Annotated in this window: 871 protein-coding genes, 2 tRNA genes, 2 pseudogenes and 2 riboswitches (2 of these 877 only partly in view); of the genes and pseudogenes, 404 read left to right on the forward strand and 471 right to left on the reverse strand. The window is 68.0% G+C overall.

Annotated features, from left to right (window positions below; genetic code table 11):
* Positions 1–327 carry the 5' portion of a hybrid sensor histidine kinase/response regulator gene (locus WKR98_RS02455; RefSeq protein ID WP_341431942.1) on the reverse strand. The gene continues 1,326 nt to the left of window position 1, outside the view, so 327 of the gene's 1,653 nt are visible here — the first part of the coding sequence; it begins with the start codon at positions 325–327; its stop codon lies off the left edge, out of view.
* A gap of 172 nt (positions 328–499) precedes the next feature.
* Here WKR98_RS02455 and WKR98_RS02460 point away from each other — a divergent pair, with 172 nt between their 5' ends.
* Positions 500–814, forward strand: coding sequence for a 2Fe-2S iron-sulfur cluster-binding protein (locus WKR98_RS02460; protein ID WP_124691715.1), 315 nt, complete (start codon positions 500–502; stop codon positions 812–814).
* On the opposite strand, the gene WKR98_RS02465 is transcribed toward WKR98_RS02460, so the two are convergent.
* A complete protein-coding gene (locus WKR98_RS02465) occupies positions 774–1,715 on the reverse strand; it encodes a LysR family transcriptional regulator (protein ID WP_341431943.1) in 942 nt (313 codons plus the stop codon). The genes WKR98_RS02460 and WKR98_RS02465 overlap by 41 nt on opposite strands.
* 111 nt (positions 1,716–1,826) lie before the next feature.
* Here WKR98_RS02465 and WKR98_RS02470 point away from each other — a divergent pair, with 111 nt between their 5' ends.
* Together WKR98_RS02470 and WKR98_RS02475 are read left to right on the forward strand one after the other, a co-directional pair.
* Positions 1,827–3,029: a 3-hydroxybenzoate 6-monooxygenase gene (locus WKR98_RS02470; RefSeq protein WP_341431945.1), complete on the forward strand. Its 1,203-nt coding sequence runs from the start codon at positions 1,827–1,829 to the stop codon at positions 3,027–3,029.
* 108 nt (positions 3,030–3,137) lie between these two features.
* The gene (locus WKR98_RS02475; protein WP_124692521.1) at positions 3,138–4,373 is read left to right on the forward strand and encodes a PepSY-associated TM helix domain-containing protein; all 1,236 of its coding nucleotides are present in this window, start codon (positions 3,138–3,140) and stop codon (positions 4,371–4,373) included.
* Here WKR98_RS02475 and WKR98_RS02480 read toward each other — a convergent pair.
* The 3 genes from WKR98_RS02480 to WKR98_RS02490 form a co-directional block, all read right to left on the reverse strand.
* Complete coding sequence (locus WKR98_RS02480; RefSeq protein WP_341431946.1) at positions 4,348–4,908, reverse strand: hypothetical protein; 561 nt, start codon at positions 4,906–4,908, stop codon at positions 4,348–4,350. The genes WKR98_RS02475 and WKR98_RS02480 overlap by 26 nt on opposite strands.
* A gap of 115 nt (positions 4,909–5,023) precedes the next feature.
* Positions 5,024–5,974: an aldo/keto reductase gene (locus WKR98_RS02485; RefSeq protein ID WP_341431947.1), complete on the reverse strand. Its 951-nt coding sequence runs from the start codon at positions 5,972–5,974 to the stop codon at positions 5,024–5,026.
* Between the two features lie 88 nt (positions 5,975–6,062).
* The gene (locus WKR98_RS02490) at positions 6,063–6,566 is read right to left on the reverse strand and encodes an acyl-CoA thioesterase (protein WP_341431948.1); all 504 of its coding nucleotides are present in this window, start codon (positions 6,564–6,566) and stop codon (positions 6,063–6,065) included.
* A 113-nt stretch (positions 6,567–6,679) separates the two neighbouring features.
* Between WKR98_RS02490 and WKR98_RS02495 the strand changes: the two genes are divergently transcribed.
* On the forward strand, positions 6,680–7,516 hold the full coding sequence (locus tag WKR98_RS02495) for an NAD(P)-dependent oxidoreductase (protein ID WP_341431949.1): 837 nt from the start codon (positions 6,680–6,682) through the stop codon (positions 7,514–7,516).
* A 10-nt stretch (positions 7,517–7,526) separates the two neighbouring features.
* On the opposite strand, the gene WKR98_RS02500 is transcribed toward WKR98_RS02495, so the two are convergent.
* Both WKR98_RS02500 and WKR98_RS02505 read right to left on the reverse strand, forming a co-directional pair.
* On the reverse strand, positions 7,527–8,153 hold the full coding sequence (locus WKR98_RS02500; protein ID WP_341431950.1) for a response regulator transcription factor: 627 nt from the start codon (positions 8,151–8,153) through the stop codon (positions 7,527–7,529).
* Positions 8,150–10,408, reverse strand: coding sequence for a sensor histidine kinase (locus tag WKR98_RS02505; RefSeq protein WP_341431951.1), 2,259 nt, complete (start codon positions 10,406–10,408; stop codon positions 8,150–8,152). Before WKR98_RS02505 ends, WKR98_RS02500 begins: the two co-directional genes overlap by 4 nt.
* A gap of 206 nt (positions 10,409–10,614) precedes the next feature.
* Here WKR98_RS02505 and WKR98_RS02510 point away from each other — a divergent pair, with 206 nt between their 5' ends.
* On the forward strand, positions 10,615–11,694 hold the full coding sequence (locus WKR98_RS02510) for an Ig-like domain-containing protein (protein ID WP_341431952.1): 1,080 nt from the start codon (positions 10,615–10,617) through the stop codon (positions 11,692–11,694).
* On the opposite strand, the gene WKR98_RS02515 is transcribed toward WKR98_RS02510, so the two are convergent.
* From WKR98_RS02515 to WKR98_RS02535, 5 genes are read right to left on the reverse strand one after another with little or no spacing between them, the layout of a single operon-like run.
* The gene (locus WKR98_RS02515; protein WP_124691725.1) at positions 11,676–13,055 is read right to left on the reverse strand and encodes an NtaA/DmoA family FMN-dependent monooxygenase; all 1,380 of its coding nucleotides are present in this window, start codon (positions 13,053–13,055) and stop codon (positions 11,676–11,678) included. The two genes, WKR98_RS02510 and WKR98_RS02515, sit on opposite strands and share 19 nt — an antisense overlap.
* A gap of 5 nt (positions 13,056–13,060) precedes the next feature.
* On the reverse strand, positions 13,061–14,191 hold the full coding sequence (locus WKR98_RS02520) for an LLM class flavin-dependent oxidoreductase (RefSeq protein WP_341431953.1): 1,131 nt from the start codon (positions 14,189–14,191) through the stop codon (positions 13,061–13,063).
* Between the two features lie 20 nt (positions 14,192–14,211).
* Positions 14,212–15,009, reverse strand: a complete 798-nt coding sequence (locus WKR98_RS02525; protein ID WP_341431954.1) for an ABC transporter ATP-binding protein — start codon at positions 15,007–15,009, stop codon at positions 14,212–14,214.
* A gap of 17 nt (positions 15,010–15,026) precedes the next feature.
* Positions 15,027–16,043, reverse strand: a complete 1,017-nt coding sequence (locus tag WKR98_RS02530; RefSeq protein WP_341431955.1) for an ABC transporter substrate-binding protein — start codon at positions 16,041–16,043, stop codon at positions 15,027–15,029.
* A 46-nt stretch (positions 16,044–16,089) separates the two neighbouring features.
* Positions 16,090–16,929, reverse strand: a complete 840-nt coding sequence (locus tag WKR98_RS02535) for an ABC transporter permease (RefSeq protein ID WP_341431956.1) — start codon at positions 16,927–16,929, stop codon at positions 16,090–16,092.
* 159 nt (positions 16,930–17,088) lie between these two features.
* Here WKR98_RS02535 and WKR98_RS02540 point away from each other — a divergent pair, with 159 nt between their 5' ends.
* Both WKR98_RS02540 and WKR98_RS02545 read left to right on the forward strand, forming a co-directional pair.
* Entirely contained in the window at positions 17,089–18,105 is a 1,017-nt protein-coding gene (locus WKR98_RS02540) for an aldo/keto reductase (RefSeq protein ID WP_341431957.1), read from the forward strand.
* A 62-nt stretch (positions 18,106–18,167) separates the two neighbouring features.
* On the forward strand, positions 18,168–18,401 hold the full coding sequence (locus WKR98_RS02545) for a hypothetical protein (RefSeq protein ID WP_341431958.1): 234 nt from the start codon (positions 18,168–18,170) through the stop codon (positions 18,399–18,401).
* A 7-nt stretch (positions 18,402–18,408) separates the two neighbouring features.
* Here the strand turns inward: WKR98_RS02545 and WKR98_RS02550 are convergent, their stop codons facing one another.
* The gene (locus tag WKR98_RS02550; RefSeq protein ID WP_341431959.1) at positions 18,409–18,693 is read right to left on the reverse strand and encodes a hypothetical protein; all 285 of its coding nucleotides are present in this window, start codon (positions 18,691–18,693) and stop codon (positions 18,409–18,411) included.
* Positions 18,694–18,824: 131 nt separating this feature from the next.
* Here WKR98_RS02550 and WKR98_RS02555 point away from each other — a divergent pair, with 131 nt between their 5' ends.
* Positions 18,825–19,964 (forward strand): alpha-hydroxy acid oxidase, encoded by a 1,140-nt coding sequence (locus WKR98_RS02555; protein ID WP_124691733.1) that lies wholly within the window; start codon positions 18,825–18,827, stop codon positions 19,962–19,964.
* Positions 19,965–20,002: 38 nt separating this feature from the next.
* On the forward strand, positions 20,003–20,425 hold the full coding sequence (locus WKR98_RS02560; protein ID WP_124691734.1) for a hypothetical protein: 423 nt from the start codon (positions 20,003–20,005) through the stop codon (positions 20,423–20,425).
* A 16-nt stretch (positions 20,426–20,441) separates the two neighbouring features.
* Here the strand turns inward: WKR98_RS02560 and cls are convergent, their stop codons facing one another.
* The 7 genes from cls to WKR98_RS02595 form a co-directional block, all read right to left on the reverse strand.
* The gene (gene cls, locus WKR98_RS02565; protein ID WP_124691735.1) at positions 20,442–21,878 is read right to left on the reverse strand and encodes a cardiolipin synthase; all 1,437 of its coding nucleotides are present in this window, start codon (positions 21,876–21,878) and stop codon (positions 20,442–20,444) included.
* A gap of 18 nt (positions 21,879–21,896) precedes the next feature.
* Positions 21,897–22,430, reverse strand: coding sequence for a peptide deformylase (gene def, locus WKR98_RS02570; RefSeq protein ID WP_124691736.1), 534 nt, complete (start codon positions 22,428–22,430; stop codon positions 21,897–21,899).
* 118 nt (positions 22,431–22,548) lie between these two features.
* Positions 22,549–23,535 carry a Bug family tripartite tricarboxylate transporter substrate binding protein gene (locus WKR98_RS02575; RefSeq protein WP_124691737.1) on the reverse strand — a complete coding sequence of 329 codons (987 nt, stop codon included), beginning with the start codon at positions 23,533–23,535 and terminating at the stop codon, positions 22,549–22,551.
* A gap of 41 nt (positions 23,536–23,576) precedes the next feature.
* On the reverse strand, positions 23,577–24,566 hold the full coding sequence (locus tag WKR98_RS02580) for a quinone oxidoreductase family protein (protein WP_341431960.1): 990 nt from the start codon (positions 24,564–24,566) through the stop codon (positions 23,577–23,579).
* Positions 24,567–24,591: 25 nt separating this feature from the next.
* Positions 24,592–25,518: a dioxygenase family protein gene (locus WKR98_RS02585; RefSeq protein WP_341431961.1), complete on the reverse strand. Its 927-nt coding sequence runs from the start codon at positions 25,516–25,518 to the stop codon at positions 24,592–24,594.
* 73 nt (positions 25,519–25,591) lie between these two features.
* Complete coding sequence (locus WKR98_RS02590) at positions 25,592–26,620, reverse strand: Bug family tripartite tricarboxylate transporter substrate binding protein (protein ID WP_341431962.1); 1,029 nt, start codon at positions 26,618–26,620, stop codon at positions 25,592–25,594.
* 33 nt (positions 26,621–26,653) lie between these two features.
* Positions 26,654–27,178, reverse strand: a complete 525-nt coding sequence (locus WKR98_RS02595) for a cupin domain-containing protein (RefSeq protein ID WP_124691741.1) — start codon at positions 27,176–27,178, stop codon at positions 26,654–26,656.
* A gap of 158 nt (positions 27,179–27,336) precedes the next feature.
* Between WKR98_RS02595 and WKR98_RS02600 the strand changes: the two genes are divergently transcribed.
* Positions 27,337–28,263, forward strand: coding sequence for a LysR family transcriptional regulator (locus tag WKR98_RS02600; RefSeq protein ID WP_124691742.1), 927 nt, complete (start codon positions 27,337–27,339; stop codon positions 28,261–28,263).
* A gap of 15 nt (positions 28,264–28,278) precedes the next feature.
* On the opposite strand, the gene WKR98_RS02605 is transcribed toward WKR98_RS02600, so the two are convergent.
* The 9 genes from WKR98_RS02605 to WKR98_RS02645 all read right to left on the reverse strand — a co-directional run bounded on the left by WKR98_RS02605 (position 28,279) and on the right by WKR98_RS02645 (position 36,093).
* Positions 28,279–29,163, reverse strand: a complete 885-nt coding sequence (locus WKR98_RS02605; RefSeq protein WP_124691743.1) for a LysR family transcriptional regulator — start codon at positions 29,161–29,163, stop codon at positions 28,279–28,281.
* A gap of 42 nt (positions 29,164–29,205) precedes the next feature.
* The gene (locus WKR98_RS02610) at positions 29,206–30,270 is read right to left on the reverse strand and encodes an NAD(P)-dependent oxidoreductase (protein WP_341431963.1); all 1,065 of its coding nucleotides are present in this window, start codon (positions 30,268–30,270) and stop codon (positions 29,206–29,208) included.
* On the reverse strand, positions 30,257–30,799 hold the full coding sequence (locus tag WKR98_RS02615) for a cupin domain-containing protein (protein ID WP_341431964.1): 543 nt from the start codon (positions 30,797–30,799) through the stop codon (positions 30,257–30,259). The genes WKR98_RS02610 and WKR98_RS02615 overlap by 14 nt, the downstream gene beginning before the upstream one ends.
* Before the next feature lie 56 nt (positions 30,800–30,855).
* Positions 30,856–31,842, reverse strand: a complete 987-nt coding sequence (locus WKR98_RS02620; RefSeq protein WP_238160215.1) for a tripartite tricarboxylate transporter substrate binding protein — start codon at positions 31,840–31,842, stop codon at positions 30,856–30,858.
* Between the two features lie 154 nt (positions 31,843–31,996).
* Entirely contained in the window at positions 31,997–32,620 is a 624-nt protein-coding gene (locus WKR98_RS02625; RefSeq protein ID WP_341431965.1) for a glutathione S-transferase family protein, read from the reverse strand.
* A 49-nt stretch (positions 32,621–32,669) separates the two neighbouring features.
* Positions 32,670–33,062 carry a sirohydrochlorin chelatase gene (locus WKR98_RS02630; RefSeq protein WP_341431966.1) on the reverse strand — a complete coding sequence of 131 codons (393 nt, stop codon included), beginning with the start codon at positions 33,060–33,062 and terminating at the stop codon, positions 32,670–32,672.
* Positions 33,059–34,027: a DNA-binding protein YbiB gene (gene ybiB / locus WKR98_RS02635; RefSeq protein WP_341431967.1), complete on the reverse strand. Its 969-nt coding sequence runs from the start codon at positions 34,025–34,027 to the stop codon at positions 33,059–33,061. Before ybiB ends, WKR98_RS02630 begins: the two co-directional genes overlap by 4 nt.
* A gap of 10 nt (positions 34,028–34,037) precedes the next feature.
* The gene (locus WKR98_RS02640; RefSeq protein WP_124691749.1) at positions 34,038–34,898 is read right to left on the reverse strand and encodes an IclR family transcriptional regulator; all 861 of its coding nucleotides are present in this window, start codon (positions 34,896–34,898) and stop codon (positions 34,038–34,040) included.
* A gap of 13 nt (positions 34,899–34,911) precedes the next feature.
* Positions 34,912–36,093, reverse strand: a complete 1,182-nt coding sequence (locus WKR98_RS02645; protein WP_124691750.1) for an acetyl-CoA C-acetyltransferase — start codon at positions 36,091–36,093, stop codon at positions 34,912–34,914.
* Between the two features lie 172 nt (positions 36,094–36,265).
* Here WKR98_RS02645 and WKR98_RS02650 point away from each other — a divergent pair, with 172 nt between their 5' ends.
* Together WKR98_RS02650 and WKR98_RS02655 are read left to right on the forward strand one after the other, a co-directional pair.
* On the forward strand, positions 36,266–37,324 hold the full coding sequence (locus WKR98_RS02650) for an MBL fold metallo-hydrolase (RefSeq protein WP_124691751.1): 1,059 nt from the start codon (positions 36,266–36,268) through the stop codon (positions 37,322–37,324).
* A 114-nt stretch (positions 37,325–37,438) separates the two neighbouring features.
* On the forward strand, positions 37,439–38,050 hold the full coding sequence (locus WKR98_RS02655; protein ID WP_124691752.1) for a DUF502 domain-containing protein: 612 nt from the start codon (positions 37,439–37,441) through the stop codon (positions 38,048–38,050).
* Between the two features lie 49 nt (positions 38,051–38,099).
* Here the strand turns inward: WKR98_RS02655 and WKR98_RS02660 are convergent, their stop codons facing one another.
* The 4 genes from WKR98_RS02660 to WKR98_RS02675 all read right to left on the reverse strand — a co-directional run bounded on the left by WKR98_RS02660 (position 38,100) and on the right by WKR98_RS02675 (position 43,665).
* Positions 38,100–39,764, reverse strand: a complete 1,665-nt coding sequence (locus WKR98_RS02660; protein ID WP_124691753.1) for a carboxypeptidase regulatory-like domain-containing protein — start codon at positions 39,762–39,764, stop codon at positions 38,100–38,102.
* A 162-nt stretch (positions 39,765–39,926) separates the two neighbouring features.
* Positions 39,927–41,396, reverse strand: coding sequence for an aldehyde dehydrogenase (locus WKR98_RS02665; protein ID WP_124691754.1), 1,470 nt, complete (start codon positions 41,394–41,396; stop codon positions 39,927–39,929).
* A 26-nt stretch (positions 41,397–41,422) separates the two neighbouring features.
* Positions 41,423–42,577 carry an iron-containing alcohol dehydrogenase gene (locus WKR98_RS02670; protein WP_341431968.1) on the reverse strand — a complete coding sequence of 385 codons (1,155 nt, stop codon included), beginning with the start codon at positions 42,575–42,577 and terminating at the stop codon, positions 41,423–41,425.
* A gap of 125 nt (positions 42,578–42,702) precedes the next feature.
* Positions 42,703–43,665, reverse strand: a complete 963-nt coding sequence (locus tag WKR98_RS02675) for a Bug family tripartite tricarboxylate transporter substrate binding protein (RefSeq protein WP_124691756.1) — start codon at positions 43,663–43,665, stop codon at positions 42,703–42,705.
* 176 nt (positions 43,666–43,841) lie between these two features.
* Between WKR98_RS02675 and WKR98_RS02680 the strand changes: the two genes are divergently transcribed.
* Positions 43,842–44,789: a LysR family transcriptional regulator gene (locus WKR98_RS02680; RefSeq protein ID WP_124691757.1), complete on the forward strand. Its 948-nt coding sequence runs from the start codon at positions 43,842–43,844 to the stop codon at positions 44,787–44,789.
* 12 nt (positions 44,790–44,801) lie between these two features.
* Here the strand turns inward: WKR98_RS02680 and WKR98_RS02685 are convergent, their stop codons facing one another.
* Entirely contained in the window at positions 44,802–45,107 is a 306-nt protein-coding gene (locus WKR98_RS02685) for an I78 family peptidase inhibitor (RefSeq protein WP_341431969.1), read from the reverse strand.
* A gap of 19 nt (positions 45,108–45,126) precedes the next feature.
* Positions 45,127–45,894, reverse strand: coding sequence for an AraC family transcriptional regulator (locus WKR98_RS02690; RefSeq protein WP_341431970.1), 768 nt, complete (start codon positions 45,892–45,894; stop codon positions 45,127–45,129).
* A gap of 98 nt (positions 45,895–45,992) precedes the next feature.
* On the opposite strand from WKR98_RS02690, the gene WKR98_RS02695 reads away from it, so the two are divergent.
* The gene (locus WKR98_RS02695; RefSeq protein ID WP_124691760.1) at positions 45,993–46,901 is read left to right on the forward strand and encodes a DMT family transporter; all 909 of its coding nucleotides are present in this window, start codon (positions 45,993–45,995) and stop codon (positions 46,899–46,901) included.
* A gap of 10 nt (positions 46,902–46,911) precedes the next feature.
* Here WKR98_RS02695 and WKR98_RS02700 read toward each other — a convergent pair whose 3' ends face one another.
* The 13 genes from WKR98_RS02700 to WKR98_RS02760 all read right to left on the reverse strand — a co-directional run bounded on the left by WKR98_RS02700 (position 46,912) and on the right by WKR98_RS02760 (position 60,320).
* Positions 46,912–48,084, reverse strand: coding sequence for a metallophosphoesterase (locus WKR98_RS02700; RefSeq protein WP_341431971.1), 1,173 nt, complete (start codon positions 48,082–48,084; stop codon positions 46,912–46,914).
* A gap of 28 nt (positions 48,085–48,112) precedes the next feature.
* Positions 48,113–48,736: a methionine biosynthesis protein MetW gene (gene metW, locus WKR98_RS02705; RefSeq protein WP_124691762.1), complete on the reverse strand. Its 624-nt coding sequence runs from the start codon at positions 48,734–48,736 to the stop codon at positions 48,113–48,115.
* On the reverse strand, positions 48,733–49,902 hold the full coding sequence (metX, locus tag WKR98_RS02710) for a homoserine O-succinyltransferase MetX (protein WP_238160500.1): 1,170 nt from the start codon (positions 49,900–49,902) through the stop codon (positions 48,733–48,735). Before metX ends, metW begins: the two co-directional genes overlap by 4 nt.
* 60 nt (positions 49,903–49,962) lie before the next feature.
* Positions 49,963–50,041, reverse strand: a riboswitch (SAM riboswitch).
* A gap of 48 nt (positions 50,042–50,089) precedes the next feature.
* Positions 50,090–50,854 carry a helix-turn-helix transcriptional regulator gene (locus WKR98_RS02715; protein ID WP_238160216.1) on the reverse strand — a complete coding sequence of 255 codons (765 nt, stop codon included), beginning with the start codon at positions 50,852–50,854 and terminating at the stop codon, positions 50,090–50,092.
* A 114-nt stretch (positions 50,855–50,968) separates the two neighbouring features.
* Complete coding sequence (gene ptsP / locus WKR98_RS02720; RefSeq protein WP_255465714.1) at positions 50,969–52,705, reverse strand: phosphoenolpyruvate--protein phosphotransferase; 1,737 nt, start codon at positions 52,703–52,705, stop codon at positions 50,969–50,971.
* A gap of 3 nt (positions 52,706–52,708) precedes the next feature.
* Positions 52,709–52,978, reverse strand: coding sequence for an HPr family phosphocarrier protein (locus tag WKR98_RS02725; protein WP_341431972.1), 270 nt, complete (start codon positions 52,976–52,978; stop codon positions 52,709–52,711).
* 2 nt (positions 52,979–52,980) lie between these two features.
* Positions 52,981–53,394, reverse strand: a complete 414-nt coding sequence (locus WKR98_RS02730) for a PTS sugar transporter subunit IIA (RefSeq protein ID WP_087838113.1) — start codon at positions 53,392–53,394, stop codon at positions 52,981–52,983.
* Complete coding sequence (gshB, locus tag WKR98_RS02735) at positions 53,391–54,368, reverse strand: glutathione synthase (protein WP_341431973.1); 978 nt, start codon at positions 54,366–54,368, stop codon at positions 53,391–53,393. Before gshB ends, WKR98_RS02730 begins: the two co-directional genes overlap by 4 nt.
* A 50-nt stretch (positions 54,369–54,418) precedes the next feature.
* Positions 54,419–55,831, reverse strand: coding sequence for a guanine deaminase (gene guaD, locus WKR98_RS02740; RefSeq protein ID WP_341431974.1), 1,413 nt, complete (start codon positions 55,829–55,831; stop codon positions 54,419–54,421).
* Entirely contained in the window at positions 55,806–57,620 is a 1,815-nt protein-coding gene (locus WKR98_RS02745) for an ABC transporter ATP-binding protein (protein ID WP_341431975.1), read from the reverse strand. Before WKR98_RS02745 ends, guaD begins: the two co-directional genes overlap by 26 nt.
* Positions 57,621–57,740: 120 nt before the next feature.
* The gene (locus WKR98_RS02750; RefSeq protein ID WP_341431976.1) at positions 57,741–58,439 is read right to left on the reverse strand and encodes an alpha/beta hydrolase; all 699 of its coding nucleotides are present in this window, start codon (positions 58,437–58,439) and stop codon (positions 57,741–57,743) included.
* Positions 58,440–58,458: 19 nt separating this feature from the next.
* On the reverse strand, positions 58,459–59,421 hold the full coding sequence (locus WKR98_RS02755) for a Bug family tripartite tricarboxylate transporter substrate binding protein (protein WP_124691769.1): 963 nt from the start codon (positions 59,419–59,421) through the stop codon (positions 58,459–58,461).
* Between the two features lie 35 nt (positions 59,422–59,456).
* The gene (locus WKR98_RS02760; RefSeq protein ID WP_341431977.1) at positions 59,457–60,320 is read right to left on the reverse strand and encodes a hypothetical protein; all 864 of its coding nucleotides are present in this window, start codon (positions 60,318–60,320) and stop codon (positions 59,457–59,459) included.
* Between the two features lie 94 nt (positions 60,321–60,414).
* On the opposite strand from WKR98_RS02760, the gene WKR98_RS02765 reads away from it, so the two are divergent.
* Positions 60,415–61,392, forward strand: coding sequence for a LysR family transcriptional regulator (locus WKR98_RS02765; protein WP_341431978.1), 978 nt, complete (start codon positions 60,415–60,417; stop codon positions 61,390–61,392).
* On the opposite strand, the gene WKR98_RS02770 is transcribed toward WKR98_RS02765, so the two are convergent.
* From WKR98_RS02770 to WKR98_RS02790, 5 genes are read right to left on the reverse strand one after another with little or no spacing between them, the layout of a single operon-like run.
* The gene (locus tag WKR98_RS02770; protein WP_341431979.1) at positions 61,346–62,155 is read right to left on the reverse strand and encodes an IclR family transcriptional regulator; all 810 of its coding nucleotides are present in this window, start codon (positions 62,153–62,155) and stop codon (positions 61,346–61,348) included. The genes WKR98_RS02765 and WKR98_RS02770 overlap by 47 nt on opposite strands.
* A 42-nt stretch (positions 62,156–62,197) precedes the next feature.
* Positions 62,198–63,292 carry a hypothetical protein gene (locus tag WKR98_RS02775; RefSeq protein WP_341431980.1) on the reverse strand — a complete coding sequence of 365 codons (1,095 nt, stop codon included), beginning with the start codon at positions 63,290–63,292 and terminating at the stop codon, positions 62,198–62,200.
* Positions 63,293–63,302: 10 nt separating this feature from the next.
* Positions 63,303–64,100 carry an enoyl-CoA hydratase/isomerase family protein gene (locus tag WKR98_RS02780; RefSeq protein WP_341431981.1) on the reverse strand — a complete coding sequence of 266 codons (798 nt, stop codon included), beginning with the start codon at positions 64,098–64,100 and terminating at the stop codon, positions 63,303–63,305.
* 2 nt (positions 64,101–64,102) lie between these two features.
* A complete protein-coding gene (locus WKR98_RS02785; RefSeq protein ID WP_124691775.1) occupies positions 64,103–65,332 on the reverse strand; it encodes a CaiB/BaiF CoA transferase family protein in 1,230 nt (409 codons plus the stop codon).
* A gap of 7 nt (positions 65,333–65,339) precedes the next feature.
* Positions 65,340–66,314: a tripartite tricarboxylate transporter substrate binding protein gene (locus WKR98_RS02790; RefSeq protein ID WP_124691776.1), complete on the reverse strand. Its 975-nt coding sequence runs from the start codon at positions 66,312–66,314 to the stop codon at positions 65,340–65,342.
* A 211-nt stretch (positions 66,315–66,525) separates the two neighbouring features.
* On the opposite strand from WKR98_RS02790, the gene WKR98_RS02795 reads away from it, so the two are divergent.
* From WKR98_RS02795 to WKR98_RS02815, 5 genes are all read left to right on the forward strand, one after another.
* The gene (locus tag WKR98_RS02795) at positions 66,526–68,100 is read left to right on the forward strand and encodes an acetolactate synthase large subunit (protein WP_341431982.1); all 1,575 of its coding nucleotides are present in this window, start codon (positions 66,526–66,528) and stop codon (positions 68,098–68,100) included.
* Between the two features lie 68 nt (positions 68,101–68,168).
* Entirely contained in the window at positions 68,169–69,125 is a 957-nt protein-coding gene (locus WKR98_RS02800) for a tripartite tricarboxylate transporter substrate binding protein (RefSeq protein WP_341431983.1), read from the forward strand.
* 54 nt (positions 69,126–69,179) lie between these two features.
* Entirely contained in the window at positions 69,180–70,145 is a 966-nt protein-coding gene (locus WKR98_RS02805) for a DUF6282 family protein (RefSeq protein ID WP_341431984.1), read from the forward strand.
* Complete coding sequence (locus WKR98_RS02810) at positions 70,142–71,239, forward strand: CobW family GTP-binding protein (protein WP_341431985.1); 1,098 nt, start codon at positions 70,142–70,144, stop codon at positions 71,237–71,239. The genes WKR98_RS02805 and WKR98_RS02810 overlap by 4 nt, the downstream gene beginning before the upstream one ends.
* Positions 71,240–71,339: 100 nt before the next feature.
* Entirely contained in the window at positions 71,340–72,107 is a 768-nt protein-coding gene (locus WKR98_RS02815) for an SDR family oxidoreductase (RefSeq protein ID WP_341431986.1), read from the forward strand.
* An 8-nt stretch (positions 72,108–72,115) separates the two neighbouring features.
* Here the strand turns inward: WKR98_RS02815 and WKR98_RS02820 are convergent, their stop codons facing one another.
* From WKR98_RS02820 to WKR98_RS02830, 3 genes are read right to left on the reverse strand one after another with little or no spacing between them, the layout of a single operon-like run.
* The gene (locus WKR98_RS02820) at positions 72,116–72,853 is read right to left on the reverse strand and encodes an SDR family NAD(P)-dependent oxidoreductase (RefSeq protein ID WP_161567989.1); all 738 of its coding nucleotides are present in this window, start codon (positions 72,851–72,853) and stop codon (positions 72,116–72,118) included.
* Positions 72,834–73,736 carry an amidohydrolase family protein gene (locus WKR98_RS02825; protein WP_124691783.1) on the reverse strand — a complete coding sequence of 301 codons (903 nt, stop codon included), beginning with the start codon at positions 73,734–73,736 and terminating at the stop codon, positions 72,834–72,836. Before WKR98_RS02825 ends, WKR98_RS02820 begins: the two co-directional genes overlap by 20 nt.
* 32 nt (positions 73,737–73,768) lie before the next feature.
* Positions 73,769–74,737 carry a Bug family tripartite tricarboxylate transporter substrate binding protein gene (locus WKR98_RS02830; protein WP_341431987.1) on the reverse strand — a complete coding sequence of 323 codons (969 nt, stop codon included), beginning with the start codon at positions 74,735–74,737 and terminating at the stop codon, positions 73,769–73,771.
* Between the two features lie 255 nt (positions 74,738–74,992).
* Between WKR98_RS02830 and WKR98_RS02835 the strand changes: the two genes are divergently transcribed.
* On the forward strand, positions 74,993–75,982 hold the full coding sequence (locus tag WKR98_RS02835) for a Bug family tripartite tricarboxylate transporter substrate binding protein (protein WP_161567990.1): 990 nt from the start codon (positions 74,993–74,995) through the stop codon (positions 75,980–75,982).
* A 41-nt stretch (positions 75,983–76,023) separates the two neighbouring features.
* Here WKR98_RS02835 and WKR98_RS02840 read toward each other — a convergent pair whose 3' ends face one another.
* Both WKR98_RS02840 and WKR98_RS02845 read right to left on the reverse strand, forming a co-directional pair.
* Positions 76,024–77,463, reverse strand: coding sequence for an aldehyde dehydrogenase family protein (locus WKR98_RS02840; protein ID WP_341431988.1), 1,440 nt, complete (start codon positions 77,461–77,463; stop codon positions 76,024–76,026).
* Positions 77,460–78,533, reverse strand: coding sequence for a DODA-type extradiol aromatic ring-opening family dioxygenase (locus WKR98_RS02845; protein ID WP_124691787.1), 1,074 nt, complete (start codon positions 78,531–78,533; stop codon positions 77,460–77,462). The genes WKR98_RS02840 and WKR98_RS02845 overlap by 4 nt, the downstream gene beginning before the upstream one ends.
* A 208-nt stretch (positions 78,534–78,741) precedes the next feature.
* Here WKR98_RS02845 and WKR98_RS02850 point away from each other — a divergent pair, with 208 nt between their 5' ends.
* Entirely contained in the window at positions 78,742–79,602 is an 861-nt protein-coding gene (locus WKR98_RS02850; protein WP_341431989.1) for an AraC family transcriptional regulator, read from the forward strand.
* Here the strand turns inward: WKR98_RS02850 and WKR98_RS02855 are convergent.
* The 9 genes from WKR98_RS02855 to WKR98_RS02895 all read right to left on the reverse strand — a co-directional run bounded on the left by WKR98_RS02855 (position 79,599) and on the right by WKR98_RS02895 (position 88,012).
* Entirely contained in the window at positions 79,599–80,306 is a 708-nt protein-coding gene (locus WKR98_RS02855; protein WP_124691789.1) for an ABC transporter ATP-binding protein, read from the reverse strand. The genes WKR98_RS02850 and WKR98_RS02855 overlap by 4 nt on opposite strands.
* Positions 80,299–81,063: an ABC transporter ATP-binding protein gene (locus WKR98_RS02860; protein WP_124691790.1), complete on the reverse strand. Its 765-nt coding sequence runs from the start codon at positions 81,061–81,063 to the stop codon at positions 80,299–80,301. The genes WKR98_RS02855 and WKR98_RS02860 overlap by 8 nt, the downstream gene beginning before the upstream one ends.
* Positions 81,060–82,076 carry a branched-chain amino acid ABC transporter permease gene (locus tag WKR98_RS02865; RefSeq protein ID WP_124691791.1) on the reverse strand — a complete coding sequence of 339 codons (1,017 nt, stop codon included), beginning with the start codon at positions 82,074–82,076 and terminating at the stop codon, positions 81,060–81,062. The genes WKR98_RS02860 and WKR98_RS02865 overlap by 4 nt, the downstream gene beginning before the upstream one ends.
* A complete protein-coding gene (locus WKR98_RS02870; RefSeq protein ID WP_124691792.1) occupies positions 82,076–82,936 on the reverse strand; it encodes a branched-chain amino acid ABC transporter permease in 861 nt (286 codons plus the stop codon). The genes WKR98_RS02865 and WKR98_RS02870 overlap by 1 nt, the downstream gene beginning before the upstream one ends.
* Positions 82,937–83,113: 177 nt before the next feature.
* Positions 83,114–84,289 carry an ABC transporter substrate-binding protein gene (locus tag WKR98_RS02875; RefSeq protein ID WP_124691793.1) on the reverse strand — a complete coding sequence of 392 codons (1,176 nt, stop codon included), beginning with the start codon at positions 84,287–84,289 and terminating at the stop codon, positions 83,114–83,116.
* Between the two features lie 135 nt (positions 84,290–84,424).
* Complete coding sequence (locus tag WKR98_RS02880; RefSeq protein WP_124691794.1) at positions 84,425–85,207, reverse strand: GntR family transcriptional regulator; 783 nt, start codon at positions 85,205–85,207, stop codon at positions 84,425–84,427.
* A gap of 326 nt (positions 85,208–85,533) precedes the next feature.
* Positions 85,534–86,871, reverse strand: coding sequence for an ammonium transporter (amt, locus tag WKR98_RS02885; RefSeq protein WP_370282653.1), 1,338 nt, complete (start codon positions 86,869–86,871; stop codon positions 85,534–85,536).
* 16 nt (positions 86,872–86,887) lie between these two features.
* Positions 86,888–87,226: a P-II family nitrogen regulator gene (gene glnK, locus WKR98_RS02890; protein ID WP_124691795.1), complete on the reverse strand. Its 339-nt coding sequence runs from the start codon at positions 87,224–87,226 to the stop codon at positions 86,888–86,890.
* A gap of 63 nt (positions 87,227–87,289) precedes the next feature.
* Positions 87,290–88,012 carry a TorF family putative porin gene (locus WKR98_RS02895; RefSeq protein WP_124691796.1) on the reverse strand — a complete coding sequence of 241 codons (723 nt, stop codon included), beginning with the start codon at positions 88,010–88,012 and terminating at the stop codon, positions 87,290–87,292.
* 287 nt (positions 88,013–88,299) lie between these two features.
* Between WKR98_RS02895 and WKR98_RS02900 the strand changes: the two genes are divergently transcribed.
* Positions 88,300–88,566 (forward strand): accessory factor UbiK family protein, encoded by a 267-nt coding sequence (locus WKR98_RS02900; protein ID WP_341431991.1) that lies wholly within the window; start codon positions 88,300–88,302, stop codon positions 88,564–88,566.
* Positions 88,567–88,622: 56 nt separating this feature from the next.
* Here WKR98_RS02900 and WKR98_RS02905 read toward each other — a convergent pair whose 3' ends face one another.
* Genes WKR98_RS02905 through WKR98_RS02925 form a run of 5 tightly spaced genes read right to left on the reverse strand, consistent with a single transcriptional unit; the run spans position 88,623 to position 92,927 of the window.
* The gene (locus WKR98_RS02905) at positions 88,623–89,060 is read right to left on the reverse strand and encodes a GlcG/HbpS family heme-binding protein (RefSeq protein WP_341431992.1); all 438 of its coding nucleotides are present in this window, start codon (positions 89,058–89,060) and stop codon (positions 88,623–88,625) included.
* Between the two features lie 14 nt (positions 89,061–89,074).
* A complete protein-coding gene (locus WKR98_RS02910) occupies positions 89,075–90,019 on the reverse strand; it encodes a catechol 2,3-dioxygenase (protein WP_341431993.1) in 945 nt (314 codons plus the stop codon).
* Complete coding sequence (locus WKR98_RS02915; RefSeq protein ID WP_341431994.1) at positions 90,001–90,318, reverse strand: 2Fe-2S iron-sulfur cluster-binding protein; 318 nt, start codon at positions 90,316–90,318, stop codon at positions 90,001–90,003. The genes WKR98_RS02910 and WKR98_RS02915 overlap by 19 nt, the downstream gene beginning before the upstream one ends.
* Positions 90,319–90,342: 24 nt before the next feature.
* Positions 90,343–91,503, reverse strand: a complete 1,161-nt coding sequence (locus WKR98_RS02920) for a porin (protein WP_341431995.1) — start codon at positions 91,501–91,503, stop codon at positions 90,343–90,345.
* The gene (locus WKR98_RS02925) at positions 91,500–92,927 is read right to left on the reverse strand and encodes a purine-cytosine permease family protein (RefSeq protein WP_341431996.1); all 1,428 of its coding nucleotides are present in this window, start codon (positions 92,925–92,927) and stop codon (positions 91,500–91,502) included. Before WKR98_RS02925 ends, WKR98_RS02920 begins: the two co-directional genes overlap by 4 nt.
* Positions 92,928–93,169: 242 nt before the next feature.
* Here WKR98_RS02925 and WKR98_RS02930 point away from each other — a divergent pair, with 242 nt between their 5' ends.
* Entirely contained in the window at positions 93,170–94,753 is a 1,584-nt protein-coding gene (locus WKR98_RS02930) for a PAS domain S-box protein (RefSeq protein WP_341431997.1), read from the forward strand.
* Here WKR98_RS02930 and WKR98_RS02935 read toward each other — a convergent pair.
* The 21 genes from WKR98_RS02935 to WKR98_RS03035 form a co-directional block, all read right to left on the reverse strand.
* A complete protein-coding gene (locus WKR98_RS02935; RefSeq protein WP_341431998.1) occupies positions 94,674–95,162 on the reverse strand; it encodes a nuclear transport factor 2 family protein in 489 nt (162 codons plus the stop codon). The genes WKR98_RS02930 and WKR98_RS02935 overlap by 80 nt on opposite strands.
* A gap of 10 nt (positions 95,163–95,172) precedes the next feature.
* Positions 95,173–95,514, reverse strand: coding sequence for a hypothetical protein (locus tag WKR98_RS02940; RefSeq protein ID WP_341431999.1), 342 nt, complete (start codon positions 95,512–95,514; stop codon positions 95,173–95,175).
* A 5-nt stretch (positions 95,515–95,519) separates the two neighbouring features.
* Entirely contained in the window at positions 95,520–96,731 is a 1,212-nt protein-coding gene (locus WKR98_RS02945; protein WP_341432000.1) for an aromatic ring-hydroxylating oxygenase subunit alpha, read from the reverse strand.
* Positions 96,732–96,771: 40 nt separating this feature from the next.
* Positions 96,772–98,109: an acetamidase/formamidase family protein gene (locus tag WKR98_RS02950; RefSeq protein WP_341432001.1), complete on the reverse strand. Its 1,338-nt coding sequence runs from the start codon at positions 98,107–98,109 to the stop codon at positions 96,772–96,774.
* Positions 98,110–98,206: 97 nt separating this feature from the next.
* On the reverse strand, positions 98,207–98,464 hold the full coding sequence (locus WKR98_RS02955) for a SemiSWEET family sugar transporter (protein ID WP_341432002.1): 258 nt from the start codon (positions 98,462–98,464) through the stop codon (positions 98,207–98,209).
* Between the two features lie 6 nt (positions 98,465–98,470).
* Positions 98,471–99,499 carry a 2Fe-2S iron-sulfur cluster-binding protein gene (locus tag WKR98_RS02960; protein ID WP_341432003.1) on the reverse strand — a complete coding sequence of 343 codons (1,029 nt, stop codon included), beginning with the start codon at positions 99,497–99,499 and terminating at the stop codon, positions 98,471–98,473.
* The gene (locus WKR98_RS02965; protein ID WP_341432004.1) at positions 99,480–99,803 is read right to left on the reverse strand and encodes a non-heme iron oxygenase ferredoxin subunit; all 324 of its coding nucleotides are present in this window, start codon (positions 99,801–99,803) and stop codon (positions 99,480–99,482) included. Before WKR98_RS02965 ends, WKR98_RS02960 begins: the two co-directional genes overlap by 20 nt.
* Before the next feature lie 80 nt (positions 99,804–99,883).
* On the reverse strand, positions 99,884–101,140 hold the full coding sequence (locus WKR98_RS02970; protein WP_341432006.1) for a styrene monooxygenase/indole monooxygenase family protein: 1,257 nt from the start codon (positions 101,138–101,140) through the stop codon (positions 99,884–99,886).
* 106 nt (positions 101,141–101,246) lie between these two features.
* A complete protein-coding gene (locus WKR98_RS02975; RefSeq protein ID WP_341432007.1) occupies positions 101,247–101,906 on the reverse strand; it encodes a response regulator transcription factor in 660 nt (219 codons plus the stop codon).
* An 81-nt stretch (positions 101,907–101,987) separates the two neighbouring features.
* Complete coding sequence (locus tag WKR98_RS02980) at positions 101,988–102,953, reverse strand: Bug family tripartite tricarboxylate transporter substrate binding protein (RefSeq protein WP_341432008.1); 966 nt, start codon at positions 102,951–102,953, stop codon at positions 101,988–101,990.
* A complete protein-coding gene (locus WKR98_RS02985) occupies positions 102,950–103,270 on the reverse strand; it encodes a YciI family protein (RefSeq protein ID WP_341432009.1) in 321 nt (106 codons plus the stop codon). The genes WKR98_RS02980 and WKR98_RS02985 overlap by 4 nt, the downstream gene beginning before the upstream one ends.
* 184 nt (positions 103,271–103,454) lie before the next feature.
* Positions 103,455–103,892 (reverse strand): GlcG/HbpS family heme-binding protein, encoded by a 438-nt coding sequence (locus WKR98_RS02990; protein ID WP_341432010.1) that lies wholly within the window; start codon positions 103,890–103,892, stop codon positions 103,455–103,457.
* Between the two features lie 10 nt (positions 103,893–103,902).
* On the reverse strand, positions 103,903–104,847 hold the full coding sequence (locus tag WKR98_RS02995; RefSeq protein WP_341432011.1) for a catechol 2,3-dioxygenase: 945 nt from the start codon (positions 104,845–104,847) through the stop codon (positions 103,903–103,905).
* A 36-nt stretch (positions 104,848–104,883) separates the two neighbouring features.
* Positions 104,884–105,966, reverse strand: coding sequence for a porin (locus WKR98_RS03000; RefSeq protein ID WP_341432012.1), 1,083 nt, complete (start codon positions 105,964–105,966; stop codon positions 104,884–104,886).
* A 2-nt stretch (positions 105,967–105,968) separates the two neighbouring features.
* The gene (locus WKR98_RS03005) at positions 105,969–106,340 is read right to left on the reverse strand and encodes a 2Fe-2S iron-sulfur cluster-binding protein (protein WP_341432013.1); all 372 of its coding nucleotides are present in this window, start codon (positions 106,338–106,340) and stop codon (positions 105,969–105,971) included.
* A gap of 5 nt (positions 106,341–106,345) precedes the next feature.
* On the reverse strand, positions 106,346–107,413 hold the full coding sequence (locus WKR98_RS03010; protein ID WP_341432014.1) for an NADH:ubiquinone reductase (Na(+)-transporting) subunit F: 1,068 nt from the start codon (positions 107,411–107,413) through the stop codon (positions 106,346–106,348).
* Between the two features lie 18 nt (positions 107,414–107,431).
* Positions 107,432–107,794 (reverse strand): phenol hydroxylase subunit P4, encoded by a 363-nt coding sequence (locus WKR98_RS03015; protein ID WP_341432015.1) that lies wholly within the window; start codon positions 107,792–107,794, stop codon positions 107,432–107,434.
* Positions 107,795–107,814: 20 nt separating this feature from the next.
* A complete protein-coding gene (locus WKR98_RS03020; protein WP_341432016.1) occupies positions 107,815–109,347 on the reverse strand; it encodes an aromatic/alkene/methane monooxygenase hydroxylase/oxygenase subunit alpha in 1,533 nt (510 codons plus the stop codon).
* Between the two features lie 44 nt (positions 109,348–109,391).
* A complete protein-coding gene (locus WKR98_RS03025; protein WP_341432017.1) occupies positions 109,392–109,664 on the reverse strand; it encodes an MmoB/DmpM family protein in 273 nt (90 codons plus the stop codon).
* A gap of 29 nt (positions 109,665–109,693) precedes the next feature.
* The gene (locus WKR98_RS03030) at positions 109,694–110,692 is read right to left on the reverse strand and encodes an aromatic/alkene monooxygenase hydroxylase subunit beta (protein WP_341432018.1); all 999 of its coding nucleotides are present in this window, start codon (positions 110,690–110,692) and stop codon (positions 109,694–109,696) included.
* A 36-nt stretch (positions 110,693–110,728) separates the two neighbouring features.
* The gene (locus tag WKR98_RS03035) at positions 110,729–110,986 is read right to left on the reverse strand and encodes a phenol hydroxylase subunit (protein ID WP_124691816.1); all 258 of its coding nucleotides are present in this window, start codon (positions 110,984–110,986) and stop codon (positions 110,729–110,731) included.
* A 300-nt stretch (positions 110,987–111,286) separates the two neighbouring features.
* On the opposite strand from WKR98_RS03035, the gene WKR98_RS03040 reads away from it, so the two are divergent.
* On the forward strand, positions 111,287–113,035 hold the full coding sequence (locus tag WKR98_RS03040) for an AIPR family protein (protein ID WP_341432019.1): 1,749 nt from the start codon (positions 111,287–111,289) through the stop codon (positions 113,033–113,035).
* A gap of 258 nt (positions 113,036–113,293) precedes the next feature.
* Positions 113,294–115,036 (forward strand): ABC transporter ATP-binding protein, encoded by a 1,743-nt coding sequence (locus WKR98_RS03045; protein WP_341432020.1) that lies wholly within the window; start codon positions 113,294–113,296, stop codon positions 115,034–115,036.
* Here the strand turns inward: WKR98_RS03045 and WKR98_RS03050 are convergent.
* The 7 genes from WKR98_RS03050 to argH form a co-directional block, all read right to left on the reverse strand.
* Positions 115,033–117,492, reverse strand: coding sequence for a TonB-dependent receptor (locus WKR98_RS03050; RefSeq protein ID WP_341432021.1), 2,460 nt, complete (start codon positions 117,490–117,492; stop codon positions 115,033–115,035). The genes WKR98_RS03045 and WKR98_RS03050 overlap by 4 nt on opposite strands.
* Positions 117,493–117,585: 93 nt before the next feature.
* Positions 117,586–118,608 (reverse strand): FecR family protein, encoded by a 1,023-nt coding sequence (locus WKR98_RS03055; RefSeq protein ID WP_341432022.1) that lies wholly within the window; start codon positions 118,606–118,608, stop codon positions 117,586–117,588.
* 14 nt (positions 118,609–118,622) lie between these two features.
* Positions 118,623–119,099 (reverse strand): RNA polymerase sigma factor, encoded by a 477-nt coding sequence (locus WKR98_RS03060; protein WP_341432023.1) that lies wholly within the window; start codon positions 119,097–119,099, stop codon positions 118,623–118,625.
* A 122-nt stretch (positions 119,100–119,221) separates the two neighbouring features.
* Entirely contained in the window at positions 119,222–120,061 is an 840-nt protein-coding gene (locus tag WKR98_RS03065) for a DUF817 domain-containing protein (RefSeq protein WP_445936088.1), read from the reverse strand.
* Positions 120,062–120,161: 100 nt separating this feature from the next.
* Positions 120,162–120,962 (reverse strand): aspartate/glutamate racemase family protein, encoded by an 801-nt coding sequence (locus WKR98_RS03070; RefSeq protein ID WP_341432024.1) that lies wholly within the window; start codon positions 120,960–120,962, stop codon positions 120,162–120,164.
* The gene (locus WKR98_RS03075; protein WP_341432025.1) at positions 120,920–121,882 is read right to left on the reverse strand and encodes a Bug family tripartite tricarboxylate transporter substrate binding protein; all 963 of its coding nucleotides are present in this window, start codon (positions 121,880–121,882) and stop codon (positions 120,920–120,922) included. Before WKR98_RS03075 ends, WKR98_RS03070 begins: the two co-directional genes overlap by 43 nt.
* Before the next feature lie 47 nt (positions 121,883–121,929).
* Entirely contained in the window at positions 121,930–123,441 is a 1,512-nt protein-coding gene (gene argH, locus WKR98_RS03080) for an argininosuccinate lyase (RefSeq protein ID WP_341432026.1), read from the reverse strand.
* Positions 123,442–123,571: 130 nt separating this feature from the next.
* On the opposite strand from argH, the gene WKR98_RS03085 reads away from it, so the two are divergent.
* Positions 123,572–124,471 (forward strand): LysR substrate-binding domain-containing protein, encoded by a 900-nt coding sequence (locus tag WKR98_RS03085; RefSeq protein ID WP_341432027.1) that lies wholly within the window; start codon positions 123,572–123,574, stop codon positions 124,469–124,471.
* 64 nt (positions 124,472–124,535) lie between these two features.
* Here the strand turns inward: WKR98_RS03085 and WKR98_RS03090 are convergent, their stop codons facing one another.
* From WKR98_RS03090 to WKR98_RS03130, 9 genes are all read right to left on the reverse strand, one after another.
* Positions 124,536–125,735: a PepSY-associated TM helix domain-containing protein gene (locus WKR98_RS03090; RefSeq protein WP_341432028.1), complete on the reverse strand. Its 1,200-nt coding sequence runs from the start codon at positions 125,733–125,735 to the stop codon at positions 124,536–124,538.
* Between the two features lie 11 nt (positions 125,736–125,746).
* On the reverse strand, positions 125,747–128,296 hold the full coding sequence (locus WKR98_RS03095; protein WP_124691825.1) for a TonB-dependent siderophore receptor: 2,550 nt from the start codon (positions 128,294–128,296) through the stop codon (positions 125,747–125,749).
* Positions 128,297–128,391: 95 nt separating this feature from the next.
* On the reverse strand, positions 128,392–129,396 hold the full coding sequence (locus tag WKR98_RS03100; protein ID WP_341432029.1) for a FecR domain-containing protein: 1,005 nt from the start codon (positions 129,394–129,396) through the stop codon (positions 128,392–128,394).
* A 25-nt stretch (positions 129,397–129,421) separates the two neighbouring features.
* The gene (locus tag WKR98_RS03105; RefSeq protein WP_192901850.1) at positions 129,422–129,934 is read right to left on the reverse strand and encodes a sigma-70 family RNA polymerase sigma factor; all 513 of its coding nucleotides are present in this window, start codon (positions 129,932–129,934) and stop codon (positions 129,422–129,424) included.
* Between the two features lie 111 nt (positions 129,935–130,045).
* Positions 130,046–131,698: a sigma 54-interacting transcriptional regulator gene (locus WKR98_RS03110; protein WP_341432030.1), complete on the reverse strand. Its 1,653-nt coding sequence runs from the start codon at positions 131,696–131,698 to the stop codon at positions 130,046–130,048.
* 124 nt (positions 131,699–131,822) lie between these two features.
* Positions 131,823–132,800, reverse strand: a complete 978-nt coding sequence (locus WKR98_RS03115; RefSeq protein ID WP_341432031.1) for a Bug family tripartite tricarboxylate transporter substrate binding protein — start codon at positions 132,798–132,800, stop codon at positions 131,823–131,825.
* A 33-nt stretch (positions 132,801–132,833) separates the two neighbouring features.
* Entirely contained in the window at positions 132,834–133,469 is a 636-nt protein-coding gene (locus tag WKR98_RS03120; protein WP_341432032.1) for a flavin reductase family protein, read from the reverse strand.
* Position 133,470: 1 nt separating this feature from the next.
* Entirely contained in the window at positions 133,471–134,079 is a 609-nt protein-coding gene (locus WKR98_RS03125) for a cupin domain-containing protein (protein ID WP_341432033.1), read from the reverse strand.
* Positions 134,076–134,990, reverse strand: coding sequence for an alpha/beta hydrolase (locus tag WKR98_RS03130; RefSeq protein WP_341432034.1), 915 nt, complete (start codon positions 134,988–134,990; stop codon positions 134,076–134,078). Before WKR98_RS03130 ends, WKR98_RS03125 begins: the two co-directional genes overlap by 4 nt.
* Positions 134,991–135,091: 101 nt before the next feature.
* Here WKR98_RS03130 and WKR98_RS03135 point away from each other — a divergent pair, with 101 nt between their 5' ends.
* A complete protein-coding gene (locus WKR98_RS03135) occupies positions 135,092–136,006 on the forward strand; it encodes a LysR family transcriptional regulator (protein ID WP_341432035.1) in 915 nt (304 codons plus the stop codon).
* Between the two features lie 39 nt (positions 136,007–136,045).
* Here WKR98_RS03135 and WKR98_RS03140 read toward each other — a convergent pair whose 3' ends face one another.
* Positions 136,046–136,312: a hypothetical protein gene (locus WKR98_RS03140; RefSeq protein WP_341432036.1), complete on the reverse strand. Its 267-nt coding sequence runs from the start codon at positions 136,310–136,312 to the stop codon at positions 136,046–136,048.
* A gap of 200 nt (positions 136,313–136,512) precedes the next feature.
* On the opposite strand from WKR98_RS03140, the gene WKR98_RS03145 reads away from it, so the two are divergent.
* Positions 136,513–137,841: an amidohydrolase family protein gene (locus WKR98_RS03145; protein WP_124691829.1), complete on the forward strand. Its 1,329-nt coding sequence runs from the start codon at positions 136,513–136,515 to the stop codon at positions 137,839–137,841.
* A 69-nt stretch (positions 137,842–137,910) separates the two neighbouring features.
* On the opposite strand, the gene WKR98_RS03150 is transcribed toward WKR98_RS03145, so the two are convergent.
* The 4 genes from WKR98_RS03150 to WKR98_RS03165 form a co-directional block, all read right to left on the reverse strand.
* A complete protein-coding gene (locus WKR98_RS03150) occupies positions 137,911–139,251 on the reverse strand; it encodes a type II toxin-antitoxin system HipA family toxin (protein WP_341432037.1) in 1,341 nt (446 codons plus the stop codon).
* Positions 139,252–139,253: 2 nt separating this feature from the next.
* Positions 139,254–139,496, reverse strand: a complete 243-nt coding sequence (locus WKR98_RS03155; protein ID WP_124691831.1) for a helix-turn-helix domain-containing protein — start codon at positions 139,494–139,496, stop codon at positions 139,254–139,256.
* Positions 139,497–139,737: 241 nt separating this feature from the next.
* Positions 139,738–140,745 carry a 4-hydroxy-2-oxovalerate aldolase gene (gene dmpG, locus WKR98_RS03160; RefSeq protein WP_124691832.1) on the reverse strand — a complete coding sequence of 336 codons (1,008 nt, stop codon included), beginning with the start codon at positions 140,743–140,745 and terminating at the stop codon, positions 139,738–139,740.
* 10 nt (positions 140,746–140,755) lie between these two features.
* Positions 140,756–141,706 (reverse strand): acetaldehyde dehydrogenase (acetylating), encoded by a 951-nt coding sequence (locus WKR98_RS03165; RefSeq protein WP_124691833.1) that lies wholly within the window; start codon positions 141,704–141,706, stop codon positions 140,756–140,758.
* Between the two features lie 221 nt (positions 141,707–141,927).
* Between WKR98_RS03165 and WKR98_RS03170 the strand changes: the two genes are divergently transcribed.
* From WKR98_RS03170 to WKR98_RS03180, 3 genes are read left to right on the forward strand one after another with little or no spacing between them, the layout of a single operon-like run.
* Entirely contained in the window at positions 141,928–143,145 is a 1,218-nt protein-coding gene (locus tag WKR98_RS03170; protein WP_124691834.1) for a GGDEF domain-containing protein, read from the forward strand.
* On the forward strand, positions 143,142–143,627 hold the full coding sequence (locus WKR98_RS03175; protein ID WP_124691835.1) for an Lrp/AsnC family transcriptional regulator: 486 nt from the start codon (positions 143,142–143,144) through the stop codon (positions 143,625–143,627). The genes WKR98_RS03170 and WKR98_RS03175 overlap by 4 nt, the downstream gene beginning before the upstream one ends.
* Positions 143,628–143,667: 40 nt before the next feature.
* Positions 143,668–144,177, forward strand: coding sequence for a MarR family winged helix-turn-helix transcriptional regulator (locus tag WKR98_RS03180; protein ID WP_341432038.1), 510 nt, complete (start codon positions 143,668–143,670; stop codon positions 144,175–144,177).
* A gap of 28 nt (positions 144,178–144,205) precedes the next feature.
* Here the strand turns inward: WKR98_RS03180 and WKR98_RS03185 are convergent, their stop codons facing one another.
* From WKR98_RS03185 to WKR98_RS03205, 5 genes are all read right to left on the reverse strand, one after another.
* A complete protein-coding gene (locus WKR98_RS03185) occupies positions 144,206–145,459 on the reverse strand; it encodes a M24 family metallopeptidase (RefSeq protein ID WP_341432039.1) in 1,254 nt (417 codons plus the stop codon).
* Positions 145,460–145,479: 20 nt separating this feature from the next.
* Entirely contained in the window at positions 145,480–146,775 is a 1,296-nt protein-coding gene (locus WKR98_RS03190) for a Rieske 2Fe-2S domain-containing protein (RefSeq protein WP_341432040.1), read from the reverse strand.
* A 47-nt stretch (positions 146,776–146,822) separates the two neighbouring features.
* Positions 146,823–147,851, reverse strand: a complete 1,029-nt coding sequence (locus WKR98_RS03195) for a Bug family tripartite tricarboxylate transporter substrate binding protein (protein WP_341432041.1) — start codon at positions 147,849–147,851, stop codon at positions 146,823–146,825.
* A gap of 139 nt (positions 147,852–147,990) precedes the next feature.
* The gene (locus WKR98_RS03200; protein ID WP_445936089.1) at positions 147,991–148,590 is read right to left on the reverse strand and encodes a hypothetical protein; all 600 of its coding nucleotides are present in this window, start codon (positions 148,588–148,590) and stop codon (positions 147,991–147,993) included.
* Positions 148,591–148,720: 130 nt separating this feature from the next.
* Positions 148,721–150,445, reverse strand: coding sequence for a histidine kinase (locus tag WKR98_RS03205; protein ID WP_341432043.1), 1,725 nt, complete (start codon positions 150,443–150,445; stop codon positions 148,721–148,723).
* A 200-nt stretch (positions 150,446–150,645) separates the two neighbouring features.
* Between WKR98_RS03205 and WKR98_RS03210 the strand changes: the two genes are divergently transcribed.
* From WKR98_RS03210 to WKR98_RS03220, 3 genes are all read left to right on the forward strand, one after another.
* Positions 150,646–150,819, forward strand: coding sequence for a hypothetical protein (locus WKR98_RS03210; protein ID WP_341432044.1), 174 nt, complete (start codon positions 150,646–150,648; stop codon positions 150,817–150,819).
* Positions 150,820–150,821: 2 nt separating this feature from the next.
* Positions 150,822–151,520 carry a response regulator transcription factor gene (locus WKR98_RS03215; RefSeq protein WP_341432045.1) on the forward strand — a complete coding sequence of 233 codons (699 nt, stop codon included), beginning with the start codon at positions 150,822–150,824 and terminating at the stop codon, positions 151,518–151,520.
* Positions 151,521–151,660: 140 nt separating this feature from the next.
* Positions 151,661–152,164 carry a hypothetical protein gene (locus WKR98_RS03220; protein WP_341432046.1) on the forward strand — a complete coding sequence of 168 codons (504 nt, stop codon included), beginning with the start codon at positions 151,661–151,663 and terminating at the stop codon, positions 152,162–152,164.
* 26 nt (positions 152,165–152,190) lie between these two features.
* Here the strand turns inward: WKR98_RS03220 and WKR98_RS03225 are convergent, their stop codons facing one another.
* The 4 genes from WKR98_RS03225 to WKR98_RS03240 are packed head-to-tail and all read right to left on the reverse strand — an operon-like array spanning position 152,191 to position 156,176.
* Complete coding sequence (locus WKR98_RS03225; protein WP_124691840.1) at positions 152,191–152,964, reverse strand: enoyl-CoA hydratase/isomerase family protein; 774 nt, start codon at positions 152,962–152,964, stop codon at positions 152,191–152,193.
* A gap of 1 nt (position 152,965) precedes the next feature.
* Positions 152,966–153,931, reverse strand: coding sequence for a Bug family tripartite tricarboxylate transporter substrate binding protein (locus WKR98_RS03230; RefSeq protein ID WP_124691841.1), 966 nt, complete (start codon positions 153,929–153,931; stop codon positions 152,966–152,968).
* 50 nt (positions 153,932–153,981) lie between these two features.
* Positions 153,982–154,986, reverse strand: a complete 1,005-nt coding sequence (locus WKR98_RS03235) for an NADPH:quinone oxidoreductase family protein (RefSeq protein ID WP_124691842.1) — start codon at positions 154,984–154,986, stop codon at positions 153,982–153,984.
* Entirely contained in the window at positions 154,983–156,176 is a 1,194-nt protein-coding gene (locus WKR98_RS03240; protein ID WP_341432047.1) for a CaiB/BaiF CoA transferase family protein, read from the reverse strand. Before WKR98_RS03240 ends, WKR98_RS03235 begins: the two co-directional genes overlap by 4 nt.
* 180 nt (positions 156,177–156,356) lie before the next feature.
* On the opposite strand from WKR98_RS03240, the gene WKR98_RS03245 reads away from it, so the two are divergent.
* Genes WKR98_RS03245 through WKR98_RS03260 form a run of 4 tightly spaced genes read left to right on the forward strand, consistent with a single transcriptional unit; the run spans position 156,357 to position 160,515 of the window.
* Positions 156,357–157,556 carry an acyl-CoA dehydrogenase family protein gene (locus WKR98_RS03245; protein WP_341432048.1) on the forward strand — a complete coding sequence of 400 codons (1,200 nt, stop codon included), beginning with the start codon at positions 156,357–156,359 and terminating at the stop codon, positions 157,554–157,556.
* 10 nt (positions 157,557–157,566) lie between these two features.
* Entirely contained in the window at positions 157,567–158,625 is a 1,059-nt protein-coding gene (locus tag WKR98_RS03250; protein WP_341432049.1) for a hypothetical protein, read from the forward strand.
* Positions 158,626–158,644: 19 nt separating this feature from the next.
* Positions 158,645–159,790 (forward strand): CaiB/BaiF CoA transferase family protein, encoded by a 1,146-nt coding sequence (locus WKR98_RS03255; protein ID WP_124691846.1) that lies wholly within the window; start codon positions 158,645–158,647, stop codon positions 159,788–159,790.
* Positions 159,791–159,822: 32 nt separating this feature from the next.
* Entirely contained in the window at positions 159,823–160,515 is a 693-nt protein-coding gene (locus WKR98_RS03260) for a TetR/AcrR family transcriptional regulator (RefSeq protein ID WP_445936069.1), read from the forward strand.
* Here WKR98_RS03260 and WKR98_RS03265 read toward each other — a convergent pair.
* Complete coding sequence (locus WKR98_RS03265) at positions 160,512–161,417, reverse strand: GntR family transcriptional regulator (RefSeq protein ID WP_124691848.1); 906 nt, start codon at positions 161,415–161,417, stop codon at positions 160,512–160,514. The two genes, WKR98_RS03260 and WKR98_RS03265, sit on opposite strands and share 4 nt — an antisense overlap.
* A 169-nt stretch (positions 161,418–161,586) precedes the next feature.
* Here WKR98_RS03265 and WKR98_RS03270 point away from each other — a divergent pair, with 169 nt between their 5' ends.
* The 20 genes from WKR98_RS03270 to WKR98_RS03365 all read left to right on the forward strand — a co-directional run bounded on the left by WKR98_RS03270 (position 161,587) and on the right by WKR98_RS03365 (position 181,577).
* Positions 161,587–162,549, forward strand: a complete 963-nt coding sequence (locus WKR98_RS03270; RefSeq protein ID WP_124691849.1) for an amidohydrolase family protein — start codon at positions 161,587–161,589, stop codon at positions 162,547–162,549.
* A gap of 12 nt (positions 162,550–162,561) precedes the next feature.
* Entirely contained in the window at positions 162,562–163,932 is a 1,371-nt protein-coding gene (locus WKR98_RS03275; protein WP_341432051.1) for an NAD-dependent succinate-semialdehyde dehydrogenase, read from the forward strand.
* A gap of 20 nt (positions 163,933–163,952) precedes the next feature.
* The gene (locus WKR98_RS03280; protein ID WP_124691851.1) at positions 163,953–164,366 is read left to right on the forward strand and encodes a cupin domain-containing protein; all 414 of its coding nucleotides are present in this window, start codon (positions 163,953–163,955) and stop codon (positions 164,364–164,366) included.
* A 24-nt stretch (positions 164,367–164,390) separates the two neighbouring features.
* On the forward strand, positions 164,391–165,452 hold the full coding sequence (locus WKR98_RS03285) for an isocitrate/isopropylmalate dehydrogenase family protein (protein ID WP_124691852.1): 1,062 nt from the start codon (positions 164,391–164,393) through the stop codon (positions 165,450–165,452).
* Between the two features lie 64 nt (positions 165,453–165,516).
* Positions 165,517–166,485, forward strand: coding sequence for a Bug family tripartite tricarboxylate transporter substrate binding protein (locus WKR98_RS03290; protein WP_124691853.1), 969 nt, complete (start codon positions 165,517–165,519; stop codon positions 166,483–166,485).
* A gap of 100 nt (positions 166,486–166,585) precedes the next feature.
* The gene (locus tag WKR98_RS03295; RefSeq protein WP_124691854.1) at positions 166,586–166,972 is read left to right on the forward strand and encodes a COG4315 family predicted lipoprotein; all 387 of its coding nucleotides are present in this window, start codon (positions 166,586–166,588) and stop codon (positions 166,970–166,972) included.
* Positions 166,973–166,979: 7 nt separating this feature from the next.
* A complete protein-coding gene (locus WKR98_RS03300) occupies positions 166,980–167,483 on the forward strand; it encodes a sigma-70 family RNA polymerase sigma factor (RefSeq protein ID WP_124691855.1) in 504 nt (167 codons plus the stop codon).
* 4 nt (positions 167,484–167,487) lie between these two features.
* On the forward strand, positions 167,488–168,279 hold the full coding sequence (locus WKR98_RS03305; protein ID WP_124691856.1) for an anti-sigma factor family protein: 792 nt from the start codon (positions 167,488–167,490) through the stop codon (positions 168,277–168,279).
* 118 nt (positions 168,280–168,397) lie between these two features.
* On the forward strand, positions 168,398–169,390 hold the full coding sequence (locus WKR98_RS03310) for a Bug family tripartite tricarboxylate transporter substrate binding protein (protein WP_341432052.1): 993 nt from the start codon (positions 168,398–168,400) through the stop codon (positions 169,388–169,390).
* A gap of 1 nt (position 169,391) precedes the next feature.
* Entirely contained in the window at positions 169,392–170,960 is a 1,569-nt protein-coding gene (locus WKR98_RS03315) for a sulfatase family protein (protein WP_341432053.1), read from the forward strand.
* Positions 170,961–171,012: 52 nt separating this feature from the next.
* Positions 171,013–171,738 (forward strand): FadR/GntR family transcriptional regulator, encoded by a 726-nt coding sequence (locus WKR98_RS03320; protein WP_161567996.1) that lies wholly within the window; start codon positions 171,013–171,015, stop codon positions 171,736–171,738.
* Complete coding sequence (locus WKR98_RS03325; protein ID WP_341432054.1) at positions 171,735–172,655, forward strand: SMP-30/gluconolactonase/LRE family protein; 921 nt, start codon at positions 171,735–171,737, stop codon at positions 172,653–172,655. The genes WKR98_RS03320 and WKR98_RS03325 overlap by 4 nt, the downstream gene beginning before the upstream one ends.
* 9 nt (positions 172,656–172,664) lie before the next feature.
* A complete protein-coding gene (locus WKR98_RS03330) occupies positions 172,665–173,591 on the forward strand; it encodes a YncE family protein (RefSeq protein WP_124691861.1) in 927 nt (308 codons plus the stop codon).
* 30 nt (positions 173,592–173,621) lie between these two features.
* Positions 173,622–174,650: a 4-hydroxythreonine-4-phosphate dehydrogenase PdxA gene (locus WKR98_RS03335; protein WP_341432055.1), complete on the forward strand. Its 1,029-nt coding sequence runs from the start codon at positions 173,622–173,624 to the stop codon at positions 174,648–174,650.
* Positions 174,651–174,671: 21 nt separating this feature from the next.
* Complete coding sequence (locus WKR98_RS03340) at positions 174,672–175,844, forward strand: L-rhamnonate dehydratase (RefSeq protein WP_341432056.1); 1,173 nt, start codon at positions 174,672–174,674, stop codon at positions 175,842–175,844.
* 5 nt (positions 175,845–175,849) lie between these two features.
* Positions 175,850–176,839: an AraD1 family protein gene (gene araD1 / locus WKR98_RS03345; protein WP_341432057.1), complete on the forward strand. Its 990-nt coding sequence runs from the start codon at positions 175,850–175,852 to the stop codon at positions 176,837–176,839.
* 7 nt (positions 176,840–176,846) lie between these two features.
* Complete coding sequence (locus WKR98_RS03350; RefSeq protein ID WP_341432058.1) at positions 176,847–178,289, forward strand: aldehyde dehydrogenase family protein; 1,443 nt, start codon at positions 176,847–176,849, stop codon at positions 178,287–178,289.
* Between the two features lie 20 nt (positions 178,290–178,309).
* Complete coding sequence (locus tag WKR98_RS03355; protein ID WP_341432059.1) at positions 178,310–179,290, forward strand: Bug family tripartite tricarboxylate transporter substrate binding protein; 981 nt, start codon at positions 178,310–178,312, stop codon at positions 179,288–179,290.
* Entirely contained in the window at positions 179,291–180,739 is a 1,449-nt protein-coding gene (locus WKR98_RS03360; RefSeq protein WP_341432060.1) for a sulfatase-like hydrolase/transferase, read from the forward strand.
* Positions 180,729–181,577: a cytochrome b561 domain-containing protein gene (locus WKR98_RS03365; RefSeq protein WP_341432061.1), complete on the forward strand. Its 849-nt coding sequence runs from the start codon at positions 180,729–180,731 to the stop codon at positions 181,575–181,577. Before WKR98_RS03360 ends, WKR98_RS03365 begins: the two co-directional genes overlap by 11 nt.
* Here the strand turns inward: WKR98_RS03365 and WKR98_RS03370 are convergent.
* Together WKR98_RS03370 and WKR98_RS03375 are read right to left on the reverse strand one after the other, a co-directional pair.
* Positions 181,574–182,518 carry a VOC family protein gene (locus WKR98_RS03370; RefSeq protein ID WP_341432062.1) on the reverse strand — a complete coding sequence of 315 codons (945 nt, stop codon included), beginning with the start codon at positions 182,516–182,518 and terminating at the stop codon, positions 181,574–181,576. The two genes, WKR98_RS03365 and WKR98_RS03370, sit on opposite strands and share 4 nt — an antisense overlap.
* Positions 182,515–183,387 carry an alpha/beta hydrolase gene (locus tag WKR98_RS03375; RefSeq protein ID WP_341432063.1) on the reverse strand — a complete coding sequence of 291 codons (873 nt, stop codon included), beginning with the start codon at positions 183,385–183,387 and terminating at the stop codon, positions 182,515–182,517. Before WKR98_RS03375 ends, WKR98_RS03370 begins: the two co-directional genes overlap by 4 nt.
* Before the next feature lie 222 nt (positions 183,388–183,609).
* Between WKR98_RS03375 and WKR98_RS03380 the strand changes: the two genes are divergently transcribed.
* Positions 183,610–184,728: an FAD-dependent oxidoreductase gene (locus tag WKR98_RS03380; protein ID WP_124691869.1), complete on the forward strand. Its 1,119-nt coding sequence runs from the start codon at positions 183,610–183,612 to the stop codon at positions 184,726–184,728.
* Positions 184,729–184,788: 60 nt separating this feature from the next.
* Entirely contained in the window at positions 184,789–186,192 is a 1,404-nt protein-coding gene (locus WKR98_RS03385; RefSeq protein ID WP_124691870.1) for an MFS transporter, read from the forward strand.
* Between the two features lie 6 nt (positions 186,193–186,198).
* Here WKR98_RS03385 and WKR98_RS03390 read toward each other — a convergent pair whose 3' ends face one another.
* The 11 genes from WKR98_RS03390 to WKR98_RS03440 form a co-directional block, all read right to left on the reverse strand.
* The gene (locus tag WKR98_RS03390; RefSeq protein ID WP_341432064.1) at positions 186,199–186,693 is read right to left on the reverse strand and encodes a MarR family winged helix-turn-helix transcriptional regulator; all 495 of its coding nucleotides are present in this window, start codon (positions 186,691–186,693) and stop codon (positions 186,199–186,201) included.
* A 63-nt stretch (positions 186,694–186,756) separates the two neighbouring features.
* A complete protein-coding gene (locus WKR98_RS03395) occupies positions 186,757–187,638 on the reverse strand; it encodes an alpha/beta hydrolase (protein ID WP_341432065.1) in 882 nt (293 codons plus the stop codon).
* Positions 187,619–188,398 (reverse strand): GntR family transcriptional regulator, encoded by a 780-nt coding sequence (locus WKR98_RS03400; protein ID WP_341432066.1) that lies wholly within the window; start codon positions 188,396–188,398, stop codon positions 187,619–187,621. The genes WKR98_RS03395 and WKR98_RS03400 overlap by 20 nt, the downstream gene beginning before the upstream one ends.
* Positions 188,399–188,445: 47 nt before the next feature.
* Entirely contained in the window at positions 188,446–189,498 is a 1,053-nt protein-coding gene (locus WKR98_RS03405) for a carbon-nitrogen hydrolase family protein (protein ID WP_124691876.1), read from the reverse strand.
* 20 nt (positions 189,499–189,518) lie between these two features.
* Positions 189,519–190,217: an ABC transporter ATP-binding protein gene (locus WKR98_RS03410; protein ID WP_341432067.1), complete on the reverse strand. Its 699-nt coding sequence runs from the start codon at positions 190,215–190,217 to the stop codon at positions 189,519–189,521.
* Positions 190,211–190,978, reverse strand: a complete 768-nt coding sequence (locus WKR98_RS03415) for an ABC transporter ATP-binding protein (RefSeq protein WP_341432068.1) — start codon at positions 190,976–190,978, stop codon at positions 190,211–190,213. The genes WKR98_RS03410 and WKR98_RS03415 overlap by 7 nt, the downstream gene beginning before the upstream one ends.
* Positions 190,971–191,987, reverse strand: a complete 1,017-nt coding sequence (locus WKR98_RS03420; RefSeq protein WP_341432069.1) for a branched-chain amino acid ABC transporter permease — start codon at positions 191,985–191,987, stop codon at positions 190,971–190,973. Before WKR98_RS03420 ends, WKR98_RS03415 begins: the two co-directional genes overlap by 8 nt.
* Before the next feature lie 5 nt (positions 191,988–191,992).
* Positions 191,993–192,898, reverse strand: a complete 906-nt coding sequence (locus tag WKR98_RS03425; RefSeq protein ID WP_124691879.1) for a branched-chain amino acid ABC transporter permease — start codon at positions 192,896–192,898, stop codon at positions 191,993–191,995.
* A 1-nt stretch (position 192,899) separates the two neighbouring features.
* Positions 192,900–194,066 (reverse strand): ABC transporter substrate-binding protein, encoded by a 1,167-nt coding sequence (locus WKR98_RS03430; RefSeq protein ID WP_341432070.1) that lies wholly within the window; start codon positions 194,064–194,066, stop codon positions 192,900–192,902.
* A 65-nt stretch (positions 194,067–194,131) separates the two neighbouring features.
* A complete protein-coding gene (locus tag WKR98_RS03435) occupies positions 194,132–195,043 on the reverse strand; it encodes a fumarylacetoacetate hydrolase family protein (RefSeq protein WP_124691881.1) in 912 nt (303 codons plus the stop codon).
* 89 nt (positions 195,044–195,132) lie between these two features.
* Complete coding sequence (locus WKR98_RS03440) at positions 195,133–196,254, reverse strand: cupin domain-containing protein (protein ID WP_370282661.1); 1,122 nt, start codon at positions 196,252–196,254, stop codon at positions 195,133–195,135.
* A 207-nt stretch (positions 196,255–196,461) separates the two neighbouring features.
* On the opposite strand from WKR98_RS03440, the gene WKR98_RS03445 reads away from it, so the two are divergent.
* From WKR98_RS03445 to WKR98_RS03455, 3 genes are all read left to right on the forward strand, one after another.
* Positions 196,462–198,054, forward strand: a complete 1,593-nt coding sequence (locus tag WKR98_RS03445; RefSeq protein ID WP_124691883.1) for a sulfatase family protein — start codon at positions 196,462–196,464, stop codon at positions 198,052–198,054.
* 63 nt (positions 198,055–198,117) lie between these two features.
* A complete protein-coding gene (locus WKR98_RS03450) occupies positions 198,118–199,113 on the forward strand; it encodes a Bug family tripartite tricarboxylate transporter substrate binding protein (RefSeq protein WP_124691884.1) in 996 nt (331 codons plus the stop codon).
* 43 nt (positions 199,114–199,156) lie between these two features.
* Positions 199,157–200,146, forward strand: coding sequence for an AraC family transcriptional regulator (locus WKR98_RS03455; RefSeq protein ID WP_124691885.1), 990 nt, complete (start codon positions 199,157–199,159; stop codon positions 200,144–200,146).
* Positions 200,147–200,163: 17 nt separating this feature from the next.
* Here the strand turns inward: WKR98_RS03455 and WKR98_RS03460 are convergent, their stop codons facing one another.
* The 9 genes from WKR98_RS03460 to WKR98_RS03500 form a co-directional block, all read right to left on the reverse strand.
* Positions 200,164–200,985, reverse strand: a complete 822-nt coding sequence (locus tag WKR98_RS03460; protein WP_124691886.1) for an SDR family oxidoreductase — start codon at positions 200,983–200,985, stop codon at positions 200,164–200,166.
* Between the two features lie 14 nt (positions 200,986–200,999).
* A complete protein-coding gene (locus tag WKR98_RS03465) occupies positions 201,000–201,605 on the reverse strand; it encodes a cysteine hydrolase family protein (RefSeq protein ID WP_124691887.1) in 606 nt (201 codons plus the stop codon).
* The gene (locus WKR98_RS03470) at positions 201,602–202,117 is read right to left on the reverse strand and encodes an aromatic-ring-hydroxylating dioxygenase subunit beta (protein WP_238160223.1); all 516 of its coding nucleotides are present in this window, start codon (positions 202,115–202,117) and stop codon (positions 201,602–201,604) included. The genes WKR98_RS03465 and WKR98_RS03470 overlap by 4 nt, the downstream gene beginning before the upstream one ends.
* Positions 202,114–203,448: an aromatic ring-hydroxylating dioxygenase subunit alpha gene (locus WKR98_RS03475; protein ID WP_124691888.1), complete on the reverse strand. Its 1,335-nt coding sequence runs from the start codon at positions 203,446–203,448 to the stop codon at positions 202,114–202,116. The genes WKR98_RS03470 and WKR98_RS03475 overlap by 4 nt, the downstream gene beginning before the upstream one ends.
* 24 nt (positions 203,449–203,472) lie before the next feature.
* Entirely contained in the window at positions 203,473–204,705 is a 1,233-nt protein-coding gene (locus tag WKR98_RS03480) for a dienelactone hydrolase family protein (protein WP_341432071.1), read from the reverse strand.
* 113 nt (positions 204,706–204,818) lie between these two features.
* Entirely contained in the window at positions 204,819–207,380 is a 2,562-nt protein-coding gene (locus WKR98_RS03485; RefSeq protein ID WP_341432072.1) for a PKD domain-containing protein, read from the reverse strand.
* A gap of 35 nt (positions 207,381–207,415) precedes the next feature.
* Positions 207,416–210,130 carry a TonB-dependent receptor gene (locus WKR98_RS03490; protein ID WP_341432073.1) on the reverse strand — a complete coding sequence of 905 codons (2,715 nt, stop codon included), beginning with the start codon at positions 210,128–210,130 and terminating at the stop codon, positions 207,416–207,418.
* Between the two features lie 168 nt (positions 210,131–210,298).
* Positions 210,299–211,276: a FecR domain-containing protein gene (locus WKR98_RS03495; protein ID WP_341432074.1), complete on the reverse strand. Its 978-nt coding sequence runs from the start codon at positions 211,274–211,276 to the stop codon at positions 210,299–210,301.
* 19 nt (positions 211,277–211,295) lie between these two features.
* Complete coding sequence (locus WKR98_RS03500; protein WP_341432075.1) at positions 211,296–211,802, reverse strand: sigma-70 family RNA polymerase sigma factor; 507 nt, start codon at positions 211,800–211,802, stop codon at positions 211,296–211,298.
* 220 nt (positions 211,803–212,022) lie between these two features.
* On the opposite strand from WKR98_RS03500, the gene WKR98_RS03505 reads away from it, so the two are divergent.
* The 9 genes from WKR98_RS03505 to WKR98_RS03545 all read left to right on the forward strand — a co-directional run bounded on the left by WKR98_RS03505 (position 212,023) and on the right by WKR98_RS03545 (position 220,431).
* On the forward strand, positions 212,023–212,997 hold the full coding sequence (locus WKR98_RS03505) for a Bug family tripartite tricarboxylate transporter substrate binding protein (RefSeq protein WP_341432076.1): 975 nt from the start codon (positions 212,023–212,025) through the stop codon (positions 212,995–212,997).
* A 33-nt stretch (positions 212,998–213,030) separates the two neighbouring features.
* Positions 213,031–214,584: a sulfatase-like hydrolase/transferase gene (locus tag WKR98_RS03510; RefSeq protein WP_341432077.1), complete on the forward strand. Its 1,554-nt coding sequence runs from the start codon at positions 213,031–213,033 to the stop codon at positions 214,582–214,584.
* Between the two features lie 19 nt (positions 214,585–214,603).
* On the forward strand, positions 214,604–214,960 hold the full coding sequence (locus WKR98_RS03515) for a 2Fe-2S iron-sulfur cluster-binding protein (RefSeq protein ID WP_124691895.1): 357 nt from the start codon (positions 214,604–214,606) through the stop codon (positions 214,958–214,960).
* A 22-nt stretch (positions 214,961–214,982) separates the two neighbouring features.
* Positions 214,983–215,927 (forward strand): catechol 2,3-dioxygenase, encoded by a 945-nt coding sequence (locus WKR98_RS03520; protein WP_124691896.1) that lies wholly within the window; start codon positions 214,983–214,985, stop codon positions 215,925–215,927.
* 163 nt (positions 215,928–216,090) lie between these two features.
* On the forward strand, positions 216,091–216,999 hold the full coding sequence (locus WKR98_RS03525; protein ID WP_341432078.1) for a LysR family transcriptional regulator: 909 nt from the start codon (positions 216,091–216,093) through the stop codon (positions 216,997–216,999).
* Positions 217,000–217,109: 110 nt separating this feature from the next.
* Complete coding sequence (locus WKR98_RS03530) at positions 217,110–218,027, forward strand: TauD/TfdA dioxygenase family protein (protein WP_341432079.1); 918 nt, start codon at positions 217,110–217,112, stop codon at positions 218,025–218,027.
* 7 nt (positions 218,028–218,034) lie between these two features.
* A complete protein-coding gene (locus WKR98_RS03535; RefSeq protein ID WP_124691899.1) occupies positions 218,035–219,234 on the forward strand; it encodes an alpha-hydroxy acid oxidase in 1,200 nt (399 codons plus the stop codon).
* The gene (locus WKR98_RS03540; protein ID WP_124691900.1) at positions 219,222–219,998 is read left to right on the forward strand and encodes a fumarylacetoacetate hydrolase family protein; all 777 of its coding nucleotides are present in this window, start codon (positions 219,222–219,224) and stop codon (positions 219,996–219,998) included. The genes WKR98_RS03535 and WKR98_RS03540 overlap by 13 nt, the downstream gene beginning before the upstream one ends.
* Positions 219,999–220,002: 4 nt before the next feature.
* Positions 220,003–220,431: a nuclear transport factor 2 family protein gene (locus WKR98_RS03545; RefSeq protein WP_124691901.1), complete on the forward strand. Its 429-nt coding sequence runs from the start codon at positions 220,003–220,005 to the stop codon at positions 220,429–220,431.
* On the opposite strand, the gene WKR98_RS03550 is transcribed toward WKR98_RS03545, so the two are convergent.
* Positions 220,432–221,430, reverse strand: a complete 999-nt coding sequence (locus tag WKR98_RS03550) for a Bug family tripartite tricarboxylate transporter substrate binding protein (RefSeq protein ID WP_124691902.1) — start codon at positions 221,428–221,430, stop codon at positions 220,432–220,434.
* A gap of 131 nt (positions 221,431–221,561) precedes the next feature.
* On the opposite strand from WKR98_RS03550, the gene WKR98_RS03555 reads away from it, so the two are divergent.
* From WKR98_RS03555 to WKR98_RS03575, 5 genes are all read left to right on the forward strand, one after another.
* Complete coding sequence (locus tag WKR98_RS03555) at positions 221,562–222,482, forward strand: LysR family transcriptional regulator (protein WP_124691903.1); 921 nt, start codon at positions 221,562–221,564, stop codon at positions 222,480–222,482.
* 69 nt (positions 222,483–222,551) lie between these two features.
* Entirely contained in the window at positions 222,552–223,154 is a 603-nt protein-coding gene (locus WKR98_RS03560; protein WP_124691904.1) for an NADPH-dependent FMN reductase, read from the forward strand.
* A 29-nt stretch (positions 223,155–223,183) separates the two neighbouring features.
* Positions 223,184–223,975, forward strand: a complete 792-nt coding sequence (locus tag WKR98_RS03565; protein WP_341432080.1) for an alpha/beta fold hydrolase — start codon at positions 223,184–223,186, stop codon at positions 223,973–223,975.
* The gene (locus tag WKR98_RS03570; RefSeq protein WP_124691905.1) at positions 223,972–225,108 is read left to right on the forward strand and encodes an LLM class flavin-dependent oxidoreductase; all 1,137 of its coding nucleotides are present in this window, start codon (positions 223,972–223,974) and stop codon (positions 225,106–225,108) included. Before WKR98_RS03565 ends, WKR98_RS03570 begins: the two co-directional genes overlap by 4 nt.
* Before the next feature lie 26 nt (positions 225,109–225,134).
* Positions 225,135–226,121 (forward strand): Bug family tripartite tricarboxylate transporter substrate binding protein, encoded by a 987-nt coding sequence (locus WKR98_RS03575; RefSeq protein ID WP_124691906.1) that lies wholly within the window; start codon positions 225,135–225,137, stop codon positions 226,119–226,121.
* Positions 226,122–226,154: 33 nt separating this feature from the next.
* Here WKR98_RS03575 and WKR98_RS03580 read toward each other — a convergent pair whose 3' ends face one another.
* Complete coding sequence (locus WKR98_RS03580) at positions 226,155–226,586, reverse strand: MarR family winged helix-turn-helix transcriptional regulator (protein WP_124691907.1); 432 nt, start codon at positions 226,584–226,586, stop codon at positions 226,155–226,157.
* A 62-nt stretch (positions 226,587–226,648) separates the two neighbouring features.
* Positions 226,649–227,539 (reverse strand): NmrA family NAD(P)-binding protein, encoded by an 891-nt coding sequence (locus WKR98_RS03585; RefSeq protein ID WP_341432081.1) that lies wholly within the window; start codon positions 227,537–227,539, stop codon positions 226,649–226,651.
* Positions 227,540–227,650: 111 nt separating this feature from the next.
* Between WKR98_RS03585 and WKR98_RS03590 the strand changes: the two genes are divergently transcribed.
* On the forward strand, positions 227,651–228,544 hold the full coding sequence (locus tag WKR98_RS03590; RefSeq protein ID WP_341432082.1) for a LysR family transcriptional regulator: 894 nt from the start codon (positions 227,651–227,653) through the stop codon (positions 228,542–228,544).
* On the opposite strand, the gene WKR98_RS03595 is transcribed toward WKR98_RS03590, so the two are convergent.
* Together WKR98_RS03595 and WKR98_RS03600 are read right to left on the reverse strand one after the other, a co-directional pair.
* Complete coding sequence (locus tag WKR98_RS03595; protein ID WP_341432083.1) at positions 228,525–229,583, reverse strand: aromatic ring-hydroxylating dioxygenase subunit alpha; 1,059 nt, start codon at positions 229,581–229,583, stop codon at positions 228,525–228,527. The two genes, WKR98_RS03590 and WKR98_RS03595, sit on opposite strands and share 20 nt — an antisense overlap.
* A 13-nt stretch (positions 229,584–229,596) precedes the next feature.
* Entirely contained in the window at positions 229,597–230,574 is a 978-nt protein-coding gene (locus tag WKR98_RS03600) for a Bug family tripartite tricarboxylate transporter substrate binding protein (protein WP_341432084.1), read from the reverse strand.
* Between the two features lie 84 nt (positions 230,575–230,658).
* Here WKR98_RS03600 and WKR98_RS03605 point away from each other — a divergent pair, with 84 nt between their 5' ends.
* Complete coding sequence (locus WKR98_RS03605; RefSeq protein ID WP_341432085.1) at positions 230,659–231,597, forward strand: LysR family transcriptional regulator; 939 nt, start codon at positions 230,659–230,661, stop codon at positions 231,595–231,597.
* On the opposite strand, the gene WKR98_RS03610 is transcribed toward WKR98_RS03605, so the two are convergent.
* The gene (locus WKR98_RS03610) at positions 231,594–232,547 is read right to left on the reverse strand and encodes a LysR family transcriptional regulator (RefSeq protein ID WP_124691913.1); all 954 of its coding nucleotides are present in this window, start codon (positions 232,545–232,547) and stop codon (positions 231,594–231,596) included. The genes WKR98_RS03605 and WKR98_RS03610 overlap by 4 nt on opposite strands.
* Positions 232,548–232,645: 98 nt before the next feature.
* On the opposite strand from WKR98_RS03610, the gene WKR98_RS03615 reads away from it, so the two are divergent.
* The 3 genes from WKR98_RS03615 to WKR98_RS03625 are packed head-to-tail and all read left to right on the forward strand — an operon-like array spanning position 232,646 to position 235,281.
* Complete coding sequence (locus WKR98_RS03615; RefSeq protein ID WP_341432086.1) at positions 232,646–233,623, forward strand: Bug family tripartite tricarboxylate transporter substrate binding protein; 978 nt, start codon at positions 232,646–232,648, stop codon at positions 233,621–233,623.
* A gap of 32 nt (positions 233,624–233,655) precedes the next feature.
* Complete coding sequence (locus WKR98_RS03620; RefSeq protein WP_341432087.1) at positions 233,656–234,426, forward strand: SDR family NAD(P)-dependent oxidoreductase; 771 nt, start codon at positions 233,656–233,658, stop codon at positions 234,424–234,426.
* Between the two features lie 9 nt (positions 234,427–234,435).
* Positions 234,436–235,281, forward strand: a complete 846-nt coding sequence (locus tag WKR98_RS03625) for a DMT family transporter (RefSeq protein ID WP_124691915.1) — start codon at positions 234,436–234,438, stop codon at positions 235,279–235,281.
* A 4-nt stretch (positions 235,282–235,285) separates the two neighbouring features.
* Here the strand turns inward: WKR98_RS03625 and WKR98_RS03630 are convergent, their stop codons facing one another.
* A complete protein-coding gene (locus tag WKR98_RS03630; RefSeq protein WP_341432088.1) occupies positions 235,286–235,939 on the reverse strand; it encodes an alpha/beta hydrolase in 654 nt (217 codons plus the stop codon).
* A gap of 46 nt (positions 235,940–235,985) precedes the next feature.
* The gene (locus WKR98_RS03635) at positions 235,986–236,924 is read right to left on the reverse strand and encodes a dioxygenase family protein (protein ID WP_341432089.1); all 939 of its coding nucleotides are present in this window, start codon (positions 236,922–236,924) and stop codon (positions 235,986–235,988) included.
* 115 nt (positions 236,925–237,039) lie between these two features.
* Here WKR98_RS03635 and WKR98_RS03640 point away from each other — a divergent pair, with 115 nt between their 5' ends.
* Entirely contained in the window at positions 237,040–237,600 is a 561-nt protein-coding gene (locus tag WKR98_RS03640) for a MarR family winged helix-turn-helix transcriptional regulator (RefSeq protein WP_124691918.1), read from the forward strand.
* Between the two features lie 12 nt (positions 237,601–237,612).
* On the opposite strand, the gene WKR98_RS03645 is transcribed toward WKR98_RS03640, so the two are convergent.
* The 3 genes from WKR98_RS03645 to WKR98_RS03655 are packed head-to-tail and all read right to left on the reverse strand — an operon-like array spanning position 237,613 to position 240,380.
* On the reverse strand, positions 237,613–238,605 hold the full coding sequence (locus WKR98_RS03645) for a Bug family tripartite tricarboxylate transporter substrate binding protein (RefSeq protein WP_341432090.1): 993 nt from the start codon (positions 238,603–238,605) through the stop codon (positions 237,613–237,615).
* 25 nt (positions 238,606–238,630) lie between these two features.
* The gene (locus WKR98_RS03650; RefSeq protein WP_161568001.1) at positions 238,631–239,554 is read right to left on the reverse strand and encodes a ketopantoate reductase family protein; all 924 of its coding nucleotides are present in this window, start codon (positions 239,552–239,554) and stop codon (positions 238,631–238,633) included.
* A gap of 13 nt (positions 239,555–239,567) precedes the next feature.
* Entirely contained in the window at positions 239,568–240,380 is an 813-nt protein-coding gene (locus WKR98_RS03655) for a class II aldolase/adducin family protein (protein WP_341432091.1), read from the reverse strand.
* A 201-nt stretch (positions 240,381–240,581) separates the two neighbouring features.
* Between WKR98_RS03655 and WKR98_RS03660 the strand changes: the two genes are divergently transcribed.
* The 4 genes from WKR98_RS03660 (at position 240,582) to WKR98_RS03675 (ending at position 245,587) form a co-directional block, all read left to right on the forward strand.
* Positions 240,582–241,655 carry an aromatic ring-hydroxylating dioxygenase subunit alpha gene (locus WKR98_RS03660; RefSeq protein WP_341432092.1) on the forward strand — a complete coding sequence of 358 codons (1,074 nt, stop codon included), beginning with the start codon at positions 240,582–240,584 and terminating at the stop codon, positions 241,653–241,655.
* A 10-nt stretch (positions 241,656–241,665) separates the two neighbouring features.
* Complete coding sequence (locus tag WKR98_RS03665) at positions 241,666–242,715, forward strand: aromatic ring-hydroxylating dioxygenase subunit alpha (protein ID WP_124691922.1); 1,050 nt, start codon at positions 241,666–241,668, stop codon at positions 242,713–242,715.
* Between the two features lie 28 nt (positions 242,716–242,743).
* On the forward strand, positions 242,744–243,943 hold the full coding sequence (gene fdhA, locus WKR98_RS03670; RefSeq protein ID WP_341432093.1) for a formaldehyde dehydrogenase, glutathione-independent: 1,200 nt from the start codon (positions 242,744–242,746) through the stop codon (positions 243,941–243,943).
* Between the two features lie 108 nt (positions 243,944–244,051).
* Positions 244,052–245,587 (forward strand): YifB family Mg chelatase-like AAA ATPase, encoded by a 1,536-nt coding sequence (locus WKR98_RS03675; RefSeq protein ID WP_341432094.1) that lies wholly within the window; start codon positions 244,052–244,054, stop codon positions 245,585–245,587.
* Positions 245,588–245,623: 36 nt separating this feature from the next.
* On the opposite strand, the gene WKR98_RS03680 is transcribed toward WKR98_RS03675, so the two are convergent.
* The 6 genes from WKR98_RS03680 to mdlC form a co-directional block, all read right to left on the reverse strand.
* On the reverse strand, positions 245,624–247,300 hold the full coding sequence (locus WKR98_RS03680; RefSeq protein WP_341432095.1) for a sensor domain-containing diguanylate cyclase: 1,677 nt from the start codon (positions 247,298–247,300) through the stop codon (positions 245,624–245,626).
* A 204-nt stretch (positions 247,301–247,504) separates the two neighbouring features.
* Positions 247,505–248,335 (reverse strand): alpha/beta hydrolase family protein, encoded by an 831-nt coding sequence (locus WKR98_RS03685; protein ID WP_341432096.1) that lies wholly within the window; start codon positions 248,333–248,335, stop codon positions 247,505–247,507.
* Positions 248,336–248,342: 7 nt separating this feature from the next.
* Complete coding sequence (locus WKR98_RS03690) at positions 248,343–249,302, reverse strand: Bug family tripartite tricarboxylate transporter substrate binding protein (RefSeq protein ID WP_341432097.1); 960 nt, start codon at positions 249,300–249,302, stop codon at positions 248,343–248,345.
* Positions 249,303–249,331: 29 nt separating this feature from the next.
* Complete coding sequence (locus WKR98_RS03695; protein ID WP_341433788.1) at positions 249,332–250,777, reverse strand: aldehyde dehydrogenase family protein; 1,446 nt, start codon at positions 250,775–250,777, stop codon at positions 249,332–249,334.
* A gap of 17 nt (positions 250,778–250,794) precedes the next feature.
* A complete protein-coding gene (locus tag WKR98_RS03700) occupies positions 250,795–251,793 on the reverse strand; it encodes a Bug family tripartite tricarboxylate transporter substrate binding protein (protein WP_341432098.1) in 999 nt (332 codons plus the stop codon).
* A gap of 48 nt (positions 251,794–251,841) precedes the next feature.
* Positions 251,842–253,437: a benzoylformate decarboxylase gene (gene mdlC, locus WKR98_RS03705; RefSeq protein WP_341432099.1), complete on the reverse strand. Its 1,596-nt coding sequence runs from the start codon at positions 253,435–253,437 to the stop codon at positions 251,842–251,844.
* A gap of 93 nt (positions 253,438–253,530) precedes the next feature.
* Here mdlC and WKR98_RS03710 point away from each other — a divergent pair, with 93 nt between their 5' ends.
* From WKR98_RS03710 to kdgD, 3 genes are all read left to right on the forward strand, one after another.
* On the forward strand, positions 253,531–254,445 hold the full coding sequence (locus WKR98_RS03710) for a LysR family transcriptional regulator (protein WP_341432100.1): 915 nt from the start codon (positions 253,531–253,533) through the stop codon (positions 254,443–254,445).
* A gap of 125 nt (positions 254,446–254,570) precedes the next feature.
* Positions 254,571–255,308 carry a FadR/GntR family transcriptional regulator gene (locus WKR98_RS03715; RefSeq protein ID WP_341432101.1) on the forward strand — a complete coding sequence of 246 codons (738 nt, stop codon included), beginning with the start codon at positions 254,571–254,573 and terminating at the stop codon, positions 255,306–255,308.
* A 110-nt stretch (positions 255,309–255,418) separates the two neighbouring features.
* Positions 255,419–256,330 carry a 5-dehydro-4-deoxyglucarate dehydratase gene (gene kdgD / locus WKR98_RS03720; protein WP_341432102.1) on the forward strand — a complete coding sequence of 304 codons (912 nt, stop codon included), beginning with the start codon at positions 255,419–255,421 and terminating at the stop codon, positions 256,328–256,330.
* Positions 256,331–256,334: 4 nt separating this feature from the next.
* On the opposite strand, the gene WKR98_RS03725 is transcribed toward kdgD, so the two are convergent.
* Positions 256,335–257,723, reverse strand: a complete 1,389-nt coding sequence (locus WKR98_RS03725) for an APC family permease (RefSeq protein WP_341432103.1) — start codon at positions 257,721–257,723, stop codon at positions 256,335–256,337.
* A gap of 233 nt (positions 257,724–257,956) precedes the next feature.
* On the opposite strand from WKR98_RS03725, the gene WKR98_RS03730 reads away from it, so the two are divergent.
* Positions 257,957–258,865: an AEC family transporter gene (locus tag WKR98_RS03730; RefSeq protein ID WP_370283076.1), complete on the forward strand. Its 909-nt coding sequence runs from the start codon at positions 257,957–257,959 to the stop codon at positions 258,863–258,865.
* Between the two features lie 9 nt (positions 258,866–258,874).
* Here the strand turns inward: WKR98_RS03730 and WKR98_RS03735 are convergent, their stop codons facing one another.
* Positions 258,875–259,840, reverse strand: a complete 966-nt coding sequence (locus WKR98_RS03735) for a helix-turn-helix domain-containing protein (protein WP_341432104.1) — start codon at positions 259,838–259,840, stop codon at positions 258,875–258,877.
* A gap of 246 nt (positions 259,841–260,086) precedes the next feature.
* Here WKR98_RS03735 and WKR98_RS03740 point away from each other — a divergent pair, with 246 nt between their 5' ends.
* From WKR98_RS03740 to WKR98_RS03755, 4 genes are read left to right on the forward strand one after another with little or no spacing between them, the layout of a single operon-like run.
* Positions 260,087–260,620 (forward strand): 2,4'-dihydroxyacetophenone dioxygenase family protein, encoded by a 534-nt coding sequence (locus WKR98_RS03740; RefSeq protein ID WP_124691932.1) that lies wholly within the window; start codon positions 260,087–260,089, stop codon positions 260,618–260,620.
* Between the two features lie 51 nt (positions 260,621–260,671).
* Positions 260,672–261,883: an amino acid ABC transporter substrate-binding protein gene (locus WKR98_RS03745; RefSeq protein WP_341432105.1), complete on the forward strand. Its 1,212-nt coding sequence runs from the start codon at positions 260,672–260,674 to the stop codon at positions 261,881–261,883.
* A gap of 11 nt (positions 261,884–261,894) precedes the next feature.
* Complete coding sequence (locus WKR98_RS03750; RefSeq protein WP_341432106.1) at positions 261,895–262,905, forward strand: acetamidase/formamidase family protein; 1,011 nt, start codon at positions 261,895–261,897, stop codon at positions 262,903–262,905.
* Positions 262,906–262,939: 34 nt separating this feature from the next.
* Entirely contained in the window at positions 262,940–263,701 is a 762-nt protein-coding gene (locus WKR98_RS03755; protein WP_341432107.1) for an SDR family NAD(P)-dependent oxidoreductase, read from the forward strand.
* 84 nt (positions 263,702–263,785) lie between these two features.
* Here WKR98_RS03755 and WKR98_RS03760 read toward each other — a convergent pair whose 3' ends face one another.
* Positions 263,786–264,799, reverse strand: a complete 1,014-nt coding sequence (locus tag WKR98_RS03760; protein ID WP_124691936.1) for a LysR family transcriptional regulator — start codon at positions 264,797–264,799, stop codon at positions 263,786–263,788.
* A 149-nt stretch (positions 264,800–264,948) separates the two neighbouring features.
* Between WKR98_RS03760 and WKR98_RS03765 the strand changes: the two genes are divergently transcribed.
* The 8 genes from WKR98_RS03765 (at position 264,949) to WKR98_RS03800 (ending at position 271,335) form a co-directional block, all read left to right on the forward strand.
* Complete coding sequence (locus WKR98_RS03765; protein ID WP_341432108.1) at positions 264,949–265,464, forward strand: 4-hydroxylaminobenzoate lyase; 516 nt, start codon at positions 264,949–264,951, stop codon at positions 265,462–265,464.
* Positions 265,465–265,572: 108 nt separating this feature from the next.
* A complete protein-coding gene (locus WKR98_RS03770) occupies positions 265,573–266,700 on the forward strand; it encodes an ABC transporter substrate-binding protein (RefSeq protein ID WP_341432109.1) in 1,128 nt (375 codons plus the stop codon).
* A gap of 21 nt (positions 266,701–266,721) precedes the next feature.
* The gene (locus WKR98_RS03775) at positions 266,722–267,300 is read left to right on the forward strand and encodes an NADPH-dependent FMN reductase (RefSeq protein ID WP_341432110.1); all 579 of its coding nucleotides are present in this window, start codon (positions 266,722–266,724) and stop codon (positions 267,298–267,300) included.
* Complete coding sequence (locus WKR98_RS03780) at positions 267,297–268,208, forward strand: branched-chain amino acid ABC transporter permease (protein ID WP_341432111.1); 912 nt, start codon at positions 267,297–267,299, stop codon at positions 268,206–268,208. The genes WKR98_RS03775 and WKR98_RS03780 overlap by 4 nt, the downstream gene beginning before the upstream one ends.
* 2 nt (positions 268,209–268,210) lie before the next feature.
* Positions 268,211–269,161: a branched-chain amino acid ABC transporter permease gene (locus WKR98_RS03785; protein ID WP_124691941.1), complete on the forward strand. Its 951-nt coding sequence runs from the start codon at positions 268,211–268,213 to the stop codon at positions 269,159–269,161.
* A complete protein-coding gene (locus WKR98_RS03790) occupies positions 269,154–269,921 on the forward strand; it encodes an ABC transporter ATP-binding protein (protein WP_341432112.1) in 768 nt (255 codons plus the stop codon). The genes WKR98_RS03785 and WKR98_RS03790 overlap by 8 nt, the downstream gene beginning before the upstream one ends.
* A gap of 16 nt (positions 269,922–269,937) precedes the next feature.
* Positions 269,938–270,648, forward strand: a complete 711-nt coding sequence (locus WKR98_RS03795; RefSeq protein ID WP_124691943.1) for an ABC transporter ATP-binding protein — start codon at positions 269,938–269,940, stop codon at positions 270,646–270,648.
* A 36-nt stretch (positions 270,649–270,684) separates the two neighbouring features.
* Entirely contained in the window at positions 270,685–271,335 is a 651-nt protein-coding gene (locus WKR98_RS03800; protein WP_124691944.1) for a flavin reductase family protein, read from the forward strand.
* 21 nt (positions 271,336–271,356) lie between these two features.
* On the opposite strand, the gene WKR98_RS03805 is transcribed toward WKR98_RS03800, so the two are convergent.
* The 12 genes from WKR98_RS03805 to WKR98_RS03860 all read right to left on the reverse strand — a co-directional run bounded on the left by WKR98_RS03805 (position 271,357) and on the right by WKR98_RS03860 (position 280,931).
* The gene (locus tag WKR98_RS03805; protein WP_341432113.1) at positions 271,357–272,160 is read right to left on the reverse strand and encodes a sulfite exporter TauE/SafE family protein; all 804 of its coding nucleotides are present in this window, start codon (positions 272,158–272,160) and stop codon (positions 271,357–271,359) included.
* A 25-nt stretch (positions 272,161–272,185) separates the two neighbouring features.
* Positions 272,186–272,446 (reverse strand): hypothetical protein, encoded by a 261-nt coding sequence (locus WKR98_RS03810; RefSeq protein WP_341432114.1) that lies wholly within the window; start codon positions 272,444–272,446, stop codon positions 272,186–272,188.
* Positions 272,443–272,625, reverse strand: a complete 183-nt coding sequence (locus WKR98_RS03815; RefSeq protein WP_341432115.1) for a FixH family protein — start codon at positions 272,623–272,625, stop codon at positions 272,443–272,445. The genes WKR98_RS03810 and WKR98_RS03815 overlap by 4 nt, the downstream gene beginning before the upstream one ends.
* A 21-nt stretch (positions 272,626–272,646) precedes the next feature.
* Complete coding sequence (gene ccoG, locus WKR98_RS03820; RefSeq protein WP_341432116.1) at positions 272,647–274,080, reverse strand: cytochrome c oxidase accessory protein CcoG; 1,434 nt, start codon at positions 274,078–274,080, stop codon at positions 272,647–272,649.
* On the reverse strand, positions 274,077–275,006 hold the full coding sequence (ccoP, locus tag WKR98_RS03825; protein ID WP_341432117.1) for a cytochrome-c oxidase, cbb3-type subunit III: 930 nt from the start codon (positions 275,004–275,006) through the stop codon (positions 274,077–274,079). The genes ccoG and ccoP overlap by 4 nt, the downstream gene beginning before the upstream one ends.
* On the reverse strand, positions 275,003–275,179 hold the full coding sequence (locus WKR98_RS03830; RefSeq protein WP_124692541.1) for a cbb3-type cytochrome oxidase subunit 3: 177 nt from the start codon (positions 275,177–275,179) through the stop codon (positions 275,003–275,005). The genes ccoP and WKR98_RS03830 overlap by 4 nt, the downstream gene beginning before the upstream one ends.
* Positions 275,180–275,184: 5 nt before the next feature.
* On the reverse strand, positions 275,185–275,820 hold the full coding sequence (gene ccoO, locus WKR98_RS03835; RefSeq protein ID WP_124691950.1) for a cytochrome-c oxidase, cbb3-type subunit II: 636 nt from the start codon (positions 275,818–275,820) through the stop codon (positions 275,185–275,187).
* A 13-nt stretch (positions 275,821–275,833) separates the two neighbouring features.
* Positions 275,834–277,303 (reverse strand): cytochrome-c oxidase, cbb3-type subunit I, encoded by a 1,470-nt coding sequence (gene ccoN, locus WKR98_RS03840; RefSeq protein WP_341432118.1) that lies wholly within the window; start codon positions 277,301–277,303, stop codon positions 275,834–275,836.
* Positions 277,304–277,374: 71 nt separating this feature from the next.
* A complete protein-coding gene (ccoS, locus tag WKR98_RS03845) occupies positions 277,375–277,569 on the reverse strand; it encodes a cbb3-type cytochrome oxidase assembly protein CcoS (RefSeq protein ID WP_124691952.1) in 195 nt (64 codons plus the stop codon).
* Entirely contained in the window at positions 277,569–280,067 is a 2,499-nt protein-coding gene (locus tag WKR98_RS03850) for a heavy metal translocating P-type ATPase (protein WP_341432119.1), read from the reverse strand. Before WKR98_RS03850 ends, ccoS begins: the two co-directional genes overlap by 1 nt.
* Positions 280,068–280,117: 50 nt before the next feature.
* The gene (locus tag WKR98_RS03855; protein WP_124691954.1) at positions 280,118–280,375 is read right to left on the reverse strand and encodes a YkgJ family cysteine cluster protein; all 258 of its coding nucleotides are present in this window, start codon (positions 280,373–280,375) and stop codon (positions 280,118–280,120) included.
* Between the two features lie 4 nt (positions 280,376–280,379).
* Positions 280,380–280,931, reverse strand: a complete 552-nt coding sequence (locus tag WKR98_RS03860; RefSeq protein ID WP_124691955.1) for a hypothetical protein — start codon at positions 280,929–280,931, stop codon at positions 280,380–280,382.
* Positions 280,932–281,093: 162 nt separating this feature from the next.
* Between WKR98_RS03860 and WKR98_RS03865 the strand changes: the two genes are divergently transcribed.
* The 4 genes from WKR98_RS03865 to WKR98_RS03880 all read left to right on the forward strand — a co-directional run bounded on the left by WKR98_RS03865 (position 281,094) and on the right by WKR98_RS03880 (position 285,759).
* Positions 281,094–281,921, forward strand: coding sequence for an alpha/beta hydrolase (locus WKR98_RS03865; protein ID WP_341432120.1), 828 nt, complete (start codon positions 281,094–281,096; stop codon positions 281,919–281,921).
* 272 nt (positions 281,922–282,193) lie between these two features.
* Entirely contained in the window at positions 282,194–282,607 is a 414-nt protein-coding gene (rnk, locus tag WKR98_RS03870) for a nucleoside diphosphate kinase regulator (RefSeq protein WP_124691957.1), read from the forward strand.
* A 70-nt stretch (positions 282,608–282,677) separates the two neighbouring features.
* Positions 282,678–282,918, forward strand: a riboswitch (cobalamin riboswitch).
* A gap of 80 nt (positions 282,919–282,998) precedes the next feature.
* A complete protein-coding gene (locus tag WKR98_RS03875; protein ID WP_341432121.1) occupies positions 282,999–284,846 on the forward strand; it encodes a TonB-dependent receptor plug domain-containing protein in 1,848 nt (615 codons plus the stop codon).
* A 19-nt stretch (positions 284,847–284,865) separates the two neighbouring features.
* Entirely contained in the window at positions 284,866–285,759 is an 894-nt protein-coding gene (locus WKR98_RS03880) for a cobalamin-binding protein (protein ID WP_341432122.1), read from the forward strand.
* Between the two features lie 75 nt (positions 285,760–285,834).
* On the opposite strand, the gene WKR98_RS03885 is transcribed toward WKR98_RS03880, so the two are convergent.
* Positions 285,835–285,910, reverse strand: a tRNA-Arg gene (locus WKR98_RS03885).
* Positions 285,911–286,164: 254 nt separating this feature from the next.
* On the opposite strand from WKR98_RS03885, the gene WKR98_RS03890 reads away from it, so the two are divergent.
* Positions 286,165–287,064, forward strand: coding sequence for a c-type cytochrome (locus WKR98_RS03890; protein WP_341432123.1), 900 nt, complete (start codon positions 286,165–286,167; stop codon positions 287,062–287,064).
* Between the two features lie 74 nt (positions 287,065–287,138).
* Here WKR98_RS03890 and WKR98_RS03895 read toward each other — a convergent pair whose 3' ends face one another.
* A complete protein-coding gene (locus WKR98_RS03895; protein ID WP_124691960.1) occupies positions 287,139–288,368 on the reverse strand; it encodes a CaiB/BaiF CoA transferase family protein in 1,230 nt (409 codons plus the stop codon).
* A gap of 205 nt (positions 288,369–288,573) precedes the next feature.
* Here WKR98_RS03895 and WKR98_RS03900 point away from each other — a divergent pair, with 205 nt between their 5' ends.
* Complete coding sequence (locus WKR98_RS03900; RefSeq protein ID WP_445936070.1) at positions 288,574–289,551, forward strand: Bug family tripartite tricarboxylate transporter substrate binding protein; 978 nt, start codon at positions 288,574–288,576, stop codon at positions 289,549–289,551.
* Between the two features lie 152 nt (positions 289,552–289,703).
* Positions 289,704–290,678, forward strand: coding sequence for a Bug family tripartite tricarboxylate transporter substrate binding protein (locus tag WKR98_RS03905; RefSeq protein ID WP_341432125.1), 975 nt, complete (start codon positions 289,704–289,706; stop codon positions 290,676–290,678).
* 35 nt (positions 290,679–290,713) lie between these two features.
* Here WKR98_RS03905 and WKR98_RS03910 read toward each other — a convergent pair whose 3' ends face one another.
* Positions 290,714–291,487 (reverse strand): GntR family transcriptional regulator, encoded by a 774-nt coding sequence (locus WKR98_RS03910; RefSeq protein WP_124691963.1) that lies wholly within the window; start codon positions 291,485–291,487, stop codon positions 290,714–290,716.
* 114 nt (positions 291,488–291,601) lie between these two features.
* Here WKR98_RS03910 and WKR98_RS03915 point away from each other — a divergent pair, with 114 nt between their 5' ends.
* Positions 291,602–292,069: a YbaK/EbsC family protein gene (locus WKR98_RS03915; protein WP_341432128.1), complete on the forward strand. Its 468-nt coding sequence runs from the start codon at positions 291,602–291,604 to the stop codon at positions 292,067–292,069.
* Positions 292,070–292,076: 7 nt separating this feature from the next.
* On the opposite strand, the gene WKR98_RS03920 is transcribed toward WKR98_RS03915, so the two are convergent.
* From WKR98_RS03920 to WKR98_RS03980, 13 genes are all read right to left on the reverse strand, one after another.
* On the reverse strand, positions 292,077–292,859 hold the full coding sequence (locus tag WKR98_RS03920) for a GntR family transcriptional regulator (protein ID WP_161568003.1): 783 nt from the start codon (positions 292,857–292,859) through the stop codon (positions 292,077–292,079).
* Between the two features lie 98 nt (positions 292,860–292,957).
* Complete coding sequence (locus WKR98_RS03925; protein ID WP_124691966.1) at positions 292,958–293,353, reverse strand: RidA family protein; 396 nt, start codon at positions 293,351–293,353, stop codon at positions 292,958–292,960.
* Complete coding sequence (locus WKR98_RS03930) at positions 293,346–294,209, reverse strand: alpha/beta fold hydrolase (RefSeq protein ID WP_124691967.1); 864 nt, start codon at positions 294,207–294,209, stop codon at positions 293,346–293,348. Before WKR98_RS03930 ends, WKR98_RS03925 begins: the two co-directional genes overlap by 8 nt.
* Positions 294,210–294,263: 54 nt before the next feature.
* Positions 294,264–295,403 carry a DODA-type extradiol aromatic ring-opening family dioxygenase gene (locus WKR98_RS03935; protein WP_341432130.1) on the reverse strand — a complete coding sequence of 380 codons (1,140 nt, stop codon included), beginning with the start codon at positions 295,401–295,403 and terminating at the stop codon, positions 294,264–294,266.
* Between the two features lie 2 nt (positions 295,404–295,405).
* On the reverse strand, positions 295,406–296,164 hold the full coding sequence (locus WKR98_RS03940; RefSeq protein ID WP_124691969.1) for a dienelactone hydrolase family protein: 759 nt from the start codon (positions 296,162–296,164) through the stop codon (positions 295,406–295,408).
* 11 nt (positions 296,165–296,175) lie between these two features.
* Positions 296,176–298,362 (reverse strand): hydantoinase B/oxoprolinase family protein, encoded by a 2,187-nt coding sequence (locus WKR98_RS03945; protein ID WP_341432131.1) that lies wholly within the window; start codon positions 298,360–298,362, stop codon positions 296,176–296,178.
* A 16-nt stretch (positions 298,363–298,378) separates the two neighbouring features.
* A complete protein-coding gene (locus WKR98_RS03950) occupies positions 298,379–300,472 on the reverse strand; it encodes a hydantoinase/oxoprolinase family protein (RefSeq protein WP_124691971.1) in 2,094 nt (697 codons plus the stop codon).
* A gap of 167 nt (positions 300,473–300,639) precedes the next feature.
* The gene (locus WKR98_RS03955; RefSeq protein ID WP_124692542.1) at positions 300,640–302,664 is read right to left on the reverse strand and encodes a UvrD-helicase domain-containing protein; all 2,025 of its coding nucleotides are present in this window, start codon (positions 302,662–302,664) and stop codon (positions 300,640–300,642) included.
* A gap of 200 nt (positions 302,665–302,864) precedes the next feature.
* A complete protein-coding gene (locus tag WKR98_RS03960) occupies positions 302,865–305,027 on the reverse strand; it encodes a primosomal protein N' (RefSeq protein WP_341433792.1) in 2,163 nt (720 codons plus the stop codon).
* A 447-nt stretch (positions 305,028–305,474) separates the two neighbouring features.
* A complete protein-coding gene (gene hemE, locus WKR98_RS03965) occupies positions 305,475–306,548 on the reverse strand; it encodes a uroporphyrinogen decarboxylase (RefSeq protein WP_341432132.1) in 1,074 nt (357 codons plus the stop codon).
* A 46-nt stretch (positions 306,549–306,594) separates the two neighbouring features.
* A complete protein-coding gene (gene mdtI / locus WKR98_RS03970; protein WP_341432133.1) occupies positions 306,595–306,927 on the reverse strand; it encodes a multidrug/spermidine efflux SMR transporter subunit MdtI in 333 nt (110 codons plus the stop codon).
* 9 nt (positions 306,928–306,936) lie between these two features.
* The gene (locus WKR98_RS03975) at positions 306,937–307,302 is read right to left on the reverse strand and encodes an SMR family transporter (protein ID WP_341432134.1); all 366 of its coding nucleotides are present in this window, start codon (positions 307,300–307,302) and stop codon (positions 306,937–306,939) included.
* Between the two features lie 38 nt (positions 307,303–307,340).
* Positions 307,341–307,496, reverse strand: coding sequence for a hypothetical protein (locus WKR98_RS03980; RefSeq protein ID WP_161568004.1), 156 nt, complete (start codon positions 307,494–307,496; stop codon positions 307,341–307,343).
* Positions 307,497–307,871: 375 nt separating this feature from the next.
* Between WKR98_RS03980 and WKR98_RS03985 the strand changes: the two genes are divergently transcribed.
* Positions 307,872–308,771 carry a LysR family transcriptional regulator gene (locus WKR98_RS03985; RefSeq protein WP_124691975.1) on the forward strand — a complete coding sequence of 300 codons (900 nt, stop codon included), beginning with the start codon at positions 307,872–307,874 and terminating at the stop codon, positions 308,769–308,771.
* Between the two features lie 13 nt (positions 308,772–308,784).
* Here WKR98_RS03985 and WKR98_RS03990 read toward each other — a convergent pair whose 3' ends face one another.
* From WKR98_RS03990 to WKR98_RS04000, 3 genes are all read right to left on the reverse strand, one after another.
* Complete coding sequence (locus WKR98_RS03990; RefSeq protein ID WP_341432135.1) at positions 308,785–309,765, reverse strand: Bug family tripartite tricarboxylate transporter substrate binding protein; 981 nt, start codon at positions 309,763–309,765, stop codon at positions 308,785–308,787.
* Positions 309,766–309,932: 167 nt separating this feature from the next.
* Positions 309,933–310,676, reverse strand: a complete 744-nt coding sequence (locus tag WKR98_RS03995; RefSeq protein WP_341432136.1) for an IclR family transcriptional regulator — start codon at positions 310,674–310,676, stop codon at positions 309,933–309,935.
* A 36-nt stretch (positions 310,677–310,712) separates the two neighbouring features.
* The gene (locus WKR98_RS04000) at positions 310,713–311,678 is read right to left on the reverse strand and encodes a VOC family protein (protein ID WP_341432137.1); all 966 of its coding nucleotides are present in this window, start codon (positions 311,676–311,678) and stop codon (positions 310,713–310,715) included.
* Between the two features lie 124 nt (positions 311,679–311,802).
* On the opposite strand from WKR98_RS04000, the gene WKR98_RS04005 reads away from it, so the two are divergent.
* The 8 genes from WKR98_RS04005 to WKR98_RS04040 are packed head-to-tail and all read left to right on the forward strand — an operon-like array spanning position 311,803 to position 318,086.
* A complete protein-coding gene (locus WKR98_RS04005; protein WP_341432138.1) occupies positions 311,803–312,648 on the forward strand; it encodes an alpha/beta fold hydrolase in 846 nt (281 codons plus the stop codon).
* 11 nt (positions 312,649–312,659) lie between these two features.
* Positions 312,660–313,100 (forward strand): lipocalin-like domain-containing protein, encoded by a 441-nt coding sequence (locus tag WKR98_RS04010; RefSeq protein ID WP_341432140.1) that lies wholly within the window; start codon positions 312,660–312,662, stop codon positions 313,098–313,100.
* A 10-nt stretch (positions 313,101–313,110) separates the two neighbouring features.
* A complete protein-coding gene (locus WKR98_RS04015) occupies positions 313,111–314,358 on the forward strand; it encodes an aromatic ring-hydroxylating oxygenase subunit alpha (RefSeq protein ID WP_341432141.1) in 1,248 nt (415 codons plus the stop codon).
* Between the two features lie 11 nt (positions 314,359–314,369).
* Positions 314,370–314,876, forward strand: coding sequence for an aromatic-ring-hydroxylating dioxygenase subunit beta (locus WKR98_RS04020; RefSeq protein ID WP_341432142.1), 507 nt, complete (start codon positions 314,370–314,372; stop codon positions 314,874–314,876).
* Between the two features lie 2 nt (positions 314,877–314,878).
* Entirely contained in the window at positions 314,879–316,054 is a 1,176-nt protein-coding gene (locus WKR98_RS04025; protein ID WP_341432143.1) for a thiolase C-terminal domain-containing protein, read from the forward strand.
* 8 nt (positions 316,055–316,062) lie between these two features.
* A complete protein-coding gene (locus tag WKR98_RS04030) occupies positions 316,063–316,446 on the forward strand; it encodes a Zn-ribbon domain-containing OB-fold protein (protein WP_341432144.1) in 384 nt (127 codons plus the stop codon).
* 25 nt (positions 316,447–316,471) lie between these two features.
* Complete coding sequence (locus WKR98_RS04035; RefSeq protein WP_341432145.1) at positions 316,472–317,719, forward strand: CaiB/BaiF CoA transferase family protein; 1,248 nt, start codon at positions 316,472–316,474, stop codon at positions 317,717–317,719.
* 22 nt (positions 317,720–317,741) lie between these two features.
* A complete protein-coding gene (locus WKR98_RS04040) occupies positions 317,742–318,086 on the forward strand; it encodes a non-heme iron oxygenase ferredoxin subunit (RefSeq protein ID WP_341432146.1) in 345 nt (114 codons plus the stop codon).
* Here the strand turns inward: WKR98_RS04040 and WKR98_RS04045 are convergent.
* The 4 genes from WKR98_RS04045 to WKR98_RS04060 form a co-directional block, all read right to left on the reverse strand.
* The gene (locus WKR98_RS04045; protein ID WP_341432147.1) at positions 318,083–318,835 is read right to left on the reverse strand and encodes a hypothetical protein; all 753 of its coding nucleotides are present in this window, start codon (positions 318,833–318,835) and stop codon (positions 318,083–318,085) included. The genes WKR98_RS04040 and WKR98_RS04045 overlap by 4 nt on opposite strands.
* Before the next feature lie 127 nt (positions 318,836–318,962).
* A complete protein-coding gene (locus tag WKR98_RS04050) occupies positions 318,963–321,236 on the reverse strand; it encodes a penicillin acylase family protein (protein WP_341432148.1) in 2,274 nt (757 codons plus the stop codon).
* Positions 321,233–321,613 (reverse strand): RidA family protein, encoded by a 381-nt coding sequence (locus WKR98_RS04055; RefSeq protein WP_124691978.1) that lies wholly within the window; start codon positions 321,611–321,613, stop codon positions 321,233–321,235. Before WKR98_RS04055 ends, WKR98_RS04050 begins: the two co-directional genes overlap by 4 nt.
* Positions 321,614–321,643: 30 nt before the next feature.
* Positions 321,644–322,633 (reverse strand): Bug family tripartite tricarboxylate transporter substrate binding protein, encoded by a 990-nt coding sequence (locus WKR98_RS04060; RefSeq protein ID WP_341432149.1) that lies wholly within the window; start codon positions 322,631–322,633, stop codon positions 321,644–321,646.
* Positions 322,634–322,689: 56 nt separating this feature from the next.
* On the opposite strand from WKR98_RS04060, the gene WKR98_RS04065 reads away from it, so the two are divergent.
* Positions 322,690–323,724 carry a helix-turn-helix transcriptional regulator gene (locus tag WKR98_RS04065; RefSeq protein WP_124691980.1) on the forward strand — a complete coding sequence of 345 codons (1,035 nt, stop codon included), beginning with the start codon at positions 322,690–322,692 and terminating at the stop codon, positions 323,722–323,724.
* On the opposite strand, the gene WKR98_RS04070 is transcribed toward WKR98_RS04065, so the two are convergent.
* Positions 323,719–324,705 carry a LysR family transcriptional regulator gene (locus tag WKR98_RS04070; RefSeq protein ID WP_161568006.1) on the reverse strand — a complete coding sequence of 329 codons (987 nt, stop codon included), beginning with the start codon at positions 324,703–324,705 and terminating at the stop codon, positions 323,719–323,721. The two genes, WKR98_RS04065 and WKR98_RS04070, sit on opposite strands and share 6 nt — an antisense overlap.
* Positions 324,706–324,740: 35 nt before the next feature.
* Between WKR98_RS04070 and WKR98_RS04075 the strand changes: the two genes are divergently transcribed.
* The 4 genes from WKR98_RS04075 to WKR98_RS04090 all read left to right on the forward strand — a co-directional run bounded on the left by WKR98_RS04075 (position 324,741) and on the right by WKR98_RS04090 (position 329,273).
* Entirely contained in the window at positions 324,741–325,742 is a 1,002-nt protein-coding gene (locus tag WKR98_RS04075; protein WP_124691982.1) for a tripartite tricarboxylate transporter substrate binding protein, read from the forward strand.
* Between the two features lie 135 nt (positions 325,743–325,877).
* A complete protein-coding gene (locus WKR98_RS04080; RefSeq protein ID WP_341432150.1) occupies positions 325,878–327,749 on the forward strand; it encodes a hypothetical protein in 1,872 nt (623 codons plus the stop codon).
* 86 nt (positions 327,750–327,835) lie between these two features.
* Entirely contained in the window at positions 327,836–328,816 is a 981-nt protein-coding gene (locus WKR98_RS04085; RefSeq protein WP_370282676.1) for a tripartite tricarboxylate transporter substrate binding protein BugD, read from the forward strand.
* A 136-nt stretch (positions 328,817–328,952) separates the two neighbouring features.
* Complete coding sequence (locus tag WKR98_RS04090) at positions 328,953–329,273, forward strand: hypothetical protein (protein WP_124691984.1); 321 nt, start codon at positions 328,953–328,955, stop codon at positions 329,271–329,273.
* A gap of 16 nt (positions 329,274–329,289) precedes the next feature.
* Here the strand turns inward: WKR98_RS04090 and WKR98_RS04095 are convergent, their stop codons facing one another.
* The 3 genes from WKR98_RS04095 to WKR98_RS04105 all read right to left on the reverse strand — a co-directional run bounded on the left by WKR98_RS04095 (position 329,290) and on the right by WKR98_RS04105 (position 332,607).
* Positions 329,290–330,270, reverse strand: coding sequence for a fumarylacetoacetate hydrolase family protein (locus WKR98_RS04095; RefSeq protein WP_124691985.1), 981 nt, complete (start codon positions 330,268–330,270; stop codon positions 329,290–329,292).
* Positions 330,271–330,331: 61 nt separating this feature from the next.
* On the reverse strand, positions 330,332–331,636 hold the full coding sequence (hmgA, locus tag WKR98_RS04100; RefSeq protein WP_341432151.1) for a homogentisate 1,2-dioxygenase: 1,305 nt from the start codon (positions 331,634–331,636) through the stop codon (positions 330,332–330,334).
* Between the two features lie 17 nt (positions 331,637–331,653).
* Positions 331,654–332,607 (reverse strand): tripartite tricarboxylate transporter substrate binding protein, encoded by a 954-nt coding sequence (locus WKR98_RS04105; RefSeq protein ID WP_124691987.1) that lies wholly within the window; start codon positions 332,605–332,607, stop codon positions 331,654–331,656.
* 127 nt (positions 332,608–332,734) lie between these two features.
* On the opposite strand from WKR98_RS04105, the gene WKR98_RS04110 reads away from it, so the two are divergent.
* Complete coding sequence (locus WKR98_RS04110) at positions 332,735–333,517, forward strand: IclR family transcriptional regulator (protein ID WP_341432152.1); 783 nt, start codon at positions 332,735–332,737, stop codon at positions 333,515–333,517.
* A gap of 18 nt (positions 333,518–333,535) precedes the next feature.
* On the opposite strand, the gene WKR98_RS04115 is transcribed toward WKR98_RS04110, so the two are convergent.
* Both WKR98_RS04115 and WKR98_RS04120 read right to left on the reverse strand, forming a co-directional pair.
* Entirely contained in the window at positions 333,536–334,636 is a 1,101-nt protein-coding gene (locus tag WKR98_RS04115; protein ID WP_124691989.1) for a mechanosensitive ion channel family protein, read from the reverse strand.
* 56 nt (positions 334,637–334,692) lie between these two features.
* Positions 334,693–335,628: a LysR family transcriptional regulator gene (locus WKR98_RS04120; protein WP_124691990.1), complete on the reverse strand. Its 936-nt coding sequence runs from the start codon at positions 335,626–335,628 to the stop codon at positions 334,693–334,695.
* Between the two features lie 100 nt (positions 335,629–335,728).
* Between WKR98_RS04120 and WKR98_RS04125 the strand changes: the two genes are divergently transcribed.
* Both WKR98_RS04125 and WKR98_RS04130 read left to right on the forward strand, forming a co-directional pair.
* Positions 335,729–336,793: a DODA-type extradiol aromatic ring-opening family dioxygenase gene (locus WKR98_RS04125; protein WP_341432153.1), complete on the forward strand. Its 1,065-nt coding sequence runs from the start codon at positions 335,729–335,731 to the stop codon at positions 336,791–336,793.
* Positions 336,794–336,822: 29 nt separating this feature from the next.
* Positions 336,823–337,809 (forward strand): Bug family tripartite tricarboxylate transporter substrate binding protein, encoded by a 987-nt coding sequence (locus WKR98_RS04130; RefSeq protein ID WP_341432154.1) that lies wholly within the window; start codon positions 336,823–336,825, stop codon positions 337,807–337,809.
* 13 nt (positions 337,810–337,822) lie between these two features.
* Here the strand turns inward: WKR98_RS04130 and WKR98_RS04135 are convergent, their stop codons facing one another.
* On the reverse strand, positions 337,823–339,085 hold the full coding sequence (locus WKR98_RS04135; RefSeq protein ID WP_341432155.1) for an MFS transporter: 1,263 nt from the start codon (positions 339,083–339,085) through the stop codon (positions 337,823–337,825).
* Between the two features lie 85 nt (positions 339,086–339,170).
* Between WKR98_RS04135 and WKR98_RS04140 the strand changes: the two genes are divergently transcribed.
* A complete protein-coding gene (locus WKR98_RS04140; protein WP_124691994.1) occupies positions 339,171–339,758 on the forward strand; it encodes a TetR/AcrR family transcriptional regulator in 588 nt (195 codons plus the stop codon).
* A gap of 7 nt (positions 339,759–339,765) precedes the next feature.
* Here the strand turns inward: WKR98_RS04140 and WKR98_RS04145 are convergent, their stop codons facing one another.
* The 4 genes from WKR98_RS04145 to WKR98_RS04160 form a co-directional block, all read right to left on the reverse strand.
* Positions 339,766–340,689 (reverse strand): 2-hydroxyacid dehydrogenase, encoded by a 924-nt coding sequence (locus tag WKR98_RS04145; RefSeq protein WP_341432156.1) that lies wholly within the window; start codon positions 340,687–340,689, stop codon positions 339,766–339,768.
* A 57-nt stretch (positions 340,690–340,746) separates the two neighbouring features.
* Positions 340,747–341,280, reverse strand: a complete 534-nt coding sequence (locus tag WKR98_RS04150; RefSeq protein ID WP_238160507.1) for an aromatic-ring-hydroxylating dioxygenase subunit beta — start codon at positions 341,278–341,280, stop codon at positions 340,747–340,749.
* Complete coding sequence (locus WKR98_RS04155; RefSeq protein ID WP_341432157.1) at positions 341,280–342,614, reverse strand: aromatic ring-hydroxylating oxygenase subunit alpha; 1,335 nt, start codon at positions 342,612–342,614, stop codon at positions 341,280–341,282. Before WKR98_RS04155 ends, WKR98_RS04150 begins: the two co-directional genes overlap by 1 nt.
* 247 nt (positions 342,615–342,861) lie before the next feature.
* A complete protein-coding gene (locus tag WKR98_RS04160) occupies positions 342,862–343,620 on the reverse strand; it encodes an IclR family transcriptional regulator (protein ID WP_124691998.1) in 759 nt (252 codons plus the stop codon).
* Here WKR98_RS04160 and WKR98_RS04165 point away from each other — a divergent pair.
* Positions 343,619–344,695, forward strand: coding sequence for a Bug family tripartite tricarboxylate transporter substrate binding protein (locus WKR98_RS04165; protein ID WP_341432158.1), 1,077 nt, complete (start codon positions 343,619–343,621; stop codon positions 344,693–344,695). The genes WKR98_RS04160 and WKR98_RS04165 overlap by 2 nt on opposite strands.
* Positions 344,696–344,719: 24 nt before the next feature.
* A complete protein-coding gene (locus tag WKR98_RS04170) occupies positions 344,720–345,502 on the forward strand; it encodes an alpha/beta fold hydrolase (protein WP_341432159.1) in 783 nt (260 codons plus the stop codon).
* 35 nt (positions 345,503–345,537) lie between these two features.
* Here WKR98_RS04170 and WKR98_RS04175 read toward each other — a convergent pair whose 3' ends face one another.
* Positions 345,538–347,004, reverse strand: coding sequence for an amidase family protein (locus WKR98_RS04175; protein WP_341432160.1), 1,467 nt, complete (start codon positions 347,002–347,004; stop codon positions 345,538–345,540).
* Positions 347,005–347,006: 2 nt separating this feature from the next.
* On the reverse strand, positions 347,007–347,981 hold the full coding sequence (locus WKR98_RS04180; RefSeq protein ID WP_161568008.1) for a Bug family tripartite tricarboxylate transporter substrate binding protein: 975 nt from the start codon (positions 347,979–347,981) through the stop codon (positions 347,007–347,009).
* Positions 347,982–348,114: 133 nt separating this feature from the next.
* Between WKR98_RS04180 and WKR98_RS04185 the strand changes: the two genes are divergently transcribed.
* On the forward strand, positions 348,115–349,053 hold the full coding sequence (locus WKR98_RS04185; RefSeq protein WP_341432161.1) for a LysR family transcriptional regulator: 939 nt from the start codon (positions 348,115–348,117) through the stop codon (positions 349,051–349,053).
* A gap of 107 nt (positions 349,054–349,160) precedes the next feature.
* Here the strand turns inward: WKR98_RS04185 and WKR98_RS04190 are convergent, their stop codons facing one another.
* The 13 genes from WKR98_RS04190 to WKR98_RS04250 all read right to left on the reverse strand — a co-directional run bounded on the left by WKR98_RS04190 (position 349,161) and on the right by WKR98_RS04250 (position 360,385).
* Entirely contained in the window at positions 349,161–349,583 is a 423-nt protein-coding gene (locus WKR98_RS04190) for a F0F1 ATP synthase subunit epsilon (protein ID WP_087840362.1), read from the reverse strand.
* 143 nt (positions 349,584–349,726) lie between these two features.
* Positions 349,727–351,145 carry a F0F1 ATP synthase subunit beta gene (gene atpD, locus WKR98_RS04195; RefSeq protein ID WP_124692004.1) on the reverse strand — a complete coding sequence of 473 codons (1,419 nt, stop codon included), beginning with the start codon at positions 351,143–351,145 and terminating at the stop codon, positions 349,727–349,729.
* Between the two features lie 42 nt (positions 351,146–351,187).
* Positions 351,188–352,066, reverse strand: a complete 879-nt coding sequence (gene atpG, locus WKR98_RS04200; RefSeq protein ID WP_124692005.1) for a F0F1 ATP synthase subunit gamma — start codon at positions 352,064–352,066, stop codon at positions 351,188–351,190.
* A 59-nt stretch (positions 352,067–352,125) separates the two neighbouring features.
* Entirely contained in the window at positions 352,126–353,667 is a 1,542-nt protein-coding gene (atpA, locus tag WKR98_RS04205) for a F0F1 ATP synthase subunit alpha (protein WP_341432162.1), read from the reverse strand.
* 53 nt (positions 353,668–353,720) lie between these two features.
* Positions 353,721–354,260 (reverse strand): F0F1 ATP synthase subunit delta, encoded by a 540-nt coding sequence (locus WKR98_RS04210; protein ID WP_124692007.1) that lies wholly within the window; start codon positions 354,258–354,260, stop codon positions 353,721–353,723.
* 89 nt (positions 354,261–354,349) lie between these two features.
* Complete coding sequence (locus tag WKR98_RS04215; protein ID WP_124692008.1) at positions 354,350–354,820, reverse strand: F0F1 ATP synthase subunit B; 471 nt, start codon at positions 354,818–354,820, stop codon at positions 354,350–354,352.
* An 80-nt stretch (positions 354,821–354,900) separates the two neighbouring features.
* On the reverse strand, positions 354,901–355,143 hold the full coding sequence (atpE, locus tag WKR98_RS04220) for a F0F1 ATP synthase subunit C (protein WP_124692009.1): 243 nt from the start codon (positions 355,141–355,143) through the stop codon (positions 354,901–354,903).
* Positions 355,144–355,268: 125 nt separating this feature from the next.
* On the reverse strand, positions 355,269–356,135 hold the full coding sequence (gene atpB / locus WKR98_RS04225) for a F0F1 ATP synthase subunit A (RefSeq protein WP_341432163.1): 867 nt from the start codon (positions 356,133–356,135) through the stop codon (positions 355,269–355,271).
* A gap of 78 nt (positions 356,136–356,213) precedes the next feature.
* Positions 356,214–356,813: an ATP synthase subunit I gene (locus WKR98_RS04230; protein ID WP_341432164.1), complete on the reverse strand. Its 600-nt coding sequence runs from the start codon at positions 356,811–356,813 to the stop codon at positions 356,214–356,216.
* 105 nt (positions 356,814–356,918) lie between these two features.
* Positions 356,919–357,680 (reverse strand): class II aldolase/adducin family protein, encoded by a 762-nt coding sequence (locus tag WKR98_RS04235; RefSeq protein ID WP_124692012.1) that lies wholly within the window; start codon positions 357,678–357,680, stop codon positions 356,919–356,921.
* 52 nt (positions 357,681–357,732) lie between these two features.
* Positions 357,733–358,707 carry a Bug family tripartite tricarboxylate transporter substrate binding protein gene (locus tag WKR98_RS04240; RefSeq protein ID WP_124692013.1) on the reverse strand — a complete coding sequence of 325 codons (975 nt, stop codon included), beginning with the start codon at positions 358,705–358,707 and terminating at the stop codon, positions 357,733–357,735.
* 44 nt (positions 358,708–358,751) lie between these two features.
* Positions 358,752–359,315, reverse strand: coding sequence for a cupin domain-containing protein (locus WKR98_RS04245; RefSeq protein ID WP_124692014.1), 564 nt, complete (start codon positions 359,313–359,315; stop codon positions 358,752–358,754).
* A 122-nt stretch (positions 359,316–359,437) separates the two neighbouring features.
* Positions 359,438–360,385 carry a LysR family transcriptional regulator gene (locus tag WKR98_RS04250; protein ID WP_161568009.1) on the reverse strand — a complete coding sequence of 316 codons (948 nt, stop codon included), beginning with the start codon at positions 360,383–360,385 and terminating at the stop codon, positions 359,438–359,440.
* A gap of 131 nt (positions 360,386–360,516) precedes the next feature.
* Here WKR98_RS04250 and WKR98_RS04255 point away from each other — a divergent pair, with 131 nt between their 5' ends.
* The 4 genes from WKR98_RS04255 (at position 360,517) to WKR98_RS04270 (ending at position 364,673) form a co-directional block, all read left to right on the forward strand.
* On the forward strand, positions 360,517–361,461 hold the full coding sequence (locus tag WKR98_RS04255) for an alpha/beta hydrolase (protein ID WP_341432165.1): 945 nt from the start codon (positions 360,517–360,519) through the stop codon (positions 361,459–361,461).
* A 68-nt stretch (positions 361,462–361,529) separates the two neighbouring features.
* Positions 361,530–362,441: a LysR family transcriptional regulator gene (locus WKR98_RS04260; RefSeq protein WP_161568011.1), complete on the forward strand. Its 912-nt coding sequence runs from the start codon at positions 361,530–361,532 to the stop codon at positions 362,439–362,441.
* 233 nt (positions 362,442–362,674) lie between these two features.
* Positions 362,675–363,649 carry a tripartite tricarboxylate transporter substrate binding protein gene (locus WKR98_RS04265; protein ID WP_341432166.1) on the forward strand — a complete coding sequence of 325 codons (975 nt, stop codon included), beginning with the start codon at positions 362,675–362,677 and terminating at the stop codon, positions 363,647–363,649.
* A 31-nt stretch (positions 363,650–363,680) separates the two neighbouring features.
* On the forward strand, positions 363,681–364,673 hold the full coding sequence (locus WKR98_RS04270; protein WP_124692019.1) for an ABC transporter substrate-binding protein: 993 nt from the start codon (positions 363,681–363,683) through the stop codon (positions 364,671–364,673).
* 35 nt (positions 364,674–364,708) lie between these two features.
* On the opposite strand, the gene WKR98_RS04275 is transcribed toward WKR98_RS04270, so the two are convergent.
* From WKR98_RS04275 to WKR98_RS04285, 3 genes are read right to left on the reverse strand one after another with little or no spacing between them, the layout of a single operon-like run.
* Positions 364,709–365,680 carry a Bug family tripartite tricarboxylate transporter substrate binding protein gene (locus tag WKR98_RS04275; protein ID WP_341432167.1) on the reverse strand — a complete coding sequence of 324 codons (972 nt, stop codon included), beginning with the start codon at positions 365,678–365,680 and terminating at the stop codon, positions 364,709–364,711.
* Between the two features lie 10 nt (positions 365,681–365,690).
* The gene (locus WKR98_RS04280; RefSeq protein WP_124692021.1) at positions 365,691–366,677 is read right to left on the reverse strand and encodes an SMP-30/gluconolactonase/LRE family protein; all 987 of its coding nucleotides are present in this window, start codon (positions 366,675–366,677) and stop codon (positions 365,691–365,693) included.
* Positions 366,678–366,700: 23 nt separating this feature from the next.
* On the reverse strand, positions 366,701–367,810 hold the full coding sequence (locus tag WKR98_RS04285) for a hypothetical protein (RefSeq protein ID WP_341432168.1): 1,110 nt from the start codon (positions 367,808–367,810) through the stop codon (positions 366,701–366,703).
* A gap of 212 nt (positions 367,811–368,022) precedes the next feature.
* Between WKR98_RS04285 and WKR98_RS04290 the strand changes: the two genes are divergently transcribed.
* Positions 368,023–368,928, forward strand: coding sequence for a LysR family transcriptional regulator (locus WKR98_RS04290; RefSeq protein WP_124692023.1), 906 nt, complete (start codon positions 368,023–368,025; stop codon positions 368,926–368,928).
* 15 nt (positions 368,929–368,943) lie between these two features.
* Here the strand turns inward: WKR98_RS04290 and WKR98_RS04295 are convergent, their stop codons facing one another.
* Complete coding sequence (locus tag WKR98_RS04295; RefSeq protein ID WP_341432169.1) at positions 368,944–369,993, reverse strand: NADP(H)-dependent aldo-keto reductase; 1,050 nt, start codon at positions 369,991–369,993, stop codon at positions 368,944–368,946.
* 130 nt (positions 369,994–370,123) lie between these two features.
* Here WKR98_RS04295 and WKR98_RS04300 point away from each other — a divergent pair, with 130 nt between their 5' ends.
* Positions 370,124–370,465 (forward strand): YidH family protein, encoded by a 342-nt coding sequence (locus WKR98_RS04300; RefSeq protein WP_124692025.1) that lies wholly within the window; start codon positions 370,124–370,126, stop codon positions 370,463–370,465.
* A complete protein-coding gene (locus WKR98_RS04305; protein ID WP_124692026.1) occupies positions 370,462–370,770 on the forward strand; it encodes a DUF202 domain-containing protein in 309 nt (102 codons plus the stop codon). The genes WKR98_RS04300 and WKR98_RS04305 overlap by 4 nt, the downstream gene beginning before the upstream one ends.
* Before the next feature lies 1 nt (position 370,771).
* Here the strand turns inward: WKR98_RS04305 and WKR98_RS04310 are convergent, their stop codons facing one another.
* On the reverse strand, positions 370,772–371,416 hold the full coding sequence (locus WKR98_RS04310; protein ID WP_341432170.1) for a cysteine hydrolase family protein: 645 nt from the start codon (positions 371,414–371,416) through the stop codon (positions 370,772–370,774).
* Positions 371,417–371,521: 105 nt separating this feature from the next.
* Here WKR98_RS04310 and WKR98_RS04315 point away from each other — a divergent pair, with 105 nt between their 5' ends.
* Positions 371,522–372,016, forward strand: a complete 495-nt coding sequence (locus tag WKR98_RS04315) for a MarR family winged helix-turn-helix transcriptional regulator (RefSeq protein WP_341432171.1) — start codon at positions 371,522–371,524, stop codon at positions 372,014–372,016.
* Positions 372,017–372,028: 12 nt separating this feature from the next.
* Here the strand turns inward: WKR98_RS04315 and WKR98_RS04320 are convergent, their stop codons facing one another.
* From WKR98_RS04320 to WKR98_RS04335, 4 genes are all read right to left on the reverse strand, one after another.
* Positions 372,029–373,030 carry a Bug family tripartite tricarboxylate transporter substrate binding protein gene (locus WKR98_RS04320; protein ID WP_341432172.1) on the reverse strand — a complete coding sequence of 334 codons (1,002 nt, stop codon included), beginning with the start codon at positions 373,028–373,030 and terminating at the stop codon, positions 372,029–372,031.
* A gap of 22 nt (positions 373,031–373,052) precedes the next feature.
* Positions 373,053–374,312, reverse strand: a complete 1,260-nt coding sequence (locus tag WKR98_RS04325) for a Rieske 2Fe-2S domain-containing protein (RefSeq protein ID WP_341432173.1) — start codon at positions 374,310–374,312, stop codon at positions 373,053–373,055.
* Between the two features lie 226 nt (positions 374,313–374,538).
* The gene (locus tag WKR98_RS04330) at positions 374,539–375,648 is read right to left on the reverse strand and encodes a zinc-dependent alcohol dehydrogenase (RefSeq protein WP_238160235.1); all 1,110 of its coding nucleotides are present in this window, start codon (positions 375,646–375,648) and stop codon (positions 374,539–374,541) included.
* 5 nt (positions 375,649–375,653) lie between these two features.
* Positions 375,654–376,952 carry an aromatic ring-hydroxylating dioxygenase subunit alpha gene (locus WKR98_RS04335; RefSeq protein WP_124692032.1) on the reverse strand — a complete coding sequence of 433 codons (1,299 nt, stop codon included), beginning with the start codon at positions 376,950–376,952 and terminating at the stop codon, positions 375,654–375,656.
* Between the two features lie 143 nt (positions 376,953–377,095).
* On the opposite strand from WKR98_RS04335, the gene WKR98_RS04340 reads away from it, so the two are divergent.
* The 3 genes from WKR98_RS04340 to WKR98_RS04350 all read left to right on the forward strand — a co-directional run bounded on the left by WKR98_RS04340 (position 377,096) and on the right by WKR98_RS04350 (position 380,086).
* On the forward strand, positions 377,096–378,073 hold the full coding sequence (locus WKR98_RS04340) for a tripartite tricarboxylate transporter substrate binding protein (RefSeq protein ID WP_124692033.1): 978 nt from the start codon (positions 377,096–377,098) through the stop codon (positions 378,071–378,073).
* 189 nt (positions 378,074–378,262) lie between these two features.
* Positions 378,263–379,042, forward strand: coding sequence for an IclR family transcriptional regulator (locus WKR98_RS04345; protein WP_341432174.1), 780 nt, complete (start codon positions 378,263–378,265; stop codon positions 379,040–379,042).
* An 18-nt stretch (positions 379,043–379,060) separates the two neighbouring features.
* Positions 379,061–380,086 carry a CobW family GTP-binding protein gene (locus WKR98_RS04350; protein WP_341432175.1) on the forward strand — a complete coding sequence of 342 codons (1,026 nt, stop codon included), beginning with the start codon at positions 379,061–379,063 and terminating at the stop codon, positions 380,084–380,086.
* 9 nt (positions 380,087–380,095) lie between these two features.
* On the opposite strand, the gene WKR98_RS04355 is transcribed toward WKR98_RS04350, so the two are convergent.
* Positions 380,096–381,076 (reverse strand): LysR family transcriptional regulator, encoded by a 981-nt coding sequence (locus WKR98_RS04355; RefSeq protein WP_124692036.1) that lies wholly within the window; start codon positions 381,074–381,076, stop codon positions 380,096–380,098.
* Positions 381,077–381,196: 120 nt separating this feature from the next.
* Between WKR98_RS04355 and WKR98_RS04360 the strand changes: the two genes are divergently transcribed.
* Both WKR98_RS04360 and WKR98_RS04365 read left to right on the forward strand, forming a co-directional pair.
* Positions 381,197–382,480, forward strand: coding sequence for an aromatic ring-hydroxylating oxygenase subunit alpha (locus WKR98_RS04360; RefSeq protein WP_341432176.1), 1,284 nt, complete (start codon positions 381,197–381,199; stop codon positions 382,478–382,480).
* A 10-nt stretch (positions 382,481–382,490) separates the two neighbouring features.
* Entirely contained in the window at positions 382,491–382,967 is a 477-nt protein-coding gene (locus WKR98_RS04365) for an aromatic-ring-hydroxylating dioxygenase subunit beta (RefSeq protein WP_341432177.1), read from the forward strand.
* 13 nt (positions 382,968–382,980) lie between these two features.
* Here WKR98_RS04365 and WKR98_RS04370 read toward each other — a convergent pair whose 3' ends face one another.
* The 4 genes from WKR98_RS04370 to mnmG all read right to left on the reverse strand — a co-directional run bounded on the left by WKR98_RS04370 (position 382,981) and on the right by mnmG (position 387,679).
* Positions 382,981–383,916, reverse strand: coding sequence for a ParB/RepB/Spo0J family partition protein (locus WKR98_RS04370; protein ID WP_124692039.1), 936 nt, complete (start codon positions 383,914–383,916; stop codon positions 382,981–382,983).
* Positions 383,917–383,939: 23 nt separating this feature from the next.
* Positions 383,940–384,809: a ParA family protein gene (locus tag WKR98_RS04375; RefSeq protein WP_238160236.1), complete on the reverse strand. Its 870-nt coding sequence runs from the start codon at positions 384,807–384,809 to the stop codon at positions 383,940–383,942.
* Positions 384,810–384,867: 58 nt separating this feature from the next.
* Positions 384,868–385,554, reverse strand: coding sequence for a 16S rRNA (guanine(527)-N(7))-methyltransferase RsmG (gene rsmG / locus WKR98_RS04380; RefSeq protein WP_124692040.1), 687 nt, complete (start codon positions 385,552–385,554; stop codon positions 384,868–384,870).
* Between the two features lie 184 nt (positions 385,555–385,738).
* Positions 385,739–387,679: a tRNA uridine-5-carboxymethylaminomethyl(34) synthesis enzyme MnmG gene (mnmG, locus tag WKR98_RS04385; protein ID WP_341432178.1), complete on the reverse strand. Its 1,941-nt coding sequence runs from the start codon at positions 387,677–387,679 to the stop codon at positions 385,739–385,741.
* 503 nt (positions 387,680–388,182) lie between these two features.
* On the opposite strand from mnmG, the gene WKR98_RS29225 reads away from it, so the two are divergent.
* Positions 388,183–388,350 carry a hypothetical protein gene (locus tag WKR98_RS29225; RefSeq protein ID WP_445936090.1) on the forward strand — a complete coding sequence of 56 codons (168 nt, stop codon included), beginning with the start codon at positions 388,183–388,185 and terminating at the stop codon, positions 388,348–388,350.
* A gap of 60 nt (positions 388,351–388,410) precedes the next feature.
* Here WKR98_RS29225 and WKR98_RS04390 read toward each other — a convergent pair whose 3' ends face one another.
* The 4 genes from WKR98_RS04390 to WKR98_RS04405 form a co-directional block, all read right to left on the reverse strand.
* On the reverse strand, positions 388,411–388,965 hold the full coding sequence (locus WKR98_RS04390) for a MarR family winged helix-turn-helix transcriptional regulator (protein WP_341432179.1): 555 nt from the start codon (positions 388,963–388,965) through the stop codon (positions 388,411–388,413).
* A 148-nt stretch (positions 388,966–389,113) separates the two neighbouring features.
* Positions 389,114–389,584 carry a fasciclin domain-containing protein gene (locus tag WKR98_RS04395; RefSeq protein ID WP_124692043.1) on the reverse strand — a complete coding sequence of 157 codons (471 nt, stop codon included), beginning with the start codon at positions 389,582–389,584 and terminating at the stop codon, positions 389,114–389,116.
* A gap of 131 nt (positions 389,585–389,715) precedes the next feature.
* Positions 389,716–390,624, reverse strand: coding sequence for a LysR family transcriptional regulator (locus WKR98_RS04400; protein ID WP_341432180.1), 909 nt, complete (start codon positions 390,622–390,624; stop codon positions 389,716–389,718).
* A 159-nt stretch (positions 390,625–390,783) separates the two neighbouring features.
* A complete protein-coding gene (locus tag WKR98_RS04405; protein WP_341432181.1) occupies positions 390,784–392,643 on the reverse strand; it encodes a phosphoenolpyruvate carboxykinase (GTP) in 1,860 nt (619 codons plus the stop codon).
* A gap of 202 nt (positions 392,644–392,845) precedes the next feature.
* Between WKR98_RS04405 and WKR98_RS04410 the strand changes: the two genes are divergently transcribed.
* Positions 392,846–393,832, forward strand: a complete 987-nt coding sequence (locus WKR98_RS04410) for a D-2-hydroxyacid dehydrogenase family protein (RefSeq protein ID WP_124692046.1) — start codon at positions 392,846–392,848, stop codon at positions 393,830–393,832.
* A gap of 457 nt (positions 393,833–394,289) precedes the next feature.
* Here the strand turns inward: WKR98_RS04410 and WKR98_RS04415 are convergent, their stop codons facing one another.
* Both WKR98_RS04415 and WKR98_RS04420 read right to left on the reverse strand, forming a co-directional pair.
* Positions 394,290–394,496, reverse strand: coding sequence for a cold-shock protein (locus WKR98_RS04415; protein ID WP_087840420.1), 207 nt, complete (start codon positions 394,494–394,496; stop codon positions 394,290–394,292).
* A gap of 240 nt (positions 394,497–394,736) precedes the next feature.
* A complete protein-coding gene (locus tag WKR98_RS04420) occupies positions 394,737–395,774 on the reverse strand; it encodes an AbrB family transcriptional regulator (RefSeq protein WP_341432182.1) in 1,038 nt (345 codons plus the stop codon).
* Between the two features lie 95 nt (positions 395,775–395,869).
* Between WKR98_RS04420 and WKR98_RS04425 the strand changes: the two genes are divergently transcribed.
* Complete coding sequence (locus WKR98_RS04425; RefSeq protein ID WP_341432183.1) at positions 395,870–397,036, forward strand: methionine aminotransferase; 1,167 nt, start codon at positions 395,870–395,872, stop codon at positions 397,034–397,036.
* A gap of 47 nt (positions 397,037–397,083) precedes the next feature.
* On the opposite strand, the gene WKR98_RS04430 is transcribed toward WKR98_RS04425, so the two are convergent.
* The 5 genes from WKR98_RS04430 to WKR98_RS04450 all read right to left on the reverse strand — a co-directional run bounded on the left by WKR98_RS04430 (position 397,084) and on the right by WKR98_RS04450 (position 402,296).
* Complete coding sequence (locus tag WKR98_RS04430; RefSeq protein WP_124692049.1) at positions 397,084–398,619, reverse strand: tripartite tricarboxylate transporter permease; 1,536 nt, start codon at positions 398,617–398,619, stop codon at positions 397,084–397,086.
* Positions 398,616–399,053: a tripartite tricarboxylate transporter TctB family protein gene (locus tag WKR98_RS04435; RefSeq protein WP_124692546.1), complete on the reverse strand. Its 438-nt coding sequence runs from the start codon at positions 399,051–399,053 to the stop codon at positions 398,616–398,618. Before WKR98_RS04435 ends, WKR98_RS04430 begins: the two co-directional genes overlap by 4 nt.
* Before the next feature lie 17 nt (positions 399,054–399,070).
* A complete protein-coding gene (locus tag WKR98_RS04440; RefSeq protein ID WP_124692050.1) occupies positions 399,071–400,066 on the reverse strand; it encodes a Bug family tripartite tricarboxylate transporter substrate binding protein in 996 nt (331 codons plus the stop codon).
* A gap of 122 nt (positions 400,067–400,188) precedes the next feature.
* On the reverse strand, positions 400,189–401,601 hold the full coding sequence (locus tag WKR98_RS04445; protein ID WP_445936091.1) for a sensor histidine kinase: 1,413 nt from the start codon (positions 401,599–401,601) through the stop codon (positions 400,189–400,191).
* A 26-nt stretch (positions 401,602–401,627) separates the two neighbouring features.
* Complete coding sequence (locus WKR98_RS04450) at positions 401,628–402,296, reverse strand: response regulator (RefSeq protein ID WP_124692051.1); 669 nt, start codon at positions 402,294–402,296, stop codon at positions 401,628–401,630.
* 433 nt (positions 402,297–402,729) lie between these two features.
* On the opposite strand from WKR98_RS04450, the gene WKR98_RS04455 reads away from it, so the two are divergent.
* On the forward strand, positions 402,730–403,566 hold the full coding sequence (locus WKR98_RS04455) for an NAD-dependent protein deacetylase (protein WP_341432184.1): 837 nt from the start codon (positions 402,730–402,732) through the stop codon (positions 403,564–403,566).
* A gap of 38 nt (positions 403,567–403,604) precedes the next feature.
* On the opposite strand, the gene WKR98_RS04460 is transcribed toward WKR98_RS04455, so the two are convergent.
* Positions 403,605–404,537, reverse strand: a complete 933-nt coding sequence (locus WKR98_RS04460; RefSeq protein ID WP_341432185.1) for a LysR family transcriptional regulator — start codon at positions 404,535–404,537, stop codon at positions 403,605–403,607.
* A 119-nt stretch (positions 404,538–404,656) separates the two neighbouring features.
* Between WKR98_RS04460 and WKR98_RS04465 the strand changes: the two genes are divergently transcribed.
* Positions 404,657–406,165 (forward strand): CoA-acylating methylmalonate-semialdehyde dehydrogenase, encoded by a 1,509-nt coding sequence (locus WKR98_RS04465; protein ID WP_124692054.1) that lies wholly within the window; start codon positions 404,657–404,659, stop codon positions 406,163–406,165.
* Between the two features lie 4 nt (positions 406,166–406,169).
* Here WKR98_RS04465 and WKR98_RS04470 read toward each other — a convergent pair whose 3' ends face one another.
* The 11 genes from WKR98_RS04470 to WKR98_RS04520 form a co-directional block, all read right to left on the reverse strand.
* Entirely contained in the window at positions 406,170–407,069 is a 900-nt protein-coding gene (locus WKR98_RS04470; RefSeq protein WP_341432186.1) for a LysR substrate-binding domain-containing protein, read from the reverse strand.
* Between the two features lie 60 nt (positions 407,070–407,129).
* Positions 407,130–407,786 (reverse strand): 3-isopropylmalate dehydratase small subunit, encoded by a 657-nt coding sequence (gene leuD, locus WKR98_RS04475; protein ID WP_341432187.1) that lies wholly within the window; start codon positions 407,784–407,786, stop codon positions 407,130–407,132.
* Between the two features lie 10 nt (positions 407,787–407,796).
* Positions 407,797–409,197, reverse strand: a complete 1,401-nt coding sequence (gene leuC / locus WKR98_RS04480) for a 3-isopropylmalate dehydratase large subunit (RefSeq protein ID WP_341432188.1) — start codon at positions 409,195–409,197, stop codon at positions 407,797–407,799.
* 13 nt (positions 409,198–409,210) lie between these two features.
* Positions 409,211–410,332 carry a helix-turn-helix domain-containing protein gene (locus WKR98_RS04485; protein ID WP_341432189.1) on the reverse strand — a complete coding sequence of 374 codons (1,122 nt, stop codon included), beginning with the start codon at positions 410,330–410,332 and terminating at the stop codon, positions 409,211–409,213.
* 131 nt (positions 410,333–410,463) lie between these two features.
* The gene (locus WKR98_RS04490) at positions 410,464–411,192 is read right to left on the reverse strand and encodes an ABC transporter ATP-binding protein (RefSeq protein ID WP_341432190.1); all 729 of its coding nucleotides are present in this window, start codon (positions 411,190–411,192) and stop codon (positions 410,464–410,466) included.
* A complete protein-coding gene (locus WKR98_RS04495; protein WP_341432191.1) occupies positions 411,189–411,938 on the reverse strand; it encodes an ABC transporter ATP-binding protein in 750 nt (249 codons plus the stop codon). Before WKR98_RS04495 ends, WKR98_RS04490 begins: the two co-directional genes overlap by 4 nt.
* Positions 411,935–412,897, reverse strand: a complete 963-nt coding sequence (locus WKR98_RS04500; protein ID WP_341432192.1) for a branched-chain amino acid ABC transporter permease — start codon at positions 412,895–412,897, stop codon at positions 411,935–411,937. The genes WKR98_RS04495 and WKR98_RS04500 overlap by 4 nt, the downstream gene beginning before the upstream one ends.
* A gap of 8 nt (positions 412,898–412,905) precedes the next feature.
* On the reverse strand, positions 412,906–413,760 hold the full coding sequence (locus WKR98_RS04505) for a branched-chain amino acid ABC transporter permease (protein ID WP_124692062.1): 855 nt from the start codon (positions 413,758–413,760) through the stop codon (positions 412,906–412,908).
* Positions 413,761–413,775: 15 nt separating this feature from the next.
* Entirely contained in the window at positions 413,776–415,011 is a 1,236-nt protein-coding gene (locus WKR98_RS04510; protein ID WP_124692063.1) for an ABC transporter substrate-binding protein, read from the reverse strand.
* A 136-nt stretch (positions 415,012–415,147) separates the two neighbouring features.
* Entirely contained in the window at positions 415,148–416,683 is a 1,536-nt protein-coding gene (locus tag WKR98_RS04515; protein ID WP_341432193.1) for an amidohydrolase family protein, read from the reverse strand.
* Positions 416,676–418,154: a carboxylesterase/lipase family protein gene (locus WKR98_RS04520; RefSeq protein WP_124692065.1), complete on the reverse strand. Its 1,479-nt coding sequence runs from the start codon at positions 418,152–418,154 to the stop codon at positions 416,676–416,678. Before WKR98_RS04520 ends, WKR98_RS04515 begins: the two co-directional genes overlap by 8 nt.
* A gap of 195 nt (positions 418,155–418,349) precedes the next feature.
* Between WKR98_RS04520 and WKR98_RS04525 the strand changes: the two genes are divergently transcribed.
* Positions 418,350–419,222 carry a VOC family protein gene (locus WKR98_RS04525; protein ID WP_161568018.1) on the forward strand — a complete coding sequence of 291 codons (873 nt, stop codon included), beginning with the start codon at positions 418,350–418,352 and terminating at the stop codon, positions 419,220–419,222.
* 97 nt (positions 419,223–419,319) lie between these two features.
* Entirely contained in the window at positions 419,320–421,248 is a 1,929-nt protein-coding gene (locus WKR98_RS04530) for an aconitase family protein (protein WP_341432194.1), read from the forward strand.
* Positions 421,249–421,258: 10 nt separating this feature from the next.
* Here the strand turns inward: WKR98_RS04530 and WKR98_RS04535 are convergent, their stop codons facing one another.
* From WKR98_RS04535 to WKR98_RS04545, 3 genes are all read right to left on the reverse strand, one after another.
* Complete coding sequence (locus tag WKR98_RS04535) at positions 421,259–421,537, reverse strand: pentapeptide MXKDX repeat protein (RefSeq protein WP_341432195.1); 279 nt, start codon at positions 421,535–421,537, stop codon at positions 421,259–421,261.
* Between the two features lie 65 nt (positions 421,538–421,602).
* Positions 421,603–422,388, reverse strand: a complete 786-nt coding sequence (locus WKR98_RS04540) for a molybdopterin-dependent oxidoreductase (protein ID WP_341432196.1) — start codon at positions 422,386–422,388, stop codon at positions 421,603–421,605.
* A 9-nt stretch (positions 422,389–422,397) separates the two neighbouring features.
* Positions 422,398–422,982 carry a cytochrome b/b6 domain-containing protein gene (locus WKR98_RS04545; protein ID WP_124692070.1) on the reverse strand — a complete coding sequence of 195 codons (585 nt, stop codon included), beginning with the start codon at positions 422,980–422,982 and terminating at the stop codon, positions 422,398–422,400.
* A gap of 139 nt (positions 422,983–423,121) precedes the next feature.
* Between WKR98_RS04545 and WKR98_RS04550 the strand changes: the two genes are divergently transcribed.
* The 13 genes from WKR98_RS04550 (at position 423,122) to WKR98_RS04610 (ending at position 435,646) form a co-directional block, all read left to right on the forward strand.
* On the forward strand, positions 423,122–423,850 hold the full coding sequence (locus WKR98_RS04550) for a response regulator transcription factor (protein ID WP_124692071.1): 729 nt from the start codon (positions 423,122–423,124) through the stop codon (positions 423,848–423,850).
* Positions 423,847–425,310 (forward strand): sensor histidine kinase, encoded by a 1,464-nt coding sequence (locus WKR98_RS04555; protein WP_124692072.1) that lies wholly within the window; start codon positions 423,847–423,849, stop codon positions 425,308–425,310. Before WKR98_RS04550 ends, WKR98_RS04555 begins: the two co-directional genes overlap by 4 nt.
* A gap of 77 nt (positions 425,311–425,387) precedes the next feature.
* On the forward strand, positions 425,388–426,380 hold the full coding sequence (locus WKR98_RS04560) for a TAXI family TRAP transporter solute-binding subunit (protein ID WP_341432197.1): 993 nt from the start codon (positions 425,388–425,390) through the stop codon (positions 426,378–426,380).
* A gap of 21 nt (positions 426,381–426,401) precedes the next feature.
* The gene (locus WKR98_RS04565; RefSeq protein ID WP_341432198.1) at positions 426,402–428,468 is read left to right on the forward strand and encodes a TRAP transporter permease; all 2,067 of its coding nucleotides are present in this window, start codon (positions 426,402–426,404) and stop codon (positions 428,466–428,468) included.
* Positions 428,465–428,863: a DUF1850 domain-containing protein gene (locus tag WKR98_RS04570; RefSeq protein ID WP_341432199.1), complete on the forward strand. Its 399-nt coding sequence runs from the start codon at positions 428,465–428,467 to the stop codon at positions 428,861–428,863. Before WKR98_RS04565 ends, WKR98_RS04570 begins: the two co-directional genes overlap by 4 nt.
* Positions 428,864–428,921: 58 nt before the next feature.
* A complete protein-coding gene (locus WKR98_RS04575) occupies positions 428,922–429,281 on the forward strand; it encodes a winged helix-turn-helix domain-containing protein (RefSeq protein ID WP_124692075.1) in 360 nt (119 codons plus the stop codon).
* 71 nt (positions 429,282–429,352) lie between these two features.
* On the forward strand, positions 429,353–430,030 hold the full coding sequence (modB, locus tag WKR98_RS04580; RefSeq protein WP_341432200.1) for a molybdate ABC transporter permease subunit: 678 nt from the start codon (positions 429,353–429,355) through the stop codon (positions 430,028–430,030).
* Positions 430,031–430,039: 9 nt separating this feature from the next.
* Positions 430,040–430,789, forward strand: a complete 750-nt coding sequence (gene modA, locus WKR98_RS04585; RefSeq protein ID WP_341432201.1) for a molybdate ABC transporter substrate-binding protein — start codon at positions 430,040–430,042, stop codon at positions 430,787–430,789.
* Entirely contained in the window at positions 430,786–431,568 is a 783-nt protein-coding gene (locus tag WKR98_RS04590; RefSeq protein ID WP_341432202.1) for a sulfate/molybdate ABC transporter ATP-binding protein, read from the forward strand. The genes modA and WKR98_RS04590 overlap by 4 nt, the downstream gene beginning before the upstream one ends.
* A 68-nt stretch (positions 431,569–431,636) precedes the next feature.
* Positions 431,637–432,581, forward strand: a complete 945-nt coding sequence (gene nudC / locus WKR98_RS04595; protein ID WP_341432203.1) for an NAD(+) diphosphatase — start codon at positions 431,637–431,639, stop codon at positions 432,579–432,581.
* Between the two features lie 196 nt (positions 432,582–432,777).
* Entirely contained in the window at positions 432,778–433,776 is a 999-nt protein-coding gene (locus WKR98_RS04600) for a Bug family tripartite tricarboxylate transporter substrate binding protein (RefSeq protein WP_341432204.1), read from the forward strand.
* Positions 433,777–433,794: 18 nt separating this feature from the next.
* Positions 433,795–435,000, forward strand: a complete 1,206-nt coding sequence (locus WKR98_RS04605; RefSeq protein ID WP_341432205.1) for an FAD-dependent monooxygenase — start codon at positions 433,795–433,797, stop codon at positions 434,998–435,000.
* 145 nt (positions 435,001–435,145) lie between these two features.
* The gene (locus WKR98_RS04610) at positions 435,146–435,646 is read left to right on the forward strand and encodes a MarR family winged helix-turn-helix transcriptional regulator (RefSeq protein WP_124692082.1); all 501 of its coding nucleotides are present in this window, start codon (positions 435,146–435,148) and stop codon (positions 435,644–435,646) included.
* A 3-nt stretch (positions 435,647–435,649) separates the two neighbouring features.
* Here the strand turns inward: WKR98_RS04610 and WKR98_RS04615 are convergent, their stop codons facing one another.
* The 7 genes from WKR98_RS04615 to WKR98_RS04645 all read right to left on the reverse strand — a co-directional run bounded on the left by WKR98_RS04615 (position 435,650) and on the right by WKR98_RS04645 (position 444,042).
* Positions 435,650–436,045, reverse strand: coding sequence for a RidA family protein (locus WKR98_RS04615; protein WP_124692083.1), 396 nt, complete (start codon positions 436,043–436,045; stop codon positions 435,650–435,652).
* Position 436,046: 1 nt separating this feature from the next.
* A complete protein-coding gene (locus tag WKR98_RS04620; RefSeq protein ID WP_161568019.1) occupies positions 436,047–437,093 on the reverse strand; it encodes an ABC transporter substrate-binding protein in 1,047 nt (348 codons plus the stop codon).
* A gap of 77 nt (positions 437,094–437,170) precedes the next feature.
* Positions 437,171–438,286 (reverse strand): amidohydrolase family protein, encoded by a 1,116-nt coding sequence (locus WKR98_RS04625; protein ID WP_124692085.1) that lies wholly within the window; start codon positions 438,284–438,286, stop codon positions 437,171–437,173.
* Positions 438,283–439,617, reverse strand: coding sequence for a homogentisate 1,2-dioxygenase (gene hmgA / locus WKR98_RS04630; RefSeq protein WP_124692086.1), 1,335 nt, complete (start codon positions 439,615–439,617; stop codon positions 438,283–438,285). Before hmgA (WKR98_RS04630) ends, WKR98_RS04625 begins: the two co-directional genes overlap by 4 nt.
* Positions 439,614–440,852 carry a xanthine dehydrogenase family Fe-S subunit gene (locus WKR98_RS04635; RefSeq protein WP_341432206.1) on the reverse strand — a complete coding sequence of 413 codons (1,239 nt, stop codon included), beginning with the start codon at positions 440,850–440,852 and terminating at the stop codon, positions 439,614–439,616. Before WKR98_RS04635 ends, hmgA (WKR98_RS04630) begins: the two co-directional genes overlap by 4 nt.
* On the reverse strand, positions 440,849–441,664 hold the full coding sequence (locus WKR98_RS04640; protein ID WP_124692088.1) for an FAD binding domain-containing protein: 816 nt from the start codon (positions 441,662–441,664) through the stop codon (positions 440,849–440,851). The genes WKR98_RS04635 and WKR98_RS04640 overlap by 4 nt, the downstream gene beginning before the upstream one ends.
* Positions 441,661–444,042: a xanthine dehydrogenase family protein molybdopterin-binding subunit gene (locus tag WKR98_RS04645; protein ID WP_341432207.1), complete on the reverse strand. Its 2,382-nt coding sequence runs from the start codon at positions 444,040–444,042 to the stop codon at positions 441,661–441,663. Before WKR98_RS04645 ends, WKR98_RS04640 begins: the two co-directional genes overlap by 4 nt.
* A gap of 119 nt (positions 444,043–444,161) precedes the next feature.
* On the opposite strand from WKR98_RS04645, the gene WKR98_RS04650 reads away from it, so the two are divergent.
* Entirely contained in the window at positions 444,162–444,818 is a 657-nt protein-coding gene (locus tag WKR98_RS04650) for a flavin reductase family protein (RefSeq protein ID WP_124692090.1), read from the forward strand.
* 19 nt (positions 444,819–444,837) lie between these two features.
* Here WKR98_RS04650 and WKR98_RS04655 read toward each other — a convergent pair whose 3' ends face one another.
* Complete coding sequence (locus tag WKR98_RS04655) at positions 444,838–445,827, reverse strand: Bug family tripartite tricarboxylate transporter substrate binding protein (RefSeq protein ID WP_124692091.1); 990 nt, start codon at positions 445,825–445,827, stop codon at positions 444,838–444,840.
* Positions 445,824–447,245 carry an amidohydrolase family protein gene (locus tag WKR98_RS04660; protein ID WP_341432208.1) on the reverse strand — a complete coding sequence of 474 codons (1,422 nt, stop codon included), beginning with the start codon at positions 447,243–447,245 and terminating at the stop codon, positions 445,824–445,826. The genes WKR98_RS04655 and WKR98_RS04660 overlap by 4 nt, the downstream gene beginning before the upstream one ends.
* A gap of 174 nt (positions 447,246–447,419) precedes the next feature.
* On the opposite strand from WKR98_RS04660, the gene WKR98_RS04665 reads away from it, so the two are divergent.
* Positions 447,420–448,340, forward strand: a complete 921-nt coding sequence (locus WKR98_RS04665; RefSeq protein WP_341432209.1) for a LysR family transcriptional regulator — start codon at positions 447,420–447,422, stop codon at positions 448,338–448,340.
* Here the strand turns inward: WKR98_RS04665 and WKR98_RS04670 are convergent.
* The 4 genes from WKR98_RS04670 to WKR98_RS04685 all read right to left on the reverse strand — a co-directional run bounded on the left by WKR98_RS04670 (position 448,337) and on the right by WKR98_RS04685 (position 451,838).
* The gene (locus WKR98_RS04670; protein ID WP_341432210.1) at positions 448,337–448,960 is read right to left on the reverse strand and encodes a sensor histidine kinase; all 624 of its coding nucleotides are present in this window, start codon (positions 448,958–448,960) and stop codon (positions 448,337–448,339) included. The genes WKR98_RS04665 and WKR98_RS04670 overlap by 4 nt on opposite strands.
* Positions 448,961–449,012: 52 nt before the next feature.
* Positions 449,013–449,198: a CsbD family protein gene (locus WKR98_RS04675; RefSeq protein WP_124692095.1), complete on the reverse strand. Its 186-nt coding sequence runs from the start codon at positions 449,196–449,198 to the stop codon at positions 449,013–449,015.
* 136 nt (positions 449,199–449,334) lie between these two features.
* Positions 449,335–450,846: a helix-turn-helix transcriptional regulator gene (locus tag WKR98_RS04680; RefSeq protein ID WP_341432211.1), complete on the reverse strand. Its 1,512-nt coding sequence runs from the start codon at positions 450,844–450,846 to the stop codon at positions 449,335–449,337.
* Positions 450,843–451,838, reverse strand: a complete 996-nt coding sequence (locus WKR98_RS04685) for a LysR family transcriptional regulator (RefSeq protein WP_124692097.1) — start codon at positions 451,836–451,838, stop codon at positions 450,843–450,845. Before WKR98_RS04685 ends, WKR98_RS04680 begins: the two co-directional genes overlap by 4 nt.
* A gap of 129 nt (positions 451,839–451,967) precedes the next feature.
* Here WKR98_RS04685 and WKR98_RS04690 point away from each other — a divergent pair, with 129 nt between their 5' ends.
* From WKR98_RS04690 to WKR98_RS04710, 5 genes and pseudogenes are all read left to right on the forward strand, one after another.
* Entirely contained in the window at positions 451,968–454,061 is a 2,094-nt protein-coding gene (locus WKR98_RS04690) for a hydantoinase/oxoprolinase family protein (RefSeq protein ID WP_341432212.1), read from the forward strand.
* Positions 454,061–455,837: pseudogene (locus WKR98_RS04695) on the forward strand (hydantoinase B/oxoprolinase family protein); the annotation flags it as partial. The gene WKR98_RS04690 and the pseudogene WKR98_RS04695, both read left to right, overlap by 1 nt.
* A 24-nt stretch (positions 455,838–455,861) precedes the next feature.
* Positions 455,862–456,182: a hypothetical protein gene (locus WKR98_RS04700; protein WP_445936092.1), complete on the forward strand. Its 321-nt coding sequence runs from the start codon at positions 455,862–455,864 to the stop codon at positions 456,180–456,182.
* Positions 456,179–457,213, forward strand: a complete 1,035-nt coding sequence (locus WKR98_RS04705; RefSeq protein WP_341432214.1) for a CobW family GTP-binding protein — start codon at positions 456,179–456,181, stop codon at positions 457,211–457,213. The genes WKR98_RS04700 and WKR98_RS04705 overlap by 4 nt, the downstream gene beginning before the upstream one ends.
* Positions 457,214–457,248: 35 nt before the next feature.
* On the forward strand, positions 457,249–458,214 hold the full coding sequence (locus tag WKR98_RS04710) for a Bug family tripartite tricarboxylate transporter substrate binding protein (protein ID WP_341432215.1): 966 nt from the start codon (positions 457,249–457,251) through the stop codon (positions 458,212–458,214).
* Here WKR98_RS04710 and WKR98_RS04715 read toward each other — a convergent pair.
* Positions 458,201–459,145 carry a LysR family transcriptional regulator gene (locus WKR98_RS04715; protein WP_341432216.1) on the reverse strand — a complete coding sequence of 315 codons (945 nt, stop codon included), beginning with the start codon at positions 459,143–459,145 and terminating at the stop codon, positions 458,201–458,203. The two genes, WKR98_RS04710 and WKR98_RS04715, sit on opposite strands and share 14 nt — an antisense overlap.
* 98 nt (positions 459,146–459,243) lie before the next feature.
* On the opposite strand from WKR98_RS04715, the gene WKR98_RS04720 reads away from it, so the two are divergent.
* The 9 genes from WKR98_RS04720 (at position 459,244) to WKR98_RS04760 (ending at position 467,820) form a co-directional block, all read left to right on the forward strand.
* Positions 459,244–460,461: an MFS transporter gene (locus tag WKR98_RS04720; protein ID WP_341432217.1), complete on the forward strand. Its 1,218-nt coding sequence runs from the start codon at positions 459,244–459,246 to the stop codon at positions 460,459–460,461.
* Between the two features lie 99 nt (positions 460,462–460,560).
* The gene (locus WKR98_RS04725; protein ID WP_124692104.1) at positions 460,561–460,842 is read left to right on the forward strand and encodes a type II toxin-antitoxin system HigB family toxin; all 282 of its coding nucleotides are present in this window, start codon (positions 460,561–460,563) and stop codon (positions 460,840–460,842) included.
* Positions 460,830–461,279: a helix-turn-helix domain-containing protein gene (locus WKR98_RS04730; RefSeq protein WP_341432218.1), complete on the forward strand. Its 450-nt coding sequence runs from the start codon at positions 460,830–460,832 to the stop codon at positions 461,277–461,279. Before WKR98_RS04725 ends, WKR98_RS04730 begins: the two co-directional genes overlap by 13 nt.
* A 218-nt stretch (positions 461,280–461,497) precedes the next feature.
* Entirely contained in the window at positions 461,498–462,010 is a 513-nt protein-coding gene (locus tag WKR98_RS04735; protein WP_124692106.1) for a MarR family winged helix-turn-helix transcriptional regulator, read from the forward strand.
* A gap of 55 nt (positions 462,011–462,065) precedes the next feature.
* Positions 462,066–462,995 (forward strand): branched-chain amino acid transaminase, encoded by a 930-nt coding sequence (locus tag WKR98_RS04740; RefSeq protein ID WP_341432219.1) that lies wholly within the window; start codon positions 462,066–462,068, stop codon positions 462,993–462,995.
* A 5-nt stretch (positions 462,996–463,000) separates the two neighbouring features.
* Positions 463,001–464,590 (forward strand): gamma-glutamyltransferase family protein, encoded by a 1,590-nt coding sequence (locus WKR98_RS04745; protein WP_341432220.1) that lies wholly within the window; start codon positions 463,001–463,003, stop codon positions 464,588–464,590.
* Between the two features lie 55 nt (positions 464,591–464,645).
* Positions 464,646–465,791 (forward strand): M24 family metallopeptidase, encoded by a 1,146-nt coding sequence (locus WKR98_RS04750; protein WP_341432221.1) that lies wholly within the window; start codon positions 464,646–464,648, stop codon positions 465,789–465,791.
* Between the two features lie 26 nt (positions 465,792–465,817).
* Positions 465,818–466,804: an ornithine cyclodeaminase family protein gene (locus tag WKR98_RS04755; RefSeq protein WP_341432222.1), complete on the forward strand. Its 987-nt coding sequence runs from the start codon at positions 465,818–465,820 to the stop codon at positions 466,802–466,804.
* A gap of 38 nt (positions 466,805–466,842) precedes the next feature.
* A complete protein-coding gene (locus WKR98_RS04760; RefSeq protein ID WP_341432223.1) occupies positions 466,843–467,820 on the forward strand; it encodes a Bug family tripartite tricarboxylate transporter substrate binding protein in 978 nt (325 codons plus the stop codon).
* Positions 467,821–467,859: 39 nt separating this feature from the next.
* Here the strand turns inward: WKR98_RS04760 and WKR98_RS04765 are convergent, their stop codons facing one another.
* Positions 467,860–468,402, reverse strand: a complete 543-nt coding sequence (locus tag WKR98_RS04765; protein WP_341432224.1) for a MarR family winged helix-turn-helix transcriptional regulator — start codon at positions 468,400–468,402, stop codon at positions 467,860–467,862.
* A 186-nt stretch (positions 468,403–468,588) separates the two neighbouring features.
* Here WKR98_RS04765 and WKR98_RS04770 point away from each other — a divergent pair, with 186 nt between their 5' ends.
* From WKR98_RS04770 to WKR98_RS04780, 3 genes are read left to right on the forward strand one after another with little or no spacing between them, the layout of a single operon-like run.
* Positions 468,589–469,719, forward strand: a complete 1,131-nt coding sequence (locus tag WKR98_RS04770) for a Rieske 2Fe-2S domain-containing protein (protein WP_341432225.1) — start codon at positions 468,589–468,591, stop codon at positions 469,717–469,719.
* An 8-nt stretch (positions 469,720–469,727) separates the two neighbouring features.
* The gene (locus WKR98_RS04775; protein ID WP_341432226.1) at positions 469,728–470,507 is read left to right on the forward strand and encodes an SDR family NAD(P)-dependent oxidoreductase; all 780 of its coding nucleotides are present in this window, start codon (positions 469,728–469,730) and stop codon (positions 470,505–470,507) included.
* Between the two features lie 34 nt (positions 470,508–470,541).
* Entirely contained in the window at positions 470,542–471,516 is a 975-nt protein-coding gene (locus WKR98_RS04780; RefSeq protein WP_341432227.1) for a Bug family tripartite tricarboxylate transporter substrate binding protein, read from the forward strand.
* 10 nt (positions 471,517–471,526) lie between these two features.
* Here the strand turns inward: WKR98_RS04780 and WKR98_RS04785 are convergent, their stop codons facing one another.
* Complete coding sequence (locus tag WKR98_RS04785; protein WP_341432228.1) at positions 471,527–472,495, reverse strand: hypothetical protein; 969 nt, start codon at positions 472,493–472,495, stop codon at positions 471,527–471,529.
* A gap of 25 nt (positions 472,496–472,520) precedes the next feature.
* Entirely contained in the window at positions 472,521–473,513 is a 993-nt protein-coding gene (locus WKR98_RS04790) for a Bug family tripartite tricarboxylate transporter substrate binding protein (RefSeq protein WP_341432229.1), read from the reverse strand.
* Between the two features lie 290 nt (positions 473,514–473,803).
* On the opposite strand from WKR98_RS04790, the gene WKR98_RS04795 reads away from it, so the two are divergent.
* Positions 473,804–474,787 (forward strand): tripartite tricarboxylate transporter substrate binding protein, encoded by a 984-nt coding sequence (locus WKR98_RS04795; RefSeq protein WP_341432230.1) that lies wholly within the window; start codon positions 473,804–473,806, stop codon positions 474,785–474,787.
* 31 nt (positions 474,788–474,818) lie between these two features.
* A complete protein-coding gene (locus tag WKR98_RS04800) occupies positions 474,819–476,045 on the forward strand; it encodes an FAD-dependent monooxygenase (RefSeq protein WP_341432231.1) in 1,227 nt (408 codons plus the stop codon).
* 51 nt (positions 476,046–476,096) lie between these two features.
* Here the strand turns inward: WKR98_RS04800 and WKR98_RS04805 are convergent, their stop codons facing one another.
* Positions 476,097–476,861: an IclR family transcriptional regulator domain-containing protein gene (locus WKR98_RS04805; RefSeq protein WP_341432232.1), complete on the reverse strand. Its 765-nt coding sequence runs from the start codon at positions 476,859–476,861 to the stop codon at positions 476,097–476,099.
* 127 nt (positions 476,862–476,988) lie between these two features.
* Here WKR98_RS04805 and WKR98_RS04810 point away from each other — a divergent pair, with 127 nt between their 5' ends.
* Genes WKR98_RS04810 through WKR98_RS04835 form a run of 6 tightly spaced genes read left to right on the forward strand, consistent with a single transcriptional unit; the run spans position 476,989 to position 481,767 of the window.
* Positions 476,989–477,465 carry a MaoC family dehydratase gene (locus tag WKR98_RS04810; protein WP_124692121.1) on the forward strand — a complete coding sequence of 159 codons (477 nt, stop codon included), beginning with the start codon at positions 476,989–476,991 and terminating at the stop codon, positions 477,463–477,465.
* Between the two features lie 8 nt (positions 477,466–477,473).
* On the forward strand, positions 477,474–477,923 hold the full coding sequence (locus WKR98_RS04815; RefSeq protein ID WP_124692122.1) for a MaoC family dehydratase: 450 nt from the start codon (positions 477,474–477,476) through the stop codon (positions 477,921–477,923).
* 35 nt (positions 477,924–477,958) lie between these two features.
* Positions 477,959–478,936, forward strand: a complete 978-nt coding sequence (locus tag WKR98_RS04820) for a tripartite tricarboxylate transporter substrate binding protein (protein ID WP_341432233.1) — start codon at positions 477,959–477,961, stop codon at positions 478,934–478,936.
* A 7-nt stretch (positions 478,937–478,943) separates the two neighbouring features.
* Positions 478,944–480,203 (forward strand): CaiB/BaiF CoA transferase family protein, encoded by a 1,260-nt coding sequence (locus WKR98_RS04825; protein WP_124692124.1) that lies wholly within the window; start codon positions 478,944–478,946, stop codon positions 480,201–480,203.
* Between the two features lie 26 nt (positions 480,204–480,229).
* Positions 480,230–480,616, forward strand: coding sequence for a Zn-ribbon domain-containing OB-fold protein (locus WKR98_RS04830; protein ID WP_124692125.1), 387 nt, complete (start codon positions 480,230–480,232; stop codon positions 480,614–480,616).
* Positions 480,613–481,767 carry an acetyl-CoA acetyltransferase gene (locus tag WKR98_RS04835; RefSeq protein WP_124692126.1) on the forward strand — a complete coding sequence of 385 codons (1,155 nt, stop codon included), beginning with the start codon at positions 480,613–480,615 and terminating at the stop codon, positions 481,765–481,767. The genes WKR98_RS04830 and WKR98_RS04835 overlap by 4 nt, the downstream gene beginning before the upstream one ends.
* A gap of 42 nt (positions 481,768–481,809) precedes the next feature.
* Here WKR98_RS04835 and WKR98_RS04840 read toward each other — a convergent pair whose 3' ends face one another.
* The 3 genes from WKR98_RS04840 to WKR98_RS04850 are packed head-to-tail and all read right to left on the reverse strand — an operon-like array spanning position 481,810 to position 484,939.
* Positions 481,810–482,730: a hypothetical protein gene (locus WKR98_RS04840; protein WP_341432234.1), complete on the reverse strand. Its 921-nt coding sequence runs from the start codon at positions 482,728–482,730 to the stop codon at positions 481,810–481,812.
* Entirely contained in the window at positions 482,727–483,968 is a 1,242-nt protein-coding gene (locus WKR98_RS04845; protein WP_341432235.1) for a hypothetical protein, read from the reverse strand. Before WKR98_RS04845 ends, WKR98_RS04840 begins: the two co-directional genes overlap by 4 nt.
* Positions 483,965–484,939 carry a Bug family tripartite tricarboxylate transporter substrate binding protein gene (locus WKR98_RS04850; protein WP_238160239.1) on the reverse strand — a complete coding sequence of 325 codons (975 nt, stop codon included), beginning with the start codon at positions 484,937–484,939 and terminating at the stop codon, positions 483,965–483,967. Before WKR98_RS04850 ends, WKR98_RS04845 begins: the two co-directional genes overlap by 4 nt.
* Positions 484,940–485,073: 134 nt before the next feature.
* On the opposite strand from WKR98_RS04850, the gene WKR98_RS04855 reads away from it, so the two are divergent.
* Entirely contained in the window at positions 485,074–486,024 is a 951-nt protein-coding gene (locus WKR98_RS04855) for a LysR family transcriptional regulator (protein ID WP_161568025.1), read from the forward strand.
* A 15-nt stretch (positions 486,025–486,039) separates the two neighbouring features.
* On the opposite strand, the gene WKR98_RS04860 is transcribed toward WKR98_RS04855, so the two are convergent.
* The 6 genes from WKR98_RS04860 to WKR98_RS04885 all read right to left on the reverse strand — a co-directional run bounded on the left by WKR98_RS04860 (position 486,040) and on the right by WKR98_RS04885 (position 492,221).
* Complete coding sequence (locus tag WKR98_RS04860) at positions 486,040–487,029, reverse strand: NAD(P)H-dependent flavin oxidoreductase (RefSeq protein ID WP_124692131.1); 990 nt, start codon at positions 487,027–487,029, stop codon at positions 486,040–486,042.
* Positions 487,019–488,233 carry a CaiB/BaiF CoA transferase family protein gene (locus tag WKR98_RS04865; protein WP_161568026.1) on the reverse strand — a complete coding sequence of 405 codons (1,215 nt, stop codon included), beginning with the start codon at positions 488,231–488,233 and terminating at the stop codon, positions 487,019–487,021. Before WKR98_RS04865 ends, WKR98_RS04860 begins: the two co-directional genes overlap by 11 nt.
* Complete coding sequence (locus WKR98_RS04870) at positions 488,230–488,934, reverse strand: alpha/beta fold hydrolase (RefSeq protein WP_341432236.1); 705 nt, start codon at positions 488,932–488,934, stop codon at positions 488,230–488,232. Before WKR98_RS04870 ends, WKR98_RS04865 begins: the two co-directional genes overlap by 4 nt.
* Positions 488,931–490,439 carry a carotenoid oxygenase family protein gene (locus tag WKR98_RS04875; RefSeq protein ID WP_124692134.1) on the reverse strand — a complete coding sequence of 503 codons (1,509 nt, stop codon included), beginning with the start codon at positions 490,437–490,439 and terminating at the stop codon, positions 488,931–488,933. Before WKR98_RS04875 ends, WKR98_RS04870 begins: the two co-directional genes overlap by 4 nt.
* Positions 490,440–490,468: 29 nt before the next feature.
* On the reverse strand, positions 490,469–491,272 hold the full coding sequence (locus WKR98_RS04880) for an alpha/beta fold hydrolase (RefSeq protein WP_124692135.1): 804 nt from the start codon (positions 491,270–491,272) through the stop codon (positions 490,469–490,471).
* Positions 491,273–491,381: 109 nt separating this feature from the next.
* Complete coding sequence (locus WKR98_RS04885; protein WP_341432237.1) at positions 491,382–492,221, reverse strand: IclR family transcriptional regulator; 840 nt, start codon at positions 492,219–492,221, stop codon at positions 491,382–491,384.
* Positions 492,222–492,399: 178 nt separating this feature from the next.
* On the opposite strand from WKR98_RS04885, the gene WKR98_RS04890 reads away from it, so the two are divergent.
* The gene (locus WKR98_RS04890; RefSeq protein ID WP_341432238.1) at positions 492,400–493,362 is read left to right on the forward strand and encodes a Bug family tripartite tricarboxylate transporter substrate binding protein; all 963 of its coding nucleotides are present in this window, start codon (positions 492,400–492,402) and stop codon (positions 493,360–493,362) included.
* Positions 493,363–493,396: 34 nt separating this feature from the next.
* On the opposite strand, the gene WKR98_RS04895 is transcribed toward WKR98_RS04890, so the two are convergent.
* From WKR98_RS04895 to WKR98_RS04905, 3 genes are read right to left on the reverse strand one after another with little or no spacing between them, the layout of a single operon-like run.
* Positions 493,397–494,533, reverse strand: coding sequence for a winged helix-turn-helix domain-containing protein (locus WKR98_RS04895; RefSeq protein WP_341432239.1), 1,137 nt, complete (start codon positions 494,531–494,533; stop codon positions 493,397–493,399).
* 19 nt (positions 494,534–494,552) lie between these two features.
* Positions 494,553–495,332, reverse strand: a complete 780-nt coding sequence (locus WKR98_RS04900; protein ID WP_238160240.1) for an aldolase — start codon at positions 495,330–495,332, stop codon at positions 494,553–494,555.
* A gap of 32 nt (positions 495,333–495,364) precedes the next feature.
* Positions 495,365–496,336: a tripartite tricarboxylate transporter substrate binding protein gene (locus tag WKR98_RS04905; protein ID WP_341432240.1), complete on the reverse strand. Its 972-nt coding sequence runs from the start codon at positions 496,334–496,336 to the stop codon at positions 495,365–495,367.
* A 61-nt stretch (positions 496,337–496,397) separates the two neighbouring features.
* Between WKR98_RS04905 and WKR98_RS04910 the strand changes: the two genes are divergently transcribed.
* From WKR98_RS04910 to WKR98_RS04920, 3 genes are all read left to right on the forward strand, one after another.
* Complete coding sequence (locus WKR98_RS04910; protein ID WP_341432241.1) at positions 496,398–497,123, forward strand: helix-turn-helix domain-containing protein; 726 nt, start codon at positions 496,398–496,400, stop codon at positions 497,121–497,123.
* Between the two features lie 61 nt (positions 497,124–497,184).
* Positions 497,185–497,556 carry a DUF4878 domain-containing protein gene (locus WKR98_RS04915; protein WP_341432242.1) on the forward strand — a complete coding sequence of 124 codons (372 nt, stop codon included), beginning with the start codon at positions 497,185–497,187 and terminating at the stop codon, positions 497,554–497,556.
* A complete protein-coding gene (locus WKR98_RS04920) occupies positions 497,553–498,155 on the forward strand; it encodes a YiiX/YebB-like N1pC/P60 family cysteine hydrolase (RefSeq protein WP_341432243.1) in 603 nt (200 codons plus the stop codon). Before WKR98_RS04915 ends, WKR98_RS04920 begins: the two co-directional genes overlap by 4 nt.
* On the opposite strand, the gene WKR98_RS04925 is transcribed toward WKR98_RS04920, so the two are convergent.
* Entirely contained in the window at positions 498,152–498,730 is a 579-nt protein-coding gene (locus WKR98_RS04925) for an HD-GYP domain-containing protein (protein WP_341432244.1), read from the reverse strand. The genes WKR98_RS04920 and WKR98_RS04925 overlap by 4 nt on opposite strands.
* 141 nt (positions 498,731–498,871) lie before the next feature.
* Here WKR98_RS04925 and WKR98_RS04930 point away from each other — a divergent pair, with 141 nt between their 5' ends.
* The 5 genes from WKR98_RS04930 (at position 498,872) to WKR98_RS04950 (ending at position 505,635) form a co-directional block, all read left to right on the forward strand.
* Positions 498,872–499,375: a sigma-70 family RNA polymerase sigma factor gene (locus WKR98_RS04930; RefSeq protein WP_341432245.1), complete on the forward strand. Its 504-nt coding sequence runs from the start codon at positions 498,872–498,874 to the stop codon at positions 499,373–499,375.
* 10 nt (positions 499,376–499,385) lie between these two features.
* Positions 499,386–500,354, forward strand: coding sequence for a FecR domain-containing protein (locus tag WKR98_RS04935; RefSeq protein ID WP_341432246.1), 969 nt, complete (start codon positions 499,386–499,388; stop codon positions 500,352–500,354).
* 112 nt (positions 500,355–500,466) lie between these two features.
* Positions 500,467–502,902, forward strand: a complete 2,436-nt coding sequence (locus tag WKR98_RS04940; RefSeq protein WP_341432248.1) for a TonB-dependent receptor — start codon at positions 500,467–500,469, stop codon at positions 502,900–502,902.
* A gap of 20 nt (positions 502,903–502,922) precedes the next feature.
* Positions 502,923–504,293 carry a PepSY-associated TM helix domain-containing protein gene (locus WKR98_RS04945; protein ID WP_341432249.1) on the forward strand — a complete coding sequence of 457 codons (1,371 nt, stop codon included), beginning with the start codon at positions 502,923–502,925 and terminating at the stop codon, positions 504,291–504,293.
* 121 nt (positions 504,294–504,414) lie between these two features.
* Entirely contained in the window at positions 504,415–505,635 is a 1,221-nt protein-coding gene (locus WKR98_RS04950) for an MFS transporter (RefSeq protein WP_341432250.1), read from the forward strand.
* An 18-nt stretch (positions 505,636–505,653) separates the two neighbouring features.
* Here the strand turns inward: WKR98_RS04950 and WKR98_RS04955 are convergent, their stop codons facing one another.
* The 10 genes from WKR98_RS04955 to rpmH all read right to left on the reverse strand — a co-directional run bounded on the left by WKR98_RS04955 (position 505,654) and on the right by rpmH (position 514,555).
* Positions 505,654–506,619, reverse strand: a complete 966-nt coding sequence (locus WKR98_RS04955) for a tripartite tricarboxylate transporter substrate binding protein (protein ID WP_124692144.1) — start codon at positions 506,617–506,619, stop codon at positions 505,654–505,656.
* A 24-nt stretch (positions 506,620–506,643) separates the two neighbouring features.
* Positions 506,644–507,459, reverse strand: coding sequence for an enoyl-CoA hydratase (locus tag WKR98_RS04960; protein ID WP_124692145.1), 816 nt, complete (start codon positions 507,457–507,459; stop codon positions 506,644–506,646).
* On the reverse strand, positions 507,456–508,160 hold the full coding sequence (locus WKR98_RS04965) for a FadR/GntR family transcriptional regulator (protein ID WP_124692146.1): 705 nt from the start codon (positions 508,158–508,160) through the stop codon (positions 507,456–507,458). The genes WKR98_RS04960 and WKR98_RS04965 overlap by 4 nt, the downstream gene beginning before the upstream one ends.
* 30 nt (positions 508,161–508,190) lie before the next feature.
* Positions 508,191–509,363, reverse strand: a complete 1,173-nt coding sequence (locus WKR98_RS04970) for a CaiB/BaiF CoA transferase family protein (RefSeq protein ID WP_124692147.1) — start codon at positions 509,361–509,363, stop codon at positions 508,191–508,193.
* 117 nt (positions 509,364–509,480) lie between these two features.
* Positions 509,481–509,960: a YaiI/YqxD family protein gene (locus WKR98_RS04975; protein ID WP_124692552.1), complete on the reverse strand. Its 480-nt coding sequence runs from the start codon at positions 509,958–509,960 to the stop codon at positions 509,481–509,483.
* A gap of 124 nt (positions 509,961–510,084) precedes the next feature.
* Positions 510,085–511,455 carry a tRNA uridine-5-carboxymethylaminomethyl(34) synthesis GTPase MnmE gene (gene mnmE, locus WKR98_RS04980; RefSeq protein WP_238160510.1) on the reverse strand — a complete coding sequence of 457 codons (1,371 nt, stop codon included), beginning with the start codon at positions 511,453–511,455 and terminating at the stop codon, positions 510,085–510,087.
* Between the two features lie 234 nt (positions 511,456–511,689).
* On the reverse strand, positions 511,690–513,354 hold the full coding sequence (gene yidC, locus WKR98_RS04985) for a membrane protein insertase YidC (RefSeq protein WP_341432251.1): 1,665 nt from the start codon (positions 513,352–513,354) through the stop codon (positions 511,690–511,692).
* A gap of 230 nt (positions 513,355–513,584) precedes the next feature.
* Complete coding sequence (yidD, locus tag WKR98_RS04990; RefSeq protein ID WP_341433800.1) at positions 513,585–513,938, reverse strand: membrane protein insertion efficiency factor YidD; 354 nt, start codon at positions 513,936–513,938, stop codon at positions 513,585–513,587.
* A 67-nt stretch (positions 513,939–514,005) separates the two neighbouring features.
* Positions 514,006–514,374 carry a ribonuclease P protein component gene (locus tag WKR98_RS04995; RefSeq protein WP_124692150.1) on the reverse strand — a complete coding sequence of 123 codons (369 nt, stop codon included), beginning with the start codon at positions 514,372–514,374 and terminating at the stop codon, positions 514,006–514,008.
* Positions 514,375–514,420: 46 nt separating this feature from the next.
* Positions 514,421–514,555, reverse strand: a complete 135-nt coding sequence (rpmH, locus tag WKR98_RS05000) for a 50S ribosomal protein L34 (protein ID WP_006578231.1) — start codon at positions 514,553–514,555, stop codon at positions 514,421–514,423.
* A 371-nt stretch (positions 514,556–514,926) separates the two neighbouring features.
* On the opposite strand from rpmH, the gene dnaA reads away from it, so the two are divergent.
* From dnaA to WKR98_RS05020, 4 genes are all read left to right on the forward strand, one after another.
* Positions 514,927–516,447 (forward strand): chromosomal replication initiator protein DnaA, encoded by a 1,521-nt coding sequence (gene dnaA / locus WKR98_RS05005; protein ID WP_124687096.1) that lies wholly within the window; start codon positions 514,927–514,929, stop codon positions 516,445–516,447.
* Positions 516,448–516,688: 241 nt separating this feature from the next.
* Positions 516,689–517,795 carry a DNA polymerase III subunit beta gene (gene dnaN / locus WKR98_RS05010; protein ID WP_087839045.1) on the forward strand — a complete coding sequence of 369 codons (1,107 nt, stop codon included), beginning with the start codon at positions 516,689–516,691 and terminating at the stop codon, positions 517,793–517,795.
* A gap of 273 nt (positions 517,796–518,068) precedes the next feature.
* Entirely contained in the window at positions 518,069–520,519 is a 2,451-nt protein-coding gene (gene gyrB, locus WKR98_RS05015) for a DNA topoisomerase (ATP-hydrolyzing) subunit B (RefSeq protein ID WP_341433802.1), read from the forward strand.
* Positions 520,520–520,550: 31 nt separating this feature from the next.
* On the forward strand, positions 520,551–521,600 hold the full coding sequence (locus WKR98_RS05020) for a virulence RhuM family protein (RefSeq protein ID WP_341432252.1): 1,050 nt from the start codon (positions 520,551–520,553) through the stop codon (positions 521,598–521,600).
* Positions 521,601–521,655: 55 nt separating this feature from the next.
* Here WKR98_RS05020 and WKR98_RS05025 read toward each other — a convergent pair whose 3' ends face one another.
* A complete protein-coding gene (locus tag WKR98_RS05025; RefSeq protein ID WP_341432253.1) occupies positions 521,656–522,501 on the reverse strand; it encodes an XRE family transcriptional regulator in 846 nt (281 codons plus the stop codon).
* Positions 522,502–522,821: 320 nt separating this feature from the next.
* On the reverse strand, positions 522,822–523,757 hold the full coding sequence (locus tag WKR98_RS05030) for a LysR family transcriptional regulator (RefSeq protein WP_341432254.1): 936 nt from the start codon (positions 523,755–523,757) through the stop codon (positions 522,822–522,824).
* Between the two features lie 133 nt (positions 523,758–523,890).
* On the opposite strand from WKR98_RS05030, the gene WKR98_RS05035 reads away from it, so the two are divergent.
* From WKR98_RS05035 to WKR98_RS05045, 3 genes are all read left to right on the forward strand, one after another.
* Positions 523,891–524,883: a Bug family tripartite tricarboxylate transporter substrate binding protein gene (locus WKR98_RS05035; RefSeq protein WP_238160243.1), complete on the forward strand. Its 993-nt coding sequence runs from the start codon at positions 523,891–523,893 to the stop codon at positions 524,881–524,883.
* 1 nt (position 524,884) lies between these two features.
* Entirely contained in the window at positions 524,885–526,330 is a 1,446-nt protein-coding gene (locus WKR98_RS05040; protein WP_341432255.1) for a sulfatase-like hydrolase/transferase, read from the forward strand.
* Positions 526,331–526,426: 96 nt separating this feature from the next.
* Entirely contained in the window at positions 526,427–526,678 is a 252-nt protein-coding gene (locus WKR98_RS05045; RefSeq protein WP_124687101.1) for a hypothetical protein, read from the forward strand.
* A 10-nt stretch (positions 526,679–526,688) separates the two neighbouring features.
* Here the strand turns inward: WKR98_RS05045 and WKR98_RS05050 are convergent, their stop codons facing one another.
* Entirely contained in the window at positions 526,689–526,964 is a 276-nt protein-coding gene (locus tag WKR98_RS05050) for a DUF2164 domain-containing protein (RefSeq protein ID WP_124687102.1), read from the reverse strand.
* A 31-nt stretch (positions 526,965–526,995) separates the two neighbouring features.
* Positions 526,996–527,925 carry a fumarylacetoacetate hydrolase family protein gene (locus WKR98_RS05055; RefSeq protein WP_341432256.1) on the reverse strand — a complete coding sequence of 310 codons (930 nt, stop codon included), beginning with the start codon at positions 527,923–527,925 and terminating at the stop codon, positions 526,996–526,998.
* Between the two features lie 53 nt (positions 527,926–527,978).
* On the opposite strand from WKR98_RS05055, the gene WKR98_RS05060 reads away from it, so the two are divergent.
* Positions 527,979–528,752, forward strand: coding sequence for an IclR family transcriptional regulator (locus tag WKR98_RS05060; protein WP_124687104.1), 774 nt, complete (start codon positions 527,979–527,981; stop codon positions 528,750–528,752).
* Between the two features lie 34 nt (positions 528,753–528,786).
* Here the strand turns inward: WKR98_RS05060 and WKR98_RS05065 are convergent, their stop codons facing one another.
* The 5 genes from WKR98_RS05065 to WKR98_RS05085 form a co-directional block, all read right to left on the reverse strand.
* A complete protein-coding gene (locus WKR98_RS05065; RefSeq protein ID WP_341432257.1) occupies positions 528,787–529,755 on the reverse strand; it encodes a Bug family tripartite tricarboxylate transporter substrate binding protein in 969 nt (322 codons plus the stop codon).
* A gap of 51 nt (positions 529,756–529,806) precedes the next feature.
* On the reverse strand, positions 529,807–531,006 hold the full coding sequence (locus WKR98_RS05070) for a CaiB/BaiF CoA transferase family protein (RefSeq protein WP_341432258.1): 1,200 nt from the start codon (positions 531,004–531,006) through the stop codon (positions 529,807–529,809).
* A 12-nt stretch (positions 531,007–531,018) separates the two neighbouring features.
* The gene (locus tag WKR98_RS05075) at positions 531,019–531,804 is read right to left on the reverse strand and encodes an enoyl-CoA hydratase/isomerase family protein (protein WP_161567626.1); all 786 of its coding nucleotides are present in this window, start codon (positions 531,802–531,804) and stop codon (positions 531,019–531,021) included.
* Positions 531,805–531,936: 132 nt separating this feature from the next.
* Complete coding sequence (locus WKR98_RS05080) at positions 531,937–533,154, reverse strand: NADP-dependent isocitrate dehydrogenase (RefSeq protein ID WP_124687108.1); 1,218 nt, start codon at positions 533,152–533,154, stop codon at positions 531,937–531,939.
* 10 nt (positions 533,155–533,164) lie between these two features.
* The gene (locus tag WKR98_RS05085) at positions 533,165–533,959 is read right to left on the reverse strand and encodes a class II aldolase/adducin family protein (protein ID WP_341432259.1); all 795 of its coding nucleotides are present in this window, start codon (positions 533,957–533,959) and stop codon (positions 533,165–533,167) included.
* A 154-nt stretch (positions 533,960–534,113) separates the two neighbouring features.
* On the opposite strand from WKR98_RS05085, the gene gcvA reads away from it, so the two are divergent.
* Together gcvA and WKR98_RS05095 are read left to right on the forward strand one after the other, a co-directional pair.
* Positions 534,114–535,028: a transcriptional regulator GcvA gene (gene gcvA / locus WKR98_RS05090; protein ID WP_124687110.1), complete on the forward strand. Its 915-nt coding sequence runs from the start codon at positions 534,114–534,116 to the stop codon at positions 535,026–535,028.
* A gap of 96 nt (positions 535,029–535,124) precedes the next feature.
* Positions 535,125–536,147: a Bug family tripartite tricarboxylate transporter substrate binding protein gene (locus WKR98_RS05095; protein WP_341432260.1), complete on the forward strand. Its 1,023-nt coding sequence runs from the start codon at positions 535,125–535,127 to the stop codon at positions 536,145–536,147.
* Between the two features lie 32 nt (positions 536,148–536,179).
* Here the strand turns inward: WKR98_RS05095 and WKR98_RS05100 are convergent, their stop codons facing one another.
* From WKR98_RS05100 to WKR98_RS05110, 3 genes are all read right to left on the reverse strand, one after another.
* Entirely contained in the window at positions 536,180–537,169 is a 990-nt protein-coding gene (locus WKR98_RS05100) for a Bug family tripartite tricarboxylate transporter substrate binding protein (protein ID WP_124687112.1), read from the reverse strand.
* 207 nt (positions 537,170–537,376) lie between these two features.
* Complete coding sequence (locus WKR98_RS05105) at positions 537,377–537,964, reverse strand: VOC family protein (protein ID WP_341432261.1); 588 nt, start codon at positions 537,962–537,964, stop codon at positions 537,377–537,379.
* Positions 537,965–537,978: 14 nt separating this feature from the next.
* Complete coding sequence (locus WKR98_RS05110; protein WP_341432262.1) at positions 537,979–538,905, reverse strand: fumarylacetoacetate hydrolase family protein; 927 nt, start codon at positions 538,903–538,905, stop codon at positions 537,979–537,981.
* A 328-nt stretch (positions 538,906–539,233) separates the two neighbouring features.
* Between WKR98_RS05110 and WKR98_RS05115 the strand changes: the two genes are divergently transcribed.
* Complete coding sequence (locus tag WKR98_RS05115) at positions 539,234–539,881, forward strand: GntR family transcriptional regulator (protein WP_341432263.1); 648 nt, start codon at positions 539,234–539,236, stop codon at positions 539,879–539,881.
* A gap of 44 nt (positions 539,882–539,925) precedes the next feature.
* Positions 539,926–540,660, forward strand: coding sequence for an ABC transporter substrate-binding protein (locus tag WKR98_RS05120; protein ID WP_341432264.1), 735 nt, complete (start codon positions 539,926–539,928; stop codon positions 540,658–540,660).
* A 7-nt stretch (positions 540,661–540,667) separates the two neighbouring features.
* Here the strand turns inward: WKR98_RS05120 and WKR98_RS05125 are convergent, their stop codons facing one another.
* From WKR98_RS05125 to WKR98_RS05160, 8 genes are all read right to left on the reverse strand, one after another.
* Positions 540,668–541,636, reverse strand: coding sequence for a Bug family tripartite tricarboxylate transporter substrate binding protein (locus WKR98_RS05125; RefSeq protein WP_341432265.1), 969 nt, complete (start codon positions 541,634–541,636; stop codon positions 540,668–540,670).
* Between the two features lie 67 nt (positions 541,637–541,703).
* Positions 541,704–542,642, reverse strand: a complete 939-nt coding sequence (locus tag WKR98_RS05130; protein WP_341432266.1) for an ABC transporter substrate-binding protein — start codon at positions 542,640–542,642, stop codon at positions 541,704–541,706.
* A 188-nt stretch (positions 542,643–542,830) separates the two neighbouring features.
* Positions 542,831–543,574: an IclR family transcriptional regulator gene (locus WKR98_RS05135; protein WP_124687121.1), complete on the reverse strand. Its 744-nt coding sequence runs from the start codon at positions 543,572–543,574 to the stop codon at positions 542,831–542,833.
* 16 nt (positions 543,575–543,590) lie between these two features.
* Positions 543,591–544,382 (reverse strand): IclR family transcriptional regulator, encoded by a 792-nt coding sequence (locus WKR98_RS05140; RefSeq protein ID WP_161567629.1) that lies wholly within the window; start codon positions 544,380–544,382, stop codon positions 543,591–543,593.
* Between the two features lie 29 nt (positions 544,383–544,411).
* Positions 544,412–545,389 carry a Bug family tripartite tricarboxylate transporter substrate binding protein gene (locus tag WKR98_RS05145; RefSeq protein WP_341432268.1) on the reverse strand — a complete coding sequence of 326 codons (978 nt, stop codon included), beginning with the start codon at positions 545,387–545,389 and terminating at the stop codon, positions 544,412–544,414.
* Between the two features lie 44 nt (positions 545,390–545,433).
* Positions 545,434–545,799 carry an NIPSNAP family protein gene (locus WKR98_RS05150; protein ID WP_341432269.1) on the reverse strand — a complete coding sequence of 122 codons (366 nt, stop codon included), beginning with the start codon at positions 545,797–545,799 and terminating at the stop codon, positions 545,434–545,436.
* Entirely contained in the window at positions 545,796–546,560 is a 765-nt protein-coding gene (locus WKR98_RS05155; RefSeq protein WP_341432270.1) for an RraA family protein, read from the reverse strand. The genes WKR98_RS05150 and WKR98_RS05155 overlap by 4 nt, the downstream gene beginning before the upstream one ends.
* Positions 546,561–546,576: 16 nt before the next feature.
* The gene (locus WKR98_RS05160; RefSeq protein WP_124687126.1) at positions 546,577–547,548 is read right to left on the reverse strand and encodes a dipeptidase; all 972 of its coding nucleotides are present in this window, start codon (positions 547,546–547,548) and stop codon (positions 546,577–546,579) included.
* 198 nt (positions 547,549–547,746) lie between these two features.
* Here WKR98_RS05160 and WKR98_RS05165 point away from each other — a divergent pair, with 198 nt between their 5' ends.
* Genes WKR98_RS05165 through WKR98_RS05175 form a run of 3 tightly spaced genes read left to right on the forward strand, consistent with a single transcriptional unit; the run spans position 547,747 to position 551,497 of the window.
* Entirely contained in the window at positions 547,747–548,250 is a 504-nt protein-coding gene (locus WKR98_RS05165) for a (2Fe-2S)-binding protein (RefSeq protein ID WP_341432271.1), read from the forward strand.
* Between the two features lie 10 nt (positions 548,251–548,260).
* On the forward strand, positions 548,261–549,262 hold the full coding sequence (locus WKR98_RS05170) for an FAD binding domain-containing protein (RefSeq protein WP_341432272.1): 1,002 nt from the start codon (positions 548,261–548,263) through the stop codon (positions 549,260–549,262).
* Between the two features lie 12 nt (positions 549,263–549,274).
* Positions 549,275–551,497 carry a xanthine dehydrogenase family protein molybdopterin-binding subunit gene (locus WKR98_RS05175; protein ID WP_341432273.1) on the forward strand — a complete coding sequence of 741 codons (2,223 nt, stop codon included), beginning with the start codon at positions 549,275–549,277 and terminating at the stop codon, positions 551,495–551,497.
* Here WKR98_RS05175 and WKR98_RS05180 read toward each other — a convergent pair.
* Positions 551,486–552,463, reverse strand: a complete 978-nt coding sequence (locus tag WKR98_RS05180; RefSeq protein WP_124687130.1) for a LysR family transcriptional regulator — start codon at positions 552,461–552,463, stop codon at positions 551,486–551,488. The genes WKR98_RS05175 and WKR98_RS05180 overlap by 12 nt on opposite strands.
* 102 nt (positions 552,464–552,565) lie before the next feature.
* Here WKR98_RS05180 and WKR98_RS05185 point away from each other — a divergent pair, with 102 nt between their 5' ends.
* From WKR98_RS05185 to WKR98_RS05200, 4 genes are all read left to right on the forward strand, one after another.
* The gene (locus WKR98_RS05185; RefSeq protein WP_341432274.1) at positions 552,566–553,909 is read left to right on the forward strand and encodes an aromatic ring-hydroxylating oxygenase subunit alpha; all 1,344 of its coding nucleotides are present in this window, start codon (positions 552,566–552,568) and stop codon (positions 553,907–553,909) included.
* The gene (locus WKR98_RS05190) at positions 553,909–554,406 is read left to right on the forward strand and encodes an aromatic-ring-hydroxylating dioxygenase subunit beta (RefSeq protein WP_341432275.1); all 498 of its coding nucleotides are present in this window, start codon (positions 553,909–553,911) and stop codon (positions 554,404–554,406) included. The genes WKR98_RS05185 and WKR98_RS05190 overlap by 1 nt, the downstream gene beginning before the upstream one ends.
* An 11-nt stretch (positions 554,407–554,417) precedes the next feature.
* A complete protein-coding gene (locus tag WKR98_RS05195; RefSeq protein ID WP_124687133.1) occupies positions 554,418–555,416 on the forward strand; it encodes an FAD-binding oxidoreductase in 999 nt (332 codons plus the stop codon).
* A 61-nt stretch (positions 555,417–555,477) separates the two neighbouring features.
* Positions 555,478–556,473, forward strand: a complete 996-nt coding sequence (locus WKR98_RS05200; RefSeq protein ID WP_341432276.1) for a Bug family tripartite tricarboxylate transporter substrate binding protein — start codon at positions 555,478–555,480, stop codon at positions 556,471–556,473.
* A 3-nt stretch (positions 556,474–556,476) separates the two neighbouring features.
* Here the strand turns inward: WKR98_RS05200 and WKR98_RS05205 are convergent, their stop codons facing one another.
* Together WKR98_RS05205 and WKR98_RS05210 are read right to left on the reverse strand one after the other, a co-directional pair.
* Positions 556,477–557,517: a porin gene (locus WKR98_RS05205; protein ID WP_341432277.1), complete on the reverse strand. Its 1,041-nt coding sequence runs from the start codon at positions 557,515–557,517 to the stop codon at positions 556,477–556,479.
* A gap of 146 nt (positions 557,518–557,663) precedes the next feature.
* The gene (locus WKR98_RS05210) at positions 557,664–558,668 is read right to left on the reverse strand and encodes a Bug family tripartite tricarboxylate transporter substrate binding protein (protein ID WP_341432278.1); all 1,005 of its coding nucleotides are present in this window, start codon (positions 558,666–558,668) and stop codon (positions 557,664–557,666) included.
* Positions 558,669–558,950: 282 nt separating this feature from the next.
* On the opposite strand from WKR98_RS05210, the gene WKR98_RS05215 reads away from it, so the two are divergent.
* The 5 genes from WKR98_RS05215 (at position 558,951) to WKR98_RS05235 (ending at position 565,264) form a co-directional block, all read left to right on the forward strand.
* Positions 558,951–560,201 carry a LysR family transcriptional regulator gene (locus tag WKR98_RS05215; protein ID WP_124687137.1) on the forward strand — a complete coding sequence of 417 codons (1,251 nt, stop codon included), beginning with the start codon at positions 558,951–558,953 and terminating at the stop codon, positions 560,199–560,201.
* A gap of 255 nt (positions 560,202–560,456) precedes the next feature.
* Positions 560,457–561,437, forward strand: a complete 981-nt coding sequence (locus tag WKR98_RS05220; protein ID WP_341432279.1) for a hypothetical protein — start codon at positions 560,457–560,459, stop codon at positions 561,435–561,437.
* A gap of 29 nt (positions 561,438–561,466) precedes the next feature.
* Positions 561,467–562,570, forward strand: coding sequence for an alcohol dehydrogenase catalytic domain-containing protein (locus tag WKR98_RS05225; protein WP_341432280.1), 1,104 nt, complete (start codon positions 561,467–561,469; stop codon positions 562,568–562,570).
* A gap of 37 nt (positions 562,571–562,607) precedes the next feature.
* Positions 562,608–563,885, forward strand: a complete 1,278-nt coding sequence (locus tag WKR98_RS05230) for a M24 family metallopeptidase (protein WP_341432281.1) — start codon at positions 562,608–562,610, stop codon at positions 563,883–563,885.
* 71 nt (positions 563,886–563,956) lie between these two features.
* Positions 563,957–565,264 carry an MFS transporter gene (locus WKR98_RS05235; RefSeq protein ID WP_341432282.1) on the forward strand — a complete coding sequence of 436 codons (1,308 nt, stop codon included), beginning with the start codon at positions 563,957–563,959 and terminating at the stop codon, positions 565,262–565,264.
* Between the two features lie 14 nt (positions 565,265–565,278).
* Here WKR98_RS05235 and WKR98_RS05240 read toward each other — a convergent pair whose 3' ends face one another.
* Positions 565,279–566,064, reverse strand: a complete 786-nt coding sequence (locus WKR98_RS05240) for a class I SAM-dependent methyltransferase (protein ID WP_341432283.1) — start codon at positions 566,062–566,064, stop codon at positions 565,279–565,281.
* 68 nt (positions 566,065–566,132) lie between these two features.
* Between WKR98_RS05240 and WKR98_RS05245 the strand changes: the two genes are divergently transcribed.
* Positions 566,133–566,471 carry a tRNA-binding protein gene (locus WKR98_RS05245; RefSeq protein ID WP_124687143.1) on the forward strand — a complete coding sequence of 113 codons (339 nt, stop codon included), beginning with the start codon at positions 566,133–566,135 and terminating at the stop codon, positions 566,469–566,471.
* Here WKR98_RS05245 and WKR98_RS05250 read toward each other — a convergent pair.
* Genes WKR98_RS05250 through WKR98_RS05275 form a run of 6 tightly spaced genes read right to left on the reverse strand, consistent with a single transcriptional unit; the run spans position 566,468 to position 571,265 of the window.
* The gene (locus WKR98_RS05250) at positions 566,468–567,025 is read right to left on the reverse strand and encodes a GNAT family N-acetyltransferase (RefSeq protein ID WP_341432284.1); all 558 of its coding nucleotides are present in this window, start codon (positions 567,023–567,025) and stop codon (positions 566,468–566,470) included. The genes WKR98_RS05245 and WKR98_RS05250 overlap by 4 nt on opposite strands.
* A 3-nt stretch (positions 567,026–567,028) precedes the next feature.
* Positions 567,029–567,853, reverse strand: a complete 825-nt coding sequence (locus WKR98_RS05255) for an IclR family transcriptional regulator (protein ID WP_341432285.1) — start codon at positions 567,851–567,853, stop codon at positions 567,029–567,031.
* 30 nt (positions 567,854–567,883) lie between these two features.
* Positions 567,884–568,594, reverse strand: a complete 711-nt coding sequence (locus WKR98_RS05260) for an aspartate/glutamate racemase family protein (protein WP_124687146.1) — start codon at positions 568,592–568,594, stop codon at positions 567,884–567,886.
* A 2-nt stretch (positions 568,595–568,596) separates the two neighbouring features.
* On the reverse strand, positions 568,597–569,496 hold the full coding sequence (locus WKR98_RS05265) for an ABC transporter permease (protein WP_124687147.1): 900 nt from the start codon (positions 569,494–569,496) through the stop codon (positions 568,597–568,599).
* 3 nt (positions 569,497–569,499) lie between these two features.
* Positions 569,500–570,276, reverse strand: coding sequence for an ABC transporter ATP-binding protein (locus tag WKR98_RS05270; RefSeq protein ID WP_341432286.1), 777 nt, complete (start codon positions 570,274–570,276; stop codon positions 569,500–569,502).
* Positions 570,273–571,265 carry an ABC transporter substrate-binding protein gene (locus WKR98_RS05275; protein ID WP_341432288.1) on the reverse strand — a complete coding sequence of 331 codons (993 nt, stop codon included), beginning with the start codon at positions 571,263–571,265 and terminating at the stop codon, positions 570,273–570,275. Before WKR98_RS05275 ends, WKR98_RS05270 begins: the two co-directional genes overlap by 4 nt.
* A gap of 127 nt (positions 571,266–571,392) precedes the next feature.
* Between WKR98_RS05275 and WKR98_RS05280 the strand changes: the two genes are divergently transcribed.
* Genes WKR98_RS05280 through WKR98_RS05305 form a run of 6 tightly spaced genes read left to right on the forward strand, consistent with a single transcriptional unit; the run spans position 571,393 to position 577,807 of the window.
* Complete coding sequence (locus WKR98_RS05280) at positions 571,393–572,400, forward strand: zinc-binding dehydrogenase (protein WP_124687150.1); 1,008 nt, start codon at positions 571,393–571,395, stop codon at positions 572,398–572,400.
* A gap of 10 nt (positions 572,401–572,410) precedes the next feature.
* Positions 572,411–574,207, forward strand: coding sequence for an AMP-binding protein (locus WKR98_RS05285; RefSeq protein WP_341432289.1), 1,797 nt, complete (start codon positions 572,411–572,413; stop codon positions 574,205–574,207).
* Positions 574,208–574,234: 27 nt separating this feature from the next.
* A complete protein-coding gene (locus WKR98_RS05290; protein ID WP_341432290.1) occupies positions 574,235–575,104 on the forward strand; it encodes a VOC family protein in 870 nt (289 codons plus the stop codon).
* 11 nt (positions 575,105–575,115) lie between these two features.
* Positions 575,116–576,312 carry a M20 aminoacylase family protein gene (locus WKR98_RS05295; protein ID WP_341432291.1) on the forward strand — a complete coding sequence of 399 codons (1,197 nt, stop codon included), beginning with the start codon at positions 575,116–575,118 and terminating at the stop codon, positions 576,310–576,312.
* Positions 576,309–576,743, forward strand: a complete 435-nt coding sequence (locus tag WKR98_RS05300) for a PaaI family thioesterase (protein ID WP_238160245.1) — start codon at positions 576,309–576,311, stop codon at positions 576,741–576,743. Before WKR98_RS05295 ends, WKR98_RS05300 begins: the two co-directional genes overlap by 4 nt.
* A 2-nt stretch (positions 576,744–576,745) precedes the next feature.
* A complete protein-coding gene (locus WKR98_RS05305; RefSeq protein ID WP_341432292.1) occupies positions 576,746–577,807 on the forward strand; it encodes a CaiB/BaiF CoA transferase family protein in 1,062 nt (353 codons plus the stop codon).
* Here WKR98_RS05305 and WKR98_RS05310 read toward each other — a convergent pair.
* The 4 genes from WKR98_RS05310 to WKR98_RS05325 form a co-directional block, all read right to left on the reverse strand.
* Complete coding sequence (locus WKR98_RS05310) at positions 577,770–579,350, reverse strand: class I adenylate-forming enzyme family protein (protein ID WP_341432293.1); 1,581 nt, start codon at positions 579,348–579,350, stop codon at positions 577,770–577,772. The two genes, WKR98_RS05305 and WKR98_RS05310, sit on opposite strands and share 38 nt — an antisense overlap.
* Positions 579,347–579,970: a 2-hydroxychromene-2-carboxylate isomerase gene (locus tag WKR98_RS05315; RefSeq protein ID WP_124687155.1), complete on the reverse strand. Its 624-nt coding sequence runs from the start codon at positions 579,968–579,970 to the stop codon at positions 579,347–579,349. The genes WKR98_RS05310 and WKR98_RS05315 overlap by 4 nt, the downstream gene beginning before the upstream one ends.
* Positions 579,971–579,972: 2 nt before the next feature.
* Positions 579,973–580,938: a Bug family tripartite tricarboxylate transporter substrate binding protein gene (locus tag WKR98_RS05320; RefSeq protein WP_124687156.1), complete on the reverse strand. Its 966-nt coding sequence runs from the start codon at positions 580,936–580,938 to the stop codon at positions 579,973–579,975.
* 110 nt (positions 580,939–581,048) lie between these two features.
* Positions 581,049–581,564, reverse strand: a complete 516-nt coding sequence (locus WKR98_RS05325) for a MarR family winged helix-turn-helix transcriptional regulator (RefSeq protein WP_124687157.1) — start codon at positions 581,562–581,564, stop codon at positions 581,049–581,051.
* 225 nt (positions 581,565–581,789) lie between these two features.
* On the opposite strand from WKR98_RS05325, the gene WKR98_RS05330 reads away from it, so the two are divergent.
* The 9 genes from WKR98_RS05330 to WKR98_RS05370 all read left to right on the forward strand — a co-directional run bounded on the left by WKR98_RS05330 (position 581,790) and on the right by WKR98_RS05370 (position 590,069).
* On the forward strand, positions 581,790–583,481 hold the full coding sequence (locus WKR98_RS05330) for an FAD-dependent oxidoreductase (protein ID WP_341432294.1): 1,692 nt from the start codon (positions 581,790–581,792) through the stop codon (positions 583,479–583,481).
* Positions 583,471–583,680 (forward strand): DUF2783 domain-containing protein, encoded by a 210-nt coding sequence (locus WKR98_RS05335; RefSeq protein WP_124687159.1) that lies wholly within the window; start codon positions 583,471–583,473, stop codon positions 583,678–583,680. The genes WKR98_RS05330 and WKR98_RS05335 overlap by 11 nt, the downstream gene beginning before the upstream one ends.
* Positions 583,677–584,882 carry an FAD-dependent monooxygenase gene (locus WKR98_RS05340; protein WP_124687160.1) on the forward strand — a complete coding sequence of 402 codons (1,206 nt, stop codon included), beginning with the start codon at positions 583,677–583,679 and terminating at the stop codon, positions 584,880–584,882. The genes WKR98_RS05335 and WKR98_RS05340 overlap by 4 nt, the downstream gene beginning before the upstream one ends.
* 10 nt (positions 584,883–584,892) lie before the next feature.
* Positions 584,893–585,504 (forward strand): nuclear transport factor 2 family protein, encoded by a 612-nt coding sequence (locus WKR98_RS05345; protein WP_161567635.1) that lies wholly within the window; start codon positions 584,893–584,895, stop codon positions 585,502–585,504.
* Between the two features lie 31 nt (positions 585,505–585,535).
* A complete protein-coding gene (locus WKR98_RS05350) occupies positions 585,536–586,600 on the forward strand; it encodes an ABC transporter substrate-binding protein (protein ID WP_161567636.1) in 1,065 nt (354 codons plus the stop codon).
* 20 nt (positions 586,601–586,620) lie between these two features.
* Positions 586,621–587,142 carry a DinB family protein gene (locus tag WKR98_RS05355; RefSeq protein WP_341432295.1) on the forward strand — a complete coding sequence of 174 codons (522 nt, stop codon included), beginning with the start codon at positions 586,621–586,623 and terminating at the stop codon, positions 587,140–587,142.
* A gap of 35 nt (positions 587,143–587,177) precedes the next feature.
* On the forward strand, positions 587,178–587,747 hold the full coding sequence (locus WKR98_RS05360) for an NADPH-dependent FMN reductase (protein ID WP_124687164.1): 570 nt from the start codon (positions 587,178–587,180) through the stop codon (positions 587,745–587,747).
* 45 nt (positions 587,748–587,792) lie between these two features.
* The gene (locus tag WKR98_RS05365; RefSeq protein WP_341432296.1) at positions 587,793–588,779 is read left to right on the forward strand and encodes a Bug family tripartite tricarboxylate transporter substrate binding protein; all 987 of its coding nucleotides are present in this window, start codon (positions 587,793–587,795) and stop codon (positions 588,777–588,779) included.
* Positions 588,780–588,977: 198 nt separating this feature from the next.
* Positions 588,978–590,069 (forward strand): aromatic ring-hydroxylating oxygenase subunit alpha, encoded by a 1,092-nt coding sequence (locus WKR98_RS05370; RefSeq protein ID WP_124687166.1) that lies wholly within the window; start codon positions 588,978–588,980, stop codon positions 590,067–590,069.
* 7 nt (positions 590,070–590,076) lie between these two features.
* Here WKR98_RS05370 and WKR98_RS05375 read toward each other — a convergent pair whose 3' ends face one another.
* The 5 genes from WKR98_RS05375 to WKR98_RS05395 all read right to left on the reverse strand — a co-directional run bounded on the left by WKR98_RS05375 (position 590,077) and on the right by WKR98_RS05395 (position 595,837).
* Positions 590,077–590,391: a helix-turn-helix domain-containing transcriptional regulator gene (locus WKR98_RS05375; protein ID WP_124687167.1), complete on the reverse strand. Its 315-nt coding sequence runs from the start codon at positions 590,389–590,391 to the stop codon at positions 590,077–590,079.
* Between the two features lie 244 nt (positions 590,392–590,635).
* A complete protein-coding gene (locus WKR98_RS05380) occupies positions 590,636–591,967 on the reverse strand; it encodes a cytochrome c (protein ID WP_341432297.1) in 1,332 nt (443 codons plus the stop codon).
* Positions 591,967–594,240 (reverse strand): xanthine dehydrogenase family protein molybdopterin-binding subunit, encoded by a 2,274-nt coding sequence (locus WKR98_RS05385; RefSeq protein ID WP_341432298.1) that lies wholly within the window; start codon positions 594,238–594,240, stop codon positions 591,967–591,969. Before WKR98_RS05385 ends, WKR98_RS05380 begins: the two co-directional genes overlap by 1 nt.
* Positions 594,237–594,740: a (2Fe-2S)-binding protein gene (locus WKR98_RS05390; RefSeq protein ID WP_124687168.1), complete on the reverse strand. Its 504-nt coding sequence runs from the start codon at positions 594,738–594,740 to the stop codon at positions 594,237–594,239. Before WKR98_RS05390 ends, WKR98_RS05385 begins: the two co-directional genes overlap by 4 nt.
* Positions 594,741–595,003: 263 nt before the next feature.
* The gene (locus WKR98_RS05395; RefSeq protein WP_124687169.1) at positions 595,004–595,837 is read right to left on the reverse strand and encodes a DUF3014 domain-containing protein; all 834 of its coding nucleotides are present in this window, start codon (positions 595,835–595,837) and stop codon (positions 595,004–595,006) included.
* 189 nt (positions 595,838–596,026) lie between these two features.
* Here WKR98_RS05395 and WKR98_RS05400 point away from each other — a divergent pair, with 189 nt between their 5' ends.
* The 4 genes from WKR98_RS05400 (at position 596,027) to WKR98_RS05415 (ending at position 601,423) form a co-directional block, all read left to right on the forward strand.
* Complete coding sequence (locus WKR98_RS05400) at positions 596,027–596,821, forward strand: enoyl-CoA hydratase-related protein (protein ID WP_341432299.1); 795 nt, start codon at positions 596,027–596,029, stop codon at positions 596,819–596,821.
* A 303-nt stretch (positions 596,822–597,124) separates the two neighbouring features.
* Entirely contained in the window at positions 597,125–598,096 is a 972-nt protein-coding gene (locus tag WKR98_RS05405; RefSeq protein WP_341432300.1) for a Bug family tripartite tricarboxylate transporter substrate binding protein, read from the forward strand.
* 36 nt (positions 598,097–598,132) lie between these two features.
* Positions 598,133–599,923 carry a thiamine pyrophosphate-binding protein gene (locus tag WKR98_RS05410; RefSeq protein ID WP_341432301.1) on the forward strand — a complete coding sequence of 597 codons (1,791 nt, stop codon included), beginning with the start codon at positions 598,133–598,135 and terminating at the stop codon, positions 599,921–599,923.
* Positions 599,924–599,950: 27 nt separating this feature from the next.
* Positions 599,951–601,423: an aldehyde dehydrogenase family protein gene (locus WKR98_RS05415; protein ID WP_124687173.1), complete on the forward strand. Its 1,473-nt coding sequence runs from the start codon at positions 599,951–599,953 to the stop codon at positions 601,421–601,423.
* Here WKR98_RS05415 and WKR98_RS05420 read toward each other — a convergent pair whose 3' ends face one another.
* Complete coding sequence (locus tag WKR98_RS05420; protein ID WP_124687174.1) at positions 601,424–601,720, reverse strand: acylphosphatase; 297 nt, start codon at positions 601,718–601,720, stop codon at positions 601,424–601,426.
* 97 nt (positions 601,721–601,817) lie between these two features.
* On the opposite strand from WKR98_RS05420, the gene WKR98_RS05425 reads away from it, so the two are divergent.
* Complete coding sequence (locus WKR98_RS05425; protein ID WP_341432302.1) at positions 601,818–603,023, forward strand: MFS transporter; 1,206 nt, start codon at positions 601,818–601,820, stop codon at positions 603,021–603,023.
* Positions 603,024–603,119: 96 nt separating this feature from the next.
* Positions 603,120–603,779 (forward strand): bifunctional 4-hydroxy-2-oxoglutarate aldolase/2-dehydro-3-deoxy-phosphogluconate aldolase, encoded by a 660-nt coding sequence (locus WKR98_RS05430; protein ID WP_341432303.1) that lies wholly within the window; start codon positions 603,120–603,122, stop codon positions 603,777–603,779.
* Between the two features lie 9 nt (positions 603,780–603,788).
* Here the strand turns inward: WKR98_RS05430 and WKR98_RS05435 are convergent, their stop codons facing one another.
* Positions 603,789–605,624 carry an ABCB family ABC transporter ATP-binding protein/permease gene (locus WKR98_RS05435; protein ID WP_238160249.1) on the reverse strand — a complete coding sequence of 612 codons (1,836 nt, stop codon included), beginning with the start codon at positions 605,622–605,624 and terminating at the stop codon, positions 603,789–603,791.
* A gap of 204 nt (positions 605,625–605,828) precedes the next feature.
* Here WKR98_RS05435 and WKR98_RS05440 point away from each other — a divergent pair, with 204 nt between their 5' ends.
* The 4 genes from WKR98_RS05440 to WKR98_RS05455 are packed head-to-tail and all read left to right on the forward strand — an operon-like array spanning position 605,829 to position 609,963.
* Complete coding sequence (locus WKR98_RS05440; RefSeq protein WP_124687177.1) at positions 605,829–606,842, forward strand: Bug family tripartite tricarboxylate transporter substrate binding protein; 1,014 nt, start codon at positions 605,829–605,831, stop codon at positions 606,840–606,842.
* 10 nt (positions 606,843–606,852) lie between these two features.
* The gene (locus WKR98_RS05445) at positions 606,853–607,821 is read left to right on the forward strand and encodes a TAXI family TRAP transporter solute-binding subunit (protein WP_341432304.1); all 969 of its coding nucleotides are present in this window, start codon (positions 606,853–606,855) and stop codon (positions 607,819–607,821) included.
* 28 nt (positions 607,822–607,849) lie between these two features.
* Complete coding sequence (locus tag WKR98_RS05450) at positions 607,850–608,833, forward strand: hypothetical protein (RefSeq protein WP_341432305.1); 984 nt, start codon at positions 607,850–607,852, stop codon at positions 608,831–608,833.
* A gap of 17 nt (positions 608,834–608,850) precedes the next feature.
* A complete protein-coding gene (locus WKR98_RS05455; protein WP_341432306.1) occupies positions 608,851–609,963 on the forward strand; it encodes a zinc-dependent alcohol dehydrogenase in 1,113 nt (370 codons plus the stop codon).
* Here WKR98_RS05455 and WKR98_RS05460 read toward each other — a convergent pair.
* The 4 genes from WKR98_RS05460 to WKR98_RS05475 all read right to left on the reverse strand — a co-directional run bounded on the left by WKR98_RS05460 (position 609,960) and on the right by WKR98_RS05475 (position 613,260).
* Complete coding sequence (locus tag WKR98_RS05460; protein WP_341432308.1) at positions 609,960–610,844, reverse strand: LysR family transcriptional regulator; 885 nt, start codon at positions 610,842–610,844, stop codon at positions 609,960–609,962. The genes WKR98_RS05455 and WKR98_RS05460 overlap by 4 nt on opposite strands.
* A 4-nt stretch (positions 610,845–610,848) precedes the next feature.
* Positions 610,849–611,256, reverse strand: coding sequence for a DoxX family protein (locus WKR98_RS05465; protein ID WP_152798378.1), 408 nt, complete (start codon positions 611,254–611,256; stop codon positions 610,849–610,851).
* Between the two features lie 88 nt (positions 611,257–611,344).
* Positions 611,345–612,154: a DODA-type extradiol aromatic ring-opening family dioxygenase gene (locus tag WKR98_RS05470; protein ID WP_341432309.1), complete on the reverse strand. Its 810-nt coding sequence runs from the start codon at positions 612,152–612,154 to the stop codon at positions 611,345–611,347.
* A 137-nt stretch (positions 612,155–612,291) separates the two neighbouring features.
* Positions 612,292–613,260, reverse strand: coding sequence for a LysR substrate-binding domain-containing protein (locus WKR98_RS05475; protein WP_124687184.1), 969 nt, complete (start codon positions 613,258–613,260; stop codon positions 612,292–612,294).
* A 102-nt stretch (positions 613,261–613,362) separates the two neighbouring features.
* Here WKR98_RS05475 and WKR98_RS05480 point away from each other — a divergent pair, with 102 nt between their 5' ends.
* From WKR98_RS05480 to WKR98_RS05490, 3 genes are read left to right on the forward strand one after another with little or no spacing between them, the layout of a single operon-like run.
* A complete protein-coding gene (locus WKR98_RS05480) occupies positions 613,363–614,256 on the forward strand; it encodes an MBL fold metallo-hydrolase (RefSeq protein WP_130356362.1) in 894 nt (297 codons plus the stop codon).
* Positions 614,257–614,304: 48 nt separating this feature from the next.
* Complete coding sequence (locus WKR98_RS05485; RefSeq protein WP_238160250.1) at positions 614,305–615,285, forward strand: Bug family tripartite tricarboxylate transporter substrate binding protein; 981 nt, start codon at positions 614,305–614,307, stop codon at positions 615,283–615,285.
* Positions 615,286–615,287: 2 nt separating this feature from the next.
* On the forward strand, positions 615,288–616,019 hold the full coding sequence (locus WKR98_RS05490; protein WP_341432310.1) for an alpha/beta fold hydrolase: 732 nt from the start codon (positions 615,288–615,290) through the stop codon (positions 616,017–616,019).
* 13 nt (positions 616,020–616,032) lie between these two features.
* Here the strand turns inward: WKR98_RS05490 and WKR98_RS05495 are convergent, their stop codons facing one another.
* Positions 616,033–616,812 (reverse strand): AraC family transcriptional regulator, encoded by a 780-nt coding sequence (locus WKR98_RS05495; protein ID WP_341432311.1) that lies wholly within the window; start codon positions 616,810–616,812, stop codon positions 616,033–616,035.
* Positions 616,813–616,919: 107 nt separating this feature from the next.
* Between WKR98_RS05495 and WKR98_RS05500 the strand changes: the two genes are divergently transcribed.
* From WKR98_RS05500 to queC, 3 genes are all read left to right on the forward strand, one after another.
* On the forward strand, positions 616,920–618,152 hold the full coding sequence (locus WKR98_RS05500) for an MFS transporter (protein WP_124687188.1): 1,233 nt from the start codon (positions 616,920–616,922) through the stop codon (positions 618,150–618,152).
* Positions 618,153–618,250: 98 nt separating this feature from the next.
* Entirely contained in the window at positions 618,251–618,412 is a 162-nt protein-coding gene (locus WKR98_RS05505) for a DUF6726 family protein (protein ID WP_192901781.1), read from the forward strand.
* Entirely contained in the window at positions 618,412–619,122 is a 711-nt protein-coding gene (gene queC / locus WKR98_RS05510) for a 7-cyano-7-deazaguanine synthase QueC (protein WP_124687189.1), read from the forward strand. The genes WKR98_RS05505 and queC overlap by 1 nt, the downstream gene beginning before the upstream one ends.
* Positions 619,123–619,135: 13 nt before the next feature.
* Here the strand turns inward: queC and WKR98_RS05515 are convergent, their stop codons facing one another.
* The 5 genes and pseudogenes from WKR98_RS05515 to WKR98_RS05535 form a co-directional block, all read right to left on the reverse strand.
* Positions 619,136–620,203, reverse strand: a complete 1,068-nt coding sequence (locus WKR98_RS05515) for an Rpn family recombination-promoting nuclease/putative transposase (protein WP_341432312.1) — start codon at positions 620,201–620,203, stop codon at positions 619,136–619,138.
* A gap of 101 nt (positions 620,204–620,304) precedes the next feature.
* Complete coding sequence (locus tag WKR98_RS05520; RefSeq protein WP_341432313.1) at positions 620,305–621,270, reverse strand: D-2-hydroxyacid dehydrogenase; 966 nt, start codon at positions 621,268–621,270, stop codon at positions 620,305–620,307.
* A 191-nt stretch (positions 621,271–621,461) separates the two neighbouring features.
* Positions 621,462–622,718, reverse strand: a pseudogene (locus WKR98_RS05525) (malic enzyme-like NAD(P)-binding protein); the annotation flags it as partial.
* A 355-nt stretch (positions 622,719–623,073) separates the two neighbouring features.
* Entirely contained in the window at positions 623,074–623,766 is a 693-nt protein-coding gene (locus tag WKR98_RS05530; RefSeq protein WP_124687193.1) for a GntR family transcriptional regulator, read from the reverse strand.
* A 74-nt stretch (positions 623,767–623,840) separates the two neighbouring features.
* Positions 623,841–624,815, reverse strand: coding sequence for a Bug family tripartite tricarboxylate transporter substrate binding protein (locus WKR98_RS05535; protein ID WP_341432314.1), 975 nt, complete (start codon positions 624,813–624,815; stop codon positions 623,841–623,843).
* A 151-nt stretch (positions 624,816–624,966) separates the two neighbouring features.
* Here WKR98_RS05535 and WKR98_RS05540 point away from each other — a divergent pair, with 151 nt between their 5' ends.
* From WKR98_RS05540 to WKR98_RS05560, 5 genes are all read left to right on the forward strand, one after another.
* A complete protein-coding gene (locus tag WKR98_RS05540) occupies positions 624,967–626,559 on the forward strand; it encodes a class I adenylate-forming enzyme family protein (RefSeq protein ID WP_341432315.1) in 1,593 nt (530 codons plus the stop codon).
* 59 nt (positions 626,560–626,618) lie between these two features.
* Positions 626,619–627,392, forward strand: a complete 774-nt coding sequence (locus WKR98_RS05545; RefSeq protein WP_124687196.1) for a citryl-CoA lyase — start codon at positions 626,619–626,621, stop codon at positions 627,390–627,392.
* Between the two features lie 141 nt (positions 627,393–627,533).
* A complete protein-coding gene (locus tag WKR98_RS05550) occupies positions 627,534–629,396 on the forward strand; it encodes a PhoX family protein (protein WP_341432316.1) in 1,863 nt (620 codons plus the stop codon).
* A 307-nt stretch (positions 629,397–629,703) separates the two neighbouring features.
* On the forward strand, positions 629,704–629,880 hold the full coding sequence (locus WKR98_RS05555) for a hypothetical protein (protein WP_161567639.1): 177 nt from the start codon (positions 629,704–629,706) through the stop codon (positions 629,878–629,880).
* Between the two features lie 40 nt (positions 629,881–629,920).
* A complete protein-coding gene (locus WKR98_RS05560) occupies positions 629,921–632,125 on the forward strand; it encodes a phosphocholine-specific phospholipase C (RefSeq protein ID WP_341432317.1) in 2,205 nt (734 codons plus the stop codon).
* A gap of 49 nt (positions 632,126–632,174) precedes the next feature.
* Here WKR98_RS05560 and pcaDC read toward each other — a convergent pair whose 3' ends face one another.
* The gene (gene pcaDC, locus WKR98_RS05565) at positions 632,175–633,341 is read right to left on the reverse strand and encodes a bifunctional 3-oxoadipate enol-lactonase/4-carboxymuconolactone decarboxylase PcaDC (protein ID WP_341432318.1); all 1,167 of its coding nucleotides are present in this window, start codon (positions 633,339–633,341) and stop codon (positions 632,175–632,177) included.
* 3 nt (positions 633,342–633,344) lie between these two features.
* On the reverse strand, positions 633,345–634,706 hold the full coding sequence (gene pcaB / locus WKR98_RS05570) for a 3-carboxy-cis,cis-muconate cycloisomerase (protein ID WP_341432319.1): 1,362 nt from the start codon (positions 634,704–634,706) through the stop codon (positions 633,345–633,347).
* 194 nt (positions 634,707–634,900) lie between these two features.
* Here pcaB and WKR98_RS05575 point away from each other — a divergent pair, with 194 nt between their 5' ends.
* The 6 genes from WKR98_RS05575 (at position 634,901) to WKR98_RS05600 (ending at position 640,956) form a co-directional block, all read left to right on the forward strand.
* Positions 634,901–636,067: an enolase C-terminal domain-like protein gene (locus tag WKR98_RS05575; RefSeq protein ID WP_341432320.1), complete on the forward strand. Its 1,167-nt coding sequence runs from the start codon at positions 634,901–634,903 to the stop codon at positions 636,065–636,067.
* A gap of 11 nt (positions 636,068–636,078) precedes the next feature.
* Positions 636,079–636,999 carry a ketopantoate reductase family protein gene (locus WKR98_RS05580; RefSeq protein WP_124687201.1) on the forward strand — a complete coding sequence of 307 codons (921 nt, stop codon included), beginning with the start codon at positions 636,079–636,081 and terminating at the stop codon, positions 636,997–636,999.
* A gap of 19 nt (positions 637,000–637,018) precedes the next feature.
* Positions 637,019–638,278, forward strand: coding sequence for a 3-isopropylmalate dehydratase large subunit (locus tag WKR98_RS05585; RefSeq protein WP_124687202.1), 1,260 nt, complete (start codon positions 637,019–637,021; stop codon positions 638,276–638,278).
* Positions 638,275–638,778 carry a 3-isopropylmalate dehydratase small subunit gene (locus WKR98_RS05590; RefSeq protein WP_341432321.1) on the forward strand — a complete coding sequence of 168 codons (504 nt, stop codon included), beginning with the start codon at positions 638,275–638,277 and terminating at the stop codon, positions 638,776–638,778. The genes WKR98_RS05585 and WKR98_RS05590 overlap by 4 nt, the downstream gene beginning before the upstream one ends.
* Before the next feature lie 38 nt (positions 638,779–638,816).
* On the forward strand, positions 638,817–639,830 hold the full coding sequence (locus tag WKR98_RS05595; protein ID WP_341432322.1) for a Bug family tripartite tricarboxylate transporter substrate binding protein: 1,014 nt from the start codon (positions 638,817–638,819) through the stop codon (positions 639,828–639,830).
* An 82-nt stretch (positions 639,831–639,912) separates the two neighbouring features.
* Entirely contained in the window at positions 639,913–640,956 is a 1,044-nt protein-coding gene (locus WKR98_RS05600; protein WP_161567641.1) for a LacI family DNA-binding transcriptional regulator, read from the forward strand.
* 6 nt (positions 640,957–640,962) lie between these two features.
* Here the strand turns inward: WKR98_RS05600 and WKR98_RS05605 are convergent, their stop codons facing one another.
* Positions 640,963–641,874 carry a LysR family transcriptional regulator gene (locus WKR98_RS05605; RefSeq protein ID WP_124687206.1) on the reverse strand — a complete coding sequence of 304 codons (912 nt, stop codon included), beginning with the start codon at positions 641,872–641,874 and terminating at the stop codon, positions 640,963–640,965.
* A gap of 75 nt (positions 641,875–641,949) precedes the next feature.
* On the opposite strand from WKR98_RS05605, the gene WKR98_RS05610 reads away from it, so the two are divergent.
* Together WKR98_RS05610 and WKR98_RS05615 are read left to right on the forward strand one after the other, a co-directional pair.
* Positions 641,950–642,708 carry an alpha/beta fold hydrolase gene (locus tag WKR98_RS05610; protein ID WP_124687207.1) on the forward strand — a complete coding sequence of 253 codons (759 nt, stop codon included), beginning with the start codon at positions 641,950–641,952 and terminating at the stop codon, positions 642,706–642,708.
* Between the two features lie 30 nt (positions 642,709–642,738).
* Positions 642,739–643,722 carry a Bug family tripartite tricarboxylate transporter substrate binding protein gene (locus WKR98_RS05615; protein ID WP_341432323.1) on the forward strand — a complete coding sequence of 328 codons (984 nt, stop codon included), beginning with the start codon at positions 642,739–642,741 and terminating at the stop codon, positions 643,720–643,722.
* Positions 643,723–643,765: 43 nt separating this feature from the next.
* Here WKR98_RS05615 and WKR98_RS05620 read toward each other — a convergent pair whose 3' ends face one another.
* The 9 genes from WKR98_RS05620 to WKR98_RS05660 all read right to left on the reverse strand — a co-directional run bounded on the left by WKR98_RS05620 (position 643,766) and on the right by WKR98_RS05660 (position 652,003).
* Entirely contained in the window at positions 643,766–644,893 is a 1,128-nt protein-coding gene (locus tag WKR98_RS05620; protein WP_341432324.1) for a porin, read from the reverse strand.
* 162 nt (positions 644,894–645,055) lie between these two features.
* Positions 645,056–646,234, reverse strand: a complete 1,179-nt coding sequence (locus tag WKR98_RS05625; protein WP_341432325.1) for an alpha/beta hydrolase family protein — start codon at positions 646,232–646,234, stop codon at positions 645,056–645,058.
* Between the two features lie 17 nt (positions 646,235–646,251).
* The gene (locus tag WKR98_RS05630) at positions 646,252–646,779 is read right to left on the reverse strand and encodes a VOC family protein (RefSeq protein ID WP_124687210.1); all 528 of its coding nucleotides are present in this window, start codon (positions 646,777–646,779) and stop codon (positions 646,252–646,254) included.
* Between the two features lie 37 nt (positions 646,780–646,816).
* On the reverse strand, positions 646,817–647,542 hold the full coding sequence (locus tag WKR98_RS05635) for an ABC transporter ATP-binding protein (RefSeq protein WP_341432326.1): 726 nt from the start codon (positions 647,540–647,542) through the stop codon (positions 646,817–646,819).
* Complete coding sequence (locus WKR98_RS05640) at positions 647,535–648,317, reverse strand: ABC transporter ATP-binding protein (RefSeq protein WP_341432327.1); 783 nt, start codon at positions 648,315–648,317, stop codon at positions 647,535–647,537. The genes WKR98_RS05635 and WKR98_RS05640 overlap by 8 nt, the downstream gene beginning before the upstream one ends.
* On the reverse strand, positions 648,314–649,309 hold the full coding sequence (locus WKR98_RS05645; RefSeq protein ID WP_124687213.1) for a branched-chain amino acid ABC transporter permease: 996 nt from the start codon (positions 649,307–649,309) through the stop codon (positions 648,314–648,316). The genes WKR98_RS05640 and WKR98_RS05645 overlap by 4 nt, the downstream gene beginning before the upstream one ends.
* Entirely contained in the window at positions 649,306–650,190 is an 885-nt protein-coding gene (locus WKR98_RS05650) for a branched-chain amino acid ABC transporter permease (protein ID WP_124687214.1), read from the reverse strand. The genes WKR98_RS05645 and WKR98_RS05650 overlap by 4 nt, the downstream gene beginning before the upstream one ends.
* Positions 650,191–650,208: 18 nt before the next feature.
* Positions 650,209–651,378: an ABC transporter substrate-binding protein gene (locus WKR98_RS05655; protein WP_341432328.1), complete on the reverse strand. Its 1,170-nt coding sequence runs from the start codon at positions 651,376–651,378 to the stop codon at positions 650,209–650,211.
* A 19-nt stretch (positions 651,379–651,397) separates the two neighbouring features.
* Positions 651,398–652,003, reverse strand: coding sequence for an NADPH-dependent FMN reductase (locus tag WKR98_RS05660; RefSeq protein WP_341432329.1), 606 nt, complete (start codon positions 652,001–652,003; stop codon positions 651,398–651,400).
* 130 nt (positions 652,004–652,133) lie between these two features.
* Here WKR98_RS05660 and WKR98_RS05665 point away from each other — a divergent pair, with 130 nt between their 5' ends.
* Entirely contained in the window at positions 652,134–653,057 is a 924-nt protein-coding gene (locus WKR98_RS05665) for a LysR family transcriptional regulator (protein WP_124687217.1), read from the forward strand.
* Positions 653,058–653,185: 128 nt separating this feature from the next.
* Complete coding sequence (locus WKR98_RS05670; RefSeq protein WP_341432330.1) at positions 653,186–654,169, forward strand: Bug family tripartite tricarboxylate transporter substrate binding protein; 984 nt, start codon at positions 653,186–653,188, stop codon at positions 654,167–654,169.
* 12 nt (positions 654,170–654,181) lie between these two features.
* Here WKR98_RS05670 and WKR98_RS05675 read toward each other — a convergent pair whose 3' ends face one another.
* The gene (locus tag WKR98_RS05675; protein ID WP_341432332.1) at positions 654,182–655,096 is read right to left on the reverse strand and encodes a LysR family transcriptional regulator; all 915 of its coding nucleotides are present in this window, start codon (positions 655,094–655,096) and stop codon (positions 654,182–654,184) included.
* Between the two features lie 63 nt (positions 655,097–655,159).
* Here WKR98_RS05675 and WKR98_RS05680 point away from each other — a divergent pair, with 63 nt between their 5' ends.
* From WKR98_RS05680 to WKR98_RS05705, 6 genes are all read left to right on the forward strand, one after another.
* Complete coding sequence (locus tag WKR98_RS05680; protein ID WP_124687220.1) at positions 655,160–656,428, forward strand: amidase; 1,269 nt, start codon at positions 655,160–655,162, stop codon at positions 656,426–656,428.
* A 78-nt stretch (positions 656,429–656,506) separates the two neighbouring features.
* Positions 656,507–657,457 (forward strand): alpha/beta hydrolase family protein, encoded by a 951-nt coding sequence (locus tag WKR98_RS05685; RefSeq protein WP_341432333.1) that lies wholly within the window; start codon positions 656,507–656,509, stop codon positions 657,455–657,457.
* A 55-nt stretch (positions 657,458–657,512) separates the two neighbouring features.
* Complete coding sequence (locus WKR98_RS05690) at positions 657,513–658,463, forward strand: LysR family transcriptional regulator (protein WP_341432334.1); 951 nt, start codon at positions 657,513–657,515, stop codon at positions 658,461–658,463.
* 56 nt (positions 658,464–658,519) lie between these two features.
* Positions 658,520–659,251 (forward strand): alpha/beta hydrolase, encoded by a 732-nt coding sequence (locus tag WKR98_RS05695; protein WP_341432335.1) that lies wholly within the window; start codon positions 658,520–658,522, stop codon positions 659,249–659,251.
* A gap of 40 nt (positions 659,252–659,291) precedes the next feature.
* On the forward strand, positions 659,292–660,395 hold the full coding sequence (locus WKR98_RS05700; RefSeq protein WP_341432336.1) for a cupin domain-containing protein: 1,104 nt from the start codon (positions 659,292–659,294) through the stop codon (positions 660,393–660,395).
* A 54-nt stretch (positions 660,396–660,449) separates the two neighbouring features.
* Complete coding sequence (locus WKR98_RS05705) at positions 660,450–661,439, forward strand: Bug family tripartite tricarboxylate transporter substrate binding protein (protein WP_341432337.1); 990 nt, start codon at positions 660,450–660,452, stop codon at positions 661,437–661,439.
* Positions 661,440–661,446: 7 nt separating this feature from the next.
* On the opposite strand, the gene WKR98_RS05710 is transcribed toward WKR98_RS05705, so the two are convergent.
* Genes WKR98_RS05710 through WKR98_RS05725 form a run of 4 tightly spaced genes read right to left on the reverse strand, consistent with a single transcriptional unit; the run spans position 661,447 to position 664,645 of the window.
* On the reverse strand, positions 661,447–661,839 hold the full coding sequence (locus WKR98_RS05710; protein WP_341432338.1) for a RidA family protein: 393 nt from the start codon (positions 661,837–661,839) through the stop codon (positions 661,447–661,449).
* A complete protein-coding gene (locus tag WKR98_RS05715) occupies positions 661,839–662,972 on the reverse strand; it encodes a DSD1 family PLP-dependent enzyme (protein ID WP_341432339.1) in 1,134 nt (377 codons plus the stop codon). The genes WKR98_RS05710 and WKR98_RS05715 overlap by 1 nt, the downstream gene beginning before the upstream one ends.
* Before the next feature lie 13 nt (positions 662,973–662,985).
* Positions 662,986–663,963: a tripartite tricarboxylate transporter substrate-binding protein gene (locus WKR98_RS05720; RefSeq protein ID WP_341432340.1), complete on the reverse strand. Its 978-nt coding sequence runs from the start codon at positions 663,961–663,963 to the stop codon at positions 662,986–662,988.
* A 43-nt stretch (positions 663,964–664,006) separates the two neighbouring features.
* Positions 664,007–664,645, reverse strand: coding sequence for an HAD family hydrolase (locus WKR98_RS05725; RefSeq protein ID WP_124687229.1), 639 nt, complete (start codon positions 664,643–664,645; stop codon positions 664,007–664,009).
* Positions 664,646–664,745: 100 nt separating this feature from the next.
* On the opposite strand from WKR98_RS05725, the gene WKR98_RS05730 reads away from it, so the two are divergent.
* From WKR98_RS05730 to WKR98_RS05745, 4 genes are all read left to right on the forward strand, one after another.
* The gene (locus tag WKR98_RS05730) at positions 664,746–665,687 is read left to right on the forward strand and encodes a LysR family transcriptional regulator (RefSeq protein WP_124687230.1); all 942 of its coding nucleotides are present in this window, start codon (positions 664,746–664,748) and stop codon (positions 665,685–665,687) included.
* A 151-nt stretch (positions 665,688–665,838) separates the two neighbouring features.
* Positions 665,839–666,183, forward strand: a complete 345-nt coding sequence (locus tag WKR98_RS05735; protein ID WP_341432341.1) for a MarR family winged helix-turn-helix transcriptional regulator — start codon at positions 665,839–665,841, stop codon at positions 666,181–666,183.
* 95 nt (positions 666,184–666,278) lie between these two features.
* Positions 666,279–667,049: a 2-amino-5-chloromuconate deaminase CnbZ gene (cnbZ, locus tag WKR98_RS05740; RefSeq protein WP_341432342.1), complete on the forward strand. Its 771-nt coding sequence runs from the start codon at positions 666,279–666,281 to the stop codon at positions 667,047–667,049.
* The gene (locus WKR98_RS05745; RefSeq protein WP_341432343.1) at positions 667,046–668,020 is read left to right on the forward strand and encodes a tripartite tricarboxylate transporter substrate-binding protein; all 975 of its coding nucleotides are present in this window, start codon (positions 667,046–667,048) and stop codon (positions 668,018–668,020) included. The genes cnbZ and WKR98_RS05745 overlap by 4 nt, the downstream gene beginning before the upstream one ends.
* A gap of 21 nt (positions 668,021–668,041) precedes the next feature.
* On the opposite strand, the gene speE is transcribed toward WKR98_RS05745, so the two are convergent.
* The 6 genes from speE to WKR98_RS05775 all read right to left on the reverse strand — a co-directional run bounded on the left by speE (position 668,042) and on the right by WKR98_RS05775 (position 674,195).
* Complete coding sequence (gene speE / locus WKR98_RS05750) at positions 668,042–669,280, reverse strand: polyamine aminopropyltransferase (RefSeq protein ID WP_341432344.1); 1,239 nt, start codon at positions 669,278–669,280, stop codon at positions 668,042–668,044.
* A gap of 246 nt (positions 669,281–669,526) precedes the next feature.
* On the reverse strand, positions 669,527–670,531 hold the full coding sequence (locus tag WKR98_RS05755; RefSeq protein WP_124687235.1) for a Bug family tripartite tricarboxylate transporter substrate binding protein: 1,005 nt from the start codon (positions 670,529–670,531) through the stop codon (positions 669,527–669,529).
* 362 nt (positions 670,532–670,893) lie between these two features.
* The gene (locus WKR98_RS05760) at positions 670,894–671,700 is read right to left on the reverse strand and encodes an aspartate dehydrogenase (protein ID WP_124687236.1); all 807 of its coding nucleotides are present in this window, start codon (positions 671,698–671,700) and stop codon (positions 670,894–670,896) included.
* Positions 671,701–671,728: 28 nt separating this feature from the next.
* Positions 671,729–672,529, reverse strand: a complete 801-nt coding sequence (locus WKR98_RS05765) for an IclR family transcriptional regulator (RefSeq protein WP_124687237.1) — start codon at positions 672,527–672,529, stop codon at positions 671,729–671,731.
* 2 nt (positions 672,530–672,531) lie between these two features.
* The gene (locus tag WKR98_RS05770; RefSeq protein ID WP_341432345.1) at positions 672,532–673,425 is read right to left on the reverse strand and encodes an alpha/beta fold hydrolase; all 894 of its coding nucleotides are present in this window, start codon (positions 673,423–673,425) and stop codon (positions 672,532–672,534) included.
* Between the two features lie 233 nt (positions 673,426–673,658).
* Positions 673,659–674,195, reverse strand: coding sequence for a cupin domain-containing protein (locus WKR98_RS05775; RefSeq protein ID WP_124687239.1), 537 nt, complete (start codon positions 674,193–674,195; stop codon positions 673,659–673,661).
* Positions 674,196–674,621: 426 nt separating this feature from the next.
* Between WKR98_RS05775 and WKR98_RS05780 the strand changes: the two genes are divergently transcribed.
* The gene (locus tag WKR98_RS05780; RefSeq protein WP_341433804.1) at positions 674,622–676,058 is read left to right on the forward strand and encodes a DEAD/DEAH box helicase; all 1,437 of its coding nucleotides are present in this window, start codon (positions 674,622–674,624) and stop codon (positions 676,056–676,058) included.
* Between the two features lie 218 nt (positions 676,059–676,276).
* Entirely contained in the window at positions 676,277–677,542 is a 1,266-nt protein-coding gene (locus WKR98_RS05785; protein WP_341432346.1) for an FAD-dependent monooxygenase, read from the forward strand.
* Here the strand turns inward: WKR98_RS05785 and WKR98_RS05790 are convergent.
* From WKR98_RS05790 to WKR98_RS05810, 5 genes are all read right to left on the reverse strand, one after another.
* Complete coding sequence (locus WKR98_RS05790; protein ID WP_124687241.1) at positions 677,505–678,032, reverse strand: AAA family ATPase; 528 nt, start codon at positions 678,030–678,032, stop codon at positions 677,505–677,507. The genes WKR98_RS05785 and WKR98_RS05790 overlap by 38 nt on opposite strands.
* A gap of 70 nt (positions 678,033–678,102) precedes the next feature.
* On the reverse strand, positions 678,103–679,500 hold the full coding sequence (locus WKR98_RS05795) for an amidase family protein (protein ID WP_341432347.1): 1,398 nt from the start codon (positions 679,498–679,500) through the stop codon (positions 678,103–678,105).
* Positions 679,501–679,533: 33 nt separating this feature from the next.
* On the reverse strand, positions 679,534–680,586 hold the full coding sequence (locus WKR98_RS05800) for a 2,5-dihydroxypyridine 5,6-dioxygenase (protein ID WP_124687243.1): 1,053 nt from the start codon (positions 680,584–680,586) through the stop codon (positions 679,534–679,536).
* Between the two features lie 25 nt (positions 680,587–680,611).
* The gene (locus WKR98_RS05805; RefSeq protein WP_341432348.1) at positions 680,612–681,250 is read right to left on the reverse strand and encodes a flavin reductase family protein; all 639 of its coding nucleotides are present in this window, start codon (positions 681,248–681,250) and stop codon (positions 680,612–680,614) included.
* Positions 681,247–682,221 (reverse strand): Bug family tripartite tricarboxylate transporter substrate binding protein, encoded by a 975-nt coding sequence (locus WKR98_RS05810; RefSeq protein ID WP_130356426.1) that lies wholly within the window; start codon positions 682,219–682,221, stop codon positions 681,247–681,249. The genes WKR98_RS05805 and WKR98_RS05810 overlap by 4 nt, the downstream gene beginning before the upstream one ends.
* Positions 682,222–682,401: 180 nt before the next feature.
* Here WKR98_RS05810 and WKR98_RS05815 point away from each other — a divergent pair, with 180 nt between their 5' ends.
* The 10 genes from WKR98_RS05815 to WKR98_RS05860 all read left to right on the forward strand — a co-directional run bounded on the left by WKR98_RS05815 (position 682,402) and on the right by WKR98_RS05860 (position 692,321).
* A complete protein-coding gene (locus WKR98_RS05815) occupies positions 682,402–683,235 on the forward strand; it encodes an IclR family transcriptional regulator (RefSeq protein WP_341432349.1) in 834 nt (277 codons plus the stop codon).
* 116 nt (positions 683,236–683,351) lie between these two features.
* Positions 683,352–684,455, forward strand: a complete 1,104-nt coding sequence (locus WKR98_RS05820) for an amidohydrolase family protein (protein ID WP_124687246.1) — start codon at positions 683,352–683,354, stop codon at positions 684,453–684,455.
* Positions 684,456–684,514: 59 nt separating this feature from the next.
* Positions 684,515–685,150 (forward strand): nuclear transport factor 2 family protein, encoded by a 636-nt coding sequence (locus tag WKR98_RS05825; protein ID WP_124687247.1) that lies wholly within the window; start codon positions 684,515–684,517, stop codon positions 685,148–685,150.
* 8 nt (positions 685,151–685,158) lie between these two features.
* On the forward strand, positions 685,159–685,650 hold the full coding sequence (locus WKR98_RS05830) for a RidA family protein (RefSeq protein ID WP_341432350.1): 492 nt from the start codon (positions 685,159–685,161) through the stop codon (positions 685,648–685,650).
* Between the two features lie 69 nt (positions 685,651–685,719).
* On the forward strand, positions 685,720–686,694 hold the full coding sequence (locus WKR98_RS05835) for a LysR substrate-binding domain-containing protein (RefSeq protein ID WP_124687248.1): 975 nt from the start codon (positions 685,720–685,722) through the stop codon (positions 686,692–686,694).
* Positions 686,695–686,804: 110 nt separating this feature from the next.
* Positions 686,805–687,755, forward strand: a complete 951-nt coding sequence (locus tag WKR98_RS05840; protein ID WP_124687249.1) for a Bug family tripartite tricarboxylate transporter substrate binding protein — start codon at positions 686,805–686,807, stop codon at positions 687,753–687,755.
* Positions 687,756–687,763: 8 nt separating this feature from the next.
* Positions 687,764–688,786, forward strand: a complete 1,023-nt coding sequence (locus WKR98_RS05845; protein WP_124687250.1) for a Gfo/Idh/MocA family protein — start codon at positions 687,764–687,766, stop codon at positions 688,784–688,786.
* A gap of 35 nt (positions 688,787–688,821) precedes the next feature.
* Positions 688,822–689,550 carry an SDR family oxidoreductase gene (locus WKR98_RS05850; RefSeq protein WP_341432351.1) on the forward strand — a complete coding sequence of 243 codons (729 nt, stop codon included), beginning with the start codon at positions 688,822–688,824 and terminating at the stop codon, positions 689,548–689,550.
* A gap of 129 nt (positions 689,551–689,679) precedes the next feature.
* Positions 689,680–691,320, forward strand: a complete 1,641-nt coding sequence (locus tag WKR98_RS05855; RefSeq protein ID WP_341432352.1) for an FAD-dependent oxidoreductase — start codon at positions 689,680–689,682, stop codon at positions 691,318–691,320.
* A 20-nt stretch (positions 691,321–691,340) separates the two neighbouring features.
* Entirely contained in the window at positions 691,341–692,321 is a 981-nt protein-coding gene (locus WKR98_RS05860) for a Bug family tripartite tricarboxylate transporter substrate binding protein (RefSeq protein WP_124687253.1), read from the forward strand.
* Positions 692,322–692,352: 31 nt separating this feature from the next.
* Here WKR98_RS05860 and WKR98_RS05865 read toward each other — a convergent pair whose 3' ends face one another.
* The 11 genes from WKR98_RS05865 to WKR98_RS05915 form a co-directional block, all read right to left on the reverse strand.
* Entirely contained in the window at positions 692,353–692,862 is a 510-nt protein-coding gene (locus WKR98_RS05865; protein WP_124687254.1) for a 3-hydroxyanthranilate 3,4-dioxygenase, read from the reverse strand.
* A 9-nt stretch (positions 692,863–692,871) separates the two neighbouring features.
* Entirely contained in the window at positions 692,872–693,276 is a 405-nt protein-coding gene (locus WKR98_RS05870) for a RidA family protein (protein ID WP_124687255.1), read from the reverse strand.
* On the reverse strand, positions 693,269–694,684 hold the full coding sequence (locus WKR98_RS05875) for an amidase (RefSeq protein ID WP_124687256.1): 1,416 nt from the start codon (positions 694,682–694,684) through the stop codon (positions 693,269–693,271). The genes WKR98_RS05870 and WKR98_RS05875 overlap by 8 nt, the downstream gene beginning before the upstream one ends.
* Positions 694,685–694,695: 11 nt before the next feature.
* On the reverse strand, positions 694,696–695,856 hold the full coding sequence (locus tag WKR98_RS05880) for an ABC transporter substrate-binding protein (protein WP_238160253.1): 1,161 nt from the start codon (positions 695,854–695,856) through the stop codon (positions 694,696–694,698).
* A gap of 118 nt (positions 695,857–695,974) precedes the next feature.
* Positions 695,975–696,697 carry an ABC transporter ATP-binding protein gene (locus WKR98_RS05885; protein ID WP_124687257.1) on the reverse strand — a complete coding sequence of 241 codons (723 nt, stop codon included), beginning with the start codon at positions 696,695–696,697 and terminating at the stop codon, positions 695,975–695,977.
* Positions 696,690–697,457: an ABC transporter ATP-binding protein gene (locus WKR98_RS05890; RefSeq protein ID WP_124687258.1), complete on the reverse strand. Its 768-nt coding sequence runs from the start codon at positions 697,455–697,457 to the stop codon at positions 696,690–696,692. Before WKR98_RS05890 ends, WKR98_RS05885 begins: the two co-directional genes overlap by 8 nt.
* Entirely contained in the window at positions 697,454–698,419 is a 966-nt protein-coding gene (locus tag WKR98_RS05895; protein ID WP_341432353.1) for a branched-chain amino acid ABC transporter permease, read from the reverse strand. Before WKR98_RS05895 ends, WKR98_RS05890 begins: the two co-directional genes overlap by 4 nt.
* Positions 698,416–699,276 (reverse strand): branched-chain amino acid ABC transporter permease, encoded by an 861-nt coding sequence (locus tag WKR98_RS05900; protein ID WP_124687260.1) that lies wholly within the window; start codon positions 699,274–699,276, stop codon positions 698,416–698,418. Before WKR98_RS05900 ends, WKR98_RS05895 begins: the two co-directional genes overlap by 4 nt.
* Positions 699,277–699,551: 275 nt before the next feature.
* Positions 699,552–700,718: an ABC transporter substrate-binding protein gene (locus tag WKR98_RS05905; protein WP_124687261.1), complete on the reverse strand. Its 1,167-nt coding sequence runs from the start codon at positions 700,716–700,718 to the stop codon at positions 699,552–699,554.
* 230 nt (positions 700,719–700,948) lie between these two features.
* Positions 700,949–701,674, reverse strand: coding sequence for an RES family NAD+ phosphorylase (locus WKR98_RS05910; RefSeq protein WP_124687262.1), 726 nt, complete (start codon positions 701,672–701,674; stop codon positions 700,949–700,951).
* A complete protein-coding gene (locus WKR98_RS05915) occupies positions 701,671–702,072 on the reverse strand; it encodes an MbcA/ParS/Xre antitoxin family protein (protein ID WP_124687263.1) in 402 nt (133 codons plus the stop codon). The genes WKR98_RS05910 and WKR98_RS05915 overlap by 4 nt, the downstream gene beginning before the upstream one ends.
* 204 nt (positions 702,073–702,276) lie before the next feature.
* Here WKR98_RS05915 and WKR98_RS05920 point away from each other — a divergent pair, with 204 nt between their 5' ends.
* Both WKR98_RS05920 and WKR98_RS05925 read left to right on the forward strand, forming a co-directional pair.
* Positions 702,277–703,902: a peptide chain release factor 3 gene (locus WKR98_RS05920; protein WP_341432354.1), complete on the forward strand. Its 1,626-nt coding sequence runs from the start codon at positions 702,277–702,279 to the stop codon at positions 703,900–703,902.
* A 60-nt stretch (positions 703,903–703,962) separates the two neighbouring features.
* On the forward strand, positions 703,963–704,589 hold the full coding sequence (locus WKR98_RS05925; RefSeq protein WP_124687265.1) for a hypothetical protein: 627 nt from the start codon (positions 703,963–703,965) through the stop codon (positions 704,587–704,589).
* A 51-nt stretch (positions 704,590–704,640) separates the two neighbouring features.
* On the opposite strand, the gene bfr is transcribed toward WKR98_RS05925, so the two are convergent.
* The 5 genes from bfr to WKR98_RS05950 form a co-directional block, all read right to left on the reverse strand.
* Positions 704,641–705,117, reverse strand: a complete 477-nt coding sequence (bfr, locus tag WKR98_RS05930; RefSeq protein ID WP_124687266.1) for a bacterioferritin — start codon at positions 705,115–705,117, stop codon at positions 704,641–704,643.
* A 360-nt stretch (positions 705,118–705,477) separates the two neighbouring features.
* Entirely contained in the window at positions 705,478–705,783 is a 306-nt protein-coding gene (locus WKR98_RS05935) for a (2Fe-2S)-binding protein (protein ID WP_124687267.1), read from the reverse strand.
* Between the two features lie 126 nt (positions 705,784–705,909).
* Entirely contained in the window at positions 705,910–706,884 is a 975-nt protein-coding gene (locus WKR98_RS05940) for a tripartite tricarboxylate transporter substrate binding protein (protein ID WP_124687268.1), read from the reverse strand.
* 47 nt (positions 706,885–706,931) lie between these two features.
* Positions 706,932–707,717, reverse strand: coding sequence for a cyclase family protein (locus WKR98_RS05945; protein WP_124687269.1), 786 nt, complete (start codon positions 707,715–707,717; stop codon positions 706,932–706,934).
* A gap of 17 nt (positions 707,718–707,734) precedes the next feature.
* Complete coding sequence (locus WKR98_RS05950) at positions 707,735–708,400, reverse strand: TetR/AcrR family transcriptional regulator (RefSeq protein ID WP_161567646.1); 666 nt, start codon at positions 708,398–708,400, stop codon at positions 707,735–707,737.
* 197 nt (positions 708,401–708,597) lie between these two features.
* Between WKR98_RS05950 and WKR98_RS05955 the strand changes: the two genes are divergently transcribed.
* Both WKR98_RS05955 and WKR98_RS05960 read left to right on the forward strand, forming a co-directional pair.
* On the forward strand, positions 708,598–709,551 hold the full coding sequence (locus WKR98_RS05955; RefSeq protein WP_341432355.1) for an amidohydrolase family protein: 954 nt from the start codon (positions 708,598–708,600) through the stop codon (positions 709,549–709,551).
* Between the two features lie 82 nt (positions 709,552–709,633).
* The gene (locus WKR98_RS05960; RefSeq protein WP_341432356.1) at positions 709,634–710,401 is read left to right on the forward strand and encodes a DNA-binding transcriptional regulator; all 768 of its coding nucleotides are present in this window, start codon (positions 709,634–709,636) and stop codon (positions 710,399–710,401) included.
* Here WKR98_RS05960 and WKR98_RS05965 read toward each other — a convergent pair.
* The 7 genes from WKR98_RS05965 to WKR98_RS05995 form a co-directional block, all read right to left on the reverse strand.
* A complete protein-coding gene (locus WKR98_RS05965) occupies positions 710,398–711,261 on the reverse strand; it encodes a cupin domain-containing protein (RefSeq protein WP_124687273.1) in 864 nt (287 codons plus the stop codon). The two genes, WKR98_RS05960 and WKR98_RS05965, sit on opposite strands and share 4 nt — an antisense overlap.
* Before the next feature lie 31 nt (positions 711,262–711,292).
* On the reverse strand, positions 711,293–712,048 hold the full coding sequence (locus WKR98_RS05970) for an HpcH/HpaI aldolase family protein (protein WP_341432357.1): 756 nt from the start codon (positions 712,046–712,048) through the stop codon (positions 711,293–711,295).
* 129 nt (positions 712,049–712,177) lie between these two features.
* Positions 712,178–712,798, reverse strand: a complete 621-nt coding sequence (locus WKR98_RS05975; RefSeq protein ID WP_124687275.1) for a flavin reductase family protein — start codon at positions 712,796–712,798, stop codon at positions 712,178–712,180.
* Positions 712,799–712,942: 144 nt separating this feature from the next.
* Positions 712,943–713,923 (reverse strand): Bug family tripartite tricarboxylate transporter substrate binding protein, encoded by a 981-nt coding sequence (locus WKR98_RS05980; protein ID WP_124687276.1) that lies wholly within the window; start codon positions 713,921–713,923, stop codon positions 712,943–712,945.
* A gap of 39 nt (positions 713,924–713,962) precedes the next feature.
* Positions 713,963–714,592: a fumarate hydratase C-terminal domain-containing protein gene (locus WKR98_RS05985; RefSeq protein ID WP_238160254.1), complete on the reverse strand. Its 630-nt coding sequence runs from the start codon at positions 714,590–714,592 to the stop codon at positions 713,963–713,965.
* Between the two features lie 20 nt (positions 714,593–714,612).
* On the reverse strand, positions 714,613–715,482 hold the full coding sequence (locus WKR98_RS05990) for a fumarate hydratase (protein ID WP_124687277.1): 870 nt from the start codon (positions 715,480–715,482) through the stop codon (positions 714,613–714,615).
* A gap of 125 nt (positions 715,483–715,607) precedes the next feature.
* Positions 715,608–716,600 carry a ketopantoate reductase family protein gene (locus WKR98_RS05995; RefSeq protein WP_124687278.1) on the reverse strand — a complete coding sequence of 331 codons (993 nt, stop codon included), beginning with the start codon at positions 716,598–716,600 and terminating at the stop codon, positions 715,608–715,610.
* 145 nt (positions 716,601–716,745) lie between these two features.
* Between WKR98_RS05995 and WKR98_RS06000 the strand changes: the two genes are divergently transcribed.
* Positions 716,746–717,591, forward strand: a complete 846-nt coding sequence (locus tag WKR98_RS06000; protein ID WP_124687279.1) for an NUDIX hydrolase — start codon at positions 716,746–716,748, stop codon at positions 717,589–717,591.
* On the opposite strand, the gene WKR98_RS06005 is transcribed toward WKR98_RS06000, so the two are convergent.
* Positions 717,581–717,817: a DUF3717 domain-containing protein gene (locus tag WKR98_RS06005; protein WP_124687280.1), complete on the reverse strand. Its 237-nt coding sequence runs from the start codon at positions 717,815–717,817 to the stop codon at positions 717,581–717,583. The two genes, WKR98_RS06000 and WKR98_RS06005, sit on opposite strands and share 11 nt — an antisense overlap.
* A gap of 148 nt (positions 717,818–717,965) precedes the next feature.
* On the opposite strand from WKR98_RS06005, the gene WKR98_RS06010 reads away from it, so the two are divergent.
* Complete coding sequence (locus tag WKR98_RS06010; protein WP_341432358.1) at positions 717,966–718,709, forward strand: glycine zipper 2TM domain-containing protein; 744 nt, start codon at positions 717,966–717,968, stop codon at positions 718,707–718,709.
* Between the two features lie 45 nt (positions 718,710–718,754).
* Here WKR98_RS06010 and WKR98_RS06015 read toward each other — a convergent pair whose 3' ends face one another.
* The 4 genes from WKR98_RS06015 to dprA form a co-directional block, all read right to left on the reverse strand.
* Positions 718,755–719,324, reverse strand: a complete 570-nt coding sequence (locus WKR98_RS06015) for an SET domain-containing protein (protein WP_124687281.1) — start codon at positions 719,322–719,324, stop codon at positions 718,755–718,757.
* Positions 719,325–719,335: 11 nt separating this feature from the next.
* On the reverse strand, positions 719,336–721,987 hold the full coding sequence (locus WKR98_RS06020; RefSeq protein ID WP_124687282.1) for a DNA topoisomerase III: 2,652 nt from the start codon (positions 721,985–721,987) through the stop codon (positions 719,336–719,338).
* A gap of 254 nt (positions 721,988–722,241) precedes the next feature.
* A complete protein-coding gene (locus tag WKR98_RS06025) occupies positions 722,242–722,700 on the reverse strand; it encodes a DUF494 family protein (RefSeq protein ID WP_124687283.1) in 459 nt (152 codons plus the stop codon).
* A gap of 103 nt (positions 722,701–722,803) precedes the next feature.
* Positions 722,804–723,925, reverse strand: a complete 1,122-nt coding sequence (gene dprA / locus WKR98_RS06030) for a DNA-processing protein DprA (RefSeq protein WP_124692165.1) — start codon at positions 723,923–723,925, stop codon at positions 722,804–722,806.
* Positions 723,926–724,208: 283 nt separating this feature from the next.
* Between dprA and def (WKR98_RS06035) the strand changes: the two genes are divergently transcribed.
* The 11 genes from def (WKR98_RS06035) (at position 724,209) to metH (ending at position 740,685) form a co-directional block, all read left to right on the forward strand.
* Positions 724,209–724,709 carry a peptide deformylase gene (gene def, locus WKR98_RS06035; RefSeq protein ID WP_124687284.1) on the forward strand — a complete coding sequence of 167 codons (501 nt, stop codon included), beginning with the start codon at positions 724,209–724,211 and terminating at the stop codon, positions 724,707–724,709.
* 488 nt (positions 724,710–725,197) lie between these two features.
* Positions 725,198–726,145: a methionyl-tRNA formyltransferase gene (fmt, locus tag WKR98_RS06040; RefSeq protein WP_341432360.1), complete on the forward strand. Its 948-nt coding sequence runs from the start codon at positions 725,198–725,200 to the stop codon at positions 726,143–726,145.
* Positions 726,142–727,464: a 16S rRNA (cytosine(967)-C(5))-methyltransferase RsmB gene (gene rsmB / locus WKR98_RS06045; protein WP_445936093.1), complete on the forward strand. Its 1,323-nt coding sequence runs from the start codon at positions 726,142–726,144 to the stop codon at positions 727,462–727,464. The genes fmt and rsmB overlap by 4 nt, the downstream gene beginning before the upstream one ends.
* On the forward strand, positions 727,461–728,312 hold the full coding sequence (locus WKR98_RS06050) for a DUF4390 domain-containing protein (RefSeq protein WP_238160256.1): 852 nt from the start codon (positions 727,461–727,463) through the stop codon (positions 728,310–728,312). The genes rsmB and WKR98_RS06050 overlap by 4 nt, the downstream gene beginning before the upstream one ends.
* A gap of 23 nt (positions 728,313–728,335) precedes the next feature.
* Positions 728,336–730,792: a sensor histidine kinase gene (locus tag WKR98_RS06055; RefSeq protein ID WP_341433807.1), complete on the forward strand. Its 2,457-nt coding sequence runs from the start codon at positions 728,336–728,338 to the stop codon at positions 730,790–730,792.
* A 17-nt stretch (positions 730,793–730,809) separates the two neighbouring features.
* The gene (locus WKR98_RS06060) at positions 730,810–731,544 is read left to right on the forward strand and encodes a response regulator (RefSeq protein ID WP_124687287.1); all 735 of its coding nucleotides are present in this window, start codon (positions 730,810–730,812) and stop codon (positions 731,542–731,544) included.
* A complete protein-coding gene (gene trkA / locus WKR98_RS06065) occupies positions 731,541–732,917 on the forward strand; it encodes a Trk system potassium transporter TrkA (RefSeq protein ID WP_124687288.1) in 1,377 nt (458 codons plus the stop codon). Before WKR98_RS06060 ends, trkA begins: the two co-directional genes overlap by 4 nt.
* A gap of 18 nt (positions 732,918–732,935) precedes the next feature.
* Positions 732,936–734,405 (forward strand): TrkH family potassium uptake protein, encoded by a 1,470-nt coding sequence (locus tag WKR98_RS06070; RefSeq protein ID WP_124687289.1) that lies wholly within the window; start codon positions 732,936–732,938, stop codon positions 734,403–734,405.
* Between the two features lie 472 nt (positions 734,406–734,877).
* Positions 734,878–735,126: a BTH_I0359 family protein gene (locus WKR98_RS06075; protein ID WP_124687290.1), complete on the forward strand. Its 249-nt coding sequence runs from the start codon at positions 734,878–734,880 to the stop codon at positions 735,124–735,126.
* 420 nt (positions 735,127–735,546) lie between these two features.
* Positions 735,547–736,791, forward strand: coding sequence for a YbdK family carboxylate-amine ligase (locus tag WKR98_RS06080; protein ID WP_124687291.1), 1,245 nt, complete (start codon positions 735,547–735,549; stop codon positions 736,789–736,791).
* Positions 736,792–736,914: 123 nt separating this feature from the next.
* Positions 736,915–740,685 (forward strand): methionine synthase, encoded by a 3,771-nt coding sequence (gene metH / locus WKR98_RS06085; protein WP_341432363.1) that lies wholly within the window; start codon positions 736,915–736,917, stop codon positions 740,683–740,685.
* A 21-nt stretch (positions 740,686–740,706) separates the two neighbouring features.
* Here metH and WKR98_RS06090 read toward each other — a convergent pair whose 3' ends face one another.
* The 3 genes from WKR98_RS06090 to WKR98_RS06100 all read right to left on the reverse strand — a co-directional run bounded on the left by WKR98_RS06090 (position 740,707) and on the right by WKR98_RS06100 (position 743,246).
* Positions 740,707–741,558: a nucleotidyl transferase AbiEii/AbiGii toxin family protein gene (locus tag WKR98_RS06090; RefSeq protein WP_124687293.1), complete on the reverse strand. Its 852-nt coding sequence runs from the start codon at positions 741,556–741,558 to the stop codon at positions 740,707–740,709.
* The gene (locus tag WKR98_RS06095) at positions 741,555–742,154 is read right to left on the reverse strand and encodes a type IV toxin-antitoxin system AbiEi family antitoxin domain-containing protein (RefSeq protein WP_124687294.1); all 600 of its coding nucleotides are present in this window, start codon (positions 742,152–742,154) and stop codon (positions 741,555–741,557) included. Before WKR98_RS06095 ends, WKR98_RS06090 begins: the two co-directional genes overlap by 4 nt.
* A gap of 69 nt (positions 742,155–742,223) precedes the next feature.
* Positions 742,224–743,246, reverse strand: coding sequence for a LacI family DNA-binding transcriptional regulator (locus tag WKR98_RS06100; protein WP_124687295.1), 1,023 nt, complete (start codon positions 743,244–743,246; stop codon positions 742,224–742,226).
* A gap of 97 nt (positions 743,247–743,343) precedes the next feature.
* Between WKR98_RS06100 and WKR98_RS06105 the strand changes: the two genes are divergently transcribed.
* From WKR98_RS06105 to WKR98_RS06130, 6 genes are read left to right on the forward strand one after another with little or no spacing between them, the layout of a single operon-like run.
* A complete protein-coding gene (locus WKR98_RS06105; protein ID WP_124687296.1) occupies positions 743,344–744,549 on the forward strand; it encodes a CaiB/BaiF CoA transferase family protein in 1,206 nt (401 codons plus the stop codon).
* On the forward strand, positions 744,546–745,394 hold the full coding sequence (locus WKR98_RS06110) for an HpcH/HpaI aldolase/citrate lyase family protein (RefSeq protein WP_341432365.1): 849 nt from the start codon (positions 744,546–744,548) through the stop codon (positions 745,392–745,394). The genes WKR98_RS06105 and WKR98_RS06110 overlap by 4 nt, the downstream gene beginning before the upstream one ends.
* A gap of 19 nt (positions 745,395–745,413) precedes the next feature.
* Positions 745,414–746,406: a Bug family tripartite tricarboxylate transporter substrate binding protein gene (locus tag WKR98_RS06115; protein ID WP_124687298.1), complete on the forward strand. Its 993-nt coding sequence runs from the start codon at positions 745,414–745,416 to the stop codon at positions 746,404–746,406.
* Between the two features lie 24 nt (positions 746,407–746,430).
* Positions 746,431–747,402 carry a Bug family tripartite tricarboxylate transporter substrate binding protein gene (locus tag WKR98_RS06120; protein WP_124687299.1) on the forward strand — a complete coding sequence of 324 codons (972 nt, stop codon included), beginning with the start codon at positions 746,431–746,433 and terminating at the stop codon, positions 747,400–747,402.
* A 5-nt stretch (positions 747,403–747,407) separates the two neighbouring features.
* On the forward strand, positions 747,408–748,274 hold the full coding sequence (locus WKR98_RS06125) for an isocitrate lyase/PEP mutase family protein (RefSeq protein ID WP_161567648.1): 867 nt from the start codon (positions 747,408–747,410) through the stop codon (positions 748,272–748,274).
* A gap of 17 nt (positions 748,275–748,291) precedes the next feature.
* Positions 748,292–748,603, forward strand: coding sequence for a YciI family protein (locus tag WKR98_RS06130; protein WP_124687301.1), 312 nt, complete (start codon positions 748,292–748,294; stop codon positions 748,601–748,603).
* Positions 748,604–748,613: 10 nt separating this feature from the next.
* On the opposite strand, the gene WKR98_RS06135 is transcribed toward WKR98_RS06130, so the two are convergent.
* Together WKR98_RS06135 and aceE are read right to left on the reverse strand one after the other, a co-directional pair.
* A complete protein-coding gene (locus WKR98_RS06135) occupies positions 748,614–748,931 on the reverse strand; it encodes a YnfA family protein (protein ID WP_124687302.1) in 318 nt (105 codons plus the stop codon).
* Positions 748,932–748,959: 28 nt separating this feature from the next.
* Entirely contained in the window at positions 748,960–751,629 is a 2,670-nt protein-coding gene (aceE, locus tag WKR98_RS06140) for a pyruvate dehydrogenase (acetyl-transferring), homodimeric type (protein ID WP_341432366.1), read from the reverse strand.
* A 135-nt stretch (positions 751,630–751,764) separates the two neighbouring features.
* Between aceE and WKR98_RS06145 the strand changes: the two genes are divergently transcribed.
* Positions 751,765–752,226, forward strand: coding sequence for a MarR family winged helix-turn-helix transcriptional regulator (locus tag WKR98_RS06145; protein WP_124687304.1), 462 nt, complete (start codon positions 751,765–751,767; stop codon positions 752,224–752,226).
* On the opposite strand, the gene WKR98_RS06150 is transcribed toward WKR98_RS06145, so the two are convergent.
* Positions 752,223–753,269, reverse strand: coding sequence for a transketolase-like TK C-terminal-containing protein (locus WKR98_RS06150; protein WP_341432367.1), 1,047 nt, complete (start codon positions 753,267–753,269; stop codon positions 752,223–752,225). The genes WKR98_RS06145 and WKR98_RS06150 overlap by 4 nt on opposite strands.
* Before the next feature lie 96 nt (positions 753,270–753,365).
* On the opposite strand from WKR98_RS06150, the gene WKR98_RS06155 reads away from it, so the two are divergent.
* Together WKR98_RS06155 and WKR98_RS06160 are read left to right on the forward strand one after the other, a co-directional pair.
* Entirely contained in the window at positions 753,366–754,037 is a 672-nt protein-coding gene (locus WKR98_RS06155; protein WP_341432368.1) for a glutathione S-transferase family protein, read from the forward strand.
* A gap of 4 nt (positions 754,038–754,041) precedes the next feature.
* Complete coding sequence (locus tag WKR98_RS06160) at positions 754,042–754,365, forward strand: DMT family transporter (RefSeq protein ID WP_341432369.1); 324 nt, start codon at positions 754,042–754,044, stop codon at positions 754,363–754,365.
* On the opposite strand, the gene WKR98_RS06165 is transcribed toward WKR98_RS06160, so the two are convergent.
* Positions 754,346–755,266, reverse strand: a complete 921-nt coding sequence (locus tag WKR98_RS06165) for a LysR substrate-binding domain-containing protein (RefSeq protein WP_341432370.1) — start codon at positions 755,264–755,266, stop codon at positions 754,346–754,348. The genes WKR98_RS06160 and WKR98_RS06165 overlap by 20 nt on opposite strands.
* A gap of 134 nt (positions 755,267–755,400) precedes the next feature.
* Between WKR98_RS06165 and WKR98_RS06170 the strand changes: the two genes are divergently transcribed.
* Positions 755,401–756,036: a flavodoxin family protein gene (locus WKR98_RS06170; protein WP_341432371.1), complete on the forward strand. Its 636-nt coding sequence runs from the start codon at positions 755,401–755,403 to the stop codon at positions 756,034–756,036.
* 30 nt (positions 756,037–756,066) lie between these two features.
* On the opposite strand, the gene WKR98_RS06175 is transcribed toward WKR98_RS06170, so the two are convergent.
* Complete coding sequence (locus tag WKR98_RS06175) at positions 756,067–756,537, reverse strand: Hsp20 family protein (protein WP_124687310.1); 471 nt, start codon at positions 756,535–756,537, stop codon at positions 756,067–756,069.
* Positions 756,538–756,639: 102 nt separating this feature from the next.
* Positions 756,640–757,830 carry an MFS transporter gene (locus WKR98_RS06180; RefSeq protein WP_341432372.1) on the reverse strand — a complete coding sequence of 397 codons (1,191 nt, stop codon included), beginning with the start codon at positions 757,828–757,830 and terminating at the stop codon, positions 756,640–756,642.
* A 94-nt stretch (positions 757,831–757,924) separates the two neighbouring features.
* On the opposite strand from WKR98_RS06180, the gene WKR98_RS06185 reads away from it, so the two are divergent.
* On the forward strand, positions 757,925–758,827 hold the full coding sequence (locus WKR98_RS06185) for a LysR family transcriptional regulator (protein ID WP_341432373.1): 903 nt from the start codon (positions 757,925–757,927) through the stop codon (positions 758,825–758,827).
* Here the strand turns inward: WKR98_RS06185 and prpE are convergent.
* Complete coding sequence (prpE, locus tag WKR98_RS06190) at positions 758,824–760,722, reverse strand: propionate--CoA ligase (RefSeq protein ID WP_445936071.1); 1,899 nt, start codon at positions 760,720–760,722, stop codon at positions 758,824–758,826. The genes WKR98_RS06185 and prpE overlap by 4 nt on opposite strands.
* Positions 760,723–760,865: 143 nt before the next feature.
* Here prpE and WKR98_RS06195 point away from each other — a divergent pair, with 143 nt between their 5' ends.
* From WKR98_RS06195 to leuA, 3 genes are all read left to right on the forward strand, one after another.
* A complete protein-coding gene (locus tag WKR98_RS06195; protein ID WP_124687314.1) occupies positions 760,866–761,084 on the forward strand; it encodes an AbrB/MazE/SpoVT family DNA-binding domain-containing protein in 219 nt (72 codons plus the stop codon).
* Positions 761,081–761,500 (forward strand): putative toxin-antitoxin system toxin component, PIN family, encoded by a 420-nt coding sequence (locus tag WKR98_RS06200; RefSeq protein WP_341432375.1) that lies wholly within the window; start codon positions 761,081–761,083, stop codon positions 761,498–761,500. The genes WKR98_RS06195 and WKR98_RS06200 overlap by 4 nt, the downstream gene beginning before the upstream one ends.
* Before the next feature lie 306 nt (positions 761,501–761,806).
* Positions 761,807–763,507 carry a 2-isopropylmalate synthase gene (gene leuA, locus WKR98_RS06205; RefSeq protein ID WP_341433809.1) on the forward strand — a complete coding sequence of 567 codons (1,701 nt, stop codon included), beginning with the start codon at positions 761,807–761,809 and terminating at the stop codon, positions 763,505–763,507.
* Positions 763,508–763,565: 58 nt separating this feature from the next.
* On the opposite strand, the gene WKR98_RS06210 is transcribed toward leuA, so the two are convergent.
* Positions 763,566–764,150: a DUF924 family protein gene (locus WKR98_RS06210; protein ID WP_341432376.1), complete on the reverse strand. Its 585-nt coding sequence runs from the start codon at positions 764,148–764,150 to the stop codon at positions 763,566–763,568.
* Between the two features lie 11 nt (positions 764,151–764,161).
* On the reverse strand, positions 764,162–764,485 hold the full coding sequence (locus WKR98_RS06215) for a DUF1840 domain-containing protein (protein WP_124687320.1): 324 nt from the start codon (positions 764,483–764,485) through the stop codon (positions 764,162–764,164).
* A 186-nt stretch (positions 764,486–764,671) separates the two neighbouring features.
* Between WKR98_RS06215 and WKR98_RS06220 the strand changes: the two genes are divergently transcribed.
* The 4 genes from WKR98_RS06220 (at position 764,672) to WKR98_RS06235 (ending at position 768,648) form a co-directional block, all read left to right on the forward strand.
* The gene (locus tag WKR98_RS06220; RefSeq protein ID WP_341432377.1) at positions 764,672–765,412 is read left to right on the forward strand and encodes a hypothetical protein; all 741 of its coding nucleotides are present in this window, start codon (positions 764,672–764,674) and stop codon (positions 765,410–765,412) included.
* A gap of 106 nt (positions 765,413–765,518) precedes the next feature.
* Positions 765,519–767,204, forward strand: a complete 1,686-nt coding sequence (gene argS, locus WKR98_RS06225) for an arginine--tRNA ligase (protein ID WP_124687321.1) — start codon at positions 765,519–765,521, stop codon at positions 767,202–767,204.
* A 6-nt stretch (positions 767,205–767,210) separates the two neighbouring features.
* Positions 767,211–767,909 carry an SPOR domain-containing protein gene (locus WKR98_RS06230; RefSeq protein WP_341432378.1) on the forward strand — a complete coding sequence of 233 codons (699 nt, stop codon included), beginning with the start codon at positions 767,211–767,213 and terminating at the stop codon, positions 767,907–767,909.
* 91 nt (positions 767,910–768,000) lie between these two features.
* Positions 768,001–768,648: a thiol:disulfide interchange protein DsbA/DsbL gene (locus tag WKR98_RS06235; protein ID WP_341432379.1), complete on the forward strand. Its 648-nt coding sequence runs from the start codon at positions 768,001–768,003 to the stop codon at positions 768,646–768,648.
* Positions 768,649–768,798: 150 nt separating this feature from the next.
* Here the strand turns inward: WKR98_RS06235 and WKR98_RS06240 are convergent, their stop codons facing one another.
* Positions 768,799–770,238, reverse strand: coding sequence for an FAD-binding oxidoreductase (locus WKR98_RS06240; RefSeq protein ID WP_341432380.1), 1,440 nt, complete (start codon positions 770,236–770,238; stop codon positions 768,799–768,801).
* 174 nt (positions 770,239–770,412) lie between these two features.
* Here WKR98_RS06240 and WKR98_RS06245 point away from each other — a divergent pair, with 174 nt between their 5' ends.
* Together WKR98_RS06245 and WKR98_RS06250 are read left to right on the forward strand one after the other, a co-directional pair.
* The gene (locus WKR98_RS06245) at positions 770,413–771,165 is read left to right on the forward strand and encodes an SDR family oxidoreductase (protein ID WP_124687323.1); all 753 of its coding nucleotides are present in this window, start codon (positions 770,413–770,415) and stop codon (positions 771,163–771,165) included.
* 30 nt (positions 771,166–771,195) lie between these two features.
* Positions 771,196–772,884: a SulP family inorganic anion transporter gene (locus WKR98_RS06250; protein WP_124687324.1), complete on the forward strand. Its 1,689-nt coding sequence runs from the start codon at positions 771,196–771,198 to the stop codon at positions 772,882–772,884.
* Here WKR98_RS06250 and WKR98_RS06255 read toward each other — a convergent pair.
* A complete protein-coding gene (locus WKR98_RS06255; protein ID WP_341432381.1) occupies positions 772,874–773,734 on the reverse strand; it encodes a LysR family transcriptional regulator in 861 nt (286 codons plus the stop codon). The genes WKR98_RS06250 and WKR98_RS06255 overlap by 11 nt on opposite strands.
* A 97-nt stretch (positions 773,735–773,831) precedes the next feature.
* On the opposite strand from WKR98_RS06255, the gene WKR98_RS06260 reads away from it, so the two are divergent.
* Complete coding sequence (locus WKR98_RS06260; protein ID WP_445936072.1) at positions 773,832–774,272, forward strand: multidrug/biocide efflux PACE transporter; 441 nt, start codon at positions 773,832–773,834, stop codon at positions 774,270–774,272.
* A gap of 223 nt (positions 774,273–774,495) precedes the next feature.
* Here WKR98_RS06260 and WKR98_RS06265 read toward each other — a convergent pair whose 3' ends face one another.
* From WKR98_RS06265 to WKR98_RS06280, 4 genes are read right to left on the reverse strand one after another with little or no spacing between them, the layout of a single operon-like run.
* A complete protein-coding gene (locus WKR98_RS06265) occupies positions 774,496–775,755 on the reverse strand; it encodes a muropeptide transporter (RefSeq protein WP_341432383.1) in 1,260 nt (419 codons plus the stop codon).
* The gene (locus WKR98_RS06270) at positions 775,752–776,081 is read right to left on the reverse strand and encodes a hypothetical protein (RefSeq protein ID WP_124687326.1); all 330 of its coding nucleotides are present in this window, start codon (positions 776,079–776,081) and stop codon (positions 775,752–775,754) included. Before WKR98_RS06270 ends, WKR98_RS06265 begins: the two co-directional genes overlap by 4 nt.
* 22 nt (positions 776,082–776,103) lie before the next feature.
* On the reverse strand, positions 776,104–776,778 hold the full coding sequence (locus WKR98_RS06275; RefSeq protein WP_124687327.1) for an orotate phosphoribosyltransferase: 675 nt from the start codon (positions 776,776–776,778) through the stop codon (positions 776,104–776,106).
* Between the two features lie 35 nt (positions 776,779–776,813).
* Positions 776,814–777,695 (reverse strand): helix-turn-helix domain-containing protein, encoded by an 882-nt coding sequence (locus tag WKR98_RS06280; protein WP_341432384.1) that lies wholly within the window; start codon positions 777,693–777,695, stop codon positions 776,814–776,816.
* 356 nt (positions 777,696–778,051) lie between these two features.
* Between WKR98_RS06280 and WKR98_RS06285 the strand changes: the two genes are divergently transcribed.
* The 4 genes from WKR98_RS06285 to WKR98_RS06300 all read left to right on the forward strand — a co-directional run bounded on the left by WKR98_RS06285 (position 778,052) and on the right by WKR98_RS06300 (position 782,560).
* Complete coding sequence (locus tag WKR98_RS06285) at positions 778,052–779,302, forward strand: MFS transporter (RefSeq protein WP_124687329.1); 1,251 nt, start codon at positions 778,052–778,054, stop codon at positions 779,300–779,302.
* Between the two features lie 198 nt (positions 779,303–779,500).
* Complete coding sequence (locus WKR98_RS06290; RefSeq protein ID WP_341432385.1) at positions 779,501–780,337, forward strand: dihydroorotate dehydrogenase electron transfer subunit; 837 nt, start codon at positions 779,501–779,503, stop codon at positions 780,335–780,337.
* Positions 780,337–781,272, forward strand: coding sequence for a dihydroorotate dehydrogenase (locus WKR98_RS06295; RefSeq protein ID WP_124687331.1), 936 nt, complete (start codon positions 780,337–780,339; stop codon positions 781,270–781,272). Before WKR98_RS06290 ends, WKR98_RS06295 begins: the two co-directional genes overlap by 1 nt.
* 25 nt (positions 781,273–781,297) lie before the next feature.
* Complete coding sequence (locus WKR98_RS06300; protein WP_341433811.1) at positions 781,298–782,560, forward strand: hydantoinase/carbamoylase family amidase; 1,263 nt, start codon at positions 781,298–781,300, stop codon at positions 782,558–782,560.
* A gap of 5 nt (positions 782,561–782,565) precedes the next feature.
* On the opposite strand, the gene WKR98_RS06305 is transcribed toward WKR98_RS06300, so the two are convergent.
* Positions 782,566–783,471 (reverse strand): LysR family transcriptional regulator, encoded by a 906-nt coding sequence (locus WKR98_RS06305; RefSeq protein WP_341432386.1) that lies wholly within the window; start codon positions 783,469–783,471, stop codon positions 782,566–782,568.
* Positions 783,472–783,564: 93 nt separating this feature from the next.
* Between WKR98_RS06305 and WKR98_RS06310 the strand changes: the two genes are divergently transcribed.
* From WKR98_RS06310 to WKR98_RS06325, 4 genes are all read left to right on the forward strand, one after another.
* Entirely contained in the window at positions 783,565–785,583 is a 2,019-nt protein-coding gene (locus WKR98_RS06310; RefSeq protein ID WP_341432387.1) for a metallophosphoesterase, read from the forward strand.
* A gap of 44 nt (positions 785,584–785,627) precedes the next feature.
* Entirely contained in the window at positions 785,628–786,596 is a 969-nt protein-coding gene (locus WKR98_RS06315; protein WP_341432388.1) for a Bug family tripartite tricarboxylate transporter substrate binding protein, read from the forward strand.
* Positions 786,597–786,810: 214 nt separating this feature from the next.
* On the forward strand, positions 786,811–787,794 hold the full coding sequence (locus WKR98_RS06320) for a Bug family tripartite tricarboxylate transporter substrate binding protein (protein ID WP_341432389.1): 984 nt from the start codon (positions 786,811–786,813) through the stop codon (positions 787,792–787,794).
* Positions 787,795–787,816: 22 nt separating this feature from the next.
* Positions 787,817–789,055 (forward strand): serine hydrolase domain-containing protein, encoded by a 1,239-nt coding sequence (locus tag WKR98_RS06325; RefSeq protein WP_238160511.1) that lies wholly within the window; start codon positions 787,817–787,819, stop codon positions 789,053–789,055.
* A gap of 63 nt (positions 789,056–789,118) precedes the next feature.
* On the opposite strand, the gene WKR98_RS06330 is transcribed toward WKR98_RS06325, so the two are convergent.
* Complete coding sequence (locus WKR98_RS06330) at positions 789,119–790,675, reverse strand: AMP-binding protein (protein WP_124687337.1); 1,557 nt, start codon at positions 790,673–790,675, stop codon at positions 789,119–789,121.
* 203 nt (positions 790,676–790,878) lie between these two features.
* On the opposite strand from WKR98_RS06330, the gene WKR98_RS06335 reads away from it, so the two are divergent.
* A complete protein-coding gene (locus tag WKR98_RS06335; RefSeq protein ID WP_161567651.1) occupies positions 790,879–791,841 on the forward strand; it encodes a Bug family tripartite tricarboxylate transporter substrate binding protein in 963 nt (320 codons plus the stop codon).
* Between the two features lie 9 nt (positions 791,842–791,850).
* Here WKR98_RS06335 and WKR98_RS06340 read toward each other — a convergent pair whose 3' ends face one another.
* Positions 791,851–792,753 carry a LysR family transcriptional regulator gene (locus WKR98_RS06340; RefSeq protein ID WP_124687339.1) on the reverse strand — a complete coding sequence of 301 codons (903 nt, stop codon included), beginning with the start codon at positions 792,751–792,753 and terminating at the stop codon, positions 791,851–791,853.
* A 90-nt stretch (positions 792,754–792,843) separates the two neighbouring features.
* Between WKR98_RS06340 and WKR98_RS06345 the strand changes: the two genes are divergently transcribed.
* From WKR98_RS06345 to WKR98_RS06365, 5 genes are all read left to right on the forward strand, one after another.
* Positions 792,844–794,007 (forward strand): acyl-CoA dehydrogenase family protein, encoded by a 1,164-nt coding sequence (locus WKR98_RS06345; RefSeq protein ID WP_341432390.1) that lies wholly within the window; start codon positions 792,844–792,846, stop codon positions 794,005–794,007.
* Positions 794,008–794,021: 14 nt separating this feature from the next.
* Positions 794,022–795,173: a CaiB/BaiF CoA transferase family protein gene (locus WKR98_RS06350; protein ID WP_341432391.1), complete on the forward strand. Its 1,152-nt coding sequence runs from the start codon at positions 794,022–794,024 to the stop codon at positions 795,171–795,173.
* Positions 795,164–796,516 (forward strand): L-serine ammonia-lyase, encoded by a 1,353-nt coding sequence (locus tag WKR98_RS06355; protein WP_124687342.1) that lies wholly within the window; start codon positions 795,164–795,166, stop codon positions 796,514–796,516. The genes WKR98_RS06350 and WKR98_RS06355 overlap by 10 nt, the downstream gene beginning before the upstream one ends.
* A 108-nt stretch (positions 796,517–796,624) precedes the next feature.
* On the forward strand, positions 796,625–798,190 hold the full coding sequence (locus tag WKR98_RS06360; protein WP_124687343.1) for a sulfatase family protein: 1,566 nt from the start codon (positions 796,625–796,627) through the stop codon (positions 798,188–798,190).
* A gap of 35 nt (positions 798,191–798,225) precedes the next feature.
* Complete coding sequence (locus WKR98_RS06365; RefSeq protein ID WP_161567652.1) at positions 798,226–799,203, forward strand: Bug family tripartite tricarboxylate transporter substrate binding protein; 978 nt, start codon at positions 798,226–798,228, stop codon at positions 799,201–799,203.
* Positions 799,204–799,216: 13 nt separating this feature from the next.
* On the opposite strand, the gene WKR98_RS06370 is transcribed toward WKR98_RS06365, so the two are convergent.
* The 4 genes from WKR98_RS06370 to WKR98_RS06385 all read right to left on the reverse strand — a co-directional run bounded on the left by WKR98_RS06370 (position 799,217) and on the right by WKR98_RS06385 (position 803,203).
* Positions 799,217–800,122: a LysR family transcriptional regulator gene (locus WKR98_RS06370; protein ID WP_341432392.1), complete on the reverse strand. Its 906-nt coding sequence runs from the start codon at positions 800,120–800,122 to the stop codon at positions 799,217–799,219.
* 22 nt (positions 800,123–800,144) lie between these two features.
* Positions 800,145–800,942 carry an exodeoxyribonuclease III gene (locus WKR98_RS06375; RefSeq protein ID WP_124687346.1) on the reverse strand — a complete coding sequence of 266 codons (798 nt, stop codon included), beginning with the start codon at positions 800,940–800,942 and terminating at the stop codon, positions 800,145–800,147.
* Between the two features lie 72 nt (positions 800,943–801,014).
* Positions 801,015–801,989 (reverse strand): Bug family tripartite tricarboxylate transporter substrate binding protein, encoded by a 975-nt coding sequence (locus tag WKR98_RS06380; RefSeq protein WP_124687347.1) that lies wholly within the window; start codon positions 801,987–801,989, stop codon positions 801,015–801,017.
* Between the two features lie 20 nt (positions 801,990–802,009).
* The gene (locus WKR98_RS06385) at positions 802,010–803,203 is read right to left on the reverse strand and encodes a M24 family metallopeptidase (RefSeq protein WP_124687348.1); all 1,194 of its coding nucleotides are present in this window, start codon (positions 803,201–803,203) and stop codon (positions 802,010–802,012) included.
* Positions 803,204–803,471: 268 nt separating this feature from the next.
* Here WKR98_RS06385 and WKR98_RS06390 point away from each other — a divergent pair, with 268 nt between their 5' ends.
* The 3 genes from WKR98_RS06390 to WKR98_RS06400 all read left to right on the forward strand — a co-directional run bounded on the left by WKR98_RS06390 (position 803,472) and on the right by WKR98_RS06400 (position 806,110).
* Positions 803,472–804,512, forward strand: a complete 1,041-nt coding sequence (locus WKR98_RS06390) for an amidohydrolase family protein (RefSeq protein WP_341432393.1) — start codon at positions 803,472–803,474, stop codon at positions 804,510–804,512.
* A gap of 20 nt (positions 804,513–804,532) precedes the next feature.
* Positions 804,533–805,513, forward strand: a complete 981-nt coding sequence (locus tag WKR98_RS06395) for a Bug family tripartite tricarboxylate transporter substrate binding protein (protein ID WP_341432394.1) — start codon at positions 804,533–804,535, stop codon at positions 805,511–805,513.
* 63 nt (positions 805,514–805,576) lie between these two features.
* Positions 805,577–806,110 carry a MarR family winged helix-turn-helix transcriptional regulator gene (locus WKR98_RS06400; RefSeq protein WP_341432395.1) on the forward strand — a complete coding sequence of 178 codons (534 nt, stop codon included), beginning with the start codon at positions 805,577–805,579 and terminating at the stop codon, positions 806,108–806,110.
* A gap of 6 nt (positions 806,111–806,116) precedes the next feature.
* Here the strand turns inward: WKR98_RS06400 and WKR98_RS06405 are convergent, their stop codons facing one another.
* Positions 806,117–806,659, reverse strand: a complete 543-nt coding sequence (locus tag WKR98_RS06405; protein ID WP_124687352.1) for a MarR family winged helix-turn-helix transcriptional regulator — start codon at positions 806,657–806,659, stop codon at positions 806,117–806,119.
* Between the two features lie 247 nt (positions 806,660–806,906).
* On the opposite strand from WKR98_RS06405, the gene WKR98_RS06410 reads away from it, so the two are divergent.
* From WKR98_RS06410 to pyrE, 6 genes are all read left to right on the forward strand, one after another.
* Positions 806,907–807,893 carry a Bug family tripartite tricarboxylate transporter substrate binding protein gene (locus WKR98_RS06410; RefSeq protein WP_124687353.1) on the forward strand — a complete coding sequence of 329 codons (987 nt, stop codon included), beginning with the start codon at positions 806,907–806,909 and terminating at the stop codon, positions 807,891–807,893.
* 36 nt (positions 807,894–807,929) lie between these two features.
* Entirely contained in the window at positions 807,930–810,242 is a 2,313-nt protein-coding gene (locus WKR98_RS06415) for a xanthine dehydrogenase family protein molybdopterin-binding subunit (protein ID WP_341432396.1), read from the forward strand.
* Entirely contained in the window at positions 810,235–811,101 is an 867-nt protein-coding gene (locus tag WKR98_RS06420; RefSeq protein WP_341432397.1) for an FAD binding domain-containing protein, read from the forward strand. The genes WKR98_RS06415 and WKR98_RS06420 overlap by 8 nt, the downstream gene beginning before the upstream one ends.
* A 10-nt stretch (positions 811,102–811,111) precedes the next feature.
* Entirely contained in the window at positions 811,112–811,588 is a 477-nt protein-coding gene (locus WKR98_RS06425; RefSeq protein WP_341432398.1) for a (2Fe-2S)-binding protein, read from the forward strand.
* A complete protein-coding gene (locus WKR98_RS06430; protein WP_341432399.1) occupies positions 811,578–812,390 on the forward strand; it encodes a CoxG family protein in 813 nt (270 codons plus the stop codon). The genes WKR98_RS06425 and WKR98_RS06430 overlap by 11 nt, the downstream gene beginning before the upstream one ends.
* Before the next feature lie 150 nt (positions 812,391–812,540).
* A complete protein-coding gene (pyrE, locus tag WKR98_RS06435; RefSeq protein ID WP_124692172.1) occupies positions 812,541–813,212 on the forward strand; it encodes an orotate phosphoribosyltransferase in 672 nt (223 codons plus the stop codon).
* Positions 813,213–813,233: 21 nt separating this feature from the next.
* On the opposite strand, the gene WKR98_RS06440 is transcribed toward pyrE, so the two are convergent.
* From WKR98_RS06440 to WKR98_RS06475, 8 genes are all read right to left on the reverse strand, one after another.
* Positions 813,234–813,911, reverse strand: a complete 678-nt coding sequence (locus WKR98_RS06440; protein WP_124687358.1) for an amino acid ABC transporter permease — start codon at positions 813,909–813,911, stop codon at positions 813,234–813,236.
* Entirely contained in the window at positions 813,912–814,631 is a 720-nt protein-coding gene (locus WKR98_RS06445) for an amino acid ABC transporter ATP-binding protein (protein WP_124687359.1), read from the reverse strand. It lies immediately after the preceding gene.
* 9 nt (positions 814,632–814,640) lie between these two features.
* Positions 814,641–815,294, reverse strand: a complete 654-nt coding sequence (locus WKR98_RS06450) for an amino acid ABC transporter permease (RefSeq protein WP_341432400.1) — start codon at positions 815,292–815,294, stop codon at positions 814,641–814,643.
* 141 nt (positions 815,295–815,435) lie between these two features.
* Positions 815,436–816,176 (reverse strand): transporter substrate-binding domain-containing protein, encoded by a 741-nt coding sequence (locus WKR98_RS06455; RefSeq protein WP_124687361.1) that lies wholly within the window; start codon positions 816,174–816,176, stop codon positions 815,436–815,438.
* A 143-nt stretch (positions 816,177–816,319) separates the two neighbouring features.
* On the reverse strand, positions 816,320–817,642 hold the full coding sequence (locus WKR98_RS06460; protein ID WP_341432401.1) for an HmuY family protein: 1,323 nt from the start codon (positions 817,640–817,642) through the stop codon (positions 816,320–816,322).
* Between the two features lie 24 nt (positions 817,643–817,666).
* On the reverse strand, positions 817,667–819,718 hold the full coding sequence (locus tag WKR98_RS06465) for a TonB-dependent receptor plug domain-containing protein (RefSeq protein ID WP_341432402.1): 2,052 nt from the start codon (positions 819,716–819,718) through the stop codon (positions 817,667–817,669).
* Between the two features lie 175 nt (positions 819,719–819,893).
* Positions 819,894–820,862 (reverse strand): Bug family tripartite tricarboxylate transporter substrate binding protein, encoded by a 969-nt coding sequence (locus WKR98_RS06470; protein ID WP_124687364.1) that lies wholly within the window; start codon positions 820,860–820,862, stop codon positions 819,894–819,896.
* A gap of 35 nt (positions 820,863–820,897) precedes the next feature.
* Positions 820,898–821,539, reverse strand: a complete 642-nt coding sequence (locus WKR98_RS06475) for an RraA family protein (RefSeq protein WP_124687365.1) — start codon at positions 821,537–821,539, stop codon at positions 820,898–820,900.
* 128 nt (positions 821,540–821,667) lie between these two features.
* Between WKR98_RS06475 and WKR98_RS06480 the strand changes: the two genes are divergently transcribed.
* The gene (locus tag WKR98_RS06480) at positions 821,668–822,378 is read left to right on the forward strand and encodes an IclR family transcriptional regulator (RefSeq protein ID WP_341432403.1); all 711 of its coding nucleotides are present in this window, start codon (positions 821,668–821,670) and stop codon (positions 822,376–822,378) included.
* Positions 822,375–823,448 carry a LysR family transcriptional regulator gene (locus WKR98_RS06485; protein WP_341432404.1) on the forward strand — a complete coding sequence of 358 codons (1,074 nt, stop codon included), beginning with the start codon at positions 822,375–822,377 and terminating at the stop codon, positions 823,446–823,448. The genes WKR98_RS06480 and WKR98_RS06485 overlap by 4 nt, the downstream gene beginning before the upstream one ends.
* Here WKR98_RS06485 and WKR98_RS06490 read toward each other — a convergent pair.
* The 9 genes from WKR98_RS06490 to gatC form a co-directional block, all read right to left on the reverse strand.
* Entirely contained in the window at positions 823,387–824,298 is a 912-nt protein-coding gene (locus WKR98_RS06490; RefSeq protein ID WP_341432405.1) for a fumarylacetoacetate hydrolase family protein, read from the reverse strand. The genes WKR98_RS06485 and WKR98_RS06490 overlap by 62 nt on opposite strands.
* A gap of 143 nt (positions 824,299–824,441) precedes the next feature.
* Positions 824,442–825,404 carry a tripartite tricarboxylate transporter substrate-binding protein gene (locus tag WKR98_RS06495; RefSeq protein ID WP_341432406.1) on the reverse strand — a complete coding sequence of 321 codons (963 nt, stop codon included), beginning with the start codon at positions 825,402–825,404 and terminating at the stop codon, positions 824,442–824,444.
* Between the two features lie 32 nt (positions 825,405–825,436).
* Entirely contained in the window at positions 825,437–825,790 is a 354-nt protein-coding gene (locus tag WKR98_RS06500; protein WP_124687370.1) for a RidA family protein, read from the reverse strand.
* 104 nt (positions 825,791–825,894) lie between these two features.
* Positions 825,895–826,803, reverse strand: coding sequence for a LysR family transcriptional regulator (locus WKR98_RS06505; RefSeq protein WP_341432407.1), 909 nt, complete (start codon positions 826,801–826,803; stop codon positions 825,895–825,897).
* A gap of 25 nt (positions 826,804–826,828) precedes the next feature.
* Positions 826,829–827,602, reverse strand: coding sequence for an SDR family oxidoreductase (locus tag WKR98_RS06510; RefSeq protein WP_341432408.1), 774 nt, complete (start codon positions 827,600–827,602; stop codon positions 826,829–826,831).
* Positions 827,603–827,721: 119 nt separating this feature from the next.
* Positions 827,722–828,324: a histidine phosphatase family protein gene (locus tag WKR98_RS06515; RefSeq protein ID WP_124687373.1), complete on the reverse strand. Its 603-nt coding sequence runs from the start codon at positions 828,322–828,324 to the stop codon at positions 827,722–827,724.
* Between the two features lie 7 nt (positions 828,325–828,331).
* Positions 828,332–829,786 carry an Asp-tRNA(Asn)/Glu-tRNA(Gln) amidotransferase subunit GatB gene (gatB, locus tag WKR98_RS06520; RefSeq protein WP_341432409.1) on the reverse strand — a complete coding sequence of 485 codons (1,455 nt, stop codon included), beginning with the start codon at positions 829,784–829,786 and terminating at the stop codon, positions 828,332–828,334.
* A 21-nt stretch (positions 829,787–829,807) separates the two neighbouring features.
* Entirely contained in the window at positions 829,808–831,337 is a 1,530-nt protein-coding gene (gatA, locus tag WKR98_RS06525) for an Asp-tRNA(Asn)/Glu-tRNA(Gln) amidotransferase subunit GatA (RefSeq protein ID WP_341432410.1), read from the reverse strand.
* 4 nt (positions 831,338–831,341) lie between these two features.
* The gene (gatC, locus tag WKR98_RS06530) at positions 831,342–831,650 is read right to left on the reverse strand and encodes an Asp-tRNA(Asn)/Glu-tRNA(Gln) amidotransferase subunit GatC (protein WP_124687376.1); all 309 of its coding nucleotides are present in this window, start codon (positions 831,648–831,650) and stop codon (positions 831,342–831,344) included.
* 213 nt (positions 831,651–831,863) lie between these two features.
* Here gatC and WKR98_RS06535 point away from each other — a divergent pair, with 213 nt between their 5' ends.
* The 5 genes from WKR98_RS06535 to rodA all read left to right on the forward strand — a co-directional run bounded on the left by WKR98_RS06535 (position 831,864) and on the right by rodA (position 837,723).
* The gene (locus WKR98_RS06535) at positions 831,864–832,907 is read left to right on the forward strand and encodes a rod shape-determining protein (RefSeq protein ID WP_087778192.1); all 1,044 of its coding nucleotides are present in this window, start codon (positions 831,864–831,866) and stop codon (positions 832,905–832,907) included.
* Positions 832,908–833,018: 111 nt separating this feature from the next.
* Positions 833,019–833,954, forward strand: coding sequence for a rod shape-determining protein MreC (gene mreC, locus WKR98_RS06540; RefSeq protein WP_370282730.1), 936 nt, complete (start codon positions 833,019–833,021; stop codon positions 833,952–833,954).
* Positions 833,955–834,108: 154 nt separating this feature from the next.
* Positions 834,109–834,597: a rod shape-determining protein MreD gene (mreD, locus tag WKR98_RS06545; protein ID WP_238160263.1), complete on the forward strand. Its 489-nt coding sequence runs from the start codon at positions 834,109–834,111 to the stop codon at positions 834,595–834,597.
* A 65-nt stretch (positions 834,598–834,662) separates the two neighbouring features.
* Entirely contained in the window at positions 834,663–836,564 is a 1,902-nt protein-coding gene (gene mrdA, locus WKR98_RS06550; RefSeq protein WP_124687378.1) for a penicillin-binding protein 2, read from the forward strand.
* A 73-nt stretch (positions 836,565–836,637) separates the two neighbouring features.
* Positions 836,638–837,723, forward strand: coding sequence for a rod shape-determining protein RodA (gene rodA / locus WKR98_RS06555; protein WP_124692174.1), 1,086 nt, complete (start codon positions 836,638–836,640; stop codon positions 837,721–837,723).
* A gap of 21 nt (positions 837,724–837,744) precedes the next feature.
* Here rodA and WKR98_RS06560 read toward each other — a convergent pair whose 3' ends face one another.
* The 3 genes from WKR98_RS06560 to WKR98_RS06570 all read right to left on the reverse strand — a co-directional run bounded on the left by WKR98_RS06560 (position 837,745) and on the right by WKR98_RS06570 (position 839,996).
* Positions 837,745–838,074: an NIPSNAP family protein gene (locus WKR98_RS06560; RefSeq protein ID WP_124687379.1), complete on the reverse strand. Its 330-nt coding sequence runs from the start codon at positions 838,072–838,074 to the stop codon at positions 837,745–837,747.
* A gap of 22 nt (positions 838,075–838,096) precedes the next feature.
* Positions 838,097–839,044: a Bug family tripartite tricarboxylate transporter substrate binding protein gene (locus WKR98_RS06565; RefSeq protein ID WP_161567655.1), complete on the reverse strand. Its 948-nt coding sequence runs from the start codon at positions 839,042–839,044 to the stop codon at positions 838,097–838,099.
* Between the two features lie 73 nt (positions 839,045–839,117).
* Positions 839,118–839,996: an SMP-30/gluconolactonase/LRE family protein gene (locus WKR98_RS06570; RefSeq protein ID WP_124687381.1), complete on the reverse strand. Its 879-nt coding sequence runs from the start codon at positions 839,994–839,996 to the stop codon at positions 839,118–839,120.
* 160 nt (positions 839,997–840,156) lie between these two features.
* On the opposite strand from WKR98_RS06570, the gene WKR98_RS06575 reads away from it, so the two are divergent.
* Positions 840,157–840,987, forward strand: coding sequence for an IclR family transcriptional regulator (locus WKR98_RS06575; protein WP_341432411.1), 831 nt, complete (start codon positions 840,157–840,159; stop codon positions 840,985–840,987).
* Here WKR98_RS06575 and WKR98_RS06580 read toward each other — a convergent pair.
* From WKR98_RS06580 to leuC (WKR98_RS06590), 3 genes are read right to left on the reverse strand one after another with little or no spacing between them, the layout of a single operon-like run.
* On the reverse strand, positions 840,971–841,963 hold the full coding sequence (locus tag WKR98_RS06580) for a tripartite tricarboxylate transporter substrate binding protein (protein WP_341432412.1): 993 nt from the start codon (positions 841,961–841,963) through the stop codon (positions 840,971–840,973). The genes WKR98_RS06575 and WKR98_RS06580 overlap by 17 nt on opposite strands.
* On the reverse strand, positions 841,960–842,601 hold the full coding sequence (leuD, locus tag WKR98_RS06585) for a 3-isopropylmalate dehydratase small subunit (protein WP_124687384.1): 642 nt from the start codon (positions 842,599–842,601) through the stop codon (positions 841,960–841,962). Before leuD (WKR98_RS06585) ends, WKR98_RS06580 begins: the two co-directional genes overlap by 4 nt.
* Positions 842,598–844,004 (reverse strand): 3-isopropylmalate dehydratase large subunit, encoded by a 1,407-nt coding sequence (leuC, locus tag WKR98_RS06590; protein WP_341432413.1) that lies wholly within the window; start codon positions 844,002–844,004, stop codon positions 842,598–842,600. The genes leuD (WKR98_RS06585) and leuC (WKR98_RS06590) overlap by 4 nt, the downstream gene beginning before the upstream one ends.
* 118 nt (positions 844,005–844,122) lie before the next feature.
* Here leuC (WKR98_RS06590) and WKR98_RS06595 point away from each other — a divergent pair, with 118 nt between their 5' ends.
* A complete protein-coding gene (locus WKR98_RS06595) occupies positions 844,123–844,878 on the forward strand; it encodes a GntR family transcriptional regulator (protein WP_341432414.1) in 756 nt (251 codons plus the stop codon).
* A gap of 10 nt (positions 844,879–844,888) precedes the next feature.
* Here WKR98_RS06595 and mutY read toward each other — a convergent pair whose 3' ends face one another.
* Complete coding sequence (gene mutY, locus WKR98_RS06600) at positions 844,889–845,959, reverse strand: A/G-specific adenine glycosylase (RefSeq protein WP_341432415.1); 1,071 nt, start codon at positions 845,957–845,959, stop codon at positions 844,889–844,891.
* 26 nt (positions 845,960–845,985) lie between these two features.
* Complete coding sequence (gene mutM / locus WKR98_RS06605; protein WP_341432416.1) at positions 845,986–846,807, reverse strand: bifunctional DNA-formamidopyrimidine glycosylase/DNA-(apurinic or apyrimidinic site) lyase; 822 nt, start codon at positions 846,805–846,807, stop codon at positions 845,986–845,988.
* Between the two features lie 167 nt (positions 846,808–846,974).
* Here mutM and WKR98_RS06610 point away from each other — a divergent pair, with 167 nt between their 5' ends.
* The 34 genes from WKR98_RS06610 to WKR98_RS06760 all read left to right on the forward strand — a co-directional run bounded on the left by WKR98_RS06610 (position 846,975) and on the right by WKR98_RS06760 (position 881,647).
* Positions 846,975–848,765 (forward strand): tetratricopeptide repeat protein, encoded by a 1,791-nt coding sequence (locus tag WKR98_RS06610; RefSeq protein WP_341432417.1) that lies wholly within the window; start codon positions 846,975–846,977, stop codon positions 848,763–848,765.
* On the forward strand, positions 848,762–849,352 hold the full coding sequence (locus WKR98_RS06615; RefSeq protein ID WP_238160264.1) for an outer membrane lipoprotein LolB: 591 nt from the start codon (positions 848,762–848,764) through the stop codon (positions 849,350–849,352). The genes WKR98_RS06610 and WKR98_RS06615 overlap by 4 nt, the downstream gene beginning before the upstream one ends.
* Before the next feature lie 12 nt (positions 849,353–849,364).
* A complete protein-coding gene (gene ispE / locus WKR98_RS06620; RefSeq protein WP_341432418.1) occupies positions 849,365–850,261 on the forward strand; it encodes a 4-(cytidine 5'-diphospho)-2-C-methyl-D-erythritol kinase in 897 nt (298 codons plus the stop codon).
* Positions 850,262–850,350: 89 nt separating this feature from the next.
* Positions 850,351–850,427: transfer RNA gene (locus tag WKR98_RS06625), tRNA-Gln, on the forward strand.
* A gap of 118 nt (positions 850,428–850,545) precedes the next feature.
* On the forward strand, positions 850,546–851,496 hold the full coding sequence (locus tag WKR98_RS06630; RefSeq protein WP_192901786.1) for a ribose-phosphate pyrophosphokinase: 951 nt from the start codon (positions 850,546–850,548) through the stop codon (positions 851,494–851,496).
* A 141-nt stretch (positions 851,497–851,637) separates the two neighbouring features.
* A complete protein-coding gene (locus WKR98_RS06635; protein ID WP_341432419.1) occupies positions 851,638–852,225 on the forward strand; it encodes a 50S ribosomal protein L25/general stress protein Ctc in 588 nt (195 codons plus the stop codon).
* Positions 852,226–852,487: 262 nt separating this feature from the next.
* Positions 852,488–853,081: an aminoacyl-tRNA hydrolase gene (pth, locus tag WKR98_RS06640; RefSeq protein WP_279817219.1), complete on the forward strand. Its 594-nt coding sequence runs from the start codon at positions 852,488–852,490 to the stop codon at positions 853,079–853,081.
* Positions 853,074–853,874 carry a CPBP family glutamic-type intramembrane protease gene (locus WKR98_RS06645; RefSeq protein WP_341432420.1) on the forward strand — a complete coding sequence of 267 codons (801 nt, stop codon included), beginning with the start codon at positions 853,074–853,076 and terminating at the stop codon, positions 853,872–853,874. The genes pth and WKR98_RS06645 overlap by 8 nt, the downstream gene beginning before the upstream one ends.
* Positions 853,875–853,917: 43 nt before the next feature.
* A complete protein-coding gene (locus tag WKR98_RS06650) occupies positions 853,918–854,715 on the forward strand; it encodes an SDR family NAD(P)-dependent oxidoreductase (protein WP_124687395.1) in 798 nt (265 codons plus the stop codon).
* 212 nt (positions 854,716–854,927) lie between these two features.
* Positions 854,928–856,469 (forward strand): ABC transporter substrate-binding protein, encoded by a 1,542-nt coding sequence (locus WKR98_RS06655; protein WP_341432421.1) that lies wholly within the window; start codon positions 854,928–854,930, stop codon positions 856,467–856,469.
* A 45-nt stretch (positions 856,470–856,514) separates the two neighbouring features.
* Complete coding sequence (locus tag WKR98_RS06660) at positions 856,515–857,789, forward strand: Rieske 2Fe-2S domain-containing protein (RefSeq protein ID WP_341432422.1); 1,275 nt, start codon at positions 856,515–856,517, stop codon at positions 857,787–857,789.
* Between the two features lie 18 nt (positions 857,790–857,807).
* On the forward strand, positions 857,808–858,803 hold the full coding sequence (locus WKR98_RS06665; RefSeq protein WP_341432423.1) for a fumarylacetoacetate hydrolase family protein: 996 nt from the start codon (positions 857,808–857,810) through the stop codon (positions 858,801–858,803).
* Positions 858,804–858,844: 41 nt separating this feature from the next.
* A complete protein-coding gene (locus tag WKR98_RS06670; protein WP_124687399.1) occupies positions 858,845–859,237 on the forward strand; it encodes a RidA family protein in 393 nt (130 codons plus the stop codon).
* A gap of 17 nt (positions 859,238–859,254) precedes the next feature.
* The gene (locus WKR98_RS06675) at positions 859,255–861,048 is read left to right on the forward strand and encodes a gamma-glutamyltransferase family protein (RefSeq protein WP_124687400.1); all 1,794 of its coding nucleotides are present in this window, start codon (positions 859,255–859,257) and stop codon (positions 861,046–861,048) included.
* A gap of 37 nt (positions 861,049–861,085) precedes the next feature.
* Positions 861,086–862,030 (forward strand): ABC transporter permease, encoded by a 945-nt coding sequence (locus WKR98_RS06680; protein ID WP_161567659.1) that lies wholly within the window; start codon positions 861,086–861,088, stop codon positions 862,028–862,030.
* Complete coding sequence (locus WKR98_RS06685; protein WP_124687402.1) at positions 862,000–863,925, forward strand: dipeptide/oligopeptide/nickel ABC transporter permease/ATP-binding protein; 1,926 nt, start codon at positions 862,000–862,002, stop codon at positions 863,923–863,925. The genes WKR98_RS06680 and WKR98_RS06685 overlap by 31 nt, the downstream gene beginning before the upstream one ends.
* Positions 863,922–864,824, forward strand: coding sequence for an ABC transporter ATP-binding protein (locus WKR98_RS06690; protein ID WP_124687403.1), 903 nt, complete (start codon positions 863,922–863,924; stop codon positions 864,822–864,824). Before WKR98_RS06685 ends, WKR98_RS06690 begins: the two co-directional genes overlap by 4 nt.
* 17 nt (positions 864,825–864,841) lie before the next feature.
* The gene (locus WKR98_RS06695; RefSeq protein ID WP_161567660.1) at positions 864,842–865,924 is read left to right on the forward strand and encodes a porin; all 1,083 of its coding nucleotides are present in this window, start codon (positions 864,842–864,844) and stop codon (positions 865,922–865,924) included.
* 67 nt (positions 865,925–865,991) lie between these two features.
* The gene (locus WKR98_RS06700) at positions 865,992–866,465 is read left to right on the forward strand and encodes a MarR family winged helix-turn-helix transcriptional regulator (RefSeq protein ID WP_124687405.1); all 474 of its coding nucleotides are present in this window, start codon (positions 865,992–865,994) and stop codon (positions 866,463–866,465) included.
* A gap of 109 nt (positions 866,466–866,574) precedes the next feature.
* Positions 866,575–867,468 (forward strand): alpha/beta hydrolase, encoded by an 894-nt coding sequence (locus WKR98_RS06705; protein ID WP_341432424.1) that lies wholly within the window; start codon positions 866,575–866,577, stop codon positions 867,466–867,468.
* Entirely contained in the window at positions 867,465–868,454 is a 990-nt protein-coding gene (locus tag WKR98_RS06710) for a Bug family tripartite tricarboxylate transporter substrate binding protein (RefSeq protein ID WP_124687407.1), read from the forward strand. The genes WKR98_RS06705 and WKR98_RS06710 overlap by 4 nt, the downstream gene beginning before the upstream one ends.
* Positions 868,455–868,548: 94 nt before the next feature.
* The gene (ychF, locus tag WKR98_RS06715) at positions 868,549–869,640 is read left to right on the forward strand and encodes a redox-regulated ATPase YchF (RefSeq protein ID WP_341432425.1); all 1,092 of its coding nucleotides are present in this window, start codon (positions 868,549–868,551) and stop codon (positions 869,638–869,640) included.
* A gap of 183 nt (positions 869,641–869,823) precedes the next feature.
* A complete protein-coding gene (locus WKR98_RS29230) occupies positions 869,824–870,285 on the forward strand; it encodes an Arm DNA-binding domain-containing protein (protein WP_445936073.1) in 462 nt (153 codons plus the stop codon).
* On the forward strand, positions 870,171–870,563 hold the full coding sequence (locus WKR98_RS29235) for a tyrosine-type recombinase/integrase (RefSeq protein WP_445936074.1): 393 nt from the start codon (positions 870,171–870,173) through the stop codon (positions 870,561–870,563). The genes WKR98_RS29230 and WKR98_RS29235 overlap by 115 nt, the downstream gene beginning before the upstream one ends.
* Positions 870,548–870,808: a tyrosine-type recombinase/integrase gene (locus WKR98_RS29240; RefSeq protein WP_445936075.1), complete on the forward strand. Its 261-nt coding sequence runs from the start codon at positions 870,548–870,550 to the stop codon at positions 870,806–870,808. Before WKR98_RS29235 ends, WKR98_RS29240 begins: the two co-directional genes overlap by 16 nt.
* Entirely contained in the window at positions 870,805–871,032 is a 228-nt protein-coding gene (locus tag WKR98_RS29245) for a tyrosine-type recombinase/integrase (RefSeq protein ID WP_445936076.1), read from the forward strand. Before WKR98_RS29240 ends, WKR98_RS29245 begins: the two co-directional genes overlap by 4 nt.
* Before the next feature lie 272 nt (positions 871,033–871,304).
* Complete coding sequence (locus WKR98_RS06725; protein WP_054445990.1) at positions 871,305–871,625, forward strand: HVO_A0114 family putative DNA-binding protein; 321 nt, start codon at positions 871,305–871,307, stop codon at positions 871,623–871,625.
* Positions 871,626–871,651: 26 nt separating this feature from the next.
* Positions 871,652–872,644 (forward strand): restriction endonuclease, encoded by a 993-nt coding sequence (locus WKR98_RS06730; RefSeq protein WP_054445911.1) that lies wholly within the window; start codon positions 871,652–871,654, stop codon positions 872,642–872,644.
* Positions 872,645–872,964: 320 nt separating this feature from the next.
* Positions 872,965–874,704 (forward strand): class I SAM-dependent DNA methyltransferase, encoded by a 1,740-nt coding sequence (locus WKR98_RS06735; RefSeq protein ID WP_054445910.1) that lies wholly within the window; start codon positions 872,965–872,967, stop codon positions 874,702–874,704.
* Entirely contained in the window at positions 874,694–876,046 is a 1,353-nt protein-coding gene (locus WKR98_RS06740) for a restriction endonuclease subunit S (RefSeq protein WP_341432426.1), read from the forward strand. The genes WKR98_RS06735 and WKR98_RS06740 overlap by 11 nt, the downstream gene beginning before the upstream one ends.
* Complete coding sequence (locus WKR98_RS06745) at positions 876,043–877,353, forward strand: nucleotide-binding domain-containing protein (protein WP_341432427.1); 1,311 nt, start codon at positions 876,043–876,045, stop codon at positions 877,351–877,353. Before WKR98_RS06740 ends, WKR98_RS06745 begins: the two co-directional genes overlap by 4 nt.
* Positions 877,346–877,918 (forward strand): SLATT domain-containing protein, encoded by a 573-nt coding sequence (locus tag WKR98_RS06750; RefSeq protein WP_071536034.1) that lies wholly within the window; start codon positions 877,346–877,348, stop codon positions 877,916–877,918. Before WKR98_RS06745 ends, WKR98_RS06750 begins: the two co-directional genes overlap by 8 nt.
* Before the next feature lie 44 nt (positions 877,919–877,962).
* Positions 877,963–881,115, forward strand: coding sequence for a type I restriction endonuclease subunit R (locus WKR98_RS06755; protein WP_341432429.1), 3,153 nt, complete (start codon positions 877,963–877,965; stop codon positions 881,113–881,115).
* Positions 881,116–881,137: 22 nt separating this feature from the next.
* Positions 881,138–881,647, forward strand: a complete 510-nt coding sequence (locus tag WKR98_RS06760; RefSeq protein WP_223203247.1) for an ATP-binding protein — start codon at positions 881,138–881,140, stop codon at positions 881,645–881,647.
* Positions 881,648–881,793: 146 nt separating this feature from the next.
* On the opposite strand, the gene WKR98_RS06765 is transcribed toward WKR98_RS06760, so the two are convergent.
* The 3 genes from WKR98_RS06765 to WKR98_RS06775 form a co-directional block, all read right to left on the reverse strand.
* Positions 881,794–882,657, reverse strand: coding sequence for a phage integrase N-terminal domain-containing protein (locus WKR98_RS06765; RefSeq protein WP_054445901.1), 864 nt, complete (start codon positions 882,655–882,657; stop codon positions 881,794–881,796).
* A gap of 602 nt (positions 882,658–883,259) precedes the next feature.
* Entirely contained in the window at positions 883,260–884,417 is a 1,158-nt protein-coding gene (locus WKR98_RS06770; RefSeq protein ID WP_341432430.1) for an STY4528 family pathogenicity island replication protein, read from the reverse strand.
* Positions 884,418–884,799: 382 nt separating this feature from the next.
* Positions 884,800–885,423: a glutathione S-transferase family protein gene (locus tag WKR98_RS06775; RefSeq protein WP_341432432.1), complete on the reverse strand. Its 624-nt coding sequence runs from the start codon at positions 885,421–885,423 to the stop codon at positions 884,800–884,802.
* A gap of 109 nt (positions 885,424–885,532) precedes the next feature.
* Here WKR98_RS06775 and WKR98_RS06780 point away from each other — a divergent pair, with 109 nt between their 5' ends.
* The gene (locus WKR98_RS06780; RefSeq protein ID WP_341432433.1) at positions 885,533–886,441 is read left to right on the forward strand and encodes a LysR substrate-binding domain-containing protein; all 909 of its coding nucleotides are present in this window, start codon (positions 885,533–885,535) and stop codon (positions 886,439–886,441) included.
* Here WKR98_RS06780 and WKR98_RS06785 read toward each other — a convergent pair.
* Positions 886,432–886,731, reverse strand: coding sequence for a hypothetical protein (locus tag WKR98_RS06785; protein ID WP_341432434.1), 300 nt, complete (start codon positions 886,729–886,731; stop codon positions 886,432–886,434). The genes WKR98_RS06780 and WKR98_RS06785 overlap by 10 nt on opposite strands.
* Positions 886,732–886,839: 108 nt before the next feature.
* Complete coding sequence (locus WKR98_RS06790) at positions 886,840–887,754, reverse strand: LysR family transcriptional regulator (protein ID WP_124687412.1); 915 nt, start codon at positions 887,752–887,754, stop codon at positions 886,840–886,842.
* Between the two features lie 199 nt (positions 887,755–887,953).
* On the opposite strand from WKR98_RS06790, the gene WKR98_RS06795 reads away from it, so the two are divergent.
* The 3 genes in view from WKR98_RS06795 to WKR98_RS06805 are tightly spaced (at most 49 nt apart) and all read left to right on the forward strand, a layout consistent with a single transcriptional unit that may run on beyond the window.
* Positions 887,954–888,499: a fimbrial protein gene (locus WKR98_RS06795; RefSeq protein WP_124687413.1), complete on the forward strand. Its 546-nt coding sequence runs from the start codon at positions 887,954–887,956 to the stop codon at positions 888,497–888,499.
* A 49-nt stretch (positions 888,500–888,548) separates the two neighbouring features.
* Positions 888,549–889,283, forward strand: coding sequence for a fimbria/pilus periplasmic chaperone (locus WKR98_RS06800; RefSeq protein ID WP_341432435.1), 735 nt, complete (start codon positions 888,549–888,551; stop codon positions 889,281–889,283).
* Positions 889,280–891,397, forward strand: the 5' portion of a protein-coding gene (locus tag WKR98_RS06805) for a fimbria/pilus outer membrane usher protein (protein ID WP_341432436.1). It continues 429 nt past the right edge of the window; the window shows 2,118 of its 2,547 coding nt (coding positions 1–2,118); the start codon lies at positions 889,280–889,282; the stop codon falls past the right edge of the window. The genes WKR98_RS06800 and WKR98_RS06805 overlap by 4 nt, the downstream gene beginning before the upstream one ends.

Consider the following 891,397-nt stretch of genomic DNA (forward strand, 5'->3'; position numbering starts at 1 on the left):
GAAGCGGGCCGGCTGTCCGGTCAGCGCGACGTCGCCGTAGATCTGGTACCAGTGTTCCTCGTGGTCGGGAGACAGCTCGCGCATGCGCTTGCCCAGCGCGTGGCGCAAGCCGGTATGGGCCTCGAAGGCGGGATTGATCTCGAGGAAGCGATAATCGACCGGCTTGCCGCTTTCGAAGAGCATCTGCAGGACGCAGAACCCCTGGTCGATGGATTCGAACAACTGCCGGTAGCGGTCCTCGCTGCGTCGCAAGGCGTCGGCGGCGGCCTGATCATCCAGGCGTCGCTGGCCCCTGAACCTGTAGGATGCGATATCCCACGGCTGCATACGCGTCGCCGCTCCGCTGGTTGCCCGTCGATGGCGAAGTGTACCCGCGCCTCCGTGGCCACCTCCGGGGACATGTGTTTCAAGGCATGACCCTTGTGACCCCCGCGGCCGGGCGGGGGATGCTAGCATCCCGCCCATCGGGCCTCGCCCTGCCCCGCCTGACCTGTCCGCCGTGAACGCTTCCGCCGATACCTACCCCGTCACTCTCGATCCCCAGCAATGGACCTTCGCCGCCGGCAAGGACGAGAACCTGTTCCAGGCCGCGCGGCGCGCCGGCATACGGCTGCCCACCATCTGCCGCAACGGCACCTGCCGGACCTGCTTCTCGCGCATGGAAAGCGGCAGCGTCCGCTACGTGGTCGAGTGGCCCGGCCTGAGCGCGCAGGAAAAACAGGAGGGCTTCATCCTGCCCTGCGTGGCCGTGGCCACCGCGCCCATCGTCATGGTCAATCCGCACGCCGAGAAGACCGCCGACGCGGCGGGCTGACGGCGACGCCCGTGTCCATGAACAGCTCGGCCAGGGTCTGGCGCAGCCAGGCGTGGCCGGGATCCCGGTGGAAGCGCGCGTGCCAGTACTGGTTGACCGCGTAGCGCTCGATCGCGATGGGCGGCGCATGCACCCGCAGGCCTTCCTGCCGCGCCACGATCTCGCCCAACAGGCTCGGCACCGTGGCGACGAAATCGGTCTGCGCGATGATCGCCGCCAGGCCCAGGTAGCTGGGTAGCCGCAGCACCACCTGCCGCTCCAGCCCGGCACGACGGATGGCCTGCTCCACGATCAGCTGGCTGGTGGTCGAGGGCGAGACGTCGACGTGGCCCTCGCGGGCGAAATCGGCGCGCGTGAACGTGCGGCGTATGCGCGGATGGCGCGGCCCGGCCACGCACACGAAGTCCTGCTCGAACAGCCGCTGGCGATAGAAGCCGGCATCCAGCTGCGGCATGAAACCGATGGACAGGTCCGCCTCGCCGCTTTCCATGCGGCCCGGCGTGTCGGGTCCGATGCGGAAGATCTCGATGCGCACCGCGGGCGCCGCGTCGCGCAGGCGATTCACGATGCGCGGCAGCAGCACGATGTGGCTGATGTCGGTCATGCACAGCCGGAAGACGCGGTCGGACGCCGCCGGCAGGAAGACCGGAGGTTCGAGCAGCGCCTGCACCGCGGCCAGCGCGGCGGCCACCCGGCCTTCGAGTTCCAGCGCCCGGGCGGTGGGCTCCATGCCCGTGGTGGTGCGCACGAACAGCGGGTCGTCGAACAGCTCGCGCAGCTTGGCCAGGAAGAAGCTCATCGTGGACTGGCTCATGCCCATGCGTTCGGCCGCGGCCGAGACGCTGCCGGTGCGGCGGATCTCGTCGAATACCCGCAGCAGCTTCGTATCGATATTTTCCAAGTCTTTTGACGAACCGTATCGAATATTTCAATTCAGCCTATCGATACCGCTCCATGGAGTCAAGCGCGCCCGCTCACTAACATGGCGCCAGATTTCACCCGAGGAGACATCATGACTACCGGAACCCAAGCAACCGCCATCGTGGTGGGCGGCGGCATCGGCGGCCTGGCGGCCGCGCTGGCGCTGGCCCGGGAAGGCGTGGCGGTCGAGCTGCTGGAACAAAGCCCCACCATCGGCGAGATCGGCGCCGGGATCCAGCTCGGCCCCAACGCCTTCGCCGCGCTGGACGCGCTGGGCGTGGGCGAGGCCGCGCGGCGCCGCGCCGTCTTCACCGAACGCCTGATCATGATGGACGCGGTCGATGCCACCGAGGTCGGCGGCTTCGACGTGGGCGAGGCGTTCCGCAAGCGCTTCGGCAATCCCTACGCCGTCATTCACCGCGCCGACATCCACCTGTCCATCCTGGAAGCGGTGCAGGTCCATCCGCTGATCCGCTTCAAGACCTCCACCCGCGTGCAGGCCCTGGAGCTGGGCGACGGCAAGGCCACGGTGGTGGACGACCAGGGCGGCCGCCACACGGCCGATGCGGTGGTCGGCGCCGACGGCGTGAAATCGGTGATACGCGACACGCTGATCGGCGACGAGGCCAGGGTAACGGGCCACGTGGTCTACCGCGCCGTGGTGGACGAGGCCGACATGCCCGACGACCTCAAGATCAATGCCCCGGTGGTCTGGGCCGGCCCCAACTGCCACCTCGTCCACTATCCGCTGCGCAACGGGCACCAGTACAACCTGGTGGTCACCTTCCACAGCCGCGAACCCGAGGTCTGGGGCGTGCGCGAGGGCAGCAAGGAAGAAGTGCTGTCCTACTTCGAGGGCATCCACCCCCGCCCGCACCAGATGCTGCACCGTCCCACGTCCTGGAAGCGCTGGGCCACCGCCGACCGCGACCCCCAGCCGCGCTGGGGCCAGGGCCGCGCCACCGTGCTGGGCGACGCCGCCCACCCGATGACCCAGTACCTGGCGCAGGGCGCCTGCATGGCGCTGGAAGACGCCGCCACGCTGGGCGCGGCGGTACGCCACGCCCGGGGCGACCTGGAAGCCGCGTTCCGGCTGTACGAGAACTCGCGCATTACCCGCACGGCGCGCGTGGTGCTGTCCACCCGGGCCATGGGCACGCTCTACCACGCCAAGGGCGTCGAGCGCCTGGTGCGCAATTCGCTGTGGGTGGGCCGCAAGCAGGAACAGTATTACGACGCGATGCAGTGGCTGTACGGCTGGCGCGTGGAGACCTGCCTGAATCCGGTGGTGTAACCGATCGGCGGCCGATTAATTAAATAAGACTAATTCGCGTTATCATTCCCGGAATTTTCAACCTTCCGGGAATCGCGGCCTCTCCAAAGGCGCGACCTTAGCCTCATGTTGCGCAAATTCGGAGTCCTGCTACACCGCTGGTTGGGCCTGGGCGTCGCCGCCTTCCTGTTCATCGCCGGCCTGACCGGCGCCTTCATTTCGTGGGACCACGAGCTCGACGCCTGGCTGAACCCGCAGTTGTTCGAGCCCGCCACGCAGGGCGAGCCGCTGCCGGTCGAGACCCTGATCGCCCGGCTGGAAGCCGAGGACCCGCGCCTGATGGTCACCTTCAGCCCGCTGGAGGTCGAACCCGGCCATGCCCTGCTGGTCTCGGTCACCGGCCGCATCGACCCGGCCACCGGCAAGGCCTTCCCGCTGGACTTCAACCAGGTCGCGCTCGATCCGGTCACCGGCGACGTCCAGGGCCGGCGCGAGTGGGGCGCTATTTCGCTCAGCCGCGAGAACCTGCTGCCTTTCCTGTACAAGCTGCACTACACCATGCACCTGCCCGACGTGAAGGGCGTGGAGCTGGGCATGTGGTTCATGGGGCTGGTCAGCATCGCCTGGTTCCTGGACTGCTTCGTCGCGCTCTACCTGTCCTTCCCCTCGTGGCGCGCCTGGCGCAAGTCGTTCGCGTTCCGGGTCGGCAAGGGCGGCTACGCGCTCAATTTCGACGTGCATCGCTCCGGCGGCGTCTGGCTGTGGGCGCTGCTGCTCCTGCTGGCGGTAACCTCGATCTCGCTCAACCTCGGCAACGAGGTCGTGCGCCCGGTGGTCAACCAGATCTCGCCGCTGACGCCCACGCCGTTCGAGACGCGCCCCTTGCGCCCGCTGGACCAGCCCATCATGCCGACGCTGACCCGGACGCGGATCGTCGAACTGGGCAGGGCCGAGGCCGAGCGCCTGGGCATCGCCGAACCGGCCGGCGCCGTGTTCTACGGCGCGTTGCAGGGCATCTATGGCGTGGGCTTCTACGAACCCGGCAACGACCACGGCGACGGCGGGCTCGGCAACAGCTGGCTGTATTTCGACGAAAAGAACGGCGCACTGCTGGGCAAGCACATTCCCGGCACCGGCAGCGCTGGCGACGTCTTCATGCAGGCCCAGTTCCCGCTGCATTCCGGCCGCATCCTGGGCATTCCGGGCCGCATCTTCGTTTCCCTGCTGGGACTGTCGGTGGCCATCCTGAGCGTGACGGGCGTCGTGATCTGGGCGAAGAAGCGCAAGGGCCGGATGGCCTCGGCCAGGGCGGCGCGGGCCCGCATGCAGCCCGCCGCGGCTACGAGTTCGCCTGGCCTGTCTTGACGGCCACGGTATAGGGTCGCCGGCGCCGCGGCCCGCCGCCGATGGCGGGAAAGACGATGGACAGGACCACGGCGTCCAGGGTGACGTCCACGCCTATTACCAGCGTCGCGTCCAGCACCTCCAGCAATCGCAGCATGCGCGCCCGTTCCTTGGCGAACGTGGCGCGGACCCGCGTCGGCCCCCAGGGCTGGAGTTCGTCCAGCGAGACCGGCACGGACGTGTGGCCGCCGGCGCCGTTGCCATGGCCGACGCGCAGTTGCACGCGGTCCAGGTCCAGCCGGGCGCCGACCACGATGCGCCGGTTGATGCCCGGGCGGCTGGCGACGCAGGCGATGGCCGAATCGATCAGCCCGCAGACGTGTTCAACGGCGCCGGCCACCAGCAGCGGGTGGCCCGGCACGTCGGCCTCGACATAGCGGACGTTGCCGTCCGGCGAAAGGTCGTAGTCCTCCACGGCTGACAGGATCAGGGAGCCCAGGTCGCACAGCGGTCCCGCCGCGCGGCGCTCGGACAGCTCGCCGGTAAGTTCGGTCATGGAAGTGCTCACTAAGACAAGCCTGGGGCGAGTCTACGGACGAGCCTTCCATCGCACTGCAAACAATGCGCAACGCATGGACCGGCGTGAGCCGCGCCGGCCTGGGCATCTGCCGCTAGTAGGCGCTAGCCTTGGCAAGCTGGTCCAGCGATTCCGCGTCCAGCGCCAGCGTGGCGGCGGCCTGCAGCGAATCGAGCTGAGCGGCCGAGGTGGCGCTGGCGATGGGCGCCGTTACCGCGGGCTGGTGCAGCAGCCAGGCCAGGGCCACGGCCGCCGGGGTCGAGCCGTGCCGCTGGGCCACCTGGTCCAGGGCGTCGAGGATGCGCAGGCCGCGATCGTTCAGGTACGTGCCCACCCGGCTGCCGCGCGCCTTGCCTTCGAGATCGGCAGCGGTGCGGTACTTGCCGCTCAGGAAGCCGCTGGCCAGCGCATAGTAGTTGATGACGGCCACCTGGTTGCGCAGCGCCACCGGCGCCAGTTCGGTCTCGAACGCCTGGCGCTCGATCAGGTTGTACTCGGGCTGCAGCGTGGCATAGGCGGCAAGGCCGTTGGCCCGGCTCACGTCCAGGGCCTCCTGGAAGCGGGCGGCGGTGTAGTTGGACGCGCCGATCGCGCGGACCTTGCCGGCCTTCACCAGCCGGTCGAAGGCCGCCAGGCTTTCCTCGAGCGGCGTCGAGGCATCGTCGTCATGGGCCTGGTACAGATCGATGTAGTCCGTCCGCAGGCGGCGCAGCGAACCTTCCACCGCCTTTTCTATGTACGCGGCCGACAGTCCCCCCGGGTTGCCCAGCGCGGGCTTGCCCACCTTGGTGGCCAGGATCACGCGGTCGCGCTTGCCGGTGCGCTTGAACCAGTTGCCGATGACGGTTTCCGATTCGCCGCCCTGGTTGCCGGGCACCCAGCGCGAATAGGCGTCGGCGGTATCGATGAAGTTCATGCCCCGGTCGGCCAGCGCATCCAGGATGCCGAACGACGCGGCCTCGTCCAGGGTCCAGCCGAACACGTTGCCGCCGAAAGTGATGGGGAATACCTGCAGGCCGGTGGTGCCGAGCGGTCGATAGGTCATGGCTGCCTCGTACGGAAGGAAACGGAACCGAAAATAGTAGGAGATTCCTGCCGCCCGTCCAAATGGCCGCCATGCATGAGCGATGTACTCAGGCCGCGCCGACCGCGTGCGTGGTGCGTTCCTTGATCAGTTGGTGCCGCCTTTCCATTTCCTGCCGCAGCTCGCGCCGCAGCAGCGCCGCCTCGCAGCGCTGGCGTTCTTCCTCGTCCTGCGGCACGAGCGGGGGCACCGGTACCGGCACGCCGTCGTCGCCCACCGCGACCATCGTGAAATAGCAGCTGTTGGCATGGCGCACGGTCTTGCTGCGGATGTCCTCGGTCACGACCTTGATGCCGATCTCCATGGACGTGCGCCCGGTGTAGTTGACCGCGGCGTAGAAGGTGACCAGTTCGCCCACGTGGATGGGCTGGCGGAACACGACCTGGTCGACCGACAGCGTGACCACGTAGCGCCCCGCGTAGCGGCTGGCACAGGCGTAGGCGACCTGGTCGAGATACTTGAGGATGGTGCCGCCATGGACGTTGCCCGAGAAGTTCGCCATGTCGGGCGTCATCAGGATCGTCATGGAAAGCTTGTGCTGGGAATCGTTCATGGCGAACCTTCTGCGCGAATAGGGAGCAGCGCCATTGTAGCCAGCGCGTACGCGGCCCGCGCGGCGGCGTTAACATGGACGCCCGCCATCATCCGCCTCCGGGAGACGCCATCATGCCCCGTCCCGCCATCGCCCTCCTGCATCCCGGCGCCATGGGCGCGGCCCTTGGCGCCTGCCTGGTCTCCACCGGCCACCGCGTGCTCTGGAGTTCCGCCGGGCGCAGCGCCGCCACGGCCGAACGGGCGCGCAAGGCCGGCCTGGAAGACGCCGGCCCCCTGGCCGACACGCTGCGGGCCGCCGACATCGCCATCTCGGTCTGCCCGCCGGACAACGCGCTCGATCTGGCCCGCGACGTCGCGCACCACGGATACGGCGGCGTGTTCGTCGATGCCAACGCGGTCTCGCCGGCCACCCTCAGGCAGATCGAGGAAGCCGTGCGCGCCGGCGGCGCGCGCTTCGTCGACGGCGGCATCATCGGCCAGCCGCCGCGCGCGGCGGGCAGCACCCGCCTCTACCTGGCCGGCGACGGCGCTTCGGCCATCGCCGCGCTGTTCGCAGGCAGCGCGCTCGAGGCCATCGCGCTGGACTCCCCGGCCGGCAGCGCCTCGGCGCTGAAGATCTGCTATGCCGCCTGGAGCAAGGGCGCCACCGCCCTGCTGGCCGGCATACGCGCGCTGGCCCGCCACGAAGGCGTGGAGCCGGCCCTGCTGGCCGAATGGCAGCGGTCCAGCCCGCAGACGCCGGCGCGGTCCGAAGAGGTCGCGCAGAAGGCCGAAAAAGCCTGGCGCTGGGTGGGCGAGATGGAAGAGATCGCCTCCACCTTCCATGCCGCCGGACTGCCTTCGGGTTTTCACCTCGCGGCGGCGGACATCTTCCGGCGGCTGGACGTCTACAAGGATGCCCCCCGGCCGCCCGCCATGGACGAGGCGCTGGACCGGCTGCGGCGCTGATCCGCCGCCGTCAGACCAGGCCGAAGGACTTGGCGCGCAGCGCCGCCTCGGCGCGCGAGGCGATGTTGAGCTTCTCGTAGATGTGCTTGACGTGGTCGCCCACGGTATGGCGCGAGATGCCCAGCGCGGTGGCGATCTCGCCCAGCCGCAGGCCCCGCGCCAGCAGCACCAGCACTTCGTTCTCCCTGGCCGACAGCGGGCTGATGACCGTGGCCGGCCGCAGGCGGAAATGATCCAGCAGCCGGCGCGCGATGGCGGGGGACAGCGGCGGCTGGCCCTGGGCGATGCCGGTCAGCATGGCCGCGAGCTGGGCCGGCGGATGCTCCTTCAGCACATAGCCCTGCGCGCCGGCCTGCAAGGCCGCGAACAGCTTGCTGTCCTCGCCCGTGATGCTGGACACCACCACGGTGCAGCGCGGATGGCGCAGCGTCAGGGTGGCGATCAGCTCGGTGCCGTCGCCATCGGGCAGGCCCAGGTCCACCAGGGCCAGGTCCGGCACCCGCTCGGCGATGGCCGCGCCCGCCTGCGCCAGGTCCTGGCCGCAGCGCACGTGCGCCTCCGGAAAGGCCAGCGTCACGGCCTCGTTCAGCATGGCCGCCGCTTCCGGCAGGTCCTCGACGATCAGGATGTCGTTCATGCCCGCACCTCCGCCGGCGCCGCCGGCTCCACGGACGCTCCGGCCACGGGCCCGGCCCCCAGCGGCAGGAAGATCCTCAGGATGCAGCCGTCCTCGCCGCGTTCCAGCCCGACGACGCCCTGGTACTCGGCCAGGCGCCGCCGCATGCCGGCCAGGCCCAGGCCTATGCTGGCCGGCCCCAGGACGGACGCGCCATGGCCCGCGCCGCGCATGCCGTCGTCCACCATGACGATGTCCAGCCGGCCGTTGCCCGCCCGCACCTCCACTTCGATACGGGTCGGGCCGCCGTGCTTGAGCGCGTTCGACAGGCCCTCGCGCAGGGCGCGTTCCAGGGTGGCCTTCATCCGGGCCGGCAGGGCCGACTGCATGTCGGGCAGCGGCATGGCCGGCACGAACTCGTTCCAGACGAAGTCCACGCCCGCCGCGTCGCAGCGGGTCGCCATCTCGGCGCGCCAGTCGGCCAGGGCATCGGCCAGCGGCAGGCTATGGCCCTCCAGGGCCGACAGCGTGGTGCGCAGGTCGCTCATGGCCGCGCGGGCAACGTCGGCCGCCACGCCATCGCCCGCGCGCGACGCCTGGTGGATCAGCATCAGCAGCCGCGCGCCGATGTCGTCGTGCATGTCCTGCGCGATGCGATGGCGTTCTTCGCGCACGCCCCGCTCGTAGGAATCGCGCCCCTCGCCCGCCTTCTGCACCAGGCTGGACAGCGATGCCGCCAGCTCGGCGTCGTGCGGCGCGAACAGCCGGCGGCCGCGATCGGCCAGTCGCAGCACCCGCGCCTCCAGGCCGCCGCAGGACGGCACCCACAGCGCCTGCCCCGACTCCAGCAAGGTGGCCGAACGGGGATCCTCGGCCTCGGCATGGGAAAGGCGGCGGATGTCCAGCGGATCGAACAACTGCGCCAGCAGCGCGTCCCACCTGCGCTCCTGTTCCCCGCGCGACGGCGAGAACGCGATGCGGATCAGGTCGGGGAAGGCGGAGTCGACGCGCGCCCCCCGGGCACCGGTCAGCCGGCGCCACAGCCACTGGCGGAACGGGAAATACAGCCAGCCGCACAGCAGCAGCGACACGCCCATCGAGAACATCGGGTTCCAGCGCAGCCAGACGATCAGGGCCGCGTCCATCAGCACCACCGCCAGCGCTCCGGCCAGCCACAGCAGGATCCGGTAGGCCCAGCGGTCCAGGTCGAACAGCCGGTACCGGCGCAGGCCGAACGCAAGCCCGACGTAGATGATCAGGAAGTAGCCGAAGGCGTAGCCCTGGGAGATGGGCGGAAAGAAGCCCAGCACCTTGGACCCGGTCGTGGAAAAGACGAACAGGCCGCTGCCCACCAGCATGGACAGGGCCAGCCAGCGCAGCGCGGCCCGGTCCAGCGGACGGCCGCGGCTCATTCTCCACTGCACGCCGGCCAGCGCGATCGCGCCCAGCATCTCGGACATGATGCCCATGCGGGTCCAGTTCTGGCTGGGCAGCCACTGCATCGTGTCGGCCAGCCACCAGCCCCCATACACCACGGGCAGCGCCCACAGCGCGCCCACCGGCACCAGCCGCCTCGGATAACACAGGAACACCGCCAGCAGCGCGCATCCGAACATGAAGGCGCCCGCATGATTGGCGGCGGATAGCGCGTGGAACATTTCCCCGCCCAGCGCCAGCTCGCGGCTGCTGTAGATCGCCGCCGGCACCGCGAACGCGGGGAAGGCCAGGCCGGTCAGCGCGAACATGCCCGCGCCCAGGTCCGTCGGCCGCAAGGCCCATACCCAGCATGCGATCAGGCACCCGGCGAAACTGACGGCGAGCTGGAACCAGAACGTCGCCGGCAGCGATCCCAAGGGACGGGCCGCGGGCGTCCACACCTGCGTCGCGCGCGAGCCGTCGGCCTTCGTCCATTCGGCCTGCACGGGTCCGTCCAGCAGCGTGCGGAACTTTCCCTGCCTGTCGAAGAACCGGTTCATGCGCGCGTACTCGTCGAAGAAATCGGGCTCTTCGATCAGGTCGTCGGATTCCACGTCCAGGCCGGCGCGTTCTCCCGGACGCGAGAGAGCCAGGCGCGACGCGCCCTCCTCCATGCCGTGGGCGGGACCGCCGGGCAGCCCGCGCGCGCGCACGTTGCCGGCTTCGCCCACGGTGAATGCGATGCCCAGCCAGGGCGTCTGCAACGCCCCCCAGGTAGCCGCCGTGGCGGCGGCCGCGCACAGCGCCAGCACCGCCAGCAGGATGCGGGCAGGCACGGCCAGGAACGAATGGATGGACATGTCGGGATTCCAGCGGCGATCGGGACGCGAACGGGAGCGGCACGCTGATGATGAAGAAAGACCCCGGCCAGTACAAGCCATTCGTCGCCTGCCGGCAACCCCGTGTTCGCGGGATTGTCCGCCGCGCCCCACATGGGAAGAATCGCCGGACACCACCCGGCCGGCCGCGAACGCGGCGGGTCCCAACCACGCCACGAGGGTATTCCATGATCACGCTACCGTTCTTCCCGCCACGCGCCGCGCGCCTTGCCGCGTGCGCCTGCCTCGCACTTGCCCTGGGCGCCTGCGGCGGCGACGGCGGCTCTTCCTCCGGCGGCGCGAGTCCCCCGGCACCGAAGACGGACACGCTGTCGGGCACGGCGGCCACCGGCGCCGCCGTGGCCAACGCCACCGTCACCGTCGTGAACGCGGCGGGCGCCACCGCCACCGGCAAGAGCGGCGCCGACGGCCGCTACAGCGTCACCATCGAATCGGCGCCGCCCTACCTGCTCAAGGTCTCGACCGGATCGGGCACGCTGCTGTACTCGTTCGCGGCAGCGGCGGGCACCGCCAACATCACCCCGCTGACCACGCTGGCACTGCATGACGCCGGCGGCAGGAAGCCGCTGGCCGCGCTGTTCGAGGGCTGGAAGACCACTCGCCTCGCAGGCGACGCGATCACGGCCGCCGCCAAGCGTGTGAACGCCAACTTCGCCGCGCTTTATACGGCCAAGGGCGTGGATCCCAAGACCTTCGACTTCTTCAGCCGCGGCTTCGCCGCCGACGGCAAGGGCTTCGACGCGGTGCTGGACGGCATATCGATTTCGCTCAGTTGCTCCACCACGTCCTGCTCGGAAACGATCAAGGTCGGCGAAAGCGTCATCACCTATGATTTCTCGATCAGCGTGGCCGGCATCTCGTTCAGCGGCGGCGGCACGAGCAGCACCATCCCGGCCGGCTCGAAGTGGGAACTGAACGTGCGGGGCTCGGCCAACGGCGTGCCTTTCGAGCAGACCATCGGCAACATCGAATTCGGCGCCGTGCCGGCCTCCGCCGACGGCGCCCGGCAAGTGGTGCAGCAGTACGGCGGCATCTCGGGCGGCGTGTCCGGCCCCGGCGTCAGCCTGAGCTACAGCTACAGCGACCTGTCCACCAGCTACGAGGGCTGCGGCGGCTGCGGCGTGGGCAGCACCATCGTGCTCAAGAGCAAGGGCTCGGTGTCGATCTCGGGCACCGCCAGCGGCATCACGATCCCGCCCACCACGACCCGGTTCGACTACACCTATACCTACAAGCGCACCAGTTGATCCCGGTCCCGGCGGGAACCGGGCAGGCCCAGCCCCAGGTGATCCCTGAAGGTCGGGCCTTCGTAGTCCAGGCGGAACAGGCCGCGCCGCTGCAGCACCGGCACGACCCGTTCCGCGAATGCCTCGACGGCCCCAGGCACGTAGGCGGGAAATATGTTGAAACCGTCCGCCGCCCGCTGGTCGAACCAGGCCTGGATGAAATCGGCGACCTCCTCGGGGTTGCCCACCACGATGGCCCCCATGGCCCCCGCCGTGTCGATCAGGTCACGATAGGAAATACGCGCCGGCCCCGCCAGCGACCGGCGGGTACGGCGGGTGGTCTCGTCGATCAGCCTGCGCCCCGCTTCGGACGCCTGCTCGTAAAGCGCGGGCGCCACGGCGGCGCCTGGGTCGTTGCCGCGCACGTCCACGCCCAGGGTCTCGGACAAGGCGCTCAGGTTGCGCCGGCGGCCGCGCCCCAATCCACCCTTGCGCACCTCGCCCGCCTCCTCCTCCGGATCCAGCGGCAGGAAGCCGTTCAACCGGTCGTAGATCGCCACGGCTTCCTCGGTCGTGGGCGCGACGATGGGCGTGAGGCCCGGCAGGATGGCGATCTCGTGTTCGCCGCGTCCGTAGCGGGCGGCGCGCTGCTTGATGTCGGCATAATAGGCCTGGGCCGACGGAATGTCGGGCTGGCCGGCGAAGATGACGTCCGCCTCGCGCGCGCCCAGTTCGCGCGACCGGTCAGAGGTACCGGCGTGCAGGATCACCGCATGGCGCTGCGGCAAGCGTGGAACGTCCAGCGGACCAGCGATGCGGAAGTGCCGTCCGTCGTGATCCAGCGGAACGCCCGCGGGAGCCTCGGCCGACGGCGCGCCGTCCCACAATGCCTTCACCACGTCGACGAACTCGTCGGCCCAGTCGTAGCGCTTGCCCGTTTCCCAATGCTCGGTGCGGCTGAAGTTGGCGGCGGCGATGTCGTCGGCGCCGGTCACGATGTTCCAGGACGCGCGGCCCGCGCTGACGTGGTCCAGCGACCCCATCAGGCGCGCCACCGAATAGGGGTCGTAGTAGGTGGGATTGGCGGTGACGACGATGCCGATCCGCGACGTGGCGGCGGCCAGGCTGGCGGCCGTCGTGAACGGCTCCAGCCGCGACATCTGCGCGGGATTGGTGCGTTGCAGCCGCGGATCCGTGGCCAGCCGGTCGCCCAGGAACAGGAAGTCGAACCGGGCCCGCTCGGCGACTTGCGTCACGTGCTGCAGGAACTCGATGTCGAACGCCGCGTCTTCCCTGGCGTCCGGCAGGCGCCAGCCGGCGGCGTGGGTGCCGGTGGCCCAGAACATCAGGCCCAGGTGCAGGCGGCGGGTGGGGTGGCTCATGGCGGTCATCCGTTGACGGGTTGCGGAAGGGAAGCATGGCGATTGGCGGGACGAGCCAGGCCCAGCCGCCCGCGCAGCGTGAACGCGGCGGCCGCGGCCGCAGGCCCGATCGCGCCGCGCCGGACCAGCGCCGGCACCACCTGTTCCGCGAAGCGGGGCCACTGGCCGGCCTCGGGCGCGGGCAGCACCGCGAAACCGTCCACCACGCCGTGTACCACCCAGGCCTGCAAGGTGGCGGCGATTTCGTCCGGCGTGCCGATCACCGCGACGGCGTCGGGACGAGCGGACACGCGGGCGCGCAGCCGTTGCGCTTCGTCGGGCGTATCGGCCACCCAGGGCACGATGGGCGCGAGCGCCAGCGGCGGGTTCGCCGCGCGCCCCTCGCGCACGGCCAGCGCGCGCAGCGACTGGGCCGCCTCGCGCACACCGCCCTCGTCCCCGGCGGCCACCACCACGACATCGGCCTCTGCCGCGGCCCACGGGCGCGACGCAGGCGAGCGTTCGACATGGACCAACGGCAACTGGCCCTGCGGCGGCCGCGCGACGTTCAGCGGCCCCTGGACCTGGAAATGCTCGCCCCGGTGCGCGATGGCATGGACCTTGTCGCCGTCCACGAAGCGGCCGCTGGCCTTGTCGCGCAGGAAGGCATCGTCCTCCCAGCTGTCCCACAGCGCGCGCACCACGTGCAGGAACTCCCGGGCATGCCGCGCGGGATCCGCCGGCGCGGCGCGATCGCGCACGCCGAAATTGACCGCCGCCGCGCGCGCCGGGTCGTGCACCAGGTTGAGCGCGGCGCGTCCGTGGGTAATGTGGTCCAGCGAAGCCGTCAGGCGGGCCAGGTTGAACGGTTCGTAGTAGGCGGCGTCGGCCGTCACGGCCAGGCCCAGATGACGGGTGCGCGTCGCGACGAAGGAGGCGGCGGTGAACGGATCGATGCGCACGCGCGGTGCGGCGCCTGCCACCCGGGGCTCGTCGTCGAGCACCAGCAGATCGAAGCCGGCGCGCTCGATTTCCCGCGCGAGGCTGCTCAGCAGCGACCCGGCGAACGCCGTCTCGCTCGAGGGCTCGGCGCCGCGATGCAGGTAGGCCAGCAGCAGGCCGCCGGCGCGCGAAAGGGGTGCAGATGTGGAGGACATGAGGGTACCGAGGGTGAAAGTCAGCGCGCCGTGGCCAGCGCGCGCAGGGGGACGCGGGCCGGCGAAGCGCCCGCGTCCATCGCATGCAGGGCGTCGTAGATCGACGCCTCCAGCTTCAGCAGCGCCAGGTCGCCGCGCCGGCGCGGTCGCGGGACGGCCACGCGGAAGGTGTCGTGGATCCGACCGGGCCGAGGCGACAGCAACACGATGCGGTCGGCCAGGAACACGGCCTCGCCCACGTCGTGCGTGACGAACACCACGGTGCGCCGGTGCGCCTGCCAGATGCGCACCAGGTCCTCCTGCAGCCTGATGCGGGTGATGTGATCCACCGCGCCGAAGGGCTCGTCCATCAGCAGCACGCTGGGCTCGTTGGCCAGCGCGCGGGCGATGCCGGCCCGCTGGCGCATGCCGCCCGACAGCTGGTGCGGATATTTGTCGCCGAAGCCGGCCAGGCCCACCAGCTCCAGGTAGGCATCGGCGGTCCGGCGCCGCAGCGCCTTGTCGCGCCCCCGGATCTCCAGGCCCAGCTGGACGTTGCGCGCCACCGTGCGCCACGGCATCAGCGAGGCGTCCTGGAACACCACGCCCACCGAGGGAAACGGCCCGGCAATGGGCCGGCCGTCGAACAGGGCCTGCCCGGTGGTGGGACGCTGGAGGCCGGCCAGGATCTCCAGCAGGGTGCTCTTGCCGCACCCGCTGGGACCCAACAGCACGACGAACTCCCCCTCGTCTATCTCGAGGTCGATATCGGCCAGGGCATGCACGGGCCGGGTGCCGCCATAGACCTGGTTCAGCTTGCGGATCGAGAAGATGGACACGGGGCGACTCCTTGCGATCAGCCTTTCAGGGCCGCCGATTTATCGGGATACTGGAACGGCTTGATGTATTCCCGGGGAACGAAGCGCAGGTCGATGTACTTCTTCGCGTCATATGGCGCCTTCTGGTTCTGCTGCTCGATCTCGATGCGCTGCGTATCCTGGATGGCGACCGGATCGACGTCGGGGTTGTTGTCCCAGACGTCGTCTTCCTGCCGTAGCGCCAGTTCGACGGCGCGCGGATTGAGCTTGAGCCGCGCCTGCAGCCACGGCAGGTACTCCGGGTAGTTCGCCTTGGCGTAGGTGTAGGACTTGAAATAGGCCCGCAGTCCGCGGCGCAGCAGGTCGGGATCGTTCGCGATCAAGCGGTCGCCCGCGATCAGCACGCCGGTGTGATAGGTGGGCAGGTAGTCCCAGCCCCGGGCCAGCGTGCGGCTGGTCTTCTCCAGTTCGCCCAGCGCCGCGAAGGGCTGGTGGATGATGGTCGCATCGACCTGGCCGGAAATCAGCGTGCCGTAGGCCTGCTGGGTCGAGCCATTGCCGAACAGCGTCACGTCGCGGCGCGGATCGAGACCGTTGCGAACCAGTATCGTGCGCAGCACCGTATCCAGGTTCGAACCCGCGTGGGCGTTGCCCACGGTCTTGCCCTTCAGGCCGGCAATGTCCTGGATGCCCGGACGCGCGATCAGGAAGTACGGTCCCTTGCTGCGAAAGCCCGACGACACGATCTTGATCGGCGCTCCCAGGGCGGCGGCGCGCAGGTAGACGCTGGTCGGCCCGAACGCGAACGACAGCTCGCCGGTGGCGACACCGGTCACGGCATCCTGTACGTCCACGAACTCCACGTCCAGGCCTTCTTCGCGGAAGAAGCCCTTCTGGACGCCGAAGGCGATGGGCTGCTGGGTATAGCTGTTGGTGGCAACCAGCTTGAGCTTCTTCGTCGCGGCGCCCTGCGCGGACGACAGGCCGGGAACGGAGGCGGAAAGAGCCGCCAGGGCGGCAAGGCGCGACAGCGTGTCGCGTCGGTTCTTGTTCATGATGGAATCCACAGGAAATCGAAACAGGAAAATGACTGCGCGGCGATCACGCATGCTTCCAACGGAGCAGCACCCGTTTCTCCAGTTGCTCGACCGCGAAGATGATGAGCAGCGCGAACACGGTGATGGTGGCCATCAGCGCGAAGACGGCGGCGGTGTCGTAGACGCCGGTGGCCCGGTTCAGCAGATTGCCGATGCCGGCCTTGGACGCGACGATCTCGGCCAGCAGCGCGGCCACCACGCACATCACCGCCTCCACGCGCACCGCCGCCATGATCGAGGGGATGGCCGACGGCAGGACCACCTTGAAGATGCGCTGCGCGGGCGTCGCACCCAGCACCTGCGCTACCTTCAGATGGTTCTCCTGCACCTGGCGGATACCCGCGATCGTGTTGAACACGAAAATGAAATAGCCGAACAGGAAAACGATGAAAACCTTGTGCGCATAGCCGATGCCCAGGTACAGCGTAAGCAGCGGAATGATCGCGACCTTGGGGACGGCCATCAACGCGACCAGGAACGGATTCAGGAAACGGTGGACCGCCGGCAGCAGGCCCATCACCACCCCGGTCGAGACGCCGGCCACGAACGCGATGGCCACGCCCAGCAGCGCCTCGGACAAGGTCACCAGCAGGTGGCGCAGCAGGCCGTCCTGCGTCACCAGGCGGGGAAAGGCTTCCAGGACCTGCGTGGGCGATGCCAGGTAGATGGGCTTGACCGCGCCGCTGTCCACCAGGAACTGGATGGAGAACAGGACGGCAGCCAGCAGCAGGACCTGTCCGGCCACGATCAGCAGCGCGGCGGGCACGCGTTTGCGCGGCCGGGGTTCGCGGGCCGCCAGGGAAGGGGCGGGTACGGCATGAAGATGCGTTGGAAGGCTGGACATGGCGGCACGGCGGCGGGACATCGGAGGGCCACTCTATGCCGCCGCCGGCCGGCGCCGAAGGAATTTGTCCGCATATGCAATGCCGTAAATCGCATTTCCCCCGCGCCACCCCGGTTGCTAGATTGCCGGTTTCGGCACTCTTCGCCCGTGGGATCATTCATGCGCTACATCGATCTGGGAACCACCGGCCTGCGCGTATCGCGGCTGGCATTCGGCGCCTCCAGCTACGGCTCCAGGGACTGGATGCCCTGGGCCCTGTCCGAGGACGACGCCCAGCCCCACTACCGCGCGGCGTTCGAGCACGGCCTCAACCTGTTCGACACCGCCGAGTCCTATTCCAGCGGCCTGAGCGAGGAAATCCTGGGCCGCGCCATCAAGCGCTACGGCACGGGCCGCGACCAGGTCGTCATCGCCACCAAGGTGGGCCTGGCCAAGGGCGAAGGCATCAGCCACGGCCTGTCGCGCAAGCGCATCCGCCACGCCATCGACGACAGCCTGCGGCGCCTGGGCACGGACTACGTCGACCTCTACCAGATCCACCGGCTCGATCCCCACACGCCGCTGGAGGAAGTGATGCTGGCGCTGGACGACGTGGTGCGCGCAGGCAAGGCGCTCTACATCGGCGCCAGCAGCATGCACGCCTGGCAGTTCGCGACCTTGCAGCAACTGGCCGGGCGCGACGGATTGACGCGGTTCTCGACCATGCAGAACAAGTACAACCTGCTGTATCGGGAAGAAGAGCGCGAGACCTTGCCGCTGTGCCTGCACCAGAACGTGGCGGTGCTGCCCTACAGTCCGCTGGCGCGCGGCCTGCTGGCGGGCAGCCGCAGGCACGACACCGAACGGTCGCGCGTGGTGCGCGACTTCGCGCGGCCCGAGGACGAACAGGTGGTGGACCGCGTCATCCAGGTCGCCGCCGAGCGCGGCGTCAAGCCGGCGCAGATCGCGCTGGCCTGGCTGCTGCACAATCCGGCGGTGACCGCGCCCATCGTCGGCGCCACGCGCGCGGGCCACCTGGACGATGCCGTGGCGGCGCTGGACATCGCGCTCGACGCCCAGGAACTGGAACGGCTGGAAGCGCCATACCTGCCGCAGCAGGTACAGCTGGATCGGAACGTCGCGCCCACGCCGGGCCAGACGGCATCGCCCGATGTGCTGCGGCTGTTCCGCCGCTAGCCGATCCGGCGGCGGTGCGCGGCACGCCGCTTGCTGCGGGACGTGCTTTCAGGAGACCTCCCATGAAAGACCGCTCGTCCCACACGCCCGCCAAGCCCCCCACTGTCATACGCGAACGGCCGACCGATCCCAACTGGCTCGGCGTCGGTTCCGAAGGAGAAGGACGCCCGCGCGAGCCGGTCGAGCCGCAGACCGGCTCGGAACCCGCCGACGTCGGCCGGAAGATGCCGGGGGAGGTCCCGTCCGCACCGGGCAAGCCGCCGTCGCGTCGGGGTCGCGATCCCGACCTGGCCTGAAGCCTCGTCAGTCTTCCTCGTCTTTCCCGCCGCGCCGCTCGTTGTCCGCCGCGCCGTCGCTGCGCACCTCCACGTCGGCCCCCTGCTGGCCGCGTTGTGCCGGGGTGAAATCGTCGGACCCGGGTAGCGTCCCGGTCCTGGCCTCCGTGCTGGCTTGTGCCGTCCCCTGGTCGAATTCCGTCGTCGCCCCTTCGGGACCAGGCGGATGATCCATGTCCGGACGCGGCGCGTCCTCGGACGAGACATGTTTCGGGCGCGGCGCGCCGGCATTGGGATCGGGAGGGGTTTTCATGGTCGGCTCCTGCTTGGATGGCGTCCGGGCAGCAGCATTCGTGCCCGCCATGATGGGCCGCCTTGCTCATCTGTAGCAAAATAGCGTCCATGCGGCCGCGCGCCGCGCCTCTCGAACACCCGGATTTCCCCATGCCCGTCATCACCTGCATCGAAGACCTGCGTCAGCTCGCCCGAAAGCGCGTCCCGCGCGCCTTCTACGACTATGCCGACAGCGGTTCCTACACCGAGTGCACCTACCGAGCCAATGCCGACGACCTGGCTGCCATCAAGCTGCGCCAGCGCGTCGCGGTCAACGTCGACAACCGCTCCACCCGCAGCACCCTGCTCGGCCAGGAGGTCAGCATGCCGGTGGCTATCGCCCCGACCGGGCTCGCGGGCATGCAATGGGCCGACGGGGAAATCCTGGGCGCGCAGGCCGCCGAACAGTTCGGCATTCCGTTCACGCTGTCCACGATGAGCATCTGCTCGATCGAGGACGTGGCCGCCGCCACCACGCAGCCCTTCTGGTTCCAGCTCTACGTGATGCGCGACCGCGAGTTCATCGCCGACCTGATCCAGCGCGCCAAGGCGGCCCGGTGCTCGGCCCTGGTGCTGACCCTGGACCTGCAGATACTCGGCCAGCGCCACAAGGACCTGAAGAACGGCATGACCGTGCCGCTGCGCCCCACGCTGGCCAACCTGCTGGACCTGGCCAGCAAGCCCGCCTGGGCGCTGCGCATGCTGGGCGCCCGGCGCAAGACCTTCGGCAATCTGGCCGGCCACGTCAAGGACGCCAACGGCATCAACAGCCTGGCCCGCTGGACCGCCCGCCAGTTCGACCCCACCCTGTCCTGGAAGGACGTGGAGTGGATCAAGCAGCAATGGGGCGGCAAGCTCATCATGAAAGGCATCCTGGACCCCGAGGATGCGCGCATCGCCGCCTCGTGCGGCGCGGATGCCATCGTGGTCAGCAACCACGGCGGCCGCCAGCTCGACGGCGCGCTGTCGTCCATCGCCGCGCTGCCGGCGATCGTCGAGGCGGTCGGCGACCGCACCGAGGTCCTGTTCGACGGCGGCGTGCGCAGCGGGCAGGACGTGCTCAAGGCCCTGGCCCTGGGCGCGCGCGGGGCGATGATAGGCCGCGCCTTCCTGTACGGACTGGGCGCCATGGGGCGTCCGGGCGTCGATGCCGCGCTTGGTATCATCCAGCGCGAACTGGACGTCAGCATGGCCCTGACCGGCACGCGCACCATAGACGAGATCGGCCCCAACATCCTGATCCGCCCCTGACGAGACCCCTACCCCACCCACCCGTCCTGGAGAATCCCATGAAGGTCCTGTTGCCCGGCCTGGCGGCCGCCCTGCTCCTGGTGTCCGGCTGCGCCACCACCGAGGAAACCAATTCGGCCATACGGGCGCGCTGGATAGGCCAGTCCACCGACGCATTCTTTTCCCAATACGGTCCGCCGCAGCGCTCGTACAAACTCAACGACGGCAGCTCGGTCTACAACTGGCGGGGCGGCGAGAAAAGCATCCAGTACGCCGCGCAGTACCGCGACGTGCCGCGCGACAAGGATTCCAAGAAGACCGACCGCGTGATGGTTTCGCCGGCCCGTACCGAAGAGCTGTTCTGCGAACTGCAGATCAACGCCAGCGCCAATGGCAGCATCACCGCCATCCAGACCACGCGCGAATCGTCGGGCGCCGGGTTCAGCTTCTCGCGCTGCGCCGAACTGTTCGACAAGCGCTAGTCGCGGCGCCCCGGCCTCAGAGCACCGGCGCGAACAGCCGCGCCACATGCATGACGACGCGCGGCAGCAGGGGCACGGCATCCCATTCGCCCTGCCCCACCTCCTTGGCCTGCGCGAAATCGGCCAGCAGCATGGCTTGCGCCTGGGCCGCGAAAGCAGGGCTGACGGTCAGCACGCTCAGTTCGAAGTTGAGCCGGAATGAGCGGTTGTCCAGGTTGGCGCTGCCCACCGCCACCGTGTCGTCGTCGATCAGCATGACCTTCTGGTGCAGGAACCCCGGCTGGTAGCGGTAGATCCGCACACCGGCGCGCACCGCCTCGTAGGTGTGGAACAGCGACGCCTGATAGACCATGAAGTGATCGGGCCGGCACGGCAGCAGTACCCGCACGTCCACGCCGCGCAGCACCGCCAGCCGCAGCGCCGACTGCACGGCCGAATCGGGCACGAAGTAAGGCGAGGTCAGCCAGATGCGCCGCCGCGCCGCCTGGATGGCCTGGGCCATGAACAGCGAGCCGGTTTCCTGGTGGTCGGCCGGACCGCTGGCGATGGTCAGGCAGGTCATGTCGCCGGGCGCTTCCTCGGGCATGGCCAGTTCGGGCAGGGTCTGCGTGACCCAGTACCAGTCTTCGCTGAACGTGCGCTGGATCTGCGCCACGATGGGTCCGGCCAGGCGGATGTGGGTGTCCCGCCACGGCGACAGCCGCGCATTGCCGCCCAGGTAGTCCTCGCCCACGTTGTGGCCGCCGACGAAGGCCACCTGCCCGTCGACCACGACGATCTTGCGGTGGTTGCGGAAATTCAGCTGGAAGCGGTTGCTGACACGGCGCACCGAGAACGCGTGGATCTGCACCCCGCCCGCACGCAGCGACTCGACGTAGCGGCGCGCCAGCGCGTGGCTGCCGATGCCGTCGTACAGGAAATGGACCTTGACGCCGGCGGCGGCGCGTTCAAGCAGGCGCCGGTGCAGCTCGCGCCCCAGCGGATCGTCGCGCACGATGAAGAACTGCACCAGGACGTAGCGCCGCGCCCGGTCGATGGCCTCGAAGATCGCATCGAAGGTCTGCTGGCCGTTCTCCAGCAGGCCGACCTGGTTGCCGACCAGGAAGCGGCGCCCCATCAATCGGTCCAGCGCCAGGAAGCGCCGCAGCGCCGGCTCCGTCGCGGCGTCGCGGCGCGCGGCCACGGTCAGTTGCGACTGGTTGACGTCGGCCTCGGTGCGCGCGCGGGCCCGCGCGCTGTTGAAGCGGTGTTCGTCCACGTAGCCGGCGAAGCGGCTGCGGCCCAGGAACAGATAGGGAATCAGCGTCAGGTAAGGGACGGAAACCAGCGCCACGGCCCAGGCCACCGCGCCCTGCGAGGTGCGGGTGTTCATGATCGCATGGCACGCGGCGATGACGCCCAGCACGTGAAGGGTGGCGACCTCCAGACCGATCGACAGCAGACTTTCCGCCATGTTGGCGACCTCCCGGTATCAGTCGTCGCGGTTCGGGTCGAGACCGGGGAACAACACTTCGGTGAAGCCGAACTTCGAGAAATCCTCGATGCGCGACGGGTACAGGCGTCCGATCAGGTGGTCGCATTCATGCTGGACCACGCGTGCGTGAAAGCCGTCGGCCACGCGATCGATAGGGACGCCGGCGGGGTCGACGCCGGTATAGCGGATGGCGACGTGGCGCGGCACCGCGCCGCGCAGCCCCGGCACCGAAAGACAGCCCTCCCATCCCTCTTCCCTTTCGTCGGACAGGGGGGTGATGACGGGATTGATGAGGATGGTGCGCGGCACGGCGGGCGCATCGGGATAGCGCTCGCTGCTGTCGAAGCCGAAGATCACCACCTGCAGGTCGACGCCGATCTGCGGCGCCGCCAGCCCCACGCCGCCGGCGGCCTCCATCGTATCGAACATGTCCTGGATCAGCGCGTCGAGCGCCGGAGTGCCGGTCTCCTGAACCGGCTGGGCGACACGCAGCAGGCGTTCGTCGCCCATCTTGAGTATTTCGCGGATCATGGAACTGCCCTGGAACGGCCTTGCCGGGCCCCTTGCCCGGGTGACGCCTATCCAGATTGTGCCAGATCGGCACTGCCGCGACGCCCGCCGCCGGCCTGCCACGGCGGCGGGCGGGCACTCAGGCGTCGGCCTTGATGCCGGCCTGCCGGATCAATTGCGTGGTGGCGACCGCCTCGTCCTGGACGAAACCCGCGAACTGCGCCTGCGCCATGGGAGCGGGCTCGGCGCCCAGGGCCTCGATCCGGCCGCGTACGTCGTCGGCCCCCAGCGACCTGACCGTATCGTCGTGCAGCCGCGCGACCACGGGCCCGGGCGTGCGCGCGGGCAGGAACAGCCCCACCCAGAAGCGGTGGTCGGCATCGGCGAAACCGGCCTCGGTCGTCGTGGGCACGTCGGGCAGCACGGGCGAGCGGCGCGGCGCACCTATGGCCAGCGGGGCCAGGCGCTTGTCGCGGATGAACGGCACCGCCACGGCCAGCGGCGCGACGAACCAGTCGAGCAGCCCGCTCATGACGTCCGTCAGGGCCTGCGGCGTGCCCTTGTAGGGCACGTGGGTGACGGTGATGCCGGTGGCGATGCGGAATTTCTCGCCGGCGATGTGCGAGGCGCTGCCGTTGCCCGAGGACCCGTACATGAACTTGCCCGGCGCGGCGCGCGCCTTGTCGACCAGGTCGCGCAGCGACCGGAAGCCCTTGTCGGGCGCCACCACGATGACGTTGGGCATGGACGCCAGCATGGTCACCGGGATGAAGTCCTTGATGGTGTCGTATTTCAGGCCCGGATACAGCGCGGCGTTGGCCACGTGGCCGGCGGAGTGGATGAGCGCGGTGTAGCCGTCGGGCTGCGCCGCGGCCACCTGCGTGGCGCCTATGGTGCCGCCCGCCCCGGGCCGGTTGTCGACGATGACGGGCTGGCCCAGCGATTGCTGCAAGCGGTCGGACAGCAGGCGCCCGATGACGTCGGTGGTGGAACCGGCGGTGAACGGGATGACCAGCCGCACCGGCCGGGCCGGATAGGCGGCCTCGGCCAGCACGCGGCCCGGCAGCACGGTGGCGGCGCCGGCCAGGGCCGCCCATTTGAACAAGTCTCGGCGTTGGGGGTTCATGTCTTGTCTCCTCTCGTATCTGTTGAAAATCATGCGTCGGTTCAGGCCGCCAGCACCAGGCGCTGGGGCGAACCGTCCAGCGTCCGGCGATAGGCCTCGACCGCGCGCTCCAGCGGCAGCACGCAAGCGTCTTCGACCGGGAAGGCGCGCAGCGCCCCCGACTCGAAATCCGGCAGCAGTTCGCGCAGGACGCCGGCGCTGCGGCTGGCGTCGAGCTTCAGGCTGTCCACGCCCAGCATCTGCAGGTTGCGCCGGTAGAAAGCCATGATGTCGAAGGGCACCACGCGTTCCGGCGACGAGATCAGGATCTGGCTGCCGCCTGTGCGCAGCGCCTCGAGCGTCGCGGCGAAGTACGGCGACCCGACGGTGTTGTAGGCGATGTCCACCCCCTGCCCGTCGGTAAGCGCCAGGATGCGCGCGGCCAGGTCGGGCCGGGTGCCGTCCAGCAGCTCGACAGGGCCGGACGCGTGGCCTTCGTAGCGGCCGGCATGGCGTTCCACGCCTATCACCGATGCGCCCAGGCGCGAGGCCAGCTGTATCGCGGCCTGGCCGACCTTGCCGTGGGCGCCCAGCACCAGCACCGTCTGTCCCGGTCCGCGCAGCCCCGCCCGCCGCCATCCCTCGTGGGCGGTGACGAAGGGCACGCCGGCGGTGGCCGCCGAGGCCATGGGGATGGCGTCGGGCTTGCGCACCAGCGCCGCCACCGGCAGCACCAGGTGGCTGGCGTGGGTGCCGTCGCGGGTGATGCCCAGGTCGCCTCCGGTGCCCCAGACCTCCACGCCCAGCCACTCGCCCGGCCCGGCCACCACCCTGCCCGCGTAGTCGCGGCCGGGCGTGCGGGGCCAGACGGCGTAGGGCATCATGCCCATGGCCGCCTTCACGTCGCTGGGGTTGATGGCCGCCGCCCGGACTTCCACGATGGCGTGGCCGGGAGGCGGCGCCGACAGGGCGCCGCGGGCGATGTCCAGCGACAGCGACTCGGGCGCATCGCCGCGCGCCAGCAGGCGCAGGGCTCGGGTTTCGATCTGCATGATTGCGTTCTCCATGATGTGGGCCTTAGCGCAGCGGCGGGACCGGCATGTGCGTCTCGCCCGGTTCGAGCTTGAGTTCCACGTCCAGCCGGTAGCCGCCGGCGCCGTCGGGCATGAAATCCCTCAGCAGCGACCCCACCGCGCCGAAAGCGGCGTCCTCGTAGGCATAGGGGTCCAGGGCGTCGAAGATCTGCGTGGTCAGCACCTTGTGGCCCGGCGCCGCCGCGATGAAATGCAGGTGGGCCGGCCGCATGTGGCCGCGCCCCTGCAGGGCCAGCAGGTCGCCGCACGGGCCGTCTATGGGCACGCCATAGCCCGAGGGCTTCACGCTGTCGAACCAGAAGTGCCCATCAGCGTCGGTCTCGAACACCGCACGCAGGTTCATGTCCTCCTGGTCGGGGTCCTGGTTCTCGTACAGCCCGCTGGGAGCCGCCTGCCAGGTCTCGATCCGCGCGCCGGCCAGCGGACGTCCGTCCAGCGACACGACCCGGCCCCGCACGTGCAGCGGAACGCCGCTGGTATCCGCGCTGGCGATGCGGCTGCCGTTGGGCCGCACGGGCTGGCTGGCGCGCCAGAACGGACCGATCAGGGCCGGCTCGGTGCCGCCCGCCGCCAGCACGGCCTTGGCGTCCATCAGCAGGACCAGGGTCGCGAGCCCCAGGATGTCGGCCAGCAGGATGCCCTCATGGCGCTTGTCGTGAGTGGCCTGGCCGACACGCACGCCGAAGTCCAGGCCCTGCTGCAGTTCGCCGTAGGTCAGCTGCACGTCGGCGGCGAAGGCGTGCAGGTGCGTGATCAGCGACGCCAGCACGGTGCGCAGGCGCGGATCGCGCGTGCCGGCGTTGGCTTCCAGCACGGCCTGCAGCAGCGCGGCCGGAGTGGCGGGAATGGTCTTGGACCGGGGCTCGCCGGCTGGCGCGGACGAGGAAAGCTGAGCCTGATCGGATGTCATGGCGAAAACCTGTGAACGAGTGGGGGCGGCCGCCCGCGGCATGCCGCGGCGGTGGCGACCGTCGTGGAAGCTGTCAGTCGACGCGGATATGGGCAGCCGCGGCCACCTCGGCCCAGCGCGGTGCCTCGTCGGCCACGCGGGCGGCCAGGGCCTCGGGCGTACTGGCGACGACCTCGAAGCCCTGGTCGGCGGCCTGCTTGCGGACGGCCGGCAGGGCCAGGATGCGGCGCACTTCGCTGCCGAACCGGCGCACCGCGGCGGCAGGCGTGCCGGCCGGCGCGAACAGCGCCTGCATGGTCTCGGAGCGATAGCCGGGATAACCGGACTCGGCCACCGTGGGCACGGCGGGCAGGTCCGGCCAGCGCGCCTCGCCGCCGACCGCGAGCGCGCGCAGGGTACCCGCCGCCAGGTGGCCGCGCGCGGCCGGCAGCGCGGTCAGCGCGCACTGCACTTCGCCGCTCAGGGCCGCCTGCACGGCCGGCGCGGCGCCCCGATAGGGCACGTGCGTCAGCGTGACGCCCGCGCGCCGCCAGAGCAGCTCGCCGCCCAGGTGCACGCTGTTGCCGTTGCCCGGGCTGGAGTAGTTCAGCGCGCCGGGCTGCCGGCGGGCCGCTTCGATCAGGTCGGCCAGGGTGCGCAGGCTGCTGGACGCGTTGACCACGATCACGTCGGGCGAGGTCACGGCCAGACAGACCGGCGCGAACTGCCGCACCGGATCGTAGGGTGGCTTGTCCGGCGCCACGGCGGGGTTGGTCAGGAAGGCCGAGGACACGAACAGCAGCGTATTCCCGTCGGGCGCGGCATTGGCGACCGCGGCGATGCCGATGTTGCCATTGGCGCCCGAGCGGTTGTCCACCACCACCGGCTTGCCCAGCGACTGCGACAGATGCTGGGCCACCAGGCGCGCGACGATGTCCGAGGTCCCCCCCGGCGCGAACGGCACGACGATGCGGACGGCGCTGCGCGGCGCCCATTCCGTCTCGGCCGCGCGGGCCGCCAGCGGCACGCCCAGCGCCGCCCCGCCCGCCGCGATCAGGCCCACGGCCCGGCGTCGGCCGGGATCGGCAAGCCCCGGGTCTTCATTGCGCATTCTGGTCTGCATGGCTGTCTCCTTGCCCTCGAAGCGTGATCCGCGTCAGGCCGACGTCTTCAGGTAGCCCGTGGTGTCGTATTCGAGTCCCGTTCCCTCGGCCGCCTTCAGCACGTCGGGATGCCAGGCGATGCGGCCGACCTCTTCGTCGTTGCCGCCCACCACAGAGTAGATCACCAGATCGTGGTCATTGGGGTTGCGGAAACCGCGCATCACGCCCACCGGCATGGAGATGCAGTCCCACTGGTTCAGCTCCACCGAGTGTTCGCCTTTGTCGCCCCAATACACGATCATGCGGCCGTTCAGGGGGAAGAACACCTCTTCGGTCTTGTGCGAGTGCAGGCTGGCGCCCTGCCCCACCGGCACCTCGATCAGCGTGACGCCGAACCGGTGGCTGCCGTGGATGGCCGGCTGCACCCCCTTGTTCTCGAGCACGCCGCGGTTGATCAGCTTGTAGAGGCGCTTGGTCATGCCGGGCAGCCGGCTTTCGATGAAGGTTTCGCCGTACGGCTTGACCTTGCCCCAGCGCGCGATCCGCGTCGATTCCATTTCTTCCGGAGTGATGTCCATGTCGATTCCTTTATGCGATCGATGTTCGTGGAAGGAAAACAGAGCTATTTCGTTCTGTAGGAAGCACTCTATGGACACCTTCCCCATGCGTCCATTACCATTTTTCGACCATCCTGATAACAAAATGATATGAAGCTCGACACCCCGGGAGAGCACGCATGGACCTGAGACAACTCCGGTATTTCGTGGTGCTGGCCACGCAGCAGCACTACGGCCGGGCATCCAGCATCCTGCACGTGGCGCAGCCGGCGCTCAGCCGCCAGATCAAGCTGCTGGAAGACGAACTGGGGGTGCAATTGTTCGAACGCCATCCGCGCGGGGCGGCGCCCACCGCCGAGGCGCTGTTCCTGCTGGAACGCGCCTCCTTCCTGCTGCGCTACGCCGAACAGGTCAAACAGGACCTGATCGCGCGCCAGCGCGATCCGCGCGGACCGGTGGCGATCGGCCTGTCGCCCGCGCTGGCCCTGCTGCTGGCGGCGCCGCTCACCCAAGCCATGCGGGCCCGCTATCCGGACGTGCGGCTGCGCATCATCGAAGGGTTCTCGCAATCGCTGCACGACATGCTGGGCCAGGGCTCGGTGGACGTCGCGATCCTGAACGGTCCCATGCAGCTCGCCAACCTGCATGCCACGCCGCTGATGACCGAGGCGCTCTGTCTGATCGGACCGGCCAACGATGCGCGCCTGCGCGGCAAGAGCCTGCCGCTCCAGCGCCTGGCGGGCGTGCCGCTGGTGATGACGGGCGTCCCCAAGTCGGGAGTCCGCCTGGAACTGGAAGCCGCCGCCGCGCACGCGGGCGTCGAGCTGGAAAGCGTGGTGGAGGTGGAGACCATCACGGTCGCCTCGCGGCTGGTCCGCGAAGGCCTGGGCATGACCGTGCACTTCGCCGCCGTCGTGAAGTCCGAGATCGATGCGGGCCAGCTTGCCGCGATCCCGGTCGAGGGGTTGCGGCTGCGCCGCATCCTGGCCCGCGCGGCGGACCGCCCGCCCTCGCGCGCCACGGAGGTGCTGATCGCCTCCCTGCAGCAGGTCATCGCCGACCAGGTGCGCGCGGGGAACTGGCCCCACGCCCGGCTGGAGTTCTAGGCGGGTACGCCGGCCTTACCGGCCCGCCAGTTCATCCGCGACGATATCCATGAACAGCTGAGTCGCCGCCGACGCATGATCGCGCCGGCGCACGGCAGCGACCGTGGACCGGGGCGAATCGGCCAGGGGCCGGAACACCACGTCCTGGGCCGCCACATGGCGCATGGATTCGGGGACCAGGGCGATCCCCATCCCCACGCCGACCAGTCCCACCGCCGTATTCGCATTCGCCGATATGTTCAGGACCCGAGCCTCGAACCCCGCCTTGCGGCACAGCGCGGTCACCGACTGGAAAAGCCCGACCGGCCGCCGGCTCGCGTTGACGAAGGTCTGCCCCTCCAGGTCCCCCAGCCGGAGGCGGTGCCGCCCCGCCAGCGCGTGGCCCCGCGGCAGCGCCACGACCAGCGCTTCGTCGTAGAGCGGCGCGGCCTCGAGCTCGGCATGGGAAACCGGCAGGCGCATCACCGCCACGTCGACCAGGCCGCGCATCAACTCGTCGATCTGGGCGTCATTGGGCGTTTCCTGCAATCGCACGGAGATAGAGGGATAGCGGGCGGTGAACGTCCGGATGATCTTCGGCAACGTTCCCCGGCAGGTCGTGAAGCTGCACGCGACGACCAGATTGCCCTGTTCGCCGTCGCCGATGCGGCGGGCCTGCTCGGAAATCTCCGGCAGGCGGCGCAGCCAGGGCACGACCTGCTCGTACAAATCCCTGCCCGCGTTCGTCAGCACGACAGATCGCTTGGTGCGCACGAACAGCCGCGCGCCGATCATGGCCTCCAGCATCTTGATCTGCTGGCTTAGCGGAGGCTGCGACATGTTCAGGCGCGCGGCGGCGCGGCTGAAATGCAACTCTTCCGCGACGACGACGAAATACCGCAGATGCCGTAGCTCGATCATGCCCGGAAACCCCTCCTCCAGAGGACGCCTACCGGTACCGGTTCAGGCAAGCGCGGCAAGTCTCCCGCGCCAGGCGGGCTCGATCTCGGGATTTTTGCACACCGTGGGCAGATCGCCGCGCAGCACGCTCGTGATGTTGTCGACGGCGACCCGCAGCACGGAGTCCATGCTTTGGCGCGTATGGCCGACCACGTGCGGCGTCAGGATGACGTTGGGAAGGCCGCGCAACGGACTGTCCTGCGGCAGGGGTTCGACCGCGAAGGTGTCCAGCGCCGCGCCCGCGATCTCTCCAGCCCGCAGTGCCCGCGCCAGCGCCTCCTCGTCCAGCGCATCGCCGCGCGCCACGTTCACCAGGTAGGCCGTCGGCTTCATCAGCGCGATCTGGCGGGCGCCGATCAATCCCCGGTTGTCGGGACGCACCGCGACGAACACACCGACCAGGTCGGATTCGCGCATCACGGTGTCCAGGTCGGTCAGCCGCACGCCATCGGGAATCTGGCTGCGATCCGCGCGGGGGCTGTAGGCCACTATCCGGGCGCCGAACGCCTGCAGGCGCTCCATCACCGCACGGCCGATACGCCCCAGGCCGACCAGGCCTATGGTCGCGCCGCACATCATGCTCGCATGGGCCTTGCCATCGTAGGGCCGCGGCCGCCAGCCGGACATCCAGGACTCCGACCGGCGCAGGCCGTACAGCAGGTTCAGCATCAGCATGATCGAGGCCTCGGCCATGCTGGTGATGTGTTCGGGCGCGCCGCCATGGCCGACGATGATGCCCAGGTCGGCGGCGGCCTGCAGGTCCACGGTTTCCAGGCCTATGGTGGCGTTGACCACCGCCCTCAGGCGAACGGCCTGCGCCAGGGTCTGGCGGGTGCACTGCCAGCGGGAGCTGAACACCGCGATGTCGGCATGCTCCAGGCCCACGCCGGCCGGCGTGGGCACGACCACGCCGGGAGTATTGGCCGGCCCGCGGGCCACCTCGATCCCGCGTCCGCGCAACTGGGCCGCAAGCCTGTCCAGCAGTTCCTCCATCGTATGATCGCGCACGATGAAGACCATGGGCCGGCGGGAAGCCGGCAGCGCCCGCGCCGGTTCAACGGCCATCATGCCCGGGCCCGAAGTACATCCCCGACAGCACCGGTTCGACGTGGCCGTTCTGCGTGGAGTTGCCGTCCATCTGTCTGCCATCCGCGCCTATGCGCGCAAACATGTCGCCGCCCTGCTGCGCCGAGCAGCCTATGCGCAGCATGACCAGCGGTTCGCCTTCCGAGGCGCGGAAGCGGTAGAAGGTGCCGCGCGGCAACATCACGCCGTGCAGCGGCCCGAAGGTCCGCACCTCGCCGCCGGGCCCGTAGAAATTGACCTCGCCCTTCAATACGATGAATACGTGGTCCTCGGTCGTATGCGCGTGCAGGGTGTTCTCGCCGCATGCCTCGTAGCACTTCAGGATCACCGTGAGATTGGGCGTGGCGGCCAGCGCGGTGTCCGTCCGGCCCGTGGCCGGCAGCGGTCCCGAGACCTCGAAGAACGAGGGTTTCCCTTCCTGGTAAAGCGCGTGGAACGCATCCACGTAGTCCTGGATCGAATTGAGCAGATGCTTGGGGCCCGTGTCACCGGGCTGGACGGCTGCCGTCATGGCGAATCTCCGGTTTTGCGGCGGCGCCCATGCGCCGCATGAAAGAAGCGATGCGGTCAATCGGCGCTGATGCGCGCTTCGGCGATGACCCGGGACCAAAGCCGGCGCTCGGTCGCGATGCGCCGGTCGAGCGCCTCGGGCGTGCCGGGCGCGGCGTCGATCCCCTGTTCGGCCAGCTTGGTTACCAGATCGGGATCGGCCATCACGGTCCGCAGATCGCGGTTGATCCGGGCCACCACGGCATCGGGCGTGCCGGCCGGAGCAAGCAGTCCGATCCAGGGCTCGCTGACATAGCCCTTCACACCCGCCTCGTCCATGGTCGGCACACCGGGAAGCAGCGCGGTGCGCGCGGAACCCGTGACCGCCAGGGGCTTGAGCTTGCCGGCCTTGACCTGGGGCAGGACAGCCGTGGCCGCGCCGAAATAGAGATCGACCTGGCCGGACAACAAGCCGACCACGGCCGGCGCGCCGCCCTTGTAGGGAATGTGGGTCAAGGGGACGCCCGCCATCGAGCGGAACAGTTCGCCGGCCAGGTGCTGGACGCTGCCCACGCCGGACGAGGCATAAGAGAGCCCGCCCGGCCGGGACTTCGCCAACGCCACGAGTTCGGAAACCGATCCGGCGTCGATGCCGGGGCCGGCCACCAGGGCGAAGGGCGTGGTCCCGATCAACGCCACCGACCGGAACGCTTTCTCGGCGTCGAACGGCATCGACTTGTACATCGCCGGGTTCATGGTCTGCAGATTGTTCGGCGCGACCAGCAAGGTATAGCCGTCAGGCGCGGCCTTGGCCACGGCATCGGCGCCTATCATCGCCGCGGCGCCGGGCTTGTTCTCGACCACGATGGGTACGCCCCAGACGGGACCGAGCCGCTCGGCCAGCAGGCGGGCGGCAACGTCGCCGCTGCCCGCCGGGGGAAACGGCACCACCAGCTTCACCATGCGGGCAGGGTAGGTCTGCGCCGCGGCGGCAAATCCGGTACAGGCCATCGAAGCAATGGCCCACGTGAATACGGGCAGCAGACGGAATCGCAACGCAGGCATCGTTCACCTCTCGGCAAGGCCCCGGGGAACACGGAGCTCCATGCCCCCGAGGGAGAGGAAATTCTGGATGCGGGGCGACGGTGTGTCTAATACAAATTCGCGGCGCAAATCCAATGCCGCAGGTATTACTGCGGCACCTGCCCGCGGCGTGCCGTTACTTCAATTCCTGCCCGAGCACGCCCTGCGCCGACGGCCGGCTGCTGACGCGCTTGTGCCATTGCGCCAGCAGCGGCGTGGCCGGGCGCTCGATGGGCAGCAGAAACCACCGGTCGATGGCGCAGCCGACGGCGATGTCGCCGATGGTGAAGCGGTCGCCCGCCAGGTACTGGCGGCCGTCGGCCAGGAATTTCTCCAGCAGCAGGATCAGCTTGTTGCCGCGCGCCACGGACTCGGCGATGGCCTGAGGATTGCGCTTGTCTTCCGGCGTGCGGATCAGGCCGATGAAGGCCGGTCCCATGGCGGGTCCGAACTCGGTGGCCTGCCAGTCCAGCCAGCGGTCGCTCAGACCGCGCTCGCGCGGATCGGTGGGCCACAGCGTGCCGGCGCCGTACTGGGCGGCCAGGTAGCGCACGATGGAATTCGATTCCCACAGGATGTAGCCGTTGTCGTCCAGCGTGGGGATCTTGCTGTTGGGGTTCAGGGCCACGTACTCGGGCTTGTCCAGCCCGCCGTAGGGACCGCCCACGTCGATGCGGTCGAACTGCAGGCCCAGTTCGCGCGCGGCCCACACCGCCTTGGAAACGTTGATGGAAGTCAGGCGGCCCCAGATGGTCATCATGGTGGAAATCTCCGTGTACGGGTGCAAGGATTCGAACGAGGAAAGAACGCTAGGCCGGCGAACCCGGATCCGTGGCCGGGCGCAGAGCCGCCTCGGCCACGGCATCCAGCACGCCGGGTAGTTCGGACAATACCGGCAGCGACGCGAACCGCAGCGCGGGATGCGCCGCACGCGCCTCGTCCAGCAGGCGCGCCAGGTCACGCGCCACGTGCGCGCCCGCCGCCCAGAATACCGGCAGGACGGCGATCTCGGCCACTCCCCGGGCGGCCAGGACAGCGATGGCCTCGGGCAGGGTGGGCGGCATCAATTCCAGGAAGGCGATCTCGACCGGCGTGCCGGGATCGCGCGCGCGCAGCGCCTGGGCCAGCCCGTCCATGGGCCGGGCCCATTGCGGATCGCGCGAGCCGTGCGCGAACAGGACGATGCCCCGGCGCGGCGTCATGCGGCCCGCCCCATGCGCGCCGCGGCATCGACGATGGCGTCGCGCTGGGCCGCGATGGCGGCCGGCAGCGGCGCCTGTCCCTGCTGGATCGCCCGCACCCAGGCCGCCGTGGGGGCCGCCTCGCGCGCGGGCAGGGCCGGCAGCTCGGCCTCGGCGCGCTCGGCGCCTTCCACGACAGTGGTCTCGGCGCCATCCAGCCAGCTTGCGATGCGCTGCGCGCGGCGGGTATTGGCGACCGCCTCGCCCTCGGTGGCGCGCATCAGCAACGCCGCCTCGCGCCGCAGCGCGAACAGCTCGGCCAGCATGGCGCCGAATTCGGGATGGGTATAGGCGGACAGCAGCAGGCTGGGGCCTTGCACCGGGCGCAGCAGCTTGGCCAGCGTGTGCGCGACGTTGCGCACGCCCAGGGTGCGGCGCAGGCCCACGACCCGGGCCAACCCCGGACTGGCGACGGCCAGCGGCAGATAGGCCAGCCCGCGGTCGCTCAGCGCCCGCGAGGCGGCGGCGGCATCGGGCGAGGCCTCGATGCCGAGTTGCTCCAGGATGTCGATGGTGGGCACGCGCGCGGCATTCGAACCCGCGCCCGGCCGGGCCGGATCGGAGGCCTGCCCGTGCAGCAACACCGGCAGGCCAGCATGCGCCACGCTCCAGGCCAGCAGCGGCACGAGATTGGGCGCATGGCGCGAGCCGTTGTAGGTGGGCAGGACCACCACGGGCCGGCCGGCGGGCGCCTGGACGCGCGCCATCCGCGCCTCGGCCGCGTCCAGGAAACCGGCCACCTCGGACACGGACTCGCCCTTCATGCGCAGGGCCAGCAGCACCGCGCCCAGCTCCAGTTCGGAGACCCGGCCATCCAGGATGGCGCCCATCAATGCGCCGGCCTGCTCGCGCGCCAGTGCGCGCGAACCGTCCTTGCCGCGGCCGATCTCGCGGATCAGCGGCGCGCATGCATAGGGTTCGGTCATGGGTGCTCCATTACACGCGCTTCATCAGGTCGTTGATGCGTTCGGCGGCTCGGCACAGCAGCGGCAACAGTTCGTCCTGCATCTGCCGCGCGGTCACGAGGTGCGCCTGGCCGCTCAGGTTCAGGGCGGCCACGGTGCGGCCGCTGCGATCGCGGATGGGCGCGGCGATGGCGACCAGTCCGGTCTCGAGCTCGCGATCCACCAGCGACCAGCCCTGCTCGCGCACCTTCAGGATGGCGGCCTTGAGCTGCGCCGGGTCGGTCACCGTCAACGGCGTATGGGCCCGCAGGTCGGACCTGGCCAGCGCCGCGTCGATCTCGGCGTCGGCCAGGCCGGCCAGCAGCACACGCCCCATGGCCGAGCAGTAGGCGGGCAGGCGGCTGCCTATCCCGAGGTTGATGGACATGATGCGCCCGGTCGGGATGCGCAGCACGTAGACGATGTCGGTCCCGTCCAGCACGGTGGCCGAGCAGGACTGGTGCGCCTCGTTGGTCAGTTGCTCCATGATGGGCTCGGCCAGGTCCCAGAACGGCATGGAGGTCAGGTAGGCGAAGCCGAGTTCCAGGATGCGGGGCGTGAGCCGGAACTGCCGGCCTTCCGTGGCCACGTAGCCCAGTTGCACCAGCGTCAGCAGGATGCGGCGCGCGCCCGCCCGCGTCAGCCCGGCGGCCTCGGCCACCTCGGTCAGGGTCATGGCGGGCCGTTCGGCGTTGAAGGCCCGGATGACGGCCAATCCGCGCGCGAAGGACTGCACGTAGGCATCGCTGGGCTTGACCGCGTCGCCCTCGGCGCCCGCGGACGCGCGGGCGGCCCCAGGGCTGCCCGCGCCGATGCCGGCCGGCTTGCCGCCGGCCGATGGGTGTTGCGTCATGCAGCCCTGGCGATCAGATCAGTTCGAAGGCCATGGCCGTGGCTTCGCCGCCGCCTATGCACAGCGAGGCCACGCCGCGCTTGGCATTGCGCTGGCGCATCGCCCCCAGCAGGGTGGCGATCAGCCGCGCGCCGCTGGCGCCGATGGGGTGGCCCAGGGCGGTGGCGCCGCCGTGCACGTTGACCTTCTCGTGCGGCAGCTTGTGCTCGGCCATCGCGGCCATGGTCACCACGGCAAAGGCTTCGTTGATCTCGTACAGGTCGACGTCGCCCGGCTTCCAGCCGGTCTTGGCGAACAGCGTGGCCAGCGCGCCCACGGGTGCGGTGGTGAACCATTGCGGCTCCTGCGAATGCTGCGCATGGGCAACCACGCGGGCCAGCGGCGCGACGCCCAGCTTTTCGGCGGTGGAGGCACGCATCAGCACCAGGGCGGCGGCGCCGTCCGAGATCGACGAGGAGTTGGCGGCGGTGACGGTGCCATCCTTCTTGAACGCCGGCTTGAGGGTGGGGACCTTCTCGGGCATGGCCTTGTACGGGGCCTCGTCGCGCGCGATGATCTTCTCGCCCTTGCGGTCGGCCACGGTGACCGGCGCGATTTCCCATTCGAAGCTGCCGTCCTCGCTGGCGGCCTTGGCGCGGCGCAGCGACTCGAGCGAATAGGCGTCCTGCTGCTCGCGGGTGAAGCTGTACTTGGCGGCGCAGTCCTCGGCGAACACGCCCATGGCGCGGCCCTTGTCATAGGCGTCTTCCAGGCCGTCCATCGCCATGTGGTCGTACATGGTGGCGTGGCCGTAGCGGTAGCCCTGGCGCGCCTTGGGCAGCAGATAGGGGGCGTTGCTCATGCTTTCCATGCCGCCCGCCAGCGCGACCTGGGCGCTGCCGGCCAGCAGCAGGTCGTGCGCCAGCATCGTGGCCTTCATGCCCGACCCGCAGATCTTGTTGATGGTGGAACAACTGGTGCCGAGCGGCAGGCCCGCGCCCAGCGCGGCCTGGCGGGCCGGAGCCTGGCCCTGGCCGGCTTGCAGCACGTTGCCCATCAGCACTTCCTGGATCTGTTCGGGCTTCAGACCCGAACGCTCGATGGCCGCCTTGATCGCGACTGCGCCCAACTGGTTGGCGGAAAGCCCTGAAAGCTCGCCCAACATGGCGCCCATGGGGGTACGGGCGGCCGATACGATAACAACGGGATCCGACATCTTCGACTCCTGACTCTGAAAAGCGGCGGGCGCCACGGGCAAGGGCGGCGGCTGCGCTCCGGGAAGGCATCCGCCGGCACCTAGGTACACTAGCTGTAATTTACCAACAAGTGGCCTGCCCATTTTAGACCTGCCCCGGCAGCGCCGCACGAACCGGCCAGGCCCACCCGCCATGAATCCTCTCGAACACGAACTGAAGTATCCGCTGGGCGATACCCTGCCCGAGGCCGGCGCCGCCATCGAGGTCGCGCCCGGCATCCGCTGGATCCGCATGCCCCTGCCCTTCGCGCTGGATCACATCAACCTGTGGCTGCTGCGCGACCGCTTCGAGGGGCGCGACGGCTGGACCATCGTCGACTGCGGCGTCGCCCGCGACGAGGTCAAGGCGCTGTGGGAACAGGTCTTCGCCTCCCAGCTCGACGGGCTGCCGGTAGTGCGGGTCATCGTCACCCACATGCACCCCGACCACATCGGCCTGGCCCACTGGCTGACCGAGAAATGGGGCGTTCCCCTGCAGATGAGCGCCACCGACTTCCTGACCGCCCACCTGTTCATCGAAGGCAAGGCCATCTCGGGGGGCGAACGCATGGCCGCCCACTTCGCCCGCAACGGCATGACCGACCCGGCCTCGCTGGACGGCGTGCGCGCCCGTACCCGCTACTACCCGCAGCTGGTGCCCCAGGTCCCCGCCCAGTTCAACCGCATCATGGACCGCGACGTATTGCGCATCGGCGGCCACGAGTGGCATGCCATCGCCGGCTACGGGCACGCGCCCGAGCACATCTCGCTGTATTGCAAGGAACTGAACATCGTCATTTCCGGCGACATGGTGCTGCCGCGCATCTCGACCAACGTCAGCGTCACGGACATCGACCCCGAAAGCAATCCGCTCCAGCTCTACCTGGATTCGCTCAGCGGCTATGCCCACGTGCCGGCCGACGCGCTGGTGCTGCCCTCGCACGGACGGCCCTTCGTCGGCATCCATACGCGCATCGCGCAGCAGCACGCCCACCACGCCGACCACCTGGCACGGGTCAAGCAAGCCTGTACCGGCCAGGCCGCGTCGGCCTACGACGTCGTGCCCGTGCTGTTCAAGCGCAAGCTGGACCTGCACCAGATGACCTTCGCGCTGGGCGAGGCCATCGCCCACCTGCACATGCTGTATTACCAGGGCGTGATCGCCCGCGAGAGCGGCGACGACGGCATAGTCCGCTACCGCGTTCCCGCTTAGGGCCTGTTTCCCCTGGTCTCCGCGCGGCCCCTGGCCGCGCGCATTCTGCTGCTATGCTTGGCGCCCCGGCCACCGCCGCGCGGGGCGGCTTCCCTGGTGCCGCAGGAGTCCGAGATGAAAAACGTCTACAAGTATTTTTTCCGTGGCCTGATCACCATCCTGCCGCTGGCGTTGACGCTGTACCTGCTGTACGTGTGCGTAGCCTGGATGGAGGCGCTCGCGCTGGCGGTGCTCCGCCCCTTCGTCGGCGGCTTCTACTTTCCCGGCATGGGCCTGATCCTGGGCGTGCTCGGCATCGTCGCCGTCGGCATGCTGGTGTCCAAGCACCGGGTGCGCCGCCTGCTGTCCTACGTCGAATGGCCGTTCACCAGCATCCCGGTGGTCAAGAGCATCTATTCCTCGCTCAAGAGCTTCGCCGACTATTTCACGCCCAGCACCAGTCAGGGCGGGCAGCAGGTCGTCATCCTGCGCATGCCTGGCCAGGAATTCGAACTGGTGGGGCTGGTCACCCGGCGCAGCACGGCCGGCCTGCCCGAGGGCTTCCTGCCCGGCGAGCGGGTGGCCGTCTACCTGCCGATGGGCTACATGATCGGCGGCTATACCGTGTTCGTGCCGCTTTCGTGGGTCACGCCCATCGACATGACGGTGGAAGAGGCGATGCGCTCGTCGCTGATCGCCTGGATGGCGCGCACGCCGCAGGCGGCGCCCGCCCCCAGGCAGGAATGACGGGATCAGGCGGCGGACCTCACGGGAAAACCGCCGCCCATCCCATTCCTCAAGGTGCCGCGCAGTAGCGGCGAGTCACGACCGCGGGCTCCGGCTCGGCGCTGGACCACGCGCCGACACGGTTGACGGTTACCCGGCAGCTTGCATCCACGTTCAGCTTGAACACGGTCCACCACCGGGTCGAACCGGAGACTTCTCCCGAAGTCGGACCGAACACCGACAGCGAACCCTTGTTGTTGAGCTCGACACGAACCGGGGAGCCGGTCATGCCGGGATCATAGGTGCCCGAGTAGTTGTAGAGCGCGTAGGTGTAAGTGCCCACCATCAGCTTGCGGATGGTCACCACCTCGGGGCCGAAGCCAGTGGTGTCATCGACGTCCAGATTGACGAAGGGGTCGGTGCCCAGGCTGCCCTTGTTGGAGAAGTAGATCTCGGTGCCATCCGGCGTGAACAGGTGCGAATCCACGTCCAGGGGCCGGGCGCCCCAGGTCAGCTTGATGCTGATGGCGTCGGTCAGCGTCGTCAACGACAGGCATTCTGTCAGCGTGGTGTCCGCGGCGAACGGCCCCACCGACACGGTATTGGACAGTTTGACGCCCTGTTGCGCGAACAGCGTGGCCTTGCCGCCCTTCTTCATCGCGATGCGGAACTTGCCCTGGGCATCGGTACGCACGGACGACGAGCTGGAGTAATCGATGCCGTCCGAGGTCACCAGGATGTTCGCCAGCGACGATGCGCCCGCGTCGTCGGCCACGCAGCCGTTCACGTAGACCGTGTTCATCAGCTGGTCGGCATTCCAGTACGTGAAGTGGCTGACGGTGCCCTCGTAGTACTGGTCGGCGCCCGAACCGGCCAGCGTGGCCGAGCCTTCCTGCTTCCAGAAGCCGGTCGCCTCGTCGAAGTAGAACAGCGGAATCGTGGCGGGGTTGCTGGCGCTGCGGGTAGCGACCGGAATGCGGATGGTCGCGGTCTTGCCGGGCGCCAGGTTCAGGCGTTCACCCGCGGCGTTCTGCAGGGTCACGTTGATCGCGCCCCAGCTTTCCATGACGCCGGTGCCACCGCCGGCGGTCGCGACCAGGTACTGGCCGGGCATGGCGTTGACGTTCAGGGCCGGGTTCACCGCGTTCAGCGCGACCGAGACCCTGCCCGTGGCGGGCGTGCCGTTGGGACGGACCAGTCCGTTGGCAGGCAGCGAGACCGATGCCGGTGTGTTGGGCGCGGTCACGGTAATGGCCGTGGCGGCGTCGCCGCCGCCCGTCACGTCCACCGGCTGCAGTTCGACCGAAGCCATGCTGGTGGTCTGGTTGGCGACCACGGCGGCGGTGGGCAGGCCCTCGCCATAGCCGGTGGCGTTGACGCGGATCACCGTCCGGCTGGCGGGCGCGACACCGGCCAGTTCGAACTCGCCCTGGGCATTGGACGTGGCGCTGGCCGAGCCATTGGTGACGCGGGCGTTCTGGATGGCCTCGCCGGTCAGGCTGTTGATGACCTTTCCGGTTACCTTGCCGGTGGCCGTGGCCGGCGGCTCGGGGTTGGTGGGCGGTTCGGGATTGGTCGGCTGCCCCGGATTGGCGTTCGACGAGCCATCGCCGCCGCCGCATGCGGCCAGCACCAGCGACGCGCCAAGCGCCGCCAGCAGGGCCGGCAGCCGGGACTGGCCGACGCGCGCGCGGCCGCCCGCGGGGCTCTCGCCCAGCGTAGATTCGTGTTTCATGATTCCCCCTGTTTAGAATCCGCTGGCCTGACGGTCGGTCAGGCCAATTTTTGTTGTAAGCGTTTACTAGCGGCGAAAGTCTACAGAGGGAATGTGAGATGCACTCACTACGTTAACAATACATACATCTCTTGCAAATGCTCAGATAGACGAGGTTACGTGTTACCGGCTCCATGGCAGCGGCGCCGCGTTCATGCCCCAGTAGTAGCTCTTCTGGTTGGTGTATTCCAGGATCCCCAGCCGGCCCTTCTCGCGCCCCGTACCGCTCATTTTCACGCCGCCGAAGGGCGTGCTGACCGAGAACAGCTTGTAGGTGTTGACCCAGACGGTGCCCGTCTGCAGCGCGGCGCCCAGGCGCCAGGCCGTCTTGTAGTCTCCCGTCCAGATGCCCGAGGCGAGGCCGAACACGCTGTCGTTGCACTGGGCGATCAGGTCGGCCTCGTCGGTCCACGGCAGCAGCGCCAGCACCGGGCCGAAGATTTCCTCCTGGCACATGCGGGCCTCGTTGGGCAGGCCTTCGATCACGGTGGGCAGGTAGTAGCTGCCGCGCTCGTAGCCGGCGCCCGCGGGCCGCTGGCCGCCGGCCAGCACCCTGCCGCCCTCGTCCACACCCAGTTGCACATAGCGTTCCACCGATTCGCGATGGGCGCGGCTGACCAGCGGCCCCATCTGGGTCTGCTCGCTGGCCGGGTCCCCCACGCGCAGCGCCCGCACGCCCGCCAGCAGGCGTTCCTTGAAGGCTTCATACACGCTGGCGTGCACGAAGGCGCGCGACCCGGCAATGCACGATTCGCCCGACGAACTGAAGATGCCGTACAGCACGCCGGCCACCGCGTGGTCCAGGTCGGCGTCGGCGCAGACGATGGTGGGCGACTTGCCGCCCAGTTCCAGCGACGTCGGCATCAGGCGCTCGGCCGCCAGCCGGGCGATACCCAGGCCGACGGTGGTGCCGCCGGTGAAGGCGATGCGGCGGATCAGCGGATGGCGCACCAGCGCGTCGCCGACCACCGAGCCCTTGCCGGGCACCACGCTCAGGATGCCGTCGGGCACGCCCGCCTGCTGCGCGATGCGGGCCAGTTCGATGGCCATGCGCGGCGTGATCTCGGCGGGCTTGAACACGACCGCGCAGCCGGCCGCCAGGGCGGGCGCCAGCTTCTGCGCCTCGCTGGCGATGGGCGAGTTCCACGGGGTGATGGCGCCCACCACGCCCAGCGGCTCGTGCACGCTCATGCTGACGTAGTCGCCGCGGGACGGGGTGATGGTATCTTCCAACGTCTCGCAAGCCGCGGCGAAGAACTGGAAGGTGCCGGCCGCGCTGGCCACCAGCGCGCGCGTCTCGTTGATGGGCTTGCCATTGTCCAGGCGCTGCAGCTGCGCCAGTTCCTCGGCCCGGGCCCGGATGCCGGCGGCGATGCGGGACAGGATGGCGCCGCGCTCGTGCGGCTTCAGGCCGGCCCACTCGGGGCGCAGGCGCGCGGCCTCGGCGGCGCGCACGGCCTGGTCCACGTCGTCGGCGTTGGCCGCGTGCAGCGTGGCGACCTCGCTGCCGTCGGCGGGGTATTCGGTCACGTAACGGGGGCCCGAGGCGTCGCGCCAGGAGCCGGCGATCAGGGTCTGGATGTGTTCGGTCATGTCAGGGTTCCATGAAAGGCCGGGCGCTAGAAGGCCTGGGTATAGATCGCGAGCGCGTCGTCGCGGGTCAGGTCGCGGGGGTTGTTCATCAACAGGCGGTCCACGGTCATCGCCGCCTCGGCCAGCGCCGGCAGATCGGATTCGCCGACCCCCACGTCGCGCAGCCGCTGCGCAATGGGCGACGCCGTCACGTGGGCCTGCATGGCGGCGATGAAGGCCAGCGCCGCCTCGGCATCGGCCGCGTCGCGCAGGCCCGGATCCAGCGCGCGCGCCAGTTCGGCATACGCCGCTTCGGCCACCGGCAGGTTGAACCGCAGGATGGGGACCATGACCAGCGAATTGGCCAGTCCGTGCGGCACGTGGAAGTGGCTGCCCAGCGGATGGGCCAGCGCATGGATCGCGGCCACCGGGGCGTTGGCGAAGGCCATGCCCGCCAGCAGCGATCCCAGCAGCATGGCTTCCCGGCTGTCCAGATCGCCGCCCTGCCGCACCGCGCCGCCCAGGTGGCCGTGCAGCAGTTGCAGCGCGCGCATCGCCAGCATGTCCGACATGGGGTTCTTCTTGTGCCGGGTCGTATAGGCCTCGATGGCGTGGACCATGGCGTCGATGCCGGTCATCGCCGTGGGCCCGGGCGGCAGCGCCGCCGTCAGCGCGGCATCCAGCACCGCCACGTCGGGAAACAGCAGCGAACTGATCACGCCGCGCTTCTGGTGGTCGGGCGTGGAGACGACCGAGGTGGGCGTGACTTCGGACCCGGTGCCCGCGGTGGTCGGCACCTGGATCAGCGGCAGGCGCGGCCCGCGGGCGCGCTGCGGGCCGTAGATGTCGGCCAGCGGCTGCGGATTGGCCGCCAGCAGGGCCACCAGCTTGGCGGTGTCGAGCGAACTGCCGCCGCCCAGGCCGATCACGCAGTCGGCGCGGTCGTCGCGGGCGGCCTGCGCCGCCTCCAGCACCACGTGCTCGGGCGGGTCCGCCTGCACGCGGTCGTACACGGCCACGTGCAGGCCCGCGGCGCGCAGGGCCGCGGCGGGCGCATCGATCAGCCCGGCCGCGACCAGTCCGGGATCGGTAACGAGAAACGCGCGGCGGTGGCCGCCGGCCTGGAGGATCTGGGCCAGCCGGAGGGCGGCCCCGCGCTCGCAGACGATGCGAGGCGTGGTTTCGAAATGGAAGCTGGGCATGGACATCGGCTCCGTCCGGTCCGCGCGGGGCGGCCGGGGTGAGCACGGCCCTCACCCCATGCGCGGTGATGCGGAAAGCAGGAAGAAGGGACGGCCGGCGCGCGGCGCGCCGGCCGGGACGCGGATCAGTACGCCGAGATCTTGGTCTTGGCGATCAGGTCGCCGAAGTTCTTGTATTCGGTGCGCAGCGCGTTGCCGAGTTCTTCGGGCGTGGTCGCCACGCTTTCGAAGCCCATCGCCTGGATGCGCTCGATCGAAGCGGGCTTCTTCAGGCTCTTGTTGATCTCGGCGTTCAAGCGCTTGATCACGTCGGCCGGGGTGCCGGCCGGGGCGAACACGCCGTGCCAGCCGCTGACCTTCTCCAGCTCGGGCAGGCCGGCTTCGCGGAAGGTGGGCACGTCGGGCAGGGCGGCGGCGCGCTTGGGTCCGATCACCGCCAGGGCCTTGAGCTTGCCCGACTTGACGTGCACGGCGCTGCCCGAATCGAAGGTGAAGTCCACCTGGCCCGCCAGCAGGTCCTGGATGGAAGGCGCCAGGCCCTTGTAGGGCACGTGGGTCGCGTCGGTATGGGTTTCCAGGTTCAGCAGCGCGCCGGCCACGTGCGGGAACGAGCCGTTGCCGGTGGACGAGTAGTTCAGCTTGCCCGGGTTGGCCTTCATCTTCTCGATCAGGCCCTTGACGTCCGAGACGCCCACCTTGGGGTTGACCAGCAGCGCCATGTTCAGGCCCGCCGTCATCGCCACCGGGGCGAAATCCTTGATCGGGTCGAACGGCACGTTCTGCATCACGTACGGGCCCAGGGCCAGCGTGCTCGACGCCAGCATCAGCAGCGTGTAGCCGTCCGCCGGAGCGCGGCGCACGTAGTCGGCGGCGATGTTGCCGTTGGCGCCCGGCCGGTTCTCGACCACGAATTGCTTGCCCAGCGACTCGCCCATGTCCTTGGCGACCATGCGCGCGATCGCGTCGATGGTGCCGCCGGCCGGCACCGACACCACGATGGTCACGGGCTTGGACGGGAAGGTGTCGGCCATCGCGGCCACGGGAACCAGGGCCGACACGGCCACCACGGAAAACAGCTTGCGCATCATCACATCGATCTCGTAAAGGGTTGGACAGCGACGGCCGGCCTGCCAAGTCTGGGCGTTCCGGCTCGTCCATGCTGAAATTGTAGGCAGCGGCGATGTGTGACAATGGCATTTCTTGTTAACCAGAGGTTAACAATTTCCCACCTGCCCGTTGCCGGGCCACGAACCGCTTCCACACCGTGTCACGCCTCCTGAACAGCCGCCATTTCCAGATCTTCGCCACCCTCATGCGCAGCCGCGGCATGGGCGAGGCCGCGCTGCGGCTGGGCATATCCAAGGCAGCGGTCAGCAAGACCCTGCGGCTGATGGAGCGGGAAACCGGCGTCGCGCTGTTCACGCTGGCGCACGGACGCCTCGAGCCCACGGCCGCGGCGCGCCGGCTGCTGCCACGCGCCGAGCAGGCGGCCAAGCACCTGGAATGGGCGCTGGACGAGGCCTATGCGCTGGACCAGGGGTCGGTGCGTACCGTCATCGTCGCGGCGCACGCCCCGCCGCTGATCGCCATCCTGCCCAGCGCCATCCAGCGCTTCAAGGAAAGCCATCCCGACGTCAACGTGCACCTGCGCGTGGAAGGCCCGCCCAAGGTGCTGGAGTCGGTGGCCCACCACGAGGTGGACCTGGGCGTGACCAATCCGCCCGCGCCCAACACGGCCAGCAGCGTCGACCTGTGCGAACGCCACACGATCTCCGAGGACCTGCTGGTGGCCGCCCTGCATCGGCGCCATCCGCTGGTGGCCAAGTCCGTGGTTCGTCCGGAAGACCTGGTGGGCGCCACCGTCATCGCCCTGCCCGAGGAATCGCCCACTTCCATCCTGGTGCGCGCCACCTTGCAGGAAGCGGGCGTCAGCGTGCCCAAGACCATCTTCGCCAGCACGTCCATGGGCGTATGCGCGCTGGTGCAGCAGGACGTGGGCATCGGCCTGATCAATCCCATGCTGCTGTCCACCGGCATCTTCCCCGACGTCGTCACCCGGCCGTTCCGGCCCCGCATCGAACTGTGGACCGAGATCTACTATTCGTCCATCCGGCCGCTCAGTCCCGAGGCGCGGGCGCTGGCCACCTATATCGAGGAAGCGGCCTCGGCGCTGCGCGGGCACGCGCCGCTGGGCAAGCCCACGCCGGACTGAAAAAGGCCGTCCTCAGCCGCAGCGTATCGCCGTCACGGCCTCGCGCCGATTGACCTCGACGTTCACCCGGAACGGATTGAACTCCATGGTGATGGCCTGCCCCGGGCGCAGCACGCGCGCGCTGCCGGCACCCGAGGCCTTGCGGGCCTCCTCGATCAGTACCGAGCTGAGTTGCTGGCCGACCAGGGACTGGGCCGCGTCGGCCTGGCATTGTCCCTGCGGCGCCTGCGCCGCGGGCTGGGAATCGGCGGCGGGCGCGGGGGCGGCGCAGCCGGCGGCAAAGGCCAGCGTGGCAACGGCAAAGGCGCTCCGGATCATGGGTTCTCCTTGTGGGGGATCATCGATAGAACAGCGTGGGCGGCATCCCGAAATGCCGGCGGAACATCGCTGCGAAGGCGCTCTGGCTCTGGTAGCCGTGATCGAGCGCGACGTCGACCACTTTATCACCCCGCGCCAGGCGCTCCAGCGCGGCCAGCAGGCGCACCTGCTGGCGCCAGTAGCCGAAGCGCATGCCCGTCTGCTGCTGGAACAGGCGGTGCAGCGTGCGGGCCGACATGCCGGCGCCGGCGGCCCAGGCATCGACCGTGCGGCCGTCGTCCGGCGCCTCGGTCAGCCGCTGGCACACCGCGCGCAGGCGCGGGTCCGAGGGCAGCGGCAGGTGCAGCGGCAAGACCGGCAGCGCCCGCAGTTCATGCAGCAGCAGCCCCCTCAGGCAACTGGCCCGCGACGCCGGCCCGTCGCCCGGCGGCAGGTCGATGGCGGCCAGGATCAGTTCGCGCAGCAGCGGCGGGATGCCCAGCACGCAGCTGCCCTGCGGCAACTGCGCTCCCGCATCGGCCGCGACGAACACGGTCCGCATCTTCACGTCGCCGCTCATGCGCACCTGGTGCGCGATCCCGGCCTCCAGCCACACGCCGCGCGTGGGCGGCACCACCCAGCGGCCGCCCTGGGCGTCGATGCACATCACGCCTTCGATCGCATAGAGCAACTGGCCGTGGGCATGGCTGTGCGGGGCGATCACGTGCCCGTGGGGATAGTCCGCGGCAATGGCGGTGACGGGCACGCCGGCCCGAGCCGAATCACGCAGATGGGCATCGACATCCATGGAATGTCACTTTTTAGATAACTGACTTCATATTAGCGTGAGACAGCCGACCGGGTAGCGCGGAGCATGAAGCTTCCTCTCTTTCCGGAGCCTTTTCGATGTCCCCCGCCGCGTATCTCTTCCCCTTCCTGGCCATCGTCTTCTGGGCCGGCAACGTGATCGTGTCCAAGATGGCGGCCTCGGCCATCGCGCCCACCGCCATCACGTTCTACCGGCTGGTGCTGGCCATCGCGCTGCTCAGCCCTTTTCTCGTGCGCCCCATCTGGCGCAACCGCGACGCCATCCGGCGCCACTGGTGGCAACTGGCCATAGGCGGCCTGTTGTCCATGGCGCTGTTCCAGGCCTTGTCCTACCGCGCCGCGGAAAGCACCACGGCCACCAACATGGCCATCGTCACGGCGCTGATCCCGCTGTTGACGGCGATCCTGAGCGCGGCGCTGCTGGGCGATCCCGTCACCCTGGGCATGGCGGTGGGCGGCGTGCTGTCGTTCGGCGGCATCCTGTACCTGGTCGGCCATGGCGACATCGGCGCGGTGCTGGCGCAGGGCGCCCACCTGGGCGACGTGCTGATGCTGTTCGCCGCGCTGGCCTACTCGCTGTACGGCGTGCTGCTCAAGCGCTGGCGGATGGCCATCCCCGCCTGGCAATCGACCTACATGCAGGCGGCCTTCGCGCTGGTGTTCATGTTCCCGCTGTTCCTGGCCCTGCCCGCCGGCACCGCCATGCTGGACGCCAGGACCGTGCCGCTGATCGCCTACGCCGGCATCTTCTCGTCCATCATCCTGACCTTCTTCTGGATACAGGGCGTGAAGCTGCTGGGCCCCAACCGCTGCGCGATCTTCATCAACCTGCTGCCGGTGCTGACCGCGGGCCTGGCTATCGCCCTGCTGGACGAACCCATGCGCGCCTACCACGTGATCGGCGGCGGCATCAGCCTGGCCGGCGTGCTGATCGCGCAGACCGTGCAGCGGCCGCTGTTCGCCGTGCGGACATCGCTGGCGCGCTGAGGCGGCCGGGTCAGGCGTCGCCGTCCCGGGCCCGCACCAGGCGCAGCAACGTGATCTCGGACGGCACGCCGAAGCGCATGGGCGGACCCCAATAGCCCGTGCCGCGGTTCACATACACCCACATGCCGTCCTGGCGATGCAGCCCCGTCACGAACGGCTGCTGCAGCGGCACGAGGAAATTCCAGGGCAGGAACTGCCCGCCGTGCGTATGGCCCGACAACTGGAGATCGAATCCCGCCGCGGCGGTGGCCGCCGCGCTGCGCGGCTGGTGGGCCAGCACCACGCGGGCGCCGGCATCGGCCGGCGCGCCGTCGATCGCACGTTGCGGATCGCTGCGGTGCGCCGGATCGAACTGGTGGGCGCTGTAATCGGTAATGCCGGCCACCACCAGTTCCTGGCCCGCATGGCGCAGCACCGCGTGCTCGTTCAGCAGCACCCGCATGCCCATGTCGCGCAGCGCCTCCACCCAGGCGTGCGCGCCCGAGTAGTATTCGTGGTTGCCGGTCACGAAGAAGGTTCCGTGGCGCGACGCCAGCTCCGCCAGGGGCCGCGCGTGCGGCGCGAGATCGGCCACGCTGCCGTCGACCAGGTCGCCGGTGATCGCCACCATGTCCGGCCGCAGCTGGTTGACCGCGTCGACGATGCGCCGCACGTAGGGCGCGCGGATGGTGGGCCCGACATGGATGTCGCTGATCTGTGCGATGGTGAATCCGTCCAGCCCGGCGGGCAGCCCCCGCAGCGGAATGTCGACGCGCACCACGCGCGCCACGCGGCGGGCACCGACGAAGCCGGCCACCGACATCAGCAGCGAAGCCGCCACCACGAACAGGGCCGACGGCGCCTCCAGCACCGCGTGCCCGCCTCCGGCGCCGAACCACGCCATCGCGGACGCGCCGGCCAATACCAGGTCGCGCAGCAGCGTCAGCACGAACAACGACGAGAACAGGCCCATGCACAGCAGCCCCAGCCAGATCGCGCCCAGCAGCAGGCGGCCGGCCGAGCGGCGCCGCGCGAGCATGCTGGTGGGAATCAGCACGGCGGACAATGCCAGCACGACGCTCAGCGCCGGCGCCAGGCCCGGCACCGCGCCCAGGTCGGGCACGAGGCGCAGCCATACGTAGGCGTGCACCAGGCCGATCAGGCCGAAGAAGTAAAACCTGTGCAGGGCGCGCCGCTGGCTCATGCCACGGGCTTGCGGGCGCGCCCGCGTGTCACGCCGCCGCCGTCCCGCGCCGCGCCGGCGAGGCGAAGCGATACACGGCCAGCGTGCTGCGCCAGCCCGGCAGCCACGAGATCTCGTGGGCGTCGGCGAAGGTCGCACGGGCCAGGATGCGCAGGCCGAGCTTGGCGGCCAGCGCCTCGAAGTCCTTCAGCGTGCACAGGTGGATGTTGGGCGTGTTGTACCACTGGTAGGGCATCTGGCCGGTCACGGGCATGTGCCCGCGCAGGATGGACAGGCCGTGGGTCCAATGGCCGAAATTGGGGAAGGAGACGATGCCCTCGCTTGCCACGCGCGCCATCTCGAGCAGGATGCGCTCGGTGTTGTGCACGGCCTGCAAGGTCTGCGACAGCACCACCGTGTCGAAGCGGCCGTCCTCGAACAGCGCGAGGCCGTCCTCCAGGTTCTGCTGGATAACGTTGACGCCCTTGCGCGCGCATTCGATCACGTGCTGGTCGCTGATCTCGACCCCGACGATGCGGGCCCGCTGCGCGTCGCGCAGGTGGGCGAGCAGCGTGCCGTCGCCGCAGCCCAGGTCCAGCACGCGCGAGCCGTCGGCGATCCAGCCCGCGATGCGGGCCAGGTCGGGGCGCAGGGAAGCGGCGTTGCGGTTCATCGCGCGCCTCCCGCCGCGCCCAGCCCCAGTTGGCGGGCCACGCGGTCGAAATAGCCCCGCACCACCGAGTGGTAGCGGGCGTCGTCCAGCAGGAAGGCATCGTGGCCGTGCGGCGCCTCGATCTCGGCGTAGGTGACCGGACGGCCGTTGCGCAGCAGCGCCTGCACGATCTCGCGCGAACACGAGGGCGGGAAACGCCAGTCGGTGGTGAACGAGGTCAGCAGGAACTCGGCCTGCGCCGGCGCGAGCGACCGCGCCAGGTCGCCGCCAGCCTGCTTGGCCGGATCGAAATAGTCCAGCGCCCGCGTGATCAGCAGATAGGTGTTGGCATCGAAGTACTTCGAGAACTTCTCGCCCTGGTAGCGCAGGTAGGACTCCACCTCGAATTCCACGTCGTAGCCGTAGCGGAACGCGCCGTCGGCGCCGGGCGAACGCTGCGCGCGCCCGAACTTCTCGGCCATGTCTTCGCCCGACAGGTAGGTGATGTGGCCGATCATCCGCGCCACCGACAGGCCGTTGCGCGGCACCGTGCCATGGGCATAGAAATCCCCGCCGTGGAACTCGGGATCGGTGATGATGGCGCGCCGCGCCACTTCGTTGAAGGCGATGTTCTGCGCCGACAGCCGGGGCGTGCTGGCGATGACCACGCAATGCGCCACGCGCTCGGGATAGGTGATGGCCCAGCTCAGCGCCTGCATGCCGCCCAGCGATCCGCCCATGACCGCGGCGAAGCGGGCAATACCCAGCCGGTCGGCCACGCGGGCCTGCGCATGGACCCAATCCTCGACCGTGACCACGGGGAACGAGGCGCCGTAGGGTCGTCCGGTGCGGGGATCGATGCTGGCGGGCCCGGTGGATCCGAAGCAGGAACCCAGGTTGTTGATCCCGATCACGAAGTAGCGATCGGTGTCCAGCGGCTTGCCCGGCCCCACCATGTTGTCCCACCAGCCGACGTCGGACGGATCGTCGGCCGACACGCCGGCCACGTGGTGCGAGGCGTTCAGCGCATGGCAGACCAGCACCGCGTTGGAGCGATCGGCGTTCAGGCGGCCGTAGGTCTCGATGGTGAGCGAATACGGACCGAAGGCCGTGCCGCTGGCCAATTGCAGCGGCTCGTCGAACGTCATGGCCTGCGCCTGGACGACACCGACGGAATCGGGACCGATGGGAGGAGATGCGGGGGTGTCGAGAAAGGCGGTCAACGCCTCTTCGAGATGCGAATCGGAAGACACGATGGACGGAGCTCTTTAGCTGGATTTATCAGGCGCCCGCAAGCGGACCAGGCAAATCGGCGCCAATGAAAGTTACGGGGGATTGTAGCATCCGACCCGGCGCGGCCTGCCGCGGACGGCCCTACAGCAGGCCTTGCAGGATGGCCTGGGCCACCGCCGCCTGCTTGTTGTTGACCTTGAGCTTGGCGAAGGCGTTGCCCAGGTGGAAGTTCACGGTGCGCTCGCTCAGCCCCAGGATCTGGGCGGTCTCGCCGCCGGTCTTGCCCACCGAGGCCCAGCGCAGGCATTCCTGCTCGCGCCCGGAAAGCCGGATGGGCACCGGCGCCCGGTCCTGGCAAGGAAGCCGCAGATAGGCGTCCAGCAGCAGCGACGCGGCATGATTGCCCAGGTCCGCCAGCTGTGCCCGGGTATAGCGCCCGGCGGCCGCGTCGGCGGAGCCGAACAGCAGGGCAAGACAGGCGACCGTATCGCCGGGGCGCAGCCCTTCGGCCACCAGGAACAGCGCGCTGTGGGCCTCCAGGCGCCGCAATTCGTCGTGGGAAGGCGATGCCTGGCCGTCGTCCAGCGCCCGCCGGCAGGCGCGCAACTGGCCGGCAGGCCAGCCGGCGGATTGGATCAGGGGCGGAAACTCGGGGCGGAACCCTTCCCACCACCGCCGGGCATCCTCGGCCAGCCAGCGCAGGACGTTGCCGTCGGGCGTGCGCTGGACGATGCCGAACGCATGATGCGCCGCGCCCAGCCCGTTGGCGAACTCGCGGGCGACCCTGCCGATGTCCCTCTCGCTGGAGGCCCCGATCAGCGGACGCAGCGACCGCAACACGCGGGTCGTGGTCTCGTTGCCTTCCACGCCCCGGGCCTCGGGACCCTGCGGCGCTTCCGATGTCACGAATGCGGGTCTCGTCATTCCATCGTGAATGTCACATTTGGTAACATTCTATGATGAACTGACGGCCTTGTGAATCGGCCCGTGCAGCGGCAAAACGCCTGGAAAGGCGTGCCGCTACTGATTCAGCAGCGACAGGTCCATTTCCGACGCGCGGTTCAGGACCGCGGCCACCTTGGTCCGCAGCGCATTCGAATGGGCGTGCAGGATCTCGCGCTTGACGTCCAGCAACTGCTGCGGATGCATGGAGAACTGCGTCAGCCCCAGGCCCAGCAGCAGCCGCGTCAGCTCGGTGTCGCCCGCCATCTCGCCGCACACCGATACCGATTTGCCGGCGCGCGAGCCCGCGTTGATGGTGTTGGCCACCAGCCGCAGCACCGCCGGGTGCAGCGAGTCGTACAGCCCCGCCACGTCGGGGTCCGCCCGGTCGATGGCCAAGGTGTACTGGATCAGATCGTTGGTGCCGATGGACAGGAAATCGAAGGCCTCGACGAAGGGCTCGATGGCGATCGCCACGGCCGGGATCTCGACCATCGCCCCCACCAGGATGTTCTGGCCGTAGGCCTGGCCGCGCGCGTCGAGTTCGTGCCTGGCGGCGGCGATGGCGGCATAGGACGCGCGCGCCTCGCGCAGGTGGGCCACCATGGGGATCAGTATCCGCACCGGCCCGTGGGCCGAGGCGCGCAGGATCGCGCGCAACTGCGTGGCGAACAGTTCGGGGTGGGCCAGGCAGTAGCGGATCGCCCGCAGGCCCAGCGCCGGATTGGTGGCCACGGTGGCCTCGCCGTCCAGCGTCTTGTCGGCGCCGATGTCCAGCGTCCGGATGGTGACCGGACGTCCCGCCATCGTGCGTACCACCGAGGCATAGGCCTCGTACTGTTCGTCTTCGCCGGGCAGGTCGTCACGCCCCATGAACAGGAATTCGCTGCGGAACAGCCCGATGCCCTCGGCGCCGGCATCCACCGCCGCCTGCGCCTCTTCGGGCAGCTCGATGTTGGCCAGCATGGACACGACCACGCCGTCCAGCGTGATGGCCGGCACGTCGCGCAGCGTCGCCAGCGTGGCCCGCTCGCGGGCGTAGTCGGCCTGGCGGGCGCGGTACTCGGCCACGACGCGCGGTGGCGGATTGACCAGCAGCACGCCGGCCTCGCCATCGACGATGACCATGTCGCCGTCGCGCAGCAGCGTGCGCGCCGCGCCCAGCGCCACCACGGCCGGCACGCCCATGCTGCGGGCGACGATGGCCGTGTGCGAGGTCGCGCCGCCCAGGTCGGTGGTGAAGGCCGCGAAGCGCGCGCCCCGCAGCTTGAGCATGTCGGCGGGCGCGATGTCGTGGGCCACGACGACGAGCGGATCGCCATGGTCGTCGATGGCCGAACCCTTCAAGCCGCGCGGCCGCCCGTTGGCCTCGGCCAGCGCATGCAGGATGCGCTCGATCACTTGGCGCACGTCGCCGCCCCGCTCGCGCATGTACTCGTCTTCCATCTGCGCGAACTGCTCGGCCAGGGCCTGGCCCTGGGCGGTCAGCGCCCATTCGGCGTTGTAGTGGCGGGAACGGATGATCTCCAGCGGCTCGAGCGAGATCATCGCGTCGGCCAGGATCATGCTGTGCACCTGGAGGATGGCGCCCAGTTCGCGGGGTACGTCGGGGGGAAGATGGTCGGCCAGCTGGGCCAGTTCGTCGGAAGCGGCGCGGATGGCGGCGGCCAGGCGTGCGCACTCGGCCTCCACCTCCTCTTCATCGATACGATAGTGGGATACCTCTAGGGCGGCCGCGCCGATGACCACGGCGCGGCCGATGGCATAGCCGCGCGACACCCCCAGTCCGTGCAAGGCCAGCATCGAGGTTTCCATAGGCTACTCGGCCTCGCCGAACTTCTGCGCGAACAGCGCCTGGATCTGGTCCAGGGCCTCCTGAGCGTCCTCGCCCTCGGCATCGACGGTCACCTTGGTGCCGATGCCCGCCGCCAGCATCATGACGCCCATGATGCTCTTGGCGTTGACGCGGCGCGAGCCGCGCGCGATATGGATTTCGCTGCGGAACCGGCTGGCGAGCTGGGTCAGCTTGGCGGATGCCCGCGCGTGCAGGCCCAGCTTGTTGATAACGGCGATGTCGATGCTCGGCATGGTCAATGGTCTTCAGGTTCGCCGTCGACGCGCAAGACGCCTTGCGTGCCGCCAGCCAGGGCGCGCTGCGCCAGATCATCAAGGGAAAGGTGGCGGTAAGGCAAGGTGCGCAGCAACATCGGTATGTTGACGCCGGCCAGCACGGTGGTGGGCGTCCCCAGCCGCGACGCCTCGCGCGCCGCCCGGTCGGTCTGGTTGGCGGGCGTGGCGCCCACCACGTCGGTCAGTACCAGCACGCCCTCGCCGGCCGCCGCGGATTCGATGCGCTCGAGCACCGCGCGGAACATCTGGTCGGGATCCTCGTCGTTGCCGGCATCGTAGGCCAGCACGCCGGACAGTTCGCCGAAGATGTGCGAAGCGCAGGAAAGGAGCGACGAAGCCAGCGGTTCGTGCGCGACGATGACGACGCCGGTCATGCCGATCTCGCCTCCGGCTTCGCGGCGACGGCGTCCTCGAGCGCGCGCGCGAACATCGCGCCGACGTCGAAGCCGGTCTGCTCGGTGATTTCGCAGAACGTGGTCGGGCTGGTCACGTTGATCTCGGTGACGTAGTCGCCGATCACGTCCAGGCCCACCAGCAGCAGGCCCCGCGCGGCCAGTTTCGGCCCCAGTTCGCGGGCGATGGCCAGGTCGCGGTCGGACAGCGGCTGCGCCACGCCCCGGCCGCCGGCGGCCAGGTTGCCGCGGGTCTCGCCCGCCTGCGGGATGCGCGCCAGGCAATACGGCACGGGTTCGCCGCCGATCAGCAGCACCCGCTTGTCGCCCTGCAGGATCTCGGGAATGTAGCGCTGCGCCATGATGCTGCGCTGGCCATTGTCGGTCAGCGTCTCGAGGATGGCGTTCAGGTTGGCTTCCCGGGGCGCCAGCCGGAAGATCCCGGTGCCGCCCATGCCGTCCAGCGGCTTGACGATGACGTCGTGGTATTCGTTGTGGAAAGCCCGCAGGCGAGCCATGTCGCGCGTCACCAGCGTCGGCACCGTCAGGTGCGGGAATTCGGCGATGGCCAGCTTCTCGGGGTGGTTGCGGATCGCCGCGCCGGAATTGAACACCCGCGCGCCCTGGGCCTCGGCCCGCTCCATCAGGTGGGTGGAATACACGTATTCCATGTCGAAAGGCGGGTCTTTGCGCATCAGTACCGCGTCGAAGGCGGTCAGCGGCTGGTCGCCCTCGGGGCCTTCCTTCCACCAGTCATGTGCGTGCAGGTCGGCATCCGGCACCAGTTCGAGGGGCCGGGACGCCGTGCGCACCGCGCCGTCGATGACGTAGAGATCGCCCTGCATCGCCACGCTCAGCCTATGGCCGCGGGCCACGAGGGCTCGCATCATCGCCACGGAGGTGTCCTTGTAGGCCTTGAGCGCGGGAAGCGGGTCAATAATGAAAAGTACGTGCATGGATGGCCTTGAATGCCCGCCGGACGCGGGCGCGGAAACGAATACTGATTCTAGCAAGCCGGCGCGGGCGCCGCCGAACCGTCCGCGTACCGGAAAGGCGCCGGCTGGCGCGACCGGTCATACACCGGCCGCCCCGCCACGTAGGTGGCGCGCACCGCCCGGTCGTCGCCCAGTGTCATCAGCACGAACAGGCGCTCCATCAGGTCGGTGCAATAGCGCATCCGGAAGTCCATCAAGGGCGTAGATTTCAGGTCCAGCACCGCCAGGTCGGCCTCGTAGCCCGGCTCGATGGCCCCCAGGCGGTCGTCCAGGTACAGCGCGTGCGCGCCGCCCCGGGTCGCCAGGTAGAACGCGTGGACGGCGGTCAGCCGCGTCTGGTTCAGGGCCGCCACCTTGTAGGCCTCGTTCAGCGTCTGCAACTGCGAGAAGGCCGTGCCCCCGCCTATGTCCGTGCCCAGCCCCACCCGCACCGGCCGGTCGGCCCGCTTGGCGTCGAACACCCGGAACAGGCCGCTGCCCAGGAACAGGTTGGAGGTCGGGCAGTGCGCCAGCGCCGACCCGGACCGATGGCAGGCGCACAATTCGTCCTCCGACACGTGCACCGCGTGCGCGAAGATGGCCCGCGGCCCCGCCAGACCGGCGCGCCGGTAGACCTCGAAGTAGTCGCAGCAGTCCGGGAACAGCTCGGCGACCCAGCCCACCTCGCCCAGGTTCTCGCTCAGGTGGGTCTGCATGTAGGTGCCGGGATGCTCGCGCCACAGGCGGGCCGCCGACTCCAGCTGCGCCTGGGACGAGGTCGCCGCGAAGCGCGGAGTGATGCAATACAGCTGGCGCCCGTTGCCGTGCCACCTGCCGATCAGGTCCCGGGAGTCCTCGTAGCCGCCTTGCACCGTGTCCCGCAGCGCCTCCGGCGCGTTGCGGTCCATCAGCACCTTGCCGGCGATCATGCGCGTGTCGAATCGCTGCGAGGCCTGGAAGAAGGCGTCCACCGACCCGGGATGCACCGTGCAGTACACCGCCGCCGTCGTCGTGCCCGCCCGCAGCAGCTCGCGCAGGAACAGCTCGCTGACCATCGCGGCGTGCGCCGGGTCGGCGAACTGCTGCTCGGTCACGAAGGTGTACTTGTTCAGCCACTCCAGCAATTGCTCGCCGAAGGCGCCGATCATCTGGGTCTGCGGGTAATGGATATGGGTATCGACGAAACCCGGCAGGATCAGCGCGTCCGGATAGTGCGCCACCGGCATGGAGCCTTCGACCGAGGCGCGCAGCCGGTCGTAGGGGCCGGCTTCCGCGATGCGTCCGTCCTCGATCACCACCAGCGCATCGGGCAGGTGGGTGTACGAAGCGTGCGGATCCGACAGGAAAGGGTCGGCATGGAAACTCAGCGTGGCGCCGCGCAGGGCGTGGCGGCCGGGGCCGAAGCGGGAGTCGGGGGCGTCAGGGCCCGGGCGGGAGCGGGTCATAGGCATCCTCGGGTTCGTCGGCGGGCAGGTCCCCGGATGTCGGCGCGGCGGGCCGCTCGCCTATCTGCTGCCGCCACATCGCATAGTAAAGGCCCTTGCCTTCCAGCAACCGGGCATGGCTGCCGTGCTCCACGATACGCCCTTTTTCCAGCACGAAGATGGTGTCGGCCTGCATCACCGTCGACAGCCGGTGCGCGATCAGGATCGTGATCTGCGTGCGGCGCGCGCAGATGCGCCGCACCGTCTCGTTGATCTGTTCCTCGGTCAGCGAATCCAGCGCCGAGGTCGCCTCGTCGAAGATCAGCAGCCGGGGCTGGCGGATCAACGCGCGGGCGATCGACAGGCGCTGCTTCTCGCCACCCGACAGCTTCATGCCCATCTCGCCTATGGCCGTGTCCAGCCCGTCCGGCGACTTGGTCAGCAGATAGGCGCAGGAGGCCTGCTCCATCGCCGCCACCATTTCCTCGTCGGTGGCGTCGGGCTTGACCAGCCGCAGGTTCTCGCGGATCGTGCCGGCGAACATGTGCGCTTCCTGTGTCACGAATCCGATCTGCCGCCGGACGCGGTTGAAGCGCAGCGCCGTCGTGGGCTGGCCGTTGTACGACACCGTCCCGCCGGCCGGCGGATACAGCCCCACCAGCAGCTTCACCAGGGTCGACTTGCCCGAGCCCGACGGCCCCACGAACGCGATCGTGTCGCCCAGTTGCGCCTCGAACGACACGTCTTCCAGCGCGTAGTCCGGCGCCCCCTTGTGGCGAAAGCAGACCTGCTCGAAACGCACGTCCCGCACCGGCCCCACGTCCACCGCGCCCGGCGGCCGCCGCTCCACGGGCTTTTTCATCAGCGCGCCGAAGTTCAGCAGCGAGGCGTCCACCTCGCGATAGGCCAGGATGATGTTCCCCAGTTCCTGCAAAGGCGCGAAGATCGCCACCGAAATGAACTGCATCGCGATCAGCTCGCCAGGGCTCAGCACTTCGCGGAAGATCAGCCACAGCAGCGCGAACAGGATGGACAGCCGCAACAGGCTCAGCGTCATGCCCTGCAGGAAGGACAGCACCCGTATCCGCTTGACCTTCTCCATTTCGAGCGCGAAGATCGCCGCCGTCTGCGCCTGCAGGCGGCGGATTTCCGGATAAGTCAGCCCCAGACTCTTGATCAGCTCCACATTGCGCAGGGACTCCGTGATGAAGCCCGAATTGCGGTTCGTCTCGCGCACGATGGAACGCTGCTGGGTCTTGATCTCGCGGCTGAGCAAACCGGTCAGGCCGCCCAGCAGCAGCACGCCGACCAGGAACACCGGCACCAGCAGCCAGTTCTTCGTGACCGAATACCAGGTCAGGAACCCCACCCCCACCACCGCCGCGAACACCGTGTTGATGAAGGTGTTGATGAAACGCTCGCTGTCGGCCCGGACCTTCTGCAACAGGGACAGGATCTCGCCGCTGCGCAGGTCCTCGAACTCCTGGAAGCGCAGGCGCAGCACCTGCCGCAGGCCGTCATTGAAAAGATGCGTGCCCAGCTTCTGCACCACCAGCCGGGTGGTGTATTCCTGCAGGGCGCGGGCCAGCCGGGACAGGATGGCGATCCCCACCGCCAGGGCCAGCAGCCCCAGCACGCCGCTGACCAGCTCGTGTTCGGTCTTGCCGGCGCGATTGATCGCGTACTCGTCGATGATGCGCCCGAAGATGATGGGATCGACCAGGGCCAGGACCTGCGAGGCGCCCGCCAGCAGCAACGCGACGAAGGCCAGGGAGCGGTGGGGCTTGAGGTAGGTCCACAGGAGGTACATGCAGGTCCCCGGAGCGGCATCAAGGGCGAAATCCGTGCCAACCCGAAGCATACCTGCGTCCAGCCATGAAAACCGCCACGGCCCGGCGGCACCGGCCGCCCGCCACGCCCGTCCGCGTGCCTACGGCCTTGCCTTGCTCAGCAGTCGGCCGGCCAGGAAATCGATGGCATCGCCCAGGCGCTCGCCTTCCAGCGCGCGATGCGGTCCCGGGTACGCGACCAGCCGCTTGTCCCGCGAGCCCAGGGCGTCGAACAGCCGCGCCGTACCTTCCCGATCGAAGAACTCGTCGTCCCATTGCTGGGTGAACCAGATCGGACATTCGATCCGCGCGGCGAACCCGGCAAGATGGTCGCTGGCCGCGTAATTGGCGCTCCACAGACCGATGGCCGCCGCTTGCACGCGGCGATCCGACGCCAGGTAGGGAATGCCGTAGGCCGTACCCATCGAAACGCCGATATAGCCGACCGGCAAGCCCTCCCACCCGCGCGTTGCCGTCAGATGGTCGAGCGCGGCAGTCATTTCCCGCGCCATGCTCGTCCTGCCCAGCCCAGTCCGCCAAGCCGCGCGGAAATACCGCCGGGCGGCCTCCGGATCCCGGCTTCCGTCGGGGCTGCGTTCCCCGTGCACCGGGCCGTCTATAGCCAGCACGGCCATCCCCCGAGGCACGAGCCGGTCGACGATGGCAAGGACCGCGTCGGCTTCCTTGTGGCCGCTGCCCCCGTGGCAGGCTTGGACGATGGCACTGGGCCGTTTTTCGGGCGTCCATAACGCAGCCGAAATCGAGGCGCCATCGTGAGCGAAACCATAGCGTTCGAGCATGATCGCCTGCCGATCCGGGTCAGTTGATGAACCCGTTGGTGGCCTTGACCACGACGGCCCACCGCTGGACTTCCTCGCCGATTTTCATCCCGAACTGATCCGGCGAACTCTCCGCCACCGCGATCCCCAGTTTCTTGAACTGGGCCTGGATCCGGTCACTGCGCAACGCCGCTCGCAGGGCCTGGGAAAGTCGCTGCACGATAGCGGGATCGGTGTCTTTCGTCGTCACCAGCCCAAGAAATCCGGGGGCGATGAATTCCGGCACGGTCTCGGCCGCGGCCGGAATTTCGGGAAAATATGGCGACCGCTCACCGGAACTGGTCAGCGCCACCACCCTCACCCTACCGTCGGCCACGTACGGAAGCACCGTCTCCGCCGCCACCATCATGGCGTCGATCCTGCCAGCCACGAGGTCCGTCAGCGCCGGGGCGTTCCCCTTGTACGATATGGTCGCGAAATCGGTGCGGCTGGTCATCGCGAAGTATGCGGCGGTAGGCCCGGCACCGGCCACGGCGAAATTGACCTTGCCCGGATGCCGCCGCATGTAGGCAACCATTTCCGCGAGATCCTTGGCGGGGAAATCGGGACGCACGACCAGGAAATTCGCGCTTCGACCGACTTCGCCCACCGGGGCGAAATCCTTCTCGAGGTCATAGTCGATCTGGCGATAGGCTGTCTTGTTCAAGGCCAGCAGATGCGACACCATCAGCAGCGTGTAGCCGTCCCGCGGCGCCCGGGCAGCCGCCGACGCGCCGATGTTGCCGCCCGCCCCGGGTCGATTCTCCACCGCGATGGGCTGCCCCAGTTCGTCCGACATGCGCTCGGCAACCGCCCGCGCCACCACGTCAGTCAGTCCTCCGGGCGCGAACGGCACCACCAGGCGCAGCGGCCTCTCCGGCCAGCCGTCCGCCAGCGCGAGCGACGCGCTGCAACACCACAAGCCAGCCGCCACCAGGATCTTCCATCCAGCAAGGTTCCGCATCGGACTCTCCAGCAAACTGCGATCCGCCGCCCGGATCAAGCGACCGTAGAGAAATCGGGAGACCGGTAGGTCACGCTGTCCACGGATTGCCGGTTCCAGCCTCCGACCAGCGCCAGCATGTGGAACTGGCGGGCATTCCCGTTCGTGAATCCTCGCATCAGCCCGATCGGCATCGATACGATCTCGTGCGGCGCCAGCCTTATCCGGCTCTCGGCCTCGTCACCCCAAAACAAATCCAGGTCACCATCCAGCGGAACGAAGATCTCCTCGGTCGCGTGGGCATGCAGCGAGGCGCCCTTGCCTGCCTCCATCTCGATGATGCTCATCGAGAACGGAAACTCGAAGGCCAGCGCGGGCAAATGATGCGCCCCGACGCTGATGCCGCGGTTGACCAGCTTGAAAACACGTTTCTCCAGACCGGGCGTATTGCTGGTGGCGAAGGCATCGTCGTAGCCTTTCACCTCGCCCCAGCGTGCGATGCGCCGGCCTTCGAACGGACCATCCACCGTCGGCGTGCGTCCAGTGTCGCGATAGGCCTGGGGATCGGCAGCAAGCAGCAACAGTCGGGCCGGAGCCGTACCTGAGTTGCGCACCTGCGTGGGTTTGCCGGAAGCCAGCGCCACGCAGTCCCAGCGTTTCGCACTCACCGTGCCGCCATCTTGCTGGACGGCGGCTTCGCCCTGCAAACAGAAAAGAGCCTGGTCCGCATCGCTCGGCGCGATGTCCAGGCCTTCGCCTGGTCCGACCTGGCACAGGCTAAGCCGAAAACTGTGCCGTCCGGCGATGACTGCGTCCCCGGGCCCGGCGAAATCGAATATCGGAATCACCTGGGATACGTGATCTGCCGGCGGCTTCGCTATCCGGCTGGTCGCGAGTTCGAATGCGGACGGGCTGGCCACTGGAATCTCCTTTCAGGACTGACCGGGCACCCCAGCCTGAGGCAGGCAGGACAAAAGGCATTCTAGCCAGCCAGCCCATGTCTAACTATGATCCATGATGAATAACCGTTATTCGGTGCTGCGGACAAGGAATTTCATGGACAACCCTGCTCTCGAGAACGTCGACGTGCGCCTGCTGCGCATCCTCCTTGTTCTTCTTTCCGAAAGAAGCGTGTCGCGCTCGGCCCAGAAACTCGACATGAGCCAACCCGCCATGAGCCATGTCCTGAACCGGCTACGCCGCCTGTTCGCCGATCCGCTCCTGACGCGCAGCCGCAACGGCATGATCCATACCCAACGCGCCAAGGAAATCGAGCCCATGGTGCGAGACTTGCTCGACAGATTCGATCGACTGATGGCCCACGAAGAGAAATTCGACCCCGCCACCTCCCGGCGCCGATTCGTCGTGACGTCGGCTCCCTATACCGAGCACGTCCTGCTGCCCGGACTGGTCCGCCGGGTACGCGAACATGCGCCGGGAGTCAGGATGGAGCTCAAGCCGCCCCATTACGGCCATGCGCACGAACAGCTCGAAAGCGGAGAAGTCGACCTGCGGCTGGCCTGGGGGCAGGGGCCGCCTCCCTTATCCTTACGATCAGTCCTGCTCTTCCATGACAGGATCGTCTGCGTGTCGGACAAGCGGCGCAACGGCAAGGGAGGCCCCTTGAGCATCGCGGAATATCTGGCCGCATCCCACATCCGCGCCCAAGGCGCGGAGCGCACCACCACGGGCAAGGCGGTCGACAGCGCCGTTGCCCAATATGGAACGACGCTTTCGATCGCGCTTCTGGTGCAGGACTATCTATCCGTTCCCCGCATGGTGGAAGGCACCGATTTCGTAGTGACCATTCCCCAGCGCCTTGCGCGGGATGTCGTCGCTCACGCCTCGCACCTGGAAATCACCGAACCGCCGCTGCGCCTGCCAAGGGTCAGGATGATGGGCTACTGGCACGAACGTAGCCACACCGACCCCGCACATCGATGGTTCAGGAGTTTGGCCATTGCGGCCAGCCGGGATCTTGGCCCCGCGTAGGCACCCCGGCCCGCATGGCCGCCTGGCCCTGCAACGCCACGCCTATCTGCCGCAGGCGGTCCACCACCTCGTCGCGCTGGCGGGCAATGGCATCTTCGGGGCCGCCCAGGCCGATGGCCAGGTCCATCTGGCCCGGCACGGGCGGAAGCGCCATGGCGATGACGTTGCGCCCCGCCACCACCCGCCCCCGGCTTTCGGCCCAGCCTCGTTCGCGGCAGGCCTCGATGTCCGCCAGCAACTCGGGCACCGCGACCTTGCAGGCGGGATCGGTTTCCTGCGCGTTCGCGCGCCGGGCGATCAGCGAGATCTCGGTGTTGCGCAGTCCAGCCAGCAGTATCTTGCCGACCGCCGCCCGGCACACCGGCCGCAGGATGCCGGTGGCGTATGGCGGCAAGCCAGTGGTTTCGGCACACAGAGTCACGATGTAGCGCACATGGATGCCCTGCCGCATGCCGAGCAGCACCGAATGCCCGAACTCGCGCCGCAACCCTTCCAGCAATGAAATAAGGCTGCCATTGCCGAAGATCTCGTCGTGCACCCACGACCCGAGCAGCATCACGCGCAAGGTCGGGTAGTAGGTACGGGTGGGCGGGTCGTAGCGCAGATAGCCTTGCGCCAGCAGGCTCTTGAGCAGCAGCGAGGTACTGGATTGCGGATAGCCCAGGCACTGCGACAGTTCCTTGACCGTCGTGGCCGCATGGGTTTGGGCGAAGAACTCGAAGATCTCCAGTACCCGCCGCGCCGACTTGATCGTCCCTTCCATATCTCCACGCCTCGTACCGTCCAGCGCGGCGGCCGGGTCCCGCTATTTGCCGGCCGGCGCGGCCGGCTTGATCCAGGGCCGCGCATTGCCTTCGTAAACCGAGGGCCCCAGCCGGAAATGCTGGGCCTCATGGAAAGTGTAGACCACCGGCACGTCCGGACTGTATAGGCGGCCCGCCGCCGGCAACGGACCATTGCGCGCCACCTGCGAATGCAGCGGCCGGCCAAGGATCTCGGACAAGCGCACCGAGGCCTCGACCAGGCGGTCCAGATCCACGCCCAGGTCCATGCCGAGCGTCTGCAGCAACTGGACGAAGTCCTCGGTAGGGATCATGCCGGTAGCCTGGCCGTTGCCGCAGTACGGGCACCCGCCTATGCCGCCCAGTGCCGTATCGGCCACCAGCGTATCGCTGGCCTCCAGCAACTTGAGCGCTTCGTACATGGACAGCATCGCCATGCCCCGGGCGTTGTGCAGGTGAAGATGGAAAACGTCGATGGACGGAAAGCGCCGCTTGATCGCCTCCAGGTCGCAGGCCACTTCCAGCGGGGTGTTCCATGCCATGGGATCGGCCAGGTCCACGCGCTTGACCTCGATACCAGCGCCGTTCCAGGCATCGACCTGGCGCTGCAGCGCATCCAGGCGCGCGGCTTGCGTGAACTTGCCGCTCCAGTTCGAGCCCCAGCCGGCGCTCAAGCCCACCGCGGCCTGCGTCGCGCCGGCCGCGCGGCCCTTCTCGACCGGTGTTCGCCATATCCGCTCCTGCCCTTCCATGGTCTGGTTGGTATTGCGCTGCAGGAACGTCTCGCACATGTGCAGATGGGTGGCCGGCAGCGGTTCCAGGCTCAGCGGCGGGGCATGCCGCTTGCGGTCCTCGCGCCCGCGTTCGTTCAGCGCCAGCGCGAAGAACTCCACGCCCGGCACCGGCCGCAGCCGCTCGACCAGGCGCAGCGTGTCGCCCATCTGGGGACTCCACTTGGGATTGACGAAAGCCCCCACGACGAGACGCCGTATGCCGGCATCCACCAGCATCCGCAATATCTCCAGCTTCTCGTCCACGGTCACGCCTTCGCGTTCGATCTGCAATCCGTCGCGCAAAGTCTCGTCGGTGATCAATACCTTGGGCCATGCGGTCTTCATCTTCCTGCTCCTATCGGTTGCGCCATACCGGCTTGCGTTTCTCCAGGCGCGCGCGTATGCCCTCCTTGCGATCCTCGCTCAGGTAGGGATTGGCGCCTGGATCCTGGCGCAGCGCCGCCGCCACCGGCAGTTCCAGTCCGCGCAAGGCCACCGCCTTGACGCGCCGGACGGAAATGGGGGCGTTGTCGGCGATCCTGCGCGCCAGCTCCAGCGCCACCGGCAACACCTCGTTCGCGCCCACCACGCGGTTGAGCAATCCGATCCGATGGGCTTCGGCCGCATCGATGTACTCGCCGGTGAACAGCATCTCCAGCGCGATGCCCGGCGCCACCCGCCGCGGCAACAGCACCGAGCCGAAATTCGCCCCCATGCCTATCTTGGTCTCGGGCAGGCCGAAGCGTGCCTCGGCATGGGAGACGCGCAGATCGCAGGCCAGCGCCAGTTCGAAGCCGCCGGCGACCGCGCTGGCGTTGAGCGCCGCGATGGTGGGTTTCTTCGCCTCCAGCACCACTTCGAACACATTGCGCTCCAGGCGGTTCATGGGTGAGCGAAAGCGCGCGCCGGCCTCGTCGTTGCCGCGCATCTCCTTGAGATCGCCGCCGGCGCAGAACGCCGCGTCACCCGTGCCGGTCAGCACGATGACGCGCACGTCGTCGTCTTCCTCGGCATCCAGTATCGCTTCGACAATCGCCACCATCAGCGAGCGCGACAAGGCGTTACGGCGCTCGGGACGGTTCAATCTCAGCAGCCGTACGTGATTGTCGGTCGATACCACCAGTTCCGCCTCGAGGGCGCGGGCCTCGTCCATGATCATTCCTCCGACTTGATGCCGTAGACCAGGCGGTCGCGCAGCGCGGCATCGATTTCATCCTGGCCGAAGCCGCACTCGCCCAGCACGGCCACGGTATCTTCGCCCAACCGAGGCGCGGGCCGCGCCTGTGCCCGATTGCCTCCTGAAAAGGCATTGGGCAGACCGATCTGCCGGATTTTCCCTTCGCTGGGGTGATCCACGCGCTGGACGAAACCCGCATCCTCCAGATGCGGATCATCGAGCAGGCTTTCCAGCGTGTTGTAGCGCATGGCCGGCACGTCGGCACGCTCGAGAATCTCCAGCCACTCGGCCGACGTCCTGCCTTTCAGGGCACTGGCACGCAGGGCGTAATAGTCCAGGCTGTTGGCGGTGCGCGCCGCCACGCTGCGAAAGCGCGGGTCCGTTTTCAACTCCGGCTGTCCGATGGCATCGAAGAACGCGAAAGCCTGGGCATCGGTGTTCGGGGAAATGGCGATGTAGCCGTCCTTGGTCGGCACCGGACGATTGTCGGCGTTGAGAATACGCGCATCGCCAACCGGCCCGATGGGCGGATCGAAGGTCAGGTTGCCCATGTGCTCGCGCATGACGAAGGCCGCCATGGTCTCGAACATAGGCACTTCGATGGACTCGCCCACGCCCGTCCGGGTGCGCCGGTAAAGCGCGAACCCGATGGCCTGCGCGGCGATCTGGCCGGTGATGTGATCGGTCATGACGAAAGGCACGAAGCGGGGTTCCCCGCTCGACGCCTCGAATGCGCCGGCCACGCCGGAGACGCTCTGGATGACCGTGTCGTAGGCGGGGCGGCCCGCATAACGGCCCTTGCGGCCGAAGGCCAGCACCAGGCAGTGGATGAGCCTGGGGTTGACCGCGCGCAGCGACTCCCAGTCCAGCCCCAGCTTGTCCAGCGCGCTCGTTCTCATGTTGGTGACGAAGACATCCGCGCTTTCCAGCAGGCGCCGCAATACCGCCCGGCCGCCGTCCGTCTTCAGGTCGATGCAGACCGAACGCTTGTTGCGGTTGAAGTTCATGAACTTGCCGGTCATGCCGCGGTGGCGCGCGCCGCCGCCGAGCTGGCGCATCAGGTCGCCATCCGGCGCCTCGATCTTGATGACCTCCGCGCCGTGATCGGCCAGCGCCAGCGTGCAGGCCGGCCCCACCACGACTGTCGACAGGTCGACCACCCGCACGCCGGCGAGCGGCCCCTGTTCCGCGGCTCTTGTTGCTTCCATGATTCCCCTATTCCTGCTTGATGCCGATCTGGCGTACCAGTTCGCCCGATTTCCGGATGTCGTCCTGGAGAAAACGGCTGAATTCGGCCGGCGTATTGCCCACCACGTCGGATCCATCGGAGGTCAGCCGTGCGCGCACGTCGGGATTCTTGAGCACCTGGGCGATGCCGCGGCTGATTTTCTCGACGATGGCGGGCGAAGTCCTGGCCGGGGCAACCACCCCGAACCAATTGAAGAACTCGTAGTCCTTGACGCCCAGCTCCAGCATGGTGGGTACCTCGGGCAGCATGAGTGTGCGCCGCGTGCTGGTCACGGCGAGCGGACGCAGCTTGCCGGCCTGCATCAGTTCCTTGGCGGTGACCTGGGCCACGAAGGCGAAATCGACGTCGCCCGCCGCCACCGCCGCCGCGGCGGGCGCCGCGCCGCGATAGGGCACGTGCACGGCCGGCATGCCGGTCGACAGGCGCAACATCTCGGCGGTCAGGTGTCCCCCGCTACCCACGCCGGCGGAACCGTAGTTCAGCGAACGCTTGCGGGAAAGCTTGACCACGTCGTCCAGGCTCGCCAGGGAAGAGGAGGCACCCACCACCAGGGTCAGCGGCGAGGTCACCACCATGGAGACGCCGGCCACATCCTTCCCGGCATCATAGGGCAGATCCTTGTAAAGGCTGGGAGCCAGCGTATACGACGTATAGACGAACTGCAGCGTGTAGCCATCGGCGGCTGAATTGAGCATGGCGCTGGTGGCCACGATGCCGCTGGCCCCGGTGCGGTTCTCGACCACCACGTTCTGGCCAAGCACCTTGCCCAAGGGCTCGGCAATGATGCGCGCATAGGTGTCGGTCGACCCCCCAGGCGGCGAGCCGACCAGCAGGCGCAGCGGCCGCGACGGGAAATCCGCCGCCGTATCGGCCGCCGTCGCCGCGCTTCCAAGGGTGATCGAGAGTCCCGCCAGCATGGCGCCCAGCATTCGTATCGGCATCGGTGTCTCCTTTCGCCTGGTTTCGTCGCGGCCATGCACCGCCGCTGCGTGGAGCGGATCATAAGAACCCGCTGGGCGGGAGGACAACGAAAAACCACCCCGCCGGCCTCGAAATCACATATGTGATTTCGTCCGATGCCTGGCATCAAACCCGTCCGCGGCGGCGGCTCGCGATCTACAGTCCCGATCTCGACAGCCCGACCGCCCGATCATGACCAACCACCCCGTCCCTTCCGGCGCCGATGTCCTGTGCGACACCCTGCTCGACCACGGCATCGACACCTGCTTCGCCAATCCCGGCACATCCGAAATGCATTTCGTCGCCGCGCTCGACCGCAAGCCGGCCATGCGTTGCGTGCTGGGCCTGTTCGAGGGCGTCGTCACCGGCGCCGCCGACGGATACGCCCGCATGGCCGACAAGCCGGCGGCCACCTTGCTCCACCTGGGGCCGGGGCTGGCGAACGGCCTGGCCAACCTGCACAACGCGCGGCGGGCCGGCTCCCCTGTCGTCAACATCGTCGGCGACCACGCACGCCACCATCTGCCCTACGACGCGCCGCTCACGTCGGACATCGAGACGCTGGCGCGCCCCATGTCGGCCTGGGTCCGCACCATCTCCGACCCCGCCCGGGTCCACTCCGATACCGCCACGGCCATCGCGGCCGCACGCCATGCGCCGGGGCGCATCGCGACACTGATCCTGCCCGCCGACATCGCCTGGTCCGATGCCGCCGCCAGCCAAACCGTGGCCGCATCCCCCGACACGCCGTGCCTGCCCGCGCCCGAGACCATGCGGGAGGCGGTCGAGCGGTTGCGCAACGGCAAGCGCACTCTGCTGATGCTGGGAGGCCGGGCGCTGCGCGCCGCGCCGCTCGCCACCGCCAGCCGCATTGCCCAGGGCTGCGGCGCCCGCCTGCTCGCACCGCAGTCCAACGGCCGCGTCGAACGCGGCGCCGGCCGGGTAACGCTGGACAGAGTGCCGTTCGGCGTCGATTCGGCGCTTCGGATCTTGGCCGACGCCGAGCAGATCATCCTGATCGGCGCACGCTCCCCGGTGGCCTTCTTCGCCTATCCAGGCAAGCCCAGCAGTCTGCTTCCCGCCGGCTGCGAAGTCATCGGACTGGCGACCGACGAACAGGACCCCGTGGCAACGCTCGACTGGCTGGCCGATGAACTGGGCTTGGGCGTCGCGCCGCATCCCCTGCTGGAAGCGCCGGGCGCCGGCCCCATGCCATCGGGTGGCCTGACGCCCGCCGCCCTCATCACCGCCCTGGGGCGCCTGCTGCCTGAACACGCGATCCTGTGCGACGAATCCGTGTCGTCGGGGCGCGACCTGTTCGAACAGACCCGCGGCGCCGCGCCCCACGACTACCTCCAGATCACCGGCGGCGCCATCGGTTCCGGGCTGCCCATGGCAACCGGCGCGGCCATCGCGTGCCCCGACCGCCGCGTCGTCTGCCTGCAGGCCGACGGCAGCGGCATGTACACGTTGCAGGCTCTGTGGACCCAGGCGCGCGAGCGCCTGGATGTCGTCACCATCATCCTGTCCAACCGCCGCTACGCCATTCTTCATGCCGAACTCAGGCACGTCGGCGCCGGCACGGCGGGCGAAAACGCCCGCCGCATGCTGGACCTGGACGACCCCGCGCTGGACTGGGTCGACCTGGCCCGCGGCATGGGGGTGGAAGGCGTGGCGGTGCAAACGGTCGAATCGTTCGCGGCCGCGCTGCGATCGGCCCTGACATGCCGCGGCCCATTCCTGATCGAAGCCCGACTGGAGACCTGACCGCCGCGCTTCATTCCCCCGCTCGACTATCCACCGGAGACACCATGCCCTCTACCCACCGATCTTTCATGCCGCGACATGCCGCCGGACTGCTCGCCGCCTTCCTGCTGCCCATCGCGGCCTTCGCCCAGGACTCCTATCCGGCCAAGCCGGTACAGATCATCGTCTCGTGGGCGGCCGGCGGCAGCATCGACACCATGGCGCGAGGCTTCGCCCGCGCCATGAGCCAGGAGCTTGGCCAACCCGTCGTGGTCGAGAACCGCGACGGCGCGTCAGGCATGAGAGGCACGGCCGCCACCGTATCCGCCCCGCCGGACGGCTATGTACTGAACTTCGGCCCGATCACGCCCATCACCAATGCCCTGCACCTGATGAGCAAGCCGGCCTACGGCGTGGATTCGCTCGAATACGTCTGCCAGGTCTTCGAGAACCGCTTCGCGATCGCGGTCCCGCAGAACTCGCCCTACAAGACGCTGCAGGATCTGTACGCCGCCATCCAGGCCTCGCCTGGCAAGCTGAGCTACGGCCATCTGGGCGTGGGTAGCATCACGCACCTGTCCCTGGAGACCGCGATCCAGGGCCGCGGCTTCTCCGTCACCGGCGTTCCCTACCGCGGCGAAACCCCCATGTTCCTCGACCTGCAGACCGCGAGGCTGGACTTCGGGGTCGTCACCGTAGGCAGCACGCTGGCGACCTCCCGTCCGGTGCGCATGCTGGCCATCATCAGCGACCGCCGCCATCCCGAGATACCCGACGTACCCACACTGAAGGAACTGGGACTGCCATCGCTGCAGCCGGCGCTGGTCGGACTGATGGCTCCCAGGGCCACGCCTGCCCCCGTGCTGGCGAAACTCGAACGCGCGTGCAAGAACGCGGTGAAAACCGACGTCATGCAGGCCGCGGTCAAGATGCTGCGCGACGAGATCGTCTACAAGGACCGCAAGGCCTTCACGGCCAGCGTGATGCGCGATTACGAGGAAAAAGGCGCGCTGGTCAAACGGCTCGCCGTCCCTGCGCAGAACTGACGACACAAGGGAAACGGCCCCGCCGCCTCGCCCCAACCACGACAGGAGACAAGCATGACCGACGCTTCCACCCTGCACGAGCGCTACGTGCAAGGCCCTTTCGATCTGACCGACTGCGTGGACCTGCACGTGCATTCGGCGCCCTGCCTGTTTCCCCGCCTGGGAGACGACCTCGACATGGCACGGCGGGCGCGCGATGCCGGCATGCGCGCCATTGCGCTCAAGAGTCATCACGAAAACACGGTTTCTCGCGCCTATCATGCGCAGACGGCGGTGCCCGGCCTGCAGGTCATCGGCGGAGTCACGCTCAACCAATGCGTGGGCGGCGTCAACCCCGCGGCCGTCGAAGCCGCCTTCATGCTGGGCGGCCGCATCGTCTGGGGGCCGACCGGGCACGCCTGCTACCACGGCACCATTACCGGCGAATTCGGCAAATGGGGCGTACCCGGCATGGTGCTTCCCGGCAGCGAACGCGGTGGTGTCACCGTGCTCGATGCCGACGGCCGGCTCACGCCGGAAATCCTAGAGATCCTGGACCTGGTCAAGCAGTACGACGCGCTGTTCTGCACTGCCCACCTCAGCCCCGAGGAAATCTCGCTCATCGTCGACCGTTGCGCGCAGATCGGCGCGCGCGTGCTGGTCAACCATATCTACTACTTTCCCCGCGTCGACATCGATTACGCCGAGGACATCACCCGCCGTGGCGCCTGCATCGAACTGTGCTCGACCTTGCTCATACCCTCGCGGCACCGCAAGGAGCTGCGCTACGACTACGAGCTGATGGCCGAGACCATCAAGCGCGTGGGCGCCGCGCGCTGCGTCATGTCGACCGACGGCGGCGGCATGATCTCGGGCCTGTTTCCGGACGAACAGTTCCGCATGTTTGGCCAGCGCCTGCAGGGCTATGACGTGCCCTTGGCCGACATCTACCGCATGATGCGCGACAACCCCACCGAACTCGCGGCACTCGGGCAGGACCGGTCACCGCTCGGTCCGCCGGTGCGCCCGGAAGCGGCATGAACTCGCCCGCGCCGCCCCATGGGGAGAACGCCGCCCCGCGCACTCCCGTCACCGTGCTGACGGGATTCCTCGGATCGGGCAAGACCACGCTGCTCAATCGCATCCTGACCGAGCGTCATGGCCAGCGCATCGCGGTCATCGAGAACGAGTTCGGGCCGGAGAGCATAGACACCGACCTGCTCGTGCGGGAAGCCAGCGAAGAAATCGTCGAGATGAGCAACGGCTGCCTGTGCTGCTCGGTGCGCGGCGACCTCGCGCGCGTGCTGGAAAACCTCGCCGTGCGCCGCGCGCGGGACGAACTGCGCTTCGACCGGGTAGTCATCGAGACCACGGGCATGGCCGACCCCGGGCCCGTGGCGCAGACCATCTTTCTCGAACCCGGCGTGGCCGCCGCCTACCGCCTGGACGCCATACTGACCGTGATCGACGCCTGCCACGGCCTTCCCACGCTCGCCGCCCATCCCGAAGCGCGCGCGCAGGTCGGCTATGCCGACCGCCTCCTGGTCTCCAAGACGGACCTGGTCCAGGCTGCCGACCTGCCGGAACTGGCCGATGCGCTGGCGCGCATCAATCCGCGCGCGCCCATCTTATGGATGCGGCAAGGCCGGGCCAATCTCGACGAACTGCTGGACGTGGGCGCGTTCGATGCGGCCTCGGTATTGCGCGAGCACACCGCCGAGCGGGACGCGCATGGCAAGAACCCTGGCCATGATCCCGGCGATTGCCACCATCATGGGCACGAGGCCGCGCACGTGCGCAACGGCGAACACACACCCGACGTCGCCTCCTTCGCCTTCACCACCGATCGTCCTTTCGACGCGGACCGCCTGGAACAGCTGCTGTCCGCCCTCGCGGAGGGGCTGGGCGTCGACCTCTACCGTTGCAAGGGCGTGCTGTGGGTGGAAGGCGAAGCGCGCCAGGTCGTCGTGCAGGCGGTCCAGCTGACGATCGCCGTCGATCGGGGCGCGCCGTGGGGCACGATGCCCCGGCGCAGCAGGCTGGTCTTCATCGGCCGAGACCTACCGGCCGACGCGATACGCGACAGCCTGGCGCGTTGCCTGGTGGAAAGCGCCGATCAGCTCGTCCCGGGCTGACGGCGCATGGCCTCGGCGCCAAAGAATTCGCGCCTCCCCCCGGATTATGATCGGAAGATCCATGCACGGCCGCCCACGGCCCGCTCCAGGGAGACACCCCATGCTGCTTCAGGACAAGACCGCCATCGTCTACGGCGCCGCCGGCCACATCGGCAGCCAGGTCGCCCGCACCTTCGCCCGGGAAGGCGCGCGGCTATTTCTTGCCGGCCGCACGCCCGACGGGCTGCGGGCACTGGCACGCGAACTCGGCGCGGACTGGGCGACGCTGGACGTGCTGGACGAGGCCGCGGTCGATCGCCACGCCTCCGAGGTCGCGGCGAAGGCCGGCCGCATCGACATCAGCCTGAACGCCGCCAGCATCCGTGGCGACCTGCAGGGCACGCCGCTACTGGACATGCCCCTGGCCGATTTCATGGCCCCGGTGGAAACGGGCGTGCGCGCCCATTTCCTGACGATGCGCGGCGCGGCCCGGCACATGGTCCGGCAGGGACGCGGCGTCATCCTGGCGCTGTCGGCGACGTCGGCCGGCCTGTCGGGCCGGGACCGGGTCTATCACAAGACGGGCGGATTCGCCGTTGCCTGCACGGCCATCGAAGCCATGGTCCGGACCTTCGCCGGTGAACTGGGACGGCACGGCGTGCGCGTCGTCTGTCTGCGGTCGGACGCGCTGCCCGAGACCTGGCCACCCGAAGCCCAGGTCGAATATCGCGAGACCCGGGACTACATGGACGCCGGAACGGCGCTGGGACGCCTGCCGCGGATCGCCGAGGTGGCGGATGCGGCGGCCTTCGCGGCATCCGACCGCGCGGGCGCGATGACAGGCGCCATCGTCAACCTGACCTGCGGGTCCATCATGGATGCGGACTGACGCCGCCGTCAGTTCCCCTCGGCCGCCGCGATGTCCCGTCCGCCGCACACGAACAGGTTCTGCCCGGTGACGTAGGACGTCTCGTCCCGCAGGAAGAACATGGCGGCGTTGGCCACGTCCTCGGGCCGCGCCACCCGCCCCATGGGAATCGAGGCCTCCAGCGCCTGGGCCTGTGGCGAGCCGGCGGGATGATAGACCCGCAGCATGGGCGTATCCACCGGCCCCGGGCTGACGACATTGACGTTGATGCCGTGCGGCGCCAGCTCGACCGCCAGAGCCCGGGCCATGCCCAGGATGCCGGACTTCACCGCACCGTAGAGCGAACTGCGCGCGCGTCCCAGGCTGACCCGGCTGCCCAGCAGCACGATGTGGCCGTGCCGCCGTGCCTTCATGACCGGGACCACGAGGCCGATGCATTGCATGGCCGCGCGCAGGTGCAGATGCACGATGCGGTCGAAACCCTGGGCGTCGAAGTCCTCGACCGGCGCCATGTGCGGGATTCCCGCGCAATGCACGAAGCCCGTCACGCGGTGCTGGCCCAGGACGGCCTCGAATGCCTCGCGCGTGGCCCGGGCGTCCGTCAGGTCGACGATCCGGTCGATGGCGCCCAGCGGCGCCGCGGACGGCCGGTCGGACAGGTTGACCACCCTGCCGCCCTCGGCCAGCACGCGCCGGGCCAGGGCCGCGCCTATCCCGCCGCTGGCCCCGGTGATCACCGTCACGCCGTCACCGGCTGGCGCGGCCACCTTGCCCCTCCTGGCCGGGGCCGGGCAGGCCGAACACCCGCACCGCGTTCTCGCCCAGCGTCTTGCGGAAACTCGTGTCCGACAGCGGCAGCTGCATGTACGCATCCAGGCAGGCATCGATCTCCCGCACCGGATACCCCGATCCGTACATCATCTGGTCCTGCAGGAAGCCGTTGGCCGCCTGGACCAGCAGGTCTCCCCCCGGCATGAAGAGATAGGCATCGGCCGACACGTACACGTTCTCGTGGCGATAGGCCACGCCCAGCAGTTCCGCGAAGAAGGGCCAGCAGGCGTGTCCGGCGACGATGGACAGGTTGGGAAAATCCCGCGCCACGCCCTGGATGTAGCGCGGATGGGTGTCCTCGATCTCGGGTCCGGCGAACGGCCCCGACATCAGCACCACCGGTACCTTGCGGTCGTCGCACAGCTCGTACAGCGGATACAGGCGCCGGTCGTCCCAGTGCGTGGCGAGCGCGCTGCGCGTGGGCGCGATGTGGATGCCGCGCAGGCCCAGTTCGTCGATGGCCCGCCGGGTTTCCTCCAGGGGGTCGCCGAAATCCCCGCCGACGTCGATGCCCGCGACGCCCGACAGCCGGTCGGGATGGGCATGGACCACCTCGGCGATATGGTCGTTGGACACGTCGCTGCGCGGCGATCCGCCCGCGGCCGGCACCACCCGGTGCACGCACAGCATCCGGTCCACGCCGGCGCGGTCAGCTTCCTGGAAGAACAGCTCCACCGAGGCGTTCAGATAGGACGGCGGGATCGTCTTCATGCCCAGATGGCCACCGAAGAACTTCAGGTGATCCGGCGTGAAATAGGTCAGGATCTCCTTGGTAGGCGGCCGGGCCCGCAGGTCCACGACATGGTATCCGTCTCGCATTTTTTTCTACACTCCTCAAATGTCGGTTCGCGCTAATCGGCCGTGATCGACGCCGATTGAATCAAGTTGCCCCATTTGCCCGTTTCGCTGGAGATGAACGCGGTCAGCGCGTCCCCGGTTACCGACCGGGGCTCCACCGCCAGTTGCTGCATCCGCTCGCGCATGCTGTCGGACTCCATGATCTTCCTGAGCGTCGTGCGCAGCCTGTCCAATACGTCGGCGGGCGTGTTCGCCGGCGCCATGATGACGTTCCACGAGCTGGCGGAATACTCGGGAAACCCCACCTCGGCCAGCGTCGGCACGTCCGGCAGCAGCGGCGAGCGCTTGTCGCCGACCAGCGCGAGGATCTTCAGCAGGCCCGACTTGTGCATCGTCATCGCGGTGGGCAGCACGTCCACGCAGAACTCCGCCTCGCCCGCCGCGATCGCCGCCAGCGCGGGGCCCGCCCCCTTGTAGGGCACGTGCACCGTGTCCAGCTTGTACGTGCGCACGAACAGCTCCGAGGCCAGGTGGCTGGGCGACCCCACGCCCGACGACGCATAGTTCACCTTGCCCGGATGCTTGCGTAGGTAGTCGATCAGCGCGGGCGCGGAGTCCGGCTCGAACTTGGGAGAACGCAGCAGCACCATCTGGGTGCTGGAGATCTGGATGATGGGCACGAAGTCGCGCTGCACGTCGTAGGGAAGCTTCTTGTACAGCGAGGGATTGATGGCCAGCGCGGCGCTGGTCAGCAACAGGGTGTAGCCATCCGGCCTGGCGCGCGCGGCCTGCTCGGTCCCCACGACGCTGCCGGCGCCGCCCTTGTTCTCCACCACCACGGCCTGCCCCAGCTCGGCCGTCAGCCGCGGCGCGATGATGCGGGCAAGCACGTCGTTCAACCCGCCCACCGCGAACGGCACCACCATCTTGATGGGACGATCGGGATAGCCGGCGGCGCTTGCCGTGCCGGCTCCCAACAGCGCGACGAGAATCGCCGCGCAAAGACTCGACTGCCGGTTCATGCTGCCTCCTTGCGAACGGGTGACACGGGCGTACCCGGGAACTGAGGCGGATTATAGGAATGGGGCCGAGGCCGGCCATTACTGTTTCGTCGCCGCATTTACGCGGGTGTCCGATTAATTGCGGGCGGCCTCCAAGCGCGGCGTGCCGGGCAAAAAAATGCGATCAATACGTAAATGGGAAGACAGCGGGATAAGAAGGAAGAGCGGGGCCGCTCCTACACTCGCCGGTGCCCTTTTCAACCTTCAGGAGTCCCCATGCATCGTCGTCCGCCACATGCCCTGAAACAGGCCGCCATGCTCGTCCTGGCCATCGGAGCCCATACGGCCGTGCTTGCCGCCGAAACCTTTCCCACGCGCCCCATCACGCTGGTCGTTCCCTATGCGCCGGGCGGCGCCGGCGACATACTCGGACGCTCGGTCGCCAAGGAACTGGCGGGCATCGCGGGCAAGCCCGTGGTTGTCGAGAACAAGCCCGGCGCGGGCGGCAACATCGGCGCCGAGCTGGTCGCGCGGGCCCAGGACAAGGATGGGCACACGCTGCTGCTCGGCGCCACGAGCCTGGCCAGCAATCCCAGCCTGATGCGCAGCATGCCCGTCGACCCGCTCAAGGATCTGGTCGCCATCGGCGGCGTGGCTTCGCTGCAGAACGTCATCGCCGTCAACCCGTCCTCGCGGCTGCGCAGCGTGGCCGATCTCGTCGCCGAGGCCAGGAAGCATCCCGGCAAGCTGACGTTCGGCACCGCGGGCATCGGCACGTCCAGCCATCTGTCGGTCGAGCTGTTCAAGGGCGAGGTCGGCGTGGACCTGCTGCACGTGCCGTACAAGAGCGGCGGTCCGGCGATGGCCGACGTGATGGCGGGCAACCTGGACCTGGTGTTCGAACTGATGCCCGCCGTGGTCGGACACGTGCGCAGCGGCAAGCTGCGCGGCATCGCCGTCACCGGCGCCGCGCGCTCGGAAGCGCTGCCCGATCTGCCCACGGTGGCCGAATCGGGCTACCCCAAGTATTCCTTCGTCTCGTGGTTCGGCATCTTCGGCCCCGCCGGCATGGATGCCGCACGCGTGGCCCAGCTTAACGAGATGCTGGGCAAGGCCCTGGCTTCCAGCGAATTCAAGGGCCGGCTGGAACAACTGGGCGCGGAAGGGATGCCGGGCTCTCCCACCCAGTTCGGCAAATTCTTCCAGGGCGAAGTCGCCAAGTGGAAGCGTGTCGTGGCCGACCAGGGCCTGCCCCTGATGAACTGATGGGCCGGCGTGCCGCCCGGGCCGGGCGGCACGCCTGGCGGCTACTGCCAGGCCATGCCCGTGAACTTGAGTTGCGACAGTTCCTCGATGGCATAGCGCACCCCTTCCCGCCCGGTGCCGCTCAGCTTCATGCCGCCGAAGGGATACATGTCCAGCCGGAAGCGGCTGGCCTCGTTCACCCACAGCGCCCCCACCTCGAAGGACTCGGCGAACCGGAACGCGTGGCCCAGGCTGCGGGTGAACACCGCCCCCTGGAGGCCGAACGGGGAATCGTTGGCCAGCGCCAGCGCATCGTCGGCGTCGTCGGCCCGGATCAGCACGGCCACCGGCCCGAAGACTTCCTCGTACCACAGCCGCGCGGCGGGCGTCAGCGCCTCGACGATGACCGGGGACAGGATCAGGCCCTCGCGCCGGGGCGCCAGCCGGTAGCGCGCGCCGTGCGCGATCGCGTCCTCGCACAAGCCCATGATGCGGTCGGCCGAAGCCTGGGACACCAGCGGGCCGATGTCGGTCCGCTCGTCGTCCGCGGGCCCGACGCGCATCCGCTCGGCGGCGGCGGCGAACCGCGCCGCGAATGCGTCGTAGACGCCCGCCTCGACGATGACGCGCTGCGCCGAGATGCATTGCTGCCCGCTGGCCTCGAACGCGGCCGCGGCGATCTTGGCGGCGGCCGACTCCAGGTCCGCGTCGGCCAGCACGACGTTGGCGGCGCTCGACCCGAGTTCCGACACGAAGCGGCGCACGCCGGTCGCCCTGGCCAGCGCTTCCCCGGCCTGCACCCCGCCCGTGAACGACACCACGCCGACGTCGGGATGGCCCGCCAGGGCCAGCGCCGCCGCCTTGTCTCCGGCCAGCACGTTCATCATGCCCGGCGGCAGGCCGGCCTCGACCGCCGCGGCGGCCAGGTGCAGGGCCGTGCGCAGCGACGCCGGCGCGGGCTTGGCCACGCACGCGTTGCCGGCCGCGAGCGCGGGGGCCAGCTTTTGCACGAGCAGGTTCACCGGAGCGTTGAACGGCGTGATCGCACCCACGACCCCATAGGGAAAGCGGCGGGTGTAGCCGATGCGCCCCACGCCGGCCGACACGGCATCCAGGGGCAGGACCTCGCCGCCCAGATGCGACAGCTCCGACATGCAGGCCTCGACGAACTGCAGGCCGCGCGCCACCTCGCCCCGGGCCACGCGTATCGGCTTGCCGACGTCCTCGCTGATAAGACGCGCCAGGGCCGCGGCCTCGCGGGACAAGGCATCGCGCAGACATTGCAGGTGCCGCAGGCGCACGGTCACCGGCGACGGCCGCTGCGCCAGGAACGCGCGCCGCGCGCTGGCGACCGCCCGCGCCACGACATCCTCGTCCGCCTCGGCGATGGCCAGCATGCCGCCGCTGCCGGCCTGGCGCCACGACATGCGCGCCGCCCCCGGCGCCACCAGAACCCCGTCGATGAACGAGGACTGCACCTCTCCAGCCAGCGCGTTCTTCATCGCCCGCCTCCCGACTCGGCGCGCAGGTGCCGGATGTTCATGTTGGCCAGGAACCCGATCAGCGGATGCAGTCCCATCTCGGCGAATTTCAGTTGATCCATGGCCAGCAGCGCCCCGCGATGGCCCTCGCTCAGCTCGAAGCGGGCGGCGTAGGCCTGGGGATCCGCCACGAAGGCATGCTGGTTGGCCCGGTCGTAGGCCAGGCCGTGCAGGGCGCGCGTCAGCTCCGCCAATTCGGGCGCGATGCGCGGATAGTGCGGGCGAGGCGCTGGTTGGGGGGGAGAGAAGAACCCCACCGACGCATAGTTGTGGTGCCAGCTCGGGTCCATCTGCACCACGTCGGGCACGCGCTCGCCCAGCGCCCCCGCCGCCAGCGCCCAGCAGCGCAATTCGATGTTGCCGGTATCGTCCAGCTTCGATTCGCCGTACCCGATCAGCGACTTCAGGTTGCCGGTCCGCAGCGTATCCAGCACCCGGTTGTCGAAGTCCAGGTCGGGCTGGCTGTAGCGGTCCGTGCCGGGAAAATGCGACATGCCGCCGCTGGCCACGACCACCGTGCGCAGCCCCAGGCGGCGCACCGCGTTGGCCAGCGCCACGCCGAAGGCATAGCATCGCTCGGTGGTCGGCTGCGGCGGCAAGTAGGCGTTGACGTAGACCGGCAGCACGGGCGCCGAAACGCCCAGATGCGTCAGCGGGATGCCCAGCGCGTAGTCGATCTCGGCGCTGCTGGTGAAGGCGGGATCGAAGCCCGACCGGTACAGGTCCTCGACGATCGCGAAGGAAATGTCGCTGGGCACCTGGTAGCGAAACCCCCGGCCGGCGAACTCGCCCCTGGCCACGCCGCCGACGTGCAGCGTGAACGGCGGCGCGCACTGGTGGAAGAACTGCTGGGCATGGTCGTTGGCGATCATGATCCACAGATCGGGCTCGAGCGCCTGCAGGCGCTCCCCGATCGACGCGGCCACGTCGCGGACGCGCTGGACCGTGTCCTTGTCCTCGGTATCGGGCATCGTGAAGAACTGCGGGGCATGCGGCAGCATGGCGCCGCCGACGATCAGATCCTGGGCCATTCCGTCTCTCCTTTTCTTGGCAATGTGTCCTGGGTGCCAAGGAGTGTAGGAACGCGGGCCCGGGCGGCCATTACGTCCTCGTCTGCCGATTTATGAATTCATCCGATTTTGTCTGGACGCCCGATGGCGTTCGCCAGGGCCTTGGATATACTGTGCGCACACACGCAACATCGCCGTCTCATCGCCCGCGGGGCGAAGGAAGTGCCACGTGTCCAGAGTCCTAGCCGTTACCCACGGCCACATCGGCCGGGCCTGCCTGCTCGACAAGGTGCGTCCCGCCGGCGCGCATGCCCACCCCGTCCACCACGCCATGATCGAACTGGACGGCCCCTGCCATGAATATCAGGTGGGCGAGGCATCGGCCGTGCTGGCCCCCCGCCGCGCCGTCCTCGTCAACAGCCACGAGCTGCACGCCAACCTTTCGGTCGGCCAGGGCAAGAGCACGATCCTGATGCTGTATTTCTCGCCGCTGTGGATAGAGGAACAATTCCCGGGCCTGCCCGCATACGTCAGGTTCTTCCGGCACGGCAGCGTGCAGCTGGGGGCCGATACGGTCGAACTCGCCCAGCATCTGGCCCGGCGCATGCTCGAGGCGGCCGAAATCAACACCCCTGACGTCCAGGCCCTGTTCGGCGAACTGGCCGAACACCTGTGCCACCAGTACGGCCCCACCTATCCGAACCGCGAACGCCCCGCCCGCAGCAACGACTATCGCATCCGGCGGGCCATCGCGTTGATGCAGGAGCACCTGGAAGAACCTCTGCCCACCCAGGAGATCGCCGCGCGCGTGGGCCTGTCCCGTTCGCGCTTCTTCGAGCTGTTCACCGCCTGCACGGGCCTGTCGCCCAAGCACTACGTCAACATGCTGCGGCTGCACGCCGCGGTGGAATACCTGGCCGACGACCCGGGTCCCATCGCCGAGCTGTCGCAGCGCTGCGGCTTCGGCGCGCAAAGCCATTTCTCGAAGTTCTTCGTCGACCAGCAGGGTTTCACGCCGCGCGACTATCGCCGCGCCGCGGTGCCGGCCCTGCCCAGGCAGCACGGGCAGGCCGACGCCGTCCACCCTTAGTGCTTGGCCACGCCCAACAGGCCGTCCAGCGTCGCGCCATCGGCCAGCAAATCCTGCGCGGAGCTGGCGTGCACCACGCTGCCGCGTTCCAGCACGATGGCGGTGTCGGTGATGCTGAGCGCCTTGCGGGCGTTCTGCTCGACCAGGATCACCGACATGCCTTCGTCGCGGATGATCCGCTGCAAGGCGCTCATCAGTTCCTGCACGATGATGGGCGCGAGCCCTTCCAGCGGCTCGTCCAGCAGCAGTACGCGCGGGTTCAGCATCAACGCACGGCCGATGGCCAGCATCTGCTGTTCGCCGCCCGAGAGCTGGTTACCCATGTTGGCCTTGCGTTCGTGCAGGCGCGGGAACATCTCGTAGATGCGCTTGAGGTTCCACGGTCCGGGCACGGCCACGGCGGTCAGGTTTTCCTCGACGGTCAGCGACTTGAAGATGTTGCGTTCCTGCGGCACCCAGCCGATGCCCGCCAGCGCGCGCTGGTCCGGGCGCAGTCCGGTGATGTCCCGGCCCGCCAGGTGCAGGCGGCCGGAGAAGCGCCGCGTGTGGCCGACGATGGTGTTGATCAGCGTGGTCTTGCCGGTACCGTTGCGGCCCAGCAAGGCCAGCGCCTGGCCTTCGCCCAGGCTCAGGTCTATGCCCATCAGGACCTTGGCCTCGCCGTAGCCGGCAACGATGCCTTCCAGCTTGAGCAGCTCAGTCATGGTAGCCCTCCACCACTTCCTCACCCAGGTACACCGCCTTGACGCGCGGGTCGCGGGCGATCTCGGCATTGGTCCCTTCGACGAACAGGCCGCCGTTGACCAGGACCGAGATACGGTTGGCGAAGGAAAAGACCAGGTCCATGTCGTGTTCGATCAGCAGGATGGTCACGTCCTCGGGCAGGGCGCCGACCGTGTTGAGGATTTCGCGGCGCTCGCCGTCGGGCACGCCGGCCACGGGTTCGTCCAGCAGCAGCACGCGAGGCTTGGCGGCCAGCGCCAGCGCGATCTCCAGCAGGCGCTGCTTGCCGTAGGGCAGCACCGCCGTCTTGCGGTCCTTCACGTCGAGCAGGTTGCACTGCTCCATCAGGGCCGCGCATTCGTCCATGATCTCGCCGCGCTTGCCCAGCGGGCGCAGGCAGCGCCAGCCCTTGCCTTCGCGTTCGGAAATGGCCACCGCCAGCGACTCCGCCGGGGTCATTTCAGCGAACAGCTGGTTGATCTGGAAAGTGCGCACCAGGCCGCGGCGCGCGCGTGCATGCACCGGCAGGCGCGTGACGTCCTCGCCTTCCAGTTCGATACGGCCGGAGGTGGAGGCCAGCACGCCGGTCAACAGGTTGATCAGCGTGGTCTTGCCCGCGCCGTTGGGGCCGATCAGCGCCTGGCGGGCGCCCCGCTCGACCTTGATCGACACGTCGTTGGTGGCGACCAGCCCGCCGAAGCGCTTGGTCAGGTTGAAGGTCTGCAATACGGTGGTCATTGCTTGCCTCCATGGCCGCGGCGGAACCAGGTCCAGGGACGCACCAGCTTGTCGTGGCCGACGACCACGATGACGACCAGCAGCAGGCCGATCCAGAATTGCCAGTACTGGGGCGTGATGCCCGACAGCCAGTCCTGCATGAACTTGAAGATGACGGCGCCGATGATGCCACCGTACAGGTAGCCGGCACCGCCGATCACCAGCATCAGCATCACGTCGGCCGAGCGGTGGAAGGCCAGCACGTCCAGCGAGGCGAAGCCCGTGGTCTGCGCCAGCAGCGCGCCGGCCACGCCCGCATAGGCCGCCGCCAGCGTGTAGACGGCGGCGCGGCGGCGGTTGACCGCCACGCCCATGGCGGCGGCGCGCAGCGGATTCTGGCGCACCACCTGCAGCGACATGCCGAACGGCGAATGCACGATGGCCCGGGCGATGAAGAACAGTATCGCCAGCACGATGACCGAGTAGGTATAGGCCGTGCGGCCGAACAGGTCGAACTCGAAGGTGCCGAACAAGGGCACCATGGTCACGCCGGTCAGGCCATCCGCGCCGCCCGTCAGCCAGCCCATCTTGTTGGCGATCTCGTACAGGATCAGCGCGACGCCCAGCGTCACCATCAGCCGCGTCAGGTCCGAGCCGCGCATTACCAGCACGCTGGTCACCAGCCCCAGCAGCGCGCTCAGGGCCGCCGAGATGGCCAGCCCCAGGATGGGATCGATGCCGAAATGCTTGGCCAGCAGCGCCGCGCAATAGGCGCCCAGCCCGAAGAAGGCCGCGTGGCCCAGCGAGACGATGCCGGCGTAGCCCAGGATCAGGTCCAGCGAAACCGCGAACAAGGCCAGGATGGCCAGCTCGTTCAACAGCAGGAATCCCCTGGGCAGCACGAAGGCGGCGCCGATGGCGACCACCCAGAAAACGATTTCGAACCAGCGGATGCGGGACCAGCGCGCGCCGACGGCGCGCAGCGAATCAGGGGCCGCCGAGGTGGCGGCCTGGGGTGCGATCGTGGCTTTCATTACTTACCCCCCGCCCGGGCGAACAGGCCTTGCGGGCGCCACATCAGCATGATGATCATGACGCAATAGATGATGAATGCCCCGACAGTGGGGATGTAGTACTTGCCGGCCACGTCGGCCACGCCCAGCAGCAGCGAAGCCACCAGCGGCCCCGTCAGGGAAGACGTGCCGCCCACGGCCACCACGATCAGGAAATAGATCATGTACTTGATCGGGAAGGTCGGGTCCATGCCGAGCAGGTCGGCGCCCAGCGCGCCTCCCAGGCCGGCCAGGCCGGAGCCGAAGGCGAAGGTCGACAGGAACACCAGGTTGATGTTGATGCCCAGCCCGCTGGCCGCGCGCGGATCGTCCACCGACGCGCGCAGGCGGCTGCCGAACCGCGTCTTGCTCAGGATCAATTGCAGCCCGATCACCAGCGCCACGCAGATCACGATCACGAACAGCCGGTAGTGTCCGATGCCGACGCCGCCGACCACCGAACGGCCGCTCAGCCATTCCGGCAGATGCAGCAGCTGTTGCTGCGATCCCATGAAGTAGTCGACCATGGCCATGGCCATGAAGGTCAGGCCGATCGAGAACAACACCTGGTTCAGGTGCGATTGCCCGTACACCCGCTTGTACAGCGTGCGTTCCAGGATCGCCCCCATGACCGCCGACACGATGAAGGCCAGCGGCAGACACAAGAGGAAAGGCACGTTCAGGCGCTGCATGGCCAGCACGGTCACATAACCGCCCACCATCGCGAACGCCCCGTGCGCCAGGTTGATGAAATTCATCAACCCCAACGTCACGGACAGCCCGCAAGCCAGCACGAACAACAGCATCCCGTAGGCAATGCCATCGAACAAGATAGTCAACATGAAGCCACCGCAATTCCAAACCGCGCTCAAGACACGGCAACACCCAAGACCCGCATGACGTCACTACAGAACGCCACCCCCGGCCAGCCCGGTAGTACCCCAGGGCACAGCGGATCCGGCTCCGCCGGTCCGCCAGTGCCGCCCCCCTGGGGGGGCGCGCGAAGCGCGTAGGGGGGGTTACTTAATCTTTGCTGGATCTTTTACCGCTTCGATCTTGTCGAAGGGGACGTTGTACAGGCCACCGTTCACCCGTTCCACCTTGGTGATGTAGACGTTCTGCACCATCTCGCGCGTTTGCGGATCCAGCATGACCGGACCGCGCGGGCTGTCCCACTTCTGGCCCTTCATGGCGGCCAGCAGCTTGTCGCCGTTGGTGTCGCCCTTGGTGGCTTCGATGGCCTTGTAGATCAGGTGCATGCCGTCATAGCCGCCCACGCTGTGGAAGTTCGGGCGCATGCCCTTGTTGGCCTTGGCGATGCCGGCCACGTAGGACTTGTTGGCCGGATTGTCCAGCGCGGCGGAGTAGTGCATGGACGTCACCACGCCCAGCGCCACGTTGCCCATGTCGTTCAGCAGGTCGTCGTCGACCACGTCGCCGGTGCCGATCATCTTGATGCCGGCCTTGTCCAGGCCGCGCTCGGCGAACTGCTTCATGACCACCGAGCCCATGCCCGAGGGCACGAACACGAACACGGCGTCCGGCTTGGCATCGCTCACACGCTGCAGGAAGGGGGCGAAGTCGGGGTTGTTCACCGGCACGCGCAGTTCCTGCAGCACTTGGCCGCCGTTGGCGGTGAAGACCTTCTTGAACGAATTCTGGGCATCGATGCCGGGGCCGTAGTCGGCGACCAGGGTCACGACCTTCTTGATGCCATTCTTGGGCGCCCACTGGGCGATACCCAGGGTGACCTGCGGCAGCGTGAAGCCGGTACGCACCACATAGGGCGACTGTTCGGTGATCATCGCGGTCGCGGCAGCCATCACGACCATCGGCGTCTTGGCCTGGGTGGCGATGGGCGTGGTCGACAGCGCCAGCGGCGTCAGGCCGAAGCCGGCCAGCACGGCGACGCGGTCATTGATCACCAGTTCCTGCGCCAGGCGCTTGGTGGTATCGGCGACGTTGGCATCGTCCTTGATGATCAGCTCGATCTTCTTGCCGGCCACGGTGGTGCCGTGTTCGGCCATGTACAGGCGGACGGCGGCTTCGATCTGGCGGCCGGTGGACGCGAACGGGCCCGTCATCGGCAGAATGAGGCCGACCTTGACCACGTCCTGCGCGTAGGCGGGCACGGCGGCCGTGCCCGCCAGCATCAGCGCGGCTGCGATCTTGAGCAGATTGCGTTTGTTGTTCATGGTGTCTCCTTGCTTACTCACCAGATGGGACGACGAGGGAAATCAGAGGCCAGGGGCCGCCGAAAAGCGCGGCATAGCGTATCAGCTTGTAAACGGCAAAAGTGACGCTTGCGGGTATTCCGCAGGCGCAAAACGTTATCGCGGTATGCGTCTGCGTATCAGTCGGGCTCCCGGAATCTGCGAGAACATGTCCTGGTTGCGCAGCACCGACTGCATGTTGCGGAAAGCGATGCGCGCGTGTTCGCGCATGATGGCTTCGGCACGCGCGCCTTCGCGGTTCTCGATGGCGGCCAGCACCATCCAGTGCTGGTCCTGCGCCACGATCAGGCTCAGCCAGGCTTCCTCGTCGTCGGCCTGGGCCTGCAGGAAACCATTGGGCGAGGCGAACGGCAGGTTGGTCGCGCGCGCGATCTGGCGTTCGAGCACCGAGCTGCCCGGCAGGTAGTGCAGCATCTGGTGGAAGCGGCGATTCAGTTCGATGTAGCTGGACAGGTCCGCGACGCCCTTGTCACGGCCCGTCAGGATGCGGTCGATCTCGGTCAGGCAGTCGCGCATCGCGTCCAGGTCGGCGGCCGACACGCCGCGCTCGGCGGCCATGCGCGCGGCCAGTCCTTCCAGCGTGCCGCGCACCTCGATGGAATCGCGTATCTCGGATTCGGTGAAGGCCTTGACCGCATAGCCGCCGGAGGGAATCACCTCCAGCAGGCCTTCGTCTTCCAGCCTGGCCATCGCGGCGCGGATGGGCGTGCGCGAGATGCCCAGGCGCTCGGCCACGCTGGGCTCGGACAGCCGCGCCCCGGGCGTCAGCTCGCCCGACAGGATCAATTCCCGCAAGCCCAGTTCGGCCGCGGTCGTTTGCGCACCGCCCGACTTGGCCTTGCCCTCGGCCCGGTCGCGCGCGGAAGCCCGCTCAGTCATGCGGGCCTCGCATCGGGAAAGCGGATCGCGGACAGGAAGTCCGGACAGGCAAGGCGCCGATGGCGCCCGGAATACGGCGGGGGGTAGTCATGTCTCCGTTACAGCTCTTTACCGCTTTACTGGATACAGACTGTATACAGAGATCCCGTTCAATAACAAGAACTTTGTACCCTGCCTAGGGAAAACGCCAAGCCCGTATACAACCCCGAAAAAAAGCGGCGCCCGATTCTGGACGCCGCCTCTGTGAACCCACTCCCGAAGTTGCCAGGATGCGGCGGATCCGGCTTTGCCGGTCCGCTCGCATCGCCCCCTGGGGGGCGCACGAACTACGAGTGATAGGCGCTTTCCCCGTGGGTCGTGATGTCCAGGCCCTCGCGTTCTTCCTCTTCGGTCACGCGCAGCCCCAGCAGCGCATCGGCGATCTTGTAGGCGATCAGCGCGACGATGGTGGTCCAGACGATGGTGATGACCACTGCCTCGACCTGCACCCACAGCTGGCTGAGGATGGTCATGCCGTCCACGCCCGGGCCGCCCAGCACCTTGGCGTTGAAGATGCCGGTCAGCAGCGCGCCGACGATGCCGCCCACGCCGTGCACGCCGAACACGTCCAGCGAATCGTCCACCTTCAGCATGCGCTTCAGGCTGGTCACGCCCCAGACGCAGATCACGCCCGCGGCCAGGCCGATCACCAGCGCGCCCACCGGGCCGACCACGCCGGCCGCCGGCGTCACGCCCACCAGGCCCGCCACCGCGCCGGACGCGCCGCCCAGCATCGAGGGATGGCCGCGTACCGCCCATTCCGTGAAGACCCACGCCAGCACCGCGGCGGCCGTGGCGATCAGCGTGTTCATGAAGGCCAGCGAGGCGACGTTGTTGGCGGCCAGCGCCGAACCCGCGTTGAAGCCGAACCAGCCCACCCACAGCAGCGAGGCGCCGATCATGGTCATGGGCAGGTTGTGCGGCGACAAGGCTTCCTTGCCGAAGCCGATGCGCTTGCCGATGACATAGGCGCCGATCAGGCCCGCCACGCCGGCGTTGATGTGCACCACGGTGCCGCCCGCGAAGTCCAGCGCGCCGCGCTCGAACAGGAAGCCCTTGACCTCGCCGCCGAACCACACCATGTGCGCGATGGGAATGTAGGCGAAGGTGAACCACAGCACCATGAACAGCAGGATGGCCGAGAAGCGCGCGCGTTCGGCGAAGGCGCCCACGATCAGCGCGCAGGTGATGCCGGCGAACGTCGCCTGGAAGGCCGCGAAGCTGAGCTCGGGCACGGTGCCCGACAACGGGAAGGTCCCGGTCTCGGCATCGAACAGCCCCTTCAGGAACAGCCGGTCAAGCCCGCCGAAGAAGGCATTGCCTTCGGTGAAGGCCAGCGAATAGCCGTAGATGAACCACAGCACGACGATCAGCGAGAACGTGACCAGGACCTGCATCAGGACCGACAACATGTTCTTGCTGCGCACCAGGCCGCCGTAGAACAGCGCCAGGCCGGGCACCACCATCATCAGCACCAGGATGGTGGACGTGCTGAGCCAGGCCAGATCGGCCCCGACCAGCGTGGGGGCGGCATCCTCCGCCAGCGCGGGCGCGGCGAACAGCGCCAGTGCCAGCGCCAGTCCCGCCCCAAGGGCTTTCATCGATGAAGCATGCGTTGTTTTCATTTTTTGAATCGTCCTATCAGAGGGCGTCCTTGCCGGTTTCCCCGGTACGAATCCGGATGACCTGTTCCAGCGGAAAGACGAAGACCTTGCCGTCGCCGATCTTGCCGGTGCGCGCCGAGGTCTCGATGGCCTCGATGGCACGGTCCACCAGATCGTCCGCCAGGGCGATCTCGATCTTGACCTTGGGCAGGAAATCGACGACGTATTCGGCGCCGCGATACAGCTCGGTATGGCCCTTCTGGCGGCCGAAACCCTTGATCTCGGTAACGGTGATGCCCTGGACTCCGATGCCGGAGAGGGCTTCGCGTACCTCGTCAAGCTTGAAGGGCTTGATGATTGCAGTGATGAGTTTCATGACGAACCCCACATGGTGATGAATCGAAATGGCTGACCGGCGCGGCCTCCCGGCCGCGCGGGGTCAGAACGCCTTGCTCAGGCCGAGCACCGCGCCGAAGCGGCCGGCGTTCTTGCCCTTGTTGGTGATGACCCAGTCCTTCTTGCTGGTGGTCACCAGCGAAAGCCCCAGGATCCAGCCGTTCAGGTCCTTGGTCACGCCCGCCTTGTAGTCGACGTAGTGGTCCAGGCCGGTCGCGTCGTTCTTCAGCTTCTGGTAGCCGACGTGGGCATTCGCGCCCCAGCCGTCGCCCAGGTCGAAGGCGGCGCCCAGGTCCAGGTAGTAGTTGTTCTTGCTGTTGGGCGCGCCGAAGAAATCGGTCATGCCGTGCGAATACTTCAGCGTGAACGGGCCCCAGCCCACCGCGCCGTACAGCTCGAAGTTATCGATCGTGCTGCCGTTCAGCTTGGAACCGGGGTAGTAGTAATACAGGCCGCCCACGTCGAAGGCGAAGTCCTCGTACTTGAACTTGTAGCCGCCGTAGAAATCCATCTCCAGGTTGCCGCCGCTGAACAGCTCGCTGGCGACGTTGGAGTTCCAGTTGCCCAGGTAGAAGCCGGACTTGTGGGCGAAATCGAAGCCGCCTTGCATGGCCGGCTTGAGGTTGGTCTGGCTGAAGCCGCGGAAACGGTAGTCGCTGAACAGGCCGGCATTGCCCGTGAAGGTGAAGTCGGGCTCCGGGTCGGCGGCGTAGGCGGTCGAGGTGGCGCACAGGGCCAGGGCGGTCGCAAGCAGGGTCTTTTTCATCTGTCGTTCCAGGGCGGGTTGTCAGCCAGGCGGTCCAGTGCGTGGGTGGCGCAACTGGCGTGGTCACGGGGCCTGCGCGGTCAGGCGGACCCCGGTTGACTGTTACTGAGCATTTCCCGTGCCAGCTTGCTTTCCCCATGGAACGCACCACCCTCGCCCCTTCCGGCGACCCAAGTTGGTGCACATGGGGTGCGCATCCCCGGCGGCCGCACCATGTCGTGGCGCAGGCGTTCGTTCCCGTGCCGGACTACACTGGAGGCCGGCAGCCGACTTAAAGGACAGACACCATGATCAATCGCACCGACTGGTTCGAAGACCTGCAGAAGAACATCTCCGACCTGATCGCCCGCAGCCCGGCGGCCGACATCGAGCGCAACGTCAAGGGATTTCTGGGTCAGACCTTCACCAAGCTGGATCTGATCACCCGCGAGGAATTCGACATCCAGACCGAATTGCTGGCGCGTACGCGGGCCAAGGTGGATGCGCTGGAAGCGCAGGTGCAAGGGTTGGAGGCGCGGGTGATCGCGCTGGAGGGGAAAACGTCGCCGCCTTGAAAGCCGCGTTCTGCCCCGGGGCGTGACACCCGCCCCGGTCATTCTTCTCCCCATTCTCAGGGCAGGGCCATCCCCAGGACGATCCGGGCCGCGTTCGCACAAGCCTCGTCCTGGGCCTCGCTTCCGCCCGACACCCCGATTCCCCCCACCAGGTCGCCCCCCGCGAGCAAGGGCAGCCCGCCGCCGAATCCGGTGAAGCGCGGCCGAGCTGCCAGTCCCTGGCGAACCGCCGGGGAATGTCCCTTCAGTACCTCGCCCCAGGCCCCCGTAGGTAGCCGGAAACCGGCCGCGGTGTACGCCTTGTCGACCGCGATGTCGGCAGAATGCAGGAACGCGCCCGGCATGCGCAGAAAGCCCAGCGCTACACCGCTGGCGTCCACCACCGCCACGCTTACCCGTATGCCCTGCGAAGACGCCTCCCCGACGGCGGCATCCAGCGCGGCACGCACAGCATCGAGCGTGAGTTCGCGCGTTGCACGCGTCCAGTTTTCCATGCCGGTCTCACCGCTCAGGTAAATACGCTCAGGAATTTCTCGTTCAGCTTGCGATCGTGATAGAAGATGCCCGTGCCCAGCTGGTCGTCGGTCCAGGTAATGACCGGCTTGTCCGGGTACCAGGTGTAGCCGCCCGAGAACACTTCGTTGCGATTGCCGCTGGGATCGAAGAAATACACCGTCTCGCCCCGCGTGATGCCATGCCGCGTCGGGCCGATGTCCAGCGACACCCGGCGCTTGGAAATGATGTCGGCCGCCTTCAGCACCTCGCCCCAGTTGTCCAGCAGGAAGGACACGTGGTGCAGCTTGTTCTTGACCGGCTGGCGGATGAAGGCCACGTCGTGCGCCTTGTTCGAACAGCTGAGAAAGGCGCCGATCATCAGCTTGCCACCGTCGGCCATCACCTGTTCCGACAGCCCGAAACCCAGCACCTCGGTGAACAGCTTGTAAGCGCCGTCCAGGTCGTCGCCGTAAAGCAGGCAATGGTCGAAGGAACGCGGCGCCATGCCCTTCAGGTCGTCGGGCCACGGATCCGGGTTCTGGTAGCCGGTGGCGCAGCCCGTGGCTTCGCGATAGGCATACAGCTCCATCACGTGGCCGGTGGGAATCGTGAAGCGGAAACGCTTGCCGGTCTTGGGATGTTCGCCGGCCTCGATCCAGCTCATGTCGGTGGCCAGCCCGCTGGCCTGCACATCGGCCGACAGTTTCTCCAGCGTCGCTTCCGAATCGACCTTCCAGCCCATGTAGTCCATGCCGGACTCGTCGGCCTCGCGCAGCACGATGCTGTGATGATCCGATTCGTCCCAGCCTTTCAGGAACACGCGCGGGCTGCCGTCGCCGGCCTGGTCGCGCATGACTTCCGTCAGGCCTATGGTGTCCACGTAATGCCGCACCGCCGGCTCGAGTTCGAGCACGCGTATGCACACGTGCCCGGGGCGTATCACTCCTGTAAGTGCCATGATGGGTCTCCTGTTGTTGATGAAGGGAAAGCGGCCTCGCGGCCGACCACCTCGACGACCACGTTGCCCAGGGGCCGGGTCCGGCAGGCCAGCACGATGCCGCGCGCCTCGTCCTCCGCGCCGACCCAGGCGCGGCTCATGCGGCCCGCGGCATAGGGCCCCTGGACGATGCGGACGCGGCAGACGCCGCATCCTCCGCCGCGGCACCCCACGGGGATGTCCCGCCGGCCGTGCGACTCCATGCCGGCCAGCAGCGTCTGTCCGTCCTCGCAGGTGTAGGGCGCTGCGCCGCCAAGCATGCGGACCTGATGCACCCGCACGGCTCAGAACACGTGCCGCAGGCCCGTGCGCACGAGCGCCTGGCTGCGCCCGTCCGAACCTCCCGGCAGGCCGGGGATCCAGGCCATCGCGGCGCCATGGCCGCTGGCGCGCTGGTAGACCGCGCCCAGGTAGGCATCGGTGCGCTTGGACAACCCATAGTTCAGCGTCAGGCCGACCTGGTGGGCGCGGTTGTCGGCCAGCGCGGCGTTGGCCCATTGGTACTGGTAGTCGACCAGCACCGTCGTGGCCGGCGCCACGGGCGTGGTCACGCCCGCCTGCACGACCTGCACGACGCCGCCGGTGAAGGTATTGCGCGTATTCGTGTAGAGCACGTTCGCGTTGGTACCGGCACCGAAGGCGTAGCGGCCGCCCAGGCCCCAGGTGCGGATGCCGTCGCGGCCGTTGTTGATGGCACCGTAGCGCACCTCCGTCAGCGCGGCGCCGACCTGGAACGGCCCCCGGACGTAGCTCGCGCCCACGCTGTAGGATCGATTCTGGCTCAGGCTGCCGGCCTTCTCGCCGAAGCCGTACAGGCCGCCGAACGTGAAGCCGCCATAATCGGCGCTGACGAACTTGACCGCGTTCTCGAGCCGTTCGGCGCCGCCGACCCGGTCGAAGTCCAGCGCCCCGCCCGGCATCGTGGGAATGCCCAGGCCGCCGAACGGCCCCTGGCGCAGGTTGTGCAGGCTGACATAGGGAAAGGACGGGCCATAGCGCGTGGGCGCCAGGATGTCGAAGCTGAAGTCGTATTGCTTGCCCAGGGTAAGCTGGCCCCAGTTGCCGGCCAGGCCGACGAAGCTCTGGCGGCCGAACAGGCCGCCTATGCTGGCGCCGTTGTCCAGGCCGAACTGGCCTTCCAGCGTGAAGACCACCTTGTTGCCGTTGCCCAGTGCCTCGCTGCCGCGCAGGCCGAACAGGTTGGGCGACAGCATGCCGGTATCCATCAGCCAGTTCGACCGCCCCGCCTGGTTGCTGACGTAGGTCACGCCGGCATCGAGAACGCCGTACAGGGTCGTCGAGGTCTGGGCCTGGGCCGTGGCGGCAAAGGCGCCCAGCAGGAACGGAAGTAGTCTGGCGGTATGGAAGGTCATGGTCGGCAGCGCGGTCGGGTTGGCGGAGTGGCGGCAAGGAAAACGGACGGCGTGGGTGCGCGGAGAAGTCATTCGAACCTCGCCTGCGCGGACACGCGGCGGGCGCCCGCCAGCCGCAGCACGGGATACACCACCAGGGACACGGTGATGGAGACGAAGAACTGCACCGGCATCCAGTCGGACAGCACGTAATGGGCGAGCACGAAGGCCAGCACGGACGTGACGATGCCGGCCCAGTTGAAGTCGGCGCGCGCGGCCTCGCGCGCCAGCACGTCGGGCAGCAGGCGCCGCACGACGAAATAGTCGGCCACGATGATGCCGGCGAAGCTGGTGGTCAGGACGCCCAGCACCGTGACGAAGGTGTTGAACCACTCCAGGATGGAGCCGGCCAGCATCAGCAGCGCCAGGACATTGGCCAGCACCACGAATACGAGCCGCCCCGGACGCCAGCCGATACCCGCGTCGAACAGGTTGGACAGCGACAGCGATGCGCTGTAGACGTTCAGCACCTGGGCCTTGGACTGGGCCAGTACCATCAGCAGGGTACCGATGATGCCGCCGAACACGATGAAGGCCCCGGCCACGCTGTCCGGGCTTTGCAGCGCGGTGGCCTGGGCGGCCTCGCGCGTCATGCCGGTAGCGACGTAGTAGTCGGTCAGGGCGCCCATGCCCGCATACATCACGATGCCGCCCACGGCCAGCATCACCACGTCCATGAACAGGTTGCCCAGCACGGCCGCGACGCCGATGTCGCGGGACGAACGGGCGTAGCGTCCGAGGTCGGCGTCGATCAGCGCCAGCGCGCCGGCCGATCCCAGCATGACGTTCACACAGAAGGCGAACTTGCCGAAGTCCGATTGCGCGCCCAGGGCCGCCAGGGCCTCGGCGGGGAACTGGCTGCCGAACGACAGCACTTCGGACAGGCTCTGGCCCGACGAGGCGATGACGTCGTACATCATGAAGGCGAGCACGCCCAGGAAGGCCACCACGGTCCATGAGGAAACGCGCGAGACCAGGGTGAAGCCGAAGGCGGTGATCAGGACCCAGGCCAGGGTCAGCAGACCGTAGATGATCACCCGATGCGTCATCGTATCGGGCAGGTTCAGGTAGAACAAGAAGCCCTTGTAAAGCAGCACGTTCTCCAGGGCCAGGAAGCCGATGATCAGGAAGCCGAACACCGCGGCGATCAGGATGGATCCCTTGCGGCCGAAGCCGTGCTGGCGCGACAGCACCGTGCTGGACAGCCCCGTGCGATAGGCGACGTGGCCGACGCCCCAGCCCAGCAGCGCGCCCACCACCGCCACGAACAGGCCGGCGGCCAGGGCGATGCTCAGGCCGGCCACGAATGTGGTCAATGCGCCGATGAACAACTGCACCAGCGTGGTAACGATGCCCACCGTGCTCCAGGACAACGACAGCCAGCCCTTGCGGCTTTCACTCGGGACGGCTTCCAGCGCGTGATCCTCGACGCTGGTTGCCAGATCGTTCGATTGCATTATTGGTCTCCTCCTTGCGCCGTGCGCATGCGGCAGCCCCCCTTTGGGCTCGACGAAAGCGTACGCGCCGCGCATCGGGTTGAGGATTCGTCCGTTCATCTACCCATCTACAAATAAACACTTATTCGGACTGTGAAAAACCAGCAGGCGGGCCCGAAAGCCTTGTGGTCAGCGGATGCCGGGACTACGATCTGCGCCGGGGAGCCGATGCGGCGCCCGCAGCATGCGAGGCCGGAAAGAACGTGGATCACGTGACCAACTACCAGGAAGTGTTCGAGTACGCGAATGACATCATGGTCATCCACGACAAGGACACCGGCGAGATCCTCCAGGCCAACCGCAAGGCCTGCGAGATGTACGGATGCAGCCCAGACCAGCTGCGTCGCCTGACCATCGGCGACCTGACCCGCAACCTGGAGCCTTACAACCACGCCAAGGGATTGATGCTGGTCCGCCGGGCAGCCACGACCGCCGAAGGCATCCTGTTCGAGTGGGTGGTGCGCGACCGCGTCGGGCACGAGACCTCGGTCGAGGTCAGCCTCAAGCCGATCACGCTGGACGGCATCGTGCGCGTGATCGCCATCGCGCGCGATATCACCGAACGCAAGCAGGCCGAAGCCGCGCTGCGCCAGAAGGAACGCCACTACCGCCGCCTGATCGAACGGTCGTCGGACGGCATCGCCATCCTGTCCATCTCGGGTTTGGTGCGCTTCGCCGGCCCCTCAATCCAGGCGCTGCTGGGCGTTCCGCCCCGCTTCGCCACCGGCCGGTCCGCGTTCGACTTCCTTTCGGACGAAGACGCCGCCCGCTTCGAATCCATCCTGGCGACGCTGCCGCCGGAAGCCGATACCGTCCTGACCTACCGGATCCGGCACCGCGACGGCACCTGGCGCGTACACGAGGCCAACTGCCGCAACCTGACGGACGACCCCGCCGTGAGCGGGATTCTGATCAATTTCCGCGACGTCACCCTGCGCGTGCAGGACGACGAACTGGCGCGCCAGCGTGAACGGCAATTCAGCCACATCGCGCGCCTGTCCACCACCGGCGAAATGGCGGCCGCGCTGGCGCACGAGCTGAACCAGCCCTTCTTCTCGATCCTGAATTTCGTGGCCGGGTGCCGCCGCCAGCTCCAGTCCGGCAACTATTCGATCGACGGCCTGCTGGCCGCCCTGGAACTGGCACAAAAGGAAGCCGAGCGCGCCGGCAAGATCGTCAACACGGTCCGCAGCTTCACCTGCAAGGGCGACTACCAGCGGCGCGCCATCGACCTGCGCGATCTGGTCCGGGGCATGGAGGAACTCATCGCCGTCCGGGCGCGGCATGCCTGCGTCGCGCTGGAATTCGACCTGGACGCCGCGCCCTGCTGGGTCGAATGCGACGAAGTCCTGATCCAGCAGGTGATCATCAACCTGGCGGTCAATGGCATCGAGTCCATTGAGCAGGCCAGCACCCCCGGCGGCCGGATCCGCATCGCGGTGCGCCGTGACGCCAGCGACCGCGTGAAGTTGACGCTCGCGGACACCGGCCACGGCTTGCCGCGCGTCAGCCCCGACAAGATCTTCGGCGCGTTCTTCTCGACCAAGCGCAAGGGGCTGGGCATCGGCCTGTCGCTATGCCGGTCGGTGGTGGAGTCGCACCATGGCCACATGTGGATGACCGCCACGGGCGGGAACGAAGGCCAGCGCGAGACGCGCTGCCACGTGCTGCTGCCCGGCTGCGCCGCCCCGGCCGGCCTGCGGCCGCTCAACCCGAAGTCGGCCGCATCGGCGCCCAGGTCTCGGCGCAGGCGTGAACCAGCTGCAGTTCCAGCCGCACGTGGCTGAAGCGCCAGGCGTCCCGGTCCAGCCGTAGCCGGCTCCGGTACCAGCCCGCCATCCAGTGCGCGCGCGGCGCCTGGCCGGGCGACGCCACCTGGGCCAGCTCCCACAGATACCAGTGGCAGCTGGCCTGCCGCAGGTCGTCGTCCAGCTCGATCACGGGCGAGACCATGTAGTGCAGGCTCCAGATGATCTCCCTGGCGGCGATCGCCGCCAGGTGGGCGACGATCTCGTCCCGGCCCTCGCGACGGCCGAACCCCTCGGCCTCCCAGACGCCGTCATCGTGGAACAGGCCGCTCATGATGGCCGGATCGTTGCGCCGGTCGGCGCCGTGGGCATAGGTGCCCACGACCCGCCGGATCGCCTCGATGGCCTCGAGTGCCGCGATGCGATGTTCGAGCGAGCGCGATGCCATGGCCGGCTTGCTACAGGCGTTGTTCGCCATGCTCGGCCACGAAGCGCGATTCCTCGAACGCGTACGGCACGCCCGGGGAACCGCCATACAGCTCGATGTGGGGGGCGACCTCGGCCATGGACAGCGCCAGCGAGAACAGCCGCGCCGCGTCCTCGGGCAGTTCTCCAAGCGGATACGTATCCACGTGGCGCAGGATGGCCGGCATACGCGGCAGCATGTTGTCGTAGAAGTATTGCAGCTCGCCGCGCGTGGCGGCCTTGCGGCGGACCTGGCGCTGGTTCTGCGTGGGCAGCGCCCACTCGGCAACCAGCGGCTCCAGCATCTCGAATTCCTTGGGCAGGTTGGCGTTCATCGTCGTCACTCCTTCTCGGCTGCCATGTAGCGTTCCAGCACGTTGTAGCCGTGCCGCAGCAGGATTTCCTCGTCCTGCAGAATCATGTGGCTCTTCGCGCCCGACTCCAGCGCGGCATGCGTGTCCTCCATCGTCGCGGTGTCTTCCAGCCAGGCGTTGCGCTGCAGGACCTGGGCGAACTCCACGGCCCAGCGCTGGCTGTTGGTCTTCGGGCTGGGCACGTAGTACTTGCCTTCCCACAACGTCTTGTCGTGCGAGATCGGCCAGAACTGGTGCGTGAACCAGATCCCTTCGGACACGTGGATGAGGATGTTGGGGAACACCACGCTCAACTCGAACGAGAAATCTTCGCGTCGTCCCGGATTGACCGTGGGCGGCAGCATGGACGCGCCGCGCTTGGCCACCAGCGAGGCGCCGGTGATCTCGTTGGCCATGCGGGCGATGGGCGTGGGCTCGGCATCCAGGGTCAGGCACACGCCGGTCGTCCGGTGGTCGCCGAACAATTGCACGTCGGCCAGGCCGGTGGAGAACACGTTGGGGAAAGAACCCGCATGGATGGTGGAGACGTGATAGGCCTCCGAGAAGGCATCCAGCGCGATCTTCCAATTGCAGTTCAGCGTGGTGTGGTAGCTGAAGCACTCGTCCATCGCGGCATAGGGATAGCCGCCCAGGTGGCGGCCGATGCCCCCCAGGTACTCGTCCAGGGGCTGCACCTCGCCCCTGGACAGGTTGATGAAGATGAAGCCTTCCCACACGTCGGTATGCACGGGGGTCAGGCCATGGTTCTCGCGGTTCCAGTCGGGGGCGAAGCGCTCCTGCTCGGGCACCATGGACAGCCGGCCCTGCGCGTCGTACACCCAGCCGTGGAAGCGGCAGGTCACCACGGCCGCCTTGTTGCGGCCGAAGGTTTCCTCGCCGGTCTCGACGATGACCTTGTTGCCGCGGTGCGAGCAGGTGTTGTGGAACCCGCGCACCTTGCCATCCTTGCCGTGGATCAGGATGACGGAGGTCTTGGCGAAATGGATCTTCTTGACCTTGTAGTCGCCGGGCTGGGCGATTTCCTCGATGCGTCCCACCTTCATCCAGGTCTTCATGAAGACGCGCTCCTTCTCCTTCTCGAAGAAGGCCGGCGACACGCAGGGCTCGACGGCGATCGGTTCCATGCCAAGCTCCGGATACTTCCGGGCCCAGCGCAGTTGTTCATTGGGTGCGTTCATTGCTGCTCCTCGTTATCGACATCCAGGGATATCTGGCTTCTCAAGCCTCGATTCCATATTGCTGCCTGACCAGGTGCCCGATGCCCATGCGGTCGAGCACGTCCAGCGGACACAGGAAGGTCACGCGCACCACGCCCGGCAGCCGGCTGATCTCGATCGAACCGGCGATCGTGGCGCGGTTCAGAATCTCGTCATAAGGCAGTCCCGTCGCCTTGGCGGCGCGCGCCAGGCCGACCTTGGTCGCTTCGTTCAGCGTCGTGCCCGAGCCGATGAAGGTGATGGGACCATTGCGTTCGATCTGCTTCTGGCCGAACTGCCGCGCCAGAGCTTCCACGTGGGCGCGCTGCGCCGCGTTCATGGGCCGCGCCATGGGCGGCAGGTCGTCGGGGCGCTGGAGCAGGATGGGGCCGTCCAGCTCCAGTCCCTTGACGACCTCGACCCGCACCTCGACCTCGCCCGACACGTCGGTGGCGTGGCCGGCGATCTCGCCGTTGCCCTGCTGCGCGTGCATGTCGCCCATGTACAGCCCGGCGCCGGGCACCTTCACCGGGCAGATCAGGATGGCGCCTTCGCGCACGCTGTTGGTGTCCATGTGGCCGTCGGTCTTGTGCCGGTCGAGCTCTTCCTGGCTCATCGCGAAGCGGTGCGGCGCGCCGATCAGGAAGGCGCCGAAATCGCCCGCATTGTGCGAGTCCGGCAGGTCCGCCGACGGCATGGTGCCGATGTTGCCCAGGAAAGGCTGCATGTGCGCGGCCACCCCCGGCATGTCGGCGCGCGCCAGCGACAGGATGGAATGCTGCTCGGACGCGCCCGGCAGCGCGGCCAGCTCGTGCGGGGCGCGGGCGATGCGCTCGGCCGCCTCGCGGTCCAGGGTCAGCGACACGCGGTTTTCCTTGTCCAGCACGATGACGTAGCCGTTGGCGAAGCGGAAGGCGTTGACCTCGGCGCCGCACACGTCGCAGTGGATGGCGTCGCCGCCTATGCCTTCGACGTGGCTGGCCGGGCTGGGCGTGCCACAGGCCGAACAGAGCTTGGCCACGAACGGGTCGCCCAGGTAGCGGCCCTCGACGAAGGACATCACGCCCGACGACGTGGCGCGGGACACCACGTCGCACCGCAGAATCCGGACCGCCAGCGCGTCGCCCACGGCCGCGCCTTCGACCGCCACGGGCTGCGTCACTTCATGGCCGCCCTGGAAGAGCGGGGTGATCATGGGCCCCCAGCAGCCGGGCGGCGTGCCCGAGGTGATGCGGCCGCCGTCGCGCACGGGGCCGAGCATGGGCAGGCTGGGGCCGATCACGCCGCGCGTGTAGCGATCGACATGAAGATGTTCGACCGCCTGCGGGGCCGACGGGGACGTGGACGCTTGCGCGCTCATGACTGCGATCCTTTGTTCGTCAATGGTGAGCCAAGCTTAGGCCGACGGCCGAGGCCGAAGAATCCGGTCGGCCATCTAAGCGGCTACGGGAAAACATCTATCGCGCTTCGAGCCACCACTTCATGGCGATGACCGCCAGCGCCTGCGCCAGCACCGCACCGTTGGCCAGGATCATGGGCACGGAGCCGATGGCGGCGCCGTACACCAGCCACAGCACCAGGCCCAGGACGAACAGGGCGTACATCGCATAGGAGATGTCAGCCGCCGACCGCGTGCGCCAGATCTTGATCAGCTGCGGCATGAACGACAGCGTGGTCAGGATGGCGGCGACCGTCCCCAGGAGATCGATGGACATGACGGCTCAGAAATAGCGGTCGTAGTGCAGCCGTTCCGGCGGCACCTGGTAGCCGTCGCGCAGCAGGGCCTCGGCGCTCTCTATCATCGCGGGCGGGCCGGCCAGGTAGATCTCGCAATCGGCCAGCCTGCCGCCCAGAACCTCGCCCACCAGTTGGTGGACGAAGCCGCGGTGGCCCGGCCACTCGCCGCTCTCGTCCGCCGACACCGACGCGTGGTAGGTGATGCGTTCGCCATAGCCGGGCAGTTCGCGCAGCAGGGACTCGCCGCAGACATCGCGCGGCGTACGGGCGCCGTAGAAGAAACGCAGCTTGCGCCCCGGCGGCGTCAACAGGGCAAAACCGCGCGCCACCGAGATCATGGGCGCGAGCCCCGACCCACCGGCGATACAAACCACGTCGCGTTCGACCTGCGAGCGCAGGTATGCCATGCCATAGGGCCCATCGAGCCCGATGGCCGCGCCCGCCGACAGCGCGAACAACGCGCCCGTGGCAGCGCCATCGGCCACGCGCCGCACCTGGAAATGCCACTCGCCCGCGTCGTTGGCGAGATTGGACATGGAATAGGCGCGCGCGCCCTGGACTCCCGGCAGCGTGAGCAATGCGTACTGGCCGGCCAGGAAATCGGCGCCGTCCTGCGCGCGAAAGCGGAACTCGGTGATGTCGTGGGTCAGCGGAACCGCGGCCAGCAGGATCGCCTGCCGCCGCCGGGGCGCGATGACGGGTTTCGCCGCCTCGTCCAGCCGCAGCTTGACCACGCAGTCGCCCACCGGGCGAGACTGGCACGCCAGCCACCGTCCCTTGGCACGGTCGCGCGCGCTCAGGCCCGGCGCGTTCTCGCGCAGTGCGGCCACTTCGCCTTCCAGCAATTCGAACTTGCAGGTGCCGCAGGCGCCCACGCCGCACTCGTAGGGAATGCCCAGCCCGGCCCGCAGCCCGGCGCCCAGCAGCGTGTCGTCCGGCGCGCAAGCGTAGGCCGCCTCGCAGGACGGGATGGCGATGCGCATCGCGCGCTGCTCAGTCGTCGATGCGGACATGCACGCTCCCGTCCCGGATCACGACCGGGTAGACCTTCAAGGCGATCCTGCAGGGCGCGCCCGTGGGCTTGCCGGTGCGTATGTCGAAGGTGCCCTGGTGGAAAGGACATTCGATGTCGCCACCGTCGATCTCCCCCTCGCACAGCGACGCTTCGCCGTGGGTACAGCGGTCGTCGGTCACGAAGAATTCGCCTTCCAGGTTGTAGACGGCCAGGGCCGGCAGGCCCTCGACCTCGGTTCGCCGCGCCGTATTGGGCGCGACCTCGTCCGTGCCGCACAGGAAGCGCAGCGTTGCTTGTGTCATCGTCGTCATCGTGTTGCCGGCGGCCGGCCTGGCCGCCGCTCTGTGGTTATGCCGGTTTCATCAAACCCGCGATCGGATGGTCAGGCTGCATGCTGCACCCGCTGGGCGACGAACTGGCGCGCGGCTTCCACGTCCTCGATCCATGGCCAGTAGCCGCGGGGCGCCTCGAAGCAGCGCATGAAGTCGTCGGCCACCGCCCGGTGCTGCGAGGCCGCCCCCAGCACCGTCATGGCGGCTTCGCCCGGGGGCTCCAGCAGCAGACTGGTGAAGGCCGTGGTGTACGAGGCCGAGACATCCCAGAAGCTGTCGAAGCTGTGCGCCATCCAAGCCGCGTCCCAGGATTCGGACTCGTCCATGCAGCGCAGGAGATGCTCGGCCATGCGCGACGCGTTGTTCGCCCCCTGGACCGCGATCGGATCGTTCAGGCAGACCGCGTCGCCCACGCCCATGACCACCCGTCCGGACGGCAGCCGGCCCACCGGTTTGCGGATGGTGGGCGTGAAGGCGCCCCTGGACCAGGCGTTGGGATCGGTCAGGCGGGCGTCGTCGAAATGGCAGGCGTCTTCCGGAGCGAACTCCTGCACCACCTGGCGCGCGACCTCCAGCAGCGTGGCGCCATCGGCGGCATCGCCGAAGCGGTCCATGGGGCCGCCCGGCCGCGCCTCGAACAGGAAACTGCGGCACTCGCCCGCGGTATGTGTATAGAAGGGCATCGAGAAGAACTCGCCCACGCCCGCGACGAAGTTGAAGCGCAGCGGGCGGAAATCGGCTTTGGGCCAGGGGCGGTCGCCCATCAGCCTGGAGCCTCGCAGCAGCAACGCCGCCAGGTGGCGCGGCGGAGTCTCATGCCGGCTGCGCGCCGCGTCGCGCTCGAACAGCGCATTGACGGGCCCCTTGCCCGAGGCTACGAACACCAGGTCGTGCCCGGCGGCGATCTCTTCCAGATCGTCCACCGTCAAGGTGCGTATCATCAGCGCGCCGCCGCGCTTGCCGAACTCCTGCATCCAGCGCGCGAACTTGGAGCGCTGGTCGACGGCGTTGCCCCGTTTGTCCAGCAGTTGGCCGGCCACCGTCAGCATTGACTTGCCGTGCGGATCGCGGAAATCCATCAGCATGCCCTCGCCGACCGGCGCGTCTTCTTCCCAGAAGTTCAATCCCAGGTGGCGCTCCCATTCCAGGGTCTGGTTGAACAGGAAGGCCGCGCTCTGGATACGGCTATTCAGCAATTGCTCCGCGGTGCGGTCGCTGAACAGCGTCACGCGATGTCCACGATCCAGCAGGCCGAATGCGAGGTGCAACCCGCACTGCCCGGCCCCGATAATCGCTATCTTCTTCATGTTCGCCAGTCTCCCTGCACGATGGGACTAGCTTAGAAGGCGAGGCCCCGCGGGTAAATTCGTTCGCTCACCTAGGGTAATAAGGGAGAGCCCGTATTCCGGGAGGTCAGGGCTTGCCGCTCAGGCCGCTTTCGGCCACGCCCAGCTTCACCAGCTCGGCCAGGGAATGGGTGCCGAGCTTCTCGCGGATGTGGGCACGGTGCACTTCCACCGTCTTGTAGCTGATGTCGAGCTCGGCCGCGATAACCTTGGAGGCCTTGCCTTCGACCAGGCGGTCGAACACCTCGCGTTCGCGGGACGACAGCAGTTCCAGCAGGCTGCGCGTGCTGGCCCGCCGGCTGGCCTCGGCATGCTGCGTCACCGACACTTGCAGCGCCGCCTGGACCTTGTCCAGCAGCGCCTGATCGTTGTAGGGTTTTTCCAGGAAATCGTAGGCGCCGCCCTTCATCGCGCGCACCGTCATCGGCACGTCGCCGTGGGCGCTCAGGAAGATGACGGGCAGATGGAAACCGCGCGCCGCCAGCGCATCCTGGACGTCGAACCCGCCCATGTAGGGCATCCGCACGTCCAGCAACATACAGCCGCACTGGTCGGGATTGGCCGTGTCCAGGAACTCGCGCCCGTTCGAATAGACGTGCACGTCCATGCCCACCGACTCCAGCAGCCATTTCAACGACGTGCGCACGCCCGCATCGTCGTCGACCACGTAGACGACGGGATTGACGGAGGTCGCGCTGCGCGCACGGTCGTGTTCAAGCTGCATCATTTCTCGGCCGATCTCATGAAAACTCAGGAGAACGATATGCGCTGTGCGCACGACCGCGCAATAGGCATTTGTCCGCCGGCGCTACGTGGCAATGCGCACCGTGCCCGCCGCGAACAGCTTCTTCCAGCGCGCATCCTCGCTGCGCAGATAGCGTTCGAAAGCCGCTCCGTCCATGTCGTCGGGCTGCCCACCCAGCCGCAGCAGGGCTTCGACCGCCTCGTCGCGCTTGATCACCTGGCGCACCGCGCCGGCCAGCCGCTCGACCACCGGCGCCGGCGTACCCTTGGGCGCCGCCAGGCCGAACCACGACGTCAGGTCGTACTCCGGCACCCCCGCCTCCACCATCGTCGGCACCTCGGGCGCGCCCGGCGAGCGCACCGCCGTGGTCACCGCCAGCGCACGCAGCTTGCCCGCCTGGATGTTGGGCAGCGCGCTGATCAGGCTGTCGAACATGAAGGCCAGCGTACCGGTCTGCATGTCCACCTGCGCCTGCGCCGTGCCCTTGTAGGGCACGTGTGTCACCTTGATTCCCGCCAGCCCGCCGAACAGCTCGCCCGCAAGATGGCTGGCCGAACCTATGCCCGCCGAGCCGTAGTTCAACTGCCCCGGCCGCGAGCGCGCGTACGCCACCAGCTCGGGCACCGTCTTCACCGGCAGCGACGGGTGCACGACCAGCACGTTACCCACGCCCGTGATGCGGGTGACGGGGGCGAAATCGTTCACCAGGTTGTAGTTGGCCTCGGCCGGGTTGATGATGGGATTGAGCACGTCGGCGAAGGCGCACAGCAGCAGCGTATGGCCGTCGGCCGGCGCGCTCTTGACCGCCCGGGTCGCCAGCGCGCCGCCAGCGCCGGGGCGGTTCTCCACCACCACCTGCTGGCCCAGGCTGTCGCTCAGCAGGCGCGCGACCAGGCGCGCGCACGTGTCCGCCGGACCGCCCGCGGCGAAGCCCACGAGAATGCGGATCGGTTTGTCGGGAAAGGCCGCCAGCGCGGGCAGGGCGAGCGTGGCCAGAGAGGCGAGGCCGAAGGCGCGGCGGGTGATCATGACGAAGACTCCTGGCCCAGGAAGTGCGTGTTGACGCGGCGCACGACCATGCGGCGATAGACGCCGGCCCGCGCGTAGGGGTCCGCGTCGGCCCAGGCCTGGGCCTCGTCCATCGAATCGAAGGCAGCCACCAGCAGGCTGCCGCAGTAGTCACCCTGCCCCGTGTCCGAGTCCCATAAAGGGCCCGACACGGCCACACGGCCCTGGGCGGCCAGTTCCGCGCGGCGGCGGATGTGCGCGTCGCGCAGGGGCGCGCGCAGCGCCTCGCTGCGGTCCACGTCCTCGGCGTACATCAGATAGAGCGCGCGGCCGGTCATGGGAACCGGACCGAAGAAAGGCTGGGGATTCTGGGCATGATCGAGCAAAGTCCGAAAAATGGAACATTCCGTTTTGAACAGTGGATGAATGTTATTCGGACTATGAAAGAAATTGATCGCCTTTGGTCCGATATATGGACCAAAGGCGATCAGGCAAACCCGGACCTCGTTGACTCGGCGGCGCTCAGGCCGATGCCATGCCCAGCACGCCGCAGGCGGCCCGCGCGCAGGCCATGTCCTGTTCCTCGCTTCCGCCCGACACGCCTATGCCGCCCACCAGCTCGCCTTCGTCGACCAGCGGAAAGCCGCCGCCGAAACCCGCGAACCGGGGCCGGGCCGGCAGGCCCTGGCGCACCGCCGGGGAATGCCCTTTCAGCGCTTCGTCCCAGGCCCCGGTAGGCAGCCGGAAGCCGGCCGCCGTGTAGGCCTTGTCGACCGCGATGTCGGCAGAATGCAGGAACGCGCCGGGCATGCGCAGGAAGCCCAGCAGCACGCCGCTGGCGTCGACCACCGCTACGTTGATGCATAGTCCTTGCCGCGCGGCGGCGTCCACCGCCGCATCCAGCGCCGCGCGCACGGCCTCCAGGGTCAGTGCCCGGGTCGGGCGGGTCCAGCTGGTCATGCTTGTCTCCTCAGGTAAATACGCTCAGGAATTTCTCGTTCAGCTTGCGGTCGTGATAGAAGATGCCCGTGCCCAGCTGGTCGTCGGTCCAGGTAATGACCGGCTTGTCCGGATACCAGGTGTAGCCGCCCGAGAACACTTCGTTGCGATTGCCGCTGGGATCGAAGAAATACACCGTCTCGCCCCGCGTGATGCCATGCCGCGTCGGGCCGATGTCCAGCGACACCCGGCGCTTGGAAATGATGTCGGCCGCCTTCAGCACCTCGCCCCAGTTGTCCAGCAGGAAGGACACGTGGTGCAGCTTGTTCTTGACCGGCTGGCGGATGAAGGCCACGTCGTGCGCCTTGTTCGAACAGCTGAGAAAGGCGCCGATCATCAGCTTGCCACCGTCGGCCATCACCTGTTCCGACAGCCCGAAGCCCAGCACCTCGGTGAACAGCTTGTAAGCGCCGTCCAGGTCGTCGCCGTAAAGCAGGCAATGGTCGAAGGAACGGGGGGCCATGCCCTTCAGGTCGTCGGGCCACGGATCCGGGTTCTGGTAGCCGGTGGCGCAGCCCGTTGCCTCGCGATAGGCGTACAGCTCCATCACGTGGCCGGTGGGGATGGTGAAGCGGAAACGCTTGCCGGTCCTGGGATGTTCGCCGGCCTCGATCCAGCTCATGTCGGTGGCCAGCCCGCTGGCCTGCACATCGGCCGACAATTTCTCCAGCGTCGCTTCCGAATCCACCTTCCAGCCCATGTAGTCCATGCCGGACTCGTCGGCCTCGCGCAGCACGATACTGTGGTGATCCGATTCGTCCCAGCCTTTCAGGAACACGCGCGGGCTGCCGTCGGTGGCCTGGTCGCGCATGACTTCCGCCAGGCCTATGGTGTCCACGTAATGCCGCACCGCCGGCTCGAGTTCGAGCACGCGTATGCAGACATGTCCGGGACGCAGCACTCCGGTTATTGCCATGTGAGTCTCCTTCGGGTGTGCAAAAGATGGTCGGGGTCAGAACATGTGGCGCATGCCCACGCGCACCAGGGTCTGGGTCTTGCCGTCGGACGGGCCGTTCATGCCGGCGATCCAGGCAGTGGCGCCGGGCGCGCCGCCGGCGCGCTGGTAGACCAGGGCCGCGTAGGCATCGGTGCGCTTGGACAGCGCGTAGCCCAGCGTGGCGCTGGCCTGGTGGGCATGCACCTTGTTGAGGGTGGCGTTGGCCCACTGGTATTGGTAATCCAGCAGCAGCGTGGTGCTGGCCGCCACCGGCAGGGTCGTGCCGACCTGCGCCACCTGCACCGACCCGCCGGTGAAGGTGTTGCGCGTGTTGGTGTACAGCGCGTTCAACACGGCGGCGCCGAGCTGGTACCGGCCGCCCAGACCCCAGGTGCGGATGCCGTCGTTGCCGTTGTTGATGGCCGGATTGCGCGCATCGGTAATGGCTGCCGTCAACGCGAAGGGGCCGCGCGCATAGGACAGGCCGGCGCTATAGGTGCGGCCCTGCCCCGTGCTGCCCGGCTGTTCGCCGAAGCCGTACAGCGCGCCGAAAGTGAAGCCGCTGTAGTTGGCGCTGGTGAACTTCACCGAATTGTCGACCCGCTTGGCGCCGGCCACGCCGTCGAAGTCCATCGCCCCGCCCGGCATGCCGGGCACGCCCAGTCCGCCGAAGGGTCCCAGCCGCAAGTTGTAGAGGCCGATCATCGGGAAGGACGGCCCGTAGCGGCCCGGCCCCAGCATGTCGAAGCTGAAGTCGTACTGCTTGCCCAGGGTCAACGTGCCCCAGGACGGCGAACTCAGGCCGACGTAGGCCTGGCGGCCGAACAACGGTCCGACGCTGGCGCCGTTGTCGGCGGCGAACTGGCCTTCCAGCGTGAACACCGCCTTCATGTCGCCGCCCAGCGCCTCGCTGCCGCGCAGGCCGAACAGGTTGGGCGACAGCAGGCCCGTGTCCATGGACCAGGAACTGTGGCCGCCGTAGTTGGACAGGTAGTTCACGCCGGCATCGATGATGCCGTACAGCGTGGTGGTGCTTTGCGCCATGGCCGGGGTGGCGCAGGTCAGTGCCAGGGGAAGCAGGAGTCTCGCGGTTTTCATCGTTATGGTTGCTCGTCGGAGGTTGAAATGGGACGCCCCTCCTCCAGGACGTCCCGGGAAAGATGCCGGGTCATGCAGCGTCGCATGCGGTCCAGCGCCTGGATCTCGATGTCGCCGCGCGGCATGACGCGGCAGGCCAGCACCACGCCCGCCGCCTCTTCCTCGGCGCTGACGCAGCCGCGGCTCATCTTGGCGGCCAGGTAGGCGCCGCGCACGATACGGCTCTTGCAGACGCCGCAGCCGCCGCCGCGGCAGCCCACCGGAATGCCCTTGCGGCCCAATGTCTCCATGCCGGCCAGCAGGGTCTGCGACGGCGCGCAGCGGTAGCGTTCGCCGGTATCCAGGATGTGGACCTCGTGGGTGTCCGCGCTCATGGGATTCAGATCGCCTTGAACAACGGACTGCGGCGGCCTTCCTGCGCTTGCGCCGCGGTCAGGAATTTCTCGACGTGGATGTCGCGCTCGAAAAGGCGGCCCTGCATCAGCGTCGCGATGCAGGCCTCGATCATGGGCGGCGGCCCGCACAGATAGGCCTTGTGGCCGCGGAAATCCGCGCGCCCGTCCTGGCCCGCGTACAGCCGCGCCAGCACCTCGTGCACGAAGCCGGTCTCGCACCGCCCTGCCCCGTCGTGCGCATCGGACAGCGCCGGCACGTAGCGGAAGTTGGCGTGCTTCGCGGCCAATTCCTCGAACCAGTCCGAGCAATACAACTCGCCCGCGTGGCGCGCGCCGTGAACCAGCGTGATGGGCTGCTGGCAGCCCTCGGCCAGCAGCTCGGCAATCATCGACTTGGGGCTGGACAGCCCCGACCCGCCGGCCAGGAAGATCATCGGCATCTGCGCCGACTTGCGCACGTAGAAGCGCCCGAACGGCGCCGACAGCGGCAGGCACTCGCCCTCGCGCAGGTGCTCGTGGATGTAGCCCGTGGCCGCGCCGCCCTCGACCTTGCGCACGTGCAGCTCCACCACGTTCTCGCCCGGCGCGTTGGCCAGCGAGAACGCGCGCCGGCCTTCCACGCCGGGCACCGCCAGGTTGGCGTACTGCCCGGCCTGGAAGCGCACCGGCCGGTCGGTGCGCAGCCACACCCCCTTGATGGTGGGCGTCAGATCGCGCAGCGCCACCACCTCGCCCACGTAGTCCTCCAGCGGCAGGTACTGCGCGTCGGGCTCCTCGTCGACGTCGGCCTCGATCATCAGGTCGGCCTCGGGCATGGCGCAGCAGGCCAGGCAATGCCCCTCGTCCCGCTCGAAATCCATCAGCGCGAAACTGCTGGACGCGCCGTGGTCCACCTCCCCTTCCTGCACCTGCACCTTGCAGGTGCCGCACAGCCCGTGGCCGCAGGCATGCGGCAGCCAGATGCCGCTGCGCAGGCAGGCGTCCAGCACGGTCTGGCCGGGCTCGATGTCTATGGTCTGCCCCAGCGGCTCGATGGTGAGTTGGTACCTCATGTGCTGCTCCTACGTATCCTACGAATGGCTGCCGCCTATGCCGTCCAGGCCCGGCGTGCGCAGGCGTATGGCGGACTTGTGCACCAGGCCGTTGTCGGCCAGGCTCCTGGCCGGATCCGGCTTCCACGGCTGGCCGCCGTGCTCCCACTGCGCCGCCGACCAATCGATGCGGGCGAAATCGGGATGGGCGCCATAAATACCGGGCAGCACCTCGTCGACCAGCGCCGCGAAAGGCATGTCCGGCGGCACCGGCAGGCACACCGGCGAGCAGAACATCATGTGGCCGTCCCAGTTGATGTACAGCAGCCGGTTGCCGCCGAACTTGTCCTCGGTATCCTGGACGGGGCCGGCATAGCCGGGTTCGAGCGCGATGACAGGCATGTTCGTCTCCTAGAGTTTGCTTACGCGACCTGCTTTTCCGGCGTGTCGCCGCCGGTCCAGCGGTCCCAGTTGCGCCGGTCGGCCGAGGTGTCGAAATCGCCGTTGTCCTCGCCCGCCTTCAGGTGGTACCAGTCCAGCACCTCGGGCACCGTGGCGCCGCCGCAGTTGCCCTGGAAGATCTGGTGCACCGGCAGCCAGGCCTGCACGTACTTCTCGGGTTCGCCCTCGAACACGTCCTTGCAGCCGTCCGAGCAAAAGTGGTACTTCATGCCGTGATAGGTGGTCTCGCGCATGCAGATGCGCGTCGGATCGTCCGGCTCGGTGAAGGCCATCGGGATCTGGCAGATCTGGCACAGCATCGGCAGCGCGTTGTTGTAGAAGCGCTTGCCGTCCTGCGCTTCGCGGTCCCAATGGTCCAGGCGCGGGCGGTACAGGCGGTCGAAGCTGGCCGGGTACTTCTCCGACAGCCAGGCCATCTCGTCCGGCCGCGGAATCCAGGTGTGGATCGCCGCCGCGTGGGTGTAGTTGTAGAAAATGCCCCAGGCCTGGTGCGAGATGTGGTCCTTCTCCTTGCGCGCCTGCTCGTGGTACTTGGGCATGCGGATGCCATAGCGCGCCAGGTCCTGGAACAGCGCGCCGCCGTTTTTCTCGAAATAGATCTCCCAGGCTTCCGACCACGACATCACGCGCTTGGGCAGCATGTAGTCCATCATCATCGCCACCAGCGTCAACAGCCGATAGCCGCGCCAGAACCACTTGTCTATCCACTTCTGCACGATGGGCAGGTTGTCCGGATCCTGTTCCAGCAGGAACTTCACGATCTCCAGCCCCAGCGTCATGTGACGCGACTCGTCGCTTTGCGCCGAGAAACCGAACGTGACCGTGGCCATGTCGCCGTTGAACGCCGCGCCGCTCATGAACGGCATGAACAGCAGATTCGTCAGCACGTACTCGAACGAAAACGAGATCGCCGTCACGAACTCGAACGGCCCCGCCGACATCGCATCGTCGAAATACGACTTCGGCACCGACAGATACCAGACCCGGTCGTGCATGTGCTTGAAGTCATGCAGACCGTTGAAATACTTGTTGTAGTGGCTGATCGTATGGATCTGCGTCTGCGAATGCCGCAGTTCGTCGATCGACTGCATCTGGCACGCGATGCGCGCCCCCACCCCGCGGAAATTGCGGCCCGCCATCGCATAGCCCCGGTGCGCCGCGTACTCCAGCGGGCTCACCCCTTGCAGGAACAGCTTGATCGCATTGATGTAGCGCGCGTCGGTCACGTTGAATTGGCCGTTGTTCTGCGCGAAGGCATCGATGATCGCGTACAGCTTGCGCTCCTTCTCGCCCTGGAACTTCCAGTACGCGTCCATCGTCAGGCGGAACGGGTCCTCCCACTTGTCCCAGTCGTGCACCTTGATGCCCTCGAACCTGTCGTAGGGGAACACCTTGTCCATCGGCTGGTAGCTGGTTTCCCAGCCCAGGTCGCGGGTCAACAGCGCGTAGCGCTCCTTCAGGCCCAGCTTGCGCGCGGGCGTCGATGTGGTCATGTGCGTCTCCGTTTCTTGCTTGATGGGGAATGGCGTTTGGGGGCCTAGCGATGCCAGGCCAGCGTGAACTCGTCGTCCGTCTCGTCGATGTTTCCCGACAGCGAAATCAGGTTCACGTGCAGCTCCTGCAAATCCCAGTCGCGGCCCAGCCGCTCTTCCACCGAGGCGCGCCGGATCACCAGCGAATCCGGCGCGTCGATCTTCACCATGGCCGGGAAGTCCTGGCGCTGCGCGCGCGGGTTGTCCTCCAGGATCGCGTCGATGATGCTGCGGGTGTCGTCATTGGCCTGAAAGGCGATGAATACGTTTTGAGACATGGCGGTTCCTTGCTTGATAAAGGTTCGGGTCACACGGCGACCTGGCACTTCGCGGCGCGCTGGCGCAGCGCCGACACCGCCTCGTCCAACTGCGCGGCACCTTGCGCGCCAAAGGCAACGGCCGCCCACGGCGCCAGCGTCTCCTTGCCCCGCGCCACCCAGTCCTTCACCCACCCGGACAACAACGCCGCGTTCTCCGGCGATTCCTCGGCCGCCGTCTTCATGCAGGCATCCACCCAGCGCAGGTTCTCGCCATGCCAGTCGCGCATGAACTCCACGCTCATCCCGAAACCATTGCCCGTGGCCGCCGACAACTCCCGCTCCAGCGCCTGGAACACCAGCGGATACACCAGCCCGTCCAGCACCAGGTCCTGCGCCACGAACACCTCGAACCAGTCCTTCGTCACGAACAGGTTCTCCATCTCGCGCCGCAGCCCCTGCCATTCCGGCGAGCCCAGCCAATGCTGCTTCGCCCGCGCCAGCGACGCGCCCTGATTGCCATCCAGCAACAGCCCGATGCGGCTCAGGTACTGCGCCAGCCCCAGCCGGTCCATGCTCTGGTACTGCGCCGCCTGCGTGATCGCCGCGCCATACCCATAGGCCGTCACATAGCAGTTGTTCATATTCGCGCCCCACTCGTAGTGACGCAGCGGCAGCACCAGCTCCTCGATACGCTGCCGCACCTCGCCCGGCGCCTCGCGCAGCAGGCCGCGCCTGTCCACGAACTCCAGCGCGCTTTCCTGCGCCTCCTGCTGCCGCGCGCGGGCCTGCGTGTACGTGCCGTAGTAGTAATGGCGCGGATCCTTGAACGCGTACCAATCCCGCATCACCACCGCCGTGCGGCGCGTGTCGTATAGCTCGAACCCCGGCTCCCACAACGGCCGGTAGTGGAAATTCACCTCCGGCTGCAGGTCATAGGTCGCCTCTTGATAGCGCGACGCCGGCTTGTCCGCGCCGAAGCGGCGCGCGATATGGGAAAACGTCTGGCGAATCGGACGGATGTCGGAAGTCTTGATATCGACTTGCATGGCTGGGTCTCGTCGGAAGGGAAAAAGGGAAGGCGGCTACTCGGCCACGCCGGGCGATCCGTAGCGCCACTTCATACGCTCCAGGTCCAGGCGGGCCGCTTCTTCCGCGCCCACCATCCGCACGCGGTTGCGGCGGCAGAACTCCTGGAATTGGGGAAACTCCAGCACCAGCTCCACGGCCAGCTCCGGATCGCCTATCGAGAACTCGAACTCGACGTAGCGGCTTTCCAGCAGACCCAGGACGCGGACATAGCGGGAGGGATGCGGTGGTATGCCGGCGGCGGTTGCATCCATGGGCGTGTCTCCATGGGGCGTGATGCCCTCGTTGATTTCATGACTTGGCGCAGCGGGGACTGCGGTGGTGTCATGAGAAGTGCAACGGGCGTGCCAGCGGCGGCAAGTGATTGATTTGGTGGGGGATTTTTTTACGCGAGGCCAGGGGTGCGGGGTTTCCTGGATGCGGAAAAGGGGAAATGCTGCGGTGCAGCTTTATGAAATGGTGAAGGTCGGCCAGAACTTTGCGCTCTCCCCAGGTATTTCGCATATAGAACAATTCAACCGGCGTATTCGAGTTTTGTGTACTATTGGTTACAAATGAAAGCCGTATACACCAACGAAAGGCCAAAAGTGAAAGCTAGCGTAAAAGACCCGTCGACTCTGGCAGACATCATTGACTCAGTGAACGAGCTCGGACTTAGAGCCGGCATTTCCAAACACCGCGCTTTTACTGCTTGGTTTGCAATTAATATGCACGATCTGGATGAGGACGACGCGTTGAGTTCGGCCGCCATGGACGGCGGCAATGACCAAGGAATCGATTTAGTATTTGCGGACGATTCAACCCGTACCATTTACGTTATCCAGGGACACTGCGGCGACAACCATACAAAAGTTACCCCTAAAAGCAAATGGAGTGATGTGGTTTCGACCATTCCCTTTTTTGAAGATACTCGCTCTCTGCGAGAAGTGGGAAGGCATGAGCTTGCGGATCAAATCGATTCAATTAAGACGGAAAATAGCGATTACACCATCGCCTTTGGCTTAATTAGCCTTGGAAGAAAAAACGTTACCATCACCAAAACGGTGGATGCCACTCGTCAGTCAAAGACCTTCAACAAATACCAGTACTTCTATCTAGCTCAAGAAAACGTCAAGGAGCAGTACGACGCTCTTATTGAATCTGAACGCGGCATTGCAGAAGACCAACTGGCTTTTTCGGGAAATATTATCGAAGACACCGGAGAATATGGGCGGGCTTGGATAGGCAATGTATCGGCTAAAGAACTAATTCGCCTTCACAGAACTTATTCGAATCAATTATTTGCAGGGAATGTCCGGCTTTTCTTAGGAACTCGAAAAGGTGGAATCAACGAACAAATAATAAAAACAGCAAATGAAACTCCAGGATTATTTTGGGCCTTAAACAATGGAGTTTCCATCATTGCGGATACTGCCACTAACAGCAAGAAAATAAAGAATTCATTGACACTTCGTCGATTCAGCATTGTCAATGGCTGCCAAACCACAAATGCCCTTAGCCAAGCAAATGCCAGCGATGACTGTAAGGTATTGGTTCGCGTTATCGCAGCCAAAGACTCGGTGAAGAACGATGTGGTGCGCTTCAACAATTCGCAAAATGCCATCAAAATTTGGACGGTGCGCGCTGTCGATAGCACACAAGAGCGCCTTCGCCGCGAATTAGGCGTAATTGGCTTAGACTATGCGCCAAAACAATCGGGAAGCCGACGACGTCGAGACAAATCGAAAATTATTGAACTTGATCGGTTGGCCCAATATTTGGCAGCTCAAAGAAATGATTTTTTGATTCAAGCCATTGACAATAAGGCTGAACTCTTCGATCAACCTTATTCTCAAATATTTTACCCACAAATCTCAGCTGCTGATATTTTACTAACTTGGCAATTGGGTAACATTTGCGAAGAAAAACGAATAGAGCAATTGCGAGCGCTTGGAAAATCTGCACCAACCGGCGGTCTCCTAGCCGTTACGGCCACCTTCTGGATTATTTTCACCGCGTCAAAGATTATTTCTAAACTTTCCGACATTCATTCCCCTCACATAACCCTCGAAAAAATAAACACCGATAATTTTCGCGCTGCTTTAGGAAAAATCGCAGATACAGCGATCGAAATCTATTACCTGCAAGCGGTGGACACTTACCAAGGAGGAAAAGAGTTCGGAACATACAAGTCGACCCTTCGATCAACAAGATTTTTGCAGCAACTCGAACCAAAAATTGATTTTAAGGTCGCTCAGTTGCCAACGATGAAAACCAACCGGCCGCCGATTCTAGAAAACGTTGCCAAAAACATTAAGCCGTGATTTAGACCATGCGAACGACGAGACAGTTGAAAGAATTGATTCGATCCCTCTGATGATTTACTTGGTAAAATGGCATCATAAAGATCTTTCTCCTTAGAGACGGCGAGTCCATTAGCGCTGACTGCAATCCCTACCCTTCGTTACTCACCAAATTTTGAATCTGCTAGATGCATCAACTGCGTCGAAAGCAAATTCGAGAAACATTGACCCAAAGATCATCCACCGAGTCACTATTGGCAAAAGAGTAGTTGTCTTCACGTGACGAAATCAGACTTTCCTCCCCAGCCGCCTACCCTCGGCCTAGGCACAGCCGCCCGCGACCTCTACCGCGCCCTCTGGCGCCACGCAGCCGGCGTCCGCCCCCACCTGCTCGGCGCCGCCGGCCTGCTCTCAGCAGCCCAGCTACTCCGCCTGACCATGCCCTGGCTGGCCGCCCAAGCCATCAACGCCCTACAGCAAGGCGACATGGCAACAGCCGGCCGCTGGATCGCCTACCTCGTCGGCGTCTATCTCCTGTCCTGGCTCCTCCACGGTCCCGGCCGCATCCTTGAACGCAACGTAGGCGTCCGGGTCCGTGAACGCCTGGCCGACCAACTCTACGCCCGCATTGCCGCCGCACCCCTAGCTTGGCGCGACGGCCGGCACTCCGGCGAACTCCAGCACCGCGTCGTCCAATCCAGCCGCGCCCTGTCCGACTTCGCCCAGAACCAATTCGGCTACCTGCAAAGCGCCTTCAACTTCGTCGGCCCGCTGGCCGCCCTGGCTCTGCTCTCGCGCACCAGCGGCACCATCGCCATCACCGGCTACGTCATCATCGCCCTGATCATCATGCGCTTCGACCGGGCGCTGATGCAGCTTGCCCGCGCCGAGAACGACGCCGAGCGCCGCTATGCCGCCGCGCTACTGGACTTCATCGGCAACGCCGGCACGGTGATCGGCCTACGGCTGCAATCAGCCTCGCGCAAGGTGCTCGGCCGCCGCATGCAGGCAGTGATGGCGCCGCTGCGCCGTGCGGTGATGGTCACGGAAGGCAAGTGGTTCACCGTGGACATCCTCGGCATGGGGCTCACCTGGATACTGGTAGTGGTCTACGTGCTGCAATCGCGGCAGCCCGGGCAGGCGGTGATGCTGGGCACGGTCTTCATGATCTACCAGTACGCCCAGCAGGCCGCGACGGTGGTGGGCGCGATGGCGTCGAATTTCCAGAGTTTCGCGCGCATGCACACGGACTACGGCAGCGCCGAACCGATCTGGGAAGCGCCCGGCAATCCCGATGCGGCGGTGCCGGCCGTGGCGCCCGATGCGCCGTGGCAGTCACTGGAGCTGCGCGGCGCCATCTGGCGCTATGCCGACGACGCGCGCGGCGGATTGCATGGGATCGATCTGCTGCTGCGGCGAGGATCGCGGGTGGCGTTGATCGGCCCGAGCGGAGGCGGCAAGAGTACGTTGCTGCGCATGCTGGCCGGCCTTTATCCGCCGCAGCAGGGCGAACTGTTGCGCGACGGTCTGGCGGTGGATTGGGCCGAACTGCGCACCTTGGCGACGCTGATCCCGCAGGAGGCCGAAGTATTCGAAGCCACCGTGGAGGAGAACCTTACCTTCGGCGAGCCGGCCGATGCGGCGGCGCTGCAATCGGCCGTGCATGCGGGGGTGTTCGACGAGGTGCTGCAGCGGCTGCCCGAGGGTTTGGCGAGTCCGCTGAACGAACGTGGCGGCAATCTTTCGGGTGGTCAGCGGCAGCGGCTGGCCCTGTCCCGCGGCGCGCTGGCGGCGCAGGGAAGTTCGCTGCTGCTATTGGACGAGCCCACCAGCGCACTCGACCCGCAGGCCGAGGGCCGGGTGTTCGACCGCATGGTGGCCGCCTTCCCGTCGGCCTGCATCGTTGCCTCGGTGCATCGGCCCGGCCTGCTGGCGCGGTTCGACACCGTTGTCGTGATGGAGGCCGGCAAGGTGGTCGATGCCGGCCCGCGTGACGAGGTGCTGGCCAGGCGCAATCCCTAGAAGTCGATGGTGGCCGACAGCACGACCGCGCGCGGCAGGCCGAGATAGGCGGATTGCCAGGTACCTATCGTCCAATAGCGTTTGTCGAAGGCGTTCTCGAGCATCGCCCGGAAGGTCACGTTGCGGTCCATGACCCGGGTAGCCCAGCGCGCGCCGAAGTCGAAGCGGGTCCAGCCCGATACGCGCGTGGCGTTGGTGCCGTCGGCGTACACCGAACCGGTATGGATGGCGGCGGCGGTCAAGGTGACGCCGGCCAGCGCGGGCACGTCCCACTCCAGCCCGACGTTGGCGGTCATGCGCGGAACGCCCACGGGATCCTTGCCCGTCGTGGCCGCGGAGTTGGTCCGGGTCATCTCCGTATCCATCCACGCCAGGCCGCCCAGCACCCGCAAGCCGGGCGTCACTTCGCCCCAGGCGTTCAACTCCACGCCGCGATGCCGCTGTTCGCCGTTCGCCTCGTAGCGATTGGTGGCCGGGTCGAGCAAGCCGCTGGGTTTGCGGATCTGGAACAGGCTGACGGATGTCGCCAGGCGCCCCCAGTCGCGCTTGATGCCGACTTCGGCCTGGCGGGTTTTCAGGGGCTTTAGGACTTGTCCGGCATTGGCCACGCCATCCGGCGCGGTGCCGCCCTGGGCCAGTCCTTCGACGTAGTTGGCGTACAGCGAAACGTTGTCCCAGGGTTTGACGACGATGCCTGCCAGTGGCGTGACGGCGGATTCGTCGTACTGGCCGGCGGTGGCCGGGAAGTTCTGCACCTTGACCTGTTGGTGGCGCAGCCCCAGCGTCAGCAGGATGCGGTCATCCACGAAACCCAGCGTGTCGGCGAAGCCGATGCTGCGCAATCGGGTTTGCGATGCCGGCTGCGCGGCCACACCGGGGATGCCGTCCGGCTTGGGGTAGATGACGGGGTCGTAGATGTTCGACTCGAACGTCGCCACCGATGTCGAGAAACCATAGGCAACGTCGCGCTTCAGGGTGTTCGCGCTGAGCGCCCAGCGATGCGAGACCGGCCCGGTCCGCAGGCGCCCGCGCAGGCCGGCCTCGGCCGAGGTCGTATGCAGGTCGAAGGCGGAGGCCGCTGCGTTCTGCGTGGTGTCGCCGTCGGCCGACATCAGGTAGATGTTGCCCCCTATTCCGCCGTGCCAGCCGCGGGAGCGGCCGATCGCGGCATAGGCCGTCGCGTCGTCGGCCAGGTCGTATTCAACGCGGGCCGCCAGGGTTTCGTCGCCGCTGCGCAGATAGCTCCAGGGCTGGCCGAAGTTCGTGGCGCCGGCAGGCGCCGGCAGCGACACGCCGGGCGTCACGGCGAAGCTGCTCAGGACGGTGCGTACCGCGTGGCCCCGGTGCGACTGCTTGACGTAGTCCAGCGACGCGCGCAGCCGCTGCCCGCGATAGTCCAGCGCGACGGCGCCCATGCCCATCTGTTCGTCCTGGTGGTCCCGGGCGGTATCGCCCCGCCGCAGAACGCCGTTGACCCGCACGCCGAACTCGCCGTCGGCGCCGAACCGGCGGCCCACGTCGGCGTGCAGGCCGATGCGCGAATCCGAGAAGTAGCCGGTCGTGAGCCGCGTCAACGGCGCGTCGTCCGCGCGCTTGGCCAGGATGTTCACGGCCCCGCCCGCCGCGCCGCTGGGCGACATGCCGCTCAGCATCGCGCCCGGCCCCTTGAGCACTTCGATGCGATCCATGAATTCCGCCGCGCTGCGATATTGCGCAAGCAGTCCAGGCAGGCCATTGAAGGCGATCTCATCGGTGGCCAGGTCGAAGCCGCGGATGCGCAGCGTGTCGGTCGAATCGCCCTCGCCGCCCACCACCCGCACCGACGCATCGTTGCGGGCCAGGAAGGAGGCCACGCTGCGGGGCAGTTGATCTTCGACGGCCTGCGCGGTGTAGCTGACGACGTTGAAGGGCGTATCCATGAAATCGGTGTCGCCCAAGAGGCCGAGACCCCCGCCGCGCGCCACCAGGCCGCCGGCATAGGCGGGCGGACGCTCGCCGGCCATGACATCGGCGCGTGCCGTCACCGTCACGGCCGGCAGGGTCGTGACGGCATCCGATCCGCGCACCACCGTCATCGCCGAGGCGCCGCTGCGCACGGCAACCAGGCCCGAGCCTTCCAGGGCATGCCGCAGCGCCTGCTCCAGGGTCAGGGCCCCATTCAGCGCGGGTGCCAGGCGGCCGTCCAATAACCCGGCCTCGCCGCCGATGGAAACACCGAACTGCCGGGACAGCGCGGCCAGCGTCCTGGCCAGGGGCTGGGCGGGCAGCGACAGATCGACAGGCGTCGAGGCGAGCGCGGGCTGGGGCTGGGCCCGGACAGCCCCGGCCGGCAGCAGGCCCGTGGCGCCGACGGCGCAGGTCAGGAGAAGCGGAGCCATGGCCACGCAATGGCGGCCATGGCGGCTGCGCCGGGCGGCGAACAGCCGGAAGAATTGGAAAGCGTCGTGTGCGGTCATGGTGGAAGAACTGAACGTGTCATGCAGAAGACACGCCACGGCGCGTTTACCCCCCTCCCCACTTGCAACAAAAGGCAACTTCGCCGACAGGAATCAACCGCGCGCCCGGATCTCGATACCCTGCTCGTCCGCGGGCATCACACGCACGGGCAGCATGTGCGTCAGGCTGTCGAGAAAGGACTGGGGGTCTTTCAGCAGATAGCTGCCGGTCACCCGCATCTCGCGCAGGGCCGCATCCCGCAGGGACAACCTCAAAGGGCGAGACAGGTAGTCATTCCACCGGGACACGACTTCCGGCAGCGGCGTGTCGCGAAAGAACAGCCATCCCTGCCGCCAGCCGCCAACTTCGCCCGGATCCACCGGACGGGGCGAACCGACACCCCGGCTGTCGACGTCGGCAGCCTGGCCCGCCTGCAAGAGAACGGAAGGCGCAGGATCCTCCGCCTGGCCGTTCTCCGCGCCCCACACGGCGACCCGGCCTTCGGCGACCTCCACCCGCATGCGGGCCTCGCGGGTGGAAACCGTGAACACGGTGCCGACCACGCGCACGCGGCCCCAATCCGTTTCCACCCAGAATGGGCGCCCGGCGTCGGACGCCACGGAGAACCGCGCCTCGCCTTCGGTCAACCTGACGGTTCTCCTGGTGCGGAAGAACGTCACCTGGGCCGCGGTGCGCGCGGCCAAGTCCACGCTGCTGCCATCCGGCAGCGCCTGTGTCATCCGTTGGGCGCGTCCGGTTCGCAGCGCGATCTCGTGCACCGGCAGCCGCCATGCCCAGCGACCGCCCACGCCCAACAGCCCCAGGCCCACTCCGACACCGGCCAGGCCAAGCGCGCGGCGCCGCAGGCGCTGCCTCTGCGCCGCGCTGGCGGGCTTGGCGATTTGCGAGCGCAGGGCTCCCGGCTCGGTGGCATTCCAGATACGCTGCGCGGTCAATGCGGCTTCGGCGTGTTCGGACGAGGACTCGCGCCATGTTTGCAGCGCCAGCTCGGCACGCTGGGCGGCGACCGCATCCGCATGATGGATGCGGCCGATCAGGATCAGCGCATGCTCCACCAACTGGCGTGGAGCGCACCGCTCTTCGCGGTCGAACAGGGGGACGGGCTTCGGCGCCATGGCGTGAACGGGTTTCAATCTTCCCCGGGAGCATAGCCCGCGCAGTCGAGCAGCGCGCGGGCCATCTGCCGCTCCACCGTTCGCACGGTCATGTCCATGTGCGCGGCGGTCTGCGCATAGCTCATGCCATGGATGCGCACCAGGATGAACACGTCGCGCCGCCTGGACGGCATGCTCTTCAACAGGGTAAGCAGGCGTTCGAGTTGCTGCCTGGCGCCGACCTCGCGCTCCACCGACGGCCGGCTGTCCTCGCTCACCAGCGCCAGTGTTTCCAGCACCCTTGCCTCGACCGCGCTGCGCAGACGCAATGTCGCCAGGATGTTGCGGCCGGCCTGGTACAGCACCGCGCGGGGCTCGAATACGGAGGCGCCGGTACGCTGCAACGCCAATACCCGGGCATAGGCCTCCTGCACGACATCCGCTGCCGTGTCACCATTTCCCGCCCGGCGGGTGAAATAGCGCAACAGCTCGCGGTAGTAGCGCTCGTGCATAGGAGTGAGTTCGGGTGCGCCGTGGGAAGCGGTGCGCGGAAGCTTTGATGAAAAGTAATTGATTATTATTATTGTTTGAACACGCCTTGCTTGGCAAGTTGCCCGTGGATGCGAACCCGCGCCTACTCCGGCACGTGCACCCTTTCCTTGATGTGCTTCAGATTCGCCACGATCGTGAAGGTCATGATGACCAGCAGCGACCAGGAACTCCATTTGCCCAGGTGCACCGTGGACCACGCGCCAAGCTGGTTGGGATAGGCCCAGACGCCGAAGAACGTGCTGATGTTCTCGGCCAGCCAGATAAAGAAGCCGATCAGTACGAAAGCCAGCAGCAGCGGCATCCGTCGGTCCCGGTCCAGCGGACGGAAGATCACGGTCGTCCGGGCATAAAGGCCCAGCGCGCATGCCGCGATGTACCAGCGGTAGTCGCCGATGAAATGATGCGTGAAGAAGTTGGCGTAGATCAGCAATGCAACGAACCAGGCCATCCAGTACGGGGGATGATGCACCACGCGCAATTCGAACAACCGCCAGGCCTGGATGACGTAGCTTCCCACCGCGGCATACATGAACCCGGCAAAGAGCGGTACGCCCAGGACCTTGGTATAGGCGAAATCCGGATAGGACCAGGACTGGATTCCGCTGGACGTCTTGAACGCCTCCAGCGCAAAGCCGACCAGGTGAAAGACGGTGATCGCCTTGAGTTCGTCCAGGGTTTCGAGCTTGGCCCAGACCATCCAGGCCTGGATCGCCAGCGCGATGGCCAGCAGGGCGTCGTAGCGGGGAATGCCCCACAGGCCTGAACGCGGCACCAGGAAGACCGCGGCGAAGAAGAGTCCGACGAACAGGCAGGCGCGGGCTTCCTTCAGGCCGAAGTACAGGAATTCCAGCAGGAAACGGGAAATGCCCGACAGGCCGGGCCGGTCGTGGCCGAGCAGCAGATGAGCGTCGAGCGCGCTCAGGCGCAGTGACGAAGGGCGGGCTGGAAGGTTCACGTCTCGGCTGAATCGTACGAATCCCACCCGGAATTGTGCCTCAACTACAGGACCGGGCCGGTAGCCATCATGCCAATGCCCGCCAGGCCAACTCGCGGGCGGACAACCGCCCCGGGTCATACAACCGGCATTCAGCCGGCACATCCGCCGTGCGCAATGCAAGCGGGATCTCCGTGCATGCCATTAAAAAGCCCGTCACGCCGGTGCGCTTGCGCATCCGCAGCAACGCGCTGGCGAAGCAGGCTCGCCCCAGCTCGTTGTCACCCGCCTTCACCCCGTCGTAGATGCCTCGCATGACCAGATCGAGCTCTTCCTCGTTCGGCTCGCGGCACGCGATACCCACCCGAGCCAGTGCCTCGGCATAGATGCCCGATTTCACCGTCCCGGCCGTGGACAATAATCCGACTTCCGTCTCGCCTTGTCCAAGCAGATGATCGGCCGTGGCATCGCCAATGTGAAGCAGCGTCATGTCCGGATGCCTGCCCTGCAACTCGGCATGCCACGCATGCGCCGTATTGCACGACATGGCGACCACTCTCGCTCCCAGCGCCCTCAGCCCAGCCATCTGCCCGGACAACGCCTGCAGGACCTGCCCATATTCGCCGTGCGCCCCCAGCAGCGCCGACGTCCTGTCGGGCACCGGCAACTGGAACAGATAGTGAGGCGGGAAGCGCTGGTCGGTCACGCTTGCTCCGCGTTCTTCGATCAGACGCGCGCATTCCTCCAGGAACAGGCCGACGTAGTGCGCGCCCGCGAACGGGCCCATGCCCCCGATGATGCCGACTGGAACCACGTTCGCCTGTCCCTGTGCTGCATGCCGCGCGCTCAGTTCAACTGGATGTTGGCGCGCGAGATGATGTCTTTCCACCGCCGCGTCTCTTCGTTGGAGAGCTTGGCCAGATCCTCGCTGGTCCCGGGGAACGGCAAGGCGCCCTGCTCGGCCAGTTGCGCGGCCATGGCCTTTTCCTTGGCGATGCCGATGATCGTGGCTTCCAGTTTCTTGATGATCTTCGGATCGGTGCCGGAGGGCGCCATCAGGCCGTACCAGGACTCGACCACGGCATCCTTCACGCCGGCTTCAGCCAGTGTGGGCACGTCGGGCGCGGCGGGGCTGCGTTTCTCGCTGGCCATCGCCAGCACGCGCAGCTTGCCCGGCTTGATGTAAGGCAAGACATTCGGCAGGTTGGCGAACATCACATGTACCTGTCCGGCCAGCAGATCGGCAGTGGCGGGACCCGCGCCCCGGTAGGGCACATGCGTGAACTTCGCGCCCGAGCGCAGCATGAAGAGTTCGCCGGTCAGATGGTTGACCGACGCAATGCCGGCGGAAGCCATGTTCAGCTTCCCGGGATTCTTGTTGGCATGGGCGATCAGTTCCTGGACCGTCTTCACCGGCACGTTGGTCGATACCGCCAGCGCGTTCGGCACGGTGGAGAACAAGGCGATGGGCGCGAAATCCTTCTCCGCGTCATAGGGCAGGTCCTTGGACAGCAGCGGCTGGATGGACTGCTGGCCCATGGTGGCCAACAGCAGCGTATAGCCATCGGGCGCCGCCTTGGCGACGATGCCCGCGCCGATGCTGCCGCCCGCGCCGCCCTTGTTCTCGACGATGACGGGCTGGCCCAACACTTCCGACATGCGGTTGGCCAGGATGCGGCCCATCAGGTTGACCGTGCCGCCGGGGGCGAAGGGCACGACCAGCGTAACGGGCTTGTTGGGATAAGTCTGGGCCTGTGCCCCCGGGCAGACACCCAGGGCGATCGCAAATAAGGCGATGGGCTTGAACATGGTTTGTCTCCTGCACATGATTATTAGATGAATGAAGGAATCCGTGCTTACTTCGCTTCGGCGGCGACCAGCGCGCGGATGCGTTCCTGCAACGACTCCCGGGCGTCGTGGATGCGCCCGGCCGTCCGGTCGATGACGGTTCTTTGCTTGTCCAGGCGTGCGCGCTGCTCGCCCAGGCGCTCGAGCACGCGTTGCGGCGCCGGGCCGCCCAGCGACTGACGGGCGGCCACGTTGCGATGCGGGTCCAGGCAGCCGGCCAGGTCGTCCTCGTGCAGCGCGATGCGGCGCCCCAGTTGTTCGCTGGCTGCCGTGGCGATCATCGCGGGGGTGATCTGCCTGGCCGACAAGCCCTGGTCCAGCGCCTGGCGCACGACGGCGCCGATGATGTGGTGCGCATCGCGGAACGAGGTGTCGGCCTTGCGGACCAGCAGGTCGGCCAGGTCGGTTACCGTGGAGAAGTCCTCCGCCGCGCGCAAGGCCATGCGCTCGCGGTTGGGCTCGACCCGCTCCACCAGCAGCTTCATCAGGGTCAGGGCCTTCAGCGCTTCCTCGCAGGCCTCCCAGCAGGTCCGGGTGCTTTCGCGGCTGCTGTCGCCCGAGTGGGTGAAGTGCGTGGACTTCACCGTGGAGAAGGCCGCCGTCGTCAGGCCGATCAGGTGGCCCGCCTTGCCCCGCAGGTTCTCCAGCACCGCCGGGTTCTTCTTCTGCGGCATGATGCTGGACGTGCTGGCGACGCTGTCCGGGAAAGACAGGAAACCGAACTCCGGCGTGGACCAGATATAGAAATCCTGTACCAGGCGGCTGCACGTGATCATCATGATGGACAGCGCCGCGTTCAGCTCCAGCGCGAAATCCCGCGAGGCCACGCCGTCCAGCGCGTTGGCCAGCGGCTGGCTGAAGCCCAGCATGGAGCTGGTCAGCGCCCGGTCGATGGGGAAGGACGTACCGGCCAGCGCGCAGGAACCCAAGGGCGACGCATCCGCCGTATCCAGCGTGTGCAGCACGCGATCGATGTCGCGCGACCACGCATCCACCAGTGCCGACAGGTAATAGCCGTAGGTGATCGGCTGCGCGGCCTGCATGTGCGTGTAGCCGGGCATCACGCAATCGGCGTACCGCTCGGCCTGGTCCAGCGCGGCTTGCGCCAGGCCGATCAACGCCGTGCCGATGCGCATCCCGAAATCCCGCGCCCGGATGCGATCGATGGTCGCGCCCATGTCGTTGCGGCTGCGCGCCGTATGCAGCCGGCCGCCCACGTCCTGGCCCACCAGCTTGATCAGATGGGCCTCGTAGTTGAAATAGGCTTCTTCCCGCGCCGGGTCGAGCTCCACGACCTCGGGACCGTCGGCCTGCATTTTCAGCAGTGCCTTGGCGAGCTGGATGGACGTGCCTTGGTCCAGGATTCCCTGCTCGTCCAGCATCAGCAGATGGGCAAGATTGATCTGGTGCAGCAACTCGAAATTGGCGAAGAACTCCCGGTTCAGGCGCGGCAGGAAAATGAACTCGATCACCTCCTGCGCGAGGGGTTGCTTCAGGCGGGCACTGACTTTGGATTCCATGTTGGGGGCCGGTGATGAATGCAGGAATGCAGTCTCCGTCTCGGCCAGCCCATACGTCAAATCACAGATTGACGGCTTCAAATACAAAAATGATATGCTCGACGCACATGCATCGGAATGGAATCAGCCCATGAACTTCAAGCAGGTCGAAGCCTTTCGCGCGGTGATGATGACGCGGTCGATGACCACCGCGGCGGGGCTGCTGCATACCTCGCAACCGAACGTCAGCCGGTGGATCGCGCTGCTGGAGAAGGCGCTGGGCTTCGTGCTGTTCCAGCGATCGGGGACGCGCCTGATTCCCACGCCAGAAGCGGAGGCGTTCTATGCGGACGTGGAGCGCGCGTTCATCGGACTGGAGTCGTTGAACGACAGCGCCAACTCGATCCGGCTGCGCGGCAAGGGACTACTGCGCGTGGGGGCGGTGGGATTGATCACGCAGTGCGTGATGCCGGATGCCATGCGGCTCTTCCGGGAGAAGGTCTCGGACATTCCGGTGGTGGTCAACACAGGCGGCTCGGACGTCGTGGCGAAGTGGGTGGCGACGGGATACTGCGATATCGGGTTTTGCTCGATACACACCGATCTGCCCAGCTTGCAGTATGAGCGGATCAACACCGCCTACGGCGTGGGGGTCGTGCCGAAGAAGCACAGGCTTGCCAGGAAGAAGGTGCTCAAACCTTCGGATTTCGACGGGGAGGATTTCATTTCGCTGCCGGCGGGGAGTTTCAATCGGGCGGCGATTGATCGGCACTTTGTTCGGGACAAACGGGTGCTGTCGATAGAGACGCCTTATGCGACGACGATATGCACCATGGTGGCGAAGGGGTTGGGGGTATCGATCGTAAATCCGGTGGTGGCGAGGGCGCTGCGGATTCCGGGGGTTTGTGAGGTGGGGTTTTCTGAGAAGGTGGAGCTTCATAGTTATGCGGTTACGTCGGAGAATTTTCCGGTTGGAGCATTGGCGCGGCGGATGGGGGAGTGTGTGAAGGAGGTTTTTTCCGGTTTCAACAACGCCCTGGTGGACGTCTGAAAAACGCCTTGGCGTGCTCTTCTATGTGTGGAACAAGGCGGCGATGGACGAAACGCCACGCCGCCTACGATTGCGAGCGCAATTTGTTCGCTATCCGGCCTCGGCGCTTGCGCACCCATATCACCAGGCCTGTCACGCTCAGCACGGCGACAAACACCCCCATGAACGACATCAGCACGCGCCCCGGCATGCCCAACAGCCGGCCGGAGTGAAGCGGCAGCTGGGCCTGCATGAAGACGTCGCCCGCGGTGCCTTGACCCGGCACCGTTTCGCCAACGACCGCCCCCGAGTCCCCGTCCAGGTAGAGAACCTCGTTGCCCATGCCGTCGTCATCCCGGTCGTTTTCGGGCGTGAAAAACGCCACGCCGTAGATGCCGAAGCGCTGGGCATAGAAGATGGATCCGGGGGGAGCGGTCCAGCCGCGGCGGCGACCCTCGGCCTCGGCCACTTCGATAGCCCGCTCTCGGTTCAGCAGCGGGTCGGCCAGTTCCCGCTCGCGACTGCCCTGGCGCGACTGGAATGGCGAGGGCGTCAAAGGCGACAGCATCGACACCAGCGGCCGCATCACCTGAGTCCCAAGGTTCAGCGACACCGAGGTCACGGCCAGCATCAGCAGCAGACCCCATACCCACACGCCGCCGGAGCGGTGGAGATCGAAATTGAGCTTGGCGCCGCCCTGGCGCAGCCGGAAGCTCAACGACTTGCGCCAGGTGCGCGCGCTGGGAAAGGAAATCCAGAGCGCAAGAAAACAATCGACGATCCACACCGCCGACACAACCCCCATCAGCCACACTCCGAATTCGATGCCCCAGCCTTTGGGAATGTGCATGGTGTAGTGCAGCTTATAGAGGAAGGGCAGCAGGTTCTCGCGCGACAGCGATATTCGTCCCCACTGCCTGTGGCCCTGGGCCTGGCCGGTGGCCGGATCCAGGGCCAACTGGTTGAAGCCGAGGGCGTATGGTGCGCCGGTGTCGGGATCGATGCGCGCGGCCACGCCCAGCATCGCCGTGTGGCCGGGTTCCAGCGTCAGCGGCAGGAAGCTGACCCGCAGGCGCGGATCGGCCGCCTCGGCCCGGCGCGCCAGTTCCAGCGGTGCAAGCGGGGTATCCGTCGCACCGGAGTCAGCCCGGAACAGTCGGGGATTGGCCCACTCGTCGAGTTCGTGGTCCCAGGCGATCACCGCGCCTGTCAAGCCGGCGATGAACAGGAAACCGGCGATGAACAGGCCGCACCAGCGGTGCAGCACTACCAGCGCGCCGCGCATGCCGCCGCGCTTCAGAACCGGTAGCGCGCGGACAGCATCACGTTGCGCGGCTCGCCATAGACGTTGCTGGGGAAACTCGCGCTGCCGGACAACGCGTTGTAGTACTTCTTGTCGAATACATTGTTGATGTTGAGCCGCAGGTCCAGATTTTGTGCGGCCTGCCAGCCCACCACCAGGTCGACTACGACGTAGGCGCTTTGAGTAATGTTGAATGGGATGCCGCTCGTGGTGCCCTTGTTGTAGATGAAACCCTGGCGATAAACCGAGCCACCGATGCGCCAGCCCTGCAGGTCACCGGACAGCCGGTACATGGTCGACAGCTTGAACAGGTGCCGTGGCGTATCGGTGTCGAAGAGCGCGCCCACGTTGCTGGCGGTCGCATCCTTGCGATAGCGCGCGATGGCCACCGTGTAGCCGGCACCCACCTGCCAGTTGGGCGTGATGGCGCCCTGCACCTCAAACTCCACGCCCTGGCTACGAACCTCTCCAGCGGCGGAATAGCACGTGACGGTCGGGTAGTTTGCGCACTGAGTCTGGTCGGTGCTGCGGAACGCGCGGTTTTTCTGGTCCATGCGGAACACCGCTGCGGAGGCATTCAGTGCGCCATCGAAGTATTCTCCCTTGATACCGATTTCGTAATTGCGGCCCACCACCGGATCGAGCAGCTTGTTGCTGGCATCCCGGTAGTTCTGGGGTTTGAAGACGTCGGTATAGCTCGCATAGATCGCATGCTGATCGTTCAGGTCGTAGACCAGGCCGGCGTATTTCGTCAGATGGTTGTTGACGCTGTAGCGGTTGTGCGCGCTGACGGAAGGCGTGTTGGAGGTGAAGTTCGGATACGTGTTGACGGTGTCGTTGTAGTCGAACCAGTCCACCCGCCCGCCCAGTATCAGCTTCAGCCGGTCGGCCAGATTCAGGCGCGTCGTGGCGTACACGCTTTGCTGGGTGATCTTCGCGTCCATCCAGTCGCGCAAAGGGATGTTCGGGTCGGCCACGGCGCCGGGATCGAAGTTGTACGGGTCGAGGCTGCTGTTGAGCACCAGGCCTTGGCGGCTGTTGCCGTCGAAATCGATGTTGCGGTAGCTGGCGCCCAGTACGAGCTCGTGCTTGCGGCCCAACAGTTCGAAGGGGCCGTTGGCATACAGGTTCACGCTGCTCTGCTTTTCCTGGTGGGCGTTGCGCGCACCGAGCTGGCTGTAGTTGCCGGTGGTAACGCTGTGGCTGAGGTAATGGCCCTGCATGTCGACATCGGCCTGCGCGTAGTAGGCAGAGAGGTGCATACGCCAGCCGTTGTCGAATCGGTGGTCCAGCCCCACGAAGGCGGAGTCGGTGGTCTTGTTCCAATGTTCCCAGTTACTGGCGTAGGACGTGGACCGGGGCAGTCCCAGGTCGCTGCCGTCGCTAGCCACAGGAAGGCCGGTAAAGCCGTTGCCGTGCAGCCGGCTCTCCTGGTGCAGCGCGCTGAGCGTGACCGTGGTGGAGGCATCCAGATCCTTCTCCAGGATCCCATAGAGCGTCTGGCCCTTGCTGCTTTCGCCGCGCTTGTAGCTTCCGTAGTCTTGAGTGGCGATCACCGTGCGACCGCGCAGACTGCCGTCCTCCGACAGCGGACCGGAGGCGTCCAACTCTGCCCTATAGCGGTCCCAGCTTCCAGCGCTCACGCCGGCGGACATTTGCGGCACCTTGGTCGGTCGCTTGCGTACCAGGTTGATGGCGGCTGACGGGTTGCCCGCGCCCTGCGCCAGGCCGGTGGCGCCACGCACGATCTCCACGCGGTCGTAGATGGCCATGTCGGTGGCCAGCAGGTCCTGCGACAGGTTGGAGCTGTCCAGGCTCACCGGCAGGCCGTCGTACATGATGTTGTCTACGTACATGCCGCGCGAATAGAAGGATGCGCGCTCCGGCCCGAACCGCCGAAAGGTCAGGCCGGGGGCGGTCTGCACCACGTCGTTGACCGTCGCCAGGCCTTGGTCCTCGATGCGCTCGCGGGTGATGACGGTGACGGCCTGCGGCGTATCGCGCATCGACAGGTTGAGCCGGGTGGCCGTGCTCATGCTGCCCGTGGTATACGAGTGCGTACCTTCGGTGGTGCTGTCGGCAGCAGCCGTGCCGATCACAGTGACTAATGGCAGCATGCCGGCTGCGGGCGCTTCGGCAGCCGAAGCCGGTGGCGAGGCTGCGGGAGTGCTGTCGGCCCGCAGCACGAATGCGCCGTTGTCCAATTGCACAGCCCGAAGGCCGGTTCCGTCCAGCAGCAGGCCCAAGGCGCTAGCGACTGGGTAACGCCCGTTCACGCCGGTCGTGCGCTTGCCCTCGCTCTGCTCAGCCGTGAAGCTCAACATGATGTTGGCGGTGCTTGCCAGAGCACGCAACGCCGGGGCCAACGGCCCGGCGGGTATGCGGAAGTCGGTGACGGACGTACCGGACGCGTGCGCAGCGCCCTGCGCCCTCGCGAGAGACGGTGCGACGGCCGTAACGCTCAGGGCCAGTGCCAGGACGGCGAGCGCGACGGGAGATGGATGTGGCCCCCCCGAATGGCGGCCCCGCTGCAAATTCGACATGTCGTTCCTCGTGATCGGACCTCCGGAAATTCCGGTCCCTCATGAGGTAGGTGCCGCGAGAACGCCAATCGGGCAGTCAAAGCGGAAAAAATATTTCAGAGGCGCCGATCCGCAGGGACAACCGTCGCCCAGTAACGGGTACGCCACTGCACGCGTACCGGCAGCACGCTGGGCAGCGTGGCCAGGATGCGATCGGTGTCCGCCAACGGAAAGACGCCTGACAGGCGCAGACCCGCGACCTGGGGATCGACACGCAGCATGCCCGGCCGGTAGCGATCCAACTCGGCCAGGAAGTCGTCGAGGCGCTGCTCGTCAGCCAGGAGTTGGCCCCGAGTCCACGCGTCCGTGTGCTCATCGGCCAGACCGGATGCCTCGATCGTCTCGCGGCTGAACTGCGTCTGCTCGCCAGCGTGCAGCACACGCGTGCTGCGTGGCGCTCCCCGGGAAGAGATCTCAACGGCGCTCTCCAGAACCGCCACGCTGGTGCGTTCGGGGCGCTGGCGTACGGTGAAACGGGTGCCCTGCGAGCGGATGGTGCCTTCGGCGGTCTCCACCAGCAGCGGCCGGGGATCGGCGGACAAACTCGGGCCATGGCGAGTCGCAACCATGATTTCGCCCGCCACCAGCAGGATGCGACGCTCACTGGCATCGAATCGAAGATTCACTGCGCTGCCCGTGTTGAGCATGAGCTGCGTGCCGTCCTCCAGTGCAAAGCTGCGCTGCTCGCCTGTAGCACTCCGGCAGTCGGCCATACTGGCCTGCCAGGGACCGGTACGTGAAACGAGAAGCCCGGCGCCGGCGGCTAGACCGCCCCACACGAGTACCTGCGTGGTCCGTCGACGAGCAACGGAGGATGGCCGGCGGCTCGCGCCATAGGATGACAGAGCCGTGTATGCCGGACTGGGTCCCAACGATTTCATTCGGCCCGTAACGGACTCGACGTGCTGCCAGGCAGCTTCATGGTCGGCATGCGCCAGGCGCCACTGGCGCCACTGTCTTTGCTGCTCCTCACCCGCCTCACCGGACATCAACAGCGTGAGCCAGTCCGCGGCAGCATCCGCAGCGGCCCGGCTGATCACCCGACCATTGGGCAGGGTCAAGGTGTCGCTAGGGGTGGCCATGGCGTCAGAACGTCATTGCGAACAGGCATTCGCGGTTGGCCCTGGCGAGATACTGCTTGACCGAGCTGGCCGAGACTGCCAGCCGCTTGGCGATTTCGGCGTAGCTCAGTTCGGCCAAGTGTGCCAACAGAAAAGCTTCCCGCACCCTGGGAGGCAATCCATCAAGCACGCGGTCAATCTCCTGAAGACTCTGGACCGCGATGAGTCGCGTCTCTGGCGAAGGGGCCACTTCTTCGGGCAGGCTCGCGATGGCTTCGAAATAGGCGGTTTCGAGCAGTTGTCGACGATGCCGGTGCGCAAGCAGCCGATTGGCGATCGTCGCCAGGAACGGCCGCGGCTCACGAATCTCCTCGGTCGCAGTTTTGCGGTCCAGCAGGCTTAGGAAAGTATCTTGCGCCACATCAGCCGCCGTAAATGTGTCGCCGATGCGCCTGCGCAGCCAGCCCTGAAGCCAAGTGCTGTGCTCGGCATACAGGCCGGTCAAATCATCGGCAAGCGGTAAATCCGGAGCGGGCATCAGGGCGAAAGGGAGCAAGTCAAAATGAGAATTAATCTCATTTTAAATACTCGAACGACAATCCGCAAGCAATCGGACCCAGGCTATGAAAGGGCCCGGCCGTCGGCCCCCCTAAACCGGTATCCCCTCCCTCTTCAACCGATAAGCCAACTGCGCCCTGGTAATCCCCAACAACCGAGCCGCCTTACTCAAATTTCCCCCCGCCCGCTGCATCGCCACCCGCATCATTCCCTGCTCCAGCGTCCCCAGCGGCACATTCCTCTCGATCAGATCCCCACAAACCAGATCGATCTCCCCGCCTTCCCCTTCCACCACCTCCCCACCATCCGCCACACGCCCCGCGCAATCCCCGCCCGGCAGCCGCTGCCCGAACAAATGCGTCGCCTCGATCGGCTCTCCATCCGGACTCAGCAACACCGCGCGTTCGATCACGTTCTCCAGCTCGCGTACGTTTCCCGGCCAATGGTGGTTCAGCAGCTCCTGCATCGCCCGATCCGTCAGCCCGCCCGGCTTCTTGCCGTATAGCCCGCCGTACTTCTGCAGGAAGCGGCTGGCCAGCACCGGAATATCTGCCCGCCGCTCGCGCAGCGGTGGAATGGTGATGGGAAAGGTATTCAGCCGGTAGTACAGATCCGGCCGAAAGCGCCCGTCCTGCATGGCCTTCTGCAAATCGACGTTGGTAGCGGCAACGATGCGGACATCGACACGTTGCGATTTTTCGCTGCCCAGGCGTTCGATCTCGCCACTTTGCAGCGCGCGCAGCAGCTTGACCTGGATGGCCAGCGGCAGGTCGCCGATTTCGTCCAGGAACAGGGTGCCGCCATTCGCACGTTCGAAGCGGCCGGAGCGGGCCAGATGCGCGCCGGTGTAGGCGCCCTTTTCCACACCGAACAGTTCGGCCTCGATCAGGTCGGCGGGAATCGCGCCGCAGTTGACGGCGATGAAGGGTCCCTTGGCCCGCTCGCCGTTGTCGTGCAGCCAGCGGGCGAACACTTCCTTGCCGACACCGGTCTCGCCTTGCAGCAGGACGGTGATGGGGCTGCCGGCGGCGCTGCGCAGCAGTTCGAAGGCCGCCTGAAAGGCTGCGGAAGCGCCGGCCAGGGGCTGGTTCGCCGGCTTCCGCGTGGACGAGGAACGCAGGTGTTCCAGGCCGATGGAGTATTCGATCAACTGGCCGGCGAAGGGATGAGGCGCGAAGTAGTTCAGGTAGGCCTCGTCCTGCCACGCGTCGGCGGGCTGGCCGACGATGCGACAGTGGGTGTCGCCCTGGGCCCGGCACTCGATTTCCTTGTAGACGATGGGCGTGCCCATGAAGGCGCTGGAGTAGCCGGACGCGTAGCCGATCTGGGTCCAGCATGCCGGGTCTTCGCCGTGGCCGTATTCCTGGACGTCGGCTTCGCATTCCCAGGAGTTGCGCCACAGGAATTCGCCGTAGAAATGATTCCTGGCAAGGTCGATGCTGAGTTCTATGGGTTCGACCTGGACGACGCCTTCGACGGCGTGCAGTTTGGGGCCGAGCAGGAAGGCTTCGTTGGTCTGCATGCCGGCGCGGCGGCGTTTGACGGCGTAGGCGCCGTCGCGCATGCCGGAGGCATAGCCCATGCGGACCAGCAGGCCGCGGGTGCGTTCCACGCCCAGCGAATCGAACAGTTCCTTGCGCAAGGCGCCCAGGGCGCGCGCGTGCAGGAGCAGCATGCGCTCTTCGTCCAGCCAGATGTGGCCGGAGGCGGTGTTGAATTTGAGGGAGGACAGGGGGCTCTGCAAAATCGTCTCCTGCCGGGCTATGCCGTGGTGTTATGCCGTATTCTCGCACCCCGCGCGGGGGCGCGCATCCGGCATGAACACCGGGCACCGGGGCAGGCCGGCGGAAGACGTGGCGCCGCAGTATTCAGTCCAGGCGAATCCCCCCGTTCCTGATGACCGGCGCCAGGCGTTCGATCTCGGTCCGGGCGAAGTCCATGACGGCCTCGGGAGGGCCGGGCATGACGTCCAGTGCCAGGGTAGCGAGCTGGCGGGCGACCGCGGGGTCGCGCAGGACGGCGTTGAGTTCGGTGTTCAAGCGCCCGATGACGCCGGGCGGTGTGGCGCTGGGGGCGATCAATGCGTAGCGCACGGAGAAGTCGAAGTCCTTGTAGCCCAGCTCCCGCAAGGTGGGCACGTCGGGCAGGGCACCGCTGCGCCGGCCGCTCAGGACCGCCAGGGGCCGGAGCCTGCCGCCGTCGATGAAGGGCTTGGCCGAGGCGACCAGGTCGAACACCGAGGCGATGTCGCCGGCCAGCAGTGCGTTCAGCGCCGGCGGGCTGCCTTTGTAGGGCACGTGCATGAGGTCGGCGCCCACCTGGCTCTTGAACAGTTCCCCGGCAATGTTCATGGCGGTGCCGTTGCCGGCAGAACCGTAGGCCAGCGAACCGGCCCGGGAAGCCTTGACGAAGTCGCCCACTGACCGGGCGGGGGACTGCGCGTTCACCACCAGCACCAGCGGCGAGTAGGCCAGCATGCCGACGCCGGTGAAGTCCTTGCGGGCATCGTAGGCCTGGCGTTCGTACAGCAGCGGATAAAGCACCAGGGGCGTGGTGCCGCCCAGCAGCAGGGTGTAGCCGTCGGCGGGGGCGTCGGCCACGTACTTGGCGGCGATGGCGCCGCCCGCGCCGGGTTTGTTTTCGACGATGACCGGCTGGCCGAGCCGGCGCCCCAGGCCGTCGGCCACGACGCGGCCCAGGATATCCGCTGCGCCGCCGGGCGTGTAGGGAACCACGAGCTTGACCGGTTTGGTGGGAAAGCCCTGCGCCATCGCGGGTGCGCATGGGGCCAGGACGGCATGGGCGGCCACCACGGCAAGGCCGCGAAGGCAGTGCGAAATCTTCATGTTGTCTCCTTTTCTTGGGAAGCCGGCGGCCGTTCAGCCGCTGGTGGCGGGCACGCCGGGAATCTCGGGGCGTCCCATCTGAAAGCGGTCGGTCACGCGCGTGTACATGCCGGCGCCTTCCAGCCGGCCGATGGGGGCCAGCCGCGCGGCGTCCACATAGAATTTGGCCGGGTCCACGATGCCTTCGCGGTAATGCATCATGACCACCTCGCCGATGACGAGATGGTTGGGCCGGCGGCCGACCTTGATGATGTCGATCAGGCGGCATTCGAACTGGGCCGGGCATTCCACCAGACGCGGCGGCCGCACTTTGATGGAAGACGCCGTGCGCAGGCCGGCGAAGTCGATTTCGCTGGTGCCGGGAGGAAAGTCAGCCGAACAGATGTTCATCTTTTCCTTGACGCCTTCGTCCACGATATGGACGACGAACTCCGGCAGGGACTCGATGTTGCGGCCGGTGTCCTTGACCTCTCCGGTCCGCGGCGTCAACGAGAACATCAACATGGGAGGATCGACGCCGACCATGTTGAAAAGGCTGAAGGGCGCCGCATTGGCCACGCCATCGGGGCCCAGAGTCGTCACCAGCGCGATGGGCCGGGGGATGATGGTCCCGCTCATCAGCTTGTATTGCTGCCGGGGCTCCAGCGCATCCGGATCGAAAGAGGCCATGTCAGGTTCCGGCATGTTCATTGGCCGCCTCCTTGCCTATCGTGAATTTCCAGCCGGCGGCTTCCAGCCGGGAGACGATTTCGGGACCGAAGCGGGACGCGATCTTCTCCGCGGTGGCCGGGTCGCGGTCGATGTCGTCGAACTGGTCGCGCTGGCCTTGCACGATCACGAGCAGTTGCGCGTCCTGGTCGGACAGGTTCTCGAACCGGCGCGTGACGGTGGGAGGCAGCGCGATCAGATCGAGATGCTCGAGCACGGTGCTTTCCTCGCCGTGGTCGCCCCACTGGATCAGCCAGCGGCCCGTCAGGCACATGAAGGTTTCGTGGGTGTGATAGTGCACGTGCAGTCCCGGGCCCTGCCCGGGCGGGCAGGTGACGATGCCCAGGCGGAAGACGCCGGCGTCTCCGCCTTCCACGGCGGGCCGGGGCGAGATCTGCCCCGGCAGGGGCCCCGGGGACATGACGTTGAACGTGGCCTTGGCCGTGATCATTTCCATGACTTCCTGGGGCAGGCCCAGTTTTTCCTGGATGCGCGCCTTGGTCGAGACCAGGTCCTTGAACCTGGCGATGCGGCCTTGCATTTCTTCCTGAGTAGGGGTGTATCGCTTCATGATGGAAGGGTTTCCATAAGGGGTGAATCGAACAGGCGGCGGACCTCCGCCGCCGCCTGCTCCAATGCCAGGCGGGCCGGCCACAGTGTGGCCGCGTGCATCACGAACGCGTGCGGCATGTCCGGGAATTGCACGACGTGGTGGGGGACCGCCGCCCGTTGCAGGCGTCCGGCAAGCTCCAGGGCATCGGCCAGCAGCGGGTCCTGCGCGCCGCAGCCCAGCCACACCGGGGGCAGTCCGCGCAAGTCCTGGTGCAAGGGAACCGGTCCGGGCACCGCGTCAGGATCCGCGTCGCCCAGGTAGCTGCGCCATACCCACTGGGAATACGGCCGGGAGCCCTGCCTGGGTCCGCCGCAATTGGGATAGAAAAGCACGAGTCCCGCCGGTAGCGCCTGCCACCGGTCGCGCAGCGCGAGCGTGGCGGACAGCGCCAGCGTCGCGCCGGCGGATTCTCCGAAGAACGCCCATGCGTCCTTATGCAGGCCCAGGTCCGCGCCCTGGCTTCGAAGCCATGCCAACACGCACAGGATCTCGTCCTGCTGGACGGGATAGCGGTGCTCGGGGGCCCTGCGGTAATCGATGGCGGCGATCACGCAGCCGGTCAACGCCGCCAGCCGATGAATGGTGCCGAGGTGCGAGTCGATGCCGCCGGCCCAGAACCCCGCGCCGCGCAGGAACACCAGACAGGGCGTACGCTCCTGCCGATGGCTGGCAACCAGCCGCACCGGGATGTCGCCATGCGGTCCGCGCACGATGTGGTCGTCCGACCGGGCTACGTCCGGCACTCCGGTGTTCAGGGCCTGGAAGTAGCGCGACTGGCGCAGCCGGGCTTCCTCGATGGGCATGGCAAGCGGATCGCCGGGCCGTTGTCCGGCCAGCCCTTGCTGCGCTTCCTGAAACGTCCGGTACATGGTTGTGGGAGAGTCGTTGATCACGACTGGATTAGACTCCAGCCCCCTGGCTCATTGCCATAGGCGTTCGCTAATCTCTAAAATCACCGACTATGGATAATATGGATTTCCGCCTGCTGCGCGCCCTGCTCGTCCTGGTCACCGAGAAGAACGTGACCCGCGCCGCGAATCTCCTGGGTGTCGGCCAACCGGCCTTGAGCCAGACGCTGGGCAAGCTGCGGGAACACTTCAACGACCCGCTGCTCGTTCGCACCCGCGGCGGCATGGTGCCCACCGAGCGGGCACGCGAACTGGAGCAGTCGGCGCGGCAGATCCTGGCGGAGTACGACAGGATGATCTCGCCCGCCGATCGCTTCGATCCCGCGACGTCGCGCCGGCGCTTCGTGGTAACCATTCCCGAATATGCCGAGCACATGCTGATGCCGCCCTTGCTGGAGCGCCTGCGGCGGGAATCGCCCGACATCCGCATCGAGGTGCGCCCGCCGCAGCCGGCCCGGGCCATCGAACAACTGGAAGCCGGCGACGTGGATCTCCGGATCGCCTGGCTGCTGGCGCCCACGCCGACGCTGCGATCCATGTCCTTGTTCCAGGACCAGGTCGTGTGCCTGGCCAGCCGCTCGCATCCCACGATCCGGGACAGGCTGACGGTGGAGGATTTCCTGCGGTGCCCGCACGTGCGCCCATTGGGTACGGGCCGGCCGACCACGGCCGTGGTGCTGGACGAGGCGGTAGCCAAAGGGGGGCGCAAGATCGAGCGGCCGTTCCTGGTCCAGAACTTCCTGACCATACCGGCCATCGTCTCGCGCACCGACATGCTGGCGACCCTGCCGCGCATGCTGGCCCGGCCATTCGCCGACCAGTACGCGCTGCGGTTGCTGGAAGTGCCGCTGCGCCTGCCGCGCATCCGCTACGCGGCATACTGGCACGAGCGTAGCCACAAGGATCCCGGGCACCGCTGGCTGCGTGCGATGTTCCAGCAAGCCGGACGCGAACTATCGGCACGACAGGCCGGATGATTCCGAGGGGGGCGGCCCGCGCGCACCGCCCCTTCCACCTTACCCCCGGATCCGCCCCCACAGATACGCCACCACCGCCACCACCGCCACCGACGTAATGGGGTGCTGGCGGATGACGTCCTTGGCGCACAGCAGCGCTTCCTCCAGCGTGTCGTTGCCCTGGTCCAGGGCGTCCGAGGCGGCGTCCTTGGCGCGCCGGGTGGCGCGGGTCACCTTGTCGGCGGTGGCGTGGGCGGCCTTGTCGACGGCGTCCGCGCCGTCTTCCAGGGCATCCTTGGCTTTTTCCACGTTGCGATCCGAGACCATGCTGTGCTCCTGTGGGGGTTGGATGGGTTCGCCTCCAGTATTCCCAACTATCCTGGAACAAGCGGCAACGGGGTGCAACAGGTGGTGCGCCCCATTACCGATACCTCGTGGGTATCGTCGCGGCAAAGCCGCCATCTCCTCGGCCGAGCCTGGGCCTCCTAAGATCCGACGCGGATAACGACACCAAACGGAGACAGGCAATGACACGACGCAAGCACGCCATTCTTGGCGCCCTCTCGGCCCTGCTGCCCATCCTTGCCGCCTGTGGCGGCGGCGGTGACGGCGGCATCGACGTGGCCGGTGGAACGGTCCTGCAGAACGCGACCGTGGTGAACACGCGCGACGGCTCGCTCGCGGCCGGCATGAACGTCCACGTGGAAGGCGGGAAGATCCGGCGCATCACCTCGCAGCCGCTGCGCGCCACGAGCGGCGCGCAGGCCATCGACGTATCGGGTAAATACGTCGTGCCCGGCTACCTGGATATGCACGCGCATGCCGTGGAAAGTGCCGACCGCGATCCGCCCTATTGGCCGCTGATGATCGCCAGCGGCATCACGGGGTTCCGCGAGGAATCCGATTCCCCGGCCAACATGGAACGCGGCAAGGTGCTGAACCAGGACAGCGCCGCGGGGCGGGTGCTGGCGCCGGAGGTCATTTTCCATGGCGGCGAGGCGCACCTGAACCCCGCCATCAGCGCGCGGGACGCGAGCAACGCGGGCGCGCCGTCCTTCGATCACCTGGGCGCCGGCTGGGGGTTGCTGATGGACTGCTCGAGCGAGGAACAGACGCTGCGCCCGGCGGCGCTGGCCGGGTCGCTGAAGCCGCCCTTCCCGCCTACCTTCGTCACCAATCCACGTGCCTACGATGGCGCCCAGAACGCGCCGTTCTACCAGCGCATCCTGGACACCTACGATGAAGCCAAGTGCGTCGAGCTGAGCAAGGTGTTCGCGAAGAACGGCACCTGGCAGACGCTGACGCTGATCCGGCTGCGCACGCAGGATTACGGCAACGATGCGCAGTACCGCAATGACCCCAACCTGGTCTATATCGACAAGTCCACGCGCGCGATCTGGCAGCAGGTGGGTGACCAGTTCGCCAAGCTGCCCGCGAGCGCGGTTACTACGCTGCAGCAGTTCTACGAGTTGCAGAAGCGGGTGTCCAAACTCATGAAGCAGAACGGTGTCAGGATCATGGCCGGTTCGGACTTCAGCGGCGACATGAGCATCTGGCTGGTGCCGGGCGTCAGCCTGCACCAGGAGTTCCGCGAGCTGGCGTCGGCGGGTTTTTCGCCGCTGGAAGTCCTGCAGATGGCGACGCGGGATCCGGCGGAGTTCCTGGGGCGCCAGTCCAGCCTGGGCTCGGTGGAGGAAGGCAAGGACGCCGACCTGGTGGTGCTGGACGCCAACCCGGTGGCCGACGTGGCGAACCTGGGCAGGATCCGGGCCGTGGTGCTGAAGGGCCGGTATCTTTCCAGCGCGGCGCTGGACAAGATGAAGGCCGATGCCGCCGCGGCGATCGCGCGGCAGTAGGGGTCTCGCACTCCGAGCCTGGGGCGCGTGGGTGCGCCCCCTGCGCCCCATGGCCCGGTTTGCTGGCAGCTAACTCGGCATGGCCGCCAATCTGGCGGCGGACTGGCGCATTCCCGAGGCAATCGACTCGAAGACATCGGCAGGAAAGCCCGCTGGAAGCTTGTTACCCACATCTTCCAGCGCACCATCGACGTTCGCCAGCGTTTCCCCGATGATCTGCTCCATATCCGGCCCATAGCCGCACAAGCGCGCGGTGTTGTTGAAATGCCGGCGTTGCACCTCGGCCAGCTTGTAGTGCTTGTTCTTGCCGGGCAGCGCCATCGCCAGTTTCAACTTCTTGTAATCGAGCCGATTGGCACCCTTGCCGATCACGGGCCATGCCGATAGCACATCGTAGAGCGGCGTCAGTTGGTAATGCGCCTGAGGCAACAGATGAATGGAGAAATTCTTGGCATGCCCGTCCGTGGCCGCCAGCAGCCAGAACAGCAATTGGGCCTGCAACAGTGTGCGCAAGTCCGTGTCGCGGCGGTCGGAGTTGGCCAGGATGGCGGCAATCTCTTTCAAACCCGGGCCTCCATCCGCTTCGTATTTGACGTCCGCCCATACGCCGCAGGCTTGGCAGAAGTCCTCCTGAGGCAGGCGCAACCAATAGCCACCGTCGGCAAGCCGTCGATCAAAGCGCTCGACGATCAATACTTTCTGCTCGCCAAACTCCCCGATCCGGCACGATGCCGCAGGCACGCCGAACGCTGACAGCATTTGCGCGCACAGCCATTCGTTTTCTACGGAGGTGCGCATGTCGGCTTGCCGGTTCCCAACCAACCCGAGCGGCAGCTTGAAGATATGCGTCGTGGGCGTCGCACCTAGCGGCCGACACCACCGACCCTCATGCCACAGCAACGCGGTCTTCTCCTGGGCGCCGGCGATCGAGATCCTGAGTTCTTCGTCATCGTCATCGAGTTGGCCGACTCCTCGCGGCGAACCAGCGGCTCCTCGCAGAATGCGCTCGACATCGGCGTCGCCCAGCGGTTCGGCCAGGATGCGCCGTATGTCGGGGCAGTCTTCTCCCTCGGGTAGCAACTGCACCGCCCCGACGCAGTCTCTGCCTATCGCCGCCAGCAGGTCGAAAGCGCCGGTTCCCGCGGTCCGGAAACGAGTCTGAATACGTTGGCGTATCCGATCGCTGTCAGGCAGCAGATTGTCGAAAAAACTGCGGACCGCCGCACCGCGCAGCGGAATCGGATCCAATGGCACAGGCAAGGACAGGGAAAGCGGGCGTCCGACCGGCGAAACCGCCCAAGCGTCGTCGTAGAGGAATTCGTCCGCGCCCCGGGCGGGAAGGCGCCATTGCCCAACTCGAATGCCATTGGCCCATACGTCCAGAGCCCGGGTTTGGGAAGGACGGCCCATGGTCACCACTCGCCGCCGGCCGTCGACGGTTTCCCCTTCTCCTGCAGCACCAGGTCCAAACCCAATATCGCCGTCAACGCCAACAAGCGATCCAGCGTCAGATGAGCAGGGTTCTTTTCGAGTTCCGACAGACGGTTCTGGCTGATACCGAGACGTGAGGCAACCACGGCCTGGGAAAGGCCCATGGACTTGCGGCGACTGACCAATATGGTTCCAATTTGAGAAGGCATGGAAATTCGGAACATGGCTTTTCATCGGCTATATCGATAAAACCAATTTATCGCTCTTCTCGATACAGCGCAATAACAAATCTTGGTTTGTAATGCCAAGAAATCGATAATACCGATAATCCCGAAATATCGATATTGCCGATACTACGTAAAAAAGCCCGGAATGGAAAACCATTCCGGGCTACCAAAGCGCCCTTCGGCGCCACGTGCTAACTACTACTCAAACACCGCGGCGGCCGTCGCAACGGCCTGCCGATTACTTCTTCAGGTCCAGCGCCACGTCGACGATCATGTCTTCCTGGCCGCCCACCATTTTCCGGCGGCCCAGCTCGACCAGGATGTCCACGGTCTTCAGGTCGTACTTGGCGGCGGCGGTTTCCGCGTGGCGCAGGAAGCTGGAGTACACGCCGGCGTAGCCCAGGGCCAGGGTTTCGCGGTCGACGCGCACCGGGCGGTCTTGCAGCGGCCGGACGATGTCGTCGGCGGCGTCCATCAGGGTGTACAGGTCGCAGCCGTGGTTCCAGCCCATGCGCTCGGCGGCGGCGATGAACACTTCCAGCGGCGCGTTGCCGGCGCCGGCGCCCATGCCGGCCAGGCTGGCGTCGATGCGGTCGCAGCCTTCTTCCACCGCGACGATGGAGTTGGCCACGCCCAGGCTCAGGTTGTGGTGGGCGTGCATGCCGGTTTGCGTTTCAGGCTTGAGCACGTCCTTGAAGGCGCGGAAGCGGTCGCGCACGTCGTTCATGTTCAGGGCGCCGCCCGAATCGACCACGTACACGCACGAGGCGCCGTAGCTTTCCATCAGCTTGGCCTGCTGCGCCAGCGCCTGGGGCGTGGTCATGTGGCTCATCATCAGGAAGCCCACCGAGTCCATGCCCAGGTTGCGGGCGTATTCGATGTGCTGCTTGGAGACGTCGGCCTCGGTGCAGTGGGTGGCCACGCGCACCACGCGCGCGCCGGCGTCGTAGGCGTTGCGCAGGTCGTGCACGGTGCCCACGCCGGGGATCAGCAGGGTGGCGACCTTGGCGTGCTTGACCGTGTCGGCCACGGCCTCGATCCATTCCAGGTCGGTGTGCGCGCCGAAGCCGTAGTTGAAGCTGGAGCCCGACAGGCCGTCGCCGTGGGCAACTTCCAGGCTGTCGACCTTGGCTTCATCCAGCGCCTTGGCGATGTCGCGGACGTTCTTGATGCTGTACTGGTGGCGGATGGCGTGGCTGCCGTCGCGCAGCGTGACGTCGGAAATGTAGAGTTTCTTGTTGCTCATAGTTCGATCCTCAGGCGGCTTCGACCAGGTGGGTCTGCGCGAAGCGCTCGGCGCACGCCAGGGCGGCCGAGGTCATGATGTCCAGGTTGCCGGCGTAGGCGGGCAGGTAGTGCGCGGCGCCTTCCACTTCCAGGAACACCGAGGTCTTCAGGCCGGACAGCTTGCCCAGGCCGGGGACGTTCAGCGGCGCGCTGGCGGGGATTTCGTCGAACTGCACGCGCTGCTTCAGGCGGTAGCCCGGCACGTAGCTCTGCACCTTGGCGACCATCTCGGCGATGCTTTCCTCGATGGCCTTGGTGTCGGCCATTTCGGACAGCGTGAACACGGTGTCGCGCATGATGAGCGGGGGCTCGGCCGGGTTCAGGATGATGATGGCCTTGCCGCGGGCGGCGCCGCCGATCACTTCAATGGCCTTGGAGGTGGTCTCGGTGAACTCGTCGATGTTGGCGCGCGTGCCGGGGCCGGCCGACTTGCTGGAGATCGAGGCGATGATTTCGCCGTAGTGCACCTTGGCCACGCGCGACACGGCGTTGACCATCGGGATCGTGGCCTGGCCGCCGCAGGTGACCATGTTGATGTTGGGCGAGTCGAGGTGCTCGTCGATGTTGATCGCGGGGATCACATACGGGCCGATGGCGGCGGGAGTCAGGTCGATGACCTGCACGCCCTTGGCCTGCAGCAGTTCATTGTGGCGCTTGTGGGCGCCGGCCGAGGTCGCGTCGAAGGCGATGCGGATTTCGTCGAAGTTGGGCATGGCCAGCAGGCCGTCGATGCCGCCCGCGGTAATGGGCACGCCCAGGCGCTCGGCGCGGGCCAGGCCGTCCGATTTCGGGTCGATGCCGACCATGGCGCCCATTTGCAGGGCCTTGCCATGGCGCATGATCTTGATCATCAGGTCGGTGCCGATGTTGCCCGAGCCGATGATCGCCACTTTGGATTTGTTGTCGTCTTGCCGCCCCATGAGCCGCTCCTGAGTGTGGTGATGCTGATACGGATACGTCCGATAGTATCTTCCAGGCGGGCGGAAATAGCCTTGCTTTTTTTGGGCATTCCACTGCCTCGGAAAGAAGATTCTCCCTTTTTTAAGGTTTAAGAAGGAAGAAATCCCTATACGACTACCCAGACACCCGGAAAGGCCCCAAAAACCCCATCAGGGCTACACTGGCGGGGACAGACCCTCCCATGTCCCATACCGACACGCTACTCGCGCTTTCCCACCCTCTCGTGGCGCTGCTGATCGCCGCGCTGCTGGGCGGCGCATGGCGTTTCATGGGGCGCCCTCCGCACCTGCGGTATTTCATCGGTGCCTTCACAGGCTACGGCACGGGGCTGATCCTGCAGATCACGCTCTGGCCCGCCAACCTGATGGCCAACATCGCCGCGACGGGCGTGCTGTACGGCGTTGGCGCCTTCCTGTTCGCCAGCGGCATCGCGCAGCTGGAACGCAAGCGCCTGCCGCCCTGGCCATCGGCGTTGATCGTGGTCGCCATGCTGGCCGTGCGCCTGTGGAGCGTCCGCGATCCGGCCTGGTCCGGCCTGCGGATAGGCACGCTGTACATGGCGGTGACCCTGCTGTTCCTGCTGGCCTTGTGGCGGATCCGGCATCTTGCGCGGGGTACGGCGCTGGAGCGGCTGCTGTTCGGTTTCCTGCTGCTGGGCACCGTCAGCCTGCTGCCGCGCGTGCTGCTGACCATGAACGCCAAGACCCTGACCTATGGGTACGACGGCGGCATGTACTGGGTGCTGACCCAGCTCAGCTTCTATCTTTTCAGCGTGGGCGCGGCGGTGCTGCTGGTGCTGTTGACGGCGTTCCGCACCATCGCCCATTTCAGCCTGGTGTCCGAACGCGATGCGCTGACCGGGCTGCGCAACCGCAACAGCCTGCTCGATTTCCTGGCCAGGAGCCGCAGGGCCACGGAGCACTACGGGCTCGTCATCCTGGACGCCGACCACTTCAAGCAGATCAACGACCGCTACGGCCACCCGGTGGGCGACGCGGTGCTGCAGGCCATGGCGGGCGTCCTGGCGCAGCACGTGCGCAAGATGGACGCCCTGGGCCGCATAGGCGGCGAGGAATTCATGCTGGTCCTGCCGGGGGCGACACTGGGGGAAACCGAGCAGGCCGCGGCGCGCTTGCAGGCGGCCTTGGCGCAGCACGATTTCTCGTCCATCGTGCCCGGCCTGCGCTGCACGGCCAGTTTCGGCATAGGCAGTTTCGGACGCGAGGTGTCTTTCGAAGACGCCTATGCCCATGTCGACCGGCTGCTGGCGCACGCCAAGCGCCAGGGCCGCAATCGCATCGGCAAGGAAGTCCCCCTGAACGAAGCGGCCGAATTCGGGGCGTTACCGCCATTGACCGCCTTTACAGAAGAAGATTCTTTTTCTACGATGAATCAATGAAAAAGAATGCTCCGACCGAATCCCTGGACCAGACCGACCTGCAATTGATGCGTCACCTGCAGGAAGACGGCCGCCTGTCCAACGCCAAGCTGGCCCAGCGCGTGGCGCTAAGCGAAACCCCCTGCTGGCACCGGCTACGCAAGCTGGAGTCCGAAGGCTATATCCAGGGCTACCAGGCCATGCTGGACCGCCGCAAGCTGGGGCTGGGCGAGCTGGCCTTCATCAGCCTGAATTTCTCGCCGCATACGGCCAAGGCCTTCGAGGCGCTGGAGCAACTGGTGGCGGCGAACGACCAGGTGCTGACCTGCCACCGCGTCACGGGCGAGGCCGATTTCGTGATGATGGTGGTGGCCGAGGACCTGGATTCGGTGCGCGACTTCATCGACAAGGTGCTGCGCACGCTGCCCAACGTGGCCACGGTGCGCACCAGCCTGTCGCTAAGGGAAGTGAAGTTCTCGAGCAAGCTGCCGCTGCCGGCGTGAAACGGTATCATTCGACAACCAGTTGTTTTTTTCACATCGCATGGCACAACCCAAGTCCAAGGCGGCCCCGGCGAAGCCGGCATCCCCGCAGCCCCAGGCCGAACCGGCCTCCGCCTTCGAGGGCAACCTGTCGTACCACCTGTCCATCCTGAGCTTCCTGCTCGGCAAGGCCACGGCCGAGGTCTATGGCGCCGAGGACCTGACCACGCACCAGTGGAAGGTGCTGAGCGTGGTCTGCAGCTACGCGCCCATGCCCGCCTCGGACATCATGCAGTGGGTAACCCTGGACAAGTCGGCCATTTCACGCGCGGTGCGCAAGCTGCATACGGCGGGGCTGATCGAGCGGCGGCTGAGCGACAGCGACGCGCGCTTCTCCGAGATCCTGCCCACGCGCAAGGGGCGCGACAGCTACCAGCGCATGGCGGAAAGCATCCAGCGGCTGCAGGCCTCGGTGCTGGACGGCCTGCCGCAGGAGAAGGTGCGCGACATGTTCGACACCTTCTCGCACATGGAAGCCCAGTTGCGCCGGCGTTTCGGCGCGGCCGGGTGAAGCGGCGCGGCTGACGGCCGCGCGCGCCTCAGGCGGCGACGTGCCAGACGCGGGTCGGCACGTCGTTGAGTTCCTCCGGACCGGAGCGGCCCACCACGACGCCAGCGCCGATGTTGACGCGGCGCAGGCCGATGCAGGCGTTGGGTTCCAGCTCCAGGCTCATGCCTTCTTCCATCACCAGGTCCGCCCGGCGCACGCCCGGGGTCGCCCACCCTTCTATCCGTTCCTCGAAGGTGCCGGCCAGTTGGGCGCGGTTGACGGGGGTGAAGCCGGTGGAGCCGAAGGTCAGCGTGTGCAGCAGCGGGGTCTTGCTCCAGCAGCCGCTGGCGGCGATCGGCTGTTCCATCGCGGCGACGACTTCGCCGAAGGTGACGCCGGGCCGGACCGCGCGCAGTCCCGCTTCGTAGGCCCGCCGCGCCACCGATTCGCAGCGTTGCAGTTCCGCGTCGATGGGATCGAGCGCGACGCACATCTGGACCTGGGCCTCCTGGCCGCCGTAGGTCGTGTGGATCTCGGCCTGGACGACGTCGCCGGTGCGCAGCACGCGGGGCGGCTCGGCCCGCAGCGTCCAGCGCGGCGCGCCCCAGCCGATGTTGTCGACGCCCGATTGCAGGCTCAGGAAGGGGTAGCGCACGTCGCAGCCGTTGCGGTGGATTTCGCGCAGGATCTCGGCATAGACCTCGGCCTCGCTGACACCCGGCCGGCACGCCTGCGCCATCGCGACGCAGGCCTTTTCGCTGACCTGGGCGGCGTGGCGCAGCAGGCGTAGTTCGTCGTCACTCTTGACCAGCATGAAGTCGGTGAAGTCGCGCGTGAAATCGCGGAATTGCGCCTGGGGCAGCGCACGCAGCAGGTTGGTGTGAAAACCCAGCGGCATCAGGCCCTCGGCTTCGCCGGGCGCGGTGGGCCCCCGGCCCACCAGGCCGATCACGCCCTTGCCCAACCCCTTGTCGAGCAGGGCTTCGGCCGTCTTGGCGCCGCCCATGCCGATGCGGAAATCGGTGGTCCACAGCGGGATGCCGCGCCGCTGGCTTTCGAAGGCACGCGACACGCGGCCCGGGCCGAAGGTCATCACGATGGCATCGTCGTCGTGGGTCAGCACGACGACCGAGTCGAGGAAATCGTCGATCAGATAGCTTTCCAGGCGCTCGCGCCCCTGGAAGCTTCCCACCACGATGGCGTCGATCCCGCGTTCCCGCATCCGCGCGCGCAGCCCGCTCCAGCGGCGGTCGCGCTCCTTCAGCGTCAGGGTCGGCGGCGTGGCCGCATCCGCTTGCGTCATGGCGTGCTCCTGTCCGCGCGTCAGCGGCGGGTGGCGGCGCCGTGCAGCGCCTTCAGTTGGACCTGGATCTCGACGAAGGGCCGGATGTCGATGATCTCGGCCTCGTGGCCCGGTTCGGCGCGGCCCATGGCCTTCTCGCCGTCTTGAGACAGACCCCACACCCGCGGCACGATGTCGGCGGTCTGGGTCCAGGCCTTGAGCGGCTGCCCTTCCAGGAAGGCCGTCATCTCGCGCGCCCAGATCCGCCGCGTCACGGCCACGCCGATGTCGGAACGGCCCAGCCGTTCGTCGTCGCGGTCGGCCAGCCGCCCCTGGCCGATCTGGGCGATGTCGTCCTGCAGACGGACCATGTCCACGCGGCGGGGATCGGCGTCCTGAAGGCGGGCGACGCCATCCAGGATGTCCTCGCACAGGTCCTGGTGGGCAATGTCGATCTCGGACCGGCGCTGTTCGCGGCGCTGCTTGAAGCGGATCATGGCTTCGTCGCGGATGGGCACGCGGTGCAGGCTGAACTGCATGTGGCGCGCATCGTCGATGGGCACCCACCAGAACAGCGACTCCTGCCAGTCCACGTCGGGTTCGTTCGGCAGCGCGGTCATGTAGAAGATGTTGGGCATGCCGAACTGCTGCACGCGCCGCGCGCCGTCGCCGCGCAGGAAGGTATAGGTGATGCCCCAGTCCGATTCGACCGCCTGGAGTTGCTTGCCCAGCCCGATGCCCTCGAACGAGGCCCGGTTGTCGCCGTGCACGAACCCCACGTGGGCCATGTCGAGCGCGTTCTCCAGATTCTGGAAATAGTTGCAGTCGCGCGAGTACGAATCGATTTCCAGCAGGCCGCGGAACTGCTCGAACTGCGGGTAGCGGGGGAAGTCGGGCGCCTGGCCCGTGCCCAGGTAGGCGAAGACCAGTCCCAGGTACTCGCGCGTGGGCCAGGTCTGGAGCGAGATCCGGTCGATGAACGCGGATTGCTCGGCCGGCTGCTCGACGCATTTGCCGGCGGCATCGAATTTCCAGCCATGGTAGAAGCAGCGCAGTTCATCGCCTTCCACCCAGCCGGTGGACAATTGCGTGCCCCGGTGCGGGCAGCGGCCCTGGGTCAGGTGCACCTGTCCGCCGGCCGAGCGGTAGAGCGTGTAGTCCACGCTCATGATGCGCAGCGGCACCGCCTGGCCCGGCGCCAAGTCGGCGCCGTGATAGACCGGCTGCCAGAAGCTGCGCAGATAGTTGCCGGCCGGCGTACCCGGTCCGGTGGGCGCGCAGTCGATGCGATTCGCCTTCCTGGCGCGCAAAGGTTCCACGTTGTTGGCGGTGGCCATGTTCTCCTCGCTTTCTCTGTTCGGGACGGCGCCCTGGCCGCCCGTTGTCATTGCTGTAGCCTGAGCCCGGCCTGTTCGACGAACGCCGAGAAGCGCGACACGTCGCTGGCGATGCTGGCCGCGAAGGCTTCGGGCGTGGTCGGGGCGGGTTCGAATCCCAGCGCCTCGAGCTTCCTGCGTGCCTCGTCCTTGCGCAGCACGCGCTCGACCGTGGCGTTGATCTTGCGGATGACGCCGGCGGGCGTGCCGGCGGGCGCGACCAGGCCGACCGACAACGTGTAGCTGACGCCTTGCACGCCGGCTTCGGCCAGCGTGGGAATGTTGCGGAACAAGGGCAGCCGTTCGGGCGTCGTGACGGCCAGCGCGCGCAGCTTGCCGCTCTGCATGTGGGTCATGGCCGACATGTCGCTGATCGCGAAATCCACCTGACCCGCCAGCAGGGCCAGCGTGGCGGGCGCGGCGCCGGCGTAGGGCACGTGCAGCAGGCGCGCGCCGATGGCCTTGGACAGCGACTCGGCCACGAAATGCGACCCCGACCCCTTGCCGGTGGAGGCATAGCTGATGGGCCGCGCCGACGCCCGGGCGCGCTGGACCAGCTCGTCCATCGTCTTGATGCCGGACGTGGCGTTGACCAGCACGAAGTACGGTCCCTTGGCGATCTGGATGACGCTGGCAAAGCTCTTGATGGCGTCGTAGGACAGGTTGGGATACATGGCCGAGGTCACGGCGTGCGTACCGGGGCCGATCAACAGCAGCGTGTAGCCGTCGGGCTGCGCCGCCGCGACGTAGGCCGCCCCGATGGTGCTGCCGGCGCCCGGACGGTTGTCGACGAAGACCGGCGTGCTCCATTCGGCGTTCATGCCCTCGGCCACGATGCGCGCCGCCATGTCGGACGAGCCGCCGGCGGGAAAGCCGACGACGATGCGAACCGGATGGGACGGATAGCGGTCGGCGTCCTGGGCCCGCGCGCTAGGCGCGGTCAGCAGCAGACAGGACGGCAGGAGCGCCGCCATGACCAGGCGGAGCATGCGGCGGCGGCCGCGGAGGTAAAGCCTGGACCGGAATAGGGAGGACATGGTGGCTCCTGCGTGGGCGATAGGCGACGACTCGTCCCGGCATCCCGGGCTTGATAGTAGTTTATTGACACGAGTTGTATGAGTCAACCATTTGACGAACACACCCGATCGCTCGGATGTCCGGCCCTCCCCCCGGTGCTCAGCCCTGCCGCAGGCGCGCCGCCGTGGCCTCGTCCGCCGGTTTGGCCAGCAGGCCGCCGCGGTCGTTGAACAACACTTCGTAGCGCGCGCCGTCGAACATGGGCATGAAGGTGGCGCTGCCGTACTCGGCATCGACGTAAGGCAGCCAGCGCGAGAACTCGCGCTTCAGCACCCACAGGTCGGGCAGGCGCGGGTCGTCGTCCAGCGCGTACACGGTGCGCAGGACGCTGCGTTCACGCTCGATGTCGTCGTAGCGTCCGCCGATGCGGTCCAGGCGGTACAACGAAGGCACCCCGGCCAGTGCCGCCGGCAGCCGCCAGCGCAGCACACGCGCATCGATCTGCCACGCATCGCCCGACAGCACGAACTGGCGCTCGCCCTGGGGCGCGCCCGCCGGTCCGGGCGGCAGCACGACGGTGGCGCGGAAGCGCTGCGGGCCTTCCTGTTTGAGTTCGATGATGGCCACCTGCCGGTCTTCGAACAATTGCAGGTAGCGGTACACCGTGAAGGCCAGCAGCCCGGATACCAGGCTCAGGGCAACCAGCGCCAGCCCCAGCAGGCGCCTCAATGGCCGCAGCCCGCGCGACCCGAAAGCCATGCCGAGTCCGGGAACGGCAAGAATGATCGCCGCCACGGCGATCCAGAGAGAAGGGCTCAGTGCATCCACCCGTGGTGCCTCCTTGGCGTGTGTCGTCCAGGCACCATGCTCGCACAGATCGGCCGGCGGATCAGGGATCCAGCTCCAGCAGGATGCGCGTTCCCCGCCCGGGCCGGCTGCGGACCTCCAGGCGCGCCTGCATCAGCGCCGCCTGTTCGGCGATCCCGCGCAGGCCGTAGTGGCCGGGCACCGGAACCGCGGGGTCGAAACCAACGCCGTCGTCCACCACTTCCAGGCGAACCGCCGACAGCGCGGGCAAGGCCGGATCGGTCGCGGCTGCCATCGACAGGGTGATCGAAACCCGACTGGCGCGCGCATGGCGCTCGATGTTGCGCAAGGCTTCCTCGGCGATGCGGAACGCCACCTCGGCGCGCTCGCCGGCCAGCGCGGCGGCCCGCTCGTCCTTGGCCAGGACGGTGGACACACCGGTGCGGCGCTCGAAGCGGTCCGCCAGCTCGGCCAGCGCCGCGCCCAGCCCCAGTTCGCGCACGCCGTTGTGGCGCATCTGCTTGATCGCGGCGCGGGCCTCGTCCAGGCCGCTGCCGGCAACGGTCTCGGCGCTGGACAGCTCCGCGTCCAGTTCGTCGGGCGACATCCGCGCGCCCAGCTTGCGGATCATCCGCAACTGCGTCAGCACCGCCATCAAGGACTGCGCCAGCGTGTCGTGCAGGTCGCGGGCCATGCGCAGGCGCTCGCGGCCGATGGCCGCCTGCCGGGCCTCCTCGGCCATCCGCTCGATGCGGGCGGTGCGGTCGGCCACGCGCAGGTCGAGTTCCGCGTTCAGTTGCAGCAGCGCCTGCTTTTCCTCGCCCAGCCTTTGCAGCGTGGCAGCCAGCGTGTTGCCGATGTGCGCGACCTCGTCGACCCCGCGCACCGCGTCCAGCGCGCCCCGCCGGCCCTGCTGCACCGCCTGTGCCTGTCCGGCCAGGCGCCGTAGCGGACGCAGCAGCACGTGGGTGGCCCAGGCCGCCAGCAGCGCGGCCAGCAGGCCCGACAGGAAGGTCGCCACGAACACGATGTCGCGCGTCCGCCGCGCCGCGCCCAGGGCCACGCTGGCGTCTTGCCGGACCGTGACGGTCCAGTCGAAGGCCCGGCCCGGAAGCACGTTCGCGGAATAGGCTCCCACCAGCAGGCGATCGGCATCCGCGGCCCCCTGCCGGCCCGGACCGATCAGCACATGGCCATTCCTGTCGCCAAGCGAAACCTGGACGCGCCGTTCGGTGTTCAGTCCCTGTTCCAGGTGGTGCAGGACCGTGCCCAGCCAGGACCACGACAAGGCGCCGACGATCACGTCCGGCGCGTGGCCGCCGCCGCGTGGCAGCGGCACGGCGATTTCGATGGCGTCCGGCCGCAGGTCGGCCGCAGGAGGCGCCCCGCCCGGCTCGAAAGAAAATGCCGTGCCGGAACGGCTGCTGGACGAGGCGTCCATGGCGCGCCGGTCCCGCCCGTCCGCCACCGACAGCGACGAGAACTCCGGGAACTCCCGGTAGATGGCGGCCAGGTGCCGGTTGAGCGCACCGGGGCCGTTGTCGGAAGACGCGCCGATCTGCGATGCGGCGGCCTTGATGACGGACATCCGCGCGGCCAGTGTCGATTGCAGGTTGGCCATGATCTGCATCGCGAACTGGCGCAGCAGCCGCTCGTGGTCGTCCTGCGCCTGCTGCTCGGCCCGGGATGCCGAAAAGACCGCGCCCAGCACGGCGGCGATCACCACGACGACGAACACGACCGACCCGATGGCGGCCGACAGGCTGTACCTGGGATTCAGGCGCTGCCAGGGCGAATCCTCTTTCATGGATGAGTGTCCATGCCCGGATGCCCAGGAGTATCGCAGAGCCCCCCGTCCGGCGAAAGTGACTTTCGGCACTGTGAGCACGGGCCGGGCCGACGCTAAGCTGTGTCTTCGACCACCAACCACCGGCCCCGAGGCCGCGGTGCATCATGTGGCGTTCCATGCTGGATGAACTCGTGGATACGGTTTCCCGGAGTGCTAAATTGCCCCCGGAGCAGGCGTCGTTGGCCGTTGCCGCGACGCTGCGATACCTGACGGCCCACATGCCATCGCCGGTAGCCGGCGCCCTGCATGCAGCGCTCGGGGTGGCCGGCCCGCCCGACACCTGCCCCGGACAGTCGCCCGACGAACCGCACGACCCCGACACGCAGGCCTGACCATGCCGCCAGAAGATCGCGCCGCCGCCAGCAAGCTGAGGCTGCTGATCGCCGACGACCAGCCCCTGATACGGCGCGCGCTGTCGATGACGCTGGGGGCCGAGCCGGACATCGAGGTCGTGGGGTTGGCGGCCAACGGCCAGGAGGCCATCGACCTGGCCCTGCGGCTCCAGCCCCAGGTCGTCATCATGGACCAGCAGATGCCGGGGGTCAGCGGCGCCATGGCCACCCGCGAGATCACCACCCGTCTGCCCGACGTGCGCATCGTCATCCTGACCACCTTCGACGACGACGAACTGGTCTTCGAGGCCATCCGTTCCGGCGCGCACGCCTACCTGTTGAAGGATGCCACCGAGGACGTCGTGCTCGAGACGGTCAGGGCGGTGCATCAGGGAGAGTCGCGGCTGTCGCCGACCATCGCGCGCAAGGTGCTGGCGCAGTTGCGCGCGCTGTCCGGACGCGAGGATCCGCCGCCGCAAGCCCGCCCGGCCGGCTCGCCCCCGCCCGTTCCCGACGAAGCGCTGACGGAAAAGGAACATCGCGTCCTGGACCTGCTGGCCCAGGGCATGACCAACAAGCAGATCAGCGCGACGGTGTTCCTGGCGGAAGGCACCGTGAAGAACTACGTCAGCCGCATCATGGAAAAACTGCACGCCCACACCCGGACGGAACTCGCGCTGCGCGCGGCAAGAAAGCGGTAGCCCGCACGCGAACTCGTGACCGGCGCCATCGCGAAAGATGACCATCGGCACTATCGCACCGCCCCCGCGCTCCTTAGATTGGCAACCAGGGCCCACCGACAAGCGTGGGGCCCTCGTTCCCAAGCTCAAGGAGCACCAAGATGAAGACCGCACTGCACCTTACATCCCTTGCCATCGCCGCCATGATGTCGCTCGGCTCCGCCGGCGCCTGGGCGCAGACCGCGCGCCTCCAGGAGGACCAGGCTCAGCTCAAGGCCGACCAGAACGCCCTGCCCCACGACAAGGCGCAACTGGCCACCGACCAGGCCAGGCTCAAGTCCGACAAGGCGCATGGCGAGATGGCCGCCCAGTCGCCCGACTCCATGCGCGTCACCAACGACAAGCAGGACATCCAGGCCCTGAAGAAGGACATCCGGCACGAGAAGCGCCACTCGGCCCAGCGCAAGGAAGACCGCGCCGAACTCAAGGGCGAAAAGGCCAAGCTTGCCCACGATCAGACACAGATGCGCTCGGACGACAAGCACGGCCGCATGGCCGCGACCTCGGCCGACGCGGAGAAGGTCTACCAGGACAAGCAGGTGATCAAGGGCGAGAAGAAGGACATCGCCGCGGACCATGCGGCGGTGAAGGCCGACAAGAAGTAGCGGACCCGGGGCGCACCTGGAGGCGTTCAGCGCCCCAGGAACACGGGCTTGCGCTTTTCCACGAAGGCGCGCGCGCCTTCCCGCCGATCCTCGCTGTCGTAGGGATTGGGACCGGCGGACAGCCGCAGGCCGGCGGCAATGGGCAGGCCCTGGCTTTTCGAGGCCATGGCCTTCATGCGCTGAACCGACAGCGGCGCGTTGTCGGCAATCCGGCGCGCCAGCGCGCGAGTCCGCTCGGCCAGTTCGGCCGCCGCGCAGACACGATTGACCAATCCCAGGCGCAGGGCCTCGTCCATGCCGATGAGTTCACCGGTGAATAGCAGTTCCAGCGCGGCGCCGCGCGGCACGAGCCGGGGCAGCACCACGCTGCCGAAATTCGCGCCCAGGCCCACGCGCGCCTCCGGCAATCCCATCCGCGCGCCGTCGGCGGCCAGCCGGATGTCGCAGGCCAGGGCCAGTTCGCATCCGCCTCCCGCCGCCACGCCGTTGATCGCGGCGATCGTCGGCTTGGACATTTCGAGCAGGACCTCGTTCAGGTTGCGGCCCGGCCCCCCCATCGGATGCTCCATCCTGCCGGCGCCATCCAGCTCCTTCAGATCCACGCCGGCGCTGAAGGCACGCTCGCCGGCGCCGGTGTAGACCACCACCCGCACGGCGGCGTCCCGGTCCAGCTCGAGCGAGACCTCGACCAGTCGAGCGAAGGTGGATCGGGCCAGCGCGTTCAAGCGCTCCGGCCGGTTGATGGTGATCCACGCCACGGCGTCCTCGACGCGAACGATGATTTCGTCGGGCTGCGCCATGTCAGTTGCTCGGCTTCATGTTGGCGCGTTTCATGACTTCCAGCCAGGTCTTGCGCTCGCTTTCGGCAAATGCCGCGAACTGCTGCGCGGTCAGGCTGCTGGGCGTCACGCTTACCGCTTCCATGCGCTTGAGCACGTCGGGCCGCGTGGAGGCCTCGCGCATCGCCTTGTTGAAGGCATCCACGATCTCCTGGCTGGTGTCCTTGGGCGCCCACACGCCGTACCAGGCGGTCACGTCGAAGCCCGGCATGCCGGACTCGGCAATCGTGGGCACGTCGGGCAGCTCGCTCATGCGGTCCTTGGTGGAAACGGCCAACGCGCGCAGCTTGCCACCGCGGATCTGGGGCATGACGCTGGCGGCCGTCGAGTAGAGCAGGTCGACGTGGCCACCCAGCACGTTGGTCAAGGCCGGCGCGGTCCCGCTGAAGGGCACGTGCGACATGCGGAAATTGCCCTGGACCGCGACGCGCTCTCCGGTCAGATGGGGCAGCGAACCCTGCGCGCCGGACGCGAACGTGATGTCCTTGGTCTTGGCCGCTTCCAGCACATCGCGGAAGGTCTTGTACGGCGACCCTTCGCGCGTGACCACGATGATGGGAGCCGAACCGAGCACGCCCACCGGGCGGAAGTCCTTCATCGGCTGGAACGGCAGGTTCGCGAACATGCCTTCGTACATGACGTGCTGCGAGGTGTTGGCCAGCAGGGTGTAGCCGTCGCCCTTGGCGTTGGCCACGAGCCGCGCGCCGATGGTGCCGGCGGCGCCCGGCTTCTGTTCGATGACGATGGGCTGCCCCAGGATGGCGGCCACGTCGTCCATGATGAGCCGGGCGAACGTCTCGGTCGTGCCGCCCGCCTGGTAGGGCGAGATCAGCACGATGGAACGGCTGGGATACTTGTCCTGGGCCTGGGCGCCGACGCTGGCGGCGGCGAGGGCCGCTGCGACGATCATGGTTACGCGTCTGTGCATGGTTGTCTCCTGATGCGCGCTGTGGAGGTGGCTGCAGGCGGGAGGTCCCGCTATTCCTGCGGCCGCATGATGACCCTTCCCATGACCTGCCGGCTGGCAATCATTTCGAGGGCGGTTTCGAAGCGCGACAGCGGCAGTACCGCATGCGCGCGCGGATTGAGTTTTCCTTCCAGCGTCCAGGCGAAGAGCTGCTCGTAGGCCCGCCGTAGCCGGGTATCGTTCGACGGCGGCACGGCATGCCGGCCCCAGCCGAAGTAGTAGCCCCAGTAGACGCCCAGGATGCTGATGTTCTTGACCAGGACGATGTTGGCCGGGATGCTGGGAATGGTGCCGCTGGCGAATCCCATGACGACGATCCGGCCGTCGGGCGCGATGCAGCGCAGCGAGGTGTCGAATGTTTCGCCGCCCACGGGATCGTAGATGACATCGGCGCCCCGCCCACCGGTCAGCGCCAGCACCTGCTCGCGCCAGTCCGTGCCGCGATAGTCGATGGCGTGGTCGGCGCCGTGTCGCAGGACCATGTCGCGCTTGGCCTGGGAGCCGGCGGTCGCGATGACGGTGGCGCCCAGGGCCTTGGCCACTTCCACGGCCGCCAGCCCGCTGCCGCCGGCGGCGCCGTGCACCAGCACGATCTCGCCGGGCGCGAGGGCCGCGCGCCACTTCAAGGCGCCGTAGGCCGTGCCGTATATCGTGGGAAACTGCGCGCCGACGGTAAAGTCCATGGCCGGCGGCAAGTGGAAGACGGTCTGCTCGGGTACCACGACTTCCTGCGCGTACCCGCCCGACTGGACACCGGCGATCACGCGGTCTCCCAGGCGGAAGTGCGAAGTGCCGCCACCGAGTTCGGTAACCACTCCCGCCACCTCGGTTCCCGGGATCAGCGGCAGCGGCGCGCGGTTCTGGTGTTTGCCTTCCATCACCAGCAGGCTGGCGAAACTGGCGGCGCAGGCCTCCACGCGAATGCGAACCGCGCCCGGTCGGATCCCGGGCGGCGCCACGTCTTCGAGCGCCGCCGTGCCCGGGCCTCCGTACTGTCTGCAAACGACTGCCTTCATGCTTCGCACCCCCGGGCCGCTCCGGCGGCGAACATGGCATCGACCTCCTCTTGTGCATAGCCGGCTTCCAGCAGAACCTCGCGGCTGTGTTCGCCCAGGCGAGGCGCGGGACGCGTCGGCGCCGGCTGGGTGGCCGACCAGGTGCTGGTCCGGACCATGCTTCGTATCCGTCCCTCGGTGGGGTGGTCGGCCGTCTCGAAGAAGCCGGTCGCCCGCAGGTGCGCGTGGCCGAGCAGCGACTCGATGCTTTCTATGCGCGTGACGGGGATGTCGGCCGCCTCCAGCAGGTCGACCCATTCGTCGGTGCCGCGCGCGGCCAGGATCTCGCCCACGATGGCGTACAGGGCATCGAGATTGCCGGTGCGCGCGGCCATGCGGCTGAAGCGCGGGTCGTCCATGACTTCCCCGCGTCCGACCGCCGCGAAGAAGGCACGCCACTGGCGATCGGTCAGCACCATCATGCACAGCGATCCGTCGCGCGTGGGAAAGGGCCGTCGGATCGACGCGTAGCGCTCGAACACCGGCGGGCCGATGGGCGGCTCGAACGTCAGGCCGCCCATGTGGTCGGCCAGCACCAGCGAGGCGATCGATTCGAACATGGGGACTTCGATGTGCTGCCCTTCCCCCGTGATCGCACGATGGTAGAGCGCGCCCAGCACCGCGTTGGCGGCGAACAGGCCGGAGACGCGGTCCGCGAAGGCGACCGGCGCATAGCGCGGCGGATCCTGCGGCGCGTGCAGCGAGGCGATCCCCGCCGCCGCCTGGATCAGGTCGTCGTACGCCGGCTTGTCCGAGCACGGGCCGCCCTGGCCGTAGCCGACGATGTTCACGTAGACGATGCGCGGATTGACCGCCGCGACGTGCTCGTAGGCCAGGCCCAGCCGCGCCATGGCCTTGGGTCGGGTGTTGCAGACGACGACGTCGACCTGCGCGGCCAGGCGCATGAAGGCCTGGCGTCCGGCCTCGGCCTTCAGGTCCAGCACCACGCTGCGCTTGCTGCGGTTGGTATGCAGGAACATGGCGGCCATCCCGCCATGGCGGGATGGCCCCAGGTCGCGGATGCTGTCCCCCTCGGGCGGTTCGATCTTGATGATGTCGGCGCCCATGTCGCCCAGGATCTGGGTGGCCACGGGGCCCGACAGGGCGCCCGTCATGTCCAGCACCCGTACATCCTTCAACGGTCCATTCATGGGCTCGCCACCGTTTTTCCCATCGTTTCAAGTTTTTAGATACTGAGTAGTATGAACATGGAGATCGGTCTTTGCAAGACTAAAAGTCGCGTTCATATGCCGATATATCTGCTTAAACCAATCTCGCCAGAAAAAATAATACTTGGTAGTATGTTAAAAACGATACGTCTGGAGAGCAGCATGACAACGATCTGGCGCCCCGCCCTGGGCGATACGGAGCAAGACTGGCAGCGGATTGCCCGGGACCTGACGGCCAGCCATTTCGAACCCGTGGCGGCCGCCATCGACCGGGATCAGCGCTACCCGGTGGAACATCTGGCCCCCTTGCGCGAATCGGGGGTGTCGGGCCTGTTCATTCCCGAGCAGTACGGGGGCGGCGGCGCCACGCTGACCGCGCTCGTGGCCGTGGTCGAAGCCATCGCGGAAGGCTGCGCCTCGACCGCGGCCATCATGGCGGCGCTGTCGTTGGGCGCCTTTCCCGTGCTGCTGGGCGGCACCGAGGAACAGAAGCAGGAACTGCTGGGCGGCCTGGCCCGGCGGGGCGAGGCCGTCAACTTCGCCTTGAGCGAACGGGGAGCCGGGTCGGACGCCGCGGCCATCCAGACCACGGCGGTGCGCGACGGTGCGGGCTGGCGGATACGGGGAGAAAAATGCTGGCTGGGCAACGGCGGCCACTCCAGGCACTTCATCGTGTTCGCGCTGACCGGCGAACCGGGCAGCCGGAACAACATCACCGCATTCTGGGTGCCGCGCGACACCGAAGGCGCCACGGTGGACTTCCATGAAGACAAGATGGGCATACGCGGCACCACCACGACCAACTTCAAGGTCGACAGCTGGGTTCCCCACGCGAGTATCATCGGCCACGAGGGGCAGGGCCTGAAACTCGCCCTGTCGACGCTGAACGTGGGCCGGGTCGTGGTGGCGGCCCAGGCGCTGGGCATCGCGCTTTGCAGCTATCGCGCCGCCAGCGACTTCGCCGTCACGCGCAGGACTTTCGGGAGGGCGGTCGTGGATCACCAGGGTATCGGCTTCATGCTGGCCAATGCCGCCACGCAGCTCTCGGCCGCGCGCATGATGACGTTCGAGGCGGCCAAGGCCTACGACGCGGGACAGGACATCAGCACCCTGGGCGCGATGGCCAAGCTCTTCGCCAGCGAAGCCTCGCACACGATCTGCGACGATGCCATGCAGATCCTGGGCGGGCGCGGCTACGTCAAGCCCAGCGTCGTCGAACGCTGCTACCGCGACCAGCGCATTACCGAAATCTACGAGGGCACCTCGGAAATCCAGCGGCTGGTGATCGCGCGCGCGGTCAAGCGCGAGGCCGAGGGCCGGCTGCGCGCAGCCGTGCCGGCCACCGTCCTTCTCCAGGCCTGAAGGAAGAACCATGACAAACGACCCCACCGGCGACGCCCGGACGGCAGCCTGGCGCGCCGTGGCCGAGCTGTACCACGCCTACTTCACCGGCATCGTCCTGTATGTGTCGTCGCGGCACGGCACGGCCAGCGCCACGGAATTCGTCTACGAGGTCTTCTGCCGCCAGCGCCGGGAACGCTTCCTGCCGGGATTGAAGAAACTCGGACTGGATGGCCTGCCCCATGCGGTCGCGGCGGCGCAGTACCACTACCTGTCCAATCACATCGGCGGCGTGTCGGTGGAATACATGTACGAATCCGATCGCAAGGCGTGGATACGCTACGCGGCGCCGCGCTGGATCTGGGCGGGCACGGCCTTGTGCGGCATTGCGCCGGAAGTCTCCCGCGCCATGCTGACGGGCTGGCACGCGCAGAACGGCGTCATGCTGCGCAACCCGCGCCTGGGCTTCGTCTGCACCAAGCAGACCGCGGACGGCCAGTCCGGGCTGGAAGGCTATTACTACGAATACGACCACGACCTGCTGCCCCATGAACGGCTGCGGTTCGCCCGCCACGAGGATGCGCCCGACTTCGACCCCGAACAGGCCCCGCGCCTGCCCACCCGCGAATGGCCGGCGGCGCGGCTGGCCAAGGCCCATCGGAACTACGCGATGGAATACGTGCGCTCGGCCTTTCCCACCGCGCTGCAATTGTGGGGCCCCGACGAGGCCGCGCACCGGCTGCGCATGGCGGGACGCATGATAGGCATGCAGTTCCATCATCAAACCGCCCTCGACCTGGGTGGCGACTACACGCCCGACGCCGCGGGTTTCGCGCGCTTCGTCGCCGACCTGGGGGCCGCCCATGGCGACGACAGCCGCGTCGAACGGCGTGCCGACGGCGCGCTCGACGTCCACCAGGACGGCTGGACCTTCATGGCAGGACTGGAGGAATGCCATCCGGCGCTGGGGCCGGCCTGGAACGGGCTGCTGGAAGGATGCATGCAGGCCCACAACCGCCGCCTGGAACTGGATTTCCATTCGGGTAGAAACGAAAGCGGCGGCCATTCGCTGGCGTGGACGATACGCTGACCCCATGACGGACGAGACGATGAAGCAAGTTCCCTCCGGCGCCCTGGCCGGCCTGAAAGTGGTCGATGCCGCCCGCGTGCTGGCGGGCCCCTATGCCGCGCAGATACTGGGCGACCACGGCGCCGACGTCATCAAGATCGAGAGCCCCGACGGCGACGAGTGCCGCGGCTTCGGGCCGCCCTTCGTCGACGGCAGCTCGGCCTACTTCAACGCCGTCAACCGCAACAAGCGCAGCTGCGTGCTGGATCTCGGGCAGCCCGAGCAGCGTGAAAAGCTGTTCGAACTGCTGGAAACCGCCGACGTCCTGATCGAGAACTTCAAGTTGAGCACGCTGCGCGCCTGGGGCATTCCCCATGCCCAGTGGTTCACGCAGCGGTATCCCCGCCTGGTCCATTGCCGCATCACCGGCTTCGGCGACGACGGCCCCTACGGCGGACTGCCCGGCTACGATGCCGCGGTCCAGGCCATGGCCGGCCTGTTGTCCATCAACGGCGACCTGGGCGGCGAACCCGTGCGCATCGGCGTTCCGGTGGTGGACCTGACGACCGGCATGAACGCGGCCATGGCCGCGCTGCTGGCCTTGCAGGCCAGGCACCGGACCGGACGCGGCCAGATGGCGGACATCAGCCTGTACGACAGCGCCGTCGCGGTGGCCCACCCCTTCCTGACCAACTACCTGCACTCGGGCAAGGTTCCCGGCCCGTCGGGGAACCGGCACGCCAACATCGTCCCCTACAACGTCTACCGGACACGCACCGCGCCGCTGTTCATCGCGGTGGCCAACGACCGGCTGTTTGCCCGGCTATGCGCGAAGCTGGGCGTTCCCGGCCTGCCGGCCGATCCGCGTTTCGCCACCAACCGGGCGCGGGTGGAGCATCGCGAGGCGCTGGAGACCGAACTGGCCCGGGCGTTCGCCCAGGCGGACGGCGACGAACTCGGGCCCGCCCTGCTGGCCGATGGCGTGCCGGCGGCTCCCATCCTGGACATCGAGACCGTGGCCCGGTCGGAGCACGCGCGCTTTCGCCAGATGGTCGTGCGCACGCCCGGCTACACGGGGCCGGGCGTTCCCATCAAGCTGTCCGACACCCCGGCCAGCATCCGCCTGCCCGCGCCGGCATTGGGCAGCACGCCCTGGCCCGCGGCCAACGACGCCGCCTTCGGCTGACCGGACACGCAGCGCTCCACGCCGTTATATTCATGGTCTTCGTCCAGCCAGCGGAATCCGCGACTACAGTGACTCTTCCTCCCGAACTTGAAAACTGGGTAGGTATCGACTACGAGGCCCTGCCGCCCATCCAGCTCAAGGTGCTCGACGCCGCGGCCAGGGCATTCACCGCCTACGGTTTCGCCGCTGCCTCCATCGACGTGATCGCCAACCAGATCGGCGCCACCAAGGGCAGCGTCTACTACTACTATCGCAGCAAGGCCGAGCTGTTCTTCGCCGTCCACAAGCGGGCGATGATCATGAACCTGAAGGCCCAGGCGCCCGTGGCCTTCGACGACACGCTGGAGCCGGCGCAGAAGCTCTACCGCATGGCCTACCTGCACGCCCACCTGATGATGGATGCGCTGTACTACCAGCGGGTAACCGTGCAGGGCGTGGAACTGCACCAGTCCGTCAGCACCACCCCCATGGAGCGCGAGGCCCTGGCCGAGGTCATCACCATGCGCGACGCTTACGAACGGCTGTTCAGCCAGACCGTGCGCGCGGGCATCGCCAGCGGGCAGTTTGCCCAGATCGACGACTCCATCGCCGCCAAGGGCATCCTGGGCATGCTCAACTGGATCACGGTCTGGTACCGGCCGCGCGAGACGGAAGCGGCGAATTTCAAGGAACGCGTGGCGGGGCAGCTGGCCACCCAGGCGCTGCAGGGAATCGCCCGGCCCTAATCCCCGGCCCCGCCCATCTCCTCCGGCCCCGCCTGCTTCTCGATGGCCGCCTGCCGCAGGTGCACCCGCATGAAATCGGCGGCGGCCTCGCGCTGCCCCGACAGCAACAGGTCGATCAACACCAGGTGCTCCCGGCAGCGGCGCTCGGCCTGCTGGCGGTCCACCGCCTTCTGGTATTCCATGAGGCGGCGCAGGCGGTCCAGCCGCTTCAGCGAATCCAGGATGAAAGCATTGCCGGAACAGGCCGCGATGGTTTCGTGCAGGCGGCTGTTGGCATCGAACAGATAGGCCGGCGACGCGGTGTGGACCGCGCCCGCGACCAGCGCCTCCTGTTCCGCGCGGCATTGCAGCAGCGTTTCGCGATCGAGCTTGAAGCTGGGTTCCAGTATCCCGCCCGATTCCAGCATCAGCCTGAACCGATAGCCCTGCCCATAGGCCTCGGCCGAGGCCAGCGTGGGCAGGAAAGCCCAGCCGTGGCCGGGTAGCCGTTCCGCCCAGCCCTCTTGCGCCATGCGCCGCAGGATGGCCGCCAGTTCCCCCCGGGTCACGCCGTAGCGGCGCATGAATTCGCTTTCGGTGAAGCGGTCGGGCAGGAGGCCCGCCAGCCGCTCGCGCGCGATGCGGAAATAGACGTCGTCCTCGCCGGCGGCGCCATAGGCCTCTTCGGCCTGTTCCCGGGGCAGCCGTAGCGCCGTCTCGGTGACCACGTAGCCGCCTTCGGGCCGCGCCTCGACCACCCGCTCGGCCGCCAGGCGCTCCAGCGCGCGGCGTATGGGCGAGCGCGACACGCGGAATTGTTCGGCCAGCGCGCGCTCGGGCAGGCGCTGCCCGGCTCCCAGGCCCTGGGTGGCGATGTAGCGGTGGATGTCAGCCGCGAGCGTATCGGTAAGGGGTCGAGTCACGAAGGGGCGGGAAAGGGAAGGCTCCGGCAATCATACACGCCGGCCCACCGCCTTCCCGAGTTGGAATTTGACAATCAAAAAGAACCTATTAATAGCTTTTTAAATCTGGTTTTCCTTTTTATTTTGGTACTATGATTCGATAAAATACCAAACAACAGGAAGACCAGGCATGAACGAAACGCGCATGGACACCGGCACGGGCCGGGTCTCGCTGGCGGCGGTCGAGGCACCCACGGTGCCGCCGCCCCGCGGGGCCTGCGACTGCCACGTCCACGTGTTCGCGCCCGGCCGCCACCCCTATGCGGCGGATCGCGCCTACACCCCCGGCGCGGCGGGGACCGGCGACCTGAATGCCTTCCTGGCGCGGCTGGGCATGGCGCGCGTGGTGCTGGTACAGCCCAGCGTCTATGCCTCGGACCATGCCGCGCTGCTGGAAGGCCTGCGCACGCTGGGGCCGGACCGCGCGCGCGGTGTCGCGGTGCTGGATGGTCCCGCCGGCCTCCCGCTCGACCTGACGGCCTTGCACGAACAGGGCGTGCGCGGCGTGCGCCTGAACCTGGCGGTGCGGGGCGGCGACGAACCGGATGCCGCCAGCCAGTTGCTGCGCGCCCGGGACCGGATCGCGCCGCTGGGATGGCACCTGCAATTGCATGCGGACATCGTCCGGGTGGCCGCCCTGGCCGAAACACTGGCGGCGCTGGAAATTCCCGTGGTGCTGGATCATTTCGCCGGCTTGCGCGCGCATCCCGGCGCCGCGACCGCCCAGCCGGCCGACACCGTGGTGGCCCTGGCGAGCGCCATTCCCCTGTACGTAAAGCTGTCGGCCCCCTATCGCGCCGCGCCGGACGGCACGCACCTGGACGAACTGGCGGCGTTCACCCGCCGCTTGGCCGACGCCGCCCCCGACCGGTTGCTGTGGGCGTCGGACTGGCCCCATACCGGCGGCCACGGCGTCCGGCAAGGCGGGCTCGACCGCATCGAACCCTTCCGGTCCGAGAACGCCGGCGCCGCGCTCGATCGCCTGCGCGGCTGGCTGCCGGATCCGGCCGACTGGCAACGCATTCTGGTGGATAACCCCGCCCGGCTTTACGCATTCCCGGTGCCCGGCGCGCCGGCCCCTTCGCCTTCCTAGACAGGACCCGACATGCTGATTTCCATCAACCCCGCCACCGGCGAGGCCATCGCCCAGTACCCGCTGCACGATCCGGCGCACGTCGATACCGTGCTGGATGCCGCGGCCCGGGCCCAGGCGCGCTGGCGCGCCCTGCCCATCGAGGCGCGCTGCGCGGGCATGCGCCGCGCGGGCGAATTGCTGCGTCAGCGCAAAAAGGCCTACGCGCGGCTGATCACGCTGGAGATGGGCAAGCCCCTGTCCGAAGCATTGGCCGAGATCGAGAAATCCGCGTGGACCTGCGACCATTACGCGGACCACGCACCGCGCCTCCTGGCCGACGAACCCGTTCCGGCCAACGGCAGCTACAGCGCGGTCACCTACGATCCGCTGGGCGTCGTACTGGCGATCATGCCGTGGAACTATCCGTTCTGGCAGTTCGTGCGCTTCGCCGCGCCCACGCTGTGCGCCGGCAACGGCGCGGTGCTCAAGCACGCGGGCAACGTGCCGCAGTGCGCGCTGGCCCTGGAGGAACTGTTCCGCGACGCCATCGACATGCCCGGCCTGGTCGGCAATGTATTCATCGAACCGGAACGCGTCGCCGCGCTGATCGACGACTCGCGCATCGCCGCCGTCACGCTGACCGGCTCGACCGCCGTCGGCAAACTGGTGGCCGCGCAGGCCGGACGCGCCATGAAGAAGCAGGTGCTGGAACTGGGCGGCTCGGACCCCTTCATCGTGCTGGCCGATGCCGACGTCGAGCGCGCCGCCGCCGCGGCGGCCAAGGCGCGCTTCTCGAACACGGGCCAGAGCTGCATTTCCGCCAAACGCTTCATCGTCGACGGCCGCGTGGCCGACGAGTTCTCGGCCCGGCTGTGCGCGCATGCCGGCGCGCTGGCCATGGGCGATCCGCTGCAAGCCGGCACCGGGCTGGGCCCCATGGCGCGCGCCAACCTGCGCACGGCGCTGCACGACCAGGTCGAGCGCTCGCTCGCCCAGGGCGCCGAACTGAAGCTGGGCGGCGGCATGCCCGACGGCCCCGGGTTCTTCTATCCGGCCACCGTCCTAGACCACGTCACTCCCGCCATGGCCGCGGGCTGCGAGGAAACCTTCGGCCCCGTGGCCGCCGTCATGCGGGTGCGCGATACCGAGGCGGCCATCGCCCTGGCCAACGCGACCGAGTTCGGCCTGGGCGCGGCACTGTGGACGGGAAACGTGGACGGCGCGCGCGAACTGGCCCGAGGCATCGACGCGGGCGCGGTGTTCGTCAACGGCATCGTCGCCTCGGACGCGCGGCTACCGTTCGGCGGCATCAAGCAATCGGGCTATGGCCGCGAACTGGGCGCGGCCGGCATCCGCGAGTTCACCAACATCAAGACCTACTGGGTGGGCCCTGCCACCTGAATCTCACCAGGACGACAACCATGACCATCAAGACTCCCTCCGGCGCGGCCCTGCTCGCGCTGGACACCCTGCCCACCTACGACCGCGGCGGCGGCGCCTCGACCACACCCCTGGTCGGCCGCGCCGTCGGCTCGGACAGCTTCATCACCGGCTACACGAGCTTCGGCCCCGGCGCGCAGATTCCCTTCCACAGCCACAACTGCCAGGAAAGCGTGGTGCTGATCGAAGGCGAGGCCGTGCTCGACATCGACGGCCAGGAACACCGGCTCAAGCCGCTGGACGCGACCTTCATCCCGCCCAACGTGCCACACCGCTTCCGCAACCTCTCGGCCACTCAGCCCATGCGCATCCTGTGGATCTACGCGGCGCTGGATGCCACCCGCACGCTGGCCGACTCGGGCGAGACCCGCCCCGTGTCGGCCGAACACCAATAATCTTCCCGAACAAGGCCAACCATCATGCGTTTCCTCGTACTTCCCGGCGACGGCATCGGCCCCGAGATCGTCGCCTCCGCCATCGACGTCCTGCGGCAGGCCGATCGCGCCTACGGCCTGGACCTCGCCTTCGACTACGAAGACGTCGGCTTCGCCAGCCTGGAGAAACACGGCACCACGCTGCGCGAATCGGTGCTCGAACAGGCGCGCGGCTACGACGGCATCATCCTGGGCACCCAGTCCCATGCCGACTATCCCGCGCCCGAGCAAGGCGGCCGCAACATCTCGGCCGCCTTTCGCTGCGACCTCGACCTCTACGCCAACGTGCGCCCCGCGCGCTCGCGGCCCTTCCTGGGCCGCGGCGCGCACGGCATGGACCTGGTCATCATGCGCGAAGCCACCGAAGGCTTCTATCCCGACCGCAACATGCACCAGGGCTGGGGCGAGATGATGCCCTCGCCGGACATGGCGATCTCAGTGCGCAAGATCACCGCCCATTGCAGCGAACGCATCGCTCGCCGGTCCTTCGAGCTGGCGCGCAAGCGGCGCGGGCGCGTCACCGCCATCCACAAGGCCAACAGCTTCCATATGACCGACGGCCTGTTCCTGCGCGAAGTGCGCAAGGTCGCGGCGGACTTCCCCGACGTCGTGCTGGACGACCTGCTGGTCGATGCCTCGACCGCCTACCTGGTGCGCGACCCCGCGCGCTTCGACGTCATCGTCGCCACCAATTTCTACGGCGACATCCTGTCCGACCTGGCCAGCGAGCTGTCCGGCAGCCTGGGCCTGGCCGGGTCCGTGATGGCCGGCGACACGCTCTGCTGCGCGCAGGCCCAGCATGGTTCGGCGCCCGACATCCAGGGCCAGGACAAGGCCAATCCGACGTCGATGATCCTGTCCGTGGCCATGCTGCTGAACTGGCTGGGCGAACATCGCGACGCGGCGGCCTGCGCCCGGGCGGGCGCCGCCATCGAACAGGCGGTGGACGCCGTGCTGGCCGATCCCTCCACCCGCACGGCCGACCTGGGCGGCACGCTGGGATGCCGCGCCTTCGGCGAAGCCGTCGCAAGGCAGCTCGAACATTGACCCCGGCGTGGCGGTCCCTGCCGCCTCGCCTCTTGCCCGATTCCAAGAACACGCAGGAGACACCATGAAGATCGCATCGCTTTTCGCCGCGGCCCTGACCACGGCCCTGGGTACCGCCACCATCCCGGCCCAGGCCGCCTATCCCGACAAGCCCGTCACGATCATCGTGCCTTTCGCCCCCGGCGGAGGCAGCGACAACATCGCCCGCTATGTCGCCTCGCGCCTGTCCGAACGCACCGGCGGCACCTTCGTGATCGAGAACAAGCCCGGCGCCGGCACCAACATCGGCAACCAGCTCGCCGCGCGCGCGACGGCCGACGGCTACACGCTGCTGTTCGGCCAGGTCACGCTGTCCATCAACCCCTACCTGTACAAAGACCTGGGCTACGACGTGAAGAAGAACTTCGTGCCGGTCGGCATGATCGCCACGTCGCCCACCGTGCTGATCGTGGCGGACCAGTTCCCCGCGCGCACGCTGAAGGAAGCCATTGACCTGATCCGCGGCAAGCCCGGCACCGTCAACTTCGGCTCCGGCGGCGCGGGAACCTCGGTGCACCTGTCGGGCGAACTGTTCAAGTCCCTGATCCACGGCGACATGCAGCACGTTCCGTACAAGGGCAGCAGCCCCGCCATGACCGACCTGATAGGCGGGCGCCTGCAGATGATGTTCGATACGGCGCCGTCGGCGCTGCCGCAGATCAAGGGCCGCAAGGTCCGCGCGCTGGCGGTCACGGGCAAGTCGCGCCTGGCCGACCTGCCCGACGTCCCCACCTTCGCCGAGGCCGGCCTGCCCGCCTTCGACGCGCCCGCCTGGTACGGTATGCTCGCGCCGGCGGGAACCCCGGCCAGCGTGATCGCCACCTTGAACGAGCAGATCAACGCGGTCCTGGGCGAAGCGGCCACCAAGCGGCGCATGCAGGAACTGGGCGTGGCGCCCAGCCCCGGCACGCCCGAGGACATGGCCGCCTTCATGGACACCGAAGGGCGGCGGTGGCAGGCCACGGTGCAATCGGCGAACGTCAGCCTGCAATAGGAGGACAATCAGGGCAGATTTTTTCCTCCGAAGGGAATACCGGACGGCCCGCCCCCGTATACCGTTCAAGCACCCTTCATCAACCACCAAGGAGCATCCCATGGTAGCCAGGAAAACATCGCTTCTGCCCTCTCTGCTGCTGGCATCGGCGGCCCTGTTCGGCTCGTCGGCCGTGCAGGCGGCCCCCGCCCAGGCAAAGGACGGCGTGCTGGCCGGCGGCAACGGCATGACGCTCTATGTGTTCGACAAGGACGTCGCCGGCAGCGGCAAGAGCGTGTGCAACGGCCCGTGCGCGACCAACTGGCCGCCGCTGATGGCGGCGGCCTCGGACAAGGCCGAGGGCGACTACACGGTCATCACCCGCGACGACGGCAAGGCCCAGTGGGCGTACAAGGGCAAGCCGCTGTACTTCTGGGTCAAGGACCAGAAGCCGGGCGACAAGACCGGCGACGGCGTCAACAACGTGTGGCACACCGCCAAGCCCTGACCGGCCCATGGACAGCCGCGCGGTGACCGCCCTGCTTCCGCGTCTGCGGCGCTATGCCCGCGCGCTGGCGGGCGATCGCGCGGCGGCCGACGATCTGGTGCAGGACACCCTGGAACGCGCGTGGGCGCGCCTGCACACGTGGCACACCGGGCGCGACCTGGGCGCGTGGCTGCTGTCCATCATGCACAACCTGCGCGTGGACCAGTTGCGGGGGCAGCGGTTGAATACGGTGCCGTGGAACGAAACCCTGGACGATATGCCGTCGCGGCCCACGCAGGCGGACGGCATCGAACTCCAGGATCTGGAAAGCGCGCTGGCGCAGTTGCCGGAAGAGCAGCGGGCGGTCCTGCTGCTGGTCGCGCTGGAAGGGATGCGCTACACGGAGGTGGCGGACACCCTGGGCATCCCGCTGGGCACCGTCATGTCCCGGCTGTCGCGGGGGCGGGAGCGCCTGCGGCTGATCCTGGACGGACAGCCGCCCGCCGCCGGAACACTGCGGATGATCAAGTGAAACCATGATGCCCATCACCGAAGCCGATCTGCATGCCTACGTCGATGGCGCGCTGTCGCCCGCGCGGCGGGCCGACGTGGAGGCCCATCTTGCCGGCCATCCGGACGCCGCCGTGCGCGTACGCGCCTGGCAGGAACAGAAGCGCGCGCTGCAACGGCTGTTCGAACCCGTACTGGACGAACCGATCCCGCCCGCGCTGGAAGCCGCGGCGGTTCCCCCGGGCGCCCGGCAACGCGGGTCGGCTCGGCCCGCCCTGCGCATCGCCGCCGGCGTCATGCTGACCCTGCTGGGCGGCCTGGCCGGCTGGTGGGGTCATGGCCGCTACCAGGCGTCGGCCGTCGCCGACGCGCGGCCGTCATTGCCCCAGCAGGCCGCCATCGCCCATGCCGTCTACAGTCCGGACGTGCGCCGACCGGTCGAGATCGGCGCGGACCAGGAAACGCAGCTCGTCACCTGGCTGTCGCGGCGGCTGGGCCAGGACGTGCGGGCGCCCAAGCTGGGCGGGCTGGGCTTTGAACTGGTCGGCGGCCGCCTGCTGCCGGGCAGCGAAGGGCCGGTGGCCCAGTTCATGTACCAGGACGCCGCCGGGCAGCGCCTGACCCTTTACGTCAGCACCGAGCGCGACGGCAATCCGGACACGGCCTTCCGCTTCGCGCGCGAGGGCGGCATCAATGTCTTCTACTGGATAGACGGGCCCTTCGGCTATGCCTTGTCGGCCGGGGTGTCCAAGGATGAGCTGTCGCGGGTGGCGTCGGCCGTGTACGACCAGTTGGACAAGCGCCAGCTTCGCCGCTAGCTGGTGCATGACCTCATCGATCGCGGGTTAACCCTAAATAGTGAGCTTGCTTCAACTGGTCTACTATCCGTACCAGCAGACCAGTTACTCGACCCAACCCGCAAGGACCACCCCGCTCATGAGCCCCCGCCTTCCCCATCTTCCGCGCCGCCCATCGCTGGCCGCGCTGGCCGCCGGCCTGCTGCTGGCCACGGCCGGCACCGCCGCCGCCCAGGACTATCCGCGCCAGCCCATCAAGCTCTTGGTGCCGTCGGTGCCGGGCAGCGCGCCCGACGCCTTCGCCCGGATCCTGGCGGAACCCCTGTCCAGCGGGCTGGGGCAGAAGGTCGTGGTCGAGAACAAGCCCGGCGCGGGCGGGCTGATCGCCATGGAAACGCTGGCCAAGGCGGAGCCGAACGGCTACACGCTGGCGATCGCCCACGACGGCAACATGGCGATCAACACCATCGTCTACAAGCAACTGCCCTACCGGCCCTTGCAGGATTTCACGCCGGTCTCGCTGCTGGGCTTCAACGAGTTCGTGTTGGCGGCCAATCCCGCCCTGAAGGTCAAGACCTTCGCCGAATTCGTGGCCTATGCGCGCGGCAAGCAGGGCAAGGCCACGTACGGGTCGGCGGGCGTGGGTTCGCCCAACCATCTGTTCATGGAACAACTGATGCAGGCCGCCGGCATTCCGCTTTCGCACGTGCCCTACAAGGGCGGGCCGGCCGCGATGCAGGATCTGCTGGGCGGCCAGATCGACGTGATGCTGGTCGGGCTTTCGCCCGCGCTGCCGCACATCCAGGGCGGCAAGCTGGTGGCCGTGGCGGTGCCGCAGGCCGCGCGCTCGAAGATGCTGCCCGGCACGCCCACGGTGGCCGAGTCCATTCCGGGCTTCTCGACGCGCACGTGGTTCGGCCTGTACGGTCCGGCCGGACTGCCGGCGGCCGTGGTCGAGCGCCTGAATCGGGAACTGCGCCGCGTGCTGGCCGATCCGGCGGTGAAGGACCGCATCGCCGCGCAAGGCATGGTGGCCGAGGCCGGTTCGCCCGCCACGCTGGCGGCCATGACGGAAGAAGACATCCGCCGCTATCGCCAACTGGCCGACGCGATCAAATTAGAAGCCAATTGAGATGTCCACCCGGCGCCCCAACTTCCTGATCTTCGTGACCGACCAGCAGCGCGCGGACCATCTCGGCTGCTACGGCAACACGCAGGTGCGCACGCCGCACATCGACGGCATCGCCGCGCGCGGCACGGTGTTCGAGCAGTGCTACGTGGCCTCGCCGGCCTGCATGCCCAACCGCGCCGCGATCATGACCGGGCGCATGCCCGGCGCGGCGGGGGCGCGCATGAACGGCGTGCCGCTGCCGCTGGACAGCCGCACCTTCGCCGACGCGCTGCGCGAGGCCGGCTGGCGCACGGCGCTGATCGGCAAGAGCCATCTGCAGAACATGACGGACGTCCAGCCGTCCTGGCGCAAGGGCGAGGCCGCCGACCGGCCGCAGGCGCGGCGCGAGGACCGCGACAGCCCCGCCTACGAGCAGGAGTCGGTGGTGCGCTGGCGGGATCCGGACCATGCCGTGCGCCTGCCCTACTACGGCTTCGATCACGCCGAGCTGTGCCTGGAGCACGGCGACGAGGTTGGCGGCGCCTACGACCGCTGGCTGCTGGCCCGCTGCCCCGAAGCCGAAACGCTGCGCGGCCCGGACCACGCCCTGCCCGGCGGCGAGACGGCGGCGCCGCAGGCGTGGCGCACCGCACTGCCCGAGGACCTGTATCCCAGCGCCTTCGTCCGGGACCGCGCCATCGACTGGCTGGAAGACCATGCGGCGCGAGGCGACCAGCCCTTCCTGCTGGCCTGCTCCTTCCCCGACCCGCACCACCCCTTCACGCCGCCCGGCCGCTACTGGGACATGTACCGGCCCGAGGACATCGAACTGCCCCCGACCTGCGGACCGGCCACGCCGGCGGACACGCCGCTCAAGCGCGCGCTGCACGAGGAACTCGCCGCCGGCCGGCGCTCCACGGCCGGCAGCCGGGTCATCGCCGTCACGCAGGACGAGGCCCGCGCGGCCATCGCGCTGAACTACGGCGCCATCACCTGCATCGACGACATGGTCGGCGCCATCCTGGCGAAGCTGGAAGCCCTGGACCTGGCGCGCGACACCGTGGTGCTGTTCCTGAGCGACCACGGCGACTTCATGGGCGACCACGGCCTGCTGTTCAAGGGCCCGCTGCACTACCGGAGCGTGATTCGCATGCCGCTGATCTGGGCCGACCCCCAGGCCGGCGCGGGCGGCCGGCGCACCGATCTGGCCAGCGCGATCGACATCGGTCCCAGCATCCTGGCGCGCGCGGGGCTGGCCGCGCCGCATGGAACGCAGGGGCGGGATCTCGCGCCAGCCTCCACGCCGGCCACGCCCCGCGCCTCGGTCCTGGTCGAGGAGGAAGGCCACCGCCCCATGCCCAGCAGCGGCCTGCCCAAGGTGCGCACGCTGGTCACCGGACACTGGCGCCTGTCGGTCCACGCCTTCGAGGAATGGGGGGAACTCTACGATCTGCGCGAAGATCCGGACGAATCCGTGAACCGCTGGGACGATCCCGCCTGCGCCACGGTCCGGGCCGAACTGACGCTGGAACTGGTGCGCGCCATGGCACGGCACGCGGACGAATGCCCGCTGCCGGCGCGGATGGCCTGAGGAGACAGGTATGCTTACCGAACCAGTGGCCAAAGTGACAGGGATCACACGCATGCAGCTCATCTCCCGTATCCCCGGCGATACCCCGAACATCACGCGCCGGACCATCCGCGACCAGATCAGCGACAAGCTCGCCTACATGATTCACTCGGGCCTGCTGCGGCCGGGCGACGAATTGCCGTCCGAGCGCGAACTGGCGACCACGCTGGGCGTCTCGCGCGAGACCGTCCGCGCCGCCATCGGCGTGCTCCAGGCATGGCGCATGCTGGAAGTCAGCCAGGGCGCGCGCACCCGGGTACTGGGACCGGGCGCGGTGGCGGTGCAGGATTCGGTCAGCACGCTGCGCGACCTGGGCGACCGGTCGCTGGAGGAAGTGGCCGAGGCGCGCGCCGCCGTGGAGATCCAGGTGATCCGCCTGGCCACGCGCCGCATCACGCCCGCGCAGTTGAACCGGCTGGACCGCCTGGTGGCGGACCAGGAAACGATGATGGACGATCCCGTCCGCTTCCAGATCTCGGACCAGGAGTTCCACGAGGTGCTGTACCGCGCCTGCGGCAACGGCCTGCTGGCCGACGTGGTGTTCGACTTCTACGGCTATGCGCTGGAACACCGGCGCCGCGCCTTGCAGCGGTCGGGCGCCATCGCGCACAGCGTGACCGACCACCGCGCCATCGTCGCCGCGCTCAAGAGCGGCGACCCGGAAACCGCCGTGGCCGCCATGCAGCGGCACCTGGACCAGGTCCATCGCACCACGCAACAGGAACTCGATCACTCATGAGCACCCTCACTTCCCTGGACCCGCGGGCCGAAAACCTGTTCGGACCGGACAGCCGGCTCGAACGCCTGTACACCGGCGCCACCTGGAGCGAAGGCCCCGTGTGGCTGGCCGCGCAGCGCATGGTGCTGTGGAGCGACATCCCCAACAACCGCATCCTGGCCTGGGACGAGCGCGAAGGCGGGCGGGTCTGGCGCGACCGGGTCGAGTTCACCAACGGCCACACCGCCTCGGCGGACGGCTCGCTGCTGCAGTGTTCGCACGGCATGCGCGCCATCCTGCGCACGCGCTTCGACAGCACCGGCCGGCCCGGCGCGCCCGAGGTGCTGGTCGACCGCTACCAGGGCCGCCGCCTGAATTCGCCCAACGACCTGGTCGAGAAACGCGACGGCAGCATCTGGTTCACCGATCCGCCCTACGGCATCCTGTCCGACCGCGAAGGCCACCAGGCGCCGTCCGAGCTGCGCGCCAACTACGTGTTCCGCTACGACCCGGCCACCGGCGCGCTGGACGTCGCCAGCGACTTTCCCGAGGAACCCAACGGCCTGGCGTTCTCGCCCGACGAAAGCGTGCTGTACGTCACCGACACCTCGGCCGCGCTGCGCCAGGACGGCGGCGGCAACCACCACATCCTGGCCTTCGACGTGACCGGCGGGCGCACGCTGGCCCGCCCCCGCGTGTTCGCCGTGGTCGAGCCCGGGCTGGCCGACGGCATACGGGTGGACGAACGCGGCTGGGTCTATACCAGCAGCGAGGACAGCGTCCAGGTCTACCACCCCGACGGCACCCGCCTGGCCCGCATCCCCGTCCCCGAGAAGGTCGGCAACCTGACTTTCGGCGGCGCCGCGCGCGACGAACTCTACATCTGCGCGTCGACGTCGCTGTATCGCATCCGCCTGAACACGAACGGCCATTCCTGAGATCCCGCCATGAGCCAAGACACCCTTCTGCTGGTAGAAAAATGTTCACACTGCATCAGCTGGTACGACCCCGAGTCGGGCGAGCGGCTGCGCAGCCTGCCCCTTCCTGATTTCCCGCATGAGTTCGTGATCGACTCGGCGCAGCGCTACGTCTACGTGGGGCACTACGGCGTCGAGACCTCCGGCCACGTCGGCCCGGGGGGATCCGCGATCCTGCAGATCGATATTCGTTCGGCCCAACTGGTAAGGTCTATAGACCTGTTCCCGTTCAACCGCATCCACGGCATGCAGATGGACCAGCACGACCGGCTCTACGCGCTGAGCGAGGAAAAGGCCATGCTGCTGGTGCTGGACCAGCCCGACACCGACACGGCACCCAAGCGCGCGATGCCCTCGGGCGGCGTGAAAAGCCATCTGTTCGTGCTGACGCGCGACGGCCAGACCGCCTTCAGCATGAACCTGCTCAGCCACACAGTGACCAAGCTGCGCCCCTGGGAACCACTGTCCCAGCCCGTGGCCTGCCATCCGGGACTCAAGCCCGAGGGCTGCTGCCTGAGCGAGGACGAGCGCACGCTGTTCGTCAGCAACCGCTGGAGCAACACGCTGTCGGCCATCGACACCGAGACCATGGAGGTGCGCCTGACGGTGCCCTCGCGCGAGGACGCGACCCGCATCTATCGCGCCGGCAACCGCCTCCTGGTGACGAACTACGGCGACCGCAGCGTTTCGGTGGTCGACCCCTCCACGCTGCGGGAAACGGGCTACGTGAAGATGGATGCGCGCGCCATTGCGCTGTCGCTCGATCCCACCCGGCCGCTGGCCTACATCTCGCAGGACGACGACCGCGTCGGCGTGCTGGACCTGCAATCGCTGCGTTTCACGCGCTTCATCGCCACGCAGCGCGAACCCGACGTCTCCCGGATCGTCCGGATCTGACCCCTTCACCCTCTTGATGGCTGACACTCCATGACTACCCCTCTTCGTCCCGTCGTCGCGCTTACCCTGGGCGATCCGGCGGGCATCGGTCCCGAACTCGTCGCGCGGCTGCTGTCGCGGCCGGACGTCCCGCGCCAGGCCAATGTCGTGCTGGTCGGCGACCCCTGGCTGTGGGAGGAGGGCCAGCGCGTGGCCGGCGTACGGGTCGCGACCCGCGCGGTCGAGGACTTCGCCGAAGTCCGCGCGCGTCCGGACGCCGACGTCCCCGCCTTCCTGCCGATGAACACCGTGGACCCGGTCGATGTGATCGTTGGCACGGCGCGGGCGGCGGGCGGCAAGTCCGTGCTGCAAGTGCTGGACCGCTGCATGACCGCGGCCATGGACGGCCAGATCGACGCCATCTGCTTCGCGCCGCTGAACAAGCACGCGATGAAGCTGGGCGGCCTGCGCCACGAGGACGAGCTGCATCACTTCGCCGAGTACCTGGGCGTGACGACCTATTTCTGCGAATTCAACACCATGGATGCGCTGTGGACCTCGCGCATCTCGTCGCACATCCCCATCAAGGACGTGCCGCGCTACATCGACAAGGACCGCATCAAGGACGCCACGCGCCTGATCCACCGTTCCCTGCTGGCCAACGGCATCGCGGCCCCGCGCGTCGCGGTGGCCGCGCTCAACCCGCACGGCGGCGATGGCGGCACCTGCGGACGCGAGGAAGTCGAGATCATCGAACCCGCCGTGCGCGAACTGGTGGCCGAGGGCCTGCCCATCGAAGGCCCGTACCCGGCCGACACCATCTTCCTGAAGGCCCGCGACGGCCAGGTCGACGCCGTCGTCACCATGTATCACGACCAGGGCCAGATCGCCATCAAGCTGCTGGGATTCTCGAAAGGCGTGACGGTCCAGGGCGGCCTGCCCATTCCCATCACCACGCCCGCCCACGGCACGGCCTACGACATCGCCGGCCAGGGCCGGGCCGACGACAACGCCATCGCCAACGCCTACGCCATCGCCTGCCGCATGGGCCTCGCCCAGCGCCAGGGCGCCACCCGATAACTTTCCTTTTTGCGAACCATCATGAAAATCAAATCCGTCCGCGCCCGCGTCTTCGAATGGAAGGGCAAGACCGTTCCGCCCCAGGCCAACTTCTGCTCCAACGCCATGGATGCCCTGTACGACCGCGGCGATTCCATGAAGACTTTCCGCTTCCACGGCTGGACCGTGGTCGAGATCGAGACCGACGACGGCATCGTCGGCCTGGGCAACGTCGCGCTGGCGCCCCACATCGCCAAGGCCATCATCGATCAGTACCTGGCCCCGCTGGTCGTCGGCCAGGACCCCTGGGACTATGAATACCTGTGGCAGCGCATGTACCGCTCCACGCTGGCCTGGGGCCGCAAGGGCGTGGCCATGGCGGCCATCTCGGCGGTGGACCTGGCGATCTGGGACATCCTGGGCAAGTCGGTGAACAAGCCGGTGTTCAAGCTGCTGGGCGGCCGCACCAAGGAACGCATTCCCTGCTACTACTCCAAGCTGTACCGGGGCGACCTGAAGGCCATGCAGGAAGAGGCGCAGACCTTCCTGGACCAGGGCTTCACCGCGTTCAAGATGCGCTTCGGCTACGGCCCCAACCATGGCACGCGCGGCGTGGCCGAGAACCTGAAATCGGTGCAGGCCGTGCGCGAGGTCATCGGCTACGAGTCCGACCTGATGCTGGAGTGCTACATGGGCTGGGACCTGGACTACGCGCGCCGCATGCTGCCCAGGCTGGAGAAGTTCGAGCCGCGCTGGCTGGAAGAGCCCGTCATCGCCGACGACGTCGACGGCTATGCCGAACTGTCGCGCCTGAGCGCCATTCCCATCTCGGGCGGGGAACACGAATTCACGCTGCACGGCTTCCGCCAGTTGCTGGACAAGAAGGCGGTATCGGTCGTGCAGTACGACACCAACCGCGTCGGCGGCATCACCGCGGCCCACAAGATCAACGCGCTGTGCGAGGCGCATTCGATACCCGTGATCCCGCACGCCGGCCAGATGCACAACTACCACCTGACCATGAGCACGCTGGCCTCGCCCATGAGCGAGTACTTCCCGCAGTTCGACGTGGAAGTGGGCAACGAGCTCTTCTACTACATCTTCAAGGGCGAACCCGTCGCCAAGGACGGCTTCCTGCAGCTGGACGACACGCTGCCGGGCCTGGGCCTGACCCTGAACACCGATTATCTCGATCAATTCCAGATCAGCGAGTAAACACCATGCGCGTCATCCAATTCATCGAAGACGGCCGGCTTTGCGTGGGCGTCGTGGCCGGCGACGACGAGATCGAAGTCAGTTCCGCCCGCGAGGGCGTCTACGGCCTGGCCTTGCAGGCGGCGCGCGAAGGCGTGCCGCTGGAAGCGCTGATCCGGCGCCAGGCCTCCAGCCGCCGTGTCCGCTACCAGTCGCTGGTGGACGAGCGGCGCCTGCTGCCGCCGGTCACTCATCCCGACGCCGCCCGCATGCTGATCTCGGGCACCGGCCTGACCCACCTGGGCAGCGCGGCCTCGCGCGATGCCATGCACGCCAAGCTGCAGGAAGACACCAACCTGACCGACTCCATGAAGATGTTCAAGCTGGGCGTCGAGGGCGGCAAGCCGGCGGCGGGCCAGGCGGGGGCGCAGCCCGAATGGTTCTACAAGGGCGACGGCAGCCTGCTGGTGGCACCGGAATGCGACTTCCCCGTGCCCGGCTTCGCGCTGGACGCGGGCGAGGAACCCGAGCTGGTGGGCATCTACCTGGTGGACGACCAGGGCGCGCCGCGCCGCGTCGGCTTCGCCGTGGGCAACGAATTCTCGGACCACCTGACCGAGCGCTTCAACTACCTGTGGCTGGCGCATTCCAAGCTGCGGCCTTGCGCCTTCGGGCCGGAGCTGCTGCTGGGCGAACTGCCCGCCGACCTGCGGGGCGCCAGCCGCATCGTGCGCGGCGGCGAAGTCCTGTGGGAGAAGCCCTTCGTCACCGGCGAGGCCAACATGAGCCACACCCTGGCCAACCTGGAACACCACCACTTCAAGTACCCGCAGTTCCGCCGTCCCGGCGACCTGCACGTGCACTATTTCGGCACGGCCACGCTGAGCTTCTCCGACCAGATCCGCACCGTGGACGGCGACCGCTTCGAGATCTCGCTGGACGGCTTCGGCCGCCCCCTGCGCAACGCGGTCCGCTTCGAACCCGCCCCGGCCATGGTCGGCGTCACGTCCCTGTAGAACCGACATGAATACACCGGAATACCATCTTTACATAGCCGGCGAATGGGTGCCGGGCGTTTCCGCCCGCCCCAACGTCAACCCCTCGGACACCAGCGACGTGATCGGCCTGTACGCGCAGGCCGACGCCGAGCTGGCGCGCCGCGCCATCGCCGCGGCGGCACAGGCACGGCCGGCCTGGGGCGCGTCCACGCCCCAGCAGCGCTTCGACGTGCTGGACGCGGTCGGCAACGAACTGCTGGCGCGCAAGGAAGAAATCGGCCGCATGCTGTCGCGCGAGGAAGGCAAGACCCTGCCCGAGGGCATGGGCGAGGTCGCGCGCGCCGCCATGATCTTCAAGTTCTTCGCCGGCGAGGCGCTGCGCACGCCGGGCGACCTGCTGCCGTCGGTGCGGCCCAACGTCGGCGTGGAAGTGTTCCGCCAGCCCGTGGGCACGGTCGGCCTGATCACGCCGTGGAACTTCCCCATTGCCATCCCCGCGTGGAAGATCGCGCCGGCGCTGGCTTACGGCAACACCGTGGTCTTCAAACCCGCCGAACTGGTGCCGGGCTCGGCCTGGCTGCTGGCCGAGATCCTGTCGCGCACCGCGCTGCCCAAGGGCGCGTTCAACCTCGTCATGGGCGCGGGCTCGGCCGTCGGCCAGGCCTTCGTCGATTCCCCCGAGGTCCAGGCCATCAGCTTCACCGGCTCGGTGGCCACCGGCCGCCGCATCATCGCCGGCGCCACCGCGCGCGGCGCCAAGGTGCAATGCGAGATGGGCGGCAAGAACCCGCTGGTGGTGCTGGACGACGCCAACCTGGAGCAGGCCGTGGAAACCGCGGTGCAGGGTTCGTATTTTTCCACCGGCCAGCGGTGCACGGCGTCGAGCAAGCTGATCGTGACCGCCGGCATCCATGACCGCTTCGTGCAGGCGATGCGGGAGCGCATGGCGAAGCTGAACGTCGGCCACGCGCTGCGCGCCGGCGTGGACATCGGACCCGTGGTGGACGAGCGCCAGCTGGCGCAGAACCTGTCCTACCTGGACATCGCCCGCCGCGAGGGCGCGCAGGCCGTCATCGGCGGAGAGACGCTGGAGCGCGACACCGTCGGCCATTTCCAGGCGCCCGCGCTGGTAACGGGCACCGAGCCCGGCATGCGCATCAATCGCGAGGAAGTCTTCGGCCCCGTCGCCAGCGTGCTGCGCGCCCGCGACTACGACGAGGCCCTGCACCTGGCCAACGACACCGAGTTCGGCCTGGCCTCCGGCATCTGCACGACCTCGCTCAAGCACGCCACGCATTTCCGGCAGCACGCGCAGGCGGGCATGGTGATGGTGAACCTGCCCACGGCCGGGGTCGACTATCACGTGCCCTTCGGTGGCACCAAGGCTTCGTCCTACGGCCCGCGCGAGCAGGGCCGCCACGCGGCCGAGTTCTACACCACGGTCAAGACCGCCTACATCGCAAGCTGAAAACCATTCAGGAGACGAACATGCACTTCCCCACCCCACGCAAGCTGGCCCTGGCCGCCGCCTGCACACTGTTTGCCGCGCCCGCCGTTCAGGCCCAGGGCAACTTTCCCAGCCAGCCGGTCAGGATCATCGTCGGCTCGGAGCCCGGCAGCGCGCCGGACGTGCTGGCCCGCGTGCTGGGCAAGGAACTGTCCGCGGGGCTGGGGCAGGCCATCATCGTCGAGAACCGCGCCGGCGCCACCGGCACCATAGGCGCCAACGCGGTGGCCTCGGCCGCGCCCGACGGCTACACGCTGCTGATGGGCACGGTGTCCAACATCGCGCTGGCCCCGTCCTTCTACCCCATCAAGTACAAGCCCACCGAAAGCTTCACCCCCATCAGCATGGTCGCCTCGGTGCCGCTGGTGCTGGTGGCATCCCCCGCCACCGGCATCGCCAGCGTCGAGCAGCTGCGCGCCAAGCTCAAGCAGGCGCCCAAGGGCTCGTACAGCTATTCCTCGCCCGGTGTGGGCGGCCCCCAGCACCTGGCCGGCGTGCTGCTGGGCAAGCAGATGGGCACGGAACTGCTGCACGTCCCGTACAAGAGCGGCGGCGCGGCGCTGACCGCGGTGGCGGGCGGCGAGACCCAGGTCGGCTTCGCCGGCATCGCCGCCGCCATCGGGCTGGTGCAGGCCAAGCGCGTGACGCCCCTGTTCGTGACCGCCGGCCAGCGCTTCCCGCAGTTCCCCAACGTGCCATCCGCGCCGGAAGCCGGCCTGCCCGAACTGGACGTGGACAACTGGCACGCGCTATTCGCGCCGGCCGGCCTGCCCGCGCCGGTGCGCGCCACGCTGGAGGCGGCGGTCAACAAGGCCTTGCAGTCTCCCGAGGTGAAGAAGCAGTTCGAATCTCTGGGCGCCGCGCCCACCGGCAGCACCGGCAAGGAGCTGGCCGAGAAAGTCACCGCGGAAACCGCGCGCTGGACGAAAATCGTCGACGACAACGGCATCAAGGCACAGTAGATGAAACCCTCCAACCTGCTGATCATCATGGACGACGAGCACAACAAGAAAGTGCTCGGCTACAACGGCCATCCCATGGTCCGCACCCCCAACCTGGACCGGCTGGCGGCGCGCAGCACCTCGTTCGAGGCCGCCTATTCCAGCTCCCCCATCTGCGTGCCGGCGCGGGCGGCCTTCGCCACCGGCCGCCACGTGCACGAAACAGGCTACTGGGACAACGCCATCGCCTACGACGGACGCGTCCCCAGCTGGGCCCACGCGCTGCGCGACGCCGGCCGGCTGGCGGTGTCCATCGGCAAGCTGCACTACACCGGCGACGACATCGATGGCGGCTTCACCGAGCAGATCATCCCCATGCACATCGAGGCCGGGGTCGGCGACCTGTACGGCCTGATACGCGACCCGCTGCCCATCCGCCATCAGTCGGCCGACCTGGCCAAGAGCATCGGCCCCGGCGAAAGCAGCTACACCCGATACGACCGCGACATCACCGACAAGACCGTCGAGTGGCTGCAGGCCCGCGGCCGGCAGCGCCAGGACCAGCCGTGGACGCTGTTCACGTCCTATATCGCGCCCCATTCGCCGCTGATCGCGCCGCCCGAGTTCTACGCGATGTACGACCCCCAGGCCATTCCGCTACCCAAGCGCGCCTCGGGCGCGCTGCATCCGTGGATACAGGCCTGGAACGACTGCTACCGCTTCGACTCGCACTTCGAAAGCGACGAGCAGCGGCGCATCGCCATCGCCTCGTATTTCGGACTGTGCTCGTTCCTGGACCACAACGTCGGGCGCATATTGCACGCGCTGGAGACCAGCGGACTGGCCGCCGACACCCGCGTCATCTTCCTGTCCGACCACGGCGACAACCTCGGCTCGCGCTCGCTGTGGGGCAAGTCGACGATGTACGAGGAATCGGCGGGCATCCCCATGCTGGCCAGCGGCCCCGGCTTCGAGGCCGGCCGCAAGGTGCGCACGCCGGTCTCGCACGTGGACATGTATCCCACCGTCATGCAGGCCGCCGGCCTGGACTGCCCCACGGAACTGCCCGGCAAGTCGCTGCTGGAGATCGCCGCCGAGCCGGACGACGCCCACCGCACCATCCTGAGCGAATACCACGCGGCCGGATCGGTCAGCGCCGCCTACATGCTGCGCCGCGGCCACCACAAGTACATCCACTACACCGGCTACGCGCCCGAGCTGTTCGACCTGGCGCAGGACCCCGAGGAATTGCACGACCTGGCGGGCAAGCCCGAAAGCGCGCCGCTGCTGGCCGGGTTCGAGTCGCACCTGCGCGGCCTGCTCGATCCCGAGGCCGTGGACGGGCAGGCCAAGCGGGACCAGGCCGCGCTGATCGCCCAACATGGCGGCACCGAGCGCATCCTCAAGCGGGGCGGCAGCAGCTACACCCCCATTCCGGGCGAAGAGGTCAAGCTGCTCAATGAACAATGACCCGCTCGGACGCGGCCCGCTGCTGCCCGGTCCCGGCGTGCTGGCCGGGGCCGGCGCGGTGGTCCTGGTAGCGCTGGCGCTGGTGGCCTGGGTAGCCGGCGCCGATGCGCTGGCGTGGCTGCAACAGCCGATGGTGGACGGCCGGCCGCATCGCATCGACATGATCCAGGCCTGGCATGCGCGCGCGATGGTGCTGGCCTGGGCGGTCATGATCCCGCTGGGCATCCTGGCCGCGCGCTTCTTCAAGGTCACGCCGCGACAGGCGTGGCCGGCGGCGCTGGACAACAAGTGGTGGTGGCACGGCCATCTCGCTCTCCAGATCGGCGGCGTGCTGCTGACCGCGGGCGCGGTGGCGCTGGTCTGGCAAGTGTCGGGGTCGGACGCCGGGCTGGCCCGCCTGCACCGCGTCTCGGCCTGGGCCACCTGTGCGCTGGCGGCCTTGCAGGTGCTGGGCGGCGTGCTGCGCGGCTCGAAGGGAAGCCCGGACGAATCGGGCGACCACTACGACATGACCGGCCGGCGCATCGTGTTCGAGGCGGCGCACAAGCTGGCGGGCTATCTGGCGCTGGCCGTGGCGGCCGTGGCGATCGTTACCGGACTGCTGCACGTCAACGCGCCGCGCTGGATGCCGGTGCTGATCGGCGCCTGGAGCCTGGCATGGGCCGGCGCGTTCGCGTGGCTGCAATGCCGGGGCTGGTGCATCGATACCTACCAGGCGATCTGGGGCGCCGACCCGCGCCACCCCGGCAACCGCCGGCCGCCGGTCGGCCCGGGCATCCGGCAACTGGGCGCTCCGCCCGGACCCGCGTGCCCAGGCGGAACGCCGCCGGCCGCCTAGGCCGCGCTCAACGCGTCTTCCAGCATGGCCAGGTCGGCGTCGCCCGCCTGGGCGAACTCCACCAGGAACCCATCGGGATCGACGGCCGTCAGGCGCCGCGCGGCCGGCGCCTCCACCAGGCATCCCAGCGACCGGAGCCGCCCCGCGGCCACGTCCAGGTCCGCGCCGCCGCCCACGTCGAAGCCGTAGTGATGCATGCCGGCTGCGTCGCCCTGGACGATCGCCAGCTGATAGGCGGTCGGGTGCCCCAAGGCGCGCAGCAGGATGCCGCCCGGGGTGCGCGCCACGGTCTCCAGCCCCGCCACCTCGGTATAGAAAGCCGCCATGGGCGCCAGCGACCTCGTCGTCAGCACCACGTGCGACAGCCGCAGGGGCTGCATGACCGCGCCGGGCACCGGCCGGCGGTCGGCCTCGGCGCTCCAGCGCCGGTCGGTCGCGGGCGCCTCGCCCCCCGGTTTCCAGGTCGAGGTGATCAATGCCACGTCGCCATGCAGGACGGCGCGCCAGTCCTTGATGGTGTCGGCGTAGAACTCGTTGGTGTTGCCGTCGGGATCCTTCAGGTAGACGCTGTGGGCGATCTGGTGGTCGAGCGTGCGCGGCACCGCGATGCCGGCGGCGCGCGCGCGTTCGTAGGCACGCACCAGCTCGGCCTCGGTGTCCATCTCCCAGGCGATGTGGTTCAGGTTGACCGCCCGCGCCGCGCCCCTGGCGATCTGGGTGTGGCCGTCGCGGCCCTGGCGCGCCTGGGTCGTGCGTTCCATCATGCCGACGTCGTGGGGCGTATGGCCGGTACCCATGAAGGCGGCGCGCAGGCCGCTTTCGGTGAACTCCAGGTTCAGGCCACAGACGTCGCGGTAAAAGTCGATGGACCGCTGCAGATCGGCCACGACGAGATTCACGTGCCCCAGGCGTCGGGGTTGGAAGATGGCTCCCTGGTTCATTGTGGTTTTCCTGTGGTGAGGGTCGAAAGCAGGCGGCCTGCCGCGCGCGACCACTCGCCCGCGGGGTCGGCGCACGCTTCGTGCGAGGTGAAGTGATCGCCCGGCAACACCTGCCAGGTCACGCGGGCGCCAGGCTGCGCGGCCAGGGCGCGAACGAATGCCGGATTCTGTTCGCGCGTGCGGGGGAAATCGTGTTCACCCCAAGCCAGGTGAAAAGGCACGACGCTGCCGGTCACATGCCGTGCCGGGTCCCAGGCATCCAGGTCGCCGCCCAGCGCTTCCCGCATCCTGCGGTCGGCCTCGGCCGCGGGCCGTTGCAGGAAGCCCAGGTCCAGCGGCGCGCTGGAGGGCAGACAGGCCTTGACCACGTCGCCGGGCAGCCCCGCGTCGCGGCACAGATCCGGGCGCAGGGCCAGCACCGCGGCCAGGTGGCCGCCGGCCGAATGTCCGCCCACGGCGATGCGGCCGGGATCGCCGCCCAGCGCGGCGACGTGGCGATGGACCCAGCGCAGCGCGGCCACGCAGTCGCCCACGATCTGCGCCATGCCCACGGACGGCGCCAGCCGGTACGAGGCGGAGACGAACACCGCAGGCATCGCCAGCACCGACGGCGCCAGGTAGCCCATCCATTCCTTGTAGCCGTTCATCCAGGCGCCGCCATGGAAATACAGCAGCACCGGCAGCGGACCGCGCGGCGCATCGGGCAGGTAGACATCGGCCTTCTGCCAGTAGTCGTCGCCATAGGGCTGGTCGGCCAGGACGCGGTGCCGTGCCATGACTTCAGCGGTCGCGGCCAACGCGCGGCGGGCATAGTCGGCCGCGCCGGCGTGCAGCAAGGGGGGAAGTGACGGCAGATCGTCGAACGCCATGGATGCTCCGGAGCGAGATGGACCGATGCCGGCCGCGATAGGGGACAAGGTAGCTCACGCATCAAATACATGCAACTACATTTAAATAGAAAATTAATCATGTTTAACCTTTTATTGGTGTTTTTCCTAGCCATCAAACATTTAAATGTAATTGCATATATAAAACAAAGGGACTAACTTAGCCGTCATGGCGAGAACCGCTCGCCCCCCAGGAGTCAGCAGATGGCAAGGCGTCACGCAGAAATTTCCGGAGCCGGCTTCGCGGGCCTGACCGCGGCGGCCGCGCTGGCGCAGCGCGGCTGGTCGGTCCGCGTGCATGAACGGGCGGGCAGCCTGCGCACCGCCGGCGCCGGCATCTTCATCTTCGAGAACGGCCTGAAGGTGTTGCGCGCCATCGGCGCCTACGACGAAGCGGTGGCGGGCGGGCACCAGGCCCCGGCACGCGAGACCCGCGACGCCCAGGGCAGGCTGCTGGCCCGCCTGAACACCAGCCAGGACGGCCGGGTCTACACCGTGGTCCGGCAGCAGTTGCTGGAAGCGGTGGCCCAGGCGGCGCGGCGCGCCGGCGCCGAAATCGTCATGAACTCCGAGGTGGTGTCGGCCACGCCGCGCGGCGAACTGACGCTGGCCAGCGGCGAGCGCGCCACCGCCGACCTGGTCGTCGCCGCCGATGGCGTGAACTCGCGCATCCGCGATGCGCTGGGCCTCTTGAAGTCGCGCGTCACCATGGGCGACGGTGCCATCCGCGTGCTGATGCCCCGGCGCGGCGACGCCGTCGATGCCGCCGACGAGATCGTCGAACACTGGTCGGGCAAGCGCCGGCTGCTGTACGTACCCTGCGGCAAGCCATGGCTGTATCTGGCGCTGACGACGCTGCTGGACGACACCGCCGGCCGTGCCCTGCCGCTGGATACGCGCGCCTGGGGCGCCTCGTTTCCGCACCTGCGGCCGCTGCTCGAGCGCATCGGCACGCTGGGGCGCTGGGATCCGTTCGAGACCATTCACCTGCGCACGTGGTCGTCGGGCCGGGTGGCGGTGGTGGGCGATGCCGCGCACGCCCAGGCCCCCAACCTGGGCCAGGGCGGCGGCTGCGCCATGATGAACGCGCTGGGCCTGGCGGTCGCGGTGGACCAGGACCCCGACCTGGGCAGCGCGCTGCGGCGCTGGGAAGCGCGCGAACGGCCGCTGACCGAACACACGCAGCGCGTCTCGCGCTTCTACGGCGCGGTGGGCCGGTGGCCGGAACGGCTGCGGTCGTTCACGTTCAACCTGGCCGGCCGCTCGCACTGGCTGCTCCAGCAGCGCATGCGCACCGCCCACCATTCCCCGACCGGAACCTGAAGCACGGCCTCGCTCCGCCAGCCTTCCCGCCAGTCACGATCAACCCGACAGGGGATACTCATGGGTGTTTCCGATCTTTCCCTGGGCGCCGCGGCCGACGGCCGGCGCGCGCCGCTCTTGACCAGCGGCCACATCATCGCCCGCATCGAGCGCCTGACCGCCAGCAGCATGCAGATACGCGCGCGGCTGCTGGTGGGCATGGCCACTTTCTTCGACGGCTTCGACGCCATCGCGATCGCCACCACGCTGCCGCTGCTGATCAAGCAATGGGGCCTGAATTCGACGCAGATCGGCCTGTTGATCGCCGCGGCGGCAGTCGGCCAGCTGATCGGCACCTTTCTCTTTCCCCTGTACGCGCAGCGCCACGGCCGTGTGCGCGCCATTGCCTACAGCTCGGGCATCATCGGCATCACCAGCATCGCCTGCGGCTTCGCGCCCTCGTTCGAGATCTTCCTGCTACTGCGGGTGATACAGGGCATAGGCCTGGGCGGCGAGCTGCCGGTGGCCGCCACCTACATCAACGAGATCACCCGCGCCCGCAATCGTGGCCGCTTCGTGCTGCTGTACGAGATCATCTACCCCATCGGCCTGCTGGCCTCGGCCGCCCTGGGCGCGTGGCTGGTACCGCGCCACGGCTGGGAGATCATGTACTACCTGGGCGGCGTGCCCGTGATCCTGATGTTCGTGCTGCCGCGCGTGATTCCCGAGTCGCCCCGCTGGCTGGCCGAGAAGGGGCGGCTGGCCGATGCCGACACCGCGCTGGCGCGCTTCGAATCCAGCGCCCGCGTGGCGCTGGCCGAACCGGAAGACGCGCACCGCTACGACGCCATGCTCGCGTCCCATCCGCGCCGCACCGTGCGCGACCTGTTCAGCCGGGCCTACCTGAGCCGCAACGTCGTCGTGGCGCTGCTGTGGTCTTCTTGCGGCTTCATCCAGTATGGCCTGTCGACCTGGCTGCCCACCATCTACCAGACGGTCTACAAGGTGCCGCTGCAACAGGCGCTGAACCTGTCGCTGGGGGCATCGGCGCTGGGCGTGGTGGGTTCGCTGGTGGCGGCGCTGACCGTGGACAGGTTCGGCCGCAAGCCCGTCATCGTCGCCGCCTTCCTGCTGTGCGCCGTCACGCTGGCGCTGGCCGGCGCGCTGTCCGCGCAAAGCATCTACGTCGTGGCGACGCTGTGCTCGCTGGCCTGGGGCTTCCTGGCCTGCGGCTTCATCATTTCCTACGTCTATACGCCCGAGATGTATCCCACCAGCATCCGCGCGCTGGGATGCGGCCTGGGCGGAACCTGGGTCAAGCTCTCGGCCATGATCGCGCCCATGATCGTGGCCGCGCTGATGGCCCAGGGCAGCATGGACCTGGCGTTCTACGTGCTGGGCGCGGTGCCGCTGCTGACGGCGCTGGCGGTGGCCTGGCTGGGCATCGAGACGCGCGGCAAGGTTCTGGAGCAATTGCACGCCTGACGGTGGTCAGGCCTGGTCGCCGTCTTCCTGTTCCAGCTTCTGTACCTGTTCGAACAAGCGGCCCAGCAAGGCATGCAACTGCCGCTGCTCGGCCGGTTCGAGCACCGACGCGGTAACCTCGACGATCCTGCGCGCCTGCGGATCGAGCGCGTCGTACACCGCCACGCCCACCGCCGTCAGCCTGACCTCGACCACCCGGCCGCTGGCGGCGCTGCGGCTGCGCGAGGCGAAGCCACGCTGCTGGAGCTGGTCGACGATGCGGCTGACCACAGATTGCTCGATGACGGTGCCCTTGCAGATCTCGCTGATCGAGGCCACGTCCACCCAGCGCAGGAACTGCATGACGCGAAACTGCTGGATGGTCAGGTCGGTGGGCCGCAGCGCCTTCATCAGGCGCGCGTTCAGTCCGTTCATGAGCCGGCTCAGGGCATGCGGCAGGTAGCCTTCGGCCTGGGCCGGCGTGGCAAGCGGCGAACGAGGCGAAGGAGAGGACTGATTCATGGTGGCTCGGGCCCGGAAGCGGCTGATTATATAAGCGCCCCCCGCGCCGCGGAACCCTTGTCGTCAGGCGCCGCGCCCGATCATGTCCAGCGTCGCGCGCGTCAGCGGACTGTCCGCCTTCGCCAGTTCGCACAACAGGTTGAAATGGTTGCAATGCGCCGCCTCCACCCGCGTGACCTCCACGCCGGCCTCGCGGCACACGGCTTCGTAGGCGGCGGTCTGATTCTTGAAGCCGTCGGTCTCCAGCCCGCCCACGGCGGTGACTACCGCCAGCCCACGGCGTGGCGGCGAGAACATCGGGCTCAGGCGCTCGGCCTGGTCGGGGTACAGCCGCAGCCATTCGTTGACGTTGATGTCGCACAGCGGCCGCAGATCGAACAGGCCGCTCAGCGCCAGCACGCCCTTGATCACGTCGTCGGGCACGCGGTACTTGTCCTGCCAGCCGGTGGCGGCCAGCATGCCGGCCAGGTGGCCCCCCGCCGAACTGCCACCCACGTGGATGCGGTCGCGGTCCAGCCCGTAGCGGTCGGCATGGTGGTAAATCCAGGCCACGGCCGAACGCACCTGGCGCACGGTCTCGCCCAGCGTGGCTTCGGGCAGCAGCGTGTATTCGACCGGCGCCACGGCCACGCCGGCGGCGTTGAACGCCGGCGCCATGATGGGCGCGTCTTCCTTGGTTTGCGAACGCCAGTAGCCGCCGTGGATGAACACGAACACGGGCGCCGGCTGGCGCGCGGCCGCGGGCAGGAAGATGTCCAGGCGTTCGGCCGCGCCCATGCCGTATTGCAGGTCGCATACCGCGGCGCAGCGCTCGCGCGCCGCCTCGGCCAGCTCGGCGTATTCGCGCACGCAGGCGTCGAAGTCGGGCACCGAGGCGCGGGCGTTGTACTGCACGGCGCGCTGCGCCAGGTCGGCGAACAGCAGGTCAGGCTTCCTGGGAGTCATGCGAGGCGATGTCCTTGAAGGGAGTGAAGCGTTCGATCAGCGCCACCGTCTTGCGGTAGTGCTCGGCCAGCAGCGCGACGGCGCGCTTGCTGTCGCGCGCCAGCGCGGCGTCCATCAGGTCCTGGTGCTCGCGGCCGACGTCGCGGCCCACGTCGCCCCAGCCCGAGCGGCCGCGCAGCGTGGGGCGGCGGTAGCGTTCGGTCTGGGTGTACAACTGCACCGACAGCTCCATCAGCCAGCGCGAGCCACAGGCCGCGATCAGGGCGCGATGGAAATCCAGGTGGCGCTGCTCCAGCAGCTCGCTGGCCTCGTCGTCGGGCGCCGGCATGTCGTGGACGCGCCGGGCGGCCAGGTTGAGCGCATGGTAGGCCGCCACCAGGCGGGTTTCCCAGACGTCGTCGCCGTTCTTGAGCGAACGGCGCATGGCCTCGCAATCGATCAGGATGCGGGTCTCGGCCGCGTCCCACATTTCCTCGCGCGAGAACGGCGCGACCCGGAAGCCGCGCGAGGCGGTCGACACCACCATGCGTTCGCTCTGCAGGCGGTTCAGCGCCTCGCGGATGGGCGAGAAGCTGATGCCGTAGCGTTGTTTCAGGAACTCCAGGCGCAGGGACTGCCCAGGCTCGATGTCCCCCGAGATGAGATCGCGCCGCAGCGAACGGTAGACCTGCTCGGCCAGGGTGATTTCCTCGACCTCGCCGTCCGGCGCATCGTAAGGCAGTCCGGACTCCTGCCGGGTCGCCTTCACTCGTGGTTTCAACTCGCTTCTCCTGGGCAAGGCCCGCCGCCGTACGGCGGGTGGTGGATTCAGAACTTCCCAGATGATAATTCGCCGCCGCCGGGCACGCTCGCGGACGGCTGCGCGGCGTCCAGGGACTCGCCCGGCAGCGGATCGGGATCGTCCAGGAACTGCGCGGGTTGCTGGGTGCGCCGGTTCACGCGCAGGTCGAACACGTCGAAGCGGTTGTAGTGGCCGATGATGTCGTGCATCTGGCGCGGCTGGATGCAGCGCGACAGGTCCACGTCGGCGTAGACAATGCCCTCGCGGTCGATCAGCGGTTCGCCGATGACCCGGCCGTCCGGCCCCAGGATGCCGGAGAACGCGCTGTTCGAGCGGCGCAGCAGGTCGCGAGTGTGCGGATGGGAGGCCGCCATGGCCTCGACGATCTCTTCCGAGATGGTCGAGCACGACACCACCGTGTAGACCTTGCCCTCGAAGCTGTGGGCGGCGGCGCGCACCCGTATGGCCTCGGCCATGTCGTAGTCGGCCGGCGCCACCGGCAGCGAGATGTAGCTGGCCACGTGCACCAGCTCGCCCTGCGCCAGCAGCGCGAAGCGCGCCAGCGTGTTGGTGTTCTCGCCGCAGGCCAGCGCGCCCAGCCGGCCGATAGCGGTGTCGTGCACGCGCAGCGAGGAACCGTCGCCGTTGGCCCAGGTCAGCTTCTCGGCCCAGGTCGGCACCAGCTTGCGGTGGCGGCCCAGCAGCTTGCCGTCGGGGCCGATGGTGACCAGGGTGTTGTAGATCGTGCCCAGGCCGTGCGCGGCCCGCTCGTTCACGCCCACCACCACGTGCACCTTGCAGGCCTGGGCGGCGGCGGCGATGCGCCGGATCTCGGGACCGGGGATCTCGATGGCGCTGCGGCACAGCTTCTCGAACCAGGGGCTGCCCTCGATGGGCGTCATGATCCAGTTCCAGTACGGGTAGCCGGCCACGAACACCTCGGGGAAGGCCACCAGCGAGGCGCCGTTGCCGGCGGCTTCCTCGATCAGCGCGCACACCTTGTCCACGGTGGCGTCGGTGTCCAGGAAAACCGGGGCGGCCTGCACGGCCGCGGCCTTGAAACGGGGGAGATTCAGCATGATGTTCCTCGCGTCCTTGATCAGAGTCCCAGATAGCGCTGGGCCAGTTCCGGCTGGCCCGCCAGCTCGTCCGGCGTGCCAGCCCACACCACCCGCCCTTTCTCGACGATATGGTGGCGGTCGACCAGCGCGCGCATCTCGGCCAGGTTCTTGTCTATCACCACGATGGTCAACCCTTCGCGCTTGAGCACGTCCAGGCAGCGCCAGATCTCCTGGCGGATGATGGGCGCCAGGCCCTCGGTGGCCTCGTCCAGCACCAGCAATAGCGGATTGGTCATCAGCGCGCGGCCGATGGCCAGCATCTGCTGTTCGCCGCCCGACAGCGTGCGCGACGACTGGCGGCGCCGCTCGCCCAGCCGTGGAAAGAGCTGATAGATGCGGGGCAGGTCCCACGCCGTGGCGCCGCGGCTGGCGCGGCGCGTGGCGACCAGGTTTTCCTCCACCGTGAGCGAGCCGAACACCCGCCGCCCCTCGGGCACCAGGCCCACGCCCAGCCGCGCCACCGTATGCGGCGCCTGGTTGGCGAGGTCCCGGCCCTGGATGGCGACGCGGCCGGCGCGCGCGGGCAGCATGCCCATCAGCGTGCGCACGGTGGTGGTCTTGCCCATGCCGTTGCGGCCGATCAGCGACACGACCTCGCCCTGCCCGGCCTCGAACGACAGGCCGAACAGCACCTCGCTCGATCCGTATCCCGCCCGGATGCCGTCCACGCTCAGCATGCCGTGTCTCCCAGATAGGCGCTGCGCACCTCGGGATGCTGGCGCACCTCGTCGCAGCTGCCGGTGAATATGAGCTTGCCGTAGACCAGCACGCTGATGCGGTCGGCCAGCGCGAACACCGCGTCCATGTCGTGCTCCACCAACAGGATGCCGTAGCGTTCGCGCATGCCGGCCAGGAGCCGCGTCATCCGCGCCGATTCCTCCGGCCCCATGCCGGCCATGGGCTCGTCCAGCAGCAGCAGGCGCGGCTCGCGCGCCAGCGCCACCGCCAGTTCCAGCTGGCGCCGCTCGCCATGGGCCATGTCGGCCGCCGGCACGTCGGCACGGTCGGCCAGCCCCACGCGCTCCAGCCACGATTGCGCGCGCCCGGCCAGCTTCGCGTCGCGCCGGGGATCGGACCAGATCGAGAAGATCGTGCGCGGGCCCACCGTCAGCGACAGCATGACGTTCTCGATGGCGGTGTACTCCAGGCACAGCTGGGTGATCTGGAACGACCGCCCCAGGCCGCGCCGCGCCCGCTCGTAGGCCGGCATCGCCGTCACGTCGCGCCCGGCAAGGTGGATCTGGCCCGCATCGGGCCGGATCTCGCCGCAGATCTGCGTGATCAGCGTGGACTTGCCCGCGCCGTTGGGACCGATCAGCGCATGGATCTCGCCCGCCCGCACGGTCAGGTCCACGTCCTGCGTGGCCGCCACCGCCCCGAAGGACTTGCGCAGGCCCCGCACGTCCAGCAGCACTTCTTCCATGACCGCGCTATCCATGGCGCTTCCCCAGCCAGTGGCCGAAGAGCCCATGCTTGCCGGCCAGCACCACCAGCACCAGGATGGGACCCATGATGAACATCCAGTGCTCGGTCCAGGCCGACAAGGCCTGCTCCAGGCCCAGGAACACGGCGGCGCCGGCGATCGGCCCCAGCAGGGTGCCCACGCCACCCAGGATGACGATGGCCATCAGTTCGCCCGACTTGGTCCACGCCGCCATGTCGGGCGTGACCAGCTCCGCGTAGTTGGCCCACAGGATGCCGGCCATGCCGGTGCCCACGGCCGAGATCACGAAGGCGCTGAGCCGGTACGGCATGGGCGCCACGCCCAGGTTGATCGCGCGCCGCTCGCTCTGGCGCAGCGCCTGCAGCACCATGCCGTAGCGCGAGTTGACCAGCTTCACGCAGAAGAGAGTCCACAGCGCCAGCACGGCCAGGCTGACGTAATAGAAGCTGACCGGGTCCGCCAGGTCGATGCCCGGCAGTTGGCTGCGCTGCGACATCATCAGGCCATCGTCGCCGCCGTACACTTGCAGCGACACCAGGATGAAGTACACCATCTGGCCGAAGGCCAGCGTGATCATGATGAACTGTACCCCGCTGGTCCGCAGCGCCAGGTAGCCCACACCCCAGCCCAGCAGCGCGCAGCATGCCAGCGCGATGGGCCACACCACCAGCGCCTGCGTGCTGCCGGCCCAGCCGAACAGCGGCCCGGCCTCGACCGCATGGAAGGTGACGATGGCCACCACGTAGCCGCCCAGCCCGAAGAACATGGCGTGGCCGAAGCTGATCAGTGCGCCGTAGCCCAGCACCAGGTCCAGGCTGACCGCCGCCAGCCCGTAGATGACGAAACGCGTCATCGCGTTGATCAGGTAGGGCGTGTCGGTGGCGTGCGAAGCCACCGGCACGAGGGCCAGCAGCAACAGGCCCACCCAGCCGAACACGGCCCGGCGGTTCCATTGCGTGAACAAGCCCGCCGCGCCGCGCCCGGGTACCGCGATTCCACTCATCCGGTTCATCCCAGGAGTCCCTTCGGTCGGAAGATCAGCACCAATGCCATCAGTACGTAGACGCTGGCCGATACCAGCCCGGCCGCCAGCATGTCGGCCACCTCGGGCGACAGCATCGCCCCCAGCAGCTGCGGGAAATAGGCGCGGCCCAGGCTGTCGACCATGCCGACCAGCAGCGCGCCGGCCATCGCCCCGCGCACCGAGCCCACGCCGCCGATCACGATGACCACGAAGGTCGTGATCAGCACGCGCTCGCCCATGCCGATCTCCACCGCCAGCAGCGGCGCCGCCATCACTCCGGCCAGGCCGCACAGCAGCGCGCCCAGGCCGAACACCACGCTGTAGAGCTTCTGGATGTCGATGCCCAGCGCGTCCACCATCTCGCGGTCGTCGGCACCGGCGCGCACCAGCATGCCCACGCGCGTCCGGTTGATCAGGAACCACAGCCCCAGCGCCACCAGCGCGCCCACCACGATGAAGGCCAGGCGCATCAGCGGATACTGGAAGCCCGGCGCGAGCGGCACCGTGCCCTGCAGGAAATCCGGGATCTCGACCATGGGCGGCTGGCGCCCGAAGATCATGCTGACCGCCTCGTTGGTGAACAGGATCAGCCCGAAGGTGGCCAGCACCTGGTACAGGTGGTCGCGCTTGTACAGGCGCCGGATCACCGTGAACTCCACCAGCAATCCGTACAGCGCGGCGCCGGCCAGGCCCGCCACCGCGCCGGCGGCGAAGGAGTTGGTATGGGCCAGCGCGAACGCACCGCAATAGGCGCCGACCATGTAGAACGACCCGTGGGTCAGGTTGATGACCCCCATGATGCCGAAGATCAGGGTCAGGCCCGACGCCAGCATGAAGAGCATGGCGCCGAATTGCAGGCCGTTCAGCAGCTGTTCGAATAGCAGCGCCATGTCAGCCTTTGCACTGGCCCACGTAGGCGTCGCGCCCGTCGCTGACCACCTTGCGCACGATCTTGGGCGCGAACCCGTTGCCGCTGCGCTCGATCCGCATCAGGTAATAGTCCTGGATGGGATGCCGGTTGGTGTCGAAGCGGAACTTGCCCCGCAGCGTCTGGAAGTCGGCCTTGGCCAGCGCGGCACGGAAGGCATCGCCCTTGGACAGGTCGCCGTTCACGGCCTTCAGGGCCGAGGCGATCAAGAGCGCGGTGTCATAGGCCTGCATGCCGTAGTCGGTCGGCTTGCGGCCGTAGGCCTCGGTGAAGGCCTTCACGAAGGCGCTGCTTTGCGGGTTGTCCATTTCCGTGGTCCACATGCCGACCGTGTAGAGGCCCTCGGCCGACGCCCCCGAAGCGGCCAGCATCCGCCCATCCATCGAGAAGGACGGCATCAGCATGGGAACGGTCTTGGTCAACCCCGCGTTCGCATACTGCTTGGCGAAGTTGATGCCCGCGCCGCCCGGATGGAACTGGTAGATCGCATCGGGCGCCAGCGAACGCACGCGCGCCATTTCCACCGAAAAGTCCGACTGGTCGAGCTTGGTGTAGATCTCGGCCAGCACCTCGCCCTTGTACGTGCGCTTGAAACCGGCCAACGCATCGCGGCCGGCCTGGTAGTTCGGCGCCAGCAGCACCACGCGCTTGTAGCCCAGTTCGTTGGCGGCCGCGCCGCCGGCCGAGTGGTAGGCATCGTTCTGGAAAGAAGCGACGAAGTAGTTCTTGTCGCACTTCTCGCCGGCGAACGTCGAGGGCCCCGCGTTCAGGCTCACGTAGTAGGCGCCATCGCGCAGCACGCTAGGCGCCACCGCCGCCAGCACGTTCGAGAAGTTCACGCCGGTATACAGCTTGATGCCCGATTGCAGCATGCGGTCCACGGCCTGCTTGGCGTTCGCGGGCTTCAGGGCATCGTCCTCGACCACCAGCTCGACCGGCACGCCGCCCAGCTTGCCGCCGCCCTGCTTGATCGCCAGGCTGAAGCCGTCGCGCTCGTCCTCGCCGATGTAGCCGGCGGGCGTCGACAGAGTAGTGATGAAACCGATCTTGACCGGCGTCTGGGCTTGCGCCGCGCCGGCGCCCGCGAAAAGGAGCGCGCACAGTCCGCCCCGGATCATGTTCCTGACCATTGTTGTTCCCTATGGATGTACTGCAACAGCTGGAATGGACCCGCGCGGACGCGGGGGTTTGGACTCTAGACGGCCACCACCGGATGGCGCAGCGTGCCGATCTTCTCGACATGGGCCTCGACCACGTCGCCCGGCCACAGCCATTCCTGCGGCGTGCGGCCGGCTCCCACGCCCTCGGGCGTGCCGGAGGCGATGATGTCGCCCGCTTCCATGGTCATGGCCGCGCTGATGTCGGCGATCAGGTGCGGCACCTTGAACAGCATGTGGCGCGTGTTGGAGCTTTGCTTGGTCACGCCGTTGACGGTCAGGGACAGGTCCAGCACGTGCGGATCGGGGATCTCGTCGGCCGTGACGATGCAGGGGCCGAACGGGCCGTAGGTGTCCTGGCCCTTGGAGTAGATCCACTGGCCGGCGCGGCGGCAGTCGCGCGCGCTGACGTCGATCATCACGCTGTAGCCGAACACGTAGTCCAGCGCATCGGCCTCGGCCACGCGGTGCGTGCGGCGGCCCATGACCACGGCCAGCTCCACTTCCCAGTCCAGCTGCTGGGTGATCTTCGCGTTGTGCTCGATGGCTTCGCCGGGGCCGATCACGCTGGTGGGCGGCTTCGAGAAGATCACGGGCTTGGTGGGCAGGTCCTTGGAGGTATCCAGCGTGCGGCTGGATTCTTCCACGTGCTCGACGTAGTTCAGGCCGATGCCGAAGATGTTCTTGCGCGGACGCGGGATGGGCGCCAGCAGGCGCGCGTTCCCGGCCGGGATCGCCGTGCCCACCGGCCACTTGCCTTCGTGGGCCTTCAGCAGCTCGGTGGCCGACCGCACCGCGTCCGGACCGAGGTCGATGAAGGCCAGCATGTCGTCGGGCAGCGGCACACCGGCCACGGCCCCCAGGCGGGCCAGGTCCACCACGCGGTCGCCCACCACCGCCCCCAGGCGGGCTTGCTCGGCGGTGGTGGTGCGGTAGGTCACAAGACGCATTTCTGTTCTCCGTAAGGTCGCGCGAGGCGACAAGAATCCCGCCGCGGGCCGGACCCGCGGTGTATGACAAGCATCGAATCAGGGGTGGACTAGCCGATCAGCGGTTGGTGGCCATCGTTTTCCGCCAGCGCTTCCTCGCGGTAAAGCTTGAGCGCATGCATGACCGGCAGGTCGTTGAAGCAGAACAGGCAGGCGTCGTCGCGGTCGGACGCGTTGGCATGTTCGTGGAAGGCCCAGGACGGCACGCAGAAGATGTCGCGCTCCTGCCAGTCGTAGCGGCGGCCGTTGATGATGGAATAGCCCTTGCCCTTGGCCACCTGGTAGAGGAAGCTGCCCGTATGCCGGTGGGCCTTGGTCTTTTCGCCGGGGCGCAGCATCTGCATGCTGGCGCCCATGGTCGCCATGACCGGGCCGCCGGTGGCGGGGTTGGTGTAGTTCATCAGCACGCCGTCGTACGGGCTGCCGTCGGTGGTCGCGGCGTAGCGCCGCAGGGCTTCGTAGGTGGGTTCCCACTCGTACTTGAACAGCGGCGAATACGGCTTGTTCCAGGTCTCGCCATGGGGCCGCAGCGCCACCCCGCCCCAGGCCGCGGTGGAATCGTCCACCGGGTGGGTCACGGCCTGGTTCAGGTCCGGATGCACCGCGTAGAAGCCCGCTTCCAGCGCGTTGACCAGCGGAATGTCCAGGCCGTCCTGCCAGATGCAGGGCGTGCCGTCCCCGCTCACGCCATGTTCGTGCCAGGTGCCGTTGGGCGTCAGCACGAAGTCGTTCGCGCCCAGCGTCATCTTGTGGCCGTCGACGATGGTGTAGGCGCCGCTGCCCTCCATGATGAAGCGCAGCGCGCTGGAGGAATGGCAGTGGGCCGAGGCGACCTCGCCGGGATGCATGACCTGCAGCCCCGAGTACAGCCAGCCGACCGCCGCCGACACCTCGCGCCGGCCGGGGTTGTTCAGGTAGACGACCCGGCGGCCGGCCTGCTCCGGCGTGACTAGGTCCACCGAGCGCAGCACGTGCTCGCGCAGGTCGCGGTAGCGCCAGACCACCGGCACCGAGTCCGACTTGGGCTGCCAGGGCTCGATCTTGTTGGCGACGGTCCAGAGCGCGCCGGTCTCGTGCCTGGCCAGTTCCTCGTAGTACGCCACCAGCTCCGGGGTGTCGCCCACATTGGCCCTGCCGATCACCTCTTCCCGATACGCATCGTGTCGCGCCATGCCGGACTCCATTTTTTATAAAAGATTTTATCTTTTCGAAATAATAGATCGCGATCCGCCGCCGCCACAACCAGACCCTACCTATCGTTTACCCGGAAACAAACCCCCTATCCGCAAAATGTCCAGTGCCGGACAGGCGTGGCCCGATTCGGATTGCCGCCCCCATGGCGCATCTCTACATTGCGCTGACGAAACCGCGGACGCCCCATGCGACAGCCCAACATCCTGCTCATCATGACGGACCAGCACCGGGCCGACCACCTCGGGTGCTACGGCAACCGGCAGGTCCGCACGCCCCACATCGACGGCATCGCCGCGAAGGGAACGCTGTTCGACCGCTTCTACGTCGCCTCGCCGATCTGCATGCCCAACCGCAGCACGCTGATGACCGGCCGCATGCCGTCGCTGCACGGCGTCCGGCATAACGGCATCCCGCTGCGCCTGGACGACACGACCTTCGCCACCCTGCTGGGCGCGCGCGGCTACCGCACCGCGCTGATCGGCAAGAGCCATCTGCAGAACATGCAGGACATCCCGCCGCTGGTCCAGCGCGCGCCGCACGAGGGCCGGACCGTGGTCGAGGCCCATCCCGACGCCACCGGCGACCGCCGCGACGGCGCGGCCTACGAACAGGAACTCGCCAGCCGCTGGCGGGACCCGGCGCATCGCATCCGGCTGCCCTACTACGGCTTCGATCACGTCGAGCTGTGCATGGAGCACGGCGACGAGGCCTTCGGCGACTACCAGCGCTGGCTGGCGCAGCGCCTGCCCGGTGCCGAAAGCCTGCGCGGCCGCCGGCACGCCCAGGCCGACGACCGCTACGTCACTCCCCAGGCCTGGCGCACGCGCCTGCCCGAAGCGTGCTACCCCAGCCGCTACATCGCCGAGCGCGGCGCCGCCTATCTGGAAGCGCACGCGGCGCGCGGCGCGGCGCAGCCCTTCTTCCTGAAATGTTCGTTCCCGGACCCGCACCATCCCTTCACGCCGCCCGGCCGGTACTGGGATATGTACGACCCCCGGGACATCGCCGTTCCGCCCACCTGTGCCCCGCCGGCGGCCGACGCGCCGCCTCATCTGCGCTGGCTGCACGACGAGCGCGCCGCCGGCCGGGCGAACCTGGACACGCCGCGCGTGGTGGCCGTCACACCGCGCGAGGCGCGGGAAGCCATCGCGCTGAGCTACGGCATGATCACGCTGGTGGACGACTGCATCGGCCAGATCCTGCAAGCGCTGGAAGCCACCGGGCAGGCCGGCGACACCATCGTGGTCTTCACCAGCGACCACGGCGATTTCATGGGCGACCACGGCCTGCTGTTCAAGGGCCCGCTGCATTACCAGGGGCTGGTGCGCGTGCCCTTCATCTGGGCCGACCCGCGCGTCCCGGGAGGACGGCGCAGCGCCGCCCTGCACGGCACGCTGGACCTGGCGCAGACCCTGCTGCACCGCACCGACACGGCGCCCTACCACGACATCCAGGGCATCAGCCTGCTGCCCGCGCTGGACGACCCCGGCTGGCAAGGACACGACGCCGTCCTGATCGAGGACGAGATCCAGCGCGTGTTCGGCGGCTTCGACAGCCCGGTCCGGCTGCGCACGCTGATCACCCGCCGGTGGCGGCTGAGCGTCTACCTGGGCGCCGAGTGGGGAGAGCTGTACGACCTCGAGAACGATCCGCACGAACGCGTGAACCTGTGGCACGACCCGCGCCACGCGGATACCCGCGCGGGCTTGATGGAAGCCCTCGTCCGGAAAATGATGGCCCTGGCCAGCCGTTCCCCCCTGCCCACCCGCATCGCGTAGACCGCCCCGCCGGATGGCGGGCGGCCCCGACAACCCCGTAGGAACCTCACACGGAGATTCACCATGGTCTGGCCCCTTACCTTCCCCCGGCTGGGACGCCTCCTGCTCTGGACATCGATCGGCGCCTTCGCGCTGGCCGCCAACGGCAGCCGCGCCCAGGGATGGCCCACCGGCCCCGTCAGCATCATCGTGCCCTCATCCCCCGGCAGCGGCCCCGACGTGCTCGCGCGCAGCCTGGGCGAGCGGCTGGCCGCGGCCACGCAATCGACCGTCATCGTCGAGAACAAGCCCGGCGCCAACGGCGTGATCGGCACCGCCGCCGTGGCCAACGCGCCGCCCAACGGCGCCGCGCTGCTGCTTTACGATCGCCTGACCCTGACGGTCAACCCCGCGCTGCTGGCCAAGCTTCCCTACAACCCCAGGGATCTCGTCGGCGTCACCGACGTCGCCAGCGTCGACCTGGTATTCGTCTGCCGCGCGAACGCGCCCTACAAGACCTGGGACGAGATGCTGGCGTTCGCCCGTGGCAAGGCCGGCGCGCTGACGGTGGGCACGGCGGGCATCGGCAGCGTGCATCACCTCAGCCTGGAACTGATCAAGCGGCACTACGGCATCGGCATGGTCGACGTCCCCTACCGGGGCATCGCGCCGGCCGTGGCCGGCCTGCTGGGAGGCGAACTCGGCTGTGTCATCACCGGCCAGGAAACCGTGCTCGAGCACATCCGTTCGGGCAGGCTGCGGGCGCTGGCCATCGGCGCCGCGCAGCGATCGCCGCTGCTGCCCGACGTTCCCACCCTGCGCGAAGTGGGTGCGCCGGACGATCTCCTGATCCCCACCCACTTCACCCTGTTCGTCCATGCCGCCACGCCCCGGAGCACGGTGGACCGCATGCAGGAGAAAGTAGCCGAGGCCCTGCGCAACCGCGCGCTCATCGACCGCTTCGCCGAACGCGGGCTGATCGTGGCGCCCAGCAACCCGGACAAGGTCGCTCAGGCCATGGCCCGGGAGCAGGAGCGCTTCACGAAACTGATACGCGACGCCGGCATCAAGATGGAGTAGGCTCGAAGGCGATCGGCGCGGCGCCGGCGCAAGGGAGCAAGACATGGCAGGCGGATTTCTCGCCCACTCGGAAAACGTGCTCAAGAACCACGTCCTGCTGTCCTCGTCGGACCTGGACGAGGTCCGCTCGGGCGTGGCCGGCGTGCTGAACGAACACCGGCTGACCCCGCGCGCCAGCCACCTGGACGCGCGCCTGTACGGCGCCGTCACGGCCGGCCTGCAGATGTGCCTGCTGGAATACGGCGGCGCCGTGGCGGTGGAAACCGCGCCGTCGCGCGACTTCCTGCTGGTCCAGTCCGCGCTGCGCGGCGAAGTAAGCGTCCGGTGCCGGGAAGGGCAATGGTCCCTGCGGCCGGGCGACACCCTGATCATGCCCTCGAACGTTTCCCTGGAGCTGGAGTGGGGAACTGCGACCACGCAGTTGCTGATCAAGATTCCCAAGGCACTGCTGTACGAGGTGTATGAACATCTGACCGGCAGGCCGGTCGACGATCCGATCGACTTCGCCCGCGAGATCCCCCTGGACACCGCGCCCGCCCAGGGGCTGCGCACGCTGATCGAGTATTTCTGTTCCCACCTGGCCGCGCCGGGCGGCCCGATGGGGCTGAAGATCGCACAGCAGGCCCTGGTCGGGCACCTGCTGAACTCGCAGGTCCAGGGCTTGCGCGACCGGCCGGCGCCGGATGCCCGCCGGGTATTGCCGCGCTGCGTGCGGCGCGCCCAGGAATTCATGGAATCCTGCGTACAGGACGCCGTCTCCCTGCAGGACATCGCCAACCATGCCGGGGTCAGCGTACGCACGCTTTCCCGGGCTTACCAGGACCAGCACGGCGTCAGCCCCATGGCCGCGCTGCGCGCCATGCGCCTGCAAAGGATCCGCGACGAACTCAAGGGCGGCAGGGCGGACAGCGTGTCGGAAGTGGCGTATCGCTGGGGCTATCCGCACCTGGGTCGCTTCGCCGCGGCCTATCGGGAACGTTACGGCGAATCCCCCAACGAGACCTTGCGCCGGCAGGCGCGCGGGCAACCCTGAGCGGGCCGCCCCGGCCCTCACTCCGCCTGGCGCGCGGCCTGGAACCAATAGGCGGGGGACCGCCCCTGGTCGGGGCCCAGCACCGCGTAGCCGCCGTCCACCGGCAGGTCGGCGCCGGTCACGAAGCCCGCCGCGCCGGAGCACAGGAACAGCACGGCCGCGGCCACGTCCTCGATGTTCCCCACCCGCGCCAGCGGGTGGAAGGTGGACGCGACGCGATCGGCCAGCTCGCGGTCTCCGGCCACCTGGGCAACCAGGGCCTCGGACCACGTCCATGCGGGCGTCACGGCGTTCACGCGTATGCCCTCCGGCGCCAGGTTCACCGCCATGCTGCGGGTCACCTGCAGGATGGCGGCCTTGCACGCGGGATACAGCAGCCGGCCCAGTTGGCCGACCTTGCCCGCGACGCTGGACAGGTTCACGACGGCCGGATGCTCGGCCCGGCGCAGCAAGGGCACCGCGTGCCCGACCAGCAGCGCCCCGCTGACCACGTTCACGTTCAGCGAACGCAGCCATTGCTCCCGGGTCGAGGCCAGCCCCGCGTCGTCGTAGATGCAGGCGTTGTTGACCAGGCAGTCGAGCCGGCCGAACTCGCGATCCAGGCTCTCCACCAGCCGGACCAGATCGCCATCCTCGGCCAGGTTCGTGTGGACGAAGCCGGCCGCCTGGCCGGACCTGGCCTGCGTGCGCAGCCGGGTGGCCAGCGCCTCGCCGGCCCGGGCGTCGATGTCGGCCACCACCACCGACGCGCCGGCCCGCAGGAACGCCCCGGCGATACCAGCCCCCAGGCTTCTTGCGCCGCCCGTCACCAGGGCGACCTTGCCATGCAGGTCGTTCATCGCGCCTTCCTCCTTCATGCTTCGGCCAGCTTCTGGATCTCGTCCAGCCGGCACACCTCGGCCAGCAGCCGCAGGTTGTGCAGCGCGGCCGCGTGCACCGCCTGGCTGGCCGCGCCGCAAGCGTCCTCGACCACGGCCGACTGCCAGCCCAGGTCGGTCGCGTGCCGGACGGTATGCTCCACCACCGAGTTAGTCGCCACCCCGCCCACGAGCAGCAGCGAGGGCCGCATCGCATCGAGCATCGGCTCCAGGCCGGAGCGGAAGAATGCATTGATGCGGTTGTGCGTCACCACCGGTTCGCCCGGCATGGGCGCGAGCTCCTCCAGGAATTCCGCGCCCCAGCTCCCGTCGGCCATGACCGCCTGCGCCACCACCGTCCTGAAGATGGCGCAGTTCTGCGTCACGTCGGAAAAATCCGGGCGATAGGCGATGCGCACGTGCACCACCGGCCACCGCCTCCGGCGCCCCAGCGCCAGCAGGCCGCGCGCGCCGCGCACCACGGCCGGCTGCGCGGCGCCGTCGCCGGCCACGCCGAAGGCGAACCTGCCATCCGGGTGCAGGACCTCGTTCTGGTAGTGCAGCGCCAGGACGACGGGGCGCGAGAAATCGAGAGACGTCACAGGAACACCTGGAGGTTCTCGTGGATCGCGTCGCAGTTGACCAGGTCCACCCGTTTCATCTCGATCCGGAACGACCCGGCCGCGGCGGGATCCTCGCGCAGCGTATGCGTATAGCTGCCGCCGAACGCGCGCGGGTTGTCGGCCCGCCATTCAAGCATCTGGAACGACGAGCGGACCACGATCGTCCCGGGGCCCGGGTCGGTAACCGATACGTTGCCTATCGTCCTCGCCCCATGCGTCGGCGGCTGCTGCGACCAGTTCCGGTGGTTGGCCAGCCGGCGCGCGCGCACGCTGCGCAGCAGCGCGTCCTCGTGGAACAGCGAAACCTGGGTCCGGGCGTCCTGCTGGCCGCGCATGCGCGGGACCCAGTACATGCCCGTGGGGGTGAACAGCCGCAGCCACTCGTCCCAGGCATTGGCGTCGAGCAGCCGCGCCTCCAGGAACAGGAACTGCTCGACCCGATGCTTGAGCCGGATCGCCTCGTCCATTTCCACCGCGCCGATCCCGTTCATGCCGCCTCCCCGCATCCTGTCCCGCCCTCGGTCATCAAGGCCTTCCAGGCCGCGAACTGGTTGCGTATGGGCAGCTCGCTCGTGCCGTTGACCGCGACCTTCCCGCCCGGGATGTCCCGGTCGGTACCGCAGTAGCGGTGCATGCTGACCCAGTCCCCGCCGTCGAGCCGGTTGCCTTTCTGCACCCGGGTGTACAGCTCCACGTCGTCGGGCATCACGTTGGACGACGGGGAGTTGATGGTATTGGCGTAGGTGACGGCGCGTTCGAACACGGCCTCGGGCGCCCCCTTGAGCCGGAAGGTAATGATCTCGACCATGGTGCGATCGACCGCGACGGGCCGGATGACGCGGAACTGCTGGAACACCGTATGGGGCGACCCGCTGCCGTAGATGATGGTGTTGTGCAGGTTCATGCCCAGTATTTCCCGGGCCCGCGCCTCGCCCACCGCGGCGGCCAGGCTTTCGTGGTGGGCGCGGCTGGTCGGATCCCGGTCCGTGCCGCCGGGATCGAAGATCCCTTCCATGTAGCCGTGCCCATGGTCGAAGGCGTGCACCGCGAGTTTTTCCCAGAACTGATAGGGCTCGCCGTTGCCCGCCATGATGTGCAGCACGAACGGCATGTCCTGGCCGGCCATCGAAGCCTCGTACTCGTCCCGGGCCGCGACGACGGAAGACTCGTGCGTGACGGCGGCATGCATGGTGTCGTGCAGATTCTCGTAGAAGATCTTCCAGTTGGAGTTCTGCCAGACGCGGAACACGCCGCCGGCCACCTCCACCTCGCCCACGGGAGAACGATCACACAGGTTGTCGATCGCCGCCTTGGCGCCGCCCAGGAAATCCACCAGGTCATCGCCGCCCTCGGACAGGCTGGCGAAGACGAAGCCCCGATAGCTGGCCACGCGGGCAACGCGCCGCAGCCAGAACGCCTCGTCGGCGGGATCGAAGGCCGTGCCTTCGTAGCCGGCCCGCAGCGGCGCCGACAGCATCGGGCCGTGGAGCCGGAACGTCCAGGCGTGGTAGGGGCAGCGAAAGTGCCGGTCCACGTGCCCGTCTCCTGGCGGCACGATCTGCGCCCCCTTGTGCGGACAGCGGTTGTACAGCACATGGGGTTTGCCGTCCGCCGCCCGGACCAGGATCACGTCCTGCCTGCCGATGCGGCTCGTCACGTAGTCGCCGGTTTGCGGGATCTGGCTTTCGTGCCCGACGTAGACCCACACGCGGCCGTAGATGCGCTCCATCTCCAGGTCGAATATGCCGGGGTCCACGTAGACCGCGCGGTGCACCTTGTCCGGCTTCACCATGTCCGCCAATTGTTCGTTCGTGTACAACACAACCTCCTTACGCAAGGATCCCTGTCAGTCCATCCCTTCGCTACGCGCCCAGGACCGCATCAGGACGTTCGACGGCAGGCTTTCATCCAGCAGCTTCGCCGCCGTTTCCCGGCCCGCCACGGGCAGGCCCGCGGGATCCAGCACGCCGATCTGCACCAGCACCGACGCCTGGTCCCAGTAGATGTGTTCGTGGCAGAGCTTGTCGCCGCGGAACTTGACGACCGCGACCAGCGGGATCTCCACACGGCGGCCGGTGGGCGCGATCCCGGGCAGCATCCATTCGATCTCTTCGTCGTGGGTGAAGCAGAACAGCTGCTCGTCCACGATCTGGGTCGCTCCCACGGTGCGCGAGATGGGAATGAGCCGGGTGTCCCGGGGCGTGGACGGGATGAAATGGTGCTTGTAGAAGCGGTAGAGCTGACGGGCGCCGACGCCGCCGGTCAGGGTGGGGATATGGTTGACGTAGGGCTCGGCCACCATGGTGCGCATGGTTTCGGCCGCGTCGCGCACGTCGAACTCCAGCTCGGTGTGGCGATCCCACAGCGACGACAGGTCGTAGCGGGGCCCGATGTGCTCATGCAGGAAGGCGATCGTGCGCTCGTAGCTGACCAGGGCCGCGGGCTTGCGATAGAGCGCGCTGCCCTGGCGGGCGAAGGCGTGGTCGGCGTCCGGATAGCGGTGCACCCGGGCATCCGGCGATCCGGCCAGGTGCGCGGCGATGCGCGCCACGGTCTCGGGCGGACAGTAGCGGTCGGCGTCGCCGAAATGCAGCATGAGCGGCCGCGCCGGCGGACGGTCCAGGTGCGCCTCGATGCCCACGCCGTAGAAACCCGCTGCGCAGTCGACCAGCGCCTCGGCGGCGGCCAGATAGGCCAGCCGCCCGCCCAGGCAGTAGCCCACCGCCGCCACCTGCCCCGTCGTGGCGGGCGATTCCCGCAGTGTCCGCGCGGCCAGCGCGACGTCGGCCAGGCCGACGCCCACGTCGAATCGTTCCAGCAGCGCGAAAGCCTGGGCGTGGTCCTCTTCGCCGTAGCCCAGGTCGACTCCCGGCCGGATCTGCGAGAACAGGTCCGGAACCAGCACCACGTATCCCTCTTCGGCATAGCGCTCGGCCAGCTTGCGCATCGTCTCGTTGATGCCGAAGATCTCATGGCACAGCACCAGCCCGGGGCCGTGGCCGGAGGCCGGCATCGCGCAATACGCCGACGTCGCCGATCCGTCCTGGCGGGTCATGGGAATCGTGGTCTGGTGCTTCATGGGGCCGCCTCGCTTGATGCCGATGCCGAACTATAGGCAGCGGCCCCCGGGCCGGTCTCGCCGCTTCAGGCCACGGATATCCGAAGCTCGCCACGATCTGAAGCGGCCCCCCTTCAATAATTGTTGTTGTAGTTGTTCGTCGGGTTGTAGCTGAACGTCCACCCGTCCTTCCCGGCGACGCGGAAGGACCACGTCATGCCGTCCCGGCCGGTGACCAGCCCGCCGGCTCCAGGCGGCGTTGCCGTGATGGGCCACACCAGCTGGAACTCCACGCTTTCGCCGCGGCGGATGACCTGGTTATCGGCCAGGCCCACGAACTTCGGCGTCTCGGTGCCCCCGGCGTCGACCGCCCGCAGGTCGGCGATGGCGTAGTCGCCCCCATAGGCCGTCAACCGGAAGGTCTTGACCACCAGGTCGCCGCGGAAGCTGTCCAGCCCCAATGCGCCCGGCAAGGTGGGGCCGAAGCCGTCGAACGGGAAGAGCCGCTGGAAGGCCTTGGCGTCCGCGTCCTGCCTGTTGACCAGCATCTGGTCGTCGTTGGACCACTGGTGGTGCGTGCGCAGGTCTTCCAGCAGCAGGCTGGGGTAGTTCGCGCGGGCGGCCGCGTACAGGTCCAGGGTGTACGGACCGGCGATGTCGATGCCGTCGCTGATGGCCAACTGCACCTGATACTTGCCGGCCGTCATCGGCGCCAGCCCCAGGCGGTTGCACGACCATTGCCGCAGGGCCAGCCCCGCATTCATCCAGTCCTCGAACGCGATCACCGAAGCGCCGGGATAATTGCCGGCGTTGGCGGCGCAGAAGTAATTCGCCAGCGGCATGGCGAAACGCGCATCGGCGGGCGACTGCGGCAGCGTCCACAGGTAGGTGATCGCATCGCCGTCCGGATCATAGCCGTTGGGCTCGAGCAGGAATGAATTCCATTGCATGAACTCGCCCGCGCTCCACGGGTTGGCGGCCATGAACTCGCCCAGCACCATCGGCTGCTCCGCGCTGTAGTTCGCCGTCGCCAGGATCGCGCTGTTGGCGTTGCCCAGGAACTCCTTGGCTACCAGGCGCGCGATCGGGGGCTGGTTCCGCGTCCGCGCCACCACCGTGAGCTCGACCGGGTTGACCGAAATGCCGTCCGAGCTGGGAAAGCCGTGTTCGTCGGTCACCAGCAGGCTGAACAGATAGGGTCCGGCCTTGTCGGCCACGAAGCTGGCGTTGACCGCATTGGCGTTGCCCAGCGTCGCCGCGCTGCCGTCGGGGCGATCGAGCAGGGTCCACTGGTAGGCCAGGCGGTTGCCGTCCGGATCGGTGCTGTCCTCGCCGGTCAGCGTGACGGTGCCGCCCACGCCCACCGAGTTGCCCGCGCCCGCCACCTTGGCGATGGCGCGCGGCGGGCGGTTGGCGCCATTGACGACGGTATAGGCCTGGGTGACCGCGTCGCTCCATGCGCCGTGCGAGTCCTGGACGCGCAATTGCACCAGGTAGTTGCCATAGTGCGTACCGACGAACGAAGTGCCTTTCCAGTTGGCGGCGCGATCGAAGCCCTCGGGCGCCGACAGCAGCGTCCACTCGCGCGCGGCGTAGGCGATCATGCCGTCGTCGGCATCGATCGAATAGGCGCCGGTCAGGCTGATGGCAGTGCCCCGCTCGGCCTCGAAGGTCTTGCCGAACGGCGCCGTGATGACGGCGATCGGCTTGGCGTTCGGCGCGCCGGCCGGCGGAGCGACCTGCACGGTGAGGGTGGCCGGGCTCAGGCTGGTCGACTGGCCGTCGAACAGGCTCAGGTTGATCCGGTAGGTGCCGGCGAAATCCGGCACGAACGAGGCCCGCACGCTCGAGACATCGTCGATCACGGCCCGCGAGCCATAGGGCCGGGACGCGAAGCGCCAGCGGTATTGCAGGGCATCGCCATCGGCGTCGGTACTGGCGCTGCCGTCCAGCGCGACGCGCGTGCCGCGCACGGCGCCGGCGATGTCGCTGCCGGCGTTCGGTACCGGCCGGGAGTTGGCCACGCCTATGGTGACCGTCGTCGTGGCAGACGCGCTGACGCGGCTGCCGTAGGACACCGTCAACACGGCGCGATAGATGCCGACCTTGTCGGCCACGAAGCGCGGCTGCGCGATCCTGGAATCGTCCAGCGCCGCCTTGCTGCCCTCGGGCTTCTCGGCCAGGGTCCATGCATAGGCGAGCCCCGCGCTGCTGCCGCCCTCGGGAGGCAGGCTGGCCGAGCCGTCGAGCTGCACGGTGGAGGCCAACAACTGGCTGATCTGGGGCGTCACCACCGCCACCGGGTCGACGCTGGTGGCGCGCAGGTCGAGCAGCGCCGGCGCGCTGCGTGCCTTGCCGTCGTCGACGACCAGGCTGATCCGGTAGGCGCCCGCCCTGTCGGGCGTGAAGACGGGCTGCGCGGCCCGCTCGTCGGACAGCATGGCGGTACTGCCGTCCGGCCGCTGGTCGATGCTCCACAGATAGGCCAGGTTGCCGCCGTTGGGCGTCGAGCTGGCCGACCCGTCCAGCATGACGGCCTGGCCTGCGGGAACGCTGGTGGCATCGGCCCGGGCCACGGCGGTGGGCCGGTCGGCCGGCGTGGCGGTGCCGCCATCGTCGCCGCCGCCACCGCCTCCGCACGAGGCCATCAGCAGCGATGCGCCGACGCCCAGCAGAAGATTGCGGAAAAGAATCATGACAAGGTTTTCCTTTTTTAAGGAACAGCGTGAAATCAAAACTGCATGGTGACGCTGAGCCGCGCGGTGCGGCCCGGCGCCGGCACCAGCCCGAGGCTGAGCGCATCGAGGTAGTAGCGGTCGGTCAGGTTGTCGATGTTGAAATCGACGCTGACCCGGTCGTTGATGCGGTAGCTCGCGAACAGGTCCCAGATCTGGTAGCCGTGCCACGGCACGACGGCGTTCAGGCCCTGCTGGGTGTCGTCGTTGAATTCCGGCACCTGGTTGCGCTTGCCCATGAACGTGCCGCGTAGGCCCATGGTCAGCCGCCGGTCCAGCAGGCGCACCCCGGCGGTGGCCGAGGCGTGCCAGTTCGGCGGAATCATGTTGTTGACGTAGCTGTTGGCGATGCCGTAGTCGGTGCAGGTGTAGCGCCGGTAGCTGCCGAAATGGCAGGTCTCGATGAAGGTGTACCGGGTGGCGCCGCCGCTGATGAAGAACGTGCCGGCGTCATACGAACCCGACAGCTCGAAGCCGTGGAAGCTCACGCTCTCGATGTTGCGCAGGCTGAAGAACTGCTTGCCCGAGCCTTCCTCCCAGGTGTTGGGGAACGTGCGCGTCAGATAGTCCCTGGTATGGTTGCGGAAGTAGGCGGCCTTCAGGCGGAACTTGTCGCTGGGCCGCCAAAGCCCGTCCTTGAGCAGGTTGATGCCGACTTCCCGGCTGGTCGCGTGCTCGGGCTTGAGGTGGATGTCCTGCGATGGAGAGACCGAGAACCCCGACGTGGTCTCGAACAGGCTGGGCATGCGCAGCGCCTCGGCATGGCGCGCATAGAACTGCAGGCCCGGTCGCGGCTCCCATAGCAGGCTTAGCTGGGGCGCGGCGCCGCTCTCCTTGCTGGTCATCATGACGGGGTCGCAGTACCCGTCGGCGCCGGGATTGACGCAGTAGGCGCTCTCGGCGTCGACGATGCGCGGTTTGTCGTCGGCCGACCGGAAACGCGTATAGCGCAGGCCGGCATCCAGGGTAACGGTGGGCAGCACGCGCCATTGCATGTTGCCGAAGGCGCTGACCTCGCGCCGATTGCCGGAGCGGCCGCCGCTGCCGACCAGTTCGTTTCCCGGCGCCGTGCCGTTCACGGTCTCGCGTTGCAGCGACAGCCCGTACTCCAGGCGGATGCCGCCCAGGCGATCCAAGCGCATGGCGTTGCTCAGGTCCAGCCCCCAGCGCCGGTACTTTTCCGCTCCCGCGCCGAAGCCCAGGTTCAGGTCGTCGTCCGAGTAGTTCCGGTTCAGGCTCTTGGTATCGGTGTGCCAGAGATTGACCTTGACGTCGTACAGCGGATTGCCCTCGGGATTCCAACGATGGCGGATGGCGTAGGTTCTGGCATCGACGCGGCTGCCTTCGGTCTGCCGGACCTGCCCCAGCCACAGCAGCTGCGACGGCATCATCTCGCCGTAGGTGCTGTCGTAGCGCATGAAGCTCAGCTCCGTTTCGTGGTCGCCGGGCAGATAGAAGCGGCTCTTGAGCAGATAGGATTCGCTCTCGAGGTTGGTGTTGACCACCTGCTCGCCCGCGCGAAAGCGCGTGGCCCCCTCCAGCCTGGGACGCACTTCGGTGTAGAACCCCCGGTTCAGCCGGTCGGACAGGTCCAGGCGGGGCACCGGCCCTTTCGTGCCCGCGTAGTAATTGCCCTGCTGGCGCCGCGCATAGGCGGCGACCACGTCCACCATCTCGAAGCGCTTGGCCAATGCCAGGCTGCCGGCCCAGCCGCGCGGCTTGAGCATGGACGGACGGTTCATGCTTTCCTTCGGGCCGTCGGCATTGGCGAGGTCGAACGGGCCCTCGCACAGGCTGGCGATCACGCAATCGGTACGGAACACCCCGCTGGTCTGGCCGGACGCCGAACCGGTGTTGTAGCCCGCCGGCGTACCCGGTGCGGGCACCGAGCCGCTGTTGTTGCCGATCGCGGTACCGCGCAGCCGGATGCCGAAATCCTTGCCGTCGCGCACGATGTCGTCGGCCTCGATCGTGCGCATGATGACCAGGCCGCCGGTCGCTCCCGTACCCTGGGCGTTCATGGTCGGCCCCTTCTCGACGGACAGGCCGCCGATCAGGTCGGGATCGATGTAGCTGCGCGACGCCACGCCCGCGTAGCCGCGATACACCGTGGTTTCCTGGCGCGTACCGTCCACCAGTACCGGCACCCGGCCCTGGCCCTGCATGCCGCGGATGTTGACGTCCAGCCCGCCGCTGTTGCGGTTCTCGCCGACCAGCACCCCGGGCATGCCCTGGAAGATGTCGCCCACCGAGGTGCCCCGGAACCGTTCGATGTCGTCGCGCGTCAGCACGCTGCGCGATCCCGCGGTCCGGTAGGCCTCGTCCTTGGGATCGTGCTCCGCCTGGCCGATCACCTCGATCGTCGGCAACGCCCACAACGGCGCGCCGGACACGGGCCGCAGCGCGTAGACGCCGGCGCCGCGTTCGATCGCTTCGAGCCCCGTCCCCTGCAACAGCAGCTCGATGGCCTCCCGCACCGTGTAGCGTCCGTTCAATCCGGTCGACCTCAGGCTGGCGACGCTGGCCTGCTCGAACAGCACCGTGACCCCGGCGGCTTCGGCGAACTGCGCCAGCGCCGCGTCCAGCGCTCCGGCCGGCACGCGGTACTCGCGCGGCGCGGCCGCCGTGACGGCCGTGCCCGGGGCCGTCACGGACTGCGCCCAGGCTGGCCCCGACAGCAGGCCGGAGCACGCCACGGCGAATGCCAGCATGGAAGGCGCGAGGCATGCCGGATGCGGGAGGCGATAGACGGCCGGCGTCAGGGCTACGGGTACGGCGGGGCGGCGAACGGCCATCGGGGTCCTTTCTGGCGGGTCGTGAGCGACAAAATGCTCACCTCTTGTCTGGTAGGACCAGCCAGAAACGAAAACCGGACAACATCAATCGCGCGGCCCGATGGAAACCCAATACCGGGTCAGCCTTCGGATGCGGACCGGCAGGATGGTGGGCACGGCGGCCAGCGCGGCCTCGCGGTCGGCCAACTGGAACACGCCGGAAATGCGCAGGTCGGCGACCTCCGGTTCGCACCGCAGCACGCCGTGCATGTGCCTGCCCAATTCTTCGCAGAAATCGGCCAGCCGCATGCCGCTGGCGCGCAGGACGCCCCGCGACCAGTCGCCCCGGCGCGGATCCCGCGGCACGGGCGCCCGGGCGCCCTGCGCGCCGAACGAGGTTTCCTGCCCCGCCTCCAGTCTCAGCGCCGACGCATCCGGCGCGGCGGGCTGGATCATTACCGCTCCCTCGAATACGGCCACGAACGTATCGCGCGCTGCCTGCCTGACGATGAAGCGCGTACCGATGGCGCGTACCCGCCCGGCGCCGGTATCGACCACGAAAGGCCTGGGCGGCGCCTGCGGATCCGGCGCCGTCGCGATCATGATCTCGCCGCCGCGCAGGCGCAGCCGGCGCTCGGCGCCAAACACCGCGTCCACCGCCGTCGCGGTGTTCAGGTCGAGGATGCTGCCGTCCGCCAGCACCACGCGCCGCCGTTCGCCGACCGCCGTGCGATAGTCGGCGGCCCAGGCGCGCCAGGGCGTTTCGCGATAGGCCAGCCACCCCGCCGGCACGCCGGCCAGGAGCAGGGCGAGCTTCTTGAGCGCGGCGCGCCGCTGGCGGCTGGTCCGGTCCAGGACGGGCATGGCCAGGCCGGACGGCATCGCGTCGAGCTGCTGGCCCAGGCGCTGCGCCTTCTGCCAGGCCGCCTCGTTCTCGGGCCGTGCCGAGCGCCAGGCCAGGCAGGCGGCATGGTCGCCCTCGCCGGCACCCGCGCCGCGCAGGCGCAGCAGCCAGCGCGCCGCCTCGCGGGCGGCGCGGCGATCGATGAGCTGGATGGAAGCAGGCCGCGCGCCAGCGCTCACGACGCGCCGCCCGGGCGCCTCATGGCGCGGCAAGAATGCATTGCTCCAGGCCGCGCAACACGTAGCGCTGCACGGTCCTGACCGAGACGCCCAGCATGCCGGCGATCGCGCCATACTCCAGGCCCTCGACCTGCGACAGCAGGAAGGCACGGCGCACCGCGGCGGGCAGCTCGCTCAGCATGGCATCGATCTGGCACAGGGTTTCGAGCAACAGGCAGCGCTCTTCCGGCGACAGCGCCAGCGCCCCGCCCATGTTGGCCAGGGCCTCCAGATACGCCTGCTCCAGGGTCTGCCGTTCGCGCAGGTTGATCACCAGCCGGCGCGCGATGGTCGCCAGGTAGGCGCGTGGCTCACGCAACTGCACCAGGTCCTGTTCATGGCCCAGCACCCGGATGAAGGTGTCCTGGGCCAGGTCATCGGCCTGCGCCGGATTGCCGAGCCGGCGGGCCAGCCAGCGCTGCAGCCATCCGTGGTGCTCGCGATAGAGCAGGTCCACGGTGAACGGGGAAATGACTTCTGACGACACGGGAAGAAGGGAACAAGAGGCGGATAACGCACTCGCCAATCAATTGATAATGAAAATCATTATCAAATTCTCCGGAGAAGGCGAGGACTTGTCAACCATGTCTTCCGGTTATGACCCATGCGCACAACGACTTGCCGGGCCCGCGGCGGACTGCGAAAGTCCCGCCAACGACTTGCCGGGCCAACCCAAGAAGACCACGGTTCAAGCACAGGAGACATCCATGACCTTCACGTTCGGGAAACTGGCGCTGGCCGCCACGCTTGGCCTGGCCGCCATCGGCGCGCAGGCGGAAACCTGGCCGGCCCGCCCGGTGCGCATCATCGTGCCGTACAACGCCGGCACGCCGCCCGACATCAGCAGCCGTATCATCGCGCAGAAGCTGACCGTCAAGCTGGGCCAGACCTTCTACGTCGACAACAAGCCCGGCGCCTCGGGCAGCCTGGCCGCGGGCGACCTCGACCGCTATCCCGCCGACGGCTATACCGCGATGACGCTGCTCACGCCCGTGGTGGTCGGCCCCGCGCTGCTGTCCTCGTTCAAGAAGGACTTCGCCCGCGACTACGCGCCCGTCGGGCAGTACGACTGGACCTACAGCGTGCTGGTCGTCACGCCGTCCCTGCCCGTGCACGACGTGAAGGGATTGATCGAGCTGCTGCGCGCCAAGCCCGATGCCTACAGCTTTCCCTCGGGCGGCTACGGCACGCCGGCGCACCTGGCGGGCGAGCTCTTCAAGCAGCGCTACGGCGTCACGGCCACCCACGTGCCCTACAACCAATTCACGGCCGGGCTGGCCGACCTGGTGGCGGGCCGGGTGAACTTCATGTTCCTGACCAGCACGGTGGCGGCGGCGCAGATCCAGGGCGGCAAGGTCAAGGCGCTGGCCATCGCTTCGCGCGACAGCCGGCTGCCCGGCCTGCCCGACGTGCCGACCATGGAGGAACAGGGCTTCAAGGGCTTCGACGTGCGCAACTGGGACGGCTTCGTCATGCGCAAGGAAACGCCCAAGGACGCTATCGCCGGATTCACGCGGGCGCTGAACCAGATCCTGGCCGATCCCGAGACGCGCAAGGCGCTGGCCGACGCGGGCGCCGAGCCGGTCCCGAGCACCACGGCCGAGCAGTTCGGCGCGCTGATTGCCAGCGAACAGGCCCGGCTGACGGACCTGGTGCGCCAGACCGCCATCAAGATCGACTGACTGCCGAACGACCGACTTCTTCCGGATACCAGGATGCGCAACGTCCTTTTCATCATGTGCGACCAACTGCGGGCGGACTACCTGTCCTGCTACGGCAGCCCCTGGCTGCGCACGCCCAACATGGACGCCCTGGCCGCGCGCGGCGTGGCCTTCACCCAGGCCTACGTGCAGTCGGGCGTATGCGGACCGTCACGCATGTCCTTCTATACCGGCCGCTATCCGTCCTCCCACGGCGCGACCTGGAACTTCATCCCCATGCCGATGAGCGAGCTGACGGTGGGCGACTACCTGTCGCAGGCCGGCCGCGCGCTCCACCTGGCGGGCAAGACCCACTTCGAGCCGTCGGCCGAGGCGACGGCGGCCTGGCGCGGCGGCGCCGCCGATCGTTCCGCCGCCAGCCTGCTGCAAGGCGGCTTCGAGGTGGTCTGCCGGCACGAGGGCGACCTGCCCACCGGCAAGGAGGACTACCGGCGCTACCTGGAGTCGGCCGGCTACGCGGGCGACGACCCGTGGCTGCAGCACGCCAACTCCGGCCGTCATCCGGACGGCTCGGTCGCCAGCGGCTGGCAGATGCGCCACGCGCACCTGGCCGCCCACGTGGCCGAGCCGCACTCGGAAACCGCCTACGTCTCGAACGCCGCCATCGATTTCATCCGCCGGCATCGCGACGAACCCTGGTCGCTGCACCTGTCGTACATCAAGCCCCACTGGCCCTACATCGCGCCGGCGCCCTATCACGACATGTACCGCCGCGCCGAGCAGGCGCCCATCCGGCGCAATCGCGCCTCCGAAGCCAACGAGCATCCGGTGCTGGCCGCCTACCGCTCGCATGACGAATGCCGCAGCTTCGACCAGGAGGACGTGGTGCGCCACGTGCGTCCGGCCTACATGGGCCTGATCCGGCAGATCGACGACCACCTGGGCCGGGTGCTGGAAGTCCTGGAGCAGACCGGCCAGACGGACCAGACGCTGATCGTCTTCACCTCCGATCACGGCGATTTCCTGGGCGACTACGGCTTCGGCGAAAAGGAACTGTTCCACGACGTCGTCCAGCGCGTACCGCTGATCGTGGTCGATCCGTCGCCCGCCGCCGACGCCACGCGCGGCACGCGCGATGGCCGTTTCGCCGCCGCGGTGGACGTCGTTCCCACCATCCTGGACGCGCTCGGCCTGCCCGCGCAGGCCCATCGGGTGGAAGGCCGCTCGCTGCTGCCGCTGGTGCGCGGTGAAGCCGCGCACGACTGGCGCGACTGCGTCTTCAGCGAACTGGACTATGCGACGCGGCGCGCGCGCCATGTCCTGGGCCGGCCCCGCGACGCCGACTGCCGGGGCTGGATGGTGCGCACCGCCGACTGGAAGCTGGTGGCCTGGAACGGCTACCGCCCGCAGCTCTTCCACCTGGCCGAGGATCCGGACGAGTTCCACGACCTGGGCGCGGACCCCGCCTTCGAGCCGGTGCGGCAATCGATGTCGGCGCGGCTGCTGGCGCATCAGTTGACGCTCAAGCGCCGCATCGCCGTCGACCTCGACCGCATCGAGGCCATGACCGACAACCTGCCGCCCGGCATACACATCGGCCAGTGGTAAACCTCTCGCAAGGAATCCCATGCATCCGGCCGAGCAGCGCTTCGAAGTCCATATCCTCGATACCGGCGAACGCTATGCCTGCGGCGGCTCGCAGACACTGCTGGCCGGCATGGAGGCGCTCGGCCGCAAGGGCATTCCGGTCGGCTGCCGCGGCGGCGGGTGCGGCGTATGCAAGAGCCGGATCGTCCGGGGCGACTACCACGCCGCGAAGATGAGCCGCGCCTGCGTCAGCGCCGACGAGCAGGCGGCCGGCGTGGTACTGGCCTGCCGCGTCGTGCCGCGCAGCGACATCGAGATCGAAGCGCTGGACAGGATGCGGCGCTGCGTGACCCGTCATTTGACGCCGGCGGCCCGACCGCCTGTACCCCCTACCTGACAACGACAGCAAGGAGACCATCATGGCGATCACAGGAGTGATGCGGCCGGGACACGTTTGCATACGGGTTCTGGAGATCGAGCCGGCGGTACGGCATTACGTCGATACCATCGGGCTCAGGGAAGTCATGCGCGACACCGCCGCCGACGGCAGCGCGCGGGTGTTCCTGAAAGCCTGGGACGAAGCCGACCACCACAGCGTGGTGCTGCGCGAGGCCGATGAAGCCGGCATGGATTACATGGGCTGGAAAGTGGACTCGGAAGCCACGCTGGACAAACTCTCGGCCGATGTCGAAGCCAGCGGCCTGGCGACCGACATGGTTTGGATGAGGGAAGGCGAGCATCCGATGACGGGACGGCGTTTTCGCTTCACCGTTCCGACCGGACACGTGATGGAACTGTACGCGCACCGCGAGACGCCCGGGTGCGCGGTAGGCTATCTGAACCCCGATCCGTGGCCGGACGACATGCACGGCATGGGCGCACGCCGCTTCGACCACTGCCTGCTGTACGGCGACGACCTGGCCGGCACGTTCAAGCTGTTCACCGAGGTGCTGGGCTTCAACCTTACCGAGGCGGTCGTGGCCGGGCCGGACGAGCAGATGATAGGCGCCTTCCTGAGCTGCGCGACCAAGGCCCACGACGTGGCCTTCATCCAGCAGCCGGTCAAGAACAAGCTGCATCACGTTTCGTTCCTGCTGGACAACTGGGGCGAAGTGCTGAAGGCGGCCGACATCATCTCCAAGCGGCGCGTATCGCTGGACATCGGGCCGACGCGCCATGGCATCACGCGCGGCGAAACGGTGTACTTCTTCGATCCGAGCGGCAACCGCAACGAGGTGTTCGCCGGCGGCTATACCTGGTACCCGGACAAACCGGTGATCAAGTGGACGGCCGAGGAGCTGGGCACGGGCATCTTCTACCACGACCGCAAGCTCAACGAGAAATTCCTGAGCGTGTTTACCTGAGTCGCGCGGGCGCGTATCCTCGCCCTCCTGACTGTATCTGGCGCCTGCCCCGCGAGACGATCATGAACCTGGATTCCGCCCCCGCCGCCGCGCCGTCCGCGCTCCCGCATGACTGCCGGAACCAGGCCGGCGGCGCCCGGCCGACGCCGCGTCCGGCCTGAACATGCAGCTCCACCAGCTCCGGGCCTTCGCGGCGGTGGCCGAGGCGGGCAGCATCAGCGCCGCGGCCAAGCTGCTGGACCTGACCCAGCCCGCCATCACGCGAGCCTTGCAGCAACTGGAGCTGTCGGTGGGCGCCACGCTGCTGACGCGGTCGGCGCACGGCGTCGAGCTGACCCCCTACGGACAGGCCCTGCTGGAACACGCCCGTTTCATCGTGCGCGCGGCGGCCGACGCCCACACCCACATCCGGCAACTGGCCGGCGACCTGTCAGGCAAGCTGTCCATCGCCTCGTCGGCGGCGCCGTTCGCGCTGGTGGTGCCGCGGGCGATCGAGATCATGCGGCTGCGCTTCCCCGACGTCTACATCCATCTGCAGGAAGCCACCTACCCCACGGTCATGGACCTGTTCCGCGAGAAGGGCCTGGACTTCGCCATCGGCCCGCTGCCCGCGGGCGGCCCCGGCGAAGGCTATAGGCACGATCCGCTGTTCACGCTGGACCTGGTGGTGGCGGTGCGGCATGGCCACCCCAAGGCGCGGGCGAAGTCGCTGCGGGCACTGGCCGACGTGCCCTGGCTCGTTACCGGGCCTGCCGACGGACCGGGCATGGTCATCGAGCGGTCCTTCGTCGACGCCGGCCTGCCGCCGCCCCAGTGCGTCATGCATTGCGAATCCGTGGGCGGCGCCATCCAGATCATCGAGCACGGCAACATCGCCAGCTTCGTGCCGCGCTACCTGGCCGAGGAAGCGCAGGCCGGGGGCATGCTGGCCATCGTGCCGGTGGCCGAGACCCTGCCGTCGCTGACGATTTCCGCGTTCATGCCGGTGCAGAAGATCCTGAGCCCGGCGGGGCAGGCGCTGTATTCGGCCATCCACAGCATCAGCCGCAGCCTGCGGCCCCAGGGCGCCTGATCCTCCCCGTTGTTTCCGTTCAGGAAATAACAAGTTTGCGCCCGGCGGGGTGTCCAAACCGGCCGTCGATGCCTACCATTTCGCCATCGATCAGCCAGACAGGACTCAAGATGACGGATATCGTCCCCACCGGAAAGATACTCGGGGCCACGGTGCGCGGCCTGGACCTTTCCCGGCCGCTTTCGGAGCAGGATTTCGCCACGCTGCTGGCGGCGCTGGGCACGCACGGCGTCCTGCGCTTTCCGGCGCAATCGATCACGCCGGCGCAGCTGCGGGATTTCTCGGCCCGTTTCGGCGGCCTGCAGCGGACGGTGTCGGACGCCAACGAGCCCGGCATTCCCGAGGTCAGCATTCTTTCCAATATCGTCGAGAACGGCCGGCTGATCGGCATCGCCGACGCCGGCCAGGACTGGCACACCGACATGTCCTACAACCCGACCGTGGGTTTCGTGAACGTGCTGCACGCCCTGAAGGTGCCGCGCCGCGACGGCCGCGCGCTGGGATCGACCAGCTTCGCCAACATGCACGCCGCCTGCGAGGACCTGCCCGCCGACGTCAAGCGCGAGCTGGAGGGCGCCACCGCGGTCCACGACTTCAACAAGTTCTGGGAAAACATGCGGGCGCGGCCCGGCAGCGAGCGGCCGCCGCTCACGCCCGAGCAGCGCGCCAAGCGGCCGCCGTCGACGCACCCGGTGTTCCTGACCCACCCGATCACCGGACGCAAGGTGCTGTACTGCAATCCCGGCTACGCCATCCGGATCAACGAACTCGATGCGCGCCGCAGCGACGAGATGCTGGAATTCCTGTTCGCGCACCAGTTGCAGGCCAAGTACCAGTACACCCACGAATGGACCGAGGGCGACGTGCTGATGTGGGACCACATCGGAACGCTGCACAACGCCTGGCCCGACTACCTGCCCCACGAGCACCGGCTGATCAAGCGCTGCCAGGTCATGGCCGACCGCATCTTCGATCCGTCCTTCCTGCCGGCCGCGATCCGCCCCGCGCGCGCCGCGGCCGCGCACTGAGCGCGCCATGGCCCTGTTCGATCGCGGCATCGGCCGCGCCCAGTCCATCGACGACCTGCGGGCGGCGGCGCGCCGCCGCCTGCCCAGGCTGGTGTTCGATTTCTTCGACGGCGGCGCCGAGAGCGAAGCCACGCTGGCCGACAACCGCCAGGCCTTCGAGCGCGTGCGCCTGCTGCCGCGCGCCCTGGTGGACGTATCCCGGGTTTCCACCCGCTGCACCGTGCTGGGCGCGCCGGCCGACTACCCGCTGGCCATCGCCCCCACAGGCGGCGTCGGCTACGGCCGCCACGGCGGCGACCTGGCCATCGCCAAGGCCGCCGCGCGGCACGGCATCCCCTATACCCTGTCGACCAGCGCCACGGCGTCGATCGAGGAAGTCGCGCGCGAGGCGCCCGGCCGCCTGTGGTTCCAGGCCTACGTGCTGAAGAACCAGGACTTCTTCCACGGCCTGATCGAGCGCGCGCGGGCGGCGGACTACGAGGCGCTGGTCATCACCGTCGACCTGCCGGTGGGCGGCAAGCGCGAGCGCGACGTGCGCAACGGTTTCCGCACTCCCTTCCGGCTCACATACCGCAGCTTTGGCGACGTCGCGGCTCACCCCCGCTGGGCGCTGGCGCTGCTGCGCCACGGCATGCCGGTGAACAAGAACCTGATCGGCCTGCAGCGCGACGTGACCTCGGTGGCGGGACTGGCCTCGGCGGTGGGGCGCAACTACGATCCCTCGTTCGACTGGGACCGCCTGGCGCAGGTACGCGACCGCTGGCCGCGCAAGCTGATCGTCAAGGGCATCCTGCGCCCGGACGACGCCGACCGGCTGGTGCGGCTGGGCGCCGACGCCGTGGTGGTGTCCAATCATGGCGGACGCCAGCTCGACGGCGCCTGCGCGACGCTGGACGCATTGCCCGGCGTGGCGGACGCGGTGGGCGGCCGCATCCCGGTCTGGCTGGACGGCGGCGTGCGGCGCGGCGTGGACATCCTGAAGGCGCGGGCGCTGGGCGCCGAAGGCGTGCTGGTCGGACGCGCGACGCTGTACGGCGCGGTCGCGGGCGGCGAACCGGGCGCGAACCGGGCCTTGCAGATCCTGACCGAAGAACTGGTGCGCGCGATGAAGCTGTGCGGCGCGCCCCGCATCGAGGACATCGACGAAACCCTCCTGGCGCGCCCGCCGCGCCAGGCAACCCACGAAGGACGGACATGCGCTGGCTGAGATACACGGATTCGACGGGCACCCACTACGGACTGGCCGAGGGCGACCGCATACGGCGGGTCGAGGGCTCGCCCTTCGACGGCTATGCGCCGACGAACGACTGGACCCGTCTGGACCAAGTGCGGCTGGAAGTGCCGGTGGTCCCTCGCACCTTCTATTGCGCCGGCCTGAACTACGCCGAGCACGCCATCGAGGCGGCCCGCAAACGGGGCCAGGAGCCGCAGCTGCCCAAGCAGGCGGACATCGGCTACCGCGCCAACAACGCCCTGGTGCCGCACGGCCACGACGTGGTGATGCCGCCCGATGCCCGCACCATCCACTACGAAGGCGAACTGGTCGCGGTCATCGGCAAGGAAGCCCGCCACCTGACGCCCGAGAACGCGCTGGACTGCGTGCTGGGCTACACCATCGGCAACGACGTCAGCGAGCGCAACTGGCAGCGGTCGGACCGCACCTTCTGGCGCGCCAAGAACTCGGACACCTTCAAGCCCATGGGCCCCTGGATAGACACCGATTTCGATCCGTCCCGGGCCCGCACCCAGGTGCGCGTGAACGGCCGGACCACCATCGACTTCGCCACCGCGGCGATGATCTTCGACGTGCCCACCTTCCTGTGCGCCATGACGAAGTACCTGACCCTGTACCCCGGCGACGTGGTCTGGATGGGCACCGACGGCCAGTCGCCCGACCTGCGTGCCGGCGACGTGGTGGAGATCGAGATCACCGGGCTGGGCACGCTGCGCAACACTTTCGTGCAAGGATGACACCATGACCGATCTGGAACACTGGGCCGCGGTGACCGGCTGCCAGCAGGCCATCCATGGCTTCTACCTGGCGCTGGACGGCGGCGACTTCGACGCGGTCGCCGCCTGCATGTCCGCACACGGCGTCTGGCATCGCCAGGGCCGGGCGCTGCAAGGCCCGGCCGAGGTCCGCGCGGCGCTGGCCGACCGGCCCGCCGGACGCACCACGGCCCATCTGGTGCAGAACCTCGTGATCGACCTGGATGGCCCGGACCGGGCCACGGCGCGGTACATGACGCTGGTCTACCGCGTCGACGCGGCGGCTCCGCAGGCGGGGCCGGTCCCGATGCCGCCGCCCCTGTCCATTTCCCTGCACCACGAGCGCCTGTCCCGGACACCGGACGGGCGCTGGCTGGTGGACGAGAAGCAGGGCCAGCGCCGGTTCGGGAACTGACTATTGCAGCGTGTTCTTGGCCTGCTGCAGCAGGGCCTTGTACTGGGTGGTGTCCCGCACCAGCAGTTCGCGCAGCTCGGCCGGCGCGGTGGTCCGCACCTCCATGCCCTGCGCCGCCAGCGTCTCGATGATCTTCGGCGACTTGCCGGCCTTGGCCAGCGCGGCGTTCAGCCGATCGACCACCGGCGCGGGCGTACCGGCCGGCGCCAGCACGGCCTGCCAGGTCTCGGCCTGGAAGCCCTTGACGCCGCTTTCATCCACCGTGGGCACGCCGGGCGTGGCGGGCGAGCGCTTGGCGCCGGTGGTCGCGATCAGCGCCAGCCGGCCTTCGGCCACGTGCTCCATGTTCCCCACCAGGGAGCTGAACATGACGTCCACGCGCCCGGCCAGCAGGTCGGCCATGGCCGGCCCCGTACCCTTGTAGGGGACGTGCACCATCTTGATGCCGGCCGCCTTGGCGAAGGCCTCGCCCGCCAGGTGCTGCGCCGAGCCGTTGCCCGACGAGGCGAAGTTCACCTTGCCCGGGTTGGCCTTGGCGTAGGCGATGAATTCCTGGACCGTGCGGATCTTCAGCCCCGGCGTCACCAGGATGCCCAACGATTGCACGGTGGCCTGGCCGATGGGCTGGAAATCGGCCACGGGATCGTAGGTCTTGGTGTCATGCAGCAGCGGCGTGATCACGAAGGCGTTGGTGCCGAAAAGCAGCGTATAGCCGTCGGCCGGCGAACGCCGGACCGACTCGGTCCCGACCAGGGTGCCGCCGCCCGCGCGGTTCTCCAGCACCACCGTCTGTCCCAGGCTTTCGGACATCTCCTGGGCGAACATCCGCCCGACGATGTCGGTCGCGCCGCCCGGTGCATAGGCCACGACCAGGCGCAGCGGGTGCGACGGAAAACCCTGCGCGCCGGCCGGCGCGGCGGCCCAGGGACCGGTGGCGGCAAGCACGAGCGCCAGCGCGGTCAGCCGGCGGCGGGTGGGGGACGAAGGGAGTCGGGTCATAGGAGGTCTCCGGATTTTCGTATCGAATGCGAAACAATGGATGGGGGCATTATTCGTTCGCCCCGCCTGCTCAACAAGGCGGCGGTGCTAAATTTGAAATTTCCTAAAGAGAAACCGGCAAGGACAAGCACGTGGACCAGCTCAGTTGCCTGCGCATGTTCCTGGAGGTGGCCCGGCGCAACAGCTTCGCCGGCGCCGCGCAGCACTTCGGCGTATCGCGCGCCACCTGCACCAAACAGGTGGCCTGGCTGGAACGCTCGCTGGGCGTCAAGCTGCTCAACCGCACGACCAAGCAGCTGGGGCTGACGCCGGCCGGCCTGCAGGTACTGGAGAACGGCACCGACCTCCTGCAGCGCTACGACGACTTGCGCGAATCCGTTCACGACCTGTCGCGCGACGTGGCGGGCGTGGTGCGGGTGGGCGTGCCGCCCGCCTTCGGCACGCAGCGCCTCCTGCCGGTGATCGGCGAATTCCACGAGCGCTATCCCGACGTCCAGATAGCCCTTAGCCTGCTGACCGTCCGCAAGCAGGAAACCTTCGTCGAACAGGGACTGGACGTGGGCATCATCATCGTCCCGGTGCTCAAGGATGCCAGCTTCATCGCCATTCCGCTGGCCGAGGCGCGCCAGGCGCTGGTCGCCTCGCCGGCCTATCTGGCCAAGGTTCCGCCCATCATCCATCCCCGCGACCTCCAGCATTGCAAGTGCCTGGTCAACTGGAACAAATCGCCCACCGCCACCTGGAACTTCACCGGTCCCGAGGGGCCGGTGTCCGTCCGGGTCCAGGGGCCGCTACGCTCGGACTTCGGCGACGCCCTGAAGGAAGCCGCGCTGACCGGCATGGGGATCTCCATGCACCCCTACTACATGATCGCCGACGAGCTCGAGCGCGGCGAACTGCGGGTCGTCCTGCCCGACTACGTCCCCTCGGGGCTGGACGTCTACGCCATCTACTCGTCGCGCAAGAACCTGCCCATGCGGGTGCAGGTCTTCCTGGAATTCCTGAAGGAATGGGCCCGGACACCCAAGTCCTGGAGCAAGAGCATGGAATAACCCGCCTCTTGACATTCCGGCCACTTGCGCGCGTAATACATAGCTAGCTATGTATTAACGGAGACAGGCATGAACACCTCCCCGCCCCGCGTGGTGGCACTGGGCGGCACCACGCGCCCCGACTCGTCCACCGAGCGCGCGCTGCGGCACGCGCTGGATGCCGTGGCCGCCACCGGCGCGCAGGTCGTCCTGCTGGCCGGCGACGACCTGGTCCTGCCCATGTACGCCCCGCACGAACCCGGCCGCACGCCGGCGGCACTGCGCCTGGTGGCCGAGCTGCGCCGGGCCGACGGCGTCATCCTGGCCTCGCCCGGCTACCACGGCAGCCTGTCGGGCCTGGTCAAGAACGCGCTGGACTACACCGAGGACCTGCGCACCGACGCCCGGCCCTACCTGAGCGGCCGGGCGGTGGGCTGCATCGCCAACGCCGCCGGCTGGCAGGCGGCCGTCACCACGCTGGGCGCGCTGCGCGACATCGTGCACGCGCTGCGCGGCTGGCCCACGCCGCTGGGCGTGTGCATAGGCGGCACCGATCCCGCCTTCGCGCCCGACGGCCGCTGCATCGACGCACGCGTGGACGAACAACTGCGCACGCTGGGCCGCGAGGTGGCCGACTTCGCCCACCGCATGCGCGCGCCGCAGCCCGGCATCGCGATGCGCGCCGCCGCCTGACGCGCCCCCTTTTCCACCTAGGAGACATCATGACCGCCATGAATGCGTCCACCCTGCGCATACGCGATACCGCGCTGCGCGTCGCGCGCGCCGGCCAAGGCCAGCCGCTCCTGTTCCTGCACGGCCCCGGCGGGCTGGCCGAATCGCAGGCCTGGCTGCAGGCGCTGGCCGAACACTACGACTGCCACGCCCCCGAGCATCCCGGCTATGGCGGCGCCGCCGTGCCGGCCTGGCTGGACAACGTGCGCGACCTTGCCAACTTCTACCTGGACTACCTGGACCAGCAGAAGCTGCGCGGCGTGCACCTGGTCGGCTACGACCTGGGCGGCTGGATCGCGGCCGAACTGGCGGTGCGCAACAGCCACGCGCTGGCTTCGCTCACCCTGGTCTCGGCCCAGGGCATCCACGTGCCGGACGTGCCCGCCACCGACGTCTTCCTGCGCACCGACGACGATCTCGTGCGCGACACCTACCACGACCCCGCGCTGGCCGCGCGCGTGCTCGAACGCGCGCCCACCGAGGAAGAGCTGGACGTGGCCGTGCGCAACAAGGAAGTCACCGCCCGCCTGACCTGGCAGCCGCGCGGCCACGATCCCGACCTGGCCAAGTGGCTGCATCGCATCGCCGTGCCTACGCTGGTGGTATGGGGCGCCAACGACCGCATCCTGCCCGCCGAATACGGCCGCGCCTGGCGCGATCGCATCGCCCGCGCCACGCTGGCCGAGATGGGCGATTGCGGCCACGCGCCCCACCTGGAACGCCCGGCCGAGACCCTGGCCGCGCTGACCCGTTTCACCGCCTCGACCGGGAGCCCCGCATGAAGTTCTTCAATTTCCACCTGATGCCCTATCGCCATGCGGACCTGGAAGCGATCCAGAAGAACGGCTCGGCCTGGGTGACCTTTTCCAACCGCCACTACGATCCGCAGCTGGGCGCCGAGCTGTACCACGAGTACCTGGATCAGATGGAATACGCCGACCAGTTGGGCTTCGACGGCGTCTGCCTGAACGAGCACCACCAGACGGCATACGGCCTGATGCCGATTCCGGGCGTGCTGGCCGGCGCGCTGGCTCGCAGCGTCAAGCGCGCGCGCATCGCCGTGCTGGGCCGCGCGCTGCCGCTCCTGAACAACCCGCTGATGGTGGCCGAGGAATTCGCCATGCTGGACAACCTGACGCGCGGCCGCTTCATCGCCGGCTTCGTGCGCGGCATCGGCGCCGAATACCACGCCATGGGCATCAACCCGGCCGAGTCGCAGGCGCGCTTCGCCGAGGCCCACGACCTGATCGTGCGCGCATGGACCCAGCCCGGCCCCTTCTCGTACACGGGCAAGCACTACCAGTTCAATTACGTGAACCCGTGGCCGCGTCCCTACCAGGACCCGCACCCGCCGATCTGGGTGCCGTCGCAGGGGTCCAGCAGCACCATCCGCTGGGCGGCGGGACTGCGCTACACCTATTGCCAGACCCTGAGTCCCATCGCCACGGTCAAGAAATTCTTCGACATGTACCGCGAGGAAGCGCGCAAGGCCGGCTACGAAGCGGGCCGCGACCAGCTTGCCTGGTCCAACTGCATCTACGTGGCCGAGACCGACGAGCGCGCGATGGCCGAGGCCAAGCCGCACCTGGAGGCACTGATGACCCGCCTCCTGAAGATGCCCATGGAAATGCTGCTGCCGCCGGGCTACACCAACATCGAGGCCATGAAGCGCATCAAGTCCACGCGCGCGGTCGGCGCCAAGCCGCAGTCGGTGGAAGACCTGGTGAAATCCGGACTGGTCATCATCGGCAGCCCCGCCACCGTGCGCGAGAAGCTGGCCGAGTACGAGGACCTGGCGGGCTTCGGCACCACCCTGACCAAGACCCAGTTCGGCACCATGCCCGACGGCATGGTCCGCGCCAACATGCAGGCCATCGCGCAGGAAATCATCCCGCACTTCAAAGACGCCGCCTGAGCGGTCAACAAGGAGGAGACAGATACATGGCTTACACGCTATCGCGCACCCTCGCGCCCTGGCTGGCGCTGACGGGCGTCCTGCTGGCCCCCGCCGCCGTGGCCGACACCGCGGCCGGCTACCCCGAGCGGCCGGTCAAGCTGGCGCTGCCCTTCCCGCCCGGCGGCTCGGCCGATACCATCACGCGCAGCATGGCCGAACGGCTCCAGGCCCAGCTGCACCAGCCCTTCCTGATCGAGAACCGGCCCGGGGCGGCGGGCAACGTCGCCACCCGCTACATCGCCAAGGCGCCGGCGGACGGCTACAACCTGCTGGTGGGCGTGACCGGCGCCATGGCCATCAATCCCAACCTCTACACGCTGGACTACGATCCCGCCAAGGACTTCGTGGCGGTCTCGATGGTGGCGCGCGCGCCGGTCGTCGTCGTGGCCGACCCGCAGGCCGGCATAGCCAGCATCAAGCAGCTGATCGAACAGGCCAAGGCCAAGCCCGGCATGCTGACCTACGCCACCAATGGCGTGGGCACCAGCCACCACCTGGCGGCCGAACTGTTCCGCCAGGCAGCCGGCCTGGACATGCGCAACGTGCCGTACAAGGGCACGCCGGAGGCCTTGCAGGACATCATCGGCGGACGCGTGCCGCTGGGCTTCATGGACCTGACCGCCTCCATCCCGCTGATCGCCTCGGGCAAGCTGAAGGCGCTGGCCACCACCGGCACCAGGCGCACGCCCGCGCTGCCCGACGTGCCCACCGTGGCCGAAGCCGGCGTGCCGGGATTCGCGGCCGATACCTGGGTAGGCATCTTCGCGCCCAAGGGCACGCCCCAGGCCATCGTGGAAAAACTCAGCGCGGAAATGAAGACCGCGCTGGCGCTGCCCGAGCTGCGCGCCCGCGCCCAGACGCAGGGCCTGGAAGTGGCCGGCAGCACGCCGGCCGAACTGCAGCGCTTCCTGCAGGAAGAATCGGCGAAGTGGAAACGGGTGGTGAACGAGGCGGGGATCAAGCTGCAATAACGGCAGCCATGGCCGGGGGCGGCCGCCGCCGCCCTACTTGTCCTCTTCCAGGTTCTCGATCATCTTCGCGCCTATGCGCAGGAACTCGGCCACCTCGTCGGGCGTCAGGCCCTCGCACGCGTCCTTGTAGACCTCCATCGCCGAATCGGTCATCAAGGCCAGCATTTCCCTTCCGCGCTCGGTCAGGGACACCAACCGTCGGCGCGCGTCCTGTTCATCCGACACGCGCGCGATCAGGCCGTTCTTCTCCATGCGGGTCAGCGTCGCGGCCATGGACGGCTGCTCGACGCCGACCATGCGCGCCAGCTCCATCTGGGTCGAGACCCGCACGTCCCGCAGGCAGCGCAGCACCGGAAACTGCCCGGGCATCACGCCGTGCGGGCCGGTCAGTTGCGCCAGGCGCCAGACCACGCGCCGGTTCAGCGTGCCGACGACGAAACCGAGGCTTTGCGTGCGTATGTTCATGAGCGGAGAAAGGGGCGGCGGAGCGGGAAAGTTAGCACAAGTCCGCGCCGCCTTTTCCGCCGTCACGCGTCCCGGCGGTCCTTGCGCCCGGCGGCGGCCAGCTCCTCGACGTAGGCCTGCATGGAACGCGCCGGCCGGCCCAGGATGGCGCGCAGCACGAGGCTGTTGCCGCTCATCCCGTGTTCTCCGATGTACGCGTGCACGGCGGCCAGCTGGCCGCGTTCCCGCGCATCGAGCGGCAACGCCACGCGTTCGGCCCATTCGTCGAATCCCAGCTGCGCGACCTGCACCGGCCGCCCCAGCGCCCTTGCCGCCATCTCGCCTATCTGCGCCCGCGTCCACATACCTTCCGCGCACAGCTCGAAGGTGCCATGGGCCAGCCGGTCCCCGGTCAGCGCGATCGCGGCCACCTCGGCCACGTCCCGGTAGTCGACGCGTGCCAGCGGACGATCCACCGGCGTCGACTCGACGTACTGCCCATGCGCCGCGATGGCCGGCCAGGCGGCGGCCAGATTCTGGAACAGGTTGGCCGGCTGCAGGATGGTATATTCCATGCCGGAGGCGAACAGCGCGGTTTCCACCGGAATCTTGCTCGCATGGTTGTCCAGGTCCGCGTTGGTGGGCTGAATGACCGAGGAAAACACGAACTTGCGCACGCCCGCCCGCCGGGCGGCCGCGACCATGTTCAGGCCCATTTGCGCCTCGTCGGCGGCGAACACCGGGCCGATGTGGAACACGCCCCGCACGCCGCGAAGGGCCCGGTCCAGGCTGGTCGGGTCGCGCAGGTCGGCCTCCACCGTCTCGGCCGCCCCGTTGGCCCGCGCCAGGCGCGCCTCGGCCTCGCCGCGCACCATGGCGCGCACCGACACGCCCCGGCGCGCCAGTTCCGGCACGACCATGCCCGCGAAGCGCCCCGCTCCGCCCACGCTCAACACCTTGAAATCGTCTTGCATCGCTCAGTCCTCGTCGAAACGGATATCGAAGCGTCGATGCTACATTCGTGCATATTTCATGATAAGACGCTGTTTTTCACAGCCACTATCACGTTTATCGGGATAATCCACATGGAAAACGCCGATGGCATTGCCGCCTTCCTGGGCGTGTACGAACACGGCAGCCTGACGGCCGCCGCGGCGCGGCTGAACCGGTCGCTGCAATCGACCAGCCGGTCGCTGCTGGCGCTGGAACGCGAACTGGGCGTGGAACTGATCCACCGCACCACCCGCCGCTGCACGCCCACCGAAGCCGGGACGGCGTTTTATGAAAAGGCCAAGCCGGCCTTCGAGGCGCTGCGCGCCGCCAAGCTGGACGCCGCCGACCGCCGCGTGGAGCCCGCCGGCCTGTTGCGCATCGGCGCTTCCGTGCAGTTCGCACCCGCCTACCTGGTGCCCGTGGTGGCGGCTTTCATGCAGCGCTATCCGAAGGTCGAAGTCGAGCTGGCGCTGTCCGACAGCTTCGTCGATCTGATCGACGCCAATCTCGACCTGGCGCTGCGCATAGGCGAACTGGGCGATTCCGGGCTGCGGGTCCGGCGCCTGGGGGCGCTGCGCCGCGTCGTGTACGGCGCGCCGTCCTACCTGGACCGGGCCGGCACCCCCGGGCATCCGGACGAGCTGCGCCAGCATGCCTGCGTGCTGCGCACCACCTCGGATGCCGATGGCCGGTGGCCCTTTCTCATCGACGGCAAGGTGCGCATGGTGCGCGTCGGCGGACGCTTCCGCGCCAACCACACGGCCGCCGTCACCAGCGCCGTGGCCGAGGGCGTGGGGCTGGGCTTCGCGCCGATCTGGCAGCTGCGCGACCTCATCGCGGCGGGAAGCGTGCGGCCCCTGCTGGAAAGCTACGAAGTCCCGCCCGTGCCCATCCATGCCGTATGGTCCGGCGGCCTGCGCGCGCCGGCCAAGACCCGCCGCTTCATCGAGTTCCTTGGAGCGGACCTCAAGCGCCACCTGCCCTGACGGCGGCGGGCGCGCCGCCGTCAGCCTCTTCCTCCAGCAACTGCCTGACCACCCGCCTGGCCCGCACCGCCGCCGTGTCGATGGGCAGCAGGACAGGCTTCAGGCTCATCAAGTCGGCCGTGCCCATGGCCTGCTGGACCGCCTCCAGCATGGGCTTGTCCTGCTCGCCGAAGCCCACCTGCTGCCACTGCGCGATGGCCTGGTCCATCTCTTCGTCGGCGACGCGGAAGTTGCGGCTGTGGGCGAAGAAGTAGTGCGTGGACGTTTCCGTCTCCGGCGTCACGATGTGGGCGGTGAAGCTCTGCCCCCCTTCTTCCCGGGGCCGCCCGGCGGGCGTGACGCCGGTGTCCAGGCGCAGCAGGCAGGGCGGGTCCCAGCGCATGTCCAGCCACTGGTCCACCGGCGACCGTCCATCGTAGCCGGGCAGGCGCTTGGCGAACATGGGCGAGGCCTCGCCGTCCGGGCACCACAGGTTGCTGTGCACGGTGCGCCCATCCTGCCTGACCTCGTGCCGGCCCTTCAGGATGGCTTCGCTGGAATGGAAGTTGGCATGCACGAACTGGGTGTGGCTGAGGTCCAGCAGGTTGTCGGTCTCCAGCAGGTAGTTGGCCCGCACGCGCAGGTAGCCGTCCACGCGGCGCCGCGCCGGATCGTCCAGGAAGGAGAAGTCCGGGATGGCGGACGGGTCGGCCAGCGTCGGCTCGCCCAGCCATACCCATAGCAGCGTGTATCGCTCGACGGCGGGAAAGGCGCGCACCTCGGCCGCCAGCGGAATCCTGCCGTCGCCATGCGGATTGCCCACGCATTTTCCGCTGCCATCGAAGCGCAGCCCGTGATAGCCGCATTCGACGACGTCGCCATCCACCCTGCCCCGGCTCAGCGGCGCGAAGCGATGGGGACATCGATCATGCAGGGCGGCCGGGCGGCCGTCTTCCCGCCGGTAGAACACCAGCGGCGTATCGGCGATGCGCCGGGCCAGCATGCGGCCCTCGATCTCGCCCGACCAGCCCGCCATGTACCAGGTATTGCGCAAGAACATGCACTGCTCCGTATCAATCGACCTTGATGCCGAGTTGTTTGACGATCGTTCCGTATTCCTCGTACTGCGAGGCGAAGAAGCGCAGGAAGGCCGGCCGGTCCAGCCCGCCGGGCTCGACCCCCAGTTGGGCGATGCGCCGCCGGGTGTCGGGATCGGCCAGCGTGGCCTGGGCCGCGGCGGCCAGCTTGTCCACGGCCCGCTGGGGCGTGGCGGCCGGCGCGAACAGGCCGAACCATTGCGTCATCTGCACCGGCGCATAGCCCGCCTCGATGGTGGTGGGCAGTTCGGCCAGGAAATCGGTCCGCTTCCCGGCGGTTACCGCCAGCGCCTTGAGCTTGCCCGAACGGATGTAGGTAACGGTCGACGCGATGGGCAGGATCGAGAAATCGAGCCGGCCGGCGACCAGATCGTTGATGATGGCGGGCTCGCTCTTGTAGGCGATCTCGGTCACCGGCAGCGAGGCCGCGTGCCCGAAGAGCTGCGACACGATGTTGGTCGTCGCCCCCGTGCCCAGCGATCCGAAATTGATCGGCCGCCCGGCCTTCGCCGCCGCCGCGGCGAAGTCGCGCAGGTTGCCGGCCGGGGTCTCGGCGGACACCAGGAAGACGCTGGGCGATGACGCCACGTAGGCCACGGCCGCGAAATCCTTCCGGGCGTCGTAGGGAACGCTGGCGTACACGTGCGGGTTGATGGCCATCACGCCCGAGCTGCCCAGCATGACCGTATAGCCATCGGCCGCCGCCTGCGCCGTGGCCCGCGCCGCGATGAAGCCGCTGGCGCCCACGCGGTTCTCGACGATGACGCTTTGCCCCAGGCGCGCGGCCATGCCCTGCGCCAGGATGCGGCCCAGCAGGTCCGCCTGGCTGCCCGGCGCGTTGGCCACATAGATGGACACCGGCCGCGACGGAAATTCATCGGCGCGCGCCGGCCCGGCCAGCGCGCTCGAACAGGCGGCCGCGCACACCGCATACACCATGCTTCGTCTCCACATGTCTCCTACCCCTTCTTGTCGGCTTCTATCGGGTGAGAAAACATGCTATTGATACGGACAGAATTGCTCAAACAAATTTTCGTCATGTCCACTATTGATGATGTAGATGTCCTGGCGGGCCGGCTGGACCTGAACCTCCTGCGGGTCTTCATGGCCGTGATGCAGGAACGCAGCATCACCCTGGCCGGATCGCGGCTGGGCCTGACGCAGTCCGCCACCAGCGCGGCCGTCAACCGCCTGCGCCAGCAGCTGAACGACCAGTTGTTCGTGCGCACGCGCCAGGGCATGGAGCCGACCAGCCTGGCCACCGCGCTGGCCACGCCCGTGGGCAACGCGCTGGGATTGATCCGCGATGCGCTGGAGGAATCGCGCGGCTTCGATGCACGGACGACCGTGCGGGAGTTCCGGTTATTGATGACGGACGTGGGCGAACTGATGTTCCTGCCGCAGCTGACGGCCTGGGTGCACGAACATGCGCCCGGCGTGCGCCTGAGCTGCCGGCAGGTTCCGCGCGACCAGTACGGCGCCGAACTCGAGACCGGCGGCGCCGACCTGGCCCTGGGCATGCTGCCGCTGGGCGAACGGGACTTCGTGCAGCAGCGGCTCAAGGACGAGACCCTGGTCTGCCTGGCCTGCGCCGGCAACCCCGCCGCGCGCAAGCGCCTGACGATGGAAGCCTTCCTGTCGCTGCCGCACGTGGTCATCCGCGCGCCGGCGATGGGCGACCGGTTCGTGGTCAAGGCACTGGGCGAGCGGGCCAGCCGGCGCAAGATCGTGGCCGAGGTCCAGCACTATCTGTCGGTGCCCATGATCCTGCGCGACAGCCCCTTCCTGGCGGTGGTGTCGACCTCGGTGGCGGCGGAACTTGCCGGGCCCAACCGGCTGGCGGCCCTGCCGCTGCCCTTCAAGCTGGAGCCCCTGGCGATCCGGCAGTTCTGGCACAAGCGCTGGAACAACGATCCGGGCCACCGGTGGCTAAGGAATGGCATCGTGTCGCTGTTCGGCAGGACGGCGCGGCGCTAGGCGCTATTTTTCCGGCCACGCTTGCCTTCCTTGCTGCCGAACAGTTCGACCAGGCTCTCGCGCAGCCAGGTCAGCGCGGGGTCCGCGTGATAGCGGTGATGCCAGTACATGTTCAGGTCGAACACCGGGAATTTCACCGGGGACTCGCAGATCTCGAGCCTGGATTCGCGCACGGCCAGCCGGCCGAAGTTGCTGGGCACGGGCGCGATGAGATTGGTGTCGGCCACGATGGGAAGCACCGACAGGAAACTGCGCACGCGCAGCGCGATCTCGGCGCGCACCGCCCGGCTGAGCAGCACGCCCTCCACCGCCGCCAGGTGATGCGTCGCGGGCGGCGCGGCAAGGATATGCCGCGAGTTGCGCAGTTGACTCAGCGTCAACGGCATGCCCTGCGTGGCGCGGCTCTTGCGCCGCACATAGACGAAGTGCTCGGGAAACAGCGTTTGCTGGTGTATCTGCTTGCCCAGGCCGGGAATGAAGCCCATGGCCATGTCGATGTCGCCCGAGGCCAGGCCCTCGCCCAGTTCCCGCAGGTCCGCCGACAGGCTTTCCACCGTGATGCCGGGGGCATGGTCGCCCAGGTAGGCCAGCAGCTTGGGCAGGAAGTAGCGCTCGCCGGCATCGCTCATGGCGATGCGGAATGAACGATGGGCATCCCTGGGATTGAACTCCGTCCTTTCGATGGTGGTCCGCACGGTCTGCAGCGCGGACGCGACGGGTATCGACAGTTGTTCGGCAAAGGGCGTCGGCACGACGCCCCGCTGCATGCGCACGAACAGCGGATCGCCGTAGGTCTCGCGCAGCTTGGCCAGGCCATAGCTGACCGCCGGCTGCGACAGGCCCAGCCGCTGCCCGCAAGCGGTCAGGTTGCGCGTCTGGTAGATGGTGTCGAACAGCTCAAGCAGGTTGAGGTCGATCTGCCGGGTCAGGGGCCGGGCCGTCGGGCGCATGTTCAGTCATCAGTGGATTCGATATCACAAATCTTATCTTTTAATTTCTCAAATGAGTACCCGTCCCCTAGAGTAGCAGCGCCAAGGGAGGCAATACCATGAACCTGTACATACGGCTGGCCGTCCTGGCCGGCATCTTTTCCATGGCCGCCGCGGCGGCGAACGCGCAGTCCTTTCCCACGAAGCCCGTCCGCATCCTCACGCCCTCTTCCGTGGGCAGCGGCCCCGACGTCGCGCTGCGGGCCATCGCCGAACAGCTCGGCAGGAAATGGGGACAGCCCGTGATCGTCGACAACCGCCCCGGCGGCAACGGCTTCGTCGCCACCGGCCTGTTCAAGCAGGCCAGGCCCGACGGCTACGAATTGATCGCGCCGGACAGCAGCCACATCGCGACGCATCCGCACACCTTCCGCAAGCTGCCCTACGACCCGCGGAAGGACTTCGAACCGATACGGCCGATCCTGAACACGGCGTTCTTCGTCGTGGTCGGCGCGAACAGCCCCTACAAGACGTTGGGGGACATCGTCCGGGCCGCCAGGGAGCAACCCGGCCGGGTGACCTATGGATCGTGGTTCGTGGGCAGCCCGGGACACCTGGGCGGACTGCGGCTGCAATCGCTCAAAGGCATCGAAATGCTGCACGTGCCGTTCAAGGACATGGGCCAGTTGATGGCCGCCGTCGCCGCCGGGGAAGTCGGATGGACGCTGGGCAGCGACGCCAGCGCCGGGCCGCTGGAGAAGGCGGGCAAGCTGCGCTATCTCGCCATCGCCGCGCCCGCGCGCTCGCCCACCCATCCGCAGGTGCCGTCCGTGGACGAGAGCCCGGACACCAAGGGGTACGACGTGCAGGCCTGGGTCGGCCTGTTCGCGCCGCCCGGCACGCCCGAGGCGATCAAGCAGCGCATCAGCGACGATGTCGCCGCCGTCCTGAAGTCGCCGCAGATCGTCGAACGCTACCGGCTGCTCGGCTACGAGAATCCGGACCTCGATCCCGGGCAGTTCGCCGCCCGGATCCAGCGCGACACGGACGCCTGGGGCGCCGTCATCAAGCAGGCCGGCCTGCGGCTGGACGACTGACCACCACACGCAACGAGAAAGGGACGTTCTTCATGCAATCGAAGTCAAGGCCGGGAACGATGGATCGGTACCGGGTGGAAGGCCAGCTTGCCGTCGTGACCGGCGGCGCCCACGGCATCGGCCTCGCATGCGCCGGACTGCTGCGCGAAGCGGGAGCCCGGGTGGTGATCGTCGACCGCGACGGCCCCGCCGCCCAGGCCGCCGCGCGGGCGCTGGGCAACGGCGATGCCCGGGAACTGGATGTTCAGGATGCGGGCGGCATCGGTCCCGTGTTCGCCTCCATCCGCGCGCAGCACGGCCCCATCGGCATCCTGATCAACAACGCCGGCATCTCGATCCGCAAGGGCGCCCTGGAGCTGGAACTGGAGATGTGGAAACAGGTCCTGGACATCAACGTGACCGGCGCGTTCCTGTGCGCGCGGGAAGCGGTGCGCAACATGGAGGCGGCGGGCGGCTGCATCGTCAATACCGCGTCCATCATGGGGCTGTCCGGCGGGAGCCTGTATCCCAACGCGGCCTACCATACGGCCAAGGGCGCGGTAGTCAACATGACGCGGTCGCTGGCGATCGAGTGGGCGCCGCGCCGGATCCGGGTCAACGCCGTGGCGCCGACCTGGACCCGCACCTCGTTCATCGGCGAACTGTCCGCCGATGTCCGTACCCGCATCGATGCCCTGACGCCCCTCGGCAGGCTGGCCGAACCCGAGGACGTGGCCGAGGCCATGCTGTTCCTGGCCAGCCCCGCCGCCTCGATGATCACGGGACACATCCTTCCGGTGGACGGCGGCTACCTCGCACAGTAGATTCCGTCCATGCCTCCCATTGCCATTGCCTGCGCCATCCTGGCTCCGCTGATCTGGGGTGCGCAGCTCGTCGTCATCAAGGTCGGCCTCGCGGCCTTCCCGCCACTGTTCTTCGTGTCGCTGCGCTTCGCCATCCTCTCCGCCATCCTGCTGCCCTTCGTGCCCAGGCCACGGCGCGACCAGGTGTGGCCCGTCGTGCTGATCTCCATCTTCATGGGCGGCCTGAACTTCTCGCTGATCTTCATGGGCCTGGGGCAGGGCCAGGCCAGCCTGGCGGGCGTGGCCATCCAGCTGGCGACGCCGTTCACGGTGCTGCTGGCCTGGCCGCTGCTGGGCGAGCGGCCGCCGGTGCGCGTCCTGCTGGGGGTGGTCATCGCGTTCGGAGGCGTGGCCCTGGCCACCGTCGATCCCGGCGCGCAGGTCGCGCTGCTGCCCACGCTCATGTTCGTCGGCGCGGCCTTCGGCCTGGCCATGGGCGGCGTGCTGACCAAGCGCTACGGCCCCTTCGATCCGTTCATGCTGGTTGCCTGGATGTCCACGCTGGCGCTGCCGCAGATCTTCGTCATGTCGCTGGCGATGGAAACCGGCCAGATCGACGCGCTGCGGTCCGCCCCCGGCTCGGCCTGGCTGGCCCTGGCCTACACCGTGTTCCTGGGAGGCATCGCCGGCTTCGGACTCTGGTTCTGGCTGATCGGCCGCTACTCGATGGCGCGGGTCGCGCCGTATGGATTGCTGCAGACGGCATTCGCCGTCATTACCGCCACGCTATTCCTGGACGAACCCCTGACCGTCACGCTGGTGGGCGGCATGTTCCTTTGCATCGCCGGGGTAGCCATCACGCAGCGGCGGTCCTGACCGCTCAGCCGGCCAGGTGCGCCATGACCAGCGCACGCAGCACCGGCAGCCGGCCCGAGAAGAAATGGTCCGCGCCCGGGACCACGACCACCGGCTGCGTCCGCGGCCGCGCCCAGTCGAAAACCAGGGGCAGGGGCACACGCTCGTCCTGCTCGCCATGGATCACCATGGCGTCCGGAATGTCCTCGGGCGGGTCGTAGCGGCGCCGCCCCGGAATGTCGCCGGCCGGCATCCCGGCCAGGCACGCGCGCCAGGCCGGATCGCCGCGATCGGCCAAGGTCCGCGCCACCCTGGCCTGCACGAACGCGCCGAAGGAAAAGCCGACCAGCGCCAGCCGCGTGCCGGGATGGGCATCGCGCAGCGCCTGGCACAGCGCGAGCACGTCGTCGGTCTCACCCTCGCCTTCGCCATGCGGACCGGTACTGCGCCCCACGCCGCGAAAGTTCGGCCGGGCCACCAGCCAGCCCGCGTCGCACAGCGCCCGCGCCAGGAACTGGGGAATCTTGTGGCGCGCGCTGCCGCCCTGCAACGGATGAGGATGCGTGACGACCGCCAGTCCGGCCACGGGCCCGCCGGGCAGGTCGAACACGACCTCCAGGTCTCCGGCCGGACCGTCCAGCAGCACGTCGCCGCTCTGGTTCAGATCGAGTGGTTTCATGACGGAAATCATACGCCCCGGACAGCGGCTCCTTCCCGCCAAACCGTCAGGATCGTTCGAGCACCGTCAACGTGGGACGTCCGCCGGTGGCCTTCTCCCTTATGGGCGGAACCGGCAGCCGGGGCGCTCCCGGCTCGATGGCCAGCGTATGCTCCAGGCTGTACCAGGCCACGTGCGCGTTCGCGCCGAAGCGGGGATCGCGCCCGGCATGGCGCACATAGTTCCCCACCAGCGCGCGCGTCACGCCGAACTGCACGTCGCTGTCCAGGTTCGGGTCGTCGTTCGAATAGACCTGGGCGAACTGCGTCTTGTAGCCCGGCTTGTGGACCAGGAAGTGGATATGGGCGGGACGCATGTTGTGCCGGCCCTGCTTGCGCAACAGCGCGCCCACCGGACCATCCACCGGAATCGGGTAACCCACCGGCTTGACCGAGACGAACTCCACCATCCCGGCCGCGTCCGTGTGGAACTTCCCCCTCAGGTTCATTTCCGCCTGCGCGGGATCCTGGTTCTCGTAAAACCCTTCGGGCGAGCAGTGCCAGACATCGACCTCGGCATCCGCCACCGGACGTCCCGCGGGATCGACGACGCGCACGCGGACGAGCAGCGGCACACCGCTGGTCTCGTCGCGGACGATGCTGTCGCCGTTGGCCATCGGCGGCGAGTTTTCCCGCCAGAACGGACCGAGCAGGTTGGCGGTCGTCTCGCCTCCCTGCCCATTGTTCAGCAGGCACACCAGCGAGGACAGCCCCAGCGAACCCGCGGCCAGCACCACCTCGTTGTGGGACGCCGTGGTGCGCTGCCCCAGTTGCGCGATAAGCGCGCATGCCTGCTGGAACTCGGCCTCGGTCAGCCTCACTTCGCGCGCGAATTCATGCAGATGGCGCACCGCGGCGCCCATGATCTCCCTGAAGCGCGCATCGGGCGCCCGGTCCAGCTCTTCGAGCACGGCGGCCGTCACATCGGCCTGGTTTCCTATGATCATCACTTTCTCCTGCTGCTGCATTGACTACCGGTGGACATTGCTTTTCAATGCGAGGCCGAAGGGCCGCGATGCGTGCCCGCCGTCCCCATGGCTTTTTCAAAGCGCTTCGCGAACGATGACTCGTACCCCGAAATCCGGCCCCGCCGCCGAGAAAACCGGCGCCGATCGACCGGCCGATGACTCGCCCTCCCTCATCGACGACCTGAACGAGCATCCCGGCCACCTCTTCCGCCGCGCGCAACAGATCTCCACCTCGGTCTTCTACGCGAATCTCGGGGAACACATCACGCCCATACAGTTCGCCCTCCTGAACGCCATCCAGCACCACCCCGGCGTCGACCAGGTCACACTGGCCAGCCTGGTCGGCCTGGACACCTCCACCACCGCGGCCACCGCCACCCGGCTGGAGGAAAAGGGCCTGGTCGAGCGGCGCCTGGAAGTCGTCCTGCGCCGCCAGCGCAAGCTGTACCTGACGGGCCAGGGGGTCCGGACCATGGAAGGCATGACCCAGGGCCTGACCGACATGCGCAAGCAATTGCTTTCCAGGCTGAGCCCCTGGGAGCAGGAAACCCTGATGCGCCTGCTGCGCAAGTTCGTCGAGGTGAACAACGAGTTCAGCCGGGCGCCGCTGGGGGAAGTCAGCCGGCTCCCCAAGGGCAAGCGCAACTCCGCCTGACGCCATGCCGCGTTAGTCCAGGGTCAGGCCCACGGTACGCACCAAGGCCTCGTTCTTGCGCGAGGTCGCCGACAAGTCGGCCTTCACCGCGTCCGCCTTCCTGCCCTGGGGATCCAGGCCGTTCTGGGTGAAAACGGACGCGGCCTGGGGATGGGCCAACGCCTTGGCGAAGGCTTCGTTCAAAGTATCGACGATCCGGTCGGGCACCGACGACGGCGCGAACACGATGAAGCTGACCCGCGGCTGGAGCTCGGCGAATCCCGCCTCGGCGAACGTGGGCGTGTCCGGCAGCAGCGGGCTGCGGGTCGCGCCGGTGACGGCCAGGGCCTTGATCGCGCCGGTCTTGATATGGCCGAGCGCCGGCGACCCCACACCACCGGACACGAGCTGGACCTGATTGGCCACCAGGTCGTTGATGGCGGCCGCATAGCCCTGATAGGGCACGTTCACGATGTCGACCCGGGCCTGCTGCTTGATCGACTCCAGCAGCAGGTGGTGCGTGTTGCCGATGCCCAGCGTGCCGTAGTTCAGCTTTCCGGGATGGGCCCTGGCGTAGTCCACCATGCCCCGCAAGGTATCCGCCGGCAGCCCCTTTGAAGCGGACAGAACGATGCGGGACTCGGCCAGGTCCACCACCGGCCGCAGGTCGGCGGCCTTATAGGGCAGCTTCTTGAACAGATGGGGATTGAGCGTCACGATCCCGTCGTCGGCCACCAGCAGGGTGTACCCGTCGGCCGGCGCGCGCAGCGCGGCGCTGGTCGCGATGATCTGGTTGCCCCCCGGGCGATTCTCGACGACCACCGTCTGGCCGAGCGCCGTGGTCAGTTGCTGGGCCACGGTCCGGGCCGCCAGGTCGGCCACGCCGCCGGTCGGATACGACACGATCAACGTGATGGGCTTGGACGGGAACGGCGCCTGCGCGTGGGCGGGCAGGGCCAGGACACAGCCCAGTGCGATCGAGGCCTTCGTCATCCACCCCAGTCCTGCGGTCTTGCTGCTTTTCATGTTGTCTCCTCCGGTAATGTCCGGTTTATCCACGACGGTTTCCATTCCTGTAGGGGCCCAGGCAGGCCAGCGCCAGGTCGGCGATGGGCGTGGGCACGCCGGCCCGGCGCCCCTGGCTGCACAGTTCCCCGATGATCCATTCGACTTCCAGCCGCCTGCCGGCCTCCAGGTCTTCCAGCATGGAGACCTTGGCATCGGGATTGGCCCGGTCGGTGAAACGCATGGCCTTCTCGATCAGGTCCGGCGGCAGAGGGATCGCCAACACGCGCGCCACCGACGCGGCTTCGCGCATGGCGCGTTCGAGCTGTTCCCGCAGCCGCGCGTCGCCGGTAATCGGTCCGACGGGCTGGCGCGATAGGCAGCACAGCGCGGCGGTGGCCGCCAGCATGATGAATTTCTGCCAGAGCTCCGATACGATGTCCGCCGAAAGCTCGACGGAGAAACCGGCCTCCCGGCCCGCCCGCTGGAACGCCAGCATCGCGGGCGACACGTTTCCGTCCGGGTCGCCCAGCGTCAGCGTGGCCGTGGGCGTCTTGCGCTCGATCACGCCCGGCGCGACGATGTGGGACGACAGCAGCACGGTACCCGGACAGACGCTGCCGCGCGCAAGGTGATCGGCCAGGATCCGGTGGGCCACGATACCGTTCTGGGTCGTCACGACCAGCGTCCCTGGCCCCACCATGGGCCGGATGGCCTGGGCGGCATCCTGCAGGTCGTAGAGCTTGACGCCGCAGATCACGACGTCCGCCAGTTCCGCGCCAGGCGCATCCGTGGCCAGCAGGTTCGATACCGTGAACTCCTCCTCGCCATGGCGGATCCTCAATCCGTGCTTCCTGATCGCCTCCAGGTGCGCTCCCCGGCAGACCAGGGTCACGTCATGGGAAGCGCGGGCCATCATGGCCCCGAAGTACCCGCCTATCCCGCCCGCGCCAAAGACCACTATCTTCATCGCATGCCCCCGTTCAATCCCTGAAGCCCGGCGCCACCCTGTCCGCCAGCCTGAGCATGGCCGGCCATTCCTTGTGGCCGAGCGGGCTCTTGCCGGTGGAGTATTCGTCCAGCCTGGCATCGCTGAATCCCAGCCTGGCGATCTCCCGCGCGATGCCGGCCGGCGGCAGCCGGGGCGGACGGCCACAGGCCAGGATGTCGAGCTGCGCCTGGCAGGCCTTCTCCAGGTGCCACATGATGCTGAAAGCCTCGGCCACGGTCTTTCCGACCACCAGCGTTCCATGGTTGCGCAGCATCAGGACGATGTTGTCGCCCAGGTCGCGCGCCAGCCGGGCACGCTCGTCCAGGCTGAGGGCAAGCCCCTCGGACTCGTGATAGCCGATCCGTCCGTGGAAGAGCATGGCGTGCTGCGTCAGCGGCAACAGCCCTTCCTCCAGCGCGGACACCGCCATGCCCGCACGGGTGTGGAGGTGCAGCACGCAGTTGGCATCCTCGCGCATGGCATGGATGGCACTGTGGATGACGAAGCCGGCCTTGTGGACCTCGTGCCCGGACGGCTCGACCAGCGTTCCCTCCAGGTCGACCTTCAGGAGATTCGAAGCCGTGACCTCGTCGAACGCCAAGCCGAACGGATTCAGCAGGAACTGATCGTGCGAATCCGGAACCCGCATGGAAATGTGCGTATAGATCAGGTCGGTCCAGCCGAAGTGCGCGACCAGCCGATAGCAGGCCGCGAGATCGATGCGGGCCCGCCGCTCGGACGTCGTGCCGGGCGGTGGCCCGCTCCCTCGCCGCGGGCGGTTTCCTGTCTCATCCATGTCATTCATGTCTTCTTCTCCGAAAGCAATTCAGCTTACTGAATTGGAGCTAGCATAGCGACAGCCTGGAGCGGCAACAAGAGAATTCTCCGTTCACGTTTTCCCCTATTTTTCGGGCTTTTCCAGCCGTATCTTGCTTTCCGAAATGGCTTTGCATAAACTGATTCAGTGCACTGAATTGCAATATGGAAAATGCGAAGGGAGACCGCAATGAAACATGACGGCGAAGCGACCGCGCGACCATCATCCCCCGCGTTCCCGAAGAACCGCTGGCATGTCGCCGGCTTTTCCTGGGAACTCCAGGGGCAGCCCGTCGCGAGAATCCTGCTCGGGCATCCGGTCGTCCTCTTCAGGACCGCGGACGGGGTCGCGGCGCTGGAGGACCGATGCTGCCACCGCCACCTGCCGCTCTCGTTGGGAACGATCGAGGACCGTGGACTGCGCTGCGGCTATCACGGCCTGCTCTACGACGCGCGGGGCGCCTGTATCGAAATCCCCGGGCAGGCCACCGTTCCGCCCCGCGCCAGGGTCAGGAGCCATCCCCTGCGCGAACAGGACCAGATCCTCTGGATCTGGCTCGGCGACGGCGAGGCCGCCACGCCGCCCGGACCGCCACCGGCCTATGGCGTGCACGGCGACGACCGCTATCGATTCCGCGGTGGCGTCGTCCACTACGACGCCCCCAGCCAGCTGGTGCACGACAACCTGCTGGATCTCAGCCATCTCGCCTACGTGCACCTCAAGACCATAGGCGGCGATCCAGGCCTGCACATGCACGCGCCCATCAAGGTCGAGCAGTCCGGCGACATCCTGCGGATCGTCCGCCTGATGCCCGATTCCGACCCGCCCCCCACCTACGGCCTGGCCTGGCCGTTCGCGGGCAAGGTGGACCGCTGGCAGGAAATCGAGTTCCACGGCAGCCACCTGCTGATATGGGCCGGCGCCATGGATGCCGGTTCGGGCGCGCTGGACGACCCGGACCGGGGCGGCCTGCATATCCGCGGGTTCCATGGCGTAACGCCGGAAACGGAAACGACCTGCCACTACTTCTGGACGGTCGCCACCAATCCCCATCCCGGCATGCCGGACATGACGGATGCGATCCGCGAGCAGGTCGAGCTGACATTCAACGAAGACAAGGCCGTCATCGAAGCCCAGCACCGCAACATGCGGCGGTTCGCCGGCGCCCCGACGGTCGACATCCGCGTGGACGTCGGCCCCAATCGCGCGCGCCGGCTGCAAGCCGAGGCGGCCGTCGGAACGGTCAACGCACATCAAGGGTAAGGAGCAACTCATGTGGATGAAGAACGCCTGGTACGTGGCGGCCTTTTCGAAAGAGGTTCATGCGAACCTGCTGGCGCGTACCTTCCTGGGAATCCGTGTCGTCCTGTACCGCCGGGACGACGGCCAGGTCGCGGCCCTGGAGGACAGTTGCGCGCATCGCCGCCTGCCGCTTTCCTTCGGCCATGTCGAGAACGACCGGCTCGTCTGCGGCTACCACGGCATGGCCTTCGGCGCCGACGGGAAATGCACCGCCATACCGGGCCAGGAACGCATACCGCCGGCCGCGCGCGTGCGCGCCTTTCCCATCCAGGAACGGCATGACCTGATCTGGATCTGGCTGGGCGACCCGGCCCTGGCCGGACAGTCCTCGCCCCCGGACGTCGGCCGCATGAAGCACCCGGACTGGGTGCCCAGCGCGGGCTATTGCCGGCTGGAAGCGGACTACCGCCTGCTCAACGACAACCTGCTGGACCTGTCGCACGTCGCCTTCGTGCACGGGCGGACCATCGGCAACACAGCCGTCGCGCAATCGCCCATCAAGGTCGGCCAGGAGGGCAACGTCGTCAGCGTCCACCGCGACGTCGTGGGCGCGCACGCACCGCCTTTCTACGCGCACCTGGGCGGCTTCCGGCAGCCCATCCACCGCTGGCATACCGTGAACTACCACGCGCCTTCCACCTGCATCATCGAGGTCGGCTGCGAGGCGATGCAGCCGGGCGACGGGCTGGGCAGAATAGAAGGCGTCGTCATGCACCTGATCACGCCGGAAACCGAGGGCACCTCGCATTACTTCTGGGCCTTCATCCGCCGGTTCCGCCAGGACGAACCGGCGCTGACCGAATACATCCGGCAGGCCATCGATGCCACGCACACCGAAGACAAAGTCGTAGTCGAGCTGCAGCACGCCGCGCTGACCGCGCCGCAACGGGAGAATCCCGTCAACCTCGCCATCGTCGTGGACAGCGGCCCCCTGCGCGGTCGCCGCCTGCTGGAGGAATTGATCCAGCAGGAGCAATCGGCGCCCGCCCCCGAACCCGTGCCCGCCCACCAGGCGGGCTAGCGTTTTCCCACACCGAAGAGAGGTAGACATGACAGGAAACCGTGGCGTTGCCTACGTCGGGCAAGGCGTCGTCGAAGTCCAGGCGATCCCCTTTCCCAAACTCGAGAATCCACAGGGCCGGGCGATCCGCCACGGCGTCATCCTCAAGGTCCTGACGACGAACATCTGCGGCTCGGACCAGCACATGGTCCGGGGGCGGACGACGGCGCCGGCGGGGCTCATCCTCGGACACGAGATCACGGGCGAGGTCATCGAGGCCGGCCAGGACGTCGAGTTCCTCCGCAAGGGCGACATCGTCTCGGTGCCGTTCAACGTCGCCTGCGGCCGCTGCCAGACCTGCAAGGAACAGCAGACCGGCGTCTGCCTGACCGTCAACCCGGCGCGCGCCGGCGGGGCTTACGGCTACGTCGACATGGGCGGCTGGATAGGCGGCCAGGCGGAATACGTGATGATTCCCTACGCCGACTTCAACCTGCTGAAGCTGCCCGGGCGCGACCGCACCCTGGAGAAGATCCGCGATCTGACCTGCCTGTCGGACATCCTGCCCACCGGCTACCACGGCGCGGCAACCGCGGGGGTCGGACCGGGCAGCACCGTCTACGTGGCCGGCGCGGGACCGGTCGGGCTCGCGGCCGCCGCCTCGGCCCGCCTGCTGGGCGCCGCGGTGGTCATCGTCGGCGACGTCAATCCCGTGCGCCTGGACCATGCGCGCAAGGTGGGGTTCGAGACCGTCGACCTGTCGCGCGACGCCTCGCTGGGCGACCAGATCGCGCAGATACTGGGCGTGCCGGAAGTCGACAGCGCCGTGGACGCGGTGGGCTTCGAGGCGCGGGGCCATGGCCACGAGGGCGCGCGGCACGAGGCGCCCGCCACCGTGCTGAACTCGCTGATGGAGGTCACCCGCGCGGCCGGGAAGATAGGCATCCCCGGCCTGTACGTGACCGACGACCCGGGCTCGGCCGACCCGGCGGCGCGCAAGGGCGCATTGAGCGTCCGGTTCGGACTGGGCTGGGCGAAATCGCACAGCTTCTTCACCGGCCAGACGCCCGTCATGAAATACAACCGCGCGCTGATGCAGGCCATCCTGTGGGACCGCATCAAGATCGCGGACATCGTCGGCGTACAGGTCATCTCGCTCGACGAGGCGCCGGGGGGCTACGCCGAATTCGACGCGGGCGCGCCGAAGAAATTCGTCATCGATCCCCACGGCATGACGAAGGGGCATTGAGCAAGGCGACATGAAAGAGCGGCCGGCGCTGGGACACCTTTGTCCCGCCCGGCCGCCGGGCCTGCCCCGTTTGGACGGATACTGCGGCTTTCCTTTCCCCCTGCCGCCATGACCCTCGCCGTCCTTGCCAGTTGCGCCCTGACCGGCATCGATGCGCCGCCGGTGCGCGTCGAGGTCCACCTGGCGCCAGGCCTGCCCTCCTTCACCATGGTCGGCCTGGCCGATACCGAAGTGCGCGAAAGCCGCGAGCGCGTGCGGGCCGCGCTGCTCAGCTCCGGCTTCGACTTCCCGGCGGGCCGGCTGACCGTCAACCTCGCGCCTGCCGACCAGCCCAAGGAATCCGGGCGTTTCGACCTGCCCATCGCGGTGGGCGTGCTGCTGGCATCCGGGCAGATCGCCATGCCCTCGCTGGCCGGGCGCGCCCGCGCGCAGGATGCAGTTCCGCCGCTGGCCCGGCTGGTGCTGGCCGGCGAACTGTCGCTGACCGGCGCGCTGGTGCCCATCGCGGGCGCCCTGGCCATTGCCCTGTCATTGTCGCGGCGCCAGCCGGGCGCCGAGCTGCTGCTGCCCGCCGGCAGCGCCGGACAGGCGGCGCGGGTGCCGGGACTACGGGTCTACGGCGCCGCCACGCTGCGCGACGTCGTGGCGCACCTGGAAGAAAAACAGATGCTGTCCGTCACCGCCTGCCACGTCGATGCCACGGCCGGCCCACCGCCCTGCCTGTCCGACGTCAAGGGCCAGTACGGCGCGCGGCGCGCGCTGGAAGTCGCGGCGGCCGGCGGCCACAATCTGCTGATGCTGGGGCCGCCGGGCTCGGGCAAGAGCATGCTCGCGCAGCGCCTGCCCGGGCTGCTGCCACCCCTGCGCCATGACGATGCGCTGGAAGCCGCCGCCATCGCCAGCCTTGCCCCCGGTCCTGCTCCAACTTTCGGCCTGCGCCCCTTCCGCGCGCCGCACCATTCCGTTTCCGGCGCCGCGCTGGTAGGCGGCGGCGCGCGCCCCCGGCCGGGAGAAATCACCTACGCCCACCTGGGCGTGCTGTTCCTGGACGAGTTGCCCGAGTTCGGCCGGCACGTGCTCGACACCCTGCGCGAACCGCTGGAAACCGGCCGCGTCTCCATCGCGCGCACCCAGCACCGTACCGAGTATCCGGCACGCTTTCAGCTCGTGGCCGCGATGAATCCCTGCCGATGCGGTTGGCACGGCAGCAACGTGAAGGCCTGCGCCTGCACCCCCGACCAGGTGGCCGCCTACCGCGCCCGCCTGTCCGGTCCACTGCTCGATCGCATCGATCTCCAGGTCGAAGTCCCCGCCGCCGGCGACGACTGGGCCGACCTGCCCCCCGGCGAACCCAGCGCCGCCGTACGCCGGCGAGTCGAGACCGCCCTGGACCTGCAGCATCGCCGCCAGGGCTGCGCCAACGCGGCGCTCGAGCCCGGACAGGTCGACACCCACTGCCGTCCCGATGCCGCCGCCCGAGCCTTGTGGAAACAGGCCATGAAGCAGTTCGCGTGGTCGGCGCGCACGGCGCACCGGGTCTTGAAGGTGGCGCGGACCGTGGCGGACCTGGCGGGCGCGGCCGAGATCGGAAGCCCGCACATGGCCGAGGCGGTGCAATTCCGGCGGCCATTGCGGGAGCGATAGGCAGGGCCGCGCCGCCTGCTGGACCGCTGGCGGTACCTATGCGACCGTCGCGCGTTCGCTCGGCAAGATCCCAGGCTCTGTCGTCGGCCTGGCAGCGGTCCGGGTTCGATTCCGCCCCGCGCTCTTGGCTTCGTAAAGCAGCTTGTCGGCCCGTTCGTAAAGCGCCACGAAACCTTCGTCGCCCAAGGCAGCCGCTACGCCCATGCTGGCGGTAACAGGTCGCCCGAGCCCCGGAACGGTATCGGCCACGAGGGCAGGGATCGCCTGTCGGCGCCGTTCGGCCTCGATACCGGCATCGCCGCCACGCAGGAGAAGCACGAACTCTTCGCCGCCCAGGCGGTATGCCGCAACGTCCGGGCCGGCCTGGATAGCGCTGGCCACGGCCCTGAGCACCGCGTCTCCCACCGCGTGCCCGTTCAAGTCATTGATCGACTTGAAATGATCGAGATCGATGACGGCCAGCGTGTCGAAGCCTTCGGCTCGACGCTGCGCGAACTGCCTCTCGATCGCCCGCCGGTTGAACAGGCCCGTCAACGGGTCGGTTTCGGAAAGCCGTTCAAGCAAATAGGCTTCGGTACGCGCGCGGTCCCGCTCCCGCTTCATGGTCACGAAGCGGTCCGCCACGCCCAGCGTCGTGAAGAGGACTTCACACAGGCAACCCGCGTAGAACATGAGCATGGCATCGGCGCTGTGGAACCAGGGCGTCACCCCCGTCACCAGGCGGGTCAGTCCGACCAGCACCATGGGCGTGTATCCAATCGCCTGGAACTTCGCGGCACGGCTTCCGCGGCGCAGCGCGTCGACCATCGACAGGATGAAAACGATAAGGATGGGCGCGAACGCCGCCGTGTAGGCGCTCGATTGCACGGGCCGCGCCACGAACGGGAACGCCGCGTGAAATGCACTCAGGAATATTGCCCACACCGCGCAATACGGCAGCATGCGCCGGAGAACGGGGTGCATCAGTCCAGGCTCGATGAAGCTGTAGGTGAACATCGTTCCGGACGCGATGGTCGCCCCGAAGATCACCGTCGTCATCCAGCTCAACGTCATGGCGGGCGGATCGAACAGCACGACCGAGATGTTCGACGAAACCAGCAAGGTCATCAGCAGCGACAGCGTGAGAGCCGAGTGCCAGAGCACGAACGGTTTACGCAGGACTTGATAGAACGCCGCATTGAAGATCAGCGGCATGACGAGCATGCCCGCAAGCGCGGAAACGATGACTAGGAGCCGCGAGGCACCGGTGCCGTCGCCGTCGGCATCCACTGATACCAGATGGGCCCTCTCCAGCGACATCCGGTGGCTGGGCAGGTCGATGGCGACGACGACCTGCCTGGTCGCGCGCGTCACCTCGGGCAGGGAAGCCTTGAAGTACCCGCCGACCATCGAGCTGGGCAAGGCGGCGGCGGGAATGGTGCTTTGCCGGACCGCGCCGTCCTGGTCGATCGCAAGCAGATGCACGGCCTGGAGCGCGCTGCGCCTCGACAGAAAGTACCGGGGAAGGGGGCCGTCCGGGCCCAGATCGAAACGAAGCAGCACGCGCTCGGCATCGATGGAGAATTCTCGATCGGCGCAGGACCATCGCTCGTCCGACCAGGCTATCGCGACAATATCATCCGACAATCCGCCGGATGCCCAGCAAGCGCCGCGGATGTCGGCGAACTCAGCCGCGCTGGCCGGCCCGGCGCCAAGGTGCGCCAGCATCGCCATGAACAGCGATACCGCCAGGACATACTTTCGAAAGCCACCCCACGCCATAACGTCCCGACAGCGCAACAAGATTCGATGCAGCCGAGCGCGTCCGATGTCAGCCTGGCAGAACAGTCGCCCGATAGACCGGAAGCCGGGCGGCAGGGCGCTGGGCTGCTAAACGCGGCAGTTTAGCAAACGCCAGCTTGCCCAGCGGCAGGCCTGTCAGCCCAGCGTCCCAAGCCAGTCCGCGAAGGCATTGGCCACCCGATCCGACCGGCCCGTGTAGAGGTGGTCAGCACCATCGACGGCCACGCGCGTGACCGATTTTGCGTTGATCAGCGCCGTTTCCATATCGACGGAGAACGTGAGCTGCGGATGCTCTTTCGTCCCGGCCAGGAGGAACACCGGCACGGCGATGTCCGAGGCAGCGCGCAGCACCGTCGTCTCCGCCGCGGGGCCGTACTTGTTGATATAGGTGTCCGCGCACATCAGGCCGCGCATCGCCGGCGTGTTCGTCGGCATTTCCACTTCCATCAGCGTCTGTCCCTTGCCAGCCTCGGTCAGGGCGCGGCATTGGTCCAGGATCGCTTCATGCTTGGCCCAGTTCCAGACCTGTTCGTCGGGCAGGCGGGGCGACGAGAACATGGCCAATCCCATGAAACTGCCGGCGTCCAGGGTGCGCAGTGCATAGTTCGCCTTCAATCCGCCCAGGCTGTGCCCACCGATGACGAGCTTGCGGTACCCCTGCCCCAGCAGCCAGTCCAGCCCGGCCTTGAAGTCGAGCGCGCAATCCTCGATCCGTTCATGCGCAGCACCTATCCACCTGGCATCGACGGGATTGGCCGAGACCCAATCGTGCCCGCGGTTGTTGAACAAGGCCACGCCCCACCCGGCGGCATGAATGGCCTGGGCCACTTCCCACAGCGGTGTGTTGTAGAAGGCGTTGGCCACGCCGTGCGTGCACAGCACGACGGGGCGGCTCTTGTCGGCGGGCGGAAAGAATGCCAGGTGCAGGCGGACCTGGTCGGCGGTATGGATGGCATGAATCTGCATGGTGCCCTCAGTCTTCTTGAATATTGGCGGCCTTGACCACCTCGGTCCACTTCTTCAGGTCGTTGCGGGTCAGGTCGCCCAGGCTCTCAGGCGTTCCTCCCGTGGGCGTCAGCCCCTGGCGTTCGAAGGTGGAACGCACGTCGTCCTTCCGAAGCAACGCGTTGACATCGGCGTTCAACTTCTGCACGATCGCGGCCGGCGTGCCCTTCGGCGCATAGAGCCCGTACCAGATGTCGCCATCCACCTCGACGCCGGCCGCCTCCGTCAACGACGGCACGTTCGCCGTGGCGTCTGCGCGATGGGTGCCTCCCGATGAAAGCAGTCGCAGCTTCCCGCTGTTCACGTGGGGCAGCGCGACGTGGATGGGCAGGAACATCGTCTTCACGTGGCCGCCGAGCAGGCCCTGGACCGCGCCGCCCGTGTTCGAGAACGGCACGTGCGTCAGGTTTGCCTGGGTGGCCTGCTTGAACAGCTCCATCGTCAGGTGATGCGGCGTACCGTTGCCCGGCGACGCATAATCGACCTGTCCGGGCGTCTTCTTCGCCAGCGCCAGCAACTCGGCGACCGACCCGACGTTCAGGCTGGGATGGGTGACGAGCGTCAGTTGGCCGATGGCAACCGGAAGGACAGGCACCAGGCCGCCGACCGGATCGTAGGGCGCCTTGGGCCGCAGGCTCTTGTTGAGAACCAGCGTGTTGGCAACCAGCATCAGCGTGTAGCCGTCCGCGCTGGAGCCCTGGACATGGGCCGCGCCGATACCGGTACTGGCGCCCGGGCGGTTCTCGATCACCACCGGCGTATTCCAGATCGCGCCCAGTTGCTGACCCAGCGTGCGCGCCAGTATGTCGGCGCCGGTGCCTGGGTCGTAAGGCACCACCACTTTCACCGCTTTTTCGGGATAGGCGGCGTGACCGGTGCCGGCGATGCCGAGCAGCGCTGCCGCGGCGATGCAAGCGATTCCTTTCATGGCTTTCTCCTTCAGTGTCAGCCAGTCGTTCAAAACGGATACCTGCGCGGCGTCGTCTGGATGCTTATCCAGCGCAGCTCCGTGAACGCCTCGATGCCGGCGTCACCGCCAAACCGCCCCAGTCCGCTTTCCTTCATTCCACCGAAAGGCATCTGCGGTTCATCGTGGACCGTCGGCCCATTGATATGGCAGATGCCTGAGTCGACCTGCCGCGCGAGCACCATGGCCCGGTTGATGTCGCGGCTGAAGATCGCGGCGGACAGGCCATACTCGCTGTCGTTGGCCAGGGCAATGGCCTGCGCTTCATCCTTGAATCGGACCAGCCCAACCATGGGCCCGAAGCTCTCTTCACGGAACACCCGCATCGCCGGGGTGACCCCGTCCACGATCGTCGCATCCATGAAGGTTCCGTCGGCCGTCCCTCCAAGCAGGATCCGGGCACCCATTGCCGTCGCCTCGTCGATCAACGCCCGGCAATGGGTGACGGTATGACTGCCGACCACGGAACCCAGCGGCCCGCGTTGCGCGCGGGGCGGAGCGAAGGAGGAAACGCGCGCGACGAGCTTGTCCGCGAACGCGTCGGCGATCGCCTCGGCAACGATCACGCGCTCCGTGGACATGCATATCTGGCCGCAGTTGGCGAACGCGCCGAATGCCGCCGCGTTCACCGCCTCGTCGAGGTCGGCATCCTCGAGGATCAGGAGCGGCGCCTTGCCGCCCAGCTCCAGCAGCGCGGGTTTCATGTGGGTCGCGGCCAGACCGCCGATGACTCGGCCGACCTTCGTGGATCCGGTGAAATTCACTCTCCGGGTGGCCGGATGCGCGATCAGCGCCTCGACGACCGCGGCGGCATCCTTGGGCGCGTTCACGACGTAATTGACGGCACCGGGGGGGAAGCCCGCATCGACGAAACACCTGGCCACGAGATAGTGGGTCATGGGACACAGTTCGGACCCTTTCAGGACCACGGTGTTGCCGCAGGCCAAGGCCGCGGCCACGGCGCGCACCGCGAGAATGACGGGCGCATTCCACGGCGCGATGCCCAGGCAGACGCCGGCCGGCTGCCGAACGGCCAGCGAGATGCTGCCTTGCACGTCGGAGGGGATGACCTGTCCCGAGACCTGCGTCGTCAGCGCGGCCGCTTCGAGCAGCATCTCGGCGCCCAGGTGCAGGTTGGTCTTCGCCCAGAGTTCCGTGGCGCCGAGTTCGGCCACCATGGCCTCGGCCAGGGCTGGCGCCGCGTGCTCCAGGCAGCGGGCAGCTTCGTTCAACAGGCGGCGGCGTTCGCCCGGCCCCGTCTCCTTCCAGGTGGCGAAGGCAGCGGCGGCGGCGTCGACCGCCAGCACCGCGTCCGCTACCGTTCCGGCCGGCGCCACCGACGCAGGATCGGCGCCGATCGGCCCGATGCGCTGAAACACGCCACCGTCCTGGGCCGCCGTATCGTTGCCGTCGATGATCAAGGATGCATTCAACATGGTGGTCATCTCGTTTTTCAATCCGCGCGTATCCCGCGCTCCTTGGCGATCGGTCCGAACCGGCCCGCCTCCTGGCGCAATGCCTTGAGGAAGGCCTCGGGGCTCATCGGCGTGACGACTTCGGCTCCGTTCGACAGGATGGCGGACTTGATCGCCTCGGTATCGAGCGCCTTGCCGATCTCCGCATTGATCTTCTTCACGAGCGCCGGCGGCGTACCCGCGGGGGCGTAGATGCCGAACAGGGACTCGGCGTCGAAACCCTTGACGCCCAGCTCGCCCAGAGTGGGCACATCGGGAAAGCGCGATACCCGGTCGTTGCCGCCTATGGCAAGCAGACGGACCTTGCCGCCTGCGAGCTGGGCAAGCCCGATACCGGGGTCGAACACATAGTCCAGGCGCCCGGCCAACAGGTCCTGCAACGCCGGCGCGGCCCCCTTGTAGGGCACATGCAGCGCCGACGTTCCCGTCTTCGCCTTGAACATCTCTCCGGCCAGATGCGGTCCGCTGCCGTTGCCCGCCGATCCGTAGGTCATGTTGGCCGAGTTCTTCTTCACGTATTCCAGGAATTCCCGACCGTCTTTGACCGGCAAGCTGCTGCGAACCAGCAGATACTGGATACCCCGCGAAACGGGCGCGACAGGCACGAGATCCTTGAAGGGATCGACCGGCATCTTGTCGTAGACATAGGGGCCGATAGAGAACAAGGTGCCCGCGCTGACGAGCAGCGTGTAGCCATCGGGGGCGGACTTGGCCACGTTCTCCGCACCTATGCCTCCTCCCGCTCCCGCCCGGTTCTCGACCACGACCGGCTGCCCGATGCGGGGAAGCAGCGCGGCGCTGACCGCGCGCCCCACGACGTCTACGGCGCCGCCGGGCGCGAAATTGACGACCAGACGGATGGGCTTGCCGGGCCAGGCCGCAACATCCTCGGCCCCGGCTATGGCCACGGGAGACAACAAGAGCAGGCCCAGAGCAAGACGGCGCGACAGGCTTTTTTTCGCTGCTTCGCAATACATCGGATTCTCCTTCGACAACCTGTGAACAAGGGACGCGGGCCGGCCGACCTAGGCCAGGACCACCTCGACGAGATACGGGGCCTTCCGCGCGAAAGCCGTGCCGAGTGCCCGCTCCAGCGCTTCGGGATCGGAAACGCGCTCGCCGTCGCATCCCTGGCCCTGGGCCAGCGCGACGAAATCGATGCCGCGGATGTCGGAGCCCAGGGCGCCATCCATCCCGAACACGCGAGCGAATTTCTTCAGCGCGGAATAACCGCGGTTGTTCGCGATGACGAACGTGATGGGCAGATCGTGCTCGACCGCTGTCCATATCGCCTGGATGGAATACATGCTGGAACCGTCCCCGATCAGAGCGATGATCGGCGCCCCCGGCCTGGCCATCGCAACGCCTATGCTGGCCGGCAGGGAATAGCCGAGACCGCCGCTGCTGGCGGTAAAAAACGAACCGGGCCGCAAACACGGAAGACGCTCCTGGATGTCTCCGCGGATGCTGGGGGCTTCCTCGACGATGATGCTGTCCTCCGGCCGGCAGTCGGCAAGCACCTGGAGCATCGACGCCACGTCGATGACCGCCTCGCGGATACCGATCGGCGATGGCATGATCCGGCCCTTCTGCGCGGTGCGGTCGACAGGTCCGCACGTCGCCAGCAGTTCATCGACAGCCGAACGGATGCTCGCTATGACGGAGGTTCCCACAGGGCACCAGGCGGCCGCGTTGGGGTCGTCGGTGACATGAAAGACGGCGGCGGACGCGGGCGTGTGCGGACCGGCACCCTCGACGTGATAGGTGAACAGCGGCGCACCCACGACCACGACCAGATCGCTGCCTGCCAGCGCGGCGACGATGCCTTCCCGGCTGCGGGGCAGGAAGCCGGCGAAGAGCCGATGGTTCTCGGGGAAGCAACAACGGCTCGAAGCGGGCGCGACCCACACCAAGGCATTCTGCTGCTCGGCAAGCTGGACCATCCGATGCCATGCGCCGTCCCGGTCCACCTCCGACCCCACGACGAACACCGGCCGCCTGCTCGCCTGGAGGGCATCGGCGATAGCCGTGATGGAAGTGCGCGAAGGACGGAGGGTGAAGTCCATCTCCCTGGCCGGAACCGGCGACGTCGTGACGTCCCAGTCATCGACCGGAACGGACACGAGCACCGGCCCCCGGGGATACTGCATCGCTGTGCGATAGGCACGCGCCAGCGCCAACGGCACGTCCTGCGCCCGCGCGGGTTCGCAGCTCCATTTCACATACGGCCTGGGCAATTCGGTCGGCTGCATCGAATACAAATACGGCTCGAAGGGCAGCATCGAGCGCGCCTGCTGGCCCGCGGTGATCACTAGCGGCGTTGCGTTCCGATACGCGGTGAAGATGCTTCCCATGGCGTGGCCCACGCCTGCGGCGGAATGCAGATTGACAAGCGCGGCGCGGCCGGATGCCTGGGCATATCCGTCGGCCATCGCGACGACGCCGCACTCGCTCAGCCCCAGTACGTACCGGAAGTCCGGCGGAAAATCCCGGAACATCGGCAGCTCGGTCGACCCCGGGTTGCCGAAGATGCGATCGAAGCCAAGACCGCGGAAAAGATGGAACGAGGCTTCCCTGACGGTGACCAGCTCAGGGCCGTGCTCGCATGAGTTGGAAGGCATGTTGGATGTCGCTCATTTCTGTCTGGCCGCTATCATAGGTAGGAACATCCGTCGCTTAGTTGTGGATGTTTGATCAATTGATGAGCGATCCACATGAATATCTCAAGCCGGCAACTCGCGGCGTTCGTCAGCGTCGCGCAACTGGGCAGCTTTACGCGCGCATCGGAGAAGGCCCACATGACACAGTCGGGCCTGAGCATCATGATTCGCGAACTCGAAGGTCAGCTCGGATGCCGTCTTTTCGACAGGACGACGCGATCGGTACGCCTGACGGATGCGGGTGCGCTATTGCTGCCGTTTGCGCTGCGGGCAACGGACGACCTGACCCAGGTCGTCGGCGAGATCGCCAAGCTGGAGATCCAGCAGCAGCGGAGCCTGCGCATCGGATGCACGCCCATGCTCGCCGCCTCTTTCCTGCCCATCATCTATCAGGAGTTCCGCGACGCGCACCCGCAGTTTTCCTTGCAGCTCATCGATGCGGAGGCGTCCACGATCCAGGAGCAGGTCAAGTCGGGCGACCTCGATTGCGGGCTGGGCATCTTCTTCAAGCCGATCTCGGGCATCCAGCGCAATCTCCTGTTCCGCTCGCGGCTGATCTATGTGCGCGCTAGCCACCACGCCCCCCTGCCCACGCCGCTGTCCGAGCTTCCCACCCTGCGCTGGACGGACCTGCCCGAACTGCCTTTGCTGAAACTGCCGCCATCCAGCCCCATCCAGCAGTTGATCGACAAGCAATTCCAGACATGCGGCGTGAGCCGTCCCGCCCACGGCCAGTTCAACCACATCGAAACGGTCGTGGCCATGGCGGCCGCCGGTTCCGGAGGCGCGGTTGTCCCGGCCTTCGCGTGGGGAAAATGCGCGCACTATGGGATCGAGGGAGCCGTCATCGTCGAACCCGACGTCACCGTCGATTTCTACCTGATCACGGCCCGGGGGAAACTCGCGCCGGAGTCAGTCAAGGAACTTTCGGACTTGCTGTCGACCGCGCTTGGACGCGCGGCGCTCTGATCCAGGCCCCCGGCCGTACCCAAGGACGATCTGTCCGAACCATGCGCCACAAGGTAGTACCATGCACCCTTGCCGGCCGCCCGCCGCGTCCGGCCCTCAATCCGTGCAGGGAAGATCCACAGCGCATGCGTTCCATAGGCCGCACACGAAGTCTGTCCGAAGAACTCGTGCAGCTCATGTCCGAGAAGATCCACGGCAAGGTGTGGAAACCCGGCGACAAGCTGCCGACGGAAGCCGAGATCATGCAGGAGTACGGCGTCAGCCGCACGGTGGTGCGCGAGGCCATCTCGCGCCTGCAGGCGGCGCGCATGGTCGAGACCCGGCACGGGATCGGCACCTTCCTGCTGGAGCCGCCGGTGGCGCCGCTGCGGCTCGACACCAAGGACGCGGTCACGATGCTGGACGTGATGGCGGTACTGGAACTGCGCATCACGGTCGAAACCGAGGCCGCCCGCCTGGCCGCGCAGCGGCGCACCGAACAGGACCTGGCCGAGCTGCGGCGCACGCTGGCGGCGTTCGAGGCGCAGATCGAGCCAGGCGGCGACACCGTCACGGCGGACCTGGCCTTCCACCAGCAGGTGGCCATCGCCACCGGTAACCGCTATTTCCACGAGATCCTGGCGCAGATGGGCGCCACCATCATTCCCCGGACACGGGTCGATACCGCCGAGCTGGCGCGCGACGACCGGCGGGCCTACCTGGCGCGCGTGCATCGCGAGCACCAGGCCATCTACGAAGCCATCGCCCGCCAGGACGGGGACGCCGCGCATGCCGCGATGCGCACCCACCTGGCCCGGAGCCGGGAAAAAGTGCGGCAGGCCTATGCCGCCGGCCAGGGCGACGCGGCCGCGGCCACCATATAGCATTCCGCACGGGCGGCCCACGGCGTCGCCTCTGTTGCCTTCTGTCATTTTAAGTTGTACGATGACTGACGACATATCACTTGCCGATCCTTCCATTACCGGATACCGCCATGACCCCTCAAGAGTTGAAGGCCACGATTTCCCAGGGACTGCTCTCGTTTCCCGTTACCGATTTCGACCAGAACGGCGATTTCGCGCCCAAGGGCTATGCCGCCCGGCTGGAATGGCTGGCTCCCTACGGGGCGAGCGCGCTGTTCGCGGCGGGCGGCACGGGCGAGTTCTTTTCACTGACACCGGCCGATTATTCGGCCGCGGTGAAGACGGCGGTGGAGGTGTGCGAGAAGCGCGTTCCCATCCTGGCGGGCGCCGGCGGCCCCACGCGCACGGCCATCGCCTATGCGCAAGAGGCACAGCGCCTGGGCGTCAAGGGCGTCCTCCTGATGCCCCACTACCTGACCGAGGCCAGCGAAGCCGGCATCGAGGCTCACGTGGAGCAGGTCTGCAAGTCGCTGGACATAGGCGTGATCTTCTACAACCGCGCCAACTCGCGGCTCGGGCCGGCGGCGCTGTCGCGCCTGGCGGACCGCTGCCCCAACCTGATCGGCTTCAAGGACGGCATGGGCGACATCGAGGCCATGGTGCGTGTGCGCCGCGGCCTGGGCGACCGCTTCGCCTACCTGGGCGGACTGCCGACCGCGGAAGTCTACGCGGCGGCCTACAAGGCGCTGGGCGTGCCCGTGTATTCGTCGGCCGTCTTCAACTTCATTCCCAAGACCGCGATGGCGTTCTACCACGCCGTGGCGCAGGACGACGCGCAGACCATCGGCCAGTTGCTGGACGATTTCTTCCTGCCCTATCTGGAGATCCGCAACCGCCGCGCCGGCTACGCGGTCAGCATCGTCAAGGCCGGCGCCCGCCTGGTCGGCCACGACGCGGGCCCGGTGCGCGCGCCGCTGACGGACCTGGACCAGGACGAGATGCAGCGCCTGGCGGCGCTGATCGAGAAGGTCGGCGGACAGTAGGCGGTCAGCCCAGGCTTTCCGGATCCAGGCGCGCCGCTTCCCGGCGCCGCGCCAGGTAGGTCACGCCCCACATCACCACTCCCAGCGCCAGCAGCCATCCCGCCACCTCGTACTGGATGGGATCACGGCCGGTGAACGGCGTGACCATGAACAGGCACACCACGGCCCCCAGCATGGCCAGCGGCGTCCAGGTGCGGAAATGCGGATGTCCGACACGGTCGGCGCGCAGCAGCAGCACCGCGACGTTGACGAACGCGAACACGCCCAGCAGCAGCAGGGCCGTGGTGCCGCCCAGCGCGCGGATGGCCTCGGAGTCGCTGGCCGCGGACACCAGCACGATCAGGCCCACTGCCAGCACGGTGGTGAACAGGATGGCGGACCACGGCGTCTGCGTGCGCGCATGCACCTGCGAAAGAAAGGACGGCAGCACGCCCTGGCGCGACATGCCGTACAAGAGGCGGCTGGCCATCATCATGTTGATCAGCGCCGAGTTGGCGACCGCGAACATGGAGATGACGGGCATGATCACCTCCATGGGCAGGCCGGGCGCGGCGCGCTTGACCACCAGCACCAGCGGCGTGGAGCTGGAAGCCAGCTCGCCCACGGGTATCAGCGCCACGGCGCAGATCGACACCAGCACGTAGATGGTGGCCGTCAGCCCCAGCCCGGTCAGCAGCACCTTGGGAAAGATGCGGTTGGGGTCGTGGGTTTCCTCGGCCATGTTGACCGAGTCCTCGAAGCCCACCATGGCGTAGAAGGCCAGTGCGGTGGCCGAGGTAATGGCCAGGAAGACGCTCTTGTCCTCGGGCGTGTCGAAGGCCACCACACGCGAGAAGTCGGCCTGGCCGCCCGCGATCGCATAGAAGCCCAGCACTATCACCAGCAGCAGGCCGCTCAGCTCGACCAGGGTCAGCACCACGTTGGTCTTGACGCTTTCGGACACGCCGCGCAGGTTGACCAGCATGACCAGCAGCATGAAGCCCACGGCGCCCAATGTAATCAGCGCGGGACTGGCGTCGACGCCCAGGGACACGAGCAGGTTGGCGGCGAAGGCCTGCGACGCGGTCGAGGCCGAGGTCAGCCCCGAGCACATCACGGTGAAGCAGATGATGAAGGTCAGGAAGTGCAGCCCGAAGGCCTTGTGCACGTACAGCGCGGCGCCCGCCGCGCGCGGATACTTCGTGACGAGCTCGAGGTAGGAGAAAGCCGTGAGCAGCGCGATCAGGAAGGCGGCCAGGAAAGGCGCCCAGGCCGCCCCGCCGACTTCGCCGGCCACCTGGCCGGTCAGCGCATAGACGCCGGTGCCCAGGATGTCGCCCACGATGAACAGCAATAGCAGCTTGGGCCCCATCACGCGTTTCAGGGGAGTACCGCCCTCGTGCGTTTCGGTCATCGTGAGCCTCTTCGCGGGTATGCCGATGGATCGATTCTAGTGGGCACGCCCCGGTCCGCGCGCGTTGCGCATGCAACCGAATGTCTCCCGTTTCGCGCTATCCTTGCGGGGATCCGCGGCCGGCCCCGGCCGCCGTCCTGTTACACCCTTGCCCGCCGCCCCGTTCCCCCACGCGCCGCAATGCCCCGATCCCCTCTGTCATTCCCGCCCGTCCCGCTCCCGCCAGGAGCCGCCTGATGGGCGTCTTCCATATCTACTTCTCCATCCTCAGCCTGCTGGCCCCGCTCCTGGTGGTCATCGGCGTCGGCACCACCTGGGGCAAGCTGGGACACGCATTTCCCGCGCAGTTCGTCACGGTGCTGGCCACCACCGTCACCACCCCGGCGCTGGTGTTCAACACCCTGGTCACGACCCAGCTCAGCAACGAGATCATGGCCACGGTGGCCGGCGCCACGGTGCTGGCACTGGCCTTGTGCATGGGCATCTCGGCGCTGGCGCTCAAGCTGTGCAAGCTGCCGGTGCGCAAGCTGCTCCAGACCACGACCTTCCCGAACGCGGGCAACCTGGGGCTGCCCATCACGCACCTGGCCTTCGGCGATGCCGGCCTGTCGACCTCGATCGCGTTCTTCGCCGTCTGTTCGTTCATCCAGCACACCGTGGGCGTGCGCACGCTGCCCAGCGCGGACGGCATGCCGGCGGCGTGGAAGAGCCCCATCCTGATCGCTTCCGTGCTGGCCGTGGCCTGCCGGCTCTTCAGCTACACGCCGCCGCAGTGGATCATGGAGTCGGCCCAGCTGCTGGGCAGCATGACGGTGCCGCTGATGCTGCTGGGGCTGGGCCACGCGCTGGCGCTGATTCCCGCGGCCGGCCTGAGGCTGGGCGGCATCGTCGGCGCCATCCGGCTCGTGGCGGGCCTGGCCACGGGCGCGGCGGCGGCGTGGCTGGTGGGGCTGCCGGCCGACATGATCGGCAACGTGGCCCTGCAGATGGGCATGCCGTGCGCGGTGGTCAGCTACATGTACGCGCGCCGCTATACCGACATGGGCGACACGGCGGCGGGCGCGGTGCTGATCTCGACCGTGGTGTTCCTGGTGCTGGCGCCGTTCCTGCTGTGGCTGCTGGGCTCGCCGGTGGCGGGCTAGGCCCGGCGTTCAGGCCTGCCCGGCGCGCCGGTGCTGCATGGGGGTCATGCCGTAGCGGCCGCGGAAGGCGCGCGAGAAATGCGCCTGGCTGGCGAAGCCCCAGCGGTAGGCGATGTCGCCGATGGACAGCTTGCGGGTGCGCTCGCCCGCGAGTTCCTGGTGGGCGCGCTCGAGCCGCCTGTCCCATATCCATTGGCTGACGCTGCGGTCCCGGTGGGCGAACAGGCGGTGCAGCTGCCGCACGGACAGCCCCAGGGCGCGCGCCACTTTCTCGGCATCCAGCGCGGGATCGTTCAGGTGTTCGGCAATGAAGGCCTCGGCGCGCAGCAGCCGCCATGCGGCCATGTCGTTCAGTTCGCGCGCCGCGCCGGGATCCACCGCCGCGCGCAGCAGGTGCCGGGCCTGCTCGGCCACGCCGGCCACGGCGTCGGCACGCGGCCGCTCGACGAAATCCACCGCCATGGTGCGCAGCGTATTGGCCAGCAGCCGGCCGGTGCGCAGCCGGTTGTCCACCTGGATGGGCTCCTCGGGCCGCATCTCGCGCCGCCCCCGGAACAGCCGGTCGGCCTCGACCTCGACGATGATCTGGCGCATGTCGCCGGTGAAGCCGTACAGGTAGGGGATCGCGTTGGAATAGACGATGACGTCGCCCGCTCGCACGGTGTAGCACTGGCCCGACTGGAACAGGAAAGCGTCGCCTTCGAGCAGGATGCAGGCGAAGACGGAATCCTTGGGATGGGTCTTGAGCAGCGAGCGCGTCCGCTCGATGACGTGCTGGTTGCCGCGGATTTCGGTGAAGGCGACGTCGTCCGCGTCGAACACGCGACCCTGGGCGCGCAGCCCGTGCGGGTCGTAGGTCGAACAGGTCAGGCCGATCAGCTGCGAGGCGTTGTACGACTCCCAGAATGCCAGCCGCTGGGACGACGGAACCTGGTCGGTGGAAGCCTGCGCGCGAGGGGACAAGGTCGTGCTCATGGTCGTGCCCGTGGGAGAGCCGCCCGGCGGCGGGGCGGATGGCGTCCAACATGGCGGCGGCGCCGCGACTTAAGCCGATGCTAGCACGGCCCACCCCGGGGCCCCGGCCCGGGTTGACCCTAGGGGATCCCCCGCGCCCGCTGGCGGCCATGTCGCGCACAGTCAAATTCCTCGTCCCGCCGGGACAAGCGGCCGGACGGCGCGCTGGCTACATTGACACGATCCATGAATGATCAGGAGGCCCCCATGCTCAAGACCGCCGGCAACGAATTCTGGCGCGACATCGCTCCCATCGCCGACGTGTTCAAGCCCGATGCCAGACCCGAGGTGCACATCGGCAACGCGCCCACCGACGACAGGAAGTGGTATGTCCCCTTCACCGACACGGTAGCCTCGCGGCCGCTGTGGATCTCGCCTTCCGAGAACCGCTGGTGCGACATCCTGCGCGCCGATGCCGCCGGGCTGGTCAACCGCCACTACCATCCGCACGAGGTGTTCGCCTACACGATCTCGGGCAAGTGGGGCTACCTGGAGCACGACTGGATCGCCACCGCCGGCGACTTCGTCTACGAGACCCCGGGCGAAGGCCATACGCTGGTGGCCTTCGAGCACGAGCAGCCGATGAAGGTCTTCTTCATCGTGAAGGGGCCGCTGATCTGGCTGGACGAGAAGGGCCAGTCCACCGGCCACTTCGACGTGCACGACTACATCGCGATGTGCCGCGCGCACTACGAGAAGATCGGCATGGGCGCTGCCTACGTGGACACGCTGTTCCGCTGAACCAGGCCCCCGTGGCCGATGCGACATAACGAAAACACAGGAGACGACATCATGCAACGCAGGCAATTCGCGACCTTGCTCGCGGCGGCCGCAGCCGCCGCGCTGGCTGCGCCGGCGCTGGCCCAGTCCAGGGCCCCGGCCGAGATCCGCATCGGCTACGCCATTTCCAAGACCGGCGCCTACGCCGGCGGAGCCAGCACCACCGTGCTGCCCAACTACCAGATGTGGGCGGCCGACGTGCAGAAGGCCGGCGGCATCGAGATCGGCGGCAAGCGCGTGCCAGTGAAATTCTTCGAATACGACGACCGCAGCAACTCGGAAGAGGCCGTGCGCGCGGTGGAACGGCTCATCAACCAGGACAAGGTGGACTTCATCCTGCCCCCCTGGGGCACGGCCATGAACCTGGCGGTGGCGCCCATCCTGCACAAGCACGACTACCCCCACCTCGCCACCACGATGATCTCGGACCGCATTCCGCAGCTGCGCGAACGCTGGTCCAACCTCTTCTTCTTCACGCTGACCTCCACCGACTACGCCAACGGCGTGGTGGACGTACTGACGCGGCTGCGCGAGGAAGGCAAGATCAAGGGCAAGGTCGCCATCGTCAACGTGGCCGACCAGTTCGGACTGGAGCTGTCCAAGGCCGCGCGCGAGGGCCTGAAGAAGGCGAAGTTCGACATCGTCTACGACCAGAGCTATCCGCTGGGCTCGCAGGAATTGCAGACCATCCTGAACGAGGTGCGCCGGCGCGAACCCGAGGCCTTCCTGGCCTTCAGCTATCCGCCCGACACCATGTCGCTGAACGACCAGGCCAAGGTCGTGGGTTTCAACCCCAAGGTCTTCTACACCGCGATCGGCACGGTGTTCCCCATGTTCAAGAGCCGCTTCGGCGCCAATGCCGACGGCGTCATGGGCCTGGGCGGCGTCAGCGCTGAACTACCCGCCACGCGCGACTACCGCCAGCGGCACCTCGCCATGTTCAAGCAGGAGGCGGACTACAACGGCAGCGCCGTCACCTACGCCACCCTGCAGATCCTGCAGCAGGCCATCACGCGCGCGGGCTCCATCGACCGCAAGGCCGTGTCCGAGCAGATCCGCACCGGCAGCTTCGAGACCGTGCTGGGCCCCGTCAAGCTGACCAACCGCCTGTGGGCCGAGGCCTCCAGCGTGGGGCAGTGGCAGGGGGGCGTGTTCCAGCCCATCTCGCCCAAGAGCGCCATCGGCGTCAAGCCCGCGGTCTTCCCCAAGCCCGAATGGAAATGACGGCAGGGGACATGAGGGCGGACCACGTCCTGCGCTGCGGCCCCGGCACGGTGGTGTGGGGTTTCCTGGGGCCGGACGTGCCGCCCGCGCTGCGCATACGTCCGGGCGACACGGTACGCATCGACACGGTGAACGCCGTGGGCGTGCCGCTGCCGCCCGACGAGGCGCTGGCCTTCTTCGGGCATCACGGCCTGCCCCTGGAAGGACCGGTGGCCGAGATGCTGGAGATCATGCGCACCGTGCCCAAGGACATCGGCCCGCACATCCTGACCGGCCCGGTCAGCGTGGAAGGCGCCGAGCCCGGCGACGTGCTGGCGGTGGAGATCCTGGCGGTGGCGCCGCGCGAGCCGGCATACGGCGTCAACTTCGCCCGCCCCGGCGCGGGCGCGCTGCCGGGATTGCTGAAGGAACCGCGGCTCAAGCTGATGCGCCATGACCTGGCGGGCGGCGTGGCCCGCTTCGACGAACGCATCGCCATCCCGCTGGCGCCGTTCATGGGCACCATGGGCGTGGCGCCCACCCGCAAGGTGTCCTCGATCCCGCCCGGCCCCTTCGGCGGCAATCTGGACCTGAAGGACCTGCGGCCGGGAGCGGTGCTGTACCTGCCGGTGCAGGTGGCGGGCGCGGACTTCTTCGTCGGCGACGGGCACGCGGCGCAGGGCCACGGCGAGGTGAACCTGACCGGACTCGAGACCTCGATGACCGGCGTGTTCCGCTTCGCCCTGCACAAGGCCCGCAGCCTGCGCTGGCCCATGGCCGAGACCGACGAGCACTACATCGCCATGGGCCTGGACGAAGACCTGGATGCCGCCGCCGAGCTGGCCGTCTCGCAGGCGGTGGCCGTGTTGCGGCACTTCGGCGATTTGTCCGAGGCCGACGCCTACGCGCTGGCCAGCCTGGCCGTGGATTTCGAGATCACCCAGCTGGTCGACGGCGTCAAGGGCGTCCACGGCCGCATTCCCAAGCGGCTGCTGGCCGCCTGCCCGCGCGCGGCGGACCGCCGGTGGGGCCCGCTGCCCTGAACGGGGCTTTCCCACTCTTTCCAGGACACGACTCATGAACATGAAAGATCAGGTCTGCATCGTCACCGGCGGTGCGGGCAGCCTCGGGCTGCACAGCGCGCTCGCCATGCTGGAACAGGGCGCGCGCGTCCTGCTGGTGGACCGGCATGCCGACGCGCTGGACGCCGCCCGCGCCCGCGCGGCCAGCCACGGCGACCGGGTGGCGACCTTCGCCGCCGACGTCACCGATCCCGGACAGGCCCGCGCCTACGTCGACGACGCGCTGCGGCGCTGGGGGCGGCTGGACGTGCTGGTCTGCAATGCCGGCATCAACGGCGCCATCCAGCCCATTGCCGACTATCCCGACGACGTGTTCGACGCCGTCATGGCCGTCAACGTCAAGGGTACCTTCCTGGCCTGCAAGCATGCCCTGCCCCGCATGGCCGACGGCGGCAGCATCGTCATCGTTTCCAGCGTCATGGGCGTGACGGCCGATCCCGGCGTGTGCGCCTACGCCACCTCCAAGCACGCGCTGATCGGCCTGATGCGGGTGGCCGCCAAGGAAGCCGCCGGCCGCGGCATACGCGTCAACGTCGTCGCTCCCGGCCCCATCGCCAACGACTTCCAGGCGGACATCGAGCGTCGGCTGGGCGAGGTACTAGGACGGGACGCCACCCGGATGCTGGACGAAGCCATTCCGCTGGGCCGCCACGCGCGCGTCGAGGAAATCGCGCAGACGGTGCTGTTCCTGGCTTCGCCGCAGGGCAGCTTTTCCACCGGCAGCGTCTTCATGGCCGACGGCGGCATGCACGTCTGATCAACAGCCTGGCCGGCTCGCTGGTGGATACGCGGGCCTGAAGCCTGAGGGCCTGCTCCCGCTAAAAGGAGGCTCGCACAGGCCCTAACGGCGGTCGGCGCCCTGGCCGGCCGCATCCACCGATGCCAGGGCCGCGCCCACGGCGCCCTGCCCGTTCCCCGTTGGCGACAGGCCGCCGGACGGGCCCGGCCATGGCGTCCTGTCGCGCATGGCCGGATCGGCCTTGAGCAGATCGGCGATGAACTCGATGACGACGCGCGTGCGCAGCGGCAGGTTGCGGCGCGACGGATAGACGATGTAGAGCGGCAGGCGCGCCGGCGGGAAGTCAGGCAGCAGCGAGACCAGCCGCCCCGCGTGCAGGTCGTCCGCCACCATCAGGTGCGACAGGATGGCGATGCCGTTGCCGCCCAGCACGGCCTGGTGCACGGCCGACGCATTGTTGGCCCGCAGCCGGCACGGCACGTTCACCGAAAACTGCCCCTCGGCTGCCTCGAACCACCAGGTGTCGTCCTTGCCCCAGCGGCTGTAGACCACGCACTCGTGGTGGCGCAAGTCCTGCGGAGACCGGGGCGCGGGCCGGCCGGCCAGGTAGGACGGCGCGGCCACCAGGAAGGCCGAGGTCATGCCCACCCGGCGCGAGATCAGCGAACTGTCGTCGATGGGTCCCAGGCGCACTTCCAGGTCCAGGCCGTCCTCGATCAGGTTGCTGGTGCTGTCGCGCACCACCATGTCCAGGCTCAGGCCGGGATGGCTGTCGAGCAGGCCGCGCGCGTGATTGCAGATGTGCAGGGCCAGCGGTGCCGGCAGGCTGAGCCGGACCTTGCCGGTGGGCCGGGCCTGGTCCGGGCTGGCGGAGACGCTCAGGCTTTCGGCGGCCTCGACCAGGCTGCGGGCCGCGGGCAGCAGGTTGCGGCCTTCCTCGGTCAGGGCCACGCCGGTCGTGCTGCGCTGGACCAGCCGCATGCCGACGTGTTCCTCCAGCGCGCGCACCTGCCGGGAAACGGCGGGCTGGGTGACGCCGCGTTCGTTGGCGACCACCGAGAACGAGCCGGTTTCCGCGACACGCAGGAAAGCGAGGAGCGAGGAAATCAGATCCATGGCGAGCTTCCCAGGATACGCCGGCGGCGGGCCGCGCTTCCATACTTTTTCTACGAACGATTATACGGCCGGCGCTCCTAGTGCCAGGGGACGATAGTGCCTAGCATTCGCTCGACATGCAGGTGGACTCACACGTACAGGTAGCAGCGATGAACACGCAATCGGAATTGCCCACCGGCCCCAGCAAGGCCGAGATGATGCAGGCGGTCAGGGAACTGCTGGACTTCATCGGCGGCCGTCCCCTCGGCCCCGAACTGGAAGCCGCATTGAACGAGCGCTACGGCGCGCACACCGAAGGCTATGCCCGCCTGCTGGCGTTGCTGCGCCGCGGCATGGGCGAGGGCTGGTCCTGCTATGCGGAGATAGACGGCCCGGACTACCGGCGGGGCCGGATCGCGCATGCCTCGCCCGACACGGATGGATTCACGGTGGAAAGCGGCTGCCTGCGCGACGTGCCGGGCCACTACCACCGGCACCCGCTGGGCGAGATCAACATGATCGGCCCCGTGGACGAAACCGGCCGCTTCTGCGGCGCCGGCGCGGGCTGGAAGGTATTTCCCCCCGACAGCTCGCACTTCCCGACCGTGACGGGCGGCATGGTCACCATGCTGTTCTTCCTGCCCGACGGCCAGATCGAATACAGGAACCCGCCTTCGGCGCCCTGAACGGCGCCTTGCTTGCAGCACCCCGGTTCCCATCTCAACGTTCCACATCCAGGGGTATCCATCATGCACGTCAAATGGCTCGCATTGCCGCTCGCAATGCTATTGGGAATGTCCGCCAACGCCGCGGACAAGGTGAAGATAGGTTTCATCAGCACGCTGTCGGGACCGCTGGCGGCGCTGGGGACGGAAATCCGGGACGGGTTCCGGCTCGGCCTGGATGAAACCGGCAACCGGATGGGCGGCCTGCCCGTCGAGGTGGTGGAAGGCGACGACCAGGCCAACCCCGGCATCGGCAAGCAGCTGGCCGACAAGTTCATCAAGCGCGACAAGGTCGACTTCATGACCGGCGTGGTGTATTCGAACGTGATGATGGCGGTGGGCGCGCCCACCTTCGCGGCCAGGACGTTCTACATCAGCGCCGCGGCGGGCCCCGCCTCGCTGGCCGGCGCGCAGTGCAACCCGTACTTCTTCGGGCTGGCCTGGCAGAACGATGGCCAGAGCGAGGCCATGGGCCGCCACATGAGCGACAAGGGCTACAAGCGCGTCGTCATCATGGCGCCCAACTACACGGGCGGCAAGGAGAACCTGGAAGGCTTCAAGCGCACCTTCAAGGGCAGCGTGGCCGACGAGATCTACGTCAAGCTGGGCGAACTGGACTTCGCGTCCGAGATCGCCAGGATCCGCGCCCAGAAGCCCGACGCGCTGTTCTTCTTCCTGCCCGGCGGCATGGGCATCAACTTCATCAAGCAGTTCCGCGCAGCGGGACTGGCGAGCGAAGTGCCGTACTTCGTGCCGGGCTATTCCGCCGACGAGGACACCATCCAGGCGCTGGGCGAGGCGATGGTCGGCCTGCAGAACTCGTCGCACTGGGCATGGGACCTGGACAATGCCGCCAACCGCAACTTCGTCGCGCGCTTCCAGCAGCGCTACGGCCGGCTGCCGTCGATGTACGCCTTCCAGGGCTACGACGTGGTGCGGCTGCTGGACCGCGCGGTGGCCGACGTGAAGGGGAAGATCGAGGACAAGCGCGCGCTGCATGACGCCATCGCCGCGGCCCGCTTCGAGTCCGTGCGGGGCGCCTTCAAGTTCAACACCAACCAGTTCCCGATCAACGACTTCTATCTGCGCGAGGTGCAGAAGGACGAGTCGGGCCGCGTCACCAACAAGACGGTCGGCAAGATCATGACGGCGCACACCGACAGCTATGCCGGCGCCTGCAAGATGAAGAACCCCTGACCGGATCACGAGGATTCCACCATGGCAACTCCCAAGATACTCGCCTTCGCCGGCAGCTCGCGCGGCGCGTCGCTGAACAAGCTGCTGCTGGCGGTGGCCGCCGACGGCGCCCGCGCGGCCGGCGCCGAGGTCACGCAGGTCGACCTGCGCGACTATCCCATGCCGATCTACGACGGCGACGACGAAATGCAGTCGGGCGTGCCCGACAACGCGCTGGCCTTGCGCGGCCTGATCGCCGGGCACGACGCCCTGCTGGTCGCCACGCCCGAGTACAACGGATCGATTACCGCCCTGCTCAAGAACGCGCTGGACTGGTGTTCGCGCCCGATCAACGGCGAGGACGGGCTGCTGCCCTACCGGGGCAAGATGGTCGCGCTGCTGGCGGCCTCGATGAGCCCCTTCGGCGGCATCCGCGCCGTGACCCACGCGCGCGCCATCTTCAACAAGATGGGCGCGATCGTCCTGCCCGACGAAGTGCTGCTGCCGCAGGCCCAGCATGCCTTCGACGCCGGCGGCAACCTGCTGAACGAAACCTCGCGCCAGCTCGCCCGGCAACTGGGGGCGGCGCTGGCCGCGAAGGCGGGACGAGGCGTCTCATGAGCACGGTCATCGAGTCCGCGCTGAACGGCGTCCAGTTCGGCCTGATGCTGTTCCTGCTGGCCGCCGGCCTGACGCTGGTATTCGGCATCATGGACATGATCAACCTGGCCCATGGTTCGCTGTACATGTTCGGCGCCTACCTGACCGCCGCGCTGGTGGAACCCACGGGATCGTTCCTGCTGGCGATGCTGGTGGCGCTGCTGGCCACGGCGGCCATCGGCATGCTGCTGGAGACGACCGTGCTGCGCACGCTGTACCAGCGCGACCACTTGTCCCAGGTGCTGGCGACGTTCGCGCTGATCCTGATCGGCAACGAGGTGGTGCGCATGATCTGGGGCCCGCAGCCGCGCCGGCTGGCGCTGCCCGAACTGTTCTCGGGCCCGGTGGACCTGGCCGGCATCCAGTACCCGTCCTATCGCCTGCTGGTGATAGGCGTGGGCCTGGCGGTGGCCCTGCTGCTGTACCTGGTGGTGGCGCGCACGCGCGTCGGCATGTGGGTGCGGGCGGGCGCGTCCAACCGCGAGATGGCGACGGTCATGGGCGTGGACATCAAGCGCCTGTTCACGCTGGTGTTCGGCCTGGGCGCGCTGCTGTGCGCCGTGGCCGGCGCATTGCTGGGGCCGCTGCTGTCGGTCCAGGTAGGCATGGGCGAGAGCATCCTGATCCTGGCCTTCGTGGTGGTCGTGATCGGCGGCATCGGCTCGATCCGCGGCGCGCTGGCCGGCTCGCTCATGGTGGGCATGGTCGATACCGTCGGCCGCACGCTGGTGCCCGGCGCGCTGGGCACGGTGTTCTCGCCCTCGGTCGCCTCGAACCTGGGGCCGACGCTGGCCTCGATCCTGATCTATGTCCTGATGGCGGCCGTGCTGTTCTGGAAGCCGCAGGGCCTGTTTCCTGCACGGGGGTAACCATGGCACCACTGGACCAAATCCTGGGCCGCCGGACCGGCGCCGTCCTGCTGGCGCTGGCCTTGGCCTTTCCGCTGGGCGCCGACTGGCTGGGCCAGGGCTTCTACGTCGACCTGGCCGCGCGCATCATGATCTTCGCGCTGGCGGCGTCCAGCCTGAACCTCGTCATGGGCTTCGGCGGCATGGTCTGTTTCGGCCACGCGGCTTTCCTGGGCATAGGCGCCTACACGGTGGCCATCCTGATGGATGCCGGGGTGGACGCGGCCTGGATCGCCTGGCCCGCGGCAACGGCGGTGGCCGCGCTGGCGGCCTGGCTGATCGGCGTGGTCAGCCTGCGCACGCGCGGGGTGTACTTCATCATGATCACCCTGGCCTTCGCGCAGATGCTGTATTACGTGTTCGTTTCGCTGAACGCCTACGGCGGCGACGACGGCATGCCGCTGGCGGCGCGTTCGGCCCTGCCCTTCGGCCTGGACGCCTCGTCCGACCTGACCTTCTACTACGTCGTGCTGGCCATCCTGGCCGGGGCCATGTGGCTGATGCAGCGCCTGGTCAACGCCCGCTTCGGCCGCGCCTTGCAGGCCATCCGCGAGAACGAGACGCGCATGGAGGCCATCGGCTATCCGGTGTTCCGCATCAAGCTCGCGGCCTTCGTCATCGCCGGCGGCGCGGCCGGGCTGGCGGGCGCGCTGGTCGCGAACCAGGCCGGGATGGTCAGCCCCGGCCTGATGTACTGGACCCAGTCGGGCTCGCTGATGATCATGGTCATCCTGGGCGGGGTGGGCTACTTGTACGGCGGCGTCGTGGGCGCCGCGCTGCTGCTGGTGGCCGAGGAATACCTGTCGGGGCTGACGCTGTACTGGCAGCTGCCGCTGGGCATCCTGCTGCTGGCCGCGGTGCTGTACGCCCGCAACGGCGCGCTCAGCCTGCCCGCGAGGTGGCGCCATGGCTGATTCCTGCAAGCTGCGCGTGGCGGGACTGGTCAAGCGGTTCGGAGGACTGACCGCCACCGACCAGGCCAGCTTCGAGGTCAGGACCGGCGAAATGCATGCCCTGATCGGTCCCAACGGCGCGGGCAAGACCACGCTGATCCACCAGATATCGGGCGCGCTGCGGCCGGACGGGGGCCGGATCTCGATGGATGGCGCCGACATCACCCGGCTCCCCATGCACCGGCGCGTACGCCTGGGGCTGGCGCGCTCGTACCAGATCACCAGCGTGTTCAAGGCGTTCAGTGTCCTGGACAACGTGGCGATGGCGGTGCAGGCGCGCACCGGCGGCGCCGCCGGCTGCTGGCGGCCGGTGCGGCGCGAGGCCGACGTGTATGCGCAGGCCCGGCACGCGCTCGAACGGGTCGGCCTGGCCGCCCGCGCGGACGCATTGACCCACAGCCTGTCCCACGGCGAGCAGCGCAAGCTGGAGGTAGCCCTGGCGCTGGCCACGTCCCCCAGCCTGCTGCTGCTGGACGAGCCCATGGCCGGGATGGGACCCGAGGAATCCGAGGCGATGGTGGAACTGCTGCTGGGCCTGCGCGGCGAGGTCACCATGCTGCTGGTCGAGCACGACATGCACGCCGTGTTCCGCCTGGCCGATCGCCTTTCCGTCCTGGTCTATGGACGGGTGATCGCCACCGGCTCGCCGGAAGCGATCCGCGGCAACGCCGACGTGTGCCGGGCCTACCTGGGCGACGAGGCCACCGTACGAGCGGCATGAAAAGAGGAGACGCCCCATGGAACCGGTATTGGAAGTGAAAGGACTGCAGGCCGCCTATGGCAGCAGCCAGGTCCTGTTCGACGTGTCGCTGGACATCGGCGTGGGCGCGATGCGCACCCTGCTGGGCCGCAACGGCATGGGCAAGACCACCACGGTACGGACGCTGCTGGGCCTGACGCCGTCGCGCGGCGGCGAGGTGCGCTTTCTCGGCCAGCGCATCGACCGCCTGTCGCCGCACCGCATCGGCCGCCTGGGCATCGCGGTCGTCCCGGAGGGCCGGCAGATATTCCCCAACCTGAGCGTACGCGAGAACCTGACGGCCTTCGCCGCCAACCGCAGCCGCCAGGCCGAGCCCTGGACGCTGGACCGGATCTACGCCCTGTTTCCGCGCCTGCGCGAGCGCGAGCGGAACATGGGCAACCAGTTGTCGGGCGGCGAGCAGCAGATGCTGGCCATCGGCCGCGCCTTGATGACCAACCCGCACCTGCTGATCCTGGACGAGGCCACCGAGGGCCTGGCGCCGCTGATCCGGCAGGAGATCTGGGACTGCCTGGCCGCGCTGCGGCGCGCCGGGCAGACGCTGCTGGTGATCGACAAATACGTCGAGCGCCTGATCGGCATCGCCGACCGGCACACTATCATCGAACGCGGACGCGTGGCGTGGGAGGGCAGTTCGGGAGAGCTCGGCGCCGACCCGGCCATCTGGCAACGCTACGTGGGTCTCTGACCCCGCGCTTCGCGCATGGCATCTGGATGCAATCGCATGAAACACGTATCTATGGCCGGGCTGAGCGAGATGCAGCGCTACTGGCTGATCACCGGCAGCGTCGGGCCCCGGCCCATCGCGCTCGTCACCAGCCTGGATGCGGACGGCCTGTGCAATGCCGCGCCGTTCAGCGCGTTCAACTACATGGGCGAGGATCCGCCGCTGTTCGCCATCGCCGTGGTCGCCTACGGACAGGAAAGCCACCGGCCGGGCGAGGCCAAGGACACGCTGCGCAACATCCGCGAGCACGAGGAGTTCGTGGTGAACATGGTGGACGAGGCCATCGTCGACCAGGCGGTGCAGTGCGGCAGCGATTTTCCCGCGCACGTCTCGGAGGCCGAGGCGGTGGGCTTCTCGCTGGCGCCCTGCGCCACCGTGCGGGTGCCGCGCATCGTCGAAGCGCCGATCTCGTGGGAATGCCGGCTGTTCCGTATTCTGGACATCTCGACGCAGCGGGCCATCGTCTTCGGCGAGATCCTGGCGATGAACTTCCGCGACGACCTGCTGGACGAACAGGCGCTACGCGTCGACGTCGGGCGCTTCGCCCCGGTGGGCCGGCTGGGCGGGCCGAACTACTGCCTGACGGGCGAGCGGCGCCGCATACCGGTGCCGACCTACATGCCGGCCACGGGGCAGCCGCGGGAATGACGGCGGCGCGCCCCCCCCGCGCTACCAGACGATGCAGAACCCCTGTTCCAGCAGCGCCGACGGCAGCGTGGCCGCGCGTACCAGCCCCACCGCGCCGAACGCGGCGACCACCGCGCCGCCGGCGATGCGCCAGGCCGGCCGCCGCGCGCGGCGGCGCAGCCAGCCGGCGGCGCCGGACAGCGCGACCAGGTTGGGCAGCGTGCCCAGGCCGAAGGCCGCCATCGTCAGGGCGCCGGCCGCGGCGCTGCCCGCCACCAGCGCCACCGCCAGCACGCCCAGCGACATGCCGCAGGGCATCCAGCCCCAGGCAAGCCCGGTCAGGAAACGTTCCAGCAGCGGCCGGCCGGCGATGCCCGCACGCACGTAGCGGCCGGCGGGCGAGCGGGCGATGGCCGCCGCCGTGCCGGTCCAGCCGCGCACCAGGGCGACCCGCCAGGCGCCGGCCGCCGGGCCGCCCGCCACCGCTCGGGGCCAGGCCGCGCGCGCCACCAATGCCAGGCCGTGGACACACAGCAGCGCCGCCCCGAAGGCCAGCGCCCCGCGCTGGAGCGGCAGCCAGTCCCGGCTCCAGATGTTGCCTCCCAGTCCGCCCGCCACCGCGCCCAGCAGCGCATACGAGGCGATGCGTCCGGCATGCATGACCAGGGCCTCCCACCCCAGCCGCCACGGCGCCGCGCGCCGCAGCACCGCCAGGCGTTCGCCATGCCGGTGCTCGACCGCCATCACCAGTCCGCCGCACATGGCGGCGCAGTGCACCCCGCCCAGCAGGCCGAGCAGGAACACGCTGGCCAGCGCCGGCCAGCCGGCGGCCGCCCATCCGCTCACGCCACGCCCCCACGGCCGACCCGCGTCATGGCAGGTCGTCCACGTCGTTGCCGTCCGGCCCCGCGCCGCCGCCCGCCAGGTACAGCGTGATGGCGCTGGAGACCCCGGCAATCGCCCACAAGAGGAAAAAAGCCACGGTATAGAACGCCTGGCGCGACATCTCGACCGGGCGCCCGACGATGGTCAGGCCGCGCGGATCGAGCAGGGTGAAGACGACCAGCGCGGCGCAGGCGCTGGCCAGGAAGGCCGGCCACAGCACCCACATGCTGACGCGCCGCCATTTCATGGCGCACGCTCCACCACCAGCCCGCGCTTGACCACCGGGTCGGCGACCGGAGGATCGTCATGCGTGACCGCCAGCACGATGGTCACGATGCAGCCCAGCATCGCCAGGGCCGGCCCCGCCATCAACAGCCAGGGCCAGGGTTCCTTCCACCAGGGTCCGGCATCCTTCTGTTCCTGCATCCCGCACCTCGCTTTGTCCATTCAAGGAACGATGAAACTCGACATCTCGCGCAGCCCGCCCGCGTCGCGGTCGTCGCGCACGATGAACTCGATCCGGTGCGTGCCCGATCGCGCCTCGTCCACGGGCAGCGACACCCGCACCGGCCACAGGCGGTTCGAGGCAGGCGCCAGTTCGATGTCCGTGCCGCCGTCGGCCCCCTGCACGCGCAGTTGCGGCAGGCCCTGCACGTCCAGCCGCACGCGCATGGCGCGCTCGGTCGCGTTCATGAGCTGCAGCTGGTAGACGTTCTCGATCATGCCGCCCTCGACCTCGCGCGCCAGCACCGAGCGATCGCGTATCACGTCCACGCGCAGCGGCTGCCTTGCCGCCAGCAGGCCGACGAACACCGCCGCCAGCGCCAGCCAGATCGCGCCGTACACCAGCACGCGCGGGCGCAGCAGGCGGCGCCGCGCCTGTTTGGCATCCAGCCGCAGCTCGATGGCGCGTTCGGACGCGTAGCGGATCAGGCCGCGCGGATACTGCATCTTGTCCATGACCTGGTCGCAGGCGTCGATGCACGCGCCGCAGCCTATGCACTCGTATTGCAGGCCGTCGCGGATGTCGATGCCGGTGGGGCACACCTGCACGCAGATGCTGCAGTTCACGCAATCGCCCAGGCCCGCCTCGCGCGGGGCTATCCTGCGCGACCGGCTGCCCCGGGGGTCGCCCCGCACCGAGTCGTAGGTGACGACGTAAGTGTCGGGGTCCACCATCACGCTCTGGAACCGCGCGTAGGGGCACATGTATTTGCAGACCTGCTCGCGCATGAAGCCGGCGTTGCCCCAGGTGGCGAAGCTGTAGAAGACCAGCCAGAACCATTGCCACGGCCCCAGCGCGCCCTGCCACGCCTGGCCCGCCAGTTCGCGGATGGGGCTGAAATAGCCGATAAAGGTGAACCCGGTCCAGGTCGCCACCCCCAGCCACATCGCGTGCTTGGCGCCCTTGCGCCCGAGCTTGCGCCAGGACCAGGGCGCGGCGTCGAGCCGGATGCGCGCGAACCGGTCGCCCTCGGTCAGGCGCTCGATCCACATGAAGATCTCGGTGTAGACCGTCTGCGGACATGCGTAGCCGCAGAACAGCCGGCCCGCCACCGCGGTGAACAGGAACAGCGCCAGCGCGCTCAGAATCAGCAGCAGCGTCAGGTAGATGATGTCCTGCGGCCACAGCACCATTCCGAACAGGTAGAACTTGCGCGCGCCCAGGTCGAACAGCACGGCCTGCCTGCCGTTCCAGGTCAGCCACGGCAGGCCGTAGAACACGGCCTGCGTCAGGAACACCAGCGCCACGCGCCAGCGCGCGAAAATGCCGCTGACCGAGCGCGGGTAGATCTTGCGCCGGACCTCGTACAGCGCCTGTTCCGAGCCGTCCTCGTCGCCGCCGGCGGCCGCGCAGGCGCGCTCGCGCGGGGAGCTCATTTCGCCTCTTCGGCGGGCCGTGTCAGGCCCCAGACGTAGGCGGTCAGCAAGCGGATCTGCTGCGGCGTGAACACGTCCTCGTGCGCCGGCATCTGGTTGTTGCGGCCCCTGGTGATGGTCTCAGCGATGACGGCGGCCGAACTGCCGTACAGCCAGACCTTGTCGGTCAGGTTGGGCGCGCCCAGCAGCGGATTGCCCTTGCCCTCGACGCCGTGGCAGGCCGCGCAGTTCGCGCGGAAATCGGTCCGGCCGCGAGCGGCCTTGATGGGATCGGCGGCCAGGCCCGACAGCGAGCGCACGTACTGGGTCACGTCGCCCACCGCGCGCGAGTCCAGTTGTTCGCCGAACGGGGGCATGATGCCGTGCCGCCCCTTTTCGATGGAAGCGCGGATGATGTCGGGCGAAGAACCGTACAGCCAGTCGCCGTCGGCCAGGTTGGGAAAGCCCTTGCTGCCGCGCGCATCCGACCCATGGCACTGGGCGCAGTTGTTCAGGAACAGCCGCTGGCCGATCTCCCGACCCTGCGCGTCGTTGGCGATGGCCGGAATCTCCATGGCCTCGAAGCGCGCGTACAGCGGCTGGACCTGTTCGCGCAGCCGGTCCTGCTGCGCGGCCAGCGCGCCGGTGCTGGACCAGCCCAGCCAGCCCTGGACCTTGCCCAGCCCGGGATACAGGACCAGGTAGCCCAGCGCGAAGACACAGGACAGCAGGTACATCCACATCCACCAGCGCGGCAGCGGATTGTTCAGCTCGCGCAGGTCCTCGTCCCAGACGTGGCCGGTATCGTCCACCGTGCCGCCCGCGGCGGCCGGAGAGGACTTCAGGAAGGCCCGCTGCGAGAACAGCAGCCAGACGCACCAGACGATGCCCGCCAGCGCGATCGCGCCGATGTAATAGCCCCAGAAATCGGTAGTGAAATCGCTCATTGCCCGGCATCCTTGCCTTGCGCCGCGACGGCGCTTTCATCGGGGAGCGCGAACGGCAGCATGGCCGACTCGCGGTTGGCCTCGACCCGGGCGCGCGACCACGCCCACGCCACGATGGCCAGGAAGGTCGACAGCGCCAGCGCCGTCGCGATCGATGTCACCCAAGCGATCATGTCCATCACCGCCCCTGCTTCTTCATCGCCAGGCCCAAACCCTGGAGGTAGGCCACCAGGGCGTCCTCCTCGGTCTTGCCAGCCAGTTCGGCGGCCGCGCCCGCGATCTGCTCATCGGTATAGGGCACGCCCAGCGTGCGCAGCGCGCGCATGCCCGCCTCGACCTGATCGCTCGCGACCGGCGTCTGGCTCAGCCACGGATAGGCCGGCATGTTGGACTCGGGCACGACGTCGCGCGGATTGTTCAGGTGGACGCGATGCCAGTCGTCGCTGTAGCGGCCGCCCACGCGCGCCAGGTCGGGCCCGGTGCGCTTGGACCCCCACAGGAAGGGCCGGTCGTACACGCCTTCGCCGGCCTCGGAGTAACGGCCGTAGCGCTGCACCTCGGCCGCCAGCGTGCGCACCTGCTGCGAATGGCAGCCCACGCAGCCTTCGCGGATGTAGACGTCCCGCCCGGCCAGGCGCAGGGCGGTATAGGGCTCCACGCCCTGGACGGGAGTCGTGGTGGAGTGCTGGAAGAACAGGGGCACGATCTGCACCAGCCCCGCGATGCTGACCACCGCGATGGTGGCCAGGATCAGCCAGCCCACGTTCTTTTCCAGCGTCTCGTGGCTGAAGAAGGAAGCGCGCTTCGATTTCATGGCGGAGCGCTCCTCAGGCCAGCTGCGGCCGGGCCGCCACGGATACCGGAACCAGCGCCGGCACCGGCGCGTCGAACGGCTGCCGCCCGCGCGCCGTCATGACGAAGTTCCACGCCATCAGCAGCATGCCGCCCAGGAAGCACACCCCGCCCAGCAGGCGCACGACGTAGAACGGATACGTGGCCTTGACCGATTCGACGAAGGTGTAGGTCAGGGTGCCGTCGGGTTCCACGGCGCGCCACATCAGGCCCTGCATGACGCCGGCGATCCACATCGCAGCGATATAGAGCACCACGCCCAGCGTGGCGATCCAGAAATGGAGTTCTATCATCCTGGTGCTGTACATCTGCTTCTGCCCGAACAGACGCGGGAACAGGTAATAGAGCGAGCCGATCGTGATCATCGCGACCCAGCCCAGCGCGCCGGAATGCACGTGGCCGATAGTCCAGTCCGTGTAGTGCGACAGCGAGTTGACGGTCTTGATGGACATCATCGAGCCCTCGAACGTGGACATGCCGTAGAAGGACAGCGCCACCACGAGGAACTTCAGAATGGGATCGGTGCGCAATTTGTGCCAGGCGCCCGACAGGGTCATGATGCCGTTCAGCATGCCGCCCCACGACGGCGCCAGCAGGATCAGCGAGAACACCATGCCCAGCGACTGCGCCCAGTCCGGCAGCGCCGTGTATTGCAGGTGGTGCGGGCCGGCCCACATGTAGGTGAAGCTCAGCGCCCAGAAGTGGACGATGGACAGCCGGTACGAATAGATGGGGCGCTCGGCCTGCTTGGGCACGAAGTAGTACATCATGCCCAGGAAGCTGGTGGTCAGGAAGAAGCCCACGGCATTGTGGCCGTACCACCACTGCACCATCGCGTCCTGCACGCCGGCGTAGGCCGAGTACGACTTCCACATCGTGGCCGGCCATTCCAGGTTGTTGACGATGTGCAGCAGCGCGATCGTCAGGATGTAGGCGCCGAAGAACCAGTTCGCCACGTAGATGTGGCGGGTCCTGCGTTGGACGATGGTGCCGAAGAACACCACGGCGTACACCACCCACACCAGCGTGATGAGGATGTCGATGGGCCATTCGAGTTCGGCGTATTCCTTGCTGCTGGTGTAGCCCATCGGCAGCGTGATCGCCGCCGCGACGATGACGGCCTGCCAGCCCCAGAAGGTGAAGGCCGCCAGCGGCGCCGAGAACAGGCGCGCCTGACAGGTACGCTGCACCACGTAGTAAGAGGTGGCGAACAGCGCGCTGCCGCCGAACGCGAAGATGACCGCGTTGGTGTGCAGCGGCCGCAGCCGCCCGTAGGTCAGCCATGGCACGTCGAAGTTCAGCGCCGGCCAGATCAATTGCGCGGCGAGCAGCACGCCCACCGCCATGCCCACGATCCCCCACACGACCGTCATGACGGCGAATTGGCGGACGATCTTGTAGTTGAATGTTTCGCCGGAAAGCGCGCCGCTTGCGCTGTCGCCCATGGCAGTTTCCCCTGATTCTGAATTCCCGCTCCTATCATGCGCAGGCGCCGGGGATCGCGCCTTGACGCAGATCAAGCTTCGCGGGAAGAGCGCTCGGAGCGCGGCGTTTCGTCCACACCGGCAGGCGTGTCGTCGTCCATCAGGATGGCGTAGTCGGCGCCGTCCATGTCCTCGAACTGGCCGTCCTGCACCGCCCACCACAGCACCACGACGACGGCCAGCACCAGCATCAGGCTGAGCGGGACCAGCAGGTAGAGCGTTTCCATCAGCGGCGCAGCCTCCATGCGTTGCCCACCACCAGCAGCGAGGACAGCGACATGCCCAGCGCCGCCATCCAGGCGGTGATCCAGCCCGAGGCGGCCAGCGGAATGAAGGACAGGTTGTAGGCCAGGGCCCAGCCCAGGTTCTGGCGCATCACGCGGCGCGCGCGGCGCGCGGTGCGCAACGCGTGCGCCACACCCAGGATGCCGTGGCCGTTCAGGATGACGTCGGCGCTGGCGCGGGCCAGCGGCGTGCCGGCCGCGACGGCCATGGACACCTGGGCCAGACCGAGCTGCGGGGCATCGTTGATGCCGTCGCCCACCGCCAGCACCACCGCGCCGCCAGCCTGCAGGGACGCGACGTAGTCCTTCTTGCCCTCGGGGCTGACGCCGCCCGCATGGCTGCTGATGCCGAACTCGGTGGCCCAGGCTTCGACCGTGCGCGCATCGTCACCCGACACCAGGTGCACGCGCTTGCCCATCGCCTGCAGCGCCCGCACCGTCTCGTGGCTGTCCTCGCGCGGCGCATCCCGCAGCACGAAGCGCGCGAGCGGCCCGGCATCGCCGGCCAGCCAGACCTGCGTGGCGACGGCGCCTGCTGCCCCGTCCCGGCCATCGGCCAGCGACGGCAGTTGCGCCGGGTCGCGCGACCCCGCCGCGAAACGTGGGCTGCCCAGGCGCATCGTGGTCCCGGCGCAGCAGGCTTGCACGCCCTGCCCCGGCAGGTGGCGGGCGTCCTGGACGTCCGGCACTGGCAGGCCCGCCTCGCGCGCCGCCGCGATCAGCGCCAGGCCCGTCGGGTGCGTGCTGCCTTCCTCCATGGCCGCAGCCAGGGCCAGGCACTGCCCCGCGCCCAGCGCGCCGAATATCTCCACGCTCGCCACCGAGAACCGGCCCTGCGTCAGCGTCCCGGTCTTGTCCAGCACCACGTCGGTGACCTGCGCCAGCGTTTCCAGCGCATGCCCCTTCACCACCAATATGCCCTTGCGGGCCAGGGCCGCCGTGGCGGCCGCCAGCGCGGCCGGCGTCGCCAGCGACAGCGCGCACGGACAGCTGACCACCAGCACCGCGATCATGACCGGCAGCGCGCGCGACGGATCGAGCCACCACCACACCGCGCCGGTGGCCAGCGCCAGCGCGATCAGCGCCAGCACGAACACCACCGCGATGCGGTCGGCCAGCACCGCGATGCGCGGCTTTTCCTCCAGCGCCCGATCCAGGGCCTGGATGATCCGCGCCAGCCGGGTTTCGCCGCCGACCTGCTCGACCCGCATCCATACCGGGCTGCCGTTGTTATGGCTGCCGGCGGCCAGGCCATCGCCCACCGCCTTGGCGATGGGCCGGCTTTCCCCGGTCAGCATGGCCTCGTCGACCTGCGTGGCGCCTTCCAGCACCCGGCCGTCGGCCGGCACGGCCTCGCCCGGGCCGATGCGCAGCACGTCGCCCGGACGCACCTGCTGCAGGGCGATGATGTCGGTCTCGCGGCTGGCCGGATAGTCCCGCAGCCGCGCGCAGGTGGCGGGCAGTTGCGCGGCCAGCGCGCGGCCGCCGTCCTGCGCCTCGTGGCGCACCACCAGTTCGAGATAGCGCGCCGCCAGCAGCAGGGCCACGAACATGGTGACCGAATCGAAATAGACCTCGCCCCGGTTGGCCACCGTGGCGGCCACGCTGGCGCCGAAGGCGGCCAGGATGCCGATCACCACCGGCAGGTCCATGCCCGGCCGGCCATGGCGCAGCCCCCGCCAGGCGCCCCGCATCAGCGGCCACGCGCTGTACATCACCACCGGCAGGGTCAGCGCCAGGCTGGCCCAGCGCAGCAGCTGCCACTGGTCGGGCGCGATCGAGGCTTCGTGGCGGTAGAGCGGCCACGCATACATCATGACCTGCATCATGCACAGCAGCGCCACCGCCATGCGCAGCAGCAGGCCGCGCTTCTCGCGGCGCAGGCCGTCGTTCGCGGTCCCGGGCTGGAAGGGCACGGCTCGATAGCCGATGGCGGCGAACGCGTCCAGGACACGGCCCAGGCCGGTCTGCGCCGTCTTCCAGCGCACCCGCGCCCGGCCGGTGGCATGGTTGACGTGCGCCGCCACCACCCCGGGCTGGCGCTCCAGGTGCTGCTCGCACAGCCAGACACAGGCGGCGCAGCGCAAGTCGCCTATCGTCAGCCAGGCCTCGGCCGTGCCGGCGTCCACGGCGCGCACGTATAGCGATTCGATGTCGGACTGCCCGAACGCCGCGCGCAGATCCGCCTGCCCGTCGGCATCGTCCAGCGGCCGGCCCAGGCCGCTGCGGAAACGGTAGAAACTCTCCAGGCCCGCGCCATGGATGGTCTGGGCGACCGCCAGGCAGCCGGCGCAGCAGAACCAGTGCTGGCCCCCCGCGACCGACGCGCGCAAGCCGCCGCCCGCGGGCTGGCCGCAGTGATAGCAGTCCACGGCCGAGGCGCCGGGGGCCGGCGCGGCCAGGGAGGCGGAAGGCAGCGAAGTCGTGTTCACGCTGCGCATTCTGGCCGCAAGCCCGGCCGCGCGCGTTGATCCAGGTCAAGCGGGAGGGTTCAGGCGGGCCGGGTCAGGTCTTCCAGGCGGCCCAGCCAGCGCATGGCGTGCTCGCGGCTGTCCCCGCACATGTCGGAGGCGGGCATCAGCGAGGCGCAGACGGCGGGCCGCTCGGGCCGGCCGAACAGCTTGCAGCGCTCGTCTTCGTCCAGCTGGATGCAGCGCATGCCGGCCGGCTTGCCTTCGGGCATGCCCGGTATCGGCGTGGTGATGGACGGCGCCGTGCAACAGGCGCCGCAGCCGGGGCGGCATTCCATGCGTTCAATCCGCCCGTACCGACTGCACGAAGGTCCGGGCCGAGTCGCGGTCCAGCTCGTCTTCCCGGCCCAGGGCCACGACTTCGATCAACTGGTTCCCCAGCAGGTAGACCCGGCCCAGCAGCCAGGACGGCGTGTTCGCCACGACGCCATGCACCTCCAGCTCCACCGCCCGGCCGAGCTTGCGTGTGTCGGCGGGCGCCTGGCGCAGCGTGATTTCCTTGCGGTAGGTAAGCGTGCCGCGCAGGTTGGCCAGCAACACCTGCTCGAAGGCGTCCGCGACCTTGGCCAGTTCGGCCGGATCGGCCAGGATGGCCTCCGGCAGCGTCACCCGGCCAACGGCGAAGATGGAGGTGTCCACCGGCGCGATGTCGAAGGCCAGCGGCAGCGTGTGGCCGGCGATGTCGACGTCGCGCTGGTCGGGCTTGGGTCGGGCGGGGAAGGTGACGCGGATCGCCCCGTCGGCCGCCGGCATCTCGCGCCAGTTGTACTTGGGCGAGCAGGCGGCCAGCATGGCCAGGAGCAGGACGAGACAGGCGCGGATAGGTGAAGACATGGGCATTCCAGCGGCAGTGTGCGGCGGCGTCGTCCGCCCGCCCGCGACAAAACGGTACAAGCTGTTACACGAGCCAGCCGGCCCGCTGGAAGTGGCTGAGCGACAATCCGCCTTTGAATCCATACACGATCGATACGGGACAACGAATTGTCGCTGATTTCCATGACGACCGCTCCAGACGGCACGCAGCTCGCGGCGTACCGCTGGGACGTGCCGCCCCGCCCGGAAGGCTACCGGCCCGCGTACCTGCTGCACGGCCTGGGTGAGCACGCCGGACGCTACGAAGGGCTGGTGCGCTGGTTCGCGGCCCGCGGCTGGTCGCTGGCGGCGCACGACCATCGGGGCCACGGCCGTTCCAGCGGCAAGCGGGGCGCGCTGCGCGCCAGCGACGATCTGGTGGTGGATGCCGAACACCGGCTGGCCGAATACGTGCGCGAAACGGGCGCGCCGCCGCTGCTGATCGGGCACAGCCTGGGCGGTCTGGTGGCCGCGCGCGTGGCGCTGCGCGGCCACGTGCCGCTGGCGGGCCTGGTGCTGTCCTCTCCCGCCTTCAGCGTGGAACTGTCCGCCCGCCAGCGCTGGATGCTGGACATGCTGGGCGGCATTGCCCCCGACCTGCGCGTGGGCAGCGGCCTGAAGATCTCCCGGCTGTCGCACGAGCAGGCCGTGATCGATGCCTATGCCCAGGATCCTCTGGTGCACGACCGGATCAGCGCGCGGCTGATGCGCTTCATCGCCGATGCCGGGGCGCAATCGATCGCCGAGGCCTCCGGCCTGAAACCGCGCACGCTGCTGATGGTGGCGGGGGACGATGCCATCGTCTCGCCGTCGGGCAGCCGGCGCTTCGCCGACGCGGGCGCGCCCGGCAAGCTGGCGCTGCGCTGGTACCACCAGGCCTACCACGAGGTGCTGAACGAGTCCCCGGCGCTGGCCGCCCCGGTCTATGCCGACATGGAGACCTGGCTGGCCACGCTGACCGCCCCGGTTTGAACCGGTCGGCCAGAATGGGCTATCCTAGCCTCATGGAACCCATACGGCGTGCCGTGCCGGCACCCGCCTCCTCGCTTCGATCCCGGTCGATGCGCATCTGCGCGCGTCGCGCCTCGTCGCGCCCGTCCATCCTGTTTCCGCTCATCCCGGCCTTCCACTCCTGAGCCCGGCGATCCCCCTCCCCTCTACTGCTTTCTCGCAATCGATCGCCGGGCTTCCCGAACAAACGTCTTGAACGCCGTTTTTCCGGCACCGTTTTTCAGGAGACAGGCATGCAAACCGGCAGCCCTCAGTACATCACCGTCAGCGAACTCGACTACGTTCGCCTTACCAACCTTCTGGGCGACCGCGAACCCGCCGCGGGCACGGCGCAGGCCGTCCTGGCCGAGGCCCTGGACCAGGCCGACCAGGCCGAGCCGCGCGAAATCCCCGCCGACATCGTCACCATGCACACCCGCGTGGAAGTCGAGGACGAAGGCGGCGCGCGGCTGATCACGCTGTGCTATCCGAAGGAAGCCGATGCCGCCCAGGGCATGGTGTCGGTGCTCTCGCCCATGGGCGCCGCCCTGCTGGGCACCCAGGTTCCCGGCACGATAGGCTGGACCCCGCCCGATGGCGAACCGCGCCAGGCGCGCGTCGTGCGCATCGACTACCAGCCCGAAGCCAACGGCGACTACACCGCCTGATCCCTCCTGCCACGCGGCGGCCGGACAACATCCCCACCCGCGTTTCCCGCCTTCCGTCCCCTGGCCGTGCTAGAGTAGCCGCCGAGTCGGTGCTTCACAGTTAAACGGGAAACAGGAGGGCCCCTTCGGGACCTAACCTGTGCTGCCCCCGCAACGGTAAGCATTCCGTCCCGCGTGGCCACGCCGCGCGCGACACGCCGCATCGAACCCACTGTGCCCCGTCCCGCCGCATCCTCCGGCGCCGACGCGCATGGGAAGGGGATGCGGCCGCGAATGCCAGCCCGGATACCGGCCGGCTCGACGGTCCCCCGGACCGAAAGGGGGAAGCGCAACGCTTCCCGATTCGCTAGCCGACGTGCGGGGATGCACGTCACCGAAACCGCAGGTATCCATGTCATCCAGTTCCCCCTCCTGGCGCCTGGCCGGCGCCACCGGCGCGCTGCTTTGCGCCGCCAACGTACAGGCCCAGGCTCCCGCCACCACCCTCGACCCGGTCACCGTCACGGCCTCGCGCATCGAGCAGCCCCTGTCGCGCGCCCTGGGCGACGTCACCGTCATCGACGCCGAGACCATTCAGCGCGCCGGGCAAAGCAGCCTGGCCGAACTGCTGCAGCGTGAACACGCCATCGACATCGGCACCAACGGCGGCCCGCAAACCACCACCAGCGTCTTCATCCGCGGCGCCAACAGCCGCCACACCCTGGTGCTGATCGACGGCCTGCGCGTGGGCTCGGCCACGTCGGGCACCATGAGCCTGAACGGCATAGATCCCGCCAGCGTCGAACGCATCGAGATCCTGCGCGGCGCGGCCAGCAGCATCTATGGTGCGGACGCCATCGGCGGCGTCATCAACATCATCACCAGGCGCCAGGCGGACCGTCCGCTGGCCATCAGCGGATCGGTGGGCGCGGGCAGCCACGACACCTACAAGGCCCAGGTCAACCTGGACGGCGCGCAGGGCATGTGGAGCTACGGCCTGCAGTACGGCAAATCCAAAAGCCGCGGCTTCAACGCCACCCTGCCGGGCAGCTTCGCCTACTACGGCGACCGCGACGGCTACGAACAGGAAAACGCCGCCGCCCGCCTGGGCCTGGCCTGGGCGACCGGCCACCGCATCGAGGCCAGCGTCTACAACTCCCGCATCAACGGCCAGTACGACAACAACGGCATCGCCTACGATTCGCGCGCCGTCACCCGCGTGCAGTCCTATTCCCTGTCCAGCGTGGACCGCATCACCGATTCCTGGACCAGCACGCTGCGCTTCGGTCGCACCGTGGACGACTACCGCGACTACGCCAGCGCCACGGCCCCGCGCGCGCAGGCGCGCACGCGCCAGGACCTGTTCACCTGGCAGAACGATCTCGCGCTGGCCGCCGGACAAAGCCTGTCGCTGATCGCCGAACACCTGCGCGAAGACGTGCTGAGCACCTCGCTGACCGGCAACTTCCCGACCCGGCGCCGCACCAATTCGGTGGCCGCGATCTACCGCGGCGACTTCGATCGGCACCACGTCCAGCTGAACCTGCGCCACGACAACAATTCCCAGTACGGCGGCAACACCTCGGGCGCGGTGTCCTACGCCTATGACTTCGCGCCCGGATGGCAGGCCACGGCCGCCGCCGGCACCGGCTTTCGCGCCCCCACCTACAGCGACCTGTACGGCTTCGGCGGCAACCCCGACCTGAAGGCCGAGAAGTCGCGCAACGTCGAAGCGGGCCTGCGTTATCGCCAGGGCGGCACCACGGCCTCGGTCACGGCCTTCCGCAACCGCGTCTCGAACCTGATCGTCTGGGTGGACGACGGCACCGGCAACTGGACGGGCAGCAACGCCAACGTCGACAAGGCCATCCTGAAGGGCGTGAACGTCAGCGTCGCCCAGCAGCTGGGCGCGACCACACTGCGCGCCAGCGCCGACTGGCAGGACCCGCGCGACGCCCGCACCGGCGAACAATTGGCCCGGCGCGCCCGCGGCAGCCTGAAACTGGCGGCCGACCACCGCCTGGGCCCCTGGCTGCTGGGCGCCGAATGGCTGGCGACCACGCCGCGCGTGGACTACGCTGGCGCGGTGGGACGCCTGGGCGGCTACAGCCTGATGAACCTGATGGCGTCCTACGACATCAATCGCAACACGCAGGTGCAGGTGCGCTGGAACAATGCGTTCAACAAGCACTATGAAGTGGCGGGCGGCTATGCGACCCCGGGCTCGACGGTCTTCGTCAACCTCAGCTACCGCCCCTGAGCGGCACCACCCGCGGGCGGTGCTCGCACTGGCGTTGGCACTGGCGCTGGGCCCCGCGGCCGCGCGCGCCCAGGCCATCCACGCGCGCGACGACGCCGGCCGCGACATCACCCTGCCCGCGCCGGCGCGGCGGGTGGTGTCGCTGGCGCCCCATGCCACCGAGCTGCTGTATGCCGCCGGTGCGGGAAGGGCCATCGTGGGCGTGGACCGCGACAGCAATTACCCGTCCGAGGCATTGAAACTGCCTCGCGTGGGCAACGGACTGCAGCCGAACGCCGAACGCATCGTGGCGCTGGCGCCCGACCTGGTCGTGCTGTGGGCGTACGGCGACGGGCTGGCGCACGCGGGGCTACCCGATTCCCTGCTGGAGCGGCTGGGCATCCGGCTGTACTACAGCAACCCCCGCAAGCTGGCCGACATTCCCGACGCCATCGAGCGCTTGGACGAACTGACCGGCACCCGCGCGGCGGCCGGGGCCCACGCGGCGAACCTGCGGCGGCGCCTGGCCGCGCTGGCCACGCGTTACGCGGGCCAGCGCCCCGTGCGCGTGTTCTATCAGGTGGGTTCGCAGCCCATGTACACCGTGAACGATCGCGGCATCATCGGCGATGCCCTGCGGACCTGCGGCGCCGTCAACGTGTTCGGCGGCCTGTCCGCCGCCGCGCCCATGGTGGGCGCGGAAAGCGTGCTGCGGGAGAATCCGCAGGCCATCATCGTGGGTCAGGCCGGCCCCGGCGCCGATGCGGCGCTGGCGGCGTGGAAGGACCTCGGACCGGCGCTGGCCGCGGTGCCGGACAACCTGTGGGCCGTCGACCCCGACGCCATGCACCGCCCGGGGCCGCGCATGATCGAAGCCACGGAGCGCCTGTGCGAGAGGGTCGATGCCACGCGGCGGCGGGCGGCCGGACGGTGAACGGGGCAAAAAGCGATGGAGGGAAGGCGGGACGTGGCAGCGGCGGGCGGCTGCACGAGGGAGAAAAGCGGGAAATGGCGCGCCCGGCTGGGATCGAACCAGCAACCCCTGCCTTCGGAGAGCAGTACTCTATCCATTGAGCTACGGGCGCGTAGCCGCTAATTGTACCCTGCCTGGAAAATTTCGTCTTTTGCCCCGCGCGACCGGGCCCCAAAAACACCGATTGAGCCGAGCGGCGGCCCTGCCGTTATAATCAGTCGTTTATGTGCGGGAAAGCAGCCGACCGGGAGGAGAAAGGCGGCGGCCCATCCGGCGCAATACAAGTATCAAAGCAAGCAGTCAGCAACATCCCATAAACCGTCACGTGTCGGGCGTGCCCGGCCCATAGACTTGCAGGACTTGGCAATGAGCAACGCGCAGCATAACCACGAAGAAGAACATGAATCGCCGATCAGGACGCCCCGTCAGCTGATCACGGTGGTCATACTGGCTTTCCTCGTCCCCATCATCACCATCCTGCTGCTCGTGAACTTCGTCGCCAGCGGCAACAAGTCCAACGCGGGTTCCGACGCGCAAACGCCCGAGGCCATCGAGGCCCGCATCAAGCCGGTGGCCGGCTTCGAACTGCGCGACGCCAACGCCCCGCGCGTCTTCCAGACCGGCGAAGCGGTCTACAAGGCCGTCTGCGCCACCTGTCACGCCGCCGGCGTGGCCGGCGCGCCCAAGTTCGGCGACAGCGGTTCGTGGGCCAAGTACGTCTCCACCGGCTTCGACGCCATGCTGCAGGTCGCCCTGCACGGCAAGGGCGCCATGCCGGCCAAGGGCGGCAACCCCGACCTGGACGACTTCGAAGTCGCGCGCGCGGTGGTCTACATGGCCAACAACAGCGGCGCCAGCTTCAAGGAACCGGCCGAACCCGCGCCCGCCGCCCCGGCCGCCACCGCGGAAGCCCCGGCTGCCGCACCCGCCGCGCCTGCTGCCCCCGCCGCTGCCGCGCCGGCCGCTCCCGCTCCCCAGGCCGCCGCGCCGGCTCCGCAAGCCGCGGCACCCGCCGCCGCCTCCACCGCCGACGGCAAGAAACTGTACGACTCCACCTGTTTCGCCTGCCACGGCGCCGGCATCGCCGGCGCGCCCAAGTTCGGCGACAAGGCCGCCTGGGCGAAGTACGTCGCCACCGGCATGGACGCCATGGTGTCGGTCGCCATGCAGGGCAAGGGCGCGATGCCTCCGAAGGGCGGCGCCGCGAACGCAACCGAGGCCGACATCCGCGCGGCGGTGCAGTACATGGTCGACGCGGCCAAGTAAGCCACCTCGCCCGCTTCGATTCAAAAAACCCGGCCCACCGAAAGGGGGCCGGGTTTTTTATTCGGGCCCGGCCGCTATGCGGCGGGCGGCACGAGGCGCTGGATGGCTTCGTCGCTCAGGCCCAGATAGTCGCGCAGCACGGCTTCGGTGTCCTGTCCCAGCAGCGGCGGCGCGTGGCGGTATTGCACCGGCGTGTCGGACAGGCGCAGCGGGCTGGCGACGGAAGGCGCCGTGCCGGCCAGCGGATGCGGCAGGTCCAGGCGCAGGCCGCGGGCCCGGACCTGGGGATCGTCGAAGGCCTGGTCGATGGTGTTGATGGGACCGCAGGGCACGCCCACGGCTTCGAGCCGCTCCAGCCAGTAGTCGCGCGGCTTCTTTTCCATGATTCCGGCGAGGATGGGAACGAGCCGGTCGCGGTTGATGACGCGGTTGCTGTTGACGCTGTAATCGGGATGGTCGGCCAGGTGCGGCGCTTCCAGCACGCCGCAATAGGCGCGGAACTGGCCGTCGTTACCCACGGCGACGATCAGGTGGCCGTCGGACGCCGCGAACACCTGGTAGGGCACGATGTTCTGGTGGGCGTTGCCGGCCCGCTGGGGCGCGACGCCCGAGGTCAGGTAGTTCAGCGCCTGGTTGCCCAGCATGGCCACCACGGTGTCCAGCAGCGCGATGTCCAGGTGCTGGCCCTGGCCGCTGCGCTGGCGTTCCTGCAGCGCGGCCAGGATGCCCACGGTCGCGTACATGCCGGTCAGGATGTCGGCCACGGCCACGCCGGCCTTCTGCGGACCGGCGCCCGGCAGGCCGTCGCGCTCGCCGGTAATGCTCATGAAGCCGCCCAGCCCCTGGATCATGAAGTCGTAGCCGGGCCGGGTGGCGTAGGGGCCGGTCTGGCCGAACCCGGTGACCGAGCAATAGATCAGGCGCGGATTCACTTCCTTCATCGAGGCGTAGTCCAGGCCGTACTTCGCCAGCCCGCCGACCTTGAAGTTCTCGATCAGGATGTCGCTTTGCGCGGCCAGCTCGCGCACCAGCCGCGCGCCCTCGGGCGTGGCGATGTCCAGCGCGACCGAACGCTTGTTGCGGTTGACGCTGAGGTAGTAGGCGGCCTCGGCCGTGTCCTGGCCCTGGCCGTCCTTCAGGAACGGCGGCCCCCAGCTGCGCGTGTCGTCGCCCGCTCCCGGCCGCTCGATCTTGATCACCTCGGCGCCCAGGTCGGCCAGGTTCTGGGTGCACCAGGGTCCGGCCAGGACGCGAGTCAGGTCCAGGACACGGATGCCGGCCAGGGGAGAAGTGCGTGCTGTCATGCTTTGCTCGAATTCGCGTGAAGGAAGAACAAGACCGCAGGGCCGGCGAATGCCGGGCAATCCGTAAGCTTACCGCAGGGCCGCCCCGTCACAAGCCGTGATGCCCCCATTCATGCCAGGTGATTACGCCGCCGGAAGGGTCCTCGTATGCTGGCCCGACGCCAGGGGCCGCCCCGGTCTCCCGGCCAACCAGAACGGAGGAGCCATGCATCACCACCCGCTCATGCCGGCCGCGTGGATCGCGGCCGCGCTCGCCTGTGTCCTGCCCCCGCTGGCCACGGCCCAGGATATTCCACGCAAATCGATCACCATGGTCGTCGGCTTCGCGCCCGGCGGCGGCGCCGACACCGCGGCCCGCCTGATCGCCCGGAAGCTGTCGGAAAACCTTGGCCGGCCGGTGGTGGTCGAGAACAAGGCCGGTGCCGGCGGCAACATCGCCCACGACCTGGTCGCGCGTGCCGAGCCCGACGGCGCCACCATCCTGCTCGGTTCGATCGGCCCGCTGGCCATCGCGCCCCACCTGATGAAGCTGCCCTACGATCCGGCCAGGGACCTGGCGCCCATCACCATGGGCGTCAACTTCCCCAATGTGCTGGTGGCCTATGCCGGCCTGGGCGTCAAGACGCTGAACGACTACATCGAGATGGCCAGGAAGCATCCCGAGAAGATGAGCTACGCCTCGACCGGCGCCGGCTCGGCCTCGCACCTGGCGGGCGAACTGCTCAACCAGCGCGCCGGCGTGAACATCGTCCACGTCCCCTACAAGGGCGGCGCGCCGGCCATGGTGGACCTGCTGTCGGGACGGGTCGCCTCGTACTACTCCACGCCCTCGTCGGCCCAGCCCCACATCGAGACCGGCAAGATAGTGGCCATCGCCACGACCGGCCTGAAGCGCCCGGCTTTCATGCCCGACGTGCCGACCATCGCGGAGTCCGGTATTCCGGGCTTCAATGCCACCAACTGGTACGCGTTCGTCGCGCCGGGCAAGACGCCCGCCGGGATCCTGGACCGCTGGAACGAGGAAATCGTGAAAGTGCTGAAGGATCCTGACGTATCGGCACAATTGATCAAGCACGGACTGACGCCGGATCCGATGAGCCGCGAGGAACTCGCCAGGTTCATCGCCAGCGAATCGGCCACCTGGGGCGCGATCATCAAGGAGCGCCGCATCACCGCGCAGTAGTCTTCGTCTCCTTTCTTCTCGACATCCCGCACTTGCCCTCGGTCCGCGCTCGGCTCATAATAGCTAGTAGTATAGTTTACTATCACATTAAACCGAGCGACCGGGCAGGTACCCGGCGCCCGCGCGTCGAGCGACGCATCGAGGAGACAAGCTTGAAACCCAGTCTATCGTGTGGCCTGGTCGCGGCGAGCCTGGCGCTTGCCGGCATCCAGGCCGCCCATGCCGACGACTTTCCCACCCGCCCCATCCGCCTGGTTACCCCCTACCCGGCCGGCCTGACACCGGATGTCGCCACGCGCATCATGGCCGAGAAGCTGGGCAAGCTGTGGGGCAAGCCCATCGTCATCGAAGCCAAGCCCGGCGCCAACGGCTTCCTGGCGCTGGGCGCCGCCAAGCAGGCCGCGCCCGACGGCTACACCCTGCTGGTCGTGGGCGACGCGCACATGACGACCAATCCCAAGCTGCTGTCCTCGGTCCCCTACGACCCGCAGAAGGATTTCACGCCGGTCTCGCTGTTCTTCCGCGCCCCCTTCCTGTTCTACACATCCGCCGCGGCGCCCTATGCCTCGATGCGCGACCTGGTCGAGGCGGCCCGCAAGGACCCGAAGAAAATCACCTACGGTACGCCCTACGTCGGCAGCCCGGCCCACTTCGGCGGCGCCATCCTGGCCCAGGCCACGCGTACCGAGATGATGCCGGTCCACTACAAGGAAGGCGCGCAGATCTACACGGCGGTCGCCAACGGCGACATCAGCTTCAGCGTGGCCACCATCGGCTCGGGCCTGCCGCTGGTCAAGGCCGGCAAGCTGAAGATGCTGGCCACCGCGTCGCCGCAGCGCCTGGCCGACTACCCGCAGGTACCCACCGTGAAGGAATCCGGTGGCCCGGACCTGGCCATCGAGACCTGGGTGGGCCTGGTGGCGCCGGCCGGCACGCCCCCGGCCGTGGTGCAGAAGCTCAACGCCGGCATCGCGCAGGTGCTGAAGGATCCGGAACTGGTCGAGAAGTTCGCGGCGCTGGGCATCGAGCCGCAGAGCAGCACGCCGGCCGAGTTGTCCGCGCGCGTGCGCGATGAACTGGCCGAGGTGGAAACGCGCATCAAGCGGCTGGGCATCAGCATCGAGTAGCCCGCCGCGGGCGGCCGGCGCGCCAGGCGCCGCCGCTACTTCAGCCGCATGTGCACCCGCACGAAGTCGCTGCGGAAAAGGCCCTGGGATTCATACACCAGGACCTCGTCCCGGTCGAACACCGAGCGGGTGACCACCATGATGGCGGTGTTCACCGGCACATCCAGCAACTGCGCCACCTCGAAGTCGGCGTTGCTGGCCTGGATGGTCTGCTCGGCACGGCCGATACGCTCGCCCGCGTGGTTCTGTATCAGCTGCATGGGCACGGGCGAGTTGAACGCCTTCTTGCCGATGGCGCGGAAGATCGTGCGCTCCACGTACGAGTCGCCCACGAAATACGGAATCTGGTTGTGCTTCTGCAGCCGGCGCAAGTGCTGGTAGCCGTCGGGCGACAGCGCGCCGCCGTGGTGGTTGATCGACTGCGGCCGCATGACGGTGCTGCTTTCCAGCCATTCGATCTGGATGTCGGGCACATGGTTGACCAGCGTGTCCCAGCTGGTCGGGATGTCGTAGAAGACGCCGCTTTGCGGGCGGCGCAGGACGAAGGTGCCGCGGCCGCGATAGCGGCCGATCAGCCCCTCGGATTCCAGGAAGCCGATGGCATGGCGGATGGTGGCGCGCGCCACGCCTTCGTCGCGGGCCAGTTCGTCCAGCGACGGGATCTGCTGGTCCACCGCCCACTCGCCCGTCTCGATGCGCTTCCTGAAGGACATCACCAGCTTCACGTAGATGGGCGTCCCCACTTGCGCCAGGTTCGCGATGGCGGTCGACGGCGTCGTGCGGGTGGCGCGGGGCGGAGGCAAAGTCATGAGGCGGAATGTGCTGGTTGACTAGCCTTGCATTCTATCAGCGGCCTGTCCCGGCAGGCGGCGCGCGCGGTGGGCTATAGTCGGTGCTCTTCCGGCAACACGCATCGTTCCCGCATGAGTCTCGAATCCGTCCGCCATTTCCTGGCCGCCCACGCGCCCGACATCGCCATCATCGAACTCGTACACAGCACCGCCACCGTCGAACTGGCCGCGCAGCACCACGGCGTCGCGCCCGGCCAGATCGCGAAGACGCTGTCGCTGCGGGCGGGCGACCGCGAAGTGCTGGTCGTGACGCGCGGCGACGCCAGGCTGGACAACAAGAAGGCCAAGGCCGTGTTCGGCGGACGCGTGAAGATGCTGCCGGCCGACGAAGTGGTGGCCGTGACGGGGCATCCGGTGGGCGGCGTCTGCCCGTTCGGCCTGGCCACGCCGCTGCCGGTGTATTGCGACGTCTCGCTGCGGGCCTACGACGAAGTGCTGCCGGCGGCCGGGTCCACCCACAGCGCGGTGCGCATCGCGCCGCAGCGCCTGGCCGAACTGGTCGGCGCGCAATGGGTGGACGTCAGCCAGGAAGCGGCCTGAGGCGCGCCTACTTCAGGTCGGTGTGGATTTCCACGAAATCGCCGCGGAAGACGCCCAGCGATTCATAGACCAGCATGCCCTGGTGATCCAGCACCGAGCGCGTCACCTGGATGACCGGGGCGCCCGAGGTCAGGTCGAGCAGTCGGGCGGTGTCGAGGTCGGCCACGCTGGCGCGCACCGTCTGCTCGGCATGGCCGACGCCGCCCGGCAGGCGGGCGTCCAGGATCTTCAGCGGGATGGGCTTGGCCAGCACGTCGGCGCCGAAGGCGGCATAGACGTTCTTTTCGATGTAGGTATGGCCGATGCCGTAGGGAATGTGGTGGCGCAGCAGGCGCCGCTTGAGCGCCTGGTAGGACTCGCCCAGCGCGGCCCCGGTGTGCACCGAGGCGGGCGGATGCGTGCACTCGTGGCTCTCCAGCCATTCGACTTCGATGTCGGGTTGCGGCCCCGTCAGTTCGTCCCAGTTCATCGGGATGCGATACCAGATGTTGGACTGGGGACGCGCCAGCACGAAGGTGCCGCGGCCGCGGAAGCGGCCCACCAGCCCCTCGGCCTCGAGCATGCCCAGCGCGTGCCGCACCGTGACCCGGCCCACGTCGAACTCTTCCATCAGTTCGTCCAGCGACGGAATGCATTCGTTCAGCGGCCAGACGCCGTTCTCGATGCGCTGGCGGAACAGCGCGAAGAGCTGCGCGTACATCGGCAGCCCGCCGCGCGGGCCGGTGTTGGCGGCGCGCGCGGAGGTATCGGAAGTATCGGAAGCGTCGGTAGTGGGTCGTGCGGATGCCATGGAGCGAATCACCTGCGGCGGATGGCCAGTCTCGCGCCCGGGGCGCAAACGCATATTGTGCCGGGGCGCGGCGGGCGCTGGCAATCGAGCCGCTCCGGTCACGGCGCCAGCGCGATCACGTCCAGCGCATAGTGGGCGTTGCCGCCGGGCGCGCCGTTGGCATCCGCGACCCCCACCGCGATGCGGGCGGGCGGATCCTGCGGGAAGAACTCCATCCACGCCTGATGGAAGCCCTTGCGCTGGTCCAGGTCATGCAGATAAAGCGTGACCTTCACCACGTGCTGGAGCGTCGCCCCGGACGCGGCCAGCACCGCCTGGACGTTGCGCAGCGCCTGGCAGGCCTGTTCGTAGGGGTCGTCGGGCATGCGGTTGGTGGCCGGGTCGCGGCCGCGTATGGCCGACAGGAACAGGAAGCCTCCGGCCCGCACGCCAGGCACCATGCCGGCCATGCGGTCGGGCGCGTCCGGCGACTGCGGCATGCTCTGCCTATCCATTCAGGAACTCCCGGATGATGGCGGCGGCGCGGTCCGGCGCGTCGGTCTGCACCTGGTGGCCGGCTCCGGGCACCCATTCGATACGCGCGTCGGGCAGCATCTCGGCCAGCGCACGGCCGGTGGCGGGCACGGCGAAGGTATCTTCCTCGCCCCACAGGATCAGGGTGGGGATGCGGCGCGTCAGCGCGGGCAGCGCTTCCTGCCATTGGGTCTGGAGCTTGAGCACCGGGTCGTTGCGCACGAAGTCGATGCCCTGCGCCATGCGCTGGAAGGCCTCGTACGCGCCGGGCCGCGTGGCGGCGCGCTGGCGTTCGTCGATCAGCGCGTCGGTGATGCGCGACTTGTCGATGATCAGCGCTTCCAGCAGGCGCTTCATGCCGGCGCGCGAGCCATCATAGCCCATCAGCGCGTGCATGGCCTCGTTCGGCGCCTGTTTCAGGCCCAGCGAGCCGGCGATGGTGAGCGAGGACACGATGACCAGCTTCTCGACGCGGTCCGGATGCAGCATGGCGTAGTACGCGCCCGACCACGCGCCCTGCGAATTGCCCAGCACCGAGAACTTGTCCAGGCACAGCGCATCGACGAAATCCGCGGTGTGCGCCGCGCGGCTGATCAACCCGTAGGGCGTGGGCGCCTGGGTGTCCGTCAGCCCGAAGCCGCCGATGGAATCGGGCGCGACCACCCGGAAGTCCTTGCCCAGCAGCGGCAGCACGGGGCCCATGCCCGATGCGCCGGACGAGCCCGCGCCGCCGCCGTGCAGCGCCACCAGCGTGCGGCCCTGGTCGCCCGCTTCCGCGTAGTGCGTGCGCACGCCGTTGGCCAGTACCCAGCGCGAACGAATTGCCGTGTCATTCATGGTCGATGTCTCCAGTCGAAGAGGTGGACCCCGCCCATCGCGGGGCCCGCTTGCTCAGTTGCCGTGCCGCGGCAGCAGGCCACGGTCGCGGTAGGCCTGCACGTAGCGCAGTCCCAGGGTTCCGGCGAAGTTGCGGATCAGGAGCGGATGCACGCCCCACTCGTACAAGGTGGCCAGGTCGCGCTCGCGCAGGACGCGCCGTTCCTCGTCGTCCAGCCCGTGGCCGTCGAACGCGTCGCCGGCATCGGCCCGCAGCGCCGCCTGCAACGCCGGCTCCTTGTCGAAGCGGAACAGGTAGCGCTCCAGCGCATGGCGGTCGCGGTCCGCCCCGCCCGCCCGCGCGGGCAAGACCTCGCGCGTGTCCGTCTCGGGCAACAGCAGTTCGGTCACGCCTATTCCGGTCACCCAGGCCTGCACCGGCTCGTAGGCCGCCACCCGCGCGCCCGTGGCCCGGGCCGCGCCCGCGGCCAGCAGCCAGTTGCGGATCTCGGCCGCGCCGTTGCCTGCGCTGCTCACCACCTCGGCCGCGTTCCAGCCGGCGATCTCGTCGAAGCGGCCGGCGGCGAAGCCTTCCAGGAAGCGGCGGTCGAAATCGCGGTTGATGTGCCCGGTCTCGGGCATGCCGACCCAGTGGCTCAGGCCGCCGGTGCCGAGCACGGCCACGCGCGGCGCCCGTTCCTGCGCGCGCAGCACGTCGCCCAGCGCCCGGCCGAAAGCCAGGCAGCGGTCCAGGCGCGGCAGCGGTTCGATGGTGCAGTTCACGTACACCGGCAGCACCGGTGCGTCCCAGCCGGCCAGCAGCAATTGCAGCGGGCACGAGAAGCTGTGGTCCAGCGGCAGGCCGCGCGCGCCGGCCGCGTCGAAGCCGGCCGCCACCATGCCCGCGTGCACCGACTCGCCCAGGCCGGGCACGCCGGTGTAGTCCCGCTTGGGCACGCCGAATTCCCCGTGCCCCGGGAACGCCGCGCCGGTGCCGATGGCGAACACCGGCAGCGCGGCCTGGTCGAAGGTCAGGAAATGGTCGGTGGCGACGACCACGAGCACGTCGGGGCGCGCGGCCCGCAGCGAGGCGGACAGGGCCGAGAAGGCCTGGAACACCCGGTCGGCGCGCGCCAGGTCGTCCGGGTCGCCCTTGGGCGCGCGCATCATGGCGCCCGTATGGGCCGTGGCCGCGGCCCAGACGATTTCGCTCATGGTCAGCCTCCCGCGTCCAGATGGCGATGCAGGAAGTCCACGAAGCGCTCGTAGGTCAGTGCCGCGGCCTCGGGCGAATAACGCTCCAGCGTGCTGTCCATGTAGGCATGGCGCGCGCCGGGGTAGACGTGGAAGGAAATGGGCGCGGGCGCCCGCGCTTCCAGCGCTTCCTTCAACGCCAGGGTCTGGTCCATGGGAATGGCTTCGTCGGCGTCGCCGAAGTGCAGCTGCATGGGCGCCTGGATGCGCGGCGCCAGCGCGATGCGCGAGCGGTCGCGGCCGTCGGGCGCATAGGCGGCGGGCACCACCGGCAGCGCGTACAGCACCACCGAGCAGGCCAGGTCTTGCGTGTCGGCGGCCCAGGCCAGCACCGTGCCGCCGCCCAGGCAATAGCCCAGCGCGCCGACGCGGCCCACCCGGGGCTGCGTGCGCAGCCAGGCCAGCGCCGCCTGGCAATCGGGCACCACGACCTCGTCGCGCGCGGCGATGAAGGCCTTGCTGCGCCGTTCCTCGGCGGTGGTGTAGTCCTGCGGCGGCCGGCCGCCGATGCGGCTGTACGGGTCCACGGTCAGGACGATGAAACCCTCGGCCGCGAGCCGCCGCGTTTCCTCCTGGCGATGCTCGGTCACCCCCAGGTTCTCGGGCGCGCAGACCACCGCGCCCAGCACGTCGTCGCCGTCGGGCTCGGCCAGGTAGCCCCGCACCTGGTCGGCGCCGCTGGGAAAGGTCACCCAGCGGCCATGGCTGGTTCGCTTGTTCATGGATGCCTCCTTCAGGCCGCGACCTGGATGTCGAACAGGGATGCCTCGCCCTTGCGGCGCACCTCGACGTCGAGCAGCGTGGCGCAATGCGGGCAGGCGTGCTGGACGACCTCGAGGTCGTGGTGGATGCGCACGCGCGGGCCCAGGTCCTCGGGGGCGGCCAGGTGGTGGCGCGCGTAGTCCTTCCAGTTCTCCGCCGCCGGCGCGATGGCCGTGTCGCAGCTGTTGCAGACCAGGTAAGGCGTACCGGAGGCGCGCACGATGCGCGCCACGTCGCCGACGATGGCCACGGGTTCGGCCTGTCCGGTTTTCGGAAGCGCGGCCAGCGTCTTGCCGGCGGGCCATGCCAGCCGGCGCTGGCGGATCGCGGCGCGCGCGGCGCCGGTGGCGGCCTCGTCCAGCACACCGCCCTTGGTCACGACGCCGAAGATGTGTTCGGCCACCTGGGCCGAAAAGGCTCCGGCCGCGACATCGGCGGCCACGCTGTCGGCCGGCCGGCCCAGCGGATCGCCCCAGCCGCCGCCGGCCGTGGGATTGCATTCGTAGACGTCGTCCTTGCCGAACTCGAACTCCGGGGGCTTGGCGTTGAACTCCACTTCCTCGCCTTCCAGCCCGTCCATGCGGTCGGGAAACACGCCGTCGGCCAGCAACTGGCGGATGTTGCTGTGGCGCAGGAAGCGGCGATGGTTGCAGCCGCTGGGGTAGCCGCCGAACAGGCCGCGCGACGTGGGCGACTGGTAGCCGTGGCAGGCGACCAGCGACTCGACCTCGTCCACGCCGTGCAGCACGAAGGCCGCGCCCGCGGCCTGGCCGCCGACGTTGCGGCCGGCGCCCGAGCTGTCGGTGATGATGCGGCGGTACATGTACAGCACCGGCAGCTTCAGCTCGGTGGTCTCGACGTTGGGCGCGCGGCCGGCGGTGATGTTGCGCTGGCCCGAAACGCTCACGCCGTCGCGGTGCGCATAGGCGCCGCCGCCCGACAGCATCACTTCCAGGATGGGCGCGGTGGCCGGTTCGCCGTACTGGTTGCGGCCGTGGATGTGGAACAGGTCCGGTCCGCTGGCCGGCGACGACTGCGCCTCGGCCAGGTAGTCCGGATGCGTGGCCATCAGCTTGGAGATGACCTCGGTGGTGGTGACCTCGACCAGCCACATCGCGCCCAGCGGCCCCTGGCTGCACGGCGCGGGGAACTTGCACGAAACGATCGAGCCTTCGGTGGACAGCACTTCCAGCGGCCTCAGCAGGCCCTCGTTCCACGGCAGGTCATAGGCGATGACCGGCAGGATGCCGGCGTAGACCCCGGCCAGGAGGCCCGTGCGCGTCGCGTTGACGAAGCCCGGCGCCTGCGGGTCGGACCCGGTGTAATCGAACACGATGTGGTCGCCCTGCTTGCGCAGCTCGACGTGGATCTTGTAGATCTTGTTGTCGAAGCCGTCGTGGTCCAGGAAGGCCTGGGCGCGGAACACACCGTCGGGCAGTTCCTTCAGGCGCTTGCGCATCTTGGTCTCGGACAGGCTCATCATGCCGTCCATCACCGTCAGCACCGTGTCCACGCCGTACTTGGCGATGGTGTCCAGCAGGCTCTTCACGCCGATGTTGTTGGCCGCCATCAACCCCTTCAGATCCAGGCTGATATTGGTGGGCAGGCGCGACATGCCGGTGATGAAATTCAGCACGTCGCTGCGCAGCTCGCCGCGGTCGATGATCTTGACCGGCGGGATCAGCATGCCTTCCTGGCGGATGTCCTTGGCCATGGAGGCGAAGCTGCCCGGCACCATGCCGCCCACGTCCAGCTGGTGGGCGCAGGCGCCGGTCCAGCCGATGCGCTTGCCATCGACGAAGATGGGGGCCAGCACGCCCACGTCCGGGCAGTGCAGCGCGCCCTTGTGCGGGTGGTTGACGATGAACATGTCGCCCGGATTGATGCCGACCGAGTCCTCGCAGTCCTCGATCACGTGTTTGACCATCAGCGACAGCGAGGCCGCGTGGAAGGTCACCGTCTTGCCCATGGTGACCACTTCGCCGAAGGCGCGGTAAAGGCCGGTGTTGAAGTCGGTCGCTTCGTTCACCAGCGCCGACCCCGACACCGAGGCCAGCGTGGCCGCCTGTTCGTCGGTGATCGACAGCAGCCGGTGGCGGATCACCTCGAAGGTGATCGGGTCGACCTCCTTGGCCGTGTATTCGTAGACCTGATGCATGCTCGTCTCGATAGCGTTATTGGTTGCGCGCGATGGAAATCACGAAGTTGCCGTAGGGCTCCATTTCGACCGACTGGTCCGGGCCGACGACGATGGTGGTGTCGGGCCGCTCGATGATGCAGGGGCCCGCGATGGCATGGCCGGGGCCCACGTCCTCGCTGCGATAGATGTCGGCGCGGATGAAACCGTGGCCGTAGAAATAGACCTGGCGATCGGATACCGGCCGGTTCGAGCGGCCGGCGCCCTCGACCTGGCGCGCCGCCGGCTTGATGACCGGGGACGTGCCCTCGACCCGCACCACGGTGAACTCCACGCCCGAGCTGCGCAGCGCGGTGTTCTTGCCGTAGATGCGCTCGTACTGCGCCTCGAAGGCATCCACCAGCGCATCGACGTCGGCGGCCTGGAGCTGCCCGGCCGGCACCTCGACGCCGATCTCGTGCACCTGCTGGCGGAAACGCATGCCGATGTAGCGGTGGATGGTGACGTCGTCGCCCAGCGCTTCGCGCGCGCGGGCCTCGATCTGGCCGAAACCCTCGTTCAGGGCCGCGATGTCGATGTGCTCGGACGCCCGCTTGAAGCGCGCCGGCGCGTGCTGGCCCACCGCCAGCGAGAACGAACGGTGGCGGTCGCCCGTGACCGTGCCGTAGGCCGAATGCGCTGGCCCGGTGTTGGGCACGACCACCTTGCCGATGCCGGCCACCTCGGCATACTGGTGCGCGTGCGTGGCGCCCGCTCCGCCGTAGGCCATCAGCACGAAGTCGCGCGGATCGTAGCCGGCGCGCAGCGTGACCCGGCGCAGCAGGTCCGCCATCTGGTTGTTGGCGACCTCGCGGATGCCCGCGGCCGCCTCTTCCACGCTCATGCCCAGCGGCTCGGCCACGTGCTTGCGCACGGCTTCGCGCGCGGCCTCGACGTCCAGCCCCATGCGCCCGCCCAGGAAGTAGCGCGGATCGATGATGCCCAGCACCACGTCGGCGTCGGTGATGGTCGGCTCGACGCCGCCGCGGCCGTAGCACGCCGGCCCGGGCGTGGAGCCCGCGCTTTCCGGGCCCACGGTCAGGTGGCCATCGCGCACGCGGGCGATGGAGCCCCCGCCCGCGCCGATGGCCGTGACCTTGATCGACGGCAGCGCCACGTGGAAGCGGCCGACTTCGCGCACGGTTTCCAGCAGCGGCTGGCCGTCCACGATCAGGCCGACGTCGAAGCTGGTGCCGCCCATGTCGGCCGTCAGCACGTTGCGGTAGCCCAGTAGGTCGCCCAGCTTCTGCGAGGCCAGCACGCCGCCGGCCGGACCCGAGGTCAGCAGGTTGGCGGCCTGGAACGCGGCCTCGGCCGCCGGCAGCACGCCTCCGCCCGATTCCATGATGGAGATCGGCCCCTTGAAGCCGAAGCGCCGGATCGCCCCTTCCAGCCCGTTGATGTAGCGATGGATGACCGGGCCCAGATAGGCGTTGATCGACGTGGTCGAGGTGCGCTCGTATTCGCCGATGATGGGCACCAGCAGCGAGGACGTCGTCACGAACAGCCCCGGCGCTTCTTCCTCCACCAGTTCGGCCAGGCGCTGCTCGTGCGCCGGATTGCGGAAGGACCACAGCAGGCTGATGGCGATGGCCTCGACGCCCGCCTCGCGCAGCTCGCGTATGGCCTGCCGCGCCGCCGCCTCGTCCAGCGGCACGATGACTTCGCCCTTGTAGTCCACGCGCTCGGCCACGCCCTTGATCAGGTCCGGCGGCACGATGGGCTCGGGCACGCGGCGCTTCGAGAAGTGCGAGATCTCGTGCGTGGGCATGCCGATCCAGCCGCCCATGGCGCGCTGGATGCGCAGCGTGTCCTCGAAACCGCGCGTGGTCAGCAGCCCCGTCTTCGCGCCCTTGCGCTCGATGAACGCGTTGGTCGCGGCGGTGGTGCCGTGCGAGAAGTATTTCAGTTCGGCCACCAGCCGGTCGGCCGGAATGCCCAGTTCCTCGGCCGCCAGTTTCATGGCGTCCAGCACGCCGCGCGTGCGGTCGTCGGGCGTGGTCAGTGCCTTGAAGATGCGCACGTCGCCGTCGTCGGACAGAAGAACGAGGTCGGTGAACGTCCCTCCGATATCCGTACCTATGTAAGACACGAGTCTTTCCTCCAGATGCCGCCCCAGCGGGCGATCGTTCCCCGGCACACGGCAGCCACGCGGCCGCGTCCGAATCTGGCGCTATTAGAACCCGAAAAACATTCTATGTATAGAACTATAGAATGTTAAAAGACTAGGTAATTACCCTTTTATAGCCGCACGCGGGCTCACTCCTTCTTCAGCAGGGACTTCAGCCGGTCCAGCCTTTCCTTGGCGCTGAGCCCCGGCGTGGCGTCGGCCACCTCGTCGGTCTCCAGCCCCATTTCCTTGATGAAGCGCGAAGGTTCGCGCGCGATGTCCTCGCGGCCGCGCTTGCGCTTCTTGCACCAGGTGACGTTCAGCGTGCGCCGCGCGCGCGTGATGCCGACATACATCAGGCGGCGTTCTTCCTGCACACGGGCTTCCAGCGATTCGGCCGCCTTGGCGGGGTCGCCTTCCTCGTCGTCCTTGCCCAGGTGGGGCAGCAGCCCTTCCTCGGTGCCGATCAGGAACACGTGCGGATACTCCAGGCCCTTGGAGGCGTGCAGCGTGGACATGCGCACCAGGTCGGGATCCTCGTCGTCGCTTTTCTCGAGCATGGTGATGAGCGCGATGTGCTGGACCAGGTCCATCAGGCTCATCTTGTCTTCCTCGGCCTTGCGCTTGAGCCAGCCCAGGAGGTCCAGCACCGTCTGCCAGCGGTTCTGCGCGCCACGTTCGTCGAAGTGGTCGTACAGGTAGCGCTCGTACTGGATGGCGCGCACCAGGTCGTCCAGGATCTCGGAGGCGCTCTCGCCCGACGGAGCGGCGTCGCCCTTGGCCGCGCCGGCGCGCCACTGCATGCGGTTGATGAACTCGCAGAACTCGCGCAGCGGCCCGAGCTGGCGCGGTTGCAGGCGCTGCTCCAGGCCGGTCTCGAATACTGCGGTGAACAGCGGGATCTCGCGCTCGCCCGCGTAGGTGCCCAGCACTTCCAGGGTCGACTGCCCCACGCCGCGCTTGGGCGTGGTGATGGCGCGGATGAACGCCGGATCGTCCTCGTCGTTGGCGATCAGGCGCAGGTAGGCCATGATGTCCCGCACTTCGGCCTTGTCGAAGAAACTCTGCCCGCCCGACACCATGTACGGGATCTTCAGGTTGCGCAGCGCCTGTTCGAGTATGCGGGCCTGGTGGTTGCTGCGGTAGAGGATGGCGAAGTCGCGCCAGTCGGCCTTCAGCTCGAAGCGCGCGGCGGAGATGCGCATGGCCACGGATTCGGCCTCGGACTCTTCGTCGTCCATGGGGATGACGCCGATCGGATCGCCCACGCCCAGGTCGGACCACAGCTTCTTGTCGAACAGCTTGGGGTTGTGGCCGATGACGCTGTTGGCCGCCGCCAGGATGCGCTGCATGGAACGGTAGTTCTGTTCGAGCTTGATGACGCGCAGGTTGGGATAGTCGGTGGTGAGCTTGGCCAGGTTCTCGATGGTCGCGCCGCGCCAGGCGTAGATGGCCTGGTCGTCGTCGCCCACCGCGGTCAGCATCGCGCGCGGTCCGGTCAGCAACTGCACCAGCCGGTACTGGCAGGCGTTGGTGTCCTGGTACTCGTCCACCAGCAGGTAGCGGATGCGCGACTGCCAGCGCTCGCGCGCCTCGTGGTCGGACTCCAGCAGCCGGGCCGGCAGGCGGATCAGGTCGTCGAAATCGACGGACTGGTAGGAACGCAGGGTGGCGTTGTAGCTGCGGTACACGCGCGCGGCGTCGCGCTCGCTGTCGGTGGTGGCCAGGCGTTCGGCCTGGTCCGGCTCGACCAGCGCGTTCTTCCACAGCGAGATGGCGTTCTGCACGGCGCGGATCAGGCCCTTGTCGGTCGTGGCGACCAGCTCCTGCACGATGCCCATGGCGTCATCCGCCGCCAGGATGGAGAACTGCGGCTTGAGTCCGACCTGCTTGGCTTCCTCGCGCAGCATCTTCACGCCCAGCGAGTGGAAGGTGCTGATGGTCAGGCCCTTGATGGCGTTGGGCGGGGCGACGGAGCCGACCCGCTCGGCCATCTCGCGCGCGGCCTTGTTGGTGAAGGTAAGCGCCGCCACGTTGCGCGCCGAATAGCCGCAGTCGCGCAGCAGATAGGCGATCTTCTGCGTGATGACGCGGGTCTTGCCGCTGCCCGCCCCGGCCAGCACCAGGCACGGGCCGTCCAGATAGCGCACGGCCTCGCGCTGCGCCGGGTTCATGCCGGCGTCGAGCGGCGGCAGCGCGTGCGATGCGCGCCCGTCGGGCTTGTTCAGCCGCGAGTCGGCGCGGTCCATGGCACGGGTCGCGGCGGAGGGGGAAGAGGCAGTCATACGGAAGCTTGGCTATCGATGGCGCGCGGCGGGCGGCCGCGCGGACGGTAATCGGGAGGCGGGCGTGGACGGCGGCCGGCGATCGCGCATCAGATCTCCAGCGGATCGACCTCGAGGTGCCAGCGCACCCGGGCGGTCGCCGCCAGGCCGGGCAGCACGCCGCCCCAGGCCCGCAGGAAACCCTGCAGCGCGGGACGGCTGTCGCTTTCCACCAGCAACTGGGCGCGTTCGACATTGGCCACGCGAACCACGCGCAGCGGTACAGGATCATAGAGCGTAATGCGCGACATATCCGCGGCCTGGGACGAATCGGTCCCATCGGTCCAGGCGCGGGCCTGCGCCAGGAAGGCCTGCGCCTGGGCCAGTTCGCGCGCCTCGGCGGTCAGCAGGGCCTGGTAGGCGAACGGCGGCAGGCCCGCCGATTCGCGTTCGCGCAGCGCATAGCGCGCGAAGCCCGCGTAGTCGTGGCGCACCAGCGCCTGGTACAGCGGCTGCTCGGGATAGCCGGTCTGGATGTAGACCTCGGCGGGCGTGCCCGCGCGTCCGGCGCGGCCCGCCACCTGCATCAATTGCGCGAACAGGCGCTCGGGCGCGCGAAAGTCGTGCGAGAACAGCATGGCGTCCGCATTGAGCACGCCGACGAAGCCCAGATTCTGGAAGTCGTGCCCCTTGGCCACCATCTGCGTGCCGACCAGGATGTCGATGTCGCCCGCGTGCATGCGGGCGAACAGTTCCTGGGCGCTGCCCTTGCGGCGAGTGCTGTCGGCATCGATGCGCGCGATGCGCGCGCCGGGGAAAAGCTCGCCCAGGTGTTCTTCCAGCCGCTGCGTGCCGCGGCCCATGGGCTGCAGGTCCTGGTTGCCGCAGTCCGGGCAGGCCATCGGCACCCGCTGCTGCCAGCCGCAATGATGGCAGCGCAGCTCGTGGCGCCCGGGGCCGCCCGGCATGCGCGGCGGCTGGCGATGCAGCACCATGTAGGCCGAGCAGCGCGGGCAGCCGCTGACCCAGCCGCAGGCATCGCAATGCAACACGGGCGCGTAGCCGCGCCGGTTCAGGAAGATCAGCGATTGCTCGCCCTTTTCCAGCCGCTGTGCCACCGCTTCCAGCAAGGGCGGGGCCAGGCCCTGCTGGAGCTTTACATTGCGGGTGTCGAGCAGCCGGATGCGCGGCGGTTCGGCGGCCAGGGCTCGCTGCGGCAGGGACAGCAGCAGGTAGCGGCCGGACTGGGCATGGTGCCAGGTCTCCAGCGACGGCGTGGCCGAGCCCAGGATCACCGGCACGCCGCGGTCGCGGGCGCGCCAGATCGCCAGGTCGCGGGCGGAATAGCGCAGTCCTTCCTGCTGCTTGTAGGAAGGGTCGTGCTCTTCGTCCACCACGATCAGGCCCAGATCGGGCAGCGGCGTGAACAGCGACAGCCGCGTCCCCAGCAGCACCCGGGCCTGCCCACGCACCGCCCGCAGCCAGGCCTCCAGCCGCTCGCCGTCGGCCAGTCCGCTGTGCAGCACGGCCACCCCGCCCGGTCCCGCGATGGCCTCCAGCCGCCGGCGGAACACCTGCTCCAATTGCGGCGTCAGGTTGATCTCGGGCACCAGCAGCATCACCTGCCGGCCCTCGCGCAGGACACGCTCGGCCACGCGCAGGTAGACCTCGGTCTTGCCGCTGCCGGTCACCCCATGCAGCAGGACGGGCTTGAAGCCCGACAGGCCCGACAACGCGTCCACCGCCTCCTGCTGCGACGCGTTCAGGGTGGGCAGGGAAATCGGCGGCGCCGGGAGCGTCGGCTCGGGGTTTTCAGGTACAGAGCCGTTTTCTTCGGAAGTAAGCGCCTGCTCTTCACTTTCCGCGGGGCTCTTCTTGCGCCGTGTCCGCTTGGGCTTGGCCGCGCGCGCAGCTTTCGCATCCAGCCGGGCCACCGGTCCGCCCGCCGCGCGCAAGCCCTGGTAGGCCGCCGGCTTGCGCAGGGGCCCGGGCAGCGCGGGCAACATGACCTCGCCCAGCGGACGTTGATAGTAATCGGCCGCAAAAGCCGCCAACTTCAGCCAATCATCGGGAAATGGAGGCAGATCATCCAGCATCTGCACCACGTCCTTGACCTGCTCGACCGCCACCGCCGGCGTTGCCGGGGTCTCGATGACGATGCCCACCATCTCCCGCCGGCCGAAGGAAACGATCAAGCGCTGTCCCACCCGCGCACCGGCGGGGGCGCGGTAGTCGAACAGTCCCGCCAGCGGCACGTCCAGCGCCACGCGCACCCAGGTCGTCCCTTCCTCCCTGCTTGGCGGCGGGACGAGGGACAGAGGGACGGACGGGGATGTGGACAACTGTCGAACTCCGGCGAAAGACCACGGCGTCACCGTCGCGGGAACTTAAAGTAAAACCTCTGAAACTTTGCTAACTCCACTATTCGACAGGGGATTTTTTTCGTGCCGAAACCTGTGGATAACTTTGGGGACAACCGGCGCACAAATAAGGTAATAGGACGTAGACGAAAAGTGCTTGCTTTGGGATCTAATGATACAGATTCACTAAAACCTAGAAAAATCAACTACTTAAAGCCTACAGCCGTAGTCCCATCGAGTTTGCAAGATATGTTCCCGGCCCATGCCCGAATGTGCATAAGTTGAATCCGCATGCCAGACAATACGGGTAAGCACTGGTATGCCCCGCCCCCGCGTGGCGGGAGCTTGTCCACACAGCCCCTAGGCGCCGGCGCGCGGCCCGCGGCGGTGCTGGTGGACGGCCTCGACCAGTACCTCGACCGCCTCGGGCGGCGTGAACTGCGAGATGCCGTGGCCCAGGTTGAAGACGTGGCCCGGCCCCGTACCGTAGCTGTCCAGCGTGCGCGCCACTTCGGCCCGGATGCGGTCGGCGCCGCCGAACAAGGTCATCGGATCCAGGTTGCCCTGCAAGGCGACGCGGTCCCCCACGGCGGCCCGCGCCTTGCCCAGGTTGACCGTCCAGTCCAGGCCGACGGCATCGCAGCCGGACGCGGCGATCTCTTCCAGCCACAGCCCGCCGCCCTTGGTGAACACGATGGCCGGCACCTGCCGGCCTTCATGCTGCCGCACCAGCCCGGCCAGGACCTGCCGGGTATAGGCCAGCGAGAACTCCTGGAACAGCCCGTCGGCCAGCACGCCCCCCCAGCTGTCGAAGATCATGACCGCCTGGGCACCCGCCTCGATCTGGGCATTCAGGTAGACGGCGACCGCCTGGGCGTTCACGCTCAGGATCCGGTGCATGAGATCGGGCCGGCTGTACATCATGGTCTTGACCGTGCGGTAGTCGCTGGACCCGGCGCCTTCCACCATGTAACAGGCCAGCGTCCACGGACTGCCGGAAAAACCGATCAGCGGCACGCGGCCGTGCAGGTCGCGCCGGATCTGCTTGACGGCGGCGAACACGTAGTCCAGCTCGGCCATGTCGGGCACGGCCAGGTTGGCCACGTCGGCCTCGGTGCGCAGCGGGCGCGCGAAGCGCGGCCCCTCGCCCGCGGCGAAGTCCAGGCCCAGGCCCATGGCGTCGGGCACGGTCAGGATGTCGGAAAACAGGATGGCGGCGTCCAGCGGAAAGCGCGCCAGCGGCTGCAGCGTGACCTCGGTCGCGTAATCGGGATTCTTGGCCAGGCCCAGGAAGGAGCCGGCGCGCGCGCGGGTGGCGTTGTACTCGGGCAGATAGCGGCCGGCCTGCCGCATCAGCCAGACCGGGGTGTATTCGGTTTCCTGGCGTGCGAGAGCCCGCAAAAAGACGTCATTCTGGAGTTTGGGCTCGGACACGGCGGACCTCGGCAAAGAGAAGCCTGGGATTTTACCTGGGTGGCGCTCAAGCGAACTTCATCAGCAGCAGCCCGATCACCAGCAGCCCCATGCCAGCCCAGCCGGCGGGCCGGATGCGTTGGCCGAACAGGGCCCGGCCGGCCAGCGCCGTGGCCAGGATGCCCAGCGCGCCCCAGGCGGCGTAGGCCACCGACAGCTCGATGCCCTGCACCGCCACGTACAGGCAGGCGAAGGCACCGAACACCAGGGTGATCGACAGCGCCCCGTACAACTTGCGGGTGAAGCCCCGCGACAGTTTCAGGAAAATGTTAGCCGCCACTTCCAGGCCCGCCGCGACCAGCAGCATGACCCCGTGGAACCAGGTGAAGGAATCCAGCATGGCGCCCCCTTACCGCGGGGCGGCAAGCGCGGGAACGGTGTCCTCGTCCGCGGCGGGTGTCATGCCGCGCTTGATCAGCAGGATGCCGCCCAGCACGGCGGCGATGCCGGCCGCCTTGGCGGGGCCGATGCTTTCACCGAACCAGGCCAGGCTGACCAGCGTGATCGCCACCAGCCCCACGCCTTCCCAGACGGCGTAGGCCAGGCCCACCGGCACGCGGGTCACGGCCAGCGACAGCGCGTAGTACGACGCGCCCAGCAGGACGAACATCGCGGCCAGGCCGCCCAGGTGTCCGTGGATACTGCTCCATTTCATGAAGCTGGTGCCGGCCACCTCGGCAACGATGGCGATGGCAAGAAAAAACCAATGTCGCATGATGCGCTCCTCGTTCTCATGGCTGTATTGCGGAATTGTTACCTTGCGAGCAACAATATTCCGGCCATGATGACGAAGGGCAGCAGCACCTTGGCGGCGGCCACGAGAACCTCGGCCGGGCGGAACGCGAACGCGGGGTTCGGCATCGCCGGCGGGGCGGCGGGGGTGAATCGATGGGTAATGGGCGTATTCATGATGCGCTTCCTTGAGTTGACGAGCGCGAGCAGCCATGCGGCTGGCGCGGCGGTCGTGCGTGATGGCGAGGTCTGGTTGCGTGCACGGCGGCACGGGCGTCCGGACGACGCTAACGATCCGGTGCGGGCAGGATCGAGGAAGCGCGGAAGACACGGGCAGGATGGCTGCGGAGAACCGGCCGGGCACCATGCGGGGCATGGACGGCGATTCGGGCATATCCTGCGGCGAACGTGGCAGGGCGCCTTGCGATCGGTCCGCGGAACAGCGGGCAGAACATGGGGTCGCTCCCTATGAAAAAGGATACTGATTGCGTATTCCAGTATAGGGTGTCATTGCTTCGATGCCTTGACTACATTGTTATCTATACTTGAACAATGGACCGCCTGACTCCCATACGCGCCTTCCTGGCTGTGGCCGACACCGGCAGCTTCACCGGCGCCGCCCGCAAGCTCGGCGTTTCCCGCTCGGCCATCACCGGCCACATCCAGGAACTGGAACGGCACCTGGGCACCCAGCTGCTCAATCGCACCACCCGGCGCGTCTGGCTCACGCGCGAAGGCCGCCGCTACGCCGAGCGCGCCGGCATGCTGCTCGAAGGGCTGGCCGAGCTGGACGCGGAGATCCAGACGCGCAGCGGCCGCGCCGAAGGCCACCTGCACGTGGAAATGGCCGAATCGGTCGCCAACGCGCGCGTCATCCCGCGGCTGCCGGAATTCGTCCAGGCGTATCCCGACATCTCGCTGCGCATCTCGCTGAACGAAGGCGTGGTCGATCCCACCGTCTCGGGCGCCGACATCGGCCTGCGCGTGGGTCCGCTGCGCGATTCGCCCCTGCGCTTCAAGCTGCTGGGCCGGGGCAACTACATCATGGCGGCCAGCCCCGCCTACCTGAAGCTGTACCACGCGCCGCGCCACCCGGACGAGCTGCGCCGGCACCGGCTGATCGAGTTCTGGGATCCGGACACCGGCCGTCCCTACGACTGGCAACTGGTCAAGGGCAAGCAGACCGTGAGCATGGCCGCCGAGGGCCGCCTGATCGTGGACAACACCCGCGCGGGCCTGACCTGCGCGCTGGCGGGGCTGGGCATCTACGAGGACCTGGACTTCCTGCTGGCGCAGTCGCTGGCGGAAAAGCGCCTGGTGCAGGTACTGCCCGACTGGAAGCGCCCGGGCCCGCCCATCGCGGTGCTGTACACCGCGCGCCGCCCGGTGCCGCCCCACATCAAGGCCTTCGTGGATTTCCTGGTGTCGGTGTTCGGGTCGGGGCGCGGCTAAGGCGCGCCACGGATCATTCCGGCACCAGGCCGATCTTCCGGGCCACCGCCTGCCATTGGACGAGATCGCTGCGCACGGTGGCGCCGAACTCCGCCGGCCCTTCGGGCAGGATCTCGAAACCGGACGCCACCAGGCCCGGGCGCACGCCCGGCTTGTCCAGCGCGCGCCGGATCGAGGCCGCCAGCTTGTCGATCACGGCCGGCGGCGTGCCGGCGGTGGTCATGACCCCGCCCCAGATGGTGGCCGAATAGGTGGGGAAACCCGATTCCTGCACGGTCGGCACGTCCTTGAGCAGGGACAGGCGCCGGCTTTCGGCCGTGGCGATGACGCGCACCCGTCCGCTCTGGATGAACGGCAGCGCCGAGATGATGGACGCGAACATGACCTGCACCTGGCCCGCTATGAGATCCGTGAGCGCCTGGCTGGCGCCCTTGTAGGGAACGTGGACCATCCGGATGTCGGAGACCTGCTTGAACAGTTCGGCCGCCATGTGGTGGGGCGTGCCGCTGCCCGGGGAGGCGTAGTTCAGGCGGTCGGGATGTTCGCCCGCATAGGCCACGAGTTCGCGCATGTTCTTCACCGGCAAGGCGTTGTTGACCACGATGACGATGGGCTGGTTGGCGATACGCATGACAGGAGCCAGGTCGCGGGCCACGTCGAAGGGGATGCTGCGCAACACGAACGGATTGATGGTCAGCGTGTTCGTGGCAAGCAGCAGCGTGTAGCCGTCCGGCGCCGCCTTGGCCACAAGGTCGGCGCCGATGTTGCCGCCGGCCCCCGGCTTGTTGTCGACGATGATCGGCTGGCCAAGGATGTCCGCCAGCGGCTGCGCGATGTCGCGCGCCAGTACGTCGTTGCCTCCGCCCGCGGTGAACGGCACGACGAAGCGCATCTGCCGGGTGGGATACGCATTGCCCTGCGCCCGGGCACCGCCCGGCAGTCCCCATGCCATCGCGGGCAGCGTGGCCAGGAGGGCACGCCTGTTGTGGTCCATAGCTGTCTCCTCTCGGACGGGACGCTCGTTTTTAGTCCCAATATACGGAATATAGTGACACTACAATCGTTTTTTTTCTATTTATTTTTTCGTATTTTGGGATTTTTACGGAACGAGGGACAAAAAACGCCGCCGCCCGGGGTGCGGGCGGGCTCCGGCCAAGGGGGTCAGTCCGCCCCGGTCCGGGGGGCGGCGATCTGGCGTATACCGGCTTTCAGGGATTGCAGCAGGCCTTCCTTGTCCAGCACCTCGTACCGCTCGGTGCGGAACACCATGACGAGGCCGGCGGGCATGTTCAGGGGATCCTGCTCGATGGGGGCCGCCACGCCCACGTTACCCTGGTCGAGTTCGCTGAAGGACACTGCGTGGCCCACCCGTTTGACGGCGGCCAGCGAGGCCCGGAACGCTTCCCACGATTCGCCCATGCCGGCCTGGGCGATGGCCTCGGCATGCGCCCCGTACAGCCGCTTCTGGCGGACCGGCGGCAGGCAGGCCAGCAGCACCTTGGAGCCCGCGCCCCGGAACAGTGGCATCACCCGGCCACGCCCGTAGCTCATGACCAGTTCCTGGTCACCGCTTTCGCGGTGCGTGACCACGACCTGATCCTCGTAGAAGACCGTCAGCAGCACATCGCATTCGTACCGCTTGCGCAGGACCTGCATAACCGGCAGGCTGGCCATCAGGATCGGATCCCGCTGCCGGATGCAGTAGTCGAGCTGGATGATGCGCGGCCCCAGCGCATACCCGCCCGCCGCGCGCGTCAGGAAGCCCGCGTCGCACAGTTCCTTCACGTAGCGATACGCGGTGCCGCGGCTGTAGCCGAGGGTCGACATGATCTCCTCGGCGGTCAGGACGGCATGTTCCGACGAGAAGGCGTCGAAAACGGCGAGCATACGTTTGAGACTGGACATGTCCGCGGATCCGGAGCGGTGGGGGATTGCGGAATGCTACCGCATGCCATCGGCGGCCAGCTGATGATGGCCGGGCAGCACCTGCACCGGCGCGCGCTGCCCCTGGGCCGCCGCGGCCAGGCGCAGGTCCAGCGCCAGCGCGCGCTTGTCCGCGGGCAGCCACTGGCGCTCGTGTCCCCACAGACTGGCCCCGTGCGTGAGTTCACACGGCTGCCAGTCCCCGTCCACGCTGCGTCCGCCCCAGCCGTATTCGATCATCAGCGGAGACGGCGTGCGGACGTAGAACGAAGTCATGAAGTCGTTGATGTGCCGGCCGAGCGTCACTGCCACGCGGTCCTGCTCGCACGATGCGATATCGTAGCCCTGCCCCACGTCGTCCAGTGAACACAGCTCCACCATCAGGTGATGGATGCCGTCGGAGTCAGCCTCGATCAGCGCCAGGCTGTGATGGCGTGAATTCAGGTGGAAGAAGTAGGCCTTGAAGGGCTCGCGCATGTAGTCGCTCAGTCGGAATCCCAGCAGGTCGCGATAGAACGGCACCAATGCGTCGACATGGCGCGCGTTCAAGACCACGTGCCCAAGGCCCAGGGAGCCGGTGCGAAAACCCGATATCGCGCGGCCCGGGCGAAACGGTTCACCGCCCCGGGCGGCGCCGTGGAAGACCTCCAGCCGATTGCCCGCGGGGTCGGACAGGGACAGCAGCCCCGTGACCTCCCTGCGCCGCGCCAGCGCTTCCGGTTCACGGACGAACGGCACCCGCGCGCGCTCCAGGCAGGCGCCCAACGCGTCCAGCGCCCCCGCATCGGCGACTTCCCAGCCGAAGAAATGCGGCCGGGCGGCGTCCGCGTCGAGCAGCAGGCGCTGGCGCCAGTCGTCCATGCGCAGCGCCAGGGTGTGGCGGCTCCTGTCGCCGATCTGCATGCCCAGCAGCCGTTGGGCGAAATCTTCCCACTCCGCCAACCGAGAAGTGCCCAGGCCCACGTATCCCAGAGATTGCAGCATTGCGCCGCTCCGTATCTTCAAAATCCCATAATACGTGAAAAACAAATTAATAATTCGGAAATTTTTTGCTCAAATAAGCATCTGTACTGTATATTGAGAAAAAATACGACACCAGGAGCAACCGATGGAGACACCTTCCGCCCCGGACGCGCGGCCGCCTGAAATCGGCAGCAGCCTGCCGACCTGCGGCTTCCGGACCAACTATCACGACGCCGGCAACGGGCCGGGCGTCCTGCTGATACACGGATCGGGTCCAGGCGTGACAGCCTGGGCCAACTGGCGCCTGACCATCCCCGTCCTGGCGCGGCAGGCGCGCGTCGTCGCCCCCGACATGGTCGGCTTCGGCTATACGGAATCGCCGCCCGGGGTGCAGTACCACTGGACCACCTGGGTGGGCCAGCTCATCGCGCTGCTGGACGCGCTGAAACTGGAACGGGTCTCGGTGGTGGGCAACTCGTTCGGCGGCGCACTGGCGCTCAAGCTGGCCGCCCGGCATCCCGGCCGCGTCGATCGCCTGGTGCTGATGGGACCGGTGGGCCTGCGGTTTCCCATCACCGACGGACTGGAGAAGGTGTGGGGGTATCAACCCTCGCCCGCCGCGATGCGCGAACTGCTGGACGTCTTCGTCCACGATCCGTCCTTCATCGACGACGACCTGGCGGCCATGCGCTACCGGGCCAGCATCCGCGACGACGTGCAGGCCCGGTTCGGCAGCATGTTCCCGCCGCCCCGGCAGCGGATCCTGGACGACATGGCCACGGACGAGGCCGTCCTGCGCACCATCCCGCACGAGACGCTCATCGTCCACGGGCGCGGCGACAAGGTGATCCCGATCGAGGCCTCGCGCCGGCTGGCCCAGGCCATGCCGCGCGCGCGCCTGGCCGAGATCGACCGCTGCGGCCACTGGGTGCAGATCGAACAGCCAGCGGCGTTCACCGCGCTGGTCGGGGAATTCCTGGCGCCACGCTGAAAGGAGACACCATGCGCAAACAGGATCTGCAGGGCCGCTGGACCCTCAGGCAATGGACGCAGGCCTATGACGACGGCCGCGTGACCCACCCCATGGGGCAGGCACCCCGGGGCTTCATCCAATATGACGACGACCGCATGTTCTGCATGATCGAGCGGGCGGACCGCCAGGCTTTCGCCACCGGCGGGCAGTGGAACGCCAGCGCCGAGGAAAAAGCGCGGGCCTACGAGAGCTTCATGAGCTATGCCGGTACCTACGAACTGGCCGGGGACGAAGTCCGGCAGCACGTCGACATGAGCCTGTTCCCGAACTGGGAGGGCGGCGTGCAGCGCCGCAAGGCGGCGATCGTCGACGGCCTGCTGCACCTGTCCGCGCGGCTGGAAGACGGCACGCCCGAGGCCCGTACCGCCAGCCTGGTGTGGGAACGCGCCGGCCGCGCCATCACTTCCTGAAGGACCCTTCATGAAAGACATTGCCAGCCTGATCCGCGACGCCTCGGTCCACAGCAGCCTGTACGCCGACCCGGCCATCTTCGACCGCGAGATGCAGACCATCTTCGGCCAGGGATGGGTCTATGTCGGCCACGCCTCGGAGATTCCGCGGCGGGGCGACTATGTACGGCGCACCATGGGACTCGAACCCGTGCTGTTGATCCGCGGCGCCGACGGCATCCACGTCGTGGCCAACCGCTGCGCCCATCGCGGCAACCTGCTCTGCCAGCCCGAGCGCGGCAACCGACGCACGCTGGCCTGCCAGTATCACGGCTGGATCTTCTCGCCCGACGGCGCGCTGCTCGATATGCCGCTGTCCAGTATCGAGCCGGATGAATCGCTGCACCTGAAGCGCGCACGCGTCGACAGCTACAACGGCTTCGTCTTCGCGACGTTCAACCCCTCGCCCATCCCCCTGCTGGAACATCTCGGCCACGCCGCGCGCGCGCTGGACCGGCAGGTGGACCTGTCGCCCGAAGGCGAGATCGAACTGCGCGGCCCGTGGATCAAGCACCTGTTCCGCGCCAACTGGAAGATGCTGTCCGAAAACGAGGCCGACGGCTATCACGTGGGCTTCGTGCACGACTCCTTCACGAAAAGCGTGGGCACCCCCGGCAAGTACGGCAACATCCTGTCCGGCGAAGAGGACCGCATCACGGCGGTGGTCCGCTACCTGGGCAACGGCCACACCGAGCTCGACTACGGCCCGACCTACGACCGGCCCATGACCTGGCTGGGCGTGGACGAGACGCGCTACCCGGACTACACGCGCGACATGGTCCGCCGTCACGGCGAATCGGCCGCGCGGGAAATCATGCGGGCCGGGCCGCCGCACACCTTCATCTTCCCCAACCTGTTCCTGGCCGAGACCTGTCTGGTCATGATCCAGCCCCTGGGCGTGGGCGAGACCGTCAACTGGCACACCCCGCTCTACCTGAAGGGCGCCCCCGAGGAACTGAACCGACGCATCATGCGTCAGGGCGAGGTCGCCCTGGGACCGTCGTCGTTCCTGACGGCGGACGACGCCATCATCGCGGAACGCCAGTGGCGCGCGCTGAAGGGTTCGCCGGCCTGGCTGGACCTGAGCCGCGGACTGTCCCGCGAAACGGCGACCGACGGCGGCGTGGTGGTGTCCCACTACACCGACGAGACACCCAACCGGGGCTTCTGGCGATGCTACCGGGACATCATGGCGGAAACCGCCCAGCCGACGCTCTAGAAGGACATGCCATGCAGACCCCCCTGTTGCCGATCGACGAACACCGGATGCTGGAGCGCTTCGTCCACGAGGAAGCCCGGTTGGCGGACGAATCGCGCTTCGACGAATGGGAAGCGCTCTGGGACGAAAACATCCGCTACTGGGTGCCCGTCGTCATCGACGGCCAGGAGCCGGATCCGGACAGCGACGTCTCCATCATCAACGACAACCGTTCCCGGCTGGCGACCCGCCTGCGGCAGCTGCGCACCGGCACCCGGCACAGCCAGGCGCCGCGTTCCATCCTGCGCAGGATGCTGTCCAACCTGACGGCCGACAAGGAAGAAAACGGCGACTATCGCGTCGCGGCCAACTTCGCCATCTACGAATACCAGGTGCAGTCGGTCAATCAGCTGAACGTCTGGCCGGGCCGGGTCGAATATGGGCTGCGGCTGGTGGACGGCCAGCTCAGGATGTTCCTGAAGAAGGTGTCCCTGGTCCACGCATCGGGCCCGCTGCCCAGCCTTTCCTTCCTGGTCTGACCATGGCCCACGCTCCGCTCTCGGCCATCGTCGGCCTGGGCTTCAGCCCCCTTTCCCGCGAGCCCGCCGGCTCCGTGCGCGCGCTGGCGGCCGCCGCCGTACGGGCCGCCACGGCGGACGCCGGCGTCGGCCCGGACCAGGTCGACGGCCTGCTGCTGAATCCCAGCGCCCTGGCCGATCCCGGCGTCCTGCCACCCAAGGTGCAGGACGACATGGGCCTGCGCACGCTGGGGATGCTGACCACGATCGAAGCCAAGGGTTCGTCGGTCCTCCAGATGGTGCAGTACGCCACGGCCGCCATCCACAGCGGCCTGGCATCGGTGGTCGCCTGCGTGTTCGCCGACGCGCCCATCGGCCCGGCGCGCGGCGGCGGGGCCTCCTTCAGCAACGAAGGCTCGCTGACCGGCATCGCCGGATGGGACGCCTCGTACGGCCTGTTCGGCCCGGTCGGGTCCTACGCGCTGGCCGCGAGCCGTTACATGGCCCTGCATGGCGCCGGCCCCGATCATCTGGGCGCCTACGTCCTGGCCTGCCGCCAATGGGCCGCGGGCAACCCCCTCGCCTTCCAGCGCACACCGCTCACGCTGGCCCAATACCACGCCTCGCGCACGATCGTCGAACCCTTCCACGTGCTGGACTGCGCCTATCCGGTCAACGGCGCGGCGGCCGTCATCGTGGCCGGCGCCGACCGCGCCGCCGACGCCGGCCGGCGGCCCGTATACGTCCACGGCATGGGACAGGGCCACGCCAGCGCCGATACGCCGCAGGGGCAGCACGACCTCGCCACCGCCGGCCAACTGGCCGGCCGCAAGGCCTATGCGATGGCGGGTGTCGGGCCGAGGGACGTCTCGATGTGCCAGTTCTACGATGCGTTCTCGTACTGCGCCCTGGCCGCGCTCGAGGACTACGGACTGTGCGGCCGGGGCGAAGCCGCCAGCATGGTACTGGACGGCACGACCGCGCCCGGCGGCGCGCTGCCGGTCAACACCGGCGGCGGCCAGTTGTCGAGCTACTACCTGCAAGGCATGACCCCGCTGAGCGAGGCCGTCATCCAGTGCCGCGGCGACGGTGGCGAGCGGCAGTGCGCGGCCAACGACATCGTGCTGGTCAACGGCTCGGGTGGCAGGCTGGAGTATCACGCCGCGCTGATCCTGAGCCCCCACCGCTCGCTCGCCTAGGACCCGCCATGCTGCTCGCTTCCGACCACTTCGAACGCTGTTTCCTGGACTTCATCGCCAGGCGCGAACTGCGCGTGCCGCGCCTGCGCGCCAGCGGCGAGATCCTGGGCTACGCGTCGCACGGCTACGGCGCGAACCCCGAAGACATCGAATGGATACCCGCCTGCGGCCGGGCGACCCTCCATTCCTATGCCGTCTACCGGCAGCAGTACCACCCGGACTTCCCGCCTCCCTACAACGTCGCGCACGTCGAACTGGCGGAAGGCCCGCGCCTGGTCAGCCGGATCGTCGCGGACGACGGCACGCCCCTCGAGATCGGCATGCCGCTGCGCGGACGCTTCGATCCGGCCGGACGCCTGGAGTTCATTCCCGACCCCACCCCGGCGGCATGACCGCCCCATTACGGAATCCTCGCTCATGACCGAGCCTTCGCCCGACACCTGTCCACCCCCGTCCCGCGCCGCCGGCGCACTGGACGGCGTGCGTATCCTGGATCTGAGCCGCGTGCTGGGCGGCCCCTACTGCACGATGATCCTGGGCGACCATGGCGCGGAAATCATCAAGGTGGAACCGCCGCAAGGCGACGACACGCGCGGCTGGGGCCCACCCTTTGCCGGCACGGACGCTGAACGCGGAGACGCCAGCTATTTCATCGGCGTCAATCGCAACAAACGATCGATGGTGCTGGACCTGTCGCGCGAATCGGGGCGGGCCGTGCTGCTGCGCCTGCTGGAGGACGCCGACGTCCTGGTCGAGAACTTCAAGCCCGGCACCATGGAAGCGTGGGGCCTGGGTTATGCAAGCGATCTCGCGCCGCGCTTCCCGCGCCTGATCCATTGCCGGGTGTCGGGCTTCGGGAGCCATGGCCCCCTGGGCAACCTGCCGGGGTACGACGCCGTGCTCCAGGCCATGAGCGGATTGATGAGCGTAAACGGTACGCCCGAGACCGGCCCGCTGCGCATAGGCACGCCCATCGTCGACCTGGCCACCGGACTCTACGCCACGATAGGCATCCTGATGGCCCTGCACGAACGCCGCCGCTCGGGCCTGGGCCAGTACGTGGACATGGCGCTGTACGACTGCGCCATGTCGCTGCTCCATCCCCACGCGGCCAACTATTTCCTGGACGGCAGCCGCCCACGCCTGACGGGCAACACGCACCCGAACGTCACGCCGTGCGACAAGTTCGCCACCCGCAGCGGCGAGATCTTCGTGGTCATCGGCACCGACCGGCAATTCCGCCGCCTGGTGGAACTGCTGGGCATACCGGACCTCGCGGCCGACCCGCGGTTCGCTACCAACAGCGACCGGTCGCGCAACCGCGCCGCGCTCTATCCCCTGCTTGCCGAAGCCCTGGCACAACACGACGGCGTGGCCCTGAGCCGGACCCTGCTGGCCGAAGGCCTGCCCATCGGCCCCGTCATGGGCATGGACGAAGCCCTGGGCGCGGACCACACGCACGCCCGGTCCATGGTCTACGAACACGACGGCTACAAGGGTCTGGGCACGCCCATCAAGCTGTCGCGCACCCCCGGCGGCCTGCGCCGGCCTCCGCCCGCGCTGGCCGAGCATGCGCGGGAAGTATTGCGCGAAGCCGGCTTCGCAGACGACGACATGGACGAGCTGGAACGCATCGGGGCGACAGCGCCCCGGCGCGCGCGCTGAACCCCTTTCCCTGGAGCATCGCATGACCCCACAGGACCACTGGCGCGAGGCCTGTCTTTCCAACGATCTTCCTGAAGCCGGCACGCTGGCCGTAACCCTGGACGAACAGGTCTTCTGCCTGTACCGGGTCGAGGGCGCCACCTACGCCACCGCCGACCGTTGCAGCCATGGCCGCGGCAGCCTGTCCGAAGGCGTCCTGGAAGAGCACACCATCGAGTGTCCATTCCACCAGGGCTGCTTCGACATCCGAACCGGCGCCCCCACGGCGCTGCCCTGCAACCGGCCCGTCAAGACCTACGCAACCCGCGAGGCAGACGGCATCGTCTGGCTGAACACTTGCCCGCGCGACATGGCCAGCCAGTCCTAGGGCCGGCTCATCGCGCCGCCGCCCGGCACGGAGCGATTCCGGCGCCGGTAGGGATCCGCCACGATCTCGTGCTTGCGCATCAGTTGCCAGAACGCCCTCCGGTTCTTGTGCGCCGCGCGGGCCGCCTGCGAGATGTTGCCCTGGTAGCGCAGCAGCATGTCGGAAATGTAGTGGCGCTCGAACTCGGTCACGATCCTGGCCTTGGCCGACTGGAACGGTTCGCGCGAGACGAAATTGGCATTTTCGTCTCGACCTGTGGATTCGGCTTCGTGGTCGTCTTGCGCCTCGGCCTCGTCCGGCGGCGCATCGGCGGCTGGGCAGGCCTCCGGCGGCTTGCCCGGCCCCGCAAGCAACACCAGGCGTGTCTTGAATTCTTCCCCGCACATCGGATAGCGCATGAAATCGTCCAGCCCAAGCGACAGCAAGTCCTGCAGCCCGGCGGCGCTCATTTCGCGCGCGAGCGCCAGGACGGGGGTCTGCAACGTGTCGCCGGCCACGGCCATCGCGGTGCGTGTCCATCCCAGGGTGGACAGGGTGACCGGCAGCAGACAGACGTCGTAGCGCTTGAGCGCCAGCGCCTGGCGCCGCAGCGCATCGGCGGATGCTGACGCGCCCACCGATGGCGCGTCCAGCTGCACGCCATGCAATGCAATGCGCTCGCGCGCATCCTTCCAGTCTTCCATCAGCTCGCGCATCCAGCCCGCATGCTCGGGCACCATCAATACGCCGCAATCGATCATTCCCCTCATGTCGCTGCCCCCAGATTGTCCGAGCCGCCAGACTAGGAGCCCGTGACGAAGGCCTCAATCAGAGAAACCAACAAGCGCGATTCTGCGTATCCAGTTGCCGCGAGCCGGGTCGTTAATGATCTCCGGACTACTCCGCCAGGTGCAGGCTCTCGACCGCCGAAGCCGCGATCTGCGCGTCGGTGAAGGGCGCATCGACCAGTTGCTTGCGCGACAGCAGCCCGACCTGGTCGTCATGATGGGGCGAGGCGGCATCGGGGGACTGGCCGTTGGCCGCCATCACCTTGGCCACGAGCTTGCCGCCGGTCCAGGTCACCGCGTGCATGTAGGCCGTTCCCGCGACGATGTCGCCGTAGCCCTCGGGGCCGAGCGGCGCCCCCTCCAGCGCATTGAGTATCCCCTGGTCTCCCGATCCGCCGTGCAGCGGAACGCGGCCCGCGGCGGTGGGCCGCGCCAGCATGCGCCCCCATGTCTCGTCGCCCTTCAGGCCATGGGTGCCCAGGTCGGCAACGGTGTCGGCCAGCGCCGCGAGCACGGCGGCCTGGACCGGGGCGCTGCCGGACAGGGTACGCACGCGCAGCGGATCGGCCGCGTCGTACGGCTGGGCGTACAGGTTCTCGATGGCACCCAGCCTGGGCCACAGTTCGCCGAACAGCAGGGCGCCGCGGCTGTCGGCGTTGTTGCGCCGGTCCCAGCGCGACAGCACGCCGCAGGCCGTTGCGGCGTCGCCCGTGGCGGTGGCGCATGCATCGGCGATGCCGTCCATCAAGGTTTCGGCCGCGTAGTTGCGGTTGCCGAAGACCACGTCCACAGCCTGCTCCATCGTTACCTTGCCCGCGGCCAGCATCTCGGCCACCAGGCGGTAAGACATCCGGGTGCGGCCATTGGGCTCGGCATCGGGCCGGCCGAACAGGACCGAGTAGCGGTCGTGCCGCTCGCCGTGGATGGACAGGCTGTAGCTGTCGTTGGCGTTGTAGGCCACGCCCCGCGTGGCCAGCGCGGGAATCCGGTCCGCCGGCGCCAGCCGGGGGCGGCCGTGCTCGTCGCGCAGCAGGCATGCGCCGCGCGAACCGTCCAGCGCGGCGGGCACGCGGCCCGATGGCGTGGCTTCGACCGCGCAGGCGGCCAGGCCGGCGTCATCGATGTCCAGGATGGGCCCCGATTCGATGAACAACGCGTTGCCCGCGCTGTCGCCCGCCACGAGGTGGGCGGCAATGCCGCGATGCCCGCTCACGGCGCGCTGGAAATCGGCGGTGCTGCGGGCCTTCGCGACGAGCAGCATCTGGTCCAGACCACGCGCGTCGCCCGCGGCGGCATCGGTGATGGCATACCATCCGGCGGGCCGGCCCGGCGCGGCGGGCAGCCGGTACAGCGGACCCAGCGCGGTGTACGGCACCGCATAGGCCTGGGTCCGCGTGGACCCATCGGCCTGCCGCACGCCGATCTCGACCACGCGCCGCTCGATGGCGCGGGACACGCCGTCGACCACATAGGCGGGGCTCGCGCCGGGCCGCAGGTCGAGCCGCAGCGGCAGCCCGTAGGTCACCGTGGAAGGCGCCTCGATGCTCCAGGCGACCGCGTCGTTGAAGCCCGACAGGGGCAGCGGCACCCCCAGGAAGTCCGCGCCCATGACGTCGAGTTCACCGGGAATGGTCAGGTGCATCTGGTGCATCAGCAGCCAGTGGTCCTGCCAGTACGTATGCGGATTGGCCACCACGATGGCGGCGCCCGTGCCGGTGGCCTCGGCGCCATAGACCCAGGTGTTGCTGGCCATGCCCAGGCGGGGCGGCGCGGGCGCGGCGGCGGCCCGCGCCGGCTGGTCCAGGTCGTCCCACAGCGAGGCCGACGCGAAAGGCGCCGCCAGGAAGCTCCGGTTCAAGGTGCCGATCTGCATGACGGCGCGCAGCACGTCGGTGGCGACCATCGTCGGCGGGTGCAGTCCGCCGCACGCGGCGGGCTCCGCATGGTCGCGGACGTAGCGGTTGAAACCCGCGGCGTAGCCCTCGGCCAGCGCGCGGGCCTGCGGCGACAGCGCCTTCCAGGCCGTGTCCACGTCGTCCGCCGACAACTGCATGCGGTAGAAGAGATCGCTGTCCAGGTTGGGCAGCGGCAGGAAGCCCACCAGCGCCTTGCCATCCGCGCCGAAGCGGGCCGACCGCTCGCCGCGCAAGGTGATGACGCGATCGGACAGCGCGCACAGCTGGTCGCGCGCCACGGCATAGCCGTAGCCGTACCCCAGGCCGCCATGGTCGTTCGCCTTGACGTGCGGCACGCCGTACGTCGTCCAGCGCACCTGCGCATCGAAACGCGCCGCGGGCGGGGCGGGCGGCGAATCGTCGCCACCCCCGCATCCGGCGACCAGGCATGCCGCCACGCCCGCCCGCACCCACCGAGCCGGCGTCATGACGCCCTGCCCTGCTTGCGGGCGATGACCTGCATCTCGACATGCGCGCCGGGATAGGCGATGCCCGCGATCATGGCCGTGCCCGTGGGCTTGCAGGGCAGGTCGTCGGCCAGCACGCCGATGACCGGCTGGACGTGGGCCATGTCATCGATGATCAGCGTGTAGTTGACGATGTCCTCGAGGCGCGCGTCCGCCGCCTCCAGGTAGGAAGCGATGTTGCGCAGCATGAGGCGCGTCTGCGTCTCGACCGTCGGCGCCAGCTTCTGCGCGGTGTAGTCCATGCCTATGGTGCCCGACACGAAGACCCAGTCGTCGTCGAACATGGCGCGGCTATAGGGCGCGCGCGGAAAAGGCAGGGGAAAGTCCGCGATCTGCATGGTGGCTTGCTCCGTGGATGCCGTGATTGCTCAGTCGAGCTTGAAACCCAGCTTGCGAATGATGGGACCGTAGCGGTCCAGGTCGACCGCGATCTGCCGCCGCAGGGTCTCGGGATCGTTGCGCGGCGCCGGCTCGAAGCCGAACGCCAGCAGCTTGTCGACCACGTCGGGCTGCCTGACCGCCCACTCCACCGCCCCGGCCACGCGCTGCGCGATGCCGGCGGGCAGGCCGGAGGGCCCGACGATGGCGAACCAGACCGACATATCGATGCCCTTGAACCCCAGTTCGTCCAGCGTGGGCACATCGGGCAGGCCCGAGAAGCGCCGCGCCGAACTCACCGCCAGAAAGCGCGCGCGCCCGGACTTCACGAACTGCGCATAGGGCGCGATCCCGTCGAAGGCCGCATCGACGGTGCCCGCCATCAGCGCCTGCGCCACTTCCGCGCTGCCCTTGAACGGCACGCGCCTGGCCTGCGTGCCGGCCGCGTCGTTGAACGTGTCCACCAGGATCTGCGAGACGATGGCCGCTGCGCCGATATTCAGGTCGGCGCCGCCGGACTTGCCCCGTTCGACCAGGTCGGCCACGCTGGCCGGATCCTTGGGCTGGCTGCGCGCCACCACGGCGTTGGGGCCGACCACGGCCAGCGAGATCGGCGTGAAATCCTTCTTGGGATCGTAGGGAAGCTTCTCGTACAGCGCCGGATTGAGCACGAAGGTCTGGTCGATGGACCACAGCAGCGTGTAGCCGTCGGGCGGCGCGCGCAACACTTCCTGCACGCCGATCAGCGTATTGCCGCCGGCCTTGTTCTCGATGATGATGGGCTGTCCCAGCCGCTCCTGCACCTTGAGCGCGATCAGGCGGGCCGCGACATCAGCGCCCCCGCCCGCCACGAAGGGCACCACCAGCCGCACCGGCCGGACCGGCCAATCCGGCGCCGCCGCGGCGGCGGCCGATGCCGCCAATGCGCACCCCAGCGCGAAGCAGGCCCGCAGCAGGCGGCTGACATGCCGGACGTTCATCATTACACTCCGTCGAAAAGTTGCAGTGATGCTAACGTTCCGGCCCGAGGCCATGTATGCAGATCGAAACGCAAACTGTGCCGATCCCCATCGCGGGCCCGGTGATGCGGGAAGACGACCTCAACGCCATCCTGGCTCCCTCGGCGCCGGAGCCCGCCGGCCTGACCCTGTCCGACATCCTGAGCGAATCGCGCCGCAACGTCCCCTGGCCCAGCGGCGGGCACGTCACGCGGCTGCATACGCTGCCGTGGGAAGGCGCCAGCGCGCGGTACTTCGATTTCAGCCTGGACGACCGGCTGCGGGTACGGCTGGACCCCGACCGGGAACTGCTGCTGACCTTCTTCCTGGAAGGACACGTCAGCGGACACGTCGGCGATGAACACGGTCCCGAACTCGACTTCCGCCTGAACCGGATGCTGCTGCGCACGCCCAACCGCAATGGCGGCTACCTGATCGACATCCCGGGCGCCAGCACCCATCGCTTCGTGCAGTTCCGGCTGCGGCGCGACCTCTTGCCGCGCTGGCTCAAGGCCCTGGGCGTGCGGTTGCCGGCCACCCAGCTCGACGAGATGGTGGACCGCGACGACGGCCGCATCCTGTGCAACGCCGCCGTCACCCCGCCATTGCAGGGCTGCCTGGAACGCATACGCGGCGAACGCAGCGACCAGCCCGCCTTCGTGCCGCTCTTCCACGCGCGCGCCACCGAACTGCTGCTATGCGCGCTACAGGGGTTCGACGATCTGCTGCGCCCCGCCCGCTCGCCCTCGGCCGATGCCGCCTCGGTGCTGGCAAGGTTGCGCGAAGCCATCGCCGAGGCCCCCGCGTATCCGTGGACCATCACCGAACTCGCGCGCCGCGTCGGCTGCACGAGCGCGCGGCTCCAGCAGCACGTGCGCGATACCACCGGCCTGTCGGTCTACAACCTGCTGGTGGCCCAGCGGCTGGAACTTGCCGCCACGCTGCTGCGCGAGACCCGGCTGGGCGTCCAGGCGGTCGCGGCCGAAGCCGGCTGGCAATGCCACTCGCGCTTCACCGCCGTGTTCAGGGCACACTACGGCATGACGCCTCGTGCGTACCGGCTGCGGCTATGAATCGGGCGTGTCCTTTCGCGCCTGGCGCGGAAGCTCGTCGGCCGGCCATTGCCGCACCAGGAAGTCCGTCAGCTTTTCCACGGCCGGACTGCGGCCATTCCCGAGTTGCAGCATTCCCAAGGGAGGCAGCGCCAATAGCGAAGGGTCGGGCCACGCCACGTCTATCTCGACCACCCGGCCCGCGCGCTGCATCTGATGCGCCACGCTGCGTGGCATGAAGTCGAGCAGACCGTGCCGCTCTATGAGCGCAAACGACAACACGATGGAGCGGGTGTCGATCGGATAGAGCCGTGGCCGGTCACCCGTTGCCTCCCATATCTCGCTGAATATCTGGACGGTCTGTACGTCGGACGGGGGCTGGGCCCACGTCTGATCCACCAATGCCTCGATGCTGACCTGCCCCTTATTGGCCAAGGGATGGCCCGGGCCCGCCACGACGATCAGCCTGTCCGGCAGCAAGGGTTGGAAGCGGGCGTTCAAGGGCAGATTGGCCGGTTCGCGGCAGATGGCCAGGTCGACCCGGCCCTCCGACAGCAGCGCGGGAAGCCGCAGCGCTTCGGCCTCCTGGACACGCGTCACGATGTCGGGATTGGCATCGACAAAGCGCGGCAAAGTATCGACGACGATGGCGGACACGCCCGCGGAAATCGAACCGATACGTACGACCCCTCCACGGCTGTTGATGGTCGAAGCGACGGTGGCGGTGCCGACCTTGATGGCATCGAGCGCGGAACGCACGAGCGGTATGAGCGCACGGCCCTCGTCGGTGGGCGCCATGCCCCGGGTCTGGCGGAAGAAGAGCCGCACCCCCAGCAATTCCTCGATCTCCGCCAACGCGTGCGTCGTCGCGGGTTGGCTCAGCCCCACCGCATCGGCCGCCTTCTGCAGGCTGCCCAATTCGGCCACCGATGTAATGATCTGCAACTGCCGCAGCCTAGCCTTGCCCATCAGGCGATTGAACATCAGGTTCGCGGATATCATTTCAGAAGCTTGACAAGAACAGGAGGGAGAAGGCCATGCCCATGCGCCTCGGGGACATACGGCGCGTCGGCCGCACCGGCACGTGGATGATAGCGGGCGGCCTGCTGGCTCTGGCATCGTTCGCGGGCGCGGCCGCCTACCACCACCGGCAGCAAAGCCGGGCCGCCGCCCCCGTCACCCTGATTGTGCCCTACGCGGCCGGCGGATCGATGGACTTGTCGGCGCGGGAACTGGCCAGGCAGTTGTCCGACGCCCTGCGGCGGCAGGTGGTCCTCGAATTCATAGGCGGCGCGGGCGGCATATTGGCCGTGCAAAAGGTGCTGCACGCCAAACCCGATGGCAACACATACCTCTATGGGTCGGGCAATGCCGTACTGCTGTCGCCCTTGCAGATTCCCGGTGCCGGGTTCACGAGCCACGACCTGGTACCCGTCGCCCCGGTCAGCAGTTCGCACCTGACCTTGCTCGCCCGTGCGGACCTCCCGGCGCAAACGATGGACGAACTCATCGAACTCGCTCGCCAGGAGAAACGCCCCCTGATGATAGGCACGCCGGGCGCAAGCACGCTGCATCATTTGCTGGCGCTTTCCATGTCCGCGCGGCTGGGGGGCAATCTCCAGGCCGTCCCCTACGTCAAGACGTCGACCTTGCTGCAAGACCTGGGCGGCGGCCGCCTCGATCTGGCGATACTCGCGCTGCCCGCGGCAACCGGCGTCGACGCCGCGCGCGGCAGGATACTGGGACTGTTCAGTGCCAAGCGCTCTCCGTTGTTTCCAGGCATCCCCACCGTGAACGAGAACGCCTCGCTGCGCTTCTGGGTCGTCGACCCCTGGACCGGCATATTCGCCCAGCGTGGCACGCCGCCTCGGGAGATCGCGCACATCAAGCGTGCCATGGCGCGGGTGTTGACGTCGCCCGAGCTCTCGCGCGTACAGGCCGCACTGGGCGTGGTGTCGGCCGATCCCGAGAGCATCGATGGTTTCGATGCCTTGGTCGCCGCGGAAGCTCGGCGCTTCGCGGCGATGGTGAAGCACTAGGTTCCACGGCAAGCCATTCAAATCTTGAATGGACTGGCGGAATTTTGCATTAGACCTGCGCGTGCCCCTCCCTAAGAATGGCGCCGCATCCCGTCGAGGATGCGTGACCAATCAAAACCAAGGTGGAGGCACTCAATGAAAGCGAAGCGTTTGTCGCTCGCGGCGCTCTTGAGCTTGTCCCTCGTCGCATGCGGCGGTGGAGACGGTGGAAGCTCGGACAATACGCCGACCAATCCGGGAGACCCGCCCACGGCGGCGTTCGACCCACGGCTCACGAAGATCGATCCTTCGCTGGTCATCACTCCTACCGAAGCGCAGGGCTGGTTCGAGAAGAAGAACGGCTGGGGACCGACCTACACGGGCTCGCCCGCCTGGAAATCATTCATGGCGTTCCTCGAGGAACGCCTGGTGGAGTACGGCGCGCAGGGTCTGCACAAGCACAAGTTCCCCTACGAGCGCTGGTACACCTCCGAGTATCCGGACAAGTCGGGATGGTCGCTGGTCTCGGACGGCACGCCGGTCGAGGTCGCGTCCTATGCCACGCAATCCGGATCCACGGGGCCGATGGGCGTGACCGCCCCCATGGTGCTTTATGACATGACGCTGCCCGCCGCACAGCGGCCGCCCCTGAGCGCGCTGGCCGGCAAGATCGTCGTCGTCAAGCAGGCGCCGTTCACCGGTAGCGGCACCACGGGTGGATACACGGACTACGAGTTCCGTACCGATCCGGACACCTTCCTGGAGCCCGGAGTCTTCGTCGATCCGACCTATGAAGGCGGCTATCGCAACCGCAACCAGTTCGGCGCGATGGGCAGCGTGATCACGGGCGTGCTCAAGCCCTCCGGAGCGGTAGGCCACATCGCGGTGCTCGACATGCCTCCCGGTGCGGCGCAGGGCGGCCGCCAGCACGGCACGCCGTCGCGCTACGAGGTGCCGGGCCTCTTGCTCGACAAGAAGAACGGCGCCAAGGTGATCGAGGACGCGCGCGCCGGCAAGACCGCAACGCTCAAGCTCGATGCCAAGGTCGAGACCGATGCGACGGCCTTCCAGCTGATCGCGACGCTGCCCGGCCGCGACTACGGGACCGCCAAGGACAAGGCCGTCTTCATGGCCACGCACACCGATGGCCCCGGCCTCATCCAGGACTCCGGTGGGCTGGGCATCCTGGGCGTGATCAAGTATTTCTCGCAGATCCCGCAGTCCCAGCGGCCGATGAGCATCTACGTCTATCTCGATTGCCGCCACTTCGTGGCCGGCGCCGAACGGGGCGTGCCCTACGACTACATCCACGACAACCTGGAAACGCTGTCCAAGTACATCGTTGGCGGCGTCGCCATGGAGCATAGCGGCGGGGCGCAGATGCACGATGTGGGCGACCGCTACGAGCCGACTGGCCGCGCGATGACCACGTACATCAACACCTACGGCAACGACCTGTTGGTCGAGAAGGCCATCGAGGCGGTCAAGGGCGCGAACCTTCCACGGGCCCAGGTCAACGTGAATGACCGGCCCGGCGTGCATGGCCAGCCGCAGAACTCGTGGCTGGGCCGCAACTTCGCGACCTACCTCGACGAGTTCGGCGGACGCCCCGTCTGGCACGTAACGGGTGATTGGCCCAGCTCCGGCTATCAGGCCTTCTACCCCGGGATCAACCGCTTCCGGTCGGACGTCTTCATCGCGCAAGTGGAAACAGCCATCCAGCTCGTGGGAACGGTGATGACGAGCGATCTGGTGGCGCTGAATCCCGACTGGGGCAAGCTCGGCAGCGCCTTGATCAATCTCGAGGACGACGACTTCAAGAATCCCGGCTCGGCAACCGCGCAGCGCCAGGCACTGCAAGGCAAGCACAAGGAAATCTTCGATCTGGTGCGAGCGGGCACCTACGAGAAGGTTCCGGCGTTGCTGGATGCATTGTCCGCTGCCGTAACGGCGCAGCTGGTCGATGCCAGCGCCAAATCCGTCGACGAACTCATCTCCAGCGCGAAGTCTCGCGTGCCTGCCACCTAGTCGGCAGGCCCTCGCGCGGCGGCCGGGCGCGACATGCGCCGGCCGCCTGTTCCGTTCAGCCTCGAATACCAACCAGGAGTATCAGAGTGTCCAAACAAGCGGTTCTCCTCGCGGCCCTGGCGGCCGCATTCGCCGGTCCGCAGATCGCTCGGGCGGCTCAGGACTTTCCCAGCCGGCCGGTCACGATGGTCGTGCCCTTCGCGGCGGGCGGACCGACGGATGTCGTGGCGAGATCGCTGGCCGAAGCCATGCGCAAGCCCCTGGGGCAAACGGTGGTCGTGGAAAACCTTGGCGGTGCCGGCGGCACGCTGGGCACGGGCCGTGTCGCACGAGCCGCGGGCGACGGCTACACCCTGCTGCTCATGCACATCGGTTTCTCCACCGCTCCCGCGCTGTACCGCAAGCTGCAATACGATCCCATCAAGGACTTCGAGCCGATCGGCCTGGCGGTCGACGTGCCGATGACGATGATCGCCCGGCATGACTTTCCGGCCTCCAACTTCGGCGAATTCCTTTCGTACGTGAAGGCCCACAAGAAAACCTTGTCGATGGCCAACGCGGGCATCGGCTCCGCGTCGCACCTGTGCGGCCTGCTGTTCCTGAGCGCCATCGACGCCGACGTGCAGACCATCCCGTACAAGGGAACCGCTCCGGCCATGAACGACATGCTCGGCAAGCAGGTCGACTTTATGTGCGACCAGACGACCAACACGTCGGGCCAGATCAAGGCCGACAAGGTCAAGGCCTATGCCGTGACGGCCATGACGCGCGTCGCATCGCTGCCCAAGCTGCCGACGATGGACGAGGCCGGCCTCAAGGGCTTCGAGGTCGGCATCTGGCACGGCCTGTGGGCCCCCAGGAGCACGCCCAAGCCAATCATCGACAAACTCGTGAATGCAATGCAGGCTGCGCTGAGCGATCCAGCGTTCAAGCAGCGCATGACCGACCTGGGAGCCCAGGTCGAACCCGCCGAACGGGCCACGCCCCAGGCGCTGGATGCGCACGTCAAGGACGAAATCCAGAAATGGGGGCCCCTGATCAGGAAGGCCGGCATCTATGCGGATTGACGCGCAGCGGGGTTGGGCGGCTTGCCCAACCCCGCCGCCGGCTCATATCCTGCTACAAATTGGTTGTTACTTGGCCCGCCATGGCCCCGATTCTGCGGCAAACTGCACGGCTAGCAGTCTGGAGTTGGAGTCCAGCATGACCAAGCCAAGCCTACGTTCCACCGCATCGCTGATCCTCGTCACCACCGCCCTGTCGTGGGGCCTGCCGGTCCGCGCCGATGATTTGCGCGAATCCACGAGCGGGCGCGAGAGTTCCGTCGATACCTCATCCCGCTCCTATGGCGGCAACGGCTTGCGCCTGGGCGCGCGGACGCCGTCGTCCTCGGGCCTGGGGGGCAGCGGCCTGCATGCCTCGCTGGACACCGCGGCCACGAGCGGCCCGCAGGCCGGCGCCGGCAAGGCCGTCACGCCGCGGCCGGCCCTGGGTACCCGCACGACGAAGAAAGACGGGCGCTGACCGGCGCCTGCCCGCGCTAGGCCAGCGGCGCGACGCGCTGTTCGATCGCCCCGAAGACGCTGTTGCCCGCGCGGTCGAAGTGTTCGATACGCACCGTATCGCCGAATTTCAGGAACGGGGTCCGGGCCGCGCCCTGCCGGATGGTCTCCAGGGCCCGGCGTTCACCCAGGCAGCCCACGCCCACGGATTCGTCCTCGTTCGACACCGTACCCAGGCCCACCAGCGTTCCCGCCTCGAAGGCGCGCGTCTGCGCGACGTGGGCGATCAGGTCCCCATAGTGGAAGGCGACGTCGATACCGGTCTCGATGCTGCCCAGTTCCTCGCCGCGCACCCAGCATTTCATGGTGCCCGACACCAGCCCGCCCTGCCATAGCTCGCCCAGTTCGTCCGGGGTCACCGCGATGGGGCCCAGGCTGGACGCCGGCTTGCCGACCAGGAAGCCGAAGGTGCGCTTGAGTTCGCCCGGGATGATGGCGCGCAGCGACACGTCGTTGAGCAGCACGAACAGGCGGATGTGCTCGCACGCGCGCCTGGCGTCCACGCCCAGCGGCACGTCGCCGGTGATCGCGGCGATCTCGGCCTCGAAGTCGATGCCGTCGTCTTCCGAGGGCAGGCGCACGTCGTCGTTCCAGCCCATGAAGCCGTGCGAGATGCCCTGGTACATCAGCGGTTTCTGGAAGAAGTCGTCGGGCACCGATTCGCCGCGCGCCTGGCGGTTGCGCTGGATGTGGCTGGGATACGCCGCCCCGTCCAGGTACTGGTAGGCGCGCGGCAGCGGCGCGGCCAGCGTGTCCAGGTCCAGCGCGAAGGCGTTGGCGGCCCGGCCGGCGTTCAGGTCGTCGTACAGCGCCTGCAGGCGGGGGCTGGCGCGCTCCCAGTCGTCCAGCGCCGATTGCAGCGTGGGTGCGATGTCGGTCGCGCTCACCGCCGTGGCGAGGTCGCGGCTGACCACGAGCAATGCGCCGTCGCGCCCCGCGCGTTGCGATGCCAATTTCATTCCAGCTTCTCCAAGAGTGCGGCGCGCGGCCCCTTGCCCGCGCCACGATGATGTCCAGGGCCTAGGCGGGATTGCCGGATCGGAATCCGTCCCAGACCTCGTCGTAGTCCGGTTGCAGGTTGGGCGCGGCCAGCGCCTGCGCCGTCGGGCGGTACACGTGGCGGCTCTCGAACATGAAAGCCATGGTGTCTTCCAGGCGGCGCGGCGCCAGCGCCTCGGTGCTGGCCCGATCGAAGGTGGCGGCATCGGGGCCGTGCGGCAGCATGCAGTTGTGCAGGCTGATCCCGCCCGGCACGAAGCCCTCGGCCTTGGCGTCGTAGACGCCGCGCACCAGTCCCATCAGCTCGCTCATCACGTTGCGGTGGAACCAGGGCGGCCGGAAGGTGTCCTCCATGACCAGCCAGCGCGGCGGGAAGATCACGAAGTCGCAATTGGCGGTGCCGCCGATTTCCGACGGCGAGGTCAGCACGGTGTTGATGGACGGATCGGGGTGGTCGAAGGTGATGCTGCCCACGGCCATGAAATGCGCCAGGTCGTACTTGCACGGCGTCAGGTTGCCGTGCCAGGCCACCACGTCCAGCGGCGACGACGAACGCTCCAGTTCCCAGAAGCCGCCCAGGAACTTGCGCAGGATGCGCACGGGTCCGGTCGCGGGTTCGCAGGCGGCGACCGGCACCAGGAAGTCGCGCGGATTGGCCAGGCCGTTGGAACCCAGCGGCCCCAGTTCCGGCAGCCTGAAGGGCGCGCCGTAGTTTTCGCACAGGTAGCCCCGCGCCGCGCCGTCGGGCAGGTCGACACGGCAATGCACGCCGCGCGGCAGCAGCAGGATCTCCCCAGGCGCGACCCGCAGGCGGCCCATCTCGGTATGGACGTCGAGCACGCCCGACTGCGGCACCACCAGCATTTCGCCATCGGCGTTCATCAGGTAGCGGTCGCGCATGGACGCATTGGCGCGATAGACGTGGACGGCGGAACCGCTCTGGGCATCGGCGCCGCCGTTGCCCGCCACGGTCACGATGCCGTCGACGAAGTCCGTGCCCCGGGCCGGCTCCGGCCACGCATTCCACCGCAGCCGGTTGGCCGGCGCGGCCACGTCGGTGAACGGGGCGGTCAGCCAGCCCGGATGCGCGACCGCATGGGCCTTGCCATGCGCGGCGGAGGGCCGCAGCCGATAGGTCCAGGTGCGCAGGTTCACGGCACGAGGCGCCGTGAAGGCCGTGCCCGAGATCAGTTCCGCGTACAGGCCCTGCGCCACCCGCTGGGGCGAATTGCGGCCCACGGGCAGCACGCCCGGGCTGGCCTCGGTCGCGAACTCATTGCCGAATCCGCTCTGGTACTGCGGCTCCGCCGCGGCTGCCCTGTCCATCCTTGCCTGCTCCCTGTTCAGTTCGCGACGATGTTCGCCTGCTGGACGACCTTCTTCCAGCGCGTGATTTCCGACTCGATCATGGTGCGCATCTGCGCCGGGCTGCTGCCGCTGGGTTCGCTGCCGATGTCGTTGACGGCCTTGCGGAACGCCGGGTCCTGGAGCATGGCGGCCAGCGCGGCGTGCAGCCGGTCGACGATAGGGCCGGGCGTCTTCGCCGGCGCCGCGATGCCCAGCCACGAATACACCTGGAACCCGGGAACGGTATCGGCCGCCACGGGAGCGCCAGGCAGCAGCGGCCACGGCTTGGCGCTGGTGACGGCCAGCGCGCGCATCGTGCCCGCCTTGATCTGCGGCGCGGCCACCGTGGCGGTATCCACCAGCACGTTCACGTCGCCGGCCAGCACGGCCTGCACGGGCGCCGCGCCGCCGCGATACGGCACATGCAGCATCTGCACGCCGGCCGTGGCGGCCAGCAGTTCGCCGGTCAGGTGCTGGGTCGAGCCCACGCCCACCGAGGAAAAGGACACCGTGCCCGGTTTGGCGCGCGCCGTCGCCAGCAGGTCGGCCAGCGTGCGCGCCGGGTTGTCGGCCTTGACGCTGACCACGAACGGAAATGCGGTCACCGTGGAAATCGGCTGGAAATCCGCGACCGGATCGTAGGGCAGCGACTTGTTCACCGCGGCCGAGACGGTATGGCCGCCGGTCAGCATCACCAGCGTGTAGCCATCGGGCTCGGCCTTGGCCACGTAGCTGGACGCGACCACGCCGCCGGCGCCGCTCTTGATTTCCACCACCACCGGCTGGCCCAGCGCCGCCTGCAGGTGGCGGGCGACCAGCCGCGACACGGTGTCGGCATTGCCGCCGGCGCCGAAGCCGTGGATGAGCTGTATGGGCCGCTCGGGGTAGGCCGCGCCCGCCGCGCCGGCCAGTGCGGTCGCGAAAACCGCGCCGATGATCCGTTCGTACATGATGGGGTCTCCTCCTTGTTCTTGCGGTGCTTTCCATTGACCGGAAATTCCCGGTCGCACCGTGAAGGGCAATATATGATTGGCCGCAGGGGTAGACATCCGCATTTCCACTGAATGGACACGACTTATGGCAAGCGGCAGCACCACGGCGGAGCCGGGCAGCATCGAACGCGCAGTGCAGTTGTTGAAGCTGCTGGCCACGGCCGGCAAGCGGGGGCGGGCCCTCACGCAGCTGGCCGAGGCCACGGCGCTGCCGCATTCCACGGTGCACCGGTTGCTGCGCCGCCTCATGCACGAACACCTGGTCATCCAGAAGGAGTCGGACAAGTGGTACGCGCTGGGGCCGTTGGCCTTCGAGCTGGGACTCGCGGCCATGGCCGCCTACGACCTGCGCGAACATTGCCGCGCCAGCCTGGACCGGCTGGCCGAGGAGGTCGGGGATACGGTCTATCTGTCGGTGCGCAGCGGCAGCGAGTCGGTGTGCGAAGCGCGGCATGAAGGGCCGTCGCCGATCCGGGTCAACACGCTGTCCATAGGCAGCCGCCGGCCGCTGGGGCTGGGCGCGGGAGGGCTGGCCATCCTGGCCTTCCTGCCCGACGTCGAGCGCGAGGACATCATCGCGGCCGACGGCCGGCGCATCTGCGAGGAAGGCCGCCTGACCGAGGCCGACCTGCGCGCCGCCATCGAAGCGTGCCGGCGCCAGGGCCATTCGCTGATCCGCAACCGCGTCACCCTGGGCGTCACCGCGGCCGGCGTGCCCATACGCGACACGCTGGGCCGGCCCATTGCCGCCATCAGCGTGGCCGCCATCGACGACCGCATGCGGGAGGAACGCGTGGCCTCGCTGGCCCGCAGCCTGCACGAGCACGCCAGAGAGATCGAAGGCTCGCTGCGGGGCCGGCCGGCCTGAAACCGGGCGAGCCGGACGTCAGACCGGCACCACGCGAGGGGGCGGAGGGTTCGTGGATTCGCCCTCGACGTTCGCGCGTATGCGCGGCAAACCCTCCGCATGATGCGCGGCGATGAAGGCGATCAGGCCTTCGCGCACCAGGCAGCGCAGCTCGAACGCGTTGCCCGAGTTGGCGGCGCTGATCAGGAAGCGGACCTGCATGGCGCGATCGCTGGTATCGGTAACCTGCACCGCCGCCACCCGCGTATCCCACAGCGGCGAAGCCTTGCACAGCCGTTCGAACTCCTTGCGCACGGGCTCCAGCGGCACCGAGAAATCCAGCCACAGGAACACCGTGCCCAGCAGCGACGCGGTGCGGTGCGTCCAGTTCTCGAAGGGATTCTCGATGAACCACTGCAGGGGCACGATCATGCGCCGTTCGTCCCAGATGCGCACCACGACGAAGGTGCCGGTGATTTCCTCGACCCGGCCCCATTCGCCGTTGACGATGAGCACGTCGTCGATGCGTATCGGCTGGCTGAAGGCGATCTGCAACCCGGCAATGAAATTCCCCAGCACCGGCCGCGCCGCGATACCGGCGACCAGGCCCGCCACCCCGGCCGAGGCCAGCAGGCTGGCCCCCAGCTGACGCGCGCCCGGCAGCGTCAGCAGCACGAACGAAAGCCCCAGCAACAGCACGATGGCATGGGCGCTGCGAGCCAGCACGCGGGTCTGCGTCAGCTTGCGGCGCGCGAGCAGGTTGTCGGCCACGTCGTAGGGATTGAGGCGGATGGCCGCGTCGCTCAGCGACTTGATGCTGCTGTTGGCCAGCCAGGTCACGCACAGGATCAGCAGGACGGTGACGAAGTAGGACATGCCCCGGGTATAGGGCATGTCCTCCGGGGTGCCGGTCAGCACCACGCGCAGCGCCAGCAGCGCCACCACGAACTGGCTGGCGGTGCACGCGCCCACCACCACGGCATGGAGATAGGGACGTGGCGCCGTGATGCGCCGCAGGATCAGAAAGCCTATCCGGTGGATGACCAGCGCGACGACGATGGCCAGGACCATCGCGACCGCCAGTACGAACCAGGGGCGCAGCGCTTCGGGCAGGAAATCCAGGGGTAGGAATGCCAGCATGGATGCCTCGTCTGGGTCGAATCGGGCGCCATGCCAGCAAGTAGTGTGCCTACGTGTTACAGGCTTGCCTTCGCTTCCTGTTCGAGCAGGTTCATGAAGCGTTCGAGCAGCGGCGAGGCGGTCTCCGACCACAGCATGCCTATGGTCGTGGGAACTCCCGCGAACGACAGCGGCACCCGTCGCAGCAATCCCTGTCCCGCGAACAGCGCGATGACCTTCTCGGATGTCGCGAACAGGCAGTCCAGGCGCCGCGCGACATGGTAATTGGTCAGCACCGAGGCCGATTCGAGCACGACGCGCGGCAGCGGAAGATGTTCCTGCGCCAGCATGTTTTCCAGCATGCCGCGTATGGGCGATTCAGCCGGCGGAATGATCCAGGGATAGGCGCAGGCGTCGCGCCAGCTGACCGGCCTGCGCCGCCGCGCCAGCGGATGCGACGAAGGCGTGGCCACGCACAGGGTGTCCTCGTACAGCAGCCTCCGATTCAGGGAGCCGGCATAGCCGGTCGTTCCCAGGCGGCCGATGACGAGATCGAGCTTGCGTTCCCCCAGCAGCGGCAGCAGATGGTCCATGGTGCCTTCCAGGCTTTGCACCTCCAGGTCCAGACCGGCCTGCTGCACCCGCGCGAGCGTGCCCGGCAGCAGCACCGGGCCGAGCGCCGCCAGCACGCCTATGTGCAGGCGCCCCGCCCCGCCGCTGCGCTGGGCCTCGAGCTGGCCGTGCAGCCGCGCCATGTCAGTCAGCACGCGTTCCGCGTGGTGCATGACCAGCCGGCCGCTGTCCGTCAACGCCATCCTGCGCGTGGAACGTTCGAACAACGTGACGCCCAGCGTCGCCTCCAGGTCCTTCACCCACTTCGACAGCGCCGGCTGAGACAGGCCGCACAGATCCGCCGCGCGGCCGAAACTGCCGGTGCGGCCCAGCATGACCAGCATTTCGAGATGGCGGAATTTCAGCCGCCGGATCCATTGAACCGATGCTTCCTTATTCATATATTTTTTTGCATGAATCGAGCCTGATTTTTCACTGGTTGCCACAGGACGTCAATCCTAAGCTTGGCGCATCGACAGACTCTTTGCATGAGGACACGCCATGGCGGAAATCCTGGGCCTGGGCGCCACCCACTACCCCGGTTTCTGGATGCACGACGACGATATGTCGGTCATCCTGAAGCGGACGCTGAACGGCAAGCGCCTCGATCCCGCCTTGCAGGACACGCGCAACTGGCCCGAGGCCATGCGGGAAGAGTGGGGCGACGACGAGGGCGCCGCCGCTGCGGGCCGGCATCGCGCGCGCTGCTTTCGCGCCTTCGACGAACAGCGCCGCTTGCTGGACGCGTTCCAGCCCGACTTCATCCTGATGTTCGGCGACGACCAGTACGAGAACTTCACCGAGGACGTCGTGCCGCCGTTCTGCGTGTACCTGGCGGACACCATGGCGTCGCGGCCCTATGACGTGCCGGAATCCTCTCCCTTTCCCGGGCGCAACCAATGGAACGAGCCGAAGGCCGCCACCTTCCGGCACACCGGACATCCCCAGGGCGGACGCTACCTGCTGAACCGGCTGAACGAGGCCGGCCTGGCGCTGCCCTACGCCTACCGGCTCCGCTACGACCGGGGGCTGCCCCACGCCTTCATCAACACCCTGCTCTACCTGGACGCGGGCCGCCGCGGCTTCCCCCATCCGGTCGTGCCCTTCCACGTCAACTGCTATGGCGGCGACCTGATCCGCATGCACGGAGGGCTGGCCCCGCCCAGCGAGGCGGGCGCGGAACCGGATCCCGCCTCGCCTTCCCCCCGCCAGAGCTTCGAACTGGGCCGCGCCATCGCGCGTGCCCTGGCCGCCTCACCCTGGCGCGTGGCCATCGTCGCCTCGTCCAGCTGGTCGCACGCGTTCCTGACGCCGCGCCATGGCTGGCTGTATCCCGACCACGAGAGCGACCGGGCGCGCCTGGACGAACTCACCCGCGGCGGCTTTCGCCAATGGGACACGCTGACCACCGCCAGCCTGGAAGCCGCCGGCCAGCATGAACTGCTGAACTGGATCGTGCTGGCCGGCGCCATGACCGAACTGGGCCATCGCCCCCGCATCATCGACTACATCGAAACCTACGTCTTCAACGCCAACCGTTGCTTCGCAGTATTCGACCCGGCGTAGCACCGGATAAAAACACCAGGAGACCCGCCATGCGCCTGCCCCCCCATCACCTGCTGCGTCTCGCGACGCTGTCCCTGCTCCTGGCGGCGCCGGCCGCCCACGCGCAGCCGCCCGCCTATCCCGCCAAGCCGATCAAGATCGTCGTGCCCTTCCTGCCCGGCGGCACGGCCGACACGCTGATGCGCCTGATCGCCGCCAAGGCCTCGCCCATGCTGGGGCAGCAGGTCGTGGTCGAGAACCGCGCGGGTGCGGGCGGCAACATCGGCGCCGACGAAGTCGCGCGCGCGGCGGCCGACGGCTACACGCTGCTGTTCACGCCGCCGGGTCCGCTGGCCATCAACCCCTACGTCTTCCCCAACATGCCCTACGATGCGCGCACGGCGTTCAGGCCCATCAGCATCGTGGGCACCATGCCCAGCGTGCTGGTGGCGGGGCCCCGGGTCGAGGCCCGCGACCTGCCGGACCTGATCAGCCATGCCAGGGCCCATCCCGGCAAGATGACGTATGCCTCGCAAGGCTACGGCACGACGACGCAACTGCTGGGCGGACTGTTCGCGATCAAGGCCGGGCTCGAACTCGTGCACGTGCCCTACAAGGGAGCGCCACCCATTCTGGCGGACCTGCGCGCGGGCCGCGTGGACCTGGTGTTCTTCGATTCGGCCAATGCCCTGCCCCAGTTGGGGCAGAACGCGCCGCTGCGGGCGCTGGCGGTTACCAGCGAACAGCGCAGCGCGGCGCTGCCCGACGTGCCGACCCTGCGCGAGGCCGGCTTCCCCGACATGGTCACGACGGTATGGATGGGCCTGGCGGCGCCGGCGGGCACGCCCGATACCGTCGTCCAGGCCTGGCTGGACGTCCTGGGCAGGATCATGCGCATGCCCGAGCTGCGCAAGCGCTTCGAGGACCAGGGTGTGGAACCGCTGGCCAGCGGCCCGGACGACATGCGCCGGACCATAGAACGGGACGCCCGCCTGTGGAGCGACGTGATCCGCGTGACGGGCGCCTCGAACCGCTAGGAAACGCCGAAGGCTAGGGCTCGGCGCGCGGGGACGCCGCCTGCGCCCGCGCTTGCGGCACCGTCCTCCCGGCGCCCAGCCAGGCCAGCGCCGCCAGCAGCAGCACGCCCGCGCCGAACTCGCGCGAGGTGGAGACGATGTCGCCGCGCAGGGCCACGTCGTAGCCGGCCAGGATGGCGGGCACGCCCATGGCCAGGTACGACACCACGAACAGCACCGACAGCACGCCCGCGCGGCCGGTGGGCGGCAACGGCGCGATCACGTTGCGCAGCGCGCCCTGGAAACCCGTGCCGAAGCCCATGCCGGCGATCGCGGTGCCCACCATGAACAGCGCCACCGAATGCAGCGACAGCGAGACCAGCACGAGGACCATGCCCAGCATCAGGGCCAGCGCGCCCAGGCGCGACAGGAACCGCGCGGAACGATCGCGCAGCAGGACCACCGCGACGACGCCGCCGCCGGCCATGATGAACAGGGCCAGTCCGCCCAGCAGGCTGGACCCCGACCCCACCAGGCTGCGCAGCAGCGTGGGGCCGAGCGACGCATAGAAACCGCCCAGGCCCCATACGGCCACTACGGCGGGCGCCGCCAGCAGCAGCGGCATCCGGACTTCCGGCGGCAGCGCGAAGCTGGGCTTGAGCGAGGCCCAGGCCCCCGGCCGGCGCCGTGCGGTCTCGGCGATGAAGAAAACGCCCACCCCCTGCGCGATGAAGATCACGCCCAGGATCACGTAGATCAGGTGCGTGGGCGCGGGCAGGTACTGCACCATCAGTCCAGCCACGATGCCGCCCGTACCCGTGCCCAGCATGGGTGCCAGCGCATTGGCCAGCGCGCCGCGCGTCTTGTCGATGTCCAGCATGCCGGCCCCCACGGCCGCGATGGCGGCCCCGGCCGACAGCCCCTGGATGATGCGGCCCGCCAGCAGATCGGACAGCCCGCCGGCGGTGGCGAAGACCACCATGGCCGCGGCCTGCGCGAGCGCCGCGGCCATGAGCACCGGCCGCCGGCCGATATGATCCGACAGGCGGCCCGCCACCAGCAGCGCCACCAGCACGGCCAGGGCATAGCTGCCGAACACCACCGTCAGCATGGTGGTCGAGAAGCCCCATTGCTGCTGGTAGATTGCGTATAGCGGGGTCGGCGCCGCCGACCCCGCCAGGAACGCCAGTGTGATCGATGCCAGCAGATGGAAACTGAAGCGCGGCGACAGGCGCCCGGCCGCCGGGGGGCAGGCGGAAACGGAAGCAGGGGCGGCCTTGGGGCAAGCGCTGGTCATGGCGGGATCCGGGAACATTAAACAGACAGGTCTGTCTGATTTGCTTGAAGTGTACAGACCTGTCTGGTAATGTCAAGGCATGACCATGAATACGACAAAAAGCCCCGAAGCGCGCCGTTCCGCGCGCCAACGCCTGCTCGACGCCGCGGACGAGCTGTTCTACGAAGGGAGCATCCATACGGTCGGCATCGACCGGGTCATCGAGCGCGCCGGCGTGGCCAAGGCCTCGCTGTACGACACCTTCGGCAGCAAGGAAGCCCTGATCCAGGCCTACTTGCTGGCCCGCCACGAGGCACGCAAGCTGCGCATCGCCGACCGCCTGGCCGACTACCCCGGCCCGCGCGAGCGCCTGCTGGGCGTCTTCGACATCATGCGGGAAACCGCGTCGTCGCCCCGCTTCCGGGGCTGTCCGTTCAGCCGCGCGGCCGCCGAGGCGGCGCCCAGCGCCGGCATCCGGGAAGCCTGCGATACCGCCCGGAGCTGGCTGCGCGACCTGTTCACCAGCCTGGCCCGCGAGGCCGGCGCGGCCGCCCCCGAGGCCCTGGCCTGTCAGTTGATGCTGCTCTACGACGGCGCGTCGGTGTCGGCGCACGTGGACGACAACGCCAGCGCGGCCGCGGCCGCGCGCGCCACGGCCGAGCAGCTGGTCGAGCAGGCCTTCGCTGCGCGCTGAACCGCCCCTACGCCGGTTCCGCCAGCATCGGTTCCCCGGCATAGAAGCGCTTCAAATTCTCGACCACCATGTTCGACATGGCCGTCCGGGTCTCGTTGGTCCCGCTGGAGACGTGAGGCAGCAGAACCGTGTTGCGCAGTCCCGTGAGCCGGGACGACGCCAGCGGCTCGACTTCATACACATCGAGCGCCGCGCCCCGGATGGCTTCGTTCTCCAGCGCGGCGATCAGCGCCTGCTCGTCGACCACGCTGCCCCGTGCGACGTTGATCAGATAGCCTTGGGGTCCGAGCGCTTCCAGCACGCCGGCGTCGACCATGTGCCGGGTTTGCGCGCTGCCCGCAACGGCAAGGAAGAGATAGTCGCACCACGCGGCAAGCTCCCGCAGGCTGGCAACGCGTTCATGGGGACAACCCGGAACTTCGGAACGTGAGAAATATCGAATCTCCGCATCGAAGCCGGCAAGCCTTTTCGCGATGATCCTGCCTATCCTTCCCATGCCGGCGATACCCATGCGCTTGCCGCTTACCCTGTCGCCCAAATCGAATACCTTGCCCGTTTCCGCCCACAGGCCCGATCTCACGTAGTCATCCCCTTGCGGAATCTTGCGGCTGGCCGCGATCATCAGTCCGATGGCCAGGTCGGCGACACAGTCGTTCAGGACGTCGGGCGTATAGCCCACGCGTATTCCCCTGCGGCGCGCGGCGGCCAGATCGACCTTGTCCATCCCTACGCCAAAAATCGACATGACCTTCAGGCCCGGCAATCGATCGAGCATGGCGAGATCCACTCCGCGTATCGCCGACGAGACCAATCCGGAAATCTCCGAGGCATCGCCGGGCGCGTTCAAGGTCCTCAGGTCGAACTCGCGCTCGAGCGACTGCTGGAGAACCGCCGGTATCTTCGCGATGTTCAGAATGACGGGCTTGCTCATGGATGGCCTTCGTTGTGTGGACGGGGGTGCTTCGAGGATCGGGCGCGGCGATGGCCGCTACACGATGAAGCTGAGGTTCCCCATCAGGATCGTCGATTGGTTGATGTAGATCTTTCGCTCCCTGATCCGCCATGTGCCCTGGTGCCGGGCCAGCAGGTCGATGCGATGCCCGTACAGGCAATGGTCGTCGGCCTCGTTGCGGTTCCGGTTCACCATGAAATTGCACCGCGTCCGGACCAGCGCGGGTTCGGCCCCGGAATCGGTCTCGAGTATGCGCAGGTTGGTGAGATAGCGCGTCGTTCGCGAAGGCGGCTCTTCCGCCCAGTGCTGATGCGTGCGTATCTGCTGGACACGCTTGGTTATCGTCTCCTTTCCTTCATCGAACCAGCTGATGTCCAGCGGGCCCTCGAGGTATTCGGATGGCTGCGCTTTCCCCGACAGGTTGCGCAGGACGAACATGCGGTAGGTGATGTCCTCCGCCAGGGTGTCGAGCCACTCCTCGTACTTCCTGTCGGACAGGAGCTCGGCCTCCTTGTACAGAAACTCCGACACCTCGTGCAGTTGGAGCATGGCCTTCATGGCGTCTTGCATCACTTCGCTCCTGCGGTGGACCGCTTGAGAGGAAAGACGGCATCATGCTCGACCTCGACACGATGCATGAGCTGGTCCCAGGATCGGCCCTCCATGAACTCCTGCCAGCGCTTGAGCCAGATGAGCTGGTTCTGCTCGGTGATGGTGCGCCCGCACCAGACCGCCCCCGGCATGAGGTCGCAGGGTTCGGATTCCCCCAGGCCCTGGGCGTAGTTGAACGGGAGGCCCAGGCCCATGCCGCCCAGGCTCTGCCGGGTGGCTGATTCCCAGTTCTCGATGTCGTCCTGCTCGGTCATGCCGCCCGGGCCGGAATAGGTCATGTAGTAATGCCGGAAGATGTCCTTGATCTCGTCAGGCGCGTCGGCGTCGATCAGGTAGTAGCGCCACATCTCGGTCTCGGTGGCGCTGACCGGGTGGTGCACCACCAGCGTACGGGGCTGGTCCTCGTGGAACGACATGTTCGGGAAGATGGTTCCCTTGCCCTGGTAGTGGATGCCGCCCGCCCGCTTGCGCAGGTGTTCCCGCGCCATTGCCCGCAGATAGTTGCTGGCGGCCGGAAACTGCTGGAAGGTGTCCGGGCGGGGGAATTCCTCTTCGGGACGCGGCAGAAACCCCAGTCCCCCGTGGCCCAGATCGGGCCATCCGAAGGCCGCGTGGCCGGAGGGGCGTTCATCCCTGCGGCCATCCTTGCCGCTCGGATTGAGCTTGATCATGTTTGCCGAGTTGTGCGTTACCGCATGGGACGCATCGCCCACGAAGTTGGTCGCGGGGAACTTCCAGTTGCATCGCACCCGGAATTTCTGCACCCCGACCAGCAGCGTGCTGCCGCCGCTATCGCCGTTGCGGTGATCCAGCGCGGAATCGAGCCACTTCAGCATGCCCCCCAGATAGGCCTCGAGAGTGGGGGCCTGCTCGTCCCACGTCGCCCAGATCGTTCCCTTGTAGACGCGCACGCGCGCCGACTTGAGACCCCATTCCGCCTTGTCGAGGCGGCCCTCGTAGTGGACATCGAAGCCCGGCACGCCCGCCAGCTCGCCGGGCCGCGAGACCCGCTCTTCGTCGGTCGAGTAGGTCCAGCCGTGGTAGGGACAGGTGAAGGCGCGGGCCTTGCCTTCATCCACCCGGCATACCTTCATCCCCCGGTGCCGGCAGCTGTTGAGCAGGACGACGACCTTGTCCTGCCGGGTCCGCGTGACGATGACGGAGTCGGTCCCCATCTTCGACTGGATGAAGTCTTCCGGATTCGGGATCTGGCTCTCGTGGCCCACCAGCAGCCAGGCGCGGCCGAAGATCTGCCGCACTTCCTGGGCGAACAGATCATCGTCCACGAACATGCGGCGGTCCGCCGTTCCTGCGGCAACGTCTACACACCGAACATCGGCCATCACGGCACCTCCTCGAGAAAGACCCCATGCTTATTTGAATTCTGCTAGACAGAATCAAGTACCGTCTATCAGAATCAATTCTGCGGCCGGCGGCTTCGCCTGTCAACCGGGCGCGCGCATGCCGGCGAGGAGGTTCTCGAGACAACGGGAAGAGACGGGAAGCGAGGACCGGCGCGCGTGCGCCGGTCGGGCGCCGCTAGGAAGCGCAGGGCTTGCCCTTGGGACTGAACTCAAGGCGGATGGGATTTGAAGCGAGAGCCGCTTGATGCGCCTGCGGGTCTCCACCGAACAACACCGTCAGTTCCATGGCGCTGGCCAGGAGGGATCTCGCGTACTTGGCGATCGCCGCTTCGGTGAACCGGGTCACGGTCCCGGAAACGGTCATGGCGCCGCGCAGGGATCCGCCCGCGCCGAAAACAGGTGTTCCAAGTCCGGCGATTTCCGAATCGCGGCCACCGATGCTGACGAGCACCATCGCCTCCGGCGGCCGGGCCTTCCGGATCACCGGGTCGAACCTGAGCAGGGCCTTGCCCCCGGCGCCCGTTCCCAGCGGCGCGATGTCGCCCACGCGCACGTGGTCCCTGATGGATCGGTTGCTGTCCACCCGCGCCACGCAAATGCGTGTTTCGTCCGATTGCCTGACGTAGAAGGTGGCGCTTTCCCCGGTATCCGCGGCGAGTTTCTCGAGCAAGGGAGTGATATGGGTTTCGCTCTTGACCGACCCGAGGTACAGCCGGCCCCAGCGCGCGAGCGTCGGTCCGGGCTGGTACGTCCCGTTGTCGAGGCGAAGGACGCAGCCGTGCTCGATCAGCGTCGAGAGCAGACGCAGGATGGTGCTCTTGTAGAAGCCGGTCCGCAAGGACAGGTCGTGCAGCGTCATGGGCGAACCGTCGTCCGCAAAGGCATTCAGTATGCGGATGGCGCGGTCGACGGAAGCAACGATTTCATTGTTCATGGAGGAAATGGTAAGGATTCTGCTACACAGAATCAACTTCTATTTTTTGTTGACACGCCTATTCCGCGAATTCATCATCGTTTCACCACGCCATCCAGAGGCCGCGATGAAAATCCTGAAAATCTCTGCCCATGCCCTGTCTGCCTTCCTCTTCTGTACGGGCGCGCATGCGCAGGGCGAAGCTTATCCGAACCATCCGATCCGCTTCATCGTGCCCTATGCGCCCGGCGCCGGTTCCGACACCTTCGCCAGATTGATCGCCGACAAACTGGGCAAGCGCCTGGGCCAGACCGTCTTCGTCGACAACCGCCCCGGCAGTTCGGGCAACATCGGGGCCGATGCCGTCTTTCGCGCGGCTCCCGATGGCTATACGCTGCTCTTCACCGCGCCCGGACCGCTGGTGACCAGCCAGGCCCTGTATTCGAAGCTCACGTTCGTGCCGGACGAATTCGTTCCGATATCGGTCATCGCCACGAGTCCGAGCACGCTGGTGGCCAATCCCAAATCCGGGCTCAAGAACCTGCAGGACTTGCTGACGGCCGCCCGAGCAAGGCCGGACAAGCTCAACTATTCGTCAGGCGGCACCGGCTCAACCCCGCACCTGGCCGCGGAAATGTTCAAGCAACTGGCCAAGGTCAAGATCTTCCAGATTCCCTATTCCGGCAGCGGTCCGGCACTCGCGGCGGTGGTCTCGGGCGAAACCGACATTGCCTTCGTGGATCTCGGCTCGGTGCTGCCCTTTGTACGCAAGGGCCAGCTGATCGCGCTCGGCGTTGGCAGCGAGTCGCGTAAAGCCGGGCTGCCGGACGTGCCCGCGATCGGCGAAGTCATCCCGGGATTCGTGTCGATGACCTGGTTCGGCATGGCGGCTCCGCCCAAGACGCCCGAACACATCGTCAACAAGCTGTCCGCGGTGGTCAACGAGATTCTGAAGGAACCCGACACGATGACGCGGCTGTCGCAGATGAATGCGGACCCGATCGGCGGGACGCCGGCCGACATGGCGAAGTTCATCAAGCAGGAGCGCGAGCGCTGGAGCACCGTCATCCGGAATACCGGCACCAAGCTCGACTGAACCCCGTCCACCCGCAGGCCCCGCATGCCATACAGCATCCGCAACGGCGTCAGCATCCACTACGAAGTCTCCGGCGAGGGCCCCCCCATGGTCCTCATCCACGCCAACCCTTTCGACCGCCGGCTCTGGCTCTACCAGGTGGCGCACTTCTCCACCTGGTTCAAGGTCGTCTCGATCGACATCCGGGGCTATGGGCGGTCGGACAAGCCGGCGGGCGAATTCTCCATCCTCGACATGGCCGAAGACGTGCTGGGCGTGTGCGAGGACCTGGAGATCGATCAGGCCGTGCTGATGGGTGCCAGCGTGGGATCGGGCATCGCGCTGATGCTCGGCCTCGAGCGGCCCGGGTTGTTCCGGGCCATGGTGCTGGTCGGCGGCGGCAGCGGCGGCATGAACTTCGATCGCCGTATCCACGGCTACGGCGACCTGGGCGTGGCCCGCTACCATCGCGAGCACCTGCACGACCTGGTCGCTCCGCAGTTCGCCAGCTCCAGGCTCGGCGCCTATCTGCTGGACAGGTTTGCCGAAGTGGGCCCGTCCCTGTCCGGGGCGGCCATCGCGCAGATCTTCCGGGCGCGGGCGGCATTGGACATGAGCGCCCGCCTGCCATCGCTGGCCGTCCCCACCCTGGTGGTCAATGGCGAATTCGACATCTCGCTCGAAGACGGGCGCAGAACCGCCGGCCTCATACCCAATGCCGTCCACCGCATCCTGCCCGGAACGGGACACGCATGCTGCATCGAGGACCCGGCGGGGTTCGACGAGATCGTTGTTGCCTTCCTTCGAGCCAGGCAGTTGCTGGCATAGCGCTGCCGCGCCGCCAGCCGTGCTCGCGCGGCGAATCAGCCACCTGCCCCGCGCCCGGGCAATGCCGGCACCGGCCTGAGATCCGCCAGCAGCCCGGCAACCCGGATGGCATCGTAGTCCGCCCCTTCCGCCGCGACGACCTGCATGCCCAGGGGCAGGCCTTGGCGCGACAGTCCCAATGGCGCGGCCGTGGCCGGCAGGTAGCACATGCCGATCAATCCCGGCCAGAACTCCTGGTCGTAGTAGTCGACGAGCCGTCCGTCCACCTCGAGTTGCCGGGTTTCCGGCGTACCGCTCCGGTAGATGGGAAAAGGATCGCGCAGCGTGGCCGGACAGATGAGGATGTCCCATTCCTCGAAGAACCGGGACCATGCCGCCCGCAGCCGATTGCGCCATTCGTCGTGCAGGGACCATTCGCGATGCGTCATCAGCGCGGCCTTCGCGTGCCGGTAGGCCACCGGATGGCCGCCCGGCCCCGCTTCCACGGCTCGGACATGCTCGGACCACTTGTCGGCGGACTTGCCAGTCGCCACCGCGGCGACGCGCAAGGCGCCGTAGACCTCGCGCGCCTTGGCCGTATCGAAGAAGGGCTGGAATAGCGTCACCGACTTGCAGGCCGGGGCCAGGTCATCGGCCAGCGCCGCAAGCTGGCTCGTGATCTCTTCGCTCGTCCTGACGGCCGGATCGCCGCACCATACGGCCACGCGGTAGCCTTTCAGGCTGGCGGCGCGCGGCGCTTCCAGGACGAAGCGGCGCGGCCCGGCCTGGGGGACGGCCAGCGCTCGCAGCAGCACCTCGAGGTCGCCGGTGTTCGTCGCCATCGGGCCCGCCGTTCCGATATCCGACGGGGACACCTGGCCATTGAACGCATCCCCCAGTCCCGATATCGCACCCCAGGTCGGCTTGTGGCCGTAGACGCCGCAGAACGACGCCGGGACGCGGATCGATCCCGCACGATCGTTGCCGAGTTCGAGCGGGGTCAGGCCCGCGGCCAGGGCAGCCGCCGACCCTCCGGACGAGCCCCCCGGCGAATGGCCGTGCCGCCACGGATTGTGGGTCTCGCCATACACGTCGTTGCTCGATTGCCAGTCGCCGCACATCAGCGGCACGTTGCTCTTGCCCAGGATGATCGCGCCGGCCCGCTTCAGGTTGCGGATCGTCACGGAATCCTCGACGGCCGGGATGCCCGCGCGGCTGGCCTCGCCCATGCAGGTAGGCAGCCCTTGCACGAAGAACGACTCTTTCACGGTCATCGGTACGCCGTGCAGCGGACCGCCGGCGTCCCCGCGCGCCAGGTCGACGTCGGCCTGCCTCGCGCAGGCCAGCGCACGTTCGAAATCGCGCACGGGCACCGCATTGACGGGCCCATCGTGGCGCTCGATCCGGTCGATGAAATATCGCGTCGCCTCTTCGGCGGAAAGCCGCCGCGCACGTATCAGCGCCGCCAGTTCGGCCGCCGCGAGCGCATGCAACGGAACGTCGGTCGATGGGGAAGGCCGCATGCCTACTCTCCCTTGGCGATGTGATTGTCCCGGATCAGCTTGGCCCAGCGCCGCGCATCCGCATGCAGCACGGCCTTGAACTCGGCGGGCGGCATGCCGGAAACCGTCATGTCGAACTGGCCGATGCGGGCGCGTACTTCCGGCTCCTGCAGGATCCCGGCCAACGTGCGATGGACGGCGTCCACGATCGCTCCGGAAGTCCCCGCGGGCGCCAGCAGGCCATACCAGCCCTCGCCCTGGACGACTTGCCCATAGCCCTGCTCGACCGCGGTCGGCACGTCCGGAAGCAGCGCCGAACGGGTCTTGCCGAACAACGCAATGGACCGGATGCGGCCCGCCTGGATCTCGGGATACTGCGGGATCACGGCATCGAACATCATGTCGATCTGGCCCGACACCAGGTCCGTCAGCGCCTGCGTGGACAGCTTGTAGGGAACGAAGCCGGGCGCAATGCCGGCCTGCTGCGCGAACAGTACCGAGTAGAGATAGGTCAGGCTGAACTGATTGCCGGCCGTTGCGTAGTGCAGCGGCCGGCCGCGCGTCTTCGCGAATTCGACCAGCTCGGCAAGATTGTGGATCGGCAGCGATGCGTTGACGGCCAGCGATATCGCCAGGGTGCTGATCTGGGTAACGGGCTCGAAGCGATCCAGCAATGAAAGATCCTGGCCGTTGATGGCCGGACTGATCGCCAGGGCACCCATCTGGGTGAACAGGAACGTGTAGCCATCCGGGGCCATCGAGGCAACATGGTTCACCGCGACCAGCCCGCCGCCTCCCGGCTTGTTCAGCACGACGACCGGCTGGCCCATTTCCTCGGTCATGCGCTTGGCCAGCAGGCGCATGAGGACGTCCATGGAGCCCCCCGGCGCGCTGGACGTCACGATCTGGATCTGTCTTGTCGGGTAAGGAGTGGCCGCCGCGGCGAGCAAAGGCAGGAGCGACATCCACAACGCGACAAGCTGTCGTCGAAATCTCATGGCCATGTTCCATCTGAAGGAGAACGTAGGGTCATGGTAGAGAACTCGGCGATCACCGAATAATGAAAATATATCGCTGCGTGAGTCGGTTCTGGAATTACGATGCGACCATTGCCCGCGTCGAGTCCCCGCCATGAAAACCCTGGTCCACCTGCGATTCCGCCATTTGCAGGCAGTCGCCAGACTGCATGAAACCCGCAATGTCCATCGGGCGGCCGAGCAGTTGTTCCTGACTCAGTCGGCGGTCAGCAAGCTGCTGCGCGAAGTGGAGGAACTTATCGGCAGCCCGCTGTTCCTGCGCAGTAGCCAGGGCCTTCGGCCCACCGAAGCGGGAGACGCGGTCGCGGCGCGGGCTCATGCGCTACTGGCCCAGCTCAACGCCATCGAGACCGAGATCGGTGCTATCGGCCAGGGCGCGATGGGCCGGGTACGGTTGGGATTGACCACGTTTTCGCAGCAATTGCTGCTGATCGAGGCCATCACCGAAATCACCGAACGCCACCCCAGGCTGAAGATATCGATGCAGACCGGCAGCCACGACATGCTGCTGACCGCGCTGGAACAGGGAAAGGTCGACTGCGTCATCACCCGCCTTGCCGGCGAGGCGGTCCAGGGGAAATATGCCTGGGACGTCCTTTACGAGGAAACCATCAGCGTCGTCTGCCGCGCAGACCATCCCCTGGCCGGGGCGCGCAGAATAAGCGCGGCGGCATTGGCGCGCGCCGACTGGATTCTTCCGCCCGTGGAGGCACCGCTAAGAACCGTCATCGATGCCTACTTCGTGGAGCACGGCCTGCAGCCGCCGCAATCGATTCTCGAGACGCTGTCCGTCAACATCCTCGTCCTCATGGCGCAGCGCAAGCAGGTGCTCGTGCCCCTGCCGACCTCGGTCGCCCACGAGGTACAGGCGCGGCAGGGCCTGGTCGTCCTCGGCAACCGGCCGCCGTGGAAGCTGCCGCCGGTCGGGCTGGTCACGAGACACACGGACGAAAACCATCGGGCGCTGCGATTGCTCCGGCAGGCGTTCCTGGAGACCATCTCGGCCAGCGTGGGCGGGCTTGCCGCTCCATGAGCCATGGCCGATCGTCCGGCCATGGGGGCTTCAAGAAAAAACGGGGCAAAGCTCGCGCTTGCCCCGTTTCTGCTTGCTCCCGCGTGGCGGGGCATGCGCATGCCGCGCTAGCTGCGGCCACCCCGCAGCTTGCGGATGGCGGCCAGCTGCGCCGCCAGCATCGCCAGCTCGGCCTCGACCACGGCCACTTCGGCCTTGTCCTTGGCATTGCGCAGCGCTTCTTCCGCCGCCTTGCGCGCCTGCTCGGCCTTGGCCTCGTCCAGGTCGTGGCTGCGGATGGCCGTATCGGCCAGCACCGTCACGGTACCCGGCTGGATCTCGAGCAGACCGCCCGCGACGAAGATGTGCTCTTCCTCGCCGTTGTCCGCGCGCGAGATCTTCACCGTACCCGGACGGATACGCGAGATCAGCGGCGTATGGCCAGGCAGTATGCCCAGCTCGCCCGACTCGCCAGGCAACGCAACGAACTTCGCCTCACCGGCAAAGATCGACGCCTCGGCACTGACGACATCCACATGAATAGTTGCCATACTCAATTCTCCTGGACTGCGCTTCGCGCAGCCCCAGCGCCCCTACCCCAGACACCCCGACCAGACCCAGGATGCGGTGGATCCGGCTCCGCCGGTCCACCCGCATCGCCCCCTGGGGGGCGCCCGTCAGGGCGTAGGGGGGGTCACAACTTTTTTGCTTTCTCGAACGCTTCGTCGATCGTGCCGACCATGTAGAAGGCCTGCTCGGGCAGCGCGTCGCACTCGCCTTCGACGATCATCTTGAAGCCACGGATGGTTTCCTTCAGCGGCACGTACTTGCCGGGCGAACCCGTGAACACTTCGGCCACGTGGAAGGGCTGCGACAGGAAGCGCTGGATCTTGCGGGCGCGGCCCACGGCCTGCTTGTCTTCCGGCGACAGTTCGTCCATGCCCAGGATCGCGATGATGTCGCGCAGTTCCTTGTAGCGCTGCAGCGTCTGCTGCACGCCACGGGCCACGGCGTAGTGCTCTTCGCCCACGACCTGCGGGTCGAGCTGGCGGCTGGTGGAGTCGAGCGGGTCGACGGCGGGGTAGATACCCAGCGCGGCGATGTCACGCGACAGCACGACGGTCGAGTCCAGGTGCAGGAAGGTCGTGGCGGGCGACGGGTCGGTCAAGTCATCCGCGGGCACGTACACGGCCTGGATCGACGTGATCGAGCCGGTCTTGGTCGAGGTGATGCGCTCTTGCAGCTTGCCCATTTCCTCGGCCAGCGTCGGCTGGTAGCCCACGGCGGAGGGCATGCGGCCCAGCAGCGCGGACACTTCGGTACCGGCCAGCGTGTAGCGGTAGATGTTGTCGACGAAGAACAGGATGTCGCGGCCTTCGTCGCGGAACTTCTCGGCCATCGTCAGGCCCGACAGCGCCACGCGCAGACGGTTGCCCGGGGGCTCGTTCATCTGGCCGAACACCATCGCCACCTTGGACTCTTCGATCTTGTCCAGGTTGATGACGCCCGCTTCCGCCATTTCATGGTAGAAGTCGTTGCCTTCACGAGTCCGCTCGCCCACGCCCGCGAACACCGACAGGCCGCTGTGCTGCTTGGCGATGTTGTTGATGAGCTCGAGCATGTTCACGGTCTTGCCCACGCCGGCGCCGCCGAACAGGCCAACCTTGCCGCCCTTGGCGAACGGGCAGACCAGGTCGATAACCTTGATGCCGGTTTCGAGCAGTTCCACGGAGGGCGACAGCTCGTCGAACTTGGGCGCGTCCTGGTGGATGGCGCGGCGCTCTTCCGAGGCGATGGGGCCGGCTTCGTCGATGGGACGACCCAGCACGTCCATGATGCGGCCCAGCGTGCCGGTGCCGACGGGCACCGAGATGGGCGCGCCGCTGGCGGCCACGGCCATGCCGCGGCGCAGGCCGTCGGACGAGCCCATGGCGATGGTACGGACGACGCCGTCACCGAGCTGCTGCTGCACTTCGAACGTCAGGCCCTTCTCGGCAAAAGCCGAGCTCTCGTCGGCCAGCGTAAGGGCCTCGTAGATCTTGGGCATGCTGTCGCGGGGGAACTGGATGTCCACCACGGCACCGATGCACTGAACGATGGTTCCGTTGCTCATATCGATTCCTCGATTCCTGATTCTTTAAGGCGTCGCGCCGGCTTATACAGCCGCCGCACCGCCCACGATTTCCGAAATTTCCTTGGTGATGGCTGCCTGGCGGGTCTTGTTGTAGACCAGCTGCAGATCGCCGATCACCTTCTTGGCGTTGTCCGATGCAGCCTTCATGGCCACCATCCGGGCGGACTGCTCGGACGCCATGTTTTCGGCAACGGCTTGGTACACCAGCGCTTCGACGTAGCGCAGCAGGAGTTCATCGACAACCGACTTGGCATCGGGTTCGTAGATGTAGTCCCACGAGTAGGCTTTCTTCTCTTCCTCGGTCTGCGCGAAACGCTCGGCCGACAGCGGCAGCAGCTGCTCGATCACGGGCTCCTGCTTCATCGTGTTGATGAAGCGGTTGTACGCGACGTACACCACGTCGACCTTGCCTTCGGCATACGCGTCCAACTGCACCTTGATCGCGCCGATCAGGCGTTCCAGGTTGGGCGCGTCGCCCAGCTGCACCGCCTGGGACACGACGTTCGCGTCGAGGCGGGTCAGGAAGCCCAGGCCCTTGTTGCCAATGGCCGTGGTCTGGACCTTGATGCCCTTCGCCTCCGAGTCCTTCAGGCGATTGAGCACCGCGCGCAGGACGTTGGTGTTCAGCGCGCCGCACAGGCCCTTGTCGGTCGTGACCACGATCAGGCCGGCGGCCTTGATGTCGTCGCGCTTGGCCAGGTAGGCGTGTTCGTAGTCGGGATTGGCTTGCGCCATGTGCGCGGCAATGTTGCGCACCTTGTCGGCATACGGGCGGGCCGTGCGCATCCGGTCCTGCGCCTTGCGCATCTTGGACGCGGCGACCATTTCCATCGCCTTGGTGATCTTGCGCGTGTTTTGCACGCTCTTGATCTTGGTTCGGATTTCCTTGATTCCGGGCATCTATCTTCCCCTGTCAGTGTTCACAGAGAGGCGCCGAGCGGCGCCCCGTGTACCCTGCTTCAGAAGGCTCCGTTTTTCTTGAAATCCTTGACCGCGTCGTGCAGCGCGGCTTCGTCGTCCTTGGACAGTTCCTTGGTGTCCTCGATACGGCTGACCAGCGCGTCGTACTTGGACTTCAGGTATTCCTTCAGCGCTTTTTCGAACGCCAGGACGTCCTTGACCTCGACGTCGTCGATGTAGCCGTTGTTGGCGGCGAACAGCGAGACGGCCAGTTCCCAGACCTGCAGCGGCTGGTACTGGGGCTGCTTGAGCAGTTCCACCACGCGGCGGCCGCGCTCGAGCTGGCGACGGGTCGACTCGTCCAGGTCGGACGCGAACTGCGCGAAGGCAGCCAGTTCACGGTACTGGGCCAGGTCGGTACGGATACCGCCGGACAGCTTCTTGATGACCTTGGTCTGGGCGGCGCCACCCACGCGCGACACCGAGATACCGGCGTTGATGGCGGGGCGGATACCGGCGTTGAACAGGTCCGATTCCAGGAAGATCTGGCCGTCGGTGATCGAGATCACGTTGGTCGGAACGAAGGCGGACACGTCGCCGGCCTGCGTTTCGATGATGGGCAGCGCGGTCAGCGAACCGGTCTTGCCCTTCACGGCGCCGTTGGTGAACTTCTCGACGTACTCTTCGTTGACGCGCGCGGCACGCTCGAGCAGGCGCGAGTGCAGGTAGAACACGTCGCCGGGGTAGGCTTCGCGGCCGGGCGGGCGGCGCAGCAGCAGCGAGACCTGGCGGTAGGCCCAGGCTTGCTTGGTCAGGTCGTCATAGATGATCAGGGCGTCTTCGCCGCGATCACGGAAGTATTCGCCCATCGTGCAGCCGGAGTAGGCGGCGATGTACTGCATCGCGGCCGATTCCGAGGCCGAGGCGGCCACGACGATGGTGTATTCCATCGCGCCGTGCTCTTCGAGCTTGCGGACCACGTTGTTGATGGTCGAGGCCTTCTGGCCGATCGCCACGTACACGCAGGTCAGGCCCTTGCCCTTCTGGCTGATGATGGTGTCGACAGCCACGGCGGTCTTGCCGGTCTGGCGGTCGCCGATGATCAGCTCGCGCTGGCCGCGGCCGATGGGCACCATGGCGTCGATGGCCTTCAGGCCGGTCTGCACCGGCTGCGACACCGACTTGCGCGCGATCACGCCCGGGGCGACCTTCTCGATCACGTCGGTGGCCTTGGCGTTGATCGGGCCCTTGCCGTCGATGGGCTGGCCCAGTGCGTCGACCACGCGGCCCTTCAGTTCCGGACCGACCGGCACTTCCAGGATGCGGCCGGTCGACTTGACCGTGTCGCCTTCCGAGATGTGGGTGTAGTCGCCGAGAATCACGGCGCCGACGGAGTCGCGCTCGAGGTTGAGCGCCATGCCGAAGGTGTTGTTGGGGAACTCGAGCATTTCGCCCTGCATCACGTCCGACAGGCCGTGGATGCGGGTGATACCGTCGGTCACGGACACGACCGTGCCTTGGGTACGGATGTCAGCAGAGTTGCTCAGGCCTTCGATGCGGCTCTTGAGCAATTCGCTGATCTCAGACGGATTGAGTTGCATGGTTGACTCCTGGAATCCTTTCTCTCGGTGCCGATGTGTGCGCAGCGACCGAACTATGCGACGAGCGCGTCGCGCATGCGATCAAGCTGCGCACGCACGGAGGTATCGAGCACCTGATCCCCGACGGCCACTCGCACGCCGCCAATCAGCGACGCGTCGACCCGGACGGTGGGCTTGATCTTCACGCCGAATTTCTTTTCCAGCCCGGCGACCAGGTCGGCAACCTGGGCATCGTTCAACGCGAAGGCGCTGGCGATATCGGCATCGGCGCTACCTTCGTGGCGGTTCTTGAGCCACAGGAATTGCGATGCGATCTCGGGCAGCAGCAGCAGACGGCCGTTTTCGACCAGCAGCGTCACGAAATTGCGCGCGGCGGGCGAAAGCTGCGTCTTCAGCGTGGCCGTGAACAATTCGACTCGCTGTGCGTTGTCGAGCTTGGGATCGGCGATGGCGCTGCGCACCTCGGGGTGCGCGGCGGCCTGCGCCATTTCGGCGACAAGCTCGGCCCAGGCGGCAAGGCCTGCGCTATCTGCACGGGCGACGCCGAACAGCGCTTCAGCGTATGGCCGGGCGATGGTGGACAGTTCAGCCATGGTGGCTCTCGATGCCTGATACGGTTAGCGAGGTGATTCGCAAACGCGTGGGCAGCACGCGTTGTTCGTGCCACCCCCGCGGGTTCTCATTACAACTGCGCCTTCAGCTGGCCGAGCAGTTCGGCATGCACCTGGGCGTTGACTTCGCGCTTGAGGATTTCCTCGGCGCCTTTCACAGCCAGTTGCGCCACGGCGTCGCGCAAGCCTTCACGGGCGCGCTGGGCTTCCTGCTGCGCTTCCTGGCGGGCTTGCTCGAGAATGCGGGCGCGTTCGGCCTCGGCGTCCTTGCGGGCCTGCTCGATCAACGTGGCGGCCTGCTTTTCGGCCTGCGCCAGGCGAGCCTGGTTGTCAGACTTGGCGGCGGCTTCGATCTGACCGATGCGGGCCTCGGCCTGCACGAGTTCGGCCTTGCCTTTCTCGGCCGAGGCGAGGCCTTCGGCAATCTTCAGACGGCGCTCTTCGATGGACTTCATCAGAGGCGGCCACACGAACTTCATCGTGAACCACGCCAGAATGAAGAACACGAGCATCTGGAAGACGAGTGTCGCGTTCAGATTCACGGTGTTTCCTTATTCGGAAAAGAACATCATCCGTGACGGGATCAACAGCCGCGTCACGGAGCGGTCATGTCGAATAGGTCTTAGCCGACGAACGGGTTCGCGAAGGCGAACAGCATGGCGATACCCACGCCGATCAGGAACGCGGCGTCGATCAGGCCGGCCAGCAGGAACAGCTTGGTTTGCAGGGGGTTCATCAGCTCGGGCTGACGGGCCGAAGCTTCGATGTACTTGCCACCCACGATCGCGATTCCGAGGCAAGCGCCGATGGCGCCCAGACCGATGATCAGACCGCAAGCGAGAGCGACGAAAGCGACGTTGGTCATGACAACTCCTTGATATGAATCGTAAAACGACTAGTTATGTTGAAAGATTGAAACCACGGATACTGCAAACCTGCTACGGATCGCGGCAGTACCGACCGCGCCCGATATTCCCAAGACCCTCGAGATCAGTGGCCTTCGTGAGCCTGGCCGATGTACACCAGGGTCAGCATCATGAAGATGAAGGCCTGGAGCACGACGATCAGGATGTGGAAGATGGCCCAGACCGATCCGGCGAGGATGTGGCCGATGCCCAGGGCCACGCTGGTGGCGTTCAGGCCGGCCCACGCGCCGCCCAGCATGGCGATCAGCATGAAGATCAGTTCGCCGGCGAACATGTTGCCGAACAACCGCATGCCCAGCGAAACCATCTTGGCTGCGTATTCGATGATGTTCAGCAGGAAGTTGAAGGGCGCCAGCAGCAGCGCGCCGATGCCATGGGCATGGAAGGGCGCGGTGAACAATTCCTTGACGAAGCCGCCGGGCGACTTGATCTTGATGCCGTAGTAGAACATCAGCAGCAGCACGCCCATGGACATGCCGATAGGCGCGTTCAGGTCGGCCGTGGGCACGATGCGGTGGTAGTGGATGACGTCGTCCAGCCCGACCAGGCTGAACAGGTAGTGGGGCAGGTCGACCGGCAGCAGGTCGAGCGCGTTCATGAAGACGATCCACATGAACACGGTCAGCGCCAGCGGCGCGACGAACAGGCGGGACTTGGCGTTGTGGACGATGCCCTTGGCTTCCTCGTCCACCCACTCGACCAGGATCTCGACGAAGGCCTGCATCTTGCCGGGAACGCCGGCGGTGGCGCGGCGCGCGCCCAGCCACATCAGGAACACGACCAGGAGGCCCATGGAGATGGACCAGAAAAGCGTGTCGTAGTTGACGACCGAGAAGTCGGCGATAAGAGACTGCTTGTGTCCGGTGTTGTTCAGGTGTCCCAGGTGGTGGACGATGTACTCGGACGCGGTCGGCGCTGTGGTGGAAGCCATATCGGGGGTTTCTATCCTACGACCTGATTTTGAAATTCTCGCGATGTCGGCCGGGGTTTCCCGCACGCGCCGCCATCTTCAATCCATTTTCTTGCCGAAAGCCAGTACCAGCCACTGGCTTTTGAGCGCACACACCAAGCCCGCCAGAAAGGCGGGCCACACGAGCCATTCATGACCGAACTTCGCCGCTGCGACGATAAGCACGACAGCGACGGCGATCTTGAAGAACTCGCCGAAGAAAAACGTTGCGGGGTTTGCTCCCCCCGGCTTCTGCACACTCAGAATCAGCCTGAATGCGAACAAGGCGTTGGGAATGACGTATGCCGCGGCACCGGCCAGCGCCGAAAGCCCTGCAGCGCTCCCGGACACCGCGTAGGCCAGCACGGCAACCACGATGCTGACAACAATCTGAACAATTATCGCACGCAGCAAGTCCCGCACGGCCTGCCGACGCAACACTGTCCTTTCTGCTTCGGTAAGCCGAAGCGGTTCTACCTGTTCATTGGAACGCAGACGCTCGGCGTCGCGGGCCTCCCAACCCCATGGATCAGGTTCGCCGGCTTCCCTGTGGTCGCGCGCACTGGATGTCCCCTGCTGCGCAGTCCCCACGGCTCCGTTGCCACTGGCCGCTTTTCCGTATGCATCTGAAGGGCGCGGATCGTCTTCGATCGTCTTCATCGGACGACTTGCACCTTTTCAAGACCTGCTTTCCGACAAACCATACGAGTATAGCGGGTTTACCCGAAAGGTTCAAACCCCCTACGCGCGTAGGGGGTCGTGGCCTCATGACCTATAGGAATTGTCGCGGCGGTCCAACAGGCGTAGCAGGGCCGGCCACTCGAGCAGGCCGAAGGGACGGCGGGTGGTGGGTTTGTAGAGGTGGTTGGTCAGCTCGACCACGGCCGGGGTGGGCAGATGCAGGGGGGTGTTGCAGGCCATGGCCATCGCCTGGGCCTGGCAGGCGCGCTCGAGCCAGTACATGGCGGTGAAGGCCTCGGCGATGGACGGCCCGACCGTCAGGAGGCCGTGGTTGCGCAGGATCATCGCCTGGCTGTCGCCCAGGTCGGCGACCAGGCGCTGCTGTTCGCCCAGGTCCACCACCACGCCCTCGTACTCGTGCATGGCGACCTGGCCGAAGAACATCGCGGTCTGGGACAGCGGCAAGAGGCCGCATTCCAGCGCCGAGATGGCCATGCCGGCGGGCGTGTGGGTGTGGATCACGCAATCGACCTCCGGCCGCGCGCGGTGCACGGCCGAATGGATCACGAAGCCGGCGTGGTTCACGCCGTAGTCCTGGCCGCCGTCGTCCACGACGTTGCCGTCCAGGTCGATCTTGATCAGGCTGGATGCCGTGATCTCCTCGTAGGCCATGCCGTAGGGGTTGATCAGGAAATGCCCGTGCGCGCCCGGCACGCGGGCCGAGATGTGGTTGTAGATCAGGTCGTCCATCCTGAAGTGCGCCACCAACCGGTAGCACGCCGCCAGGTCCACCCGCGCCGCCCATTCCGCCTCGCCCGTGCCGGCACGTCGCGCCGCCTTCGCCATATCCGCTCCATCCTCGTGAAAAACCGCCTGCGCGCGCAGGCGGATCTATGGGTCAATCGATGCCCGCGCGGCGGATGACGCCACCCCATTTGTCGATATCGGCGGCGATGATCCGCGTCATCTCCGCCGGTGACGTGGGCCAGGCCTGGATGCCCAACGCGTCGAACCGGCCCGCGGTCTCGGGCAGCGCCAGCACCGCCGCGATCTCCTTGTTCAGCCGCTCGATCACGTCGGGTGGCGTACCCGCCGGCGCCTCCACGCCCTGCCAGCCGTCGGCCTCGAAGCCGGGCACCACTTCGGCGATGGCCGGCGTGTCGGGCAGCGCGGGCAGGCGCTTCTTGCCAGTGGTGCCCAGCGGAATTACGGTTCCGGCCTTGACCTGCTCGATCGCGGTGGTGGTGGGCTGGAAGATCAGCGGCACCTGCCCGCCGATCACGTCGACCAGCGCGCCGCTCTTGTAGGGCACGTGCGTCAGCCGCACGCCCGCCAGCGACGTCATCAGTTCCATGATGACGTGGCCGGCGCCGCCCACGCCCATGGAGGCGTAGTTGATGGAGGCGGGCCTGGCGCGCGCCGTCGTGATCAGGTCGGCCAGCGTGCGCTGCGGGAAGTCCTTGTTGGCGATGAGCACGTAGGGCACGGCCGCGACGATGCTGACCGGCGCGAAGTCCTTGACCGGATCGTAGGGCAGCTTCTTGTAGACGAACTGGTTCATGGTCACGATGGAATTGACCATGAAGAAAATGGTGTGGCCGTCGGGCGCGGCCTTGGCCGCGGCCTCGGCGCCCAGCATGCCGCCCGCGCCCGCGCGGTTGTCCACCACGAAAGGCTGGCCCATGCGCTCGGCCAGCTTGCCCGACAGGTAGCGCGCCACGATATCGGGCGAACTGCCGGCCGGGAACGGCACGATGATGCGCACCGGCTTGGACGGATAGCTCTGCGCCGCGCCGGCCGCCGACGCGGCACAGGCCAGCAAGATGGCGGCCGGCCACGCCGCGGCCGCAACGAACAGCGAGGTCTTGTTCATGATCGTCTCCCCTCTCCCGCCCTGCGGCGGACATGGCGGCGATGTCAGAGGACGGATCCTTCCACGTCCTCGGGCATCTTGAAATTGGACAGCCGCTTCAGGTTGCCTTTCTCGTCCACCGCCAGGCCCGACTCGCTCGCGGCCCGGCTCAGCACCTCGTCGTGCCAGGTAACCGCCCCGCCGCCGGTGTGCCCGCCCACCAGCGCCAGCATGGTCAGCTCGCGCTCGCCGTAGTTGCGAAAGCCGCGCATCACGCCGGTCGGCACCGAGATCACGTCCAGCGGCTGCAGCACCAGTTCTTCCTTGTCGTCGCCGATCAGCACGTGCACGGGGCCGGAGATGGGTATGAACACCTCGGCGGTCTTGTGCGCATGCAGGCCGGCGCCGCCGCCGGGCGGCACGACGATATAGGAAATGGTGAAGCCGTGGTCCTCGGTGATGGGCGGCTGCATGTCGGCATTCTCGACCACGCCGCGGCCGATCACCTTGAGGTTTTTCTTGCGCCCCTCGGGCAGCAGCGAATCGACGAACGCCAGGCTGAACGGCTTGAGTTCCGAGAAGCGCGCGACCCGCGTGCGGGCGATGGTTTCTAGCAATGGACTGGCCATGGATGCTCCTTCACGGTCGGGGCCGGGAAGGCCGCGATGTCCACATCATGGCCGCGTGCGCGGCGGCGATAAATTATCGATTTGCTATGCCCGCCATGCCGGCTCGGCATGGCGGATCCGGCTCAGCCGCGCGGCCGCCTGCGGCCCATGGCCCGGGCACCCTGCCACTGCCCTTGTTCGACCTGCGCCAGGATCAGCTCGCGCACCATGGGCAGTACCTCGCTGGCCACGCGCGACAGCGGGCGCGACACCGGCCAGGCCAGGCTGCGCTGCAGCCAGAGCCCGGCGATGGGCACCGCGGCCAGGCCGGCTTCCAGCGCGACACTGGACGGCAGATAGACGGTGTAGCCCATGCCCAGGCGCACCAGTTGCGCCGCCAGCGCGAAGGCGCCGACCTCGGCCTCGATGCGCAGGGGCACCCGCTGGCGCGCGGCCAGGGCTTCGATCTCGTTGCGTATGCCGGCGCGCGACACGCCCGTCAGGATCAGCGGCAGGCCGCGCAACTGGCGCACCGGGATCTCGCTGCGCGCGAGCAGCGGATCCCCCGCGCGTCCCACCAGGCACAGGCGGTCCTCGAACAGGGGTTCGACCGCGAGCATGTGCGCCGGCGGCGGCGCCGGCGTGGCGCCGCTCAGCAGCGCGATGTCGACCGCGTTGTCGCGCAGCATGTCGTGCATGGCCGGGCTGAAGGCCTGGACGATGTGCGGCTGCGCATCGGGAAAGCGCTGCTTGATCGCGACCGTGAGCGCGGCGCCTATCACCGTCACGTAGTTGGGCGTCATGCCGATGATGACCGGGCCGGACGGCGGTCCCTGCGTGTCGTGCACGTCGCTCTTGAGCTGGTCGAAGCTGCGCAGCAGGTATTGCGCGCGGTCCAGCAGGCGGCGGCCCTCGGGGGTGAGCGTCGCGCCGCGCAGGTGGCGTTCGAACAGCCGCACGCCCAGTTCGTCTTCCAGCATGCGGATGCGCCGGCTCAGGGCCGGCTGGGCGATGAAGAGCTGCTGCGCCGCCTTCGAGAAATTCTCGTGCGCGGCAACGGTCACGAAATACTTCAGTTGACGAATGTCCATGGTCCCGCCATTCCCCCGTCGTGCGCCATACCCTGGCGGCATGGCCCCTGGACCGCGGAAATATGACGCGGCCGAGCAGGGCCGGCCCTATCATAGCCACGCTGCCCACCCTCGTCACCGCCGCCTTGACCATGAAGCCCGACGACGCCCTGCTTGCCCGGCTGGACCCCGACATCGCGCCGCGCGTGCTGCGCCTGGTCGAGGCCGAGACCACGCCCTCGCACCTGCTGGAGCCGGCCCAGGTGCGCGCCACCTTCCTGCGCGCGCGCCAACCGCTGCGGCGCCCGCCAGTGCCGCTGGACATCGAGGACGTCGGCATCACCGTCGACGGCGCGCCGCTGGCACTGCGCCTGTACCGCCCGCGCCGGCCCCGCCCCCCCGCGTTGCTCTACCTGCACGGCGGCGCCTTCACCAACGGCGACCTCGACAGCCATGACGCCACCTGCTGCCTGCTGGCGATGGAAGCCGGCGTGATGGTGGCCAGCGTGGACTATCGCGTGCTGCCCGGGCACCCCTTCCCGGCCGCGTTCAACGACACCGTAGGCGCGCTGCGGTGGCTGCACGAACAGGCCGAGGCGCTGGGCGCCGACCCCGCGCGCCTGGCCGTGGGCGGCGACAGCTCCGGCGCGAACCTGGCCTTGGCCGCCGCGCTGGAAACGCGCGGCCGGATCCCGCTGCGGGCGATGTGGCTGGCCTACCCCATCATCGGCATCGATTTCGAGACCCCCTCGTACCGCGAGAACGCCAACGCCCCGCTGCTGACCCGCGCCCGCTGCCGGCGGATCCTGCGCGACTACCTGGGGCGCGAACCCGGTCCGGGCGACAGCCGGGTGGCGCCGCTGCTGGCGCCGGACTTCACCGGCCTGCCGCCGGCGGTGGCCGTGGCCGCCGAACTGGACCCGCTGCGCAGCGACGCCGAGATCCTGGCCGACCGCCTGCGGGCGGCCGGCGCGGCGTGCGAACTGGTGCGCGCGGCGGGCATGCCCCATGGTTTCCTGCGCTGGGTAGCCGACAGCGCCGCGAGCCGGCGCATCGCCGTCCGCAGCGCCCAGGCGCTGGCCGCCCTGCTGGACTGACGCGGGCGGCCCCTTCAAGGGCGCCGGTACCGATAAAATCGGACATACCGCAGCCCGGGACCACCGCCTTGGAACTCCGCCAGATCCAGTACTTCATCTGCCTTTTCGAGGAAGGCACCGTCACGGGCGCGGCGCGCCGCGTGAACGTCGTGCAGCCCGCCCTGAGCGCGCAGATCGTCAAGCTGGAAGAGGAACTGGGTCAGAAACTGTTCATCCGCAGCGCGCGCGGGATGGAGCCCACCGAGGCGGGGCGGCGCATGTACCAGCTGTACCTGCCCATCCTGCGGGACCTCTCGCAGGCGCGCGAGCAGATGACCCTGCGCGGCGGCGAAGTCGGCGGCGAAGTGGTGGTCGGCATGATCTCGTCGCTGGCCGAAAGCGTGCTGAGCGAGGCACTGACCGATTTCGCGCGCGCCTATCCCAAGGTGAACGTCACCGTCACCAACGGGCCGCTGCTCGACTGGGTGGCGGCCGGCAAGATCGACGCGGCCATCGTGGACAAGCCGCGCCGGCCGTTCTCGCTCAGCGTCGAACCCATCATCGACGAGGAACTCTTGCTGGTCGGCCCCGACGACGACACGGTGCCGGCATCCCTGCCGCTGTCGGCGGCTGCCGCCCTGCCGCTGCTGTTCACCCCGCGCGAGCACAACCTGCGCGAGATCCTGGAAGACTACGCCCGCCAGGAGAACCTGGTGTTCAAGCCCGTGTTCGAGATCTATTCGATGACGGCGCTGCTGAACCTGGCCGAGGACGCCGGCTTCTACGCCATCCTGCCCCGCAGCGTGGTGCGCCGCCGTGCGCGCCGCTCGCCCCTGCGCGTGCGCACCATCGAGGCGCCGGCCATGACGCGGCAGATCATCTGCGTCACCCACCCGCGCCGCCCGCTGACCTCCGCTTCCGCGCTGTTCCTGGACGTGCTGCGCACGCACATACGCGGGCTGCCGGACGGCGCGCCACGGGCGGGCGATACCGATCGATGATGGCTGCGATCAGTATTAATCATGGCCCCGAACCGGTTCCCGCCCCCCTTCCCGACTTAGAATTTCCGCAACGCCGCAAGCCGCCCCGGCGGGGCCGCTAGGCGCCTCCAAGACGCACCGGGCGTGGTGACCCACGCACCGGCGCGCACATTCCCCCATCCCGCAAAGCGATCGTGTCCGGCGTGGCATGGGGATCGGTACGAGTCATTGAAGAAGCACAGATGGAGACCTGCATGAAATTCCCGGCACGCGCCCTGTTCGCCGCCCTGTCCGTGGCCGCGGCCGCCGCCTCGCCCCTGGCGATGGCGGACAGCTATCCCGCCAAGCCCGTGCGCGTGATCGTGCCCGTGACCGCCGGCGGCGGCGTGGACACGGCCGCGCGCCTGATCGCCACGCACCTGCGCGCCGAACTGGGCCAGACCTTCGTGGTCGAGAACAAACCCGGCGCCGGCGGCAACATCGGGCTGGACCAGCTGGCCAAGGCGCCGGCCGACGGCTACACGCTGGCCATCATCCCCAACACCATGACCATCAACCACACGTTGATGAACAAGCTGCCCTTCGACACCCTCAAGAGCTTCGCGCCGGTGGTGCAGATCGGCACCACGCCGGCGGTACTGGGCGCGCGCGCCAACCTCGCGCCCGGGTCGCTCAAGGATCTGGTGGCCTACGCCAAGAGCAATCCGGGCAAGCTGTCCTACGCCGGCTGCGACACGGGCTCGGCGCTGCACCTGGCGGGCGAGATGTTCAAGCAGCAGGCCGACGTGGACGTCACCCACGTGCCGTACAAGGGCTGCTCGGACTCGGTGCCCAACGTGCTGGGCGGCCAGGTCGACCTGATCTTCATCACGCTGACCAACATCGCCGGCTACCTCAAGGACGGCCGCATGCGCGTCTACGCCGTCGCGGCCGACCAGCGCACGCCTTATGCGCCCGACCTGCCCACCGGCGCCGAACAAGGCTTCCCCGGTTTCAACATCGACATCTGGTATGGCATGCTGGCCCCGGCGGGCACGCCGCGCGAGATCGTCGCCAGGCTGAATACGGCGGTGAACGCCATCCTGAAGAAGCCCGAAGTGCAATCGACGCTGGCCACCAGCTACCTGACGCCGGTGGGCGGCACGCCCGAACAGTTCGGGCAGAAGATCCGTTCCGACATCGACCGCTACGGCGCCGTCATCCGCAAGGCCAACATCCGCATCGAATGACCGTCCAACCTTCTCTCTATCGAGGCCGCTTATGTCCAAACTGAGACTTTCCCTGGGCTGCTGGGACTATGACCGCACCCGCGCGCTGATGGACGGTACCGTCGTTCCCGACGGCATCGACCTGAACTACCTGAACATGCCGGTCGAGGAAACCTTCTTCCGCATGCTGCGGCATCGCGAGTTCGACGTGGCCGAGATGTCGCTGTCGTCCTACACCGTGTCGCTGTTCAAGCCCGAGCGGCCCTTCATCGCGATCCCCATCTTCCCCTCGCGCTTCTTCCGCCACTCGTGCATCTACGTGAACGCGGACGCAGGCATCCGCGAACCCAAGGACCTGATCGGCAAGCGCATCGGCACGCCCGAGTACCAGATGACCGCGCCGGTGTGGATCCGCGGCATCCTGGACGAACACTACGGCGTGCCTGTGGACAGCGTGACCTACGTCACCGGCGGCGAGGAAGAGCCCGGCCGCCCCGAGAAGCTCAAGATCGACCTGCCGCCCAACATCAAAGTCGAGCAGATCGGCCCCACGCAGACCCTGTCGCAAATGCTGCTGGACGGCGAGATCGATGCCCTGCACACCGCGCGCATGCCGTCCACCTTCCTGACCGGCAAGGGCAAGGTCACGCGCCTGTTCCCCGATTTCGAGGCGGTCGAGCGCGAGTACTTCCGCAGCACGGGGATCTTCCCCATCATGCACACGCTGGTCATCCGCCGCGAGATCTACGAAGCCAACCGCTGGGTCGCGCAGTCGCTGTACAAGGCCTTCGTGCAGGCGCAGCAGGTGGCCTACCAGAACCTGCGCGAGACCGCCGCGCTCAAGATCATGCACCCCTGGCTGCTGGGCAACATGGAGGCGGTGGTCAAGGAAATGGGCGAGGACTTCTGGGCCTACGGCTTCGAGAACAACCGCAAGACGCTGGAGACCTTCCTGCGCTACCACCACCAGGGTGGACTGTCGAAGAAGCTGCTGACGCCGGAAGACCTGTTCGCGCCGGAGACGTTCGAGGCGTTCAAGATCTAGGCGCGAACCGTCCGGGCACTACCGGCCTCCTCGGCCTACTCGACGCTGATGTTGGCCTCGCGTATCAGTTGCTTGTAGTGCTCGGACTCCCGCCGGATATCGGCCGCCGCCCGCTCGGGCGAGTTGCCGATGGGCTCGATGCCCATCGCGCGGATCCGCTGCGCGACGTCGGGATTGCCGAGGATCTCCACGGCCGCCTTGTTCAGGCGATTCACGATGTCTCGCGGTGTCCCGGCCGGCGCCAGCAGCGCATGCGCGGAAGCGGTATTGAGCCCGGGATATCCCGATTCCGCGACGGTCGGCACGTCGGGCGCGGCGCTCGACCGCTTGGGCATGCCCACGGCGATGATCTTGATTTTGCCGGACGAGCGGTGCTGCAGAGCCGGACCGGGGTCCCACGTGAAATCGACCTGACCGGCGATAACATCCTGCAGCGCCTGCCCCGCTCCTTTATAGGGAATGTGACGGGCGGTGACGCCCGTTGCGCGGGCGAACTCGGCCTGAGCCATGTGCAGGGCGCTGCCGCTGCCGGCTGAACTGTAGGTAACGGTATTCGGATGCGCCTTCAGATAGGCCACGAACTCCGTCACGGTGTCGACCGGCAGGCCCGCGCGGACCACCAGCCAGAGGGGATTCAAGGCTACCTGGGTGATCGGCGTGAAGTCCTTCAAGGGATCGAAGGCCATGCTCCGATACAGGTGCGGATTGGTGGTCAGCATGCCGCCGGAAGTCTGCAGCAGCGTATAGCCGTCCGCGGGCGCCCGCGCCACGAATTCCCCCGCGATGTTGCCGTTCGCGCCGCCGCGGTTCTCGACGAAGACCGTCTGGCCCAGCTTCTTGGTCAGCTCGCCTGCCATGAGCCGCCCGAGTACGTCGACGGCACCGCCGGGCGGGGTCGTGACGACGATGCGCACGGGACGGTTGGGATAATCGGCGTCCGCCGCGACGGCGGGCGCCGAGATGCAGCACGCGAGCAAGACGGCCGCGGCACCGTAAACATGTTTCATCATCGTCTCCTTATCGGAATTTCTGGTTCCAGTGCGCCGGCGGTACGCCGGCCACGGGCGAACGAAACATGCCGAGGGTGTCGCCCCCCAGCGAGCCCAGGTACACGGTGCGCAGGTCGGGACCGCCGAAGGTCACGCTGGCGATGTTCTTCAGCACGCGCGTGGGCGTGTGCTGCACGTCTTCGCGCTCAATGGTGCCCGCCGCCAGCCGGCGCTCGATCCTGTCGACGTGCTGCGCATCCAGCTCCTCCAGCACCGTCTGCACGCTGCCGTCGGGCGCGATCCTGAGCAGCCGGTTGCTGACGATGCTCGCCGCCCACAGATGCCCTTCTGCATCGAAGGCGGCGCCGTCCGCGAAGGTCCCATGGCCGAAGCGGGCGAAAACCGTGCGGTCCGCCAGGTGGTCGCCCTTCAGGGCGAACCGGGTGACGCGCCTGCCGAAGGTCTCGACGACATAGATGTATCGCCCGCCGGCATCGATCCGGACTTCGTTGGCGAAGGCGAAGCCATCGGCGACGATCCGGGGTCCCTTCGCATCGATCAGGATCAGGTAGCCATCGTCCATCGTCGGGCCGCCAAGCGGCGCGAAGGCCTTCGAGATCGGCCACTGGCGCGTCGTGACCGTGACCCAGGTGCGGCCGCGATCGTCCAGCATCACGAAGTTGGTGGCTCCCAGGGGCAGGCCGTCCAGCTCGGCCAGCACCAGTTCGAGAGCGCCCTCGCCCGTCAATCGCCAGAGCCCGCCCGCCGGCCCCATGTTCGCGACCAGAAAGGAATTGTCGGGCATCCATGCAATGCCGTTGGGAATCCACGGCGCGCCATCCACCTCGGCATGGTTGCCGATCGCGCGCTGCGTGCCGTCCGGGGCGATGTGCATGATGCCGTGGCCCAGGTGCGCGACGAACATGTCGCCGTGGCGGTTGCACAGTACGCATTCCGGCCGGCGCAGGCCATGGCCGACGGGCTCGACGTCTGAAAGGGAAAAGGAAAGCGGCACGTCTGGCTACCGGTATGGTGAAATCAGGCGCCGACTTCGCGGTTCAGCTCGTACGCGTCTTCCGATCCCGGGTGGCGCCGAAGGATGTCCTGGATCGCGGGCAACTCCAGCAGCAGGAATTCGCCCTGGCGCCAGAACTGACGATCGTCCAGCCAGATATCGGGATCCAGGACGGGCAGCGAGATTTCGCCCGGCATGGCGTGGCCGACGGCATGGAAGTGCATCAGGCGCGGGTTGTTGTGCGACATGAGCTGCCAGTGATTCAGGTCTTTTTCCGGATCGCAGCAGGGCCGGGCCTGGGGATTGATGCCCGCGTGCCAGGAGTTGATAAGCATGGGATCGACGCCGTTCCTGCGCCCCAGGCTGTGCAGCAGCGATTCGGCCTTGGCAACCTCCTCGGCATCGCCTTCCAGGCTCACGATGCGATCGGCGCGCACCTCGGCGGTGACCGGACTCCGAAGCAGCAGGCCGTCGCCGATGTCGTGATTCGCGGAGCTTGCCAGCCAGCGGATCACGAGCCGCCCGGAGGCCCCGTGCGAACGGATCGGGTTGTGCGTGCCTATCGGAAACGTGAGCACGGTGAACGGTTGCGTTGGCGCGGACGCAGGAGGCGGTGTGACGTGGCCTCGCAAATCCGTGCCGAGCGGACACGTCACACGCCAGTTCGTGGCCCCGCGCAGTTCGCGCGCGATGGCATCGCCGGCTTCCAGCCAGACGCCGTACGGCACCGTGGCCCAGCGCGAGGCAAGAACGTTCCTGTTGGTGGCGTAGTTGAGCACGTGGACGCCCGCGCCGATCGGCGGGCGCAGGCGCAGCATCGCGCCCATGTAATGGCTCAGGATGGTGACGTCGGCCTGGGCCATGGCCTCCACGATGTGGGGCGGGATGGCCTCGGGGCCTGCGAGCCGCTCGCCGCATCCCAGGCTGATTACGGTCGCGCCGAGTGCGCGCGCCCCTTGCTCGATCGCGGCAACGACCTCGCGCTCGACGGCGGGGTTGCCTTCTTCGTGGATCAGCACGACGCGCTGCCCGTTCCTGATACCGGCGCAATCGACCAGCAGATTGCGCAGGCCCGCTTCGATCAGGGGATTTCCACCCCCGGCGCTGACGTCTTTTCTGAGGTTGCTGTCCATGGCATGACGATGACGGCCCCGCGCCGGAGGATCCGGGGCGACGACAGTGCGCAAGATTACCCTCCGCTCGCGAGGCGCTCCATTAGCCTTGCCAACTAAGTGAACTTCCATCTCGTGAATATTGGCCCTCGCGGGTTGCCGCCCGCCGCTAAACTAGCCGGCATCTGCGCGCGACGGCAGCCATTCCGGCGATCGAGGAGGTGCATCCACAGATGGATATACGAGACATCGATCTCAACTTGCTGCGGCTGTTCGACGCCATCTATCGGTCCGGCAGCGTGAGCCGCGCGGCCGATGCGCTGAACCTGTCGCAGCCGGCGGCAAGCCAGGGACTGACTCGGCTGCGCGTAAGCCTGGGAGACCCCCTGTTCGTGCGGGCGCCCGGCGGCGTGCGGCCGACGCTGCGCGGCGCACGCCTGGCGCATGCCGTCCAGGGAGCCATCGCCATGATCGAAGCGGCCCTCAACGAGGGCGAGCAGTTCGAGCCGTCGACATCGCGGATGCGGCTTCGGCTTCACCTGAACGACATCGGCGAGGCACTCTTCCTGCCCAGGCTGATCGAGACGCTGAGAAAAGAAGCCCCCGGCGTCACGGTGGACAGCTGCGCGCTGCCGCATGACGCGATCTGCGCGTCGCTCGATGCGGGCATCGTCGATCTGGCGCTCGGCTTCATCCCGGACCTGGTGGGGACCCAGAGCCTGGAACTGGTGCGCGACAGGTATTCCGTCCTTCTGCGAGCGGGACACCCGGCCCTGCTCGGGCAAGGCGGCGGTGCCCTGACGCGGGAACAGCTGGGCCGCCTGGATTATGTCGCGATACGCGCCTACGGCGATACCGTCCGGGTCCTGCAGGAAATGGGCATCGACAAGAAGATCCGCATCACCTCGTCGAATTTCCTGGCCTTGCCGGCCATCGTGAAGACCACGGATCTGGCGGTGGTACTGCCGATAGGGCTTGCGAACTACTTTGCCGACTCGGGAGGCTACGCGGTAAGCGAGGCCCAGTTCGCCCACGGGGATTTTCCCGTCATGCTCCACTGGAGCAAGCGGTTCGAACTCGATCCCGCGCACCAGTGGATGCGTGACCTGGTCATCCGGCTGTTCAAGGGATCGAGATAGGGCGAGCCGGCTTGGCTACGGGCACGGATTCGGCTGCGCCCGGTGTATGGCCTCGATGCCCTCGATCACCGCCGCCGGCAGCACGACCTGCGCGCTGGCGATGTTCTCCTGCAACTGCGCCATCGAGGTCGCGCCGATCAGATTGCTGGCCACGAAGGGCCGGCTGTTCACCCAGGCCAGCGCCATCTGCGCCGGCACGAGGCCATGGTCGCGCGCGAGTTCCACGTACCGGCGCGCGGCCGATTCGGCCTCGGGCCCGTCATAGCGGGTGAAGCGCGAGAACAGCGTCAGGCGCGCGCCCTCGGGCCGCGCCCCGCCCAGGTACTTGCCGGACAGCACGCCCATACCCAGCGGCGAATAGGCCAGCAGGCTGACCTGTTCGAACTGCGTGAACTCGGACAGGCCGATTTCGTACACGCGGTTGAGCAGGCTGTAGGGGTTCTGGATGGATGCGATGCGCGGCAGGCCCTGCGTCTCGGACAGCTTCAGGAACTGCGCCACGCCCCAGGGCGTCTCGTTCGAGACGCCGATGTGCCGGACCTTGCCCTCGCGCACGAAGTCCTGCAGCACCGACAGCGTTTCCTCGATGGGCACGGTGTGGTCGTCCTTCACCCAGGGATAGGCGAGCTGGCCGAAGGTGGCCGTGGTGCGGTCGGGCCAGTGCAGCTGGTAGAGGTCGAGGTAGTCCGTCTGCAGGCGCTTGAGGCTGTCGTGCAGCGCGGCGGTCAGGTTCTTGCGGTCCAGGAAGGGCTTGCCGTCGCGGATGTGGCCGGGGCGCTTGGCGTCGCGCAGCGGGCCGGCGACCTTGCTGGTCAGCACGATGTCATGGCGGCGGCCGGTACGGGCCAGCCAGGTGCCGATGTAGGTTTCGGTGCGGCCCTGGGTCTCGGCCTTGGGCGGCACCGGATACATCTCGGCGGCATCCACCAGGTTCACGCCCTGCGCCAGCGCATGGTCCAGTTGCTCGTGGGCGTCGGCTTCGCTGTTCTGTTCGCCCCAGGTCATGGTTCCCAGCCCGATCACGCTGACTTCGAGATCGGTGCGTCCCAGTTTGCGGTATTCCACGTCTGTGCTCCGGTTGTGGGTTGTCCCGCCCAAGGTTACTGCATGGCCGCTGTCGCCCGCATGAAAGCCGCCCGCGGGAGCCTAAAATAGCGGGCACCCAAATAAATAAACCCCGCAGGAGAACCCTCGCATGCAAGAGGATGACGGCCGCGAACCCGACTATCGCTTCACGCTGGCCAACGAACGCACCTTCCTCGCCTGGATACGCACCGCGCTTGCCGTGCTGGCTGGCGCCATCCTGCTCCACCAGTTCGGCGGCGTGGTCCAGCCGCATTGGCCGCTGCTGGCGCTGAGCGTGGCGATGACCGTTGCCGGCCTGATCTTCTGCTGCGGCGCCTATTTCCAGTGGAAGGCCAACCAGCAGGCCATGCGGCATTCGCGGCCGCTGCCGCGCTCGGCGCTGATTCCGCTGGCCGCGGGCGTGACCCTGCTGGTTGCCGTGGTGGCCGGCCTGTTCGTGCTGTTCCGATGAGTTCGCAACTCGACCCAGGGCTGCAACCCCAGCGCACCGCGCTGTCCTGGGGCCGCACCGGCCTGTCGATGACCGCCGTGGCGCTGCTGGTGCTGCGCGCGGGCGTGCAGGAAAACCAGCCGGCGTTCCTCGTCGTGGGCGCGCTGGACATGCTGTGCGCCATCCTGTTCTTCGCGACCGCGTCGTGGCGCCGGTCGGCCCTGGCCCTGGACAAGATCCACGCCGCCTCGTCGGCGTGGATGGCGGGCATCACCGCGCTGGTGGCCATCACGAGCCTGGCCGGGACCTGGCTCGTGCTGAGCTAGTTCAGTCCCTGCCCTTGGCCACCAGCGACTTGAACTCGTCCACGTTCATCACGTGCGCGGTCGAGAACGCGAGGATGGTCAGCGTGGCCTTGTGCACCTCGGCCGCGCTCATCGCGCCCCAGCCCACGTCGGGATAGTCGAAGGTGCCGGTGGCGTCGGCCAGGAACGCCACCTTGTAGTTGTGGAACATCGCGTCGCGCGCCGTGGCGTGGCAGCAGTTCTCGGTGGTGGTGCCCGAGACCACGACGTTGCGTATGCCCCATTCGCGCAGGATGATGTCCAGGTCGGTGCCGTAGAAGCCGCTGTAGCGGTGCTTCTTGATGACGTGCTCGCCCTGGGCCGGCGCGAGTTCGGGGTAGATGTCGGCGCCGGTGGTTCCGTCCACCAGCGACGAGTGGTCGGCGATGGGCCCGTACAGGTCGCGGAACATCCCCATGTCGCAACCGTCGTCGCGATGCACATGCGCGGTGTAGAGCACGCGTATCCCCTGCTCGCGGCAGAAGCGCAGGGTCTCGGCCAGCTTGCCGACCATGTCCTTGGCCTGCCGGGACTGGAGCTTGGCGCCGTCGGCGACGAAGTCGTTCTGCATGTCCACCACGACCATGGCGGTGTGGCGGGGATCGATGCGGTCGAAGCGGTAGGGCATGGCGGTCTCCTTGATCATCGACGAGCGCTGACAGACTGCATAATATATAGCCACTTCCGCCGTGCGCCCGACTGCCATCCCATCGCCGCGGCGCCCCAATCGACCATGCCGAAGAAGACTCCGCCCGACCCGACCGTCCCGCTCGAGCACCGCATCGCCTATCAGGCGCTGATGATCGCGACGCGCATCTCGCAGTTCCTGTCACCCATGTGGGAAGAAAAATACGGCCTGACGACCATCACGTGGCGCGTGATGGCGGTGGTCGGACGCTACGGCCCGCTGTCGGCCAAGGAAGTGGCCGAACACACGAGCACGGACGCCTTTTTCGTCTCGCGGGCCATCGTGCAGCTGACCAGGCAGGGCTACATGACCAAGGGCGTCGACCCGCGCGATCGCCGGCGCTCCGTGCTGCGGTTGACCGCGGCGGGCGAGCGGGCGCGCATCGACGTGGAGCAGGTGATGAGCGCCCTGGAGCACGACGTGCTGGGTGCCATGGGCCCGGGGGAAGAGCGCCACATCCGGGAGATCCTGGGCAGGCTGGCGGCCACGGCCTCGGACCGGCTGAAGTCTCCCCGGACCTGGAAAGACTTCGCCGACTGACCCCGCGGCGGCTCAGGAAACCGGCTGTATGCCGGCCTTGCGGATGATCGCGCCCCAGCGCGCGTATTCCTTGTCCATGTAGCCTTGCAGATCGTCCGGCGTCGAGCCGACGATGTCCAGCCCCATGCCCTGGAAGCGCGCGGCAATGCCGGGCTTTGCAAGGATATCCCTGACCGTGGCCGATAGCTTGTCGCGCACCGCCTTGGACGTGCCTGCCGGTGCCAGCAGCGCGAACCAGGGACCCGCCACGATCTCGGGATAGCCCTTTTCCGCGAAGGTCGGCACGTCGGGCAGCACCGCGCTGCGCCGGGCCGATGCCACCGCGACGGCGGCCAACTGGCCCGTCCGGACGCGCTCTCCCACGTTCACGGTGTCGGCGATCATCAGGTCGACGCGGCCCTGCATGACGTCGGTCAGTATGGGAGGAAAGCCGTTGTACGGCACGTGCGTCAGCGAAATGCCCAGCGCCTGGTCCAGCAGCGCGCCGGTGACGTGGCCCGTGGTGCCGACACCCTGGGTGGCATAGGTCAGCGGCGCGCCGCCCGACCGGGCCCGCTGCAGGAAGGCGTCGAACGTCGGCAGTCCGGCCTTGGGCGAGGCCACCAGGACGTTGGGCGCATCGACCACCCGCGACACCGGCGCAAAAGCATGCTGGGCGTCGTAGGGCAGCTTGGACATGATGAACGGATTGATCACGAGCGGTCCCTGCGCCGTAAGCAGCAGCGTGTAGCCGTCCGCCGCGCTCTTGGCCACGAGGTCCGTGCCTATGGTGCCGCCGGCGCCGGCCTTGTTGTCCACCACGAACTGCTGGTGATAGCGGGCCGAAAGTTCGGCCGCCAGCGTACGGGCCACGACGTCGATCGACCCTCCCGCCAGGAAGGGCACGATCACCCGGACGGGGCGGGTGGGCCAAGAGGGTTCCTGCGCGCACGCTCCCAGCGGGAGCAGGCCAGCGGCGCCAAACGCGGCCGCCAGGACAAGATGTCTGATGATGCTTGTCGTCGTAAGATGCATTTCGTCTCCTCCCGGGGGGCCTCTATGCCGGCGGCAACTGCGCCAGCGCCGCAGCTTCGTCGAAACTCCTGGCGCGGTTCAGCGTAATGGCGATGGCACGCATGCGGTATTGCGAAGCCGCGTCCGCTTCCGGCGGCAGCCGCCCTTCCTCGAGCGCTTGGGCGGCGTTGATCAGCCGGCGCCGGGTCTGGGCAATGGCGGTGTCGGACGTCCCGAGGTGCTCGATGCTGCGATCCACGATCTCGCCCTGGCTTTCCTGCACGGCGATGTCCTGCAGCTGGGCGCTGAGGATGCCGGTAAAGGATTCGGTGCGCTGTCTGTCGCGATCGATCAGGTAGTCGTTTTCCTTGTTGCCCACCGATTCATAAGTGCCCGGCACGCGACGCGAATAATCCAGGTCGCCAGCGTCGTACTCCTCGATTTCCTCGTGTTCGAGCGGCCGCTCCGGCTGGTAGCGGATCCGGTACCACCAGCAGTTCCGGTCGTCGATCGGGACGAAGAAATTGGCGCGGCACACGCTTCCCGGCGCGGTCGGGACCAGTACGCCAACCGGCATCATCCACTGCGTGACACGCCAGTAGTAGGTGTCGTCGTCGCCGTCGCGGCGCGCCGAGATGGACATGCCGTAGGAGGTGTCGGCACAGAAGAACCGCGGCGCGCCATCGGCGTCGGAGAAGCGCTGGAAGTCTCCTACGCCGAACACGTCCTTGGACATGAGGTTCATCTGGTGCAGGAAAGACAGATGAGAGGTGTCCAGGCTGCCTTCCAGCGCCTGCATGTAGTTGCAGCGCATCAGCCGCTTCGAGGCATAGACGTGGCTTGCCGGCAACGACATGAATTCGATGTCGGGCACGGCGGGCGCCTCGCCAGGGCCGAGATAGGCCCAGACCATGCCACCTGATTCGTGCACGGGATAGGCCCGCGCGCGTACCTTGTCTTTCATCGGGCTGGACGAAGGCTCGCTGGGCATGTCGACGCAGGCGCCGTCCACCCCGAACTTCCAGCCGTGGTAGACGCAGCGCAATCCGCCCTCTTCATTGCGGCCGAAGAACAGGTCGACCGAGCGATGCGGGCAGCGCGCATCCAGCAGCCCGACCCGGCCCTGCGAGTCGCGGAACGCCACCAGCCTGCGGCCGAGCAGGCCGACCCGCACCGGCGGCCCCCCCGGCTCGGCGATTTCCTCCGACAGCAGCGCCGGCATCCAGAACCGGCCGATGAGATTCCCCATGGGCGCGCCGTTCTCCACCTGGGTAAGCATGCGATTCATTTCGAGGCTGAGCATCGATTCCCGTCTCCTTTTCCATGACCGCGTCCCGCCCTGGCAGATGGGCGCAGCCCTGCACTGGCCAAATACTAGCGATTCGCTAGTATTTGGCCAGTATGAGATTCGCATGGCCGGGTGTCAAGAAGGAGGAAACGGCAACAGCCATGGCCCTTCGCCGCGGTGTTGCCGCGTCGAAAGGCCATGGCTGCCTGGTGGGAAAGTTCCGGCCGCTAGCGGGCCGGATTCAGTTCCAGGGATCGATGGTCATGTGGATGGCCCCCTGCACGCCCTGGCCCGCCAGGCTGCGCAGCGCGAGGTCGGTATCCTCGAGCCCGAAGGCATGGGTGCTCATCTTCTTCACGCCATGACGGTCGCCCGCGATCAGTTGCAGGGCCAGCTCGACCGACTCGTAGCTGTGGCCGCGCATGCCCTTGACGGTCAGGAAGCGCGCGATGATGCGGTCGCTGTCGAACTCGGGAATGCGCCGCCGCTTCTGCCCGCCCAGGATGACCCGCCCGCGCTTGCGCGCGAGCTGGATCGCGGTGACGACCGAATCGGTGCCGCCCGCCGCGCAGTCGATGACGAGATCCGCCATCAGGCCGCCGGTCAGATCGGCAACGGTTTCGAGCAGGTCCTGGGACTCGATGTCGATGGTGTGGTGCGCGCCGAGTTCGCGCGCCAGCGCCAGGCGCCGGGCATCCGTCTCGTTCGAAAGACCGGTGATGATGATGCGTTCGGCGCCCGCTTCGCGCGCGGCCACGACGCACGCCAGGCCCTGCTGGCCCGGCCCTTGTATCACCACGGTCTGGCCCGGCCCCGCGCCGCCCTGGAGGTAGGTCCATTCGATGCCGTTGGCCAGCGGCAGCGCCAGCGCCGCGTGGCGGGGCGAGACCCCGGCAGGCACGCGATGGAACACCGTGTTCAGATGCAGGAACTGGTACTGGCTGAACCCGCCCCATAGTCCCGGTTCCACCGACAGGCCGGTGGCGCCGTAACGCAAGCCGCCCAGCCGCCAGTCGGTGGCGTCGCACAGCCGGAACTCGCCGCTGCGGCAGAACTCGCAGTGGCCGCAGGGCAGGTATTCCTCCAGTGCGACCAGATCGCCTTCCTTCACGCCCCATTTGGCGCGCGCCACCTCGCCCAGCTCGGCCACGTGGCCCACGGTCTCGTGGCCCAGCACGAGCGGGCCGCGGCTGGCCGGCAGTTGCTGGTAGTAGGGCCAATCGCTGCCGCACACGCCGGTGACGGCGACCTTGAGCAGGCCGCTGGTGGCCGAGGTGGCCGGCGCGGCCAGCTCGCGCAGTTCGGTCCTGCCGGCCTCGACCGCGACCGCGGCTCGTACGGTAAGCGCCATGGCCGTCATACCGATGCGTGCGGCCGGCCCGGCTGCGCCGTGAGCGCCTCGGCGGCGGCATCCTTGAAGTGCTGGTCGCGCGGCAGGATCACCGCGGCCGAGCGGACGTGGTGCGCCGACGGATGCGTTCCCGGAGGCGCCGCGCCTTCCTCGGCCAGCGCCTTGACGGCCTTCATCAGCGCGCGGCGCATCTTGACGATGCCGTTGTCGGTGGAGGTCAGGTGTTCCTTGGTGCGATCCTGGATCGGACCCATGCTTTCCTGCAGCGACGCGTCCTGCATGCCTATGCCCTCGACGCCGCTGTAGGTCCTGCCGGCCTTCTGCGCCTCGCGGTCCATCAGGTAATCGTTTTCCTTGTTCTGCAAGGGCCGGAACGTGCCCGGCACGTAACGCACGTGAATGCCCTTGCCGTCCTCCATCGCCTGGACCTCGCTTTCGGTCAGCGCGCGGCCCGCGTGGTAGTCGAAGCTCCACGCCCAGCAGTTCTCGTCGTCGATGGGTACCCAGAAGTGTCCGTGCACGGGATGGTCGCCGCGCGGCGGCACCATGGTGAAGCAAGGCATCAGCCAGGGCGTGATGCGCCAGTAGTAGGAATCGTCGTCGGCATTGCGGCGCACGCCCACCAGCAGCCCCGTGTCGGTGTCGACCACTTCGAATACCGGGCGCAGGTCCTTGAGGTTGTACTGGTTGCCGGCCGCGCCCTTGAACAGCGGATCGGACTTCAGGCTGTCGCGGTGCAGCCACGAGACGTGGCTGGAATCGATCCCGCCTTCGAGCGCCTGCAGCCAGTTGTTTTCCTGGATGCGCTTGGACACGAAGCGCTGCGCGTCGGGCACCATCGCGAACTCGTACTCGGGCAGCGGCGGCTGGTGCTCGGGCGGACCCATGTAGGTCCACAGGATGCCGCCGCGCTCGACCAGCGGATACGAGGTGAGCTTGATGCGGCTGCGAAAGCCGCTGTCTTCCGCCTCGGACGGCACGTCCAGGCACTGGCCGTCGGCGGCGTACTTCCAGCCGTGATAGGGGCAGCGGATACCGCCGCCCTGGCCCTTCTCGTCGTAGCGGCCGAACCACAGCGACACGCCGCGATGCGCACAGAATTCGTCGATCAGGCCAAGGTTGTCTTCTTCGTCGCGTATCGCCAACAGCCGCTCGGACAGCAGCTTCACGCGCACCGGCTCGCAGCCGGGACCGGGCAGCTCGCGGCTCAGCATCACCGGCTGCCAGTAGCGGCGGAACAGCTCGCCCAAGGGCGTTCCCGGCCCCGTCTGGGTAAGCAGGTCATTCTGTTCTTTCTTCAACATCCTTGGTCCCCTCGCTTGAAATTCGTTCCGTATACAGGAACACTGTTCCTTGATAGGAAACAAAGTTATCATTCGCTCGATCCCGATGTCAATGCGGTCCATGCCGCGGCGGGAGATCAGAACCTCAGAAAGGAGACACGCCGATGACGATTCATCGCCATTTCCTCGCGCGCCTGCTGTGCGCGAGCCTTGCAGCCGGCGCGCTCGCGGCGCCGGCCTGTGCGCAGGATCCGTGGCCCAACCGCCCGGTGAAGATCGTGGTGCCCTATGCGCCCGGCGGCAGCGCCGACACCCTCGGCCGGCTGATCGCGCGCCATCTTGCCGAGACGTTCAAGCAGAGCTTCGTGGTGGACAACCGCGGCGGCGCGGGCGGCGTCATCGGTTCGCAGATGGTGGCGCGCGCCGAGCCCGACGGCTATACCCTGGTGGTCTCGGGCATCGGCTCGCACGTGGTCGCCCCGCTGACCAACGCGACCAGCTTCGACCCGATCAAGGACTTCACCCACATCGCCCTGCTGGGCGGACCGCCCACCGTGCTGGCGGTCAACGTCGCGCAGCCCATCAAGGACGTGCCCGGCTTCATCAAGCAGGTCAAGTCCATGCCCGAGGGCCTGAGCTGGGCCTCGCCCGGACAGGGCACGCACGGCGCCCTGATCGGCGAAGCCTTCCGCCAGATCACCAAGCTGAACCTGGTGCACATCAGCTACAAGGGCGCGGGTCCCGCCGTGGCGGACGTGGCGGCCAACCAGGTACCCGCCGCCTTCATCACGCTCAGCACCGCCGCCGGCAACATCAAGGCCGGCAAGCTGCGCCCGCTGGCCGTGACCTCGGCGCAGCGCGTGACCGACTTCCCCGACATCCCGACCTTCAAGGAACTGGGCTATCCGCAGCTGACCGGTACCACCTGGTTCTCGCTGTCGGGTCCCGCCGGCATGTCGCCCGAACTGGTCACCAAGCTCAACCTCGCGGTGCGCAAGGCCCTGCAATCGCCGGAAGGGCAGGCCGAGCTGCGGGCCCAGAACATGGAGACCTTCGACTGGGACGCGCCCACGTTCAACGATTTCGTGAAGAAGGAAATCGTGCACTGGAAACAATATATAGCGCCCCCCCCTACGCGCTGACGCGCGCAAGGAAAGCCCACCCCCTACGCCCTCCGGGCGCCCCCTCAAGGGGGCGAAACCGGCGGACTGGCAAAGCCAGATCCGCGGTTTCCTGGGCCCGGTGGGACTTTCCTGGTTTGTCGCTTCCGTGCTTCGCTGGCTGCCAGCACTTGTTATAAAGGTGGGTTGACACAAACATTGTCCATCATCATGCAAGACACTCAGGACGGAGGCGACGGGCGGCTGTCTTCGGTCGCTTCGGCCATTCGTGTGCTCAAGGCGTTTTCCGAGACGGAAGTCGAGATCGGGATCAGTACGCTTGCCAAGCGGCTGGGGCTGGCCAAGAGCACGGTGCACCGGCTGGCCAGCACGCTGACGGCCGAGGGGCTGCTGGAGCAGAACCCGGAGAACGGCCGCTACCGGCTGGGGCTGGGGCTGTTCGCGCTGGGCGCGCTGGTGCGGCGGCGCATGGATATTTCGACGCAGGCCCTGCCCTATCTGCACGAGCTGCGCGAGATCACCGGCGAGACCGTGCACCTGGCCACGCTGGAGCAGAGCAACATCATCTATCTGTTCAACCTCGAAAGCCACCAGGCCATACGCATGCGTTCGTACGTCGGCGCGCGCAAGCCCGCCTTTTGCACCAGCGAGGGCCGCGCGCTGCTGGCCTTCCAGAGCGCGGACGTGCTGGCGCGCGTGCTCAAGGACGGCCTCGCGCCGCGCACGCCGAACACGCCGACCGATCCGGCCGTGTTGCGCAACACGCTGGAACAGGTGCGGCGCGAGGGCCATGCGCAGGACGACGAGGAAAGCGAGGTCGGCATGCGGGGCCTGGCGGCGCCGGTGCGCGACCATACCGGGCAGGTCATCGCCGCGATCGGTGTCGCCGGTCCCATCCAGCGGCTGACCAAGAAGGCGCTGCGCGGTTTCGTTGCGCCCGTGCTCCAGGCCGCCGACGGCGTATCGGCGCGGCTGGGCTACCAGCCCTGAACGGACTCGCGATCATTCATGGCCACCTCGTCCCCCATCCCCGTCTATCTGCTGACCGGCTTCCTGGGCAGCGGCAAGACGACGCTGCTGTCGGCGTGGCTGGAACAGCCGGGACTGCGGGGCGCGGCGGTGATCGTCAATGAACTGGGCGAGGTCGGCCTGGATGGCGCCCTGCTGGGCGTGACCGAACAGGCTTCGCTGGTATCGGGATCGTGCGTCTGCTGCACCGGGCTGCCGGGCCTGGAGCAGGCCCTGGAAGACCTGTTCTGGGCGCGGCTGCAACGTCGCATGCCGGCGTTTCCCGCCGTGGCGATCGAGACCACGGGCATGGCCGACCCCGCGCCCATTCTCCAGGCCTTTCACGAACATCCGCTGCTGCGCGAACGCTACCGCCTGCAGGCCGTCGTCACGGTGGCGGGCGCGCCGGCCGGCGCGGCATTGCTCGATCGCCATCCGGAAGCGCGGGCGCAGGTACGCGCGGCGCAGGCGCTGATCATGACCAAGACACGGGAAGCCGACGAAGCGTCGACCCGCGCCCTGGCCGCGAGGCTGGCGGCGCTCAAGCCCGGCGTGCCGGTGCTGCGTTCCAACCAGGCCGACCTGGCGTGGGAGACGGTTTCGCGCGCCCTCGCGCCATGCGGCCCGTCGTCGCCCCCGGTCGCGGAACCCGGGCATGTGGACCATGCCGCGAGCCCGCCGGCACCGCATGTCCACGATCATGCCCACCCTCACGATCATGGCCGGCACGCGCATCATCATGCGGAGCAGGCGCATTTCCTTCCCCTGCCCGATCCCCTGGCGCGCGACGCGCTGCTGATCCGCCTGCATGCGCTGGCCGATGCGCTGGGACAGGACCTGCTGCGGCTCAAGGGCGTCGTCGCCCTGGCGGACGGCCGGCGTTGCCTGGTGCAGTTCGCTCCCGACGAAAGGCGCTTCGACGTGCGGCCGCTGTCGGCGGCTGATATCCCGCAACAGCGAACCGGCCTGACCATCATCGCGACGCATGCCGATCCGCACCGGATGGCCGCGCTGCTCGTGGCCTGAACGCCACGTTCAGGCCACGTGTCCACGCCGGCGCGAAACGCCGGTGCGCGCTTGCGGTGGCCGCTGCGCCATGGTCAACGCGGCTTCCCAGCGCTTCTCGTATTCGTTCTGGTGAAAGTCTTCCGTGATGAAGTCGAGGAAGACCCGCGTTTTCGCCGGCACCAGCTTGCGGCGCCGATAGGCCAGGCTGATCGATAGCCGGGGCAGTTCCCAATCCAGCAGCACGGGAACCAGCCGTCCGGCCATCAGGTCGTCATGGACGACATACATGGGCTGGCTGAGAATGCCCAGTCCCTCCAGGGCGGCGCTGCGTACGATCTGTCCGTCGTTGGCATCCAGCAGCGGCGCCATCGGAATGGTGACGACTTCCTTCCCGCGCTGGAAGGTGAGTTCGTTCGGATTGTGGTAGCTGTAGCCCAGGTACTTGTGTCCCGCCAATGCCTGCGGCACGGCGGGCAATCCATGACGGTCGATGTAGGCCGGCGATGCCGCGAGGATTCTTCGCGTCGTCGCCAGCCGCCGTATCACCAGTGTCGAATCGGGCTCGTACTCGCGGGTCCGGATCGCCACGTCGATGTCATCGTCGGTGATGTCGTAGTACCGATTCGCGGCGATCAGCTCGATCTTGACGCTGGGATATTTCTCGGTGAAGCGTGGCAGCAATCGGGTGACGTGCTGCAGCATCAACGACAGGGACGCGGTCACGCGCAAGCTGCCCGACGGCGAGCTGGAAGTCAGGGCCGCTTCCTCTTCCGCCTCGGTCATCTCCTCCAGCGCGGCCTTGCATCGGGCATAGAAATTCTGGCCCACCTCCGTCACGAACAGGCGCCGCGTGCTTCGCTCCACGAGCCGCGCGCCCAGGCGCTTTTCCAATGCCGCCAGGTGCCGGCTTGCCGATGGCGTGGAGAAGTTCAACGCTTCGGCCGCCTTGCTGAGGCTTCCCGTTTCGACGACCCGCACGAAGAATTCATATTCAGCCCAACGGTCCATCGTGCATTTCTCCATTTGCTGAAAAACTCGTTTTCAGGCTCGGCCATTTTTCCGCGGCGGCTGCTTCGCTACGATTCTCCCATACCGCTGGCGTCTCCAATCGAAAAGGAACCCTCGACAATGAACACGCAGGCGCATGGCGCTCAACCTGTCTGGCCCGCGGCGGATTTCTCCCGCGTTCCCTACGAGGTGTTCACGGACCCGCGCATATACCGCCTGGAGATGGAACGGCTGTTTCGCGGTCCCGTCTGGAACTACCTTGCAATGGAATGCGAGATTCCGCAGTGGGGAGACTACGTCACCAACTGGGTCGGCGACACCCAGGTAATCGTCAGCCGCTCCAGGGACGGGTCCATCCACGCCGTCGAGAACTCCTGTGCGCACCGGGGCGCCCGGCTTGCCGACAAGGTGCGCGGCAACGCCAGGCGCCACGTCTGCCCTTACCATCTGTGGACCTACAGCCTGTCGGGCGATCTTGCCAGCGTGCCTTTCGAGAAAGGCCACAAGGGAAAAGGCGGCATGCCGCCCTGCTTCGACAAGAAGGACCATGGCCTGCGCAAGCTTCGCATCGCGACCCATGGCGGCCTTGTCTTCGGCACGTATAGCGATGACACCGAGCCCCTTCCCGCCTACCTGGGCCCGCACAGCCTGACGCAGATAGACCGCCTGCTGATGCAGCGAACGCCCAAGGTCATCGGCTATCTGCGCCAGAAGATCGCGGGCAACTGGAAGCTTTATAACGAGAACGTCCGCGATCCTTATCACGCGTCGCTGCTGCATTTGTTCCAGGTGTCCTTCGGCATCCAGACACCCGCGATGAAAGGCGGCATCAAGCTGGACAAGGACGGCAAGAACACCTGGAATCATTCGATCCTGAGCGACGACGATGCGCAGGGGCTGCGTGATCTGGATCGGGACTACGCCGACAGCGGCAAGCTGATGCCGGATCTTCAGATGCACGATCCAGCCATGCTGGAGGTGCCGCTCGATCTGCAGGACGGCTACAAGACCACCCTGTTGTCGATGTTCCCGTCGCTGGTCGTCGCCCAGGTGGACAACACCTACGCCATCCGCCATCTGCGTCCGAAGGGCCCGGATGCGGTCGAACTCCACATCACCTACCTCGGCTTCGAGGGCGATACGGACGAGGACCTGCACAATCGACTGCTGCAGGTCAACCTGATCGGGCCCGCGGGATACATCTCGATGGAAGACGGCGAAGCCCTTCGGCTGGTCCAGCTAGGACTGAAGACGCGGCACGGCGAACATTCCGTGCTGGAGATGGGAGGCACGGGAGAACTGCACGACACGGATTACCTGTCCCAGGAAATCTCGATCCGCGGGTTCTGGACGCACTATCACCAGTTGATGGGCTTCGAGCCGGCTGCTACTGAAAAGGTCTAAAGGCAATCCCATGGTTCCTTCACTTCAAGCCCGGGTCGAACGCTTCAACTACGACTATGCGGACGCGCTCGATCAGCGGCGCTATGCGGAATGGCCGGACTTTTTCACGGCCGACGCCTGCGACTACCGCGTCGTGTCGCGCGAAAACCATGACGCCGGACTGCCCGCCCCGCTGATGGGCTGCTACAGCCATGGGATGGTCAAGGACCGCGTGACCATGCTGATCAAGGGCACGCTTACGTATCGGGACGTGAACTTCCGCCACTACATCACCAACGTGCGCGCCGACGAAACCGACGCGGGCGCCATTTCCGCCAGCGCGAACTTCCTGGTGATGCAGTCGGATCTGGAGGGAAACGCGTCGGTCTATATGGTCGGCCGATACGAGGACCAGATGGCGATCACCGGCGATCGCCTCAGGCTCAGGCGGCGCCTGGTCATCGTCGATTCCTTCAGCATCGACAACATGCTGGCCGTACCGCTCTGATCCCTCGATCCGTTCAGCTGTTTTCCAGCACGTCCGCCAGGCCCTGCTTTTCCAGCAGCGACGACAGGTGTTCCCAGCCGTGGAAGTCGATGATGATCTGGCCGCGTTCCTTCGCGCCGATCTTGAAGGCCACCTGCGTGCCCAGCCGATCGGACAGCGCTTCTTCCAGCCGCAGCACGTCGCGCGACTTGGCCGCGGGTTTGCGGCTGGACTTCTGCGCCGCCTCTTGCAGCGTCTGCGCGACGAGCTTCTCGGCCTCGCGCACCGACAGCCGCTTGGCCACGATCTGCGTGGCAAGCTGGATCTGCGTGGCGGCATCCACCGCCAGCAGCGCGCGGGCGTGGCCCATGTCGAGATCGCCTGCCAGCAGCATGGTCTGCACCGGCGCGGCCAGGTTCAACAGGCGCAGCAGGTTGCTCGTGGCCGAACGCGAGCGGCCGATGGCCTGGGCGGCCTGCTCGTGCGTCATGCCGAATTCGCCGATCAATCGCTGCACGCCCTGCGCTTCTTCCAGCGGGTTCAGGTCCTCGCGCTGGATGTTCTCGATCAGCGCCATGACCGCGGCGTTCTCGTCGCTGACCTCGCGCACCAGCACCGGCACCTCGGCCAGGCCGGCCAGCTGCGCGGCGCGGAAGCGGCGTTCACCCGCGATGATCTCGTAGCGCCCGCCTTCGATCGCGCGGACCAGGATGGGCTGCATCACGCCCTGGGTGCGTATCGATTCGGCCAGTTCGCCCAGCGCGCCCTCATCCATGCGCGAGCGCGGCTGGTAGCGGCCGGCCTGCATGCTGGACACCGGCAGCGTGTTGGGCGGGCCTTCCTTCGCTTCGGGCTGGGCCGTGGACTTGGTGCCCAGCGTGCTGACCGCCGGCATGTCGGCGCCCAGCAGCGCGTCCAGTCCGCGTCCGAGTCCTTTGGGTTTCTTCACACCCTTAGATCCTGCTTTCATTTCCATGATGTGCTTCCCCAAAGCTATAGCGTCTTCATACGCTCTATCATTTCCGCCCCGAAGGCCACGTAGGCCTGCGCCCCCTTGGACGCGGGGTCGAACACCACGCCCGGCAGGCCATAGCTGGGCGCCTCGGCCAGCCTGACGTTGCGCGGGATGATGCTGTTGAATACCTTGTCGCCGAAATGGCTCTCGAGCTGTGCCGAGACCTGCTGCTGCAAGGTCACGCGCGGATCGAACATCACGCGCAGGAGGCCGATCACGCGCAGGTCGGGATTCAGGTTGGCGTGGACCCGTTTGATGGTGTTGACAAGATCCGACAGCCCTTCCAGCGCGAAGTACTCGCACTGCATGGGAATGATCACGCCATGCGCGGCGGCCAGGCCGTTGAGCGTCAGCAGCGACAAGGTGGGCGGGCAGTCGATCAGCACGAAGTCATAGCGGTCGGCCACGGCGGCGATGGCGTGCTTGAGCTGCCGCTCGCGCTCTTCGAGCTCCACCAGGTCGATCTCGGCGCCCGCCAGTTCGCGGTTGGAGGGCAGGACGTCATAGCCGCTCTCGGATGCCTTCGCGGCCTCGGCGATGCTGGCTTCGCCGATCAGGACCTCGTAGAGCGTGGCCTGCAGCTCGCGCTTGTCGATGCCGCTGCCCATGGTGGCGTTGCCCTGCGGATCGAGATCGACCAGCAGCACGCGCTGCTTCTGGGCCACGAGGGCCGCCGCCAGATTGACCGCGGTGGTGGTCTTGCCGACACCACCCTTCTGGTTCGCGATGCAGAAGATGCGGGCGGTGCGCTTGGCGGCCAGCGGCTCGGCGCCGCTGATCGCCTCCAGCTCGCCGGCTTCTTCTCCGGACGGTGCCGCCTCGTTGACCATGCTGGAATTGGAAGACATCGAATACAACCTGATTATTGGGTGAATCTGACGCGCCGATGGCCGGCGCCGCGTTCTGCTAACCCTCGTTTGCCCCGCCCTCGATGCGGTCCATCCAGACCAGGCAGCGGCGGGCGGACAATCTTGGCACATAAAGCGTCGTAACGCCTTCCACCTGCCATGCGCCCTGGTCCTTCAGCGCCTGCATCTCGTCTTCCGGCGGATGGCCCTTCATGGCGGCCAGCCGCCCTCCGGGCTTGACGTGGCGTCCGGCCAGCGCGGCAAAATCGTGCAGCGAGGCGAACGCGCGCGAGACGACGATGTCGCACTCGGCGGGTTCGAGCTCCTCGACCCGCGCGTGCGTCGCGTCCAGGTTGGACAGCCGCAGAACCCCGGCCACGTGCTTGATGAACGCGGTCTTCTTTTCCACCGCGTCCACGCAGCGCACCTGCCATTCCGGCCGGCAAATGGCCAGGACCACGCCGGGCAGTCCTCCGCCCGAACCCACGTCCAGGATGCTGGCCGGCTGGCCGGCAAGGCGCTGGGCCAGTTCCGGCACCACCGACAGGCTATCCGTTATGTGATGCAAAAGCATCTGCTCAGGCTCGCGTATGGCCGTGAGGTTGTAGGTGCGGTTCCAGCGCAGCATCTGCGCCAGATAATTCAGCAGCAGATCGATACGCGCATGATCGAGCGGCAGGCGCAACACCGCGCAGTCCGACTCGAGCTGGGCGGCGAATACCGCGCCATTGAAAGGTTCCTGCATCGGGATCGGTTTCCGGGACATGTTCATGGGACGACCCTCCGGCGGCCGGGAGCTCCCCTTGCCGGGGAAGCGGACACGCTTCCCCGCAAGCCGCGCATCGATACCGACGAGCCTCCTGTCTCGTCGTGGCGCGGCTTTTCTCCCAGGAGAAGGCGTGTGGTTGTCGAGCGGCCGTGGGACACGCTCATGCCGCCCGGTTCGCGTCGGCGGCGGAATCGGCATTCAGCTTTCCGTATTGGCGGCGCTTCAGGTGTATCAGCAGGAGCGAGATGGCGGCAGGCGTGATACCCGAGATGCGGGCGGCCTGGCCGATGGTTTGCGGCCGATGAGTCTTGAGCTTCTGGCGGACTTCGAAGGACAGGCTGCGCACCGAGTCATAGTCGATGTCTTCGGGTATGCGCTGGTTCTCGTGCCCGGCCTGCTTGTCGATCTCGTTCTGCTGGCGCGCGATGTAGCCCGCATACTTGACCTGGATCTCGACCTGTTCGGCAACGATCTGGTCGGTTACGCCCGGCCCCGCCAACAATTCCTCGTCCGCATTCTTAGCTTGCATAAGTGCATCATAGGAAACGTTCGGGCGCTTGAGCAAGTCGAATAGTGTGTACTCACGCTCGATCGCCTTGCCCAGCAGAGGCTCGGCAGCGTGGGCCGGGAAAGTCCGGGGATTGATCCACGTGGACCGCAGGCGCTCGACCTCGCTCGCCACGGCATCCCGCTTGCGGTTGAAGGCATCCCAGCGCGCATCGTCCACCAGCCCGAGCTGGCGGCCGGTTTCCGTCAGGCGCCAGTCGGCATTGTCCTCGCGCAGGCTCAGGCGATACTCGGCCCGCGACGTGAACATGCGATAGGGCTCGGTCACGCCGCGCGTGACCAGGTCGTCGGCCAACACGCCCAGATAGGCCTGGTCGCGGCGCGGCACCCAGGCTTCCTCGCCCTTCACCTGCAGGGCGGCGTTGATGCCGGCCAGCAGTCCCTGCGCAGCCGCTTCTTCGTAGCCCGTCGTGCCATTGATCTGTCCGGCGAAGAACAGTCCGGAAATGGCGCGGGTCTCGAGCGACGTTTTCAGTCCACGTGGATCGAAATAGTCATATTCGATGGCGTAGCCGGGCCGCAGGATATGGGCATTTTCCAGCCCGGGCAGCGAATGGATCAGGTCGAGCTGCACATCGAAGGGCAGGCTGGTCGATACCCCGTTGGGGTAGAACTCGTGGGTCGTCAGCCCTTCCGGTTCCAGGAAAACCTGATGGGATGTCTTGTCCGCAAAACGGTGGATCTTGTCTTCGATGGACGGGCAGTAGCGCGGCCCCACCCCTTCGATGACGCCGGTGTACATGGGCGAACGGTCCAGGCCGCCACGGATGATCTCGTGCGTCCGCGCATTCGTGTGCGTGATCCAGCACGGCAGTTGGCGCGGATGCATGGCGGCATCGCCCAGGTAGGAAAACACCGGTACCGGATCCAGGTCGCCGGGCTGTTCTTCCAGCACACTGAAGTCGATAGAGCGCCCGTCGATACGGGGCGGCGTCCCTGTTTTCAGGCGTCCCTGGCCCAGCTTGAGTTCCTGCAGGCGCTTGCCCAGCGAGATCGCGGGCGGATCGCCGGCCCGGCCCGCCGAGTAGTTCTGCAGTCCCACGTGAACCAGTCCGTTCAGGAAAGTGCCTGCGGTCAATACCACCGCCCGCGCGCGGAAGCGCAGGCCGATCTGGGTGACCGCGCCGACTACCTTGTCCCCTTCCAGCATCAGGTCGTCCACCGCTTGCTGGAACAGCCAGAGGTTGGGCTGGTTTTCCAGGCGATGACGAATAGCCTTGCGATAGAGCACCCGGTCTGCCTGGGCTCGGGTAGCCCGCACCGCAGGCCCTTTGGATGCGTTCAGGATGCGGAACTGGATCCCTGCTTCGTCCGTGGCCAGGGCCATGGCCCCGCCCAGTGCGTCGACTTCCTTCACCAGATGGCCCTTGCCGATCCCGCCTATGGAGGGATTGCAGGACATCTGCCCCAGGGTCTCGATGTTATGCGTGAGCAGCAGCGTCTTGCAGCCAGCGCGCGCAGCCGCCAATGCAGCCTCGGTACCAGCGTGGCCGCCGCCTACAACAATGACATCAAATTCGATTGGATACAGCATGGTGGGATCCGCAAAAGGCCAGGTTTCACCTGGCGACCTGGCAGCCTTCGTGGCCAGGGAGAGATATCCGGGTCTGGTGAGAAAACGCCACGGTAACTTGGGATTATAGGATTCTCGCCCTGTCAGCGCGAGCATTACCCTGGACAAGCTGCTCCATAGTGTTTCACGTGGAACACTGGGGTGCCTGCTTGAGCTATTCAGGATGCGTGTGTCAGCGCTACGTGGCAGTGGATAGGGTGGGTACGTGATCGCCGTACCCGCTAACACCGGGAATAGGCGTCGGGAGATGCGGATGAGCCCTCGCCAAGGTCTCGACCAAATTTCCTCTACGATCAAGGCGTGCCGATGTTTCACGTGAAACATCGACGCGCTGGGGCCACTCTTCTTTCACCCGAAAGAGCCCGGGAAATTCGAGTTCTCTACGCTTCAGCCACTTGGGAACACTTGTCGGGTGAACAGCCATAAGCCAGCTTGGGGGTGAAGGCAGCGGCCCTGTCGCTGGCATCAGCCCGACCACGGCACACAAGTGGCAAGACCACTTACCAAGCAAGGGGGACATCGGGTTGGTCGATCGCAGTTCCCGCTCGATCCGGTCATGCGCTACCGATGAGAAACAGCTCTCGGCCATTGCGTTTCTGAAAGCTGTGGTGGTCCCAGTACTCACCATCTAGCCACTCAGGGCGTTCACTTCGGGAAAGTCGGCCGCAATACTCCACGTGAAACTTTTCCGCTCACGTTTCCCGGCTGGCCTCCCCTTCGGCAATGTCCATCTCTTCACGCATGGCCCGCGCGGTCAGTACCTCCAGCATTTCAAACAAGCCGGTGATCCGTTCTGGCGAATAGCCATCCAATAGCCGCTCATTGCGCTGCCGGGACAACTGCCGCAGGGTGACGGCGGTCTCCATGCCCAGAGGGCTCAGCCTTAGGTCGGCTCGCCGGCTATCCCGTGCCGAGGTCCCTCTTTCGACCAATCCATTTCTGGTCAAGACACCGATCGCCCGGCTGATCTGCGCCGCATCGACCATGGCCAGGGAAGCCAACTTGCGTATCGAGGCTGGCTGAAAATCGGCAAGCAACATGACGACTTGCCACTCTGTCTGAGAAAACCCGAACTGCATCCGGGCCTGCAATTGGGAAGCGCGTGCCAGCGCCTTGCCAAGCGCAGCCACCCTGGGAGCCAGCAAACCCTCCTGGCCGCGTACGTCCAACGCTTCGAAGGAGCCGGCGGGTTCCTTTCCAGGCAGGGGATTGCTTATCATGGGTGGCAACTCGTTCGAGGTTTTCATGGGGGAGATGAGGCGTCATTATCCTCGACCTGTCTGCATTCGTACAATTCCATGACAAACCGTGCTATTTTCGTCGAGCTAGAAGAAAATGCAAGATTCAGTCATGAATCTTAATAAGGCGCGGGACTCCCATGTTCACTCCGCGGAATCAGGGAAACAGGACCGTATCCAAAACGTTGATGTAGCCGTTGTCCACTTCGACGTCGGGCTCCAGCACTTCGGCATCCGATAGCAACAGCCGGCGGTTCTTGCGATGGACCGTCAGCGTCTTGCCGCCCTCGGTCCTGATCTGCGTTCCTTCCTTGGCATCCTTCAGGCTGACCTTGCCCGCCACCATGTGCAGCTTCACCACCTGCACCAGCGTGTCCTTGTTCCGCAATGCCTCGCGCTGGGCCGAGGGCAGTTTGGCGAAGGCTTCGTCGGACGGCGCGAACACGGTATAGGGCTGGCCTTTCAGCGTCTGCTCCATACCCGCCTCGCGTACCGCGTTGACCCATGAACTGAACATTCCGGCCGTCTGGGCCGTGTCGATGATATTGCGCGCCTGGACACCGGCGGGGCTCATCAGGCCCAATGCCAATGCCGTGGCGATCGATCCGAGGATGTATCTGACATGCATGCGCTTCTCCCGAGCGACAAGTTTCTCCTTGGGACATGACCGGCTTGCGGCCGTCTTTCATGGTCGCTCGCCACGCTGTAACCAGGGTCATCGCTTGGCAAGGGGGCGCAACAGGGAACGGCATCCCGCCCCTACGGCGTCCCTTCCAGGGCCGCCGGAACGTCTTTCTTCAATTGATCCAGCACGGCCCTGACCCTGGACGCGGTGGGTCGATGGGCATGGACCAGTGCATGGATGGGAAAAGGCGGCACGGTGTATTCGGGAAGCAGCTGCACCAGGCTTCCCTTCCGTAGCGCGTCGATGCAGGCGGGTTGTTGCACCACGCCTATTCCACAGCCGGACTGAATCAGCTCGTACATGGGCCGCCAATGGCTGGTGGTGCACGAGGTTTGTATCCGCGCCTGCCGCACGCCTTTTTCCGGATGGCTGAGCGGGACGCGGTCATTGGGGAAGATTCCGTTGACCCGGATGAACGGGTGGCGGACGAGGTCGTCCGGGGTTTCGATCGAATCGTGCCGTTCGATGAACGAAGGGGCGGCAACCAGCACCCGTCCGATCTGGCCCAGCGGATGGGCGACGAAACTGCCTTCGGCCAGGGAGCCGACGCGCAGCGAAATATCGACGCCTTCCGTCACGGGATCGACCACGGCGTCGTTCAGGATCACGTCCAGGTGCAGCTTGGGATAGGCGATCCGGATGCGAAGCAATATCGCGGGCAGAACGATCTCGCCGAAGCACTGGGCGGAAGCTATGCGGACGCTGCCGCGGATGTCCTCTTGCTCGCCCTGCCGGACGACGGCTACGGCGGCGTCGGCGGCCGCCAGGAGGGTCTTGCAGTGATTGTAGAAGGTCTTCCCTTCCTCGGTGCAGACCAGCCCGTTCGCATCGCGGCTGAGCAGGCGGACTTGGAGGAATTCCTCCAGTTTCTCGATGCGCTCGCGGACCGAGGCATGGCCCAGGTCGAGTTCACGGGCAACGGCGGAGATGCTTCCAAGTTCGACGACCTGGGTATAGATGCGTGCTGCGGACAGAAGATCCATGGCGTTCGAATCTTGCCTTCCAATAACGGAAGAAACGTAGCAGTTATTATCTTTTGGCGAATTTTGCCGACAGGATAAAAAAACCCCGACGCCCAGGGCGGGCATCGGGGCCGTGCATCGCGAGCCGGAGCGGTACGCCGCCCGGCTTGCGAGCGAGGCTCAGCCTTGCAGGCGCTTGGACAGGCGCTGCTTGACCTCCACCAGTTCGTTCGGCAGGCCCTGCTTGAGCAGGTCGAACAGTTCGTCGTGCAGGCGCAGCTCTTCCTTCCAGGCTTGCGTGTCGATCGCGGTGATGTGATCGAACTGCTCACGGGTGAAGTTCAGGCCTTCCCAGCTCAGGTCCTCGTAGGAAGGCGTGACGCCGAAGACGTGGTCCACGCCCTGGGCCTTGCCGTCGATGCGTTCGAGCATCCACTTCAGCACGCGCATGTTTTCGCCGAAGCCGGGCCAGACGAATTTGCCGTTCTCGTCCGTACGGAACCAGTTCACGCAGAAGATGGCGGGCAGGCGCACGCCGGCCGACTCGAGCTTGGCGCCCAGTTGCAGCCAGTGGCTGAAATAGTCGCTCATGTTGTAGCCGCAGAACGGCAGCATGGCGAAGGGATCGCGGCGCACCACACCCTGCTTGCCGGTGGCCGCGGCGGTGGTTTCCGAACCCATGGTGGCGGCCATGTAGACGCCCTCGACCCAGTTGCGGGCCTCGGTCACCAGCGGCACCGTGGTGGAGCGGCGGCCGCCGAACACGAAGGCGTCGATGGTCACGCCCGCGGGGTTGTCCCACTCGGCGTCGATGGCCGGGTTCTGGTCGGCGGCGACGGTGAAGCGGGCATTCGGATGCGCCGCCTTGCGGCCCGTGGTCTTGCCGATTTCCGGCGTCCAGTCCTTGCCCTGCCAGTCGATGCAGTGGGCGGGCGGCTCGCTCATGCCTTCCCACCAGACGTCGCCGTCGTCGGTCAGCGCGACGTTGGTGAAGATGACGTTCTCGCGCAGCGTCGCCATGCAGTTGAAGTTGGTCTTCTCGTTGGTGCCGGGCGCGACGCCGAAATAGCCGGCCTCGGGGTTGATGGCGCGCAGCTTGCCGTCGGGGCTGGGCTTGATCCAGGCGATATCGTCGCCGATGGTGGTGACCTTCCAGCCCGGCAGCGACGGGATCAGCATCGCGAAGTTGGTCTTGCCGCAGGCCGAGGGGAAGGCCGCGCCGACGTGCATCTTCTTGCCCTCGGGCGAGGTGACGCCCAGGATGAGCATGTGTTCGGCCAGCCAGCCCTGGTCGCGGCCCATCTTGGAAGCGATGCGCAGCGCCAGGCACTTCTTGCCCAGCAGCGCGTTGCCGCCATAACCCGAACCGAAGGACCAGATCTCGCGGGTCTCGGGATAGTGGACGATGTACTTGGTGTCGTTGCAGGGCCAGATGACGTCGGCCTCGCCCTGGGCGAGCGGCTTGCCCACGGTGTGGACGCAGGGAACGAACACGCCGTCGGCGCCCAGCACGTCATAGACCTTGCGGCCCATGCGGGTCATGATGCGCATGTTGGCCACGACGTAGGGCGAATCGGACAGCTCAACGCCGATCTGCGCGATGGGCGAGCCCAGCGGCCCCATCGAGAACGGAATCACATACATGGTGCGGCCGCGCATGGAACCGGCGAACAGCCCGTTCAGCGTGGTGCGCATTTCCGCCGGGTCCACCCAGTTGTTCGTGGGGCCGGCGTCTTCCTTGCGTTCGGAGCAGATGAACGTGCGGTCCTCGACGCGCGCGACGTCGGACGGATCGGACCAGGCCAGATAGGAATTGGGACGCTTGGCGGGATTCAGGCGGCGCAACGTGCCGGCCTGGACCATCAGTTCGCACAGCCGGTCATACTCTTCCTGCGAGCCATCGCACCACTCGATGCGATCGGGCTGCGCCAGCGCCGCGACTTCGGCCACCCAGGCCTTCAATCGTTCGTGACGTACCCAGTCGGGAGCGTCGACCGCCGAAAGTTGTTTGGGAACCGATGTTTTAGGCACGGCGTTCATTGGTGACATTCTCCTCGACGCTGGGGCGCCTGATCATGATGTAAATAATGAGCCGGGCATCGATTGGCCCGGCCGGACTTTAACTTAATATACCCCACCCCCTTTCCGCAAAAGTTTCCAGGAAGAAAGGGTCCGTTACCGTTGGCAGCTACCACTTACAAGACCAATTGGACTACCATCGACGCTGATTGAAGGAAAGCCCATGCGCATAACGATTCTGGACGACTATCAAGACGCGGTACGCAAGCTGGACTGCTTCAGTCTGCTCGATGGCCACGACGTCAAGGTCTACAACAACACGGTCAAGGGGCTGGGCCAATTGGCCGTCCGGCTGCGCGACACGGAAACGCTGGTACTGATCCGTGAGCGTACGCCCATCACCCGCGCCCTGCTGGATAAATTGCCTCAGCTGAAGCTGATTTCCCAGACGGGGCGCGTCGGGTCGCACATCGACGTGGAGGCCTGCACCGAGCGCGGGGTCGCCGTCGCCCAGGGGGTCGGCTCGCCTGTTGCGCCGGCAGAACTGACGTGGGCGCTCATTATGAGCGCGATGAGGCGAATTCCTCAATATGCGGCAAACCTCAAGCATGGGGCTTGGCAGCAATCCGGCATGAAAGCGTCGTCGATGCCGCCCAATTTCGGCTTGGGCCGGACCTTGCACGGGGGCAGATTGGGCCTGTTCGGCTACGGCAAGATCGGCAAGATCATCGCGGGCTACGGCAAGGCCTTCGGCATGAAGGTGACGGTCTGGGGCCGCGAATCCACCCTGGACCGGGCACGGGCCGACGGCCTCGAGACGGCGGCCAGCAAGGAGGCGCTGTTCGAAGGCAGCGACGTGCTGTGCATGCTGCTCAAGCTGAGCGAGGAAACCCGCGGCATCGTCACGCTGGCCGACCTGCAGCGCATGGGACCCGAGGCACTGTTCGTGAATACCTCGCGGGCGGAGCTGGTGGAGCCCGATGCCCTGGTCCTGGCGCTGAACCGGGGCCGGCCGGGGCTGGCGGCGGTCGATGTCTTCGAAAGCGAGCCCATCCTGCAAGGCCACCCGCTGCTGCGGATGGAGAACGTCATCTGCACGCCGCACATCGGCTTCGTGGAAAGCAACAGCTACAACCTTTATTTCAAGGTTGCATTCGAGAACATATTGGCGTGGGCGGCGGGGAAACCCGCTAATCTGGTCACCCCGTAGGGAAGCCCACCCCTGCCCGCTTGTGCGGGCCAGGGAAGCCCACCCCCTACCCGCTTACGCGGGCCCCCTCAAGGGGGCGATGCGGGTGGACCGGAAGGAAAGCCCACCCCCAAGCGGCCTTTGGCCGCTCCCCCTCAAGGGGACGATGCGGGTGGACCGGCGGAGCCGGATCCACCGCATCCTGGGTCTAGTACCCGTTTCTTGGGTTATGGCACCGGTGCTATCGCTGGCTGCCGGCGGTAGCACCCGTGTTTCAGTTCAAGATGCTTTCCCTAGACCCAGGAAACCGCGGATCTGGCTTCGCCAGTCCGCCGGTTTCGCCCCCTGGGGGGCGCCCGAAGGGCGTAGGGGGGTCAGTAGGTGGGGTCAAATACTTTAGAAAAAAACAAGCCCACCCCGCTGGGGAGCGGGATGGGGAAGCGGGGCGGCGTGCGCCGCCCCGCGCATGTGCGGCTATTTACAGCGGCTTGATGTCGGAAGCCTGGGGGCCCTTGGGGCCGTCCTTGACTTCGTACTCGACTTCCTGCCCTTCGGCCAGGCTGCGATAGCCGCGGCCGACGATGGCGGAAAAGTGAGCGAACACATCCGGACCACCGGCGTCCGGCGTGATGAAGCCGAAACCTTTGTCCGCGTTAAACCATTTGACCTTGCCCTTCTGTGCCATGTTCGGCGTCCTCTAATCAATAAACAATGCAATGGAACCAAGAACGCCGACACGAACTGAAATGCGGTAATGGCGGACATCCGCAATGGCAGACGGGACTTGCGTGCTGCTTGAATTCAACTGCGAATCGCAGCATACCCGCGTGTACTTTGCGAATCAATAATATTTAGCAGGCGTATCGCAAATGCCATGTCCACGCCGCGCAACAGGCCCGGATCACCCTGCGCAGGGCGCTCGAAATCAGTCGCGCAACGCCGGAAAACGCATAAGCAAACCACGGTAGAGCGGCGGGGTGATCAGCAGCACAAAGGCCAGCCGGAACACCTGGAAAGCCGTTACCAGCGGCACGCCCAATTGCAGCACCTTGGCGGTGATGCACATCTCGGCAATACCGCCGGGCGCCAGCCCGAGGATCAGCGTGGGCAGCGCGATGTCGCTGGGACGCGCCAGGAGCAGGCTCAGGCCCACCGAAAGCATGATCACGACCAGGGTGTAGGCCAGGATCAATCCCATGAAGCGCGGGGCCGTCCGGAAGAAATCGGGGGTGTAGCGGTCGCCCAGCGACCAGCCTATGAGCAACTGCGCGGCGTTCAGCATGAAGGTGGGCATCGCCGACAAGGCCATGTCATTGGACGTCAGCAGGATGGTGACGGCCATGGGCCCCAGCACCCAGGCATTGGGTATGCGCAGCCGCACGGCCAGCAGCGCGCCGCCGGCACCCAGCGCGAACATCGCCGCCAGGCCGGCGGGATCCACCGCCGTCATGGCGGGCGCGAAAAGCCCGCTGCCGGTCACGCCCGACATCCGGAAAGCCAGCGGCACCAGCACGACGACAAGCAGGATGCGCAGGCTGTGGGCCGAGGCGACCAGCGCCACCTTGCCGCCGTAGCGGTCGGACAGGTTGGCCATTTCCGCCGCGCCGCCTATGGTGGACGAAAAATAGGCGGTGCTGAATTCCACGCCGCCGGCGCGCTGGAGGAACCAGGCGCCGGCCAGCCCCGCGGCCACCGAGAAGATGGCCCCCAGCAGCAGCGGCAGCAGATTGCCCGCGATCTCGTCGACCACCATGGGCGTGAAATACAACCCCAGGCCCACGCCTATCACCCACTGTCCCGCATAGCGCAGTTCGGTCCGGCTCCGGGACTGCACGCCGGCGATCTTGGTCGCCGCCGTGGCGATCAGCGCGCCCAGCATCCAGGGCAGCGGGGTATGGAGCGCGACCGCTATCAGCGAGCCGCAAAGCGCGATGGCGAAACCTAGCAATAGACGGACGAACATGGGGAACGAAACAGGCGGGCGTGGCCGCCGGCGGACGCATGGAGGTAGACTGATTCGATGAAGACGAATGGTACATCCAAGGCCCAAGCAAGCTGATGATTAATTCCAAATTGCCGGACGTCGGCGTCACCATCTTTACCGTCATGAGCCGGCTGGCCACGGAAACCCGCGCCATCAACCTGGGCCAGGGCTTCCCCGATTTCGATCCCGATGCCGGCCTGCTGGCGCAGGTGGACGCCGCCATGGCCGCGGGCCACAACCAGTACGCCCCCATGCCGGGGATCCCGGCGCTGCGCGCCGCCATCGCGGCCAAGACGCAGGCGCTGTACGGCGCGGCCTACGATCCCGAGACGGAGATCACCGTGACCAGCGGCGCCACCCAGGCCCTGATGACCGCCATCCTGGCGGTGGCCGGCGCGAGTGACGAGGTCATCGTGCTGGAACCCAACTACGACTCCTACGTGCCGGCCATACGCCTGGCGGGCGCCACGCCGGTGGCGGTACAACTGCTTGCGCCCACGCCCGAGGCTCCCGGCTACCGGCCCGACTGGGACGCGGTGCGGCGCGCCATCACGCCGCGCACCCGGGCCCTGCTGATCAATTTCCCGCACAATCCAACCGGCGCGGTGCTGGACGACGGCGACCTGGACGAGCTCGAACGCATCCTTGAAGGCACGGGCGTGGTGCTGATCTCGGACGAGGTCTACGAGCACATCGTGTTCGACGGCCGCCGGCATGCGTCCATCGCGCGCCGGCCGGCGCTGGCGGCCCGCAGCTTCCTGGTCTCGTCGTTCGGCAAGACTTTCCACACCACCGGCTGGAAGATCGGCTATTGCTGCGCACCCGCCGCCCTGTCCGTGGAATTCCGCAAGATCCACCAGTTCATGGTGTTCGCGGTCTCGACCCCCATGCAGTACGCGCTGGCCGCGTTCCTGCAGGATCCCCGTCACTACCTGGAACTGCCCGCCTTCTACCAGGCCAAGCGCGACCGCCTGGAAGCGGGTCTGAAGCAGACGCGCTTTCGCACCCTGCCCTGCCCGGGCACCTACTTCCTGCTGGCCGACTACAGCGCGATCTCGGATGCGCCAGAAAGCGAATTCGCGCGCTGGCTGACCACCGAGCACGGCGTGGCGGTCATACCCATCGCGGCTTTCCATGCCGATCCGGACGCGCCGGCCTCGAACCGGCAACTGGTGCGCTTCTGCTTCGCCAAGAAGGACAGCACGCTGGACGCGGCGCTGGAGCGCCTGCAGCGGGTCTGAAAGCGGCATGCGGGCCCGATCGCCCGCATGCCTGCCGCCTGTGTCGCCTAGGCCGACGCGGCGGGTTCGGAAGCGCCCGCGCGACGCCGGGCCAGCACGCGCATCGTGACCGGCACGATCAGCACGGCCGCCGCGCACAGCCACAGACCGATGCTGACCGGGCTTTCCCACAGGATGGCCGTGTCGCCGTTGGTGATGGACAGCGCCCGGCGCAGGTTCTGCTCCATCATGTTGCCCAGCACCAGCCCCAGGATGAGCGGCGCCATGGGCACGGACATCTTGCGCAGCAGATAGCCCACCACGCCCAGCGCCACCATCATCACGAGGTCGAAGGTGGTGGCGTGCACCGAGTACACGCCTATCGTGCTCACCGTCACGATGAACGGCACCAGCGCCCAGGTCGGCACCGACAGCATGCGCGCGAACACGCCCACCATGGGAATATTCATCGCCAGCAGCATGGCGTTGCCGATGAACAGCGACGCGATCAGGCCCCAGACGATCTCGGGGCGCTGCTCGAACAGCGCGGGCCCGGGCGTGATGTTGTAGAGCGCCAGCACGCCCATCATCACCGCGGTGGTACCCGATCCCGGCACGCCCAGCGTCAGCATGGGCACGAACGAACCCGTGGCCGACGCGTTGTTGGCCGCCTCGGGCGAGGCCAGGCCGCGGATGTCGCCCTTGCCGAAATGCGCGCCTTCCGGGTCGGACTGTTCGACCAGGCGCTTCTCGGTCGAATAGGCCATGGCCGAGGCCACGGTGGCGCCGGCACCCGGCAGCACGCCCACCACGAAGCCGATCAACGCCCCTCGCACCGTGCCCCACCAGGTCATCGCCACTTCCCGCATGTTGAACAGGGTGCGTCCTGTCGGCTTGACCACCGCGTTGCCCGTGACCGACTGTTCCAGCAGCAGCAGCATCTCGCTGACGGAGAACAGGCCGATCACCACCACCACGAACTGGATGCCGTCGCTCAGGTGCAGCGAATCGAAGGTGTAGCGGTAGATGCCGGAGTTCTCGTCTATGCCCACGGTGGACAAGGCCAGGCCCACGGCGGCGGCCAGCAGCGCCTTGACGGGCTGCTCGCCCATCAGCCCGGCCAGGCAGCAGAAGGCGAACACCATCAGCGCGAAGTACTCCGCCGGCCCGAAGGCCAGCGCCCATCGGGCCAGCAGGGGCGCGGCGATGGCGATGCCGACGGTGGCCACGGCCGAGCCCACGAAGGAACTCCAGGCCGAGATCGACAAGGCCACGCCGGCCTTGCCCTGGCGGGCCATGGGGTAGCCGTCCAGTGCCGTCATGATGGCCGAGGCTTCGCCCGGCACGTTGATCAGGATGGAACTGATGCGCCCGCCGTATTCGCAGCCGATGTAGACCGCGGCCAGCAGGATGAGCGAGCTTTCCGGCGGCAGCTGCATCGCGAAGGCCAGCGGCATCAGGATGGCCACGCCGTTGATGGGCCCGAGGCCGGGCAGTACGCCCACGATGGTGCCGATGAAGGAGCCGATGGCCGCGATCAACAGGTTGAGCGGCGTCAGCGCGACCGAGAAACCGGTGGCCAGATGGCCGAAGATATCGTTCACAGCAGGCCTCCCAGCAGGCCGGTGGGCAGCACCACGTCCAGCACCTTGTCGAACAGCAGGAACACGGCCACGCCCAGGGCCAGCCCGGTGATGCCCGTCTTGAGCCACGATCCGCCGAACGCGCGGCCCACCGGCAGGCTCATCAGAAAGGTAGCCAGGACAATGCCCAGCCACTGGAACAGGAAGGCGTAGGCGGCCAGCGCCACCGACACGGCCACGACGCGTCCCTTGACGCCCGCCGCCACGGACTCGACCGGATTACCGCCCCTTGCGGCCAGCCAGAGGCCGCACAGGCCGATGACCAGCGACAGCAGCATGGGAAAGGCGCGCGGGCCCACCGGCTCGTAGGCGAAAGGCGCCTCGAGCCCGTAGCCCTGCCACACCATCACGGCGGCGAAAACCAGCGCCGCCGTTCCCAGCAGCCGGTCGTTCAACACGACACGGCCGCCGCTCATTTACGCACCAGTCCGAACTCGTCGGCCAGCTTGCGGTACTCGGCAACCTGCTGCTTGATGTAGCCGTCCAGCTCCTTGCCGGTCTTGTTGAACGGAAACAGGCCGCGTTGTTCGCGCAACTTCGCGAATTCGGGCGTGGCCATCATCTTGTCGAAGGTACCCACCCACCACTGATAGTCGGCATCCGCGACCTTCGGTCCCACGTAGAAACCACGGATGATGGGCCACTGGATGTCGAAGCCCTGCTCCTTGGCGGTGGGCACGTCGGCCAGCCGGCCCGGCAGGCGCTGGTCGGCGAACACGGCCAGGATGCGGATGGGCACGCCGGCGTCCAGCACGGACGCGACCTCGCCGGCATCGCCCGAATACACCTGCACATGGCCGCCCTGCAAGGCCGTCAGGGTCTCGCCGCCGCCCTCGAAGGCGACGAAGCGCATGGTCTTGTAGTCGATGCCGGCGGCACGCGCGGTCAGCGCCGCCTTCATCCAGTCCTGGCTGCCGATGGTGCCGCCGGCGCCGAACACCACCTTGGTGGGATCGGCCTTGATGGCGGCCATCAGGCTCTTGAGATCCTTCCAGGGGGCGTCCTTGCGCACCACGACCGCGCCGTAGTCGGTGCCGATGCCCGATACCCAGCGCACGTCGGATTCGGTGTAGCGGCCGAACTTGCCCTGGGCGATGTTCAGCAGCGAACCACCCGAGAAGGCCACGATGGTGCCGGCCTCGGCCGGACGCTGGGCGATGATGGTGTTGTAGGCCACGGCGCCGATGCCGCCGGGCATGTACACCGATCGCATCGGAGCGCTCAGGTACTTGCCTTCCTGCAGGCCGCTCTGGGCGATCTTGCAGGTCAGGTCGAAACCGCCGCCGGGCTTGGCGGGGGCGATGCACTCGGGCCGTTCGGGCGCGGCGGCCGCCGGTTGCGCGGCCAGTCCCGCGAAGGCCATGGCCGCGGCACACGCCGCCGCCCGCAGTCGGACTGTGGGTTTCATCAGTCACCTCCTTGTCGTTGTTGTCGATGTCGCGGCTGTCAGGCCGCACCGAGGCGACTGTACGAACACGGGGCTTTCAACCGGCTTTCAATTTCCCGTGTTTTCGTGCTGCGAAGCAACATTCAAGACCTGGGGAAAACCAGGGACGCGCGCAGGCCCGGGCCCGGTTCCCGGTTTTCCAACACCAGTCTGCCCTTGTGCAGGCCCGCGATCCGCTGCGCGATGGCCAGTCCCAGGCCGGCGCCCGGCTTGCCCTTGCCGGACTCGCCGCGGCGAAACCGCACGCCGGCCCGCTCGATGTCGGATACCGGCATGCCCGGCCCGCTGTCCTCCACCCGCAGCACGAACTGCCCGGGCTCGCGCAGCAGCGTCAGCGTCACCATGCCTTCCTCGGGGCTGTAGCGAATGGCATTGTCCAGCAGGTTGAGCACGGCTTCGCGCAGCAGCACGGGCAACCCCGGCATCCACAAGGCTTCCTCGGGTGCCTCGATGCCGTAGTCCAGCTGCTTGGCACGCGCGGCCGGCAACAGGCTGCGCACACACTCCCCGGCCAGCTCGGCCAGGTCCGTCGGCACGAAAGGCAGGCCCCCCTCGGCCAGCGAGGCATCATGGACGCGGGCCAGCGCCAGCATCTGGTTGGCCATCCGTATGGACCGGTCCACCCCGGCATGCATGGCCTGCAAGACCTGCCGGACCGCCTGCGGATCGTTCTCGCGCAGCGCGAAATCCACCTGGGTCTTGAGCACGGTCAACGGCGTGCGCAACTGATGGGAAGCATCGTCCAGGAATTGGCGCTGCGCGCGAGCCTGGGCGTCGTGCCGCGCGATATGCCGGTTGATGGCGGACACCAGCGGCTGGACCTCGGCCGGCACCTGGCTGTCGTCGACGGGCCTCAGGTCGTCGGGATCGCGCGCGTCGATTTCCTCGCTCAAACGCACCAGCGGGCGCAACGCGATGATCACCCCGCCTGTCAGCAGGATCGCGCTCAACAGGATCTGCAGCGTATCGCGCTCGATCGCGCGCATCAGCACGGCCCGGGTGAAGGCTGCCCGCGATTCGATGCTTTCCGCGACCTGGATGACCACCCGCTGGCGGTCTTTCGCGCCATACAACGGCGGATCGAGCCGGCGCGCGAGCACGCCCACGCGCACGGGTTCGCCGAAATACTCGGCATTGAAGAATTCCGCCTGGCCCGACACCAGCGCATGCGCCGGCATGGGAAGCGAGGGATTGCCGATCTCGGTCAGGTTGTCCTCGGTGGACACCCTGAAATACACGTTGCCGCTGGCGGTCAATTCGAAGAATTGCAGCAGCCTGTAGGGCAGTTCCACTGCCAACCCGCCGCTTTCCGTCGATATGTTCAGGTCTATGGCCCGCAGCGCGCCTGCCAGCGAACGGTCGTAGGCGGCATTGGTCAGGTCGTCCAGCAGCCTGACCGACAGCCACAGGCCACCGCCGGCCACCACGGCCAGGACGGGAAGCAGCCACCACAGCAGGGTGGTCTTCAGGCTGCGGCGCCGTGGCCGGGCCGGCAAGAGGGGGGTTCCGGACGAGGAAGCCGTCACGCGGGTTCCAGGCTGTATCCCAGCCCGCGCAGGGTCACGATACGGACGCCGGTGTCGCCCAGGCGCTTGCGCAGCCGGTGGACGATCACCTCGATGGCGTCCAGCCCGACGTCGCGGTCATCGTCGAATACCCGGTCCAGGATCTGCTGCTTGGTCATGGGCTCGCCGCTACGCTGGATCAGGGCCCGCAAAACCGCGTGTTCCCGGGGCGACAGGGCCAGGGGCTGGTTGTCCAGCAGGAATTTCTGGGCCGCCAGGTCGAAGACCAGCGATCCACAGGCCAGGCGTGGATGTTCCCTGCCCCGGCTGCGCCGTATCAGCGCCAGCAGCCGGGCTTCCAGCTCGGCCACGTTGAAGGGCTTGGGAAGGAAATCGTCCGCGCCTTCGTGCAGGGTGGTCACGCGTTCCGTCAGGGAATCGCGCGCGGTCAATATCAGGACCGGCGTGCGGTCGTCGCGGGCGCGCAGCCTGGCCAGCAGCGTGCGGCCATCCAGTCCGGGCAGTCCCAGGTCCAGGACGACGGCATCGAAGTCCTCGACCTGCAGGCGCTTTTCGGCAACCACCCCGTCGTCGGCCCATTCCACGACGAAGCCGGCATGCCTGGCCAGCGTGCCTGACAGCCACCGGGCCAGTTCGGGTTCGTCTTCGACCAGCAGGATGCGCATGGCGGATCGCGTGCTCCGTACTTACTTATAGGGATGGGACGCCTGGATGCTAGGTGTTCGACCCGGCGGGGTCAACCGGCGTCCGCGTAGCGGCGCCCCGGGCCGCTTGCGGCCCTCGTGGCAATAGGAAGAAAAGATGTTTGAGCTTTATCCCAAAACTATCTATCCAATTCGTAGTAGTTAATAGGAGCCTGTGGATAACTTCGACCGTTCAAAAAATCCTTTTCGATTCAACGGTTTGCCTAATTTTTGAGCATGTGGATAACCTTGTCCACATGGTGTACCCGGAAATTGGACAAGTTTTTCGACCGAAGACGAAAGCGAAGTTATCCACAAAGGCTCAACATTGTGTGCACACCCCTGCTTCCTAGAGGTTATCCACAGGCCCTGGAGGCTCGCATCGGGTATTCTGGTCGCCTGCCTGGAGCCGTTCATGGATGTATTCGCTTCTTCCTCCGCCCTGGCCGCGTTCGTGGGCCGGCACGAACGCCTGTTCGTGCTGACCGGTGCCGGGTGCAGCACGGACTCGGGCATCCCGGACTACCGCGACGCCGATGGCCAGTGGAAACGTACGCCGCCCATCGACTTCCAGGTCTTCATGCGCGACGATCCGGCCCGGGCGCGCTACTGGGCGCGCAGCATGATCGGGTGGCGCCGCTTCGGGAAGGCCGGGCCCAACGCCACTCATCGCGCGCTGGCGCGGTTGGAGGCCAGCGGGAGAATGCGGCTCCTGGTCACCCAGAACGTCGATGGCCTGCACCAGGCGGCGGGCAGCCGCGCGGTGGTGGACCTGCATGGCCGGCTGGACCAGGTCCGCTGCATGCATTGCGTGCACCGCGAACCGCGCGCCGTGTTCCAGCAGAGGCTGGAGGCCATGAACCCGGCCTGGATCGCGCTGGACGCGGCCGATGCGCCGGATGGCGACGCGGACCTGGAGGCGGTGGATTTCTCCCGTTTCGCCGTGCCGCCCTGTCCCGCCTGCGGCGGCATCCTGAAGCCGGACGTCGTCTTCTTCGGCGAACAGGTGCCCGCGCCGCGCGTGGCGACGGTACTGCGCGCGCTGGACGAGGCCGATGCCATCCTGGTGGTAGGCTCGTCGCTGATGGTGCATTCCGGCTATCGCTACGTGCGCGCGGGCGCGCAGGCCGGCCTGCCGGTCGCGGCGGTCAACCTGGGGCGCACGCGCGCCGACGAGTTGCTGACCCTGAAGGTGGAGCAGTCCTGTGCCGAGGCGCTGGCCTTCATGCTGGCGGACCGCGCGGCGGCATGAGGCCGTGAAAAGTTGTGCCGTGGACCGCTGGCTCCTTGCTAGTCCGGCAAGGGGAAACCCGGCGCCATCGACTCGCGCAGGTATTCCACGAAGCATTGCACCGCGCGCGGCACGCGTGGCGCCCAGGGGCGCAGCGCATACAGCTGGTTGCCGAAGAAACCCTGTACGCGCCAGTCCGGCAGTACCGGCCTGAGCCGGCGCATGGCGGGCGCCGCGCTGAAATCGGGCAGGAGGCCGATGCCCAGTCCGTCCAGCACCGCGTCGCGCAGGACCTCGCTGTTGTTGGCCTTCAAGGGGCCTTGCACGGGCACCGACAGCGTGTCGGCCTGCGCGTCGCCGGCCGGAACGAAGGTCCAGGTGTCGGCGCCCGGTCCCAGGTACAGCACGCAGTCGTGGTCGGCCAGGTCGCGCGGATGCCGGGGCGCGCCGCGCCGGCGCAGGTAGGCGGGGCTGGCCACCAGCAGCGAACGGGTCTCGCACAGGGGCCAGGCGACATAGCTTTCGGGCGCGGCCGCCGTGTGGCGGATGGCCAGGTCGTAGCCTTCCTGCGCCAGGTTGACGAAGCGGTCGGTCAGGTCCAGGTGGATGCGCACGTCGGGATAGCCGCGGAAGAACGCCGCCAGCCGTGGCGAGATGTGCTGCCTGCCCAGGGCCACGGGGGCGGTGACGCGCACCGTGCCGCGCGGCGTGCCCGACAGGTCCTTCACCGCGGTGAAGCCGGCGTCGATGCGCTCGAACGCCGGCGCGGCGTCGGCCACCAGTTCCCGGCCGGCATCGGTCAGCACCACCGAACGCGTCGTGCGCTGGACCAGCGGCACGCCGGCCGCGCGCTCCAGCGCGACGATGCGCATGCTGACCGAGGCCTTGGACAGGCCCAGGCGGCGCGCCGCCTGGGTGAAGCTGCGGGTCTCGGCCAACACTGTCAGCAGGTGGATGTCGGCCACCCACGGCCCGATGATGTCGGCAGCCATTTTTTTCCGTTCGGATTGTTCAAGATATTGAACACTTTAATCGGCTTCGGCCGGCTTATCCAATCGGCGGCGCGGGCCTAGACTGGGATCCTCGATTTCTTCTTCTCAGGATGACCGCCATGTCCGCTTCCATCGTCCACTGGGTCGACGGCCGCAAGATGCCCGCGCAGGGATCGCGCGTCGCCGACGTCTTCAACCCCGCCACCGGCGCCGTCTCCGGCCAGGTGGCGCTGGCCACCGCCGCCGACGTCGATGCCGCCGTCGCCAGCGCCCGCCGCGCCTTCCCCGCCTGGGCCGACGTGCCGCCCATCCGCCGGGCGCGCGTGATGTTCCGCTTCCTGGAGCTGTTGAACCGCCACAAGGACGAGCTGGCCCGCGCGATCACCGCCGAGCACGGCAAGGTGTTCACCGATGCGCAGGGCGAAGTCGCGCGCGGCATCGACATCGTCGAATTCGCCTGCGGCATTCCGCAGCTGCTCAAGACGCAGTTCACCGACCAGGTTTCCACCGGCATGGACAACTGGACGCTGCGCCAGCCGCTGGGCGTGGTGGCCGGCGTCACGCCGTTCAACTTCCCGGTGATGGTGCCGATGTGGATGTTCCCCGTGGCCATCGCCGCCGGCAACAGTTTCGTGCTCAAGCCCAGTCCCATCGATCCGACGCCTTCGCTGATCATGGCCGAGCTGCTCAAGGAAGCCGGCCTGCCCGACGGCGTGTTCAACGTCGTGCAGGGCGACAAGGAAGCGGTGGACGCGCTGCTGGCCCACCCCGACGTGGCCGCGGTGTCCTTCGTCGGTTCCACGCCCATCGCGCAAAGCATCTACGAGACCGGCGCGCGCAACGGCAAGCGCGTGCAGGCGCTGGGCGGCGCGAAGAACCACATGGTGGTCATGCCCGACGCCGACCTGGACGTGGCCGTGGACGCGCTGGTGGGCGCGGGCTACGGCTCGGCCGGCGAACGCTGCATGGCCATTTCGGTGGCGGTGCTGGTGGGCGACGTGGCGGACCGCATCGTGCCGCGCCTGATCGAGCGCACCCATGCGCTGAAGGTCAAGAACGGCATGGAGCTGGATGCCGAGATGGGCCCCATCGTGCATGCCGGCGCGCATCGCCGCATCAGCGACTACATCGGCGTGGGCGTGGAAGAAGGCGCGCAACTGCTGGTGGACGGACGCCGCTTCGACGCGGCCTCGGCCGGCGCGGGCTGCGAACGCGGGTTCTGGATGGGCGGCACGCTGTTCGATCACGTCAAGCCCGGCATGCGCATCTATCGCGAGGAAATCTTCGGCCCCGTGCTGTCCTGCGTGCGCGTGCCCGACTTCGCCTCGGCGGTCGAGCTGATCAACGCCCATGAATTCGGCAACGGCGTGAGCTGCTTCACCAGCGACGGCAACGTGGCGCGCGAATTCGGCCGCCGCATCCAGGTCGGCATGGTGGGCATCAACGTGCCCATTCCCGTGCCCATGGCCTGGCACGGCTTCGGCGGCTGGAAGCGTTCGCTGTTCGGCGACATGCATGCCTACGGCGAGGAAGGCGTGCGCTTCTACACGAAGCAGAAGAGCATCATGCAGCGGTGGCCGAGCAGCATCGAGAAGGGCGCGGAATTCGCCATGCCCATTGCCAAGTAGCTCTTTAGCGGCTCATCAAGAAGTCGACTAATGCGGCAGCGGGGGCCGAGAGGCCCTCGCGCTGCCGGAAGACCACGAAGAGTTCGCGCGCGGCCCAGGGTTCGTCGATGGGGATCAGCGCCAGGTCCAGCGTGCCCACGTACAGTTCGCCGCTGTGCTGCGGCACGACTGCGACGCCCAGGCCGACGTGGACCATGCGGCACAGCGCGTCCAGGCTGCTGACGCTGATCTTGACGTGCAGCGTGGCGCCCAGCCGTCCGGCTTCCTTGACCAGCAATTGCGTCAGCGACGTCCCCTGCCCCATGCCGACGATGTTCTCGTCCATGAAATCGCGCAGGCGCACCACGGGCGCCTTGGCCAGGCGATGGCGGCGCGGCACGGCCAGTACCAGGCGGTCGCTGCGGTAGGGCAGGTGCTCGAGCCGCTCGATGCCCGGGACCTTGTTGGAGAAGCCCAGGTCGAAATCGCTTTCGGTCAGGCTGCGCAGCACCTCGCTGCTGGTCTGTTCGTCGATCTGGATGTCCACGTCGGGGAAGACGCGCTTGAAGGCGGCGATGTCCTCGGGCAGGAACTGCACGATGGACGACATGTTGCCGACGATGCGTATCGTGCCCTTGGCGCCGGTGGCGTACTGGGACAGCTCGGCTTCCATGCGTTCGATGTCGGCCAGGACTTCCCGTGCGTGGCGATACACGGCCTCGCCTATGGGGGTGACCGAGATGCCGCGCGATTCGCGGTGGATGACCGGCTGCCCGATCACGCCTTCGATCTCGGCGATGCGGCGGCTGACGGCCGAGGGCGCGATGGCCTCGCGTTCGGCCGCGCGCGCGATGTTGCGTTCCTGGCAGACGGCGACGAACAGGCGCAGCGAGGTCAGGTCGAGTTTACGGACGAGATTGCTCATGGTCTTGCCTTCCTGTCGCTGCGCGGATTGTGGCACGGCGGGCGACAGGGGGCAACGCGCTCAGGCGCTCCGGCGCGCGGGCGACAGCCAGGGGTACGTCCGCAGGTGCGCATCCTCGAAGGCGCGGATCTGGTCGGCCTTGCGCAGCGTCAGGCCGATGTCGTCCAGGCCGTTCAGCAGGCAGTATTTGCGGAACGGCGCGATGTCGAAGCCGAAGGAGGGCGAGCCGTCCGGACCGGACACGGTCTGCGCCTGGAGGTCGACCAGCAGCTGCACCGGCTGTTCCCGCGTCGCCAGCGCGAACAGCGCATCCACTTCGTCCTCGCGCAGCACCACCGGCAGGAGGCCGTTCTGCATCGCGTTGTTGTAGAAGATGTCGCCGAAGCTGGGCGCGATCACGGCGCGAAAACCGTATTGCTGCAAGGCCCACGGCGCGTGTTCGCGCGAGGAGCCGCAGCCGAAGTTGGCGCGGGCCAGCAGGATGGTCGCGCCCTGGTAGCGCGGCTCGTTCAGCACGAAGTCGGGATTCAGCGGGCGGCCGCTGCAATCCTGGCCAGGCTCGCCCTGGTCCAGGTAGCGCCATTCGTCGAACAGGTTGGGGCCGAAGCCCGTGCGGCGGATGGATTTGAGGAACTGCTTGGGAATGATGGCGTCGGTGTCGACGTTGCCGCGGTCAAGCGGTGCGACCAGGCCTTGCAGGCGATCGAATTTTTCCATGATGGACTCCTTACAGCGCGCGCACGTCGACGAAGCGGCCGGCGATGGCCGCGGCCGCCGCCATCGCGGGGCTGACGAGGTGCGTGCGGCCGCCGGCGCCCTGCCGGCCTTCGAAATTGCGGTTGGAAGTCGAGGCGCAGCGTTCTCCCGGCGAGAGCCGGTCGGCGTTCATGGCCATGCACATGGAACAGCCGGATTCGCGCCATTCGAAACCGGCGTCGATGAAGACGCGGTCCAGGCCTTCCTGTTCCGCCTGCGCCTTCACCAGCCCGGAGCCGGGCACCACCATCGCGAGCCGGATGTTCGGCGCCTTGCGGCGGCCCTTGACCACGGCGGCGGCGGCGCGCAGGTCCTCGATGCGGGAATTGGTGCACGAGCCGATGAACACCTTGTCCAGGGCAATGTCGGCGATGGGCGTATTGGCGGCCAGCCCCATGTAGGCCAGCGCCTTGCGCATGCCCTCGCGGCGGACCGGATCGGCTTCGGTGTCGGGATCCGGCACCTTGCCGTCCACGGCCACGACCATCTCGGGCGAGGTGCCCCAGGTCACCTGCGGCAGGATGGAGGCCGCGTCGATCTCCACCACCGTGTCGAACACCGCGCCGTCGTCCGAGCGCAGCGTGCGCCACCAGGACACGGCCTGGTCCCACTGCCCGCCCGACGGCGAGAACGGCCGGCCGCGCAGGTAGTCGATGGTGGTGTCGTCCACCGCGATCATGCCGGCCCGCGCGCCGGCCTCGATGGACATGTTGCAGATGGTCATGCGGCCTTCCATCGACAGCGCGCGTATCGTCGAGCCCGCGTATTCGATGGCGTGGCCGGTGGCGCCGGCCGCGCCTATCCGGCCGATCAGCGCCAGCACGATGTCCTTGGCCACCACGCCGGGCTGCAACGTGCCTTCCACGCGCACCAGCATGGATTTCATCTTGCGCGCGATCAGCGTTTGCGTGGCCAGCACGTGCTCGACTTCCGAGGTGCCGATGCCGTGCGCCAGGCAGGCGAAGGCGCCGTGGGTGCTGGTGTGGGAGTCCCCGCACACCACCGTCATGCCCGGCAGCGTCGCGCCCTGTTCGGGGCCGACCACGTGCTCGATGCCCTGGCGCCGGTCCTGCATGCCGAAGAAGGTCAGGCCGAACGTGCGGGCGTTGTCCTCCAGCGCGCCCACCTGCGCGCGCGAGAACGGATCGTCGATGCCCTGGCTGCGGTCGGTGGTGGGGACGTTGTGGTCGGCGATCGCCAGACAGGAATCGGCCCGCCACGGCGCGCGGCCGGCCAGCCGCAGGCCCTCGAAGGCCTGTGGGCTGGACACCTCGTTGATCAGGTGCCGGTCGATGTACAAGAGGCAGGTGCCGTCGGGTTCGGCGGCAAAGGCGTGCGTGTCCCAGAGTTTGTCGTAGAGCGTGCGCGGCATGCGTGGTCATCCATCATCGCGGGCCGGCCTGGGGCCGGCGGGCTTCCATGATAGGAGCCCCGGATGCGGCGTGGGATGACGATTGGAGAGGGCTGCCGTCGCCGATGGCGGGGGGGCACTGCGTCATGCGTATGGCGTCGGTGCGCGCCATGCGCGGTGGATAGCCGTAGCGCGCGCGGAACTGGCGGCTGAAATGCGGAATGTCGTTGAAGCCCTGGCGCAGCGCGATCTCGGTGATGGAGATGTGGTCGAAGCGCGGGTCCACCAGCATCGCGTTGGCCCGCGTCAGGCGTTCTTCCCGGACCCAGGTGCCGAAAGTGGTGTCGGCGGTCGAGAACAGCTTGTGCAGGTAGCGCTTGGAAATGTTCATGGCCTTGGCGACCGTGGCCGGATCCATGTCGGGATCGTCCAGGTGGCAGCGCAGGTAGGCCTTGGCGCGCGACAGCAGGATGGCGCTGCTCTGGGGCGGCGCGCCGGCCTCGGGGTCGGGCGCGGCCTCGCCGCCCTGGAACGCCAGTCCCACCAGGTCCAGCGCCATGTCGATGGCCTGGATGCGCGTGTTGTTGTTCAGCAGCAGGCCTTCCTGCGCCAGCAGTCCCAGATGGTGAGCCGCCAGCCGGCCGATGCCGTTGCGGATGCTGGGCGTGACCGACAGGAAATGGCTGGGGTCGGGCAGCCGGCTTTCCAGCAGGCGGCGCGGGACGGACACCAGCATGCGCGCGGTGGCGTCGTCGTGCGTGGACCGGTAGGGAATGGCCTTGTCCAGCAGGAACAGGCTTTCGGCGTCCACCACCGTCCGCTGGTGCGGATGGCTGACGACGGCGTTGCCCACCAGGTTGATCCCGACCAGGTAGTCGTTCTGGTTGTCGCGTTCTATGCACCGGGCCGTGCGGTGGATTTCGAGCGGATCGGAGCGGATGTAGATGAAGTTGAGCGGGCCGACGCTGGTGCGCGCGATCTGGTGCTGGAAGCGGTTGCGGCTGGCGGTGCCGATCTCGACCCGGGCGATCTGGCTGCTGACCAGCTTGGTGTACTGCTCGACGTTATCCGAACTGACGACGTCCTGGCTACCGAACGGCCCGCCCGGCATGGCGCCCCACACGTCCTGCGGCGGGTGTCCGATATGCGTACCCATTGAATGGCGTTCCTCCAGGTTCCCGCCCGGCTGCGGCGAGCGCATCGGACCATGCTCGTCCAACGTAACACAGACTGGACGCCGATGGCCGCCGGGCGGGGCCTCGTATTCCCTGGTTGCCAGGTAGGGGATCAGACGCCGAGGTAGCGGTCCCGGACCTCCTCGGCGGCCTGCAGGGCCTCGGGCGTGGATTCGTACACGATGCGCCCCTTGTTCACCAGCAGGACGCGATCGGCCAGCGCCATTGCGAATTTCAGGCGCTGCTCGATCAGCAGCAGCGTCGAGCCGCGCCGCTTGACCTCGACCAGCACGGCGTGGAGTTCCTTGACCAGCAGCGGCGACAGCCCCTCGGTCGGTTCGTCCAGCAGCACGACGCGCGGATAGCCGACCAGCGCGCGGCCGACCGCCAGCATCTGCTGCTCCCCGCCGGACAGGCCGCCCGCCCGGTTGTTACGTCGCTCGGCCAGGCGGGGGAAGGCGGCATAGACCTCGTCCTTGGTCCACGACAAGCCTTCTCGGTCGTAGCGGCGCAGGTTGCTGCCCAGTTCCAGGGTCTCGTGCACCGTCAGCGAACGGAAGATGCGCCGCCCTTGCGGGACCAGCGCGATGCCCTGCCGGCTGATGCGTTCCGGGGGCGTGCCCGTGATATCGATTCCGCCGATACTTATCTTCCCCTGCCGCGGCGGTACGAAACCCGCCAGCGTGCTGACCAGGGTAGTCTTGCCGACGCCGTTGCGCCCCAGGATGGCGACCACCTCGCCCTGGGCGGCGCCCAGGGTCACGCCCTGGAGGATGTAGCTCGGGCCGTAGTAGGTGTGGACGTCCGCGACGTCGAGCAAGCGGGGATGCGTCGTGGTCATTCGCCTTCACCGAAATAGATGCGCCGGATCTCGGCGTTGTTGCGCACTTCCTCGGCCGTGCCGGTCATGACCATCTGGCCGTTCTGCAGGATGGTGAAGCGGTCGGCCACCTCGAAGGCCACGTCCATGTCGTGTTCGACCACGATCACGGTGACGTCGGCCGGCAGTTCCTTGATCAGCGTGACGACGCTTTCGGTTTCCATGGCGGACAGGCCCGAGGTCGGCTCGTCCAGCAGCAGCACCCGGGGTTCGCCGGCCACCGCCATGGCCAGTTCGAGCTTGCGCTGGTCGCCGTAGGACAGGTCGCACACGCGCGTGCGGCGATCGGCGGTGAAGCGCCAGTCGTCCAGCAGCGCGCGCACCCGTTCCCAGACCGGGCCGGGCCGGGCGGCGCCGCGCATCATCCCGTAGCGGGTGGACGACAAGGCCCGCACCGCCAGATGGACGTTCTCTTCCACGCTGGCGTCCTGGAACAGCGAGGTGATCTGGAAGGTGCGCGCCAGGCCCTTGTGCGCGCGCCGGTGCGGCGCCAGCGCGGTCACGTCCTCGCCGAACAGCCGCACCTTGCCGTCGGTCGGCGTCAGTTGCCCGCCTATCATGTTGAACAGGGTGGTCTTGCCCGCGCCGTTGGGCCCCAGCAGCACGCGGCGCTCGCCCACCGCGATGTCGAGCGAGACGTCGGACACGGCGCGCAGACCGCCGAATGAAATGCCTATGCCATCGAGTTGTACCGCCGCGGATCTCATGAAGCCCTCCGGATGCGCACGAGGTCGTGGGCCAGGGCGACGATGCCGCGCGGCGCGAACAGCACGGCCGCCACGTACAGCAGGCCCAGCCAGGTGATCCAGCGGTCGGTGAAGCCGCTGACCAGGTGGCTGAGCAGCATCACGATGAAGGCGCCCAGCACCGGCCCGGCCAGCGTGCCGGCTCCGCCTATGATGACCATCAGCGTGATCTCGGCCGAGATCACGATGCCGACCGACTCGGGGCTGACGAAACCCTTGTAGAAGACGAACAGCACGCCCGCGTAGCCGGCGAAGCCCGCCGAGATGATGAAGGCCAGGTACTTGTACAGCCAGACGTTGTAGCCCAGGGCCGCCATGCGCGGACCGTTCTGCTGGATGCCCCGCAGCGCGTGGCCGAATGGAGATCGCGCCAGGATGGCCATCAGGCAGAGCGCGGCGGCCGTGGCCAGGACGACCAGCAGGTAGTAGCCGTCGGTGTCGGCGACGGACAGGCCGGGCAGGCCCAGGTCCGGCCGGCCGATGCCGCGCAGTCCGTCGTCGCCGCCCGTGACCGAGCGCCACGAGAAGGCCGTGGCCCAGGTGATCTGGCCCAGCGCGAGCGTGATGATCAGGAAGTAGACGCCCGTGGTCCGGAGCGCGAGCAGCGCGTACACCGCGGCCACGGCCATGCTGGCCACGATCGCGGCGGCGGCCGCCAGCCAGAAGTTGGTGGACACGTGCAGGTAGACGAGCCCGGCGGTATAGGCCCCCACGCCGAAGTACGCGGCATGCCCCAGCGACGGCAGCCCGGCGTAGCCCAGCAGCAGGTTCAGGCCGAGCGCCAGGATGGCGAACACCAGGCAGTCGATGACGAGTCCGGCGCCGTACGACGACAGCCCCTGCCCGAGCACGACGAGCGCGACGGTGCCCAGCGCCGTGGCAAGCCAGGGGGAGGAGAAAGAGAATCGGGAAGCGGTCATGGCTTGCCTCATGCGCGGCCGAACAGGCCGTTGGGCCGGATGACCAGCATGGCCACCATGGGAACGAACATCGTGAACATGGCCAGCTCGGGTATGAAGGCCTTGCCCAGCGTGTCGGCGAACCCGATCAGCAGGCTGCCGTACAGCGCGCCCTTCAAGCTGCCCAGGCCGCCGATCACGACCACGGCGAAGGCCTGCAGCATGACCTCGAAATCGGCGCCGGGATAAATGCCCAGCATGGCGCCGCCCAGCACGCCCGCCACGCCCGCCAGGGCCGCGCCCGCGGCGAACACCAGCGTGAACACCAGGCGGATGTCGATGCCCTGGGCGCGCACCATGCCCGGGTCGTCCACGCCGGCGCGGATGATGGCGCCGATGCGGGTCTTCTCGATCAGCAGCCACAGGGCCAGCGCGACGGCGGCGCCGCAGGCGATGAGCGCCACGCGGTACTTGGGGAACACCATGCCGCCGTACCGCAGCGCGCCGTCCAGGAACTCCGGACGCTCCAGGGTCTGCGGCAGCCCGCCCCAGAACCACAAGGCGAAGTCCGAGATCACCAGCAGCACGCCGAAGCTCATCAGCACCTGGCCCAGCTCGTTGTTCTGCACGCGTTGCAGCAACAGCCGCTGCAGCACGATGCCGACCAGGCCGACGACGACGGCGGCGGCCAGCAGCGCCAGCCAGAAGCTGCCGGTGCGTGCCAGCACGCTCAGCCCGCAGTAGCCGCCCAGCAGGTAGAACGAGCCGTGGGCCAGGTTGATGATGCGCATCAGCCCGAAGATGATGGACAGGCCCGCGGCGATCAGGAACAGCAGCATCGCCAGCGACAGCGCGTTCAGTATCTGGATCGAGTAGAAAGACATGGAACGGCCCGCTCGCTACTTCGCCCACTCGTTGGCGATGTCCCGGTAGGGCTTCATCTCCATGAATTCCTTCGGCTGCCAGGTGTAGAACTGCGAGACGTCCGGCACCTTCGCCACGGGTTCGTTGACCAGCTTGCCATCGACCCGCTTGACCTCGAACACATAGATGTCATGCACGGGGCTGCGGTAGTCGTCGAAGCGGAATGCCCCGCGCGGCGCGGCGAACTTCACGCCGGCGAGCGTCTTGTTCACCTTGCTCTTGTCCGAGACGTCGCCCTTGAGGGCCTTGATGGCCTCGCCGATGGCGCGCGCGGCCACGTACGAGCCCTCCGAATAGAAGGTGGGCGTGCGGCCGAAGCGCTTCTGGTAGGCCTTGACGAAGGCCTCGTTCTCCGGCGTCTTCACGCGGGCCGAATAGTGCGACGACGACAGGATGCCCAGGGCCGACTTGCCCTGCGCCTCCAGGATCATGTCATCGGTCAGCATGCTGGAGGCGACCAGGGGCAGCGTGCCCTTCAGGCCGTACTCGTCGTACTGCTTGACGAACTTGATGGCTTCCGAGCCGGCGAACACCGCGGCCACGGCGTCGGCGTCCTTGACCTTGATGCTGGACAGGAAGGGCGCGAAGTCGGCGGTGCCCAGCGGCGGATACAGCGTCTGCACGATCTTGCCGCCGGCCTGGGTGAAGGTGCGGGCGATGCCGCCGGTCTGCTCGAAGCCCGCGGCGTAGCCGGTGGCGACCAGGACCAGGCGGCGATAGCCCTTGTCGTACAGCCACTTGCCGAAGGGATGGCTGGCCTGGCTGCCGGAGCTGTTGGTGCGGAAGATGTTGGGCGCGGCCAGTTGCTGCGTCAGGCCGTCGGCGCTGGACACCGAGACGACGTAGGGAATGTTCTTTTCCACCACGTAGTCGCGCAGGGCGTAGGCGACGCTGGACGAGACCACGCCGCCCAGGAAGGCCACCTTGTCGCTTTCCACCAGTTTCCTGGCCTTGGTCAGGCCCACGTCGGGCTTGGCCTGGGAGTCCTCGAAGACCAGTTCGAGCCGGGCACCGCCGGCCTTGGCGCCTATTTCGTCGACGTAGAGCTGGAAGCCGTTGCGGACGTCCTCGCCGATGGCGGCGTAGGGGCCGGTGTTCGGGCTCAGCACGCCGATCCGGATGGTGGGTTCGGCCGCGCCGGCACCGGCGCCGGTCAGTGCCAGGCCAGCGGCGAGCGTGGCCAGGGCGAGTCGGAAATGGATGCGTTTCATGGGGTTCCCCAGGCGGGAGGTTGTCGGAACGTCTTGGTGTTGTGCAGGGGCATAGTGGAAGGGTTCGCGGGCAGGCGCTTGCGCGTCAGCGCATGACTGGTTGAGTCCTGGTGCACGTCCGCCTGGGGGTTGTTCCCTAGCCCCGTGAGGCAAGCTCCGCGAAACGGCGCATGCCCAGCTTCACGCCCAGTGCCTGTTCCTGGGCCCGTCGCAGGTAGGGGTCGAGGCGGGCGGCGCGCGCGGCGGCTTCGCGGGCATCGCGTTCCAGCGTGGGCAGAAGGCCGACCAACTCCCGCCGGACGGCTTCCAGGTCGATGGAAGCCAGGCGGCCGTTTTCCACCAGCATGCGTCCGTCGACCATGACGGCGGCCACGCCGCGTCCGCTTTCGCCGAAGACCACCTGGCGCGCCGCGTCGTTGAGCGGCAGGTACACCGGATCGCGCAGGTCCAGGAAGGTGATGTCGGCCTTGCGGCCTTCCGCCAGCCGGCCGATGTCGCGCTCCAGGCCCAGGGCCTGCGCGCCGCCCAGCGTGGCGGCGCGCAGGGCGTCGGCGGCATGGGGCGGGCCTTCGTCGTGGCCGGTGATGGCCGCCTGCAGCACGGCCAGCTTCATGGCCTGGAACATGTTCTGCGCGTCCGAGCACGAGCAGTTGTCGCAACCCAGCGCGACGCCCACGCCGTGGTCCAGGTAGCGGCGCAGCGGTGCGATGCCATTCTTGGTCTTCAGGTTGCTCATGGGGTTGAGCACCATGCGCGTGCCGGATTTCGCCAGCATGGCCATGTCGCGGCGGTCCAGCCAGACGCCGTGCGCCAGCGTCAGCTCGGGCCCCAGCAGGCCCAGCCGCGCCAGGTAGCGGATGGGCGAGCCGCCGTCCGCCTTGAACAGTTCGCGCGCGGCCACCGCTTCCATGCGCGAGATGGCCACGTGCGAGAACATGCGCCGCCCATGCTCGCGGGCAAGATCGCGCAGGGCCGTCAGCAGCGCCGGGCCGCAGCGCTCGGGGCTGGACGGGCAGACGGCCCAGCTCAGCCGGTCGTCGTCCCGCGCGGGATGCGCGGCCAGGATGTCCGCCATCTCGGCCACGGCGTCGCGCATGCCGGCCGGCGGCGGCGGACCGGCGGCCAGCGACGCGGCCTTGGCCGGCAGGACGTCCCGCAGGAAGGGCATGGTGTCCAGCGCGCCCACGTCCGCCACCTGCATGCCCAGCACGACGCGCAGGCCGGCGTCCTCGTAGGCGCGCCGTACGACCTCGATCTGGCGCCGGTCGAGCGGCCACAGGCTCAGCATGTCCTGCACCGTCGTGATGCCGCCCAGCAGGCATTCGGCCGCGCCCACCAGCGTGCGCAGGCGCAGCTCGTCGTCCGAGCGCGGCGGGAAGTAGCGCGGCAGCGCGCGGAAGGTCCAGCGCTCCAGCGACATCACGTCGAAGCATCCCTTGAGCAGGACGTCGTGCGAATGGTAGTGCGCGTTGACCAGGCCCGGCACGGCCAGCCAGCGCGAGCCGTCGACGACGCGCGCCGTGGAAGGAAGCGGCATCGTGCCGTGCGGGACGATGCGCGCGATGCGCTTGCCCGCGATGGTCAGGTCCGCCTGGAACGGTTGGCCGGCCGCTTCCGGATCGACCAGGGTCACCCCGCGTATCACGGTGGCCGGGAGCGTCGTCTCAGGCATGCGCGCTCCCCACGCGCGGCGCGTCGTCCAGGTGCATGGCCAGCCGCGTGTCCCGTGCATAGCGCGGCCACGCGGGCAGCGATGGTGCCGCCGGCACGCCGTCGCGCGCGAAGGCCAGCCAGGCCGCGCGCATCGTGGCCGACAGGCGGTCGATCGCCTGTGGGTCGGCCGCTTCCAGCATGGGCGAGCCGTTCCAGGCGCGCGCGGTGCCCATGAGGAAGGGCAGTTCCAGGCAATGGCAACTGCCGAAGCCGGACGCGGGTGCCTGCCAGTCGAAGCGATAGAAATACACGTCGGCGCCCGCCGCCGAGGCGCGGTCCGCAAACTGGATCGTCGGCGCATCGAAGACGTGATCCGAGATCCAGTCGCTGAACAGGTCGGCCGCGTGGATGTCGGGGCGGGCTTCACGGCGGCGGGCGTAGTCGCCAGCCGCCGCGTCGCCGTACAGCGCCCGCAGCCGCGCCTGCGCGCCGTCGTGGTCCAAGCCGGCCATGCGCGGGTCCCGCGCGAAGAAGGCCTGGCATTCACGGGCCGTGACGCCCACCAGGATCTGCACGCCGGCCATGGCGTCGGCTGCCAGCGTGTCGAAGCGGAAGTCCGCCGGCAGGCCGGGCGGATCGGCCAGCAGATGGAAGGGCGGCGCCGTTTCTCCCAGTTGCGCGGTCTCGCGCGCGACGGCGCCCTGCGCGGCCAGGATGGTGGCCACGGAAAGGTCCCGCGCGCGGCCCGGCGCATCCGCCAGGCCCAGGTGGTGGAGGAAGCGTTCACCCATCTCGCCCGCGCGCGCCGTGTCCAGCGTCCCGATGCCGTAGGCGCCGCTTTGCAGGACGGCCCGGCGTATGCCCGGCCCGGCATGGCCGCCCGCGAACAGCGCGGCAATCGCGTTGGCGCCGGCCGACTGGCCCATCAGCGTGATGGCGTTCGGATCGCCGCCGAAATCGTGCGCGTGTTCGCGCACGAAGCGGATGGCCTGGGCCTGGTCCAGCAGGCCCAGGTTGCCGGGTGAGAGTCCGTTCGCGTACAGGTAGCCCAGCGCCCCCAGCCGGTAGTTCACGCCCACGACCACGGCGTCGCCCTCGCGCGCCAGCCGGCAGCCGTCGTACCAGTCCAGCCCGCCGCCGCCGCTGGAGAATCCGCCGCCGTGCAGCCAGATGATCACGGGCCGGTGGCCGCCGTCCAGGCCCGGCGTGGCGATCGTCAGTTGCAGGCAGTCCTCGCTCTGCTCGCGCGAGAAGTCGCCCATCACCGCCGCCAGCCGCGAGGCCGCCTGCGGCGCGATGGGCATGGCGCCGGTCGCGTCGCGCGTACCCGTCCACGGCCGTGGCGGCTCGGGCGGGGCGAAGCGCAAGGACTCCAAGGGTGGACGGGCATAGGGCACGCCCGAGAACCACAGCACGCCGTCCCGGCGCGCGCCACGCAATCGCCCCTCCGCCAGGCCGACTTCCACGAACCCGCTTGCATCACCGCCCATGTCGAACTCCGTTGCTTGCCCGCAGCGAGTATGGCGTCCACCGCCGCCGCGCTCTTGTCGTGGAGTGCAGTACCGCATGCGCAAGAATGTCCTGCGCCGCATTGCGCTGGGTGACAAGCGGCGTTGCACTCCGGCGCAAGACCGTGGCGGCGGCGCGGTGCCAGTATGGATGCCATCGAAACAGAGGAGGTTCCAATGAGCGGAGACATCGATTCGGTCAATCACCTGGGCATCGCCGTGCGCGACATGGACCAGGCTTGCGCCCTGTACGAGCGCCTGGGTTTCACCCTGAGCCCGCTCTCCGTGCATTCCGGTTCCAAGGCGCCGGGCGAGGCGCCCGTTCCCATGGCGACCGGCAACCGCTGCGCGATCTTCCCGAAGAACTACATCGAGGTGCTGGGCATCGTGAACCCCGGCGCCATGGACTGGGGATGGGAGCGGTTCGTGGACAAGTTCCAGGGCGCCCACATCATCTGCTTCGGCTGCACCGATGCCGAGACCGTGCATCGGCGCCTGGAGGACAGCAAGGTCGCCAATTCGGGCGTGATCACCTTGCAGCGCGACATCGGTACCGAGGACGGCATGCGCACGGCGCGCTTCGACTGCGTGCATTTCGACAGCGCCGCCACGCCCGAGGGACTGATCCAGGCTGCCCGCCACCGCAATCCCGAATACGTCCACCAGCCCCGCTACCTGGGCCACGCCAACGGCGCGACCTCGCTGGCCGAGATCCTGCTGGTGTCCGAGAACCCCGAGCAGACCGCCGCGCGCTACGCGGTGCTGAGCGGCCAGCCCAGCGTCCGGCAGGACGACGGTTCGTTCCTGATCCGGCTGCCGGTGGTGACGGCCCTGCGCTTCATGGGGCCCGAGCAGGCCGGCGTCGAATTGCCAGGCACGCTGATGGCGCCGGCCCCGGCCATCGTGGCCGCGACCTTCGGCGTGCGCGACCTGGCCGCGGCGCGGGCATGGGTGGCGCAGGCGGGCTTCCCCGTCGTGGACGGCCCGGGCCGCTTCATGGTGCCGGCCGAGAACGCCCTGGGCGTGGCCCACCTGTTCCGCCAGGAGTGACGCCGGCCAGCGATCTCGGAGCGAGATGGCTGGAGTGTCGAAACGAGGCTTTATGCATGGACGGCCCCTCCCCTACAGTTCGGGAAAGGAGTCGTTCATGCAAGACAGCATCCGTTTCGAGGGCCGCGTGCTTTACCTGTCGCGCGATCCGTCCTGTATCCGCCGCCAGCTGGCCGGCGAATCGGTCTCGCTCGCCCAGGCCGGACCGCTGCGCGACGACGTCTCGACCGACGAGATCACGCCGGTCACGACCATGCTGGTCTACGACGAGCGCCTGGGCCGCTACCCCTACGTCGGGCTGAAGGCCGGCGACGAACTGCCCATAGGCGAGGACGCCGTGCGCCAGGGCGGCTTCGGCATCACGGTGGCGGGCAAGCGCTACGGCAAGGGTTCGTCGCGCGAGCACAGCCCGCTGGCCGAGCTGTCGGCCGGCATACGGCTGATCGTGGCCGAGAGCTTCGAGCGCATCTACCAGCAGAACTGCGACAACATCGGCATTCTGACCACGACCGATTTCGACGTGCTGCGCCGGATCGAGGCCGGCGAAGCCATTCCCATCGAGCGGTTCCTGAACGGCCGCGACGCGCTGACCCAGGCGATCATCCGCAGCGGCGGGCTGATGGCCTACAGCCGGCAGGCGCTGCGCGCCGACACGGGGTCCACGCCGCGCGCCGCGGGCAAGGGGCTGACGCTGGTCGAGAAGATCATCCACCGGCACCTGCATCCCGACACCGTCGAGGCGGGACGCGGCAGCGGTGTGTTCATCCGCGCCGACTGGCGCTTCAGCCACGACTACTTCACCGGCATGAGCGCGCACCTGATGCACCTGGCCTACGGCAAGCCGGCGCCGCTGCGCGATCCGGACCGCATCGTGGCCTTCCACGACCACCTGGTCCTGGCGCCGCAGAGCGTGCCGCACGTCAAGGGCGGCCTCCTGCCGCGCGTGGCGACCCTGGTGCAGGGACACCATGATTTCATCGACGACTATCCGGTGCGCCACTACGGCCAGTTGCCCGACGGCAGCGGCTCCGAAGGCATCTGCCATGCGCTGATGGCCGAGCGCCACGCGCTGCCGGGCGAGGTCGTGGCCGGCACCGATTCGCATACGCCGCATGCCGGCGCGCTGGGCTGCCTGGCGTTCGGCGTGGGCTCGACCGACATGGCCAACAGCTGGGCGACCGGCTACGTGCGCTGCAAGGTGCCGGAAACGTTGCGCGTGGAGATCTCGGGCACGCTGGCGCCCGGCGTCACGGCCAAGGACATCGTGCTGGTGCTGCTGCGGTCCGAGGCGGTGCGCAACGGCGAAGCCATCGGCGCGGTGTTCGAATACGGCGGCGAGGCGGTGCGCGCCATGTCGGTGGACGAGCGCGCCACGCTGACCAACATGGTGGCCGAGCTGGGCGGATTCACCGGCATCGTCGAGCCGGACGAACGCACCGTCGCTTTCCTGAAGGAACGCCGCGGCGTCGACTTCGCGCTGGAGGACTGGATGGCCAGCGACGCGGATGCCGCCTACCGCCGCGTGATCCACATCGACGGCGCGAGCGTGCGGCCCATGGCGGCCCGCCCGGGCGATCCGGGCAACGGCGTGGCCATTGCCGAGCTGGACGGCGACGTTGCGGTCGACATCGCCTACGGCGGTTCCTGTACCGGCGGCAAGCGGGCCGATTTCGACGCCTACCACGAGGTCTTGAAATGGGGCCTGGACCAGGGCTTGCGCATCGCGCCGCACACCCGTTTCTACCTGCAGTTCGGCACGATGGAGGTCAAGCGCTATTGCGAGCAGCGCGGCTACCTGGACGTTTTCGAGCGTGCCGGCGTGGAGCTGGTAATGCCGGGCTGCGGTTCGTGCGCCAACTGCGGGCCGGGCCAGTCGACCTCGGCCTCGCAGGTCACCATCAGCGCGATCAACCGCAATTTCCCGGGCCGCTCGGGACCCGGGAGCGTATGGCTGGCCAGCCCGTATTCGGTGGCCGCCAGCGCGCTGGCGGGCCGGATCGTGGACTACGGCCAGCTGCGGGGATAGGCGCGGGGCGCTATTTCTTCATGCCATCGCCCATGCCGTCCTTCGACATGGTGTCCTTCTTCATGCCATCGTGCTTCATCCTGTCGCCGGCCATGGCATCCTTTTTCATGCCGTCCTTCTTCATCGCGTCCTTGGCGGGCGCGGTTTTGGACATGGCGTCCTTGCCCATGCCGTCCTTGCCCATACCGTCCTTGGCCATGTTGTCCTTGCCCATGTTATCGGCGGCGTGAGCCGTGACGGCGGCCAGGGCCATGCCCAGGGAAAGAACGAGAGGGGTCAGTTTCTTCATGCGTCGCTCCTTGAAGCGTGGGTCGAAAGAGGGCGCGGGGAATCCGCGCCGTATGGAACCTCGGCTCAGCTGCCGCCGAACCAGTTGTATCCCTGGTCTTCCCAGTAGCCGCCAGGGTAGGTGTCGGTGACGAAGATCGCCCGGACGTGCTTGGGATTCTTGTAGCCAAGCTTGGTCGGCATGCGCAGCTTCATGGGAAAACCGTATTCGCGCGGCAGCGTGCGTCCGTCGTAGCTCAGCGTGAGCAGCGTTTGCGGATGCAGCGCCGTCGGCATGTCGATGCTGGTGTAGTAGTCGTCCGCGCACTTGAAGCCCACGTACCGGGCGCGGGTGTCGGCGCCGATGCGGGCCAGGAAATCCGAGAAGCGCACGCCGCCCCAGCGCCCGATGGCGCTCCAGCCTTCCACGCAGATGTGCCGCGTGATCTGTTCGGCCTGGGGCAGGGCCCGGAGGTCGGCCAGGCGCCATGGCCGGCGGTCGGCCACCCGGCCGGCGACCTCGAGCCGGTAGTCCGCCTCGTCCACCCGAGGGGCCTCGTCCACCCCGTAGTAGGCGTTGAACGGAAACGGGCGCGTGATCATGGAGGCGGGATAGGTCGGCGCCAGCGCGTCCGGATCGAACAGCCAGCCCTGTACCTTGTCGTTGAAGCGGGAGACGGCCGACAGCGCCTGTTCGACACCGGCCTGGCCGGTGACGTCGCAGCCCGACAGCAGGGCCAGCCCGCCCAGGGATAGCGTGCGCGTCAGGAAGGCGCGCCGGTCGGGGCGCTCGATCCGGGGCGCCAGAAGCCGCCGGGCTTCGCGCAGCGCCAGCCGGGCATCGGACGTGGACAGGCGAGAGCGTTTTTCCATGGCGGCCTCCTACCTGCCCCGGATCATGGCACGCAGGGTGCGAGGCACCAGTGCCACCATGACCAGATGTACGGCCACGAATCCCACCAGGGCGGCCATCGCGGCGAAATGCACGCGGCGCGCCGCCTCGTAGCCGCCCATCAGCTCGCGCAGCAGGCCGAACTGCACCGATTTCCACAGCACCAGTCCCGACACGACCAGCAGCGCGACGTCCAGCATGACGAACAGGTAGGCCAGGCGCTGGACCTGGTTGTACCGGCGCGGGTCGTCATGGGCCAGGCGGCCGCGCAGCGCCGCCGCGATATCGCGCAGCACGCCGCGCGGCGAAAGCGGCAGGAAGCGGCGGGCCAGCCGGCCGGTCGCGACGTTCAGCGCGAGATAGGCCAGGCCGTTGACCGCCAGCAGCCACATGGCGGCGAAATGCCATTGCAGCGCGCCGGCCAGCCATCCGCCCAGGGTGATCGCCTGGGGGAACGCGAAGTCGAACAGCGGCGAAGCGTTGTAGATGCGCCATCCGCTCGCCACCATGGCCAGCACGGCCACCGCGTTCAGGGCGTGGGCGATGCGCACCCAGGCGGGATGAATGGGGGACATGCGGGCTCTCCGTTCAGGGTTTGCCGCATTGTTGGCCCCCCGCCATACCGGAGTCCTCACGCAAACTTAAAATAAATGTGATGAATTCCCGCGCCGGGATTGGCGAGAATGGCGTCTACGGTTTTTCACAGGCAGGTTCATGGAACGGGTCAAGCGCGTCCTGATCGTCGAGGATGATGCCCATATCGCCGAATTGTTGCGCATGCACCTGCGCGACGAGGGCTATGCCGTCGAGCACGCGGCCGACGGCGAGCAGGGCATGCGCATGCTGGAGGGCGGGGCCTGGGACGCCCTGGTCCTGGACCTGATGCTGCCCGGCGTGGACGGACTGGAAATCTGCCGCCGGGCCCGGGCCATGGCGCGCTACACCCCCATCATCATCACCAGCGCGCGTTCCAGCGAAGTCCACCGCATCGTCGGGCTGGAGCTGGGCGCCGACGACTACCTCGCCAAGCCCTTCTCCATGCTGGAGCTGGTGGCGCGCGTCAAGGCGCTGCTGCGCCGCGTGGATGCCCTGGCGCGCCACGCGCGCATCGAAGCCGGGCTGCTGTCGCTGCATGGCCTGGACCTGGATCCGCTGGCCCGCACGGCCCTGCTGAATGGCCGGGCCATCGACCTGACGCCGCGCGAATTCGACCTGCTGGCCTTCTTCGTGCGGCATCCCGACAAGGTGTACTCGCGCATGGACCTGTTGAACGAGGTGTGGGGCTACCAGCATGACGGCTACGAGCATACGGTCAACACGCACATCAACCGCCTGCGCACGAAGGTCGAGGACGACCCGTCCCAGCCGCGTCGCATCCTGACGGTGTGGGGCCGCGGCTACAAGTTCGCCTCGGGCGCGCGGGACGAGGCCGCCGCGCCATGAAGCGCCTTTCGCTCACGCAGCGGCTTTCGCTGGTGTTCGCCGTGCTGCTGCTGGCCTGCAGCGGGATGTCGCTGCTGTTCCAGATCCGGGCCGAGGCGCGCCACGAACAGGAGGTCGTGCAGCAGTTGTCGAGCGGACTGGCCGCGCACATCGCCGGCACGGCGCAGCTCATGGATGCCGGCGGATGGAAACCGGAGGCCGTGCGCGACCTGTTCGACAAGCTGATGGCGGTCAATCCCGCCGTCGAACTGTACCTGCTCGATCCCGACGGGCGCATCGTCGGCCATGCCGCTCCGCCCGGCCGCCTGCGGCGCGACCGCGTCGACCTGGCGCCGGTGCGCCGCCTGGCCGCGGGGGCCGCGCTGCCCATACTGGGCGACGATCCCCGCAGCGCGGATGCGCGCAAGGTATTCAATGCCGCGCCGGTGCGCGTCGATGGCAAGGAGGCCGGCTACGTCTACGTCATCCTGCAGGGCGAGACGCACGATGCGCTGGCCGCGGGGCTCGCCCGCCACTCGGTGTGGCGCATGACGGGCCTGGCCATGGGCCTGGTCGCGCTGCTGGGCCTGATCATGGGCCTCGTCGCCTTCCATCTCATCACCCGCCCCTTGCGCGCGCTGGCCGATACGGTGCGCAGCTTCGACGCCGCCGGAGATGCGCCCACGCCGCCGCTGGATCCGCCGCCCGACGACGGCCGGCGCGACGAAATCGCCACGCTGCGCGCCGCCTTCGCGCAGATGAGCCGGCGCATCGCCGAACAGTGGCGCGAACTGACCCGCCAGGACCAGCAGCGCCGGGAGCTGGTCGCCAACATCTCGCACGACCTGCGCACGCCGTTGACCTCGCTGCACGGCTACCTGGAAACCCTGCGCGTCAAGGACGGCCTGCTGACCCAGGCCGAGCACCATCGCTACCTGGACATCGCGCTGGACCAGAGCCGCAAGGTCGGGGTGCTGGCGCAGGCGCTGTTCGAGCTGGCCCGCCTGGAGTCGGGGCTGGTCCAGCCCGAGCGCGAGACCTTCGCCCTGCCCGACCTGGTGCAGGACGTCGTGCAGAAGTTCGAGCTGGCGGCCGAGGCGCGCGGCCAGCGCCTGCTGACCGAGATCCCGCCGGCATTGCCGCAGGTCCATGCCGACATCGCCATGATCGAGCGCGTGCTGACCAACCTGCTGGACAACGCCATCCGCCACAATCCGCCCGGCACGCGGGTCACGGTGGGCCTGGCCGCGGCTGCGAACGGGGTGCGGATCGACGTGCGCGACACCGGTTCGGGCATCCCCGAGGCGCTGCGGCCCCGCCTGTTCAAGCGGATCCCCGCCTGGGGCCGCAAGGCACAGGAGAGCGGCGGGCTGGGGCTGATCATCGTCCAGCGCATGCTCGCCCTGCACGGCAGCGACATCCGGCTGGTCGAGGACGGCGGGCCGGGCACGGTGTTCCGGTTCGACCTGGCGGCCGGTTGAACGCGTCTTTCCTGTATGTATCCGGATGCGTCCTCGTGTACCATCGGGCGTACAACGATACGGATGAGGAGAGAGACTTGAAAAGCCTTCCCATTGTTTCCGCGTTCGACCCCCGTCGCCGCACGCTGCTGACGGCCGCGGCCGCCGGCGTCGCCGCCTCGGTCATGGGCCGTCCGGCGCTGGCCCAGCAGAAATTCATCAATGTGCTCACGGGCGGCCAGAGCGGCGTGTACTACCCGCTGGGCGTGGCCCTGGGCCAGATCTACTCCAAGACCATTCCCGGCGCGAAGACCAGCGTGCAGGCCACCAAGGCCTCGGCCGAGAACCTGAACCTGCTGCAGGCCGGCCGCGGCGAGATCGCCTTCACGCTGGCCGATGCGTTGTCCGACGCCTGGAACGGTTCCGAGGACGCGGGCTTCAAGACGCCCCTGAAGAAACTGCGCGTCATCGCGGGCATCTATTCCAACTACATCCAGCTCATCGCCAGCGAGGGGTCGGGCATCAAGACGCTGGCCGATCTCAAGGGCAAGCGCATCTCGGTCGGCGCGCCGCGTTCGGGCACCGAGCTGAACGCGCGCGCCGTGGTGAAGGCCGCCGGCCTGACCTACAAGGATTTCTCCAAGGTCGAATACCTGCCCTTCGGCGAATCGGTGGAACTCATCAAGAACCGCCAGCTCGACGTGACGCTGCAATCGGCCGGACTGGGCGTGGCCTCGATCCGCGATCTCGCGACCACGATGAAGATCGTCGTGGTGGCGATCCCGCCCGATGTCGTCGCCAAGATCGGCGACTCCGCCTACCAGAGCACGACCATTCCGGCCAACACCTATACCGGGCAGACCGAGGCTGTGCCCAGCATCGCGATCCGCAACTTCCTGGTCAGCCACGAAGGGGTGTCGGACGATACCGCCTACGAAATGACCAAGAACCTGTTCGAGCACCTCGATCAACTGGTGGCCGCGCACTCCGCCGCCAAGGAGATCAAGCGCGAGAACGCGATGGGCGGCACGTCCGTGCCTTTCCACCCGGGCGCCCAGAAGTACTACAAGGAAATCGGGCTGCTGAAATAACCGCCACCGCGCCGGGGAAACATGGACCAAACCACTGCAACGCCCGGCGCCGCCTCGACGGCGGCGGGGCCGGAACCGGTCGTCCTGACCGGCGCGCTGTTCTACATCGCCATCGCCTTTTCGGCGTTCCAGATCATCACGGCGGCCTTCAGCCCGCTGTCCAGCTCCGTGGTGCGGGCGGTCCACGTGGGCTTCCTGCTGCTGATGGTGTTCGTGCTGTATCCGCCGCTGCGGCAGAAATGGCTGGGCTGGGCGATCGGGGCGGTGGCGTTCGCCACCGGCCTGTACCAGTGGGTGTTCGAAGGCGAACTGATCCAGCGCGCGGGCGAGGTCACGCCGGCCGACATGGCGGTGGGCATCGTGCTGATCGTGCTGGTGTTCGAGGCGGCGCGCCGGGCGATGGGCATCGCCCTGCCCATCATCTGCGCCTGCTTCCTGGCCTATGCCCTGTTCGGCCAGTACCTGCCCGGCGAACTGGCCCACCGGGGCTATGGCCTGGACCAGGTGGTCGGGCAGATGGGGTTCGGCACCGAAGGCATCTACGGCACGCCCATCTACGTCTCGTCGTCCTACATCTTCCTGTTCATCCTGTTCGGCGCCTTCCTGGAACACGCCGGCATGATCCAGCTCTTCACCGATTTCGCGCTCGGCCTGTTCGGCCATCGGCGGGGCGGCCCGGCCAAGGTGGCGGTCATCTCCTCGGGACTGATGGGAACCATCAACGGCTCCGGCGTCGCCAACGTGGTCACCACCGGGCAGTTCACGATTCCGCTGATGAAGCGCTTCGGCTACGAATCGAGTTTCGCCGGCGGCGTCGAGGCCACCGCCAGCATGGGCGGCCAGATCATGCCGCCGGTGATGGGCGCCGTGGCCTTCATCATGGCCGAGACCATCAACGTTCCCTACGTGGACATCTGCAAGGCGGCGCTGATCCCGGCCATCCTGTATTTCTTCACCGCCTTCGTCATGGTGCACTTCGAGGCGGGACGCGCCGGCCTGCACGGCATGGCCAAGGAAGACTGCCCCAATCCCTGGCGCGCCATCCGGGACCGGTGGTATCTGCTGCTGCCGCTGATCGCGCTGGTCTGGCTGCTGTTCTCGGGCTATACGCCGCTGTTCTCGGGCACGGTCGGGCTGGCGCTGACGGTGGTGCTGATCTTCGGCGCCGGGGTCATGCTGGGCTTGGGCTCCATGGGCTGGCGCATCGCGTTCTGGGTCGCCATCGCGCTGGCGTGCTCGGCCTTCCTGAAGTACGGCATAGGCGCGGTGGTGGCCGTGATCGCCGTCCTGGGCGTCGTGCTGTACGTGCGCCAGGGCGGCCGCGCCATCCTGCGCACGGCGCTGCTGGCGCTGGCCGACGGTGCCCGCCACGCGCTGCCGGTGGGGGTAGCCTGCGCGCTGGTGGGCGTGATCATCGGCACGCTTACGCTGACCGGCGCGGCCACGACCTTCGCCGGCTACGTGATCAGCGTGGGGGAAAACAGCCTGCTGCTCAGCCTGATGCTGACCATGCTGGTCTGCCTGGTGCTGGGCATGGGCATTCCCACCATCCCGAACTACATCATCACCAGTTCGCTGGCGGCGCCGGCCCTGCTGCACCTGGGCGTGCCGCTGATCGTCTCGCACATGTTCGTGTTCTATTTCGGCATCATGGCCGACCTGACGCCGCCCGTGGCGCTCGCGGCATTCGCCGCGGCGCCCATCGCGCGGGCCTCGGGCATGAAGATCGGGGTACAGGCGGTACGGATCGCCATCGCGGGCTTCCTGATTCCCTACATCGCGGTCTACAGTCCCGCCCTGATGCTGCAGGACGACTCGCTGCTGGAAACCGCCTATGTCGTCATTAAGGCCGTGGTGGCCGTGGTGCTGTGGGGCGGTACCGCCATCGGCTATTGGCGCGCCCGGCTGAACGTGCTGGAGCGCGCCTGGGCCTTCGTGGCGGCCGGCCTGCTGGTGGCGGCGGTGCCGGTGACCGATTCCGTGGGCTTCGTCATGGCGGCCATGCTGGGCGCGTGGCACTGGTATCGCAGCCGCAGCCCGGGCACGCCCGTCACGCCGGTTCCGGATGGCGCGCGACGCCATGGATGACTGACATGCTGGCGGCGGCCCTGTGCCTGGCGGCGGGGGGCTTTCACCTGGCCGTGCCGGCGGACGGGTTTTCGCTGTCCTGGCGCCATTCGATCGAGAAGATCGAATGGCGCGAGACCTACCGCATCGTCGGCGAGCGCCTGTTGATCGCCGACGCCGCCATACAGGGTTCCGGCGCCGGCATGGATCCCCCCGAGGGGGCCCGCCTGGAGCATGGCGCCTGGCACTATCGCCCGGCGCAGCCGTGGCGCGACGCACTGACCCTGTCCCGCTCGGAATACGCCGGCGACTACACGCTTTGCATCGGTTCGCGCTGCGCGCCGCTGGAAACCTGGATGGCGGGCGCGCCGGCCGACGTTCCGGCCGAGGTCACCGCGTGCCGGGCCAAGGGCTGAGACAGATCCGCGCCCCGCACCTACAATGACCCGCGTCATCGGAGTCTTTCCTCGTCTCATGGATACGTCCACCACACCCCGGTTCCAGTTCCGGCTGCGGGTCTACCGCGAAAACGCCATCGCGATCGGGCCGGGCAAGATCGCGCTGCTGGAAGCCATCCTGGAGGCGGGCTCCATCACCGCCGCCGCCCAGCATATGGGCATGTCGTACCGCCGCGCCTGGCTGCTGGTGGACGAGCTGAACCGTTCCCTGCGCGAGCCCGCGGTCGAAAGCGCCGCCGGCGGCGCGCGCGGCGGCGGCACCGTTGTGACCGACGTGGGCCGCGAATTGATACGGCGCTACCGCTCCATCGAGGCCACCGCCCAATCGGCCGCGGCCGAGGACATCGCCGCCATGGCGGGCATGCTGGCCGACTGACCGGCCGGGGGCCGCGCCGGGCGGCCTTCTCGCGCTACCGTCCAGCCAGGATTCGCTGTATTCTTCGGAATATGACGAATGCGCTGCTGGATTCATTCGACGCTTTTCCGCTGATCCTGTCCCTGAAGGTCGCGGCCCTGGCCACCGTACTGGCCCTGGTCGCGGGCGTGGGCCTGGGGTGGCTGTTCGCGCGCAAGCCGTTTCCGGGCAGTTCGATGGCCGAGGCCGTGTTCATGCTGCCGCTGGTGCTGCCGCCCACGGTCATCGGCTACGCCATCCTGCTGGCGGCCGGCCGGCGCAGTCCGCTGGGCAGCTGGATATACGAGCACTTCGACTACACCATCATCTTCAGCTGGCACGGCGCGGTCGTGGCCTCCGCCATCGTCGCCCTGCCGCTGGTCCTGAAGTCGGCCAGCGCCGCGTTCGCCGGCATCGACCGCACGCTCGAATCGGCCGCCAGCACGCTGGGCCAGTCGCGCTGGTCGGTGTTCGTGCGCGTGACGCTGCCGCTGGCCTGGCCGGGCATCCTGGCCGGCACCCTGCTGGCCTTCGCGCGCGCCATGGGCGAATTCGGCGCCTCGCTGATGGTGGCGGGCTCGATTCCCCAGCGCACGCAAACGCTTTCCATGGCCATCTACGACGCCACGCAGGCCGGCCAGGACGATCTGGCCCTGCTGCTGGTGGTCATCACCTCGGCCATTTCCATCGCCATCCTGGTGGCCTGCAACCGCTACCTGTCGCTACGCTGAAGGAGTCCCATGTCCCGCACCCGCTACGCCGCCCTGCTGCTTGCCCTGGCCCTGCCGTTCCCGGCCTTCGCCCAGGAGATCACCGTATCGGCCGCGGCCAGCCTGACCAATGCCTTCAAGGACCTTGGCAAGCAATTCGAACAACGGCATCCCGGCACCACGGTGCGGCTGAACTTCGCCGCCTCGGGCACGCTGCTCCAGCAGATGAGCCAGGGCGCGCCGGTGGACGTGTTCGCCAGCGCCGACCAGGCCACGATGGACAGGGCCGTGGCGCAAAAGCTGATCGACGTGCCGACGCGGCGCGATTTCGCCGCCAACAGCCTGGTGCTGGTCACGCCCGTGCAGGGCGGCCCGGCCATCGCCTCGCTGCAGGACCTGGCCGGCGCGCCGGTCAAGCGCATCGCCATCGGCAAGCTCGCCACCGTGCCGGTGGGCAACTACACCAGGCAGGCGCTGGACAGCGCCGGCCTGTGGACCTCGCTCGAACCCAAGTTCATCCAGGCCGACAGCGTGCGCCAGGTGCTGGACTACGTGGGCCGGGGCGAAGTGGACGCCGGTTTCGTCTACCGCACCGACGCTGCCATCATGCAGGACAAGGTCAGGATCACGCTGACCGCCGGCGGGCATACCCCGGTCACCTATCCCGTGGCCGTGCTGTCCGGCAGCAAGCAACAGGCGCAGGCCAAGGCCTTCGTCGACTTTCTGCTGTCCGCGCCTGGCCAGCAGGTGCTGGACCGCTACGGATTCGGCAAGCCGTGATCGATGTCGACATCGCGCTGACGGTGCGCGACGGCAACCGGCGCTTCGACCTGGCCGCGCGCTTCGCCTCCGATGCGCCCTTCGTCGCGCTGTACGGGCCGTCGGGCTCGGGCAAGTCGCTGACCCTGCAGGCGGTGGCCGGGCTGCTGCGGCCCGGTGCCGGCCACATCCGGCTGGACGGCCGGACCCTGTTCGATGCCGTGCGCGGCATCGACCTTGCTCCGCCCGCGCGCGGCATCGGCTACCTGTTCCAGCACTACGCGCTGTTCCCGCATCTGTCGGTGCGCCAGAACATCGCCTTCGGCCTGACCTCGTGGCGGCGGCGGCGCCTGGCGCCCGAGGACGAACGGCGCGTGCAGGACCTGATCGACCGCTTCGGCCTGGCCGCCATGGCCGACAGCCGGCCCGGCGTGCTGTCGGGCGGCCAGCAGCAGCGGGTGGCGCTGGCGCGGGCCCTGGCCTGCGAGCCCCGCGCGCTGTTGCTGGACGAGCCCTTCGCCGCGCTCAATCCCATGCTGCGCGGCGAACTGCGCAAGGAACTGGCCGAGGTGGCGCGGCAATGGGGCGTTCCCGTGCTGATGATCACGCACGACATCGACGACGTGCTGGAATTGGCCGACGTCGCCTTCCTTTACCAGGACGGGCAGGTCGCGCGCGAAGTGGACCTGCGCAGCGGCCAGAGCCGCGATTTCATCCGCCGCGCGCTGGGGGACGACGCCCCGGCCGAGACGCCGATGCGCCAGCGCCTGCGCACGCTGCTCAATCCGGGCACTTCCTGAACGCGCGGCGGTAGAATCGTCGGTCAGACGACTCTGCGGCGGCACGCTGCGCGTGGCCGCCCCTTCCCATGCCATCCTTCGATCGCTCCGCCGCCGTGGGCTTCGGCCTCAATCCGCTCGACCGCATGTCCGAGGCGCGCGCCGATGCCGAGTTCGTCCGGGCGCGCCGGCACGATGCGGCGGCCCGGTTCATGGTGTTCGTCGGCGACGTGCCCCTGCTGGACGTGGGCGCGGGCGCGCCTTCTCCCTTGTTCGCCGCCGAGGCCTGGATAGGCCTGGGGCCCGCGCGCCAGGAGATCTTCCTGGGGCAGGACGAACAGGGCCGCCCGCTATTCGCGGTGGCGCTGGACGCGGGGTTGGCCGAGGCGGCCGCCGAGCGGCCCGGGCTGGAGCTGCTGGACCTGCGCAGCATCGCCATGCGCGGCCTGTTCCCGCCCGACCTGCTGGGAGAACTGGGCGGCGCCAAGGCCATCCTGAGCTGGCACGACCGGCACCGCTATTGCGCCAACTGCGGCGAACCCAGCCGCGTATCCTGCGCCGGCTGGCGGCGCGACTGTCCGGCCTGCGGCGCCCAGCACTTCCCGCGCGTGGATCCGGTGGTGATCATGCTGGCGGTGGACGGCGACCGCTGCCTGCTGGGCCGGCAGCCGCGCTTCGCGGCGGGCATGTATTCGGCCCTGGCGGGCTTCCTCGAGCCCGGCGAGACCATCGAGGACGCCGTGCGGCGCGAGATCAGCGAGGAAGCGGGCATCGCCTGCGCCGAGGTGGCCTACTTCGCGTCGCAGCCCTGGCCCTTCCCGTCGTCGCTGATGATAGGCTGCTTCGCCCGCGCGCAAGGCACCGACATCGTGATCGACCGCAACGAGCTGGAAGACGCGCGCTGGTTCACGCGCGAGGAAGTCCGCCAGATGCTGGACGGCACGCATCCCGAGGGCCTGTCCGCGCCCAGGCCCTACGCCATCGCGCATCACCTGGTGCGGGCCTTCGTCGAAGGGACCGGCCCCGCGCTGTGAACGCAGGCGGGGCCGCCGGGCGGCCAACGCCTTGATCATTCTGTCTTACCCCTCCCCGGGCAGGTAGGCGTTCAACCGCCGGATCAACGAGTCAGGATTTCCCTCCATATAGTTTCAAAATTGTTTACATCGGAACAAGTTTGTGGAAATATGGCCGGCACTGGTTGTCCGAACTCCATCCGAAAAGGGATCCGAGATGCAGACTTTCCTCCCCAAAGCGGCGCCTCTCTGCTGTCTGGGCGCCGGCCTGATGCTTGCCGGTCCGGCGGCCCAGGCCAACGACGGCGCCTATCCCACCCACCCCATCCGGCTCATTGTTCCGTTCGCGGTGGGCGGCGGCTCCGACATCCTGGCGCGCATCCTCGCGCCCGCCATGTCCGAGCGGCTGGGCCAGCAGATCGTGGTCGAGAACCGTCCGGGCGCATCGACCAACATCGCCGCCGAACTGGTGGCCAAGGCGCGGCCCGACGGCTATACGCTCATGCTGGGCAACACCAACACCTTCGTGGTCAACGCGCTGCTGTTCAAGTCGCTCAACTACGACCCGGTGAAGGACTTCGCGGTGCTTGGCATGGCCGGTGCCTTCCCGATGATCCTGGCGGTGTCGCCCTCGGTCCCGGCGCGCTCGGTGGCCGAGTTCGTCAGCCTGGCCAAGGAAAAGGCCGGCACGCTCAGCTATGCTTCGCCCGGCGTGGGTACGCCCCATCACCTGGCGATGGAAATGCTGAAGTTCCAGAGCGGCATCCAGGCCACCCATGTGTCCTACAAGGGCGTGGCGCCCGCGCTGCCCGACCTGATGGCCGGCCGGGTCCAGGCCATCTTCATCGACTACGCGGCGGGCGGCCAGCAATTGAAGGCCGGCAAGCTGCGGGGCCTGGCCGTGGGCAGCCAGAAGCCCACCGAGTTCATGCCCGACCTGCCCACCATGGCGGCTTCGGGCTTTCCGACGTTCGACGTGACGGGCTGGCAGGGCATGGTCGTGCCCAAGGGCACGCCCGAGGACGTCGTGCAGAAGCTGACCGGCGCGCTGCGCGCCACCATGGCCTCGCCCGGGGTCCAGGAAAGCCTGCGCAATGCCGGCATAGAGCCCACCTACATGGCGCCGCCCGAGTTCGCGCGCTACATCGACCAGGAACGCGGCAAGATGACGGCGCTGATCAAGGCCGCCCACATCCAGCTCGATACTTCTCCCTGATATTAGGAGTCTTCATTCATGACGCAGCATGTGGCAATCATCGGTGCCGGCATCGGCGGCCTGGCGGCGGCGCTGGCGCTGCTACGGCGGGGCATCGACGTCGACGTCTACGAACAGGCCACCGACCTGAAGGAGGTCGGCGCCGGCATCCAGACCACGCCCAACGGCTCGCGGGTCCTGCTGGAGCTGGGGCTGGGCGACGAGCTGCAGCGGTACGCCACCTTCAGCAAGGGCAAGGACACCTACCTCTGGAACACCGGGCAGAAGCGGCCGTTCATGCCGCTGGGCGAACAGTCGGTCGACAGCTACGGCGCGCCCTACGTCACCTTCCACCGCGCCGACCTGCACGGCATGCTGCTGCGCGCGGTGCTGCAGGCCAAGCCCGGCGCGGTGCATCTGGGCAAGCAGCTCGATGCGCTGTCGCAGGACGACCGCGGCGTGCGCATGCGCTTCGTCGACGGCTCCGAGGCCACGGCGCCGCTGATGGTGGGCGCCGACGGCATCCATTCGCGCGTGCGCCAGATCCTGCTGGGGCCCGACAAGCCCGCGTTCACCGGCTGCATGGCCTGGCGCGGCCTGATCCCCGCCGAAGCCATCCAGGGCACGATCGATCTGGTCGGCGGCAGCATGTGGCTGGGTCCCACGGCGCACATCGTGACCTACCCGGTGCGCCAGGGCAAGCTGCTGAACTTCATCGGCATGGTGGACCAGGACAACTGGCTGATCGAATCCTGGAACGCCGCCGGCACCACCGAGGAATGCCTGGCGGACTTCGCCGGCTGGCATCCCCACGTGCAGCGGATGGTCCGCAACATCACCATTCCCTACAAGTGGGCGCTGATGGTGCGGGCGCCGCTCGAACGCTGGACCGACGGCCGCATCACCCTGCTGGGCGACGCCTGCCATTCCACGCTGCCTTTTCTCAGCCAGGGCGCCAACATGGCGCTGGAAGACGGACTCATCCTGGCGCGCTGCCTGCAAGCCTACGGCGAGGATGCCGGCCATGCGCTGCGCAGCTACGAAGCGCTGCGCCGGCCGCGCACGGCCAACATCACGCGCAGCTCGGCCGAACAGGTGCGGCGCGTGCACAATCCCGAGCTGGCCGATCCGGCCGAGGCGCAGCGCTACATCGAGCGCGAATGGGGCCAGCAGCAGGTAGAGGAACGCTACCGCTGGATCTATGGCTACGACGCCCGTACAGTGTCGCTGGAGAGCGCGGCCTGAGCGGCGCGCACCGAACCGTCCGCCTCGACGGCACGCGGCGCCAGCCCTGGCGCCGCGTGCCGTTTCGATATAGCGTTCCGTTATAATCCGCCGGATCAGGTGCCGCGAGTCCGAGGCGCCGGGATCATGTGCAAGCCCTCCACACATGAAGAAAGCCTCGACACTAGAACTCCAGCACTTCCTTCCGTACAAGCTCTCCCGCTTGCTCAACGACGTCAGTATCGGACTGCAGCGTACCTATACGCCCAGCTTCGGCCTGAATGTCTCGCAATGGCGCATGCTGGCGGCCGCCGCGCAGCTCGAGCCCACTTCCGTTACCGAACTTACCGACTATTCCGGCATGGACAAGGTCACGGTCAGCCGGGCGCTGCGCGAGATGGTGGACAAGAACCTGATGACGCGCACGCTGGACGAGAACGACCGGCGCCGCTCCACCATCGAGCTGACGGAGGAAGGGCGCCGCATCTACGACGAGATCTCGCCCGGCGCGGTCGAGTACGAACGCGACCTGCTCAAGCCGCTCAGCGCCGACGAGCGCAGGGTGCTGGAGGCCCTGGTGGACCGGCTGCTCAGCCAGGCCGCCATCTTGCGGCAGGCCTCGTCCCGCACCTTTCCCTCGCGCCGGCGCACGGCTTCGTCCGAATAGTCCTCAGTCCAGCATGGCCGTGGCCTCGACCTCCAGCATCAGGGCGGGCTTGGCCAGCGCCTGCACGCCGATCATGGTGCTGGCCGGCGGCCGGTCGGGCGCCAGGTAGCGCGCGCGCACCTGCCGGATGATGGCGATCTTCTCCGGTGTCATGTCCTTCACGAACAAGGTGGTCTTGACCACGTCGGCGAAGGTCGCGCCGCAGGCGGCCAGCGCGCGTTCGAGGTTGCGGTAGACCTGGTCCACCTGCGTCGCCAGGTCGTTCTCGCCGACGATGTTGCCCTGTTCGTCGTAGGCCACCTGGCCGGCGACGAGGATGGTGGTGGCCGCGCGCGAGCGCACGACGTGGCAGAAGCCGTTGGGCGTGGCCAGCCCGTCGGGGTTCAGGTGTTCGTTCATGTCATGTCTCCTGGCTGGCCAGCCGCATGGGTTCGTCGCACACCCATTCCTGGACGTCGAAGTCGTGCTGGATGAATCCGTGTTCGAGCAGGAAGTCCTTCTGACTCGATACGGCCGCGATCAATTCCGGATCGAGTCCGACGCGCAGCGACCGGAAATCCGTCTCGCGGTAGGACGGCGCGATCCATTCCTCGGGCGCGCCCACTTCCTTGGCGTAGATGCGCAGCGCGTCGCCGGGATGCTGGCGCGCCCAGGCTATGGACCGGTTCAGCGCGGACAGGTAGGCCGCGACGACCTCGGGCCGGTTGCGGGCCAGGTCGGCGTCCACGGTCAGGATGTTGGGCACCTGATTGTTGATCTGAGCGCGCCGGTCGGCATGGAAGCCCAGCTCGACCACTTCGGTCGCCTGCAGCAGCGCCTGCAACTGCAGGCCCAGTGCGCCCGAGGCATACAGGGCGTCGACCTCGCCGCGCACATAGGCGAAGGTCTCGGCCTGCTGGCGCCGCACGCGCGCCGCGCCGGCCCACATCCAGGCGCGCGAGGCCTCGTCCTCGCCCTGCCGGGCGATGTAGACCTCGTCCACCGGCAGCTCGACCAGCGTGACGTCGGCCAGGGTCAGGCCGGCCAGGCGCAGCGCGGAATCGTAGCCGCGCAGGCACATCGCGCGCCAGAAATCGATCTCGCCGGAGCGGCGTACCGGCAACGCCAGCCGCTTGCCCTTCAGGTCGGCGACGCCGCGTATGCCCGCGTCGGGACGCGCCAGGATGGCCTGGTACTCCGGCGTCCACGCGATGCCCGCCAGCACCGTGTTCGCGCCGCGCGCGCGCGCCCAGATCGGCGGGATGTTGCCGCCCTGCCGGAACAGTCCGGCCACCGCATGGGTGAAGTGGGACTGCCGGGCATCCGGCGTGTCCAGGGTCTCCACCGCCGCCAGCGCCGCCCCCCGCCCGGCCAGGGCGCCGGTCAGGAGGCCCGCGTCGAGCGCGAGGCCCGACGCGGTGGGCAGCGGGCAGCGCGTGTACCAGAGGCGCGTGCGGGCGGCGTTCACTGGACTACCCTCCTGTCGCTGCGCGACATCCTTCCCGAGAAAGGTCGCGCGCCCTTCGGGCGGCCGGGTGGGCGCGCTCATGCGGCCGACCGGAGCGCCGACCGGGCCTCGAAGCCGTACAGCCGCTGGGCGTTGCGCCAGAACATCTTTTCCATCAGCTCGGGGGCCAGGTCGGTACGGGCCTCGAATTCGCCCACCAGGTCCTCGTGCGCGGCCTCGTCCTGGTGCGGCATGTCGCTGCCGATGATCAGGAAATCCGAGCCGAAGCGGTTGGCCACGTAGGCCAGGTCCTCGCTCGGCTCGCAGCCGACGAACACCCGTCCTTCGTCGAACAGGCGGCGCGCGCCCGGCTTGCCGGCGCGTTCCAGCGCGCCCACCGCGCCCAGCAGCCATTCGCTGCCGGTGGCTTCCAGGAAGGCCCAGCGCAGCTTGGGGAAGTCCGTCACGACCGAGCTCTCGGCCAGGCTGTAGAAACCGAACTGCACGCTGATGGGGCCGATGAAGCGCTTCATGCGCGCCGGCCAGAACGGCTCTTCGCCGGCCACGCGCTTCTGCGTGTCGAACAGGTGGCGCAGGCCGGGGCTGCCCGATCCCACGTGCACCGCCATGGCCAGGTCCTGCTTCTCGGCTTCCGCGTAGATGGGGAAGAAGCTCGGGTCGCTGACGGGGCGGTCCCATTCGATGCCGCGCATGAACACGGCCACGGCGCCGCCCATCTGCTTGACGCGGCGGATTTCCTTCACGGCGGCATCCGGGCTGCGGAAGGGCACCAGTGCGTTGTACATGATGCGCCCGCCCGACTCGGCGCACTTCTTCGCCATGAAGGTGTTGTAGCTGCGCATGAGCGCGGCTTCCAGCTCCGGATCCTCGCACAGGTTCAACAGGCCGAAGGTGGTGTGGATGACCTGGTAGTCGATGCGCCGCTTGTCCATGTCCTTCAGGCGTTCCTCGGGCTTGCTCAGGTGCTGCGAGTCGAGGTTGTACTTCTTGCGCAGCGAGCGCGTGCCGGCCGTGGGCGAGGCGCCGAACAGCCGGACCTTTTCATCGATCAGCCAGGCGGCGTTGAACACGCCCAGCGACGTGTCCTCGGGGAAGGTCACGACCACGGGGCGCCGCGCATGGTATTCGGGTTCGAGGAAGGACCAGGTCTCCTCGGATTCCATGACGTGGGCATCTGCGTCGATCACTATCATTTCTTGCTCTCCATGGCGGAAGTTGCGGGTCCATCGAAATGGATCTTCAGGTCGGCCCAGCAGCGCCAGTAGTCGGCCTGCAGGGTGGGGGACTGCATGGCCGCCGCCGTCGGGCAGATGACGTAGCGGCTCTCGAACATGAAGGCCAGCGTGTCGGGCAGCTTGGCCGGCGCGAGCGGTTCGCCGATGGCGCGCTCGTAGGTCTCGCGGTCGGGACCGTGCGCGCTCATGCTGTTGTGCAGGCTGCACCCGCCGGGCACGAAGCCCTCGACCTTGGCTTCGTAAACGCCGTGGATCAGCCCCATGAACTCGCTCATCACGTTGCGGTGGTACCAGGGCGGACGGAACGAGTGCTCGGCCACCAGCCAGCGCGAGGGGAAGATGACGAAGTCGGCGTTGGCGATGCCGGGATCGCCCGAAGGCGAGGTCAGCACCGTGTAGATGGACGGATCGGGATGGTCGAAGCTGACCGTGCTGATCGCCATGAATTTCCTGCAGTCGTACTTGTAGGGCGCCAGCGTGCCGTGCCAGGCCACGACGTCGAAAGGCGACCACTGCTGGCGCGCCGACCACAGCCGGCCGCGGAACTTGGCGACGATCTCGAAATCGCCGGCGCGATGCTCGTAGGCGGCCACGGGCGCGAGGAAATCGCGCGGGTTGGCCAGGCCGTTCGAGCCGATGGGGCCCAGCTCGGGCAGCCGGAACGGCGTGCCGTAGTTCTCGCAGACGTAGCCGCGCGCCTGGCCGTCGGGCAGGTCCACGCTCATCTTGATGCCGCGCGGGACCACGACGATCTCGCCCGGCCCCGCCTGCAGCACGCCCATCTCGGTGCGCACGCGCAGCCGTCCCGACTGCGGGACGATCAGGAGTTCGCCGTCGGCGTCGTAGAAGCTTCGGTCGCCCATCGAGCGATTGGCGGCGTACAGGTGGATGCCCATGCCGGCCTGCGTGTCGGCGTGGCCGTTGCCCGCCATGGTGAACAGGCCTTCGATGAAATCGACGGACCCGGCGGGCGCGGGCAGCGGATTCCATCGCAGCTGCGTGGGCGTGGTCGGGACTTCGTCGAACGGCGCGGTGCGCAGCATGCCGTGGTCGATCAGTTCGAAGGGGCTGTGGCCGGCCGACGGATGGATGCGATAGACCCACGAACGCAGGTTCTCGGCCCGGGGCGCGGTGAAGGCGGTGCCGGACAGTTGTTCGGTGTAGAGCCCGTAGTTGCCGCGCTGCGGGCTGTTCTGGTCCGGGGGCAGCGCGCCGGGCAATGCCTCGGACACGAAGTGATTGCCGAAGCCCGGCTGGTAGGCCAGGGCCTCCTCGTCGGCGTGTTTCATGATTCGTCCTCGTTGCGTGGTCGTTGGGTGGGCTGGCGGCGCAGGACGCGCCAGGCGCGGGCGGCCAGGGTGGAAACGAACTGCCGCGCCAGCAGGGCCAGCGGCAGCCGGAGTTCGCCGCCGTCCGGGGGCGCGCCCGCGGGCGCTTGGTCGCCCTGCGTCAGCTGGTGCGCGACATTGGCGGCGAAGCGGGCCGTCAGCTGGTCGGCCAGCGCCTGCACCACGTCGGCGCGGCTGAACTCGGCCAGCCGCCCGGCCAGCCGGAAGGCGGCGTCGATGCGCACCGACGTGGCGTCTGAAGCCGCGTCCGCCAGCGCGTAGCCGAGTTCGCACACGACCTGCGTGCGCGTGATGCGATCGACGCCCCGGCAGTGGACCGTGCCGCGCCGCGCGGCGGGATCGCGCGTGACGTGGGCCTGGGCATCGAACACCGCGCGTATCGGCCCGGCCTTCACCGTCATCTTTCCCCGGAGCCGGTCGCCTTCCACGTGTTCGACCTCCATGCCGGGCATGCAGCGCGACACGCGGGGCAGATCGCCGAAGAAGTCCCAGACCCGGTCGGCGGGGACGGGCAGGTCGAAGTGGCGGGACACGCGCGTCATTCCGGCGGTATCCACGGGGGCGGCCATGTCGAGGGCCGCGGGTTCGGCGGCGGACGCTGCCTCGGGCGGGGATGCGGGCATGGCCTGCCGGGGATGGAGGGAGTCCGGCGCCGGCGCGCCGTGCGCCGGCTGCGGCGCCGCCACCGGCGTGGCGAGCCGGTGTCCCGCTCCGCTTTGCACCACGTCCAGGATGGCGCGCACGATGCCGGCATAGCCCGTGCAGCGGCACAGGTTGCCCGCCAGCTCGCGCCGTATCGTCGCCTCGTCGGCGTCGGGGAAGCGCGTCACGATGTCGCGGGCGGACATCAGCATGCCCGGCGTGCAATAGCCGCACTGCAAGGCATGCGCGCGCGAGAAGGCCTGCCGCAGCGCCGCCATCAGGGCATCGTCGTCGAAGGCCTCGATGGTGGCGACCTCCAGGTCCTCGCAGGCAACGGCCAGCACGGTGCACGACCGGCTCAGCGCGCCGTCCACGTAGACGTTGCAGGCCCCGCAGACGCCGTGCTCGCAGGCCAGGTGCAGGCCGGTCAGGCGCCGGTCCTCGCGCAGGAAGTCGCCCAGCGAGGTGCGCGGCTCGACCCAGGCGCGCGTGGCGGCGCCGTTCACGGTCAGGGAAATGGGATGCTCGGTCATGACAACTCCTGGACCGTGCGGCGCAGCGCCACCGCGGCCGCGTGCAGATCGTCGGCCTGCGCGCCGCCGCCACGCAGCGCCTGCCCCGCCTGCGCCAGGTCGAAGCCGCGCAGCTCGCCGCGCAGCAGCCGTTCGGCCAGCGCGGGCAGCAGCATGGGCGTGCCGCCGGCGCCGGCCACCGCCACGCGCGCGTAGCCGGCGGGCCGGTCGATCACGATGGCGGCGATGGCCTGCGCGAACTCGCCGGCCTTGCGGGCGAGCTTGGCGTAGGCCCAGCGCGTGGCCTCGGAGCGCCAGGGCAGGCGGATGGACACCAGCAGTTCGTCCTCGCGCAGCGTGTGCGAGAAGGGGCCGTCGGCGAAGGTTTCCAGCGGCAGTTCCCGCCGGCCCGCCGCGCTGGCCGCCACCACCGAGGCGCCGGCGGCCAGCAGCGCCACGGGCCAGTCGGCGATGGGATCGGCGTGCGCCAGGCTGCCGCCCACGGTGCCGCGATTGCGTACCGCCCGATAGGCGATGCCGCCGGCGACGTGGGTCAGGTAGCCCTGCGCGAACGATGCGGCGATGCCGTCCTCGATGCGCGCGTGCGTGACCGCGGCGCCCAGTTCCAGGACATCGCCCTGCCGGCCGCCGGCCTGCAATTCGCGCAGCCGCGAGACGTCCATCACCCGCGCGGGCCGAGCCAGCCGCATGGACAGGACGGGCACCAGCGACTGGCCGCCCGCCATGGGCCGGACGTCGGCGCCAGCCGACAGCGTGTCCAGCGCCGACGCCAGGTCGGCGGGCCGGACGTAGTCGAAGGCACAGGGCTTCATGCCGCCTCCTCGTGGCGCGCCGCGGGCCGGCGCGCGCCGGCCAGCGCCCGCAGCACGCGCGCGGGCGACAGCGGCAGCTCGGACAGACAGGCGCCCTCGCCGTCCAGCGCATCGTTGACCGCGCTGCACACGACCGAGGCCGAGGGGATGGCGCCGCCTTCGCCCACGCCCTTCATGCCGAACTCGGTGAACGGCGATGGATGGTGCAGGTGGTCCACGTGCACGAAGGGCACGTCGCCGGCCGAGGGCAGCAGGTAGTCCACCAGCGTCGATGCCTGGGGCTGCCCGGCCGCGTCGTACAGCGATTCCTCGTACAGCGCGCTGCCTATGCCCTGCACCACGCCGCCCATGACCTGGCCGTCGACGATCATGGGATTGACGGCGACGCCGCAGTCCTCGACCACCAGATAGTCCACCACGCGTACGTAGCCGGTCTCGAGGTCGACGTCGACCACCGCCGCGTGCGCGCCGTAGCTGAAGGCGCCCTCGCCCGGCAGCTCGTAGCCGTGCGTGACTTCCAGGCTGGCCGGCTCGGCCGGGTTGCCGAAGGCGCCGCAGTCCTCGTGCCAGGTGCGCGCCACCTGCGCCAGCGTCAGGCTGGCCGATGGCCCCTGTATGCGCCCGTGCGCCACGGCCACGTCCTCGGCGTCGCAGTCCAGCAGGACCGCGCCCAGGCGTTGCAGCCGCCGCGCCAGTTCCCGGCACGCGCCGGCCACGGCGCCGCCGCCCATCACCATGCCGCGCGAGGCATAGGTGCCGGTGGAAAAGGCGGACAGGCCGGTGTCCCCGTGCAGCACGCGCACGGCGTCCAGCGGCAGGCCCAGGATCTCGTGGGCCACCTGCGCCATGGTGGTCTCCATGCCCTGGCCGTGCGATTGCAGGCCCAGGCGGACCTCCAGCGTGCCGTCGGCGTTGAGCCGTACCGTGGCGGGCTCCGGCGCGGGGCGCACCGGCAGCTTCCAGTCGTGCGCGGCCCGCATGCCGTGTCCGGTCAGTTCGACGAAACAGGCCACGCCCACGCCGATGCGATGGGAGGCCGCATGTTCCCGCGCGGCCATGCTTTCCGCCGCTTGCCGGGCCCGGGGCCGGATCGCTTCCACCGCGCGCCGCAGCGCCTCCGGATAATCGCCGCTGTCGTAGACCCTGCCATTCAGGGTCGTGTAGGGCATGGCCTGCGCGGGAATCAGATTGGCCAGCCGGACTTCCCAGGCCGGGCGGCCGGCCTGGCGCGCGACGGCGTCCAGCGCTTGCTCGATGGCGAAGCAGGCGCCGGGCCGGGCCACGCCCCGGTAGGGGGCGACCGGCGGCTTGTTGGTGGCCAGCGCGCGCGAGCGGCTGCGGTACCACGGAATGTCGTAGGGGCCGGGAATCGCGCCGGCCGCCATGCCCGCGTCCAGCAGGTTGGTGAACGGATAGACCGAATAGGCGCCGGCATCGATGGCGATGTCGGCATCCACGCCCAGCAGCCTGCCGTCGCGGTCCGCGTAGGCGGTGACGCGGTAAAGCTGCTCGCGGGTATTGGCCGCGGCGATCAGGTGCTCGCGGCGGTCCTCCAGCCAGCGCACCGGTCGCCGCAGCCGCCGGGCCAGCCAGCAGACCAGCACTTCCTCGGCCTGCAGGATGCTCTTGTAGCCGAAGCCGCCGCCCACGTCCGGCGCGATCACGCGCAGCTGCGACCGCGGCAGGCCCAGCACGTCGCTGACGCCGTCGCGGATCAGGTGCGGGATCTGCGTCGAGGTATGGAGGATGAGCTGGTCCTGCCGGTCGTCCCAATAGGCCAGGCAACCCTTGCCTTCCATCGGGTTCATCGACTGGCGCGCCATGCGGTAGACGCCCTCGACCTTGATGGGCGCCTGCGCGAGATGGCCGGGCAGCGCGCCGTCCTGGCCGCTGCAGAAGCGGAATTCATGGATCTGGTTGCCAGGCCAGCCGTCATGCAGCACGGCGGCGCCTTCGGCCGCGGCCTGCTCGACGGACATCGCCACCGGCAGGGGATCGAGGTCCAGCTCGACCGTTTCCGCCAGGTCCTCGGCCCGCGCGCGCGTCGGCGCCAGCGCTACCGCCACCGGTTCGCCCACGTAGCGCACGCGATCCTTCGCCAGCACGGGCATGGCCGCCTGCCGCGCGGCCGGCGGCAGGTGCGGGGCCATGATGTCGGGCAGGGCCAGGTCGCCGGCCGTGAAGATCAGGGATCCGGCCGGGCGGCGCATGCCGCGCAGCCGCGCATGGGCCGCCGGACTGCGCACGATGGCCGCGTCCAGCATGCCGGGCAGCGCGATGTCGCCGACGAACTGGCCGCGCCCGTGCAGGTGCCGGGCGTCCTCCTTGCGGATGACGCTGGCGCCTATGCCTTCCTGCGTCCGCTGTGTCCCATCCATGCCGATTTCTCCGCTTTCCTGATGGTGCCGATGACCGCCATTTAGTTTCATATTAGTTTATAGTGACACTAATTGGCAAGCATGGCAGATTCCCCGATCCATCCCCTGGAGCTTCCGGCATGTACTTCGATCTTGCAGCCATCGACCGGCGCAGCATCTACAAACTGATGACGGCCACCATCGTCCCGCGGCCGATCGCCTGGGTCGTGACGCGCGACAACGGCGGCGGCCTGAACGCCGCGCCATTCTCTTTCTTCGGCCTGATGTCGGGCGATCCTCCGGTGATCGCGATCGGCGTCGGGTCGCGCCAGGGCAAGCCCAAGGACACCGGCGTCAACCTGCGCGACGGCGGCGAGTTCGTGGTCAACCTGGTCTCGCGCGAACTGATGGCGCAGATGAACGTTACCGCCATCGACTTCGGCCCCGAGGTGGACGAGCTGGAGATGGCGGGGCTGGAGACGGCGCCCTCGATCAAGGTGGATCCGCCGCGCATCGCCGCCGCCCCGGTGGCGTTCGAATGCGTGACGCAGCATGTGCTGCCCATCGACGACCACCGCTGGCTGGTGGTGGGCCGGCCGGTGGCCATGCACGTGCGCGACGGCGCGGTGCTGGATGCCGGGCGCCACTACATCGATACCCCGGCGCTGGACCTGGTGGGCCGCATGCAGGGCGGCGGCTGGTACGCCTTGCAGGACCATCTGGTGGAAATGCGCCCGCTGACCGAAGCCGCGTGGCGCGAACAGGCGGGTACCGCCGGGGCCGCGGAGTCCCGCTAGCCCCGCGCGGCGGGCGGGGTCAGGTCTCCGGCGCGATGTTCTCGCTGCGTATGACCTGGGTCCAGCGCTGGATGTCCTCGGCCACGAAGGACTGGGCCTGCGCGGCCGTCGTAGGCCAGGGCGAGGCCGCCTGTTTCTTCAGCGCCGCCAGCATCCCGGCGTCCGACAGCGCCTGCGCCACCGTCTCGTTCAACCGGCGCACGACCGCCGGCGGCAGGCCGCGCGGACCGGCCAGGGCGTACCATGCGCTGACATCGAAGCCGGGCAGCACCGTCTCGGCCACCGTGGGCACCTCGGGCAGGCCGGGATAGCGGTCGATCGACGTGACGGCCAGCGCCCGGACCGCGCCGGCCTGGATCTGGCTGACCGCGTTGCCGGCCAGGGACGTGAAGATGTAAGGCACCTCGCCGCCCATCAGTGCCATCATGGGCGCGTTGCCGCCCTTGTACGGCACGTGGGTCATCTGCACGCCCAGGCGCGACTGGAACAGCACCGCGGCCAGGTGCATGCCGGTGCCGATGCCGCCGGTGCCGAAGTCGACGCCGCGCGGCCTGGCCCGGGCTTCGGCCACCAGGTCCCGCACGGAGGCGGACTTGGCGGCGGGGCCAGCCAGGATCACGAAGGGACTGCGGGTGACCATGGACGCCAGCGTGAAATCGCCGGCCGGATCGAAGGGCAGCGACTTGTACAGTCCCGGCGCCGCCGAATGGCCCGAGGCCATGAAGAACAGCGTGTAGCCGTCGGGCGCGGCCTTGGCCACGAGGTTCGCGCCCAGCGTGCCGCCGGCACCGGGCTTGCCTTCGACGTAGGCGGTCTGGCCCAGGTGTTCGGTCAGTTGCTGCGCCAGCAGGCGGGCCTGGATATCCACCGCCCCGCCGGCGGTGAAGCCGTGGACCAGGCGGATGGGTTTGGCGGGCCAGGCTTCCTGGGCCAGCGCGCGGGCGCCTGGAAGGGTGGCGGTGGCGCCGGCCAGCGTGGCCAGCTCGCGGATGAATCGGCGGCGTGTCATACCAGGAACCTCCCGGGTTGGGGTCCGCGCTCGACCGGCACGCTCTTGAACGAGCCGTCCTGGAAGAGGCGCAGGCGGGACGCCAGCAGTTCGTCCGTCAAGCGGGCGAGGCGGCCGGCGTCGAAGGCGAGGCGGCCGTCGCGCTTGACGAAGCGGCCCGCGACCATGACGTTCTCGATGTCAGAGGTTTCCGCGTACATGACGACGATGTGCGCGGGATCGCCGCCGGCGTTGGCGGGGAAGATATTCATGCCGCGCGTGTCGATCATGATCAGGTCGGCCTGCTTGCCCGGCGCCAGCGAGCCGGTCTTGCCGTCCAGGCCGAAGGCCTTGGCCCCGCCCAGCGTGGCCCAGTGGATGGCATCGCGCGTCTGGGTGGAGTGCTGGGTCTTGGCCGGCCAGTTGCCTTCGGCGAACAGGCTGCGGTTGTCCAGTTCGCGCTGGTGCAGGAAGGCATGGCGCATGACCCACAGCATGGAGCTGTTGAAGTAGGGATCGCAGTCGGTTCCCAGCGAGGGCGTGGCGCCGTGCTTGACCAGCCGTCCCAGCATGGCGGGCTTTTCGTAGTTCAGCATCTCGGTCAGGTTGGTGGCCGTGATGGTACAGCCGGCGTCCAGCACGATCTTCAATTCGTCGTCATCGAAGCAGTTGCCGTGGCCGATGTTGTGGTCGGGACCCAGCAGGCCCTCGCGGGCCAGGCGTGGATAGCCGTCCTCGACCACACGTTTGCCCTTGCGGCCATAGGTGTGGGCGGAATTGAACAGGCCGTACTCGCGCGCCAGGCGGATGTCGTGGGCGGCCACGTCGTACTCGCCCCAGTCGGGGCCCAGGATGGCCATGGCCAGCGTGACCAGCCCGTCATCGGTGGCCAGCCGGCCCGTGCGCAGGCGGTGGATCTCGTCGCGCGGGAAAGGCTGCTTGTAGTAGGGAACGGCGCCTTCGCGCTCGGGCGGCTTGACCGTGCCGCGCGCGAACACGGCGCGTATGCCCGATTCCTCCAGGGCGTCGATGGCGGCGTCGGTCATCTCGGCGTCGCGCAGGATGTGGCACCAGTCGACGATGGTGGTGGTGCCGTTGCGCAACTGGTTCAGCGCGCCCAGCAGGTTGCCCAGGTAGACGTCGCGCGCGGTGTAGTAGGTGGCCAGCTTCTTGTGCAGGTTGGCATGGTAGTCGCGGCTGCCGACCCAGTCGGCGCCGATGCCGCGCAGCTGGAATTCCCAGGTGTGGATGTGGGCGTTGACCATGCCCGGCATGACGATGCGGTGCGTGCCGTCCACGATCTCGTCGGCGGCCGCGTTCAGGCCGGGGCCGATGGCGGCGATCCGGTCGCCGTCGATGAGGATGTCGGCCTGGGCGAAGTCGCCCACGGCGGGGTCCATGGAAAGGATGGAAGCGTTCCTGATCAGCGTGCGGCTCATGTGTCCCCTCGGATGTGATGGCGGAGATCCCCGGGGCCCGGGCCATCAGGCCGTGGACCGCCGGGTGGGCGGAGGCAGGACGCGCGCGACTGCGTAGGGAAGCCATGTTGACATTTTCCCCATCGGCGATAAACATCGTCAGATCAAAAAATTGTTTTCCAATCCGGAAAAAATATGGACCGCTTCGTGGCGATGTCGGTGTTCCGCAAGGTCGTCGAGCACGAAAGCTTCACGCAGGCCGCGCGCCAGCTGGGCATGTCGGTGGGATCGGTCAGCAAGTACCTGACGTGGCTGGAGCTGCACCTGGGCACCTCGCTGGTGGCCCGCACCACGCGCCGCCTGAACGTGACCGAGGCGGGCCGCAGCTACTACGCGCAATGCGCGCGGCTGCTGGACGACCTGGAGGAGGTCGAGCGGTCGGCCGCGTCCATGCAGACCATGCCGCGCGGCATGCTGAAGGTCCGCGCGCCGGTGTCGCTGGACTACGCGGGCTTCGGGGTCATGATGGGGGAGTTCCTGCGGCAGTTCCCCGCCGTCAAGGTCGAGATGACGCTGAACGACCGCTTCGTCGACCTGGACGACGAAGGCTACGACGTCGCGCTGGCCCTGGGCAGCAACCAGAAATACGTCAACCATCCCACGCACGCCACCCGCGCCATCGCCCGCATGACGCGCACCGTAGCGGCATCGCCCGGCTATCTGTCGGGACGCGAGGCGCCCGCCGCGCCGCAGGACCTGAAGCGCCACGACTGCCTGGTCTACGATCGCGGTCCGGCCCCGGACGAATGGCATTTTTCCGACGGACGGACCGAGCGCATGGTGCACGTGGGCGGCAGCCTGCGCAGCAACAACAGCCAGGTGCTCAAGGATGCGCTGCTGGGCGGCTCGGGCCTGGCCATGCTGCCGACCTTCATGATCGCCCGGGCCCTGGACGAAGGGCGGCTGGTACCGGTGCTGCCCGCCTGGACGCCGGCGTCGCGCACGCTGTATGTGATCCACCCGCGGCCGCGCCATTCGTCGCTGAAGATACGCGAGTTCGTCGACTTCGTGTCGGCGTGCTTCGAGCGGGATCCGCGCTGGCGGCTGGAGCCTTAGCGCCCCAGCCCGATGACCGCGATGATGCGCCCGAAGGCAACGGACCGGTCGATGGTCAGCGAGCCGCCATGCTGTTCGCAGATGCGTCCGACCAGCCGCAGCCCGAAGCCGGCATCGGCCGGCAGCTGGAACTCGGGCGGAAAGCCCACGCCTTCGTCCTCGACGGTAACCGTGACCAGGCCCGGCCCGTACTCCACGTCGAGATGGACGTTGCCGGCGCTGTACTTGACGGCATTGGTCGCCAGCTCGATCAGGACCGAGCCGAGCGACATCGCGGCGTCGCTGTCCAGCGGCAACTCGTCGCTGGACGTGATGGCCACGAGGCGGTTCGAGCGAGGGTCGATCAGCGCCGACTGCAGATGCTGCGCCAGGTCGGCCAGATACGCAGACGCGTCGGGCACCACGCCGGGTTCCTGCCGGTACGCATGATCGTGCAGCCGTACCAGGCTTTCGATGCGGCTGACCGCGACGCCGAATTCCCGGCGCACGTCCTCGTTGCCGGAACGCCGCGCCTGGACCTGCAAGGCGCTCGAGAGCAGATGCAGGCCGTTGCGCATGCGATGGTGCAGTTCGCGTAGCCGAAGTTCGTGGAGGGTGCTGGCGTCGTCAGGTGGGGACATGGATGTTGCTGGTGTACCGGGATGGGGCGGCGGCCCGTGGGCCGCCGCTGCGTTACTTCTCGTTCAGCTCGTCACGCAGCTTGTCCTTGGCTTCGCCGATACGGCGCTGCACGGTTCCCACGGTCTTCTCCACCTTGCCCTTGGCTTCGGTGGACCGGTCGCCCGTCAGCTTGCCCGCGGTTTCCTTGACGGTGCCCTTGACTTCCTTGGCTGCGCCCTTGATGCGATCTTTGTCCATGCGAACTCCTCATCGATGGTAAGGGTGCAGTCCGTTGCCGGACTGGGGGTGGGACAGACTTTAGCGTCGAGCCGGGACCGCGGCTAGATGAGCATGTACCAGGGGCGGTAGTCTTTCTGTCCCACGGGCCGCGCTTCTAGCGCCCACGTGTGCGTCCGGCGCCCTTGGCCGGCACCTCGTATCCGGTCACGCCGCGCTGGCGCGCCCAGACGATGGCGTCGCTGCGGCGGTGCACGCCGATCTTGCTGTACAGCATCGCGATGTGGTTGCGCACCGTATTGGGCGATACCCGCATCGCCGCCGCGATCTGCTCGTTGTTCTCGCCCTGGCACATCCGTCCCAGCACTTCGTGTTCGCGCGGCGTCAGTTCCGACAGCGCCAGGGTGCCGGCCAGGGCGTCCTGCGGACGCCGGATCTGGGCCAGCTTCTCGATGACGGTACGGCTGAACCAGGAGGCGTCCTGCATGACGGTGTCGATGGCCGCGACCAGTTCCTCTTCACCGCGCTTGCGATCGGTGATGTCCTGGATCGCCACGAGCACGCAGGCCTGGCCGTTGATGGTGGCGGTTTCGGCCGACAGCAGGCAGTCCAGCACGTCGCCGCCGCGCGTGCGCAGGGCGACCTCGGCGTTGCGCACGCTGCCGGTGGCGTCCAGGTTGTCTTTCAGCTTGCGATGGACGGCGGCGTCGGCCCACAGGTGCAGGTCGGCCGGCGTCTTGGCCAGGATGTCCGGCGCCTCGTGGCCGGTGGCGGCGATGAAGGCTTCGTTCACCGCCATCAGCGCGAAGTCGCCGCGGTGACAGACGGCCATCGGCACGGGCGCCAGCATGAAGGCCTTCGAGAAGCGTTCCTCGGTCTGGCGCAGCGCGTCCTCGGCCCGGCGGCGCGGCTCCAGGTCCATGAAGGTGAAGAGCATGCAGGTGTCTTCGCACACGTCCAGCGGCTGGCCGGCCACGATGACGAGCTTGGTGCCGCCGTCCTTCAGGCGCAGCGAGGCTTCCATCTGCGGAATCGTGCGGCCTTCCTCCAGCAGCCGTATCGCTTCGTCGCGGCGCGCGGCCTCGTTAAGGACGTCCAGTTCGTAGGTGGAGCGGCCCAGCACCTCGTCGCGGGCATAGCCCGTCATGTCCAGGAAACCCTGGTTGACCTTGACGTAGCGCAGGTCGGCCAGGCTGCAGATGATGGCGGGCGCGGGGTTCGTATTGAAGGTGCGCTCGAAGCGTTCCTCGGCGCTGAAGCGCTCGGTCACGTCCTGGATCACGAGCACGAGCGACTGGGGTTCTTCCGATGCGCCGGTCAGCACGAGGCCGCGCACCTGGAGCATGCGCCGGAAAGACTCGTCGCCGGGCCGGGTCGCCTCGACCACCACGTCGCTGAAGCGCTCGCCCGCCAGCACCCGCATGATCGGATACTGGGCCGGCGCGAGCGTGTGGTTGTTGCGGTACTTCAGGGTGTATGCGGCGACATAGTCCTCGGCCGTGCGGCCCAGGGCGGCCAGGTTCTTCGCGTCGTGGATGGCCAGCGCCGTTGCGTTCGCCCAGATGATGGCGCCGTCCGGATCGAGCAGGACGATGCCTTCCGTCAGCCCCGAAATGATCTGCTGGAGTTGGCGCCGGTCGGGATGCGGCTTGTCGGTGCTCTTGCTCATGCGGACCTCGGGTTTGTGCCGCGGCTGGCGCCGGACCTGGCGCCACGGTGCCGGGCAGTGTATCCGATCGCCGCCGCTTCCTTCGGCGGGCTGAGGTCGCCGCCCCATTGTTCGACGATGTCCTGCAACATGGTTGAAACGGCCTGGCAGGCGGGCGTCATCACGCCCGACTTCGGCAGGGCCAGCGTGACGTAGCGGCGCAGGTCCGGATTGACGAGGCGGGTGGCCTGCAATGATCCCTGGCGCAGTTCGTGCATGATCGAATAGGGCCCCAGGACGGCATACACCGACTGGGTGGCGGCCAGTTCCTTCTGCGCGGTCAGCGAATCCGCCTCGATCGCCGCTTGCAGCGCGAAGCCCTTGCTGCGGGCGGTCTCGTCCAGGATCGCGCGCCAGTGGGCGGGCCGCCGGGGCAGCACCAGGGGCAGGTCCTGCAGGCGCGCGAAGTCGATGGAAGGCGCGCGCGTGAGGGGGTCGCCGGGACGCGCCACGAGGTAGGTGTGGCCGGTGGCCAGCAGCCGTTCCTCGGCGCTGGCCGGCTTGTGGAAGCGGAACAGGACGGCCATGTCGACCAGGCCCGCGTCCAGCAGTGCGTCGAGTTCGCCGCCCTGCCCCTCGCGCACGTTCAGGCGGATCAGGGGGTACTGCTGGCGTACGCGGCCGAACAGCGTGGTCAGGAGCGGATGGGCGGCCGACGGCAGGATGCCCAGGCGGACTTCGCCCATGGGTACCGGGGACGTCGAGCGGATTTCGCGGAACAACTGGTCGGTGTCGGCCAGCCAGGTCCGCACGCGGGCGATGATGTGTTCGCCCAGTTCGGTCAGGACCACGCCGCGGCCCGTGCGGCGGAACAGCCTGCCGCCGCACTCGCGTTCCAGGTTGCCGATCTGGCGGCTGACGTGCGACTGCACGGTCATGCGCGCGGCCGCCACCTTGGTGAAGCTGCCGCTTTCGGCCACTTCGACGAACAGTTTCAGGTCGGCCTGGTTCATGGGTTGGCAGGTTCGTTAAGACATCTCTATTTTGGCATGTCTGAAATCTCTGGTCACAGTCTAGGAAGATATCTGCGTGCTTCCTACACTGCCAGCCGTCACGACATCGCGCGCACTGCGCCCACAACCATGACCGCACCCCATCTGGCGCCCGCAGCGGCGCCCCTGCGCATCGCCGTGGACATCGGCGGGACGTTCACCGACATGGCCGCCTTCGACGAAGGCACCGGCACGCTGCATTTCGGCAAGGCCCTGTCCACGCACGGCCGGCTGGTCGAAGGCATCCAGCACACGCTGGACGGCGCCGGCATCGACCTGCGCAACGGCTACCTTTTCCTGCATGGCTCGACCATCGCCATCAACACGCTGCTCGAACGAAACGGCGCGAAGACGGCGCTGCTGATCACCGAGGGATTCCGCGACATCTACGAGATCGGCCGCGTCAACCGCCCCGATGCCTACAACCTCTTCTTCTCCAAGCACACGCCGCTGGTCAAGCGTTCGCTGCGCTACGAAGTCCAGGAGCGGCTGCGCGCGGACGGCAGCATCCACAAGCCCCTGGACGAGGCACGGGTGCGCGAGGTGGCGCGGGAATTGAAGGCGCAGGGCGTGGAGGCGGCCGCGGTGCTGCTGCTGCATTCCTATCGCAAGCCCGACCACGAGAAGCGCGTGAAGGAGATCCTGCTCGAGGAACTGCCGCACGCCTTCGTGACCGCCTCGCATGAGCTGTCGCAGGAATATCGCGAGTTCGAGCGTGTGTCGACCGCGGTCGCCAACGCCTACGTGGGGCCGCGCGTGTCGGCCTACCTGGGCCAGCTCGAGACGCACCTGGGCGAGCGCGGTTTCGGCGGCGACTTCTACGCGGTCCAGTCCACCGGCGGCCTGTTCCCGCTGGAACATGCGCGCCGCGAATGCGTGCGCATGCTGGAGTCGGGTCCCGCCGCGGGCGTCATCGGCGCCCAGGCGATCTGCGCGCAGCTCGGCCTGCCCGACGCCATCGCCTTCGACATGGGCGGCACGACGGCCAAGGCCGGCGTGATCAGCGAAGGGCGCCCGCTTACCACCGGCAGCGCGCTGATCGGCGGCTACGAGAAGGCGCTGCCCATCCAGATCCCCATGATGGACATCTTCGAGGTGGGCACCGGCGGCGGCAGCATCGCGCGCGTCGAGCTGGGCAATGCGTTGCGGGTAGGCCCGCGCAGCGCCGGGTCCATGCCCGGCCCCGTCTGCTATGCCCGCGGCGGCACCGAACCCACCGTGACCGACGCCAACCTGGTCCTGGGCCGCCTGGACGCCGGACACTTCCTGGGCGGCGAGATGCCGCTGGACCTGGAAGGCGCGCGCGCCGCCATGCACGAGCGCATCGCCGCGCCGCTGGGACTGGAAACGGTCGAGGCCGCGGACGGCATCCTGCGCATCGCGGTGACGGCGATGTCGCACGCGGTCAAGGCGGTCACCACCGAGCGCGGCCTGGACGCCGGCAGCTTCACCATGGTGGTCTACGGCGGCGCCGGGCCGCTGCACGCTTCGGCCATCGCGCGCGAACTCGGCATCCGCCGCGTGCTCATTCCCTATGCGCCGGGCTATTTCTCGGCCTACGGCATGCTGTTCAGCGACCTGCGCTACGACTACGTGCGTTCGGTGTTCCGCCACCTGGACGACCTGTCGTTCGACGAGATCGAGTCGCTGTACGCATCGATGGAGGCGGAAGGGCGTGCGGCGGTCGCGGCCTCGGCGGTGCGGCCGGACGAGATCGTTATCGAGCGTTCGGCCGACATGCGCTACGTCGGCCAGGAACATGCGGTCACGGTGGACCTGCCGCGCGTGTATTTCGAGCGCCAGGACCGCGACGCGATCAAGCGCCATTTCGACGACGTCCACGCCATCCGCTACGGCACCAGCGCGCCGGCCGAACCGGCCGACATCGTCAGCCTGCGCGTGACCGTGCTGGGCGTGATGCGCAAGCCGCCGCGCCATGCTGTGCGGGCCGGCGGCCAGACGCCGCCCGAAGGCGCGCTGCGCGCCACCAAGCCGGTGTACTTCCGTTCGCACGGCCAGGTGCCGACGCCGGTGTACCGCCGCGACGCCCTGCTGGCCGGCAACCGCATTCCGGGGCCAGCCCTGATCGAAGAACACGCCTCCACGACCGTCGTCCAGCCGGGCGACGAACTGACCGTGGACGACTGCGGCAACCTGCACGTGGCCATCGGGAGCGAACGTTGATGAACGCGCGAGAAACGAACCAGCACACCGTCGATCCGGTCACGGTGGAGATCATCCGCAACGGCCTGCTGGCCGTGACGGAGGAAATGAAGACCAACCTGACGAGGACCGCCTACAACCTCATCATCTACGAGGCGCTGGACTTCACCGTGGGCCTGTTCACGCCCGAGGGCGACACGGTGTCGATCGGCCTGGGCCTGCCCATGTTCATCCGCGGGATGTCCGAGACCGTCAAGGCCAAGATCCGCCACTTCGGAATGGAGAACATCCATCCCGGCGACATCCTGGTCACCAACGACGCCTACGTCACCGGCAGCCACCTGAATCACTTCACCTTCACCATGCCGGTGTTTCACGAGGGCCGCATTGTCGCCTTCACGTGCTGCATGGCGCACTGGCTGGACGTGGGCGGCACGCTGGGCCAGGTCACGACCGACATCTTCTCGGAAGGGATACAGATCCCCATCGTCAAGTACCGCCGCGCCGGCGTGGTCAACCAGGACCTGGTCGACATCATCGCGATGAACGTGCGCCTGCCCGAGCGCGCGCTGGGCGACCTGCGCGCGCAGATCACCGCCATCACCACCGGCGAGCGGCGCTTCCTGGAACTGGTCCAGCGCTACGGCGCCGATGCCGTGCACGGCTCGATCGCGCAGATCATGGACCAGTCGGAAGCGGTGGCGCGGCAGAACACGCTCAGCATTCCCGACGGCGTCTACGAGGCCGAGTCCTACATGGACGACGACGGCGTGGACGTGGGGCGGCGCATTCCCATCCGGGTCAAGGTGATCAAGCAGGGCGACGAGATGACCATCGACCTGTCGGACGTGAGCCGGCAGGTGCGCGGCTTCTACAACTCCGGCTTCACCACCGGCATCGCGTGCGCGCAGGTGGCCTTCAAGTGCCTGACCACGCCCACCGACTATCCGGTCAACGACGGCAGCTTCCGGCCGTTGAAGGTGGTCATGCCCATGGGTACCGTCATCAGCGCCGAGCGCCCGTTCCCGATGCGGGTCTGGATGACTTTCCCCATGACCGTCATCGACACCATCTTCAAGGCGCTGGCGCCGGCCATACCCGACCGCGCCATCGCCGGCCACCATGCCGACCTGGTGTTCCCCAACATCCACGGCATCTCGCCCGAGGACGGCCGCCTGTTCATCGTGGGCATCGGCCCGCTGGGCGGAGGCTGGGGCGCGAAATCGCGCGAGGACGGCGTGTCCGTCACGGTGTGCATCAACGACGGCGACACCCACAACAGTCCCACCGAGCAGCTCGAGGCCAAGTATCCGGTCCTGGTCGAGCGCTATGCCATCCGCGCCGACAGCGGCGGCGCCGGCACCTATCGCGGCGGACTGGGCGCCGAGATGGTGGTGCAGGCGCTGTCCCCCTTCGCCGTGACCACGCGCATCGACCGCATGCACTGCAAGCCCTGGGGTCTGGAGGGGGGCCACGAGGCCGCGGGCAACGGCATCGCCATCCGCCGCAAGGGCGAATGGGACGACGGCATGCCCAACGCCAAGATCTTCAACGTGCGGCTGGAGCGCGGCGATGCCTACAAGATGCTGTCGGGCGGCGGCGGCGGTTTCGGCGATCCGCGCGGACGCGACCCCGAGACGGTGGCCGAGGACGTGCGCGAGGGCTATGTCAGCGCCCAGGCGGCGCGCGACGTCTACGGCGTGGCGATGACCGCCGAAGGCGCGGTGGACCATGCCGCCACCCAGGCGCTGCGGGGCCGCCGTGCCGCCTGATGCCGCCGCCCGCGCCGCCGCGCTGCTGCGCCTGTGGAACGACCTGGCGCTGCAGCACGTGTCCATGGGCGGCGCCTGCGCGTGCGGCATGGGCGGCGTGACGCTGCGGCTGCAGGATTTCGAGCGCGACATCCTGGACTACCTGCGCGACGATGCCGGGCGGCTGGGCGAGGCCGAGGCCCACGCGCTGCTGCAATGCCATGCCCCCGCCGGACAGGAAGGAGGCATGGCAGCCGTGCTGTCGGCGCTGGCCGATCCCGACGGGGGTGTTCCGCAGGCCGGCGCGGCATGGCTGCTGGGCCGGCTGGATCGCACCCTGAGTTCTTTCGCCCGCCTGCACGGCGGCGCGCGTTCCGGAGCCTTGCCATGATAGAGACGGACGACCGCATCCCGGTCACGGTGCTGACCGGCTTCCTGGGCAGCGGCAAGACCACGCTGCTGAACCGCCTGCTGGCGCGGCCCGCCCTGCGCGACACGGCGGTCATCATCAACGAGTTCGGCGAGGTGGGGCTGGACCACCATCTGCTGGAACAGAGCGCCGAGGACATGGTGCTGCTGGCCAACGGCTGCATCTGCTGCACCATCCGCGGCGACCTGGTCGAGGCCTTCGACCGGCTGGACCGGCGGATGGCGGACCAGGCCGCGCCGTTGCGGCGCGTGGTGATCGAGACCACCGGGCTGGCCGATCCCGCTCCCATCCTGCACACGCTGATGGGCGAGCCCGCGGTGGCGCGCCGCTACCGGCTGGACCACGTGGCCACGACCGTCGATGCCTGCAACGGCATCGATACGCTGGACCGGCAGGAAGAGGCGGTGAAGCAGGCAGCGGTGGCCGACCTGCTGGTGCTGACCAAGACCGACCTCGCGTCCGCCGGCCAGTCCGAGGCCCTGCTGCGCCGGCTGCGGGAGATCAATCCGGGCGCCGATGCGGTGCGCGCCGGCCGTGACGACGGCGACTGGCTGGCGGCGCCGGACGGCCGCCCGCGCGACGTACGGCGCTGGCTGCACGCCGATGCGCACGATGCGCACGGACATCCCGCCCACCGCCATGACCACGGACACCATCACGACCACGACCGCACCCGCCACGGCGACCGCATCCGGTCGTACGTGGTGACCCGCGACGAACCCGTGTCATGGGCCGGCGTGCAGCGCTGGCTGGCCATGCTGGCCACGCTGCGCGGCCCCGACCTGCTGCGCGTCAAGGGCATCGTCAACGTCATCGAGCACCCGGGCCGGCCGGTGGTCATACACGGGGTCCAGCACGTGTTCCATCCCCATTCCTTCCTGCCCGCCTGGCCCGACGACGACCACCGCACCCGCATCGTCTTCATCACCCGCGACGTCGACCGCGACCTGGTCGACGACACGCTCAGGATCTTCGAGCGCCGACAACCCTAGCCCCCCCGCCCATCACAACGACAAAGGAGACCGACATGAAGCCTTTCATCCGATATCTCGCGGGCCTGCTGGCCTGCGCCGCCACGTTGGCCGCCAGCGCGCAGGCCTATCCCCAGCGGCCCGTCCGCGTCATCGTGCCCTATCCGCCGGGCGGCACGGTGGACGCGGTGGCGCGCGTGTTCGCCGACAGCCTGGGCCACCAGCTGGGCCAGACCTTCGTGGTCGAGAACCGCGCCGGCGCCAGCGGATCCATAGGCAGCGAAGCGGTGGCGCGCGCGCCGGCTGACGGCTACACCCTGCTGGTCAATGCCTCGACCTTCGCGGCCGGCCCGTGGCTGCTCAAGTCCCTGCCCTACGACATCCACAAGGACTTCACGCCCATCACCAACCTGGGCGAGGTGCCGCTGCTGGTTACCGCCAACCCCGGCGTGCCGGCGAAAGACCTCAAGTCGTTCATCGCGCTGGCGCACCAGGCGCCCGGCAAATACTTCTTCGGCGCCTCCGCCGCCGGTTCGGCCAGCCACCTGGCCGAGGCCGCCATCAGCTACGAGGCCAAGGCCGACATCCCCGTCGTGCTGTACAAGGGCACCGGGCCTGCGCTGACCGATCTCATGGGCGGCCACATCAGCGCCGTCATCGATGCCGTGCCGTCGTCGCTGCCGCCGGTCAAGGCCGGCCGCACCAAGGCGCTGGCCGTCACCAGCGCCCAGCGCCTGCCTTCGCTGCCCGACGTGCCCACGGTGGCCGAATCGGGATTGCAGGGATTCGAGATGGTGTCCTGGTACGGCCTGTGGGGGCCGGCGGGCCTGCCCGCCGACGTGGTGGCCAGACTGCACGACGCCGTGCGCAAGGCCATCGACTCGCCGCGGGTCAAGCAGACGCTGAGCGAACAGGCGTTCGTCGGCAAGGGGTCGCCGCCCCAGGCGTTCGCGGACTATGTCCGCGCCGAAAGCGCCAAGTACGGGAAGCTGATCAAGGCGGCGAACATCACCGTCGAGTGAGCGCCGGGGCCACGCCCGCCATGGTCGGCATGGCGGCGCGCATCATGTCGATGAAGGCGCGCAGCTTGGCCGGGTAGTAGCGGGCGTACGGATAGATCAGGTAGAGCGGCAGCGAAGCGGCGCGCCATTGGGGCGCGACGTGGCGCAGCCGGCCCTGGCGCAGGTCGTCGGCCACCACCCAGGCCGACGTGATGCCGGCGCCCACGCCGTCCAGCATGGCGGCGCGCAGCGCGTACAGGCTGTCGGTGCTCATGCGCGGGCGGATGGGGAAGCGGTGCCCGATGCCGTCGGCGCCGCGCGTCAGCACCACCTCGTCGCGGTAATACATGTTCAGCGCCACCCAGGGCAATGTCTCCAGGGCCTTGACCTCGTCCGGCGGCGTACCGTTCGGCAGCAGGGACGGCGCGGCCACGACGATGCGGGGCACTTCGGCCAGCAGGATGGCGACGACATCGGGGTCGTTCACCGCGCCCACCTGGATCGCGCAGTCCAGCCCTTCGGCGATGAAGTCGGCGTGGCGGTCCTGCAGCAGCCATTCGACCGAGGCTTCGGGATAGCGCCGCAGGTAGTCGGTCAGCGGCGCCACCATCTGGTCCTGGCCGAAGGCATGCGGCACCAGCACGCGCAGCGTGCCGCGCGGCTCGTCGTGGGCGCCGCGCAGGTCGGCCTCCATGGCGTCCCAGGTCGCGCCCAGTTCCTTCGCGTGGGCATAGCAGCGTTCGCCGTCGCTGGTCAGCGTCATGCCGTGGGTGGAGCGCTGCAGCAGGCGCAGCCCCAACAGGCGTTCCAGCGTCTGCAGCCTGCGGCTGACCGTGGGCTGGCTGGTGCCCAGTTGCACGGCGGCGGCGGACAGGCTTCCGGCTTCGACGATGCGGACGAAGGTCTGCATCAGTTCGATGCGGTCGATGGAAGGGGACACGCTGGTTTTCATGCGTCAAGCGTATAACGAATCTGCGTCCTCAGGGGCTACACGACGTAACCGCGGCCATGCAGAATCCCGTCCTATCGAACGATTCCGGGTTTACGAGCATGTCATCCATACAAATCGCGCATGGTGCGTCCCTAGCTGCCGCACCCGCCGCGCGGCTGACCACCTCGCTGGTCGGCCTGCTGGCTACCGGGGCGGGGCTGAGCGTGGCTTCCATCTACTACAGCCAGCCCATGCTGGGGCTGCTGAGCCAGGACCTGGGGGCCGGCGAAGGCACCGTGGGCCTGGTGCCCACCTTGACCCAGCTGGGCTACGCGGCGGGGATCCTGCTGCTGGCGCCGCTGGGCGACCGCTACGACCGGCGCCGCATCATCGTCGGCAAGTCGGCGGTGCTGGCGCTGGCCCTGTTGCTGAGCGGCCTGGCGCCGGGCGTGGGCTGGCTGCTGGCCGCCAGCCTGGCGGTGGGACTGGCGGCCACGCTGGCTCAGGACATCGTGCCGGCGGCCGCGACGCTGGCGCCCGATGCGCAGCGCGGCAAGGCCGTGGGCACCGTCATGACCGGCCTGCTGCTGGGCATCCTGCTGTCGCGCGTGGTCAGCGGCTTCGTGGCGGAATACTGGAACTGGCGCGCCATGTTCCTGGTGGCCGCGGTGTCCGTCGCCGGCGTGGGCGTGGTGGCGGCGCGCGGCCTGCCGCGCTTCGCGCCCACCGCGCAGCTGGGATATGGCGCGCTGCTGGCTTCCATGGCGCAATTGTGGCGCCGCCATGGCGCGCTGCGCCGCGCGGTCTACGCGCAAGGCCTGTTGGCGGTGGGCTTCAGCGCCTTCTGGTGCACGCTGGCCGTGATGCTGCACGACCGCTTCCACCTGGGCAGCACGGCGGCCGGCGCCTTCGGCCTGGCCGGCGCGGCGGGCGCCCTGGCCGCGCCCTTCGCCGGCCGGCTGGCCGACCGCCGCGGTTCCGACGGCGTGGCCCGCATCGCCACCATCATCGCCGCGGTCTCGTTCGCCAGCCTGGCGCTGACCGAGGTGTTGCCGGCGCAGGCGCAGCTCGCCCTGCTGGTCGCCAGCGCCATCGGCTTCGACTTCGGCGTGCAGGCTTCGCTGGTGGCCAGCCAGACCCAGGTCTACGGCCTGGAGCCCGCGGCGCGCAGCCGGCTGAACGCCCTGCTGGTGGCCGGAATGTTCATCGGCATGGCCGCTGGCGCGGGGCTGGGCAGCCTGGTGTGGGCGCACGCGGGCTGGCTGGGCGTGGTGGGGCTGGCCACGGCGACGGCACTGGGGGCGTTGGGGGTGAGGATGGGGCGCTTGGTGCGCTAGCTAGTCGTGGATGGCAACACGTCGTGCGTGTACGTCCGGATTCAGCTACGGTTGTATTGCATTTTGCTATTTTTATTTGCTTTTGCGATAATCTATTCCATGCACATCATCTCCAAGCGGTCATTGCGTGAATTCTGGGTCGTCCACCCAGCATCCACCAATGCGCTGCTTCATTGGCACACCACGCTGGAACACGCTCAAGCAACCGATTTCTCTGCATTGAAGACGGTGTTCAACACGGTGGACTGGGTGGGTGGCTATGTAGTCTTCGACGTAGGCGGCAACAAGTACCGCATCGTTGCGGACGTGGTGTTCCGATCGCAAACTGTCTTCATCAAGCACGTTTTTACGCACAAGGAGTACGACTCATGGAAGCCGTGATCCCCGACCTGACCAAGGTGGCCCGCAGCTATGGCGAGTTCCGCGCCGTGGCCGGCGTGGGTGCGATCCGCAACGAGGTGGACTACGACCGTGCCCTGGCGCTGATTGAAGCGATTCTGGACCAAACCCGCGATACCCCTGCACGGGAAGATGTGACGCACCCGCTGGCTGACTTGCTGGACCTGCTGACCGCAGCGGTGCATGAATATGAGGCCGACCACCATGCCATTCCGGCCTCATCCCCTCGGGATGTGCTGCGCTTTCTGATGGACCAGCATGGGCTGACCCAGTCCGACCTGCCCGAGGTGGGAAGCCAGAGTGTGATTTCCGAAATCCTGGCAGGCCGCAGGATGTTCAACACCCGGCAGATTGCAGCCCTGGTCGAGCGGTTCCATGTCGGTGCGGATGCCTTCATCGAGCGTGGCGGTAAGCCCTGAGCGAAGAACCGTACTGTCCCGACGTTCAATCAATCCCTTCAATCGTCCAGCCCCTGAGCGGATTTCCCTGTAAGGCGGCCCTGATACGCGGACCGAGTTCACTCCTCTTTCATCATTTATATGCAAACACATCCGAAAAAATACTTGTAAAAGAACTTGCATATGCAAGTTTATTTGTGAGTAAATAGGCCCATCGCAACCATCACGGTTCCTCCGCCATGGCCTCCAGCTCGACGCGTTCCTCCCGCCGCAAGCCGGTCGATCCGGTCGATGACGAGCCGGATGCCTTCTCGGACCAGCGCAGCGAAAAGAAGACGGCCTACCTGCTGCGCCAGGTGTCCGAACGGCTGGCCATCAGCCTGACCGAGGCGCTGCGCCCCTTCAACCAGACCGCCAGCGTGTACCGGGTGCTGATCGCCCTTACCCGCCGCGACCATGCCCGGATGCGCGACCTGATCGAGCTGACGCTGGTCGAGTCGTCAACGCTCAGCCGCACCATCGGCCGGATGGAGGCGCAGGAACTGGTCACGGTCGAACAGGACGACGACGACGGCCGCGCGGTCATCATCTCCATCACCCAGGCGGGGCGCGACCTGCTCGATGCGATGCTGCCCGCGGTGTCGGCGCAGTACGAGTGGTCGGTGCACGACGTGCCGCCGGCGGACCTGGAGATCCTGCGCACCACGCTGCAGCGCATGCTGCGCAACCTGAAGATTTCCCCCATCAAGTAAGCGGCAATCCCATCAAGCAGTTCTTGCGGTCGGCCTTTCCTGGAAGGAGGCGGTCATGGAAGAGCAGGGTTCACCCATCTGGATCGATGGCAAGCTGGTCGATTGGGCGGATGCGTCCGTCCATTTCGTCAGCAACAGTTTCCAGTATGGATTCGGGGTCTTCGAAGGCATACGCGCCTATGACGGCGAGCAGGGAACCTCCATATTCCGGCTCGACGCCCACATCGACCGGCTGTTCAAGTCGGCCAAGATCATCGGGCTGGACATTCCCTACACCCGGGACACCATCGTCGAGGCCTGCCGCGAAACCGTCGCGGCCAGCGGCCACGCGAAGTGCTATCTGCGGCCGGTGGCCTACATCGGCTACGGCGGCATGGGGCTGAACTACACGGGCTGCAAGGTCAGCGTGGGCATCGCGGTCTGGTTCTGGGGCGAGTACCTGGGCCAGGGCAAGCTGGAGCAGGGCACGCGCGTCAAGACCTCGTCCTATACGCGGCATCACATCAATTCGAACATGTCCAAGGCCAAGGCCTGCGGCAACTACATGCTGTTCCAGATGGCGCGCACCGACGCGCTGCGCGGCGGCTACGACGAGGCGCTGCTGCTGGATGCCCAGGGGCACGTGGCCGAGGGCTCGGTCGAGAACGTCTTCATCGTGCGCGACGGGCAACTGATCACGCCGCCGCTGACCTACATCCTGGACGGCATCACCCGCGACTCCATCATCCAGCTGGCGCGCGGCGCGGGCCTGGCGGTGCGCGAGGAGTTCTTCACCCGCGACGCCATGTACATCGCCGACGAGGCCTTCTTCGTCGGCACCGGCGCCGAGGTCACGCCGGTGGTGGCGCTGGACGACCGGCCCATCGGCCAGGGCGTGCCGGGACCGGTGACGCGGCGGTTGCAGTCGCTGTATTTCGATGCCGTGCGCGGGCGCGACGAACGCTACGCGCACTGGGTGACCCCGGTGGCCGGCGTGCCCGCCTGAGCGCCATGGATCTCGATTACGCATTGCCTTATCCGTCGCAGCGTTCGCCGGTGCTGGCGCGCAACGTGGTGTGCGCCTCGCAGCCGCTGGCGGCGCAGGCCGGGCTGCGCATGCTGCTGCAAGGCGGCAACGCCGTCGATGCGGCGGTGGCGGCGGCCATCGCTTCCACGGTGGTCGAGCCCACCGCCAACGGCGTGGGCAGCGATGCCTTCGCGGTGGTCTGGGACGGCGCGAGCCTGCACGGGCTGAATGCCAGCGGCCGCGCGCCGGCCGCCTGGGAGGCGGCGCGCTTCGCCGGGGGCGAGACCATGCCGCGCCGCGGCTGGGACAGCGTCACGGTGCCGGGCGTGGTGTCGTCATGGGCGGCGCTGAGCCGGCGCTTCGGCGCGCTGCCTTTCGAGCGCCTGTTCGAGCCGGCGGTGGACTATGCGCGGCGGGGGTTCGCGGTCAGTCCGCTGATCGCCGCGCTGTGGCATCGCATCGCGCCCAACTATGCCGACCAGCCGGGTTTCGCCGAAGCCTTCCTGCCTGGCGGGCGCGCGCCGGCCGCCGGCGAGATCTTCCGCAACGCGCCGTTGGCCGGCACGCTGGAGGCCATCGCCGCCACGGGCGGCGAGGCCTTCTACCGGGGCGCACTGGCCGAGGCCCTGGTCGCGCATGCCGCGCGCCACGGCGGCGCGATGACGCGGGACGACCTGGCGGCGCACGAAGCGCACTGGTGCGGCACGCTGTCGCAGCGCATCGGCGACGTCGACGTGCACGAGATTCCGCCCAATACGCAGGGCATCGCCACGCTGATCGCGCTGGGCATCCTGGCGCGCCACGACCCGCGGCGGCACGCGGTCGACAGCGTCGAAGCCATGCATCTGCAGATCGAGGCGATGAAACTGGCGTTCGCCGACGTCGAGGCCTTCGTCGGCGATCCGGCCTCGATGCAGATCGACCCGCGGTCGCTGCTGGCGGACGACTACCTGGATGCGCGCGCGGCGCTGATCGATCCGGCGCGCGCCGGCGATTTCGGCGCGGGCGCGCCGCGCCAGGGCGGCACGGTCTATCTGGCCGCGGCCGACGCGGCGGGCATGATGGTCTCGTTCATCCAGTCCAACTACGAGGGCTTCGGTTCGGGCGTGGTCGTGCCCGGCACCGGCATCAGCCTGCAGAACCGCGGCATGGGTTTCTCGTTGCGGCCCGGGCATCCCAATCTGGTGGGATCGCGGCGGCTGCCGCTGCACACCATCATCCCCGGCTTCGCGATGCGCGCGGGCCAGCCCGCGATGAGCTTCGGCGTGATGGGCGGGCCGATGCAGGCGCAGGGGCATCTGCAACTGGCCGTGCGCACGCAGCTGTACGGCCAGAACCCGCAGGCCGCGTCCGACGCGCCGCGCTGGCAGGTGGTGTCGGGACGCAAGGTGCTGGTCGAGGCCGGCATGCCGGAAGCCATCGTGGCGGGCCTGCTCGCGCGCGGCCACGAGGTGCGGCGGGAATCGCCGCAGGCCGCTTTCGCGTTCGGCGGCGCGCAGTTGATCCTGCGTGGCGACGACGGCTATGTGGCGGGATCGGACCATCGCAAGGACGGCGCGGCCGTCGGCTTTTGACTACCGCGCCACCCGCTTCCCCAAGGATGCGGCGCGGCGACAGGAGGAGCGAACAGTGAGCGTGCCACGGCAGGAATTCGAATCGAGGATGGCCCGCGCGCGGGCGGAAATGGCGCGCGCCGGCATGGACGGGCTGGTGGTTACCGATCCCGTGGGCTTCTACTACTTCACCGGCGAGAAGGCCAGCCCAGGCCGCCCGGCGGCCTTCGTGCTGCCGGCCGCGGGCGAACCGGCCCTGGTGAACTGGAGCGGCCCGGACATGTTCGCGCGCCTGTACCGCCGGCCGGGCAATCCCAGCGTGGCCGACCGGCGCATCTACCCCGAGGTGCCGTTCGACCGCGAGCCGGCCACCGACTGGGGGCTGCGCGACATCCTGGCCGAACGCGGGCTGCACGCCGCGCGGCTGGGCATCGAGCTGGGCAACGAACCCCGGCTGGGCCTGGGGCTGGCGGATCTCGACCGCCTGCGCGGCGAGCTGCCCGGCATACGCTGGGTCGATGCCTCGCCGGTGATCTGGGCCTGTCGCATGATCAAGTCCGAATGGGAGATCGAGCAGCTGCGGCAGGCGTGCGCGATCGGATCGCGGGCCTGGGGGCAATGCCTGGAATCCTTGGACGAGGGCGTGACGCAGCGCGCGGTCCAGCAGCGCATCATGGCCCTGTACGCCGAACTGGGCGCGGACCTGGATTCGGGGCCGCCGGTGGCGCTGGGCGCCACGGGTCCCGGCGGCGCGTTCCGGCGCGGGGACATCCTGTACCTGGACGGTGGCTGCAGCGTCAACGGCTACAAGATGGACATCACGCGGCGCGCGGTGTTCGGCGCGCCCAGCGCGCGCCAGCAGGGCGAGCACGACGGCATGTGGGAAATCCTCTTCCAGGTGATGGAGAAGATCCGGCCCGGCGTCACGACCGCATCGGTGTTCGAGTATTCGCAGTCGCTGCTGGCCCGGACCGGCTGGACCAACTACTCGGACCATCCCGCCAAGCGCATCGGCCACGGCATCGGGCTGGTCAACGAGCCGCCCTACATCAACGCGTTCGATACGCACGTGTTCCAGGAAGGCATGAGCATCACGCCGGAACCCAAGATCGAGACGCATGAAGGGCTGCTGAACGCGGAAGAGCACGTGATCGTGCGCGCGCAGGGGTGCGAGATCATCTCGGGCTCCCTGGACTGGCGGCTGCACACCATTTCCCTGTGAACCCGCAGGCCTCGATGGAGACCGACATGCCCGCCGCCATACGCCCGCTCCTGCTGTCGGCCACCGACGTCGCGCATTGCGCGCCGCCGCTGGCCGAGGTCATCCGCGTCGTCGAGGACACCTATCGCCGCGATGCGGCGGGGGAAGTCGAGGTGCCGGCCAAGGTCGCGCTGCACCCGCACGGCCCGTCGAGCTTCCTGCACGCCATGCCGGCCTGGGTGGGCGGCCAGCAGGCGCTGGGCATGAAATGGGTGTCGTTCTTTCCGGGCAATGCCCGGCATGGCGCGCCGGACTCCAGCGCGCTGATCGTGCTGAACGATCCGCTTACCGGCGTGCCGGTGGCCATCATGGACGGGATGTGGATCACCTACGCCCGCACCGGCGCCTGCGCCGCGCTGGCGGCCAGGTATTGCGCGAACCCGGCGCCGCGCCGCGTCGGCCTGGTGGGCTGCGGCGGCCTGGGCGAGTGGTCCCTGCGCTGCCTGGCGGCGCTGTTCCCCTCGATCACGGAAGTATTCGTGGCTTCGCAGCGCCCCGCCTCGCGGGCGGACTTCTGCGCGCGCATGGCGGGCCAGGGGCCGTGGACGCTGACGCCGGTGGACGAGGTCCGGCAGGCCGTGCAGGACATGGACATCGTGGTGTCTTCCGTGCCCAAGCTCCAGACGCACCCCATCGCGGCCGAATGGTGGTCGCCGGGCACGGTGCTGATCCCGCTCGACATCACGGGCTCGTGGGACGACGCCACCTATCGGCGGGCCGACCGCGTGGTGTGCGATCACCGGGACAACCTGGCGCGCGCCTTCGAGCGCTACCGGCCGGGGCTGGCCATCGACGACGCCCGCGGCGTCGGCATGCAGGACATCGTGAGCGGCCGTGCCCCGGGACGGGCCGCCACGACGGATCGGGTCATGGCTTTCATGACCGGCATAGGCAGCATAGACGTGGCGGTGGCGTGGGACATCTACCGCCGCGCCGACGAGCAGAACCGGGGACAGCGCTTCGACCTGGCGTAGGTGCCGGCCAGGGTTTCCTTACATTCATGGGAGTTCTTATGAGCAAGCCATGCAGTGGATGCCGTTTGGTCCTGGCCATCGCCAGCCTGTCGTTCGCCGCCGCCGCCTTCTCCGCCTATCCCGAGCGGCCGGTCAAGATCGTCCTGCCCTATCCGCCCGGCGGCGGCGGGGACCTGGTGCTGCGCAACCTGCAGCAGGCCCTGGAGAAGCAGCTCGGGCAGCCCGTCATCGTCGACTACAAGGCCGGCGCGGCGGGCAACATCGGCACGCTGGACGTGGTCAACGCCGCGCCCGACGGCTATACGCTGCTGATGGGGCCGACGAACAACTTCGTCATCAACCAGTTCCTGTTCCCCAAGATGGGCTTCGATCCGCTGGCGGCGCTGACGCCGGTCAGCCTGCTGGTCGAGCAGCCCTATCTGGTCACGATCACGGGCGCGCTGCCGGCCCGCGACTATGCCGGATTCGCCGACTACGCCAAGGCCCACCCGGGCAAGCTGAACTACGGATCGCCGGGCGCGGGTACCGTGCCCCACGTGTCCGCGCTGATGCTGTCGGACCAGCTGGGCGCGCGCATGGTCCATGTGCCCTACAAGGGCTCGCAGCCCGGAGTGCAGGCGCTGGTCGCCAACGACGTGCAACTGCTGATCGCCAGCTACGGCATCGTTGCCGGGCAGATCGCGGCGGGACGCATCCGCGCCGTGGCGGTGGCCGCCGACCAGCGGCTGCCGGCCTTGCCGCAGGTCCCGACCACGGCCGAGGTCGGCCTGCCGCCGGGCGTCATCCTGGCCAACTGGTGGGGCATCGCGGCGCCGCGCGGCACCGAGCCGGCCATCGTCGAGCGGCTGGCCGGCGCCCTGCGCGCGGCGGTCAATGATCCGGACGTGCAGCGCAAGTTCGTCGAGCAAGGCACGCTGCCGATCGCGAATTCTCCCGCGCAGTTCGCCGGCCGCCTGCGGGACGAGGCGCGGGCCTGGAAGGACATCATCACCCGGACGGGCGTGACGATAGAGTGACGGGCGTGCGATGCCCCCCTGGCGGGGCATCGCGGCGAATCAGCCCGCAGTGTCCGGATCGCGCGGCGCGCGCCGCCGTCCGCGTGGCTTGGGCCGGTAGTACAGCGTGGCCACGCCCAGCATTTTTGACAACAACCGCAGCAGTTGCTGTCTTTCCTTGGCCGTAAGAGGCTGGACGACCTCGTCCTGGATGTCCTCCAGCATCGGCCCCAGCTGCTCGAGCAGCGCCAGGCCTTCGGCCGAGGCTTCCACGCGCTGGCGCCGGCCGTCGGGCCGGCGCACGATCAACGAGCGTTGTTCCAGCCGGGCGGCCACCTGTCCGGTGGTCGAGGTATCGAGCCCCACGATGTCGCCGAGTTCGGCCTGGTCCACACCGGGCCGGATCGAGATCGTCTTGAGCACGACGTACTGGATGGGCGTGAGGTTGAAGCGCCGGGTGATGGGCGCGAAGGCCAGCGTGGTCTTCTGCTTGGCGCGCCGGATCAGGTGCCCCGGCATGCTGTACATGACCAGCAGCGGATCGGGCTCGCCGCGCGTAGAGCCGGCGCTGGCCGGCAGTTCGTGGTCGGGTTCGGGCTGCATGGAATCTCCTCGGCGGCAACGTTACCACACCCATCGACCGAGTTTGCCTACTTATATGAACACTTATACGTGTACAAATTTATAATTTCATATAAAACAATGAGTTATTGACTTAATGAATTCATTATTTGACATGTTATTTCCATCTTCTTATAGTGTTCGCATGCTAGAACCCAGGGGATGAAAATGAGCGACACCGCGGTCAAGGAACTGGTCCAGTTGATTCCGGAAGGCTTGCCGACCGGCCTGCGCAACTACTGGTATCCGATCCTGCAAACGGAAGAACTGCCTGCCGGCAAGCCGGTCGGGCTGAAGGTGCTGGGCGAGAACCTCGCCGCCTGGCGCGATGCCGACGGCCAGCCGAATGTCGTGCGCGATCGCTGCCCGCATCGCAGCATCCGGCTGTCGGTCGGCCGCGTCATGGATGGCGAACTGCAATGCCTGATGCACGGGCTGCGTTTCAACGGCGAAGGCCGCTGCACGCTGATCCCGTGGGAAACCGCGCATACCCCCCATCACGACCGGCTGGGCGTGCCCGCGTATCCGGCGCGGGAACTGGGGGGCTATATCTGGGCCTACCTGGGCGATCCGGTCCGCTTTCCGCCGCCGCCGCTCGAGACCCAGGTTCCCGAGGAACTGCTCAAGCCCGACGAATTCATCTGCTTCCGGCTGCCCACCTCCACCTGGAAGGCTAACTGGCTGCTGGCCATCGACGGCAGCGACGGCTTCCACGCAGTCGTGCTGCATACCGATTCGCAGGCCGTGCACCGCGCCGAACGCAAGCCGGGCAGCAACGAGGTGCCGCTGGAAGACCGCCGCATCAAGATCATCCGCACTTCGCACGGCGTGCGCGGCGTGTCGGTCGACCTGGAAGGCGAGCCCATCAATCACGGCCACTTCACCGTGGACGTCAAGGGCCAGCGCTTCTGCCTGCCCTGTCTGACCACCAATCCCATCATGCCGGCGCCGGGCGCCGCGCCCTACGCGTCGCGGCTGTGGCAATTTCCGCAGGATGCCCAGCACACGACGGTGGTCCGCTTCCTGTCCTGGCGTGCCCGGACCGAGGCCGAGCGCGCCGCCGCCACGCGCCTGTTCAACGAGGTGGCGCTGCCGCGGCTGGAGCTGGTCAACGCCGAGGACGCCTTCGCCGCCGAGGCGCAGGGCGACCTGATCGAGGCCCGTTCGCGCGAGTACCTGCTGGCGCCCGACGAGGACGTGATCAAGGTCCGCCGGCTGCTGCGCACGGCCTTCGTGTCGCAGGCCCAGCACGGCGAGCGCATCGACAACCCGGCCGGCTCGCTGGCCTACCCCGCCTAGGAGCGCGCATGGGACACAGGCTCGAAGGCAGGACCGCGCTGGTTACCGGCGGCGCGGGCGGCATCGGCCAGGCCATTGCCGCGCTGTTCGCCGATGAAGGCGCGCGCGTGATCCTGGTGGATCGCGACGCCGAGGCGCTGGCGGCGGCCGTGGCGCGCCTGGGCCGCGAGCGCATCGTCGCCGCCACCTGCGACATCGCCGACCAAGCCCAGGTGGCGCGCCTGGGCGACGCCATCCGGGCGGGCGGCGATGCGCTCGACATCCTGGTCAACAACGCCGCCACGCGCGAATACCACCGCCTGGCCGACGCCGATGCCGCCTCGTGGCAGCGCATCCTGTCGGTCAACGTGGTCGGCGCCAGCCTGGTCACCGCGCTCGCCCTGCCCTGGCTGCGCCGGTCGGGGCGCGGCGCGGTGGTCAACGTCGCCTCCACCTTCGGCATCTGCGGCCGGGCCGGCATGGGCCAGTACGACGCCACCAAGGCGGCGATGGTGGCGGCGACCCGGGTGCTGGCCATCGAGGAAGCGCGGCATGGCGTACGTGCCAATGCCGTGTGCCCGGGGTCGGTGCTGACCGGATTCACGCTGGGCCGCGCCGCCGCGCGCGGCCTGTCCGAATCCGAACTGAAGGACCGCGGCTTCGTGCCCGCGCCCATCGCCCGCTGGGGCGAGCCGGCCGAGATCGCGGCGCCGGTGTTGTGGCTGGCTTCCGACGAAGCCTCGTTCATCACGGGCGCCGTGCTGCCCGTGGACGGCGGGGTGTCGGCCAGCGGTACGCGCGTCGCCTAGCGCGGCGTTTCCACTCTTGTTCAGGATGCTCCGTATGAAGACCCTTGCCGCACTCCTGCTGTCCTGTGCCGCCTGCCTGCCGATGGCGGCCGCCCATGGGGCCGACGCCGACTATCCGTCGCGGCCCATCACCATCGTCGTTCCCTTCCCGCCCGGCGGCAGCCCGGACATGCTGGCCCGCGTGATCGGCGACAAGCTGGGCCAGCGCCTGGGCCAGACCGTCGTGGTCGAGAACCGCCCCGGGGCCAGCGGCACCATCGGCGCCGCGCACGTGGCCCGCGCGGCGCCCGATGGCCATACGCTGATGATGACGCCCAATACCTTCGTGCTGTCGCCGCTGGTGCTGCCCAAGGGGGTCGTGAGCTTCGACGTGCAGGCCGACTTCGCGCCGGTGATCCTGCCGGCCAAGACGCTGATGGTGCTGGCGGCGCATCCGCGCCTGGGCGTGAAGAACCTGCCCGAGCTGGTCACCTATGCCAAGGCTCATCCCGGCCTGACCTACACCGGTTCGGCCAACGGCTCGCCGCAGCACGTGGCCGGCGAAATGCTCAAGCAGATGGCCGGCATCGACATGTCCTTCGTGTCGTACAAGGGACTGGCGCCGGCGCTGAACGACACGCTGGGCGGACACGTGGACCTGATCTTCGTGCCCTACGGCAACGTCGCGCAGCACGTGAAGGCCGGCGCGCTGACCGTGCTGGGCGGCCTGGACGAGGAACGCCTGGCGTCGGCGCCCGATATCGTGCCGCTGCGCGAGCAGGGCTATCCGCGCATGGTGGTCGGCGTATGGACGGGGCTGTTCGCGCCGCGCGGCACGCCGGCACCCATCGTCGACAAGCTCAACCGCGAGATCAATGCGATCCTGGCCCTGCCCGACGTGAAGCAGCGGCTGGAAGGCGCCAGCCAGATCCTGGTCGGCGGGCCGCCGGCGACGCTGGCCAAGGTGGTCAAGCGCGACCTGGACACCTACGCGCCCATCGTCCGCAGCGCCGGCATCACGGCGGACTGAGGCGCGGGCCTCAGGTTTGCAGCATCGAGGGCCAGAACATTTCTTCCGGCTCGTACTTGCGCGGCGTCAGGCCCTGCCTGTGGGCGTAGGCCAGCATCCGGTCCACTTCGTGGCGGGTCCTGGCAAAGCCCCACGGGTAGATGTCGGGCCCCGCCGCGCGGCGTTCCTCTTCCCATAGCGCGCGATACCACAGCGAGGTGGTGTGGATGCGCGCCCATTCCTCCTGCTTGCGGTAGCAGGCCTGCTTGGATGCCTCCCAGGCGTCGTACAGGCTTTGCGCGACCCACGGATGGGCCTCGAGGATGGCCGTGCGCACCAGCAGCGTGTGCATGATGGGAAAGCAGCGCGTGCGGGCGAAATAGGCGCGTTCCTCGGCGCCGTGGTCGGGGAACAGGAAATCGATGTCGGGATGGACGTTGGGCGCCCACACTTCGGTGGTGATGCCCGCGTCGATCGCGCCCGAGGCCAGGAGGTCGTACTGCGAGGACCCGGCCGGCGCGATCTCCATCTTCAGCCACGGCGGCGGCGTCCAGTCCGGCAGCCGCACCGGCTGCCAGGCCACCCAGGTGATGGACGACAGGTCGACGCCGTAGTCTTCCTCCAGGATGCCCTTGGCCCACAGCGCGGCGCTGGTGGCCCAGGTCTGCACGCCCACGCGGCGCCCGTTCAGGTCCGACGGCTTGGCGATGCCGCTGCGCCGGTTGATGTAGATGTACGAGTGCCGGAACATGCGCTTGACGAAGATCGGCAGCGCGGTGAAGCCCAGGGTGCGGCGCGGCAGGTCGGCGATGTAGGTGCCGGTGAAGAATTCCGCGACGTCGAACATGCCGCGCGCGCTTTGCGACTGGCGGCTGACGTCGTCGTCGTTGACGGTGATGTCGAGCTCGATGCCCCGCGCACGCACGGTGCCGTTGATCAGGGCCTGGGCGCGGTCGTAGGGACCGCAGGTCATGCTGAGTTTCAGGGGCGGCGCGGACAACGGGGACTCCTTGCTGCGAGGGCGATCAGTTTGCGCGGATCTTCAGTTCGGCGGTCAGGCGGCGATAGCGTTCGTCGTCCTCGCGCATCTGCCGGGTCAGCGCCTCGGGCGGCCCGCCTTCCGGCTCGTAGCCGAGCTGGTCCAGCCGGGCGCGCATGGCCGGATCCTTCAGCACGGCATTGATGTCCCGGTTGATCCGGGCGATGACGGGCGCCGGCGTGCCCAGCGGCGCCAGGATGCCGAACCAGGCGGTGGCCTGCACGTCGCGATAGCCCAGCTCGGCCATGGACGGCACGTCCGGCATCTGCGGCGAGCGCTGGGGCGAGGACGTGGCCAGGGCGCGCAGCAGGCCGTCGCGGAAGTACTGGGTGTTGCCCGAAGTGGGCATCCAGGCCATGTTGACCTGCCCGCCCAGCAGCGCCGTCACCATCTTGGCCACGCCGCCGTAGGGCACGCTGGTCAGCTCCAGCCCGGATTCCTTGTGGAACTGTTCGCCCATCACGTTCATCGGCGAACCGTTGTCGCCGCCGGAGTAAGGAAAGCCGGGTTCCTTCTTCGCCACGGCGATGAAGTCCTTCACCGTCTTGATGCCGTGGCTGTCGGCGAACTTGCCGTTGACGGCCATGACCATCATGGTCGAGACCGGCATCACCACCGGCGCCAGTTCCTTCGTGACGCTGACCGTGGCGGCGTTCTGCGCCAGCACGTAGGGGGCGATGACCAGCGTGTTGGGCATCAGGAACAGCGTGTAGCCGTCGGGGGCGGACCGCGCGGCCTGGCGCGCCGCGATCATGCCGGAGGCGCCGGGCCGGTTCTCGACGATGACGCTCTGGCCCAGCCGCGGCTGCAGGCGCTCGGCCAGGACGCGGGCGAAGGTGTCGACCCCCGCGCCCGGGCCCGACGAGACGATCAAGGTCAAGGGGCGGCTGGGCCAGGCCTCGCCCTGGGCGTGGGCCGCCCAGGGCAGCAGACAGGCCGCGGTGGCGGCGGCGAGGGCAAGACGGCGAAGGCAACGCATGAGAGGGCCCCTGAACGATGTGCGGACCGCTGGGGTCCATGTCATGAAAACGTGGAGCGACTATATCAATACGTAAATATCAAATCAATATAATTTGTAAGATATTGATTTTTAAGGAATTAATAATAAGTACAGTTATACGTACACTTAAATTGATTCGGACTCGGGCCCACCCGCCGGTGGACGACCGGGCGCCACCGCCATTTCTTGACACGGTTTCTTCCTTTGCCGCACTATGGTCGATAAGCGGTCATTAATAACCGCTAAGCGGATAATAAAGGAGACCATCGATGAAACGCTTTTTCCGCGGGACCTGGGCGCTCGCCCTGGCCCTGCTGCTGCCCGCCGCGCCCCAGCCCGCAGCGGCCGCCCAGCAGGACTATCCGAACCGGCCGATACGCCTGCTGGTCGGCTTCGGTCCGGGCGGCCCCACCGATCTGACCTTCCGCAAGCTGGCCGAACTGGCGGCGCGCCATCTCGGCCAGCCCATCATCGTCGAGAACAAGCCGGGCGTCGGCGCCACGCTGGCCGCCTCCACCATGGCCAGGCAGGACAAGCCCGACGGCTACACCATCGCCTCGGCCACGGCCGGCATGTTCCGCGTCCCGTACATGCAGAAAGTGGACTGGGACCCGATCCGCGACTTCACCTGGATCGCGGGGCTGGGCGGCTATACCTTCGTGCTGGCGGTGAAGGCGGATTCGCCGTATCGGACCGCGGCCGACCTGGTGCGGTACGCCAAGGCCAATCCGGGCAAGGTGTCGGTGGCGACCGCCGGCGCCGGTACCAGCATGCACCTGCTGACCGAGGCCTTCGCCGCCGCCGCCGGCGCCGAACTGACCCACGTCGGCTACAAGAGCAGCAGCGAGGCCGCCGTCAGCCTGCTGGGCGGCCAGACCGTGGCGGCGGTGGACGCCGTGGGCAGCCTGCTGCCGCACGTGCAATCGGGCGCGCTGCGGCTGCTGATGTCGTTCGATGCCGAGCCGACGCCGCTGCTGTCGGACCTGCCCACCGCCCGCAGCCTGGGCTACGACATCGCCAACTCCGCGCCCTATGGATTGATCGGGCCCAAGGGCATGCCGCCGGAAGTGGTACAGAAGCTGGCGGCCGCCTTCAAGGCGGCGGTGGACGATCCCGAGTACGCCAAGCTGCTGGAGAAGCTGGGGCAGACCTACTGGTTCAGCCCACCGGCCGACTACGGCAAGTTCGCCGCCAGCTACTACGTCTCGGAACGCAAGCTGGTCGAGCATGCCAAGCTGATGCGCCAGCCCTGATCACGCGGTGTCTGGAAAACAGGGAACCATCATGAAGATCGTGATCGCGGGCGCGGGCATAGGCGGGCTGACCGCCGCGCTCAGCCTGCATGCGGCGGGCATCGCCGACGTGACGGTGCTGGAGGCCGCGCGGCGGATCCAGCAATTGGGCGTGGGCATCAACCTGCCGCCCCACGCCGTGCGCGAACTGGACGAGCTGGGATTGGGCGAGCGGCTGGCGTCCTTCGGTATTCCCACGTCCGAGCTGGCCTACGTGGACAGCGGCGGCCGGCTGATCAACGCCGAGGCGCGGGGCCTGGAGGCCGGCTACCGGTGGCCGCAGTATTCGGTGCACCGGGGCAAGCTGCAGGAATTGCTGCTGGCCGCGGTGATCGAGCGCCTGGGGCCGGGGGCGGTCGTGACCGGACAGCGCGTGCAGGACGTGGCCGTCGGGGCCCCAGGCGTGCGGGTGACGGCGGTGGACGCCTCGGGTGGCACGGCTGTCCATGACGCCGACGTGCTGGTCGGCGCCGATGGCATCCGCTCGGCCGTGCGCGCCGCGCTGCATGGCGACGGCGCGCCGCTGGCCACCAACGGCTGGACCATGTTCCGCGGCGCGGCGCCGGGGCCGGCCTTCCGCGGCGGGCGTTCGATGGTGATCGTGGGCGACGAGCATCTGCGCTGCGTGGTCTATCCCATCGGCCCGGGCGTGCTGAACTGGCTGATGGTGCGGCCCACCGAGCCGGGGGCCGCAGGCGAGCTCGGCAACTGGAACCGCCCCGTCTCCCCCGATGCGGTGGCCGCCCATGTCGCCCACTGGAATTTCGATTGGCTGGACATCCCGGCGCTGGTGCGCCGGTCGGACGCGGCCTACGAGTATCCGATGGCGGACATCGATCCCCTGCCGCGCTGGACCGCCGGCCCGGCCACGCTGCTGGGCGACGCGGCCCACGCCATGTATCCCTTCGGTTCCAACGGCGCATCGCAGGCCATCATCGACGCGCGGGTCCTGGCCTATCACCTGGCCACGCACCCCGGCCCCGAGGCGGCGCTGTCGGCCTACGAGCAGGCGCGCCGCGAGGCCGTGGCCGCCGTGCAGCGGGCCAACCGCAGCATGGCGGGCGACGTGATGAAGCGGGTCAGCACGCTGGCGCGGGCCAGCGACCATGCCTCGGCGGCGGCCGAGCTGGAGCGGGTGGAGCAGTCGTACCGGCAATTGGCGGGCTTCGACGTCGCGACGCTGAACGAGCGGCCGTCGTGGAGCGTGGCGCGGACCTGAATCCGCATCCGGCGGAGGCGGGCGCCGGCCCGCGCCCGCCGGCATGGCGCCCTACATCGTGGCCGCGCGGATTTGCGAGGCGGCCTGCCGCAGTTCGGCCAGGTACAGCTTCAAGGCCTCTTCCTGCGTGACCTGTCCGGTCGGCAGGCTGACGTTGATCGCGGCGATGGTGTTGCCGTCCTGGTCGCGCACCGGCACGGCCAGGCCGCAGATGGCTTCGTCCAGTTCGCCGTCTATCCAGACGTAGCCCTGCTTGCGCGCCGCCAGGATGCGCTCGCGCAGCGTATCGGGATCGACCACGGTGGCGCCGGTCAGCCGTTTGAACGGGGTGGTCCGCAGATACTGCTCCAGCGCCTCGTCCGGCAGGCCTGCCAGCAGGATGCGTCCCATCGACACCGCATGCGCGGGCAGGCGGCTGCCCAGCGACGGGCTCATGGTCAGGATGCGCTTGGAGTGCTGGCGCTGGATGTAGACGATGTGTTCGCCGTCGAGCACCGACAGCGCGCACGACTGCTTGATGCGTCCGCACAGTTCTTCCAGGCTGAGCTGGGCCTGGCGCCAGTAGGGCAGGCTGTTCAGGTAGGACAGGCCCAGCCGCAGCACGCGCGGCGTCAGCCAGTAGCGCTTGCCGTCGGTCTGCACGAAGCCGAGTTCGATCAGGGTCAGCAGGAAGCGCCGCACCGCGGTGCGCGGCAGGTCCACCTCTTCGGCGATTTCCGCCAGGTTCTTCCGATACGAGCCGTAGCCCATGGCCTCGATCACGGCCAGGCCGCGGGCAAAGGTGCGGACGAACGATTCGCTTTCTGGGGTCGCCATGGGTCCTCCACGGCCTTGACAGCGCAGGCCGGAATCCAAATAATGGTCATAGAGCGGTTACTTGTATCCGCTAAGCGGTCATTCTAGCAGATCCAGGCCGCAGGTCAACACCTCTCAATGGACTTCCATGACAACCGAGACAAGCTTCGAAACCGACTTCTGGAAAGACGAGCAGTTGCGCAAGACCTGGGATGACATCGTTCCCGGCGAACCGCGCAAGACCCTGCCCTACACGCTCACGCTGGAGGCCATCCAGAAATACTGCCGCGTGGTCGGCGACATGCATCCGCTCTACTTCGACGAGGAGTATGCGCGCAAGAGCCCCTACAAGGGCCTGATCGCCCCGCCGGCCATCCACATCCTGCTGATGTTCGCGTGCACTCCCACCGACGACTGGATGCGCAGCCCCGGCACGGTCAACGCCGGCCAGTCGTGGAGCTACAACCTGCCGGCCCGGCCGGGCGACGTCATCCGCCTCGAGGCGCGCGCGCTGGACAAGGTCATCAAGAAGAACCGCCTGTTCGTGGTGCACGACAACGTGTTCTTCAACCAGCGCGACGAAGTCATCTGCTCCGGCCGCGGCTGGACCATCCGCCCGTTCTGAGGTCAATCATGAGCAACGCATTCGACACCCTGAAGCCCGGCCTGACGATCGAGGGCACGCCTTTCTCCCCCACCCGCGAAACCATCCGCGATTTCTGCGAGGCTTCGCTGGACTACAACCCGCTGCACTGGGACGACGAATACATGAAGGGCGATTTCGGCCGGACCAATTTCGGCGGAATCATCATGCACGGCATGAACAACTTCGGCGTCATCACGAAGATGCTGACCGACTGGCTCTATCCGCTGGGCGGCATGCAGCGCCGGCTCGAGACGCGCTGGAAGATCCCGGTCAAGCCGGGCGACACCATCACGCCCACCGCCACGGTCTCTGCCGTGCAGGCCACGAAGAAAAGCCGCTGGGCCACGCTGACGGTGCAGGTGGCGAACCAGCGCGGCGAAATCGTCGCGGCGGGCGAGGCCATGGTCGAGTTCCCGCACGAACTGGGCGCGGCCTGAGCACGCGCGCACGATAGACAAAGAAAGGAGACGACATGACGATGCGCATCCAGCGTGCCCTGGCCGTGCTGGCCGGCGCGGCGGGCCTGGCCCTGCCCGCCCTGGCCCACGCCCAGAACTTTCCCACCCAGCCGGTCAGGCTCGTCGTGCCGTTTCCCCCGGGCGGCACCACCGACATCCTGGCCCGCCAACTGGCGGCCGAGCTGCAGAAGAACTGGGGCCAGCCGGTCGTGGTGGAGAACCGCGCCGGCGCCAGCGGCACCATCTTCTCGGAACAACTGGCGGCCATGCAGCCCGACGGCTACACGCTGATGCTGACGGCCACGCACCACGTCATCAACCCCGGCCTGTACAAGAACCTGCGCTACAACACGCGCACCGACTTCACCCCCATCGCCCAGGTCGCGGCCGTGCCCAACGTGCTGGTGGTGAACCATGCCTTTCCGGCGCGCACGGTGCAGGAACTGATCGCCTACGCCAGGCAGCATCCCGGCAAGGTGGATTTCGGTTCGGCCGGCACCGGCGGCGCCAACCACCTGTCGGGCGAACTGTTCAAGTCCATGACCGGCATCCAGATGACGCACATCCCCTACAAGGGCGCGGCGCCGGCGCTGAACGACCTCCTGGGCGGCCAGATCCCGGTGATGTTCGACTCGGTGCCGGGCGTGATCCAGCACATCAAGTCGGGCCGCCTGCGGGCCCTGGGCGTGACTTCGCTCAAGCGTTCGCCCGCGCTGCCGGACGTGCCCACCCTCGACGAGGCGGGCGTGAAGGGCTTCGAGGCCACCGCGTGGTTCGGCCTGTACGGCCCGGGCCGCATGTCGCCCGAGCTGGCCAACCGGCTGTCGGCCGACGTGCGCAAAGCCTTGTCCAGCCCCACCGTGCGCAAGGAGTTCGCGGCGCAGGGCGCCGAGCCCGGCACCATGACCCAGCCCGAGTTCGCCGCGTTCGTCGACGCCGAACTCAGCAAGTGGTCCAAGGTCATCGCCGACGCCAACATCAAGATCGACTGATTCCGACATGTCTTCCGAAACCACACAGGCCGCCACGGGCGGCCAGACCGGCGCGCTGTCGCACCTCCGCGTCCTGGACCTGTCGCGCATCCTGGCCGGCCCCTGGTGCACGCAGAACCTGGCCGACATGGGCGCCGAGGTCATCAAGGTGGAGCGCCCCGGCACCGGCGACGACACCCGCGCCTGGGGGCCGCCGTGGGTGCGCGACGCCCACGGCGGGGACACCGGCGACTCCACCTACTACGCGGCCGCCAACCGCGGCAAGAAATCCATCACCGTGGACATCGCCCGGCCCGAGGGCCAGGCGCTGGTGCGCCGGCTGGCGGCGCGGTCCGACGTGGTGGTCGAGAACTACAAGATCGGCGACCTGAAACGCTACGGGCTGGACTACGACAGCCTGTCGCGCATCAACCCGCGCCTGGTGTATTGCTCCATCACCGGCTACGGGCAGGATGGCCCCAGCGCCCACAAGCCGGGCTACGACTTCGTGTTCCAGGCGCAGGGCGGCCTGATGAGCATCACCGGCGAGCATGACCAGTTGCCGGGCGGCGGCCCGCAGAAGGTCGGCGTCGCCATCGCCGACGTGATGACCGGCATGTACGCCACCATCGCCATCCTGTCCGCCCTGCAGCACCGCACCGTGTCGGATCGCGGCCAGTACATCGACATGGCGCTGCTGGACTGCATCGTGGCGCTGGGCGGCAACCAGGTCACCGGCTACTTCGCCAACGGCAAGGTGCCGCACCGCTACGGCAACGCGCACGCCAGCCTCGTGCCCTACCAGGTGTTCGCGGTGGCCGACGGCGAGATCGTGGTGGCCGTGGGCAACGACAAGCAGTGGCAGCAATACTGCGCCGCCATCGAACGGCCCGACCTGGCCGGCAGCGAACGCTGGAAGAAAGTCACGGGCCGCATCGTCGGCCGGCAGGAACTGGTGCCCGAGCTGGCCCGCACCATGCTGACCCGTGCGCGCGACGAATGGATCGCGCGGCTGGAAGCCCACGGCGTGCCCTGCGGGCCGATCAACGATTATGCCCAGGTGTTCGAGGACGCCCAGGTCCGGCATCGTGGGCTGCGCGTGGACATGCCCAAGGCCGACGGTGGCATCGTTTCGACCATCGCCAGCCCGCTGCGCCTGCGCGGTACGCCGCCGGCCTACGACCGGCCGCCGCCCGTGCTGGGCGATTCCACCGACGCCGTGCTGCGCGAACTGGCCGATTGCAGCGACCAGGAAATCGCGGCCTTGCGCCGCGACGGCATCGTCTGAAGCGGCAACCAACCCTCACGGAAACCATGGACCAAGAACGCCTTTCCCTGTCGCCGCTGGCGGCCTTCCGCGACCACCTCGCCCGCGGCGAGCTGGCCTATCAGTACGATCCGGCCTGCGGCCGCGCGGTGTTCCCGCCACGGGTCATCGGGCCCGGCACCGGCAATCCCGACCTGGCCTGGCGGGTCAGCGCGGGCCTGGGCACCGTGCATGCGGTCACCGTCATCAGCCCGCGCGACCAGACGCCCTACAACGTCGTGCTGGTCGACATGGACGAGGGCTTTCGCCTGATGAGCCGGGTCGAGGACGTCCCGGCCGACGACGTGCGCATCGGCCTGCGCGTGCGTGTCCAGGTACACACTCCGCCGGATGGCCAGCCGCCCTATCCTGTCTTCCTTCCGGAGGCCGCATGAACGCCCTGCAACGCGGCGCCTGCGCCATCGTCGGCGTGGCCGAATCGGACCTGGGGCAGGTGGCCGAAGGCCTGTCGCCGCTGGACTTGATGGGCCAGGCCACGCATCGCGCGCTGCGGGACTGCGGCCTGTCGCTGCGCGACGTGGACGGCGTGTTCGCCACCACCTCGCAAAGCCGCATGCCCACGCTGGCGCTGTGCGAATACCTGGGCATCGCGCCGCGCTACCACGACGGCACCAACATAGGCGGATGCAGCTTCATGTCCATGGTGGCGCACGCGCAGCTGGCGATCCAGGCCGGCCTGTGCGAGGTCGCGCTGATCGCCTACGGCAGCACCCAGCGCAGCGCCGGCCGCAGCAACGTGGCCGCGCCCGACGTCAATCCCTACGAAGCGCCCTATCGGCCCATCTACACCGCCAGTTCGTATGCGCTGGCGGCCTCGCGCCACATGCACCAGTACGGCACCACGCGCGAACAGCTCGCGCAGATCGCGGTGGCTGCACGGCAATGGGCCCTGCTCAACCCCGTCGCGTGGGAGAAGACTCCGCTGACCGTGGACGAGGTCCTGGGCGCGCGCATGCTCAGCCATCCCCTGACCGTGCGCGACTGCTGCCTGGTCACCGACGGCGGCGGCGCGCTCATCATGACCTCGGCGGAAAGGGCGGCCACGCTGCGCAAGCCGCCCGCCTACGTGCTGGGCACGGGCGAACACCTCAGCCACTACCACATCACCAGCATGCCCGACCTCACGGTCACAGGCGCCGCGCGATCGGGCGCGGCGGCCTATGCCATGGCCGGCCTCGCGCCGCGCGACATCGACGCGGTCCAGGTGTACGACGCCTTCACCATCACCACCCTGCTGTTCCTGGAAGACCTGGGCTTCTGCCCCAAGGGCGAGGGCGGCCGTTTCGTGGCGGACGGCGCCATCGCGCCGGGCGGCAGCCTGCCGGTCAACACCAATGGAGGAGGCCTGTCGTACTGCCATCCCGGCATGTACGGGGTGTTCGTGCTGATGGAGGCCGTGCGCCAGGTGCGGGGCGAAGCGGGCCGGCGCCAGGTCGCGAACTGCGAGACGGCCATCGCGCACGGCAACGGCGGAACCTTGTCCAGCCAGAGCACGGTGATATTGGGCAGCGCGGCGACGCTCTGAGCACCGGCGGCGAGGCGCCGCCGGCGAACGGAACCGCAGCGGCTAGCCGGGCAGGTCGATGCGGGCCATGCCGATGGCCTGTTCCCCGGCCGCGGCATACAGGAGATAGGCCCGGCCGTCCTCGACGAAGATCGCGGGATCGCGCAACTGCGCGACCGGCTCGAAAACCGGGCCCCGCTCGGACGCGCGCCAGGGCAGGTGGGCGCCTTCGTAGTCGCGTTCGGGCCGCATGACCGTAGTGATCGGACCGGGAGTCCAGGCTTGCCAATCGGGCCGCAGGTCGATGGCCGTGTGAAGAATGCTTTCCGGACAGTCTCCCGCGCGCGTGAAGAAGACGTGCAGGCGCGACCCCGACACGTGCACCGCGCAATGCCGGAAGGACGCGGGAAACAGGATCGGTCCTGGTTCGAATCCCGTGATGCCGTCGCGCGAGCGGTAGAACACGCCTGGCATGGCCAGCGCATAGGTCCGGTGCTCCCATTGGAACACCCGGAAATACGAGGTGCCGAGCACCTCGTCGCGTGCCTGGAACGACAGCCCGTCGCGCGAAAGCGCGAGCTTGGTGCGCTGCGTGCCTATCCAGCGCCCGGCTTCGCCGAAGCGGTGCTCGTGGCCGTCCGTCGGTCCGGTCGACGGGAACGCGACACCATGGAAATACATCCGGATCCGGCGCCGCGAGTGATCCACGTGGACGTCCGGCGACGCGACGTGGTCCGTGCAGGTGGAGTCCTGCACGTTCAACACGCCGGGCGCATGGATCTTCCACGGTCCGCGCAGGTCGTCGGCGTAGGCAAGGCGAATGAAGCTGCCTTGGTGATGGGCAAAGTAAAGGTAATAGCGGCCGAGCGGATCGGGGACCCAGTCGGGTACCCGGATCAACGAGGGACCGTCGATGTTATTGCCGAGGGATGGGTCCAGGGCGCGGGTAATGATGGGATTCTGGTCAAAACGCCGGAGCTTCATGGGCTTGCCTCGTTCAAGGCCTGCCGCGGCGACCGTACGGCGGCTTCCATGAGCGCCATGTGTGCGCGGACCACGGGCGCCAACAGGTCGGCATCCACGGTGTCCAGGGTGTCTTCCCGCGTATGGAAGGCGCGGGGCATGCCCAGCACGGCGAAGCCTTCGTAGCCTCGCGAGAGTATCGTGGCCAGTTCGCTGATGCCGCCCAGCACCGGCGCGGGGCATTCCAGTCCGCTCAGGCCCGCGAAGGCCTCGGACGCGGCGTCCCGGAACCGGTCGGACGTCATGAGGATGCGGTTCGAATCGGCCGAGCGCAGCATGCGTTGCAGGCCCCGGAATTCGACGTGGCCGCGCGTGGCGAGCGAGGCGCCCAGATGGACCCAGACGTCGGTGTCGCCGGGTGGCGGCGCGAACCGCATGGCCCGGTGCGCGCCGGCGAAATGGTATTCGTGCGCGCCGCTGTTCATGAAGAAGACGGAGTGCGCCGGAAACCGTCCTGCCACCCATTCGGCCAATGCGAGGAACGCGGCCGTGCCGGTGCCCCGTTCGCTGACGCAGCCGAACCATCCCGTGCGGGGTGTCGACAGCGCCACCCAGCGCGGGCCGCGGTCGAGTACGCCGTGCACATTGCAGGTAGGGCGCATGGCCCCGGGGCCGTGAAGCACCAGCGTCGCCGGCGTCGCGTCGCGGGCGGCAGCCAGGAACGGCTCCAGCTCGGCCGGAGCCAGTACGCCCACCGGCAGCGGCGCGGTGGGTTCTTCCAGGTTGCAGTTCAGGCCCATGATCCGGCCGGTCGGCCCGACGGGAACGATGACCAGCGCCACCGCGCCGGCCGCGGCGGCGGCTTGCGCGAGCGGCTGGACCGCTGGCGACTGCATGGAAGCATGCCGCCCATGGGGGAGCACGATGAGTGCGATGCGGCCCCTGGCGTCGCCGGCGTCATGGGGCGATCGGACGACCGCGAGCGGCGCGGTAAGGCCGGCAGGCGAAGTGGGGGTGACCGGCGGCTGGGCATGCAGCGTTGCGGTGAATCCGCCGGCCGTGAGCGTGCATTCGGCGGGGTCGAAGCAGGGGATGTCGAACGCTTGCCGCGCCACCGCGTAGCCCATGTCTGTCATCCGCGCGGCTATCCAATCGGCCGCGGCGAGATCTCCCGCCCCGCCCGATATCATGTCGCCGAAGCCGGCATACCGCTCGAGATCGGCCTTCAGCCGCCGGGTCAGGTCGTCCACGGCCATCATGGGTTGCCCGGTCCCAACGCGCGGACCACCTTGCCCCATTGGTCGTAGGAGGTCCTGACCATGGCGGCGAATTCTTCCGGGGATGACGAGGCGGCCTCGTAGGCGCTCTTGGCGAATTCCTGCTTGACCGTGGGCAGCGCCAATACCCTGACCAGCGCCGCGTTGAGCCGCTTCGTGGCGGCGGGTGGCATGCCGGCGGGACCGAAGAATCCCACCCAGCCATCGATATCCAGGCCCTTGGCGCCTTGCTCGGCCAGCGTGGGTACGTCCGGCAGCAGCCCCGACCGCTGCGGGGCCGCGACACCCAGCATGCGCACGCCGCCGCTATGGACGAACTGGACGGCGCCGCCGGCGGCGGCGAACATGATCTGTATCCGGCCCGTCAGCAAATCCTTCTGCACGTCCGCCGCGCCCTTGTAGGGGACATGGACCATGTCGAGTCCATACTGCCTGGCCATGAGCTGGCCGAACAGGTGCGAGGAAGTCCCGGCGCCGAACGATGCATAGTTGAGCTTGCCCGGATGGGCCCGCGCATAGGCGACCAGCTCCTTCAGGTTCTTCGCCGGCACGGACTCGTGGACGACGAGCACCAGCGGCCCCAGGGAACCCAGCGATATTGGCGTGAAGTCCTTGAACGGGTCGTAGGCCAGCTTCTCGTTGGTATGGGGGCTTTGCGTGAAGGGACCGGACGGCGAATACAGGATCGTGTGGCCGTCGGGCGCGGCACGCGCCACTTCGGACGGCGCCATCATCATGCTTGCGCCGGGCCGGTTCTCCACGACCACGGGGACACCCAATTCCTTCTGCAAGTGCAGCGCGACCACGCGTGCCTGGGTATCGGTGGGGCCGCCCGCGGCCAGCCCGACGACTATGCGGACGGGCTTGCCGGCCCGGGGAAATTCCGCGGCGTCGGCCGCGAACACCCGGCAGGCGAGCGAGACCGCCACGGCGGCAAGGGTAATGAGCTTCATTGACGCGTCTCCAGATGCGTTCTTCATGGGCGCGCAACGGGACGTCGTCCGTGGCGCATCCGGCAAGAATAGGGACGCCGGGGCAAAATAAATAGTGATGTATTCTCATGTACCCATAACATTATGGAATGCCCATGCAATCGTCCGAAATCCTGGACAGGCTCGTGGCACGCGTGCGCTTTCGCCACCTGTCGATGTTGCTGGAGCTGCGGCGCACGGGCACGATCGGCAAGGCGGCCGCCCGGCTGCACCTGACGCAGCCGGCCCTGAGCAAGGCACTGAAGGAAATCGAGGACGCCTTCGGCTTTCCGATCTTCCGGCGCGGCGCGCGCGGACTGGTGCCCACCCCGGCGGGGCAGGCGGTGCTGAACGGCGCCGCGGTCCTGCTTGCCGAACTGGGACACCTGAACGAGGTGACGCGCCTGTCGCGGCAGGAGCCGGCAATGGTCCTGCACCTGGGCGCGCCCTCGGCGGTCGGCGCGGGCATGCTGCCCGCCATTCTGGCGAGACTGCGGACCGACAACGAACGCGTCGTCGTGCGCCTGCGTGAAGATCCGGTCCCCCGGCTGTTCGAGCGACTGGTCGAAGGCGAACTCGACGCGCTGCTGACGTCCTACAACCAGGCCGTCTTTTCCGCCCACCGCTCCAGCCGTCTGGTGTACGAACACTACCTGGAGCACAAGTACGTCGTCATTGCGCCGACGGGGAGTCCGCTGGCCAGGAAGCGGGTCGTGACATGGAAGGAACTGCTCGACATGCCCTGGATCCTGCCGGATTCCTCATTCCTGGCGCGCCAGGCGCTCGAAGGCAATTTCCTGCGGGCCGGCGTGGCCGTGCCGGAGCCGGCGGTCACCTCCAACCATCCCGCGACCACCATACAACTGGTCGCCGCCGGAGTCGGTGTCTCAGCCGTTCCGGAAACGATGATGCATGCCGAAGAACGCATCCGCCGCGTTGCGCGGGTACGCGTCGAGAGCATGCCCCAGGCGGTGCCGACGGCGCTGGTCTATCGCGCCGGCAGCGCGGATCATCCGCAGCTGCTGCGGCTGCGGGACGCGATGGCGCAGGTGATGCGGGCCGGTTGACGCGCCGTCCACGGTCTATGCCGTAGCGGTGGCGAAGCGGGAGGCAGTGCTGCGTAAGGCATCGAACCGCTCGCCCGCCTGGCGGTACTCCCGCTCCAGCCGGTCCACCAGTTCCGCCACGTCCGGCACGTCCCCTATCACGCCCAGCCCTTGGCCCGCCGCCCACACATCCAGCCACCGCTTCTTCGCGAAGGGGGTATTGCTGTCGTAGTGCCGGCTGCTGCTGGCGGCGAGCGCATCCGGGTCGATGCCGTTGGCCGCGAGCGACGGCTTGAGCCAGCTCGCCGGCGTGCCCGTGATGCCGCTGCTGACGATCAGCTGTTCGGTGTCGCACTCGACCACCATCTGTTTGTAGGCCGCCGCGGCCCGGCTTTCCCGTGTCGCCAGGAAGCGAGTGCCCATGTAGACCAGATCGGCCCCGGCGGCGATCGCGCCGGCCGCGCCCCAGCCGTCGGCGATACCTCCACCGACGGCGATGATGCCGTCGAAGAACTGCCGCACCGCGCTGATGAACGCGAATGGCGACAGGCTGCCGGTATGGCCGCCGGCCCCGGCGCTGACGCAGGCCAGTCCGTCAGCCCCCGCAGCGATCGCCTTGCGGGCCAGCCGCAGGTCGATCACGTCGGCCAGTACGATGCCGCCGTAGCCATGGACGATGTCGATGGCGGGCCGTGGACTGCCTAGCGCGGTGATGACGATTGGGGGCTGGTAGCGGGCGACCAGCGCCAGGTCCTCGGGTAACCGGGAGTTCGAGGAGTGGGTGACCAGGTTCGCTGCCCAGGGGCCGAGCCGCGCGTCCGGATCGGCGGCGCGCGCCGCTTCCAGGCCCTCGGTGATGGTGTGCATCCATTGGTCCAGCACGTCGATCGGACGCGCGTTGGGTGTGGGGAATGCGCCCACGATGCCTGCCTTGCACGCGGCAAGCACGAGCTCCGGGCCGGACAGCAGGAACATGGGGGCCGAGACGATGGGCAGGCGCAGGCCGCGCAGGAGTTCACGAGACATGGGATGGCACTTCTTCCGTGGAGGGCAGGCGCACGCATCGAGCGTCGGCCAGCCGTTGTATGTCGCGTTCGGCCAGGCCGGCCTCGCGCAGGATGTCGACGCCGTGCTGCCCGATCGCGGGTACGGCGGGCGCATGGGTTCGTGCCGACCAGGCGGGCGCCCCGGGTAGCCGGACCAGCGGGCACTCGCCTACGCCCGCCACGTCCACGGTTTCCACTAGCCCGGCAAACCGCATCTGTTCCGAGGCCATGAACTGGCCGACGCTGCGCACCACGCTGGCCATGACGCCGCGTTCGTTCAGCAGGGTCTCCCATTCGTCGGCGGTGCGCGTGGACAGGCTGGCGGCGATCTCGCGGTCCAGTTCGGTGGCATGGCGGTTGCGTGCTTCTTGCGTGGCGAAGCGTGCGTCCGTGTGCAGGTCGGAACGGCCGATGGCTTCGCAGAAGCGCTGGAACTCCGCGGGCTTGCGGGCCGCCAGCATCAGCGTGCCGGCGCGGGTGGGGTACTCGCCCGTCGGCGCGGCGAAATAGACCTGGCCGGCTTCGCCGCCGCCCGTACCGGCGGCGACCAGCCGCGGCGCGAGGAAGGCCGCCATCGCTCCCATTAGCGAAATGTCCAGGCGCGCGCCGGTGCCGTGCCGCAGCCTGCCGATCAGGGCGCCGCTGATGGCCTGGTATGCGTAGAGTCCGGTGACCTGGTCGGCCAGGACGACATTGCGCGTGCGCTGGGGCTGGCCCGCTGCATCGGCATTCAGGGTCATCCAGCCGCAGAATGCCTGCATGATCTGGTCGACCACGCCGCGCCGGCTCAGCGGCCCGTCCTGGCCGAAGCCGGAGACCGAGGCGTAGACCAGGTCCGGCCGGTCCGTCCGCAGCGCGGCATCGTCCAGGCCCAGCCGCGCGGCCACCCCGGGGCGAAAGCTTTCGATCACGATGTCGCAGCCGGCGGCGATGCGGCGCGCCGTCCCGGGGCCGTCCGGATGCTTGAGATCGAGCGCGATGCTGCGCTTGCCGAGATTGACCGTGATGGAGGCAGGCGTGTGTCCGCGATGCTGGTTGCGGCCCGAGCGTATCCAGTCGCCCTCGAAAGGCTCGACCTTCACTACGTCGGCGCCCTGAGCGGCCAGCAGCATGGTGCAATAGGGACCGGCCACGCCCTGGCTCAGGTCGAAGACGCGCAGCCCTTGCAGGGGAAGCGGCGTCACGATGCGTCTCCATGCGCGATCCATCGCGCCAGCACGGCGGCCAGCGCGGCGGGTTGCTCCAGCGGCAACAGGTGGCCGGCCCCCGCCACCGTCTCCAGCCTGCTGCCCGGCACGGCGGCCGCCAGCCGCTGCAGGTTCTCCGGCGCCACGACCCGGTCGTGCGTGGTGGTCACCAGCAGGGTTGGACGGCGGCCGTCGAGCAGCCCAGTGCGATCCGGCCTGGCGATGCAGGCCAGGCAATGCGCGATATAGCGTTGCGCGCCGTAGGCCCGCACGATGGCCCGGCGCCGCGCCATCAGTTCGGGACGCGCCAGGGTGTCCGGATGGAACGGGGCGGTGGAGGCGGCGGCCGTCTCCAGGTAGCCGCCCTGGCGGGCACCGGCGATGGCTTCCCGCCGCTTGGCGGCCTGGGCCGGCGTATCGGCCGCGGGGCCCGAGCAGATCAGCGCGATACCCTGGATCCGTTCGGGAGCCCGGTCGAGCACCGCCATCGCGACATACCCCCCGAACGAGAAGCCGCCCAGCCAGAAGCGCGCGGGCGCTTCGCGCAACACCTGATCGGCCAGCTCCTCCACCGTCTCCAGCGCGGGCAGGTCCGGGCAGTGCGCGCGCAGGGGGTCCGGCAGGGCCGCCTTCACGTCATCGAATACGGCCGCCGTGTTGTTCAGTCCCGGCAGCAGGACCAGATCGGCCGGCGTCATGCCCAGGCCGCCGGATCGCGATGTTCGCCGGGAATGCGGTCGCCTTCCACCCAGCAGGCGTGGGTGCCGATGGGAATGCGTTCCGGCAGCACGATGGTGGCCAGCGGCCCGCGCGAGATGTCGCGGGCGTCCAGCACCAGGCATTCGGAGCGGTCCTGGTTCATGTCGGTGACAAGAACGGTGACGTAGCCGTCGTCCTCGTCGCGCGCGCCCAGGCGCCGCGCCACCTGGGGTTCGCTGCCGTAGCGGCCGGGGCCGTACTCGTAGCGCTGTACGGCCCCGGTGTGCAGGTCGAAGCGTTTCAGGCCGCGGAACAGCCACTCGCCCGGCTGGTAGAGCACGTTGTAGCTGTAGCGGTAGGGCCGGCCCACGTAGTCGTTGCTGACGGCCGGGAACTCGGTGATCTCGTCGTCCAGGTATTGTTCGGTGGTCGCGCCGGTGCGCAGGTTGAAGCGCCAGCGGTGCATCATGGTCGGGTTGTTGTGCTTGTCCAGCCGCGCCTTGATCCGGGCGTAGATGTCCTTGCCGTCGGTCGCGCCCACCGGGTGCAGCTTGGGTTCGGGCATGATGCAGCCGTCCATCACGATCTCGTCGCCGTCCTCGTAGCAGTTGGCCAGGTGCAGGATGTGGCAGGCCTTGGCCTCGAACCACCGCACCTGCGAGCCGTCGCCATGGCGCGGGATCACGCCGAAGCGGGCGGGCATCTCGGGATGGAAGGTCATCTTGTGCTGCCCGCGCCTGAGCAGTTCGGGATCGAAGAAATGCGGCGTGTCGTGCAGGATGGAATAGTTCCTGGTGATGCCCAGGTCATGCGGCCAGCGGGCGCCCGGCAGCTCCACCGGCACGTAGTGCACCAGCCGGTTGTTCCGGTCGATGACGCCGTAGTGCATGTACGGCCAGTGCTCGGGATAGTTGAAGAACATCATCTCGCCCGTTTCCGGATCGACCTTGTAGTGCGAACTGATGCCGTCCGGGATCTTGCGCGCCCAGTTGGTGTCCGGGCCCAGCGTGTCCAGCGTGATGGGATCCAGGCGCCAGGGTTCGCTGCCCTGCGACATGGTGGCCAGCAGCAGCCCCGCGTGGCAGATGATGTCGGTGCCGGCGTTGTCCTTCATCGCCCCCATGGCGCCGGACCCGCGGCGGGACGCTTTTTCAGGCTCCAGCAGGCCCGCCCACAGCGAGCGGCGGGCCGCCTGCTCGGCCAGGAAGCCGGTGGTCTGCACGAAGCGGTTGCGGTAGGTGGCGCGGCCGTCGTGGAAGTGCACCGCATGCAGCATGCCGTCGCCGTCGAAAGGGTGGAACATGCCCAGCGGCTGGTGGATCTGGTTGTGCGTGTTGCGGATGAAGATGCCGTCCAGGTCGCGCGGGATCTCGCCAATGACCCGGAGGCTGTCGGTGTCGGCGATGTACTCGTTGAACATGGGCCGGAACGGGCCGTTCAGGAACGGATGGTCGGAGGGCTGCAGCGTGGACATTACGCCGCTGGGCAGGGTCTGGATGGTCATGGCGGGAATCGGTCGTGAAGGGGGAGCATTCAGGCGGCGGCGCGCTGCGGCAGGCCGGCCAGGAAGGACAGCAGCGCGGCGTTGAAGGCCTCGGGCTGCTCGGCGAAGGAGTAGTGGCCGGCGCCCTCGATGCAGACGAAGCGGGCATCGGGAATGACGGCGGTAAGCTCGCGCATGCCGTCGGGCCGGCCGACCTTGTCCTGCGCGCCGGCGATCAGCAGCGCCGGCACGCTGACCTCGCGCATCGTCTGCAGGCCGTCGTAGTTCACGATGGCTTCGATGGCCGCGCAGAAGGTGTCGGCCGACATCGACAGGGCGACCTCGCGCACCTGGTCCACCAGCGGCCCGGCCGAGCCGGGCGCGAACATCGAGCGCACCACGGACTCGGCGGCGGTGCGGAAGGGCACGCCGCGCTTGAGCGGATCGATGCGCTCCTTCAGGAAGGTCACCTTGTCCTCGGCCGACTTGCGGGCGAAGGAGCCCAGCGTGGCGGAGATCACCAGCCCGTGCACGCGGTCGCCCGCCAGGCGGGTGACGAGCGGCGCGGTGATGCCGCCCATGCTGTGTCCCATGACGACGTTGCGCCGGCTGCCGGCATGTTCGATCAGGTGGGCCGCGGCTTCGGCCAGGTGCTCGATCGACAGTCCGTTCGCGGGTAGCGGACTCAGGCCGTAGCCCGGCGCGTCCCAGGCCACGACGCGATAACCGGCCTGCACCAGGGTGGCGGTCAGGTCCCGGAAATAGTCCTTGGAGCCGTAGGCGCCGTGCAGCAGGAACACGGTGGTATCGGAGTCGCCGCTGACGGCGTGATCGGGTAGGCGGAGTCTGTTCATCGAAGCGCTCGTGGGGGGAATCGGTACGCTTCGAACTCTAGGTAGCGCCCGGGACGGGGGAAACCGCCGCTGCGGGCGCGTTCCGCAATCCGGATCGGGCGGGCTCGGCCTACCCGCGCTCGGGCCCCGCCGCGCGCATGGCCTGGCCGATGACGGCCACCGTTTCCACCAGGCGCGGCCCCAGCACCTGGACCAGGCGCACTTCGGACAACTGGATCGAAGGCCCCACGCAGGCGAAGGAGAAAACGCCGCTCTGGCCCAGCACCATCGGCACGCCCACGCCGCTGATCAGTCCGCCTCGGCCGCGCTGGGACACCACGAAGCCGCGCTCGCGGTAATCCTTGTGGGCCCGCTCGACCACGCCGCGTATGTCTTCCCAGTCGTCGGGATGCGCGTCGCGCAGCGCCTGCAGCATGTGCACCCGCTCGGGCACCGGGGCGGCCACCAGGTACGCCAGCCCGATGGACGTGCGCTCGATGGGCACCACCGAGCCGGAGTCGGTATTGATCGTCAGCGCATTGCGCGGCGGATGGATCACTTCCAGGAAAACCAGGCCCGTGCGGTCGCGTGCGCCCAGGATCACCGCGATGTCGAGTTCGTCCGCCAGGCGCTGCATGTGGGGGCGGGCCGTGCGCAGCAGGCCGATGTGGCGTTGTACGCTGGCGCCCAACCCCAGTACCCGGGCGCCCATGGAATATTTGCGGCTCTGCTCGTCCAGGCGCAGGTAGCCTAGCGACGCCAGCGTGCCGGTAATGCGCGAGACCGTGGTTTTGGGCAGGCCGGTGATGGCCACCAGTTCCTGGTTGCCCAGGGGATGGCCGACCTCGAAAGCGGCCAGGATTTCGAGCCCCTTGGCCAGCGAGGTCATGAAGTCGCCGCGCCGGCCGTCGGCGCCGGCCCGTCGGGTCTTGCCGGGAGAGGATGTCCGCATATCGGGAATGATGGCCATGAAGGCTCCGGCTACACAACGCGCGACCATGCCCGGTCCGCGCATGGAATCATGCCAGATCCGCATGCCGGAACGGCACCGGGTAGCTGTCGTCAACCGGCGGCCTCGTCACCAAGAATCCCGGTCCATGGACGCGAAGCCGGCAACGAAGCCGGACGCGACGGAAGGAGACGCACAAATGATACGCACAGCCATGCTCGTGGCCGCGCTTGCCCTGGCCGCCGCCGGTCCGGCAAGGGCGGACTGGCCCTCCCGGCCGATCACCATCGTCGTGCCCTACGCGCCGGGCGGGTTGACCGACGCCGTGGCGCGCACGATCTCCGAAGGCGCCGCGCGCGAACTCGGCCAGCCGGTGGTCGTCGAGAACAAGCCCGGCGCGGGCGGCAAGATCGGCATGGACTATCTACGGCGGGCGCCCAAGGATGGCTATACGATAGGGCTGGCCGTGCCCGCCACGATGGTGACCCTGCCGTTGACCGATCCCGGCTACGGTATCGAGCCGCTGAAGGAATTCGCGCCCGTCACCATCGCCGTCGATACCTTCATGGTGCTGGTCGCCAGCAAGAAGATCCTGCCGTCCGGAGGCCTGAAGGAGTTCATCGCCCTGGCCAAGAGCCGGCCGGGCCAGTTGAACTACGGCACGCCCGGCGCGGGCACCAGCTTCCACTTCAACAACGTCTATTTCGCCAACCTGGCCGGCATCCAGACCGTGCACGTGCCCTACAAGGGCGAAAGCGGGGCACTGGCGGACCTGGCGGGCGGACAGATCGACTACATGCTGGCTGGCCAGGGAGCGAAGACCTTCGTCGACACGGGGAAGGTGCGTGCGTTGGCCGTCGCGTCGAAGAAGCGGGTCGAGGCCTACCCCGACGTGCCCACCTTCAAGGAAGCCGGCATGGATTTCTCCACCGACGGCTGGGTGGGATTCATCGCCCCGGCGGGCATACCGCCCGCGGTGCTGGAGCGGCTGAACGCGGCGCTGGTCAAGACCATCCAGTCGCCGTCCGTGCGCGCATCCTTCGCGTCCATGGGCTACGAGCCGGTAGGCAGCACGCCCGCGTATTTCCGCAACGTCGTGCAGGAAGCTTCCAAGCGCTATGGCGCGATGATCGACAGCGGGCAGGTGAAGCTGGCGCAGTGACGGCGCCGGGCGCCCGGTCCAGGCAGCGTGTTCCTCACCCCCGCTGGAACCGCTCGAACCCGTGCAGCGCCTCGTCGATGGCCATCTTCCACGCCGGCCGTTTGGCGGCGATCCAGGTCCATTTCTGCATCAGCAGGCGGCCGGCCTGGCGGTCCATCTTCAGGTCCAGCGCGGCCACGACCTGGTCGCCCACCAGCACCGGCAGCGCGAAATATCCCAGCACGCGCTTCTCGGGCGGCACGTAGGCCTCGAAGCGATGTTCGTAGCCGAAGAAGGCGTGTAGCCGCTTGCGCTGGATGATCAGCGGATCGAACGGCGACAGGATGTGCGTGGCGGCGGCCGGGGCCGCTGGCGTGTCCAGCGCGGCCGGTTCGATCCAGTGCTGGGTCTTGGCCTGCCCCGCGATGTGCACGGGCACCAATTCCTTCTTCTTCACCCGGGACTCGATCAGGGCGCGCACCGCGGGCTTGGCGCCGGCATCGCCGTAGCAGATCGAATCCAGCCCGACCACGCCCTGCGAGCGCAGCGCCCGCCGCAGCAGGTATTCGGCGTACTTCGCCTCGGCCACCGGCCGGGGGCGGCGCGCCCAGCCGAAGTGGCGCCTGGACAGCTCGTAGGTCTTGAGCATGCCCGTGCGCTTGCTGACCGTGAGGTCGCCCACGAAGAATCCCAGCCGCAGCGCGCGCTTGGACGGCTTGCGGCTGCCCCAGGGGTGGGTCTTCTCGATCAGGGCTTCGTCGATATCGCGGATGGACAGCGCGCCTTCGTCGCGGATGCGCCGCAGCAGCGCCGCGTAGTCGGCGTCGTCCACGCCGGAGATCCAGGGGCCGGGCCGGGCGCGGCGCGCGTCCATGGCGGCGACGAACTGCCGGTAGTCGGCCGTGGGCACGTAGGCCAGCGCGTGGGTCCAGTACTCGAACACGCTCTTGTCCGCCGACTGCGCCTGTTCGAGGTCGGCGCGGCGATAGCCGGGAATGCGGGAATACAGGATGTGATGGTGGCAGCGTTCGATCACGTTGATGGTGTCGATCTGCACGTAGCCGAGATGTTCGATGGCCCGGCCCACCGCCTCGGGGCCCGCGCCGAAGGGCGTGGGCGTATCCAGCCGCTGCGCGCGCAGCCAGATCGCGCGGGCCCGCGCGGCGGGCAGTTCGAAGGAAGCGGGGGCCATGTTCAGGCCCCCCGCGCCGTCAGAACGGATGCAGGATCCGGTCCGCGCGCCGGGCATAGTAGGCGAAGGTCGCTTCGTGGCGGCGCGGCGTACTGGTCCATCTCTGGGCTTCCTCTCCGAGTTCGGGCTGTATGGGCTGGATCTCGCCCGCGGCCATGGCCAGCAGTTGCAAGCGCGCCGCGCGTTCGAACATGACGCCCAGCACGCAGGCTTCCTCGACCGTGGCGCCGGTCACGACCAGGCCATGGTGGGCGAGCAGGACCGCCTTCTTGTCGCCCAGCGCGGCCGAGATGATCTCGCCTTCCTCGTTGCCCACCGGAATGCCGGGCCACTTCTTCAGGAACGCGCACTGGTCGTACAGCACGCAGGTATCCATGTGCGATACCGCCAGCGGCACTTCCAGCATGGCCAGCGCCGAGACGTGCGGGGCGTGGGAGTGAACGATACACCGGATGTCCGGCCGTGTCCGGTACAGCCAGGAGTGGAAGCGGTTCGCCGGGTTGGGCATGCCGCCGCCTTCCAGCACGTTCAGGTCCTCGTCGACCAGCAGCAGGTTGTCGGGCTTGATCTCGTCGAAGCCCAGTCCCAGGCGCTGCGTCCAGTACGTGCCCTCGCGCTCGGCCCGCGCGGTGATCTGGCCCGACAGGCCGGAGTCGTGGCCGAACGCGAACAGGATGCGGCAGGTCTGCGCCACGGCTTCGCGGATGGGAAGCTGCCGGGTGCGCAGGTGGGTTTCCATGTCGTCGAGCGCCGACTGGACGATCTCGGTCTTGCCGAGCTGCATGGTGTTCATTGCCATTCTGGTTCCTCTTGCTGTGATGGCCGATACGCTCAGTTCTTGACCAGCGTCGCCGATTTCATGATCCGTGCCCAGCGCTCGTATTCCGCGGCGACGGCCTTGCGGAATTCCTCCGGCGTCGAACTGGCGGTCGCGGTGCCCTGTCCGGCCAGCAGGGCCTTGAACTGGTCGTCCTTCAGGGCCTGCTGGATGGCCCGGTTCAGGGTATCGACGATGTCCCTGGGCAGGGCGGCCGGTCCGATCACGCCCGAGATCGAGCCGGAGATCAGGTCCGGATAACCCAGCTCCGCGGTGGACGGCAGGTCCGGCGCGCCGGGAATGCGCTCGGGATTGGCCAGCGCCAGCGCACGCAGCTTACCGGACTTGGCGAAGGGCATTACCACCGGGGCCGCCTCGAAAGTCAGGTTCACCTGGTTGCCCACCACGTTGGCCACCGATTCGGCGCCGCTCTTGAACGGCACGTGCAGGAAGGTGACGCGGGCCGAGCCCTCCATGATCTTCATCCCCTGGTAGGGCGAACTGCCCACGCCGGCCGTGCCGAAGCTCAGGCTTTCCGGCTTCTCGCGCGCCAGGGCGACGAGATCCGCCAGGGTCTTGGCGGGCACGGACGGATTGACCGCGACCACGTGGGGCGTGGAGGCGACGGCAGAAACGTAGGTAAAGTCCCGGAAGCTGTCGAACGGCACCTTCATGGTGTGCGGATTGACGGCCACGACGCCCATGGTGGTGAACATCAGCGTATAGCCGTCGGGCTGCGCATGCTTGACGTATTCGGCCGCGATGTTGCCGCCGGCGCCGGGCTTGTTCTCGATGATGACGGGTTGCCCGAGCTGTTGCGCGAGGGCCTTGCCCGTTGCCCGCGCGACCAGGTCGGTGATGCCGCCCGCGCCGAACGGCACGACCAGCGTGACGGGCTTGGCGGGGTAGGAAGCCGCGCTGGCCGACGCGGCACAGCAGAAGGCGGCCAGGCCGGCCAGGGCCCGATGAAGGCGATGCGTATCCATGGCTGCTCCTTGCGAGAGTTTTGGAAACTTCGGTGTCTATAATGACACTGAAGTTTCCTACGTGCAAGATACGACCGGCGCGGCGCGGGTTTTTCTCGAGGCCTTCCCCTACAATGAAAACGTCATCTTTCCGCGACAGAACGCCGCCTTCATGCCGTCTTCCCCATCCAGAACCGCACGCAGCCCGGGCGCCGGAGCGGCCGACGACGCGCAGCCGGGCAACCCGCGCCGGCTGGGCGCGCGGCTGGCGGCGCTGCGCAAATTGAACGGACTCACCCTGGAGCAGCTCGCGATCCGGGCGGAAATCACCAAGAGCTATCTGTCCAAGCTGGAGCGGGGCCTGTCCTCGCCCACCATCGGGACGTTGCTCCGGCTTGCGCGCGCGCTGGGGGTCGAGACCGACCGCCTGATCGGCGACCATCACGACGGCGGCGACGTGGTCGTGGTCAAGGCGGCCGAACGGGTGCCGTTCAGCCGGTCCAACGAACGCGACGGCTACACGTACGAAGCCATCGCCGCGTCGCGGCAGAACAAGGCCATGGTGCCGTTCATCATGCGCCCTCCGCATGCCGTGGACGACACGCAGGACCTGGCCAGCCATGCGGGGGAAGAACTGATCTTCCTGATCTCGGGAAAGATGGAGATCGTGTTCGCCGATCGCCGCGTCCTGATGGAAGCGGGCGATTCGGTCTATTTCAATGCGTCGATTCCGCACCGCTCCCGGTCGATAGGCAAGACGCCCGCGCAGGCGCTGGTGGTCGTCAGCGATCCCTCGCGGCGGGAGTGAGGCGGCGGCCGCGGGGCCGCGTTCCGCGAAACGTCTTGCCTCCCGCCCCTTCTCGATCTTCATGCTCGCGCTGTTCGCGCTGGTGCTTGCGGCCTGCTCCGGCGGCAAGCCCGAGTCGGCCATCGAGGCCTTCTATCGCGCGGCCGCCAAGGGCGATGTGGAAAAGGCCACCGAGCAGATCTCCTTCGCCCAGGTGCCCGCCGCGCAGATGGTGCAGGCCAAGGGCAAGGTCCAGATGATCGTGGGTGAAATGCAAAGCCGCATCAACGCCAACGACGGCCTGGACAGGATCGAGATGGAGCAGGTCACCGTCGACGAAGCGGGCAAGGCCGCGCAGGTTCGCGCGCGCATCAAGTACAAGAACGGCAAGGATCAGACCCAGGTCCACAAGCTGGTCAACGAAGACGGTACCTGGAAGATCCTGCTCAAGTGAAGCCGGCCCGCGCGGCGCTGCGCCGGCTGGGCGGCGCGCTGGTCCTGGCGCTGCTGGGCGCGGCCGCACAGGCGGCGGACCTGCTCGCGCCCGGCGCCCGGGCGGGTGACCTGATCTTCCGCGAAGGCACCGAGGCGGTCAGCGCCGCCGTCATGGCGGTCGACCGCGGCGCGTACAGCCATGTCGGCATGCTGGTGGGCCAGCCGGGAAACTGGCAGGTCGTGCATGCCACGCCTTCCGAAGTGCGCGGCCGGCCCGATGGCGTCGTGGTCGATGCGCTGGCGTTCTTCCTCGATCCCCGGCGCTCCCGGCGCCACGCGGTCTATCACGTCGAGGCCGGCGACGAGGCGCGCCAGCGCGCCGTCGCCCTCGCGCTGTCCATGCAGGGGCGGCCGTTCCGCATCGCCGACCCGGCCGGTACCTATTGCACCGAACTCGTCTGGAAGGCCTGGCGCGATGCCGGGATGGACCTGGACGTGCGGTTCACCTCGTTGGCCCTGCCCTTGCTGCCGGGCAACTATCTGCTGCCGAGCGACCTGCTGGCATCGCCACGGCTTCGGCCGCTGGCGCCGGCCACGCCCTTGCCGGCGCGGAGCTAGGTCCGTTCCTGCGTCAACTGCTCGAACAGGTCGTACAGCCGCGGGTCGCTCTTGCGCCCCCGCTCTTCCCGCATGATCCGCATGATGTCCTGGTGCGTGCGCGGCCGCTGGTAAGGACGCGTCGAGGCCATTGCGTCATAGCTGTCGGCCAGGCTCACGATGCGCGACAGGAGCGGAATCTGTTCGCCGTGCAGGCCGTCGGGATAGCCCGCGCCGTCGAACCATTCGTGATGATGGCGGATGGCGGCGGCGACGACGCTCGCGTCGTCGCAGGGAACGGCGGCGAAGATGCGTTCGCCGCGTTCGGAATGGGTCATCATCAGTTCGCGCTCATCGGGCTCCAGGCGGCCGGGCTTGTGCAGGACGGCGTCGGGAATGCCGATCTTGCCGATGTCGTGGAAGCGCGCGGCCGCGGCCAGCAATTCGAGTTCGCCTGCCGCCAGGCCGCAGGCGCTGCCCAGCATCCAGGCCAGTTGACCCACGCGGTCGCAATGTTCGTGGGTTTCGGCGCAGCGCTCGCTTAGCGCGACGAAGAGCGGATCGAGAGTGGGGTGTTCGGGGATGGCGTCGGGCATCGTCGATAGCGCAGAGCAAGGCGTGCGAATTCTACCGCCGGGCGGAGCGGCCGGATGCGTCTTGCACGAAGCCCGTCATCTAATTAGAATCAAGAACAATTCTCATTCTTGCGTCCCCGCGCCGGCGCCTGGTATCCGCCCATGTCCACGGCCCATCCCCGTTCCCGGGAAATCGAGGCACTCTACAGCGACCACCACGGCTGGCTGCATGCATGGCTGCGCCGCAAGCTCGGCAATTCCTTCGACGCGGCGGACCTGGCCCAGGATACCTTCGCCCGCGTGCTGGCCGGGCGCATGCCGGCCTCGCTGGCCGAGCCGCGCGCCTACCTGACCACCGTGGCCAAGGGCATCCTGGTCAACTGGTACCGGCGCCAGGCGCTGGAACGTGCCTACCTGGAGGCGCTCGCGGCGCTGCCCGAGCCGCAGGCGCCGCCGCCCGAGCAGCGCGTCCTGATCCTGGAAACCCTGTACGAGATCGATGCCCTGCTCGACCGCCTGCCGCCCCAGGTCCGGCGGACCTTCCTGCTGTCGCAGATCGAGGGCATGAAGTACGACGACATCGCGCGGACCACCGGCGTGGCGCTGATCACCGTGAAACGCCATATGAAGCAGGCGTTCTCGCACTGCCTGGCGGCGATCGACTAAGGTGTCCGCCATGAATCGCCCCGCGCCGGGCGTGCCCATCGATCCCCGCATCCTGGAACAGGCTTCCGACTGGCTGGTGCAGCTCCATGGCGGCGGCATGACGGACGAAGCGCGCGCCGCTTTCCAACGGTGGCGCCAGAGCGATCCCGAGCACGACCGCGCCTGGGCGCGGGCCGAGTTGCTGATGAACAAGCTCGGCGGCCTGCCGCCGTCGCTGGCCATGCCGTCGCTCGACCGGCCCGCGCGCGGCAGCCGCCGCGCCGCCATCGCCCGGCTGGCCATGCTGGCGGCTACCGTGCCGGCGGGCTGGGCCGCCTGGCGGCTGGCGCGCCACGAAGGCTGGGCGGCCGACCACCGGACCCGGACCGGCGAGCGGCGCGATTTGCGCCTGGCCGACGGCACCCGGCTGATGCTGAACACCGCCACCGCCATCGACGTGCGCTTCGACGCCACGCAGCGCCTGATCCACCTGCGCGCGGGCGAGATCCTGATCCAGACCGCGCCCGACAGCGCGCCGGTGCGCCGGCCCTTCCTGGTCGGGACCGGGGAAGGCCGCATGGAGGCCCTGGGCACGCGCTTCAGCGTCCGGCAGGACGAAGGCCGAACCACGGTTGCCGTGTTCGAGAACGCGGTGCGGATCGAACCGCGCGGCGCTTCGCCCGCCGTGCTCGAGGCCGGACACCGGGTCTCGTTCACCGCCTCCGGCCTGGCCGCTCCGGCGCCGGCCGACGAGGCCGCCATTGCCTGGACGCGGGGCATGCTGCTGGCCGACCGCATGCTGATGGCCGACGTCGTCGCCGAAGTCGCGCGTTATCGCGGCGGCATCGTGCGGTGCGATCCCGCCATCGCCGACATTCCCGTCTCGGGCGCCTTCCCGATCGCCGACACGGATCGCACGCTGGGCATGCTGGCCGCCACCTATCCGGTGCGGGCGGTGACGCGGGCGGGCGGGTACTGGGTCAGCGTCGTGCCCCGCTGACGGCGGTCCCGACTCCAGGCCGCGATTTTTTTCGCGGCGGGTGATACTTTTTTCCGTTTCGACTGGCAGACGAGGTGAACCCCTCGCCCGACCCTCGAAAGGATCTTCTCCCATGCCGTCCATCCGCGCGCGCCGTGCCGAGCGCCGCCTGCACCAGGCCATCCGCGTCGCCCTGCTTGGCCTCGCGTTCACCATGGCGACCGGCGCGAGCCACGCCGCCGACGGCGTGCCCGCGTCCTCCGCGGCCAAGGCGCCCTACCGCATTCCCGCCGGTCCGCTGGGCCGCACGCTGTCCGGCGTGGCCGTCAACGCCGGCGTTGCGCTGTCATTCGATTCGGCGCTGACCGATGGCCTGACGAGTCCGGAAGTATCGGGCAGCTATTCGGTGCCGGAAGTGTTCTCGCGGCTGCTCGAAGGCAGCGGCCTCGAATTCGTCGGCCGCGGCGATGGCAGCTATACGCTGCGCCGGCAGCCGGCCGAGGCCCAGGTGCCGGCCGGCGCGGCCACGCAGACGCTGCCCGCGGTCGCGGTCACCGCCGAGCGGCTGGGCGCTGGCAGCCTGCCGCCGGCCTACGAGGGTGGCCAGGTCGCGACGGGCGGCCGGCTCGGCATGCTGGGCAACGTCGACGTCATGGACGCGCCTTTCAACATCACGAGCTACACGTCCAGGACCATCGAGGACCAGCAGGTCCACAGCGTGGCCGGGATCCTGGCGAACGATCCGTCGGTGCGTGTCAGCAGCACCAACTCGACCCATAACGAGGCCTTCCAGATCCGCGGCTTCGAGATCTTCTCGCCCGACATCGCCATCAACGGCCTGTACGGATTGCTCTCGCCCTACCGCGTGACGACCGAATACGCCGAGCGCATCGAGGTGCTCAAGGGGCCGAGCGCGCTGCTGGGCGGCATCTCGCCCAACGGCAGCATAGGCGGAGGCATCAACATCGTCACCAAGCGCGCGGCCGACGAACCGCTTACGCGCCTGTCGGCCGGCTACATGTCCGATGGCCAGTTGACCACGCATGCCGACATCGGCCGCCGCTTCGGCCAGGACAAGGAGTTCGGCGTGCGGGTGAACGGCGCCTATCGCGACGGCGACACGGCGATGGACGGCCAGTCGCAGCGGCTCGCGCTGGGCTCGGTGGGCCTGGATTATCGCGGCGAGCGGGTGCGCCTGTCGCTGGACGCGATCGCGCAGGCCGAGCACCTGAAGGGCGGCGCCGAATTCGGCATGCGTTTTTCGGGCGCGGTGCCGGCGGCGCCCCGCGCTTCCACCGTCTTCCTGCCCGGGTCCTACTCGAACGCCTACAACCGTACCGTGCTGGCCCACGGCGAGTTCGACCTCACGCCCGACGTCACGCTGTTCGGCAGCTACGGCACGCTGAACGCCGACCGCCATGCCGCGCTGGGCGCGCCGCTGGCCGATGCCCAGGGCAATTTCTCCGCCGTGCTGTCGCGCGAGCGGCGCTACTTCGACAACGCGTCCGGCGAGGCGGGCATACGCGGCCGCTTCCATACCGGCAGCGTGCGGCACCAGCTCAGCGCCAGCGTGAGCCGCTTCGAGACCGAGACCGGTTTTTCGCAGACCCTGGGCACCCCGGTACCGTCCAACATCTACCATCCCGCACCGGTGCCGCAACCCCAGGCCGACCCGCCGGGCACGCCCAAGACCGGCACGACGCGGGCATCCAGCGTCGCGCTGGCCGACACGCTGTCGTTCGCCGACGACCGGGTCCTTCTGACCCTGGGGCTGCGCCGGCAGCAGTTGAAAGTCACCAATTTCAGCGCCGCCAGCGGCGCGCAGACCTCGCGCTACGACGAAAGCGCCACCACGCCGATGGCCGCGGTGGTGGTCAAGCCGCTGTCCAACCTGTCGCTGTATGCCAACTACATCGAAGGCCTGACGCAGGGGCCGACCGCGCCCACCAACATTCCCGGGCTGGCCAATCCCGGACAGATGTTCGCGCCCTACAAGTCCAAGCAGTATGAGGTCGGCGCCAAGATGGACTTCGGCCGGACCACCGCCACCGTGAGCCTGTTCCAGATCAAGCGGCCCAACAGCGTGATCCGCGACAACACCTTCACCATGGACGGCCAGCAGCGCAACCGCGGCATCGAACTGAACGTCTTCGGCGAGGCGGCGCGCGGCGTCCGCCTGCTGGGCGGCGTGGCGCTGCTGGACGGCAAGGTCACCAAGGCCGCGACCCCCGCGCTGGAAGGCAAGACCGCCGTCGGCGTGCCCGGACTGCAATTGAACCTGGGCGCGGAATGGGACACGCCGTTCCTGCCCGGCCTGACCCTGACCGCGCGCGGCATCCGTACCAGCACGCAATACGTCGACGCGGCGAACACGCAGCAGCTGCCCGGCTGGACCCGCTTCGACGTGGGAGCGCGCTACGCCACGCGGATCGCCGGCAGGCCGATCGTGCTGCGCGCCAACATCGAGAACCTGTTCGACAAGAACTACTGGTCGGGCGTGTACGGCGGCAGCTTCGTTTCGCTGGGCAGTCCGCGCACGCTCATGCTGTCGGCCACGGTCGACTTCTAGGACCGGCCGGATCGCTCGTCATGGCAACGATTTCTCCGCGTTTCCTGCGCATCGCCTACCTGGTCCACAAGTGGAGCAGCCTGGTCTCGACGTTTTTTCTGCTGATCCTGTGCGTGACCGGGCTGCCGCTGATCTTCCATGAAGAGATCGAGCAGTACCTGTCGCCGCATCCCACACCCCAGACGCAGGTCGCCGGCGCGCCGAAGGCCAGCGTCGACGCCATGGTCGCTCGCGCCCGTGCGGCGCGGCCCGGCGAACAGCTCGTGTCCGTGGCCTTTCCGCAAGGGCAGGCCGCTGTCGTCGTCGACTCGGTGCCGGAGGGCGCGCCGCCCGGAGCGCCGCCCCATCGCCAGGCCTTCGACCTGCACAGCGGCGAGCCGACCGCGCTGCTGCTGCCCGACGACATCCCCGTGATGACGCTGCTGCTGGACCTGCACAAGTCGTTGTTCGCCGGGCTGCCCGGCACGCTGTTCGTCGGCGCGATGGGGTTGCTGCTGGCGGTGGCGGTGATTTCCGGCTGCATCGTCTACGCCCCCTTCATGCGCAAGCTGCCGTTCGGCGCGGTGCGCCGCGACCGTACGCGCCGCATCAAGTGGCTGGACCTGCACAACGTACTCGGCATCGCGAGCGGCGCATGGGTGCTGACGGTGGGCGTCACGGGCTTCGTCAATTCGCTGCACGATCCGATCGCCGGCCAGGTCCGGGTGGGCTTCATGGCCCTGACCGCAAGCTACCGCCATGCGCCGCCGCCCGAGCATCCCGGTTCGATCGACGCGGCCATCGCCCAGGTCCGCCGGTCCGCGCCCGACATGGCGCTGGTCTCGGTCTGGTTTCCCGGCACGCGCTTCAGCACGCCGCACCACTACGCCGTCTTCACGCGCGGCAATACGCCCATCACTTCGCGGATGCTTAGCGCGGCGCTGATCGACGCCGAAGACGGCCGGATGATCAGGGTGCCGGACAATCCCTGGTACACCAATGCGCTGTTCGTCTCCCAGCCGCTGCACTTCGGCGACTATGGCGGCTTGCCGCTGAAGATCCTGTGGGCCGTGCTGGACGTGATCACGATCTTCGTGCTGGGCAGCGGCCTTTATCTGTGGCTGGGGCGGCCGCGCGGCGGGCGGGTGCCGGGCGCCGAGCGCCGGCAGGCCGGCGCCGCCGCATTGCGCGACCTGGACATGAGCACGGCGGCGGCCCGCGCCTGGAACACCGAGCCGCGATCCTTGCGGACCATCTTCCACGTGCCCGCCTGGCTCGCGCTGGCGAGCGCGGTCGGGCTGGCGTCGGCGCTCCTGGGTGACGGCGGGTGGGACGCGCTGTCATGGGGAATGCTGGGCATCCCGGTGCTTGCGGTGGCCTGGGCGCTGCGGCGGGCGCCGGCACGAGGGTGAAGGGACCGGCGCGAGCATGGTACCCTGGCGCCCGGCGGACGACCGAAGCCCATCAAAGGCCTTCCGGTAGGCCGTCGTCCTCGCGCCTGATGCGCGGGGCCGAGCATGGGTGTCTGACGATATGGCTTCCCCTTCGCTGGTCGACTCCAGGGCGTCCTGGATCATTGCTACCGCCGCCCTCTGTTGCCTGGGCATGACCTTCGGCGCGCCGCTGATCTCCACGGTCGGGCTCAAGGCCATCGCCGGCGAAATGGGAGGCGCTCGTTCCGTGCCCGCCCTGGGAGGCTCGCTGGCCTGGCTCGGGTCGGCGGTGGGCGGCGTGATGATGGGGCGGCTCGCGCATCGCTTCGGCGTGCGCTGGACGGTCATGGCCGGCTCCGTGTCGGTCTGCCTGGGGCTGTTCATCTCCACCCTGGGCGAGCCGTGGCTGCTGTATATCGGCCACGGCGTGTTCATCGGATTCCTCGGCATGGGCGGCCTGAACGCGCCGCTGTACGTCTACGTCAGCCAGTGGTTCGAACGCCGGCGCGGCTCCGCGCTGGCCTTGCTGTCCAGCGGAAGCTACATCGCCGGCGTCGTCTGGCCGCTGGTGTTCGAACACACCATCAGCACCTGGGGCTGGCGCGCGACCATGATGGGCTACGGCGTGCTCGAGGCAGGCGTCGTGCTGGTGCTGGCGTCCCGCTTCCTGCGGCCCGTCGCCGACACCGCCGTCCGCGCGGCGGAGCACAAGGGCGGCGAGCGGCCCACCGTGTTCGGCCTGCGCCCCAATACCGTCTTCGTCATGCTGGCCGGCGCCGCCTTCCTCTGTTGCATTCCCATGGCCATGCCGCAAAGCCACCTCGTCGCCTTGTGCTCCGACCGCGGCCTGCCGGCGGCCGTGGGCGCGGCCATGCTCTCGGTCCTGCTGGCCGCGGCCTTCATCAGCCGGCAGGCCTGGGGGCTCGTCGCCGACCGCATCGGCGGGCTGCGCACGGCGCTGATCAGTTCGGTGATGCAGGCCACCGCCGTCTCGGGCTACCTGTACGTGACCGAGCAGTTCGGCCTTTTCACCGTCTCCATCGCCTTCGGGCTGGGCTTCAGCGCGCTGATCCCGGCCTATGTCCTGGCCGTGCGCGAGGCCTTCCCGGCGAAGGAAGCCTACTGGCGGGTTCCCTCGCTGATGCTGATGAGCGGCTGCGGCATGGCGGTGGGCGGATGGCTGGCCGGCTACATGTACGACCGGTATGCCTCGTACGACCCGGCGTTCTTCACCGGCGTGCTGACCAACGTGGCGAACCTGGTGCTGCTGGCTACGCTGGTCGTGTTGCAGTTCAGGTGGATGCGGCGGGCCACGGCGTGACGCGCCGCCGCCGGGGGGTCAGCTGATCTGCAGGTTCAGCTTCTTGATCACCTTGTTCCAGTAAAGGATCTGCTTGTCGATGAAGGCCTTGAGCTCGCCGGGCGAACTGCTGGTGGGCTCGGCGCCTTCCTGCCGGAAACTGGCCTGCAGCTTGGGTGAGTTCATGACCTTGACCACGGCGGCGTTTAGCGTCTTGATGACGTCGTCGGGCGTCCCGGCCGGCGCCAGCAAGGCGTTCCAGGTGTTGATCTCGTAGTCCGCGAACATGCTGTTCTCAGCCATGGTGGGGACCTCGGACAGCTGCTGCACGCGCGTGCGGGTCGTGACGGCCAGCGCGTCGAGCTTGCCGGCCTTGACCAGCGGCATGGCGGCCGGCAGGGTGGCGAAAGTGAATTGCGCGTCGCCGCTCATCACCGCGGTGTTGGCCATGGCGCCGCCGCGATACGGCACGTGGACGATCTCCACTCTGGCGGCATCGCCGAACATGGCCGCCGCGATGTGGACCGGCGAGCCGTTGCCGCTGGTCGAATAATTCAGCGATCCGGGCTTGGCGGCCGCGGCCTTCACGAGTCCGTCCAGCGATTGATAGTTGCGCTTGGGATCGGCCACCAGCACCAGCGGAATGGACGCCAGCATCGAGACCGGCGCGAAGCCCTTCACCGGGTCGTAGTTGAGCGAGTTGTACAGGGAAGGATTCATGCCATGGCTGGAGACGGTGGCGATGAAAACGGTGTAGCCGTCCGGCTTGGCGTTCTGTACGTAGGCCGCGCCTATGCTGCCCGCCGCCCCGGGCTTGTTCTCGACCACCACGGAAGTCTTGAGTTCGGCGGATAGCTGCTCGCTCAGCGCGCGGGCGAGCAGGTCCGTCGTGCCCCCGGCTGCATAGCCCACCACCAGCCGGATGGGCTGTTCAGGATAGGCCGCCGCGGCGTTGCCCGCGGCCAGTGCCAGTGCCGCCAGCAACATGAGTTTCCGTGATGTCATCCTCTTCTCCTTTTCGACGAGGGGTCAGCGGCCTTTGAAGACGGGCCGCCGCTTTTCCGCGAAGGCTTTCTTGCCTTCTTTGTAATCGTCACTGTCGAAGCACTGGACCACCAGCGCCTTCATCGCATCCAGGTCGATGTCCGCGCACCGGTCGGCCAGGATGTGGATCATCTTCTTGCCCGCCTGCAGCGTCAGCGGCGCGAGCGCATTGATCTTGTCGAGGTAGCCGGCCAGGCAGGCATCGAGGTCCTCGCGCGGCGCCACCGCGTGCAGCAGGCCCTTCTCGCGCGCCTGTCCGGCGGGGAAGCGGTCCGCCGTCAGGAAGATCTCGAGCGCGTTGGCGGTGCCGGTGGCGCGCACCAGGTTCTGGATGGCCGTGAAGCGATAGCCCAGCCCCAGCTTGCCGGCGGGAATGGAGAACGAGGACGCCTCGCTGGCGATGCGCAGGTCGCAGCACAGCGCGATGTTCAGCCCGCCGCCTATGCAATAGCCATGGATGCGCGCCAGCAGCGGCTTGGGGAAGTCGCGCAGCGCGAGCTGGGCGGCCTCGGCCACGACCTCGTACTGCTCGACCGCGTCGGTACCGGTGCGCAGCGCGTCGAACTGCGAGATGTTCGCGCCGCTGACGAAAGCCTTTTCGCCGGCGCCCGTCAGCACCACGCTGCGGATGCCGGGGTCGCGCAGGAAGGCGTCCAGCGCGACCGGTATGGCCGCCCACATCGCGTACGAGACGGCGTTGTGGCGGTCGGGATCGTTGAACGTGATCCAGCCGGTCGGGCCGTCCTTCTCCACGATCAGCTGGTCGCAGATCTCGTCTTGCAGCAGGCGCTGGCGGGTCATGTCCTTTCCTTGTCCATGTAAGCGGCGATGCCGTTGTTCAGATGCCTACGCACTGCCGCGCGGGCGGCATCGCTGTCCTGCCGCCGGATCGCGTCGAAGATCTCCTGGTGCTCGGCATCCACGTGGCCGATGCGCGGCGTGCCGCTGTGGCGGTAGCGCAGCGTGCGCACGGCGTTGTGGATGACGTAGCTCAGGTGTTCCATCAGGCGCGTGAAATAAGGGTTGTTCGAACAGCGGGCGATGACCAGGTGGAACTGCAGCGCCGCCTCCGCGCCGCGCTCCCAATCCTTGCCCGCCGCGTCGGTCCTGCGCAGCGCGGCTTCCAGCTCGACCAGTTGTTCGTCCGTGCGGGCCTGTGCCGCCAATGCCGCCGCGCCCGCCTCGATCTCGATGCGCAGTTGCGAGACCTGCAACAGCTGACGGATGTCCAACAAGTCTTCCTGAACGATCTTGAACCTGCGGCCATTGACGTTGCCCGCCACGAAGGTGCCGACGCCGCGGCGGGTCTCGATCAGGCCGTCCAGTTTCAGGCGCGCGATGGATTCGCGCACCACGTTGCGGCTGACCCCGAACTGGCCAGCCAGATCGTGCTCGGTGGGCAGCCGCTCGCCCTCCTTGAAATCACCCGAAAGAATCTTCTGGCGCAGTTGGCGGGCGATGGCGTCGGGCAGGTTGTCGGGCCGTTCGAAAGCGGTGAACATGGCGACCTCGCGGAGTGGAAGAGGCAGGTTTTATATCACCCCCTCTTCCTTCAGCGCGTCGATGTCGCCGGCCGACAGGCCCAGCATCTCGTAGACCGGGGCGTTGTGCTCGCCGCGCGACGGCGCATGCGCGTACTCGCCCGGATCCGAGCGGCTGAAGCGTATCGCCTGCCCCATGACCTGGATGTCGCCCAGTTCCGGATGCCGCAGCGAGGCCGCCATGCCCAGGTGCCGGACCTGCTCGTTCTCGAAGGTCTTGTCCATGGTCAGGATCGGGCCGCAGGGCACGCCTTCCCGGTTCATCAGGTCCACCCATTCCTGCGTGGGCCGTGTCCGGGTGCGCTCGGCGATGGCGGCATTGAGCGTCGGCCGGTTGCGCGCGCGCAGGGGCACGGTCGCATACCGCTCGTCCTGCAACAGCGCCTCGGCGCCGATCACCTTGCACAGGCGGGCGAAGATCTCGTTGCCCATCGCGGCGATGTTCATGTGGCCGTCCGCGGTCGGGAACACGCCGGTAGGGCTGCTGGTGGGATGGTCGTTGCCGCTCTGGCCGGGCACTTCCTTGTTCATCAGCCAGCGCATGGCCTGGAAATCCATCATCCACACCTGGGATTGCAACAAGGAGGTCTGGACCCACTGGCCCTGCCCGGACTGCTCGCGCTCCAGCAGCGCGATGAAGATCCCGATGGCGCAGAACAGGCCCGCGGTCAGGTCGGCGACAGGAATGCCGGCGCGCATCGGCCCTCGGCCCGGCTCGCCGGTTACGGACATGATGCCGCCTATACCCTGCGCGATCTGGTCCAGGCCCGGACGATCGGCGTAGGGGCCGTCCTGGCCGAAACCGGACACGCTGGCGTACACCAGGCGCGGATTGACCTGGCGCAGGCTTTCGTAATCGATGCCCAGCTTGAACTTCACGCTGGGGCGATAGTTCTCCACGACCACGTCGGCCTGCTTCACCAGCTCCAGGAAGAGGGCCTTGCCCTTGGGATGCTTCAGGTTGAGCGAAATGCTCTGCTTGTTGCGGTGCGTGTTCTGATAATCGGCGAACTGCGCCGATCCGCCGGGCTTGTCGTCGTCGGTGGCCGAGGGTTCCTCGATCTTGATGACGCGGGCCCCCCAATCCGCGAACTGCCGCACCGCCGCGGGGCCGGAGCGGACGCGGGTCAGGTCCAGCACCGTCAAGCGCGCCAACGGTTTCATCCGCCGTCTCCTTGTTCTTTCTTGCAGGCCGGTCCGTGGACGCCCTGTCATAGGTAGGTTGTTGGACATCCTACATAAAAGAATCCGGAAATACAAAAACTTTTTTACCCCCTGGGCTCAGGACAACGCGGCTACGCCGCCCGGCCTCCCGGCCAGGGCCGTCCGCAGGAACCGGTCCAGCGCATTGCCGAACGCCCGCCGGTCCGCTTGGCTGAACGCGGCCGGCCCGCCGGTCGCCACGCCGCTCGTCCGCAATTCCTCCAGCATGTCCCGCATGGCCAGGCGCTCGCCTATGGTCGCCTCGGTGTAGCGTTCGCCGCGCGGGTTCAGGACCGCCGCGCCTTTTTTCAGCACCTCGGCCGCCAGCGGAATGTCGCCCGTGATCACCAGATCGCCCGCCACCGCCTGCTCGGCGATATAGGCGTCGGCCACGTCGAAGCCGCGCGGCACCTGGACCGCGTTCACCCAGCGCGACGGCGGCGTGCGCAGCATCTGGTTGGCGACCAGCGTCACCTGGACGGCGCAGCGGTCGGCGGCGCGGAACAGGATGTCCTTGACGACCGCGGGGCAGGCGTCGGCGTCGACCCAGATGCGCAGGGGATTCATGATGGCGTTGATATCGAGGTTGTCCGGATTGCTCCGTAGAGCGTCTTACTTGCAGCAAAATGGGTGTAAATGGGTGGCATTTCCGGATTCTGTCGGAACGTATGAGCCGCGGGGCTTACTTCCCGATGCAGAACCGCGAAAAAATCACGCCCAGCAGGTCATCGCTGCTGAACTCCCCGGTAATCGACGTCAACGCCTCGTGCGCCAACCGTAATTCCTCAGCGAACAGGTCCAGCACCCGATCGCTTTGCGCCGCGTGCTCGGCCGCCAGTTCCAGGTGATTCGCCGCCGTCAGCAGCGCGTGGATATGCCGCTCGCGCGCCAGGTAGGGGGACTCCGCCGACGGGTTCCACCCGGCGATCGCCAGCAGCTCGCGCTTCAATCCGTCCAGCCCCAGCCCGGTTCTGGCCGACACGGGTAGCCGTTTGGCGCCCGCGGCCTGGGCCTGTCCGACCTGACCGCCTTCGACCAGGTCCATCTTGTTCACGACTTCCAGCACCGGAGTGCGGGGCGGCAGCCGCGAGGTGATGGCGGCGTCGAGTTCGGGGCCCGGGCGCGTGGCGTCGAGCAGGTGCACGATGACGTCGGCCTTGCCGATCTCGGCCCAGGTGCGTTCGATGCCGATGCGCTCGACGGTGTCCTCGGTGTCGCGCAGGCCGGCGGTGTCGACCACGTGCAGGGGCACGCCGTCGATGTCGATCTGCTGCACGACCTTGTCGCGCGTGGTGCCGGCGATGGGGGTGACGATGGCGGCGTCGAAGCCGGCCAGGGCATTGAGCAGGCTGGACTTGCCGACGTTGGGCTGGCCGGCCAGCACGACGTGCAGGCCTTCGCGCAGGATGGCACCCTGGCGGGCCTGCGACAGCAGCCGGGCCAGGTCGGCCTGGATGGCGGCCAGGGTCTCGCGCGCCTGGTATTTCTCCAGGAACTCGATCTCTTCCTCGGGGAAGTCCAGCGTGGCCTCGACCAGCATGCGCAGGTGCACGATGCGGTCGGCCAGGCCGTTGACCTCGGCCGAGAACACGCCCGTCATCGAGGCCGCCGCGCTGCGGGCGGCCGCTTCCGACGACGCGTCGATCAGGTCGGCCACGGCCTCGGCCTGGGCCAGGTCCATGCGGTCGTTCAGGAAGGCACGGCGGGTGAATTCGCCGGGCTCGGCCAGCCGCATGCCCATCTCCATGCCCGCCCGCAGGCAGCGCGCCAGCAGGCGCCGCAGCACCACCGGCCCGCCATGGCCCTGCAATTCCAGCACGTGTTCGCCGGTGTAGGAATGCGGCGCCGGGAAGGACAGCGCGATGCCTTCGTCGATGATCCCGCCGTCGGCATCGCGGAAAGGCAGGTAGTGCGCATGGCGCGGCACCAGCGCGCGGCCCAGCAGCGCCTGCATCAGCCCATCCAGCGGCTGGCGCGCCGACACGCGCACGACGCCGATCCCGCCGCGTCCGGCGGCGGTGGCGATGGCGGCAATCGGATCCTGGTCGGAAATCATGGGCGAAGTTCGGAAAAGGCGGCGAAACGCATCAGGGCAACCCGATCCTCGCACTGTAAAACAAAAGGCCGCTCCGGCTACCCGGAACGGCCCTACTGCCAGCCTCTCGACCCAGGGCACCGCGGATCCGGCTTTGCCGGTCCGCCAGTGCCGCCCCCTTGAGGGGGAGCGGCCAAAGGCCGCTTGGGGGTGGGCTTTCCTTCCGGTCCACTGATGCCGCCCTGGGGGAGCTTATCTAGTTGCCTGCTTGGTGATGAACCACTGCTGCGCGATCGACAGGCAGTTGTTCACCACCCAGTACAGCACCAGGCCCGCGGGGAAGAAGAACATCATGCCGCCGAACACCAGGGGCATGATCATCATGACCTTGGCCTGCACGGGATCGGGCGGCGTGGGGTTGAGCTTCATCTGCAGGAACATGGTGGCCATCATCAGGGCCGGCAGGATGAACCACGGGTCGGGCGAGGCCAAGTCATGCACCCACAGGATCCAGGGCGCGCTGCGCATTTCCACGCTGGCCAGCAGCACCCAGTACAGCGCGATGAACACCGGCACCTGGACGATCATCGGCAGGCAGCCGCCCACCGGGTTGATCTTCTCGGTGCGGTACAGCTCCATCATCGCCATGTTGAGCTTCTGGCGGTCGTCGCCGAACTTCTCTTTCAGCGCCTGCATGCGCGGGGCGACCTTCTTCATCCGCGCCATGGACTTGTAGCCGGCGGCCGACAGCGGGAAGAACACCGCCTTGATGATCACGGTCAGCGCGACGATGGTCCAGCCCCAGTTGCCCAGCAGCTTGTGCAGCCAGGTCATCAGCAGGAACAGCGGCTTGGCGATGATGGTCAGCCAGCCGTAGTCCACCACCAGGTCCAGGCCCTGGGCCACGGCGGCCATGGCGGACTGGTCCTGCGGGCCGATCCACAGCTTGGCGTCGACGGTGTTGCCGGTTCCGGGGGCCAGCGTGCCGACGGGCTCGATGGCGCGGACCGCGTACAGGTTGTTGCCGACCTTGGACATGTCGTAGGTGCGGGCCACGCCTTCGGGCGGCACCCAGGCCACGGCGAAGTAGTGCTGGATCATGCCCAGCCAGCCGTCGTTGGCCGACTTGTTGAACGAGGCCTTGCCCTTCTCGATGTCCGAGAAGGTGACCTTCTGGAACTTGTTCTCGGCGGTATAGATGGCCGGACCGGTGAAGGTGCTGTAGAAATGGCTTTCGCCGGGCGGCTTGTTGCCGTCGCGGGTCAGCTGGAAGTACAGCGAGGGCGAGACGGGCTCGGCGCCGACGTTGGCCAGGTTGTGGCGCACGTCGATGGCGTACTGGCCCTTGTGCAGCGTATAGGTCTTGATCAGCTTGACGCCGCCGCTCTCGGCCTCGAACGAGATCTCCAGCTTGTCGCCGGCTAGTTCGCGCGCGGGGGTGGTGACGTGGAAGGGCGTGCGGTGCGTGGGGAACGACGCGCCGTTGGCCGCGCCGACCACGCCGCTCTGCGCCAGGTAGACGCGCTGCGCGGAGTCGTCCAGCAGCACGGTGGGATGCTCGCGGTCTTCGATGTCGGCGTGCTTGAGCAGTTCAGCCTTGACGATCTGCGCGCCCACGGTGTCGAAGGTCAGGCGCAGCACGTCGGTCGTGACGACGATCTTTTCGGCGGGCGCGGCCTGCTGGGCCTGGGGCGCGCTACCGGGAACGGCGTCGGTGCCTGCCGCGGGCGTGGCCGCCGGCGTCGCGGACGGCACGCCGGCCTGGTCGGGCTGGGCCTGCGGTGCCTGGGCGGGCGCCGTCTTGGCGGGGGTGGAGCCGAACATCGAGGGATGTCCGTTGTACTTCTGCCAGCCATCCCACAGGAAAAGCAGGGATAGCGAGAAGATCATCCAGAGGATGGTGCGTTGCATGTCCATGGACGGATAGTTCCAATCGTCGTCGCGGCAAAGTCCGCTAGTGTAGCTGAGGTCCCCCCCTACGCGCTGACGCGCGCCCCGAATGGTGGGCCCCCCAAGCCGCTACGCGGCAGCCCCCCAAGGGGGCCGGGACCCGCCTTGGGGCGGCCCGGCGCCGGGTCCCGTGGGGGGCGATGCGGGTGGACCGGCAAAGCCGGATCCACCGCATCCTGGGTCTGTTTTGTTTCTTCCTACCGGTTTCCTCTTATCCAAAACGCCAGTCGTCGCCAGCCTGGTCTTACCCCAGGGCACAGCGGATCCGGCTTTGCCGGTCCGCCAGTGCCGCCCCCTGGGGGGCGCGCGTCAGCGCGTAGGGGGGGGACCATGTCCAGGCCTCCTTGGGCGTAGGGGTGGCAGCGGCAGATGCGGCGCAGGCCTAAATAGGTGCCGTGGACGGGGCCGTGGCGGTCGATGGCTTCGATGGTGTAGGCGGAGCAGGTGGGGGTGAAGCGGCAGGACTGGCCGATCCAGGGGCTCAGGAAATACCGGTAGAAACGGATGGGCCATATCAGCAGGCGACGCGGGAGCGTCGAGCCGGTTGGCAGCGCGTTGCTATGGGTTTCCGTCACGATGGGCCCCTGTTGCGGGAAAAGCCCGCTTCGGCCGTCCGGTCTAGCCGGGGCGGTTCGCCTTCGTTGCCCGGGCCAGGTGGGCGTCGATTTCCTGCCTGGCCTGGCGCTTGAGTTCGGTCAGCGAGCACGAAGGGATGCGGGCGTGCAATCTGAAGACATAATCGCCGGCCGGCAGTTCCGCGCGCCGCAGCCGGAAGGCCTCGCGCGCGACGCGTTTGAGGGCGGCGCGGCTGACCGACAGGGGGGCGTAGCGCTTGCCCACCACCAGGCCCAGCCGGGGCTGGGCGGACGGCGCCATGCTCAAAACAAAAAGCGCCCCTCTTGCAAGGCGGCGCCCTTTCAGCGCAGGGGCGAATTCCGCCGGACTGCGCAACCGCGCGGTGCCGGGAAACGACGCGCGCGGAGTCAATGCTGTAACGCTGCGTGGCCGGCCTGTACGACGGCCGGCGCTGCCGTCAGACGGCCAGGCGCTTGCGGCCCTTGGCGCGGCGGGCGTTGATGACGGCGCGGCCGCCACGAGTCTTCATGCGCACGCGGAAACCGTGGGTACGCTTGCGACGGGTGACGGAAGGTTGGTAAGTACGTTTCATGACAGTTCCTGAGTTCCGGTATGGGTATGAAAGCCGCCCCGGAAGCTTGCGCAGTCCCGGCCTGCGCGCGGCCCGGCGAAGCTTAAAGAGTTAAGCGCGCGCAAAGGCCCAGCATGCATCCTTGGAAAGACTGCCAACCCAGGGTCTTGGATTCAGCCCGAATCTCTTCGTGAAATTCGGAAAGCCCTCCATGGTGTCAAATAAATTCAATGTTGTCAATCAGTTAGGCGCGGCGCCGCCGGGATCGGACGGGTCCGCCTGTGGATAACTTCCGCCCGGAGGAGTAGAATCGGAGGTTTCGGGATCGGCCACTAGAACATCCTTCGCGCCCCCTGTCCTGCGTGGGCGCACCGGTCCTATTAGCGAGATTCATGGAAGATTTTTGGCAAACCTGCGCCCAGACGCTAGAGCAGGAACTCACTCCTCAGCAGTACAGCGCCTGGATACGTCCCCTTGTCCCGCTCGCCTTCGATGAAGCCGAGGCGGTGCTGCGGGTCGCGGCGCCCAATCGTTTCAAGCTCGACTGGGTGCGCAGCAATTTTTCCGGCCGTATCGAATCTCTGGCGGCGCAGTGGTTCCAGCGTCCCGTGCAAGTCAAGTTCGAACTGGATGCCCCCCGCATGGTGGCCCCGCTGCGCCCGCCGGCGCCCAGCCCCGCCCCCATGGCCGCCAACGGGAACGGCCACGCCGGCAACGGCCATGCCGCGCCGCGTCCGGCTTCCCAGGTTCCGCTGGGTTTTCCCGGCGACCCGGTCGCCGCGGTCAATTCCGCCGCCGCCCGGGCGGCCCAGCGGGCGGTCGAATCGCCCCGTCCCGCGCAGCGCGCCGCGCCGGCCAAGGCCGAGGCCAGCGAAGCCACGGGCATCTACGAACGGTCGCGCCTGAACGTCGAGCTCACCTTCGAGAACTTCGTTACCGGCAAGGCCAACCAGCTGGCCCGCGCCGCCGCGCTGCAGGTGGCCGAAAACCCCGGCACCTCGTACAACCCGCTGTTCCTGTATGGCGGCGTGGGGCTGGGCAAGACCCACCTCATTCATGCCATCGGCAATTCCATGATGGCCGAGAACGCCGCCGCGCGGGTCCGCTACATCCATGCCGAGCAGTTCGTGTCCGACGTGGTCAAGTCCTACCAGCGCAAGGCCTTCGACGATTTCAAGCGCTACTACCATTCGCTGGACCTGCTGCTGATCGACGACATCCAGTTTTTCTCGGGCAAGAACCGCACGCAGGAAGAATTCTTCTACGCCTTCGAGGCCCTGGTGGCGCTGCGCAAGCAGATCATCATCACCAGCGACACCTATCCGAAGGAATTGTCCGGCATCGACGACCGGCTCATCTCGCGCTTCGATTCGGGCCTGACCTGCGCCATCGAGCCGCCCGAGCTGGAAATGCGGGTCGCGATCCTGCTGAAGAAGGCGGAAACCGAGGGCGTGCACCTGCCCGAGGAAGTGGCCTTCTTCATCGCCAAGCATCTGCGCAGCAACGTGCGCGAGCTGGAAGGCGCGCTGCGCAAGGTCCTGGCCTACGCCAAGTTCCACGGCCGCGCCATTACCGTGGACGTCTGCAAGGACGCCCTGAAGGACCTGCTGTCCGTGTCCAACGGCCAGATCACCGTCGAGAACATCCAGAAGACGGTGGCGGACTTCTACAAGATCAAGGTCGCCGACATGTATTCCAAGCGGCGGCCCGCCAACATCGCCCTGCCGCGGCAGATCGCCATGTACCTGGCGAAGGAACTCACCCAGAAAAGCTTGCCCGAGATCGGCGAACTGTTCGGGGGCCGCGACCACACCACGGTGCTGCACGCGGTACGCAAGATATCGGAATCCCGGGCCAAGCAGGCGGAGCTGAACCATTCGCTGCACGTGCTCGAGCAAACCCTGAAAGGATGACGAACCGCGACGAACCCTATCCGGGACCCTGTGAGTTTGACTGTGGAAAAACCGTGGAGCATGTCTGGACAACCCGACGCCGCTTTTTTCGATCGAAAGTTGTTCATGGTTGTGCGCTATCCTCCAGGCCAGTTCCCCACTCGCTAAAAACTGGACAAGTTCTTGATTTATAATAGTTTTTTGAAGAAATTCCAGTTGTTCACAGGGTCCTATTAACTACCAACCCAAAGAAGGATTGGATATGCAATTGGTCAAAGCCTCACGCGATGCATTGCTGAAGCCGCTCGCGACCGTTTCAGGCATCGTGGAACGGCGGCACACCCTGCCCATCCTGGCCAACATCCTGTTGCGCAAGGAAGGCAGCCGCGTGTCGTTCGTGTCCACCGACATCGAGGTTCAGATCACCACCCATGCCGATTTCGGCGTGGGTGATGCGTCTGAGTCCACCACGGTGGCAGCCCGCAAGCTGCTCGACATCCTGCGCGCCCTTCCCGATACCGGCGACGTGTCCCTTTCGCTGGCCAACAAGAAGCTGTCGGTCCAGTCCGGCAAGAGCCGCTTCGCGCTGCAGACCCTGGCGGCCGAGGAATTTCCCACCGTGGCCCAGCCGGCCTCGTGGAACGCCTCGCTGACCATGACGCAGAAGTCGTTCAAGCACCTGATGAACATGGTGCACTTCGCGATGGCGCAGCAGGACATCCGCTACTACCTGAACGGCATGCTGTTGGTCCTGGACGGCAACAACGTGCGCTGCGTCGCCACCGACGGCCACCGCCTGGCCTATTGCGCGGTTGCCATCGATGCCGATGCGCCCAAGCAGGAAGTGATCGTGCCGCGCAAGACGGTGCTGGAACTGCTGCGCCTGCTGGACGACAGCGAGGAGCCCATCGAGATCTCGGTGGCGGCCAACCAGATCCGTTTCCGCTTCGGCGACGTCGAGCTGATCTCCAAGCTGGTCGAGGGCAAATTCCCCGACTACCAGCGCGTGATCCCGAACGGCTACACCAAGCATTTCCCGATCGCCCGCGAAGCCCTGCAGCGCAGCCTGCAGCGCGCCGCCATCCTGACCACCGACAAGTTCAAGGGCGTACGGATGCAGATGGCCGATCATGTGCTGAAGATTTCCGCCAGCAACGCGGAACAGGAAGAAGCCCAGGAAGAACTCGAGATCGACTTCGGCTTCGAGCCCCTGGACATCGGTTTCAACGTCAGCTACCTGCTGGACGTGCTGGGCAACCTGAAGGCCGAGACGGTGCAGTGGAGCGTGGGCGACGCCAACTCCTCGGCGCTGATCACCTTGCCCGACGACACGGACTTCAAGTATGTCGTGATGCCTATGCGGATATAGGCCCCCCTACGCGCTCACGCGCGCCCCCAGGGGCGATGCGGGTGGACCGGCGGAGCCGGATCCACCGCATCCCGGGTCTGGGGGGAAGGGGCTTGGTTTGTTGCGCCGGTGCTGGTGCCGGCGCTGCCCCGGATGGGGTGGATTGTTCTTTTTTAGTTTTTTCCTGCAGGGCGGAAGTCGTGCCCGCGCAGTGTGGATGGTTGCATACTCATGACCGAACAGAATACCGCGCCCGATACGGGCGAGATCGATAGCACTCTTGCTGGCAATGCGATGGCCGCGAGCCCGGCGTCCGGTTCGTCGGACAGCTACGGCGCCGACTCCATCAAGATGCTGAAGGGGCTGGAGGCCGTGCGCAAGCGGCCGGGCATGTACATCGGCGATACGTCCGATGGGACAGGCCTGCACCACATGGTGTTCGAGGTCGTGGACAACGCCATCGACGAAGCGCTGGCCGGCTATTGCGACGAGATCATCGTCACGATCCATGCCGACAACTCCATCTCGGTGTCCGACAACGGCCGGGGCATTCCGACCGCCGTGCACAAGGACGACGAATTCCAGCGCAGCGCCGCGGAAATCGTCATGACCGAGCTGCACGCGGGCGGCAAGTTCGACCAGAACTCGTACAAGGTCTCGGGCGGCCTGCACGGCGTGGGCGTGTCCTGCGTGAACGCGCTGTCCGAATGGCTCCGTCTCAGCATCCGGCGCAACGGCGAGCTGCACCAGATGGAGTTCCGCCGCGGCGAACGCGTCGAACCGCTGAAAGTCACCGGCAAGACCGACAAGCGCGGCACCCGGGTGCAGTACCTGGCGGACTCGCAGATCTTCGCCAACATCGAATACCACTACGAGATCCTGTCCAAGCGGTTGCGCGAGCTCTCGTTCCTGAACAACGGCGTGCGCATCAAGCTGGTGGACGAGCGCCAGGGCAAGGAAGAGGACTTCGCCTTCAGCGGCGGCGTCAAGGGCTTCGTCGAGTACATCAACCGCGCCAAGACCGTGCTGCATCCCAACGTCTTCGCGGTGGCCACCGAGTCGTCGGCCGGGGGTGTGCCGGTGGGCGTGGAAGTGGCCATGCAGTGGAACGACAGCTACACCGAAAGCGTGCTGTGCTTCACCAACAACATCCCGCAGCGCGACGGCGGCACGCACCTGACCGGCCTGCGCGCGGCGATGACCCGCATCATCAACAAGTACATCGACGAAAACGAACTGGCCAAGAAGGCCAAGGTCGAGACCACCGGCGACGACATGCGCGAGGGCCTGACCTGCGTGCTGTCGGTGAAGGTGCCCGAGCCCAAGTTCAGCAGCCAGACCAAGGACAAGCTGGTCTCCAGCGAAGTGCGCCCCTCGGTCGAGGACGCCGTGGCGCGCAGCCTGGAAAGCTGGCTGCTCGAGAACCCCATCGACGCCAAGGCCCTGTGCGGCAAGATCGTCGAGGCCGCCCGCGCCCGCGAGGCCGCGCGCAAGGCGCGCGAGATGACGCGCCGCAAGGGCGTGCTGGAAGGCGCGGGGCTGCCCGGCAAGCTGGCCGACTGCCAGGAAAAGGATCCGTCCAAGTCCGAGATCTACATCGTCGAGGGCGATTCCGCCGGCGGCTCGGCCAAGCAGGGCCGCGACCGCAAGTTCCAGGCCATCTTGCCGCTGCGCGGCAAGGTGCTGAACGTCGAGAAGGCACGTTTCGACAAGCTGATCAGCAGCGAGCAGATCACCACGCTGATCACCGCGCTGGGCACCAGCATCGGTCCCGACTTCAACATCGACAAGCTGCGCTACCACCGCATCATCATCATGACCGACGCGGACGTGGACGGCGCGCACATCCGCACGCTGCTGCTGACGCTGTTCTACCGCCAGATGCCGCAGCTGATCGAGCACGGTTACGTCTACATCGCCCAGCCGCCGCTGTACAAGGTCAAGGTCGGCCGCGACGAACGCTACCTGAAGGACGACGCCGAAGAAGCCGCCTTCATGCTGGAGCTGTCGCTCAAGGATGCCCGCCTGATCCCGTCGGCCGACGCCCAGCCCATCACCGGCGACGCGTTGAAGGAACTGGCGCGTCAGTACAACCTGGCCGATGCCGTGATCGAGCGCCTGTCGCGCTTCGTGGACCTTGCCACGCTGTCGGCCATCGTGCGCGGCTTCGAGGCGGACCTGTCTTCCGTGGACCAGGCCGAGCTGTCGCGCCAGCGCCTGCAGGCCGAGCTGGAAGACCCGTCCATGCCCGGCGTGGTGCAGGTCAAGGTTTCCGTAGACGAGGAAACCCAGCAGTCCAAGCTGGAGATCCATCGCAACCACCATGGCAACATCCGCGTCAGCGTGATCGACCCGCATTTCGTCGAAGGCCCGGACTACAGCGTGCTGCGCAACGCCGCCCAGACCTTCCAGGGCCTGATCGGCCCGGGCGCGAAGATCGAGCGCGGCGAAGGCGACAAGCGCAAGGAACTGCCGGTGGCCGACTTCCGCGAAGCCATGCAATGGATGCGCGCCGAAGCCGAGCGCTCGCTATCCAAGCAGCGCTACAAGGGCCTGGGCGAGATGAACCCCGGACAGCTGTGGGAGACCACCATGGATCCCACCGTGCGCCGCCTGCTGCGGGTGCAGATCGAGGACGCGATTTCGGCGGACGAGATCTTCACGACGCTGATGGGCGACCACGTCGAGCCGCGCCGCGCGTTCATCGAGACACATGCGCTGATGGCGGGGAACATTGACGTTTGAGGCTGGTCGGACCGCTTGAAGGACCCGGGTCATGAGTGAGTCTCTTCCGCGCGCCGAGCTAGTTCTTTACGCCACGGAGGATGGTTCTGCTCGGTTCTTCCTGCGTGCTGAGGGCGGCAGCGTCTGGCTCAGCCAAGCTGAACTGGCAGATCTTTTCCAGACGTCTGTTCCAAACATCAATATTCACATCAGGAACGTCCTGGATGAAGGTGAGTTAGCCGAAGTTCGAACTGTTAAAGATGACTTAATAGTTCAAACCGAAGGTGCGCGACAGGTTCGTCGCATCGTCAAGCTCTACAACCTGGACATGATCCTGGCCATTGGCTACCGCGTGAAGTCACCGCGCGGCACCCAGTTCCGACAGTGGGCCACTACACACCTCAAGGAATATCTGATCAAGGGCTTCGTCATGGACGACGAGCGCCTGAAAGGTGGGGATCGCTGGGACTATTTCGACGAGCTGTTGCAGCGCATCCGCGACATACGGTCGTCGGAAAAGCGCTTCTATCAAAAGGTACGTGATCTGTTCGCGCTCTCGATGGACTACGCCGACGATGGACAGGCTACCGGCCTTTTTTTCGCCGAGGTGCAGAACAAGATGTTCTTTGCCGTGACAGGCCATACTGCGGCTGAACTGGTCGTACTGCGTGCCGACCCAACTCAGTCCAATATGGCCCTTACGTCCTGGAAGGGCGGGCGTGTCCGTAAGGGTGACGTGACGGTGGCCAAGAATTACCTGAATGCCGACGAATTGGACCGACTCAACCGCATCGTCAGCATGTTCCTGGACTTCGCCGAACTGCGCGTGATGCAGCGCAAGGATCTTCGTATGGCGGACTGGCGGGCCTATGTGGATAGCTTCATGGCCTTTAACGAGCAAGCCGTACTGCAAGGCCCAGGCCGTATGAGCCATCAGACTATGGCGGCCATCGTGCACGAGCGCTATGAAGTTTTCGACGCGGCGCGGCGTTTGGCCGAGGCGCTGGAGGCGGATCGCGCAGACATGCACGAACTGGAGCAAGTGGAGAAGCAAATCAGCCGCCGTCGCCGCAATGTTCCGGGAAAAAAGGACGGTGCCTGATAGAGGCAACGCAAGACGGCTGCTGACCTGCATTCTTCAGTGATGGGTGCCAAGGCTATCTTGATCTATGCAGATTCAAATCGGTCTCGTCCAACACGAACTCTTCATAGAGGCCGAGCTTCTTGAGAATCGCCGGCAAGACCTGGTGGATTATGCGCATGCCGACCAGGAGTTCATTCATATAGATATCTGGGTGGAGTCGAGATTTGTTGATGCCGAAACTTGCGGCTTCTGCCTCGTGTCCTAGCGAATCATGCGAGTCGTGGACAAGGTCCAACAACTCCGCCTGGAGAGGCAAGCCTGCTTGAAATGCCTTTTCCTTAACGAACGTCAGCGCGTCTTCGTAGTCTTTATTGATCTTTCGTTTGAAGCTTAGGAAGTTCGCTGCCATTGATGGCGGGTTTTCCAGCTTGGATGCGGCAAGCGCCAAAAACTCTGGTTCGATATTGCACGCCGGGACGTCAAAGAGATCGAGTTCGTCGATAAGATCTGATACGTATGCAGCATAAAAGCCATACACATCGGTATACGCCCTGTATATGGCATAGATCAACGAAACGTAGGGGTGTTCAAGCAACTCCTCGATCCGTTCGTGCAAAGCTTCTTCATCGCCGTTCGTGTCATCGTCATAGTCGAAATCCAGCTCAGTAGGAAAGGGGCTGGGAATATCGACTCCCATTTCCTCGAGCACACTGAAGGTGTGCCAATAGAGTATGTCTGCTTCCTCACCTTCTTCCAAGCGGTAGGTGTGATAGCCCGTCTCGGCATTTTCTGCAGCTCTATCGGCCAGGTAACGAAGTAGGCGTTCCCACTTTTTGGCATCGTCCAATGATCCCGCCATGGCGACGAAGTCTGGTATGCGGTCGCCTATACCCGCAAGCCCCTTCAGCTTGGTTGCCATGTCGCTGGAGATATATTCTTTTGCGAAGGCAAGAGAACTCGTATCTCCCGCGGCTCTATCAACATCCCCAGATGGGCACGTACAAATAGCTCGAGTGGCATAAAAAGCCACGAGCTACACCTTACTCAAGAGTGTTCTAGGTGGACTTCATGTATCCCTGCCAAATGTTGCGCAGGGAGCAGGCTCGGTTCGTCTTGGGTCCAACGCCAACTTGAGGCTAGGCACCGGACAAAAATCTAAGAGAGATATGCGGTGTTCCACCGGAAAGTCCATCAATCGTGACTGATGTTCTCATCTGTAGTACCTCCGGTTCTCACCCTTCATGCCATCGGGGCTGAGCCGAAACCCGGCGCCCGCGCGCCGTCCATGCCGCGCAGCAATTCCTCCAGCGTGGCGCGCGCCGCCTCCCCCGCCGGGCTCAAGGGCCGCGCGGTGCTCCATACGATGCTGATGCCGCGCTGGATGGCCGGTTCCGCAATGGGGATGAAGGCGATGCCGTCCACCACGGCCGGCGCCGGCCCGATGCGGGGCCGGATCGTATAAAGCTCGCCCTGCCGCATCAGCGCGGTAATCAAGGGGCTGGAACTGGCGTTCAGCACGGGGCGCACCTCGCGGCCCAGGCTGGCCGCGGCGCTGTCGACCAGCCGCCGCAGCCGGTTCGGCGGGATGGACAGGGCCAGCGGATAGGACAAGGCATCCCCCAGCGGCATGGACGCCGGCAGCACCGGGAACGCGTCCGCGGGACCGCAGAAGCAGAACACTTGCTTTCCGCACTCGACCGCATGCAGGCTGTTGTCCGAGCTGCCTTCGGGCAGCACGCCTATGTCGGCCTCGTTGCCCGCCATCCATTTGGTGATGGCATGGCTGTCCCCTTCCAATAGCGTCAACCGCACCCGCGGGTGGCGGTCGCGCATGGCGCCGAACAGGACGGGGCCGAGCTGGTCGGCCAGTGATGTCGGAATGGCCACGATCAGGTCGCCGGCCGGTTCCGTGGCGACGCGCGCCATGGCGGCTTCGGCCTCGGCCACGTCGCGGAAGATGCGCCGCGCATGGGCGATGAGCTGTTCGCCCGCGTTGGTGGGCTGCACGCCGCTGGACGAGCGTTCCAGCAGCGGCGTGCCCAGCGATTCCTCCAGCAGCCGGATCTGCCGGCCCACGGCGGGCTGCGCGCGCAGCAGGCGGGCGGCCGCGCGATTGATGCTGCCTTCTTCCACCACCACCAGGAACGCGCGCAGATGATCGAGATTGAGTGCCACGCAGCGTCTCCAGGCCCGGCCGCTATCTATTTTTTTGAGAAAAGTTCTAAAGGAATTGTACTTCCGCGCCCTTGACACGCTGAGTAGACTGCCCGGCAACCCGAGGCATGTCAGGCCGCGGAGGGAGGAGGAGATGACTCAACATACCGATCCGGGCCGGCGCCGCGTCCTGGCCATGGCCGCCCGATCCGCCGCGGTGGCCGGGCTGGTGCCGGCCTGCGCGCTGGCGCAGTCCTATCCCTCGCGTCCGGTGCGCCTGCTGGTGCCGGTCAGCGCGGGCGGCGGCACGGACATGATCGCGCGCGTCGTGGCGGACCAGTTGTCGCGGGGCATGAAGCAGCCGTGGGTGGTCGAGAACCAGGGCGGGGCGGGCGGGCAGATCGCCAGCCAGGCCACGGCGCGGGCCGAGCCCGACGGCTACAACTTGATGATCGGCTACGTCAGCACTCACGGCACGCTGCCGGCGCTGCGCAAGGTGCCCTATGACCCGATCCGCGATTTCACGCACATCGCGATGATAGGCGGCGCGCCCAACGTGCTGGTCGCCCAGCCCTCGGGACCCGCCAGCTTCGAGGATTTCCTGGCCGAGGTGCGGGCGCACCCGGGCAAGGCGAGCTATGCCTCGGCCGGCGTGGGCACGATCACCCATCTGGTGTTCGAGGGGCTGAAACTGGCCACGAACACGTCCGTCCTGCACGTGCCCTATCGCGGCATCGCGCCGGGCATCAACGACATGGTGGCGGGCCAGGTGCAATATGCGATGCCGGGCCTGGCGGGCGTGCTGCCCTACATCCGCGCGGGCAAGCTGCGCGCGCTGGCGGTGACCGGACCGGACCGCCATCCGCTCTTGCCCGAGGTGCGCACGCTGAAGGAAATCGGCATTCCCCATTTCGAGGCCGTGCAGTGGGTGGGCATCATGGGACCGGCTCATCTGCCGCCGGCCGTGGTGCGGGACCTGTCGGCCGCCGTGGCCCAGGTGCTGGGCCGCAAGGAAACCGCGGACAAGCTCGCCGGCGAGGGCATACGCGTCATGCCCATGTCGCAGCAGGATTTCTCCGCCTACGTCGTCGCCGACCTGACCCGGTGGCGCACGATCGTCAAGGAACGCGGGTTGCAGGAGACATGAGATGAAGCAGGGATCCCGCCGTATCGCCATCGTCGTCATGTCCGACGAACATTCGGGGGCCGCGCTGTCGTGCGCGGGCCATCCGTGGATCCGCACGCCGCACCTGGACCGCTTCGCGGCCGCCAACACCCGGTTCGCGTCGGCCTATACTAATTCCCCCATCTGCATCCCCGCGCGCGCCTCGTTCACCACGGGCCGCTACACCCACGAGACGCGCAACTGGGACAACGCCCTGCCCTACACCGGCCAGCAGCCGGGCTGGACCCACAGATTGCGCGATGCCGGCGTGGACGTGACGTCCATCGGCAAACTGCACTTTCGCAACGAGACCGACGACACCGGCTTCACCCGCCAGATCCTGCCCATGCACGTGGTGAACGGCGTGGGGGACCTGCTGGGCGCGGTGCGCGATCCGCTGCCGGTGCGGCACAAGACGCGCGCGCTGGCCGAGGAGATCGGCATCGGCGAAAGCAGCTATACCCGCTACGACCGGGCCATCGCGCAGGCATCGACGCAATGGATACGCGAGCATGCGCGGGATGACGGCTGGGTCCTGTTCGCTTCGTTCGTGGCGCCCCATTTCCCGCTGATCGCCCCGGAAGCGTTCGCCTCGGCCTACCGGCTGGACGACATCCCGCTGCCCAAGCTTTCGCGTGCGGCCGACCGGGTGGACCATCCCTGGATCGCCGCGCTGCGGACCTGCTTTCCGCACGACAGCTTCTTCGACGACGAGCTGCGGCGCCGCGCCCTGCTGAGCTACGGCGGGCTGTGCTCGTTCATGGACTGGCACTTCGCGCAGATCTGCCAGGCCATCGAGGAATCGGGGCTGGCCGACGAGGCGCTGATCATCTACACCAGCGACCATGGCGACAACATGGGCGCGCGGGCCCTGTGGGGCAAGTCCACGCTGTACGAGGAAGCGGCGCGGGTGCCCATGCTGCTGCGGGCGCCGGGCCGCTCGACGCGCAACATCGTCGGCACGCACGTGTCGCTGGTGGACGTGGGCGCCACGCTGCTGGCCTGGATGGGCGTGGAGGCGCCCGCCGACCTGCCGGGCCGGTCCCTGGTCGACCTGGCGCGGGCGCCGGACGATCCGGCGCGCCCGGTGTTCTCGGAATACCATGCGGCGGGCGCGGCCACCGGCGCCTACATGCTGCGGCAGGACCGGTGGAAGCTGATCCATTACGTGGACATGGCACCCCAGTTGTTCGACCTGGTCGCGGATCCCGAGGAGCGGATCGATCTCGTCCCGGGCGGGCGGCATGCGCATGTGGTGGACGAACTGACCGCGGCGCTGCGGCGGATCGTCGATCCCGAGGCGCAGGATCGCATCGCCAAGGCCGACCAGCATGCGTTGATCGAAGCCCACGGCGGCCGCGAAGCGGTGGTGCGGCGCGGAGGATTCGGTGCCACGCCGGCGCCGGGCGTGGACGCGAAGTTCGCCTGAAGACAGGGTCGCCCTTCCGGACAGTCCATCCAGCAAGGCGGGGTTTATCCGGCGCCTGGCTTGCCTTATGCTGGCGTTACCCCAATCGAGGCCCCCATGCGCACCCTGATCCTCATCGCCGTCGGACTGATCCTGGCCATCGCGCTGCTGCGTCTGGCCCCCTTGCCGCATCGCACCCGGACCGCGAGCCTCTTCACGCTGGCCTGGCTGGGCGTATCGGCCTGGAACCTGCGTACCGGCTTGTCCCACGGCTATACCCTGGCCGAAGAACTGCCCATCCACGTGGCGCTGTTCGGCATCCCGGCGCTGGCGGCCTGGGGGCTGTGGTGGTGGGCGCGCCGCGGGTAAGGCGCGAGCGCTAGCGGCGCCCCTTGCCCGCCTGGTCGTACTTGCGCCAGTAGGCGAACTCTTCCTCGTGGACCTCGAGGTCGATCTCCGACAGGCGTACCTGCAACCGCTCCTGCACGTCCGCGACCGCCTGGTTGTAGATCGCGGGCCCGATCTCTTCGACGAAGAAGGCGAGCAGCCCGCCGGCGGCGACGTTGCCGATGGGCTCCTCCATGTTCTGGTCGAAGTAGCGCTGGATCGAGGCGATGGCAGTGGTCCGGACTTGCTTGTCGAGTTCGATGGTCATGTCGGCTTTCTGGCGAGGGATGCCGGGCCGTTCAATTTATCACCTCCTCCACCCGGTTCACCAACTTCCCGATCTTCTCGATCTCGCATTCGATCATGTCGCCGTCCTTGAGCCACTGGCGCGGGTTCATCGCATAGCCGACGCCCGAGGGCGTGCCGGTGGCGATCACGTCGCCCGGTTCCAGCGTCAGCCCCGAGGACAGCGACGCGATGCTGCGCGGGATGGAGAAGATCATCGCACCGGTGCTGGCGTCCTGGCGCTGCTCGCCGTTGACCTTGAGCGAGATGCGCAGCGCGTGGGGATCGCCGACGGCTTCGGGCGAGACGATCCAGGGGCCGAAGGGGCAGCTGCCGTCGATGGCCTTGCCCTTGAACCACTGGTCGTGGCGCTTCTGCAGGTCGCGGGCGCTGATGTCGTTGAGGATGGTGTAGCCGAAGATGTGGTCGGGGGCGTCGGCTTCGGCGATGTCGCGGCCGCCCTGGCCGATCACGACGGCGAGTTCGACCTCGTAGTCCAGGCGGCGGGTGACGCGCTGGTCGTAGCGGATGGCGCCTTCGTGCGGGACGATGGCGGTCCAGGGCTTGGTGAAGAACTGCGGATGCTCGGGCACGTCGGTATCGAGATTGCGCGAGGCGTTATCTTCCTGGATGTGCTCCCTATAATTGCGGCCCAGGCAGAAGATGTTCTTGGGCGGACGCGGAATGGGCGCCAGCAGGCGGTAGCTGCCGGGCGAAACCGGGTGGGCGTCGGCGACGGCGGCGATGTCGCGGCACCAGGCCCAGGTGGCGGCGCCGCCGGCGGCCAGGTCGATCATGGTCAGGCGGCCGGTCTCGGGCCACGGGAAGGGCAGCGTGGCGCGCGGGGCGGCCTGGGCGAAGGCCTGGAGGTCGCAGATGCGGCCGTCGTCCAGGAAGAGTGCGGGCAGCGGGCGGCCGCCGAGTTCAATGGTGGCGAGTTTCATGGTTCGTTCCTGGCTGAAAGAATGCGGGTAGGCGCAACGATGGAGGCAAGGACATGGCGCCCAAGGTCAAGTCGGCCCAACGGGCCATAGAGATTCTGGAGTTCTTCGCGCGGCGCAAGGCGCCCGCGACACTGAGCGAGATCGCGGCGGCGCTGGACTATCCGGCCTCGAGCACCCTGGCCCTGCTGCGCACGCTGAGCGAGATGGGCTATCTCGATCACTCGTCCAGCGAGCGGACCTTCGTGCCGACGGTGAAGGCGGCGCTGCTGGGCATCTGGGTCAACGATGCGCTGATGGCCGACGGTACGATCGCCCGCCTGATGTACCAGATGCGCGAGGAAACCGGCGGCACGCCCACGCTGGGCATACAGAGCGGCCACCACGTGCAGTACATCCACGTGGTGCGCGGCCCGGATGCCCTGCACCGGCGCGACGTGGCGCCGGGCACGCTGCGGCCGCTGCTGCGGTCGGCCATGGGCACCGTGCTGCTGTCGCTCAAGCCGCCTTCCGAGCTGTGGGCGCTGGTCAACCAGATCAACGCGCACGAACCGCCGGAGCACCGGGTGTCGATGGCGGAACTGGGCAAGCGCATCCAGCAGTACCGCGAAAGCGGCTATGCCTACAGCGAAGGCGTGTCGACGCCGGGGGCCGGCATCATCACGACGCTGCTGGCCGCGCCGGCCCACCAGCCGCCAATGGCCCTGGGCATAGGCGCGAGCCTCGTGGCGCTGCGCGCCAAGAAGCTCGATTTCCTGAAGGCGCTGCAGCGGGTGGTGGAGCTTCATCGCAAGCATATGGAGGCCTTGCCGGACAAGTTCGGACACTGAGCAGAGCGCGCGTGCCGCACCGGTCCGGCCGTTTTCATTGCGCGACCAGCCCGGCTTTGTCGGCAACCGTGCGCAGCGTCGCGATTTCCTTCACGTTGAAGGCGCGCATCTGCTCGGGATCGCGCTTGAGCAGTTCGGAGCCGCCCTTTTCCGCGAACTCCTGCACCGGCCTGGAATCAAGCACCTCCTTCATGGTGTCGGCCAGGCGCCGCGTGATCGCGTCGCTGACTTCCGTGCGCGCCATCAACGCCGACCAGCCATAGATGGCGTAGTCGGGATAGCCGCTTTCGCGGATGGTGGGCACGTCCGGGAACTCGACGTGGCGTTTTTCGCCGGTGACCGCGAGGATGCGCAGCTTGGCGGCCTTGGCCGAGGGCGCCAGCGAGGCCACGCCGTCCATCGCCACGTCGATCTGCCCGCCGATCAGGTCGGTGTTCATCTGGCTGGTCGACTTGTACGAGATGGGCGTGAAGCGGATGCCGGCGATGCTGGAGAACCATTCGGTGGCCAGGCGGTAGCCCCAGGCGAAATTGCCGAAGTTCAGCTTCTCGGGTTGTGCCTTGGCCGCGGCGACGAGGTCGGCCAGCGTCTTGTACGGCGAGTTGGCGGGCACGGCGATGCCCAGCATGCTGCGGGTGACGCCCGAGATGGGCTTGAAGTCCTTGAGCGGATCGTAGGGCAGGTCCTTGACGAGAATGGGGTTGACCGACAGGTTGGTCCAGCTGCCCAGTACCAGGGTGTAGCCGTCGGCCGGCGCGTTCTTGGCCGCCATGATGCCGATGCGGCCGTCGGCGCCGGGCATGTTGTCCACGGTCACCGCCTGGCCGAGCCGGGTGGCGAGCTGCTGCGCGACGATGCGGCCGGAGTTGTCGCTGGTGCTGCCGGGCGCGAAGGGCACGATCAGGCGGATCGGCTGGGTGGGATAGGCGGCGTCGCGCGCCTGCGCGGCCGAGGCCGAAAGGGCCAGTGCGCACAGGGCGCCGGCAAGATGCATGATCTTCATGGGTGGGTCTCCTTGGGATTATTGTCGTACCCGGGCTCGCCCCGGATGGCGTCAGGATCTCGCCTGGGCATCCTCGCGGTGCAGGAAGGCGGCGATCTGTTCGGGCGTGCGGCCCAGGCCGGCCAGGATCTCCGCCGTGTGCTGGCCCAGTGCCGGCGGCGGCGCGTCCAGGCCCGGGCCGTCGTGTTCGTAGCAAAAGCCCGCGTTCAGCACGCGCAGGGCCTGGGCGCCGGCCGGGATGGACAGCAGCAATTGCCGGTCGTCCAGGTGCGGCTGCGCCAGCGCCTCGGGCAGTTCGCGCACTTCGCCGGCTGGCACGCCGGCCGCATTGAGCAGGGCCGCCCATTCGGCGGCGCCGCGGCCGGCCAGCGCCCGGCGGACCTCATGCTGCAAGGCCTCGCCATGGGCGACCCGCGTGCCGCGGTCCTGGAAGCGCGGATCGGCGATCAGGTCCTCGCGTTCGATCACGCGGCACAGCCGCTCGAACTGGTCCTGGCGGACCGCGCCCAGCGTCAGGTGCCCGGCCGCGGTGGGGAAGGTGTCGGCGGTGGGCGACATGCTGTAGCCGCGGTTGCCCTGCTTGGCGGGCCGCTTGCCGGTCAGCAGGTGCGGGCCGGCCATCGAGATCATCAGCACCAGCGCGGCGTCGTACATGGCCACGTCCACCTGCTGCGCCTGGCCGTCGCGGCCGCGCTGCAGCAGGGCCGAGACGATGGCGAAGGCGGCCAGCAGGCCCGAATAGGTGTCGACCGCCGGATAGCCGATGCGGATCGGCGGGGTGCCCGGTTCGCCGCTCAGGCTCATCATGCCCGAGGTGCTCTGGATGATCTGGTCGATCGCGGGCTGGTGGCGGAGCTCGCCGCGCTGGCCGTAGCCCGAGATCGAGCAGAAGACGATGCGCGGGTTGAGGGCCTTGCAGGCCTCGTAGCCCAGGCCCAGGCGGTCCATGACGCCGGGCCGGAAATTCTCGGTCACGACGTCGGCGCCGGCGATCAGCTCGCGCGCGACCGCCACGTCGGCGTCGCGCTTGAGATCGAGCACGACGGATTTCTTGCCCGAGTTGACCGACGCGAACGACGGTCCCATGCCGTCGGCATACTGGATGCCGCCGTAGTTGCGCATGGTGTCGCCGGCGGCCGATTCGATCTTGATGACCTCGGCACCGAGCAGGCGCAGGAAGTTGGTGGCGATGGGGCCCGACAGCACGTGCGTGAAGTCGACGACCCGGTAGCCTTGCAAGGGTTGAGGCACGGTCGGGTTCTCCTACTCGGCGACGCGGGGGAATTGCCCGGTGAAGACCGGCTTGCGGCGTTCGTTGAAGGCGCGCTTGGCCTCGCGGCCGTCGGGCGTCAGGCCCAGGTAGCGCTGCATCGGCGCGCCGGCCTCCATGTGGTTGCTGAAACCGGCCATGTCCAGCAGCAGGTTGGTCGCGCTCTTGGTGTAGCGGATGGCCAGCGGCGGCAGCTCGGCCAGCGCGGTCGCCAGTTCGTCCACGGTGGCATCGAAGTCCGCCGCCGGCACGCAGCGGTTGATCAGGCCCCATTCCAGCGCCTGCGGCGCGGGCAGGCGTCCGCCCAGCAGCGACAGCTCCAGCGAGCGGGCGCGTCCGATGGTGAACAGGAAGGCGCCGCCGCTATGGTTGCCGGCCTGGATCTCGCGCATCTGGAAGAAGGCGGTGTCGACGGCGACCACCAGGTCGCAGGACGTGGCCAGGTAGGCGCCGCCGCCGATGGCCGGACCGTTCACCGCCGCCACCACGGGCTTGGCGTTGCGCTGGATGCGCTGCCGGGCGGCCACGTTCCAGCGGCCGTAGGCGTCGATGGCCTGGGGATCGGCCTGCGCGGTGAAGCGCAGGTCCTGGCCGGCGCTGAAGATGTCGCCCGCGCCGGTCAGGATGGCGCAGCGGCAGGCCGGGTCGGCCTCGACCTCGTCGAAGGCGGCGACCAGTTCCTGGAAGGTCTGGAGATCGTGGGCGTTCTTGGCGTCGGGGCGGTCGATTACGACCCGCCAGATGGGGCCTGGTCTATCGATCCTGATGTGCTGGGGCATGGTGTCTCCTGTCGTGGCCGCGTGCATCGGATGCGGCGGATTATCTCGACGGGAAACACGGGGCAGACGCCGCTTTCACCCATGTGAAAGTGATTTCACGTATGTGAAAAACAAGTGGGTGTAACGGGAGCCTCAGGCGGCAAGCTCCTGGTGCAGCGTGGCCGCGACGCGTTCGAGGAAGGGGCGCGTGTTCAGCCAGGGCTGGTCCGGGTGCACCAGGGCCGCCAGGTCCCGGGTCATGAAGCCCGCCTCCACGGTCGCGGTGCAGGATCGTTCCAGCGCGGCGGCGAAGGCGGCCAGATCGGGCGTGCCGTCCAGTTCCGCGCGTTGCCGCAGCCCGCGCGCCCAGGCGTAGATGGAGGCGATGGGATTGGTCGAGGTTGCCCGGCCGGCCTGGTGCTCGCGATAGTGGCGCGTGACCGTGCCATGGGCGGCCTCCGCCTCGAAGGCCCGCCCGTCGGGCGTGATCAGCACCGATGCCATGAGGCCGAGGGACCCGTAGCCCTGGGCGACGGCGTCCGATTGCACGTCGCCGTCATAGTTCTTGCACGCCCAGATGTAGCCGCCCCGCCACCGGAGCGCGCTGGCCACCATGTCGTCGATCAATCGATGCTCGTAGGCCAGGCCGGCCGCGCGATAGGCCGATGCGAACTCGCTTTCGAAGATCTCCTGGAACAGGGCGGAGAAGCGCCCATCGTAGGTTTTGATGATGGTGTGCTTGGTCGACAGGTAGACGGGGTAGCGCCGCTGGAGCCCGTAGCGGAACACGGCGCGCGCGAAGCCGGCGATCGAGGCGTCGAGGTTGTGCATGGCCATGGCGATGCCCGGTCCGTCGGTGCGGCAGACTTCGCGCTCCAGCGCGGGTCCGCCGTCGTCGGGCGTGAAGCGCATGCTGAGCGTGCCGGGCCCCGGCAGTTCGAGCTGGCTGGCGCTGGAGTGGTCGCCGTAGGCGTGGCGGGCGATGACGATGGGCTGGTCCCAGTGCGGCACGAGGCGGGGAATGTTGGCGCAGCAGATGGGCTCGCGCAATACCGTGCCGTTCAGGATGTTGCGCAGGGTGGCGTTGGGACTGGGCAGCATGGCGGGCGAGCCGAATTCGCGCATGCGTGCCGCGTCGTGCGTGATCGTCGCACACTTGACCGCCACGCCGTGGCGCAGCGTGGCGTGCGCCGCGTCCAGCGTCACCTGGTCGCGCGTCGCGTCGCGATTGCGCAGGCCGAGATCGAAGTACTGCAGTTCGCCATCGACGTGGGGCAGGATAAGCGCTTCCTTGATCCAGGCCCAGATGACGCGGGTCATTTCATCGCCATCGATCTCGACGATGGGATGACGAAAGGTGATCTTGCGCATGCGGTCTGGCTCAGCGGTCGTGGCGCGGAAAGCCCCCGGGTTCGGCGTCCAGCCAGCGCAGCATCGCATGCCATTCCAGTTCGCCGTAGGGCCGGCGCGTGCCGGGCTGGTAGAGATGCGCGGAGCGCGTCAGGACTTCTTCAGACGGAATGCGGATCTGCCCGATGCCGCCCGCCATGGCGTCGACCTGGGCACGGCAGGCCATCTCGAGCTGGTACATCAGGTTGAACGCCTGCGCGATCGACGGCGCGCAGACCAGCAGGCCGTGGTTGCGCAGGATCATGGCGTTGTGCGGGCCGAGATCGGCGATCAGGCGCGCCTGTTCCGCCAGGTCGACGGCCGGACCCTCGAACGCGTGTTCGGCGATGTGCCCGTGGAAGCGCGAAGCCGTCTGGGTGATGGGCAGCAGGCCGCAGTCCATGGCGGACACCGCCATGCCCGCGCGGGTATGGGTATGGATGATGCAGTGCACGTCGGGCCGCGCCCGATGGATGCAGCCGTGGATCACGTAGCCGGACCGGTTGATGCCGTACGCGGTGGCCGGACTGCGATGGACGTGGCCGCCGTAGTCGATCTCCACGAGGCTGGACGCGGTGATCTCCTTGTACAGCAGCCCGTAGAGATTGATCAGCAGGCGCTCGTGCTTGCCCGGGATCTGCGCGGTGATGTGGTTGTAGATCATGTCCGTCATGCCGTACCGGTCCATCAACCGGTAGCACGCGGCCAGGTCCGTGCGGGTGTGCCATTCGGCGGCGTCGACCGTGTCTTTGATCGACGGGAAATCGGTGGAGTAGTCTGGGTTCACGCAATGCTCCTGCTTCCGCCGCACAGACGGATGATGTAGTCTGCCGCGACGCGTCCGCGGCAGCCGGCCGGATCATCTTAAGGCGGCCATCCCGCCTGCCGCCATCCAAAATACTTCATCCAGTTTTTAGAAAAACTAATGCTGGAGCGTGGCCATGAACCCTCAGCTTCCTCCCTTGAATCCGCTGCGTGTGTTCGAGAGCGCGGCGCGCCACCTGAGCTTCACCGAGGCGGCCGCCGAACTGCACATCACCCCGGGCGCCGTCAGCCACCAGATCAAGGCGCTGGAGACCTGGCTGGGATTCGCGCTGTTCGACCGCACCGAGCGGCCGCCCCGGCTGACGCGCGGCGGCGAGGTCTACGCGAAGGGGCTAAGCGTCGCGTTCGGACAGATCGTGCGCGCCACGCAGGAACTGGTGGCCTCGGGCTCGGCGCAGGTCTTGACGGTAAGAGGGCATACGACCTTTTTCCTGCGCTGGCTGATTCCGCTGCTGCCCGCCTTCCAGCATGCCCATCCGACGATCAAGATCCGTCTGGCAGCCAGCGTGGACGCGGTCGATTTCCGCCGCGACACCGTGGACGTCGGCATCCTGTACGGCGACGGGCCATGGGAGGGGCTGCGCGGCGATCTGTTGTTCAGCGATGCGCTGACGCCCGTCATGGCGCCGGCACTGGCGGCTACCCTGCCCGCCCAGGCCAGCACCGCGGCCTTGCTCAAGCTGCCGCTGCTGCATTCGAACCGGCGGCCGCAGCACTGGCCCGACTGGATCGCCGCGGCGGGCGCGGCAAGAAAGGTCTCGGCCGGCGATGTCTACTACGAAGACCTGAGCGTGATCTACCAATGCGCCATACAAGGGCTGGGCGTCGCGCTGGGCCAGCTTCGCTACGTGGCCAGGGATCTTGAGCAAGGCGTGCTGGTGGCGCCGCATCCCTTCGTGCTGCGCCGCCCGCGCGGCTATCACCTGGTCTGTCCGCAGGCGCGTGCCGACGACGCGAAGATCCGCGCCTTCCGCGAATGGCTCGTGGCCTGCGGCGCCGCCCAGTCGTTAGAAAAGTTCAAGGCCGAGTGAGAAATACTGGTTTGTGCGCGGTGGCGGGCCCCTTCTACGATCAGCGGCAATTCGACGGTCTCCCAAGCAGGGGCCGCCGGCGTTCAAGGAGACCTCATGCCGCATTCCGCCAGGATCACGTCTGCTTTCCCGCCGTCCCGCCATCGGCTGCGCCTGCGCGCCGGCCGCCTGCTGGCGGCTTCGATCATGGGCTGTGCCTGCGCCGCGGCCGTCGCGGCGCCCTATCCGGACCGTCCCATCCGCATGATGATCCCGTTTCCTCCGGGCGGACCGAATGACGTGCTGGGCCGGCTGCTGGCAACCGAGGTGGGCAAGGACCTGGGCCAACCCATCGTCATCGAGAACAAGGGCGGCGCGGGCGGCACCATAGGCGCGGACATGGTGGCCAAGGCGGCGCCGGATGGCTACACGCTGTTGCTGGGCGGCACCGCGTCGCTGGGAATCGCGCCCAGTCTGTATTCCAGGCTGCCCTACGATGCCGTGGCGGATTTCGCGCCGGTCGGCATGGTCGGCACGTCGCCTTCCCTGTTGGTCGTGGGCGCGCGCCAGCCATTTCGCGACGTCGGGGATTTGATCGCCCGGGCCAAGGCCGCGCCGGGCAAGCTCAACTTTGCTTCCGCGGGCGTCGGCACGCCGACCCATCTTGCCGCGGAACTGTTCAAGACCATGGCGGCGGTCGACATCGTGCACGTGCCCTACAAGGGAGGGGGCCCCGCCTTGAACGACCTGCTGGCGGGGCAGGTGGAAATGTACTTCTCGGGTATCGTCGCGGCGGTGCCGCTGGTGAACCAGGGGTCGCTGCGGGCCCTGGCCATCACCAGCGATCAGCGCAGCGAGCAGATGCCCGATGTGCCGACGATGTCGGAAGCGGGACTGCCCGGCTACGAGATCCAGAACTGGTTCGCCATCTTCGCTCCGGCGGGCACGCCCCAGCCCGTGGTCGATCGCCTGAACAAGAGCCTGGCCAGGTTCCTGGCGCTGCCCGCGGTGCGGAGCAAGATGCGCGAACTGAACGTGGATCCGCGCAGCTCCACGCCGCAGGAGCTGGCCGCCTACCAGGGCAAGGAATTGCGGAAGTGGTCGGCGCTGGTCAAGCAGGCGGGAATCACGCCCGAGTAGCGAGGCCCAGCGCCGACCGTCTCCAGCGCGGCTTATTGCGGCTCGATGCCCGCCGCCTGGATCACCGGCTTCCACTTGGCCGTCTCGGCCTTGATGCGGGCGGCGAACACGTCGGGCATTTCACCCAGCGGCGTGATGCCGGCGTTCTCGAGCTGCGCGCGGAAGGCCGGTTCGTTGATCATCTTGCGGCCTTCCTCGGCCAGCTTGGCGACCACGTCCGCCGGCATGCCGGCCGGGCCCATCAGTCCGTTCCAGGTGTCGACCTCGTGGCCCGGGTAGGTTTCCGCGATGGTGGGCACCGAAGGCAGCTGCGGCAGGCGCTTGTCGCTGGAAACCGCCAGCAGCGTGAGCTTCTCGGGCGTCTTGGCGTAGGACATGACTTCCGAGACGCTGGCGCTGTACATGTCGATCTGTCCGGCCAGCACGTCGGCCAGGGCCGGCGCGCCGCCACGGTAGGGAACGGTGGTGGCCGTGACGCCGACGCGGCTCAGGAACAGCAGCGCCGACAGGTGGGTGAGGGTGCCGTTGCCGCCGTGGCCCACGTTCAGCTTGCCGGGGTTGGCCTTGGCATAGTTGACGAGGTCGGTCACGGTGCGGAAGTTGCGCTGGGGATTGACCGCCAGCACGAAGGGGTTGCCGCCCACGTTGACGATGGGGGCGAGGTCGCGGATCGGGTCGTAGCGGATCTTGTTGGTCATGGGCGCCGTGACGATCTGCGTCATGGTCGCCATGAATAGCGTGTAGCCGTCGGGCTGGGCGCGCGCGACCTGCTCGGCGGCGATGGTGCCCGCCGCGCCGCCCTTGTTGTCCACGATGAAGGGCTTGCCGAAGACCTTGCCCATGCGCTCGGCCATCATGCGGGCCATCATGTCGGTGTTGCCGCCCGGAGCGAACGGCACCACGATGGTGACCGGCCGGCTGGGCCAGGCGTCGGCGGCCAGGGCGGCGGCGGGTCCCGCGGCGATCGCGGCCGCCGCCAGGCCCACGGGAATGCGGCGCAGCCATTGCTGGAGGGGTTTCATGAGGTTGTCTCCTTCATCGGTTGTCATTGTCGTCGGTGGAGCAGGCCGCCGTTCGATGCGAGCGCAACCGGCGGCCGGAAAAACGGGCGCAAAAAGGGCCTCCCGCGTGCGCGCAGGCGCCGCGGCCATGCCGATGGAAAGAGTCCCCTTCCGTGCCGGATTCACATGTGCTGGGCTGGCGGGCGCCTTCGATGCCGGCGCCCGTGCTCAGTCTTTTTTTCCTGCTTCTTCTTTCTTGCCGTCCTTGGCCGTCAGTACCGCGGCGGGCGGCTGGACGACGAAGTGGGCGAGACGATGCCGGTCGAACGATTCCAGGTTGCGTTCCCAGGTTTGCGGCTGGTGGTCGGCGTCTACCGGGATCTGGTCCATGTCGGTATAGATCTCGACGTTGTTGCCGTCCGGATCCTTGAACACCAGGAACCAGTTCGCCCCGGGGCCGTGCTGGCCGATACCGCGTTCGATGGTCACGCCCAGCCGGCGCGCCACGTCCACGGCGCGGCGCATTTCCTCGACCGATTCCACGTAGTACGAGAAGTGCTCGAGGCCGGGGCGCGTATAGCGCGGCAGCTCGTCGCGGTCGGGCGAGTTGTCGGGAATGCGCGACAGGGCCAGGTCGTGGTGGTCTTCGCCCGCCCGCAGGAAGACCATCTGGTCGCCGATGCGGTCGGACACGCGCAGCCCCATGACCTCGGTATAGAAACGCGTGGAGGCTTCCAGGTCGCGCACCATCAGGACCAGGTGCCCGAGCTTGCGCGTACGGATGGGGGCGACCGGTTGCTGGTCGGTGGATGTCACGTCTGCCTCCTTGCCTATCGGCTTTCCTGCACGACGGTGTTCTCGATCGTGCCGATGTTCTCGATGTGCGCCACCATCTTGTCCCCCGCCTTCAGGTACATGCCGCGCCCCATGCCCACGCCATCGGGCGTGCCGGTGGCGATGAGGTCGCCGGGATGCAGGGTCAGGATGCGCGACAGGTAGGCGATCTGCTCGGCCACCGAGAAGATCATTTCCGAGGTGCTGCCGTCCTGCATGGTTTCGCCGTTGACCGCCAGCGACATGCGCAACTGCTGGGGGTTGCCGATGCAGCTCGCCGGCACCAGCCAGGGACCCATGGGGCCGAAGGTGTCGAAGCTCTTGCCGCGGAACCAGTCGTGGGTGAAGGGATAGTCGGTGCGGCGGTTGAGGTCGCGCGCGCTGATGTCGTTGAAGACGGTATAGGCGGCGATGGCCGACAGCGCGTCGTCGACCGACACGTGGCGGCAGGTCTTGCCGATGACCACGCCCAACTCCACTTCCCAATCGAGCCGGCTGGTCTCGGGTGGCATCTGGACGTTTTCGCCGGTGGCGACGACGCTGGTCTCGGCCTTCATGAAGATGTAGGGCTGGCTTTCGCTGCGCGCCGCCAGCTTGGTGCCCATCTCGTCGGCGTGTTCGTAGAAATTGGAAGCCGTCGCGAAGATGCGGCGGGGCTGGTAGGGGACCGCATAGGTGGCGCCTTCCACCGCGGCGAGCCGGCCGCTGGCGGCAAGCTGGGCGGCGCGATCGGCCATGGTGGCGATCAGCGGGCCGCTGCCGGCCCAATCCGCGATCACCGCGCCGATGTCCTGCGCCACGCGGGCCGGGTCCACGTCGCAGGCCTTCGCCAATTGCGCCAGGTCGTACAGGGTGTCGTTGACCACCAGGCCAGGATGCTTGCTGCCATTGCGCTGATAAGTCGCCAGACCGTGCCAGTTCACGGGATCTCCTCGTTGCTGTCCATGTTGAATCCAGGGGAAGCGAGCCGGCGTGGCCGCCATTTCCACCCCCTGTTTTGGAATACTTTAAGTGTATCGTGTATACACGTCAACTGGTTTACGATAATTTTTATGGCATGTGTGTGCCAGGAAGATGTCCTGAAGAACTCTGGCCAAGGGGGCCGAGGTGCCCCTCGATTTGTATGCAGATTCGCGTGAATGTGTTCAATGATGGGGCACGAGCATATCCGCATGCCGTTCGTGTTCATGCCGGGATGGGTGCCGCGTATAATCCGCGGGCATTCGATGGCCCATATAGAAGGATGCTTTCGTGACCACCATTGCCGCTCGGATCAGCCAGTCGCTGGCTGACGAGATCATCGCGGGTACCCTGGCCCCGGGCGAAAAGCTCGAGGAGCCCTCGCTGGCGGAGCGTTTCCAGGTATCGCGTACCCCCATCCGCGAGGCGCTGCGCCTGCTCAACGCCCGTGGCCTGATCGAACTGGTGCCGCGCCGGGGCGGCGTGGTGGCCAACGTCAGCGCCGAGCAGCTTGCCGACATGCTGGAGGCGCTGTGCGAACTGGAGTCGCTGTGCTGCCGCATCGCCACCCAGCGCATGAGCGCGATGCAGCGCCGCCAGCTCGAACTGCTGCACGAGGAAACCCAGCAGGTGTCCGAGCGCGGCGATGCCGACGCCTATCTCAAGCTCAACGCGCGCTTCCACCAGCTCATCTGCCAGGGCACGCAGAACCAGACCCTGGTGGCGCAGGTGGAAAACCTGCGTGACCGGCTGGCGCCGGTCCGCGCCGCGCAAAGCGGCGTCGAGCGCCGCTTCGAGACTTCCCACCGCGAACACGAGAAAATCGTGGAAGCGGTGCTGGCCGGGCAGCCCGAGCAGGCCTACCTGGCCATGCGCAGCCACACCACCCGGCTGACGCTCCATGTGATGGAGCAGATCGAAGTCCAACGCGCCGGCTAGCGGCTTTCACTCGCGCGCCGGCCTACCGAAGGAACAGACCGCCCATGCAACCGACCGAAGCCCTCCGCGCCGCCTTCACGCCCAAGCAGGTCCTGCGCGCTTCCATCAATGTCGGCAATCCCATACTGGCCAGCCGCGACGGCCCGCACGGCGCGCGCGGGGTGTCGGTGGACCTGGCGCGGGAACTGGCCAGGCGGCTGGGCGTGGAACTGGAACTGGTGGTTTTTCCGTCGGCGGGCGAGTCGGTCGAGGCCGTGGCCGCCGAACAGGCCGACATCGGCTTTTTCGCCATCGATCCCAAGCGCGGCGAGCTCATCTCGTTCACCGATGCCTACGTGGTGATCGAGGGGGCCTACCTGGTGCGCGACGGTTCGCCCATCGCCGCCCATGCCGACGTGGACCGGCCGGGCGTGCGGGTCACGGTCGGCAAGGGCAGCGCCTACGATCTCTACCTGAGCCGCAGCCTGCAGCAGGCCAGCATCGAGCGGGCGGCCACGTCGCCGGCCGTGGTCGACGTGTTCCTGGAAAGCGGGGCCGACGTGGCGGCGGGCGTGCGCCAGCAGCTCGAGGCCGACGCCGCGCGGCTGGGCGGCGTGCATCTGTTGTCCGGCCACTTCATGCTGATCCGGCAGGCCATGGGCGTGCCCAAGTCGCGCGGCGAGGCCGCGGCCGACTACCTGCGCGCCTTCGTCGAGGAAATGAAGGCGTCGGGGTTCGTCCAGGAGGCGCTGGCGCGCCATGGGATCACCGGCGCGGCGGTGCCCCGCGCCGAAGGCTGAACAGGCCCTAGTCCATCTGTACGTGCAGCCTGGAGAACACGTCCGACCAGAACCGCTGTTCCTGGTCGGTGTAAGCCTTGATCTGCGCGAGGTCCATGTCCACGGTCTCGGCCCCCATTTCCCGTAGCCGTTCGGTGGTCTTGGGCTGGGCGATGGCCTTTCTGATCGACACGTTCAGTTTCTCCAGGATGGGCCTGGGCGTGCTGGCGGGCGCGAAGATCGCCGCCCACGAGTACAGCCCGAAGCCGATGCCCGATTCGCGCAAGGTGGGCAGGCTGGGCATCAGGTCCGTGCGTTCCGGGCTGGTAACAGCCAGCGCCCGGACCAGTCCCTGGTCGATGAAGGGTTTGGCCGAGGCCAGCACCGCGAACATCATCTGCACCTGTCCACCCACCAGGTCGTTCAAGGCCGGCGCTTCCCCGCGATAGGGAACGTGGACGATGTCCACGCCGGCGGCGCTCTTGAAGATCTCGCCGTTCAGGTGCAGGCTGGATCCGCGCCCGCCGGAGGCGAAGTTCAGCTTGCCCGGGTGCGCCTTGGCGTATTGCACCAGTTCCTGGGCCGTGCGTATCGGCAGGGACTTGTTGACGATGAGCACGCCCGGGTTGCGGGCGATCATGGCGACGGGAACGAGGTCCTTGAAGAAGTCGTAGCTCTGGTTGCGGTAAAGGAAGGAATTGGTGACGCCCGACAGTCCGCTGACGCCCAGGGTATAGCCGTCGGGCGGGGACTTGGCGACGAAACCCGTGCCGATGTTGCCGTTGGCGCCCGGGCGGTTGTCGACGATGACGCCTTGCCCCAGGATGGGCTCCAGATCGGCCAGTGCCGCGCGCGCCAGGGAATCGCTGCTGCCGCCCGGCGCGTAGTTGACGACCACGCGTATCGGCCGCTCGGGGTAGTTCGATGCGTCGGCCGCGGCGCCGGGAGTGGTGGCCATCGTGCCCGCGAGCAAACCGGCGAATGCGAGGAATTTCATGCTGTCCATACGACCGACCTCAGTGGATGTGTTGGCTGTCTGTCACGTCGATGCCCGGAACGGATGCTCACTCGATCAACACGTCCGCCTCGTCGATCAAGGACGAGGGAAGCTGGAGTCCGAGCAGGCCGGCATTCTTCAGGTTGAGCGTGGTCGGGCCGCGCATGCTGCGGTCGATGGGGATTTCCGCGGGATCCGCCCCGTGCAGGATCTGGTCGACGACCTGGGCCATCATCGGCCAACCCTTCTTCTTGCCCGGACTGATGGTCGCCAGGCCGCCCGCGCGGGTGATGGACAACTGGTTGCCCACGGCGGGCAGCCGCGCCTCCAGGAAGAGCTTGCCCAGCACGTCGCCGTTCATGTTGAACAAGGCATGGGGCCCCACCAGGACGGCCTGGCAGCCGTCCCGCTTCATGGCGCGGATGCTCGGCTCGAAGTCCTCGATCCGCAGCGTTTCATAGATCGGCATCTCGCAGCCCATGGTGCGCGCGGCCTCGGCGAACTCGCGCATCACGGCGGGCGCGGGCGAATAGGTCGGGTTGTACAGATGGCCGATGCGGGTCAGGCCCGGAACCGCCATCTTCAGCAGCCTGACCTTGGCCCAGTTGTTGTAGGGGATGTAGGAGAAACCGGTGAAGTTCATGCCCGGCCGCCTGTAGCTTTCTGCCAGCCCCGCCTCGATGTGGTTGGTGGCCCAGCAGACGACGGGAATCCTGACTTCCCGCGTGGCTTGCTTGAGGGCGATGTTGGCGTTGGTCAGGAAAGAGACGATCACGTCCGCGGGCCAGGCCACGAGGGCGTCGGCATGGGCCTGGACGAGGTCGGGATCGCGGTTGCCGTACAGCTCCTGGTAGACCACGTCGACGTCTTCCCGATAGCCGATGGTCTCCATGCCCCGCTTGAAATCGACGATGTCTTGCGTGTCGATGACCGGGTCGCCTTTCGCGACGACGTGAATCAGGCCGACCCGGTACGGTCTGCCCGGCCCCTTGTGTGCCTCTTGCATGAATGTCTCCCTTCCATGCGTTGCCGTGTTTGTTCTGAAATAGAGAACGGCGTATCGAAATATGAACCTATGATAAACATCGGCGCGTAAGGCCGTCAATCGGGAGATGCGTGCGCGGACGACGTGCGACGGCCTCGGCGTCCCCATGAGGACGCGAGGCGGTCAGGCGGAAGCGAAGGGGAACAGGGTCAGGCGGAGGAGCCGAGTTTTTCCGAGACCCGGCGGGCGGCTTCGCACACCCGCTGCGCATGGTCGCGCATCAGCTTGGGCGTGAGGCGGTCGGTCGGGCCTGAAATGCCGATGGCCGCAACGGCCTTGCCGTGGCGGTTGAAGACGGGTGCGGCCAGTCCGCCTATCCGTTCCCGCCATTCGCCGCGATTGACCGCATAGCCGAGCTTGCGCACGCCGGCGAGTTCCTTGCGCAGGGCCGCGTCGTCGGCCAGGGACAGCCGCGTGTGGGGAGCGAGCGCCGCGGCTGCGGCGGCGATGATGTCGTCGTCCTGGTAGGCCAGCATCGCCTTGCCCGTCGCGACGGCGCTGGCGGGCGCCCGGCCGCCGACCTCGGTGTACGCCCGGATGGGCTGCGGGCTGTCGATCTTCTCGAGGTAGATGACCTCGGTCTTGTCGAGTATCGACAGATGCACCGTTTCACGCGTCTCGAGCGCGAGGCTTTCCATTTCCGGCAAGGCCACGGTGCGCACCGCCAGCCGTCCCACGATCTTTTCGCCCAGGCTCCAGATCTTGGGCGTGGCGAAATACTTGCCTTCGACGGAATCGACATAGCCGAGCGCGGCCAGCGTCTGCAACAGACGGTGCGCGTTGCTCTTGGACAGTTCGAGTTCGCTGGCGATGTTGGTGACCCCGCGCGGCGTATCGCTGTCCGCCAGGGCCTCGAGCAATTTCAGGCCCTTCGAAAGGGTCTTGTCGATCATGGGAAGGTCTCCTGGGCTACCGCAGGCGCCGCCCAGGCCCCGCCAGGCTGCGCTCGATCCGCTTTCTTCTTTCCTCCAGCGCCTTGACCAGCGCCGGCACCCGCTCGGGCCGTATCCGGTCTTCCACCGCGCTCAGGCTCAGCGCCGCCATGGGCGCGCCGTGCGCATCCGACACCCGCACCGCCAGGCCGCGCACGCCGGTCATGACCAGGCCGTCGCTTAGCGCATAGCCGTCCTCGCGCGCCCGCGCGACGGCGGCGCGCAGCGACGGTTCGGACACGTTGGGATAGGCCCGCAGCGGTTCGCGTATCGATTCGAACACCAGTTCCGCTTCGTCCTCGGGCAGGGCCGCGATCATGATGATGCCGCCCGCCCCCACGCCCAGCGGTCGGCGCGTGCCGACGTCGACGGTGAAGGCCTTGATGGGATAGGGGCCCATCTTGCGTTCGATGCAGACGGTGTCGTAGCCCGAGCGCACCGCCAGGAAGGCGGTGTCGCCGGTTTCGTCGGCCAGCGCCTGCATGTCGGGTCCGCACAGCTGGCGCAGGTCGGCGCGGCCGCTGGAGACGGACCAGCCCAGCACCGCCATTTCCATGCCCAGGCGGTAGCGCCGGGTGTCTTCGTCCTGTTCGACCAGGCCATGCTGCAGCAGCGAGGTCAGCAGCCGGTGGACGGTGGGCTTGGACAGGCCGGAGGCATGCTGGAGGTCGATCAGGCGCAGGCCGGATTCGCCGGCCGACGCCAGGAGCCGCAGCACCGCGACGGCCCGGTCCACGGTCTGCGCGCCGCTGGTGTCGGGACGGTTCATGGCGCGCATCGTAGCACGCAGGATGGCCGTCACTCGCCGTCTAGCTTGATGCCGGTCTTGCTGACGATGCCGCTGTACAGATCGATCTGCTGTTTCCAGAACGCGGCCAGTTCCGCGGGCGTGGAGCCGACGGCCTCGGACCCCGCGTCCTTGAATCGCTGGCGCGATTGCGGGTCTTTCGCGGCGGCCGAGACGGCCGCTGCCAGGCGGTCCAGGACGGGCTTGGGCGTGCCGGCCGGCGCGTAGATCGCGACCCAGAACGGGAATGCGTAGCCGGGCACGGCTTCGGCCATGGTGGGCACGTCGGGCAGCATGGGCGAGCGTTCGGTGGTGGTCACGCCCAGTGCCCGCACCCGCCCTTCATGGATGTTGCCGATCTGCGGCGGCACGCCGTCCAGCATCATGTGGATGCGTCCGCCCAGCAGGTCCTGCATGGCGGCCGCCGTGCCCTTGTAGGGCACGTGCTGCATGTTGACGCCGGCCAGGGTCTTGAACAGTTCCGAGGCCAGGTGGATGGCGGTGCCGTTGCCGGAAGACCCGTAGTTGTACTTGTCGGGATTCTTCTTGAGCAGTTCGACGAACTCCTTCATGTTCCTGGCCGGCACCTTGGGATTGACCACCATGACCAGGGGGAACTGGGCGACCAGGGATACGGGCGCGAAGTCCTTGACCGGGTCGAAGCCCAACCGCTCCTTGCCCAGCAGGCCGGTGGCGACGGCGGACGAGGAATTGAAGATCAGGGTGTAGCCGTCGGGCGCCGCGTTGGCCACGGTCTTGGCGGCGATGGCGCCGCCGGCGCCGGCCATGTTTTCCACGACGACCTGCTGCTTGAGGTCTTCGGCCATTTTCACCGCGGCGATGCGGGCCAGCTGGTCGATGCCGCCGCCCGGCGAGAACGGCACCAGCAGCCGCACGGGGCGGGTGGGGAAATCGGCCGCGCGGGCCGGCAGGGTGGCGGTGGCGGCCAGCGCGAAGGCGGCCGTCCAGTGGATGAGGGATTTGTACATGAGTGTCTCCGTTGCGGGCCTGTCGCGGCCCGTGTCGTGGCGCGTCAAGGTTGGCCGGACAGGTCGAGGCCGCGCGCGTCGTCGATGAGGTGGGCCAGGCGTTCGCGGAAGAAGGGCGCCGGCTTGAGGATGCGGCACTCCTGCGCCAGCATCAGCGGCCTGGCCTGGACCAGGAACGCCTTCCAGTCCGGGTCGGCGAACAGCGCCTCGCGGCAGTCCATGCGCTGTTGCAGGCTGCGGTAGCCCCACTGCGTGACGGTCTGGTTCAGGGCGCCGATCTCGCTCACGTAGTAGCCCAGCAGCGCAGGCAGGTGGCGCATCTGGGCGGCCATGCCCTCCTTCCTGTAGAGCGTGACGAAGGCGTCGAGGTTGCCCGGGTGGTAGGTATAGAGGCGCTGTTCGATGATCATGTCGCCTCCCGCTGGTCCTGGCTGAACTTGTAGACGTGGGTGCGCCTGGCCAGTTCGGGAATGGGCATGCCGTCCTGGATGTCGCGGTAGCGGCGGGCCTCGCCTTCGCCGATTTCCCGGGCGCGCTTGAGCACCGTCTCGACGGCTTCGCGCGGGATGAAGCAGATCGCGCCTTCGTCGGCCACCACCAGGTCGCCGGGCCGCACCTGCACGCCGCGTATGTGCACGATGCCGTTGATGGCGACGGTTTCCAGGCGCCACTTGCCGGTGATGGAGCTGACGCCGCGAGACCAGATCGGGAAGTCCTGCGAGCGCGACTGTTCCACGTCGCGGATGGCGCCGTCGATGACGGCGCCCGCCTCGCCCTGGCGCTTGGCGATGGCGGCCGACAGTCCGCCCATGTTGGAGACGCCCACGACGCCTTCGATGACGAGCACGTCGCCCGGCTCGGCCAGATTGTGGGCCTCGATCTCGGCCATCTTGGAGATGCGGTCCTTGGCGCCTTTGTAGGCATCGTCGCGCTGCTCGACGTTGCGCAGGGTCAGCGCCGGGCCGGCCATGCGCCGCCCGGGCAGGGTGGGCGGCAGGTCGCAGCCCGGCACCACGCCGCACAGGCCCAGCTCGTCCATGGCGTCGGACACGGTGCCGGTCAGGTCCTCCAGCGCCAGGAAGGCGTCGATGACGGCCTGCGGATAGCGGGGGATGTCGAGGTCGCCGAAGACGGCGGCGGGCAGCTTGCCCAGGGGAGTCTTGCTGGTCATGGGATGTCCTTGGAGGTCAGGCGGCGGGCGTGCCCGCCATCACGATGCGAAAGAGGCGCAGGAAGTTGTCGCGGGCGATGGCGTCGATGTCCCGGCGCGCCAGGCCGATGTCCGCCAGGCCGGCCAGCATGTCCTGCTGGGCCTGCAGGTCGTCGATGGGATAGCGCCACGGCCAGGTCCCGTAGACCTCGGGCTTGCGCATGAATTCCTGGTAGCGTTCGGCCGGCTGGTCGGTGATGAAGTCCGAGCCTATGCCCACGTGCGCCACGCCGATGCGGTCGATGGCATAGCGGATGTGCGCCACCACGTCCTGCACGCCCGGCGTCTCGCCCGGCATGCGCACCAGCGGCGGCAGGTAGGTGATGCCCAGCACGCCGCCGTTGGCCTTGAGCGCGTCCAGCAGGGCGTCGCTCTTGTTGCGGGCGTTGGGGCACAGGGCGTAGGCATTGGCGTGCGTCACCGCCACCGGATGGCGCGAGATGGCCAGCACGTCCAGGCCGCTGCGGTCGCCCACGTGCGACAGGTCGATGACGATGCCCAGGTCGTTCAGCACGGCCACCAGCTCGCGTCCCAGCGAGGACAGGCCGGCGTCGGCCGGCTCGGCGCAGCCGTCGCCATACAGGTTGCGGATGTTGTGCGCGACCTGGATCACGCGCACGCCCAGCGCGTGGAAGAGCTCCATCAGTTTCAGGTCGCGCTCCACGCCCGGCACGTTCTGGTAGCCCAGCACGATGCCCAGCTTGCCTGCCTGCCTGGCGCGCTCGAAGCCGTCGCCGTCCTCGACCACCTGGACCAGGTCCGACAGGGTGGCGAGGTGCGCGCGGTAGTCCGCCAACTGATTCAGCGAATGGCGCAGGTCGGGAATGGGATTGATGCCGCGAAAATTGTTCAGCGTGATATGGACGGCTTCCACGCCGTGGGCCAGGCTGGCTTCGGCGTAGGCGGCGGTCATGCGCGCGCCGTTCAGCAAGTCGAATACCTTGATCATGCTCGGTGGTCTTCCTAGTGATTTGCTGGTCCGTAATATGGACCGGCGAGAGCAGGATTTTCTGTTCGGCTGATCCCCATGTCGAGATTGATGGTCCGGTATGTGGACCAAATGGACGAAACGGCGCAATCGCCCGCTCCCGGCCGGGCCGGAGCGGGAACGACAGTTGCTGCGGCTTCGAGTCTTCCGGAGATCGCCATGTGCCCTACCCCCGCCTCGCAGCCCGCCATGTTCCTGTCGACGAAAGTGGGCCTGACCGTCAACGGCGCGCGCCACGAACTGCGCCTGGACCCCCGCACCACCCTGCTCGATTGCCTGCGCGAACACCTGGCCCTGGCCGGGACCAAGAAGGGCTGCGACCACGGGCAGTGCGGCGCCTGTACCGTCCACCTGGACGGCCGGCGCGTCAACGCCTGCCTGGTGCTGGCGGCCACGCTGGATGGCCGGGAGGTGACCACGGTGGAAGGGCTGGCCCGGGACGGCCAACTGCACCCGGTGCAGGCGGCCTTCCTGGAGCAGGATGCCTATCAGTGCGGCTATTGCACGGCCGGCCAGATCATGTCGGCGGCGGCGCTGCTGTCCGAGCCCTGCGGCGAGACGGACGCCGACATCCGGGAAGCCATGAGCGGCAACCTGTGCCGTTGCGGCGCCTACCAGAACATCCTGGCGGCCGTGCGGCAGGCGCGCCGCGGCGTCGCGTAGCGGGGCGGCCATGGAAATATTCCAGTTGCGGCGGGCCGAAGACGTGGCCCAGGCGGTGGGCGCCGCGGCCTATGCCGAGGACCGCCAGGGCTCGACGGTCCGGTTCCTGGCGGGCGGCACGACGCTGATCGACCTGATGAAGCTGGACGTCGAACGGCCGGCCATGGTGATCGACATCAGCCATCTGCCGCTGGACCGCATCGAGGCCACGCCCGAGCACGGCGTGCGCATCGGCGCGATGGTACGCAATTCGGACCTGGCGCAGGATCCGTTGATCCGCGAGCGCTATCCGGTGCTGTCGCAAGCGCTGCTGTCCGGGGCTTCGGCGCAGTTGCGCAACATGGCGACGACCGGCGGCAACCTGTTGCAGCGTACCCGCTGCGTGTATTTCCGCGACGTGGCGATGCCCTGCAACAAGCGCGAGCCGGGCTCGGGCTGCCCGGCCATCGGCGGCTACCACCGCAACCTGGCGGTACTGGGGACCAGCGAAGCCTGTATCGCCAGCAACCCTTCGGACATGAACGTCGCGCTGATGGCGCTGGGCGCCACGATCGACATCCAGGGGCCCGAGGGCGCCCGCACGGTGGGTATCGACGATTTTTTCGTGCTGCCGGGCGACACGCCGCAGCGCGAGACGGTGCTGGAGCCAGGCGAGCTGATCACGCACGTGACGCTGCCGCCCCTGCCCGCCGGCACCCGTTCCCACTACCTGAAGCTGCGGGACCGCGCATCCTATGAATTCGCCCTGGCCTCGGCCGCGGTGGTCGTCACCATGGCCAACGGCAGCATCAAGACCGCGCGCGTCGCCATGGGCGGCATAGGCACGCGGCCCTGGCGTTCGGCGCCGGCGGAAGTCCTGCTGGCGGGCGGCGCGCCTTCGGCGGCGGTGTTCGATGCGGCGGCGCGGGAACTGCTGCGCGAGGCGCGGCCGCACAGCCAGAACGCCTTCAAGGTCGAGCTGGCGCGGCGCTGCCTGGTCCATGCCATGAATACCGCCACGGCCGCGGGCTGACGGAGAGCAACGATGACCCAGCACACCGAATCCCCCATAGGCGCCGGCCACATCCGGGTGGAAGGACCGTTGAAGGTGACGGGCCGCGCACGCTACGCGGCGGACCACGGCTTCCCGGACATGCTGCACGCCGTGCCCGTATGCGCCACCGTGGGCAAGGGACGCATCGTGGACATCGAGGCCGGCGTCGCCCGCGGCATGCCGGGCGTGCGCAAGGTCTATACCCGCGAGAACATCGGCCGCTTTCCGCGCGTGGAAGAGAGCACGGCCAAGCTGGACGAGTACCGCCCGCCCATGGAGGACGACGAGATCCGCTACTACGGCCAGTACGTGGCGCTGGTGGTAGCCGACACGCTGGAGCAGGCGATGGCCGCGGCGGCGGCGGTGGCCGTGGAGTACGAGGCGCAGACGCCCGACGTGTCCATGGATCTCGCGGCCGACGACGAGCCGCGCGTGGACACCGAGCGGGGCGATGCGGCCGCCGAGTTCGACCGCGCCGCGATCCGCATCGACCATACCTACACCACGCCCCCCGAGACCAACAATCCCCTGGAGATGCACGCCACCGTGGCCGTGCACGACGGCCGCGGCTACACGCTGTACGAAAGCACGCAGGGCATCGTGAACCACAAGGCGGCGATGGTGCGGATGCTGGACGTGCCGGACGACCGCGTCCGCATCGTTACCGAGCACGTGGGCTCGGGCTTCGGCAGCAAGCTGTGGCCCTGGGGGCATTCGCTGCTGGCCGCCGCCGCGGCGCGCGACCTGGGCTGGCCGGTCAAGCTGGTGCTGAGCCGCCGCATGATGTTCCACAACGTCGGGCATCGCTCCAACACGAGCCAGCGCGTGCGCCTGTCTGCCACCCGGGACGGCCGGCTGACGTCGTTGCGGCACGACTACCTGTTCCACGTGGCGATGGACGAATACCACAAGGAAAACTGCGGCGAGGCGACCGGTTTCCTGTACAGCACGCCCAACCTGCGCGCGGCCTATGGGTCGGCGCGGCGCAACATCGCGCCGACCACGTCCATGCGCGGGCCCGGCGCCGTGCCCGGCCTGTACGCGATCGAATCGGCCATGGACGAGCTGGCCATCGAGCTGGGCATGGATCCGGTCGAACTGCGGCTGCGCAACGAACCCGAACGGGACGAGGCGGCCGGCCTGCCGTTCTCGTCGCGCCACCTGCGCGAGTGCCTGCTGCAAGGCGCGGAGCGCTTCGGCTGGGCGCGGCGCGATCCGCGCGTGGGGTCCATGCGGCGCGACGGCCTGGTCCTGGGCTGGGGCATGGCGGCCTGTTCGTGGATGGCGGTCAGGCTGAAGGCGCAGGCCAGCGTGACGCTGCGGGCCGACGGCACCGCGCGGGTGGCCAGCGCCACGCAGGACATCGGCACCGGCACCTATACCGTGATGGCGCAGATGGCGGGCTCGGTGCTGGGCCTGCCGCCGGACCGCATCGAGGTGGCGCTGGGAGATACCTCGCTGCCTCCGGGACCCACGTCGGGGGGCTCGATGGCCACCGGTTCGCTGGTGCCCGCGGTCCTGGCCGCCGCCCGCGAGGCGGTCCGCCAACTGGCCGCCTGCGCCGCGCGCGCCGGCATCCCGCAACTGGCGAACCTGGCGGCCGAAGACCTGCGGTTGACCGATGGCCGCCTGCATGGCGAAGGCCGGCCGCCGTCGTCCGGGGTTTCTTTCCAGGACGTGCTGCGCGCGGCGGGTATCGGGCAGGTCGAGGGCCACGGACAATCCCAGGGCAGCGACGCCGATCCCCAGGCCAGGCGCCATTCCATGCATTCCTTCGGCGCGCATTTCGTCGAGGTGACCTGGGAGCCGGCCATCGCCCGGCTGCGCGTGACCCGCGTCGTGACGGTGATCGATGCCGGGCGCATCATCAATCCGCGCACCGGCCGCAACCAGATCGAGGGGGCCGTCGTGATGGGGCTGGGCATGGCGCTGCTGGAGGAAACCTCTTACGATCCGCGCCAGGGCGCGCCCATCAATAGCAACCTGGCGGACTACATGGTCGCCACCCATGCCGACGCGCCGGACATCGACGTGCACTTCGTCGAGCATCCGGATACCGTGCTGAACGAACTGGGTGCTCGCGGCATCGGCGAGATCGGACTGGCGGGCGTGGCGGCGGCCATTACCTCGGCCGTCCACCATGCCACGGGCGTGCGCGTGCGGGACCTGCCGGTGAAGATCGAGGCGCTGCTGGAGGCGCGGTCAGCGGGCTGACCGGCGGCGCTTTCCAGCCGTGGCTCCGTCCGCGGTGCCGGCCGGTTGCGGCCCGCCCCGGAACAGTTCCACGATCGCCTCCCGCAGCCAGGTGTTGCCCGGCTCCTGGTCGTGGCGCTTGTGCCAGTACACCATCACGTCGTAGCCCGGCATCTGCACCGGCGGCGCGAAGTGGCACAGGCCCCAGCGCCGCGCCACCGACAGCGCGAGGTTGCGCGGCATGATGGCGACGACGTCGGTATCGGCCACCAGTTCGGCGATGGCCAGGAAGTGCGTCACCCGCGCCACCACCTGTTCGCTCATGCCGTTGGCGACCAGCATGCGCTCGATCAGCGTCGAGTGGTTGGTGCCCGCCACGTTCGGCACCACATGGCGCGCCCGCTTGAATTCGGGCAGGCTGAGCGTGCCGCGCGGCACGGTGGACGGCCGCGCCACGCAGGCATAGACGTCCGAGAACAGGATCCGGCTGCGCACGCCGGCGATGTCGGGGTTGATGGCGCCCAGCGCGAGGTCGATGGTGCCTTTCGACAGTTCCTGGGCCAGTTCTTCCGGGCTCGCGCTGGTGGCGATGGTCTCCACGCACAGCTGCGGCGCATGGTGCTGGAGATGGCGGATCAGCCGGGGCAGGAAGGTGTGCTCGCCGATGTCGGTCATCGCCAGGCGGAACACGCGGCGCGCGGTCGCCGGCACGAACGAGCCCTTCTCCAGCGTCTGGGCCAGGATCTGCAAGGCCTGGGACACGGGGCCCACCAGTTCGTCGGCGAAGGGCGTGGGCTCGACGCCCTTGGCCAGCCGCACGAACAGCGGATCGCCGTACATGTCGCGCAGGCGGGCCAGCGCGTGGCTCATCGCGGGCTGGCTCAGCCCCAGCGCCTTGCCCGCCGCCGTGAGATTGCGCGTGCGGTAGATGGCGTCGAACAGATCCAGCAGGTTCAGGTCCAGCTTGCGCGACAGCGGCTTGTCCATGCCTTTGTCATTCTTCCAAAGAATGAGTGAGATTCAATCATTTCATTTTACATATATCACCCCCAAACCTAAGATTCGCTCCACATCGAGTGGAGCGAGACGATGACGACATCGATATCCGCCAGCGGGCCCGGCTTCTCCGGGTACGTGCTGGACGAGGCGAACGGCGGCAGGTTCCTGGTCGATCGCGGGATCTACCGGGATCCGGCGCTGTTCGACGCCGAGATGGCCCGCATCTTCGAAAGCGGCTGGGTCTACCTGTGCCACGAGAGCGAGCTGCCCCGGCACGGCGACTACGTGACGCGCTACATGGGGCGCCAGCCCGTGGTGGTGAACCGCCGCAAGGACGGCAGCATCGGCGCCTTCGCCAATGCCTGTGCGCACCGCGGCACGGTGGTCGCGCCGCTGCGCAAGGGGTCGGCCCGGAGCTTCACCTGCCGGTTCCACGGCTGGACCTATGCCGAGACGGGGCGCTGCATCAAGATCAAGAACCAGGAGACCGGCGCCTACGCGGACGACGAGAGCCTGCGCGACGGCTTCGGCCTGAAGGTGGTGCCCCGGGTGGAAAGCTATCGGGGCTTCGTGTTCGGCAGCCTGCGCGCCGAGGTGGGCGAACTGGCGGATCACCTGGGACCGACGCGGGTCTGGATAGACCTGATGGTGGACCAGTCGCCCGAGGGGCTGGAAGTGGTCGAGGGCGATTCCACCTACATCATCCGCGGCAACTGGAAGATGGGCGGCGAGAACGGCGTCGATGGCTACCACGTCAGCACCGTCCACCGCGTCTTCGCCGCCACGATGACCATGCGCGAGGAAGCGCGCGGCGGCGCCGGCACGCAGAAGACCGAGGCCGGCCGCATCGTGGGCAGGGTCGAATCGGGCACCGCGGATTTCGGCAACGGGCACATCGGCATCTGGGCCCGGCGCTCGACGCCGGAGGCCGCGCCGCTGTACGAGGCCCGCGAGCGCCTGCTGGGCGAGTTCGACGAACGCAAGGTGGACTGGATGGTCGGCATGGGCCGCAATCTCTACCTGTTCCCCAACATGCTGCTGTTCGACCAGCCCTCGACGCAGATCCGCATCCTGCGTCCGCTGTCGGCCGACCGCACCGAAGTCCGCATCCAGTGCATCGCGCCGCGCGGCGAAAGCCCCGAGGCCCGGGCGTCGCGGCTGCGCAAGTTCGTGGATTTCTACCTGCCCACGGGCATGGCCACCTCGGACGACATCGCCGCGCTGGAGGACACCGCCGTCGGCGGCGAAGCCCGGCTCAGCCGGTGGAACGACTACGGCCGGGGGGAGAAGGCCATGCAGCCCGGGGCGCAATGCCGGCCGCTGATGGACATAGGCTGCGAGGCGGTCGCGGCTTCCGACAACTGGGACCACGAGGTCTTCTACCAGGGCTACTACCGCCACTGGCTGCGGGTTATGAACGAGGAGCGGGGCTGATGGTCGTCGATACCGACCTGCACGTGCAGGTATCCACCTTGCTGGCCCGCGAGGCCATCTACCTGGATGAGAAGAACTGGGACGCCTGGCTGGATCTGTTCGCGCCGGACGTCGAGTATTTCGTGCCCGCCTGGCTGTCGGAGGACGCCCTGACCACCGACCCGCGCACGCAGCTTTGCCTGATGCACATGGATTCCCGGCTGGGGCTGGAGGAGCGCGTGTTCCGCATCCGCAGCCGCGACTCGTTCGCGTCGCTGCCGTTGGACCGCACCGCGCACCAGACGACCAACATCCTGGTCATCGGGCAGTCCGGCGACGAGGTCGAGGTCAGTGCGTCCTGGCTGGTGCATTGCGTGGGACCGCGCGGCCAGGCCACGCGGGGCGGGCGCTACGACTACACGCTGCGGCGCACGGACGGCGGCCTGAAGATCGCCCGCAAGCGCATCGTGATGATCGACGAGAAGATCGAAGGCACGGTCGATGTCTATCATATCTAGGTGGTCGCGCCATGCATGACATCACCGCGATCTTCGAGGACGGCAGGACGGTCCGCTTTCCTGCCCGGTCCGGCGAGGTGGTCTACCAGGCCGCCTATCGCGCCTCGGTGCAACTGGCCCACGACTGCCTGGAGGGCGCGTGCGGCGAATGCAAGGCCTGGTGCACGGCGGGCGAGTTTGAGCTGGACGACTACAGCGACGAGGCCTTATCGCGCGAGGAACGCGACCAGGGGCAGACGCTGCTGTGCAAGATGCGGCCGCGCTCGTCCTGCGTGGTGGAACTGCCCTATCCTTCCAGCTTCCAGGCCGGGCAGGCGCCGGCGTCCATCGAGGCGCGGCTGGCGGCGGTCGAGCGCGTTTCGTCCACGGTCGTGCGGACGCGGCTGGAGACGGCCGCGCCGCTGGACTTCCTGCCGGGCCAGTACGCCAACCTGTCGGTGCCCGGCGCCGGCGTGTCGCGGGCCTATTCGTTCGCCAACCTGCCGGGAAGCAAGCTGCTGGAGTTCTTCCACAAGCTGGTGCCGGACGGCGCCATGAGCACCTACCTCGCCCAGCGCGCCACGGTGGGCGACACCTTGGCGCTGACGCCGCCGTCCGGTCATTTCTACCTGCGCGAGAATGGCCGGCCGCTGCTGCTGATCGCCGGAGGGACGGGGCTGGCGCCTTTCCTGTCCATGCTGGGCCACCTGGCGCGCGCGCCCCGGGCCGCGCCGCCGATCCGGCTGCTGGTCGGGGCCAACGCGGCGGCGGAGTTCTTCGCCCACGAGCAACTGGCCGAGCTGGCAGCCGTCCTGCCTGTCGAGATCGAGCGCATCGCGGTCTCCAGCGAAGGATGGACCGGCGCCGCCGGCCACGTCACGCAGCTGCTGCGCGAGGACATGCTGCGGGATGCGCCCGATGTCTATCTGTGCGGCCCGCCGCCCATGATCGAGTCCTGCGCCGGCTGGCTGGCGGCGCGGGGCGTGGACCGCCACCGGGTCCGGGCCGAGAAGTTTCTTCCCTCGGCCTGAACGCGGGCCGGATCGCAAGTGACCGCAGTGTCACGCAGTGCCATACCTACTGGAGACAAGCATGCCCAAGTCCATTCCGTCCGTCCGTACCCGGCGCGCCGCCTGTCTGCTCGTGGCCGGCAGCCTGCTGTCCGCCCACGCCGCCGTCGGCGCGAAAGAGGAAGCCTGGCCCGCCAAGCCCATCCGCGTCGTCGTGGCCTTCGCGCCCGGTGGGCTGACCGACATCATCGCCCGGGCCTTCCAGCCGCGCCTGGCCGAGATCTTCGGCCAGCCGGTCATCATCGAGAACCGTCCCGCGGCCGGCGGGACCGTGGCCGAAGGCGCCGTGGCGCGGGCTGAGCCGGACGGCTACACGCTGCTGATGACCGCCGACGGCGTGCCGGCCAATCCGCATCTCTACAAGGGGCTGTCCTACGACATGTTCCGGGACCTCCAGCCGGTCAGCCAACTGGTGCGCATTCCGCTGGTCATGCTGGTCAATCCTTCGCTGCCGGTGAAGTCCGTCAAGGAACTGGTCTCGTTCGCCGCCGCCGCGCCGGGCAAGTATTCCTACGCGAGCCCCGGGGCGGGCACCAGCAACCATCTGTTCTTCGAGGTGTTCAAGGACATGACCCGGATGGACATGGTGCATGCGCCGTACAAGGGCGGCAGCCCCGCCATGACCGATCTGGTGGGTGGGCACGTGCAGGCGCTGCTGATCTCGGCCACCCTGGCGGTGCCCCAGGCGCTGGGCGGGAAGGTGCGGGCGCTGGCGGTCACCAGCGACAAGCGCATGGACGCGCTGCCGGACGTGCCCACCTTCGCCGAGGCGGGCTATCCCACGTTCAATCCGCACCAGTGGACCGGCCTGTTCGTGCCGGCGGGCACGCCGCCGGCGCTGGTGGCCCGCATCCATCAGGCCTTCGCGAAGGCGGCCGAGGCGCCCGACGTGCGCGCGCGGCTGAAGGAACTGTCGGCCGATCCCTACATGACCACGCCCGAGGAGTTCAAGAAGAACCTCCTGAAGGACTACGACATGCTGGGCGCGCTGATCGAAAGCAAGGGCATCACGCGCTAGCGCCTAGAACGAGTGCCGCATGCCGACCTGGAGGGCGGTCGGGTCCGAGACACTGCCGGTGCCGACGCCGCTGTTGGCGAAGCGGCTCAGCTGGTAGTTGGCGGCCGCCTTGTTGGCGACGTGCGAATACTGGGCATACAGCGTCGTCCGCTTGGACAGGTCGTATTCGTAGCCCAGCGTGATCTGGCGCGCGTCGTTGCCCGAGGCGGCGGCCGGCCGCGATGCATCGAGCAGGCCCAGGCTGCCCAGCAGGCGGCCGCTGGACGTGACGTTGAAGCTGGCGCCCAGCGTCCACAGGCCGACCCGCGCATCGGGCGCCGCGCCGTTGTCGGTGCGGAACTGCCAGTAGCTCAGGTAGAGCTTGGCGCGCCCCAGGTCGTAGCTGCCGCCGGCCATCCATTCGTTGGTGGCGTGCACGCCGGCGTTCAGCACGTCGACGCGGTTCCAGGCCAGGCCCAGGTACAGCGGGCCCCGCTGGTACTGGCCGGCCGCGCCGGCATGGCGGCCCATCTTGCCCTGGGTCGTGCTTTCCGCTCCCAGGCTGTAGAACAGGCCCGCGCGCAAGCCTTTCCAGACCGGGCTGTCGTAGCGGACGGCGTTGTCGGTGCGCGAGACGCCGGCGGCCATCAGCACCTGGGAGGTGCTGTACGGCGCGACGTTGAAGGCGTTCGAGCGGATCTTCAGGTCGTAGATGGGGCTGTACTCGCGGCCCGCCGTCAGCGTGCCCCACCGGCCGGACAGGCCCACCACCGACCGGCCGCCGAAAAACTGGCCGCCCACCTGGGTGCCGTCGTCGACGTTGAAGCGGCCCTCCAGCACGAACAGCGCCCGGTTGCCGTTGCCGAGGTCCTCGGTGCCGCGCAGGCCCCAGCGCGACTGGGTCAGACCGCCGGACTGGAGCCGCGTGGCCTTGTTGTCGCCGGACTTGATGTACTCGATCGAGGCATCGACGATGCCATACAGGGTGACGTTGCCCTGGGCGTGGGCCAGGCCGGGCGCCAGGGCGGCGGCCGCCAGGGCCAGCAGGGGCTTGAATGTCTTCATCGGGTGTCTCCGTTGCCAGTCGTGGCTGGCTCGTTTGGGGGAAGCATGGGCGCGCGGGGACCGGCCCGGGCTGCGCGGACGCGCAGCGGGCCGGCGCCGTCCGCCGGGACGGCGCGCGATGCGGTCGTGCGTAAGGTGGAGGCCGGTTATTCGGGCTGCAGGCCGGCGTTGGCGATGATGGCCTTCCAGGCCTGGAGCTGGTCGCGGACCAGTTGCGAAAAGGCCTCGGGCGAGCTTTCCACCGGTACGAGGCCGACCGAGGCGTACTTGGCCTTGACTTCCGGCGTCGCACCGACTTGCGCCACCGCGCGGGCGATGGCCTGGACGACCGGCACCGGCGTTCCCGCCGGGGCCAGCAGGCCCTCGAAGCCCACGAGGCCGAAGTTCGAGAAGCCCGCCTCCTTCATGGTCGGCACGGTGGGCGTCAGCGCGGAACGCGTGGGACCGGTGCTGGCCAGCACGCGCAGCTTGCCGGCCTCGACCTGCGGGGCCAGCGTGGAATAGCTGGCGAAGACGGCCGAGACGCGGCCGCCCACCACGTCCATGACGGCGGGCGGGGTGCCCTTGTAGGGCACGTGCAGCATGTCGGCGCCGCCTTCCTTGGCCAGCAGGCCGCCCAGCAGATGGGGCGTGGTGCCCGCGCCGGGCGAGGCGTAGGTGTACTTGCCGGGAGCCGCCTTGGCCAGGGCGATGAATTCGCGCACGGTCCGGGCCGGGATGCCGGCGTTCACGGCCAGCCACAGCGGCGCGTCGGCAGCCTGGGCCACGGGCACGAAGCTGTTGATGGGGTCGTAGGTCAGGTTGCGGTAGAGCGAGGGCGCCTGCACGAACGCGGTCGAGGTGAACAGCAGCGTGTGGCCGTCCGGAGCGGCGCGCGCGACGGCGTCGCTGCCTATGGTGGTGCCGGCGCCGGGCCGGTTCTCCACCACGACGGGTACGCCCCAGGCCTTGCTCAGGGGGTCGGACAGGGTGCGCGCCGACTGGTCCATGGAACTGCCGGCCGGGCCCGGCACGACGATCCTGACCGGGCCGTTCGGGAAGCCCGCGGGCTGGGCCACGGCGCACGCCAGGGGGGTGGCCAGCGCCAGCGCGTGCAGGGCGCGAAGCCCGTGGCGCGCCGCCGCGGCGGGAATGTTGTGAGTGGGTTTCATGTCGTCTCCTCGATCCTGGCGGCCATGGTCCGCAACCGGCCGCCGCGCCGTCAAAGCGCGTTCTCGCATTTTGAGACAGATCGAGCGCCAGGCATAAGGCAATCCGATCGGCTTGCGGAGCCCCCGGGACGCCGGAAAACACCGCGCGGCGAGACGCCAGGAGGGAGATCGGTCCCTGCGGCTGCCATAATGCCGATAAAAAAATAAGATGGCATTTGAACAAGCTTGTATGCCGGCGCCGCGCGCCGTGCCCCACCCTGGAACTTTTTCCGGATCCGCATCGTGCCGACTCCTCCCAAGCGTCTCGCTTCCCTGCCCAGCCTGGCCCATTTGCGGGTGCTGGGCGCGGTGGCCCAGCACGGCAGCGCCACGCGCGCGGCGGCGGCCCTGTTCCGTGCCCAGTCGGCGGTTACCCGATCCATACGCGAGATCGAGCAGGCGCTGGGCGAACCCCTGCTGGAGCGGCGCGCCACGGGCATGGTTCCCACCGCGGTCGGCCGGGCGGTGCTCGACCGCAACGCGCGGGTGTTCGGCGAACTGGAGGACCTGGCGTCGTGGTGCGCGGCAGGGCAACCGCGCGCCCGCACGGCCGTGGCACCGACGGTGCCGAGCTACCTGCTCAACACGCGCCGCCTGCAACTGCTGGTGGCGCTGGCCCGGCATCGCCACATGCCCACGGCCGCGCATGCCCTGGGCATCAGCCAGCCAGCGGTCAGCGCGGCCATACGCATCCTGGAAAGCGGGGCGGGCTTCCCGCTGTTCGATCGCACGACCAGCGGCCTGCAGCCGACCGAGGCGGGGGAACAGTTCGTGCTCCAGGTGCGCCGGGCGCTGAACGAGCTGCGCCACATTCCCGACGACATCGCCGCGGTGAAGGGCAGCATACGCGGCCAGGTGGTGGTCGGCGGGCTGCCATTCGCGCGCACCCGCATCCTGCCCGAGGCCGTGGCCCGGGTCAGCCGTTCCCACCCCGGCGTGCGCGTCGTGACCGACGAAAGCGCCTACGAGATCCTGGCCGCGGACCTGCGCGCCGGCGACGTCGATTTCATCTTCGGCGGCCTGCGGGCGGCCGACATGGCCAGCGGCTTGCGCGGTGAAATGCTGATGTCCGAGGCCATGGTGGTGCTGGCGCGCAGCGACCATCCGCTGGCGGGCAGCCGTGGCCTGACCCTGGCCCGGCTGGGCCGGCAGCAATGGATACTGCCCCGCGCCCACACGCCCGCCCGGACCATCCTGGACGACGTCTTCGCTCGGGCGCGCGTGCGCACGCCCGAGCCGGCGGTGGAGACGGCCGACCTCGCCATGATCCGGGGGCTGCTGCTGCGCACCGACATGCTGGCGATCCTGCCGGCCCAGCAACTGCACTACGAGTGCCAGACCGGCAGCCTGGCGGTGCTGGACATCGCGCTGCCCGGCACGGAGCGGGACATCGGCCTGACCCTGCGCGCCACCGGCGAGCCGTCTCCGGCGGCGCGGACGCTGATCGAGGCGATACGGGACGTCGTCGCCGGGATGGCCGCCTCGGCGGCGTGAGCCGGGCCGGCCGATCAATCTGGCCTGCCATGGCATCTATTTTATTTATCGGCATGGCACCATCGTACCCGTTCGGCCGGCGCGGCCCGGCCCCTGGAGAAACGGGGTTTTCCGCCATCGGAATTCCCTGCTGATACGGCGTTTCCAGCCAGCCGAAAAAAATTATCGTCGTCTTGTCTTTCTCCTTGCTTGCGGCCATGATGCGCGCACCGGAGGCCGCCACGGCCATCCCCATCCGATCACGCGAGACCAAGCATGAGCATCGTCCAGGAACATCTCGACATCTTTCCGTTCGACACCCCGCCCGTGGTGCTGACGCGGCGCGAGGCGCTGCTGCTGGACGATCCCGTGCCGTCCACGGTGAAGGCGCCCGAGCCGCCGCCCATCGAGGCCATCCACTACGCGCCGCGCTACTCCGATCAGAAGGGCCCCCAGCGCAACGTCTACGAAAGCCCCTACCTGCGCATCGAACGCCACTCCATGGCGCATGGGCGGCAGCGTTTCTATCACCGCAACACCGGCGCCGACGAGATTTCCTATCAGGTGGACGGCCAGCGCCTGCTGATGACGGAGCTGGGTTCGGTCGACCTGGTGCCGGGCGAGTTCGTGCGGCTGCCCAACGGCGTGGCGCACGACAACTATGGTCGACAGGACATCCATCTGCTGCTGTACGTGTCGGACCCGGCGGCCGAACTGCTGCCCGCGCGCCGGACCTCGGAACATCGCCAGACGCCGTTTCCCGAGTGGCAGCCCGCGGTGGTCAACGAGATGGTGTCCAGGGACCTGGCCGGCCCGGGGCAGTACCTGGTGCTGGCGCCGGCGGACGAACGCCTGCTGCTGGATCATGCGCTGAACGACCCGCGCCGGCTGGCCGTGCTCGACCCCGGTGACGAGGGAGCAGGGGCCTGCTGGATCTACCGCTCGACCCACGTCTGGATCGGCCGCACGCGCCGCCCGGCCAGCGACGGCCGCGTCTACCAGCGCCACCTGAACGCCGACGAAGTGCAATACCAGGTGAGCGGGCACCGTACGCTGGTCACGCAGCGCGGCTGCCTGGAGATCGAGCCGGGCGACTTCGTGCGCATCCCGCAGGGCGTGGCCTTCACCAGCATTCACCACGAACCCGGCGAATACCTGATGCTGGCATCCCGCCACGAGATCCCGCAGTCGGCCCAGGGCACCAGGCAGGGGGACAGGCGCGATGCCGCCGTGGTGGAGCGGCTGCGCGCGCGCTGAGCCCAGAGACGAATGACAGGATACGGAACATGAAGCAGATGATCGCCGCCCGCGCCCATGCATCGGGCGAACTCAAGCTGGAAACGGTGGACGTGCCCGAGCCGGAAGCGGGCGAGGTGCTGGTGCGGGTGGCCAGCGCGGGCATCGCGCCGGGCATCACCAAGCTGCTGGCCAAGGGGCGCTTTCGCCACCTGCCGACCACGCTCGGCCATGAAATCGCCGGCGTGGTGGCCGAGGCCGGCAACGGCGTCGATCCGGCCCTGGTTGGCCGGCGCGTGCGCGTCTCGCCCAGCCTGACCTGCGGACGCTGCGAATACTGCCTGAGCGGGCGCGAGCCCATGTGCCCGTCCACCGCGATGATCGGCCACGCGGCCTTCGGCACCGGCCCCATGCCGCTGTACGAGCGCTATCACGACGGCGGCCTGGCCGAATACGTGCGCGTGCCCGCCACCCACGTCGATCCGCTGCCGGACAACGTCAGCTTCGAAGTGGGCGCCAAGCTGCACGACCTGGGCAATGCCGTGCGCGCGCTGCGGCAGACCGGCATGCCGGCCTCCGGCCGGCTGGTCATCACCGCCGCCACCGGCACCATGGGCACGGCCTCGATCAAGTTCGCCCGTTTTTTCGGCGCGCGCGAGCTGGTGCTGGTCGGACGTTCCGGCTCGCGCCTGGAGGCCCTGCGCCCGCTGGCCGGCGGCCTGCCCGTGCGGACGGTGGCCCTGGAAGACCTGCCGGGCTGGGAGGACGACGAGGGCCTGACGCGGCGCCTGGGCGAACTGCTACCCCAAGGGGCCGACGCGGTGCTGGATTTCTTCCCGTCGGGGCCGGGCACCGCGCAAGCCATGGCGGCGCTGGGCACGGGCGGCGCGCTGGTTCACATGGGCGGCAACACGTCCATGCTGCCCTTCTCGATCCGGGACATGATGCATCACTGCTGGCGCTTCGTCGGCACCCGTTCCTGCACGAAAGAGGACACGGACCTGGTGCTGGACCTGCTGGCCTCGGGCCAGGCCGCCGCCGACGATCTCATCACCCACCGCTTTCCGCTGTCGCGGCTGGCCGAGGCCATGGAGGCCACCGGCAGCCGCAAGGAACCGATCTGGATGGCCATCGTGCATCCGGATGCCGTGTAACCGCTTTTCTTCGCCCGCCATGACCGATACGCCGACGATGCATCCCTACCGCCGCTTTTCCCTGGCCGAACGCGACCGCCGATGGAAGGCCGTGCGCCGGCGCATGGCCGAGGAAGGTCTTGCCGCCATCATCGCGCCGCCCAATCCGGGCAATTCCACCGACTGGCAGGCCGATGCCCGCTACCTGTCCCACTGCGGGGGCGGAGCCGACACGTCCATAGGCGTGGTCTTTCCTCTGGAAGGCGAGGTCACCGTCGTCGCCACCTCGGCGCAGGAACGGTGGGGGCCGCTGGTGCAGGACTGGGTGGCGGACGTGCGCACCGTCAACCGGCAGTTCGGCGCCGCCATGGGCGAGCGGCTGCGGGAACTGGGTCTGGACGGGCAGCGCATCGGCATCAGCGGGCTGGTCGGCGGGACCCGTACCCCCGAGGGCACCATCATGCACGGCACCTACGAGGCCCTGGCCCGCGCGGTGCCGAACGCGAGCTTCGTCGAGGTGGGCGAGCTGATGCAGGACGTGCGCGAGATCAAGAGCCAGGAGGAGATCGACGTCCTGCAATGTTCCATCGACCTGGTCGAGCGCGCGCTCGAGGCGCAATTGATCGCGGCCCAGCCCGGCGTGCCCGACTACGTCGTCTGGGCCGAGACCATGCACGCCATGTTTCGCCGGGGCTCGGAGCTGTCGGTGCATTTCAACTGGGTCAGCGGCGATAATCCCGGCCGCACGCTCACGCGGCCCACCGCCCGGCCGCTGCGCGGGGGGGACCTGATCCTGGGTGAGATCGAGGCCTCGGTCATCGGCTACCGCGCCCAGCGCCTGCCCGTGGTGGCGGTGAACCGCTGCCCGCCCGTCATCCGCGACCTGTCGGCCATCCATGGCGACATGTACGCCGAACTGCTGAGCGTGCTGCGCGCCGGCGCCACCGTGCGCGAGGTCATTGCCGCGACGGTGGACATCACGCGGCGCATCGCGCCGCGCAGCGGCCCCCTGGCCGGGCTGAAGGCTGCGCTCATCCTGCACGGACGGGGGCTGGGCGACGACCGGCCGCTGGTGCTGACCAAGCTTGGCGGCGACCCCTTCTACGGCGCGACCGAGCGCGCCATGGAAGCGGTGTTCCCCGAGGACGGCGTCTATATCTGCAAGCCCGCGATCTCGACCGCCGACGGCGTGGTCCAGTTCGCCTGGGGCGACACGGTGCGCGTCGCCCCAGGCGGCGCGCGACGCATGGGCAGGATGCCCCACGGCGTGCAGGTCTCGGAACCCGGGCCGTTCACCGACTGGCCCACCGACGTCACGGTGCTGGGCGGGGCATAGCGGGGCCCGCCACGCTGCGGGGGAATGCGCTACGATGGGCGCGGCCAAAAAGGCATCCCACCGGAGCGGGCATGGAGAACAGGACGCCGATCGATCCCTACCGCAAGATCAGCGCGCGCATCATCCCCCTGATGATGCTGCTCTACCTGATGGCCTTCCTGGACCGGGTGAACATCAGCTTCGCCGCGCTGACCATGAACCAGGACCTGGGTTTCACGCCCACCATCTTCGGCTGGGGCGCCGGCATCTTCTTCATCGGCTACTTCCTGTTCGAGGTCCCCAGCAACGTCATCCTGGAAAAGGTCGGCGCGCGCCTGTGGATCGCGCGCATCATGGTCACCTGGGGCCTGATCTCGGCGGCCATGGCCTTCGTGTCGGGCACCGCGAGCTTTCTTACGCTGCGCTTCCTGCTCGGGGTCGCCGAGGCGGGATTCCTGCCCGGCATGCTGCTCTACCTGACCTACTGGTTCCCGGCCCGGCACCGCGCGAAATTCATCGCCCTGTTCATGGCGGCGGTGCCGCTGGCCAGCGCGATCGGTTCGCCCATCTCCGGCCTGCTGGTCGGCATGGACGACCTGATGGGGCTCAAGGGCTGGCAATGGCTGTTCATCCTGGAGGGCCTGCCCTCGTGCGTGCTCGGCATCGTGGTCCTGTTCGCGCTGCCCGACCGTCCGGTCAATGCGAAATGGCTGTCGCCGGAAGAACGCGGAATCGTCGAGGCCGACCTGGCGCGTGACCGGCTGGCCGCTACCGGCCGCAGCCACCACGCCATGTGGCCGGCCCTGGTGGACCGGCGCGTGCTGGTGCTGTGCGGCGTGTATTTCGGCATCGTCATCGGGCTGTACGGCATCGGCCTGTGGCTGCCGCAGATCGCCAAGGCGATGGGATACTCGAATGCCGCGGTCGGCTTCATCGTGGCCGCGCCCTATGCCGTCAGCGCGGTGGCCATGCTGGCCTGGGGACGCCGCAGCGACCGCAACGGCGAACGCGCAGGCCACGTCGCGGCCGCGGCCCTGGTCAGCGTCGCCGGGCTGCTCGCCAGCCTTTACTTCGGCACGCCGTGGATCGCGCTGTGCTGCCTGGGCCTGGCCTCGATCGGCATCTATGCCTGCCTGGGGCCGTTCTGGGCCATGCCGCCGCTGTTCCTGCAAGGCACGGCCGCGGCGGGCGGCATCGCGCTGATCAACTCGGTCGGCAATCTGGGCGGCTTCGCCGGCCCCTACCTGATGGGATGGATCAAGGAACGCACCGGCAGCTTCTCGCTGGGCATGGCCGCGTTGGCCGGCTGCCTGGGCGCGGCCGCGATACTGGCGCTGTCGCTGAAACGGGAAATGCGGGCGATGCGTGACGCGCGGGCGCCGGATCCGGGCCAGGCCTAGGTGTTCATGGTGTCCTACGCGGGGTCCGTTCTTGCCAGGCAATACGCGGCGGTGTCGTAGGGCAGCGTCACGGCGGCGTGGCCGCGCAGTTCGGGCTCGGCCTGGATCAAGGCCTGTAGCCGCTGGTCCACGCCGGCTCGCTGTTCTGGCGGCAGCGCCGAGATGAAGCTGGTGGAGCGCACCCGGTTCAGGATGACGTCTTCCGGGGATCCGGTATGGCCGTTGGCGTAGTGCCGCTCGTCCATGGGCCCGAAGCCCGGGTGGGGAAAGGCCTGACGCCAGGCGCCGGTGTAGTAGCGCGGCGCGTCGCCCTCGAATTCGTTGACGATGCGGTCGATCGCGGCCACCCAGGGGACGTTTGCGTCGCGCATGTTCCAGACCAGCCCCAGCCGGCCATCGGGCTTGAGCACGCGATGGATCTCGTCCAGGGCTTCGGCCGTGGCGAACCAGTGGAAGGCCTGCGCGCACACGACCACGTCGACGCTGGCATCGGGCAGCGGGATGGCGTCGGCCGTGCCGACCAGCGGCCGGACTCCGGGATGGGCCGCGGCCAGCTTGTCCAGCATGGCGGCCACCGGTTCCACGGCGATCACGCTGGCGCCGGTGGCAAGCAGGCGGGGCGTGAACTTGCCGGTGCCCGCGCCCAGGTCCAGCACGGTGGCGCCGGCATGCAGGCCCAGCGTGTCGCGCAGCCACCCCGCGATTTCCGGCGGATAGTCGGGACGCCCGCGGACATAGGTGTCGGCCCCTTTGGTGTAGCCGTCGGCGGCCGAGTGATGGATGGAGGTCGTGCTGTCCATGTGTTCTCTCCGTGAAAGCGCGGGGGCGATCTGTTTTACCATGCGCGTTTGCCGGGCAAGGAGGCCGCATGCAGGAAATCAACTGGGACGACTTCATGAAGGTCGAGCTGCGCGTGGGCCGCGTCGTCAGCGCCGAGGTGTTCGCCCAGGCGCGCAAGCCGGCCTACGTGCTGCACGTGGATTTTGGCGAGGAGCTGGGTGTGCGCAAGTCCAGCGCGCAGATCACGCATCATTACCGGCCGGAGGAACTGGTGGGCCGGCTGGTGGTGGCGGTGGTGAATTTCCCCCGCAAGCAGATCGGACCGTTGATGTCGGAGTGCCTGGTGACGGGCTTTCACGACGAGAACGGCCATGTCGCCCTGTGCGTGCCGGACAAGGACGTGCCGCCGGGTACGCGTCTGCTCTAGCCCGTCGTATGGCCGCGCCGCGCAAGCCATTCCTCGCGCGTGATCTCCCAGATCTCGCTGGGCAGCCTGCCCGACACGTAGCCGCGCTCCTCGGTGGCCACCACGCGCATGCCGCCGCGCGCCGAGATCCGGCTCGAAGCGATATTGGCTGCGGCCTTGGGCACTCGCAGCAGGGGCTTGTCCAGCACTTCGAACCAGTAGGCGGTGGCCGCCACGGCGGCTTCCGTCATCAGGCCCCGGCCTTGCCATTCCGGCATGATCCAGAAGCCGCGGTTGTTGTCCGGGTCGTCCATCAGGCTGATCACGCCGATCAGGCGGTCGGGCTCCTGCCTGGGCCGCAGGCTCCAGTGCCACTCGCGGCCCTGCTCCATGGCCGGCAGCGCCGCATCGCGCAGAAACACGAACGCGCCGTCTTCGGGATAGGGCCAGGGAACGCGGTCGGCCAGGAAGCGCACGATTTCCCAGCGCGCGAAGGCATGTTGGATGGCCGGGGCATCGGCCAGCGTCAGGGGAGGCAGCAGCAGGCGCGGCGTGGAAAGCGCGGGAATGGGCATGGCCTACTCCGCCGCGGGTTTCCAGCCGATGGAGCGCGATACGCCCTGGGTTTCCTCGACCAGCGCCGCGGCGATCTCGGCGGCGCTGGGCACGATCGCCTGGCCGGGCGGTTCGCGGAAGATCAGCGTGATGACGGTGGACAGCGCGCCCTGGTAGTCGAGGATGGGCGCGGCCAGGGCCGACAGGTTGTTGACGTAGTGGCCGTGGTTCTCGGCATAGCCGCGTGCGCGCACGGCCTGCCTCGTCTGGTCCAGGTCGGCGGCGGCCATGCGTTCGCCCCGCGCCTTGGCGCGCGCGACTTCCTTCTGGATGAAGGGTTTGGTGATGGCCGGCGGGAGGTGGGCCATGAAGGCGATGCCCGAGGCCGAGGTCAGAACCGGGAACACCGATCCCAGGCCGAGGTCGGTGCCGATCAGGAAAGTGCTGCGCTTGAGCCGTATGCAGGTCGGCCCCGATTCGCCCCACACGCACAGCAGGCCCGTCAGGTCGAAGCGCGTACAGATGCGGTCCAGGGCCTGCGAGGCCAGCGTGAAGACGTCGGTCTTGGTCATGGCCGACACGCCCCAGCGCAGCGCCTGCGGCCCCAGGCCGTAGTGGCCGGTGGCCGGGTCCTGCACCACCAGCCCCGACTTGGCGAAGCTGGTCAGGTAGCGGTGCGCCTGGCTGGCCGAGATGCCGGCGTCCCTGCCGATGTCGCGCAGCGGCAGCGAGCCGGTGGCGGCCGCCAGTGCGTCGATGACCCGCACGCCCACTTCGACGGACTGGATGCCTTTCTTTTCGCGCACGGCGGGCGCCGCGGCACTCTTGGGCTGTTTCGATGCGGGCATGCGGGGCAACCTGTCAGGTAATGGACGCAATCATGATGGTCCGCCCAGGGCCCGCTCGACCGCGGCTTCGGCATGCAGCCGGGTGGTGTCGTAGCAGGCGAGCGACGGCGCCGCGCCGTCCAGCAGCAGCGGCAGTTCGGTACATCCTACGACGACCGCCTGCAGGCCGGCGAGCCGCATTCTATCAATGACGGCCAGCAGGCGCTGGCGCGAATCCGGGTCGATGCGGCCGCGCGTCAGTTCGTCGACGATGATGGCGTCGATGGCCGCGCAGTCCTCGGGAGGCGGCGGGACCAGTTCGATGCCGTGATGGTCGCGGTACCAGTCCGCATAGAAGGGCGACTGGGTGACGTGGCGCGTGCCGATCAGGCCGGCCCGGCGCACGCCGGCGGCCTGTAGGGCCGTGGCCGTCGGGGTGCCGATGTGAAGCAGGGGCAGGCCGGCGCCGCGTTCGACCTCGTCGGCGAAACGATGGGCGGTGTTGGCCGTCAGCAGGAAGAAGCCGGCGCCGGCCCGCGCCAGTCGTTGGCCGGCCTGGACCAGCGCGCCGCCGACGTCGGCCCAGCGGCCCGCGGCGCCCGCCTGCAGCAGCGGTTCAAAGTCCAGCGTGACGAGGACGCTTTCGGCGTTGTGGTGGCCGCCGGCACGGCGCTGCATGGCTTCGTTGAGCAGCCGGTAGTACAGGGCCGACGATTCCCAGCTCATGCCGCCTATGAGGCCGATCAGCTGTGTCTGTGGCATGGTCACAGTCCTCCGATGGGGCCGGCGCGCGTGCGCAGGCCGGGTAGCGCCAGCGTGGCGATGACGAACAGGCCGGTCAGGAACTTGAGGTCGGACGGATGCAGTCCGCTGGCCAGGCCCAGCGATACCAGCTGGTAGTAGACGATGGAGCCGACGACCGGCGCGCAGACCTGGCGGGCGACGGTATGGCGCCCGACCAGCGCCTCGCCCACGATCAGCGAGGCCAGGCCGTTGATCAGGATGCCCAGGCCCATGGTGACATCGGCATAGCCCTGCTGCTGCGCCAGCAGCGCGCCGCCCCCGGCAACGATGGCGTTGGCCAGCGCAAAGCCGCCGACGATATAGCTGGCCGACCGGATGGACAGGGCCGGCGCGAGCCTGTCGTTGGCGCCCACGCAGCGCATGGACAGGCCGATCTCGGTGCGGAACAGCCACACCAGCGCCAGTACGCCCGACATCGCCAGCGCGCCGAAGACCGCCACCTGCCAGCCGTTGGACAGCAGGATGGTTGCCGAGACCGCGTCGAACACGTTGTGGCCCGATGGCAGCGAGGCGTTGGGCTTGCCCAGCACCCGCAGGTTCACGCTCCAGAGCATGGTGAATACCAGGATGCCCGCCAGCAGCGAGTGGATGCGAAAGCGCAGGTGCAGCCACGCGGTGGCGGCGCCCGCCGCCGCGCCGGCCGCCACCGCCAGCAGGGTCGAGGCGAACGGGTCGAGCCCGGCGATCACCAGCGCCGCGGCCAGGCAGCCGCCCAGCGGCAGGCTGCCTTCGCAGGTCAGGTCGGGCAGCGACAGGATGCGGAACGGGATCATGATGCCCACCGCGACCGTCGAATAGATCAGGCTTTGCACGAGGGTGACGGGTATCAGGAACCAGAAGCTTTCGAGTAGGGCCATCATGGGTCAGCTCAGCATCATGCGGTCGTCCGCGATATGAAAACGTTCCACCAGGTCGGCCACGCCCAGGCCTTGCTTGTCGGCGGCGGACAGGTCGGCCCGTACCGCGCCGTCGGCCATCATGACGATGCGGCTGCCGTACTGCAGCGCGTGTTCCATGTTGTGCGTGACCATCAGCGTGGTCAGCCGGAGCGCCGCCACCAGGTGGCGCGTGGCTTCCATGACGGCGGCGGAGGTCCGCGGGTCGAGCGCGGCCGTGTGTTCGTCCAGCAGCAGTACCTGGGGGGCCTCGAGCGTCGCCATGACCAGAGCCAGCGCCTGGCGCTGCCCGCCGGAGAGCAGGCCGGCGCGGGCGCCCAGGCGATCCTCCAGCCCCAGGCCGAGCCCCGCCAGCGCCTCGCGGTAGCGGTCGCGGCGGCGGCCTGTGAGCGCCTGCCGCCACCCGCGCCCGCGCGCCCGCATTTCGGCCAGCACCAGGTTTTCTTCCACGCTCAGCATGGGCGCGGTGCCTGTCATCGGGTCCTGGAAAACGCGCGCCACGCAGCGCGAGCGGCGGTGTTCCGGGCTGCGCGTGACGTCCTTGCCGGCGATCTCGATCGTGCCCGAATCGGGCAGCAGCGCGCCGGCCACGAGGTTGAGCAGGGTGCTCTTGCCGGCGCCGTTGCCGCCAATGACCGCGACGAACTCACCGTCGGCCACCGACAGGTCGAGGTCACGGGTGGCGGTCTTGGCGTCGGGCGTGTTGGCGTTGAACGTCTTGCACAGGCGGGCGATGCGGATCACGGCGCGCTACCCGGTTGGCCGACGACGCAGTTGCAGTCCTTGTAGGCCGCCGGCACGGACAGGTTCAGCGCCTTCAGCCGGGCCGCGCTGAACAGCGGATGGTGATCTTCCGGGGCGGGACGCCATGCCGGGATGGCCTGGGCGTTTTCGCCCTTCAGAATGCGGCCGGCGATGCGGCCGGCGGCTTCGCCCGACTGTTCGAAGGACACGGCCAGGGCCGCGGCCGCCTGGTTCTGGCGGACCATCTCGGGAATGGTGGTGACGACCGGCAGCTGCGCCCGCTCGGCCGTGGCGGCGATGGTGGCCGCCCCTTGCTGGATGCGCCCGGAAGCCACCGGGTAGAGGGCATCCACCCGGCCCCGCGCCGACTGCACGCGTTGCGGCAACTCGGATGGGCTGTCTACGCCTATCTTGACCAATGCGATGCCGTGTCTGCCGGCGATGGGGGCCAGCCCGTCCAGCGCGGCGGTCGAGCTGTCGTCGCCCGTGTCGTACAGCACGCCCAGGCGCTTCAGGCCCGGGATGACGGCCTTGAAGAAGGTCAGCACCGCGTCGTAGTCCAGCGCCACCGACGAGCCGGTCAGCAGCCGTTCCCCGCTTTTCCAGCCGCCGACCAGGCCGGCATGGACCGGGTCGGCGATGGGCGTGAACACGATGGGAAAGCTGCGCGTGCGCAGCTGCTGTATGGCCGTGAGCGAGACGGGCGTGGCGATGGTCACCATGAGGTCCGGATTGCCGCTGGCCAGCTTGTTGAGCATCTGCGGGATGAGCGACCGGTCGAAATTGACGTTGGTCTCGTCCAGCGCCAGGTTCTCGCCCGGCTTGAACCCTTCCGCCGCCAATCCTTTCCTGAAGCCGGCGATGGTGGCGTCGAGCGTGGGATGCGGCCCCCATCCGGCGATGGCGACCTTCTTGTTCTGGGCTTGGGCGGGCACGGACGCGCATGCCGCCAGTACCGCAGTGAAAACCAACTTGGACAGCGTTCGCATGGCTCGGCTCCAAAGTTTGAATCATTGCACTATGAACAACATGTTGGATACTATACAAAACGAAAAAACGCGGCAATGGTGCTTTTCCCTCTTTGCTCATGACTGTCTTCCGCACAAAGGAGCTGCCTTGAAAGCCGTTTACTTCAATGAACATGGCGATCTGTCCGTGCTGCGCCACGGCGACGTGCCCGAGCCCGCCGTGCCGGCTGGCTGGGTCAAGATCCGGGTCCGGGCGACCAGCTTCAACCATGCCGATCTGTTCTCGCGCCGCGGCATGCCGGGCATCAAGGTGCAGTTGCCGGGCATCAACGGTTCCGACTGCGCGGGGGACATCGCCGAACTTGGCGAAGGCGTGACAGGGTGGAAAGTGGGCGACCGCGTGCTGCCCATCCCGCACCAGGTCGATTGGACCGCGGGCACCTTCGACATGCTGGGCGAGAACCGCAACGGTGCCATGGCCGAGTACTGCGTGGTGCGCGCCAGCCAGTTGATGCGCCTGCCCGACAACGTGTCCTACGAGGACGCGGCCTGCCTGCCGTGCGCCTATGGCACGGCCCACCGGATGCTGCATGGCCGCGGGCGCATCCAGGCTGGCGAGACCATCCTGATCCTGGGCGCGTCGGGCGGCGTGGGCAACGCCTGCGTGCTGCTTGCCAAGATCGCCGGCCTGCGCGTGATCGCCGCCGCGGGCGATGCGGACAAGTGCCGCCGGCTGGAGGAAATGGGCGCGGACGAGACGATCGACTATACCCAGGCGTCGTTCGATCAGGTCATCCGGGAGAAGACCGGTTCGCTGTTGCGCGGCGGCGGCGTGGACGTGGTCGTGAACTTCACGGCGGGCGACACGTGGCTGCCGTCCATGCGCTGCGTCAAGCGCTTCGGCCGCCTGCTGTGCTGCGGCGGTACCGGCGGCTACAAGGCCGTGACCGATATTCCCTATCTGTTCACGTCGGAAATGAGCATCATCGGCTCCACCGGCTGGACCCTGGAAGACCAGGAGCAATTGGTGGCGATGGTGGCCGACGGCCGGCTCAAGCCGGTCATCGACCGGATCGTGCCCCTGTCGCGGGCCATCGATGCCTACGGCGCGTTCGAGCGGCGCGAATTCTTCGGCAAGATCGTCGTGACGCCGTGACGGGGGCGCCATGATTCCGTTCGACACGGTATTCGCCAGCGCGGCCGATGCGGCCCGGTTCGCCGCCGTGCCGCCTTCCGGGCGGTTGCCGGCGCGCGATCTGCCGCATCTATTCGCGCTGGCGGCCCGGCGGCGCCCGCGGGCGCTTGCCATCCGCCATCTGCCCCGGGGGCTGCTGGGCGACGCGCCCGAGGACTGGACCTTCGAGCGCCTGCACGAGGCCGTGCTGCGGGTGGCGGCCAACCTGGCGGCGGCGGGCATCGGCGCCGGCGACACCGTTGCCGCGCTGCTGCCCAACGGCCCGCAGACCGTGGCCGTGGTGCTGGGCGCGCAGGCGGTGGGCGTGGTGGCGCCGATCAATCTCTATCTCGAAGCCGGCGAGATCGCCACGCTGCTCGATGCCATGGCCGCCCGCGTGCTGGTGGCCGATGGCGACGTGATCGAAGCCAAGCTGGAGGCCATACTCGCGGCTTGCCTGTCGCCCCCCAGGCTGCTGCGCCGGGCCGACCTGCTGGCGCCGCCGCCGGCGCCTTGTCCGCTGCGCGAGCGCGGCGCCGAGCAGGTGGCGCTGTTCCACACGGGCGGTACCACCGGCCTGCCCAAGCTGGTGCCGCTGACGGGCGACAACTTCGCCGTCTGCGCCCTGTTCTCCAGCTATGGCTACGGCTACGCCGAGTCCGACCGCGTGTACGCCGCCATGCCCATGTTTCACGTTGGCGGGCTGCTGGCCAGCGCGCTGTTTCCGCTGGTCAATGGCGCCTCGATCATCATCGCCGGTGAACTGGGCTACCGGGGGCCGGGCACGGTGGCCGATACCTGGGCCCTGGCCGAGCGCGAGCAGGCGACGGTGCTCATCGCTCCGCCCACGGTCATGGGCCAGCTGGCGCAAAGCATGCCGTCCAAGGCGCGGGTGCCCGCGCTGCGCCTGCTGGTCAATGGCGCGGCGGCGCTGCCGGTGTCCATCGGCAACGCGCTGGTGGATCGCCTGCGAGTGCCGTTGACCGAACCGTGGGGCCTGACCGAAGCCTGCCTGGCCGTGACCTCCATGCCCCTGCACGGCCCCCGCCGCGCGGGATCGGTCGGCGTGGCGCTGCCGTACTGCCGCGTCAAGGCCGTGCGGGTGGATGCGCAGGGCCGCGAGACCGGCGACTGCGGCGTGGACGAGATCGGCGTGCTGGCCATCGGCGGCCCCAGTGTGTTCGCCGGCTATCGCGGCGTGGCGCCCGGGCGCCAGCCGTTCTTCCGCGACGGCTGGCTGGACACCGGCGACCTGGGGCGGGTCGATGCCGACGGCCATGTGTGGATCACCGGCCGCGCCAAGGACCTGATCAAGCGCGGCGGCCACGGCATCGATCCGGCGGTGATCGAGACCGCGCTCTACGCCCATCCGGCCGTGGCGCTGGCGGCGGCGGTGGGCCGGCCCGACGCCTACGCCGGCGAGCTGCCCGTGGCCTACGTGCAGCTCAAGCCCGGCCACCTGGCGCTGCCCACCGAATTGCTGGCGCTGGCGACCCGTTCGATCACCGAGCGCGCTGCCGTGCCCAAGGACGTCATCGTGCTGGACGCCCTGCCGCTGACCGGCGTGGGCAAGGTCAACAAGACCCTGCTGCGCCTGGATGCCGCGCACCGCAGCTTCGAGGCCCTGCTGCGCGAACTGGTGGGCAGCGGCCAGCGGGTGGGCCTGGAGGTCGCGCCCCATCCCCGCTACGGCACCTTCGTGCGCGCGCGCGTGCCGTCCATCCACGTGGAGGGCGCGCGCCGGCTGCTGGCGCAGTTTCCCTACCAGCACGAAGTGCTGGCCCTGTAACCCGAATCAGACATGGAACCGAAACCGATGAACACGAGCAGCCACGGCATCGAAGAGCTGGATCACCTGATGACCTACGTGGCCGACCTGGATGCCGCGGGCACGGCCTACGAGCGGCTGGGGTTCCGGCTGACGCCGGTGTCGAACATCGCATCCATGGGCATCGCCAACCGGCTGGTTCCCATGCGTCCGCGCACGCCGGGCGCCGCCAACTTCATCGAACTGATGGGTGTGGCCGATGCCTCGCTGCTGCCCGCTCCCATGCGCGAGGTCCTGTCGGGCGCGCCGGGCATCAAGTCCATGGTGATGATGACGGGCGATGCGCAGGCCGCGCATCGCATGCTGGTGGACGCGGGCTATCCGTTCGCCGCCCCTTCGCACGTACGGCGCGAGTGGGCGATTCCAGGAGAAGGCTCGGTCTGGCCCGAGTTCGACGTGCTCCTGCCCATTCCCGCGCCGCTGAAGTTCAACGTCTGCCAGTACCACAACGTCGAGCTCTACCTGCGCGAGGACTGGCTGGAGCATCCCAATACGGCGGAATCGCTGCTGGCCGCCATCGGGGTGGCCAGCGACGCGCGGTCCGCGGCGGCCTACTTCGAGCGCCTGTTCGGCGTCGCGGCGGTGCGGAGCGCCGACGGCGGCCACGCCGTGTCGCCCGGCAGGACCGAGCTGGTGCTGTACGAGCCGGCCGCCTTCGAGGCGCGCTTCGGCTGCCCGGCGCCGGCCGGGGGCGATGGCGTGGCCTACGCCGGCATGCGCATCGCCGTACGCGACCGCGATCGCCTGGCCGCGCTGCTGGACGCCAACGGCGTGCCGCATGCGCGGGTTGGCGGTATCGTGGTCGATCCGCGTTCGGCGTGCGGCAACGTGATCGAATTCGTCGAACGGACGCCATGAGGGAAGCCGCCATGAATCCGCTCGAGGAAATCCAGGCCTATCGCGACGAACTGGTCCGCATCCGCCACGATCTTCATGCGCACCCCGAGACTGCGTTCGAGGAAGTGCGCAGCGCCGCTCTGGTGGCCGACACGCTGGAGTCGCTGGGCATCGAGACGCATCGCGGCATCGCGCGTACCGGCGTGGTGGGTGTGCTGCGAGCCGGCCGCGGCACGCGCGCCATCGGCCTGCGCGCCGACATGGACGCGCTGCCCATGACCGAGGCCAATACCTTCGCCCACCGCTCCACCGTGCCCGGCAAGATGCACGGCTGCGGCCACGACGGCCACACCGCGATGCTGCTCGGCGCCGCGCGCTACCTGGCGGCGCACCCCGATTTCGACGGGACGGTCCACTTCATCTTCCAGCCCGCCGAGGAAGGCGAAGGCGGCGGCCGCCTGATGGTCGAGGAAGGCCTGTTCCAGCGCTTTCCCATGGATGCGGTCTACGGCATGCACAACATTCCCGGCATGCCGGCCGGCACCTTCGGCGTCATGCCGGGACCGATGATGGCCTCGTTCGACCTGCTCGACATCGAGGTGCGCGGCCAGGGCGGCCACGCGGCCTTCCCCCATGCGGCCAACGATCCGGTGCTGGCGGGGTCGGCGCTGGTCTGCGCCTTGCAGGGCATCGTCAGCCGGCGGGTGAGCCCGCTCGACTCGGCCGTGGTGTCGATCACCACCTTCCACGCGGGCGAGACCCACAACGTCATTCCGCCCTCGGCCCGGTTGTCGGGCACGGTGCGCGTATTCAAGGACGAGGTGCGCGACGCGGTCGAGGCGGACATCCGCCGCATCTGCGAGGGCGTGGCGCATACGCACGGAGTGGGGATCGAGCTGCGCTACGACCGCCGCTATCCGCCCACGATCAATACCGAAGCCGAAGCCGCCCTGGCCCGCGACGCGGCGGTGGCCCTGGTGGGGTCTTCCCGGGTGCTGACCCAGGCACAGGCCCTGATGGCGGCCGAGGATTTCGCCTTCATGCTGCAGGCCCGGCCCGGCGCCTATGTCTGGATAGGCAACGGAGAAGGCCGGGAAGGCGGCTGCATGGTGCACAACCCCCACTACGACTTCAACGACGCGATCCTGCCGCTGGGCAGCGCGTACTGGGTGTCGCTGGTCCGGACGGCGCTGCCGCGGGCCGGCCTGGAACAAGGATCTTCATCATGAACGACGCTTCTTCTCCTTCCGCCATGACCACCGGCGACATCCAGAAATGGCTGGACGCGTCGCCCTTCATCGGCTTCCTGGGCCTGCGCTGCGACCAGGCCGACGTCGCGGCCGGCACGCTGTCCATGACCATGCCCATGCGCCGCGAACTGGAGCGTGGCGCGGGCGGCAGCCAGTTCCACGGCGGCGCCATCGCCTCGCTGATCGACACCGTAGGCTGCTTCGCGCTCATCATGGGCACGAAGCAGCCCGTTCCCACCATCAACTTCCGCGTCGACTATCTGCGGCCGTCGGCCGGCACGGGGCTGACCGGCAAGGCTCGGGTCCGGCGCGCGGGCAAGACGGTGGGCGTGGTCGACGTCGACGTGTTCGACGACCAGGGACGACTGGCCGCCGTGGGCCGGGGCTGCTTCGGCATGCCGGCGGCCTGAGCATGGACGCGCACGCGGCGGGGCCGCTGGCCGGCCTGCGCATCCTCGACCTGACGCGTTTCCTGCCCGGTCCGCTCGCCACGCAGCAACTGGCCGACCTGGGCGCGGAAGTGACCAAGGTCGAGGAACCCGCGGGCGATCCCGCCCGCCGCATGGGCCCGGGCCGCGGCCCGGTGTCCGAGGTCTTCCTGGCGATCCACCAGGGCAAACGCTTCGCGACGCTGGACCTGAAGGCCGCGCAGGGGCGCGACGCCCTGCTGGCGATGGCGCGGGACGCGGATGCGCTGGTCGAAGGGTTCCGGCCCGGCACGATGGCGAAACGGGGACTGGGCTGGGAGACGCTGCACGCGGCCAACCCGCGCCTGGTGCTTTGCTCCATCAGCGGCTATGGACAGTCCGGTCCCTGGGCGCGGCGGGCGGGCCATGACATCAACTATCTGGCCCTGTCCGGCGCGCTGCACCAGAACGCCGGGCGGGATGGGATGCCGGTGCTGCCCGGATTGCCGGTGGCGGACGCCCTGGGTGCGCAAGCCGCCGCCACGGCGCTGTTGGCCGCGTTGATCGAGGCCGGCCGCACGGGGCGGGGCCGCCACGTGGACGCGGCCCTGGCCGACGCGCCGTTCGCCCAGCACGTGCTGGCCCAGGCCGAGGTGCGCGCAGATGGTCGCGCCGAAGCGCCGGGCCACGGCCTGCTGACCGGCGGGGCACCCTGCTACGGCGTCTACCGCTGCGCGGACGGCCGTCATCTGGCCGTGGGCGCGCTGGAGTTCAAGTTCTGGACGGCGCTGTGCGAGGCCTTGCGGCGGCCGGACCTGGCTGCCTGCCACTGGAGCCAGGGCATGGCGCCGGGCGGCGCGGACTCGCTGCGCGTGCGGGGCGAGCTGGAGCGGATATTCCTGAGCCGCGACATGGATGCCTGGGCGGCGCTGCTGGAGCCCTGCGACTGCTGCATCACGCCGGTGCTGCGCATGGAAGAGGCCATGGCTCATCCATACCATGCGGCGCGCGTTCGCGTACCGGCATCGGTCAGCTCGCCGCCGCGCCCGATGCCGCCAGCTCCCTGAGGCCGGCCTTCGATATCTTGCCCACGCCGATGCGGGGGAAATCCTGGACGAATACGACCTCGCGCGGCACCTTGTACTTCGCCAGTTCCCGCTGGCATGCCGCGATGATGGCGTCGGCCAGCCCCGTGACGCCGCCATCCGCCGGCAGCCGCACGAAGGCGATGGGAACTTCGCCGTAGACGGCGTCGGGCCGGCCGACCACGGCCACTTCGCTCACCCGGGCCACCGTCCGGATGACCCGTTCTATCTCGGCCGCCGAGACGCCTTCGCCGCCGACCTTGAGCAAGTCCTTGGCGCGGTCGCCGAACTGGATCGAGCCGTCTTCATGCAGCAGCACGTTGTCGCCCGTCCTGAAGTAGCCGTCATCGTCGAAGGCATCCCGCGTCGCTTGGGCATTACCGAAGTACTCGGCGAAAAGAGTGACCCCCCGTATGCCCCGGACCAGAAGATTGCCGCGTTCGCCGGGCAGGCAGTCGCGGCCCCGGTCATCGACGATGCGCACGCCGTAGCCGGCGGATGGGCGGCCGATGGCGCCCGCCCGCGGGGGCGACCACGGATCGGTGACGATGCCTTGCGCGACCATTTCGGTCATGCCCCAGGCTCCCATCATCCTCATGCCGAAATGGGCCTCGTGCTCGGGCAGCCACAGCGCATTGCACCATTGCCGGAAGGCGTGGCCGCGGGGAACGGGCATACCCGCCAGCACGTTGGCGCTGAAGATGACGTGAGACCCCACGGTGCTGCGATGCTCGAGCGCGACCGGCCAATAGCGGCTGGCCGAGAAGCGGGGCTGCAGGACGATGCTGGCGCCGGCCCAGAGCGCGGGAAAGACCGACCACGACAGGCCGACCACGTGGAACAGCGGCAGGAAGACCTGAAAGACGTCGTCGCCACGCAGGCCTTGCTGCATGGCGCCAAGCCTGCCGGCCCACAGGGCATTGGCATGCGTCCATGCCACGCCCTTGGGGCGCGAGGTCGTGCCGCTCGTGAACAGCACGGACAGCGGCGCGGACGCGTCGGGCGGGCGTTGCGGCGCGGGCGCGGCCAGCAGCGCGGCATGGCGCTCGTCGGGCCGTGGCGCGGTGGCGGCGTCGGCGGGCTGTCCGGCATCGTCGTCGGTGATCGCCAGCCATTTCAAGCCGGGGCAATGGCCGCGGATCTTTTCCGCGAATTTCGGATGCGTGACAGCTCCGCAGGCCTCGGTCAGTTCGGCGAAATAGGCCAGCTCCGGTCCGGCGGCCATGGCATTGGTGGGAACACAGACGGCGCCCAGATGCGCGCAGGCGAAATACGTCAGCAGGAATTCCGGACAGTTCTCCAGATGCATCAGGACGCGGTCGCCGGCGCGCACGCCGCGCCTGCCGAGGCCGCCCGCCAGCGAGGCGACCTGTCCGGCGAATTCGGCGTAGGTCCAGGTGCGCGATACGCCAGGCTCCGGCGCCCAGGTCAGGAACGGGTGCCCGGGCCGCTCGGCCGCCTTCCTGCGGAGCAACGCGGCCAGATCGTGGCCGGTGAATTGAAGCAGTGCGTCCTGGTGAGTCATGGCGGGGGATCCCACGAACCGTGCTCGAGCCAGTGTTCGAGCATCCATAGGCGGTCCACCCCCCAGAGGGGTTGGCCGTCGACGATGAAGAAGGGCACGCCGAACACCCCCTGGGCGACGGCGTGGTCCACCTCTTCCTTGAGCGCGGCCTTGATGCCGGGCGATTCCATGCCTTGGCCCAGCGCCCCGGTATCCACGCCCAGCAATGCCGCTTCCTCCAGGACCGCCTCGGTGGTGGAGATGTCTTCCCCCTTGGCCCACAGCCTGGCGCAGATGGCTCGGGCAAAGCGCGCGGCCCGCGCGGAATCGTGCCGCTTCAGCCAGAGGAAGGCGCGCAGCGCGCGGATGGGAGATACGTCCGGATGGCGCAGCTCGCATATCGGCACGCCCAGCAGGCGCGCCATGCGGTGCTTGTCCAGCCGGGAGTAATCGGCCTTGAGCGGTGTGGCCGGAACCGGCTTCAATCCCATCACCTGCAGTACCGTGACGCTCAGGAGCACCGGCCGCCAGTCCACCTGTCTGCCATGGCGCGCCGCCAGCGTCTCGATCCGGGTCGAAGCCAGGTAGCCGTAGGGAGAGATCGGATCGAAATAGAAGGCGATGGGAGAAGGCTGGTCCATGCCTACAGCTTCTCGATGCCGGCCGCCTTCACGATGCTGCTCCAGCGCGTCAGCTCGCTGGAGATCAGGCGCGAGAATTCCGCGGCCGTGCTGGTTTCCGGGTCCAGCCCCATGGCGGCATACCGTTGCCGCACTTCCGGTAGCGCGACCACGCGATGTACTTCCCGCTGCAGACGCTCGACGATGGCCGGCGGCGTGCCGGCGGGGGCCAGCAATCCTTGCCACAGCTGCACGTCAAGGCCCTTGAGTCCCAGGCTGGTAAAGGTCGGCACGCCTGGAAACGAAGGATGCTCGGCGCGCGAGGTGATCGCTATGGCCTTGAGCTTGCCTGTCTTCAAGCCGGCGCCGATGGAAATCGAGTCGGAAATGGTTGCCAGCACGTCGTTGGCGATGGCGGCATTGACCGCGTCGGTGCTGCCCTTGTAAAGAATTTCCTGGAGCCGGGAACCCGCCTGCAGGTTGAGCTGTTCGCCGATCAAGCGAAACGGCGCGGCCGCGGACGAATAATTGGCCTTTTCGGGGTGCGCCTTCGCATAGGCCAGCAGCTCGGGCAGGCTCTGGGCGGGCCCGCTCTTGTTGACGGCCATGAGGACCGGCAGCGACGCGACCAGCGAAATCGGCGAGAAATCCTTGGCGGCGTCGTACTTCACTTCCTTGTACAGCGCGGGATTGATCGCGAGCGCACCACTGGCGCCCAGCAGGATGGTGTAGCCGTCGGGCGCCGCGCGGGCCACGTACTCGGTCGCGATCATCGAGGCCGCGCCCGGGCGGTTTTCGACCACCACTTGCACCCCCAGCCCTTCGGACATCTTCTGGGCCAGCACGCGAGCCAGGATGTCGCTGCCTCCCCCGGCGGTATAGCCCACCACGAGGCGTACCGGCCGCGTCGGGTAGTCGTTGGCGAAGGCGGGAGCGTGCATGAATACGGCGAGCACGACGGCCCCCGCCGGCAGGCGTTTGCAAGGCATGGTGTCTCCTGAGTCATTGGCCGCTTCTGCTCGGCTGGCCGATCACTGGCAGGAACAATATAAGGCTTCCTTACAATGTGCGTAACGAGGGGGAACCCTAGCTCGGCCCGCTACATCTTCAACGCCCGGCCCTGCAGCTTGTCGACGACGCGGAACAGCGTCGCGCGCTCCTGCGCCGACAGGTCCGCCAGCAGGTCTTCCTGGAATTCCAGGGCCACCGGCACGATGGCCCAGTAGACTTCCTCGCCGTCATCGGTCAGGTCCAGGAAGGCTTCGCGCCGGTCGTTCTCGTTGGGCCGCCGGCGGATCAGTCCCGCCGCTTCGAGATCGGTGATCGCGCGCGAGACCATGACCTTGGTCATGCGGGTCTTGGCGCAGATATCGCGCGCGGTCATCGCGCCGTGTTCCTCTTCCGTGCCGCGCCGCTCGCCCAGGAAGGAAATCACGCGCCAGCGCGGACCGTCGATGCCGAAGCGTTCGGAATAGGCCGCATAGCTGCGCGCGAACCGGTCGGCCACCACGCTGGACAGCATGTTCAGCCGGTAGGGCAGGAAGGCGTCGAGTTGCAGGGACGGGTGTTCGCCTGCCGGGCGGGAGGAAGCGGGCGTCGATCGCTTGGTGGCCATGGGGACGAAACAGGGTCTGATGCCAAAGGGCGAATTCTAGTCCTCTTGCCGCGGCGGACGCAGGCTCGGGCCGCGCGGGCATCCGGGTTTTGCCTAGTCGCCGGACCCTCGAAAATTGCTTGACTTGGTTTCACAGGAAACCAATACTACGGGAAATTAGTTTCGTAAGAAACTAATTGCGGCGCATGGGCCGCATATCGGTTCTTCTTACTGGAGTGTCCAGGCATGGCATCGACCGAAGGCATATCGGGCAGCGGCGCGCGGTATGACTCCCTGTATTTCGACTATGTGCATCATCCTTTCGAGCCGCCTGCGGAAATGCGCGGGGACGCGCCGGTGCATCAGGTCGTCGTCGCCGGCGCCGGGCCGGTCGGCCTGACGGTGGCGCTGGAGCTTGCCCGGCGCGGCATCGAGGTGGTGGTGCTGGAGGAAGACGACACCGTCAACCGGGGCAGCCGGGCGGTGGGTACCGCGCGGCGCAGCCTGGAGATCTTCGAGCGCATCGGCGCGGGCACCCGTTTCGTCGAGACCGGCGTGTCGTGGAAGGGCGGCCGCAGCTATTACCGGGACAAGCTGGTGCTGGATTTCCAGGTGCAGCAGGATCCGCGGCTCAAGCATCCCCCCATGGTGTCGCTGGCGCAATGCCACGTCGAGCAGTACCTGTACGAGGCGCTGAGCGCCTATCCCAACGTGTCCCTGCGCTGGTCGTCGCGCGTGGAGCAGGTCGAGCAGGATGGCGAACGGGTGATCGCCCGGGTCCATACGCCGGCCGGGTCCTACGCGCTGCATGCGCGGTGGCTGGTGGCTTGCGACGGCGGCCGCAGCGCGGTGCGCCGCTCGCTGGGCAAGGAGTTGCAAGGCAGCGTGTACGAAGGCCGCTACCTGATCGTCGACATCCAGATGCGCAGCAAGGAGCCGCCCGGCCGGCGCGTCTGGTTCGATCCGCCGGCGTTTCCCGGGGCGACCATCATCATGCACAAGCAGCCTTTCGATATCTGGCGCATCGACTACCAGTTGCTGCCCGACGAGGACCTGGAGCAGGAGATCCAGCCCCAGCGGGTGCGCGAGCGGGTGACCGAGTTCCTGGCCTCGATAGGCGAGACGGCCGACTGGCAGATCGACTGGATCAGCCCGTACCGCGCGCACAGCCTGACGCTGGACGACTACCGCGAAGGCCGCGTGCTGTTCGCCGGCGACGCCGCCCACCTCGTGCCCATCTTCGGCGCGCGCGGCATGAACGGCGGCGTGGACGACGCCCACAACCTGGGCTGGAAGCTGGCCTGCGTGGCCGCCGGCCAGGCCTCGTCCGCGTTGCTCGACACCTATTCGATCGAACGCGTGGACGCGGCCAGGCAGAACATGGCGCTGGCGGAAAAAAGCACGCGCTTCATGACACCGCCCACGCGCGGGCACGCCATCATGCAGGAAGCGGTGCTGTCGCTGGCGGTAAGCGAGCCCTTCGTGCGCGAACTGATCAATCCGCGCCAGGTGACGGAACTGCGCATGACCGGTTCGGCGCTGCGCCTACCCGATGACGGGTCGTTCAGCCGCGGCCCCGCGCCGGGGGCCGTGTGCCCGAACCTGCCGTGCGGCGCATCGGCTGGCGGGCCGGTCTTCCTGCACGACCGGCTGGGCAAGGATTTCACGCTGCTGGCATTCGGCGACGACGGGCTGGCCGGCAAGTCGCGGCGCCTGGACGCGCTGCGGACCTCGATGGACCTGCCGTTCGGCCTCGATGCCGTGGCGGTCGACGATGACGAGGCCGCCGGGGCGTTCGACGCGAAGCCGGGTACGGCCTATCTCGTCCGGCCCGACGGCCATGTGATGGCGCGGTGGCGCGCCTGGGAACCCGAAACGGTGTTGCCGTGCCTGACGCGCGCGGTGCAGGGTAAAGAGGAGTCCATTCATGCTGGTTGAACAGACATTGCCCGCGGGGCTGCTGGAACGTAATTGGGAGGCACTGGCCGTCGCGTTGAACGAGGCCGGGCCGGACAAGGAGGCGGTCTTCCTGGCCAAGGTCGCCCTGGCGCTGTCGTCCATGCTGCCCGACCCCGGCAGGCTGGCGCAGGTCATCGAGGTCGCGTTGCGCGACCTGCGCCACGGGGAGCAGGCATGAGCGCGCCCGACAAACGCATCGCCATCGCCGGCGCCGGTATAGGCGGCCTGGCCGCCGGGCTGGCCCTGCTCAAGCAGGGCTTCGACGTGGACATCTACGAGCAAGCGGCCGAGCTGGGCGAGGTGGGTGCCGGCGTGCAGATCAGTCCCAACGGTACGCGGCTGCTCCAGGCCTGGGGGCTGGGCGACGCCATGCTCGAGCTGGGCACCCAGACCCAGGGCAAGGAGATCCGCGTCTGGAACACCGCGGATGCCAACCGCTACCTGGAACTGGGCGCCGCGTCGGTGTCGAAATACGGCGCGCCTTACCTGACGTTCCACCGCGCGGACCTGCATGCGCTGCTGCTGGACGCCGTGCGCAAGGAAAAGCGCGACGCCATCCACCTGAACGCCGCCTTCGCCTCGCTGGAGACGGCGGACGGTGGCGCCGAGATGCGCCTGGCCTCGGGCCGGACTGTCCGCGCCGACGCGCTGATCGGCGCCGATGGCGTCCACTCCAAGGTGCGCCAGTCGCTGTTCGGCGCCGACCGGCCGCGCTTCACCGGCTGCATGGCCTGGCGCGGCCTGATCGAGGCGGACCGCCTGCCGGCGTCGATCAACCGCACGGGCGGCGTGTCGTGGCTGGGCCCGACCGCGCACGTGCTGACCTATCCGATCCGCAAGGGGCGGATGCTGAACTTCATCGGCATGGTGGACCGGGCGGATTGGACGGTCGAATCGTGGAACGCGCGCGGCACGATCGAAGAATGCCTGGGGGATTTCCAGGGTTGGCACGAGGACGTGATCGCCATGATCGAACGCATCGAGGTGCCCTACAAGTGGGCCCTGATCGTGCGCGACACCCTGCCCGTGTGGGTGCGGGGGCACGTGGCCCTGCTGGGCGACGCCTGCCACAGCACGCTGCCGTTCATGGCCCAGGGCGCCAACATGGCGCTGGAAGACGCCATGGTGCTGGGCCGCTGCCTGCGGCGCACGCCTGGCGACATCCCCGCCGCGCTGGCTTCGTACGAGCGCATGCGGGTCGAGCGGACCACGAGGATCGTGAACGAGTCGGCGGCCCAGATCACGCGCGTCCACGCGCCCGTGCTGGCCGAGGCCGGCAGCGCGCGCAACCACATCCAGCGCGAGTGGGAGCCGCACCGCGTCGAGGACCGCTACGACTGGGTCTATGGCTACGACGCCATCGAACAGCCTTTCGCCTAGGAGCGCCGCCATGTCTTCTTCCGCCGCCGACGACCTCGCCATACGAAGCCTGCGGCAGCGATGGGCCTTCCATCGCGACCAGGGCGATTTCGCCGGCATGGCCGGCTGCTTCCATCCGGAGGCGACGGCCAGCATCTCGTGGTTCAACGGCAAGGTCGCTGACCTGGTGCCGCTGCTGGCGGCCAGCGACGCGGCGCGCAAGCCCGGCGAACACGGCAAGCACTGGGTCGGGAACTGCCGCGTGGACCCGCGCGGCGACCGGGCCCTGCTGGAATCCGACATGGCCATCCTGATCCGCGAATACATCGACGGGCAACTGTTCGACTACACGGGCTGCTGCCGTTTCCTCGACCAGGTGGAACGGCGCAATGGCAGGTGGGGCATCCTGCACTGGACCGCGATCTTCGACAAGGACCGCCTCGATCCGGCGCAGGGCGAGGCGCCGGCGTGGCTGCGCGAGGTCGACCTGGCCGCCCCGGATGCCGGGCTGGCCTTCATGCGCCTGCGGCAACGCAGGAAGGGCCGCGACGTGCCCGCCTCCACGGTGGTGGGCGGCAGCGAGGCCGAGCGGCAATTGCGGCGCGACGCCTGGGCATGGCTGGAGCGGCGCGATGGCCAGTGAACATTCTTTATTGAACGGTGAGTCCCGCACGATGAATCCTTCCACTCTCTGGTACACCCGCTGCCCGGTGCCGACGGCGTTCGGCGTCGCCGTCGAGCGGGGCTTGCTCGATGCCGAGCTGGCGCGCGACGGCATCGTGGCGCGGTCGCTCGCATCGAGCACCGACAATCAGGTCAGGCAGTCGCATTTCCATCATTCCCAGCCCAACTCCTTTCGCCACGGCGGCAACGGTCCGCCGCTGGTGACCCGCTCGCGCGGGGGCCGGGTCAAGCTGATCGGCCTGTCGTGGAACGACAGCATCAAGCCCATGCTGGTCATGCCGGACAGCGGCATCGCGTCGGTGCGGGAACTGGCCGGCAGGAAGGTCTCGCTGCCGATACGCGCGGGCGATTCCATCGATTTCTGGAAGGCCTCGTCGCTGCGCGGCACCGAGCTCGCGCTGGCGCTCGAGGGCATGACCATGGACGACGTGGCAATGACCCCGGTCTCGACCAACCGGACGTTCATGGATGGGGCGACGGCCTCCACCGCCCAGACGGCCACTCTCTGGGGCGCGCATTGCATGCTGGGCCACCAGCGCGAGGAAGCCTTCGCCCTGGTCCGGGGCGAGGTGGACGCGCTGTACAGCCAGGGCGCGATCGCCGCCGTGGTCATGGGATTCACCGGTGCGGTTGCCATTGCCGATGCAGCCTCCAGTCCCGACCTGGCCGGCCGCGTGAACAACGATGCGCCGCTGGCCCTGACCGTGAGCGAGGACCTGCTGGCCGAGCAGCCGGAACTGGTGGCGCGCTGCCTGGCCGCGGTCCTGCGCGCGGCAGCCTGGGCGGCGGCCAACGAACGCGAGGCCAAGCGCATCATCGCCGCCGATACCGGCCTGCCCGAGGAACTCGTGGACGCGGCCTTTCCGCAAGACGTGCATCGCCAGCTCGAGGTCGACCTGCGGCCCGAGTGGGTGGAGGCGCTGCGGGTGCAGCACGACCACTTGCTGCGGCACGGTTTCCTGGCCGCGCCGATCGCCTTCGAGGATTTCGTCGACCACGGCCCGCTGCGGCGCGCCCGGGAAATACTGGCCGGCGAAGCGGCCGTGCCCCTGTGAACACAAGAAAGGAGACCGCCATGCCCGAGGAATTCACCCGCTTCCTGACCCTGTTCGACCGGCTGGTCCGCTACTCCGACGACTGGGTGGCGCGCATGGATGCCGGCAAGATGGACTGGGCCCCGATCGAGAACGCCAGCACGCGCTTCGGCACGCGGGTGTCGCGCATCACCGTGCGCAGCCTGCTGATCCATACGGTGCTGGCCGAGCGCAACTGGGTGCGCGCCATTCCGGTGTGCGAGCCGGGCGGCGTCATTCCCCTGCCCAGCGATCCCGCCGCAGCGGCCCGTTTCGAAGATGGGGACCTGCGCGCGACGGCGCTCGCCCTGCACGAGGAAAACCTCGACGCGCTGGGCCGCTATACGCCCGCGGACCTCGGCCGGAAGGTGCACTTCGTCGGCCGCGAATGGTCCGGCATGGGGCTGCTGTGGGGCATGTACGCCCACCGCGCCTTTCACGTGGGCAATATCGACATCTACCTGCGGCAGAGCGACGTGGTCGGGCCCGAGTTCTTCGAGTTCAACCCGGCCATCATGGCCTGATGCCCTTTTCTTTCATTCATTGGCGGTCCTGACCCATGACGACTTCTTCCCTACGCATCGCGGGCCTGTGCGGCAGCCTGCGCAAAGCCTCCTACAACCGGCTGGCCCTGGAGGCGGCCGGCAGCCTCATGCCGCCGGGCATGGAATTGTCGGTGCTCGACATCCGGGACTTCCCCATGTTCGACGCCGACGTCCTGGCCGCGGGCATGCCCGCGGCGGTCCGGAAGGCTCGGGAGGCCGTGCGCGGCGCCGATGCCGTGCTGATCGCCAGCCCGGAATACAACTTCTCGGTGTCCGGCGTCCTGAAGAACGCGATCGACTGGATCTCGCGGGGCGACGACCAGCCCTTCGCCGGCAAGCCGGTCGCCATCCTCAGCGCCACCCAGGGGCCGCTGGGCGGCGCGCGCTCGCAGTACGACCTGCGCAAGATCATGGTCTTCCTGGATGCCCTGGTGCTGAACAAGCCCGAGATCTTCATCGGGATGGCGCCGGCCAAGTTCGATGCGGCCGGCGCGCTGACCGACGCCCCCACCCGCGAAATCCTGGGCCGGCAGATGGCGGCCCTGGAGAAGTTCGTGCAGTTCGTGCGGCGCGGGCGGGCCTAGGGTCCGTCCCGCGTTCAGACATAGCGTTCCTACCGGAGAATGGCGATGTTCAGATTGATGAAGCGGTTGCTGCAGATCGGGGGCATTGCGATGCTGGGCCTGGCCGCCCCCGGCGTTCATGCACAGGGGTTCCCGGCCAAGCCCTTGCGGTGGATCGTCGGCTATCCGGCCGGCGGGGGGAGCGACAACGCGGTGCGGATCCTGGCGGCCCGGCTGGCCGAGAAGCTGGGGCAGCCCGTCATTGTCGAGAACCACCCCGGCGCGGCCACCATCGTCGCGGCGGAAACGGCGGCCAAGTCCGCTCCGGACGGCTATACGCTGTTCTCGGTCGACAACGGCACGGTCGTCTTCAACCCCCTGCTCTACAAGAAGCTGCCCTACGACCCGTCGCGCGACTTCGCGCCCGTGGCCCTGTACGGCAAGTTTCCTCTGCTGCTGGTGGTCAATCCGCAGGTGGTGCCGGCGGACTCGGTCGCGTCGCTGGTGCGCCTGGCCAAGGCCGCGGCCGGATCCATGGGCTACGCCTCGCCCGGCCTGGGCAGTCCGCAGCACCTGGCCGGCGAACTGTTCAAGGAAATGACCGGTGCGCCGCTGCTGCACGTCCCCTACAAGGGCACCGCGCCGCTGACCCAGGACCTGCTGGGCGGCCACATCGGCGTCTCTTTCATAGGCGTGCCCACCGGCATGCGGCAGGTCCAGGCGGGCAAGCTGCGCGCGCTGGGCGTGGCCGAGGCGGCCCGCCTGCCCTCGCTGCCGGACATCCCGACGCTGGCCGAGGCCGGGGCGGGCGACATCGTGGCCTATGCCTGGCAGGGCGTGGTCGTGCCGTCGGGCACGCCCACGGCGACCGTGGACAAATTGTCGGCCGCCCTGCAGGCCATCGTGAAGAGCCCCGACGTCCAGACGCGCCTGCGCGAGATCGGCGTCGAACCGCTGGAGGGCGGAAAGGCCGAGATGGCGGCCTTGACCGCCAGCGACCTGAAGCGCTGGGGAGACGTGATCCGCAAGCGAGGCATTACGCTGGAGCAGTAGCGGGTTGTGCAGTTCTGTATACAGATTTTCCACAAGGGAAGGACATTACTGAAGTTATAGTGCAAAAATCCTAGGGTTTTCCCGCTATTTCCCTCGTTTTGATTCCGGAGCAAAATCAACCTGTATACAGATTTGATGATGCTCCGTTCCTCGCATGCGCCCAGCCGCTGCCACGGGCCGGGCTCCTGGAGGAAGACCATGTTTCTGAAGAACACCTGGTACGTCGCCTGTACCCCCGATGAAATCGCCGAAAAGCCGCTCGGTCGCCAGATCTGCGGCGAACGCATGGTCTTCTACCGGGGCCAGGACGGCAAGGTGTCCGCGCTGGAAGACTTCTGTCCCCACCGCGGCGCACCGCTGTCGCTCGGTTTCATCGACAAGGGCGAACTGGTGTGCGGCTACCACGGCCTGCGCATGAACCCGGACGGTACCTGCGCCGGCATGACCGGGCAGCGCGTGCGCGCCTTCCCCAGCATCCGCAGCTACCCGGCCGTGGAACGCTACGGCTTCATCTGGGTATGGCCGGGCGACGCCGAACTGGCCGATCCCGCCAAGATCCATCACCTGGAATGGGCCGAAAGCCCCGACTGGGCCTATGGCGGCGGGCTGTACCACATCCATTGCGACTACCGCCTCATGATCGACAACCTCATGGACCTGACCCATGAGACCTACGTCCATGCCAGCAGCATCGGCCAGGCCGAGATCGAGGAATCGGCGCCGTCCACCAAGACCATCGGCGACGAGGTCGTGACCAGCCGCCACATGGAAAACATCAAGCCGCCCCCGTTCTGGGCCGCCGCGCTGCGCGGCAACGGCCTGGCCGACGACGTGCCGTGCGACCGCTGGCAGATCTGCCGCTTCACGCCCCCCAGCCACGTGCTGATCGAAGTGGGCGTGGCGCATGCCGGCAAGGGCGGCTACGACGCGCCGGCCGAGTCCAAGGCCTCCAGCATCGTGGTCGACTTCATCACTCCCGAGACCGAGACCTCGATCTGGTACTTCTGGGGCATGGCGCGCAACTTCAAGCCCAACGACGAACAGCTCACGGCCACCATCCGCGAAGGCCAGGGCAAGATCTTCGGCGAGGACCTCGACATGCTGGAAGCGCAGCAGCGCAACCTGTCCGAGAACCCGGGCCGCAAGATCCTGAAGCTCAACATCGATGCCGGCGGCGTGCAGTCGCGCGTCGTGCTGGACCGCCTGCTGGCCGCGGAAGCCGCCGAACGGGCCAGTCGCATCGCCGCGTCCGCCGAAGCGGCAACGGCGCAGGCCGCCGCGGCGGGTTGAAGGGTAATCAGGCGGACGTTTGCTCCGCCAGGGGCAGCGGCTGTACCGCCAGCCGCAATCCCATTGCCTTCAGTATGGCCGTCACGCTGCTCAAGGCGGGGTTGCCCGTGGGCGAGAGCGTGCGATAGAGCTGCGTCGGATTCAGCCGTGCCTGGCGGGCCACGGCCTGCACGCCTCCGAACGCCTGTGCGAGCTGGCGCAGCACGATCAGCAGCTCGGCCTGGTCGCCATCTTTCAGGATGTCGTTGATGACTTCCAATGCCAGCGCCGGGTCGCTGCGGTACAGCTCCGCCATTGCGTCGTCATGGGGCCTGCTTTTCATGGTTGCCTCGTCGTTTCCAGTCCTGCCAGCAGTCAACCGCTGCCGATACGCGATATTTTCGTTTATAGACGAATTTTCAGTCGATAGGAATGAACGTTCCTTGTCCGATAGTTCCTGGTATGACTGCGTCACGAAATACGTAGTAGGAGCTTTTCAGCCTTGCCCCTCAAAAAAAGGGTGGCCTCGATTCGAGGCCACCCTTTCTGGCTGGCTTGCGCATGGGCGCCTTGGCGCCCTGTCGCCGTTATTCCCCCCTGCCCTGCAACGCCAGCGGATACTCGCCCCGGATCCGTTTCACCGCGTCCTGCACGCCGCTCCAGGCCGGCTGGCCGGTGAAGGACTCGCGCATGAACTGCACCACGGCCGTGACCTGCGCATCGTTCAGCGCATACGCATAGCCGGGCATGTGGCCGCCGCGCGGGTTGCCGGCGTCGTGCTGGGTGCCGTTCAGGACGTAGCGGATCACGTTGTCGGGCTGGTCCAGGTTCAGCGAAGTGGCCAGCCATAGCGGCGGCTGGGTGCCGAACAGGTCGGGACCGCCGGGGCCGGGGTGGTGGCAGGCCGCGCAGGCGTTGGCGTAGATGCGGGCGCCCAGCGTGCCGGTGGTGGCCACCGCGGCTTGCGCCGCCGCCTCGCGCTGCTGCGGCGTGGGGCCGGACTTGCCCTGCTGCGAGGCGCCGGCCATCTGGCCGGCGATGTAGGTGGCCAGCGCGCGGGTGTCGGCTTCGGCGATCTGCGAGGTGCCCACGCGCACCACCGGCGTCATGGATGCGCCCGCCGCGCCATGCTGGTCGGAATAGCCCGAACGCAGGTAGTCGAACAGGGCCTGCTCGGTCCACGCGATCGGCGCCTTGGACGAGGCGTTGAGCGCGGGCGCGATCCAGCCTTCGGCGCTGCCGCCGCCCAGGTAGGACTTGCCGCCTTCCTCGGCGCCCAGCGCGTTGCGGGGCGTGTGGCAGGCGCTGCAGTGGCCCAGCGCGACCGCGAGGTACTGGCCGCGGTTCCACGCTTCGGATTTCGAGGCCACCTTGGCGACCGGGTCGCGATCCAGGAACAGCAGGTTCCACCCGGCCATCAGCACGCGCTGGTTGAACGGGAACGGCAGGTGGGTGGCCTGCGGTTCGTTGCGCACCGGCGGCTGGCTCATCATGTAGGCGTACAGGTCCCGCATGTCCTCGTCGGTCATCTTGGTGAACGAGGTGTACGGGAAGGCCGGATAGAGGTGCGTGCCGTCGCGGGCGACGCCGCGCCGCATGGCGCGTTCGAAGGCCTCGAACGACCATCCGCCTATGCCGGTCTCGGCGTCGGGCGTGATGTTGGTCGAGACGATGACGCCGAAAGGCGTCTCCATGTGGAACCCGCCCGCGTTGACCGCCCCGCCCGGGGCGGTGTGGCAGACGACGCACATGCTGGCGGAGGCGACTTCCTGGCCGCGCCGGACCTGTTCCTCGGGGAACTGCTTGGGGTCGATCGACGCGGTCGGGATCTCGGGTTCATGCGCGAACAGGGCGACGCCGGCCGCCACGACGACCAGCAGGATGACGATGGTCAGCGACCACTTGGCTGCGCGGCTCATTATTTGGCCTCCTTGTTGGCGGCGGCGAGGGCCGCGCGCACGCGTTCAGGGGTGAACGGCGCTTCACGCAGGCGCAGGCCGGTGGCGTCGAAGATCGCGTTGGCGATGGCGGCGGGCCCGGGAACGGATGCTGATTCGCCCGATCCCAATGGCGGATTGCCGTCGGGGGGCATCAGCACCACGTCGACCTCGGGCAGGTCGGTGAACTTGAGGATGGGATAGGCGCCCCATTCCAGGCTGGAGACGCCGTTCTGGTCGAAGCTCACGCTTTCCTTGAGCGTGCGGCTGACGGTCTGGATGACGTTGCCCTGGACCTGGTGGCGCACGCCGTCGGGATTGATCATCAGGCCGCAATCCTGGCCGGCCACGACGCGGGTCACGCGGACCTTGCCGGTATCCAGGTCGACCTCGACGTCGGCCACCCAGGCGCACCACGAGGCGCCCACGCCGGGGAAGGTGCCGTGCACGTACTGGTGCTGGGAGACGCCGCGGCCCTTGACGACGCCCTTGGTGGGGCGTTCGGCCGGCGCCTTGCGCGGCTGCCAGCCGGCCTTCTCGGTCACCGCCTTGAGCAGCGCGATGGGACGCGGATCTTCCATGAAGCGCAGGCGGAACTCGACGGGGTCGGCGCCTTCCTTGGCCGCGAGCTCGTCCATGAAGGATTCGTGGGCGAAGACGTTGGGCAGCGCGGCCACGCCGCGCATCCACGAGGCGCGCACGATGGGGGCCATGTCCAGCGCCACGATGTCGAGGTCCGAGGCGCGGTATTGCGGGATGGCGGTGCGGTCGCCCATCTCGAACACCATGGCCTCGGCCTTTTCCTTGCCCATCAGCAGCGAGGCCAGCAGCGGCGCGCCGTTCGAGGGGTAGCGGGTGCCGAAGCGATAGGCCAGCGAGTCGGGGCCGGCGACGCCGCCATGCACGTCCATGGTCTGGGCCGTGCCCTTGGGTTCCCAGGCGTGTTCTTCCTCGCGCATGTATTGCACGCGCACGGGCTGGCCCAGTTCGCGCGCCAGTACCGCGGCGTCGGCGGACGCGTCGTCGGCGCAGTTGCGGCCGTAGCAGCCCGAGGCCTCCATCCGCACCACGCGGATGCGGTCTTCGGGAATGTCGAGCATCCTGGCGATGTCGCTGTGCAGGTTGTGGGGGTTCTGGCTGCCGCTCCAGACGGTCAGCTTCTGGTCCTTCCAGTCGGCCAGCCCGCACGAGGGGCCGATGGAGCCGTGCATCTGGTAGGGCCACACATAAGTGGCCTTCACCGTATGCCTGGCCGCCGCCAGGGCCTTGTCCGTATCGCCCTTCTTGCTCAACGGGCGCTGCTTGGAGGGTTGGGACGCCAGCGCGTCGGTCAGCGAGGCCATGGAGCCCAGCGCCGGCGGCGCCTTCCATTTCACCTTGAGCAGGCGCGAGGCCAGGATGGCGTCTTCCTCGCGCCGCGTGACGACCGCCACGAAGTCCTTGATGACCACGATCTTCACCAGCGACCTCACCTTGGCCACCGAGGACTCGTCCACCGACTCCAGGCTGGCGGCCACCATGCCGCCCGAGTCGCGGCCCAGGTAGGGGGGGCGCACGAGGCGCGCGTGCAGCATGCCCGGCACCCGCATGTCGTGGACGTAGGTGAGCTTGCCGGTGACCTTGGCGGGGATGTCCAGGCGCGGCACGGGGCGGCCGACGACGGTGTAGGCCGATACGGGCTTGAGCTGCACGTCGGCAGCCAGCGGCACCGATTGCGTGTCGTTGCCGACCAATTCGCCGTAGGACGCGAGCCGCTCGCCGCTGGCGCGCAGCACCTGGCCGTCGCGGGTGACCAGCGACGAGACGGGCACGTCGTGGCGGCGCGCCGCTTCTTCCAGCAGGTGCTGGCGGATCTGCGCCGCGGCCTTGCGCATGGGGACGGCGGACGCCTGCACCGAGTTGCTGGCGATGGTGGGCCCCTGGTTGGGCGTCACGTCGGTATCGCCCAGCACCATCGTGACCTGGCTCATGTCGACGTCCAGTTCCTCGGCCACGATCTGCGTGAACGCGGTACGGATGCCGGTGCCCAGGTCCACGTGGCCGTTGCAGGCGCGGACGGTGCCGTCGGCCATCAGCTGCACGTAGGCCGAGACGAGGTTCTTGTCCACCAGTTGCGAGCCGGCATCGGTGGCCGGACCGGCCGCGGCCATGCCGCGCTTGACCAGGGCGGGAAAGGTGAAGGTGACGGCCAGGCTGCCGGTGGCGGCCAGGAACTGGCGGCGCGAGAGGCGTGGGGCGTGCACGGGCGTATTCATTGCGCGCCCTCCGCCATGGCGGTCCTGGGCGCGGCCTTGCCCTGGAGTTCGGCGGCGCGCTGCACCGCCCTGATGATCTCGATGTGGGTGCCGCAGCGGCACAGGTTATAGGCCAGCGCCTGCTTGATCTCGTTTTCGGTGGGGCGCGGATTGCGGTCCAGCAGCGCCCGCGCGGCCATGATCATGCCGTTGATGCAATAGCCGCATTGCGCCGCGTTCTCGTCGATGAACGCCTGCTGCACGGGATCGAGGACGTCGCCCTTGGCCAGGCCTTCCAGGGTGACGATGGGCCGGCTTTCCACGCTGCCCGCCGGGATCAGGCAGGAGCGCGCGGCCTTGCCGTCGATCAGCACCGTACAGGCGCCGCACTCGCCCAGCCCGCAGCCGAATTTCGGCCCGTTCAAGGCCAGGTCGTTGCGCAGGATGTAGAGCAGCGGGGTGTCTTTGTCGGCTTCGACGGAGCGTTCCGCCCCGTTTACCTGGAGTTTTAGCGATGCCATGTTCGTTTCCTGTATGGAGGCGTTCAACCGGCCGGCTTCCGCCTGGAGAGCGGTGCCACCATTACCCTAGCTGGGCCGTGGGGCGGCGAGGACACGCAGATGTGTCGACTTGTTGCCGCCGGAAGGGCCGCCATGCGTGGCGGCGCCTTGGGAAAAGACCTAGGGTTTACACCAATGATGATGCAAATGCAAACCGAGCAGCCGGTAACTGATGTTGGAAAGGGGGACGAATATCCGTTGGCGGGGGATATCCGGGAGGCCCGTCAGCGCGACATCGACTGCGTGACCTGGCGCCGGAAATCCGCCAGCTTGGCCTTGAGCGCGCGCCGGTTGTCCGGTCCCATGCGCAGCAGGATCTTCTGGCCCGACGTCAGCGTCTCCAGGGCGGGGTCGGAGAACTGGTAACTCACCCAGGGGCGCTGGAGTTCCTTGGGGCCTTTCACCTCGGGCAGGTTCACGGCCACGGGCTCGGCCGGATCGGGCGTGGCCAGCAGCGTGTCGATCACGGCCACCAGGCGGTCGTTGAAGTAGCCGCGCGGGTAGCCCAGGTCCTCGTAGGCCTTCTGGAACTGGGGATAGAGCTGCTTGTAGAGCGCCGCGGCCTTCTCGGTGCTGACGGCGGTGATGGCCGCCACGAAGGGCCGGTAGCGCTGGTAGTTGGCGGCGGCGATGCGTTCGCCGGGCGCCGAGCCGTCGACGGTGAAGCGGCCCTGGGTGGGGTTGACCGGCCAGACCCTCGGGGGGGCGTGCGGGCGGGCCAGGTTGTCCACTGTCGCCACCGTGCGCTGGATGAAGTGGTCCAGGTTGAAGAAGGACAGCACCGCATCCCGGCCCAGCAGGCCGGTCATGGCCACGGTGATGTCGGGCGCGGCCGGAGGTTCGGCCGTCTCGGCGGCGGCGGGGGCGGGCGGTTCTATGGGGTGCTGGATTTCCGGTTCGGGCGGCGGCGGCGCGGGCGGTTCGGCGCTTTCCGCGACCGCCGGGGGAGACTCCACGACGGGCGCCGGCGGCTCGGGCTGCGGCCGCAGCCACAGATACAGGCCGGTGCCGATGGCTGCCAGGGCCAGCACCACGACGAGGGAAGACAGTCGGTTCATGGCGTGCCTATGTCGGTTGGATCCGGAAACACTGTACCAGCCGCGCGGGGCGGTTCACAGGCAGACGCGGGGCTTTTGCCGCATCGGCATCGCCGCGTGCGGAAAAGGCACGGGAGGCACGCCGCCGTTTTTGTGTATCCTCGAAGATCGCAGCCCGCAATCGCCTTTCCCCACTCCACTGGATTCCCCATGTCTGACAGTCAAGCCCAACAGAACAAGGCGCCGGTGCGCCAAGAGCGTCACGACAACGTCGGTGTCATCGTCATCGACCGTCCCGAGCGGAAGAACGCCCTGAATGCCGAGGTCAAGGCCACGCTGGTGCGCTGCCTGCGCGAGTTCGAACAGGATCCGGCCATCGGCTGCATCGTGCTGACCGGCGCCGGCGGCTATTTCGTCGCCGGCTCGGACATCGTCGAGATGTCCACCATGCAGCCCACGGACCATGCGCTGCAGGGCGGCGACCAGGTGTTCCACGTGCTGCGCGGGCTGGGCAAGCCGGTCATCGCGGCGGTCGAGGGCTTCGCGCTGGGTGGCGGATGCGAGCTGGCGCTGGCCTGCGACATCATCATCGCGGCCGAGGGCGCGAGCTTCGGCCAGCCCGAGATCAAGGTGGGCATCATTCCGGGCGGCGGCGGCACGCAGCGGCTGCTGCGCGCGGCGGGCAAGTACAAGACGCTGTTGTGGTCGCTCACGGGCGACCGCATCCCGGCCCGGACGGCCTATCACTCCAACATGGTCAGCGAACTCGTGCCCGACGGTACCTCGCTCGAACGCGCCCTGGCCATCGCGCGCCAGATCTGCGCCATGCCGCCGCTGGCGGTGCGCGCCATCCGCGACGCCGTGCGGCTGGGCGCGGACGCCAGCCTGGAAGCCGGGCTGGCGATCGAGCGCCGCGCCTTCGAGCGGCTGTTCGACAGCCAGGACCAGAAGGAAGGCATGCGCGCCTTCATCGAGAAGCGCGCGCCGGTGTTCAAGGGACGCTGAGCCCGGCTGCCGCCGTGGCCGGTCCTGGTCGCGGCGGCTTTCTTTCCCGGCCGGCTCGCCGGTCATCTTTTCTTCCCCTCTTCTTTTGTCTCAGCCCGTGACGACCCTCGCCGTCGTCCGCGTCGGCTCGCGCGCGTCGCCTCGTTTTCGAACATTGAATCGGCATTCAAGGTTGAGTGAATTGATTCAATATTCAAGATTGAACGCCCGGATGCGAGTCCCTATCATGGCCCCGCCAACGAAACGGCCCGCTGCGTGACGCCTGTCGCGTCGAGCGACGCGGACCCACAGCGAGGAGACATGATGAAGCATTCCTATCGCGCGGCATTTGCCGCGGCGCTCATCGGTTGTTGCGCGGCCATGGCCGCGTCCGCCCAGGACTATCCCAGCAAGCTCATACGCATCATCGTGCCGCTGCCGCCGGGCGGATCGAACGACGTGCTGGCGCGCGTGCTGGGCGAGGAAATGTCGAAGACGCTGGGCCAGCCCTTCGTGGTGGAGAACAAGCCGGGCGCCGCCGGCAACATCGGCACCGACCAGGTGGCCAAGGCCAGGCCCGACGGCTATACGCTGGGGATCGCGCCCAACCAGACCGTGGCGGTCAATCCCGCGCTGTACCCCAAGCTGCCCTTCGACGTGCAGAAGGACCTGATGGGGATCGGCCTGATGGCCACGCTGCCGATGACGCTGGTCGTGCCCAGTTCGTCGAAGGCCGGCTCCATCGACGAGCTGGTGGCCATGGCCAAGAAGGAGCCGGGCAAGCTGACCTATGCGTCGGCCGGTTCGGGCAGCCCGCAGCACATGTCGGCCGAGATATTCCAGTCGCTGACCTCCACCCAGATGACCCACGTGCCCTACAAGGGCTCGAACCCGGCCCTGGTGGATGTGCTGGCGGGCACGGTGGACGTCATGTTCTGCCCCATCAATTCCGCGCTGCCCTATATCCAGAACGGCCGCCTCAAGGCGCTGGGCGTGACGGGCGCGCAGCGGCTGCAGACGCTGCCCGACGTGCCGACCATTGCCGAGAAAGTGCCGAACTTCGCGAGCGACATCTGGATCGGGCTGATCGCGCCCGCCGGCACGCCGCCCGAGATCGTGCAGAAGCTGAACACCGAGCTGAACCGCGCGCTGAAGATGCCGGCGGTGCAGGCCAAGCTGGCCGAGCAGGGCATACAGGCCGCCACCAGCACGCCGGCCGAGCTGGACCGGATGATGCGCGACGACCGCAAGCGCTGGGCCGAGGTCATCAAGCGCGCCAACATCCGCGTCGATTGAATCTTTTCTTCGCCTCATTCATACACAGGAATCACCATGAAGTCCTCGACCGAATCGCTGGTGCGACGCGATGAACCGCAGCCGTGGGAACACGACGGCGTGGCATGGGGAAGCGACAGGATCGCCGACCTGCTGCGCGAGCTGGATATTCCCTATCTGATCCTGAATCCGGGGTCGAGCTATCGCGGCCTGCACGACAGCCTGGTCAATCACCTGGGCAACCGCCAGCCGCAGATGATCGTGGTCCTGCACGAAGAGCACGCGGTCGCCATCGCGCACGGCTATGCCAAGGTGACCGGCAAGCCGCTGGGCGCGGCGCTGCATGCGAACGTGGGCCTGATGCACGGATCCATGGCCATCTACGATGCCTGGGTGGACCGCGCGCCGGTGATCATCCTGGGCGCGACCGGTCCGGTGGACGCGGCCAAGCGGCGGCCGTGGATAGACTGGATCCATACCGCGCAGGACCAGGGCGCGCTGGTGCGCCACTTCGTCAAGTGGGATGCCCAGCCCGCGTCGGTGCCCGCCGCGCTGGAAGCCCTGCTGCGTGCCCGCCAGATCGCGACCACGGCGCCGCACGGCCCGGTCTATGTCTGCCTGGATGCGGCGGTGCAGGAGGCGCGCTGCGACGAGGACATTCCCCTGCCCGATCCCGCCCGCTACCTGCCGCCGCCGCCCGCCCGGCCCGCGGACGAGCTGGCGCGGCATGCGGCCGACTGGCTGTCGCGGGCGAAGCGCCCGGTCATCCTGGCCGGGCGGGTGTCGCGGTCCGAGGAAGGCTGGGCCGCGCGCGTGCGCCTGGCCCAGACCCTGCAAGCGCAGGTGCTGACCGACCTGAAGGTGGGCGCCGCCTTTCCCACCGACCATCCGCTGCACGCCGCGCCCAGCGGCATGTTCCTGCATCCCGAGGCGCAGAAGGTGCTGCGCGAGGCCGACGTGGTGCTGAGCCTGGACTGGCTGGACCTGGCCGGCACGCTCAAGCAGGCGTGGGGCGCCGATCCGGTAGGCAGCCGCGTCATCCAGGTATCGGTGGACCACTACAGCCACAACGGCTGGAGCATGGACCACCAGGGCCTGCCGCCGGTGGATCTGTTCCTGCTGTCCGAACCCGAACCCGCGGTCGCGCTGCTGAACGAACACGTGACGCCGCGCCGTGAGCCGGCGCCGGCGAAGGTGCCGGTGCCGGGTCCTGCGATACCCGGGGACCCGGCCGCGCCCATGACCGTGCCCACGGTGGCCGCCGTGCTGCGCAAGGTGCTGGGCGATGCGCCGACGTGCCTGACGCGCCTGCCGCTCAGCTGGAGCGGCGAGTTCTGGGATTTCCGGCATCCGCTGGATTTCGTCGGCTACGACGGCGGCGGCGGCGTGGGCTCCGGTCCCGGCATGGCGATCGGATCGGCGTTGGCGCTCAAGGGTGGCGATCGCCTGCCGGTGGCGCTGATCGGCGACGGCGACTACATGATGGGCGTCAACGCGCTGTGGACCGCCGCCCATGCCGGCATTCCCATGCTGATGATCGTCTGCAACAACCATTCGTTCTTCAATGACGAGATCCACCAGGAGCGCGTGGCGCGCCAGCGCGGGCGGCCGGTCGAGAACCGCTGGGTGGGCCAGCGCATCGACGAACCCGCCCCCGACCTGGCCGCGATCGCCCGGGCGCAGGGGCTGACCGGCATCGGACCGGTCCGGCGCGCGGACGAACTCGAGCGCGTCCTGGCCGAGGCCGTCGCGGCGGTCAGGCAGGGCGGCATCGTGGTCGTCGATGCCATCGTCCAGCCCGGCTACAACCCCGCCATGACCGCGGGCCTGACCCGTTCCAGCCACTAGTCCTTGCCATCTTCAAGAGAGTCTTCCATGCGTGCTCATGAGATCCCCCCGGGCATCCTTCCCACCCGGCGCAGCCTGTACTACGGCGGCGCCTGGCACGAACCGGCGTCCGGCCTGTATGCCGACACCATCAACCCCGCCTACGACGAAGCCATCACCCAGGCCCCGGTGGCGGGCGCGGACGACGTGGACGCCGCCGTGCGCGCCGCGCAGGCCGCCTTTCCCGCCTGGGCCAGCCTGCCGCCGGCCCGTCGGGCCGACTACCTGCGCCGCGCCGCCGCCGTCCTGCGCGAACACGCGCTGCCGCTGGCGCAGCTCGATTCGCTGAACAACGGGAACCCCGTCTCCGCCTTGCTGAACGATGCCGGCTTCGCCGCCGACGGCCTGGAGTACTTCGCCGGCCTGGCGGCCGAGGTCAAGGGCGAGACGATCCCCATGGGCGACGGCAACCTGAACTACACCGTGCGCGAACCCATGGGCGTGATCGCGCGCATCGTCGCCTACAACCATCCGCTGATGTTCGCGGCGCTGCGCATCGCCGCGCCGCTGGCCGCGGGCAACACGGTGGTGGTCAAGGCGCCCGACCAGGCGCCGCTGTCCATCATCCGGCTGGCCGAGCTGGTGGGCGACATCTTCCCGCCGGGCGTGGTGAACTTCCTGTGCGGCGGCCGCGAATGCGGGGACGCCATGTCGCGGCATCCGCTGGTGCGCAAGGTCACGCTGATCGGTGGCGTGCCGACCGGCAAGGCCGTCATGGAGACGGCGGCGCGCGACCTCAAGCCCGTGCTGCTGGAGCTGGGCGGCAAGAACGCGCTGATCGCCTATCCCGATGCCGATCTGGACAAGCTGGTGCAGGGCATCATCGGCGGCATGAACTTCACCTGGTCGGGCCAGAGCTGCGGTTCCACCAGCCGCGTCTTCCTGCACGAATCCATCCACGACCGCGTGCTGGAAGCCGTGGCGCGCCTGCTGCCCGAGCGCCACAAGCCCGGCATTCCCATCGACCCGGCCACCACCATGGGGGCGCTGGTCAGCCGGGCGCAATTGCAGAAGGTCGAGGGTTTCGTCGCCTCGGCGCTGGAGGAAGGGGCGCGGCTGGTGAGCGGCGGCAAGCGGCCCGCCGATCCGGCGCTGGCGCGGGGGTTCTTCTTCGAGCCGACGGTGTTCGCCGACGTGCAGCCGCACATGCGCCTGGCGCGCGAGGAAGTCTTCGGCCCCATCCTGTCGGTGTTCAAGTGGCGCGACGAGGATGCGCTGTTCGAACAGGTGAACGACGTGGACTTCGGGCTGACGGGATCGATCTGGACCCGCGACCTGGACACGGCGCACCGCGCCGCCCGGCGCATGACGACGGGCTACGTGTGGATCAACAACACCAGCCAGCACTTCCTGGGCGCGCCCTTCGGCGGCGTCAAGCAATCGGGCATCGGCCGCGAGGAATGCTTCGCCGAACTGCTGGAGTTCACCTATACCAAGAACGTGAACATCAAGCTGGGCTGATCACTGCTGTTCGAAGCGCGCGAACCGCCGGTCGATGAACTGGCGTTCGCTCGCGAGATCGTCCACGCGCGCCTGCGGCGGGCCCTGGCGCATCCATTCGAGCATCTGGTCGACCTGGTCGGGAGTGCCTTGCACCAGCGCTTCGACCGAACCGTCTTCGTTGTTGCGCACCCAGCCGCCCACGCCCACCAGGTGGGCGCGCCGGACCGTGGCGAGGCGAAAACCGACACCCTGGACTCTGCCGGTCACGCGGACGAGTACGGTTTCCAGAGGCGCGGTGCTGTCGAGTTCTTGCATGGGTCGGTTCGAAAATGGTTGTGGAAACGAGTCTACCAGCGGAAAACGTGCCCGCCGGCGTTGGATCCGATGAGGCATCGTGCGGAATAATGTCGTCATGACCGCATCCGCTTCTTCCCCTTCCCTGAGTCCCGGCCTTGTCTGGCTGATGTCCATCGCCACCGGCCTGACCGTGGCGGCCAACTATTACGCCCAGCCCCTGCTGCATGTCATCGCCGGCGACCTCGGCCTGTCCGTGCCCGAAGCCGGCTCCATCGTGACGGCGGCCCAGGTCAGCTATGCGGTGGGATTGTTCCTGCTGGTCCCGCTGGGCGACCTGCTCGACCGGCGCAACCTGATCTTCGTGATGACGCTGCTGGCCGCCGGCGGGCTGTGCGCCAGCGCGCTGGCCGGCAACCTGCCGGTCCTGCTGGCCGGCACCACCGTGGCCGGGCTGTTCTCGGTGGTCGCCCAGGTGCTGGTGCCCTTCGGCGCCACGCTGGCTTCACCCGACGAACGCGGCAAGGTCGTCGGCACGCTGATGAGCGGCCTGCTGCTGGGCATCCTGCTGGCGCGCACCTTCGCGGGGCTGGTGGCGGCGCTGGGCAACTGGCGCCTGGTCTACGGGATCGCCGCGGTCCTGATGGCGGCGCTGGCCTTCATCCTGCGCCGTTCGCTGCCGCACCACCCGGCGCAGGCGGCCGGCATGCCGTACCCCAGGTTGATCGCATCGATCGCCGCGCTGTTCGCCCAGGAGCCGGTGCTGCGCACCCGTGCCCTGCTCGGCGCCCTGACCTTCGCCAGTTTCGCCATGTTCTGGACTTCACTGGCCTTCCTGCTGTCCGCGCCGCCGTTCGGCTATTCCACCTTCACCATCGGGCTGTTCGGCCTGGCGGGCGCGGCCGGCGCCCTGGCCGCCGCGCGGGTGGGACGGCTGGCCGACCGTGGCAAGGGCGAGACGGCCACGCGCTTCGGCCTGGCGGTGCTGCTGGTGTCGTGGCTGCCCATCGTGCTTGGCCAGTATTCCGTGGCGCTGCTGGTGGTGGGCGTGATCCTGATGGACCTGGGCGCGCAGGCGGCGCACATCAGCAACCAGAACGCCATCTATCGCATCCGCCCCGAGGCGCGCGGCCGCCTGACGGCCGCCTACATGACGAGCTACTTCATCGGCGGCTCGCTGGGTTCGCTGGCATCGGCCTGGCTTTACGCGCATGCCGGCTGGCATGGCGTGTCGATCGGCGGCGCGGTGGCCGCGCTGGCGTCGGTGACGGCCTGGGCCATGCGGCCGCGCGGGTCCGCGGCCGCTTCCCCGTCCACGCGCTAGGATCTGCCGGCAGGTCCCAGCGCGTGTTGCCGCCCCTTACAGGCGGGCGCCGCGCGCCATGCTAGCCTGTGGTCGGACTCTTCCCGGACGACGAACATGGCCGATTCCATCCCCCAGCAGCGCTGGGCCGTGCTGCGGGCCGCGCGGCTGATCCCCGTCTTGCGCTACCAGGACGCCGACACCGCCCTTTACGCCGCCCTGGTGGCGTTGCGCGCCGGCTGCCGGGGCATCGAGCTGACCTGGACCATTCCCGGCGTGCTGGATGTCCTGCGGTCGCTGCGGGCCGAGGCCGAACGGGCCGGCCACACGGACGTGCTGATAGGCGTGGGTACCGTGCTGGATGCCGAGCAGGCCCGCTCGGCCCTGGAAGCGGGCGCCGATTTCCTGGTCGCGCCGGGCGTCGTGCCGGCGCTGGTGGAACTGGCGGGCGCGGCGGGCGCCTTGAGCATGCTGGGCGCGTTCACCCCCACCGAGATCATCGCGGCCAAGGCGGCCGGCGCCGACGTGGTGAAGATCTTTCCCGCCGATACCGGCGGCCCGGGCCACCTGGCGGCGGTCAAGGCGGTCTTCCCCGATACGCTGTTCTGCCCGACCGGAGGCGTGACGCGCGACAACATGGCGGCCTACTACCGCGCGGGTGCCGACATCGTGGGCATGGGCAGCAACCTGTTCGACAAGGGGCGGCTTGCCGCGCGCGACACCGAGGCGCTGGTGGCCTCGCTCCAGGCCACGCTCAAGGACGCCGCGGCCGCCTGACCGAAGCGTTCAGGTGGCTTGCTCCGCGGCCTGGTAGGGCTTGAGCTCGTCGCCGCCCGCGGTGCTTTCCTGCTGCCGCCGCCACATGGCCGCGTAGGCGCCGTCCAGCGTCAGCAACTGATGGTGGCGGCCGCGCTCCACCACCCGGCCGCCGTCCAGCACGATGATCTCGTCGGCGTCGATGATGGTGGACAGGCGGTGGGCGATGGTCAGCGTGGTACGGCCGCGGCTGACCTCGCGCAGGTTGCCCTGGATCTCGCGTTCGGTATGCGTGTCCAGCGCGCTGGTGGCCTCGTCGAACACCAGCACCGCCGGCCGCTTCAGGATGGTGCGGGCGATGGCCACGCGCTGCTTCTCGCCGCCGGAAAGCTTCAGTCCGCGTTCGCCCACCACGGTCTGGTAGCCGTCGGGCATGGCCAGGATGAAGTCGTGGATGTGGGCCAGGCGCGCCGCTTCCTCGATCTCGGCCTGGGTCGCGCCCGGGCGCCCGTAGGCGATGTTGTAGTAGATGGTGTCGTTGAACAGCACGGTGTCCTGCGGCACGATGCCGATGGCCGCGCGCAGGCTGGATTGGCTGATCTTGCGGATGTCCTGGCCGTCGATCAGGATGGCGCCGCCGCTGACGTCGTAGAAGCGGAACAGCAGCCGGCTCAGGGTGGACTTGCCCGCGCCCGACGAACCCACCACGGCCACCGTCCGGCCCGCTGCGATGGTGAAGCTGACGTCCTTCAGGATCAGGCGCCGCGGATCGTAGCCGAACACCACGTGGCGGAACTCGACCGTGGCGCCGTCCACGCGCAGGTCGGGCGCGCCGGGTTCGTCGGCGATCTCGCGGTCTTCGGACAGCAGCTCGAACATGCGGTCCATGTCGATCAGCGATTGCTTGATCTCGCGATAGACGAAGCCGAAGAAATTCAGCGGCTGGTAGAGCTGGAGCAGGTAGGCGTTGACCAGCACGAAATCGCCGATGCTGAGGCGGCCGGCGACGATGCCGCGCGCCGCCATCCACATCACCACGGTCAGGCCGACCGAGATGATCGCGGCCTGGCCGATGTTCAGCAGCGACAGGCTGACCTGGCTCTTGACCGCCGCGCGCTCGTAGCGCCCCAGCGCGTGGTCGTAGCGCCGCGCCTCGTGTTCCTCGTTGCCGAAGTACTTCACGGTCTCGTAGTTGAGCAGGCTGTCGATGGCCTTGGTGTTGGCTTCGGAGTCGGTCTCGTTCATCTGGCGCCGGAACTTCGTGCGCCATTCCGTGACGAGCAGCGTGTAGGCGATGTACAGCACCACCGTGACCAGGGTCGCCAGCGCGAACCAGGCATCGAACATGTGCCACAGGATGACCGTGACCAGCCCGATCTCGAACAGCGTGGGCAGCACGTTGAACAGCATGTAGGACAGCAGCGTGCTGATCGCCCGCGTGCCGCGCTCGATGGAGCGCGTCAGCCCGCCGGTCTGGCGGGCCAGGTGAAAGCGCAGCGCCAGTCCGTGCAGGTGGCGGAACACCTGCAGGCCGACGACGCGGATGGCGTTCTGCGCCACGCGCGCGAACACCGCGTCGCGCAGTTCGGAGAACACCAGCGACAGGACGCGGGCGCCGCCGTAGGCCAGGATCATGCCCACCGGGATGGCCAGCACGGCCGCGGCCGTGCCGCCCAGGGCGTCCACCGCCGACTTGTAGAAGATGGGGACGTAGACGTTGGCGACCTTGGCGGCGATCAGCAGCGCCAGGGCGGCCACGATGCGCAGGCGCAGCCGGGGGGCGTGGGCCGGCCACAGATAGGGAAGCAGGGTGCGCAGGGTGGCCAGGCCGCCGCCGGGGCGGCGCGCAGGAGCGGGTGTGTTCAAAGCGTGTTTCCAGGAAGCAATGTTGGCAACGATACGCCTGTTCGGATATCCAGGCTCGTTTACCCCGGGGGGCGCGCGCCGGCATGGCGGCGTCGGCGGCGTCCGACTTCAGTCGTCTCAGCCGGCGAGAATTAGGGTTGACCGCCGCCCGCCCGGATCACAGTATTCGCACCACAAACCACCCGGGAAAAAGGGGAGACAATCATGGAATCAGGCATTTCGAACCTTCGCGCGCGCCGGCGCGCAAGCCGCGCGCTGGCCTGCCTGCCGGTCCTGGCTTGCGCGGTACTGTTCGCGGGCGCGGCGCCCGCGGCGGCCGACCCGTTCGATGGCGGCCGCGTCACCATCGTGGTGTCCGGCCGCGCCGGCAGCTCGTTCGACAACGCCGCGCGGCTGGTTGCCGAGCCGCTGTCCAAGGAATGGGGCGTGCCGGTGGTCGTGGACAACCGCGCGGGCGCCTCCGGCGTCATCGGCGCCGCCTATGTGGCCAAGGCGCCGCCCGACGGCCGCACCATGCTGCTGGGTACCACGCCCTACGTGCAGGCGCCGCACCTGCTGCGTTCGGCCGGCTACGACCCGGTGGCGAGCTTCGCGCCGGTCGCCCAGCTTTTCACCGCGCAGTTGTGGCTGGGCGTGAACGCGGGGCTGCCGGTCAAGACCGTCAAGGAGTTCGTCGCCTACGCGGCCCGGCCCGGGTCACAGTTGTCGTTCTCCAGTCCGGGCCAGGGCTCCACCCCGCACCTGAACACGGTCATCCTGATGCAGCAGGCCGGCATCGACATGCTGCACGTGCCCTACACCGGCATGCCGCCGGCGGTCATGGACGTGGCGGCGGGCCGCATCTCCAGCGTGTTCGCGTCCTACTCCGACCTGCTGCCGCACGTGCAGGCGGGCACCCTGCGCGTGCTCGCCAGCACCGGATCGGCCCGCTCGCCCATCAGTCCCGACATTCCGACCATGAAGGAGTCGGGCTACGGCGGTTTCGAGGTGGTCGGCTTCGGCGGCCTGCTGGTGCCGGCCGGCACGCCCGCCGCGCTGACGGCGAAGATGGCCGCTACGGTGCACAAGGTGCTGGCGCGTCCCGAGATCCGCAGCCGCCTGCTGGAACTCGGCTTCGAGCCGGTGGACAGCAACCAGCAGGCCTTCGCGGCGCTGGTGCGCGAGCAGAACGCATTCTGGGCGAAGGTGATCCAGGACGCCCACGTCAAGGTCGAATAGGAGTTCCTTCATGCAACCCGCACTTTCCCGCTCGTACCACCTGCGCTTCGTCGGCGACTGGGGCCAGGCGAACTTCCACCGCATCTGCTCCTGGCTGTGCGAGGAGTTCTGCAAGCGCGCCGGACCGCGCAGCCGCGTGGCCATATGGAGCATACGCGCCGGCGGCATCGAGGCGATCGACCTGGTGCAGGAAGGCGAGGTGGACCTGTGCCTGGTGACGCCGGCGATGCTGATGCCGGCGGCGCTGACGGGCCAGTCCATCTTCCAGGGGCGCGCCGCGCCCAACCTGCGCTCGCTCGCGGTGCTGCCGCAGAACGACCGCATGGTGCTGGCGCTGCGCCCCGACCTGGGTATCCGTTCGTTCGAGGAGCTGCGCGGCCGCCGGCCGGCTCTGCGCATCGCCACCTCACGCAACGACGGCACCAATTTCATCGGCCACGTAAGCCGCCTGTTCATGGCGGCCCACGGCATCGACGAGGCCACGCTGGCGGCCTGGGGCGGGTCCTACGTCGAGGACACCAATCCTCGCGACAGCCTGGCGCGCATGGAGGCGGGCGAGGTGGATGGCGTGCTGCAGGAGGCGATCATGACGCCCTGGTGGGCGCGGATCGTGGAATCCGGACAGGCGGTGCCGCTGTCCGCGGAGCCTTCCGCCCTGGCCCGGTTGCACGCCGACCACGGCTTTCCGGCCAACCCGCTGCCCGCGGGCTACTGGAAGAACCTCGAGACGCCGCTGCAAGCCCTGGACTTCTCGGACTTCCTGGTGCTGGTGCGCGACGACATGGACGAGGAGGTGGCGCATCTCCTGACCTGGTGCCTGGTGGAGACGCGCGAGGCCATCGAGCGCCAGTACCGCCACCTGCCGCCGCAGCGCAGTCCGCTGTCCTATCCCATCGATCCCGCCAGGATGGCCCGGCCGTCCATCGCGCTGCATGCGGGCGCGCAACGCTACTACCGCGAGGCGGGGCTGCTGGGCTGAGCCCGCCCCGCCCGCCAAGGAGACCGCCGTGCCCGAAGTCCGTGAACACCTGGAGGCATTTCCCTTCGACGCGCCGCCTCGCGTGTTGCGCCGTCGCGAGGAACTGCTGCTGGCCGAGCCCCTGCCGGGCGGCGGCCGCCCTCCCCGCGCGTATCCGCCCGTCGAGGCGGTGCATTTTTCCGCCGAGTACGTGGACCAGCCTTTCGTGCCGCCGCGCGGCGTCTACGAAAGCGCGGCCATGCGGATAGAGTGGCAGACGATGAACGCCCGCCAGCCGTTCTACCACCGCAATTGCGGCGTGGACGAGATCTCGTTCCAGGTCTGCGGCGATCGCACGATCATGACCGAACTGGGCAGCGTGGACGTGGCGCCGGGCGAGTTCGCGCGATTGCCCGACGGCGTGGCCCACGACAACTACGGCCGCCGCGACATCCATCTCTTGTTCTACGTGCCCGGGCCGGTCGAGCGCCTGGGCACGGTGGACCGGCGTTCCGAGGCCAGGGTCCCGCCGTTTCCGGGCTGGTCGCCGGCGTCCCTGAACGAACTCGTCACCGAGGGCGTGGCCGGGCCGGGCCAGGACGTGGCGCTGTCGCCCATCGACGAACGGCTGCTGCTGGCCCATGCCGACGACACGCAGGAGCGGCTGGAGGTCTTGCGCATCGGTTCGGGCGTCGAATGGCTGTATCGCGGCCCCACGGCCATGATCGGAACCACGGCTGCCGCCGCGTCGACCGGACACGTCTATCGCCGGCTGCGCAACGCCGAGGAGATCCAGTACCAGGTCTCGGGCACGCGCACGCTGGTGACCCAGCGCGGCGTGCTGCGCCTGGCGCCCGGGGACTTCGTCCGCATTCCCCGCGCCGTGGCCTTCGCCAGCATTCACGCGGAGCCCAGCACGCATCTGTCGCTGGTCTCGACCCAACCCATCCCGCAGGTGGCGCAAGCCGCCCGCCAGGCCGAGCGAGTGACGCCGTCGGAAATCGACGCGCTGCGCCCTGGAAAATCGACTTGACACACAAGGACAGCAATATGAGCGACATGCTTGCCGCGCGCGCCCACCAGGGCGCGACCGAATTGCGGCTGGAGCGGGTGCCGGTGCCCGAGCCCGGCGCGCGCGACGTGCTGATCAAGGTCGCCTCCGCCGGCATCGCGCCCGGCATGATGAAGCTGCTCGAGCGCGGCCGTTTCAAGCACCTGCCGTCCACGCCCGGCCACGAGATCGCCGGCGTGGTCGTCGCGGCGGGACGCGAGGCCGACGCCTCGTTGGTCGGCCGGCGGGTGCGGGTGCATCCCATGCTGTCCTGCGGCGACTGCGTCTATTGCCGCACCGACCGCCAGCAACTGTGCGCCGAGACCGCCATGATCGGACACGCCGCGTTCGGCACCGGCAAGCTGGAGCTCTACGCGCGTTATCACGACGGCGGGCTGGCCGAGTACGCGCGTGCCCCGGACTGGCTGGTCGATCCCCTTCCCGACAACGTCAACTTCGACGTCGGCGCCAAGGTGCACGACCTGGCCAACGCCGTGCGCGCGCTCAAGTGCGCGGCCATCCCCGAGCCGGGGCGCCTGGTCATTACCGCCGCCACCGGCACCATGGGAACGGCCAGCATCCTGCTTGCCAGGTTCTACGGCGCGCGGCGCCTGGTGCTGGTGGCGCGGTCGCGCGAACGCCTGGAGGCGCTGCGGCCGCTGGCGGGCGACCTGCCGGTGGAGCTGGTCGCGCTGGACGAACTGGCGCCCGACTGGGCCGGCAGTCAGGGCCTGACCCGCCGGCTGCGCGAGCTGCTGCCGGGAGGCGCCGATGCCGTGCTGGACTATTTCCCCGGCGGCCCGGGCACGATGCAGGCGCTGCGCGCATTGGCCCTGGGCGGCACGCTGGTGCACATGGGCGGCAACGCCACGCCGCTGTCGATGACGGTGGCCGAGGCCATGCAGATGTGCTGGAAGATCGTCGGCACCCGGGCCTGCACGCGCTCGGACACCGACGCCGTCCTGGAGCTGCTGGCGTCGGGCCGGCTGAACGCCGATGCGCTGATCACCCACCACTTCCCGCTGGCCGAGGTGAACCGGGCCCTGCAGGTCATGCTCGATCGCAGCGAACCGATCTGGATGGCCGTGGTGCACCCGCAGGGGGCCGACTAGCCGAAGGCCTCGCTGAAAAAGTCGATGAAGGTCCGCACCTTGGGCGCCATGAATTTGCGGCTGGTATAGGCGGCGTACAGGGTCACGGAAGGCGGCCGGTACTGCGGCAGCAGGCGCACCAGCGCGCCGCTGTCCAGGTCGCCGGCGATCAGCCATTCCGGCAGGTAGCCGGGACCGATGCCCGCCAGCAGGCTGTGGCGCGCCAGGGACGAGTCGTCCGTCTTCAGCGCCGCGGGCACGCGCAGCGTCGCCGGCCCCGCGGGCCCCTGCAGCGGGATTTCCTCGGGCCGCTTGATGTAGGCGGGCAGGACGGCCGGCCGGTCGGCCAACTGGGCCGGCGACTCGAAGGGGCCGTGCCGGTCGACGTAGTCGCGCGAGGCCGCCAGCACGAAGCGGACTTCGCATAGCGGCCGCACGATCAGCGAGGGCGCGTTCTGCGCGGCGGTGGCGCGAAGGGCCAGGTCGAAGCCTTCCTCGGCCAGGTCCACCTTGTAGTTGCTCAGGCGCAGGTCGATGACCACGCGCGGGTAGCGCTCGCGGTAGCACGCCAGCATGCCGGCGAAGCGGCCGTTGGCGCACCAGACCGGCGCGGTGATCTTCAACTGGCCGCGCGGCTCGGCATGGCTGTCCTGCAGCGTGGCCTCGGCGTTGTCCAGCAGGTCCAGCGCTTCGCAGCACTGCTCGAAATAGACCTGTCCCGCCTCGGTCGGGCTGACGTGCCGGCTGGTGCGGTTGAGCAGGCGGGCGCCCAGGCTGCGTTCCAGATGGGCCAGGTGCTTGCTGGCCATGGCCGGCGAGATGCCCAGCTGCCCGGCCGCCCGCGCGAAGCTGCCCGCCTCGACCACGAGGCGGAACACCTTCATGCTGACCAGCGTGTCCAAGCGTTCAAGCCTTGCCGCGCGATGCGTCGATGCTGAAGGCGCCCGCGCCGGCCACGGCGAAGAACAGGAACACGAAGCAGTACAGCACCGCCGGTTCGCCGCCGTTCTGCAGCGGGCTCAGGAAGGCCTTGGGTGCATGCGCCATGAAGTAGGCCACGGCCGTGAAGCCGCACAGGATGAACGCCACCGGCCGGGTGAACAGGCCCAGGATCATCAGCAGGCCGCCGCCGATTTCCAGCACGCCGGCCAGGCCCATCAGCGAGAACAGCTGGATGCCTTGCATGCCCAGCGACGGAATGTCGAAGAACTTGGCCGTGCCGTGCTGCAGGAACACGTAGGCGATGACGATGCGCATGACGGCTTGCGCGCGGGGGGCCCAGATGGCGAGGGTGTCGTTGGTGGAGGTCTGCATTGGCTATTTCCTTCAAGAGTGACACGCGGGTGAAAAAGACTGTGTCCAGATCCAGGGCGCCCGTAGGGCGTAGGGGGGATGGGTTTCCTTACCCAAAGCGGGTGGCGGAGACGACTACGTTCATGACTTCATCCTGGAAGATGCGGCTGCCGGGGTCGTTGCCGGCCGCGCCCGCCGCCACCATCAGCGGCAGCAGGTGATCGGGCCGGGGCTGCGCGACGCGCGCGTCGGGCGCCGACGTCCAGTTCGCCAGCGCCTGTTCGCGGGCCTCGCGCGGCAGCGCCACGGTGTCGGCCAGCCAGTCGTCGAAGCGCTGCGAGGCCGGCTTGAACGCCGGCGCGAAGCCCCGCATGTTGTGGAAGCTCATGCCGCTGCCCACGATCAGCACGCCTTCGTCGCGCAGCGGCGCGAGCGCGCGTCCGGCCGCCAGGTGAGCCTCGGGATCCAGGCCCGTCTTCATCGACAGCTGGACGACGGGAACGTCGGCATCGGGAAAGATCAGCTTGAACGGCACGAACACGCCGTGGTCCAGCCCCCGCTCGGTGTTCGAGCCGCAAGCGATGCCCGCCTGCCCCAGCAGCTCGCGCACGCGGCCGGCCAGCGCGGGCGAACCGGGCGCCGGGTATTGCAGCCGGTAGGTGTGTTCGGGAAAGCCGTAGTAGTCGAACAGCAGCGGCGGGTTGGGACTGGCATTGACGGTGAAGTCGTCCTCTTCCCAGTGGCCGGAAATCACCAGCACCGCTTTGGGACGGGGGCCTGCCGACGCGGCGAGCCCCTTCAGGAAAGCGGCCATGCGGTCCCACATGCGGGGATCGCCGGGCCAGTCCATGAAGAAGCAGGGGCCTCCTCCATGGGGGATGAAGAACGTGGGCAGACGGTGGGCGCTCGAGGCGGACATGGCGGCTCCTGTGGCGTGGCCTTTGTCGGCAATATAGGCGCGTGCTGTCAGGCAATCAATCGTATAGAACGGAAGGGTTTGTTTCCTGTTTGTTGATGATCGTCAGTGCGGGACGAGGGGATTTCAGGCCCCAGCCTTTACTCCTGTTCCGCTTGCTGGCGCATTCCGGCGGCTTCTTCCCGGACCGCCCGCAGGAAGAATTCCAGCGCGGGCGAAGGCGCCACGTCCGAGCGTAGCACGACCCCCACCGAAGGCAAGGCCCACGACGGCCGGAAGTTCAAGATGGTCAGTATCCCCAGCCGGGCATAGTGCCGGGCGACGCCGCGGGGCATGGCGGCCAGCACGTCGGTATTGCGCAGCAGGACCTCGTTGGCCAGCAGCGAGACGGATTCGGCCAGCGGCACGCCCAGCGTGAGGCCTTGTTCGGCGAAATAGGCGTCGATGCGCTGGCGCAGCGGCGCATCGGGCGGGGGCAGGATCCAGGATTGCCGGGCCAGCGTGGCCGGCGTCACGCGGTTCGAGCGCGCGAGCGGATGTCCCACCCGCGCCACGACGTAGATGGGTTCGTCGTACAGCACTTCGGTGCGGAACATGGCCTGCGAGGCGCCCTGCATCAGGCGTCCGATGATGCAGTCCAGCTCGCCCCGCGCCAGCGCCGCCAGCAGCAGGTCGTTGGTGCCCTCCTGGATCATGACGGTGATGCCCGCATGGGCCTCGTGCATGCGCGCCAGCGCGCGCGGCACCAGCACCGGCAGCACCACCTGCAGCACGCCGGCGCGCACCCGGCCGGTGGCACCCCGGGTCAGCGCCTCGATCTCGTTGCGGGCCCCGTCCAGGTCCGCCAGCAGTACGCCGGCCTTCTGCACCAGCGTCTCGCCATAGGGCGTGGGCGAGATGCCGCGGCGCGAGCGCACGAACAGCGGCACGCCGAAGGCTGCTTCCAGTTCCACCAGCAGCTTGCTGGCGGCGGGCTGGGTCATGCCCAGGCGCGCGGCGGCCTTGTGCACGCTGCCGGTGGCGTGCAGCGCCTCGAGCAGGTCCAGGTGGCGCAGCCGCAGCCTGGAACGGATCTGGCGGACGGTAGGGATGCGGTAGGCGGTGTCCACAGTGTGATTCCTGTTGGTTTTCACTTGATTCTAAGAATTTATGCATTGGTAGTCACTGCGTGCCTACACTGGGCCCGTTTTTCCCCTACCCGCGAGACCCCGATGAAGATCACGATGCTGGGCACCGGCGCCGCCTTGCCCGACCCCGACCGAGGCCAGTCGGCCATCCTGCTGACGCTGGACGAAGACCGGCACTACCTGTTCGATTGCGGCGAGGGCGCCACGCGGCAGATGGTGCGCGCCAACGTGGACCCGGCCAAGGTGGGATTCGTCTTCCTGACCCACCTGCACCACGACCACATCTGCGACTACCCCTATTTCGTCATCTCCAGCTGGATGCTGAACAAGACCGGCGCGCCGCTGGTGCTGGGCCCCAAGGGCACCCGGCATTTCGTCGACCACCTGTTCGAGCACGGCGCCTTCCAGGCCGATTTCCGCGCCCGCAGCGCCTATCCCGTGCGCCAGCAGAACATCGAGGCGGCGCGGCCCGAGGTGCGCGAGGTTCAGCCCGGCGTGGTGTTCGAGGACGACAAGGTGAAGATTTCGGTGGACTGGGTCGAGCACATCCCGCGCGACATCTGCGAATGCTTCGGGGTGCGGGTCGAGGCCGAGGGCAAGGTCATCGCCTTCAGCGGCGACACCGCTCCCTGCGACGCCATGGTGCGGCTGGCCCAGGACGCCGACCTGCTGATCCACGAGTGCACCTTCCCCGAGTCCTTCATCGCCCACCGCGCCAAGACCGGTGTGGGAACCTATTCCCACACCAGCCCCACGGACCTGGGCAAGATCGCCCGCCGGGCCAACGTGAAGAGCCTGGTGGCCACGCACTTCGGCCACTTCGATTCCACCAGCCCGGTGCTCCGGCGCGCCGCCGCCAAGCACCTGCCGGTGGAACTGATGGGGCCGCACCTGATGGACGAGATCGTGACCGACATACGCAAGAACTACGACGGTCCGCTGCGCCTGGCGCACGACCTGATGCGCATCGACCTGTAGCGCCGCCGCGCCGGCGGCATCCGGCGCATCTTTCCAGGAGGGCATGCCGTGACCGATACCGTTAGCCGCCGTGCCGCGCTGTTCGCCGCCGGCCTCCTCTGTTGCCTTGCCGCCGGCGCACGAGCCGGCTATCCCGACCGGCCCATACGCCTCGTGCTGCCCTACGCACCCGGAGCAGCGGGCGACATCGCCATCCGCCAGGTGCAGCCGCTGCTGGAGAAGCGGCTGGGCCAGCCCCTGGTCATCGACTACCGTACCGGGGCGGGCGGCAACATCGGCGTGCAGGACGTGGTGCGCGCCAAGCCCGATGGCTACACGCTGGTGCTGGGGGCGACCAACAACTTCGTCATCAACCAGTTCCTGTATCGCAAGCTGGGCTTCGATCCGCTGGAGGACCTGGCGATGGTGGGCAAGCTGGCCGACGTGCCCGCCTTCATCTACATCAGCGCGGCGGTGCCGGCGCAGGACTACGCCGCCTTCGCGCGGTACGCCAGGCAGCACGCGGGCAAGCTGAACTACGGTTCGCCGGGGGCCGGCACCACACCCCATCTGTCGGCCTACATGCTGAGCGAGGCGATGCACGCGAACATGACCCACATTCCGTACCGCGGGTCGTCGCTGGGTGTGCAGGCCCTGCTGGCCAACGAGATCCAGCTCTACATCGGCGGCTACAGCATCGCCGCCTCGTACATGCCGCAAGGGCGCGTGCGCGCGTTGGCCGTCGCTTCGCCGACCCGCTATCCGGGCTTGAAGGAGGTGCCCACCGCGTCCGAGGCCGGCATGCCCGACGTCGTGCTCAGCAACTGGTGGGGCCTGGCGGCGCCCAAGGGCACGGATCCGGCGGTTATCGCGACCCTGTCGCAGGCGCTGAACGAGGTGCTGGCCATGCCCCAGGTGCGCGAGGCCTACGCCCAGGGCGGCTTCGTGCCGGGCAAGGGCTCGCCCGCCGAATTCGAGGCCGAACTGCGCGGCGAGGCGCGGCGCTGGCAGGATATCGTGCGCAAGTCCGGCGTGATGCTGGACAACTGACGATGGCGCGCGGCACGCCCTTGCTGTTGCTGCACGGCTTCGGCGCTTCGTCGGCCATCTGGCGGCCGACCATGGCGGCGCTGGCGGACCGCCGCTGCGCGGCCTTCGACTGGCCGGGGTTCGGCGCGCGCGGCGGCGAGCCGCCCTGCCCGGACCTGGCGGGCTTCGCCGCCGAGGCCCTGCGGCAGGCCGATGCGCAGGGCCTCGCGCGGTTCGACGTGCTGGGGCATTCGATGGCCGGCTTCATCGTGCAGGAATTGCTGCGCGCGCATCCGGCGCGCGTGCGCCGCGCGGTGCTGTACGGCGCGGGACTGCGCATCGATCCGCGCCGCCGCTTCGAGCCGGCCGAGCGCACCATCGCCCGGCTGCGCGAGGACGGCGTGGCGTCCTGCGTGCGCCGCGTAGCGGCGGCGTGGTTCGCGCGTGGCGAGGACGACCCGCATCATGCCCCCTGTGCCGAGGACGGCGCGCGCATGTCGGAGCAGGCGGGCATCGCCGCGATCGAAGCCATGCAGCGGGCGGATTTCACCGGCAGGCTGGACGGCGTGACGGCGCGGGTGCTGGTCATCCTGGGCGAGCATGACCATACGCATCCGCCCGATGCCGGCCTGGCGCTGCGCCAGGCCATTCCGGGCGCCAGCCTGTGCGTGCTGCCGGGCTGCGGCCACGCGGCGCACCTCGAGCGCGAGGACTGGTTCAACGCCGTCGTGGCGGATTTCCTGGACCAGCCCTGACCGGAGACGCCGGCTACTGGTCGAAGAAGGCGCTCGGCGCCACGCCGAACTGCCGTTTGAACATGGTCGAGAACGCGCTGGGGCTGGCATAGCCCAGCTCCAGCGCCACGTCCAGGATCTTCGCGCCCTCGGCCAGGCGCTCCAGCGCGGCCAGCAGCCGCGCCTGCTGGCGCCATTGGCCGAAGGTCATGCCGGTTTCGCGCACGAAAAGACGGTGCACGGTCTTGGCGTCCACGCCCAGCCGGTGCGCCCAGCCCTGGGCGGTGGTCTTGTCGTCGGGGGCGGCGACGATGGCCTCGCACACCGCCTGCAGGCGCGGCTCGGCGGGACGGGGCAGGCGCAGCGGCAGCGTGGGCAGTTGCCGCAGCTCGTCCAGCAGCAGCCGCATCACCCGGCCGTCGCGGGTGTGCTCGTCGTAGGGGCCGTGGATGTCGATCGCCGCCAGGATCAGCTCGCGCAGCAGCGGCGAGATCGCCATGACCGAGCAATGGGGCGGCAATTGCCGGGAGGCCTCCGCATGGATGTAGGCCGTGCGCATCCGTACCGCTCCCACCATGCGCAGTTCGTGGCGCACCGAAGGCGGCATCCACAGGGCCCGGGTGGGCGGTACGACCCACCGCCCCATCTCGGTATGCGCGACCACCACGCCATACAGCGCGTAGACCAGTTGGCCCGACGGATGCTGGTGCGGACCGGTGCGGTAGTCCGGCGGGAAGTCCTTGGCCATGGCCGTGACCGGCCGCTCGCGGCGGTCGTAGTCGTGGTAGTCGGGAAAAGGGAGGCTTTTGTCCATTTCTAGAAGGCGTGTGCCTTATTTTCGCAAGACAGGCGCAATCTGGACAGGTACGCTTACGAAAATACGTAAAAACCCTGAGCCCATCGGGCATATCCAGAGACCCCATGCAAAGCGTCAACCCTGCCCAAGTTCCGCCCGCCCAGGCTGAACGCACCGGCTTCAAGATACTGGGCGCGATCAGCTTCTCGCACTTCCTGAACGACATGCTGCAGTCGCTGATCCTGGCGGTGTATCCGCTCCTGAAAAGCGAGTTCTCGCTGTCGTTCACGCAGATCGGCCTGATCACGCTGCTCTATCAGTTGACCGCGTCGCTGCTGCAGCCGCTGGTCGGTTTGTACACCGACCGTAATCCCAAGCCCTATTCGCTGCCCATGGGCATGGCGTGCAGCATGGCCGGCATCGTGCTGCTGGCCTTCGCGCCCAACTACGCCATGCTGCTGGTGGCCGCGGCGCTGCTGGGCACCGGGTCGTCCATCTTCCATCCCGAGTCGTCGCGCGTCGCGCGCCTGGTGTCGGGCGGCCGCCACGGCCTGGCGCAGTCCATCTTCCAGGTGGGCGGCAATGCCGGCAGCGCCATGGGTCCGCTGCTGGCTGCCTGGTTCATCATCCCGCGCGGCCAGGACAGCCTGGCGTGGTTCGCGCTGGCCGCGCTGCTGGCCATGGTCGTGCTCTACCAGGTGGGCGCCTGGTACAAGCGGCAGCACCTGTCCGGTCCGCGCAAGGCCCGGCCGGCGGCGCCCGCGCCCACGCTCAGCCGCGGCACCGTCACGGGTTCGATGGCCATCCTGCTGACGTTGCTGTTCTCCAAGTATTTCTACATGGCGAGCTTCACGAGCTACTACACCTTCTACCTGATGGACCGCTTTGACGTCTCGGTGCAGGCCGCGCAGATGCACCTGTTCGCCTTCCTGATCGCGGTCGCGCTGGGCACGATACTGGGTGGCCCCATCGGCGACCGCATCGGCCGCAAGAAGGTGATCTGGGGGTCCATCCTGGGCGTGGCGCCCTTCGCGCTGGTGCTGCCCTACGTGGACCTGGCGTGGACCGGCATCCTGAGTTTCGTCATCGGCCTGATCCTGGCGTCGGCCTTCTCCGCGATCCTGGTGTTCGCGCAGGAGCTGATGCCGGGCAAGGTGGGTACCGTATCGGGCCTGTTCTTCGGCTTCGCGTTCGGCATGGGCGGCCTGGGGGCCGCGGTGCTGGGCAAGGTGGCCGATGTGACCAGCATCGAATACGTCTACCACCTGTGCTCGTTCCTGCCGCTGCTGGGCCTGTTGACCGCCTTCCTGCCGGACCTGGGCCGGCCACGCGCCAAGCCGGTCCTGGCCAAGGCCTGACGGGCCGCCTGCCGGGAGCCGTGGGCTCCCGGTGCATGACACGCCATCCGATGGTGCTACCCTGGTGGCGACACGCACGATTCTCCTGCCAGGGCTACATGAAAAGTCTTCTGCTTGCCTTCGTCTTCGCCACCGCGCTGAACGGCTGCGGCGTGGTGGCCGCGCCTTGCCGCATCGCCTCCGCCGGCCTCAAGATCGTTCCCGTGGTGGGCGACATTGCCGCGGCGCCCACCGACGCCTGCGCGGCGGTCATCGATTGATGGACGCACGCAAGGCCCTCGTCCTGTTCTCCGGCGGCCAGGACTCCACGACCTGTCTGGCCTGGGCCCTGGACCGCTATGCGCGGGTCGAGACCGTGGGCTTCGACTACGGCCAGCGCCATCGCGTGGAACTCGATGCCCGCCGCAACGTGCTGCGCGAAGTCCATGCCCGCTTCCCGGACTGGTCGCCCCGGCTGGGCGAGGACCACGCCATCGACCTGTCGGTGCTGGGCGCGCTGAGCGATACCGCGCTTACGCGCGACACCGAGATCAGGCTGACGGACGCCGGACTGCCCAACACTTTCGTCCCGGGGCGCAACCTGGTCTTCCTGACCATGGCCGCGGCGCTGGCCTATCGCCGCGGGCTGGAGGTCGTGGTCGGCGGCATGTGCGAAACCGATTTCTCCGGCTATCCCGATTGCCGCGACGATACCGTCAAGGCCTTGCAGGTCGCGGTGTCGCTGGGCATGGGGCAGCGCTTCACCTTCGAGACGCCGCTGATGTGGCTGGACAAGGCTCAGACCTGGCAACTGGCCCAGGACCTGGGCGGCGACGCGCTGGTCGAGGTCGTGGCCGAGCATAGCCATACCTGCTACCTGGGCGATCGCAGCAAGCGATTCGACTGGGGTTACGGATGCGGGACCTGCCCCGCCTGCGAGCTGCGGGCGGCGGGGCATGCGCGCTGGCGGCAGGTGCCGGGCAGCGTGTAGCGCCGCTTGCGGATTATTCGCCGAAGACCTCGGCCAAGGTGGCGGCATCCAGCAGGTTGGCGGACCAGGTTTCCAAGTCGAGGCCCGACGCGTCGCGCAGGCGCTGGATCGTGGCATCGGGCAGGGGGCCGAAGCGGCGGGCCAGGAGACGTTCGAGCAGGGCGGACTCGCCTTGCCGGCGGCCTTGTTCAAGTCCTTGTTCAAGTCCTTGTTCGAGACCTTGTTCGAGACCTTGTTCGAGACCTTGTTCAAGTCCTCGCGTGAGACCCTGTTCCAACCCTGTCCGAGTCGCGTAGGCCAGCGCCGCCGCATCGTCGGCGATCGCCTTCTCGCGGGCATACGCGCGCCAGCGCGCATCTTCGTCCATGGTCAGGACCTTCAGCCTGCCGACCGCTTCGCGCACCGGTTCGTGGGTGATGTCCTTCATGCTGGCTTCCTCCCATCCGTGCTGGAAACACGCGACCCAGGCCGACAGCGCCGCCGGCAGGCACCCCAGGCGCTCCGCCTTGGGTAGTTCGATTATATGCAGTTGGAGTTCCTTGCCCAGTCGTATCGTGGGCTGGCGCCGGTCGCGCAATTCGAAACGCCAGTCCGCCTGCCCGGGATCGTCGAACAGATCGTGCGCCAGGAAATGGATGGCGATCGCCGGCTTGAGCAGTTCATAGTCCTGGCCCCGCTGGATCTGCTCGGACAGCGTGCGGGCCAGGTAGTAGGCGCTGCGGGCCGGCCAGCGCTCGTAGCGCCGCACCTGCATCTCGATGTTGTAGAGCTGGCCGGTCGCGTCGCGCGCGTGCAGATCCAGCACGATGGTCTTGCCGTCCAGATCGCAGGCATCGAGCTGGGGGTTGAGAATGCGTTCGACGACGATGGGAGTCTCGTCGTGGCGCACGGCGTTGATCAGGTCGGCCAGCAGATGCGGCGCGCGCGTGAACAGCAGCTTGAAGACCAGATCGTTGCGCAGGTCGAGGAGAGGGGGCGGCGCCCGTCGGGAGGAATCTGCCGGAAGCGGCTGCTCCGGCTCCGACAGCGTGAAGGCGGGCCTGGGGGCGGAGGACGGGACGAAGCCGACGGTGGGCTGCATGAGAGATCCTTGACAGACCCCTCTACCCTAGCCCCGTTCCGTGCTCATGGACGATCCATGGCCACGGATCGTCCATGAGGAATTGCGCGTATGCGCGAGTTCTACTTCGGCAGGACCACGTTGCGCGGCTTGCCCGCGACGAAGGCTTCCAGGTTGTCCACCAGCTGGTCGGCCAGCGTCTGCATGGCTTCCTGGCTGGCCCAGGCCACGTGCGGGGTCAGGATGAAATTGGGTTGCCCGACGTGCAGCAGCGGATTGGCGTCGGTGGGCGGTTCACCATCGGCCACGTCGAAGCCGGCGCCGGCGATGGTGCCGGCGCGCAGGGCCTCGGCCAGCGCCGCCTCGTCCACCAGCCCGCCGCGGGCGGTGTTGATGAGCAGTGCGGTGGGCTTCATGGAAGCCAGTTCGGCGCGGCCGATCATGTTGCGCGTCGCGGCGCTGAGCGGCAGGTGCAGCGTGACGACGTCCGCGGTGCGCAGCAGTTCCGGCAGGGGCAGGTTCACGATGCCCGGCTCGTCCACCGGCGAGCGGCTGGCGACGCAGATCTCCATGCCGAAGGCGCGGCCCAGCGCGGCCACCGATCGTCCCAGCGCGCCGTAGCCGACGATGCCCAGCCGGCTGCCGGCCAGGTCGCGTATGGGGTAGTCGAGGAAACAGAACTGCTGCGACCGCTGCCACTTGCCGGCTTCGACGTCGGCGGCATAGGCGCGCAGGTTGCGCCGCAGCGCCAGGATGAGCGCGAAGGTGTGTTCGGGCAGCGAGGCCGTGGCGTAGTTGCGGATGTTCGATACGACGATGCCGCGTTCCTGGCAGGCGGCCAGGTCGATGATGTCCGTGCCGGTCGCGGCCACGGCGATCATCTTCAGCCCCGGCAACTGGTCCAGTTCGGCGCGGCGCAGCGGCACCTTGTTGGTGACGGCGATGGACGCATCCTTCAATCGCGCCACGACCTCATCGCGCGAGGAAATCTCGTGATCGACCCAGGCGTGAGAGAAGGCGGGTGGCCGGATGGTGGCCTGCAGGCTGGCCCGGTCCAGGAAGACGATCTTGTGCGTGAACGACGACATGAGAAGCCCTCAATGGATGGATCCCCCCTACGCGCTTCGCGCGCCCCCAAGGGGGCGGCACTGGCGGACCGGCAGAGCCGGATCCGCTGTGCCCTGGATGGGTATCCAGCAGGTGATGATCCGCACGCCGCCAGGGCGGAAGGCAAATTGCCGTTCCACTCCTGCGCCAGCGTGTGGGAAGACTACTTCAGCAGCGACTGGCGATAGGCGTCGATGTCGCCGATGGGACGGCGCGCGACGCCCGAATCCATCGCGGCCAGCGCGACGGCGGACGCGACTTCGCTGATCAGGCGGGGGTCGAACGGCGTGGGGATGAAGTAGTCCGGGCCGAACTCCAGCTTGTGGTTGGGATAGGCCTTGGCGACTTCGGGCGGGATGGGCTGCTGCGCGAGATTGGCGATGGCGTTCACGCAGGCGAGCTTCATTTCGTCGGTGATGCGCATGGCCTCCACGTCCAGCGCGCCGCGGAACAGGAAGGGAAAGCAAAGGACGTTGTTGACCTGGTTCGGGTAGTCCGAACGTCCCGTCGCGATCAGGCAGTCCGAGCGGACGGCGCGGGCCACTTCCGGACGGATCTCGGGTTCGGGATTGGCCAGCGCCAGGATCAGGGGGCGCAGCGCCATGGTCGAGACCATTTCCGGCGTCAGCAATCCGGCGGCGGAGCATCCCAGGAAGACGTCGGCGTCCTTGACCGCGTCGGCCAGCGTGCGCGCGGCGCTGGTGGAGGCATAGCGCGACTTGTTGAATTCCATCGACGCGTCGCGGCCTTCGTAGACCACGCCCTTGGAGTCCACCAGCAGGATGTTTTCCTTCTTCAGCCCCTGGCGCACCAGCAGGTCCAGGCACGCGATGGCCGCGGCGCCGGCGCCCGAGCAGACCAGCTTGACCTGGTCCAGCGACTTCTCGGCCAGCTTCAGGCCGTTGACGATGCCGGCGGAGGCGACGATGGCCGTGCCGTGCTGGTCGTCATGGAAGACCGGGATCGACATGCGCTCGGTCAGTTTGCGCTCGATGTAGAAGCACTCGGGCGCCTTGATGTCCTCGAGATTGATGCCGCCGAACGTGGGCTCCATCATCGCGATGGCGTCGACCAGCTTGTCGGGGTCCGTCTCGGCCAGTTCGATGTCGAAGACGTTGATGCCCGCGAACTTCTGGAACAGGCAGGCCTTGCCTTCCATGACGGGCTTGGCGGCGTACGGGCCGATGTTGCCCAGACCGAGTACGGCGGTGCCGTTGGAGATGACCGCCACCAGGTTCGAGCGCGACGTGTAGTAGCGCGTGGCCTGCTGGTCGTTGGCGATGGCTTCGCACGCGGCGGCGACGCCGGGGGAATAGGCCAGCGACAGGTCGTGCTGGTTGTCGAGGGGCTTGGTGGGGACGACGGAGATCTTTCCGGCGATGGGGAACTGATGATAGGCGAGCGCCTGATCGGTAAGCGAAGAATCCATTGTTTTATATGTAGAACAGTAGCGGCACGTGAACGAACATTGTATGCCCGGTTGAGCACGGCACGGCGCTTGGCCTGGCCCGCCGGGCCGCCTGGGGCGGTGCATTCGCGGCCGCACGGGCAGGGCGTGGCAAGGGTCGATGCGCATCGCAACGATCATGCGACGCAGCATCGCGCGGCGGGGTCTTGTGGGGGGCGAGAGGGTTTGCGTATGCCATGGCGAGGGCCGTGCGCGTACGCGCCCGAGGATGCTGCGTTACAACAAACAAGCGCGGCCAAGGTCCCGGCACCGGGTCGTACATGACGGCGCGGGCGATAGTTGCGGAGAGGCAACTATCGCCGGCCCGGGGCGCGCGTCACAGCGCGCGAAGCATGCGGGTCAGCCGCACCTTGTAGGCGGCGCGGATGTGTTCGCGCGTGATGCGTTCGGCAAGATCGGGGTCGCGCTGCTCCAGCGCCGCCACCATTTCCTGGTGTTCGCGCGAGCTGCTGTCGGCGCGCCCCGGTATGGTCAGCGTGGTGGGGCCCAGCAGCGCCATCGATTCCTGCAGCGAATTGAGCGTCTTCAGCAGATAGCGGTTGTGGGCGCAGCGGTACAGCGTGTCATGGAAGAAGCGGTTGTTGATGGCGAGCTGCTCGGGCTGGCCGGCCAGGTGGGCATCGCGGTCGGCGATCTCCCGCAGGGCCGAGACTTCCACGTCGGAGGCGTGGCGCGCGGCCAGCCGCGCGGCCGTGCCTTCCAGCACCTCGCGCATGACGTACAGCTCGTTGACCATGCTCTGGTCGAGTTCGGTCACGATGAGTCCGCGGCCCGATTCGTTCACGAGGAGCCCTTCGTTCTCCAGGCGGCTCAGGGCCTCGCGCACGGGCGTGCGGCTCAGGCCCAGCAGTTCGGCCAGCTCGATCTCGCGCAGGCGCGTGCCGGGAGCCAGTTCGCCGGTGTGGATGGCGGTGCGCACATACTGGTAGGCCTGCTCGCCGCGCGAGCACGAGGTCTGTCCCAGGCTTTTCGCGCTGGGCACGGCGGGCGCCGCTTTCTTTCTGGGCATGGACGGCGGAATGGCGGGTGGCAAAGCAGGGATCATAACCAAGTCCGTCCCTTGCCTCCGCTTGCCGCGTTCGTTCAAGGCGAAGCCGTCGTGGCCTTGGAAGGTTTGAGCAGCTTGCTCCAGCGGGCGATCTCCTCGCGCACGAAGCGGTCGAATTCTGCCGGCGACGACACGCGGACCTCGCCGTCGATGACCTCGAACCGCTTGGCGACCTCCGGGTCGGCGAGGCTGGTGCGCAGCGCGCCGTTGATCTTGTCGATGATGGGCTTGGGCGTGCCCGCCGGCGCGAACATGCCCCACCACACCACCGCCTCGAAATCCTTGACGCCCTGTTCGGCGATGGTCTTGACGTCGGGCGCCGACTGCAGGCGCCGCAGTCCGCTGGTGGCCAGCAGCTTGGCCCGCTTGCTGTCCAGGTGGGGTTTGATCTGCGACAGGCCGGTAAACGCGAGGTCCACGTGGCCGCTGGCGACGTCGAGCATGGCGGGTCCGGCGCCGCGATAGGGCACGTCCAGGATGTTGGCGTGGGTGGCGGCCTTGAACAGCTCGGTGGCCAGGTGCGAGGCGGATCCCTCGCCCGAGGTGGCGATGGTCAGCTTGCCCGGCTGCCTGGCGGCCAGTTCCAGCAATTGGGGGATGTCGTTGGCGGGCAGGTTGGCGCGCGCGGCCAGCCCCATTGCATAGGTGATGACCAGGCCGATGGGCGCGAAATCATCCGGCGTCCGGTAGGGCAGCCTGGGCAGCAGCGTGGGGTTGGTGGCGAAGCTGGGGCTGACGATCAGCAACGTGTAGCCGTCGGGCTCGGCCTTGGCGACGGCCTCGGTGCCCGTCACGGTATTGCCGCCACCGCGGTTGTCGATGATGACCGGCTGCTTCAGCGTGGCCGACAGCTTGTCGGCGAAGGCGCGGGCGATGAAATCGCCGCCGCCGCCCGCGGCGAACGGCACCACGATACGGACGGGTTTTTCGGGATAGTGGTCGGCCGGCGCGGCGTGGCCGGGCAGGGCGAAAGCGGCCAGACAGACCGCTGCGCCGAATGCGTGCTTCATGTCTCCTCCTGAGGGGGCCGGGGTTCGTGCCCGTTGCGCCGCCGCAGGCGGGGGTCGGGCGCTATCAGTATGCGTTTGAATACAATTGTGCACGCACGTATCCAGGAAGTAAACTGGCAAGGTCGAATTCTCTGTTTCCGGCCGCTCGACCATGAAAAGTCCGCTCGAAGTCCTGAACCGCTATCGTCCCCACGACGGGACCCTGCACGATGCTTTCCGGAGCCGGTGCGCCGACCGCGCGTCCCAACCTTTCCTGATCCAGGATGGCGAGTGCTGGAACTGGGGCGAATTCGGCCAGCGGTATGAACACCTGGCCCATGTCCTGGCCGCGCGGGGGATAGGACCCGGTTCGCGCGTGGCGGTGGTCGGGCGCAACGACCGGGCACACGTGCTGGCGCTGTTCGCGCTGGCCCGGCTGGGGGCCACCATGGTGCCGGTCAATCCCGATTTCGGTCCGCGCGAGATGGACTACGCGCTGCGGCACGCCGAGGTGCAGGGCATCCTGGTCCAGACGCGCCTCCTCGATCTGGTGCGGCCGATCGCCGCCGCGCTTCCGGCTCCTCCCTGGCTGATGGCGACGGACGGCCCGGCGGACGATGCCGGCTCGCTGGCCGCCGCGCTGGCGCAGTCCGTGGCCGAGGGTGCGCTACCCGTCCCGGCGGCGTCCGATACCTGCGTCATCATCTATACCTCCGGCACCACGGGCTTCCCCAAGGGGGTCATGCACAGCCAGTACAACCTCGTGACCGCGGGCGAGGCCAACGTCGCGCGCGTACACCTGCAACCGGACGACAGGCTGATGGTCATCCTGCCGTTCTTCCACATGAACGCGCTGTTCTATTCGGTGGGCGGCGTGCTGGCATCCGGGGCGGCGATGATCCTGGTGCCGCGCTTCTCCGCCTCCACCTTCTGGCAGGTGGCGGCCGACAACGGCGCCACGGTGGTCAACATCATCGAGGCCATCGGCACCATCCTGGCGTCCCGCGACCGGCGCGAGTACCGGCCCGATCACCGCCTGCGGGTGGTGTACGGCGTGCGCAGGAAGTCGGCGCCCGCGTTCCGCGACGAGTTCGGCGTGCCGCACCTGTTCTCGGGATTCGGCATGACCGAGATCCCGGGCGTCACCTGCAATCCCTACGACGGGCCCGACAAACCGGGCAGCATGGGCGTGGTGGCCGCGCACCCGGATCCGGCCCGGCCCTGGGCGCGATGCCGGGTGGTGGACGACGCCGGCCACGACGTGGGCGTGGACGAGATCGGTGAACTGTGGGTGGCCACGCCCATCGTCATGCAGGGATATTTCCGCGACCCTGAACAGACCCGCCAGGCCTTCGACGGCGAGTGGCTCAAGACCGGCGACCTGGTCCGGCGCGATGCCGACGGTTTCTTCTTCCACGTCTCGCGCAAGAAGGACATCATCCGGCGCCGCGGCGAGAACATCGCCGCCGCCGAACTCGAAATGGTCATCAACGAGCACCCCGCCGTGTTCGAGGCGGCGGCCCTGGCCGTGCCCTCCGAACTGGGCGAGGACGAGATCCTGGTGGTGGTGGCGCCGCGCCCGGGCGCCGCGCTGGCCGAGGCCGACGTGGCCGAGTGGTGCCGTGCCCGGCTGGCGGCCATCAAGGTGCCGCGCTACGTGGCGCTGCTGCCGGAGCTGCCGCACACGCCCACGCACAAGATCGCCAAGAACCTGCTGCGCGACGATCCCGCCGTCAGGGAGCGGACCGTGGACTTGCAAGCCTGAACCCATCGCCCGCCTGCCGCGGGCACAATGCGAACCGGACATCGAAGGAGACACGACCCATGGCCAAGCGCAAGCAACTGAAGACCGACATCTGCTGGAGCACCGAAGACAAGATCACCATCAAGGGGCTGGACCTGTGCCAGGACATCATGGGGAAGGTGTCGCTGGGCGACATGGCTTTCCTGGAAATGATGGACCGCCTGCCCAACGAGCGCGAGTCGCGCGTGTTCAACGCGCTGGCGGTGATCCTGGTCGAGCACGGCATGACGCCCAGCGCCATCGTGACCCGCATGACGCTGGCGGGCGCGCCCGAGGCCATGCAGGCGGCGGTGGCGGCCGGGCTGAGCGGCTTGGGCAGCGTATTCGTCGGCAGCATGGAGAATGCCGCCCGCATGCTGCAGGATGCGTTGCCGGATCCGGCCCAGCCCGGCGACATCGCCGCCCTGGCCGCCCGCATCGTCGACGAGCACGCGGCGCGCGGCCGTACGGTTCCCGGTATCGGCCATCACATCCACAAGCCGGTCGATCCGCGCGCCCCGCGTCTGTTCGAGATCGCCCGTGAAAACGGCTACGGCGGCCCTTACGTGGCCCTGATGCAGGCGGTAGCCGAGGCGGCGCAGGCGCGCCTGGGCAAGAGCCTGCCGGTCAACGCCACCGGCGCCATCGCCGCGGTGGCCAGCGAACTGGGCATTCCCTGGCGCGTGGTCCGGGGCATAGGCGTCATGTCGCGGGCCATCGGGCTGGTGGCGCACGTGCTGGAAGAACTGCGCGAGCCGATGGCCCGCGAGATCAAGGCCATGGTCGAGGAAGAAGCCACCGCGCACCTGCGCTGATTCCCGACAGGCGCTTCCGGGTCCGCCCCGAGGGGCGGACTTTTTTCGTCCGTAACCCGGATGTCACATGGGTCTTTTAACCTCGCGCTCGGTCAAGCTGACAAGCAGCTTAATGCCGTCTTTCCACACCACGAGGTTTGAATGTCCTATCTGACAGATAAATTGCGCGCTCCGTCCCGCGAGGCGCAGGGAGAAGTCACCGTCCCCGGCCAGATGTTCGACGAGATCGTCGCCGCCAACCCCGCACGCCGCACGTTGCTCAGGAACAGCTTCGGCCTGTCGATCCTGTCGGTCTTCGGTGCGACGACGCTGGCCGCCTGTGGCAGCGATGGCGATTCCGCGCCGGCGCCGGGTGGCGGTGGAGGCGGCGGTGGCGGTGGCGGTACCGATCCGGTCGGCCCCGACTACTCGGTCAAGTTCGAGCGGCTGGCCGACAAGATCACGGCCGACACCGTGACCGTGCCCAAGGATTACCAGGTGCAGGTCCTGTATTCGGCCGGCGACAAGTGCGAGGCGGGTTCCGCCGGATACGCCGGCACGCCCCAGTCGTGGCCGGACACCGAGACGCAGGCCGGCGGCCAGCACGACGGCATGCACTACTACGCGCTGGACGGCGTCGATCCCAACAAGGGCGGCCTGCTGGTCCTGAACCACGAAAGCACCGATAACGCCACGCTGAACCTGACCGTGGAAGGCACCAAGACGCGCCTGTCCAACGTCGGCGTCTCGGTCGTCGAGATCGCGCGCGGCGACGACGGCAACTGGACGGTCAAGGCCAACTCCCGCTACAACAAGCGCTATACCGGCAACACCGTCTACAACGTCGGCGGCCCGGCCGCCTCGGCGGTCAACGGCACCCGCAAGGTGGTGGGCACGCTGAACAACTGCGCCAGCGGCCCGACGCCCTGGGGCACGTACCTGACCTGCGAAGAGACGACTGACAACTACCTGGATCCCACGCAGGACGAGAAGGGCTACGGCTGGGTGGTCGAGATCGATCCCCAGACGCCGACCTCGACCGCGGTCAAGCGCACCGCCATGGGCCGCTTCGACCACGAGAACACCGCCTACATGACGAACGAGGCCAACCGCGTCGCGTTCTACATGGGCGACGACGGCACGCCGGGCTGCATCTACAAGTTCATCCCCAGCAAGGCCTACGATCCCAAGAACCGCGCGGCCAACCTGAACCTGCTGGACGAAGGCACGCTGTACGCCGCCCGCTTCAACGACGACGGCACCGGCAACTGGGTCGAGCTGACGCATGGCAAGAACAACCTCACGCTGAACGCCATCGATCCGGGCAACTACACGCAGACCGCGCCGGACCAGCCGCCCAAGCCCGTCATCGTCAACTTCGCCAGCCAGGCCGACGTACTGATCAACACCAAGGTCGCCGCGCGCGTGGCCGGCGCCACGCTGATGGACCGCCCCGAGTGGATCACGGTGGGCGTGGACAAGGCCGTCTATTGCACGCTGACCAACAACGGCAGCCGCAAGCGCACCAGCGCCGCCAACCCGCGCATCAGCAATTCGCACGGCCACATCGTGCGCTGGAAGGAACGCGGCGATTCTCCGCTGGCCACGACCTTCGAATGGGAACTGCTGCTGCTGGCCGGCCAGGACCCGGCGGACGGCGCCGCGGCCAACGTGACCGGCAACATCAAGGGCGACGAGTTCTCCAGCCCCGACGGCATCCGCGTCGATCCCCAGGGCCGCCTGTGGGTGCAGACCGACTCGGGCACGGGTTCGAACATCACCGACATCTTCGGCAACAACTCGATGTACTACATCGACCAGGAAACGGGCGAATCCAAGCGCTTCCTGGTGGGCCCCAAGGGCTGCGAGATCACGGGGATCGCCTATACCCCCGACCTCGCGACCTTCTTCATCAACATCCAGCACCCGAACGGCGCGTGGAACACCAAGCGCGCCGGCGGCGGCGACGCGCGGTCCGCCACGATCGTGGTCAGCCGGAAGGACGGCAAGCCCGTGGGCGCCTGAACAATCAAGGAGGGGGCGTTGCCGCGGTTAGGCACACCCCCATTTACAGCCCGGATGGCCTGGCCATCCGGGTTTTTTTTGGTATTTCCTTACATATGTCCTGCGCCGCCTATCCGCCCGGTCATCGGACTGACATGGCGCATGCGGACAATCCGGCCCGTCACGTGATGAATGTCCAGGGGCCTGAAAGCAAGAGTTGGCGCAGATTATTGCGCTAGCGTGCGCTTGCTCTACCGTATCGCGCAAGCGGTTTTCCACGCTTGCGCGGGCGGGCCAGGCCGTTGTCCAACGCCAACGACCTTCGATCATGAAAACGACCTCCTTGTACGTTTTGCTCGGCAGACCGCTGCTGGGCTCCGGTACGCTGTGCCTGGCGCTCCTGCTTGCCGCCTGTGGCGGCGATGACGGCGGCGGATCGCCGGGGGGCGACGGCGGAACCACGCCTCCCGCCTGCACGACGGCCCATTGCGCGCCCGCGCCCTGAGCGGGCGCTTGGCCCCCCGTCAACCCACCGGATTCCAGACATGACTTTCGATTCGTCCAAGCGCAGGTTCCTGCGCACATCGCTCGGCTCCGCGGGCGCCGCCGCCGCGCTGGCCACTTTCCCGCCCAGCATCCGCCGCGCGCTGGCCATCGATGCCAACAATGCCACCGGCACCCTTCAGGATGTCCAGCACGTGGTGCTGGTCATGCTGGAGAACCGCGCCTTCGACAGCTATTTCGGAACCTTCCGCGGCGCGCGCGGATTCGGCGACCGCTTCCCTATCCCCGTGGCCGACGGCAGGAACGTGTTCCACCAGGTCGACGCCGCGGGCAATTCCATCGCCCCCTATCGCCTGGACGTGAGCAAGGGCAACGCGCAGCGCGCGGGCGGCACGCCCCACACCTGGCCCGACGCCCAGGCCGCCTGGGACCACGGCCGCATGGGCAAATGGCCCGCGGCCAAGACGCCGCTGTCGATGTCCTACTACGAGGCCGCCGAGGTGCCGTTCCAGCGCGCGCTGGCCGAGGCCTTCACGCTTTGCGACGCCTACCACTGTTCCATGCACACCGGCACCATTCCGAACCGCCTGTTCTATTGGACCGGCACCAACGGCCCGAGCGGCGACAAGGTCGCGGCCATCATCAACGAGTTCAACGGCGGCAACGACGTCGGCCCCTCCACCGAAGGCTGGACCTGGGCCACCTACGCCGACCGGCTGCAGGCGGCGGGCGTGAGCTGGAAGGTCTACCAGAGCCTGGCCGACAATTTCGGCTGCAACGAGATGATGAGCTTCCGCCACTGGCGCGCGGCCATCGAGTCCATGCCGCCTGCGCGCCGGCCCGTGGCCCTGCCCGGGACGTCGCCCGCCTACGACCCCGCCATCGACGATGCCCTGAGCCCGCTCGCCAAGGGTTTCGGCAACACCATGCCGGACGGCTTCCTGCAGGCGCTGCGCGATGACGCGCGGGAAGGCCGGCTGCCCTCGGTATCGTGGATCATCCCGCCGTCCACCTACAGCGAGCACCCCGGCCCGTCGAGTCCCGCGCAGGGCGGCTGGTACGTGCAGCAGGTGCTGGATGCGCTGACCGCGAATCCCGAGGTCTGGAGCAAGACGGTGCTGCTGGTCAACTACGACGAGAACGACGGTTTTTTCGATCACCTGCCGCCGCCGTCGGCGCCGTCGCGCGGCGAGGACGGCTCGCTGGCCGGCGCCAGCACGCTGTCCGAGGCCGACATGGCCTTCGAGTACTTCGACTACGCGCCCGCCACCGCGAAACAGCCGCCCAGGGACGGCAAGCCCTTCGGCCCTGGCCCGCGCGTGCCGCTATGGGTGATCTCGCCCTGGAGCCGCGGCGGCTGGATCAATTCGCAGACCTTCGATCACACTTCGACGCTGCTGTTCCTGGAGAAGCGCTTCGGCGTGCGCGAACCGCAGATCGGCGCCTACCGGCGCGCGGTGTGCGGCGACCTGACGTCGGCCTTCAACTTCGTGGATCCCAACGGCGAGAAACTGCCGACGCTGGCGGGCCGCAGCACCAAGGCCGCGGTGGACAACCTGGCCACGGCCCAGGCCGCGGCGCCCAGGATACCGGTGCCCGCGAATCCGGCACTGCCGGAGCAGGAGGCGGGTACCCGCCCCTCGCGTGCGCTGCCCTACGAGCTGCACACGACGGCCAGGGTGGACGCGCGCGCCGGCGCCGTGACGCTGGTGTTCGCCAACGCCAGCCGGGATGGCGCCGGCGCGGTGTTCCACGTCTACGACAAGCTGCACCTGGACCGCGTGCCGCGACGCTACGTGGTCGAGGCCGGCAAGACGCTGGACGGCGCGTGGCGCGCCGACGCGGATGGCGGCAAGTACCACCTGTGGGTGCTGGGTCCTAACGGCTATCACCGCGAGTTCGCCGGCAACACGGGCGAATCGTCCGCCAGCGGTGGTCCTGAAGTCCAGGCGTGCTATGAATTGTGCGATCCGCCCAGGCTCCAGCTCAAGCTGCACAACCGTGGCGGCAAGCCCTGCGCCTTCGAGGTGTCCGCGCCGGCCTACCGGAAGGACGGACCCTGGAAGGCGACGGTCGAGGCGGGAGCCGAGGGGGAATTGAGCTGGCCGGTGGGCGACAGCGGCGGATGGTACGACTTCGTCGTGGCGTGCGACGCGTCGGCGTCGTTCCAGCGCCGCGTGGCCGGACGTATCGAAAGCGGCAAGGACTCGATCACCGATCCGGCGATGGGCCTGGCCGGGGATTGAGCGGGATGGCGCCGGGAGCGGCTGCGCTCCCGGCGTTCGCGGGCGGTGCCTAGCCCTGCTTGTGCTTCTCGATCACCTTGCCGGCCAGATGGAAGCCGGTGTTGGCCGCGGGCACGCCAGCATAGATGGCGGCCTGCACCAGGGTTTCTTCGATGACGGCGGGCTCGATGCCGGCGCGCAGCGCGGCGGCCACGTGCATCTCGAACTCTTCCCAGCGGCCCAGCGCCAGCATCATCGACAGCACGGCGATGCGCCGGGTGGTGTCCTCGAAGCGGCTGGAGGTCCAGACCTCGCCCCAGGCGTAGCGCGTGATGAAGGCCTGGAAGCGGCGGTTGAAGGGCGTGATCGCGGCGTTGCGGGCATCGACGTAGGCCGGGCTCAGCACCTGGCGGCGGCGCGCCATGCCGTAGTCGTAGCGGTCCTGTTCGGTCTCGACCGGCGGATCGGTCAGGAACTCGACCAGCGTGTCGCAGAACTGCACCGGGACTTCGCTGGCCGCGATGTGTGCGGCGGGCAGCATGCGGGTCGTGGCGCCCGGGATCCGGCCGGCAATGAACTCGCCGGCGGCCGGCGGGGTCGAGACGTCGCGCTCGCCGGTGACGACCAGCGTGGGCACGGGGATGCGGTGCAGGTCGTCCGCCACCTGCATGTCGCGGATGGCCGCGCAGCAGCCGGTGTAGCCGGTGGCGGACGTTTGCAGGAACGTATTGCGCACGCGCTGGAACGCGACGCTGCTGCGTTCCACGTATTCGGGGGTGAAGAAGCGGCCCATGGCCATGTCGACGATGCTGGCCATGCCGTTGGCACGCACGGTGTCGATGCGGGTCTGCCAGGCCTTGGGATCCATCTGGCACGAGGTGTTGCACAGCACCAGGCGGCGCAGGCGTCCCGGTTTGTTGATGCCGTACCACATGCCTATCATGCCGCCCAGCGACACGCCGGCATAGTCGAAGGTTTCGGCGCCGGCGGCCGTGGCGACGGCGTCCAGGTCGTTGCCCAACTGCTCCAGCGTGTAGTCGCCGGCCGGCGCATCCGAGGCGCCGTGGCCGCGCGCATCGAAGCGGATCACGCGGAAATGGCGCATCAGGCGCGGCAGCACGTCGTCCCAGACCGCGAAGTCGGTGCCGATGGAGTTGGCCAGCACCAGCGGCGGCAGGTTTTCGTCGCCGTCGCTGCGCCAGTAGATGCGGGCGTCGCCGCTGACAACGTGGGGCATGTTCTAGTCCTCCTGGATAAGGGTCTTCTGTTCCTGCCATTGGTACAGCACGGCGCTGCACATGGGCTGGCACGCGGCGATCTGCGGCTGCGGGCCCGCCAGCATGTCGATGTCCCCGGCGCCGAGCACGGCGGTGACTTCGGGAATCTGCTTGAGCAGCTCGGCCACCGGCGTACGTTGCGAAATGGCCTGCTCGCACACCTGGCCCACGATGCGTTGCGCCTGGGCCGGCCCGAGCAGCGCCGACAGCCGCAGCGAAATGCCTTCCGAATAGACGACGCCGTACAGGCGGTCGATGTTGGCCTGCATGGCCTGAGCATCGACGCGCACGCCCTCGGCGATGTCGACCGCGGCGGCGATGCTGCTGGCGGCAAGGCTGAACAGATCGGCCAGTACCGGCAGCGAGTTGGGCCAGGTGCCCAGGCCGCGCTCGTGCTCGGAGGCGAGCTCGCCGGCCAGGATGGACGCGAGCGCGGGGGCGCGGTACGCGGCGTCCATCAGGTACATGCTGGAGACGGGGTTGCGCTTGTGCGGCATGGCCGACGATCCGCCGCGTCCTTCGCCCGTGGGTTCGAAGGCCTCGGCCACCTCGGCCTGCATGAGCAGGGAGATGTCGCGGCCGATCTTGCCCAGCGCGCCGCACAGGATGGCAAGCTCGCTGCCCAGCCGCGCCAGCCGGTCGCGCCCGCCCTGCCACGAGATGGCGGGTACGCGCAGGCCCAGCCGGTCGGCCAGTGCGCGCGCGACGCGCTGGCCTTCGCCGTAGTGGGTGGCCAGCGTGCCGTTGGCGCCGCCGAACTGCAGCGTGCAGGCCTCGTCCCCCGCGCGTTTGAGCGCCGCGCTGCTGCGGCCCGCGGCGTCCAGCCAGCCGGCGACCTTCCAGCCGAAGGTGACCGGCGCGGCGGGCTGGATCAGGGTGCGGCCCAGTAGCGGCGTGTGCCGATGGGCCTCGACCTGCGCGGCCAGCGCGTCGCCCAGCCGGACCAGTTCGGTCCGCAGCAGATCCAGCGACTGCCGGGCCAGCACGACCATCGCGGTGTCGGCCAGGTCCTGGCTGGTCGAGCCGTAGTGCACGTAGGAGGCGGCGCCTTCGTTGCGCTTGCCCACCGCGGCCTTGAGCGTCTTGACCAGCGGAATGGCCAGGGTGCCGGCCACGCGGGCATCGGCCGCCAGCTTGCCGGCGTCGAGCGAGAAGGACGAGCAGGTATCGATGATGGCCGTGGCTGCGTCGGCCGGGATGACGCCGCAGTCGCGCTGCGCGGCGGCCAGTTCGGACTCGAAGCGGATCATGGCGGCGATCACCGCCTGGTCGGTCCAGATGGCCCGGATGGCCGGGGTCGAGAAGAAGGCGTTGAGAGCGTCCATGGGGAAGGCCGTATCGGAAGGGCCGCGGCGGCGGCCGGACTGGGCATGACGATAGCATGGCGGGTCACGGGTTTTCCCCCGGCCCGGCGCTCCCTTGACTAATGCACACGTGTGCATTTATCCTGGCGACCAAGATGAAAAGAAGCGGCTGCCGTTGCGCGGCCGCCAGCGCCACCCCACAGGAACGAGGCACCATGATCATCAAGGAGCTGCGGGAACTCACGGTCCCCCTGCGCGGCAACATCTCCAACGCCCTGGTCAACTTCTCCGAGCACACCGTCTCGCTGGTGGCGGTCGTTACCGACGTCGTGCGCAACGGCAAGCCGGTCACCGGCATCGCCTTCGATTCCATCGGCCGCTACGCCCAGGCAGGCCTGCTGCGCGAGCGCTTCTTCCCGCGCCTGCTGGCCGCCCGCCCGGAATCCCTGCTGGATGAATCGGGCCGCCGCTTCGACCCCGCCAAGGTGCACGCCTGCGCGATGCGCAACGAAAAACCCGGCGGCCATGGCGACCGGGCCGCGGCGGTGGCCGCGCTGGAGCTGGCGTTCTGGGACCTGAACGCCAAGCTGGACGACGAACCCGCGTTCCAGACCATCAGCCGCGCGCATGGGGTCTCGCGCGTGCGCGACGACGTGGATGTCTATGCCGCGGGCGGCTACTACTATCCTGGCGATCCGTGCGCCATCCTGCGCGACGAACTACTGCGCTACCGCGACATGGGCTTCTCGGCCTTCAAGATGAAGATAGGCGGCGCGGACCTGGCCACCGACGTGGCGCGGGTCGAGGCGGCGCTGAAGGTCGCGGGCGACGGCGCCAGACTGGCGGTCGATGCCAACGGCCGCTTCTCGGTCGACGAGGCGGCGGCCTATGCGAAGGCCATGGCGCCGTACGGGCTGCGCTGGTTCGAGGAAGCCTGCGACCCGCTGGACTTCGATGCCAACCGCCGCTTCATCGAAGGCTATCCCGGCGCGGTGGCCACGGGCGAGAACCTGTTCTCGGCCGCCGACGTGCGCAACCTGTTGCGCTTCGGCGGCATGCGGGCGGACCGTGACATCTTCCAGATGGACGCGGGGCTGAGCTACGGCCTGACGGAGTACGACCACATCCTGGCCGAGATGGACGCGCATGGCTACCGGCGGGCGCAGCTCTATCCCCATGGCGGCCACCTGATCAATCTGCACATCGCCGTGGGGCTGCAACTGGGCGGCTGCGAGGCCTATCCCGGCGTGTTCCAGCCCTTCGGCGGCTATTGCGACGACTGCGTGGCCGGCGATGGCCGCATCGCGCCGTCGGGCGCGCCGGGCTTCGGGCTGGAGCGCAAGCCGGAGCTGCGCGAGGCGATCGGACAACTGCTGGCGTGAAGGAGACGCGCATGAAGATCCTGGTGATGGGTTGCGGGGCCATGGGCTCCATCTATGCCGGCCTTCTGGCGGGCAGCGGCAACGAGGTGGTGGCGGTGGACACCTGGCGCGAGCACGTCGCCGCCATGCGCGACCACGGCCTGCGGGTGGAAGGGGCGAGCGGCGACCGGGTGGTGAAGGTGCGCGCGCTGGAGCAGGTGCCGGACGAAGCCATGGATCTGATCGTGGTCGCCGTCAAGGCCGCGCACGTGGCCGAGGCGGCGGGCCGGCTGGTTCCGGCCGTGGGGCCGGACACTCGCGTACTGACGATCCAGAACGGCATGGGCAGCGCGGACCTGGTGGCGCGGGCCGTGGGCGCGGAGCGGGTGGCGGTGGGCATCGCCGGCGGCTTCGGCGCGCAGATGCGCGGCCCGGGCCACACCTTCCACAACGGGATGGAGATCATCCGCATGGGCGCCTACTCGACGCTGGCGCGCGAGCGGGTGGACGCCATCGCGGCCCTGTGGCGGGCGGCCGGCTTCAAGGCCGAGGCCGTGGGCAACATCGCCGCCATGCAGTGGGAGAAGCTGATCTGCAACGTCGCCTACAGCGCGCCCTGCGCGCTGACCGGCATGACGGTGGGCGAGGTGATGGACGATGCCGACATGGGGCCGGTCAGCCGGGCCGCGGCGGTCGAGGCCTGGGAAGTCGCGCGGGCGCGCGGCGTGGCCCTGTCCGTGCAGGACCCGGTGGCCCACGTGCGGGCCTTTGGCGCGAAGATCCCCAACGCTCGGCCCTCGCTGCTGCAGGACCTGGAGAACGGGCGGCCCAGCGAGATCGACGTCATCAACGGCGCCGTGCCCCGGGAAGCGGCGCTGGCGGGCATGCAGGCCCCGGTTAACGCGACGCTGACGGCGCTGGTCCGCCAGCGCGAGCGCCGGGCGGCGCGCTGATGGCATCCGGGAGCCGGCCATGGGCATGACCGCCACCGAGAAGATCTTCGCCCGCCACGCCGGACGCGACCGGGTGCGCCCCGGCGAGATCGTGACGGCCCGGATCGACCGTGCGCTGCTGAACGACATCAGCGGGCCGATCGCCTTCGAGCGGCTGGCGCAGATGGGCGTGACGCGGCTGCGCGACCCGGATCTGGCGGTGCTGGTGGGCGACCATTTCGCGCCGCCCAAGGACGTGGCCTCGGCCCGCGCCCTGCGTTCGCTGCAGCGCTTCGCCGACGAGCACGGCGTGCGGCACCACTACGACATCGGCACCGGCGGGATCGAACACACGCTGCTGCCCGAGCTGGGGCTGGTGCGTCCGGGGGACCTGATCGTCGGCGGCGATTCCCATACCTGCACCTATGGCGCGTTCGGCGCCATCGGCATAGGCATGGGGTCTACCGACATCGCGGCGGCGCTGGCGATGGGCGAGCTGTGGTTCACCGTTCCGGCCACGCTGCGCATCGAGTTCCACGGCGAGCGGCAGCCTTACGTGACGGGCAAGGATCTGATCCTGCACCTGCTTCAACGCCTGGGCGTGGATGGGGCGGCTTACCAAAGCATGGAGTTCGGCGGCCCGGGCATGGGCGAAGCGACCATGGACGAGCGCATGGCCTTGTGCAACATGGCGGTGGAAGCCGGCGCCAAGACCTGCATCGTGCCGCCCGACGACGCGACCCGGGCGTGGGCGCTGCGCACGGCGGGCGGCGCAGGCGTGATCGAGCATGGAGACGTGGACGCCGACTATGCCGATCGCCTGGACGTGGCGCTGGATGCGCTGCCGGTCCTGTGCGCCAGGCCTTACTCGCCCGGCAACGTGGCGCCGGTGGCCGAGGTGCGCGGCGTGCGCGTGGACCAGGCCTACATCGGCAACTGCGCCAACGGCACGCTGACCGACCTGCGCCAGGCCGCGGCCATCCTGCGCGGACGCAAGGTGGCCCGGGGCGTGCGCTGCGTGGTCGTGCCGGCCACGCGGGACATCTACCGGCAGGCGTTGGCCGAGGGGCTGATCGACATCTTCGCCGAGGCCGGCGCGCTGGTGTCGCCATCGACCTGCGGCGCCTGTGCCGGGCTGAGCACGGGCGTGCTGGCCGAGGGCCAGGTCTGCGTGGCGACCACCAACCGCAATTACCGCGGCCGCATGGGAGACCCGGATTCCCAGGTCTACCTGGCCAATGCCCACGTCGCCGCGGCCAGCGCGGTGGCGGGCGAGCTCATCCATCCGGAGGCGCTGTGACGCAAGCGAGCGCAACGGCGCGCCGGTTCGGCGACGACATCGATACCGACGTCATCATTCCCGCCATCTACCTGACCTCGCATCGTCCCGAGGTGTTGGCCCGCCATTGCATGGAGCCGCTGGACCCCGGGTTCGCCGCCCGGGTCAAGCCCGGCGACGTGCTGGTCGCGGGCCGCAACTTCGGTTGCGGTTCGTCGCGCGAGCATGCGGTGCTGGCGCTGCAGGCGGCCGGCATCGCTTGCGTCGTGGCCGAGAGCTTCGCCCGCATCTTCTTTCGCAACGCGCTCAACAACGGACTGCCGCTGGTGGTCTGTCCGGACGCGGTCCGCGATGCCCGCGAAGGCGACGCGATCCGGGTGGACCTGGACGGCGGACAGGTCTGGCTGGGCGCGCGCGCCTATCCGTTTCCCGTCCATCCGCCCTTCCTGGCCGGGATGATCCGGCAAGGCGGGCTGGTGGAATACGTCAGGCGGCGGCTGGCCGAGACCGGTCCGGACTGACTCACCAACGAGGCGCACAGACGCCAGAGGAGACACGCATGGATCCCCAACCCCGACGATGCGGCCGCCGGCGACGCCTCGCGCTTGCCGCCGGACTGCTGCCCGCGTTGCTGCTGGCGGCGCCAGGACCGGCGTTTGCGCAGGCCGCCGCCCGTTATCCCGACAAGCCCATCCGCCTGATCGTGCCGTTCGCGGTGGGCGGCACCAGCGACGTGTTCGCGCGGCTGGTCGGCCAGAAGCTGTCCACCGCCTTCGGCCAGCAGGTGGTGGTCGAGAACCGGCCCGGCGCCAACGGCAACATCGGCACGGACATCGTCGCCAAGGCCGAGCCGGACGGCTACACGCTGCTGTTCGCGGCCGACGGCACCATGGTGATCAACCCCAGCCTGTACGAGAAGCTGCCGTTCAACGTCGAGCGCGACCTCGCGCCGGTGTCGAGGGTGGTGCTGGTGCCGCTGATCATCGTCGCCAATCCGCAATTGAAGGCGTCCACGCTGCCCGAACTCGTGGCCTTGGGCAAGCGCGCCGACGCCGACCTGGACTTTTCGTCCGCGGGCCTGGGCAGCACCGGCCATCTGGCGGGCGAACTGTTGAAGTCGCGCACGGGCATACGCATGTCGCACGTGGCCTACAAGGGCGGCGGGCAGGCGGTGACCGACGTCGTGGGCGGGCAGGTGCCGCTGCTGGTGACGGCGCTGGCCACCGCCGATCCGTTCATCAAGAGCGGCAAGCTCAAGGCCATCGCGATGACCTCGGGCAAGCGCGCGGCCGGGGCGCCCGGCATTCCCACCGTGGCCGAGGGCGGCGTGCCGGGCTTCGATGTCTCGTCGTGGTACGGCATCCTGGCGCCGGCCCGCACGCCCGCGCCCGTCATCGAAAAGCTGCATGCCGAACTGGCGCGCATCCTGCAGGCCGACGACGTGCGGCGCCGCTTCCAGGAACTGGGGGGCGAGCCCATCGGCGACACGCCGAAGGCCTTCGCCGGCGTGATCAAGGACGATCTGGCCAAGTGGGCCCGCATCGTCAAGGACGCCGGCATCAGCGTGCAATAGCCGCGCGCCCTTCGTATCCGCCTGCCCGCGCGCGGACAGGCGGACGGGTACACTCTGGGCACCGGACGCCCACAGGAAGCCCATGGCCAGTTCCAAGCCCGCCCACGGTCCCGTCACCATCAAGGACATCGCCGCCGCGCTGGGCATTTCGCACACCACCGTCTCGCGCGCGCTGAACGATCATCCCAAGCTCAGCGACGACACCAAGGCGCGGGTACGGCAGGCGGCGCAGGAACTGGGCTACGTGCTGAACGCCTCGGGGCGCATCCTGCGCGGCGGCGCCAGCCCGCTGGTGGGGCTGGTCATTCCGGACATCCAGAACGATTTCTACAGCGCCATCGCCAAGCGCCTGGCCGAACGCTGCCGGGACGCGGGCTTCCAGATGGTGCTGGCCATTACCGAGGACGATCCGCAGGCCGAGTGCGGCGAGGTCCAGGCGCTGATCCAGGCCCGTGCCGCCGGCATCGTCATCACGCCGTCGCCGGCGCCCCTGCCACGCACGGTCGAACTGTTGGCCGGCACGCCCGCCGTGCAGCTCATACGCAGCGTCGCGACGCTGGCTACCGACGTGGTGGCGATGGACGATGCCGCGGCGGCACACGCAGCGGCGGCCCACCTGCTGTCGCTGGGTCACCGGCGCGTCGGCTATGTGGGCGGGCATGCGCGCATCAAGCCGGGGCGGGACCGCCTGCGCGGGTTCGTGCGGGCACATGCCGAAGCCGGGCTGGAGCCGGATCCGGATCTCATCGTGCAGGTGCCGCCGCGCCAGGAGTTCGGCGCCGAGGCCATGCGCCGGCTGCTGGCCGCGCGGCAGCGGCCCACGGCGGTGGTCATCGGCAGTTCCGAGCTGACCATCGTCGCGCTGGCGGTCATACGCGAGCATGGCCTGTCCATCCCGTCGGACATCTCGGTGGTGGGCTACGGCGATCCCAAGTGGTACGAACTGACGACGCCGCCGCTCACGGCGGTGCGCCTGCCCATCGAGGCGCTGGCGGCATCCACGGCCGAACTGGTTTTTGCGCGCATCGCCGCCCAGGCGCGGCCCGGCGAACCCGCGTCCGCGCCGCGCAAGCTGCGCATCCGGCCCGAACTGATCGCGCGAGGTTCCGCAGTTCCGCGCAGATGAAGACGCCTAGCGCCGGCGCGCCGCCTTCGGCCGGACGTTGCCGTGCAGGGCGGCATAGGCCGTCAGTTCCTGTTCCATCGCCTGGGCCAGCGGCGGCAGGGATTGCGACTTCACCTTCACGATGCCGATCCGCCTGTGGCGGCCGGGGCGGACCAGCGGCACGAAGCACAGGTCCTTCGCGAAGGCCGGCACCGCCAGCCGGGGCAGGATGGTGACGCCCACCTGGCTGGACAGCATGGCCGACAGCGTCATCATGTTGGAGACGTGGAACCAGCAGCTGTCCAGCCACTTCGCCTCGGGGGTGCCGTTCAGCTCGCGGTGGGCGGTGGTGCCGATCAAGGGCAGGTCGGCCAGCACGGACCAGTCCAGCCGGCTGCGCCGGGCCAGCGGATGGCTGGCGTGGCAGACCAGGCCGAACGCGTCCGTCATGAGCGGGATGAAGTCCAGGCCGGGCGTGATCGAGATCTCGCTGGACAGGCCGAAGTCGACTTCCCCCGACAGCACCATGCGGTGGATGTTTTCGGAGTTGTCGTCGATCAGCCGGACCGCGGCGCCGGGATGCCGGCCGATGAAATCCTTGATCAGCGCCGGCACCCAGTTGGTGGCGAAGCTGCCTATGGAGGCCAGCGTGAGCGTGCCCGCGTGCTGGCGCGACTGCGACAGCAGCGTCTCGACGATGCGGTCGTGGTGCTTGACCAGTTCCCTGGCCAGGGGCTCGCACACCTTGCCGAAGGGTGTGGGGGTGGTGCGGCGGTCGGCCTCGAACAGCGGCGCGCCCAGTTTTTCCTCCAGCAGCTGGATGATCTTGGAGACGGCGGGCTGGCTGCGCAGGACCTTGTCGGCGGCGACGCGATAACTCTTCGCATCCAGCACGTGCAGGAAAACGCGCAACTGGGCGATGGGGATCTCTGCCAGCATGTCGATTCCATATGGTTATTGTCTGATCAATATTATTCAATTTTTGGATGATGCGGACGAGCCTATGATCGCCGGATGAATCATGCAGATCGACCCGACGAACTGCTCATTGCGCCGCACGTCGTCCAGCACCCCGGCCCCCTCGTCCTTGCCCTGGCCGGGGGCGGATGCAGTCCAAGGATCTACGGCCAGGTCGCGGCCCCCGGCTGCGCGCTGCATGAAGTGGACTGGATGCGGGGGGCGGGACCGTTCACGCCGCCGGCGGTCGCGCGGCGGCTGGCCGACGCGCTGTCGCCGCGTACCGCGCCGACCGTCTTGCTGGGACATTCGCTGGGCGGCGTGATCGCGCTGCTGACGGCCCTGGCCCGTCCGTCCGCCGTACAGGCGCTGGTCATCTCCAACACGGGTCCGCACACGCGGGACCACGGCGACAACTCGCTGCCCGAACGGATACGCCACCAATGGACTCCGCAGACGCGGCGCGCTTTCCTGCAAGCCTGCTTCGCGCACGAGCCGCCGGCCGCCCTGATGCGGGAGCTCGAGCGCTACCTGGGCGAGCTGCCGGCCGAAGCGCTGCTCGAAGCCGTCGAGGGGCTGCGCCGGATAGACCTGAGCCACGGCCTGGGCGCGCTCCGCTGCCCGGTGCTGATCGCGCACGGGGAACTGGACCGGCGCCGCGGCGTGGCCGACGCGCGGCGGCTGGCGGCGCTGATTCCGGGCGCCGAACTGGTCCTGCTGCCGGGCGGCCATACCCCCATGGTGGACTGCGCCGGCGCCTACAACGAGGCGCTGGACACGTTTCTGGCGCGGCATCTTCGCGCAACCCAACCCTGACGGGAAACGACAAAGAACGAGGAGACAAGCATGAACATCGGAAGCATCCGGCGCCTGGCGCCGGCGGGTCTGCTGGCGTGCGCGGCAGCCTGGACCGGCATCGTGCACGCCCAGGCATCCGACTGGCCGAGCCGGCCGGTCACCATCATCGTGCCGTCGGCGGCGGGCGGCGCGGCCGACTTTTCCGCGCGGGTGTTCGCGGGCTATATCGCCAAGGTCCATCCCAAGGCCACCGTCGTGGTCGACGACCGCCCGGGAGCCGGCGGCGTGATAGGCACCATGGCAGCCAAGGAGGCCAAGCCCGACGGCTACACCTTCCTGTTGTCCACCAATTCGACCCACGCCGCCAACCTGAGCCTGTACAAGGACCTGCGCTACGACCCGGTCAAGGATTTCGTGCCGGTGGGCCGGTTCGGCACCTTCGGCTCGGTGTTGATGGTGCCCAAGGAAAGCCCGTTCCGGACGGTGCAGGATCTCATCGCCCAGGCGAAGTCGCACCCCGGACGCATGAGCTTCGGCTACTACAGCTCGTCGTCGCAGGTGCCGGCGGAAATGCTGAAGGCCGCTGCGGGCGTGGTGTATGAAGGCGCCGCCTACAAAAACGTGACGCAGATCATCACCGACCTGATCGGCAAGCAATTCGATTTCGCGTTCCTGGATGCGCTGTCGGCCGCCCCCGCCCTGCAGAACGACCGGCTCAAACCCATCGGGGTCACGACCCCGCGCCGGCTGCCGCAACTGCCCGACGTGCCCGCCATTGCCGAGGCCATTCCCGGCTACGAAATGCAGGGCTGGCTGGGGCTGACCGCCCCGGCCGGGACGCCACCCGCCATCGTGGAAACCGTGAGCGCGCTGATGGGCAAGGCCATGGCGGACCCCGAGGTCAGGCAGTCGCTGGAGGCCAAGGGCATGCAGGCGGGCTTCCTGCCCGCCCGCGACATGGGCGCTTTCATCGCCGCGGACATCGTGCGCTGGCGCGACTGGGTGCGCATGGCCAACATCCCGCCCAACTGAGACGGGAGCCGCGCCGGCGTGCCGCGCCGGCGCGGAAGCCGCGTCAGAACTTGTGCCGTATGCCGGCGATGACGGACATCTGCGTCTTCGAGTCCGACGGCAGGTTGCTGAAGATCTGCGCGTAGCGGGCGTCGCCAGCGGCCTTCTGGTAGATGCCCACCAGGAAGACGTCGGTGCGCTTGGACAGGAAGTAGTCCACGCCCAGGTTCAGTTGGTGCCACTTGGGCTTGTTGCCGTTGCTGCTGTACTTGCCGTCGGTGAAGATGTAGCCGGCGCCCACCAGGGTGCTGGGGTTGATGAAGTAGGTGATCGTGCCCTCGTAGTTCGACAGCTTCAGGTCGCTGTTGTCGAAGTAGTCGAACTTGCTGTGCGTGTACAGGGCCGAGACCTTCAGCGCCGGCGTGATGGAGTAGGATCCGCCCGCGCCGTACATGGACTGGCGGTTCACGCCCGCGCCGCCGGGGCTGGTGACGAAGGGCGAGGTGATGCCCCAGTCGCCGTAGATCGCGCCGTTGGGGTTGGTGGCGCTGTTGGGCCGGCGCATGTCGTGGTAGGCCACGCCCACCGACCAGGGGCCCTGGGTGTAGCCCAGCCCGGCGCTGATGCTGCGGTTGTCGGTGGAGTCGCCGGGTTTCTCGGCGGCGCCGTAGACGCCGATGAATTGCAGGCCGCCGAACTTGTTCATGTACTGCACCGAGTTGCTGATGCGGGCGACCGGGAAGAGGTTGTCGTTGTCGCCGATGTGGGTGCCGATCGAAGCGAACTGGATGGCCGATTCGTAGCCCACCAGAGTCTGCGACATGGCGTCCATCTGCCGGCCGATGGTGACCTGTCCCCAACGGTCGTTGGCCAGGCCGACGATGGCGGTGCGGCCGAACAGGCGGCCCTGGGTCCAGGTGCCGGTGTCGGGCGAGAATCCGCTCTCCAGGTTGAACAGCGCGCGCGTGCCGCCGCCCAGGTCCTCGGTGCCGCGCAGCCCCCAGCGCGAGACCTGCATGACGTTGGCCTTGAGCTCGGTCAGGCTCTTGCCGCCCACGTTGGTGGTGTAGGACAGGCCCTCGGAAATGATCCCGTACAGCGTGACGCTGGTCTGTGCCTGGGCGGTGCCGCCCAGGGCCGCCGCCAATAGGCCGCAGCCTGCCGCGGCGGAGGCCGCGATGCGTGTCTTCATGGTGTCTCCCCTCTTATTGGTGATGGCCTGGCGACGGGCAAAGCAGGGTCCTCCAGGCGCGCGGGGCGTCCGGATGCGAAACCCGTCGTCAGGTGTGGTGGCGCGCCGGACGGTCAGGAAGGGCACGTGGCCCGGACCTCCCGCCGGCGGACGGCGCGCCGGTCAGTCAAGCAGTCCGCGCTGCCTAAGCCAGTCCATGCATAGGTCCCCCGCCTGTTGCAGATGTTCGGGTTGGCCGACGAAATAGTGGTTGGCCCCCCGGATCACGGTCATGCTCTTGTCGGCGCTTGCCGCCGCGTCGAAGATGCGGCGGGTGTGCGGCTGCGGCACGGCGTCGTCGGCCGAATGCTCGATCGCCAGCAGCGGCACGTGGATGCCGGTGGCGCATTTCTCGCCGTGCGCGTTGGTGTCGTCCGGCGACCATTGCGACAGCCACGAGCGCAGCGTGGAAAAGCGCGCCAGCCCGATGGGGCCGTTGTTGGCGGTCTCGGGCACGCCCATGAAGCAGGTGCCGATGGGCCGGTCGTTGGGATCGATGGCGCCGTCCAGGAAGCGTGGCTCGGCCATGGTGCGGTGGGTGGCGAAGCCGCGTTCCAGTTCCTTGCCGCCGCGTTTCTTCAGTGTTTCCAGCGTTTCCTTGACCCAGGCCGTGCGGCGGCGGATGCGGGCCAGCTGCGCGGCGCGGAAGCGCGACAGGAACTCGGCCGAGTACGGCGGCTTGCGGTCGGGGTGGTAGAGATCGAGCTCCGGGTCGCGGCGGTCCGGGTCGTTCTCGTCGATGACGCTGGGGTCGATCCAGTCGGCGAAGGTGACGGCGCGCGAGACGTGCGCCGCCTGGAAGATCATCGCGTCGGCCGGTATCAGCCCGGCGGTGGTGATGGCGCAGGGGTCGCCCGCCGGCGTGTGGGTGACCGTGGGCCGCTCGGCCTGCGACTGGTAGAACAGCGACAGCGAGCCGCCGCCCGACCAGCCCATCAGCACGATCTTCTCGTAGCCCCATGTTTCGCGGGCATGGCGGATGTAGGCGCCCAGGTCCACCACCACGTTCTCCATGATCAGGGCGCTGTCGTTGCGCGCATACCGGCTGCCGGCGCACAGCACGTGCAGGCCGCGGGCGGCCAGGGCGCGCGGCATGGGCAGCAGCTGCAGCGTGGTGGCCGGGTGCATGAAGACCAGCAGGGTCCGCGATTGCACGCCCTTGGGGACGTAGCGGACGCCCTCGAGGTGGATGGTGCCGAGCGAGCCCGCGAAGCCGTACACCGCCTTGAAGGCCGCCTGTTCCGGGAATTCGACGTGCACCCATTCGGCCTGGGTGTCGTACAGAGGTCTGTCCTTGTCCACTGAGCGGTCTCCCGGGATCAGCGTGCCGCGGCCAGGCGCGCGGCCTTTTCGCGGGTCCAGGCGTCGCACTGCGAACGCGCGGCGGCGCGGTAGCCGGCCATTTCCTCGTCGCTGGCCACGGTGGTGGTCAGCTCCAGCCGCACGCCGTTGGGGTCGAAGAAGTAGATGGACTGAACGAAGCCCTCGTGGTCTACGGGGCCCAGTACTTCCACGCCGGCGGCCTGCAATCGGGCGCGCGCCTGCTCCACCGCCTGTACCGAATCCACCCGCAGCGCCAGGTGATTGGCCCAGCGCGGCGTGTTGGGCGAGGGCTCGGCGGCCTGGTTGTCGCCCAGGTCGAAGAAGGCCACGTTGCTGCCATCGGTCATCTCGAAGAACAGGTGGACGTAGGGGCAGTGTTCGCCGGTGCTGGGGATGGTCTCGGCGCGCACCAGGTGCGTGAGCGGCAGGCCCAGGATGTCCTCGTAGAAACGGCGGGTTTCCTCGGCGTCGCGGCATCGATAGGCGAAGTGGTGCAGGCCGCGGATGGGTACGAAAGATGTCATGGTGTTGCTCCGGATGAAACGTGGGGTCGCGTCGGGCTCATGCCGCCCGCCGCGCCAGATCGAAATAGAGTTGGGCGAGGTCGTCGCGGCGGGCCAGCTCGGCGCTGTCGGCGGCCAGCGCGATGCCGCCCTTCATCAGCACGTAGGCGCGGCGGGTGAAGGGCAGCGCGATGTCCAGCTTCTGCTCGACCAGCAGCATGGTCAGGCCTTCGGCCCGCAGCCGGTCGAGCACCGTCAGGATCTCGTCCACCACCCGCGGCGCCAGGCCCAGGAAGGGCTCGTCCAGCAGCAGCATGCGCGGCGCGGACATCAGCGCCCGGCCGATCGCCACCATCTGCTGTTCGCCGCCCGACAAGGTGCCGGCAAGCTGCCGGCGCCGCTCGGCCAGGCGGGGGAACAGGCGGTAGACGAAATCGAAGCGTTCCTCGGCGCGCGAACGGTCGCGCCGGACCAGCGTGACCGAGCCCAGGCGCAGGTTGTCTTCCACCGAGAGCGGCGCGAACACGTGCCGGCCCTCGGGAACCTGGACCAGTCCCGATTCGACGATGCGGTGGCTGGGCAGCCCGCCTATGTCGGCGCCGGCCAGCTTCACCGTGCCCGAGCGCTGCGCGAGAATGCCCGACAGCGCCGCCAGGAGCGTGGTCTTGCCCGCGCCGTTGGGCCCCAGCAGCGCGACGGTCTCGCCCCGCTCCACCCGCAGGTCGACGTTGCGCACCACGGGCGCGTGGCCATAGCCGCCGCTGACGTTGCACAGTTCAAGCATGGGCCAGGTTCTCCACGTTGCCGAGGTAGGCCTCGATCACCGCCGGGTCGGCGCGCACCGCGTCGGGCGTGCCGTCGGCGATCTTGCGGCCGAAGTTCAGTACCGCCACCCGGTCGGCCAGCGCCATCAGGAAGCGCATGTCGTGCTCGATCAGCAGGACCGCGATGCCCTGCCGCGCGATGCCCAGGATGATCTCCTCCAGCCGCGCGCATTCGCCCTGCGCCAGTCCGGCGGCCGGTTCGTCGAACAGCATCAGGCGCGGCCCGGCGGCCAGTCCGCGGGCGATCTCCAGCAGGCGTCCCTGGCCGAAGGACAGCGTGGAGACCTCGGCCTGCGCGAACTCGCCCAGGCCGACGAAGTCCACCAGTTCGTCCGCCCGCCGTTGTGCCTCGCGTTCGGCGCGATAGGAGTCGGGGGTGCCCGCCAGCACGCGCCACAGCGAGGCCGGCATGCGCGTGTGCATGCCGACCATGACGTTCTCGCGCACCGACAGGCTGTCGAAGGACTTGTTGTGCTGGAAGGTGCGCACGATCCCGCGCGGCGCGAAGCCGTGCGTGGGCACGCCCGCCAGCGAGCGGCCGTCGAAGGCCAGCTGGCCGCTGGTGGGTTCGAACGCGCCGGCGATCATGTTGAAGGTGGTGGTCTTGCCGGCGCCGTTGGGGCCGATCACGCCCACCACTTCACCCGCGTGCACGTCCAGGTCCAGGTCCGACACGGCGTGCAGCCCGCCGAAACGCTTGCACAGGCCGCGTGCCTGCAACAGTGGCGCATTCATGCCAGGCCCTCCCGTTTCACCGGCTTGGGCTCGACGGCCGGCACGCGCGGCAGGGCCGCGGGAGGCCGGTGGCGACGGGCTTGCAGCCGGTCCCACAGCCCGATCAGGCCGCGCGGCTGGAACAGCACCGCCAGCACCATGAACACGCCGAACACCAGGGCGTGGTGGTGGCCGATGATGGGCGAGAGCACGAGCGGCATCAGGTAGAGCAGCACCGCGCCCAGGATGGCGCCCGCCATGCGGCCGCTGCCGCCGACGATCACCATGAACAGCAGCAGGAAGACGTTCTCGAGCCCGAAGATGTGCGGGTTGACGGTGTTGTCGACGAAGGCGTAGACCATGCCGGCGACGCCGGCCAGCGCGCTGGTGACGGCATAGGCGATGACCTTGGTGCGCCGCACGTCCACGCCCATGGCCGCGGCGGCCTCGGGGTTGTCGCGCACCGCGCGGCAGGCGCGGCCGAACCAGGAACGGTCCAGCCGGCCGATGATGGCCATGGTGGCCAGCATCAGCACCACGATCACCACCGTGTACCAGGGGCCCGTGACGTGCACGCCGAAGATGTCCGGCAGCCGGTAGCTGGCGAGCCCGCCGGTGCCGCCGGTGATTGTGCCACCCTCGTTCAGCACGACGATGAAGAGCTGGGCGAAGGCCAGCGTGGCCAGCGCCAGGTAGAAGCCCTCGAGGCGGGTGGCCGGTATGGCCACCACCAGCGCCAGCGCCACGCAGACCGCCACCGTGGCCAGCACCGCCAGCGGCAGCGGCATGCCCGCCTGGGTGACCAGGATGACGATGGTGTAGGCGCCGATGCCGTAGAAGCTGAAATGCGAGAAGGCGATCTGGCCCGAGACGCCGAACAGGAAGTTGTAGCTGATGGCCAGCGCGATCCACAGCAGCATCTTGCGGTAGATGTCGGTCTGGTAGGCCCCGAGCGCGAAGGCGATGGCCGACAGCACCACGGCCGCCACGACGTAGGAAAGCAGGGATTTCATGCGCGGGCCTCCCGGGGACGCAGCAGGCCCGCGGGGCGGACCAGCAGGAAGGCGATCAGCAGCACCAGCGGCACGCCCATGGCCAGTCCGGGCGGAACCGGCGCGTAGCGCACCGTGAACTGCTCGGCGAAGGCCAGGATCAGGCCCCCCAGCAGGGCGCCCTCGACCCGCGTCGCTCCGCCTATGACCAGCGCGGTGAAGCCCTGTATGGCCAGCGGCATGCCCATCAGATAATGGGCCGAGACATTGGGCGCCACCAGCACGCCGGCCAGTCCGGCCACCACCGCCCCGGCCGCGAAGGACAGCGCCGTCACGCGCGACAGGTTGATGCCCATCAGCGCGGCGGCGCGGCGGTCCAGCGCGACCGCCTCGAACGACCGGCCGGTCAGGGTGCGTTCGAAGAAGTACCAGGCACCCGCGAAGACCGCCGCGGCAATCGCGATGATGAAGAAGCTCTGGTACGACCCGGCCAGCAGCCCGAGTTCCAGCCGGCCGAAGCCGAAGGCCGGGGGCACCGGCTGCGGGTCGGGGCCGAAGCCCAGCGACACCAGCTCGCGGAACACCACCAGCATGCCCAGCAGCGCGAGCACCGGCGCCAGCGGCGGCGCGCCCCTGACCACCAGCGGCCGCACCGCCAGCCGTTCGGTCAGCCAGCCCACGGCCACCATCAGCACGGCCACCAGCGCGATGGACACGGCATAGGGCAGCTCGATGCGGGACAGCGCCACGTAGGCGCCGAAGGCCGCCACCATGGCCCATTCACCCACGCCGAAGTTGATGATGCCGGTCGGGCGCGTGATCAGCAGATAGGCCAGCGCCACCAGCCCGTAGATACAGCCGCTGGCGGCGGCGCTGACGAGAAGTTCGAGTAGATCGGTCATGAGGCCCCTGCACCCGCGTCACTGCGCGCCCGAGAAGACGACCTTGCCCTGCTTGTCGCCCTCGTACACCCGCACCACCATGCCGTTGCGGTCGAAGCCCGTGCGCTTACCCGCAGGGAAGCCGTAGGCCGATCCCACCGCGCCCAGCACGCCCGCGTAGCCCTGCGTGGCCTGCATGGCCGCGCGCACCTTCTCCTTGTCGGTGCCGCCGGCCCGCTTGATGGCGTCGGCCACCAGCATCAGCCCGTCGTAGCCGTAGCCGTTCAGGTTGTAGGGCTCGACGCCGTTCTCTTTCTTGTAGGCCTCGATGAAGCGGCGCGCTTCCGGCTTGGCCGGGTCGAAGGCATCGACGAACACCACGCCGTCCAGCAGTCCCTTGGCCACCACCGCGGTCTGGGGCACCGACAGGTTGAAGTTGCCCAGCACCGGCATCTTCAGGCCCAGCTGGCGGTACGAACGCAGGATGAGCACGTTCTCGGGCGTGGTGACGCCGGTCAGGAAGATGGCGTCGGGCTTGGCCGCGCGCACCTTCTGCATCCGCGGGTCGGCGGTGGTCGAGCCGCGCGGGACCACTTCCTCGGCCACGATCTGCACGCCGGATTTCTCCAGCCCCGCCTTGAACGAGCGGTTGGTCAGCTGGCCCAGGTCGGAGTTTTCACCGACCAGCGCCACGCGCTTGAAGTTGCGGTTGGCCGCGTAGGCCAGCAGCGTGGCGATCTGGGTCGAGCCCAGCGGGCCGGTCTGCCAGAAATAGGGGTTGTCGATCTGCGTGGTCAGGGTGTCGCCGCTGTTGGAGGGCGTGAGCTGCGGCGTCTTGGTTTCCAGCGTGACGGTCTGCACCTGCTGGGTCGACGGCGTGAGCGACAGCGACAGGATGAACGTGGCGCCGGCTTCCACCAGCTTGCGCGCGGCCGTGGCCGAGATGTCGGGGCGGGCCTGGTCGTCCTCGATCAGCAGCTCGACCTGGCGGCCCAGGATGCCGCCCCTGGCATTGAGCTCCTTGGCGGCGAAGACGGCGCCCGCGGTGACCGGTTCGGCATAGGGCTTGGCCGGGCCCACCTTGTCGGTGATGATGCCTATCTTGATGGGTTGGGCCATGGCGGGGGCCATGGCCAGCACGGCGGCGGCCAGGGCGGCGCGCACGGCGAATCCGGCCATGCGGCTGGACCGGGGGGATGCGATCTTCATGGTGTCTCCTCCTGTTGTTCTAGGCGCGGGCCGGGTCCAGGGCGCGCAGGCGCCGGACCCAATGGGCGAAGGCCGCCATCTGGTCGCCCAGCACCTTGCGCGTGGCTTCGTCGGCCAGCCGGCCCTTGGCGTCGAATTTCGTGTGGCAGGAACCGATGAATACCTCGGGCCGCAGCAGCACCTGGGCTTCCAGGCAGCCGAGGATCTTGCGCAGGTCGTACTGGTTGCGTGCGCCTCCCACCGGTCCCTGGGTGGCGGACAGCACGGCCACCGGCTTGTACCGGAAGGGCTGGGGGTCCAGCCGCGAAAGCCAGTCGATCGCGTTCTTGAGCGCGCCGCTGACCGAGAAGTTGTATTCGGGGCTGGCGATCAGCAGTCCGTCCGCGGCGCGGATGCGGTCCGCCAGTTGCCGCACCGGCTCGGGAATGCCCTCGGCCTCCATGTCGCCGTTGTAGATGGGAATGCCGTCGAGGTCGGCCAGTTCCAGCGACAACTCGACCGGCATCAGGTCGTGCGCGGCAAGCAGCGCCATGCGGTTGTAGGAACGGCGCCGCAGGCTGCCGCATATCCCCAGGATCTGGAGGCGGCCGGCCTGATGCGCGCCGGGCGTCGTATGAGCGTCCAAGCGTCTGTCTCCCGTGGCGCCTTCGTGGCGCCTGTTTTTCGTGATGGCGAAGCCAGTCTATGGCCGAGCGATATCAATTCCTAGCAAAATGGTTTATCTTCAATATCAACGGCGTTGATATCACTCCGGCATGGACCTGCTGCGCTTCGACCTGAATCTGCTGCTGTGCTTCGACGCCATCTACCGGCACCAAAGGCTGTCGGCGGCGGCCGACGAACTCAACCTGACCCAGCCGGCGGTCAGCGCCGCGCTCAAGCGGCTGCGCGCCCATTTCGACAATCCGCTGTTCGTGCGCACCTCGCGCGGCATGCGGCCCACCCCGTTCTCGGACGGCATCGCGCCCAAGATCGCGCAGGTGCTGGAAGTGCTCAAGGGCGTGGACCTGTCGTCGGAATTCACGCCCGCCAGCACCACCATCAATTTCCGCGTCTACATCAACGACGTCGGCATGATCGTCGCGATGCCGCAGGTGCTTGCCCACCTGCGCGAACACGCGCCGCACGCGCGCCTGACCATCGTGGACCTGCGCCCGGACGAGGTGGTCGACGCCCTGGACAGCGGCAACATCGACCTGGCCATCGGCTATTTCCTGGGCATGCCCAACTGGGCGCGCCAGCAGAACCTGCGCACCACGCGCTACGTCTGCATGGTCGCGGGCCACCATCCCGAGATCCGCGACTCCCTGTCGCTGGAGCAGTTTCTGCGCTGCCGCCATGCCATGTACGTGAACAGCGGCTCGCAGTACTACGCCATGGAGCAGGCCCTGGCCGAGCGCGGCCTGACGCGCGACGTCATCCTGCACGTACCGCGCTTCTCGGCCCTGCCCTTCCTGGTGGCGCAGGCCGACCTGATCGCGACCGTGCCCGAGGACCTGGGCACGCTGTTCTCGCGGCTGCTGGACGTGCGGATCTTCACGCCGCCGCTGGAACTGGCCAATTTCCAGATCCACCAGTACTGGCACGAGCGGCTGCATGCCGAGCCGGCGTATCGCTGGCTGCGGCAGATCGTCTACGACAAGACTTCGGGGCTGCCCGTGGCGCGCCGCGCCGATTGAGTGCCCGGGCGACTCAATCCACGCGTGTTTTCGAATTGGACGGTGACGCCCGCCCGGGGCTAGAGTGCCGGCGTCGCTCCGGGAACGGCTGTTTCCCGGTCCCATCATTCCGTCCAGGACAGCACGCCATGCGCAAGATCCTTTCTTCCTCCCCCTTCCGCCACGCCGCGTGGGCCCTTGCAGCGGCCGCCGTGGCCGGTTCGGCCAGCGCGCAGACCTATCCCGACAAGCCGGTCCGCATGGTCGTCGCGTTCGCGCCGGCGGGCGGGACCGACATCGTCGCCCGGCTGGTGGCGCCGCGCATGGCCGAGCTTCTCGGCCAATCCGTCGTGGTCGAGAACCGGGCGGGTGCGGGCGGCGTCATCGGCACCGAGAACGTGGCGAAGGCCGCGCCCGACGGCTACACCACGCTGATGGCGACGATGGGCAACCTGGCGGTCAATCCCTATCTGTATTCGATGCGCGTCGACGTCCAGCGCGATCTGAAGCCGGTCAGCAAGGTGGTGGAGGTGCAGTTCGCGCTGCTGGTGCATCCGTCGGTGCCGGCCAAGACTCTGCGCGAGTTCATCGACCTGGCCAAGGCGCGCCCCGGCCATCTGACCTACTCGTCGTCGGGCATAGGCGGCGGGCCACACCTGGCCGGCGAGCTGTTCGACAGCCTGGCGGGCACCAAGCTGACGCACGTGCCCTACAAGGGCAGCGGCCAGAGCTTGTCGGACCTGATCGGCGGACAGGTGTCGGCATCGTTCGACAGCCTGCTCCAGGCGCTGCCCTACATACGCGACGGACGGCTGCGCGCGCTGGCGATACTGGGCAGCGAACGCTCGCCGCTGCTGCCCGACGTGCCCACCGTGGCCGAGGCCGGCGTGCCGGGCTATGAGTTCACCAACTGGTATGGGCTGGTCGCCCCCGCGGGCACGCCGCAGCCGGTGGTCGAGAAGCTGAACGGCGCCGTGCGCCAGGTGCTGGGACAACCCGACATCCGGCGCAAGCTCGAGGACATGGGCGCCCGCGTGGTGGGTGATGCGCCGGAGGCGTTCGGCAAGTTCATCGCCACCGAGAACACCAAGTGGGAGAAGGTGATCCGTGCCGCCAGGATCACGGCCCAGTAGGCCGGACGCGTGCTACGGCTCGCGCGGCGCGCCGCCCGGCATCCCGGCCAGGCCGATGAATTTCTCGGCCGCCGGGTTGCGCATGTCCTGCCTGCGGACCGCGTACAGCGTGGTGATGTTTTCCTCGGTGCCCGCCAGCGGCCGGTAGTGCAGGGCGCCGGTCCAGGTCGCCTGGGCCGAGGCCGGCACCAGCGCCGCGCCCATGCCCGCCTCGACCAGCGCCAGCATGGTGGGCAGGATGCTGGCCTGGACCACGTGCGGTACGACTTGCGCCGCGTGGAAGATCCGTTGGCACAGCTCGTACGAGTACGGCGCCTGGTCGGGAGAAAATCCGATCAGGTGCAGTCCGTCCAGGTTGGCGACCGGGACGTGTTCCAGATGCGCCAGGGCGTGGTCGGCGGGCAGCGCGAGCACCAGCCGCTCCTGCGCGATGATGCTGTGCGCCAGGCGCGGATCCGCGAGCGCTTTTTCCGGAGGCCGCAGCAGCGCGACGTCCAGCTTGTCGGCATGCAGCGCATCGAGCATGGGCTCGGGGCGCATTTCCTCCAGCCGCAGCTCGACCTCGGGGTACTGGCGGCGGAAGGCCGAGACCAGGCGGGGCAGCGTGCGGTAGATGGAGCTGGCGGTGAAGCCGACGGTCACGCTGCCGGCCGATCCGCTGGCGGCGCGCCGGGCCGCGTCCGCCGCGGCCTCGGCGTCCTGCAGGATCTTTCTTGCGCGGTCGTGCAGGATGCGCCCCGCGGGCGTCAGGCTGACCGAGCGCGTCGTGCGGTGGAACAGCTCGGCCCCGATCATCTGTTCCAGCTGGCGGATCTGCTGGCTGAGCGGCGGTTGGGTCATGTGGAGCCGCTCGGCGGCCCGGCCGAAATGCAGCTCTTCCGCGACGACCGAGAACGTGTGGAGCAGGCGCATGGAAAGCAGTGGCACTTTTTTCCCGTTGTATGGAACGGCTCCGAAGGCCGTTCGTTCTATTGACATGGTTTCCCCGGCATGAAGACCCCAGCTCCCAATTTTCTCAGCGCGCTGTCCGCCCTGCGGGCGATCGAGGAAGGCAGCCTCAGCAGCGAGGCCCTGGTGCGGGCCTGCCTGGACCGCATCGACGAGCGGGAAGCCGCGGTGCGCGCCTTCGCGCACATCGACCGGGAGCGGGCGATCGCCCAGGCCCGGCAGGCCGATCGGGGCGCCGTCGCGGGGCCCTTGCGCGGCCTGCCGTTCGCCGCCAAAGATATCCTGGATTCCGCCGATCTACCAACCGCCTACGGTTCGCCCATTCATGCCGGCCATCGTCCGGCGGCCGATGCCGCCTGCATCGCGGCGGCCCGCGAGGCGGGGGGCATCCTGCTCGGCAAGACCGAGACCTGCGAGTTCGCCACGCTGACGCCGTGCGCTACGCGCCACCCGCTGGACCCGTCGCGCACCCCGGGCGGCTCGTCCAGCGGTTCGGCCGCCGCCGTGGCCGACGGCATGGTGCCGCTGGCGTTCGGCACCCAGACCAGCGCCTCGATCATCCGCCCCGCGGCCTATTGCGGCGTCGTCGGCTACAAGCCGTCCTACGGCCTGATCAACACGTCCGGCCTCAAGCATGCGAGCCCCAGCCTGGACACGATAGGCGTGTTCGCCCGGACGGTGGCCGACGCGCGCCATGCCGTGTTCGGCCCGGTGGCCGCGCGCGAGCCGGGGGCGCTCCGGGTCGCCGTGTGTGAATCCAGCCAGTGGGCGGCCGCCCGGCCCGAGACCGTCGAGGCGCTGCTGGCCTTCGCCCGCCGGCTCGAACGCGGCGGCGCCCGGCTGCGGACCGTGTACCTGCCGCCGGGCCTGGAGGCCGCCGTGGCGCTCCAGGCCCGGCTGTCGGCGTTCGAACTGCGGCAGTCGCTGGCGCACGAACGCCGGTGGTATCACGACCGGCTCAGCCCGCGCCTGCAACAGCGGGTCGAGGCCGAGGCGGGCCTGTCCATGGCCGGGTACGCCGAACTGCGGTCGTCCATGCGGGCGGCGCAGCGCGAGGCCGCCAGCCTGTTCGACGACGCCGACGTCCTGCTGTATCCGGCGGCCGACGGCGAGGCCGAGGTCGGCCTGGAGACCGGTTCGCCGCGCTACGGCGGGCTGTGGACCTTCCTGCACCTGCCCGCCTTGTCGCTGCCGGTGGGCCGTGGGCCGGCCGGGTTGCCGCTGGGCGCTCAACTGATAGGCGCGCCCGGCCGCGACCTGGAGCTGCTGGCCGCGGCGGCTTTCGCAGAAGGATGCGCCGCCGCGGACTGACCGGGCCGTGCGCCTTGCGGGCTGGTGCGGCCCGGGCGCGCGGGGTATCGTAGGGCGATCGTTCGATCGCAAGCCACCATGAGCGCCCTGCCCAAGCCCCCGCCCGCCGGCTTCGACCGGCCCGCCGCCGCGCTGCCCGTCGTCATCCATGCGGACGACGGCTATCCGCTGGGCGGCTTCGTCTGGCGCGGCATCGACGTGGGCGCGACGACGAGGCCGGTGGTGATCGTCAACGCGGCCACCTCGGTCAAGTGCCGCTACTACTTCCGCTTCGCCCAATACCTGCACGACAACGGCATGGACGTCGTCGCCTACGATTACCGGGGCATAGGCGAATCGCGCCCCGACCGCCTGCGCGGCTTCCAGGCAAGCTGGACCGACTGGGGGGCGCGGGACTGCGAGGCCGTGCTGCGTTATGCCGCCGCCATGTGGCCGGGCCGCGATATCCATGTCGTCGGGCACAGCTTCGGCGGCTGGGCCCCCGCGCTGGCCGCCTCCTGTTCCCGGATCGGCCGCATGGTCACGGTGGGCGCCCAGTTCGCGTACTGGCGCGACTATGCCGCCGCCGTGCGCTGGCGCATGGCGGCCAAGTGGCATCTGGCCATGCCGCTGCTGACGCGGGCCTGTGGATACTTTCCCGGCCGCAGGCTGGGCTGGCTGGAGGACACGCCCGCCGGCGTCGCGCTGGACTGGAGCGCGCCCACGCCGCGCTACGAGGACCGGCCCAGCGCCCGCCGGGTCTTCGGCGGCGGCCCCCTGCCGGCCGCCACGGCGCGGGCCGGCATCCTGGCGATCAGCCTGACCGACGACCCCTTCGGCACGGTGGCGGCCATCGAACGCGCCCTGGGCTACTTCACGCACAGCGAACGCACGCACCTGCGCATCGCGCCCGAGGAGGTAGGCAGCAAGGCGATCGGGCACTTCGCGTTTTTCCACAGCGACTACCAGGACCTGCTGTGGCCGCTGGCCCTGGAATGGCTGCGCGACGGGAGCCTGTCGCGTCCGGCCGCGAGGCTGGCGGGGCGCTGATCCGAGCGCCCGGCCCCTACAATGGCAGGCTTCTGATGGCTCCTCGGGTTCGCGCATGTCCGACCACAAGCGGATCAACCTCCAGTTGCTGACCTACCTCGATGCCCTGATGCGCGAGCGGCACGTGACGCGCGCGGCCGAGCGGGTCGGTATCGGCCAGTCGGCCATGTCGAGCGCGCTGGCCCGGCTGCGCGAGATCTTCCATGATCCGCTGCTGGTCAAGACCTCGTCGGGCATGGAACCCACCGCGCGGGGCGTGGAGCTGGCCCGCAAGGTACACGAGGCGCTGGAGCTGATCGACGCGGCCACGCGTGGCACCGACGAGTTCGTGCCCGAGGTGGCCGAGGGGCATTTCCGCATCCTGGCCTCCGAGGGCGTGGCGCGCCAGTTCCTGCCCGGCCTGATGGCCCGCGCCCGGCGCGAGGCGCCGCGGCTGCGCTTTACCTCGCGGCCGGTGGACATCCGCCGCACCCACGAATACCTGCGCGACGCCGAAGGCGATCTCGTCATCGGCTATGTCCGGCAGGTGCCGCAGGACCTGCACCAGACCGTGCTGTATCCGCAAAGCATCGTCTGTATCGCGGCGGCCGGCCATGCCGGCATCCGGGGGGCGCTCACGCTGGAACAGTTCCTGGCCTATCCGCACGTGGTGTGGGGGACGGGGCCGGTGCCCTATCCGACCATCGAGGTCATGGTGGACGACATCCTGGAGCGTCGCGGCCTGGCCCGCGACGTCGGGCTGCGGGTGCCCAACGTGCTGCTGTCGGCCGACGTGGTGGCGGTGACCGACATGCTGGCCATCGTGCCGCAGCGCATCGCCTGCGACGCGGCACGCACCCTGCCGCTGCAGATCCTGCCCCTGCCCTTCGACACCGACCGCGCCGACCTGAGCATGCTCTGGCACGAGCGCGTGCACCGCGAGCCCGCGCACATCTGGCTGCGCGGCGTGATGCGCGACGTGGCCGCGCAGCTGCGGCAGGACGCGGCGATCGACGGTTCTCAATAGCGGTATCGGCGGCGCGCGATTGTGCCGCACCGGGCCGGCTTGCTGTAATCGCCGGCATGCAAGATCACCTGATTTCTCCTGTGGACCGCCCGTGGCGGGAAGAGCGGCTGCGGCTTGCCGTCCAGGGCCGCGCCGTGCCGGGCATCGCCTGGCTGCCCGAGACCTCCTGTGCCGGGCTGGTCCTGGCCTGTCATGGCGGCAGCGGCCATAAGGAATCGACGGCCGTGCTCGCCATTCGCGACCGCCTGTTGCCCGAGGGCTATGCGGTCGCCGCCATCGACGGTCCGGTGCATGGCGAGCGCCGCGCCGACGGCTCGCGCGATCCGGGCGCGGCGAAGGCCGATTTCCGCGCCGCGTGGCGCGAGGGTTTCGCGCGCGACGGCATGACGGCCGACTGGCGCGCCTTTCTGGATGCCTTGCTGGCGTGGCCGGCGCTGACGGGCCGGCCCGTGGGCTACATCGGCGTTTCCATGGGCACCGCCTACGGGCTGCCCTACCTGGCCGCGGACGGCCGGGTGCGCGCCGCCGTGCTGGGGTTGTGGGGCACCTCTTATCCCGCCAGCGAGCACCTGGCGCCGGCCGCGCGGCAACTGCGCATCCCGGTGTGGTTCACCCAGCAGTGGGACGACGAAGTCTTCGATCGCGAGGGCACGGCCGGGTTGTTCGACGCCCTGGGCAGCGCCGACAAGCGGCTGGTGGCCTATCCCGGCCCCCACCTGGAACTTTCCGGCGAGCGGTTGGACGATGCCGCCGCCTTTCTCGTCTCGCGGCTGCGCGCCGCCTGCTAGCCGGCCGCGGCCGGCTTTCTTCCCTCTTGATGGAGCCTGGATGAAAACCCTGGATGTCTCGTACGAAGCCATGGGCGCCCGCACGGCGCGGTTCGACGACTATGCCCGCGCGGAGCGCGAAGGCGCGCGCGCCGACGCCGTGCGTGCGCTGTGGGGCGGGCAGCTGGTGTCCTTGATGGGCGCCCGCAACACGCGCGGCCGCTTCGCCGGACCCCGCGTACCCAGTCCCGCCCGCGCCTGCACCGGCTATGCGGCATGGGACGCGGGCCGGGGTTCGCTGCCCTACCGCAACCCCGACGCCATGGAGAACATCCTGTGCCTGGCGGGCGCGCTGCGCGTGCGCTTCGGTCCCGACCTGGCGCATGAGATCCGCCTGGCGCGCTTCGACATGCTGTCGATACCCGCCGACGTGCTGCACGAGGTTTCCTGCCATGGCGCGGACGGTGCCAAGGCGCTGATGCTGCTCAACGGCGAACCCGATTGCGCCTATCCCGCGATATTCCCCGGGCCGTTGCCCGCGGCGGTCGATGCGCGGGAGCTGGCCGCGCTGAATGCGCGGGTCGAGCCGGGGCGCGGACGGGAGGCCGATCCGGATACCATGGCGCAGCGCGTGACCCGCTTCGCCACGCTGGTTCCGTACAAGCGCGCCCTGAACGCGCGCAGCGCCATCCCGGCCGAGGCCACCGAATGGCTGACCGCCAGTTCCGTGTTCCCGCTGCTGGTGCCGGAGGGACACGTCGGCCGCTCGCAGGATGCGCCGCTCAAGGGCGGCCCCGGCCTGTACGTGGCGATCGCCGAATGCGTGCCGGACGACGGGCCGCTGCCGCACGCGCATTTCGACACGCAGGAATCGTTCTTCGTGCTGGATGGCGAATGGGATATCACCTGGGGCTTCGAGGACGAGTACCGCCTGCCGGTGCGCGCCTGCGACCTGGTCGGCGTGCCCACCGGCGCGATGCGCGCCTTCCGCAATACCGGCAAGGAAACCGCGCGGCTGTTCGTCATCATCCAGGGGCAGGAGCGGATGAGCGATACCGTCGTCTATTCCCCCACGGTGGGCGAGGAGGTGAACCGCCGCTTCGGCCCCGAGGTGGTCGAGGCCTTTCGCAAGGTCAACATCACGTTCGACGCCGAGCGCGCCTGAACCAGGATCCGCCAGCCTCCGCAGAGAGGCCGCGCGGCAAAAGGAGGAGTGGAGATGAAGCAAGGACTTGTCGTGCCAGGCCGCAGGCGGCACCTGGCCGCGTTGTTTGCCGCGGGCCTGGCGCTGGCCGCCGGGCGGGCGGATGCGCAGCCGTATCCGGCCAAGCCCATCAAGCTGATCGTGCCCTATGCGCCAGGCGGCGTGACCGACGTTTCCGCGCGGCTGGTCGCGCAGAAGCTGGGCGAGCTGCTGGGCCAGACGGTGTACGTGGAGAACAAGGGCGGAGGCGGCACCCGCATCGGGGCCTCGGAGGCGGCGCGCGCCGCGCCCGACGGCTACACCCTGCTGTACGCCAACTCGATCACGCACGGCACCCTGCCGGCCACGGCGGCCTCGCTGCCGTTCGACCCGGTCAAGGACTTCACGCCCATCGCGAAGCTGTTCTGGTACGCCAGCACCATCGTCTGCCACCCTTCGGTGCCGGCCAGTACGGTGGCCGAGCTCGTGGCCTACGCCAAGGCCCATCCGGGCAAGCTCAGCTACGCCAGCGCCGGTCCCGGCACGGGCAATCATTTCTCCAGCGAACTGTTCAACGTGATGGCAGGCGTGAAGATCGTGCACGTGCCCTATCGCGGCAGCGGCCCGGCGTTGCAGGACGTGATTGCCGGGCAGGTCAGCTGTACCCATGACGGCGCGGCCAAGCCCCATGTCGATGCGGGCAAGGTCAAGGCCATCGCCACCACCGGGATCGCGCGCGATCCGCGTCTGCCCGGCGTGCCCACGGTGGATGAGGCGGGCCTGAAGGGCTACGACATGACCTGGTGGCAGGGCCTGATGGCGCCGGCCGGCACGCCGCCCGGCGTGGTGGAGCGGCTGGCGCGTGCGACGCAGGCCCTGGCCAGGGACGAGGCCTTTCGCGCCAAGGCCTACGACATCGGCCTGAACGTGCAGGTTGAACCGGCCGACGTCCTGGCCAGGCAGGTCGTGCAGGACATCGCCAAGTTCCGCCGGATCGCGGCCGAGGCCAATATCGTGCTGGATTGACGGGGAGCTACGGCGTGGGCTGCAGGGCCACTGCCTCGACTTCCACCCGCACGCCGTAGTGCAGCGCCGGCACGGGCACGACCGCCCGCGCCGGCCGGGCATCGCCCAGCACCCGGCGATAGGCCTGGTCGAAGGCCGGCCAGTGTTCGACCCCGGCCAGGTAGACCGTGACCTTCATCACGTCGCGCCAGCCGCAGCCCGCCGCGGCCAGCGCCGCTTCGACGTTGTGCAATGCCAGGGCGGCCTGCTCGTCCAGCAGCAGGTCGGCGCGCGGATCGCCCGCGGCGTCCAGCGGCAGTTGTCCGGATACGAAGGCCAGGCCGCCGCCCGTAGCCACGTGCGAGTAATGGCCGCGCGGGGCGGCCAGGTCCGCCACGGCCGGGAACGCGATGGCGCGCATCACCAGCCCCCGAAGCGCGGCCAGTGGGCTTCGACGCCGGTTCCGCCGGCCACGACGGCATAGGCGCCGTGCTGGGCGGCGGTGGCGCAGGCGTGGTTGGGCAGGATGCGCAGCAGGGTGCCCACCGGCAGCATGGGCGTGGTGGCGGGGTCGGTGCGGTGGCGGACGATGCCGTGTTCCTGGTTCGCGTCGATCATGACCAGGTCCTGCAGCGGCCGGCCTTCCAGGTCGCACACCAGGCCATAGCCCTGGTCCACCGGCTGCCTGGCCGTGCCGCGGTCGCGCGACATGGCCATCCAGCCCGCGTCGGTGATCAGCCAGCCCTTTTCCTCTTGATGGCCGATCACGGTGCACAGCACGGACAGGGCGATGTCGTCGGTCCGGCAGACACCCAGACCGTTCATGACCAGGTCGAAGAACACGAACACCCCGGCCCGCACCTCGGTGACGCCGTCCAGCGAGCGGGCGAAATGCGCGGTGGGGGTGCTGCCGACGCTGACCACCGGCGCCGCGTGGCCGGCCTCGCGCAGGCGTTGCGCGGCTCGGACCGCGCTCGCGCGCTCCTGCTCGGCCATGGCGGCGATGGCCTCGGTGGAGCGGCAGTTGTAGGAATCGCCGGCATGGGCCAGCACACCCGCGACCCAGGCGCCCTCGCCTTCGCGCGCGGACAGGCGGGCGGCGATGTCCAGCAGCACGGGGTCTTCGGGCTTGACGCCGGACCGGTGTCCGTCGGTGTCGATCTCGATTAGCACGGGCAGTTGCAGGCCATGGTCGCGCGCGTAGGCGCTGGTGGCCGCCGCCGCCTCGGCGTTGTCCAGGATGAGCGTCAGCCTGGCGCCCCGCCGTGCCAGGCGCTCCACGTGCGGCAGCTTGGACGGCACGATGCCCACGGCATAGAGGATGTCGGTCCAGCCGTGGTCCAGGAAGTATTCGGCTTCCTTCAGCGTGGAGACGGTGATGGGCGTGCCGGGCGGGCCCAGGCGCCGCGCGACGTCGGCGGACTTGTTGGTCTTGACGTGCGGCCGTAGCGCGACGCCGAAGGGCGCCAGCCGCTCGCGTAGCCGCGCGATGTTGCGGTCCATCCTGTTCCGGTCCAGCACCAGGACCGGGGTTTCGAGTTCGTTCAGTTGCATGATGTGCCTGGGTTCAATCGATATAGACGTTCTTGGCCTCGAGTATGGGGCGCAGGCGGGAGATCTCGCTGTCCACCAGCCGGGCGAGGCGGCCGGGCGTATTGTCGGCGCGGGCGGGGAACTCCACGCCTACGTCGCGCATCTGCTTGACCAGCGCGGGGTCGGCCAGGGCGTCGTTGATGGCGGCGTTGAGCTTGTCCACGATGGCGGGCGGCGTGCCGCGCGGCGCGAACAGCGCGTTCCACGAGCGGAAGTCGATGGCGGTCCTGCCGCTGCTTTGCGCCGTGGCGACCTTGGGCAGGCCGGGGAAGGGCTCGCGCGTCAGCACGGCCACGGCCCGCACGCGTCCGCTGGCCGCTTGAGCCAGCGAGGTGGTGGTCTGGTCGCACATGAAGTCGGTCTCGCCGCCCATCAGTCCGGTCATGGCGGGCGCCACGCCCTTGTAGGGCACGTGCATGACCTCGGCCTTCATGTCGCTCAGCAGCAGCAGGCAGGCCAGGTGCGCGATCGAGCCCACGCCCGCGCTGCCGTACGACATCGTGGCCTTGTGGGCCTGGAGGTAGTCGGCGAACTGCGGGAAATCGTTGACCGGCAGGCTCTGCCTGACCAGCAGCAGCAACGGCGCCGACCCGACCTGGCCCAGGGGTTCGAAATCCTTGCGTGCGTCGTACAGCGGCTTGCGATACATGATCATGTTGGCCGCATGCGTGCCTATGGTGCCGAAGCCTATGGTATAGCCGTCGGCGGCGGCGCGGGCCAGCTTCTGCATGCCGATCGAGCCGCCGGCGCCGCCCACGTTCTCGACCACGACCGAGACGCCCAGCCGCGGCCCCAGCTTGGCCGCCACGGCCCGCCCCAGCGCGTCGCTGGGGCCGCCCGCGGGGAAGGGCATGATCAGGGTGATGGGCTTCTCGGGCCAGGCCTGGGCGCAGGCGGAAGAGGTGGCGGCGAGCGCGAACAGCGCCCCCGCGGCAATGGCGGCGATTTTCATGGGGACTCCTGGAAGGGGAAAGGTCCGGCGGCGTTGGGGGTTGTCAGCCGCGCCGGGGGCTGTTGGCGAGTTCCAGCACCGGCAGGATGCCGCGCGCTTCCTGGCGCGCGGCCGGCGCGCCCTCGGGTAGCGCCAGGCCCACGCGGTTGTGCCAGAAGGTGTCCATGCCGACGGCCGAGGTGCCGAACAGGTCGTAGCCGGATCCGGCCACGAACAGCGTGTTGCCGGGCTGGGCGCCCAGTTCCTGCAGGGCCAGGCGATAAGGGCGGGGGTCGGGTTTGTAGTAGCCGGCCCGTTCGGAGGTCACGACCACGTCCATGGAGACGTCCAGGAGGCCGGCGGCCAGTCGGCCCAGCCGCTCCGAGCAATTGGTGACCACGCCCAGCCGGTGCGTGCCGCGCAGGCTTTCCAGCACCGTCGCCACGCCGTCCCAGGGGGCGAGTTCGGCCCAGCGTTCCTCGAGCGCGTCGGCGGCGGCCAGCGGCAGGCCGGTCTCGGCCGCGGCTTCCCGCACCAGGGTCTCGTACGGCCGGTAGGCGCCGCAGGCATAGGTTCGCTTCAGGTAGGCGGCGCGCCAGGCACGGCCCGCTTCCTCGCCGCCGGCCGCGCTGTTCCACAGGGTCCAGGAGTCGAGCAGCGCGGTCAGCAGGTCGAACAGGACGAAATCGTATTGGCGTGTCATGGCGATCCGGAAAAGGTTGATCAATGATGGCCAGTTTAGGAGTCGCGCGGCCGGCTGTGGTTAATGGAATAGAATTTCTTCATTCACCAAAAGGTTAATAATGAAGCTGGACATCGACGACCTGCGCTTCATCCTGGCGCTGGACCGGGTAGGCAGCCTGGCCGCCCTGGCGCGCGAGGAAAACGTCACCCCGCCCGCGGTCACCAAGCGCCTCGGCCAGCTCGAGGCGCGGCTGGGCGTGCGCCTGGCGATGCGCACCACGCGCCGCCTGCAGCTGACGCACGAGGGGCACCTGCTGGCCCAGCACGCCACCGGGGTCATCGAGCGCATGCAGGCCATCGAGGAAGCCTTGCAGCAGCGCAGCCAGGTGGTGGCGGGCAAGCTGAAGGTGCACGGCCCGTTCGGCTTCGGCCGCCAGCACCTCGCGCCGCTGCTGGACGCGTTTCGCGCCGGCCATCCGCAGGTCGAGGTCCAGCTCTTCCTGTCCGACAACCTCATGCTGCCCAGCCAGCCCGTGCATGGACGCGATGCCTTCGACGTGCTGGTCAGCATCGGCGAGATACCCGACTCGCGCTGGGTGGCGCACCGGCTGGCGCCCAACCGGCGCGTGCTGTGCGCCGCGCCGGCCTATCTGCGCGGCGCGCCCGCCATCGAAAGCCCCGCCGACCTGGCGCGGCACGCCTGCCTGGTGCTGCGCGAGAACGACGAGGACGTGACGCTGTGGCGCTTCACGCAGCGTGAAGGAAGGGGCGAGCCCCGCCTGCATACGGTGCGCGTGCATCCCGCCATGGAAAGCAACGACGGCGAGGTCATCCGCCAGTGGTGCCTGGCCGGCCGCGGCATCATGGTGCGCTCGGAATGGGACGTGGCCGCCGCCGTGGCCGATGGATCGCTGGTGGCGCTGCTGCCGCGCCACCGGCTGCCCGACGCCGACGTGACGGCGCTGGTGCCGCAGTCGCGCATCGCCTCGGCGCGCGCCCGGCTGTTCGTCGACATGCTGAAGAAGGCCTTCCGGCCCCGGCCGCCGTGGCGTCCGGCATGACGGCGCGAACGCCGGGACCCGTCCTCTACAATGCATCCGCATTTCCGCCCGGAGGCCCGCCCTGAGAACCCCCAAGCCTTTCGACCTGCGCCGCCATCTTCCCCATCTGCTGCGCCGCGCCCACTTCGAGGCCGAGGCCCTGTTCGCCAGCATGTCCGACGAGGGCGCGACGTCGCGCCAGATGGCGCTGCTGGTGGCCGTCCACCAGATGCCGGGCGCCTCGCAAAGCCAGGTCGCGCAGGCCATTGGGCTGGACCTGAACACATGTAGCGATCTAGTGGCGCGCACGACCGCCAAGGGCTACCTGGTCCGCCGCCGCTCGGAAACCGACCGGCGGACCTTCTGCCTGGACCTGACGGAAATCGGCCGCGAGGTCATGGCGGCCTCGGTCGCCGTCGCGCCCCGGTACCAGGCCCGGCTGGCCGAGCGGCTGGACAAGGATGAGCGCGAGCAGCTCACCGCCCTGTTGCGCAAGATGCTGGGTTTCGACGAATAGCAGCCGCCGGCGTTTCCGGGATTCTCCTGATCGCAAGAAACTACGTATTCGTATTAAATGCGGCGTTGCATGTCTTCTACGAAGGGCTCTCATCCATGGCGGAACTCATCGCATTCGCTCCCGGCAACTATCGCTACCTGCCCGGAGGATTCCAGTACAGCGCCGCCGTCATCGCCGACGCGGGCCATGCCATCGAGCGGGCGCGCTTTGCCCGGCCGGTGCCGCTGGCCGAGGGCTTCGGCCGCATCCGCGACCATCTGGCGGCCGTGGGCCGGCCGCCTACCGCGCTGTGCGCCTGCGAGCTGCGCTCGCCCGCGCCCATGAGCGAACCCGAGTTCGTCGCCTTCAACCGCCGCTACGTGCAGCCGCTGGCCGAGTGGGGGTTGTTCAAGGACGATGCGAATCCCGTCGCACGGTGCAACCTGATCCCGGAAGCCGATGCGCCCGCCGAACCGGGTTTCTACGCGTTCAGCTACACCGTGCCCGCGCAAACGGAGGGCCCGGCCGATTTCGTGACCTCGGGCGCGGCCGAATGTCCGGACCGGCCCAACTACCGCGCAAGCATCGTGCGGTTGGGGGAAACCTCGCCCGATGCGCTGATCGACAAGCTGCGCTTCGCGCTGGGCGACCTGCAATCGCGCTTCGACGCGCTGGGCGTGTCGGCGCACGACGTCACGGACATGAGCCTGTACACCGTCCATGACCTGTATCCGGCCATCGCGTCGGAGTTCGCGCGCCGCGGCCTGCTCGCGGGCGGGCTGGACTGGCACTGGGTGCGGCCGCCGGTGTGCGATATCGAGATAGAAGTCGATGCCCGGCGCGTATCGCGCCAGGTGCTGTTGCCATCCTTCCGGAGTGCTTCATGACATCGCTGCGCGTAGTGCGTCACCTGCTTGCCGCCACCCTGCTGGCGCTGCCCTGCGCCGTTCCGGCCGCCGCGCCGGCGGTGCCGGGGCCGGTCAGGATACTGGTCGGCTTTCCCGCCGGCGGCACCATCGATGTGGTCGCGCGGCTGGTGGCCGAGCAGATGCAGGGCGACCTGGGCGTGCCCGTGGTGGTCGAGACCCTGGCCGGCGCGGGCGGACAACTGGCGGCCCAGGCGCTCAAGCGCGCCGCGCCGGACGGCCGCACGTTGATGGTCGCGCCCGACCATACCGCCGTCATCGTGCCGCTGACCGTGGCCAAGCCCGGCTTCGACAGCCGGACGGACTTCGCGCCGGTCGGCATGGTGGCCGACTACGCGGGGGCGCTGGCCGTCAGCCAAGCGAGCGGTATCAAGGACCTGCGCGACCTGATGCGCCACGTGCAGGCGCATCCGTCGGCCGGCGGCGTGGGCGTTTCAGCCCCGGGAAGCAAGCCGCAGTTCCAGCTGGACGCGCTGGCCAGGTCGCAAAAGCTGCCCTTGTCGGCGGTGCCCTATCGCGGTTCGGTGCCCATGGTGCAGGACCTGGCCGGGAGACACATCGCGGCGGGCATCACGGCACTGGGCGATTTCCTGGAGTTCCATCGCGCCGGCAAGCTGCGCGTGATCGCCGTGACGGGCGAGCGTCGCTCCGGCGTGCTACCCGAGGTGCCCACGGCGGCCGAGTCCGGTTATCCGCTGCGGCTGGATTTCTGGGTGGGCCTGTTCGCGCCGGCCGGAACGCCGCAACCGCTGGTCGCCCGCTTCAATGCCGCGCTGAACAAGGCGCTGGATGTGCCCAAGGTGCGCGAGCGCATGGCGGCGGTGGTGTTCGATCCCCGGCCTGGTCCGCCGTCGGCCTTGCAGCAGCGCATCGCCACGGAACTGGCACAGTGGGAGCCCATCATTGCCGCCTCGGGGTGGGTCAGGCAATGATGGGTGCCTGGAGCCCGCGCGTCAGTCCAGGGTAAGCCGGCGGTAGTAGTTCGGCAGCGCGAACAGCGCGCCGTGGACCCGCGCGTTGTAGTACTCCAGGTCGTCGACCCCGCGTTCCTCCAGGCGCGCGTGGATCGTTTCGCCCGGCACCGCGTCCGGGTCCAGCGCGTCCGAAGCCACCGCCAGGCCCCAGTAGGTGCCGTATAGCGGGATGTGTACGCCGTAGGGCCGCACGTGCGCGAACTGGCCGCGCAGCGTCCCGCACAGCTCGCGCACCTGGTCCGGCTGGTGGAAGGGCGAACCCATGTGCAGCACCAGGGCCCCGCCCGGTGCCAGCGCATGCTTGCAGCGGCGGAAGAACTCGGGGGTATAGAGCGGTCCTGCCGGCGTGTCCGGATCGGTCAGGTCGAGCAGGATCAGGTCATAGCGGTCGGACGTGCGCGCAAGGAAGTCCACGCCGTTCTCGACCAGCACCGTGGCGCGCGGATCGTCCAGGGCACCGCGATGGATCTTCTGCAGATACCGGCGCGCCACGTCGATGACCTCGCCGTCCAGGTCGACCAGCGTGGCCCGTTCGATGCCGCGATGCTTGAGCAATTCCTCCAGCGCGCCGCCGTCGCCGCCGCCTATGATCAGGGCGGACCGCGGCGCGGGGTGGGCCGTGGCGGCGGGATGCACCAGGGCCTCGTGATAGAAGAATTCCTCGGCCTCGGAGGTCATGTAGCGGCCGTCCAGCCGCAGGGTGCGGCCCAGCGTCGCGGACTCCAGCAGTTCCAGCCTTTGGTAGGCGGTCTGCCGGCTGAGGATGCGGCGATCGAAGCGAAAGCCGAAATATGCCTGGCCGGCGACGTCCTCGAACACCAGTTCGCCCGCGTCCGCCGGACCGTCGACGTCGCCGCGGCTCAGGTGCTGGCGCTGCATGTCGCTCGGCCGGAAGGCTTCCACCAGCGCTTTCATGAGCGCCTCGGCCTTGCGCGAATTGTCTTCCTGGAAATTGCAGACGTAGACGTCCAGCGTCACGCCGTTGCGTTCGGGCCAGGTATGGACGGCCAGGTGCGATTCGGCCAGCAGCAGCATGCCCGTCACGCCGCCGGGCTGGCCTTGGAACTCGGGAAAGGTGTGCCACTTTTCGTCGACCAGGGTGAGTCCGGCGTCGAGCGTGTGGCGGCGGCAAAGGTGCGCCAGGGTTTCGGCGTCCGTCATCAGGACGGTATCGCAGGCGCAATGATAAAGATCTGCGGTAAGGTGCAGGCCTTGCATGGTGTCGATGCTCCTTGGAAAAGAGTCTTGCGACCAAGGGGATGGGCACTACGAAAGCCCGGAAACCAGAGGCTTCCGATTCGAGCGGCGATGGCCCGTTCCGTGCGGAACGGCTGGGCAAAAATGGCCGAGTCTACCCCAACCCATCTGGATGCGCGAGACGGGCGCAACGCGAAAAAAAGACCCCTCGCCGGGGCGAGGGGTCGTCGGTGATGCATGCGCGGGGCGCAGGCCCCGAGGCGTTCGTCAGCCGGCGGTGATGTTGTGCGACTTGATCACCTTTTCCCAGGTCGCGGTCTCGTCGGCCTGGAACTTGCGGAAAGCGTCCAGGCGCAGCGGCGACAGCTCCAGGCCCTGGGCCTTCAGCGTCTCCAGCGTGGCGGGGTTGCTCAAGACCTTGGTCACGTCGCGCGCCAGCTGGCCGGACACGTTCGCCGGGGTCGAGCTGGGCACGTACAGGCCGTACCAGGACACCACGTTCACGCCCTTCACGCCGGCTTCGGCCAGGGTGGGGATCTCGGGCATGATGGGCGAGCGCTCGGAGCCGGTCAGGGCCAGCGCGCGCAGCTTGCCGGACTTGATCTGGGGCATCAGGGTCGGCAGCGCGCCGAAGATGACCTGGATCTGGCCGCCCAGCGCGTCGTTCAGTGCCTGGGTCGTGCCCTTGTAGGGAACGTGCAGCAGGTCGGCGCCGGTGGCATCCTTGAACAGTTCGCCAGCCAGGTGCAGGCCGCTGCCCACGCCGGGCGAGCCGTAGGCCATGGTGCCGGGCTTGGACTTGGTCAGCGCGATCAGTTCCTGGATGTTCTTGGCGGGAACCGAGGGGAACACGGCGACCACGTTGGGCGCCTTGGCCATCATCGCGACCGCGGTGAAGTCCTTGTCGACGTTGTAGGGCAGGTTGGCCATCAGCGTCGGGTTGATGGTCATGTTGCCGGCCGGCACGACCAGCAGCGTGTGGCCGTCGCCGGCGGCGCGCTTGACCGCGTCGATGCCGATGTTGCCGTTGGCGCCGGGACGGTTGTCCACGACGGCGCTCTGGCCGTATTCATTCTGCAGGCCGGTGCCCAGCAGGCGGGCCAGCACGTCCACGGGGCCGCCCGGCGGGAACGGGGCGATGATGCGGAACGGGCCGTGCTTGAGCGAGGCCTTGGCGGCGGCGTCGTCGGCCGCGGGAGCCTGGGCGAAAGAAGCCGTGGCGACCGCCGCGAACAGCGCGCCGGCAACCAGGCGAGTGCTAGTCTTAAACATGATGAACTACTACTCCATGACAATAAGTGCCCACCCCCTACGCCCTGACGGGCGCCCCCTCAAGGGGGCGGCGCTGGCGGACCGGCAAAGCCGGATCCGCGGCGCCCAGGGGTAAAACCAGGCTGGCGGAAAATGGCGTTTTTCCCGCCTTGAATAACCTGACCGAGCTCAGTCTTACGCCGAGTAATGAGCTTCAGACAGGGCGAGATGGATCTGCTCCTCCGACCCTCTCGCATATAGGCCTCGACAAGAAGAACACTGTTCTCCGTCTGCCTATTGTTACCCCAGGATGCGGTGGATCCGGCTTTGCCGGTCCACCCGCATCGCCCCCTGGGGGGCGCGCGTCAGCGCGTAGGGGGGGGTTATATGGCCACTGCATGCGCCTGATTGCCGATGGCGCGCACGACGCTATAGACAGTCAGGGCGGAAGTCTTGGGGTTGGCCGCGAGCGGCTTGCCCCGCATGGTGATCTCGAAGCTGCCGAAGGCGCCGCTGGCTTGCACGTTGTGCACGTTTTCCTTGCTGGTGGGATCGGCGATCAGGCGCACCTGGGTGCGGTCCAGGCCGAGGCCGGCCAGCGACAGCGTGGCGGCGACGTTGGCGTTCTTCGGGAACAGCCGCGCGGCTTCGCCGGCGGGGCCTTCGAAGATCACCGTGGGTTCGGTCAGCGCCTCGAGCTTGAACTGGCCATCGGCCGGCGTGTCCTTCCAGGCCAGGGCCGGCTTGCGGCCGGTGTAGACCACCGAATCCAGGCCGCCGATCCTGGCCGCGGCCAGCGCGTCGATGCCGCCGATGGCGCCGGACAGGAGCTGCACCTGGGTCTTGCCGCGCTTGGCCGCTTCTTCCAGCTGGCGCGCCAGTTCGACGTCGGACAGCGCGCCGATGGAGACGACCACGCAGGGGATGCCTTGTTCGAGCGCGGGCAGCACGTGCGCGCGCAGCGCGCCATGGCCGGCGCATTCGACCAGCAGGTCGGGGCGCTGGGCGACTTCGGCCAGGCCGGTCACGACCTGGGCCTGGGGAGCGATCGCGGCGACCTGCTCGCGGGCCTGGTCCAGCGTGTCGGGGGCGACGATGACGCTGTCGATCGACACGTCGGGATCGTTCTTCAGCAGCGACAGGACGGAGAGGCCGATGGCCCCCGACCCGATCATCGTGATTCGTAGCATGTTGGCTCCTGGGCGATGCGTTGCCCGGTCAATGGGATGGTGAATAGTTGAGCAGGCGCGACAGCTCGTCGGCGGTACCGCGCACCCGGCCGATCAGCTCGGACACGCGCGCTTGCTCGACGCGCGAGGACGGCAGTGCGGCGCCCAGCGCCGCGATCACGCGGCCGGTATGGTCGCGCACCGGCGTGGCGATGCTGGTGATGCTGGGTTCGTAGAAGCCGGCGCCCATGGCATAGCCGTTGGTCCGGTCCTGGGCCAGCAGGCCGTGCAGCGCCGTCAGCGTGGGCGGCGTGCTGGGCGAATAGACCTCCAGCTCCTCGTCGGGATAGAGTTCGCCCATTTCCTGGCGGTCCAGGTCGGTCAGCATCACGCGGCCGAGCACGGTGGCGTGCGCGGGCAGGCGCGTGCCCAGGTTGACCGCGCTGGGGAACAGCGTGGGCGCCGAGACCTTCGCGACGTAGACGATGGAGCGGCCGTCGCGCACCACCAGGTTGCAGGAATAGCCGATCTCGTCCCGCAGGCGCTGCAGCAGCGGCGATCCGAGTTCGGTCAGTTCCAGCGAGGCCAGGTATTCGAAGCCCAGGCTCAGCACGGCCATGCCCAGCCGGTAGTTGCGGCCGCCCTCGGTGCGCTCGATGAAACCCAGCGCTTCCAGCGTGGTCAGCAGCCGGAACACGGTGGAGCGGGGCAGGCCCATCTTGCGCGCGAACTCGGGCGCCGACAGCGTGCGGTTCTGGCGGCTGAAGTGGCTGAGCAGCCGCAGGCCGCGCTCCAGGCCCGGGACGATGTAGCGCTCCGGAATGTCTTCGCTGATGGCGGCGTCGTTCATGGTCAGCGGGGCGTGGCGCCGGCGGTGGCCGCGGCGTGCGCGCCTTCCAGGATGGCCGCGACCGCTTCGGGCCGCTCGATGTGGCAGGCGTGGCCGGCCACGGCGATGGAGCCGTAGGGGGCGCCGAACATCTCGGCGATGGCGCGGCAGTTGGTCGGGATCGTAACGGTGTCCTGGTCGCCGGAATGGACCTCGACCGGCACGGGCGCCGGCGCGTAGCCGGTCATGTCGGCGTTGCACAGCATCTCGATCGCCTGGCGGTAGCCGGCGGTATCCAGGCGCTCCATGTTCCAGCGCACCCAGGCCAGGGCCTCGGCGCTGGGTTCGGACGACAGCATCTTGGCGGGGCGCGTGCGCGCCATGCCGGCGATGCCGACCTGTTCCAGCGTGCGCAGCCGCTCGGCGCGCACCGCTTCCTGGCGCTCGGCCAGCGCCGGATTGCCGTAGCCGCGGGTGGGGCTCAGCAGCACCAGCCGCGCGACCCGCTGTTTGCCCAGGTCATGCGCATAGGCCGTGGCCATCAGCGTGCCGAGCGAATGGCCCACCAGCACGCAGCGTTCGATGCCCAGCGCATCGAGCATCTGGTGCAGCCGCTGTGCGTAGTCTCCGGCGCCCGGCGAGGCCGGCGCCAGCCGCGCCGAATTGCCGTAGCCCGGCGCGTCCCAGGCGATCACGCGCGCGCGTTCGGCCAACTTCAGCGCCGCATGCAGCCACGAGCCCGCGCCCGAGCCGATGCCATGCAACAGCACGATGGCCATGCCGTCCGCGCCCGGCGTGCCCGCCTCGCGATAACACTGCACGCCCCCGGCCGTCTGCACCGACTTCTCGGCGAAACGGCTATTGAGCAACTCCAGCGTTTCCGGCGACGGTTCCGGCGCCAACGTATCGGTCTGCATCGTCCTAAATTCCTTCTTGCGCCCGCGACCCCTTCGGCCACGAACACGAAAGCGCGGCATTGTATCCGTGAGTCAACCGCCCCGTTACTTGGGGAGGCTCATCCGGCTGCAAAGAGCGGCAAGCACGCCGCCCCTCGCCAGCCTGCTGTTACCCCAGGGCACAGCGGATCCGGCTTTGCCGGTCCGCCAGTGCCGCCCCTGGGGGCGCGCGTCAGCGCGTAGGGGGGGACCTGTTACCGCTTGATCTTCGCCAGCGGGTGCTCGGGCGGGTAGGTCGGCGTGATGGGCTTCTTGGCGCCCAGCATCACACACATCAGGGCGTCTTCGTCGCCGATGTTGATTTCCTCGCGGTACACGCCCGGGGGAACCGACACCAGGTCGCGATCAGTCAGGATGGTTTCGAAGCGCTCGCCGTCCTTCTCCAGGACCACCTTGAGCTTGCCGCGGATGACGAAGAAGATTTCCTCGACGTCGGTGTGCAGGTGCGGGGGGCCTTCGTGGCCGGCCGGGATCACCATGGTCGAGAACGTGAAGTGCTCGGAAGGCACGGTGTTCGAGTCGGCGGCGACGCCGGTGCCGCCCGTACCGACGTAGCGCATTTGCGCACGGCCGTACTTGGGATCGAAGTCGGCCTGGAACTTCAGGGCGTCCCAGTCGTACTTGCGGGTCGAGAACCGCGCGACGCGCGAGTTCATCCAGGTCTCGAAGTCAGCGCCTTCAGGGCGGTCCCAGCTGCGGGCGACTTGCTGTTGTTCGGACATATCCGTCATGGTGTACTCCTGCATGGGCGGCTAGGCGCCGCGAGAGCGGGTGAAGGCGGGTGCGGAAGGCGCCCGCCGCGGTGTGTTCGCTGTCACTGCCACGCGTTTTATATGTAAAACGCGGATTTAATAGTGAAACAAGCCTAAATATACGCCCTATTGGTGAAATCGTCACTAGGGTAAACACCAAGTCGCCATTCCCGGGTACAATCGCAGCCTGCGCCTGGCTCCAATCCGGGCGTGCATCCGGCCAGGCGCCACGCGCCTTGTCTCCCGGGGTCCACCCGGGCAGCCGTTTTCCGGCCGGCCTACCCCCAGTTACCACATACGTCAGCCTCGATTGGAGTCACTCAGCTTGAGCGACGGGCCGTCGCTGGAGTTGTCTTGATTACTTCCGATATTTCGTTTGCCGACCTTGGCCTGGCCGAGCCGCTGATGCGCGCCATCGCCGACGCCGGTTATACCCATCCTACCCCTATCCAGGCCCAGGCCATTCCCCAGGTGCTGAAGGGGGGCGACCTGCTGGCCGCCGCACAGACCGGCACCGGCAAGACTGCCGGCTTCACCCTGCCCCTGCTGCACCTGCTGTCGTCCAACCGCCCCGCGCAGATGCGTCCGGGCCGTCCGCGCTGCCTGATCCTGACGCCCACGCGCGAACTGACCGCACAGGTCGAGGAATCCGTACAGATCTACGGCAAGTACCTGCCGCTCAAGTCCATGGTGATGTTCGGCGGCGTCAACATCAATCCGCAGATCAGCGCGCTGAAGAAGCCGGTGGACATCCTGGTCGCGACCCCCGGCCGCCTGCTGGACCACGTGGGCCAGAAGACGCTGGACCTGTCCGGTGTCGAGATCCTGGTGCTGGACGAAGCCGACCGCATGCTGGACATGGGCTTCATCCGCGACATCCGCAAGATCCTCGCGCTGCTGCCGTCCAAGCGCCAGAACCTGTTGTTCTCGGCCACCTTCTCCGATGAGATCCGCGCCCTGGCCAAGGGCGTGCTGAACGATCCGGGCGAGGTCTCGGTCGCGCGGCGCAACACCGCCTCCGAACTGGTGCGCCAGTCGGTGCTGCTGGTGCAGAAGGAACAGAAGCGCGACCTGCTCAGCCACCTGGTGCGCAGCAATGGCTGGAAGCAGGTGCTGGTGTTCACGCGCACCAAGCACGGCGCCAACCGGCTGGCCGAGAAGCTGGTCAAGGACGGCGTTCCCGCCGCCGCCATCCATGGCAACAAGAGCCAGTCCGCGCGGACCAAGGCGCTGGCCGGTTTCAAGGACGGCTCGGTGGAAGTGCTGGTGGCGACCGACATCGCGGCGCGCGGCCTGGACATCGACCAGTTGCCGCAGGTGGTGAATTTCGAGTTGCCCAACGTGCCCGAGGACTACGTGCACCGCATCGGCCGGACCGGCCGCGCGGGCGCGACGGGCGCCGCGGTGTCGCTGGTCGACGGCGAGGAAGGCAAGCTGCTGGCCGACATCGAGAAGCTGATCAAGCGCAAGATCGACCGCGAGCCCCTGCCCGCCTTCACCGTGTCGGCGCCCGACCGCGACGAGCGGGCCGAGCGCCCGCCGCGTTCGCATGCGCCGCGCCAGGGCCAGGGACGCCAGGGCGCGCCGCGCGACGGCGGCCGTGGGCAGTCCGCCGGCCATGGTTCGGGTGGCCGCCAGCCGTCCGGCGGCGGCCGTGGACAGGGCGCCGCGCGCGGGCAGGGCCCGGCCAGCCGGGCGGCCTCGCCCCAGCCCAGCCAGGCCCGTCCGGCCCAGCCGCGCCACGCCGCGCCGGCTTCCCAGGGCGCGGCTCGCCCCGCCGGCGAAGCCCGCAACGGCGGCGCCCGCCGCCCCGCCCTCTTCACGCCCAAGACGCAGGGCTGAGTCCCCCACGCCCTCCGGATCGCTTGCGCGGTCCGGAGGGCGTGTACCGTCGTTTCTTCCCTCCCCTTCGTTTTCCACCCGTCCGCGTCCCGTACCCCGCACTTTGCGCGTTGACGCCGGATGGCTACGCTCGTACACTATTTGCGAAACTTAGTTTCGCAATGCGAACGTACTATGTCCAGCCATCCTCTCATGTCCTACAGCGAGAAACAGCACGCATGAAAGCGCCCCACGACCAACCGCGCATCCTGATCGCCGGCGCGGGCATAGGAGGGCTGACGGCGGCCCTGGCTCTCAGGAAACTGGGTTTTCGCCACATCGAGGTGCTGGAACAGACGGCGGTCCTGAAGGAGGTCGGCGCGGGCATCCAGCTCGGCCCCAATGCCGTCAAGGTCCTGCACGACCTGGACATCGCCCCGGCGCTGGAAGCCGTGGCGGTGGCGCCGCTGGCCACCCGGTCGCGCGACTGGGCCAGCGGCCGTACCATCCGCGATTTCCCGCTGGGGCCGGAGTGCGCGCAGCGCTACGGCGCGCCCTACTACCATGTGCACCGCGCCGATCTGCACAATGCCCTGATCGATGCGTACGGACGCGAGAACGTGCGGCTGGCGCAGCGCGTCAAGACGTATGCGCAGGACGCGGCGGGGGTGCGCGTGGTGCTGGAGTCGGGCGAGACCGTGGAAGGCGACGTGCTGGTCGGGGCCGACGGCGTGCATTCGGTCGTGCGCGGCCAGTTGCTGGAAGGACAGGATCCGCGCTTCACCGGGCTGCTCGCCTGGCGGGGCATGGCGGATGCGGATCGCGCGCGCCACCTGGGCATCGAGAAGAACGTCAACGCCTGGTGGGGACCGCACCGGCATTTCGTGAATTACTACGTGTCGGCGGGCCGGCGCATCAACTGGATCGGCATCGTGCCGGCGGGCCAGTGGCGGCTCGAATCGTGGTCGGCGCGCGGCGACAAGGCCGAGGTGCTGAAGGAGTTCGACGGCTGGCACCCCATCGTGCGCGGCCTGATCGAGGCCACCGACGACGTCTTCAAGTGGGCGCTGTATGACCGCGATCCCTGGCCTGTGTGGACCCGCGGCCGGGTGACGCTGCTGGGCGACGCGGCCCATCCCATGGTGCCCTTCCTGTCGCAGGGCGGCTCGCAAAGCATCGAGGACGGCCATGTGCTGGCGCTGTGCCTGGCCGGGCTGCCGCACGATCCGGCCGCGGCGCTCAAGGCCTACGAGGAGCTGCGCACCGCGCGCACGGCGCGCGTGCAACTGGGCTCGCGCGAGGCGGGCCGCATGTTCCACCAGACCGATCCGCTGAAGAAGTTCATGCGCAACCTGAAGTTCCGCTGGGCCGCGCTGACCAACAGCCAGGAGAAATGGCGCCGGGTCGACTGGCTGTACAGCTACGACTGCCAGGCGGCCGTGGCCGAGAAACTTGGCGCCGCGCCCGCTAGCGCGCCAGTTCCCACCGCCGGTAGCATCGCCTGATCGCCGCCGCCGACGGCAGCATCACCTTGGGCAGGTCGAGCCCCTCGACCATCTCCGCATAGAGCCGGCGGTTGCGCGGCGTGACCACGGCGATATGGTGGATCATCGCCCACTTGACGCTGTCGCGGCCGCCGTCCAGGGCGCCGCGACGGTCGCGCTCGAACCAGGTCCGGCGCAGGTAGCGCAGCAGGCTCAGCGGCGTGGAGATGTCCAGCAGGATCACGCCGGTCGCGCGCCGCAGGCGCTGCGGCATGCAGCTGGAATAGTTGCCGTCCATGACCCAGCGCTCGCCCGCGATGGCCGCGTCGTGCAGGGCGGTGAATTCCTGCGCGGGGCGGGGTTCCCAGTCGGTATGGGGCAGGTGGTAGAGCCGGTCGAGGTGGACCGGCTCCAGGCCGCGTTTACGGGCGATCGCCTCGGCCAGCGTGGACTTCCCGCTGTTGGAGGGCCCGACGATGCAGATGCGCGGCCCCAGGCTCGCAAGCTTCATGAAAAAGGTGTCCTTCACATCCAGGCACCTTTTTATTCGATGGCGCGCGCACTGGCCAGTCCGGCGGAGATCAGATCGGCGGGCGCGCCTCGAATCCCAGCACCGCTTCCAGCGCGTGCGCCGCTTGCAATACCTGGGCATCGTGGCCGCGCGGCGCGGCGATGTGCAGGCCCATGGGCAGGCCGGCGGCGGTCAGTCCCATCGGGATGCTGATGGCGGGCTGCTGCGTCAGGTTGAACAGCGAGGTGTAGGGCGTCCAGGCCCGCCGGTTGGGGAATTCCTCGAACTCCTTCGGATAGCTCAGATTCGCGTCGAAGGCGGGGGCCGCGACCGTGGGCGTCAGCAGCAGGTCGAAGCGCTGGTGGAAGGCGTGCAGGCGCCGCGCCAGGTCCTGGCAGCGCGCCTGCGCACCCATGTAGTCCTCCAGCGCCAGGCCGGCGCCGTCCTCCAGGATGCCGGCCATGACGGGTGACAGCAGCGCGCGCCGCTCCGCCGGCATGTGCTGCAGCGCGTACCGGTATCCCGCCTGCAGCAGGACCAGGTAGTCGTCGATGGGATTGTCGATGTCCGGATCGGCTTCTTCGACGATGGCGCCCAGGTCGGCCAGGCGTCGTCCCATCTGGCCGAAGGCCTGGGCGATCTCGGCGTCGACCCGGGGGGCGTAGCCCAGGGTCAGGCTGAGGGCGACGCGCTTGCCGCGCAGGCCCCGTTCGAGATCGGCGCCCAGGCCGTCGGGCCGCCAGGGCAGCGACATGGCGTCGCGCGGATCGGGCCGGGCGATGATATCCAGCACCGTGGCGGTGTCCCGTACGTTGCGGGCCAGCGGGCCGACGCAGGACAGGCCGCCGGCCACGTTGGGCGGATACATGGGCACCAGGCCGCCTGTGGCCTTGAAGCCGACCACGCCGGTCAGGGCCGCGGGAATGCGCAACGACCCGCCGGCGTCCGAGCCCAGCGCGAAGGGGCAGAAGCCGGCCGACACCGAGGCCGCGCCGCCGCCCGAGGACCCGCCGGCCTGCTTGGCCGTGTCCCAGGGATTGGTGGTGGCGCCGGTAAGCGGACTGATGGTGACCGGACCCGCGCCCAGTTCCGGCATGGTGGTCAGGCCCAGCAGCACCGCGCCGCCTTCCTGGCAGCGCAGCACCGCGGGCGCGGTGTCCGCCACGGGGTCGGCGGGCATCGCGCGCGAGCCGCGCCGGTGGGGCAGCCCGGCCACCATCAGGTTGTCCTTGGCGGTGAAGGGCACCCCGTCCAGCGGTCCGAGCGGCGCGCCGCGCTGCCAGCGCGACTCGCTGGCGCGGGCCGCCGCGCGGGCGCGGTCCTCGTCCAGGATCGTGAACGCGTTGATGCGCTCGTTCAGTGCGGCGATGCGGGCAAGCTGCGATTCGAGCGCCTCGACCGGAGAGATCTCCTTGCGTTCGAAGGCGTGGGCGAGCTGAGCAAGGGAAAGGAACGGCAGGTCTGACATGCTGGTGGGAATCCTGGGTTGGTCGATGGCGCGCTACTGCGGCCGTGCGCCGTCGACGCGCTGGTCGGGGGCCACGACGTCGCCGTCCACGACCATGGGTTGGCCGTCCACGTGGAACGAGCATTTGCGCATGGGGATGTCCAGGTGCGCCTTGGTGCGGCGGCTGCCGCCGGGGCCGGTGGAAAACAGGAAGTTGCCGTAGAACGACCGTGCTTCCATGCCTATGGTGGCGGCCTTGTCGTACAGCCCGAGCGAGGTCCAGCGGGCCTTGGGCTGCAGGCCCCAGCCCAGGTGGGACACCGCATAGGCGTCGGGGTCGTCGAAGCCGCTCAGGTAGGCGTCCAGGAACTCGGCGTCCAGTCCGCCCGAGATGCGCACGATGGCGCCGCGCTCGATCTCCAGTGTGATGGGCGTCTGCACGTAGTTCTTGAACGGCAGGATGATGTCGCCCGGGGCCAGCACCACCACGCCCTCGGCCGTGCCGTCGTCGGGCAGGCGGGCGACGAAGCCGCTGGGCCAGTGGTCCCAGCGGCCGGGGCTGTCCACGTAGCCGTATTCCGCGGTGATGGGATAGGCGCCGACGGAGGCCGTGAGCCGGGTGCCTGCCGCGGAAGTGACGGTGATGCGGCGCCCCTGCGCGTAGGCGTCGCGCGCGGCCAGTACGCGGCGCCGGTCGTCCGGCGAAGGCATGACGCGCGCGAGGACCTCCGGAGGCTCGTAGGCCAGCAGCATGCGGGTGCCGGACTCCAGCACCGCGCGCTGGCCCGGCGTGAACAGCAGGAACACGGTGTCGATGACCAGGTCGGCGGCCTTCATCGCGGCCAGCGCCATGGGGTCGTCGTCGATGGGCGAGGCGCCGCTGACCACGGTGGGATCGGTACCCACTTCGCAGGTATCCCAGTTGGGCGCGATGTCCAGCTTGACCACCCGCGCCTGCAGCGCGGCGGCGGCCCGGGCGGCGGCATCGACCACGCGCGGGTCGGAGTTCTGCGAGGTCAGGATCAGCACGTTCTCGCCGGGGGCCAGCTTCGAGAGCTGCAGGACGTCCGTCCAGCAGCGGGTCAGTTGCGAGGGACTCAGGGGCATGCGGCCTCCGGGATGCCGGGCGCGGTCATGGCCGCTGCCCGAAGCGATTGAACGAATCGTGTTCCAGGCTGAAGGCATCCCCCAGCCGGCAGTAGTCCCGGCCGGCCAGCCGTCCCACGCCGCGCAGCGCGGCCATGTCGATGCGGCCTTGTGCGCCGACCACGTCGGAATCCACGTGGATGGCGACCACCTCGCCCAGGACCAGGGTGTAGCTGCCGCGCGGCAGCGGCAGCGCCTGTGTCAGCGTGCATTCGAACCAGGCCTTGGACTCGGCCACGCAGGGCGGACGCACCCGCGAGGCGGGCGCGGGCGTCAGGCCCGAGGTCTGGAACTCGTCCACGCCGGATGGGTGCGCCTGGGCGCAGGCGTCCTGCTGTGGCGCGATGGTTTCGCCGACCAGGTTGACCACGAATTCCCCGGTGGCGAGGATATTGTTCAGCGTGTCCTTGGGACGGTCCCCGGCGTGGCGGCCGATCGAGATGCACAGGTAGGGCGGATCCGTGGACACGGCATTGAACCAGCTGAACGGAGCGAGGTTGGCCCGTCCGTCGCGGTCGACCGTGGACACCAGCGCGATGGGCCGGGGCACGACCAGCCCGGCCACCAGCTTGTACAGGCGCGCCGGGTCGGTCTGGTCGGGAAGGTAGCGGATCTTCGTGGTCACTCGGGTCGGATGTTGGCTTCGCGGATGACGGTCTTGAAGGTGGTCAGTTCGTCGTGGATGAGCCTGGCCGACTCCGCCGGCGACGCATAGCGGGTAATGATGGACTGGGCTAGCAGCGGTTCCTGCACCGCCTTGTCGGAGAAGACCTGCTTGAAGGCCCGGTCGAGTTTCTCGATGACGGGCGCGGGCGTGCCGGCGGGGGCCAGCGCGAACAGCTTGGCGCTGACATCGTAGCCCTTGAGGCCGGCCTCGGTCGCGGTCGGCACATTGGGCAGCAGGCTGATGCGCTCGGGCGAGGCGACGGCCAGCGCGCGCAGCTTCTGGTTGCGGATGTGGGGCAGCGTGGCCGCCAGGCTTTCTATGCTCATGTTCACCTGCCCGCCCACCAGGTCGAGCAGCGACGGCGAGATGCCCTTGTAGGGAACGTGCAGCAGGTCGACGCCCGCGGCGCGCTTGAACATTTCCCCGGCCAGGTGCTGTACCGAGCCGTTGCCGCTGGAGGCGAAGGTCAGCGCGCCCGGTTTGGCCTTGGCCAGCGCGACGAGCTCCTGGACGGAGGTGGCCTTGACGCCGGGATTGACCACGATCACGAATGGGATGCTGCCGAACACCGAGACCGGGGTGAAGCTTTTCTCCAGGTCGAAGGGCGCGGAGCGTTCGTACAGCGAGGCGTAGATCGCGTGGCTGGTCAGCGAACTCCACAGCAGGGTGTAGCCGTCGGGGTCGGCCTTGGCGACGGATTCCGCGCCTATGCTGCCGGTGGCGCCGGGGCGATTGACCACGACCACCTGCTGGCCGAGCTGCTTGGCCAGCATGGGGCCGGCCAGGCGCGCGGCCGCGTCCACACCGCCGCCCGGGGGCCAGGGCACGACCAGGGTGATGGGCCGTTCCGGCCATTCCGCATGGGCCCCCAGGCTGGTTGCCAGCGCGATGGCCCCGATGGCGGTTTTCAAGACTGCTTTGACGTTCATGCTCGACCCTTGATGATGGTGGCGAAGCCCCCGGCTCCCCTGCCGTGGGCGCTTGTACGACCCGGGCCGTGCGGCCCAGTCTCCTTGGTGGTTCGCAATGCGAAACTAAGTTTCGCAAACTTTTGGGGTATCCTACCCAACAACTTTTGCGCGTGTCAACGAAGTTTGCGAGCAGGTCGGATGAGAGGAACTTCCCAATCGAGGGCGATCAGCCCGGTGCCATTTGCCGAGCCGGATACCGACGAGGATCCGGGCAGGCAATTCGTGACCGCGCTGGCCCGGGGGCTGAACATCCTCAAGGCCTTCACCCAGGGCGACACGTCGCTGGGCAACCAGGAGCTGGCCGAGCGCACGGGGCTGACCAAGCCCACGGTATCGCGGCTGACCTATACCCTGACCCGCCTCGGCTACCTGGCCTGTTCGCCGCAGACCGGCCGCTACGAACTGGGCACCTCCGCGCTGGCGCTTGGATATTGGGCGATGGCCGGGTCCTACATCCGGCAGGTCGCCACGCCGTTGATGGAGCGGGTCTCCGAAGAATTGAACCTGTGCTGCGCCCTGGGATACCGGGACGAGGCCGATGCCGTCTATCTCGAACACACGCGCGGTTCCGGCGCGCTCATCATGAGCGTGCAATCCGGAACGCGCACGCCGCTGGTGACGACCGCCATGGGCCGCGCGCTGATCGCGGTCATGGACCGGCCCGAGCGCGACAAGCTGTTCGCCGCCGAGAAGGTGCGCCACGGCGCGCAGTGGCCCCGGATCCTGAAGGGCATCCAGGAGGGCCTGAAGGACTACCAGGCGCGCGGCTTCACGCTGTCCCTGGGCGACTGGGAAAAGGAAATCAACGCCGTGGGCGTGCCGCTGGAACTGAACGACGGCAACCCGCCCATGGCCCTGATCCTGGGCGGTTCTTCCTATGTGGTCGATCGCCAGCGGCTGGTCGAACACGTCGGCCCCCGGCTGGCCGAACTGGCCGCGCAGATACGCCATGGCCTGAAGTCGCGCGGCTGATTCCCGTCCTTCGCGGCCCCCGTTTTTGCTCATAGATCCATGATTATTTGCAATGCGACATGCGTGAAGTCGCGGCATAAGATGCGCCCGTCCATGACTGAACGAGGATCCGGGCAATGCCGTCTGACCGCAATGCAATCGCCGCGCCGCCGCTCGCGCAACCGGGCCGCAGGCGCGCGCTGAAGGGACTGGCGGGCTACGCCTCGCTGTGCGCCGGGTGCCTGGCGCTGCCGGGCCGGGCCGGCGCACAGGGCGCGGCCGCGCACCGCATCGATACGCACCATCACATCTTTCCGCCGGCCTACCTGGCGGCCGCGCGAGAAGGCGTCGTCGATTCGTCGCCCGGCGCGCCCACGGACATGTTCGACAAGTGGTCGCCGCGCAAGTCGCTGGACGACATGGACAAGCAGGGTGTGGCCACGGCCATCGTGTCGATCTCCACGCCGGGCGTGTTCTTCGGCGACGTGGCGCAGGGCCGGCGCCTGGCGCGCGAGTGCAACGAATACGGCGCGAAGATGATCGCCGACCATCCCGGCCGGTTCGGCATGTTCGCGGCCGTGCCGCTGCCCGACGTGGAAGGCAGCCTGCGCGAGATCGCCTACGCGCTGGACGAGCTCAAGCTCAACGGCGTGGGCCTGCTGACCAGCTACGGCGATCGCTGGGCCGGCGATCCGGCATTCTTCCCGGTGTTCGAGGAACTGAACCGGCGCAAGGCCACGGTCTATTTCCACCCCACGGCCGCCAACTGCTGCGGCAGCCTGGTGCCCGAGACCAAGGTATCGCTGGAGTACCCGACCGACACGACGCGCTGCGCGGCCAGCCTCTACATCAACGGCGTGCTGTCGCGCTGTCCGGACATCCGCTTCATCCTGTCGCACGGCGGCGGGTCGCTGCCCAGCTTCGCCAGCCGCATCGATGCGCTGTTCGCCGGATCGCCCACCGCGCCGCGCTGGCCGACCCGCGCCATGGACGAATTCCGGCGCCTGCACTACGACACGGCCGCCATCCTGAATCCGCCCGCGATGGCGGCGCTGCGCCAACTGGTGCCGGCCTCGCAGATCCTGATGGGCAGCGACTTCCCCTACCGCTCGGCGGGCCGCGCGGTCAAGGAGATCCGCGACCTCGGCATGTTCACCCAGACCGAGCTCGAGGCCGTCGAGCGCGGCAACGCGCTGCGCATCGTGCCCGGCCTGGCGACGGCCGGCCAGCGCGCCGGCTGAGGCTTACCCGTTCCCGGCCGGGGGCCGGGGACACCCTTCCCACCTGTCAGGAGAAACTCATGCAGCAAGCACCGAACGCGCCGCTGCGGCGCCAGCTTCTTACCGCCGGAGCGGGACTGGCGGCCGTGGTCGGCGCCGCCATGGGCAGCGCGCCGGCCCGCGCCGCGGCGCCGCCTTCGCAGGCCGAGGCGCTGGAACAATTGCTGAGCAAGCAGGCCATTTCCGAGGTGCTGTACCGCTATCCGCGCGGCCTGGACCTGCTGGACCGGGACATCCTGCTGTCGCTGGGCCATGCCAACGGCACCGTGCAGTTCGGCAAGATGCGCTTCGATCCCTGGGCCTCGTTCGTGGACTGGCTGCTGGAGGCGCACAAGCCCATGCTGTCCAACAACCATCGCATGACCAACATGCTGATCGAGGTGCGGGGTGACAAGGCGGTCAGCGAAACCACGGGAACGGCGACCCTGGTGGTGGCCGTGGAGAAAGATCGGATCGAGGAGCGCTGGATGCACTCGCGCTATCTGGATCGCTGGTCGCGCCGCAACGGCCGATGGGCCATCGACTCGCGCCAGTCGGTCACGGATTTCCGGCGTATCGAGGTCTTCCCCGCCTCCGAGCTGAAGACCCGATACAGCACGTTGGGGGATCGTCTGGGCAAGGACGATCCGTCATACAAGCTGTTCAATTTCCAATGAGCGCGTCCATGAACACTGTATCGAAGCTGGGAGCGGCGTGCGCGTTGTCGCTGTTGGCCTGGGGGGCCGTGCAGGCGGCCGACCACATGCCGCAGGGCGAACGCACGCAGGGCCGCTCGTACTCGCCCGCGGTCGTGACCGAAGGCGGGCGCATCGTCTGGCTGGCGGGCGAGACGGCCACCACCGACCTGCAGGGCCGCGACATCAAGGGCGACTTCGAGGCGCAGGCGCGCACGGTGTTCGCGCTGATCGACCAGACCTTGAAGCGCGCGGGCGGGAGCCTGAAGGACGTCGTCACCATGACGGTGCACATGACCGACGTGCGCAACGGCGCCACCTTTGCCAAGGTGCGCAGCGAGATGTTCCCCGACCGCCGCTTTCCGGCCAGCGCGCAGATCACGGTCTCGGCCCTGGCCGTGCCGGGCATGCAGATCGAGATCCAGGCCGTGGCGGTGCTGGCCGACAAGTGCTCGCCGGCCTCGCCCTGCCTGCCCAGGTAGCCGGCCGGGGCGGGCCGGGAGGAGGCATCCGATAGAATCGGATGCCTGCCTTCTCCGAGCGTTCCCGACATGCGTGCCAGGACCCCCCGTCGTGCCTCCGATCCGCTGGTGTCCGGCAGCGGACTGCCCGTGGACCTGCGGCGGATCAAGCTGCGCCACCTGGAATGCATGCTCGAGGTCATGCGCACGCACAGCTTGCGCGATGCGGCGCACGCGCTGCACGTGACGGAATCGGCGGCGTCCAAGACACTGCGCGAACTGGAGGCGGAACTGGGCGTGACGCTGTTCCAGCGGTCCAAGCTGGGCACGGTGCCGACGGAGGCTGGCGAGAAGTTCGCGCGCCATGCGGCAAGCGCGGTCGAGGCCCTGAGATGGGGCGCGGCCTCCGCCCGCGGCCTGGCGCCGGCGGGCGCGGCGCTTCGCATCGGCGCCATGCCGGTCGCGGCGGTGAGCTTGCTGCCGTCCGTCCTGCAACGCATGACCAGGCTGGTTCCCGGCTTGACGCTGGAGGTCGTGGCCGGCTCGAAGGCGATCCTGCTCAATCTGCTGCGCGAGGATGCCATCGATGCGGTGCTCGGCCGGCTGCCGCCCGCGGACGACATGCAGGGCCTCTTCTTCGAGCAGTTGCTGCTGGACCGATACATCGCCGTGGTCCGTCCCGGCCATCCTCTGTCCGGACGCCACGGCCTGAGGCTCGCGGACATCGTTTCCTATCCGCTGGTCCTGCCTCCGCCCGAGACCGTCACCTGGTCCGAGATCCAGCGCTTGTTCGTGTCGCAGGGATTGCAGATGAACGAGACACGCATCGAGACGATCTATCTCGAGCTGAGCCGGGCCTGCACACAGACGAGCGACGCCGTCTGGTTCGCGTCGACCCGGCACGTGAAACCGGACCTCGAGCATGGGCTGTTGGACCAGTTGTCGGTCGATTGCTCCATGCTGGAGGCCCCGCTGGGCATCATCGCAAGGCAGGCCACGGGCCGGCATGCGCTCAGGGACCAATTGCTGGAGATGATCCGGCAAGACGTGCTCGGCCCAACTTGACTTTCCATTCCGCTCAACTGAAACGCCGAAAAGTCGTTTTACCCCGCGATATCTCGCCAGTAATCTTCAAGCCAAATCGGACCGCAGTCGGTCCGCCCATTGGAGACACCATGAAGAAGATTCTGTCGAGCGCCGTGTTCGCGGCCTCCGCGCTGGTCGCGTTTTCATCAACGGCTGCGACGATCCAGGCCATCGTGCCGTTTCCCGCCGGGGGGCCCCTGGACCTGGTTGCCCGCATCGTGACGGCGCAGATGCAGCAGACGTCGGGCGATGTGTTCGTGGTCGACAACCGCGGTGGCGCCAACGGCATGATAGGCGCCCGGGCGGCCGCCGGTGGCGCCGTGAACGGTTCCAGCCTGTTGTTTGCCGATGGCGCGATGGTCACGGTCAATCCGCGCCTCTACCCCCGTGATCCGGCGTTCGACGCGGAGCGGGATCTCAAGGTGGTCGCCGCCGTGGCGTTCCAGCCGGCGGTACTGGTGGTGAATACGTCCGTGCCGGTGAAAAGCCTGAAGGACTTCATCGCCTATGCCAAGGACAAGCGGCTGGACTATGCGTCGGGCGGCCTGGGATCGCAGGGACACCTGACGATGGCCGCCTTTGCCGGCGCCGCGGGCCTGGACATGACGCATGTGCCCTACAAGGGAGGCGCGCCGGCCATGAACGATCTCGTCGGCGGCCAGGTCCCGGCGGCATTCGTCGGCGTGGCCGGTGCGATGGGGTTCATCAAGAGCGGCAGGCTGAAGGCGCTGGCCGTTTCGGGGGATCAGCGCATTCCCGCCATGCCCGACGTGCCGACCGTGAGCGAAGCGGGGCTGCCGGGCTTCGTGATGCAAGGGGCGTACTTCGTGATGGTGCCGTCCAAGACCCCCGATGCCGTGGTGAAGACTCTCGAGCAGCGGGTGTTGGCCGCCGCGTCGGACAAGCAGGCGCAGCAGAAGCTGCGCGATCTGGGACTGGATGCGAAAACCATGGACCGGGCGGCCTCCGAGCGCTGGCTGGCGACCGAACGCCAGCGCATGGGCAAGCTGATTGCCGATCACGGCATCAAGGCGGAATAGGACCCGGCATGGCGGCGCATCGCGTTGCATTGATCGCCCCCAGCCACTGGCACTATCCGTTGTATCGTCCGGCCTTTCTCGGGGCGGACATCCGGATAGCGGGAGTCTGGGATCCTTCCGCGCCGCTGGCCCGGCAAGTCGCGGCGGAGTTCGACGCGCCGGTATTCGCCACCGTGGACGAACTGCTGAACCGATCGGACGCCGGGTTCGCGTTTGCCTTCGGCGTGCATGCGGACATGCCGGCCATTGCCGGCCGGTTGATCGACCGGGGCATGCCTTTTTCGATCGAGAAACCCGCGGGCCTGCACGGCGACCACATCGCCGGCATTCGCCGCGCGGCCCGGCGCGCGGGCGTGTTCGTTTCGATTCCGTTCCATTACCGGCTGAGCGCGCTGGCCCGAGCGCTGTCGGGGACGACGGCGCTGCCATCGCCGGATTTTCTCCACGTGCAATGTTCCGTCCATGCCGGCTCGCCGCTGCGCTTCGCCGACTCGTCGCCATGGCTGATCGAGCCCGGGCGTGCCGGCGGTGGATGCCTGATGAACCTGGGCCATCACCCCATCGACCTGCTGTCGTGGATGACGGGCGCCGACGTGGTGTCCGTGCAGGCCACGCTGTCGAACAAGGCATTGCGGCTGGCCGTCGAGGATCATGCCTTGCTGTCGCTGGTGCTGGCGGACGGCACGGTGGCGTCCCTGGAGACCTCGTATCGGCAGCCCGCGCGCGCGGCGGACTACATGGACTTCCATGTCGCGCTTGCCCATCGCGCGTTCACCGCGAAGCGGGATGGGGAGCGCCTGGCGTTCCTGGATACCGCGTCGGGCGATGCGCGGCACGTCGATGGCGGGTGGAGGTTCAAGGACTATTTCGCCGACTACGTCCGTACGACCTTGTCCCGCGTGGAGGCCGGCGCGCCGCCCGTCGCGGGGCTGGAAGACCTGGAAAGGACCCAGCGCGTCATCGATGCGGCCTATCTGTCCGCCAGGACGGGACGGTCCACGGTGCCGCAACGGGTGAGTTCTATCGATTGAATGGAGCGGCGGCACGAGGGGCCGCCGATATGCATATGAATCAAGCATCGACGGTCAGTCTCGTCACCGGCGCGAGCGGCGCCATCGGGGGCGCCATCGCGCGGCGCCTGGCCGCGCTCGGGCACGAGGTCATCAATCTTTCCCTGGAACCGCCCGCCCAGGATCTCCCCGCCATTAGCTATTGCGCCGACCTGACCGACCAGGCCGCGACGGCGCGTGCCCTGGAGACGATCGTCGCCCGGCACCGCGTGCGCAACCTGGTCAACAACGCGGGCTTCACGTACGTTCCCCGTCTGGAAGACCTGGACCTGGACCGGGCGCGGTCCATGTTCGAGATACATGATCGCGCGTCGCTGCAGTGCATGCAGGCGCTGGTGCCCGGCATGCGGGCCCTGGGCGGAGGCCGGATCGTCAGCATCGGCAGCCGCATGATGCTGGGGCGGCCCGGCCGCGCGGTCTATGGCATGGTCAAGGCCGGATTGCTGGGCATGACGCGCAGCCTGGCCCTGGAGCTGGCCCGGGATGGCATCACGGTCAACATGGTGAGCCCCGGGCCGATCGAGACCGAGTTGTTTCGTGCCAACCATCCGCCCGGCGCGCCGCAGACCGAGGCCGTCCTGGCCGGCTTGCCCGTCGGCCGGATCGGCAAGCCGGACGACGTGGCCCACGCGGTGTTGTTCTTCCTGGCAGCGGAGTCCGGATTCGTGACGGGACAGAACCTGTTCGTGTGCGGCGGAGGAAGCGTCGGGACCGCCGTCTTCTGACGCCAAGTCGTTTCCATCAGGCAGAAATCCCGGCTCCGGACCGGGGCCCGAGGCATATAGTCCCCCACATATCGCTTCTTCCATTCTCCGGAACGAGGCGGCTGACCACCATAGAGGGGACATCTGGAAATGACACAGGCGGACGACATTCCGGTGCTGATCGTCGGCGCCGGCCCGGTCGGGCTGGGATTGGCGCTGGACCTATCCTGGCGCGGCATTCCGTGCACGATACTGGAACAGCGAGACGGCTCCATCAGTACGCCCAAGCTGGGCGCCGTGAGCGTCAGGACCATGGAATTCTGCCGCCGCTGGGGCATCGCGCAGCGCGTGCGCGAGACGCCGTTCAACCCCGACTACCAGCTGGACATGGTGTTCTGCACCAGCATGACGGGCCACTTCCTGGCCCGCCACGAGTATCCCAGCCTGCGCGACGACGCGCCGCCCGACGAGAGCCCGGAGAAGAAGTGGCGCTGTCCGCAACTGTGGTTCGACCCGCTGCTGACCCGCTGCGCGACCGAATATCCATCGCTGGACCTGCGCTACTGGCATCGGCTGGAAGGCTTCGAGCAGGACGCCGACGGCGTCCGGGCCGACGTGATCGACCTGAAGACCGAACGGCGCACGAAGCTGCGCGCGCGCTACCTGGTGGCCTGCGACGGCGCGGGCAGCCACGTCCGGCGCGCGCTGGGCATAGACATGGCGGGCACGCGGGCGCTGGACCACTCGGCGGCGCTGTTCTTCCGTTCGCCGGCCCTGACCCGCAGCCATGACAAGGGCGAGGCGGAGCGCTATCTGTTCTTCGGCGCCGAGGGCTTCTGGGGCAACATCAGCGCCATGGACGGCCGCGAGCTGTGGCGCATGACGGTGGTCAGCAACGAGGCGCAGGTCGAGCAGGTCTGCCGCGATGCCGAGGCCTGGGTGCGCCGGGGCATCGGCCGCGACGACGTGCCGTTCGAGGTGATCTCGGCCCTGCCGTGGCGCCGCAGCCAGTTGACCGCGACGCGCTACGGCGACCGCCGCGTGCTGATCGCCGGCGATGCCGCGCACACCATGTCGCCCACGGGCGGCTTCGGCATGAACACCGGCATGGGCGATGTCGTGGACCTGGGCTGGAAGCTGGAGGCCATGCTGCGCGGCTGGGGCGGTCCGCGCCTGCTGGACAGCTACGAGGTCGAGCGCCAGCCGGTGGGCGTGCGCAACGTCAATGCGTCCGCGCACAACTATTTCGCGCTGAAGTCGGTCGAGGACGCCTCGGAACTGATGGAGGACTCCCCGCGCGGCGCGGCGCAGCGCGCGCAGGTCGGCGCCGCCATCGCCCAGGCCACGCACACCGAGTGGGAGACGCTGGGCATCCACCTGGGCTACCGCTACGAGGATTCGCCCATCTGCGTGCCGGACGGCACGTCCGCGCCGCCGGACCATCCGCGCTACTACACGCCCACCACCCGGCCGGGGCACCGCGTGCCCCATGCCTGGCTGGATGACGGCCGTTCCACGCTCGATCTGTTCGGCCGGGGCTTCGTGCTGGTGCGCCTGGGCGCGGAACCGCCCGACGCCGCGCCGCTGGTCGAAGCGGCGAGCCGGCGCGGGGTGCCGCTCACGGTCGTGGACATCGCCTCGCCCCGGGTAGCCGCGTTGTACGAGCGCCGGCTGGTGCTGGTGCGGCCCGATGGCCATTGCGCCTGGCGCGGCGACAGCGCGCCGGCCGATGCGGATGCCGTGATCGATGTCGTGCGCGGTGCCGCCCCGCGTGCCGACGCATCCCGATAAGCGCGGAAGGAGACATGCTCATGAATGGAAAGCCGATCCGGCGCCTTGCGCCGTGGATGTTTGCCGCCGTCGGGGTATTGGCGGGCGCGCAGGCGTGGGCCGTCTATCCCGATCGCCCCGTGCGGTTGATCGTGCCGTTTCCGCCCGGGGGCGCCAGCGACCAGGTGGGGCGGGCGGTGGCCCAGTATCTCGGGCAGAGATTGGGGCAGACCGTGGTGGTGGAAAACCGCGGCGGAGCGGGTGGAGCGATAGGCGTGGCCGCCGCCGCGCAGGCCGCGCCCGACGGCTACACCCTGCTGCTGGGCACGGCCGAGTCCTTCGGCATCGCCGAGAACCTGACGCCGGGCCAAAGCACGCCCGCCGTCCGCGATTTCACGCCCATCGCGCTGGTCACGCGGATTCCCTCGGTGTTCGTGGTCAACCCCCAGGTGCAGGCCAGGACCCTGATGGAGTTCGTGAAGCTGGCGAGGTCCCAGCCGGGGCGCTACCACTTCGGTTCGCCGGGCACGGGCACCAACGTCCACCTGATCGGCGAGATGTTCAAGGCCCGGTTCGGCCTGGACATCGTGCACGTGCCCTACAAGGGCGGCAGCCCGGCGGTGACCGATCTCCTGGGCGGACAGATCGAGATGATGCCTTCGGCCGTGGCGGCGGTCGCGCCGCGGATCAAGGACGGATCCCTGCGCGCGCTGGCGGTGACCAGCGCCGAGCGCTCGCCCATGCTGCCCGAAGTGCCGACCATGGCCGAGGCCGGCGTGCCCGATTTCGTCGCCGGCGGCTGGTTCGGCGTGCTGGCCCGCGCCGGCACGCCGCCGGAGGCGGTGGCCCGGCTCGAACGCGAACTGGAGGCGGTGACCCGGATGCCCGAGTTCAAGGAGCGCATGGCCGGGATAGGCGGCGAAGGCAAGGCGCTGACCGGGCCCGCATTCGGCGATTTCATCACCGCCGAGACTGCGCGCTGGCGCGACATCATCAAGACGGCGGGCGTCAAGCCTGATTGACGATGCAGGCGGGCTGGGCCTTGCCCCGGCGCTAGGGCGGGGGCATCACCGTCCCGCAGGACTTGCAGGTGCGGAATTCCTCGCTGTCGAAGAAGCGCTGGTAGGCCTTGGACACGGGGTCGGCCTTGTAGTCCGCGACGTGGCAGGATTCCTCGTGCAGCAGCGTATCGCAGCTGGGGCAGAACCACTGGAAGCGGTCGATCTCCTCCGGCTTGCGCTTGCGTTCCTGTACCAGCAGGTAGGCGTCGGGCGGGAAGCGCGGCGAATGCGGGATGCCCGCCGGCGTGTAGATGACCGACCCCTGCGGCAGCACGGCGATCTCTTCCTTGCCGTCGGGCGTGCGGTAGTGCAGCTTCATCTCGCCCTTGACCATGTACATCATCTCGTCGCTGGGATTGATGTGGAACTCGCTGCGGTATTCGCGTCCGCGGGCCAGGAACACGAGGGACTCGGGTTCCTGCCAGAGCACGGCCACCCGCTTGCCGCTGGCGGCCAGCTCGTCGCCCTGTTTCATCAGGTCGACGATGGGCATCTTGAACATAGGGCCTCCTCAGCCGAAATAGGCGACGCAGTCGATTTCGACGCGTACGCCCGGGCGGTGCGGCGTGCCGCCTATGCAGGTGCGGGTGACTTTCTCGCCGCCCATGAAGGCGCGGAATTCCTCGTTGAACGCGGGGAAGTCCGCCACGTCGCGCAGGCACACCCGCATGTTGATGATGTTGGCCGCGGTGGCGCCGCCCGCCTCCAGCACCGCCATCAGGTTCTGCAAGGTGCGCCGCGTCTGCTCGCGGATGTCGTCGGACACCACTTCCTTGGAAACCGGGTCCAGGGGGCCCTGGCCCGATACGTAAAGGAAGTCGCCCGCCCGGATGCCCTGGGCCAGCGGCGAGGGCGTGCTCTTGTCGGTGAACCCGGTGACGGGGGCCTGCGCGGACTGCACGATTATCTTAGGCATGTTCGGACTCCTGGAAAAGATGGGTGGACTCCAGCGTTTGCGCGAAGTCGAGCACATCGTCGTCGCGATACTTGCGGCCGACGATCTGCAGGCCGACGGGCAGGCCGTCGGCGTCGGTGGCCAGCGGCATGGACAGGGCCGGCTGCTGGGTCAGGTTGAACGGGAAGGTATAGGGGTTCGCCAGTTGCCAGTTGAAGGTCTGGCGGATGCGGTCGCGCAGGGGATGGCCGTCGGCGCACAGCGCGCCCACCCGCGGCGCGCCGGCCGGGCTGGCGGGAGTCAGCAGCAGGTCGACGTCGGCGAAGGCCAGCGTGAGCTGGGTCGTGGCGTCGCGCAACTGGGTCCGCGCCCGGGCCAGGCGCTCGGCGCCGTGCGTACCGCCGCGTTCGCACAGCTGTTGCAGGCGCGGGTCGAGCAAGGCGCGCTGGGCGGGCGTGGCATCGACGAAGGACTCGTACAGGCGGTTCTCCCACAGGGCCCAGGCGTTCTCGGCCAGCGACATCCAGTCCATGCGCAGGCGCACGACCGAATGCCCCTTGCGGCCCAACCGCTGGGCCAGTTCCTCGATGGCCGTCTCGACCCGGGGATCGAGCCCGGTATCGGGACCGGCGTCGGTCAGGTAGCCGATGGCGGGCCGGCGCGGCGGCAGGTCCTGCGCCCGCGCATACAGCGAATGGGGGTCCAGGGGATGGGGCCGGCCCATGACTTGCAGCGCCAGCCGGCAATCGGTCACGGTACGGGCGATGGGGCCCAGATGCGCGTACTCGGCGAAGGCGCTCAGGCGCGGTCCCGATGGAACGGCGCCGAAAGTGGGCTTGAGCCCAACCAGCCCGCAGTACGAGGCGGGGATGCGGATCGAGCCCCCGGCGTCGCTGCCCAGCGCCAGCGGCCCCCAGCCCTTGGCCACGTGCGCCGCCGCGCCCATGCTCGAGCCGCCCGCGCTGCGGTCCGGTGCCAGCGGGTTGCGCGTGATGCCGGTGTAGGGCGATTCGGAATCGGCCAGCCAGCCGAACTCGGTCGTGGTGGTCTTGCCGAACAGCACCGCTCCGCCCTGGCGCAGCAGCGCCACGCTGGGCGCGTCCGCGGCGGCGGGCGGCGCGCCGGCCGTGATGGCCGAGCCGCGCCGCGTGGGCCAGCCGGCCACGTCGACCAGGTCCTTGATCGACACGGGCACGCCGTCCAGCGGGCCGATGGGCGTGCCGCCGCGCCAGCGCCGGGCCGAAGCCTCGGCGGCTTGAAGGGCGGCGTCGCGGTCCAGCACGCAGAAGGCGTTCAGGTCCCGGGCATCGTCGGCCACCGCGTCCATCAGCGCCGTGGCCAGCTCGAGCGGCGACAGCGCGCGGGCGCGGTAGGCCTCGTGCAGTTCGGCCGCCGTCTTCGACAGCCAGGCGGAGTCCGCTGCGGACATGGATGCGTCTCCTAGCGGGGCTCGATGGTCTCGAACTCGACGTTGGCCAGCCGGCCGTCGACCCGCTGGACCTTGCGCATGTAGACGCGCTGCTTGATGTCGCGCGTGGCGGCGTCGATCTCGATCGGGCCGCGCGGGCTTTCCAGCTTCACGCCCTTCATCGCGGCGATCAGCGCGTCGCCGTCGGTCTTGCCCTGGGTCTTGCGCAGCGCCTCGTAGATCAGGGCCATGCCGTCGTAGCCGGCCACCGCCATGATGTTGGGACGGGCCTGCTGGCCGCGCGCGGCCTTGAAGGCCTGCACGAACTTCTTGTTCAGCGGCGAATCGTGGTCCATGGAGTACGGGTAGCCGGTGACCACGCCCAGCGGCGTGTCGCCCATCGAATCGATGGTGGGCTCGTCGGTGATGTCGCCCGTGCCCACCATGGCGGTGCCGCCCTCGGCCAGGTTGCGGGCGCGGTACTCGCGCATGAAGGACTGGGCGACGTCGGCCCCGTTCACGAAGGCGAAGACGGCCGAGGGCTTCAGATCCTTGATCTTCTGCATGTAGGCCGAGAAGTCCATGGTGCTGAGCGGCGTGCGCACCGAACCCACCACCGTGCCGCCGGCCTTCTTGTACGAATCCATGAAGGCCGCCTCGACTTCATGGCCGGGCGAGTAGTCCGCCACCATCGAATACGTGGTCTTGTACCCCTGCTTGATCATCCATTGCGAGATGGGCGGCACGATGGCCGGCAGCGAGAACGAGGTGCGCACGATGTAGGGCGAGGTGGACGGCAGGCTGCCCGAGGCGGCGTTCATGATGATCATGGGTTTCCTGGCCTCGGTGGCCAGGGGCGCCACCGCCAGCGCGTTGGGCGAGAAGGCGAAGCCGGCGATGAAGTCCACCTTGTCGCGCACCACCAGTTCCTGCGCGTGGCGCTTGGACAGCTCGGGGTTGGGGCCGCCCACGTCCTTGACGATGACCACGATCTTCTTGCCGGCCACGGTGTCGCCGTGCTCTTTCAGGTAGAGCTGCACGCCCGTTTCCATCTGCTTGCCGAATTCCGCGAACGGACCCGACATCTCGCCGATGAAGCCCACCTTCACGACGCCCTGCGCCTGCGCGCAGGCGGCCGCCATCAACGCGCCCGCGGCCAGCCCGCAGCGCAATCCCGTCTTTCTGGTTTTCACGATAAGACTCCTAGACCATGAACTCAAACACGTGCCTCTGACACTTCGCGATGCAGATCCAGGATGCGGTGGATCCGGCTTTGCCGGTCCACTCGCATCGCCCCCTGGGGGGCGCGCGTTAGCGCGTAGGGGGGGGGCTCTTGCCGACCCCCAGTAATTGATCCAGCCGTTCCGTGTCGGCGGCCAGCTCGGCGCTGGCGCCGGCGTAGGCCACCACCCCGCGTTCGAGCACGATGGCATGCTGCGACATGGACAGCGCCAGGACCGGATGCTGCTCGACGATGATGGCGGTCAGGCCTTCGTCGGCGCACATGCGGCGCACCGCTTCGGACAATTCCTCGACGATGATGGGCGCCAGGCCCTCCATGGGCTCGTCCAGCAACAGCAACTGCGGGTTGGTCATCAGCGCGCGGCCGATGGCCAGCATCTGCTGCTCGCCGCCCGAGAGCTGCCCGCCGTAGTTGCCGGCGCGTTCGCGCAGGCGCGGAAAGAGCCCGTACACGCGCTCGAGCGTCCAGTGCGTGCCGCGCGCGATGACTTCCAGGTTCTCGCGCACGGTCAGCGACGGGAACACCTCGCGTTCCTGCGGCACCCAGCCTATGCCCCGGCGCGCGCGGTCGGCCGAGCGCAGGCGGGTGATGTCCTCGCCCAGCCAGCGGATGCGGCCGCGCTTGACTGTGGTGTTGCCCATCAGCGTCTCGAGCAGCGTGGTCTTGCCCACGCCGTTGCGCCCCAGGATGGCCAGGCTCTGGCCGCGCTCGACCGTGACTGACAGGTCGCTCAGCACGACCGCGTCGTTGTAGCCGGCCGTGAGGTTTTCGATTTGCAGGAAATCAGACACGCGAATTCCCCAGGTAGGCCGCCCGCACCTGCGGGTCGGCAGCGATTTCGGCGGGCGTGCCTTCCACCAGGACGGCGCCCGCCACCAGCACCGAGATGCGCTGGGCGAAGCGGAACACCAGGTCCATGTCGTGTTCGATGAAGAGCACCGTCATTTCCGGGGGCAGGCCGGCGATCACCTCGAACAGCTCGCCGCTTTCGTCCTCGGGTACCCCGGCCGCCGGTTCGTCCAGCAGCAGGATGCTGGGCTTGGCCGCCAGCGCCAGCACGATTTCGAGCAGGCGCTGCTTGCCGTAGGGTAGTTCGGCGGTGTCGACGTAGGCGTACTGGGCGAGGTTGAACTGCTTGAGCAGCGCATGGGCTTCGTCGGCCACCCAGGAGCAGCTGCCCAGCGGGCGCCACCAGACCCTGCCCAGCGCCTCGCGCTCGGAGATGGCCAGCGAGGCGGCCTGCAGCGGCGTCAGGCGCGGGAACAGCGTGTTGATCTGGAAGGTGCGCACCAGCCCGCGGTGCACCCGCTTGTCCGCCGGCAGGTGAGTGATGTCGTCGTCATCCAGGCTGATGCGCCCTTCGGTCGGGCGCAGGATGCCGGTCAACAGATTGATCAGCGTGGTCTTGCCGGCGCCGTTCGGGCCGATCAGCGCCTGGCGCGAGCCGGGCGCGATGTCCAGCGTCACGCCGTTGACGGCGGTGAAGCCGCCGAAGCGCTTGGTCAGCTTGCGGGTGCGCAGCGCGGGCGTCGCGATGGTCGCGGTCGTCATGGCCGTTGCCCCCCTACCTTGAACACCCGGGACAGCACGCCCAGCACGCCGCCACGGCCGATCATGACCACCAGGATCAGGAAGATGCCGAGCCAGAACTGCCAGAACTTGGGATCGAAGTCGGAGAAGAAATCGTGCACGGTCATGTACAGCAGCGCCCCGATCAGGCCGCCGTACAGGCGCCCGGTGCCGCCCAGGATGAGGATGATGAGGATTTCGGCCGAGCGGTTGAAGCTGAGCATCTCCAGTCCGACGAACTGCGTGGTCTGCGCCAGCAGCGCGCCGGCCACGCCGGCGATGGCGGCCGAGAAGCAATAGGCCAGGCGCAGGCGCGTGTCCACGGGCGAACCGATGGCCAGCATGCGCCGCCGGTTGTCGTGGATGCCGCGCAGCACCAGCCCGAAGGGCGATTTCAGCATCAGGCGCACCGCCAGGAACATCAGCAGCACGATGCAGAAGGTGTAGATGAAGGCCGTCTTGCCCCAGAGGTCGAAGCGGAACTGGCCAAGCACCGGCCACATGTCCACGCCCTGCAGGCCGTCGGCGCCGCCGGTGATGGGAGTCAGGCGGTTGGCCAGCTCGAAGAACAGCACGCATACGCCTATCGTGATCATCAGGCGGGTCAGGTCGCTGCCGCGCACGATCAGGTAGCTGAGCAGATAGCCCAGCATCGCGCACACCACCAGCGCCAGCACCAGCCCGGAGAACGGTTCGCCCCAGCCATACTTGGCCAGCAGGCCCGCCAGGTACGCGCCTATGCCGAAGAACGCCGCATGGCCCACCGTCAGGATGCCGGCGTAGCCCAGGGCGATGTCCAGCGCGATCGCGAACAGGCCCGTGATCATGATCTGCGTGATCAGGACCAGCTTCTCGGGCAGGAGGAAGTAGGTCGAGGCCAGCGCCAGCCAGAACACCACTTCCAGCGCCACGATCTGGCGCGGATTCAGATTCAGTTTAGTCATACGAGCCCCTTCTTGGGGATCAGGCCGTGGGGGCGGACCAGGAGCACGACCACCATGAACACGTAGATCAGGAAGGCGCCGAGTTCAGGCATGTAGTATTTGCCGCCCACGTCGACGATGCCCACCAGCACCGCCGCGACGAAGGGGCCGACGATGGTGCCGGCGCCGCCCACGCAGACCACGATCAGGAAATAGATCATGTATTTCAGCGGGAAGGACGGATCCAGGCCCAGCATGCCCAGGCCCAGCGCGCCGCCCAGCCCCGCCAGGCCGCAGCCGAACGAGAAGGTCAGGAAGAACAGCCGGTCGACCCGCACGCCCAGGCCCGCCGCCACGCGCTGGTTGTCCACCGCCGCGCGCACCATGGCGCCGTAGCGCGTCTTGTTGATCAGCAGCAAGAGCGCCGCCAGCACGGCGAAGCCCACCACGATCAGGAACAGCCGGTAGGCGCCCACCTCCATGCCCAGCAGCGAGATCTGGCCGCGCAGCCAATCGGGCGCGGTGAAGGGCTGCATGGTCGGACCGAACAGGTAGGTGCCGCCCGCCACGAACACGAACACGATGCCGATGGACAGCAGCACGTGGTCCAGCGGATGCGCGCGGTACAGCCGGCGGAAGAAGACGAATTCCAGCAGCGCGCCCACCACGGCCGCGCTGATGAAGGCCAGTGCCAGGCTGGCGACGAACGGTACTTGCAGCCGGCTCATGGCCAGCGCGGCGACGTAGCCGCCCACCATGGCGAAGGCGCCATGGGCGAGGTTGACGAAATTCATCAACCCCATGGTGATCGACAAGCCGACTCCGATCAGGAACAGCAACATACCGTAGGCCAGGCCGTCGAAGATTACGATGCCCATGTGTGCTTCCAGGTGACGTGCGGGGGGAATAGGGCGGCCCGGACGAGGGCGGGCCGCGAAGTGCGGTTAGGACAGTCCATGATCTCCTGCAGATCGCTCCGCCGCAGGGACCATGGCAGACCGGCAAGACGGCTTCATGTCGGGTCCTTCTGGGCGGTGTTGCCATTGTCCGCGCCCGGCCGTGGCCGATCCAGCCACGTATGCTTTTTCACCGGCCTAAAAAACTTATGCCGGCCCGCCCGCGGCAAAGCGGGCGGGGCCGGGCGCGTGCTGCTTTACTTGATCTTGCCGGGGTCCTTGACCGCGTCGAGATGCGAGAACTCGACGTTGTACAGGTGGTTGCCGCGGCGTTCGACCTTGCGGATGTAGATGTTCTGCACGATGTCGCGCGTTTCCGGATCGATCATGACGGGACCGCGCGGGCTTTCCCACTTGGCGCCCTTCATGGCCTCGACCGCCTTCGTGCCGTCGATCTTGCCGTTCAGCTTCTTGATGGTCTCGTAGATGAGCGCCATGCCGTCATAGCCGCCCACGGCCATGAAGTTGGGGCGGATCGAGGTGCCGAACTGCGACTCGTAGCCCTTGATGAAAGCCTTGTTCTTGGCCGAATCGTGGGCGGCGGAATAGTGGAACGAGGTGGTCAGGCCCAGCGCCACGTCGCCCATGCTGTCCAGGAACATGTCGTCGGTGCCGTCGCCCGTGCCCAGGGCCTTGATGCCGGCCTGCTCCAGGCCGCGCTCGCGGTAGGCGCGCAGCATCAGCACCGACAGCTCGCCCGAGGGGAACCACAGGAAGGCGGCATCCGGCTTGGCATCCTTGATGCGCTGCATGTAGGGGCCGAACTCCGGGTTCTTCAGCGGCACCGCCACTTCGGCCACGATCTTGCCGCCGCCGCCCGTGAAGGTCTTGCGGAACTGGGCGTTGGCGTCCTGGCCCGGACCGTAGTCGGCGTACAGCGAATACACCGTCTTGACGTTGTTCTTCAGCGCCCAGTCGGCGATGGCGTAGGCGTTCTGCGGCAGCGTCATCGAGGTGCGCACCACGTAGGGCGAGCGCTCGGTGATGGACGAGGTGGCGGCGTTCATGACCACCATCGGAATCTTGGCCTCGGTGGCCAGCGGGGCCACGGCCAGCGCGTTGGGCGTGAAGCCGAAGCCGGCCAGGAACTCCACCTTGTCGCGGGTGATCAGTTCCTGCGCGAGGCGCTTGGCCACCTCGGGGTTGGCGCCGCCCACGTCCTTGATGATCAGCTGGATCTTGCGGCCGGCCACCACGTCGCCGTGTTCCTGCAGGAAGAGCTTGGCGCCGTTGCTCATCTGCAGGCCGTACTCGGCCTGCTGGCCCGACATTTCGCCCACGAAACCGATCTTCAACGGGGTCTGCGCCGCGGCCGTGCCGCCCAGCGCCATGCCCAGTACACAACCCCACAAACGTATTTTCATTGTCGTGTTCCTCCGGATAAGGAATGAGGTCTTGCGCGATCTGCCGCGCCTGATACCAATTGTGACGATATCAGCGCCCCGCGTTCGACGTAACCATATTCGAAAATCGAAATTGCGCCAATAATCGATTTCCATCAGCGCGCCTGGGGCGCCGGCCCCGAAATCCACGATCCACAAGGCTGGGCAAGGATCGGGTGGGGTGCCTCGCCCGGCGGACGAGGCTTGAAAAATCAGACCGACCGCAATGCCGACTTGGAATACCACCCGCTCATGCGGTGACCGTCCCAGATGAAGGCGATGTGCTGGGACTGGCGGCAGCGGGTCAGGCCGCGCGGGCGGAACACGGCGGCGCACTGGCCGCCGGGGCGCCGCACGCTGTCGTAGGCCACGCCCCAGCTGCCTGCGAGCCGGAGCTGGCGGGCCAGCGCCTGGCTGGCCGCGTAGTCGTCCGGATCGTAGATCGTCGGCAGGGCGGGCCGCAGGCCGCGCAGGTCGTGCAGCGGCGCGGACAGGTCCGCCAGGTAGTGGCGCATGTCGATTTCCAGGGCCGGCTCGCGCGTGGCGGCCAGGAAGCGGGCGCGATGGTGCATGGTCTCGGCCACCGCGGTCTCCAGGCTTTCCCCGGCGTAATACACCCCCCAACTGCCGTCCGAGAAGCGGCTGCCGGCCGGATTCAGATGGGTGAAGGCCGCCATGATGGGCGTGGTCCCCGGGCCCGAGATCCGATCTTCCTCCGGCACCAGGCGCAGGTTGCCGGCTTCGTCCCGCACGCGGGGATTGGTGAGGTTTTCTATCGCGAACACCACGTCGAGATCGGCGGGATCGGCCACCCGGTCGTACAGGCCGGTGGGCGGAAAGCGGCTGGGCACCAGCCGGTGGCAAGGCGCCCAGCGCACCTCGCCGACAGGCGGGGGTTCGGCGACAGGCGCGGCGGCGCCTTCGGCCAGGTGCGTCATGTCCATCCTCCGCGCTGGGCGTCGAGGTAGCTGCGCACCACGTAGAGATCGCTGGTCATGCCGCTCAGCATGAATTTCAGGGCGGGGTGGCCGCCGAACGGCGGCGCGTCGTTGGGTTTGCGCGGCCAGGCGTCGGCCAATTCGGGCACCGGCAGCAATACCTGCAGCGCCTTGTAGATGCCGAACACCAGCGACAGGCGTTCCAGCACGTCGCGCGGCAGCGGCGCCGGCGGGTTGTTCTTCCAGCGGAACATGGTAGAGCGGGGGACGCCCAGCAGCGTGGCGGATTCCTCGGCGTTGAGCTGCCACGCCTGGGCGATGCGGAAGAACGCGCGCAGCGCGGCGGCGGCAGCCGGCTGGCTGGAGAGTTCGGGCGTCTTGGAAGCGGCGATGACCATGATGCTCGTCCCGGGGGTTTTCTCCAAGGGTAGTCCTATGTGAGACTTATTTCAACATATAATCTCAAATAAGACAAACCGGCCGCAGCCCCCGTGCGGGATCCGGCGGTCAGCCGGGCCTCGGCTCAAGCTCCTGCTGGCGGGGTGAGAGCATGGCCGGGCGGCACGAGCGCCGGTTCGCGTCTGCGGTTAAAATTCCCCGCGATGACCATAGCCACCGAAGTCGCCCGGCGACGCACCTTCGCCATTATTTCCCACCCCGACGCGGGGAAGACCACGCTGACCGAAAAGCTGCTGCTGTTCGCCGGTGCGATCCAGATCGCCGGTAGCGTCAAGGCACGGAAGGCGTCGCGGCACGCTTCGTCCGACTGGATGGAGATCGAGAAACAGCGGGGCATCTCGGTGGCGTCCTCGGTCATGCAGATCGAATACCGCGATACCGTCATCAACCTGCTCGACACGCCGGGGCACCAGGACTTCTCGGAAGACACCTACCGCGTGCTGACGGCCGTGGACGCGGCGCTGATGGTGATCGACGCGGCCAACGGCGTCGAGCCGCAGACCATCCGGCTGTTGCAGGTGTGCCGGGCGCGCAATACGCCCATCATCACCTTCGTCAACAAGATGGACCGCGAGGTGCGCGAGCCGCTGGAACTGCTGTCCGAGATCGAATCCCACCTGGGCATGGACGCCGTGCCGTTCGCCTGGCCGGTCGGCATGGGCAAGTCCTTCGGCGGCGTGTTCGACATCCGCCGCGACCGGATGCGGGTGTTCAAGGCCGGCAGCGACAGGCTGAGCGAACAGCACGACGAAATCATCGACGGGCTGGACAATCCCGAGATCGCCAGCCGTTTCGGCTCGGCGTTCGAGCAGGCGCGTGGCGAGATCGACCTGATCGACGGTGCGGCGCCGCCGTTCGACCAGGCCCAGTTCCTGGCCGGCAAGCAGACGCCCGTGTTCTTCGGCTCGGCCATCAACAACTTCGGCGTGCAGGAAGTGCTGGACGCCCTGGTCGAGCACGCGCCCGCCCCCGGCCCGCGCCACGCGCTGCAGCGCGAGGTCAAGCCCGAGGAACCGAAGTTCACCGGCGTGGTCTTCAAGGTACAGGCCAACATGGATCCGGCCCATCGCGACCGCGTGGCTTTCGTGCGCGTCTGTTCGGGCCGCTTCGAGCGCGGCATGCGGTTGAAGGTGTGCCGCACCGGCAAGGAAACGCGGCCCAACAACGTCGTTTCGTTCCTGTCCCAGCGACGCGAGTTGCTGGACGAGGCCTATGCCGGCGACGTCATCGGCATTCCCAACCATGGCGTGCTGCAACTGGGCGACGTGCTGACCGAAGGCGAGGCGCTGCAGTTCACCGGGCTGCCTTTCTTCGCGCCGGAACTGTTCCAGGCGGTGGAAGTGGCCGATCCGCTGCGCACCAAGCAACTGCGCACGGGCCTCACCCAGCTGGGCGAGGAAGGCGCGATCCAGGTGTTCCGCCCCGTGGCCGGCGGCCCGCTGCTGCTGGGCGCCGTCGGCCAGCTGCAGTTCGAGGTCGTGGCGCACCGGCTCAAGACCGAATACGGGGTGGCCGCGCGCATGCTGCCGTCGCGCTATTCCATGGCGCGCTGGGTCACCGCCGAGAACCCCAAGGACCTGAAGAAGTTCATGGACGCCAACATGCAGCACATCGCCTACGATGTGGTCGAGGCGCCCGCGTTCCTGATCGGATCGTCGGCGCAGCTGCGGGTGGCGCAGGAGCTTTATCCCAACGTGCAGTTCCATGCCCTGCGCGAGCACGGAGGACAGGTATTCCAGACCCGGGTGGGCGATTCGGCTTTCGCCTGACGGCCCGCCCAGGCATGGGGACCGGCGTGGCCGCCGGTCACAGTGAAGAGGTGTACACACATGCGTAACCGCATTTTGATGGGCCTGGCCTTCGTGGCGATGGTCGTGGTGGTGGGGGTGCTGTTCGGGCTCTGGCTGTCCTGGAACGCTCCCGTCGACCGCGCGGCCGAGGCCCCCGTGCCCGTGGCCCAGGGGCGGCCCGGCGAAGCGCCGGTGGCGGCCGTGGACCAGGAAACCTACCTGCCCGAACCCCCGCAACCCCGGGTGGACGGCTCGCGCGGCGTGCCGTCGCGGCCGGTGCAGCCGAGCGCGCCCATCCCGCTGGTGTCCGCGGCGGACCAGCCCCAGCCCGATACCGTGCTGTCGACCATCGCCCCCGACATGCAGGCGGTGAATCCCGGCAGCCCCCTGCCCGCCCACCTGTCCGAGACCACGCCGGTCCAGTCCCCGCGCATCATCGTCGAGCCGCCCTCGCAGCAGGTCGCCACCGTGGTGGCCGGCGCCAATGCCGACGCGGCGGGCGGCGGGGAGCCATGGATCCAGTCGCTGCGGGCCGAACTGGCGCGCTGCGCCTCCCAGGGCGTCGTCGGCCGGGTCATCTGCAACGAGAAGGCCCGCTGGAAGTACTGCAACACCGACAACCGCTGGGGCCGCGTGGCCGAGTGCCCGGCCACGGGCAACAACTGAAAGAAAAAGCCCCGCGACGCGCGGGGCTTTTTTTGCGAAGGCGGGAGCCGGTCAGCCCTGCTCTTCCATCTGCGATTGCAGGTAGTTCTGGATGCCGACCTGGTCCACCAGGCCGATCTGGGTTTCCAGATGGTCGATGTGTTCCTCGGTATCGTCCAGGATGTCCTGCAACAGATCGCGCGAGACGTAATCGCGCACGGTCTCACAGTGGGCGATGGCTTCCTTCAGCACGACCTGCGAGGACAACTCCAGCTTCAGGTCGCATTCCAGGATTTCCGGGACGTTTTCGCCGATCAGCAGCTTGTGCAGGTCTTGCAGGTTGGGCAGGCCGTCCAGCATGAAGATGCGCTGGATCAGGCGGTCGGCGTGCTTCATTTCCTCGATGGACTCGTCGTACTCGTGCTTGCCCATCTTGCCCAGGCCCCAGTGCTTGAGCATGCGCGCATGCAGGAAGTACTGGTTGATGGCGGTCAGCTCGTTGGTGAGCTGCTTGTTCAGGAACTGGATGACGGTCTTGTCGCCTTTCATGTTCTTTCCCCTGCAGAATTCATGGATTCCGCAAGGTTAGCATTGTTGATGCTAAGCAAGCAGGCCGTACGTCCGCCCGTAACGGCCTAGGAAAGTGACAATGATAATGATCCCCCCTACGCGCTGACGCGCGCCCCCCAGGGGGCGATGCGGGTGGACCGGCGGAGCCGGATCCACCGCATCCTGGGTCTAGTACCGCTGTCTTGGCGCGTAGCATTGTTGCTATCGCTGGCTGCCAGCGGTAGCAACAGTGTGACGTGCCAAGAAACAGGTACTAGACCCAGGAAACCGCGGATCTGGCTTTGCCAGTCCGCCGGTTTCGCCCCCTGGGGGGCGCCCGAAGGGCGTAGGGGGGGACCCCTACGCCGCCTTGGCGGCGCCGGCGCCGGCAGCGACGACGTGGATGGGGAAGCGGCGCGTCGTGGCGCGGGGCGGGGGCAGTTCGGTGGCTTGCGTGTGGCCGTTGGCCGCCGAGATGGACGCTTCGTAGGCGTGTTCGCAAGCGCTGGCGCCCGCCGGCAGGTACTGGCAGGCGGTGTCGGCGCAAGAGCCGCAGCAGGTCGCCACGCCCAGGTCGAATTGCAGGTCGGCCAGGGTGGTGGAGCCGGATTCCACGCTGCTGCGGATCTGGCGTTCGGTGATGGCGTTGCAGACACAAACGTACATGGCAGGACTCGGTCGCGGCGCGGTGGCACCGCAGTAGACGTCGTAATGAGATTAATTATTGATAATATTCTCAAAACTTGCAAGCCATTGCCGTGGGTCTTGTACCACGCGGGTTTCCCGGGGGCCTCATTCCACCCGGATGTTCTGTTTTTTGATGATTTCGCCCCACTTTTTGGTCTCGTTTCGCAAAAATGCGCCGAATTGCTCGGGCGATCCGCTGCCGGGCTGGATCGCCTGGGCATCGAAGAAGGTCTGCATTTCGGGCGTCCGCAAGGCGCGGTAGACCTCGGTGTTCAGGCGGGAAACGATGGCGGCAGGGGTGCCGGCCGGTGCCAGCAGCCCTATCCACGATCGGGCCTCGAAATCGGGGTAGAACTGGCTGATGGACGGCACGTCGGGCAGCGCGGGGATCCGTTCCCGGGTGGTGACCGCCAGGGCCCGCATCTTGCCGGCCTTGATGTGGGCCAGCACCGAGCTGGCGCTGACGAACATGACCTGCACCCGGCCGCCCAGCACGTCCGTGATCGCGGGCGCGCCGCCCTTGTAGGGCACATGGTTCATTTCCACGCCGGCGGTGGCCTTGAACAGTTCCGCGGTCAACTGGTTGGAGCTGCCGGCGCCGGTGGAGGCGTAGTTCAGCGCGTCGGGCCGGGCCTTGGCCAGCGCGACCAGCTCGGGCACGGTGCGGGCCGGCACCGAGGGATGGACGACCAGGATCAGCGGCGAGGTGCCGATCAGCGCGACCGGCGCCAGGTCCTTGTCGGAATCGAAGCTGAGCTTGTACAGCAGGGGATTGACGGCGTGGGTGTCGAAGGCGGCCAGCAGGGTGTAGCCGTCCGGGGCGGCCTTGGCCACGTGGGCCGCGCCGATGGAGCCGCCGGCCCCGGCCTTGTTCTCGACGATGAAAGTCTGGCCCAGCGCGGCCGACAGGCGCGCGCCCAGGTTGCGCGTGACGTTGTCGACGATGCCGCCCGGCGGGAACGGCACGACGATGTGGACGGGGCGCTCGGGGTACGAGGCCGGCGCCTGCGCGGCGGCGGGCAGCGCGCAGGCGGCCAGTGCGAGTGCGGCGCCCAGGCGGGCGTAGGGCAGGAAGGGCATGGGATGTCTCCGATCGTTGTCTTGGACGGGGCGCGGCGCCCCGCGCGTCAGTCGAGAATGGCGACGGTGCGGCACCAGCCGGCCGATCCGTGCTTGATCTTGATGGGAAAGCAGCTGATGGTGAAACCGTGGGACGGCAACTGGTCCAGGTTGGTCAGCTTCTCCATCTGGAAGTAGCCGATGTCGCGCCCCGCCTTGTGGCCTTCCCAGATGATGGCGGGGTCGCCGTCGCGCGCGTAGCGCTCGACCACGAACTTGAACGCGGGGTCCCAGCTGTAGGAGTCGGTGCCGACCACCCGCACGCCCTGCTCCAGCAGCCAGAGCGTGGCGGCGCGGCCGAAGCCGCAGGCGCTTTCCCAGTAGTCCTCCTGGCCGTAGCGGGCGCCGGCGCGGGTGTTGGCCACGACGATGTCCAGCGGTTCAAGGGTATGGCCGATGCGCTTCAATTCGGCCTGGATGTCGCCGGGCGTGACCACGTAGCCGGCTTCCATGTGGCGGAAGTCGAGCTTCACGCCGGGCTTCAGGCACCAGTCCAGCGGCACTTCGTCGATGCCCGGCGCCGGCCGGCCGCCTTCCTGCAGCGCGTGGTCGGTCGTGGGGTGGTAGTGCCACGGCGCGTCCATGTGGGTGCCGGCGTGGGTCGACAGCGATACCCGCTCCACGGCCCAGGCCTTGCCCTCGGGCAGGTCGTCGGGCCCGATGCCGGGAAAGAGCTTGGAGAACAGTTCCCAGGACTGGTCGTGGTCGACGTAGCTGATCTGGGGGCGGTGGTGCGCCGGCGAAGTGGGCTTGTCTTCAAGGGCGACCGACAGGTCGATGATGCGGCGGGTCATGGCGTGTATCCGGAAGGTTAGAGCGGCGTGCCGGCCGGGGCGGCTGCCCGCATGCCGGCGGCGATGAAGGCGACGAGCTGGGCGACGATGCGCTCGGGGTCGTCGGTGTCGCACAGTCCGCCGGAGATGCGGTGCAGGCGGTGGTAGGTCTCGTCGGCGTCGCTGACGATGTACATCATGGCGCCGATGGCGAAGGCGTAGCGCCAGTAGGCTTCCTCGCGGCCCAGCGCGGGCTGGGCGCCCATCAGGGCGTCGACGAAGTCGGATGCCAGCGCGTCGTACTGTTCGAAGATGGCGGCGTTGGTGCTGGCGCGCGGCAGGGCCCGGGCCTGGATCAGCAGCCGGATCAACAGCCGCCATTCGCCGGTGGCGTCGAAGCTCAGGCGCACGGGCGGCGCGATCAGCGCCTCCACCACTTCTTCCATGGTGGGTTCGCGGTGCGCCGGCACCCGGGCCAGGGCCTCGCGCCGCATGCGGTTGATGGGCTCGGACACGACGCGCAGGACTTCCTGTACCAGGGCGTCCTTGGAGCCGAAGTGATAGTGGATGGCGGCGATGTTCACCTGGGCGGCGGAGGTGATCTCGCGCAGCGAGGCGGCCTCGAATCCCCGCGTGGCGAAGATGCGCAGGGCGGCCAGCACGATGCGGGAGCGGGTGGAGGTGTCGTCGTCGAGCAGGTTCACGATGGGGTTCCGGGGTAGTCGGGCGCAGTATGGGCGATTCAAACGAAAATTTGAATCAGTTTTTTGAAATTTTTGTTTGAATCGAGGGAAAACCCAGCCGATCACCAAGTTTTCGACCACCGAAAAGTTCGAGAATATCGGGTGCGGACCGCCCTGCCTGGCGATAAAGTCCCAGCTGTAAACACGTAGAGCTGGATATGACCCAAGACACGCAAGCCCCGTCGGCCGCCCGCCCGCTACTGTTCGATTCGCACGCTCACCTGGTGGCGGATGACCAGGTGCGCTATCCGCGCAATCCCATGAAGCGCGCCGCCGACGCGCCGCCGCGCGCCCCGGGCGTGATCGGCAAGCCGGGCGGCAAGCACGGTCCGAATCCGATCAACGAAGTGCCCGACGTGGCCCGCATGCTGGTCTGGATGCAGGAAGAGAACGTCGACGGCGCGGTGGCCGTGCAAAAGCGCATGATCTATCGCTACGACAACAGCTACATCCTGGATTCGTCCGACGCCCATCCCGAGATCTTCTCGGCGGTGGTCATCCTGGACGCCGAGGACGCCGGCACGCCGGGCCTGGTGCGCAGCTACATCGAGAAGAACGGCCTGGCCGGCGTGCGCCTGTTCGGCGGCCGCCAGCCCGACGGCAGCATGCCGTGGCTGAACTCGCCCCAGGCGCTCAAGACCTGGGACGTGGCCGAGGAATTCGGCCTGGTCATCGACCTGGAAGTGCTGGCCGTGGGCGGCGGCGGTCCGTCGGTGCCGACCATCATCGAACTGGCCCGCCGTTACCCGAACGTGCGCATCGTGCTGGACCACCTGCTGGAGCCCGAGGCCACCGAGGAACACTTCGGCCTGGACGAGCGCTTCGAGAAGCTGGCGCACGAGCAGAACATCTTCTTCAAGTTCACCTCGATCAACCTGGACGAGTACCGCGAGGCCGACGTGCCGGCCGAACAGGTGCTGCGCCGCGCGGTCGACCTGTTCGGCGCCGACCGCATCATGTGGGGCTCGGACATCGGCACCTCGTCGGGCACCTACAAGGAAATGGTCCAGCGCATGCTGGATGCCTCGGTCCTGCTGAACGACGAGGAAAAGCGCGCGGTCTGGCACGATACCGGCAAGCGCGTGTTCGTGAAGGGCGGCGCCCGGCGCTGATTTCCCCAGGACCGCCGTACGCAAGCGCGCATCCGGCGATGCGATAATCGCCGGCCGGCGCCCTTTCCGTACGGAGGTCCGCGTGCCTTCCTTTCCGCCCGTCCAAGCCGTTGTCCGCACCATCGAGCTGCTGCAGGCCCTGAACCGCCAGCCGGTCTCGACCCTGGACGTCCTGCACAAGCAGACGGGCATCCCCAAGCCGTCGCTGATACGCCTGCTGGAATCGCTTGCCTCCAAGGGGCTGGTGCGCCATGCGCCACAGTACGGAGCGTATTACCTGACGTCGCTGGTCAACACGCTGTCGTCGGGCTATCACAGCGAACCGCGCATCGTCGAAGCGGCCCAGCCGCGCCTGGACGCGCTGACCGAGGCCATCAAGTGGCCGCTGGCCATCGCGGTGTTCGACACCGATGCGATGGTGGTGCGCTACAGCACCATTCCCCATTCACCGCTGTCGCTGCTGCACTCCACCATCAACATGCGGCTGAGCCTGGTCAGCCGCGCCATCGGGCGCGCCTACCTGGCCTTTTGCGAAGAGGATGAGCGCGAGACCATACTCGCGCTGCTGCGGCAATCGAAAAACCCCGAGGACCAGCCGGCGCGTGACCAGGAGGCGGTGCGGGGAATGATCGAACTCACGCACGCGCAGGGCTATGCGCTGCGCGACCCCGCCGTGCGCCCGGTGTCCGGCACCCTGGCGGTGCCGGTGTTCGACGGCAAGCACGTGGTGGCCTCGTTCGGCATGACGTGGTTCGCGTCCACGCTGACCAACGAGCAGGTCGTCGAACGCTACCTGGAACCGTTGCAGGAGGTCTCCCGAGGCATCTCGGAAGACCTCGCCAGGCTCTAGGCCGCTGCGGCGGCGACGGACGCGGGCATGGGGTACTCGTCCGCGTTGCAGACCAGGCCGGGCTTGCTGGAGAAGTCCACGCGCGGCGGGCCGAAGATGTCGATCAGCCAGCAGTCGCCCTGGCTGACGTTGCGGCTGGTGTGCAGCACCTTCGCCGGGATGACCGTGACGGACGGGCTGCCGATCTCGACGTGCTCGTCTTCCTTCCACATGTCCATGTCCGGCGTCCACGGCCAGCGCAGGTGATGCGCGTAGGTGCCCTGGATCGCCAGCGAGGCCTGTTCGAAGTCGGCGTGGGTGTGCGGGCTGAGCTTGTGCACGTCGCGCGGCACCAGGCGCTTGGCCAGGAAATTGACCATCAGGTTGGTGCTGCGGAAGATGCGCATGTTGCTGTCGGGCCGCACGTGCTCGGCCAGCACGTAATGGCGCAGCTTGAAGCCGGCGGGCGGATCGGGCCAGGGTACCAGCGGCGCGACTTCGGGCGCGCCATCGGCGTAGATGGCCTGGTTGACCGAGGCCTGCGCCAGGTCGGCGGCGCGATGGGAGAACACGCGCACGATGGTGCCGGCGGCCGTGGCTTCGACACGGCTCGCGCCCGGGGGAACGATGGTCACGGTCTCGGGGGCGGCGTCGATCTGCTCGGCGCCCGCCTGGATGCGCGCGCCGCCGCTGTGCACGAAGACGAAGTATTCGTCGGGGTTGGCGTCGCGCGCCAGCACGGCGCCCGCTTCGACCTGCGAGACGGCGACGACGAAATTGGCGCCCCGGGTCAGCCAGGTGCGCGCGCCGGCTTCCTGTTGCTGCGGAGCGGTGTCGTAGTGCGCGGCATAGGTCGCGGACCGTGGTTGTTGGACAGTCATGGACTTCACCTTTGCATGAGAGGGTGCCGCGTCAGCCGTGCGACCGGTTGCCTGACACGGCAACCGATTGCGCGCCCTGGCGCAGCAGGGATTGGTCGGATCCGATCACGAACCAGGTCACGCCTTGGGCGGCGAATTCGTCGCGTTCCGCGGCATTGGCCACGAACATCGCGGCGATCTTGCCGGCGGCCAGGGCCGCGCGCACGATGCGGGCGGTGGCTTCCAGCACCGCCGGACTGCGCGAGCCTTCCTCGCCCATGGACAAGGCCAGGTCGGCGCGGCCCACGAACAGTCCGCCCACGCCGGGAACGGCGGCGATGCTTTCCACGTTGGCCAGGCCCTCGACGCTTTCTATCTGGCACATCACCAGCGTCTGGTCGCCCGCTTCCTGGGCCTGCTTGTAGGTCATGGTCCCGTAGCCGGCGGCTCGCGGCGAACTGGAAAAGCCTCGCACGCCGCCTTTGTAGCGGGCGCGCGAGACGATCAGTTCCGCCTGCTCGGCGCTATCGACGTGCGGCACCACGAGGCCCGCGGCGCCCAGGTCCAGCGTCGACAGGATGGTCGAGGCTTCGTAGTCGGCCACCCGCACGAAAAGCGGCAGCCGCGCGGCCCGTCCCGCCATCATCATCAAGTCCAGCGCCACCCGGTCGAACGGCGCATGCTCGGCATCCAGCACCCCGAAATCCAGCGCCGTCGTCCCCAGTATCTCCACCACGTGCGGCGACACCGTCTTGATGAACGTCCCGGCCTGCACCGACCGGCTGAAATCAGCAGATGAACCCGTCATCAATATTCCCTTGTCATAAAATTAAGAACTCCTAACCCCGCCAGCCCGTTGGTTTCCAGGGCACAGCGGATCCGGCTCCGCCGGTCCGCCAGTGCCGCCCCCGGGGGCGCGCGAAGCGCGTAGGGGGGATCAGATAGGCGGCGCCTGCAGCATCGGCCGATGGAAGATCTCGCCCAGCCCCGCGTAGTACGGTCCGCCCAGCCGGGCGATGGGCCGCATCGCCACGGCATCGATGTGCCGGCCGTTGAAGATGGCCTCGGACAGGTGGAAGGCCACCACTTCGCCGATATACAGCGTGTTCAGGCCCCGGCCCAGCGGCAGCACGTGCTCGAGCCGGCATTCCATCTGGATCGGGGTGGCGGGAATGCGCGGCGGCCTCACCACCGTGCTGGGCGCCAGCTCGATGCCCAGCGTCTCGGGCTCGCCGATCTCGGGCGGGTAATCCGCGCCCGACGCATGCATCAACTCCAGCGTGGCTTCCGTGGCCACGTTCACCACGAACTCGCGCGTCTCGACGATGTTGCGCGCGGTGTCCTTGAGCTCTCCCTTGCGCGAGCCGATGTTCACCGCCAGCATCGGCGGGCTGTGCGCCACATAGTTGTACGAGCTGAACGGCGCGGCATTGACCCGCCCCGATTCATCCTGCGTGGTGATCCACGCCACCGGCCGGGGCGTCACGCAGCCCACGATCAGCCGATAGGCCTCCTCGGTGCTCATGCCCTCGGTCTTCAACGTAACGAAACCGCTCATTCAAAACTCCATGGGGAGGAACCTCCCCGAAAACCCGTGCCCCAATCCAAGAAGAACTCACAAGACCCAGGGCACAGCGGATCCGGCTTTGCCGGTCCGCCAGTGCCGCCCCCCTGTGGGGGGCGCGCGGAGCGCGTAGGGGGGCTAGTCCAATTTGATATTGGCCTGTTCGATGATCCGCTTCCACTTCGCGCTTTCGATCTTCATCAGCGAATCCAGCTGCTCGGGCGAACCGCCGCCCACGACCGCGCCGAACTGCTCGAGCTTGGCCCGGCCCTCGGGCGAGTTCAGCACGAGGTTGATCTCGCGGTTGAGCTTGTCGACGATGGGACGGGGCATGCCGGCGGGGCCCGCCACGGCGAACCAGACCGAGGCCTCGACGTCGAAGCCCTGCTCGACCGCGGTGGGCACCTCGGGCGTGCCGGGGAAGCGCTTCTTGGACGTTACCGCCAGGCCGTTCATCTTGCCGCTCTGGATCTGCGGGATGAAGGCCGTGATGGGCGCGACGATGGCCTGGATGGAGCCGCCCAGCAGGTCGGTCATGGCCGGCGTGTCGCCCTTGTACGGAACGCCCAGGAAGTCGGTCTTGGTGTTGTGGCGCAGCAGTTCATAGGCCAGGTGGCCAATGGTGCCGTTGCCCGGGTTGCCGATGGAATACTTGCCCGGCGCGGCCTTGGCCAGCGCGATGAATTCCTTCAGGTTCTTGGCCGGGGTCTTGTCGGTGGACACGATCACCAGCGGGATCTCGCCCACCAGCACGATGGGGGTCAGGTCCTTGGCCGGATCGTACGGCATGGACTTGTACAGGTACTTGTTGTTGGCCAGCGGGCCCGAGGTCGTCAGCGTGAGCGTGTAGCCGTCGGGGTTGGCCTTGGCGACCTGGTCGGTGCCGATGTTGCCCGCCGCGCCCGGACGGTTGTCGACGACGAACTGCTGGCCGAGTTTCTGGCCCAGCCGTTCGGCGATCAGGCGCGCGACCACGTCGGTGCTGCCGCCGGCCGGGAACGGTACGACCAGCCGCACGGGCCGGGTGGGCCACGACGCGGCGGCGTCCTTGGCCTGGGCGGTGGTGGCGCCCAGGGCCAGGATGGCGGTGGCGCAGGCGAGAAGGCTATGGTTTTTCATGGGGTCTCCGATCTTTCGTCGTGAAGAAGGTTGCCGCACTCAGTGCGTGGAATCCGCGCGGTGCTGGTCGAGTTCTTCGAGAATGCCAGGCAGCCGCTGCTGCACGTTTTCGCGCAGCTGTCGGTAGAGGCTGTTGCCGTGGGCGTCGATGCCCACCGTGGCGGGGCCCAGGTGCTTGACGCGCAAGGTCACCAGGCGGAATTGCGAGATGTAGTCTTCCCAGTGCACGGACACGACTTCCTGGATCGCGCGCGCCAGCAGCGTGCAGCCGCCTCCCAGGAAGGACAGGTAGATGCAGCCTGTTTCGCGCATGGCCTCTACGCTTTCCTCGCCCAGGCCGCCCTTGCCGCCCACGATGCGCAGGCCGTAGGCCCGGATCAGCGTCGGCATGAGCGCGTCGTAGCGCGTGCTGGTGGTGGGGTTCATGTACAGCGCCTCGTAGCCGGAGGGCGCGTCGCTTTCGCGGTTGTACGAGCTCAGGTGCAGGAAGGCGCCGCCGTGCACGTCCACCGGCAGCGGCTTGCCCTCGCGGGCGTAGTCGATCATGCGCTGGTGGGTGGGCAGGCCGATGGTGACGACGATGTCGCCGGTCAGATAGACCAGGTCGCCGGCCTGGATGCGGGCGATGTCTTGCGCGCTTGCCGGCAGGGTCAGCCGATGGGTGTTCACGATGCTCGTCTCCGTTGCGGCTATGCCAGGCGCTCGACCGTGCCGTCCTGGTAGATGCGGGCACAGGTGCGCCGGTTGATCCAGCAGTTGAAGGCCACGGCCACCGGCATGAAGCCGTGGCTGGCCGAGTAATCGATGTGCACCGCCATGGCGGTGGTGTCGCCGCCCGTGCCCATGGGGCCGAAGCCGGTGTCGTTGATGGCCTTGAGCAGCCGCTGCTCCATGGCCGCCAGCACGGGCTCGGGGTTGGTCTGGCCGAAGGGGCGCAAGACGCATTCCTTGGCCATCTTGGCCGCGTAGTCGAAGGTGCCGCCTATGCCCACGCCCACGACGATGGGCGGACAGGGCTGCGACCCGGCTTTGAGCACGGTGTCGAGCACGTACTTCTCGATGGTCTCCAGCGACGGGTAGACGAAGGTCTCGATGGCTTCCCACCGGCCCGTGCCCATGGCCTTGGGCGCACAGACGATTTCCATGTAGTCCGCGCCGTCGATCATGTCGAAGGTGACCAGGGGCATGTTCTTGCCCTCGTAGCTGCGCTGCAGGGTCAGCGGATTGGTCACCATCTTCAGGATGGGCGGATCGGCGCGCGCGACCAGGTCGGCGAAGCCGTCGACGATGGCCTGGCGGACGTTGCCCGAGAAGCTGACGCCCGTGCCCACGCGGATCATGTAGGTGGGCACGCCCACGTCCGAACAGACCAGGTGGCTTTCGGACTCGGCCGCCTCGGCGCTTTCGAGCATGATGCGCAGCGTCTGCTTGCCCAGCTGGACCGTTTCGCGCTGCTGCGCCTGGGCGAGCACCCGCTTGGTGTCGTCCGGGACTTTCTTCAGGGACCACTCGTACAGGGACGAGGTGACCGACCTGATGGTTTCGCTGGAAATGGACATCGCATTGCCGCCGTGCGCCGGCTCTCCGTGCTTACGCTAGGCTGGCAGGATGCGGCGGGGGCGGCGGCGGTACAAGCGATGTTTTGGTGCTTTTCGCCTATAGAAAAGTTGGCGGATAGGCTGGCTCAGCCCGGATACAGCCCCAGGGCCCGGGCGCGCATGCGGGCCAGGGCGTAGACGGTGTCCAGGGTGGGGGTGGGGAATCCCGCCGCCGCGGCGGTCTCGACCAGCGCGCCCAGGATGCTGTCGATTTCCACCGGCCGCCCGGCCTCGACGTCCTGCAGCATCGAGGTCTTGATGTGGCCCAGTCCCCGGGTGAAGGCGATCCGGGCGCGCGACTCGACCTGGGCCGGCAACCCGAGCCGGGTGCCCAGGGCCAGCGCCTCGTCCATCATGGCCACGAACATGCCATGCAGGCGCGCATCGTCGATCATGTCGTCGGTGTAGGCGCCGGTCAGCAGGCTGGCCGGGTTGAAGCAGGCATTGCCCAGCAGCTTGGTCCAGATGTCGGCGCGCACGTTCTCGCTGGCCGGCGCATCGAAGCCTGCCTGCGTGAACAGCGCGGCCACGGCGCGGGCGCGTTCGCTCGATCCGCCCCTGGGCTCGCCCAGCACGATGCGGTTGCCCGAGGCGTGGCGGGTCAGGCCGGGCTCGGGCGTGGAGGCCGAGGCGAAGACCACGGCGCCCAGCACCTGGTCCACGGGCAAGTTGGCCTCGATGCCCGCGTCCGGGTCGACGCTGCGCAGCCGGGTGCCGCCCAGGGGCAGGCCGGCGTCCAGGAAGAACCACCAGGGAATGCCGTTCAAGGCCGGGATCACGACCGTATCGGCGCCGATCAGGGGACGGATGGCCCGTGCGATCTCAGGCAGGGCCGGTGCCTTGACGGTAATGACGACGATGTCCTGCGGACCCAGCGCCCGGGCGTCGTCGCTGGCCCGGACCGGCGAGGCCACCAGCTCGCCCGCGGAATCGAGCCGCTGGCCGTGCCGGCGCAGGGCCTCCAGCGTGCGGCCGCGGGCCAGCAGGGACACGTCGTTGCCGGCCTGGGCCAGGCGTCCGGCGACGAAGCCGCCTATCGCGCCGGCGCCGACGATGCAGATACGGGGGTGATCGGTCATGGTCTTCCTCTTCCTTGGGGTGCGGTGCGAGCGCCGGCATCTTACCCGAGGCCACCCGATTCACCTTCGCTTACGAGGCCCCGCCGGGCGCCCCATCCGGACTTCCGGCACAATGGGAGCTTGCTGTTTAGGACATTCAATCTGGATGAACGTATTCGACTCCATATCGGCTCGTGCTCAGGTCGATCCGCCTCCCGATTCTCCGCGGCTGCGCATTGCCGGCCATGATTGCGGCTGGGTGGCGCACGACGTGCAGCACTGGCTGGCCGCCTTTCCCGGCGAAATATCGATGGAGCCCGGCACGGTGCACCTGCTGCCCGAGCTGGCCGGCGCACCGGCGGCCGGGCGGACCCAGGCCGTCAGCGAGCTGCTGGCCCGCGTCGCCGCGGCCCTTTACGAGGCGGGCCGGCTCAATGGCTGGCGCAACGAACTGCTGGACGTGGTGGCCGAGGACGGCACCGTCCTGGGCGTGGTCGAGCGGGCATCCGTGCGGCCGCTGGGCATCGCCACCCATGCCGTCCACCTGAATGCCTGGACCGACAGCGGTCAGTTGTGGATCGCCCAGCGGTCGTTCTCCAAGACGACCGATCCGGGCATGTGGGACACCCTGGTGGGCGGCCTGGTCAGCGCCGCGGAAACCCCCGAATCGGCCCTGCTGCGCGAAAGCTGGGAAGAGGCCGGCCTGCTGCCCCATCACCTGAAGGACGGCCGTCGCAGCGGCCAGTTCACCGTGCGCCGGGTCTTGCCAGAAGGCTATCAGGTCGAGCACGTGACCGTGGTCGATACCGTGCTGGGGCCCGAGGTCGTGCCCGAGAACCAGGACGGCGAAGTGGTCGCCTTGCGTACGGTGTCGCCGGAAGAGGTGCTGGAGATGGTGGCCGATGGCGTGTTCACGCTGGAGGCCGCGCTGTCCATGAAGGCCAGCTTGGGCGCGTTCGCGCCGGTATCCCTGATCGTTCCTCCTGCCCAAGCCCCCCGCGTCAGTCTTTGACCCGGGCGATGGCCTGGCGCGCCTGCCGCCAGGCCGATAGGGCCGCCCGCGCCGCTTCGGGCATCGCGGCCTCGTCCAGCGCGGACTGGTGATTCATGATCATGGCGGCATACGGCCCCGCCAGCGCCGCGGCTTCCATGCACAACACACACGCTTCGCTCGTCGAAGGCTTGCGCGCGCGCCAGAAATTGATCGCTTCCTCGAGTTCGGTCAGGGTGATGTCCATGCGACCCATTCTGGCAGACTTTGCCACCCCGGGGCGGAAACATTCGGTCAATTCCGATACAGAAAGCGCGAGATCCCGCGACCCCGGGAAACAACCTGGAAGGCGACTTGGAGGTAACTTACGTGAACCTTACGAGCGGAGTGACGCCATGTTTTCCGGTACTTCTTCCGGTCCCCGATCCCCTGTCGATGCCGCGTTCGCGCGCGCGCATCGGTCCATGCGGGGCGCCGTCGCGCTGCACCCGCTGGTGGCCGCGGCGGCCATCAGCATCATCGTCCTGGCCGCCGTGGGCGTGGGCGTCCTGACCGGACTGCTGCCCTCGCCGCTGGCCAAATCGGCCCCGGCGCAGGAAGTGGCCGAAGCGTCCGCCTCGGCCGGCGGCCGTGACTTCGGCAAAGCTTCGGCCCATGCCCCGGTTCCGGCCAAGCAGGCAGCGGCCGAGCGCACGGCACCGGCGCGCCCCGCCAGCCGGCCTGCGCCGGTCTATCGCGAACCCGCCCGGCCGGTCGCGTCCACCTGCGGCAACTGCGGCACGGTCGAAAGCGTGCGCGCCTTGCAGGTCCAGGGCCAGGGTACGGGCCTGGGCGCGGTGGGCGGCGGCGTCGTGGGCGGCGTGGTCGGCAACCAGTTCGGCGGCGGCAGCGGCCGCACCGCGTTGACGGTGCTGGGCGCGTTGGGCGGCGCCTACGCGGGCAACGAGGTCGAGAAGCGCGTGCGCAGCTCGACGCAGTACGAAATGACCGTCAGGATGAACGACGGCAGCGTGCGCACTTTCCACAGCGCGTCGGCCTATCCGTGGCGCAGCGGCGACCCGGTGCGCGTCGTCAACGGCTCGGTGGTGTCCCGCAACGGCGGCGACTCCCAGGCCATGCGGGTCGGCGACTACAACTGAACGGCCGGACCGGGCGGCGCGGCCGTCCGGGTCCCCTGCCCGCTTCTAGGCTTTTTTCTTCTTCGTCTTCTTACGCCGCTTGAGCGCCAGCATCGTGCCCCGGCACGTCTCGGCGCCGCACAGGCACTGGTAGTTCTTCTTCAACGTCGGCGTGATGCGCTCGTCGATGACCAGGCCGTAGTCATAGTTGAGTTCGTCGCCGCGGTCGATGGGATGCTGCGAGACGATGAAGACGCGGCCATCGTCCGTTTCCTCGGCTTCGCAGTTGGGCTCGCAGGCATGGTTGATCCAGCGTGCGTCGTTGCCCTGGCTGCCGCCGTCGATCACCTTGCCGCTTTCCAGCGCGAAGAAGAAGGTGTGGTACGGATCCTCGGGATTGACCGGATGGCGGCGGTCGGCCTCGGCCGCGCTGATGCGTTCGCCGGAGTATTCGATGACGCGGGTGCCGGCCGGGATCTTGCGAGCCGCGAACACACCGGTCCCGTGCACCCGCGAGCGGCGCACGACGTACCAGGGCTTGCCGCCGGGGCCGGGGTCGACGTCCACGCGATCCTCGGCGGGCTGCTCGGCAACAGGAGACTTGCGCGCCCGTGAGGGCGTTTTCTTCTTGGTCATTGGGCTGTGGCTCAGCTGGAGGTCTTCGCGGCCGCCTTCCTGGCGGCTTTTTTCGCGGGGGCTTTCTTGGCGGCGGTCTTGCGCGCCGGGGACTTCTTGGCCGCCGCCTTCTTGGCGGGGGCCTTCTTCGCCGGCGCCGTGGCGGCTTCGTCCTGGCCGGCGGTTTTCTTCGCCGCCGTCTTGCGCGCCGCCGGCGCGTCCTCGCCCGCCTTGCCGCCTTTGGCGGGGCGGGGCTCGAACTCGAAGCCTATCTTGCCATCGGGCTGCCGCACCAGGAAGGCCTTGAACTTGCGATTGGTACGGCTGGAAACGAAGTTCTGCAGCAGGTCGGTGCGTCCTTCGGCCAGCAGCTTGCCCATCTGCTCGGCCGTGATCTCCTGCTGCAAGATGACTTTCCCGGAACGGAAGTCGCACGAACGCTGCGGCCCGACCGACTTCTCGCACACGAAGCTCATGCCGTGCTCGAACACGTTCGAGCCGCATTTCGGGCACGGACCCACCGGCGTCTGGCCGGAGAAGTCCACGGCCTCGGAGGATTCCTCGTCGGCCTGGCCGAAGTCGAACTCCAGCTTGTAGTCGTCGGTGATCCGCAGGATGGCCGAGAACGGCCGGCCCATCTTGCTGATGAAGCCGTTCAGCGGGCCGATCTCGCGCTTGGCCAGCAGTTCCTCGACTTCCTGCTGCTCGAAGGTGCGCCCGCCGGGGTGCTTGCTGATCGAGAAATCGCAGGCGGTGCAGGCGTAGCGCCGGTAGTTCTCCTTGACCACGGCGCCGCATTTCGGGCAGGGCGTGGTCAGGGTGGCGTAGTCGCCCGGCACCGTGTCGCGGTCGTATTCCTTCGCGCGCTTGACGATGACCTGGGTCATCTGCGCGATCTCGCGCATGAAGGCCTCGCGCGCCAGCTGGCCCTGCTCGATCTGCGACAGCTTGTGTTCCCATTCGCCGGTCAGCTCGGGCGAGGTCAGCTCGTCCACGTCCAGGCCCGACAGCAGCGTCATCAATTGGCGCGCCTTGGCGGTGGGCACCAGGTCGCGGCCCTCGCGGCGCAGGTAGACCTCGTTGATCAGCCCTTCGATGATGCCCGCGCGCGTGGCTGGCGTGCCCAGGCCGCGCGCCGACATGGCCTCGCGCAGCTCTTCGTCGTCGACCAGCTTGCCCGCGCCTTCCATGGCCGACAGCAGCGTCGCTTCCGTGTAGCGGGCGGGCGGCTTGGTGACCAGGCCCACGGCCTCGATTTCCTCGGTGCGCACCTGTTCGCCGGAGGCGACCGGCACCAGGTTGGCGTCCTCGCCCTGCGCATCGCGGCCGTAGACGGCCATCCAGCCCGGGTTGACCAGGACCTTGCCCTCGGTCTTGAACTTGTGGCCGGCGACCTCGGTGATCCGGGTCGTGACCAGGAACTCGGCCGCGGGGAAGAACACCGCCAGGAATCGCTTGACCACGAGGTCGTACAGCTTGGCCTCGGCCTCGCTCAACTCGCGCGGCGCCTGCAGCGTCGGGATGATGGCGAAGTGGTCCGACACCTTCTTGTTGTCGAACACGCGGCGGTTGGGCTTGACCCAGCCGCTGTCCAGTATCTTCAAGGCGAACGGCGCGTAGCCGGGCCGGTTGGCGGCCAGCGTCTGCATGGTCTGGCGCACCGTGCCCAGGTAGTCCTCGGGCAGGTAGCGCGAGTCGGTACGGGGGTAGGTCAACGCCTTGTGGCGTTCGTACAGAGTCTGGGCCAGCGCCAGCGTGGTCTTGGCCGAGAAGCCGAAGCGCGAGTTGGCCTCGCGCTGCAGCGTGGTCAGGTCATACAGCAGCCCGGACAATTGGGTGGACGGCTTGGATTCCTCGGTGACCGAGCCCGTGCGGTCGCGGCAGGCCGCCACGACCGATTCGGCGGCCGCCTTGCTCCACAGGCGCGATTCGCGCTTCTCGGGGTCCTGCGGGTCCTTGACGTGCTTGGGATCGAACCAGCGGCCCTCGTACAGGCCGGCGGCGGCGACGAACTGCGCGCGCACCTCCCAGTAGTCGCGCGGCACGAACTGGCGGATGCGCTCCTCGCGCTCGGACACGATGGCGAGCGTGGGCGTCTGCACCCGGCCCACCGTGGTCTTGAAGAAGCCGCCGTCCTTGCTGTTGAAGGCCGTCATGGCGCGCGTGCCGTTGATGCCCACCAGCCAGTCGGCCTCGGCGCGCGAGCGCGCCGCGGCTTCCAGCGGCTGCAGCGCGGTGTCCGAACGCAGGTCGGCGAAGGCGTCGCGGATGGCCTGCTGGGTCATCGATTGCAGCCACAGGCGCTGGATGGGTTTGTTGGTCTTCGCGTACTGGGCGATGTAGCGGAAGATCAGCTCGCCCTCGCGCCCCGCGTCGCAGGCGTTGATCAGCGCGTCCACGTCCTTGCGCTTGATCAGCCGCACCAGCAGGCGCAGGCGTTCCTCCGACCGCTTGTCGGCCGGCCCCAGTTCGAACTCGGGCGGAATCACCGGCAGATGGGTGAAGCTCCACTTGCCCTTGACCGGATCGTTGGGCGCCACGAGGGTGAGCAGGTGCCCGACGCTGGACGAAAGCACGTAGTCGTCGCTTTCGAAATAATCGCCTTCGCGCTTGAACCCGCCCAGCGCGCGGGAAATGTCCAGCGCGACCGAAGGTTTCTCGGCGATGATCAGAGTTTTGCCCATTGACTTCCAGTTGACGGAGCCGACGCGAACAAATAGTGCGTCAAAGCGCCGGATGATACGGGGGGATTTTTAAGCAATGCAAGTCGGGCCTGTGCCAACCCAGCCAAAAAACACCGGCTCCGCCCTCCGAAGCACCCCGGATTAAGACTTGTTTCCATTGAAAACAACCCCCGGCCCCGTTGGGGGACTGCCGCGTAGCGGCTGGGGGCCCACCATACTGGGCGCGCGTAAGCGTAGGGGGTAATACAGGGGGCTTAATGCAGCTGCCGGGCGCTGCCGTCTTCCAGCAGTTCTTCCAGGATCAGGTTGTCGATTTCGGTTTCCTGGCTCCACAGCACCATCAGGACGATGATCTTGAGCTTGTCCAGGGGCACGGGCGCCTCGCCCAGCGCGAAGGCGCGGTCGATGACGATTTCGCGCAGGGGGGACGACAGGACGCCCGCCGATTCCAGGAAGGCAACGAAGCCGATCGCTTCCGAACCGAGTTGACGATACTCGGCCTCGGCATAGACACGACAGCCGCTACTGGGAACAAGGGCGAGATCGACACAACGATGAGTGGATTCGGCAAGCCCGGACAACCAGCTCAGGGCGTCGTCGATTTCATCGTCTTCGAAGCCGGCGGCGGCAAGTTTGCGCGCCAGCGTTTCCGGGTCCGGGCACGCTTCCGGCGTGTAGTAGTTCTCGAAGAGGTAGACGAGAATTTCGAACATAAGTCAGCATATAAGCTTGATCCACTGTACGCTGAATTGCATCCCTAGGCAAATTGTCAGGCATTTGCTGCTCATGCGTTGTTCGCGTGGCACACCAGGGCGTTCAGCGCCCGAGTGTGATCTGGTAGCGGCCCCCGTCCAGCCGGGCGATCCACCCCTGCAATTCCAGTTCGAGCAGCCTGGCCTGAAGCGCCGGAACCGCGAGGCCGGTGCGCGCGGCCAGCGCGTCGATATGGATGGGGCCATAGCCCATGCCGGCCAGCAGAGGGTCCTGCGGGCGGGCCGGATCCGGTTCCGGCGCAGGCGCAAGCGGACTGGGTCCGGCCGGGGAGCCCAGCTCGTCCAGGATGTCCTGCGCCGATTCCACCAGCTTGGCACCCTGCCGGATCAGGGCGTGGCAGCCCCGCGACAGCGGCGAGTGGATGGAGCCGGGGATGGCGAACACCTCGCGGCCGGCGTCCGCCGCCAGCCGGGCGGTGATGAGCGACCCGCTGCGGGCCGCCGCTTCCGCCACCAGCGTGCCCCGTGCCAGCCCCGCGACCAGCCGGTTGCGCCGGGGGAACTGGTGCGGCAGCGCGGGCAGGCCCAGCGGGAACTCTGACACGACGGCGCCTTGCGCGGCGATCCGTTCGGCCAGGTCCTGGTTGCGCGGCGGATAGACCACATCGACGCCCGTTCCCACCACTGCCACGGTGCCGCCTGCATTGGGGCCGGCCTCGAGCGCGCCTTCGTGGGCGGCGGTGTCGATGCCCAGGGCCAGGCCGCTGACGATGCACCAGCCCCGCTGCGCCAGATGGCGGGCATAGGCGCGCGCGTTCGCCAGCCCGTCGGGCGTGGCGTGACGGGCGCCGACGATGGCGATGGCCTGGGGCGACAGCCGGGCCGGATCGCCCGCCACGTACAGCAGCGGGGGTGGATCGTGGATGGCAAGCAGCGCCCGGGGGTAGGCGGCATCGGCCAGCGTCAGGAGGTGGTGGCCGGGAAGTTCCGCCCAGCGCAGCGTGCGCTCGAGGACGGCGGCCTGCTCGCGCGACAGCGGGCGGGCCAGTTGGGCGGCCAGCGGCGGCGGCAGCAGGGCCGCCAATTCGTCGCGGGACAGGCTGTACAGGCGCTGGGGCAGCCCGACTTCCCGCAGCAGGTCGCGCGCGGTGGCAGGCCCGATGGCGGGTTCGAGGGTGAGCCGCAGCCAGGCGGACAATTCTTCCGGAGTGTGGGCGAGAGGCATGCCGTTATCTAAACACGGCAGGCGCGGCAGGGTGGTCCCCGGCAGGACATCGATGTCCTGCATCGTCGCCGAACGGATCGCGCGCCGGCGCGTCCAATGGCCAGGGCAGGCGTTGGCGGCAATGCCTCCCGCTATATTTAATAGCAGGATCCGCCGCCATCCGCGGCCCGCGCGGGCCCGCCGGAGGCGCCGGGAAGCTGTGGTATCTTGCCCCTTGGATCCCGGCCAACCGGCCCCATTATTCTGTTAAGTGCCCCATTCGAGGGACAACGGCAACACAACCATGGCATTGCTACCCATTCTTCACTATCCCGACGCAAGGCTGCACAAGAAAGCCAAGCCGGTGGCCGTGGTCGACGACCGCATCCGCCGCATCGTCCGCGACATGGCCGAGACCATGTACGCCGCGCCGGGTATCGGGCTGGCCGCCACCCAGGTCGATGTCCACGAGCGCATCGTGGTCATCGACGTTTCCGAACACAGCGACGACCTGCTCGTGCTGATCAACCCGGTCATCACCTGGAAGAGCGAGGAAACCCAGGTCTACGAAGAAGGCTGCCTGTCGGTGCCCGGCATCTATGACGAGGTCAAGCGCTCCGCCCGGATCAAGGTCGAGGCCACCAACGAACAGGGCGAACGCTACGAATTCGACGCCGAAGGCATCCTGGCCGTCTGCGTCCAGCACGAACTCGACCACCTGGAAGGCAAGGTCTTCGTCGAATACCTCTCCCCCCTCAAGCAAAGCCGCATCAAGACCAAGCTGCGCAAGCTGGAAAAGGTCTAAGGGAAGCCCAAAGGGAAGCCCACCCCCAAGCGGCCTTCGGCCGCTCCCCCTCAAGGGGGCGGCGCTAGCGGACCGGAGGGAAAGCCCACCCCACGCGGCCTATGGCCGCTCCCCTCAAGGGGCGGCGCTGGCGGACCGGCAAAGCCGGATCCTCGGCGCCCAAGATCAAAGCAAGTATGCGGTGCTCCGCACCGAGATACCTCATGAAGACCCAGGATGCGGTGGATCCGGCTTTGCCGGTCCACCCGCATCGCCCCCTGGGGGGCGCGCGCAAGCGCGTAGGGGGGCCATGTATCAAGCGCGTAGGGGGGGACCATGTATCATTCCCCCTCCGACAATCAACGATCCCATCCCACCCGCCCCGGAACTGGCATGCAAGGCCGTCCGCCAAGCAGCGAGCCCTATCCAGGAAACCGCGGATCCGGCTCTGCCGGTCCGCCGGTTTCGCCCCCTGGGGGGCGCGCGAAGCGCGTAGGGGGGAGCATCAGATGCATCTGGTTTTTGCCGGTACGCCGGAATTCGCCAAAATCGCCCTCCAGGCCCTGATCGGTGCCGGGCATACGATCGCGCTGGTCCTGACCCAGCCGGACCGGCCGGCCGGGCGCGGGCTCAAGCTCACGCCCAGTCCGGTCAAGACGGCGGCGCTGGAAGTGGGCGCGCCGGTGCTGCAACCGCGCAGCCTGCGGCTGGACGGCAAGTATCCCGACGAGGCCGCCCATGCCCACGAGGCGCTGCGCGCGGCGCGGGCCGACGCGATGATCGTGGCCGCCTACGGTCTGATCCTGCCCCAGGCGGTGCTGGACATCCCCCGGCTGGGCTGCCTGAACATCCATGCCAGCCTGCTGCCGCGCTGGCGCGGCGCCGCGCCCATCCAGCGCGCCATCGAGGCGGGCGACGCGCGCACCGGGATCACCATCATGCAGATGGACGCGGGCCTGGACACCGGCGACATGCTGCTTGAAGAGGCGCTGCCGATCGAGGCGGGCCAGACCGCCGGCGAACTGCACGACCGCCTGGCCGTGCTGGGCGGCGAACTGATCGTGCGGGCGCTGGCGCGTCTGGACGAAAACGGCCTGCCGGCCACGCCGCAGCCCGCTCAGGGCGTGACCTACGCCGCCAAGCTGGACAAGGCCGAGGCGGCGCTCGATTGCTCGCGGCCCGCCGCCGAACTGGCGCGCCGCATCCTGGCCTTCAATCCGGTCCCGGGCGCCACGGTGCGGCTGCCCGGCCTGGCCGATCCGGTCAAGGTGTGGCGGGCCGAGGCCCTGGACGAGGCGGCGCAGGCCAGCCCCGGCAGCGTCGTGCGCGCGGGCGCCGCCGGCGTGGACCTGGCCACCGGCCAGGGCGTCCTGCGCCTGACCGAATTGCAGAAGGCCGGCGGCAAGCGCCAGCCGGCCGATGTCTTCGTGCGGGGCTGGAGCCCCGATCTTTCCTGATGGCGCCCGCGACCACCGGGCCCGCGTCGGCCCCCTTGTCCGACATCCTGCTGGCCGCCGCGCGCGCCGTGCAGGGCGTGCTGGCGGGCGCTTCCCTTACCGATGCGCTGTCGCGCGTTGCCGCGCCGCTGCGCCCGGCTGCCCAGGCGCTGTCCTTCCACGCCATGCGCCAGCTGGGGCGGGCCCGCGCGGTCAAGCAGGCGCTGATCCCCCGCAAGCCGGCCGATCCGCTGCTCGATGCCTTGCTGCTGACGGCGTTTTCGCTGCTGGTGGCGGACGAGGGCGAGGCCGCCGCCGCCGGCGTCAGCTACGCACCCCATACGGTGGTGGATCAGGCGGTGCGCGCCGCCGCCAGCCAGCGTTCGCTCGCGCCCTTCAAGGGCCTGGTCAACGGCAGCCTGCGGCGTTTCCTGCGCGAACGCGAAAGCGTGCTGGACGCCGCCGACCGCCGCCCCGAGGCCGTCTGGAACCATCCTGAGTGGTGGGTGCGGCGGTTGCGCATCGACTATCCCGACCATTGGCAATCGCTGCTGCGCGCCGCCAACCGGCCACCGGCCATGGTCTTGCGCGTCAACCGCCGCCGCACCCGCCGCGAGGCGCTGCTCGAGGCCTTCCGCGCCGCCGGCGTCGATGCCCTGCCGGTGGGCGAGACGGGCGTCGCGCTGTCCCAGCCTCGGCCCGTGCAGCAACTGCCGGGCTTCGCCGAAGGATGGTGGTCGGTCCAGGATGCCGCCGCGCAACTGGCCGCGCCGCTGCTCCAGGTGAAGGACGGCATGCGCGTGCTGGATGCCTGCGCGGCGCCGGGCGGCAAGACGGCGCATCTGCTGGAGCTGGCGGATCTCGACCTGCTGGCGCTGGACGTCGACGCCGGCAGGCTGGAGCGGGTGGACGCCAACCTGGCGCGACTGGGCCTGTCGGCGCGCACGCAGGCCGCCGACGTGGCCGACCTGGATGCCTGGTGGGACGGGCGGCCCTTCGACGCGGTGCTGGCCGACGTGCCCTGTACCGCATCGGGCATCGTCCGGCGCCATCCGGACATCCGCTGGCTGCGGCGCGAGGGCGATGTCGCCAATACCGCCGCGCTCCAGGCCCGGATTGCCGACGCCCTGTGGCAGGTGGTGGCGCCCGGTGGTAAATTCCTTTATGCAACCTGCTCGATTTTTCCCGCGGAGGGGGCCAGGCAAGCCGAGGCTTTCCAGCGCAGGCACCCCGATGCGGCACGGCTGCCTGCGCCTGGGCAATTGCTCACGCAGGCGGAGCCTGATCGGCCGGCCGAGCAGCACGATGGGTTTTTCTACGCGTTGTTTGCCAAGGTTTGATCATTCTCCGACTCCGCCGCGTCCTGATCCTGCCGGTCGTCGCCCTGATGTTGCTGTGGGGCGGCCAAGCCCCGGCATCCGAGCCCGCCGTCCAGTCCGTGACGGTGACCGAACGCGGCCGTGACCTGCTCCTCAGTGCCGACGTCCTGCTGGATCTGAACAACCAGCTCGAGGATGCCGTCGCGCGCGGCTTGCCGCTGTATTTCTCGGTCGAGGTCGAGATCCGCCGGCCCCGCTGGTACTGGTTCGACGAGGTCGTGCTGTCCTCGAACCAGACATGGCGCATCGTCTACAACCCGCTGACGCGCCAGTGGCGCGTGCATTCCGGCAACCTTGCGCTGCCCGTGGGGTCGCTGGTCGAGGCCTTGTCGGTCGTGCGCCACGTGCGCAACTGGCGCATCGGCGACCGCGACGCGCTGAGTTCCGACACGCGCTACGAAGGCCGGCTGCGCGTACGGTTCGACATCTCGCAGCTTTCCAAGCCGTTCCAGGTCAACGCCCTGAACAGCAGCGACTGGTCGCTGGCGACGCCCTGGACGGAATTCAGCGTGCGCCTGGGCAAGGAGGTCGTGCCGCAGCCCAGTTCCAATGCCGCGCCGCCCGCCGCCGCCCAGCCCGGCCTGCCGCCGCCTCCGGTGCCGCCTCCCTATGCCGTGCAGCCCCCCGCCGGCTCCGGCGCCGTGCCCATGCAGTCCGTTCCCGCCCAGTCGGCGCCCCCGTCGCCCTCCGCGCCCATCGTCCCCGCCAACGGCGCCTCCTCCGGCGGCAATGGCCTGGTCCTGCCAGGCGGATCGCCCCACCCGAGCCCCCGGGGACTGGGCCTGACTCCTCCCACGGAGTCCCAATGATGCGAACCCGCCGCGTACGTATCCTGAACCGCTTCCTGCGCGTCCTCCTGGGCATGGGAGGCGTGAGCGCCCTCTTGCTGCTGTTCCTGCTGGCCTGGTCCACCGGCAACTCCTCCCGCCTGGAACAGCAGTACGGCCTGCTGCTGGGGCTCAACGCCATCATCGCCCTGGCGCTGTTCGCCTGGGTGGTCGCGCTGACCGTCAGGCTGATGGGGCAGTTGCGGCGCGGACAGTTCGGCGCCCGGCTCACCTCCCGCTTCGCGCTGGCATTCGCGCTGGTGGGGGTGGTGCCCGGCGTGCTGATCTACATGCTGTCGGTGCAGTTCCTGTCGCGTTCCATCGAGTCCTGGTTCAACGTGCGGGTGGATACCGCGCTCGAGTCCGGCTTGAACCTCGGCCGGGCGGCGCTCGATTCGCAGCTCCAGGAGATGAACGCCAAGGCGCGCACCATGTCGATCGAACTGGGCGAGAACCAGGAGTCGAACGTGGGGCTGTCGCTGACCCGCCTGCGCGAGCAGGTGGGGGTGCAGGACGCGATGGTGTTCACCTCCAGCGGCCGGGTCATCGCCTGGTCGACCAACTCCTACGGCACGCTGGTGCCGGAGACGCCCACGCCGCAGGTGCTGCGGCAACTGAAGATCGCGCGTTCCTATGCGGCCGCCGAGGCCAACAGCACCGCCAGCCCGACCACCGTGGACGGCGTGCAGGGACCGCTGGGCACGACCCGCGATACGTCCAACGGCGGCGCCCTGCGCCTGCGAGTGATCGTTCCCATCGCGCCCGTGGGCGGCTTCGAGCTGCCCGGCGTGCTGCCGGCCGAGTCGCGCTACCTGCAGCTGTTGCAGGGCGTGCCGGAACAGATCGCCAGCAACGCCGAGGAGGTCCAGAGCGGCTACCGCGACTACCAGGAGCTGTCGCTGTCGCGGGTGGGCCTGCGCAAGCTGTACGGCATCACGCTGACCCTGGCGCTGCTGCTGGCGGTGTTCGCGGCGATCGCGGCGGCCTTCTCGCTGTCGTCCCGGATGGTGCGGCCGCTGCTGCGCCTGGCCGAGGGCACGCAGGCGGTGGGAGTGGGCGACTACCGGCCCATTCCGGAGCCGCCCCAGAGCGACGAGCTGGGCCAGTTGACCCGGTCGTTCAACGCCATGACCCGCCAGCTGGACGAGGCGCGCCGCATGGTCGAGAGCAACCGGCGCCAGCTCGAACGCAGCAACGTCTACCTGGAAAGCATCCTGTCGAACCTGTCGTCGGGGGTGCTGGTGTTCGACGAGGCCTTCCGCGTCGCCACCGTGAACCGCGGCGCCCAGCAGATCCTGCGGGTGGACCTGCGCGCGGTCACCGGGCGGCCGCTGGAAACCGTGGACGGGCTGACCGCCTTCGCGCAGACCATACGCACGGCCTTCGCCGAGCACGCGGCGGCGGGCACCGGGCGCCAGTACTGGCAACAGCAGTTCGAGATCGTCCGGCCGCAGCTGGCTGCCGGCACGCAAGCCGTGCGCGAAGGTAACAATTCCGATCCCAACGGCGACGACAATACGATTACCCTGCTCGCGCGAGGATCACACCTGCCGGTGGCGGGAGCGAGTGGGGGCTACGTGGTCGTGTTCGACGACATTACCGAGGTCATCTCTGCCAACCGCGCCGTCGCCTGGGGCGAGGTCGCGCGACGGCTGGCGCACGAGATCAAGAATCCCCTGACGCCCATCCAGCTCTCGGCCGAGCGGATCGCCATCAAGCTGGCCGACAAGCTCGCGCAGCCCGACGCCGACATGCTCAAGCGGTCGACCACCACCATCATCAACCAGGTCAGTTCCATGCAGCGCATGGTGGACGATTTCCGCGAATACGCCAGGACGCCGCCGGCCCAGCACCAGCTGCTGGACTTGAACGAGCTGGTGGCCGAGGTACTGACCTTGTACGGATGGGACACGGCGGGCGGCGTGCTGAAGGCCGGCACCGGCAACATCGCGCTGTCGGTCGACCTGGAGTCGGTGCTGCCGCGCGTGCGCGGCGACGCCACCCAGTTGCGCCAGGTCATCCACAACCTGATCGCCAACGCCCGCGACTCGATCGAAGAGAAGGCCAAGGAAGCGGCCCGCCAGGCGGGAGACGGCGCGCCGGCCGGGCCTACGCCCAGCGACCGCATCTCGGTCAGCACCCGCCTGATCCAGACGCGGCTGCCCGACGGCCGCGAGCACGCGTCCATCAAATTCATGGTGACCGATACGGGCACCGGCTTCGCCGCCCGCATCCTGCAGCGCGCCTTCGAACCCTACATCACGACCAAGGTGCGGGGAACGGGGCTGGGGCTGGCCATCGTCAAGAAGATCGTCGAGGAGCACGGGGGCAGAATTGATCTTGCCAACCGGCCCGAAGGTGGGGCAATGGTCTCTATACTATTCACTCGGCTCGCCGGGGGTACGGACGTTGCACACGATGCCGCGCGTTTTTCCGAGACTGCGGGGGCGCAGTCCGCGTAACAGAGGTTGCTAAAGATATGGCCAGAATTTTGGTGGTTGACGACGAGGTCGGCATCCGCGAACTCCTGTCGGAAATTCTTTACGACGAAGGGCATACGGTCGATCTGGCCGAAAATGCCTCGGCCGCGCGCGCGCTGCGCGCCGCCAATCGTCCCGACGTGGTCTTGCTCGATATCTGGATGCCCGACACCGATGGCGTGACGCTGCTCAAGGAGTGGGCCGCCCAGGACCTGCTCGACATGCCCGTCATCATGATGAGCGGCCACGCGACCATCGATACGGCGGTCGAGGCGACCCGCATCGGCGCGATCGACTTCCTCGAGAAGCCGATCACCATGACGCGCCTGCTCAAGACCATCGCCGGCGCGCTGGAGCGGGGCCGGACGGGTGCCAAGCCGGCCGCGCCGCCAACCCCCGCGCGGCCCGCCATGCCGGGCTACGCGCCCGTGCCGCCCGCGGCCGGCGACGGCATGCGTGCGCCCGCCCCCGGGCTCGCGCCGGCCGTCGACCGCCCGGCGGGCACCGTGGCCATGCACGACAACCAGCCGCGTTCGCCGCTGCTCAGCCTCTCGCTCGACCTGCCGCTGCGCGAGGCGCGCGACGCCTTCGAGCGGGTCTATTTCGAGCACCACCTGGCGCGCGAGGGCGGCAGCATGACCCGCGTGGCCGACAAGACGGGGCTGGAGCGCACCCACCTGTACCGCAAGCTCAAGCAACTGGGAATCGAACTCTCGCGTAAACGCGGCGTATGAAGATCCTGATACTCGGCGCTGGCCAGGTGGGGACCAGCGTGGCCGAGAACCTGGTGTCCGAGCACAACGACATCACCGTCATCGATACCGACGGCGCCCGTCTGTCCGTGCTCCAGGATCGCCTGGACCTGCGGGGGTTGATGGGCAACGGCACCCACGTGTCCACCCTGCAGGAGGCCGGGGCGGCCGACGCCGATCTCTTCATTTCCTGCGTGACCGCCGACGAAAGCAACCTGGTCGCCTGCAAGATCGCCAAGAAAGTGTTCAACGTGCCGCGCTGCATCGCGCGCGTGCGTTCGTCCGAGTTCCTCGACCACGAGGAGCTGATGGCCGAGGACGGCTTCGACGTCGATCACCTGATCTGCCCCGAGCGCAGCGTGACCAGCTACATCGAGAAGCTGGTCGAGATCCCCGAGGCGCTCCAGGTGGTGGACTTCGCCGGCGGCCGCGTCTGCGCCGTGACCGTGCGCGCCGCCGCCGGCAGCCCGCTGGCGGACCAGCCCATCCAGACCCTGCGCGAGCGTCTGCCGGGCGCCGATGTCCGCATCATCGCGATCTTCCGCAACAACCGGCTGGTGCCGCCCGAGGGCGACACGCGCATCGAGCCGGGCGACGAGGTCCTTTTCCTGGCCAACACCCGCCACGTGCGCCAGATCATCCGCGAGCTGCGCGAGAGCGACAAGCGCGTCAAGCGGGTCATGATCGCCGGCGGCGGCAACATCGGCCTGCGGCTGGCCCGCAGCATCAGCGACCAGTGCGACGTCAAGGTCATCGAGCGCAATCGCCGGCGCTGCGAATTCCTGGCCACCCAGCTCCCCAGCCGTTCCCTGATCCTGAACGGCGACGCCACCGACGAGAACCTGCTGGAGGACGAGAACGTCGCCGAGATGGACCTGTTCCTGGCGCTGACCAGCGACGACGAGGACAACATCATGTCGTCGCTGCTGGCCAAGCGCATGGGCGCCCGCCGGGTGATCGCGCTGATCGGGCGCAAGAGCTACGGCGAGCTGATGGAGGGCGGCCGCATCGACATCGCCATTTCACCGTCCGAGGCCACCATAGGCGAGCTGCTGCGCTACGTGCGGCGCGGCGACGTGGTGTCCGTCCATCGCCTGCGGCACGGCGTGACCGAGGCCCTGGAGGCCATCGCCCACGGCGATGCCAAGTCCTCGAAGGTCGTGGGCCGCCGGATCGAGGACATCGACCTGCCGCAGGGCGCCACCATCGGCGCCGTGGTGCGCCAGGATGAAGTGCTGATGGCGCACCACGACACCATCATCGAGTCGGACGACCACGTCATCGTCTTCGTGGCGCACCAGCGGCTGATCGCGCAGGTGGAAAAGCTGTTCCAGGTCTCGGCGACCTTCTTCTGATCCTTCCGGCCTCGCTGCATGCGCAAACTGCTACCGGTCCTGCACGTCCTCGGACTCGTCATCGCCCTGTTCTCGATGACGATGGCGATTCCGCTGGCGACGTCCTTCATCTTTTCAGATGGGGCGCGGGACGCGTTCATCCATGCCATGATCGTCGGCCTGATCGCCGGACTGCTGCTGTGCCTGGCCACGCGCAGCCAGCGGCGCGAGCTGACGCCGCGCGACGGTTTCCTGCTGGTGTCCCTGGTCTGGAGCGTGCTGGCGCTGATCGCCACCCTGCCGCTCCTGTTCTACTACCACCAGATCGGCGCGCCGCTGTCGATGACCGACGCCTATTTCGAGGCCATGTCCGGCCTCACGACCACCGGCGCCACGGTGCTTTCCGGGCTGGACAACCTGCCGCCGTCGATCAATGTCTGGCGCTGCACCCTGGTCTGGATAGGCGGCATGGGTATCCTGGTGCTGGCGGTGGCCATCCTGCCCATGCTGGGCGCCGGCGGCAGCCAGTTGTTCCGGGCCGAGACGCCGGGCCCGATGAAGGACGAGAAGCTCACCCCGCGCATCACCGGCACGGCCAAGGGCCTGTATGCCATCTACATGCTGATCTCGGTCCTGTGCCTGCTGGCCTACCGGATGGCGGGCATGAACTGGTACGAGGCCTATTGCCACATGGCCTCGACCATCGGCCTGGGCGGTTTCTCGACCCGCGACGCGAGCTTCGCGGCCTTCGAATCGCCGGCCATCGAGATGGTCGCCGTGGTGTTCATGACCATCGCCGGCATCAGCTTCACCCTGCACTTCCAGGCGTTCCGGCGCCGCAGCCTGGGGCCCTACTGGCGCAGCACCGAGGCCAAGGCCTACCTGGCGGTGCTGGCCATCTCGGTGGCGGCCATCACCGCGCTCCTGCTGCAGCGGGGGAACTACGATTCGGTCTGGACCGCCCTGCGCTTCGCGCTGTTCAACACCGTGTCGGTGGCGACCACCACCGGCTTCGTCAGCACCGATTATTCGACCTGGCCCATCTTCGCCCCGGTCTGGATGCTGGTGCTTTCCTGCTTCGCCACCTGCGCCGGCTCCACCGGCGGCGGCATCAAGATGATCCGCGTGGTGATCCTGGTCAAGCAGGCGCGCCGGGAACTCATCCACATCCTGCACCCGCGCGCCATCAATCCGGTGCATATCGGCGGCCTGCCGGTGCCCAACCGGGTCGTGTTCTCGGTCATGGCCTTCATGCTGCTGTACTGGGCCTCGCTGATGGCGCTGACCATGGCCATGCTCTACACGGGCCTGGATCCCGTCACGGCCTTTACCGCCGTCCTGGCCAGCCTCAGCAATACCGGTCCCGGCCTCGCGGACGTCGGCCCGGCGGCCACGTTCGCCGTGCTGAGCGACGCCCAGACCTGGATATGCACCTTCGCCATGCTGATCGGCCGCTTGGAATTGTTTGCTGTACTCGTCCTGTTCACCCGGGCATTCTGGCGGAAATGAAGCCTGTCCCCGTCGTAATATTAGTTGGCACTCACTTACGTGAAGGGCGCAGCCTGGCATTGGAAAATGCCCAAAAACAGGTGGGCGAAGGGTTGCAGGCGGTGATCGTCGAGGGCGGGCCGGGAACTTTGTCCGCCCCTGAGGGGGTCGAATTGGTACAGCTGGCGCCCGGGTGCGTTTGTTGCGTGGGGCAGTTACCGCTGCGGGTGACCGTGGCGAGGCTGCTCCGGCAAGCCCGGCCGGCCCGGCTGTGGATCGAGGTCAGCGCGGCCCGGCATGTCGCCGAGTTGCGCAGGCAGTTGGATGGCCCAGGTTTTGCAGGAGCGGTGAAGCTGTACGGGGGTTAGGCCGGTATCGAGCATGGTGTGGCCGATAGGCGGTATCAATCCGGTTGGCCCTCTTGATTTCCAAACGTAGGCACCAACTTAATGAACAGGTGGTCGGTCAGACCCCTGTCTCCAGGAGCCAGACCATGGAAATGATCTACAACAGTCCCAACTATGTCGTGGTGGAGTTCGCCCAGCTCGATGGCGCCTCCGCGGGGGGATTCGAAATCGTCGACAAGCAGGCGCGCCGCGAGATCTACATCGCGGGCGAATCGGCCGAGCAATTCCGCTCCCAGGTGCGGGAACTGATCGCCACCGAGCCCTCGATGGAAGACGTGGACGAGTTCCTGAGCCAGTTCGACGACTACATGCACCATCCCGTCACCCTGCACTGAAGCCCCGGGGACCGGCGCCTCGCGCCGGTCTTCGTGTAAGTACGTACTCTTCCCCGATGGGGCTATAATGGCCCCTGTCATCGCGTCGGCAGGCGCGGCATACTCACGAACACCTTCAATCCGCCTGCCCGCGCCTCCACGCCCGTCCTTCAGGCCGGCCGGGCGTTTCCGGCGGGTTCCTCCCGCACTCCCGCGTTTTTGCTGATTTGTCAGTGGATGCTTACTCCTGGGCGCCGATATTTCGGGTGCCAGCCTAGGGGAAACACTTAAGATCGGTCAATTTTCCGGAATCTGTCATCAACCAGCGGCTAAACTCGCCCAACGATTCCTTCACGTGATGCTGCCCCGACGCCTCTGCGCGTCCGGCGTCGCCCCCCGGGTAGATGACTCACCCCGGCCACCTTTCCAAAGGAGACCCCGATGCAGTCCATCGCATTCACGGCATCCGCGCCCAACACGCTGGGCATCGAGCTCGAACTCCAGATCGTCGATCCGCAAACCTTCGACTTGCGGGGCGCCGCCGAAGAGCTGCTTGCCCAGATCGCCAACCATCCCTACGCGGACCGGGTCAAACCCGAGATCACCCGGTCCATGATCGAACTGAATTCATCGGTGCACACCGATCCCGCCCGCCTGCTGGAAGAGATGCGCGAGATGCGCGACCTGCTGGTCGAGGCCGCCGACGCCGTTGGCGTGCGCGTGGCCGGCGGCGGCACGCACGCGTTCATGCGCTGGCATGACCGGACCATCTTCGATTCGCCCCGCTTCCAGTACCTGTCCGAGATGTACGGCTACCTGGCCCGCCAGTTCACGGTGTTCGGCCAGCACATCCACCTTGGCGTGCCCAGCGGCGATGCCGCGATCGCCATGACCCAGAAGCTGTCGCCCTACGTGCCGCACTTCATCGCGATGTCGGCCTCGTCGCCCTACTTCGAGGGGGTCGACACCCAGTTCGCGTGCAGCCGCCTGAACGCGCTGAACGCCTTCCCCATGTGCGGGCACCTGCCTCCCGAGGTGGAGGACTGGCACGGCTTCGAAGCCTACTTCGCCCAGCTGCAGGGCTCGGGCCTGATCGAGAGCATCAAGGACCTGTACTGGGACGTGCGGCCCAAGCCCGAGTTCGGCACCGTCGAGATCCGCGTCTGCGATACCCCGCTTACCGTCGAGAAGGCGTGCCAGCTGGCCGCTTTCGCGCAGGCGCTGGGCATCGTCCTGGCCGACGAGCCCACGCCCGGCGCCGAGGCGTGGATGGCCTACCGGACCAACCGCTTCCAGGCCACCCGCTTCGGCCTGCACGGCAACTACGTCGATCCCGTACAGGGCCGCATCCGCCTGAGCGAACACCTGCGCATGACCTTCGAGCGGCTGATGCCGGTGGCGCGCGGCCTGGGCACCGCGGACCTGCTGGAGGCCCTGCGCGAAGAAATCTTCACGCACGGCGGCGACAGCAAGTGGCTGCGGGCCCAGTACAACCGCGGCGAGGAAATCGCCGAGGTGGTCGAGGCGGCGGTGGGCGCCTGGCGCGGGGAAGCGCCGACCGAGGTCGAGCCGCGCCTGCCCGAACTGCCCGCGCGCCGTCGGGTGCGGGCCAGTTCCGAGCCCATCCTGAACCTGGACGGCATGAAGCCGTTCGCGTTCAAGCGGCTGGGCGGGCGGCTGCACTGAATCGCGGACCCCGGCGCGGCGGGCGCCGCCGGGAGAGTCCTTGGTAAAATGGCGGATTCGACTTAGCCGGCAGCCCGCCGCGGTCAGCGCATCGCCAGGGTTGCCCATCGAGGCCGCCCGCCCATGTCTTACCCCGCCCTTCCGTATCCTCCCTCGTCCTACACGCGTGGCGCCGACTTTGCGCGCCTCCTGACCGAGCGCATCCTGATCCTGGATGGCGCGATGGGCACCATGATCCAGCGCTACAAGCTGGACGAGGCGGCGTTCCGGGGCGAGCGCTTCGCCGCGCACGGCAAGGACGTGCGCGGCAACAACGAACTCCTCAGCCTGACCCGGCCCGACGTCATCCTGGAAATCCACCGGGGCTACCTGGCCGCGGGCGCGGACATCCTCGAGACCAACACCTTCGGCGCGACCTCCATTGCCCAGGGCGACTACGAGCTGCCCGAACTGGCCTACGAGTTGAACCTGGCCTCGGCCAGGCTGGCGCGCCAGGCCTGCGACGAATTCGGCACGCCGGAGCGGCCGCGCTTCGTGGCCGGCGCGCTGGGGCCCCAGCCCAAGACGGCGTCGATCTCGCCCGACGTGAACGATCCGGCGGCGCGCAACGTGACCTTCGACGAACTGCGCGCGGCCTATGCCGAGCAGTTGAACGGGCTGCTGGACGGTGGCATCGACCTCGTGCTGATCGAGACCATCTTCGACACGCTGAACGCCAAGGCGGCCATCTTCGCCGTCGAGGAAGTGTTCGAGGCGCGCGGCGAGCGCCTGCCCGTCATGGTCTCGGGCACGGTCACCGACGCCTCCGGGCGCATCCTGTCGGGGCAGACGGTCGAGGCCTTCTGGAACTCGGTGCGGCACGCGCGCCCGATCACCATCGGCCTGAACTGCGCGCTGGGCGCAGCGCTGATGCGCCCCTACATCGCCGAGCTGTCCAAGATCAGCGATACCTTCGTCTGTGTCTATCCGAACGCCGGCCTGCCCAATCCGCTGAGCGACACCGGCTTCGACGAAACCCCGGAAGACACCTCGCGCCTGCTGGAAGAGTTCGCGCGCGCCGGCTTCGTCAACGTCGTGGGCGGCTGCTGCGGCACCACGCCCGATCACATCCGCGCCATCGCCGACAAGGTGGCCGGCCTGCCGCTGCGCCAGCCCCCGGTGATCGAGCCGAAGATGCGGCTGTCGGGTCTCGAGGCGCTGAACATCGACGAAGAGACCCTGTTCGTCAACGTGGGCGAGCGCACCAACGTGACCGGCAGCAAGATGTTCGCGCGCCTGATCCGCGAGGAAAAATTCGACGAGGCGCTGGCCGTGGCCCGCCAGCAGGTCGAGAACGGCGCGCAGATCATCGACATCAACATGGACGAGGCCATGCTGGATTCGCAGGCCAGCATGGCGCGCTTCCTGAACCTGATCGCCTCCGAGCCCGATATCTCGCGCGTGCCGGTCATGATCGACAGCTCCAAATGGAGCGTGATCGAGGCCGGCCTGAAATGCGTGCAGGGCAAGTGCGTCGTCAACTCGATCTCGATGAAGGAAGGCATCGAACCCTTCCTGCACCAGGCCCGGCTGTGCCGCCGCTACGGCGCGGCGGTGGTGGTCATGGCCTTCGACGAGAAGGGCCAGGCCGACACCCTGCAGCGCCGCATCGACATCTGCGGCCGCGCCTACCAGTTGCTGGTGGACGAGGTGGGCTTTCCGCCCGAGGACATCATCTTCGATCCGAACGTGTTCGCCATCGCCACCGGCATCGACGAGCACAACCACTACGCCGTCGACTTCATCGAGGGCACGCGCTGGATCCGGCAGAACCTGCCGCACGCCAAGGTGTCGGGCGGCATTTCCAACGTCAGCTTCTCGTTCCGCGGCAACGAGCCCATGCGCGAAGCCATCCACACGGTCTTCCTGTACCACGCCATCCGCGAAGGCCTGACCATGGGCATCGTCAACGCCGGCCAGCTGGGCGTGTACGCCGACCTGGATCCGGTGCTGCGCGACCTGGTCGAGGACGTGGTGCTGGACCGCGCCGAGCCGTTCGGCCGCAAGGACCCGGACGACGAACGCTCCTCCACCGAGCGGCTGGTGCAGTTCGCCGACACGATCAAGGGCTCGGGCGCGAAGAAGGAAGAAGACCTGGCCTGGCGCAGCCTGCCCTACGGCGAGCGGCTGACGCACTCGCTGGTGCATGGCATCAACGCCTACATCGTCGAGGACACCGAGGAAGCCCGCCAGGCCGTGGACGCGCGCGGCGGCCGCACCATCGAGGTGATCGAGGGGCCGCTGATGGACGGCATGAACGTCGTGGGCGACTTGTTCGGCTCGGGCAAGATGTTCCTGCCGCAGGTGGTGAAATCCGCCCGTGTGATGAAGCAGGCCGTGGCGCACCTCATCCCCTTCATCGAGGAAGAGAAGCGCCAGATCGAGGCCGCCGGCGGCGACGTCCGCTCCAAGGGCAAGATCGTCATCGCCACGGTCAAGGGCGACGTGCACGACATCGGCAAGAACATCGTCAGCGTCGTGCTCCAGTGCAACAACTTCGAAGTCGTCAACATGGGCGTCATGGTGCCGGCCACCGAGATCCTGGCCAAGGCCAAGGAAGAGAACGCCGACATCGTCGGGCTTTCGGGCCTGATCACGCCCAGCCTGGAGGAAATGGCCTACGTCGCCTCCGAGATGCAGCGCGACGACTACTTCCGCGAACGCAACCTGCCGCTGCTGATCGGCGGCGCCACCACCAGCCGCGTGCACACGGCCGTGAAGATCGCGCCGCACTACGAAGGCCCCGTCATCTACGTGACCGACGCCAGCCGTTCGGTGGGCGTGGCGCAGAGCCTCGTGTCGGACCAGGCCGCGCAATATATCGCCGGCATCAAGAGCGAGTACGAGCGCGTGCGCGAACAGTACGCCAACCGCAAGGCCACGCCGCTGATCCCGCTGGCCGAGGCGCGCGCCAACAAGCCGCCCATCGCGTGGGACGGCTACCAGCCGCCGCGGCCCAAGTTCATCGGCCGCCGCACGTTCAAGAACTTCGACCTGGCGGAAATCGCGCGCTACATCGACTGGCAGCCCTTCTTCCAGACCTGGGACCTGCACGGCGCCTTCCCCGCCATCCTGGACGACGCGGTGGTGGGCGACTCGGCGCGCAAGGTCCACGCCGACGGCCTGGACCTGCTCAAGCGCGTGATCGAGGGCCGCTGGCTGACCGCCAACGGCGTCGTCGCCTTCTATCCGGCCAACAGCGTCAACGACGACGACATCGAAATCTACGCCGACGAGTCGCGGCAGAAGGTCCTGTTCACCTGGCGCAACCTGCGCCAGCAGACCGCCAAGCGCGAAGGCGTGGACAACAAGTGCCTGGCCGACTTCATCGCGCCCAAGGACAGCGGCATCGCCGACTACATCGGCATGTTCGCCGTCACCTCCGGCCTGGGCATCGAGAAGTGGGAAGCCGAGTTCCAGAAGCAGCTCGACGACTACTCCAGCATCATGCTCAAGGCCATCGCCGACCGGCTGGCCGAGGCCTTCGCCGAAGCCATGCACGAGCGCGTGCGCAAGGACCTGTGGGGCTACGCCGCCGACGAGACGCTGGACAACGAGGCGCTGATCAAGGAAGCCTATCGCGGCATCCGCCCCGCGCCCGGCTACCCGGCCTGCCCGGAGCACACCGTCAAGCGCGACATGTTCGAGACCATGGCCTGCCAGGACATCGGCATGGAACTGACCGACAGCCTGGCCATGTACCCCGCCGCCGCCGTGTCCGGCTTCTACTTCAGCCATCCCGAGTCGCAGTACTTCAATGTCGGGAAGATCGGCGAAGACCAGCTGGCGGACTATGCGGCGCGCAGCGGACGCAGCGAGGACGAGCTGCGGCGGGCGTTGATGAGCAGTTTGTAAGGGCCGCCGGGATCTTCGGGGCTATGCGTGCATCGCGGCCAGCAAGGCCGGGCGTATGGCTCCAACGATCTCGTCCAGCGGCATCTGGGGCAATTCATTCTTGCGCAGGAATGCCTCCCATTGCTGCCTTTTTCGCCTGTCCTGTGCGAACTCGTCAGCCAATCCCAAGGGTGTGCCGCCGGGAATGGGCGTACCTCGCCGCCCAAATGTCGCGTGCACAGCCTGGGTCAGGATTGCCCCATCGATTTCCGCATGCTGAACCAACACCCATAGATCGAAATAATCTTTCATGCGTGTGTTGCCCATGCCGAGCGAGACGATGGCTTCCAACTTTTCCGCGATGACGGTGTATTGCGGATAGACGTGGAGCTGCGGCGCGGGCATTTCGTCCAGGATGACAGGGTATTGAGCCTCTTCGGGGCCGGGGACCACCGCATCGCCGAAACCGATATCGATCTGCACCGGGCATCGTGCTCCATCCAGCAAGCCCAGCAGGTTCACTCGGATGCCGGCGTAGTTGGCTTCTTTGCGAATTTTCGCTGCCCTGACCGTACCAGGTTGGAAGAGCACCCCGTCATCGCACGCAATGGCACAGATCTCCTGAAATACCTTGATCAGATGCGGCACTTCCGCCTGCGTGAAGCCAAGCAGGTCGGCGTCGTGTGTTGGACGATGCGGCATGTCGAACCACAGGTCGAACAGCAAGGATCCCTTCAACAGGAAGTGGCCTCGATACGTCGAGCGGCTCAGGCGGTACAGGATGCGTTCCAATGCGTAGCGCCCGAGCAGCAAATTGAAGTCCTGCCGGTTGACCCGAGCCTTGTTGAGCAGCCTTGCTCGTACGGAGGCTGCGGTATTGCGGGCATTCGTCATTCCAGGCTTTCCAGATACGGGCGCATGACGTTGGCTACCCGGCAAAGGCTTGCGTAGTGCCACAGCTCTTCACTGGTCATACGTTTTGCTCTCCACGATTCACGCAGCGCTTCCAGGGCCACGTCCAGGCCAATCTTGTTGCGGTACTTGAAGCAGTCTGCCACGGTCTTGGCAACCCCAGTGACACGGATGAGGACACCATCGACCATATGCTCTTCCACCCCTTCGCTCAGGGCCGTGGCGGAAAACCGCACGATGCGCAGCGGCGGATAGCCAAGCCTGGGCACCGCGGCCTTGCCACCGATGGCTATCCATACCTCATGCGGGGCCTGAGTCGTCAGACCGTGGAACCGCAGTGCCGACAGCAGGCAGATGACTCCCTTGGGAACTCGCCGGGCGACTTCCGCCAGTGTCGTGTGTTCGGAGATCTGGCGAGATGGCAGGCCATACAGCCCTCGCCCCAGGCGTTGCAGCTGTCCCTGGCGCACGGCGCGAGTCAGGGCCACGCGGGCAATGCCCAGCGGCGCCAGATCTCGCGCGCGAATCAGCCCCGCCTCGCGGGCTATCGCCAGTAGCTTGTCGGCAGCGGTATCCATCGGTTCATTTTGTTCCGATAGATGGGATAAGGTCAATAATTTCCGATTTTTCGGAACAGTGTTGGTTGCCTACGCCCCCGCCGGCGGCCGCAGCGTGCACCCCGGGCTGAACGTCAGCGGATAGGCCCCCAGCCCCGTCTGCGCGATGGCCGTCTCGCCGGGCGCCTGGATGCGGGCCAGCAGGTAGCGCATCGCGTCCTGGCCCATCCGTTCCGCCGACACGACGATGGCGCTGAGCGCCGGTGGTGCGATCCCGCCGTATCCCAGCAGCGAGAGCTGCTGCGGGATGCGGATCTCCCGCAGCAGGCTTGCCTCGAAAACGAGCTGGGCGTGGATGGAGTGCGGGACGAACAGCGCGGTGGGGCGACGGCTGGCGGGCGGGGCCATGAGCCGGTCGAAGGCCGCCAGGACTTCCTCGCGCGACCGCACGTCGGCCACCACCGTCGTCTCCACGCGCGGCGCGGCGGCATCGACGATTTCCCGGAAGCCCTCCAGGCGCGCCTGCATGTTGGCCAGGCGCATGTCCCCCAGGACCGCGGCCACGCGCACATGTCCCGCCTGCAGCAGCAGCCGCGCGCCCAGGCGTCCGGTTTCCCGGTCGTCCGGCGCGAAGCAGGGGGTGTCGCGGCCGCCGTCTATCGGCCGGTTGATCACGACATGCGGCAGGTGCGCACGCCGCAGGGGCGCGAAGCGGTCGTCGTCGGCACGGCCGGCGGCGATCAGCACGCCGTCGCACTGGCCTTCCGTCAGCGGGGTGACGACATCGGCGCCGGTCTCGTCGATGTCGCTCAGGTGCATGAGGATGACGTTGTAGCCCGCCTGCTGTGCCACGTGTTCCGCGCCGCGGAAGATCAGGGAGTGGAAAGGGTTGGTGATGTCGGGCGTCAGCATCGCGACGATCCGGCTGCGTCCCGTCTTGAGCGACCGGCCCAGGCGGTCCGGGCGGTAACCCGCGCGCTCGGCCAGGGCCAGGATCCGGGCCCGTTTCGCTTCCGACACCCGTACGCCCGGCACCCGACGCAGCACGCGCGATACCAGGGAAACGTCGACCTGCAGCTCGGCGGCCAGGGACTTGAGGGTGGGCTTGGGCATCGACTCTTACGCTTCCTGGAAAACTGTTTTGTCAGATTATCGCCCCATGGCGGGGTCGGTTGCTTCATAATGGTCAAACGTTTGATCACGGCACATCATGAACGATACCCGTCCTTTGCGAGGCTTGTCGGTCGTCGAATTCGGCAATTTCATCGCCGGTCCCTATGCCTGCATGCTGCTGGCCGACATGGGGGCCGACGTCATCAAGGTCGAGTCCATCGACGGCGGCGACATGGCGCGGCACACGCCGCCTTTCGTCGATGGCCACAGCGCCAGCTTCATGGCATTGAACCGCAACAAGCGCAGCATCGCACTCGATCTCAAGACGGACGCGGGGCGCGAGGTCGCGATCCGGCTGATCCAGCGCGCCGACGCGCTGGTCGAGAATTTCCGGCCGGGCGTGATGGACAAGCTGGGCCTGGGCAAGGAGGCCATGACCGCGCTCAACCCCCGGCTGGTGTACGTGGCGGTCTCGGGATTCGGCCAGACGTCGTCGGAGCGCGGCCATGCCGCGGTGAACCTGATCATCGAGGCGGCGTCAGGGACGCTGTCGGTCAGCGGCGAGCCGGGCCGGATGCCCGTGCGCCCCGGTATCCAGACGGGCGACATGATAGGCGCGCTGTTCGCCGCCTATGCGGCCCTGAGCGGACTGCTGGGCGCGGCCCGGCATGGCGAGGGGCGCTTCGCCGACGTCTCGCTGATCGAGGCCTCGGTCGGCGCGGCCGCCTTCGAGACCGCCGAGTACCTGGCGACCCATCGCGTTCCCCTGCCGCTGGGCAACCGGCACCGCCTGACCGCGCCCTACCAGTTGTTCGAGACGCGGGACGGCCGCCACGTCGCGCTGGGCGCGCCGAACGATGCGCTGTTCGGGCGCCTGTGCCAGGTGCTGGGGGTGGAGCCGCTGGTGGCGGATCCGCGCTTTGCCCGCTATGCCGACAGGAAACGCCACGAGGAAGAACTGGTGCCGCTGATCCAGGCCGAGGTGGCCGGATGGGGCGCCGACGAATTGGTCCAGGCGCTGCGGCAGGCCGGTGTGCCGTGCAGTCTGGTGCGCAATTACGAGGAAGTGCTGCGTGGGGGACACGGCACCGAGCGGGGCCTGGTCGCCATCGCGCCCCACGCGGAGCTGGGCAGCTACGAGACGGTGCGCAACCCCATCCTGTTCGACCATGGGACGCCGGCCATCACGCGCGGCGCGCCGCTGCTGGGCGAGCACACCGGTGAACTGCTGGCCGAGCTGGGTTATGCGGAATCCGAGAGGCTCGCGCTGGTGGATGCTGGCGCGGCGGGAGGACGGGCGTGAACGACGACCGCCACGCGAAGACCTGGTTGTTCGTGCCCGCGCATCGGCCCGAGCTGGTGGCGAAGGCCCTGGCCTCGGCGGCCGACGGCGTCATGCTCGACCTCGAGGACGCCGTGCCGGACGAGTGCAAGGCGCAGGCCAGGGCCGCCCTGCCGGCGATCCCGCCCAGGGCGCACGGTCGGACGTGGGTACGCGTCAACGCGCGGGCCACCGCTTGGCATGCCGATGACGTGCGGGCGGCGATGCAGGCGCCGAGCGTCCAGGGTGTGCTGTGCCCCAAGGTCGAGGACGTGGCCGACCTCATCGCGCCCGGCGTCCTGGCCGCGCGGCCGGGCATGGCACAGGGCGCGCTGGTGGAGAGCGCCTTGGGCGTCATGCGCCTGTTCGGCATGCTTGAACGGGTGCCGGATGTGGGCATGGTCATGTTCGGGGGCGCCGAGGGCGCCGACCTCATGACCGATCTCGGCTGCGGCTGGAGCATAGACGGCCCGGAACTGCTGCATGCCCGGCAGCACACGGTGTTGTCGGCGCGGGGCTTCAAGCGCGTCGCGCTGGTGGACGGTGTCTATGCGCGCGTGGACGACACGGAAGGGCTTGCGCGCGACACCCGGTTGTCGCGCGGCCTGGGCTTTCGCGCCCGGGCCGTGGTCCATCCCTCGCAGATAGCCGTGGTCAACGATATCTATGCGCCGACGGTCGACGAAACCGCCTGGGCCACCGAGGTCGTCCAGGCCTTCGAGGCCGCGGTCGACCATGGCACGGCCGCTCTGCGCCTGCGCGGCCGGCTGGTCGATGCGGCGATGTACAAGGCGGCCCGCCTGACGTTGGGCAAGAGCGATCAATAACGATAGGGAAGGAGACACCATGCACAGGAAGACCGGTCGATCGGATGCCCTCTGCATCCTGCTGCCCGCCGCGGCCGCGTTGCTGATATCCCCGCTCGCGTCGGGGCAGGAAAACCATGCCCGGCCGATACGCATGATCGTGCCGTTCTCGGCGGGCGCGTCCCCCGACGTCATGACTCGCATCGTCGCCGATACGCTGAGCCGGCAGCTCGGCACGCCGGTCATTGTCGAGAACAAGGCTGGCGCGGGCGGCAACATCGGCGCGGAATACGCCGCCCGGCAGCCGGGCGACGGCCACACCATCTTCGTGGGCAGCACGGCGAACCTGGCGGTGAACAAGACCCTGTACGCGCAGCTGCCCTACGATCCGGAGCGCGATTTCCGCCCCGTCAGCATCGCCTGGGTGACCCGCAACGTGCTGATCGTGCCGGCCGGCGCGCCCTATCGTTCGGTGCAGGACGTGATCGCCCGGGCCCGCACCGAACCCGGCAAGCTCACCTATGGATCGCCGGGGCCGGGCACCGCGGGCCACCTGATCGGCGAGCTGTTCCAGACCGCCACGCACACCAAGGTGACCCACGTTCCCTACAAGGGACAGAACCAGGTCGTGACCGACCTCTTGGGCGGGCACATCGATTTTTCCTTCGAGACCATAGGCAGCGCGCTGCCCAACATCGAGTCCGGCAAGGTCCGGGCCCTGGCCATCACCGGGGCGGATCGCCATCCCAAGCTGCCCGACACGCCCACCTTCTCGGAGGCCGGCGTACCCAGCGTGGACCGGCTGCAAGGCTGGGCCATGTTCGCCGTGCCGGCCTCGACCCCGCCCGGTGTGGTCCAGCGCGTGCAGTCGGAGCTGGCGAAGGCGCTGGCCGACGAGGCGACACGCGCCAAGCTGACCGGGCTGGGCGTCGATCTGCGCATCACCACGCCCGAGCAGACGCGCCAGTTCCTGAAGGAAGAAGTCGAACACTGGGGCGCAGTGGTCCGCAGCGCCGGCATCCGCTTCGATTGACAAGAACCCACGAGGAGACATCCGATGAAATACTTGCCGCTTGCCGTGCTCGGCGCATCGCTGGCCGCGCCGACGCTTGCCGCCGCCCGCGACGCCGGGGCATTTCCGTCGCACCCGATCACCATCGTTGTGCCCTTCGCCGCTGGCGGCAGCACCGACACGCTCGCGCGGTCCGTCGCGCAGAAGCTGGGGGAGCGCCTGGGTACGACGGTCGTGGTCGAGAACAAGGCGGGCGCGGCGGGTGCCATCGGTGCCCAGGCGGTGGCCGCGGCGGCGCCGGACGGCCATACGCTGCTGGTGGCCACCACCAGCACGCACAGCATCCTGCCGGCGCTGCGCAAGCTGTCCTACGACAGCGACGCCAGTTTCGAGCCCGTCATCGGACTGGGCACCGCGCCCAACGTGCTGGTCGTCAGCCCGACGCTGCCGGTGTCCAACATCGCGGAGTTCATCCGCTACGCGAAACAGAACCCAGGCAAACTCAGCTTTTCCTCCAGCGGCGCGGGCACCATCACCCACCTGATCGGCGAGAACTTCAAGCTGCTGGCCGGCATCGATGCCGTGCACATCCCCTACAAGACCGGCGTGCAGGCCGTGCCCGACATCACCTCGGGCCGCGTCAGCTTCGCCTTCGACAGCGTGGTGTGGACCCTGCCCCAGGCGCGGCAGGAAAAGGTCAAGGCCCTGGCGATCACCAGCGCCGCGCGTTCGCCGCTGGCGCCCGAGCTGCCCACGCTGAGCGAAAGTGGCCTGAGCGGCTTCGAGGGCATCACCTGGTTCGGCATCATGGCGCCCAAGGGTGTGCCGGCGCCGGTGGTCGGCAAACTGAACACCGAAATCAACGCCATCCTGCAGGACCCCGCCATTAGGAAGCAGCTCGAAGCACAGGGCGCGGAGCCCATGGGCGGCGCGCCGGGCCGGCTTTCCGCGCTGATGCGCGCGGAGGCGGAGAAATGGCAGTCCGTCATCAAGGCGGCAAAAGTTACCTTGGAGTAGGCAGCATGCAAGAGTTCGAGAACACCCAAAGCTTTCGCCAACTGGTTCAGACCGAGCGCCCGCTGGTGCTGCCGGGCGCGCACGATGCCCTGTCCGCGCTGCTGATCAGGCAGGCCGGTTTCAAGGCCTATTTCATCGGCGGCTTTCCCCTGGTGGGCGCGCGCTACGGGCTGCCCGACATCGGTCTGGCCGCGCTGGGCGAAATCGCGGCCGGCATCCGCGACATCATGGCCGCATCCGACCTGCCGGTGCTGGTGGACGTGGACAACGGCTATGGCGATATCAAGAACGTCGTCCACTCGGTCCACACCTACGAGAAGCTCGGCGCCCAGGCACTGTTCTTCGAGGACCAGGTCTCGCCCAAGCGGTGCGGGCACATCGCCGGCAAGACGCTGCTGTCCACCGAGGACATGGAGACCCGCATCCGCGCCGCGGCCGAGAACCGGCTGAACCCGGACACCTTCATCATCGCCCGTACCGACGCGCGCGAGGTCTACGACCTGGACGAGGCGCTGCGGCGCGGCGAGCGCTACGCGAAAGCCGGCGCCGACGGCATCTTCATCGAGGCGCCCGAATCGGTCGAGGAACTGGAGACCATAGGCAAGTCGCTGGACGCCACGCTCATGGCCAACATGCTCGAAGGCGGCCGCACGCCCATCCTGCGGCCCGCCGAACTCGAACAACTGGGCTTTCGCATCGTGATCTACGGCATCAATCTCCTGATGCATGCCACAAAGACCATGCGCGAGTGCCTGGAAGACATCCGTTCGGGCGAACTCAGGCTGACCGGCCGCGGCGTGAGTTTCGAGGAATACAAACGGATCGTCGGCTTCTATGACTGGGCCGCGCTCGAAGATCGCTACGCCAGATAATCCCGTGGAGTAACGCCATGTTGTATGTCTTCCATCTGCTGGACAACAGGCAGCCGGGCATTCCCGAACTCCGGGCGAGCGTGCGGCCGGACCACAAGCAATACCTGGAGCGCGTCCGGGACCGGATCGCGTTCGCCGGTCCGCTGCTGGGCGGGGGAGGCGACGAGGACTTCGTCGGCAGCCTGCTCGTCATCGATTTCGACAGCGAAGCGGACGCGCGGGCCTGGCTCGAGGGCGAACCGTTCACCCGCGCCGGCGTGTACGGCGAGCGGCGGATGCATGCGTTCCAGAGCCTGTGGCCGCAGCGGGCGGGGTTCGTTGCGGGGTGAACCGGCAGGCTCAGCGAGGCTGGAAGATGATGATGCCCATGCCGGCCAGCGCCACCGCCGCGCCCGCTACATCCCACGACGTGGGCCGTATGCCGTCCACGGCCCACAGCCACACGATGGCGGCGCCGATGTAGACGCCCCCATAGGCGGCATAGACCCGGCCGGCCGCGGTGGGATGCAGGGTCAGCAGCCAGGCGAACAGCGCCAGGCTGGCCGCCGCGGGAAGCAGCAGCCAGGCGGAGCGGCCTTCCCGCAGCCACAAGTAGGGAAGGTAGCAGCCGACGATCTCCGCCAAGGCGGTGGCGACGTAGAGAAGAAAGGTGCGCATGCCGGCATTGTGGCATGCCTCTCTTCGTTCACACCGCGGCCGGATCCGGCTTGTCGGCGGCTATGCCGTAGCGCTGCATGGCCTGGGTTACCGTGGCCGGCGGGATGGCGCCTTCGTCGGCCAGGGCCTTCAGCGTCGCGACCACGATGAAGTGCCGGTCCACCTCGAAGAAGCTCCGCAGCGACTCTCGAGTGTCGGAGCGCCCGAATCCGTCGGTGCCCAGCGCGACGAAGCGGCGGCCGCCGACGAAGGGGCGGATCTGGTCGGCGATGATCTTCATGTAGTCGGTCGCGGCCACGATGGGGCCCTGGCGCCCGGCCAGGCACTGTTGCACGTAGGGTGCGCGTGGCGCGGCCTCGGGATGCAGCAGGTTCCAGCGTTCGGCGGCCAGGCCGTTGCGCCGCAGCTCGGTCAGGCTGGTGGCGCTCCAGACGTCGGCGGCGACGGAATAGTCGTTCTCCAGCAGCTCGGCCGCCGCGATGACCTCGCGCAGGATGGCGCCGCTGCCCAGCAACTGCGCGCGGGGACGCGCCGCCGGGGCAGCGGATGCGCGGAACAGGTACAGGCCTTTCAGGATGCCTTCCCGGTCCGGCTCGCGCAGGGCGGGGTGGGGGTAGTTTTCGTTCAGCAGCGTGATGTAGTAGTAGATGTCTTCCTGTTCGACGTACATCCGGCGCAGCCCGTCCTGGATGATGACCGCCAGTTCGTACGAGAAGGTGGGGTCGTACGAGACGCAGCTGGGAATGACCGAGGACAGCACGTGGCTGTGCCCGTCGTCGTGCTGCAGGCCCTCGCCCATCAGCGTCGTGCGGCCGGACGTGGCGCCCAGCAGAAAGCCCCGCGTGCGCGCGTCGGCGGCCGCCCAGGCAAGATCGCCCACGCGCTGCAGGCCGAACATGGAATAGAAGATGTAGAAGGGGATGGTGGCGAGGCCGTGGGTGCTGTACGAGGTCCCAGCGGCGATCCAGGACGAGATGGCGCCCGATTCGTTGATGCCTTCCTGGAGGATCTGGCCATCGCGCGCTTCCCTGTAGTAGCTGAGCTGGCCGGCATCCTGCGGGGTATAGAGCTGGCCCAGGTGCGAATGGATGCCGATCTGCCGGAACAGGCCTTCCATGCCGAAGGTGCGCGATTCGTCGGGCACGATGGGGATGACCAGCGGACCCAGCGCCGGGTCCTTCAGCAAGGTGCTCAGGATGCGCACGAAGGCCATGGTGGTGGAGGCGCCGCGTTCGCCGGTGTCCTTCAAGTGGGCGGCGAAGGCATCGAGCGCGGGGATAGGCAGCGGGGCCATGGCGCCGCTGCGTGCGGGGACATGGCCACCCAGGCTGGCCCGCCGTTCGGCCAGGTAGCGCGCCTCCTGGCTGCCCGGCTCGGGCTTCAGGTAGGGCAGGTCGGCCAGTTGCTCGTCGGTCAGCGGCAGCGAGAAGCGGTCGCGGAAGGCCCGGACCGAGTTGTCCGCCATCTTCTTCAATTGATGGTTGATGTTCTGTCCCTCGCCCGACTCCCCCATGCCGAAGCCTTTCACCGTCTTGGCCAGGACCACGGTGGGCTGGCCCGCGTGCGTGGTGGCGGCCGCATAGGCGGCATGGACTTTCTCGTGGTCGTGGCCGCCGCGCGCCAACTGCCAGATCTCGTCGTCCGTCAGATGCGCGACCATCTCCAGCAGTTCCGGATACTTGCCGAAGAAGTGCTGGCGCACGTAGGCGCCGTCCTGCGACTTGAAGGTCTGGTAGTCGCCGTCCACGCACTCCATCATCCGTCGGCGCAGGAGGCCGCCCTGGTCGCGGGCCAGGAGGGCATCCCAGCCGCCACCCCAGATGACCTTGATGACGTTCCAGCCCGCGGCCCTGAACGTGCCCTCCAGTTCCTGGATGACCTTGCCGTTGCCGCGCACCGGACCGTCCAGCCGCTGCAGGTTGCAGTTGACGACGAAGATCAGGTTGTCCAGTTTCTCCCGTCCGGCCAGCGCGATGGCCGCCAGCGATTCGGGCTGATCCATTTCGCCGTCGCCCAGGAAGGCCCAGACCTTGCGCCCCTGCTGGAGCTTGAGGCCGCGATAGTCCAGGTAGCGCATATAGCGCGCCTGATAGGCGGCGGTCAGCGGGCCCAGGCCCATGGAAACCGTGGGGAATTGCCAGAAATCCGGCATGAGCCGGGGATGGGGATAGGACGACAGGCCGGGGCGTCCGGCTTCCCGCCGGAAATCGTCCAGGCGGATTTCGTCGATGCGGCCTTCGATATAGGCGCGGCCGTAGATGCCGGGAGCGGAGTGCCCCTGGATGTAGACCAGGTCGCCGGCGAAGGTATCGGTCCGGCCGCGGAAGAAGTGGTCGAAGCCGACGTCGTACAGCGCCGCGGCTGACGCGTAGGTCGCGATGTGCCCGCCGACGTTGGAATGTTGGCCGGCGCGCAGCACCATGGCCATCGCGTTCCAGCGCACGTAGGCGCTTAGCCGGCGTTCGATGGCCAGGTCGCCGGGGTACAGGGGCTGGCGCGCGCGGGCAATGGTGTTGACGTAGGGCGTGGTGACCCGGCCGTGCAGGCTGCCGTGCTGCGCCACGTCCTCGTCCAGCAACTGGTCTATCAGGAAGTGCGCGCGATCGCGGCCTTCCACCGCCACGACGGCTTCCATGGCGTCCAGCCACTCTCGGGTTTCCTGGGGATCGATGTCGATGGGTGATGTCGGTTGGGACATGAGGGCGCTCCACTAAGGCTGCTGGCCTGGGGGTCGCCCGCGGCCACGCATATAATTGCAATTACAATGATAGCAAATGCAATTCTAAACCCCGCCCATATAATTGCAACTGCAATATCAACCCACGGAGCATTCATGGCCGCACAGCAAGCCGATCTTTGGTTCTCGTTCGTCCGCGCGCATCGCTGGATGATCCGGGAGATCGAGCGCCGCCTTGCCGCCGCGGACCTGCCTCCCTATGCCTGGTACGACGCCTTGTGGGGGCTGGAAAGCGGTCCCGGCGGCACCCGCCGCATGCACGAGCTGGCCGACGTCCTGGCCATCGAGCGCTACAATCTGACGCGGCTGGTGGATCGCCTGGAGCGCGAGGGGCTGGTCACGCGGGCGCGTTCGGCCGAGGACGGCCGGGCGGCCTACGCCTCGATCACCAAGGAGGGGCGCGCGCTGCGCCGCAAGATGTGGAAGGTGTACGAGACCGCCGTGGACGAACTTTTCCTGTCCCGGTTCAGCGGCGCCGAACGGGACCTGTTCGCCAAGGCGCTGGACCATGCCGCGGCGGACGCCAGGCGGTCGATGGAGGCGGGCGGCGCCGGCTAGCGGCCCGCCTCCTGCAACACCTTGATTGCCGCCAGGGCAAGCGCCCGGGATGACAGCGGGTCGTCCCGCGGCGCGATCGCCATGGAGTCACCGCCCACGGCCATGAACGGCCCGCTCACGTGGGCGCCGATCTGTTCGGCGATGCGGCGGGGGTAGGCGGTGGCCGCGATGACCGGACCCCGGCCCCGCGCCAGGCAGCGGACGAGATGCGAAGCTTCCGCCGGCTCGTCCGGGTGCAACAGCGCACGCCACGAAGCCTGGCGCGCTTCGCGCGCCAGCCGCGTGTAGCTCGGGCAGCTCCAGACCTCCGCGCCTATGCGCCAGCCCCGCCACAACAAGCGCGCCGCGCGCAACGCGGCATGCAGTACCGTCCCCGCCGCGAGCAGCCGGACGCGGGCAATGGCGGCTCCGGCCGGGATGGCTCGAGCCAGGTACATGCCCCGTACCGCATCGGATGCCATGGCCGGATCCATGATGGTGCCGGCTCGGGTTGGCAGGTCGTGCGCCGACAGATAGTAGAAGCGGCGGGTGCCGTGGCCATACATGTCCTTCAGGGCACCTTCCAGAACGGCCCGGGCCTCGTCGGCGCAGGCCAGGTCGTAGGGCACATAGTCCAGGTTGTCGGCCAGCCACAGCGGCAGTTCCGCGTGGCGCTCCGGGATGGCCCCTTCCCGCCAGGCGGCGGCTTCGTTGCACAGCACACCGCGTTCGCGCAACTGCGCCGCCAGCCCTTGCAGCCCGGCCACCGTTGGAATGCGGCACAGGCAGACCAGGGGCCGTTCGTAGCGGGCCGCATTGCGGCGGAACCAGATCGGCCAAGCGCTGGCCATCGCTGTCGCGCCGTTCGCGGCGCGGCTGCGGACTACCCACGCGCGGCCCGCCAGCGCATCGGTTTCCAGCACCCGCGCGCTGGCTTCGATGGTCTGCCAGGGGCTGAGCGGAGCCTGCCCCGCTGGTTTCCCGCCGGGGTTCAATGCCGCCAGACAACGGGCCGCCGCGCGGCGGGTGGCGGCATCGTCGTTCGAAACGAAGGAAAAGGACATCGCTCGCCTCCTCTTGCGCAACGGTTCGTGGTGCGTCATAGTTGCCAATGCAGTAATTGTAATTGCAATTCATAGCCAGCGCCAAGGAGCCTAGCCATGACGCGGAAAGACGCCATCACGCTCTATACCGCCGATACGCCCAACGGGCTGAAGATCGGCATTTTTCTTCAGGAAGCGGGTATCCCGTACGCCCAGGTCGCACTGGACCTGGGGCGGGGCGACCAGCACCAGCCGGACTACCTGGCCATCAATCCCAACGGCAAGATTCCCGCTATCGTCGATGGGGATGCCGGGCTGGCGATATTCGAATCGGGCGCCATCCTGGACTATCTGGCGGACAAGTCCGGGCGCTTCTCGGCATCGACCCCGGCGGGACGCGCGCAGGTGCGCCAATGGCTGTACTTCCAGGTGGGCGGCATCGGTCCCATGCTGGGGCAGTTGTGGTGGTTCCTGCACGGCGCCGGCGGCACCAATGCCGAGGCCATCGCTCGCTACCGGAAAGAATCCCATCGTTTGTTCGGCGTGGTCGAACGCCGGTTGCGCGCATCCCGCTTCCTGGCGATGGACGACTACACGATCGCCGACATGGCGGCCTTTCCATGGCTGCGCACGCATGAGGAACTGGACCTCGACGTCGCGGACTATCCGGCGGTTCGCCGCTGGCTGGCGGACATCGCGGCGCGGCCGGCGGTACAGCGGGCCATCGCGGCCAATCGCCTGCCGGGCACCTCGCGCCACGATGCCGCGGCGACGGTTGCGCGGGCGTAGCGCCATGGCCTGGACCTATCTGTTGGCGGCGGCCTGCCTGGAGGTGGTGATGGGGGTGGCGCTCAAGCTCAACGCCGGCTGGAGCCGGCCCCTGCCCAGCGCGGTGGCGGTCGTGGCGGGGCTGGGCAGCATCTTCCTGCTGGCGCACGCCTTGCGCGCGCTGCCCCTGGGCATCGCCTACGCGGTCTGGACCGGCCTGGGTACCGTCGGGCTGACGGCGCTCGGCATGGTGTGGTTCGGCGAAGGCGCGCCGCCCGGCCGCCTGTTCTTCCTGGCGCTTGCAGTGACTGGCATCGCCGGCCTGCGTTTCACCGAGTCGGCCGGCTGACCGGCTCGTCGCCCCGCGCGCCGGCGAACTCCCGTTCGATCCAGGCCAGGAAGGCGCGGGCCGGCGGGTGGCGTTCGCGGCCGGGAGCGCACAGCACGATGTAGCGGTCGCCCGGTACGTGCACCCCGGGCTTGAACGGCCGCAGCAGCCCGGTGCCGACGGCATCCGACACCATGACCGAGCTCGCCAGCACCAGCCCCTGGCCAGCGATCGCGGCCTGCAGGGCATAGTGCTCTTCCTCGTAGTGCCGCACGGACGGCCGTCCGTCCAGCCAGCTCAGGCCCGCCGCCGCGCACCATTGCCGCCAGCCGTGCTCGTACAGGGTGGAGTCGCGCCATTGCACCGAGATCAGCGTCGGCCTGGCCTGGGCGGCCGCGCGGACGGCGGCCGGCGTGCCATAGACGCCGAAGGATTCGGCCAGCGCCGCCGGTGCCAGCAGGCCCGGCGGCTCGGTCCCGCCGTAGCGGATGGCCACGTCCACGCTGGCGTCCTGCAACAGGTCGACCACGCGTTCGGTGGCGTCCAGCCGCACTTCGCAGCCGGGATGTTCCTGGTAGAAGCGGCCCAGCCGGGGCACGAGCCACAGGGCCGCGAAGGAATGCGTGGTGGTGATGGTGACCACGCCCGTGCCAGGCCGTGGCCGCAGGGCGTCCATGGCCTGGCCGATGTCCAGCAGCGCGCCATGCACGGTTTCCAGCAGCCGAGCGCCTGGCGTGGTCAGCGTCACGCCGCGCGCCTCGCGCTGGAACAGGGCCGCCCCCAGGTGGTGCTCCAGCGTCCGGATCTGGTGGGACACCGCGGTAGGCGTGACGTGCAGCTCCTGCGCGGCCAGCTTGAAGCTGCGCAGCCGCGCGGCGGCTTCGAAGGTGCGCAGGGCGTTCAGGGGCAGTCGGGCGAACACAGGGCAGCCAGCCTAGAGATGAGTTGAATTCATCTTATTGGAAAGAAGCTCATTCGCCAAGAACCGGGCTTGCCACCTAAATTCCTTTCATGCCCGGCACGCCCGGGCCACTTCTTTCCACGGGAATGCATGAAATGGACTCATCTTCTTCGATCCTCATCCTGGTCGGCAGCCCCCGCCGGGACGGCAACAGCGCGTTGCTGGCCCGCGCGGTCGAGACCGGGGCGCGGGAGGCGGGGCTTGCCCCGCGCCTGCGTTTCCTGGACGACTACATCAGCGGATTCCTGGGCGACCGTACGCCCGCATCCGAGCTGCCGGCCGATCGCTACGGCGAACTCTTCCTGGAAGAGTTCCTGCCCGCCGCCGGCGTGGTGTTCTGCACGCCCATTTACTGGTACGGGATGTCGGCGCAGACCAAGGCCTTCTTCGATCGCTCGTTCGCCTACTATTCGGGCACCTACCCGCATCATGCGGACGTGATGAAGCGCATGCAGGGCAAGCGGCTGGCGCTGACCCTGGCCTCGGAAGAGAGCTACCCCGGAGCCGGGCTGGGCATCGTGCACCAGGTGCAGGAATTCGCCCGATACAGCCACTCGGCCTTCGTCGGCTACGTGCATGGCGCGGGCAACCGCCGCGGCGAAGTCGCGCGCGACCCCCGCGACCCGGTCGGGGCGGCCAGGCGGCTGGGGGCCGAGCTGCTGCGGCGGCCCTATACGGACTATCGCATCGATACGCCGCGCAGCCACGACGTGTGGGATGCGGCGGCGTAGGGGGCGGAGCGTTGCCGCTCCGCCGCGCCGTCAGGCGGCGTTGGCCAGCGCGGGCTGCTCGCGCGGGGCCGGGGCGGCGCTGCCGATCTCGATGCGCCGGGGCTTGGCGGCCTCGGGCACCTCACGGACCAGGTCGATGTTCAACAGGCCGTTCTCGAGATGCGCACCGCGCACTTCGATATGGTCGGCCAGCCGGAACGAGAGCTTGAACGCGCGCTGCGCGATGCCCTGGTGCAGGTAGGTGACGGGACCTTCGCTTTTCTCGCGCCGGCCGCCGGTCACGGTCAGCACGCCGCTCTCGACCTGCAGGTCCAGGTCTTCGTCGCGCAGTCCGGCTGCCGCGATCACGATGCGGTAGTCGTCGTCGCCGCGCTTCTCGACGTTGTAGGGCGGATAGGTGCTGCCCGCGTCGTTGCGCAGGGCCGACTCGAACAGGTCATTGAAGCGGTCGAATCCGACCGATTGGCGGAACAGGGGCGCCAGAGAAAAAGTAGCGTTCATGGATCGAATCTCCTGATGGTCAGCAAGTTTCACGGGGACCCGATTGCGGCATCCCCTGAACCCAATCTCTGGACGATCGCGCGCATTTCAAGCCCCTGCCGTTCATCTTCCGGAGTGCCGCAGGCCCAGGGCCACGGCCAGCGCCAGGACGCCCGCCCCGCCGGCGATGCCCGCCGCGGCCGGCCAGCCGCACGCCTGGATCAGGCCGCCGACCGCGGCCGGACCCACGACCTGGCCCAGGTTGTTGCCCTGCATCATCAGCCCGACCACCAGCGGCACCCGGGCCGGACTGGGCGCCGCGCGCGGAGCCGTCGCCAGCAGCGTGGCGGGGATCAGTCCGCCGGCGGCCGAGAAAAGCACGCACAGCGCGAAGCTGCCGGCGTCGGGCAGCACGGACAGGAAGACTCCGCTTCCCGTCAGGCCCATGACGACGCTGCCGCCGGCCACCAGGCCCCATCTGGCCATCCCGCGCTCCATCAGGACGCCGGCGCAGAGATTGCCGGCGATGTTGGCCGCCGTGGCGGCGGCAGCCAGGAGCCCGGCGGTCTGTAGCGGCATCCCCATCCGTTCGGTCAGCAGAATGGGCAGGAAATTGAACAGCGCGAAGAACTGCAGGCTGTACAGTCCGAATCCGGCGGCCAGCAGCAAGGGTTCCCGGCCACGCAGTGTCGCCAGCGCGTCGCGGCCCGTGTCGCGCCATCCCCGCCAGTCGCCGCGCGCCGAAGGAGGAAGCAGCAGGACGGCGGCCGCCGCGGCCAGCGACAGCGCCGCGCTGCTCCACCACAAGATCCGCCAGGACGAGAACAGGGGGCCGAGCAGCATCGCCAGCGCGATGCCGGTGGGCATGAAGCAGCTCCACAGCGCGAAGGCCAGATCGCGCTGTCCGGCGGCGACCACGCGTTGCAGCAGTGCCGGCCCGGCGACGACCACCAGCAGGAAACCCAGGCCTTCGAGCAGGCGGGAAGCCAGCAGCCAGGCATAGTCCGGCGCGGCCGCGCCCAGTGCCGCGCCCAGCGCGCTGGTGCCCAGGCCGGCAAGAAAGACGCGGCGGTCGCCACGGGCCGCCACCAGCGATCCGGCGGGCATGCCGCCCAGCATGCCGAGCACGGCGATGACGGCCGTGAGCCAGCCGATGGCGGCCAGGTCCAGTCCCATGTCGGCGCGCAGCAGCGGCGCGGCGATCGAGGCCTTGCCGACCTGCAGCGCCAGCACCACGCCGCCGCCGACGATGACCGCGACACTCGCCCAGCTGTTCTTTTCCCGTACCGCGATGTCTTGTTGGCTTGCCCGCATCGTGCATTCCTGTTCGTCAGGCTGCCAGCATAGGGTTGGCCGTCGATCGACAAAAGTGACATTATTTAGATGTTTTCTATCCAAATAATCGATCATGATCGACGCCCTGACCCTGGACCAGATGCGTGTGTTCGCCGCCGTGGCGGAAACGGGAAGCTTCCGGGCGGGGGCCGGCCGGCTGCGGCGCGCGCAGTCGGCCGTCAGCCATGCCATCGCCAGGATGGAAGGAGAACTGGGCGTCGCGCTGTTCGATCGCGGCGGACATCGCCCTGTCCTGACTCACGAGGGGCAGGCCCTCTTGAGCAACGTGCGGGACATCCTGCTGCGCGTGGACGCCATGCGCGCGCGGGCGCGAGGCATGGGCGAGGGCGTCGAGCTCGAGCTTGCGCTGGTGGTGGACACGCTGTTTCCGATAGCCTGGGTGGCGCAGGCCCTGAATGCCATGCGGTCCCGCTATCCGGCCGTGGCGGTGCGGCTGGCGGTCGAGCCGCTGGGCGGGCCGCTGTCGGGACTGCTCGATCGGCGCTATGGCGTGGGCATCACGGTGGGCGAGCACTTCCGCAGTCCGCAGATCGCCATGCAAGCCCTGGCGGCGGTCGAGGTGGTGGCGGTGGCCGGCGCATCCCACCCGCTGGCGGCAACGGCTCCGCCGTTGCAGATGGCGGACTTGGCCGGCCATCTGCAGATCGTGCTGGCCGATCCCTCCTCGTTGACGCCGGGACAGGATTTCGGCGTGCTTTCGCCGCAGACCTGCCGCGTCAACACGCAGGACACCAAGCACCAGCTCATCCTTGCGGGCGTGGGTTGGGGGCGCCTGCCGGCGTGGCAGGTGGAGCGGGACCTGGCCGAGGGCCGGCTGGTGCGGCTGGCCGTGTCCGCGCTGGGCCGCGACAGCTCGCTGGCGTCGGAGGCCTACCTGGCGCATCGCGTGGACGCGCCGCCGGGGCCCGCGGCGCGGGCCTTCTGCCAGGCGCTGGCCGCGGCCGCCAAGCGCTAGGCCGGCGGAAACATCGCGTCCTTCAACTGCTGCAACGCGCCGGCGTCCTCGATGGTGGTGAGGTCGCCGGGGTCGCGCCCTTCGGCAATGGCCTGGATGGCCCGCCGCAGCAGCTTGCCCGAGCGGGTCTTGGGCAGCGCGTTCACGAAGAACACCCGCGCCGGGCGGGCCACCGCGCCCAGCCTGCGCTCGACCGTCTGCATGACCTCGCCTTCCAGCCGCATGCGGCCTTCGGGCGTCGCGGCACGCTCGGCGCTGCGCGCGATGGCGAAGGCCATCGCCACCTGGCCCTTCAGCGCGTCCTGCACGCCCACCACCGCGACCTCGGCGATGTCCGGATGGCTGGAGACGCTTTCCTCGATCTCGCGGGTTCCCAGCCGATGTCCCGCGACGTTGATGACGTCGTCGGTGCGGCCCAGGATGGTGACGTAGCCGTCCTCGTCCTGGATGCCCCAGTCGAAGCTGGAATACAGCAGCTTGCCGGGAAAGCCCGACCAGTAGGTGGAAACGTAGCGCGCGTCGTCGCCCCAGATCGTGGACATGCAGCCCGGCGGCAGCGGCGCTTCCAGCGCCACCACGCCCTTGCGCCCGGGCGGACACGGCTCGCCCGTCTGTTCGTCCACGATCTTCAACCGATAGCCGTACACCGGCAGGCCGGGCGAACCGAACTTGGTGGGCAGGTCCTCCACGCCGCGCGGCAGCGCCAGCATGGGCCAGCCGGTCTCGGTCTGCCAGTAGTTGTCGACCACCGGCTTGCCGATGGCCTCGTGTATCCAGCGCGCGGTGGGCTCGTCCAGCGGCTCGCCGGCCAGGAACAAGGTGCGCAGCGTGGAAAGGTCATGGCGGCGCAGCGTTTCCGGATCCTGCTTCTTCAGCACCCGTATCGCGGTGGGGGCGCTGAACATGTGGGTGACGCGGTACTGCTCCACCAGCTTCCACCAGATCGCGCCGTCGGGGCGCACCGGCGTGCCTTCGTACATCAGCGTCGTCATGCCCGCGATCAGCGGCCCGTAGACGATGTAGCTGTGGCCCACTACCCAGCCGACGTCCGAGGTGGTGAACATCACGTCGCCCGCTTGCGCGCAGAAGATGTGGCGCATCGACGCGGCCAGCGCCACGGCATAGCCGCCGGTGTCGCGCTGCACGCCCTTGGGCCGGCCCGTGGTGCCGGAGGTGTAGAGGATGTAGGAAGGTTCGTTCGACTCCAGCCAGACGCAGGGAATGCGGGCGTGCGCATGGCGCTCGCGCAGCGCCGTGTAGTCGTGGTCCCGCCCTTCCTGCAAGGTCATGGATGCCAGGCCCCGGTCCACCAGCAGCACGCTGGCCGGCGCATGCGAGGCCAGATGCAGCGCTTCGTCCAGCAGCGGCTTGTAGGGAATGACCTTGCCCGCGCGCGAGCCGGCATCGGCCGACACCACCAGGGCCGGCCGGGCGTCGTCGATGCGCGTGGCCAGGCTGGCCGAGGCGAAGCCGCCGAACACTACCGAGTGGATGGCGCCTATCCGTACGCAGGCCAGCATCGCGAACGCGGCCTCGGGAATCATGGGCATGTAGATCAGCACCCGGTCGCCGCGCCGCACGCCCAGGGCCTGCATCACCTCGGCCATCCGGTTCACTTCGTCGTGCAGTTGCGCGTAGGTGTAGGCGGACTCGGTGCCGGTCTCGGTCGAGACGTGGATCAGCGCGGGCTGGCCGCCGCGCTCGGCCAGGTGCCGGTCGACCGCGTTGTGGCACAGATTGGTCAGTCCGCCGACGAACCAGCGCGAGAAGGGAGGATGCGACAGGTCCAGCGGCTGGGCGGCGGGAGCGTGCCAGTCGACGAGCCGCGCCTGCTCGCTCCAGAACGGCCCGGGTTCGTCCACCGAGCGGGCATGGAAGGCCTGGTAGCTTGCCACGGCAGTCTCCTTCTGGTTGTCGGAAGATGGTGGACTGGCGTTGGGCAAGGGGATATCCCGGGTTTACCCCGAATTTAGATAGGGCGTGATTCCTTACTATGATAAAGTAAGGAAATAAGATTTGTTGGTTTATGGAGGTTCCTATGCTTGCCAAGCTGACATCGAAAAACCAGATCACCTTGCCCAAGGCCGCGGTCTCCAGCGTGGACGAGACGGACTATTTCGACGTAACGGTCGAGAATGGGCGCATCGTATTGACCCCGGTCAGAGTCCATCAGGCTCAAGCCGTCCGTGACAAGCTGGAGCAGCTGGGCATTACCGAGCAGGATGTCGAAGAGGCCCTTGCTTGGGCACGGCGATGACGCGTCGCGTCGTGCTCGACACCAACATCGTGCTGTCGGCGCTGACGTTCACTTCGGGCCGGCTGGCCTGGATACGCCGGGCCTGGCAGGATGGGAGGCTTGCGCCTCTGGTCTGCCGGGCTACCGCCAATGAATTGCTGCGTGTCCTGGCTTATCCCAAGTTCCGGTTGTCAGCCAGTGACCAGAACGACCTGCTCGCGGATTTTCTTCCGTATGCCGAGGTCGTCACGTTGCCCGCCGTCTGGCCGATCCTGCCCGAATGCCGTGATAAGAAGGACCAGGTCTTCGTCGTGCTCGCCCATGTTGCCGGGGCCGAGGCCCTGGTGACTGACGATGCGGACCTGCTGGCCTTGCGGCCGCAGGCTCCATTCCCCATATGGACGGCCGACCATCTCGCCGACATCGCCGGTGCCTGATGGCGTCGTAGTTTTTGCCCAGGCGGCTTGCCAGCAATCCGGATTTGTGGTTGACTATCACATCTATCCGAATTTTTCCCCAAGCACGATCGCAACCATGGCCATCTCCGCCATCCGCTCCGCCGCCTCCCTGCGCCAAGCCGCGCCGGGTGCCGACGTGCGCGCGATCGTCGCCCTCATTGCTTCCTCGCTACTACTACCGATCGGTTGCCGGGCCTAGCGTCCTCGTGGCAGTTCGGCAGCCCCCTCTCGGCCACTCACACGGTCCATCCGTCCATTCCGAGTCCGCAGTAGCAGGAGCAGTCCATCATGTTGAAGAATCCCGAGGCGAAATACCGCCCCTTCCCCGCCTACGATTTTTCCGAGCGTAGCTGGCCCAACCGCCGCATGACCAAGGCGCCGATCTGGATGAGCACCGATCTGCGCGACGGCAACCAGGCCTTGATCGAGCCCATGAACGGCGAGCGCAAGACGCGCATGTTCGAGAAGCTGGTCCAGATCGGCTTCAAGGAAATCGAGGTCGGTTTCCCGTCCGCTTCGCAGACGGATTTCGATTTCATCCGCGGCCTGATCGAGCAGAACCGGGTACCCGAGGACGTCACGATCGAGGTGCTGACGCAATCGCGTGAAGAACTCATCCGCCGCACCATCGAGTCGGTCGAAGGCGGCCGCCGGGTGATCGTGCACATGTACAACGCCATCGCGCCGGCCTTCCGCCGCATCGTGTTCGGCATGACGCGCGAAGAGGTCAAGCAGGTCGCGCTGGAAGGCACCCGCCTCATCAAGGAATTGACCGACGCGCGCCCCGATACCGAGTGGGTCTACCAGTATTCGCCCGAGGTATTCAGTTCGTCCGAACTCGATTTCGCCAAGGAAGTGTGCGATGCGGTGGTCGAGGCCTGGGGCGCGACGCCCAACCGCAAGATCATCCTGAATCTCCCGGCCACGGTCGAATGCGCGATGCCCAACATCTACGCCGACCAGATCGAGTGGATGCACCGCAACCTGGCCAACCGCGACAGCATCATCCTTAGCGTCCACCCGCACAACGACCGCGGTACCGCGGTGGCGGCGGCCGAGATGGCCGTGCTGGCCGGCGCCGAGCGCATCGAAGGCTGCCTGTTCGGCCACGGCGAACGCACCGGCAACGTCGACCTCGTCACCCTGGCCTTGAACTGCTACAGCCAGGGCGTCTCGCCGGGGCTCGACTTTTCCGACATCGACGACGTGCGCCGCTGCGTCGAATACTGCACCCAGTTGCCAGTGCATCCGCGCCATCCCTATGTGGGCGACCTCGTCTTCACCGCGTTCTCGGGCTCGCACCAGGACGCGATCAAGAAGGGCTTCGCGCAGCGCCAGCCGGATGCCGTCTGGGACGTTCCCTACTTGCCCATCGACCCGGCCGACCTGGGCCGCAGCTATGACGCGGTCATCCGCGTGAACAGCCAGTCCGGCAAGGGCGGGGTGTCCTACCTGCTGCAGCAGGAGTACGGTTTCGACTTGCCGCGCCGCCTCCAGATCGAGTTCAGCCGCGCCATCCAGCGCGTGACCGACGAGACCGGCAAGGAGGTCGTGGCCGCCGACGTCTACTCCATCTTCAGCCGCGAGTACCTGGAGCAGCACGAACCCTATCGCTTCGTCCGCCATCGCATGGCCAGCGTCGAAGGCGGCGTGCGGGTCGAGGTCGACGTGCAGGCCAACGGCCAGGTCAGCACCCTGGTGGGTACCGGCAACGGCCCCATCGACGCCTTCGTGCAGGCGCTGAACATGCCGATGCGGATGATGGACTACCACGAGCATTCGATAGGCGTGGGCGCCGACGCGACCGCCGCCTGCTACGTGGAAGTGCGCGTGGGCGATGCCCCCACGGGCTTCGGCGTGGGCGTGGACAGCGACATCGTCACGGCTTCGTTCAAGGCCGTGCTGAGCGCGGTCAACCGGCATATCCGCGACAGCGGGCAGCCGGCCGCGACGGCGGGGACCAAGCTTGCCGAAGTGAGCGTGTAACTCCTTGCCCTGGCGGACACCCGCATCCCGGGTGCCGTCAGGGGGGCTGGAGCCCGGGTTAGAACCCCGACCCGGGCTGCTTCAGGAACTCCAGTTCCTGCCCCGTGCTGGCTCGCCCAAGGGTGGCGTTGCGGTGGGGGAAGCGGCCGAAGCGCTCCACGATGTCGCGGTGGCGGATGGCGAAGTCCAGCGAGTTCTGGGAAGCGGGGTGTTCCTGCGCCAGCGTGGTGTACAGGGCCACGCATCGTTCCTGGATGCCGGGGTTTTCGCTGTGCATCAACGGCAGGTAGACGAATTCCCTTTGCACGGGCGGCAATTGCAGGTAGCGGCCCGAGTCGATCAGTTCCAGCGCATCGGCCAGCGCCTGCGGGTCGCCGGCGAAGGCGCGCGGCGTGCCGCGCCAGGCGTTGCGGGGAAACTGGTCCAGCAGCACGATGCGCGCCAGCGCCCCGCCCAGTTCGCGCTTCCATTCGCGCAGGCCGCCGGCCACCGCCTGCTCGACCCGCGGCAGGAAGCGCCGTTCGATCTCGGCGTCGAAGTCGGGGTTCTTCTGGAACCAGACGTGGCGCGGCTTCAGGTAGCCGGGGTCGTCGGGGGGCAGGAACCAGAAGTCCAGGACGTCCTGCCAGGGCGGTCGGATCATGCGGCGGCTCCTCAGCTTTCCCAGGTCACGTTGACGTCTTGCGCCTGCGCCTTGCGCAGCATGTCCAGCAGCGGAAAGGCGCGCTGCTTCAGGCCCACGTGGCTGGCGGCCTTCTCTTTTTCCTCGGGGTTGTCCTCGTCGTAGCGAGGCTCCTTCTCGACGCCTATCGCGGCCTCGATGCGGCGGATGGCCTCGGGCAGTTGCTCGGGCGTGAAGACGCCGCGCGTGCCCGCGGCGATCTCGGGCATCTTGCCGGCCAGTTCCAGCAGTGGCCGGGCGTGCTCGCCCAGCATGATGACTTCGCCGGCGGCCTTGGATCTGAAGGTGACGATCATGGTGTTGTGTTTTCCGTGTCGTGGACCGGTCTCCATTATGGCGGAAGTCGATGTGCGGCTTTTGGCGGGGGCCAATGTTACTCATGCGCATCATGTGTTACCTTCGATGACAGAACGGCGTCAGGGGAGACCGCCGCACAGGCAGGACGCCGTTTCGCCAAACAGCATACGAACAAAGGAAATGGCATGAACAAGACGAGGACCGCGGCGGCCGCCGCATTGCTGGGATTGCTGGCGGCTTGTGGCGGAGGTGGGGATGGTGAGGCGCCGCCGGTTGTCAACGCCAATGCGGAAGGTTTCTGGGAGGGGACGAGTACCGCGGGCGATCCCGTCGCGCTGCTGGTTACCGACGAAGGCAAGCTCTGGTCGTTCTACCTGAGCTCGAACCAGGTGACCGTGCTCCAGGGAAGCGGGTCGACGCAGGGCAACAACTACACCGCCAATGGCAAGGCCTACGGGATGTCGGGCCCGGGTAGCGCGATGTCGCTGTCCGCCACGGTCGAAGAAAAGAAGGCCCTGCGGGGTAATGTGACGGGCGCCAAAACCTTTAGCTTCAATGCCGACTATTCCAAGGAATATGAAATCAAGGCCAGCCTGGACGAGGTCAAGGGTACCTGGGTGGTCGAAGACGGTGTGACCATTTCCACGACGATCGCGGCGTCCGGCAACCTGGTCGGCTACATGGCGGCCAATAGCGGGCGGTGCGACTTCTCGGGATCGATCGCGCCGCACGCGAGCAAGAACTATTTCCGTACCTCCATCACGTTCGCCAACAATTGCGCGGTGGGCTATGCCGGGGTCTCGACTACCGGCGTGGCCCTGGTGGGTGAAGGCGGCGCGGACCGCTCGTCCCTCATATTGGCTACCTCGGTGCCGGCCGACGGTGCGTTCATGTTCACCCTGGTGGGAGAGCGCACGCCGGATTGACCGGCCGCGGCGGGGAAAACGCCGGGGAGGGGGGCGTGGCTTTCCCCTCCCCGGTCCGCGGCTGTTAACATTCCGCTCTTGGTTTTTCATTTAGCGCGATCCAGCCATGCTCCCCGAGCAACAGGAACAACTTCTCGGCTTCCTGGGCGCCGCCGTCAAGGCCGTTGCCCCCGAAGCCACGCCCACCTTGCTGCTCGAGCGGCCCAAGGTGGCCTCCCACGGCGACGCCGCCACCAACGTGGCGATGCAGATCGCCAAGCCCCTCAAGCGCAATCCCCGCGAGCTGGCGCAGGCCATCGTCGATGCGCTGCTGGCGCTGCCGGGCGCGGCCGCCCTTGTCCAGAGCGCCGAGATCGCCGGTCCGGGTTTCATCAACCTGCGTATCGCGCCCGCCGCCAAGCAGGCGGTGGTCGACGCCATCCGCGTGCGCGGCGCCGAGTTCGGCCGCGCGCCGGCCAACGGCCGCAAGGTGATGGTCGAATTCGTGTCGGCCAACCCCACCGGTCCGCTGCACGTCGGCCATGCCCGCCAGGCCGCGCTGGGCGATGCGATCTGTCGCCTGTTCGACGCCAGCGGCTGGAACGTCACGCGCGAGTTCTACTACAACGACGCCGGCAACCAGATCCAGAACCTGGCGATCAGTGTCCAGGCGCGCGCGCGCGGCTTCGGTCCCGATCATCCGGATTTCCCGGCCGACGGTTATCGCGGTGAATACATCTCGGAAATCGCGACGGACTTCCTGGCCCGCAAGACGGTGCAGGCGGCCGACGCCGAGCCGGTCACCGGCTCGGGCGATCCCGAGAACCTGGACGACATCCGCAAGTTCGCCGTGGCCTACCTGCGCCGCGAGCAGGACCTGGACCTGCAGGCCTTCGACCTGAAGTTCGACAACTACTACCTGGAAAGCTCGCTGTACACGTCGGGCCGGGTCGAGCAGACCGTGCAGCGCCTGATCGCCAGCGGCCACACCTACGAGCAGGACGGCGCGCTGTGGCTGCGCACGACCGGGCTGGGCGAGGGCGACGACAAGGATCGCGTCATGCGCAAGTCCGAGGGCGGCTACACCTATTTCGTGCCGGACGTGGCCTATCACGTGACCAAGTGGGAGCGCGGCTACACCAAGGCCATCAACATCCAGGGTTCGGACCACCACGGCACCGTGGCGCGGGTGCGCTCGGGCCTGCAGGCGCTGGACGTGGGCATCCCCAAGGGCTACCCCGACTACGTGCTGCACAAGATGGTCAAGGTCATGCGCGGCGGCGAAGAGGTCAAGATCTCCAAGCGCGCCGGCAGCTACGTGACCATGCGCGACCTGATCGACTGGGTGGGCCGCGATGCGGTGCGCTACTTCCTGATCCAGCGCCGCGCCGACACCGAGTTCGTGTTCGACGTCGACCTTGCCCTCAAGCAGACCGACGAGAACCCCGTCTATTACATCCAGTACGCCCATGCGCGCATCTGTTCGGTGCTGGCGCAGTGGGGCGGCGACGAAGCCGACCTGGCGCGCGCGGATACCTCGCTGCTGACGGCCGAACGGGAATTCCTGCTGCTGCAGCGGCTGGCCGAGTTCCCGTCCATGGTGGGGCTGGCGGCCAACGATTTGTCGCCGCACCACGTCGCTTTCTGGCTCAAGGATTGCGCCGCCGATTTCCATGCCTACTACAATGCCGAGCGCGTGCTGGTGGACGACGAGGCGCTGAAGCTGGCGCGCCTGGCGCTGCTGGCCGCGACCCGGCAGGTGCTGGCCAACGGGCTGGCGTTGCTGGGCGTTTCCGCTCCGCAACGGATGTAACGATTCATGGCCTCCACAGCGAAGACGAAGCCTGCCCGCGGCGGCAAGCAGAGCAGCGCCAACCAACGCCAGGCCGCGCCCAAACGCGCGGTGGGCGGGACCATGTTCGGCCTGATGGCGGGATTGCTGGTCGGCCTGCTGGTGGCCGTGCTGGTGGCGTTCTACATCACCAAGGCGCCGGTGCCCTTCGTCAGCAAGGGAACGCGGCCGGCGGCGCCCGCGCAGCCGCCCGATCCGGCCAATGCGCCGGATCCGAACCGCAGCCTTTACGGCAGGGACGGTCCCGCCGGCGCGCCGTCGGCCTCGGGTCCTTCGGCCACGCAGCCGGCGCCCGCGCCGGTGCCCCAGGCCACCCGCGATCCGCTGGGAGACTTCCTGGCCAGCCAGAACGTCGACAAGACCAGGAAGGGCGCGCAACCGTCCGCGCCGTCGGCAGCTGCTCCATCCCAGGCCCCCGCACCGGCGCCGGGCGCTTCGGGGACTTATTTCCTGCAGGTCGGCGCCTACCGCGTGATCGAGGATGCCGAGGCATTGAAGGCCAAGCTGGCCTTCATGGGGTTCGAGGCGCGCCTGGAGACGGCCGACGTGGCCGCCGGCACGGTGCACCGCGTACGCGTGGGGCCGTTCACCCGGCTCGACGACATGAACCGCACGCGCGCGCGCCTGGCCGAGAACGGCATCGAGGCCGCCGTCGTGAAGAAATGATCCGGATGGAACTTCGCGCCGCCTGCCGCGGTCCGAGTTTCCATCGCGCCCGGCCGGTCTGCCGTCCGGGCCACGTTATCAGAGGAAACCTATGATCGGTCGCTACGCTTTCCGCCACATGTTCGCCGGCCTGGCCTTGGCCGCCGGTTTCGTCGCCGCCCTGCCGGGCACCGCCCAGGCGCAGCAGCCGCGCGAAGGCACCGAGTACATCCGCCTGCAGCAGCCCCAGGCCACCGATTCGCCGGGCAAGATCGAGGTCACCGAGTTCTTCTGGTATAGCTGCCCGCACTGCAACGCGTTGGAGCCGAGCCTGGAGTCCTGGTTCAAGAAGCTGCCGGCCGATGTCGTGGTGCGCCGCGTGCCGGTGCGCTTCAATGCCGGCATGGAGCCGCAGCAGCGCCTGTACTACACCCTGGAGGCCCTGGGCAAGGTCGACCAGCTGCACCGCATGGTCTTCACCGCCATCCACGAACAGCGCCAGCCGCTGAACACGGCCAATCGCATTTTCGACTGGGCCGAGAAGCAGGGCCTGGACCGTGCCCAGTTCACGGCCGCCTACAACTCCTTCGGCGTCCAGAGCAAGGTGCAGCGCGCCACCAAACTGGCCGAAGCCTACAAGATCGACGGCGTGCCCACCCTGGCCATCAACGGCCGCTACCTGACCTCGCCGTCGCTGACAGGCAGCAATCTCGGCGCTCTCCAGGTCGCGGACTTCCTGATCGGGAAGGAAAGGAAGTAGGTCCCCCCCTACGCGCTGACGCGCGCCCCCCAGGGGGCGGCACTGGCGGACCGGCGGAGCCGGATCCGCTGTGCCCTGGGTCTGGATCGTGGATACGAGAACGGCCTTGCATTCAATGGTGCAAGGCCGTTTTTGTTTTTCTGGAGAAAGTCAGGATTGGGGGGAGGGGCCGAAGTGAACCTGGCCCAGCGCATGCCCGGGGTCGATGGCCTGCTGGATCTTGCCCGACAGCGCTTGCGCCTCGGGCGAGGCATAGCGGTGGTAGAAGCGTTCGTTGTAGGGGCCGACGCCGTGTTCGGCGCTGAAGCTGCCGCCGAACTGGTGGACCACCAGGTCGTAGATCGCCAGCCGTAGTTTTTCCACGGTGTCCGTGTCGTAGGCGGGCGTGGCGTCGTGGGGCCAGACGATGTTGAAGTGGGTGCCGCCGTCGGCCCAGTGGCCGAAGTCGAACAGACGCAGCCAGGGAAAGTCGGATTCCAGCATCCGCCGCGCGGTGGTCTGGAAGTCGACCATCGAGGAACGCGGCACGGCGATGTCGAAGGCGATCAGCTTGCCCTGGTGGCGGATGGATTCGCTGATGGAATGGCGGATCTTCCAGAGGTCGGGGCCGCCATCCAGCACGGCGTTGGCCACGAGCACGTCGAACTGCCGTTCCAGGAAGTCGTTCAGCGCCGACTGCAGGTCCACGCCCAGCACTTCGCGCGACGAGGTGGCGGCCAGTTCCACCAGCAGGCAGTAGTCGGGAATGGGCTCGGGGGCAAAGGGATTGGCGACGCCGGGCACGTGGTCGATGACGGACTGGACGGTGGAGCTGGACATGCCTTCGTAGGCGGTCAGGAAATCGCCGAACTCACTCTCCAGCGCGATCAGCAGTTCCAGCACGGCTTCCTGGCTGGTGGGCACGATCAGCGCGGTGGCCGTCTGGCGGGGCAGCGGATGGACCTGCACCACGGCGCGGGTGATGATGCCGCCCGCGCCGCTCACGCCGACGAAGAACTGCTTGAGGTCGTAGCCGGTATTGTTCTTGCGCAGGCCGCTCATCAGATCGAGCACCTGCCCGGGCGGATCGGCCAGCACGACTTCGATGCCCAGCAGGTTGTGGCGCACGTCGCCGTAGCGGATCAGCCGCGAGCCGCCGGTGTTGGTGGCGATCATGCCGCCCAGCGAGGGGTTGGCGCCCAGGTCGATGGGAAAGCACAGCCCATGGTCGGCCAGCTTGTCGTTCAGTTCCTGCAGCGTGACGCCGGCACCGACGGTGGCGGTGCGGTTGGCGCGGTCGATCGCGATCTCGCCACGCAGCCGCTCCAGGCTCAGCACGACCTGGGTGCCGCTGGCGTTCGGCGTGCTGGCGGCCACGAGACCGGTATTGGCGCCCTGGGCGATCAGCGGCGTGCCGGTGTCCACGCAGTAGCGCACCACCGCGGCCACCTCGGCGGCCGAGCCGGGCCGAACCACCAGGGCGGCCTTGCCATCGCCATAGCGGGCGCCGGTCTCGTAGCGGGCCTTGTCCGCGGGATCGGCATAGACATTCGCCTGGCCGACCAGTCCGGCCAGCGCGGCGTGCACATCGGAAATGGGAAGGGACGTCATCTTGCTCTCTGTGGTGCCGCGGACGCGGTTCTTTCCGCAGTATCGCAGATTCATCCATGGCCGGCCGGCTTGGCTTCCCGGCGACAAAGGGGGTAGGCGAGGCCGGCCTCTTAATGATTTTTGGTAAGAACTACATGATTAAAGGTGATAATGATGGGCTTACGAGAGGGGAGCATGAACGTCTTCATCACTGGCGCGAGCAGCGGCATCGGCCAGGCGCTGGCGCGCCGCTATGCGGCGCTTGGCGCGACCCTGGGGCTGGTGGGCCGGCGGCGGGAGGCCTTGCAGGCGCTGGCCGCGTCGCTGCCGGGCACGCACCGCTGCTATGCGCTGGACGTGCGTGACCGCGATGCCCTGCATGCGGCGGCCCGGGATTTCCTGGCCTTGGGCGGCACCGATCTGGTGATCGCCAATGCCGGCATCAGCACCGGCACGCTGACCGAGGAAATGGAAGATTTCGACGCTTTCCGCGCCGTGATCGACACCAATCTGATCGCCATGGTGGCGACCTTCGAACCGTTCATCCCCGCCATGAAGCAGGCCGGCCGGGGCCACCTGGCGGGCATCGCCAGCGTGGCCGGCATACGCGGACTGCCCGGCGCGGGGGCGTACAGCGCGTCCAAGGCGGCCGTCATCGCCTATTGCGAAAGCCTGCGCAACGAGTTGTCGCCCCAGGGCATACGCGTCTCGACCATCGCGCCCGGCTATATCCGCACGCCCATGACCGCGCGCAATCCGTATTCGATGCCGTTCCTGATGGATGCCGACGTGTTCGCCGCGAAGGCCTCCCGCGCCCTGGACCGCGGCGTCCGCTACACCGTCATTCCCTGGCAGATGGGCATCGTCGCCAAGCTGATGCGCCTGTTGCCCGATGCCGTCTACGACCACTTCGCCGTGCGCGCGCCGCGCAAGCCGCGCCACCTCTGACCTCGCCGATCCCGACCCGGCGCATTTTCCATGTCCGCTCTGCTCGCCCGCTATCTTCCCTTCCTGAACTGGCCCCGGCCCAACGCCGCCGATCTGGCCGCCGATGCCCGGGCCGGCTTCACGCTCGGCCTGATCCTGGTGCCGCAGGCCGTGGCCTACGCCATGCTGGCCGGCATGCCGCCCATCACCGGCTTGTACGCCGCGCTGATTCCGCCGGTGATCAGCGTGCTGTGGGGATCGTGCCAATTGCTGGGCGCAGGGCCCGTCGCGCTGACCAGCATGCTGGTGGCGGGATCGCTGTCGGGCATGGCGGCAGCCGAGTCGGCGCGCTGGGTCGAGCTGGCGATCTGGCTGGCGCTGATGGCGGGCGCGATCCAGATGCTGATCGGCGCGACCCGGCTGGGCATGGTGGTGAACTTCCTGCCGGGCTCCGTCGTGGGCGCGTTCACCCAGGCCGCTGCGTTGCTGATCATGCTGTCGCAGCTGCCCGCCATGCTGGGACTGGACTGGAGCGGAGCGCGCGGCGCGCTGGCCGCGGCCGATCCGCGCGGCCTGCTGGGCAGCGTGGACTGGACCGCGTTCGCCTTCGGCGTGGGGACGCTGGTGTTCCTGTCCGCGCTGAAGAAGCACAGCAAGCGCCTGCCCATCGTGCTGGCGGCCGCGCTGGTGACGGGCCTGGTCAGCTGGGCCATCGGCTATGGCGAACGGGGCGGCGCGGTGGTCGGGACGTTGCCGGCGGGCCTGCCGCAGTTCACCGTGCCGGCATTGCTGGACTGGGAAGACTACCGCAGCCTGCTGCCCGCGGCGGCGGTGATCGCGCTGGTCAGCTTCGTCGAGGCGCTGTCCAGCGCCAAGACCATCTCGCGCAGCACGCGCCGGCGCTGGAACGAGGACCAGGAGTTCATCGGCCAGGGGCTGGCCAAGATCGCCAGCGGCCTGAGCGGCGCCTTTCCGGTCAGCGCCTCGTTCTCGCGCTCGGCGCTGAACCTGTTCGTGGGCGCGCGCTCGGGCTGGTCCGCATTGTTCGCCTTCGTCTGCGTGCTGGCGAGCCTGCTGTTCCTGACCCCGGCCATCGCCCACCTGCCACGGGCCTTCCTGGCGGCCGTCATCATCGTGCCTGTGTCCAACCTGGTCGCGCCGCGCTTCTTTCTCCGGCTGTGGGCCACGTCGCGCGCCGAGGCCATCATCGCCGCGTCAACGGCCGTGGCCACCCTGATCGCCGCGCCCCAGTTGCAGTGGGGCATCCTGGCCGGCTTCATCCTGTCCCTGGGCTACTTCCTGTACCAGCGTTCGCACCCCCGCATCGTCGAAGTCGCCGTCCATGCCGACGGCACGCTGCGGGACCGCCTGCGTTTCGGCCTGCCGCCGCTGGCGCCGGACCTGCTGGCGGTGCGCATGGACGCCGGGCTGAGCTTCGTCACGGCCAATCCGCTGGAGCATTTCGTGATCGAACGCTGCCGGGCCGATCCCGGCATCAAGCGCGTGCTGATCTACGCGGGGCCGATCAACAGCATCGACGTGACCGGAGTCGACACGCTCATCTACCTGATCGGGACGCTGCGCGACCAGGGCGTGGACCTGTACCTGGCGGGCGTGAAGAAACAGGTGGAAGACGTATTCGATACCGCGGGCGTCACGGCCATGCTGCCGCCCCACCACATATTCCGTACCGAGCGCGAGGCCATCGCCGAACTGACGGCGGGCGCGCTCAGGCCTTGAGCAGCTCCTCCAGCATCCAGGCGCCGGCGGGACCCAGGGGATGCTGGTTGGACCACACCACGTCCACCGGCAGCAGGCGCTCCTGGCCGGGCACCTGCAACTCCACCAGCCTGCCCGCGGCGAAATGGGTCACGAGCCAGCGCGGCATCCTGGCCCAGCCGAAATTCATGACCGCCATCTCCAGCAGCATCAGATAGTAGGGCGCCGACCAGGTGCGGCCTCGCGCGATGCGGCGGCCGTCCTCCTCGTAGGGCGCGATGCGCAGTTCGCGCGCTTCGCGCAGGTCGGCCTCGGTGACCGTGCCGGACTTCGCCAGTGGATGGTCCTTGCCCGTGACCACCACCATTTCCGACAGGTCCGGCAGCGTGCGGTGCTCCACGTCGGGCGGGTACTGCTCTTGCGCGCGCACCAGTCCCAGGTTGGCGCGGCCGCGCTGCACGGTGGCGACCGTGTCCCAGTCTTCGGACATCATGCATTCGAACTCGATGTCGGGATACTTGCGATCGAGCGCGGCCAGGATGGCCTCGAAGCGCTCGGACTGGTAGGTGTCGGACAACGCCAGCGTGAGCCGCGCCTCGTGCCCCTGGGCATAGCGGCCGGCGGCGCGGCCCAGTTGTTCGGCGCTGGCCAGGACCTGGGCCGCCTCCACCAGCAGCGCCCGCCCCGCCGGGGTCAGCGTGGGCTGGCGGGTGGCGCGGTCGAACAACTGCACGCCCAGGTCGATTTCCAGGTTGGCGATGCTTTCGCTGATGCTCGACTGGCGCTTGCCCAGCTTGCGCGCGGCGGCCGAGAACGAACCCAGCGCGGCCGCCTGGGTGAAGGCCGCAAGCGCTTCCAGGGAATAAGCCATGCCCAGCTTCCTATCGGAAAATCCGATGGTAATTACATTTTATTTAACGGAAGTATGGCAGAAAATGCCGATACGACATCAACGGAAGAGGTTGAACGTGTTGCAGAACAAGAAATCGCTGCGTGAGCGCCTGGCGCACGCCCTGTGCTTCGAGATCATCGCGGTGGCGCTGTGCGCGCCCGCGCTGGCCTGGATCATGGGCAAGCCGCTGCTGCACATGGGTGCGCTGACGGCAGTGATCTCGCTCATCGCCATGCTGTGGAACATGGTCTACAACGCCGGCTTCGAGCGCGTGGAGCGCAGCCTGGGCTGGGTGCGCGACACGCGGGTGCGGATGATCCACGCGCTGGGCTTCGAGTCCGGCCTGATCCTGATCGTGGTCCCGCTGGCGGCGTGGTGGCTGAGCATTTCGCTGTGGGAAGCGCTGGTGCTGGATATCGGGTTGCTGCTGTTCTTCCTGCCGTATACCTACGTGTATAACCTGGCGTATGACCGGCTGCGCGTGCACTGGATGCGGGAGGCGTGTCCCGGCGCTTAAGCCAGGGTTAAGCCCCGGCTGCCATCCTCCGCAGCACCGCGCCGGCTTCGGAAACGATCACGCAGAACGTCACCAACAACTACTACGACAGCGGGAACGACGGCCGCCCGGATGCGGGCGGCGATGCGCAGGCCTATGACACGTCGGCCTACGATTCCTTCTGACGATACGTTCCCGGACGACGACTTCGTCTGACGGCCGCCCCAGGCCCGGTCAGGCCCGGTCAGGCCTGGTCCAGCGCCCGCACGTCGGCCCTTCGCCACCACAGCAGAGCCATGCCGGGCAGGGCGATCACCACGGTGACCAGGAAGAAGGTCGGCCAGCCGTAGTTTTCCACCATGGGCGGGGCCAGCGGCCCGGCCAGGTAGGTGCGCCCCACGGCCGACAGGGCGGACAGCAGCGCGAACTGGGTGGCCGAGAAACGGTGGTCGCACAGGCCCATGAGCAGGGCCACGAAGGCGGCCGTGCCCATGCCGCCGCACAGGTTCTCGATGCCGACGGCGGCGGCCATCAGCAGGATGCTCTTGGGGCTGATGGCGAGCAGCCAGAATCCCAGGTTGGAGACGGCCTGCAGCAGGCCGAACAGCATCAGCGACCGGAACAGCCCGAGCTTCGCCAGCAGCGAACCGCCCGCCAGCGCGCCGATGATGGTGGCGCCCAGGCCGAGCACCTTGTTGATGGTGCCGACCTCGGTGGCGGAGAAGCCCGCGCCCCGGATCAGGAAGGCGGTGGACAGGCTGCCGGCGAAGGCGTCGCCCAGCTTGTAGAGCACGATCAGCACCAGCAGCACGATGGCGCCGGGGCGGCGGAAGAATTCGACCAGCGGTCCGGTCACGGCCTCGGTCAGCGTGCGGGGCGCGGCGGCGGGGGTTTCGGGCTCGGGGGCCCACAGCGTGGCCAGGACCGCCAGTCCCATCAGGCCGCCCATCAGCATGTACATGTTGCCCCAGCCCAGCCAGCTGTCGGCGATGACCAGGGCCAGGCCGCCCGATACCAGCATGGCCAGCCGGTAGCCCAGCACGGACACCGCGGCGCCGGCGCCGCGTTCTTCCTTGCGCAGTACGTCGGTTCGGTAGGCGTCGAAGGCGATATCTTGCGAGGACGAGCAGAAGGCGACGAACACCGCGATCAGCGCCAGCGGCAGCAGGGCATTGCTGGGCGAGAGCAGGCCCATGGCCATGATGGCGAGCGCCAGCAGCAATTGCGTGACCACCATCCAGCCGCGCCGGCGGCCCAGCAGCGGCGGCGTGTAGCGGTCCATCAGCGGCGCCCACAGGAACTTCAGCGTGTAGGCGGAGCCGACCAGGGTCAAAAAGCCGATGGCCTGCAGCGACACGCCGTCCACGGTGGCCCAGGCCTGCAGCGTGCCGCTGGTCAGCGCCAGGGGCAGGCCGCTGGCGAAGCCCAGGGCCAGCAGCGGCGCGACGCGCCGGTTCGTGTACAGCGACGAGGCGGCCGCGGGCGCCTCCGGGCGGGCGTTCAAAATATCTTTCCGCTGCGGCCGTAGTCCAGCACGATCCAGTTCAGGGCGGCGACGAGATCCTGCGCCGTGCCGGTCCTGAATGCTTCGTCGAGCCGGTTCATGTAGGAAAGGAGCTGGGTCTTCGCGGTTTCGGCGAAGGCGGGCGCGATGCCCTGGTCTTCATACAGCAGCACGTACGAGCGGGCGAAGCCATAGACCAGGAAGTAGGCGGCGGCATGTTCCGAGTCGCTGGAGACCAGCGCCAGCGAGCCTTCCTTGACCTTGAGGAAACTGTCGGTACCGGGGGCCTGGGCGGCGAAACGTTGGATCAGATCGGTGAAGTTCATAACACGTGGGTAGCGATAAGAGTCACGGAAGGCGGGAGATGCCGCCGTGGGCCTTGGACCATTCGGAAGTATGGAGCAGGAATCCTTCTACTTTTTCGATGTCGGCGGCGGTCAGGACCGTGCCTGTCCTGGCCTGCGCGATGATGTCCTGCCAGGTGGCCAGCGCATGCATCGTGACACCGATTTCTTCCATGGTACGCCGGCTTTCGACAAACGTATCGTAATAGAAGATGCTCAGGACGTGGGCCAGCTCCAGGCCCGAATCGCGTACCGCCTTGCAGAAATTGCGCTTGCTCTGGCCGTCGGTGGTCAGGTCGTCCACCAGCAGCACCCGCGCCCCGGGTTGCGCCATGCCTTCGATCTGCGCGTTGCGGCCGAAACCCAGCGGCTTCTTGCGCACGATCAGCAGCGGCAGCGACAGCCGGTCGGCCAGCCAGGCGGCGTAAGGCACGCCGGCCGTCTCGGCCCCGGCGATGGCGTCGATGTTCTGCACGCCGACGCGGTGCCGCACCACCGCCTGCGCCGCGTCCACCAGCACCTTGCGCCCGGCCACCGATGAGATCAGCCGCCGCACGTCCACGTACACCGGACTGGCCCAGCCCGAGCGCAGGATGAACGGCTTGCCCGAACTGACGTGTACCGCCCCCGATTCCAGCAGCAGCTGCGCCACCGTCGATCCGATAGAGGTTTCTTCCATTTCACTGTTCCATGTGTGGGGCGAACGACCCGGGGTCAGACCACCTTCAGCATGCTGCTGAGAAGTTCCGCCGCCTGTTGCCCTTTGTAGGCGCGTTCCCATAGGTTTTCCACCATTTTCGTATAAAGCTCGACCGCTTCGGGCGCCGAGGTGATCTGGGCGATGCCAGTCGCGACGTTGGGCAGTTCGCCGAAGCGGAACGGGCTGAACGCCACGAACGACGCGCTGGGCCGCTCGAATACCTGGAAGGTGGCGTTGGGCATGCTGTCGTCGACGATGCCGATCTGCATGTCCATGGGGTGTTCGCGCAGGAGGCCGATGATGCGTTCGACCTCGCGCCGCGCCGCCAGCGACCGCTCCATGCGCACCGCGGGCGGCAGGTCGATGCGGCCCACCAGTCCGAAGTGGACGAAGCGCTCGATCTCGCGCAGCCCGATCAGGCTGATGATGGGCGGGCGGCGCCGGGCGTAGGCCCGCTTGCGCTCGCCCAGGATCTTCATCAAGGCCTGCGTGCGCTCGGGCTCGATGCCGGGGTGGGCCTCGTGCAGCATCTGTTCCAGGTAGCCGGCGTATTCGTCCGAGGTCAGCAGGAAGGAGATGGGCTCGAAATGGGCCATGATGCGCGTGGCGTCGGTTTCGAGCTGGCGCATGCGTTCGATGTAGGCCACCGGCGAGGTGTAGTACTCCGCTCCCACGCCCAGCAGCGAGGCCAGCGAGGTGTCCAGGATGTGGGCCAGCCGCTCCAGGGTCTCGATCTTGACGATTTCGCCCTTCTCCATGCGGTACACCGCCGCCCGCGATACCCCCAGCCGGGCCGCGATGTCCTCGGCCCGCAGCGAGGCGCCTATCCGGTAGGCGCGCAGCCTTTCCCCGATGGCATGGAAGTCGACGGCGTGCGATCTGGAAGAAGTGGTCATCGAAGCAAGTCTAAAAAATAAGATTCCTGGATTTCGAACCGCTCGTGCGCGCCGCCCCGAAATCGAGCGGAGCACCCCTTCGATGCCCAGTGTTAGTGCGGGTTTGCACTAATGTCGTGCGCGCCTGGCAACATCGGGATTTACCTTATCAGCTTAGTTAAATTTCGCTTGAAAGGTAAGAAAAAGTGCCTTAGTCTAAAAAAAAAGACTTTCGGCGTAAATAGTTTTTGCCTGCTCCATGCCACAAGCATGTCCGGCACGGGCCATCTCCTCCAGGGGACGGCGCCGGCGGGAGGCAGCCGCCGCCTGGCAGCACTTTTTGATTCATGGATCTCTCTTCCTTTCGGAGATAGGAAATGGCAGACAAATACGCCGCGAGTCCCGGGGACATTCCCGCGGGCAAGGCGAACGAGGGCGAGGACTACGCCCGCAAGGCCGTCATTGCGTCGACCGTGGGCTACGCCCTGGACGGTTTCGACCTGCTCATCCTGGGCTTCATCCTGGCCGCGATCTCGGCGGACCTGGGGCTGTCCAGCACCCAGGCCGGGTCGCTGGTCACCTGGACGCTGGTCGGCGCCGTGGTCGGCGGCATCGTGTTCGGCTGGTTGAGCGATAAGTACGGCCGCGTGCGCGTGCTGAACTGGACCATTCTGTTGTTCGCGGTCTTCACCGGCCTGTGCGCGCTGGCCCAGGGCTACTGGGACCTGCTGGCGTACCGCACCATCGCCGGCCTGGGCCTGGGCGGTGAATTCGGCATCGGCATGGCGCTGGCGGCCGAGGCCTGCCGGCCCGAGCAGCGCGCCCGCATGAGTTCCTACGTCGGCCTCGGCTGGCAGGCCGGCGTGCTGGCCGCGGCGCTGATCACCCCCATCCTGCTGCCCATCGTGGGCTGGCGCGGCATGTTCGCCATCGGCGTGCTGCCGGCGGTCGTGGCCTTCGTCATCCGCCATTTCATCGGCGAACCCAAGATCTTCGTCGAGAGCCAGAAGTCCACGGCGCCGAAGGACAACGCGTTCAAGCTGCTCGTGGCGGATGCCAAGACCACGCGGGCCAGCCTGGGCGTGGTCATCCTGACCTCGGTGCAGAACTTCGGCTACTACGGCGTGATGATCTGGATGCCATCGTACCTGAGCAAGCAGTTCGGCTATTCGCTGACCAAGTCGGCGGGCTGGACGGCCGTCACCATCCTCGGCATGGCCTTCGGCATCTGGCTGTTCGGCCAGTTGGCGGACCGCGTCGGCCGGCGTCCCATCTTCCTGCTCTACCAGGTGGGCGCGGTGCTGTCGGTGCTGGCCTATTCGCAGCTCGAAGCGCAATACGCCCTGCTGATCGGCGGCGCCATCATGGGCATGTTCGTGAACGGCATGCTGGGCGGCTACGGCGCGCTGATCTCCGAACTGTATCCCACCCGGGCGCGGGCCACGGCACAGAACGTGCTGTTCAACATCGGCCGCGCCGTGGGCGGATTCGGGCCGCTGGCCGTGGGCGCGGTGGCCGCGAAGTATTCGTTCAGCCACGCGATCGCGCTGCTGGCGTCGATCTATGTGCTGGACATTCTCGCCACGCTGTTCCTGATCCCGGAACGCAAGGGTGCCGCACTGGAGTAAAGCCCCCCCCTACGCGCTGACGCGCGCCCCCCAGGGGGCGGCACTGGCGGACCGGCGGGGAAGCCCACCCCCAAGCGGCCTTTGGCCGCTCCCCCTCAAGGGGGCGGCACTGGCGGACCGGCGGAGCCGGATCCGCGGTGCCCAAGGTAGGTAGTAGTTATCGAGCGTTGGGGAGTTTTCCAGCGCAGAGGAATCAGAATGGAAGTTGTGTCGTCCGAATCGCATGTCGGGTGTTGCGCCGGACCTGCCGCGCCGGATACGCAGGGCGTGGTGATCAGCAATGCCTGGGTCAACCGGGACTACAAGCACCTGGTGCTGGATGCCGGGCTGCCGGCGGCTGGGGCGAAGGCGGGGCAGTTCTTTCACCTGCTGTGTCCGTCGACCGAACAGGATTCGCCGTTCTTCCGCCGGCCCATGAGCACCTACCGAGCCGATCCGGCCACCGGGCGGGTGGAGTTCCTGTACAAGGTGACGGGCGCCGGCACGCGCGGGCTGGCCACGCTCGAGGCGGGCGACAAGCTGCCGATGCTGGGGCCGCTGGGCGTGGGGTTCACGCTGCCCGCGGGCGCGCGCCACATCGTCGTGCTGGGACGCGGCGTGGGATTGGCGACGCTGGCGCCGCTGGCCGAGATGGCGGCGCAGGCGAGGGTGGGCGTGACGGCCATCCTGAGCGCGCGCGACGCCGCCAACCTGATGTCGCAGGACCGCTTCACGGCCATTGGCGCCACCATCGTCGAGGTTACCGACGAGGCCGGCACCAGCTCGGTCGAGAACGTCGAGCGCCTGCTGCGCGAGCTGCATGCCGCGGGCCGCGCCGATGCGTTCTATACCTGTGGTTCGTCGCGCCTGACGCTGTTGATGCAGCGCCTGGGCGCCGAGTTGTCCGTGCCGGGCGAAGTGGCGATGGAGCAGCAGATGGCCTGCGGCATCGGCATGTGCTATTGCTGCGTGCGCGCCTTCCGCGAAGGCGACAGGCTGGTCAGCAAGCGCGTCTGCTGGGACGGTCCCGTTTTTCCCCTGGCTGAGGTGGCGTGATGATCGACCTGTCCGTGGATGTAGGCGGACTGCGCCTCTCTAATCCCGTGATGCCGGCCTCGGGCACGTTCGCCGACGGGCTGGCCAATACCATCGATTTCAACCGCCTGGGCGCGTTCGTCACCAAGACCATCACGCACGAGAAGCGCACCGGCAATCCGGTCCCGCGCGTGGCGGAGGTGCACAGCGGCATGCTCAACGCCATCGGCATCCCCAGCAAGGGATCCGACTATTTCATCCGCGAGAGCATTCCGTTCTACCGGAAGTTCTCGCCGCCGCTGGTGGTCAGCATCTCGGCGCCGTCGAACGACGGCTTCGCGCGGCTGGCGGCCGAGCTGTCGCAGGTCGAGGGCGTGGCCGCCATCGAGGCCAACATCTCGTGCCCCAACATCGAGGAAGACGGCAAGGCCTTCGCGATGCATGCCCGCTCCACCGCCGCGGTGGTCAAGGCCCTGCGCGCCTCGACCTCGCTGCCGCTGTGGGTCAAGCTCACGCCCAATACCGGCGAGATCGCCAACGTCGCCCGCGCGGCGCAGGAAGAGGGCGCCGACGCCATCGTGGCGGCCAATACCATCCTGGGCATGGCGATCGACATCGACACGCGCCGGCCCAAGCTGGGCAACGTCATGGGCGGCATGTCGGGGCCGGCGATCAAGCCCATCGTCGTGCGCATGGTGTACCAGTGCCATCGCGCGGTCTCGATTCCCATCATCGGCTGCGGCGGCATCGCCACCGCCGAGGACGCGATCGAATACATGCTGGCCGGCGCGAAGGCCGTGCAGGTGGGGACTGCCACCTTCATCCATCCCACGGCCATGATCGACGTGATCGACGGCCTGGTGCAGTACTGCCGGCGCAAGGACCTGCCCGGGCTGCAAGGGCTGGTGGGGGCGGTGGAAGACACCGGCTTCGTGCCTTTCGAGGCGATGGCTTGAGGGCGACATGACAGCAGCAACCACGATGGCCGGCGCCAAGGCCATTCCCGGACGGCAAGATGCGATCGATCTGTTCGAGCGGATCCGCCAGCTCAGCTTCGATGGCGTCGGCGTCTCGCGCGAGAGTTACGGTCCCACCGAGACGGCCGCGCTGGACGCGCTGGTCGAATGGGCGGGCGGGCACGGCGTCGCCGCGCGGACCGATCCCGCCGCCAACGTGGTGTTCTCGCTGGCGGAAGCGGGCGGACAGGCGCCCATCGTGTGCGGGTCGCACGTGGATTCGGTGCCCCAGGGCGGCAACTACGACGGCCTGGCCGGCGTCATCGCCGGCCTGCTGTGCCTGAAGCGGCTCAAGGACGAGGGCGTGCGGCTGGCGCATCCCTTGTGGGTCGCCGGCATGCGAGGCGAGGAAAGCGCCTGGTTCGGCAAGGCCTACATGGGGTCCGGCGCCATCCTGGGCAAGCTCAAGGCGGACGACCTGGCGCTGCGCAACAAGCGCAGCGGCCGCACGCTGGCCGAGGCCATGGCCGGCGTGGGCGCCGACGTGGACAGCATCGCCGCCGGCAAGCCGGTGCCCTGGGTGTCGGGCGTGCGCGCCTACCTGGAGCTGCACATCGAGCAGGGGCCGCTGATGGTGGCCCGCAAATGGCCCACGGCGATCGTCTCGGGCATACGCGGCAACATCCGCCACAACCTGGTGCGATGCATAGGCGAACCCGGACACTCCGGCGCCGTGCCGCGCTGGCTGCGCAACGACGCGGTGTTCGCGGTGTCCGACCTGCTGATGCGGCTGGACGAGCACTGGCGCGTGCTGCTGGAGCGCGGCAACGACCTGGTCGTGACCTCGGGCGTGATGGGCACCGACCCCGCCGAGCACGCCGTGTCGCGCATTCCCGGCCGGGTCGATTTCAGCTTCGAGGTGCGCAGCGAAAGCACCGAGACGCTGGAGGAGTTCTACCGCGTGATGCGCGCCGAATGCGACGAGGTGGCGCGCCAGCGCGGCGTGCGCTTCGAGTTCGACCGGCGCATCGAATCGGCTCCGGCGACCATGGATGCGCAACTGGTGCAGCTGCTGCTGGACACCTCGGCGGAACTGGGCCTGCCGGCCGAGAAGATTCCCAGCGGCGCGGGACATGACGCGGCCCTGTTCGCCAACGCCGGCATCCCCTCGGGCATGATCTTCATCCGCAACGAGAACGGCTCGCACAATCCGGCCGAGGCCATGGAGATCGACGATTTCATGGCGGGCGTGGACGTGCTGTACCGGTCGCTGCCCAAGGTGATCTGAGTCCCCTAGCGGGAACCCAGGGCCTCGACGACGGCCTCCCGCAGGGCCTCCGTGGCCGCCGTCGGCGCCGCCGCGGCGCGCATCATCCAGTGCACCTCCCAGCGCGTGTCGCCGTGCTCGATGCCGCGCACGTCGTAGTGCGCCGCATCCAGGTGGCGGGCGGCGAAGGCCGGCAGCAGCGTCATGCCCAGGCCGCACCGGACCATCTCCAGCGCCGTCGAGTACAGCCTGACCTCCTGCACCGTGTTCAGCGCCACGCCGGCCCGCGACAACTGCAGGAAGACCTCGCGCCATTGACCGCTGACGCGGTCCGTCAGGATCACCTCGGCGTGCTGCAAGGCCTGCCATTTCATCCTGCGTCCGCCCGCCGGCGCGGGCGGCGCCTTGCCGCGCGCGTACACCGCATGCATGCGGTCGCGCACCAGCGGTTCGGTGCGCAGCACGGTGGCCAGGGCCGGACTGGTGCCGGGGGAGCCGATGGCGACGTCCACCTCGTCGGCCGCCAGCCGCTGCGAGGCCTGCTCCACCGGCACGTCCAGCACGTCGACCGCCACCAGGGGATGCCGCGCGCGGAATAGCGCGAGCGCGCGCGGGAAGAAGGTCGCCGCGGTCAGCGGTCCCACGGCCACGCGGATGCGGCCGCCCTGCAGTTCCCCGACGCTGCGCAGTCCGGCCACCGTGCGATGGATGTCGGCCAGCACGCGGTTGGCCGTCTCGCAAAGGGTCTTGCCCGCGGCCGTCAGGCGCACCGTCCGGCCCCGCTCCACCAGCACCACGCCCACCTGCTGTTCGAGTTCCTTGATCATCACGCTGACCGCGGACTGCGTCAGCGCCAGCGCGTCGGCCGTCGCGGTGAAACTGCCGGTATTGGCCAGGGTCGCGAGCGCATGGAGTTGACGGAGCGTAATCATGATTTTTATGAATCCATGGATTAGAAAAATGAATTTTATTAATTCATGGCCTTGCTGGATACTGGCCCTTCGCTTTCATGGCCGACCCGCAACATGGCTTCTTCTCTCTTTCGCTTCGCCGTCATCGCCGACAGCCACGTCAATCCTTCGGAGCAGGACAACATCTCGCCGTTCGAGTCGCACCGGCTGACCAACGAGCGGCTGCGGCATACCGTGGCGATGCTGAACACGCTGGCGCCGGATTTCGTCGTGCACGTGGGGGACATGATCCATCCCGTGCCCGAAGCCGTCTCCTATCCGCAGGCGGTCCGGCAATTCCGCGACACCATGGCGGAACTGGCCTGCCCGGTCCACCTCGTGCCCGGCAACCACGACGTGGGCGACAAGCAGGCCGACTACGTCCCGGCGGGCGCCATCCGCCCCGAGTACGTGGAGCTGTACAGCCGGCACTTCGGGGAACATTTCTACGGCTTCGACCGCCAGGGCTGCCACTTCGCCGTCATCAACACCTCGCTGATCAACTCGGGACTGCCGCAGGAGCGCGAGCAGGCGGCCTGGCTGGAGGCGGACCTGGCGGCGCACGCCGGACAGCGCATCTTCCTGTTCATGCACTATCCGCCCTTCGTCGCCACCCGGGACGAACATGGGCACTACGACAACATCGACGAACCCGGACGCAGCTGGCTGCTGGACCTCGTCGCGCGGTACCAGGTGGCGGCGGCCTTCACCGGCCACGTGCACAACTTCTTCCTGAACCGCCACGGCGACACGAATTTCTACCTGATGCCGTCCACCGCCTTCGTGCGCGCCGACTATTCGGAAACGCTGCACGTGGGCCAGCCGCCCGAACACGAGAACGGCCGCAACGACGTCGCCAAGCTGGGCGTCATGGTGGTCGACGTCCACGAGGAAACGTTCGTGGCACGGTTCCTCCGCAGCTTCGGCGGCGGGCAGGGGCTGGCGGCCGCGCAGCGCGACTGGCCGCGCCTGCCTCCCTCGGCCGGCGAGCTGCCGGCGCCCGGCGTGGAGCTGCGCCATGGCTGGACCGTGCTGTACGACATTCCCTACAGCAGCATGCTGGACGAGTTCCGGCGCAAGCGGGCGCGCAACGACTACCCCATCCTGGCGCTGTGGGAGATGGGCGTGCGCCGGCTGCGGGTGCCCCTGGACGACCTGCTCGACGCGGCCTCGCGCGCGCGGATGGAAGCCGTGGCCGAGCAGGGCTGCCGCTTCGCGGTGTTCCACTTCGGCTGGCCCGACGAGGCCGCGCTCGATATCGTGCGCCAGCATCGCCACCTGCTGGACGGTCTGGAGCTGATCCTGAGGTGGCCGCCCGCGCCCGACCTGGAAGCGCGGCTGGCGGCGGCGGGGGAACGCGCGGGCGTACCGCTCGTCCTGTCGCGCTTCTGGAACGCCTCGGGCGAGTCGCGCGACGGCAAGCAGATCAAGCTGCTGGTGGACCACGGCTTCACGGTCGACGACGAATTGCCCGCCACCGCGCAGGTGGACGGCCTGGTCTTTCGCATCGCCCGCGACATCTGCGCGCGCGAGGGCATCGCGCGCGCGGCCGCCGCGGCCGAGGGCAGGGGCCTGCGCGCCCAGGTGCACGTGCGGCTGGCCGACGACAGCCCCGCGCAAGCGCAGTACGACGAATGGCGCAATACCTGCCGCGTGCTGGAGACGGCGCTGTGCAGCCACTTCCATCGCGGCCATCGCATCTTTCTCGACACCCTGGGCGACGTGGATCGCGGCTACTTCCCGCGTACCGGGCTGATCGACCGCCGGGGCAACCCGCGCCTGGCCGGCCAGGCGCTGCGCAACCTGAACGGCGCGTTGTCGGAGTTGCCGCCGGTGCGGACGCTGGATTGGCACGAGAGCGCCGACGGCGTGCTGGGCGTTGCCCGCGCGGGCGACGCGGTGCTGCTGCTGCCCTTGACGGCCGAGCCTGGCCGGGCCTGGCGGGAGGCGATACCGGATCTGGCGGACGGCTGCCAGGGATACCGCCTGGACCTCGGCACCGGCGCGCAGGCCACGGTGCCAGCGCAAGCCGGCGGTTCCTTTCATTGCGACGCCGGCGAGCCGGCCTTGTGGGTCCTGCGCCCGGTGCCCTGAGCGCGCCGCTGCACAGGATGTCTTGATTCACCAGGGAGAATGCCATGATGTCCCGATTGTCCTGTCTGAGCGCGATCGTCCTGCTGTCGGTCCTCCAGCCGGCGGCGGCTCAGCCTTATCCCGCGCGGCCCGTGAAGGCCGTCGTTCCCTTCCCCGCGGGCGGCGCCATCGACGTGGCGGCGCGGCTCGTCCTGGAAGGCGTGGCTGCTTCGCTGGGCCAGCCCATCGTGGTCGAGAACAAGCCCGGCGCATCGGGCAACATCGGCACGCAGCAGGTCGCCCGCGCGCCGGCCGACGGCTACACCCTGCTGCTGGGCGCCGCGGTGAACACCGCCGTCAGCCCCGTCATGTACACGAAGCTCGATTACAGCGTTGACAAGGACCTGACGCCGCTGGCCCAGTTCGGCAATGCCGCCAACCTGATCTACGTCCATCCTTCCTTCCCGGCCAGGACGCTGGCCGGCGTGCTGGAGGAGCTCAAGCGCCATCCCGGCAAGTACGCCTACGCGTCGCCCGGCAGCGGCACGACCGTCCACCTGACCATGGAGCTGCTGCGCGCGCGCGAGAACCTGGCCGTGCAGCACGTGCCGTTCAAGGGCAGCCCGGCCGCGATATCCGCCGTCGCCGGCGACCAGTTGAAGCTGGGGATAGACGCCGCGGGCCCCACGCTGCCTTTCGTGCAGGGCGAGCGCGTCGTCCCCGTGGCGGTGACGGCATCGAAACGGCTGGCGGTCCTGCCCGACGTGCCCACCTTCGCGGAAGCGGGCGTGAACGTTGCCCTGCCGTCGTCCTACCTGGGCTTCTACCTGCCCGCCGGCGTGCCGACGGGCATCGCCGAACGTCTGGCGGCGGAGGTCGAGAAGGCCCTGGCACGGCCCGAGGTGGCCGGCAAGCTGCGGCAGCTGGGCGTCGAGCCCGAGTTCCTGGGCCCCCAGGCCTTCGCCGCCCGGGTCAAGCAGGAGCGCGCGATGTGGGCTGAGGCCGTCAAGCTGTCCGGGGCGACCATAGACTGACGGGGCAATTCCCGTTCGTTATCGATCCCGACCATTCCGTTATCCAGGTCTCCACGCGTCCTCATTAAGGTTCCCCTCTCATCACAAGAGGGGAGAGGAGTGGCCAGGCATTTGATCCCGGCGCAGTATGCTGCGGGCCATGGCCATGCTTTCCAGGCGCTCCATGGCGGCTTCCAGGCCGCTGCGCGCTGAATGGCCTTCATCGGAGAAGAGTATGGAATGGTTAAGCAGCGATAGGCGCGGCTTCATGCGTCTGGCGGGGGCTGCGGCCCTGGCGACGGCCGCGGCGCCCGCGCGCGCGGCCTGGCCGGATCGGACGATCCGGGTCGTCGTCTCCTCGGCGCCTGGCGACGGGGTGGATCTGCGCACCCGCGAGTTCCTGGCGTCGCTGGCACCCGAACTGGGCAATCCCACCATGTTCGTGGACAACAAGCCGGGGGCGGGCGGGCAGATCGCGGCCCAGTCCCTGCTGGGTTCGCCGGCCGACGGCTACACCCTGTTCGTGGCCAACGCGGGCATGACCATCATCCCCAGCTATTTCCGCAAGCTGCCGTTCAATCCCCTCAACGATTTCGCGCCGGTGGCCGTCGGCGGCATCGCGCCGGTCGGCCTGGCCGTGCCTGTCTCGAATCCTGCCGGCAGCCTGAAGGAGTGGCTGGAGTGGGCGCGCAAGCAGCCGGGGCTGAACTACGGCTCGTCTTCCAACGGGACTGTGTCCAGCCTTTACGGCTTTCAGGTGAATGAGCAGTTCGGCCTGAAGGCCGCCAACATTCCCTACAAGAGCACGAGCCTGGCGCTGCTGGATGTGGCCCGAGGCCAGAACGACTTCATGATGCTCGACATCCTGGGGCTACGCGCCCTGACCGAGAAGGGCGACCTGAAGATCCTGGCGACGACGGGCACCGAGCGGTCCAAATACCTGCCGGACGTGCCCACGTTCAAGGAACTGGGGCACAAAGGCTTCGAGCGCACGGGCTGGACGGTCTACGTGGTGCGCAAGGGAACACCCGCCCCCATCGTTCAGGCGCTGGCGGACGCCATCAACAAGACCAATGGCTCGGCTCAGTGGGAACGCAAGCGCGAAGAGCTCTGGTCGGTCTGGAAGCCGCTGTCGATCTCCGAACTCGAACAGCAGTTCAAGACCGAGACGAAGGAATGGGGTGCCCTGGTCGCGCGGTCGGGTGTATACGGAAACTGAATCGGACGAACCTGTGAACGCCATGGAAGACCTGCAAAGCCAAGCCGCCGCCTACCGCGGCCATCCGCCTGTCGAGGTGATGACGGGCTATCCGCCACCTGCCGGCTCGCGCGTGACGCCCGAGAACTGGTTCAAGCTGCCCTATCTGCGCTGGAGCCTGATGAACCGTTCCCTGTCCGTGCCCACGGTGGATGTGTGGCGGGGCGCGGGCCCGGTATCCGCGCTGTCCGTCGGCCCGGCGCTGCCCGAGGACGTGAAAGTCACCGGCCTGGACGGCAAGCCGGCGCCGCTGCTGGACCACCTGCGCTCACTCGAGGTCGACGGCCTGCTCGTGATGCACGACGGCGCCATCGTATTCGAGCGCTACTTCCACGGCATGCGGCCGCAGATGCGGCACGGCACCGCGTCCGTCAGCAAGTCCTTCCTGGGCGTCGTGGCCGGCGTGCTGGCGCATCAGGGTGTACTGGATTTCAGCCGTCAGGCGTCATACTACGTGCCCGAGATGCGCGGCGCGGCCATGGGCGGAGCCACCCTGCAGCAGTTGCTGGACATGCAGGCCGGCATCGTGCGGCCAAGCCTGGACGGCCGCCCGGGCAACCTCGGGCCGCAGGACGGCGGCGTGTACGAGATCCTGGGCCTGCTGCCCCGGCGCCCGGCCGCTCCCGACAACTTCTACGATTTCGTGCTGCAGAAGCCCGCCTCGGGCGAGCACGGCCAGAAGCTCTATTACGACAACGGACCGCCCGAGGCCCTGGCCTGGACGATCCGCCGAGCGACCGGCAGGCCGATCGCCGAGTTGTTGTCCGAACTGGTCTATCAGCCGCTGGGGCCCGAACGCGACGCCTTCTATTCGGTGGATCCCACCGGCGCGGAGTTCACGGCGGGCGGCCTGGCCATGACGATGCGCGACATGGCCCGCTTCGGCGAACTGCTGCGCAATCAGGGAAGCTGGAATGGCAGACAGGTGGTGCCCCAGTCCTTCATCGACGACCTGCACCATGGCGGCAACCGCGCCTTTCATGCCGAAAGCCGCTTCGCCGCCGCCAATCCCGGCGGCGCCTACCGCAACTACTTCCACGTCGATGGCGGACGGTGGCAGGGCCTGTGCGCCCATGGCCGCTATGGACAGCGGATCTACGCCTCGACCAAGGCCAAACTGGTGGTGGCCCAGTTCGGCGCGGCGCCGGGCACGTCGCCGCACCCGTTCGAGGTGCCCATCGCGCGGCTGCATGCCGAGCTGGCGGATCTGTTGAACGGCTGAGTCCGCGCGGTTCGTCCGTGTAGTCCGGGCCGGGGCCGACATCATGCGTCCCCGGCCTTTCGTTCAGGCCACGCGCCTGGCCTGCCCGGCCCAGTAGCGTTCCTTCACCTCCTTGCGCGACAGCTTGCCGTTGCCGTTCTTGGGCAGCTCGGCCACGAAGTCCACCGAGCGTGGCTTCTTGAAGTCGGCCAGCAGGGCGGCGCAATGCCGGATCAGCGTGTCGGGGTCGGCCTGTCCGCCTTCCTTGAGCACGACCACGGCCTTGACCGCTTCGCCCCAGGTCTCGTCCGGCACGCCGATCACGCAGGTCTCGTACACCGCCGGGTGGCGGTACAGCGCGGCCTCGACCTCCGACGGATAGACGTTGAAGCCGCCGGAGATGATCATGTCCTTCTTGCGGTCGACGATGTACAGGTAGCCCAGCTCGTCCATGCGCGCGAGGTCGCCCGTATGCAGCCAGCCGCCCTCGAGCGCGGCGGCCGACAGCTCGGGCTCGCGCCAGTAGCCGGCGAAGACGTCGGGACCGCGGACCACGATCTCGCCGATCTCGCCCGGCGCGACTTCCCTGCCTTCGTCGTCGAACAGCCGCAGGTCGGATTCGCCGAACACGCGGCCGCAGGACGACAGCAATTCATCCCGGCCGTTCTCGATGGCGTCGCGGTGGTCCTGGATGCTCAGGGTCACCAGCCCGCCCGTGGTCTCGCCGGCGCCGTAGCCCTGCGACAGCACCGGGCCGAAGGCGCGCCAGGCCTCGCGTATGCGCGCGGGCGCGATGGGGGCCGAGCCGTAGGTCATGGTCTTGAGCGAGCCCAGGTCGTAGTTCTTCAGGCCAGGGTGGGCCAGCAGCATGTTGATCATCGTGGGCACGACGAAGGCATGGGTGACGCGGTACTTCTGCAGCGAATCCAGATAGACCTCGGGCGAGAAGCGCTCGTGCAGCAGCAGCGTGCCGCCCTGCGCCAGGAAAGGCTGCATGAACATGCCGCTGGCATGCGTGATGGGGCCGGCCAGCGCCAGCACGTCGCCGGGCTGCGCGCGCATGCGTCCCATGACGACCTTGCGGATGGAGGCCATGCGGTTGCCGGTGGTCTGCATGGCGGCCTTGAGCTTGCCGGTCGAGCCGGAGGTGAAATGCAGCACCGCCAGGTCGCCCGGCTCCAGTTCCACGTCGGGGCTGTGGGTGGGCTGGCTGGCAATGAAGTCCTCGTAGGGGCGGTAGCCCGGCGCCTCGGCGCCGAAGACGATGCGGTGCCGGATGGAGGGAATGCCGTCGGCGATGGCCGACAAGCGCTCCGCGTGGACCGGGCCAGCGATCAGTACCGCGGGTTCGGCGTTCGAGAGGGTGTCGCGCGCTTCTTCGTCGGACAGCCGGGCGTTCAGCGCGACCTTGACCAGGCCGGCCTTGTACAGGGCGCTCTCGATTTCGATCAGCTCGGGCTGGTTCCACGACTGGATGGCCACGCGTTCGCCCTTGGCCAGGCCCAGCGCCAGCAAGGCGTGGGCCAATTGGCTGGATCGCTGGTCCAGCTCGCGGTAGCTCAGGGGCTGGTCGCGGAAGATGACCGCCGGCCGGTTCGGCCAGTAGCGTGCGCTGCGGGTAAGAAAACGTCCAATGTTCATATGCGCCTCGAAGGTTGTCGAACGAAGCGGATACTAGAGAGCCGCGAGGGCCGCGCGATAAGCCAGGCGCGCGCGGCGATAACCCTGGGGAATCCCGGAATGGATAACGGCGTGGAATGGAGATCGGCGATTCAGGCATCCGGCGGCCGCTGCCGCGTAGCAAACTGCCGCACATCCATCGAAACGAGATCCAGGAGACGAACATGCGGATACTTGCCCGCTTCCGTGCATGGCTGGCCGTCCTGCTGTTGGGCGCCGGGGCCGCCCATGGCGCCTATCCGGACCATGCGGTCAGGCTCGTCGTGCCGTTCTCGGCCGGCGGGCAGTTCGACATCGTCGCGCGCCTGTTCGCCAAGTACGCGGGCGAACGGCTGGGCCAGCCCGTCGTCGTGGAGAACGTCGGGGGAGGCGGCGGCAACATCGGCGCGGCCAAGGTGGCCAATGCCGCGGCCGACGGCTACACCCTGCTTACGCTGGGCGGCAATCACACGATGGCCAAGGCGATATACGCGAATCCCGGCTTCGCGCTGGAGGATTTCGCGCCCATCGCGCTGATCAGCGCCTCGCCCCACGTCGTGCTGGCCAACGCGGCAGCGCCCTTCAAGACCATGCAGGAGATGGTGGCCTATGCCAAGCGCGCGCCTGGCAAGTTGAGCTATGGCAGCCCGGGGGTCGGCTCCTCCATGCACCTGACCTTCGAGATGATCAAGCACCGCTACGGGCTGGACATCGTCCACGTCCCGTACCGCGGCGGCGCGAACGCGCTGAGCGACCTGGCCGGCGGCCAGGTGCAACTGGGCATCGTCGCGATCGCGCCCGCCATGGAATTCATCAAGGCCGGGCGCATCCGGGCGCTGGCGGTTACCAGCGGGTCGCGCTCCGGCGTGTTGCCCGACGTGCCGGCCCTGGCCGAAATCGGATACCCGGAATTGGATGCCGCGAGCTGGATGGGCCTGGCCGCGCCCGCGCGCACGCCCGCCGCCGTCGTGGACCGCTGGAACGCGGTCGTGCTGGCGTTCCAGCGGGACCCCGCCGTGGCCGCGCAGCTCCAGGAGATGGGCTTTCGTTCCCGAGCCACGACGCCGCAGGAGTTCAAGGCCTATATCGATGCCGAAGCCAAGGCTTATACCGAGGTCGTGCGCCGCACCGGCATTCGCGCGGATTGATGCCGCCGCTCATGCGCCCGTGAGATCGCGGGCGTGTTGGTCGACGATCTCGATGAAGCGCTTGGCCAGGGGCGACTGGTAGGCGCCGCGGCGGGTGCAGATGCCGATGGTGCGCCGCCAGCGCGCCTGTTCGAGCGGAATGGACCGCAGCCCGCCGCCGCTGGGGCCCGCCGCGCGCTGGCCCACGACGGTCAGCAGATCGGTGGTGCGAACCACCGGCAGCAGCGTGGCCACGGTGGAACTCGATTCGATCACGACCTCGGGCGTGGGCAGGCCCGCCTCCAGAAAGCGCGCGTCGATCGCGCGCCGGGCCATGACCTTGTCGGTGGGCAGTATCCAGCCGTACTCGACCAGGTCGGCGAAGCGCAGCGAGCGCTTGTCGAACAGCGGATGCTGGTCGCGCGCCATCACCAGCAGGTCGTCCTCCATCAGCGGGTGCTGATCGAACTCCGGTTCCGGCGAAGCGGCGATGGCGCTGATGCACAGATCCAGCTCGCCCTGCCGGAGCGCGCCGAACAGCGCGTCGTTCAAGCCCGTCGTCATGTGGATGCGCGCGGCCGGGCGCTGCGTGATCAGGGCCGAACAGGCCGGCGCGCACAGCATCTGCACATAGGCCGGCGCCACGCCCACGCGCACCAGGCCGATCTTGCCCAGATGCAGGTCGCTGGCTTCCTTGATCGCGTCGTCCAGCCCCGTGCGCACGTGCCGGGCGCGTTCGAAGAAGGCCGCGCCCGCCGTCGTCAGCGCCATGCCCTTGGGGGTGCGCTCGAACAGCTGAATGCCCAGCTCCTTTTCCAGGCGTTGCAGACCCTTGGTCAGCGCGGGCTGGCTGTGGCCCAGCCTGGTCGAGGCCCGGCCCACGTGGCCGGTTTCGGCCACGGCCAGGAAATAGTTCAGGTCCTCCAGTCTCATGCGATTCTCGGGAGTTATCGGAATTGTCCTGTCGATAATCTTCTTCCCCCCTGCGCCTGTCAATAATCCTGGCAAAACCAGGAGAGCACGGTGGATGATTCCCAGGGCAAGACCGATATCGACGAACTGCGCGCCACGCTGCGGCGCTACCTGACGGAGGAACTGCTGCCCTTCGAGCGGGCGTCCGGATTCACCTACGAAGACAAGTTCAGCAAGGAGACCGTGCGCAAGGTCTGGCGGCGGTCGCGCGAACTGGGGCTGTACGGCCCGCAGCTGCCGCCCGAGCTGGGAGGCCGGGGCCTGTCGGTATCCGACCTGTGCCGGCTCAAGGACGATGTGGCTGCTTCGGGCGCCATCCTCTTCCCCCACGTGCTGGGAGACTGGGGCGGGCCCTCGCGCATCGGCAATCTGGTGCGCCACGCCACGCCCGAGCAGGTCGAACGCTACATCCTGCCCGTGGTGCGAGGCGAGAAGGGTTCGTGCTTCGCGATGACCGAGCCGCAGTCGGGTTCGGATGCCGCCAGCATCCGAACCCGGGCCGTCGTGGACGGCGACGACTACGTCATCACGGGCCACAAGCACTACATCAGCGCCTCGACTTTCGCGGACTTCGCCGTGACCATGTGCGTGACCGATCCGGACAAGGGTGCCGACGGGATCTCGGCCATTTTCGTCGACCTGGATAGCCCGGGCGTGTCATTAACCTACGACTGCCTGCCCATGACCGGCCAGCACGTCGATGCGGACATCGTGTTCGACGGCGTGCGCGTGCCGCGCGCCAACCTGATCGGCAAGGAAGGACAGGGATTCCGCATCGCCATGGACCGCGTCAGCGTCAACCGCCTGCTGCATTGCCCGACGATGATCGGCCTGGCGCGGCAGGCCTACCGGCTGGCCCTGGACTACGCCAAGACGCGCCAGCAGTTCGGCGGCCCCATCAGCCGCTTCCAGGCCATCCAGCACATGCTGGCCGACATGGCCACCGGCCTCTACGCTTGCGAAGGCATGGTCCAGGCCGCCGCCGCGCTGGCGGACAGCGGCAGGGAAGTACGGCGCGAGGCCTCCATGTGCAAGCTCTTCGTTTCCGAGACCTGCTTCCAGATCGCCGACAAGGCCATGCAGATCCACGGCAACGTCGGCGTGACGAAGAACCATCCGGTGGAATTCATCTTCCGCCGCCTGCGCCTGTACCGTATCGTGACCGGTACCAGCGAGATCCAGCGCAACACCATCGCCAAGTCCATACTGGCGTGATCGGGGAAACACGGATGTTCGCCTCCACATGCCTGAGCGGCCGCGTCGTGCTCGACCTGGGCCAACTGCACCCGGGGCCCCAGGCGGCCTTCACGCTGGGCCAGCTGGGCGCGACCGTGATCAAGGTGGAGCGTCCGGACGGCGGCGACGCGGCACGAGCCCTGGGGGCGGAAACCTTCGCCAAGTACAACCGCGGCAAGCTGTCCATCGCGCTCGACCTGAAACGTGCCGAGGACCGCGAGCTTCTGCTCGCACTGGCCAGCAGGAGCCACGCGCTGGTCGAGAACTTCCGCCCCGGCGTGATGGAGCGGCTGGGGCTGGGCTATGCGCGGTTGTCCGCGGCCAATCCCGCGCTGGTCATGTGTTCGATCTCGGGCTACGGGCAGGACGGACCCTACGCGGCCCGGCCCGGTCACGACATGAATTTCCTGGCCGGCGCGGGATATTGGGCGGTGCCGTCGCAGATCGACGACGTGGTGGCCCGCCCACGCGTGCGGCTGTCGGACTACTGCGGTTCGATGTATGCGGCGCTGGCCCTGGTCGTGGCCATGATGACCGCAAGGGAAAGCGGGCGCGGCGAACACCTGGACCTGTCGCTGCAGGATGCGATGACGGCCTGGACCGCGCCGGGCATCGACGCGCTGCGCCATACCGGCACCGACGTGGAGGGGCTGGACCACGTGATGCCCGACAATGACGTGTTCCGCACCGCCGACGGCCGCCATCTGGTCCTGGGCATCCTGGAGGACAAGTTCTGGCTGGCGCTGTCCGACGTGCTGGCGCCGCTGTGCCCGGGCCTGGACGCGGCGGAGTACCGCACGCGCCGGGGGCGACTGGCGAACAAGCGCGAACTGTCGTCGCGCCTCAAGGCCTTGATCGCCTCTCGCACGCTGGCGCAGTGGGCGGCGCTGCTGGATCCGGAGCTCATCCCGTGGACACCGGTTCCCCAGCCGCACGAATGGCTGGACGACGCGCACGTGCGCGCGCGGGGCATGGTGCAACGCCATCCAGACGGTGGGCTAGACTTGCGTTTCCCGGTCCGTTTTTCCGGACACTGGGCGCCCGCGTCCGGTACGGCTCCGGCGCTGGACCAGCACCGCGCCGGCATCCTGGCCTGGCTGGCCGGCGGCGCGATGCCCGGCAAGAAGGAATCTTCATGTTCCTGAGCGTGTTCGATCTCTACAAGATCGGAATCGGTCCTTCCAGTTCGCATACCGTTGGTCCGATGAAGGCGGCGGCTGCGTTCGCGCGAGGCCTGGCCGGCATTGCCGGCGACGTCGCGGGCGTGACCGTGGACCTGCACGGTTCACTGGCGCTGACCGGCCGTGGGCATGGCACCGACCGGGCCGTGCTGCTGGGCCTGGAAGGCAACGAGCCCGAATCGGTGGATACCGCCGCCATCGCCGGCACCCTGGCGCGCATCCGCGAGACCGGCCGGCTGCGGCTGGCCGGCGTGCGCGACATCCCCTTCCACGAAGTCGACCACCTGCGCTTTCACCGCAGGGCGCTGCCCTATCACCCCAACGGCATGCGTTTCGCCGCTCATGCGGCATCCGGCGCGACGCTGGCCGAGCGGACCTGCTATTCGGTAGGCGGCGGCTTCGTCGTCGACGAGGGCGGGGCCGTGGAGACGGACCGCGCCGCTCCCGCCCATCCCTTCCGCTGCGGCGCGGAACTGCTGGCCATGTGCGAGAGCTCGGGCCTGAGTGTGGCCGGCCTGGTCGCGCGCAATGAAGAGGCGTGGCGGTCCGCCGACGAACTTAGGCGTGGCCTCATGAACCTGTGGGAGGTCATGAAGAATTGTGTGGAACGGGGATGTCGCGCCCAGGGCGACCTGCCCGGGCCGCTGGGTCTGGCGCGCCGCGCCCCGGCGCTGCGCCGCCAGCTCGAATCGGAGCCCCTGGCGAGCGACGGCGTGGCGGCGCTCGACTGGCTGGGACTGTACGCCCTGGCGGTCTGCGAGGAAAACGCCGCGGGCGGACGCATGGTGACCGCGCCGACGAACGGCGCGGCCGGCATCCTTCCCGCGCTGCTGCACTACTACGTGCGCTTCGTGCCCGGCGCGAACGAGGACGGCGTGGCCGCCTTCCTGCTGACGGCGGCCGGGATAGGCATGCTCTACAAGCTGAACGCCTCCCTATCCGGTGCGGAGGTCGGCTGCCAGGGCGAAGTGGGCGTGGCCTGCTCGATGGGGGCGGCAGGCCTGGCGGCGGTGATGGGCGGTACGCCCCGGCAGGTCGAATACGCCGCCGAGATCGGCATGGAGCACAATCTGGGACTGACCTGCGACCCCATAGGCGGCCTGGTACAGGTGCCGTGCATCGAGCGCAACGCGATGGGAGCGGTCAAGGCGCTGAACGCCGCGCGCATGGCGCTCAGGACGGATGGCAGGCACCGGGTGTCGCTGGACGAGGTCATCAAGACCATGATGGACACAGGCGCCGATATGAAGGACAAGTACAAGGAGACCGCCAGGGGCGGTCTGGCGATCAACGTCGTGGCCTGTTAGGGGCCGCGCCGCCATTGCGTTTTCTTATATCCCCTTCGCGAGACGGTAGTACCCGCGTCCCGCCGCCGCGCTCTACAGTGCCCGCAGGCTTACGCTGCCGCAGGCACCATGAAACCCAACTTCCTCGTCTTCATCGTCGACCAACTGTGCGCCTCCCATCTGGGATGCTACGGCAATGACCGCATCGACACGTCCAACATCGATGCCCTGGCCCGCGCGGGCTGGCGCGCCGACGACTGCAACGTCGCCACGCCCATCTGCATGCCGAACCGGGCCAGCCTGCTGACGGGCCGGATGCCGTCGGTGCACGGCGTGCGCCACAACGGCATCCCGCTTTCGCTGGGCGCGCGCACCTTCGTCGACGCACTGCGCGAGGCAGGCTACATGACTTCGCTGATCGGGAAGTCGCACCTGCAGAACATGACGGCCAAGCCGCCCCTGCCGGCGCCGGGCGCACCGCGCTGGCCGCGGGATGCCGAGGCCGCCTTTCCCGGCGACTACCAGCAGGAATGCGTGGCCACCTGGCACGGGAACGACGAGGCCGCCGTGGCGACGCCGTTCTACGGTTTCGACCACGTGGAACTGGCCATCGAGCACGGCGACCAGGCCGAAGGGCACTACCGCCGGTGGCTGCGCGCCAACCATCCCGGGCTGGCGGACCGCGTGGGTCCCGGCCATGCCATCCCCGCGCCCGACTACGTGCTGGCCTCGGTCGGGCAGGCCTGGCGGTCCCGGCTACCCGAAGCCTGCCACCCCACGGCCTGGATCGCCGACCGGACCATCGAGCGTCTGCGGGCGGCCAAGGAGGCCGGGCGGCCTTTCTTCGCCTATTGTTCCTTTCCCGATCCGCACCACCCCTACACGCCGCCGGGGCGCTACTGGGACATGTACAAGCCGGAAGAGGTCGCGCTGCCCGCGTCCTTCCATTCCCAGGATCCGCCGCCCCACGTGCGCTGGCTGCGCGAGCAGCGCGACCGCGGCCAGGCGGTCAAGCACACCATGGCGTGCTTCGCCGCCACCGAACGCGAGGCCCGGGAAGCCATCGCGCTGGGCCAGGGATCGCTCAGCTTCATCGATGCCCAGATCGGCCGGGTGATGGCGCAGTTGCGCGCGCTGGGACTGGAGGACGACACCGTGGTGGTGTTCACCAGCGACCACGGCGAGTTCGCGGGGGACCACCAGTTGCTGTTCAAGGGCTCCTTGCATTACCGCAGCCTGATCCGCACGCCGCTGGTGTGGCGCGATCCCGCCGGGCAGGCGGGCGGGGTGCACGGCGGGCTGCTGTCCACCATCGACATCGCGCCCACGATACTGGAGCGTGCCGGCGTGCCGGCCTACAACGGCATCCAGGGCCGGTCGTTCCTGGCCGGCACGCAAGGGAGCGATGCGGCCGGCCGCGAGGCCGTGGTGATCGAAGAGGACGGCCAGCGGACGTACTTCGGCTTCGATGCGCCGGTGCGCATGCGCACGCTGCTGACGGCGGGACACCGGCTCAGCGTCTATCGCGGCGTCGAGTGGGGAGAACTGTACGACCGTGCCGAGGATCCGCACGAGACCCGCAACCTCTGGCACGATCCCGCCGCGGCGGCGTTGAAGGCCGGATTGATGGAAAGACTGGCGCGGGAAATGATGGACCTCATGGACACCCATCCCGCGCCGACCGCCGTGGCGTGAGCCGCGGGCTATTCACGACAAACATGGAAGAGACGATGCGAAGCAGACCGATAACCCTGGCGGCGCGGGCCATCGCGCTGGCGCTGGCCGCCTGCGCGGCCGGCGCGCAGGCCGAGACCTGGCCGGCCAAGCCGATACGCCTGATCGTGCCCGGTGCGCCGGGTACTCCCGCGGACACGGCCGCGCGCAGCCTGGCCGATGCCGCGGCCGACAAGCTCGGGCAGCCGATGGTGGTCGAGAATCGCGCCGGCGCGCAGGGCACCCTGGGCCTGGGCGCACTGATCAAGTCCGCTCCCGACGGCTACACCATAGGCATGGTCACGATGCAGCTGAGCGCGATACCGGCGCTGCGCAAGCAGGCGCCGTTCGACCTCGGCCGCGATATCGCCCCCATCGTGCAGATGACCACGGAAAGTCCCGTCTTCGTCGTGCGGCGCGACCTGCCGGTGCGCACGATGAAGGAGTTCGTGGCGTATGCCAAGGCTCACCCGGGAGACCTCACCTATGGCACGCCCGGCCCCGGCTCGCCCGCGCACCTGGGCGTGGAGCTGGTGGGGCGCTCGTTCGGCCTGCAACTCCGGCACGTGCCGTACAAGAGCATATCCATGGCGTTGACCGACGTGGCGGGCGGCCAGATCGACGCGGCGCTGGCCGGGTCCGCCGCGGCATTGACGGGGCTGGCCACGGGCCGCATCAAGGCCCTGGCGGTCGCCTCGCCGGTCCGGCTCAAGGCCCTGCCCGACGTGCCCACGCTGGCCGAAGCGGGCCTGCCCGACGTGGACATACGCGGGTGGGTCGGCCTGGTGGCGCCCGCGGGTACGCCGTCCGCCATCGTCGATCAGTTGAATGCCGCTTTCAACCAGGCGCTGGCGCGGCCCGAGGTACGGGAGCGGCTGCAGTCGGTGGGCGCGGAGGCGGCGGGCGGCACGCCGGCGCGATTCGGCGCGTTCATCGCCGCGGAAGCGGCTCGCTGGCGGGGCGTGATCGAAGCGGCGCACATCTCGGCCGATTGACGCGGTCCGCGCCTCAGGGCAGCGTCGCTTCCAGGCGCTCCCGCAGCAGCCGCGCGAGGATGGCCTCGGCCGCGATGATCGCGCCCGTCTTCATGACGCTGTCGTTCAGCGCCACGACCACCTGGCGCGTCAGGCGCGATTCGTCCAGCGGCGCATAGGCGAGTCCGGCATTTCCCGCGCGGCGCGCGGCCACCGATTCGGCCAGCAGGGTGGCGGCCGTGCCAGTGGCGCAGACGTCCAGCAGCGCTTTCGAGTCCTCGATGCCGCCCACGATGTCCAGCGCCACGCCACGCCTGGCCGCTTCCTCGCGCAGCATGCGATGGCTGGGCTGCATCGACGACAGGATCAGCGGGATGCCGGACAGCTGTTCCAGCCGGATCGGAGCAGGGTGAAGATCGACCAGCGGCCGGGGCCCGACCAGGCACAGGCGCTCTCGGTAGAGCAGGGTCGCGGGAGCGCACTTTTCATGCGCGGCATGGACCTGCATGGCGATGTCCAATTGCGAGGCGCGCAGCCGCTGGCGCAGCTCGTCGGAATACCCGACCACGATTTCCGGCGTGACCGCCGGCAGTTCCTGCTTGATGGCCAGGTACAGCGGCGTGGCGACTATGGGTGCCACGGATTTCAGGATGCCGATGGACACGCAGCCCTGGGCATGCCCCGCTTTCTCGCGCACCGCCGCACGGGCCGATTCCAGCTGCTTCACGATGGCCGCGGCTCGCGCGTACAGTTCCGTGCCGGCTTCGGTGACCGCGATGCCGCTGGGGCCGCGCACGAACAACTGCACCTCCAATTCCTGTTCCAGGTCCGCCAGCCGCTGGCTTAGCGCGGGCTGGGCCACGTGCAGCCGGCGCGAGGCCTCGGACAGGCTGCCGCCCTCGACCATGGCCATGAAATAGCGCAGGTGGCGGATGTCCATGGCGGCGCGCAGCGCGGCGGGGTCAGGCCAGCTTCCAGTCGTAGTCGACCGTCAGCGGCGCGTGATCGGAAAACCGCTCTTCCTTGTAGATGGCCGCCGCCTTCGCCGTGCCGGCGATGCCCGGCGTGGCGATCTGGTAGTCGATGCGCCACCCGACGTTCTTGGCCCAGGCCTGGCCCCGGTTGCTCCACCAGGTATAGGCCTCGCCGGTGGTCTCCGGATGCAGCCGGCGGTACACGTCCACCCAGCCGATCTCGTCGAACACCTTGGTCAGCCAGGCCCGTTCCTCGGGCAGGAAGCCGCTGTTCTTCTGGTTGCTCTTCCAGTTCTTCAGGTCGATTTCCTGGTGCGCGATGTTCCAGTCGCCGCAGATGACGAACTCGCGCCCGGTGTCGCGGTGTTCGGCCATCAGGCCCGTGAGCCAGGGCGCGAAGCGATCCAGGAAGCGGTACTTGGCCTGCTGGCGTTCGTCGCCGCTGCTGCCCGAGGGCAGGTAGGCGCTGACCACGGAAAGGCCGGGCCAGTCGATGCGCAGGATGCGGCCCTCGGCGTCGAACTCTTCCTTGTCGAAGCCGATGACGACCGATTCGCAGGCGCGTTTTACATAGGCGCCCACGCCGCTGTAGCCCTTTTTCTGCGCCGGGAAGAAATGGCCTTCGTAGCCCGGCGGATGGCGCATGTCGTCGGTCAGGTCGGCGTCCTGGGCCTTCAGTTCCTGCAGGCAGACGACGTCGGCGCCGGTGGCGCCCAGCCAGGGGAAGAAGCCTTTGCGGGAGGCCGAACGGATACCGTTGAGGTTGATGGAAACGATGCGCAGCAAGGCCGGCTCCTGGAAAAACGGATGACTGGCCGAATTCTACGCGTTCTGTCCGCCGTGCTGGCAGCTGTGCGTTCAGTCCACTCGCACGCCCGCGCGTTGGACCACCGCTCGCCACCGATCTTTTTCGCTCGAGACGAACGCCTGGAACGCTTGGGGTGTCATGGGACTGGCGACGAAACCGTGCGCCGTGAGCGCGTCGCGCACGTCGGGTAAGGAGAGAATGGCGACCGTGGCTGCATGCAAGCGATCGACGATGGCCGGTGGCGTTCCCGCCGGAGCGAACAGTCCTTGCCACGAAAGAACCTCGAAATCCGGCAGGCCGGCTTCGCGCATGGTCGGCACGCTGGCCAGTTTGGGGTCGCGGCCGCTGCCGGTGGTGGCGAGGAAGCGGAGCCTGCCGGTATCCAGGTAGGACACGACGTTCGAGGGAGAGGCGAAGACCGCGTCGATCTGCCCGCTCAGCAAGGCGGTAACCAATTCCGCCGTGCCCTTGTAGGCGACATGTAGCATGTCGGTACCCGTGTGCATGGCGAAGAGTTCGCCGGTCAGGTGCAGTGCGGTTCCGTTTCCGGATGATCCGTAAGTGAGCTTGCCGGGATGTGCGCGCAGGTGACCGATGAAGGTGGCGAGGGATGTCGCAGGAACGGCCGGGTTTACGACCAGCACCTGGGAACCAGTCACCAGCCGCGATATTGCAGCGAAGTCACGTACGGGATCGTAGGCGGGCTTGCTGTAGAGCGAATGGCTGATCGCGTGCGTGCCGGTTACGCCGAGCACCAGCGTATGGCCATCGGCCTGCGCGCGCGCTACTTGCAGGGAGCCGATGGTGCCGCCCGCCCCTGGCTTGTTTTCGACGATCACCGGTTGGCCCAGCCGTTCGGCCAGCTTGTCGGCCATGATCCGACCAAGCATGTCGGTCGCGCCGCCCGGCGGGAACGGAACGACCAGCTTGATGGGACGAGAAGGATAGCTTTGCGCGTGGGCGGCGACTGGCAGAACGAGGCTCGCGCAGAGCGCGGACGCGATGAGGCGGGAGACGAGGGGCATGGCGACTCCTGGAATGGGCGCTAGAGGATTTCGATGATGCCGCTTGGCGTGCGGTGCAGCCGCTCGACTGATCCGTCGGCGGCGATCAGGAAGTTGTCGCAAACCGTCGAAAAGCCGGCTGCATTGCGGCTGGAAGGGTGAATGGCAATGTTCATCCTGCAATCGATGGCCATCGTTTCGTCGTGGCGAATCAAGGGGCGTTCGACCATGTCGTAGCCCTGCCCGTGGCAGTGCAGCCGCCGTTCCTGCCCATGGCCATGGCGACGCATGTAATCGTTGTGCGCGGCGAAAATATCGCGCGGGTCGGCTCCCGGCCGCAATAGTTCCAACGTGTGGCGCTGGGCTGCGGACATTTCTTCATTCAGCCGGCGAAGGCTTGCCGGGGCCTTGCCGAGCACGAAGGTGCGAGCCAGTTCCGTGTACATGCCGCCTGGGCCGTTGTTCTCGATCAGCAGGGTAAGAACGTCGCCTGCCTTCATTGCCCGCCCCTGTTGGTGACGGGGCCGGAACACGGCGGCGCGGCCAGGCGGTGCCGACGAACCGAGGAAGACTCCCTGCTCGCTGCGTCCGAGATGCCCTATGTATTGCGCGTAGGCAGTGGCTTCGAAATCATGGAGACCGGGGCGCAGGTGGTCGCGGAGCGCCTCGACGATGCAGTCCTGCAGCACGGCGGTGGCCTTGATCATGCCGATTTCTTCGTCGCTTTTGATTGCCTTGATGCAATCGACGAGATCCGTCGCGTCGACGGTTTCCACTCCATGCAGCAATTGGGCGACATGGGTGCCGAAGCCCAGATACATCGCTGCCGGCGCGACGATGCCGACCCGGCGGCAATCCATATCGGCCAGTGCCCGAACGGCCAGTTCGGCATCGTAGTGACGGGTGTAGTGGACACTGGCATAGCTCGGCGTCTGCAGGATACGGCCTACGCCATACGCAAGCGCGCCACCCGTCTCGGCGCGAACGTCGCCGTCGAACGGGCCTTGTTCGATCAGGGCCATGCTTCCCCGGCGGGGAAAGGCCAGCGTCCGTGGATAGGCGTTGGTAGCGGGGGATCCAGTGAACCAGCGGACGTATCCCCCCAACCAGTCGTTGCTGTTCTGGACGAGCAGGGCATCGAGCCCGAGTTCGTCCATCTTTTCGCGGACGAGCGTCCAGCGGCGCTCCAGTTCATGAACGGAAACCGCACTGAGCGAAATGTCCTGGGGCGTCATGGCGAGGCATTCCTCTTCAGTATGCCGAAATCATCGATTTATTGGATGTTTTCAAGAAAAAATGTTGATCAAGCAACAAAAAAACTGAAAAAGTAGATTCGGGTAGCTGTGAAATTCCCTATTGGATCAATCAAAAAAACGAGTAATCGGAATTTTCATGCTTCATGGATTCACATAAATATTGAAAAGTTTTTGTTGATCCGTCAACATAAAAAAGAGCGTCGCGCGAACTCGTCGATGCAGGACAAGAGAAATGGAGCGGATTCGAATGACCACCAGGGACTATCAGCGCATCGCCGTCGAAGAGGCTTGGGCTCCGGAGGAGCTATTGCTTCGCTATCGCCGGGAACTCGAATCGACCTCCCGCAGCGATCCTGGATTTCGCAGCTTGTGGGGTTTCTACGGCGGCGACAGCGACCGTGCCACTCAGTTAGCGAAGCGGCTGCAAGATCTCGGGGAGCGGCGCCTGCGCGATATGGATGCCGCGGGTATCGATCGCCAGTTGGTGTTCCTGACGCCGCCCGGCGTGCAAATCTTTTCGGCGCCGCTGGCGACGTCGCTGGCGGCTTCCTGCAATGACCAACTGGCTGACGGCGTCCGTGGAGCGGGAGGCCGCCTGGCGGGGCTGGCTGCCGTCGCGCCTCAGGATCCGGCCGCTGCGGCGCTCGAACTCGAGCGCGCCGTGACGCGCCTTGGCCTGAAGGGGGTGGTGATCAATTCACACATTCAGGGCGAGTACCTGGACGATGAAAAATATTGGGAGATTTTTGCCGCCGCGCAGGCGCTGGACGTTCCTCTCTACCTGCATCCCAACACGCCTTCCCCGGGCCTGATCGAGCCATTGCTGTCACGCGGCCTGGAGGTGGGCATGTACGGCTTTGCCGTGGAAACCGGCTTGCATGCCCTGCGCATCATCGTATCGGGTGCGCTCGACAGGTTCCCACGGCTGCGTATCGTCCTGGGCCACCTAGGAGAGGGTCTGCCGTTCTGGTTCGACCGCCTGGACTATCTCCACGCGATCAACGTTCGCGCGAACCGCTATCCGGGCGTGCCGCCGTTGCAGCGCAAGCCGAGCGACTACCTGCGGGAGAACTTCTACTACACCACCAGCGGCATGCCCTGGGAGCCTGTCATCTCGTTCGTGCGCTCGGTGGTGGGCACGGAGCGGGTGATGTACGCGATGGACTACCCGTACCAGTACGTTCCGCAGGAGGTGGCCGAGATGGAGCGGATGCCGCTGAATGCCGGGGAGAAGCGTGCCTTTTTCCAGACCAACGCCGAGCGCGTGTTCGCGTTGCCCGCATATTGAACGAGACTATGGAGAACATCATGAAATGGATCCCGAGGGCGGTACTTGCGCTAGTCCTTTCCGCAGCCGCGCCGGGCGTGAACTCGCAGGTGCCCGGGGGGAGTTTTCCCAGCCGCCCTATCACCATCATCGTCCCCTATCCGGCTGGAGCGGGTACCGATGCGACGGCGCGCATCATCGCCCGGAGCATGTCCGAGCGGTTCCGGCAGCCTGTCGTCGTACAGAACAGGGCGGGCGCGGCGGGCATCATCGGCGTCGATCTGGTCGTCAAGGCGCCACCGGATGGCTACACGCTCTTGTTGACCACGGCCAATACACTGACCTCCAACGTTTCCCTGTACAAGAATCTGCCGTACGACCCCGGCGCGCAATTGGCCCCGATCTCGCTGGTCGGCAATGTGCCCGTGGTGCTGGCAGCCTTCCGGGACGTGCCGGCGAACAATGCGCCCGAACTCGTCGCGCTGGCCAAGGCCCACCCGGGGAAACTGACGTTCGGCTCGGCCGGTAACGGCACGGTCCTGCATCTGTCCGGAGAACTCTTCAAGTCGGCGACCGGTACGAACATCGTCCACGTGCCCTACAAAGGGATCGCTCCGTCGGTTGCCGCGGCGGCCGCGGGCGAAACGCAACTCGTCGTCGCGGACCTGACCACGGTCGAACCCATGGTCCAGGCGAAGCGCTTGAAGATCCTGGGCAACCTGGGCGCGGTGCGCTCGCCGCTGGCTCCCCGGATTCCCATCATGGCCGATGTCGGCATCGAGGGGGTGGAGGTCGGGGCATGGTCCGCCATGCTGGCGCCCGCGGGGACGCCCGAAACCGTGATGGCGGTGCTCGGCGCCACGTTGGCCGATACGCTTCGGAGCCAGGATGTACGCGACAATCTGCTCAAAATCTTCGTCGAACCCCAAGGTAGTACGCCGGACCAGCTCCGGGTCCTGATCGATGCCGATACCCGAAAGTGGCGGCGTGTCATTGCCGAGGCGGGAATCAAGATCGATTGAAGGGGCGATGGCGTCGCAGCGTCCCTGGTAAAGTTGCCGGATGCAGCGATCGCTACCGACCCCATGACCACATCAGCAAAGCGGCGGCCTCCCGGACGGCCGCGCTCGGAACCCTCCCCATGGGCGTCCGTCGAGCCAGATGGCTCCGACCTGGCGGTGGAGAATTTTCCCTCCACGCTTATCGTTCAACTGGCCAATGCCCTGCGCCGGACAGTGACCGCGCCTTATGCCGAGACGTTTGGCCTGACCGTCTCGGAGTGGCGCTTTCTGGCGATGCTGGCGCGGCTTGCACCGGCGCGATTCATCGATCTGGTCGACATTTCCGGGTCGGACAAGGCGCAAGTCAGCCGCGGCCTGCAAGCCTTGCTCGAACGCGGCCTGGCGGAGGTCTGCCCGGGTGCGGAAACCAGCAAGAAGAAACTCTCCTATCGACTTACGAAGGATGGCATGGCGCTGTACAAGCGGGTACTTCCCCATGCGCGCGCCAGGCAGGCGTCCCTGTTGGCGTGCCTGGGCAAGACCGAGCGCGCGGCCCTGTTTTCGGCCTTGAAGAAGCTTCAGAGAAAGTGCCAGGCCATGGAGGCCGAGCAGGAGTAGCGACCGCTATTGGCCATCGTCGGCCAGGGTGTCCTCTTCATCATGGCAGGCGCGACGCAGCTTGTGCAGCGTCCGGTACAGCACCTCCCGCTCTTCGTTGTCGAGCACGCGGATCATGGCGGCCTGGGCGCGCTGGGCGACCGGCATGGCGCGGTCATACAGCGCCTGGCCGTCGGCCGAGAGCCGGCAGGTCAGCCCCCGGCGCGGCGAGCCGGCCACCGGTTCGAGGATGACCAGGCCACGCGTTTCCAGCAGGCGCATGGCGCGGCTGACCAGCGACTTGTCGGTTTCCGAGCGCGTGACCAGTTCCGAGAAAGGCAGGCATTGCGCCTCGGCCACCACCGACAGCATGCGCCATTCGGCCATGGTCAATCCGAACTGGTCGGAATAGGGCAGGGTCACGACCCGGCGCAGCGAGTTGCCGGTGCGCACGACCAGCGTGGTGATGAAGTCGTCCACGGACAGGCCGGTTCCCTGTTCGTCGATGTCCGTCCACGGATGGTCGCCGGTGGAGGGGGGGCGGAGGGAGGCCTTCTTTTTCGGGGGCATGGATGGCGGTCGGCTAGAGGGTTCCGGCATGGGACGGAGGATTATTCCACAGTGCCGGGATCGTCATGTCTGACGGAATATTTCGAAATCCAAAAATATTTTGTTCCGGCTTGTCAATCGGTACAATCTTAGTGTTGATGCATCAACAAGAAAAGTGGATGATCGCGTTTCCTGTGTGAACAAGCGTTTCACCAGTGAATCGATGCTTATGTCTATCCGTACCCGATCGTCCCCTTCGGAGTCAGTGATGAATCTCTATCGCCGCCAGATGCTTGCCGCCGCCATGGCGATCACCACCTGCTGTGTCGGCCTGGGCGCTGCCCAGGCGGCCGGTTATCCCGCCAAGCCGATCACCGTCATCGTGTCCTACCCGCCAGGCGGAGACACCGACGCCATCGCGCGCCTGTTCGCCGAGAAGCTGGGCGAGCGCCTGAAGCAGTCGGTCATCGTCGAGAACAAGGGCGGCGCCGGCGGCACGGTGGGCAACGGCTATGTCGGACGCGCCGCGCCCGACGGCTACACGCTGCTGTTCACGCCCAATCCTTTCACCACCGCGCCCATGGTGCTGGGCCTGTCGCCCGCCCAGAGCTACGACGTGCTGAACGGCTTCGAGCCCGTCAACCAGACCGCCGTGCAGCCGCTGGTGCTGGTGGCCAATCCCAAGACCGGATTCAAGACGGTCAAGGACATGATCGACGCCGCCAAGGCCGGCAAGACGGTGTCCTACGCCACCCCGGGCGCGGGTTCACCCATGCACGTGATCGCCGAATGGCTCAACCGCGAGGCCAAGGTATCCATCCAGCACGTGCCCTACCGCGGCGTGGGCCCCTCGGTGACCGACGTCGTCGCCGGCCACGTGGATACCGCCTGGGTCACGCTGGGCCCGGTCACGCAGTACTTCGCCGCCGGCCGCCTGGTGCCGCTGGCCATCGGCGATGCCAAGCGGTCGCCGCTCGCGCCCAACATCCCGACCCTGGTCGAGTCCGGCTACAAGGACATCGTGGTGGGATCGTGGAACGGTTTCTTCGCGCCCAAGGGCACGCCCGCCGATGTCGTCAAGCTGCTGAACGGCCACCTGAACGAGATCCTGAAGCAGCAGGACGTGATCCAGAAGCTGGCTACCTACGGCGCATTCCCGCACGGCGGCGAACCCGCCGAACTCGGCCGCACCAATGCACGCGAGTATGAAGTGGTGGGCGGCATCATCAAGTCCCTGGGCATCAAGGCGCAGTAAGCCCGCCATGCAGGGACCGAGCAACAGGAGGTCAGGATGAACGCATCCACGCTGGGCAAGGCCATTCCCCAGGTCAACGCGCGCGCCAAGGTACTGGGGCGCGCGCAATATGCCGGCGACGTGAAGGTCGCCGGGATGCTGCACGGCAAGGTGCTGCGCAGTCCCTATCCGCATGCGCGCATCGTCCGTATCGACGTCTCGGCGGCGCTTGCGCTGCCGGGTGTCAAGGCGGTGCTGACGGGCGCGGATGCGCCGCGCGCCATGTGGGGGGTGCATCACAAGGAACGGCGCATCCTGGCCGAGGGCGTCGTGCGCTTCGCCGGAGAGGAAGTGGCCGCGGTAGCGGCCACGACCGAGGAGATCGCGCGCGATGCCCTCGACCTGATCGCGGTCGAGTACGAGGAGCTGCCGGCCATCCTGACGCCCGACGAGGCGCTGGATGAAGAGGCGCCCGGCGTGCATCCCGGCCGCAACAATGTCTCGCACGAGATCAAGTTCCATCTCGGCGACGTGGATGCGGGGTTCGCCAAGGCGGATCTCGTCTACGAGGCGACATACGACTGCCATGCCCAGTACCCCGGGTATCTCGAGCCCATGGCGACGGTGGCGACTATCGATCCGGACGGGCGCCTCCAGGTATGGACGTCCACGCAATCCATATTCCAGGCGCGGATGCGCCTCGCGGCGGCGCTCGAGATGCCCGTCTCGAGCATCCGTGTCATGCAGGCCACGACCGGGGGCGGCTTCGGCGGGAAGATGGTGGAGGACGCCAACAACCTGATCGCCGGCCTGCTGGCGGTCAGAACCGGCCGGCCCGTGCGGGTGGTGAACAACCGCCTGGAGGATTTCCTGGCCTGCTGTTCCAGCGTACCCGAGCGGATCACGCTGAAGCTGGGCATGGCCAGGGACGGCCGCATCGTCGCCAAGGACGTGCGTATCGTTGCCGAATGCGGCGCCTACAGTGGCCTGTCGGCCGAGGTGATGCACGTGACGGCCATGCGAAGCGACAACATGCATCGCCTGGAGAATGTGCGTTCGCATGCGACGCTGGTCTATACCAACAACCCGCCGCATGGCGCGTTCCGAGGATTCGGCGGCGCGCAGATGCAGTTCGCGCTCAACAGCCACATCCACATGATGGCTGAACAGTTGGGACTGGATCCGGTGGCGATCCACAAGCTCAACGCGCACGAGGCGGGGGATACCTCGATACATGGCTGGAAGATAGGCAGTACCGGCCTGCGCGAATGCATAGACCAGTGCATAGACGCCATCCAGTGGAAGGCCAAGCGCGCCAGCAAGGGTAATCAGGTCAGGGGCTCCAGGCCTCGCGGCGTCGGCATGGCTGCCGCGATGCACGTCAGCGGAAATCGCACCATCGGCAATTGGGACGGCTCGACGGTGATCGTCAAGATCAACGAGGACGGCCGCGCGGTGATCCACAGCGGCGAATGCGACATGGGGCAGGGCGCCATGACCATGCTGAGCCAGGTCGTCGCTCATGAGCTGAACATTCCCCTGGACCACGTGCACGTGGTCGCGCCGGATACCGACATTTCGCCGTACGCCATCGGCTCGCTGGCCTCGCGCGTGACGATCGCGGCGGGCAATGCGGCCATTCTGGCCGCGCGCAAGGCGCGCGAGGCGCTGATCGGGCTTGCCGCAACGAAGCTGGAGGTCCCGGCAGACGACCTGGAGATCGTGGACGGCTTCATCCGCTCCCGGAGCGCGCCCGACAAGCGCGCCACCATCGCCGAGATCGCCAAGCTGCACATCTGGCGCCACGACGGCGAAGGCCTGCAGGTCAGCGCCACCTGGGACGCCAAGACCGTCATGCACGGCGACGTCCACGGCAACATCGCGCCGGCGCACTCTTACGCGGCGCAGGCCGTGGAGGTCGAGGTCGACACCGAGACCGGCCAGGTCACGGTGCTGGATTCCTACGTGTCGGACGACTGCGGCAAGGCCTTCAACCCGCTGGCCGTGCACGGCCAGAGCAATGGCGCGGCGGCGCAGGCGATGGGCTGGGCGCTGTACGAGCAATTGCAGCTGGAGAACGGCCGGCTGGCCAACGGCAATTTCGCCGACTACAACATGCCCACCGCCGATTCCATTCCGCTGCTGCGTTCGGGCATCGTCGAATCCAACGATCCCAATGGACCCTATGGCGCCAAGGGCGCGAGCGAGACGGCCATCCTGCCGGGCGCGCCGGCCATCGCCAACGCGGTCTACGACGCCATCGGCGTGCGGATCACGGACCTGCCGATCACGCCCGAGAAGGTGCTGGCGGGCTTGCGCGCGCAGCGCCAGGCCCGCGAACAGGAACAAGGAGGCTCCCGCCATGCGTGATTTCGATTTCCTCGAGCCGGCATCGGTGGCCGAGGCCAGCCGCATGCTGGCGGACCTGGGCGAGGACTGCCGGGTCATGGCCGGAGGCACGGCGCTGATGCTGGCCATGCGCCAGCGCATGCTGGTGCCCTCGCACATCATCTCGGTCGCGCGTATCGAGGCCTTGCGCGGGATCCGCTTCGATCCCGTGGAAGGCCTGCGCATAGGCGCGCTGGCGCGCCACACGGACGTGGCCGATTCGGCGGTGGTGAAACAGCACTATCCCATGCTGGCGGCCATGGCGGCCCAGGTCGCCAATCCCCAGGTGCGCAACCAGGGCACGCTGGGCGGCAATCTCTGCTATGCCGACCCGTCCACCGACCCGCCCACCTGCCTGATGTCGCTGGACGCGCGGGTGGTGCTGGGCAGCGTCCGCGGCCAGCGGGTGCTGTCCATCGAGGAGTTCCTGGTGGACTACTACGTGACCGCCATCGAACCCGACGAGATCGTGGTCGAGATCCGCGTGCCGGCGCCACCGGCCGATTTTTCCGGCCTGTACACCCGCTTCCTGCGCACCGCCGCCGAGCACCGGCCCTTGATCGGCCTGTCGCTGGCCACGCGCCGCAGCGGCGGCACCTGCCGCGAGGCCATCCTGGCGGTGGGCGCCTCCACGCCCATTCCCTGCCGCGTGCCGCGCGCCGAACACTTTCTGGCGGGCAAGACCATCACGCCCGAGGTGGCAGCCGAAGCCGCGGACATCGTCGCCGCCGACATCCAGCCCGTATCCGACGCGCGGGGGTCCGACGAGTTCCGCCGCGACACGGTGCGGGTGGTCGCCAGGCGCACCATCGCCGGCCTGTACGGGCTGGCCACGGATTGAGGAAAAGGCCATGAGCAAGCACCTGATCGAAGTCACCGTCAACGGTGAACAGCACAGCGCCGAGGTCCCCGCGCGCCGCATGCTGTCGGATTTCCTGCGGGACGACCTGAACCTGACCGGCACCAAGCGCGGCTGCGAAACCGGCATCTGCGGCGCCTGCTCGGTGCTGGTGGACGGCGAGGTGGTCAAGTCCTGCCTGTCTCTGGCGGTGCAGGCCAACGGCCGCAACATCACGACGGTGGAGGGCCTGGCCAAGGGCGACGAACTCCATCCCCTGCAGCAGAGCTTCATGGAGTGCGGCGGCCTGCAATGCGGCTACTGCACGCCAGGCATGCTGATGACGGCCTGCCACCTGCTCGAGCGCAACCCCCGGCCCACGGCCGACCAGGTCCGCGAAGGACTGAACGGCAACCTGTGCCGCTGCACGGGCTATGCCCAGATCGTCGAGTCCATCCTCGACGCTTCGGAGAAAATGCGTGGAAATTGAAAAAGTCTTAACGGTGGCGGCCCCGGCCGCCAAGGTCTGGGACATGCTGCTGGACCCCACGGTAATGGCCAGCTGCGTGCCCGGGATGAAGTCCATCGAGGTGGTCAGCGACGTCGAGTACAACGCCGTCATCCACGTCAAGATCAGCTTCATCAGCGCCAAGTTCAAGCTCAGGACGCGCATCGTCGAGCAGCGCGCCCCCGAATACCTGCGCGCCGAGGGCACCGGCGAGGACTCCTCGGTGGCCAGTTCGCTCAAGCAGCAGAGCGAGATCTTCCTGACGGCGCTGCCCGACGGACAGACCGAGCTGCGCACCAAGGTCACGGTCGACGTGCTGGGCCGGCTGGGGACCTTCGGCCTGAGCGTCATGAAGACCAAGGCCGACCGGATGTGGGAAGAGTTCAGCCAGAACCTGGCGACCCGCCTGGCCGGCGGCGAGATCCCCGGCGCGGCCCAGGTGACCGTGACGCGCAGGGACGCGGCGGAAGGCGCCCCGGCTCCGGTGGCCGCCCCGGCGGCGGCGCCCGCCCGTCCGGCCGCGGTGGCCAGCCCGGCCGTGCCCGTGGCGCCCGCGGCGCCGCAGGCTGCCGCCGCCCCGGCCGCCCGGGTCAACGGCCAGCCGGCCAGCCACGCCTCGGTCTCCGACGGCGGCTGGTGGTCGCGCCTGCTGGGAGGCCGCGGCGGCGCCTCCGGACGCAGCATCCACATCGAACTGCGCCGTGGCGATACCGCCCTGACCGTGGATTGGCCGGTGGAGGAGGCGGGCGAGTGCGCCGCCTGGCTGCGGGACGTTTTGAAGTAGATTCGCCCGGGGGGCCCGAGCCGTTTTACAATCACGCTGGCCCATCGCGCCGCCGGGGGAAGGCCTTCCCCCGTGCCGTTGTGACTTCGTACCGTGACCGCCGTGCCCCAGACCGCTACCGCCCCCCGTCCCGCCGACACCGAGCCCTCGATCGACGAGAGCCGTTTCCGTACCGATTTCGTCCGCTTCGCCACCGAGCTGGGCGTGCTGCGATTCGGCGCGTTCACGACCAAGGCGGGCCGGCTGAGTCCCTACTTCTTCAACGCCGGACTGTTCAACAGCGGCGCGGCCGTGGGACGGCTGGCCGAGTTCTACGCCCAGGCGCTGCTGGCCTCGGACGTCGAATTCGACATGCTGTACGGCCCGGCCTACAAGGGCATCCCGCTGGTTACCGCCACCGCGGTCGCGCTGGCCGCCCGCGGCCGCGACGTGCCCTTCGCGTTCAACCGCAAGGAAGCCAAGGACCACGGCGAAGGCGGTTCGCTGGTCGGCGCGCCGCTGGAAGGCCGCGTGGTCATCATCGACGACGTGATCTCGGCCGGCACCTCGGTGCGCGAATCGGTGCGCCTGATCCAGGCCGCCAAGGCCAAGCCGGCCGCCGTGCTGATCGCGCTGGACCGCATGGAGCGGGTCGGCCCCGACGACGCCCTGTCCGAGCACTCGGCGGTGCAGGACGTGGTGCACACCAACGGCTGCCCGGTGGTCAGCATCGCCTCGCTGGACGACATCCTCGACATGATCCAGCAGGGCGGCGGGGGCGGTGAATTCGAACAGCACCGCGAGGCGGTGCTGGCATACCGGGCGCGCTACGGAGTGATCTGAGCCCCGGGGCCTGGACAGGCCCTAGATGCGCCGCGTCCCCGGCAGGATCAGCCGCCGCTCCAGCTGGCGCGCGGCCAGCACGATGACCGACACCAGCGCCAGGTAGACCAGGCCGGCCAGCACATAGGCCTTGAAGAACTGGAAGTTGCGGATCGCCATGTCCTGGATCTGGGCGAAGAACTCGGTGTACTGGATCAGGAAGGCTACCGAGCTGTCCTTCAGGTTCAGGATCACCTGGTTGGACAGCGCCGGAATCGACAGCCGCAGCACCTGCGGCAACGTGATCAGGCGGAAGATCTGCGGCGCCGAGAATCCCTGCGCCCGCGCCGCTTCCAGTTCGTCCCGGTCCAGCCCGCGATACGCCGTGGCCAGGTAGCGCGCGTTGTAGGCCGCCACGTTCATCGTGAAGCCGATGATCGCCACGGTCAGCGGCGAGGGGCGCAGCCCCCATTGCGGCAGGCCGTAGTACATCAGGAAGAGCAGGGCGATCAGCGGCGTGCCGATGAAGAACGAGATGTAGCCTTCCGTCAGGCGGCGGCACAGGCGGCTGGGGCTGAGCGTCAGGTAGAACACCAGGATGCCGCCCAGCAGGCCGGTTACCGTGATGACGGCGGCCAGCAGCAGCGTATGTTCCAGGCCGAGCAGGATCTGCGGCCCGAACTCCGCGACTTGCCCGAGAAAGGTCAGCAGGCCGTCCATTCAGCTGAAGAACGCGCGGATGCGGGGATCGGCGTGGTCGCCGAACAACTCGGCCGCCTCGCCTTCGGCCAGGATCTCGCCCTGGTCCAGGAACAGCACGCGGCCCTGGACCGTGCGCGCCAGCGTCAGGTCATGGGTCACGCACAGCATCGACACCTTGTCCCGGCGCAACTGGTTGATGACGTTGATGATCTCGCGCGACATGACCGGATCCAGCGCCGAGGTGGGTTCGTCGAAGAACAGCACCGCCGGATCCATCGCCAGCGCCCGCGCGATGGCCACCCGCTGCTTCTGCCCGCCCGAGAGCTGCGCCGGGTATTTCTGCGCGTGCTCGGCCAGGTTCATGCGGCCCAGTTCGTGCATGGCCCGTTCGTTGGCGGCGGCGGTCGCCATGCCGCGCAGCTTGCGCAGGCCCAGCGTCACGTTCTCGAGCGCGGTCAGGTGGCGGTACAGGGCGAAGTTCTGGAACACGAAGCCGATGCGCTGGCGCAGGGCCCGCACGTCGGTGTCCGGGCGCATGACGTCCTCGCCCCGGAAAATGATCTGCCCGGACGTGGGCGTGACCAGCCGGTTCAGGCAGCGCAGCAGGGTCGACTTGCCGCAGCCCGAGGGACCCATCACCACCTTGAGTTCGCCTTCCTCCAGGTCCAGGTCGATGCCGTTGAGCACCGTCCGGCCGTCGTAGGCCATCTTCAGATCGCGGACTGTCAGTAGCGCCATGGCCGTTTCTCAATGCTCCGTCAGGCCCGGCACGCGGCAGCGCTTCTCCAGCGCCCAGATCGCCGTCACCAGTATCTTGTAGATCGCGAAGTACACCAGGCCCACGGCGAAATAGATCTCCACGCCGCGCAGCGTGGCGGCGGACAGCGCCATGGCCTGTTTCATGACTTCGGGGATGCCCACCGTGTAGCCGAAGGGCGAGTACTTCAGCACGGTGGTGAATTCGTTGACCATGCCCGGCACCGAGAACCGCAGCATCTGCGGCAGCTCGATGTAGGCGAAGATCTGCACCCGGCTCATGCCCATCGCCTCGGCCGCCAGCACCTCGCTGGCCTCGACCGAATCCAGCGCGCCGCGGAACACCTCGCCCAGATAGGCGCCGGTGATCAGCCCCAGGCTCAGCATCATCGACACCAGCGGCGGCACGCCGACGCCGATGGTGGGCAGCCCGAAGAACACGATGAACAGCAGCACCAGCACCGGAATGCCGCGGAAGACGTAGGTGAATACCCCAAGCACCCCATCCACCGCCCGCCACCCCAGCCGCCCCAGGATGGCGATCGCCAGTCCCACGACCACGCCGGTGGCGCTGCAAGCCAGCGTCACCAGGACCGTATATCCAACCCCCGTCCCCAGCAGCCCGAATATTCGCGCGATATCCATCGCGCTATACCGTACCTATGGGGCAAAGCTCCACCGCACCGACCCAAGACAGCGGCACCAGACCCAGGATGCGGTGGATCCGGCTCCGCCGGTCCACCCGCATCGCCCCCTGGGGGGCGCCCGAAGGGCGTACGGGGGGGACTATTGCATCCATTTGTTGATGATGGCCTGCACGCCCTCGGGCTTGAGCTCGTTCGCCATGTAGTTGTCGAAGTCCTCGCGCAGCTTGGAGCCCTTGGGGAAGGCGAAGCCGAAGCGGTCGAAGCCGGTGAAGACGTAGCTGTCCTGGATGGGCAGCGTCTTGCGGTAGACCGAGGCCACGGTGCCGTCCAGGAAGGCGAGGTCCAGGTTGCCGTTCTGCAGGTCGGACAGCACCTCGTTATAGGACGGGTACATCTTGACCTTGTCGAGCGTATAGACGCCCTTGGGCGTCAGGTCGTTCTTGATGAAGTCGCTGTAGGCCATGCCGCGCGGATAGCCGACGCTGTACTTCTTCATCTCGGCCAGGTCGTCGAACTTGATGTTGCGGCTCTTCAGGCTGACCAGGTTCCAGGTGTTCTCCATGTAGGGCTTGGAGAAATCCATGACCTCTTCGCGCTGCTTGGTGATGGAGATGCCGGAGAACGCCACGTCGGCCTGCTTGCTGACCACCGCGCCCAGCATGCCTTGCCAGTCGTAGGCCGTGATCTTGAGCTTGCAGCCCCGGGCCTTGCAGTAGCTCTCGAAGATATCGAGGTCCAGGCCCTTGGTGGTGCCGTTCTCCTCGAACAGGTTGGGCGGGGAAGCCGGCGATACCGCTACCTTGATTTCCTTGTCGGCGCTTTTTTCGGAACACGCAGCCAATAGCAGGACGAGGCTCAACAGGCCGATGAGCTTACGCATGGGGGACTCTCCAGAGGGTGGGGGGGGGTGGAGACGGCGAGCAATGCTGCGCGAAATATTAGCAGAGGGGCGCACGCTTTCGCGACGAAAAAAAACCGCCGTCCCGAAGGACGGCGGTAAAGGTACAACCGCTCCAAAACTAATCAGTCGGCGGCTGGCTGGAGATCGTAGGCGAAGGTCCACGTCTGGGCGCTGTTGGCGTCCTGGGGATCGGCGTAGGTGATGCCGGTCAGGTGCAGGCGCGTGTAGCTGCTGCCTTCGCCGTTGCGGATCAAGGTGCCGTTGGCCGGGTTGGCGCTGATGATGTGGGCGACTTCCGGCAGCCCGGCGTTCTTGGCGGCGGCCGCGGTGGGGTAGTAGGTGTACCAGCCGTAGCTCAGCGGATTGGGGTAGGCGCCCTGCACGGCGGGGTTCAGCGCCGAGGAGTTGCTGTCCTTGACCCATGCGGAGGTCCGGGCCGGCGTGGCCAAGTCGGCGGCGGTCAGTTCGGCTTCGGTGTCCGAGATGCTGGTCGTGCTGGTGAACTTGGCGGCAATGGGCTTGCCGGTGGAGTCGTAGAAGCCGGCCGGGGTCTTGCCGAGGAAGCCGGCGACGGTGCCGGTGCCCGACGATCCGCCGTTCAGCTTGACGTTGTAGCGGTTGAAGGCGATGTGCCATGCGCCGCTCTGGTCCACGGTACGTTTGTTGACCAGGTCGTAGTAGACCCAGCCGCTGGTGGCGTCGACCGTGGCGGTCTGGATGATGGGGGCGGTTGTCCGGGTCGCCCAGCGGAACGAGATGTGGCCGGAGGTCGTGCCGCCCGGGCCGCCATAGTAGCCGGTGACCTGCAGGGCGAACACGCCATCGCCGGTGGTGACCGGCGTGGTGGTCGATCCGACCACCGCGGCGCTGTTGGCGGTGATCAGGAAGACGCGGAAGTTGGGGTAGAGGCTGTGGTCGGTGGAGCTGCCGGTCACCCCGTATTCGAACGCGGCGGCGCGGATGTCGTTGGTACCGGTGAACACGCTGGCCGCGGCATCGGCGGCGTAGACGGTGGCGGGAAGGGCCGCGCCGCTGGTGGGGTCCGTCGTGGCGCTTTGATAGGTCTTCAGTTCGGTCCAGGTGTGTTCGAACGGTCCGCCGAAGGCGCCGCCCGATCCTGTTCCGCTGGTGCCGCTGTTGGTCCATAGCGTGCCGGTCAGGCCGCTGCTGGTCAGTTTCAGGTCCCAGGTATTGCCGGAGCAGCTGGCGACGGCCGCCTTGGTGTCGAAGTCATAGCAGACCGAGGCGCCGGCTGCGGGCAGCGTGAATGTCCATTCGCCGCTTTGCGTGAACTTGTTGGTGGGCGTGGGCGTGGTGCCGCCGCCGTCCCCGCCGCCATTGTTGCCGCCGCCCCCGGTGCTGCCGCCATCGCCACCGCCGCCGCAGCCCGCGAGCGCCAGGGCGGCGCACAGGGCGCCGAGCGTGAACAAGGATCTGGATTGCATGATGGGTTCCCCCCTAGGAAAAGGTTATTGGGTCGAGCCGAAGGCGTAGCGCGCCCCGACGTAGATGAAGCGGCCTCGGAGCGGGCCGAAATCGGTTGGGTTGGAGAAGTCGCGCTGGCGGTCGAACAGGTTGTTGATGCCGGCGAACACCGTGAGCTGGCGGCCGATCTTCTGGTTCACCATCAGGTCCAGCGTGGTCCAGCCCGGCGAGCGGCCGCCGCCGCCCGAGCCGCCGTTGGACTGCGCGACGTCGTCGGACGAGATCAGTTCGCTGCTCTGGATGCGGGTGCGCACGGATACCGTGGTGTCGGGCAGGGCGCGCCAGTCGGCGCCGACGCGGCCGATGTGGCGCGGCCGCCGGGTCAGTTCGCCGCCGGTGTCCAGGTTCTTGGCGTCGGTGAAGGTGTAGCCGACGTTCAGCGCGAGGGCGGGTGTGGCCTGCCAGCGCAAGCCGGTCTCGATGCCCTGGGTGCGGGCGCGCGCGATGTTGCGGTAGGTGTAGGCCGTGACGCCATCGATGATGGTGGTGTTGCTCATGTCCGTCTGGATCAGGTCCTTCACCCGGTTCATGAAGGCATTGACCTCGAACGTGACGTCCTGGCGGAAGGTCAGGGTGCCGCCCAGCTGGAAGCTGTTGGACGCCTCGGGCTTCAGGTCGGGATTGCCCAGCACCATGTAGCCCAGGGCGCTGTGGTCGAACAGGTAATAGCGTTCCTTCAGGTTGGGCACGCGATAGCCCTGGCCGAAACTTGCCCGCAGCACGCCGCTCCAGTTCTGGGTGTTGAGCAGCTTGCCGCGCAGGCTGGCCTTGGGCGCGAAGTGGCCGCCGAAGTCGGAGTCGTCCTGGTAGCGGGCGCCCAGCAGCAGTTCCCAGGTGTCGTTGAAGATGATGTCGTTCTGGGCGAAGACTTCCTTGCTGGAACGGTCGACCGAGCCGCTGCGCACGAATTCGGAGACGCCGTTGTTGTCCTGCTTGAGGTCTTCGTAGTGGTAGTCGGCGCCGAATTGCCACAACTGGTTGCGCCAGGCCGGCAGGTCCACCTGCGCGGTCAGGTGCCCCATTTCCTGCTTGGCGGTGCGGCGCGTGGTCGCGAATTCGTTGGAGTAGGCCTGGGAAGTGCTGTCGTAGCGTTCGCCCACGCCCTTCAATTGCAGCCTGGTGCCGTTGCCCAGTTCCCACTGGCCGCCTCCGGTGAGGCGCTTGCGTTCGATGGTTTCGGTCTTGCGCTGCGGCAGCAGGTTGGGCGGCACGAAGGTGGTGTAGCGCTGGGTATCGTCCTCGCGGTAGACGCTGCCGTCCACGAAGTAGCGCTGGCGGGCGCCGGGCAGCCAGTCCACGCGCGCCGAATACTGCTGGCGGCGGATCTCGTCGCCCTGGCGGCTCCAGGCGTCGGGGTTGATGCCGAAGCCGTCATCGTCCAGCACGTCGGCCGCGATGCGGCCGCGCAGTTGTTCGTTGCCACCCTGGATGGAGAACTGGCCGTGCCGGTTGGCCGGCCGCCACGAACCGCCCTTGCTGTTCTGGCTGCCGTAGCTGCCGGCGTCCAGCGTGGCCGTGCCCGACAGGCCGGGCTGCGCGGGGCGGGTGATGACGTTGATGACGCCGCCCATGGCCGAACTGCCGTATTGCGCCGAGGTGGCGCCCTTGACCACTTCGATGTGGTCGACGTCGGTCAGCAGGTACTGGCTCAGGTCCACCGTGGAGCCGGTGCTGGCCGAGATCGGCAGGCCGTCGATCAGCACCAGCACCTGGTCGCTGCTCAGGCCCTGCAGCGACAACTCGTAGCCCGACTTGCCGTGGATCTCCCGCAACTGCAGGCCGGGGATGTTCTCCAGCGCCTGGGTCAGGGTACGGGCGTGGGTGCGCTCGATTTCCTCGCGGGTGACGATTTCGGTGCGGATGGGCGTGTCGTCCAGCGTTTTTTCGGTGCGGGTGCCGGTGACGACGACGGGGGCCAGGGTGTGGGCCTCCTGCGCCACGGCGACGGCGGCCGTGGCCAGGGGAGCGCTCAGCGCGAGATGGAGCGCCCGGCGCAGGCGCGACGGCGTGGAGCGTGGGGAGGACGGACGGGACATGAAACCAACCGGGCCGCTAGGGCGTAGACGAACGAAGCCGAGATTCTTGAGCAAATACGGATTTTAATCAAGATTAATTCTCACTATCATTTATGTTTTGATTTATAAAAGAGGGCAAAAAAACGCCCGGAACCGGGCAAGCCGGTCGCGGGCGTCGGGGGGAAGCCGGGGAAGCTCAGTCGATCTTCAGGTTCTCTTCCTTGATCAGCCGGCCCCATTTCTCGGTGTCCTGCTTGGTGCGGGCGTCCAGTTCGGCGGGGGTGCTGGCGATCAGGTCCACGCTCTGTTCCCGCATGCGGGCGACCAGCGCGGGGTCGGTCAGCGTCTTGCGCAGTTCGGCATTGAGCTTGTCGATGACGGGTTGCGGCGTGCCCGTGGGCGCGTACAGGCCGTACCAGGTGGTGTATTCCATGCCGGGCAGCGTGGCCGAGATCAATGGCAGGCTGGCGGTGTCCGACGCCTTGCTGGGAGCCGTCAGCCCCAGCGCCCGGATCGAACCCTTGTCGATCAGCGCCTTCAGCGACGGCATGCTGCTGAACAGGGCCTGGACCTCGCCCGAAGCCAGGTCCACCATGACCTGCGAAGTGCCCTTGTAGGGGATGTGCTCGATCTGGGTGCGGCTCAGGGCCTTGAACAGCTCCATGCCCAGGTGCGCCACGCCCCCGGTGCCGGCCGAACCGAAGTTCACCTTGCCCGGATGCCGGCGGGCATAGTCGATCAGTTCCTGCACGCTGGTGACGGGGATCTTCGTCGTCGCCACCAGCACGTGGGGACTGCTGGACACCATGCCGACCGGCACCAGGCGTTTCATCGCCTCGGCGCTGCTGCGCATGGTCAGCGGCTGGATGGTGACGTTGCCGGACGCCGCCATCAGCAGCGTGTAGCCGTCGGGGGCCGCGCGGCCCACGGCGTTCATGGCCGGGACGCCGTGGCCGCCGCCCATGTTTTCGACCACGATGGTCTGGCCCAGTTGCTGGCCCAGCTTGGAGGCGACTTCGCGCGCCACCACGTCGGCCGGGCCGCCGGCGGCGAACGGCACGACGAAGCGCAGGGACTTGGCGGGATAGGATTGCGCGCCGGCGGTGGGCGCGGCGCACAGGGCCAGGGCCGCGAGAGCGCCGGCCAGGAGGGGGCGTCGATACATGGATTGTCTCCGGTTCGTTATCGGGTAGGCGCGCGTCATGCGCGCTGGCGGGGGGCCACGGCAATGGCGGCGCGGGCCAGGTCCGCGTCCAGCCAGGCGGGCTTGAGTTCGCCGCGGGCGATGGCGGCCATGCGCTCCTGCTCGCGCAGGTACTTCGCGTGCGCGGCGGCCAGCAGTTCGTCCTTGCGTTCCACCGGCACGACCACGACGCCGTCGCAGTCGCCGTGGATCCAGTCGCCCGCGCGCACGGGGGCGCCCGCGCAGACGATCGGGTGCAGCACGCCGCCGTCGCCCTTCTTCGAGGGGCCGGCCGGGTGCGTTCCCGCCGCGAAGACGGGCAGGCCCAGTTCGACCAGTTCCAGGCTGTCGCGGATGGCGCCGTCGATGACCACGCCGGCCAGGCCGGCAGCCTTGGACTGGGTGGTCATGATGCCGCCCATGACGGCGCGTTCCAGGTAGGCCTGGGCATCGATCACCAGCACCTCGCCGGCGCGGGTCAGGGTCAGCGCGTGGTGGATGGCGAGGTTGTCGCCCGGCGGGACGGATACCGGCAGCGCGGGTCCCCAGAGCCGCCAGGCGGGGTCCAGCGGCTTGATGCGCGCGGCCAGCGCGTGGGCGCCGACGTCGGCCAGCAGGGAAGAGGCCAGCCAGTCGGGATGATCGAAGGCGGATGTCATGCGAGCTCCTGGGAAGGACGGCGGCACGGGCTGGCCGCTCGATACGACTTTAATCCATACAATTTCGTTGTACTCTATACAACGACAATGCAGGCAAGAAAGCCCGCCCCGCACGCAAGGAAAGCCGCATGAGCAACGAAGGCGTGACCGCCGTGGAGCGGGCCATGGCCATCCTGGACTGTTTCCGGCTGGATGCCGACCGCCTCAGCCTGGCCGATTTCTCCGCCCGGCTGCCGCTGCACAAGACCACCATCTACCGCCTGCTGAACTCGCTGGTGCGCACGCGCTACGTGGTGCGCCATGCCGACGGCCGCTATTCGCTGGGCCCGCGCGTACTGTACCTGGGCCGGGTGTGCGAGCGAAGTTTCCGCCTGGCCGACGTGGTCGTGCCGCAGTTGCGCGAGCTGTCGCGGGCAAGCGGGGAAACCGCGTCCTACTACGTGGCCAGCGAAGGCCAGCGCCTGTGCCTGTTCCGCATCCAGCCCAACGAGGGCATGCACGACCAGCTTACCGCCGGCAGCCTGCTGCCCTTCGACGGCAGCGCCACCGGGCAGATCTTCCACGTCTGGGTCGTGGGCGACGGGCGGATCGCGCTGCCCGAGGACCTGCCCACGCATTCCAGCGGCCTTTATCACCAGTTCGTCACGTCCTGGTCGGTGCCGGTGTTCGGCGACCAGGACGCGTTCGCGGGGGCGCTGACGCTGTCCGGCCTGGCGCAGCGGGTGGAGCCGAACGCGGTAAGCCACCGGGGCCTCCTGATGGCCCATGGCCGGATCCTGTCGGCGGCGTTGGGCGCGTCGCCGTCCTGGTGCGGCACCGTGTACGGGGAAGAGGCATGAACGCGCCCGTCGGACCGCGCACGGGGGACAGGGGGAGCAACATGGACATCCGGCTGGACAACCGCGTGCGGGGCCGGCTGCGGCTGCGGCACCTGGAGCTGCTCGACGTGCTGGACAACACCGGCAGCATCCACAAGGCCGCCGCGCGCCTGAGCATGACGCAGCCCGCCGCCAGCAAGCTGCTGCGCGATGCCGAGGACATCTACGGCACGCAGCTGTTCACGCGTTCGTCCAGCGGCCTGCGGCCCACGCCGGGCGGCGACGCGGCCATACGGTGGGCCCGCAGCATCCTGCGCAGCGTGGGCGATTCCCTGACCGAGGTCCAGCTGATACGCGAGGGCGCGCACGGCCGCGTGCGGGTGGGGGTGTTCCCGGCGGCGGTGTCGGTGCTGCTGGGCACGGCGTTGGACCGCCTGCATGCCCGCTGGCCGGACGTGGTGGTGCTGGCCACCGAAGGCAGCAACGAGGTGCTGCTGCCGGCGCTGGCGCGGCAGGAGCTGGACGTGGTCCTGGGCCGCCTGACCGCGGCGACCCAGGATCCGGCGTTCGAGAGCGAATTGCTGTATGACGAGCCCGTCTGCGTGGTGGTGCGCAGCGGCCATCCCTGGGCCCGTCGGCGGCGGCTGGATCTGGCCGAACTGGCCGCCTCGCAGTGGATACTGCCTACCGAGTTCGCGCCCATGCGGCCCCAGTTCGAGCAGATGTTCGTGAAGGCCGGCGTGGCGGTGCCCCGGCCGCGCGTGGAGACCGCGTCGCTGCTGCTCAGCCAGGCCGTGATCCAGAAGTCGGACATGCTGGCCGTCGTGCCGGGACGCGTGGCCGCCTACTACCGCGACCAAGGGTTGTTCGCCATTCTGCCCTTCGCCCTGCCGCTGACGATTCCGCCCGTGGGCGTCATCACCCATGCCCATCGTCCGGTCTCGCCGGCGGTCGGCCATTTCCTGGACGTGGTGCACGAGATCGCGGGGCTGGAGGCGCGGGCGCGGGAAGCCGACGCCCCGCCTGCCGTCAGGCCAGCGGCGGCTGGATCTCCACCCGCAGGGCGCCGAGGGACTCGATCCGGGCGCTGACCACGTCGCCCGCGGCAAGAAAGCTGCGCCGCGCGGCGCCCACGCCAGCGGGGGTGCCGGTCAGCACTACGTCGCCGGGCTCCAGCGTCATGATGCGGGACAGCGTCGCCAGTTGCTCGCCGATGTCGAAGATCATGCCCGCGGTGCGCGCGTCCTGCCGGACGTCGCCGTTGACGTCCAGGCGCATGGCCAGGTCGTGCGGGTCGGGAACGAAGGCGGCCGGCACCAGTGGACCCAGCGGGCAACTGGTGTCGTGCGCCTTGCCCGCGACCCAGTCGAACTTGTAGAAGGTCTCGGGCGCACGGTTCAGGTCGCGGGCGGAAAAGTCGATCGCCACGCAATAGGCCGCGACGTGCTGGCGCCAGTCCCGGGCCGCGATGGCGCGGGCCTCGCGGCCGATCACCAGCGCCAGTTCGATCTCCCAGTCGAAGGACTGGCAGCCGCGCGGAATGCGCACGGTGGCGCCGGGCCCCACCACCGCCTGCCGCGCGGGCTTGAAGAAAAAGAACAGCCGTTGCGCGGACTTGTCGTGCGCGTCGGGCACCTTCATCTCGGCCAGATGATCGTAGTAGTTGGCGCCGGCGCACAGGACCTTGCCGGGATATTGCAGCGGCGCCAGTTCGGGGACGTCGGCCGGCACGGCCAGCGCGCGCAGCTCGCCTTCGGCGCCTGCGATGCGCGCCAGCCCCGGCTGGTGGGCGGCCCAGTCGCGGAACAGGCCGATGATGCTGTCCGGCATCGCGTCCATCCCGAGCGCCCGGGCCGATGCCGCGATCGGATAGCAGCCCCGGGCGGTCTGCAAACAGCCGGTCGGCGCGCCATGCACCAAGCGGGTAGTCAAAGAAAACATCCTTGCTTCCTCATTCCATCCATCCATGAGCGATCCGTCGCATGCGACAGACGCCACTCGACCCGGGATGCGGTGGATCCGGCTCCGCCGGTCCGCCCGCATCGCCCCCTGGGGGGCGCGCGAAGCGCGTAGGGGGGGAACCTCTAATCAGCGCTGAAGCCCGAGGCTTGCACCGCCTGGCGCCATTGTTCGAGCTCGCGGCGGCCTTGTTCGTCCAGTTGCCGGGGCGTGCTGTCCACCGGAGTCATGCCCATCTGGGCCAGCTTCGCGCGCACGTCGGGCTCCTTCAAGGCCCGGACGATGGCCGCGTTCAACTGGGCAAGGCGAGCATCCGGCGTGCGTGCCGGCGCGTAGATGCCGCCCCAGCCCTGGGCCGTGCCCATGCGCAGCCCCAGTTCCGCCGCCGTCGGCACCTCCGGCAGCTCCGCCGCCCGCTGCGAGCCGAAGGTGGCCAGGATGCGGACCTTGCCGGCCTGCTGCAGGTTCAGCATCTCGCCTATGTTCAGGATCGCGGCCGGGATCTGCGCGCCGACCAGCGCGGTGATGACTTCGGCGGCGCCCTTGTAGCCGATGTGCTCCATCCGCACGCCGGTGGTCTGCGACAGCGAGACGCCCAGGAAATGCTGGATGCTGCCGGCCGAGGGCGTGCCATAGAAGGCCGCCGTGGGGTGGGCCTTGGCCCAGGCCAGGAAGTCCTGCAGGCTGCGCGCCGAGGACGAGGCCGGCACGGCCAGCCCCAGTTCCCAGGTCGGCAGCTTGGCCACCGGCGCGAGTTCGGTGAACGGGTCATAGCCCAGCTTCTTGAACACGTGCGGATACAGGTAGATGGTCGCCCCCGGCGCCACCACCAGCGTGTTGCCGTCGGGCGCGGCCGCCTTGACGTGCTGGATGGCCAGCCGCGCCTGCGCGCCCGGCCGATTCTCGACGATGGCCGGCTGGTTGAGCGAGACGCGCAGCTTGTCCGCCAGCAGGCGCGCGATGATGTCGAAGTTGCCGCCGGCGGGCAGGCCCACCACCAGCTTCAGGGGCTCCTGGGCCTGGGCCGCCGGAGCCGTCAGCGCGAACAGCAAGGCGAGCGACGCTCGCCGGATAAGGGTCGGGATCATGATGCGCCTCGTGTGCCCCCGGGGGCGTTGGCCTACAGTTTGCGCGCCGCGGTCACGGCGATCTCGACCTCGTATTCGGGAAAGGCCAGCTTGGCCTCCACGCAGGAGCGTACCGGCTTGTGCCCGGCGATCACCCATTGGTCCCAGATCTCGTTGAGCTTGGGCCATTTCTTGTAGTCGTCGATCCAGACCATGGCGCTCAGGATGTGCTTGCGGTCCAGGCCTATGCCCTCGAGCTGGGCGTCGAGCTTGGCCAGGATCTGGCGCAACTGGCCGTCGAAGTCCTGCGACGGATCGTCCGCGACCTGTCCCGACATGTAGACGATGTTGTCGTGGATCACGATCTTGCTCATGTGGGCGTTTTCGTTCAGGCGTTCGATGGTCATGCGCGGCTCCTTGTCGTGTGCCGGCACATTGTGGGCGCGATGCGCGCCATCGCCGTAATGAAAGAAACTTATCTCCCGAGAACCGGGAAGAATCTCCGGCGCGCTCAGGCGTCCAGGTGCGGCCGCATCAGCGCCTCGAACCATTCCACGAACACGCCCAGCCGGCGCGACCGCTGCCGGCGATGGGGATACAACAGGGAGACCGGCATGGGCGCGGGGCGCAGGCCGGGCATGACCTCGACCAGTTCACCGGCATCCAGCAGATGCCGCACGTCGAAGCGCGGGATCTGGATCAGCCCCAGGCCCATCCGGCAGCAGGCGATGTAGTTCTCGGCATTATTCACCACCACCTGGCTGGGCACGTCCCGGCTGCGCGGTTCGCCGCCTGCATCCAGGTATTCCCAGGCCGTCTCGCGCCCCGTGGTGGCCGAGGCATAGCCCACGGCCCAATGGCCGCCGGCCAGTTCGTCGGGGTGCCGGGGTTCGCCGTGCTGGCGCAGGTAGGCCGGACTGGCGCAATTGATCAGCGCGATGTCGCCCAGCGGACGCACGACCAGACTGCTGTCGTGCAAGGTGCCGATGCGTACCGCGCAGTCCACGCCTTCGCGCACGAGATCGATGGCGCGGTCGCCCGAACGCAGCAGCAGTTGCAGGCGGGGATGGCGCTGCAGCAGGCCGGGCAGCGCGGGCACGACCAGGCGCCGCGCGATGCGGCTGGGCACGTCCACCGTCAGGCGTCCGGCCAACTGCTTCCCGCGCGCATGGAACAACTGGTCGATGTCCTCGACCTCGGCCAGCAGCGGCCGTATCCGCTCGATCAACTGCTGGCCGTCGGCGGTCAGGGCGACACGCCGGGTCGTGCGATGCAGGAGGCGCGCCCCGACCTGCTCTTCCAGTTGCCGGACGGCCGCCGACACCGAGGCGCGGGGCAGCTCCAGCGCGTGGGCGGCCTGGATGAAACTGCCCATCTCCGCCACCTGGACGAAGACGCGGTACTGGTCGAAACGATCCATGTCCCAAGCATAGAGCAGGATGCCGCTACTTGGTGGTGTAGCCGCCGTTGATGAGGATGGTCTGGCCCGTGATCCACCAGCCGTCGCTGACCAGGTGCCGGATGAACGGGACGACGTCGTGGATGTCGGTCAGCCCGGTCTTCGAGAACGGCGACAGGGCCGCCGCGGTCTTGTGGTACGCCACCGCCTCGGCCTGCTCGGCGGGATAGAAGAAGGGCGTATCCATCGGTCCCGGGCCGACCGCGGTCACCGAGATGCCGCGCTGGCCGAACTCCTTGGCCGCCGCGCGGGTGAAGTGTTCCACCGGCGCCTTGGTGCCCTCGTAGGCCGCGTAGAACGGCGTGAACGCGCCCAGCAGCGAGGTCACCAGCGTCACGACCTTGCCGTTGTCGTTCACGTGGCGGCCGGCTTCCTTCAGGAAGAAGAACGCCGACTTGGCGTTGACCGCGGACATCTCGTCGTATTCGGTCTCGCTGATGTCGACGATGGGTTTCTTCAGCACCTTGCCCACCGTGTTGATGGCGATGTCCGGCCGCCCGGCCACGGCGATGGCGTCGGCGAACAGCTTCTCCACCGCCCCGGCCGTCGTCAGGTCCGCCTGCAGGGCGGCCGACTCGGCGCCCGCCGCGCGCACCGCGGCCACGGTGGCGTCGGCGTCCGCCTCGGACGCCGGGCTGTTGTAGTGGACGATGACGGCCTTGGCGCCCTGCGCGGCCAGATCGCGCGCGATCAGCCCGCCGAGATTCTTCGCGCCGCCGGCGATCAGCGCGACCTTGCCGCGTATCGAATGGTCTGCCATGGAAAACTCCTGTGCGATGGAAACGAGGGTTCCAGCTTAGGAGCGTGGGCCGATCCGATCAGCCCCCGGGGGCTGGATGGACTATCCAGGAAATCCGGCCAATCGCCGAGGGCACCGCATCAACGCAGGGCGCGTGCCGTGAGTTCCACCCGCACGACCTGCCCGTTCTCGATGGGCGCCGCCAGGTCGGTCTCGCGGAAGCGCCGCATCCAGGGCGGCGTGGTTTCCAGCCCCCGCGCGAGCGCGAGCTGGTAGGCGTGGAAGAACTGGCCGTGGCCGACCGCGACGACGAAGCCCGGCAGCGTGCGCACGCGTTCGTCGAAGGCGCGCAGCCGGTCCGCGAACTCGGAGAACGATTCGGCGTCGTCGCCGTCGCGGTAGTCGGGGTCGGCGCGCTGCCAGTAAGCGTCGGCCAGGGGCCGGCGTTCGTGCACGTTCAGGCCCGCGCACTTGAGGGCCGACAGGTAGGTGAACTCCTGGATGGGCCAGACCTCCATCGGGGTGCCTGGCCATTTTTCCAGGATGGGGGCGGCGGTTTCCTGCGCGCGCATGAAGGGCGAGACGATCAGCAGGTCGGGATTGCGATCGATCTGGCTGGCCGCGAGGAGCGCCTGTTCGCGCCCCAGCGCCGTCAGCGGGCTGGCGCCCACCTCGGAGGTGGCCGCCCCGGCATTGGCCGTGCTTTGCCCGTGGCGGATCAGCCAGAGTTCGCGCAGTGCCATGAGGGCCCTAGGCCAGCTTCTGCTTCAGCAGTTCGTTGACCTGCTGCGGATTGGCCTTGCCCTTGGCGGCCTTCATCACCTGGCCGACCAGCGAATTGAAGGCCTTTTCCTTGCCGGCGCGGTATTCGGCCACGATGGCGGGATTGGCGGCCAGCACGTCGTCGATCATCTGGCCGATGGCGCCGGTATCGCTGATCTGCTTGAGGCCGCGCGCTTCGATGATGGCATCGGCGTCGCCGCCGTGCTCGCCCTGCCAGATGGCGGCGAACACGTCGCGGGCGATCTTGTTCGAGATCGTGCCGTCGGCGATGCGTGCCAGCAGCTTGCCCAGTTGCGCGCTGGAGACGGGGCTTTGGGCGATGTCCTGTTCCTCGCGGTTCAGCGCGGCGGCCAGTTCGCCCATGACCCAGTTGGCGGCCAGCTTGGCCTGGCCGGCGGGCAGGGCCTTGGCGGTGGCCTCGAAGAAGTCGGCCGTGTCGCGGCTGCCGGTCAGCTGGGCGGCGTCGTAGGCGGGCAGGCCGTAGTCGGCCTCGAAGCGGGCGCGCTTGGCGCCGGGCAGCTCGGGCATGTCGGCGCGCACGCGCTCGATCCATTCCGGCGCGATCACCAGCGGCGGCAGGTCGGGGTCGGGGAAGTAGCGGTAGTCGTGCGCGTCTTCCTTGGACCGCATGCTGCGGGTCTCGTCGCGGTCGGGGTCGTACAGGCGGGTTTCCTGCACCACCTTGCCGCCGTCCTCGATCAGCTCGATCTGGCGCCGGATTTCGTACTGGATGGCGCGTTCCAGGAAGCGGAACGAGTTGACGTTCTTGGTCTCGGTGCGGGTGCCGAATTCCTTCTGGCCCACCGGGCGCACGGACACGTTGGCGTCGATGCGGAACGAGCCTTCCTGCATGTTGCCGTCGCAGATGCCCAGCCAGACCACCAGCGCGTGCAGCGCCTTGGCGTAGGCCACGGCTTCCTCGGCCGAACGCATCTCGGGCTCGGACACGACTTCCAGCAGCGGGGTGCCGGCGCGGTTCAGGTCGATGCCGGTGGACTTTTCGCCATGGGGACCGGCGAAGTCGTCGTGCAGCGACTTGCCCGCGTCCTCTTCCAGGTGGGCCCGGGTCAGGTTGATGGTCATTTCCCGCTCGCCCACGAAGAAGGTGAGCGAGCCGCCCTGCACCACCGGGATCTCGTACTGGCTGATCTGGTAGTTCTTGGGCAGGTCGGGATAGAAGTAGTTCTTGCGGGCGAAGATGGAGCGCGGGGCGACGTGCGAGCCCAGCGCCAGGCCCAGCTTGATGGCGCGTTCGACCGCGCCCCGGTTCATGACCGGCAGCGTGCCCGGCAGCGCGAGGTCCACGGCGTTGGCCTGCATGTTGGCCGGGGCCCCGAAGCGGGTGCTGCTGCCCGAGAAGATCTTGGATGCCGTGGACAGTTGCACGTGCGTTTCCAGACCGATGACGACTTCCCAGTTCATACGTTCATTCCGCTGCGGAGGTCACAGGCTGCCGGGGCGGCGAGTGTGCCAATCCGTGGTTCGTTGGAAAACATCGGCGACGGCCAGCAACCGGCCTTCGTCGAAATAATTGCCGATGATCTGCAGGCCGACGGGGCGCTGGCCGTGCACCGGGCCCAGGCCGAAGCCGCAGGGGATGGACACCCCGGGCAGGCCCGCCAGGTTCAGGCTGAGCGTGTAGATGTCGGCCAGGTACATGGCCACCGGATCGTCCGTCTTCTCGCCCAGGTTCCAGGCCACGGTGGGGGACACGGGGCCGACGATCACGTCGCACTGGTCCCGCAGCGCCTTCTGGAAATCGTCGGCCACCAGCCGGCGCACCTTCTGCGCCTGCAGGTAGTAGGCGTCGTAGTAGCCGTGCGACAGCACGTAGGCGCCGGTCAGGATGCGGCGCTGCACTTCCAGGCCGAAGCCCTCGGCGCGCGAGCGGCTGGTCATGTCGGCCAGGTCGCGGTATTCGGCCGCGCGGTGGCCGTAGCGCACGCCGTCGTAGCGCGAGAGGTTGCTCGAGGCCTCGGCCGGGGCGATGACGTAGTAGGCCGGGATGGACAGCTCCGTGCGCGGCAGGGAAATGTCCACCCGCTGGGCGCCCAGCGCCTCGAACTGCTGCAGCGCGGCCTCGATGGCCATGCGCACGTCGTCGGCCAGGCCGGCGCCGAAGAATTCGCGCGGGATGCCGATGCGCAGGCCGGCCAGCGGCTTGTCGCCCTGGGCCCGCGCGGCGAATGCGTCGAACGCCGCGCGCACGCGGCCGGGGGCGTTGGGTTCGGCGCCGCAGCGTTCCAGGCTGGTGGAGTCGCGCGGGTCGAAGCCGGTGATGGGATCCAGCAGTTCCAGCAGGTCGCGCGCGTGGCGGGCGATGGGGCCGCCCTGGTCCAGGCTGGAGCCGTAGGCGATCATGCCGTAGCGGGACACGGTGCCGTAGGTGGGCTTGATGCCGCTGACGCCGCACAGCGAGGCCGGCTGCCGGATCGAGCCGCCGGTGTCGGTGGCGGTGGCGCCCACGGCCAGGCCCGCGGCGACCGCGGCGGCCGAGCCGCCGGACGAGCCGCCGGGCACGGCCGCGGTGTCCCAGGGGTTCAGGACCGGACCGTAGGCCGAGTTCTCGTTGGACGAGCCCATCGCGAACTCGTCGCAGTTGAGCTTGCCCAGGGTGACCGCACCCGCCGCGGCCAGCCGTTCGACCACGGTGGCGTCGAACGGGCTGACGTAGTCCTTCAGCATGGCGCTGGCCGCCGTGGTGCGCCAGCCGCGGGTGACGAAGACGTCCTTGTGGGCGATGGGGATGCCGGTCAGCTGGCCGGCCTGGCCGCCCGCCAGTGCGGCGTCGGCGGCGCGGGCCTGGGCCAGCGTCAGTTCGGGGTCCACGTGCAGGAAGGCGTTGAGTTCGTGGCGGGCGGCAATGGCCTCGAGCGCGCTCTGCGCCAGTTCGACGGCCGAGACCCGGCGCTCGTCCAGGGCCTTGCGCAGCTCGGCGATGCCGGCGAATTCGGTGTGCAGGGGTTGTGGCATGGGCTTACTCGATGACCTTGGGCACCAGGAACAGGCCGTCCTGGACGGCCGGGGCGTTGGCCAGCAGGGCGTCGCGCGATTCGGCGGTGGCCGGCTCGGTGGCGGCGTCCTCGCGCAGGCGCAGGACCACGTCCTCGATGGCCGAGATGGGATGGGTGAGCGGTTCCACGCCCTGGGTATCGACCGCCTGCAATTGCTCGATCAGGCCGAAGATGCCGTTCAGGTCCTTCAGGACGCGGGCCTGGGTGTCGCCCGCAAGTTCGAGACGGGCCAGCCGCGCGATGCGCGTGACGTCGGTTTCGGTAAGCGCCATGGCAGTGTGATGGAAAGGCGGCGAAACGGCGTCGGACAGGGCTCTGGCGCGCTTCGGGGCCGGGTGGGTCGTAGCACTGCTTCGAAGACCGCAGAATCGAGAATAATGCAGAACTTTGATGCAGTTTCAGGGTATTGAAGCAGGATTATAAGTTATCATTTCGCGTTTACCGGACCCGCCCACCCCGCATCCGTTCTTCATAAAAGATTCCCGATGTTCAGTTTCCTGCGCAGTTATTTTTCCAATGATCTGGCGATCGACCTTGGCACCGCCAACACGCTGATCTACGTCCGCAGCAAGGGCATCGTGCTGAACGAACCCTCGGTGGTGGCCATCCGCCAGGAAGGCGGGCCCAGCGGCAAGAAAACGATCCAGGCGGTGGGCAAGGAAGCCAAGCAGATGCTGGGCCGCGTGCCCGGCAACATCGAAGCCATCCGTCCCATGAAGGACGGCGTGATCGCCGACTTCACCGTGACCGAGCAGATGCTCAAGCAGTTCATCCGCATGGTCCACCCCAAGGGCCTGTTCGCCCCCAGCCCCCGCATCATCATCTGCGTTCCCTGCGGCTCCACGCAGGTCGAGCGCCGGGCGATCCGGGAATCGGCCCTGGGCGCGGGCGCCAGCCAGGTGTTCCTGATCGAGGAACCCATGGCCGCGGCCATCGGCGCCGGCCTGTCGGTCTCCGACGCCAGCGGCTCGATGGTGGTGGACATCGGCGGCGGCACCACCGAGGTCGCCGTGATCTCGCTGGGCGGCATGGTCTACAAGGGTTCGGTGCGCGTGGGCGGCGACAAGTTCGACGAGGCCATCGTCAACTACATCCGCCGCAACTACGGCATGCTGATCGGCGAACCCACGGCCGAACTCATCAAGAAGGCCATCGGATCGGCGTTCCCCGGGTCCGAGGTCAAGGAAATGGAAGTCAAGGGCCGCAACCTGTCCGAAGGCATCCCTCGCAGCTTCACCGTTTCCTCCAATGAAATCCTCGAGGCCCTGACCGATCCGCTGAACCAGATCGTCTCGGCCGTGAAGATCGCGCTGGAGCAGACCCCGCCCGAACTGGGCGCCGACATCACCGAGAAGGGCATCATGCTGACCGGCGGCGGCGCGCTGCTGCGCGACCTGGACCGCCTGTTGCAGGAAGAAACCGGCCTGCCCGTCATCGTGGCCGAGGATCCGCTGACCTGCGTGGTGCGCGGCTGCGGCCAGGCGCTCGAGCGCATGGACAAACTGGGCGCCATCTTCACGAACGAGTAATCTTTCCTCGTGGTTGCCATCGCGACGGGGCGAAGCGGCTGACAAGCGGTTCGCCCCGGTCTTTTTTCATCGGGACCTGTCCCGGCATCGCCGGACGCTGGACCAATCTCCATGCAATACAGTCCACCGTCGTTTTTCAAGCAGGGGCCGCCGGCCTTGGTCCGGCTGGCGTTCTTCGTTTTCCTGTCCCTGGTCATGCTGGTGGTCGACACCCGCATGCGGGCGCTCGACGCCTTGCGCGAAGCGGTCAGCGTGGTGCTGTACCCGTTCCAGCGCGTCATGCTGCTGCCCCGGGACGGCGTGCGCTACGTGGCCGATTTCTTCGAGGTCAACAGCAGCGTCCAGCAGGAAATCGAGCTGATGCGCCGCCAGCGCATCGAGATGGCCCAGTCCACCGCCCAGGCCGCGCAACTGGCCTCCGAGAACGCCCAGTTGCGCCGGCTGCTGGGCGCCAGCGAACGCGTCCCGGCCCCCGCCGTCCTGGTACAGGTGCTGTACGAGTCGCGCGACGCGTTCTCGCGCCGGCTGATCATCGACAAGGGCAGCCACTACGGCATCATCGCCGGCATGCCGGTCATCGACGACGGCGGCGTGGTGGGGCAGGTGGTGCGCACCTCGCCCATGACCTCCGAGGTCGCGCTGCTGACCGACCGCGTGCAGTCCATTCCCATCCAGGTGCTGCGCAACGGCTTGCGCGGCATCACGTCCGGCGGCGAGATCCCGGGCCGGCTGGGCCTGCGGTTCATGGCGTCCGACGCCGACATCCAGGTGGGCGACACCCTGGTCACCAGCGGGCTGGACGGCATCTATCCCGAGGGCCTGCCCGTGGCCACGGTCGAATCGGTCGAGCGCGACGCCAGTTCCGGCTTCGCCCGCATCCTGTGCAAGCCGGTGGCCGGCGTGGAGCGCTACCGGCATTTCCTGGTGCTGCAGACCATCAAGCCGCAGGAACTTAACAACGCGCCGGGGGACGAATCCTCCAAAAGTGAACAGTCGGACAAGTCGTCCCCATCATCCATGGCGCCCCGCGCTACCCCCAGCCGATGAAAGCACACTTCCTCATCCAGGGCACAGCGGATCCGGCTCCGCCGGTCCGCCAGTGCCGCCCCCTGGGGGGCGCGCGTAAGCGCGTAGGGGGGGACCTTCGTTGAAAGCTCCCTCGACACTGCCGCGTTCCCGGGTTCCGACTGAACATCTGCTCTTGCCGGTCGAACCCCGCTTCATCTGGCTGACGCTGTTCCTGGCCTGGCTGCTCAACCTGCTGCCCTGGGGCCAGGTGGGCGGCATTCCCGACGCGCTGGCGATCTGCCTGGTATTCTGGAGCGTCCACGAGCCCCGGCGCGTGGGCATGCTGACCGCCTTCGTCTTCGGCATCCTGATGGACGTGCACGGGTCGGCCCGCCTGGGCGAGCATGCGCTGTCCTACACCCTGATGGTCTACCTGGCGCTGCTGATGCACCGGCGGCTGTCGTGGTTCTCGCCCTGGCTGCAGGCCTTGCACGTGCTGCCGGTTTTTTTCGTCTCCGAACTCACGGTATTCTCTATCCGAGGCTGGCTCGACGGCACCTGGCCGGGCTGGTGGTGGGCGCTGAACAGCGTGATCTCGGCCCTGCTGTGGCCGCTGGCGGGCTGGATCCTGCAAGCCCCCCAGCGCAGGGCGGTGGACCCCGACGACACGCGTCCCATCTAGCGCAGGCCCGCCACCGGCATCTCGTAACACCGTCCGGCCCCACTGGGGCCGGGTTTCCGTAGCACATGACCGAACTCAAGAATACCGAGCGCGAACTCCAGCATTTCCGCCTGCGCCTGCTGGTGGCGGTGGGGATCGTCCTCGTCTGCTTCGGGCTGCTCGGGTCCCGGTTCTGGTATCTGCAGGTCGCCAACCACGATGCCTATGCCGCGCGGGCCGAGCAGAACCGCATCTCGGTCGTACCCATCACGCCCCACCGGGGCATCGTGGTGGACCGCAACGGCGCGCTGCTGGCCCGCAACTACTCGGCCTATACGCTGGAAATCACGCCGTCCAAGGCGGGCAAGCTGGACGAGACCATCGAGCAACTGGGCGAGGTGGTGAACATCGATGCCCGCGACCGCCGCCGTTTCCGCCAGTTGCTGGGCGAATCGCGGCGGTTCGAGAGCCTGCCCATCCGCAGCCGCCTGACCGACGAGGAGGTCGCCCGCTTCGCCGCGCAGGCCTATCGTTTTCCGGGTGTGGAGATCCGCGCGCGGCTGCTGCGCCACTACCCCCAGGGCGAGACTGCGGCGCACGTGGTCGGCTACATAGGGCGGATTTCGCAGCGGGATATCAACAGGTTGGAGGAAGATGGCACCATTTCCAACTATCGGGGCACCGACTACATAGGCAAGGAAGGCCTGGAGAAGTCCTACGAAGGCGTCCTGCACGGCAAGACCGGGGTCGAAGAGGTCGAGGTGACCGCCTCGGGCCGCGCGGTGCGCACCCTGTCGCGCACGCCTCCGGTCTCGGGCAAGAACCTGATCCTGTCCATCGACGTCGAATTGCAGAAGATCGCCGAGGCGGCGTTCGGCAACCGGCGGGGCGCGCTGGTGGCGATCGAGCCCGCCTCGGGCGACATCCTGGCCTTCGTCTCGCGCCCGTCGTTCGATCCCAACCTGTTCGTCGACGGCATCGACGTGGACAATTGGAAGGCGCTGAACGAATCGCCCGATCGCCCGCTGATCAACCGGCCGCTGTACGGCACCTATCCCATCGGCTCCACCTACAAGCCCTTCATGGCGTTGGCCGGACTGGAACTGGGCAAGCGGACCTTCACCGGCACCATGTACGACCCCGGCTATTTCGAGTTCGGCGACCGCCGCTACCGCAACTCCGGGGAGCGGGCCTACGGCACGATAGACATGCGCCGCGCGCTGGAAGTCTCGTCCGACACCTACTTCTATTCGCTGGCCGCCGACCTGGGCGTGGATGCCATCCACGATTTCATGAAGCCCTTCGGCTTCGGCCAGATCACCGGCATCGACCTGGGTGGCGAAAAGACCGGCATCCTGCCGTCCACCGCCTGGAAGCGGCGGGCCTATTCCAAGCCCGAGCAGCAGCGCTGGTACGCGGGCGAGACCATTTCCATCGGCGTGGGCCAGGGCTACAACGCCTTCACGCTGCTGCAGCTGGCCCAGGCCACTTCGGTGCTGGCCAACGACGGCGTCTACATGAAGCCCCACCTGGTCAAGTCCTTGCAGGACAGCGCCACCGGCGAACAGACCCTGACCGTTCCGCACGAAAGCTACCGCATTCCGCTCAAGCCCGAGAACATCAAGATGATCAAGCAGGCCATGGCCTCGGTCACGCGCAGCGGCACGGCGGCACGGGCCTTCGCCGGCGCGCCCTACGTCGCGGCGGGCAAGACCGGCACGGCGCAGGTCTACAGCCTGCGTTCGGGGGAACGCTACAACGCCAGCCGCATCGACGAGCGGCTGCGCGACCACGCCCTGTTCATGGCCTTCGCGCCGCTGGACCATCCGCGCATCGCGGTGGCCCTGATCGTCGAGAACGCCGGCTGGGGCGCCACCGTGGCCGCGCCCGTGGCGCGCCAGGTATTCGACTTTTGGCTGCTGGGCAAGCGCCCGGGCGGGCCCGTGCCCGACACGCCACCCCAACCTGCGGAGGCTGCCGGTGATTGACGGACCGGGCCTGTTCAACCGCCTGACCTGGCGCACCGTCCTGCTGCGCACGGTCGCGGTGTTCGACATTCCCATGTTGCTGATCCTGATGGCCCTGGCGGGTATCGGGCTGATGTCCATGTACTCGGCCGGAGGCGGTTTCGACGGCCGCTTCGCCGACCAATTGCGCAACTACGGCATCGCGCTGCTGGCGATGTGGCTGCTGGCGCAACTCTCGCCCCAGACGCTGATGCGGCTGGCGGTGCCGGTCTACCTGGTCGGGCTGGTGCTGCTGTTCGGCGTGGAGTTCGTCGGCGAGACCAGCAAGGGCGCGACACGATGGCTGAACCTGGGCTTCACCCGCATCCAGCCTTCCGAGGTGATGAAGATCGCCGTGCCCATGATGCTGGCCTGGTACTTCCACAAGCACCAGGGCACCTTGCGGATACGCGACTTCATCGTGGCCGCGGTGCTGATGCTGACGCCGTTCTCGCTGATCGTGCTGCAGCCCGACCTCGGCACCGCGCTGCTGGTATTCGGCGCCGGGTTCTTCGTGCTGTTCTTCGCCGGCCTGTCGTTCCGCCTGCTGGTGCCCATCACGCTGGTAAGCGTGATCGCGCTGGGGACCCTGGTCTCGCTGGAAGACACCCTGTGCACGGACGGCGTGGACTGGGTCGTGCTGCACGACTACCAGAAGCACCGTGTCTGCACCTTGCTGAATCCCGCCTCCGATCCCCTGGGCAAGGGCTTCCACACCATACAGTCGGCCATCGCGGTCGGTTCGGGCGGAATGCTGGGCAAGGGCTACATGCAGGGCACGCAGACCCACCTCGACTTCATTCCCGAGCGCACCACCGACTTCATCTTCGCGGTATTCGCCGAAGAGTTCGGCTTCGTCGGCAACCTGCTGTTGCTGTTCCTGTACCTGCTGCTGCTGGTCCGCGGGCTGACCATCGCCGCGAACGCCCCGTCGGTCTTCTCGCGCCTGCTGGCGGGGGCGCTGACCATGGTGTTCTTCGTCTATGCCTTCGTGAACATGGGCATGGTCAGCGGCATCCTGCCCGTGGTGGGCGTGCCGCTGCCCTTCATGAGCTACGGGGGCACGGCGCTGCTGACGCTGGGGTGCGCGGCGGGCATCCTGATGGGGATACAGCGCCACCGGGCGCTGGTGCAGAGCTAGGCCCGGCGCCCTCCCACGGGCCTAGTCCTTCGGCAGCGCGGGCTGGGGCGAGAACGGCGCCACGTTCATGATCTTCACTTCCTGGGCCACGAACGACCCCCGGTTCATCTGCCTGAACGCGGCCCACTCGGGATCCGCCTCCAGCCGTTCGCGGCGCCGTTCGCGCTCGGCCAGGCTGGCGTAGGCCCAGATGTGGACGACCTGGTTCAGCGGACCGATCTCGCTCACGTAGAAGCCGACCAGCCCGCCCAGGTGCCGCATCTGCACGGGCAGGCCGTGCGCGCGGTAGCGCTGCAGGTAGTCGTCCATCGTGCCGTGCTTGAGCGTGTAGGTGCGGTGCTCGACGATCATGCGGGGGTTCCTCGTGTTTCCGCTAGGGCTGGACCTGGATACCCGTCTTCTTCAGGAAGGGAATCCAGCGCTCGAAATCGCTGGCCAGCTTGGCCTTGAATGCCTCGGTATCCATCGGTCCGTTCAGGCCCATGCCGCCCAGCCGCTCGGACACCTCCGGCGAGCGGACCACCTTCAGGATGGCCTGTTCCAGCTGGCTGCGGGTGGCAGCGGGGGTGCCGGCCGGCGCCAGGATGCCGTAGGCATTGCTCATCTGCAGGTCCGGATAGCCGGCCTCGACCGACGTCGGGACGTCGGGCAATTGCTTCGAGCGCTGGGTGTCGAACAGCACCAGGCCGCGTACCTTGCCCTCGCGCACATAGGGCGCGAGGATGGTGACGTCGGCGTTCAGGGCGTCGATCTGGCCGGCCAGCAGGTCGGCGATGGCCGGGGCCGCGCCGCGATAGGGGACGTGCAGCATCTGCGAGCCGGTGTAGACGTTCACCATCTCGCCGCCTATATGCATGGTGGAGCCGACGCCGGACGAACCGTAGCTGATGCGCGCTCCGGACTTGGATTTGTCCACCAGCTCGCGCAGCGTGCGCACGCCCAGGTCGGGGCGGGCGATCATCAGGGTCTGGACCTGGCCGATCAGCGCCACGGGCTCCAGATCCTTGCGCGGATCGTAGGGCAGCTGCGTCATCGTGCCCGCCGACATCACGTAGCCCGAGGTCGCCACCAGCAGCGTCGCGCCGTCCGCGGGCGACTTGGCGACGTAGTTCGCGCCGACCACGCCGCCCGCGCCGCCGCGGTTCTCGACCACCACGGTCTTGCCCAGCGCGGCTGTCAGGCCGGGCGCGATGATGCGCGCGACCTGGTCCACCGGACCGCCGGCGGCGAAGGGCACCACCAGCTTGACGACGTCGGCCGCCAGCGATGGCGCCGAGACGGCGCACGACAGCAGGAACAGCAAGCTTCGAACTCGTTGCATGAAGATCTCCTCCATGGCGCTGCGCCATGGTCGTGGACGACGCGGGGCGGATGCCGGAACCGGGGTGCCGCGTTCAGCCCCGGAAGCGTGGTTCGGGCAGGCCGCCCACGCCTACCTCGAGCGCGAACAGTCCGCCGGCGAGCGGTTCCCTGGCCAGCTCGGGCACGCGCTGCGAGTGGCTGGTGACGTACAGCGTGTCGAGCCCGCTGCCGCCGAAGGCGGGGCAGGTCGGGTTGGTGACGGGCATCTGGATGATGCGGTCCACGCGTCCTGCGGGCGTGAGGCGGACCAGTTGGCCGGTGGCGACCATCGCGTTCCACAGGCAGCCGTCCACGTCCACGGTGGAGCCGTCGGGCCGGCCGGCCTGGTGCGTCCAGTCCTTGAAGACGCGGCGATTGGAGATGGCGCCGTCGTCCAGGTCGTAGTCGAAGGCCCAGATGACCTGCCGGTGCGTATCGGCGAAGTACATCGTGCGGTCGTCGGGGCTCCAGGCGATGGAGTTGGGCAGCACGACATCGTCCAGCATGACGTGGCAGCGGTGGTCGGGATCGAGGCGGTAGAGCTTGCCTTCCGGCGTGCGGCGGGTATCGGGCATGCTGCCCACCCAGAAGCGGCCGCGGCGGTCGCACTTGCCGTCGTTCAGGCGGTTGTCCGGCTGGTCGGGCTCGGGATTCAGCAGGGGCTGGGGAGCTTCGCCGGTATCGGGGTCGTACAGGTACAGGCCGTGGTTGGTGGCCAGCAGGAAGCCGCCCGTCTCGCGCAGCGCGATGCTGCCCACCAGAAGTTCGGGCGCCAGCCGTTGCGCGCGGTGCCGGCCGGTGGCGGGCTCGTACGATTGCAGGGCCGGGCGCCGTACGTCCACCCACCACAGGCGCTGGCTGCGGCCGCACCAGAGCGGGACTTCGCCCAGGATGTCGGCCCCTTGAACGACGCATTCGATCTTGCCGGCCACCGTTGTCTCCTTCGGTCTTGTATGCCCCGCAAGGCCGGGGCGTTTTTTCTCAGATTATTCCGTAATTCAGGATTCGTCAAACATCCCATTATTTAGGATTGATGATGTGCTCCCGACATGGCCGGTATAATCCGCGCCACCGTCCCGCTCCACGCGCCCCGTGAACGCATCCGATAACGCCCGTCCGGCTTCCACGCTCGCCCGCGCTTTCGAAGTGCTGGAGCTGCTGTCCGTCGAGCATCCGCTGCTGCGGGTCGAGGACGTCATGTCGCGGCTGGGCCATACCCGCTCCACGGCCTATCGCTACGTGAAGGAACTATGCGATGCGGGCGTGCTGGCGCCGTCCTCGGGCGGCATGTACGCGCTGGGGCCCCGCATCGTCGAACTCGAACGCATGCTGGTGCTGACCGACCCGCTGTACCTGGCGGGCCGCAAGGTGCTGCCGGCCGTGCGCGAACCCGGCAGCGTGCTGCTGCTGCACAACCTGTACCGCGACAAGGTGCTGTGCATCTACAAGGAAGGCCCCGATTCGCTGGAATACCGCGGCGAGTCCATTGCCGTGCGGCGTTCGCGCGGCATGCCGTTCCCGCTGTTCCGCGGCGCGGCTTCGCTGGCGATGCTGGCATTCTTCACCCCCCATCGCATCCGGCAGACCTACCTGCGCAGCGCCGACGAGATCGCGCACGCGGGCCTAGGACGCAGCTGGGAAGCGTTCCGCGGCGCCCTGGCCGCGATCCGCCGCAGTGGCTACGCCACCAGCCGCAGCCAGATCACGCCCAACCTGGCCGGCGTGGCGGTGCCCATCTTCCTGCCGGGAGAAAAGAAGGTGATAGGCAGCCTGGCTCGGGCCTTTCCCGCCGAGCTGCTGACGCCGGAGATGGAGCGGGCGTGCCTGGGCCGCCTGTCCGAGGCGGCTGCGCTGATCGCCCGGGAGTTCGTCCAGGCGGGGCGCGGCGCCTGGGAGCCGCCCGGCCCTAGTCCATCAGCTTGATCCCGGCGCTCTTGGCCACGCTGCGGGTACTGTCGATTTCCTTGCGGATGAAGGCGTCGAACTGCGCCGGCGTGGACGCCACCACGTCGTTGCCCCAGGCGTTCAACTGCCGCACGATGTCGGGCCGCTTGATGGTCGCTATCAGGTCTGCGGACAGCTTCTGCGCGACGTCGGGAGGCAGGCCGGCCGGCGCCACGAAACCGAAGATGCTTTCGTACTCGTAGCCCGGCACGCTTTCCCCTATGGTCGGGAAATCCGGGTGCGTGGGACTGCGCTGGCCGTTGGCGATGGCCAGCAGTTTCAGCCTGCCCGACTGGATGTGGGGCAGCGCCGATTCCAGGATGACGAAGCCCAGCTTGAGCCGCCCCGGCAGCAGGTCGTTGTAGGCCGGCGCGCTGCCGTTATAGGGTACGTGCGGCATGTCGAGGCCGGCCTTCACCTTCAGCAGTTCACCGGCGACGTGGGTGGCCGTGCCTATGCCCAGCGACGCGTATGCCAGGCGTCCGGGTTCGGCGCGTACGAGCTTGATCAGTCCCGCCACGTCGTCGGCGGGCAGGGAAGGGTGGGCCACGAGCGCGATCACCGCCGAGCCGACCTGGGTGAGCGGCGTGAAGTCCTTCAGCGTGTCGTAGGGCAGCGTGCTGCGCAGCGCGGGGTTGATGGTGTGCGAACTGATGACCAGTCCGAACGTATAGCCGTCGGGAGCGGCCCGCGCGACGGCCTGGGTGCCGATGATGGCGCCCGCGCCGGCGCGGTTTTCCACCACGACGCTTTGGCCCCAGCGTTCGCCCAGCTTCAGCGCGATCAGCCGCGCCATGCCGTCGGTGGCGCCGCCCGGCGGCATGGGCACGATCATCCTGACGGGCTTTTGGGGATAGGTGGCCTGCGCGCGCAGCGCGGGCGACAGCGCCAGGGCGGCCGTCGCGGCCAGCCACTGGCGGCGCCGGATGTCCGGCGAACAGGACGGGGTCGTCATGTCGATTCCTTGGGCGTGAAGGGAAGGTGATGTATCCATGGCCGGCGCAACGCGTCGTGCCGCTGGAAGTCGTCGATGAGGTTCTTGCGCTTCAAGGTCTGCGCGATCGGATCGAGTCCTTCGAGCAAGGCCTCGCGGCGCAGGGCCTGGATGTCGAAACCGATGCGCGCGCCGTCGGCGCCGGCCACGAAGCATTGCCGCAGGTCCACGGTCATGGGGACGCCGGGGTGGTTGCGCGCCTGCGCCGCCAGCGACTCCACGTCGGCGCGCGGCAGGCGTACGGGAAGCAGGCCGTTCTGGAAGCAGTTGCCGTAGAAGATGTCGCCGAAGCTGGGCGCGATGACGCAGCGCACGCCCAGCGCCAGCAGGGCCCAGACCGCGCCTTCGCGCGAGCTGCCGCAGCCGAAATTGGCGCCGGCCAGCAGGATGCGCGCATGCCGGGTGGCTGGCTGGTTGAAGACGAAATCGGGGTCTTCCGTGCCGTCCGGGCGATAGCGCAGGGACTCGAAGCAATAGGGGCCCAGTTCGTCGCGCGCGACGCCGTTGAACAGGGGCTCGACCCGGATGATCAGGTCGGTGTCGATGTTGTCGCGCAGCAGCGGTGCGGCCACGGATTCCAGGCGGTCGAAGGGCGTCATGCCAGGCTTGCCTCGAAGTCGCGGACGTCGCAGATCGCGCCGGCGACGGCCGCCGCCGCGGCCATGGCCGGGCTGGTCAGGTGGGTCCGCGCGCCGGGGCCCTGGCGGCCCACGAAGTTGCGGTTCGATGTCGAGACGACCCGCTGGCCGCGCGCGGCCAGGTCGCCGTTGGCGGCCAGGCACATGGAACAGCCGGGGTCGCGCCACTGGAAGCCGGCCGCCAGGAAGATCCCGTCCAGGCCTTCGGCCTCGGCGGCCTGCTTGACGCGTTCGGATCCGGGCACGACCCAGGCCTCGACGTGCGCGGCCACCTTGCGGCCCCGGACGACGGCGGCGGCGCTGCGCAGGTCCGACAGGCGGGCGTTGGTGCAGGAGCCGATGAAGACCCGGTCGATGGGCGTGCCGGCGATGCGCTGGCCCGGGTTCAGTCCCATGTAGTCGAGCGCGGCCTGCGCGGATAGCCGGCGCTGCGCGTCGTCGATGCCGGCGGGATCGGGCACGATGCCGTCTATGGCCACCACCTGTTCGGGGCTGGTGCCCCAGGTGACCTGAGGCGCGATGCCGGCCATGTCGATCAGGACCTCGCGGTCGAAGCGCGCGTCGGCATCGGAACGCAGCGTGCGCCAGTAGGCGACCGCGGCGTCCCAGTCCTGCCCGGCGGGAGCGAAGGGCCGGCCGTGCAGATAAGCGCAGGTTTTTTCGTCGGGGGCGACCATGCCTATCTTCGCGCCCAGTTCGACCGAGAGATTGCACAGCGTCAACCGGGCTTCCACGTCCAGCGCGGACACGGCCTCGCCCGCGTATTCGATGGCGTGGCCGGTGCCGCCGGCCGTACCGACCACCCCGGCGGCGTGCAGGATCATGTCCTTGGCCGAGACGCCCGGGGCAGCCTGGCCGACGAAGCGTATTCGCATGTTCTTCGGCTTGGCCTGGACCAGGGTCTGGGTGACGGCGATGTGCACGAATTCGCTGGCGCCGATGCCGAAACCCAGCGCGCCCAGTCCGCCATGGGTGCAGGTATGGCTGTCGGCGCACACCACCAGGGCGCCGGGCAGCGTCAGGCCCTGTTCGGGCCCCATGACGTGGACGATGCCCTGGGAACCGCTGTCCACGTCGAAGACCCGGATGCCCCGCGCCCGCGCTTCGCGGCGCAGGTCGCCCAGCAGCCGCACGCCCTGGGGCGTCGGACTGGCGCGTCCCGGCAGGGTGGACACCGAATGGTCGGGAGAGGCGAAAGCCAGTTCCGGATTCCGCATTTCCAGGCCGCGCCTGCGCATGTCGACCAGGGCCTTGCTGCCCGCGTCCGTGATCAGGTGGCGATCCACGTGCAGCAGCGCGAAGCCGTCACCCAGGTCGGTGATCACATGATCGTCCCAGATCTTGTCGAAGAGCGTACGCGGCATCGGCACTTTCTTTCCCTATCCCATCGGCAGTGAAATCGTATAATCATTATGACAACATAACAAATTTTGTGCAAAGCGGGACCCATGCGGCCGGCGTGCCACAATGGCGCTCCACGGCATGACCCGTGGCCCCGCGCATCCCATGCAGAAACTCAGCCGAAGCCTAGGAACCCCGCTCCATCACCAGATATCCACCGTCATCAAGGACGGCATCGCCAACGGCCGCTACCGGCCCGGCGAGCGGCTGCCGACCGAGGATGCCTTGTGCCGGCTCTTTTCCGTCTCGCGCATCACGGTGCGGCGGGCGATGCAGGGCCTGGAGGAGCAGGGGCTGATCGAGCGGCGCCAGGGGGACGGTACCTTCGTGGCCGAATCGGCGGCGGTGGTGTCCTTGCAGACGCCGCTGTCGGGCTTCATGGCCCAGGTCGCGGGAAGCCGCGCGCTCAGCACGCCGCGGCTGCTGTCCTTCGAGGAGGTGGAGGCGCCGCTCCACGTGCAGACCGGATTGATGCTGCAGCCGGGCGAACGTGTGATGAAGCTCGTGCGCCTGCGCACGCGCGGCACCCTGCCCATCCTGCACAGCACGGCCTGGCTGCCGGTGGATGTTGCCGCGGGCTTCCAGCCCGAGGATTTCTCGCGGCACGCGCTGAGCGAATTGATGGCGCGGGCCGGCTTTCCCTATTTCACGATCGAGGCCGCCGCGGGCGCGGCGCTGGCCGATCCGGTCCTGGCCCGCGATCTGCAGGTGCCCATTGGGTCGGCGCTGGTGGACGTGCGGCGCGTGGCGTTCGACCAGCAGGGCCGGGCGATCGAGTACCAGCACGTTCTCGGTCCGTCCGACCGCTATCAGATGCGCGTGACGATGCGCAGCTGAATCCTGGTCCTCAGGCCTGGAACAGGTCGTCGCGGCCGAACAGCCCGCTCAGCAGTTTCTTGACCGGCGCGGGGAGCGCCGCGTCGGCCAGTTCGCCGGAAGGCAGCCAGACCTGCTGATGATCCCCTTCGCGCAGGGCCAGCGAGCCCGCCTGCACGTGCCAGGGCTCCACGTGCAGCTTGAAATGGGTGAAGGTGTGCGAGAACACCGGCAGCCGTATGGTCTCGGCCGGCGCCACGCCCAGGATGCGGCAGGCTTGCGCCGGGTCGCCGTCGGCGAATTCGGGCAGGCTCCACAGGCCGCCCCAGATGCCCGGCGAAGGCCGGCGCTGCAACAGGATCTCGCCCGCCTTCTCGATCACCAGCATGCCGGTATGCCGCTCGGGCACGGCCTTGCGCTCGCGCGGCGTGGGCAGCTCGTGCTGCCTGGCCTCGCGCAGCGCGATACAGGATTCGCGCACGGGGCAGCGCCCGCAGCCGGGGTCGCCGCGCGTGCACAGCGTGGCGCCCAGGTCCATCAGGCCCTGCGTGTAGCGCCGCATTTCGTCGGCCGCCTCGGGCCCGTCGGGCGGCACCTCGGCATGCGCGATGGCCCACATGCGTTGTTCCACCGCGCGCTTGGTGGGATCGCCCTCGATGCCGAAATGGCGCGCGAAGACGCGCTTGACGTTGCCGTCCAGGATGGGGCTGCGCTCACCATAGGCGAACGCGGCGATGGCCGCCGCCGTCGAACGGCCGATGCCGGGCAGCGTCTCGATATCCGCCGCGGTGGGGGGGAACCGTCCGCCCCAGTCCGACACCACCTGCCGCGCACAGGCATGCAGATTCCGCGCCCGCGTGTAATAGCCCAGCCCGGCCCACAAGGCCATGACTTCGCCTTCGTCGGCGGCGGCCAGGTCGGCCACCGTCGGAAACTTCGCCAGGAAGCGTTCGTAGTACGGAATCACCGTCGCCACCTGGGTCTGCTGCAGCATGATCTCCGACAGCCAGATGCGATACGGATCCTGCGTGTTCTGCCAGGGCAGCGTATGCCGCCCGTTCTGGCGCTGCCACTGCGCCACGCGCCGGGAAAAAGCAATCATGTCGTATGTTCCATAGGGGGAGCCCGCTACCGCTGGCATTTCGGGCAGTAATAGGTCGCGCGTTGGCCCTGCACCAGCCTGCGGATCGGTGTCGCGCACACCCGGCAGGGCTGGCCCGCCCGGTCGTAGACCCGCGCGTCGATCTGGAAATAGCCCGATTCGCCCCCCGCGCCCACGTAGTCGCGCAGCGAGCTGCCGCCGGCGCGGATGGCGTCGTCCAGCGTCGCGCGCACCGCCGCCGCCAGCTTGTCGTAGCGGGCCGCCGAGATGCGCCCGGCCGCGGTGCGCGGATGGATGCCGGCGCGGAACAGGCTTTCCGACGCGTAGATGTTGCCGACCCCGACCACGATGTCGCCCATCAGCAGGGCCTGCTTGATGGGCGCGCTGCGGCGGCGGGTGTGGCGGAACAGCCAGCCGCCGTCGAAGCGGTCATCGAAGGGCTCGATGCCCAGGCTGGCCAGCAGGGGATGGCTTTCCACCGGCCCGGCCGCCGCGTCGTGCCACAGCACCGCGCCGAAGCGCCGGGGGTCGTGCAGGCGCAGGACCGCCTGGTCGAACACCCAGTCCACGTGATCGTGCTTGCGCGGGGCCTCGTCCGGATGCACGTGGCGCAACGAGCCGGACATGCCCAGGTGGACGATCAGCCAGCCATGCTCGAATTGCATCAAAAGGTATTTGCCGCGCCGGCCCGTGGCCAGGACGCGGCGCCCCTCGACCAGAGCGGCCAGATCGGCGGGAACGGGCCACCGCAGCCGAGGCTCGCGCACGATCAGGCGGCGCAGTTCGCGCCCTTCCACCGTGGGCGCGATGCCCCGGCGGGTGGTTTCTACTTCGGGAAGTTCGGGCATGGCGTTTGCTGCTTGCGCGCGATGAACTGTTGGCGCGGCCGGCAGTCCGATGAGTAAAGCCTGGGATCGGCATATCCGCGCCCGCCGCCGCCGGCCGTTGGGTGGTAAGCGCAGTGCTAACATCAACGAATATGGACGGCGTCGGCGATACGCCAAGGAATTGTGCCATGTTGTTTAACGCTCATCGTTTGAAGCTGGCGGCCGCCTGGGTCGGGCTGGCCACGGCCGTGTCGGCCGTGTCCGCCCAGGGCGCGCCCCCGGCGTCCGACGAGTTGCTGGTTCCGGGCCTCAGCCTGTCCCCCATGGGGCGCGCGATCGGGCCCAGGGCACTCCCCAACGTCGATCTGTCGGCCGAGATCCTGTTCCAGGTGCTGGCCTCGGAAGTGGCTGCCCAGCGCGGCGCCTTCGGGCCCGCCACCAGCACGACGCTCGACCTGGCCGAGAAAACGCGCGATCCGCGCCTGGCGCGCCGCGCGGTCGAGTTCGCGCTGGCCGGCGGCGACCTGGTGCGCGCGCTCGACGCCGCCCAGGCCTGGGCCGAACTGGACCCGTCCGACGTCGAGGCAAGGCAGACGGCCCTGTCGCTGGCCGCCGCGGCCGGGCGGGTCGAGGGCATGGGCTCGGCGCTGCGGGCCCGCATCGCGGCCGCTCCCGACAAGTCCGTTGCCATCGTCGATGCCCGCCGGGTCGTCGCCCGCCTGGACGACAAGCGCAAGGCGCTGTCCATCCTGGAAGAGGCCCTGGCCGACGTACGCAACCTGCCGGAAGCGCATCTGGCCCTGTCGCGCGTCGCCGCGGCGGCCGGCGACAAGCCGCGCGCGCTGCAAGAGGCCCGCGCGGCGCTCGATGCCCAGCCCGATTCGGAAGCGGCCGCCATGCTGGCCTTGCAGATGGGCGTGGAAACCGAGCCCGACCAGTCGGTGGCGCGTGCGCGCGCGTTCATCGCCACGCATGCCGAATCGCGCAACCTGCGCGTGTTGCTGGCGCGCGCGCTGGCCTCGCTGAAGGACTACGACGGCGCGCGCGACGAGTTGCAGGCCCTGGCGCGTGCCAACCCCGAGGATTTCGAGATCCTCTACATGCAAGGCGTGCTGGCCTACCAGTCGCAGCGCCCCTCGGACGCCGACGGCTACCTCAAGCAGTACCTGGAAGTGCACGAGCAGCGCACGGCCAAGGGCGCCGCGCCGCTGTCCGAGGCGGACAACGCGCTGTTTCTGCGCGTGCAGATCGCCGAGGACCAGCAGCGCTACGACGACGCCTTCGACCTGCTGTCCAAGGTCGACGACCCCGATGCCGTGCTGCCGGCGCGTCTGCGCCAGGCGGTCCTGCGCGGCAAGCAGGGCCGCGTGGACGACGCCCGCCGCATCCTGGGCCTGATCGACCCCCGCGATGTGCGCGAGGGCAGCCAGGTGGCGCTGACCGAGGCGCAGATCCTGCGCAATGCCGGCGATCGCGACGAGGCGGTCAAGGTGCTCGAGGCGGCCAACCAGCGCTATCCCGACGCCCCCGACCTCATGTATGACCTGGCCATGCTGTACGAGCAGCAGAACCGGATCGACGACATGGAAAGCCGGCTGCGCCGGATCATCGCGATCAAGCCCGATCATGCCCATGCGTACAACGCGCTGGGCTATTCGCTGGCCGACCGCAACGTCAGGCTGCCCGAGGCCAAACGGCTGATCGAACGGGCCATGAACCTGGCTCCCGACGATCCCTTCATCGTCGACAGCATGGGGTGGGTCCACTACCGCATGGGCGACAACGCGAAGGCGCTGTCCTACCTGGAGCGCGCCTACGAGATCCGGCCCGACGCCGAGATCGCCGTGCATCTGGGCGAGGTCCTGTGGGCCTCGGGCCAGCAGGATCGCGCGCGCCAGCTGTGGCGCGAGGTCCAGTCCAAGGATCCGTCCAACGCCGCGTTGCGGGGCACCCTGGCCCGCCTCGACGTGACACTGTGATCGGCCGCCTGCCAAGCCTGGCCCGCGCGGCCGCCGCCGGGGTGCTGGTCGCGATGCTGGCGGCCTGTGCCGTGCCGGTTCCCATTCCCGCGCCCCAGGGCGCGGACGAGAGCCGGTCGTTGTCGCGGGTGGGCCGGTTCGCGCTGCGGATCGAGGAAGTGGGGGGCAAGCAGAACGCGGTGCAGGGCAGCTTCGCATGGCGCGACGACGGCCGCCGCCTCGCGCTCGACCTCGTGTCGCCGCTGGGCGCCACCCTGGCGCGGGTCGAGGCCGTGCCGGGCGAGGCGCTGCTGCGCGAATCCAGCGGCAAGGAAACCCGCGCCGCCGATCCCGACGAGCTGGTGGCGGTCGTGCTCGGCAGCGACATCCCGGTATCCGGCCTGCGCGACTGGCTGCGCGGCCGCGTCGCGGCCCAGCCGCCCGCCGAGGTGGTCGAGCGCGACGAACAGGGTCGTCCACTGGTGTTCGACCAGGCGGGCTGGCGCGTGACCGCCCGGCAGTACGATGCGCTGGGCCCCACGCGGCTGCAGATGGCGCGCAACGAAGGCGGGCAGGACGTGGACCTGCGCCTGGTCATCAATCCCTAGGCAGGGGCCGCCATGACCACCGAATTGCGCGACGTCCCCGCGCCCGCGAAGATCAACCTGTTCCTGCATGTGGTCGGGCGCCGTCCCGACGGCTATCACTTGTTGCAGACGGCCTTCCGTTTCATCGACCTCCAGGACACGCTGCATTTCCGCGCCCGTTCCGACGGCCGCATCGTCCGCGTCTACGATCTGCCCGGCGTGCCCGAGGGCGCCGACCTGGTCGTGCGCGCGGCGCGCGCCCTGCAGCATGCCACCGGCTGCGGGCAGGGCGCCGAGATCGGCCTGGAGAAGCGCATACCCGCTGGCGGCGGCCTGGGCGGCGGATCGAGCGACGCGGCCACGGTGCTGCTGGCGCTGAACCGCCTGTGGGGCACCGGCCTGTCGCGGCGCGAGCTGATGCGGCTCGCGCTGCCGCTGGGCGCGGACGTGCCCGTGTTCGTGTTCGGCCGCAACGCCTTTGCCGAGGGCGTGGGCGAGGAACTGACCGCGATCGACCTGCCGCCGCGCTGGTACGTCGTGGTCCAGCCGGACGCCAGCGTGCCGACCGCCGACGTATTCCGTGCACCCGAATTGACAAGAGATACGCCACGCGTCAAAATAGCGGACTTTCCTCGGGGAACATTTGAATGTCCCTACGGAAACGATCTGGAAGCCGTCGTTTTTGCCCGCTTTTCGGAAGTGGGGCGGATTTCGGCGGTGCTGGCCCAGGCACTTGATGGTGCCAAGGTCAGGATGTCCGGATCGGGCGCGTGCCTATTTGTCGAATGCGACACGCAGGCGCGGGCCGATGGCGCGGTGGATAAAATCGCCGCTACAATGCAGGGCCAGCCCAGCGGGCTGCCGGCGTTGAGAGTGAACCTGGCATGTGCCGGACTCGATGCGCATCCGCTACTGGACTGGGCCGCGTAAGCGGCCACCGAATCGAGGGCGATCCGCCGCAGCCGGGCGCCAGCGCAGCAAGTTTCGATGCTCACGCAGTTCCTGCGGGGGTAACGAGTTGGGGAGTCGCCAAGTTGGTTAAGGCACCGGATTTTGATTCCGGCATGCGAGGGTTCGAGTCCTTCCTCCCCAGCCAAAGTCTTTGACCTAAAAGCTGTTGATGCCTGTCAGCGTTTCGCAGGATCAACAGCTTTGTTGTTTTGTCGATCGGCCTCGGTTACAGGTCACCGGGCCACAGCCACGGGCAATGCGTCATGGCGCAAGAAAGCTTCATGATTTTCACGGGGACTGCCAACCCCAAGCTGGCGGCGGACGTCGCGAGTCACCTCGGCATACCACTGGGCAAGATGAGCGTCGGTCGGTTCTCCGACGGCGAAGTCATGGTGGAAATCAACGAGAACGTCCGCGGTAAAGACGTCTTCGTCCTCCAGCCCACCTGTGCACCGACCAACGACAACCTGATGGAAATCATGGTCATGGTCGATGCGCTGCGCCGGGCTTCCGCCGGACGCATCACCGCCGCGATGCCGTATTTCGGCTACGCCCGGCAGGATCGCCGCCCCCGTTCGGCGCGCGTGGCGATCTCGGCCAAGGTCGTGGCGAACATGCTGCAGGTCGTGGGCGTGGACCGCATCCTGACGATGGACCTGCACGCGGACCAGATCCAGGGGTTCTTCGACATCCCGGTGGACAACATCTACGCCGCGCCCATCCTGCTCAGCGACATCTGGAAGCGCAACCTGTCCAACCTGATGGTGGTCTCGCCCGACGTGGGCGGCGTGGTGCGTGCCCGGGCGCTGGCCAAGCGCCTCGAGGTCGACCTGGCCATCATCGACAAGCGCCGTCCGCGCGCCAACGTGTCCGAGGTGATGAACATCATCGGCGATGTCGAAGGCCGCACCTGCATCATCATGGACGACATGGTCGATACCGCCGGCACGCTGTGCAAGGCGGCCCAGGTCCTCAAGCAGCGCGGCGCGGTGGCCGTCTACGCCTATTGCACGCACGCCGTGCTGTCGGGCGGCGCGGTGGGCCGCATCGCCGAATCCGACCTGGACGAGCTGGTCGTCACCGACACTATCCCCGCCAGCGACGAGGTCCGGGATTGCAGCCGCATCCGCCAGTTGTCGTGCGCGGCCCTGATCGGTGAAACCATGCTGCGCATTTCGCGGGCCGACTCGGTCAGCTCGCTGTTCGTCGAATAAGTTCTGCTCCCGCCGCCCTGCATCGCGCAGGGCGGCGGGGCGAGCCGGAAGCGCTGGTCGCGGCGCTGCCGGACGGAATGCGATGGTCGCGTTCCGTGCACCGCGAGCGGGCATATCGTCCGCCGCATTTTGGAGAAAACCATGCAATTCAACGCCACTTCGCGTAGCGTCCAGGGTTCGAGTGCGAGCCGCCGCCTGCGCCGCGCCGGCCGCGTTCCCGCCATCGTCTATGGCGGCGACGCAGCGCCCCTGTCGATCGAACTCGATCACAACGAGATCTACCATGCCCTGCGCAAGGAAGAGTTCCACTCGTCGATCCTGAACATGCAGTTCGAAGGCAAGGGCACGCAAGTCCTGCTGCGCGCCGTCCAATGGCACCCCTACAAGCAGCAAGTGCTGCACGTGGACTTCCAGCGCGTCGCCGCTGGCCAGGCCCTGCACACCAAGGTGCCGCTGCACTTCGTCAACGCCGAGTCGTCGCCCGCCGTCAAGCTCAGCGGCGCGATCATCAACCACGTGTTGACCGAAATCGAAGTGACCTGCCTGCCGAACGATCTGCCCCAGTTCATCGAAGTGGACCTGGGCAACATCATCGCCGGCGCGTCCATCCACCTGGCCGACGTCAAGGCGCCCAAGGGCGTGACGTTCCCGGCTGGCAGCGATACGGTCATCGCGACCGCCATCGCCAAGCCCGGTGGCGCTGCCGCCGAGGAACCTGCTGCTGAATAGGGTCCCCCCTACGCGCTTGCGCGCGCCCCGAATGGTGGGCCCCCAGCCGCTACGCGGCAGCCCCCCAAGGGGGCCGGGACCCGCCTTGGGGCGGCCCGGCGCCGGGTCCCGGGGGCGGCGGGTGGACCGGCGGAGCCGGATCCACTGTGCCCATGGTGTGAAAAGCCTCAACTTACGGTTGGGGTTTTTTTTCGCCCCGGGAATGCGGGGACGGCGATCGGGCTAAGATAACGGGCCTTCCCGTATCCCGCCTTGCATCTTCATGTCCGAACCCATACGCCTCATCGCCGGGCTGGGCAATCCCGGCCCCGATTACGAACGCACCCGCCACAACGCGGGATTCTGGCTGCTGGACCAGATCGCCGATGACCTGCGCGTATCGTTCACGAACGAGAAACCCTTCTTCGGCCACGTGGCCAAGGCCCGCTTCGAAGGGGCGGCCATCCTGCTGGTCAAGCCCATGACCTACATGAACCGTTCCGGGCAGGCGGTGGGCGCGCTGGCGCGTTTCTACAAGCTGGCTCCCGAGCAGATCCTGGTGGCGCACGATGAACTCGATCTGCTGCCGGGACAGGCCAAGCTCAAGCAGGGCGGCAGCCATGCGGGGCACAACGGCTTGAAGGACATCCAGGCGGCGCTGGGATCGCAGGCATTCTGGCGGCTGCGGCTGGGCATCGGGCATCCGCGTTCGCTGGGGCTGGCGCAGCAGGTGGTGGACTTCGTGCTGCATCCGCCGCGCAAGGAAGAACAGGCCCGCATAGACGAGACACTGGACCGTTCGCGCGCGATCATTCCCGCCGTGCTCAAGGGCGAGTTCGAGCAGGCCATACAGCAGTTGCACAGCGGCAATGCCTGAAGCCCGGCTGCCTTGCGCGGCTGCTGCCGCACCGGTGCGGGGCAGGCCGGCCTTTCGCGAGGAGTTCGCGGATTTCCTCGCCTTCGTCAGGCGTCCGCGGCTGGGGCCGCGCATGCCGCGCGGATGGCGTGGCGCCCAGTCGCACCACGGATCCCAGGAATGGCTGGGCGGTTTGAACGGTCCGCACCTGCTCCGGTGGGTGCTGGTGTTGTGGGGCATCAACCTGCTGGTATTGGGCCCCCTGGCGGCATCGGTCGCGACGGCCTCGGGGGCCGAGCGCAGGCTGGACGCGCTGTACCTGTCGTGGTTCCACGTCGTCCTGTGGGCGCCGGTGATCGAGGAAATGGTTTTCCGCTACGGGCTGCGGCGGCCCGCGCCGGCGCTGTGGCTGCTGCCCGTGCTGGTCTCCGCCATGCTGATGCGGCCCAGCCTGGCCGCGGGCGCCAGCGTGGCGCTGGCCTGCGGCGCGATCGCCGCCGTGCTGGCCTGGCGAGGCCATCGCTGGCCGTGGAAATGGCTGCGCCGCTATGCCCGGGCCTTTCCGTTGGTCTTCCATCTGGCCACGCTGGCCTTCGCCTTCCTGCACCTGGCCAACTTCCGGCTGGGCGAAGGCGGCTGGCTGCTGCTGCCGCTGCTGGTCCTGCCGCAGTGGGCCTGCGGCCTCGTCCTGGGCTGGATGCGCGTGCGCTTCGGCATAGGCGCATCGATCGCGCTGCACGCCTGCTTCAACGCCGGACCCATGGCCTTGCTGTGGGCCCTGCAGAACTATGCGCCCGGTCTGCTGGATGGATAATGATCCTTCCCGCAACCCGCGCGATTCCGCAACAGGACACGACATGAAGCAAGCTCCCACGCTGTCGTTCGACGGCTCAGTCGTCTTGATCACCGGTGCCAGCAAGGGCATAGGCCTGGCCTGCGCGCGTGCCTTCGCGCAGGCGGGGGCGGTGGTGGCGGGGGTGTCGCGCAGCCAGGAGAACCTGGACGCCGCGCGGCGGACCTTGCAGGCCGAGGGCCTGGACATGCGGGTCCAGGCCGCCGACCTGTCGGATCCGGCCGCGGCGCAGGCGGCGGTGGACTGGGCCGAGCGCGAGTGCGGTCCCATTGCGGTGCTGGTGAACTCGGCGGGCGCGGCGCGCCGGTACGCGCCCGAACAACTGGGACACGAGGCGTTTCGGCAGACCATGGACGCCAAGTACTTCAGCTACATGCACGTCCAGGATCCTGCCGCCCGGCTGATGGCGAGCCGGGGGCGGGGCAGCATCGTCAACATCGTCGGGCAGGGCGGCAAGTCGCCCGGCATTTTCCACATCGGCGGCGGGGCCGCCAACGCGGCGCTCATGCTCGCCACGGTGGGGTATGCCCAAGCCTATGCCGGCCGCGGCGTGCGCGTGAACGCGATCAATCCCGGCATGACCCAGACCAATCGCGTCGAGGAAGGGCTGGCCGTGGCGGCGCAGTCCAGCGGCCGGCCGCGCGACGAGGTGCTGGCCGAACAGGTCGCGGGCATTCCCATGGGCCGGCTCGCGCAGCCCGAGGAAATCGCCAACGTCGCGCTGTTCCTGGCTTCCGACCTGGCCAGCTACGTCACCGGCGCCGTCATTCCGATGGACGGCTGCGCGGCACCCTTCATTTGATCCGGGCCGCGAAGGCGCGGCCCCTGGTCCTTTTCCTTCCTCTGCCTGCAACGATTCCTAGGACCATCCCTAGGTACGGGTGAATCCTGTTGCCATTCCTCGACGGCTTGCTTAAATTAACGCTTGCACATGCAAGCATTAACTAATGCAAAGATTGCTAATGCAATAAATAAAGGCCGGAGCAAGGACCGGCCGTCGAGGAGACAGTGTCCATGATTGCTTTTTCGCAAGCCCGTCGCCGCCTGGCGCATTCTGCCTTGTGGGCCGGCATCGTGCTGGTCGCGCAGGGGGCCGTCGGCGGGCCGCTGCTGGCGGCGCCGGCCGCCTTGCAGGTCCGCATGGCCTCGGGCGTGGGCATGAGCACCTTCGATCCGGTGCGGGCGACGCCGCAGACGGTCGACTACTTGAGGCCGGTCTACGACACCCTGGTCACGCGCCTGGGCATCGATCGCTTCGAGCCCTGTCTGGCCACGGCCTGGGAGTTTTCCGACGGCAACCGCAAGCTGGCGCTGACGCTGCGCGACGGCGTGCGCTTTTCGGATGGCGCGCGCTTCGACGCCGAGGCAGTCAAGGCCAACCTGGAGCGGGGCCGCCGCATCGAGGGCAGTCCGTGGGCGGCGGTCTATCGGAACATCGAGCGCGTCACGGTGGCGGGTCCGGGCCGGATCGAGCTGCAACTGGTCGAACCCAACCCCGCGCTGCTCGAATCGCTGGCGAACATGCCCGGCATGATGGTCAGCCCGAAGGCGCTCCAGGACGAGACCGCCCTGGCCCGCCAGCCGGTCGGCACCGGCGGATGGCTGTTGGATGCGCAGCGCAGCGTGCATGGCACGCAATATGTGTTCGCGCGCAACAAGGATTATTGGAACCCGGCGGCGCAGCGCGTCGACACGGTGTTCATCCAGCAGATGACCGAGTCGGCTGCGCGCGTGAACGCGCTGCGCAGCGGCCAGCTCGACGTGGCGACGGTGCCGCAGGACCAGGCCGCGGCGCTGGAGAAACTGGGCTTTCGCATCGCCGCCGCGAACCGGGTGCACTATCTGATGGCCGTCTGGGATGCGGGTGGCAGCGTGGTCAAACCGCTGGCCGACGTGCGAGTCCGGCGGGCCATGAGCCTGGCCATCGATCGCCAGGCCGTGCTCAAGGTCATCTTCGGCGGCCGGGGGACGGCATCCCTGAATTTCTTTCCCGAAGGCACGGCGGGCCATGATTCCGCGCTGGACCGGACACCCTCGTACGATCCGGCGAAGGCCCGGCAGCTCCTGCGCGAAGCGGGCGTGGACGGCTTCGCGGTGGACGCGGTGGTGCAGACCAACAATGCGCGCTTCGCCGCGGCCGTGGCGGGCGAACTGGCCAAGGTCGGCATCAAGGTGAACCTGAAGACCATGCCCGACACGGGCTCGTTCCAGGCCGCGGTCCAGCATCGCCAGTCGCCGCTGGGCATCTTCGCACACCAGACGGCGATGCCTGAAACGCTCTACGCCTCGCTGCTGTCTCCCAGCGGCCGATACAACCCCTTCGGCCTGAAGTACGCCGAGCTGGAAAGCCTGGCGAAGGACGCCGCGCGCCAGCCGACTTCCGAGGCCGGCCGCCTGTACGGTGCGTTGTTCGGCCGGATGATCGCCAACGAGGCCGTCGTCTTCCCGGTCGTCCATGCGGACATCGTCGCCGCCGTGCGCCGGGGCATCGATACGGGCCCGCAGACCTTCGCGTCGGCGGGGCTGCCGGACCCCCGGAACATCGTCGTCAAGTAGGACGACGCATCGCTTCATCGCCTATACACAAGGAAGCTCAGCATCATGACGTCGCGCATCACCCGCACCCGCAACAACACCGCGGAGGAAAGCCTCATCCTGAACCAGACCGGCAAGGGCACGCCCATGGGCGAACTGCTGCGCCGCTACTGGTGGCCGGTCGGCATTTCCGCCGACCTGAACGACAAGCCCACGCTGGTCAAGCTGCTGGGCGAAGAACTCGTGCTCTATCGCGACCAGCAGGGCCGCCTGGGGCTGGTCGGGTCGCGCTGTCCGCATCGCCGCGCCAATCTCTGTTTCGGCAACGTCACGCACGATGGCATCCGGTGCCGCTATCACGGCTGGCTGATGGATGCCGAAGGCCGGGTCAAGGCCACGCCGGGCGAGCCGGACAAGTCCTTCAAGGACTCGGTGCGGCATCCCGCCTATCCGGTCCAGGAACTGGGCGGCATCGTCTTCGCCTACCTCGGCCCTCAACCCGCGCCGGCCCTGCCGCCGTTCAATTTCCTGGTCGATCCGGGCGAGCGCATCGTGAAGGTCACCGGCTATGCCGAATGCAACTGGATGCCGACCATCGAGAACGCGATGGATCCGCTGCACCTGAGCTTCACCCACGCGCCGTCGTTCAAGGACCTGCGCGCCGAGCCCGAGGTCTGGTTCGAAGAGCACGACCTGGGCGTGGCCTATGTGTCGGCGCGGCCGGTGCCGGGCAAGGACGGCCGTTTCGGCATACGGGTCCACAACCTGCTGCTGCCCGCCATCAGCCACAGCGGCAACACGGACCGCTGGATCTCCGGCGCCGCGGGCAGCGACGATCCGCCCATCACCGCGCGCTGGGCCGTGCCGGTGGACGATACCCATACCCTGATGTTCCGCATCATGTACAAGCCCGACGGCCATGTGGGCGAATGGCGCGAGTGCGCCGAGGACGAGCGTTGGGACCTGGCGTGGGTGGCCACGCGCGCCGAACCGTACCAGGAGTACCGCGAGGCGCCTTCGCAGGAGGCGGTCAGGCTCGGACATACGGTGCCGCCGGGCGCATCGCGCGAGGATGCGACCATCGTCGAAAGCATAGGCGCCGTCATCGACCACGAGAACGAGAACCTGCTGCCCACCGCCGACCACGGGCTGGCGATGATCCGCCAGCTTTACCTGGACGCCGCGACGAGCGTGCAGGAGGGCGGGGATCCTCCGGGCACCTTCCGAGACCTGGCCCCGGATACGGTCGTCAAGCCGCGCACGGGCGAGCGCATGGTCGATGCGCAAGAATACGCACGGCTGCTGGAGCAGAAGTCCGTGGCCGCCAGCCTGGTTTCCTGAGGCCTCGCGATGCGGCTGGTGAGCTTTCTCGCGCCCGACGGCCCGGTCCGGCTGGGGGTGCTGCTGAGCGCGGAGCCCGATGCACCGGTGCTGGACCTGGCCCGCGCGCGGGCCAGGTCCAGCACCGGGCAGGACCCGGGCGGCGATGCCGCCGCTGTGGGGGACATGGCGGCCTTTCTCGCGCACGGCCTGCCTGCCCTGGAGGGCGCGCGCGCCGCGCTGGACCGCGTGCGCGAGGGCTGGAGGAAACCCGCTGAACGGCAGTCGCTGCTGGCTGGCGGCATCGTGCTGCCGCGCGAGACGGTGCGCTTCCTGCCGGTCGTGCGGCGTCCGGGCAAGGTCGTGTGCGTGGGCCTGAACTTTGCCTCGCACATCGCCGAGGCCCGGGCGGCGGGCCAGCCGGTGCCCGAGGCGCCGGCCGAGCCGCTGGGCTTCGGCAAGGTGGCCAGCGCCCTGGCGGGACACGGCGCCTCCATCGTGCTGCCCCGGCATGGAAGGCAACTCGACTACGAGGTCGAGCTGGCGTTCGTGATCGGCCGGCGCTGCGCCGATGTGGCGCCCGAGGCCTTCGCGGAACACGTGGCGGGGCTGACCATCGCCGTGGACTACAGCCTGAGGGACCTGCTGTTCCGCTCGGGCGGCAATCCTTTCCTGGCCAAGAACTTCGACGGCTTCTGCCCCCTGGGGCCCGCGCTGGTGACCCTGGACGAACTGGGCGATCCCGACGATCGCGAACTGCGCCTGTGGGTCAACGGCGAACTGCGGCAGCGGGAGTCGATGCGCGCGGCGCTGTTCAGCTGCGCGCGGATTCTGTCGTACTGGTCGGCTCGCTACACGTTCGAGCCGGGCGATGTGATCACCGCGGGCACGCCGGCGGGCGTCGGCATCTTCAGTCGCGATCCGGCGTCCTGGCTGCTCAAGCCCGGCGACGTTGTGCGGGCCGAAATAGACGGACTCGGCATGCTCGAGACCACCATCGTGGCGGACGGGCGCGCGTCCGGCGCGGTTTCCTGAACGCTTCATCCGCGCAAGCTACCCATACAGAGAACAACGACATGCAAAAAGAAAGACTGAACATCGACTCCATCCCCACGCTGGGCCTGGCGCTGTCCGTCGGCGTCAAGGCCGGCCGCCTGGTCTTCTGCAGCGGCATGGCGCCGCTGGACGCCGAAGGCAACCTGGTGGGCGTGGGCGACATCGCGCGCCAGACCGAACAGACCCTGGACAACCTGGAGAAGGTCCTGGCCGCCGGCGGCGCGGGTTTCGAGGATGTGGTCAAGACCACGGTGTTCGTCACCGACGCGCGCCACTTCCAGACGGTCAACGACATCTACGCGCGCCGCTTCGGCAAGGCGCCGCCGGCGCGCTCGACCGTGCAGGTGGGCATGATGCATCCCGATCTGATGATCGAGATCGAGGCCATCGCGGTGGTCGAGGACGCGGCCTGACGCGACGGGTGCCCATCATGACGATTGCTTTCCGTCCCGACGACAGGCCGCGCATCCCGAGCGCCGACGAGCGCCGCCCACCGGCCATCGTCGCGCGCCACACCCGGCCCGCGGTGCGCGGCCTGCGCTGCGCCATCAGCAGCACCCACGACCTGGCGACCCTGGCCGGGCAGCGCGTCGCCGCGCGGGGCGGGAATGCCATCGACGCGGGCGTGGCCGCCGGCATCGCGCTGGCGGTGCTGGAGCCGCACATGTGCAATTTCGGCGGCGTGGCGCCCATCATGGTCATGCGGCCGGGCATGGCCGCGCCGGAGACCATAGACGGCGTGGGCGCCTGGCCTGCCGGGCTGGCGCTGGAGGACTACCGGCAATGGTTCGGCGGCGACATGCCGATCGGACTGGAGCGTTCGGTGGTGCCGGGCGCCCCGGCCTCGTGGCTGACCGCGCTGGCCCGCCACGGCCGCCTGACACTGGCCGAGGTGCTGGAGCCGGCCATGGAGCTGTGCGTGGATGGCTTCGCCGTGTACCCGGGCCTGGCGTCGTTCGTCAACCATTTCGCCGACCGGCTGCGAGGATGGCCGGCGTCGGCGGCGCAGTGGCTGCCGCAGGGCGGTCCGCTGCGCGTGGGCCAGCGCATGGTCCAGCCGGACCTGGGCCGGCTGCTGGATACGCTGGCCGGCGCCGAGCGCGCCGCGGCGGCAGCGGGAGCGTCGCGGGAAGACGCGATCCAGGCTGCTGTCGACGTCTTCTACCAAGGCGAGGTGGCCGAGCGCATGTCGGCCTTCGTCGCCGAGCAGGGCTGGCACCTGACGCGCGAGGATCTGGCGGGCTGGCGGCCGACCATCGAGACCGCGCCGTCGGTCAACTATCGGGGCGCCGACGTGCATTTCTGCGGGCCCTGGACCCAGGGGCCGATGATAGGGCTGGCCCTGAACATCCTGGAGGGCTATGACCTGGCGGCGATGGGCGGCGGGACGGCGGATTTCCATCACTTGTTCTGCGAGGCCATCAAGCTGGCCGCCGCCGACCGCGAAGGTTTCTTCGGCGACCCCCGGCACGTGGACGTGCCCATGCGGGGGCTGCTGGACAAGGCCTACGCCGACGAGCGGCGGCGGCTGATCCGGCTGGACCGGGCCCATCCCGGGCTGCCGCCGCCCGGGGCGCCATGGCGCCACGAGGGCCGCGCCGGCCGTGAAGGATACGTGCCTGCGCCCGCCGGCGGCGTCGCGCCGCCCGACACCTCCTATGTTTGTGCGATGGACGCCCAAGGCAATGCGTTCTCGGCCACGCCCTCGGACCATGCCATGGGCTCGCCGCTGGTGCCGGGCCTGGGCATCGTGGTGTCGCATCGCGGCGCCCAATTGTGGCTGGACCCGGCGCATCCGTCGGCGATGGCGCCCGGCAAGCGTCCGCGCCTGACGCCCAACCCCGCGATGCTGGTGCGCGGCGGCAGGGCGGAAATGGCCTTCGGCAGTCCCGGCGAGGACGCGCAGACCCAGGCCATGGTGCAGATGCTCTGCCAGCACCTGGATTTCGGACTGGACTTGCAATCGGCGATCGAGGCGCCTCGGGTGGCGAGCCAGGGCTTTCCCAGTTCCTTCCACCCGCACGTGTTCCGTCCGGGCGCGATGCTGGCCGAGGAAACGCTGGGAGCCGCCGCGCTGGAGGAGTTGTCCCGGCGCGGCCATCGCGTGCAGGCCATTCCCCGCTTCAGCTATGGCGTGGGCGCGCTGTGCGCGGTGCAGTCCGGCGCCGAGGGGCTGTTGGGCGCCGCCGATCCGCGCCGCGACTGTCTGGCACTGGCGTGGTGAGCGTGGGCGCGCGCGTACCGGACCAACAGGAGAAACGATGATCTCCGTATTGATCGAGAAAGCGGTGGGAGCGGTCGCGCTGCTCGTCATCGTGTCGCTGATGGCTTTCGGCCTGAGCGCGCTGTCGCCGCGCCATCCCGAGGTGCACCGGTTGGGGGCGGACGCCCCCGAGTCGGCCGTGCGCGAGGTCCGGCACGAGCTGGGGCTGGACCGCCCGCTGGCGGCGCAGTTCGTCGAATGGGCGGGCAGCGCCGTGCGCGGCGACCTGGGGCGCTCCTACGTGTCGGATACGTCCGTCGCGGAAGAGATCGCCGTGCGCGCGCCCCGCACCCTGTCCATGGTGACGCTGGCGATCGTGATCGCCTGTGCGCTGGGCCTGGCCCTGGGCGTGTCGTCGGCGCTGGCGAGACGTCCCGCCACACGGCGTTGCCTCGCGGTGTTCACCGGGCTGGTGCAGGCGGTGCCGGGCTTCTGGCTGGGCATCCTGCTGGTGACCCTGTTCGCGCTGCAACTCGGCTGGCTGCCGGCTACCGGCTACGTGCCGGCGTCGGTGTCGGTACCGGGCTGGCTGCAATCCATCCTGCTGCCGTCGATCGCGCTGGGCCTGCCGTCCACCGCGGCGATCGCCCGCCAACTGCGTGGCGCGCTGGCCGGCGAACTGGGCGAGGACTACGTCCGCAACGCCGTCGCCCAAGGCTTCGACCGGATGCACATCGTACTGCGCCATGCACTGCGCAATGCGATGGGCCCCGCGGTCACCATCATCGGCTTCCAGGTGGTGGTCAAGCTCAGCACCGTGGTGGTGGTGGAGCGGGTCTTCGCCATCGACGGCCTGGGGACCCTGGCGCTGGACGCGGTCTTCCGCGGCGATACGCCCGTCCTGCTCGGCTGCGTGATGACGTTCGCGCTGATCGTCGTCGTCGTGAATCTTTTCGTGGACCTGGCCTACACATGGATCAATCCGAGAACGCGGGCCGCATGATGGCCGCCATGGTGCGCCTGCCGCGATGGCTGGGCCTGGACGTGGCCAGCCGGCGCCTGGTACCGCCCGGCCTGCGGTGGCCCGTGCTGCTGTTCGCCTTCCTGATCGCCTGTGCCCTGATCGGGCCGTGGCTGGCGCCGCACGACCCGGACGCGCAGGACCTCCTGGCCAGTCTGGCCGGGCCGTCGTCCGGCCACTGGCTGGGCACCGACGAGCAGGGCCGCGACGTCCTGAGCCGGCTACTGTACGGACTGCGCGTCGATCTCCTGGCGGCGCTGCTCGCGGTGGGCTGCGGCGCTGCGCTGGGCGTGCCCGCTGGGACGCTGATCGGCTTCGTCGGCGGGCGCTTCGACCGGTTCTGCATGTGGCTGGTCAATGCCGCGCTGTCGCTGCCGCCCATCGTGCTGATCCTGGCGGTAGTCGCCGTGCTGGGCCGCGGGCTGTACGGCTCCATGGTCGCCCTGGGCCTGGTGCTGTCGCTGGCTTTCATTCGATTGGTACGGGGGCAGGTGCTGATGTTGCGGCGGGCCCCGCACGTCCAGGCGGCCCGGCTGGGCGGCGCATCGCGCCTGCGGCTGCTGGTGTTCCACGTGCTGCCAGGCGTGTATCCGGCCATCGTGATCCAGGTCGGCCTTTTCCTGCCGGTGGCGCTGCTGGTCGAGGCTTCGCTCAGCTATCTCGGGTTGAGCGTGCAGCCCCCGCAATCCAGCCTGGGCAGCATGCTGCAGGCCGCGCAGTCGGCGTCGTTGACCGCGCCCTGGCAGGTGTTGCCGCCGGGTATCGCGCTGGTCGTGGTGGCGCTGGTGCTCAATGCGCTGGCCGACGCCGTGAGCGATCGGCTGCGGCCCCGGACGATGGCCGGCGGCCTGCTGGAATCGGCGCGGGGCCGGGGCCGGCCCGCCAGACCCGCGCAGGACGAGGAGCAGATCCCGCTGCGCGTCGAAGGCCTGCGCGTGATGGTGGCCGATCCGGCAACCGGGCCGAGGCTGGCGGTGCGCGACGTGGACCTGCGGGTGGACCAGGGCGAGATCGTCGCCATCGTCGGCGAATCGGGATCGGGCAAGAGCCTGACGGCCATGTCGCTGCTCGGCCTGATGCCAGCGGGGGCGCACGTGGCGGGCGGCAGCGTGCTGCTGGCCGGCCGGCAGATGGTGGGTGCGGGGGCGGCGCAGCTGCGGCAGGCGCGCGCGCACGAGATCGGCGTCATCTTCCAGGATCCGCATAGTTGCCTGAACCCTGTCCACACCCTGGGCAGCCAGTTGATCGAACCCATGGTGCGCCTGAAGGGATGGCCGCGCGCCGAGGCCCGCGCGCGGGCGCTCGCGCTGCTGGCCGAGGTCGGCGTGACCGAGCCGGCAAGGCGCCTGGACCAGTATCCGCACGAGTTGTCCGGCGGCATCGCCCAGCGCGTCATGATCGCCATGGCCCTGTCGCGCGAGCCCAGGCTGCTGGTGGCCGACGAGGCGACCAGCGCGCTCGACACCACGGTGCAGGCGCAGGTGCTGGAACTGCTGGCCCGTCTGCGGCGCGAGCGGCGCCTGTCCATCCTGCTCATCACGCACAGCATGGGCGTGGTCAGCCACGTCGCGGACAGGGTGGTCGTGATGTACGGCGGCGAGGTCGTGGAAACGGGGCCGGTCGGGCAGGTGGTGCACCGTCCCGCCCATCCCTATACGCGGGCGTTGCTGGAGGCGGTGCCGCGCAACACGGCACGCCGCGGCGAGCTGGCGGGCTTGCCCGGGAACGTGCCCCGGCCCGGCGCGGAGTTCCCGGGCTGCCGTTTCGCACCCCGTTGTCCGCGCGTCGCGGCGGCCTGTACCGAGCATCCTGTCGCCCTGCTGGCGAGCGGTGCGGGCCTGGCGCGCTGCGTGCGTATTTCTGGAGAGGCGGCATGAACCAGCCTTTGATCGAGATCAGCGGGCTCGCGATCGACTACCCGGCGCGCCGCCGCCTGGGCGGTCCGCGCGAACGGATACGCGTCGTCGAAGGGGTGGACCTGAGCCTGGACGCGGGGCAGACCCTGGGCCTGGTGGGCGAGTCCGGATCGGGCAAGAGCAGCATTGGCCAGACCCTGCTGGGCGCCGTGCCGCCCGCCGCGGGCCGCATTCGCGTCGCGCAATGGGACGTGGGGGCCCTGCGCCACCGCGACTTGCGCGCCTATCGCCGCACCGTGCAGATGGTCTGGCAGAACCCCTATGCCTCGCTGACGCCCACCCTGCCCGTGGGCGAGCAGATCGGCGAACCCTTGCGCACTGATCCGGGCATGGACGCGGCGGCACGAAGCCGGCGCGTCGCTCAACTGCTGGATCAGGTGGGCCTGCGCGCGGCCGACGCGGCCAAGCTGCCCCACCAGTTCTCGGGCGGCCAGCGCCAGCGTGTCGCCATCGCCCGCGCGCTGGCACCGTCGCCCCGGCTGATCGTGCTGGACGAGCCGGTCAGCGCGCTCGACGTGATCACCCAGGCCCAGATACTGCGCCTGCTGGAAGCGGTGCAGCGCGAGACGCGGGTGGCCTACCTGCTGATCTCGCACGACATCGGCGTGGTGCGCTACCTGTCGGACCGTGTCGCGGTGCTCAGGCGCGGCTGCCTGGTCGAGAGCGGCGACGCGGACCAGGTGTGCGAGCGGCCGGCCCATGCCTACACCAGGGAATTGATCGGATCCATTCTCGAGCCCGGGCCGCTCGAACCGCTGGCGGACGAGATGTCCGCCGGCACACCGTCCCGCCCGGGCCCGTCATGGGGCGGGACATCTGTACAAGGACCGGTCCGCCAGCGCGGCGAGTGTCCACGATAACGAGGGGGAGAACATCCATGAAGCATTGCAGCGCGCTGTGGCTGGCAGCGGGGCTGTGCGCCGCGCCGGCGTTCGGCCAAAGCAGCGTCGTCATCTACGGTACGGTGGATGCCGGGGTACAGGTGGTCGATGACATCGGCGGACGCAGCCGATGGTCGCTGGGGTCCGGCGCCATGCAGCCCGAGCGTTTCGGCCTGCGTGGCGTGGAGGACATGGGGAACGGGCTCAAGGCGGATTTCCGGCTCGAGACCGGCATCCTGACCAAGAGCGGGCGGCAGGTGGTGGCGGACCGGTTGTTCAACCGTGAAGCCAGCCTGGGCCTGAGCGGCGCCTTCGGGTCCTTCCGCATGGGGCGGATGCCGGACCTGATGTACGAGTTCATTCCCAAGTACCTCAGCCCGCCGGCCCTGACCGCCATCGTCGCCAAGCATCCCGGCAACTGGGACAACTACGCCAGCCAGTACCAGTTCGGCAATTCCGCGATGTACACCACGCCGGACTTCGGTGGCTTCAAGCTGGCCGCTCAGTACGGCTTCGGCGAGGTGCCGGGGGATTCGCGCCGCAACCGCAACATGAGCGTGGGGGCGACCTATACCGCCGGGCCCTGGCGCACCGCGCTGGTGGCTTCCGAGCATCGTAACCGGCCCGTCGATATCGCCGGCCGCATGGGACTCACGCAGGCGTTCGGTGTCACCCTGACTCCGGGGGTCGCCGTGACGACCGACACGGTGCGCAACGTCGCGGTCGGCACGTCGTGGCGGGGGGCCTCGACCATCGTCGGCGTGGCCTATTCCCGCACCCGCATGTCGGCGCTGGGCGGCGACGCCACCCAGCACAACGTGGACATCGGCGGCGCCTGGACCTACGCGCCGTCGCAGACGGTTCAGGCCACGTTCACGCATTCACGGTTCGAGGGCGCGCGCTGGAACCAGTTGAAGCTCGTGGGCATCTACGGGTTCTCCAAGCGCACCAGCGCCTACCTGCTCGGACAGTACCAACGGGCCGCCGGTGACGCGAAATTCGCCGCCATGCAGGACATAGGCGTGGCCTCCGGCCGTTCACAGACCATGTTGACGGCAGGCATAATCCATTCCTTCTGATCCGCTCCGGGGCCGGCGCGCAGCCGGCCCGCAGGCTTCATCGATCAACAGACGCGAGTACTCCTACATGTCGTCCGACACCCGTGCTTTTCCGTCGCAATCGACAGTCCATCTCCAGATCGCGCGGACCTACGCGGCCTGCATTTCGGCCTTCGAGCAATACACGGACATCCATATCGTCCGCTGGCGTGTGCTGTTCATGCTGTACAACCGGGGCGAGTCCACCCAGAAGGAACTGGCCGAGCATACCGGGCTGGACGGGTGGTCCATCACCCGCGCCGTCAAGCCCATGGAGGAAGAGGGCTTCATCGAGCGCGAACTGGTGCGGTCCGACAACCGGCTGACCCTGGTCAGGCTCACGGCTTCCGGCCGCGCCCTGTACAAGCGGCTCGAGAAGCGACGCGAGGCCTTCCTGCGCCATGCGCTGCACGGAATGGGGCCGGACGAGGTCGAGCTGATGGAGCGTCTCTTGGCCCAGGTCGAGTCCAATCTGGCCGATCCTGAACTGGCGGCGGTGTTCAAGCCGGACTCCACGGCCTGACAAGGCGCGGCTCATTCATGAATTCCTGATATCAATCTATAGGAACAATTCAATTCCGAAAAAGAATGCCCTTTGCTAACTTGGGCAGATCCCGTATCGGAATGCATGAATGAAAGCAGTCTTCGCAGGCTACGACCAGGAAGCGCTGGACTACCAGTACGACAACCAGCGCTACTGTCCCACCTTCCGCCAGACCCTGGACGAGGGCGCGCGCCTGAGCCTGGAGGCCGCACCCTTGCGCACTGAACACGATGTGCGATGGGGCGCGCACCAGGATGCCCGGCTGGACATCTACGCGCCGGCCGGGCCCGGTCCCCATCCCGTCGTCGTCTATGTACATGGCGGCGCCTGGCTGGGGCAGAACAAGGAAGAAAGCGCCTTCGCCGCGCCCGCCTTCGTGCGGGACGGCTGCATGTACGTGGCGCTGGGCTTTCCCCGCGCCTCGCAGGTGCCCTTCGCCGAGATGGTCGCCGCCGTGCGCGAAGGCGTCGGCTGGATCGTGCGCAACATCGCCCGCCATGGCGGCGATCCTTCGCGCATCGTGCTGATCGGCCATTCTTCCGGCAGCCATCTGGTTACCCAGTGCCTGATCCACGACTGGACGGCGGACGGCCTGCCGGGCAACGACTTCGCGGGTGCCGTGCTGGTCAGCGGGCTGGGCCATCTGGAACCCGTGCGCCTGTCCTATCGCAACCAGCGCCTGCACCTGACACCGGAGCAGGTGCGGGAGTTCTCGCTGCTGGACAACGAACCCAGCGGCCGCACGCCGGTCGTGGTGGCGGTGGCCCGCGGCGATACCGACGAGTTCCGCAGGCAGAGCGGGGAAGTGGCCCGCTACTGGCGCGCACGCGGCCTGCTGGCTTCCGAGCACGTGTTCGAAGGCCGTCATCACTTCGATGTGATCCTCGACCTGTGCGACCGGTCGAGCACCCTGTATCGCGCCGTCATGCAGTTGATCGAGGGGAGCGGCGCCCGCCTTGCCCACCGGAGAACTCCGACATGAGCAGCCTTTCCGATACTCCCCGCCGCGCGCTGGCCGTAGCCCTGTCGCTGTGCGCCTTCGGCACCGCCGCGCAGGCCGCCGACAACTGGCCGTCGCGGCCGATACGCGTGGTCGTGCCTTACGCGCCGGGCAACGCCGGCGACGTGACCTTCCGTATCGTCCAGCAGGAGCTGGAGGCCCGCCTGGGCGCCAACTTCTACATCGACAACAAGAGCGGCGCCTCGGGCAACATCGGCGCCGAGGACGTGGTCCGCGCCGCGCCCGACGGCTACACCCTGCTGCTGGGCGCGACCAACAACTTCGCCACCAACCAGTACCTGGCCAAGCTGCGCTACGACCCCATCAAGGACCTGTTGCCCATCACCGTCATCAACAACGCACCGGCCGTGGTCGTGGTCAATGCCAGCCTGCCGGCCAACAACCTGGCCGAACTGACCGCCTACGCCAAGAAAAACCCCGGCAAGCTGAACTACGGCACGCCGGGCAGCGGCACGCCGCCGCACCTGATCGGCGCCCTGTACGCACAGTCGGCCGGCATCGAACTCGTGCACGTGCCCTATCGCGGCTCGCCGCCCGCGGTGCAGGCGCTGCTGGCGGGCGACGTCCAGATCTTCTTCGCCTCGGCCGGCATCAGCACCGTGGCCGGCCACATCGCCAGCGGCAAGCTCAAGCCGCTGGCCGTGGCGGCGCCGCAGCGGCTGCCCGCGCTGCCCCAGGTCCAGACCACCGCCGAACAGGGCCTGCCCGACCTCGTGGCCGGCAACTGGTGGGGCCTGGCCGCCCCGGTGGGCACCGACCCGGCCATCGTCGGCAAGCTGGCCGACGCCGTGAAGGCCGCCGTGGCCAAGCCCGAGATCGCCCGGCAATTCGAGAAACTGGGCCTGACCGCGGTCGGCAACACCCCGGCCGAGTTCGGCGCCCAGATCCAGCGCGAGGCCGCCGTCTGGAAGGGCATCATCGAGAAGGCAGGCATCAAGGCGGAGTGAGCGCGCCAGGGGGCAGGCGCGGCCGGGCTGCAACCGGGGTGGGGGCGGTACAATGCCCCCCAGCTCCTTTCCATGACAACATAGGTTTCCCCCCATGGCCCTCCAGTGCGGCATCGTGGGCCTGCCCAACGTCGGCAAGTCCACACTCTTCAACGCCTTGACCAAAGCCGGCATCGCCGCGGAAAACTACCCCTTCTGCACGATCGAACCCAACGTCGGCGTGGTCGAGGTTCCCGATCCGCGCCTCGATGCCCTGTCGGCCATCGTCAAGCCCGAGCGCGTCGTGCCCGCCACCGTCGAATTCGTCGACATCGCGGGCCTCGTGGCCGGTGCCAGCACCGGCGAAGGCTTGGGCAACCAGTTCCTGGCCCACATCCGCGAAACCGACGCCATCGTCAACGTCGTGCGCTGCTTCGAGGATTCCAACGTCATCCACGTGGCCGGCAAGGTCGATCCCATCGCGGATATCGAGGTGATCGAGACCGAACTGGCGCTGGCCGACATGCAGACCGCCGAGAAGGCCGTCCACCGCCACAACAAGACCGCCCGGTCCGGCGACAAGGACGCCGCCAAGCTCGTGGCCGTGCTGGAGAAGTGCGTGGCTCAGCTCAACATGGCCAAGCCGATACGCGCGCTCGACCTGTCCGACGAAGAGAAGGCCCTGATCAAGCCGCTGTGCTTCATCACCGCCAAGCCCGCCATGTACGTGGGCAACGTCAAGGAAGACGGCTTCACCAATAATCCCCTGCTGGACAAGCTGGTCGAATACGCCAACAAGCAGAACGCGCCCACCGTGGCCATCTGCGCCGCCATCGAAGCCGAACTGGGCGAGATGGAGGACGAGGACCGCGCGGTGTTCCTGGCCGACATGGGCATGGAAGAGCCCGGCCTGAACCGCCTGATCCGGGCCGGCTTCAAGCTGCTGGGCCTGCAGACCTATTTCACCGCCGGCGTGAAGGAAGTGCGCGCCTGGACCGTGCCCATCGGCGCCACCGCGCCGCAGGCCGCGGGCGTGATCCACACCGACTTCGAGCGCGGCTTCATCCGCGCGCAGACCATCGCGTTCGACGACTTCATCCAGTACAAGGGCGAAGCGGGCGCGAAGGAAGCCGGCAAGATGCGGGCGGAAGGGAAGGAGTACATCGTCAAGGATGGGGATGTGATGAACTTCCTGTTCAACGTCTGACGATTTTTGCTGGATCTCGGTGGCGTTCGGTAGCGCTTGGTGGACAGGCTATCTCGTTTTAAATCAATGGGTTGCGTAAACAATACGGTCTACTGAGCGTTCCTATTGTTCATCGAGGTCTGAAAAATTCGGGAGTAGCGTTGGGGGTACTCGTGTTCAACCGTGGGGGTACTTTTCCCCGCAGTGGAGTCCAACGATGCCGAAAACCTACTCACCGACACCAAGGTCAGGTCGGCCAAATCGACTGATCGAGATTGGAAACTTTCAGACGGCGGGGGCCTGTTCCTGCTGGTCAAGCCCACCGGCGGCAAGCTCTGGCGGTGGAAGTACCGCCTGCAAGGCAAGGAGAACCACTTTGCCATTGGCGGCTTTCCTCAAGTAAGCCTTGCGGAGGCGCGCGCGGCCCGCGAGAAGGCGCGAGCTTTGGTCAAGCAAGGCATCCTCCTGCCCATGAGCGGCAACAGATCAAGCAGCGCAACCTGGAGGCGCTGGAGGAACGCAAGCGCGCAAAGGAAAGCTCGTTCGCCAAGGTGGCGCAGGCTTACCTGGCGGAGATCAAGCCAGTCTTTGCACAGAGTTCCTACCGCACGAAAGAATCCCGCATCAGGAAGTACCTGTCGCCCAAGTTCGATGGGATGCCGATGAGCGACATCGGTGTGAAGCAGATCCGCCCGCTGCTGGAGGAGTGCAAAGCTCATGGCGCGTGGGCGGCCATTCACGTCAAAGGCGATCTTTCGGCCATCTTCGAGTTCGCGGTGGTGCGTGGTCTGGTCGAGGCAAATCCAATTCCGAGCCTGCGCGGGCTGCTACGCGTGCCGTTCAGCGAGAGCAAGGCGGCGATGACGCGAGAGCAAATCCAGAAGTTCTATCAGGAGTTGCGCGGCTACCGGGGCTATCCGAAACTTCGTTGTGGTTGCGGCTGATTGCGCTGACCGCCTGCCGTCCAGGGGAAGCGGCGGATGCTGAGTGGGATGAGTTCGACTTTGAGGATGCGCTGTGGCGTCGGCCTGCCGCGAAGATGAAGGCGCGGCGCGACCATGTCAGCCCGCTATCTGTACAGGCCATTGTCGTGCTGAAGGATTTGCAGTGCATCACGGATGGTAGACGCTATCTGTTCCCGCACCGGAGCGGCAAGGGCTTTACTACACCCAACCGACTCGTGATATGAACCTGGACCGGGGCACGACGCCGCATTGCTGGCGGACGACCTTTTCAACTTGGGCCAATGAGAACGGATACCGGCCTGATGCAATTGAGCGGCAGCTTGCCCACGTGGAAAGCAACAAGGTGCGGGCGACGTACAACAAGGCGCTGCTGCTGGATCAGACAAGGACGCTGTTGCAGGACTGGGCGGACTACCTGAGTGCTGCGGAGGGCAGCGGCACGGCGTAGGGAAGAGTTGGCTAGGTGTTGCAGAACGAATGGATAGGGCGGCCTTTTCCTTTTCTGGATAGGGCCGTTGTCCCTTGAGTGCCGTTCCCTTGCCATTTGCCCTTGCCGCGTGCGGAGCGTTGGAAATGGGGTAATCGCTTGAGAGTATTGGGGTAATTTTTGTTGAATTACCCCATTTCCTCGCGGGGCGCGACAAGTTTTCCTGGTTCGCCAAACAGTGCTTATCAGGGACTGATATTGTTGTAAGTTAACGTGTCTTTGGGCTTGTGAACATGAAACGCTGCATTGTCGGTGTTCGACAACCAGATAGTTCGCCTCCTCCGCAAGGAGGTGAGGTTCCCAGCATCTGGTTTCCATCCTTGGCATCACTGGCAGCGGTGCTGTCGGACGACAACCGCCACCTGCTGCGCCTGATCCATGACAAACAACCCAAGTCCCTGACCGAACTTGCCGAACTCAGCGGCCGCAAGGTGCCGAACCTGTCACGCACTCTGAGAATGATGGCCAATTACGGCCTGGTATCGCTGCGACGCAATGTTCGGGATGTTCAGCCGACAGCGCTGGCGACTGAGTTTCTGGTGGTGCTGGATTGATGGCTACGAATAAGAGAGGGAATGCAATGGCACGCATGTGGATGGTGCGAGGCGAAGGCGGAAGCTTGTATGACGCCTTCCGAGAACGCGGCGTAGCTGCTGTGGGCTGGAATCAATTGGCAGCCCATGCCAAACCCGGTGTCGGACGCAAGCAGCTAATCGCCCTGTACCAGTCTGTCGAGCCACAGGCAAAGCAAGGCACAGTGGTATCGGGTGCATCGCAGGTCTGGCGTTTCGTTAACGACATCCAGGATGGCGACTGGGTCATCACCTATTCGCCAGCCAATCGCCTGTATTCGATCGGCAAGATCACAGGACCAGCCGAGCATCACCCAGAGTGGGCCGAGCAAGGCATGCCACTGACGCGCAAGGTGCAGTGGCAAACTCAGGAACTACTGCGCGACAGCTTGGGCACCAGCACAAAGAACAGCCTGGGTTCGACCTTGACCCTGTTCGAGGTGCCGTCCAGCGCGGCAGCTGAAGTGTTGGCGGCGCTGAAGGGTAAACCGGCGCCGGCCGTGGAAGATGAAACAGAGGATGTCATCGCTGACCCACTGGCCGACATCGAGTCTCAGGCGCTCGAACGCATCAAGGATCGGGTCAACGAACTCGACTGGGACGACATGCAGCAGTTGGTCGCCGGCATTCTGCGCGCCATGGGCTACAAGACCCAAGTCTCGCCACCCGGCTCGGATCGGGGCAAAGACATCGTGGCTTCGCCGGACGGATTTGGCTTCGAACACCCGCGCATCGTCGTGGAGGTCAAGCACCGCAAGGGCCAAATGGGCAGTCAGGAAATCCGTAGCTTCCTCGGCGGCCGCCACAAGGATGATCGAGGGCTGTATGTCAGCACGGGTGGTTTCAGTAAGGACGCCCTGTACGAAGCAGACCGCGCCTCCATCCCGCTGGCGATGTGGACGCTGGATCACGTGGTGCGCGCGTTGATCGAGCACTACGACGCTACCGACGCCGAAACCAAACGAATTGTGCCGCTGAAGCGGCTGTACTGGCCTGCCTGATGCCATAGGATCAGCAAGTGACTCCCGTAGAACAACAGATCGAGCAATTCATCGCAACATTGGGTTCCCTTGGCGGCAGCGCGGGCAATCAACGCCTGCTTGAAGCGTTGGGCTGGCAGGACAGTATTTACCAACGCGTCAAGCAGCAACTGATCGACGACGGTCGCATCCGTCCTGGACGAGGGCGCGGCGGCTCAGTTGCCTTGACCGAGGGTGCTTCGTCTTTGCCCAAACCCGGCACCGCACCAGCAGGAGCTATTAAGCGGCAAGCCAACGAGGCTCCTAAGGAAGGTCAACAGAATGCAACACGGGACAAAGACATGAGACCGATCGAACAACAATTCTTCAACGACCTGGAAAAGAAGCTCTGGACTGCCGCAGACAAGCTGCGCTCCAACCTCGACGCCGCTGTGTACAAGCACGTCGTGCTCGGGCTGATCTTCCTCAAGTACGTCTCCGATGCCTTCGAAGAACGGCAGCGCGAACTGCGCGAGCAGTTCACCAACCCGGATCATGACTACTACATGGATCCGGACGAATACGGCGGCGCAGGCACCCAGGAGTACGAAGAAAACATCGCCGCCGAGCTCGAAATCCGCGACTACTACACCGAGAAGAACGTGTTCTGGGTGCCGGTCGAAGCGCGCTGGCAAACCCTGCGCGATTGCGCGCAACTACCGCCCAAGGCGGCGCTGCCGTGGAACAAGCCGGGCAAGGACGAGCCGGAGGAAATGCGCTCGGTTGGCTGGCTGATCGACAACGCCATGGAGGCCGTCGAGCGCGAGAACGCCCGGCTGAAGAACGTACTCAACAAGGACTTCGCCCGCGTGCAGCTCGACTCCAGCAAGCTGGCCGGGCTGATCAGCCACTTCTCGGATACCGACTTCAGTGCCAAGGAATACAAGGGCCAGCCGCTGAACCTGAAATCCAAGGATATCCTCGGCCACGTCTACGAATACTTTCTCGGCCAGTTCGCGCTGGCCGAAGGCAAGAAGGGCGGCCAGTACTACACGCCCAAGAGCATCGTCACCCTGATCGTGGAAATGCTCCAGCCCTTCAAAGGCCGCGTCTATGACCCGGCCATGGGCTCCGGCGGCTTCTTCGTGCAGAGCGAGGAGTTCATCGAACAGCACGGCGGCAAGGCCGCCAACGGCAAGAGCGGGCAGATCAGCGTCTACGGGCAAGAGAGCAATCCCACCACCTGGCGGCTGGCAGCCATGAACATGGCCATCCGCGGCATTGACTTCAATTTCGGCAGCGGCCCGGCAGACACCCTGCTGAACGACCTGCACCCGGACCTGCGTGCCGACTTCGTCATGGCCAACCCACCCTTCAACATGAAGGAATGGTGGAACGAAAAACTGGCCGCCGACCCGCGCTGGATCGCCGGCACACCGCCACAGGGCAATGCCAACTTCGCCTGGTTGCAGCACATGCTCTGGCACCTAGCGCCCACCGGCAGCATGGCGCTGCTGCTGGCCAACGGCTCCATGAGCTCCAACACCAACAATGAAGGCGAAATCCGCAAGCGGCTGGTCGAAGACGACTACGTGGAGTGCATGGTCGCGCTGCCCGGCCAGTTGTTCACCAATACCCAGATCCCGGCCTGCATCTGGTTCCTGACCCGGGACAAGCAGAACGGCTTTGCGCTGGACAAGAAGAAGCGCGACCGGAGCGGCGAACTCCTGTTCATCGACGCTCGCCAGTTGGGCTATATGAAGGACCGCGTGCTGCGTGACTTTACCCTGGACGACATCCAGAAAATCGCCGATACCTTCCATACCTGGCAGCAGGGCGAGGGCTATGAAGATGTACCGGGCTTTTGCCATTCCGCCAAGCTGGACGATGTGCGCAAGCACGAGCATGTACTGACGCCCGGGCGCTACGTGGGCGCGGCGGAGCAGGAAGAAGACGGCGAGCCCTTTGCCGAGAAGATGCAGCGGCTGACGGCGCAACTGGCCGAGCAGTTTGCGGAGAGTGAGAAGCTGGAAGCGGAGATCAGGAAGAATTTGGCGGGGTTGGGTTATGAATTGCCAATGGAGGCCCGTGATGTGGACTGAAGTTACGGCAAATGACTTCTGCACCTCAGTGCGAGACGGCACGCACGACTCGCCAAAGCCAGTTGAAAAAGGACGGTACTTGATTACGTCGCGTCATATCATCGGAGGGAAAATCGACTTATCGAATGCCTACCTAATTTCAAATGATGATTTTGATGCAATTAACAAGAGGAGCAAGGTTGATAGATGGGATGTGCTAATTTCAATGATTGGCACAGTAGGTGAGCCATGCCTTGTGAAGGATGAGCCAGATTTCGCAATAAAAAACATTGGCCTTTTTAAAACAAAAAACGAATTGGATGGCCGATGGCTTTATTACTATTTAACGAGCCCTCAAACACAAACACTAATTCGTCAGCATTCAAGAGGCACAACTCAGGCTTATGTTCCCTTAGGGGCTTTGCGAGAGTTTCCTATCAGAGTGCCAAAAGACCGAGAGGTCATGTGTGCCATCACAAATATACTCAGCGGACTTGACGACAAGATCGACCTCAACCGCCGTATCAGCCAAACCCTCGAAGCCATGGCACAAGCCATCTTCAAATCCTGGTTTGTCGATTTCGACCCGGTCAAGGCCAAGATCGCAGCCATCGAACAAGGCCAAGACCCGCTGCGCGCCGCCATGCGCGCCATCAGCGGCAAGACCGACGCCGAACTCGACCAGATGCCCCGCGAGCACCACGACCAACTCGCCGCCACCGCCGCGCTATTTTCCGATGCAATGGAAGAGTCGGAATTGTGGGAGATTCCGAAGGGGTGGGGAATTAAATCCGTCTCTAATATAGCGCCCTTTACAACGGGTAAGATTGAAGTGTCTTCTCTGACTGTTGAGAACTATATTTCCACAGAAAATATGCTGGAAAACCGGGGCGGCATAAGTCATGCGTCGTCCCTCCCAGCAGTCGCTACCGTGCCGACTTTCGAGAGTGGAAATGTTCTAGTTTCCAACATCAGGCCATATTTTAAGAAAATATGGTTAGCCCGTTTTGACGGAGGGCGATCAAATGATGTGCTCTGTTTCGAGGCGAAGGAAGACGGCTGCCAAGAGTTTCTGTACAACTTGCTCTATCAGGATATTTTTTTCGAGTTCATGATGCGCACGTCAAAAGGGGCAAAAATGCCAAGAGGGGACAAGGAAGCAATTGCTGGCTGGAAATTTCCTTGCGCGCCCTTGGATCTGAGGAAAGCCTTCTCAAAAAAGGTGTGCACATTCTACTCGTACATTGAAAGTATCAATCTAGAATCGAAACAGCTATCTGAACTTCGCGACACCCTTCTTCCCAAGCTTCTCTCTGGTGATTTGTCTGTTGCGGATTCTGAAATGAAGAGGGTAGGGAAATGAGTGTTGCAGAAATGTTCTCGGAGTTCATTGGTAATTTGGCGATAAGCAATGCTGAAGCCATAAGCATGCGCTACGGTGAATTAACTGCTGCACTCAACAAACAATTCCGGGATACAGAATCAAAGACGGCCAATACGCTTCAGGTTGGCTCATTTGGTAGAAGAACCGGTATTAACGGAATCTCCGACTTGGACATGCTCTACATCATGCCCAAGACCAAATGGGATGATTATGACAAGGTTGGTGGGCAGTTAAAACTTTTGCAAGACACAAAAGATGCGATTCTCAAACGCTATCCGTCAACGAAAGTTCGAGTTGATCGCCTAGTGGTAACAGTGACCTACACGAACTTTCATGTCGAAGTGCAGCCTGTTTTTGAGCAGGATGACAAGAGCTACAAGTATCCTGATACCAAAAATGGCGGGAGCTGGAAGGTCACCAAGCCAAGAGAGGAAATGGATGCGGTTGCCAACCTGGATGCAGTCAAGAACTCAAATCTGCGTCGTTTGTGCAAGATGGTGCGTGCCTGGAAAAACAAACACGGTATTGGTATCGGTGGATTGTTGATCGATACGTTAGCTTATAACTTTCTGAATTCGACCTCGGACTATGACGAAAAAAGCTACCTTTACTACGACTGGCTAAGTCGAGATTTTTTCAAGTATATCTCTGAACTTCCAGACCAAAGCGAATATGCCGCGCCGGGCAGTCGGCAGCGGGTAAAAGTCAAAAAGAAGTTCCAACGGCGGGCCAAGAAGGCCTACGAACTTTGCCTGAAAGCCATAGAGGCTGAAGGAAAAGAAAGCGCCAACGAGAAATGGAAGGCGGTTTATGGTCGCCCATTTCCTGCTGCACAGAAAAAATTGGCTGAAGCCAGCGCTGCACAAACCTGGAAAGATACCGAGGAATTTATTGAAGATAAATTTCAGGTTGATATACGCTATCAACTAAAAATTGATTGCGAAGTGATGCAGCGCGGATTTCGAAAATTCCTTCTCCGCAATATGTTGGGGCTAAAAATCCCGCTAAGATCAGACAAGAAGCTGAAGTTCTGGGTATCTGAACTGCCGCAGATTAACGGCCCATTTCTAATCTACTGGAAAGTCCTAAATAGGGGCGACGAGGCACGCCGGCGTGACTGCGTTCGTGGGCAAATTACGCTCGATGGCGGGTGGCGAACAAAAGAGGAAAGCAGTAACTTTCGAGGAGATCATATCGTTGAGTGCTATCTCGTCGAAAATGAGACTGTGGTTGCCAAGGATAGAATTCATGTTCCAATCGTAGCAGATGGAAGCGACTATGACTGACAATGAAAAAATTCTAGAAGGGCAATTGCGTGAGTGCTACGGACGCGTGGTTTACTCCCATAAAACACACGAGAAATGTGCGGACATATTATTTGAGCGTCACAAGCAAATAAAACTCTGCCAAATTATTCTTTCGGCTCTAGTTACGGGCGGTTTGATAGCTGCTCTTTTTGATTTCAGTGCACTGGCTGAGTACAAGAAGTGTGGAACATTTGTTGCCGTTGTACTTTCCACGGTATTGCTCGTCCTTAATTCCTATACCAAGGACTATGATCTTGGTGAAATTGCCCAAAAACATAGACAAGCAGGGGCTGATCTATGGATTATCCGTGAGAAGTATCTTTCCCTTTTGACGGATCTCCGCTTAGCAGTGGCATCGCTTGATGAAATTCGTTCGCAAAGAGACCAGCTTGCCGAAGATTTGCATGCTGTTTATACCGGTGCGCCCAGTACAAATTATAAAGCTTACATCGAAGCTCAAAAGGCCCTAAAAGAGCTTGAGGATATGACTTTCTCTGATGAGGAAATAGATGCCTTTCTTCCAAGAGAGCTTAAGAGGAAGTAAACAATTTACTTATTGCTGCATAAGTATATGAAGGGTGATGCGCTGTGAGCGTAAATGAACAACAACTCGAAGACGCCGCCATCGGCTGGTTTGGCGAACTGGGCTGGCAATACGTCAATGGTCCGGACATTGCGCCGGATGGCGACAGCCCTGCCCGTACTGACTATCGCCAGACCGTACTGCGAGAACGCCTGCTGGCGGCGCTATCCCGCATCAACCTCCATGTTCCCGCCGCGGCGCTGGAGCAGGCGGCACACGAGCTTCTGACGGTCAGCGAGCCGCTGCTGATCGCCCGCAACCGCCGCGTGCATCGGCTGCTGCTGTCCGGCATCCCCGTCGAGTTCTCCGAAGGCGAGGAAAAGCGCACCGACCTGGTCAACCTGATCGACTTCGCCAACCCACGCAACAATGACTTCCTGCTGGTTAGCCAATTCACCGTGGCCGGCACCAAGCAGCCGCGCCGTCCCGATCTGGTGGCCTTCGTCAACGGCCTGCCGCTGGCGGTGATCGAGCTGAAGAACCCGGCCAACGAGCAGACCGACATCTGGGATGCCTTCAACCAGATCCAGACCTACAAGGAAGAGATCGGCGACCTCTTTAACACCAACGTGGCGGTGGTGGTCAGCGACGGCTTCACGGCGCGCCTGGGTTCGCTGACGGCCAACCAGGAGCGCATGCAGCCCTGGCGGGCGATTGCCAATGAGGACGACCGGCCGCTGCTGGAGTTCGAACTGGAAACCCTGGTGCGTGGCTTCTTTGAGCCCGCGCTGTTTCTGGACTATGTCCGCCACTTCGTGCTGTTCGAGCAGGATGCCGATCAGATCATCAAGAAGATTGCGGGCTACCACCAGTTCCATGCCGTGCGCGAGGCGGTAAAAGCCACGGTGATCGCCGCCAGCCACCCGAACAAGGGTCTTCTGGAAGTGCAGGAGCCGCGCGCCACCTATGGTAAGGAAGTGCAGCCCGGCAGCCGCAAGGCCGGCGTGGTGTGGCATACGCAAGGCTCGGGCAAGAGCATCACCATGGCCTGCTACGCGGGCAAGCTGTTGCAGCAGCCGGAGATGAAGAACCCCACGCTGGTGGTGGTGACCGATCGCAACGATCTGGACGGGCAGTTGTACGGCACCTTCTGCGCGGCCGAAGACCTGCTCCGGCAGACGCCGGTGCAGGCGGGTAGCCGCGAGGAACTGCGCGAGATGCTGGCCTCGCGCGAGGCGGGCGGCATCATCTTCACCACGGTGCAAAAGTTCGCCCTGCTGGAAGATGAAGAACAGCATCCCCTGCTGTCGGGTCGCAGCAATATCGTGGTGATTTCCGACGAGGCGCACCGCAGCCAGTACGGCATGAAGGGACGGCTGGATACCAAGACCGGCAAGTACGTGTTCGGCTATGCCAAGCACATGCGTGATGCACTGGCCAACGCTACCTTCATCGGCTTCACCGGAACGCCCATTGAGCTGGAAGACAAGGACACACGGGCGGTGTTCGGCGACTACGTCAGCATCTACGACATCCAGGATGCGGTGGACGATGGCGCCACGGTGCCGATCTACTATGAAAGCCGCTTGGCCAGGCTGGACGTGAACCAGACTGAGATCGACGCCCTCAATGCCCAGGTAGATGAGGTCATCGAGGACGAGGAAGACCTCACCGCCCGCGAGAAGACCAAGAGTGATTGGACTGCATTGACCAAGCTGGTGGGCGCACAGCCGCGTCTGGAACAGGTGACGGCCGATCTGGTGCAGCACTTTGAGACGCGCACCGCCACGCTGGAAGGCAAGGCGATGATCGTTTGCATGAGCCGCGACATCTGCGCCGAGCTGTACAACACCATCGTTGCCTTGCGTCCGGATTGGCACGACGCCGACCCGGAAAAGGGTGCGATCAAGGTGGTCATGACGGGCTCGGCAGCGGACAAGCCCTTGCTGCAACCGCACCTGTACAGCCAGCAGGTGAAGAAACGTCTTGAAAAGCGCTTCAAGGACCCGGCAGACCCGTTGAAACTGGTGATCGTGCGCGATATGTGGCTCACTGGCTTCGACGCGCCCTGCTGCCACACCATGTATGTGGACAAGCCCATGAAGGGCCACAACCTGATGCAGGCCATTGCCCGCGTCAACCGGGTGTTCCGCAACAAGCCCGGTGGATTGGTGGTGGATTACATCGGCATTGCCAACGAACTGAAAGCGGCGCTCAAGACCTACACCGAATCCAAGGGCAAGGGCGACCCGGCGCACAACGCGGCCGAGGCCCTGGCCGTGCTGCTGGAGAAGTTGGACATCGTGCGCGGGCTAATGTACGGCTTCGACTACAGTGGGTTTGAAACCGATGCGATGAAGCTGCTGGTGCCGGTGGCCAACCATATCCTGGGGCTGAAGGACGGTAAACAGCGTTTCCTCGATGCCATGCTGGCCGTGAGCAAGGCGTTTTCCCTGTGCAGCACGCTGGACGAAGCTGCCGCCCTGCGCACGGAGATTGCCTTCTTCGCCGCTGTCAAGGCTGCCATCGTCAAGTTCACCACGGTGGATCGCAAGCGTTCCGACGCGGACAAGAACAGTGCGCTCAAGCAGATCCTGGACAACGCTATCGTGGCGGACGGGGTGGCGGACATCTTCGCCCTGGCGGGCCTGGACAAGCCCAACATCGGCCTGTTGTCGGAAGAATTCCTGGAAGACGTGCGACAGATGAAGAGCCGCAACCTGGCGGTGGAACTGCTCGAAAAGCTGTTGCGTGACGAGATCAAGGCGCGGGCGCGTAACAACGTAGTGCAGGAGAAGAAGTACGGCGACCGCCTGCTGGAAACCTTGCGCAAGTACCACAACCGAGCGGTGGAGACGGCACAGGTCATCGAGGAGTTGATCCAGATGGCCAAGGACTTCCAGGCAGCGCTGGAGCGTGAAGCAGCGCTGGGGCTGAATCCGGACGAGATCGCCTTCTACGATGCGCTGGCCAACAACGAAAGCGCCGTGCGGGAGTTGGGCGACGATACCTTGAAGAAGATCGCCGTCGAGATCACCGAGAAACTGCGCAACAGCACCACGGTGGATTGGCAGGTACGCGAGAGCGTACGCGCCAAACTGCGGATTCTGGTGCGACGCACGCTGAAGAAGTGGAAGTACCCGCCGGTGGGTGAGGATGCCGCCATCGAACTGGTGCTGAAGCAGGCGGAATCACTGTCGAACGCTTGGTCGAAGTGATAAGGCGGACAGAGGAGAAACGATGACCCAACCAGACTTGAGCCAACGGCTGGACAGCCTGGTCGCTACTTGGGAAAACGAGGTGGTGGAATTCAAGCAGGCTGGCGATAACTACAGCACCGACGATATCGGCAAGTACTTCTCTGCGCTAGCAAACGAAGCCAACCTGCGCGGAAGCGATGGCGACTGGCTGGTGTTCGGCGTGAACAACAAAACCCGTCGCGCGGTCGGCACGGACTACCGCCTGCAATCCGAACGCTTGCATTCGCTGAAGATGCAGGTTGCGGAAAATGCGGAACCTCGCATCACCTTCCGTGAAATCCATGAACTGGAACACACCGATGGCCGCGTGTTGATGTTTGAGATCTCTGCTGCGCCACAGGGTATCCCGATTGCCTGGAAGGGAGACTACTATGCTCGCGCGGGCGAAAGCCTGGTTTCGCTGGGGCTGGATAGCAGCCTGCTGACCAGGCTGCGCCGCCGTGGGGTGATCGTGAACACCGGTTCCGATACTGCCCTTGCTCGAGGCTGACAGAGAAAATTGCAGAGAGAAATTAGAGGGCTGCAGAGAGATCTTTATTTAATATCATACAAATCAATGAGTTATTTCTATTTAAAAGTCCGGGAGCCGAGTCTTTGAGAGAGGCATGAGAGGCTTGGGGATGTTGGTACCCAATCTCAGGTACCTAGATAGATCGACGTCACTTTCAGCCTTTCATGCCCGAGCTCATGGCTGATCTGCTGTCGAGCGTGTTGGTCACTCATTCTCTGACTGCTACTGAGCTGAGCTTTACCAGGGCCACCCGCTGCTGGCGCCTTCCATCCCGTCAGCACCTCATACCGCATCTGCGCATAACGGTGCCGCAGTCCGTGCATGTTGCTCAGGCCCGCCGCCTTGCACTGCCCGTCGTAGACATGCCGCTGCTGGATGTAAGTCTTGTGCGACGGAATCAATGATCCCAGGCCTGACAGGCGATGGACCTTATCCAATACCGCACGCTGTTCCGGCGTCGTGATTGGCACCGTCCGATCACGACCACCTTTTGCCCACGATCCCTTGATGGCGATATGGTCGCCACGGTCGGCATAGCGGGGTTGGAACTTGATGGACTCTTCCCGCCGCAAACCGAAAGCTGCTTGCAAACGCAGGCTCATACGAACTTGAGGATCGGTGATGCGGTCCAGCCTGTCATCCAGTTCCTTGGCCTTGCTTTCATTGGTCACATAGCGTCGTTCGGGAATGCCCAGCTTGGTGTTGTCTGCCGGTAAGATGCCTGCCTTGCCAACCTTCTCGGCCCACCAGCGCAGATGCGCCATACGGTTCTTTAATGTACCGGCGGACAGGCCTTCGGCTTGCCAGCGTTGCAGCAGGGCTTCGACATGCTTGCCCTTGAGCGAGTTGGCGCGCATTTGGCGGAAGCCCGCTTCGCGCAGTTGGCGAGCGGCCAGGCTCATCGAGCGCTGCCTGTCAGCCTGGGTGGCGTGGCTACCGTCACGGTTGCGCTGGCAAAGCTGCCGCAGGGTGTAGGTCAAGTCGTCCATCGTCCGGCCTCCAAGCAAAGCGCCGTACTGCGTTGTCCTGAAATTCAGTGGTTAGTGTTGGTGCCAGCTCGTCAAGGCGAGATCCCGTGAGGGCAAGGGCAGGGTGTTCAGGAGACACCAGAGCCTCGAATGAGGCATCCGTCTTGCTCCCTGTTGGAAGCCCGGACGGAGGTACTGCAAGACGAAAGTGATGTGAACGTGGACGAGTCCTCCTATGAAGTGAGTGGGATGAGAAATGCAGCGGCAGCCCCGTGCGTTGCGCACAGGCAATTGCCGCGAAGGACAGTGCGCCAGGCGGCGCGATAGGGATGAGTTCAACAGACGAATAAGGCTCTGCCCTGGGTAGGACCGGTATGTGGTCGGAGCCTGGGCATACCTTGGGTGTGGCTCCACCCTGTCGGGCCAGCGCTTGCAGGAACCTGCGCTGTTGGGGGTGCCGATGTACGAAGCCCATCGGTCTTGGCAACTGCCCGGTCAGTGTAGGGCGGCCATCATCATGTCTGCCGCACGCAATAGGATTCGGCGTTCGCCCGCATTGTTGCTGGCGTGAGCGGGGGCGTCACTGCGGCGTGCAGTGACGCCCCGTTTCGCGGCAGCACTTATTACGCAGGATGCGGCTGCCATCCCCTGGCCTGCATTGCCTGCGCTGCGATGTCCCCAGCGTTCGTCGAGGCGTTCATGATCTTGCGGATGTTGGCGATGTGCGCCAGGGCGGTTTCACGCGATGCCGGTTGCGCTGTCGGTTCAGGGCGGTCTTCGGTACGCGGCGGAGTTGCAGGCCGATTCTCGGCAGTCCGTGGGGTGGCAGACGCCTCCTTACGACCTGCCCACAAGCGGAACTCGCCCGCAAATACGCGCTTAACCAAGGCGAAGAAGTAGGCCACGACATTGCGAACGGTGCCGCTCTGGCTGCGTGCCTGCAACTCGTCGAGCACTTCCTGGCGATGCTGCGGCGGCAGCCGCCGTAAGGCGGCCTGCACGTCCTTTTGCTGATCTGCCTGGGCATTGCTCAGGCAAGGAGGCAAGCTCACCGACTGCGATGCCGGATCGCCGTCGCCTTCGCGCGCGCGGTACGTACGTTCTTTTTTATACATATACGTCTTATACGTACCGCCCTGCTCAGCCGTCATGTGGCGAGCGTGTCCGGTCTGTTGCCGAACAAGCGTGCTGCCAGCGGAATCGCCAGACAATGGCAGTGTGTCGGCTGCCTCGCTCGCCTGCGACGGCGGCATAGGGGGAAAATCATCGTCATCGTGACGCTGATCGTGGGTCGGAATGGAGGCGGCTTCAGATGCCTGCGCCAGCGCTGCCTGAATGTGGAGGGCCACCCGATCCACCTGGTTGTTTTCGTGGCCGATGGAAGATTGCAGAAGCGCGGGCAGGCAGGCATCGAGCGTGCAAGCCTGTTGGAAGTCGAGGGCGCTTTCGTGAACCTGATACAGCTCGCTGAGCACATGGCTGGTCAGAGGGTCGCGTTGCTGGCCCACCAGACTGATCCACCCCGTCAGCCGAAGCACGACGAGAACGCGCCGGGCCGTCTCGTACCCGGCCCGCTGCCCCAGCGGGGTAGAGGTGAGATAGCGGCGCAACTGCCCCAGATTCGCCAGCGGGCTGATGCCCTCGGCAGAGCGCAGCATGCGCAGCACCTGCCAGCCATTGCGCTCCAGCGGTGTGAGGCGGGCATCGAGCATGAGCGAGGCCGGCGTAGTGAACAGGGCGTCCTGCCCCAGCGAGTTGTGGCGGGTGTGCTGGTCTGCCATGAGAGTTCTCCAAGGTCTGGGCCACAGCGGCCCGTTCCCCTGCATCTCATCGCGTACCGTTCCAGGCGTCAGCCAACAATGCGGTCTGCGCCATAACCGTTTTATCCGGCAGGCGCAGCGCTGGCACCCGCATCCAGACTGATCTATCATCCCGATACCCCTATGGGGGTACAACTGGGGGTACTTCCAGCGATTCCCGCAAAGCCCGTGGCCCGATTTCCCCGCGAAACCTAGCATTCACGGCCCTTTGCCGAACGATCAACGTTTAAACGTGTGATCAACGTCTGACAGCTCTTGCGTCCACCCCGGCATGGGTGGGCGGCTCCTCGACATCCCCGCCCTGGCGTGTCCTCGGCGGGGATGTTTTCATTGGCGCGCGCAATCATGCCCCCGTCGCCGGCGCGGGCAGCGTGACCCCCTTGCGCACCGCCGGCCTCGCGGCCACGCGCTCATGCCACGCGGACAGATGCCGGTGCCGGCTGAAGTCGAAGTCGATGATGCGCGCGATGTGCGTCCAGCCGAAGGTCGCGATGTCGGCGATGGAGTACGCGTCGCCGGCCAGATACGGATGCCCGGCCAGGCGGGTGTCGAGCACGGCGAAGACGTCTTCCGTCAGGCCCTGGTAGCGGGCGACGGCAGCGGGTAGGCGCTCCTGGGCGAACAGCTCGAAATGCACGCGTTGTCCGATGATGGGCCCCATGCTGGACGCATGGAACTGGAGCCACTTGATCGCCTCCCAACGCCCGAGGGTGTCGCGCGGCAGCAGCCGCCCGGTCTTTTCGGCGAGGTAGAGCAGGATGGCGGCCGACTCGAACAGTGTGACGCCGGCGCCGTCGTCGGTCAGGACGGGAATGCGGCCATGCGGATTGAGCGCCAGGAAGTCCGGCCGCCGGTGCTCGCCCTGGTCTATGCGCACGTGGTGCAGGCGGTAGGGCAGCGCCAGTTCTTCCAGGGCGATGGTGGCCTTGAAGCCGTTGGGCGAGGTGTCGGTGTAGAGATCGATCATGGAGAAGAAGGGCTAAACTGGAAAGCGAAGGGGTTCCATGATTCTCCCTAAGTGAAAAACAAAAACAAAACGATTTGATCTGCTTCAAAGATTTAGAAAAACTAAACCAATGAATCCTGTGTTCCCCTTTCTTGCCTTGCGCGCCTTCGCGGAGGTCGGACGCCATGGCAGCATGAAGCGCGCCGCCGCATCGCTGGGCGTCACGTCGGGGGCCGTCAGCCAGCAGATCCGGCAGTTGGAAGAGCGGGTCGGCGTGCCGCTGTTCGTGCGCAGCCATCACGGGATGGCGCTGACCGACGCGGGGGCGAGGGTGCATCCCTTGTTGCTGGGCGCGTTCGACCAGATCGAAGAGGCCCTGCGGACGCTGGAAACCGAACGCGCCCGCAAGGCACTCACGCTCAGCACGGTACCTTCCTTCGCCGCGTCCTGGCTGGTGCCGCGGCTGGGTAGCTTCACCGCCCGCCATCCGGACATCGAGGTCCGCGTCGAGGCATCGACGGGGCTGGCCGATATGCGGCGGGATGGGGTCGATATCGCCATCCGCCACGGCCTGGGCGGCTATCCGGGGCTGTTGTCGGAACGCCTGATGACGCCGGTGCTGGCGCCGGTCGGCAGTCCCGCACTGCTGGCGGCGGGCGCGGCGATCCGCGAGCCGGCCGATTGCCTGGCCTATCCGCTGTTGCAGGATGCCGATCGGGCGGACTGGGCGTTGTGGCTGGCGGCGCACGGCGCGGCCGAGGACCCGCGCGCCGCGCGCGGGTCGGCGTTCGAGGACGACTACCTGCTGATCCGCGCGGCCCAGGCCGGGCTGGGCCTGGCGCTGGTGCCGCAGGAATACGCGCGCGACGAGATTGCCGCCGGCCGCCTCGCGCTGGCGCTGGACCGGCCTTGGCCGGCGCGATTCGCCTATTACCTGGTGATGCGGCCGGATGTCGCGCGGCGGCCTGAGGTCCAGGCGTTCGCGGACTGGGTCAGGGACCAGGCACGGCAGATGGCCGGCGCGTCAGGTCAGAGATAGACCAGTTCCACGATGTAGGCGCCGTCGATGCCCTGCGCTGGCCGCACCCTGGCGCCGGCCCGTGGCGTGGCGTCGGCCGCATGGGGCTTTGCCTGGTCACGCGCGCAGTCGACCTTGGCGTGCGGTCCATCGGGAGCGCGGTCCACGGTGGCGCGGCACTGTGCCGCCACCACGATCCGCCCGGCGAAGTCCACTTTGCCATCTTGCCCCGCAAGGGAGCTCGTTGCCAGCGCGGCCAGCATGCCGGCCAGCACGTACCGCGAGGCCTGCGGAAAGCGCTTTCGCTCCATGCCTGTCTCCTGCCGTGTGAAGAACAAGGGGGAAGGAACCACGATTGCCTTCCCATCATCCTTCATCTACGGCGGAGCCGCCAGAAGCTGAAGCCGAGACGCGAAACCTCAGGGCGATGCCGGCCGTCCGAAGCGTACCTGGGCGATGGGCGAGGCGCTCAGCCGCTGTTGAAGCCACCGCACGGCGGGGCCGCGCGGCCGGTTCTTGCGCCACACCATGTCGATCGCGATGGGGAAGGCGGTGAACGCGTCGAATCCCAGGGCCGGCACGACCAGGTCCGCGCTTTGCGGCGAACTGGCGATGACTTCGGCCGATACGAGCGCCCAGCCGATGTTCGCCGTGACCAGTTGCAGGGCGACCCAGTGGCTGGCCACCCACCAGACGTCCGAGGCGACGCGCAGCCTGGGGCTGTCCGGGCCGCGATGCGAGGAAACGAGGATCTGGCGCGCGCGCTTGAGGTCTTCGTATTCGACCTCGGGCTGCATCGCGAAGGGATGCTCCCGGCCGCAGATCAATCTGATCGGCGCCCAGCCTATGCAGCGGAAGTCGAGTTCGGTCAGATAGCTTTCGTTGCGCCACATGACTCCCAGGTCCACCTCGCCGGCGGACACCAGGGCGCCCACGTCCTCCATCAGGGGAAAAAGAATCCTCAGCTCCACGTAGGGGAAGTGCCGGGCGAAGTCGGCCAGGATGGGAGCCAGCGCGCTCTGGGGAAAGATCTCGTCGAAGGCCAGCACCAGCTTGCCTTCGACTCCGGCCTCGTGGCTGGCGGCGATGCCGATCAGGTGCCGGCGCCGGTCCAGCGTCACGCGGGCTTCCTGCAGCAGGCGTTCGCCTATGGGCGTCAGCACGGGATTGCGGCCGGTGCGCTGGAACAGCTCGACGCCCAGATCCACCTCCAGGCTGTTGATCTGCGTGCTGATCGCGGATTGCGCCTTGCCCAGCGCACGGGCGGCGGCCGAGAACGAGCCGTGGTCGGCGGCCGAGACAAAAGCCTGGAGTTGCTCCAGGGATACGTTCATTGCTTTCGTTACTCCGATATCTGTTTTCTAGATGGAAACCAACTTGCTCATATCTTATGGATGAATAGAATTTCGCCGTCGATCAGGGGGGCTAGGCAAGAGAGAGTTTTCCCTGGTGCCGGCGTACGGATCGTCTTCCGTTCGTCGTATCCGCGGCAGCGCAGGCGCGCCGCTTTTCTCCATTCATTCAGAGGTCAACATGCAATACGCGAATCGGGCGATTGTCGCGGCTGTGCTGGGCGTTGCCGCCAGCTTCTCGGGCGCCGCGCAGGCCAACGACGGCACCGTAACCATCAACGGGCTGGTCACGGCCCAGACTTGCGAGGTCAGTGGCAACGGCGGCGGACCGAACTTCACGGTCACCCTGCCCACCGTGTCCACCAGCGCGCTGGCGACCGCGGGCGCGACGGCCGGCCGCACGCCGTTCAACATCGCCCTGACGAACTGCACCCCGGATTCGGGCAACGTCGGCGTGTACTTCGAGCCGGATGCGACGGTCGATGCCGTGACCGGACGTCTGACGAACACCGCCAACGACGGGGCGAAGAACGTGCAGGTGGGACTGCTCAACGCCGACCACTCCGACATCCGCCTGGGCGCCCAGGAGTCGGGCCAGAACCTGCAGTACGTGCCGGTTGCGGGCGGTTCGGCCACGCTGAACTACTTCGCGCAATACGTCGCCACCGACAAGGCCACGGCCGGCGCGGTTACCGCCCGTTCGCTCTATTCCATCGTCTACCAATAATCGGCCGATAGGATCCCCAGCCGCCTTTCCGGCGGCTGGGGAAGTCTCCATGCGACGCAATCACAAATGGCTGGCCGCCCTGGCCGGCATGCTCGTCGCCGGCGCCGCCCATGCCGCGCTGGTGCTTGGCGCCACCCGGGTGATCTATCCGGCCGGCGAACGCGAAGTCACCCTCAGGTTGGACAACCAGGGCAGCATCCCCCTGCTGGTGCAGGCATGGCTGGACGACGGCAACGCGAACGCGGTCCCCGACGAGGCCAAGGCTCCCTTCACGCTGACGCCGCCGCTGTTCAGGCTGGATCCGTCCAAGGGCCAGACGCTGCGCTTGATCCATACGGGCGAGCCCCTGCCGACCGATCGCGAGTCGCTGTTCTGGCTCAATGCGCTGGAAGTGCCGCCGGTCAATGCCGATACGGGTACCAATGCGCTGCAACTGGCTTTCCGCTCGCGGATCAAGGTGTTCTTCCGCCCCGGCGGCCTGTCCGGGGACGTCAGGGACGCGCCCGCGGGCGTCACCTGGAGTTTCGCGCGCAAGCCGGATGGACGCTATGTCGTCCGCGGCGACAACCCCACCCCTTACCACATCACGTTCAGCCGCATCGAAGCCGAGGCGGCGGGCAAGACCTACCGGCATGACGCCGGCCTGATGATCGCGCCGCTTGCCAGCGGCGAGTTCGACATCGGCACCGAGGCGCCGGGCGCGGACGCGCCGGCCGAGGTCCGGTACACCTCCATCAATGATTACGGCGCCGCTGTAACGGACACCTATCGCGGCAAGCCATGAAGGCACGCCGGTCCCGTTCGCTCGCATCCCGGGTGTTTCCCCGCGTGCTCGCCACGGCCTTGATGAGTGCCTGGCAGGCCCCCGGCAGCGCGGCCACCGAACCGGTCGAGTTCGACTCCCGCTTCCTGATGCGCAAGCCGGGCCAGCAGGTGGACGTGGGGCGTTTCGCGCGTGGCGACGGGGTCGTTCCCGGCGACTACACGGTCGACGTGTATGTGAACGGCGACTGGCTGGGCCGCCGGCTCGTGCGCTTCGATGGTCCCGGCGACCAGGCGGTGCCGTGCGTGGACGAGGAACTGCTGGACCAGATGAACCTGACCGACGCCGCGCGCACCGCGGCCAGGAACGCCGGGCAGGGCGCGTGCACGCAACTGGGAAGCCTGATCGGCGATGCCTCGCATACGTTCGATCTGTCCATCTTGCGCCTGGACCTGAGCGTGCCGCAGGCCGCGTTGCGTCGCTCGGTGCAGGGCTATGTCGATCCCCGCTCGTGGGACGGCGGCGTGACGTCGGCGACCCTGGCGTATGACCTGAACACTTATCGCACCCGGGGCGCCATCGACAGTTCCAGCACCTACCTCGGCCTGCAGGCCGGCCTGAACCTGGGCAACTGGCACCTGCGCCAGCGCTCCATGCTCAACTGGCAATCGGCGGGCGGGTACCGCTATCAGAACATCGCGACTTATCTGCAGCGCGACCTGCCGGATCTGCGCGGCCAGTTGACGCTGGGCGATGCGTTCACCGAGGGCATCATGTTCGACAGCATCGGCTTTCGGGGCGTGCGGCTGGCCAGCGACGACCGGATGCTGCCGAGTTCGCTGCGCGGCTATGCGCCCTTGATCCGGGGCATCGCCCAGTCGAACGCGCGGGTGGAAGTCAGCCAGAACGGCAACAAGCTGTACGAGACGTCGGTGGCGCCAGGCCCCTTCGAGATCAACGATCTGTACGCGACCGGTTATGGCGGCGAACTGACCGTCAGGGTCACCGAGGCGGACGGCCGCGTCCACAGCTTCGCCGTGCCGTATGCCTCGGTGGCGCAACTGCTGCGTCCCGGGGCCATGCGGTATTCGGTGGCGGTGGGCCAGGCGCGCGATGCGCTGTTCACCGGCAAGGACATGCTGGTGCAGGCCACGGTGCAGCGAGGCTTCACCAATCTGCTCACGGGCTATGCCGGCGCGGTGGCCATGCGCGACTACCAGTCCGGGCTGGCCGGCCTGGCCCTGAACACCCGCGTCGGCGCGTTCGCGCTGGACCTGACGCAGGCGCGGCTGGACAAGGCGGGCGTGGCCGGTTCGTCGGGGTCGAGCGCGCGGCTGAGCTACAGCAAGTTCGTGCCGTCGACCTTCACCAACCTGACGCTGGCGGCCTACCGGTTTTCCTCCAGCGGCTTTCGCAGCCTGCGCGATGCCTTGCAGGCGCGGGCGCCGGGCGAAGACGGCCCGCGTGATTTCCTGGCGGCGGGCCGCCGGCGCAGTGAACTGCAACTGACGCTGAACCAGCACCTGGGCGAGAAGTGGGGGGACCTGTACCTGTCCGGCTCGTCGCGCGACTACTGGGATCGCGGCGGCCGCACCACGCAGTTCCAGGCGGGCTACAACAACCGCATGCGTCTGTTCGGCACCAGCGTGGCCTATACCATCGCCGCGTCGCGGCAGCGCGACGGCGTTACCGGGCGCATGAGCAACCAGATCTATGCCAGCATGTCGCTGCCCTTGGGGCGCAGCCCGCAGGCGCCCATGCTGTCGCTGGCGTCGACCTCCGGCGGGCCGGGCGGCAGCATGCAGCAGGCCCTCCTCAATGGCTCGGCCCTGGAAGACAATTCGCTCAGCTACGGCCTGAGCGCCAGCCGCGGGCAGGGCGGGGCCATGGCCGGCGGCAATGTGCAGTACCGGGCGCGCGCCGGCACGGTATCGGCCAGCCTGAGCCGGGGTTCGTCCTACACGCAGTATGCGATGGGGCTCCGGGGCGCGGTGGTCGCGCATCCCGGCGGCGTGACGCTGGCGAACGATCTGGGCGAGACCGTGGGCATCGTCGAAGCCAAGGATGCCAAGGGAGCGCGTGTCACCAATGCGCCCGGCGTGCGCGTCGATGGACGCGGCTATGCCGTCATTCCC

The organism is Pigmentiphaga sp. YJ18, from assembly GCF_038066655.1.
In the GTDB taxonomy this organism is placed as follows: domain Bacteria; phylum Pseudomonadota; class Gammaproteobacteria; order Burkholderiales; family Burkholderiaceae_B; genus Pigmentiphaga.

Excerpts from the sequence above, each read along its gene's own strand:
- WKR98_RS02470 (WP_341431945.1), top strand. The coding sequence starts at position 1,827 with ATGACTACCGGAACCCAAGCAACCGCCATCGTGGTGGGCGGCGGCATC.
- WKR98_RS02480 (WP_341431946.1), bottom strand. The coding sequence starts at position 4,908 with ATGACCGAACTTACCGGCGAGCTGTCCGAGCGCCGCGCGGCGGGACCG.
- WKR98_RS02485 (WP_341431947.1), bottom strand. The coding sequence starts at position 5,974 with ATGACCTATCGACCGCTCGGCACCACCGGCCTGCAGGTATTCCCCATC.
- WKR98_RS02490 (WP_341431948.1), bottom strand. The coding sequence starts at position 6,566 with ATGAACGATTCCCAGCACAAGCTTTCCATGACGATCCTGATGACGCCC.
- WKR98_RS02495 (WP_341431949.1), top strand. The coding sequence starts at position 6,680 with ATGCCCCGTCCCGCCATCGCCCTCCTGCATCCCGGCGCCATGGGCGCG.
- WKR98_RS02500 (WP_341431950.1), bottom strand. The coding sequence starts at position 8,153 with ATGAACGACATCCTGATCGTCGAGGACCTGCCGGAAGCGGCGGCCATG.
- WKR98_RS02505 (WP_341431951.1), bottom strand. The coding sequence starts at position 10,408 with ATGTCCATCCATTCGTTCCTGGCCGTGCCTGCCCGCATCCTGCTGGCG.
- WKR98_RS02510 (WP_341431952.1), top strand. The coding sequence starts at position 10,615 with ATGATCACGCTACCGTTCTTCCCGCCACGCGCCGCGCGCCTTGCCGCG.
- WKR98_RS02515 (WP_124691725.1), bottom strand. The coding sequence starts at position 13,055 with ATGAGCCACCCCACCCGCCGCCTGCACCTGGGCCTGATGTTCTGGGCC.
- WKR98_RS02520 (WP_341431953.1), bottom strand. The coding sequence starts at position 14,191 with ATGTCCTCCACATCTGCACCCCTTTCGCGCGCCGGCGGCCTGCTGCTG.
- WKR98_RS02530 (WP_341431955.1), bottom strand. The coding sequence starts at position 16,043 with ATGAACAAGAACCGACGCGACACGCTGTCGCGCCTTGCCGCCCTGGCG.
- WKR98_RS02535 (WP_341431956.1), bottom strand. The coding sequence starts at position 16,929 with ATGTCCAGCCTTCCAACGCATCTTCATGCCGTACCCGCCCCTTCCCTG.
- WKR98_RS02540 (WP_341431957.1), top strand. The coding sequence starts at position 17,089 with ATGCGCTACATCGATCTGGGAACCACCGGCCTGCGCGTATCGCGGCTG.
- WKR98_RS02545 (WP_341431958.1), top strand. The coding sequence starts at position 18,168 with ATGAAAGACCGCTCGTCCCACACGCCCGCCAAGCCCCCCACTGTCATA.
- WKR98_RS02550 (WP_341431959.1), bottom strand. The coding sequence starts at position 18,693 with ATGAAAACCCCTCCCGATCCCAATGCCGGCGCGCCGCGCCCGAAACAT.
- WKR98_RS02555 (WP_124691733.1), top strand. The coding sequence starts at position 18,825 with ATGCCCGTCATCACCTGCATCGAAGACCTGCGTCAGCTCGCCCGAAAG.
- WKR98_RS02560 (WP_124691734.1), top strand. The coding sequence starts at position 20,003 with ATGAAGGTCCTGTTGCCCGGCCTGGCGGCCGCCCTGCTCCTGGTGTCC.
- cls (WP_124691735.1), bottom strand. The coding sequence starts at position 21,878 with ATGGCGGAAAGTCTGCTGTCGATCGGTCTGGAGGTCGCCACCCTTCAC.
- def (WP_124691736.1), bottom strand. The coding sequence starts at position 22,430 with ATGATCCGCGAAATACTCAAGATGGGCGACGAACGCCTGCTGCGTGTC.
- WKR98_RS02575 (WP_124691737.1), bottom strand. The coding sequence starts at position 23,535 with ATGAACCCCCAACGCCGAGACTTGTTCAAATGGGCGGCCCTGGCCGGC.
- WKR98_RS02580 (WP_341431960.1), bottom strand. The coding sequence starts at position 24,566 with ATGCAGATCGAAACCCGAGCCCTGCGCCTGCTGGCGCGCGGCGATGCG.
- WKR98_RS02585 (WP_341431961.1), bottom strand. The coding sequence starts at position 25,518 with ATGACATCCGATCAGGCTCAGCTTTCCTCGTCCGCGCCAGCCGGCGAG.
- WKR98_RS02590 (WP_341431962.1), bottom strand. The coding sequence starts at position 26,620 with ATGCAGACCAGAATGCGCAATGAAGACCCGGGGCTTGCCGATCCCGGC.
- WKR98_RS02595 (WP_124691741.1), bottom strand. The coding sequence starts at position 27,178 with ATGGACATCACTCCGGAAGAAATGGAATCGACGCGGATCGCGCGCTGG.
- WKR98_RS02600 (WP_124691742.1), top strand. The coding sequence starts at position 27,337 with ATGGACCTGAGACAACTCCGGTATTTCGTGGTGCTGGCCACGCAGCAG.
- WKR98_RS02605 (WP_124691743.1), bottom strand. The coding sequence starts at position 29,163 with ATGATCGAGCTACGGCATCTGCGGTATTTCGTCGTCGTCGCGGAAGAG.
- WKR98_RS02610 (WP_341431963.1), bottom strand. The coding sequence starts at position 30,270 with ATGATGGCCGTTGAACCGGCGCGGGCGCTGCCGGCTTCCCGCCGGCCC.
- WKR98_RS02615 (WP_341431964.1), bottom strand. The coding sequence starts at position 30,799 with ATGACGGCAGCCGTCCAGCCCGGTGACACGGGCCCCAAGCATCTGCTC.
- WKR98_RS02620 (WP_238160215.1), bottom strand. The coding sequence starts at position 31,842 with ATGCCTGCGTTGCGATTCCGTCTGCTGCCCGTATTCACGTGGGCCATT.
- WKR98_RS02625 (WP_341431965.1), bottom strand. The coding sequence starts at position 32,620 with ATGATGACCATCTGGGGCCGCCTGACTTCCATCAACGTTTCCAAGGCG.
- WKR98_RS02630 (WP_341431966.1), bottom strand. The coding sequence starts at position 33,062 with ATGACGCCGCGCCGGGGCATCGTCCTGTTCGCGCACGGCTCGCGCGAT.
- ybiB (WP_341431967.1), bottom strand. The coding sequence starts at position 34,027 with ATGACCGAACCCTATGCATGCGCGCCGCTGATCCGCGAGATCGGCCGC.
- WKR98_RS02640 (WP_124691749.1), bottom strand. The coding sequence starts at position 34,898 with ATGACGCAACACCCATCGGCCGGCGGCAAGCCGGCCGGCATCGGCGCG.
- WKR98_RS02645 (WP_124691750.1), bottom strand. The coding sequence starts at position 36,093 with ATGTCGGATCCCGTTGTTATCGTATCGGCCGCCCGTACCCCCATGGGC.
- WKR98_RS02650 (WP_124691751.1), top strand. The coding sequence starts at position 36,266 with ATGAATCCTCTCGAACACGAACTGAAGTATCCGCTGGGCGATACCCTG.
- WKR98_RS02655 (WP_124691752.1), top strand. The coding sequence starts at position 37,439 with ATGAAAAACGTCTACAAGTATTTTTTCCGTGGCCTGATCACCATCCTG.
- WKR98_RS02660 (WP_124691753.1), bottom strand. The coding sequence starts at position 39,764 with ATGAAACACGAATCTACGCTGGGCGAGAGCCCCGCGGGCGGCCGCGCG.
- WKR98_RS02665 (WP_124691754.1), bottom strand. The coding sequence starts at position 41,396 with ATGACCGAACACATCCAGACCCTGATCGCCGGCTCCTGGCGCGACGCC.
- WKR98_RS02670 (WP_341431968.1), bottom strand. The coding sequence starts at position 42,577 with ATGCCCAGCTTCCATTTCGAAACCACGCCTCGCATCGTCTGCGAGCGC.
- WKR98_RS02675 (WP_124691756.1), bottom strand. The coding sequence starts at position 43,665 with ATGATGCGCAAGCTGTTTTCCGTGGTGGCCGTGTCGGCCCTGGTTCCC.
- WKR98_RS02685 (WP_341431969.1), bottom strand. The coding sequence starts at position 45,107 with ATGATCCGGAGCGCCTTTGCCGTTGCCACGCTGGCCTTTGCCGCCGGC.
- WKR98_RS02690 (WP_341431970.1), bottom strand. The coding sequence starts at position 45,894 with ATGGATGTCGATGCCCATCTGCGTGATTCGGCTCGGGCCGGCGTGCCC.
- WKR98_RS02695 (WP_124691760.1), top strand. The coding sequence starts at position 45,993 with ATGTCCCCCGCCGCGTATCTCTTCCCCTTCCTGGCCATCGTCTTCTGG.
- WKR98_RS02700 (WP_341431971.1), bottom strand. The coding sequence starts at position 48,084 with ATGAGCCAGCGGCGCGCCCTGCACAGGTTTTACTTCTTCGGCCTGATC.
- metW (WP_124691762.1), bottom strand. The coding sequence starts at position 48,736 with ATGAACCGCAACGCCGCTTCCCTGCGCCCCGACCTGGCCCGCATCGCG.
- ptsP (WP_255465714.1), bottom strand. The coding sequence starts at position 52,705 with ATGGAAACCTCGATGCTGGCCTTGCACGGACTGGGGGTGTCGCGCGGC.
- WKR98_RS02725 (WP_341431972.1), bottom strand. The coding sequence starts at position 52,978 with ATGCCGAGCATCGACATCGCCGTTATCAACAAGCTGGGCCTGCACGCG.
- WKR98_RS02730 (WP_087838113.1), bottom strand. The coding sequence starts at position 53,394 with ATGACCGGCGTCGTCATCGTCGCGCACGAACCGCTGGCTTCGTCGCTC.
- gshB (WP_341431973.1), bottom strand. The coding sequence starts at position 54,368 with ATGCACGTACTTTTCATTATTGACCCGCTTCCCGCGCTCAAGGCCTAC.
- guaD (WP_341431974.1), bottom strand. The coding sequence starts at position 55,831 with ATGACCCGCTCCCGCCCGGGCCCTGACGCCCCCGACTCCCGCTTCGGC.
- WKR98_RS02745 (WP_341431975.1), bottom strand. The coding sequence starts at position 57,620 with ATGTACCTCCTGTGGACCTACCTCAAGCCCCACCGCTCCCTGGCCTTC.
- WKR98_RS02750 (WP_341431976.1), bottom strand. The coding sequence starts at position 58,439 with ATGCTCGAACGCTATGGTTTCGCTCACGATGGCGCCTCGATTTCGGCT.
- WKR98_RS02755 (WP_124691769.1), bottom strand. The coding sequence starts at position 59,421 with ATGCGGAACCTTGCTGGATGGAAGATCCTGGTGGCGGCTGGCTTGTGG.
- WKR98_RS02765 (WP_341431978.1), top strand. The coding sequence starts at position 60,415 with ATGATGAATAACCGTTATTCGGTGCTGCGGACAAGGAATTTCATGGAC.
- WKR98_RS02770 (WP_341431979.1), bottom strand. The coding sequence starts at position 62,155 with ATGGAAGGGACGATCAAGTCGGCGCGGCGGGTACTGGAGATCTTCGAG.
- WKR98_RS02775 (WP_341431980.1), bottom strand. The coding sequence starts at position 63,292 with ATGAAGACCGCATGGCCCAAGGTATTGATCACCGACGAGACTTTGCGC.
- WKR98_RS02780 (WP_341431981.1), bottom strand. The coding sequence starts at position 64,100 with ATGGACGAGGCCCGCGCCCTCGAGGCGGAACTGGTGGTATCGACCGAC.
- WKR98_RS02785 (WP_124691775.1), bottom strand. The coding sequence starts at position 65,332 with ATGGAAGCAACAAGAGCCGCGGAACAGGGGCCGCTCGCCGGCGTGCGG.
- WKR98_RS02790 (WP_124691776.1), bottom strand. The coding sequence starts at position 66,314 with ATGCCGATACGAATGCTGGGCGCCATGCTGGCGGGACTCTCGATCACC.
- WKR98_RS02795 (WP_341431982.1), top strand. The coding sequence starts at position 66,526 with ATGACCAACCACCCCGTCCCTTCCGGCGCCGATGTCCTGTGCGACACC.
- WKR98_RS02800 (WP_341431983.1), top strand. The coding sequence starts at position 68,169 with ATGCCGCGACATGCCGCCGGACTGCTCGCCGCCTTCCTGCTGCCCATC.
- WKR98_RS02805 (WP_341431984.1), top strand. The coding sequence starts at position 69,180 with ATGACCGACGCTTCCACCCTGCACGAGCGCTACGTGCAAGGCCCTTTC.
- WKR98_RS02810 (WP_341431985.1), top strand. The coding sequence starts at position 70,142 with ATGAACTCGCCCGCGCCGCCCCATGGGGAGAACGCCGCCCCGCGCACT.
- WKR98_RS02815 (WP_341431986.1), top strand. The coding sequence starts at position 71,340 with ATGCTGCTTCAGGACAAGACCGCCATCGTCTACGGCGCCGCCGGCCAC.
- WKR98_RS02825 (WP_124691783.1), bottom strand. The coding sequence starts at position 73,736 with ATGCGAGACGGATACCATGTCGTGGACCTGCGGGCCCGGCCGCCTACC.
- WKR98_RS02830 (WP_341431987.1), bottom strand. The coding sequence starts at position 74,737 with ATGAACCGGCAGTCGAGTCTTTGCGCGGCGATTCTCGTCGCGCTGTTG.
- WKR98_RS02835 (WP_161567990.1), top strand. The coding sequence starts at position 74,993 with ATGCATCGTCGTCCGCCACATGCCCTGAAACAGGCCGCCATGCTCGTC.
- WKR98_RS02840 (WP_341431988.1), bottom strand. The coding sequence starts at position 77,463 with ATGAAGAACGCGCTGGCTGGAGAGGTGCAGTCCTCGTTCATCGACGGG.
- WKR98_RS02845 (WP_124691787.1), bottom strand. The coding sequence starts at position 78,533 with ATGGCCCAGGATCTGATCGTCGGCGGCGCCATGCTGCCGCATGCCCCG.
- WKR98_RS02855 (WP_124691789.1), bottom strand. The coding sequence starts at position 80,306 with ATGACTGAGCTGCTCAAGCTGGAAGGCATCGTTGCCGGCTACGGCGAG.
- WKR98_RS02860 (WP_124691790.1), bottom strand. The coding sequence starts at position 81,063 with ATGACCACCGTATTGCAGACCTTCAACCTGACCAAGCGCTTCGGCGGG.
- WKR98_RS02865 (WP_124691791.1), bottom strand. The coding sequence starts at position 82,076 with ATGAAAGCCACGATCGCACCCCAGGCCGCCACCTCGGCGGCCCCTGAT.
- WKR98_RS02870 (WP_124691792.1), bottom strand. The coding sequence starts at position 82,936 with ATGTTGACTATCTTGTTCGATGGCATTGCCTACGGGATGCTGTTGTTC.
- WKR98_RS02875 (WP_124691793.1), bottom strand. The coding sequence starts at position 84,289 with ATGAACAACAAACGCAATCTGCTCAAGATCGCAGCCGCGCTGATGCTG.
- WKR98_RS02880 (WP_124691794.1), bottom strand. The coding sequence starts at position 85,207 with ATGACTGAGCGGGCTTCCGCGCGCGACCGGGCCGAGGGCAAGGCCAAG.
- amt (WP_370282653.1), bottom strand. The coding sequence starts at position 86,871 with ATGAAAACAACGCATGCTTCATCGATGAAAGCCCTTGGGGCGGGACTG.
- glnK (WP_124691795.1), bottom strand. The coding sequence starts at position 87,226 with ATGAAACTCATCACTGCAATCATCAAGCCCTTCAAGCTTGACGAGGTA.
- WKR98_RS02895 (WP_124691796.1), bottom strand. The coding sequence starts at position 88,012 with ATGAAAAAGACCCTGCTTGCGACCGCCCTGGCCCTGTGCGCCACCTCG.
- WKR98_RS02900 (WP_341431991.1), top strand. The coding sequence starts at position 88,300 with ATGATCAATCGCACCGACTGGTTCGAAGACCTGCAGAAGAACATCTCC.
- WKR98_RS02905 (WP_341431992.1), bottom strand. The coding sequence starts at position 89,060 with ATGGAAAACTGGACGCGTGCAACGCGCGAACTCACGCTCGATGCTGTG.
- WKR98_RS02910 (WP_341431993.1), bottom strand. The coding sequence starts at position 90,019 with ATGGCACTTACAGGAGTGATACGCCCCGGGCACGTGTGCATACGCGTG.
- WKR98_RS02915 (WP_341431994.1), bottom strand. The coding sequence starts at position 90,318 with ATGCTTGGCGGCGCAGCGCCCTACACCTGCGAGGACGGACAGACGCTG.
- WKR98_RS02920 (WP_341431995.1), bottom strand. The coding sequence starts at position 91,503 with ATGACTTCTCCGCGCACCCACGCCGTCCGTTTTCCTTGCCGCCACTCC.
- WKR98_RS02925 (WP_341431996.1), bottom strand. The coding sequence starts at position 92,927 with ATGCAATCGAACGATCTGGCAACCAGCGTCGAGGATCACGCGCTGGAA.
- WKR98_RS02935 (WP_341431998.1), bottom strand. The coding sequence starts at position 95,162 with ATGGCATCGCGCTCGCTCGAACATCGCATCGCGGCACTCGAGGCCATC.
- WKR98_RS02940 (WP_341431999.1), bottom strand. The coding sequence starts at position 95,514 with ATGAACGCCAACCTGCCCAAGGAATTCGAGATGCTGGAGCCGCTGGTT.
- WKR98_RS02945 (WP_341432000.1), bottom strand. The coding sequence starts at position 96,731 with ATGAACGCACCCAATGAACAACTGCGCTGGGCCCGGAAGTATCCGGAG.
- WKR98_RS02950 (WP_341432001.1), bottom strand. The coding sequence starts at position 98,109 with ATGAGCGCGCAAGCGTCCACGTCCCCGTCGGCCCCGCAGGCGGTCGAA.
- WKR98_RS02955 (WP_341432002.1), bottom strand. The coding sequence starts at position 98,464 with ATGTCCATCGATCTCCTGGGGACGGTCGCCGCCATCCTGACCACGCTG.
- WKR98_RS02960 (WP_341432003.1), bottom strand. The coding sequence starts at position 99,499 with ATGTCCGCATCGACGACTGAGCAGCGCGCGATGCGCATCGCCATCCCG.
- WKR98_RS02965 (WP_341432004.1), bottom strand. The coding sequence starts at position 99,803 with ATGACACAAGCAACGCTGCGCTTCCTGTGCGGCACGGACGAGGTCGCG.
- WKR98_RS02970 (WP_341432006.1), bottom strand. The coding sequence starts at position 101,140 with ATGAAGAAGATAGCGATTATCGGGGCCGGGCAGTGCGGGTTGCACCTC.
- WKR98_RS02975 (WP_341432007.1), bottom strand. The coding sequence starts at position 101,906 with ATGATGCAGCTTGAACACGACCGTGCGCGCAGCGCGACCTCCGTCAAT.
- WKR98_RS02980 (WP_341432008.1), bottom strand. The coding sequence starts at position 102,953 with ATGATCACCCGCCGCGCCTTCGGCCTCGCCTCTCTGGCCACGCTCGCC.
- WKR98_RS02985 (WP_341432009.1), bottom strand. The coding sequence starts at position 103,270 with ATGACCGGCCGCGCGCTCTATCTGATGTACGCCGAGGACGTGGACCGC.
- WKR98_RS02990 (WP_341432010.1), bottom strand. The coding sequence starts at position 103,892 with ATGACCAGCTGGACCCGCCCGACCCGGGCACTGACCCTGGAGGCCGTG.
- WKR98_RS02995 (WP_341432011.1), bottom strand. The coding sequence starts at position 104,847 with ATGGCAATAACCGGAGTGCTGCGTCCCGGACATGTCTGCATACGCGTG.
- WKR98_RS03000 (WP_341432012.1), bottom strand. The coding sequence starts at position 105,966 with ATGAAAACCGCGAGACTCCTGCTTCCCCTGGCACTGACCTGCGCCACC.
- WKR98_RS03005 (WP_341432013.1), bottom strand. The coding sequence starts at position 106,340 with ATGAGCGCGGACACCCACGAGGTCCACATCCTGGATACCGGCGAACGC.
- WKR98_RS03010 (WP_341432014.1), bottom strand. The coding sequence starts at position 107,413 with ATGAGGTACCAACTCACCATCGAGCCGCTGGGGCAGACCATAGACATC.
- WKR98_RS03015 (WP_341432015.1), bottom strand. The coding sequence starts at position 107,794 with ATGCCTGTCATCGCGCTCGAACCCGGCTATGCCGGCCCCGTCCAGGAT.
- WKR98_RS03020 (WP_341432016.1), bottom strand. The coding sequence starts at position 109,347 with ATGACCACATCGACGCCCGCGCGCAAGCTGGGCCTGAAGGAGCGCTAC.
- WKR98_RS03025 (WP_341432017.1), bottom strand. The coding sequence starts at position 109,664 with ATGTCTCAAAACGTATTCATCGCCTTTCAGGCCAATGACGACACCCGC.
- WKR98_RS03030 (WP_341432018.1), bottom strand. The coding sequence starts at position 110,692 with ATGCAAGTCGATATCAAGACTTCCGACATCCGTCCGATTCGCCAGACG.
- WKR98_RS03035 (WP_124691816.1), bottom strand. The coding sequence starts at position 110,986 with ATGGATGCAACCGCCGCCGGCATACCACCGCATCCCTCCCGCTATGTC.
- WKR98_RS03040 (WP_341432019.1), top strand. The coding sequence starts at position 111,287 with ATGAAAGCCGTATACACCAACGAAAGGCCAAAAGTGAAAGCTAGCGTA.
- WKR98_RS03050 (WP_341432021.1), bottom strand. The coding sequence starts at position 117,492 with ATGACCGCACACGACGCTTTCCAATTCTTCCGGCTGTTCGCCGCCCGG.
- WKR98_RS03055 (WP_341432022.1), bottom strand. The coding sequence starts at position 118,608 with ATGGCGCCGAAGCCCGTCCCCCTGTTCGACCGCGAAGAGCGGTGCGCT.
- WKR98_RS03060 (WP_341432023.1), bottom strand. The coding sequence starts at position 119,099 with ATGCACGAGCGCTACTACCGCGAGCTGTTGCGCTATTTCACCCGCCGG.
- WKR98_RS03075 (WP_341432025.1), bottom strand. The coding sequence starts at position 121,882 with ATGTTCAAGCCCATCGCCTTATTTGCGATCGCCCTGGGTGTCTGCCCG.
- argH (WP_341432026.1), bottom strand. The coding sequence starts at position 123,441 with ATGGAATCCAAAGTCAGTGCCCGCCTGAAGCAACCCCTCGCGCAGGAG.
- WKR98_RS03085 (WP_341432027.1), top strand. The coding sequence starts at position 123,572 with ATGAACTTCAAGCAGGTCGAAGCCTTTCGCGCGGTGATGATGACGCGG.
- WKR98_RS03090 (WP_341432028.1), bottom strand. The coding sequence starts at position 125,735 with ATGCGCGGCGCGCTGGTAGTGCTGCACCGCTGGTGCGGCCTGTTCATC.
- WKR98_RS03095 (WP_124691825.1), bottom strand. The coding sequence starts at position 128,296 with ATGTCGAATTTGCAGCGGGGCCGCCATTCGGGGGGGCCACATCCATCT.
- WKR98_RS03105 (WP_192901850.1), bottom strand. The coding sequence starts at position 129,934 with ATGCCCGCTCCGGATTTACCGCTTGCCGATGATTTGACCGGCCTGTAT.
- WKR98_RS03115 (WP_341432031.1), bottom strand. The coding sequence starts at position 132,800 with ATGAAGATTTCGCACTGCCTTCGCGGCCTTGCCGTGGTGGCCGCCCAT.
- WKR98_RS03120 (WP_341432032.1), bottom strand. The coding sequence starts at position 133,469 with ATGGCCTCTTTCGATCCGGATGCGCTGGAGCCCCGGCAGCAATACAAG.
- WKR98_RS03125 (WP_341432033.1), bottom strand. The coding sequence starts at position 134,079 with ATGAAGCGATACACCCCTACTCAGGAAGAAATGCAAGGCCGCATCGCC.
- WKR98_RS03130 (WP_341432034.1), bottom strand. The coding sequence starts at position 134,990 with ATGTACCGGACGTTTCAGGAAGCGCAGCAAGGGCTGGCCGGACAACGG.
- WKR98_RS03135 (WP_341432035.1), top strand. The coding sequence starts at position 135,092 with ATGGATTTCCGCCTGCTGCGCGCCCTGCTCGTCCTGGTCACCGAGAAG.
- WKR98_RS03140 (WP_341432036.1), bottom strand. The coding sequence starts at position 136,312 with ATGGTCTCGGATCGCAACGTGGAAAAAGCCAAGGATGCCCTGGAAGAC.
- WKR98_RS03145 (WP_124691829.1), top strand. The coding sequence starts at position 136,513 with ATGACACGACGCAAGCACGCCATTCTTGGCGCCCTCTCGGCCCTGCTG.
- WKR98_RS03150 (WP_341432037.1), bottom strand. The coding sequence starts at position 139,251 with ATGGGCCGTCCTTCCCAAACCCGGGCTCTGGACGTATGGGCCAATGGC.
- WKR98_RS03155 (WP_124691831.1), bottom strand. The coding sequence starts at position 139,496 with ATGTTCCGAATTTCCATGCCTTCTCAAATTGGAACCATATTGGTCAGT.
- dmpG (WP_124691832.1), bottom strand. The coding sequence starts at position 140,745 with ATGAGCAACAAGAAACTCTACATTTCCGACGTCACGCTGCGCGACGGC.
- WKR98_RS03165 (WP_124691833.1), bottom strand. The coding sequence starts at position 141,706 with ATGGGGCGGCAAGACGACAACAAATCCAAAGTGGCGATCATCGGCTCG.
- WKR98_RS03170 (WP_124691834.1), top strand. The coding sequence starts at position 141,928 with ATGTCCCATACCGACACGCTACTCGCGCTTTCCCACCCTCTCGTGGCG.
- WKR98_RS03175 (WP_124691835.1), top strand. The coding sequence starts at position 143,142 with ATGAAAAAGAATGCTCCGACCGAATCCCTGGACCAGACCGACCTGCAA.
- WKR98_RS03180 (WP_341432038.1), top strand. The coding sequence starts at position 143,668 with ATGGCACAACCCAAGTCCAAGGCGGCCCCGGCGAAGCCGGCATCCCCG.
- WKR98_RS03185 (WP_341432039.1), bottom strand. The coding sequence starts at position 145,459 with ATGACGCAAGCGGATGCGGCCACGCCGCCGACCCTGACGCTGAAGGAG.
- WKR98_RS03190 (WP_341432040.1), bottom strand. The coding sequence starts at position 146,775 with ATGGCCACCGCCAACAACGTGGAACCTTTGCGCGCCAGGAAGGCGAAT.
- WKR98_RS03195 (WP_341432041.1), bottom strand. The coding sequence starts at position 147,851 with ATGTCCTCCCTATTCCGGTCCAGGCTTTACCTCCGCGGCCGCCGCCGC.
- WKR98_RS03200 (WP_445936089.1), bottom strand. The coding sequence starts at position 148,590 with ATGGCTTTCGGGTCGCGCGGGCTGCGGCCATTGAGGCGCCTGCTGGGG.
- WKR98_RS03205 (WP_341432043.1), bottom strand. The coding sequence starts at position 150,445 with ATGAAAGAGGATTCGCCCTGGCAGCGCCTGAATCCCAGGTACAGCCTG.
- WKR98_RS03215 (WP_341432045.1), top strand. The coding sequence starts at position 150,822 with ATGCCGCCAGAAGATCGCGCCGCCGCCAGCAAGCTGAGGCTGCTGATC.
- WKR98_RS03220 (WP_341432046.1), top strand. The coding sequence starts at position 151,661 with ATGAAGACCGCACTGCACCTTACATCCCTTGCCATCGCCGCCATGATG.
- WKR98_RS03225 (WP_124691840.1), bottom strand. The coding sequence starts at position 152,964 with ATGGCGCAGCCCGACGAAATCATCGTTCGCGTCGAGGACGCCGTGGCG.
- WKR98_RS03230 (WP_124691841.1), bottom strand. The coding sequence starts at position 153,931 with ATGCACAGACGCGTAACCATGATCGTCGCAGCGGCCCTCGCCGCCGCC.
- WKR98_RS03235 (WP_124691842.1), bottom strand. The coding sequence starts at position 154,986 with ATGAAGGCAGTCGTTTGCAGACAGTACGGAGGCCCGGGCACGGCGGCG.
- WKR98_RS03240 (WP_341432047.1), bottom strand. The coding sequence starts at position 156,176 with ATGAATGGACCGTTGAAGGATGTACGGGTGCTGGACATGACGGGCGCC.
- WKR98_RS03245 (WP_341432048.1), top strand. The coding sequence starts at position 156,357 with ATGACAACGATCTGGCGCCCCGCCCTGGGCGATACGGAGCAAGACTGG.
- WKR98_RS03250 (WP_341432049.1), top strand. The coding sequence starts at position 157,567 with ATGACAAACGACCCCACCGGCGACGCCCGGACGGCAGCCTGGCGCGCC.
- WKR98_RS03255 (WP_124691846.1), top strand. The coding sequence starts at position 158,645 with ATGAAGCAAGTTCCCTCCGGCGCCCTGGCCGGCCTGAAAGTGGTCGAT.
- WKR98_RS03260 (WP_445936069.1), top strand. The coding sequence starts at position 159,823 with ATGGTCTTCGTCCAGCCAGCGGAATCCGCGACTACAGTGACTCTTCCT.
- WKR98_RS03270 (WP_124691849.1), top strand. The coding sequence starts at position 161,587 with ATGAACGAAACGCGCATGGACACCGGCACGGGCCGGGTCTCGCTGGCG.
- WKR98_RS03275 (WP_341432051.1), top strand. The coding sequence starts at position 162,562 with ATGCTGATTTCCATCAACCCCGCCACCGGCGAGGCCATCGCCCAGTAC.
- WKR98_RS03280 (WP_124691851.1), top strand. The coding sequence starts at position 163,953 with ATGACCATCAAGACTCCCTCCGGCGCGGCCCTGCTCGCGCTGGACACC.
- WKR98_RS03285 (WP_124691852.1), top strand. The coding sequence starts at position 164,391 with ATGCGTTTCCTCGTACTTCCCGGCGACGGCATCGGCCCCGAGATCGTC.
- WKR98_RS03290 (WP_124691853.1), top strand. The coding sequence starts at position 165,517 with ATGAAGATCGCATCGCTTTTCGCCGCGGCCCTGACCACGGCCCTGGGT.
- WKR98_RS03295 (WP_124691854.1), top strand. The coding sequence starts at position 166,586 with ATGGTAGCCAGGAAAACATCGCTTCTGCCCTCTCTGCTGCTGGCATCG.
- WKR98_RS03300 (WP_124691855.1), top strand. The coding sequence starts at position 166,980 with ATGGACAGCCGCGCGGTGACCGCCCTGCTTCCGCGTCTGCGGCGCTAT.
- WKR98_RS03305 (WP_124691856.1), top strand. The coding sequence starts at position 167,488 with ATGATGCCCATCACCGAAGCCGATCTGCATGCCTACGTCGATGGCGCG.
- WKR98_RS03310 (WP_341432052.1), top strand. The coding sequence starts at position 168,398 with ATGAGCCCCCGCCTTCCCCATCTTCCGCGCCGCCCATCGCTGGCCGCG.
- WKR98_RS03315 (WP_341432053.1), top strand. The coding sequence starts at position 169,392 with ATGTCCACCCGGCGCCCCAACTTCCTGATCTTCGTGACCGACCAGCAG.
- WKR98_RS03320 (WP_161567996.1), top strand. The coding sequence starts at position 171,013 with ATGCAGCTCATCTCCCGTATCCCCGGCGATACCCCGAACATCACGCGC.
- WKR98_RS03325 (WP_341432054.1), top strand. The coding sequence starts at position 171,735 with ATGAGCACCCTCACTTCCCTGGACCCGCGGGCCGAAAACCTGTTCGGA.
- WKR98_RS03330 (WP_124691861.1), top strand. The coding sequence starts at position 172,665 with ATGAGCCAAGACACCCTTCTGCTGGTAGAAAAATGTTCACACTGCATC.
- WKR98_RS03335 (WP_341432055.1), top strand. The coding sequence starts at position 173,622 with ATGACTACCCCTCTTCGTCCCGTCGTCGCGCTTACCCTGGGCGATCCG.
- WKR98_RS03340 (WP_341432056.1), top strand. The coding sequence starts at position 174,672 with ATGAAAATCAAATCCGTCCGCGCCCGCGTCTTCGAATGGAAGGGCAAG.
- araD1 (WP_341432057.1), top strand. The coding sequence starts at position 175,850 with ATGCGCGTCATCCAATTCATCGAAGACGGCCGGCTTTGCGTGGGCGTC.
- WKR98_RS03350 (WP_341432058.1), top strand. The coding sequence starts at position 176,847 with ATGAATACACCGGAATACCATCTTTACATAGCCGGCGAATGGGTGCCG.
- WKR98_RS03355 (WP_341432059.1), top strand. The coding sequence starts at position 178,310 with ATGCACTTCCCCACCCCACGCAAGCTGGCCCTGGCCGCCGCCTGCACA.
- WKR98_RS03360 (WP_341432060.1), top strand. The coding sequence starts at position 179,291 with ATGAAACCCTCCAACCTGCTGATCATCATGGACGACGAGCACAACAAG.
- WKR98_RS03365 (WP_341432061.1), top strand. The coding sequence starts at position 180,729 with ATGAACAATGACCCGCTCGGACGCGGCCCGCTGCTGCCCGGTCCCGGC.
- WKR98_RS03370 (WP_341432062.1), bottom strand. The coding sequence starts at position 182,518 with ATGAACCAGGGAGCCATCTTCCAACCCCGACGCCTGGGGCACGTGAAT.
- WKR98_RS03375 (WP_341432063.1), bottom strand. The coding sequence starts at position 183,387 with ATGGCGTTCGACGATCTGCCGTCACTTCCCCCCTTGCTGCACGCCGGC.
- WKR98_RS03380 (WP_124691869.1), top strand. The coding sequence starts at position 183,610 with ATGGCAAGGCGTCACGCAGAAATTTCCGGAGCCGGCTTCGCGGGCCTG.
- WKR98_RS03385 (WP_124691870.1), top strand. The coding sequence starts at position 184,789 with ATGGGTGTTTCCGATCTTTCCCTGGGCGCCGCGGCCGACGGCCGGCGC.
- WKR98_RS03390 (WP_341432064.1), bottom strand. The coding sequence starts at position 186,693 with ATGAATCAGTCCTCTCCTTCGCCTCGTTCGCCGCTTGCCACGCCGGCC.
- WKR98_RS03395 (WP_341432065.1), bottom strand. The coding sequence starts at position 187,638 with ATGACTCCCAGGAAGCCTGACCTGCTGTTCGCCGACCTGGCGCAGCGC.
- WKR98_RS03405 (WP_124691876.1), bottom strand. The coding sequence starts at position 189,498 with ATGCTGAATCTCCCCCGTTTCAAGGCCGCGGCCGTGCAGGCCGCCCCG.
- WKR98_RS03410 (WP_341432067.1), bottom strand. The coding sequence starts at position 190,217 with ATGCTGAGCGTGGACGGCATCCGGGCGGGATACGGATCGAGCGAGGTG.
- WKR98_RS03415 (WP_341432068.1), bottom strand. The coding sequence starts at position 190,978 with ATGGATAGCGCGGTCATGGAAGAAGTGCTGCTGGACGTGCGGGGCCTG.
- WKR98_RS03420 (WP_341432069.1), bottom strand. The coding sequence starts at position 191,987 with ATGAGTGGAATCGCGGTACCCGGGCGCGGCGCGGCGGGCTTGTTCACG.
- WKR98_RS03425 (WP_124691879.1), bottom strand. The coding sequence starts at position 192,898 with ATGGCGCTGCTATTCGAACAGCTGCTGAACGGCCTGCAATTCGGCGCC.
- WKR98_RS03430 (WP_341432070.1), bottom strand. The coding sequence starts at position 194,066 with ATGGTCAGGAACATGATCCGGGGCGGACTGTGCGCGCTCCTTTTCGCG.
- WKR98_RS03435 (WP_124691881.1), bottom strand. The coding sequence starts at position 195,043 with ATGCGTCTTGTGACCTACCGCACCACCACCGCCGAGCAAGCCCGCCTG.
- WKR98_RS03440 (WP_370282661.1), bottom strand. The coding sequence starts at position 196,254 with ATGGCGCGACACGATGCGTATCGGGAAGAGGTGATCGGCAGGGCCAAT.
- WKR98_RS03445 (WP_124691883.1), top strand. The coding sequence starts at position 196,462 with ATGCGACAGCCCAACATCCTGCTCATCATGACGGACCAGCACCGGGCC.
- WKR98_RS03450 (WP_124691884.1), top strand. The coding sequence starts at position 198,118 with ATGGTCTGGCCCCTTACCTTCCCCCGGCTGGGACGCCTCCTGCTCTGG.
- WKR98_RS03455 (WP_124691885.1), top strand. The coding sequence starts at position 199,157 with ATGGCAGGCGGATTTCTCGCCCACTCGGAAAACGTGCTCAAGAACCAC.
- WKR98_RS03460 (WP_124691886.1), bottom strand. The coding sequence starts at position 200,985 with ATGAACGACCTGCATGGCAAGGTCGCCCTGGTGACGGGCGGCGCAAGA.
- WKR98_RS03470 (WP_238160223.1), bottom strand. The coding sequence starts at position 202,117 with ATGAACGGGATCGGCGCGGTGGAAATGGACGAGGCGATCCGGCTCAAG.
- WKR98_RS03480 (WP_341432071.1), bottom strand. The coding sequence starts at position 204,705 with ATGAAGCACCAGACCACGATTCCCATGACCCGCCAGGACGGATCGGCG.
- WKR98_RS03485 (WP_341432072.1), bottom strand. The coding sequence starts at position 207,380 with ATGATTCTTTTCCGCAATCTTCTGCTGGGCGTCGGCGCATCGCTGCTG.
- WKR98_RS03490 (WP_341432073.1), bottom strand. The coding sequence starts at position 210,130 with ATGCTGGCATTCGCCGTGGCGTGCTCCGGCCTGCTGTCGGGGCCAGCC.
- WKR98_RS03505 (WP_341432076.1), top strand. The coding sequence starts at position 212,023 with ATGACCTTCACGTTCGGGAAACTGGCGCTGGCCGCCACGCTTGGCCTG.
- WKR98_RS03510 (WP_341432077.1), top strand. The coding sequence starts at position 213,031 with ATGCGCAACGTCCTTTTCATCATGTGCGACCAACTGCGGGCGGACTAC.
- WKR98_RS03515 (WP_124691895.1), top strand. The coding sequence starts at position 214,604 with ATGCATCCGGCCGAGCAGCGCTTCGAAGTCCATATCCTCGATACCGGC.
- WKR98_RS03520 (WP_124691896.1), top strand. The coding sequence starts at position 214,983 with ATGGCGATCACAGGAGTGATGCGGCCGGGACACGTTTGCATACGGGTT.
- WKR98_RS03525 (WP_341432078.1), top strand. The coding sequence starts at position 216,091 with ATGCAGCTCCACCAGCTCCGGGCCTTCGCGGCGGTGGCCGAGGCGGGC.
- WKR98_RS03530 (WP_341432079.1), top strand. The coding sequence starts at position 217,110 with ATGACGGATATCGTCCCCACCGGAAAGATACTCGGGGCCACGGTGCGC.
- WKR98_RS03535 (WP_124691899.1), top strand. The coding sequence starts at position 218,035 with ATGGCCCTGTTCGATCGCGGCATCGGCCGCGCCCAGTCCATCGACGAC.
- WKR98_RS03540 (WP_124691900.1), top strand. The coding sequence starts at position 219,222 with ATGCGCTGGCTGAGATACACGGATTCGACGGGCACCCACTACGGACTG.
- WKR98_RS03545 (WP_124691901.1), top strand. The coding sequence starts at position 220,003 with ATGACCGATCTGGAACACTGGGCCGCGGTGACCGGCTGCCAGCAGGCC.
- WKR98_RS03550 (WP_124691902.1), bottom strand. The coding sequence starts at position 221,430 with ATGACCCGACTCCCTTCGTCCCCCACCCGCCGCCGGCTGACCGCGCTG.
- WKR98_RS03560 (WP_124691904.1), top strand. The coding sequence starts at position 222,552 with ATGAACACCTCCCCGCCCCGCGTGGTGGCACTGGGCGGCACCACGCGC.
- WKR98_RS03565 (WP_341432080.1), top strand. The coding sequence starts at position 223,184 with ATGACCGCCATGAATGCGTCCACCCTGCGCATACGCGATACCGCGCTG.
- WKR98_RS03570 (WP_124691905.1), top strand. The coding sequence starts at position 223,972 with ATGAAGTTCTTCAATTTCCACCTGATGCCCTATCGCCATGCGGACCTG.
- WKR98_RS03575 (WP_124691906.1), top strand. The coding sequence starts at position 225,135 with ATGGCTTACACGCTATCGCGCACCCTCGCGCCCTGGCTGGCGCTGACG.
- WKR98_RS03580 (WP_124691907.1), bottom strand. The coding sequence starts at position 226,586 with ATGAACATACGCACGCAAAGCCTCGGTTTCGTCGTCGGCACGCTGAAC.
- WKR98_RS03585 (WP_341432081.1), bottom strand. The coding sequence starts at position 227,539 with ATGCAAGACGATTTCAAGGTGTTGAGCGTGGGCGGAGCGGGGCGCTTC.
- WKR98_RS03590 (WP_341432082.1), top strand. The coding sequence starts at position 227,651 with ATGGAAAACGCCGATGGCATTGCCGCCTTCCTGGGCGTGTACGAACAC.
- WKR98_RS03595 (WP_341432083.1), bottom strand. The coding sequence starts at position 229,583 with ATGTTCTTGCGCAATACCTGGTACATGGCGGGCTGGTCGGGCGAGATC.
- WKR98_RS03600 (WP_341432084.1), bottom strand. The coding sequence starts at position 230,574 with ATGTGGAGACGAAGCATGGTGTATGCGGTGTGCGCGGCCGCCTGTTCG.
- WKR98_RS03605 (WP_341432085.1), top strand. The coding sequence starts at position 230,659 with ATGTCCACTATTGATGATGTAGATGTCCTGGCGGGCCGGCTGGACCTG.
- WKR98_RS03610 (WP_124691913.1), bottom strand. The coding sequence starts at position 232,547 with ATGCGCCCGACGGCCCGGCCCCTGACCCGGCAGATCGACCTCAACCTG.
- WKR98_RS03615 (WP_341432086.1), top strand. The coding sequence starts at position 232,646 with ATGAACCTGTACATACGGCTGGCCGTCCTGGCCGGCATCTTTTCCATG.
- WKR98_RS03620 (WP_341432087.1), top strand. The coding sequence starts at position 233,656 with ATGCAATCGAAGTCAAGGCCGGGAACGATGGATCGGTACCGGGTGGAA.
- WKR98_RS03625 (WP_124691915.1), top strand. The coding sequence starts at position 234,436 with ATGCCTCCCATTGCCATTGCCTGCGCCATCCTGGCTCCGCTGATCTGG.
- WKR98_RS03630 (WP_341432088.1), bottom strand. The coding sequence starts at position 235,939 with ATGAAACCACTCGATCTGAACCAGAGCGGCGACGTGCTGCTGGACGGT.
- WKR98_RS03635 (WP_341432089.1), bottom strand. The coding sequence starts at position 236,924 with ATGATCATAGGAAACCAGGCCGATGTGACGGCCGCCGTGCTCGAAGAG.
- WKR98_RS03640 (WP_124691918.1), top strand. The coding sequence starts at position 237,040 with ATGACTCGTACCCCGAAATCCGGCCCCGCCGCCGAGAAAACCGGCGCC.
- WKR98_RS03645 (WP_341432090.1), bottom strand. The coding sequence starts at position 238,605 with ATGAAAAGCAGCAAGACCGCAGGACTGGGGTGGATGACGAAGGCCTCG.
- WKR98_RS03650 (WP_161568001.1), bottom strand. The coding sequence starts at position 239,554 with ATGAAGATAGTGGTCTTTGGCGCGGGCGGGATAGGCGGGTACTTCGGG.
- WKR98_RS03655 (WP_341432091.1), bottom strand. The coding sequence starts at position 240,380 with ATGAATGACATGGATGAGACAGGAAACCGCCCGCGGCGAGGGAGCGGG.
- WKR98_RS03660 (WP_341432092.1), top strand. The coding sequence starts at position 240,582 with ATGAAACATGACGGCGAAGCGACCGCGCGACCATCATCCCCCGCGTTC.
- WKR98_RS03665 (WP_124691922.1), top strand. The coding sequence starts at position 241,666 with ATGTGGATGAAGAACGCCTGGTACGTGGCGGCCTTTTCGAAAGAGGTT.
- fdhA (WP_341432093.1), top strand. The coding sequence starts at position 242,744 with ATGACAGGAAACCGTGGCGTTGCCTACGTCGGGCAAGGCGTCGTCGAA.
- WKR98_RS03675 (WP_341432094.1), top strand. The coding sequence starts at position 244,052 with ATGACCCTCGCCGTCCTTGCCAGTTGCGCCCTGACCGGCATCGATGCG.
- WKR98_RS03680 (WP_341432095.1), bottom strand. The coding sequence starts at position 247,300 with ATGGCGATGCTGGCGCACCTTGGCGCCGGGCCGGCCAGCGCGGCTGAG.
- WKR98_RS03685 (WP_341432096.1), bottom strand. The coding sequence starts at position 248,335 with ATGCAGATTCATGCCATCCATACCGCCGACCAGGTCCGCCTGCACCTG.
- WKR98_RS03690 (WP_341432097.1), bottom strand. The coding sequence starts at position 249,302 with ATGAAAGGAATCGCTTGCATCGCCGCGGCAGCGCTGCTCGGCATCGCC.
- WKR98_RS03695 (WP_341433788.1), bottom strand. The coding sequence starts at position 250,777 with ATGTTGAATGCATCCTTGATCATCGACGGCAACGATACGGCGGCCCAG.
- WKR98_RS03700 (WP_341432098.1), bottom strand. The coding sequence starts at position 251,793 with ATGTATTGCGAAGCAGCGAAAAAAAGCCTGTCGCGCCGTCTTGCTCTG.
- mdlC (WP_341432099.1), bottom strand. The coding sequence starts at position 253,437 with ATGCCTTCCAACTCATGCGAGCACGGCCCTGAGCTGGTCACCGTCAGG.
- WKR98_RS03710 (WP_341432100.1), top strand. The coding sequence starts at position 253,531 with ATGAATATCTCAAGCCGGCAACTCGCGGCGTTCGTCAGCGTCGCGCAA.
- WKR98_RS03715 (WP_341432101.1), top strand. The coding sequence starts at position 254,571 with ATGCGTTCCATAGGCCGCACACGAAGTCTGTCCGAAGAACTCGTGCAG.
- kdgD (WP_341432102.1), top strand. The coding sequence starts at position 255,419 with ATGACCCCTCAAGAGTTGAAGGCCACGATTTCCCAGGGACTGCTCTCG.
- WKR98_RS03725 (WP_341432103.1), bottom strand. The coding sequence starts at position 257,723 with ATGACCGAAACGCACGAGGGCGGTACTCCCCTGAAACGCGTGATGGGG.
- WKR98_RS03735 (WP_341432104.1), bottom strand. The coding sequence starts at position 259,840 with ATGAGCACGACCTTGTCCCCTCGCGCGCAGGCTTCCACCGACCAGGTT.
- WKR98_RS03740 (WP_124691932.1), top strand. The coding sequence starts at position 260,087 with ATGCTCAAGACCGCCGGCAACGAATTCTGGCGCGACATCGCTCCCATC.
- WKR98_RS03745 (WP_341432105.1), top strand. The coding sequence starts at position 260,672 with ATGCAACGCAGGCAATTCGCGACCTTGCTCGCGGCGGCCGCAGCCGCC.
- WKR98_RS03750 (WP_341432106.1), top strand. The coding sequence starts at position 261,895 with ATGAGGGCGGACCACGTCCTGCGCTGCGGCCCCGGCACGGTGGTGTGG.
- WKR98_RS03755 (WP_341432107.1), top strand. The coding sequence starts at position 262,940 with ATGAACATGAAAGATCAGGTCTGCATCGTCACCGGCGGTGCGGGCAGC.
- WKR98_RS03760 (WP_124691936.1), bottom strand. The coding sequence starts at position 264,799 with ATGGATCTGATTTCCTCGCTCCTCGCTTTCCTGCGTGTCGCGGAAACC.
- WKR98_RS03765 (WP_341432108.1), top strand. The coding sequence starts at position 264,949 with ATGAACACGCAATCGGAATTGCCCACCGGCCCCAGCAAGGCCGAGATG.
- WKR98_RS03770 (WP_341432109.1), top strand. The coding sequence starts at position 265,573 with ATGTCCGCCAACGCCGCGGACAAGGTGAAGATAGGTTTCATCAGCACG.
- WKR98_RS03775 (WP_341432110.1), top strand. The coding sequence starts at position 266,722 with ATGGCAACTCCCAAGATACTCGCCTTCGCCGGCAGCTCGCGCGGCGCG.
- WKR98_RS03780 (WP_341432111.1), top strand. The coding sequence starts at position 267,297 with ATGAGCACGGTCATCGAGTCCGCGCTGAACGGCGTCCAGTTCGGCCTG.
- WKR98_RS03785 (WP_124691941.1), top strand. The coding sequence starts at position 268,211 with ATGGCACCACTGGACCAAATCCTGGGCCGCCGGACCGGCGCCGTCCTG.
- WKR98_RS03790 (WP_341432112.1), top strand. The coding sequence starts at position 269,154 with ATGGCTGATTCCTGCAAGCTGCGCGTGGCGGGACTGGTCAAGCGGTTC.
- WKR98_RS03795 (WP_124691943.1), top strand. The coding sequence starts at position 269,938 with ATGGAACCGGTATTGGAAGTGAAAGGACTGCAGGCCGCCTATGGCAGC.
- WKR98_RS03800 (WP_124691944.1), top strand. The coding sequence starts at position 270,685 with ATGAAACACGTATCTATGGCCGGGCTGAGCGAGATGCAGCGCTACTGG.
- WKR98_RS03810 (WP_341432114.1), bottom strand. The coding sequence starts at position 272,446 with ATGAAATGGCGGCGCGTCAGCATGTGGGTGCTGTGGCCGGCCTTCCTG.
- WKR98_RS03815 (WP_341432115.1), bottom strand. The coding sequence starts at position 272,625 with ATGCAGGAACAGAAGGATGCCGGACCCTGGTGGAAGGAACCCTGGCCC.
- ccoG (WP_341432116.1), bottom strand. The coding sequence starts at position 274,080 with ATGAGCTCCCCGCGCGAGCGCGCCTGCGCGGCCGCCGGCGGCGACGAG.
- ccoP (WP_341432117.1), bottom strand. The coding sequence starts at position 275,006 with ATGAGCGATTTCACTACCGATTTCTGGGGCTATTACATCGGCGCGATC.
- WKR98_RS03830 (WP_124692541.1), bottom strand. The coding sequence starts at position 275,179 with ATGATCGCTTGGGTGACATCGATCGCGACGGCGCTGGCGCTGTCGACC.
- ccoO (WP_124691950.1), bottom strand. The coding sequence starts at position 275,820 with ATGAAATCGAAGCGCGCTTCCTTCTTCAGCCACGAGACGCTGGAAAAG.
- ccoN (WP_341432118.1), bottom strand. The coding sequence starts at position 277,303 with ATGGGCGACAGCGCAAGCGGCGCGCTTTCCGGCGAAACATTCAACTAC.
- ccoS (WP_124691952.1), bottom strand. The coding sequence starts at position 277,569 with ATGGAAACGCTCTACCTGCTGGTCCCGCTCAGCCTGATGCTGGTGCTG.
- WKR98_RS03850 (WP_341432119.1), bottom strand. The coding sequence starts at position 280,067 with ATGCGCAGCGTGAACACGACTTCGCTGCCTTCCGCCTCCCTGGCCGCG.
- WKR98_RS03855 (WP_124691954.1), bottom strand. The coding sequence starts at position 280,375 with ATGGAATGCCGCCCCGGCTGCGGCGCCTGTTGCACGGCGCCGTCCATC.
- WKR98_RS03860 (WP_124691955.1), bottom strand. The coding sequence starts at position 280,931 with ATGTCTTCACCTATCCGCGCCTGTCTCGTCCTGCTCCTGGCCATGCTG.
- WKR98_RS03865 (WP_341432120.1), top strand. The coding sequence starts at position 281,094 with ATGACGACCGCTCCAGACGGCACGCAGCTCGCGGCGTACCGCTGGGAC.
- rnk (WP_124691957.1), top strand. The coding sequence starts at position 282,194 with ATGCAAACCGGCAGCCCTCAGTACATCACCGTCAGCGAACTCGACTAC.
- WKR98_RS03875 (WP_341432121.1), top strand. The coding sequence starts at position 282,999 with ATGTCATCCAGTTCCCCCTCCTGGCGCCTGGCCGGCGCCACCGGCGCG.
- WKR98_RS03890 (WP_341432123.1), top strand. The coding sequence starts at position 286,165 with ATGAGCAACGCGCAGCATAACCACGAAGAAGAACATGAATCGCCGATC.
- WKR98_RS03895 (WP_124691960.1), bottom strand. The coding sequence starts at position 288,368 with ATGACAGCACGCACTTCTCCCCTGGCCGGCATCCGTGTCCTGGACCTG.
- WKR98_RS03900 (WP_445936070.1), top strand. The coding sequence starts at position 288,574 with ATGCATCACCACCCGCTCATGCCGGCCGCGTGGATCGCGGCCGCGCTC.
- WKR98_RS03910 (WP_124691963.1), bottom strand. The coding sequence starts at position 291,487 with ATGACTTTGCCTCCGCCCCGCGCCACCCGCACGACGCCGTCGACCGCC.
- WKR98_RS03915 (WP_341432128.1), top strand. The coding sequence starts at position 291,602 with ATGAGTCTCGAATCCGTCCGCCATTTCCTGGCCGCCCACGCGCCCGAC.
- WKR98_RS03920 (WP_161568003.1), bottom strand. The coding sequence starts at position 292,859 with ATGGCATCCGCACGACCCACTACCGACGCTTCCGATACTTCCGATACC.
- WKR98_RS03925 (WP_124691966.1), bottom strand. The coding sequence starts at position 293,353 with ATGGATAGGCAGAGCATGCCGCAGTCGCCGGACGCGCCCGACCGCATG.
- WKR98_RS03930 (WP_124691967.1), bottom strand. The coding sequence starts at position 294,209 with ATGAATGACACGGCAATTCGTTCGCGCTGGGTACTGGCCAACGGCGTG.
- WKR98_RS03935 (WP_341432130.1), bottom strand. The coding sequence starts at position 295,403 with ATGAGCGAAATCGTCTGGGCCGCGGCCACGGCCCATACGGGCGCCATG.
- WKR98_RS03940 (WP_124691969.1), bottom strand. The coding sequence starts at position 296,164 with ATGAACAAGCGAACCAGCCATGGCCGCTGGGTGACCTTTCCCAGCGGC.
- WKR98_RS03945 (WP_341432131.1), bottom strand. The coding sequence starts at position 298,362 with ATGCATCAGGTCTACGAATACACGGCCAAGGAGGTCGACCCGATCACC.
- WKR98_RS03955 (WP_124692542.1), bottom strand. The coding sequence starts at position 302,664 with ATGAACCCGGCGCAGCGCGAGGCCGTGCGCTATCTGGACGGCCCGTGC.
- mdtI (WP_341432133.1), bottom strand. The coding sequence starts at position 306,927 with ATGCTGGATTCCTTCACCTGGTTCCACGGGGTCATGCTGCTGGTCGCG.
- WKR98_RS03975 (WP_341432134.1), bottom strand. The coding sequence starts at position 307,302 with ATGCGACATTGGTTTTTTCTTGCCATCGCCATCGTTGCCGAGGTGGCC.
- WKR98_RS03980 (WP_161568004.1), bottom strand. The coding sequence starts at position 307,496 with ATGAATACGCCCATTACCCATCGATTCACCCCCGCCGCCCCGCCGGCG.
- WKR98_RS03985 (WP_124691975.1), top strand. The coding sequence starts at position 307,872 with ATGGACCGCCTGACTCCCATACGCGCCTTCCTGGCTGTGGCCGACACC.
- WKR98_RS03990 (WP_341432135.1), bottom strand. The coding sequence starts at position 309,765 with ATGGACCACAACAGGCGTGCCCTCCTGGCCACGCTGCCCGCGATGGCA.
- WKR98_RS03995 (WP_341432136.1), bottom strand. The coding sequence starts at position 310,676 with ATGTCCAGTCTCAAACGTATGCTCGCCGTTTTCGACGCCTTCTCGTCG.
- WKR98_RS04000 (WP_341432137.1), bottom strand. The coding sequence starts at position 311,678 with ATGCTGCAATCTCTGGGATACGTGGGCCTGGGCACTTCTCGGTTGGCG.
- WKR98_RS04005 (WP_341432138.1), top strand. The coding sequence starts at position 311,803 with ATGGAGACACCTTCCGCCCCGGACGCGCGGCCGCCTGAAATCGGCAGC.
- WKR98_RS04010 (WP_341432140.1), top strand. The coding sequence starts at position 312,660 with ATGCGCAAACAGGATCTGCAGGGCCGCTGGACCCTCAGGCAATGGACG.
- WKR98_RS04015 (WP_341432141.1), top strand. The coding sequence starts at position 313,111 with ATGAAAGACATTGCCAGCCTGATCCGCGACGCCTCGGTCCACAGCAGC.
- WKR98_RS04020 (WP_341432142.1), top strand. The coding sequence starts at position 314,370 with ATGCAGACCCCCCTGTTGCCGATCGACGAACACCGGATGCTGGAGCGC.
- WKR98_RS04025 (WP_341432143.1), top strand. The coding sequence starts at position 314,879 with ATGGCCCACGCTCCGCTCTCGGCCATCGTCGGCCTGGGCTTCAGCCCC.
- WKR98_RS04030 (WP_341432144.1), top strand. The coding sequence starts at position 316,063 with ATGCTGCTCGCTTCCGACCACTTCGAACGCTGTTTCCTGGACTTCATC.
- WKR98_RS04035 (WP_341432145.1), top strand. The coding sequence starts at position 316,472 with ATGACCGAGCCTTCGCCCGACACCTGTCCACCCCCGTCCCGCGCCGCC.
- WKR98_RS04040 (WP_341432146.1), top strand. The coding sequence starts at position 317,742 with ATGACCCCACAGGACCACTGGCGCGAGGCCTGTCTTTCCAACGATCTT.
- WKR98_RS04045 (WP_341432147.1), bottom strand. The coding sequence starts at position 318,835 with ATGAGGGGAATGATCGATTGCGGCGTATTGATGGTGCCCGAGCATGCG.
- WKR98_RS04050 (WP_341432148.1), bottom strand. The coding sequence starts at position 321,236 with ATGACGCCGGCTCGGTGGGTGCGGGCGGGCGTGGCGGCATGCCTGGTC.
- WKR98_RS04055 (WP_124691978.1), bottom strand. The coding sequence starts at position 321,613 with ATGCAGATCGCGGACTTTCCCCTGCCTTTTCCGCGCGCGCCCTATAGC.
- WKR98_RS04060 (WP_341432149.1), bottom strand. The coding sequence starts at position 322,633 with ATGAACGTCCGGCATGTCAGCCGCCTGCTGCGGGCCTGCTTCGCGCTG.
- WKR98_RS04065 (WP_124691980.1), top strand. The coding sequence starts at position 322,690 with ATGCAGATCGAAACGCAAACTGTGCCGATCCCCATCGCGGGCCCGGTG.
- WKR98_RS04070 (WP_161568006.1), bottom strand. The coding sequence starts at position 324,705 with ATGATATCCGCGAACCTGATGTTCAATCGCCTGATGGGCAAGGCTAGG.
- WKR98_RS04075 (WP_124691982.1), top strand. The coding sequence starts at position 324,741 with ATGCCCATGCGCCTCGGGGACATACGGCGCGTCGGCCGCACCGGCACG.
- WKR98_RS04080 (WP_341432150.1), top strand. The coding sequence starts at position 325,878 with ATGAAAGCGAAGCGTTTGTCGCTCGCGGCGCTCTTGAGCTTGTCCCTC.
- WKR98_RS04090 (WP_124691984.1), top strand. The coding sequence starts at position 328,953 with ATGACCAAGCCAAGCCTACGTTCCACCGCATCGCTGATCCTCGTCACC.
- WKR98_RS04095 (WP_124691985.1), bottom strand. The coding sequence starts at position 330,270 with ATGAAATTGGCATCGCAACGCGCGGGGCGCGACGGCGCATTGCTCGTG.
- hmgA (WP_341432151.1), bottom strand. The coding sequence starts at position 331,636 with ATGGACAGGGCAGCCGCGGCGGAGCCGCAGTACCAGAGCGGATTCGGC.
- WKR98_RS04105 (WP_124691987.1), bottom strand. The coding sequence starts at position 332,607 with ATGTACGAACGGATCATCGGCGCGGTTTTCGCGACCGCACTGGCCGGC.
- WKR98_RS04110 (WP_341432152.1), top strand. The coding sequence starts at position 332,735 with ATGGCAAGCGGCAGCACCACGGCGGAGCCGGGCAGCATCGAACGCGCA.
- WKR98_RS04115 (WP_124691989.1), bottom strand. The coding sequence starts at position 334,636 with ATGCTGGCATTCCTACCCCTGGATTTCCTGCCCGAAGCGCTGCGCCCC.
- WKR98_RS04120 (WP_124691990.1), bottom strand. The coding sequence starts at position 335,628 with ATGAATAAGGAAGCATCGGTTCAATGGATCCGGCGGCTGAAATTCCGC.
- WKR98_RS04125 (WP_341432153.1), top strand. The coding sequence starts at position 335,729 with ATGGCGGAAATCCTGGGCCTGGGCGCCACCCACTACCCCGGTTTCTGG.
- WKR98_RS04130 (WP_341432154.1), top strand. The coding sequence starts at position 336,823 with ATGCGCCTGCCCCCCCATCACCTGCTGCGTCTCGCGACGCTGTCCCTG.
- WKR98_RS04135 (WP_341432155.1), bottom strand. The coding sequence starts at position 339,085 with ATGACCAGCGCTTGCCCCAAGGCCGCCCCTGCTTCCGTTTCCGCCTGC.
- WKR98_RS04140 (WP_124691994.1), top strand. The coding sequence starts at position 339,171 with ATGAATACGACAAAAAGCCCCGAAGCGCGCCGTTCCGCGCGCCAACGC.
- WKR98_RS04145 (WP_341432156.1), bottom strand. The coding sequence starts at position 340,689 with ATGAGCAAGCCCGTCATTCTGAACATCGCGAAGATACCGGCGGTTCTC.
- WKR98_RS04150 (WP_238160507.1), bottom strand. The coding sequence starts at position 341,280 with ATGCAAGACGCCATGAAGGCCATGCTCCAACTGCACGAGGTGTCGGAG.
- WKR98_RS04155 (WP_341432157.1), bottom strand. The coding sequence starts at position 342,614 with ATGTTCGTGGACGATGATCTGTTCGCCCAGGAAGTGCGGCAGATCTTC.
- WKR98_RS04165 (WP_341432158.1), top strand. The coding sequence starts at position 343,619 with ATGGAGGAAATGGTAAGGATTCTGCTACACAGAATCAACTTCTATTTT.
- WKR98_RS04160 (WP_124691998.1), bottom strand. The coding sequence starts at position 343,620 with ATGAACAATGAAATCGTTGCTTCCGTCGACCGCGCCATCCGCATACTG.
- WKR98_RS04170 (WP_341432159.1), top strand. The coding sequence starts at position 344,720 with ATGCCATACAGCATCCGCAACGGCGTCAGCATCCACTACGAAGTCTCC.
- WKR98_RS04175 (WP_341432160.1), bottom strand. The coding sequence starts at position 347,004 with ATGCGGCCTTCCCCATCGACCGACGTTCCGTTGCATGCGCTCGCGGCG.
- WKR98_RS04180 (WP_161568008.1), bottom strand. The coding sequence starts at position 347,981 with ATGAGATTTCGACGACAGCTTGTCGCGTTGTGGATGTCGCTCCTGCCT.
- WKR98_RS04185 (WP_341432161.1), top strand. The coding sequence starts at position 348,115 with ATGAAAACCCTGGTCCACCTGCGATTCCGCCATTTGCAGGCAGTCGCC.
- WKR98_RS04190 (WP_087840362.1), bottom strand. The coding sequence starts at position 349,583 with ATGGCAACTATTCATGTGGATGTCGTCAGTGCCGAGGCGTCGATCTTT.
- atpD (WP_124692004.1), bottom strand. The coding sequence starts at position 351,145 with ATGAGCAACGGAACCATCGTTCAGTGCATCGGTGCCGTGGTGGACATC.
- atpG (WP_124692005.1), bottom strand. The coding sequence starts at position 352,066 with ATGCCCGGAATCAAGGAAATCCGAACCAAGATCAAGAGCGTGCAAAAC.
- atpA (WP_341432162.1), bottom strand. The coding sequence starts at position 353,667 with ATGCAACTCAATCCGTCTGAGATCAGCGAATTGCTCAAGAGCCGCATC.
- WKR98_RS04210 (WP_124692007.1), bottom strand. The coding sequence starts at position 354,260 with ATGGCTGAACTGTCCACCATCGCCCGGCCATACGCTGAAGCGCTGTTC.
- atpE (WP_124692009.1), bottom strand. The coding sequence starts at position 355,143 with ATGACCAACGTCGCTTTCGTCGCTCTCGCTTGCGGTCTGATCATCGGT.
- atpB (WP_341432163.1), bottom strand. The coding sequence starts at position 356,135 with ATGGCTTCCACCACAGCGCCGACCGCGTCCGAGTACATCGTCCACCAC.
- WKR98_RS04230 (WP_341432164.1), bottom strand. The coding sequence starts at position 356,813 with ATGAAGACGATCGAAGACGATCCGCGCCCTTCAGATGCATACGGAAAA.
- WKR98_RS04235 (WP_124692012.1), bottom strand. The coding sequence starts at position 357,680 with ATGGCGAAGGCGGCGCGACGTGCCGGCACGGGCGAGGCGGAATGGGCG.
- WKR98_RS04240 (WP_124692013.1), bottom strand. The coding sequence starts at position 358,707 with ATGAACAAGACCTCGCTGTTCGTTGCGGCCGCGGCGTGGCCGGCCGCC.
- WKR98_RS04245 (WP_124692014.1), bottom strand. The coding sequence starts at position 359,315 with ATGGCCAGTCCATTGCTAGAAACCATCGCCCGCACGCGGGTCGCGCGC.
- WKR98_RS04250 (WP_161568009.1), bottom strand. The coding sequence starts at position 360,385 with ATGGACATTCGTCAACTGAAGTATTTCGTGACCGTTGCCGCGCACGAG.
- WKR98_RS04255 (WP_341432165.1), top strand. The coding sequence starts at position 360,517 with ATGAAGCCCGACGACGCCCTGCTTGCCCGGCTGGACCCCGACATCGCG.
- WKR98_RS04265 (WP_341432166.1), top strand. The coding sequence starts at position 362,675 with ATGAAATTCCCGGCACGCGCCCTGTTCGCCGCCCTGTCCGTGGCCGCG.
- WKR98_RS04270 (WP_124692019.1), top strand. The coding sequence starts at position 363,681 with ATGTCCAAACTGAGACTTTCCCTGGGCTGCTGGGACTATGACCGCACC.
- WKR98_RS04275 (WP_341432167.1), bottom strand. The coding sequence starts at position 365,680 with ATGAAACATGTTTACGGTGCCGCGGCCGTCTTGCTCGCGTGCTGCATC.
- WKR98_RS04285 (WP_341432168.1), bottom strand. The coding sequence starts at position 367,810 with ATGGACAGCAACCTCAGAAAAGACGTCAGCGCCGGGGGTGGAAATCCC.
- WKR98_RS04290 (WP_124692023.1), top strand. The coding sequence starts at position 368,023 with ATGGATATACGAGACATCGATCTCAACTTGCTGCGGCTGTTCGACGCC.
- WKR98_RS04300 (WP_124692025.1), top strand. The coding sequence starts at position 370,124 with ATGCAAGAGGATGACGGCCGCGAACCCGACTATCGCTTCACGCTGGCC.
- WKR98_RS04305 (WP_124692026.1), top strand. The coding sequence starts at position 370,462 with ATGAGTTCGCAACTCGACCCAGGGCTGCAACCCCAGCGCACCGCGCTG.
- WKR98_RS04310 (WP_341432170.1), bottom strand. The coding sequence starts at position 371,416 with ATGCCCTACCGCTTCGACCGCATCGATCCCCGCCACACCGCCATGGTC.
- WKR98_RS04315 (WP_341432171.1), top strand. The coding sequence starts at position 371,522 with ATGCCGAAGAAGACTCCGCCCGACCCGACCGTCCCGCTCGAGCACCGC.
- WKR98_RS04320 (WP_341432172.1), bottom strand. The coding sequence starts at position 373,030 with ATGCATCTTACGACGACAAGCATCATCAGACATCTTGTCCTGGCGGCC.
- WKR98_RS04325 (WP_341432173.1), bottom strand. The coding sequence starts at position 374,312 with ATGCTCAGCCTCGAAATGAATCGCATGCTTACCCAGGTGGAGAACGGC.
- WKR98_RS04330 (WP_238160235.1), bottom strand. The coding sequence starts at position 375,648 with ATGGCGCTTACCGTACGAGCCGCGGTCGCGGTCGAGGCCGGCAGGACC.
- WKR98_RS04335 (WP_124692032.1), bottom strand. The coding sequence starts at position 376,952 with ATGTTGAAGAAAGAACAGAATGACCTGCTTACCCAGACGGGGCCGGGA.
- WKR98_RS04340 (WP_124692033.1), top strand. The coding sequence starts at position 377,096 with ATGACGATTCATCGCCATTTCCTCGCGCGCCTGCTGTGCGCGAGCCTT.
- WKR98_RS04345 (WP_341432174.1), top strand. The coding sequence starts at position 378,263 with ATGCAAGACACTCAGGACGGAGGCGACGGGCGGCTGTCTTCGGTCGCT.
- WKR98_RS04350 (WP_341432175.1), top strand. The coding sequence starts at position 379,061 with ATGGCCACCTCGTCCCCCATCCCCGTCTATCTGCTGACCGGCTTCCTG.
- WKR98_RS04355 (WP_124692036.1), bottom strand. The coding sequence starts at position 381,076 with ATGGACCGTTGGGCTGAATATGAATTCTTCGTGCGGGTCGTCGAAACG.
- WKR98_RS04360 (WP_341432176.1), top strand. The coding sequence starts at position 381,197 with ATGAACACGCAGGCGCATGGCGCTCAACCTGTCTGGCCCGCGGCGGAT.
- WKR98_RS04365 (WP_341432177.1), top strand. The coding sequence starts at position 382,491 with ATGGTTCCTTCACTTCAAGCCCGGGTCGAACGCTTCAACTACGACTAT.
- WKR98_RS04370 (WP_124692039.1), bottom strand. The coding sequence starts at position 383,916 with ATGAAAGCAGGATCTAAGGGTGTGAAGAAACCCAAAGGACTCGGACGC.
- WKR98_RS04375 (WP_238160236.1), bottom strand. The coding sequence starts at position 384,809 with ATGTCTTCCAATTCCAGCATGGTCAACGAGGCGGCACCGTCCGGAGAA.
- rsmG (WP_124692040.1), bottom strand. The coding sequence starts at position 385,554 with ATGCAGGAACCTTTCAATGGCGCGGTATTCGCCGCCCAGCTCGAGTCG.
- mnmG (WP_341432178.1), bottom strand. The coding sequence starts at position 387,679 with ATGCTGTATCCAATCGAATTTGATGTCATTGTTGTAGGCGGCGGCCAC.
- WKR98_RS04390 (WP_341432179.1), bottom strand. The coding sequence starts at position 388,965 with ATGAAAACCTCGAACGAGTTGCCACCCATGATAAGCAATCCCCTGCCT.
- WKR98_RS04395 (WP_124692043.1), bottom strand. The coding sequence starts at position 389,584 with ATGCATGTCAGATACATCCTCGGATCGATCGCCACGGCATTGGCATTG.
- WKR98_RS04400 (WP_341432180.1), bottom strand. The coding sequence starts at position 390,624 with ATGGATCTTCTGTCCGCAGCACGCATCTATACCCAGGTCGTCGAACTT.
- WKR98_RS04405 (WP_341432181.1), bottom strand. The coding sequence starts at position 392,643 with ATGAACGCCGTGCCTAAAACATCGGTTCCCAAACAACTTTCGGCGGTC.
- WKR98_RS04410 (WP_124692046.1), top strand. The coding sequence starts at position 392,846 with ATGCGCATAACGATTCTGGACGACTATCAAGACGCGGTACGCAAGCTG.
- WKR98_RS04415 (WP_087840420.1), bottom strand. The coding sequence starts at position 394,496 with ATGGCACAGAAGGGCAAGGTCAAATGGTTTAACGCGGACAAAGGTTTC.
- WKR98_RS04420 (WP_341432182.1), bottom strand. The coding sequence starts at position 395,774 with ATGTTCGTCCGTCTATTGCTAGGTTTCGCCATCGCGCTTTGCGGCTCG.
- WKR98_RS04425 (WP_341432183.1), top strand. The coding sequence starts at position 395,870 with ATGATTAATTCCAAATTGCCGGACGTCGGCGTCACCATCTTTACCGTC.
- WKR98_RS04440 (WP_124692050.1), bottom strand. The coding sequence starts at position 400,066 with ATGAAACCCACAGTCCGACTGCGGGCGGCGGCGTGTGCCGCGGCCATG.
- WKR98_RS04450 (WP_124692051.1), bottom strand. The coding sequence starts at position 402,296 with ATGCGCATCCTGCTGGTCGAAGACGAACCCGAACTGGCCCGGTGGCTG.
- WKR98_RS04455 (WP_341432184.1), top strand. The coding sequence starts at position 402,730 with ATGGATGTATTCGCTTCTTCCTCCGCCCTGGCCGCGTTCGTGGGCCGG.
- WKR98_RS04460 (WP_341432185.1), bottom strand. The coding sequence starts at position 404,537 with ATGGCTGCCGACATCATCGGGCCGTGGGTGGCCGACATCCACCTGCTG.
- WKR98_RS04465 (WP_124692054.1), top strand. The coding sequence starts at position 404,657 with ATGTCCGCTTCCATCGTCCACTGGGTCGACGGCCGCAAGATGCCCGCG.
- WKR98_RS04470 (WP_341432186.1), bottom strand. The coding sequence starts at position 407,069 with ATGAGCAATCTCGTCCGTAAACTCGACCTGACCTCGCTGCGCCTGTTC.
- leuD (WP_341432187.1), bottom strand. The coding sequence starts at position 407,786 with ATGGAAAAATTCGATCGCCTGCAAGGCCTGGTCGCACCGCTTGACCGC.
- leuC (WP_341432188.1), bottom strand. The coding sequence starts at position 409,197 with ATGCCGCGCACGCTCTACGACAAACTCTGGGACACGCACGCCTTTGCC.
- WKR98_RS04485 (WP_341432189.1), bottom strand. The coding sequence starts at position 410,332 with ATGGGTACGCATATCGGACACCCGCCGCAGGACGTGTGGGGCGCCATG.
- WKR98_RS04490 (WP_341432190.1), bottom strand. The coding sequence starts at position 411,192 with ATGACCACGACGCATCCCCGCTTGCTCGACGTCGCGGACGTCCACACC.
- WKR98_RS04495 (WP_341432191.1), bottom strand. The coding sequence starts at position 411,938 with ATGAGATCCGCGGCGGTACAACTCGATGGCATAGGCATTTCATTCGGC.
- WKR98_RS04500 (WP_341432192.1), bottom strand. The coding sequence starts at position 412,897 with ATGACCGCTTCCCGATTCTCTTTCTCCTCCCCCTGGCTTGCCACGGCG.
- WKR98_RS04505 (WP_124692062.1), bottom strand. The coding sequence starts at position 413,760 with ATGTCTTTCTACTCGATCCAGATACTGAACGCGCTGTCGCTGGCGATG.
- WKR98_RS04510 (WP_124692063.1), bottom strand. The coding sequence starts at position 415,011 with ATGAAACGCATCCATTTCCGACTCGCCCTGGCCACGCTCGCCGCTGGC.
- WKR98_RS04515 (WP_341432193.1), bottom strand. The coding sequence starts at position 416,683 with ATGCCTGAGACGACGCTCCCGGCCACCGTGATACGCGGGGTGACCCTG.
- WKR98_RS04520 (WP_124692065.1), bottom strand. The coding sequence starts at position 418,154 with ATGGGCGGTGATGCAAGCGGGTTCGTGGAAGTCGGCCTGGCGGAGGGG.
- WKR98_RS04525 (WP_161568018.1), top strand. The coding sequence starts at position 418,350 with ATGAGCGGAGACATCGATTCGGTCAATCACCTGGGCATCGCCGTGCGC.
- WKR98_RS04530 (WP_341432194.1), top strand. The coding sequence starts at position 419,320 with ATGCAAGACAGCATCCGTTTCGAGGGCCGCGTGCTTTACCTGTCGCGC.
- WKR98_RS04535 (WP_341432195.1), bottom strand. The coding sequence starts at position 421,537 with ATGAAGAAACTGACCCCTCTCGTTCTTTCCCTGGGCATGGCCCTGGCC.
- WKR98_RS04540 (WP_341432196.1), bottom strand. The coding sequence starts at position 422,388 with ATGGAAAAACGCTCTCGCCTGTCCACGTCCGATGCCCGGCTGGCGCTG.
- WKR98_RS04545 (WP_124692070.1), bottom strand. The coding sequence starts at position 422,982 with ATGTCCCCCATTCATCCCGCCTGGGTGCGCATCGCCCACGCCCTGAAC.
- WKR98_RS04550 (WP_124692071.1), top strand. The coding sequence starts at position 423,122 with ATGGAACGGGTCAAGCGCGTCCTGATCGTCGAGGATGATGCCCATATC.
- WKR98_RS04555 (WP_124692072.1), top strand. The coding sequence starts at position 423,847 with ATGAAGCGCCTTTCGCTCACGCAGCGGCTTTCGCTGGTGTTCGCCGTG.
- WKR98_RS04565 (WP_341432198.1), top strand. The coding sequence starts at position 426,402 with ATGGACCAAACCACTGCAACGCCCGGCGCCGCCTCGACGGCGGCGGGG.
- WKR98_RS04570 (WP_341432199.1), top strand. The coding sequence starts at position 428,465 with ATGACTGACATGCTGGCGGCGGCCCTGTGCCTGGCGGCGGGGGGCTTT.
- WKR98_RS04575 (WP_124692075.1), top strand. The coding sequence starts at position 428,922 with ATGGATACGTCCACCACACCCCGGTTCCAGTTCCGGCTGCGGGTCTAC.
- modB (WP_341432200.1), top strand. The coding sequence starts at position 429,353 with ATGACGAATGCGCTGCTGGATTCATTCGACGCTTTTCCGCTGATCCTG.
- modA (WP_341432201.1), top strand. The coding sequence starts at position 430,040 with ATGTCCCGCACCCGCTACGCCGCCCTGCTGCTTGCCCTGGCCCTGCCG.
- nudC (WP_341432203.1), top strand. The coding sequence starts at position 431,637 with ATGCCATCCTTCGATCGCTCCGCCGCCGTGGGCTTCGGCCTCAATCCG.
- WKR98_RS04600 (WP_341432204.1), top strand. The coding sequence starts at position 432,778 with ATGCAGACTTTCCTCCCCAAAGCGGCGCCTCTCTGCTGTCTGGGCGCC.
- WKR98_RS04605 (WP_341432205.1), top strand. The coding sequence starts at position 433,795 with ATGACGCAGCATGTGGCAATCATCGGTGCCGGCATCGGCGGCCTGGCG.
- WKR98_RS04610 (WP_124692082.1), top strand. The coding sequence starts at position 435,146 with ATGAAGAAAGCCTCGACACTAGAACTCCAGCACTTCCTTCCGTACAAG.
- WKR98_RS04615 (WP_124692083.1), bottom strand. The coding sequence starts at position 436,045 with ATGAACGAACACCTGAACCCCGACGGGCTGGCCACGCCCAACGGCTTC.
- WKR98_RS04625 (WP_124692085.1), bottom strand. The coding sequence starts at position 438,286 with ATGATAGTGATCGACGCAGATGCCCACGTCATGGAATCCGAGGAGACC.
- hmgA (WP_124692086.1), bottom strand. The coding sequence starts at position 439,617 with ATGAAACACGCCGACGAGGAGGCCCTGGCCTACCAGCCGGGCTTCGGC.
- WKR98_RS04635 (WP_341432206.1), bottom strand. The coding sequence starts at position 440,852 with ATGACCGAGCATCCCATTTCCCTGACCGTGAACGGCGCCGCCACGCGC.
- WKR98_RS04640 (WP_124692088.1), bottom strand. The coding sequence starts at position 441,664 with ATGAAGCCCTGTGCCTTCGACTACGTCCGGCCCGCCGACCTGGCGTCG.
- WKR98_RS04645 (WP_341432207.1), bottom strand. The coding sequence starts at position 444,042 with ATGGATGGGACACAGCGGACGCAGGAAGGCATAGGCGCCAGCGTCATC.
- WKR98_RS04650 (WP_124692090.1), top strand. The coding sequence starts at position 444,162 with ATGTACTTCGATCTTGCAGCCATCGACCGGCGCAGCATCTACAAACTG.
- WKR98_RS04655 (WP_124692091.1), bottom strand. The coding sequence starts at position 445,827 with ATGACACGCCGCCGATTCATCCGCGAGCTGGCCACGCTGGCCGGCGCC.
- WKR98_RS04660 (WP_341432208.1), bottom strand. The coding sequence starts at position 447,245 with ATGAGCCGCACGCTGATCAGGAACGCTTCCATCCTTTCCATGGACCCC.
- WKR98_RS04665 (WP_341432209.1), top strand. The coding sequence starts at position 447,420 with ATGGACCGCTTCGTGGCGATGTCGGTGTTCCGCAAGGTCGTCGAGCAC.
- WKR98_RS04670 (WP_341432210.1), bottom strand. The coding sequence starts at position 448,960 with ATGTCCCCACCTGACGACGCCAGCACCCTCCACGAACTTCGGCTACGC.
- WKR98_RS04675 (WP_124692095.1), bottom strand. The coding sequence starts at position 449,198 with ATGGACAAAGATCGCATCAAGGGCGCAGCCAAGGAAGTCAAGGGCACC.
- WKR98_RS04680 (WP_341432211.1), bottom strand. The coding sequence starts at position 450,846 with ATGAGCAAGAGCACCGACAAGCCGCATCCCGACCGGCGCCAACTCCAG.
- WKR98_RS04685 (WP_124692097.1), bottom strand. The coding sequence starts at position 451,838 with ATGAACCAGGCCGACCTGAAACTGTTCGTCGAAGTGGCCGAAAGCGGC.
- WKR98_RS04690 (WP_341432212.1), top strand. The coding sequence starts at position 451,968 with ATGACCGCACCCCATCTGGCGCCCGCAGCGGCGCCCCTGCGCATCGCC.
- WKR98_RS04705 (WP_341432214.1), top strand. The coding sequence starts at position 456,179 with ATGATAGAGACGGACGACCGCATCCCGGTCACGGTGCTGACCGGCTTC.
- WKR98_RS04710 (WP_341432215.1), top strand. The coding sequence starts at position 457,249 with ATGAAGCCTTTCATCCGATATCTCGCGGGCCTGCTGGCCTGCGCCGCC.
- WKR98_RS04715 (WP_341432216.1), bottom strand. The coding sequence starts at position 459,145 with ATGAAAACCAGCGTGTCCCCTTCCATCGACCGCATCGAACTGATGCAG.
- WKR98_RS04720 (WP_341432217.1), top strand. The coding sequence starts at position 459,244 with ATGTCATCCATACAAATCGCGCATGGTGCGTCCCTAGCTGCCGCACCC.
- WKR98_RS04725 (WP_124692104.1), top strand. The coding sequence starts at position 460,561 with ATGCACATCATCTCCAAGCGGTCATTGCGTGAATTCTGGGTCGTCCAC.
- WKR98_RS04730 (WP_341432218.1), top strand. The coding sequence starts at position 460,830 with ATGGAAGCCGTGATCCCCGACCTGACCAAGGTGGCCCGCAGCTATGGC.
- WKR98_RS04735 (WP_124692106.1), top strand. The coding sequence starts at position 461,498 with ATGGCCTCCAGCTCGACGCGTTCCTCCCGCCGCAAGCCGGTCGATCCG.
- WKR98_RS04740 (WP_341432219.1), top strand. The coding sequence starts at position 462,066 with ATGGAAGAGCAGGGTTCACCCATCTGGATCGATGGCAAGCTGGTCGAT.
- WKR98_RS04745 (WP_341432220.1), top strand. The coding sequence starts at position 463,001 with ATGGATCTCGATTACGCATTGCCTTATCCGTCGCAGCGTTCGCCGGTG.
- WKR98_RS04755 (WP_341432222.1), top strand. The coding sequence starts at position 465,818 with ATGCCCGCCGCCATACGCCCGCTCCTGCTGTCGGCCACCGACGTCGCG.
- WKR98_RS04760 (WP_341432223.1), top strand. The coding sequence starts at position 466,843 with ATGAGCAAGCCATGCAGTGGATGCCGTTTGGTCCTGGCCATCGCCAGC.
- WKR98_RS04765 (WP_341432224.1), bottom strand. The coding sequence starts at position 468,402 with ATGCAGCCCGAACCCGACCACGAACTGCCGGCCAGCGCCGGCTCTACG.
- WKR98_RS04770 (WP_341432225.1), top strand. The coding sequence starts at position 468,589 with ATGAGCGACACCGCGGTCAAGGAACTGGTCCAGTTGATTCCGGAAGGC.
- WKR98_RS04775 (WP_341432226.1), top strand. The coding sequence starts at position 469,728 with ATGGGACACAGGCTCGAAGGCAGGACCGCGCTGGTTACCGGCGGCGCG.
- WKR98_RS04780 (WP_341432227.1), top strand. The coding sequence starts at position 470,542 with ATGAAGACCCTTGCCGCACTCCTGCTGTCCTGTGCCGCCTGCCTGCCG.
- WKR98_RS04790 (WP_341432229.1), bottom strand. The coding sequence starts at position 473,513 with ATGCGTTGCCTTCGCCGTCTTGCCCTCGCCGCCGCCACCGCGGCCTGT.
- WKR98_RS04795 (WP_341432230.1), top strand. The coding sequence starts at position 473,804 with ATGAAACGCTTTTTCCGCGGGACCTGGGCGCTCGCCCTGGCCCTGCTG.
- WKR98_RS04800 (WP_341432231.1), top strand. The coding sequence starts at position 474,819 with ATGAAGATCGTGATCGCGGGCGCGGGCATAGGCGGGCTGACCGCCGCG.
- WKR98_RS04805 (WP_341432232.1), bottom strand. The coding sequence starts at position 476,861 with ATGGCGACCCCAGAAAGCGAATCGTTCGTCCGCACCTTTGCCCGCGGC.
- WKR98_RS04810 (WP_124692121.1), top strand. The coding sequence starts at position 476,989 with ATGACAACCGAGACAAGCTTCGAAACCGACTTCTGGAAAGACGAGCAG.
- WKR98_RS04815 (WP_124692122.1), top strand. The coding sequence starts at position 477,474 with ATGAGCAACGCATTCGACACCCTGAAGCCCGGCCTGACGATCGAGGGC.
- WKR98_RS04820 (WP_341432233.1), top strand. The coding sequence starts at position 477,959 with ATGACGATGCGCATCCAGCGTGCCCTGGCCGTGCTGGCCGGCGCGGCG.
- WKR98_RS04825 (WP_124692124.1), top strand. The coding sequence starts at position 478,944 with ATGTCTTCCGAAACCACACAGGCCGCCACGGGCGGCCAGACCGGCGCG.
- WKR98_RS04830 (WP_124692125.1), top strand. The coding sequence starts at position 480,230 with ATGGACCAAGAACGCCTTTCCCTGTCGCCGCTGGCGGCCTTCCGCGAC.
- WKR98_RS04835 (WP_124692126.1), top strand. The coding sequence starts at position 480,613 with ATGAACGCCCTGCAACGCGGCGCCTGCGCCATCGTCGGCGTGGCCGAA.
- WKR98_RS04840 (WP_341432234.1), bottom strand. The coding sequence starts at position 482,730 with ATGAAGCTCCGGCGTTTTGACCAGAATCCCATCATTACCCGCGCCCTG.
- WKR98_RS04845 (WP_341432235.1), bottom strand. The coding sequence starts at position 483,968 with ATGATGGCCGTGGACGACCTGACCCGGCGGCTGAAGGCCGATCTCGAG.
- WKR98_RS04850 (WP_238160239.1), bottom strand. The coding sequence starts at position 484,939 with ATGAAGCTCATTACCCTTGCCGCCGTGGCGGTCTCGCTCGCCTGCCGG.
- WKR98_RS04855 (WP_161568025.1), top strand. The coding sequence starts at position 485,074 with ATGCAATCGTCCGAAATCCTGGACAGGCTCGTGGCACGCGTGCGCTTT.
- WKR98_RS04860 (WP_124692131.1), bottom strand. The coding sequence starts at position 487,029 with ATGTCTCGTGAACTCCTGCGCGGCCTGCGCCTGCCCATCGTCTCGGCC.
- WKR98_RS04870 (WP_341432236.1), bottom strand. The coding sequence starts at position 488,934 with ATGACGCCGGCCGATCTGGTCCTGCTGCCGGGACTGAACAACACGGCG.
- WKR98_RS04875 (WP_124692134.1), bottom strand. The coding sequence starts at position 490,439 with ATGACCATCCAGACCCTGCCCAGCGGCGTAATGTCCACGCTGCAGCCC.
- WKR98_RS04880 (WP_124692135.1), bottom strand. The coding sequence starts at position 491,272 with ATGAACAGACTCCGCCTACCCGATCACGCCGTCAGCGGCGACTCCGAT.
- WKR98_RS04885 (WP_341432237.1), bottom strand. The coding sequence starts at position 492,221 with ATGGCCATCATTCCCGATATGCGGACATCCTCTCCCGGCAAGACCCGA.
- WKR98_RS04890 (WP_341432238.1), top strand. The coding sequence starts at position 492,400 with ATGATACGCACAGCCATGCTCGTGGCCGCGCTTGCCCTGGCCGCCGCC.
- WKR98_RS04895 (WP_341432239.1), bottom strand. The coding sequence starts at position 494,533 with ATGGCCCCCGCTTCCTTCGAACTGCCCGCCGCGCGGGCCCGCGCGATC.
- WKR98_RS04900 (WP_238160240.1), bottom strand. The coding sequence starts at position 495,332 with ATGGCAATGAACACCATGCAGCTCGGCAAGACCGAGATCGTCCAGTCG.
- WKR98_RS04905 (WP_341432240.1), bottom strand. The coding sequence starts at position 496,336 with ATGGATACGCATCGCCTTCATCGGGCCCTGGCCGGCCTGGCCGCCTTC.
- WKR98_RS04915 (WP_341432242.1), top strand. The coding sequence starts at position 497,185 with ATGCTCGCGCTGTTCGCGCTGGTGCTTGCGGCCTGCTCCGGCGGCAAG.
- WKR98_RS04925 (WP_341432244.1), bottom strand. The coding sequence starts at position 498,730 with ATGCCCGACGCCATCCCCGAACACCCCACTCTCGATCCGCTCTTCGTC.
- WKR98_RS04930 (WP_341432245.1), top strand. The coding sequence starts at position 498,872 with ATGTCCACGGCCCATCCCCGTTCCCGGGAAATCGAGGCACTCTACAGC.
- WKR98_RS04935 (WP_341432246.1), top strand. The coding sequence starts at position 499,386 with ATGAATCGCCCCGCGCCGGGCGTGCCCATCGATCCCCGCATCCTGGAA.
- WKR98_RS04940 (WP_341432248.1), top strand. The coding sequence starts at position 500,467 with ATGCCGTCCATCCGCGCGCGCCGTGCCGAGCGCCGCCTGCACCAGGCC.
- WKR98_RS04945 (WP_341432249.1), top strand. The coding sequence starts at position 502,923 with ATGGCAACGATTTCTCCGCGTTTCCTGCGCATCGCCTACCTGGTCCAC.
- WKR98_RS04950 (WP_341432250.1), top strand. The coding sequence starts at position 504,415 with ATGGCTTCCCCTTCGCTGGTCGACTCCAGGGCGTCCTGGATCATTGCT.
- WKR98_RS04955 (WP_124692144.1), bottom strand. The coding sequence starts at position 506,619 with ATGACATCACGGAAACTCATGTTGCTGGCGGCACTGGCACTGGCCGCG.
- WKR98_RS04960 (WP_124692145.1), bottom strand. The coding sequence starts at position 507,459 with ATGACCCGCCAGCGCCTGCTGCAAGACGAGATCTGCGACCAGCTGATC.
- WKR98_RS04965 (WP_124692146.1), bottom strand. The coding sequence starts at position 508,160 with ATGTTCACCGCTTTCGAACGGCCCGACAACCTGCCCGACGCCATCGCC.
- WKR98_RS04970 (WP_124692147.1), bottom strand. The coding sequence starts at position 509,363 with ATGAAACCGTTGGCGCGCTTGACGGTGCTGGACCTGACCCGCGTCCGC.
- yidC (WP_341432251.1), bottom strand. The coding sequence starts at position 513,354 with ATGGACATGCAACGCACCATCCTCTGGATGATCTTCTCGCTATCCCTG.
- rpmH (WP_006578231.1), bottom strand. The coding sequence starts at position 514,555 with ATGAAACGTACTTACCAACCTTCCGTCACCCGTCGCAAGCGTACCCAC.
- dnaA (WP_124687096.1), top strand. The coding sequence starts at position 514,927 with ATGGAAGATTTTTGGCAAACCTGCGCCCAGACGCTAGAGCAGGAACTC.
- dnaN (WP_087839045.1), top strand. The coding sequence starts at position 516,689 with ATGCAATTGGTCAAAGCCTCACGCGATGCATTGCTGAAGCCGCTCGCG.
- gyrB (WP_341433802.1), top strand. The coding sequence starts at position 518,069 with ATGGCCGCGAGCCCGGCGTCCGGTTCGTCGGACAGCTACGGCGCCGAC.
- WKR98_RS05020 (WP_341432252.1), top strand. The coding sequence starts at position 520,551 with ATGAGTGAGTCTCTTCCGCGCGCCGAGCTAGTTCTTTACGCCACGGAG.
- WKR98_RS05025 (WP_341432253.1), bottom strand. The coding sequence starts at position 522,501 with ATGGCAACCAAGCTGAAGGGGCTTGCGGGTATAGGCGACCGCATACCA.
- WKR98_RS05035 (WP_238160243.1), top strand. The coding sequence starts at position 523,891 with ATGACTCAACATACCGATCCGGGCCGGCGCCGCGTCCTGGCCATGGCC.
- WKR98_RS05040 (WP_341432255.1), top strand. The coding sequence starts at position 524,885 with ATGAAGCAGGGATCCCGCCGTATCGCCATCGTCGTCATGTCCGACGAA.
- WKR98_RS05045 (WP_124687101.1), top strand. The coding sequence starts at position 526,427 with ATGCGCACCCTGATCCTCATCGCCGTCGGACTGATCCTGGCCATCGCG.
- WKR98_RS05050 (WP_124687102.1), bottom strand. The coding sequence starts at position 526,964 with ATGACCATCGAACTCGACAAGCAAGTCCGGACCACTGCCATCGCCTCG.
- WKR98_RS05055 (WP_341432256.1), bottom strand. The coding sequence starts at position 527,925 with ATGAAACTCGCCACCATTGAACTCGGCGGCCGCCCGCTGCCCGCACTC.
- WKR98_RS05060 (WP_124687104.1), top strand. The coding sequence starts at position 527,979 with ATGGCGCCCAAGGTCAAGTCGGCCCAACGGGCCATAGAGATTCTGGAG.
- WKR98_RS05065 (WP_341432257.1), bottom strand. The coding sequence starts at position 529,755 with ATGAAGATCATGCATCTTGCCGGCGCCCTGTGCGCACTGGCCCTTTCG.
- WKR98_RS05075 (WP_161567626.1), bottom strand. The coding sequence starts at position 531,804 with ATGCCCCAGCACATCAGGATCGATAGACCAGGCCCCATCTGGCGGGTC.
- WKR98_RS05080 (WP_124687108.1), bottom strand. The coding sequence starts at position 533,154 with ATGCGCAAGATCACCTTTCGTCATCCCATCGTCGAGATCGATGGCGAT.
- gcvA (WP_124687110.1), top strand. The coding sequence starts at position 534,114 with ATGAACCCTCAGCTTCCTCCCTTGAATCCGCTGCGTGTGTTCGAGAGC.
- WKR98_RS05095 (WP_341432260.1), top strand. The coding sequence starts at position 535,125 with ATGCCGCATTCCGCCAGGATCACGTCTGCTTTCCCGCCGTCCCGCCAT.
- WKR98_RS05100 (WP_124687112.1), bottom strand. The coding sequence starts at position 537,169 with ATGAAACCCCTCCAGCAATGGCTGCGCCGCATTCCCGTGGGCCTGGCG.
- WKR98_RS05120 (WP_341432264.1), top strand. The coding sequence starts at position 539,926 with ATGCAACCGACCGAAGCCCTCCGCGCCGCCTTCACGCCCAAGCAGGTC.
- WKR98_RS05125 (WP_341432265.1), bottom strand. The coding sequence starts at position 541,636 with ATGAAATTCCTCGCATTCGCCGGTTTGCTCGCGGGCACGATGGCCACC.
- WKR98_RS05130 (WP_341432266.1), bottom strand. The coding sequence starts at position 542,642 with ATGCAAGAGGCACACAAGGGGCCGGGCAGACCGTACCGGGTCGGCCTG.
- WKR98_RS05135 (WP_124687121.1), bottom strand. The coding sequence starts at position 543,574 with ATGATCGACAAGACCCTTTCGAAGGGCCTGAAATTGCTCGAGGCCCTG.
- WKR98_RS05140 (WP_161567629.1), bottom strand. The coding sequence starts at position 544,382 with ATGAACCGTCCCGACACCAGCGGCGCGCAGACCGTGGACCGGGCCGTC.
- WKR98_RS05145 (WP_341432268.1), bottom strand. The coding sequence starts at position 545,389 with ATGTACAAATCCCTCATCCACTGGACGGCCGCCTTCGCGCTGGCCGCC.
- WKR98_RS05150 (WP_341432269.1), bottom strand. The coding sequence starts at position 545,799 with ATGATCATCGAACAGCGCCTCTATACCTACCACCCGGGCAACCTCGAC.
- WKR98_RS05155 (WP_341432270.1), bottom strand. The coding sequence starts at position 546,560 with ATGACCAGCAAGACTCCCCTGGGCAAGCTGCCCGCCGCCGTCTTCGGC.
- WKR98_RS05160 (WP_124687126.1), bottom strand. The coding sequence starts at position 547,548 with ATGATCAAGGTATTCGACTTGCTGAACGGCGCGCGCATGACCGCCGCC.
- WKR98_RS05165 (WP_341432271.1), top strand. The coding sequence starts at position 547,747 with ATGTGCCCTACCCCCGCCTCGCAGCCCGCCATGTTCCTGTCGACGAAA.
- WKR98_RS05170 (WP_341432272.1), top strand. The coding sequence starts at position 548,261 with ATGGAAATATTCCAGTTGCGGCGGGCCGAAGACGTGGCCCAGGCGGTG.
- WKR98_RS05175 (WP_341432273.1), top strand. The coding sequence starts at position 549,275 with ATGACCCAGCACACCGAATCCCCCATAGGCGCCGGCCACATCCGGGTG.
- WKR98_RS05180 (WP_124687130.1), bottom strand. The coding sequence starts at position 552,463 with ATGGACAAGCCGCTGTCGCGCAAGCTGGACCTGAACCTGCTGGATCTG.
- WKR98_RS05185 (WP_341432274.1), top strand. The coding sequence starts at position 552,566 with ATGACGACATCGATATCCGCCAGCGGGCCCGGCTTCTCCGGGTACGTG.
- WKR98_RS05190 (WP_341432275.1), top strand. The coding sequence starts at position 553,909 with ATGGTCGTCGATACCGACCTGCACGTGCAGGTATCCACCTTGCTGGCC.
- WKR98_RS05195 (WP_124687133.1), top strand. The coding sequence starts at position 554,418 with ATGCATGACATCACCGCGATCTTCGAGGACGGCAGGACGGTCCGCTTT.
- WKR98_RS05200 (WP_341432276.1), top strand. The coding sequence starts at position 555,478 with ATGCCCAAGTCCATTCCGTCCGTCCGTACCCGGCGCGCCGCCTGTCTG.
- WKR98_RS05205 (WP_341432277.1), bottom strand. The coding sequence starts at position 557,517 with ATGAAGACATTCAAGCCCCTGCTGGCCCTGGCGGCCGCCGCCCTGGCG.
- WKR98_RS05210 (WP_341432278.1), bottom strand. The coding sequence starts at position 558,668 with ATGAAACCCACTCACAACATTCCCGCCGCGGCGGCGCGCCACGGGCTT.
- WKR98_RS05220 (WP_341432279.1), top strand. The coding sequence starts at position 560,457 with ATGAGCATCGTCCAGGAACATCTCGACATCTTTCCGTTCGACACCCCG.
- WKR98_RS05225 (WP_341432280.1), top strand. The coding sequence starts at position 561,467 with ATGAAGCAGATGATCGCCGCCCGCGCCCATGCATCGGGCGAACTCAAG.
- WKR98_RS05230 (WP_341432281.1), top strand. The coding sequence starts at position 562,608 with ATGCATCCCTACCGCCGCTTTTCCCTGGCCGAACGCGACCGCCGATGG.
- WKR98_RS05235 (WP_341432282.1), top strand. The coding sequence starts at position 563,957 with ATGGAGAACAGGACGCCGATCGATCCCTACCGCAAGATCAGCGCGCGC.
- WKR98_RS05240 (WP_341432283.1), bottom strand. The coding sequence starts at position 566,064 with ATGGACAGCACGACCTCCATCCATCACTCGGCCGCCGACGGCTACACC.
- WKR98_RS05245 (WP_124687143.1), top strand. The coding sequence starts at position 566,133 with ATGCAGGAAATCAACTGGGACGACTTCATGAAGGTCGAGCTGCGCGTG.
- WKR98_RS05250 (WP_341432284.1), bottom strand. The coding sequence starts at position 567,025 with ATGCCCATTCCCGCGCTTTCCACGCCGCGCCTGCTGCTGCCTCCCCTG.
- WKR98_RS05255 (WP_341432285.1), bottom strand. The coding sequence starts at position 567,853 with ATGCCCGCATCGAAACAGCCCAAGAGTGCCGCGGCGCCCGCCGTGCGC.
- WKR98_RS05260 (WP_124687146.1), bottom strand. The coding sequence starts at position 568,594 with ATGCCACAGACACAGCTGATCGGCCTCATAGGCGGCATGAGCTGGGAA.
- WKR98_RS05265 (WP_124687147.1), bottom strand. The coding sequence starts at position 569,496 with ATGATGGCCCTACTCGAAAGCTTCTGGTTCCTGATACCCGTCACCCTC.
- WKR98_RS05275 (WP_341432288.1), bottom strand. The coding sequence starts at position 571,265 with ATGCGAACGCTGTCCAAGTTGGTTTTCACTGCGGTACTGGCGGCATGC.
- WKR98_RS05285 (WP_341432289.1), top strand. The coding sequence starts at position 572,411 with ATGATTCCGTTCGACACGGTATTCGCCAGCGCGGCCGATGCGGCCCGG.
- WKR98_RS05290 (WP_341432290.1), top strand. The coding sequence starts at position 574,235 with ATGAACACGAGCAGCCACGGCATCGAAGAGCTGGATCACCTGATGACC.
- WKR98_RS05295 (WP_341432291.1), top strand. The coding sequence starts at position 575,116 with ATGAATCCGCTCGAGGAAATCCAGGCCTATCGCGACGAACTGGTCCGC.
- WKR98_RS05300 (WP_238160245.1), top strand. The coding sequence starts at position 576,309 with ATGAACGACGCTTCTTCTCCTTCCGCCATGACCACCGGCGACATCCAG.
- WKR98_RS05305 (WP_341432292.1), top strand. The coding sequence starts at position 576,746 with ATGGACGCGCACGCGGCGGGGCCGCTGGCCGGCCTGCGCATCCTCGAC.
- WKR98_RS05310 (WP_341432293.1), bottom strand. The coding sequence starts at position 579,350 with ATGACTCACCAGGACGCACTGCTTCAATTCACCGGCCACGATCTGGCC.
- WKR98_RS05315 (WP_124687155.1), bottom strand. The coding sequence starts at position 579,970 with ATGGACCAGCCTTCTCCCATCGCCTTCTATTTCGATCCGATCTCTCCC.
- WKR98_RS05320 (WP_124687156.1), bottom strand. The coding sequence starts at position 580,938 with ATGCCTTGCAAACGCCTGCCGGCGGGGGCCGTCGTGCTCGCCGTATTC.
- WKR98_RS05325 (WP_124687157.1), bottom strand. The coding sequence starts at position 581,564 with ATGGCCACCAAGCGATCGACGCCCGCTTCCTCCCGCCCGGCAGGCGAA.
- WKR98_RS05330 (WP_341432294.1), top strand. The coding sequence starts at position 581,790 with ATGGCATCGACCGAAGGCATATCGGGCAGCGGCGCGCGGTATGACTCC.
- WKR98_RS05335 (WP_124687159.1), top strand. The coding sequence starts at position 583,471 with ATGCTGGTTGAACAGACATTGCCCGCGGGGCTGCTGGAACGTAATTGG.
- WKR98_RS05340 (WP_124687160.1), top strand. The coding sequence starts at position 583,677 with ATGAGCGCGCCCGACAAACGCATCGCCATCGCCGGCGCCGGTATAGGC.
- WKR98_RS05345 (WP_161567635.1), top strand. The coding sequence starts at position 584,893 with ATGTCTTCTTCCGCCGCCGACGACCTCGCCATACGAAGCCTGCGGCAG.
- WKR98_RS05350 (WP_161567636.1), top strand. The coding sequence starts at position 585,536 with ATGAATCCTTCCACTCTCTGGTACACCCGCTGCCCGGTGCCGACGGCG.
- WKR98_RS05355 (WP_341432295.1), top strand. The coding sequence starts at position 586,621 with ATGCCCGAGGAATTCACCCGCTTCCTGACCCTGTTCGACCGGCTGGTC.
- WKR98_RS05360 (WP_124687164.1), top strand. The coding sequence starts at position 587,178 with ATGACGACTTCTTCCCTACGCATCGCGGGCCTGTGCGGCAGCCTGCGC.
- WKR98_RS05365 (WP_341432296.1), top strand. The coding sequence starts at position 587,793 with ATGTTCAGATTGATGAAGCGGTTGCTGCAGATCGGGGGCATTGCGATG.
- WKR98_RS05370 (WP_124687166.1), top strand. The coding sequence starts at position 588,978 with ATGTTTCTGAAGAACACCTGGTACGTCGCCTGTACCCCCGATGAAATC.
- WKR98_RS05375 (WP_124687167.1), bottom strand. The coding sequence starts at position 590,391 with ATGAAAAGCAGGCCCCATGACGACGCAATGGCGGAGCTGTACCGCAGC.
- WKR98_RS05380 (WP_341432297.1), bottom strand. The coding sequence starts at position 591,967 with ATGAGCCGCGCAGCCAAGTGGTCGCTGACCATCGTCATCCTGCTGGTC.
- WKR98_RS05385 (WP_341432298.1), bottom strand. The coding sequence starts at position 594,240 with ATGAATACGCCCGTGCACGCCCCACGCCTCTCGCGCCGCCAGTTCCTG.
- WKR98_RS05390 (WP_124687168.1), bottom strand. The coding sequence starts at position 594,740 with ATGGCATCGCTAAAACTCCAGGTAAACGGGGCGGAACGCTCCGTCGAA.
- WKR98_RS05395 (WP_124687169.1), bottom strand. The coding sequence starts at position 595,837 with ATGAACCGACTGTCTTCCCTCGTCGTGGTGCTGGCCCTGGCAGCCATC.
- WKR98_RS05400 (WP_341432299.1), top strand. The coding sequence starts at position 596,027 with ATGTCTGACAGTCAAGCCCAACAGAACAAGGCGCCGGTGCGCCAAGAG.
- WKR98_RS05405 (WP_341432300.1), top strand. The coding sequence starts at position 597,125 with ATGAAGCATTCCTATCGCGCGGCATTTGCCGCGGCGCTCATCGGTTGT.
- WKR98_RS05410 (WP_341432301.1), top strand. The coding sequence starts at position 598,133 with ATGAAGTCCTCGACCGAATCGCTGGTGCGACGCGATGAACCGCAGCCG.
- WKR98_RS05415 (WP_124687173.1), top strand. The coding sequence starts at position 599,951 with ATGCGTGCTCATGAGATCCCCCCGGGCATCCTTCCCACCCGGCGCAGC.
- WKR98_RS05420 (WP_124687174.1), bottom strand. The coding sequence starts at position 601,720 with ATGCAAGAACTCGACAGCACCGCGCCTCTGGAAACCGTACTCGTCCGC.
- WKR98_RS05425 (WP_341432302.1), top strand. The coding sequence starts at position 601,818 with ATGACCGCATCCGCTTCTTCCCCTTCCCTGAGTCCCGGCCTTGTCTGG.
- WKR98_RS05430 (WP_341432303.1), top strand. The coding sequence starts at position 603,120 with ATGGCCGATTCCATCCCCCAGCAGCGCTGGGCCGTGCTGCGGGCCGCG.
- WKR98_RS05440 (WP_124687177.1), top strand. The coding sequence starts at position 605,829 with ATGGAATCAGGCATTTCGAACCTTCGCGCGCGCCGGCGCGCAAGCCGC.
- WKR98_RS05445 (WP_341432304.1), top strand. The coding sequence starts at position 606,853 with ATGCAACCCGCACTTTCCCGCTCGTACCACCTGCGCTTCGTCGGCGAC.
- WKR98_RS05455 (WP_341432306.1), top strand. The coding sequence starts at position 608,851 with ATGAGCGACATGCTTGCCGCGCGCGCCCACCAGGGCGCGACCGAATTG.
- WKR98_RS05465 (WP_152798378.1), bottom strand. The coding sequence starts at position 611,256 with ATGCAGACCTCCACCAACGACACCCTCGCCATCTGGGCCCCCCGCGCG.
- WKR98_RS05470 (WP_341432309.1), bottom strand. The coding sequence starts at position 612,154 with ATGTCCGCCTCGAGCGCCCACCGTCTGCCCACGTTCTTCATCCCCCAT.
- WKR98_RS05480 (WP_130356362.1), top strand. The coding sequence starts at position 613,363 with ATGAAGATCACGATGCTGGGCACCGGCGCCGCCTTGCCCGACCCCGAC.
- WKR98_RS05490 (WP_341432310.1), top strand. The coding sequence starts at position 615,288 with ATGGCGCGCGGCACGCCCTTGCTGTTGCTGCACGGCTTCGGCGCTTCG.
- WKR98_RS05495 (WP_341432311.1), bottom strand. The coding sequence starts at position 616,812 with ATGGACAAAAGCCTCCCTTTTCCCGACTACCACGACTACGACCGCCGC.
- WKR98_RS05500 (WP_124687188.1), top strand. The coding sequence starts at position 616,920 with ATGCAAAGCGTCAACCCTGCCCAAGTTCCGCCCGCCCAGGCTGAACGC.
- WKR98_RS05505 (WP_192901781.1), top strand. The coding sequence starts at position 618,251 with ATGAAAAGTCTTCTGCTTGCCTTCGTCTTCGCCACCGCGCTGAACGGC.
- queC (WP_124687189.1), top strand. The coding sequence starts at position 618,412 with ATGGACGCACGCAAGGCCCTCGTCCTGTTCTCCGGCGGCCAGGACTCC.
- WKR98_RS05515 (WP_341432312.1), bottom strand. The coding sequence starts at position 620,203 with ATGCAGCCCACCGTCGGCTTCGTCCCGTCCTCCGCCCCCAGGCCCGCC.
- WKR98_RS05520 (WP_341432313.1), bottom strand. The coding sequence starts at position 621,270 with ATGTCGTCGTTCACGCACAAGATCGTCTTCCTGGACCGGGCCAGCCTG.
- WKR98_RS05530 (WP_124687193.1), bottom strand. The coding sequence starts at position 623,766 with ATGCCCAGAAAGAAAGCGGCGCCCGCCGTGCCCAGCGCGAAAAGCCTG.
- WKR98_RS05535 (WP_341432314.1), bottom strand. The coding sequence starts at position 624,815 with ATGAAGCACGCATTCGGCGCAGCGGTCTGTCTGGCCGCTTTCGCCCTG.
- WKR98_RS05540 (WP_341432315.1), top strand. The coding sequence starts at position 624,967 with ATGAAAAGTCCGCTCGAAGTCCTGAACCGCTATCGTCCCCACGACGGG.
- WKR98_RS05545 (WP_124687196.1), top strand. The coding sequence starts at position 626,619 with ATGGCCAAGCGCAAGCAACTGAAGACCGACATCTGCTGGAGCACCGAA.
- WKR98_RS05550 (WP_341432316.1), top strand. The coding sequence starts at position 627,534 with ATGTCCTATCTGACAGATAAATTGCGCGCTCCGTCCCGCGAGGCGCAG.
- WKR98_RS05555 (WP_161567639.1), top strand. The coding sequence starts at position 629,704 with ATGAAAACGACCTCCTTGTACGTTTTGCTCGGCAGACCGCTGCTGGGC.
- WKR98_RS05560 (WP_341432317.1), top strand. The coding sequence starts at position 629,921 with ATGACTTTCGATTCGTCCAAGCGCAGGTTCCTGCGCACATCGCTCGGC.
- pcaDC (WP_341432318.1), bottom strand. The coding sequence starts at position 633,341 with ATGCCCCACGTTGTCAGCGGCGACGCCCGCATCTACTGGCGCAGCGAC.
- pcaB (WP_341432319.1), bottom strand. The coding sequence starts at position 634,706 with ATGGACGCTCTCAACGCCTTCTTCTCGACCCCGGCCATCCGGGCCATC.
- WKR98_RS05575 (WP_341432320.1), top strand. The coding sequence starts at position 634,901 with ATGATCATCAAGGAGCTGCGGGAACTCACGGTCCCCCTGCGCGGCAAC.
- WKR98_RS05580 (WP_124687201.1), top strand. The coding sequence starts at position 636,079 with ATGAAGATCCTGGTGATGGGTTGCGGGGCCATGGGCTCCATCTATGCC.
- WKR98_RS05585 (WP_124687202.1), top strand. The coding sequence starts at position 637,019 with ATGGGCATGACCGCCACCGAGAAGATCTTCGCCCGCCACGCCGGACGC.
- WKR98_RS05595 (WP_341432322.1), top strand. The coding sequence starts at position 638,817 with ATGGATCCCCAACCCCGACGATGCGGCCGCCGGCGACGCCTCGCGCTT.
- WKR98_RS05600 (WP_161567641.1), top strand. The coding sequence starts at position 639,913 with ATGGCCAGTTCCAAGCCCGCCCACGGTCCCGTCACCATCAAGGACATC.
- WKR98_RS05605 (WP_124687206.1), bottom strand. The coding sequence starts at position 641,874 with ATGCTGGCAGAGATCCCCATCGCCCAGTTGCGCGTTTTCCTGCACGTG.
- WKR98_RS05610 (WP_124687207.1), top strand. The coding sequence starts at position 641,950 with ATGAATCATGCAGATCGACCCGACGAACTGCTCATTGCGCCGCACGTC.
- WKR98_RS05615 (WP_341432323.1), top strand. The coding sequence starts at position 642,739 with ATGAACATCGGAAGCATCCGGCGCCTGGCGCCGGCGGGTCTGCTGGCG.
- WKR98_RS05620 (WP_341432324.1), bottom strand. The coding sequence starts at position 644,893 with ATGAAGACACGCATCGCGGCCTCCGCCGCGGCAGGCTGCGGCCTATTG.
- WKR98_RS05630 (WP_124687210.1), bottom strand. The coding sequence starts at position 646,779 with ATGACATCTTTCGTACCCATCCGCGGCCTGCACCACTTCGCCTATCGA.
- WKR98_RS05635 (WP_341432326.1), bottom strand. The coding sequence starts at position 647,542 with ATGCTTGAACTGTGCAACGTCAGCGGCGGCTATGGCCACGCGCCCGTG.
- WKR98_RS05640 (WP_341432327.1), bottom strand. The coding sequence starts at position 648,317 with ATGAATGCGCCACTGTTGCAGGCACGCGGCCTGTGCAAGCGTTTCGGC.
- WKR98_RS05645 (WP_124687213.1), bottom strand. The coding sequence starts at position 649,309 with ATGAAATCCCTGCTTTCCTACGTCGTGGCGGCCGTGGTGCTGTCGGCC.
- WKR98_RS05650 (WP_124687214.1), bottom strand. The coding sequence starts at position 650,190 with ATGACCGATCTACTCGAACTTCTCGTCAGCGCCGCCGCCAGCGGCTGT.
- WKR98_RS05655 (WP_341432328.1), bottom strand. The coding sequence starts at position 651,378 with ATGAAGATCGCATCCCCCCGGTCCAGCCGCATGGCCGGATTCGCCGTG.
- WKR98_RS05665 (WP_124687217.1), top strand. The coding sequence starts at position 652,134 with ATGGACCTGCTGCGCTTCGACCTGAATCTGCTGCTGTGCTTCGACGCC.
- WKR98_RS05670 (WP_341432330.1), top strand. The coding sequence starts at position 653,186 with ATGCGCAAGATCCTTTCTTCCTCCCCCTTCCGCCACGCCGCGTGGGCC.
- WKR98_RS05680 (WP_124687220.1), top strand. The coding sequence starts at position 655,160 with ATGAAGACCCCAGCTCCCAATTTTCTCAGCGCGCTGTCCGCCCTGCGG.
- WKR98_RS05685 (WP_341432333.1), top strand. The coding sequence starts at position 656,507 with ATGAGCGCCCTGCCCAAGCCCCCGCCCGCCGGCTTCGACCGGCCCGCC.
- WKR98_RS05690 (WP_341432334.1), top strand. The coding sequence starts at position 657,513 with ATGTCCGACCACAAGCGGATCAACCTCCAGTTGCTGACCTACCTCGAT.
- WKR98_RS05695 (WP_341432335.1), top strand. The coding sequence starts at position 658,520 with ATGCAAGATCACCTGATTTCTCCTGTGGACCGCCCGTGGCGGGAAGAG.
- WKR98_RS05700 (WP_341432336.1), top strand. The coding sequence starts at position 659,292 with ATGAAAACCCTGGATGTCTCGTACGAAGCCATGGGCGCCCGCACGGCG.
- WKR98_RS05705 (WP_341432337.1), top strand. The coding sequence starts at position 660,450 with ATGAAGCAAGGACTTGTCGTGCCAGGCCGCAGGCGGCACCTGGCCGCG.
- WKR98_RS05710 (WP_341432338.1), bottom strand. The coding sequence starts at position 661,839 with ATGCGCGCCATCGCGTTCCCGGCCGTGGCGGACCTGGCCGCCCCGCGC.
- WKR98_RS05715 (WP_341432339.1), bottom strand. The coding sequence starts at position 662,972 with ATGCAACTGAACGAACTCGAAACCCCGGTCCTGGTGCTGGACCGGAAC.
- WKR98_RS05720 (WP_341432340.1), bottom strand. The coding sequence starts at position 663,963 with ATGAAAATCGCCGCCATTGCCGCGGGGGCGCTGTTCGCGCTCGCCGCC.
- WKR98_RS05725 (WP_124687229.1), bottom strand. The coding sequence starts at position 664,645 with ATGACACGCCAATACGATTTCGTCCTGTTCGACCTGCTGACCGCGCTG.
- WKR98_RS05730 (WP_124687230.1), top strand. The coding sequence starts at position 664,746 with ATGAAGCTGGACATCGACGACCTGCGCTTCATCCTGGCGCTGGACCGG.
- WKR98_RS05735 (WP_341432341.1), top strand. The coding sequence starts at position 665,839 with ATGTCCGACGAGGGCGCGACGTCGCGCCAGATGGCGCTGCTGGTGGCC.
- cnbZ (WP_341432342.1), top strand. The coding sequence starts at position 666,279 with ATGGCGGAACTCATCGCATTCGCTCCCGGCAACTATCGCTACCTGCCC.
- WKR98_RS05745 (WP_341432343.1), top strand. The coding sequence starts at position 667,046 with ATGACATCGCTGCGCGTAGTGCGTCACCTGCTTGCCGCCACCCTGCTG.
- speE (WP_341432344.1), bottom strand. The coding sequence starts at position 669,280 with ATGCAAGGCCTGCACCTTACCGCAGATCTTTATCATTGCGCCTGCGAT.
- WKR98_RS05755 (WP_124687235.1), bottom strand. The coding sequence starts at position 670,531 with ATGTTTAAGACTAGCACTCGCCTGGTTGCCGGCGCGCTGTTCGCGGCG.
- WKR98_RS05760 (WP_124687236.1), bottom strand. The coding sequence starts at position 671,700 with ATGCTACGAATCACGATGATCGGGTCGGGGGCCATCGGCCTCTCCGTC.
- WKR98_RS05765 (WP_124687237.1), bottom strand. The coding sequence starts at position 672,529 with ATGAACGACGCCGCCATCAGCGAAGACATTCCGGAGCGCTACATCGTC.
- WKR98_RS05770 (WP_341432345.1), bottom strand. The coding sequence starts at position 673,425 with ATGCAGACCGATACGTTGGCGCCGGAACCGTCGCCGGAAACGCTGGAG.
- WKR98_RS05775 (WP_124687239.1), bottom strand. The coding sequence starts at position 674,195 with ATGACGGATATGTCCGAACAACAGCAAGTCGCCCGCAGCTGGGACCGC.
- WKR98_RS05780 (WP_341433804.1), top strand. The coding sequence starts at position 674,622 with ATGCGCGCCATCGCCGACGCCGGTTATACCCATCCTACCCCTATCCAG.
- WKR98_RS05785 (WP_341432346.1), top strand. The coding sequence starts at position 676,277 with ATGAAAGCGCCCCACGACCAACCGCGCATCCTGATCGCCGGCGCGGGC.
- WKR98_RS05790 (WP_124687241.1), bottom strand. The coding sequence starts at position 678,032 with ATGAAGCTTGCGAGCCTGGGGCCGCGCATCTGCATCGTCGGGCCCTCC.
- WKR98_RS05795 (WP_341432347.1), bottom strand. The coding sequence starts at position 679,500 with ATGTCAGACCTGCCGTTCCTTTCCCTTGCTCAGCTCGCCCACGCCTTC.
- WKR98_RS05800 (WP_124687243.1), bottom strand. The coding sequence starts at position 680,586 with ATGCCCCTGAGTCCCTCGCAACTGACCCGCTGCTGGACGGACGTCCTG.
- WKR98_RS05810 (WP_130356426.1), bottom strand. The coding sequence starts at position 682,221 with ATGAACGTCAAAGCAGTCTTGAAAACCGCCATCGGGGCCATCGCGCTG.
- WKR98_RS05815 (WP_341432349.1), top strand. The coding sequence starts at position 682,402 with ATGAGAGGAACTTCCCAATCGAGGGCGATCAGCCCGGTGCCATTTGCC.
- WKR98_RS05820 (WP_124687246.1), top strand. The coding sequence starts at position 683,352 with ATGCCGTCTGACCGCAATGCAATCGCCGCGCCGCCGCTCGCGCAACCG.
- WKR98_RS05825 (WP_124687247.1), top strand. The coding sequence starts at position 684,515 with ATGCAGCAAGCACCGAACGCGCCGCTGCGGCGCCAGCTTCTTACCGCC.
- WKR98_RS05830 (WP_341432350.1), top strand. The coding sequence starts at position 685,159 with ATGAACACTGTATCGAAGCTGGGAGCGGCGTGCGCGTTGTCGCTGTTG.
- WKR98_RS05835 (WP_124687248.1), top strand. The coding sequence starts at position 685,720 with ATGCGTGCCAGGACCCCCCGTCGTGCCTCCGATCCGCTGGTGTCCGGC.
- WKR98_RS05840 (WP_124687249.1), top strand. The coding sequence starts at position 686,805 with ATGAAGAAGATTCTGTCGAGCGCCGTGTTCGCGGCCTCCGCGCTGGTC.
- WKR98_RS05845 (WP_124687250.1), top strand. The coding sequence starts at position 687,764 with ATGGCGGCGCATCGCGTTGCATTGATCGCCCCCAGCCACTGGCACTAT.
- WKR98_RS05850 (WP_341432351.1), top strand. The coding sequence starts at position 688,822 with ATGAATCAAGCATCGACGGTCAGTCTCGTCACCGGCGCGAGCGGCGCC.
- WKR98_RS05855 (WP_341432352.1), top strand. The coding sequence starts at position 689,680 with ATGACACAGGCGGACGACATTCCGGTGCTGATCGTCGGCGCCGGCCCG.
- WKR98_RS05860 (WP_124687253.1), top strand. The coding sequence starts at position 691,341 with ATGAATGGAAAGCCGATCCGGCGCCTTGCGCCGTGGATGTTTGCCGCC.
- WKR98_RS05865 (WP_124687254.1), bottom strand. The coding sequence starts at position 692,862 with ATGTTCAAGATGCCCATCGTCGACCTGATGAAACAGGGCGACGAGCTG.
- WKR98_RS05870 (WP_124687255.1), bottom strand. The coding sequence starts at position 693,276 with ATGCCTAAGATAATCGTGCAGTCCGCGCAGGCCCCCGTCACCGGGTTC.
- WKR98_RS05875 (WP_124687256.1), bottom strand. The coding sequence starts at position 694,684 with ATGTCCGCAGCGGACTCCGCCTGGCTGTCGAAGACGGCGGCCGAACTG.
- WKR98_RS05890 (WP_124687258.1), bottom strand. The coding sequence starts at position 697,457 with ATGACGACCGCGACCATCGCGACGCCCGCGCTGCGCACCCGCAAGCTG.
- WKR98_RS05895 (WP_341432353.1), bottom strand. The coding sequence starts at position 698,419 with ATGACTAAACTGAATCTGAATCCGCGCCAGATCGTGGCGCTGGAAGTG.
- WKR98_RS05900 (WP_124687260.1), bottom strand. The coding sequence starts at position 699,276 with ATGGGCATCGTAATCTTCGACGGCCTGGCCTACGGTATGTTGCTGTTC.
- WKR98_RS05905 (WP_124687261.1), bottom strand. The coding sequence starts at position 700,718 with ATGAAAATACGTTTGTGGGGTTGTGTACTGGGCATGGCGCTGGGCGGC.
- WKR98_RS05910 (WP_124687262.1), bottom strand. The coding sequence starts at position 701,674 with ATGACGCACCTGGCCGAAGGCGCCGCCGCGCCTGTCGCCGAACCCCCG.
- WKR98_RS05915 (WP_124687263.1), bottom strand. The coding sequence starts at position 702,072 with ATGGTCATCGCCGCTTCCAAGACGCCCGAACTCTCCAGCCAGCCGGCT.
- WKR98_RS05920 (WP_341432354.1), top strand. The coding sequence starts at position 702,277 with ATGACCATAGCCACCGAAGTCGCCCGGCGACGCACCTTCGCCATTATT.
- WKR98_RS05925 (WP_124687265.1), top strand. The coding sequence starts at position 703,963 with ATGCGTAACCGCATTTTGATGGGCCTGGCCTTCGTGGCGATGGTCGTG.
- bfr (WP_124687266.1), bottom strand. The coding sequence starts at position 705,117 with ATGAAAGGCGACAAGACCGTCATCCAGTTCCTGAACAAGCAGCTCACC.
- WKR98_RS05935 (WP_124687267.1), bottom strand. The coding sequence starts at position 705,783 with ATGTACGTTTGTGTCTGCAACGCCATCACCGAACGCCAGATCCGCAGC.
- WKR98_RS05940 (WP_124687268.1), bottom strand. The coding sequence starts at position 706,884 with ATGCCCTTCCTGCCCTACGCCCGCCTGGGCGCCGCACTCGCACTGGCC.
- WKR98_RS05945 (WP_124687269.1), bottom strand. The coding sequence starts at position 707,717 with ATGACCCGCCGCATCATCGACCTGTCGGTCGCCCTTGAAGACAAGCCC.
- WKR98_RS05955 (WP_341432355.1), top strand. The coding sequence starts at position 708,598 with ATGACCCAAGACACGCAAGCCCCGTCGGCCGCCCGCCCGCTACTGTTC.
- WKR98_RS05965 (WP_124687273.1), bottom strand. The coding sequence starts at position 711,261 with ATGACTGTCCAACAACCACGGTCCGCGACCTATGCCGCGCACTACGAC.
- WKR98_RS05970 (WP_341432357.1), bottom strand. The coding sequence starts at position 712,048 with ATGACGGGTTCATCTGCTGATTTCAGCCGGTCGGTGCAGGCCGGGACG.
- WKR98_RS05975 (WP_124687275.1), bottom strand. The coding sequence starts at position 712,798 with ATGAGCGGTTTCGTTACGTTGAAGACCGAGGGCATGAGCACCGAGGAG.
- WKR98_RS05980 (WP_124687276.1), bottom strand. The coding sequence starts at position 713,923 with ATGAAAAACCATAGCCTTCTCGCCTGCGCCACCGCCATCCTGGCCCTG.
- WKR98_RS05990 (WP_124687277.1), bottom strand. The coding sequence starts at position 715,482 with ATGTCCATTTCCAGCGAAACCATCAGGTCGGTCACCTCGTCCCTGTAC.
- WKR98_RS05995 (WP_124687278.1), bottom strand. The coding sequence starts at position 716,600 with ATGACCGATCACCCCCGTATCTGCATCGTCGGCGCCGGCGCGATAGGC.
- WKR98_RS06000 (WP_124687279.1), top strand. The coding sequence starts at position 716,746 with ATGAACGTATTCGACTCCATATCGGCTCGTGCTCAGGTCGATCCGCCT.
- WKR98_RS06005 (WP_124687280.1), bottom strand. The coding sequence starts at position 717,817 with ATGGACATCACCCTGACCGAACTCGAGGAAGCGATCAATTTCTGGCGC.
- WKR98_RS06010 (WP_341432358.1), top strand. The coding sequence starts at position 717,966 with ATGTTTTCCGGTACTTCTTCCGGTCCCCGATCCCCTGTCGATGCCGCG.
- WKR98_RS06015 (WP_124687281.1), bottom strand. The coding sequence starts at position 719,324 with ATGACCAAGAAGAAAACGCCCTCACGGGCGCGCAAGTCTCCTGTTGCC.
- WKR98_RS06020 (WP_124687282.1), bottom strand. The coding sequence starts at position 721,987 with ATGGGCAAAACTCTGATCATCGCCGAGAAACCTTCGGTCGCGCTGGAC.
- WKR98_RS06025 (WP_124687283.1), bottom strand. The coding sequence starts at position 722,700 with ATGTTCGAAATTCTCGTCTACCTCTTCGAGAACTACTACACGCCGGAA.
- dprA (WP_124692165.1), bottom strand. The coding sequence starts at position 723,925 with ATGCCTCTCGCCCACACTCCGGAAGAATTGTCCGCCTGGCTGCGGCTC.
- def (WP_124687284.1), top strand. The coding sequence starts at position 724,209 with ATGGCATTGCTACCCATTCTTCACTATCCCGACGCAAGGCTGCACAAG.
- fmt (WP_341432360.1), top strand. The coding sequence starts at position 725,198 with ATGCATCTGGTTTTTGCCGGTACGCCGGAATTCGCCAAAATCGCCCTC.
- WKR98_RS06060 (WP_124687287.1), top strand. The coding sequence starts at position 730,810 with ATGGCCAGAATTTTGGTGGTTGACGACGAGGTCGGCATCCGCGAACTC.
- trkA (WP_124687288.1), top strand. The coding sequence starts at position 731,541 with ATGAAGATCCTGATACTCGGCGCTGGCCAGGTGGGGACCAGCGTGGCC.
- WKR98_RS06070 (WP_124687289.1), top strand. The coding sequence starts at position 732,936 with ATGCGCAAACTGCTACCGGTCCTGCACGTCCTCGGACTCGTCATCGCC.
- WKR98_RS06075 (WP_124687290.1), top strand. The coding sequence starts at position 734,878 with ATGGAAATGATCTACAACAGTCCCAACTATGTCGTGGTGGAGTTCGCC.
- WKR98_RS06080 (WP_124687291.1), top strand. The coding sequence starts at position 735,547 with ATGCAGTCCATCGCATTCACGGCATCCGCGCCCAACACGCTGGGCATC.
- metH (WP_341432363.1), top strand. The coding sequence starts at position 736,915 with ATGTCTTACCCCGCCCTTCCGTATCCTCCCTCGTCCTACACGCGTGGC.
- WKR98_RS06090 (WP_124687293.1), bottom strand. The coding sequence starts at position 741,558 with ATGACGAATGCCCGCAATACCGCAGCCTCCGTACGAGCAAGGCTGCTC.
- WKR98_RS06095 (WP_124687294.1), bottom strand. The coding sequence starts at position 742,154 with ATGGATACCGCTGCCGACAAGCTACTGGCGATAGCCCGCGAGGCGGGG.
- WKR98_RS06100 (WP_124687295.1), bottom strand. The coding sequence starts at position 743,246 with ATGCCCAAGCCCACCCTCAAGTCCCTGGCCGCCGAGCTGCAGGTCGAC.
- WKR98_RS06105 (WP_124687296.1), top strand. The coding sequence starts at position 743,344 with ATGAACGATACCCGTCCTTTGCGAGGCTTGTCGGTCGTCGAATTCGGC.
- WKR98_RS06115 (WP_124687298.1), top strand. The coding sequence starts at position 745,414 with ATGCACAGGAAGACCGGTCGATCGGATGCCCTCTGCATCCTGCTGCCC.
- WKR98_RS06120 (WP_124687299.1), top strand. The coding sequence starts at position 746,431 with ATGAAATACTTGCCGCTTGCCGTGCTCGGCGCATCGCTGGCCGCGCCG.
- WKR98_RS06125 (WP_161567648.1), top strand. The coding sequence starts at position 747,408 with ATGCAAGAGTTCGAGAACACCCAAAGCTTTCGCCAACTGGTTCAGACC.
- WKR98_RS06130 (WP_124687301.1), top strand. The coding sequence starts at position 748,292 with ATGTTGTATGTCTTCCATCTGCTGGACAACAGGCAGCCGGGCATTCCC.
- WKR98_RS06135 (WP_124687302.1), bottom strand. The coding sequence starts at position 748,931 with ATGCGCACCTTTCTTCTCTACGTCGCCACCGCCTTGGCGGAGATCGTC.
- aceE (WP_341432366.1), bottom strand. The coding sequence starts at position 751,629 with ATGTCCCAACCGACATCACCCATCGACATCGATCCCCAGGAAACCCGA.
- WKR98_RS06145 (WP_124687304.1), top strand. The coding sequence starts at position 751,765 with ATGGCCGCACAGCAAGCCGATCTTTGGTTCTCGTTCGTCCGCGCGCAT.
- WKR98_RS06150 (WP_341432367.1), bottom strand. The coding sequence starts at position 753,269 with ATGTCCTTTTCCTTCGTTTCGAACGACGATGCCGCCACCCGCCGCGCG.
- WKR98_RS06155 (WP_341432368.1), top strand. The coding sequence starts at position 753,366 with ATGACGCGGAAAGACGCCATCACGCTCTATACCGCCGATACGCCCAAC.
- WKR98_RS06160 (WP_341432369.1), top strand. The coding sequence starts at position 754,042 with ATGGCCTGGACCTATCTGTTGGCGGCGGCCTGCCTGGAGGTGGTGATG.
- WKR98_RS06170 (WP_341432371.1), top strand. The coding sequence starts at position 755,401 with ATGGACTCATCTTCTTCGATCCTCATCCTGGTCGGCAGCCCCCGCCGG.
- WKR98_RS06175 (WP_124687310.1), bottom strand. The coding sequence starts at position 756,537 with ATGAACGCTACTTTTTCTCTGGCGCCCCTGTTCCGCCAATCGGTCGGA.
- WKR98_RS06180 (WP_341432372.1), bottom strand. The coding sequence starts at position 757,830 with ATGCGGGCAAGCCAACAAGACATCGCGGTACGGGAAAAGAACAGCTGG.
- WKR98_RS06185 (WP_341432373.1), top strand. The coding sequence starts at position 757,925 with ATGATCGACGCCCTGACCCTGGACCAGATGCGTGTGTTCGCCGCCGTG.
- WKR98_RS06195 (WP_124687314.1), top strand. The coding sequence starts at position 760,866 with ATGCTTGCCAAGCTGACATCGAAAAACCAGATCACCTTGCCCAAGGCC.
- WKR98_RS06200 (WP_341432375.1), top strand. The coding sequence starts at position 761,081 with ATGACGCGTCGCGTCGTGCTCGACACCAACATCGTGCTGTCGGCGCTG.
- WKR98_RS06210 (WP_341432376.1), bottom strand. The coding sequence starts at position 764,150 with ATGATCCGACCGCCCTGGCAGGACGTCCTGGACTTCTGGTTCCTGCCC.
- WKR98_RS06215 (WP_124687320.1), bottom strand. The coding sequence starts at position 764,485 with ATGATCGTCACCTTCAGATCCAAGGCCGCCGGCGAAGTCATCATGCTG.
- WKR98_RS06220 (WP_341432377.1), top strand. The coding sequence starts at position 764,672 with ATGAACAAGACGAGGACCGCGGCGGCCGCCGCATTGCTGGGATTGCTG.
- argS (WP_124687321.1), top strand. The coding sequence starts at position 765,519 with ATGCTCCCCGAGCAACAGGAACAACTTCTCGGCTTCCTGGGCGCCGCC.
- WKR98_RS06230 (WP_341432378.1), top strand. The coding sequence starts at position 767,211 with ATGGCCTCCACAGCGAAGACGAAGCCTGCCCGCGGCGGCAAGCAGAGC.
- WKR98_RS06235 (WP_341432379.1), top strand. The coding sequence starts at position 768,001 with ATGATCGGTCGCTACGCTTTCCGCCACATGTTCGCCGGCCTGGCCTTG.
- WKR98_RS06240 (WP_341432380.1), bottom strand. The coding sequence starts at position 770,238 with ATGACGTCCCTTCCCATTTCCGATGTGCACGCCGCGCTGGCCGGACTG.
- WKR98_RS06245 (WP_124687323.1), top strand. The coding sequence starts at position 770,413 with ATGAACGTCTTCATCACTGGCGCGAGCAGCGGCATCGGCCAGGCGCTG.
- WKR98_RS06250 (WP_124687324.1), top strand. The coding sequence starts at position 771,196 with ATGTCCGCTCTGCTCGCCCGCTATCTTCCCTTCCTGAACTGGCCCCGG.
- WKR98_RS06255 (WP_341432381.1), bottom strand. The coding sequence starts at position 773,734 with ATGGCTTATTCCCTGGAAGCGCTTGCGGCCTTCACCCAGGCGGCCGCG.
- WKR98_RS06270 (WP_124687326.1), bottom strand. The coding sequence starts at position 776,081 with ATGAACTTCACCGATCTGATCCAACGTTTCGCCGCCCAGGCCCCCGGT.
- WKR98_RS06275 (WP_124687327.1), bottom strand. The coding sequence starts at position 776,778 with ATGGAAGAAACCTCTATCGGATCGACGGTGGCGCAGCTGCTGCTGGAA.
- WKR98_RS06280 (WP_341432384.1), bottom strand. The coding sequence starts at position 777,695 with ATGACCACTTCTTCCAGATCGCACGCCGTCGACTTCCATGCCATCGGG.
- WKR98_RS06285 (WP_124687329.1), top strand. The coding sequence starts at position 778,052 with ATGGCAGACAAATACGCCGCGAGTCCCGGGGACATTCCCGCGGGCAAG.
- WKR98_RS06290 (WP_341432385.1), top strand. The coding sequence starts at position 779,501 with ATGGAAGTTGTGTCGTCCGAATCGCATGTCGGGTGTTGCGCCGGACCT.
- WKR98_RS06295 (WP_124687331.1), top strand. The coding sequence starts at position 780,337 with ATGATCGACCTGTCCGTGGATGTAGGCGGACTGCGCCTCTCTAATCCC.
- WKR98_RS06300 (WP_341433811.1), top strand. The coding sequence starts at position 781,298 with ATGGCCGGCGCCAAGGCCATTCCCGGACGGCAAGATGCGATCGATCTG.
- WKR98_RS06305 (WP_341432386.1), bottom strand. The coding sequence starts at position 783,471 with ATGATTACGCTCCGTCAACTCCATGCGCTCGCGACCCTGGCCAATACC.
- WKR98_RS06310 (WP_341432387.1), top strand. The coding sequence starts at position 783,565 with ATGGCTTCTTCTCTCTTTCGCTTCGCCGTCATCGCCGACAGCCACGTC.
- WKR98_RS06315 (WP_341432388.1), top strand. The coding sequence starts at position 785,628 with ATGATGTCCCGATTGTCCTGTCTGAGCGCGATCGTCCTGCTGTCGGTC.
- WKR98_RS06320 (WP_341432389.1), top strand. The coding sequence starts at position 786,811 with ATGGAATGGTTAAGCAGCGATAGGCGCGGCTTCATGCGTCTGGCGGGG.
- WKR98_RS06325 (WP_238160511.1), top strand. The coding sequence starts at position 787,817 with ATGGAAGACCTGCAAAGCCAAGCCGCCGCCTACCGCGGCCATCCGCCT.
- WKR98_RS06330 (WP_124687337.1), bottom strand. The coding sequence starts at position 790,675 with ATGAACATTGGACGTTTTCTTACCCGCAGCGCACGCTACTGGCCGAAC.
- WKR98_RS06335 (WP_161567651.1), top strand. The coding sequence starts at position 790,879 with ATGCGGATACTTGCCCGCTTCCGTGCATGGCTGGCCGTCCTGCTGTTG.
- WKR98_RS06340 (WP_124687339.1), bottom strand. The coding sequence starts at position 792,753 with ATGAGACTGGAGGACCTGAACTATTTCCTGGCCGTGGCCGAAACCGGC.
- WKR98_RS06350 (WP_341432391.1), top strand. The coding sequence starts at position 794,022 with ATGTTCGCCTCCACATGCCTGAGCGGCCGCGTCGTGCTCGACCTGGGC.
- WKR98_RS06355 (WP_124687342.1), top strand. The coding sequence starts at position 795,164 with ATGTTCCTGAGCGTGTTCGATCTCTACAAGATCGGAATCGGTCCTTCC.
- WKR98_RS06360 (WP_124687343.1), top strand. The coding sequence starts at position 796,625 with ATGAAACCCAACTTCCTCGTCTTCATCGTCGACCAACTGTGCGCCTCC.
- WKR98_RS06365 (WP_161567652.1), top strand. The coding sequence starts at position 798,226 with ATGCGAAGCAGACCGATAACCCTGGCGGCGCGGGCCATCGCGCTGGCG.
- WKR98_RS06370 (WP_341432392.1), bottom strand. The coding sequence starts at position 800,122 with ATGGACATCCGCCACCTGCGCTATTTCATGGCCATGGTCGAGGGCGGC.
- WKR98_RS06380 (WP_124687347.1), bottom strand. The coding sequence starts at position 801,989 with ATGCCCCTCGTCTCCCGCCTCATCGCGTCCGCGCTCTGCGCGAGCCTC.
- WKR98_RS06385 (WP_124687348.1), bottom strand. The coding sequence starts at position 803,203 with ATGACGCCCCAGGACATTTCGCTCAGTGCGGTTTCCGTTCATGAACTG.
- WKR98_RS06390 (WP_341432393.1), top strand. The coding sequence starts at position 803,472 with ATGACCACCAGGGACTATCAGCGCATCGCCGTCGAAGAGGCTTGGGCT.
- WKR98_RS06395 (WP_341432394.1), top strand. The coding sequence starts at position 804,533 with ATGAAATGGATCCCGAGGGCGGTACTTGCGCTAGTCCTTTCCGCAGCC.
- WKR98_RS06400 (WP_341432395.1), top strand. The coding sequence starts at position 805,577 with ATGACCACATCAGCAAAGCGGCGGCCTCCCGGACGGCCGCGCTCGGAA.
- WKR98_RS06405 (WP_124687352.1), bottom strand. The coding sequence starts at position 806,659 with ATGCCCCCGAAAAAGAAGGCCTCCCTCCGCCCCCCCTCCACCGGCGAC.
- WKR98_RS06410 (WP_124687353.1), top strand. The coding sequence starts at position 806,907 with ATGAATCTCTATCGCCGCCAGATGCTTGCCGCCGCCATGGCGATCACC.
- WKR98_RS06415 (WP_341432396.1), top strand. The coding sequence starts at position 807,930 with ATGAACGCATCCACGCTGGGCAAGGCCATTCCCCAGGTCAACGCGCGC.
- WKR98_RS06420 (WP_341432397.1), top strand. The coding sequence starts at position 810,235 with ATGCGTGATTTCGATTTCCTCGAGCCGGCATCGGTGGCCGAGGCCAGC.
- WKR98_RS06425 (WP_341432398.1), top strand. The coding sequence starts at position 811,112 with ATGAGCAAGCACCTGATCGAAGTCACCGTCAACGGTGAACAGCACAGC.
- WKR98_RS06440 (WP_124687358.1), bottom strand. The coding sequence starts at position 813,911 with ATGGACGGCCTGCTGACCTTTCTCGGGCAAGTCGCGGAGTTCGGGCCG.
- WKR98_RS06445 (WP_124687359.1), bottom strand. The coding sequence starts at position 814,631 with ATGGCGCTACTGACAGTCCGCGATCTGAAGATGGCCTACGACGGCCGG.
- WKR98_RS06450 (WP_341432400.1), bottom strand. The coding sequence starts at position 815,294 with ATGGATATCGCGCGAATATTCGGGCTGCTGGGGACGGGGGTTGGATAT.
- WKR98_RS06455 (WP_124687361.1), bottom strand. The coding sequence starts at position 816,176 with ATGCGTAAGCTCATCGGCCTGTTGAGCCTCGTCCTGCTATTGGCTGCG.
- WKR98_RS06460 (WP_341432401.1), bottom strand. The coding sequence starts at position 817,642 with ATGCAATCCAGATCCTTGTTCACGCTCGGCGCCCTGTGCGCCGCCCTG.
- WKR98_RS06465 (WP_341432402.1), bottom strand. The coding sequence starts at position 819,718 with ATGTCCCGTCCGTCCTCCCCACGCTCCACGCCGTCGCGCCTGCGCCGG.
- WKR98_RS06470 (WP_124687364.1), bottom strand. The coding sequence starts at position 820,862 with ATGTATCGACGCCCCCTCCTGGCCGGCGCTCTCGCGGCCCTGGCCCTG.
- WKR98_RS06475 (WP_124687365.1), bottom strand. The coding sequence starts at position 821,539 with ATGACATCCGCCTTCGATCATCCCGACTGGCTGGCCTCTTCCCTGCTG.
- WKR98_RS06480 (WP_341432403.1), top strand. The coding sequence starts at position 821,668 with ATGAGCAACGAAGGCGTGACCGCCGTGGAGCGGGCCATGGCCATCCTG.
- WKR98_RS06485 (WP_341432404.1), top strand. The coding sequence starts at position 822,375 with ATGAACGCGCCCGTCGGACCGCGCACGGGGGACAGGGGGAGCAACATG.
- WKR98_RS06490 (WP_341432405.1), bottom strand. The coding sequence starts at position 824,298 with ATGTTTTCTTTGACTACCCGCTTGGTGCATGGCGCGCCGACCGGCTGT.
- WKR98_RS06495 (WP_341432406.1), bottom strand. The coding sequence starts at position 825,404 with ATGATCCCGACCCTTATCCGGCGAGCGTCGCTCGCCTTGCTGTTCGCG.
- WKR98_RS06500 (WP_124687370.1), bottom strand. The coding sequence starts at position 825,790 with ATGACCATCGAACGCCTGAACGAAAACGCCCACATGAGCAAGATCGTG.
- WKR98_RS06505 (WP_341432407.1), bottom strand. The coding sequence starts at position 826,803 with ATGGATCGTTTCGACCAGTACCGCGTCTTCGTCCAGGTGGCGGAGATG.
- WKR98_RS06510 (WP_341432408.1), bottom strand. The coding sequence starts at position 827,602 with ATGGCAGACCATTCGATACGCGGCAAGGTCGCGCTGATCGCCGGCGGC.
- WKR98_RS06515 (WP_124687373.1), bottom strand. The coding sequence starts at position 828,324 with ATGGCACTGCGCGAACTCTGGCTGATCCGCCACGGGCAAAGCACGGCC.
- gatB (WP_341432409.1), bottom strand. The coding sequence starts at position 829,786 with ATGAACTGGGAAGTCGTCATCGGTCTGGAAACGCACGTGCAACTGTCC.
- gatA (WP_341432410.1), bottom strand. The coding sequence starts at position 831,337 with ATGCCACAACCCCTGCACACCGAATTCGCCGGCATCGCCGAGCTGCGC.
- gatC (WP_124687376.1), bottom strand. The coding sequence starts at position 831,650 with ATGGCGCTTACCGAAACCGACGTCACGCGCATCGCGCGGCTGGCCCGT.
- WKR98_RS06535 (WP_087778192.1), top strand. The coding sequence starts at position 831,864 with ATGTTCAGTTTCCTGCGCAGTTATTTTTCCAATGATCTGGCGATCGAC.
- mreC (WP_370282730.1), top strand. The coding sequence starts at position 833,019 with ATGCAATACAGTCCACCGTCGTTTTTCAAGCAGGGGCCGCCGGCCTTG.
- mrdA (WP_124687378.1), top strand. The coding sequence starts at position 834,663 with ATGACCGAACTCAAGAATACCGAGCGCGAACTCCAGCATTTCCGCCTG.
- rodA (WP_124692174.1), top strand. The coding sequence starts at position 836,638 with ATGTTGCTGATCCTGATGGCCCTGGCGGGTATCGGGCTGATGTCCATG.
- WKR98_RS06560 (WP_124687379.1), bottom strand. The coding sequence starts at position 838,074 with ATGATCGTCGAGCACCGCACCTACACGCTCAAGCACGGCACGATGGAC.
- WKR98_RS06565 (WP_161567655.1), bottom strand. The coding sequence starts at position 839,044 with ATGCAACGAGTTCGAAGCTTGCTGTTCCTGCTGTCGTGCGCCGTCTCG.
- WKR98_RS06580 (WP_341432412.1), bottom strand. The coding sequence starts at position 841,963 with ATGACGACCCCGTCCTGTTCGCCGGACATCCGGCGCCGCCAGTGGCTG.
- leuD (WP_124687384.1), bottom strand. The coding sequence starts at position 842,601 with ATGACGCCCTTCGACCGCCTGGAATCCGTGGCCGCACCGCTGCTGCGC.
- leuC (WP_341432413.1), bottom strand. The coding sequence starts at position 844,004 with ATGCCGCGTACGCTCTTCGACAAGATCTGGGACGATCATGTGATCACC.
- WKR98_RS06595 (WP_341432414.1), top strand. The coding sequence starts at position 844,123 with ATGACCCGTGGCCCCGCGCATCCCATGCAGAAACTCAGCCGAAGCCTA.
- mutY (WP_341432415.1), bottom strand. The coding sequence starts at position 845,959 with ATGATTGCTTTTTCCCGGCGCGTGGCGCAGTGGCAGCGCCAGAACGGG.
- mutM (WP_341432416.1), bottom strand. The coding sequence starts at position 846,807 with ATGCCCGAACTTCCCGAAGTAGAAACCACCCGCCGGGGCATCGCGCCC.
- WKR98_RS06610 (WP_341432417.1), top strand. The coding sequence starts at position 846,975 with ATGTTGTTTAACGCTCATCGTTTGAAGCTGGCGGCCGCCTGGGTCGGG.
- ispE (WP_341432418.1), top strand. The coding sequence starts at position 849,365 with ATGACCACCGAATTGCGCGACGTCCCCGCGCCCGCGAAGATCAACCTG.
- WKR98_RS06630 (WP_192901786.1), top strand. The coding sequence starts at position 850,546 with ATGGCGCAAGAAAGCTTCATGATTTTCACGGGGACTGCCAACCCCAAG.
- WKR98_RS06635 (WP_341432419.1), top strand. The coding sequence starts at position 851,638 with ATGCAATTCAACGCCACTTCGCGTAGCGTCCAGGGTTCGAGTGCGAGC.
- pth (WP_279817219.1), top strand. The coding sequence starts at position 852,488 with ATGTCCGAACCCATACGCCTCATCGCCGGGCTGGGCAATCCCGGCCCC.
- WKR98_RS06645 (WP_341432420.1), top strand. The coding sequence starts at position 853,074 with ATGCCTGAAGCCCGGCTGCCTTGCGCGGCTGCTGCCGCACCGGTGCGG.
- WKR98_RS06650 (WP_124687395.1), top strand. The coding sequence starts at position 853,918 with ATGAAGCAAGCTCCCACGCTGTCGTTCGACGGCTCAGTCGTCTTGATC.
- WKR98_RS06655 (WP_341432421.1), top strand. The coding sequence starts at position 854,928 with ATGATTGCTTTTTCGCAAGCCCGTCGCCGCCTGGCGCATTCTGCCTTG.
- WKR98_RS06660 (WP_341432422.1), top strand. The coding sequence starts at position 856,515 with ATGACGTCGCGCATCACCCGCACCCGCAACAACACCGCGGAGGAAAGC.
- WKR98_RS06670 (WP_124687399.1), top strand. The coding sequence starts at position 858,845 with ATGCAAAAAGAAAGACTGAACATCGACTCCATCCCCACGCTGGGCCTG.
- WKR98_RS06675 (WP_124687400.1), top strand. The coding sequence starts at position 859,255 with ATGACGATTGCTTTCCGTCCCGACGACAGGCCGCGCATCCCGAGCGCC.
- WKR98_RS06680 (WP_161567659.1), top strand. The coding sequence starts at position 861,086 with ATGATCTCCGTATTGATCGAGAAAGCGGTGGGAGCGGTCGCGCTGCTC.
- WKR98_RS06685 (WP_124687402.1), top strand. The coding sequence starts at position 862,000 with ATGGATCAATCCGAGAACGCGGGCCGCATGATGGCCGCCATGGTGCGC.
- WKR98_RS06690 (WP_124687403.1), top strand. The coding sequence starts at position 863,922 with ATGAACCAGCCTTTGATCGAGATCAGCGGGCTCGCGATCGACTACCCG.
- WKR98_RS06695 (WP_161567660.1), top strand. The coding sequence starts at position 864,842 with ATGAAGCATTGCAGCGCGCTGTGGCTGGCAGCGGGGCTGTGCGCCGCG.
- WKR98_RS06700 (WP_124687405.1), top strand. The coding sequence starts at position 865,992 with ATGTCGTCCGACACCCGTGCTTTTCCGTCGCAATCGACAGTCCATCTC.
- WKR98_RS06705 (WP_341432424.1), top strand. The coding sequence starts at position 866,575 with ATGAAAGCAGTCTTCGCAGGCTACGACCAGGAAGCGCTGGACTACCAG.
- WKR98_RS06710 (WP_124687407.1), top strand. The coding sequence starts at position 867,465 with ATGAGCAGCCTTTCCGATACTCCCCGCCGCGCGCTGGCCGTAGCCCTG.
- ychF (WP_341432425.1), top strand. The coding sequence starts at position 868,549 with ATGGCCCTCCAGTGCGGCATCGTGGGCCTGCCCAACGTCGGCAAGTCC.
- WKR98_RS29245 (WP_445936076.1), top strand. The coding sequence starts at position 870,805 with ATGAACCTGGACCGGGGCACGACGCCGCATTGCTGGCGGACGACCTTT.
- WKR98_RS06725 (WP_054445990.1), top strand. The coding sequence starts at position 871,305 with ATGAAACGCTGCATTGTCGGTGTTCGACAACCAGATAGTTCGCCTCCT.
- WKR98_RS06730 (WP_054445911.1), top strand. The coding sequence starts at position 871,652 with ATGGCACGCATGTGGATGGTGCGAGGCGAAGGCGGAAGCTTGTATGAC.
- WKR98_RS06735 (WP_054445910.1), top strand. The coding sequence starts at position 872,965 with ATGAGACCGATCGAACAACAATTCTTCAACGACCTGGAAAAGAAGCTC.
- WKR98_RS06740 (WP_341432426.1), top strand. The coding sequence starts at position 874,694 with ATGTGGACTGAAGTTACGGCAAATGACTTCTGCACCTCAGTGCGAGAC.
- WKR98_RS06745 (WP_341432427.1), top strand. The coding sequence starts at position 876,043 with ATGAGTGTTGCAGAAATGTTCTCGGAGTTCATTGGTAATTTGGCGATA.
- WKR98_RS06750 (WP_071536034.1), top strand. The coding sequence starts at position 877,346 with ATGACTGACAATGAAAAAATTCTAGAAGGGCAATTGCGTGAGTGCTAC.
- WKR98_RS06760 (WP_223203247.1), top strand. The coding sequence starts at position 881,138 with ATGACCCAACCAGACTTGAGCCAACGGCTGGACAGCCTGGTCGCTACT.
- WKR98_RS06765 (WP_054445901.1), bottom strand. The coding sequence starts at position 882,657 with ATGGACGACTTGACCTACACCCTGCGGCAGCTTTGCCAGCGCAACCGT.
- WKR98_RS06770 (WP_341432430.1), bottom strand. The coding sequence starts at position 884,417 with ATGGCAGACCAGCACACCCGCCACAACTCGCTGGGGCAGGACGCCCTG.
- WKR98_RS06775 (WP_341432432.1), bottom strand. The coding sequence starts at position 885,423 with ATGATCGATCTCTACACCGACACCTCGCCCAACGGCTTCAAGGCCACC.
- WKR98_RS06780 (WP_341432433.1), top strand. The coding sequence starts at position 885,533 with ATGAATCCTGTGTTCCCCTTTCTTGCCTTGCGCGCCTTCGCGGAGGTC.
- WKR98_RS06785 (WP_341432434.1), bottom strand. The coding sequence starts at position 886,731 with ATGGAGCGAAAGCGCTTTCCGCAGGCCTCGCGGTACGTGCTGGCCGGC.
- WKR98_RS06790 (WP_124687412.1), bottom strand. The coding sequence starts at position 887,754 with ATGAACGTATCCCTGGAGCAACTCCAGGCTTTTGTCTCGGCCGCCGAC.
- WKR98_RS06795 (WP_124687413.1), top strand. The coding sequence starts at position 887,954 with ATGCAATACGCGAATCGGGCGATTGTCGCGGCTGTGCTGGGCGTTGCC.
- WKR98_RS06800 (WP_341432435.1), top strand. The coding sequence starts at position 888,549 with ATGCGACGCAATCACAAATGGCTGGCCGCCCTGGCCGGCATGCTCGTC.